The organism is Vibrio sp. Scap24 (assembly GCF_013394185.1).
GTDB lineage: Bacteria > Pseudomonadota > Gammaproteobacteria > Enterobacterales > Vibrionaceae > Vibrio > Vibrio pomeroyi.
Genome location: NZ_CP041333.1, coordinates 115,343 through 1,038,088 on the forward strand (window position 1 = coordinate 115,343; position 922,746 = coordinate 1,038,088).

775 protein-coding genes, 6 tRNA genes, 3 rRNA genes, 4 pseudogenes and 3 riboswitches (2 of these 791 only partly in view) are annotated in these 922,746 nt (G+C 44.7%); of the genes and pseudogenes, 410 read left to right on the forward strand and 378 right to left on the reverse strand.

Translation table 11 applies throughout. From position 1 onward, the window contains the following. From FLM53_RS16115 to FLM53_RS16125, 3 genes are all read left to right on the forward strand, one after another. A protein-coding gene (locus FLM53_RS16115) for an OsmC family protein (RefSeq protein WP_176679028.1) crosses the window boundary here: on the forward strand, positions 1-268 show its 3' portion. 200 nt of this gene lie to the left of the window's left edge; 268 of the gene's 468 nt are visible here — the last part of the coding sequence; the start codon falls outside the window, past its left edge; its stop codon occupies positions 266-268. A gap of 121 nt (positions 269-389) precedes the next feature. Continuing rightward, positions 390-1,622, forward strand: coding sequence for a MalY/PatB family protein (locus tag FLM53_RS16120; protein WP_176679027.1), 1,233 nt, complete (start codon positions 390-392; stop codon positions 1,620-1,622). 216 nt (positions 1,623-1,838) lie between these two features. Next, positions 1,839-2,183, forward strand: a complete 345-nt coding sequence (locus FLM53_RS16125) for a ribosome recycling factor family protein (RefSeq protein ID WP_176679026.1) — start codon at positions 1,839-1,841, stop codon at positions 2,181-2,183. Between the two features lie 155 nt (positions 2,184-2,338). Here the strand turns inward: FLM53_RS16125 and FLM53_RS16130 are convergent, their stop codons facing one another. The 16 genes from FLM53_RS16130 to FLM53_RS16205 all read right to left on the reverse strand — a co-directional run bounded on the left by FLM53_RS16130 (position 2,339) and on the right by FLM53_RS16205 (position 14,969). Then, entirely contained in the window at positions 2,339-2,578 is a 240-nt protein-coding gene (locus tag FLM53_RS16130) for an RNA-binding protein (protein ID WP_017057644.1), read from the reverse strand. A gap of 107 nt (positions 2,579-2,685) precedes the next feature. Beyond that, on the reverse strand, positions 2,686-3,360 hold the full coding sequence (locus FLM53_RS16135) for an SDR family NAD(P)-dependent oxidoreductase (RefSeq protein WP_176679025.1): 675 nt from the start codon (positions 3,358-3,360) through the stop codon (positions 2,686-2,688). A gap of 225 nt (positions 3,361-3,585) precedes the next feature. Further along, positions 3,586-3,849: a hypothetical protein gene (locus tag FLM53_RS16140; protein ID WP_048660586.1), complete on the reverse strand. Its 264-nt coding sequence runs from the start codon at positions 3,847-3,849 to the stop codon at positions 3,586-3,588. A 228-nt stretch (positions 3,850-4,077) separates the two neighbouring features. Beyond that, on the reverse strand, positions 4,078-4,620 hold the full coding sequence (locus FLM53_RS16145) for a DUF3833 domain-containing protein (protein ID WP_176679024.1): 543 nt from the start codon (positions 4,618-4,620) through the stop codon (positions 4,078-4,080). Further along, a complete protein-coding gene (locus FLM53_RS16150) occupies positions 4,617-5,210 on the reverse strand; it encodes a chalcone isomerase family protein (protein ID WP_176679023.1) in 594 nt (197 codons plus the stop codon). Before FLM53_RS16150 ends, FLM53_RS16145 begins: the two co-directional genes overlap by 4 nt. Positions 5,211-5,213: 3 nt before the next feature. Further along, positions 5,214-5,738 (reverse strand): DUF2878 domain-containing protein, encoded by a 525-nt coding sequence (locus tag FLM53_RS16155; RefSeq protein WP_176679022.1) that lies wholly within the window; start codon positions 5,736-5,738, stop codon positions 5,214-5,216. Beyond that, entirely contained in the window at positions 5,716-6,996 is a 1,281-nt protein-coding gene (locus FLM53_RS16160; protein WP_176679021.1) for a cyclopropane-fatty-acyl-phospholipid synthase family protein, read from the reverse strand. The genes FLM53_RS16155 and FLM53_RS16160 overlap by 23 nt, the downstream gene beginning before the upstream one ends. A gap of 117 nt (positions 6,997-7,113) precedes the next feature. Then, entirely contained in the window at positions 7,114-7,920 is an 807-nt protein-coding gene (locus FLM53_RS16165) for a DUF1365 domain-containing protein (protein ID WP_176679020.1), read from the reverse strand. Next, complete coding sequence (locus tag FLM53_RS16170; protein ID WP_176679019.1) at positions 7,917-9,188, reverse strand: NAD(P)/FAD-dependent oxidoreductase; 1,272 nt, start codon at positions 9,186-9,188, stop codon at positions 7,917-7,919. Before FLM53_RS16170 ends, FLM53_RS16165 begins: the two co-directional genes overlap by 4 nt. Positions 9,189-9,190: 2 nt before the next feature. Next, complete coding sequence (locus tag FLM53_RS16175) at positions 9,191-9,922, reverse strand: SDR family NAD(P)-dependent oxidoreductase (RefSeq protein WP_176679018.1); 732 nt, start codon at positions 9,920-9,922, stop codon at positions 9,191-9,193. Beyond that, positions 9,922-10,353, reverse strand: a complete 432-nt coding sequence (locus FLM53_RS16180; protein ID WP_176679017.1) for a nuclear transport factor 2 family protein — start codon at positions 10,351-10,353, stop codon at positions 9,922-9,924. The genes FLM53_RS16175 and FLM53_RS16180 overlap by 1 nt, the downstream gene beginning before the upstream one ends. Positions 10,354-10,367: 14 nt before the next feature. Beyond that, the gene (gene phrB, locus FLM53_RS16185; RefSeq protein WP_176679016.1) at positions 10,368-11,798 is read right to left on the reverse strand and encodes a deoxyribodipyrimidine photo-lyase; all 1,431 of its coding nucleotides are present in this window, start codon (positions 11,796-11,798) and stop codon (positions 10,368-10,370) included. Further along, positions 11,795-12,742 (reverse strand): DUF523 and DUF1722 domain-containing protein, encoded by a 948-nt coding sequence (locus tag FLM53_RS16190; RefSeq protein WP_176679015.1) that lies wholly within the window; start codon positions 12,740-12,742, stop codon positions 11,795-11,797. The genes phrB and FLM53_RS16190 overlap by 4 nt, the downstream gene beginning before the upstream one ends. A 175-nt stretch (positions 12,743-12,917) precedes the next feature. Continuing rightward, positions 12,918-13,598 carry a ChrR family anti-sigma-E factor gene (locus FLM53_RS16195; RefSeq protein ID WP_176679014.1) on the reverse strand — a complete coding sequence of 227 codons (681 nt, stop codon included), beginning with the start codon at positions 13,596-13,598 and terminating at the stop codon, positions 12,918-12,920. Beyond that, entirely contained in the window at positions 13,591-14,238 is a 648-nt protein-coding gene (locus FLM53_RS16200; RefSeq protein ID WP_132761601.1) for a sigma-70 family RNA polymerase sigma factor, read from the reverse strand. The genes FLM53_RS16195 and FLM53_RS16200 overlap by 8 nt, the downstream gene beginning before the upstream one ends. 110 nt (positions 14,239-14,348) lie before the next feature. Then, positions 14,349-14,969 carry an LON peptidase substrate-binding domain-containing protein gene (locus FLM53_RS16205; protein WP_176679013.1) on the reverse strand — a complete coding sequence of 207 codons (621 nt, stop codon included), beginning with the start codon at positions 14,967-14,969 and terminating at the stop codon, positions 14,349-14,351. Between the two features lie 264 nt (positions 14,970-15,233). Here FLM53_RS16205 and FLM53_RS16210 point away from each other — a divergent pair, with 264 nt between their 5' ends. Further along, entirely contained in the window at positions 15,234-15,620 is a 387-nt protein-coding gene (locus FLM53_RS16210) for a tautomerase family protein (RefSeq protein ID WP_017070218.1), read from the forward strand. Positions 15,621-15,749: 129 nt separating this feature from the next. On the opposite strand, the gene FLM53_RS16215 is transcribed toward FLM53_RS16210, so the two are convergent. Beyond that, complete coding sequence (locus FLM53_RS16215; RefSeq protein ID WP_176679012.1) at positions 15,750-16,559, reverse strand: DUF4344 domain-containing metallopeptidase; 810 nt, start codon at positions 16,557-16,559, stop codon at positions 15,750-15,752. Between the two features lie 193 nt (positions 16,560-16,752). Between FLM53_RS16215 and FLM53_RS16220 the strand changes: the two genes are divergently transcribed. Then, entirely contained in the window at positions 16,753-17,109 is a 357-nt protein-coding gene (locus FLM53_RS16220; RefSeq protein ID WP_132761598.1) for a YibL family ribosome-associated protein, read from the forward strand. Positions 17,110-17,425: 316 nt separating this feature from the next. Continuing rightward, positions 17,426-18,652 (forward strand): sodium/glutamate symporter, encoded by a 1,227-nt coding sequence (gltS, locus tag FLM53_RS16225; RefSeq protein WP_176679011.1) that lies wholly within the window; start codon positions 17,426-17,428, stop codon positions 18,650-18,652. Positions 18,653-18,736: 84 nt separating this feature from the next. Here gltS and norW read toward each other — a convergent pair whose 3' ends face one another. From norW to FLM53_RS16245, 4 genes are all read right to left on the reverse strand, one after another. Then, the gene (norW, locus tag FLM53_RS16230; RefSeq protein WP_176679010.1) at positions 18,737-19,906 is read right to left on the reverse strand and encodes an NADH:flavorubredoxin reductase NorW; all 1,170 of its coding nucleotides are present in this window, start codon (positions 19,904-19,906) and stop codon (positions 18,737-18,739) included. A 1-nt stretch (position 19,907) separates the two neighbouring features. After that, positions 19,908-21,407 (reverse strand): anaerobic nitric oxide reductase flavorubredoxin, encoded by a 1,500-nt coding sequence (gene norV, locus FLM53_RS16235; protein ID WP_176679009.1) that lies wholly within the window; start codon positions 21,405-21,407, stop codon positions 19,908-19,910. Positions 21,408-21,690: 283 nt separating this feature from the next. Then, the gene (locus tag FLM53_RS16240; RefSeq protein WP_161685409.1) at positions 21,691-22,347 is read right to left on the reverse strand and encodes an NAD(P)H-dependent oxidoreductase; all 657 of its coding nucleotides are present in this window, start codon (positions 22,345-22,347) and stop codon (positions 21,691-21,693) included. Between the two features lie 292 nt (positions 22,348-22,639). Continuing rightward, the gene (locus FLM53_RS16245) at positions 22,640-23,506 is read right to left on the reverse strand and encodes a glycerol kinase (protein ID WP_176679008.1); all 867 of its coding nucleotides are present in this window, start codon (positions 23,504-23,506) and stop codon (positions 22,640-22,642) included. 617 nt (positions 23,507-24,123) lie between these two features. Here FLM53_RS16245 and FLM53_RS16250 point away from each other — a divergent pair. From FLM53_RS16250 to FLM53_RS16260, 3 genes are all read left to right on the forward strand, one after another. Next, entirely contained in the window at positions 24,124-26,016 is a 1,893-nt protein-coding gene (locus FLM53_RS16250) for a PTS mannitol transporter subunit IICBA (RefSeq protein ID WP_132969294.1), read from the forward strand. Between the two features lie 183 nt (positions 26,017-26,199). Beyond that, positions 26,200-27,348, forward strand: coding sequence for a mannitol-1-phosphate 5-dehydrogenase (locus FLM53_RS16255; protein ID WP_176679007.1), 1,149 nt, complete (start codon positions 26,200-26,202; stop codon positions 27,346-27,348). A gap of 50 nt (positions 27,349-27,398) precedes the next feature. Continuing rightward, positions 27,399-27,935 (forward strand): MltR family transcriptional regulator, encoded by a 537-nt coding sequence (locus FLM53_RS16260; protein WP_218113438.1) that lies wholly within the window; start codon positions 27,399-27,401, stop codon positions 27,933-27,935. Positions 27,936-28,218: 283 nt separating this feature from the next. On the opposite strand, the gene nagB is transcribed toward FLM53_RS16260, so the two are convergent. Together nagB and FLM53_RS16270 are read right to left on the reverse strand one after the other, a co-directional pair. Then, on the reverse strand, positions 28,219-29,019 hold the full coding sequence (gene nagB / locus FLM53_RS16265; RefSeq protein ID WP_132969293.1) for a glucosamine-6-phosphate deaminase: 801 nt from the start codon (positions 29,017-29,019) through the stop codon (positions 28,219-28,221). A 583-nt stretch (positions 29,020-29,602) separates the two neighbouring features. Continuing rightward, positions 29,603-29,956: a DUF413 domain-containing protein gene (locus tag FLM53_RS16270; RefSeq protein ID WP_010432477.1), complete on the reverse strand. Its 354-nt coding sequence runs from the start codon at positions 29,954-29,956 to the stop codon at positions 29,603-29,605. 154 nt (positions 29,957-30,110) lie between these two features. Between FLM53_RS16270 and FLM53_RS16275 the strand changes: the two genes are divergently transcribed. Then, complete coding sequence (locus FLM53_RS16275) at positions 30,111-31,001, forward strand: LysR family transcriptional regulator (protein WP_017630336.1); 891 nt, start codon at positions 30,111-30,113, stop codon at positions 30,999-31,001. 193 nt (positions 31,002-31,194) lie between these two features. On the opposite strand, the gene FLM53_RS16280 is transcribed toward FLM53_RS16275, so the two are convergent. Beyond that, the gene (locus tag FLM53_RS16280) at positions 31,195-31,398 is read right to left on the reverse strand and encodes a hypothetical protein (protein WP_017630337.1); all 204 of its coding nucleotides are present in this window, start codon (positions 31,396-31,398) and stop codon (positions 31,195-31,197) included. Positions 31,399-31,635: 237 nt separating this feature from the next. Here FLM53_RS16280 and FLM53_RS16285 point away from each other — a divergent pair, with 237 nt between their 5' ends. From FLM53_RS16285 to FLM53_RS16295, 3 genes are all read left to right on the forward strand, one after another. Beyond that, the gene (locus FLM53_RS16285) at positions 31,636-33,012 is read left to right on the forward strand and encodes an AlkA N-terminal domain-containing protein (protein WP_176679005.1); all 1,377 of its coding nucleotides are present in this window, start codon (positions 31,636-31,638) and stop codon (positions 33,010-33,012) included. 25 nt (positions 33,013-33,037) lie between these two features. Beyond that, positions 33,038-33,520 carry a methylated-DNA--[protein]-cysteine S-methyltransferase gene (locus FLM53_RS16290; protein WP_176679004.1) on the forward strand — a complete coding sequence of 161 codons (483 nt, stop codon included), beginning with the start codon at positions 33,038-33,040 and terminating at the stop codon, positions 33,518-33,520. 178 nt (positions 33,521-33,698) lie between these two features. After that, on the forward strand, positions 33,699-34,085 hold the full coding sequence (locus FLM53_RS16295; protein WP_176679003.1) for a hypothetical protein: 387 nt from the start codon (positions 33,699-33,701) through the stop codon (positions 34,083-34,085). Here FLM53_RS16295 and nhaD read toward each other — a convergent pair. Together nhaD and FLM53_RS16305 are read right to left on the reverse strand one after the other, a co-directional pair. Next, positions 34,082-35,521 carry a sodium:proton antiporter NhaD gene (gene nhaD / locus FLM53_RS16300; RefSeq protein ID WP_176679002.1) on the reverse strand — a complete coding sequence of 480 codons (1,440 nt, stop codon included), beginning with the start codon at positions 35,519-35,521 and terminating at the stop codon, positions 34,082-34,084. The genes FLM53_RS16295 and nhaD overlap by 4 nt on opposite strands. A 249-nt stretch (positions 35,522-35,770) precedes the next feature. Next, positions 35,771-35,941, reverse strand: coding sequence for a hypothetical protein (locus FLM53_RS16305; RefSeq protein WP_176679001.1), 171 nt, complete (start codon positions 35,939-35,941; stop codon positions 35,771-35,773). Between the two features lie 533 nt (positions 35,942-36,474). On the opposite strand from FLM53_RS16305, the gene FLM53_RS16310 reads away from it, so the two are divergent. From FLM53_RS16310 to FLM53_RS16325, 4 genes are all read left to right on the forward strand, one after another. After that, positions 36,475-37,212, forward strand: coding sequence for a nucleoside recognition domain-containing protein (locus tag FLM53_RS16310; protein ID WP_048610036.1), 738 nt, complete (start codon positions 36,475-36,477; stop codon positions 37,210-37,212). Continuing rightward, entirely contained in the window at positions 37,212-37,679 is a 468-nt protein-coding gene (locus tag FLM53_RS16315) for a YjiG family protein (RefSeq protein ID WP_004737023.1), read from the forward strand. Before FLM53_RS16310 ends, FLM53_RS16315 begins: the two co-directional genes overlap by 1 nt. A 615-nt stretch (positions 37,680-38,294) precedes the next feature. Then, positions 38,295-38,681, forward strand: coding sequence for an MAPEG family protein (locus FLM53_RS16320; protein ID WP_176679000.1), 387 nt, complete (start codon positions 38,295-38,297; stop codon positions 38,679-38,681). 8 nt (positions 38,682-38,689) lie between these two features. Next, positions 38,690-39,220, forward strand: a complete 531-nt coding sequence (locus FLM53_RS16325; RefSeq protein WP_176678999.1) for a DNA mismatch repair protein — start codon at positions 38,690-38,692, stop codon at positions 39,218-39,220. Between the two features lie 47 nt (positions 39,221-39,267). Here the strand turns inward: FLM53_RS16325 and FLM53_RS16330 are convergent, their stop codons facing one another. The 3 genes from FLM53_RS16330 to FLM53_RS16340 form a co-directional block, all read right to left on the reverse strand. Next, positions 39,268-39,903: an START domain-containing protein gene (locus tag FLM53_RS16330; RefSeq protein ID WP_176678998.1), complete on the reverse strand. Its 636-nt coding sequence runs from the start codon at positions 39,901-39,903 to the stop codon at positions 39,268-39,270. 185 nt (positions 39,904-40,088) lie between these two features. Continuing rightward, positions 40,089-40,946: a DUF2608 domain-containing protein gene (locus FLM53_RS16335; protein WP_176678997.1), complete on the reverse strand. Its 858-nt coding sequence runs from the start codon at positions 40,944-40,946 to the stop codon at positions 40,089-40,091. 334 nt (positions 40,947-41,280) lie between these two features. Then, positions 41,281-41,757 (reverse strand): YHS domain-containing (seleno)protein, encoded by a 477-nt coding sequence (locus tag FLM53_RS16340; RefSeq protein WP_176678996.1) that lies wholly within the window; start codon positions 41,755-41,757, stop codon positions 41,281-41,283. A gap of 110 nt (positions 41,758-41,867) precedes the next feature. Here FLM53_RS16340 and FLM53_RS16345 point away from each other — a divergent pair, with 110 nt between their 5' ends. Then, entirely contained in the window at positions 41,868-42,692 is an 825-nt protein-coding gene (locus FLM53_RS16345) for an AraC family transcriptional regulator (RefSeq protein ID WP_176678995.1), read from the forward strand. 228 nt (positions 42,693-42,920) lie between these two features. Continuing rightward, positions 42,921-43,799 carry a 6-carboxytetrahydropterin synthase gene (locus FLM53_RS16350; RefSeq protein WP_176678994.1) on the forward strand — a complete coding sequence of 293 codons (879 nt, stop codon included), beginning with the start codon at positions 42,921-42,923 and terminating at the stop codon, positions 43,797-43,799. A 124-nt stretch (positions 43,800-43,923) separates the two neighbouring features. Here FLM53_RS16350 and FLM53_RS16355 read toward each other — a convergent pair whose 3' ends face one another. Next, positions 43,924-44,964: an acyltransferase gene (locus tag FLM53_RS16355; RefSeq protein WP_176678993.1), complete on the reverse strand. Its 1,041-nt coding sequence runs from the start codon at positions 44,962-44,964 to the stop codon at positions 43,924-43,926. 122 nt (positions 44,965-45,086) lie between these two features. Then, complete coding sequence (locus FLM53_RS16360; RefSeq protein ID WP_176678992.1) at positions 45,087-46,043, reverse strand: AEC family transporter; 957 nt, start codon at positions 46,041-46,043, stop codon at positions 45,087-45,089. A 161-nt stretch (positions 46,044-46,204) separates the two neighbouring features. Between FLM53_RS16360 and FLM53_RS16365 the strand changes: the two genes are divergently transcribed. Both FLM53_RS16365 and FLM53_RS16370 read left to right on the forward strand, forming a co-directional pair. Next, positions 46,205-46,798, forward strand: coding sequence for a TetR/AcrR family transcriptional regulator (locus FLM53_RS16365; RefSeq protein WP_008216752.1), 594 nt, complete (start codon positions 46,205-46,207; stop codon positions 46,796-46,798). 236 nt (positions 46,799-47,034) lie between these two features. Further along, complete coding sequence (locus tag FLM53_RS16370; protein ID WP_176678991.1) at positions 47,035-47,883, forward strand: alpha/beta hydrolase; 849 nt, start codon at positions 47,035-47,037, stop codon at positions 47,881-47,883. A 103-nt stretch (positions 47,884-47,986) separates the two neighbouring features. Here the strand turns inward: FLM53_RS16370 and FLM53_RS16375 are convergent, their stop codons facing one another. Next, positions 47,987-50,527 (reverse strand): glycosyl hydrolase family 18 protein, encoded by a 2,541-nt coding sequence (locus FLM53_RS16375; protein ID WP_176678990.1) that lies wholly within the window; start codon positions 50,525-50,527, stop codon positions 47,987-47,989. A 401-nt stretch (positions 50,528-50,928) separates the two neighbouring features. Beyond that, a complete protein-coding gene (locus FLM53_RS16380; protein WP_176678989.1) occupies positions 50,929-51,393 on the reverse strand; it encodes a DUF2850 domain-containing protein in 465 nt (154 codons plus the stop codon). 307 nt (positions 51,394-51,700) lie between these two features. Here FLM53_RS16380 and FLM53_RS16385 point away from each other — a divergent pair, with 307 nt between their 5' ends. Further along, the gene (locus FLM53_RS16385; protein ID WP_017057600.1) at positions 51,701-51,982 is read left to right on the forward strand and encodes a pyrimidine/purine nucleoside phosphorylase; all 282 of its coding nucleotides are present in this window, start codon (positions 51,701-51,703) and stop codon (positions 51,980-51,982) included. Between the two features lie 186 nt (positions 51,983-52,168). On the opposite strand, the gene FLM53_RS16390 is transcribed toward FLM53_RS16385, so the two are convergent. Further along, entirely contained in the window at positions 52,169-53,035 is an 867-nt protein-coding gene (locus FLM53_RS16390; RefSeq protein ID WP_176678988.1) for a pirin family protein, read from the reverse strand. Between the two features lie 157 nt (positions 53,036-53,192). On the opposite strand from FLM53_RS16390, the gene FLM53_RS16395 reads away from it, so the two are divergent. After that, positions 53,193-53,474, forward strand: coding sequence for a hypothetical protein (locus FLM53_RS16395; protein WP_176678987.1), 282 nt, complete (start codon positions 53,193-53,195; stop codon positions 53,472-53,474). Here FLM53_RS16395 and FLM53_RS16400 read toward each other — a convergent pair. Continuing rightward, positions 53,471-54,661 carry a GGDEF domain-containing protein gene (locus FLM53_RS16400; RefSeq protein WP_176680049.1) on the reverse strand — a complete coding sequence of 397 codons (1,191 nt, stop codon included), beginning with the start codon at positions 54,659-54,661 and terminating at the stop codon, positions 53,471-53,473. The genes FLM53_RS16395 and FLM53_RS16400 overlap by 4 nt on opposite strands. A gap of 315 nt (positions 54,662-54,976) precedes the next feature. Between FLM53_RS16400 and FLM53_RS16405 the strand changes: the two genes are divergently transcribed. Continuing rightward, complete coding sequence (locus FLM53_RS16405) at positions 54,977-55,315, forward strand: DUF1840 domain-containing protein (protein WP_176678986.1); 339 nt, start codon at positions 54,977-54,979, stop codon at positions 55,313-55,315. A 163-nt stretch (positions 55,316-55,478) separates the two neighbouring features. Here the strand turns inward: FLM53_RS16405 and FLM53_RS16410 are convergent, their stop codons facing one another. Beyond that, a complete protein-coding gene (locus FLM53_RS16410; protein ID WP_176678985.1) occupies positions 55,479-56,258 on the reverse strand; it encodes a hypothetical protein in 780 nt (259 codons plus the stop codon). Positions 56,259-56,499: 241 nt separating this feature from the next. Between FLM53_RS16410 and FLM53_RS16415 the strand changes: the two genes are divergently transcribed. From FLM53_RS16415 to manA (FLM53_RS16440), 6 genes are all read left to right on the forward strand, one after another. Then, positions 56,500-59,415 carry an alkaline phosphatase family protein gene (locus FLM53_RS16415; protein WP_176678984.1) on the forward strand — a complete coding sequence of 972 codons (2,916 nt, stop codon included), beginning with the start codon at positions 56,500-56,502 and terminating at the stop codon, positions 59,413-59,415. Between the two features lie 368 nt (positions 59,416-59,783). After that, positions 59,784-61,178, forward strand: a complete 1,395-nt coding sequence (gene uhpT / locus FLM53_RS16420) for a hexose-6-phosphate:phosphate antiporter (RefSeq protein WP_102398465.1) — start codon at positions 59,784-59,786, stop codon at positions 61,176-61,178. Positions 61,179-61,366: 188 nt separating this feature from the next. Then, positions 61,367-61,975 (forward strand): transcriptional regulator UhpA, encoded by a 609-nt coding sequence (gene uhpA, locus FLM53_RS16425; protein ID WP_176678983.1) that lies wholly within the window; start codon positions 61,367-61,369, stop codon positions 61,973-61,975. Then, positions 61,975-63,471: a signal transduction histidine-protein kinase/phosphatase UhpB gene (gene uhpB / locus FLM53_RS16430; protein WP_176678982.1), complete on the forward strand. Its 1,497-nt coding sequence runs from the start codon at positions 61,975-61,977 to the stop codon at positions 63,469-63,471. Before uhpA ends, uhpB begins: the two co-directional genes overlap by 1 nt. Positions 63,472-63,479: 8 nt before the next feature. Then, positions 63,480-64,820, forward strand: coding sequence for an MFS transporter (locus FLM53_RS16435; protein ID WP_176678981.1), 1,341 nt, complete (start codon positions 63,480-63,482; stop codon positions 64,818-64,820). A gap of 266 nt (positions 64,821-65,086) precedes the next feature. After that, positions 65,087-66,292: a mannose-6-phosphate isomerase, class I gene (gene manA, locus FLM53_RS16440; protein WP_176678980.1), complete on the forward strand. Its 1,206-nt coding sequence runs from the start codon at positions 65,087-65,089 to the stop codon at positions 66,290-66,292. Between the two features lie 115 nt (positions 66,293-66,407). Here the strand turns inward: manA (FLM53_RS16440) and FLM53_RS16445 are convergent, their stop codons facing one another. From FLM53_RS16445 to FLM53_RS16470, 6 genes are all read right to left on the reverse strand, one after another. Further along, entirely contained in the window at positions 66,408-69,089 is a 2,682-nt protein-coding gene (locus tag FLM53_RS16445; protein ID WP_176678979.1) for a hypothetical protein, read from the reverse strand. Positions 69,090-69,336: 247 nt separating this feature from the next. After that, positions 69,337-69,795 carry an N-acetyltransferase gene (locus FLM53_RS16450; protein ID WP_176680048.1) on the reverse strand — a complete coding sequence of 153 codons (459 nt, stop codon included), beginning with the start codon at positions 69,793-69,795 and terminating at the stop codon, positions 69,337-69,339. Between the two features lie 143 nt (positions 69,796-69,938). Beyond that, complete coding sequence (locus FLM53_RS16455) at positions 69,939-70,196, reverse strand: YdcH family protein (protein WP_102277184.1); 258 nt, start codon at positions 70,194-70,196, stop codon at positions 69,939-69,941. 192 nt (positions 70,197-70,388) lie between these two features. After that, entirely contained in the window at positions 70,389-71,378 is a 990-nt protein-coding gene (locus FLM53_RS16460; RefSeq protein ID WP_176678978.1) for a rhodanese-related sulfurtransferase, read from the reverse strand. A 262-nt stretch (positions 71,379-71,640) separates the two neighbouring features. After that, complete coding sequence (locus tag FLM53_RS16465) at positions 71,641-72,555, reverse strand: GNAT family N-acetyltransferase (protein WP_176678977.1); 915 nt, start codon at positions 72,553-72,555, stop codon at positions 71,641-71,643. Positions 72,556-72,649: 94 nt separating this feature from the next. After that, positions 72,650-72,892, reverse strand: a complete 243-nt coding sequence (locus FLM53_RS16470; RefSeq protein WP_176678976.1) for a DUF2798 domain-containing protein — start codon at positions 72,890-72,892, stop codon at positions 72,650-72,652. 90 nt (positions 72,893-72,982) lie between these two features. On the opposite strand from FLM53_RS16470, the gene FLM53_RS16475 reads away from it, so the two are divergent. Continuing rightward, complete coding sequence (locus FLM53_RS16475; protein ID WP_176678975.1) at positions 72,983-73,906, forward strand: LysR family transcriptional regulator; 924 nt, start codon at positions 72,983-72,985, stop codon at positions 73,904-73,906. Between the two features lie 30 nt (positions 73,907-73,936). Here FLM53_RS16475 and FLM53_RS16480 read toward each other — a convergent pair whose 3' ends face one another. Further along, positions 73,937-74,467 (reverse strand): hypothetical protein, encoded by a 531-nt coding sequence (locus tag FLM53_RS16480; RefSeq protein ID WP_176678974.1) that lies wholly within the window; start codon positions 74,465-74,467, stop codon positions 73,937-73,939. A gap of 207 nt (positions 74,468-74,674) precedes the next feature. Beyond that, positions 74,675-75,823 (reverse strand): PLP-dependent aminotransferase family protein, encoded by a 1,149-nt coding sequence (locus FLM53_RS16485; protein ID WP_176678973.1) that lies wholly within the window; start codon positions 75,821-75,823, stop codon positions 74,675-74,677. A gap of 115 nt (positions 75,824-75,938) precedes the next feature. Between FLM53_RS16485 and FLM53_RS16490 the strand changes: the two genes are divergently transcribed. The 7 genes from FLM53_RS16490 (at position 75,939) to FLM53_RS16520 (ending at position 83,854) form a co-directional block, all read left to right on the forward strand. Further along, a complete protein-coding gene (locus tag FLM53_RS16490) occupies positions 75,939-76,808 on the forward strand; it encodes a GyrI-like domain-containing protein (protein WP_176678972.1) in 870 nt (289 codons plus the stop codon). 208 nt (positions 76,809-77,016) lie between these two features. After that, complete coding sequence (locus FLM53_RS16495) at positions 77,017-78,351, forward strand: MATE family efflux transporter (RefSeq protein ID WP_176678971.1); 1,335 nt, start codon at positions 77,017-77,019, stop codon at positions 78,349-78,351. 238 nt (positions 78,352-78,589) lie between these two features. Next, positions 78,590-79,348 (forward strand): ATP-binding cassette domain-containing protein, encoded by a 759-nt coding sequence (locus FLM53_RS16500; RefSeq protein ID WP_176678970.1) that lies wholly within the window; start codon positions 78,590-78,592, stop codon positions 79,346-79,348. Continuing rightward, positions 79,345-80,196 (forward strand): ABC transporter ATP-binding protein, encoded by an 852-nt coding sequence (locus FLM53_RS16505; RefSeq protein ID WP_176678969.1) that lies wholly within the window; start codon positions 79,345-79,347, stop codon positions 80,194-80,196. Before FLM53_RS16500 ends, FLM53_RS16505 begins: the two co-directional genes overlap by 4 nt. 48 nt (positions 80,197-80,244) lie before the next feature. Further along, positions 80,245-81,756: an ABC transporter substrate-binding protein gene (locus tag FLM53_RS16510; RefSeq protein WP_176678968.1), complete on the forward strand. Its 1,512-nt coding sequence runs from the start codon at positions 80,245-80,247 to the stop codon at positions 81,754-81,756. Between the two features lie 4 nt (positions 81,757-81,760). Next, positions 81,761-83,497, forward strand: a complete 1,737-nt coding sequence (locus FLM53_RS16515; RefSeq protein ID WP_176678967.1) for an ABC transporter permease subunit — start codon at positions 81,761-81,763, stop codon at positions 83,495-83,497. Positions 83,498-83,611: 114 nt separating this feature from the next. After that, on the forward strand, positions 83,612-83,854 hold the full coding sequence (locus tag FLM53_RS16520; protein WP_176678966.1) for a hypothetical protein: 243 nt from the start codon (positions 83,612-83,614) through the stop codon (positions 83,852-83,854). Between the two features lie 135 nt (positions 83,855-83,989). Here the strand turns inward: FLM53_RS16520 and FLM53_RS16525 are convergent, their stop codons facing one another. The 3 genes from FLM53_RS16525 to FLM53_RS16535 form a co-directional block, all read right to left on the reverse strand. Beyond that, the gene (locus tag FLM53_RS16525; protein WP_176678965.1) at positions 83,990-86,845 is read right to left on the reverse strand and encodes an FAD-binding and (Fe-S)-binding domain-containing protein; all 2,856 of its coding nucleotides are present in this window, start codon (positions 86,843-86,845) and stop codon (positions 83,990-83,992) included. A 423-nt stretch (positions 86,846-87,268) separates the two neighbouring features. Continuing rightward, positions 87,269-88,408 (reverse strand): FMN-dependent L-lactate dehydrogenase LldD, encoded by a 1,140-nt coding sequence (gene lldD / locus FLM53_RS16530; RefSeq protein WP_176678964.1) that lies wholly within the window; start codon positions 88,406-88,408, stop codon positions 87,269-87,271. 202 nt (positions 88,409-88,610) lie between these two features. Continuing rightward, positions 88,611-90,305, reverse strand: coding sequence for an L-lactate permease (locus tag FLM53_RS16535; protein WP_176678963.1), 1,695 nt, complete (start codon positions 90,303-90,305; stop codon positions 88,611-88,613). A 234-nt stretch (positions 90,306-90,539) separates the two neighbouring features. Here FLM53_RS16535 and FLM53_RS16540 point away from each other — a divergent pair, with 234 nt between their 5' ends. The 11 genes from FLM53_RS16540 (at position 90,540) to FLM53_RS16590 (ending at position 107,054) form a co-directional block, all read left to right on the forward strand. After that, on the forward strand, positions 90,540-91,457 hold the full coding sequence (locus tag FLM53_RS16540) for a LysR family transcriptional regulator (RefSeq protein WP_061015771.1): 918 nt from the start codon (positions 90,540-90,542) through the stop codon (positions 91,455-91,457). An 11-nt stretch (positions 91,458-91,468) separates the two neighbouring features. Further along, complete coding sequence (locus FLM53_RS16545; protein WP_176678962.1) at positions 91,469-93,529, forward strand: prolyl oligopeptidase family protein; 2,061 nt, start codon at positions 91,469-91,471, stop codon at positions 93,527-93,529. Between the two features lie 373 nt (positions 93,530-93,902). After that, positions 93,903-95,186, forward strand: coding sequence for a carbohydrate porin (locus FLM53_RS16550; RefSeq protein WP_176678961.1), 1,284 nt, complete (start codon positions 93,903-93,905; stop codon positions 95,184-95,186). 197 nt (positions 95,187-95,383) lie between these two features. Then, a complete protein-coding gene (locus tag FLM53_RS16555; RefSeq protein ID WP_176678960.1) occupies positions 95,384-97,402 on the forward strand; it encodes a methyl-accepting chemotaxis protein in 2,019 nt (672 codons plus the stop codon). A 448-nt stretch (positions 97,403-97,850) separates the two neighbouring features. Next, positions 97,851-98,858, forward strand: coding sequence for a LacI family DNA-binding transcriptional regulator (locus FLM53_RS16560; RefSeq protein ID WP_017068575.1), 1,008 nt, complete (start codon positions 97,851-97,853; stop codon positions 98,856-98,858). An 18-nt stretch (positions 98,859-98,876) separates the two neighbouring features. After that, positions 98,877-100,124 (forward strand): ABC transporter substrate-binding protein, encoded by a 1,248-nt coding sequence (locus FLM53_RS16565; RefSeq protein ID WP_176678959.1) that lies wholly within the window; start codon positions 98,877-98,879, stop codon positions 100,122-100,124. A 67-nt stretch (positions 100,125-100,191) separates the two neighbouring features. Beyond that, positions 100,192-101,178, forward strand: a complete 987-nt coding sequence (locus FLM53_RS16570; RefSeq protein ID WP_008216694.1) for a carbohydrate ABC transporter permease — start codon at positions 100,192-100,194, stop codon at positions 101,176-101,178. 46 nt (positions 101,179-101,224) lie between these two features. Then, entirely contained in the window at positions 101,225-102,073 is an 849-nt protein-coding gene (locus FLM53_RS16575; RefSeq protein ID WP_176680047.1) for a carbohydrate ABC transporter permease, read from the forward strand. 17 nt (positions 102,074-102,090) lie between these two features. Beyond that, positions 102,091-103,440, forward strand: a complete 1,350-nt coding sequence (locus FLM53_RS16580; RefSeq protein ID WP_176678958.1) for a GH1 family beta-glucosidase — start codon at positions 102,091-102,093, stop codon at positions 103,438-103,440. After that, positions 103,440-104,531, forward strand: a complete 1,092-nt coding sequence (locus tag FLM53_RS16585) for an ABC transporter ATP-binding protein (protein ID WP_176678957.1) — start codon at positions 103,440-103,442, stop codon at positions 104,529-104,531. The genes FLM53_RS16580 and FLM53_RS16585 overlap by 1 nt, the downstream gene beginning before the upstream one ends. Before the next feature lie 108 nt (positions 104,532-104,639). Then, positions 104,640-107,054 (forward strand): GH36-type glycosyl hydrolase domain-containing protein, encoded by a 2,415-nt coding sequence (locus FLM53_RS16590; protein ID WP_176678956.1) that lies wholly within the window; start codon positions 104,640-104,642, stop codon positions 107,052-107,054. Positions 107,055-107,202: 148 nt separating this feature from the next. Here FLM53_RS16590 and FLM53_RS16595 read toward each other — a convergent pair whose 3' ends face one another. Further along, positions 107,203-108,150 (reverse strand): aldose 1-epimerase, encoded by a 948-nt coding sequence (locus FLM53_RS16595; protein WP_176678955.1) that lies wholly within the window; start codon positions 108,148-108,150, stop codon positions 107,203-107,205. A gap of 65 nt (positions 108,151-108,215) precedes the next feature. On the opposite strand from FLM53_RS16595, the gene FLM53_RS16600 reads away from it, so the two are divergent. Both FLM53_RS16600 and FLM53_RS16605 read left to right on the forward strand, forming a co-directional pair. Then, positions 108,216-111,284, forward strand: coding sequence for a GH116 family glycosyl hydrolase (locus tag FLM53_RS16600; RefSeq protein WP_176678954.1), 3,069 nt, complete (start codon positions 108,216-108,218; stop codon positions 111,282-111,284). A gap of 97 nt (positions 111,285-111,381) precedes the next feature. Continuing rightward, a complete protein-coding gene (locus FLM53_RS16605; RefSeq protein ID WP_017631098.1) occupies positions 111,382-112,395 on the forward strand; it encodes a LacI family DNA-binding transcriptional regulator in 1,014 nt (337 codons plus the stop codon). A gap of 1,494 nt (positions 112,396-113,889) precedes the next feature. On the opposite strand, the gene FLM53_RS16610 is transcribed toward FLM53_RS16605, so the two are convergent. Then, positions 113,890-114,219 carry a hypothetical protein gene (locus FLM53_RS16610; protein WP_176678953.1) on the reverse strand — a complete coding sequence of 110 codons (330 nt, stop codon included), beginning with the start codon at positions 114,217-114,219 and terminating at the stop codon, positions 113,890-113,892. A 722-nt stretch (positions 114,220-114,941) separates the two neighbouring features. Here FLM53_RS16610 and FLM53_RS16615 point away from each other — a divergent pair. From FLM53_RS16615 to FLM53_RS16630, 4 genes are read left to right on the forward strand one after another with little or no spacing between them, the layout of a single operon-like run. After that, entirely contained in the window at positions 114,942-115,778 is an 837-nt protein-coding gene (locus tag FLM53_RS16615) for a hypothetical protein (protein ID WP_176678952.1), read from the forward strand. Then, positions 115,768-118,317, forward strand: coding sequence for a hypothetical protein (locus FLM53_RS16620; protein ID WP_176678951.1), 2,550 nt, complete (start codon positions 115,768-115,770; stop codon positions 118,315-118,317). The genes FLM53_RS16615 and FLM53_RS16620 overlap by 11 nt, the downstream gene beginning before the upstream one ends. Continuing rightward, positions 118,314-118,499, forward strand: a complete 186-nt coding sequence (locus tag FLM53_RS16625) for a hypothetical protein (protein ID WP_176678950.1) — start codon at positions 118,314-118,316, stop codon at positions 118,497-118,499. The genes FLM53_RS16620 and FLM53_RS16625 overlap by 4 nt, the downstream gene beginning before the upstream one ends. Continuing rightward, complete coding sequence (locus FLM53_RS16630) at positions 118,499-118,834, forward strand: hypothetical protein (RefSeq protein ID WP_176678949.1); 336 nt, start codon at positions 118,499-118,501, stop codon at positions 118,832-118,834. The genes FLM53_RS16625 and FLM53_RS16630 overlap by 1 nt, the downstream gene beginning before the upstream one ends. A 552-nt stretch (positions 118,835-119,386) precedes the next feature. Here FLM53_RS16630 and FLM53_RS16635 read toward each other — a convergent pair. The 3 genes from FLM53_RS16635 to FLM53_RS16645 form a co-directional block, all read right to left on the reverse strand. After that, positions 119,387-119,524, reverse strand: a complete 138-nt coding sequence (locus FLM53_RS16635) for a hypothetical protein (protein WP_176678948.1) — start codon at positions 119,522-119,524, stop codon at positions 119,387-119,389. Positions 119,525-119,596: 72 nt separating this feature from the next. Beyond that, positions 119,597-121,225, reverse strand: coding sequence for an ABC transporter ATP-binding protein (locus FLM53_RS16640; protein WP_176678947.1), 1,629 nt, complete (start codon positions 121,223-121,225; stop codon positions 119,597-119,599). A 12-nt stretch (positions 121,226-121,237) separates the two neighbouring features. Beyond that, positions 121,238-121,732: a hypothetical protein gene (locus FLM53_RS16645; protein WP_019826219.1), complete on the reverse strand. Its 495-nt coding sequence runs from the start codon at positions 121,730-121,732 to the stop codon at positions 121,238-121,240. A gap of 240 nt (positions 121,733-121,972) precedes the next feature. Between FLM53_RS16645 and FLM53_RS16650 the strand changes: the two genes are divergently transcribed. After that, positions 121,973-124,333 carry a Lon protease family protein gene (locus FLM53_RS16650; RefSeq protein WP_176678946.1) on the forward strand — a complete coding sequence of 787 codons (2,361 nt, stop codon included), beginning with the start codon at positions 121,973-121,975 and terminating at the stop codon, positions 124,331-124,333. A 104-nt stretch (positions 124,334-124,437) separates the two neighbouring features. Here the strand turns inward: FLM53_RS16650 and FLM53_RS16655 are convergent, their stop codons facing one another. After that, on the reverse strand, positions 124,438-125,184 hold the full coding sequence (locus FLM53_RS16655; RefSeq protein ID WP_123300197.1) for a flagellar brake protein: 747 nt from the start codon (positions 125,182-125,184) through the stop codon (positions 124,438-124,440). A 275-nt stretch (positions 125,185-125,459) separates the two neighbouring features. On the opposite strand from FLM53_RS16655, the gene FLM53_RS16660 reads away from it, so the two are divergent. Both FLM53_RS16660 and FLM53_RS16665 read left to right on the forward strand, forming a co-directional pair. Continuing rightward, on the forward strand, positions 125,460-125,747 hold the full coding sequence (locus FLM53_RS16660) for a GNAT family N-acetyltransferase (protein WP_176678945.1): 288 nt from the start codon (positions 125,460-125,462) through the stop codon (positions 125,745-125,747). 8 nt (positions 125,748-125,755) lie between these two features. Beyond that, positions 125,756-126,871 carry a phosphotransferase gene (locus FLM53_RS16665; RefSeq protein ID WP_176678944.1) on the forward strand — a complete coding sequence of 372 codons (1,116 nt, stop codon included), beginning with the start codon at positions 125,756-125,758 and terminating at the stop codon, positions 126,869-126,871. Between the two features lie 74 nt (positions 126,872-126,945). Here FLM53_RS16665 and dsbD read toward each other — a convergent pair whose 3' ends face one another. The 18 genes from dsbD to FLM53_RS16755 all read right to left on the reverse strand — a co-directional run bounded on the left by dsbD (position 126,946) and on the right by FLM53_RS16755 (position 147,234). Next, the gene (gene dsbD, locus FLM53_RS16670; protein WP_176678943.1) at positions 126,946-128,742 is read right to left on the reverse strand and encodes a protein-disulfide reductase DsbD; all 1,797 of its coding nucleotides are present in this window, start codon (positions 128,740-128,742) and stop codon (positions 126,946-126,948) included. Further along, positions 128,739-129,698, reverse strand: coding sequence for an FAD:protein FMN transferase (locus tag FLM53_RS16675; protein WP_176678942.1), 960 nt, complete (start codon positions 129,696-129,698; stop codon positions 128,739-128,741). The genes dsbD and FLM53_RS16675 overlap by 4 nt, the downstream gene beginning before the upstream one ends. Further along, positions 129,688-130,914, reverse strand: coding sequence for a DUF3570 domain-containing protein (locus FLM53_RS16680; protein ID WP_176678941.1), 1,227 nt, complete (start codon positions 130,912-130,914; stop codon positions 129,688-129,690). Before FLM53_RS16680 ends, FLM53_RS16675 begins: the two co-directional genes overlap by 11 nt. Positions 130,915-130,963: 49 nt before the next feature. Beyond that, positions 130,964-131,461 (reverse strand): DUF4266 domain-containing protein, encoded by a 498-nt coding sequence (locus tag FLM53_RS16685; RefSeq protein ID WP_176678940.1) that lies wholly within the window; start codon positions 131,459-131,461, stop codon positions 130,964-130,966. Beyond that, positions 131,461-131,925 carry a TlpA disulfide reductase family protein gene (locus FLM53_RS16690; protein WP_122082306.1) on the reverse strand — a complete coding sequence of 155 codons (465 nt, stop codon included), beginning with the start codon at positions 131,923-131,925 and terminating at the stop codon, positions 131,461-131,463. Before FLM53_RS16690 ends, FLM53_RS16685 begins: the two co-directional genes overlap by 1 nt. A 57-nt stretch (positions 131,926-131,982) precedes the next feature. Beyond that, entirely contained in the window at positions 131,983-133,206 is a 1,224-nt protein-coding gene (locus FLM53_RS16695; RefSeq protein WP_176678939.1) for a VWA domain-containing protein, read from the reverse strand. Then, the gene (gene tadF / locus FLM53_RS16700; protein ID WP_176678938.1) at positions 133,199-133,759 is read right to left on the reverse strand and encodes a tight adherence pilus pseudopilin TadF; all 561 of its coding nucleotides are present in this window, start codon (positions 133,757-133,759) and stop codon (positions 133,199-133,201) included. The genes FLM53_RS16695 and tadF overlap by 8 nt, the downstream gene beginning before the upstream one ends. Continuing rightward, entirely contained in the window at positions 133,746-134,195 is a 450-nt protein-coding gene (locus FLM53_RS16705) for a TadE/TadG family type IV pilus assembly protein (RefSeq protein WP_176678937.1), read from the reverse strand. The genes tadF and FLM53_RS16705 overlap by 14 nt, the downstream gene beginning before the upstream one ends. Continuing rightward, entirely contained in the window at positions 134,195-134,935 is a 741-nt protein-coding gene (locus tag FLM53_RS16710) for a tetratricopeptide repeat protein (RefSeq protein ID WP_176678936.1), read from the reverse strand. Before FLM53_RS16710 ends, FLM53_RS16705 begins: the two co-directional genes overlap by 1 nt. Then, entirely contained in the window at positions 134,932-135,783 is an 852-nt protein-coding gene (locus tag FLM53_RS16715) for a type II secretion system F family protein (RefSeq protein ID WP_176678935.1), read from the reverse strand. Before FLM53_RS16715 ends, FLM53_RS16710 begins: the two co-directional genes overlap by 4 nt. Then, positions 135,780-136,694 (reverse strand): type II secretion system F family protein, encoded by a 915-nt coding sequence (locus FLM53_RS16720; RefSeq protein WP_176678934.1) that lies wholly within the window; start codon positions 136,692-136,694, stop codon positions 135,780-135,782. The genes FLM53_RS16715 and FLM53_RS16720 overlap by 4 nt, the downstream gene beginning before the upstream one ends. Then, positions 136,691-138,037 (reverse strand): CpaF family protein, encoded by a 1,347-nt coding sequence (locus tag FLM53_RS16725; RefSeq protein ID WP_176678933.1) that lies wholly within the window; start codon positions 138,035-138,037, stop codon positions 136,691-136,693. Before FLM53_RS16725 ends, FLM53_RS16720 begins: the two co-directional genes overlap by 4 nt. After that, complete coding sequence (locus FLM53_RS16730) at positions 138,037-139,197, reverse strand: AAA family ATPase (protein ID WP_176678932.1); 1,161 nt, start codon at positions 139,195-139,197, stop codon at positions 138,037-138,039. The genes FLM53_RS16725 and FLM53_RS16730 overlap by 1 nt, the downstream gene beginning before the upstream one ends. Beyond that, a complete protein-coding gene (locus FLM53_RS16735; RefSeq protein ID WP_176678931.1) occupies positions 139,194-139,817 on the reverse strand; it encodes a CpaD family pilus assembly lipoprotein in 624 nt (207 codons plus the stop codon). Before FLM53_RS16735 ends, FLM53_RS16730 begins: the two co-directional genes overlap by 4 nt. Before the next feature lie 7 nt (positions 139,818-139,824). Further along, a complete protein-coding gene (locus tag FLM53_RS16740; protein WP_176678930.1) occupies positions 139,825-141,222 on the reverse strand; it encodes a type II and III secretion system protein family protein in 1,398 nt (465 codons plus the stop codon). Next, on the reverse strand, positions 141,215-142,096 hold the full coding sequence (gene cpaB, locus FLM53_RS16745; protein ID WP_176678929.1) for a Flp pilus assembly protein CpaB: 882 nt from the start codon (positions 142,094-142,096) through the stop codon (positions 141,215-141,217). The genes FLM53_RS16740 and cpaB overlap by 8 nt, the downstream gene beginning before the upstream one ends. A 30-nt stretch (positions 142,097-142,126) precedes the next feature. Beyond that, the gene (locus FLM53_RS16750; protein ID WP_017631077.1) at positions 142,127-142,306 is read right to left on the reverse strand and encodes a Flp family type IVb pilin; all 180 of its coding nucleotides are present in this window, start codon (positions 142,304-142,306) and stop codon (positions 142,127-142,129) included. Between the two features lie 71 nt (positions 142,307-142,377). Beyond that, complete coding sequence (locus tag FLM53_RS16755) at positions 142,378-147,234, reverse strand: DUF1566 domain-containing protein (RefSeq protein WP_176678928.1); 4,857 nt, start codon at positions 147,232-147,234, stop codon at positions 142,378-142,380. A gap of 242 nt (positions 147,235-147,476) precedes the next feature. Here FLM53_RS16755 and FLM53_RS16760 point away from each other — a divergent pair, with 242 nt between their 5' ends. After that, on the forward strand, positions 147,477-149,474 hold the full coding sequence (locus tag FLM53_RS16760; protein WP_176680046.1) for a hypothetical protein: 1,998 nt from the start codon (positions 147,477-147,479) through the stop codon (positions 149,472-149,474). 218 nt (positions 149,475-149,692) lie between these two features. Next, a complete protein-coding gene (locus tag FLM53_RS16765) occupies positions 149,693-150,874 on the forward strand; it encodes an MFS transporter (RefSeq protein ID WP_017631074.1) in 1,182 nt (393 codons plus the stop codon). 85 nt (positions 150,875-150,959) lie between these two features. Here the strand turns inward: FLM53_RS16765 and FLM53_RS16770 are convergent, their stop codons facing one another. The 3 genes from FLM53_RS16770 to FLM53_RS16780 form a co-directional block, all read right to left on the reverse strand. Then, positions 150,960-152,306 carry an MATE family efflux transporter gene (locus FLM53_RS16770; RefSeq protein WP_176678927.1) on the reverse strand — a complete coding sequence of 449 codons (1,347 nt, stop codon included), beginning with the start codon at positions 152,304-152,306 and terminating at the stop codon, positions 150,960-150,962. 101 nt (positions 152,307-152,407) lie between these two features. Continuing rightward, the gene (locus tag FLM53_RS16775) at positions 152,408-153,250 is read right to left on the reverse strand and encodes a helix-turn-helix domain-containing protein (RefSeq protein WP_176678926.1); all 843 of its coding nucleotides are present in this window, start codon (positions 153,248-153,250) and stop codon (positions 152,408-152,410) included. 231 nt (positions 153,251-153,481) lie between these two features. After that, positions 153,482-154,399 (reverse strand): DMT family transporter, encoded by a 918-nt coding sequence (locus FLM53_RS16780; protein ID WP_176678925.1) that lies wholly within the window; start codon positions 154,397-154,399, stop codon positions 153,482-153,484. A gap of 415 nt (positions 154,400-154,814) precedes the next feature. Here FLM53_RS16780 and FLM53_RS16785 point away from each other — a divergent pair, with 415 nt between their 5' ends. Beyond that, positions 154,815-155,735, forward strand: coding sequence for a LysR family transcriptional regulator (locus tag FLM53_RS16785; protein WP_176678924.1), 921 nt, complete (start codon positions 154,815-154,817; stop codon positions 155,733-155,735). 73 nt (positions 155,736-155,808) lie between these two features. Here FLM53_RS16785 and FLM53_RS16790 read toward each other — a convergent pair whose 3' ends face one another. Both FLM53_RS16790 and FLM53_RS16795 read right to left on the reverse strand, forming a co-directional pair. Then, on the reverse strand, positions 155,809-157,329 hold the full coding sequence (locus FLM53_RS16790; RefSeq protein ID WP_176678923.1) for a DUF1254 domain-containing protein: 1,521 nt from the start codon (positions 157,327-157,329) through the stop codon (positions 155,809-155,811). Positions 157,330-157,545: 216 nt separating this feature from the next. Next, positions 157,546-158,439 carry a DMT family transporter gene (locus FLM53_RS16795; protein ID WP_176678922.1) on the reverse strand — a complete coding sequence of 298 codons (894 nt, stop codon included), beginning with the start codon at positions 158,437-158,439 and terminating at the stop codon, positions 157,546-157,548. A gap of 123 nt (positions 158,440-158,562) precedes the next feature. On the opposite strand from FLM53_RS16795, the gene FLM53_RS16800 reads away from it, so the two are divergent. Continuing rightward, complete coding sequence (locus FLM53_RS16800) at positions 158,563-159,045, forward strand: MarR family winged helix-turn-helix transcriptional regulator (RefSeq protein WP_004737459.1); 483 nt, start codon at positions 158,563-158,565, stop codon at positions 159,043-159,045. 85 nt (positions 159,046-159,130) lie between these two features. Here FLM53_RS16800 and FLM53_RS16805 read toward each other — a convergent pair whose 3' ends face one another. Further along, the gene (locus FLM53_RS16805) at positions 159,131-159,571 is read right to left on the reverse strand and encodes a heme-binding protein (protein ID WP_176678921.1); all 441 of its coding nucleotides are present in this window, start codon (positions 159,569-159,571) and stop codon (positions 159,131-159,133) included. Positions 159,572-159,674: 103 nt separating this feature from the next. Continuing rightward, positions 159,675-161,300 carry a malate synthase A gene (gene aceB, locus FLM53_RS16810; protein WP_176678920.1) on the reverse strand — a complete coding sequence of 542 codons (1,626 nt, stop codon included), beginning with the start codon at positions 161,298-161,300 and terminating at the stop codon, positions 159,675-159,677. A gap of 314 nt (positions 161,301-161,614) precedes the next feature. On the opposite strand from aceB, the gene gcl reads away from it, so the two are divergent. The 5 genes from gcl to FLM53_RS16835 all read left to right on the forward strand — a co-directional run bounded on the left by gcl (position 161,615) and on the right by FLM53_RS16835 (position 167,566). Then, positions 161,615-163,387: a glyoxylate carboligase gene (gene gcl / locus FLM53_RS16815; protein ID WP_176678919.1), complete on the forward strand. Its 1,773-nt coding sequence runs from the start codon at positions 161,615-161,617 to the stop codon at positions 163,385-163,387. A gap of 116 nt (positions 163,388-163,503) precedes the next feature. Then, positions 163,504-164,280 (forward strand): hydroxypyruvate isomerase, encoded by a 777-nt coding sequence (gene hyi / locus FLM53_RS16820; RefSeq protein ID WP_176678918.1) that lies wholly within the window; start codon positions 163,504-163,506, stop codon positions 164,278-164,280. Positions 164,281-164,317: 37 nt separating this feature from the next. After that, positions 164,318-165,214: a 2-hydroxy-3-oxopropionate reductase gene (locus tag FLM53_RS16825; RefSeq protein WP_176678917.1), complete on the forward strand. Its 897-nt coding sequence runs from the start codon at positions 164,318-164,320 to the stop codon at positions 165,212-165,214. A 259-nt stretch (positions 165,215-165,473) separates the two neighbouring features. Then, positions 165,474-166,784 (forward strand): glycerate kinase, encoded by a 1,311-nt coding sequence (locus FLM53_RS16830; RefSeq protein ID WP_176678916.1) that lies wholly within the window; start codon positions 165,474-165,476, stop codon positions 166,782-166,784. A gap of 164 nt (positions 166,785-166,948) precedes the next feature. Next, the gene (locus FLM53_RS16835) at positions 166,949-167,566 is read left to right on the forward strand and encodes a TetR/AcrR family transcriptional regulator (protein WP_176678915.1); all 618 of its coding nucleotides are present in this window, start codon (positions 166,949-166,951) and stop codon (positions 167,564-167,566) included. Positions 167,567-167,631: 65 nt separating this feature from the next. On the opposite strand, the gene FLM53_RS16840 is transcribed toward FLM53_RS16835, so the two are convergent. Together FLM53_RS16840 and FLM53_RS16845 are read right to left on the reverse strand one after the other, a co-directional pair. Further along, complete coding sequence (locus FLM53_RS16840) at positions 167,632-168,882, reverse strand: HAMP domain-containing sensor histidine kinase (RefSeq protein ID WP_176680045.1); 1,251 nt, start codon at positions 168,880-168,882, stop codon at positions 167,632-167,634. 56 nt (positions 168,883-168,938) lie between these two features. Next, complete coding sequence (locus tag FLM53_RS16845) at positions 168,939-169,637, reverse strand: response regulator transcription factor (RefSeq protein ID WP_176678914.1); 699 nt, start codon at positions 169,635-169,637, stop codon at positions 168,939-168,941. A 197-nt stretch (positions 169,638-169,834) separates the two neighbouring features. Between FLM53_RS16845 and FLM53_RS16850 the strand changes: the two genes are divergently transcribed. Then, positions 169,835-170,668 carry an efflux RND transporter periplasmic adaptor subunit gene (locus FLM53_RS16850; protein ID WP_176678913.1) on the forward strand — a complete coding sequence of 278 codons (834 nt, stop codon included), beginning with the start codon at positions 169,835-169,837 and terminating at the stop codon, positions 170,666-170,668. Positions 170,669-170,670: 2 nt separating this feature from the next. Further along, a complete protein-coding gene (locus FLM53_RS16855) occupies positions 170,671-173,685 on the forward strand; it encodes an efflux RND transporter permease subunit (RefSeq protein WP_176678912.1) in 3,015 nt (1,004 codons plus the stop codon). A gap of 103 nt (positions 173,686-173,788) precedes the next feature. On the opposite strand, the gene FLM53_RS16860 is transcribed toward FLM53_RS16855, so the two are convergent. Beyond that, entirely contained in the window at positions 173,789-175,663 is a 1,875-nt protein-coding gene (locus FLM53_RS16860; RefSeq protein ID WP_176678911.1) for a methyl-accepting chemotaxis protein, read from the reverse strand. 532 nt (positions 175,664-176,195) lie between these two features. Here FLM53_RS16860 and FLM53_RS16865 point away from each other — a divergent pair. Next, positions 176,196-177,632 carry an amidohydrolase gene (locus tag FLM53_RS16865; RefSeq protein WP_176678910.1) on the forward strand — a complete coding sequence of 479 codons (1,437 nt, stop codon included), beginning with the start codon at positions 176,196-176,198 and terminating at the stop codon, positions 177,630-177,632. Positions 177,633-177,767: 135 nt separating this feature from the next. On the opposite strand, the gene FLM53_RS16870 is transcribed toward FLM53_RS16865, so the two are convergent. From FLM53_RS16870 to uraH, 6 genes are all read right to left on the reverse strand, one after another. Beyond that, positions 177,768-180,164, reverse strand: coding sequence for a hypothetical protein (locus FLM53_RS16870; RefSeq protein ID WP_176678909.1), 2,397 nt, complete (start codon positions 180,162-180,164; stop codon positions 177,768-177,770). Positions 180,165-180,354: 190 nt separating this feature from the next. Then, positions 180,355-181,593 carry an alpha-xenorhabdolysin family binary toxin subunit A gene (locus tag FLM53_RS16875; protein WP_176678908.1) on the reverse strand — a complete coding sequence of 413 codons (1,239 nt, stop codon included), beginning with the start codon at positions 181,591-181,593 and terminating at the stop codon, positions 180,355-180,357. 766 nt (positions 181,594-182,359) lie between these two features. Further along, the gene (locus tag FLM53_RS16880) at positions 182,360-183,724 is read right to left on the reverse strand and encodes an 8-oxoguanine deaminase (protein ID WP_176678907.1); all 1,365 of its coding nucleotides are present in this window, start codon (positions 183,722-183,724) and stop codon (positions 182,360-182,362) included. 189 nt (positions 183,725-183,913) lie between these two features. Then, the gene (locus FLM53_RS16885) at positions 183,914-185,365 is read right to left on the reverse strand and encodes a nucleobase:cation symporter-2 family protein (protein WP_176678906.1); all 1,452 of its coding nucleotides are present in this window, start codon (positions 185,363-185,365) and stop codon (positions 183,914-183,916) included. A gap of 224 nt (positions 185,366-185,589) precedes the next feature. Beyond that, positions 185,590-186,933 carry an NCS2 family permease gene (locus tag FLM53_RS16890; protein WP_017065002.1) on the reverse strand — a complete coding sequence of 448 codons (1,344 nt, stop codon included), beginning with the start codon at positions 186,931-186,933 and terminating at the stop codon, positions 185,590-185,592. A gap of 244 nt (positions 186,934-187,177) precedes the next feature. Beyond that, positions 187,178-187,531: a hydroxyisourate hydrolase gene (uraH, locus tag FLM53_RS16895; RefSeq protein ID WP_017071967.1), complete on the reverse strand. Its 354-nt coding sequence runs from the start codon at positions 187,529-187,531 to the stop codon at positions 187,178-187,180. Positions 187,532-187,957: 426 nt separating this feature from the next. On the opposite strand from uraH, the gene puuE reads away from it, so the two are divergent. The 5 genes from puuE to FLM53_RS16920 all read left to right on the forward strand — a co-directional run bounded on the left by puuE (position 187,958) and on the right by FLM53_RS16920 (position 192,433). Continuing rightward, the gene (gene puuE / locus FLM53_RS16900; protein ID WP_008220988.1) at positions 187,958-188,878 is read left to right on the forward strand and encodes an allantoinase PuuE; all 921 of its coding nucleotides are present in this window, start codon (positions 187,958-187,960) and stop codon (positions 188,876-188,878) included. 23 nt (positions 188,879-188,901) lie between these two features. Further along, positions 188,902-189,417, forward strand: a complete 516-nt coding sequence (gene uraD / locus FLM53_RS16905; protein ID WP_176678905.1) for a 2-oxo-4-hydroxy-4-carboxy-5-ureidoimidazoline decarboxylase — start codon at positions 188,902-188,904, stop codon at positions 189,415-189,417. Between the two features lie 123 nt (positions 189,418-189,540). After that, positions 189,541-190,527 carry an allantoicase gene (alc, locus tag FLM53_RS16910; RefSeq protein ID WP_176678904.1) on the forward strand — a complete coding sequence of 329 codons (987 nt, stop codon included), beginning with the start codon at positions 189,541-189,543 and terminating at the stop codon, positions 190,525-190,527. A gap of 14 nt (positions 190,528-190,541) precedes the next feature. Then, positions 190,542-191,102, forward strand: a complete 561-nt coding sequence (locus FLM53_RS16915) for an ureidoglycolate lyase (RefSeq protein WP_176678903.1) — start codon at positions 190,542-190,544, stop codon at positions 191,100-191,102. A gap of 14 nt (positions 191,103-191,116) precedes the next feature. Then, a complete protein-coding gene (locus tag FLM53_RS16920) occupies positions 191,117-192,433 on the forward strand; it encodes a urate hydroxylase PuuD (protein ID WP_176678902.1) in 1,317 nt (438 codons plus the stop codon). Positions 192,434-192,605: 172 nt separating this feature from the next. On the opposite strand, the gene FLM53_RS16925 is transcribed toward FLM53_RS16920, so the two are convergent. Continuing rightward, positions 192,606-193,052 (reverse strand): TetR/AcrR family transcriptional regulator, encoded by a 447-nt coding sequence (locus FLM53_RS16925; protein WP_176678901.1) that lies wholly within the window; start codon positions 193,050-193,052, stop codon positions 192,606-192,608. A 222-nt stretch (positions 193,053-193,274) separates the two neighbouring features. Between FLM53_RS16925 and FLM53_RS16930 the strand changes: the two genes are divergently transcribed. Then, positions 193,275-193,490 carry a hypothetical protein gene (locus FLM53_RS16930; RefSeq protein ID WP_176678900.1) on the forward strand — a complete coding sequence of 72 codons (216 nt, stop codon included), beginning with the start codon at positions 193,275-193,277 and terminating at the stop codon, positions 193,488-193,490. Positions 193,491-193,578: 88 nt separating this feature from the next. On the opposite strand, the gene FLM53_RS16935 is transcribed toward FLM53_RS16930, so the two are convergent. Further along, positions 193,579-194,319, reverse strand: coding sequence for a MipA/OmpV family protein (locus FLM53_RS16935; RefSeq protein WP_176678899.1), 741 nt, complete (start codon positions 194,317-194,319; stop codon positions 193,579-193,581). A 721-nt stretch (positions 194,320-195,040) separates the two neighbouring features. On the opposite strand from FLM53_RS16935, the gene FLM53_RS16940 reads away from it, so the two are divergent. The 7 genes from FLM53_RS16940 (at position 195,041) to FLM53_RS16965 (ending at position 198,607) form a co-directional block, all read left to right on the forward strand. Continuing rightward, entirely contained in the window at positions 195,041-195,409 is a 369-nt protein-coding gene (locus FLM53_RS16940) for a DUF2513 domain-containing protein (protein WP_176678898.1), read from the forward strand. A gap of 85 nt (positions 195,410-195,494) precedes the next feature. After that, entirely contained in the window at positions 195,495-196,091 is a 597-nt protein-coding gene (locus tag FLM53_RS16945) for a DJ-1/PfpI family protein (RefSeq protein WP_176678897.1), read from the forward strand. A gap of 98 nt (positions 196,092-196,189) precedes the next feature. Continuing rightward, positions 196,190-196,435 carry a hypothetical protein gene (locus FLM53_RS16950; protein ID WP_176678896.1) on the forward strand — a complete coding sequence of 82 codons (246 nt, stop codon included), beginning with the start codon at positions 196,190-196,192 and terminating at the stop codon, positions 196,433-196,435. Between the two features lie 31 nt (positions 196,436-196,466). Continuing rightward, on the forward strand, positions 196,467-196,940 hold the full coding sequence (locus FLM53_RS16955; protein ID WP_176678895.1) for a GrpB family protein: 474 nt from the start codon (positions 196,467-196,469) through the stop codon (positions 196,938-196,940). A gap of 353 nt (positions 196,941-197,293) precedes the next feature. After that, positions 197,294-197,470: a hypothetical protein gene (locus tag FLM53_RS24055; RefSeq protein WP_256099307.1), complete on the forward strand. Its 177-nt coding sequence runs from the start codon at positions 197,294-197,296 to the stop codon at positions 197,468-197,470. Beyond that, positions 197,470-197,796: an RDD family protein gene (locus FLM53_RS16960; RefSeq protein ID WP_256099306.1), complete on the forward strand. Its 327-nt coding sequence runs from the start codon at positions 197,470-197,472 to the stop codon at positions 197,794-197,796. Before FLM53_RS24055 ends, FLM53_RS16960 begins: the two co-directional genes overlap by 1 nt. A gap of 286 nt (positions 197,797-198,082) precedes the next feature. Beyond that, complete coding sequence (locus FLM53_RS16965) at positions 198,083-198,607, forward strand: hypothetical protein (protein ID WP_176678894.1); 525 nt, start codon at positions 198,083-198,085, stop codon at positions 198,605-198,607. Here the strand turns inward: FLM53_RS16965 and FLM53_RS16970 are convergent. The 10 genes from FLM53_RS16970 to FLM53_RS17015 all read right to left on the reverse strand — a co-directional run bounded on the left by FLM53_RS16970 (position 198,604) and on the right by FLM53_RS17015 (position 210,129). Beyond that, a complete protein-coding gene (locus FLM53_RS16970; RefSeq protein WP_161685255.1) occupies positions 198,604-199,485 on the reverse strand; it encodes an AEC family transporter in 882 nt (293 codons plus the stop codon). The genes FLM53_RS16965 and FLM53_RS16970 overlap by 4 nt on opposite strands. Positions 199,486-199,772: 287 nt before the next feature. Next, positions 199,773-201,107, reverse strand: coding sequence for a guanine deaminase (gene guaD / locus FLM53_RS16975; protein WP_176678893.1), 1,335 nt, complete (start codon positions 201,105-201,107; stop codon positions 199,773-199,775). 59 nt (positions 201,108-201,166) lie between these two features. After that, the gene (gene xdhC / locus FLM53_RS16980; RefSeq protein WP_108194364.1) at positions 201,167-202,048 is read right to left on the reverse strand and encodes a xanthine dehydrogenase accessory protein XdhC; all 882 of its coding nucleotides are present in this window, start codon (positions 202,046-202,048) and stop codon (positions 201,167-201,169) included. A gap of 47 nt (positions 202,049-202,095) precedes the next feature. Beyond that, positions 202,096-204,486 (reverse strand): xanthine dehydrogenase molybdopterin binding subunit, encoded by a 2,391-nt coding sequence (gene xdhB, locus FLM53_RS16985; RefSeq protein WP_176678892.1) that lies wholly within the window; start codon positions 204,484-204,486, stop codon positions 202,096-202,098. Next, entirely contained in the window at positions 204,479-205,924 is a 1,446-nt protein-coding gene (gene xdhA / locus FLM53_RS16990; protein ID WP_176678891.1) for a xanthine dehydrogenase small subunit, read from the reverse strand. Before xdhA ends, xdhB begins: the two co-directional genes overlap by 8 nt. A 460-nt stretch (positions 205,925-206,384) precedes the next feature. Next, positions 206,385-207,119: a GntR family transcriptional regulator gene (locus tag FLM53_RS16995; protein WP_176678890.1), complete on the reverse strand. Its 735-nt coding sequence runs from the start codon at positions 207,117-207,119 to the stop codon at positions 206,385-206,387. A gap of 193 nt (positions 207,120-207,312) precedes the next feature. Beyond that, entirely contained in the window at positions 207,313-207,999 is a 687-nt protein-coding gene (locus FLM53_RS17000) for a DNA-3-methyladenine glycosylase I (RefSeq protein ID WP_008221039.1), read from the reverse strand. Positions 208,000-208,106: 107 nt separating this feature from the next. After that, positions 208,107-208,604, reverse strand: a complete 498-nt coding sequence (locus FLM53_RS17005) for an N-acetyltransferase (protein WP_176678889.1) — start codon at positions 208,602-208,604, stop codon at positions 208,107-208,109. 42 nt (positions 208,605-208,646) lie between these two features. Continuing rightward, positions 208,647-209,273, reverse strand: a complete 627-nt coding sequence (locus FLM53_RS17010) for an HD domain-containing protein (protein ID WP_176678888.1) — start codon at positions 209,271-209,273, stop codon at positions 208,647-208,649. 196 nt (positions 209,274-209,469) lie between these two features. Further along, positions 209,470-210,129: an HAD family phosphatase gene (locus FLM53_RS17015; RefSeq protein WP_008221043.1), complete on the reverse strand. Its 660-nt coding sequence runs from the start codon at positions 210,127-210,129 to the stop codon at positions 209,470-209,472. A 411-nt stretch (positions 210,130-210,540) separates the two neighbouring features. Here FLM53_RS17015 and FLM53_RS17020 point away from each other — a divergent pair, with 411 nt between their 5' ends. After that, positions 210,541-211,869: an anaerobic C4-dicarboxylate transporter gene (locus FLM53_RS17020; protein ID WP_017630706.1), complete on the forward strand. Its 1,329-nt coding sequence runs from the start codon at positions 210,541-210,543 to the stop codon at positions 211,867-211,869. Positions 211,870-211,961: 92 nt separating this feature from the next. On the opposite strand, the gene FLM53_RS17025 is transcribed toward FLM53_RS17020, so the two are convergent. From FLM53_RS17025 to FLM53_RS17035, 3 genes are all read right to left on the reverse strand, one after another. Continuing rightward, entirely contained in the window at positions 211,962-212,285 is a 324-nt protein-coding gene (locus FLM53_RS17025; protein ID WP_176680044.1) for a DUF4144 domain-containing protein, read from the reverse strand. A 106-nt stretch (positions 212,286-212,391) separates the two neighbouring features. Beyond that, the gene (locus FLM53_RS17030; RefSeq protein WP_176678887.1) at positions 212,392-213,183 is read right to left on the reverse strand and encodes a CLCA_X family protein; all 792 of its coding nucleotides are present in this window, start codon (positions 213,181-213,183) and stop codon (positions 212,392-212,394) included. A 138-nt stretch (positions 213,184-213,321) separates the two neighbouring features. Continuing rightward, a complete protein-coding gene (locus FLM53_RS17035; RefSeq protein WP_176678886.1) occupies positions 213,322-213,987 on the reverse strand; it encodes a flavin reductase family protein in 666 nt (221 codons plus the stop codon). A 180-nt stretch (positions 213,988-214,167) separates the two neighbouring features. Between FLM53_RS17035 and FLM53_RS17040 the strand changes: the two genes are divergently transcribed. Together FLM53_RS17040 and FLM53_RS17045 are read left to right on the forward strand one after the other, a co-directional pair. Continuing rightward, the gene (locus FLM53_RS17040) at positions 214,168-215,499 is read left to right on the forward strand and encodes a ferric reductase-like transmembrane domain-containing protein (RefSeq protein ID WP_176678885.1); all 1,332 of its coding nucleotides are present in this window, start codon (positions 214,168-214,170) and stop codon (positions 215,497-215,499) included. 213 nt (positions 215,500-215,712) lie between these two features. Continuing rightward, the gene (locus FLM53_RS17045) at positions 215,713-216,120 is read left to right on the forward strand and encodes a hypothetical protein (RefSeq protein ID WP_123322242.1); all 408 of its coding nucleotides are present in this window, start codon (positions 215,713-215,715) and stop codon (positions 216,118-216,120) included. Between the two features lie 119 nt (positions 216,121-216,239). On the opposite strand, the gene FLM53_RS17050 is transcribed toward FLM53_RS17045, so the two are convergent. Further along, the gene (locus FLM53_RS17050; RefSeq protein WP_176678884.1) at positions 216,240-217,682 is read right to left on the reverse strand and encodes an N-acylglucosamine 2-epimerase; all 1,443 of its coding nucleotides are present in this window, start codon (positions 217,680-217,682) and stop codon (positions 216,240-216,242) included. Between the two features lie 302 nt (positions 217,683-217,984). Between FLM53_RS17050 and FLM53_RS17055 the strand changes: the two genes are divergently transcribed. After that, positions 217,985-218,533, forward strand: a complete 549-nt coding sequence (locus FLM53_RS17055; protein WP_128163483.1) for a DUF2975 domain-containing protein — start codon at positions 217,985-217,987, stop codon at positions 218,531-218,533. 10 nt (positions 218,534-218,543) lie between these two features. Continuing rightward, positions 218,544-218,777 carry a helix-turn-helix transcriptional regulator gene (locus FLM53_RS17060; RefSeq protein WP_017630696.1) on the forward strand — a complete coding sequence of 78 codons (234 nt, stop codon included), beginning with the start codon at positions 218,544-218,546 and terminating at the stop codon, positions 218,775-218,777. A 72-nt stretch (positions 218,778-218,849) separates the two neighbouring features. On the opposite strand, the gene FLM53_RS17065 is transcribed toward FLM53_RS17060, so the two are convergent. Next, complete coding sequence (locus FLM53_RS17065; protein ID WP_176678883.1) at positions 218,850-219,497, reverse strand: glutathione S-transferase family protein; 648 nt, start codon at positions 219,495-219,497, stop codon at positions 218,850-218,852. 98 nt (positions 219,498-219,595) lie between these two features. Between FLM53_RS17065 and FLM53_RS17070 the strand changes: the two genes are divergently transcribed. Next, a complete protein-coding gene (locus FLM53_RS17070) occupies positions 219,596-220,447 on the forward strand; it encodes a LysR family transcriptional regulator (protein ID WP_176678882.1) in 852 nt (283 codons plus the stop codon). A gap of 128 nt (positions 220,448-220,575) precedes the next feature. On the opposite strand, the gene FLM53_RS17075 is transcribed toward FLM53_RS17070, so the two are convergent. The 3 genes from FLM53_RS17075 to FLM53_RS17085 all read right to left on the reverse strand — a co-directional run bounded on the left by FLM53_RS17075 (position 220,576) and on the right by FLM53_RS17085 (position 226,462). After that, positions 220,576-222,690, reverse strand: a complete 2,115-nt coding sequence (locus FLM53_RS17075) for a methyl-accepting chemotaxis protein (RefSeq protein WP_176678881.1) — start codon at positions 222,688-222,690, stop codon at positions 220,576-220,578. Positions 222,691-223,068: 378 nt separating this feature from the next. Beyond that, complete coding sequence (locus FLM53_RS17080) at positions 223,069-224,562, reverse strand: cryptochrome/deoxyribodipyrimidine photo-lyase family protein (protein WP_176678880.1); 1,494 nt, start codon at positions 224,560-224,562, stop codon at positions 223,069-223,071. 109 nt (positions 224,563-224,671) lie between these two features. Continuing rightward, the gene (locus FLM53_RS17085; RefSeq protein ID WP_176678879.1) at positions 224,672-226,462 is read right to left on the reverse strand and encodes a sigma-54-dependent Fis family transcriptional regulator; all 1,791 of its coding nucleotides are present in this window, start codon (positions 226,460-226,462) and stop codon (positions 224,672-224,674) included. Between the two features lie 327 nt (positions 226,463-226,789). Between FLM53_RS17085 and FLM53_RS17090 the strand changes: the two genes are divergently transcribed. Beyond that, positions 226,790-228,310 carry an aldehyde dehydrogenase family protein gene (locus FLM53_RS17090; protein WP_176678878.1) on the forward strand — a complete coding sequence of 507 codons (1,521 nt, stop codon included), beginning with the start codon at positions 226,790-226,792 and terminating at the stop codon, positions 228,308-228,310. A gap of 144 nt (positions 228,311-228,454) precedes the next feature. On the opposite strand, the gene FLM53_RS17095 is transcribed toward FLM53_RS17090, so the two are convergent. Both FLM53_RS17095 and FLM53_RS17100 read right to left on the reverse strand, forming a co-directional pair. Next, positions 228,455-229,192 carry an NUDIX domain-containing protein gene (locus FLM53_RS17095; protein ID WP_176678877.1) on the reverse strand — a complete coding sequence of 246 codons (738 nt, stop codon included), beginning with the start codon at positions 229,190-229,192 and terminating at the stop codon, positions 228,455-228,457. Between the two features lie 187 nt (positions 229,193-229,379). Further along, on the reverse strand, positions 229,380-229,781 hold the full coding sequence (locus FLM53_RS17100) for a hypothetical protein (protein WP_048611754.1): 402 nt from the start codon (positions 229,779-229,781) through the stop codon (positions 229,380-229,382). A 306-nt stretch (positions 229,782-230,087) separates the two neighbouring features. Here FLM53_RS17100 and FLM53_RS17105 point away from each other — a divergent pair, with 306 nt between their 5' ends. Then, positions 230,088-231,170, forward strand: coding sequence for a pyridoxal phosphate-dependent aminotransferase (locus FLM53_RS17105; RefSeq protein WP_176678876.1), 1,083 nt, complete (start codon positions 230,088-230,090; stop codon positions 231,168-231,170). Between the two features lie 90 nt (positions 231,171-231,260). On the opposite strand, the gene fghA is transcribed toward FLM53_RS17105, so the two are convergent. Both fghA and FLM53_RS17115 read right to left on the reverse strand, forming a co-directional pair. Next, complete coding sequence (fghA, locus tag FLM53_RS17110; RefSeq protein WP_176678875.1) at positions 231,261-232,100, reverse strand: S-formylglutathione hydrolase; 840 nt, start codon at positions 232,098-232,100, stop codon at positions 231,261-231,263. Between the two features lie 156 nt (positions 232,101-232,256). After that, positions 232,257-233,405, reverse strand: coding sequence for an S-(hydroxymethyl)glutathione dehydrogenase/class III alcohol dehydrogenase (locus FLM53_RS17115; protein WP_132941942.1), 1,149 nt, complete (start codon positions 233,403-233,405; stop codon positions 232,257-232,259). Between the two features lie 393 nt (positions 233,406-233,798). Here FLM53_RS17115 and FLM53_RS17120 point away from each other — a divergent pair, with 393 nt between their 5' ends. Next, positions 233,799-234,143 carry a multidrug efflux SMR transporter gene (locus tag FLM53_RS17120; RefSeq protein ID WP_176678874.1) on the forward strand — a complete coding sequence of 115 codons (345 nt, stop codon included), beginning with the start codon at positions 233,799-233,801 and terminating at the stop codon, positions 234,141-234,143. Between the two features lie 106 nt (positions 234,144-234,249). Here the strand turns inward: FLM53_RS17120 and FLM53_RS17125 are convergent, their stop codons facing one another. Beyond that, entirely contained in the window at positions 234,250-234,393 is a 144-nt protein-coding gene (locus tag FLM53_RS17125) for a hypothetical protein (RefSeq protein ID WP_176678873.1), read from the reverse strand. Between the two features lie 10 nt (positions 234,394-234,403). Then, positions 234,404-235,297 (reverse strand): dihydrodipicolinate synthase family protein, encoded by an 894-nt coding sequence (locus FLM53_RS17130; protein ID WP_176678872.1) that lies wholly within the window; start codon positions 235,295-235,297, stop codon positions 234,404-234,406. A gap of 254 nt (positions 235,298-235,551) precedes the next feature. Here FLM53_RS17130 and FLM53_RS17135 point away from each other — a divergent pair, with 254 nt between their 5' ends. Then, complete coding sequence (locus FLM53_RS17135; RefSeq protein WP_176678871.1) at positions 235,552-236,427, forward strand: MurR/RpiR family transcriptional regulator; 876 nt, start codon at positions 235,552-235,554, stop codon at positions 236,425-236,427. Between the two features lie 63 nt (positions 236,428-236,490). On the opposite strand, the gene nagA is transcribed toward FLM53_RS17135, so the two are convergent. Beyond that, complete coding sequence (nagA, locus tag FLM53_RS17140) at positions 236,491-237,666, reverse strand: N-acetylglucosamine-6-phosphate deacetylase (protein WP_176678870.1); 1,176 nt, start codon at positions 237,664-237,666, stop codon at positions 236,491-236,493. Between the two features lie 259 nt (positions 237,667-237,925). Between nagA and FLM53_RS17145 the strand changes: the two genes are divergently transcribed. Genes FLM53_RS17145 through nanQ form a run of 4 tightly spaced genes read left to right on the forward strand, consistent with a single transcriptional unit; the run spans position 237,926 to position 241,550 of the window. After that, the gene (locus FLM53_RS17145) at positions 237,926-238,633 is read left to right on the forward strand and encodes an N-acetylmannosamine-6-phosphate 2-epimerase (RefSeq protein ID WP_176678869.1); all 708 of its coding nucleotides are present in this window, start codon (positions 237,926-237,928) and stop codon (positions 238,631-238,633) included. Further along, the gene (locus FLM53_RS17150) at positions 238,630-239,514 is read left to right on the forward strand and encodes an N-acetylmannosamine kinase (protein WP_176678868.1); all 885 of its coding nucleotides are present in this window, start codon (positions 238,630-238,632) and stop codon (positions 239,512-239,514) included. The genes FLM53_RS17145 and FLM53_RS17150 overlap by 4 nt, the downstream gene beginning before the upstream one ends. An 18-nt stretch (positions 239,515-239,532) precedes the next feature. Then, positions 239,533-241,026 (forward strand): sodium:solute symporter, encoded by a 1,494-nt coding sequence (locus FLM53_RS17155; protein ID WP_176678867.1) that lies wholly within the window; start codon positions 239,533-239,535, stop codon positions 241,024-241,026. Between the two features lie 56 nt (positions 241,027-241,082). Continuing rightward, complete coding sequence (nanQ, locus tag FLM53_RS17160; protein ID WP_176678866.1) at positions 241,083-241,550, forward strand: N-acetylneuraminate anomerase; 468 nt, start codon at positions 241,083-241,085, stop codon at positions 241,548-241,550. Positions 241,551-241,609: 59 nt separating this feature from the next. Here nanQ and mpaA read toward each other — a convergent pair whose 3' ends face one another. Continuing rightward, the gene (mpaA, locus tag FLM53_RS17165) at positions 241,610-242,359 is read right to left on the reverse strand and encodes a murein tripeptide amidase MpaA (protein WP_176678865.1); all 750 of its coding nucleotides are present in this window, start codon (positions 242,357-242,359) and stop codon (positions 241,610-241,612) included. A gap of 144 nt (positions 242,360-242,503) precedes the next feature. Here mpaA and FLM53_RS17170 point away from each other — a divergent pair, with 144 nt between their 5' ends. The 8 genes from FLM53_RS17170 (at position 242,504) to FLM53_RS17205 (ending at position 251,939) form a co-directional block, all read left to right on the forward strand. Then, positions 242,504-244,129 carry an ABC transporter substrate-binding protein gene (locus tag FLM53_RS17170; protein WP_176678864.1) on the forward strand — a complete coding sequence of 542 codons (1,626 nt, stop codon included), beginning with the start codon at positions 242,504-242,506 and terminating at the stop codon, positions 244,127-244,129. A 170-nt stretch (positions 244,130-244,299) separates the two neighbouring features. After that, positions 244,300-245,202, forward strand: a complete 903-nt coding sequence (locus FLM53_RS17175) for a LysR substrate-binding domain-containing protein (RefSeq protein ID WP_123305859.1) — start codon at positions 244,300-244,302, stop codon at positions 245,200-245,202. Positions 245,203-245,286: 84 nt separating this feature from the next. Further along, positions 245,287-246,171 (forward strand): carbohydrate ABC transporter permease, encoded by an 885-nt coding sequence (locus FLM53_RS17180; RefSeq protein WP_017064953.1) that lies wholly within the window; start codon positions 245,287-245,289, stop codon positions 246,169-246,171. A 23-nt stretch (positions 246,172-246,194) separates the two neighbouring features. Continuing rightward, positions 246,195-247,142, forward strand: a complete 948-nt coding sequence (locus FLM53_RS17185) for a carbohydrate ABC transporter permease (protein WP_176678863.1) — start codon at positions 246,195-246,197, stop codon at positions 247,140-247,142. Between the two features lie 6 nt (positions 247,143-247,148). Then, entirely contained in the window at positions 247,149-248,429 is a 1,281-nt protein-coding gene (locus FLM53_RS17190; protein ID WP_176678862.1) for an extracellular solute-binding protein, read from the forward strand. Between the two features lie 122 nt (positions 248,430-248,551). Continuing rightward, the gene (locus FLM53_RS17195) at positions 248,552-250,027 is read left to right on the forward strand and encodes a CehA/McbA family metallohydrolase (protein WP_176678861.1); all 1,476 of its coding nucleotides are present in this window, start codon (positions 248,552-248,554) and stop codon (positions 250,025-250,027) included. Then, entirely contained in the window at positions 250,017-250,751 is a 735-nt protein-coding gene (locus FLM53_RS17200; protein ID WP_176678860.1) for an HAD family hydrolase, read from the forward strand. Before FLM53_RS17195 ends, FLM53_RS17200 begins: the two co-directional genes overlap by 11 nt. Positions 250,752-250,808: 57 nt before the next feature. After that, complete coding sequence (locus FLM53_RS17205) at positions 250,809-251,939, forward strand: ABC transporter ATP-binding protein (protein ID WP_176678859.1); 1,131 nt, start codon at positions 250,809-250,811, stop codon at positions 251,937-251,939. Positions 251,940-252,084: 145 nt separating this feature from the next. Here the strand turns inward: FLM53_RS17205 and FLM53_RS17210 are convergent, their stop codons facing one another. Next, the gene (locus FLM53_RS17210; protein ID WP_176678858.1) at positions 252,085-252,825 is read right to left on the reverse strand and encodes an amino acid ABC transporter permease; all 741 of its coding nucleotides are present in this window, start codon (positions 252,823-252,825) and stop codon (positions 252,085-252,087) included. Positions 252,826-252,949: 124 nt separating this feature from the next. Here FLM53_RS17210 and FLM53_RS17215 point away from each other — a divergent pair, with 124 nt between their 5' ends. Beyond that, on the forward strand, positions 252,950-253,726 hold the full coding sequence (locus FLM53_RS17215; protein WP_050651339.1) for a transporter substrate-binding domain-containing protein: 777 nt from the start codon (positions 252,950-252,952) through the stop codon (positions 253,724-253,726). A gap of 75 nt (positions 253,727-253,801) precedes the next feature. On the opposite strand, the gene FLM53_RS17220 is transcribed toward FLM53_RS17215, so the two are convergent. The 4 genes from FLM53_RS17220 to FLM53_RS17235 form a co-directional block, all read right to left on the reverse strand. Further along, positions 253,802-255,229 (reverse strand): fructose-specific PTS transporter subunit EIIC, encoded by a 1,428-nt coding sequence (locus FLM53_RS17220; RefSeq protein WP_176678857.1) that lies wholly within the window; start codon positions 255,227-255,229, stop codon positions 253,802-253,804. Between the two features lie 13 nt (positions 255,230-255,242). Next, entirely contained in the window at positions 255,243-255,683 is a 441-nt protein-coding gene (locus tag FLM53_RS17225) for a PTS sugar transporter subunit IIA (RefSeq protein WP_176678856.1), read from the reverse strand. 265 nt (positions 255,684-255,948) lie between these two features. After that, a complete protein-coding gene (gene manA / locus FLM53_RS17230) occupies positions 255,949-257,166 on the reverse strand; it encodes a mannose-6-phosphate isomerase, class I (RefSeq protein ID WP_176678855.1) in 1,218 nt (405 codons plus the stop codon). A gap of 110 nt (positions 257,167-257,276) precedes the next feature. Then, positions 257,277-259,181, reverse strand: coding sequence for a fructose-specific PTS transporter subunit EIIC (locus tag FLM53_RS17235; RefSeq protein WP_176678854.1), 1,905 nt, complete (start codon positions 259,179-259,181; stop codon positions 257,277-257,279). A 378-nt stretch (positions 259,182-259,559) separates the two neighbouring features. Between FLM53_RS17235 and FLM53_RS17240 the strand changes: the two genes are divergently transcribed. Then, the gene (locus FLM53_RS17240; RefSeq protein WP_060468969.1) at positions 259,560-260,399 is read left to right on the forward strand and encodes a helix-turn-helix transcriptional regulator; all 840 of its coding nucleotides are present in this window, start codon (positions 259,560-259,562) and stop codon (positions 260,397-260,399) included. Between the two features lie 606 nt (positions 260,400-261,005). Continuing rightward, positions 261,006-262,784, forward strand: a complete 1,779-nt coding sequence (locus FLM53_RS17245) for a transporter (RefSeq protein WP_123305872.1) — start codon at positions 261,006-261,008, stop codon at positions 262,782-262,784. A gap of 148 nt (positions 262,785-262,932) precedes the next feature. Here FLM53_RS17245 and FLM53_RS17250 read toward each other — a convergent pair whose 3' ends face one another. Beyond that, a complete protein-coding gene (locus FLM53_RS17250) occupies positions 262,933-263,706 on the reverse strand; it encodes a PTS sugar transporter subunit IIA (protein ID WP_123305873.1) in 774 nt (257 codons plus the stop codon). Positions 263,707-263,713: 7 nt separating this feature from the next. Beyond that, positions 263,714-264,016, reverse strand: coding sequence for a PTS fructose transporter subunit IIB (locus FLM53_RS17255; RefSeq protein WP_055319098.1), 303 nt, complete (start codon positions 264,014-264,016; stop codon positions 263,714-263,716). Between the two features lie 345 nt (positions 264,017-264,361). Between FLM53_RS17255 and FLM53_RS17260 the strand changes: the two genes are divergently transcribed. Continuing rightward, positions 264,362-266,227, forward strand: coding sequence for a fructose-specific PTS transporter subunit EIIC (locus tag FLM53_RS17260; protein ID WP_176678853.1), 1,866 nt, complete (start codon positions 264,362-264,364; stop codon positions 266,225-266,227). Between the two features lie 121 nt (positions 266,228-266,348). On the opposite strand, the gene FLM53_RS17265 is transcribed toward FLM53_RS17260, so the two are convergent. Both FLM53_RS17265 and FLM53_RS17270 read right to left on the reverse strand, forming a co-directional pair. Next, positions 266,349-266,933, reverse strand: coding sequence for a TetR/AcrR family transcriptional regulator (locus FLM53_RS17265; protein WP_171731375.1), 585 nt, complete (start codon positions 266,931-266,933; stop codon positions 266,349-266,351). Positions 266,934-267,097: 164 nt separating this feature from the next. Beyond that, complete coding sequence (locus FLM53_RS17270; protein WP_176678852.1) at positions 267,098-267,643, reverse strand: TetR/AcrR family transcriptional regulator; 546 nt, start codon at positions 267,641-267,643, stop codon at positions 267,098-267,100. Between the two features lie 202 nt (positions 267,644-267,845). On the opposite strand from FLM53_RS17270, the gene FLM53_RS17275 reads away from it, so the two are divergent. Further along, complete coding sequence (locus FLM53_RS17275; RefSeq protein ID WP_176678851.1) at positions 267,846-268,445, forward strand: hypothetical protein; 600 nt, start codon at positions 267,846-267,848, stop codon at positions 268,443-268,445. Between the two features lie 36 nt (positions 268,446-268,481). After that, positions 268,482-269,366 carry an SDR family oxidoreductase gene (locus FLM53_RS17280; protein ID WP_176678850.1) on the forward strand — a complete coding sequence of 295 codons (885 nt, stop codon included), beginning with the start codon at positions 268,482-268,484 and terminating at the stop codon, positions 269,364-269,366. On the opposite strand, the gene FLM53_RS17285 is transcribed toward FLM53_RS17280, so the two are convergent. After that, the gene (locus tag FLM53_RS17285; RefSeq protein ID WP_176678849.1) at positions 269,363-269,536 is read right to left on the reverse strand and encodes a hypothetical protein; all 174 of its coding nucleotides are present in this window, start codon (positions 269,534-269,536) and stop codon (positions 269,363-269,365) included. The genes FLM53_RS17280 and FLM53_RS17285 overlap by 4 nt on opposite strands. Positions 269,537-269,931: 395 nt before the next feature. Here FLM53_RS17285 and FLM53_RS17290 point away from each other — a divergent pair, with 395 nt between their 5' ends. Further along, entirely contained in the window at positions 269,932-271,911 is a 1,980-nt protein-coding gene (locus FLM53_RS17290) for a methyl-accepting chemotaxis protein (protein ID WP_176678848.1), read from the forward strand. Between the two features lie 103 nt (positions 271,912-272,014). Here the strand turns inward: FLM53_RS17290 and FLM53_RS17295 are convergent, their stop codons facing one another. Beyond that, positions 272,015-273,178, reverse strand: coding sequence for an amino acid permease (locus FLM53_RS17295; protein WP_176680043.1), 1,164 nt, complete (start codon positions 273,176-273,178; stop codon positions 272,015-272,017). A 436-nt stretch (positions 273,179-273,614) separates the two neighbouring features. Between FLM53_RS17295 and FLM53_RS17300 the strand changes: the two genes are divergently transcribed. From FLM53_RS17300 to FLM53_RS17320, 5 genes are all read left to right on the forward strand, one after another. Next, a complete protein-coding gene (locus FLM53_RS17300) occupies positions 273,615-274,817 on the forward strand; it encodes an MFS transporter (protein ID WP_176678847.1) in 1,203 nt (400 codons plus the stop codon). Further along, positions 274,792-275,778, forward strand: coding sequence for an HTH-type transcriptional regulator YidZ (gene yidZ, locus FLM53_RS17305; protein ID WP_176678846.1), 987 nt, complete (start codon positions 274,792-274,794; stop codon positions 275,776-275,778). The genes FLM53_RS17300 and yidZ overlap by 26 nt, the downstream gene beginning before the upstream one ends. A 64-nt stretch (positions 275,779-275,842) precedes the next feature. Next, entirely contained in the window at positions 275,843-277,075 is a 1,233-nt protein-coding gene (locus FLM53_RS17310; protein ID WP_176678845.1) for a methyltransferase domain-containing protein, read from the forward strand. Continuing rightward, complete coding sequence (locus FLM53_RS17315) at positions 277,076-277,639, forward strand: GNAT family N-acetyltransferase (protein ID WP_176678844.1); 564 nt, start codon at positions 277,076-277,078, stop codon at positions 277,637-277,639. It abuts the gene before it with no gap. 281 nt (positions 277,640-277,920) lie between these two features. Next, the gene (locus FLM53_RS17320; RefSeq protein WP_176678843.1) at positions 277,921-278,469 is read left to right on the forward strand and encodes a carboxymuconolactone decarboxylase family protein; all 549 of its coding nucleotides are present in this window, start codon (positions 277,921-277,923) and stop codon (positions 278,467-278,469) included. 98 nt (positions 278,470-278,567) lie between these two features. Here the strand turns inward: FLM53_RS17320 and FLM53_RS17325 are convergent, their stop codons facing one another. Further along, a complete protein-coding gene (locus FLM53_RS17325) occupies positions 278,568-279,995 on the reverse strand; it encodes a PLP-dependent aminotransferase family protein (RefSeq protein WP_176678842.1) in 1,428 nt (475 codons plus the stop codon). Between the two features lie 124 nt (positions 279,996-280,119). Here FLM53_RS17325 and FLM53_RS17330 point away from each other — a divergent pair, with 124 nt between their 5' ends. Then, entirely contained in the window at positions 280,120-281,019 is a 900-nt protein-coding gene (locus FLM53_RS17330; protein WP_176678841.1) for a DMT family transporter, read from the forward strand. Positions 281,020-281,082: 63 nt separating this feature from the next. On the opposite strand, the gene FLM53_RS17335 is transcribed toward FLM53_RS17330, so the two are convergent. After that, positions 281,083-281,508: a DUF3010 family protein gene (locus FLM53_RS17335; protein WP_017061669.1), complete on the reverse strand. Its 426-nt coding sequence runs from the start codon at positions 281,506-281,508 to the stop codon at positions 281,083-281,085. 259 nt (positions 281,509-281,767) lie between these two features. Between FLM53_RS17335 and FLM53_RS17340 the strand changes: the two genes are divergently transcribed. Next, positions 281,768-283,405: a methyl-accepting chemotaxis protein gene (locus tag FLM53_RS17340; protein WP_176678840.1), complete on the forward strand. Its 1,638-nt coding sequence runs from the start codon at positions 281,768-281,770 to the stop codon at positions 283,403-283,405. 150 nt (positions 283,406-283,555) lie between these two features. On the opposite strand, the gene FLM53_RS17345 is transcribed toward FLM53_RS17340, so the two are convergent. Next, positions 283,556-283,903 carry a DUF3316 domain-containing protein gene (locus FLM53_RS17345; RefSeq protein WP_176678839.1) on the reverse strand — a complete coding sequence of 116 codons (348 nt, stop codon included), beginning with the start codon at positions 283,901-283,903 and terminating at the stop codon, positions 283,556-283,558. A 262-nt stretch (positions 283,904-284,165) separates the two neighbouring features. Between FLM53_RS17345 and FLM53_RS17350 the strand changes: the two genes are divergently transcribed. After that, positions 284,166-285,035 carry a LysR family transcriptional regulator gene (locus FLM53_RS17350; RefSeq protein ID WP_176678838.1) on the forward strand — a complete coding sequence of 290 codons (870 nt, stop codon included), beginning with the start codon at positions 284,166-284,168 and terminating at the stop codon, positions 285,033-285,035. 4 nt (positions 285,036-285,039) lie between these two features. Beyond that, the gene (locus tag FLM53_RS17355) at positions 285,040-285,723 is read left to right on the forward strand and encodes an endonuclease III domain-containing protein (protein WP_176678837.1); all 684 of its coding nucleotides are present in this window, start codon (positions 285,040-285,042) and stop codon (positions 285,721-285,723) included. Positions 285,724-285,728: 5 nt separating this feature from the next. On the opposite strand, the gene FLM53_RS17360 is transcribed toward FLM53_RS17355, so the two are convergent. Then, positions 285,729-285,947, reverse strand: coding sequence for a hypothetical protein (locus FLM53_RS17360; protein ID WP_176678836.1), 219 nt, complete (start codon positions 285,945-285,947; stop codon positions 285,729-285,731). A gap of 205 nt (positions 285,948-286,152) precedes the next feature. After that, a complete protein-coding gene (locus FLM53_RS17365; protein WP_017631553.1) occupies positions 286,153-287,814 on the reverse strand; it encodes a methyl-accepting chemotaxis protein in 1,662 nt (553 codons plus the stop codon). Between the two features lie 275 nt (positions 287,815-288,089). Between FLM53_RS17365 and FLM53_RS17370 the strand changes: the two genes are divergently transcribed. The 12 genes from FLM53_RS17370 to phnE (FLM53_RS17425) all read left to right on the forward strand — a co-directional run bounded on the left by FLM53_RS17370 (position 288,090) and on the right by phnE (FLM53_RS17425) (position 301,661). Then, the gene (locus FLM53_RS17370) at positions 288,090-288,602 is read left to right on the forward strand and encodes an RNA methyltransferase (RefSeq protein ID WP_137002105.1); all 513 of its coding nucleotides are present in this window, start codon (positions 288,090-288,092) and stop codon (positions 288,600-288,602) included. Between the two features lie 87 nt (positions 288,603-288,689). After that, the gene (locus tag FLM53_RS17375; protein WP_176678835.1) at positions 288,690-289,526 is read left to right on the forward strand and encodes an SGNH/GDSL hydrolase family protein; all 837 of its coding nucleotides are present in this window, start codon (positions 288,690-288,692) and stop codon (positions 289,524-289,526) included. 130 nt (positions 289,527-289,656) lie between these two features. Beyond that, the gene (locus tag FLM53_RS17380) at positions 289,657-290,550 is read left to right on the forward strand and encodes a LysR family transcriptional regulator (protein WP_176678834.1); all 894 of its coding nucleotides are present in this window, start codon (positions 289,657-289,659) and stop codon (positions 290,548-290,550) included. 152 nt (positions 290,551-290,702) lie between these two features. Next, entirely contained in the window at positions 290,703-291,710 is a 1,008-nt protein-coding gene (dgcN, locus tag FLM53_RS17385; RefSeq protein WP_176678833.1) for an N-acetyltransferase DgcN, read from the forward strand. A 57-nt stretch (positions 291,711-291,767) separates the two neighbouring features. Continuing rightward, on the forward strand, positions 291,768-292,754 hold the full coding sequence (gene dgcA / locus FLM53_RS17390; protein WP_176678832.1) for an N-acetyl-D-Glu racemase DgcA: 987 nt from the start codon (positions 291,768-291,770) through the stop codon (positions 292,752-292,754). Between the two features lie 299 nt (positions 292,755-293,053). Beyond that, positions 293,054-295,027, forward strand: coding sequence for an ATP-binding protein (locus FLM53_RS17395; RefSeq protein ID WP_176678831.1), 1,974 nt, complete (start codon positions 293,054-293,056; stop codon positions 295,025-295,027). Further along, a complete protein-coding gene (locus FLM53_RS17400; RefSeq protein WP_176678830.1) occupies positions 295,024-296,376 on the forward strand; it encodes a sigma-54 dependent transcriptional regulator in 1,353 nt (450 codons plus the stop codon). The genes FLM53_RS17395 and FLM53_RS17400 overlap by 4 nt, the downstream gene beginning before the upstream one ends. Before the next feature lie 264 nt (positions 296,377-296,640). Next, positions 296,641-297,861 (forward strand): glycerophosphodiester phosphodiesterase family protein, encoded by a 1,221-nt coding sequence (locus FLM53_RS17405; protein WP_176678829.1) that lies wholly within the window; start codon positions 296,641-296,643, stop codon positions 297,859-297,861. A gap of 255 nt (positions 297,862-298,116) precedes the next feature. Then, positions 298,117-299,157, forward strand: coding sequence for a phosphate/phosphite/phosphonate ABC transporter substrate-binding protein (gene phnD / locus FLM53_RS17410; RefSeq protein WP_176678828.1), 1,041 nt, complete (start codon positions 298,117-298,119; stop codon positions 299,155-299,157). Between the two features lie 130 nt (positions 299,158-299,287). Then, a complete protein-coding gene (gene phnC / locus FLM53_RS17415; protein ID WP_176678827.1) occupies positions 299,288-300,058 on the forward strand; it encodes a phosphonate ABC transporter ATP-binding protein in 771 nt (256 codons plus the stop codon). Continuing rightward, the gene (gene phnE / locus FLM53_RS17420; RefSeq protein ID WP_061033843.1) at positions 300,046-300,858 is read left to right on the forward strand and encodes a phosphonate ABC transporter, permease protein PhnE; all 813 of its coding nucleotides are present in this window, start codon (positions 300,046-300,048) and stop codon (positions 300,856-300,858) included. Before phnC ends, phnE (FLM53_RS17420) begins: the two co-directional genes overlap by 13 nt. Then, positions 300,858-301,661: a phosphonate ABC transporter, permease protein PhnE gene (gene phnE, locus FLM53_RS17425; protein WP_176678826.1), complete on the forward strand. Its 804-nt coding sequence runs from the start codon at positions 300,858-300,860 to the stop codon at positions 301,659-301,661. Before phnE (FLM53_RS17420) ends, phnE (FLM53_RS17425) begins: the two co-directional genes overlap by 1 nt. Positions 301,662-301,834: 173 nt before the next feature. Here phnE (FLM53_RS17425) and FLM53_RS17430 read toward each other — a convergent pair whose 3' ends face one another. The 7 genes from FLM53_RS17430 to FLM53_RS17460 all read right to left on the reverse strand — a co-directional run bounded on the left by FLM53_RS17430 (position 301,835) and on the right by FLM53_RS17460 (position 305,192). After that, on the reverse strand, positions 301,835-301,990 hold the full coding sequence (locus tag FLM53_RS17430) for a DUF3012 domain-containing protein (RefSeq protein ID WP_017631564.1): 156 nt from the start codon (positions 301,988-301,990) through the stop codon (positions 301,835-301,837). Positions 301,991-302,228: 238 nt separating this feature from the next. Next, on the reverse strand, positions 302,229-302,585 hold the full coding sequence (hpf, locus tag FLM53_RS17435; RefSeq protein ID WP_017631565.1) for a ribosome hibernation-promoting factor, HPF/YfiA family: 357 nt from the start codon (positions 302,583-302,585) through the stop codon (positions 302,229-302,231). A 317-nt stretch (positions 302,586-302,902) separates the two neighbouring features. Further along, positions 302,903-303,370, reverse strand: a complete 468-nt coding sequence (locus FLM53_RS24060) for a hypothetical protein (RefSeq protein ID WP_239848910.1) — start codon at positions 303,368-303,370, stop codon at positions 302,903-302,905. 1 nt (position 303,371) lies between these two features. Next, complete coding sequence (locus FLM53_RS17445; RefSeq protein WP_176678825.1) at positions 303,372-303,779, reverse strand: hypothetical protein; 408 nt, start codon at positions 303,777-303,779, stop codon at positions 303,372-303,374. Positions 303,780-303,838: 59 nt separating this feature from the next. After that, a complete protein-coding gene (locus FLM53_RS17450) occupies positions 303,839-304,333 on the reverse strand; it encodes a hypothetical protein (protein ID WP_176678824.1) in 495 nt (164 codons plus the stop codon). Positions 304,334-304,336: 3 nt separating this feature from the next. After that, positions 304,337-304,822 (reverse strand): hypothetical protein, encoded by a 486-nt coding sequence (locus FLM53_RS17455; protein ID WP_176678823.1) that lies wholly within the window; start codon positions 304,820-304,822, stop codon positions 304,337-304,339. 22 nt (positions 304,823-304,844) lie between these two features. Further along, positions 304,845-305,192, reverse strand: a complete 348-nt coding sequence (locus FLM53_RS17460) for a hypothetical protein (protein WP_176678822.1) — start codon at positions 305,190-305,192, stop codon at positions 304,845-304,847. A gap of 291 nt (positions 305,193-305,483) precedes the next feature. Here FLM53_RS17460 and FLM53_RS17465 point away from each other — a divergent pair, with 291 nt between their 5' ends. Continuing rightward, complete coding sequence (locus FLM53_RS17465; RefSeq protein WP_176678821.1) at positions 305,484-306,068, forward strand: hypothetical protein; 585 nt, start codon at positions 305,484-305,486, stop codon at positions 306,066-306,068. A 426-nt stretch (positions 306,069-306,494) separates the two neighbouring features. Continuing rightward, the gene (locus tag FLM53_RS17470; protein WP_176678820.1) at positions 306,495-307,925 is read left to right on the forward strand and encodes a YfcC family protein; all 1,431 of its coding nucleotides are present in this window, start codon (positions 306,495-306,497) and stop codon (positions 307,923-307,925) included. A 109-nt stretch (positions 307,926-308,034) separates the two neighbouring features. Here FLM53_RS17470 and glgC read toward each other — a convergent pair whose 3' ends face one another. Further along, complete coding sequence (gene glgC / locus FLM53_RS17475; protein ID WP_176678819.1) at positions 308,035-309,255, reverse strand: glucose-1-phosphate adenylyltransferase; 1,221 nt, start codon at positions 309,253-309,255, stop codon at positions 308,035-308,037. A gap of 400 nt (positions 309,256-309,655) precedes the next feature. Here glgC and ompW point away from each other — a divergent pair, with 400 nt between their 5' ends. Then, positions 309,656-310,309, forward strand: coding sequence for an outer membrane protein OmpW (gene ompW, locus FLM53_RS17480; RefSeq protein ID WP_176678818.1), 654 nt, complete (start codon positions 309,656-309,658; stop codon positions 310,307-310,309). 202 nt (positions 310,310-310,511) lie between these two features. Beyond that, entirely contained in the window at positions 310,512-312,320 is a 1,809-nt protein-coding gene (locus tag FLM53_RS17485; RefSeq protein ID WP_176678817.1) for a choice-of-anchor I family protein, read from the forward strand. Between the two features lie 107 nt (positions 312,321-312,427). Here the strand turns inward: FLM53_RS17485 and FLM53_RS17490 are convergent, their stop codons facing one another. Continuing rightward, a complete protein-coding gene (locus FLM53_RS17490) occupies positions 312,428-313,147 on the reverse strand; it encodes an SDR family oxidoreductase (RefSeq protein WP_010433036.1) in 720 nt (239 codons plus the stop codon). 250 nt (positions 313,148-313,397) lie between these two features. Between FLM53_RS17490 and FLM53_RS17495 the strand changes: the two genes are divergently transcribed. Then, positions 313,398-314,303 carry a LysR family transcriptional regulator gene (locus FLM53_RS17495; protein WP_102398150.1) on the forward strand — a complete coding sequence of 302 codons (906 nt, stop codon included), beginning with the start codon at positions 313,398-313,400 and terminating at the stop codon, positions 314,301-314,303. A gap of 41 nt (positions 314,304-314,344) precedes the next feature. Here the strand turns inward: FLM53_RS17495 and FLM53_RS17500 are convergent, their stop codons facing one another. Beyond that, positions 314,345-314,683: a helix-turn-helix domain-containing protein gene (locus FLM53_RS17500; protein WP_004741127.1), complete on the reverse strand. Its 339-nt coding sequence runs from the start codon at positions 314,681-314,683 to the stop codon at positions 314,345-314,347. A gap of 105 nt (positions 314,684-314,788) precedes the next feature. Here FLM53_RS17500 and FLM53_RS17505 point away from each other — a divergent pair, with 105 nt between their 5' ends. Beyond that, complete coding sequence (locus FLM53_RS17505) at positions 314,789-315,556, forward strand: SDR family NAD(P)-dependent oxidoreductase (RefSeq protein ID WP_176678816.1); 768 nt, start codon at positions 314,789-314,791, stop codon at positions 315,554-315,556. A 130-nt stretch (positions 315,557-315,686) separates the two neighbouring features. Beyond that, positions 315,687-316,340, forward strand: a complete 654-nt coding sequence (locus tag FLM53_RS17510; RefSeq protein ID WP_176678815.1) for a cupin domain-containing protein — start codon at positions 315,687-315,689, stop codon at positions 316,338-316,340. A gap of 54 nt (positions 316,341-316,394) precedes the next feature. On the opposite strand, the gene FLM53_RS17515 is transcribed toward FLM53_RS17510, so the two are convergent. The 3 genes from FLM53_RS17515 to FLM53_RS17525 form a co-directional block, all read right to left on the reverse strand. Next, complete coding sequence (locus FLM53_RS17515; RefSeq protein ID WP_176678814.1) at positions 316,395-317,390, reverse strand: AraC family transcriptional regulator; 996 nt, start codon at positions 317,388-317,390, stop codon at positions 316,395-316,397. A gap of 129 nt (positions 317,391-317,519) precedes the next feature. Continuing rightward, positions 317,520-318,302 carry an SDR family oxidoreductase gene (locus FLM53_RS17520; RefSeq protein ID WP_176678813.1) on the reverse strand — a complete coding sequence of 261 codons (783 nt, stop codon included), beginning with the start codon at positions 318,300-318,302 and terminating at the stop codon, positions 317,520-317,522. A 276-nt stretch (positions 318,303-318,578) separates the two neighbouring features. Continuing rightward, positions 318,579-319,217, reverse strand: coding sequence for an NAD(P)-dependent oxidoreductase (locus FLM53_RS17525; protein ID WP_176678812.1), 639 nt, complete (start codon positions 319,215-319,217; stop codon positions 318,579-318,581). Between the two features lie 162 nt (positions 319,218-319,379). On the opposite strand from FLM53_RS17525, the gene FLM53_RS17530 reads away from it, so the two are divergent. Beyond that, the gene (locus FLM53_RS17530; protein WP_105057930.1) at positions 319,380-320,276 is read left to right on the forward strand and encodes a LysR family transcriptional regulator; all 897 of its coding nucleotides are present in this window, start codon (positions 319,380-319,382) and stop codon (positions 320,274-320,276) included. A gap of 131 nt (positions 320,277-320,407) precedes the next feature. Here FLM53_RS17530 and FLM53_RS17535 read toward each other — a convergent pair whose 3' ends face one another. Beyond that, positions 320,408-321,256, reverse strand: coding sequence for a hypothetical protein (locus tag FLM53_RS17535; RefSeq protein WP_057623828.1), 849 nt, complete (start codon positions 321,254-321,256; stop codon positions 320,408-320,410). Between the two features lie 388 nt (positions 321,257-321,644). Then, positions 321,645-322,301, reverse strand: a complete 657-nt coding sequence (ribB, locus tag FLM53_RS17540) for a 3,4-dihydroxy-2-butanone-4-phosphate synthase (RefSeq protein WP_017054827.1) — start codon at positions 322,299-322,301, stop codon at positions 321,645-321,647. A gap of 186 nt (positions 322,302-322,487) precedes the next feature. Further along, a riboswitch (FMN riboswitch) is annotated at positions 322,488-322,638 on the reverse strand. Positions 322,639-323,012: 374 nt separating this feature from the next. Here ribB and FLM53_RS17545 point away from each other — a divergent pair. Beyond that, the gene (locus tag FLM53_RS17545; RefSeq protein ID WP_176678811.1) at positions 323,013-323,756 is read left to right on the forward strand and encodes a phosphatase PAP2 family protein; all 744 of its coding nucleotides are present in this window, start codon (positions 323,013-323,015) and stop codon (positions 323,754-323,756) included. A 53-nt stretch (positions 323,757-323,809) separates the two neighbouring features. On the opposite strand, the gene FLM53_RS17550 is transcribed toward FLM53_RS17545, so the two are convergent. From FLM53_RS17550 to FLM53_RS17565, 4 genes are all read right to left on the reverse strand, one after another. Further along, positions 323,810-324,172: an MmcQ/YjbR family DNA-binding protein gene (locus FLM53_RS17550; RefSeq protein ID WP_176678810.1), complete on the reverse strand. Its 363-nt coding sequence runs from the start codon at positions 324,170-324,172 to the stop codon at positions 323,810-323,812. A gap of 82 nt (positions 324,173-324,254) precedes the next feature. Further along, entirely contained in the window at positions 324,255-324,980 is a 726-nt protein-coding gene (locus FLM53_RS17555) for a sulfite exporter TauE/SafE family protein (RefSeq protein WP_176678809.1), read from the reverse strand. Positions 324,981-325,204: 224 nt separating this feature from the next. After that, positions 325,205-326,416: an MFS transporter gene (locus FLM53_RS17560; RefSeq protein ID WP_176678808.1), complete on the reverse strand. Its 1,212-nt coding sequence runs from the start codon at positions 326,414-326,416 to the stop codon at positions 325,205-325,207. Between the two features lie 15 nt (positions 326,417-326,431). Beyond that, complete coding sequence (locus FLM53_RS17565) at positions 326,432-326,659, reverse strand: hypothetical protein (protein WP_076668359.1); 228 nt, start codon at positions 326,657-326,659, stop codon at positions 326,432-326,434. 397 nt (positions 326,660-327,056) lie between these two features. Here FLM53_RS17565 and FLM53_RS17570 point away from each other — a divergent pair, with 397 nt between their 5' ends. Further along, entirely contained in the window at positions 327,057-327,671 is a 615-nt protein-coding gene (locus FLM53_RS17570) for a YitT family protein (RefSeq protein WP_017065874.1), read from the forward strand. A gap of 150 nt (positions 327,672-327,821) precedes the next feature. On the opposite strand, the gene sigZ is transcribed toward FLM53_RS17570, so the two are convergent. Together sigZ and FLM53_RS17580 are read right to left on the reverse strand one after the other, a co-directional pair. Then, positions 327,822-328,421, reverse strand: a complete 600-nt coding sequence (gene sigZ / locus FLM53_RS17575) for an RNA polymerase sigma factor SigZ (RefSeq protein WP_176678807.1) — start codon at positions 328,419-328,421, stop codon at positions 327,822-327,824. Beyond that, a complete protein-coding gene (locus tag FLM53_RS17580) occupies positions 328,405-328,701 on the reverse strand; it encodes a helix-turn-helix transcriptional regulator (protein WP_004733042.1) in 297 nt (98 codons plus the stop codon). The genes sigZ and FLM53_RS17580 overlap by 17 nt, the downstream gene beginning before the upstream one ends. 233 nt (positions 328,702-328,934) lie before the next feature. Here FLM53_RS17580 and FLM53_RS17585 point away from each other — a divergent pair, with 233 nt between their 5' ends. Continuing rightward, positions 328,935-330,035, forward strand: a complete 1,101-nt coding sequence (locus FLM53_RS17585) for a permease (RefSeq protein WP_176678806.1) — start codon at positions 328,935-328,937, stop codon at positions 330,033-330,035. A 125-nt stretch (positions 330,036-330,160) separates the two neighbouring features. Here the strand turns inward: FLM53_RS17585 and FLM53_RS17590 are convergent, their stop codons facing one another. Continuing rightward, the gene (locus FLM53_RS17590; protein WP_176678805.1) at positions 330,161-331,363 is read right to left on the reverse strand and encodes a hypothetical protein; all 1,203 of its coding nucleotides are present in this window, start codon (positions 331,361-331,363) and stop codon (positions 330,161-330,163) included. 382 nt (positions 331,364-331,745) lie between these two features. Here FLM53_RS17590 and FLM53_RS17595 point away from each other — a divergent pair, with 382 nt between their 5' ends. Beyond that, positions 331,746-332,048 carry a hypothetical protein gene (locus FLM53_RS17595; RefSeq protein WP_076656387.1) on the forward strand — a complete coding sequence of 101 codons (303 nt, stop codon included), beginning with the start codon at positions 331,746-331,748 and terminating at the stop codon, positions 332,046-332,048. Positions 332,049-332,163: 115 nt separating this feature from the next. On the opposite strand, the gene trmY is transcribed toward FLM53_RS17595, so the two are convergent. Further along, positions 332,164-332,763: a tRNA (pseudouridine(54)-N(1))-methyltransferase TrmY gene (trmY, locus tag FLM53_RS17600; RefSeq protein ID WP_004733046.1), complete on the reverse strand. Its 600-nt coding sequence runs from the start codon at positions 332,761-332,763 to the stop codon at positions 332,164-332,166. Positions 332,764-333,019: 256 nt separating this feature from the next. Here trmY and FLM53_RS17605 point away from each other — a divergent pair, with 256 nt between their 5' ends. The 10 genes from FLM53_RS17605 (at position 333,020) to FLM53_RS17650 (ending at position 339,913) form a co-directional block, all read left to right on the forward strand. Further along, positions 333,020-333,544, forward strand: coding sequence for a DUF3087 family protein (locus FLM53_RS17605; RefSeq protein WP_176678804.1), 525 nt, complete (start codon positions 333,020-333,022; stop codon positions 333,542-333,544). A gap of 574 nt (positions 333,545-334,118) precedes the next feature. Further along, positions 334,119-335,673, forward strand: a 16S ribosomal RNA gene (locus FLM53_RS17610). Between the two features lie 89 nt (positions 335,674-335,762). Further along, positions 335,763-335,838 (forward strand) — tRNA-Glu (locus tag FLM53_RS17615). A 2-nt stretch (positions 335,839-335,840) separates the two neighbouring features. Next, positions 335,841-335,916, forward strand: a tRNA-Lys gene (locus FLM53_RS17620). A 25-nt stretch (positions 335,917-335,941) separates the two neighbouring features. Beyond that, positions 335,942-336,017: transfer RNA gene (locus FLM53_RS17625), tRNA-Val, on the forward strand. Positions 336,018-336,042: 25 nt separating this feature from the next. After that, positions 336,043-336,118 (forward strand) — tRNA-Ala (locus FLM53_RS17630). Positions 336,119-336,182: 64 nt separating this feature from the next. Continuing rightward, positions 336,183-336,258, forward strand: a tRNA-Val gene (locus FLM53_RS17635). A gap of 359 nt (positions 336,259-336,617) precedes the next feature. Next, positions 336,618-339,509, forward strand: a 23S ribosomal RNA gene (locus FLM53_RS17640). A gap of 93 nt (positions 339,510-339,602) precedes the next feature. Continuing rightward, positions 339,603-339,718: ribosomal RNA gene (gene rrf / locus FLM53_RS17645) — 5S ribosomal RNA — on the forward strand. Together the 16S, 23S and 5S rRNA genes with 6 tRNA genes alongside form the textbook arrangement of a ribosomal RNA operon. Positions 339,719-339,822: 104 nt before the next feature. Then, a tRNA-Ser gene (locus tag FLM53_RS17650) sits at positions 339,823-339,913 on the forward strand. Positions 339,914-340,104: 191 nt separating this feature from the next. Here the strand turns inward: FLM53_RS17650 and FLM53_RS17655 are convergent. The 5 genes from FLM53_RS17655 to FLM53_RS17675 form a co-directional block, all read right to left on the reverse strand. Next, positions 340,105-341,427: a CoA-disulfide reductase gene (locus FLM53_RS17655; RefSeq protein WP_176680041.1), complete on the reverse strand. Its 1,323-nt coding sequence runs from the start codon at positions 341,425-341,427 to the stop codon at positions 340,105-340,107. Between the two features lie 77 nt (positions 341,428-341,504). Then, entirely contained in the window at positions 341,505-342,911 is a 1,407-nt protein-coding gene (locus tag FLM53_RS17660; RefSeq protein WP_017111551.1) for a cation:dicarboxylate symporter family transporter, read from the reverse strand. A gap of 37 nt (positions 342,912-342,948) precedes the next feature. After that, positions 342,949-343,332, reverse strand: a complete 384-nt coding sequence (locus FLM53_RS17665; RefSeq protein ID WP_017111552.1) for a RidA family protein — start codon at positions 343,330-343,332, stop codon at positions 342,949-342,951. A 24-nt stretch (positions 343,333-343,356) separates the two neighbouring features. Next, complete coding sequence (locus FLM53_RS17670; RefSeq protein WP_176680040.1) at positions 343,357-344,022, reverse strand: transcriptional regulator; 666 nt, start codon at positions 344,020-344,022, stop codon at positions 343,357-343,359. A 491-nt stretch (positions 344,023-344,513) separates the two neighbouring features. Continuing rightward, on the reverse strand, positions 344,514-345,848 hold the full coding sequence (locus FLM53_RS17675) for an MATE family efflux transporter (RefSeq protein WP_176680039.1): 1,335 nt from the start codon (positions 345,846-345,848) through the stop codon (positions 344,514-344,516). Between the two features lie 320 nt (positions 345,849-346,168). Between FLM53_RS17675 and FLM53_RS17680 the strand changes: the two genes are divergently transcribed. Further along, positions 346,169-347,284: a hypothetical protein gene (locus tag FLM53_RS17680; RefSeq protein WP_176680038.1), complete on the forward strand. Its 1,116-nt coding sequence runs from the start codon at positions 346,169-346,171 to the stop codon at positions 347,282-347,284. A gap of 23 nt (positions 347,285-347,307) precedes the next feature. On the opposite strand, the gene FLM53_RS17685 is transcribed toward FLM53_RS17680, so the two are convergent. Further along, positions 347,308-348,312, reverse strand: a complete 1,005-nt coding sequence (locus FLM53_RS17685; protein WP_176680037.1) for an AraC family transcriptional regulator — start codon at positions 348,310-348,312, stop codon at positions 347,308-347,310. Between the two features lie 94 nt (positions 348,313-348,406). Here FLM53_RS17685 and FLM53_RS17690 point away from each other — a divergent pair, with 94 nt between their 5' ends. Beyond that, the gene (locus FLM53_RS17690; RefSeq protein WP_176680036.1) at positions 348,407-349,792 is read left to right on the forward strand and encodes a serine hydrolase; all 1,386 of its coding nucleotides are present in this window, start codon (positions 348,407-348,409) and stop codon (positions 349,790-349,792) included. A gap of 66 nt (positions 349,793-349,858) precedes the next feature. Further along, positions 349,859-350,644, forward strand: a complete 786-nt coding sequence (locus FLM53_RS17695; protein ID WP_176680035.1) for a hypothetical protein — start codon at positions 349,859-349,861, stop codon at positions 350,642-350,644. Between the two features lie 85 nt (positions 350,645-350,729). Here the strand turns inward: FLM53_RS17695 and ppsA are convergent, their stop codons facing one another. Then, positions 350,730-353,102: a phosphoenolpyruvate synthase gene (gene ppsA, locus FLM53_RS17700; protein WP_123283801.1), complete on the reverse strand. Its 2,373-nt coding sequence runs from the start codon at positions 353,100-353,102 to the stop codon at positions 350,730-350,732. 178 nt (positions 353,103-353,280) lie between these two features. Between ppsA and FLM53_RS17705 the strand changes: the two genes are divergently transcribed. Further along, on the forward strand, positions 353,281-354,114 hold the full coding sequence (locus FLM53_RS17705; RefSeq protein ID WP_048661622.1) for a pyruvate, water dikinase regulatory protein: 834 nt from the start codon (positions 353,281-353,283) through the stop codon (positions 354,112-354,114). A 162-nt stretch (positions 354,115-354,276) separates the two neighbouring features. Here FLM53_RS17705 and grxB read toward each other — a convergent pair whose 3' ends face one another. From grxB to FLM53_RS17720, 3 genes are all read right to left on the reverse strand, one after another. Beyond that, positions 354,277-354,909 (reverse strand): glutaredoxin 2, encoded by a 633-nt coding sequence (gene grxB / locus FLM53_RS17710; protein ID WP_176680034.1) that lies wholly within the window; start codon positions 354,907-354,909, stop codon positions 354,277-354,279. Positions 354,910-355,205: 296 nt separating this feature from the next. Then, positions 355,206-355,367, reverse strand: a complete 162-nt coding sequence (locus FLM53_RS17715; protein WP_009846296.1) for a hypothetical protein — start codon at positions 355,365-355,367, stop codon at positions 355,206-355,208. 163 nt (positions 355,368-355,530) lie between these two features. Next, positions 355,531-356,511 (reverse strand): Gfo/Idh/MocA family protein, encoded by a 981-nt coding sequence (locus FLM53_RS17720; RefSeq protein WP_176680033.1) that lies wholly within the window; start codon positions 356,509-356,511, stop codon positions 355,531-355,533. Between the two features lie 209 nt (positions 356,512-356,720). Between FLM53_RS17720 and FLM53_RS17725 the strand changes: the two genes are divergently transcribed. Both FLM53_RS17725 and FLM53_RS17730 read left to right on the forward strand, forming a co-directional pair. Next, on the forward strand, positions 356,721-357,203 hold the full coding sequence (locus FLM53_RS17725; protein WP_017629731.1) for a GNAT family N-acetyltransferase: 483 nt from the start codon (positions 356,721-356,723) through the stop codon (positions 357,201-357,203). A 2-nt stretch (positions 357,204-357,205) separates the two neighbouring features. Beyond that, positions 357,206-358,024 (forward strand): murein L,D-transpeptidase family protein, encoded by an 819-nt coding sequence (locus FLM53_RS17730; protein WP_176680032.1) that lies wholly within the window; start codon positions 357,206-357,208, stop codon positions 358,022-358,024. A gap of 60 nt (positions 358,025-358,084) precedes the next feature. Here the strand turns inward: FLM53_RS17730 and FLM53_RS17735 are convergent, their stop codons facing one another. From FLM53_RS17735 to FLM53_RS17760, 6 genes are all read right to left on the reverse strand, one after another. Then, positions 358,085-358,822: a sulfite exporter TauE/SafE family protein gene (locus FLM53_RS17735; RefSeq protein ID WP_017629729.1), complete on the reverse strand. Its 738-nt coding sequence runs from the start codon at positions 358,820-358,822 to the stop codon at positions 358,085-358,087. A gap of 159 nt (positions 358,823-358,981) precedes the next feature. Further along, the gene (locus tag FLM53_RS17740) at positions 358,982-359,701 is read right to left on the reverse strand and encodes a glycerophosphodiester phosphodiesterase family protein (protein WP_176680031.1); all 720 of its coding nucleotides are present in this window, start codon (positions 359,699-359,701) and stop codon (positions 358,982-358,984) included. A 56-nt stretch (positions 359,702-359,757) separates the two neighbouring features. Beyond that, positions 359,758-361,062 (reverse strand): sn-glycerol-3-phosphate import ATP-binding protein UgpC, encoded by a 1,305-nt coding sequence (locus FLM53_RS17745; protein WP_176680030.1) that lies wholly within the window; start codon positions 361,060-361,062, stop codon positions 359,758-359,760. Further along, positions 361,052-361,894, reverse strand: a complete 843-nt coding sequence (ugpE, locus tag FLM53_RS17750) for a sn-glycerol-3-phosphate ABC transporter permease UgpE (protein ID WP_176680029.1) — start codon at positions 361,892-361,894, stop codon at positions 361,052-361,054. The genes FLM53_RS17745 and ugpE overlap by 11 nt, the downstream gene beginning before the upstream one ends. Before the next feature lie 38 nt (positions 361,895-361,932). Next, a complete protein-coding gene (locus FLM53_RS17755; protein ID WP_176680028.1) occupies positions 361,933-362,814 on the reverse strand; it encodes an ABC transporter permease subunit in 882 nt (293 codons plus the stop codon). A 243-nt stretch (positions 362,815-363,057) separates the two neighbouring features. Further along, entirely contained in the window at positions 363,058-364,350 is a 1,293-nt protein-coding gene (locus FLM53_RS17760; RefSeq protein ID WP_176680027.1) for an extracellular solute-binding protein, read from the reverse strand. A gap of 358 nt (positions 364,351-364,708) precedes the next feature. Between FLM53_RS17760 and FLM53_RS17765 the strand changes: the two genes are divergently transcribed. Then, the gene (locus FLM53_RS17765; protein ID WP_178992124.1) at positions 364,709-365,041 is read left to right on the forward strand and encodes a hypothetical protein; all 333 of its coding nucleotides are present in this window, start codon (positions 364,709-364,711) and stop codon (positions 365,039-365,041) included. Between the two features lie 93 nt (positions 365,042-365,134). Here the strand turns inward: FLM53_RS17765 and FLM53_RS17770 are convergent, their stop codons facing one another. From FLM53_RS17770 to FLM53_RS17780, 3 genes are all read right to left on the reverse strand, one after another. Next, positions 365,135-365,737 (reverse strand): 2OG-Fe(II) oxygenase, encoded by a 603-nt coding sequence (locus FLM53_RS17770; protein WP_048663268.1) that lies wholly within the window; start codon positions 365,735-365,737, stop codon positions 365,135-365,137. Between the two features lie 238 nt (positions 365,738-365,975). Further along, entirely contained in the window at positions 365,976-367,025 is a 1,050-nt protein-coding gene (locus FLM53_RS17775) for an FAD-dependent oxidoreductase (RefSeq protein WP_176680025.1), read from the reverse strand. A gap of 114 nt (positions 367,026-367,139) precedes the next feature. Then, complete coding sequence (locus FLM53_RS17780) at positions 367,140-368,036, reverse strand: permease (protein WP_218113484.1); 897 nt, start codon at positions 368,034-368,036, stop codon at positions 367,140-367,142. A 312-nt stretch (positions 368,037-368,348) separates the two neighbouring features. Here FLM53_RS17780 and FLM53_RS17785 point away from each other — a divergent pair, with 312 nt between their 5' ends. Further along, a complete protein-coding gene (locus tag FLM53_RS17785) occupies positions 368,349-369,137 on the forward strand; it encodes an MBL fold metallo-hydrolase (RefSeq protein WP_176680024.1) in 789 nt (262 codons plus the stop codon). Between the two features lie 129 nt (positions 369,138-369,266). Here FLM53_RS17785 and FLM53_RS17790 read toward each other — a convergent pair whose 3' ends face one another. Then, positions 369,267-369,695 carry a RimK/LysX family protein gene (locus FLM53_RS17790; protein WP_176680023.1) on the reverse strand — a complete coding sequence of 143 codons (429 nt, stop codon included), beginning with the start codon at positions 369,693-369,695 and terminating at the stop codon, positions 369,267-369,269. A 32-nt stretch (positions 369,696-369,727) separates the two neighbouring features. Then, positions 369,728-370,633, reverse strand: a complete 906-nt coding sequence (gene rimK, locus FLM53_RS17795; RefSeq protein ID WP_176680022.1) for a 30S ribosomal protein S6--L-glutamate ligase — start codon at positions 370,631-370,633, stop codon at positions 369,728-369,730. Positions 370,634-371,237: 604 nt separating this feature from the next. Here rimK and FLM53_RS17800 point away from each other — a divergent pair. Next, entirely contained in the window at positions 371,238-373,022 is a 1,785-nt protein-coding gene (locus FLM53_RS17800; RefSeq protein ID WP_176680021.1) for an SgrR family transcriptional regulator, read from the forward strand. 179 nt (positions 373,023-373,201) lie between these two features. Then, positions 373,202-374,263, forward strand: coding sequence for an MBL fold metallo-hydrolase (locus FLM53_RS17805; RefSeq protein ID WP_176680020.1), 1,062 nt, complete (start codon positions 373,202-373,204; stop codon positions 374,261-374,263). 133 nt (positions 374,264-374,396) lie between these two features. Here the strand turns inward: FLM53_RS17805 and FLM53_RS17810 are convergent, their stop codons facing one another. Beyond that, positions 374,397-374,831: a MarR family winged helix-turn-helix transcriptional regulator gene (locus FLM53_RS17810; protein ID WP_061031305.1), complete on the reverse strand. Its 435-nt coding sequence runs from the start codon at positions 374,829-374,831 to the stop codon at positions 374,397-374,399. A 97-nt stretch (positions 374,832-374,928) separates the two neighbouring features. On the opposite strand from FLM53_RS17810, the gene FLM53_RS17815 reads away from it, so the two are divergent. The 5 genes from FLM53_RS17815 to FLM53_RS17835 all read left to right on the forward strand — a co-directional run bounded on the left by FLM53_RS17815 (position 374,929) and on the right by FLM53_RS17835 (position 379,584). Further along, entirely contained in the window at positions 374,929-375,420 is a 492-nt protein-coding gene (locus tag FLM53_RS17815; protein WP_176680019.1) for a DUF2798 domain-containing protein, read from the forward strand. Between the two features lie 34 nt (positions 375,421-375,454). Further along, positions 375,455-375,760 (forward strand): DUF3861 domain-containing protein, encoded by a 306-nt coding sequence (locus tag FLM53_RS17820; protein WP_065584990.1) that lies wholly within the window; start codon positions 375,455-375,457, stop codon positions 375,758-375,760. A gap of 206 nt (positions 375,761-375,966) precedes the next feature. Next, positions 375,967-376,731 carry a hydratase gene (locus tag FLM53_RS17825; protein WP_176680018.1) on the forward strand — a complete coding sequence of 255 codons (765 nt, stop codon included), beginning with the start codon at positions 375,967-375,969 and terminating at the stop codon, positions 376,729-376,731. Positions 376,732-377,003: 272 nt separating this feature from the next. Beyond that, entirely contained in the window at positions 377,004-378,362 is a 1,359-nt protein-coding gene (locus FLM53_RS17830; RefSeq protein WP_176680017.1) for a Na+/H+ antiporter NhaC family protein, read from the forward strand. Between the two features lie 151 nt (positions 378,363-378,513). Further along, positions 378,514-379,584, forward strand: coding sequence for an AraC family transcriptional regulator (locus FLM53_RS17835; RefSeq protein ID WP_176680016.1), 1,071 nt, complete (start codon positions 378,514-378,516; stop codon positions 379,582-379,584). On the opposite strand, the gene FLM53_RS17840 is transcribed toward FLM53_RS17835, so the two are convergent. The 7 genes from FLM53_RS17840 to FLM53_RS17870 all read right to left on the reverse strand — a co-directional run bounded on the left by FLM53_RS17840 (position 379,576) and on the right by FLM53_RS17870 (position 388,161). Then, positions 379,576-380,619 (reverse strand): alpha/beta fold hydrolase, encoded by a 1,044-nt coding sequence (locus FLM53_RS17840; RefSeq protein ID WP_176680015.1) that lies wholly within the window; start codon positions 380,617-380,619, stop codon positions 379,576-379,578. The genes FLM53_RS17835 and FLM53_RS17840 overlap by 9 nt on opposite strands. Before the next feature lie 124 nt (positions 380,620-380,743). Beyond that, a complete protein-coding gene (locus tag FLM53_RS17845) occupies positions 380,744-381,904 on the reverse strand; it encodes a multidrug effflux MFS transporter (RefSeq protein ID WP_176680089.1) in 1,161 nt (386 codons plus the stop codon). A gap of 241 nt (positions 381,905-382,145) precedes the next feature. After that, positions 382,146-383,057 (reverse strand): LysR family transcriptional regulator, encoded by a 912-nt coding sequence (locus tag FLM53_RS17850; RefSeq protein WP_176680014.1) that lies wholly within the window; start codon positions 383,055-383,057, stop codon positions 382,146-382,148. 161 nt (positions 383,058-383,218) lie between these two features. Next, positions 383,219-384,580, reverse strand: a complete 1,362-nt coding sequence (locus tag FLM53_RS17855; RefSeq protein WP_176680013.1) for a DUF1254 domain-containing protein — start codon at positions 384,578-384,580, stop codon at positions 383,219-383,221. A gap of 180 nt (positions 384,581-384,760) precedes the next feature. Further along, positions 384,761-385,540, reverse strand: coding sequence for a hypothetical protein (locus FLM53_RS17860; RefSeq protein ID WP_176680012.1), 780 nt, complete (start codon positions 385,538-385,540; stop codon positions 384,761-384,763). Between the two features lie 314 nt (positions 385,541-385,854). Continuing rightward, positions 385,855-386,235 carry a hypothetical protein gene (locus FLM53_RS17865; protein WP_176680011.1) on the reverse strand — a complete coding sequence of 127 codons (381 nt, stop codon included), beginning with the start codon at positions 386,233-386,235 and terminating at the stop codon, positions 385,855-385,857. 213 nt (positions 386,236-386,448) lie between these two features. After that, positions 386,449-388,161, reverse strand: a complete 1,713-nt coding sequence (locus FLM53_RS17870) for an RluA family pseudouridine synthase (protein WP_176680010.1) — start codon at positions 388,159-388,161, stop codon at positions 386,449-386,451. Positions 388,162-388,466: 305 nt separating this feature from the next. Between FLM53_RS17870 and FLM53_RS17875 the strand changes: the two genes are divergently transcribed. Further along, complete coding sequence (locus FLM53_RS17875; protein ID WP_176680009.1) at positions 388,467-388,919, forward strand: NUDIX pyrophosphatase; 453 nt, start codon at positions 388,467-388,469, stop codon at positions 388,917-388,919. A 17-nt stretch (positions 388,920-388,936) separates the two neighbouring features. Here the strand turns inward: FLM53_RS17875 and FLM53_RS17880 are convergent, their stop codons facing one another. From FLM53_RS17880 to FLM53_RS17905, 6 genes are all read right to left on the reverse strand, one after another. Further along, positions 388,937-389,374, reverse strand: a complete 438-nt coding sequence (locus tag FLM53_RS17880; protein WP_176680008.1) for a bifunctional diaminohydroxyphosphoribosylaminopyrimidine deaminase/5-amino-6-(5-phosphoribosylamino)uracil reductase RibD — start codon at positions 389,372-389,374, stop codon at positions 388,937-388,939. A gap of 172 nt (positions 389,375-389,546) precedes the next feature. Then, complete coding sequence (locus tag FLM53_RS17885; protein WP_176680007.1) at positions 389,547-390,101, reverse strand: nucleotidyltransferase family protein; 555 nt, start codon at positions 390,099-390,101, stop codon at positions 389,547-389,549. Continuing rightward, positions 390,098-390,388 carry a putative quinol monooxygenase gene (locus FLM53_RS17890; RefSeq protein WP_176680006.1) on the reverse strand — a complete coding sequence of 97 codons (291 nt, stop codon included), beginning with the start codon at positions 390,386-390,388 and terminating at the stop codon, positions 390,098-390,100. Before FLM53_RS17890 ends, FLM53_RS17885 begins: the two co-directional genes overlap by 4 nt. Before the next feature lie 979 nt (positions 390,389-391,367). Continuing rightward, a complete protein-coding gene (locus FLM53_RS17895) occupies positions 391,368-392,225 on the reverse strand; it encodes a hypothetical protein (protein WP_176680005.1) in 858 nt (285 codons plus the stop codon). Continuing rightward, positions 392,225-393,079: an ABC transporter ATP-binding protein gene (locus FLM53_RS17900; RefSeq protein ID WP_176680004.1), complete on the reverse strand. Its 855-nt coding sequence runs from the start codon at positions 393,077-393,079 to the stop codon at positions 392,225-392,227. Before FLM53_RS17900 ends, FLM53_RS17895 begins: the two co-directional genes overlap by 1 nt. Continuing rightward, positions 393,076-393,447: a GntR family transcriptional regulator gene (locus FLM53_RS17905; RefSeq protein WP_176680003.1), complete on the reverse strand. Its 372-nt coding sequence runs from the start codon at positions 393,445-393,447 to the stop codon at positions 393,076-393,078. The genes FLM53_RS17900 and FLM53_RS17905 overlap by 4 nt, the downstream gene beginning before the upstream one ends. 156 nt (positions 393,448-393,603) lie before the next feature. Between FLM53_RS17905 and FLM53_RS17910 the strand changes: the two genes are divergently transcribed. Then, a complete protein-coding gene (locus FLM53_RS17910; protein ID WP_176680002.1) occupies positions 393,604-396,138 on the forward strand; it encodes an EAL domain-containing protein in 2,535 nt (844 codons plus the stop codon). 57 nt (positions 396,139-396,195) lie between these two features. On the opposite strand, the gene FLM53_RS17915 is transcribed toward FLM53_RS17910, so the two are convergent. The 5 genes from FLM53_RS17915 to FLM53_RS17935 all read right to left on the reverse strand — a co-directional run bounded on the left by FLM53_RS17915 (position 396,196) and on the right by FLM53_RS17935 (position 402,985). Beyond that, the gene (locus FLM53_RS17915; RefSeq protein WP_176680001.1) at positions 396,196-397,938 is read right to left on the reverse strand and encodes an EAL domain-containing protein; all 1,743 of its coding nucleotides are present in this window, start codon (positions 397,936-397,938) and stop codon (positions 396,196-396,198) included. A gap of 1,005 nt (positions 397,939-398,943) precedes the next feature. Continuing rightward, a complete protein-coding gene (locus FLM53_RS17920) occupies positions 398,944-399,474 on the reverse strand; it encodes a hypothetical protein (protein WP_176680000.1) in 531 nt (176 codons plus the stop codon). Positions 399,475-399,651: 177 nt separating this feature from the next. Next, positions 399,652-400,131, reverse strand: a complete 480-nt coding sequence (locus FLM53_RS17925) for a type II secretion system protein (protein WP_017632631.1) — start codon at positions 400,129-400,131, stop codon at positions 399,652-399,654. A 260-nt stretch (positions 400,132-400,391) separates the two neighbouring features. Next, positions 400,392-402,386, reverse strand: a complete 1,995-nt coding sequence (locus FLM53_RS17930) for a bifunctional diguanylate cyclase/phosphodiesterase (protein ID WP_176679999.1) — start codon at positions 402,384-402,386, stop codon at positions 400,392-400,394. 41 nt (positions 402,387-402,427) lie between these two features. Then, complete coding sequence (locus tag FLM53_RS17935; RefSeq protein ID WP_176679998.1) at positions 402,428-402,985, reverse strand: hypothetical protein; 558 nt, start codon at positions 402,983-402,985, stop codon at positions 402,428-402,430. A 534-nt stretch (positions 402,986-403,519) separates the two neighbouring features. On the opposite strand from FLM53_RS17935, the gene FLM53_RS17940 reads away from it, so the two are divergent. After that, entirely contained in the window at positions 403,520-404,209 is a 690-nt protein-coding gene (locus FLM53_RS17940; RefSeq protein ID WP_176679997.1) for a response regulator transcription factor, read from the forward strand. Beyond that, on the forward strand, positions 404,202-405,551 hold the full coding sequence (locus FLM53_RS17945; RefSeq protein ID WP_176679996.1) for a HAMP domain-containing sensor histidine kinase: 1,350 nt from the start codon (positions 404,202-404,204) through the stop codon (positions 405,549-405,551). Before FLM53_RS17940 ends, FLM53_RS17945 begins: the two co-directional genes overlap by 8 nt. A 131-nt stretch (positions 405,552-405,682) precedes the next feature. Here FLM53_RS17945 and FLM53_RS17950 read toward each other — a convergent pair whose 3' ends face one another. Further along, positions 405,683-406,219 carry a GNAT family N-acetyltransferase gene (locus FLM53_RS17950; protein ID WP_176679995.1) on the reverse strand — a complete coding sequence of 179 codons (537 nt, stop codon included), beginning with the start codon at positions 406,217-406,219 and terminating at the stop codon, positions 405,683-405,685. A gap of 226 nt (positions 406,220-406,445) precedes the next feature. Here FLM53_RS17950 and FLM53_RS17955 point away from each other — a divergent pair, with 226 nt between their 5' ends. Further along, positions 406,446-407,711: an HD-GYP domain-containing protein gene (locus FLM53_RS17955; protein WP_176679994.1), complete on the forward strand. Its 1,266-nt coding sequence runs from the start codon at positions 406,446-406,448 to the stop codon at positions 407,709-407,711. A 162-nt stretch (positions 407,712-407,873) separates the two neighbouring features. Here FLM53_RS17955 and FLM53_RS17960 read toward each other — a convergent pair whose 3' ends face one another. The 4 genes from FLM53_RS17960 to FLM53_RS17975 form a co-directional block, all read right to left on the reverse strand. Further along, positions 407,874-408,323 (reverse strand): PTS sugar transporter subunit IIA, encoded by a 450-nt coding sequence (locus FLM53_RS17960; RefSeq protein WP_017070990.1) that lies wholly within the window; start codon positions 408,321-408,323, stop codon positions 407,874-407,876. Continuing rightward, the gene (locus FLM53_RS17965) at positions 408,320-409,576 is read right to left on the reverse strand and encodes a PTS ascorbate transporter subunit IIC (protein ID WP_017630886.1); all 1,257 of its coding nucleotides are present in this window, start codon (positions 409,574-409,576) and stop codon (positions 408,320-408,322) included. Before FLM53_RS17965 ends, FLM53_RS17960 begins: the two co-directional genes overlap by 4 nt. A gap of 10 nt (positions 409,577-409,586) precedes the next feature. After that, the gene (locus FLM53_RS17970; RefSeq protein WP_017064872.1) at positions 409,587-409,856 is read right to left on the reverse strand and encodes a PTS sugar transporter subunit IIB; all 270 of its coding nucleotides are present in this window, start codon (positions 409,854-409,856) and stop codon (positions 409,587-409,589) included. Between the two features lie 284 nt (positions 409,857-410,140). Continuing rightward, positions 410,141-410,617: a hypothetical protein gene (locus tag FLM53_RS17975; RefSeq protein WP_176680088.1), complete on the reverse strand. Its 477-nt coding sequence runs from the start codon at positions 410,615-410,617 to the stop codon at positions 410,141-410,143. 613 nt (positions 410,618-411,230) lie between these two features. Between FLM53_RS17975 and FLM53_RS17980 the strand changes: the two genes are divergently transcribed. The 8 genes from FLM53_RS17980 (at position 411,231) to FLM53_RS18015 (ending at position 421,717) form a co-directional block, all read left to right on the forward strand. After that, a complete protein-coding gene (locus FLM53_RS17980) occupies positions 411,231-412,439 on the forward strand; it encodes a NupC/NupG family nucleoside CNT transporter (protein ID WP_176679993.1) in 1,209 nt (402 codons plus the stop codon). 297 nt (positions 412,440-412,736) lie between these two features. Next, the gene (locus tag FLM53_RS17985) at positions 412,737-413,006 is read left to right on the forward strand and encodes a hypothetical protein (protein ID WP_176679992.1); all 270 of its coding nucleotides are present in this window, start codon (positions 412,737-412,739) and stop codon (positions 413,004-413,006) included. A 113-nt stretch (positions 413,007-413,119) separates the two neighbouring features. Continuing rightward, complete coding sequence (locus FLM53_RS17990) at positions 413,120-414,568, forward strand: TolC family protein (RefSeq protein ID WP_176679991.1); 1,449 nt, start codon at positions 413,120-413,122, stop codon at positions 414,566-414,568. After that, the gene (locus FLM53_RS17995; RefSeq protein WP_176679990.1) at positions 414,565-415,809 is read left to right on the forward strand and encodes an efflux RND transporter periplasmic adaptor subunit; all 1,245 of its coding nucleotides are present in this window, start codon (positions 414,565-414,567) and stop codon (positions 415,807-415,809) included. The genes FLM53_RS17990 and FLM53_RS17995 overlap by 4 nt, the downstream gene beginning before the upstream one ends. A gap of 2 nt (positions 415,810-415,811) precedes the next feature. Continuing rightward, positions 415,812-419,000 (forward strand): efflux RND transporter permease subunit, encoded by a 3,189-nt coding sequence (locus FLM53_RS18000; protein WP_176679989.1) that lies wholly within the window; start codon positions 415,812-415,814, stop codon positions 418,998-419,000. Positions 419,001-419,139: 139 nt separating this feature from the next. Then, positions 419,140-419,850 (forward strand): response regulator transcription factor, encoded by a 711-nt coding sequence (locus FLM53_RS18005; protein ID WP_176680087.1) that lies wholly within the window; start codon positions 419,140-419,142, stop codon positions 419,848-419,850. Further along, complete coding sequence (locus tag FLM53_RS18010; protein ID WP_176679988.1) at positions 419,847-421,100, forward strand: HAMP domain-containing sensor histidine kinase; 1,254 nt, start codon at positions 419,847-419,849, stop codon at positions 421,098-421,100. The genes FLM53_RS18005 and FLM53_RS18010 overlap by 4 nt, the downstream gene beginning before the upstream one ends. Then, positions 421,100-421,717: a class I SAM-dependent methyltransferase gene (locus tag FLM53_RS18015; protein ID WP_176679987.1), complete on the forward strand. Its 618-nt coding sequence runs from the start codon at positions 421,100-421,102 to the stop codon at positions 421,715-421,717. Before FLM53_RS18010 ends, FLM53_RS18015 begins: the two co-directional genes overlap by 1 nt. Before the next feature lie 108 nt (positions 421,718-421,825). Here FLM53_RS18015 and FLM53_RS18020 read toward each other — a convergent pair whose 3' ends face one another. Further along, on the reverse strand, positions 421,826-423,016 hold the full coding sequence (locus tag FLM53_RS18020) for a DUF3541 domain-containing protein (RefSeq protein WP_176679986.1): 1,191 nt from the start codon (positions 423,014-423,016) through the stop codon (positions 421,826-421,828). A gap of 286 nt (positions 423,017-423,302) precedes the next feature. Here FLM53_RS18020 and FLM53_RS18025 point away from each other — a divergent pair, with 286 nt between their 5' ends. Together FLM53_RS18025 and FLM53_RS18030 are read left to right on the forward strand one after the other, a co-directional pair. Beyond that, on the forward strand, positions 423,303-424,670 hold the full coding sequence (locus FLM53_RS18025) for a diguanylate cyclase (protein ID WP_176679985.1): 1,368 nt from the start codon (positions 423,303-423,305) through the stop codon (positions 424,668-424,670). Positions 424,671-424,820: 150 nt separating this feature from the next. Then, positions 424,821-426,485: a DEAD/DEAH box helicase gene (locus FLM53_RS18030; RefSeq protein ID WP_176679984.1), complete on the forward strand. Its 1,665-nt coding sequence runs from the start codon at positions 424,821-424,823 to the stop codon at positions 426,483-426,485. A gap of 635 nt (positions 426,486-427,120) precedes the next feature. Here FLM53_RS18030 and FLM53_RS18035 read toward each other — a convergent pair. After that, the gene (locus FLM53_RS18035) at positions 427,121-428,653 is read right to left on the reverse strand and encodes a DUF3612 domain-containing protein (protein ID WP_176679983.1); all 1,533 of its coding nucleotides are present in this window, start codon (positions 428,651-428,653) and stop codon (positions 427,121-427,123) included. A 169-nt stretch (positions 428,654-428,822) separates the two neighbouring features. Between FLM53_RS18035 and FLM53_RS18040 the strand changes: the two genes are divergently transcribed. Beyond that, entirely contained in the window at positions 428,823-429,422 is a 600-nt protein-coding gene (locus FLM53_RS18040) for a hypothetical protein (protein ID WP_176679982.1), read from the forward strand. Positions 429,423-429,545: 123 nt separating this feature from the next. Here FLM53_RS18040 and FLM53_RS18045 read toward each other — a convergent pair whose 3' ends face one another. From FLM53_RS18045 to FLM53_RS18070, 6 genes are all read right to left on the reverse strand, one after another. Next, positions 429,546-430,562 carry a GGDEF domain-containing protein gene (locus FLM53_RS18045; protein WP_176679981.1) on the reverse strand — a complete coding sequence of 339 codons (1,017 nt, stop codon included), beginning with the start codon at positions 430,560-430,562 and terminating at the stop codon, positions 429,546-429,548. 458 nt (positions 430,563-431,020) lie between these two features. Continuing rightward, a complete protein-coding gene (locus FLM53_RS18050; protein ID WP_004740083.1) occupies positions 431,021-431,233 on the reverse strand; it encodes a cold-shock protein in 213 nt (70 codons plus the stop codon). A gap of 356 nt (positions 431,234-431,589) precedes the next feature. Further along, complete coding sequence (locus FLM53_RS18055) at positions 431,590-432,867, reverse strand: cytosine deaminase (RefSeq protein WP_176679980.1); 1,278 nt, start codon at positions 432,865-432,867, stop codon at positions 431,590-431,592. A gap of 9 nt (positions 432,868-432,876) precedes the next feature. Further along, a complete protein-coding gene (gene codB / locus FLM53_RS18060) occupies positions 432,877-434,115 on the reverse strand; it encodes a cytosine permease (protein ID WP_032548041.1) in 1,239 nt (412 codons plus the stop codon). 800 nt (positions 434,116-434,915) lie between these two features. Beyond that, entirely contained in the window at positions 434,916-436,139 is a 1,224-nt protein-coding gene (locus FLM53_RS18065; RefSeq protein WP_176679979.1) for an HlyD family secretion protein, read from the reverse strand. After that, a complete protein-coding gene (locus FLM53_RS18070; protein WP_176679978.1) occupies positions 436,133-436,483 on the reverse strand; it encodes an MFS transporter in 351 nt (116 codons plus the stop codon). Before FLM53_RS18070 ends, FLM53_RS18065 begins: the two co-directional genes overlap by 7 nt. Before the next feature lie 133 nt (positions 436,484-436,616). Here FLM53_RS18070 and FLM53_RS18075 point away from each other — a divergent pair, with 133 nt between their 5' ends. Continuing rightward, on the forward strand, positions 436,617-437,624 hold the full coding sequence (locus FLM53_RS18075) for an AraC family transcriptional regulator (RefSeq protein ID WP_176679977.1): 1,008 nt from the start codon (positions 436,617-436,619) through the stop codon (positions 437,622-437,624). A gap of 9 nt (positions 437,625-437,633) precedes the next feature. On the opposite strand, the gene FLM53_RS18080 is transcribed toward FLM53_RS18075, so the two are convergent. After that, the gene (locus tag FLM53_RS18080) at positions 437,634-438,554 is read right to left on the reverse strand and encodes an urea transporter (protein WP_176679976.1); all 921 of its coding nucleotides are present in this window, start codon (positions 438,552-438,554) and stop codon (positions 437,634-437,636) included. A gap of 80 nt (positions 438,555-438,634) precedes the next feature. Continuing rightward, on the reverse strand, positions 438,635-439,294 hold the full coding sequence (locus FLM53_RS18085) for a pyridoxamine 5'-phosphate oxidase family protein (RefSeq protein ID WP_176679975.1): 660 nt from the start codon (positions 439,292-439,294) through the stop codon (positions 438,635-438,637). Positions 439,295-439,384: 90 nt separating this feature from the next. Here FLM53_RS18085 and FLM53_RS18090 point away from each other — a divergent pair, with 90 nt between their 5' ends. After that, positions 439,385-440,845, forward strand: a complete 1,461-nt coding sequence (locus FLM53_RS18090; protein WP_176679974.1) for a PLP-dependent aminotransferase family protein — start codon at positions 439,385-439,387, stop codon at positions 440,843-440,845. Between the two features lie 16 nt (positions 440,846-440,861). Here FLM53_RS18090 and yjeH read toward each other — a convergent pair whose 3' ends face one another. Beyond that, a complete protein-coding gene (gene yjeH, locus FLM53_RS18095) occupies positions 440,862-442,127 on the reverse strand; it encodes an L-methionine/branched-chain amino acid transporter (protein WP_176679973.1) in 1,266 nt (421 codons plus the stop codon). A gap of 231 nt (positions 442,128-442,358) precedes the next feature. Here yjeH and FLM53_RS18100 point away from each other — a divergent pair, with 231 nt between their 5' ends. The 3 genes from FLM53_RS18100 (at position 442,359) to FLM53_RS18110 (ending at position 444,461) form a co-directional block, all read left to right on the forward strand. Continuing rightward, positions 442,359-442,820 (forward strand): Lrp/AsnC family transcriptional regulator, encoded by a 462-nt coding sequence (locus FLM53_RS18100; RefSeq protein ID WP_176679972.1) that lies wholly within the window; start codon positions 442,359-442,361, stop codon positions 442,818-442,820. Beyond that, positions 442,814-443,734, forward strand: a complete 921-nt coding sequence (locus FLM53_RS18105; RefSeq protein WP_176679971.1) for a LysR family transcriptional regulator — start codon at positions 442,814-442,816, stop codon at positions 443,732-443,734. The genes FLM53_RS18100 and FLM53_RS18105 overlap by 7 nt, the downstream gene beginning before the upstream one ends. A 112-nt stretch (positions 443,735-443,846) precedes the next feature. Then, complete coding sequence (locus tag FLM53_RS18110) at positions 443,847-444,461, forward strand: LysE family translocator (RefSeq protein ID WP_017630487.1); 615 nt, start codon at positions 443,847-443,849, stop codon at positions 444,459-444,461. A gap of 108 nt (positions 444,462-444,569) precedes the next feature. Here FLM53_RS18110 and FLM53_RS18115 read toward each other — a convergent pair whose 3' ends face one another. Together FLM53_RS18115 and FLM53_RS18120 are read right to left on the reverse strand one after the other, a co-directional pair. After that, complete coding sequence (locus FLM53_RS18115; protein ID WP_176679970.1) at positions 444,570-445,733, reverse strand: carboxylesterase; 1,164 nt, start codon at positions 445,731-445,733, stop codon at positions 444,570-444,572. A 47-nt stretch (positions 445,734-445,780) separates the two neighbouring features. Further along, entirely contained in the window at positions 445,781-446,011 is a 231-nt protein-coding gene (locus tag FLM53_RS18120) for a hypothetical protein (RefSeq protein ID WP_017630489.1), read from the reverse strand. Between the two features lie 273 nt (positions 446,012-446,284). Between FLM53_RS18120 and hcp the strand changes: the two genes are divergently transcribed. Both hcp and FLM53_RS18130 read left to right on the forward strand, forming a co-directional pair. Beyond that, a complete protein-coding gene (hcp, locus tag FLM53_RS18125) occupies positions 446,285-447,946 on the forward strand; it encodes a hydroxylamine reductase (RefSeq protein ID WP_176679969.1) in 1,662 nt (553 codons plus the stop codon). A gap of 106 nt (positions 447,947-448,052) precedes the next feature. Then, complete coding sequence (locus tag FLM53_RS18130) at positions 448,053-449,108, forward strand: hybrid-cluster NAD(P)-dependent oxidoreductase (RefSeq protein WP_176679968.1); 1,056 nt, start codon at positions 448,053-448,055, stop codon at positions 449,106-449,108. Positions 449,109-449,303: 195 nt separating this feature from the next. On the opposite strand, the gene FLM53_RS18135 is transcribed toward FLM53_RS18130, so the two are convergent. Beyond that, the gene (locus FLM53_RS18135; RefSeq protein WP_176679967.1) at positions 449,304-450,740 is read right to left on the reverse strand and encodes a glyceraldehyde-3-phosphate dehydrogenase; all 1,437 of its coding nucleotides are present in this window, start codon (positions 450,738-450,740) and stop codon (positions 449,304-449,306) included. Between the two features lie 826 nt (positions 450,741-451,566). Between FLM53_RS18135 and FLM53_RS18140 the strand changes: the two genes are divergently transcribed. Further along, on the forward strand, positions 451,567-454,131 hold the full coding sequence (locus FLM53_RS18140; RefSeq protein ID WP_176679966.1) for an ATP-binding protein: 2,565 nt from the start codon (positions 451,567-451,569) through the stop codon (positions 454,129-454,131). On the opposite strand, the gene FLM53_RS18145 is transcribed toward FLM53_RS18140, so the two are convergent. The 3 genes from FLM53_RS18145 to FLM53_RS18155 all read right to left on the reverse strand — a co-directional run bounded on the left by FLM53_RS18145 (position 454,128) and on the right by FLM53_RS18155 (position 455,629). After that, positions 454,128-454,364, reverse strand: a complete 237-nt coding sequence (locus FLM53_RS18145) for a hypothetical protein (protein WP_017075851.1) — start codon at positions 454,362-454,364, stop codon at positions 454,128-454,130. The genes FLM53_RS18140 and FLM53_RS18145 overlap by 4 nt on opposite strands. A 171-nt stretch (positions 454,365-454,535) precedes the next feature. Further along, on the reverse strand, positions 454,536-455,162 hold the full coding sequence (locus tag FLM53_RS18150) for a D-Ala-D-Ala carboxypeptidase family metallohydrolase (protein ID WP_176679965.1): 627 nt from the start codon (positions 455,160-455,162) through the stop codon (positions 454,536-454,538). Between the two features lie 152 nt (positions 455,163-455,314). After that, positions 455,315-455,629, reverse strand: a complete 315-nt coding sequence (locus tag FLM53_RS18155; RefSeq protein WP_004742367.1) for a DUF496 family protein — start codon at positions 455,627-455,629, stop codon at positions 455,315-455,317. 195 nt (positions 455,630-455,824) lie between these two features. Here FLM53_RS18155 and FLM53_RS18160 point away from each other — a divergent pair, with 195 nt between their 5' ends. The 5 genes from FLM53_RS18160 (at position 455,825) to luxQ (ending at position 461,027) form a co-directional block, all read left to right on the forward strand. Further along, positions 455,825-456,025, forward strand: a complete 201-nt coding sequence (locus FLM53_RS18160; protein ID WP_017630496.1) for a hypothetical protein — start codon at positions 455,825-455,827, stop codon at positions 456,023-456,025. Between the two features lie 63 nt (positions 456,026-456,088). Beyond that, positions 456,089-456,745, forward strand: coding sequence for a YceH family protein (locus tag FLM53_RS18165; protein ID WP_176679964.1), 657 nt, complete (start codon positions 456,089-456,091; stop codon positions 456,743-456,745). Further along, entirely contained in the window at positions 456,746-457,060 is a 315-nt protein-coding gene (locus tag FLM53_RS18170) for a GIY-YIG nuclease family protein (protein ID WP_176679963.1), read from the forward strand. It begins immediately after the preceding gene. 308 nt (positions 457,061-457,368) lie between these two features. After that, positions 457,369-458,463, forward strand: coding sequence for an autoinducer 2-binding periplasmic protein LuxP (locus FLM53_RS18175; protein ID WP_176679962.1), 1,095 nt, complete (start codon positions 457,369-457,371; stop codon positions 458,461-458,463). Beyond that, a complete protein-coding gene (gene luxQ / locus FLM53_RS18180; RefSeq protein WP_176679961.1) occupies positions 458,463-461,027 on the forward strand; it encodes a quorum-sensing autoinducer 2 sensor kinase/phosphatase LuxQ in 2,565 nt (854 codons plus the stop codon). The genes FLM53_RS18175 and luxQ overlap by 1 nt, the downstream gene beginning before the upstream one ends. 96 nt (positions 461,028-461,123) lie before the next feature. Here the strand turns inward: luxQ and FLM53_RS18185 are convergent, their stop codons facing one another. Further along, positions 461,124-461,783 (reverse strand): PilZ domain-containing protein, encoded by a 660-nt coding sequence (locus FLM53_RS18185; protein ID WP_176679960.1) that lies wholly within the window; start codon positions 461,781-461,783, stop codon positions 461,124-461,126. Between the two features lie 194 nt (positions 461,784-461,977). On the opposite strand from FLM53_RS18185, the gene FLM53_RS18190 reads away from it, so the two are divergent. Beyond that, a complete protein-coding gene (locus FLM53_RS18190) occupies positions 461,978-462,328 on the forward strand; it encodes a HopJ type III effector protein (protein ID WP_176679959.1) in 351 nt (116 codons plus the stop codon). 115 nt (positions 462,329-462,443) lie between these two features. Here the strand turns inward: FLM53_RS18190 and FLM53_RS18195 are convergent, their stop codons facing one another. Beyond that, positions 462,444-462,752: a DUF1289 domain-containing protein gene (locus FLM53_RS18195; RefSeq protein WP_176679958.1), complete on the reverse strand. Its 309-nt coding sequence runs from the start codon at positions 462,750-462,752 to the stop codon at positions 462,444-462,446. Between the two features lie 138 nt (positions 462,753-462,890). On the opposite strand from FLM53_RS18195, the gene yegD reads away from it, so the two are divergent. From yegD to FLM53_RS18215, 4 genes are all read left to right on the forward strand, one after another. Beyond that, positions 462,891-464,243 carry a molecular chaperone gene (gene yegD / locus FLM53_RS18200; RefSeq protein WP_176679957.1) on the forward strand — a complete coding sequence of 451 codons (1,353 nt, stop codon included), beginning with the start codon at positions 462,891-462,893 and terminating at the stop codon, positions 464,241-464,243. A gap of 538 nt (positions 464,244-464,781) precedes the next feature. Beyond that, complete coding sequence (locus FLM53_RS18205; RefSeq protein WP_176679956.1) at positions 464,782-465,822, forward strand: porin; 1,041 nt, start codon at positions 464,782-464,784, stop codon at positions 465,820-465,822. A gap of 287 nt (positions 465,823-466,109) precedes the next feature. Continuing rightward, positions 466,110-466,742: a fumarylacetoacetate hydrolase family protein gene (locus tag FLM53_RS18210; RefSeq protein ID WP_176679955.1), complete on the forward strand. Its 633-nt coding sequence runs from the start codon at positions 466,110-466,112 to the stop codon at positions 466,740-466,742. Between the two features lie 150 nt (positions 466,743-466,892). Next, the gene (locus FLM53_RS18215) at positions 466,893-467,525 is read left to right on the forward strand and encodes a LysE family translocator (RefSeq protein WP_176680086.1); all 633 of its coding nucleotides are present in this window, start codon (positions 466,893-466,895) and stop codon (positions 467,523-467,525) included. A gap of 107 nt (positions 467,526-467,632) precedes the next feature. Here FLM53_RS18215 and FLM53_RS18220 read toward each other — a convergent pair whose 3' ends face one another. Then, positions 467,633-469,339, reverse strand: coding sequence for a phospho-sugar mutase (locus tag FLM53_RS18220; RefSeq protein ID WP_176679954.1), 1,707 nt, complete (start codon positions 469,337-469,339; stop codon positions 467,633-467,635). 502 nt (positions 469,340-469,841) lie between these two features. On the opposite strand from FLM53_RS18220, the gene coxB reads away from it, so the two are divergent. Genes coxB through FLM53_RS18240 form a run of 4 tightly spaced genes read left to right on the forward strand, consistent with a single transcriptional unit; the run spans position 469,842 to position 474,260 of the window. Then, positions 469,842-471,059, forward strand: coding sequence for a cytochrome c oxidase subunit II (coxB, locus tag FLM53_RS18225; protein WP_176679953.1), 1,218 nt, complete (start codon positions 469,842-469,844; stop codon positions 471,057-471,059). Next, complete coding sequence (ctaD, locus tag FLM53_RS18230; protein WP_176679952.1) at positions 471,056-472,717, forward strand: cytochrome c oxidase subunit I; 1,662 nt, start codon at positions 471,056-471,058, stop codon at positions 472,715-472,717. Before coxB ends, ctaD begins: the two co-directional genes overlap by 4 nt. Positions 472,718-472,728: 11 nt before the next feature. Continuing rightward, on the forward strand, positions 472,729-473,337 hold the full coding sequence (locus tag FLM53_RS18235; RefSeq protein WP_176679951.1) for a cytochrome c oxidase assembly protein: 609 nt from the start codon (positions 472,729-472,731) through the stop codon (positions 473,335-473,337). 38 nt (positions 473,338-473,375) lie between these two features. Continuing rightward, positions 473,376-474,260, forward strand: coding sequence for a cytochrome c oxidase subunit 3 (locus FLM53_RS18240; RefSeq protein ID WP_176679950.1), 885 nt, complete (start codon positions 473,376-473,378; stop codon positions 474,258-474,260). 35 nt (positions 474,261-474,295) lie between these two features. Here FLM53_RS18240 and FLM53_RS18245 read toward each other — a convergent pair whose 3' ends face one another. Then, positions 474,296-474,526 (reverse strand): DUF2909 family protein, encoded by a 231-nt coding sequence (locus FLM53_RS18245; protein ID WP_017630007.1) that lies wholly within the window; start codon positions 474,524-474,526, stop codon positions 474,296-474,298. On the opposite strand from FLM53_RS18245, the gene FLM53_RS18250 reads away from it, so the two are divergent. The 4 genes from FLM53_RS18250 to cyoE all read left to right on the forward strand — a co-directional run bounded on the left by FLM53_RS18250 (position 474,438) and on the right by cyoE (position 478,064). Continuing rightward, the gene (locus FLM53_RS18250) at positions 474,438-475,337 is read left to right on the forward strand and encodes an SURF1 family protein (RefSeq protein WP_176679949.1); all 900 of its coding nucleotides are present in this window, start codon (positions 474,438-474,440) and stop codon (positions 475,335-475,337) included. The genes FLM53_RS18245 and FLM53_RS18250 overlap by 89 nt on opposite strands. Positions 475,338-475,396: 59 nt before the next feature. Next, positions 475,397-476,005 carry a hypothetical protein gene (locus FLM53_RS18255; RefSeq protein ID WP_176679948.1) on the forward strand — a complete coding sequence of 203 codons (609 nt, stop codon included), beginning with the start codon at positions 475,397-475,399 and terminating at the stop codon, positions 476,003-476,005. Between the two features lie 75 nt (positions 476,006-476,080). Further along, complete coding sequence (locus FLM53_RS18260) at positions 476,081-477,136, forward strand: heme A synthase (RefSeq protein ID WP_176679947.1); 1,056 nt, start codon at positions 476,081-476,083, stop codon at positions 477,134-477,136. Next, the gene (cyoE, locus tag FLM53_RS18265; RefSeq protein ID WP_176679946.1) at positions 477,126-478,064 is read left to right on the forward strand and encodes a heme o synthase; all 939 of its coding nucleotides are present in this window, start codon (positions 477,126-477,128) and stop codon (positions 478,062-478,064) included. The genes FLM53_RS18260 and cyoE overlap by 11 nt, the downstream gene beginning before the upstream one ends. A 110-nt stretch (positions 478,065-478,174) precedes the next feature. On the opposite strand, the gene gbpA is transcribed toward cyoE, so the two are convergent. Next, positions 478,175-479,641 (reverse strand): N-acetylglucosamine-binding protein GbpA, encoded by a 1,467-nt coding sequence (gene gbpA, locus FLM53_RS18270; protein ID WP_176679945.1) that lies wholly within the window; start codon positions 479,639-479,641, stop codon positions 478,175-478,177. 73 nt (positions 479,642-479,714) lie between these two features. After that, positions 479,715-479,804, reverse strand: a riboswitch (cyclic di-GMP riboswitch). A gap of 323 nt (positions 479,805-480,127) precedes the next feature. Here gbpA and FLM53_RS18275 point away from each other — a divergent pair. The 5 genes from FLM53_RS18275 to FLM53_RS18295 all read left to right on the forward strand — a co-directional run bounded on the left by FLM53_RS18275 (position 480,128) and on the right by FLM53_RS18295 (position 483,433). Further along, positions 480,128-480,481, forward strand: a complete 354-nt coding sequence (locus tag FLM53_RS18275; RefSeq protein WP_017630160.1) for a hypothetical protein — start codon at positions 480,128-480,130, stop codon at positions 480,479-480,481. Between the two features lie 99 nt (positions 480,482-480,580). After that, entirely contained in the window at positions 480,581-481,252 is a 672-nt protein-coding gene (locus FLM53_RS18280) for a DUF3313 domain-containing protein (RefSeq protein ID WP_176679944.1), read from the forward strand. A gap of 12 nt (positions 481,253-481,264) precedes the next feature. Then, positions 481,265-481,480 carry a DUF3820 family protein gene (locus FLM53_RS18285; RefSeq protein ID WP_004730103.1) on the forward strand — a complete coding sequence of 72 codons (216 nt, stop codon included), beginning with the start codon at positions 481,265-481,267 and terminating at the stop codon, positions 481,478-481,480. A 313-nt stretch (positions 481,481-481,793) separates the two neighbouring features. Continuing rightward, positions 481,794-482,846: a 3-deoxy-7-phosphoheptulonate synthase AroG gene (gene aroG, locus FLM53_RS18290; protein ID WP_017629932.1), complete on the forward strand. Its 1,053-nt coding sequence runs from the start codon at positions 481,794-481,796 to the stop codon at positions 482,844-482,846. 179 nt (positions 482,847-483,025) lie between these two features. Continuing rightward, complete coding sequence (locus tag FLM53_RS18295; RefSeq protein WP_176679943.1) at positions 483,026-483,433, forward strand: hypothetical protein; 408 nt, start codon at positions 483,026-483,028, stop codon at positions 483,431-483,433. A 97-nt stretch (positions 483,434-483,530) separates the two neighbouring features. On the opposite strand, the gene FLM53_RS18300 is transcribed toward FLM53_RS18295, so the two are convergent. After that, a complete protein-coding gene (locus FLM53_RS18300) occupies positions 483,531-484,634 on the reverse strand; it encodes a mechanosensitive ion channel family protein (RefSeq protein ID WP_176679942.1) in 1,104 nt (367 codons plus the stop codon). A 186-nt stretch (positions 484,635-484,820) separates the two neighbouring features. Here FLM53_RS18300 and FLM53_RS18305 point away from each other — a divergent pair, with 186 nt between their 5' ends. Together FLM53_RS18305 and FLM53_RS18310 are read left to right on the forward strand one after the other, a co-directional pair. Next, positions 484,821-485,477 (forward strand): TrkA family potassium uptake protein, encoded by a 657-nt coding sequence (locus FLM53_RS18305; protein WP_048659096.1) that lies wholly within the window; start codon positions 484,821-484,823, stop codon positions 485,475-485,477. 26 nt (positions 485,478-485,503) lie between these two features. After that, a complete protein-coding gene (locus FLM53_RS18310) occupies positions 485,504-486,871 on the forward strand; it encodes a TrkH family potassium uptake protein (protein WP_176679941.1) in 1,368 nt (455 codons plus the stop codon). Positions 486,872-487,002: 131 nt separating this feature from the next. Here FLM53_RS18310 and msrB read toward each other — a convergent pair whose 3' ends face one another. Next, a complete protein-coding gene (msrB, locus tag FLM53_RS18315) occupies positions 487,003-488,145 on the reverse strand; it encodes a peptide-methionine (R)-S-oxide reductase MsrB (RefSeq protein ID WP_176679940.1) in 1,143 nt (380 codons plus the stop codon). 201 nt (positions 488,146-488,346) lie between these two features. Here msrB and FLM53_RS18320 point away from each other — a divergent pair, with 201 nt between their 5' ends. Beyond that, positions 488,347-488,745 carry an OsmC family protein gene (locus FLM53_RS18320; RefSeq protein WP_017068628.1) on the forward strand — a complete coding sequence of 133 codons (399 nt, stop codon included), beginning with the start codon at positions 488,347-488,349 and terminating at the stop codon, positions 488,743-488,745. A gap of 166 nt (positions 488,746-488,911) precedes the next feature. Here FLM53_RS18320 and FLM53_RS18325 read toward each other — a convergent pair whose 3' ends face one another. From FLM53_RS18325 to phnW, 4 genes are all read right to left on the reverse strand, one after another. Then, on the reverse strand, positions 488,912-489,982 hold the full coding sequence (locus FLM53_RS18325) for an OmpA family protein (protein ID WP_176679939.1): 1,071 nt from the start codon (positions 489,980-489,982) through the stop codon (positions 488,912-488,914). 437 nt (positions 489,983-490,419) lie between these two features. Next, on the reverse strand, positions 490,420-491,238 hold the full coding sequence (gene phnX / locus FLM53_RS18330) for a phosphonoacetaldehyde hydrolase (protein ID WP_176679938.1): 819 nt from the start codon (positions 491,236-491,238) through the stop codon (positions 490,420-490,422). Positions 491,239-491,335: 97 nt separating this feature from the next. Continuing rightward, a complete protein-coding gene (locus FLM53_RS18335) occupies positions 491,336-492,757 on the reverse strand; it encodes an aspartate aminotransferase family protein (protein ID WP_176679937.1) in 1,422 nt (473 codons plus the stop codon). Next, complete coding sequence (gene phnW, locus FLM53_RS18340; RefSeq protein ID WP_176679936.1) at positions 492,757-493,860, reverse strand: 2-aminoethylphosphonate--pyruvate transaminase; 1,104 nt, start codon at positions 493,858-493,860, stop codon at positions 492,757-492,759. The genes FLM53_RS18335 and phnW overlap by 1 nt, the downstream gene beginning before the upstream one ends. 325 nt (positions 493,861-494,185) lie before the next feature. Here phnW and FLM53_RS18345 point away from each other — a divergent pair, with 325 nt between their 5' ends. The 13 genes from FLM53_RS18345 to gntR all read left to right on the forward strand — a co-directional run bounded on the left by FLM53_RS18345 (position 494,186) and on the right by gntR (position 508,812). After that, positions 494,186-495,196, forward strand: a complete 1,011-nt coding sequence (locus FLM53_RS18345) for a putative 2-aminoethylphosphonate ABC transporter substrate-binding protein (RefSeq protein ID WP_128644407.1) — start codon at positions 494,186-494,188, stop codon at positions 495,194-495,196. 121 nt (positions 495,197-495,317) lie between these two features. Beyond that, positions 495,318-496,736, forward strand: coding sequence for an FAD-dependent oxidoreductase (locus FLM53_RS18350; protein ID WP_176679935.1), 1,419 nt, complete (start codon positions 495,318-495,320; stop codon positions 496,734-496,736). Positions 496,737-496,810: 74 nt separating this feature from the next. Next, complete coding sequence (locus tag FLM53_RS18355; RefSeq protein WP_176679934.1) at positions 496,811-497,464, forward strand: HAD family phosphatase; 654 nt, start codon at positions 496,811-496,813, stop codon at positions 497,462-497,464. A 274-nt stretch (positions 497,465-497,738) separates the two neighbouring features. Next, complete coding sequence (locus tag FLM53_RS18360; protein WP_176679933.1) at positions 497,739-498,848, forward strand: putative 2-aminoethylphosphonate ABC transporter ATP-binding protein; 1,110 nt, start codon at positions 497,739-497,741, stop codon at positions 498,846-498,848. 21 nt (positions 498,849-498,869) lie between these two features. Beyond that, positions 498,870-500,579, forward strand: a complete 1,710-nt coding sequence (locus FLM53_RS18365; RefSeq protein WP_370779692.1) for a putative 2-aminoethylphosphonate ABC transporter permease subunit — start codon at positions 498,870-498,872, stop codon at positions 500,577-500,579. Between the two features lie 68 nt (positions 500,580-500,647). Then, positions 500,648-501,352, forward strand: coding sequence for a phosphonate utilization transcriptional regulator PhnR (gene phnR, locus FLM53_RS18370; RefSeq protein ID WP_176679931.1), 705 nt, complete (start codon positions 500,648-500,650; stop codon positions 501,350-501,352). A 135-nt stretch (positions 501,353-501,487) separates the two neighbouring features. After that, complete coding sequence (locus tag FLM53_RS18375; protein ID WP_176679930.1) at positions 501,488-502,390, forward strand: multidrug transporter; 903 nt, start codon at positions 501,488-501,490, stop codon at positions 502,388-502,390. 200 nt (positions 502,391-502,590) lie between these two features. Continuing rightward, on the forward strand, positions 502,591-503,607 hold the full coding sequence (locus tag FLM53_RS18380; RefSeq protein WP_019820432.1) for a TRAP transporter substrate-binding protein: 1,017 nt from the start codon (positions 502,591-502,593) through the stop codon (positions 503,605-503,607). Between the two features lie 65 nt (positions 503,608-503,672). Further along, on the forward strand, positions 503,673-504,230 hold the full coding sequence (locus tag FLM53_RS18385) for a TRAP transporter small permease subunit (protein ID WP_017058622.1): 558 nt from the start codon (positions 503,673-503,675) through the stop codon (positions 504,228-504,230). After that, complete coding sequence (locus tag FLM53_RS18390; protein ID WP_048663353.1) at positions 504,223-505,545, forward strand: TRAP transporter large permease subunit; 1,323 nt, start codon at positions 504,223-504,225, stop codon at positions 505,543-505,545. Before FLM53_RS18385 ends, FLM53_RS18390 begins: the two co-directional genes overlap by 8 nt. 117 nt (positions 505,546-505,662) lie before the next feature. Further along, positions 505,663-506,160 carry a gluconokinase gene (locus tag FLM53_RS18395; RefSeq protein WP_019820437.1) on the forward strand — a complete coding sequence of 166 codons (498 nt, stop codon included), beginning with the start codon at positions 505,663-505,665 and terminating at the stop codon, positions 506,158-506,160. Between the two features lie 2 nt (positions 506,161-506,162). Continuing rightward, positions 506,163-507,671 (forward strand): NADP-dependent phosphogluconate dehydrogenase, encoded by a 1,509-nt coding sequence (gndA, locus tag FLM53_RS18400; RefSeq protein WP_176679929.1) that lies wholly within the window; start codon positions 506,163-506,165, stop codon positions 507,669-507,671. Positions 507,672-507,810: 139 nt separating this feature from the next. Beyond that, positions 507,811-508,812 (forward strand): gluconate operon transcriptional repressor GntR, encoded by a 1,002-nt coding sequence (gene gntR, locus FLM53_RS18405; RefSeq protein WP_123961968.1) that lies wholly within the window; start codon positions 507,811-507,813, stop codon positions 508,810-508,812. A gap of 120 nt (positions 508,813-508,932) precedes the next feature. Here gntR and FLM53_RS18410 read toward each other — a convergent pair whose 3' ends face one another. From FLM53_RS18410 to FLM53_RS18420, 3 genes are all read right to left on the reverse strand, one after another. Beyond that, complete coding sequence (locus tag FLM53_RS18410) at positions 508,933-509,715, reverse strand: siderophore-interacting protein (protein WP_176679928.1); 783 nt, start codon at positions 509,713-509,715, stop codon at positions 508,933-508,935. Between the two features lie 203 nt (positions 509,716-509,918). Then, on the reverse strand, positions 509,919-511,397 hold the full coding sequence (locus FLM53_RS18415; protein ID WP_176679927.1) for a peptide MFS transporter: 1,479 nt from the start codon (positions 511,395-511,397) through the stop codon (positions 509,919-509,921). A gap of 415 nt (positions 511,398-511,812) precedes the next feature. After that, a complete protein-coding gene (locus FLM53_RS18420) occupies positions 511,813-513,183 on the reverse strand; it encodes an L-serine ammonia-lyase (protein WP_017631269.1) in 1,371 nt (456 codons plus the stop codon). A 336-nt stretch (positions 513,184-513,519) separates the two neighbouring features. Here FLM53_RS18420 and FLM53_RS18425 point away from each other — a divergent pair, with 336 nt between their 5' ends. Continuing rightward, a complete protein-coding gene (locus FLM53_RS18425; protein WP_176679926.1) occupies positions 513,520-514,398 on the forward strand; it encodes a YdcF family protein in 879 nt (292 codons plus the stop codon). Between the two features lie 4 nt (positions 514,399-514,402). On the opposite strand, the gene FLM53_RS18430 is transcribed toward FLM53_RS18425, so the two are convergent. Then, a complete protein-coding gene (locus FLM53_RS18430; RefSeq protein ID WP_176679925.1) occupies positions 514,403-515,080 on the reverse strand; it encodes a hypothetical protein in 678 nt (225 codons plus the stop codon). A gap of 212 nt (positions 515,081-515,292) precedes the next feature. Next, a complete protein-coding gene (locus FLM53_RS18435; RefSeq protein ID WP_017105223.1) occupies positions 515,293-515,547 on the reverse strand; it encodes a DUF333 domain-containing protein in 255 nt (84 codons plus the stop codon). A gap of 369 nt (positions 515,548-515,916) precedes the next feature. On the opposite strand from FLM53_RS18435, the gene FLM53_RS18440 reads away from it, so the two are divergent. The 7 genes from FLM53_RS18440 to FLM53_RS18470 all read left to right on the forward strand — a co-directional run bounded on the left by FLM53_RS18440 (position 515,917) and on the right by FLM53_RS18470 (position 524,526). Then, a complete protein-coding gene (locus FLM53_RS18440) occupies positions 515,917-516,435 on the forward strand; it encodes an NUDIX hydrolase (RefSeq protein ID WP_176679924.1) in 519 nt (172 codons plus the stop codon). A gap of 556 nt (positions 516,436-516,991) precedes the next feature. Then, positions 516,992-519,100 carry an LruC domain-containing protein gene (locus FLM53_RS18445; protein ID WP_176679923.1) on the forward strand — a complete coding sequence of 703 codons (2,109 nt, stop codon included), beginning with the start codon at positions 516,992-516,994 and terminating at the stop codon, positions 519,098-519,100. Positions 519,101-519,113: 13 nt separating this feature from the next. Beyond that, positions 519,114-519,632 (forward strand): hypothetical protein, encoded by a 519-nt coding sequence (locus FLM53_RS18450; protein ID WP_176679922.1) that lies wholly within the window; start codon positions 519,114-519,116, stop codon positions 519,630-519,632. 288 nt (positions 519,633-519,920) lie between these two features. Next, positions 519,921-521,684 (forward strand): ABC transporter ATP-binding protein, encoded by a 1,764-nt coding sequence (locus tag FLM53_RS18455; RefSeq protein WP_176679921.1) that lies wholly within the window; start codon positions 519,921-519,923, stop codon positions 521,682-521,684. Next, the gene (locus FLM53_RS18460; RefSeq protein ID WP_176679920.1) at positions 521,678-523,462 is read left to right on the forward strand and encodes an ABC transporter ATP-binding protein; all 1,785 of its coding nucleotides are present in this window, start codon (positions 521,678-521,680) and stop codon (positions 523,460-523,462) included. The genes FLM53_RS18455 and FLM53_RS18460 overlap by 7 nt, the downstream gene beginning before the upstream one ends. Positions 523,463-523,697: 235 nt before the next feature. After that, the gene (locus FLM53_RS18465) at positions 523,698-523,964 is read left to right on the forward strand and encodes a hypothetical protein (RefSeq protein WP_017059525.1); all 267 of its coding nucleotides are present in this window, start codon (positions 523,698-523,700) and stop codon (positions 523,962-523,964) included. Between the two features lie 127 nt (positions 523,965-524,091). Further along, positions 524,092-524,526, forward strand: a complete 435-nt coding sequence (locus tag FLM53_RS18470) for a hypothetical protein (protein ID WP_176679919.1) — start codon at positions 524,092-524,094, stop codon at positions 524,524-524,526. Positions 524,527-524,626: 100 nt separating this feature from the next. Here the strand turns inward: FLM53_RS18470 and FLM53_RS18475 are convergent, their stop codons facing one another. Then, positions 524,627-525,142, reverse strand: coding sequence for a cytochrome b (locus FLM53_RS18475; protein ID WP_176679918.1), 516 nt, complete (start codon positions 525,140-525,142; stop codon positions 524,627-524,629). Between the two features lie 276 nt (positions 525,143-525,418). On the opposite strand from FLM53_RS18475, the gene FLM53_RS18480 reads away from it, so the two are divergent. Together FLM53_RS18480 and FLM53_RS18485 are read left to right on the forward strand one after the other, a co-directional pair. Beyond that, positions 525,419-526,258: a tetratricopeptide repeat protein gene (locus tag FLM53_RS18480; RefSeq protein WP_176679917.1), complete on the forward strand. Its 840-nt coding sequence runs from the start codon at positions 525,419-525,421 to the stop codon at positions 526,256-526,258. 144 nt (positions 526,259-526,402) lie between these two features. Continuing rightward, positions 526,403-527,659 carry a peptidoglycan DD-metalloendopeptidase family protein gene (locus FLM53_RS18485; protein WP_176679916.1) on the forward strand — a complete coding sequence of 419 codons (1,257 nt, stop codon included), beginning with the start codon at positions 526,403-526,405 and terminating at the stop codon, positions 527,657-527,659. A gap of 108 nt (positions 527,660-527,767) precedes the next feature. Here the strand turns inward: FLM53_RS18485 and FLM53_RS18490 are convergent, their stop codons facing one another. Both FLM53_RS18490 and FLM53_RS18495 read right to left on the reverse strand, forming a co-directional pair. Next, a complete protein-coding gene (locus tag FLM53_RS18490) occupies positions 527,768-528,088 on the reverse strand; it encodes a heavy metal-binding domain-containing protein (protein WP_004730185.1) in 321 nt (106 codons plus the stop codon). Positions 528,089-528,160: 72 nt separating this feature from the next. Next, positions 528,161-529,087, reverse strand: a complete 927-nt coding sequence (locus FLM53_RS18495; protein ID WP_176679915.1) for a LysR substrate-binding domain-containing protein — start codon at positions 529,085-529,087, stop codon at positions 528,161-528,163. 91 nt (positions 529,088-529,178) lie between these two features. Between FLM53_RS18495 and FLM53_RS18500 the strand changes: the two genes are divergently transcribed. Then, positions 529,179-530,189, forward strand: a complete 1,011-nt coding sequence (locus FLM53_RS18500; RefSeq protein ID WP_176679914.1) for a DMT family transporter — start codon at positions 529,179-529,181, stop codon at positions 530,187-530,189. Between the two features lie 51 nt (positions 530,190-530,240). On the opposite strand, the gene FLM53_RS18505 is transcribed toward FLM53_RS18500, so the two are convergent. After that, positions 530,241-533,255 (reverse strand): HD domain-containing phosphohydrolase, encoded by a 3,015-nt coding sequence (locus tag FLM53_RS18505; RefSeq protein ID WP_176679913.1) that lies wholly within the window; start codon positions 533,253-533,255, stop codon positions 530,241-530,243. Positions 533,256-533,567: 312 nt separating this feature from the next. Between FLM53_RS18505 and FLM53_RS18510 the strand changes: the two genes are divergently transcribed. From FLM53_RS18510 to FLM53_RS18525, 4 genes are all read left to right on the forward strand, one after another. Next, positions 533,568-534,314 carry a phosphatase gene (locus tag FLM53_RS18510; RefSeq protein WP_176679912.1) on the forward strand — a complete coding sequence of 249 codons (747 nt, stop codon included), beginning with the start codon at positions 533,568-533,570 and terminating at the stop codon, positions 534,312-534,314. 145 nt (positions 534,315-534,459) lie between these two features. Continuing rightward, positions 534,460-534,855, forward strand: coding sequence for a cytochrome b562 (locus FLM53_RS18515; RefSeq protein ID WP_105058020.1), 396 nt, complete (start codon positions 534,460-534,462; stop codon positions 534,853-534,855). 302 nt (positions 534,856-535,157) lie between these two features. Next, positions 535,158-535,508, forward strand: coding sequence for a hypothetical protein (locus FLM53_RS18520; protein WP_176679911.1), 351 nt, complete (start codon positions 535,158-535,160; stop codon positions 535,506-535,508). Between the two features lie 111 nt (positions 535,509-535,619). Continuing rightward, positions 535,620-537,155 (forward strand): PepSY domain-containing protein, encoded by a 1,536-nt coding sequence (locus tag FLM53_RS18525; protein ID WP_176679910.1) that lies wholly within the window; start codon positions 535,620-535,622, stop codon positions 537,153-537,155. Positions 537,156-537,265: 110 nt separating this feature from the next. Here FLM53_RS18525 and FLM53_RS18530 read toward each other — a convergent pair whose 3' ends face one another. Together FLM53_RS18530 and FLM53_RS18535 are read right to left on the reverse strand one after the other, a co-directional pair. Continuing rightward, positions 537,266-537,649 (reverse strand): VOC family protein, encoded by a 384-nt coding sequence (locus FLM53_RS18530; RefSeq protein WP_008216511.1) that lies wholly within the window; start codon positions 537,647-537,649, stop codon positions 537,266-537,268. Further along, a complete protein-coding gene (locus FLM53_RS18535; RefSeq protein WP_176679909.1) occupies positions 537,649-538,581 on the reverse strand; it encodes a LysR family transcriptional regulator in 933 nt (310 codons plus the stop codon). The genes FLM53_RS18530 and FLM53_RS18535 overlap by 1 nt, the downstream gene beginning before the upstream one ends. Positions 538,582-538,937: 356 nt before the next feature. Here FLM53_RS18535 and FLM53_RS18540 point away from each other — a divergent pair, with 356 nt between their 5' ends. The 7 genes and pseudogenes from FLM53_RS18540 to FLM53_RS18570 all read left to right on the forward strand — a co-directional run bounded on the left by FLM53_RS18540 (position 538,938) and on the right by FLM53_RS18570 (position 545,851). Next, complete coding sequence (locus tag FLM53_RS18540; RefSeq protein ID WP_176679908.1) at positions 538,938-540,074, forward strand: efflux RND transporter periplasmic adaptor subunit; 1,137 nt, start codon at positions 538,938-538,940, stop codon at positions 540,072-540,074. Beyond that, entirely contained in the window at positions 540,067-541,338 is a 1,272-nt protein-coding gene (locus tag FLM53_RS18545) for a TolC family protein (protein ID WP_176679907.1), read from the forward strand. Before FLM53_RS18540 ends, FLM53_RS18545 begins: the two co-directional genes overlap by 8 nt. Further along, positions 541,335-542,579 carry an ABC transporter permease gene (locus tag FLM53_RS18550; RefSeq protein WP_176679906.1) on the forward strand — a complete coding sequence of 415 codons (1,245 nt, stop codon included), beginning with the start codon at positions 541,335-541,337 and terminating at the stop codon, positions 542,577-542,579. The genes FLM53_RS18545 and FLM53_RS18550 overlap by 4 nt, the downstream gene beginning before the upstream one ends. Positions 542,580-542,581: 2 nt before the next feature. Then, positions 542,582-543,865: an ABC transporter permease gene (locus FLM53_RS18555; protein WP_176679905.1), complete on the forward strand. Its 1,284-nt coding sequence runs from the start codon at positions 542,582-542,584 to the stop codon at positions 543,863-543,865. A 19-nt stretch (positions 543,866-543,884) separates the two neighbouring features. Further along, positions 543,885-544,589: an ABC transporter ATP-binding protein gene (locus tag FLM53_RS18560; RefSeq protein WP_176680085.1), complete on the forward strand. Its 705-nt coding sequence runs from the start codon at positions 543,885-543,887 to the stop codon at positions 544,587-544,589. 36 nt (positions 544,590-544,625) lie between these two features. Next, a pseudogene (locus FLM53_RS18565) lies at positions 544,626-544,985 on the forward strand (MFS transporter); the annotation flags it as partial. Positions 544,986-545,038: 53 nt separating this feature from the next. After that, on the forward strand, positions 545,039-545,851 hold the full coding sequence (locus FLM53_RS18570; protein WP_176679904.1) for a helix-turn-helix domain-containing protein: 813 nt from the start codon (positions 545,039-545,041) through the stop codon (positions 545,849-545,851). 25 nt (positions 545,852-545,876) lie between these two features. On the opposite strand, the gene FLM53_RS18575 is transcribed toward FLM53_RS18570, so the two are convergent. Then, a complete protein-coding gene (locus FLM53_RS18575; protein ID WP_176679903.1) occupies positions 545,877-546,608 on the reverse strand; it encodes an EAL domain-containing protein in 732 nt (243 codons plus the stop codon). A gap of 378 nt (positions 546,609-546,986) precedes the next feature. On the opposite strand from FLM53_RS18575, the gene FLM53_RS18580 reads away from it, so the two are divergent. The 3 genes from FLM53_RS18580 to FLM53_RS18590 all read left to right on the forward strand — a co-directional run bounded on the left by FLM53_RS18580 (position 546,987) and on the right by FLM53_RS18590 (position 550,358). Beyond that, positions 546,987-548,180 carry a glycine C-acetyltransferase gene (locus tag FLM53_RS18580; protein WP_176679902.1) on the forward strand — a complete coding sequence of 398 codons (1,194 nt, stop codon included), beginning with the start codon at positions 546,987-546,989 and terminating at the stop codon, positions 548,178-548,180. A gap of 110 nt (positions 548,181-548,290) precedes the next feature. Continuing rightward, entirely contained in the window at positions 548,291-549,322 is a 1,032-nt protein-coding gene (tdh, locus tag FLM53_RS18585; RefSeq protein ID WP_176679901.1) for an L-threonine 3-dehydrogenase, read from the forward strand. Positions 549,323-549,497: 175 nt separating this feature from the next. Beyond that, positions 549,498-550,358 (forward strand): hypothetical protein, encoded by an 861-nt coding sequence (locus FLM53_RS18590; RefSeq protein WP_176679900.1) that lies wholly within the window; start codon positions 549,498-549,500, stop codon positions 550,356-550,358. Between the two features lie 55 nt (positions 550,359-550,413). Here the strand turns inward: FLM53_RS18590 and FLM53_RS18595 are convergent, their stop codons facing one another. Further along, complete coding sequence (locus FLM53_RS18595; RefSeq protein ID WP_176679899.1) at positions 550,414-550,569, reverse strand: hypothetical protein; 156 nt, start codon at positions 550,567-550,569, stop codon at positions 550,414-550,416. 287 nt (positions 550,570-550,856) lie between these two features. On the opposite strand from FLM53_RS18595, the gene FLM53_RS18600 reads away from it, so the two are divergent. Continuing rightward, positions 550,857-551,102 (forward strand): hypothetical protein, encoded by a 246-nt coding sequence (locus tag FLM53_RS18600; RefSeq protein WP_176679898.1) that lies wholly within the window; start codon positions 550,857-550,859, stop codon positions 551,100-551,102. A gap of 77 nt (positions 551,103-551,179) precedes the next feature. On the opposite strand, the gene FLM53_RS18605 is transcribed toward FLM53_RS18600, so the two are convergent. From FLM53_RS18605 to FLM53_RS18615, 3 genes are all read right to left on the reverse strand, one after another. Further along, positions 551,180-552,403 carry a DUF819 domain-containing protein gene (locus FLM53_RS18605; RefSeq protein ID WP_176679897.1) on the reverse strand — a complete coding sequence of 408 codons (1,224 nt, stop codon included), beginning with the start codon at positions 552,401-552,403 and terminating at the stop codon, positions 551,180-551,182. Between the two features lie 517 nt (positions 552,404-552,920). After that, complete coding sequence (locus FLM53_RS18610) at positions 552,921-554,843, reverse strand: monovalent cation:proton antiporter-2 (CPA2) family protein (protein ID WP_176679896.1); 1,923 nt, start codon at positions 554,841-554,843, stop codon at positions 552,921-552,923. Next, positions 554,843-555,460 (reverse strand): NAD(P)H-dependent oxidoreductase, encoded by a 618-nt coding sequence (locus FLM53_RS18615; protein ID WP_176679895.1) that lies wholly within the window; start codon positions 555,458-555,460, stop codon positions 554,843-554,845. The genes FLM53_RS18610 and FLM53_RS18615 overlap by 1 nt, the downstream gene beginning before the upstream one ends. Positions 555,461-555,778: 318 nt before the next feature. Between FLM53_RS18615 and FLM53_RS18620 the strand changes: the two genes are divergently transcribed. Continuing rightward, positions 555,779-556,855 carry a low specificity L-threonine aldolase gene (locus tag FLM53_RS18620; RefSeq protein WP_176679894.1) on the forward strand — a complete coding sequence of 359 codons (1,077 nt, stop codon included), beginning with the start codon at positions 555,779-555,781 and terminating at the stop codon, positions 556,853-556,855. A 138-nt stretch (positions 556,856-556,993) separates the two neighbouring features. Here the strand turns inward: FLM53_RS18620 and FLM53_RS24065 are convergent, their stop codons facing one another. Continuing rightward, the gene (locus FLM53_RS24065) at positions 556,994-557,119 is read right to left on the reverse strand and encodes a hypothetical protein (protein ID WP_017060906.1); all 126 of its coding nucleotides are present in this window, start codon (positions 557,117-557,119) and stop codon (positions 556,994-556,996) included. 247 nt (positions 557,120-557,366) lie between these two features. Here FLM53_RS24065 and FLM53_RS18625 point away from each other — a divergent pair, with 247 nt between their 5' ends. Next, positions 557,367-557,801, forward strand: coding sequence for a YccF domain-containing protein (locus FLM53_RS18625; protein WP_017629666.1), 435 nt, complete (start codon positions 557,367-557,369; stop codon positions 557,799-557,801). Between the two features lie 140 nt (positions 557,802-557,941). Here FLM53_RS18625 and FLM53_RS18630 read toward each other — a convergent pair whose 3' ends face one another. Together FLM53_RS18630 and yiaY are read right to left on the reverse strand one after the other, a co-directional pair. Then, positions 557,942-558,865: a hypothetical protein gene (locus FLM53_RS18630; RefSeq protein WP_176679893.1), complete on the reverse strand. Its 924-nt coding sequence runs from the start codon at positions 558,863-558,865 to the stop codon at positions 557,942-557,944. A 206-nt stretch (positions 558,866-559,071) separates the two neighbouring features. After that, positions 559,072-560,220 carry an L-threonine dehydrogenase gene (yiaY, locus tag FLM53_RS18635; protein WP_176679892.1) on the reverse strand — a complete coding sequence of 383 codons (1,149 nt, stop codon included), beginning with the start codon at positions 560,218-560,220 and terminating at the stop codon, positions 559,072-559,074. 657 nt (positions 560,221-560,877) lie between these two features. On the opposite strand from yiaY, the gene yjjG reads away from it, so the two are divergent. Further along, positions 560,878-561,552: a pyrimidine 5'-nucleotidase gene (yjjG, locus tag FLM53_RS18640; RefSeq protein ID WP_176679891.1), complete on the forward strand. Its 675-nt coding sequence runs from the start codon at positions 560,878-560,880 to the stop codon at positions 561,550-561,552. Between the two features lie 180 nt (positions 561,553-561,732). Beyond that, positions 561,733-562,665, forward strand: coding sequence for an aromatic amino acid DMT transporter YddG (gene yddG, locus FLM53_RS18645; RefSeq protein WP_176679890.1), 933 nt, complete (start codon positions 561,733-561,735; stop codon positions 562,663-562,665). Positions 562,666-562,688: 23 nt separating this feature from the next. On the opposite strand, the gene FLM53_RS18650 is transcribed toward yddG, so the two are convergent. After that, on the reverse strand, positions 562,689-563,585 hold the full coding sequence (locus FLM53_RS18650) for a cation diffusion facilitator family transporter (protein ID WP_176679889.1): 897 nt from the start codon (positions 563,583-563,585) through the stop codon (positions 562,689-562,691). A 364-nt stretch (positions 563,586-563,949) separates the two neighbouring features. On the opposite strand from FLM53_RS18650, the gene FLM53_RS18655 reads away from it, so the two are divergent. Continuing rightward, positions 563,950-564,300 (forward strand): hypothetical protein, encoded by a 351-nt coding sequence (locus FLM53_RS18655; protein ID WP_176679888.1) that lies wholly within the window; start codon positions 563,950-563,952, stop codon positions 564,298-564,300. A gap of 139 nt (positions 564,301-564,439) precedes the next feature. On the opposite strand, the gene FLM53_RS18660 is transcribed toward FLM53_RS18655, so the two are convergent. Then, positions 564,440-565,318: a LysR family transcriptional regulator gene (locus FLM53_RS18660; RefSeq protein WP_016797108.1), complete on the reverse strand. Its 879-nt coding sequence runs from the start codon at positions 565,316-565,318 to the stop codon at positions 564,440-564,442. Positions 565,319-565,479: 161 nt separating this feature from the next. Here FLM53_RS18660 and FLM53_RS18665 point away from each other — a divergent pair, with 161 nt between their 5' ends. The 3 genes from FLM53_RS18665 to FLM53_RS18675 all read left to right on the forward strand — a co-directional run bounded on the left by FLM53_RS18665 (position 565,480) and on the right by FLM53_RS18675 (position 568,862). Then, positions 565,480-566,079 (forward strand): class I SAM-dependent methyltransferase, encoded by a 600-nt coding sequence (locus FLM53_RS18665; RefSeq protein WP_048660386.1) that lies wholly within the window; start codon positions 565,480-565,482, stop codon positions 566,077-566,079. A 287-nt stretch (positions 566,080-566,366) separates the two neighbouring features. Further along, complete coding sequence (locus FLM53_RS18670; RefSeq protein WP_176679887.1) at positions 566,367-567,923, forward strand: YjjI family glycine radical enzyme; 1,557 nt, start codon at positions 566,367-566,369, stop codon at positions 567,921-567,923. A 24-nt stretch (positions 567,924-567,947) separates the two neighbouring features. Then, a complete protein-coding gene (locus FLM53_RS18675; protein ID WP_176679886.1) occupies positions 567,948-568,862 on the forward strand; it encodes a YjjW family glycine radical enzyme activase in 915 nt (304 codons plus the stop codon). 58 nt (positions 568,863-568,920) lie between these two features. Here the strand turns inward: FLM53_RS18675 and FLM53_RS18680 are convergent, their stop codons facing one another. The 5 genes from FLM53_RS18680 to yccS all read right to left on the reverse strand — a co-directional run bounded on the left by FLM53_RS18680 (position 568,921) and on the right by yccS (position 574,499). Next, a complete protein-coding gene (locus tag FLM53_RS18680; protein ID WP_176679885.1) occupies positions 568,921-569,832 on the reverse strand; it encodes a LysR family transcriptional regulator in 912 nt (303 codons plus the stop codon). A gap of 75 nt (positions 569,833-569,907) precedes the next feature. Further along, positions 569,908-571,170 (reverse strand): hydroxymethylglutaryl-CoA reductase, encoded by a 1,263-nt coding sequence (locus tag FLM53_RS18685; RefSeq protein ID WP_176679884.1) that lies wholly within the window; start codon positions 571,168-571,170, stop codon positions 569,908-569,910. A gap of 185 nt (positions 571,171-571,355) precedes the next feature. Next, complete coding sequence (locus FLM53_RS18690; RefSeq protein ID WP_176679883.1) at positions 571,356-571,676, reverse strand: hypothetical protein; 321 nt, start codon at positions 571,674-571,676, stop codon at positions 571,356-571,358. Positions 571,677-571,797: 121 nt separating this feature from the next. Beyond that, positions 571,798-571,983 (reverse strand): hypothetical protein, encoded by a 186-nt coding sequence (locus tag FLM53_RS18695; RefSeq protein WP_017629650.1) that lies wholly within the window; start codon positions 571,981-571,983, stop codon positions 571,798-571,800. A 332-nt stretch (positions 571,984-572,315) separates the two neighbouring features. Then, a complete protein-coding gene (gene yccS, locus FLM53_RS18700) occupies positions 572,316-574,499 on the reverse strand; it encodes a YccS family putative transporter (protein ID WP_176679882.1) in 2,184 nt (727 codons plus the stop codon). A gap of 177 nt (positions 574,500-574,676) precedes the next feature. Here yccS and helD point away from each other — a divergent pair, with 177 nt between their 5' ends. Both helD and FLM53_RS18710 read left to right on the forward strand, forming a co-directional pair. Next, positions 574,677-576,752: a DNA helicase IV gene (helD, locus tag FLM53_RS18705; RefSeq protein WP_176679881.1), complete on the forward strand. Its 2,076-nt coding sequence runs from the start codon at positions 574,677-574,679 to the stop codon at positions 576,750-576,752. A 92-nt stretch (positions 576,753-576,844) separates the two neighbouring features. Beyond that, positions 576,845-577,195 (forward strand): VOC family protein, encoded by a 351-nt coding sequence (locus FLM53_RS18710; protein WP_176679880.1) that lies wholly within the window; start codon positions 576,845-576,847, stop codon positions 577,193-577,195. A 104-nt stretch (positions 577,196-577,299) separates the two neighbouring features. On the opposite strand, the gene FLM53_RS18715 is transcribed toward FLM53_RS18710, so the two are convergent. After that, positions 577,300-577,755, reverse strand: coding sequence for a methylglyoxal synthase (locus tag FLM53_RS18715; RefSeq protein ID WP_017632301.1), 456 nt, complete (start codon positions 577,753-577,755; stop codon positions 577,300-577,302). A 61-nt stretch (positions 577,756-577,816) separates the two neighbouring features. Then, positions 577,817-578,950: a TMAO reductase system periplasmic protein TorT gene (gene torT, locus FLM53_RS18720; protein ID WP_256099330.1), complete on the reverse strand. Its 1,134-nt coding sequence runs from the start codon at positions 578,948-578,950 to the stop codon at positions 577,817-577,819. Positions 578,951-579,042: 92 nt separating this feature from the next. Between torT and torS the strand changes: the two genes are divergently transcribed. Continuing rightward, positions 579,043-582,039 carry a TMAO reductase system sensor histidine kinase/response regulator TorS gene (torS, locus tag FLM53_RS18725; RefSeq protein ID WP_176679879.1) on the forward strand — a complete coding sequence of 999 codons (2,997 nt, stop codon included), beginning with the start codon at positions 579,043-579,045 and terminating at the stop codon, positions 582,037-582,039. Between the two features lie 127 nt (positions 582,040-582,166). Here torS and FLM53_RS18730 read toward each other — a convergent pair whose 3' ends face one another. The 3 genes from FLM53_RS18730 to FLM53_RS18740 form a co-directional block, all read right to left on the reverse strand. Further along, on the reverse strand, positions 582,167-584,521 hold the full coding sequence (locus tag FLM53_RS18730; RefSeq protein ID WP_176679878.1) for a fatty acid cis/trans isomerase: 2,355 nt from the start codon (positions 584,519-584,521) through the stop codon (positions 582,167-582,169). Positions 584,522-584,676: 155 nt separating this feature from the next. Next, the gene (locus FLM53_RS18735; protein ID WP_176679877.1) at positions 584,677-586,341 is read right to left on the reverse strand and encodes a VRR-NUC domain-containing protein; all 1,665 of its coding nucleotides are present in this window, start codon (positions 586,339-586,341) and stop codon (positions 584,677-584,679) included. 57 nt (positions 586,342-586,398) lie between these two features. Next, positions 586,399-587,637, reverse strand: coding sequence for an OFA family MFS transporter (locus tag FLM53_RS18740; protein ID WP_132762405.1), 1,239 nt, complete (start codon positions 587,635-587,637; stop codon positions 586,399-586,401). A 594-nt stretch (positions 587,638-588,231) separates the two neighbouring features. Between FLM53_RS18740 and FLM53_RS18745 the strand changes: the two genes are divergently transcribed. Next, positions 588,232-588,612, forward strand: coding sequence for a hypothetical protein (locus FLM53_RS18745; protein WP_017060877.1), 381 nt, complete (start codon positions 588,232-588,234; stop codon positions 588,610-588,612). Between the two features lie 149 nt (positions 588,613-588,761). Here the strand turns inward: FLM53_RS18745 and FLM53_RS18750 are convergent, their stop codons facing one another. Beyond that, positions 588,762-589,106: a YajD family HNH nuclease gene (locus FLM53_RS18750; RefSeq protein WP_176679876.1), complete on the reverse strand. Its 345-nt coding sequence runs from the start codon at positions 589,104-589,106 to the stop codon at positions 588,762-588,764. A 286-nt stretch (positions 589,107-589,392) separates the two neighbouring features. Between FLM53_RS18750 and yghU the strand changes: the two genes are divergently transcribed. The 3 genes from yghU (at position 589,393) to FLM53_RS18765 (ending at position 595,428) form a co-directional block, all read left to right on the forward strand. After that, on the forward strand, positions 589,393-590,250 hold the full coding sequence (gene yghU / locus FLM53_RS18755) for a glutathione-dependent disulfide-bond oxidoreductase (RefSeq protein WP_176679875.1): 858 nt from the start codon (positions 589,393-589,395) through the stop codon (positions 590,248-590,250). Between the two features lie 244 nt (positions 590,251-590,494). Beyond that, complete coding sequence (locus FLM53_RS18760) at positions 590,495-594,961, forward strand: SslE/AcfD family lipoprotein zinc metalloprotease (protein ID WP_176679874.1); 4,467 nt, start codon at positions 590,495-590,497, stop codon at positions 594,959-594,961. Between the two features lie 143 nt (positions 594,962-595,104). Continuing rightward, complete coding sequence (locus FLM53_RS18765) at positions 595,105-595,428, forward strand: DOPA 4,5-dioxygenase family protein (RefSeq protein ID WP_017632314.1); 324 nt, start codon at positions 595,105-595,107, stop codon at positions 595,426-595,428. Positions 595,429-595,536: 108 nt separating this feature from the next. Here FLM53_RS18765 and FLM53_RS18770 read toward each other — a convergent pair whose 3' ends face one another. The 5 genes from FLM53_RS18770 to FLM53_RS18790 all read right to left on the reverse strand — a co-directional run bounded on the left by FLM53_RS18770 (position 595,537) and on the right by FLM53_RS18790 (position 599,262). Next, positions 595,537-595,689, reverse strand: coding sequence for a hypothetical protein (locus tag FLM53_RS18770; RefSeq protein ID WP_009844874.1), 153 nt, complete (start codon positions 595,687-595,689; stop codon positions 595,537-595,539). A gap of 87 nt (positions 595,690-595,776) precedes the next feature. Then, complete coding sequence (locus FLM53_RS18775) at positions 595,777-597,069, reverse strand: sensor histidine kinase KdpD (RefSeq protein WP_176679873.1); 1,293 nt, start codon at positions 597,067-597,069, stop codon at positions 595,777-595,779. Continuing rightward, positions 597,066-597,740 carry a response regulator transcription factor gene (locus tag FLM53_RS18780; RefSeq protein ID WP_176679872.1) on the reverse strand — a complete coding sequence of 225 codons (675 nt, stop codon included), beginning with the start codon at positions 597,738-597,740 and terminating at the stop codon, positions 597,066-597,068. The genes FLM53_RS18775 and FLM53_RS18780 overlap by 4 nt, the downstream gene beginning before the upstream one ends. 8 nt (positions 597,741-597,748) lie before the next feature. Then, on the reverse strand, positions 597,749-598,660 hold the full coding sequence (locus FLM53_RS18785) for a sterol desaturase family protein (protein ID WP_176679871.1): 912 nt from the start codon (positions 598,658-598,660) through the stop codon (positions 597,749-597,751). An 11-nt stretch (positions 598,661-598,671) separates the two neighbouring features. After that, the gene (locus FLM53_RS18790; RefSeq protein ID WP_176679870.1) at positions 598,672-599,262 is read right to left on the reverse strand and encodes a hypothetical protein; all 591 of its coding nucleotides are present in this window, start codon (positions 599,260-599,262) and stop codon (positions 598,672-598,674) included. Between the two features lie 195 nt (positions 599,263-599,457). Here FLM53_RS18790 and FLM53_RS18795 point away from each other — a divergent pair, with 195 nt between their 5' ends. From FLM53_RS18795 to FLM53_RS18810, 4 genes are read left to right on the forward strand one after another with little or no spacing between them, the layout of a single operon-like run. Further along, entirely contained in the window at positions 599,458-600,345 is an 888-nt protein-coding gene (locus FLM53_RS18795) for an ABC transporter six-transmembrane domain-containing protein (protein WP_256099329.1), read from the forward strand. After that, a complete protein-coding gene (locus FLM53_RS18800) occupies positions 600,335-601,510 on the forward strand; it encodes an efflux RND transporter periplasmic adaptor subunit (RefSeq protein ID WP_176679868.1) in 1,176 nt (391 codons plus the stop codon). The genes FLM53_RS18795 and FLM53_RS18800 overlap by 11 nt, the downstream gene beginning before the upstream one ends. Beyond that, positions 601,507-604,674, forward strand: coding sequence for an efflux RND transporter permease subunit (locus FLM53_RS18805; protein WP_176679867.1), 3,168 nt, complete (start codon positions 601,507-601,509; stop codon positions 604,672-604,674). The genes FLM53_RS18800 and FLM53_RS18805 overlap by 4 nt, the downstream gene beginning before the upstream one ends. Beyond that, a complete protein-coding gene (locus tag FLM53_RS18810) occupies positions 604,671-605,705 on the forward strand; it encodes an AraC family transcriptional regulator (RefSeq protein WP_176679866.1) in 1,035 nt (344 codons plus the stop codon). The genes FLM53_RS18805 and FLM53_RS18810 overlap by 4 nt, the downstream gene beginning before the upstream one ends. A gap of 108 nt (positions 605,706-605,813) precedes the next feature. On the opposite strand, the gene fruA is transcribed toward FLM53_RS18810, so the two are convergent. The 3 genes from fruA to fruB are packed head-to-tail and all read right to left on the reverse strand — an operon-like array spanning position 605,814 to position 609,692. Beyond that, the gene (gene fruA / locus FLM53_RS18815) at positions 605,814-607,556 is read right to left on the reverse strand and encodes a PTS fructose transporter subunit IIBC (RefSeq protein ID WP_176679865.1); all 1,743 of its coding nucleotides are present in this window, start codon (positions 607,554-607,556) and stop codon (positions 605,814-605,816) included. Between the two features lie 15 nt (positions 607,557-607,571). Next, positions 607,572-608,549, reverse strand: a complete 978-nt coding sequence (gene pfkB, locus FLM53_RS18820; protein ID WP_176679864.1) for a 1-phosphofructokinase — start codon at positions 608,547-608,549, stop codon at positions 607,572-607,574. A 9-nt stretch (positions 608,550-608,558) separates the two neighbouring features. Next, on the reverse strand, positions 608,559-609,692 hold the full coding sequence (fruB, locus tag FLM53_RS18825; protein WP_176679863.1) for a fused PTS fructose transporter subunit IIA/HPr protein: 1,134 nt from the start codon (positions 609,690-609,692) through the stop codon (positions 608,559-608,561). 384 nt (positions 609,693-610,076) lie between these two features. On the opposite strand from fruB, the gene cra reads away from it, so the two are divergent. Beyond that, positions 610,077-611,081 (forward strand): catabolite repressor/activator, encoded by a 1,005-nt coding sequence (cra, locus tag FLM53_RS18830; RefSeq protein ID WP_176679862.1) that lies wholly within the window; start codon positions 610,077-610,079, stop codon positions 611,079-611,081. A 68-nt stretch (positions 611,082-611,149) separates the two neighbouring features. Here cra and FLM53_RS18835 read toward each other — a convergent pair whose 3' ends face one another. The 4 genes from FLM53_RS18835 to nirB form a co-directional block, all read right to left on the reverse strand. Then, positions 611,150-612,940 carry a bifunctional protein-serine/threonine kinase/phosphatase gene (locus tag FLM53_RS18835; RefSeq protein ID WP_176679861.1) on the reverse strand — a complete coding sequence of 597 codons (1,791 nt, stop codon included), beginning with the start codon at positions 612,938-612,940 and terminating at the stop codon, positions 611,150-611,152. A 144-nt stretch (positions 612,941-613,084) separates the two neighbouring features. After that, a complete protein-coding gene (locus tag FLM53_RS18840) occupies positions 613,085-614,554 on the reverse strand; it encodes a NarK family nitrate/nitrite MFS transporter (protein ID WP_176679860.1) in 1,470 nt (489 codons plus the stop codon). 198 nt (positions 614,555-614,752) lie between these two features. Then, entirely contained in the window at positions 614,753-615,097 is a 345-nt protein-coding gene (gene nirD / locus FLM53_RS18845; protein ID WP_061031137.1) for a nitrite reductase small subunit NirD, read from the reverse strand. 127 nt (positions 615,098-615,224) lie between these two features. Next, a complete protein-coding gene (gene nirB / locus FLM53_RS18850) occupies positions 615,225-617,807 on the reverse strand; it encodes a nitrite reductase large subunit NirB (RefSeq protein ID WP_176679859.1) in 2,583 nt (860 codons plus the stop codon). Positions 617,808-618,327: 520 nt separating this feature from the next. Between nirB and FLM53_RS18855 the strand changes: the two genes are divergently transcribed. From FLM53_RS18855 to FLM53_RS18865, 3 genes are all read left to right on the forward strand, one after another. Next, positions 618,328-620,892, forward strand: a complete 2,565-nt coding sequence (locus tag FLM53_RS18855) for a molybdopterin oxidoreductase family protein (protein ID WP_370779663.1) — start codon at positions 618,328-618,330, stop codon at positions 620,890-620,892. A 607-nt stretch (positions 620,893-621,499) separates the two neighbouring features. Further along, positions 621,500-622,930, forward strand: coding sequence for a serine protease (locus FLM53_RS18860; protein WP_176679858.1), 1,431 nt, complete (start codon positions 621,500-621,502; stop codon positions 622,928-622,930). Between the two features lie 129 nt (positions 622,931-623,059). Next, positions 623,060-623,761 carry a hypothetical protein gene (locus tag FLM53_RS18865; protein WP_176679857.1) on the forward strand — a complete coding sequence of 234 codons (702 nt, stop codon included), beginning with the start codon at positions 623,060-623,062 and terminating at the stop codon, positions 623,759-623,761. Positions 623,762-624,096: 335 nt separating this feature from the next. Here FLM53_RS18865 and FLM53_RS18875 read toward each other — a convergent pair whose 3' ends face one another. After that, positions 624,097-625,113, reverse strand: coding sequence for an IS110 family transposase (locus tag FLM53_RS18875; protein ID WP_176679856.1), 1,017 nt, complete (start codon positions 625,111-625,113; stop codon positions 624,097-624,099). Between the two features lie 184 nt (positions 625,114-625,297). Between FLM53_RS18875 and FLM53_RS18880 the strand changes: the two genes are divergently transcribed. Together FLM53_RS18880 and FLM53_RS18885 are read left to right on the forward strand one after the other, a co-directional pair. Beyond that, positions 625,298-626,170 (forward strand): hypothetical protein, encoded by an 873-nt coding sequence (locus FLM53_RS18880; protein ID WP_176679855.1) that lies wholly within the window; start codon positions 625,298-625,300, stop codon positions 626,168-626,170. 172 nt (positions 626,171-626,342) lie between these two features. Next, a complete protein-coding gene (locus FLM53_RS18885; RefSeq protein WP_176679854.1) occupies positions 626,343-626,915 on the forward strand; it encodes a hypothetical protein in 573 nt (190 codons plus the stop codon). Positions 626,916-627,047: 132 nt separating this feature from the next. Here FLM53_RS18885 and FLM53_RS18890 read toward each other — a convergent pair whose 3' ends face one another. Next, the gene (locus FLM53_RS18890; protein WP_061038407.1) at positions 627,048-627,839 is read right to left on the reverse strand and encodes a BRO family protein; all 792 of its coding nucleotides are present in this window, start codon (positions 627,837-627,839) and stop codon (positions 627,048-627,050) included. A gap of 389 nt (positions 627,840-628,228) precedes the next feature. Between FLM53_RS18890 and FLM53_RS18900 the strand changes: the two genes are divergently transcribed. Further along, a complete protein-coding gene (locus tag FLM53_RS18900) occupies positions 628,229-628,654 on the forward strand; it encodes a hypothetical protein (protein ID WP_176679853.1) in 426 nt (141 codons plus the stop codon). Positions 628,655-628,725: 71 nt separating this feature from the next. On the opposite strand, the gene FLM53_RS18905 is transcribed toward FLM53_RS18900, so the two are convergent. The 3 genes from FLM53_RS18905 to FLM53_RS18915 form a co-directional block, all read right to left on the reverse strand. Continuing rightward, positions 628,726-629,124, reverse strand: coding sequence for a hypothetical protein (locus FLM53_RS18905; protein ID WP_176679852.1), 399 nt, complete (start codon positions 629,122-629,124; stop codon positions 628,726-628,728). 205 nt (positions 629,125-629,329) lie between these two features. Beyond that, the gene (locus tag FLM53_RS18910) at positions 629,330-631,783 is read right to left on the reverse strand and encodes a CHASE3 domain-containing protein (RefSeq protein ID WP_176680080.1); all 2,454 of its coding nucleotides are present in this window, start codon (positions 631,781-631,783) and stop codon (positions 629,330-629,332) included. A 195-nt stretch (positions 631,784-631,978) separates the two neighbouring features. Beyond that, positions 631,979-633,553, reverse strand: coding sequence for an EAL domain-containing protein (locus FLM53_RS18915; protein WP_176679851.1), 1,575 nt, complete (start codon positions 633,551-633,553; stop codon positions 631,979-631,981). 373 nt (positions 633,554-633,926) lie between these two features. On the opposite strand from FLM53_RS18915, the gene FLM53_RS18920 reads away from it, so the two are divergent. Both FLM53_RS18920 and FLM53_RS18925 read left to right on the forward strand, forming a co-directional pair. Next, positions 633,927-634,352 carry a lysozyme inhibitor LprI family protein gene (locus FLM53_RS18920; RefSeq protein ID WP_176679850.1) on the forward strand — a complete coding sequence of 142 codons (426 nt, stop codon included), beginning with the start codon at positions 633,927-633,929 and terminating at the stop codon, positions 634,350-634,352. Positions 634,353-634,486: 134 nt separating this feature from the next. Next, positions 634,487-635,278: a carbon-nitrogen hydrolase family protein gene (locus FLM53_RS18925; protein WP_176679849.1), complete on the forward strand. Its 792-nt coding sequence runs from the start codon at positions 634,487-634,489 to the stop codon at positions 635,276-635,278. 97 nt (positions 635,279-635,375) lie between these two features. Here the strand turns inward: FLM53_RS18925 and FLM53_RS18930 are convergent, their stop codons facing one another. The 7 genes from FLM53_RS18930 to FLM53_RS18960 all read right to left on the reverse strand — a co-directional run bounded on the left by FLM53_RS18930 (position 635,376) and on the right by FLM53_RS18960 (position 642,286). Next, positions 635,376-636,377: a substrate-binding domain-containing protein gene (locus tag FLM53_RS18930; RefSeq protein ID WP_132744138.1), complete on the reverse strand. Its 1,002-nt coding sequence runs from the start codon at positions 636,375-636,377 to the stop codon at positions 635,376-635,378. Between the two features lie 113 nt (positions 636,378-636,490). Beyond that, positions 636,491-637,417 carry a ribokinase gene (gene rbsK, locus FLM53_RS18935; RefSeq protein ID WP_176679848.1) on the reverse strand — a complete coding sequence of 309 codons (927 nt, stop codon included), beginning with the start codon at positions 637,415-637,417 and terminating at the stop codon, positions 636,491-636,493. 205 nt (positions 637,418-637,622) lie between these two features. Beyond that, complete coding sequence (gene rbsB, locus FLM53_RS18940; protein ID WP_137026186.1) at positions 637,623-638,501, reverse strand: ribose ABC transporter substrate-binding protein RbsB; 879 nt, start codon at positions 638,499-638,501, stop codon at positions 637,623-637,625. A gap of 127 nt (positions 638,502-638,628) precedes the next feature. Beyond that, a complete protein-coding gene (gene rbsC, locus FLM53_RS18945; RefSeq protein WP_176679847.1) occupies positions 638,629-639,621 on the reverse strand; it encodes a ribose ABC transporter permease in 993 nt (330 codons plus the stop codon). Beyond that, a complete protein-coding gene (gene rbsA / locus FLM53_RS18950) occupies positions 639,618-641,123 on the reverse strand; it encodes a ribose ABC transporter ATP-binding protein RbsA (RefSeq protein WP_176679846.1) in 1,506 nt (501 codons plus the stop codon). The genes rbsC and rbsA overlap by 4 nt, the downstream gene beginning before the upstream one ends. Positions 641,124-641,223: 100 nt before the next feature. Then, positions 641,224-641,643: a D-ribose pyranase gene (gene rbsD / locus FLM53_RS18955; RefSeq protein ID WP_048663521.1), complete on the reverse strand. Its 420-nt coding sequence runs from the start codon at positions 641,641-641,643 to the stop codon at positions 641,224-641,226. Positions 641,644-641,971: 328 nt separating this feature from the next. Further along, a complete protein-coding gene (locus FLM53_RS18960) occupies positions 641,972-642,286 on the reverse strand; it encodes a winged helix-turn-helix domain-containing protein (protein WP_176679845.1) in 315 nt (104 codons plus the stop codon). A gap of 405 nt (positions 642,287-642,691) precedes the next feature. Here FLM53_RS18960 and FLM53_RS18965 point away from each other — a divergent pair, with 405 nt between their 5' ends. Continuing rightward, entirely contained in the window at positions 642,692-643,324 is a 633-nt protein-coding gene (locus tag FLM53_RS18965) for a porin family protein (RefSeq protein WP_176679844.1), read from the forward strand. A 149-nt stretch (positions 643,325-643,473) separates the two neighbouring features. Here FLM53_RS18965 and FLM53_RS18970 read toward each other — a convergent pair whose 3' ends face one another. Beyond that, a complete protein-coding gene (locus FLM53_RS18970; protein WP_176679843.1) occupies positions 643,474-644,517 on the reverse strand; it encodes an endonuclease/exonuclease/phosphatase family protein in 1,044 nt (347 codons plus the stop codon). 193 nt (positions 644,518-644,710) lie between these two features. Here FLM53_RS18970 and bla point away from each other — a divergent pair, with 193 nt between their 5' ends. The 15 genes from bla (at position 644,711) to FLM53_RS19045 (ending at position 665,236) form a co-directional block, all read left to right on the forward strand. After that, positions 644,711-645,574, forward strand: a complete 864-nt coding sequence (bla, locus tag FLM53_RS18975; RefSeq protein ID WP_176679842.1) for a class A beta-lactamase — start codon at positions 644,711-644,713, stop codon at positions 645,572-645,574. Between the two features lie 191 nt (positions 645,575-645,765). Continuing rightward, complete coding sequence (locus tag FLM53_RS18980) at positions 645,766-647,661, forward strand: extracellular solute-binding protein (RefSeq protein WP_176679841.1); 1,896 nt, start codon at positions 645,766-645,768, stop codon at positions 647,659-647,661. Between the two features lie 12 nt (positions 647,662-647,673). Continuing rightward, the gene (locus tag FLM53_RS18985) at positions 647,674-648,762 is read left to right on the forward strand and encodes a microcin C ABC transporter permease YejB (RefSeq protein WP_004730359.1); all 1,089 of its coding nucleotides are present in this window, start codon (positions 647,674-647,676) and stop codon (positions 648,760-648,762) included. A gap of 31 nt (positions 648,763-648,793) precedes the next feature. Continuing rightward, positions 648,794-649,816: an ABC transporter permease gene (locus tag FLM53_RS18990; RefSeq protein WP_048608646.1), complete on the forward strand. Its 1,023-nt coding sequence runs from the start codon at positions 648,794-648,796 to the stop codon at positions 649,814-649,816. Positions 649,817-649,825: 9 nt separating this feature from the next. Then, positions 649,826-651,445 carry a microcin C ABC transporter ATP-binding protein YejF gene (yejF, locus tag FLM53_RS18995; protein WP_176679840.1) on the forward strand — a complete coding sequence of 540 codons (1,620 nt, stop codon included), beginning with the start codon at positions 649,826-649,828 and terminating at the stop codon, positions 651,443-651,445. A 368-nt stretch (positions 651,446-651,813) separates the two neighbouring features. Beyond that, entirely contained in the window at positions 651,814-652,836 is a 1,023-nt protein-coding gene (locus tag FLM53_RS19000) for an ABC transporter permease subunit (protein WP_055319460.1), read from the forward strand. 2 nt (positions 652,837-652,838) lie between these two features. Continuing rightward, on the forward strand, positions 652,839-653,882 hold the full coding sequence (locus tag FLM53_RS19005; protein ID WP_055319461.1) for an ABC transporter permease: 1,044 nt from the start codon (positions 652,839-652,841) through the stop codon (positions 653,880-653,882). 16 nt (positions 653,883-653,898) lie between these two features. After that, a complete protein-coding gene (locus FLM53_RS19010; protein ID WP_176680079.1) occupies positions 653,899-655,722 on the forward strand; it encodes an extracellular solute-binding protein in 1,824 nt (607 codons plus the stop codon). A gap of 13 nt (positions 655,723-655,735) precedes the next feature. Continuing rightward, entirely contained in the window at positions 655,736-656,605 is an 870-nt protein-coding gene (locus FLM53_RS19015; RefSeq protein ID WP_176679839.1) for an ABC transporter ATP-binding protein, read from the forward strand. Between the two features lie 2 nt (positions 656,606-656,607). Then, complete coding sequence (locus FLM53_RS19020) at positions 656,608-657,441, forward strand: ABC transporter ATP-binding protein (protein WP_004730377.1); 834 nt, start codon at positions 656,608-656,610, stop codon at positions 657,439-657,441. Between the two features lie 55 nt (positions 657,442-657,496). Beyond that, the gene (locus tag FLM53_RS19025; protein WP_017064734.1) at positions 657,497-658,336 is read left to right on the forward strand and encodes a hypothetical protein; all 840 of its coding nucleotides are present in this window, start codon (positions 657,497-657,499) and stop codon (positions 658,334-658,336) included. A 72-nt stretch (positions 658,337-658,408) separates the two neighbouring features. Continuing rightward, a complete protein-coding gene (locus FLM53_RS19030; RefSeq protein WP_176679838.1) occupies positions 658,409-662,356 on the forward strand; it encodes a zinc-dependent metalloprotease in 3,948 nt (1,315 codons plus the stop codon). 239 nt (positions 662,357-662,595) lie between these two features. After that, positions 662,596-663,300, forward strand: a complete 705-nt coding sequence (locus FLM53_RS19035) for a response regulator (RefSeq protein WP_017064732.1) — start codon at positions 662,596-662,598, stop codon at positions 663,298-663,300. 19 nt (positions 663,301-663,319) lie between these two features. After that, positions 663,320-664,609 carry an ATP-binding protein gene (locus tag FLM53_RS19040; protein WP_176679837.1) on the forward strand — a complete coding sequence of 430 codons (1,290 nt, stop codon included), beginning with the start codon at positions 663,320-663,322 and terminating at the stop codon, positions 664,607-664,609. A gap of 78 nt (positions 664,610-664,687) precedes the next feature. Continuing rightward, a complete protein-coding gene (locus tag FLM53_RS19045) occupies positions 664,688-665,236 on the forward strand; it encodes an RNA-binding S4 domain-containing protein (RefSeq protein WP_176679836.1) in 549 nt (182 codons plus the stop codon). Positions 665,237-665,366: 130 nt separating this feature from the next. Here FLM53_RS19045 and FLM53_RS19050 read toward each other — a convergent pair whose 3' ends face one another. The 8 genes from FLM53_RS19050 to FLM53_RS19085 form a co-directional block, all read right to left on the reverse strand. Then, positions 665,367-667,100, reverse strand: coding sequence for a sodium/solute symporter (locus FLM53_RS19050; protein ID WP_176679835.1), 1,734 nt, complete (start codon positions 667,098-667,100; stop codon positions 665,367-665,369). Then, positions 667,093-668,088, reverse strand: a complete 996-nt coding sequence (locus FLM53_RS19055; RefSeq protein WP_176679834.1) for an ester cyclase — start codon at positions 668,086-668,088, stop codon at positions 667,093-667,095. The genes FLM53_RS19050 and FLM53_RS19055 overlap by 8 nt, the downstream gene beginning before the upstream one ends. A 17-nt stretch (positions 668,089-668,105) precedes the next feature. Next, a complete protein-coding gene (locus FLM53_RS19060; RefSeq protein WP_176679833.1) occupies positions 668,106-669,080 on the reverse strand; it encodes an ester cyclase in 975 nt (324 codons plus the stop codon). Between the two features lie 513 nt (positions 669,081-669,593). Then, the gene (locus FLM53_RS19065; RefSeq protein WP_176679832.1) at positions 669,594-670,874 is read right to left on the reverse strand and encodes a TRAP transporter large permease; all 1,281 of its coding nucleotides are present in this window, start codon (positions 670,872-670,874) and stop codon (positions 669,594-669,596) included. After that, on the reverse strand, positions 670,871-671,434 hold the full coding sequence (locus tag FLM53_RS19070) for a TRAP transporter small permease (RefSeq protein WP_008217103.1): 564 nt from the start codon (positions 671,432-671,434) through the stop codon (positions 670,871-670,873). The genes FLM53_RS19065 and FLM53_RS19070 overlap by 4 nt, the downstream gene beginning before the upstream one ends. A gap of 162 nt (positions 671,435-671,596) precedes the next feature. Beyond that, on the reverse strand, positions 671,597-672,592 hold the full coding sequence (locus tag FLM53_RS19075; protein WP_176679831.1) for a TRAP transporter substrate-binding protein: 996 nt from the start codon (positions 672,590-672,592) through the stop codon (positions 671,597-671,599). Positions 672,593-672,904: 312 nt separating this feature from the next. Continuing rightward, positions 672,905-673,870: a LacI family DNA-binding transcriptional regulator gene (locus FLM53_RS19080; protein ID WP_108082752.1), complete on the reverse strand. Its 966-nt coding sequence runs from the start codon at positions 673,868-673,870 to the stop codon at positions 672,905-672,907. A gap of 152 nt (positions 673,871-674,022) precedes the next feature. Further along, positions 674,023-674,772, reverse strand: coding sequence for an HpcH/HpaI aldolase/citrate lyase family protein (locus FLM53_RS19085; RefSeq protein WP_176679830.1), 750 nt, complete (start codon positions 674,770-674,772; stop codon positions 674,023-674,025). A gap of 342 nt (positions 674,773-675,114) precedes the next feature. On the opposite strand from FLM53_RS19085, the gene hisD reads away from it, so the two are divergent. From hisD to FLM53_RS19105, 4 genes are read left to right on the forward strand one after another with little or no spacing between them, the layout of a single operon-like run. Continuing rightward, on the forward strand, positions 675,115-676,407 hold the full coding sequence (gene hisD / locus FLM53_RS19090) for a histidinol dehydrogenase (RefSeq protein ID WP_176679829.1): 1,293 nt from the start codon (positions 675,115-675,117) through the stop codon (positions 676,405-676,407). A 1-nt stretch (position 676,408) separates the two neighbouring features. After that, the gene (locus FLM53_RS19095; RefSeq protein ID WP_176679828.1) at positions 676,409-677,140 is read left to right on the forward strand and encodes an SDR family NAD(P)-dependent oxidoreductase; all 732 of its coding nucleotides are present in this window, start codon (positions 676,409-676,411) and stop codon (positions 677,138-677,140) included. A gap of 17 nt (positions 677,141-677,157) precedes the next feature. Then, entirely contained in the window at positions 677,158-678,162 is a 1,005-nt protein-coding gene (locus tag FLM53_RS19100) for a cupin domain-containing protein (RefSeq protein ID WP_176679827.1), read from the forward strand. Between the two features lie 2 nt (positions 678,163-678,164). Next, the gene (locus FLM53_RS19105) at positions 678,165-678,878 is read left to right on the forward strand and encodes an alpha/beta fold hydrolase (RefSeq protein WP_370779751.1); all 714 of its coding nucleotides are present in this window, start codon (positions 678,165-678,167) and stop codon (positions 678,876-678,878) included. Positions 678,879-679,014: 136 nt separating this feature from the next. On the opposite strand, the gene FLM53_RS19110 is transcribed toward FLM53_RS19105, so the two are convergent. Next, positions 679,015-679,902, reverse strand: coding sequence for a LysR family transcriptional regulator (locus FLM53_RS19110; protein WP_176679825.1), 888 nt, complete (start codon positions 679,900-679,902; stop codon positions 679,015-679,017). A gap of 106 nt (positions 679,903-680,008) precedes the next feature. Here FLM53_RS19110 and FLM53_RS19115 point away from each other — a divergent pair, with 106 nt between their 5' ends. Next, entirely contained in the window at positions 680,009-680,971 is a 963-nt protein-coding gene (locus tag FLM53_RS19115; RefSeq protein WP_176679824.1) for a nitrilase family protein, read from the forward strand. 164 nt (positions 680,972-681,135) lie between these two features. On the opposite strand, the gene FLM53_RS19120 is transcribed toward FLM53_RS19115, so the two are convergent. From FLM53_RS19120 to FLM53_RS19165, 10 genes are all read right to left on the reverse strand, one after another. Next, positions 681,136-681,579 (reverse strand): F0F1 ATP synthase subunit epsilon, encoded by a 444-nt coding sequence (locus tag FLM53_RS19120; protein ID WP_102290737.1) that lies wholly within the window; start codon positions 681,577-681,579, stop codon positions 681,136-681,138. A gap of 14 nt (positions 681,580-681,593) precedes the next feature. Then, positions 681,594-682,979 carry a F0F1 ATP synthase subunit beta gene (atpD, locus tag FLM53_RS19125; RefSeq protein WP_176679823.1) on the reverse strand — a complete coding sequence of 462 codons (1,386 nt, stop codon included), beginning with the start codon at positions 682,977-682,979 and terminating at the stop codon, positions 681,594-681,596. Between the two features lie 43 nt (positions 682,980-683,022). Next, positions 683,023-683,892 carry a F0F1 ATP synthase subunit gamma gene (atpG, locus tag FLM53_RS19130; protein ID WP_176679822.1) on the reverse strand — a complete coding sequence of 290 codons (870 nt, stop codon included), beginning with the start codon at positions 683,890-683,892 and terminating at the stop codon, positions 683,023-683,025. A 47-nt stretch (positions 683,893-683,939) separates the two neighbouring features. Beyond that, positions 683,940-685,481, reverse strand: a complete 1,542-nt coding sequence (gene atpA / locus FLM53_RS19135) for a F0F1 ATP synthase subunit alpha (RefSeq protein ID WP_019820617.1) — start codon at positions 685,479-685,481, stop codon at positions 683,940-683,942. A gap of 9 nt (positions 685,482-685,490) precedes the next feature. Next, the gene (locus tag FLM53_RS19140; RefSeq protein ID WP_017632740.1) at positions 685,491-686,039 is read right to left on the reverse strand and encodes a F0F1 ATP synthase subunit delta; all 549 of its coding nucleotides are present in this window, start codon (positions 686,037-686,039) and stop codon (positions 685,491-685,493) included. Between the two features lie 11 nt (positions 686,040-686,050). Further along, positions 686,051-686,521: a F0F1 ATP synthase subunit B gene (locus tag FLM53_RS19145; protein WP_017632741.1), complete on the reverse strand. Its 471-nt coding sequence runs from the start codon at positions 686,519-686,521 to the stop codon at positions 686,051-686,053. A gap of 54 nt (positions 686,522-686,575) precedes the next feature. Continuing rightward, positions 686,576-686,812, reverse strand: a complete 237-nt coding sequence (gene atpE / locus FLM53_RS19150; RefSeq protein ID WP_004730405.1) for a F0F1 ATP synthase subunit C — start codon at positions 686,810-686,812, stop codon at positions 686,576-686,578. A 46-nt stretch (positions 686,813-686,858) separates the two neighbouring features. Further along, the gene (atpB, locus tag FLM53_RS19155; RefSeq protein ID WP_017632742.1) at positions 686,859-687,629 is read right to left on the reverse strand and encodes a F0F1 ATP synthase subunit A; all 771 of its coding nucleotides are present in this window, start codon (positions 687,627-687,629) and stop codon (positions 686,859-686,861) included. A 1-nt stretch (position 687,630) separates the two neighbouring features. Continuing rightward, positions 687,631-688,032, reverse strand: a complete 402-nt coding sequence (locus FLM53_RS19160) for a hypothetical protein (RefSeq protein ID WP_017632743.1) — start codon at positions 688,030-688,032, stop codon at positions 687,631-687,633. A gap of 815 nt (positions 688,033-688,847) precedes the next feature. Then, the gene (locus FLM53_RS19165; protein WP_017632750.1) at positions 688,848-689,732 is read right to left on the reverse strand and encodes a LysR family transcriptional regulator; all 885 of its coding nucleotides are present in this window, start codon (positions 689,730-689,732) and stop codon (positions 688,848-688,850) included. Between the two features lie 157 nt (positions 689,733-689,889). Between FLM53_RS19165 and FLM53_RS19170 the strand changes: the two genes are divergently transcribed. The 7 genes and pseudogenes from FLM53_RS19170 to FLM53_RS19200 all read left to right on the forward strand — a co-directional run bounded on the left by FLM53_RS19170 (position 689,890) and on the right by FLM53_RS19200 (position 699,429). Beyond that, positions 689,890-690,288, forward strand: a complete 399-nt coding sequence (locus tag FLM53_RS19170) for a RidA family protein (protein WP_004741170.1) — start codon at positions 689,890-689,892, stop codon at positions 690,286-690,288. A gap of 198 nt (positions 690,289-690,486) precedes the next feature. Continuing rightward, a complete protein-coding gene (locus FLM53_RS19175) occupies positions 690,487-691,947 on the forward strand; it encodes an aldehyde dehydrogenase family protein (protein ID WP_061017242.1) in 1,461 nt (486 codons plus the stop codon). A 209-nt stretch (positions 691,948-692,156) separates the two neighbouring features. Then, complete coding sequence (locus tag FLM53_RS19180; RefSeq protein ID WP_176679821.1) at positions 692,157-693,152, forward strand: membrane dipeptidase; 996 nt, start codon at positions 692,157-692,159, stop codon at positions 693,150-693,152. 231 nt (positions 693,153-693,383) lie between these two features. After that, positions 693,384-694,979 (forward strand): BCCT family transporter, encoded by a 1,596-nt coding sequence (locus FLM53_RS19185; protein ID WP_176679820.1) that lies wholly within the window; start codon positions 693,384-693,386, stop codon positions 694,977-694,979. 220 nt (positions 694,980-695,199) lie between these two features. After that, a pseudogene (locus tag FLM53_RS19190) lies at positions 695,200-697,004 on the forward strand (hypothetical protein). Beyond that, a complete protein-coding gene (locus FLM53_RS19195; RefSeq protein WP_176679818.1) occupies positions 697,001-697,738 on the forward strand; it encodes a DUF3726 domain-containing protein in 738 nt (245 codons plus the stop codon). Before FLM53_RS19190 ends, FLM53_RS19195 begins: the two are co-directional and overlap by 4 nt. 398 nt (positions 697,739-698,136) lie before the next feature. After that, positions 698,137-699,429, forward strand: a complete 1,293-nt coding sequence (locus FLM53_RS19200) for an alpha/beta fold hydrolase (protein WP_176679817.1) — start codon at positions 698,137-698,139, stop codon at positions 699,427-699,429. A 156-nt stretch (positions 699,430-699,585) separates the two neighbouring features. On the opposite strand, the gene FLM53_RS19205 is transcribed toward FLM53_RS19200, so the two are convergent. The 6 genes from FLM53_RS19205 to FLM53_RS19230 all read right to left on the reverse strand — a co-directional run bounded on the left by FLM53_RS19205 (position 699,586) and on the right by FLM53_RS19230 (position 705,117). After that, the gene (locus tag FLM53_RS19205) at positions 699,586-699,768 is read right to left on the reverse strand and encodes a hypothetical protein (protein WP_004730424.1); all 183 of its coding nucleotides are present in this window, start codon (positions 699,766-699,768) and stop codon (positions 699,586-699,588) included. A gap of 264 nt (positions 699,769-700,032) precedes the next feature. Next, positions 700,033-700,260, reverse strand: a complete 228-nt coding sequence (locus FLM53_RS19210) for a PAS factor family protein (protein WP_004730426.1) — start codon at positions 700,258-700,260, stop codon at positions 700,033-700,035. A gap of 234 nt (positions 700,261-700,494) precedes the next feature. Continuing rightward, on the reverse strand, positions 700,495-702,651 hold the full coding sequence (locus FLM53_RS19215; protein WP_176679816.1) for a c-type cytochrome: 2,157 nt from the start codon (positions 702,649-702,651) through the stop codon (positions 700,495-700,497). Next, entirely contained in the window at positions 702,648-703,262 is a 615-nt protein-coding gene (locus FLM53_RS19220; RefSeq protein WP_176679815.1) for a cbb3-type cytochrome c oxidase subunit II, read from the reverse strand. Before FLM53_RS19220 ends, FLM53_RS19215 begins: the two co-directional genes overlap by 4 nt. After that, positions 703,263-704,687, reverse strand: coding sequence for a cytochrome-c oxidase, cbb3-type subunit I (gene ccoN, locus FLM53_RS19225; protein ID WP_055319468.1), 1,425 nt, complete (start codon positions 704,685-704,687; stop codon positions 703,263-703,265). Positions 704,688-704,730: 43 nt separating this feature from the next. Next, on the reverse strand, positions 704,731-705,117 hold the full coding sequence (locus FLM53_RS19230; protein ID WP_176679814.1) for a cytochrome c: 387 nt from the start codon (positions 705,115-705,117) through the stop codon (positions 704,731-704,733). A 435-nt stretch (positions 705,118-705,552) separates the two neighbouring features. Here FLM53_RS19230 and FLM53_RS19235 point away from each other — a divergent pair, with 435 nt between their 5' ends. Further along, on the forward strand, positions 705,553-706,008 hold the full coding sequence (locus FLM53_RS19235) for a hypothetical protein (protein WP_176679813.1): 456 nt from the start codon (positions 705,553-705,555) through the stop codon (positions 706,006-706,008). Positions 706,009-706,017: 9 nt separating this feature from the next. Beyond that, a complete protein-coding gene (locus FLM53_RS19240; RefSeq protein WP_176679812.1) occupies positions 706,018-707,043 on the forward strand; it encodes a diguanylate cyclase domain-containing protein in 1,026 nt (341 codons plus the stop codon). A gap of 350 nt (positions 707,044-707,393) precedes the next feature. Here FLM53_RS19240 and FLM53_RS19245 read toward each other — a convergent pair whose 3' ends face one another. Both FLM53_RS19245 and FLM53_RS19250 read right to left on the reverse strand, forming a co-directional pair. Beyond that, positions 707,394-709,826, reverse strand: a complete 2,433-nt coding sequence (locus FLM53_RS19245; protein ID WP_176679811.1) for a bifunctional diguanylate cyclase/phosphodiesterase — start codon at positions 709,824-709,826, stop codon at positions 707,394-707,396. 3 nt (positions 709,827-709,829) lie between these two features. Then, the gene (locus tag FLM53_RS19250; protein ID WP_176679810.1) at positions 709,830-710,861 is read right to left on the reverse strand and encodes a PotD/PotF family extracellular solute-binding protein; all 1,032 of its coding nucleotides are present in this window, start codon (positions 710,859-710,861) and stop codon (positions 709,830-709,832) included. A gap of 393 nt (positions 710,862-711,254) precedes the next feature. Here FLM53_RS19250 and FLM53_RS19255 point away from each other — a divergent pair, with 393 nt between their 5' ends. The 7 genes from FLM53_RS19255 to FLM53_RS19285 all read left to right on the forward strand — a co-directional run bounded on the left by FLM53_RS19255 (position 711,255) and on the right by FLM53_RS19285 (position 714,693). Continuing rightward, entirely contained in the window at positions 711,255-712,085 is an 831-nt protein-coding gene (locus FLM53_RS19255) for a PhzF family phenazine biosynthesis protein (protein ID WP_176679809.1), read from the forward strand. A 103-nt stretch (positions 712,086-712,188) separates the two neighbouring features. Continuing rightward, a complete protein-coding gene (locus FLM53_RS19260) occupies positions 712,189-712,692 on the forward strand; it encodes a YgjV family protein (protein WP_176679808.1) in 504 nt (167 codons plus the stop codon). 67 nt (positions 712,693-712,759) lie between these two features. After that, on the forward strand, positions 712,760-713,074 hold the full coding sequence (locus FLM53_RS19265; RefSeq protein ID WP_176679807.1) for a cupin domain-containing protein: 315 nt from the start codon (positions 712,760-712,762) through the stop codon (positions 713,072-713,074). Between the two features lie 67 nt (positions 713,075-713,141). After that, a complete protein-coding gene (locus tag FLM53_RS19270; RefSeq protein WP_017632721.1) occupies positions 713,142-713,360 on the forward strand; it encodes a hypothetical protein in 219 nt (72 codons plus the stop codon). A gap of 82 nt (positions 713,361-713,442) precedes the next feature. Next, positions 713,443-713,910, forward strand: a complete 468-nt coding sequence (locus FLM53_RS19275) for a GNAT family N-acetyltransferase (RefSeq protein WP_176679806.1) — start codon at positions 713,443-713,445, stop codon at positions 713,908-713,910. Between the two features lie 88 nt (positions 713,911-713,998). Next, positions 713,999-714,199, forward strand: coding sequence for a hypothetical protein (locus FLM53_RS19280; protein WP_176679805.1), 201 nt, complete (start codon positions 713,999-714,001; stop codon positions 714,197-714,199). A gap of 197 nt (positions 714,200-714,396) precedes the next feature. Next, on the forward strand, positions 714,397-714,693 hold the full coding sequence (locus tag FLM53_RS19285; RefSeq protein WP_176679804.1) for a hypothetical protein: 297 nt from the start codon (positions 714,397-714,399) through the stop codon (positions 714,691-714,693). A gap of 129 nt (positions 714,694-714,822) precedes the next feature. On the opposite strand, the gene FLM53_RS19290 is transcribed toward FLM53_RS19285, so the two are convergent. Then, the gene (locus FLM53_RS19290; protein WP_176679803.1) at positions 714,823-715,320 is read right to left on the reverse strand and encodes a fasciclin domain-containing protein; all 498 of its coding nucleotides are present in this window, start codon (positions 715,318-715,320) and stop codon (positions 714,823-714,825) included. A gap of 203 nt (positions 715,321-715,523) precedes the next feature. On the opposite strand from FLM53_RS19290, the gene FLM53_RS19295 reads away from it, so the two are divergent. Together FLM53_RS19295 and FLM53_RS19300 are read left to right on the forward strand one after the other, a co-directional pair. Beyond that, positions 715,524-716,516 carry a DUF2860 family protein gene (locus FLM53_RS19295; RefSeq protein ID WP_176679802.1) on the forward strand — a complete coding sequence of 331 codons (993 nt, stop codon included), beginning with the start codon at positions 715,524-715,526 and terminating at the stop codon, positions 716,514-716,516. A 161-nt stretch (positions 716,517-716,677) separates the two neighbouring features. After that, positions 716,678-717,172: a GNAT family N-acetyltransferase gene (locus FLM53_RS19300; protein WP_176679801.1), complete on the forward strand. Its 495-nt coding sequence runs from the start codon at positions 716,678-716,680 to the stop codon at positions 717,170-717,172. 161 nt (positions 717,173-717,333) lie between these two features. Here the strand turns inward: FLM53_RS19300 and FLM53_RS19305 are convergent, their stop codons facing one another. After that, a complete protein-coding gene (locus FLM53_RS19305; RefSeq protein ID WP_176679800.1) occupies positions 717,334-718,116 on the reverse strand; it encodes a response regulator transcription factor in 783 nt (260 codons plus the stop codon). A 188-nt stretch (positions 718,117-718,304) separates the two neighbouring features. After that, positions 718,305-718,404: riboswitch (purine riboswitch) on the forward strand. Between the two features lie 88 nt (positions 718,405-718,492). Between FLM53_RS19305 and FLM53_RS19310 the strand changes: the two genes are divergently transcribed. From FLM53_RS19310 to FLM53_RS19320, 3 genes are all read left to right on the forward strand, one after another. Then, positions 718,493-719,506, forward strand: a complete 1,014-nt coding sequence (locus FLM53_RS19310; protein WP_176679799.1) for an adenosine deaminase — start codon at positions 718,493-718,495, stop codon at positions 719,504-719,506. A 229-nt stretch (positions 719,507-719,735) separates the two neighbouring features. Then, complete coding sequence (locus FLM53_RS19315; protein WP_176679798.1) at positions 719,736-720,452, forward strand: Crp/Fnr family transcriptional regulator; 717 nt, start codon at positions 719,736-719,738, stop codon at positions 720,450-720,452. 189 nt (positions 720,453-720,641) lie between these two features. Further along, complete coding sequence (locus tag FLM53_RS19320; RefSeq protein ID WP_176679797.1) at positions 720,642-720,800, forward strand: hypothetical protein; 159 nt, start codon at positions 720,642-720,644, stop codon at positions 720,798-720,800. Between the two features lie 85 nt (positions 720,801-720,885). On the opposite strand, the gene FLM53_RS19325 is transcribed toward FLM53_RS19320, so the two are convergent. The 5 genes from FLM53_RS19325 to FLM53_RS19345 form a co-directional block, all read right to left on the reverse strand. Beyond that, entirely contained in the window at positions 720,886-721,539 is a 654-nt protein-coding gene (locus tag FLM53_RS19325; protein WP_176679796.1) for a DUF2057 family protein, read from the reverse strand. A gap of 200 nt (positions 721,540-721,739) precedes the next feature. Then, positions 721,740-722,489 carry a PAS domain S-box protein gene (locus FLM53_RS19330; protein WP_176679795.1) on the reverse strand — a complete coding sequence of 250 codons (750 nt, stop codon included), beginning with the start codon at positions 722,487-722,489 and terminating at the stop codon, positions 721,740-721,742. Positions 722,490-722,501: 12 nt separating this feature from the next. Further along, positions 722,502-724,898, reverse strand: a complete 2,397-nt coding sequence (locus FLM53_RS19335) for an ATP-binding protein (RefSeq protein WP_176679794.1) — start codon at positions 724,896-724,898, stop codon at positions 722,502-722,504. Beyond that, positions 724,891-725,985 carry a cytochrome-c peroxidase gene (locus FLM53_RS19340; RefSeq protein WP_176679793.1) on the reverse strand — a complete coding sequence of 365 codons (1,095 nt, stop codon included), beginning with the start codon at positions 725,983-725,985 and terminating at the stop codon, positions 724,891-724,893. The genes FLM53_RS19335 and FLM53_RS19340 overlap by 8 nt, the downstream gene beginning before the upstream one ends. A 345-nt stretch (positions 725,986-726,330) precedes the next feature. Then, complete coding sequence (locus FLM53_RS19345; protein WP_048663462.1) at positions 726,331-727,893, reverse strand: arylsulfatase; 1,563 nt, start codon at positions 727,891-727,893, stop codon at positions 726,331-726,333. Between the two features lie 346 nt (positions 727,894-728,239). Between FLM53_RS19345 and FLM53_RS19350 the strand changes: the two genes are divergently transcribed. From FLM53_RS19350 to yegS, 10 genes are all read left to right on the forward strand, one after another. After that, complete coding sequence (locus tag FLM53_RS19350; protein ID WP_048660294.1) at positions 728,240-729,787, forward strand: arylsulfatase; 1,548 nt, start codon at positions 728,240-728,242, stop codon at positions 729,785-729,787. Positions 729,788-729,995: 208 nt separating this feature from the next. Next, entirely contained in the window at positions 729,996-732,377 is a 2,382-nt protein-coding gene (locus tag FLM53_RS19355; protein WP_176679792.1) for a tetratricopeptide repeat protein, read from the forward strand. Between the two features lie 147 nt (positions 732,378-732,524). Beyond that, on the forward strand, positions 732,525-733,508 hold the full coding sequence (locus FLM53_RS19360) for a MoxR family ATPase (protein WP_019825004.1): 984 nt from the start codon (positions 732,525-732,527) through the stop codon (positions 733,506-733,508). 12 nt (positions 733,509-733,520) lie between these two features. Beyond that, complete coding sequence (locus tag FLM53_RS19365; RefSeq protein ID WP_048660288.1) at positions 733,521-734,483, forward strand: DUF58 domain-containing protein; 963 nt, start codon at positions 733,521-733,523, stop codon at positions 734,481-734,483. Further along, positions 734,484-735,044 carry a DUF4381 domain-containing protein gene (locus FLM53_RS19370; RefSeq protein WP_176679791.1) on the forward strand — a complete coding sequence of 187 codons (561 nt, stop codon included), beginning with the start codon at positions 734,484-734,486 and terminating at the stop codon, positions 735,042-735,044. It begins immediately after the preceding gene. After that, on the forward strand, positions 735,037-736,116 hold the full coding sequence (locus FLM53_RS19375) for a VWA domain-containing protein (protein ID WP_176679790.1): 1,080 nt from the start codon (positions 735,037-735,039) through the stop codon (positions 736,114-736,116). Before FLM53_RS19370 ends, FLM53_RS19375 begins: the two co-directional genes overlap by 8 nt. Further along, positions 736,109-737,833 (forward strand): VWA domain-containing protein, encoded by a 1,725-nt coding sequence (locus tag FLM53_RS19380; protein ID WP_176679789.1) that lies wholly within the window; start codon positions 736,109-736,111, stop codon positions 737,831-737,833. The genes FLM53_RS19375 and FLM53_RS19380 overlap by 8 nt, the downstream gene beginning before the upstream one ends. Next, positions 737,830-739,209, forward strand: coding sequence for a BatD family protein (locus FLM53_RS19385; RefSeq protein ID WP_176679788.1), 1,380 nt, complete (start codon positions 737,830-737,832; stop codon positions 739,207-739,209). The genes FLM53_RS19380 and FLM53_RS19385 overlap by 4 nt, the downstream gene beginning before the upstream one ends. A gap of 78 nt (positions 739,210-739,287) precedes the next feature. Further along, positions 739,288-740,193, forward strand: a complete 906-nt coding sequence (locus FLM53_RS19390) for a LysR family transcriptional regulator (protein ID WP_176679787.1) — start codon at positions 739,288-739,290, stop codon at positions 740,191-740,193. Between the two features lie 18 nt (positions 740,194-740,211). Then, on the forward strand, positions 740,212-741,117 hold the full coding sequence (gene yegS / locus FLM53_RS19395; RefSeq protein ID WP_176679786.1) for a lipid kinase YegS: 906 nt from the start codon (positions 740,212-740,214) through the stop codon (positions 741,115-741,117). A gap of 62 nt (positions 741,118-741,179) precedes the next feature. Here yegS and FLM53_RS19400 read toward each other — a convergent pair whose 3' ends face one another. Next, positions 741,180-743,654 (reverse strand): bifunctional diguanylate cyclase/phosphodiesterase, encoded by a 2,475-nt coding sequence (locus FLM53_RS19400; protein ID WP_176679785.1) that lies wholly within the window; start codon positions 743,652-743,654, stop codon positions 741,180-741,182. After that, positions 743,651-744,769, reverse strand: a complete 1,119-nt coding sequence (locus tag FLM53_RS19405) for a substrate-binding domain-containing protein (RefSeq protein ID WP_123285119.1) — start codon at positions 744,767-744,769, stop codon at positions 743,651-743,653. Before FLM53_RS19405 ends, FLM53_RS19400 begins: the two co-directional genes overlap by 4 nt. Before the next feature lie 81 nt (positions 744,770-744,850). Here FLM53_RS19405 and FLM53_RS19410 point away from each other — a divergent pair, with 81 nt between their 5' ends. Continuing rightward, complete coding sequence (locus FLM53_RS19410; protein WP_176679784.1) at positions 744,851-745,945, forward strand: substrate-binding domain-containing protein; 1,095 nt, start codon at positions 744,851-744,853, stop codon at positions 745,943-745,945. 121 nt (positions 745,946-746,066) lie between these two features. Here the strand turns inward: FLM53_RS19410 and FLM53_RS19415 are convergent, their stop codons facing one another. Together FLM53_RS19415 and FLM53_RS19420 are read right to left on the reverse strand one after the other, a co-directional pair. Further along, positions 746,067-747,749 (reverse strand): alkaline phosphatase family protein, encoded by a 1,683-nt coding sequence (locus FLM53_RS19415; RefSeq protein ID WP_176679783.1) that lies wholly within the window; start codon positions 747,747-747,749, stop codon positions 746,067-746,069. 184 nt (positions 747,750-747,933) lie between these two features. Next, positions 747,934-748,722, reverse strand: a complete 789-nt coding sequence (locus FLM53_RS19420; protein ID WP_176679782.1) for an SUMF1/EgtB/PvdO family nonheme iron enzyme — start codon at positions 748,720-748,722, stop codon at positions 747,934-747,936. Between the two features lie 137 nt (positions 748,723-748,859). Here FLM53_RS19420 and FLM53_RS19425 point away from each other — a divergent pair, with 137 nt between their 5' ends. The 3 genes from FLM53_RS19425 to FLM53_RS19435 all read left to right on the forward strand — a co-directional run bounded on the left by FLM53_RS19425 (position 748,860) and on the right by FLM53_RS19435 (position 752,693). Continuing rightward, positions 748,860-750,191: an anaerobic sulfatase maturase gene (locus tag FLM53_RS19425; RefSeq protein WP_176679781.1), complete on the forward strand. Its 1,332-nt coding sequence runs from the start codon at positions 748,860-748,862 to the stop codon at positions 750,189-750,191. A gap of 105 nt (positions 750,192-750,296) precedes the next feature. Beyond that, positions 750,297-751,337, forward strand: a complete 1,041-nt coding sequence (locus tag FLM53_RS19430) for a hypothetical protein (RefSeq protein ID WP_176679780.1) — start codon at positions 750,297-750,299, stop codon at positions 751,335-751,337. A gap of 118 nt (positions 751,338-751,455) precedes the next feature. Continuing rightward, positions 751,456-752,693 (forward strand): IS3 family transposase gene (locus FLM53_RS19435; RefSeq protein ID WP_176679779.1). Its coding sequence is split into 2 segments (ribosomal slippage): positions 751,456-751,828 and positions 751,828-752,693, totalling 1,239 coding nucleotides; the frame shifts between segments, so codons are not numbered across the junction. Between the two features lie 126 nt (positions 752,694-752,819). Here the strand turns inward: FLM53_RS19435 and ggt are convergent. After that, positions 752,820-754,550, reverse strand: a complete 1,731-nt coding sequence (gene ggt, locus FLM53_RS19440) for a gamma-glutamyltransferase (RefSeq protein ID WP_176679778.1) — start codon at positions 754,548-754,550, stop codon at positions 752,820-752,822. A 612-nt stretch (positions 754,551-755,162) separates the two neighbouring features. On the opposite strand from ggt, the gene FLM53_RS19445 reads away from it, so the two are divergent. The 3 genes from FLM53_RS19445 (at position 755,163) to FLM53_RS19455 (ending at position 758,305) form a co-directional block, all read left to right on the forward strand. Beyond that, a complete protein-coding gene (locus FLM53_RS19445) occupies positions 755,163-756,629 on the forward strand; it encodes a methyl-accepting chemotaxis protein (protein WP_176680078.1) in 1,467 nt (488 codons plus the stop codon). 119 nt (positions 756,630-756,748) lie between these two features. Beyond that, complete coding sequence (locus tag FLM53_RS19450; RefSeq protein WP_176679777.1) at positions 756,749-757,885, forward strand: outer membrane beta-barrel protein; 1,137 nt, start codon at positions 756,749-756,751, stop codon at positions 757,883-757,885. A gap of 9 nt (positions 757,886-757,894) precedes the next feature. Next, positions 757,895-758,305, forward strand: coding sequence for a phosphate ABC transporter substrate-binding protein (locus FLM53_RS19455; protein WP_176679776.1), 411 nt, complete (start codon positions 757,895-757,897; stop codon positions 758,303-758,305). Between the two features lie 85 nt (positions 758,306-758,390). On the opposite strand, the gene FLM53_RS19460 is transcribed toward FLM53_RS19455, so the two are convergent. The 10 genes from FLM53_RS19460 to FLM53_RS19505 all read right to left on the reverse strand — a co-directional run bounded on the left by FLM53_RS19460 (position 758,391) and on the right by FLM53_RS19505 (position 772,908). Further along, a complete protein-coding gene (locus FLM53_RS19460; protein WP_176679775.1) occupies positions 758,391-759,458 on the reverse strand; it encodes a sulfate ABC transporter permease in 1,068 nt (355 codons plus the stop codon). Between the two features lies 1 nt (position 759,459). Further along, the gene (locus FLM53_RS19465) at positions 759,460-759,936 is read right to left on the reverse strand and encodes a hypothetical protein (RefSeq protein WP_176679774.1); all 477 of its coding nucleotides are present in this window, start codon (positions 759,934-759,936) and stop codon (positions 759,460-759,462) included. 9 nt (positions 759,937-759,945) lie between these two features. Then, the gene (locus FLM53_RS19470) at positions 759,946-763,149 is read right to left on the reverse strand and encodes a response regulator (protein ID WP_176679773.1); all 3,204 of its coding nucleotides are present in this window, start codon (positions 763,147-763,149) and stop codon (positions 759,946-759,948) included. A 214-nt stretch (positions 763,150-763,363) separates the two neighbouring features. Next, positions 763,364-763,738 carry a hypothetical protein gene (locus tag FLM53_RS19475; protein WP_176679772.1) on the reverse strand — a complete coding sequence of 125 codons (375 nt, stop codon included), beginning with the start codon at positions 763,736-763,738 and terminating at the stop codon, positions 763,364-763,366. Positions 763,739-763,847: 109 nt separating this feature from the next. Further along, positions 763,848-765,986 (reverse strand): ATP-binding cassette domain-containing protein, encoded by a 2,139-nt coding sequence (locus tag FLM53_RS19480; RefSeq protein ID WP_176679771.1) that lies wholly within the window; start codon positions 765,984-765,986, stop codon positions 763,848-763,850. Next, positions 765,983-767,569 (reverse strand): ABC transporter transmembrane domain-containing protein, encoded by a 1,587-nt coding sequence (locus FLM53_RS19485; RefSeq protein ID WP_176679770.1) that lies wholly within the window; start codon positions 767,567-767,569, stop codon positions 765,983-765,985. Before FLM53_RS19485 ends, FLM53_RS19480 begins: the two co-directional genes overlap by 4 nt. Continuing rightward, positions 767,559-768,983, reverse strand: coding sequence for a TolC family protein (locus FLM53_RS19490; RefSeq protein WP_176679769.1), 1,425 nt, complete (start codon positions 768,981-768,983; stop codon positions 767,559-767,561). Before FLM53_RS19490 ends, FLM53_RS19485 begins: the two co-directional genes overlap by 11 nt. Next, entirely contained in the window at positions 768,958-771,189 is a 2,232-nt protein-coding gene (locus tag FLM53_RS19495) for a response regulator (RefSeq protein ID WP_176679768.1), read from the reverse strand. Before FLM53_RS19495 ends, FLM53_RS19490 begins: the two co-directional genes overlap by 26 nt. A gap of 3 nt (positions 771,190-771,192) precedes the next feature. Further along, complete coding sequence (locus FLM53_RS19500; RefSeq protein WP_176679767.1) at positions 771,193-772,542, reverse strand: HlyD family type I secretion periplasmic adaptor subunit; 1,350 nt, start codon at positions 772,540-772,542, stop codon at positions 771,193-771,195. Positions 772,543-772,545: 3 nt separating this feature from the next. Beyond that, positions 772,546-772,908, reverse strand: a complete 363-nt coding sequence (locus FLM53_RS19505) for a hypothetical protein (RefSeq protein ID WP_176679766.1) — start codon at positions 772,906-772,908, stop codon at positions 772,546-772,548. Between the two features lie 186 nt (positions 772,909-773,094). Here FLM53_RS19505 and FLM53_RS19510 point away from each other — a divergent pair, with 186 nt between their 5' ends. Beyond that, complete coding sequence (locus tag FLM53_RS19510; RefSeq protein WP_176679765.1) at positions 773,095-794,619, forward strand: tandem-95 repeat protein; 21,525 nt, start codon at positions 773,095-773,097, stop codon at positions 794,617-794,619. Positions 794,620-794,838: 219 nt separating this feature from the next. After that, on the forward strand, positions 794,839-795,195 hold the full coding sequence (locus FLM53_RS19515; protein WP_176679764.1) for a hypothetical protein: 357 nt from the start codon (positions 794,839-794,841) through the stop codon (positions 795,193-795,195). Between the two features lie 215 nt (positions 795,196-795,410). Here the strand turns inward: FLM53_RS19515 and FLM53_RS19520 are convergent, their stop codons facing one another. The 3 genes from FLM53_RS19520 to FLM53_RS19530 form a co-directional block, all read right to left on the reverse strand. Next, positions 795,411-796,307, reverse strand: coding sequence for an RNA polymerase sigma factor RpoD/SigA (locus tag FLM53_RS19520; protein ID WP_176679763.1), 897 nt, complete (start codon positions 796,305-796,307; stop codon positions 795,411-795,413). A gap of 432 nt (positions 796,308-796,739) precedes the next feature. Further along, a complete protein-coding gene (locus FLM53_RS19525; protein ID WP_132762834.1) occupies positions 796,740-797,072 on the reverse strand; it encodes an Hpt domain-containing protein in 333 nt (110 codons plus the stop codon). Then, positions 797,066-798,655: a response regulator gene (locus tag FLM53_RS19530; protein WP_176679762.1), complete on the reverse strand. Its 1,590-nt coding sequence runs from the start codon at positions 798,653-798,655 to the stop codon at positions 797,066-797,068. Before FLM53_RS19530 ends, FLM53_RS19525 begins: the two co-directional genes overlap by 7 nt. A 361-nt stretch (positions 798,656-799,016) precedes the next feature. Here FLM53_RS19530 and FLM53_RS19535 point away from each other — a divergent pair, with 361 nt between their 5' ends. The 3 genes from FLM53_RS19535 (at position 799,017) to FLM53_RS19545 (ending at position 802,318) form a co-directional block, all read left to right on the forward strand. Beyond that, positions 799,017-800,630: a methyl-accepting chemotaxis protein gene (locus FLM53_RS19535; RefSeq protein WP_176679761.1), complete on the forward strand. Its 1,614-nt coding sequence runs from the start codon at positions 799,017-799,019 to the stop codon at positions 800,628-800,630. A gap of 131 nt (positions 800,631-800,761) precedes the next feature. Then, complete coding sequence (locus FLM53_RS19540; RefSeq protein WP_176679760.1) at positions 800,762-801,898, forward strand: hypothetical protein; 1,137 nt, start codon at positions 800,762-800,764, stop codon at positions 801,896-801,898. 9 nt (positions 801,899-801,907) lie between these two features. Then, positions 801,908-802,318, forward strand: coding sequence for a phosphate ABC transporter substrate-binding protein (locus FLM53_RS19545; protein ID WP_176679759.1), 411 nt, complete (start codon positions 801,908-801,910; stop codon positions 802,316-802,318). A 102-nt stretch (positions 802,319-802,420) separates the two neighbouring features. Here FLM53_RS19545 and FLM53_RS19550 read toward each other — a convergent pair whose 3' ends face one another. Both FLM53_RS19550 and FLM53_RS19555 read right to left on the reverse strand, forming a co-directional pair. Next, positions 802,421-803,971 carry a DHA2 family efflux MFS transporter permease subunit gene (locus FLM53_RS19550; RefSeq protein ID WP_176679758.1) on the reverse strand — a complete coding sequence of 517 codons (1,551 nt, stop codon included), beginning with the start codon at positions 803,969-803,971 and terminating at the stop codon, positions 802,421-802,423. A 3-nt stretch (positions 803,972-803,974) separates the two neighbouring features. After that, positions 803,975-805,039 carry an HlyD family secretion protein gene (locus FLM53_RS19555; RefSeq protein WP_132762831.1) on the reverse strand — a complete coding sequence of 355 codons (1,065 nt, stop codon included), beginning with the start codon at positions 805,037-805,039 and terminating at the stop codon, positions 803,975-803,977. A gap of 128 nt (positions 805,040-805,167) precedes the next feature. Here FLM53_RS19555 and FLM53_RS19560 point away from each other — a divergent pair, with 128 nt between their 5' ends. Continuing rightward, positions 805,168-806,079, forward strand: a complete 912-nt coding sequence (locus FLM53_RS19560) for a LysR family transcriptional regulator (RefSeq protein WP_176679757.1) — start codon at positions 805,168-805,170, stop codon at positions 806,077-806,079. A gap of 163 nt (positions 806,080-806,242) precedes the next feature. Here the strand turns inward: FLM53_RS19560 and FLM53_RS19565 are convergent, their stop codons facing one another. From FLM53_RS19565 to FLM53_RS19585, 5 genes are all read right to left on the reverse strand, one after another. Beyond that, on the reverse strand, positions 806,243-807,100 hold the full coding sequence (locus tag FLM53_RS19565; RefSeq protein WP_176679756.1) for a polysaccharide lyase family 7 protein: 858 nt from the start codon (positions 807,098-807,100) through the stop codon (positions 806,243-806,245). Between the two features lie 321 nt (positions 807,101-807,421). Further along, the gene (locus FLM53_RS19570) at positions 807,422-809,725 is read right to left on the reverse strand and encodes a glycoside hydrolase (RefSeq protein ID WP_176679755.1); all 2,304 of its coding nucleotides are present in this window, start codon (positions 809,723-809,725) and stop codon (positions 807,422-807,424) included. A gap of 115 nt (positions 809,726-809,840) precedes the next feature. Then, entirely contained in the window at positions 809,841-810,659 is an 819-nt protein-coding gene (locus FLM53_RS19575; protein WP_176679754.1) for a DUF2861 family protein, read from the reverse strand. Continuing rightward, on the reverse strand, positions 810,656-811,306 hold the full coding sequence (locus FLM53_RS19580; protein ID WP_176679753.1) for a response regulator transcription factor: 651 nt from the start codon (positions 811,304-811,306) through the stop codon (positions 810,656-810,658). Before FLM53_RS19580 ends, FLM53_RS19575 begins: the two co-directional genes overlap by 4 nt. Next, entirely contained in the window at positions 811,284-812,693 is a 1,410-nt protein-coding gene (locus FLM53_RS19585; protein WP_176680077.1) for a DUF3404 domain-containing protein, read from the reverse strand. The genes FLM53_RS19580 and FLM53_RS19585 overlap by 23 nt, the downstream gene beginning before the upstream one ends. Before the next feature lie 273 nt (positions 812,694-812,966). Between FLM53_RS19585 and FLM53_RS19590 the strand changes: the two genes are divergently transcribed. Together FLM53_RS19590 and FLM53_RS19595 are read left to right on the forward strand one after the other, a co-directional pair. Further along, positions 812,967-813,500 (forward strand): YbhB/YbcL family Raf kinase inhibitor-like protein, encoded by a 534-nt coding sequence (locus FLM53_RS19590; protein WP_176679752.1) that lies wholly within the window; start codon positions 812,967-812,969, stop codon positions 813,498-813,500. Positions 813,501-813,561: 61 nt separating this feature from the next. Further along, entirely contained in the window at positions 813,562-814,359 is a 798-nt protein-coding gene (locus FLM53_RS19595; RefSeq protein ID WP_176679751.1) for a helix-turn-helix transcriptional regulator, read from the forward strand. Between the two features lie 15 nt (positions 814,360-814,374). On the opposite strand, the gene FLM53_RS19600 is transcribed toward FLM53_RS19595, so the two are convergent. Continuing rightward, positions 814,375-815,568 carry an MFS transporter gene (locus FLM53_RS19600; RefSeq protein ID WP_176679750.1) on the reverse strand — a complete coding sequence of 398 codons (1,194 nt, stop codon included), beginning with the start codon at positions 815,566-815,568 and terminating at the stop codon, positions 814,375-814,377. 133 nt (positions 815,569-815,701) lie between these two features. Between FLM53_RS19600 and FLM53_RS19605 the strand changes: the two genes are divergently transcribed. The 9 genes and pseudogenes from FLM53_RS19605 (at position 815,702) to FLM53_RS19645 (ending at position 823,974) form a co-directional block, all read left to right on the forward strand. Further along, the gene (locus tag FLM53_RS19605) at positions 815,702-817,033 is read left to right on the forward strand and encodes a D-serine ammonia-lyase (RefSeq protein WP_176680076.1); all 1,332 of its coding nucleotides are present in this window, start codon (positions 815,702-815,704) and stop codon (positions 817,031-817,033) included. 161 nt (positions 817,034-817,194) lie between these two features. Then, on the forward strand, positions 817,195-817,968 hold the full coding sequence (locus FLM53_RS19610; RefSeq protein WP_176679749.1) for a hypothetical protein: 774 nt from the start codon (positions 817,195-817,197) through the stop codon (positions 817,966-817,968). 296 nt (positions 817,969-818,264) lie between these two features. Then, on the forward strand, positions 818,265-819,287 hold the full coding sequence (gene trpS / locus FLM53_RS19615) for a tryptophan--tRNA ligase (protein ID WP_176679748.1): 1,023 nt from the start codon (positions 818,265-818,267) through the stop codon (positions 819,285-819,287). Positions 819,288-819,504: 217 nt separating this feature from the next. Next, positions 819,505-819,861, forward strand: coding sequence for a hypothetical protein (locus FLM53_RS19620; RefSeq protein ID WP_176679747.1), 357 nt, complete (start codon positions 819,505-819,507; stop codon positions 819,859-819,861). A gap of 184 nt (positions 819,862-820,045) precedes the next feature. Continuing rightward, a pseudogene (locus tag FLM53_RS19625) lies at positions 820,046-820,732 on the forward strand (PPC domain-containing protein); the annotation flags it as partial. A gap of 224 nt (positions 820,733-820,956) precedes the next feature. Beyond that, a complete protein-coding gene (locus FLM53_RS19630; protein WP_176679746.1) occupies positions 820,957-821,334 on the forward strand; it encodes a VOC family protein in 378 nt (125 codons plus the stop codon). A 134-nt stretch (positions 821,335-821,468) separates the two neighbouring features. Further along, positions 821,469-821,909 (forward strand): hypothetical protein, encoded by a 441-nt coding sequence (locus FLM53_RS19635; protein WP_176679745.1) that lies wholly within the window; start codon positions 821,469-821,471, stop codon positions 821,907-821,909. Positions 821,910-822,261: 352 nt separating this feature from the next. Next, on the forward strand, positions 822,262-823,122 hold the full coding sequence (locus tag FLM53_RS19640; protein WP_176679744.1) for a delta-class carbonic anhydrase: 861 nt from the start codon (positions 822,262-822,264) through the stop codon (positions 823,120-823,122). 225 nt (positions 823,123-823,347) lie between these two features. After that, positions 823,348-823,974, forward strand: a complete 627-nt coding sequence (locus FLM53_RS19645; protein ID WP_176679743.1) for a LysE family translocator — start codon at positions 823,348-823,350, stop codon at positions 823,972-823,974. 102 nt (positions 823,975-824,076) lie between these two features. Here the strand turns inward: FLM53_RS19645 and FLM53_RS19650 are convergent. Then, positions 824,077-824,684 (reverse strand): annotated as a pseudogene (locus tag FLM53_RS19650) (short chain dehydrogenase). Positions 824,685-824,837: 153 nt separating this feature from the next. Between FLM53_RS19650 and FLM53_RS19655 the strand changes: the two are divergent. Both FLM53_RS19655 and FLM53_RS19660 read left to right on the forward strand, forming a co-directional pair. Further along, entirely contained in the window at positions 824,838-825,722 is an 885-nt protein-coding gene (locus FLM53_RS19655) for a LysR family transcriptional regulator (RefSeq protein WP_176679742.1), read from the forward strand. Positions 825,723-826,020: 298 nt separating this feature from the next. Beyond that, positions 826,021-826,581: a type II secretion system protein gene (locus FLM53_RS19660; RefSeq protein WP_256099328.1), complete on the forward strand. Its 561-nt coding sequence runs from the start codon at positions 826,021-826,023 to the stop codon at positions 826,579-826,581. Positions 826,582-826,678: 97 nt separating this feature from the next. On the opposite strand, the gene FLM53_RS19665 is transcribed toward FLM53_RS19660, so the two are convergent. Further along, positions 826,679-828,061 carry an MATE family efflux transporter gene (locus FLM53_RS19665; RefSeq protein ID WP_176679741.1) on the reverse strand — a complete coding sequence of 461 codons (1,383 nt, stop codon included), beginning with the start codon at positions 828,059-828,061 and terminating at the stop codon, positions 826,679-826,681. 391 nt (positions 828,062-828,452) lie between these two features. On the opposite strand from FLM53_RS19665, the gene FLM53_RS19670 reads away from it, so the two are divergent. Both FLM53_RS19670 and FLM53_RS19675 read left to right on the forward strand, forming a co-directional pair. Beyond that, complete coding sequence (locus FLM53_RS19670; RefSeq protein WP_176679740.1) at positions 828,453-829,091, forward strand: hypothetical protein; 639 nt, start codon at positions 828,453-828,455, stop codon at positions 829,089-829,091. An 85-nt stretch (positions 829,092-829,176) separates the two neighbouring features. Further along, entirely contained in the window at positions 829,177-829,611 is a 435-nt protein-coding gene (locus FLM53_RS19675) for a hypothetical protein (protein WP_176679739.1), read from the forward strand. Between the two features lie 830 nt (positions 829,612-830,441). Here the strand turns inward: FLM53_RS19675 and gcvP are convergent. The 3 genes from gcvP to FLM53_RS19690 all read right to left on the reverse strand — a co-directional run bounded on the left by gcvP (position 830,442) and on the right by FLM53_RS19690 (position 835,135). Then, on the reverse strand, positions 830,442-833,321 hold the full coding sequence (gene gcvP, locus FLM53_RS19680) for an aminomethyl-transferring glycine dehydrogenase (protein WP_171349496.1): 2,880 nt from the start codon (positions 833,319-833,321) through the stop codon (positions 830,442-830,444). Positions 833,322-833,410: 89 nt separating this feature from the next. Beyond that, entirely contained in the window at positions 833,411-833,791 is a 381-nt protein-coding gene (gene gcvH, locus FLM53_RS19685) for a glycine cleavage system protein GcvH (RefSeq protein WP_017072176.1), read from the reverse strand. A gap of 51 nt (positions 833,792-833,842) precedes the next feature. Continuing rightward, positions 833,843-835,135 (reverse strand): serine hydroxymethyltransferase, encoded by a 1,293-nt coding sequence (locus tag FLM53_RS19690; RefSeq protein WP_017064653.1) that lies wholly within the window; start codon positions 835,133-835,135, stop codon positions 833,843-833,845. A gap of 440 nt (positions 835,136-835,575) precedes the next feature. Here FLM53_RS19690 and FLM53_RS19695 point away from each other — a divergent pair, with 440 nt between their 5' ends. From FLM53_RS19695 to FLM53_RS19705, 3 genes are all read left to right on the forward strand, one after another. Next, positions 835,576-836,199, forward strand: coding sequence for a helix-turn-helix domain-containing protein (locus FLM53_RS19695; RefSeq protein ID WP_017064652.1), 624 nt, complete (start codon positions 835,576-835,578; stop codon positions 836,197-836,199). A 447-nt stretch (positions 836,200-836,646) separates the two neighbouring features. Then, positions 836,647-837,780, forward strand: a complete 1,134-nt coding sequence (gene gcvT / locus FLM53_RS19700) for a glycine cleavage system aminomethyltransferase GcvT (protein ID WP_176679738.1) — start codon at positions 836,647-836,649, stop codon at positions 837,778-837,780. Positions 837,781-838,044: 264 nt separating this feature from the next. Next, positions 838,045-839,121 (forward strand): trypsin-like serine protease, encoded by a 1,077-nt coding sequence (locus FLM53_RS19705; RefSeq protein WP_176679737.1) that lies wholly within the window; start codon positions 838,045-838,047, stop codon positions 839,119-839,121. 102 nt (positions 839,122-839,223) lie between these two features. Here FLM53_RS19705 and FLM53_RS19710 read toward each other — a convergent pair whose 3' ends face one another. Beyond that, a complete protein-coding gene (locus FLM53_RS19710) occupies positions 839,224-839,550 on the reverse strand; it encodes a hypothetical protein (RefSeq protein ID WP_029236416.1) in 327 nt (108 codons plus the stop codon). A 201-nt stretch (positions 839,551-839,751) separates the two neighbouring features. On the opposite strand from FLM53_RS19710, the gene FLM53_RS19715 reads away from it, so the two are divergent. Then, a complete protein-coding gene (locus FLM53_RS19715) occupies positions 839,752-840,069 on the forward strand; it encodes a helix-turn-helix transcriptional regulator (RefSeq protein WP_017630398.1) in 318 nt (105 codons plus the stop codon). A 70-nt stretch (positions 840,070-840,139) separates the two neighbouring features. On the opposite strand, the gene arfB is transcribed toward FLM53_RS19715, so the two are convergent. Beyond that, positions 840,140-840,550: an alternative ribosome rescue aminoacyl-tRNA hydrolase ArfB gene (gene arfB / locus FLM53_RS19720; RefSeq protein WP_017630397.1), complete on the reverse strand. Its 411-nt coding sequence runs from the start codon at positions 840,548-840,550 to the stop codon at positions 840,140-840,142. A gap of 87 nt (positions 840,551-840,637) precedes the next feature. Here arfB and FLM53_RS19725 point away from each other — a divergent pair, with 87 nt between their 5' ends. Then, positions 840,638-841,243 carry a beta-phosphoglucomutase family hydrolase gene (locus tag FLM53_RS19725; RefSeq protein WP_176679736.1) on the forward strand — a complete coding sequence of 202 codons (606 nt, stop codon included), beginning with the start codon at positions 840,638-840,640 and terminating at the stop codon, positions 841,241-841,243. A gap of 75 nt (positions 841,244-841,318) precedes the next feature. Here the strand turns inward: FLM53_RS19725 and FLM53_RS19730 are convergent, their stop codons facing one another. The 4 genes from FLM53_RS19730 to FLM53_RS19745 all read right to left on the reverse strand — a co-directional run bounded on the left by FLM53_RS19730 (position 841,319) and on the right by FLM53_RS19745 (position 847,401). Next, positions 841,319-843,223 carry a diguanylate cyclase gene (locus FLM53_RS19730; RefSeq protein WP_176679735.1) on the reverse strand — a complete coding sequence of 635 codons (1,905 nt, stop codon included), beginning with the start codon at positions 843,221-843,223 and terminating at the stop codon, positions 841,319-841,321. Positions 843,224-843,468: 245 nt separating this feature from the next. Beyond that, positions 843,469-845,217, reverse strand: coding sequence for a formate--tetrahydrofolate ligase (locus FLM53_RS19735; RefSeq protein ID WP_176679734.1), 1,749 nt, complete (start codon positions 845,215-845,217; stop codon positions 843,469-843,471). Positions 845,218-845,488: 271 nt separating this feature from the next. After that, on the reverse strand, positions 845,489-846,793 hold the full coding sequence (locus tag FLM53_RS19740) for an inosine/guanosine kinase (RefSeq protein ID WP_176679733.1): 1,305 nt from the start codon (positions 846,791-846,793) through the stop codon (positions 845,489-845,491). A 128-nt stretch (positions 846,794-846,921) separates the two neighbouring features. Next, positions 846,922-847,401, reverse strand: a complete 480-nt coding sequence (locus FLM53_RS19745; protein ID WP_176679732.1) for a CreA family protein — start codon at positions 847,399-847,401, stop codon at positions 846,922-846,924. Positions 847,402-847,649: 248 nt separating this feature from the next. Here FLM53_RS19745 and FLM53_RS19750 point away from each other — a divergent pair, with 248 nt between their 5' ends. The 3 genes from FLM53_RS19750 to FLM53_RS19760 all read left to right on the forward strand — a co-directional run bounded on the left by FLM53_RS19750 (position 847,650) and on the right by FLM53_RS19760 (position 851,043). Further along, positions 847,650-848,144: a hypothetical protein gene (locus FLM53_RS19750; protein ID WP_176679731.1), complete on the forward strand. Its 495-nt coding sequence runs from the start codon at positions 847,650-847,652 to the stop codon at positions 848,142-848,144. A 60-nt stretch (positions 848,145-848,204) separates the two neighbouring features. After that, positions 848,205-850,028, forward strand: a complete 1,824-nt coding sequence (locus tag FLM53_RS19755) for an HD domain-containing phosphohydrolase (RefSeq protein WP_176679730.1) — start codon at positions 848,205-848,207, stop codon at positions 850,026-850,028. Between the two features lie 289 nt (positions 850,029-850,317). Next, positions 850,318-851,043, forward strand: a complete 726-nt coding sequence (locus tag FLM53_RS19760; RefSeq protein ID WP_176679729.1) for an HAD-IA family hydrolase — start codon at positions 850,318-850,320, stop codon at positions 851,041-851,043. Positions 851,044-851,477: 434 nt separating this feature from the next. On the opposite strand, the gene FLM53_RS19765 is transcribed toward FLM53_RS19760, so the two are convergent. Beyond that, positions 851,478-852,902 (reverse strand): methyl-accepting chemotaxis protein, encoded by a 1,425-nt coding sequence (locus FLM53_RS19765; RefSeq protein ID WP_176679728.1) that lies wholly within the window; start codon positions 852,900-852,902, stop codon positions 851,478-851,480. A 148-nt stretch (positions 852,903-853,050) separates the two neighbouring features. After that, positions 853,051-854,274, reverse strand: a complete 1,224-nt coding sequence (locus FLM53_RS19770) for an aromatic amino acid transport family protein (RefSeq protein WP_176679727.1) — start codon at positions 854,272-854,274, stop codon at positions 853,051-853,053. Positions 854,275-854,721: 447 nt separating this feature from the next. Between FLM53_RS19770 and FLM53_RS24075 the strand changes: the two genes are divergently transcribed. The 3 genes from FLM53_RS24075 (at position 854,722) to FLM53_RS19780 (ending at position 856,962) form a co-directional block, all read left to right on the forward strand. After that, a complete protein-coding gene (locus FLM53_RS24075; protein ID WP_017059831.1) occupies positions 854,722-854,850 on the forward strand; it encodes a hypothetical protein in 129 nt (42 codons plus the stop codon). A gap of 171 nt (positions 854,851-855,021) precedes the next feature. Beyond that, the gene (locus FLM53_RS19775) at positions 855,022-855,633 is read left to right on the forward strand and encodes an ACP phosphodiesterase (RefSeq protein WP_176679726.1); all 612 of its coding nucleotides are present in this window, start codon (positions 855,022-855,024) and stop codon (positions 855,631-855,633) included. 57 nt (positions 855,634-855,690) lie between these two features. Continuing rightward, on the forward strand, positions 855,691-856,962 hold the full coding sequence (locus FLM53_RS19780) for a DEAD/DEAH box helicase (protein WP_176679725.1): 1,272 nt from the start codon (positions 855,691-855,693) through the stop codon (positions 856,960-856,962). Between the two features lie 123 nt (positions 856,963-857,085). On the opposite strand, the gene FLM53_RS19785 is transcribed toward FLM53_RS19780, so the two are convergent. After that, complete coding sequence (locus FLM53_RS19785) at positions 857,086-857,826, reverse strand: TetR/AcrR family transcriptional regulator (protein ID WP_017631434.1); 741 nt, start codon at positions 857,824-857,826, stop codon at positions 857,086-857,088. A gap of 150 nt (positions 857,827-857,976) precedes the next feature. Between FLM53_RS19785 and FLM53_RS19790 the strand changes: the two genes are divergently transcribed. The 3 genes from FLM53_RS19790 to FLM53_RS19800 are packed head-to-tail and all read left to right on the forward strand — an operon-like array spanning position 857,977 to position 863,176. Next, the gene (locus FLM53_RS19790) at positions 857,977-859,065 is read left to right on the forward strand and encodes an efflux RND transporter periplasmic adaptor subunit (RefSeq protein WP_176679724.1); all 1,089 of its coding nucleotides are present in this window, start codon (positions 857,977-857,979) and stop codon (positions 859,063-859,065) included. After that, positions 859,065-860,120 carry an efflux RND transporter periplasmic adaptor subunit gene (locus FLM53_RS19795; protein ID WP_176679723.1) on the forward strand — a complete coding sequence of 352 codons (1,056 nt, stop codon included), beginning with the start codon at positions 859,065-859,067 and terminating at the stop codon, positions 860,118-860,120. The genes FLM53_RS19790 and FLM53_RS19795 overlap by 1 nt, the downstream gene beginning before the upstream one ends. Next, the gene (locus tag FLM53_RS19800) at positions 860,117-863,176 is read left to right on the forward strand and encodes an efflux RND transporter permease subunit (protein ID WP_176679722.1); all 3,060 of its coding nucleotides are present in this window, start codon (positions 860,117-860,119) and stop codon (positions 863,174-863,176) included. Before FLM53_RS19795 ends, FLM53_RS19800 begins: the two co-directional genes overlap by 4 nt. A gap of 232 nt (positions 863,177-863,408) precedes the next feature. On the opposite strand, the gene FLM53_RS19805 is transcribed toward FLM53_RS19800, so the two are convergent. Beyond that, positions 863,409-864,146 (reverse strand): EAL domain-containing protein, encoded by a 738-nt coding sequence (locus FLM53_RS19805; RefSeq protein ID WP_176679721.1) that lies wholly within the window; start codon positions 864,144-864,146, stop codon positions 863,409-863,411. A gap of 577 nt (positions 864,147-864,723) precedes the next feature. Next, a complete protein-coding gene (locus FLM53_RS19810; protein WP_017631160.1) occupies positions 864,724-865,356 on the reverse strand; it encodes a hypothetical protein in 633 nt (210 codons plus the stop codon). A gap of 290 nt (positions 865,357-865,646) precedes the next feature. Here FLM53_RS19810 and FLM53_RS19815 point away from each other — a divergent pair, with 290 nt between their 5' ends. The 3 genes from FLM53_RS19815 to FLM53_RS19825 all read left to right on the forward strand — a co-directional run bounded on the left by FLM53_RS19815 (position 865,647) and on the right by FLM53_RS19825 (position 867,151). Next, a complete protein-coding gene (locus tag FLM53_RS19815) occupies positions 865,647-865,892 on the forward strand; it encodes a DUF2164 domain-containing protein (protein WP_176679720.1) in 246 nt (81 codons plus the stop codon). A gap of 153 nt (positions 865,893-866,045) precedes the next feature. Beyond that, on the forward strand, positions 866,046-866,585 hold the full coding sequence (locus tag FLM53_RS19820) for a cytochrome b (RefSeq protein WP_017067366.1): 540 nt from the start codon (positions 866,046-866,048) through the stop codon (positions 866,583-866,585). Then, on the forward strand, positions 866,582-867,151 hold the full coding sequence (locus tag FLM53_RS19825) for a YceI family protein (RefSeq protein ID WP_132763107.1): 570 nt from the start codon (positions 866,582-866,584) through the stop codon (positions 867,149-867,151). The genes FLM53_RS19820 and FLM53_RS19825 overlap by 4 nt, the downstream gene beginning before the upstream one ends. Positions 867,152-867,507: 356 nt before the next feature. Here the strand turns inward: FLM53_RS19825 and focA are convergent, their stop codons facing one another. After that, a complete protein-coding gene (focA, locus tag FLM53_RS19830) occupies positions 867,508-868,959 on the reverse strand; it encodes a formate transporter FocA (protein WP_017631157.1) in 1,452 nt (483 codons plus the stop codon). 273 nt (positions 868,960-869,232) lie between these two features. On the opposite strand from focA, the gene FLM53_RS19835 reads away from it, so the two are divergent. Both FLM53_RS19835 and FLM53_RS19840 read left to right on the forward strand, forming a co-directional pair. Next, positions 869,233-870,138 carry a LysR substrate-binding domain-containing protein gene (locus FLM53_RS19835; protein WP_017631156.1) on the forward strand — a complete coding sequence of 302 codons (906 nt, stop codon included), beginning with the start codon at positions 869,233-869,235 and terminating at the stop codon, positions 870,136-870,138. A 204-nt stretch (positions 870,139-870,342) separates the two neighbouring features. Next, a complete protein-coding gene (locus FLM53_RS19840; protein WP_017631155.1) occupies positions 870,343-870,837 on the forward strand; it encodes a DUF1097 domain-containing protein in 495 nt (164 codons plus the stop codon). Positions 870,838-871,021: 184 nt separating this feature from the next. Here the strand turns inward: FLM53_RS19840 and FLM53_RS19845 are convergent, their stop codons facing one another. Further along, a complete protein-coding gene (locus FLM53_RS19845) occupies positions 871,022-872,809 on the reverse strand; it encodes an ATP-dependent endonuclease (RefSeq protein WP_176679719.1) in 1,788 nt (595 codons plus the stop codon). Between the two features lie 238 nt (positions 872,810-873,047). On the opposite strand from FLM53_RS19845, the gene FLM53_RS19850 reads away from it, so the two are divergent. The 7 genes from FLM53_RS19850 (at position 873,048) to FLM53_RS19880 (ending at position 882,216) form a co-directional block, all read left to right on the forward strand. Then, positions 873,048-874,787, forward strand: coding sequence for a bifunctional UDP-sugar hydrolase/5'-nucleotidase (locus FLM53_RS19850; protein ID WP_176679718.1), 1,740 nt, complete (start codon positions 873,048-873,050; stop codon positions 874,785-874,787). A gap of 630 nt (positions 874,788-875,417) precedes the next feature. Then, positions 875,418-876,419: a TerC/Alx family metal homeostasis membrane protein gene (locus FLM53_RS19855; protein ID WP_048662004.1), complete on the forward strand. Its 1,002-nt coding sequence runs from the start codon at positions 875,418-875,420 to the stop codon at positions 876,417-876,419. 312 nt (positions 876,420-876,731) lie between these two features. Beyond that, positions 876,732-876,920 (forward strand): hypothetical protein, encoded by a 189-nt coding sequence (locus FLM53_RS19860; protein ID WP_017059812.1) that lies wholly within the window; start codon positions 876,732-876,734, stop codon positions 876,918-876,920. Positions 876,921-877,071: 151 nt separating this feature from the next. After that, positions 877,072-877,812 (forward strand): DUF1223 domain-containing protein, encoded by a 741-nt coding sequence (locus FLM53_RS19865; protein ID WP_176679717.1) that lies wholly within the window; start codon positions 877,072-877,074, stop codon positions 877,810-877,812. Between the two features lie 204 nt (positions 877,813-878,016). Continuing rightward, positions 878,017-879,306, forward strand: a complete 1,290-nt coding sequence (locus FLM53_RS19870; protein ID WP_176679716.1) for a DEAD/DEAH box helicase — start codon at positions 878,017-878,019, stop codon at positions 879,304-879,306. Between the two features lie 198 nt (positions 879,307-879,504). Further along, on the forward strand, positions 879,505-881,223 hold the full coding sequence (locus FLM53_RS19875) for an autotransporter assembly complex family protein (protein WP_176680074.1): 1,719 nt from the start codon (positions 879,505-879,507) through the stop codon (positions 881,221-881,223). A 111-nt stretch (positions 881,224-881,334) separates the two neighbouring features. Continuing rightward, a complete protein-coding gene (locus FLM53_RS19880; protein ID WP_176679715.1) occupies positions 881,335-882,216 on the forward strand; it encodes an aspartate/glutamate racemase family protein in 882 nt (293 codons plus the stop codon). Positions 882,217-882,317: 101 nt separating this feature from the next. Here the strand turns inward: FLM53_RS19880 and FLM53_RS19885 are convergent, their stop codons facing one another. The 6 genes from FLM53_RS19885 to FLM53_RS19910 all read right to left on the reverse strand — a co-directional run bounded on the left by FLM53_RS19885 (position 882,318) and on the right by FLM53_RS19910 (position 890,699). Beyond that, positions 882,318-883,775, reverse strand: a complete 1,458-nt coding sequence (locus FLM53_RS19885; RefSeq protein WP_176679714.1) for a phospholipase D family protein — start codon at positions 883,773-883,775, stop codon at positions 882,318-882,320. Between the two features lie 65 nt (positions 883,776-883,840). Continuing rightward, on the reverse strand, positions 883,841-886,129 hold the full coding sequence (locus tag FLM53_RS19890; RefSeq protein ID WP_176679713.1) for a carboxylesterase family protein: 2,289 nt from the start codon (positions 886,127-886,129) through the stop codon (positions 883,841-883,843). A gap of 129 nt (positions 886,130-886,258) precedes the next feature. After that, positions 886,259-887,917, reverse strand: a complete 1,659-nt coding sequence (locus FLM53_RS19895; RefSeq protein WP_176679712.1) for a hypothetical protein — start codon at positions 887,915-887,917, stop codon at positions 886,259-886,261. 327 nt (positions 887,918-888,244) lie between these two features. After that, complete coding sequence (locus FLM53_RS19900) at positions 888,245-889,600, reverse strand: FUSC family protein (protein ID WP_176679711.1); 1,356 nt, start codon at positions 889,598-889,600, stop codon at positions 888,245-888,247. A 9-nt stretch (positions 889,601-889,609) separates the two neighbouring features. Then, positions 889,610-890,476, reverse strand: a complete 867-nt coding sequence (locus tag FLM53_RS19905) for an HlyD family secretion protein (RefSeq protein ID WP_176679710.1) — start codon at positions 890,474-890,476, stop codon at positions 889,610-889,612. 10 nt (positions 890,477-890,486) lie between these two features. Continuing rightward, a complete protein-coding gene (locus tag FLM53_RS19910; RefSeq protein WP_010429574.1) occupies positions 890,487-890,699 on the reverse strand; it encodes a DUF1656 domain-containing protein in 213 nt (70 codons plus the stop codon). Positions 890,700-891,170: 471 nt separating this feature from the next. Between FLM53_RS19910 and aspT the strand changes: the two genes are divergently transcribed. From aspT to FLM53_RS19945, 7 genes are all read left to right on the forward strand, one after another. After that, positions 891,171-892,886, forward strand: a complete 1,716-nt coding sequence (aspT, locus tag FLM53_RS19915) for an aspartate-alanine antiporter (RefSeq protein ID WP_176679709.1) — start codon at positions 891,171-891,173, stop codon at positions 892,884-892,886. Between the two features lie 150 nt (positions 892,887-893,036). Beyond that, on the forward strand, positions 893,037-894,635 hold the full coding sequence (locus FLM53_RS19920) for a bifunctional aspartate transaminase/aspartate 4-decarboxylase (protein ID WP_176679708.1): 1,599 nt from the start codon (positions 893,037-893,039) through the stop codon (positions 894,633-894,635). A gap of 201 nt (positions 894,636-894,836) precedes the next feature. Beyond that, a complete protein-coding gene (gene pdxY / locus FLM53_RS19925) occupies positions 894,837-895,694 on the forward strand; it encodes a pyridoxal kinase PdxY (RefSeq protein ID WP_176679707.1) in 858 nt (285 codons plus the stop codon). Between the two features lie 224 nt (positions 895,695-895,918). Continuing rightward, positions 895,919-897,091 carry a patatin-like phospholipase family protein gene (locus tag FLM53_RS19930; RefSeq protein ID WP_176680073.1) on the forward strand — a complete coding sequence of 391 codons (1,173 nt, stop codon included), beginning with the start codon at positions 895,919-895,921 and terminating at the stop codon, positions 897,089-897,091. A gap of 88 nt (positions 897,092-897,179) precedes the next feature. Further along, the gene (locus FLM53_RS19935) at positions 897,180-897,533 is read left to right on the forward strand and encodes a hypothetical protein (RefSeq protein ID WP_370779746.1); all 354 of its coding nucleotides are present in this window, start codon (positions 897,180-897,182) and stop codon (positions 897,531-897,533) included. Between the two features lie 158 nt (positions 897,534-897,691). Continuing rightward, positions 897,692-898,606 carry a LysR family transcriptional regulator gene (locus FLM53_RS19940; protein WP_176679705.1) on the forward strand — a complete coding sequence of 305 codons (915 nt, stop codon included), beginning with the start codon at positions 897,692-897,694 and terminating at the stop codon, positions 898,604-898,606. Between the two features lie 323 nt (positions 898,607-898,929). After that, complete coding sequence (locus FLM53_RS19945; RefSeq protein WP_176679704.1) at positions 898,930-900,081, forward strand: BamA/TamA family outer membrane protein; 1,152 nt, start codon at positions 898,930-898,932, stop codon at positions 900,079-900,081. 82 nt (positions 900,082-900,163) lie between these two features. Here the strand turns inward: FLM53_RS19945 and FLM53_RS19950 are convergent, their stop codons facing one another. The 3 genes from FLM53_RS19950 to FLM53_RS19960 form a co-directional block, all read right to left on the reverse strand. Next, on the reverse strand, positions 900,164-900,721 hold the full coding sequence (locus FLM53_RS19950) for a PhnA domain-containing protein (protein ID WP_017060062.1): 558 nt from the start codon (positions 900,719-900,721) through the stop codon (positions 900,164-900,166). 232 nt (positions 900,722-900,953) lie between these two features. Then, positions 900,954-903,374 (reverse strand): VolA/Pla-1 family phospholipase, encoded by a 2,421-nt coding sequence (locus FLM53_RS19955; protein WP_176679703.1) that lies wholly within the window; start codon positions 903,372-903,374, stop codon positions 900,954-900,956. Positions 903,375-903,388: 14 nt separating this feature from the next. Next, positions 903,389-904,636: a porin gene (locus FLM53_RS19960; RefSeq protein WP_176679702.1), complete on the reverse strand. Its 1,248-nt coding sequence runs from the start codon at positions 904,634-904,636 to the stop codon at positions 903,389-903,391. A gap of 358 nt (positions 904,637-904,994) precedes the next feature. On the opposite strand from FLM53_RS19960, the gene FLM53_RS19965 reads away from it, so the two are divergent. Continuing rightward, complete coding sequence (locus FLM53_RS19965) at positions 904,995-906,077, forward strand: site-2 protease family protein (protein ID WP_176679701.1); 1,083 nt, start codon at positions 904,995-904,997, stop codon at positions 906,075-906,077. Positions 906,078-906,206: 129 nt separating this feature from the next. Here FLM53_RS19965 and FLM53_RS19970 read toward each other — a convergent pair whose 3' ends face one another. After that, complete coding sequence (locus tag FLM53_RS19970; protein ID WP_176679700.1) at positions 906,207-906,995, reverse strand: M48 family metallopeptidase; 789 nt, start codon at positions 906,993-906,995, stop codon at positions 906,207-906,209. 139 nt (positions 906,996-907,134) lie between these two features. On the opposite strand from FLM53_RS19970, the gene FLM53_RS19975 reads away from it, so the two are divergent. The 5 genes from FLM53_RS19975 to FLM53_RS19995 all read left to right on the forward strand — a co-directional run bounded on the left by FLM53_RS19975 (position 907,135) and on the right by FLM53_RS19995 (position 910,954). Further along, complete coding sequence (locus FLM53_RS19975) at positions 907,135-907,560, forward strand: hotdog fold thioesterase (RefSeq protein ID WP_017074330.1); 426 nt, start codon at positions 907,135-907,137, stop codon at positions 907,558-907,560. A gap of 89 nt (positions 907,561-907,649) precedes the next feature. After that, on the forward strand, positions 907,650-907,883 hold the full coding sequence (locus tag FLM53_RS19980) for a DUF3389 domain-containing protein (RefSeq protein WP_176679699.1): 234 nt from the start codon (positions 907,650-907,652) through the stop codon (positions 907,881-907,883). Between the two features lie 164 nt (positions 907,884-908,047). Further along, complete coding sequence (locus FLM53_RS19985) at positions 908,048-909,742, forward strand: SgrR family transcriptional regulator (protein WP_176679698.1); 1,695 nt, start codon at positions 908,048-908,050, stop codon at positions 909,740-909,742. Between the two features lie 30 nt (positions 909,743-909,772). Next, complete coding sequence (locus tag FLM53_RS19990) at positions 909,773-910,681, forward strand: DMT family transporter (RefSeq protein ID WP_176679697.1); 909 nt, start codon at positions 909,773-909,775, stop codon at positions 910,679-910,681. Between the two features lie 21 nt (positions 910,682-910,702). Continuing rightward, positions 910,703-910,954, forward strand: coding sequence for a hypothetical protein (locus tag FLM53_RS19995; protein ID WP_017632610.1), 252 nt, complete (start codon positions 910,703-910,705; stop codon positions 910,952-910,954). An 88-nt stretch (positions 910,955-911,042) separates the two neighbouring features. Here the strand turns inward: FLM53_RS19995 and FLM53_RS20000 are convergent, their stop codons facing one another. After that, a complete protein-coding gene (locus FLM53_RS20000) occupies positions 911,043-911,651 on the reverse strand; it encodes a DUF2238 domain-containing protein (protein WP_176679696.1) in 609 nt (202 codons plus the stop codon). Positions 911,652-911,850: 199 nt separating this feature from the next. Between FLM53_RS20000 and FLM53_RS20005 the strand changes: the two genes are divergently transcribed. Together FLM53_RS20005 and FLM53_RS20010 are read left to right on the forward strand one after the other, a co-directional pair. Continuing rightward, on the forward strand, positions 911,851-912,690 hold the full coding sequence (locus FLM53_RS20005; RefSeq protein WP_017632612.1) for an isopenicillin N synthase family oxygenase: 840 nt from the start codon (positions 911,851-911,853) through the stop codon (positions 912,688-912,690). 163 nt (positions 912,691-912,853) lie between these two features. Then, entirely contained in the window at positions 912,854-913,489 is a 636-nt protein-coding gene (locus FLM53_RS20010) for a DNA-J related domain-containing protein (RefSeq protein WP_176679695.1), read from the forward strand. A 129-nt stretch (positions 913,490-913,618) separates the two neighbouring features. Here the strand turns inward: FLM53_RS20010 and mrdA are convergent, their stop codons facing one another. The 5 genes from mrdA to FLM53_RS20035 form a co-directional block, all read right to left on the reverse strand. Then, on the reverse strand, positions 913,619-915,517 hold the full coding sequence (gene mrdA / locus FLM53_RS20015; RefSeq protein WP_176679694.1) for a penicillin-binding protein 2: 1,899 nt from the start codon (positions 915,515-915,517) through the stop codon (positions 913,619-913,621). A 326-nt stretch (positions 915,518-915,843) separates the two neighbouring features. Beyond that, positions 915,844-917,499 carry an ABC-ATPase domain-containing protein gene (locus FLM53_RS20020; RefSeq protein WP_176679693.1) on the reverse strand — a complete coding sequence of 552 codons (1,656 nt, stop codon included), beginning with the start codon at positions 917,497-917,499 and terminating at the stop codon, positions 915,844-915,846. Positions 917,500-917,619: 120 nt separating this feature from the next. Continuing rightward, positions 917,620-919,527 (reverse strand): EAL domain-containing protein, encoded by a 1,908-nt coding sequence (locus FLM53_RS20025; protein ID WP_176679692.1) that lies wholly within the window; start codon positions 919,525-919,527, stop codon positions 917,620-917,622. 179 nt (positions 919,528-919,706) lie between these two features. Further along, the gene (gene fabV / locus FLM53_RS20030) at positions 919,707-920,906 is read right to left on the reverse strand and encodes an enoyl-ACP reductase FabV (RefSeq protein WP_176679691.1); all 1,200 of its coding nucleotides are present in this window, start codon (positions 920,904-920,906) and stop codon (positions 919,707-919,709) included. A gap of 81 nt (positions 920,907-920,987) precedes the next feature. Further along, a complete protein-coding gene (locus FLM53_RS20035; RefSeq protein ID WP_102427934.1) occupies positions 920,988-921,611 on the reverse strand; it encodes an arylesterase in 624 nt (207 codons plus the stop codon). Here FLM53_RS20035 and FLM53_RS20040 point away from each other — a divergent pair. Beyond that, the gene (locus FLM53_RS20040) at positions 921,610-922,284 is read left to right on the forward strand and encodes an ABC transporter ATP-binding protein (protein ID WP_017632619.1); all 675 of its coding nucleotides are present in this window, start codon (positions 921,610-921,612) and stop codon (positions 922,282-922,284) included. The genes FLM53_RS20035 and FLM53_RS20040 overlap by 2 nt on opposite strands. 1 nt (position 922,285) lies before the next feature. Continuing rightward, positions 922,286-922,746, forward strand: partial view of an ABC transporter permease gene (locus tag FLM53_RS20045; protein ID WP_176679690.1) — the beginning only. It continues 1,978 nt past the right edge of the window; the window shows 461 of its 2,439 coding nt (coding positions 1-461); the start codon lies at positions 922,286-922,288; its stop codon lies beyond the right edge, outside the window.

A 922,746-nucleotide genomic window follows, 5' to 3' on the forward strand; every position in this document is an offset into this window, starting at 1 on the left:
TAGCTGTCATATGCTGACTTTTTTGGGCATCGCGGCTAAGCAAAAGTACGTCATTGAGTCTTACGTTGATGATGCGATTGGTGTGCTTGAGGAAGATGAGTCAGGCCGTTCGTCCGTTACTACAGTGACCCTGCGACCTAAGATTGTGTTTATTGGTAGCAAGGTTCCAACCCGTGCTCAACTCGACAAGCTGCATCACTTAGCACACAAGAATTGCTTTATCGCGAATTCGGTTAAGACTGAGATAAAGGTCGAGATGCGAGATTAGTTTTTATTTTTAGATTATTTTCTAAAAGCGTCGTCTTTTTGATTTCTCCATCGTCTTAAGGGCATTCATGCAATCCCAATGATTGTAAAAAAGACTGAAAGAATTATTTGAGGACACCTCCATGACAGTGTTTAAGAGTACATCGAGCTACGGTGAAAATGCGTTTATCAAAAGCAAACCGCAGATGCTACAGAACATTTATAACACCACGGATGTATTCCCATATTGGGTTGCCGATATGGATTTTCAGGTAGCGGAACCGATCACTCAAGAGCTGAATCGTTTGGTTGAGCGCGGTGTGTACTCTTATGAATTTCATGAACAAGGGGTGTTTGAAGCGCTGTCGCAATGGTATTCAAAGCGTCATGGTTTAAACCTTTCTGCGGACAAGTTTGTGCAAGTGCCGGGTGTGCTTTCTGGTATCGCCTTGTTATTGCGCCAGTTCACCAATGAAGGTGATGGAGTGCTTATCCATACGCCAGCGTATCACCAGTTTTCTAACTTGGTGAACAAGGCTAATCGTCAGGTCGTGAATAGCCCACTCATCAATGATGAGCAAGGTTACCGCATTGACTTCGATGGTATGGAACAGCAGATCATCGAACACAAAGTAAAAACGATGATTTTCTGTAATCCACATAATCCAACTGGTCGTGTGTGGACGCAGCAGGAAGTAACACAGGTTATCGAGATTGCTAAGCGTCATGATGTGTTGATCATCAGTGATGAAATCCACTCAGACATTATCTTTGAAGGTCACGCTTTCACGAGCTTGACCAGCTTTGATTACGACAAGGTCATCACCTTGATTGGCTCTCCGGCGAAAACCTTCGGCATGCACAGCATCTCCAACGGCTATGTGTACACGAACAATGATGAACTATTTGAAGCGTTCAAAACCAACGTAGCGGCGATGTATCTTGATCATGGCAATGCCTTGACCACGTTTGCGACGATTGCCGCCTTTGAAAAAGGTGAAGAGTGGCTAGATGGCATGTTGGTGTATCTGCAAGACACGGTTAAATGGATCACTGAGTTTGTTGAGCTGCGTATTCCTCAATTGAAAGTGTTCCAACCACAAGGTACTTACCAGGTATGGTTTGATTTTTCTGAGTTAGGTTTCTCGGAAGAAGAGCTAAAGAGCGTGGTGTTTGAGCAAGCTAAAATGGGGTTAACGCCGGGCGGCTGGTTTGGCGCTGAGAGTTATCATTTTATGCGAATGAACATCGCTACTTCACGTGACAATATTGAGCAATCATTTACTGCGTTGGCTGATGCGATTGATGGCTTTGAGCAAGGTTCTGTAGTGAACTCAAATTGCTGCGATAAAGGCAATTCTAAAAGTTGCTGTTAAGTTCAATCTTAAACGGCAAGCGTTGAAATTAGAGCGCATAACGGCACAGCTTTAAATCTGATTAGAATAAAATAACCGCGAGTCTTCATAGCGCATGACTGGCGGTTTTTTTGTGTCTGTGTAATCCTACTCATGGTTTTATTGAGTTGTGATTGAAGTGCTGAGTTGCGAGTCCTAGCGCTTCAATGATTGATAGAGATTGGTTGGCAGAGAGTTATGTTTAGCGTCCCACTGAATAGTTTTGTACATCGTGTGAGTGATAAAAGCCAAGTGATGGCGAATGCGACTGAGTGTGGATGTCAGTTGAAGCGAGTTCGTCGTTCACGCAATTGGTTATTGGTCGCTCAAGAGCAACAACTCATTGAATTTAAAACCCTGCTCACTCATGAAAAAGACGATTGGATCGCCATTGCGATAGACAAAGTACTGCCTAAACCTGTGGTGTGTCTGGCTTCTCTGCTAGCGGCAACACCCTCGATGACGGTCGCTCAGTTAGTGATGGAGTCAGGATGTTCAATGGCAGAGGCAAGGCGTGCGATTGATGAACATGAAGGGTTATAAACACGAGCCTTAAGTAAGCCGACCATGTTGTGAAAAGGAATCGCGAGCAGCAAAAAGCCCGTAACGATATTGCGTTTTTCAGCGGAATATCGTTACGGGCTTTATCATCGGTGCTGCATTAAGCTAAGCCATGTGGCTTATGAAGCGTGGCTCGATTAAGAGTTCGCTACTTTTACACGAATCGTGTTTTTGCCAAGCTTAGTCATGTTCAGCTTGTTTAGTGCTGCTTTCGCTTCTTCGTGCTCTGGCATTTCAACAAAAGCAAAGCCTTTTGAGTCGCCAGTTTCTTGGTCTAAAACTAGGCTGCACTCTTTTACTGAGCCAAACTCAGAAAATAGCACACGGATGTCTTGCTCAGAAGTCGAGCGCGATAGGTTACGAACTAGAAGTTTCATAATAAACCTTGAATATGAATTTACGCCGAGCATTGTCGCACACTTTCATGCTCACCCTCACAAATAATTGTCTCGCGACTCTATTTCCTTGTCGCTCTGTCTAAGCACTAGCCGCGGTTTATCGTGATGTCTGATACAAAGCCATGCTCAGTGCTGGTTAACGCCTGTTGCAGCATGTGAGCGGCTTCTTGAGCGGTCATAAAGCTAGAGGTATCCATTGCTTTGCCACTCGTTCCCCAAAACTCGGTCGCCATTCCGCCGGGATAGACCGCAACGATTTTCATCGGGTGACCTTTCAGCTCCAATCTTACTGATTCGATAAAGCCTTTCACGGCCCACTTAGCAGCACAATAGGTGGACTCTTCCGCTTTAGCGCCTTGAGCTGCTGTCGACATAACCACAGCAATCGTCACGGGCTGATCTTTGTAACGCTGAACCAGTTCACGAACCAAAAAAATCGACGATTCGATGTTGTTTTTCAACATGTCGCTGATGGCCGAAGGATCCTGTTGTTCTATCTTACCGAAGTAGCCACTGCCAGCACTGTGAATCACGAGCTTAGGCATTTCTGGCAACGCATCAAGCATCTCGCTCACGGAGTGTGGGTCACAGAGGTCACACGCGTGGCTAATGGTATTCGCTGGTAGGCTTTTCGCTACCTCAGCTAAACGTTGTGCATTGCGACCCGTAATGGCGATGCGCTGAGTGCCTGTTGCAGTGTTAGCGTATTGTGTCGCGAGCGCTGCGCCTAAACCGCTGCTTGATCCGGTAATTAAAATCATACTGTCTTAGATTTGTAGAATTGAACCGAGATAGTAAGGGGCTGAGACGAGTTTTTCTGAGAACTAGGGCCAAAGTTGGCGGATGGCTTGATTGATGGGCTGCTCGGTAAGCTGAGATTAGAGACGAGTGAGGTGAAAGGGAAAATTAATGCATCTCGAGAGTGAAGTGCCTCAGAAAGTAAAAGCGCCAGCATAGAGCCAGCGCTTTTGAGCAATCAGAAGTGATTATTCGTCGTCGAACTGTTTAACAGTGAACGCGTCTTCGATTCGGTTAAGCTCTTCTTGTTCTTTAACTCGCTTCTCTTCTTGGAGAGTCGCTTTCATCTCGTTAAGGCGCTTTTTCTCTGACTTCGTTAGGAACTTCACTGCTTTTTTGTTGGTCAGTGCGTAAGCAACTACGTCTTCACCTTTTTCTCTGCGGTCGTTTACGCGTTGTGAGAAACGTTCATTGTCGCGAGCTTTACGCTCCGCTGAGGTCAACTTGCTCATGCTTTAAAGCCTTTTCAATTAATCATGGTAGGGAATCTACGCTAAGCGAAACAAACAGGAACCACTGAGTATGAGTCTAGCCCATTTGTATGCTGGTGGCGCATCTTAGCACAGAGGCATGAGCTTTCAGGTATGCAATTCGCGGGAACAAACAAAACAGCCCACAACATGTCGTCGTGGGCTGTAATTAAAGGCTGGCCAAATAAGGTGAAGCTAAGGCTCGCGCAATCAGATTTTCTCGATGTATAAGATGACCTCTCCGACCTTAAAGCCGAATTTAGACATCTCAGTTTTGTTGAACAATCGTTTGTCATCCATTAAGAACATCCAATCATCTAACACGACTTCATAAGTGCTGCCGTCGACTTCTATTTCTAAATCGTATTTCCAATACAGAGCCGAACCTTGGGTCTCGCCGTAAGCGGTGCCTACTACATCATTGGCAGTACCTGAATAAGTATTTTCGCCGGTTTTAATGAGGTTCCAAACTCGTGTTGAACGCTCACCATCGGCAAAAGAGAACCACTCTTTGATCTCTCCATTGTCACCGTCCCACGTGGCTATAAGCTTGGCGTCGAAGCGGCGCAGTAAATTGCCAGAACGGTCGAGCACGATGCCGTAGGCCATTAACTCGCCATTAAAGAAAGTCTCAAGCTTGAGCTCGGGAGTGGTGTCTACGTGGTTATCTAAACTTGCAGATCCACAGCCTGTCAGCCAAGTGAGAGAAAGCAGTGCTAGAACGAATTTTATTATTTTTGTTTTTGGACTCATTTATTTAAACCTAATAATTGTTTGCGAAGGCCGGGCTCGGATGTGTTTTCAGATAACCAGATGGCTAAAAAGGCCTCGCCAAATTGTTTGTCTTGGATAACCCCGATAGGTTGCTCGTCGAAGTAAAAGCGGCTGACATTGTCTTCAGCGACACGAATCGTAAGCGTGCTTCCTGCTTCTACGTTTGGCCACATCGCATATAACGGCTTCAACCAACGCTGAATGCTGTTATTTGAGTAGCCAAGCTTGTTCCACTGGTCTTCGGTTGCATCGACTAAGTCTTTGCTATCGATAGCGCGGTAATATTCGAGCTTGAGTGCGCGTTCAGAGTTGGTTGGTGTGGTGTAGAATTCAGCAGAGTAGAGCGTCCAAAACAGATAACTCATTTCGCCTTGACCGCGTTTATTTAGGTCATCGACGGCAGAGGCTTGCGCGTTTGCGGTAAATAGCAGCGCACCAAAAATTAGGGTTAGAGTGATGAAGCCGAAAAGTTTGCTTTTGGTCTGCGTATGAAAGTTTGATCGCGCACCAACGCGACTAGTGCCGCTCTCTGATTTGAACGCTTGTGCAGGGTTGCGTGAATAAGCCATAAGTCACCTCGTTGTCCTTGCCATTTCAGGTTGTACTAAGTTGGAGTAGGCGGCCACCAGTAAGGGCAACAAAATCCCCCAACTCATTGCAAGGGCAGCAACTACCGATGCATCTGGCCAAGTAGTAAGGAGAGCGCCTGCTTTGATGCCTCCCCAATAACTACTAGTACCTGCTACGAACCCTATGGCGAACAAGATCACTTTCGAGCATTTTAAAAGCCAATTAAGGCTGTGATTGAAGCTAATCAAAAACATGATCCATAGGCAGATGAGCCACACTGGAAACCATGATTGATTGGCAATTTCAGAATCGACGGCAAACACGCCGAAGTGGAGCATGAGGCTATCGAGTAATAGCCCCAACGGAAGTAAACAGAGTATTTTCAGATCGCTATTGCGAGTTGGAGAGAGAAAGAAGTGCACGGCCACAATCAGTGGCGCGATGAACGGGGCTTGCGCGGTAAAGAATGCACTGCAAACCCAGGTCGCTTGAAACAGAACGAGATTAATAATCCAAAACCGTTTCATCTTTTGCTCCAAAGTAACGAGGTTTTCTTGCTACAACATGGTGAGTGCTGATCACGCGTTCTAAGAATGCACCTTCACAGTAGCAGAAGTAGAAGATCCACAAGCGTTTAAACTCTTCTGAGTAGCCCAGAGACTCTAGCTCTTCCCAACTGTTTTCAAAAGCAACATTCCAGTCGTTCAGTGTGCGAGCGTAGTGTAGGCCGATGTCGTCAATTTCTTGAACCACGAGGTCGGTACTGGTCGCAAGATGTTGGGTCATGACTGAAACGGAAGGTAAACAACCACCTGGGAAGATGTACTTCTGAATAAAGTCGACGCCTTTGCGGTACTTCTCATAACGGCTGTCAGCAATGGTGATGGCTTGAATCAACATCTTGCCTGAAGGTTTCAGTAACGAAGAACACTTCTCAAAGAAGGTTTGCAGATATTCGTGACCTACCGCTTCGATCATCTCAATAGAGACCAACTTGTCATATTCACCTGTGAGGTTGCGATAATCCTCTTTTAGTAGAGTGATTTTGTCGGTTAAACCAAGCGCTTTTACTCGCTGTTCAGCAAGCTCGTGCTGAGCATCTGAAATGGTAGTGGTAGTCACATGGCAGCCATAATGTTGCGCCATGAATATCGCCAAGCCGCCCCAGCCAGTGCCGATTTCGACCACGCTATCTGATTCTGAAAGTTCTAAACGCTCACAGATGGTTTTCATCTTGTTTTGTTGGGCTTTAGCAAGGGTTAACGCGTCTTCGCTGTAGATAGCTGATGAGTATTGCATTGAGCTGTCTAGAAATCGCTCATATAGCTCGTTACCGATATCGTAGTGAGCCAGAATGTTGCGTTTAGACCCTTGTTCGGTATTGGCATTCTTACGGCGCAATAACAAATTTTTGATGCGAGATATCCACTGAGTCTTGTCGTCCAACTCGTCTAGTTGCGCTTGGTTGCGCGCCATGATTTGGATAACGCGAGTCAGGTTCGGGCTAGTCCACTTACCATCAATATAAGCTTCGGATGCGCCAATACTGCCGTTGATAACGACATCTCTAAAAAAGGTCGCATCATGAATCACGATTCGGCCTTTCAAGTCTGCTTCTCGATCACCAAACACCGAATGCTGATCTCGCTCGATGATTTCAAGCGTTGCGAATTGTAGGCGTTCTAGCACCTTGAAGATTAAAGCTCGATATTTACAGTTGCTTGAAACAGCAACGGCATTAGCTTGTTGTTCAATGTTGTTGTTTTGTTTTGCAAGCTGTTCCATGTAAACCTCGCTGAGAATTCATTCTAACTTTTTTCCAACTAAAGTCGGGTGCTGTTCTTTGGTTTTATTCACCCGAGTCGCTAATTGAGCTGTACTATTTAGTTACTGTGAGGACACTTAAGACGTTGAGTCTGGGTGCGCCACGAACGGTACTTTTTTTAGGAATAATTTGAGAGCCTGATAATAGATTCCCATCACGACTTTTATCGTCATTGCCGGAATCTTGAATACCGTTCGTCTAATGTTTTTCTTGGTCACAGACTGCTTGGTCAGTGCCAGTGTCGCATCGAAAATTTTGTCGCTTCTTCGGCTCTCGATGTGAACGAGTGTTCGTTTCGCTGGTGGCTTAATTTTCCAAAAGTAGGTCATGTTTAAGTCCATGAACGGCGAAACGTGAAACTCTTTCTTTACCTTCAGCTCTTGGTGCATGTCGATGAGGTAGTAGTGTCTTTCTCGCCAAGGCGTGTTACTCACTTCAGCCAACATATATTTGCAATCGCCTGTTTCGTCATAACAGAAGAAGCAGTTGATCGGGCTGAAATAGATACCTAAACAACGGCACTGTGCCAGCATTGTTACACGGTTTGAATCAGACCAAACCCCACCAAGTTGTTGCACTTTGGAAGCTATACGTTGCTTGAGTGATTTAGGTTCATCCGCTAATACATTTTCTTTTTTTTCAGCGAGATAATCCGATTCGACAAAGCGAATCGGGTTGTACCATCGAGTCCCAAACAGCACACTGCGTGCTGTGGTTTTAGGCAGTTCATCAAGATCCAGCCCCATCATATAAAGCTGGTAACTGAACTCATGAGTGATGTCGCCAAAACGGCGATGTCTGACGTTACCCCAATAGATACCGCTGAGCTCTTCACTCTTTTCGGATGCGATCCCCATGTCGGGTGTCATGGTGTGCATGTTCATAGTACTGAACTCGTACTCAAATCTAAGCCGAAGCGTTTAGTCACATCAAGCGCACTGTGGACGCCATCTTCATGGAATCCGTTGTACCAATAGGCGCCTGCAAAGTGGGTCTTGTTTTGGCCGCAGATTTTTTCACGTTGTTGCTGTGCGTTCACCGTGTTCGAATTCAGAACAGGGTGGTGATACACAAAGCTTCGAATGATTTTCTCTGGGTCAATCGCTTCACTCTGATTCAAGGTTACGCAGAAGGTGTCTTGGCTTTCGATACCTTGCAGAATGTTCATGTTGTACGTCACACAAGCTGGTCGCTGGCTGTTGCCGTCGAGCATGTAGTTCCAGCTCGCCCACGCTAGTCTTCTGTCTGGTAGCAGGTTGGTGTCTGTGTGCAGAACCACTTCATTGCGGCTGTAAGGGATCTCGCCGAGTACCTGCTGCTCTTGTTCAGTTGCGTCACCAAGTAGGCGCAGAGCTTGGTCTGAGTGACAAGCGAATATCACTTCATCGAAGTCTTGTGTGCCGCCATCTTCAAACTCAATCGTAATGCCAGTCTCTTGGCGGGTGACCTGTTTGATTGATGTGTTCAACGCGACTGGTTTGCTCAAGCGCGAAAGAATGACCTCAACATAAGAGCGAGATCCTTTCGGTATCACATACCACTGCGGGCGGTTGGCAATGTCGAGCAGGCCATGGTTATAGAAGAACTGAATAAAGAATTTAAGCTCAAACTCTTCCATCTCTTCTAAGCTTGTCGACCAAATCGCGGCGCCCATCGGTAGAATGTAGTGCTGGCTAAAGAAGTCGGAAAACTGGTTATCACGCAAAAAACTGCCAAGGGTAACGTCAGGTGTAAACACATTGCTTTCGAATTGCGCCTTACACAATTTGTTGAACTTAAGAATGTCAGAAACCAAAGACCAGAACTGCGGTTTGAAGATATTACTTCGTTGAGCAAACAGAGAATTAATGCTGTGGCCGTTGTATTCAAACTTGGTGGTTGTGTTGTGAACGCTGAAACTCATCTCGGTGGGTTGCCTTTCGACACCCAGTTGCTCGAGGAGTTGGTTGAAATTTGGATAGGTTCGATCGTTGAATACGATAAAGCCAGTGTCGATAGAAAACGCCAAGCCTTGATGTTCAATATCAACAGTGGCGGTGTGACCCCCAACGTAATCATTTTTTTCGAATACCGTTACGTCGTGGTGCTTATCTAATATGTGCGCGCAAGTGAGTCCAGAGATGCCTGAACCAATAATGGCGATTTTCTTCATTGTTATACCATCCTTGAAGCGAGTTTTTGCCAAACTGGAGTTGGAAGCATTCTTAAAAGCTTCATCAACATGATGAATCGTCTTGGGAAATCGATCTCACTCTTTCCTTGAGCAATACCAGTTACGATTCGCTGAGTTGCGGCCTCACTACTAATAATCATAGGCATAGAGAACGTATTTCGCTCGGTTAATGGCGTTTCTACGAAGCCAGGGTGCACAATTGAGACATGGATGTCGTGCTGTGCCAGGTCAACCGAAAGCGTTCTTCCTAAATATGTGAGTGCCGCCTTTGAAGCGCCATAAGCCTCGGCTCTAGGCAAAGGCAAAAAGCTGGCGCTTGAGCTTACCAAAACCAAGCGACCGCCGGGTTTGATATTTTTGAGCCACGCTTTTAAGGCGTAGCCAATGGAGATTAGGTTAATGTTGATGACGCGCTCGAAAAGCTCCGCATCAAAATTCATTGGGTCGTCGATGTACTCACAATCCCCCGCGTTCAAAATCAGCAGGTCGAGCGGCTGGTCTGGGTCTAGCTCAGGGAAGTTGTGGTAATCGGTTAGGTCAAAGCAAAGTGGCTCTATCGATGAGTGAGATAAATCCGTCTCGCGGGAATCGACTAAGGCTTGCAGTTTGTTTGGGTTACGGCCACAAGCAATCACCTGATGCCCTTGTTGAGCATAATCGAGTGTCAGTGATTGGCCGATACCTGAGGTCGCGCCTGTGATCATAATACGCATTATCGGCTCGCTCTTTTCTTGATGGATTTGATTGCGTAGCCCAAGACTGGGATGTGCTCATACAACATCGAGCCGACGTCGAGGTAGTCTCTGTGATAGATCACTTGGTCATCGAGCATCTTCAAGTGGCTGTGGCCTTGAACTTCGATAGGCTTTTGACCATTCAATTGCTTGTGAGCGAATTGCATCGTCCAATACACCGCGGCTTCGCCATTGGCTTCAAAAACGTGCTCGATGTGGAAATCACAGCTGGTCACTTGCGTGTAGATGTTCTCGAAGTAATGAGTTAGCGCAGCAATTCCGCTGACATGATGCAGCGGATCTTGGAATTCGATATCAGGGTGATAAACCGTCTTTAGCACGTCGAAATTGTCGGTTCCGAGTTCTCGATACATGTTGAGAAAGTTATCAAGCCATAGAGAGTTATCCATAATGTTCACTCTAATTATTTGAAAAAGGCTAAGGCTCTCAATCGTGCTTCTTTGTGTTCAACGATGGGTTGCCAGTATTCGCTGTTAATTCCGTTTTTTGCAATGTAATCGTGTGGAAAATGCACATGCTTGTCGGGAATATTTTGCAGCTCTGGTATGTACTTACGAATAAAAATTCCTTTCGGATCAAACTTTTCACTCTGGGTGATTGGATTGAAAATTCGGAAGTAAGGTTGAGCATCACAGCCAGTACTTGAAGCCCACTGCCAACCACCATTGTTAGCGCTGAAATCACCATCGATAAGGTGCGTCATAAAGAATCGCTCGCCCCAACGCCAGTCGATAAGCAAGTGTTTGGTCAGGAAGCTCGCCACCACCATTCTTAGTCTGTTGTGCATCCAACCTGTATCAACCAATTGGCGCATGGCTGCATCAACTAACGGGTAGCCGGTTCTCCCTTCACACCAAGCTTTGAAGCTCGAGTGATCCTGATACCAATCTAAGCCGTTGTACTTTTGTTGAAAGTTAGCGCCTTTAACCAGTTTAGGATGATGAAACATTAAGTGCTTATAAAAATCTCGCCAAATCAATTCATTAAGCCAAGAAAAGGCAGACAATTGCGAGTCAAACAACAGATCTGGTTGTTGCTGAATCAATTGAATTGCTAACCATCTTGGGCTCACTGCACCGATCGTCAAGTAAGGTGACAGGCCAGACGTTCCTTTGACGGAAGGGATGTCTCTCAGGTGTGCATAATCGTTGACTTTGTTAGCCAAGAAATTAGGGATCACGCTGCTTAGTACATCTTCGCTCATTGGCCAGCGACTTGAATCAACGCGAGGGAAGTCGAAGTCGTAATCATCGGCAAGTCGATAGGCTGAAAGGTTGCTTGGGAACTTCGTTTTTGAGCTTTGGTCAGCAGGGCTTTCAGGCGGCATCACCGGAGCATGACTACATTGGATGCCTTTAGCTTGTACCTGTTTTAACCAAGCGTTTTTGAAGGGAGTGAATACCTTGAACATCTCGCCTTGCTGATTAAGCACACTACCCAATGGCAGCATCACGTCGCAATCGCTGATTTGGAGGTTCACACCGCGTGTTATGAGTTGTTGATCGCGAGCTTGCTCATCCACTTCAGGCTCTGAATTGGCGTAAACAGACTGAGAATCGAGCTGTTTGCACAAGTCGATAAGCTTTGTGGCTTGGTCATCAAAATCTGTGGCTTTGAGGTGCAGCAGGGTGATACCGAATTCAGCGAGCTGTGATTCGAGCTGCTTGAGGTGTCGGTAAATGAAATCTGCTTTTATTGGAGCAAGGTGATGTTGTTGCCACTGCTTCGGAGTTGAAATAAAAACGGCGATAGAAACGCCGTTTTCAACTGCAGCGACGAGAGCTGGATTATCGTGAATCCGCAGGTCTCGTCGTATCCATAGAATGTCGCTCAATATCCATATCTCAGTTTAAGTTCTTGCGGGTGAGGGTTGAGATAAACCTGTGATTCTAGGTACTCGTTCGGATATTCCATCAAGTAGTGGTTGATCAGTGTCAGTGGCACTAATAGGGGAATAACGCCCTCTCTGAATGAAGCAATTTGGTTCGCAAGCTCTTGCTTGTGAGCGCTGCTCAGTTGCTTCTTAAAGTAGCCTTGTAAATGCTGCAGTGTGTTGGCGTGACTGCCACGATTTGCGTGATGTGATAACGCCGTCATCAAGCCTTCGATGTATTGGTCTGCAAGCTCGTTAATGTCGAGGTCGTTGCCTGCTAAAAGCTTACCAAGGCGTTTATAACCTTCTACGTGGTGACACATCACTAGGTATTTATGAGCACTGTGGAATTGAATCAACTTGTGCTTGGTAATACCTTCGTCAACTAAGTCTAACCACTTCTGGTAAGTGAACACGCGAGTCATGAAGTTCTCACGCAGGATAGGATCGTTAAGACGACCATTCTCTTCAACCGGAAGCAGCGGATTGCCATCCATTATCTGTTGGGTGAACATACCCACACCTGTTGATTCAGAGCCACGGCCATGATGGTGATACACCTTCACACGCTCCATGCCGCAAGTTGGGCTCTTCTGACACACGATGAAACCCGCTATATGTTGGTTGTTCTTCGAATAGTTTTGACCAAATTCGATTAATTCATTGGTTACATCACCAGACCCGTCAGGACGAGAAACGTGGATGATGTCGTCTAACATTCTTGTTTGGCGAATGGTTGGACGTGGAGTTGGAAGACCAACGCCCATCTCTGGGCAAACGGGTTCCAGCTCAACGTAATCTGCTAGGTCGTCTGTACAAAAACGAGAGCGTTTATGACCTGTATCGAAACGTACTTTGTGTCCAGCGACACATGCACTGATACCTATTTTAATTTTCTTTTCCATTGGCCAACTCCTTTGCTCTTGCTCTGAGCTCTTTCTTATATTTCAACATTGCTAATCGTACTTACAGAGCTGGGTGTGTTTTTAATTTTTACACCGTAGATGTTTTTATTCAGATGTTTGGACGATATACAGGGTAGCTTCATGCCATCCTGTATATTTATAGCCTGCAACTGGGTTAATAGATATATTTTCCAAGTGGATTGAATATTTGACTTACACCTTTTGTGAAGTAGAGCGCGTCACTTGAAACGGTCAAACACACACAACCTTCTTTGGTCGCAGGTTGGTGAGTATGGTTACCATCCAACCAGATGAAATCGCCTTTGTTGTAGACGCCCATTTCGTCTTCGAAACTGCCTTCTAAAAGCAGCGTGATCTCGAAGCCTTTGTGAGTGTGGCAAGGCACTTGTCCATCTTTATCGATGTGCAACAAACTCGTATGGTGTGCTTCGTCATCGAAATCGAGTCTTGCTCGTGAAATTTTGCCTAGGTTCATCCAATCTTTTCTCGCCACTGAATTCAGAGCGCGAGGAATTGTGAACGTAGTATCTGCAACGGTAACTTGCTCTACCTTAGGTTCAACTTCCACCGACTGGGATAAATCAGCAGTGATCTGCTCGATTGCATCAAAGTCGAAATCCATGTCGTCCATTGAAAAGCCGTCTAACTCTTCGCTCGCAAACGCAGGTTCCTTATCAAAGGCATTGTTAGCCGCTTCGGCCGTTAACTGCTTCACTTTCTCTTGGCAGTGTTCACATAGCTCTACATGGCTCGACACAATCAGAGACACTGAGTCAGCAAGCGTGCCGTCAACAAAATCTTTCAAAATTGCTTCGTTAGGGTGATGTTTAATCATGGCTTTGTTCCCCCATGTGAACCTTGAGTTTGGCTAAAGCGAGTCTTAGACGTGATTTCACGGTTCCAAGCGGGACGCCAAGTTGTTGTGCAAGCTGCTCTTGAGAGAGTTCTTGAAAGTAAACGCCTTTGACAATGGTTTTCTGAGCCAGAGGCAGCTTCTCTATTTGAGTCATCACGTGTCGGCTCATCAAATGATCGCCAAACGGTAATTCATCGCTTTGAGATTCAGCAACCATCGCGTCGATAGGCCAGATGTCGTCTGCGATTGTCTGTTCCGCTTTGGCCTTTACCTTACGCAACATATCAAAAGCGGCGTTTCGCATAACGGTGTAGACCCAAGTGGTCGCAGCGCCCTTGTCTTCATTGTAAAGATGAGCTTTCTTCCAAACGTTGGTCATGGTGTCTTGAACCAGCTCATTCGCAGCAGCTTCGCCGCCTAACTTGCTAATTCCGAAACGCTTTATCTTGGGAGCAAAGAACTTGAACAAACAGGTAAATGCCTGCTTGTCTCTGTCTGTACCAACCAAGACTAACCAACTTGAAAGCTCTGCTGGAACCTTGGATTCGGTCGTTGTTTTTTTGTCTGGGATAATGACATGCTCCTTGCCTTTCCCTGAACTTCTACTTTCGACTTGCATAGTAAATAACCATCATGCGAATTTGATTGGCACTACGTGAAAGTTGAAGGCCGGGATCACTTTAATTTAAATTAATTTCCACTATACAAAATTATAGTGAAGAAAAGTGCTTATTGCCCCGTAATGATTTGATTCAAAAGAGGAACTAAAGAAGGAAAGCTAGCGGGTTCGGTGAACTCTGTTTTCTTTTCCAAAGGGATAGGCATCATCTCGAGTAGTCGAGCGCAGATCCATTGCGGGCTTTCGAAATCAGGTGTGGGGTAAAGGGTTCTTATCGAATCGTGGTCGCGAAACAGTTGAACCAAAAATGCTGTAAACACGTTAGGTACGTCGTATTCGAGTACTGGCCAATGGGGAAGCGGTCTGAATTTACTTTTGATTAGGCCATCGGTATCTCTATGAGAGGAGTGAAGCTGCACAAGCTGCTGACCTTCCACATCGATCTCTAATATCTGATCATCAGACATATTAAAGTCGACGATGGATACCTTGGTTCCCCAAGAGCTGAGGTGTTCTGACTTTACGTTGTCTTGAGTGGCAATGATAAAGCCATCGCCCTGCGCTGCGTGAGCAACCATCGCAAGGTATTTGGGCTCAAAAATGCGCAGCCTTTGTCTCCCTCCAGGTAACAGGAAGACGGGGAGGGGAAACACAGCGAGTTCTAAAGAAGACTCTACGGGTGTTTCTGGTTCGGCTTTTGTCCGTGTGGTCTTCCTAGGTGTATTAGGCACATAGCACTCCTTAGTTCAGATGTGATTCAAGGAGATATACGGGCAGTGGCTAGGGTTCGATCAATTCGCTGTGGCTGTAATTGTTTGCTGCTATTTGGTGAGGATATGTTTTTTGTTGCACCTGTTCATAAATTCATTGTTTTAACCTTCTTTCATCGGCGGTATTAGGTACTATATGTACAAATAGTAAGCGAATGGGTAGTGGCTAGACGATGCTGCTATCTAACGTTCTTCTTTACCTGACATCGCATCAAAGGAATGGTCATGATTGTTATCTATGGTATCAAAGAGTGCTTAAATCCAATTAAGTTGCAACTCTCGAACGTGTTGCAGCAGTGTTTGAACAGTGAGATGGGTTTACCTGATGACAAGCGCGCCCATCGGTTTGTGCCATTAGAAAGAGATGATTTCTTTTACCCTGAAGGACGGACAGAGGCCTACACCGTTATTGAGATCAACATGATGGAAGGTCGAGCGGTGAACACCAAGAAGCGCCTAATTAAGAAGATATTTTCTGAAATAGAAAAGCAGCTGGCTATCTCTCCGATTGATATTGAAATCACCATCAAAGAGCAGCCATCGCACTGTTGGGGATTCCGAGGCATGACAGGCGATGAAGCTCAAGATCTTAAGTACAAAGTGAAGGTTTAGGGTTTATGCTCTTAACACATAAGACTTAAGCCTTAAGCCTACCTATCAAGTGACGGCTTTGGAATTTGATGCCAAAGCCGTTTGTCTCGTTCTCGACACTAACCTTTAAGCATTCAAACATTCAAGCATCTAAGCATCGTCACTATCTTTTAAATACTGATGCCAATTCTCTGTAATCACATCAAAGTGCTCGACGCAGAACTCTTTTCTGTCTTTCAAATAGTCGTTTTCCACTTCATCGAGTAAATTCTTATAGGCTTCAGGGTCGCTGCCATACACCAAGCACAGAGTAGAGAAGTAACGTTGAAGATCAAAGCTGTGCTCATCGATGTATTCACCTAAATCATAATATTCAGGGCGGTCTTCAGATTCGAAGGCAAACATGTCGGCCGCGCTGATCGCGGCATCAGCGCCGTGTTCCACGTAGTTCAGCAGCAGGATGGTTGCTAGGTTGTCGACCGCATCTTCCTCTTTGCCCAAGATGGCAATCTTTTGGTCTTCGATATAAGCATGTCCAGCTTCGTGAAGCAGTGTGTGCAGCAAGGTATCGACAGCCCCAGTTTGTGCCGATTTTCCGTACTCTTTTTCGTATTGGTTCTTCTCAAAATAATTGAGCGATTCGGCGTAAAAACCGTATGGGATGAGTACCTGATGGGTTTGTGGATCGTAGAGTGGGCCATCATCGCCACCGTATTGAATGACCAAGGGCTGCTTGAACATGAATAGCTGATTAGATAGGTCAATCACGGTGTCATTGACGCCGCTGAGTTCAATCTCTTGCTTGATCTGCCTTTCTTCATCAGTTTGAGGTGTTGCATATTCAACGATCAGGTTGTTAGGCAGTGTATTGTCATTGGATGCTTCACTGGACGCATAAGTTGTGGCAAACACAGAGCCAATGGCTAGGCTATAGATCAGTGCTTGTTTCAGGTGTGTCATCGCGGATCCTTGTGATTTGTTTGAATGTTCAGCTCTAGATTGATTCGCGAGCGACTGAAGGTGGATTGATAGACAGTTTAGGTTAGATTTCATCCCATTGGCGATTTTTAAGATAAATTTCGGTTCACGTAAACCCTTGTGCTATACTCCGCGCCCCAATCCGAATTGGCTTGCTTAATCTTAGGAAATTATTATGAGTGCTAAAAACGAACTTCAACAAATTAACAACCGTCTAGACAAGTGTCGCCACAAGTTAGATGCTGCTAAAACTCGTAATGATCGTCCTGTTGTTCGTCAGTTTGAAGAAGAGATTAAGAAGCTAACGAAGAAAATTGCCCAGCTTAAGCACAAGCAAAGCTTCGATGTGAATCAAGAACGTAAGTCGTTGCTTGATATGCCATTTAGCCGTGAAATCACGAAAGCTGAGCAAGCAGATATGGGTAAACTGAAAAAGTCTGTAAAAGGATTAGTGGTTGTTCACCCAATGACGAAGATTGGTAAAGAGCTTCGCATTGAGGTTATGACGGGTTACGCACCGAAAAAATTCTAATTACCAGCGATGGTGATAAAAGAGGAGCTAGCAATAGCTCCTTTTTGCTTTTTTAGGCATGCAGAAAGCGGAATATCGACAATAACATTTGTATCAGCCTAGACTTATTTGGAGGTGATTGTTGTCACAAAACCTTCTATCTCCTATAAAAGTTAACGTGCCACTAACATGACACTAGGCAGACGCAGTAATGTGTTCGGCTTTCAAATCCACAATTTCTTACCGATTTGCATAAATATAGGTAGAGCAGCACAAATAATTACAGATAAAACTAGACTCATTAGGGAAGATGAGAACGTAAAAAAATAGAGGTTATATGAATCAATTAATTTCAATAGGGCCACTAGAATCCTTCCTAATCGCGATTAGTGTTTTGTTTCTAGGGCATTTTGTAAATGCAAAGCTACCGGTTCTCAAAAAGTACAACATTCCTGAGCCCATCGTCGGCGGCTTGATCGTCGCTTTTGCTATTACAGCCCTACATTTTAACGGCGTTGATCTTGAGTTCTCCTTGCCTTTACAGAACACATTCATGTTGATGTTCTTTGCAACGGTTGGCCTTGCTGCTAACTACACCCAGCTTATAAAGGGTGGCGCAAAGGTGTTCTTGTTCTTAGGTGTCGCTTCGGTTTACATCATTATTCAAAATGGTGTGGGCGTGACACTGGCAACCGCCCTAGGTCTTGAACCTTTAATGGGTTTGATAGCGGGTTCTATTACGTTATCTGGCGGTCACGGTACAGGTGCGGCTTGGTCTCAAACCTTCGCAGACACGTTTGGCATTGCTAACACCTTAGAAATCGCGATGGCTTCTGCCACCTTCGGTTTGATCATTGGCGGTATCATCGGTAGCCCTGTGGCGCAAAAGCTGATTGATAAGAACAATCTTGAATCTGAATACGGTACTGGCACGCAAACGCACGAACGCTTCCCTGAACTGGTTACTTATAACGAGTACGAAGAAGACAAAGTGACGGCGAAGAAGGTGATTGAAGTATTGTTCATTCTTCTTATCTGTATCACGGGTGCGAGATATCTAGAGCAATGGGTAGCGACCTTTGAGATTTCTTGGTTGATGATTCCTGACTTCGTTTACGCGTTGTTTATTGGTGTGTTCATCACCAACGTTTTTGAAGTGACTAAGCTGCATAAAACCGACAGCGAAACGGTCGATATTTTAGGTACTGTGTCATTGTCACTGTTCCTAGCGATGGCGCTAATGAGCTTGAAACTGTGGAACATCTTTGACCTTGCGATTCCGTTCTTGGTCATCCTTGCAGTTCAGGCCGTTGTGTTGGGTATCTTCTCTTACTTTGTGACGTTCAAAGTGATGGGTTCGAACTACGATGCTGCGGTTATGGCGGGTGGTCACTGTGGTTTCGGCCTAGGTGCAACACCAACAGCGGTAATGAACATGGGTTCTTTGGTGAACCGATTCGGTCCGTCACCACAAGCCTTCATGGTTGTGCCAATCGTTGGTGCCTTCTTTATCGATATCGTTAACCTGATAATCCTACAAGGGTACATCTCGTTTATCGGTTAATGTGAACACCACGTTTAACGTATAAAAAAGCCAGTCTGTAGACTGGCTTTTTTCGTTTTACAGGCACCGATTATGTTATTAAGTTTATGTCGGTGAGCTGGCTTGTAGCTCTTTAAGCAGAGGGAAAGCGGCTTTGGTGTGCTCTCCCGTGACAATGAACCCTACCAACTGCTCATCTTCATTAAAGCCTTTTGCGATAATGCCTTTCGGGTCGAAGCGCGTTTCCCAACTCTGCGCGGTTTGAATATCACGCCCGGCAAGCTGAATTGGGTAACTTGGCGTTTTCACCTTAGTAATGATGTGAGGCAAGCTGAACTTTCCTTCTCCCGCCATGTGCTTATCTTTATCCATAGAGAGCTGCTTCGCCAACACGTTTGCAGACAAAATAGCAGGTTGCAGATAAGCCATCACACGCCCCTCTATTTCGGCGCAGTCACCAATCGCATACACATTCTCGGCACTGGTTCTCATGGTTTCATCGACCACAATCCCTCTGTTTACATCGATGCCCGCTTGTGTCGCGAGCTGCGTGTTTGGCCTTAGTCCTGCTGCTGCAATCACGATGTCGGTTCGTATCAAGCGAGAAGCGGTAGTTTGCAACCTGATGCCATCAGTTAGATAAGTTGCTCGACACACCGCAGAATCGCTTTCAACGATGACGCCTGCTTTTCTTAACTCTCTTTCCAACTCTAGGGACACGAAAGGTGGCACTAAGCTACTGAGCAAGTAACTCGTGGGTTCGATGATAGTGACATCTTTGCCTGCGGTTTGAAGGTCGAAGGCGAGCTCGACCCCGATCAAGCCGCCGCCAATCACAGTGACTCGCTGTGCATCATCCACCTGCGCTTTGTGTTTTTCGAACTCTTCCAAGCTATTAAGAGTAATCGTCGCGCTGCGTTTCAGTCCTTTCGCTGGTGGTATGAAGGGCGTTGCGCCTGTTGCTAATACCAACTTCGAATAATGGATGGTTTCGTCATCAACATGAATACATTGCTGTTTAGTGTCTATCTCGCTCACCAGCGCTTTGGTCTTGATAACAACGTTGTACTGTTCAGCCAACTGTTTCGCACTATGTATTGCCAGTGTTTCAGGCGTCTGTGCCTGACTGAACGCATGCGAAAGGTTTGGCTTGCTGTACTCAACGCCCGCATCAGCGGTGATCATGGTAATCGCGATATCTTGGTCGAGCTTGCGTACCATCTTGATGGTTTGAAGGGCAGCAAAACCACCGCCCACTATAACAATGTTCGACATGCTACTTCTCCACAAACACTTCTTTGCCTAAATGACATTCAGGGCAAAGGAAATCATCAGGTACTTGTGCCCAAGGTGTTCCTGGTTCAACGCCTTGGTAAGGTTCGCCCAATTGTGGGTCGTACACCCATTCGCATACTGTGCAACGCCAGCAAGTGCAATCTGCGCTGTGTACGGGCTTATCTTGCGTTTGCTCTAGGTTCTGCTCTGCTGTGTCCTTTAGTTCTGTTGTGGTGCTCGTCGGTGCTGATTCAATGCGTTGAAGTTTGCGCTCCACCTGTTTAGGTTGGCTAATCTCGGTTTCGTCGGCGCGCCAAACCTCAGCCAGTGTCATGCCGTAATCGATGCATTGGCGAAGGGCATCTGTATCTGGTTTCCAGTGGATGTGTTGAGGTGCGCTCACCTCGAAGTTGGCTTCACGTAAGCGAGCATCGATGCGTTTTACTGCGCCGCCAGTCCAACCTGAAGATCCAAATGCTGCGGCTCTTTTTCCTGCAAAGCGCAGGCCGTGTATTTCTTCAAGTAGCGCGGCGATTTGCGGCATCATCACGTTGTTCATGGTTGATGAGCCAACGAGTACGCCCTTTGAGCGGAAGATATTGGCAAGGATGTCATTCTTGTCGTGCTTAGAGATATTGAAGACCTTGATTGCCGTTTCTGGGCTTCCTTTACGGATCCCTTTGGCAATAGCATCGGCCATCATACGAGTGTTATTAGACATAGTGTCGTACACAATCGTGATGCGATCTTCTTTGTAGGCTTTTGACCACTCGTAGTATTGCTCAACGATTTGGGTGGCGTTGTCGCGCCAAATACAGCCGTGAGAAGTGGCAATCACATCGATAGGCACACCTAAGCTCAACACCTCTTCGATTTTGGCTTTCACTAGAGGTGCAAATGGCGTCAGGATATTAGAGAAGTATCGTAGGCACTGCTCGTGCAGTTCAACTTGGTCTAGTTGGTCGTTGAATAGGTTCTCGTCACAGTAGTGTTGGCCGAAGGCATCATTACTGAACAGGATTTCATCGCCAGTTAGGTAGGTCGCCATTGAATCTGGCCAGTGCAGCATTTTCATCTCAACAAAGATAAGTTGCTTGCCGTTACCCACATCGAGCGTGTCGCCAGTTTTAACGGTTCTGAAGTTCCAGTCTGGCTGATGATGATGGCCAACAATCGAGTTCACCCCTGCTTCAGTGCAGTAGACGGGCGTATTGGGGATCTTAGCTAATAGCGCTGAAAGGGCACCTGCGTGGTCTTCTTCAGCGTGCTGACAAATGATGTAGTCGATGTCATTGATATCGATTTCCATCTCAAGGTTTGCAAGGAATTGCTCAGTAAAGCGATGATCAACGGTATCAACAAGCACCGTTTTCTCTTCACGGATCAGGTACGAGTTATAGCTGGTACCTTTGTTCATGTGGTATTCCTTACCGTGGAAGTGCTCGGTTTCCCAGTCGTGGACACCAACCCAATGAACATTTGATTTAACGTGAATAGTCATAATGATAATACCTTATTTAAATATCTAAGGTCATCATTGCACTAGTTGTGCCATGTTTTTAACTGGTTGTTTTAGAGGGATTTGTTTGGTTTTTGAACTTCTGATTGTGTCTTTATGACTTGTGCATTTTTGTAATCATAATGATTTTATTATGTCTTTTTGACTTATGTGTTTTAAGTGCGTAGCAGCAGTTGTATAGCATGAATAAAAAAAGGCCAGACGAGAGTCTGGCCAAATAAAGCAGTGCGATTTGTTTGTTTTAGCTATTACAGCGTAGTAGCTGTTATAACGTAGTAACCACTTCATCAAGAGCTAGACGCGCTTTTGGTTTACCGTGGTTGTAGTCTTCGCCGTCTTTGTGGTAGCCGATAGCGAGTGCTACATCAACAACGTGACCTTCTAGTTCTTCTGCAAATTCTTCGCCGATCATAGCAGCGTCTACGCCTTCCATAGGAGTTGAAGCGATGCCTAGACGAGCTAGTGTGTGCAGTGTGTTACCTAGTGCGATGTAAACTTGAGACTTAGTCCAGTTACCGTTGAAACCTGTTTCGTCTGTGTTCATTTCTGCGAATGCGTAAGCACCTAGGAATTGCTCGTACATTTCAGCTGGTAGGTGACCAGAGCTTACTTCTGTATCAGCACGCTTAGCGAATTTCTCTTTAGTGTACTTAGGATCATGAGCAAATAGGATCGTGTGTGACGCTTCTTTCGCATGTGGTTGGTTGAACTGGAACATGTTCTCGAAAGTGTTGTGGAAGCGCTGTTTAGCTGCGTCGCTCTCAATGATTATGAATTTCCAAGGCTGAGAGTTAATTGAAGAAGCAGACAAACGAAGTGCTTCTTTGATTACTTCCATGTCTTCCGCAGAGATGCGTTTTTCTGCATCGTATTTTTTAGCTGTGTAACGAGTGTTTAGATCAGTAATGATTGGATGAGTCATGTTGAATCCTAATATCTATCAATAATAAATGTTGTAGGGTTTTATGTTCGGTAACGTCAACAATAAACAGATAACGCATTTAAACGAATCTCAATAGATTGAGCGTCTAAATAGTTATCGAACATGCCCCAATTAAATCGAGTATCTGCGGTAGCTCAAGTCGATAGGTGTAAGATAATAGAAGATGGGTTGGGGAAAAATAGCGAACATATCAAATCACTATGGTAAATAATGTCCACAATGAGAGCTTAAGTGTGATCTTGATGTGTTATGGCGCACTAAGATCAGCAGCTTAGTACGCCTTGATGCCATATTGACGCAATAATGGTGGAAGTACGCTGTCTAGGTTTGGGATATTTTCTGGGGTGAGTTCAATTAAGCTGAAGCCGTGTTCTGCGTATGTTTCTCTCGTTTCAACGCGTTTGTCTTCTGCTATTGGGGCAGAGTCGGTTCCCCAGTACTGGATGTATACCTTGCCATTTGGCAGGTAAAAATCGCTGATCACTTCTTTTGATATTGGCAGCGGACGCTCATACGCATGCACCACTCCTGCCATATAAAGCCAGTTATCGATGATTAGCTCTCCCTTTGAACGAACATAGTGCCCATCTAAGGTTCGGTGTTTGGCCTCAAACTTCTGACGGAAGCTAGAAAACGATACATCGGTCGAGTGGCTTTCTGCATCGTGGCCTAAGAACTCGACAACAGATTGCTTTAATCGTTTATTGCGGACCAACGAGTCGTGCCACACCACGAATAAATTCTCAGTCGCTTTGTCTTCTCTTTGTTCCCCTCCGGCTTTTAAACCTGTTGAGGTGACGTGCCAGCCATCTTCTTCTTTCGTTATCCACCCAAGTTCATTGAGCAATAAGTTGATCTTCTTGGCGCTGAGCTCAAAGGCGTGACCAAGTTGCGTCGCGGTTAATGTTTTGCCAGAGAATGACTCTAAGTCGATAAGTAGTTTTTCTGGCCATACGATAAAGACACCAAACTTTTTGTGCTCCACATACTCCCCACCAAAACTTTCCCCTCGCTCTGTCAGTACCCAACGCTCTTGTGAACGCACAATATAGCCAGCGGTTTTTAGATCACTAAATAGCGCTTTGGCTTCTACGCCTTTCTGCTTCGCGAGTGCTGATGTGGAAATTTTGTCTGACATAGTCTTTTCTCAAAGCAGAGCGATCTGCGGATTCAGGTTGAGGCGGTGGTGAATATGAATAGGTAAATACAATAACACATCTCTTGCCGCTGACAGCAGTGCGTTGTGCTCAGCTTTTGCTGAAAGAGTGTGGTGAAGGTGCGCATGATGCACAAGCCGATGGTGTAATCGAGAAGATGCGATAGGATAATTTTGAGTGTGATCTATATCTCATTGATTTTGTAATTAAATTACACAATGCCAATTGATACTCAAGAGTGTGCGTATATTTCACGCTTTGTATGGCGTTCTTTTATACGTGGTTTATAGTTTTATGGAGTGAACTTTTATTAAGTGTGATTTTGATCACTATTTATTTTTTGTGGTTACGGGTGAAAGTGTGATCTTGATCGTGCATTAATGAGAATTGTTCTCACTAATTTTGCTTTGTAATTTAAATTCATGACATTTTTGTGATCTGAAGCGTTGCTGTTAACCCCAAAGTGTTTTTTGTGTGTGATGTTTATCACGAAAGTTGGGCTGGGGTGCATTTTGGGAATGTTGTGATACATTTTAATCAACTTTTGAGCACACACTTTCGGTCATTTGACCAACCAATACACTACGGGGTTCTACCTATGTTATCACCAGAAGCTAAGATCAAGGTTCAAAACTTTGGTCGTTTCTTATCTAATATGGTAATGCCAAACATCGGCGCATTCATTGCGTGGGGTTTCATTACTGCACTATTCATCCCAACAGGTTGGTGGCCTAACGAAACGTTAGCATCAATGGTTGGTCCTATGATTACATACCTTCTACCACTATTGATCGGTTACACCGGTGGTAAAATGGTTGGTGGTGACCGCGGTGCGGTAGTCGGCGCTATCACAACAATGGGTGTTATCGTTGGTACTGATATCCCAATGTTCATGGGTGCAATGATTGTAGGTCCACTAGGTGGTATCGCAATTAAGAAATTCGATGAAGCTGTTCACGGTAAAGTGAAGAGTGGTTTCGAAATGCTAGTGAACAACTTCTCTGCTGGTATCATCGGTATGATCTGCGCAATCATCGCGTTCATCGTGATTGGTCCTGCAGTTAAAGTTCTGTCTTCTGGTTTGGCGGCTGGCGTTAACGTGATGGTTGAAGCAGGTGCACTACCTCTTGCATCTATCTTTGTTGAACCTGCGAAAATCCTATTCCTAAACAACGCAATCAACCACGGTATCTTCTCTCCACTAGGTATCCAGCAATCTGAAGAAATTGGTCGTTCAATCTTCTTCCTAATCGAAGCGAACCCAGGTCCTGGTTTTGGTCTTCTACTTGCTTACATGGTGTTTGGTAAAGGTAGCGCGAAGCAATCTGCTGCTGGTGCTTCTATCATCCACTTCCTAGGTGGTATCCACGAAATTTACTTCCCTTACGTTCTAATGAACCCACGTCTAATCCTTGCTGTAATCGCAGGTGGTATGGCGGGTGTATTCACTAACGTAGTGTTCGATTCTGGCCTTATCTCTCCAGCATCTCCAGGTTCTATCTTCGCAGTATTGTTGATGACACCTAAAGGCTCTTACATCGGTGTGATTCTTTCTGTTATTGCTGCAACGGCTGTGTCTTTCATCGTAGCTTCAATTCTACTTAAGACTTCAGCTCAAGGTGACGACGAAGATTCACTAGAAAAAGCCTCTGCTCAAATGAAAGACATGAAAGCGTCTTCTAAAGGTGCAGCTGCAGAAGCAAACGTAAACCTAGCGGATGTTAAAGCTGTCTATGTAGCTTGTGATGCAGGTATGGGTTCGAGTGCAATGGGTGCTGGTCTACTTCGCAAAAAGGTAGCTGCAGCAGGCCTAGACATCGAGGTAACCAACTACGCAATCAACAACCTACCTGCTGATTCGCAAATCGTTATTACGCATAAAGACTTAACAGACCGTGCACGTAAAACCGTACCAGGTGCAATGCATATGTCTCTGAACAACTTCCTAGACGGTGGTGTATACGACCAGCTAGTCGCTGAGCTTACCGACGCTCAAAGTGGCGAAGCGAAAGTAGAAGCTCCGGCTCCTGCAGCCGCTCCAGCACAAGAAGGCAACAAGCTTGCACTAACAGACGACAGCATCTTCCTTGGCCTAAAAGCGACTCAAAAAGAAGACGCAATCAAGTTCGCTGGCGACCAACTGGTAAAACTTGGCAATGTATCACCTGAATACGTAGCTGGCATGTTTGCTCGTGAAGAGCTTGTGTCTACCTACCTAGGTGAGTCTATCGCAGTACCACACGGCACAATCGAAGCGAAACAATACGTACAAAAAACCGGCATCGTTTTCTGTCAGTACCCTGAAGGTATTCAGTGGGGCGAAGATGAAGATGATATCGCTAAGATGGTTATCGGTATTGCCGCACAAGGCGATGAGCACAACATGGTGCTGATGGCTATTACCAATTCACTTGATGATGAAGAAGCTGTGGAATGCCTACAGAACACAACAAACCCTGCTGATGTTCTACGTATTCTCAACGGAAACTAAAAAGCTCTAGTCAAGCTCCTGAGTGAAGGAGGCCGGTATCCCCCTACTGGCCTCATTTTCGGTCTTAATCTCTCTAAGAAGATTCAGTCTGAATAGCTTACTGCTTAATGCCTAGGGCACATCGTCAAGGCATGTTGTTGAGCAGTTAGCTATCTAGATTCAAATATTTATAAGGTCAAAATTATGAAAGCGTTACATTTTGGTGCAGGTAATATCGGTCGTGGTTTCATTGGTAAGCTTCTTTCTGACGCTGGTATGAAGGTTACGTTTGCTGACGTAAATGAAACGGTTGTAAATGCGTTAATTGAACGCCAAGAATACCCAGTTAAGATTGTTGGCGAAGAGTGTGTTGTTGAAGTTGTTAAGAACGTAACGGCAGTAAACTCAGCCACAAGCGCAGTGGTAGATTGCATTGCTGAGTCTGACATTGTGACAACAGCAGTAGGTCCTACTGTTCTTAAAATTATCTCTAAGTCTATCGCTCAAGGCATTGAAAAGCGTGCAGCAGCAAACAACACTGCGCCAATGAACATCATCGCGGCAGAGAACATGGTTCGCGGTACTAGCCAATTAAAAGCAGCAGTTCTAGAGCATCTTTCTGATGACATGAAAGCCTTCACTGAACAGCACATTGGTTTTGTTGATTCAGCGGTTGACCGTATCGTTCCACCGGCAGAAGCTGGCGAAACAGACCCACTAGCAGTAACGGTTGAAACGTTCAGTGAGTGGATCGTAGACCAAACACAATTTAAAGGTGAGATTCCAAACATCCCAGGTATGGAATGCACAGATAACCTAATGGCTTTCGTTGAGCGTAAACTGTTCACGCTAAACACAGGTCACTTGGTAACGGCATACCTTGGTGTGCTTGCGGGTCACGAGACAATCAAAGATTCTATCGAAGACGACAAAATCCGCGCTGAAGTAACAGCAACGATGGAAGAGAGTGGTGCAGTTCTGATCAAGCGTTACGGCTTCGATCCTGAAGCGCACGCGGCATACATCCAGAAAATTCTTGGTCGTTTTGCGAACCCGTTCCTACGTGATGAAGTGGATCGTGTTGGCCGTCAGCCTATTCGTAAGCTGAGCCCACAAGATCGTCTAGTCAAGCCATTGAACGGTACGCTAGAATACGGTCTTCCTAATGCACACCTAGTAAAAGCGATCGCAGCTGCGTTCCATTACAAGAATGAAGATGACCCACAAGCGGTTGAACTTCAGGCAATGTTCGCAGAAAAAGGTTTTGCTGAGACATTAGCGCATTATTCTGAGCTGAATAGTGACTCAGAAGTTGTTAAACTAGCGGAACAAGCTTATCTAGCATTGAAATGATAAATCATCAAAGTGCCACACCTGTGGCACTTTCTTATTACCGAGCCGTTATGCCAATACATCCTAGCCACGAAACTGAATTACTCGAAGCCCTATCAGAAGCTGAGAGCGCTGGCGCCTGCCTAATGGCAGCTTATGATGCATTGGATGACACGGTGGATGCGGTTTTAAAAAACATTTTCAAGAAAGACGACACGGCGATTAAATTCGTTGTCGAGCCACTACTCAACAGTGGTGGGCCTTTGGGCGAGATCATGGTTCGCGGTAAGCTTCTATTGGGGCTTGGTGTGATCAGCAAAGAGCTTTATGACGATTTAGAGGTTTTCGTAACCTTGAAAGAGTGGGCGAAAATACAAGGTGAAGACACCAGCTTCACGGAAGTTGACGTTATTTTTGAGCTTAACAAGGTACACGCTATTCAGCGTATTATGCCTATCGAATATGATGCAGAGATGGTGGAATCCATGTCTGGCCCTATGCTTCAAATGTTCTTGGGCAGACACCATCAGAAAGTGAAGTCGACGATCGTTTTGGCTATCACAGACATCATCAACACCTTATGCCGCGATAACGCTTTGAGTTCTTAGTTTTCGTTATTCAGCATTTTCTTTGCAATTCAGCCCTCTACAACTTGTTATACCCATCCTAGAATTTACAGTTATTGCGATTTCTCTTGTCAGAGGAGTCGCTTTTTTGTATTCGCCTCAGTGTTTATCTTTGCCTTTTCTCCAACCTACTTAGTTATCACTTCCTACACCTATTAACTCTATTCCTTAATGATAATCTTTTGGTTGCTCGGTTTACCACCGTGAATTTCAGGCACAAAAAAAGCCACATACAGTGGCTTTTTTGATTCAACAAAACCTTAGATTATAGGTCTTGGATGTTTTCAGCTTCTAGCTCTTGGAAGTAGCGTAGAGTCTTAACTTTAAGCTCTTGTTGAGCTGGCTCATCTGCAACGATGATAGCTTTACGGTGCATCTGTAGAGCTGTAACAGTCCACATGTGGTTTACAGAACCTTCGATAGCCATTTGAAGCGCTTGCGCTTTGTTGTGGCCTAGAGAAAGGATCATTACTTCTTCAGCGTCTAGAAGAGTAGCAACACCGATAGTTAGTGCGTATTTAGGAACTTGGTTGATGTCGCCATCGAAGAAACGAGAGTTCGCGATACGAGTGTCTTCAGTCAACGTTTTGATACGAGTGCGTGAAGATAGAGAAGAACCTGGTTCGTTGAATGCGATGTGACCGTCGATGCCTACGCCGCCCATGAATAGGTTGATTTTGCCGTAAGAACGGATTTTCTCTTCGTATGCTGCACAGTGAGCATCGATGTCTTCAGCTTGACCGTCTAGCAGGTTGATGTTTTCTGCTTGGATATCAACGTGGTTGAAGAAGTTCTCGTGCATGAATGTGCGGTAAGACTCTGGGTGGTTTGGTTCGATACCAACGTACTCATCCATGTTGAATGTTACAACGTGCTTGAAGCTAACTTCGCCAGCTTTGTAAAGTTCAATTAGCTCAGCGTAAGTAGTTAGAGGTGTGCTACCAGTAGGAAGACCTAGTACAAATGGACGCTCAGCAGTTGGAGCGAACTTGTTGATAGAATCTGCGATGTGACGAGCAGCCCATTTACCTACTTTAGCTTTGTTGCTTAATGGAATAAGTCTCATTGATTTTGCCCCTAGAAATTAAATTTTATAGTGTTCTGAAACATTAATTCGCATTATAAAATAAGTTATCGAGTTCCGCTATTGTTTTAGGTCAAGTTTTTGCTTTTTTCGTCGTATCTGTGACTAGAACTCTCAAAATTTCACAATGATTGTATGGATATTTGGTGGCGTTAAACAAGATTAATACGCTTGTCATATACAGGAATGTTGATTTGATTCAGTGCCTGAAAGGGTCTGTGCGTTTCTGTAGATTGACAAGCTTTGGCGCATTAAAGAACTTCAGCGTGCTCACGGGCTTTGAGAGTATAGTTGAGGCGTGAAAAATAATGATGGCAATGTGCCGCTATCGTGATAAAAGGAAGTTGTTAAGCGAGGTTAGATAAATTTGGTTGGGTTAGATACCCATCGGAATGGCTGGGTATAGATGTTGATTCACGCTATCGCTATGAATTATCTATAAATATTGGTAAAACCGAACAGGTTAGCTAAACTTACCTATTACGAAGAAAAAGCGAGCTTGAAGTGTAAACCTTGAAGGCAAAAAAAAGCCCAAAGTGATGAGGTATCACCTTGAGCGATTTTACTAATCTTCTAACACTAACTCACTTTCGTATTCTTCCCTAGGCACTTCGCCGCGTTTGCAGCCGTTTAGGGTATGAAAGCGACGGCGTCCACGAGCCAGTTGAATGTACTTCAACCAAACACGCTCTAACTTGGACTTTGCCTTATGAGGGTGAGACAACACTTTGATGAAGTGCTTTTCTTCTGCATTGGTTGGTGTTAATTCACCAGTCTCAAGTGCAAGCATAGTGTCACCAAACAAGGTTAGGATTTCCTCTTCTGACAGAGTAAAATCACCCGACTTAGCGAACCCTCGTGGGAATTTAATGGTGTCATAAAAACGTTTTTTTCCGTGACGGAATTCGGTCTCAGACATATCAGCCTCAGTAATGTGGTTAGATAGAAATTAGTGTTTATTGCTCACGCGAAAATATTGTTAAAAGGCTAAAATAGGAAACAAAACGTTTTTGCCTTTACGATAAACAATCCTAGATCGGCTAGTTAGCAGATTTATTACAGAGATGTATTTGATGGATGTGAAAGTATTTAGAACCTTTCTTGAGGTTGCAAGGGTGCGCCATTTTGGGCGTGCAGCTGAAAACTTGTATTTAACGCAAGCGGCGGTGAGTGCGCGAATCAAACAGCTCGAAGGCTATTTTGATACTCAACTCTTCATTCGTGACCGCAATAACATCAAGCTCACGTCTTCTGGTGAGCGTTTGATTGGTTATGCTGAAGTGATGGTGTCCACCTTACAACAAGCCAAATTTGAGCTGTCGTTGGAGAGTGGAAAAGCCTTACAGCTAACACTCGGCGGCACACCCAATATTTGGGATGCGTATTTGCAAAACTGTTTGAGCGTAGTGACCGACTCTTTTGGTGGTTATGGTTTCATGGCAGAGGTGATGGGGCGTGAGCAGCTGAACCGTAATTTGCTAGAGCGAACCTTAGACATGGCTTTCGCTTTCGATCAGATCAAAGCAGAAGAGCTGAACTGTAAAAAAGTCGCTGATCTGGTGTTGGTGTTGGTATCAACCCAGCAAGATGACTTGGAATCGGTGTTCCAACATAAATACGTTTATGTTGATTGGGGCACGCGCTTTGGTTCTGAACACGCAGAGCGTCACCCTAAAGTACCCGCGCCATACCTACGTACTTCAACCGCTCGTATTGCCCTCGATTTCATTTTAGAGAAAGGTGGCAGTGCGTATTTGCCAGTCTCTCTAGTCGAACCTTTTATCGATTCGGGCCAGCTACATAAGGTGAAAGGGGTGGAAGACTGGTATCGCCCAATTTACCTAAGCTACCGAAAAAGCAGTACCTCGGTGGATGCGATCATGCAGGTTGAGAAATTGGTTAACGAGATTGACCCATCGACCGCTTATACGTTGCAACAAGCCGCTGAGCAGACGCCAGAGTAATAGCACGCGCAGCCAGCAATATGCATGCTCTGTTGACGAGATAAAAAAATGGCACCTAACTAGTTAGGTGCCATTTTTGTTTTAAACCAGAGATGTACTTCTTTTCTGAATTAGAGATCGTTTCTAATTCCAATAAAATCGTTTAAGCCTGGTATACCTAGCCCTATTTAAAGGCTCTATAGTGTTAACACACTTATAGGTTCATTAGATTCTCAATAGACTCTTCGAGAGAGTGTGACATGTACGAATGGATTGTGTGGCCATCCGTTGCGTCAATTTCAATCTTAGAGATCCCGTTATCTGCTTTGCCTTCAAGAAAGCTCAGAGACTGTTCGACTGATTGACTGGTGAGAACCTGTTGGTTTGATAAAACAATACGACACGTGTGAAGAACCATAGCCTTTTCCTTTTTATATTCGATAGGTCTCTGCATCTTTGGCGTGCTAAGTACCTATCGTTGACGTTGTGAGAAGAATGCCTTCTCTAGGTTAAATTTAGTCGAATTGAATAAAATTAAAACCCTTTTTTGTGATTTATATAACCTTCGCTTCCGAAAGTGGCTAGCGACTCTGGTCGTTCACGGTAAACTTTTAGTTATCGGAGCCAAAATTATGGCAAATGGGAAGAACACATCATGTCGAAAAATATCCATCACAACAGTACCTTAACGAGTGAGCAGTGCCATTTAGCTCGATATGCGCGAGATGCTCGCTTTGATGGGATGTTTTTTACGGCGGTGAAAACGACTGGGATCTTCTGTCGTCCTATTTGCCCTGCGAGTCCACCTAAAGAAGAGAACGTGGAGTATTTTTCTCATCAAGCTCAGGCACTAAAGGCAGGTTATCGTCCTTGTTTGCGTTGCCGACCAGACAGCGCGCCTTTCTCTCCAGCATGGAAGGGCGTTGAAACTACTTTCTTGCGCGCCTTGCAGTTGATTGATAACGGCGCACTGAATGCGGGTTCAATCGTCGACCTTGCGAACCGTTTAGGCATTTCCGATCGTTACTTACGAACCTTATTCGACAATTACATCGGGGTGTCACCTAAGCAATATAGCCTGTATAGCCAATTGATGTTTGCTAAGCAGTTGCTGCACACCAGCAGCATGAGCATTACCGATGTCGGCTTTGCGAGTGGTTTTAATAGCACGCGCCGCTTTAATGATGCCTTTCTAAAAGAGCTGAAGCTTTCACCAAGTCAAATCCGACGCTCTAAGCCAAGTAATAACTTGAGTAATCATATTCAGCTGGCCTTTCATGGCCCGCTAGATTGGAACCACCTGTTGGCTTTCTACCGACGAAGAATGATCGAAGGCATAGAAGAAGTAGGTGAGGACTATTATCAGCGCTCGGTGAATGTGAACGGTTCAAAGGGCTGGTTCAAGGCCACTTTAGTCAAAGGTAACCGCTTGGATATTGAGTTTGAGTTAGACGATATCAATCAGCTAAGAAGCTTGATTGCGAATATCCGACGCATGTTTGACTTAGATGTCGACATTGCAAAGGTCGAAGCCTTCTTTACAACTATCGATCCTGACCTGGTCGCTAAAAGCGGCATTCGTATCCCTGGGGTGTGGAGTGCTTGGGAGGCCGGAGTAAGAGCGATTCTCGGGCAGCAAGTTTCGGTCACCGCAGCGATTGGTCAGCTAAATTTATTGGTTCGTGAGCTTTCTGATACAGATAAGAAGCCTTACTTCCCAACACCAAAACAGATCGCTGAGGCGGATGTGAGCTTTTTAAGAATGCCGGGAAGTCGCAAGGAAACCCTAAAGCGTTTTGCCGAGTACATGGTCGACAATGAAGCTGAGCATCCTTCTAAGTGGATTGAACTAAAAGGCATAGGTCCGTGGACGATTCAATACGCGCTGCTTCGGGGCTTGAGCGAACCTAATCATTTGCTAGTCGGTGATTTGGTGGTCAAGAAATTCATTGAGCATCGTCCTGCTATTAACGCACAAAGTGTGTCGCCGTGGGGCAGTTACGCCACATTCCATTGTTGGAATCAATCTTAATCGGAATACTAAGCTAGGAGATACTATGGCTAATCGTTTCACTTATTATGAGAGCCCGTTAGGCATCATTACCTTGCAAGCTAATGATCAAGGCTTGCTTGGCGCTTGGTTTGAAATCCATACCACGAAGCCAGAACAGTTGGGCGAACAAGACGATAACTTTCCGATCTTTGAATTGGTCACTGAACAACTTAATCGTTATTTTGCTGGTGAGGTCATTCAGTTTGATGTGCCGATCGCCGCCAAGGGAACGCCGTTTCAACAATCGGTTTGGCAAGCTCTCACTACCATCCCTTATGGAGAAACATGGAGCTACGCTCAACTGGCTGAAGCGATCGGCAACCCGAAAGCCGTGCGTGCGGTGGGCTTAGCCAATGGTAAAAATCCAGTGTCAGTGATTGTGCCGTGTCACCGCGTTATTGGTAAAAATGGCAAACTGACAGGGTATGCGGGCGGTGTAGAACGCAAACAGCGCTTGTTGGTTATTGAGGGAAGAGCAGAAGAATAAACCGTTATTCAATGGGAATGACGGGTTAAGTTGAGTATTAGTCGCTAGTGAGTGCTAGGAGTTCTGTAAGCGTTACTTTGCAATAAAAATGCGACTTTGCAATAAAATCGTCACTTTGTGGAAAATACCTATTTGGTTGCATATCCTTTAACCATGTTCTCTAGGCAAGGATGCCCAAATGAATAGCCATCACTTTCTGATAATTGGCTGCAGTAGCGTGCTATTGCTGACGGGTTGTTTAACCGATACCAGTCGCCCCTTCGAAGTCCCACAACTTGTCTTGTTCAAGGGCATGTATGAGAATGCCGATAATGACAGCTATCTGCTTTTTGAATCGGGACAAGTGACCTATCAAACCACGGATAACACAGTTACACGCAGTTATAGCGTCGACGATGACTTGATTATCATTGAGCTGAACTCAGGAAGTAGCAGAACGGATTCAGATTTGGTGATGCGAATTCAGCATCAAGGTGAAGTGCTTACATGCAATACGTGTCCAGCGATGCAATTGAGCAATGTCTGGACACGAATTGAGAAGCCGAACAAAGGTTCATCGAATTAGAAAAGAGCACCATTCAGCCATAGGTGAGCGGCGATACTGACCGCGTAGCCAATCATGATCACTGGCATCCACTTCAAGTGACCAAAGAAGGTGTATTTACCATGCGCCGCGCCCATTAATGCCACACCAGCGGCACTACCAATCGACAATAAACTACCGCCGACACCTGCCGTTAAGGTAATCAATAACCAGTTGCCGATCGACATTTGTGGTTCCATGGATAGCACAGCAAACATCACCGGAATGTTATCGACAATTGCAGACAAGATCCCAACCATGATGTTCGCCCAAATTGGATCCCATTGGCTATACATCACGCCAGAGGCCAGCTCTAAATACCCAAGCAAGCTCAAACCACCGACACACATGACAACTCCGTAGAAGAATAGCAATGTGTCCCACTCGGCATGTGAGACTCTGCGAAACACATCAAAAGGCACCACCGAGCCGAGTCGCTTCAGGGCACCTTCATCGTTATTGGCAATCGCCACCGCTTTTTTCTTCGCTAAAGAATTAGGTAGAGTTTTACGCAAGAAATAGCCAAAGAATTGTAGATAGGCGAGGCCCATCATCATGCCCATGACTGGCGGGAAATGGAGTGCAGCATGGAAAGCAACCGCGGTCGCAATCGTCATGATGAAGAAGAACACGATGCGTCTTGCGCCACGCTTGAGTTCGACATGTTGATGCACGGTGTCGGGCTGAGTTGTGGGAACAAAATACGACATGATTAAGGCTGGTACCAAATAGTTCATCACCGATGGAATGAACAACGGAAGGAACTCAGTAAAGCTCACGTAACCTGCCTGCCACACCATCAGCGTTGTGATGTCGCCGAACGGGCTGAATGCCCCGCCAGCGTTGGCGGCAATCACTATATTCACACAAGCAAGGTTGACGAATTTTGGGTTGGAACCCGCGACCTTGAGAACCACAGCACACATCAAAAGAGCCGTGGTGAGGTTGTCTGCAATAGGGGAGATAAAGAACGCCAGAATACCGGTTAACCAGAACAGTGAACGGAAGTTAAAGCCTTTGCCGACCATCCACGCTTGTAGGGCATCAAACAATCTTCTCTCTTCCATGGCGCTGATGTAGGTCATGGCCACGAGTAGGAAAAGTAGCAGCTCGGCGTATTCCAATAGGTTGTGTTCGAGAGCTTGCTTAGCTACTTCAACAAGGTTGTGTTCTTGGTAGGTGAAACCAATGATGATCCAGATGAGACCTGCAGCGAGCAGCACAGGCTTGGATTTTCGGAGCTTAAGGTATTCTTCCATCATCACGACTATGTAAGCGATGACGAAAATGGTCAGTGATAGATAGCCAGCAAAGGAGCTGGTGAGCTTGAGAGGTTCTCCTAACGGCGATGTGGCAGCGCCCGCTACTGTAGAAAAGAAAAACAAAGAGAGAACAGCAGAAAGCTGGATACCTAACATGGATTACGCTCCGAAGTTAATAAGTCATTAACACGGGTAAAAGCGTAGACCTAAATAACCATGTGGGGTGTGATAGATATCTTAATAATTCAACAGATTATGGTGGAGAAAGTAGATTAATTGGGAAACCGTAGATTGGGTCGAAAAGTACAGAAGGGAGTGAAAATTATCGATCATAGGAAAATAGAGGTTAGGTGAAAAAGCCCTACCGAACTCGGTGCCGATAGAGCTTATTCGACATTGCCAATATTATGCAGCATCGAGCTCAAACGTCATTGTTTGCTCTGCAGCACATACTTCAACAGGCCAGCCGTAGGATTGGTATTCCAACGCAAGTTTGTCCGCTACTACGCGAGATACCGTTGCAGTGATCCACATGCCTTTGCCCATTACTTGATATTTAAGTGTTCTCATTTCCATAGTAGTCACCGTTCTCCTTCTATATTGGCAGCGCGAAGTCTATAGCACCTCTAATGGGTGAAATTTCGAATCAAGCTCAAATCCTTTATAAAATGGCTCATCGCATTAGCTCGGCTCAAAACTCAATTAACGAGAGGCAAACGGTTGCATTTTGGAAGCGAAATCACGCTTTAAGTATTTGTATTATAATAAAAATAGTTTTCATTGCTGAAATCTATGTAAGAGATCTCTCACATAATTATCAGAGATCGGACTGTGGATAGGTTTTTCTCTTGAAGCCTGATTTGTGTGTCGATTTTGTGTGTTTTCGGTTGCGCTGTTGAAGCGGATTATGATTAGTTTTGTATTTGAAATATGAGGATTTTGTCAGTATGTATTTCTATATCTAAACCATAATCACAGTTTTATATGTTGTTGATGTTCTTTCATTCAAACTTATACGCTATTTGATTTTGGTCATTAACCTTTTGCTCATTAGTTTGCACTATCTATACGTGTTCTGTTCCACATAAACGAGATGTATAGAGGTCCTTATGACTAATCCAACCAAAACCGATCGTAAAGTCACGATCGGCAGTTACATCGCACTCGCCTTTGCGATTGTGTTCTTCTCCGGCTTAATGCAGTCGAATGAATGGTATGGCGTGTTCGATTTTACAACGCTCAACGGTTCATTCGGTAAGGTCGCTTACGATGTGAGTGAAACGGCCGATGGCATCCAAGCGGCGACCACCTCTCTGCGTGGTAAAGGCGGTAGTGGTGCTCGCGACGGTTTCATTTTTGCTTTGACACTTATTCCGACCGTGATGTTTGCACTGGGTATGATCAACGTACTTGAGCACTATGGTGCGCTGGATGCGGCTCGCAAACTGCTTACTCCTCTACTTCGCCCTCTAATGGGTATTCCGGGTAACTCTGGCTTGGCATTGATCGCTTCTCTGCAAAGTACCGATGCGGGTGCAGCGATGACGCGTCAGCTAAAAGACGAAGGGCATCTAACTAAGCGTGAAACCGATGTCTTTACCATGTTCCAGTTCACGGCGGGTGCCGCGATCGTTAACTTCTTCTCGTCGGGTGCCGTGTTGTTCACTCTAACTGCGATGGATGGCTCTTTGGCGGTAACCTCGTCAATTGGTCTTGCTGTAGCGGTGATGTTCATCTTCAAGTTTGTCGGTGCAAACCTATTCCGCATTTACCTCAACATTACTGAAGGCAAAGAAGACAAACCAAAATCAGACAAAGAGCAAAAACTGGAAGAGGAAGTAGCATAATGAGCGAAGTTAAAGCAAAGAAACCTATGGTTACTGATATTTTCGTTGAAGGTGCTAAGAAAGGCTGGGTTATTGCGACCACCTCGACTGTGCCAAATGTTCTGATGGCGTTTGTGATTATCAAGGCATTGCAGATTACGGGCGCATTGGATCTGATGGGCAGCGTGTTTGCTCCAATCATGGCAGTATTTGGTTTACCAGGTGAAGCTGCAGCGGTATTGATTGGCGCGTGGATGTCGATGGGTGGTGCAGTAGGTGTGGTTATCACGCTGTTTGACCAAGGTATCTTGAACGGCAACCATATTGCTATTTTGGCACCAGCTATCTACCTGATGGGTTCTCAGGTGCAATACATGGGCCGTATCATGGGACCAATCGGAACTGAAGGTCGTTACATCCCAGTGATGATCGCGATTTCAGTACTGAACGCTTTTGGCGCGATGTTCTTGATGAACATCATTCTGTAGTCTGACTTCTGAATCTTTATAAGCTTTAGAAAAAGGAAAACCCGTTTGGTTTTCACCAAACGGGTTCTGTTCTTTTTCGTAGCCATCCTGCTACTGACGTTGTTACTTATTTTTCAATAAGGTAACGCATGCTCCCTGCATCGTTCCTTGACTTGGCTAAATCCTTTAACCTATCCAATTCATCGCCGTCCTAGCGGTGTCCTTACTAACTCATCATCCTGACAAGTGACTCTATCCTAGAGCATAACTTCCTTGCTGATAACTCATCCTAAGTCATCAAATCTTCATCCTGATGATACCTAATCCGTTAGGCTTTTTCCTGTTCCTGCCAACTCCCTGTCGACATGTGTATTAAACCCTCTAAGGGCTTTGGTCGCAATTCACCTGGGTAAATAAATATCCTCGCTAACCAAAAGAATTATGCGTGGATTCATACAAAACAAGGGCTTGGGTTTGTATTTTAGGAATTTTCTGCGAAGCTTGATTGTGATCTCTTACGTTCGATGTGAGAGATCTCTTACAAGTGTTCGGGCGTGAATATCCTCCGATGTTGACCTCAGCCGTTAATTGGCAGGTGAAACACACCCAACAAACTCCAAGTAATAGGAAAATATGATGGTAACAGCACTTTACGCAGCCTTGCTGACGGTCGTAATGATTTGGTTAGCGATTGAAGTTATTAAGCAGAGGCGAATCAATCTTGTTGCTCATGCCGATGGCGGTGTTGAGTCGTTGCAGATAGCACGCTCAGCACAAAGTAACGCAATGGATTACATCCCAATCACGGTTATCTTGATGGGATTGTTAGAGATGAATGGTGCCGATGTATGGCTTATTCATGTACTGGGTGTGGCGTTTATTCTAGGGCGAGTGATTCATGCAAAAGGCATTTTGGCAAAGAACTTCAAAGGTCGAAAAGTGGGCATGGTGCTAACGCTTATCTGCATGATCTCTTTGATTGTCCTAAACTTAGTTTACCTACCTTTTGATAAAATGTTCTAGGGAGCATTATGGCATTGCGCCTTCCTCCTGCTTGGGCGATTGTTCTTGCAGGTCTCATACTCAACGTCATGGCGATTGTCATGTCGAGCTTGGTGCTCGATAAAATTGAAGCTGAGAAAGCGGAATACAACGATCGCAAATACGGCAATGTGTACTCGATACAATTGGCTTGGAACACGATCGAAACCCTAGAGCGCAAGCGTGAAGCGATTCTGATTCACCTTGATAAACTGTCAACAGAAGCGCCTCAGCCTGCCACTGTGCTCAATGAAGCTCTGCGTGGGCAGCTCAGACGTTGGGTGAGTGACGAGGTGCCGACGATCTCTTTGGATAACTTACCTAAGCTGATGACGCTGATAAACAGCGCCCAAGAATCGCAGCGAACACGAATCGATGATTACTATTTGGATAACCTGACCTTGGTTGAGTTGATCCAGAGGCTCGATGAGAAAATGGCTTTCTACAAGAACATCGCCTTGTTTCTGCAGGTGTTTGGCTTGGCACTTATCTTAGCTCGAGACCTCGCAAGAAGACCTTAACTACAGACCTTAATGGTTTTATCTTTCCATTATCGGTATCTGTATCGTTAGCGAGACTCGCTTGGCAGGTTTGGATGCTGTTGGCCTTGGTACTTTGGTAACTGTTCTTTCAGTCCCTTAAACGTGCTCAGCGCACTGCCTATCGATAACTTATTCATTAACCAATTTGGCAAGATGCCGCCCGCGTTCGCATAAGCGGTATAGGTGATGTAACTGTTGCCATTAGTGAGCGGTTGCAGCGTCCAAAGTGCATCCACATCGTAGATTCGAATGTATCCCGACTCTTTCGCCAAATAGTTGGAGGCGTCCTTAATCTCTAATACAAACTGACCATCTTCAACACGGTATTTCGAGTAGGTCACCATGTCTCTATCTCGGGCTGGCCATGGCGCTTTGAATTGGGTATAGACGATGTTTTCCGCATCAGAGATCTGCATCAACACGCGACTTTCCGCTACATTATCTATCCAATTCGGCACGTTCTCACTGTCTTCCAATAACAGTAAAAAGCCAGAGTAAGTAGTGGGCGTTTGCATCTGGGTTCGTATTTCGACCAAGCCTTCACTGTGTGGTTTTTTATGGATGACGATGCCGTCTTCACTTTTGACGAACTGCCATGGGGCAGCATAAATACTCGTTGATAACGCGTAGAGCCCGAGTACCAAAATCCTAGGTAATATCATTATTCTTCCATGAAAAGAAAAGCTTATCTGTTAGGAGTATAGAACAAGAGTGGTTTTGATTCGCGCTGAGATGAGTTGGATTGTTATGGTAAGTGGTCGAGGCAGGGGTTTGCTGCGGTCATACGTTGGATAAGAAAAAGGTCGTGGATCTTAGCGATCCACGACCCTAAATGTAGCGGTCTAGATTATTGCCCCAAACACGCTTCCCCAAGTCGAGCTGGGGCAATCTTATCAAGAACTACATTTAATTCTTTCCAATCACTGGCCATTTTATCGGCCTGATCTTGGGTTAAAACAGCGCCATACTGTTTCATGCGATCATGTTCCACCTTGGTGTAGTGGAAAATATTGATGTCTATGGAAGAGTCATCTTTGTAGGCTTCTTCCATGTTGACGATGTTCTTTTTACTGTCATCGATGAAGACAACGCTGCTAAAGCTTTGACCGGTTTTATCAAGGATGTAGTCGAGCATTGTCCCTTTGTTCATTCCAGTCGTCATCATGATGCCGTTAATGTAGCTCAGAGGACGTTTAGGGTTGTCGATATAAATCGGTAATTCGTCTGAGCCTTTTTCTTTCAGTGCAGTACGCGTCATATCGTATTGGTTACGAGCCATTTCGCGTTCGGTCGCATAGCGGTAGTTTGGCGAGCGTGAAGTGAGAGCCATTACTGTAAGCCCTTTATCTTGCCAGCCGCTTACTGTGTTTGGCACATCGTCTTCAATAATTTTCATTGGAACGAGTTCGTAAAGCAGTCCGATAGAATCTTGGAAAAGACATTTGACTTTGTCTTCTGCTGATGGCTTCACATCCAGTTTGCCTCGCTGCCACTGATACCAAATGTCACCACCAATATCGCTCGTTGATGTCAGAAGCGTATTATCGATATCAATAACGATCAGCGGTTTTTCGCCTTTCTCTGTCAGTTGGCTGACTTTATCTGCCACATCTTGGAATTTGTCCGTTTCCTTAACGGTGACGTCGGCAAATGCATTACCGGCCAGAGCAAGAGCGCACAGCGCCGCTAACTTGTGTAGTTTCATCATAATTTCCTTTGACTCAAGATTGACCTCTGAAACGCTTACGAAAATACCATCGAAAGTAGAGGGGTTGAAATGTTATAACATAACAAATGTGTATGGTTAGATTATCAATAAGTGACCCACTTAAAATGTTGTGTAGATCACATAGACAAGGGCTAGTGATAGCTTTGAGTAAGGAAAATCAATGTTTTATGTACGCAAGCAATTAACCAATAGAAATGGTTAACAAGGACGCATTGAGAAACGGAAGACAGAAGGTCTTCCGTTTTTGTTACTGGGCAATGGATAAACGTTGAATGCTAGAACTTAGAACTTAGAACTTAGAACTTAGAACCTAGAGCTTATAGGCTTCGACGGTTTTTATAGTGGTCCAATTGCTGTTGGCGTCTTGGATGAATTCTTGTGTGTTCTCCAACCAACGCTTTTGAACCGACTTGTCTAAGTTTAGGTACAACTTTCCATCTTCTACTTTCCAAGCTAGAGGGTCAGTCTCAAATTTCTTACCCATTGCCACACCAAAGGCGCAGTAACCACCATATTGAGGCGCATAGGATTGTGGGTCTTCGCGGAATTGGTCTCGGTTTTCACTGCTCACAAATTGATAAATGGCGTTTTTGTACGTGGCTGTGAATTCAGGTGTGCCTTTCACTGGCCCTTTATTGTCGAAGTAAGCCACTGGGTCATAGCCTTTAATCGCGAGGTCGTTGCTGTCGACGCTCATATCAAGGTCTGCGGCCATTAAAGAAAAGCTAGTTCCAAGTAGTGCGGCCAATAGCGTGATTTTTTGACTGGTCGATTTCATGTGTGACATATCAAGTTCCTTGTCAGTGTTAGTTATCTTGTTTGAAGTAATTTAGCCCACTCGTCCGGTCTATAAAGGGACAAAAGAACTAAAAAGTAAGCGAATCGTTCGGAGGATGCATGGATCTGCTGTCACAACTAATGGAACACTTCTCGATACGCACTGGCGTTTTCTATTCTGGGAACCTGTGTGGAGTGTCGTCGTTTAACGCGCAACAAGGCAAAGAGGGGCATCTTCACGTATTGAGTGCCGGTGAGTTGACTCTGTCGAGTTCGAATACAGGACACAGGAAGCTCTCCCAGCCTTGTATCGTCTATTTACCCAATAGTACACCACACGCGATTGAAGGGGTTGGAGACGGTGCAGAAGTTGTGTGTGCGAGTGTGGAATACCGTTCAGGGCAAATGAATCCGTTGTTGTCTGCACTTCCAGACGTGATCGTGATTCCTTTTGAAGACGCGCCTAACCTAATGCCGGTGATTGAGGTGCTGTTTCGAGAATCGAACCAAGAGTCATCAGGTCAGCAATATCTAATGGATAAATTGAGTGACGCGCTAATGGCTTTGATTTTCCGCCATCTCATTGAACAACAGCAAATCGATAAAGGCGTATTCTCTGCGCTGGCTCATCCGCGACTTGCTCCGGTAGTTACTGCGATTCACCTAATGCCTGCTCGACACTTTTCGATAGCTCAAATGGCTTCATTGGCGGCGATGTCTCGAACTCAATTTATCGAGGCGTTCAAGCGTGAGGTGGGTGAAACTCCGGGTGATTATGTGCAAAAGTGGCGTGTGTCTGTGGCTCAGTCTTTGCTGTTACAAAATAAGCCAATCAATTGGGTGGCAGATGAAGTGGGGTACAACAGTTATTCTGGATTCTCGCGTGCTTTTCAGCATGTAGCGGGAATGTCGCCACGTTTATGGCTAAAGCAAAATATGTCGTAAAGCGCTGGCAACCCTACCTGCAATATGGCTATTGGCATGAGACTGGCCTATGTTTATCGGAAATTGAGCGTAGTTTGTTCATTTCTCGAATGACTGTGTAAAAAGGTGGACTTTATAAGCTCGTTGTAACATCCTGCCCGTCCTATTTTATCAGACATCAATGAGACGAAGTGCCTGCTGAACATTATTCAGCCTCCCGTATCTCATTAAAGCACTAAGGAGTTCCACTTGAACCTATTTGTAAGAGACCTTACCGTTATCGATTCTTCATACATCTGTGAACACAGAGGGGTCGTAGGAGATAGTTGGATTTTAGATGTCACCATGTCTGGTGAACTGAACGAAATGAGCATGGTTCTGGACTTTAGCCGAGTCAAAAAGCAAATCAAACAGCTGGTTGATCAACATGTTGACCACCGCTTACTGCTGCCAATGAAAAACGCTGCAATCGTACATCAAGCAAGCAAAGCGGGTTACTCTAAGGTAGATGTGCTGCGTGGTGACAAGAGCCTGCATCTGCACTGCCCTAATGAAGCCTACTGCCTAATTGATGCTGAAGCGATCACCATCGAGAGTGTGACCGCACACGTTTATGATATTCTTCGTGACAACCTTCCAAGTAACGTCACAGGGTTAGAGATTACCCTTCGCCATGAAAACATTAATGGCGCGTTCTACCACTATACTCATGGCTTGAAAAAGCACGATGGTAACTGCCAGCGCATCGCTCATGGTCACCGTTCTCCTGTCGAAATTTTGGTTGATGGTCAGCGAGATGAACAACGTGAGCTAGCGTTTGCTAAGCGCTGGGAAGACATCTACCTAGGGTCTAAAGAAGACCAAGTTTCGGTTTCATCACTTAACCTGAGTGAACAAGCGAACAGCGTTAACGATGAAAGCCACTATGGTTTCCGCTACACGGCGCCACAAGGTGAGTTTGAGTTAGCGATTGCGAAGAGCGAAACGGAAATCTTACCAACCGATACCACGGTGGAATTGCTGGCAGGTTATATCGCGGATCAAGTTGCCCCAAGCTTGGCAGAAAACCAATCATTACAAATCGTGGCTTATGAAGGGGTAGGTAAAGGCGCGATGGCGTTCTTATAACACCTCACGAGTGAGATAGTCTCAGCTCCAATATGATGAAATAAAGGCAAGATATTAAGTTATCTTGCCTTTCTTTTGTGTGGCTGTTTAAAATTGATTTAGCTGATGATGTTAGGCACAAACACTAACGAAGCAGCATGTGTCGTAGTGGCGTTTTTTCGATACCCGCAACCAACATAAAGCTCAGGATAAAGGTGCCGAAGAAGACGGTAACGTCTTTAGCTAGTTCCGTAATACCCAAGACTCCGCAAACATTGAACAGCACGATAATGATCAGCAAATGGCAAACGTAGATACCTAGCATGCGGTTCGAGATAGCACGAACCCACGCGTAATCACCGATGTTTGGATTAGCCAAAAGCCACATAAACACGCCCATTCCCCATAGTGCCGTACCAAACAAGAAATCATTCATATTGAATCCGACGTCGAACGTGGTTAACCATGCCGCCTCAGTAAAGTGAATCAACATGCCTAACGCTAATAATACCAACGCTTTAGTTGATGACACTTTCCATTGATTCTGACGAATCAGGAAGCCCAAGGTCACCATTAATGTGCTAAAGAACGGGCCGTTACGCGTGAAAAATGGAGCGCTCAGATCGGTCAAGCTTGCGTAGCTGCCCGCTAAAACACCATAGACGTAAAGTACAATCGCCGTTGGTAATAGCAGTTTGTCGAGTTTCATTTCGACCATTAGAGCGATGATCAAAACGGCACATACGAGAGCGGGAATAAACCATAAATGAACCAACCCACCCTCTAAGAAAGAGTTGAGCGGGGTGTTCATTAAAAAGCCCCAATAGCCTTGGCGTTCGCCTAAGTAGCCGAACTCTTCCACCTTCGCGAGGTTGAATGGCATGACCAAGCAAATGATGCTCCAAACCACCCAAACCTTGAGGAGTGGTTTAGAGTAGTTGACCACGGTTGTCCAAGGTGACGCAGAGAGCTTAGGTTGAATCAGATAACCTGAGATAAGAAAGAAAAGAGGCACAGCGAAGCGAGCGGTTTGGTTAAGCACATAGCCAATCCAAGGCACTTCATCGATTTGCCAATAAGTAAGTGCCATTTGGCCATGTAAGCCAATGATCGCCAAGATAGCAATCACTCGACCCAACTCAATACTGGCAATGCGTTGTGAAGGCGTATGTTGAACGGAAGACATATCAGATCTCTAAGAAAATTTTCGTAGAATCTAACAGCCTTTTTATTGAATCAGTTAGCGCTAAATCAAGGGTTGCGAGCTTTGTATTATGGCTTGTATTGATTCTTTGAAGTCTGTCGCAGCTATATTAAACCCATTGCAGTAAGTGCGAAAATACCAAGCGTGCAAGTGATAAGTGAAACGACTGTGGTGAGCGCGATAATGTTGGCTGCCAATGTTGAATTCCCGCCCATCGCACGCGCCATAACATAGCTCGCCGCAGCGGTGGGTGCGGCGCTCATTAAGAAGATAAGACCAAGATCTAACCCTCTAAAACCGAAGAACAGGGCAGCTAGCGTGATCAGCAGCGGAGCCAAAACCAGTTTGTATCCAGTCGAGAACCAAGTTGGACCCTTATCTTTTTTCAGCGAGCGTATATCAAGCGACCCTCCCGTGCACAAAAGGGCTAACGGTAACGTCATATTAGCGAAATATTGTCCTGCATCAGTCACCATTTTCGGTACAGGGATCGATAGTAAGTAGAACAATACACCTAAGGCGATCGAGATAATCAAAGGGTTTTTGGTGAGTGTTTTAACGATGACTTGAATGGCTTTGTCACCCGACTCTTGTCCCTTTGGTGTGAGCGCGATAACGGCCTGAATATTATAGAGAACCGTCAAGGAGGCGACATAAAGTGCAGCAAGCGCGACACCATCGTTGCCGTATATATTGGCAACATAAGCAAGCCCGATAATAGCGGTGTTGGCGCGAAAGCCACCTTGCACTATCACACCTTGGTCTTGAGGCTTTTTAAAGGCCATTTTAGTGCTGACAGTGGTGAACACGAAGAAGGCTAGGTTGGCTAACAAGCCAAAGATGACGAGCTTTCCACTGGCGGCAAAATCGTGGTTAGACTGGACAATGCTGAGAAATAACATCGCGGGTAGAGTGACTTGAAACACCACCTTGGATGCGACATCAATGAAGTTGTCATTGATTAAGCCAATTCGCTTGAGCATCACACCAAGAAACAGCATTAAACAGATAGGGCCTGTTACTGACGCCGAAAACGCAAACTGTTCCCAAAGTGTGTTCATTCTTTTTCCTTTGTTAGTCGATTTCAATTTCCTTTGAATACTGTCGCATTTTTCCACAGTTCTCTGATAAGACAAAATGAATACCAAGGGTTAAGTAAAAAATCTTGAAAAAAAGAACGAACGTGCTAAAAATAACGTATCAGATTTATTGTTGGTGAATAATGAGCAAAGGAAAGATAACCAAAGAGTATATTTTGAGCCATGCATTCGCACTTGCGAGTGAAAACGGGCTTGAGAGTTTAACGATTGGTGAATTAGCCAAGCAGTGTGGCATGTCTAAGAGTGGTTTGTTTGCGCACTTCAATTCTAAAGAGAACCTGCAGCTCTCTGTACTCGAATATTCCAACGCCATATTCACTGAAAGAGTCATCATTCCTGCGCGAGAGCTCGGAGATGGTGATATTGAAGCAAAATTGAAGCAGTTGCTCGATAACTGGCTGGGTTGGAACCATTCATTCCAAGGCAGTTGTATGTTTATTGATGCTTGGAAAGATGCAGGCAGTGAAACGTCAGTGATTCAGAAAGCGCTGCAGAAAACCATTTCGGTTTGGATTGATTACTTGACGATTCAGGTAGCAAAAGCGGTTGAGAGCAAGCAGTTCAGAGCCGACTTAGATCCGAAACAGGCAACTTTTGAGTTATACGGTCTCTACCTGAGTGCGAACTTGTTTTACTCGTTACGAGGGCAGCAAGCGAGCCACACGCATTTTTGGAGCGGTGTAGAGCGCTTAATCGCCAGCTGGAAAGCGGTTTAACGAGTAAGCCGCTTAGTTCGCAAACCACCCAGTTCGCAAAGTACTTAGCTCGCAAAACATAGAGTTAGCAAAGCGTGTGAGCTTTGCAGATGTAAGGTCTAACAAATTTAAGATAAGTGGCGGCAAGCAGCTAAACACAGCTTTGCCCCATTTTTTATACCAACAAATAGCACGGTCGTTCGATTTTTAGGGCCGAGCTCGATCCGCCAATCAAGATGGCGATACAAGGAACGGTCATGAGTGACAAAATCTATTTTAATACATCGAACAAATTCAGCTTCAAGCGCAGCCTGATTGGTGCAACAACCAACCTGCATTACATTCTCGCGCCGAGCCATGCAAAAAAAACAGCGCGTAAGTTATTGCTGACCCCAATGCGTACCGAGCAAAAAAATGCCGATCCACAAGGGCTGATCAAGAGTGAAATCAAAGGCCGTGATGGCGTGCTAAAAACTTACTCTTTGGGTACTGGCCCAGTTTGGGTGCTGACTCATGGTTGGTCTGGTACCGCGAGTCAGTTCTTTCCTCTGATGGAACATATCGCAGCGAAAGGTTTTACCGCTCTGGCTTACGATCACCCAGCTCATGGTGGCAGTGATGGTGTTCATGGTCATATCCCTGCATTTGTGAACGGCTTGGAAGCAATTCTAGATTCGGTTGGCGAAGTGGCAGGTTTAGTCGGTCATAGTATGGGTACGGCTTCTGCGTTGGAATGTAAGCATGTTAAGTTGGAAAACAAACCATTGTTGCTGATTGCACCTGTATTGGATTACCTCGATAACCTATTCGGCAGCGTGGCTCGTTCTGGTTACTCAATGAAGCTTTTTGAGGCGGTAGTCGGTGAAGTGGAAGAGCAATTTAACTACCCAATTCAGTCTGTTGATCCTTATGGAAAGCTGGCGCTTCGTGAGTCTCAAACGATCATCGTTCATGATGAGAAAGACAAGTTTACTAAGTTTGATGTCTCTCAACGTGCGGCGACTGAGATGGAACGCGTTACTTTGATTGCCACTCAAGGCCAAGGCCACGGGCGAGTAATGAAGTGCCCGCAAGTATTCGAGAGCTTTGATAATTTGATTGGTTAAGTTGAGAAAAAAAACACTAAAAAGGCCAACCAGACATGTTCTGGTTGGCCTTGCTTTTAGGTGTTTAGTCGACGCTTAGTTCGCGTTTAGCTAAACCCTATTTTTAGTTAGCACAGCTAGCTGGGCCGATCTCTTTCCACACACCCCATTGGCCTGTCGTTGTTGGATCTTCACCTGTTGTCCACCATTTCGCTTCCCAAACCTTACCGCCTTGAGTCACTTGGTCGCCACCAGTGTAGACTGCACTTGAATCCCAAGCGTTAGTACACGTGCCACCGCCTGTGGTTTTCTTGAGGACTTTCACTGAAGTAGCCGCGACTGATGTATCGGTACCATCGCTCACTGTCACTGAGAAGTTCAGCACCGTGTCTTGCGTGTATTCAGCCGCGACAAAGCTTACCGAAGCGCCTTGTACCGTTGCGTTGATACCTGCTGGTACATCCCACGTAAAGGTTAATGTGTCTTGATCCGCATCGCTAGACGCTGACGCATCAACCACAACAACGTCACCCGCATTGACTTCAGTCGGAGCCGTAACCACTGCTACCGGAGCTGTGTTTACTGGGCCTGTGTCTTTAGGATTTACCGTTACAACAACTGTGTCAGTTGATGTTGCGCCTTCGTTGTCTGTTACGGTTAGGCTGAATGTTAGAGTCTCTTGCTGTGTGACTTCAACAACATCAAAGCTTGCAACCGCTGCATTGGCATTAGCCAGTGTTACGGCTGGACCGCTCACTTGTGACCAAGCGTAACTAGCGATTATGCCGTCGCTGTCTTTTGAAGCACTGCCATCCAGAGAAACAGAAGCTGGGCCTTCAACGGATTGGTCGGCACCTGCTGCTGCAGTTGGTTTGCGGTTTACAGGATCGGTGGTGCCACCTGCTAGACCTTCATGCATTGCATTCAGGATATCGCCGTTATCTGCATCAATTTCCCAAGAGAATAGACCTGCAAGACCAAGACTACGAACGTACGCACCTTTTGCTTTTACCGAGCGGTCATCATCAAATGTGATCAGCTGACCTGAAGTGCGGTTCCAAACGTAAGGAGCTTCTGCCATTTCGTCGTAACCGTATTCGAAGCCATTGATGCCTTGGTTGTTCGCACCAAGCATGTTCGCCTTAATGCCTTTGTAGTCGATAACGCCATCTTCCCAGACACCTTGTGCAGAGCTACCTTTCAGTTTGCCGTTACCAACCCCTGTCATAGGGTCGCTAGGATCTGAAAGTGATGATGGTAATACGCCTTCCCAACCACGACCGTACATCGCGGTACCAACAACAAGTTTGTTAGCTGGAACACCTTGCTCAAGAAGCAGTTGAATGCCGTTGTCTGTGGTGTAGGCAGGGCCTGTGTATGGTTCGCCGTTTTCATCAAGTCCTGTGCCATCACATTGACCAGGGCGCATGAAGTTACCACAGTTCAATGCCGTTTGGTGACCCAACACGTTATTCCAACCGCCGTAGAAGTCGTAAGTCATTGCGAAAATGTAATCCATGTATTGGATAGCATCGCCGTAGTCCACATCTTCAATCTTATCGTGACCAACACCGATCGCTGATGTGAGCTCGTAAGTACGACCATTTTCAGCTTCTAGCTCATCTAGCATCACGCGTAGTTCTGCCATTAGTGCAATGTAAGCCGGGCCATCATTTACTGGGTCACCTAGATCTGGTGCAGCACCGCCGCCACCAGGGAATTCCCAGTCGATATCCACACCGTCGTAGAATTTCCATGTGTTAAGGAATTTCTTAACCGATGCGATAAAGGTGTCACGGTTTGCTTTGGTTGTGAAATCGAAGAATGGGTCAGACAGTGTCCAACCACCAATCGATGGGATGATCTTCAAATCAGGATTACGCTGTTTTAGCGCCATCATCATTGCGTAGTTACCCTTGATCGGTGAGCTGTATTCGTGGCCCGCTTGAGGGAAACTCTTCTGGAAAGCAGCCCATGGGTCATGAATCACTACTTCGTAATCATCAACACCCTGACAAGCTGTCATGAGTGCGTTGTAGCTGTTTCCACCTACTGATTTTACTGATTCGTTAGGACCACAAATTGGGATGAAGCCGTAAAGGATGTGAGTCAAGTTATCAGCAGGTAGGTTATCAACGGTGTAATCACGACCATAAATACCCCACTCAACAAAGTAAGTACCTACTACCGTGTTTGGATCTGTGTTGTATGACTTATTGTTTGGATCCACATTCATCGCAAGTGGCGCTAAGTGGGAGCCATCGGTATCAGCGATCGTGATTTTAGCGGGTGCGCTCTTGCTACAACCAGTTTCGTCACACGCTTCAATTTCCATATCGAATAAGCCGCCTTGGCCGTATTCGAATGAAGCCGTGGTTTGGCTGCCAGTGATTGGGCCTGTGGCTACTTTAACGCCATCAAAGTAGATGTTGTACGTGTTTCCTGACGTTCCGCTCCATTGGTTGAACTTAACGTCGACTTTTGCTTTGTCGTGATATTTAACCATCTGGTTGTAGCCAGAGGTGGTTTCCATCGCGAGTTCGATTTTTGAAAACTGCAGGTTGTTGGAACCGTACATGTCGATGCTAGGTGCTGTCGGAGCAGCTAACGCTGTACCAGATAGCGCTAGAGCAATGCTTGCAGCACAGGTATTTATACGAATCATACTATTTCTCTCATTCCTTGAAGGTTACGAGAACCAAATGGCCCCATAAGCGGCTCCAGTCAGTTTTGAAGGAGCTTCCTCGTCAGTATTCGAGAGAGTTTTAATTTCATAACTGAAAATAAATCCGTTTTCGATGGACAACTAAAAAATTGTATCTTGTTACAATTTTGTTGCTTAATGAGTGAGAGACTGAGTCCATGTTTTATAAAATAAAACATCATTCAGTAGGAAAATCTCATAAGTGAAATTACACGACATGAAGTTATGTAAAGGTGCGACAAACTATATGAAAATATCGCAAGCTTGAAGCAGTATCACAAAGTATTGAACGTTAGGTGAGGTATTTAAAGTGTGTTGAGAAAGTGCTTAAAGCGTATCGAGAGCTCTTAGGGGAGCGATGGCTATCTTTTGAATTGTTCAGCCAGTGAAGCGCGTCGTTGTTGCATGATGCTGTGAGTGTCACCGGTTGCGGTATCTTCATAGCCTTCTTTGATGAACTGCTGAGAGGGTGTACTCGGTACCAATCGCTTTAAACGAGGTGAATCGTAGGTACCACTAATAGTGTAAACCGTTGGTCCAGAACCTGTATTGATCGTGACGATCTTGCCATCAAAATCAAACGAAGTACTGATGAAGCGATGGTTCATCATCACGCCATTGTCTGAAAGCGTTAGAATATCGGTTTTGTAAGGGGGAGCACCAATTTCTATCCATGTGCCATGGACATTGCTTGGACTGACAGATTGCTGGTGGGCTTGATAAGCAAAATAGCCTGCGGTGAGGGCAATCATAAAACCAGCTAATAGGAAGCTGTAAAGTAGCGAGTTGGCAAATAGATCTCTGCTTTTAGTGGGCTTTTTTGCCATTATCTCTTCATTTCCTCACATGTACCGTTCTTAAGTCTATAAATTAAAATCTTAGTTTGCAAAGATTGTTATAAGAGTTAGAAGCAGGATCGAATGTTCTAGATAAATGGGTTGCTTTGGATAATTTTCAGTTTCTCTAGTGGTATTTGTTCAATCAATGCATCTCAATTGTCGAAATGCTTAAGCTATGCGTATTTATTTCTTGTGGGAAAGCCGTGAATTGGTTAAAACAATTATCACCTAAATTTACGCATAGGCTTATTCGTTGAGCCCAATAACTGCAATTTGAAGATAACAAGGAAGTACAATGATTAAAGAAAACACATACTTTGAAGGTGGCGTTAAGTCATTAGCGTTTAACCAGTCTGGTGCTGATGTGAGTGTTGGTGTGATGGCGGCGGGTGAATACACATTCGGTACTGCTGCTCCTGAAAAGATGACCGTGGTTAAAGGCGCTCTGATTGTAAAGCGTGTTGGCGATGACGATTGGACAACATACCAATCTGGTGAGTCTTTTGACGTTGCGGGCGATTCTTCTTTCGACCTGCAAGTAAAAGAAGCAACAGCTTACTTGTGTGAGTACCTATAAGAAGCCTTAAATTAGCTTCTGCTCAATAAGAAAAAACCACGCTCTAGGAGCGTGGTTAAATAAGTGATAGTAACCGGCAGTGGATAGTGTCACTTGTTTTTACAGTCATCAAATGGACGACCAAAATTCGTTGTTAAGCCTCTTCAGTACTCTTTTCAAAGCTCATCAAAGCTCAAAGCACGAGCATTAGTAAGTCTCAAAAACGCCGCGGTTGTAGTCCTGAATAGTCTGTTCAATCTCTTCCATCGAGTTCATGACGAACGGACCATAATGCACAACAGGCTCATCAATCGGTTGGCCAGCAAAAATCAACACACCGGAATCTTCTATGCTGCTCAAAGAAAGTAGTTCAGCTTTGGTCAGTAACGCAAGTTGACCTTGCTTGATGACTTTACCACCGATCTGAATGCTGCCTCTGTATACGTAAGCCATGGCATTGTGAGTCGCATCAGTTTCCAAAGAAACTTCTTGGCCTGAACGAGATCGCCAATCTGCGACGCTTAATGGCACACCTGTTTTTTGCAGTGGACCTTGTGCTCGCGAAGTTTCTGAGTCAGCTTGGTTATGTAACTCAAATCCACCGGCAATCACTCGTAACAAACCGCCTTTTTCACTTTGATGCTCAGTAATACTTTCACTTTGGAAGTCATGGTACTGCGCAGGCTGCATTTTGTGTGTTGATGGTTGGTTTATCCAAATCTGAAAGCCGTGCAGCGCACCTTCTTCCATCATTGGCATCTCACTGTGAATGACACCACGACCTGCGGCCATCCATTGAGCGCCGCCGCTGCGAAGCTCTCCGACATTGCCCATGTGGTCTTTGTGTTGGAAGTGACCTTGGATCATGTAAGTGAGCGTCTCTATTCCACGGTGAGGATGAGGAGGAAAACCGCCAACATAGTCTTTGCTTTCATCCGATTTGAGTTCATCAATCATCAAAAATGGAGAGAAACGCGCGTTATTGAAACCAGCGACTCTTTGGATTTTGACGCCATCACCATCTGAGGTGGCATGTGCTGAAATTACATGCTCTACGGTTCTTACATTCGACATATTGAAACCCTCGTAAACTTGAATAGGGCTAGTTTATGGAATTTGATTTGAAAAGAAGATGGCACAAGGTTGAGTGACTTATTCGAAAATCTTGAACAGGTAACAATATGAAATTAAGTCTATACTCAATATAGATGAAATCGCCAAGGAGGCCGCTATGGCAGTACAACAAAAACATGGCGAAAGGCACGGTCGAATGGGCTTTGATAATGATTTTACAACGGAGCAAGGTCAGCGTTTTACTGAAGTCGCGAATAACGCCGTTAAGCGACGGGGAAAAAAGCGTGAGGTGGAAGCGGCTTTTATGCATTCGGCAAAACAAGTCGCCTTTAAGCCAGTTGCTAGGTCCAAGCGTATTAACCCAGACCGTACTCGACAGGTTGTATGGATTATTGTGATTGGGCTGGTAAGCCTTTGGGTCATGTATATGGCAGGCTAACGTTGACGTGTTTTTAACAGCGTTACATTGTTCCCTTCTACTTTCGTTTCAAGACACTCTTCAAGTTCAGAAGACCCCGATTCTGAACAAGGCAGATTCGTCGGTAATTCTTCTATCAATGTCGATACTGGGTTGTCGTGATAATAGGCATATCGGTTCTTCCCAGAATGCTTGGCCACGTACATGGCTTTGTCTGCGCATCTTGTTAACTCATGCAATTCTGTCGCATCTTGTGGGTACAAAGACACCCCAACGCTGAGTGTTAGCTCTTTGATTCTTTCGTTTGTTTGGCAACCGCTCTCAAATAACCCACATATTCTATCGAGAATACCGTCGAGGTCCTTTCGAGTTGGAATATCGTAGAGCATCAGAACGAACTCATCCCCGGCAAAGCGCGCAATTGAATAATCGTATTCGTGACTCTTTCTATCTCGGGTTCGAATGTTGTTGCTCAAGCGGTTGGCAAAATGTTGTAAGACGCTATCGCCCACATCGTGCCCGTAGCTATCGTTAATGGCTTTAAAGTCATCTATGTCTAAAAAAACCAGTGCGGTAAGTGACCGCTTACTATCGACTGTCGCAAGTTTCTCTACAGCCCAGCGTTCAAAACTCCAACGGTTTGCTAACCCTGTAAGTTGGTCTCGGTAGGCTAAATCTTCAATGCCTTCTTTGTACAAACGTTGAATATAGCTCACTGCTTTTGTGTAGTAATAAGCCGATGTATGGCACACCAAACTCATCGTGAATAGGCTAAGAACAAAGCGATGAGTGCTATTAAAAGGCAAAGAGAAGTTGTTAGGTAATGCAGTAATCAGCGTGCTGATAAACAGGCAAAATGAGGTGCTAAAGATGATACCTATTCGGAAGTCGTTGATAAAAATTACCGCCGCCAGAATAGGATAGAGCCAAAGGATTCGATCGGGAATTGCGTGGCTGTACAAGAATAGAATCACACCCTGAACGAGCAGTACACCACTTAGAATCAGTTCCGAGTAGTTAGGGTTGATAACCTTTCTGACGTAAAAGGCATTCGAGATAGCGATAATCGCAAAACACAGCTCAAAAACCGACAAGGTGTAATGCTGGCCCTGAAAATAAGCCCACGTGTAGAAAATAAATAGTGCCGCGGCAGTCAGGGAAAAGGAGTAGACAATTTTCTGTTTTCGGGTGGATCGAATGTCCGCCATTTCTTCTAGGTGTCTACCGACCAGCCTGTTCATGTGATTTGTGCCACTAATTTTGATGATGGTATTAATAGTAGATTAAATAACAAGCTACGCAGAGACTTAGATACCTATTAAGTGTGACTACTATCAAGGTTTCATATGAAAGACTGATTTAGACATTATTAATAGTGATGTATATCACCGACGGTGCAGATTTCTTTTAGGAAGTGGTCGCAAATGATTAGGTTGATGGCCGTTCTTTGATGATTATGTACTTGCTTTCCAATGATTTACTCAACATAGTTTGTAGACAATCGAATTTGATAGAGGCTTATTATGTTAATTACGTTTAGTTGCAAGGCTCATGCTAGCGTCACCATGTTTGGCGAGATCGGTCTTCAGTTCATCAAAATGCTTGGACATAGTGGCGCTATCCCTGGTGCCATTGATGCTTCTGAGGTGCCTCAAGCTTTGAATAATTTACGTGCTGCGCTTGAGGTCGAACAAAAACAACCAGTAGAACAGAATGATGCAGACGACGATAACGAAGATGAAGTTGTTGAAGCGCCAGTGAATATCGGTAGCCGTGCATTTCCATTGGTAGAGTTGCTAAAAGCAGCCATCGAAGAAGAGTGTGAAGTGATGTGGGAAGACGGCAGCGGGAAGCGTTTGTAAGGTTTTTATCTCTATTCTTTGCAGCACAGGTTTTAGAAAATAAGTGGTATAGCCTTTGCTGCCAAAAATAGGGCACCATGTTCAAAGCCAGCATTAAACCATTGCTCAAAATTGATAGTATTGTTGAGCGAAGTGGTTGTGCTGGCTTTGTTATATCACTCTATTAGCTCGCTTTATTGAAGCGGATAGATTGTAGTTTCTTCTCAGAACCATCGATGTACGCGTAGCTGTCGATAATCCATAGCTTATCACTCACCATCGCCAGTTCTAGGCGAACATCAGCACTGTTCACGTCTTGGTAAATGATGTCTTGAATGTTGGTTGGGTAGAAGTTGTAACGGTTCGCTTGTGGTTGATGTTCACCTGCGAAGTTAACCGTTACGTCAGTCGCGTCGTTCATGACATCCAGTTGGTAACCTTGTTCTGCCGTATAAGAAAATTGTGCAGATAGCTCAACGCCCTGCTGGTTTCCAATATTGATGTTGGCTTGGCTGATACTCGCTAGATTACCCGTAGCTTGAAGGCTGTCGATATTGCTGTTGGTATCAACATGGTTACGAATGGTCACGTTCCACTCGCCAATGAAATTATTAAGCTCTTGCCAGTTTTGCTGAGTTGTTTCAGTGCTCGCTGGGCTTACTGCTTGCGTGCCACCCGTTTGTGCAATGGCCTCGTTACGGCTGTCGTGACGGATGTTTTCACGATTGTTCTGAATATCGTTACTCGCACCTGCGACACCACCGGCTAGTCCGCCAACCATCGCTCCTTGAACCGCTAAATCCGCTTCACCTGTTAATGCGCCAAGCGTTAATCCAAGTAATGCACCACCTACAGCACCCTGCTTGGTGCTTGCATTTGGATCATCTTCACCCGGTGTCACACACCCAGCAAGTAGTGGAAGACTGATAGCTGCAGTCAGCGAAGCTTTAGTAAACGAGTTCATAAGTTTGGCCTTAAAATGTGTACAAATAAAGAGCATCGGACTTTATCAATACAATGTCAGGAGATAATTATGAACAGTGTTTTATTTGTTGCGAAGTGTTTCAAATATTACGGGCAGAGTCATATATTGCGATGAAAATTCAAATACTTTTATAGGCATAACTACACATATTTTTAGTAATTAAAGTAAACTGGAATGATAATTTATATTTATAAAAACACGTTGAACTAAAGGATATTTGATGAGTTTCTATTCTCAAGCTCGTGGTTGTGCCAGTTTACTCAGTTCTCTTTCGCTGGCTGTTTTGTCAGCGCCCAGTCTCGCCGATATCTCGACAACGCCTGTTATTGGTGGCGTATTCAGTTCTAGTGAGGTGTTGAAAAATCAGGTGCTTTCAAGCCTGAGCTACTCGGCTACGCTTACTCGCGATGCGGCACTGTTTACCATCGGCGGCGTAACGTTAGATGCGTACATTCTCGCGCTGCCTTTAGATGCGAAAACGAAAGCACGAGTGATCGCTCAACTATCTAACCCAACTTATTCAATTCCTTTAGGTTATTTTCTCTATAGTTATTATGACCGTTATTCAGGTTTGGGCAGTGAAGATGTATTCAAAGCATACCTGTCGACAGTCTATGATGAAGAGGTATTAAAAGGCTTTGAACATAGCCTCTACTATGTCGGTGACGAGCCAGTATCAGAATATAAAGAGCCAGATACCTCGACTGAAGCAATTGGTCACCATGAAGGCATTCGTATCGATGAACACTTCATTGCCAATATGGTCGTTATCTACGATGCGCTGTTTGAAATTGGTGTTTGGCAAGACATGGAGACCCTCCCAGAGAGTTACACCTACTTAATCAATAGCCCTGAAGATTTAGCGATTATCGCTCAGATTCAACCGATCATTGTTGATCTAATAGGCAAAGCCGCATCCGGAATGGATGAAGGTGATATGAAATCAGCAATGCTTGCGATTGTAGAAGATGGCAAGCCTGAAAACGCCGATAAGCCGAACAATAAAGCGCAAGCCCTTACCATCACACTCATTGATTTCGTGCGCTTAAACTTGCTTAAAGCCTACCGACAATTTGTGTTTAAAGAAGAGCGAGCAGAAGCGCTCGATGATTGGATGCAAAAAGCATTTAGTGAAAAGCCAGAGCAGCTCATTCAATTTTTAGACTCTCAACAGAACAAGCGCTTTGCGGTTCAAGTGACTGTTGATGGTCTACAACAAGGCTTAATCGAAGGTTTAGTCGATGAGAGTACGCCTTTCATCTCGGTGGCTTATCAGAATCATAAAAATCGAGCGCAGTACAAGCCTCAAGCAGAGGAGGTGATTGAACCAGAGCATCGACAACAGGTGCGGTTCATGGAAGTTCTATCTGAACAAACCTACCGCGACCCGCACTATCTACCTTTCTTCAAAAAGCTCTATCAAGAGCATCGTGACAATATTAGTCGAGTCGGTATATCTTCTACTCCGACGATCAGCGTACGTAACCTGCCAATAATTAAGACTGGCACAAAAGTGTCGGGACAAGGTGGTACTGGTATTCCTAACTTCCACTTTGTTGATAGAGAGATCGACCGAGCGTATTACTTCTTCGGTAATGATGCGTTGCAGTTGGATGTATTGATGGCAGACAACAAAGTGCAAACCATGTTTGATCGCCTTGATTACCTTAAGACGCTGAACTGTAACGCTCAATATGACTGGAATGCGCACACGACTTATGACGGCCTAGTGAATTTAGGTTTGGGAGAGTCGTTACGTGATTATGGTGAGAAACGCTGCGTTAAAGAACTGCAAGAGCGTTCTGAAGTCGAAGTGACTCTACGAGAAAAGCGTGCAGCCTTGATTGAAGATATTGAAGCGTATCAGTCTATATCTGGCTTTGATTTCTTCACCAAATATTCAAAGAAAGTTCAGGTGAAGCAGGCCATCACTCAGTACGCTGAACTCGATGGGAAAGGGATGCCGGACTACACCTTGGTTTATAACCCATGGCCGGATCACTTTGCACACTTCACGGGGCCTTTTAGTGACGAGATCTTAATGCCGACCGGCGAGCTAAACCGATTAGATTATTGGATTCGTCAAATTGAAGCGACTTATCGTAGCGCAGGTGTTTACAACAAAACTCTATGGGGTATGGCTGGTGATCATGGATTAACGCCAGTGTTTTACGCGCTTAACCCTGAGAAGCAAGTTTTTGAAGGGTTACAGGCGGATCTGGATTACCCAATAGTCGTTAAGAAAATATCATCAGACGAAGGTGAGGGGCCTAAAATTACCAATGCTCTAAGCTATCCGAGCTCGAAGGACATTGATGTTGTTGTGGCCTCGACTGCTGGTGGCAACTTTATGATGGACTTCTTTAACTCAAGCCAAGGCTGGCAGGTGCAACCTATCTATCAAGAACTCAAACAATGGACACCACTTGCAGCGCCGAAAGGTGAGAACATTGATGTGATTGCTCAGATAACGCAACGCTTGCCTGAAAGTCTTGATTACATGGTGGTCAGAGAGAGTACTTGTGACCCGCAAAGTTGTGCAGTTCGTGTGATAGGTAATCGCGACTTAAAACGAGTTGATGAATTGATTACACGCGAAGGTGACAAGCTTTTCTACGAATCTTTGGATGGCAATCGACCTCCAATTTTACTTAACACCCAAACGCTCAATCCGTATTTGGTGGCACCAAGCAAGGCTGATTTTTCTCATTATTCCAAGCTAGTGGAAAAGTGCATAAACCGCGCAATCAAGGAAGATGTCACAACCTGGTGTAGCAGTGCGCAGTGGACAGAGTTAACCCAACTGACTCCTCGACCAGATTCAGTCAATCAACTAGCCAACATCTACCTTGAAGATAGAGCTGGTACGGTTAACCTGTTCCCGAAAGCTGGAATTGGTTATAACACCAAGGTACCGGGTCGTCATGCTGGTGAAGACTACTTAGAGAAAGATGCATTCATCGGTTTCTGGGGCACGCCAATTGGTGAAAACTCACAACCATTAAAAATCCAAGCCAATGGCTCGTTAGCACCGACGCTTTTTGAATATTTAACCGGAGAGGCAGTGGTCGAAGGTGAGAACGGTTGGGGTTATCCTTCATTGCTCAATCATCTGGATGTTCCTAAGAACAACTAAATCGAAGCCTCAATGGCTTAGGTTTTGAAACTGGAAAGCGTGTCTAATGTGGCTTTCATTTGCCACATTAGACTTCTACTAAACATTTCTATGAAATAGGTCTTTGGTTGCTCAGAAGGGATCGAGCATGGCTTGAATGATGGCTTATCTCCAAATCGTTCCAAACGATATAACACATTTTAAACAAAGTGATACTCTTCACGTTTTCATGATGCCTTATTCTGAACTAAGAATTTTTCTTAGTTATTCTAAGACCCTCTCTCATGTGGTCGCTTTTTAGACTCCTTATTATTTCAATTATCAAATTGCAAAGAATGCATGGTCTGTAATATGCCGTGCAAACCTCATCAATAATAAGAGAGTTTACAATGCTAAAGTTCCTAGATCAGGTTAGAAAACCGACACTGGATCTTCCGGTCGAAACCAGAAGAAAAATGTGGTTCAAGCCCTTCCTACAATCTTACCTAGTGGTGTTCATCGGTTATCTAACCATGTATTTGATCCGTAAGAACTTCAATGTCGCACAAAACGACATGATTTCTACTTACGGTTTGTCGATGACGGATCTTGGCCTTATCGGTTTGGGTTTCTCAATTACTTACGGTATCGGTAAGACGGTTGTTTCCTACTATGCCGATGGTAAAAACACCAAACAGTTCCTGCCATTCATGCTTGTTCTTTCCGGTATTGCCATGTTGGGCTTCAGCTTCAGTATGGGCGGCGGCAGCGCGAGTTTATTCTTGATGGTGGCTTTCTATGCGTTGAGTGGTTTCTTCCAAAGTACGGGTGGACCTTCAAGTTACTCAACCATCACTAAATGGACGCCTCGTAACAAGCGTGGTTCTTATTTAGGCCTTTGGAATATGTCACACAACGTGGGTGGCGCAGGCGCTGCTGGTGTTGCTTTATTTGGTGCTAACTACCTATTTGATGGCAACGTGATCGGTATGTTCGTGTTCCCATCAATCATCGCGATTGTGGTTGGTTTTATTGGTATGCGCTTTGGTAATGACTCTCCAGAAGCATACGGCCTAGGTACGGTTGAAGAGTTGTTTGATGAAGAAGTCAGCGAAGAAGACACGGCCGCTGAAGAAAATCAGATGACGAAGAAAGAGATCTTTGTTGAATACATCCTTAAAAACAAAGTGATTTGGCTGCTCTGCTTCGCGAATATCTTCTTATACATTGTTCGTATTGGTATCGATCAATGGTCTACCGTTTATGCGTATCAAGAGCTAGGTCTATCAAAAGAAACCGCGATTTCAGGCTTCACGCTGTTTGAGGTTGGCGCTCTGGTCGGCACGCTAATGTGGGGTTATTTATCTGATCTTGCGAACGGACGTCGTGCTTTGGTTGCTTGTGTGTCGCTTGGTCTGATTATCGTTTCTCTAGAGTTCTACCAGCACGCAACGAGTGAGTTCATGTACTTAGCATCACTGTTTGTGCTGGGCTTCCTAGTGTTCGGTCCTCAGTTACTGATTGGTGTTGCTGCGGTAGGTTTCGTACCTAAGAAAGCAATCAGCGTTGCGGATGGTGTGAAGGGCACATTTGCTTACCTAATCGGTGATAGCTTTGCAAAACTTGGCTTAGGTATGATTGCGGACGGAACACCTATTTTCGGCTTAACAGGCTGGAAAGGAACGTTCGCTGCACTCGACACCTCAGCAGCTATTTGTATCGTATTGCTATTATTTGTTGCAGTTGCCGAAGAGAAGAAGATTCGTCACGCGAAGAAAATGCACTTAGCGGCCCAAAACGCGTAGCTTGTCTGGGTACTTGTTCTCGAAAGCATAGTTTCGGGTAGATAGTCTCACGTGATTTATTGGTTTAAAGCACGTGAGATCATACCAATCGTTAATTCGATTCAGTATCATCTCTATCAATAAACTTAATTCTATATAGCTCCTATTGGGGCTATTTTTCTTTCTTACTCTTAATTTTGGTTACTATCATGATTAATGTTGCGCTTGTTGATGACCACGTTATTGTTCGATCTGGGTTTGCTCAATTACTCAGCCTTGAAGCTGATATTACGGTAGTAGGTGAATTTAACTCTGCGGCAGAAGCTCGTCTCGGATTACCAAGTTGTCATCCTGATGTGGTTATCTTGGATATTTCAATGCAGGGTGAAAGTGGCCTGAGTTTGTTAGAAGAGATACCGTCAGGCATTGCTAGCATCATGTTGAGCGTTCATGATTCTCCTGCGATGGTTGAAAAGTCATTAGAGTTAGGCGCCAAAGGCTACCTCAGCAAACGCTGCAGCCCTGATGAGTTAATCCAAGCCGTACACACGAGTGCAAACGGTGGCTGTTATCTCACACCCGATATCGCTATCAAGCTCGCGACACCAATAAAGAACAAAGCCTCGATAAATCAGCTCACCCGAAGAGAAAGTGAAGTCTGTCAGCTATTAGCAACAGGGCTCGATGTGAAATCTATCGCCGTAGAATTGGGTGTCAGCCATAAAACGGTACATGTGCACCGCGCTAATGCGATGGATAAACTCAATGTTAAAAACAACGTTGAGTTAGCGAAACTGTTCACGCAAGAACAATACTAATGCGTTCCTATCTGGCCACCTCCTTATGTGGCGTCTTCATGGCTGGCTGCGCATGGTTTTGTTTATGGGTTATTGCCTTCTATTTTATTAACGACCCAGAGTTAGCCATTCTGCTTTTCCCATTCTCGTTAAGATTGGGTATGACGCTGCACACTCGCACTCACTATTGGCCTGCCATTTATGTTGCAGAGTGGGGGCTCGCGATCGCTTTGGCTCTATTACTGGATGAACCCCAATGGTTAACTATTTTAATCGCCAGCGGATTAAGCATTCCAGCTACTCTATTTGCCAAACGGTATTATTACGGTGACCAAAACCGTCACCTGTTAGTGATGGCGAGCTTAATCATGGTCACTTCACTGATTAATGTAGCCGTGGTGGGCTCTCATGTCCCAGCCGTTTACATGGTGTGGTTGGTGAGTATCACAGGTGGTTTGATGTTGGTGCCGATGTGTTATCTGGTCTGGAACTATCTATTCCAAAACAAGTGGGCACCACTGAGCTCTTACTTAATCAACAATGTTGTTGAGTTCAAAATCCGTCACATCGCTTTATACAGCGTCTTGTTGGTCGCCAGTATTTTGATACAAACCAGTTTGCCTGATGAACTAAGGCGCTTCGCCCCGTTCTGTATGGCGATTCCTATTATCTTGCTCGCCGTTCGTTACGGGTGGCAAGGTGCTTTACTGGCTACTCTATTGAACAGTGTCGCGTTGATTGCAGCCCACAGTGGCACGTCCAAACTCGAAATTACTGATTTACTCTTGTCTCTTTCCGCTCAGACCATCACAGGTATCTTGCTTGGTTTAGCGGTTCAAAAACAAAAAGATCTCAACTCGAAATTACGAAGTGAGCTCTCTAGGAATCAAAACCTTTCCCGTCAGTTAGTCACCGCTGAAGAATCGGTTCGTCGTGATATTGCCCGTGAGTTACATGATGAGATAGGCCAGAACATCACGGCAATTCGGACTCAAGCGAGCATTATCAAACGTGTCGATGCGGCTGAAATGAGCGTTCGCTGTGCTGGTACGATTGAATCATTATCGTTGAATGTTTATGACACCACCAAGCGTTTGCTAACGAAGCTAAGACCAAAAATGTTGGACGACCTTGACCTGAAGGACTCCGTTGAACAGCTCATACGTGAAATGGAGTTTTCGGATCACGGTGTTGATATTCAGTTAAATTGGCAAGGTGACTACTCATGTTTGAGTGACACGCTCAAGGTTACTCTCTTCCGACTGTGCCAAGAGTCTTTAAATAATGCCCACAAATATGCTGAAGCAAGTGAAATTAGGATAGAACTGACTTTAGACGATCAAGCTTATCTTCGAATTACAGACAATGGTGTTGGTTTTACAGCGCAGGATCTTCTCAAAGGAATGGGTGTTCGTGGTATGCAAGAGCGTGTTCAGGCGCTCGGCGGCAAGATGACAATCAACGCCAAAGACCTTTCTTCGGGTTCCGATATCAGCGTTATATTACCTAAAGTGTGAGAACGAATATGTTTGGATTTCTGCGCTCAACAACGTCAAAAAGTCATACCCTAAGCGATGATGAGGTCAATCAGAGTTATCGTTATTGGCGTCTTCACATCATGATAGGAATGTATGTTGGCTATGCAGGTTTTTACTTCACTCGTAAAACCTTTAATTATGCCGCACCAGCAATGATCACTGATCTTGGATTGGACAAAGGCGATATCGGCTTGATTGGCACACTCTTCTATCTTTCTTATGGTTTATCGAAATTTATCTCAGGCACGATCTCCGACCGTTCAAATCCTCGTTATTTCATGGGACTTGGCCTAATCGCGACAGGTTTGATCAATATCGCGTTTGGCTTTTCAAGTTCGTTGGCGGCTTTCATCTCACTTTGGGTGCTCAATGCATGGTTCCAAGGTTGGGGATGGCCATCGTGTTCCAAGCTATTGACGACTTGGTATTCCCGCTCTGAAAGAGGTTTTCGCTGGGCTATCTGGAATACAGCACACAACGTTGGTGGTGCACTAATTCCTATTCTTGTAGGCTACCTAACTCTTCAATTCAGTTGGCGAGCAGGGTTTATTTGGCCGGGTGTGATTGGTGTTTTTATTGGTCTTATCGTTTGTTGGCGCTTACGTGACAAGCCCACCACAATGAGGCTTCCGACAGTCGGGAAGTGGCGTAACGATCATCTAGAGTTGGCGCAAGAGAGCCATGGCCAAGGGTTAAGCTATCGAGACATCTTGAAAACTTACGTGTTCAGCAACAAGTACATTTGGTTGCTCGCCTTTAGTTATGTGTTGGTCTACATCGTAAGAACCGCGGTTAATGATTGGGGCAATTTATATTTAACCGAAGAGCACGATTACAGCCTGATAAACGCCAACGCTGCGTTGTCTCTGTTCGAGATTGGTGGTTTCGTTGGTTCACTTGTTGCTGGGTGGGGATCGGATAGGCTATTTGGTGGCAACCGTGGCCCGATGAATATTTTGTTTGCCATCGGCATATTTCTTTCAGTTTCTGCATTGTGGTTGATGCCATTAACCAACTTTGTGTTTCAAGCTGCTGGGTTATTTTGTGTTGGCTTTTTTGTTTTTGGTCCTCAAATGCTTATCGGTATGGCTGCCGCAGAATGTTCGCATAAAGATTCTGCCGGGGCGGCTACAGGTTTTGTCGGCTTATTTGCTTATATGGGCGCGGCACTTTCTGGTTATCCATTAGCGCTCGTTCTAGAAACCTACGGTTGGAGTGGGTTCTTCATTACCATCTCAACTTGTGCGGCCGTTATCGGGCTACTTCTACTGCCTTTCTTACAAGCTCAATCACCTCAGAAAAGTGCAGAAGCTCGCTCTGTTTTATAAGGTACTTTTTTGTCAACAAAGTAGCGGTTTACGGCCCTATGGTTATTTGCAGCTATTTTTGTCTTAAGCGTCTTTATACGTAGCATTCAAATGTGACTCTTTTCACGCTTTTCATCTATCTCATCCGTTTCTAAGAATTTTTCCTATTGCGTCTAAGACCCCATCTCATGTGGGTTCTAGCTGCTCTCTGTAGTCTTTCTAATTATTCACGTTATTAGAATCAGCGCTCTTGAACTGCCTTCAGAGGGCTCACTACGGAAAAAGCCATGTCACTCAGTCACTTCTCAGAACACTCATTTTTCCCAATGGAAAACACTATCCAAAATTATGCATGGGGAAGTATCTCTTCGATACGTGAACTGTTTGGCTTCAAAAATGAGTCACAACAACCACAAGCGGAAGTTTGGATGGGAGCACACCCAAAAGGCTGCTCAATGGTGAAGCTTGATCAACATTTAGTGCCTCTATCTGAGCTGATTAACAAGAATAAACCGGCCTACCTATCAACCGATATTGCGCAGTCGTTTGGTGAGCTACCGTTCCTATTTAAGATTTTGGCAGCAGAAAAAGCGCTGTCTGTTCAGGTGCACCCAAACAAGCGACAAGCTGAGTTAGGCTTTGCGAGAGAAGAGCAAGCAAAGATCCCTCTGACTGCTGATCACCGCAATTATAAAGACTCGAACCACAAGCCTGAATTGGTTTACGCGATTACTAAATATCAAGCGATGAATGGTTTTCGAGAGTTCGATGAAATATTAGGCCTATTCAGACAATTGAATTCTAGTGAGCTTGCTGGTTTGGTTGAAGAGTTTGGTAACAACCTTAATTCTCTAGGTTTAGAGACGTTTTTCCGCGATTTACTCACGTTAAATAACCAACGTAAGCATCAAGCATTAGATCAACTTCTGACCTACGCAGCTGCTCACCAAGACCAGGTGGAGTTTGCGTTGGTTACTGAGCTTAGCCATCAATACCCGAACGATATAGGTCTGTTTTGTGTTCTGCTACTTAATTTGATCACGTTACAGCCGGGCGAAGCGATGTATTTGAATGCGAACACTCCGCACGCTTACATTAACGGAACCGGGCTCGAGATTATGGCAAATTCAGACAATGTGTTGCGTGCGGGCTTAACGCCAAAGCATATTGATGTTGCTGAGTTGATAGCTTGTACAGAGTTCATTCCAATTCCGTTTAACCGTTTGTTGTTAGCGCCCTCAAAGCTGGGGCAATGTGATAGCTATGCTATTCCTGTCAGCGATTTTAGTTTCAATATCTTCCATTGCCCACAGCAAGAGGGAGTCATCACAAGCGGTGCTGAAATCTTAATGGCAATAGATGATGATCTAACGCTAATGAGTCAGAAAGGCGAGCACTTAACACTCACTAAAGGGCAATCGGTATTTATCCCAGCCTACATTGGTCATTACGAACTGAGTAGTGAAGGGCGAGTTGCTAGAGCTTTTAACTAAGAAAGTGGTCAGCTGGAAATACTATCAAGTTTTGCGAATGAAGATGTTGTCTTAAAGGGTTAATGGAAGGGTGAACAAGCCAATAAGATATTGGCTTGTTCGTATTACTTATCGATTATTGAATAGAAGGTAAGCTTTTTGCCTCCATTACAATCGACATACCCCAAGAGGACTCCTCTCGAATGGATTTAATTGAACCTCGGTTTGTAAGCCAAGTTATTTGAGTGTCACGAGGTCCGTCATTTTCAAATTGAGTTTCACTTTCTACCTTACATGCAGCAAAGGTACCTGCAGGCACAGTGACTTCCTCTTTACCTAGGTAGGTTTCTTGGTAGTTGAAGGTTGATAGAAAGTAAGTTTGTGCATCGATAATATTGTCTAGTGAAGTCTCTACAGAAACGGTTCTTAATCCAGGGTACTCTATTTCACCGAATTCACCGCTGATCTCGTCATACCAATAGTCGATTTGTGATGTGAGTGGTGCATTGGTTGAGGTTCCGAAATCTACCATTTGATTGATGATTTTTTGGTTATCTGCAATTGCCAGTGGTAATACTGCTTTAGCCGATCCCCAACCTAGTGAGTCATCAGAGTTAAAGCCCTCTTGACCTAGATAGTGATCTTCAGAGCTATATGAATACTCATACCCCATCAAAACACCTTCCGGATCTTTGATATCGATACGCGTTTTTTCTAAGCTACCTGCCAAGTCCGAAATCCAACTTGGAAGTCCGGTAACTAGCGTAACGTCATTCAGCCAAGAGAAAGTATTCCCAAGATAGGTAAACTCATAAGTTAGGTTCTGTGTTACTGGCTCAGGATCCCATATTGGTGTGCGCTGTACATCGTAAACCGTGACGTCATTGGTTGCTGAGACGAACCCTGCATCTGGTAGTGAGTCAAGACAAGCTTGTAGGTTGAGAGGGTGCAAAGGTTGTGGTGTTAATGCGTTATCCAAAATGAACTGCTTAGTCGCTTCGTCAAAGATATAAGCTTCACTGCCAGCCTCTTCCAGCTCTTTGTAGGTAATACGCACAAAGCCTTCGACTACAGACAAGTAAGCGGAGTTATCTTCTTTTTGGTAGTTAGACCATGTAGCTTGCGAGTGGATAGATTCAGGAATGGTAACTTTACGTAATACCTCGCCATTCACTGATTGATCTTCCCACGAACCGAGTTCTGGTAATCTGGAGAATGTAGAGTCTAGCTTCCAGGCTCTCGAATAATAAACCACTGTACCGTTGGACAGAAGCTGTGCAAATATCTCAGCACTTTCCATGCCTGCCATTGGAATTAAATCTGCATGGTTGTTATATGCAGTGTCATGACGATCCGATTCATCTTCAGCGATGGTCGATGCTAAAGTCGCAAGCCATGTATCGCTGCCATTCTTGAAGGCGCTTATTCCGTTACACGAGTTATTAAGTGCTTCGTAGCGGTTTGGGTCGTACTCTGCACACCAATCACCCTTGTAAAAGGTAAAAATATTGTCGTAGAGATCTTCCACTGATAACTTATATGCCGTGGTGTTATCTGGGAATTTTAATCCTGCAGGCATAATTTGAGACCAAACGTTCTCACCATCTGTTTGATCCATTATTGAGCGAACATTAAGTCCACTGATATCCAACTGCTTAGCACTAGCAACTTCATTAAAAATTGAGCTGTTAGACTCTAGGGTTACACTGCCACCTGTATTTGTCTTAATACTCGTTAAGGTATCATCGCTCGCTTCCCAACCGTCTTTTCCTAAAACCATGCTATTTGCGTCGGGAGTATTTTCAAATTCAACAAACTGCTCAGCAAAGTAGTCATAAATGTAACCGGTTTCAGTGATTGAGTTATCGGAAGCAGCCTTTAGTGTTCCATAAGCAACCACTAAGTCTGTACCTGTTTCATTCGCGCCGCCAAACCAATTGATGCCATCTGTTTTAATGAGTTTCGCAAGATCGGCCTGCTTAGAGCCTTTATTTGCCTCGTTTTCTTTAATTTTATCTTCAAGATTAGAGTCATCAATAGCGATGTGATCACGATTAATGCTGCCAGCAATGTCGCTTGGATTGAAGTTTTCTCCGGCTGCTTCAATATTTTTTACGACTTCGTCTAAGACTCGAGTAACTTCTTCATTAATCAAGGCCGTGAGCGCTTCTACAGAGATACCAGCTCCCGCAGCGGTTTCTGATAGTGCATCAGTATTCTCTGCCATGACTGAAGCAGTAACTTGAGCAACGCGGTGTAGGTTTTCAAAAGCCGCTTTTTGTGAACCGGCTAAGTCATTATTGTTTTTGGCTTCGATATAATCTTGTGTTAGATCGAGTGTTGTCCCCAACTTCTCTTGAATAGCTGATTTAGCTTCTTCTAACGAAGAACCACTCTCGATTTCATTTTGAATCAGAGTCGTTAGTGGACTAATAAATGTGGATTTTGGTGGCGCAGTTAAGCGATAGCTCTTGCTTAGAACGACACCTGGGTTATCGGTATCGACGGTTTGTCCAGCTACCACTTCAATCAACAGAGTGCTCTGTTCTAGTTGCTCTTGAGTCAGGTTATCGATGGTAAATTCACCATTGTCACCTGTTACTGCGTTTGGCTCATCCTTATCACACACTTTATTGCTGTTTAGATCCAAGCATGCATTAGCACCTACCAGATAGCCATCAGCGGCCTTTGCTGTTAAAGACGCTGAAGTTGCTGTTGAACCGCCAGTATCAGTTGTGGAGCTACCCGAACTATCGCTACCACAACCAGCTATCCCTAGGGCTATTGCCACTGCTAACAGTGAACGTTGACCATTCATGCTAGTTCTCCTATTAAGTTATTGATAAAAAATTATTACTCTGGAATCAATTGGGAGAATGTCATTGATAAATATGACTATTTATAAATTGAGTGCCATTGGTGAGGAATGTATCAAAACGGTATATAGCGGAAATAGCAGGAGTGTTTATTCTAGAGACATATCTTATTAGCTGAGTAACATCTGCGAGTGATATCTATGGTGAATGTTTAGTACCTGTAATTTACATACTTATCAATTGATATTGTTATATATCTTCTTGTATTTTATAAACTTTCAAGCTTAAGGAAGCAAAATGAGCGTTGCTCTCATCAATAACCTGATAGCCAAGTGCCTCATAAAAGCGAATGGCGTGAGTGTTACTTCTGAAACTAGAGAGGGTGATCTGGTTTCGTTGCTCTCGAAGGGCTTTGTTGTGGATGAGTGACATCACTTCTTTACCAAGCATCTTGCCTTGGTATTGAGGATAAATAATTAGTAGATGGATATGGTATGCATTATCGTAAGGTTTAAAGCAGACGAGTCCGGCTCTTTCCTTTTTGCTATATATCCAATGAAACCAAGAGGGGTGGTAGTCGTTTAACAGTCGGTTACGTTGAAAGTCGTCATCCCAGCCAAACACATTGTCGACATGTTCGAAAATGCCTTGTTTGACGCAAGCAAACAGTTCTTCAAATTCTGAGTTCGCAACGAGTTGGAGTTGTATTTTGTTATCCTTGACTGTCACTCTTTCCACTTCCTTGTTCTCAGCTCTGTATAAGCAAACAATACCATAATCGATTTATAGGCGTATTAAACGAAAAGCCACGCGGTGTGCGTGGCTCTGAAAGTCGTATTTGTAGGGCTAGCTTAAACCAACTTAAGCGCGTGATGTCGAGTGAGTTGCTTGTGAAGTGAGTCTTTTAGCTCCATGCGTTCTACTTTGAGGTTGTGCATGCTGTCGTCATCGATAGGGCTGCCAGAGATTTCTAGTTGGCGAATGTCGTAGTCGAGTTGGTGGTATTTCTGCATGTCTGCTTTGAATTTTTCGTCGTCGTGGTTGAGCTGAACAATGTCTAATTTAAGATCTGGGAAATCTAAGATAAAGGCATGGTTTTCATTGAGCATTGGCACTTCCTCTCTAGTCGAATTACTAACAGTATAGAAGCAATTTATCGAAAGAAATGTGGTTCAAAACACAAAGAAGTAAAGCGATCAAAAAAGGGCGCAAACTCGAAGAATTGTCTTCGAACTTGCGCCCTTTTTTCTGTTTATAGCTATAAGTTACCCGTTTACAACGATAGGTCTAAAGCAGAAAGCTTACTTCGCTTTTTTACCAGAGCGTTGTTGCTCTTTGTGTGCTAGCTTCTCTTTCTTACGTTGCTCGATAAGGTGAGCAGCTTCGCCACCTACGTGGGTTTCGCCACGAGCATTTGACAGCTGAACTTGCTTTTCACGCTCGCGGAAACGCGCTTTCTGTTCATCGCTGTGCTTATCAATGCACTTAGGGCAGCTTACGCCTTTCTCAAAGTGTTCAGACGCTTTGTCTTCATCAGTGATTGGCAGACGACAAGCGTTACATACATCGTAACCGCTCTTTTCTAGCTGGTGGTTAACCGCAACACGTCCATCAAATACGTAGCAGTCGCCTTCCCACATGCTCTCTTCTTCTGGTACTTCTTCTAAGTACTTAAGAATGCCGCCTTCAAGGTGGTAGACCTCATCAAAGCCTTGTTCTTTCATGTAGGCTGTTGATTTTTCACAACGAATACCGCCAGTACAGAACATCGCGACTTTCTTGTGTTTCTTAGGGTCGAGGTTTTCTTCAACGTACTGAGGGAATTCACGAAAGGTTTCCGTATTTGGGTTTACGGCATTTTTGAATGTGCCGATATCGACTTCGTAATCGTTACGAGTATCCACCAAGATCACATCTGGATCTGAGATAAGGTCGTTCCATTCGTTTGGCTTAACGTACGTACCGACAACGTGGCGAGGGTCGATGCCTTCAACGCCCATGGTTACGATCTCTTTCTTAAGCTTAACCTTGGTGCGGTTGAATGGTTGTTCTTCGTTGAACGACTCTTTGTAAACGACATCAGCCAAGCGAGAGTCTTGCTTGAACCATTGAAGAAGAGCGTCGATAGATTCGCGCTTACCAGCAACGGTGCCGTTGATACCTTCACTCGCAAGTAACAAAGTACCGCGAATTTGGTTGGCTTCTAGCAATTCTGTGAGTGGTTGGCGAATTTCTTGGTAATCATCAAGTGCTACGAATTTATACAGAGCACATACAACATATTGAGACATGGTTTTTCCTTTCTGCGAGCTGGAACGTAAATCCAGAGCGGTTGCCTATTCTGATCATAGCTGGGTAACGAAACCTAGCTTGTCATGATGGCTTATTAAAATCCGCTGCAGTATAACCAAGGCGATGTAGGACAAAAACCAACCAAATGTAGGGCTATTTAACACCTCAATAAATAGGGTTTTGATGATTCACCTCACCTGCCAGTGAAGTCCTAGGCAGGTGATTGTTTGATAACGGGTAACGTGAGCAATAAAAGAAGGACTACAGGTGAGTGGGCAGGGTGAATTCCTGCGCTTTTGTCGCTTCCTCAAGCTGATTTAGGGTTAAACACATGGGTGTGACTGGCATTCCATAGAAGTCGAACCTATCGCCAATAACCTCTCCGCCAAGTGCTTTTACGATGTTGACGGTGGTGTCGCGTGCTTCAATATGAACTTGGTTGGTCTCGTCTAGAGTTTGAACCAGCGAATAACGCGCTAATGCTTTGCCGATACCCAAGCCGCGGAATCGATTGTCGACCGCAAAACGTCCCCAGTGCCATTCGCCTTCTTGCTCCCAAGCGGCGACTGCACCCAATACGTATTCACCTGATCGTGCGAGCCACCACTTTTGGTGGATATCGGCAGAAAGAGGAATGAGATCCCCGGGAATACTTTGTTCATCCGCAAAGGTGTCATTAATCAGTGAATCAATTTCAGCGCGATACACAGGCGAGCAAGCTTCGATCTGTATTCTGGCTTTGTTGTGAGTGGCGTTTTTACGAAAGGCACTCAGTCGCAACGCTCGCAGCCCATCAATCACATTTTGTGTGTCTTCGGGGTTCATCAAGTTGAGCAGTTGAGACAATTCGCTATTAGCAGATTCATCGGCTTCTTCTAGTCGCTGTAATCCTTCTTGTCTCAGAGAAAACAGCTTTTGGCGCTTATCCGTTGCGCTGGGCGAGGTCTCGATATAGAGCTTTTCGACTAGAGAATTAAGCGTTCTGCTTAGCGATGCCTTTTCCACACTGAGTTGAATGCTGAGCTCAGAAAAGGGAGTCGGTCCGTTCTTGCGCAGGTAAGTTAGAAGGTGAACTTGTGTCAGTGATAAGCCTGAGTTGAGGCAGTTCTTATCCAGTAACCCAAGTTCGCGAACGAGATAACGTAGCTCGCTTCTGATCTGCATAACTGATGACATGTTCTCTCCATAGAAATATACGTTGATAGTATCAACAATAATCGCAAGGACGGTTTGCTGTCAATAATATTGATACTATCAACGAATATTATGGCTACTTGCTCATTGGTTCTAACAACACCTTAGTCACGAACAGTCGAACCGTTGGGGCAACCACAGCCAGTAACAATAATGCGGATGGAAGTATTTGACCGACAGCGGTTAGCCAAGCATCAAAAAATACGCCGCCTTGTGGGAGATTTTTAGCGACCATAATGGCTGGCATGCTGAGCAGCATGGTTGGCAGTACCATAGAAACCATTAGTGGGTATTGGAATTTACGTGGAAATTTTTTCATGATGTGCTCCGATTGACTCATTGATGGCACTATTCTAATCTCGGTAGTAACAACCAAAAATAGACAGTTTTGAATCTGAATCGTGCATATATGAAAGCTAAAGATATCTCCAATCTATACCTGTTTTGTCAGTCTGTTGAGTGTGGTGGCTTTGCCGCTGCGAGTTTGCAAACTCATGTGTCTGCGCCAACGTTATCAAGAGCCGTGGCTCACCTTGAAGATAAACTCGGTGAAAAGCTGGTGCACCGCAACGCTAAGCAGTTCCAACTCACGACGGCGGGGGATGAGTACTATCAACGCTTTGCTTCGCTTTTCTCTCAGCTTGATCATGAGTGGACTCAGCTATCTAATAGCCAACCTGTGTTGACCGGTGAGATTCGAGTGTCGTGCCCAGAGCCATTTGCAGATTACTTTCTGCAAAAGCTCGCGATTGAGTTTATGGAGATGCACCCAGAGGTGAATATCTCGATTCATTTCAGCGCAGGTACAGAGCGATTTTTTGATGAGCAGATCGATTTGGCCTTGGTGACTAGCCCTCCGCATGCCACACATCTTATCCAACGCCAGCTGTTTGAATCGCCATTGGTGTTAGCGGCTTCCCCAAGTTATATCGAGAAAAACGGTACGCCAAACAGTGCTGAAGAGCTGGTGTCACATCGGTTGTTGTCTGGAAATAACATGCCTTACTGGGATTTGAAGCAGCGAGGTAAAACCATTCGTGTGCCTTACCAACCTAAGTATTCGGTCAGCAGTTTAAGGCTCAACATTGAGGCGACTGTATTAGGGGCAGGAATATGTTTGATGCCGAAATCGTCATTTGAGCGCTTTGCATCGCAAGATAAATTGGTGGAGGTGTTACCAGACGTAGAATGCCCAACAGGCAAAGCGTTTATGTTGTGGGCGGATAGAAAGCTGATAGCAAGCCGAGTAGTGGCGTTTAGGGATATGATCTTTGAGAGGTTTGAGAATTCTGCTGAGTTTTTGGCTTCGATTAATGAAGATAGAAACGAATAACGCCAGACTAAGCTGGCGTTAAGGTTCGAACTATTTAGATAACGGCTGTTTGTTCTTGTGGTACAGGTAAGCATTAAGCCAAGCTAAACCAAGGATGATCAACGTCATCACCGGCGGTTTCGATTGCAGTGGTAGCACTTCTGCAGGCACGCTTGGCAAAAGGTGGACGTATACTGCAACCACCATGATCGCGGTAGTCAATAGAGTTGAAGCGAGCATCGCCTTGTTACGTAATTCGGTGTTCAGCTTGCGTCCGCCAATCATAACCACCAACAGCAGCACACCTGCCGCCATTTCACCTAACTGACCTGCCCAGCGAGAAAGCGTTGGGAAAGGAAGTTCGCTCAAAGCAATCTGCTTCGCAAACATGGTCGTGAATGGGTCAAAGAACTTTACTGTGCCTGCCATCAAAAGGAATGCACCCAGTAAGCCAGTTAGAATTTTTTGTGCCTTTAGAGATAGCGCATCACTTGAGTTGTATGAGCGAAATAGGAAAAAGCCGGTGATCAAAAACATCGATCCGATTAACGTAAGCTCAAGAATCAGTTGTTGTGTACTCATAGTCATAACCTTTCAGTGATAAGTGGTGGTGTCGTTTGATGTGCTTATCTTATGCAGGTTTTTAGCATTCAAAAATAGACAATATTGAATGTGATAAATGCATATTTGAAAGATTGAAAGACTAAACAGTGAAGGTGCCAATCAAAAAGGCCCTGCTGTAAAAATACAGCAGGGCCTTGGTGTTAATCTGTCTTATCTAATCAGCGATTACGCTTGGTTAAGTACTTCCGCTAAGCGTTTTACCGCTTCGGTTAATTCTTCTGGGTTGGCGTTAGTGAAGTTTAAGCGCAGTGCAGCTTTTGCTTCATCAGCCTTTGGATAGAATACTGGGCTTGGTACAACCGCTACGCCATTCGAAAGTAGAGTTTTAGCCAGCTCGAAGGTGTCACACTCTGGGATTTCTACCCAAATGAACATCCCGCCGTCTACTGCTTTCAGTACACAGTCTGCAGGCAGTTGTTTCTCTAGTTCTGAGAACAACACTTCATAACGTGATTTGTACAGTGTGCGAATGTTTTCCATGTGCAGGTTGAAATCTTCATGCTTTAGAAGACCAACAAGCAGCGCTTGCATAGGTACACTTGAGTGTAAATCCGCGCCTTGCTTCACTTTAATCAGTGGCTCAAGGTAGCTGCGTTTACCTGTCACCGCCCCAATACGTAAGCCTGGCGATGCAATCTTAGAGAATGAACGAAGAACGATAGAGTTGTCTGGGCAGAAAGATGAAACCAACGGTAACTCTGTACCTGTGAAACGTAGCTCACGGTAAGGCGCATCTTCAATGAATGCTACGTTGTATTTGATACACAGCTCAGCCACTTTTTGACGAGTTTCTGTTGTCCAGCAAACGCCAGTCGGGTTATGGAAATCTGGCACCGCATAGAACATCTTTGGCGATTGCTGTTCAAAGCAAGTCTCTAGTTCGTCTAGGTTCGGGCCAAATTCAGTTTGAGACACAGTCACAATGTTCGCTTGAACCAAACCAAACACTTGCATCGCACCCAAGTAACTTGGCGCTTCCATGACAACCACATCATTCGGATCAACATACGCACGAGCAATCAAATCTAGACCTTGCTGAGAGCCAGTACAGATCATTGCTGTGTGAGTCTCTGGCAGTTGGTAGCTTTGCGTTAGGTGCTCAAGCAATGGGCCGTAACCTGCAGTCGAACCGTATTGGAAAACTTCAGGCATGTTCGCTAGGTTTTCTAGCGTTGGCTTCATCAAATCTATAGGAAATGTTTTCTCATCTGGTAAACCACCGGCTAATGAAATGACATTTGGATCGCTTGCAGCTGCGAGGATCTCTCGAATGTATGAAGATTGAATCTGTTGTAATGACTGTGCGATTTCCATGTGTTGTGTCTCGTCGTTTTTCGTTTTTATTCTATCGCTTGATATTACACGGCAATTGTAAAAATAAGCGTGTCCGTTTATGCTCTTAAACATGTCCATTTATGCTATTTAAACGATGTCGCGTCAACACATATCTCGAATCAATGATGTTCTGTTCCATATTCACCAAGACATTAGCCAGCCTTTGTCGGCAAAAGCGCTCTCTGAGATTGCAGCTTATTCCGAACAGCACTTTCATCGCACCTTCAAAAGCGTGGTTGGAGAGTCGTTACATCAATACATTCGACGCACCCGAATGGAGTATGCTGCCAACCAATTGATGTTCGATACCACGTCCTCGGTGGTGGAAATCGCCAGTAAGTGTGGTTTTAGTTCAGTGTCTTCGTTTAGCCGCGCGTTTAAAGCAACCTTTAACATGTCGCCAGGTGAGTGGCGTAAGCACGATTTACAGATCGCCGAAAAGCCCTACTTGAAAGATCCTGAAGTAGCAGCAGGCTATTTGAATGTCGCGCAGCGAGTATTGCCTGAACCTAAGATCATTGAAGTGCCTGAGCGCATGGCAGCTTATGTGCGACATACGGGTTATAACCGCTCTATACGTAATGCGTGGCTGATATTGAACGCGTGGGCGAACTCCGAACAACGCGATTTCTCGAGCCAATTTGGTTTGCATCACTCAAACCCTGCTTGGGTTGAGATGGATCAGTGTCGCTACGTGGCGTGTATCGCGATTGATGAGCCGATAAAGTATCGTAGTGTGGTTAATCAGATGGTGATTCCGGGCGGCTTACATGCGGTGTTTCGACTCAATGGTCGTTATGGAGAACTGCTCCCACAGATCAGCATGGTATTAGAAAAGTGGCTACCTACGTCTGGCTTCAAGCAGCGTTCGACTCCAGCTTATGTGCATTATCATCAGAATCACTTTCTTAACACCGATGAAGTGTTTGAGCTCGACTTCTACCTTCCCGTGAGTTTTTACTAATCGATGGTTGTGCTGTTTTGTTGAACCAGACTTTGATCTTTTGTTGAGACAAATTAGCACGACCAATAGCTGCCAACAATTCTATGTAGGTGGGCTAAGATAAAGATGCTTTGTTGATAATTTGCCCCAGTAAATGATGACAACGTACGGATTAAGCGATAGCATCCCTTTCCAATTGCAAATAGTTCTTAATATCACTCGCTAGAATATGACCATTACCCACAAAGATTATCTAAAAATCGCTTTCCCTTTCATCATCTCAACGGTTACCCAGCCTCTGCTTGGTGCGGTGGATACCGCCGTGATTGGTCAGCTTGGCATCGCTGAACTGATCGGTGGTGTGGCGATCGGCACCATCATTATGAACACCATGTATTGGCTATTTGGCTTTTTCCGTGTCAGCACGACAGGGCAAAGTGCGATGGCATTGGGGAAAGGGAATCGCTCTGAGCTAGCGGGTAGCTTGATGCGTCCATTCGTGTTGTCTGGTTTGGTGGGTTTGATTTTTATCTTGATACAACCCCTCATCTGGCAAGGTGCGATGTGGGTGATAGAGCCTGAAGTGAATGTGGCTGAGCAAGCACATATCTACTTCAACATTTTGATTTATGGTGCGCCTTTTGTGCTGCTCAACTATACCATTATCGGTTGGTTGATGGGGCAGGCGAAAGCCAAAGAAGTCCTTTACACGCAAGTGTTTGGCAACGTGTTGAACATTGTTTTAGATGCGGTGTTCGTACTCTATTTCGATTTAGGTGTCGCGGGTGTGGCATACGCAAGTTTGATTGCACAAATCACTACTTTTGCGATTGGTATGACGCTGGTTATGAAGACGAGCAATATCTCGGTCTCTGAGTTCCTGCAAGGCTCGAAGATGACCAAGAAAGACCTGTCGACAATCATCTCTTCGAATACTGACTTACTGTTACGTACAATTTGCATCTTGGTGTTCTTCAACATGATGGCGCGTACTGGTTCTAAACTGGGTACCGATGTTCTGGCCGCTAACGCGATTCTGATGCAGGTGACCTTTATCGTCAGTTACATGTTTGATGGCATTGCTAACGCATCGAGTGTGTTTGCAGGTAAAGCGGTGGGTCAGAAAAATGCGTCGATGTTGGATCGTGTATTAAGACTCAATTTTCAATGGACGGCAGGTTTCATTGCTGCGCTGACGCTTTTAACCTTGATATTCAAAGACATGATTGTTTTCTTGTTCACCGATATTCCAGCGCTGGTTGCCTTGTATCAAGAGATGGCACCGTGGCTGATTGTGTTCCCGCTGGTGGCAGGCTTTGGCTTAACGGTTTACGGCATCTTTACTGGAACAGGAACCACGCGTCCGGTTCGAGACTCTAGCATCGCTACCTTGTTGGTGTTCTTGGCTGTACAGGCATTTTCGGTCGATTTATGGGGCAATCATGGTCTGTGGTTGGCGTTTACCTTGTTCTATCTTGGGCGTATCGCATTCCTGTACCCGTTTATCTCTCAGGTTAAACAAAAGTGTTTCCCAGCAGAAGATACCTCAGCGGCGTGTCATTAATTTAGAACGCCCACCGCCATTTCTAAGACTTTATGAAAGCGCCTGACTATCGTTATACGATAAATTTAGAGGGCGCTTTTTTGTATCTGTAAAAATCAGCTCGAAAGGTCAACTCGCCCTAACGAAAACTGGTCAATTAAATAGCAAATAAAATGCGATACGGTTCAATGTTCTCTTTTCATCACTTCAGCTAAATGATAAAGTTGTTATGTTATAACATCTATCTATGAGTATCTGCGTGAACGCCCCATTATTGTCTGTTGACCGACTAACGATCAAAACCTCTTCAAGAACACTTTTCCAAGATATCCACTTCGATGTGTATCGAGGAGAACTGTTGGCGATCATGGGTCCTTCAGGCATTGGTAAGTCGATGCTTTCACGCGCGATCGCGGGCTTTATGCCGGAAACGGTTGAGGCTAAAGGTCATATTTCTCTATCTGGTGAAGCTGTGTGCGGTTTGCCAATGTTGCAAAGAACCGCAGCACAAAGGCCGGCGGTTATCTTTCAAGATGCACTTCAAGCGTTAAACCCCCTTGTTTCCATTGAAGGCCAACTCAGTTTGGCATTGACGGGGACTCGCACTAAGCTTAAATCACAAGACAAAACCAAGCTCACCGAACTGTTGGTGCAGTTAGGATTCCCAAATCCAGAAACCATCTTGCCGTTGTATCCGAGCCAAATCTCCGGAGGACAACGTCAACGAGTGTGTATTGCGATTGGCTTGTTGAGTAACGCCGATATCATCATTGCAGATGAACCGACTAGCGCGTTAGATCCGGTGACAGAGCAAGAGATACTTAAGCTGATTCGAGACAATGTAAAGCAACGCCAAATTGGTGGTTTGCTTATTACCCATGACCTGCACAGCGCCTTAGCCTGTGACAAGTTACTGGTGATCGATGATGGCGGTGTGGTGGCTTATGGTGCACCGAAACACGCGCTTGAATCGAGCTCTCACGCTTTCTGCTGTTCATTGAGAGACCTAATCGAATGAGCTCGACCTTATCACTAAATTCAGAAGTCTCACCGTCAATGCCTGTGATTGATTCAGAAACACAAACACCGATTGAGATTAAGTTCGAGAATGTCGGGGTTCATTACTACTCAGTGCCAAGTTGGTTGGGTGGTAAGGCGTTTAAAGCGCTACAGAACATCGACCTCAATGTTGAAGACAAAAGCCTGGCTATTGTTGGACGTTCTGGTGCTGGTAAATCTACGCTGATTGAACTGCTGTTTGGTTTGAAAGCGCCAACTCTCGGTAGCATCAGCTTGTTTGGTCATTCGCTGCCTATTCGCAATAGCAAAGCGCAAGCAGCTGTGTGTCGCTTGATCCAATTGGTGCCACAAGAACCACACACCAGTCTTAACCCTTACTACACCGTTCGACAGATCTTGGCCGAGCCGCTAAGCAACCTAGATGTTTCTGGCAATCATGAAAGCATCATTGAAGAGACGCTGTTGGACGTGGGCTTACCTGCCACTTTGCTATCACTAAAACCCAATCAGCTTTCTACAGGCCAAGCTCAACGTGTGGCAATTGCTCGGGCGCTTGTCGTTAGACCCGCAGTATTAGTTGCCGATGAGCCAACCAGTAGCCTAGACCCGGTGAATCGTCAGAGGCTACTCGACTTATTGAATTCATTAAAAAAGAAGCGCGATATGCGCCTTATTTTGGTGACACACGACCTAGGCGCAGCACAAGCGCTTTGCGAAGAAATTCTGGTTCTTGACCATGGCGAGATGGTGGAGCATGGACCGACACCTCAAGTGATGAGTGTACCTGCTCATCCAGCGACTCAGATGCTGATCGAATCTCAGCCTCTTTCGAAATCTACTTGTTAAACACAACCTTATTTATTACGAAATACAGCTTACAGAGAACAATAACTTATGCGTTTTAATTCAATCAAACTGGCTTGCGCTCTAGCGCTGGCTCTGCCTTTGACGGGCTGTTTTGACTCTCAACCTGAGTCGAGCGAAGCTGCGGTCAAATCTGAAATTCGTGTTGCGATGATGCAGCCACCAAGAACAGGTCTATCGCCACTTTCTGATGACGCGTTCAAACTATCGCGTTGGAGCACAGCTGAAACGCTCGTTAACCTGAGCCCAACTTCAGAAGCTGAGCCGATGCTGGCAACAGATTGGAAACACGTTGATCCACTGACTTGGCAATTCACGGTTCGCCAAGGCGTTAAATTCCACGATGGTTCAACACTAACAGCAGAGTCTGTTGTGAACTCACTACAGAAAGCGCTAGAGGCGGCACCTAAGCCACGCATCCTAGATGGTGTAGAGCTAGAAGTGAAAGCGATGGACAACTATCGTGTAGAGATCAAAACCAGCTTCGATGACCCTCTTCTACCAAGCCGTTTATCAAGCCCTCAATTAGCGATCCTAGCAGCAAGCGCGTACCAAGAAGATGGTCGTGTTAGCCCAATTGGCGCGGGTACTGGTCCGTTTGAATTGACAGAAATTAACGGCACAACTAGCGCGAAACTAAAACGTTTCGACGGTTACTGGGGTGAAAAAGCACAAGTTGAATCTGTAATTGCAGAATACGTTCCTAACGGCTTTGCTCGTGCGGCGGCTCTAAGAACAGGTACGGCTGACATTGTTGAAGCTGTGCCAGTTTCACAAATCGCGACCATTGATTCGAACCTGCTTTACGAAGTAGCAATGCCTCGTACCAACACGCTTTACCTGAACAATAAGTCAGGCGTATTTAGCGATATTGAACTACGTAAAGTCGCGGCTGCTGCGGTAGACCGTGAACAAATCGTGAATACCGTTTATGAAAACCATGCGGACATCGCGCAAGGCCTATTAGGTCCTGCACTTGCTTGGGCTGAGCCGATTCGACCTGAAGGTCAGGCTGTAGACAAAACGCTAAAAGCAAACGGTGAAAGCATTGTTATCGGTACCTTCACTGACCGTGCTGAGCTTCCAGAAGTGGCAGCACTACTTAAACAGCAACTTGAAGCGGCTGGTTTCAAAGTTGAGCTGGATATCCGTGAATACGCTCAGATTGAAAACGATGCACTGTCAGGCAAGTTTGACGCGTTTATCCTTTCTCGTGCAACCGTTCTAGATTCTGGTGACCCAGTGGCGTACATGATGAGTGACTTTGGCTGTAAGGGTTCATTCAACCTTGGTCAATTCTGTTCTCAAGAAGTCGACCAAGCGCTGACTCACGCTGATCTGCAACCACTAGGTGCACTGCGTCAACAAGCGATCATTGAAGCTGAGCAAAAAATCCTGAACGACTTCGCTGCTATTCCATTGCTTCATGAACGCGTGATTCAAGGTGAAAGCGAGCGTGTAAGCAATGTAGTTCGTGACCCAAGTGAACGTCGCTTGGTTGATCAAACGACTCAAGTTAACTCGGCAACACAGGTTAACTAAATAAATGCTATCTGCTGAGACTCTGCGTCGAACCTTATTTATCTTGACGCCTTGGCTATCAAGAATCGCCTCACTGATTGTGGTGGTGATTCTTGTTGGCTTGATGCCTGACATTGCAGGCATCGACCCAAGCCAATCCATTCTGCGTGCGAGAGCGGGGCAACAACACCTGCTTACGCCTGAAGCTTTAGCGGCGGTACGTGCTGATCTTCAGCTTGACCGTTCGGCAAGTGAGCGCCTGATCGATTGGATAGGAAGTGCTTTTTCCGGTGATTTAGGTAAATCTTGGATTGACGGCTCTTCGGTTGCATTAGGCATTCAAAAAACAGCGTCTACATCTCTGTTTTTGATGTCGAGCGCATTAGTGATGACTTTCGTACTGTGTGGTGCAGGCTTACTGGCTACCTTACGTAGTTGGAAGAAAGGCAAATTGGGGCAGAGTTACAGCAGTTTAAGCACCGTATTAATATCCTTGCCAGAGTACGTGGTGGCTTCGGTATTAATACTGGTGTTCTCAATCTGGTTAGGTTGGCTACCACCGTATGGTTGGCAAGGCTGGCAAGACATTTGGCTACCGAGTTTAGCGCTCGCACTGCCTGCTAGCGGTCTGTTTAGTCGTCTACTCAGAGACAGTTTACAACGCGTTCTTAATGAACCTTGGGTGATTACTTGGCTCAGTGCCAACGTTCACTCTAATCAAATTATTCGCTTTGCGCTGAAAAGAGCGCTGAGCAGCTTGATCCCACAAATCGCGATGATCGTGATTGGTTTAACTGGTGGCGCAGTCGCGGTTGAGCTTATTTTTTCGATTCCGGGTATCGGGCGTATGATTCTTGGTGCTGCGAAGGCGCAAGATCTGCCAATGTTACAAGGCGGCCTATTGGTCTTACTGTTGTTTTCGATTGCGGTAAGCAGCGTCAGCTTGTTTGTTCAGCAGCTGATTCTGGGCCACAGCCTGAAAAGCGGCAAGCTCATCAGTAGTCACTCTTCGTTTCGTTTTACCCAGAGCCGCGCCAAGCGTGTCACTGCTTTTGCGATCTTCTCATTCCTGATTGCTATCGTGATATGGGCGGCATTCCGAGACCCATACACCAGCCAATTCGCACGTTTGGCATCACCGAGCTGGCAAGCACCATTGGGTGCGGATGGCATTGGGCGAGACCTGTTAGCGAGAATCGGTTCTGGTATGGTCGCGACCTTCCAAGCGGGTATTCTGGCAACCTTCTTGAGCTTGGTGACGGGCATTATCATGGGTTTCAATACCCGCTTCAGCCAAGGCCTTATCGAGATTACTAAGGGTATCCCTTACATCATTGCTGGCCTTTTGGTTGCGGGTTTAACAGGGATGAATCCGAACAGCGCATTAATCGCGATTGTATTGGTATCTTGGGCGCCATTAGCGGCGCACTGCTCTAGTTTAATTGTGGAAGCTAAGGCTCAACCTTATACGCACCTCGCGCCATTGTGGGGTACCAGCAAGCTGAGAATCTTCCGCTTCTACTTGCTTCCGTATGTGTTACCGCCGTTGCTAAGACACGCGTTGTTGAGGTTGCCAGTAATCACTCTGAGCCTGACTTCGTTGAGCTTCATCGGGTTAGGGGCAAAGCCACCAACGCCGGAATGGGGTTTGATGATTGCAGAGAACTTGCCATACATTGAGCGCGCACCATTGGCTGTGATGGGGCCTATTATTGGGCTGATTTTATTGGGTGCTGCCATCAACATGATGTTTGATGACTAACTAAGAAGGAAGAGGGCTTAAGTTTTCGATTAGCTGAATATGATGTAACCTTAAGCCTGCTTTTAGAACTGCTCGAAAGTTCAATAGACCCTAGTTAAGTGTAAAGGATTCAACATGTATCTCGTTTTGTATTGCCACAATATTGGTATGACCGACTTTTCTTTCTTTGAGACGGAAGATTTTGACAAAGAAGATGGTTATATCGTGCGAGGAAAATGGCCGAACGAAAAAGCGTTTCGTGATTACTTGACCAAAGAGTTTGGTGATATGAGTGAGTTCCAAGTGATTGACCTGATCGCCAAAGGTGCAGAAGCTGAACACTACTCGCCAGAAGAGTTGATGAGCTTAGCTCAATAACATAAGGCTCTGTAGTTTTAGCTCAATAGCATCTAGCTCAATAATATATTTCAAGTCGAATAAACAAATGGCAGCCTGATTGGGCTGCCATTTTTCGTTTTTTGTTAGAGCGCGTCGTTCGCAGTATGAATCGAGCTACTGAGCCACTTCGTCCACCAAGTACAAGATTGATTGATACGGAATGCCACTGTGATGCGACAAACCGATCTCACAGGTTCGGCTGTTACTGAAACCACGAGTACAGTTGCTCGGTACTTGTTCCTTGAGTGGGTGTACAGCTGCCTCATTCAACTCTGGCGTAGTGAAGCCTTTGTCACCTGCCCAGCCACAACATTGAATATGCTCTGGAACAATCACTTCTTCGGTACAAGCTTTAGCAAGGTTTAACATCGCACCTTCTAAGCCCATTCGGCGAGAGCTACAGGTCACATGCAGCATCACGGTCTCTTTAAGTGGCTCAAGCGTCAGGTGTTCTAGCAAATATTGATTCACAAAGCCTGTCGGTTCTAGCACTTCTAATGGCTTGGTGAACTGCTCAATACTGCGTTTGGCACACGGGCTGGTGTCCATTAATACTGGGTATTCACCCTGACGACTCGCTTGCCACAACACTTCTTCGAGCTGTTGCGCTTTGGATTGGGCTAGGTCGGTCATGCCTTTGCTGTCGTAAGGCATACCACAACATTGGTCATCTAATTTCTTCGGCAGAATTACCTCGAAGCCCGCCTTGTTAAGCAGAGACATGGTCACTTCAGTAAGAGGGCGTTGATCTCCCGCATCGCTCTGTTGTCCCATGGTTCGACTGGCACACGAAGGGAGGTAAACCACCTTCTTAGTGTTATTCGATGTTTCGGCTGTCATTGGTGAAGCTGTGAGTGAGTGACTGTTGGATTGCGGCATCTCAGGCATCCAAACTGGTGTTGCGCCTTTGGTCATTGAGCGCAAGCCATTGGTGAGCTTTCCGACCGTATTCGCGCCTAGTACTTTGCTCGCTACTTGATTGGTTTTGAGGCCAGCCTTGGTCAGCTTGGTGGTGGTGGAGAAATGATCCGCAGTCCATTTAGCGATTGGCGTGAACTTCTCATACTTGGCAACACGAAGCTTCTTCACTAAGTCGCCGGTGTTAATACCTACCGGACAACGCTCGGCACACAGGCCAGTTGCCGCGCAGGTATCGATGCCTTGGTATTCGAAGGTTTTCTCTAGTTCGCTAGCTTCTATCTCTTCCCCTGCTTCTCGGCGGCGTTGTAGTTCTCGGTACAGCACAATACGTTGCCGTGGTGATAAGGTCAGTGTGCGAGACGGACAAACAGGCTCACAGAATCCACACTCAATACAGCGGTCAACAAGGTCGTCGGCAGCAGGCATTGGCTTTAAGTCTGTGATGTGGGAGTTTGGATTGTCGTTGATAATAACGCCGGGGTTGAGCAGTCTTTCTGGATCGAACAACGCTTTGATTTGTTGCATCAAAGCGTAACCATCTTTGCCCCATTCCAACTCTACATAAGGTGCCATGTTACGGCCCGTGCCGTGTTCCGCTTTTAGAGAACCTTGATATTTCACGGCGACGAGCTCGGCAACATCATCCATGAAACCACCGTAACGGTCGATCTCTTCTTGGCTGTCAAAGCCTTGAGTAAACACAAAGTGCAGGTTGCCTTCTAAAGCGTGGCCGAAAATGATCGCCTCGCTGTAGTCGTATTTGTCGAACAGCTCTTGCAGCTCTCGAATACCGTTCGCAAGGTTCTCGACTGGGAAAGCAACGTCTTCGATGATGACTGTTGTGCCGACTTCACGCACGGCACCAACTGCTGGGAACATGCCTTTTCGGATGCCCCATAGGGTTGCGACTGTCTTTGGATCAGACGTGAAAGGAACCGATTCAACAATCGTGTAATCAGCCAATGCGTCCAAAATTGATTTACATTGTAAATCTAAGTCCTGCTGGGAGCTGGCGTGTGATTCAACCAAAATAGCCGCCGCTTCTAAATCCAAGCTTGGCATAAACGCAGGCATACCCGGTTTATCTGCGACAGAACGTAGCGCTCTGCCATCCATTAACTCAACAGCTGCAACCGGAGTTTTGGACAGAGTAGTCACGGCTTTACTTGCTTGTTCTATGTCAGCAAACACCAGCAGAGCCGAAGCTTTGTTCGGGTGTTCAATCACCGTGTTGTAGGTGATTTCGGCGATGAAGCCTAACGTACCTTCTGAACCAATCATCAGGTGTTTGATGATCTCGATAGGGTCGTGGTAATCGACCAATGCATTGAGCGCGTAGCCCGTGGTGTTTTTAAGGCGGTACTTGTGGCGGATTCTGTCGGCGAGTTCTTTATTTGAGCTGGTTTGACGGTGCAATTCAACAATGCCTTCAAACAGCGTTTTGTGTGACTGCTTGAATGCCTCAACGCTTGCACTGTCTGCGGTATTGAGCAGGGTGCCATCGCTCAACACGACTTTCATGCTCTCGACAGTACGATACGAGTTTTGCGCAGTACCACAACACATGCCACTGGCATTGTTCGCGGCAATACCGCCGATTTTACAGGTGTTGATGGAGGCTGGGTCTGGGCCTATTTTACGTTGGAAAGGGGCTAGATATTTGTTGGCATCAGCACCAATCACACCGGGTTGAAGAATGATTTGATTGCCGTTGTCAACAATCTCATGGCCTCGCCAGTCGTCGGTCAGAGTGATGAGTACCGAGTCTGAAACCGCTTGCCCTGAAAGGCTGGTACCTGCCGCGCGAAAGGTAAAGTGAATGCCCAGTTCACGACAACTTTGAATCGTGAATATCACTTCGTCTAAGTTTTTAAGCCTTAGAACCATTTTCGGCACCAAGCGATAAAAACTCGCATCGGTGCCGTAAGCCAAGCGCTTTGCCTCTTGCGTGACAATGCGTTCCGTTTCTATTTTTTGAGCCAGTATTGTTTCAAGCTGCTGATAAGCTTGTACGTCTATTACTCGCTCATGGGATGTGTTTGTCTCCATCTTTGCTTCCTTGTGCTTCTTATTTGGCACTGTTCAGGGCGTGTTGACCTTTCGTGATTAAATTTTGTTCAAGACAAAAGCGTTTTAATCGCGGCGAGGGGGAAGTAGCCTAGTCACTCTAAGCAAATCCCCCTCAACAAAGAGTAAAACGCTTTTAGCTGAACCCTTCGGGCAGCGTTTGCTGGCCATTTCTACTACGTTATCGGCTTCTCATGTAGGCTAGCTACACATCGACGCCTCTGCCTTGTATAAATATCCAGCAACTCGCTGCAAAAATCAGCTCGAAAGATCAACACGCCCTAGCTTTTTATTTTATTTTCCAGTGCTTAAACGGTGTCACAATGATAGTGGAATTGCTGTGACACCGATTGAACTTCAGTCTAAGTAGACCAAAGCATGAGTCTGAATCTGAGTCATGGAGATTTAATCTAGCCCCACCAAAGATTCACGAGTTAAGTCTTTGATTGTCTTTGCGCCTGTTAATGTCATCGCAACGCGCATCTCTTTGTCGTAAAGGTCGAGTAGGTTTTCAACACCTGCTTGTCCTTGCGCTGCTAATGCGTAAACGAAAGATCGCCCAAGCAAGGTGCAATCTGCGCCCAATGCCATCATTCGAACCACATCCAAGCCAGTACGAATGCCAGAGTCGACAAGAATCTTGGTGTCGCCTTTTACCGCGTCTGCAATTGCAGGTAATGCTTTAGCACTTGATAGAACACCATCAAGTTGGCGGCCGCCGTGGTTTGATACCACAATGCCGTCTGCGCCAAATCTCACGGCGTCTTTTGCATCTTCTTCATCAAGAATGCCTTTGATGACCATTGGACCATCCCAGAAATCGCGGATCCACTCTAGGTCTTTCCATGAAATTGATGGGTCAAAGTTATCGCCCAACCAACCGATGTAGTCTTCCAGTTTGGTAGGAGAACCACGATAAGTAGAGATGTTGCCTAGGTCATGTGGTTTACCCAACAAGCCAACATCAACCGCCCAACTAGGATGACGCATCGACTGGAATACACGACGAACAGCGGCGTTTGGACCACTCATTCCGGAATGCATGTCACGGTAGCGTGCGCCGGGTACGGGCATATCAACCGTGAAAACTAAGGTGGTCACGCCTGCTGCTTTTGCGCGCTCAAGAACGTTCTTCATAAAGCCACGATCTTTTAACACGTAAAGTTGGAACCACATTGGGCGTTCGATCTTAGGTGCCACTTCTTCGATCGGGCACACCGACACAGTCGACATGGTAAAAGGGATGCCTTTGTTGTCTGCGGCTTTTGCTGCTTGTACTTCACCACGTCGTGCGTACATACCTGTTAAACCCACAGGCGCCAGTGCGATTGGCATCGCCAGCTTCTCGCCGAACAGTTCGGTTTCTAAATTAAGATTTGACATGTCGTTGAGTACGCGCTGCTTTAGCGCAATCTCTGCAAGATCAGCTGTGTTGCGGCGTAGGGTATGTTCTCCGTAAGAACCGCCATCAATGTAGTGGAAAAGGAACGGTGGTAATTTCGCTTTTGCTGCGGCGCGGTAATCAGTCGATGCGGATATGATCATAATTTCAGTCCTAAATTCTTGGGATGTTGCTCTTCTTTGAGAGCTTGGTTTGGGCTGCTTTAATTCGGGAAAATGGCGTTAATACCCGAGGGTGTTGATGTGCTCTAGTATCCATCCCGGAACTCATCAACTGTCTTATTAGACGGTGTCGCTGTCGGGGAATTGAGTATTAACGCCAAGTGCTTTTGGAACGACTTATGGTTTACATAAGTGCGTCTGTCATCTTGAATCCGTAGATAACCACTAGGCCGATGATGCCAGTCATCACCAAGTAGTAGAACGTTGGAATGATTGTCTTACGTAGGGTTGCACCTTCGCGTCCTAGCAAGCCAACGGTTGCTGATGCCGCTACCACGTTGTGAATCGCAATCATGTTACCTGCTGCTGCACCAACAGCTTGCAGAGCGACAACCACCGCACTAGAGATAGTTAAAGTCTGCGCTACTTCGAACTGGAATTGGCTGAACATCATGTTTGATACTGTGTTCGAACCTGCAATGAAGGCACCTAACGCACCCACTGTTGCACTCAATGCTGGGAATGCGCTGCCAACTAGGTCAGCTGCGAAGTTTGCAGTGGTTACAGGCATACTTGCTAAATCTGCACCGTTCACGCCAGAGTTAATGAAGATACGTACCATTGGGATGGTGAACACCAACACAAAGCCTGCACCAATCAGTGTTTTACTTGATTCACCAAAGGCTTTAGCCAGTGGCGTTGCGCTGCGAGATTGCATGAGAACTGCAACCAGCGCGACGAAGACTAAGATGCCGCCCGGTAGGTACAGAGGTTGAATCGCTGTGCTTACGCCTGTCTCACCAAGGATGTTGCTGAATGAAAGGCTAACGCTCTTCAGTAGGCCTTTGAACTCAGGGCTCACGCGGCTAGCAACCAGAGTTACAGCAAGTAGTACGTAAGGTGCCCATGCCATCGCCATGCTCATCTTCTTATGGCTCTGATTGTTGTCATCAAGGTCAATTTTCAAAGAACCTAGCCACTCTGCAGGCCATTTGTCTTCGCTCTCAAAGTCCCATTTTGATTTAGGTACTAGGAAGCCACGCCTTGCTGCAGTAACCACAATTGCTAGGCCAACCAAGCCACCAATCAGTGATGGGAACTCAGCGCCTAGGAAGACACCCGTCAGTGCGTAAGGAATCGTGAAAGCAGCACCTGCGAATAGCGCAAACGGTAGGATATCTAAACCTTCCGTCCAGCTTTTGTTCTTACCGAAGAAACGAGTCAGCATCATCGCCATCAGCACAGGCATCATTACACCAACAGAGGCGTGAATCAGCGCGACACTTGACGTGATTTGTTGTAGATAAGCATCCCAAGTAGAACCGTGAGCAATCAGGCTTTCACCGATGTTGTGCGTGTCCAAACCTTTGTTCACACCAACGATAATTGGAGTGCCAACCGCGCCGAATGATACTGGCGTAGATTGGATCATCATGCCCATCAGTACCGCAGCAAGCGCTGGGAAACCGATAGCAACCAGTAGCGGAGCGGCGATAGCTGCTGGCGTACCAAAGCCAGATGCGCCCTCAATGAATGAACCAAAACACCAAGCGATGATGATCGCTTGAACGCGACGGTCAGCAGATATATCCGTGAAGCCGTTGCGGATAGTGGTGATAGCTCCGGTGTGTTTCAAAGTGTTTAATAAGAAGATGGCGCCGAACACAATCCAGAGAACTGACACGGTTATGCCGAAGCCTTGGAACACAGAAGCTAGCACGCGAGTGCCAGACATATCCCAAGCAAATAGGGCAATAGCAACGGTTAGTGCAAATGCCACTGGCATCGCTTTTTTTGCTGGCCAGTTCAGGCCAACCAGTAGAATCGCTGCAACAACTATTGGCGAAAAGGCCAATAAAGCTAGTAGAGTTTCACTCATGGGTACTTCCTCGTACTGTTTTCAAACGTTCATGTTTGAAGTAAAGATCACGTTATGGTTTGTCGTCATTTGAATCGCTTTGCCCTCTAAACGGGCACCTTATTTGAGCGACTCTTGTAATTGGAATGACTGTTTTTGTAATTGTTTTGTTAATTTGGCGTGAATTTACCCCTTTATTTTTTATTGATATAGGGAAATAATGAAAATAATTAATTCCAAAATTGGCATAATCAGATGCGAGCAGACGATTTGATCCTGTTTTCACAGGTAGTAGAACTGGGCAGTTTTAGTAAGGTGGCAGAACAAAATAACCTTACAAATTCGGTAGTTAGTAAGAGAATTGCACGCCTAGAGGAAGAGATTGGCGTGCAATTATTATATCGAACTACGCGTAAATTGACCCTGACCGAAGCAGGTAAGGCAATGTTACACAGCGCCAAAAATGTGAAGCAGGCGGCTCAAGAGGCTATGGACGCAGTTTCAGGCTTTGGTGAAAATGTTAGCGGTCATATCAAAATGTCAGTGCCTACTATCTCTGGAGATTTGATACTGGCAGACGCCGTTGCGGAGTTTTGTAATATGCACCCAGGTTTAACGGTCGATATGTCTTTGAACAATCGCTTTGTCGATCTGGTTGAGGATGGTCTCGACTTGGTGATTCGTACGGGTTATCTGGAAGACTCCAGCTTGATTGCTCGTCATATATTGGATTCACAATGGGTGGTGTGTGCTTCGCCATCTTATATTGCTAAAAACGGCAAGCCGATGCTGCCTAAAGACTTAGTGCAGCACAATTGCTTGCAATACGCCTATCAAACAACGGGTGCTAGTGAATGGCAGTTCCTGCACAGTAAAGATGGCTGTACCGACAACGATAAATACATCGTGCGTGTCTCGGGGTCTTTCTCGACCGACAACGCGACGGCATTAAGAAAAGCCGCATTGGGCGGACATGGCGTTGCGTATGTACCACGTTGTCTGGTTTATCACGACATTCGCAATGGTCAGCTGGTGGACATATTCCCTGACTTAGTGGGTAAGAAGCTCGGTATTTATGCGGTGTACCCTTTTACGCGCCAGCCGCCTAACAAGATTAAGTTATTGATTGAACACATCAGAACTCGTTATCTGACGATTTCACATTATTTTTAATAAGGATCACGATGAGCTATTTAAAAGAGTATCAATATCCAATCACCAATAAACAGATCGTCAGCGATGACTATTTTGGTCAGATAATCGAAGACCCATATCGCTGGCTAGAAGACGACAGAAGTGACGAAACTGCGGAGTGGGTGGCGAGCCAAAATGAAGTCACGTTCGATTACCTTGCTCAAATCCCGTATCGCGCTGAACTACGAGAGCGGCTAGCAAAAGCACAAGACTACAAAAAGAGCTCGCAGCCGTTCGTAAGAGGTGATTACACTTATTTTTATAAGAATGATGGCCTGCAGAATCACAGCATTCTCTATCGTCAGAAAGAGGGGCTGCAGGTTGAAATCTTCCTAGATCCGAATACCTTCTCGGAAGATGGCACCACATCACTGGGCTCTGTTTCGTTCTCAAAAGACTACAGCTTGGTGGCGTACAGTATTTCTGAGGGCGGTAGTGACTGGCGCAAGATTTTCGTGATTGATACCGAGACTAAACAACAGCTCGAAACGGAAATCACTGACGCCAAATTTACCGGCATTTCTTGGTTAGGCAATCGTGGCTTCTATTATTCTAGCTACGACAAACCTGACGGCAGTGAACTCTCAGCTCGTACTGAGCAACACAAGCTGTACTTCCATGAGTTAGGTACAGAGCAAGCGAGCGACAAGGTGATCTTTGGTGCGAGCAACGCTGAGCAGCACCGTTATGTTTCCGGCTACACCACCGAAGACGATCGTTACCTAATTATTCTTGGCAAAGAATCAACGTCGGGTAACAGACTGTTCTATATCGATTTAAAATCATCAGAACAATCACTGAATACGTTGATTGATCATGTGGATAGCGATACGTATCTCATCGATAACCAAGATGAAACCTTCATTCTATACACCAATCTCGATGCGCCGAACGGCAAGGTGGTGAGCTTTGATACTGGCACTCAGCAGTGGCGAGATATCATTCCTGAAAAGCCACAGCCATTAGACATCAGCACCGGTGGTGGTTACTTGTTTGCTCACTACATGGTGGATGTGGTGTCGAAAATTGAGCAGCTGGATTACCAAGGTAACCTCGTTCGTGAAATCCATTTACTTGGGCTGGGAACGGCCAATGGCTTAGGTGGTAAGAAAGAGCAAACTCAGCTTTATTACACCTTTACCAATTATGTTACGCCGCCAACCATTTTCTCTTTTGATATTGAGTCGGGCAGTTCAGAAGTTTATCAGCGCTCTGAGTCACCGTTTGAATCGGACAAGTTCGAATCTAAGCAGGTCTTCTATACCTCAAAAGATGGCACTCAGGTTCCGATGCTTATCTCTTATAAGAAGGGACTAAAACTGGACGGCAATAACCCAACCATGTTGTATGCCTATGGCGGCTTCAACGTTAGCCTAACGCCTTCTTTCTCGGGTACGGTGGGCAGTTGGTTGGAATTGGGTGGAGTGTATGCTGTTCCCAATCTGAGAGGCGGCGGTGAGTACGGCAAGGCGTGGCATAAAGCCGGAACTCAGCAGCAAAAGCAGAATGTGTTTGATGACTTTATCGCTGCAGCGGAGTTCTTGATCTCAGAAAACTACACCAGCAGTGACAAGCTAGCGATCCGTGGTGGCTCTAACGGTGGCTTGTTGGTTGGTGCTTGTATGACACAAAGGCCTGAGCTGTTCCAAGTGGCTCTGCCTGCGGTTGGGGTGTTGGACATGTTGCGTTACCACACATTCACGTCTGGCGAGGGCTGGGCGTACGACTACGGTACTTCCGCTCAAAACAAAGAGATGTTCGAATACCTGCTTGGTTATTCTCCGGTTCACAATGTGGTTCGTGGTGTCGATTACCCAGCAACTTTGGTCACGACCGCCGATCATGATGACCGCGTGGTACCTGCCCATTCTTATAAGTTCATTGCAGAGCTGCAAGATAAGCATGAAGGTGGTGCGCCTGTGATGATTCGTATTGATGTTAATGCGGGTCACGGTGCGGGAATGCCGCTTAGTAAAGCGATCGATCTCACTGCCGATATCTATGCATTTACGCTGTTCAATATGGGCGTTGAATCTCTAGATTCGTTTTAGATAATACTTGATTCTAGATAATTGGGTGTTTGACTTAGACCAAAAAGCCTCAAAATCGATCTTAGATTTTGAGGCTTTTCATATATATGAAAACTAGTCAAAACTGCACCATATTTCCCTCATTTTCACACACTGTTTTCCGTGATAGACCCCGCCATTATTGATGAAATGAAAGCGATTTCAAGCTGATATTTTACGCAGCTCCCTCTCTAACTGATTGATCTTAATTTAATAGTTTTGGTCATGAATTTTCTAAAAGTTTCATGGCTCTCGGGCTAATTTATCAGTGTGAACAGCGACTAACTTTTCAACGCTTTCATTGCTTAATATTTCCCTGTTCGATGAAAACTCAAAAAAATAATAGGGAATTACAATGCAAAAATTTAAGCTTTTGCCAATAACAGTCGCAGTGGCGGCGTCGCTTGCTTCACTCTCTTCTTTTGCTGCAGAAACGGATCTTGCCGCTCTAGAACAACGAATCTTAGAGTTAGAATCTCAAGTTGGTGACATCAAGTATGTTGATGATCAACAACAAGCGGTTCTAACTTCAGAAACAACTGTACCAGACGGTATCGTCTTCTCTGGTTACGCTCGTTACGGCGCTCACTACAAAAGTGGTGATGAGCGTTATGTAGACATCGGTACAACAGGTCGCTCTGTTGGTCGTTTGGGTAACGAAGCTAACGGTGGTGAGGTTCAGTTAGCTAAGCTTTTCGAAGCTGACAATGGCGCTATCTGGGACATCGTATTCATGGCTGACCACTGGGAAGCTGACGCATGGGCTGATGACGGCGGCCTGAGCATGAAAAAAATGTACGCTGGTGTAACCAATGTATTTGAAAGCCAGCCAGAGCTGTACATGTGGGCTGGTCGTGATTTCCATCAACGTCCGCAACAAGGTTTGAACGATTACTTCTGGATGACACATGATGGTCAAGGTGCTGGCTTTAACAACCTAGATTTCGGTGGCGCCAAGCTAGACATGGGCTTTGTTGGCCAAGTGAAAGGCGGCCTAGTGAACGACAACGGTCGATACGCAATTACTTCTAAGTTGCACTCTATTAACGCAGGCATTGGTCAGCTAGATCTATACGCGAACTACGGTTTTGCATCAGATGAAGCAGATGAAGTCGGAAAGCCAAAAGTAAGTGACGAAACGGCATACCTAGTAGGTGCAACCTTAGGTTTGGGTGAGTCTAACAAGTTGGTTGTTAAGTATGGTGACGGTGCTGATTCGTCAGTATATGAACTGAAAGGTGATTACCAAACCTTCTACGCAAGTTTGGAAGGTAGCTACGCAGCATCTGAGCAATTCATCATCGATTACTTAGTGTCGTATAAAGACAACTCTGGTTCTGATCTAGACCGCGAGAACACGGAATACGCGGGTATCGTTCGTCCACAATACCAATGGGATGATGTTCACTCTACATGGTTAGAAGCAGGCTACGGCATGGTTGATTACGATGACGACGGTGAAGAGAACGCGTGGAAAGTAACGCTGTCTCAAAACGTTTCTCTAGGTGGTTTACCTTGGAGCCGTCCAATGCTTCGCTTCTACACAACAGTGGGTGATGTAGAAACGAAAGGCAACACAGTGAAGACAACGAATGTTGATACATTGTCGTTCGGTGCAATGTTTGAAGCTTGGTGGTAATCACAGCATAGAAAGCGCAGCTCTTTGAATTCGGCATATTTTCAAGGAGCCATGCTTTCGAATATCCATGCTTGTTAAGAGCACGTAATACTGTCCATTTTAGCCCTAAAGGCAGATTGATTAGGGCACGTTATATAACTCCATTCTTGGGCACATTCTTTGTGCCCTTTTTTTCGCCACTAGATCAAGGATTCACTATGAGACTTTCTTCCATCGTGTCTCGAGTATATTTAGGTTTCTTCGTACTGATCGTGATCATGCTGGGTTCAGCATGGTTAAGCATCAGTAGCAATAAAGACATCACCACTCGAATCGAAAACATCACCCAGCAAGCCACCCCATTAATGCTTCAATCCTCTGCGCTGACGATTCGATTCTTGGACATTAATCGCAGCACCACTCCCTACTTATCCGCCAATTACATCGACGAATTGGAACCACTGAAACAAACCGTCTTAAACAACATCGAACAATATCAGCAGCAATTGAGCTGGTTCGAAGGTAAGGGTGAGGCTGGTTCACAAATGGAAGCCATGCTGAACAACATCACTCAAACCGGCGTGTCGACTATCGATAAGATAGAGCGGGTATTAGAACTATATTTCGAGTATTTGGATAGCAAAGATCTCGGTTCGATGGGGCAAGCGCAATTTCAATCTGTGGTGGGGCAGCTTAATAATACCTTGGTGAATCAACTCGCGAGTGCAGATTCAGAGCAGACACAAAAGGCGATAGAGGCTTTACTGGTGCAATTGAGTTTGATTGCAGCGGAAGCCAACGAAGCGTTTTCACTGCAAACATCTTCAGAGGTTCGTGGGGTAGAGCGTCGCCTGCAAAGTCGAAAAGAGCGATTCGAACAAGCGGCAGCAGATTTAGATAACTTAGATTCGTCATTGCTGCGCCGCAGTAAACAGTCTTTATCACTGCTCGCTACACATGCGTTTTCAGATAATGGTTCAGTATCTACCCATAAAGAAACCGTTAAACTCGATGAGTCTATCTCCCTCCAAAAGCAGGAAATCGAACAGCTAATTGATCAGCAGTTAAGCCAGTTTAATGAGCTCTCAATGTACGCTGAAGACACAGCGATGCGCTTGTATCACGAATCGATGAACTCTTCACAGCAAGCCCTTTTGATGCAGGGCGTTATTGCACTTACTTCCGTACTTATTGCTCTGCTGATCGGGTTGAATATTGCCAAAGGGATTCGTAAACCAAGCAAGCTGCTGCAAAGTGCACTCGACCAAGTTGCTAACAAGGATTTGAGCGTAATGGTGCAATATCAAGCCAATAATGAGTTCGGTTCAGTGAGCGACAAGGTCAACTTAGTGATCAGTCACCTGACTCAAATGATTGAGAACATGCGTCAATCGTCGACGCGCTTAAAAGAGGCGTCTTTAGAGAACCAAAGCACGAGCCGTTCATTGAGTGAGGCGATGCAAGACCAAACCAATCAGACGGTGATGGTGGCCACGGCCATGGAACAGATCGAGTGCTCGGTGACAGAAATAACTCAAGCGGCTAATCAAACGCTAACGCTGGTGACCGAAGCGGTATCGAGTTCCAGTGATGGCCAGAAGACGATGGATAAAAGCGTCGAGTTGATGGGCAGTTTAGAGCGTAAGTTGGCAGAATCAACAGCGACCATTGGCCAGCTTGAAAGCGAAAGCTCCAGTATTGGCTCGATTTTGGATGTGATATCTGGGATCTCTGAACAAACCAATTTGTTGGCATTGAATGCCGCCATTGAAGCCGCTAGAGCGGGCGAACAAGGACGAGGTTTCTCTGTGGTGGCCGATGAAGTTCGCGTGTTAGCGGCCAAAACCAATGCCTCAACGCAAGAGATACACAACAAGATTGAACAGCTGCAAGCCAGTTCTAAACTGGCGGTGGAGCAAATAAATCAATGTGTGGTGGGGATGGTTCAATGTGTTGAGCAAACGGGCGAAGTGAATCACTCAATATCGACGGTCTCTGAGCTGCTCAATGAGGTAGAGCAAAGAAGCCATCAAATCGCGACCGCAACCACGGAACATCAAGTGGTCGCCTCTCAGGTTACGCAAAACATCAGTCAGATACACACCTTGGCAGAAGATAACTCTCAACGATCTCAGGTTCTGTTCTCCCATGGGCAGCAGCTTGAAACCATGTCGCAGCAGCAATTCTCACTAACTCAAGAGTTTAAGCTCGCTGAGCAATCAGAAAGCAAGGTTTAGAGGCGACTCTAAGCTCTTCCACTGTTTCACGCCCAGCCTTTGCTGGGCGTTGTTGTTTCAAGTTTCTGGTTCTGCAAAGCGAATTCGAAGTGCCTATGAAATGTTCCCATACAATTTCGCATAGCAACTGAAATAATAGGGTCAATTTCGCCCCGTATATTACCGTCTGCTGCGGGTTCATCACTGAATAGTGCTTTTTGAATAACGGAGTTTAAGCATGCTTGTTAGCACTTTGAGAGCAAGCAACCAAGTGCCGTTTTGCTAAGGTGAGCAATAATCTCATGAAACAGTTTCATGGCGTGAAGTGAATCTGTAAGCGCTTTCAAGATTTCCAAATCCAGCCTTTTTACCTCCAAGTTTAGTGTGATGACACTCACTTCAACTAAAACGTAATTTCTTAATAATCGTTTTGTAAGCGGTTACAAGCTAATGAAGTATCGAGGTTCGAGTGGCTACAATTAAACACGTATCAGAACATGCAGGTGTGTCTCAAGCGACAGTGTCTAGGGTTATCAACGGCACCAGTAGAGTGAGTCATGACAAGAAGTTGAAGGTTGAAAAAGCGATCAAAGAATTGGGTTATCGCCCGAACTCTATCGCTCAGGCTTTGGCTTCAAGTCGTACCGGAAGTGTGGGTGTTGTTGTTCCAGAACTGGGCGGATCTTTCTATTCAGGCATCTTGCATTGTATAGAGGAAAACCTACGCCGCTTCGGTTACCACGCTGTGGTTACAGCGGGTTCGAACACCGAACAAGGGCAGCGCGAGTCTGTGGAATTTCTGTTGGGGCGTCGTGTCGATGCTTTGATTCTTCATACTCAACTGCTCAGTGATGACTATTTAATTGAATTGGAAGAACAGGGGACCCCTGTGGTTTTGATTAACCGCTTCATCCCAGAAATGGCGATGAGTTGCATTGATATTGATAACGAAGTCGGGGGGCTACTCGCTACCCAATATCTTTTGCAAAAGGGACATACAGATATCGCGTGTATTACCGGGCCTTTAGATAAAGCGGACGCTAGGGGGCGTTTGCAGGGTTATCGCAAGGCACTGGAAGAAGCCGGTGTGCCATACGATGAAGCCTTAGTCTCTGAGGCGGGATTTACTGAAGAGACTGGCATCAGCGCCATGAAGAAGTTGATCAACAGAAAATGCCACTTTACGGCGGTATTTGCTTCAAACGATCACATGGCATTTGGCGCATTCGAAGTTTTGCATAAAGAGGGACTGTCTGTTCCGAGAGACGTTTCTCTTGTCGGCTTCGATAACACCATCTTCGCGCGTTATCTGACCCCTAGTTTGACCACCATTAATTTCCCCATTGAAGAGATGAGCATCGAAGCAGTGCAGCTCACTCTACAAAAGCTAAAAAAAATCAAACATGACGTGAACTTTAAATTGCTGCCGACGTTGGTCACTAGAAACTCGGTATCGGATTTACTCGTTACCCTATAAAAATATTAAGGATAGAACATGAAATTTAAGACCTTGGCGCTTTCATGCGCGGTTGCTTTAGGATTAGGTACAACAGCTGTAAACGCGGCTGACAAAGAGATTCGTTTCGACGGTTTCCCTGATTTCGATAGCAGCCTGAAGGTATTACTGCCTGATTTCGAAAAGGAAACAGGGATCAAAGTTGATTACCTTATGAACAACCACGGTGACCACCACACAAAACTAACGACTAACCTAGCAACTGGCTCAGGTGCAGGTGATGTGATTGTTGTGGACGTAGAGAAAATCGGTCCATTCGTTGGCTCTGGCGGCCTAGTTAACTTGTCTGAAAATTACGGTGCAGATAAATACGAAGAACGATTCGCACCTTACGCATGGGCACAAGGCAAAGGCGCTGACGGCGACATGTACGGTATCCCTGTCGACCTTGGTCCAGGTGTTATGTACTACCGCACCGACGTGTTTGAAAAAGCGGGAATCAATGTAGAAGACGCAATCAAAGATTGGGATTCATATATCACTGCGGGTGAAAAACTGAAAGAGCAAAACGTACAACTTATCGCTTCAGCAGCCGACGTGGCACAAGCGATCATCTTTACCACAGTTCCTGAAGGCGAAGGTCTTTACTTCGATAAAGACGGCAACCCAGTTGTGACATCTGAGCGTTTTGTTCACGCTTTTGAAGTGGCAAAAGAGATTCGCGACAAAGGCTTAGACGGCCGCATTCTGGCTTGGTCTAACGAATGGTACGAAGGCTTCCGCAACGGCACATTTGCAACTCAACTTTCTGGCGCTTGGCTACTTGGTCACCTAAACAACTGGATTGCACCTGAAACCAAAGGTAAGTGGGCAGTAGAGAACCTTCCTGATGGTATCTACGGCAGCTGGGGTGGTTCATTCCTATCTATCCCAACGCAATCTGAAAACCCAGATGAAGCATGGGCGCTTATCGAGTACATGACGACTGACCGTGACGTTCAACTTAAGCACTTCGAAACGATTGCGGCTTTCCCTGCGAACGTAACGACGTATGACGATGAGTTGTTCCAAGAAGAGATGGAATTCCTAGGTGGTCAGAAAGCGCGTCTTCTGTTTGCTGAAGTGGCACAGAACATCAAACCAGTATCTCCAGCTCAAGGCGACCACGTTGCACGTTCTATCATCTTAGAGAACGCATTGATGGAAGTGCTTGATGAAGGCAAGGACATCGAGACAGCACTTAAAGAGGCGGAGCGCCTAATCAAGCGTCGTACGCGCAATCTTTAATTTGTTATTACTTTGAGTAAGTGAGGAAGCGTGGATAACGCGCTTCCTTTTTTAAGAGGTCGTTACTATGAATCATACAGCGAGCACAACGATAGAACCTTCGGAGCCAAGCTTTTTTTCTCGTCTAAATTTGAAAGCGCTTACACCGTATGGATTTCTTCTGCCGTTTCTGATCATTTTTTCTGTATTTGGGATCTTCCCGCTGTTGTTCTCTGTTTACCTGTCGTTCCACGAATGGAACCCAGTACAGGGCATGGACGCAATGCAGTTCGTTGGTTTTGAGAACTATCACATTGCCTTGACTGACCCGTGGCTATGGCGTTCATTAAAGAACACATTGTGGCTAGCAATCACATCGGGTGTAGCTCAGCATTTAGTTGCTATTCCAGTGGCTTACATGTTGGTTTCAATGGGTGACCGTATGCGTCACTGGCTAACATCGGCGTACTTTCTACCGTTCATCACATCAACGGTCGCAGCGTCACTGATTTTCTTCAATATGTACTCTCCTAACTCAGGAATCATTAACCAAACACTGATGGCACTGGCCGATAGCACATTGTTTGGTTGGGCATTTGCTTGGGTTAACGATTTTCAACCAATCCGCTGGTTAGACGATGCCACTATGGTGAAGCCGTCTATCGCGATCATGGTTTTCTGGAAATACACCGGTTTTAACATCGTCCTTTACACCACAGGTTTAATGACGATTCCTAAAGACATTTTAGAAGCTGCTCGTATGGATGGTGCCAATGCCTTCCGCCGCTTCTGGAACATCTCACTACCAATGATTCGTCCATTCATCTTCTTTGCAATCACCATGACTATCATCGGTAACCTGCAAATGTTTGAAGAACCGTTCGTTCTAACGCGTGGTACAGGTGGTACAGGTCAATCTGGTTTAACTATCTCTATGTACCTCTACAAAGTGGGTTGGGAATGGTTAGAAATGGGCACAGCGTCAGCAATTTCATGGCTTCTGTTTGCACTCATCGCGTCTTGTACTTTGGTTCAATTTTTATTCTTCGGTAAGAAAGGCTTAGGGGAACATTAAGATGTCGACATCAATTAAGACAAATACCTCACCACTAAGTGGCCTAATGCCAAGCGAACGCACCATGTGCATCATGACTAAGATCTTGATGGTCATGCTCGGCATATTACTGATTGTTTCCGCAATCATTACGGTGTTCCCGTTTGTGTGGTCAGCTCTGCTTTCAACACGTGACCGTTCGGAGATCTTCGGCTCAGGCATCAGCTTCGCGATTGGCGACAGCCTAATGGTGAACTACGCAAAACTGCTGGAAATCATGCCGTTTTGGAAAGCGATGTTTAACTCGATTTACGTGGCTTTCTTAGGCACTACCATCTCGCTGCTGTTTTGTAGCATGGGTGGCTACGCGTTTGCGGTGTTTAAGTTCCGCGGAAAGAACGTGTTGTTCGGCATGCTGGTTGGCTCAATGGCAATTCCGCCTGTGCTTAGCCTGATCCCTTACTTCATGATCGTGAAGTTCTTAGGCTTGCTGGATAACCACATGGCGGTATGGCTACCGTTCACAACCACGCCATTTGGTATCTTCTTGATGCGTCAGCACGTGATTGCATCGATTCCTAAAGAGCTGTTAGAAGCGGCGAAGTTAGATGGTGCAGGTGAGTTCAGAACGTACTGGAGTGTGGTACTGCCACTGATGAAACCAGCACTAGCAACATTGGCTATCGTGCAGTTCGTCTTCTTCTGGAACATGTTTATGCAGCCTCTCGTGGTGCTAAACAACCCAGACAATTACGTCATCACACAAGCACTACGAAGTGTTCAAGGTATTCCGAATACGCCATGGGGCGCGGTAATGCTAGGTACCACAATTTCTATTTTACCACTCGTGATTACATACCTGTTCGCATCGAAACAGATGATCAGTGGTTTAACGTCCGGCGCAGTTAAAGGTTAGGTTTAAGGGTTATAACAATGAATAAATTTCAACTTCCAAGTGATTCAAAGTTACGCAGTAAGGAATTTGTATTCGGTGTCGCGACATCTTCATACCAAATTGAAGGCGGCGTTGAAGAGGGCGGTCGCACACCGTCTATCTGGGACACGTTTTGTAAGAAACCGGGTAAGGTAGATAACGGTGACAACGGTGATGTGGCGTGTGATCACTACCACTTGTGGCAACAAGATATCGAGATGATTCAAGGCTTAGGTGTTGATGCTTATCGCCTATCAATTGCATGGCCACGCATCTTGCCGCAAGACGGTGTGGTGAACCAGCAAGGTCTTGAGTTTTATGGTCAGATTATCGATGAGTGTCATGCTCGTGGCATGAAGGTGTTTGTCACACTTTATCACTGGGACTTACCGCAATACCTTGAAGACAAAGGTGGCTGGTTAAACCGTGAAACGTCTTACAAGTTTGCGGAATACGCAGAAGTGGTGAGTAAGTACTTTGGTGACAATATCGATGTGTACACCACACTCAATGAACCATTTGTGTCTGCATTCCTAGGCTACCGCTGGGGCGAACATGCACCAGGTATCAAGGGTGAAAAAGAGGGCTACCTAGCGTCTCACCACTTAATGCTGGCACACGGTTTGGCAATGCCTATTCTTCGTAACAATGCGCCTCATGCTAAGCATGGCGTGGTATTTAACGCGACTCCGGCTTACCCATTAACACCACAAGATCAAGGTGCCGCAGACTACTGCGAAGCCGAGAACTACCACTGGTTCATCGACCCAGTATTGAAGGGTGAATACCCGCAGCTGGTCGTTGAGCGCCAAGCGATGAACATGCCAATGATTCTTGAAGGTGATCTAGACATCATAAGTGCTCCTGTTGATTACATCGGTATCAACTACTACACACGCAATGTCGCTCGATTCAACGAGAACGGCGACATTGAATCAGTAAAACAGACTGACGCTGAACACACTTACATTGGCTGGGAAATTAACCCACAAGGCCTAACCGATTTATTGGTAAGACTGGATGCGCGTTACGAAAATATGCCGCCTATCTATATCACAGAGAACGGTGCAGCAGGTAACGACGAGCGTGTTAACGGACAAGTGATGGATGACCAACGTGTTCGTTACTTCCAAGGCCACATCGAAGCGGTTCACAACGCCGTTGAAGCGGGTGTGAAAGTTGATGGCTATTTCGCTTGGAGCCTGATGGATAACTTTGAGTGGGCATTCGGCTACTGCCAGCGTTTTGGCATTGTCCATGTTGATTACACCACCCAAGAAAGAACACTGAAACAGAGCGCAATTGCGTACCGAAACATGCTTCAAGAGCGCGCTGAGGAGAACAGATAATGGCTAAAGTAGAATTTAAGAACATCAAAAAATCATTCGGTGATGTTGAGGTTGTAAAAGAGTTTGATTTTACGGTTGAAGACGGTGAGTTCGTGGTTTTCCTTGGCCCATCTGGCTGTGGTAAATCGACCACACTACGTATGCTTGCAGGCCTAGAGAGCATCAGCTCTGGTGACATCGTCGTTGGTGGCAAAGTGATGAATAAGGTCGATGCTAAAGACCGTGACTTAGCGATGGTATTCCAAAGCTACGCACTGTACCCACACATGACGGTGTACGAGAACATCGCCTTTGCATTAAAACTGAAAGGCATGCCGAAAGCAGAAATCGACGCAGAAGTACTAAAAGCGGCGAGAATGCTGGAGCTTGACCCTCTACTGAACCGTAAGCCAAAAGAGCTTTCTGGTGGTCAACGTCAGCGTGTGGCAATGGGCCGTGCGATGGTTCGTACACCTAAAGTGTTCTTGTTTGATGAGCCGCTATCTAACCTCGATGCCAAGTTGCGTGGCGTGATGCGTGAAGAGATCAAACACCTACACCGTGAGCTGAAAACTACCACGATCTACGTTACACACGACCAGATCGAAGCGATGACATTAGCGGACAGAATCGTGATTCTGAAAGACGGTTACGTTGCTCAAGTGGGTACACCAACAGAGGTGTTCCAGCGCCCGGCTAACAAGTTTGTCGCGCAATTCATTGGTAACCCATCAATGAACATGTTGGAAGCGAAGCTGATTGAAAAAGAAGGCGAATACTTCGTTGAACTTGGCGATGTTCACATCCCATTGCCGGAGCGTTTTAAGTCTCTGGCGTCTAAAAATCTAGCGCTTCACTTTGGTGTCCGTCCAACTGATATCCACCTACGTGCTGAGCAAGTGGACCACGATCGTGTGCTGCCATTCCCTGTGAAAATCAAAGACAAGGAACTGTTGGGTGCGAGCATTCTTTTGAAAACAGAAATTGGCGGCCAACCGCTGATGGTTGAAACCCAAGCTGCTGAGGTAGATGTGAAAGAGCTGACTCTTTACTTGGATTTGGATGCTTTCCACCTGTTTGACGCACTGAGTGAGAACTCGCTAGCGAGCTAGCCAATTACGATCTAGCCAGTCAACTTAAGTCAGCCAACGAGCTGACACCAACCAACTTACGACAAATTGTTTTGGCTCCTCCTGATTTGGGAGGGGCTAGGGATAGTGATGATGAAATTCGGATATTTTGACGATAAAAACAAAGAATACGTAGCAACCACACCATGCACACCGATCAAATGGTGTAACTATGTGGGTACATTAGATTTCGGTGGCATTGTCGATAGCAACGGCGGCGTGTTGCTGTGTAAGGGCGATCCGGCACTCAACCGTATCACTAAGTACATTGCTCAACTGCCAAACTCAGACTTCAAAGGCTCGACCATGTACCTCAAGGTACGTGATGAAGCGGGCAACGTAGAAATTTTCTCGCCTTTCTACACCCCAACCTTGAAGCCGTTAGATAAGTTTGAAAACCACACCGGTTTGTCTTACACCACCATCATTGCAGAAGCGTTTGGTGTGCGTTGTGAAGCGACCTTCTTCGTGCCAAAAGCTGACCAAGTACTGCTACAAGACATCAAAGTGACCAACATTTCAGACAAAGCGCTGCACGTTGATGTAGTGCCTGTTTACGAATTCACGCACTTCGATGCGCTCAAACAGCTACTCAATGCGGACTGGGTTCCACAAACCATGACGCTAAAAGCACACCAGCAAGAGTCGGGTCATACCGTGCTTGAGCAGTATGCCTTCATGAAGCGTGACTACGCGGTGAACCTGATGACAGCGGATCGCCCTGCGACGTCTTTTGATGGTGATCGCCAATCGTTCCTAGGTAATTTGGGCTACGGTACATGGGCAGCACCAGAAGCACTAAACAATGATGAATTAGGCAACACCGAGTGTTTGCGTGGCGACAACATTGGCGCACTGAATCTGCGTCTAGGTTGGTTATCTCCAGAGCAGACAGAACGTACGATTGTACAAATCGCGCAAGAACAGAGCCTAGAAGTCGCACTTCCTCTGTTGGCTAAATATCGTGACCATCAAGTGGTCGATTCTGCTTTCGCTGAACTGGCTGAACATTGGGATGGTTACCTACAAGCGGTTCAGGTTGAAACGCCAGATCCAGCAATGAACTCAATGCTTAACGTACATAACCCACGTCAGTGTCACACAACCAAAAACTGGTCTCGTTACCTGTCTCTTTATCAGCTGGGCTATGGCGCACGTGGCATCGGTTTCCGTGATTCTTCGCAAGATACTTTAGGCGTCATTACTCACATGCCAGAAGAAGCGCGCGAGTTCATTGAGCGTCTGTTGTCTGTTCAGAATACTAACGGTTCTGCGATGCATCAGTTCTTCCCATCAACCATGGAAGCGAACGCGGGTGACTCGCGTGAAGAAGAAGATCGCCCTGACTATTACGGCGATGATCACCTGTGGATCATCTACGCGGTCACTCAATATGTGAAAGAAACGGGCAATGCAGACTTCTTGAATAAAGAGATCCCGTTCTATCAAAAAGACAAAGCGGGCAACCCAGTTGAAACGGGAACGGTTTGGAACCACCTGTGCCGCGCGATTGAATTTACTTACACCAATACTGGTGAGCACGGTCTACCGTTATTAGGTTTTGCTGACTGGAATGACACGGTGAACCTGCCAACGGGTGCTGAGTCGATGATGGTGGCGAACATGTACGGCAAAGCACTGCTCGACATGTTGGACTTGTGTGAGCTGCGTGGCGAAGCGCAATTGACAGCTAAGTTTAAAGATCAGTACCAACAGATGCAGAGCACAGTCAATGAGTGTGGCTGGGATGGCGAATGGTTTGTTCGTTACTTTGATGAGCAGGGCTTGCCAATCGGCTCTCATAAAAATGAGCAGGGGCAGATCTACACCAATGGTCAAAGCTGGCCTGTAATTTCTGGTTTCGCGACTCAAGAACGTGCAACGCAAGCACTAGATTCGGTTTACAACAAACTGAACACCACCAATGGCATTAAGCTTTCAACTCCGGGTTATAACGGCTTTGATCCTCAACTAGGTGGCGTATCAACATACCCACCAGGTGCGAAAGAGAACGGCGGTATCTTCTTGCATTCAAACCCATGGGTGATGATCGCAGAAGCGAAAATGGGCAACGGCGAGCGTGCTTACGAGTACTACCGTCAAATCAACCCAGCTTCTAAGAACGATGACATTGATACCTTTGAATCTGAACCTTACTGCTACCCACAAAATATTCTGGGTGACGAGCATAAACAGTTCGGTTTAGGGCGTAATGCGTGGCTTTCTGGTACTTCATCTTGGACATATGTGGCGGGTACGCAATGGATTCTAGGTGTTCGCCCTGAAGTGGATGGCTTGCTGGTGGATCCATGTATTCCTGCTGAGTGGTCAGAGTTCAAAGTACGTCGTCAGTTCCGTGGTGCGACTTATCATATTCATGTCACTAACCCGAATAACGTGTGTAAAGGTGTGGTTGAAATGAAGGTAAATGGTGACCTAATTTCAGGCAACAAAGCACCGGTATTTACATCAGGTGAGCACACCATCGAGGTGATTTTAGGTTAACAAGAGAAGGGCGCTTTATGCGCCCTTTATTGCTTCTTTAGTTTGCTTCTTTCGTTGTAGTTGTTTCGTTAGCAATGCGTTCTCTGGGGGGCTGACTTCGCATTCAGCAGTTGCCTTGATTTGGTTTAGTTTCGTTATTTGGGTTGCATCACTGTGGCTGATAGGTGGCTTGGCATTGCCAAGTAAAGGTTTGAGATTGGTTCGGACTAAGCGTCAATAAGCCAATCTGGTTATTGAATGCATCAGCTGGGCAAGTCATTGGTTCTATTGCAATACTTTGCTCGCTAGTCGGCGTGTACAGCTGAACGAATGGGTAGCTTTCATCTTGTTGATAGCGAATAGCGGCAGACGAATCTGAGCGTGTAAACGCAAGTTGATTGGTTGTTTTGGAATCGAATTCAAAGCAGTGATTTAAGCTTTGATTGGTGAGTGAATCGTCCAAAGACAAACGGTCAAAAGTGTGCTTTTCACCATTGGGTAGGTCGTTTTCGTGTATGACCTCAGAGCAAGGCGACATAGCGAGCCCACATCGTGCTAGCTCAGTACCGAGTGAAAAATAAGGGTGCCAAGCATCACCGAATGGGAAGGCTGAATCACCCAGGTTAGAGACGGTCGTTGAGGAAGTGAGTCTACCCGTGATATCGACAGTGAAGGTCACTTCAAGGTTGAAGGCAAATGGGAAAGCAGGATGCAAAGACGACGTTTGATACTGCAACGTCACACTGGCGGATTCTTCAGTGGCTACGCTGTTTGTGATTGAAAAAGGTTGGTTGTAGAGCAGGCCATGTACGGCGTGATCAGACCAAGGAAAATTAGCTGGGAGTTGATGGTTTTGGTTATCGAAACTGTAACGACCTAAGTTTAAACGGTTTGGAAAAGGGAATAATTTAGCACTGCGGGAAAAGAACGGATGTTGGTTGATCAGTTCATCATAATTCTGATAGCCACAAATAAAAGAGAATGGACTGTTATTTACGGTATATTTATTAATAACGGCACCAAATCCATTGATTATTTGAAGTTCTATACCATGTTGGTGGTTTATTAATGTGACAGAGTCAATATTTCCAAATTTTTCATTTATAATTTTAAACATGTTGATGTCTCCATTTTAAAAAAGATATTAACAAGAAGAAAAAAATATTCAATGGCGGTTTTAAAATGAATAATAAAATTCCATATACGAGTTACTCAGGAAATTCAGAACATCTGTGTAAAAAAGGTGATGCAGTTGAATTTATTCAACCTTGGTACACGCCAATTTCTACAACACCAGAAAATACCGGTATGGCTGTGGGCGGTATTGGCAATACATTTACACTGACGCCAAACGGCAACACGCCGAACTTCAGTTTTATTCCAGGAATATTTGTTGATTGTTCAGAGCAAGTTGTTAATTTTAATGATTTTTATGCTTCGGTTATGGATGTGCCGACCATTGATACCCTTCAGGTTCTTAACGAACAAGAGCTTAGTGTTCACCTGAATTTCTACCCGGCATTATTCGATGGCAAGAAAATAGATAATAGTTCGAATGCGATTAACCTCATTCGTAACGCATTAAAAAATGGCAACTTCTATAAAGAAAATAGAGAGAGCTTTATAAAGTGGAATGTTGAATTTTCTAATAAGACTCAATTATTAATTGAATTAGATTCATCGTCGATTGTTTGTCAATTATATGTAGCCTTAGATTTCTTTAATGGTTTATTAATAAATGGTGCAACGAGACTGCTATCACTAACTGCGGGAAATAATGGTGATATAGAAAGGGTTAATGGTAGCGATATAGAATATAAGGCTTTATATCCATTAGCTGAATATCAATATAATAGTTTCGATGATATTAAAATAAAGCGTAAGGTCGTCTCACCGATCGTTAAAGACGATAAACGCCTCTGTTCTTTACCGATGCACTGGAACCACTTCCAGTTCACCAACGAATCACAGCAAACTCGCGTGATTACGCTTGCTCAACCTCTGCAAAATTTGATTGGTTCAACCTATCGAAAAGGTCGCGATGGGATTCAAGATTCGGCGTGTACCTTATCTCAAAATCCGATAGCTCAGCAGCATCAAGCGGTGAAGGTAAACGGTGAAAGCCACGGTTTTAGCGGTGTTCAGCTCACTAGCCAGTCCCCTTATCAAAGTGATATTGAGGGTGAGGTGGTGTTTGGTGTCCAAACGGATAACCACTTACTAGAGTCTGGCAAGGTATCGGTGTCTGTTAAGCCGACGCTTTATACTTCGAAAGTGACCCAGCAAACAGAGTTCGCACTGAAAACAGGCCGTACTAACGCCGAATTCCAAACTGGGATCTACACTGGACGCGAAGCATTGAGTGCATTGGTTGTGGTTCAGGTTGAACTGGAGCCGGGCGAATCCGTTGACCTGCGTTTTGCACAGGTGATGGCACACAGTAAAGTTATGCTCAATGGTTGGCACTCAGACAAGGCTTACACTCAATTCTACCCGCAAGCAAAGCCTGCCTTACCCATGTTAGAGGATGTTCTGCCAAAGCTTGAGAGCATTGAACAGCAGATCGTGAAGCAACAAACGGCTTTCCTCGAACAGGCTCAAAGCAAGATTTCAAAACCTGAAGCGGCACTTCGCTATGCGACGATGGCGATGAACTCACTATCATTCTTAGCCGAATCCACAGTGTGGGATAAAGAAGATAAGTTCTTGGTGAAAGAGTGTGTCGATTACCCATTCTTTAACTCTCTGGATGTGTATTTCTACGGCTCATTTTCACTGCTTTACTTGCTGCCAGAGCTTGATGGCTGTGTGATGAAAGAGTTCTCAAAAGCCATCTTGGCCGAAGACTTCACTCAGCGCCGATACTGGGAATACGAAGCGACACCGAATGCTGAATTGATTGATGAGAAGTACCAAGGTGTGCGCGCAATTCGAGGTGCGGTTATTCACGATTTAGGTAGCCCGTTCGACATCCAGCCTGACGCGTATAGCTGGCACAATGTTAAAGAGTGGAAGGACTTAGCACCGAAATACATTCTGATGGTGTACCGCCACTACCAAAACACACAAGATATTTCTGTGGTAAAAGAGTGCTGGCAAGCTGTGACTGAAAGCATCGATTTCTTATCGAACTTGATTGCTGAGGGCGATGATTTACCGCTAACCCGAGGCACAGATGATACCTTCGATAACCTGGCTTCTCATGGTATCTCAATTTACTGCGCTACCTTGTGGGTTGCTGGTCTTCAAGCCGCGAGTGAACTTGCACAATTGATGGGTGAAAACGATCTAGGTGCGGGTTATCTAACACGTTCTAAAAAGGCATTAGCGACGGTTGAACAAAGCTTGTGGGATGAAAAAGAAGGCTACTACCACTTCTTCGTGACGCCAGTTCAAGCCAAGCATCTAACGGGTGAAGGCTACCAAGCTCTGGAAACCTTAGGCCTAACTTTGACGGGCGACGCGATTGCTGACAAGAGTACGCTCAATGCCTATCTTAATGAGACCGATACCTCCATCAACATCAGCAAGGTATCTCAAAGAGTCTCTAAGAAACGCTTACTGAGTGAGACCGCGCCCCAAGCCTTCACTCAAGAGTATCTAGAATTAGTACCAGATTCAGACAATAGCTTTGGTGATGCGCTGCTTGCAGATAGCTATCTAAAGTTGATTGGCTTAGAGGGTATTTTCCCGCAAGAGCGTATTCAACGCGCATTGGACTATGTTTATAAACATAACTTTGAGATCAACAGCCCAAAGTTGGGTGTGGCGAATATGACATTGGCAGACGGTTCACCCCATGAGGCTTTTCAGGCCCAAGATGTATGGATTGGCGTGCAATTTAGTGTCGCAACAGCGTTGAGCTTGGCGGGTAAATCTCAGCAAGCAGAAACATTGATGGATACCGTGTATACCGCGCTGTATGACTATTCAAAAATTCCATTTGCCGCACCAGAAGGCTTCAATTGTTCTGTCTCTTTCAATGAGCAAGATCTTACAGAATCTTTTGAATTGTCACAAAATGATGCGAAAAAGTGGCTTACTGCACTTAAATTGCAAAAGTGTGTGCTGTCTGACGGTCGAGTTAATCCTGAGCTGACTAAAGACAGTGATAAATTTGTTAGTATGCTGCAAGGCGAAATTTCCACTGAGCAAGCCATGGTTCTTCATAAATGGCTATTGAGCACAGGGTTGAAATATACCGCTGGTCGTTACTTCAGACCGGGGATGATCTTCGCCTACATGTATTAACTTAATGACACGTATTTCAACGAAAGCAGTGGTATGCAGGTTGAAATGGATGGGGAGCTCTGGGGCTCCCCAAATGTCACTGGATTAGGGTATCGAGATGCGCACGAAAACTAAAAAAACCACCGTATACGATGTAGCTAGGCTAGCCGGCGTTTCCCCAAGCACGGTTTCTCGTTTTCTTAATCGAACCACTTATGTGTCGGATGATAAAAGCCAGAACATCGAGCAGGCCATCAAAGACACTGGCTACAAGCCCAATTTTCAGATGCAAGAGAACATCAATCGCCGTTCTCTCACGATAGGCGTATTGGTACAACATCCTGACAGCCCTTATACCAGTCGTATCCTCAACGACATGGAGAAAACCCTGATAGCTCAAGGCTATTCGTTAGTGATAGCAACCGGGCACTGGCAAAAAAAGCTCGAGATACACGCTTTAGAGTATCTGGCTAAGAGCAATGTCGATGGCATGATCATCGTAACGGGCAGCATCACCAAAGAGGATATTGCCAAGTATGCGCAAGACATCCCGATTGTCGCGGTCGGTTATGACTTTGCTGAAGACAATGTTCGTTCAATCAATATCGATAATGTACTGGGCGGTTACATGGCGACGCTTCACTTATTGCAACAAGGGCATGTGAACATCGCTCATATCAAAGGGCTTTCGAGCCAACCAGATGCGGGTAATCGTTTTGAAGGCTATAAGAAAGCGCTGCAAGAGGCGGGTATTAAAGTGATGCCAAAGCTAGTCAAACAGGGCGATTTCAGTAGTGAGTCTGGTTATGAGAAAACCGTTGAATTAATCGAGTCGAAGATTCACTTTTCTGCTCTGTTCGCGGCCAATGATCAGACGGCTTACGGCGCGATTAAGGCGTTGCATGATCACGGCTACAAGGTACCAGAGGATGTGTCGGTGATTGGCTTTGATGACCTGCCAACGTCTAAATATTTCACGCCAGCATTAACCACCTTAAGACAGCCGATTGAAGAGATTGGAGAGGTGTGTGCGCAGTCGATTTTGAACTTGCTGTCAGGCGAGAGGCATGAAGCGCGATTACCACCGATTGATTTAATCGTCAGAGAGTCGACTAAGTCTTTGTATCGTTAATTTCAAGATGAGTATGAGTCGGTTCGCCCGTGATGATTCGTATTGATATCAATGTGAACCATGGTCGGAATGCCGCTGAGTAAAACTATCGATTTTGCTGCTGATATTTACGTCTTCACATTGTTCAATATGGGGCAGGTAAGCTAACCACTTCTGCTCCACTTTTTAAGGCATCGAACGGACTCGTCAAAGTTAACTGATAGGTATCTGACCTACTTTTTCTTATCAGTGTAATATCTATCGAACTGAAGTATTACCAATACGATCATGAGAAGAAATCGAGAAATTTTCAACGATGATCATTTGGATGAGTGTGGGGTTAGGATAGCTAGTTTTTTAGCCTTCAATAAAGTTGTCAAGAGCAAGACTTGTAGTATTCTTCTTTTATTAATTGCAAGTGGGAAAATAACGAAAAAGAGTTATACCTACGCGATGCAATCAACGAATGTTTTGGTGAATTTTACCTGAGGCAGTAGGTTTGAGAGCGTCCAGAATTATGGATAACTCTCAGTAACTGAAATCTGCTACTTACAGCAAAGTAGAGATAAAGGAAGTTATGGTATTAATATTTGAATGGCTTTGTCAGGAATTATTTCTAATAGTCTAGCAAACGCCATTAGTTTATCGAAGACTTGACCAAGCTCCTCATTGAGTGATGTAACGTTAAGTACAGTGTCAATAAAAATTGGGTAAAGAGACGATATTAAGAGTGTACGAAAGATAGAAATCTCCCCCTTGTCTTCAGTAAGCATTAAATGTAGCACTAGATAAGACCAAGAGTCCCCAGAATACAGCTATAAACGGATAGTTGAAAAACTCGTTTTTTTTGCAGGGTTCCAAATGATGAGAAAAACTTACTTTATCAAACAACCTAATAATACATATTAAAACAACTAATAATACATATTAAAACAACTAATGATAGATATGAACATGCCTATGCCTATGCCTATGCTTTTATCTTTCTCAATTAACCGCTGTTCGCACTTATCTATCGTATATTCACCTTTAAATAATGAATATGCAGCAAACATAATTAATAATGGAGCTAATATATAAAATAATCGTATAAGGGAGTGAGTCACCAGACATTCTTGGTATCTGGTGTCGGCGGTTAACTAAGATCCGTTTACCATTTTTTTATTCATAAATTGTTTTTTGGTTATCTTTTCAGTTTCACAAAAAAGTCGCCAATTTTTCGACCATATTGCTAATGAATGTAATAATTGATAAAGAAGAACACATTACTTCGTGTCAGAAAATTCACCTAGGTTACTGTTTTGTTAAAATAAATTTTTAATTGTTTATAGTCTCTACATTGATAATTACGATGAGTTGTTTGGATGCTGTGTACCGTGTTATTTTGAGTGGATAAATAGTGTCGAAGCTTTGAAAAAGAGGCCCTTTCGCTCTGGAATAAAGCCTCGATAAGATATTAACTAATACTCAAATAGCTAAACTAGCATTACCATGTTGAAACGCTTTTAATCTGACTTAAGCCACGCTATGTTCCACAATGTATTTTTTGCCAGTGTAGGCTTCAATATCTTGTGCTTTTCCGTCAAATAGTTGCCAATTCTCATTGTTGTAGTGATCGATTAGCAACTTATTGCGATAAAATGCATAGACAATTTGACCAATCAATCCTAAGCCTGATGTAAAGATTGCAGCAACAAGGATTAGAATCATAGCCCCTAGTCCTTTCCAGTGACCTCGGAAAAGATCTGGAATCCCCCCAAAAAATAAAACTGTCCATGAAAAACCAAGCTTCACCAGTTTAGTTTTGTTGTTATGTTTATTTTGAAATATTATATCTTTTGACATTTTTAAACACCTTGTAAAAATAAAGTGAATTATAGAGGTACTATGTCTTTAATCAACATATATAAATTATAACTATTTTTCATATCGGTCGTTAAAAAATAAACAAGAGCACTCAGGTTACACACTTGCCTGGAAAAAATCGAAGTAGGAAGTTTTGTTGGGGTAATTAAATATAGGAATCGCGATGAAGTTAATGGACAATTAGCAATAAAGTAGGTGTTAGTTTTGATTGGACTGTTGATTAGGGTACTTTTGACCTACCAAGACTTTACACATTTGTGCTAACACTATTTATGTTCTTGAAAGGATAATCGTTTAGTATGGCGGAAGGGTGCAGGGAGTGTATGAAGGAAAGATGGAAATACTTGTTATGAACTTCAAGTTACGTTAGAAATCATATGTTCATATATTGTACTGGAGGTGTGGTTGTTGAATTTTATTGAATAGTAAATTATTCACAGCTAATTAAATACGAGTGGTTGTATATTGATCGAATGAAAAATAAAAGCGAGTAATGTGTTTTTAATCAATTAATATAATAAAAAAATACTGTAGAGTTCGCCAAATTTTTCAAATGGAACAAAAATAATAAAATGAAACGGAAAATATATTGGATTACACTGTTGTTAGTTTTAATCGGTTGCTCGAGTCCTCCACCAGTACGTTATGTTGCGCCTACTTTGTCATTCACGCTAAGTTTACCTAATCATGCTGATAGATCAGTGAAGAACATTGAGTTGCAAGATGCACTAATGCAGCGCGGCTTAGTGCTCAATAAACTTGGGCGAATTGTTCCTTTGGATGCAGGAAGTTGTGGTTATCCAATAGGGACTCGTGCTGTTTCGGTCACTGAGGTTGAGCACAGCCAATACTCTTCGTTTGGTTACACTTTTATCACCTTAAAAAAACAAGGTGATAACTATTATTTTTTCCCAAACGACAGCCAACCACAAGATCTTGAACTAATGGTTTTTTCTTACGATAGTGCTTTGTTTGATCTGACGAGCATCGATAAACAAACACTAGTTCGAGATTGGGTCACTCATTTTGCTGACCTTGATCAAACTTTGTTGGTTACTGGCGAGCAGCATGAGTTTCTAAAGAAAAAACATCTACCGTTTGCTACGAGGAACATTTTGATTGCGACTGGTCAACGTGCTTCTTCCATGGGTGAGCTGTCGATGCAATTTGTAGATGCGGTAGATATGCCTCGCTTTTTAGTACTTAGTCAAGGTGATGTTTTACGCAGCTGCCAAGCTCTGACTCAGGGCACGATGATCAGTGTACCTACCGAACGCTATAGCCGAGAAAGTACCAAATCTCAGGTAAAACTCGTTTCGCTGCTGCCAGTTGATGCGGATTTCAATCAACTTAAGCAGCAACGGTCTCTGCTATCAAGTGGGCGTTACCTTACTTATAGAGGTGATATCGCGACCCTGATCGACCGATGTTCAGCGGGGCAAGGTCAGAGTAACCAAGCGTTGTGCCACTCCAAAGCTGACGATAGCAGTGCGCGTGAAAAGAAAGTGATCGTCTTTGGAGGCAAACATGGTGCCTAACCAAAACGTGACCGCAACGAAACCCAATAATGGATCCATTCCAATTCTTTTGCTGCTTTTTATCGTTCTACCTGGCCTATTTGCTTATATGTGGGTTGAGGTGTCGCTAAATACCGTGCTCGTACAACTTTATGCATCAGGCTTAGAAACTTTAGTGGCCGAGTACGCGCAGTTGGCTGAACATGTTGAGTTGATTGGTCGTATTGTCAGTGGATTTGGTTTAGCGTTAGTGGTTGCGACTGCGATTCCGAATAACATGTTGGCGTTAAACATGGTGCCATTTTTTGGTACTTTCAGCCGTCGCTTTGTAGTGTTTATGTTGCTTTGGGTCGCATCGATACCCGCGCTGCGTATCACGGTTGATCAACTTGTCATCTCAACATCGCCAGAAACTAAGCTTGCTGCAGTGCGATCACTCTTGTTTAAAGAAGTATTAGATCGTCAAATGGTAGTCTTTGACCGAGCCGAGGCCATGAACTCGATCGTTGCCGATGACGAACGTCGTAAGCTCCTCGTTGCATTACTGCCATCATTGGCTTTGATGTCTTCTGCTGTTGATAGCACGATTGCCGATCAGACCGAAAATATGATGGTCACTTTGATGGAACGTGATCAAGAAGCGTATTTTAGTAGCAAAATTTTCCCACTATATAAGCAAGCACGAACACAATATGATCAAGAGCTAAAACATTATTTGGCAACTCAAAGAGCGATTGCAAGAATTCGTCAGAATTATACAAGGCAAAGTGCGTTTAAGCGTGAATTTGGTGAGTTGCAACGTAAAATTGATGTGCAATTGGCTCAAGAATGGCTCGCTTATCAGCAAGGTTTTGATAATGATGCGGAATTTGTTGAGCCTTTAGTCAAACGTTATGTAGAAGTTTATCGTGGGCAAGTTAAACGCCTACGTGCGAAAAGCTGTGATTCTAATTGTGTCGATGCGTTACGCCAGCAGTGGCACGACTATATGCAAAATGAAATAGATTCGGGCCGAATTGCGGGTTTGCGTCTATTGAGTTTAGATGACGAACCTTGGTTATATCACAAGTACTTAGCAGGTATTACGCGTTCATTTAGAGCCAAACTACAAGATGCTCGAATCGCTTATCTGGAGCACCGATACCCATTTGACGATGAGCTAGAGCAACATGAATTCGTTACCCAACCTGCCATTAAGCAAATCGTGGTACAAGTTGCTCGGGATCAAGGATACAAAGTGTCGGCAACGTGGTCGCGTAATGATTCAACGCCGATTCGTCGTTCGTTGCAAAAACGCGCGCGTGTAGAAATTGATAAAACATGGCGTCAATATCAATCCACCAGTAAGCTCAAATTTAGCAATCGAAATATGGATAAGATTGATATCGCTAAGCACAGTAACACTCGGGCGATGTTCAAGCAGATCTTGAAAGAGCATTACTATAGTAGCTACCAACATACCACCGGTCGTGAACAGCTATTTAAACGTTGGGTGGCATCACTAGACAACGCAAACTTTGTGAGTATGTTAACCGATGCAACGGCACAATCGGCATTTGCACCAGGAGGGATGTTCTATCAAATAGGCAGTGATGCGGTTCGTTTATCATTCATCCCGCCAGTGGCGATTACAGCGAGTTTGTTTGCTATCTTCTCCCTGCTTTTCCAGTTTGGTCGCGCTAGTTATCAAAGCAACCGTGTGATAGGCGTCAGTTATTTTAGTGTGATTGGTATCGGGATTGCCTTAATAGGTACTGTCGGAATTAATCATAGAAACTCATACGCAATGGCCATGAATGAGTTTATTGAACAGACGGTTGTAAAGACTGCTGAACTGAGCTTGTTGGACAAAGCGACAGCCACATTATTGGGTGGCATCATCGATATTGAAGAGTGGTTATTGCACTTGACTGGTGGTCAAGGGTTAACCGCGCTGTCAAGTTTTATTGATACACAGACACAGAGTGAGCGACCCAACAACGTTTACCGTACTTTCGAACAGACTCAACGATTTGACCAGTTGGCACGAGATTTGGCTGTTATATCAGGTCAAGTCGAGGTCCCTTACGATTTTAACGTTGCTGTCATTAAGCGCGATGAAAGGATGGGATTTTATGCTGGTTTGAATTATGGCAGCGATGGCTGGTTAGAGGGAGTTGCACTACCAAACATCTTGGCCAGTAAAGAGGTTGGTTATCTATTGGATCAGAAATGGTTCCTCAAGCCGAATCCAGCCCCAGATGCTTTGTTGCTATTACAAAACTATGACTCAATGGAAGGTTGGAAAGAGATCAAGCAGATGGGGCGAGTGTCTATACGCGAACTTCTTGAGCAGCGAGCATTGATCGTGATGCAGCGATCTAATAATCCTCAAATAAAGCGTATTCATGATACGGATAGAGAACGCTATAACAGTTTGATTTTTGTTCAGCGTGGTAATGGGAGTGTTTATGAGTGCTTTCAGATGCCGCCATTAACCATTGAAAATTTGTTGCAGATATCTCGCCAACAAGAAGTTGAGGGCCAGAGCCGATTTAAATGTAGAGGGGATCTGTTTTGATTACAAAATTGAAGCAAGCAATTAAGTCTCATCGCTGGTTGATCATTTCAGCATTAGTGGCTTATGCGTTGGCGACGGGCTTGGTGCAATACCAATCCCACTTGCAGGATCAAACATTGCAGGAACTGCAGCGCACTGCAGAACGAATTAAATTTAAATTGAAATTAGTAGGCATCGAATAATGAGCGAGCAAGCAATATCTGAGCAATTGGCTAGTGAGAATGAAAGCAAGTCGGGTTGGCTATCGATTGATAAGTTGGTTGTGATTATTACAGCCGCCTCCACACTGTACTTTATGCATGCGGAACATCGTGAAAATATGAATAATATTCAGCGTACGACACAAGTTTTGCAGAAGTACGAGCGTCAACTTGATCTTGCCATTAGTGCGGACAAAAACGTGCTAGATACTTATCAAACAAACTTAAAAAAAGTATTGGGTTCGCTTGATCGTGAGCAAAAGCTATTACTTGAACAGCTTGTGGCTATAGACAAACAAACTTCTTCAAATAAGTAATCAACTTCCCAGTAAAAGCTTAGTAAGGGCGACATGAAAGTATCGTCCTTTCTTTTATCAATTATTCGACTCAGAATGAGAACCTGACTTTATAGTATTCCGGATTACCATTGACTTTTAGCTAACTTAAGTAGTATTGCTGATATAGGTTATGCTTTCACTGATGTAATCAGTAAAATGCTCAACATTCTTTGTAAACAGAATCGACGGTTATATCGAAAACAAAATTCGCCGAGCGAGATAGTGTGGTTAGTACATTCTCTCATTGCATGGTAAGTTCTGTGTATCAAGTTCTTGACGTTATCTATCATCGTACCCGATTAAAGCACTGTACTTGCATCTTATCTAAGTCCTCTGCTTGGCTTTTTACCTTGTCATTATGGTAAATACCAGCTTTGTTAACTGTAACGAATGAGTAAATTTGGACATTAGATTAAATGTTTTCGAATAATTTTAGTAATCCATGACATGATAACTTGGGAGACGCGTAACTCAGAAATGTCCAAAAACGAGTTGAATGAAGCCGCTCTGGGACTATGACCCGACTACCAGTTAACCCTGTTTAAAATCCGTCAATTTTAGCAAGCCTTCATAATCACTGAGTTGATTTTTATATACGCCAGAAACGAAAAATGTCGCATCCATGCGACATTTCTCTTTTGGCGGCCAAACCAGTTTTGCTATATCCATTCTAGAGTGCAATCCATTAGATGCTTTTTCAGAATGTACTTATAAGACGCTGTTAATCTTGATTAGTTCCCTCTAAGCGGCATTTTTTTCCGATTTATTTTCTAAGTCGAATGACGCCGCGATGAGTTTCTTGGTGTAGTCGTTTTTCGGCGCATTGAAAATCTCTTCTGCCGCGCCTTCTTCCATCACTTCACCCTTCTGCATCACCAATACACGATCAGAAAGTGCTTTCACTACCGAAAGGTCGTGGCTGATAAACAGGAAGCCGATATTGTGCTTAGCTTGAATGTCTTTCAGCAGGTCAATCACGGTCAGTTGTACTGAGCGGTCGAGTGCTGACGTCGGTTCATCCAACAGTATGAAAGATGGCTCAAGAATCAACGCACGAGCAATCGCGATACGTTGTCTTTGTCCGCCAGAGAATTCGTGCGGGTAACGGTTAATTGAGTTTGGCTCTAAGCGAACCTCAATCAGTGCTTTACGCGCTCTTTCTAAACGTTCTTGTTTTGACAAGTGAGGTTGATGCACCGTTAAGCCTTCGGTGATGATTTCCCCAACCGTCATACGTGGTGATAAAGAACCATAAGGGTCTTGGAACACCATCTGAACATCTTTCTTAAGCTTGTGACGCTCTTTATCGGTTAATAAGCTGACGTCTTGGCCTTTGTAGACAATACGCCCACTACTTGGCAGCAATCCGATCAATGCGCGTCCAAGAGTTGATTTACCTGAACCAGACTCGCCCACAATACCTAAGGTTTCGCCCTGTTTTAGCTTTAACGAAATGCCTTTAACTGCTTCGAAATACTGGTTCTTACTTTGGATAAAGTGAGATTTGATCAAGAACTTCACGCGAATATCTTCTGCACAAAGCAGTTCAGGTGCAGATGCCTCAACAGGAACCTTCGCGCCTTTCGGAATTGAGTTAATCAACATGCGTGTGTAATCGTGTTTAGGGCTATCGAATAGATCTTGAGTCAGCCCTTCTTCGACTAATTCACCTTTACACATCACCAGCACGCGATCAGCGAAGTGTTTCACCACACCTAAATCGTGGGTGATGAACAGAATCGCCATCCCCATTTTGCCTTGTATCTCTTTGATAAGAGAAAGTACTTCAGCCTGAACGGTCACGTCTAATGCTGTTGTAGGTTCGTCTGCAATCAGAATATCTGGTTCATTGATCAGAGCCATCGCAATCATGATTCGCTGTAGCTGACCGCCAGAAAACTCATGCGGGTATTTGGTGTAAGCCTGATCTGGCATAGGTAAATGCACAAGGTTAAACAGCTCTAACACGCGTTGTTTTGCTTTTGATTTCGATACCTTACGGTGACACATAATGGCTTCCGCCACTTGAGTACCGACACGCAGGTATGGATTCAAAGAGGTCATTGGCTCCTGAAAGATCATGCCGATTCTATCGCCACGAATCGACTGCATTTCTCGCTCAGTCTTGCCAAGAATCGATTGACCTTCAAACTCGATGTCTGATTGTTCATCGATAATCGCATTATCAGGCAGCAAACGCATCAGCGCGTTGGAAGAGACGGATTTACCTGAACCTGATTCACCAACAATGGCCAAGGTTTCGCTTGAGTTAAGGGTAAAGTTAACCTTTTTTACCGCATCAATGATTCCATCATTGGTTTTGAAACTTACGGAGAGGTTATTAACTTTAAGAATGGCCCGGTCCGACATGATATATCCTTATCAATTTAAGACATTAGGTGAAGATTGAACTTCTGACGTTGTTTTTAGTTGCCCAAAATGGTGATGAGCACGTTGAATTTGTTCTAGTTCGAGCATCCAATGCGAACTGCGCTGAGCACTACAAAAAGCAATTAAGTGATTGAGCAAATCTTCACTCTGCTTTTCCAATAGCCCATAGGTGCGTTGAATCAGCTCAGTGCTTTCAAGCGAGATAAATTGCATCAGTGCGTAAGACTGGTTCAAGGTATCAAAGGCTTGTTGATGCTGTCCTAAACGGTTGAGAATCTCAGATTGAGCAACACTCGCGTCTCTTAAACCTGCAAGTAGGCAAGCAAACTGGCAGGGTTTAATATCGCTTTGGTATGCCGCATCTTGGATGTGATGTGGAAGAGAATTGAGAACATCACCATAAAGGCGTTGTGCTTCTGGCCAGTGACCTTGCTCCATTAACTGTTCAGCTTTTAGGTAGTGCATCCAGCATCGTTCAATTTCCATGTCCACATCCTCAATTTACAATATCTGAAAATGTTAATGATATTTATTATCAATTGCAAATTAAAATCATTCACATGTTAAGTTGGTGAATTAAAACCCTCGATATTCGTAAAAATTCGCTAAATTGTGTGTTATTTGAACAGTTGAACAGCTGTGTAGCGTAAGTCACTAAATTTATAGGAAATTACATCTACACTGATTTTATCTACACCCAAGTAATGAAGGACTAAGGAGGCGGCGATGGCGATTCAAAGACTCAATACAGAACAGCTGTATCAGGTAGCAGAACTCGAGAAGTTACCATGCAAGTCGACCAAAGAACTGGCTCCAATTGACGAGATCGTCGGGCAAGAACGCGCTCAAAAGGCCGTTGAGTTCGCGATGTCAATCAAGGAAAAGGGTTACAACATTTATGCGATAGGGCGAAATGGTCTCGGTAAACGCACCATGATCCTGCGCTATCTAAACCGACATCCTCAAGAAGTTCAGGAGCTTTTTGATTGGTGTTATATCGCGAACTTTGAAGATATTCGTACACCTAAGGTACTCAAGCTACCAAGAGGTGTCGGCAGCAGCTTAAAGCAAGATATTGAAAAGCTGATGCGTAAACTGCTGAAAGGTATGCCTCTTGCGTTTGATAACGAGATGTACTTTAGCCGTGCTGATAGGCTGAAAAACCAGTTAGCAGCTAAGCAACAAGCGGCGCTAGAAAGTATTAGCCGAGAAGCGAAAGAGAAAGGCATCAACCTGACGATCACCACTCAGGGTGATTACCAGTTTGTGGCGATGAATGGCGATGATCTTCATACCGAAGAGAGCTTCGATCTTCTTTCGGAAGAAGAACAAGACCAGTTCGATAAAACCATTGATGCCTTGGAAGTCGGCCTGCGCACCATTTCTCGTGAGCTGACGGAACTGGAAGAGACCTACACTGAGAAAATTCAAAAGCTGAATGATGATACGGCACGAGATGTGATCACTCACTTCATCAAGCAGTTGAAGCAAGATTACAGTCAATATCCAGACATCAAGAAGTACCTCACAGCACTGCGTAAAGACATTGTCGATAACGCCGATATTTTCTTAGAAGAGAGCACTGAGCAAGCCGAAGTGGCGACCGCTTCTTTGGACAAGAAAATGCCACGTCGTTACAAGGTCAACGTGATTGTGAGCCAAAAGGAAGACACTCTGCCAATCGTGGTGGAAGAGAATCCGAATTATCACTCTCTGTTTGGCTATGTAGAAACGGCGACGTTCAAAGGCACCGTATTTACCGATTTCTCATTGATTCGGGCTGGTAGCTTACACCGAGCTAACGGTGGTGTATTACTGATGGATGCGGTGAAAGTTCTTGAACAACCTTACGTTTGGGAAGGCTTGAAGCGTGCGCTTCGTTCGCGTCAATTGAGCTTCACTTCACTTGAAAAAGAGGTGACGTTAACGGGTGCGGTCTCACTTGATCCTGAACCTATCCCACTAGACGTTAAGATCATCCTGTTTGGTGATTATCGTACCTACCAACTGCTGCAACATTACGATGCGGAGTTTGGTGAACTGTTCCGTGTGACGGCCGATTTTGAAGACGAGATGAAGCGTACTCCCGATTCAGAAATGCATTATGCGCGCTTCATTTCGAGTATCGTGCATGACAACAATATGCTGCATTGTGACCGCAAAGCGATTGCGCGCATCATTGAGCACAGTTCTCGTCAGGCGGGTGACCAAGGTAAGTTGTCTCTGCACTCGGCGCATATTGCCAATCTGCTTCGTGAATCTAACTACGTGGCGAGAGGCTCAAAATCGAACCTGATTCGCGCAACGCACGTTGATCAAGCACTGTCTAATCAGCAGATGCGTGTCGGACGATTGCAAGACAGCGTAATGGAAACCTTCACTAATGGCACAACACTTATCCATGTGGATGGTCAGGCGGTTGGTCAAGTGAATGCGCTTTCTGTACTCAGCACGACCGATCATATGTTTGGTGCGCCAAACCGAATCACGGCAACCACCGCTTACGGTGATGGTGAAGTGATTGATATTGAAAGAAACGTAGACTTAGGCGGCAGCATTCACTCCAAAGGCGTGATGATCTTGTCGGCTTATCTTTCTTCCGTGTTTGGTAAGACGGCCAAAGTACCGCTCACTACCAATATCACCTTCGAGCAATCGTATGGTGGTGTGGATGGTGACAGTGCGAGTATGGCCGAGTTCTGTGCGGTGGTGTCTGCGTTTTCTAAGCAGCCAAACCGTCAAGACATAGCGATTACTGGCTCGATGAACCAGTTCGGTGAATCTCAACCTATTGGTGGCGTGAACGAGAAAATTGAAGGTTTCTTTGATGTTTGTGAAATCAAGGGGCGTTCAAATGAGCAAGGGGTGATCATCCCACGTTCGAATGTTCACAACCTGATGCTGCGCAGCGATATCGTTAAAGCGGTTGAAAAGGGCGAGTTCAATATCTGGGCGATTGACCATGTGACCGAAGCGATTGAGTTGTTCACGGGTAAAGCCGCTGGTGAACCGAGTGATGAGGGTAGCTACCCAATCGATACTATCTTTGGTATTGCTCAGGCCAAACTTAACGCGCTGCGTAAATAGTTTATCGCTTTATGTAAATTAGCTAAATAGCCATTAACCATAAAGCGAAACAGCCATCGATATTATCGATGGCTGTTTTTTTTGATTCTTACAATCTCTAGTGCTTAAGCATTCCGTAAACGAAGCTTGGTGCCATCGAACTTGAGCTTACCCAATAAGTTCTTAGCGTTGGCACGACCTATATCATCAAATTCGACGCCATAGCGTGCGTAGTGCGTAGATTTCTGAAGATTACACACAATCCCTCTCAGTGGTGGAATCAACGGGCCGTTGTAGTTCTCAGGCGTGATTTCGATAGACACTCTATCGGCAACCTGAATTGAACGAGCGGTTGGAGAGGTCACAAAGCGACAGCCACTTTTTGATAGGTCTCGAATCTCGCAGTTCATGCGCTGATCATCAAAGATAACTCGAGAGCTTAGGTTCACTTCATAGCGTGTCTCTTTACGCAGCTGAGTCACTTGCATCGTGCTTGGTGTTGAAAGCACGATGATAGGGAAGGGTTCGCCGATGGTATGGTGAATCTGGCATCTAAAGTGGATCAGTGCGCCTTCACCTCTTAAAGAGTAAGCACGAGCCGTCATCCAAAAACCTTCTTGGAAGAAAAAGCGTAGATCATCGCTCGATACTTCCGGCACCTCAATCACAATGCAGTTATCACTGTGAGTCCCGATAAATTTGGTGGTGGCAAGAAACTTGGTGCCAACAGGAGTCGAGACGTTCAGCGTCAGCTCACTGCCGTGCTCAATCATGGCCAGCGCATCGGTACTGTTTATCGTAGAAATGGTGCGGTTACGAGGATCTTGAAGTGCCTGATTATGCTCCAAAGGCTTCTTCAGTGGTGCGTTCATTATTTGTTCTCCATGCGCCAACATGCGTCTGTTAGATATATTGATAACTTGCTAACAAGGGGTTATTACGTGCTAGATTTATTAGGCGTACTTTACATGATTTATAGAGTGCTTTTGTTTGTCGCTGATTTTATGTAAATTCGCGAACTCTAAAAATATTTGCTTTGTTTGTAAGTACTTAGTTTTATTTATATGCACTTGCGTTAGTCTATTACAAGGAACTCATACTTCAAACTTTAATTGTTTGTCGTATCAATTATTTGCAGGAGTTGAGAATGAAGGCAGTAAAATGGGTTCAAGAAGAGAACCAGATCACAGTTGAGCTAGAACCGAACCAATTCGCGGTTGTTAAGTATCAGAAGGATGGCGATGTATTGCACATCACTTCGACGCGTATTCCTGATGAACTACAAGGCAAAGGCTTTGGCAAGGTGATGATGGAGTCGGTATTACCTGAAATTGAACAGGCTGGCTTCAAAATTGTACCATTGTGTAGCTACGTGGTGCACTACATGAACAGGCAAAAACAGTGGTCACATCTTCTCTCCGATAAAGCACAGTAACGAGTTATATGTCTCAATCAATACCCTCAAACAACCTTGCTCAACCACAAGCGAGTTCAAGTTACCAACCTGAACTTTATCAAAAAATAGCGACCTCACTGGGTTGCCAGCAAGGGTTTGATGTTCAAGTTATTCAACGCTTGTGGGGCGGTTACGGCGAGTTAGTTCGCTTGGTTTTTGCTAAAGATAGTCGCCCTTCTATGAACAGCATCATCGTTAAACATGTCGCGCTGCCAGACAAAACTGAACACCCGAAAGGCTGGAACACTAAGCTCTCTCACCAGCGCAAAGTTCACTCTTACCAAGTCGAAACAGCATGGTATCAGTCCTTCACTCAACAGTGGGACGAGCGTTGTCCTGTTCCTGTTGGACTGCATTGTGAGCTAGCAGAGAACGAGTGGCTTATCGTGATGCAAGACCTAGCGGATATCGGCTTCCCGTTAACTTCTCAGTTCGATGTGCTTGCCGCTTCTGATGAGTCGGTTGTAAAAGGTACTCAACCTCGTTATACATTTGTCGAGATTAAACAGCGTAATGCTTGCCTAAAATGGCTCGCTCACTTTCACGCAAAGCACATCCATATCGATCAAGAACAGTCGGTATCATTGTGGCAAGTCGGCACATACTGGCACCTAGACACTCGCCCCGATGAGTTGAACGCTTTGGCTGATTTACCATTGAAGAATCAAGCACGAAATATCGATCGATTGCTCAGAGAGTGCCCGTATCAAACCTTGGTCCATGGCGACGCTAAGCTAGCTAATTTCTGTTTTGATTCAGAAAGCGAAAACGCTGCTGCCGTTGATTTTCAATATGTTGGAAACGGGTGTGCGATGAAAGACGTGGCTTTGTTCATGAGCAGTGCGATTAGGCCGCAAGATTGCGCAGAGCTTGAATCACAGGTGTTAGATACTTACTTCCAACACCTGAAAGAAGCATTGGCACACTATCAACCACAGCTTTCGTTTGATGATGTTGAAAAGGCATGGCGACCAATGTTTTACGTGGCGTGGGCTGATTTCCAACGTTTCGTCAAAGGTTGGAGCCCAGAGCATTGGAAGATCAATCCTTATACTGAACAGCTGACTCAAGTGGTGGTTCAGCAGTTGGAAATGTCGAAGTAAGCTTCTTCAGCCAGCAAACCAAATCAAAAAACGCCCAGTCGATGATTGGGCGTTTTTTTTTGTTTAGGGTGTGCTTAATTCGCTAAACTGGTTGGCTCAATTGTGCGAGTCGCAGCAAGCTGATTGGCAAGTTTAAGCTTGTTATTGAAACCTTCTTTATCAATATCTCCCATCACACGCGCAGGCTCTATTTCACCGCTATCGGGTGAGTAAAAGAAAATAGCTGGTGGGCCGAACACATTTTTGTCGTTAAGCCATGCCATTTGTTCTGGTGAGCTCTCGGTCACATCAAGTTTTATGGTCTTCCACTCTTTCAGTTTTTGGCTCACTTGTTGGTCATTAAACACATTCGTTTCAATCACTTTGCAAGAGACACACCAATCCGCATAAAGGTCTACCAGTACTTTCTGTTTAGCGTTGACTGCGGTTTGTATCTGTTTCTCTAGCTGAGCAATCGAGTCTGTTTTTTCAAAGGGAGTAGCCGCAATAGGTTGGGCTGACTCACGGTTCGCAAGCGGGTTAAGCGGATCGGTGTTCCCTAGGAAATAACCGACAAACAGAATCAAACCGTAACTTAGTGGCAGCAGAGCGGAGAACTTGCGAGTGCGTGCCCAACCCGGTTGTGCTGCTTCTAACGCGCCGAAGTGTACACCAGTCCCAATAGCAAGTAGCGCCCATAAGATCATGATGATCGATGGAGCAACAAAACGACTCAACAACACGATAGCGACCGTCAATAGCAGCACGCCAAACACTTGTTTTACGGATACCATCCACGCGCCACTTCTTAGTAACAGGCGTTCACCACTTGCTCCAATAGCGATTAGCGGTATACCCATACCAAGCGCCATAACGAACAGAGTCGCTCCGCCAAACATCCAATCTTGAGTCGTTGAAACGTAAAGCAGTGCACCTGCTAATGGGGCACTGACGCAAGGTGATACAACCAAGGCAGATATTGCGCCCATGGCGAACACGCTGGCGATCTTGCCACCGCCAAGCTTATCTGAACCGCTGTTGAGTTTTTGCTGCAGTGCGGCTGGTAGTTGAAGTTCATAGAAGCCGAACATGGCTAATGCAAGCAGAACAAAAACCGCCGCAAAGGTACTTAATAACCAAGGTTGTTGCATCGCAGCCTGTAGGTTGACCCCTCTGGCTAATGTGGTAACTAGGATTCCGGTCATCGCATAACTGGTTGCCATACCCAGAACATAAGAGCTAGAAAGTGCCGCGCCTTTCTTACCTGTCATCGCTTTTTCACCACCGATGATACTGGCTAAAATTGGAATCATCGGCAGTACACATGGCGTGAGGGACAAGCCTAAACCGAGTAAGAAGAACACAAGCAGCGCTTGTAATTTACCGGCTTGGGATAGGAACGAAGATAAGCCATTGGTGTCTTCACTGATCTCACCTAAGGTTTGAACCAGAGAGTTTGATTGCTCCTCGACAAGTGCTTCACCTAAGGTCTCGATCATAGGTAAATCGAGCACTAACTTTTGTGGCAGATAACAAAGCCCTTTGTCTGCACAGCCTTGGTAACGCACGGTGAGTTTGCCACTGCCGGTGTAAGGCACTGTAACGGTGAGCGGGTCGTGAAACACAACAACGTTACCAAAGTTAGGATCCTGTTTTTCTTCACCTGGCAGCGAGTATTGAGGCTCTTGTGTCGATAATGACGACTCTTCTTTGAACGAGAATCGAGATTGGTACAGGTAGTAGCCCTTGTGGGTATCAAAGCTGATTACCGCGCCTTGGTCTGTTGCTTCCCATGTGACAGGGAAGGCTTGTTCAACAGGAATAAATTCGTTTTCCTGAGCATGCAAAAAGCTGCTAAACAATAAAATTAACGTGAGTAGGTAGCTTTTCATGAATGCAAAAACTCCGTGCTTTGGTGAATGTGTAATTGATCGTCGATGTAGATAACAGCGCTGTCTTCAGGCACTGAAATATTGGGATTCAGTGTTAGAGATGTGCTGAGCACGCCCGCTTCCAATGTGGAAGAAGCAATCGCGGTAACCGATAGAATCTTCTTCTCAACATCTTGCTTCGACAAAATATGAGAGGTGGTCTTGTCGCCAAATTGCATCTGACGTTCGCTATGAGCCGAAGTCGTGAGCGCTGCATTGGTTAGGGGCACTGCAAAAAATGGTGTCTTGTTGTCTCTTGGATCCAACACCGCAATATTAAATGCCGAACCATCCGGTTTGGTGCCTAGCGCATAGATGTCGCCGCCAAAATTTACCAACATCGACGTCGCCCCACGTTGCTTGCCAATCTCTATCGCTTGGTCGACGGCGTACTCTTTGATAACACCGCCAAAATCGAAACGAGTGCGTGAATCAGGGACGTGTAGCCTTGTCCTTTGTAGATCGACAGTCCCTTGTAGATAGTCGGTTCCTTTTAAATCCATTGCCCCTTTCAGCTCCCATGCTTGCTTACCTAAAGCAGAAGATAGAGCTTGGAAGGCGTGGCTGTGTAGCATCTTTGGCTTTTGTTTTAAAAGATGTTTGATGCTGCCGACCGTAGTATCAAAGGTATCGAACGTCATTTGGCTTAATCGATCGAGATGTTGGAATACTTCGGCAGATTCAGGGTCGAGTTCGACATCACATGACGTTCGGTGATTAATGCATTGTGTTAGCCACGAGTCGTCACAGTAGAAGTTATATTTGTCTTCTAAACGGCGCGTGTTTTGCTCTATCTCATCGGTGATTTCTTTTGCACTTGCCTCTGGAAAGTTAGCTATATCAATCGACAGAATTTGCACTTCACAGGGCACGGTCATCGCATGAAAACGATGTACAAAGGGTAGGTTAGAACTCATAGGTTGCTCCAACCGCCCACCATTGAGCTTCAAAACCGTTGCTCTGCTCGTAATACGCCGCAAGCGCATTCAAGCGTAATTTCTTATGGATTTTAATACTCGCACCCAGTTCATAAGCATTGGCTGTGAAGTTACCTAAGCGAAGGTCTGAAGTGGCGTAGCCTGTTGAAGCAAAAGAAGGATCAGCACTGCTTGGATCGCGATAAAAATCGGCCGCGTCTTGTGTGTACCAGAAATAGCCCGGTGCTAATGTTAGCCATTCGCTCACACGCCAAGATAATTTGCCGCCTAACTGATGAGACATCACGCCCCAATCATCCATGAACCATTTGTATCTTGGTCGGATTTTTAGGCTATCGGAAAGCGAGTAAAAGGCTTGGAGATTAATACCGCCAGAGAGTCGCGTGTCTGGTCGAGAGTCTTGCCCTAAGAACACTTCGTCATCATCGATTTTACCGTCGTCATTGATGTCGACTTCACGCAGAACCGTTAAATAGTGATTGCTTAAATAGCCACTGCGGTAACCCGCATAAGCAGTAAAAATGCTATATAAATTAGGCGTGAAGGTTTGTGATAACCCAGCTTCCAAGCTACCAGTGAAAATATCTTCCCAGCTCTGGCTATTGGATGAGCCCAATGAGTATTTGCCGAACGCTTGAGTCTTATCGAAAAGGGCTGAGCCACCTAGACTGTACGAACGGTTTTTCGTGCTGTCGGCATAGACTAAACCTTTACCATTGATACCAAGGCTTTCATAATCTTCTTCTTGTGAAGCATTACCACCGAGGGTCCATTCGTTACGTAAGGTGTCGCGATAGGTCGCGCTCAAGCTGATGGATTTTCTGGTGTCTTCAAGTCCTACTTTTTGGATTTCATAACCACTACGGTGAGGATCGTACCCCGCACGAATCACTTCGTTGGTTTTGTCTTGTGCTTGTTGAGTTTTCAAGGCGCGATTGATTTGATCGGCATTGGACGCGGGAGGTGTCGTCGGCCCCCACGCTGGTGATGCTCCAGAAACACTGTCGTAGCTTATTTCTGCGTTTAATGTCCAATCTAAGCTGATGCTTTTCTCAATCGAAACCATGGTGTCATTGGCTGATACTCTGTCATCGTATTCCTCATAACTAAGGTAGTGAACAGAGATATGATCTTCAGCTAATGCCACGTTAGCCACTGCCGCTGCACTGAGCAGCGTAATTGGTAATTTTTTCATTTTGTTCTTATTTTGTTTTTAAATACTGATTTGTTCGTTGATGGTTCGGTTAGTTACAACCACAGCCACCGCCACCAACACCACTGCCGCCGACGGAACCTTGTTTGTAAGCGAAGACCTTTTCAGAAAAGACGTCGAACTCAGGTACTGGGCCACCGGGTTTCATCTCTTTTTGAGCCAATGTGCCTTTTTCCCAAGGCTTTACTGGTTCAATACCAAGAAACTCATCGACGAAAGCCAGAGCAGAGGGTTCGTTGCTTATTTCTGGTGCTTTCTCTTCGATGACCAGTTGCTTTGCCTTGGGCTTCACCATTTCAATATTTCGTCTGGTTGCACGTTTTGCTTCTGGGTTTGAATAATCACCGCCACTTGAATAAACAGTGCTGGAGATGATCTCTTCTTCAATGATTGGGCCTTCGCTTTTCCCGCTATCGTTGGCTTGTTGTTCAACGGGCTTTTTGCCTAAACCACTAAGATCGAGTTCAAGAGCCGCGTTTGCGGTCATCGGAATAGCGAGTAGCCCAATAAGGGTGGCTTTGATTAGCATTACAGTTGCACTCCCATTTTGGTGAGGTCGTCAGTAATGACGTCGCCAATGTGGTTAATGGCACCAAAGCGAATCTTGATAACCTTGCCTTGATAGATGTAATAAAGCGCTGGCATGCCGATCGGCTTGAATTCGGCAATCAACGCCTGTTCAGGGTCGTTAACAACAGGGAACTCCAGCCCTAGCTGCTTTTGAAACGCCAAGCCAACCTCAACATCTTCATCAACATCGACGCCTTTAAATGTGACTCCTGTGCCTTTGAGTTCGGTGTAGAGTTGATTGACTTCCGGTAGCTCTTCACGGCAAGAGACACACCACTCTGCAAAGAAGTCGATAATGGTCAGCTCATCGTTGTTTAGTTGCAGTTTCTCGATAACGTCTGGTGATAAAGAATCGCCTTCTTGATAAGCCAATGCAGGTAAAGAAAGGCACAGCGCCAATAACGCTAAGGCTCGTGTAAACATGTTGTTCTCCATTGTTTTTAACTGTGTTTAAAATTCAGTGTTTCTAATTAAGAAGTGCTAATTAGATGCTTGAGTGAGTTTTATGGTTGCCGAGTATTCAACGGCGAGAATGTCGGAAAAATACTCGTTGAGTTGGACGGTATTCGTGGCACTAAACACACGTGATGGATTCCCTGCGCAACGCTCGAATTGGGCGATTCGAGACGAGCTGACGCCATAGCCGATGAAGTTCATTTCGATGCCATATTGATTGATTGCGGTAGTACAGAACCCAGCGTTAACCAGTTGGTCAAACGTGTCTCCCTCGTCAGCACCATCGGTGAAGAGCACCAGCTTTCTTCTGGTTTCAGGTACTGTACTTACGTTGATTCCCCATGCTTGTTGCCAGCTCGGGATCAGCTGTCTCACTCCCCATAACAAACCGTGAAAAGAGCGAGTGCCGCCATTCGCCGTTAGGTTGTTTATCGAGTTTTGGACGCGAGAAAAGACGCTGGTTAATGGCAGCATTGGTGAATCTTGGTTACAGTCGCTTAACCATTGGCTTGGAGGTGTAAACTTCACAGGGCGTTCTGAGTGCAGCGTCGCTAGGTTGTCGACGGTCAGTGCCGCAGAAAAATTGCCATTGCGATAGCTAAGCCCATCAATACAGTAGATTCCTGCCGCTTCTTTGGATATCCAAGGTGGGCGCTGCGCTGCGACTCCAGAGTCGAAAGGAACGATTGAAATGCTGACAGAATCTAAATCGTTAGCATTCCTACTCTGAGATTGAATCGTATTCAAAGCATCGGACAAAATGGATTTCAACGACTGGATGTTTGAACCCATCGATCCAGACACATCAAGGACTAATACCAGCTCTGTTGGAATCGAAGAGTGCTTGCTTTCAACTACACCTTTATAACCACCACCTGTCGCCGTTACTTTTTTTGCGTAGCTTTCATATTCAAAGTTGGGCAGTAACGGTGACAATGAATAACCAAGGCTAATACGACAGCTTGATCCTTGGTTTTGTGGTGTTAATCCACTCACACCTTTTAGGGTTGGCTTATAGTACTCTTGGTAAGCCCGCATCATTGGGAGTGTGGCTGTGTCAGCAAAAGCACACGCTAATGCGGCCGAATCGGCGGCTTGCGCTGCTCGATTTGAAACCATCACTTGTGCGGAGATCATCAGGGTGCCAACAGCGATGAAAAGCGCTGGAAACAGTAACGCCAAGAATGAAATGGTCATGGAGCCTTGCTGCTTTTTAAGCGCAATGCTGCCGAATATTGGTTTAACCATAATGCTTTCCTATCACAACTGATGAACTTGAGAGTGTTTTAGGAAGATCGAGCCGCTTGTAGTCAAACGGTGTATTCACACATAAAGTGAGTTGAACCAAGGTGGATGGTCTTCCAACTAACGCAGGGTCGCCGCTTCCCTCAACGATAAGTGTCTCTAGTTGATCGATGGGTGTGTACTTTTGGCAGGTGATCCCGGCATGGATGTTCTTGTATTCCCAGTTCGAAGTAGTGGCATCAAATACACGGCTTTCAAGTACCAGCCCAATATCGCTGCGCTTGATGTCTTGCGGAAGATAACGTTCGGCGAGATCGAGAAGCTGATCCTTTAACGTATTAGGTAATCCGTTTGGGCCTTGCTCTGGTTTCAGTTGCGTTAGTGAAACGGCGTTGACTAGGTTATATGCCACGTTGTCGAGCTGAGTCTGTAGGTTGAATAAGCGGTAGGTAGCAACAAGTCCCCACAAAATGATCATGAGTGCGAGTACAACGAAGGGGAATTCAATCGCTGCTGAACCCGCTTGTTTTTTTCGAGGTGTTTTATTTGTTGTCATAACTAACCAGTACCTTTCTTTTCAAGGTTGTCATGTTGCCGATAGACTCAGAAAACTGAGTTGATAGATTAGGTAATAAGGCAAATGAAAATGAGTAAGACACCTTGTACTCGCCTAACACTGCTCTGCTTTTGGATACCGGTTTCTCATTAACTAAATCTGAGAAGTTTTCGGCGTATAGCGGCGATGGATCCAAGACGAGCTTGCTCTTATCTATCAGTGGGAACTTTGCGATAGTCTCGGCAAAAGCTTGGTCTGAAATAGGACTAATCGGCCGTGTCTTGGCCTCACGAACACCCGCATTAACGGCTACATCAAGGATGATGTTGACCAACAGCAGGCGGCAGATCTCAAAGAAACCGATGACCAGTATCAGGAACGGTACCACCAACATTGCAAACTCGACGCTCTGCGCCCCTTTCTGACGAGAGAGCATTACAGTGCTCCCTTGTCAGCTTGAGCTGCAAGCTCTTGGTAATACAGGCTATTGTTGGCGTATTCCGGTTGAGATAGGTGCGCGCGAGCGATACTTTTCGCTGAATCACTGTCTCCCGAAAGTGCGTAAGCCAGTGCTAGGTTGAGTTGAAGTTTTACACTCGCTTCGCCTCGGACAAAGATCGGGTGCAGAATTCGGATCCCTTGCTCTGGCCTTCCATCGAGAATCCAAGCCATGGCTAAGTTGTTGCGGTACTCATTACTGGATGGCATCAAGCTAAGAGCATGTGAGTAAGACTCACGCGCTTTTGAGTATTGTTTATTGAGCGAGTAACTTACGCCCAAACTGTTTTGAGCAACATCATCTGACGCTTCCAATCGGACAGACTCTTCGAGAGCTGATGTGGCTTGCTCTATTTCACCTAGGGCTAACCATGCTCGGCCAAGCTCTCTGTAAATTGCACTCGATTGGTTAAGCTCGATACCACGCTGTAGGTAATGCAGAGCTTCATCATAACGACTGGCTTGATTCGCGGCAGAGCCCATCAGCAATAGCAGTTGTGGGTCATTGGGATTCGCTGCCAGCAATTTTCTATAAAGATCCATGGCACTTTCTGGCTTGCCGTTCATCAGTGCAACCTCAGCGACTTTCATATCTTCAGTGGTCTCTGTTTCAACGTTACTAGTTGATTGGCAGCCAACTAAAATCAACGCCAAACCCAAGAGATAAATCTTGTTCATAAGCCCCCCAGAGTTTGTTTCAGGGTTAACATGATTGGCGCAACAACAATGATGACAAAAGGGATCATAATGAGTATCACCAAGGGAAATGACATCTTGGCTGGTATTTTTCCTACCCACTCTTCGAGCTCGAGAAAGTGATACTGACGACTATCAGAGGCAATCAGTTTTAATGCTTCTGCGAGAGGCGTACCGTATTGAAGCGCTTGATTCATGGTGGTCACAATATTGTTGATGTCAGGAAGCTGCACTCGCTTGTCTAGGTTTGAAAGTGCCGTTTGTGGTGAATCAAGAACCGATATTTCAGTCGCAGTGAGTAACCATTCGCGTGATAACGCTGGAGAGATAGAGCGCATCTCTTCACCGACACAGCGAAATACGGCTTCAAGTGTTAGACCTGATGCAACACACACCACCATCAAATCGACCGCATCAGGAATCACGCGACTAATTTGCATTCGGACTTGGTTCACACGCCAATCTAGAAGGCGATCGAACAGGATGCCGACCACAATGGCGATAGCGATACATTCGGCCGCAGAGTTGATGCTAAGCACCTGGATTCGAGTGGCATACCAAGCAATAGAGCCAGTCATCATTGCCAGTAGTCTCAAGCCAAGAAAATAGATCTCGGCATTCGGGTTCAACCAGCCAATGAGGATCAATTTCTGGCGTCGTGGTTTTGCGCCTTGGAAACGCCATTTGCTTGGAGCTGCGGTGTATTTAGAGGAATAGCTCGATACGCGAGTCAGTCGTTCGGCTACAACATCTCGTTTGAAAGAAGATAAGTGCGCGATAAGCGTGAGTAGTAATGCACACCCCAACAGAAGCAAGGCAACATAGATCATGACGAGAACCTCTTGTTACGAGTGAGAGAGTTCAAGACTAGGGTTCCCAAGCAGACGCTGCATAACGCATAAACCAACACATCTTGTCCTGATTTTGTATTGACTAAGCGATCTATCATCGTCGGTTCCATTACCGCGATCGCGGCTAATAAACCAATTGGCAGTAGAGATAAAAACAGGGCAGTCATACGAGGCTCTGAGGTCAAGCTCTTGACCTTTTTTCTCATCGCTCGGTTGTCATGCATGGTTCGGCTTAAGCTTTGAAGAATGTCGCGCAGTTGGCCACCATTTGATTGGTTCAGGATTAACGCGACCGAGAAGTAGCGGAAACTGCTGTAAGGAAGGCGAACACATGCATCATCGAGGCTTTGGCGAAGGCTTAAACCAAGCGCTAAGTTATCGCGAATGTAAGAGAACTCACGCCCTAATAGCCCAGGCTGTGTCTCTGAGACTTGCTCAATCGCTTGTGGAACCGAAAGCCCCGCTGCCACAGCCCTAGAAATTAAGCCCAGCACATTGATGATGCCTTGTTCGAATTCCTCTACCTGCACTTTTCGGCGATACATCACCAAGAAACATGCGCATACAAACCAAAGCCCAGCAGCGGCCAATAGTTGATGATGCATTGCCAGTTGGGGGAATAACATGTGACCCGCAACCGGGAAGCCGACAGCCGATAAGGCAATAAAATATTTATCCCAAATCGGCAGCAACGCATTAACTCGTAAGAAGAAAGCGTGCAGTTTGTTGTTTCGCTGGTGGTTAGTTTTTTTTATTGAAACGTCTGCTGAGAGTGATCTTTGACCACCACTGACTAACAACAAGCGCTTATTTACAATGGCTTGCTTTGAGTTCAAACGGAACAACGCGATCGCGAGCAGCAAAACGAAAACAGTGAGAACTAGAATCATCCGGCTTCAAGCTCCATAGCGACTCTGAGTTGAGCATCGAGTTGGTGGTACTTAGCTTTTTCATTGAAGCTCGGTACGCACTTAGCACTCTTATATTCGCCAATCAGGTTACCTTGTTGATCTTCCGATAATGGCTTGAAGGCGAACAAGTCTTGAGTGATGTATTGCTCTCCTTCTAACCCTTGCACCTCGGTGATCGAAACAATGCGCCTTTTGCCATCACGCATTCTTTCGACTTGGATAACGACATCGATGGTGTCTGCAATTTGGCGGCGTAATGAGAACAAGGGCAGAGTCACTTGGCTCATCATTAGCATGTTTTCCATACGTACCAAGGCGTCAGTCGCCGAGTTGGCGTGCAACGTACACAGTGAACCATCATGGCCAGTGTTCATTGCTTGCATCATTTCAAAGGCTTCATCACCACGAACTTCGCCTAAAATGATGCGATCTGGTCGCATACGTAACGCATTTCGCACTAACTCTCGCTGAGTAATCGGCGTTAAACCTTCTGCATTGGCAGGACGAGTTTCTGCGCGCACAACATGAGGTTGTTGTAGACGCAGTTCTGCGGTGTCTTCGATGGTAATGATGCGTTCTTGAGGTGAAATGCTAAAAGACATCGCATTGAGCAATGTGGTTTTACCTGCACCAGTGCCTCCTGCTACAAGCACATTAAGGCGGGAGCGCACAATAATATCGATAAGCTTAATCATCGATTTCGACATTGCACCAAACTGCGCTAATTGGTTGAGTGTGAGCTTATTCTCGTTGAATTTTCGAATGGAAATGTAGGTTCCATCTAGCGCCAGCGGTGGGATCATCACATTGACACGGCTACCATCATCCAGTCGTGCATCGACTAACGGGTTTGACTCATCGATTCTTCGCCCGACTTTGCTGACGATGCGTCTTGCTAGGTTGAGTAGCTGCTCCTCGTTACGAAATTGAACAGCAGTCTTTTGTAATTTCCCTGAGCGCTCTACGTAAACTTCACGGTAACCATTGACCATGATGTCGGTAATGCCTTGGTCTTCAAGCAAGGGCTGCAGTGGGCCTAAACCGAGAAACTCATTGAGCAGTTGTTCCACCGAATGAGCGACGTCTTTGTGACCAAGCGGTAGCTGCTTAGAGATCACTATATCTGACACCATTTCGGCAATTCTAGCTTCAAGATCGGACGCACTTAAGCTTACAACAACCGATGGGTCGATCGCCTTAATCACTTCTTCATGAATCACATGATAATGCTCACGAACTGAAGGTGTTGATGCCACGGATTTATGCGATAGAGATCTATTCACTTCAATCGGATCAATGGTTTTCGTGTTCTGACCAAACATTATGCGCCTCGCTTCCAAAAACGGCGGCTGCTTTGCTGCGGCTCACCAGTGACCAATTCAAGTAGAGAGTTAAAGGCGAGTTTCACTTTCCGGTTGCCTTTATGGGCCGGTTGACCAAGCGATGACTTTCTCAAGAAATGGTTTGGTAAAAATGGAATCACGACATCTACCGATGTTCCGAGTGATCTCTTCACATCATGGGCTGAAATCAGGGATGCAGAATCAGATTTACAATGGTTCAGCACCACAATCGTTTGTGAGTCCGTTTGGTTTTGAAGTCGTTTGATTATTTGGCCTGCATTGCGGATTGAGCTGAGCGTAGGCTCCACCACTATGATGCGGATATCGGCACTTTTTAGCGCTTCAAAGCCAACCTGGTCACGCAAGGAATAGGTTGGAATGTCGATTAACAAGTAGTCTGAGCTTTGCAGGCAGAACTTTGTAAACTGATCGAATGCACTCTTTTGTGGCCAGAATGGTGTTGTGTCTAAAGGCAGATAACCGGTAAAGAGCGTGTGCTCGGGTGACACACTGATCCCGCTGCGCTCGAACACGAGGGGCTCTAATCTTTCTGGATACTGTAAAAGTTCAACCAACGCCGTGTTGCCTTCAACATTGAGTAGCAGATCCAAATCGCCCATCGAGAAATCGAGATCCATACAAGTCACTCGTTTATCGAGCTCGGCAAGCTGCTGAGATAGCGTAGCGGTAATGGTGCTGCTCCCAGAACCCCCTTTCGCACTGACAATAGAAATGACTTTTTCATGGCGTTGTTCGCTATTGATTTGCAAAGCAGCAAACGAGACATGTTCAAGATCTTGTGATGTCACAGGATTGACCAAGTAGTCACTGGCACCTGAGGCGAGCATTCCACGGTATGCAAGAATTTCGGTTGAATGCCCAATCGCGATAACTTGGCACCCAGTACGTTTGATCAAACGTTGCACAACCTGTTTCGACTCTGAAAGATCCCAATTCAGAACATCGAGGAATAGGGTTTTAATATCGTTCTTGAGTACCTGTCTCACTATGTCATCTTCTTGAATCGAAGAGGTCGTGATGTTGTTGATACCACAGTCATTTAATGTGTATGTGAGTGCTAACGTATCGAGTTGCTCCGATGCCGCGATGAGTACCGCTAAGTTATGTACTTGATTCATTGCGAGCCTCCTAATGTGGTATTCGAAGAACCAGAGTTGGTCTGTTGGTTTTGTGCTGGTGGCGCAAAGTAATTGTCGATGCTGGACACCGCTTTTTGTCCTTGTGCGCTGTCGATGGGTTGACCAACAATTAGGTCTTTTGGATTCGCCACCATTTGTGCAAGTGCGCTCGCATTTGCACAACCAAAGTTGCGCTGAGTACGATAAGCGTTGAGTGTGGTTCTTGGCGTTTTCCCTGCGTCACAGGCTATGACTTTCGCACGGTAAGATTCCACTAAAATAGTGATGTCACCTTTACCTTCTGTTACTTCGTCTGACACTGAAATTTGCGCAGGGTAGAGACCTGATTCGATAAGGTGAAGCCTTACTTTCTCTAGTTGGCTTTCACCTTTCGGAGTCGTATTTTCGATCTTGACCATTAAGTTGGACAGCGTGCCTCGACGAACAATAAAGTCAGAGATGTCCGCTTGTTCTTGAGTCGACAATGTTTTGCCCGACAGTGTTAAAGTCAGTTTGTTTGTCACGGACACGACATCGACAGAAGGTTGCTGTGGTGTAAGCGTTGGAGCGCATCCCGCAAACACAAATAGGGCAGGGAGCAATAAGGATAATTTATTCATGATGACCTCAGTAATAGAACCCGTTGTCACCCAGTAAGCGAGGCTTCTGGTTGTCGGTGTAAGTCGCTTTATTATTTGATGCTTTTTGTTGATTACTTGGCCATGCCAGTAATCGTTCAACATCGCTCAACGGGATTAATCCATCGGTTGGTAGTGGCATTGAATCTGAGCGAGTCGGTTGCACCAGATACGCGGTTACTATGATGATTAGCTCGGTTTCTCTGCGAGTGAACTCGCTGGAACGGAACAGTGAACCTAGAACGGGAACCTCGCCAATCAACGGGACTTTCTGCAGTTGTTCGATGTCTTCCGATTTCAATAACCCACCCAAAGCAAAGCTCTGCCCACTGGCCAATTCAATGGTGGTGGACGCACTACGAGTCGTAAACGATGGGAAGTTAGTCCCGTGTATGACTAGTTGGCTTTCGATTGAGACGTTGCTAACTTCAGGGTTCACCTTCAAACTAATACGGTTTTGGCTGAGCACGGTTGGGGTGAAGTTCAGCTTTACGCCGAAATCCTTGTATTCGATTTGAGTGGTATCAGCAGTAATCAATGGTAAGGGAACTTGTCCACCCACCAAGAACTCGGCATCTTCGCCTGACATTGCGGTCAAGTTAGGCTCTGCAAGTACAGACATCATCCCATTGGTTGCAAGTGCATCAATCAGAGCAGTAATGCTCGGCTTGCCCCAACTACTGACATTAGGCAGCTTTGAAAATGAAAATTGCCCCACACCATCTGCGATCGAGCCCCATTTCACTCCCAACTTGTTGGACACATTTCTTGAGACTTCCGCGATCTTCACACGAATGTTGACCTGATTTGGCATGGTCACAACCAACTGATTGATCAGTTCATCATCATTGGATTGAGTCTGCTGATTTTGATTGGTTGAATTACTGCTGTTGTTACTGTTTTCCTGTGAACTCGAGCTCTCTTGTTGTTCGGTAGAACCGATAATAGGGGATAAGTAGCCTTTCGCTAGCGCTACGATATTGTGTGCCATCATAGGAGAGGGAACACGACCTTTAAGCCATAACTTTCCGCCCAGAGACTCCGCGTTGACTGACGCTTCTGGGAACTTGTTTTTAACCAGTTCATTGAACTCACGGCTGTTATGCGTGACGCGAATCTTGTTGGTATAAATCACGCGTTCTTGTTCATTCAAAACGGTGATCGTAGCGCTGCCCGCTCGCTTACCGAATATCATCACCTTGGTATTGGTCAAGGTTTGGTAATCAGCGATATGGGTGCTCGAGATGAAAATGGATTTCGCTTTTTCTGGTAAGTGAATCATTCTTGCCTCATTGATCGTCACATCAAATGTTGATGCTGCAGATGCAAAAGAGACACATAGGCTTGAGAGCAGGAGAACACCCCACCAACGACAGATATTAGCCATTGTTATCAGCTCCAGTATTAGTTTTAACCGTTTTATTGTCGGCTCTAAATTCCACCAATCCCACGTCAGGTAATACCTGAGTTGTGTCTGGAGAAATGACTTTCAGCGTCACTGCATTTGCGTGTTGAGGTTGATCTTGAGCCTCGTTTTGCCCACGCAATACAAGCGTTAACTTTCCTAATTGTTTCGCAAGTACCACTTGGTTTGCTTGCTCGGGTGTCACTTCTAAAGAGACACTGCTGTCGTCAGGGATACCATTTTCGAAACCATTCGATTCCCGAGCCTTTTGATAAGATTCTGCCGTTTGCTTGTTATTAAATGCCAAGACTCTTGCATCATGCACTATCGTTGTAACGTACAGTCCTTGAGATGAATTGCCGTAACGAAGTAGCTCACCATCTTGTGAACCGAGTAGGAGAATATCCACTCGGTCGCCCGGTTCAATGAAGCCTGAATTAGACGTGACTTGATCGACAGGAACCGAAATCGCGCGATAGCCCGGTTGCAACTTCAATGAGAGCGAGTAGCCACCTTTAGGTTCTGTAATATCGGTCTTCGATAGCACTGAGTCTTTGACTAACTTGGTACGTGCTAGCCCTGACATCGTGTGGTCGGCAGAAATATCTTCCGGCGTTACATGGTCGATGTAGTTCTCCAACTCTTGCTGTGGAACTTCTTTCCATCGGAACGAGTTTGGAGTGTAGGCTTGGCCTATCTCAATCGTGCGAGTTGGAACCAGCACTTTAACCGTTTGCTTAGCGGCGTGTTTAGAAGAGGTGGTCGCAGACTCGCTATTGGTTTGGCTTAACAGTAAAACGGACAATCCGAGCACCGAGCAAAATAACGACAGCAACATGAGTCGCTTGGCAGTCATAACTATTCCTTTAATTTACGGTAAACGGACTTATTCTGATTCTTGAGCTTCGCGGAGCTGATCGACGACAGTTTGGTAAGCGCCAGTAATGGCTTCGGTTAGATCACCATTTTCGCCGCCTACAAAATTAAGCAAGACCACAGACATTGCTGCCGCGAGAATTGCGTATTCGATAGCGGCCGCGCCGCGCTGCTTTTTCTTGTTAAACATGTTGTTATTTCCTAGATGAAAGCAGCCTCAGCTGAGGCTGCTGTAGTCATTAATAAAGGTGTTTTGAGTGCCTATTTGGCAACGAGTCGGTATAGGTAGCGGCCGTCGTAACTTTGAGTGCCAACTTGGCTTTCATCCATGGTTGTCATATTCAATCCGAGGACTCGACCGTAAGGAGCGGGGTCGCTGGTGATATAGGAACTATGGTTGGAATAACCTCCACCAGTCACTTCGTTAAATTTAAAGACATTCGCATTGATCGGCAGCAACCCGTATAGCTCTGCTTTCGATGGGTAGCGCCAGTTCGTCTTGCCACATACTGTTTGTGTATTTCGTGTTGAAATTAAAGGCGTTACCTCTACGTATTTCTTGAAACGGCTAGTGTCTCCGTTGGTAAACAGCTGCCAAACGAGGTTACTGTCAGTGTCTTGCGCGCAAATGGCATTTTGGCGATCGGCCACCACGTTCCCTTGCATATCTAGATACTGGTATGTGGTCGCTTTTTCTCTGACAAGACGTCCTAAGATGACAGCATCTTCAGTACCGTCGATTTTCGAACTACGTACATCTTGGTAGCTGCGTTCAGAGCTGTAGTTTGTGACGTATTGCTTAGAGTCCTTCGCTTGATTCGACCAGTAATAAAAAGTCACGCCACCGTAATAGCTAGATTTGTCATACTCCGGGTCCAGTCCTCGGTGATGAGGGAATGCGTCTGTATCGATTGTGATGGTCGAGTTTGAACTCGAGATAGCTTTAGTCTGTAGTGATAACAGCTGAGACAGCCCTGGTACCTTCCAATCATTGAAGCCACATAAGTTAGCGTTGTTAGTACTCTCTAGCAGACCATTACTGCCCAAGACACTCGCTACACCTGATGCTGAAGCGTCATAAGCGAGATCGTCAGCACCATTTGGTCGGCCGTCTTTAAGCAGTGTCCATACTCGGCGTTTGCCCGCTATTTGGGTGTCTTCAACACAGCTCCAACCTTGTTGGTAGGTGGTGCTTTTCGGTAGGTAGTTACCTAACTCATCCAATTTAGCGAAGCGGCTGCTTATGGTCGCGTCTGCTTGCGAGACACTAAAGCCATTGTCATTAGCCAGCTTTAGTCCGTCTTTTGCCAACACTTTTGATTGCACTAGATTGTGGGCTTGGGCTGTGGTGTTCATCTCACTGATAAACTTCTGGAACAGAGCGGCAAGAGTGTCAAACTTTGAGCCCATCAATTGTGTCGAGGTATTCAGCTCGTTTACGAACGTATTAACCAAGCCATATTGGTGTTCCAAATCTGAAATCGCGTTGTACAGGTCTAAACTTGCTTGGTGAATATCTTTAGCGAGTGAGGCTGAACTGAGTGTGTTGGTTGCGTTGGTTAGGGCGACGGATTTCTGTTGCAAGAACGCCAATTTTTGAGCAAATTCAGAACCAGATACTAATGCGCTTAACGCAACTGTGTTTTGCTCTAATCGAGCGACCTGTTCCTTGTATGCTTTTACTTTGGTAATGAATTCAAGGCTTTCCGCATCAGTTCGGCTTTGAGCGACAGACGCCTGAAACTCAAGAGCTTTTAGCTTTAGCTGCGTATTCTTAAGATCATCTGCCCATGGTTGGGTCAAAGCCTGCAGTTCTACTACTTTAGCTTGCGCTTCCGTTTCTAATGCAGCGTAACCTTTGCTCTTAGATTGGTTGGCGGTTAGCCAGGTTTCTAAATAAAGCTCCGTAGCGTTAATCTTCGTATCTTGTGTACTCAGAAAGGTGGTTATTTCAGTTGTCGCGCTATCTACACCAGTGAGTAACTCTGCACCTGATGGCAATTGCCATTTAGCGTATGCGTATTTTGAATAATATTGCTCAACAGATTCTTGGCCTTTGTTGATAGTGACAGCGACGCCATTTTTATCCGCTAATACATTCACTGACTTATTCGATACCAAGTAACCACTTCTTAGATTTGATGGCAGTGTTGCAGGATCTCTCTGCGACAACGTGATTACTTCACTGGTGTCTGGAAGTGTCCAACCCGCAATACCACAATCATCCAGCTGTGTGACTTTATCGAATACAGTATCTATTTCTGAAGAGAATCGTTCCGCCCAAAACGTCGGTTCCCCTTGCCCTTTATCATCGTATTCAGCAATACAATTTAGGGAGTAGGTATTCCATGAGCCACCGTAATTAAAACCAGCGGCCTGCGAACGGGTTTTCATCGGTACGAATTTTAATGCCGTGAAGCGACTACTCGCCGCTGTAGCCCAAAGGGTGTCACTGATCGAGTTTGATACACCTTGTTTCGCATTCTCTTTTAGTCGAACACCGACATTGGCCTTGTCGTACGCTTCTGGGCCAATAAATTGAGGAATCGAAACAACAGGTTGCCAGGTCAGGCCTTTGTCGTTGGTGAACTCATAGTGTTCGGCTTCATCAAAGCGAACAGATTGGCCATCAACGTTGGCAGTTAAGTAGTCCCACTCAAAACCATTGGTCTTGATTGGGTTTGAGCCTGTGAAAGTGTTGGTAATCTCAGGCGATGTTGGTGCTGGAATCTCAAACACTTTGGTGAAGGCTTGTGCTGTCAATGCTGACGCGCCATGAGGCATACCATTGTTAGGGTTTGCACTTACTCGTAATTGCACTTCAGCGATGTTCTTGTCGACATTACCAATCACAACAGGCTTCGTGGTGACTTTTGTCCAAGTTGAACCGGAGTCGAGTGTGACTTCGAAGTGCTCGGGCTGAGTGAAATCGCCGAAGTATGTCCAATCGAGTGTGTTGTCGATGTCGTTAACCACCAGATCCGTCGGGGCGCTTGGTGCTGACGGACGAACGGTAAACGCGACATCGTTGGTCAACTCTGAACTGCTAGGGCGACCGGTAATTGGGTCTCGCTTAACACGCACTTGAATTGAGTCAATAGCGTAGGCTTGGTCGTTTAACTGGTATGGTTTTTGGGTAACCACAACCCAACCTGCGTTGAGTACACTGATCTCGTAATCCGTTGCTTCTGAAAAGCCAGTTACGAACGTCCAGTCGAATGTATCTAAACCATCATGAGTGATTGGTGATGTTGGTGCGGCAGGCATACTAGGAGTCACAGAGTAGCTCTTGTCTGAACATAGCGCTTCGCCAGGATCATGTAGAGGATCCGATTCTGCTTTCACCCGTACACAGACTTGTCCTTTGGTAAGCATCTCATCGGGGATAGCTTGTGGGTTGCTAGTCACAGGAGTAAAAGTAATGCCTCTATCGAGAGAGTATTCGTAGGAATCACTCCCCGTGAATCCTTCAACGTTCGTCCATGCGAATGTGTTTTCTGCATCGTCAACAATCGGTGAGGTGGGTGCTACAGGCTGATTTTCTGAGCGAGTGAATGCCGAGCTGATAACCAACGGAATACCTGCAGGGCGAGCATCCAATGCATTTGACTTAACGCGAACCGAAATCGAGTTTGCAGGAAGTGACACATTACCAACCAGGTACGGCAGTGAGGTTACGTCCTTCCAACCGCTACCTAGATTAATTTCGTAGAAAGATGGCGCATTGTATCCAGTGACCCAAAGCCAGTTGATTTGATTCGTGCTGTCGTTAGCAAATTCCAACACCGGTTTTGCTGGTTGGGCTGGTGTTACTGTCATCGGCTTCTCTGACATTGCACTTAAGCCGGTTGGGTGACCTAGAGAGTCATTTTTAGCGACACGAACTTTTAAGTGTCCAAGAGGAATATCCAGATCTTGAATGTTCTGTGGCTTTTCAGTTGCCTTTGTCCAGCTTGAACCGTTGTCCAATGAATATTCATAAAGATCCAGTTCATTAAATGAATCGACCAATGCCCAATCAAATTGATTGATTGCGTTATTCACCGTAATCCAAGCTGGAGCAGCAGGCACAGTCGTTAACGTGAATGCTGTGTCTGAGAGCATAGGCTTTCCGGCAGGAGTATTGCGAACGTTAGACGCAGCAACCCGAACTTGAACGGTTCCTTTTTCGAACGCTAGCTTTCCTACAACAATCGGTTTACGAATCACGGTTGTCCACGTCTTACCTGAATCCAATGAATATTCGTAATCTGTGTTTTGGTTGAAGCCACGAACAAACTGCCAATTGAAGGTGTCTGAGGCGTCATTGACCTGACCATGTTTAGGCGCTGGCGGTCTAGTGATGATGTCATTGCCATCAACGTCTTCTTGGGAAACTTTGAGTTGATCTCGGTATTCCTTACCCAGTTGTTTCAAAGCATTGTCGGTTCCAGATGCGCCATGAGACAGTAAATCGGTCTTGGTTTTAAACTCTGCCAAATCAAGCTCGGCCAGTTTGTACATTGCACCTTTACGAGCATTGACTTGGTCGATACCAGCATCGACAGACGCTATTTGTGCTTCTTGAAGTACGCGAGTAACGCCGCGCGCAAACATGTGTAGCTCGCGGCTTTTGGTTGAATTCGAGGCTGAGTAATCACTAACTGCCAGATGTGTATCGATACCTAAGTCATCGGCCACAAGCTGAGTTGCTTCATCAAAGCTGATTCCACTGGTTCTCGACACACTGGCAATGAGAGATGTCACAGGGCTGATTACGTCCGAATTGTTGTTAGGCACTTCTAACGTAAATCCAGATTCGATAGGTTGATTCGGTGAATCCATATCGATGGTGACACCTGCAACTGCTTCGACCAATATTGGGTATTGCGTGACATCATTGTCGACGTCTAGCTGAAATCTTCCTTCGGCGTCCGTAGTGGCAATCTCTCCATCAGCAGAGTCACACATGGCATTGCTGTTTTTGTCGAAACAAACCTTCGCATTGTGTAAATAACCATCCAAAGCGATCCCCGAAACATTCTGAGAATTTGGCTGAGTTTGTGACTGTTTAAGCTTCGGATCTGACTCTGCTCCGCCACAAGCAATGAGCATTGTGGAAACGAGTGAAACACTCATTAATTTGTATGGATTCCTGACCACCTGAACTCCAAATAATTTATAAATTACCCATAGGAAAGGCGGAGGATATTAATTTAAATGATAGTAATTATCAATATCATTTGATCTTTTATTTCGTTAAGTGATTTAATAGCAAAATAAAATACTATCAATCCAATAATAAACTAGGTGAATCGGTCGAAAAAATGCACAATAAATTTTTAATATGCAAATTGTCACTAGCTATCTCTAGTGTCTTAATGGTCGCTGGATGTGGGGGAGGTTCAGACGGGAATAGCTCTGTTGGAACGCCTGCCTCAGGCTATGCCTATCAAGGTTCATTAGTATGTGCTGATGCAGATCTGAATGGCGTATGCAGTGACCAAGAAAAACAGCTTGAAGAGGTTTCTGGGTACGCTAAACAGAGGCAATATGATGGTGCAATTTTAACCGCTTCTCCCAGCATGGAATTGGTGACACCCTTCACGACTTTGATTCATAGCGAGATGATGTTTAACCCCGGCGTAAGCAATGATGTTGAACAAGCAAAAGCATCACTTCAGAGTAAATTAGGGGATCATGTTGGCATCAATTTCAGTGTGCTTGATACTACCTATGGACCAAAAGATTTATCTGATTTGTTGCTAACTTCTTTGAAAAAAGCGCAAACGGACGGTAAACAATCTTCCTATACAAATATTGCTCACGCGTTAGATCTGATGATCGAACATAAAACTCTGGATTTATCGGCGATTGATGTTGCTGGAGCGGTGTCGAGACACTTGCAAATAGAAAATTCATTAGTGGTAAGAGGCTCTCAGTCAGTACCAGAATTATATGCTGCTAAGTCTATTGCGTTGAATCCTGCGAACAGCCAGATAGTGTTCGTAACGGCGGACGATGTGGTTATGCAGATTGATAGTTCGTCACGCAATAAACCGGTGACAATCAATGGTGACCCAGCATCTCAAACGGCTTCTGATTTGGTTAGCATTCGTTCACACGACGATGATGACGACGACGATGATGATGATGACGATGACCACGGTGGCGATCATGGAAGTGGTACTGGCGGTGGGGAAACTACGGTAGATGCAAATGAAATAATCCAGTTAGTGCCAGCGTTAAATGGTGTTCAGGCTTACAAAGTTTATAAGCCGACAGCTTACGTTTCACCGACAGCGAGTGATATTTGTAATAGCCAAGGCGCTAATGGTGTTTTCCTCACGAGTCTCAATGGTTCGAATAACAACAATGTCGGCGTCAAAGCTTTTGCGATTGATACATACAGCAGTCGCAGTGGAGGCACGCTTCCACCCATACCAAAACCTAACCCTGCGGTTCAGCCTAAATCGAGTGAGTCGTGCATTAACGATAACTTTGCAGCAGTGATCCCTCTGTTACAAAGCGGCTCGTTGTTGGCGATTAAAAATACTGGAAGCTCGCTATACTCACAGCAAGAACTCAAATCGTTAAGTGCTAATAAGCTTGATATGAAAAGCTGGAGCCATGCGTTGAAAGCTTCTTCGCCGCAAGTCATGCCATCTTATGACGAAAGTGAAGCCTTGATTGTCTATAAGAACTACTTCTCAAACAGCAATTTAGCCGCAGAAATTATCGATACCTCTAACCTTTCCACTAAGATGACTATTGATAAGTTAAATCTCAAAACAGCCAATATTGTTGTAAACCAGCAGATATTGTTGGGGCTGGATAGCAATAAGGTTGAGTGGGTGTCTAATTCAATACAACAAACCGTACTTGGAGAACTGGTCGTTGATGCTGAAATTAGCAAGATAGCGACATCTCGTGATGGAAAAACCAGTGCTATTACAACCGCGAATTCTCTTTATATCGTAGATAACCAGACGAGAACCTTACTGGCCAAAGAGTCGTTGAGTAGCAATGGCATCAAATCTTTATATGTGTTGTCTGAGAAGGTAATCGCGTTAACGTCTTCAGGCGCTGACTACTACCAGTTCCGCAATATCAGCGGCCCAGCTCTCAAGGTTGGTAGCCAATTGGTGACAAAAGAACTCCTCAAAAAGTGGGAAGACAGGGGTAACTCTAGCTGGAGCTCAACAAACTTGGGTTACATTCTTTCTCAAACGGGCACGGAAAGTGAAATCTCCGATCAATTTAAAAACGTAAATCTGTCATTCTTACCGACGAACGCAACGACCTCTAGTGGTATCTCTGGAGTCCACGTGAGCGGTTTAGAGCGTGGGGAGTGGTTAACTTTTTATAAAGGTCTTTAACGGCTAATTGCCTTAATGAAGGGAGAGTTTCTCCCTTCTTATTCCTCCTTTTTCATTTCATCCTTCTCTCTATACATAACCACTCATTCCTCCTGTTTATACCTTCTTGTCATATGCATTTTCGGGCTGTCTGAACATGAGAAAACAAAAGTTAATCGTTTGTTAATCACCATAAAACCGGAGTATGATACTAGATTACTATTTAGGATTTGGCTGCTATGAGAGCATCACCCGCGAGCTGGAAAACGCCGCAAAACTTTTTATTACTGATTTCTATTGTTGTACCTATCGCGTTTTCGAGCTGGATGGCTCTGCTTAATAATTTCGTGATTGAGAAAGCGAACTTTGACGGTGCCGATATAGGCTTGCTGCAAAGTGTTCGTGAGATACCCGGCTTTTTAGCGTTTACTGTGGTGTTTGTTTTAGCTTTCATCCGTGAGCAACGCTTCATGTTGATATCGCTAGCGATGCTGACCGTGGGCACGGCGATTACTGGTTTATTCCCTTCACTGACAGGCCTTTTGCTTACCACTATTTTGATGTCGACGGGTTTCCACTATTTTGAAACGCTGAAGCAATCTTTGTCACTGCAATGGCTAAGCAAAGAAGAAGCGCCAGAGATGCTAGGCAAAATGATCTCGGTGGGTGCACTTGCCTCTCTTCTCACCTATGGATCTATTTGGGTGATGTTAGAACAGCTAAAACTCGATTTCGCTTGGGTATATGGCATTACCGGAGGCATCGGTTTCATTTTAGTATTGGTGATGACCTTTGGTTTCCCTGAGTTTCAAACCAAGACCCAACAAAATAAGAAATTGGTGCTAAGGAAGCGTTACTGGCTCTACTACGCACTGACGTTTATGAGTGGCGCGAGAAGACAGATCTTCACCGTGTTTGCGGGCTTCTTGATGGTAGAAAAGTTCGGTTACTCTGCTGCCGATGTCACGTTACTGTTCTTAGTGAATTACCTGTTTAACTTCTTGTTCGCGAAACGTATTGGACGATTCATCGGTGTGGTGGGTGAGCGCAAGGCGTTGATCTTCGAATATGTTGGTTTGATCGGTGTGTTTGTTGGTTATGGCTTGGTGCAAAGCGCTGAGTGGGCGGCTGCACTGTACGTGGTCGATCATCTGTTCTTTGCTTTGGCGTTAGCGATTAAAACTTACTTCCAAAAAATTGCAGACCCAGCAGACATGGCATCAACCGCAGGTGTGTCTTTCACCATCAACCATATCGCCGCAGTTGTTATTCCAGTCGCGTTTGGTGTGATCTGGTTATCGTCCCCTGCAACGGTTTTCTACATTGGTGCGGCGATGGCGGCGGTTTCTTTAGCGCTATCTTTAAACATTCCTAAGAAGCCTGAAGAGGGCAACGAAGTACGAGTGTTTAGCTGGCGCTAAGCCGGAATAGCTCTGACGAGATAAATAAAAAGCTCCAATAGCGATATTGGAGCTTTTTTGTATGTGCTGGCAAAAGCGTAACGCTCTAAGCTGCTTGCTCTTCTAACGAACCCGAGAAACGCTTCTTGTAGGCTCGCAGCATACTTAGGCTGAATATCGCAGTGACGGTTTCTGCAAATAAGATGCTCGCCCAAATCCCTTGTTCTGGGAACAGCTTTGGCAAAATGATGATGCCTAATGCGACGAATACAAAGCCTCGTCCAAGAGATATCAGTGTTGCTTGCTTAGGTTTAGCCGTTGCCTGAAACAGGTTGGCGATCACCAAGTTGACTCCCATCAGTGGTACTGCAAAGAAGAAGAAGGTTAACGCTGTTGCTGAAAGCCCAATCAAGTCACTTGAGGCACCCAAATAAAAGGCAGCGATTTTCGGTGCAAACAGATACACCAAAACCATAAAGACTAAGGCACTGCCTACTGCGCTTTTTAGCCCAAGACGGAAGATTTCATCGACACGTTTAGGTTGGCTTGCACCATGATTAAAGCTGATGATTGGCTGGCAAGCTTGTGCGATTCCGACCATCACAAACAGGGCAAATACACCTACATTTGCTGTTAAGCCGTAAGCAATAATGTGGTTCTCACCGAATTGATGAAGTAACACATAGTTGAACAACAAAATGGTCATTGCCGCCGTCACTTCGATGAAGAAGGTCGGGGTGCCGATCTTGAGGATACTTGGTACTTTATTGAAACCAATCCCTTTTAAGCTCAGCTCTAAGGTACCTTGTTTACGTACGAAGTGGCTCAATAAAATGCAGGCGATCACGACTTGTGAGATGGCTGTACCGTAGGCTGCCCCTTTCATGCCCCAACCAAAATCCAAGACGAAGAAGTAGTCCAATACAAGGTTAACCACAGCGCCGATCGACATAGCATACGTCGCCAGTTTCGGGTTGGTATCGTTACGCACAAAGCACGACATGACCCATGCCAATGAATACAAAACAAAGAATGGCAACATGACGGATAGGTAATCGTGAGCGAGTTCAGCCATGTAACCCGTCGCGCCCATCAACACCACCATTTCATCTAACCAAAACAAGGCGGCAGTTACAGTAATGGTACTAAACAGAGCGGTAACCAGCATGGATTGGCTAAACAGAGTTTGTCCTGAAGACACATTACCTTTGCCGACTTCGATCGACATAAGCGCAGCGCCACCAATACCCACCATCATCGCGATGGCAGTGAATATAGAGAAAGCAGGGATGGTTAACGCGATAGCACCGAGCCCGTCTGGGCCAACACCGTGCCCTACGAACCAAGCGTCTCCCATGATGAAAAGAGACTTGATCACCATGCCGGTTAGCGCAGGCCAAAGGTATTGATAAAAGGATTTAGATATTGGATCGGTTTTTAGGTTGATGGCCATTTGAGTAAGCTCCCAACAAATTGGATGTAACCAAAGTGGATATAATAAAGAGCGAGCATTATCGGAACTTAACTGGATTCTAAAAAGGGATGATCTGCGTGTTATATTGCACTATCTGCACATCTAGCTCGAAACTCTGCGGGTGACTCGTTCATCTGACCGCGATAAAAACGGCTGAAATAGGCAGGATCTTCGAAGCCCAGTTCAAAAGCGATGGTTTTGATGGTCTTGGTTGAAAAGATCAATTCTCGATTCGCTTCTAAGATGATTCGGTCGTGAATTAATTGAGTCACGGTTTTGCCTTTGTCAGCCTTGACGATTTCGTTGATGCGTTTATTGGTTATCGACAGCGCTTGCGAATAAAAATCGCAATGCTTGTTGGTGGTGTAATGCTGCTCAATTAAATCGACCACCTTGTTTACTCGGCTGTCACGCACTTCGCCTTTTAACGAGGACTGGGTTGCGAAGCGCAATATGTAGCGCAAAAAACTATTAACGAGAGACTCCACTAAATCCCAGTCGCTGTTCTCTCGCTCGCACTCTTCTTTGATCATGGTGAAAATAGGCAGCAGGTAGCGGTTGCCTTCTTCGTTGCAGTCCAAATAGGGCGGGCGACTTTGATGCATGGCAAAAACGGTATCGACCAGCTGTGTGTTGCGATGGTTGGTTTTGACAAAGCCTGGGGTAAACACCAGTAAACGAGCATTTTCTCCCACCAGTTCAGATCGGTGAACCTGACCCGGAGCAATGGTAAAAATACGTCCGACTTTGTTGTCGTAATCAACGAAATCAATACTCTGGTTACCGAGGTCATCCACGCACCACACCAACTCCCAATACTCATGTCTGTGTGGTTCTAAGAACGTGTCATCACTGTTAGATAGCTCCGCTGCGCGACAGGGCTGACCCTTAATAAGACGAACGTGTTTAATGGGAGTTCTCATGACATTCCTTTGTTGGAGTGAGTGCTGTGTAGATAACGGTAACAGTCGCTGCTCAGCTGATTCTAATGTAGTCGATAGTGACTTTTAAGTCATTCGCTTGGTGTGATTAGCTATGAGTGACGAAACAAACTAGAGCATGTGCAGAGGAAGTGAAGCAGAAGTTTAAGTACCAACAATAGAATAAAACCCTAGAAGCTCGTTACAAGCTTCTAGGATGAATAAACGCAGAGCTTAGTTGCTGCTCGCTGTTTTCAGCGAAGAGCGTAGCTTGAAGATGCCCTTAGGTGCCTTGGTCAGCAAGATGCCACAAAGCAGCGGAATCATCATAACCAGTGACTGTTCAGAGAGGACTTCACCATTGATGTAGCATGAGATCAGTAGTGCAACCACTGGGAAGATTAGGAAACAGATAGATGCTTGGAACGGAGTCGAAACCTGACCTAATTTGAAGTAAGCCACAATACCGCCAACACTCGCTACAAAGCCTAGATAAACCACGGCTGAGATTGAATCCCAAGTGAAGGATTCAACATTAACGCTTTCACCCATCGCTGAAACTGCGAACAAGAATAGAGAAGCAATTAAGCTCGGTACAGCATTGTAAGTCAGTACTTCGATTCCTTTACAGTGCTTTTGCACCAACACATACATCACCGCGTGAATCGCAACCGCAAGGCCTAAGCAAACCGTGCCGATAAGGTAGTCATCGCCACCCATCTGCATTTCGTTACCAAGGATTAAACACAGGCTCACAACAGCAGTAATCAGACCGAATATCTGATGCTTTGCTAAGCGCAGGCCGAGGAACAAACCCGACATCAGCATCACTGCTACTGGCATGTTTGCAAAGATGATCGACGCCAAACCAGAAGAGATGTATTGCTCACCGTAGATCATCAAAGTGAACGGAATAGCAAAATACATCAGTGCCACAATCAGCAGCCATTGACGTTTACCCTTAGGAAAAAGCAGAGGTTGGTTGAACACTTTCGCCAATACCGCAAGCAACGGTGCGGCCAGTAAAAAGCGCAATGCAGTGGCAAAAATAGGTGGGATAGAATGCAATGCCACTTCCATAGCGAACCAAGTGGTTCCCCAAATTAAGCAAACAGAGACAAAAAGCAAGATAGTTAGCGACTTCGAATTCATGGTGACTACTCATTAATAATTATTTTAAATCATAGGCTTGTAGCGCCTTAATGACGTGGCACAGTATAAGTAGGTCACCGGAGAAAAATTTTGTCTTTTTGTCTCTAATTGAAATGAAATGGAGAAATTAAATCTATAATGTAATCTTTTGAGGTAAATAAATTTCACAAAAAGAGATTAAGGTAAATGCATTATTCTTTGTAAGGTCTAATTTTGACGAGTGGATGTATGATTCCGCAACGGAAGATAATTGACAGATTTGCTCGACTTTGGAGTTTGGTGGGCAGTGGTGTTTAGATAACGTCTGTAAAAAACGCTACTGACAACAAACTTATAGCATAGAGTGTTGAAGGTTTATTTGGTTCACGTTCATACTGAACAAAGGTCGACATAGCATGGAAATGAGGTAGGGCATTTGAAAAACACAATCGACTTAAATCTGTATCGATTTTTGGATTTGCTTTATGAGCAACAGTCTCAGGCGAAGGTGTGCCATATTTTGGATATCAGCCGTGCAACGTTTAATCGTCACCTTTCGGATTGTCGAGACTTGTTTGCTAATGAGCTATTCATTGCAACCAAAGGTGTTTATGCGCCGACCTTATTCACCACTCAACTGATGCTGGTGGTGAAAGAGCCTTTAGAAAAGCTAGAGCAAGCGCAGCAAATATCGCAGTCGTTTATTGGTACCGATTCGAACATTGAATATGTTTTTCATGCCGCCAACCCGTTGAGCACATTGTTTACCGTTCCCTTATTGAAAGGTTTAACAAGTGAAGAATCAAAGCCAAAAATATCGATGATGGACTGGTCGTTAGATGGGGTTGAGTTTCCGAAGGCGGGCACCTTGGCGATTGGTGTGTCGGGTTACCCAAATGAACTCAACGACCGTATTGTAGAGCGTAAAGTGGGGTCGTTAGAGCTGTTTGCTTATGTGTCTGATACACATCCTCTAGCCAAAAACGAAGCCATCGACCTCAACCAGTTAGAAAGCTTTGATACGGTGCGTGTTTCGATGGGATCATTGGATGCTAACTCCTATTATGAACGCCTAAAAAAACGCACAGGCTTGGTGTTGCAACAAAAGCTGACCGTTGCATCGGTCTCCTCCGCGTTGGAATGTGTTCAAGTAAGTCAGTATGTGTACGTTGGCTTTGATATGGATTTGGCTTCTATCCCAAGTGGACTCAGCAAACGGCCTGTGCTATTCAATGGCGAAGCAGTGACGTTTGATGTTGGTATTCAGTATCACCGTGCTTGTTATCAGCACCCGATAGTCAAACGCATTGAACAGATCTTAAGTGAGAGCTTAGAAAGCTATTGGTCATATAGATGACAACAACAAAAAACGCGCCGATGAAGGCGCGTTTTAGTTATTAGCTGCAGATGTCGATTGAACCTACTGAGTGTTACAGCTTAACTTCTTCAATATCGCTTGGCTTCCATGTTTGGTCATACCAAGCTTCTTGAGGACCGTAGAGTCTTAGAATCGTGAACCAACCTTTACCTGGTACCGTTTCAATCCAGTTCGCTTCTTTGCCTTTTGGAGCGGTAGGGCCAAAGTACAGATCAACCGAACCATCTTTGTTTTCGATAAAATCATCGCGCTGATTATTCTTACTTGGCAGCGGTTGGCTGGTTTGCAGCTCTGAACGTGTTTGCGTGTCGTAAGCCACAATAGACCAGAAGTTCTTAGCCGGAACATTCGCCGGAATATTCAATTTGTAGTGCTTGCCACCATCGAAGTATTCACCGTCTTTCGCTTGATCAAGCAGCGCGTATTGAGAGCCCTTTTCGATAAGCTTCAAAGCCATCGCGGGTGTATTCACTGTCGCTACATAGAAGAAGTAAGAGCGTGCATCTAGGTTGCGTCCACCTTCACCTTTGTCGACTAACCATTGGTAATCTTTGCCGATAAACGCCGTTTTCCATAGACGGTCTTCATAGATGTAAGCTTTCTTGTCTCTTGGCTGGAAGTACAGAGATCTTGCCGTTGCGTTACCAATCGCGACACCATCTTTCATTAGCTTTTTCATGCGCTCATCAGGCGCAAAAGGCTTGTTCTTTTGAATGCCAATGCTCGACATTAATCCACGCAGCTCAGGGTCGATGAATGAAATCGGCTCTTTATCTAGCACGGTTTTAATCTCTGTGTAGAAGTGCTCATCGTTAGCATGAATGGTATTGAACGACTTGCCACTACCCGAGATGAACTCCATTTTTGGTTGGTCATCTTTCTTCGCTAGTGGGTAGATCTTAAGTTTCTCTTTATAGGCTTTTACCGCGGCATCGGTCTTACCGTCTTTCAAGAACCCGCGAGCAATGAACCAGTTGGTGTAGCTGGTGGATTGTGAAACAAAATAGCCTTCAGGTACTTCGCCTTCGTAGCCCGGAGGAAGAATCAGGTACTTACCGCCTTTGCCTTTATCTGGCCCAACGATGCCTAGGTCGGTAACAAAGCGGAAAAACGCATCGTTCACCGTCGTTGGTCCCATACCTTCTGGTATTTCAATGACGGTCGGACCATCTTTCTCAAGGTCGAGGAAAACTGAAGCATAAACGGTGTCGGTGTTACCGGTTAGAAATAACGGATTCGAATCCATCAAGTTATCAAACACCACCACTTGGTTTGATGAAGTTGAACCAATCTCAGTATGACCAACGCGCAGTGCTTCAACCGAAGCCATTGGAATCGCATTGAGGAACACCTCTGTTGAGCGAAGCGTATCTAGGTTGTCATACAGCTTTTGCGCAGTTTCAGCCGTTGGTGCACCATCTTTAAAGTTCAGCTCACCGATGCTGGTTTGCACCGTATCCGGCGTCATAATGCTTGGCGGAATATCGGTATTGTAGTTTTCCGTAGCCAGTAATTGGTGTGAGATAAAGAGACTGCTCGCCAACACAAGTGCTTTCAGCTTCGACTTAATCATGATGTCACCTTTCAGTTTCGTTTCGATGTACTTACTTTATGCTAGTCGAAAAAACATATCTGATACGTGACAGGCTCAAAAATGAGCTTCAAAGCGAGGGGCAAAGTGAAAGGGTAAGAAGACGATCGCAGAACTGCGTGGTTACACTGCAATAAATAGTTTTATAGATAAAACAAAGCCCGCACTTGGCGGGCTTATCAGTAACATTCTAAATTTTTACTGCGTAACGGGTTTGACCGTTTTGGTTTGTCTTACTGCAAGAATCAACTGAGGCAGTAGAGACATCACGATCATGCCGGTCATCAACGAGTATTGCACCGCAGTGAAGGATTCTCCCATCAACACCATACCTGTAACGATACCTGCTACCGGGTTAGCGATGCCACCGAAGGTGAAATCAACCACAGACATACGTTGCAGTAACCACACATACATGCCGTAACCAAGTGCTGTGTTTAGCCCAATCACCCAAACCAAGCCCATTGCGTTACGAGTATCGAAATGAGTCACCGCATTCACATAAGGTTGTGGGTCGATGAAGGCATGAACGCCAGACGCGACAGACAAAATCGTACCGCCCAGAATCAGCTGCCATGTGAGTACCTTCCACCAGTGCATGCGATTACCCAATGATTTGGTAATGCTGCTGCCGATAACGATACACATGATCGCGGCAAACATTGCACCCAAACCGATAGGGTTTAATGCGATTTGACTTGGGTTGAATAGAATCCAAGCTAAGGTGATCAAGCCAATACCAGACAGGGCTTGAATCAGATGCGGACGCTGCTTTTTCACTACCCAATGGAAGATCATTGCGAACACAGGCACGGAGATCATACCCACGCCTGAAATCGCTGAAGGCAGTGTTAATGCCATCACGAAGATCAAACCAAAGAAGGTCGCGATGTTGATAAGGCCTAAAGTGAAAATGATCTGCCACTCGCCTTTTTTCGGCAGAGTTGGTTTTACCGCTAGCAATAACAAACCAGCAGGTAATGCACGCAAAGCACCTAATAATAATGGTGGCCACTCCTGTAGCGTAAATTGCGTCACTGCATAAGTTGTTCCCCAAAAGAACGCGGGAATCATTGCTAATAATATGTTCATCTAAAATATCTTTACGTTAAGATAACTATTGTGTGAACTGTATACTGAGAACTAGTGGTTGTAAAGTATCTTTATGTTAAACTAGTTTAAAGTAATCAGACTAATAACGGAGCTAGATTGCAAATGGATGCTATCGACCGCGTTGTAGAGCAATGGGCAAAGGAAAAGCCCGAATTAGAAACTGAGCCTATGGCAATGATGGGCCGAATCATGCGTATTGCCAAGTATATGGAAACGCAAGTTGCCGACCTGCATAAAAAGTACGACATGAAATTGGGCGAGTTTGATGTATTGGCGACCTTACGACGCTCTGGAAAGCCTTACCGACTAACGCCCTCTGAACTGATTGGCTCAATGATGCTGACATCAGGTGCGATGACCAATCGTCTTGATAAACTGGAAGCCAAAGGACTAATCAGCCGAGAGCACAGTAAAGAAGACCGACGAAGCGTAAGTGTTAAACTGACCAAAGATGGTCTAGTTCTGATTGATGAGATGATGACTGAACACGTCGAGATGCAGAAAAAGCTGGTTAAGTCTTTATCTGCTAGTCAGAAGAAAAACACCAACCAACTTTTAAAAACGTGGTTGAGTGCCTACGAGTAGGTTCGCTTATCTCTTTTTAGATTCATTAAAAAACCGAAGCTCAAGGCTTCGGTTTTTTCTTTCGTAAGTCCCGTTAATGACTGGACTATGCTTGCAGCATCTCGTCGCTAAACAGTTCTGCGCAACCAATTCCGTTGATAGCGCAGCTTTCATCGATATCTGAGATATCACCGCTGACGCCAATGGCTCCGAGTACCGTTTTATCTTTGTCTCTAATGAGTAGCCCTCCAGGTACAGGCACCATGTTTCCGTGTGCGAGTACGTTTACAGCGGAGATAAATGCCGGCCTATTGTCAGCATCTTGGGCGAGTTTTCTAGAGGAGCACCCTAATGCGAGTGCGCCCCAGGCTTTCGCAATCGCGATGTCTGGTCGCATCATGCTAGAGCCGTCTTGACGTTGCAGGGAAATCAACTTGCCACCGCTGTCTAAGATGGCGACCGTCAAAGGTTCTGTGTGGATTTTGTTTCCTGCTTTTAAGGTGCCATCGATGATGGTTAAAGCTTGTTGTAGAGTCAAACTTCCCATGTTATCTCCTAGTTTTTCAAGGGGCATTCGTACCAAGCTCAGCCAGTCAATCATTACTCTTGTTAGTGAATATCATTGACTGATTCAGCTTGGTACAAGAGTCCTAACTGGACTCTTGTAATAGCCCATAGCTGGGTAAAGTTAGGAAGGCAGCGAACTCTTCTGCTGTAGAAAGTTGATAGAAAAGATCGGCTGTCTCTTCAAATCGACCTGCTGCATAGCGCGAGTCTCCGACTTCGTATTTTATTGTGTCTAACTCTTGGTAAAGCCAAGAGTGGAACAGTTGTTTGGTGAAGGTTTGGCCGTCATCTAGCGTGACGCCATGATGGATCCATTGCCAAATGTTGGCTCTTGAAATCTCCGCGGTGGCGGCATCTTCCATTAGTCCGTAAATAGGTACACAGCCGTAGCCTTGGATCCAAGCCTCGATGTAATACAGCGCAATACGGATATTCTTACGCACGCCGGCTTCGTCGCGGCTGCCTTCACATGGTTTAAGTAAGGTGTCGGCATTGATGGTGTGTTCAGGACTTTGGAAATCCATTTGATTCACTTTGCCATCAAGGTGTTTGTCGAAGATTGACATCGCTAAGTCGACTAGGGTAGGGTGTGCGACCCATGTGCCATCGTGGCCGTTTTGCGATTCTCTTTGTTTGTCTTCAATAACTTTGGCGGTCACACGCTCCATCTCTTGCGGATCTTTTGCTGGAATGAAGGCTGACATGCCCCCCATCGCCAGTGCCCCTCGAGCGTGACAAGTACGAACCAGCAGCTGGCTGTAAGCGTTCAGAAACTCTTGATCCATGCCGATCCCATGACGGTCAGGCAGGATACGATCTTTATGATTTTTCAGAGTTTTGATGTAGCTGAAGATGTAGTCCCAACGGCCGCAGTTCATCGCAACGATATGATCACGCATGGCGTACAAGATCTCTTCCATTTGGAAGACGGCTGGCAGAGTTTCAATCAACACGGTCGCGCGGATGGTGCCTTTTGCTACATTGAAATAGTGCTCGGTGAAACTGAAAATGTCGTCCCACCATTGTGCTTCTTCCATGCTCTCTAGCTTGGGAATGTAGTAGTAAACGCCTAAGCCTTGCTGCGCACGTGATTGATAGTTGTGGAAAAAGTACAACGCAAAGTCCATCAGACAACCAGCGATAGGTTGATTGTTGAATTGAATGGACTGTTCAGGCAAATGAATTCCGCGAGGACGAGCAATCAATAGAGCAGGATCGCTATTTAGCTGATAGTTCTTTTGTTTCTTCTCATCGAAATAGCTGATGGTGCCCAAGTTGGCATCTCTTAGGTTGATCTGCCCTTCGACCATGTTGGCCCAAGTTGGAGAAGATGCATCCTCAAAGCAGCACATGAAGACTTTCGCGCCCGAGTTTAATGCGTTGATCACCATCTTTCTTTCGATAGGACCAGTGATCTCTACTCGGCGATCCAGCAATTCTGGCGGCGGTGTTGCGACTTTCCACTCTTTATTCTGACGAATAGAGATAGTGTCTTTTCTAAAGTTGGGTAGCTCACCGTTATCGTATTGCGCTTGTTTAATGTCGCGATCATTTAGCAGGGCATGACGGCGATCTCCAAACTTGTTAACGATAGCTTCTAAGAATTTCAATGCATCTTTAGACAAGATCTCTTTGTACTCGGGGTTGTCCATATTCCCAAGTACCTGCATACACAGCGTTTCTTCTCTTTCTTTCACGTCATTCATCATTGTTTGTCTCCTTTACACAATACGATGTCATTTTGTATACAAAATGCTCTTTTTAACGATATTTATATTGTAGAAATTGTAAACAAGCAAATGGTATTTAACATTTATTTATCATTTGATCTTTTTGTGATTTATTTTTACGTAAAGATATTTTATGTAAAGCAATGAATTGTAAGCTTTTCAGGCTTGATTGCTGTTCAATAGGATAGGTTGATGTAACAAAATTGTTTCAAATTGGACTTGATAAATGCTGAGGATGATTCATAGTACACAAAAGTTAGTTTAATTGTATACAATCTGAACTGGAGGTTCGAATGGCAATTATGAAAGCGATTGAAGCAGCGGTAGAAGTGCTTAAACGTGAAGGAGTAGACATCGCATTTGGTGTTCCCGGCGCAGCGATAAACCCAATGTACGCAGCGATGAAAAAGCTCGGAGGAATCGACCACGTCTTAGCTCGACATGTAGAGGGTGCCTCACATATGGCTGAAGGCTACACACGTACTAATCAGGATAATATTGGTGTGTGTATTGGTACTTCTGGCCCGGCAGGAACGGACATGATCACGGGTCTTTATTCTGCATCCGCTGACTCGATCCCTATCCTATGTATCACTGGTCAGGCTCCGCGTGCTCGCCTTCATAAAGAAGACTTTCAAGCGGTCGACATCGAATCGATTGCTAAGCCAGTCACTAAGTGGGCAACCACGGTACTGGAACCTGCTCAAGTGCCGCGCGCATTTCAAAAAGCCTTTCATTTGATGCGTTCTGGACGCCCTGGCCCGGTGCTGATCGACTTGCCTTTAGATGTGCAATTGGCTGAGATTGAATTCGATATTGATACTTATGAGCCACTTGAACCTTACAAGCCACAAGCAACCCGTGCGCAGGTTGAGAAAGCATTAACCATGATGTCTCAATCGGAAAAACCTCTGATTGTATCCGGTGGCGGTGTGATCAACGCAGGCGCATCTGAACTGTTGCAGCAGTTTGCTGAGATCACAGGTGTACCGGTAATTCCAACCTTGATGGGGTGGGGGTCTATCCCTGATGACCACGAGTTAATGGCAGGCATGGTGGGGTTACAAACCTCTCACCGTTACGGTAATGAAACCATGCTGAACTCTGATTTCGTGTTTGGTGTGGGTAACCGCTGGGCTAACCGTCATACCGGTTCTGTCGATGTTTACACCGAAGGGCGTAAGTTTGTTCATGTCGATATAGAACCGACTCAAATAGGTCGCGTGTTCTGTCCTGATTTAGGCATTGTTTCAGATGCAAAATCAGCACTTGAGCTAATGGTTGAAGTGGCACAAGAGTGGCGTGATGCTGGCAAATTACCAAATCGAAACGCTTGGGCAAGTGAGTGTCAGGAACGCAAATCGACTATGCTGCGTAAAACCAATTTCGATGAAGCGCCAATGAAACCGATGCGCGTTTATGAAGAGATGAACAAGGCATTTGGTCGTGATACTTGCTACGTGAGCACGATTGGTTTGTCGCAAATTGCTGCCGCTCAGTTCCTGCATGTTTATAAGCCGCGTAATTGGATCAACTGTGGTCAAGCAGGCCCGCTTGGTTGGACAACACCTGCCGCACTGGGTGTACGAGCGGCCGATCCAAGTCGCGATATTGTCGCTATCTCTGGTGACTACGACTTCCAGTTCATGATCGAAGAACTGGCGGTAGGTGCGCAGTTCAACTTGCCATACATCCATGTGTTAGTGAATAACTCTTACCTAGGTTTGATTCGCCAAGCTCAGCGTCAGTTTGATATCGATTACTGTGTACAACTGGCGTTTGATAACCAAAATGCGCCAGAGCTTGAGGGCTACGGTGTCGACCATGTAGCGGTTGTTGAAGGCTTAGGTTGTAAGGCGATTCGAGTTCGTGAACCAGACCAGATTTCAGCAGCGTTTGAACAAGCCAAAGAGCTAATGAACAAGCACAAGGTGCCTGTGGTGGTTGAGCTGATTCTGGAGCGAGTGACTAACATTGCGATGGGCGTAGAGATCAACGCCATCAACGAATTTGAACCACTTGCCGAAAGCCGAGGCGATGCGCCAACCGCGCTAGCGTATAAGTAATCACGAAGTAATGTGTGTCCGTAGAGCCGAGGTTTCGCTCTACGGAAAGTCTCCAATAGAGCGAGGCTTTACTACAAATAACCAGATTTTAAAAAATAAAGAATAAGGACAGAGTCATGGCAAAATTTGCAGCAAACTTGTCAATGTTATTCACGGAAGTTGATTTTATGGATCGCTTTGAAGCCGCCGCAGAGGCGGGTTTTCAAGGTGTCGAATACCTTTTCCCATATGCATTTGATGTAGATGAGATTAAACAAAAGCTTGAGGCTAATAATCTGGAGCAAGTGCTGTTTAACTTGCCGGCAGGGGATTGGGATGCTGGCGATCGTGGTATTGCGGTTGACCCAGCACGCGTTGAAGAGTTTCAAGCGGGCGTACCTAAAGCGATAGCCTATGCCAAGAAGCTTGGTTGTAAACAGGTGAACTGTTTGGCGGGCATTGTCCCACAAGGAGTGACCCCGCAAGACGCTCAGGCGACCTTTGTGATTAACCTTCACTATGCTGCAAATGCGTTAGCTTTAGAAGGTATAAGCCTAGTGATTGAAGCGATTAACACGCGCGATATTCCAGGCTTTTTCTTGAACACCACGGAGCAAGCGAAAACCATCATTAAAGAGGTGGCAAGCGATAATCTTTCTATTCAATACGATATCTATCACATGCAAATTATGGAAGGCGATCTTACGCCGACCATGCAACAGAACATTGGTCAAATCGCTCACGTACAGCTGGCGGATAACCCGGGTCGACACGAGCCGGGTACCGGAGAAATCAACTATCCATTCGTACTGAACTACCTTGATGAGCTTGGTTATCAAGGCTGGGTTGGCTGCGAATACAAACCGAAAACGACAACGACAGAAGGCCTTGGTTGGCTAAACCAGTACCGTTAATTGCGTCTGGTAACCCTCAAACGTTAAGGAGAACAACATGTCTAAAATTGCATTTATCGGAACTGGCATCATGGGTAAACCTATGGCGAGTAACCTTCAAAAAGCGGGTCACGACTTGATTCTGTCGGATCATTTCAACGCTGCTCCTGCCGAGTTGGTTGCAGCAGGCGCGACGGTTTGTCATTCCCCAGCCGAAGCCGCGGAACAGGCGGATGTCATCATTCTTATGGTGCCGAACACCCCTCAAGTAGAGGAGGTGCTGTTTGGTGATAACGGTGTCGAGCAAGGTCTAATGGCGAGTGGCGCGGCTGGAAAATTGGTTATCGATATGAGTTCAATCTCGCCAATCGCGACCAAAGCGATTGCCGCACGAATCAACGAAGGTGGTGCTTCATACCTAGATGCGCCTGTTTCAGGTGGTGAAGTAGGCGCGATCAATGCAGCGCTGACCATTATGGTGGGCGGCGAACAAGATGCCTTTGATAAAGCACGCCCACTGTTTGAAATCATGGGTAAGAACATCACGCTGGTGGGTGATAACGGAGCGGGTCAAACTTGTAAGGTTGCTAACCAGATCATAGTTGCACTGAACATTGAAGCGGTCTCTGAAGCACTGGTGTTTGCATCAAAAGCTGGTGCTGATCCTGCGCGAGTTCGTCAGGCACTATTAGGCGGCTTTGCCAACTCTAAGATCCTTGAAGTGCATGGTGAACGAATGGTTGAAGGCACCTTTGACCCGGGCTTTAGAATCTCGCTTCATCAAAAAGATCTCAACTTAGCACTCACGGGCGCACAAGAGCTTGGGGTTGCACTGCCGAATACGGCTAATGCTCAAGAGTTGTTTGGTGAGTGTGCCGAGATGGGCGGTGAAGGTTGGGACCACTCTGCGCTTATCCAAGCGATAGAGAAGCGTTCTGATCACTCAATTCGCTAATCCTTGACGAGTAATCTGTCTAATACATTGGTTTTGTCGTTTCTGCTGAAACCAAAACCAATGAATCAGGGCTAACATCGATAAGTTAGCCCACCAGTTTCAAACAGTTTGTTTATAAATCGCGTAGTTTCGTCTCCTTTTATACGCGTTCCCGATACGAGGCAAAGGTTGAAGTTGTTCCTTTCCAACTTGATCTTAGCAGGCACCCTTTCGCCTTGTATTGGGGTTCTTTTTTTCTCCGTCAACTAAGGAGTGGCTGATGGACATTGATGCTAAGCAGTTTCTGCAAACCCTTTTCTCGAGTGCTGTAAACCAGGCACTACCCAAAAATCACATCGAACCTTTTCTTCCTCAAGACATATTTTATCGCTCGGCTAATCAAGCTGGGCGAACCGTCGTTATTGGGGCTGGGAAAGCGGCAGCATCAATGGCAGCTGAGCTTGAAGCGGTTTGGCAGGCAAAGAAACAACAAGACCTTGCGTTGCGTGACCTTGAAGGCCTGGTGGTGACTCGTTATGAGCACACCGCCCCTTGCGAACATATTGAGGTGATTGAAGCGGCGCACCCAGTTCCGGATGCGATGGGCTTAGAAGTAAGCCAACGTATGCTGCAATTGGTGAGTGACTTGAGCGCTGACGATACGGTTATTTGCCTATTGTCTGGCGGCGGCTCTGCTTTGTTAAGTCTGCCCGGTGGTGACATCAGCTTGGCAGAGAAGCAACAAATCAATAAAGCACTGCTTAAGTCGGGTGCCGCCATTGATGAGATGAACTGTGTGCGTAAGCATTTATCGTCAATCAAAGGTGGGCGACTAGCAAAGGCCGCTTACCCAGCAAGAGTCGTCTCATTGGCGATTTCAGATGTGCCGGGTGATGACATCAGTGTGATTGCATCGGGCCCAACCGTACCAGACACCACCACCCGCTTTGATGCGATGGCAATACTGGAACGTTATCGAATTGAAACACCACCTTCGGCATTTGAATGGTTGAACAACCCAGAATCAGAAACCGTGAAACCAGATGACGCGTGTTGGAAAAACGCCGAGCACCATATTATCGCCACACCAATGTCGGCATTGGAATCCGCTGCTGCAGAAGCTGAAGGCTTGGGCATTCCGGCTTATGTGTTGAGTGATTGCATAGAGGGGGAAGCGCGAGATGTCGCGAAGGTTCACGCTGCGCTGGCTAAGCAAGTGGCCAATCATAAGCATCCATTTGAGGCGCCTTGCGTGATACTTTCTGGTGGCGAAACCACAGTAACCGTTAAAGGCAATGGTCGCGGTGGGCGTAACTGTGAGTTCTTGTTGAGCCTATATAACGAGCTCAAAGGCCAAGACAATATATTTGCATTGGCTGCCGATACCGACGGTATTGACGGTGTGGAAGACAATGCCGGGGCATGGATAACCCCACAAACATGGCAAGAAGGGACTCGCTTGTCACTTAAAGCAGATGATTATCTAGAGGCGAATAATAGTTATGACTTTTTCAAGCAAACGGGCGTGTTACTGACGACGGGGCCTACGCTCACTAATGTAAATGACTTCCGTGCAATATTGATTCTTTAAGCTGATCCGATGAAAAACACACGGTTGAATGGTCGTTCTTCTGCACATAAGAACGACCATTTTATTGCTATCAATGCGGTGACCTCGAGTTCTGAGATTATCTTCTGGACTAATGAAGCACGTTGATTACTATAGTTTAAGTAATGAGCTGTAAAGGAAGTACTATGTCTAGGATCAGACAAAAGAATCAAGATTTAATCATCGAGGTCGCGTGTGAACAATTCGCCACTCATGGTTATGCCGCAACAAAAATGGCCGATATCGCAAAAGCGGCCGACATTCCCAAGCCTAACGTATTCTACTATTTCAGCTCGAAAGACAAACTCTACAATGCCGTTCTAGAAACCGTTACGCAGCCGTTACTTGAAGCGTCTCGCCCGATTGAAGAGCTGAGTGATCCCGTTGAAGCCTTGTCTCAATATATTCAAACCAAATTGATCATCTCTCGCGACCATCCACACGCTTCTAAGGTATTTGCCAATGAAGTGATGTCTGGTGCCAAAGTGTTGCCCAAAGAGATCGGCGATGAGTTGTATAACCAATCTCAAATGATCCTCGATAAGTTCTCCACTTGGTCAGCACAAGGCTTAATGTATGACGTACCAGCGCACCACCTGATGTTTACCATCTGGGCGGCAACCCAAACCTACGCCGATTTTGGCTGGCAGATTTGCAGCGTGATGCAGAAAGATAAGCTCGATGATAAAGACTATGCCGATGCCGCGGAGTTCATCACTCAGCTAGTGATTAAAGGTTGCGGTGTGAAAGGAAAGGCGGAGTAGTTTATTGCTCAGGTTCATCAAAAAGGACATCACATGATGTCCTTTTTGTATTCGTCCTTCTGTATTTATATATCGTTTCTAGCAAAGGTCGCAGTGCAACCAGAGCTGGCTAATATCGAGTTTGAATGTGCGTTATCTATTAGCGTGGATGTCCAGCCGTAGCTGTCTCCGATACGTTTGACGATGATTAAACCAAGACCGTGTTCGGTTTTTGTATCATCACTTAAGCCCGAGCCAGTATCAGAAACTGAAATCGTGTTTGAGTTGATGGTTACCGTGATTTTACCTTGCGTGATAAATCGGATCGCGTTTTCAATGTAGTTCTTCAGCACCATGTTCACCAATGGCAAGGGCATGTTGAGCGTGGTGTCTGGCTCAATGTTTAACACCAATTCAACGCCAGGGGATAACATCGCTTGGTACTTAGATAAGTCGATAGAGCTGTCGTCGATATCCGTTAACGTTTGTTCGGTTGAAGAGTTCTCTTGTTTCACAATATTAAGCAGTACCTCGACCGTGTTACTCATCCCATTGGCTGCCCCTAAAATACGCTCGCGTTGCTTAGTTTGGAATGCTGGGTCATCAAGCTTCATGGCTTGCAGTTCGGCAGCGCCAATCACAATCGCTATCGGTGTTTTTAATTCATGACTCGCGTATTTGGCAAACATCATCTCTTGCTTGGCAAGCCTGTCTTTCATTTTTGAATAGCTGTTGAGGTGCGAGGTGAGCATCTGCAGTTCATCAATCGTACGATCCGGTACTTTGAAGTTATCAGATTCATGTTGACTGAGTTGAGTACTTAAGTCTGAAATAGGTGCCATTAGCTGGTCGAACACTCGCTTGAGAGTAACCCGCAATACTATGATCAGCCCGAGCATCAAAAGAGTGGAAATCGCCATCAACACGCCCCAACTGTCGTCCCATAGGTCCATATCAAATGAGCTGATGGTGATGTAAGTCGGAATGGTTTTCCCTTGGTCTTCAAAGGCAAAGTGGTAGACGAGCACGCCGGGAATAAGAATGTGCTCTTCAGAAATTCTAATTTCAAAGCGTTGACGATCGACCGTTTCCAGCGCCATTGGGGGTAACTTTTTGAGTTGGTCGGTAAAGTCTGCTTTACCATAATAAACCGTCACGTTGTCCGACAGCTTGAGACTGCCAGTTGGCGACAACTGGTGATAGAACTGTTGTGCTACCCCCTTGAATGACTTGAGGTGATTTTCGATTTGAGCTTCTTCCTGCCAAACCAACCGCAGCGAGAACACGAAAAATACGATGCATGATGAAACTAGAGCGATGACAGCAAAGGTACGCATGGTACGGATTCTGACATCTTCGATTGAGTTGCCTAGCTTTGTTCGAATCTTCATCTTTATTGAGGCTCACTAGCAGACGAGAGCAACTGAAAGCCGTGCTTTGGAATGGTCTTGAGCATTGGGAAATCGAAGGGTTTATCAAGTACATTTCGCAGCAGGTAGATATGGCTACGGAGTACATCTTTGTCTGGAATGTCATCGCCCCAGAGCATGTAGATTAGGCTTTCACGAGACACAACCTCGCCTTGAGCTTTGACTAACTCTCTCAGAATTTGGAACAAGATAGGAGTAAGGGTTAGCGTTTTGCCGTCTCTTGAAGCCGTGTGCGTTTTCTCATCAATAATCACTTCACCAAAGCTCAGTGTCTTTTTCGCGACTAAGCCTTTATTGCGTTTGATCAGCGCTGATAGGCGAGCTTCTAACTCAGGAAACTGAAAAGGTTTGGTAACGAAATCGTCGGCACCGGAATCAAAGCTACTTAACAGGTCTTCTTGGCCATTCAACGCAGTTAGCATCAAAATCGGTGTCGTTATGCCATTTTGACGTAGTTTCGAAGCCACCTGCATACCATCAAGTTTAGGCAGCATGACATCTAAGACGATCGCATCGAAGTCGTTTTGCATTGCTAGATTGAAGCCTTGTTCGCCATCGGAAGCAAAATCCGCAACGGCTTCTTTAACCTCTAAGAAGTCGGCAATAATGCCTTGAAGTTCGATATTGTCTTCAACAACCAAAATACGACTGCGCTCAAGCATCTTTCGTTCCCACCTAAAACTCTACGGTCAGTAAAAATGTAGCCTATCCAAAATTATGTCGAATTTATGTCTAATTGATAGTGTTGCACACAAAAATACAGTGTCATCCGATTATTTTTCAATGTCGAATCCACTTCGACTTTAATTCGACAAAGAGAATTCAACAATAGCTCACATCAATAGGTGAGGGTTGAATTATGAAAACTAAAATTATCGCGCTTGCAGCACTTCTTGGGGTCTCAACAACTCAAATATCAATGGCTCAAGCTACCGAGCTAATCGGTCACGTTCAAGGATTGAACAAACATAGCGTTGTGGCAGAAGTGCCCGGTGTTGTAGAGATGAATAACCTTGAAGTGGGTGATGCCGTAAACCAACAACAAATATTGGCTCAGATTAAAGCCGATGATTTTAAGTTTAGTGTCAATAAGGCTAAAGCCAATCTAGCGCTTGCCGAGGCGGATCTTGCGCTACGAAAAGCAACCTACAATCGCTATCAAGCACTCATTAAGAAGAACAGCTTGTCAGTTGGGGAACTAGATACGGCGCGCGCAGAGTTTCTAAGCGCCAAAGCCGCGGTTTCTGTCGCTCAAATTGATTATCAACAGTCTCAAGTGGACCTAGAAAACACTCAGATTGAATCCCTAATTTCGGGCTACATCTCCAATAAACCTACGCAATCGGGCGCTTGGGTGAGCGAGGGGGATTTGCTCTATGAAGTGGTCAACATTGACAAAGTGACTCTGTCGTTCATGGCGAGTGAGTACGATTTAAAGCACTTCAGTGTAGGTCAAGAAGTGGTGGTGTGGTCTGAAACCAATCCAGAATTCAAGATGGAAGCAAAAGTGCAGCGCATTGGCGTTGAGATGCAAAATTTGACCTATCCAGTATTGGTCGAGATCACTAACCAAGGCCATGAGTTTAAGCCAGGCATGTCAGTTTACGCCTCGACAGATCTTTCTATTCAAGGCATGACAACCGCTCAAGTCGCATTGGACCAAGCAGCATCAAACGAAGGTAAAGGGCAGTAACGATGAACTTCTTAGCATACTTCGCCAATCGTCAGTTTTTGGCTCGTATCATCACGGTCATGGTGTTGCTAACGGGCGCTATGTCGTTAATGCAACTCAACTTGCAAGAGTACCCAGATGTTGCGATGGACACGGCGGAAATTGAAACTAGCTACCCTGGCGCAACAGCTCAAGACATTGAACTGAACATCACCAATCCTATAGAGAAAGAACTTCGTTCCGTCGATGGTATTGCCTATTTTTCGTCAGAATCTTCAGAAGGGCGATCTCGTATCGAGGTTGAGTATTTGCCTGGTGAAGACGCAGCGGTGATCTTGCGAGATATACAGCAAGCAGTAGATCGAGTCGGGAATCTGCCGAAAGATATAGATTCGCCGCCGGTTGTGACTCAGCAGAAAACCTCTTCTTTAGATGTGTATCATTTTGGCGTGAGCCTAATGGATAGCAACTCAGATTCCGCGTCTTTGCAGCACTACGCTTATCAATTAGAAAAGAAGATCAATAACCTTGGTGGCGTCGGCTCTATTACGATGTCCGGCTTTAACGAACGAGAGTTTTGGGTTGAGGTTGATCCTGAAAAAGCACGTCGTTATCAAGTTGCTTTTGATGATATCAGCACTGCGATCGAGCAGCATAACCTGTCACAGTCGGGCGGCTTTGTAGAGTCATGGAGTCAAGAGCAGAAGATCGTCACCATGACCAAAGTAGAGTCGACGGGGGATGTGTCTAACATCGTGATTAAGGCGTTGGATTCTGGTCAAGTTGTTCGTGTGTCTGATGTGGCGACCGTTATCGATACTTTTGCACGAGCAACCGAAGATCCTGTGATGAGCGGGAAGCCTGCGGTGATTTTCTCTATCACCAACAGTGGCAGTGCTGATGTGATTGCGACCATCGACAGCATCAAGGCTTTATTGGACAAAGAAAGCGAACGTATTGGCGACCAGTTCATCTTCCAAACGAGTCTTGATCTTGGCAAGGACATGGGCGAGAAGTTCTCTATCGTGGCAACCAATGGCGCGATAGGTTTGGTGTTGGTTCTGCTTATCTTGAGCATGATCTTGCAACGTCGTGTCGCTTTCTGGGTGTCGGTTTCCATCCCATTTTGTGTGTTTGGTGTGATGATGGTTCTGCCAATCATGGGGTTGAACTTAGACAGCATCACATTGGCAGCATTGCTCTTGGTTATCGGTATTATCGTCGACGATTCAGTGATCATCGCCGAAAGTATTTTCCAAGAAAAGGAAGCAGGAAAAAAAGGTGTCGATGCTGCGGTGTCAGGAACTTTAAAAGTAATCAAGCCCTTGATGGCAAGCTTAGTGACAACGGCCTTGGTGTTTATCCCGATGATGTTCATTCCGGGCACCATGGGTAAAGCAGTCGCGGTGATCCCGATTACCGTTATCGCAGCACTCGTGTTCTCATTCATTGAATGTACGTTAACGCTGCCCGCGCACTTATCTTCGGCGAAAGAGACCACTAAAAAAGTCGCAGAGAAAGATCGTTTTGAATGGGTTTCAAACCGCTATCACTCACTGCTGAATATTGCACTGAACTACAAAAAATCAGTGATTGCAGTGGCTATTGTTGGGTTCGTAGCTTCTGGCTATTTAGTCTCGTCGTTGAAAGTGGATATCTTCCCAACTGAGGCGGGAAAATACATCGATGTGTACACCGAAGTGAAAGCGGGTACGCCATTATTAAAGGTGCGAGATGCTCATCAGGCTATCGAGCAAGCAATCGAATCTCTGCCAGAAACGGAACTGGTCAGCTACGAATTGGTTTACTCATCACCGGTATCGCAGGGCATTATTAACCTGACAAACTTTGACCAGCGCACCCGTTCAGCCGAACAGATTATCGCGGCACTTAACGAAGAGTTGGCAGCTCTGTCTGAAGACATGTTTATCAAGTTCTCAATTGACGCGGGCGGCCCACCTCCGGGTGACCCGGTTGAAGTTCGTGTGCTCGGTGGAACGGAGAGTGAACGTAATCAAACCGTTGAACTAGTGATGGCTTGGCTAGAAGACTATAAAGGCGTGACCAGCATTAATCACAGTGAAGCACTGAAAGATCCTCAGTTGAATATTGTTCCTCAATATCACTGGCTGGCGAAATACAACCTCACCGTAAGTGATCTATCGAACGCGCTGCGTGTTGGCTTTGATGGTAACAGCGTGACATCCACTTGGCTTGGCGATCAAGAAGTCGATATTCGTGTGGTATTAGATGAGGAATTTCGTGACCTTGAAAAGCTGAAAACCACCAAGATTTACACCGCTGACGGGCAACAAGTACCATTGAGTCGCTTGGCTATGGTTGAGCAGATAGAAATCCCGCGTCTTATTAAGCACTACAATGGCGAGCGTGAAGTTACGGTCTCCGCTGCATTATCTGATGAAAGCATTAGCCCTGTAGCATTAGCCGATGAGCTAGTCACAGAGCTTACAGGTCAATACCCATCAAGCGTGACGATTAACGTAGGCGGCGAGGCGGAAAGTACTAACGAGACAATGAGTGGCTTTATGGTGGTGTTCCCTGCAGCTATGGTAGCGATCTACTTTGTATTGGCGGTAATGTTCAACTCATTACTCCAACCACTGCTCATTATGGCGGTTATCCCATTTGCGATCATGGCTTCGTTGATGGCGCTCGTGGTTCACATGCAATCGATGTCTCTGTTTGGATTGATTGGCGTACTTGGGATGACGGGCGTTGTGGTCAATAACTCCCTGGTGCTGATTAACCGAATCAACGAATTAAGAATCGAAGGTTTGAACGCGATAGACGCGGTAACTCAAGCGGCAGTCAGTCGTCTGCGCCCGATTGTTATGACATCGCTGACCACAGTGGCAGGCTTGTTACCTCTCGCCTACGGGTTAGGTGGTACCGATGTGTTTATGGGGCCAATGTCGCTCACTTTGGGCTATGGTCTGCTGTTCTCATTACCTGTTGTACTCTTGGTGATACCGGCAATGTATGCGTTGTTCTTTTCAAGAAAGCCTAATAATTCATAATCATATTAAATGGGCTAGAAATGAGTGGTTGAAACCTGAATAGAAATACAAGTAAAAACTCCGATGTACATCGGAGTTTTTACTTAGAGCAAAGGTCTAGCTGTTATAATTTGAAGCGTTGTAGGATTTGTTGTTGTTTATCGATCTCGCTCAATTGCGTATCCATACCACTGCTCATCTCCATAGCTTGTTCTGCTACTTGTTGGCTCAATTGACTGATTTGTTGTGTATTACGATTTATCTCAATAGATACAGAGCTTTGCTCTTCTGCTGCTGCCGCTATTTGATCGTTAAAACCAGAAATATGGGTGATGTTTGCTTGTACAGAACTGAGTGCTTCAGTGGCTTTTTTAGCACAAGAAATAGCATCTCTTGCACTTGCTTCACTGACGGTTATAGCTTGTGCCATTGAGCTCGTTCCGTTCTTTAACTGGTTTATTTTGGAGTGTATCTCTGTTGTTGATTCTTGTGTTTTCAAGGAGAGTAAGCGTACATGGTCAGCAACTACCGCAAAACCTCGACCAGCTTGTCCCGCTCGTGCTGATTCAATCGTTGCGTTCAAAGCCAATAAATTGGTTTGATTAGCAATCTCACTTATGACATCTAAAATACTAGTAATGCTATTCGTAGCTTCGGTTAGGTTGTCGGATTGAGTGGAGGCATGTTTAATACTGAGCGATAGGCTTTTGATCGTTTGTTCGGTTTGCTGAACAACATCGACACTCTTAATGACATTTTTTTCAGCAAAGTTGGCACTTTCTGCCGCATCTTGGGCACTTTGGGCTGTATCGCGAGCAGAAGCCGACATCTGCTCCATGGCTGTCACTAAACTTCTTAACTCTGACATCTGATGATTCACATTGAACCCTGCCTCTTGCGTTGTCTTTTGAGTTGTATCTGCTTGGCTTTTCAAGGTTGATGCCACTCTTTTTGACTCCAACATTTGAACCTGCAAGTTTTCAACGAATTGGTTAAAGTTTCCTGCCAATTCAGCAAACTCGAGGTCATTGTCTGTTTTTAAGCGATGAGTTAGGTCCGCTTCACCAGAAGCAATGTTCTTGATTGCTGAATTTAATTCTTTTACCGGTCGGAATAGGTAATCAATCACCCAGTACAAGAGAATGGCAATAATAATGATCGAAATTGAAGCCATCAATATTAGGTGGGAGGTTAGGTTATTTAGGCTAGAGAAAACACGTTCCTCATTTATGAGCGCACCAATATACCAGTCTTCTCCTTTCACTTTTTGTAAGCTGATCAGATGCAGTGCGTCATTAATTATAACTTCCTTTACACCCGTTTTGAGTTCTACATCTGGAGCAAAATCGGTTAAAAGTCGACCATTGTAATCACTGTTAGGGTGAGCAATCGTTGTGCCATCACCTGTCACCATGAAAAGGTAGCCAGAGTCGAATAGGTTGGTTTGATTGACTAGTTGTGCAAGGGGGGTTAATGACACATCAAATACTACATTTCCCAAAAATTGCTCATTGGTATCGTTGATTGATGAAGAAATAGAAATGATCATATCGCCGGTAGATGAGTCAACATAAGGTTTGGTCACTACTATGCCATCTGATTGGCTTGCTGCGATGTACCAAGGGCGAGAACGTACATCATAACTTTGGTTAGGAACCCAGCCGTCATTTGAGATGAGAAGACCATTATTCTCGTATCCGATACCAACCGCTTGAAAGCTACTCTTCAACGTCGAGGTCGATATTGCTTCGTACGCAAGGTCGTGATTAGTAGCATCAATCATATTCAATGAATGGACTACTGAACCCACTAACTCACGGCTAGCGTTGAGTTGGTATGAAACTGTATAGCTGACGCTTTTGATTAGTTCTTGGACACTAAGGTGTATATTTTCTTTAAAAGTATTGCTGGTGGCTTGTTGTTGAATGAAGCCGATACAAGTAATAACTGACAAGAACAGAAGACTGGTCGTTAGTATGATTTTAGATTGGAATTTCATCGAAAAAATGCTGTATAAAAAGGTTGTTTTCAATGTTACAGGTCAGATGAGGGTATTTCTGTAATAAGCAATATAACCTTACATTAATTGATTGTGGCCCTTCTTTCAGGATGAAAAGATTAATTTAAATACAAGTTTATATTTTGTAGGTGATGGGTTATCGGTATGTGGTTTATAAGAAACTCAAACGTTTATTTTTTAATGTTTGAAAGGATCAAGGAGCTAAAGGACGTAATCTGTTCGAAATTTTACCTATGTTTATAGTCGGTGGTTGGATTGAATACTTGTATTGAATTTCACCAAGTCAAATGATCTAGAAGCCGCTGTGTAATGTTCGTTTTGTATTTTTGTGACCCGTTGTGCAATAACTCATTTATATTGGATTTGGCTCGATTAGGTATGCCATTTTATTTAAAGATAAGGGTATAGTGTCGCAAAAATTGGCGGCACTTACTGGTCTTCAAAGCGAATAGCTCAGAACACCAAAGTGAAGCTTCTAACAATATTACACGCACAATATATAGGTTTAGCAATGACGCTTAAAAGCTTGGCATGCACCATCAGCGCAGCTCTACTAGCAGGCTGCGGCTCGACAGTCGCGACTCAAACATACAACGCTGATCTGATCATCAAAAATGGACAGGTACTGACGATTAATTCAGAAATGGATGTGATTGAAGATGGTGTTGTCGTCGTGAAAAACGATCAGATCATCGCTGTTGGTAACGAGGATTTGATTACTCAATACCGCGCTGAAAAGGTGATTGATGCTCAAGACGGGATTGTTATGCCGGGCATGGTCAATGCTCACAACCATCTACCTATGATTGCGTTTCGTGGTTTAGGAGAAGAGGGCATTTCGAATCGCCTGTTTGCTTACTTCTTCCCGCTTGAAGCCGAAAAGCTAAGCCGTGAACTGATTTACAACGCGACTAAGCTAGGCAGCATCGAATTAGCGCAAAGTGGTGTCACAACTTACGCTGACATGTATTACCACATGGATGAAATGGCAAAGGCGACCAAAGAAGTCGGCCTGCGCGCCGTGTTAGGTGAAACCGTCATTAAATTCCCTGTGGTTGATGCCAAAGAACCTTACGGCGGCATCGAGTATGCCAAGGGCTTTATTGAGCAATACGAAAACGATGAGTTAATCACACCTGCTTATGCACCACACGCGGTGTACACCGTGAGCAAAGATAAGCTGCAAGAAATCAATAAGCTGTCTGCTCAATATGATGTACCTGTGTTGATTCACGTTGCTGAGTTCCCGAATGAAGAAAAGCGCATCAAGGACGAAACCAAAGCGACATCACCTGTCGAATACATGGACGAAATTGGCGTGCTGGATGAACGTGTCGTGATTGCGCACGGTATCCACCTGTCAGATAACGACCAAAAGCTACTGAAACAAGCCGATGCAGGTATCTCATATAACCCAATGGCTAATGCTAAAGGCGCTACGGGAATCGCACCTGCATGGGAGATGTACCGTGCTGATATGCGAATCGGTTTGGGAACAGACGGTCCTATGAGTTCTAACCAAGTCGATATCATGCGTACACTAAGCTACGCAGCGAACATGCAACGTTTAAAACATTCTGACCGCACCATCATGATTCCTGAACAGGTGATTGAGATGGCGACATTAGGTGGCGCGAAGGCCCTACACATGGAAGATCAAATCGGTTCTCTTGAAGCAGGTAAGAAAGCGGATATCGTGATTGTAGAGACACAATCGGCGAACATGATGCCAAATTACGACCCATACGCGACCTTGGTTTATCAAGCGAATCCGAGCAACATCGACACCACTATTGTTAACGGTCAAATCGTAATGGAAAATCGAGTGATGCAAACCGTTCAGCTGGATGAAATACGCCAAAGCGTCGATGAGTTTGAAACTGATATTAAAGCGTTTGCCAAAGAGCTTTCTAAGAAAGCGATTAAATCTAAGAGTTTGATGGATTAAGATGTAAATCGGTTTCTAAAAATCGAACTGAATGAACAAGGCCGACATCATGTCGGCCTTTTTGTAGCTGGCTTATCCCTTTAACCTCGGTTCCTTGGATTAAAGCAACGCTCGGTTAGTTAGAGAAGCACTTGGTTAATTCGAGCAGCTATTGCCATTCGGGATACCGCTGCCTAAGAATTCGACGCGAATCTGTTCGACATCTTTTAGATATTGGTTGTTGGCTTGGTCTGTCTCATCGAAATTGTTGAGTGTGACATTCCATGAGGTGAATGGGGTAGGTTGGAAGTACGCGTATTCAAACTTATTCGCTACGGCACCGTCGGTGATGATGCTGACATCGTTGGTGGTTGGATCATCTAGACGGTAGTAGAACGCACGTGACACGGGGTTTGAGCTGAACTGATAATCTTGGTTTTCATATCGATCGGCATAGTTGCCTGAACTGGAGACTCGCAGATTTAGTTGTTTGCCATAAGGTAAGTTTCCACCCTCTAAGAACACTCGTACCGTGGAAAGCCTAACGCGGTCAAATGAACACAATTGGACTTGCTCTAGTGGAATAGAGAAATTTAGCTGTCCGGTTGTTGCAAAGTTCTCTAGTTGTTCTGGGCTAGAAATAGTGTAGTTATCGATGGTGAAATCTTGTGGCGCGGGTTGGAAAGAAGATAGAGCATTCACATACTCACTTTCGATGGACGCCAAATCAAATTGGTAGTCCAAGTAGCTTTTGTTCAGAGATGGCGTGATCTCGCTTGACTTCAATGCCCAGTATTCGTATGCCTGAACATAGTTAGACAACGCAACGAACATCGGGCGTTTGAAGTGCATCAACACTCTTGATAGTTCACGTTCAATCGAATCGAAGCTGTCGGTGTCGACTTGATAACCCTCAATAGCATCGTTCAATCTTTGCTGTTGATTGATGGTTACGTTGTTAGTTAACAGTAAGTCGACCAGCTTTGCTTGCTCCTGAGCGAAATTAAGCTGGGTGATGTTAATCGCCTTGCCGAGTAGTACCTGTTTTTCTAGCTCAAGTAAGTATTGTCTTGTCCCTTTAATTCCCAAACTATCAGCATATCTTAAGTTACTGCGGATCTCGGTGATCATCAGGTCCCACGCTAGATTGCTTTCATTGATGGTTGGGATGTTGAAATTAAAACCATCCATCGCTTCCGAAATCTTCTGGAACTTGATGGTTGATTTGATATCCGCGGTGAGCTGAGAGATACCAGAAATCGTTTTGGTGACGCTATCAATAATGCCTGTGACCGACTTGATATTGGTCACGAGGTTTTTGGCTTTTTCTAATGCTTCAGGCGTTTTAGCTAACTGCTCGGTTAGGTCATTCACCCCAGAAAGGTTACCTGTGAACACGCCACTCACTGCGCTACCAATCTCCGCGATTGCTTTAAAAATCGCCAGTGCAGCGTTGAGTTGCTGCTGGGTTTTCCAATTCTCGACGCCAACTAAATAAGTCGTTCTTGCATCGAGAGTCACTAACTCCTGAGCTTTGTATTGGCTATCTACCTCGGTCAGGCTATCGCCTATCTTGTCTATGTTGGATTGGGTTTGTGTGATGATCGAGCTTTGAGCGCGAAGAACGTCTTCAATGTTAGCGAGCGCTAACTTAGCGGCTTCTATTTTGTCTTCAATGACGGTGCTTCTGTCTTGAATAATGTCCCACTTAGCTTGATACGCAACCATCGCATTCAGGTACGCTTCGTACTTGTCTTGGTAAAGTACTTTGTCGAGATAAGGTACGTAGTGGCTCTCTTTGGTACTGAAGCTAATGAACTGCTTGAACGCGACCGTTTGCAGGTAAAGGTCTGAAAGAATCGGGTCGTCTTCCACCACAGACTCTGAATAACGTAAGCTCTGCTCAATCCAGTTGATAAGGTCGAGGCTAACCTCTGGGTTGGTGTCGAACAAGCTGGCAGCCATATCAAAAGAGCGGTTAATTATGTCGGTAAAAGGTTCGGTAGCCAGTTTCATTTGTCCGGTAATGTTTGAGTCTATGGTGGTTCTTCGGTAGTGCTCTCCTGCTAAGACAACGGATTCACCATCTCCTGTATTTCCTGTTAGGGCATCTCGTGTAATGCTGCCATCGCTTTGGAAAGCGAGCACATTAATCGGTGTTTCTATTTCACCAGCAATCACAGAAATCGATGCTGCAGAACCTTGTTGTCCGAGCACAAACGTTGGCGTACCTGGACCAACAATTTTGCGCGCAAAAATCAGGATGTTTTGGTTGTTTACAAGTAAGTTGAAGTTCTCTGGTACTTCGATGGTGTCTGCAAACACGACGATTTTTGAAGGGTTGGTGACGTATAGGTTCTGTTCCTCTATCCAATCACTGAGGTTGATGTGCAGATCGGATGTTGAGCGAGACAATACGCCAACATCTGAATAGGCCGATTGAACCCAAGTTGGGTATTCAGTTGAATTGGGTAAATTGTTCAGTTCAAGCCAGTCGCTAGAAAAAGCCTGTGGAGAAAATGAAAGAGAAATAATAATAGGTAGAAGTCTCATATTTATATCCTGTCGAAATTAGTATTCGCCAAATTTTGGGTAGCAGAAGCCAACACCTTAATTTTCATAAGGTGCGGCTTACTATTCGGAGGGTTATTTGGCTATCTCGTTATATTTTTAGCTGTCTCGTTTTGTATATAGCGCTGCTTTTTCGTTATTCGTCGCGCTATTTCTTCGAGATGTATAGGGACTATTCCATTTCTTGAATGTATGCATTGTTTGCAAACGCTTTTGCTTTCTCGCTGATATTACTCCAGTTACTTTCTGCAACCGTTGTATTGGCAAGCGCACCTATCGCACCAAGCATTGCGTCGTCTTTCATGATGTCGGCATTATTTTGAGCTTGTTCTAATGCCACAAGCAGTGAAGTGAAATCGGCGTTCATTTTCTGCCAATTCAGTTTCAGCTTATTAATATGTGGAATCGCATTTTCAATTTGTTGAGAAATCATATCGATACTCTCTGAAGAGCGATGATAAGAGTTATATATTTTCTGCGTGTAAGTTAACTGCTCTTGAAGCTCTTTTACTTCGTTTTGTAATTCGTTACGAAGTTTACGTGCTTTTTCTGCTTTATCTCCGTATACGCCCATGATTGGACCTGCAACCAGAGGGAACCATGCATAAGTCACCGCAGTAGAGGCGACGGTAACGTAGTGAGTGTAATCTTTGTTAAGTTGAGTAATACGCGCATTGATGTCATTCACTCGTTGCTGAAGCGCGCTGCCATCGTCGCTTAGGCAACCGTTGTGAGTGCCTTCCAACACATCTAACTGCAATTTTTGTGTGTCCAATGTAGCTGAAAATTCTAATAGGTTGTCGCCAGCGTCAGACACTTCTTGCTGGTATCTCATTGAAAAACTTTGCAGGCTTTTCAGGTAAGCGATCGCTACCTTTCTATTGCGTTCTACCGCTTCGATATCTTCCGGGAGCGGCGAGAATGCTTTGGCCAGCATTTCATTCAAAGCATCGCTTAGTGGGTTAAGCATGAAGTCTTTAATTTGGACGTAATTGGCCAAGCTTAATGACAGGTCAACGATGCTTGGATAAAGCTCTTTTTTCCAATAGAAGGCGGTATCGTGAATACTTGAGTACTGCTGAACCAGTGCTTCGAAATTAGAGAAAGGAATGTCGTTAGGAATACTTAAAGTCGACTTCATACTGGCTTCTGTCACGGGCAGTGCCAAAGCACCTTCAACATAGGCTTGGATCTGATACCACTCTTTCTGCTTGAGAATAAAGTTGTCGGTATCTAAATCAATAAAGACGCCATTCTCACCGATTATCGTATCGTAGGTGACTTGAGGTATGTTTTGTTCAGCTGACGCTTGATTAATTTGAACTGGCGCTGCTTGAGAAGTGAAAGCAAAAGAAGAAAGTAGCCCAATTGAAATCGAAGATAGTACGAGTGTTTTAGTGATTTTTTTCATCGTTTAGCCCTGTTAGATTTGTTATTAGCTTTTTACAAAGACAATAATCCCCCTACCATTCGATGGCATTTTTAAATATTTATGAAGGGTTATTGAATAGTTTTATATTGTTATTCTTATAATTATTTTTTGTTTTTAAAATTGACTCCTTTAATGTGTTTTTTGTTTTTATAAGATTTGGTCAATCTATAGTAGATTTATAATGAAAAGTTCTATTTAGATCACACATTTGAATTCATATTGATTGATTGTTGATCTATTGAATTTAATGATATTTAAGTCACTACTCTTGTGTCTTTTGTCAGGCTAGGTATGGAAAGGTCTCGAGAGGTTTTTATTCTATTCATAAATGCGATAAGTGATAAAAGTATAATTATCCTTATAATTTCCATTATTACTAAATCTGTTGATTAATTTGATGAATATATAAATAGAACGAGCGTTTTAAATTTGATCTGTGCCAGATAATGTTCAGTTTTTATATTAAGGAAAGTTTCTGTTAGTGGCTTACTATTAGCGAGTGTTTTATTAGTGGAGCTTGTATTAGATATAATTAAATTAGATTGTCTTTAATTAGTGGCATTGTTTTGGGTTTATTAAGGCTGGCTTTATTTAACGAAATAGATGGATACATAGGTGAGAGGACATCATGTTCATGGGGTTTTAGAATGTTTGCGATATTTTCGAATCTTTGTGGATGTTCTGGATGTTTACCCATCAAAACCACTCACTTCTGCTCGCAGTGTTTGATGGGCAAGTGTCTTAGTTAGTTGTTATTCATCGCCAACTTACCGAGCTTCATTGCAGCAGCATGATGGCGGTGCATTAGTTGTTCCATGTCGACGCCAATTACAGCTCCATCGTTAACTCGCCATTTTCCGGCAACCATCACCTTATCCGCTTGTTGAGCGCCACAGAGTAGTAATGCAGCTAATGGATCGTGGCTGCCAGAGAAACGAATATCATCTAGTTTGAACATCGCGATGTCGGCTTGTTTATCAACTTCAAGCGTACCAATGTCCGTTCTGCCCATTGCAGCAGCAGACCCTGAAGTTGCCCAGCGCAGTGCGTCGAAGTGAGATACGTTTGCTGAGCCATATTGCAGGCGTTGCAGGTACATCGCCATGCGCACTTCGGCAATCATATTAGAGCCGTCATTTGAAGCTGAGCCATCAACACCCAGTCCGACCTTAACGCCAGCGGCTTCTAGATCGTTGTTTTTACAAATACCGGAAGCCAGCATCATGTTAGAAGTTGGGCAGTGGCTGATGCCAATGCCTGCTTTACCCAAACGCTTGATCTCTTCTGGGTTGAAGTGAATACCATGAGCGAGCCAAGTGCGTTCATTCAGCCAGCCCACATCTTCTAGGTAGTCGACAGGGCGCAAGCCAAACTTCTCAATACAGAAATCCTCTTCATCCAAGGTTTCGCATAGGTGCGTGTGCATCATCACGTTCTCACGCTCACTGATCTTGGCGGTCTCTTTCATCAGGTCAGTAGTGACCGAGAACGGCGAACAAGGTGCGAGAGCGATTTGGATCATCGCCCCTTCATCACGCTGGTGGTAATCACGAATCAAGCGTTGGCTGTCATCAATGATGGTTTGTTCAGTTTGAATGGTGTGTCTTGGAGGTAGTCCACCTTCATCTTCCCCTAAGCTCATTGAGCCACGCGTAAATATCGCTCTCACGCCTAGCTTCTCTGCGGCCTCGACTTGTAAATCAATAGCGTGCTCAAGCCCGTTTGGTAGCAAGTAATGGTGATCGGATGCGGTAGTGCAGCCCGACATCATCAACTCAACCAGAGCTAACTCTGTGGCAAGGCTCATCATCTCAGAATCGAGGTTAGCCCAAACAGGGTAGAGGCTTTGTAGCCAATGGAAGAGTTCTTTATTCAGTGCGCCAGGGTAAGCACGCGTTAGGGTTTGATAGAAGTGGTGGTGCGCATTGATAAGCCCGGGAGTTACAACATGACGAGAGGCGTCGACGCTGTAATCTACGGGTAAGGTCGGCTCTTTGTGTTTGCCAACCAATTCAATGACTTTATTACCTTTAATGACAATACCACCTTCTGCATCAGCCAGTGAGCCAGTGTAGATTGCGAGAGGATTCTTAATCCAGATGGTTTCCATTCATAGTAGTCCTTAGCCATCTCAGCCTTTTCAGGGAAGAGGGTCTTTATTGGTATTTGTAGTGAAAGATAAATTCGAATCAGGGACGTTAAAACGTTCAATGCTCTAATCAGCCCTGATCCTACGGAAATCGGTTTTACGTTAGCCTGTGAACTAGTTAGTTTGAGACTTAGTTAGTTCGAGAATCAGCTAGTTCGTTTTTGGCTCAGGATTTTCTGATGCCGCTTGAACGTCTGCTTCTGTACTTGCTTGTTGAATCTCTAATTGCTCGTCTGAGTGTAGCTCTTCTTCAGCCTGTTCTTTCATTTCTAGCTCAACTTGCGCTTGGCTCTCGGCTAACGCTTCTTGTTCTTCAGCTTTTGATGATTTTGGTAACACAAGGTTTAGCAGAACCGTCATGATGGTGCCTGTGGTAATGCCCGAGTGAAGGAAGTTGGCCAAATCATGTGGCAAGTGTTGCAGCAGTCTTGGTTCGAAAGTTACGGCTAAGCCAGAAGCCAAACCTACACAGATTACCAAGGCATTTCGTTTGGTGTCTGCGGCCTTGATCAACATGCGGATGCCCGCGTAAGCAATCATACCGAACATCACAAAGCCCACACCACCTAGAACAGGTTTCGGAATCGTGACGGCAATAGCGGCTAATTTCGGGAATAAACCACCTAAAATTAGTAAACCACCGGTTGCAGCTACTACATAGCGACTTGCTACACCTGTGATGCCTACAATGCCAACGTTTTGACTGAATGACGCCAATGGCATCGCTGTTAAAATAGAAGAGAGCGTACTACCAAGGCCATCGCCCAGTAATCCACGTTTTAGGTCTTTACCGCTGACTTGGGTTTGGCAGTTGTTGCCCAATGCCATGAAGTCTCCCGTCGCTTCGGCTATAACCACGATGTACACCAAGCTCATACTGATAATGGCGCTTGCAGAAAAGGTAAAGCCATACTTGAAGGGTTCAGGTCCGCCAACCCAAGCAGCAGAGCTGATTTGTTCAAGGTCGACCATGCCAAGCGATAGCGCCACAATGTAACCACCAGCTAAACCAATCACGATAGCTGAAGCGGCAACCGCGCCTTTACAGTAAACCGATACGCCAACCACAATCCCCAAAGAGACCAGTGCGAGAAACAGTTTAGGTAGCGTGGCGAATTGTTCCGTGTTGGCAGGAGAATCGCCAACCCAGTTCATGGCAACGGGTAAAATGGTTAAGCCGATTAGGGTAACCACCACACCACTTACCACGGTTGGGAACAGCTTACGAACCTTGTCCATGTAGAAGCTGGCACCAATTACCACGAATGAACCGATAAGCGCCGAGCCCATAATAGCGGCGACACCACCTTCGTTACCGATGGAAATAGCCACACCTAAAAAGGCAAAGCTCGAACCCATAACAACGGGCAATCGAATGCCAACAGGGCCAAAGCCAAGACATTGCGCGACAGTCACAATACCAGACGCCATTAGCGCTGCATTGATCAGTGAGACGATCTCTGTGTTGGGTAAGCCGATAGAGGCACCGACAATAAGAGGGACAGCGACGATGCCACCAATTGAGGCGAGCATGTGTTGTAAAGCAAGTAGAAGGGTTAGCCCATGAGGCGGTCTTTCATTAAGGGTGTACAGAAGTTTCATTTGATATTCCTCTGCCTGCGTTTCCGTTTACAGGCGATTGGCGGTCAAATAATGACTTCTACAAACTGCGTAGGGTCATAAAAAAGGTGCACTGAATCGGCAGGGGTTATGCTCTCTCGTCATCAATGCAATTAGCTTTCTTAAAAATCATGTGTTGCTTGGCTTGCGAACGAGCCAAGCAACGTTGTGAGCAATCAAGAAACGACTGCTCAGGAACTATAGGGTTAACCGATGAACACTAGCTTGGCGATGAAAATAGCCGCTAGGAAGTACATCGAGATAGACACATCTTTGGTTTTACCTGTCGCCAGCTTAAGCACGGTGTAGGTAATGAAACCCAGTGCGATACCATTCGCGATAGAGAAGGTCAGTGGCATCATCAGTGCAGTGATTGCAGCGGGAGCACCGTTGGTAAAGTCTTTCCAGTCGACGTGCTGCATACTGCTCATCATCACGAATGCAACGTAAATAAGAGCGCCAGACGTTGCGTAAGCAGGGATCATACCGGCTAGCGGTGATAGGAAAATTGCCGCTAAGAACAATACGCCAACCACAATTGCTGAGAGGCCTGTTCGTGCGCCTGCAGCAACACCGGCTGCACTTTCGACATAACTGGTTACTGGCGGACAACCCACACACGCACCTGCCACACTTGAAATACTGTCGGCTTTCAGTGCTTTGCTCAGACCTTCAATCTTGCCCGTTTCAGGGTTAGTTAGGTTTGCACGCTCAGCTACGCCCATCAAGGTACCGGCTGTATCGAACATGTTTACAAAAAGGAAAGCCAAGATAACGCTGATCATCGATACGTTCAGTGCACCTGCGATATCCATTGCCATAAAGGTAGGAGCTAGGCTTGGTGGTGCAGCGAAGAAGCCATCGTAGTGAACTAGGCCAAGCATCATGCCGACCAGCGTTACACTCAAAATACCAATAAGCACCGCGCCAAATACTTTGCGCTCACTCAGAACCGCAATAATCAAGAATGCGATAGCTGCAAGTAAGGCTTCTGGCTTGGTGAAATCACCCAGTGAAACCAAAGTCGCTGGATTTTCGACCACGATACCCGCTGTTTTTAAGCCAATTAGACCTAAGAACAGACCAACACCTGCAGTCATGGAATAGCGCAAGCTCTCAGGAATACTCTCGATGATCCATTGGCGGACTTTGTAGAAACTCATCCCGACAAACAAGATACCGGAAATAAACACCGCACCTAGCGCCACTTCCCAGCTGTAACCCATTTCGCTCACAACCGTGAAAGAGAAGAAGGCGTTCAAGCCCATGCCCGGTGCAAGGCCGACAGGCCAGTTCGCAAATAAGCCCATTAACAAACAACCAATCGCGGCACCAATACAGGTAGCGACAAATACTGCCCCTGCATCCATGCCTGAAGCGGCCATGATTTGTGGGTTAACGAAGATGATATAAGCCATGGTCGCGAAGGTGGTGACACCGCCGACTAACTCATTTTTTACGCTGCTTCCGTGTGCCTTAATCTTAAAGAGTTTCTCTAAAATTCCGTTGTTCGCATCTTGGTTGAGTATTTCTGTTTTACTCTCACTCATGTCTGCAAGTCCTTTTATGTTGTGATCCATTTATTGAATACAGCGAGATTTCAATATTAAGTTTTAAGGTTTTTCCTAGCTCTAACTCGTTATGAATAAGCTTTTCGAGGCTCATTTTTAAATTGTTAACGTTGTTAGTATTTTTATATGAGCGTGTTTAGTGAGTGCACACCTTTTGGGATGTACACATGTATCTGTTTATTATTGGGTGATTGAGCCTAGATCGGGATTCTAAGCATTGGGACTAACTGCCCCGATAAGTCGAGAAACTGTAAGGTGAGACTAAAAGCGGAACGTGGTAGTGCGCATCGGGATCATCCAAGCCGAAACGAATAACCACATCGTCTAGGAAAGGCACGCCATCTAATTCGACACCTTTGTTTTTGTAGTAATCGGCTACATAGAACACCAATTGATATTTCCCCGGTCGGAATTCATTCCCAGCCAGAATCGGCGCATCGGTACGGCCATCTGAGTTGGTGAGCACGGTCGCCAGCTTTTCTGTTGAGTCTTCGTTGACCTTATAAAGCTCTACCTTGATCTCTGCGCCAGGTAAGCCGTGTGTGGTGTCTAATACGTGTGTTGTTAATCTTCCCATAGTCCTTTAATAGCGCTTTTGGCGCTCCTCTGTTCCGTGGTTTGTTTGTCCATATCGACCTTGCAAAAGAGTGCAACTGGTCACTTTGTTATCACTAACTATGTACGAACTGTACACAATTAGTAAAGCGGATTGTTGGAAAAATGTTAACTATTGTGTCTTTTTTTCTGATTTTATAGATCCTGATTATCGTTTTTTGGTGAGATCGTTATTTATTAAGTTATTGTTTTTAAATTGTAAAAGTGTCTAAATTTAACTTGAATAACAAAATCTTTACATTGAGATAAATAATTGTATACAATAAATGCACAGGGGTAAGGTTGCTCGGTTTTGAAATAACCAATAGCGGAATCACCAATAGCAGAATCATATTGATGAACCAGCTAAACAGCGGCTAAGCCAACCACTTATGTTAGGAGTACTTGGATGAATAAGGATTATTCAAGAAATTTGATCGGTTACGGAGCTAACCCTCCCAACCCTCAATGGCCAGGTAATGCGCGCGTCGCGGTTTCTTTTGTATTGAACTATGAAGAGGGCGGTGAGCGTTGTTTGTTACATGGAGACGACGAGTCTGAAGCCTTTCTCTCAGAGATCCCGTCAGCACAACCGATCAAAGGCGAACGTCACATCAGCATGGAATCCATCTATGAATATGGTAGCCGAGCGGGTGTGTGGCGTGTTCTTCGCTTGTTCGATGAATATGAAATCCCACTGACTGTGTTTGCGGTCGCTATGGCAATTGAGCGTCACCCAGACGTAGCCAAAGCCATGGTCGAAGCGGGTCACGAAATCTGTAGCCACGGTTATCGCTGGATAGACTATCAATATATTGATGAGTCAGAAGAGCGCGACCACATGACTAAAGCTATCGAAATCATCCAACAAGTGACGGGTCAACGACCACAAGGTTGGTACACAGGTCGAACGGGGCCAAATACTCGTCGTTTAGTTGCAGAAGAAGGTGGCTTCCTTTACGACTCAGATGCCTATGACGATGACCTGCCTTATTGGCACACCGAAACCGGCCATCCACAACTGGTGATCCCATACACACTCGATGTAAACGATATGCGCTTCTCAACCGCGCAAGGTTTCAACTCGGGTGAGCAGTTCTTCCAATATCTAAAAGACACGTTTGACACCCTTTATATGGAAGGCGAAACCGCACCGAAAATGATGTCGGTTGGGCTGCATTGTCGTCTGATTGGTCGCCCCGGTCGTATTGCTGCATTAAGGCGTTTCTTAGATTACGTAAAACAGCACGACAGCGTGTGGCTATGTCGTCGAATCGATATCGCCAACCACTGGCACCAACATCACCCATACAACGAACAACAAAATTAGAACGAACAGCAAGGAGGCTTAACGTGACTGAATTTCGATCTTGCCAACCAACAACCATGAGTCGCGATATGTTTGTCGCGCACTTTGCTGATGTGTACGAACACAGCCCATGGGTTGCTGAAGCGGTGTATGACCAAGGTTTGAATGCCGAAGATGATCATATCGAGAATCTTCATCTGAAAATGGCATCGACCTTGTTAAATGCCGATCAAGGCAAACAGTTGGCTTTGATCAACGCTCACCCAGATTTAGCGGGAAGAGCAGCAGTAAACGGCGAACTCACTGAGTCGTCGACAAAAGAACAAGCGGGGGCGGGCATTGATCAATGCAGCGCCGAAGAATTTGAAAAATTCACTTCTTACAACAACAGCTACAAAAGTCGCTTCAATTTCCCTTTTATCATGGCGGTGAAGGGAGCCAATCGTTACCAAATTCTTGAGTCGTTCGAGATGCGATTAGGAAATGATAGTGAAACTGAGTTTGCTACGGCGATTCAAGAGATCAACAAGATCGCGATGTTTCGTCTCTGGGATATGTAAGTTAACGGAGTTAACAGCTATCTCAGCCCAGTCTTAGTGCGCTAAAGGTTTGATTTGTAAAAACATAAGCCACTAAGTTCTCATTTTATTATTACTTGATTAATTTCATAGGATTACACGGACATGACCCATAAATTTGAACAGTACATAAACCTTGCAGACGAAAAACTCGGCGCAGAAGCTATCTTCGCAACCGACGATTTTTTCGCAGATAAAAGCCGTCTACTCAGCCACGCAGCACCAGAGTGGAAAGACGACTTATACGACGACAACGGCAAGTGGATGGATGGCTGGGAAAGCAGACGCAAACGTGGCGAAGGTTACGACTACTGTGTCGTTCGCCTTGGCCTAGCTGGCACCATTGCTGGCGTTGATATTGATACCTCATTCTTCACAGGTAACTTCCCACCTTCGGCATCAATCGACGCATGTTATTCACCACAAGGTGAGCCAACTGACTCAACAGAGTGGCAAGAAATTCTGCCTTCAATGGCACTACAGGGTGATCATCATCATCTTGAAGACATCGAAAGTGACCAAGTATTTACACACCTACGTTTGAACATCTACCCAGACGGTGGTGTCGCACGTCTACGTATTTATGGCCGACCAAGCGTGGATTGGGACGCAATAGACTCTCAGCAACAAGTCGACCTAGCAGCCGTTGAACACGGTGGCCGAGCACTCGCATGTAGCGATGAGCACTACGGCAACAAAGCCAACATCTTAGGCCCAGGCCGCGGTGAAAACATGGGTGATGGCTGGGAAACAGCACGTCGTCGTACACCGGGTAATGATTGGGTAATCGTGGCACTAGGCCACCCAGGAAACATCGAACGTATCGTTGTGGATACGGCACACTTCAAAGGTAACTACCCAGACAGCTGCTCAATCCAAGCGGCTTACGTGAAAGGTGGTACCGACGACCAAGTGGAAACACAAAGCCTATTCTGGCGTGAACTCTTGCCTGCACAAAAGCTACAAGCGCACGAGATTCACGAATTCATTTCTGAGGTAAACGACCTTGGTGCGATTACCCACGTACGTGCAAACATATTCCCAGATGGTGGCATCAGCCGTTTGCGTCTATTTGGTACGAAAGCGAAATAGGTAAGGAAATGAGTATGAGTAATGGAATACGTCGTTTATCTATCGAACCGTTAACCAAGCAAGCTTTTGCAGAGTTTGGCGATGTTATTGAGTCCGATAATAGTGATTTCTTCATGATCAACAGTGGATCAACACGTCGCTACCACAAGCTAGCGGCAACGGATGTGCAAGACCAAGACGGAGAAGCGATCATCAGCATCTTCCAGGCCACACCGTTGAGCTACCCACTGACCATCGAAATGTTAGAGCGTCATCCACTTGGCTCTCAGGCATTCGTTCCATTACTTGGTCAACCCTATTTAATTGTTGTTGCACCAAAAGGCGATAACCCAACGTTAGCCAATAGCCGAGCTTTCTTAAGCAACGGCCGTCAAGGAGTGAACTATCACAAAGGGGTGTGGCATCACCCAGTTCTCGCGCTCACCGATCAAGACCAGTTCTTGATTGTCGATAGAGGCGGAGAAGGTCATAACTGTGATGAAGTTTATTTCGACAGCGACCGAGTGGCATTGCATTTGGACGATCTGCCAACGGAAGGCAACAAGGAAGAGCAACGCTTAGCTAAAGCGTTGTGATACAGGAGTTTATTATGGATCCGCATATTACAGAGTGGTTGAATTTAGCGATTCGCTGGATTCACATGATTGTTGGTGTTGCGTGGATAGGCGCATCATTTTACTTTGTTTGGTTAGAGAACAACCTTAACCGAGTTAACCCTAAAACGGGCCTTTCAGGCGACTTATGGGCGATTCACGGCGGTGGTATTTATCACCTAGAGAAGTACAAACTCGCGCCACCAGAAATGCCAGAGCACCTGCACTGGTTCAAATGGGAAGCCTACTTCACGTGGATTACCGGTGTGTGTCTACTGGGTGTGGTTTACTACCTTAACGCTGAAATTTACCTGATTGCACCGGGCTCTGGCCTTGATTCAACAACGGCAATCGCGATTGGTATTGGTTCATTCGTTGCCGGTTGGTTTATCTACGACTTACTGTGTGACTCACCATTAGGCAAGACCCCGGTACTGCTTGGCGTTGTTCTGTTTGTACTGCTCGTCGCTGCGACCTATGGCCTAACTCAAGTGTTCAGTGGTCGTGGTGCTTACATCCACGTGGGTGCCATCATTGGTACCATCATGGTGGGTAACGTATTCCGCGTTATCATGCCTGCACAGCGTAACTTGGTGAAAGCGATTGAAGAGAAACGCGAACCGGATCCAGCACTGCCTGCGAAAGGTCTACTGCGCTCTCGTCACAACAACTACATGACACTGCCAGTGCTGTTCATCATGATCAGTAATCACTTCCCAAGCACTTATGGCTCGGAATATAACTGGCTGATTCTTGCTGGCTTAGCGATCTTCAGTATCTTGGTGCGTCACTATTTCAATACACGTCATGGTAGTCAGAAGTTTGCATGGACTGTGCCAGTAGCGGCATTGGGTATGATTACTCTCGCGTTTGTTACCTCACCTTACGCGAAAAAACAGATGACTCCGGTTGTGCAAGCGCCAGTGGTTCAAGAAGCGCAAGTGAGCGCGACAGAATCGGCTCCAGAAGAATTTGCTGCGAGCAGTACCGCTTCTGCAACGACTGATGCTCAACAGGCTCCAGCACACGCAACGCAATCTGCGAGCGCAGGCGTTAGCTTTGAAACCATCAACAAAGTCATTCAAGAGCGTTGTTCTGTGTGTCACTCATCAACCCCTAGCCACGCCGCTTTTGCTGCTGCGCCAGGTGGTGTGATGTTTGATACGCCAGAAGAGATCAAAGCAAACGTACCAAGAATTGTTGCTCAAACGGTAACAACCAAGGTGATGCCGCTTGGCAACATGACTCAAATGACTGATGAAGAGCGCGCACTCATCGGCACTTGGGTAGAGCAAGGCGCGACGCTTCAATAACCGTACTTTGCAATAACAGTACTCAGCATCCTTTACCTAAGAGCATGAGTCTTAGGTGAGGCTTGGGGAGAGTTTGGTTTACGGGCACGCGCCAAACTCATCCCACCCTGTTTCCCCGGTTCCTATAACCGGGGCTTTTTGTTTTTGGACCATCGGGTATAGGAAAGGCGAATTAAGCGGATTTGCGAGATTGAATATTACAAACGGCATAGCCAATACAGTGATAAATACAGTCGAGCACTTCTTGTTCTTTACCTTGGATTTTGGCTTGCAGCCCTTTGATGCCTTTCTCGGTTGGCATAATAGGGCCGAATGCGACAATGGCCGCTACAAAACTAGGTTCGTTATCAATGGCTTTCTGCCATGTCTTAGAGAAGGCCGCGGTTGACTCGTAGTTTAAGTGCTCATTGATGATCTTCGCAAAAAGAGGCTCAAGCTCTTTAGCAATATCAGCTTTCCTATCGAAGTGAGCATTAATCCCTGACTTAGACACTCCGGCTTTCTTAGCAATATAAGCAAAGGTTGCCTTGTCGAAGCCTTCATTTAATGCGATATCAAATGCAGCATCGATGATCTTTTGGCGTGTAATAATCGCTTGTGCAGCGCTTGCTCTTCCCACTCTTGCCTCCGAACGTTGGATGATAGTTGTGTTTTATGTGCCATCGATAATAAGCAGTAACAGGCCGTAGAATAAAGGCACAAAGCTTGCGATACAATCGATCGTTAAGTCACTGAACATCAATGGCTCAAAAAGACCTCATCGAGTTCATGCTATTGAAATTATACATTTAGCATATAGAATAGAGGTTGTTAACCTTTATTTTTTAAAAGGCGTGAAATGATGACCAACCTGATACATTCCCCATTGAGCAGTCACAAACTGAATAGTGCAACGGATTACATCAACACCACGTTTTCAGCGAATAAAACTGACTTGTCAGCCAAGTTAGATAGCCAAAAGCAAATTGTTATCTCATCGTCGAATGGAACGGTATTAAAAAGGATTCAAGGGGAAGATGTGGTTAAGAAAATGAACAAAATAGATCTGTACGTATAGCGGTTTCTACTAGCGTTCAAGGTTGTAGAAAGTCCTTTTTCTAAACCAGTTTCATTGCTATTCAGTCGTGTTAAATGCGCTCAAGCCACTAGAAAGTGTAACTGACCCCAACATTCCCAATAACCGATGTTGTACTCTCAAGTATCGGACTTTTCTCGATTTCAGAGTCGAGGTTTTCATATCTAACCCCACCCGTTAAACGTAATTGTTTTGATAAGTGCATGTAACCGGTCAAACCGACAAAGTAACGTCCACTCCAGTTTGGGTTAAATTCTTCAAAGCGGGTATTGGCTGCTTCAGACGCTGACACACCGTACAAATGCTCATTCAATTTATCGCTATTGAGTGAATATCCTATCGCTGGGATCAAACCAAATGGCCCCATATTGATGTGGTAGCTGTAACGAGTTTCTGCATAAAGGCCATTGTGAACTGAACCAATATCGGTACCCATGCCTGCTCTGAGCTCTCCAACATTCGTCGTCAATACATAAGCTAAGCCACCCATGAATGAAGGATCGCGATCATTCAGCTTCTTGATATCGGGATCATCGGATTCCTTCGCGTCTAAGGTGCGAGGATCGTAGGCCGCAAAGATAACGAGATTGTTCACGCTGCCTTTTGGAGCCAAGCGATAGCCAGCTTGGACACCTTCAATGAAAAAATGGCCATTATCGTAACTAATGAGAGGGAACTGCGTAACTTCTGTATCGCCTCCCTTGTAAACATTTGGCGAGTAACTGGCGGTTAGGCCTACGCCAATTTCAGCATTAATTGGTGCCGATAAAGACATGGCTAAAATGAGGGTAGTGAGTGCTGCTTTTTTCATGTTTTGCTCTTGTAAGGGGTGACCCTATGTTCAAATTTAGGAACCCAACGTCAATAGAGTTGAGCGGTTATTCTGACTTTTGGTTACGAAGTAGCTTGACGATAAGTCTGACTAAACGTAGACTTCAAAAAAATAAAGGATGACGCCCCTTATTTTGGGCGAGTATAACAACAGTTCGTTGGCTTTGGCTAATTAATAATTAGCGATAGAACAAAAATTACGGCCAAATAAAGGGTGTTAACCTTTAAATTATCATTAAATATTAGTGTGTTACTGATGATGTTAGAGTCATCGAGGCTTATTTCTGGAGAGAGTGATGGGAGAAGAAGTGGAACCAATTTACGTTTTTCTTGGTATTAGCAGCATCGTGATGACTGTTCTATGCATTGTCGCTGCATTTCTGGTTTATCGCATGATCAAGCGGAATATAGAGGATAGATGATGGCTTTCTCTGATTGAATCGTTGCCAAAGTAAGACACGACATTTCAACAACCATTTGCCAATCCCTCAACTAGGACATCAGCTTTAGATGAGGTTTCGGGGGAGTTTGATCGCAGGCATACGTCAGACTCATTTTCCCCATCTTCCCCCGGCTCCTATCGCCGGGGATTTTTTGTTTTTGAACAAGAGAAAGCAGAAATATTATTCACTTGGTGACTCCATATGCATATGTGGTTTAGAGTGTTTGTACTTAGAGTTAGCTAGGTTCAGAAAGATAATATGAAGAGAGATTTGGAGTTAGTTGTAATTATTCTTAAGCTACTTGAAAGTAGACAAGAAATATCGATGATTCAGGGGCTACAAGTTCCAAATTATGATGACCAAATAGTGTCTTATCATTTACGAAGAATGTTTGAAGCTGGCTTGTTAGACGCTGAAAAAGTTGTTTCAACTACGACACCCGAGAGAATAATATCAGTCTACCCGTTTGGGTTGTCTTGGGAGGGACATGAGTTCCTAGACAGTATTAGTTCGGAGTCAGTTATGTCGAAAGTTAAGTCTAAACTAGGTGGAGTGATTATTGATGTACCGTTTTCGGTGGTAAAGTCTCTCGCTTTAAATTATGCAAAAGAAAGGTTTGGCTTGTAATACTTTGTTTCTATGAATCAATTTAGGCTTCGAATTTAAAGATAATCAACAAGCAGCGATATAACTAGGTAGGAATAGAGCCAATATGGATATTGCCGTACTAACATTTGATGGATTTAATGAGCTGGATTCTTTCATCGCATCGGGTATTTTGAACCGAATGAAAGAGTTTGGCTGGAATGTGCAGATTACTAGCCCCACTGAATCAGTGACTTCAATGAATGGAGTCACAATTCAATCTCAGCAACCTCTGGAGTTTGCCAATACTGCTGATGCCGTGTTGTTCGGTAGTGGCATGCTGACCCGCGATATCGCCCAAGATGCTAAATTACTCTCAAGGTTAAACCTTAACCCACAAACACAATTGCTTGGCGGTCAATGTTCAGGGACTTTGTTAATGTCGGTATTGGGATTGCTGAATCAGGTTCCAGCTTGTACTGATTTAACAACGAAGCCATGGGTAATTGAATCCGGCGTGACTGTGTTGGATCAGCCGTTTTATGCGGAAGGAAACATTGCTACAGCAGGCGGCTGCTTGTCATCCAAATATCTAGCTGCATGGGTTATCAGTAAACTCGCAGATCAAGCGCATGCCGAAGCTGCAATTCACTATGTTGCGCCTGTTGGTGAGAAAGAAGATTCTGTGAATCATTGCATGTCAGTGGTGAGCGCTTACCTTTAAGAGCTATTCTTTACGTGTGTAGTTCTGTATAAGATACTTAATATGAATCTCTACCCATGGCATTTTCTGTTCCAAATTGACTTTAATTAGGACAGAAAATGGAAGACTTGATAGTCGCGTATTTTAGGGCGTTAAGCGCATTCTTCAGATATATGTTTCAGTCGCTCGTGATCGAATTTATTGGTTATGGTTATGGTTCTGGCTGGATAGTTTGTAAAGTCTTCACATTAGGGCGTTTCCCCTCATTGATTCCAAGTGAAAAAGAGCGAACCAGAATCTCTTATATCGGGGCGATTAGCATTGCGCTATTTCTGTTAGCTATTGGTGTGTTCAATAGTTTTTAATGCTTAGAGCCAGTCATAGAAGTGAGGAAGTATGAAATTCTACCCTGCTGAACAATACCAAACGGCTTGTCATGAAATGTTTGCTCGATATGAGCGTGACATCAGAAAGCTGATACCTAACGCGAGAGTCGAGCATGTAGGCGCATCTTCTATTCCATCCGCCGTATCTAAGGGCGATTTAGATATCTTCGTTGGAGTTGAGCTTGGCGAACTTGAGGATGCTATAGAGCGACTTACAACACTCGGCTTTAAAGAGAAACTCGATACGTTAAGAACATCAGAACTGTGTATGTTGGAATCTACATCCGTTGATGATATGGCCTTGCAAGTGGTCACTAATGGTTCTGAGTTTGAATGCTTTCTAACGTTTCGTGACAAGCTACGTGTGAATCCGGCATTAGTGGAGCAATACAACACCCTCAAAATGTCTTGTGAAGGTTGGCCACAAGATGAGTACCGTGAAAAGAAAGCGCATTTCATTGAGCATGTATTGGCTTTGAAATAGCACCAGTGCGCCTCACCTCTCATCGTCCAATTGATAAAAATATTATTAATACAAACTGTTAAGTAAAAAATCATTGCCTCTGGGAATTTACTTTCTTAAATTCCCTTCTACCTATCTTATTGCGTTTCATAGTCGAAATTTAAGCAACTAAGCTCACATATATTGCATGGTGTATTAGTTTTGGCATTTGCTTGTGTTATGTTTTTCTCGATTTTATAAAGCGTATCTTATCTATTGAAAGCAAAGTGTTTTCTTTCGAATTAATTTCAAGATTTGTCTATCAGTACATCAGCCTAACGCTATCAAAAATCGATTTCTCGACGTTCATAATCAATATCACTTTAGGAAAGGACATGTCTGAAGTAGTAGAAAATACACCCGAAATTGTGCTCGCATCTCGATGGTCTCGCGTTTGGGCGTTTGTTATCGATGGCCTCATTTATGCGGCTGCTATGATTCCAGTTGCTTTATATACCAATTTGTTCGATCGAGCCGTTTCTAATGGGGCGTTGAACTACACGAACAAATAATGATGTTTATTTATGGCTGGGTGGTGTTCCTCTTGTGTCATGGCTACTTACTGCAAAAAAAGGGACAAACGATCGGAAAAAATGTAATGGAAATTGCGATTGTTGATATGGACGGTAAGCAAATAGGACTGTTCAACATAGTGATCAAACGAATCTTACCTATGAGCATCTTTGTTTATATTCCTGTTATTGGTCAGTTTATATCGATTCTTAATTACCTGTTTGTTTTCCGCAAAAATAGACGCTGCTTGCATGATTTAATCGCAGGCACTCAGGTGGTTAGTGTGGCGGTACCTAGAAACCTAGATTTCAGTACTATCGAATAATTCCAAAGTAAGCTTTGTCTCGGTAATTACATGCTCAAATAAACAGCGCCAGCGCCAATTCTTGGTGCTGTTTTTACTTTCCTCTTACACTCTTTTCTAATATCGAACCTAGTATCAATTTACTCTTTGTCATACAGGCAAGTAACTCATTATGAAGCACTTCTTCGATAGCGAACTCATGCTCTCTAGCTCCTTGAATTTCGTTTTGCTATCACTAGGGCTAACGCTCATCTTACATATTCCAATTTGGTGTGGGTTCAACTTGAGCCGACGCAAATGGAAGCTTATGGATTATTTATGGCCGCTGTTGGCGGGTATCGGCATGCTGGGTGCAGTGTCTGAAATTCGGGCATCGGTAGCCGGTGATTGGGTCGAGACTGAACAAACTAGAGCAGTCACTATTTTAGAGTCGATTCAGCAGTTTTCTTTGGATAAATTAAGAAGCGACATCTGTACAGGTCAGCCATCTTTAGACGCTAATGGACAGCACCATGAAGCGTGTTTGTGGTATTTGAACACGGCTATTACATTCAAAGATGTCGATTTCACTCTGTTGCCCAACGCCGCTGATTTTACGGTTCCTGCGCCTAGCGTATCGCTGGTGGAAAGCGACGCCGTGTGGGTGAGTGGAATGCTGAGTCAGTATGAAAAACAGAAGAACCAATACATTAAAACCAGAGAAGCGCAGGTGAAGCAGCCACTAGAAAGCATCTTCTGGTATGTGAGTCCTTACTTGGTCTGCTTCGCAATTGCGTTGCGTTTGACGAAAGTGACTGCAGAGCTCAAATTAGATAAATGCGTAAAAAGCTAACTCGATAAAGACAGCGCGAACGACAGTAATATCGGTAGCGTTACTACGCTTAAGAAGTTGCCGAACAACACCATAGACGCGACCTTAGGTGGCTCGACATTGAAGCGTTCTGCGAACAGATAGTTCATCACGGCGGGTGGCAGCATGGTGAACAGCACCATCATTTGTAGGTGTAGCGTAGGCAGCGGAATAAAGAAGTAGATGATGGTAAAGGCGATGGCGCCAGTAAATAGCGATTGAGCCGTGCACAACAAGCCGACTTTTAATCCGCTCAGCCTCAAGTTGACCATTTGCGAACCCAGCGACAACAGCATGATTGGGACAGCAGCCTGCCCAAGCAGCGAAGTGGCTTCGTAGATTGGATTCCACACCGCAATGCCAGATAGGTTCAACGTCATCGCTAATGCGGCGGCTAAGAATATCGGCATTTTGAGGATCTGCTTGATCGGATTACCTTCGCTTAGTAGCGCTAAACCGACACTAATGTGCACACATGCCGATACCACAAACAATAATACCGCAGGGGCCAATGCGCTTTCGCCAAAGGTATAAGTGAACAGGGGAATGGCGAGGTTGCCACTGTTGCGGAACATGTGTGGCGGAGCCCAAGCTTTGAAGTTGAGCTTAAAGATCTTACAGATTGGAATCATCAATAAGGCTGGCACTAACACTGCGACCAGAGAGGCTGAGATAAGTGGCAGTTGCTCGGTGTCGAGGGGCATGGTGGTCAGCGACGCAAACACCAAAGCAGGAATACAGACATCCATGTTAATGCGATTGATCGGTTTGAAATCGGGCTTGAGCCAACGGCCGACCGCAAAGCCAGCACTGGCTAAAGCAAAAACGGGAAACAGAATGCTGACGACCTGTTCGAACATAGAATTCCTTTCTAGATTGAGTGCTTCCATTTAGCTGAGAAACGAATGTTTAAGAGAGACGCTAAAGTGAAGTATGAAGTCGATATGTATAAACATTAACCTATCAATATAATGACTTGGCGTCACCGAAGATCGTTGTCTGTGAGCGGTTAATTTATATTTCTTTGAATGAAGCACAAAAAAGACCAGTGGCATCAGCAACTGGTCTTTAAAGGCTAGATAAATCTGGACGGATTTTTAATTAACGACGGCTGTCGCTGTCTAGCGATTGTTACTCGGTTTTCAGTCTAGCTAACGAGCTTCTTGTAGTCTTTGAAGTTCACATCGTAGGTTTTCTCACCATAGATGTAAGTCTCGCTGACGGTTCTGTCGTCGCCCAAACTCATTAGCACAAACAGCTTTTCTTCAAGCTTGGTTGCTTGTTCCATTCTAAAGCGCATCAATTGTGTGGCGTGTAAGTCGAGTACCACGAAATCGGCTTCTTTACCGACTTCTAAGTTACCGATCTTGTCTTCTAAATGCAGGGAGCGTGCGCCACCTAATGTTGCCAAGAACAGCGATTTGGCTGGGTGCAGCTTCTTATGTTGAAGCTGCATGATCTTGTAGGCTTCACTCATGGTTTGCAGGATTGAGAAGCTAGTGCCTGCGCCTACATCAGTACCCATACCAACACGAATGCCGTGCTCTTCCATTTCGGGTAATCGGAATAAACCTGAGCCTAAGAACAGGTTTGAGGTTGGACAGAAAGCGATAGCAGATTCGGTATCCGCTAGGCGCTTACACTCGCAGTCAGACAAGTGAATGCCATGGGCGAATACTGAACGTTTGTGCAGTAGGCCATAGTGGTCATACACATCTAAATAGCTGTCGCGCTCTGGGAACAGTTCTTTTACCCATTCAATCTCTTTTTCGTTTTCAGAAAGGTGCGTGTGCATGTACACATCTGGGTACTCTTCTAGCAGTTTACCAACGGTAGCCAATTGCTCTGGTGTGCTGGTTGGCGCAAAACGAGGCGTTACGGCATAAAGTAAACGGCTGCGGTTATGCCATTTCTCAATCAGTTCTTTGGAGTCAGCGTAGCCAGATTCTGGGGTGTCGGTGAGGTAATCAGGCGCGTTGCGATCCATTAAAACCTTACCCGCGATCATACGTAGGTTGCGCTTCTCGGCTTCTTCAAAGAATACGTTAACTGACTCTTTGTGTACCGTGCCAAAAACCAGTGCTGTAGTAGTACCGTTACTTGCTAATTCGTCTAGGAATAGCTTCGCCACTTTGTGTGCATAGACTGGGTTTTTGAAGCGTTTCTCTTCTGGGAAAGTGTAGTTTTCTAACCAATCAAGTAGCTGCTCACCGTAAGACGCGATCATCCCCGTTTGAGGGTAGTGGATGTGCGTATCAATAAAGCCAGAGGTGATCAGTTTATCTTTGTACTCTTTTACTTCGAGTGTTTTAGGCTGGCGAGCCAATACTTCATCGGCATGGCCTAAGTCGACGATGTGGCCGTTCTCTACCACTAAAACACCGTCTTCAAAATAGTTGTAAGACTCATCGATGCCGACGTCTTTTGGATCGGCTACGCTATGTAAAATACTGGCGCGATAAGCTTTGCGTTGCGTTGTCATGTTTACTTCCTTTTAATGACTTCAGCGACGTGATGGCCACTGAAGCTTTGCGACTTGTGTTAGGCGATCTTCTCTTCCAATGGTGGTTCGCCTACATCGCTTGGTTGACTGTGTTGATCGGTCAAATCCTGATTTCGATATTGTTTGGTTGGGCGCTTTTGTTCAAGCGCTTGGCCTTGATAGTGTGCGATCAGTTCACCCGCAACCGATACCGCAATTTCAGCCGGATGTTTGCCGTTCACGGCGCTAATGCCAATCGGGCAAATCATGGTTTCGATTTGTTCTTGGCTGTAGCCGCGTTGCTCTAAGCGGAAGTCGAACTTCTTACGTTTGGTAAGCGAACCAATCATGCCGAAGTAACGGCTGTCTTCACGGTCGATAATGGCTTTAGTTAAGTCGAAATCAAGCTGGTGGTTATGCGTCATCACAAGGTAATAGCTGTTCGGCGGCATATGTTTCACTTCTCCGACAGGGTCGTCTGAGACAAGTTTTTTCACACCGTGTGGCAGTGCTTCAGGGAATACCTCTTCGCGTTCATCAATCCAGGTCACACGGAAGGGCAGGGTCGCGACAATGTGCAGCAGCGCTTTGGCAACGTGGCCAGCGCCGAACAACACAAGGTGATTCTGCTGAGTGCCTATTGGTTCAAAGCTCAATGTAGCCATACCGCCACAACACTGGCCTAAACGAGCACCTAGGTTGAAGCGTTCCACTTTGAGTGATTTTTCGCTGGCAATCAGCATTTCGCGCGCCATTTTAGTGGCCACATGTTCAAGGTGACCACCACCAATCGTAGCGATGATTCGGTCACGAGTGACAAGCATCTTGGTACCCGCATCACGCGGCACTGAGCCTCTGTCTTCAAGAACCGTCACCATTACACATGGCTCGTAGTTCTCTTCCAGTTTTGCCAGTTCGTGAATCCAATTATCCTTAAACATATGTCCTCCTAAATCCCTTCCTTGCTTTCCTAGCTATTCATTACGCCCTAAGCCGTTTCTGATTGTGCATCGACCGAAGTCTTAGCCGTTTCAGTTACTTCCTGAATCGCCATCAGAATGCGTTCTGGCGTTGCGGGTGTGTTGAGCTTAGGAATCGCACCATCGACAGCGACATAGCTAATCGCATCTTTCAGTGCACTCCATACCGACATACCCAACATGAAAGGTGGTTCACCCACGGCTTTCGAGTTGAAGACGGTGTCTTCTGGGTTGCTGCGGTTTTCCAAAAGGTGCGTTCTGAAATCAATCGGCATATCAGCAATCGCAGGGATCTTGTAACTCGCCGGGCCGTTGGTCATTAATCGGCCTTGCTGGTTCCAAACCAACTCTTCCGTTGTTAACCAACCGACACCTTGCACAAAGCCGCCTTCGACTTGGCCGATATCAATCGCTGGGTTCAATGAAGCGCCCACGTCATGCAGGATATCGACTCGCAGAATCTTGTTCTCGCCGGTTAGGGTATCGATGATGACTTCTGAACAAGAGGCACCATACGCGTAGTAGTAGAACGGGCGACCGCGCGCTTTCTCGTGATCGTAATAGATCTTTGGAGTGCGGTAGAAGCCAGTGCTCGATAGCGAAATTTGATTAAACCAAGCCAGTTCAACAAATGAGTTGAAGGTCATGATCTCATCGCGGATCTGCACCATGCCGTTCTTGAACATCACCTCTTCAGGCCACACTTTGAAGTGCGAAGAAGCGAAGTCGATCAGGCGCTGCTTAATGGTTATTGCGGCGTTTTGCGCGGCCTTACCGTTGAGGTCGGCGCCCGATGAGGCTGCGGTTGGTGATGTGTTCGGAACTTTGTCTGTGTTTGTAGCGGTGATCTGGATACGTTCGACATCGACTTGGAACTCCTGTGCAACGATTTGTGCCACTTTGATGTTCAAGCCTTGCCCCATTTCCGTACCACCGTGATTCAAATGAATACTGCCATCGGTGTAGATATGGATGAGCGCACCTGCTTGGTTCAAGAAAGTCGCAGTAAACGAGATGCCGAATTTCACTGGCGTGATCGCTAGACCTTTCTTCAAGATAGGGCTTTGCTTGTTGAACTCAGCGATTTCTTTACGACGTGCGTGATAGTCACTGCTGCGTTCAAGCTGTTCGGTTATCTCAGGTAAAAAGTTGTCTTCAACGGTTTGGTAGTAATGGGTCACGTCACGGCCTTCTTCGCCGTAGTAGTTCGCCTTACGTACTTCCAAAGGATCTTTTTTCAGGTAACGCGCAATCTCGTCCATGATGTGTTCAATAGTCATCATGCCTTGCGGGCCACCAAAGCCACGGTATGCGGTGTTCGATGCTGTGTTGGTTTTGCATCGGTGACCGACCACTGTTGCATCGCCTAGGTAATAAGCGTTGTCCGAGTGGAACATCGCACGGTCGACGATAGAGCTTGATAAGTCTGGTGAGTAACCACAGTTACCTGCAACGGTAATGTCGGCACCTTGAATCACACCATTGTCGTCAAAACCGACGGTGTATTGATTGTAGAACGGGTGGCGTTTACCGGTTTGCTGCATGTCTTCATTACGCAGCAGGCGCATTTTGGTCGGTCGGCCTGTAAGGTGGGCAATAACCGCTGCCATACAGGCTGGAGAGGCCGCTTGAGTCTCTTTACCACCGAAACCACCACCCATACGACGCATATCAATCACGACTTTGTGCATCGGTACGCCAATCACTTCCGCAACCAGCTTTTGAACTTCAGTCGGGTTTTGAGTCGAGGTGTAGACGATCATGCCGCCATCTTCGGTTGGTATTACGCTACTGATTTGGGTTTCTAGGTAGAAGTGTTCTTGGCCGCCGATCTCTAGGTCGCCAGAGATCACGTGTTTCGCTTTTGCCAGCGCGGCTTTCGAGTCACCACGCTGTTGAGTGTGGCTCTCTGTCACGAAGTGCTCTTTTGCTAGCGCTTCTTTGACATCAAGGATGGCAGGTAGCTCTTCGTATTCAATAATGGCTGCGTGTGCGGCTTTGCGTGCGGTTTCTAGATCGTTAGCTGCCACGGCAATCACGGGTTGGCCATAATATTCTACTTTGCCGTCTGCAAGCAGTGGGTCACCCGGTAGGATTGCACCAATATCCAGCTCTCCCGGTACGTCTTTGGCTTGAATAGCAATAGCTACACCTTCAAAGTCGTAACACGGTGATACGTCGATCTTAGTGATCTTCGCGTGTGCTTGAGTACTCAGGCGTGCGTACACGTGCAGTTGATTTGGGAACTCTAGGCGGTCGTCAATGTACACCGCTTCGCCCGTGACTTGCTTGGCTGCACTGTCGTGTTTAACGCTTTTACCTACGCCAGTTTTTAGGTCTTGTTTTGCAATGGTAACCATCTCTTCGTGGGTCATCGCATGCTTGTTCGAATTAGACATAAGACGTTACCCTTGTTTCGATTTGGTTGTTTTTGTTCTGCTGTTCAATGAAGTAGCGACGCAACATATTGGCTGCCGACAATGAACGGTATTCTTGGCTTGCACGGAAATCGGATAGCGGCTCAAAGTCGTTATACAGTTCCTGCATCGCTAACTTAATATTAGCGTCTGTCCACGGTTTGCCTAATAACGTGTTTTCACAACGCGCCGCGCGCTTAGGCGTTGCAGCCATACCACCAAAGGCGATACGAGCGTAAGAAACCTTGCCATCTTCAATTTGAATATCGAACGCACCACACACCGCAGAGATGTCATCGTCTAAACGTTTAGACAGTTTGTAAGCTCGGAAGCTGTCGTTAGCTGGCTTAGGAATGATGATCTGCTCAATGAACTCACTCTCTTTTTGCGCCGTCACTTTGTAGCTGATGAAGTAATCTTCAATCGGCATGGTGCGTGACTCATCGCCACAACGAAGTTTTATCTTCGCGTTAAGGGCAATCAGCAGAGGAGGGGTGTCACCGATAGGTGAAGCATTAGCAACATTACCGCCAATGGTGCCTTGGTTACGTACTTGTAGGGAAGCAAAGCGGTGCAGTAGCTCACCAAAATCTGGGTAGTGTTTTTTCAGTAGTGCGTAAGAGTCACTGATTGGAAGGTTGGCACCAATGATTAAGTCGGTGTCGGTCTCTTCGCACACCTTCATGTCTTCAACAAGGTTTACGCTGATCAGTGTTTCAATCTCGCGATGGAATTGTGTCACTTCCAATGCTAAATCCGTGCCGCCAGCAACCAGCTTCGCGTTCGGATGTGCTTGAAAAAGCTTGGCCAGCTCATCCGTGCTTTTCGGGGAAAAAGCGGTGAGGTGACCAAGGCGTAAGTTGGCCTCGGTGTCTTGAATATCTTCTAGCTTCTTGATGGTGTTGCGTTCCAGTTCAGCAAATTGGTCGATCAAAGGTTGGTCTGTTGAAAGCGACATCGCAGCATCAACAATCGGGCGGTAGCCAGTACAACGACATAAGTTACCCGCCAGGGATTCCATGACATCTTCTTTGCTCGCATCGGGTTTGTTCTTGCCTAGCGCAAACATCGACATGATGAAGCCCGGCGTGCAGTAACCACATTGTGAACCGTGAAAATCAACCACCGCTTTTTGCACTGGGTGCAGTGACTTATCTCGGTTTTGTAGATCTTCTACTGTGATTAGCTGTTTACCATGCAGCGCTGAAACGAACGTAAGGCAAGAGTTCACCGAGCGGTATTGCAGCTGTCCATCCACTACTTCACCTAAAACGACGGTACATGCGCCACAGTCACCAGACCCACAACCTTCTTTGGTACCGGTTTTATTAACCTTGGTACGAAGGTAATTGAGCACTGTCATATTCGGCGACAGATTGTCTTCACGTCTTATTTCCTGATTGAGCAAAAAAGTAATCAAGAGACCTCCTTGTAAATCGACATTTTTCCATGTGTATTCTTTTTGACTTCTAGGTCAATAATTATCCATCCTGACCCTGTGGTCAACTATTTATTTACAAAAATGCAACAACATTGCGACTTGGTAGATTGTATACAATCTAATTTTATCTTTAGTTGCTTGTTTTATTGGGATTTAAATTGGAAGTGCTGAGTTTTGTGGTGTGAATGAATTAATGACTATGTATACAAAATAAAGACAAGAATTTTGGCATTAGGGAGCAAATGCTATAGAGGCTAAGAGCACTATTCTGTTCAGAATCGAGAGTATTTTGAGGCGAAAGTGCGCCGATCTTCGCGTCTATCATTATGGGGAGAGCATAAAAAAGAGAAGTAAACGCAGAGGCTTACTTCTCTCCCGTCTTGTTAACAAAAGGTTGTTAAAAGAAAGTTGTTAGAGCTGGATTGGAATGGTCAACTCGTTATGACTTGTTCTTAAGTAAATCTGAGAACACAACATGCAGGTCACTCGATGCGGTGCTGCTGTCTAGATTGAGCTTCGAACGAATGTGGCTCAAGTGCTCTTTCATCAACTCGACGGCTTGCTCTTCATCGCCAGACTCAATCGCATCAAGTAAATCTTCGTGTTCATCCAAAGAACAGTTCGAGTGATTACCTGTTTCGTATTGAGCGATCAGCAGTGAGGTTTGCGACACTAGGCTGCGCTGGAAGGCAAGCAGTGGTGCGTTTTCTGCCATCTCTGCCAGTTTGATGTGGAACTCACCAGACAAACGTAATCCAGAGCCGTAGTCACCTTGGTCAAAGGCACAGTTCTCTTTCGCGACCAATTTTCTGCACTCTTCGATTTGAGCTTTGGTGGCGTTTTTTACGGCAAGCTCTGTGATAGCAAGCTCCATCACTTCTCGCGCTTTAAATATCTGTTTGGCTTCGTCTACCGTTGGCGCAGCAATCATGGCACCTCGGTTTGGACGGATCACCACAACTTGCTCTAATGAGAGACGCAATAAGGCACGGCGAATGATCGTGCGGCTAACGCCAAAGATTTCTGCTAACGCTTCTTCGCTTAATTTGGTGGCTGGTGGAAGCCTTTGTTCTAGTATCGCGTCGAAGATATGGCAGTAAACAACATCGTCTTGAGTCTGGCCTGTTACTTTTGTTTTTACACCTTTGGAGACAGAATTTTTGAGAGCTGTCATAGAGATAAGGGCCCTTGTTTAGTCGAGTTGGGTTGGTCGAGAATAATTCATGAGTGTTACTCTATATTGTATACATTTATCTATACAATGCCACCGGATGAAAGTGCGATGCACGCTTATTTGTTAATGACTTATAACATTTAGTTTGCAGGGAACTGTGTGCAATCTAAAGCTTTAAGCCATTCTTCTTGAACTAGACGCGATTATCGCCACAGCTGTAGGCGACGATCTGGCTTATTTCGCTCAGGGTACGACCTGATTGCTGCTGCCACTCGTTGAAAGCCTTACTTGCCGCGACTTGTGCTCGTTTGGTGTTGCGACCGCTATCAACCACATCTGTGCTGCGCAGGTGCGCTTCAACGTCCGAAGATAAGATGAATGTGTCTTTGCCCATTTGGCGCAAGGTGTAAGCTCCTGTGTTTCCGCCCAATCGCTTACCGTGTTTCTTCAGGTAATCCCAAAGTTCTGTAATGCGTTCTGATGGCCAGTCGGCAACCATTTGTGAGAATGAATCGGCTTCACGCTTGGCATTGTGGATCATCATTGCGTTGGCAGGGATGGTCATCACCTTGGTGAGGTGGCGAATAATACGTGGATCTTGTGCTTTCTGCTCCCACATCTCATTCGGCAGCATCAACATTTTTTCGATGTCGAACTCAAAGAACACTTCTTCAAATTGCGGCCACTTCTTCCTCACCACATTCCAGGAAATACCACACTGGAATACCTTTTCAGTAAAGGCTGCCAACCAACGGTCGTCGGTAATTTGTGAGAGTTCGGCTTGTGATAGAGGTGCTCGAACAATCTTTTCGAGCTCTGCTGCGCCGCCTTTGCGGTGAGCAGCACGTTGGTAAATGGTGTCGAATTTTTCTTGGGTCATTGAAGGTTCCAAATTACATCTGTGTAGCCAATGTTTAATGATATGGGGTCAAATCTGGCAATTAAAATCATTCTGTTAATGAAAACGATCAAGCCGAGTAAAACAAACTAGCTGAGCTTTAATTCCATTTGATATAGAGGCCAGGTGTTGCCATTGAATTCTTTGAACTTTGGCTCTTTGTCGACTACTTGAAAGCCCGCTTTGTCGTAGCAACGTTTTGCACCGATATTCTGTTGAAATACCGCCAAGCTGATGGTGGTGACATCAGGGATTTGTTTCGCCGCTTCTAATGCACTTTCTATCATGGATTGCCCAAGCCCTTTGCCTCGTTGGTTTGGGTGAATGGCCACTCGGCAAAAGCGAAGTTCGTTGTCCGACATACGTTGAAACTCCATAAAACCGATCAAATCATTGGTATTCGAGTTAGTGCTAGGCGTGGAGAATGTGTAAAGCTCGACGTGGGGCTCTTGAGAACGTTCGATGATCGAAGCTGCTTTCAAAGGCCAACCAAAGGTTCGTCCGCCCCACAGTACGTAGTCTTCTAGGGATGTGAACCAAGTGACGATCTCGTCGGCATCGGAGGCTTTAAAGCGGTTTATTTCCATATCCTTGTCTCTTCCTTATCGTGTGTCTCTTTTTCTAAGCCGCTAAACTTCCGCACCCAACTGCTCAAGAAAGCCACGCATGTAGTCAGTACGCTTGTTGGCTTCTAACTTAGCGGATTCTGTATTCATAGTTTCAGCGAGCTTAAATAGCTTCACGTAGAAGTGGTCGACGCTGTAATGCTTGTCATCCAAGTCACGATGTTCAGCGAACGGGTCTTCGTGTTTATAGAGTTCAGCGTTAAAGCTCTGACCTACGTATAAGCAGCGAGCGATACCAATTGCACCGAGAGAATCAAGGCGATCGGCATCTTGGACGATCTGAGCTTCTATGGTTTCAGGTGTGATGTTTGCGCTGTAGCTGTGCGTGACAATCGCGTGATGGATCTCATCCAGATAGGACACGGGATAGTCGATAGATTTGAGGAAAGAGATCGCCTTGTCTGCCGCCATTTGCGAACTTTGGGCTCTGTCTGCGTGGTTCTTAGGAAAGGTGAAGCAATCGTGAAGGTAAGCGGCGGGTAAAACGATTTCAAGCTTAGCCTGTTCTTGAGCACACAAAGCTTTGGCGGTTTTAACGACGCGCTTAATGTGGCTGATGTCGTGCGCGGCATCTTGTGTCATTTCTCGCTGTGCAAAATCAAGCAGTTGGTCTTCAAACTTTTCCTTCACGCGTATCTGTCTCCATATTTAGCTGTTAGCAATCTTGCTGATTATTTAGCATGTCTTTCAAATCGACTTTAACAGTTTAAAGCGCGAGTTTTTATCTTTTATAAAAGGAATAGCAACAAAAAAACCGACTCTGTGAGTCGGCTTAATAGAGAGGCTTGTCTAGGTTGATAAAAGTAATATCAACGGTAGTGAGAGCCTAAGCAGCAGCTTGTTGAAGCTGTGCTAACACATCATGCAGAGAAGGGCTGATGGTGTGTCCAAGCGCTTTTACTTCGTCACATGGCTCTACTAAATCAGGGATCTGGAAGCTGATCATGTTGGCTGCCATAGAAGCGCGAATACCATTGTTTGAATCTTCAAATGCCAAGCAAGTTTCAGGTGCAACACCTAGGCGCTCAGCCGCCAGTAAGTAAATCTCTGGGTGAGGCTTGCCGTGAGTCACTTCGCAGCCTGTGCTCAGTGAAGTGAAGTAAGAGTCTAGGCCTGCTAACTCAAGCTTCTTTTTTGCAATATCTAGTTGAGTGGAAGTTGCCACCGCGATTGGAATGTCATTCGACTTTAGCCATTCAAGTAGCTCAATCACGCCGTCTTTTACGGGGATCGCTTGGTTTTTAACAATCGCACTGTAGCGTGTGCGCCATTCATTGTTCAGTGCTGGGTAGTCTAGGTTTTCACCGTAGCCATTTCGAAAAATCTGTTCGATGGTTTTTGCGTTACAGCCAATGATGCCTAGGTAAACATCCTGCAAAAACGGAACACCTTGCGCGTGACATGCTTCTTCAAATACCTGCATACAAAGTCGCTCGGTGTCGAGCAGCAGTCCATCCATATCAAAAATAGCAGCTTGAAAATTCATATCCGTGGTTCTTTATGTGTTGTCATCGTAAGGGCGGGTATTTTGACACAGTGTTTTGGGATAGGCGAGTTAGAGTTCAGTAAAACGGCGATAATTGTATTACAAAATTTTAAGGGAGCAGGCGCAATTCGTTATGGATTTCTGAATGGGTGATAGCGTTTAGTTATGATATTTAAATTTTATAGATTCAGGCGTTCTAAAAGAAACAATGAACATCAGAATGCATAACAATCCTTGAGTTTCACTTGAGTGAAAAATTACATTTTCGATACTTAATCGCCTGTTATCGTGACCCTAATCTTATAAAAAACAATCCATTAAAACGCTCAATAATTGTGTGACATACCAATAAGTAAAGTATTGAACATACAGACAAAATATCCCTAGTCCACATTTTTAGCAGGGTTGCTTATGTTGTATTTTGAGTTTCTATTTTTACTTGTCGTTCTCTATATCGGTTCTCGGTATGGCGGTATTGGTTTAGGGGTTGTTTCGGGCATTGGTTTGGTGATTGAGGTCTTTATTTTCAAGATGCCTCCAACATCGCCACCGGTCACTGTAATGCTGATTATTCTCGCGGTGGTAACCTGTGCTTCGATCCTCGAAGCGGCTGGTGGCTTAAAATACATGCTGCAAGTCGCGGAGAGGGTGCTGAGAAAGAACCCGAAACGCGTCACCTTGATAGCTCCGTTTGTGACTTACTCGATGACTTTCCTATTGGGTACTGGCCACGCTGTTTACTCAATTATGCCTATCATTGGTGATGTGGCATTGAAGAACGGAATTCGTCCTGAGCGCCCAATGGCGGCAGCTTCTGTTGCATCTCAACTAGCGATTACCGCATCGCCAATCTCAGCCGCCGTGGTTTATTACTTAGCGCAGCTATCGGATATTCAACACTCTATCACTTTGCTTTCGATTCTATTGGTAACGGTGCCTGCAACCTTGTTCGGTACGCTGTTACTTTCTCTGTACAGCTTGAAACGCGGTAAAGAACTGAACGACGATCCTGATTATCAAGAGCGCTTAAAAGATCCTGAGTGGAAAAAGCGCATTGAAAACACGACGGCGACATCTTTGGATGAAGTGCTTCCAAGCTCAGCGCGTAATGCAGTATTGATCTTCCTACTTTCAATTGTCGTGATAGTTATTGTAGCGATGGTGCCAGAAATTAGAACCATCGTAGACGGCGACAAGCCAATCAAGATGTCGGTGATCATCCAAATGATGATGCTCTGTTTCGGCGGTATTATCTTGCTGGCGACCAAAACTGACCCACGTGATGTGCCAAATGGCGTGGTATTTAAATCCGGCATGGTGGCGGCAATTGCTATCTTCGGTATCGCTTGGATGTCAGATACCTACTTCCAATACGCAATGCCTCAGTTCAAATCTGGCATCGTGGAAATGGTAACTAACTACCCATGGACGTTCGCATTGGCGCTATTCATCGTATCGGTTGTGGTGAACTCGCAAGCCGCAACGGCACGTATGATGTTACCTGTTGGCCTTGGTTTAGGATTAGACCCAGCCTTGCTGATCGGTTTGATGCCAGCGGTGTACGGCTACTTCTTTATCCCGAACTACCCATCTGACATCGCAACGGTGAACTTCGATGTGTCTGGCACAACCAAGATTGGTAAGTGGTACTTCAACCACTCATTCATGTCGGTGGGTTTAATCGGTGTCGTCGGCGCATGTTGCTTAGGCTACGCACTGGCTCAGATTTTTATCGCTTAACCTGTTAACGAAGTGAAATGAAAAACAGCGCCTAAATTGGCGCTGTTTTTGTATGTACTGTTCGGAAGTTCTAATCCGAATCTAAAGCGATATTAACGTGGCTCAAAAGCCAAAGACTGAATCGCTTCTTCAATCGTTAGGAAGTGGATCTTCATCAAGCACACTTCTGCCTTCTGGAATTCATGATTTCGTATCAGTTTAGTCACGCTTTCTACGGAATACTGATCAGGTCGTTTTGCTAGAGACAGTTGATTTGAGCTCGATTGAAGTGCGTAGCTGTCACCTTCAGAATCGATGAGGTAATCATCTTCACCCAAGATCATGTCTGAGCATTCTGCCTGAAAATCGTTCTCGGATGCGACGTAAATAAGCTCATCATCGCCGTCGAGCTTTACTAAAGATGGCCAACGGATCATTACTGCCTCTGAATCATGTGTGTTGAAGTTTGTGTCGACTATAAACAGTTTTGAAGATTGGGTCATCTATTGTTCTAGCTATTCAAAACGCTACTTACTTAAAGAGCTACTTGCTCAAAGAGCGGCCTAACGGTGCAAAATACCCCTGCATCGCATTGTAGATTTCTTTTCTGTGCTCAAGGTCGGGAAAGAGAGGGAACATGTCTGGCTTGGTCGTACCATCGACTAGGTAAGCGTTTTCGATATCTGAACAGGATTCAATCGCAGATTCAAAAGCGCGAGCCATCATCTCCGTTGGCAATGAGAAGTAACGGGCAGAGGTTGCTTTGTCGGCTATGACACTTCGAGCCACATAATCGTGTTTATCCAAGTTATTTTCGCTGAGCAACGTGGTGTCGAACAGCGACATCAGACTCTCGTTTAATGGGTGAGGTCGCACCTTTCTATCGTGTAGCCAACAGTCAGTGGCAAACAAGATGTGTTTTCGTGGGCCTGATGTATCGCCAATCTCAAACGCTTTTTCGGCGATGTAGTGATCAAAAGCATGCCAAAATTCATGGGCGAGTGCACCCGCACCTGCGTTCTTGGCGAGTGCTAATTCACGTTGGTTAGGCGCGTAGTGTGCTTGCACGCCTTTTCTACCGCCACTGCCGAACGCTAAACCTAATGTGCCTCGCAGGCCTATCGCTTCTGGTGGTAAAGCCAAGATGTAAGCGAGGTCTGCTAGTGAATCGAATATCAGATTCGCGGCTAAGTCTTTCTCTTCTTTGGTTACCCAAGCGCCCACACGAATACTGCCCATACCGAAGGTCTGTTTGATGTCCATAAAAGACACCTGATCGCCATGTCGATAGTCGGGGCCCTTGCGCGTCTTATATTTAAAATGGGTTAACTTCAAAGGATTCCTTGGAGCTGGGTGCAAAGTGGTGGCAAATACAGAGTCGCCATCTTGTTTGGTACACAGGGTTAAGCTGAGAAAGTTACCACTTTTCGCAACCAATTACCGAACAAAATGAGTCGAGTTTACTTCAAAGATCTACCACGATGTTGGATCGCCTTCGCGGGTTAGCGGAAACAGAGGTTCATCGGGTTTAGCATAACTTAATCGGTGTAGCCTTTGGGTCACGTGGTAGCTGTCTAGCCCTGATACGGTGACGGTATCTAACGCTTCCAAATCTAAGTAGCCATCTGGCATGACTGCGCTTTCAGGAGCATGAATCGTTATCACCTCTCCAATCAACATCTGGGTTTGATTACTCTCGATTGTGATCTGTTCTTTGAAAGCCAATCCGATTTTCAAACTGCTTTCTAAAACGAATGGTGCCGGAAAATCATCGTCGTAATAAGGTGTAAGACCCACCGTCTCGAATTCGGATACTGATTTTGGATAGCGAGCCGAGGTTTGATGCGCCTTTTTAACGAAGTCCGCACCAATGCTGTTAATGGTGAAGTGCTTGGTTTCAAGGATGTTCTCTAAGGTGTGGCGACGGCGTTTGCTAGGACGCACGATAAAGCCAAACAGTGGCGGGTGTGACCCTAAGTGAACCACTGAACTTATCACAGCTAAGTTTGTGCCCCCTTGGTTATCGCATGTGCCTATGAGATTGGCGCTTTTGAATCCAGACAAAGAATTGATCAAGCGAGTGCGATGACGCTGGTCCATTGCTTGGAGGTCTTGTTTTGACAGGGTGAGGTCCTTCATATCTTCTTTTCTTCCCATTTTTTTGTTTTCTAAGACTTGTTCACTAACCAAAGCACATTTACGCGGGAGCACCCTCTAACGATCAGCTGAACGTGTGTCTTTGCATAGATTTACGCATGTTGACGTTGCTTTACATCACGCAAGCTAAAGTAATTATGTCGTCTTTAAGAGTGTTAAAAAATGAAAACAGTCCGCAATATCATTTGGGCAATGATTGCCACAATGTCAGCCTTTTGGTTTGCGATGGAACCGCAATTATTCGCTTCAAGCGATGTCTTTGAATGGCGCTCAGCCATGATTCAGTACTCAGGTATTTTGTCTCTGATGTTAATGTCCATCACCATGGTTTTGGCGATGCGCTTGCCTATGGTCGAGAATTGGCTCAAAGGTATGGATAAAGCATACAGAGTGCATAAATGGCTTGGTATCGGTGGTGTGGCATTGGGTGTCACACACTGGTTGTGGTACCAAATTCCTAAGTCGCTGGTGACTTTTGGTATCTTGGCTAAGCCTGTTCGACACAATGGTTCAGGGCCACAAGCTGTGTTGACTGGTTGGGAAATGTGGGTCAACGAACTGCGCGATATTGCTCAAAGTATCGGCGAGTGGGGCTTTTATCTATTGCTGGTTTTACTTGTGGCGTCACTATGGGCGGCAGTGAAATACAAACCGTTCAAATTGTCACATCGCCTGATGTCGGTCGCGTACCTGTTTATCGCTTTTCACTCGGTAATACTGCTTAAACGAGCGTATTGGGGAGAGCCGATTTATTACCTAACGGTGGCATTTGCTTTGGTTGGATCTATCGCAGCGATTTACAGTTTGTTGGGTTTGGTTGGGCGTCGTAATCGTCACGCAGCGACTATCGCTTCGACTCGCTACTTTCCACAGGCTGAAGTGATGGAGCTGGTGTTAAAGCCGGATGCATCTTGGCAAGGTTACAAAGCAGGACAGTTTGCTTACTTGCGTTTCGGTAATGAAGATCCGCATCCGTTTACCATTGTTTCTGGCAGTGAAGATTCAGAACTGCGTTTCTTGATCAAAGAATTGGGTGACTTTACCAATGGCCTTTATGAGCGAGTGAAAGCGGGCGATGCGGTTACGGTTGAAGGGCCTTATGGTCGACTTGATTTTGACCTAAACAAGCCTCAAATTTGGATTGCAGGTGGTGTCGGGATTGCTTCGTTCTTTGCCACGCTTGAAGCGCTCAAAACAGAGCAAGATCACCCTCGTATCGAACTGTTTTATTGTACTCGCGGCGTTGATAAGCAATTAATCGATGAGTTGTGGCACCTGGCACATGAGGTTGGTGTGAAGTTAACCGTGATAGACACCTTACATTCACCGCGACTGAATGCCGGAAGAATTGTCAATCAATGCGGTGACCTCAACGAATACGAGATGTATTTCTGCGGGCCAGAATTGTTCTCAACATCGTTGAAAAAAGAATTAGACACCTATCAATTTGATATTGAAAAGCACTACCACGAAGAGCTATTCGTGATGCGCTAATCGTTGTCAGTTGATGAATTGAATGGGGAAGCATCTCTGGATTGAGCTGTGGCTGAGAACAGACGGTTTAGATTTAATGTTTGATAGCTGATGTTTGATAGTCATAGCCACAAGCTTCCGACCAAAAAGGTGCGAACTCATTCAATTTACTATTGCAGCGGTTTGCTATTGAGCGATACCATATACGGCTATTTCTTTGGTAAAGATTCGAATATGTCAGATGAAGAACTCGCACTAGAGTGGATGCGCCAACAAGCTCATAAAGTTGATCCCTACGTTATAGATCCATCTTTTGATGAATGCGTTGAGTTGCTTGACCCTGCTTTTAAGAAGGGCAAGAGTGTCGCGCAACTAAAGTATCTGTTATCAGAAGCGGATCGTAGAGCTGGCGCGGCAGAGCGTAAACATGCAGCCTTAAAATATGCCAAAGAGAAAAGCCCAAATGCAGGTCAGATCCTGCGTCTGCAAAGCAAGCTTCAACAAGTTCAGCTGGCACTAAAATTAGCGACTGGCGACAACAACATGACCATATCCCAGTTCTGTGCAGAGTACGATGTCTCCAAGCGCGATGGTAATACGGCATGGAATGAGAAGTTAGTTGAACAGGGTAAAAGAAAGTAGCACTTAAACAGCCTGAGAAGTTATTCCTCAGGCTTTTTCTTTAATGACTTTAGAATGAGATCGCTTGCTTAAGCCTTATCTAGTTGTGTTCTAGCCGCGACCAAATCAAACAACTAACGCTAAGGTCGAATGTTATTGAAGCTGACTGCCTGCGAGCCATCCCCAAGTTTATCTAGTTTCACCACATCCCCATGATAGTAATACGGTTCCAATGGCATCTCGCTATTGGTTGGCCTTGCGTAGTGAAGTACAGCGGGTTTACCTTCCTCTTGTCGAGCATATAAATAGCCAATTAAAGCGTGTTCAAATTGATGGTAGCCGTTGCCCCAATGGAAAGCCTTGGAGCGCTTGGGTTCAAGCCCTACGCCACCGTACTTGTGGTCGACCCACACATAATGAAACGTCGGTAGCGTATATTGCAGAACTTCTTTCATTGAACCATCGACTAGCGATACCGTCATCGCTGCTTGATCGAGCTCTGCCCATTCCCATGATGACGCCCAATTTGTGTTGGGTCTGCTTTGCCAGCCAGTAATCTCTTGTTCTTGCCATGCCTTCTGAAGCTTGTCGCCAAAATATTGGGATACATCGACGAACTCTTTTTGATATTGAGCTTGGGCTAAAGTGTGCTTCATCCCTTTCATACCGAACTCTTTCCATTCAGAGTTATCCAGTGTTTGTCCGGTAAGGTAAGTCATCCAATATGCTTTGATGGTGTGTCCAAAATCGTTGTGATTGGCATTCGGCATCATCGCTGCTTTACTGTGAATGGCACCGTAGAAGCGTTGTTCATATTCAGAGTGGTAGTGCTCGACCATGGTTTGGGTTAGCCAATTCAGGTCATCAAGCCATTTTGATTTGGCAGGCTCTTTCAGTAGAGGAGCAACTAACAGCATGTAACCGTTAATCTGATCAAGTTGCGCGACCAATTCACGTCGTGTGGCTTTTCCATCTTCACCATCAGCAAGTACCCACGCTAAGCCGCTGTTGTCGCTAAGTCGATATTTATCAAAGATAAAAGCTTGTTGGGCGATGAGCGCTTCCTCTACCTTTTTGTCTTGCGTCAGGTAGTAGTACATCGCCAATCCAACCAATGCATACGCCTGATCTTGGGCCGTTCGCTGTTGCCACTCCAATCCTGCTTTACCATCTTTAGTGAAGCTAATGAAGCCGCCATTTTTCTCATCTTCTAAGTGTTTAATAAGGTAGTAAGCCCCTTGCTTAGCGAGCGCTAATGCCTGCTTATCGCCAGTCAGGTGGTAGAGCACGCCATAAGCATAGGTTTGGCGTGATTTCATTCGTGTGAACTCTTTGCCAAAGTGAGGCGTGATCCAGCCTCGGTCTAACTCAGGGCAAACGTTAGTCACATCAAGCAATGTTCCATCATCACAGCGGAAAGTGGGGAAGTTGCCTATCGGTTCTCCCTGAGCGCTCGGCATTAGCCAGTATGGCGCTAAGCCTTCTGTCGTATGGTTGAGCCAGTCTTCTCCAGAGAGAAGGGTGACATTGGCAGATACAGCGAAACTGGTCACGCTGAGTAATGCGATGGTTGCTCGTAACATGATGTTTATCTTAATGATTTGAATTTAGTTGAATATAAACAATCAGGTCTGCACATTGTGATTCGGCGATCACAGTCGACAAAATTATTGCGATATGGGTAAAGGTTCAGGTGATCGGTGGTTAAGTGAATCGACTCGAGAGCGAGCTAGGGCCTTGATCATTAACTGATGAATCTAACGCTATTTCGTTTCCTAACTAAAATGCTAAAAGGCAATAAATTATCGTAAATCGATAATTTATTATTGATCATCATTTGTTTTGATCTTAATATCCTCCTGTCAACTTAACAGGAACATTCATTATGTCTAACATCCAAAAACAGAGCCGACGTGTTCGCATGCTATTGCAGTTCTTTCTTGTACTTATTCCTATCATGGTGTGCTACTTCTGGTTAACCGTTGAGACTCCCTATGACTTTATAAGTGCGACAGGTATTTTTTATCTCACCTATGACATCGGGTATTACACGATGTTGCCGCTTACTATGACAACAAGAATGGTTGCTGCGTTCACAAGTTTAGCGATGTCCAGCATCCTGATATACGCACTAATGGTTCTGATACGTTTATTCCGCAACTATGAGCGAGGCGAAATCTTCTCTTTGGAAAACGCAATGTCATACCAGAAACTCGGGTATAGCTTGTTCTATTGGGTATTTGGGTCGGTTATCTATGGTTCATTGATGTCAGTGATTTTGTCGTTCAATAATCCACCAGGTGAGCGTATCTTTGAGATTAGTTTTGTGGGTATGGACTTTTTGACACTTATATTAGGTATAATTATTTTGATCATCTCATGGGTGATGAAAGAAGGTTATATTCTGGCTGATGAGCACAGCCAAACGATTTAAAGGACTTGTCATGACTATCCGCATTAATTTAGACATTATGATGGCCAAGCGAAAAATGCGATTGAAGACATTGGCAAAAGAGGTCGGGATTACCGAAGCCAACTTGTCGGTGTTAAAAAATGGCAAGGCCAAAGCGGTGAGACTATCGACACTCGACAAGTTGTGTGAAGTGTTAGAGTGCCAACCAGGTGATATATTGGAATTTGAAGCGAACGTTCACCACGACAGCGCTTCTGCCGAGTAGCGATTTAGTAAAGCGTATTCCCTTATGAAAACAATGAGTCTCGATGTTATATCGAGACTCATATTAGTCTACCTATATAGGCTCCCCCGCCTCATCTTCTTCAACCACATCAGTTTCTAAGCTCGCCTCTGCTAGCCATTTTTGTATTGATGGGCTGTTGAGCGCGCGTTGTTGATACTGCTGGGCTTTTTCCGAAAGCTGGATGCCATAGGTTTCTACGCGCAGCGCCACAGGTGCAAACATCGCATCGGCAATCGACCATTCACCGAACAACCATCCTTCAGGGTATTGTTCCATTTGTGCAGACCATATTGCGTCGATGCGAGCGATGTCTTTCAATGCGCCATTACTGAGCGTGAGCTTTCTTTTAGCTCGGCAGTTCATTGGTAACTTATTTCTGATGCTAAAAAAACCAGAGTGCATTTCTGCCGAGATTGCACGGGCGAGGGCGCGTTCTGCGACGGAAGCTGGCCATGCCGCACCATTCAAGTAGGCATCGTTAATATATTCGAGAATCGCCAATGAATCCCACACCGCCACATCACCATCAACTAGGGTCGGGACTTTGGCTGTCGGTGTCACTTTCGCTAACGTGTCGTAAAAGTCTGAGGTGAACAGCTTGAGCTTAATAATGTCTGCGTCGAGGTTGTAATGATCGAATATGAGCCATGCACGAAGTGACCAAGTTGAGTAGTTTTGGTTTGCGATATAAAGCTGCATAGATGCTTCCTTGCGTTTGGTGGGTATGCATTTGAGCTTAGGGGATTGTATTGCGGCGCACTAACGGATAATTTTGATGGTAGACATTAATAAAAACGATGGGTGGTGATTTCAATATGGACATTGATGCATTGCGAGGCTTTCTAGCGTTCGTGGAAACCAGTAGCTTCACGCGTGCCGCAAAACAAATTAATCGTACCCAGTCGGCATTCAGTGCGCAGATGCGTAAATTAGAAGAAGAGCTTAACGTGACCCTTTTTCAAAAAGAGGGGCGTAATTTAGTGCTTACTGAAGCGGGCTTAGCGCTGCGTTCTCATGCGGAGCAGTTGGTCGCGCTCCACAATACTGCGCTTAAACAAGTGAAGCGTTATGAAGACAAGCAGCCTCTGAGGTTGGGTTGCCCTGAAGATTATAACGACAATATTTTGCCGAAAGTGATACGCCTGTTGCAGCAAGCAGAACCTACCTGTTCCATCCAAGTATTCAGCCTGCCAAGTATTACGCTGAGAGAGTGGTTAGATGATGGCAGGCTCGATGCCGCGATTGTCACCCGAGCACCCGACAGCGAAGAGGGATACTGGCTCACTCATGATGTGGGCGTTTGGATAAGCAGCCCTGATTATGCGTTTGATAATTCCAAGCCGGTGCCATTGGCTCTGTTCCAAACGGATTGTAAGTACCACGCTGCTGCCGTGAATGGCTTAACCAAGCAGGGCACGCCTTATCAGCTGTTGGCTTGCAGCAATACGGCTTCAGCGCAGCGGGCAATCGTAAAAGCAGGGTTAGCGATTGGAGCGATGGGTAAACTCAGCATAACTCCAGATTTGAAAATCCTCGACGACATGCCACCGCTGCCTTCGGTGGATATTGTATTGATCCTCGCAAGCAAGCATCACCCAGTATTAGATAAAGAGGTGCTCAATCAACTTGTCGAGTTGGGTTCTGATTAGCTTTCTGTTGGGAGATCTTTATTAGGTGAATTTCGATAGATGAGCTGTAAGGTGAGAGGATATGAGGGAATTGATAGGCCGAGAATATTACGTTTCTCGGCCTAGTTATTATGAGACGGTACTGGTAATTAAGAAAGCTTGAACTTGCTTAACTCACCGTGTAAATCTCCGGCTTTTACCGTCAACTCGTTACTGATTTCTACCGACGATGTCATAGTACCCATCACTTCCACAGCGGTATCATTGATGATCACTACATTACGGTTAATCTCTTCTGACACTGAGCTTTGCTCTTCTGCAGCCGAAGCAATCTGATTGTTCATGTCGTTGATCACTTCAATCGCTTGGTTAATTTCCGACAAGGCGAGATGTGCTGCTTGGGTTTCACCTTTGGTATCGTTCGCTTGCTTCTGGCTTTGCTCCATCAATATCACGATAGATTGAGTCTCTTGCTCTAGGCGAGCCAACATCGAGCGAATCTCTTCGGTTGAACCTTGAGTGCGATTTGCGAGGTTACGCACTTCATCTGCCACGACAGCAAAGCCTCGTCCAGCTTCACCTGCACGTGCTGCCTCAATGGCGGCATTAAGCGCAAGTAAGTTGGTTTGTTCTGCAATGCCACCAATTTCGCTCAAGATACCTTGAATAGCGGTGCTCGAATCGACTAGGTTTTGTGTTTGTTGCTGCGCATCATTAACCTGAACAGCTAAGCTGTCTACAGCACTCGCGGCATTGTCCATGCGCGTCATGCCATTGAGACTATTGCTTTGTACTTGGCTTGCTGCCGCGGCTGCTTGAACGGCTGAACTTGCTACTTCTTGCGCAGTCGCACTCATTTCATTAATAGCAGTGGCAAGTGAGTTTACCTCGTTAACTTGAGAGTTCAGTTGATCACGAGAAACCTCAGCACGTGCCTGGCCTTCAGAGGCGTTTTTATCGACTTGATTGGCCGTTACCATGACGGTAAGTAGCATTTCTTGCATACGAGATAGGAAGGTGTTGAACCAGTGTGCAAGTTGCGCGGTTTCATCTTTTCCTTTTACCTCTATGCGATAAGTTAAGTCGCCTTCACCTTGTGCTGCATCTTTAAAACGCTCCACTAAGTTGTTCAGAACCTTGCCCAGAGAGTTGGCAATAAATGCCATTGAGGTAATGCCTAGAATAGCTGCGATGATCCCCGCCCATATACCTTTTTCAAGCGCTTTCGAATTCTGAGCATCACTCCATTGTGTGTACTCGTCGACGCTTTTTGTAAGGTGGCTACTGGGAACGGATACCATGACTACCCATGGTGCATCACTGGTATCAATTGCAGTAATTGCATACTCATCTCCGCCGAAAGTAACAAGGCCAGCGCCTTCGCGTTTAGCGATAGATTGAATCTTCGACCATTCAGATTCCAACTCAGAAGAGACTCTTTTACCTACCATGTTTCCAGCACGACTGTTGGCCAATGTAATGCCTTTCCATGAAGTGATAAGGATCTTACCCTTGCCATCAAATAGGTTACGTGCAAACAATTCACTCTGGCTTTGCAGTTCGAACAAAGACAAATCAAAGCCAATTGAGCCAATGATTTCTCCGTCTTGTTTGATTGGTTGGCTGATAGTGGTGATGAGCTCTTGTTTACCTCGAACCGGATAGAAGTACGGTTCCATAACAAATGTCTTACCGGTTTGGTAAGGCATTAAGTGCCAGTCGTCTTTACGCTCTCCGTTACTATTGAGTTCTGTATTGCTAAAGCTTTCCATTGCAACGGCATCAAAGCTATTTTGGTCATTTGGAGAGAAGAAAGGCGCAAGGTAGCCCTGACTGTTAAAACCTAATTCTGTGTTAAAGCCGAGCTTGCTGTCCAATTCAGTTTGTTGAGGCCATGTCTTGTTTTCCCAAACCATGTAACCTGCAAATACAGCTTTGTTTTGTGCTTCCAAGGCGGCAGTAAACTGTTTAACGATAAGGTCTGCGCTTGCGTTGGTTTCTGAACTTAGCTCGATGATTGATCGTGCTTGCTTTAGGTTTGCTAGCACAGGATCAAGTTGGTTAGCGATATTTAAACCCTGTTGAAGGGCCGTGTTTTGTAAGTCCGTTGTAGTGGCATCCGTTAGCTGTATTTTTACTTTTTCAGTGACTTGTTTGTTCACATCGGTAAATGCGTTGGTCGTCATCCCCATTGCGATCAATAGAGTGAAAGCCATCGCCCCACCCGCACTCACCGCAATTCGTGTGCGTATACTGTTAAACATAAGACCCCTGTAACCAAATAGTGGTAGTTTTGCAGAGATTTTAAACAAGATAAGTGAATGGAAAATTCAAAATAATGAACACAAAAAGAATAGGGAGATCAAAATTATAAATAGGATTGCATAACGTGTAGTTTTGGCTTTGGTCGCAACGTTTAGAGGACGATGAAAATTATCATTTATCAATCGCTAACCTTCTGTATTTATTAGTTTTTATGATGATTAGCACAGCTTGATGTTTTCCTAAGGCTGCGATCCAGCTTTTCTAGTTTGTGACCGTGTGTCGATTACTCATTATATGACAACGGTCACAATTAATTTTAATTAACCTAATGAATTACCACTCTTTTTATAAGTGATTTAAAGAGGGGACACGTTGTATTAGCTCGCCCGTGTCGATTTGCTTTGCTTCTTCGACGGCCTGACATGGCGAGCCAAAATACGGCTTCGCTCTTGTTTTACCTCGGTTAGCTTTCTCCACGACCATAAACGCACGCGTGCTTCTTTTGCGCTAGTGTCGAGATCGACGACCGGATTAAGGTAAGGTGAATCTGGTTCAAGCTCATGCATCATCACCTCCATGGGTGTCATCTTCCAAGGCTCAAATAGAAGTGGGGTGGGTATGTCTGAAAGTTCTGGTACCCATTTACGGATGAAGTCCCCATCAGAATCGTGTTCTTGGGCTTGCTTGGTTGGGTTGTAAATTCGGATGGTGTTGATGCCGGTTACTCCAGCTTGCATTTGAAACTGTGGGTAGTGAATACCGGGTTCAAAATCGAGAAACAGCTGCGCTAAGTGAGTGACACCATCACGCCAGTCCATATTCATATGATGAGTGAGAAAGCTCACCAACATAGAGCGCATACGGAAATTAATATAACCCGTGTGATGTAGGCAGCGCATACAGGCATCGACCAATGGCACGCCTGTTAACCCCATCTTCCATGCCTTCAAACGTGCTGGATCTTTTACCGTTTCTTTCTGCAATAGCGCTTCATAGGCGTGGTTGATACAGCGAAATTCCATCTCGCATTCCGATTCAAACTTCTGCATGAAATGACAGTGCCAATGAAGCCTTGAAGAGAGGGCAATCAAGCTGCGACGAAACCCCGCGACTTGCCAGTGTCCCAACAGGTGTTGATAAACTTCACGTAACGATATGTTGCCCCAAGCCAAATATGGGGATAGGCGAGTACAGGCATGTCGTGAGGCTTCTGGGCTTGAGATGCTGCGGTAGTAATCGCGACCACGGCGCTCAAAGAAGTCGTGTAACGTTGCCCATGCCAGTGCGCTGCCGCCCGTTTGTATGCCGTTACCTTTGGTTAACCATGCTTGTGGAGGTTCCATTGCTAACTCAAGCTCTGCAGCATCAAGGGTATACAGTGATTCTGTGGTCAACTGACTCTCTGCGATGGGAGCACGCATCACACTGTTCCAATGCTTGTCCCAACCGATTCTGTCTTTCGACCCTCTCACAACAGCGCCCTGTGCGAACTCTTGCCATGGGATGTTGTGCTCTTTAAGCCAAGCAGATAGTTGTATGTCACGCTCAAAGGTGCAATTTAAACCTATCTCTTGATGGGAGAATACACTTTGGATGTGGTAACGAGATTGGATCGCTTTGAAGCAGTCCATAGCACTGCCATGGAGTATTGAAACCTCATGCCCGTACTCTTTCAATGACTGGTTCATGCATTGCAGTGACTGCCAAACAAACCGCCAATGTCGCTCAGAATAGTGGGCATTATTTAGCAGCATGGGTTCGAAAATATAGAGCAATATCGTCGGGTGTTGATCTGATAAAGCGTGTTGTAAAGGTGCGTGGTCGGTGAGTCTTAAATCGCGCTTTAGCCACACTATGTTGATTGTTTGCATCTGAGCCCTCGTTCGTTTTGAAGCATTACGAGTCAGAGGGCCAAATGTCTCACTGGACGTGAATTTATTTATTGATAATGAAAGGGCAGGCCAAGTTCGTCTGTGGTTATTATTGAAGAATACCCAAGCTTTTCAGTTTTCGATAAATGGTATTACGGCTGATGCCAAGTATTCGCGAAGTCTTGCTGATGTTGCCTTGGTTGGCTTGATAGGTTTGCAGCAAGGTTTCTTCAACGGTGCTTCTTAAATCGTTATTCGCTGTGCCTTTGAGGGCATTAGAAGTCGTCGATTGATGGTGATTATCGTGCGCTAATGACGTGAGGTGTTGAGCAAGATGGCTCGGTACATGTTCTAGCGTGAGTTGTGGTTCGTCACTTGCCAATAGAGCAGCAACCTTAAGTAAGTTGTCTAATTCTCGGATATTGCCCGGCCAAGAATAGGCGCATAGCAAACTCATCAAATGTGGGCAAATTGTCTGCTCATCTTCAGCGTATTTACGGTGAATGTTTTCGATTAAGGCGTGCTTATCTTGTCGGTGTTGCAGGCTTGGTAAGGTAAAGGCTAAGCCATTCAGGCGATAAAAGAGATCTTGTCGAAATTCTCCAGTTGCGACTAACTGTTCTAAGTTTTTATGTGTGGCAGCGATGATCTGACAATCGACTTGGTAACTCTGGTTTGAACCCACAGGCACCACGGATTTATCTTGCAGGACATGCAGTAATCGACACTGAGCCTCCAATGGCATGTCGGCGATCTCATCTAGAAACAGGATTCCTTTATCCGCTTGGCGGATCTTACCTTGAAAACCTTTGTGGCTTGCGCCAGTAAAAGCCCCCGGCGCATAACCGAATAGTTCAGATTCAATAAGATCTTTAGGTAGCGCTCCACAATTCACCGCCATTAGGGGGGACGATTTGCGTTGGCTTTGCTTGTGTAACGCCTTAACAAACTCTCCCTTGCCGACGCCCGTTTCACCTAGGATCAACAAGCTGATCCCTTTATCGATAACCTTGTTGGCTTGCTGCCAAGCGTGTTCTATTTGTTGCTCGCCATGGTGTAAATCACACGATGCCGAAATAGAGCGCGTGCGCTTGGTAGTAGTTCGTTTGAGGTGCTGTTTCTCAAATACAAAAGGCGTGTCTAATGAGGTTCGATTGAAGAGTGTATCGATGCACTCGCCGACGATTGAGGTTTGATCCAATAGCTGAGAGGCGACCTGATTGTGCGCCACCACCTCACCAGCTTCATTGGCTATCACAATCCCTTGCCAGCCACTGTGTAGCAACGATTTCTCACATGCGAGGTCGATGCGAGTAGTGCCTTGCGGGATATGACTTAATAGCTGATTTTCAACAAGCTGAACCATGTTTTGAACCAGTAGTTGCACCGAACTGTCGTGTTGTTGCTGCTCACTGGTAATGTCTAATACGCCGACCATGTTCCCTTGGTGATCAAATACTGGGCTTGCAGAACAACTGATAAATCGATGCTGGTGGATAAAGTGCTGCTCACCAATGATGGTCACGGGTTTTGCTTCCACAATCGCCGTGCCAATGGCGTTGGTCCCTTTGAGTTGTTCCTGCCAACACGCACCAGAGCTGAGTGCAATTGAAGTCAGCTTTTCCTTGAACCTCTCTTGCCCCCAACTAGCCAGAATCACCCCTTCAATATCGGTCAGAATCAAACGACTGTCGGTGCGTGCAAACATCTGGTTAAACAGAGGCAGTGCATTGCGTTCGACGATTTGAATCAAGTTCGATGATTGATGACGTCGCTGCTTAAGAATCGACTGTGGCAGGCGAATATCTTCGGGAAGTCGCCTCTGTTTTAGCCCCGCTTCAGTGCTGCGGTGCCAAGAGGACGAAAGCCAATCTGAGGTGTTTGCTTGTTGAAGGTGCATGACTGTTCCATGTCGTAACAGTGAGGGTGTACCAAATTGGAACAGTTGAACACTGGAGTGGTTTCCATACGGCCGTTCAATGCCAACTCACTTTGGGTTGTAAATGTTTGGTAATCATAGTTTTACAATTTATTAACAGCAAGTTTTGAGGTTGTGGCGTGTGATTTGCGTTGTTCTTGTTGTGAAGAAAACACGAAGTATCAGTGTTTTAAACAGAAAGCATAAACATGGGTGTCTTGTCATGAGTTCTTTTCTCAAGAGAAGTCGCCACAAAAATAAGACAGCTCTCGCTCAATAACGAACAACAAATCGAAGAAGGATCTAACTATGATTTACGCACAGCCGGGTAGTGACAACGCAGTGGTGAACTTTAAAGCTCAATACGATAACTTTATCGGTGGTGAGTGGGTAAAGCCTGTCAGCGGTGAGTATTTTGATAACACGTCCCCCGTGAATGGTCAGGTGTATTGCCAAGTCGCGCGCTCAACCGAGGCCGACATTAGCTTAGCACTCGATGCGGCGCATGCAGCTCGTGCTAGTTGGGCGGCGACCAGTGTGACAGAGCGTTCGAACATCCTACTTAAAATTGCTGATCGCATTGAAGCAAACCTAGAAGAAATCGCAGTCGCTGAGACATGGGAAAACGGCAAGCCAGTACGTGAAACGTTAGCGGCAGATATTCCATTGGTCGTTGACCATTTCCGTTACTTTGCGGGTTGTATTCGAGCGCAAGAAGGCAGTGCAGCCGAGCTAGATTCAAACACCGCAAGCTACCATTTCCCAGAGCCAATTGGCGTAGTCGGTCAGATCATTCCTTGGAACTTCCCGATTCTAATGGCGGCCTGGAAACTGGCACCAGCACTTGCTGCGGGCTGTTGTGTGGTGATGAAGCCAGCCGAGCAAACACCAACCTCAATTTTGGTGATGATGGAGAAGATCGCTGATCTTCTGCCTGCAGGTGTTGTAAACATCGTGAATGGTTTTGGTAGCGAAGCAGGCCAAGCATTAGCAACCAGCGATCGTTTGGCGAAATTGGCGTTTACTGGCTCAACTGAAGTTGGACACCATATCTTGAAATGTGCGGCTGAAAGCTTGATTCCGTCTACGGTTGAGCTTGGCGGTAAGTCTCCAAATATCTACTTCCCTGATATCTTTGATCATGAGGACGAGTACCTAGATAAGTGTGTCGAAGGTATGTTGCTCGCGTTCTTCAATCAAGGTGAAGTGTGTACCTGTCCATCACGTGTGTTGATCCACGAATCGGTCTACGACAAGTTCATCACTAAGGTGGTCGAGCGCGCTCAAACCATCAAGCAAGGTAACCCATTAGATACTGACACTGAGGTTGGCGCACAAGCCTCTCAAGAGCAGTTTGATAAGATTCTGAGCTACCTAGAGATTGGCCGCCAAGAAGGCGCAAAAGTGCTAACTGGTGGGGAAATCGCTCAACAACCGGATGATCTCGGTAATGGTTATTACATTCAACCGACCATGCTCGAAGGCAACAACAAGATGCGTGTTTTCCAAGAAGAGATCTTTGGCCCTGTTATCGCGGTAACGACATTTAAAGATGAAGCGGAAGCGTTGGAGATTGCCAACGATACCGAATATGGCTTGGGTGCTGGCGTTTGGACGCGTGATGCAAATCTAGCGTATCGCATGGGTCGTAATATTGAAGCGGGGCGTATTTGGGTGAACTGTTACCACGCTTACCCAGCACACGCGGCGTTTGGTGGTTACAAGAAATCAGGCATCGGTCGTGAGACACATAAGATGATGCTCGATCATTACCAAAACACCAAGAACTTGCTGATCAGCTACGATACGAATCCGTTAGGTTTTTTCTAAACTAGGCTTCTCTAAAATAGACATGTTCTAAAGATAGCTTTCTGAATTAGAGAAAATTAACAACGCAGTCGGCTTAAATAAAACAGAAACTAAAAGCAAAACGCCCAATTCATCTGAGCTGGGCGTTTTTATGTTTGAAGTATTCTAGCTTTTCGAAAAGAAGATCTCGGGCTTGTGGGTTGGGCCGTAGTTGCCTTCTAACTGGGTAAGCTCTAATCCTTGTTTGCCAATCAAAGAACCAACCATTTGGCGGTTGAACGGGTAGTTTTCAGCATTGTTGATGAACTCTTCTACATCGACCCATTTTGCTTCTGCAATTTCATCGGTGTCTTGAATTGCGATCTCTTGAGTTTGGGCGATAAGGTGGCAAACAAAGTAGAGGTTCGATTTGCCAAATTGATATGGGTGGCGCGTTGCCATGCCAACTACTGACACGAACGTGGTTTCTATGCCAGTCTCTTCCAGAGTTTCTCGAACTACCGATTCTTCAATGCCTTCACCAAGCTCAATGTGGCCGCCAGGTAATTTGTAGCCTGTCATGCCGTGCTCTTTGATCATCAGCACTTGTTTGTGTTCGTTGGTGATCAATGCACCTGCGCCCAGGGTGTGAGTCGGGATGAAAGGCACAAACTCGACGATTTCGGATTTGTGGATCAGCGTAATCTCATCTTCTAGACAGTTGTGGAACACAAAGCCAAGTTCGGTCGCGACCGAAATGAGGTGTGAGAGCGAAATAGGCAGGCTAATCCAAATAATGCCTTTGTTATTCTGCTTCGAAAACTGGGTGATCTCGCTAAGTTCGGCGTTGAATGAATCAGCATCTTGAGGCGCTGTCTCTGGGTCAATGATGATGCCGTTAAATTTGTCGAGCGTAAATTCCACGGGTGATCCTTTATTATTTTTGATTTATTGGTAGTCGAGCATAGGTGGAGCTTATAACATCTGTGGAGCTTATGACACCTACATGGCTTGTGAGATCTTCTTTGCTTGTTAAGTGGGAGGCTAGAAACAAAAACTGCGCTTGGAAGCCAAAGCGCAGTTTTAAAGTAGGGTCTATTGGGAATCGACTCTAACGAATATAGTTTGCATTAATACTCACGTACCAGTGCTGAAGCTTGCCGTCAGATTTTTTGATCCACAAATCGTTAGTGTAGCTCTCGATCTTGCCGTTAACCGTTAGGTTGAATGTGTTCTCATCGAACTCACCAAGTTTTACGAACTGGTCTGTCGTAATCAGAAACGGATCCATGTCATCCACGCCAACCACATCTGAAATCACATAGTAGTGATAAGTGAGCGGCTTGCTCGCATCATTTGGGTTGCTGCGATACGCCACAAGCTTGAACGGTTCTGTTAATGGAACATCAAGCGTTTGCTTGTCCATGGTGGCTGGAATCGGGATAAACAGCCAAGCGGTAAACAGACCGCTCAGTAAAACCATCAGGAAGAAAAGAGTCTTAATTGCTTTCATAGCAACCTTCAAAATATGGGGATGTTAATGGGGCTATGGTAACTAGGGAGAGTAAAGATGCAAGCTCTGTTCTTACTCTATCTTATCTCCGCTTAACCTAGCGCAAAGAAAGCGGTTTGGTTAACTCGAAATGGAAACACGAGTGCTTAAGTATAGATTATGGCTCTAAGAATATTCGTTGTTTGAACCAATCCGTGGTTTTAACCAGTCTCTCGAAACTGGGTGAGTAACTGTCACGAAATGACCTATATAGAGAAAATTGAATGCGATAAGAATAACGCATGAACATTTTTTGAGCGTTTTCTTATGCATTTAAACCCAAGGTTAAGCGGTGACTACCATTCTTATGTCGATCATTCATTCCGCATCGATTGTTCACTCGGCTCCAATCCATTTGGCGCACCAGAAATCCCTGAACATGTGGTTAAAGAGATACTTCACGGTATTGATAAATACTATTGTCATAGGGAGCTTTCAGAGCTGACTTATCTAACTCGTCAGTTTATTGGGGTTGAAGATTGTCGTATTACCTACACTACGGGCTCTCTCGGGGCGCTAGAACTTATCTTCAACAAACTTATCGATCACAGCAATCGCACCATGATAGGTATTGGTCCTCAGTTTGTTGAAGCAATATCAGAGTTCAATTTGGTTGGTGGAAAATACCAGTCCATCAACATGTTTGATTATCAAAACGAGTCTGATCTGTTTGGTGTGCTGGCCTCAAAAGTCAGCATGGAAAGGCCAGCCTTGGTTTATATCGATAATCCGAACAATCCAACGGGTCGAATCTACGACAGAGCCCATTTGGTCGAGATAGCAAAAGTATGTGAGCGTTCGGGCTCTATTTTGATTGTCGATGAGGCCTATGGTGAGTATCTGACTGTCGAGCAATCTATGCTCGATCAAACCTTGGTCTTGGATAACTTAATTGTTTTACGCACCTTTTCTAAAGGTTTAGGTCTAGCTGGGATTCGATTAGGTTACTTGGCTAGCAGTGAAAACCTGACTTCGGCGATAGAAGCCGCGGTGAGCGTGTTTACGCCAACTTACCCTTCGATAAAAATCGCGTCGGCGACCCTACCTAATGCGAAACACTTCTTAGAAACCAACCGCAGCAAAACCGAGTATTTTAAACAGCAAATGATCAGTTTGTTGTCTGAACACAATATTGATGTGCTCAGTACATCAATATCAACCCCCATTATGCTGTTGAAGAAAAAGGGAACCAACCTTTCGAAGCTATTTGAGAAGATCGGTATTAAGACGTGTTCCGGTGTTGACTTTGCCACTACGTGTGACGCGATGAACGAAGAGTATGTTCGATTGCGAATTGTTGGAAATGATGTGGATTTAGAAGCGTTAAAGCAGCGGATTCAGCAGTTATAAATCAAGAGCTATAAATTAGCAATTATGAAACCCGTAGGCATAAAAAAGCCCACACCTTACGGTTGCAAGGTGTGGGCTAAATAGGTGTGACTACTTGTTCAGGTAAGCAGCGTGGAACTCAATGTGCTCATCAATAAAGCTAGAGATAAAGTAGTAGCTGTGGTCGTAACCTGGCTGCATACGTAGCTCTAAATCGGCATCAGTTACCTTAGCTGCTTCGACCAATTGCTCTGGCTTTAGCTGTTCAATTAGGAAGTTGTCTGCTTCGCCTTGGTCTACCAACATTGGCAGTTTAGTACCTTTAGTTTTTAGAAGCTCAGAGGCGTCGTATTGTTTCCACTCTTCAATATCTAAGCCTAGATATTGGTTGAAGGCTTTTTGTCCCCAAGGGCATTGCATTGGGTTAGTGATTGGGCTGAATGCCGAGATAGAACGGTAGCTATCTTCGTTTTTGATGCCAATCGTTAGGGCACCGTGTCCGCCCATGCTGTGACCAGAAATTGATTTTACTGATGTCACAGGGAAGAAAGATTCAATCAACGCCGGGAGCTCTGTTACCACGTAATCGTACATGTGGTAATGGCTGTCCCATGGTGCTTGAGTGGCATTCACGTAGAAGCCAGCGCCTTGGCCTAAATCGTAGTTTTCATCGTCGGCAACACCTTCGCCACGTGGGCTTGTGTCTGGGGCAACAATGGCAATGCCTTGCTCAGCCGCGGCTTTGAATGCGCCGGCTTTTTGCATGAAGTTTTCATCGGTACAGGTTAAGCCTGATAACCAATACAAAACAGGAACTGGGTTTTCTTTGCTTGCGTTAGGTGGCAAGAAAATCGCGAAACGCATGTTGCAGTCAAGCGTTGCAGAAAAGTGGGTGTATTGTTTGTGCCAACCACCAGCAACCTTTGCTTGGCTAATGTTTTCGATTGTCATCTATTGTGCTCCGTTAGGTTGATGGTTTGGGAGTAAATTTGTCTATGTTACATAAAGTTTCACCACCCACCGGGCAGGAGGTGGTGAAGACAGTTTCGCTCTGATGTTTAAGTCAGAACTGTGGTCTCGACACCTAAGTATCGAGACCAAGGAGAATTATCTGTCCATGTGTAGAACAGTACGGATAGATTCACCTTTGTGCATTAGGTCGAATGCGTCGTTTACTTCGTCAAGGCTCATTGTATGAGTGATGAACTCTTGAAGACCAAACTCACCCGCCATGTAACGGTTTACGATTTCTGGAAGCTCAGAGCGGCCTTTAACACCACCGAAAGCAGAACCACGCCATACACGACCAGTCACTAGTTGGAATGGACGAGTTGCGATCTCTTGGCCTGCACCTGCAACACCGATGATTACTGATTCGCCCCAACCTTTGTGACAGCACTCAAGTGCTTGACGCATCACGTTTACGTTACCGATACACTCGAAAGAGTACTCAACACCACCGTCTGTCATCTCAACGATAACGTCTTGGATTGGCTTGTCGAAGTTCATTGGGTTGATGCAGTCTGTCGCGCCAAGCTGTTTAGCTAGCTCGAATTTGCTCTCGTTGATATCAACACCGATGATGCGGTCAGCACCAGCCATGCGAGCACCAATGATTGCAGAAAGACCGATACCACCTAGGCCAAATACAGCAACGTTGTCGCCTTTTTCAACTTTAGCTGTGTTCAGTACCGCGCCCATACCTGTAGTTACACCACAACCTAGAAGACAAACTTCTTCAAGCGGTGCTTCTTTGCTTACTTTTGCTAGTGAGATTTCTGGAAGTACTGTGTACTCTGAGAAAGTAGAACAACCCATGTAGTGGAAGATTGTCTCACCATTGATAGAGAAGCGGCTTGTACCGTCTGGCATTAAGCCTTTACCTTGCGTTTCACGAACCGCTTGGCATAGGTTAGTTTTACCAGATTTACAGAATTTACATTCGCCACACTCTGCTGTGTAAAGTGGGATAACGTGGTCGCCAACTTCAACACTGGTAACGCCTTCGCCGATCATTTCAACGATACCGCCACCTTCGTGACCAAGAATCGAAGGGAAGATACCTTCTGGATCGTCACCTGATAATGTGAATGCGTCAGTGTGACAAACACCAGTCGCTACGATACGAACAAGAACTTCACCTGCTTTTGGCAGTTCAACGTCAACAGTTTCACGTTTTAGAGGCTCACCCGCTTTCCAAGCGACCATAGCTTTAGATTGGATATGAGTTTGACCAGGTTTGATTTCGATAGTCATTGGATGCTTCCTATTTATGTCATTACAGCGGACTTTTTGATTCTCAATATGCTCAACGTATTAAGCGTAGTTGAGCAAGTTTGTTTCCGCTCTCTCGTTTTGTTGGAGCTAGTATAGGTGTGACTCTAGGTTTTGATAATCCCCCGAAATGGAAAATGATTATTACATATATGTAATAGTTGGTGTTAGGGAACATTTGAACAATGACCATTAACCATGAGCAAACGGGCTCTGGAATTTCGTACGGAGATGAATAATAAAAGACTTATTCATAGGGGTTTCTAGTTAAGACATTTTAGGGTACGTCATAATAATTGCTTACTGAAAATCGCATGAATTGGAAATAAAACTACAATATTCTGAGCGCCGTATTTTATTGTTGTGGACTCAAACATGCTTTTATCTCTCCCACCACCAGTGATGTTATCACTCGCCATCGTGCTTGAAGTTGTCGCAACTTCTCTACTACCTAAAACGCAGCAATTTACTTCTTTACCGGCCACTGTCGCAGTATTGGCTAGCTACGGCTGTGCTTTTTATCTGTTGTCTCTCACAGTGCAAACCATGTCTTTGGGTGTGGCGTATGCGATTTGGTGTGGGGCAGGAGTTGTGCTGGTCGCAGCACTGTCTTGGCTAGTTTACGGACAAAAGCTCGACATCTACGCAGTCATTGGTATCGCTTTGATTTTGGCAGGTGTGGTAATTATTAACCTGTTTTCAACGTCGGTGAGTCATTAGGATGCTCGTATGTTCACGGTGGTTTTAACTGGCGATTCAGGTTGCTGTTTCTATTGCATGCTGTCGGATAGCAATAAAGAGTGATGAGTTTCAACTCGATGAGTCTTCAGAGTTGTTGTAAAACTGTTCGAACGTCTTTGTCAATATCGATAGAGATAGAGATAGAGATAGAGATAGAGATAGAGATAGAGATAGAGATAGAGATAGAGATAGAGATAGGGAACAGGTAGTGACTTTTAGCCACTACCATATTTAGGGGGTTACTTTACAAAGTTTGCTTTGCGCATTCTTTCTATAACCGTTTCTTTTTGAGCATTGCTTAACGGTGTTAATGGTAGGCGAGGGTTGCCGGCATTTATATCGTGCAGTGCCATCGCTACTTTGCCCGCAGCGACTCCACCAAAATCAACCAACACTCTGATTAACTCAATAATACTGTCCATACCGCGGTTTACCTTTTCGATATCACCATTGTTAAAATCAGCGATGATTTCGTGGAAATGAGGAGCGGCATAGTTGTATGTGCTACCTACTGCGCTCTTAGCACCCAATGCAAGAGCTGCTGGTAGGAACTCGTCTACACCGAATGGGATGTCGAACTTGCCATCACACGCGCGCAGGCAGCGTTGGTATTCGTAAAGATCAGTACAGTTAAATTTTAATCCCGACAGATTTGGAATTCTTTTATCTGCGGCTATCAGAAATTGTTCCATATCCAGGTTTACGCCAGACATGCTCGAATGGTAGTAGTAGAAACCTTTAGATGGTGCAGCTGCTGCAATAGTTGCACAGTATTCAACGAGCGCATCAATTGAGCTAGGTTTAAAGAAACATGGACCGATTGCAGATGTTGCTAAAATGTCTAATGTTTCTGCGTGACGAGTTAACTCTAGGCTGTCTTCGATGCTTAGAGCTCCAGTGTGAATAATCAAATCCAATTGCTTATCAGCGGCTTGCACCCAGCGTTCTGCGATTGCTTTTCTTTCTGCAACACTACAATGAATACCTTCTCCGGTCGTACCACAAATGTAGGCACCAGTAACCCCATCTTTAATTAGATGAGCTGCAATTTTATCAATTTCTTGAAAGTTCACCTGGTTATTTTCATCAAATGGGGTATGGGGAGCGGCGATCAAACCAGTTAATTTTTTCATATTAAGAATACTCTTAGTCTTGAAGAATGTAACGCCATTTGGCGTCATACTGTACTTTATTTAAATATTATGGAGTTTTACTCCCTTGTATAGTTATTTTTGAGAAGTGTTAGAGTATATTCATGGAGTTGTGCACCAGATCAAAGTTTATGTTCGGAGTGTAATGACATACAATAGGATGCCTATTCATAGATATGAACATCACAACAATAGAAATATAGTGCGAAAGCAGAGTTTTTAAGGGTATTGATTAAATGGTTGGAAAAACAGATACACTTCGAGCAGGGAAAGTCCTTGATACTATAGGTAGTCTTTATGATAGCTTTACTCCAGCATCTAAGCGTATTGCTGACTTTGTTTTAGAGCAACCAAATGAAGTTTGCACACTTTCTATTGCTGAGTTGTCGCAATTAGTTTTGGCAGGGGACGCTTCGATTATTCGCTTTTGCCGTTCCTTAGGAGCTAAGGGATTTCATGAATTTAAAATGGCTTTAGCGATAGAACTTTCGCAGCGAGACGAAGCCGATGATAGTCTTTTTGACACCGATGTAACGGCGTCGGACAAACCTGAGGTTATTGGTAGAAAGCTACAGAAGACTATTGATAAGGTTCTTTCCGAGACTCTCAATTTACTGAACCTAGAAACACTCAACCAAGTGAGTGAATCGATAAAGCTAGCGAAGTCGGTTTACTTTTTAGGGGTGGGTTCATCTGGCATCTCTGCCGAGAATGCCAAATATAGATTTATGCGAATCGGCTTAAACGTTGATGCATTGACGACTAACCATTATATGTACATGAAAGCAGCATTACTTGCTCAAGGGGATATTGCTATTGGCATTAGTCATTCAGGCCAATCACAAGAAACGACCAAAGCACTCAAAATTGCTAAGCAATCAGGGGCAACTACGGTTGCTATTACTCACAACCCTCGCTCTTCTATTTGTGAATATGCTGATTATGTCTTGGTAAATGGAAACCGTCAGGGCCAGTTACAAGGGGATTCGATAGGGACAAAAATATCTCAGCTATTTGTACTAGATATGATCTATTGCTTGCTGGTCCAAGGTGATGAAAGCTATGCTCATGCTAGTAAACTTCGTACTACTCAAGCATTATCACTGGATTAGACTCCGGCGAAGTATTTAAGGCGCTATAGTCAATACCGCCTTAAATATTCAAGATTTTCGCTTCTAGAAATTTTTAACTAACTCTGTATTTTCATACTTGATTTTGCCCATTTGAATGGTTCTATGGACATCCAAGCCTTGATCGATAAGCGTTATGTTTGCGTAATATCCAGCCTCAAGTCGACCATATTTTTGATCTACTTTCAGAGCTTGAGCTGGGTACAGAGATGCCATATTTAGTGCTTGCTCCAATGACAGTCCGACCTTTTCAACAAGATTTTTCACACCTTGAATCATAGTGATAGCCGCTCCTGCTAGTGTTCCATCCTGATAGTGACAGCGCCCGTCTGTAACAAAGGCAGGAGTCCCAGCCATGTCATATTGCTTCATATCTGTTCCAGCCGGTGTAACAGCATCGGTAACCATAAATAACTTTTCACCTAATACTTGGTGTGCAATACGTACATTAGCGAAGTTAGAGTGAATGCCATCTACGATAATTCCTGCGTATAATTTTTTGTCAAAGATATAACCGACGGCTCCCGGTTCCCTAGAGTTAAAAGGACTCATTGCATTGTACAAGTGCGTGGCCATACTTAATCCTTCGCATTCATTGAGCTGCTCATATGTGGCATTGGTGTGCCCCAATGAAACGTAGATTTCAGCATCAGCTAGCGCTTTTATGTCGGCCTTCGCATTACATTCAGGAGCTAATGTCACCATTTTTATAATGTTTCGGTGCTTAATAAGGAAGGCTAAGCTTTGTTCATCTAATTGACGAATGAAATGTTCGTTATGTGCCCCTTTTTTAATATGACTAATAAAAGGGCCTTCTAAATGAAGACCTAAGATGCCTTGCTCTTCAGTTTCTATATTTTTTTCCATCAAATTAACAGCCAGTTTCAGATCGTCGATATCGCTTGTAATCAGCGTTGGGAGAAACTGGGTTGTACCGTACTGTAGATTAGTGTCGTTCATAATTTTCAGAGTTGAGTTGGATGGATTTGTGTTAAACAAAACCCCACCACAGCCGTTCAACTGAAGATCAATGAAGCCTGCACAGGCCAATAAGCCTTGTCCATCAACTTGTTCAAGAACCGCTGGCTGTGATTCAGCTGGGACAACCTCGGCAATATGATCGCCTTCGATAATAATGATGTGATTTTTAAGTATTTCAGTACCGTTAAATATATCGATATTGACCAGAGCATAACGGTTTGGAGTGCAGGTCTTTGTCATTGTAGTTCTCTTTAGGCTCTAAATTATTAAGGGAGTATCACTTCATTTGAAGTGATATTACATACCATTTTGGAGTTTAACTCCGTTGTTTTTATAATGGATATCATTTAAAGCCTTTTGTTTCACGGTTTTGTACGGAGATTAGACAAGTTTGTGACAAGGATCTTCCATTTTGTAATTTTATGTTGAAGTTTAACTCCATAGTGGCATTGTGGAGTTAAATTTCAATATTGAATATAACTATGGAGTATTCAATCTTATGCAAGTTAAGAAAGCCACCATTTTAAACACTCTTAGGAAAGGATTTGTCGCATCTTGTCAGCCTGTTGACGACGGTCCTATGGACAAGCCAGATATAGTAACTGCAATGGCAATTGCTTCTGTTATGGGGGGCGCGATAGCCCTGAGAATTGAAGGCGTTGAGAACCTTAGAGCGGTTCGCCCTCACGTTGCTGTACCTATTATTGGTATTGTTAAACGTGATCTTGATGATTCTCCAATACGAATTACGCCTTATCTTAAAGATGTTCAAGCGCTACATGAAGCAGGCGCAGATATTATTGCTATCGATGCCTCTGACCGTGTTCGTCCGGTTGCGATTGATACCTTGGTTGCTGAAATTCATAAACTCGGTCGATTGGCCATGGCAGATAGCTCTAGCTACATTGAAGGTATGTATGCCAAAGAGCTAGGTGTTGAAATCATTGGTTCTACACTGTCAGGTTACACGGGTGGCGTTATACCTGAAGAGCCTGATTTTGAGCTTGTTGAAAGGCTGAAACAATCGGGGTGTTTTGTTATGGCCGAAGGTCGTTATAACAGCCCTGAACTAGCACAACGTGCTATTGAATCTGGTGCTGATTGCGTAACTGTTGGATCTGCTATAACCCGTATTGAACACATTTGCTCATGGTTTGGTACCGCTGTGAGCGCTGGTCGCCAAGAAACTATGGAGAAAAGTGCATGAGTGTTTGTCTTGCTATCGATATTGGTGGTACGAAAATCGCAGCTGCGTTAATTGAATCAAATCACCTTTCACAGCGTACCCAAGTAAGCACGCCATCATCGCAAGCTCCATCGGCGATGAGCCAAGCACTTGATGATTTGATCTCTCCACTGATTGGGCAAGCTGACTATGTTGCAGTCGCATCAACCGGCATCATAAATGATGGCGTTTTAACTGCATTAAACCCTGAAAATCTTGGGGGATTAAACAACTACCCGCTAAAGACCACCTTAGAAAATATCACTTCTTTACCTTGCTACGTTATCAACGATGCTCAAGCAGCGTGTTGGATTGAATATCAACAGATCAATAGTGACATAACAGATATGGCATTTATCACTGTATCAACAGGAGTTGGTGCTGGCCTTGTTCTTGGTGGAGAGTTATTGGTGGGACGCCGCGGTATCGCTGGGCATGCAGGACACATGCAAGTAGATCCTGATGGACCTATATGCGGGTGCGGTCGTGTCGGTTGTGTAGAAGCAATTGCTTCTGGAACTGCGATAACTAAAGCGGGTAAAAAGCGTTGGGCATCTGTATCAACTGGAAAAGATATTCACGACAAGTGGATGTCGGGAAGTGACAACGCAAAAGCTATTTTCGAGCAATCAGCTCACGCTGTTGCTCAACTTATCTCAAACCTACGAATTACATTGGATATTGATGTCGTCACACTGGGTGGCAGTGTTGGTCTAGCAAGTGGCTACCTAGAGCTTGTTGAATCTGAACTTAATACAAACCCTAGAGTGTTTCGTCCTGAGCTGAAACTCGCCCAAGCCGGCGCTGATGCCGGTTTATTAGGTGCAGCTCATTGGGCTCATCAATATTACAAAAAAAAATAATTAAAGGTCTATAAAACGATGGAAGCAAATTCTTTTGGAACTCTGAACTACATAGTGCTCTTTTTATACCTTGCAGGTGTAATGGGGGTGGGTGTTTATTTTGCTCGCAGACAGAAGTCTGGTGATGATTATTTTAAAGCTGGTGGACGTATCCCCGGTTGGGCTGCGGGTATTAGTGTGTTCGCAACGACGTTAAGTTCAATTACATTTATGTCAATCCCTGCTAAGGCGTATACAGACGATTGGACATTCCTTATTGGTCAATACATTGCAATCGCTATTTTGCCGTTTGTATTTATTTACTATATTCCATTTTTCCGTCGTCTAAATTTGACGTCGGTATATGAATATTTAGAGAAACGGTTTGATCTGAAAATGCGCCTTTTCGGTAGTATCTCTTTCATGCTATTCCATATTGGGCGAATCGCAATTGTTACTTATCTGACAGCACTTGCACTTGTGCCATTTATTGACATGAATCCGCTGACTATCGTGTTTCTAATAGGCGTCTTATGTATCATTTATACCTTCCTAGGTGGTATTGAAGGTGTTATTTGGACTGATGTGATGCAAGGCATTATGCTTTCTGTGGCGGCTGTTGGTATTTTCATTGTGCTTTGTTTCAACGTTGATGGTGGATTAAGTGAAATCTTCACAATGTCGGCAGAGGCTGATAAGTACTTTCCTGCAGAGCAATTTCGTTGGAGTTGGTCAGAAGCAACAATACCAGTTCTCATGATCGGATTTTTCTTCTCAGTCTTACAGCAGTTCACAGCAAGTCAAGATGTGGTGCAACGCTATATCGTGACGGATTCAATTGAAGAAACAAAGAAAGCACTAATAACCAATGCAAAATTTGTTGCGTTCGTTCCTATATTCTTCTTTGCTGTTGGTGCTGGTTTGTATGCATTTTATACACAAAATCCAAGCCTATTATCAGATGATTTTAATACAGGTGGCATTCTACCATTTTACATTATTACTCAGCTTCCAGCGGGTATAGCGGGTTTGATTATCGCGGCTATTTTTGCAGCATCTCAGTCAAGCATTTCAAGTAGTTTGAACAGTATTTCCGCATGCTATACAAGTGATATTTACCACCGCCTAAGTAAAGATCGTCAAACAGAAAATACACTGCGTATTGGTCGTATTGTTACCGTAAGCTCTGGTTTATTAGGAGTCGCCACTTCCACATACTTGATCTTCTCAGAAGAGAGCCAAATTTGGGATGCATTTAACAGCTTACTTGGTCTTATGGGAGGGCCGATGACAGGTCTATTCATGTTGGGTGTGTTTATTCGTAACGCAACAGCGAGAAGTGCACTCATAGGGGTTATCGTTAGTGTAATCGCAACACTGTGTGCTCGTTACTTAACTGATTTAAACTTTTTCTTCTATGGTGCCATCGGGACGATGACTGTCGTAATTGTAGGCTACATTTCGGCACTGTTAATGAAAGAAGAACCTAAAGATGTAAGTAAAGAATTTGTTCTCACATCATCTAAAAAATAACAATTAATTCAAGCTCTCATTATGCAATGAGAGCATTGTAAAATGCCGAGGTTACAATGATTTTTGGACATATTTCTCAGCCTGATAAATGCGTAATTCCAGCGTCAATTTTGACGGCTTTAGAATTCCTAACCAGTAGAGACTTAGATAACTTGGAAACAGGTCGCCATGACATTAATGGTGACTTAATGTTCGTGAATGTGATGAGTTTTGATACGGCTCATGAGGATGAAAAACTAGCCGAAGTACATAAGGAATATATTGATTTACAGGTTCTGATTCACGGTGAAGAGAAAATCCAGTTCGCTTTAAAAAGTCAGCAGCACATAGCTGAAACTGAATACAATGCGAATGATGACTTTTATCTAGTGAGTTCAATGGATTCACCATCAAGCTTAGCTCTTACGCCCGGTTGTTTTGCTGTGTTTTTCCCAGAGCAACCCCATAAACCAGGTTGTTGTTTACAGCTTCCACAACATATAAAAAAAGCGGTTGTGAAAATACATAAGACACTTTTGTCCTAAGTTTAATATTAAAGTCGCCTCAAATTCTTTTTGGGGCGACTGATCTATGTGTCATTGATTCATTTTTTATCGTAGTGACCTGATTGGATCGTATACTCAATCATACTTCCCTCAAACCCCAACACCGCCACAAACGCATCCAAATATTGCTCTATCGTCAGATCCGCAGAAACAGGTGGCAGCTCTACGGTAATACACGGTAGGTTTCTTTCTTGGCACCAGGTGCCGAATGAGCCTGGGGTTTCGTAATCTACGTCTTCAACGAGCGGAAGGTTGAACTGTTTACCCAGCCAAGTGGCGAGTTCGGATTGAGCTGGGTCATCGACCATAGCGAGTGGTTCGTGGAAAGATATGACGAACTTAGGCTCTCGTTGTTCAATGAGTGTGATGAGCGATTGCACTTCAGGTTCAAGCTGATCGGCTTGCCCAGTTTTCACTTTTACATCTCTGACTGGTGTGTGGGAACTCCAGCGATAAACGGTGCCGCTCTCTGTCCAGTTTTGAGTTGGAAAGGCGCGGTTCAAATCGACTTGATTGGCGTTGGCACGGGTACCTAGCTGGTTGCCATCTGGGTTCATTGACAAGATCACATCATGTCGTAAGTTGGCTGCAGGCAAGCTTCTTAGCGCACAAGACAAACCTGCGATAGATGCGGTTTCATCGCCGTGTGTGCCCGCTAAAATCAGCCCGCGAGATTCGCTTTCTATTTGCGCGGGGAAGTAAAGTAAGGGTGCGCCCAATACTGACTTTCCATATGACAGCGGCTTTATTGAAAATGCAGCTCTTTCCGTTCTTGGAATTAAACTCACCTTTATCTCCTGATTGATCAAGTACTATCAAGTATTAACGATTACACAAACCTACTTAAATAAACTAAAGCGTTAAAACTCGTCAACAGTCGCATTGTTAATTTTATTACTTGCTTCAAAGATAGGCTAGGAGAGCAAAAACATATGGATTTTAAGAAACATTCAACGGCTTTACTCATTTCATCTCTATTGACCCCTTTTATATCAGTGACTGCCGTTGCTGACACATTGCCTGCGGGAACTTCTCTGGCGAAAGAACAACACTTAGTGCGCGCGAATGATGCAGAGGCTGCGACACTCGATCCTGCGAAAGCAGAAGGCTTGCCGGAAATGCACATTCTACGTGACTTGTTTGAAGGTTTAGTGATTCAAGATCGCGATGGCAATATCACCCCAGGTGTAGCGGAATCTTGGGAAACCGAAGACAACCAGACCTTTGTCTTCCACCTGCGTAAAGACGCGCAATGGTCGAATGGCGATCTGGTGACGGCCGATGATTTCGTGTATGCGATAAGACGAGCGGTAGACCCTAAAACGGCATCGCCAAATGTGTGGTATCTAAAGCTCACCAAAATCAACAATATTGCTGATGTGGCAGAAGGTAAGAAGCCGATTGAAGAGCTAGGCGTGTCGGCTGTTGATAAACACACGGTGAAGTTCGAACTCGATAGTAAAGTGCCTTACTTTGTGGCGATGACAGGCCACACATCCATGATGCCAGTGCACAAAGCAGCCTTAGAAAGTAGCGACAAGCCGTGGAGCGATCCTAAGCAATTTGTCGGTAACGGCGCGTTTGTGCTAGACGAATGGGTGGTGAACGAGCGCATTGAATTGAAGAAGAACCCGAAATACTGGGACAGTTCAGATACGTACCTAACCGAAGTGACATATATTCCGTTTGAGAACCAGAATGCCTCGATTAACCGCTATGCAGTGGGCGAGGTCGATATTACTTCGGACGTGCCGACACATATGGCGCAGCAACTTAAAACCAAATACCAAGATGCGTTTACCGCGGTGCCTTTGCTGTGTACTTACTACTACGCGTTCAATACAACACGAGCTCCGTTTGATGACGCACGAGTCCGTAAGGCTGTCTCTTATTCCATGATGCGTGACGTTATCACCAATGGTGTTACTCAGGTGGGCAACTTACCGGCTTATACCTTTGCTCATGAGTACACGGCTGGTTTTGATGCGACACAACCTGAATACAGCACGTGGACTCAGAAAGAACGTGATCAAAAAGCAAAAGAGTTACTGAAAGAAGCGGGCTACGATGCGTCTAATCCGTTGGACTTCAAACTGCTTTACAACACCAGTGAATCGAACAAGTCGATTGCAGTGGCGATTGCATCAATGCTGAAAGGCAACTTAGGCGCACAAGTCGAACTAGAAAACCAAGAGTGGAAGTCTTACTTGGTGTCACGTCGCCAAGGTGATTTTGATGTAATGCGCGCCTCTTGGTGTGGGGATTACAACGAAGCATCAACCTTCTTGAGCCTGTTGCGTTCAGGTTCTTCAGGTAACTTTGCTCGCTACAGCAATGACAAGTACGACGCAGCGATGGACAGCGCATTGGCCGCAACCAGCGAGCAAGATCGCCAAGGTTTCTATGACCAAGCAGAGCAATTACTAGCAGAAGACATGCCTATTGCGCCAATCTACTACTATATGCAGGCTCGCCTAGTGCGACCAAGTGTCGGTGGTTTTGCGAAGAACAATGTAGAAGGACGTATCTACTCTAAGGATCTCTACATCACAGAGTAATTGCGTTTGATTCACGCGGTGACACACTGCTAAAAATATGAAATAGAGAAAAGGGACGTTGATCATAAATATCTGATCAACGTCCCTTCGTCATTAATCTGTAACGGTAAGCGCAAAAAACTGAAACCTGATTGAAGTATTTTTCACTTTTATTTCAATCAGGTGAAGCCATGTTACCCCCTCTACGTGCCCTTGTTGCGTTCGAAGCTGTTGCCCGCCTCGGTTCTATTGGCGCTGCCGCGCGAGAGCTTTGTGTTACACAAGCTGCGGTGAGTCAGCAGCTTAAAAGTTTAGAAACCTTTCTCGATACCACGCTGTTTGAACGCAGCTCCAAAGGCGTAAAGCTGACGTCGGCTGCCCAGCATTATCAACCGATTGTTGCGGGTTCATTAGCACACCTGAAATTACAGACTCAAATCCTGTTCGGGGAAAAAGAAACCGATGTGTTGAGCCTGCGCGTTAATCACACCTTTTGCCATAACTGGCTGTTACCTCGCCTGCCATCTTTTTATCAAAAATACCCTTTTATCAGGCTCGATATTCAGCTTGTGGACTGGCCATCTACCAACCCTTGTCAGAATGTCGATATCGAACTGACCAACGGTAAGGTCGAAAGCGAAGACACTCATAGTGAGCGATTGTTTCAAGAGCATTGGCAGTTGGTGTGTAGCCCAGAATTTAAAAAACAATATCAAGACTCGTTGGCTGAACATGATTTTTCTGCTTTGCCGACCGTGCAAGTAAAAGGCTATCGAGAGAACTGGCTGCAATGGCTGAGTCACAACCAATTCGAGATGACTTTACCGAAGGTGCTGCTCGAAGTGAGTAACTCTTTGCACGCTCTAGAAGCGGTTAAGCATGGGATTGGCGTGCTGTTGGTGCGTTCGCTTGCAGTGTCTGAGTTGTTGGAAAAAAACGATCTTGTTCTGGCTACGGAATCTTCGATGCCTGCTGAGTCTGCCCACTATTTGATTACCAAACACCGACGCAGTGCCAAGGTGAATTTCTTTTGTGATTGGCTTTATCACCAGATGGAAGACGGTGAACTGGAGGAAAGATTTTCTAATGGGTAGCCATAAAAAAAATGAAGGACGCTCTTACTAACCTGTCACACAAACCCCTTAATTTAACCGCATACAAATAAGGACGAGGTCACCATGAGTGCTTTCTCAGAACCAATGAAAAACCGCTTAAAGGTACTGCTATTTACTGCACCGTTGTTGGTGCCACTGTTTACTTTTTGGCTCGTACCATTTGGTTATTCGATTTACATCAGCTTCACCGATTGGGATTACATCTCGCCAGATTATTCGTTCATCGGCTTAGAGAATTACGAGTACATGGTTGAGGACTACGAGTTCATCCAAGCGATGCTTAACACGTTTTGGTTCTCGGTCGGTGTGGTGATTCCCACCATTATTCTTGGCCTTGTGTTTGCCATGTTGCTGCACAAAAACTTCAAGGGCAGTCAGTTTTATCGTGCAGTGATCTTCTCACCTTGGATCACACCTACAGTCGCGGTGTCGATTGTGTGGTCTTGGGTATTTGAGACCAAATCAGGCTTGGCAAACCACTTACTGGAGTCGGCAGGGTTTAGCGCGATTCCATGGTTAGAGAACGGAAACACAGCCTTGATTGCGGTGATTATCGTGACAGTTTGGCAGGCGATTGGTTGGACGATGCTGTTCTACATCAGTGCACTCAACAAAATTCCAGAGTCACTGTATGAGGCGTCTTTGATTGATGGTTGCAGCAGCTTAACGCGCTTTTTGAAGATAACGCTGCCGCTGATTTCACCAACCACATTCTTTTTAGTGGTGGTCAATATTATTACGGCAATGCAAGCGTTCGATCAGTTCCAGATCCTAACGCAAGGCGGGCCGGGCGGTGAGACTCGTACCTTGTTGTACTTGTTCTACCAACAAGCGTTCGAACGTTACGAAATGGGACCTGCGGCCGCGACATCGTTAGTGATATTCCTGATTACTGGATTGCTGGCACTTATTAATACCTACATCGGCAAGCGCTGGGTGTACTACTAGTCGATTTTTGAAAGGACAGAATTATGACCACGCAAGTATTGGATGCGAACCAAGTATTAAATCAAAGAGTAGCTAAAGCCAAAGTTAGAGCCCAAACCAAAGCGACCAAATCAGAGATTGCGTCAAAGAAAGCTTCAGTGGATCGCCGTTCGTTTATCGCACTGGCGAAGCACCTGTTCTTGGCAACCTGCGGAACCATCATGGTGTTCCCGTTTTTATGGATGTTGTCTGGTTCGCTGAAAAGCAACGATGAGATCTTTGCTAACCCGCTGGACTTGATTCCAGAGCAGTTTCGCTGGGAAACCTTTGTCGAAACCTTTCACAGCGCGCCGTTTGGCTTGTACATCTTCAACAGTTTTAGCGTGGCTTTGTTCACGACCCTGTTGGTGATTGTGAATTCGGCGATGTTTGCATACGCGTTGACTCAGCTGAGGTTTCGTTCAAAGACAGTGCTCTATTTCATCGTGATGGGCTGTTACATGCTGCCGGGTGCAGTCACTTACATTCCGTCTTACATCACCTTGGCAAAACTGGGCTTGTTGGATTCACACATGGGCTTGGTGGCGTCGAACGCGGCGTCGGTGTTCGGTGTGTTCTATCTACGCCAAGTGTTTATCAAGGTGCATCCGTCGCTGATTGAAGCGGCACGAATTGATGGTGCAGGTGAGCTCAAAATCTTATGGGCAATCATCTTACCGCAATGCCGAGCAGCAGTCGCAACACTGTTCCTCATCACTTTTATTACCAATTACAACAGCTACATGTGGCCAAGTCTGGTGATTACGACTCAGGATTTAAACCTGATCGCTACTGGTATTCGTCACTACTTTATTGCCGAAGGTAACTATGGGTTGAACTGGTCGCAAATTATGGCGGCGAGCACCATTGCAGTATTGCCTTTGTTAATTCTATTCGTCATTTGTCAAAAGACGATTCTTTCAGGTATCGCCGATAACGGCGTAAAAGAGTAAACGGAAATGAAATTAAAAACTCTCGCACTAGTGTGTGCTGGCGCAGCAAGCGCGTCTATGTTCTCTAGCAGTGTTCTTGCCGCAACCGAAGTTAACTTTTGGTATTCCGGTGGTACTAAACCACAGCAAATGATGACTAAGCTCATCGAAGAGTTCAACGCGAGCCAAGATGAGTATGTGGTGAAGCCTGCATTGCAAGGTAACTACACGGAAACCTACCAGAAGCTGCAAGCTGGTTTAGCGTCGAAAACGGCACCTGAACTTGTGCTGTTAGATTCAGGCCGTGCGGAAGCGATGCACGGGCGTGGTCTGAGCCGAGACCTAACGCCGTTCATGGATGAAGAGTTCAATTTTTCTGACTTCATCGGTGCGTTCAAAGATCAAGTGACGGCAGACGATGGCACCATCATCGGTCTACCTGCTTACGGCACAACTCAAGTGTTCTACTACAACAAGCAAGTGTTGGCGGACAACGGTTTTACAGAGCAAGACCTAAACACATGGCAAGGTGTGGCTAAGGTTGCTGAGAAAGTCACACAGCGTGACGAGAAAGGTAACGTGACCTTCTACGGCTGGGAGCCGATGTGGGGTCAAGACAACATGATTGACGCGGCTTTCTCTAACGGCGCTAAGATCATCAGTGATGACGGCAAAACAGTGCTAATTGATTCAGCTGAATGGGTTGAGGTGTGGGACAGCTTCCGTAAGTGGATCCACGATGATCAAATCATGCGTATTCACTACGGTGGTCAGGGCTGGGAATACTGGTACAAAACCATTGATGACGTGATGAAAGACAACGCGTTGGGCTACACCGGTTCATCGGGTGACCAAGGTGATTTGGATTTCACTAAGCTTTCGGCAACCACACAACCGGGTTGGGGCTCAAACCCTTCTGCACCACAAGCAGGTGCGTTGGTTTACGTAATGCCAAAAGGCACAGACGAAGCAGCAGCAAAAGGTGCATTCGAGTTTGTTGAGTTCTACACCAACGCGAAGAACACGGCGGCATGGTCAATGTTCACGGGTTACATCCCAGTACGTAACAGCGTTTCTGAAGTACCAGAATATCAAGCGTTCACTAAAGATAACCCGCAAGCTCTGATCCCTTTGAAGCAAGCGAACACGGCGACCAAAGATTTCCTAGATCCTACCAACGGTAAGATCATGGATGCGCTTAAGGTGGCTGCAGACCAAATTCAAATCCAAAACGTGCCTGCTGACAAAGCGCTAAAACAAGCGGCTAAGAAAGCACAACGTGCACTAGACCGAGCGAATCGTTCTTAATCTGTAAAGTGGTTAGCTCTTGGCTATTAGTAACAAAGAGCGATTGACTAACAAAGGCCCATCTATTCGGGTGGGCCTCTTTTTGACCCAGTCCTTCAATTAGGACGAATTTGGTGAAGACAATGACCCAATTCCAAGGTGAGCTGCCGTTTGGCAGAGTACGTATCCCCTTTGATGTGCCAACAGGTTCTCACAGCGTAACCATTACTGGCACGACGGTGAAAAAAGGATTTTTATACGCGGCAGCCTACGATGCCAACCAAGCATTTCGTGGCAAAGTGTTGTTTGAAAAGGCGCACAAGTCACTCACTATCCAACCGCAGAACTCAGGGCTAGGCGCGATTGATGGTGTGATTCCATCGGGCGAGTGGTTCTTAGAGCTTTATAACCTTGAAGGCGAATTTCGCACCGAGCGCGCGATGCAATATCAAGTCGATGTGCTTTGCTCTGATGAGTCAAACACTGATGGAGTTGAGAGCGGGCTAGAACTAAACCCAACAGTGACAAGCGAACACGATATCGAGTTTGATTACGGCCACATGCTGAGTTCTGATTCTCGCTGGTATCGAGGTGATTTACACGCTCACACTCAGCTTTCTGATGGTCACAATACCTTGGCTGCGGCTAAAGAGATTGTGGAATCACAAGGCCTCGATTTCTTCTTCTTCACTGAGCACAACATTTGCCAGCCGAAGCTACCTGTATCCAATCAGTGTTTGTTCTTACCGGCGTTAGAAGTCACGACCGATCTCGGGCACTTCAATGTGCATGGCCCAGTCAAGTCTTTGGACCTTAGAGACGTTGAACACAGCAGCCAAGCGACCATGGAAGCGGGATTGAGCTTAGCTAAAAGTGGACACAGTTCCCTTGGCATTAATCATCCTATGATGAAGCCGTGGCATTGGCATTACGATCAAGTGGATCTCAGCCAAGTGTCTACTTTTGAAGTGTGTTGTGACCCAACTTGGTCGACCTCTCCGAAAGCGACCGAAGAGGCGCTATTGGTTCTCAATGAAATGTGGAATTGCGGCCAGAGGGTTACAGCGATTGGCGGCAGCGATTCACACCTTGAGCCCCATGAACGCAATCCAAAGTCGGATGAACCTTCTATCTATGGCGACCCATCAACTTTCGTATACAGCCATGGCTTGAGCGGCGAAGGCATCTTGTCTGGTTTGCGTAATGGGCAAGTTTATCTAGAGCGCCGTTGCGGCTTGAAGTTTGATATCAACTTAGGTGATTTACTGCCGGGCAACGACTCTCAAGGCCAACCACTAACATATCGAATTGCGGTATCTGATTCAGAAAACCCTTACTACGCAGAGTGCGTGGTGGATGGCGAGGTTGTTGAACGAATCGCTCTGAATGATGAGCTGCAAAGTATCCATATTGATGAGGGCTACCGTTGGTGCCGAGTGGATATTCGTCGCGGAGAGCTTTCTTCAGCACTAATGAACAGTACTAACCCTGCATCTGACGAACGTGAGTTTGAAGGCTGCATCAACGCCGTATTCGACGGCAAACAACCAGAATTTAACCAACCCTTAGTGCGTACTTGGGGAGAACTAATGGAGCGAATGAGCCGTTATGAAGTTTAAGGCGATGTTATTTGATAAAGACGGCACATTGTTAGAGTTCCACAAGATGTGGCTTAACGTTTCTCGTGGTGCTTGTGAGCGTGTGAAATCTTACAGTGACCAGCATCAAGGTAATCAAACTGTCACACCTGCTGAGTTACTCTTGGCCATCGGCGTGGAAGGTGATGTGGTTGATAACTATGGACTATTAGCCTCAAACCCAGTGGAAGATACCGCGACAGCGTGGTTCAACATGCTGCAACCTAATGTCTCGCTTACAGAGTTTACTAAGGTGACCAAAGCGGCTTTTAATGACGAAGTGGAAGAGAATCCAAACTGGATTGAAGCCCTGCCGGGAGTGGCTGAAAAGCTGGGTCTGTTTAAACAGCAAGGCATGATTTTAGGCATCGCGACCGCAGACACTAAAGACTCAACGATCTACACACTAGAGCAATCGGGTTTGAGCGAGATGTTTGATTATGTCGGTTATTCTGATGGTGATATCGAACCTAAGCCAGCGCCGGCACTGCTCAATGCATTCTGTGAAAAGTGCGGTATTGAGCCACATGAAGTGATCATGTTTGGTGACACGGTTTCGGATATGGAATTTGGCCGTAACGCAGGCGCAAGCAATGTCGGTGTGTTAACTGGCACAGCTCAACACAGCGAGTTAGAGCCAGTGGCGGATCTGGTTATTGCATCGGTTGCCCACTTTGAGCTCAATCAACTGCAAGAACGTGGCTAAAACGTTTCACGACAGATTGCAAAGATAGTATTTAACGAATTGATTTAAGGACAGGTTATGGCTGAAGTCACACTGAGAGGGGTAGAGAAAACCTACCCAAATGGTTTTAAGGCCGTGCACGGTGTCGATCTGAATATTCGCGAAGGTGAGTTCATGGTGTTTGTTGGGCCGTCTGGCTGCGCAAAATCCACCACACTTCGTATGATCGCAGGCCTTGAAGATATCTCAGAAGGCGATGTCTACATTGGCGATAAACGTGTAAACGAATTGCCACCTAAAGATCGTGGTATCTCGATGGTATTTCAGAACTACGCGCTTTATCCGCACATGTCGGTGTACGAAAACATGGCTTTTGGTCTTAAGCAACAGAAGCTGCCAAAGCATGAAATCAATGAGCGTATTGAAGACGCAGCCAAGACTCTCGATATCGAACACCTGCTAAATAATAAGCCGGGTGAAATGTCGGGTGGTCAAAGGCAGCGTGTGGCTCTAGGCCGTGCGATGGTGCGTAAGCCAGATGTGTTCTTGTTTGATGAGCCTTTGTCTAACTTGGATGCAAAGTTGCGTGTTTCAACACGAGTCAGCATTGCGCAGCTGCACAACAATCTTAAGCAAGAAGGGCAGAACGCCACCATGATCTACGTGACACACGATCAGGTGGAAGCCATGACTCTTGGCGATCGTATCTGTGTATTGAATCAAGGCGAGATCATGCAGGTCGATACGCCAATGAATCTGTATCAATACCCAGCAAACAAATTTGTCGCAGGCTTTATTGGTTCGCCAGCGATGAATCTTCTTAAGGTGAGATTGGATGAGATTGACGGTGTGATGAACGTGGTCTCTGAAAGTGGTACTCGTTGGACGCTGCCACAAGATAAGCAAACAATCGCTCGTGAAAAGATGGGTGATTGGGTGTGGTTTGGTGTTCGTCCAGAACACATTCAACTGGCTAATCACGATGCACCATTATCTGAGGTGAATACTCAAACGCACAGGCTTGATGTGGTTGAGTCGATGGGCAATGAGCTGTATCTCTACTTCAAATTGGGTGCCGATAAGCTGGTGGCTCGCGTGCCTTTCGATGCTGCTCGCACGGCAAACAGTGGCGAAGAGACAGTGCTTCACTTCAACACTTCACAGTGTCACCTGTTTGATTTAGAGACAGAAGAAGCACTGACTGAATAAGTCGATGTGTCGAAGAGTCAAAATAAAGAAATCCCCGCTCAGATGAGTGGGGATTTTTCTTAGGAGGAGTATCAACAGGAGCTCGGGACTGTACCCGAGGCTTTTTTGTTGGAGATAGCTAAACACTCTTGAGGGTTAGAACCATTTAATGGCTCGGAATCGCAATTCTTTTTTCTAGCCAACGAACCGCTTGTGATACGACCAAAATAAGAACAAGGTACTCCAAAACCAGAAACGTATAGATCTCTAAAGGTAAATATTCGTTCACCACCAGCTCATTTGCTCGTCTTGTTAAATCACTCAAACCAATCACACTCACTAGCGAACTCATCTTGAGGATATAAACAAACTGATTGCCCAAGGGCGGCAGTATCTGACGGAATGCCTGCGGTAGGATAACGAATCGCATTTTTTGCCAATAGGTTAATCCCAAGGATTTGGCCGCTTCATGTTGGCCACGATTAATCGCTTGAATCCCCCCACGGAACACTTCTGCCATAAAGGCGCTCTCGGCAATGGTCAATGCGATTACCCCTGCCCAGAAGTGGTTCAAAGAGACATCGAGTAATGTCGGCATTCCGTAATACACCCACAATAGCAATACCAATACAGGGATAGAACGCATCACCTCTACGTAAAGTCGATTAATCCCCCTGAGTATTGGAGAACTAGAAAGCGCTGGAAAGGCGACCAATAGACCCAGAGCCATAGCAAAAAACATGCTTAGCAACGAAACCTGAATAGTCTCGCTAAAACCAGCCATCAAAAACTGAATGTTAGTTCGCCCCTGCTCCGTCGACGGGTCGAGTACATACCATCCCCATTGGTAGTCTGAACATCCTGTCAGAAACAGCAGAGAAACTAGCGATAAGTGACGATAGTTCACATTTACTCCCAAAAACTCCATTTGTTATTGCTATGTTAACAACCAAATCTGTTTAATGGTTAATAATTAAGAAGAATATCTACATTCATCACTTAGAAATCAGCATTCTTTGAAGGAATAAAAAATGAAGAAAAGCTTAATTGCATTAGGAATGTGCTTACTTGCTTTTACACAAATTGCACATGCACAAAGTCGTTTGCAGGAGATACTCGATGCCGGAGTTCTTCGCGTTGGTACAACTGGGGATTGGAACCCAATGACAATGAAGGATCCAGCGACCAATAGCTACCGCGGCTTTGATATCGATGTCACAACTGAGTTGGCTAAGGACCTAGGCGTTAAAGTGGAATACGTCGCAACAGACTGGAAAACCTTGGTGAATGGCATCACAGCCAACAAATACGACGTGACTGGCAGCGCATCGCTCAACATGTCTCGAGCAAAAGTCGCTGGGTACAGCCAACCCTATTTCTATCTGGCTTTCGTCCCTGTTGTGCAAAAGAAAGACATAGAGAAGTTCTCTGATTGGAGTGACTTTGACAAAGCAGAAATCAAAGTTGCCGCCACGCTCGGCACAGTACAAGAAAAAATGGTGAAGGACTTTTTCCCATCGGCACAACACATCGTGATTGAAGCGCCAGCACGGGATTTCCAAGAGCTTTTAGCTCGCCGCGCCGATGTCTCCGTGACTTCAAACGTAGAGGCTGCAACCTTAGTCGAGAAGTTTAAACAACTCGCGATAGTTCCGGTGAAAGAGCCACGTAAACCAACTCCAATTGCGATGCTACTACCACAAGATGATCAGGTTTGGATTAACTACATTAACCACTGGGTTGAATTGAAAAAGACGCAAGGTTTCTTCAAGCAAACCGCTGAGAAGTGGGGACTGAAGAGCATGTAACGAGCTCATAGAGAAGAGAAAAATAGAGCCCTTAGGGGGTAGGGCTCTAGAGTTAGGAGCTAACTTGACGTTGGGTTATGCGACGACCAGTGTTGCGGCTTTCTTCATCGCTTCTTTGGTTGAGCACTCAATCACGTTCGCATTGGCAAAGCGGTGTGCGTCTTTCACTTGAATATCGTGAGCCAAGATAACCAGCTTCGCGTTCGCTACATCTAGGTCGGTGATGCGGTTTTGGATACCGTTTTGACCTTGTGTTTCTACCTTAATCTTAAGGCCTGCCGCTAAGCCTGCTTTTTCCAGTGCTTTCGCTGCCATGAAGGTGTGTGCAACACCAGAAGGGCAACATGTTACAGCTACGATGTCGTACTCACCTTCGCCTGCAACAGGTGCTGTTTGAGCTTGAACTGGCGTCGCTTCAACCATGTCTTCTTCTGTTTCTACTGCGACTGGTTTCCAGAAGCCAACGATAACGGCTGTGGTTAGCGAGCCAAGCGCAATACCGACCACGTACATTGGAATATTGCTTGATACTGGCGCTGTGATTAGGCCGCCCCACGGTGCGTGCAGTAGAACGTCTGTCATGAAGCCAAACACACAACCCACGATACCACCAGCAACGATTGAAGGAAGTACGCGCATTGGGTCGTTCGCTGCGAACGGGATAGCACCTTCAGAGATACCGATAGAGCCCATGATTGCAGCCGCTTTACCTGCTTCTTGTTCTTGTTTAGAGAACTTGTTTTTGAATAGGAAAGTTGCCAATGCCATGCCTAGAGGTGGTGTACAAATTGCGATGCCTACGCCACCCATTAGCCACGGTTGTGTGTCTACTTGAGTTTGAGCAAATAGGGTCGCTACTTTGTTGATAGGGCCGCCCATATCAAACGCAGTCATACCGCCAAGGATTGTGCCCAGAACCATCTTAGACGCGCCAGCCATTGAAGCTAGGAACTCGTTCATTGAAGACATGAACAGTTTGATTGGCTCACCGATGCCCCACAGTACGATACCTGCAGAGATTAACGTACCTAGAAGCGGGTAGATGAAGTAAGCACCTAGCGCTGTCATGTTGGTAGAAAGTGGGATCTTCTTAAGTTGAAGTACAACACCACCGGCGATAAAACCTGCCACGATACAGCCAAGGAAGCCGCCGCCCATATCTGCCATGATGCCAGAAGAGATCATCGCTGGTGCTAGTGCTGGTTTATCTGCAATTGAGTAACCAATAAAGCCGCCAAGAATGATTGGGAAAAGAACAAGGCCCTTGATACCGATGTTAGAGATGTCTGCCAGCAAGCCGTCTGCTGGAACCGCACCTTTACCTGATGCCATTACCGCCAAAGCCAACAGGACACCACCGGCTACGATGAAAGGCAGCATGTGTGATGTACCGAAAAGCAGGTGACCTTTCATGGTACTAAGGATTTTTTTATAGTCGCTACTACTATTTTTATTATTAGAATTGCTACTGGTATTCGTAGCTTGATTTGCTAGGGTGCTCATAATTTTCTACGCCTTATGAATTAATTAAAATATTAAGGATTTGATGTTCATCTTTTGCGTTATGGATATTTTGGATAAATTCATCACTGAACTTCCCAAATAGTTCTTGTAGTACATAAATATGATGGTCAGCACCGTTGTCTGGTGAAGCAATCATAAAAAATACGGTTGGATTAATGCCGTCTTCATCGCCATACTCAATGCCTTCTCGTTTAACACCGACAGCGATTGCTGGCTCTGTTACCGCCTTGCTTTTTGAGTGTGGGTAAGCGATGCCGTCCATTGAGGTGATGCTTTGAGATTCACGAATTTCGATGTCTGCCAAGAAGGCTTCTTTATTACTGATTCGGTTGTTCTCAAATAACATTCCTGCCAATTCTTCAAACAGTTCTTTTTTATTATTCGCTTGAAGTTTGTTATTAATTAAGTTGACGTTAGTTAGCTGTGTGATCATTTATTAACTCATTCACTATTGAAGTTCTTGAATTAAAATTAATGGATTAACTCGATTCGTGAAATAGCAAATAAAAGCCCTTCACTGTACATTTGTATCCAGCAAAATTAAGTGTGATTTGCATCATTCATCCAGTGTGAGATGGGTCATATTTGATGGTGTATTTCGGTGCTGAAATAGCTTTCTTTGGGAAGAAAAGAGCTGTAGGAACAAAAATGCCCCGCAAAAGCAGGGCATGGATAGTGTGTGATTAGTGGTGATGGATCTAGCTGTAAGCACGCGCTACGCGTCCAGCGCAGTCCAGTTTGTAGCTCTCAGCATAAGCGGGAATAAACACCGACTGGCCTTTCTCAATTACGCAGGTTTCACCACATTGATGAGTGAGCACCATAGATTCATCGAGCGGCAATAGGATCTCGGCACCTTCGGTGGTGATCTTTCTCTGGTGAGAGTTCTGCACGATAGAGAACTTAAAATCTTCGACTGGAATTTCGTATTCCATCACATCACCTTGCTCAATTGGGCTGAGCAGTAATCTATCCGCAGGCTTTTCATTAAACCGAGTACAAGAAACCAGTTCATTCACGTCCATGTACTTAGGCGTTAACCCGGCACGCAGCACATTGTCTGAGTTCGCCATGATCTCTAGACCTGTCCCTTTGATGTAAGCGTGAGGCGTTTCTGCATCAAGATACATGGCTTGCCCCGGCTTTAAGGTAATCACGTTCAATAGCAGCGGAGCGAACAGGCCGACATCACCTGGGTATTGATCTTCCAGTTCTGAAATCAATTTGAATACACGTTTATCAGAAAGCTTGGCCTTCATGATCAACATGGTAAGCGCCATTCCTTTTTGTTCACCTTCCAGAGACAGTAAGCTGGCAAAAAAGCAGGCTAAGCCATTGGGTGTTTGATCGCCCGCGAGATCGTTAACCATCGAATGCAACTCAGGAATATCGAGGTAGTGGAAGTGCTCAAGGATCTCGCTGATTGACCTAAAGCCATTCATCGCCGTGTAGTCGGTTAGGGCGTATACCAGTTCTGGCTTGTGATTAGGATCCTTGTAGTTGCGGTTGCTTGCTGTCATCGGAATACCTTGCTGTTCTTCTAGTGCATATCCAGATTCGGCTTGTTGCTTGTTTGGGTGAACTTGAACAGAAAGTGCTTTCTCCGCCGCTAACACTTTGAATAGGTACGGCAGTTCGCCAAAACGACTCGCCACTTTCTCGCTTAAAAATAAGTTTAAGTTCTTAGAAATCAAGCTCGATAATGTGGTCTGCTGCCCGTTGTCAGTGACCATAGAACAACCATTCGGGTGAGCCCCCATCCAGATCTCCGCTTGCGGTTCACCAGATTGGTTATCAATACCAAACAGTTGGCTAAACGAAGAAGGGCTACCCCATGCGTAGTTTTTAATCACGTTAGTCATAGGGTAGAAAAAGCGTTGTACGAACGAGTCGTTCGCTAAAGAAAAATCAGACATCGAAATCACCATGAAGGGAAACATGGCTTGAGCTCTATTCGTTCCTAAAAAACTATTAGCTACTAAAAACAGTAGGGTAGAAGGGCTCAAGCCATTGGAGTTGAAATGGCTTAAGCCGCTGCTGCTGTTAGCTTGGCTTTGCGTAGATTTTTAAGCGCGATACAAGTAACCGCAGTCACGCCCGCACCTGATGCCATACACAGAAGTGCCAGCATTGGGTAGTTCATTGCACCGAGTAGAGCGACAACTGGACCACCGTGAGCAACACTGTTGGTGATGCCAAATGAAAACGCCATAACCGCAGCGGTCATTGAGCCAAGCACGTTGGCAGGGATAACTGACATCGGGTCTTGAGCTGCGAAAGGAATCGCACCTTCAGAGATACCCACTAAGCCCATCGCGCCTGCTGCTTTACCCGCTTCAATTTCAGAAGATTCGAACAGGTCGAACTTACGGCCAAGTCTGGTTGCGATAGCCATACCCAGTGGAGCCACAGGAATAGCACACGCCATTGCACCCATGAACTGAGTTTGACCGCTAGCAATCATGCCAACCGAGAACAGGAACGCGACTTTGTTGAATGGACCACCCATATCGAAACCAGCCATGCCACCAAGGACAATACCAAGCAGAACCACGTTGCCTGTGCTCATGCTAGTAAGCAGGGCAGTAAGAGCATCCATTAATCCGGCGATAGGCGCGCCGATAACGAAGATGAACAGACCCGCGATGAATAGAGAACCAGTGATCGGAGCGATCATGATAGGCACAAGCGGTTGAACGAATTTGTGGTAGTTAAACGAAGTAATCCATTTAACGAAGTAACCCACTAATAAGCCCGCGATGATTGCGCCAATGAAGCCAGTGCCAGCGTCAGCGCCATAGAAAGAACCGTTGTTGGCAATCCAACCGCCAATCAAGCCAGGGGTTAGAGCAGGGCGGTCAGCAATCGCGTAAGCAATGTAGCCAGCTAAGATCGGGATCATCAGTGTGAAGGCAACGACGCCCACTTCTAGGATTTGGTTCCACATGCTGCCAGTAGGAATCGCCATACCAGATTCACTTGGCTCACCGCCAATCGCTAGCGCTAGGGCAATCAAAAGACCGCCTGTCACTACGAATGGGATCATGTGAGATACGCCATTCATCAAGTAACGGTAAAGGTCTGAACGCGCTTGCGATGCTTTTTCGGCAACGGATTGGTTGGTCGATGCTTGTTCTGCTTGGTAACTTGGTGCCTCGAGAGCTTGTTTGATCAAGCCTTGCGCGTCTTTGATTGGTGCTTTTACGTTGGTGCAGATCACGCGTTTGCCAGCAAAGCGAGCCATGTCGACCTGCTTGTCACAAGCCACCACTATTGCGTCGGCACGTTCTATCTCTTCTTGAGTTGGGCTGTTTTTAACGCCGATAGAACCGTTGGTTTCGACCTTAACATCGTAGCCAAGCGCCGCAGCGCCTTTCTCTAGCGCTTCTGCTGCCAGATAAGTGTGTGCCACACCAGCGGGGCAACCTGTGACACCTATGATGAAACTTTGCTTCTCAACATTGGTTTCAGTCTCAGCAGGTTCAGGTTTGGTAAGCAGTAGCTCCAATGCGGTTTGCTCGGAATCGGCATTCATGAAGTTTTCAATGAAACCTTCTTCAATCAGTTTTGAAGAAAGTTCTGCCAATACTTCTATGTGGTGATTGTCGCCGCCATCGGGAGAGGCAATCATAAAGAACAGTTTTGAAGGCTGACCATCATCCGCGCCGTACTCGATTCCTTCTTTGTGGACACCGATAACAACTGCAGGTTTGATCACTGCGCTGCTTTTCGCATGTGGCAGGGCGATGCCTTCTTCAAACCCTGTGTTGCCTTGTTCTTCTCGCGCTTTAATGTCGGCAAGAAACTGCGCTTTGTCTGAAATTCGACCTTGTGCGTACAGCACGTCTATCAGCTCTTTAAATACGTCTTCTTTGGAATTGGCGTTAAGCGAAAGCTTAATCAAATCTTGATTGATCAATGTCGTGATCATAATGAACCCCTACTCTTTTTTATTTTGTTAGGGGTATTCTGAAATTGATTACTTGCCTTCTGTAGTGAAGAAAAATCGCATTTACTGGATGATTGTTGCGTTATAAATGGAGTGTGATTTTGATCGGTTAGTGGCGCGTTTTTCGGCCTCTATTGACATAGGTTGAGTCTGCTTGAGGCTTTTATTTGCAAGGGGTTCGGCGTGTGGAGTTATCGGGGGAACAATGTGCTATATCAGATTTGTGACTGGAGATTTATTTCCACTACTGGATTTTTGTAACCTAGATCTCAAATTGTGATTTTGCTCAATAGCGCTATGTTTCACTAAGGAGTATACCTATTCCCGTAGCCTTATTGCTGCCCATAAGAGTTCGAATAAATGATATTTCATGACCTAATCTCGTCGGTATTAAATGAGCGAGAACCGTTTCACAACATCTGGTTTGCTGGAGATTTTCATACGCCTTCAGCATGCAGTTATCAGGTGAACTTTCCACGTTTAGAGTTGGTGCTAGACGGAGAGTATATAAATGAAATGGAGAGTCATGATCGCAAGATCACTAACGTTATTGCCAAAGCCGGAGATGCAATCTTCATCCCGCCTAACTGCTGGAACAAGCCAAACTGGGATACTGACTGTTCGGTGCTGAGTATGTTGTTTGGTCGTCGTCAGCTTGGTTTAAGTTTGGTGAGCAAGCGCAAAGGGGAAGAGAGCTTCTACGATATTCAAAAGCACAGTATTCAGACCCGCTCTGGGTTCGCGATTGATAACATTCTAGAGGCGCTCAGTTCACTTGCGAGGGAGAGTAATAAGCAGCCAATGGATGAGCTATTACTGCAAGCGCTGCTGCAATACAGTAAGACCATGTTGGATGCGCCCGTCGAGAAATCTCACAGCCGAGTTCAGGATGTGTATCAGGGTATTTGTATCTACATTCAAGAGAACTTCCACCGCCACATCACCCGAGACAGCATCGCCTCGCGCTTTAGCATTTCATCCAACCACTTGTCTCGAATGTTCCGCCAGCAAGGTCATATGACGTTGGCCGAGTACATCACGCGAGTGCGAGTCGACCGTGCCAAGTTCATGCTTAAGAAGTACAACTTCAAACTCAATGAAGTGTCGGTACGTTGCGGCTTTAAAGACGTGAACTACTTCTGCCGAGTATTTAAAAACCGTACAGGAAGAACCCCAACCGAATACCGTGGTTCAATCTAATACCGTTTCAACCTGATACTGCTTCAAACTGATGCCGTTTCAAATTATCTTCCCGAACTGGTCTTATACGACCGTATTTTGTATGACTTGATTACCGCAACTGACCCTGTGTTGTGGTAATCAATTTGATTTTTGCTTTCCTCTAAGTTTCCTCTTTTCAACGGCTTTTTCTTATCTATTACTAAACCGACTCCCACGTTTTGTGTATTTTCCGCGATTCTCTAGATAACGCCGATTAATAACAGTAAGAGGTTATTTTGCGAGCTATTTATTGTTTTTCGCGCGCTATTTATTGAATCAAATATCTAAGAATTCAGATATTAATCGGATGCATTAAATGAATTTTAAGTAAACTACAATCTATTTATCGAGACGACAAAAGTTAATTATTTCTGACTGGGTTACTGATTGAAATGTTTGTAAGGCATTGATTTTGAATGCTTAGTTTATAGTGCTCTATTCTTTATTTATTGACGTTTCATTCATGCCTAAAAATCAAATATTCAAGTTTATACGGTCTATCACAACCTTGACTTATAATACTACAAATTAAAATTTCTACGGATAATATGCTCTTCAGATATTAATAATAAAGAAGACTTATACATGGAACTCAATACTCTGATCGTAGGAATTTATTTCCTTTTCCTTATAGCAATAGGTTGGATGTTTAGAACGTTCACCAGTACAACCAGTGATTATTTCCGCGGGGGCGGTAACATGCTTTGGTGGATGGTTGGCGCAACTGCGTTTATGACGCAGTTCAGTGCTTGGACCTTCACAGGCGCAGCAGGTAAAGCGTATGCCGATGGGTTGGCTGTCGCGGTTATCTTCTTAGCGAACGCATTTGGTTACCTGATGAACTACCTGTACTTCGCTCCGAAATTCCGTCAACTACGTGTGGTAACACCAATTGACGCGATTCGTATGCGTTTTGGTAGCTTCAACGAGCAAGTATTTACTTGGTCTGGCATGCCGAACAGTATTGTTTCTGCGGGTATCTGGCTGAACGGTTTGGCGATCATCGCATCGGGCATCTTTGGTTTCGATATGACGACAACTATCGTTCTGACTGGTCTTGTTGTACTTGTTATGTCGGTGACAGGCGGCTCTTGGGCGGTTATCGCGTCTGACTTCATGCAGATGGTTATTATCATGGCGGTAACCGTAACGTGTGCTGCGGTTGCTATCGTGCAAGGTGGTGGCGTTACTGAAATTGTTAAAGACTTCCCTGTGGCTGAAGGCGCATCATTCGTTTCTGGTAACAATCTGAACTATGTAAGCATCTTCGGAATCTGGGCATTCTTTATCTTCTTCAAACAGTTCAGTATCACCAACAACATGTTGAACTCTTACCGTTACCTAGCGGCAAAAGACTCGAAGAACGCGAAAAAAGCGGCTCTGCTAGCATGTATTCTAATGACTATCGGTCCAATCATTTGGTTCATGCCACCTTGGTTTGTAGCAGGACAAGGCGTTGACCTTGCAGCACATTACCCAGATGCAGGCTCTAAAGCAGGCGACTTTGCTTACCTATACTTCGTAGAGCAATACATGCCAGCTGGTATGGTGGGGCTTCTGATCGCAGCGATGTTTGCAGCAACCATGTCTTCAATGGACTCAGGCTTAAACCGTAACTCAGGTATCTTTGTAATCAACTTCTACCAACCGATTCTTCGTCCAAACGCGACAGAGAAAGAGCTGATGATTGTGTCTAAGTTGATGTCTACCTTCTTCGGTCTTGCCATCATCCTTATCGCGCTGTTCATTAACTCTCTAAAAGGTTTGAGCCTATTCGACACCATGATGTACGTGGGTGCGTTGATTGGCTTCCCAATGACCATTCCAGCATTCTGTGGCTTCTTCCTTAAGAAGACTCCGGACTGGGCTGGTTGGGGTACGCTAGTTGTCGGTGCGATTGTTTCTTACATCGTTGGCTTCGTGATTACCGCTGAAATGCTACAGAACTTGTTCAACCTAGAGCCGCTAACGAGCCGCGAATGGTCTGACTTGAAAGTAGCAGTAGGTCTGATTGCACACCTAGTGTTTACGGGCGGCTTCTTTGTTCTTTCGACGCTGTTCTACAAACCACTAGAAGCGTCTCGTCAGAAAGATGTGGATACCTTCTTCAACAACCTTGCGACGCCATTGGTTTCTGAATCAACAGCTCAGAAGAAACTTGATAACAAACAACGTCACATGCTGGGCTCACTGATTGCAGTGTCTGGTGTGGCAGTGATGGCGATGTTTGCTCTACCGAACCCATTCTGGGGAAGAATGATGTTCGTACTGTGTGGCGGTATCGTGTTTATCGTTGGTCTGATGTTGGTGAAAGCCGTGGACGACTCGGTGGAAGATGCGAAACAAGAGAACAAAACGGCTTAGGTAACTAAACTCAAAAGTTAAGCCATATAGAAGAGAACGGCTGAGCGTAATTGCTCAGCCGTTTTTTATTATGTGAACCATGGAGTTACAACCAATGGAGTGAGTCACTTAGTTGATTAAGAAATTGAGTTTAGAAGGGACTGATGAATTAAATCAGGCGTGAAGAGATGTACATGAGTAGGGCTTGTAGGTCGACACTGCTTCGAGTCTTTTGTAAACGCTCATTGACCTGATCGTGAAGCAGGTTTCTGGTTAGGTTGGTGGCCGCCACAATATGCTCTCGCTGTGGCTTGGTAGGCAGTACCAAAGCAATAGCAACGTGCACCTCACCAATGCGTGAAGCCCAATCAATCGGGTCGTCACTAACGATGACCGCAATCGAGAGATCTTGGGTCGATTCAAACATCACATGTGGCAAGGCAATACCTGGGGATACACACGTAGACGAGCGCTCTTCTCGTTTAATAAACGCCAGAATCAGTTCATCTGGATCTTCTGGATACACCAAATGAGCAAGCCCTTTTAGACATTCAAATTTGGTCAGTTGGGTTTGCGCTTTGGCATGGTGCCACTTGATGTCACAAGGTGGACATATCTGTGGCATGCGTTGGATTAAGTCGTTCGAGAACTCATGGTTCACTTGCGAACCAACCATGGCGTAATGCTCAGCAATCACGTCTTTAAGAACGAAACAGGCAAGCTCTGCATCAATACCTATCGCGGTTATCTGACACAAATCGCCACGAAGTAAACCCACTTGCAACATCGCGACAGATTTGGAGAGATCGGCCGTTCGGTTTTGAGTGATGTTGATAATACGGATGGTACTTTTGAATTTCTTTGCCAAGCGGCTAAGTGGCTGCGCCACGTGTGAGTTCGCGGCAGGATCGTCAACGAAGAAGGTGATCTGATATTCGTTCATGAAAGGTCTAGGTGCGACAATGCTTAATAAAGACTTTATCGACACTCAACAATACCTCTTCCATAGGAATGAATAAGGTTTTCGCTGGGTCGAAGCGGTTTGGCTGTTCAATGTCGATGTCAGAGACGATCAATACCTTGTCTGCGAGAGTAATATCCTGTGCAGTCAGTAAGTTTTCAATACCCATAGCGCCTTGTGTTTCAACTTTGATTGAAACGTTGAATTTAGGGGCTGTTTTATTTAAAGCATCAGCTGCCATATAGGTGTGTGCAATGCCTGTAGGGCACGCAGTTACCGCTACAATTCTCATTATTATTCTCGGCTTAATCTCGTCCCTGTTACGTTACATAAGCTACCTTTCAGAGGTTACCTTGCAAAAGCGATCTTGCGTGGGAAATCCAGTATGGAAAGCTCGCATAGAGGAGGGACGATATGTTTATGGGTTCTGTGGATTTTATGGATTGCCGTTTTTTATTCTAAGGTGGACGTCACACTCTGCACTCTTGGTTACAATAATCCAGTTAATGCACCTTTCGTCCTATATATTGAGTGCCTCCACACCGTTAATCTTTTCATCTTATTAACATCGAAATTTTAATTTAGGTCGGAAGAACCTAATTACTTCAGTCTGAAATCAGACGAGGCAGAATAGACCATGGATATCACTAACATTATCGAGCCCGAGATTATCTGCTTGGAGCTACAAGCAGACTCTAAACAGGCGGTATTTGAAGAGCTGGTCGAGTTACTCGATTGTGCGGGCAAGCTCTCCAATAAAAGTGAATTCCTTGATGATATCTGGAAGCGTGAGGCCATTGGTAATACGGGTTTTGATGACGGTATTGCGATTCCACATGCGAAAAGCACCGCGGTTGCTAAACCTGCTGTCGCGGTAGGCATCAGCCGAACGGGCATTGATTATGGCGCTGATGGTGGTGAACTCTCTGATGTGTTCTTTATGCTCGCTTCACCAGACAACAACGACGACCATCATATCGAGGTATTGGCTCAGATCTCGACCAAATTGATCGAAGATGGCTTTGTTACAAAATTAAAGGCAGTGGAGTCGGTTGAGGAAGCTCAAGAACTGTTTCTTGAGGCTAATTCAGATTCCTTCGATAACTATGCCTCTAGCCATCATGAAGTGTATATCGAGCCGCTCAGCCCTTGGGCTCAATCTCTCAATCGCCTTAAAGAACACCTGCTGTATGGCACTTCGCACATGATCCCATTTGTGGTTGCTGGCGGTGTGTTGTTGTCTTTGTCGGTGATGATGTCGGGTCACGGCGCTGTACCAGAGAGTGGCATTCTGGCGGACATCGCGCAGATGGGCATCGCAGGCTTAACTCTCTTTACTGCCGTATTAGGCGGTTATATCGCCTACTCAATGGCCGACAAGCCGGGTTTAGCGCCCGGTATGATTGGTTCTTGGGTTGCAGTGAACCAATACAATACCGGCTTTCTTGGCGCAATTGTGGTCGGGTTCTTTGCGGGCTTTGTGGTGAATCTACTAAAGAAGATCAAGCTGCCAGACAGCATGATCTCACTAAGCTCTATCTTCATCTATCCACTGGTCGGCACCTTCGTCACTTGCGGTGCGGTGATGTGGGTGATTGGCTCTCCGATAGCTCAAGTAATGCTTGAGATGAACCAAATGCTCACGGGCATGGCGGGCTCCGGAAAAATGGTGCTCGGCAGTATTTTAGGCGCGATGACCGCCTTTGATATGGGCGGCCCGATCAATAAGGTCGCTACACTGTTTGCTCAAACTCAGGTGAACACCCAACCTTGGTTGATGGGAGGCGTCGGCATTGCGATTTGTACGCCACCACTCGGCATGGCTCTGGCGACTTTTATATCGCCGAAGAAGTTTAAACGAGACGAACGCGAAGCCGGCAAAGCTGCAGGCATCATGGGAATGATCGGCATCAGTGAAGGTGCGATTCCATTTGCTGCTGCCGACCCTGCACGTGTTCTACCTGCAGTTGTGGCTGGTGGTATTGTCGGGAACGTAGTTGGCTTTATGTTCCATGTGGTAAACCATGCACCATGGGGAGGTTGGATTGTTCTGCCTGTGGTTGATGGCAAGATTGGCTACATCATTGGCACACTGGCGGGTGCTCTCACCACCGCTTTGATCGTGATACTGCTGAAAAAGAATGTGGTTGAAGATGAGTCTCGCTCTAATCAGTTTGCTGGTGGTTCGGTGACGGAAGAAGGGCAAGCGGATGTACTCGCAATCACTTCTTGTCCTTCAGGGGTTGCCCACACTTTCCTCGCTGCTAAGTCTCTGGAAAAAGCGGCGCATCATCTTGGGGTTCGTATTAAAGTCGAAACACAAGGTGCCAACGGGATTGGTAATCGCATCACACCAAAAGACATCGAACGGGCGAGGTTGGTGATCTTCGCTCACGATGTGGCGATTAAAGAAGTCGAGCGCTTTGCGAACGTCAAAACGTTAGATGTCAGCACCAAAGAGGCGATGCTTAATGCGCAAGCGTTGATCATGAGAAAGGTGTAACCCTTAAACACTAAAGTTAATCATCTATAAAGTTGACTAGATCAGAACTAAAAAGACTCCGCTCTAGCGCTTTAGGCTAACAGTGGAGTCTTTTTGTATGGCTTCTATATAAGCTCAGCTTTTAGAAAGGATGATACTTAAATACGTCTTCAACCATTGAGTTAAGCAAATCGATGTCGTCACAGGTTTTCGCGTAGGTACGTAGGCCTGCGATCTGAACTTGAACATGTCGAGCAAGTTGAGTGGGTTCACGTTCTTTGTTTATCTCACCTAGCTCTTGAGCCTCGGCAATCAGCTTAGCGAACTCACCTTCCATGATCTTCAGTGATTTCTTGGCTTCTTCTAATAATTCAGCGTGCTCATCAGTCAGCTCGGCCACCGTTTTTGCCAGCATACACATGCCATTTGGTGAGCTTTGTTTTGATTCGACCACAGCACGTTTGACGAAGCTTTCGAGCGCTTTGATTGGAGAGTCTGTTTCGCTGCGGAAACGGTTCAGATTGAGGATGCCAAGTTCGGTATAGCGAGCAAGCGTCTCTTTAAACAGACCTTCTTTGCTGCCAAACGTCGCGTAGATGCTACCCGGACGCATATCAATCACATCTTGCAGGTTACGCATAGATGTTGCGTGAAAGCCCTTTTCCCAATATAGGTTCGTTGCTTTATCTACAACATCTTGTCTATCGAACTTCGCAGTCTTGGCCATAACATCTACTTTATTAATCTGAACATATGTTCAATATTTTATGCTGAACGTTCGTTCTAGTAAAGCGGTGATTAGATCCGCTTGAGGGCAATCGATCTTGCTTGAGCGTCTTAAAGTAACTAAGCCTTTGATACTGTTTAGCTATGTTTTGTTTCGAGAGCCGGTTAGGCTAAGTATTTGCTTGCCACGGAACGCACATACTCAGGTTCAAGCTTGCCACCACATAAGGTTTGGTGTGTCAGCAGGCCGATGAGGATGCTATATAGCTCAATCGCATTCTCGGCATCGATGTATTGGGCGAGCAGTTGTTGATACTTATTGTTGGCGATTGCGATGCTGGCATCTTCAGCCACAGCTTCTTGACCAATCACATCAATGTAATCAAAGACCAATTTCATTTCTTGAAAGTGACGAGATTCGATGGCTTGAAAGATATGTACGAAGTTTTCAATCTTCTGCTCAGTGGTTGCATCCACAGCTAGAGGCAAGTCGGCGAGGTTACCGCCATCGTGTCGAACAATCGCTTCGGTCGCAGCCTTGAACAGCTCATCTTTACTTTTGTAATAGTGATAAACCGCGCTTTTGCTCATGTTGAGGTGTGAGCACAGCTGTCTCATTCCCAATTCTTTATAACCAAACTCCAAAAACACACCTGCGGCTTTCAGTGCGATCTCTTCGCGTCTTTGGTCATGATCGACGATCTTTGGCATGAGTCTTCCTCGCAGTTTAATAGTTGAAGGTTCAGTCAATTTAGGCAACTGAAGCAATAGCTTAATGCAGCTGATGAGTGTCATCTTAGTTTAAATTAGTCCAAGTGGTCAAAATAATTCTTTACAGTGGTTAAACTTCGATCTAATTTAAAAAGACCAAGTGTTCTAAATAAAAATCAAACGACGATTATTCGAGGTAACTATGAGAATTGATTGGAACCTGCCCCCATTCAGAGCGGGCTTCTTAGGCGGGCTAGATAAATTTATTGGTCCGGGTGCGACATCAGCAGAGAAGAACCTGCAACTGTACATTCCGTTCATAGCGGGTGCGCTGATTGCTGCGTATGCCAATTATGCCGAGTTGGACTGGTCTTGGGGACAATATTTAGCAGCAGTTCTGCTAACCATCGACATGCTGGGTGGGGTGATCACCAACGCGACATCAAGTGCCAAGCGCTGGTTCCACAGAGAAGGGGAAGGGTTTAAGCAACACATGACCTTTATCGCTGTCCACTTCATTCAGTTAACAGTATTCAGTTGGCTGTTCTTGGATATGAACCTGATGTGGGTAGCAGTGACCGGTGGTTACATGATGTTGGCGTGTGCCTTGGTATTGAAAACTGCACTCTATCTTCAGCGCCCGGTTGCTTTGATTCTATATACACTGAGCTTGATCTTATCGCTTTATGTTGTGGAATCACCTGCCGGCTTAGAGTGGTTCTTACCTGTGTTCTATTTGAAGTTATTAATCAGCCACATTCTACGCGAAGAACCTTACCGTCCGGAAAACGAAACTGTCTAATTACTGAGGCTTTTTAATAAATGAGGTTGTCTATCAATGAACGTAACGAATGAGCTCAAAAGTCGAATTCTAGTGGCTGGGGCGACAGGATACTTAGGTCGCCATCTTATCGAAGCACTCCAAGCGTGTGATGCTGACTTCAAAGCGCAGGCTCGCAGTGCTGATAAATTGAAGGATCTCGGCCTGAACGACTCTCAAATTCAGGTGGCACAAGTGACCGATGCCGAGAGCCTAAAAGGATGCTGCGATGGAGTGGATATCGTCATCTCTTGTGTTGGTATCACACGTCAGAAAGAGGGACTGAGTTATATGGATGTCGACTATCAAGCCAACCTAAATTTGTTGGAAGAAGCTGAGCGAGCAGGCGTTAAGAAGTTTGTTTATGTATCGGCATTTCGGGCGAACGTGATTAAAAATGTGCGTCTACTTGAAGCAAAAGAGCGCTTTGCTCAGCGCTTACTGGCATCAGTACAATTAGCACCTTGCGTGATTCGTCCGAATGGTTTTTTTGCCGACATCGAAGAGTTCTACAACATGGCTCAGTCGGGAAGGGTGCACCTTTTTAGTTCAGGGGATGTTCGTTTAAATGCAATTCATGGCATAGATCTAGCCGAATTTGTCTTGGCTTCACTGTCTAATACGGAAAAAGAGTTAGATGTAGGTGGCCCAGATATCCTCAGTGCAACACAAATAGCAGAGCTTGCTTTTCAATCTCAGGGTAAAACCGCGCGAATCACTTATGTTCCCGATTGGGTCAGGAAACTGGCTTTATGGATGATAAGGCGACTACCGGAAAGTCGCGTTGGGCCTGCGGAGTTTTTCTTGAGCGCAATGGAAGGTGATGCCATTGCGCCATGCGTGGGAAAACATCATTTAAGTGATCACTTTTCCCAGCTCAATCACGAGTCTGATAAGGGCTAGTTGTCGACGACTTCGACGGTTTTATGTTGCGCGCCGTAATAGGTGCCTTCATCGATAGTGTACATCAGCGTTTCTTCGCACTCTGGGCAATCGAATTCTTCATTAGGTTCGATTGCTGCTTCTTCTACCCATTCCCATCCAATGTGTTCTTCGCAAGCGGGACAGTCCATAAAAACCTCTAATTATGCTTCTACGTTAATTGAATTCGTAACTTTTTGAGCCCGGAATTATACATAGTTGGCGCTGAATATGTAGCGACAACTGAGCAGAAAAAGGGTGTGCACATACCTCTTTAGGGTTATGAGAAACTGTCATTTTTCAGTCACTTACGTCGGAAAAATGTTGTTGCACGTTTTTTGTGTTTTCTAAAGTCGCATAGCTAACAGTTTTATAAATAAGTCAATGAATTCTGTAAGGTTAAATGCTAGCGTTATCGATTGTCGTCCAATATGGCACGGTAATTGATAAAACTAAATATTATTATGATCTCAGTAAAGGTACACCGTTTTAGAAGTGTGTCTAATTACACGACAGATAAAGATTCGTTAGCCGCTAGGAAATAAAAATGAAATTAACCGATATGTCTTTTAAGCAAAAAATCATCGCTTTGCTTATTTTACCGATCTTAGGTTTTCTCTGGCTCAGTGTTTCTGCGATATCCAAAGGCGTAGAAACAAAGACTGAAATGTCCTCATTGAATCAACTGACACGCCTTTCGGTTGTGTACAGTGAGTTAGTGCATGAGTTACAAAAAGAGCGAGGCATGACAGCTGGCTTTATTGGCTCTCAAGGAACCAAGTTTGTCAGTGAATTAGCCGCGCAGAGAACCAATGCCGACAACCGACGTAATGAAAGAAACGATTACTGGCAGTCTGCCAATATCAACCTGCCACAGATAAATCGCCTGAACACAGAGATAAGCCAAAGCCTTAATCAAATAACGACGATTCGAAATCGAGTAGATTCTCAAACTATCCCACTTTCTGAGGCCTTGGGTTACTACACCCAACTGAATGCAAAGTTGCTTAGCGTATCGGCGTTGATTGCTGAATTAAGTTCTGATGCCACCATCACTACAGAAACCATCGCTTACTACAACTTCTTACAAGGTAAAGAGCGAGCGGGTATTGAGCGTGCTGTCCTAAATAACACCTTTTCTAAAAATGAATTTGGCCCAGGTATGCTGGTGAAATTCATCTCTTTGGTGACAGAGCAAAATACCTACTTCTCAAACTTCGAAGTGTTGAGCAACCCAGCCAACGTACGTTTCTTTGAGCAACAGTTGAATGACCGCTCTGTGGCAGAAGTAGAAAAGCTTCGTAGCTTGGCTGAATCTAAGATGAGCGGCTTTGATGTTGACCCTGTGTACTGGTTCTCTCAATCTACTGCTCGTATTGTTCAGCTAAAGAAAACAGAAAACCACCTAGCTGAATCACTGATTGCCCTGACCGAGAAAAAGATGTCACAGGCGCAGTCTGCGATGATGATGAGTATTGGTCTGTTTGCTTTGATTACGTTGTTCGCAACCTTCGTCAGCTTTAAGGCGATCAGTGACCTGACGATGAGAGTAAAAGACCTGACAGTGATGTTGTCTAAAGTTCGTAATGACAATGATCTAACGGTTCGTGCTAAGTACGTTGGTAACAGCGAACTTGGACAGATCTCTTCGGCACTCAACGAAACGCTAGAGAAGTTTTCAAACGTTATCGACAACTTGTCTCAGTCGAGCCTGACTTTGGCTTCAGCCGCTGAAGAAACCTCACAAACTTGTCACTACAATTCGAACATGCTGGTTCAACAACAAGATCAAATCGGTCTAGTTGCGACGGCGACAGAAGAATTATCGGCTACGGTAAATGAAGTGGCCGCAAAAACTCAGCAGACAGCAAGCTCCGCTAAACTGGTTGATGAGCAATCACAAGAAGGCTTGAGTACAGTTCAAAATTCTTACCACTCTATCGAGAAGCTGGCATCTGAAATTAATGACCTCGCTGAAAAGATCACGCATCTACACGAGAGCAGCAACAACATTAACAGTGTGATTGATGTGATTAAGTCGGTAGCAGAGCAAACCAACCTACTAGCATTGAACGCGGCGATTGAAGCTGCGCGAGCGGGTGAGCAAGGTCGTGGATTTGCGGTCGTTGCCGATGAAGTTCGTACACTGGCTCAGCGTACACAAGAATCGACGTTGGAAATTGAAGGCTTCATCAGTTCACTACAGTCCGATGTACAAACAGCCTTCAACGTGATTGATAACAGCAAGAAGATGTCATCCAAAGCAGTAGAAGATTCCAAAGAGGTAGAACACACCTTACAAAGCATCTCAGCTGCAATCAGCGAGATCTTCAGTATGACGGAACAGATCGCTACGGCTACAGAAGAGCAAGCGGTTGTGACTCAAGACATCGCGCAAAACGTGATGGCGGTTGAGCAGAAATCGACTGAGTCGACCACTGGCGCAACACAAATTGCAGCAACAGCCAAAGAGCAAGCTGAACTGGCGGCTTCATTGAAAGAGATCGCTGGTACGTTTAAGAGTTAGTCCGAAGGCGTCTAAACAAAGCTGATTAAGTAAAACGAAAAAGCCCGTGAATCCTGAGATTTACGGGCTTTTTTATGGCAATGTTTGGGCTAACCTATAAGCTCTAGCCCATAAACCAAGACACGAAAATTAACGCGCCAAAGCCGAATGTCGCCATTAGTGCCGTATCGCCACCGGCTGCCGTGTAGCAGCCCTCGGTTTGTAGGTGAGGGAAGTCAGGTCTACGAACCTTAACTACCATTGCGAGTGGTCCCCAAATAGCTAGGAACACCAACACCATGCCAGCATAGTCGAGCATGCTTACGAATTGGCTAGCAAACAATTCAGCCAATACCAAAGGCAGTACAAAGGTCAGAGCGTAAGCCATTAGCTTGTTGTTGGTTACCGCGTCTTTGTTTTGGTCATACAGCGCCATGGACACGCCAAGGAAAGAAGTCACCAATGCCAGTGCTGAGAACAGAGCAATCACTACTTTCAACCAAGCAGACTGCCCGCTAAACGCAGAGATCAGCTCAGAAATGTTGTGGAACTGGCTGATCGCGTCTGTACCAAGGTTACCGATAATCGCGAATAACCAAGTGAGGTAGCACACGAGCGGAATCACTGAGCCAAGCAGAATCATATTGCGGATCTGCTTTTGAGTCGCTTCACGGTTGTAGATAACCAGTGACGGGATCACCACCATAGAGGCAAAGCTGGTGAAGATAACCGCGCTGTATTGAACCACATCATTGGCCGTGTATTGGCTAGTTTGAGTTAGATAATCAAGACGAATATTGCTGAACAGAGAGGCAATAACAATAAACAGCATCACCACCATCATGATGAATAGGCCACGGTTCAACTTATCGATATAAGACTTACCCGCTACCACAATCACGCCCATAAATAGGCTGAAAACGGTATAAGCAGCAGAAGCAGAGATGTTCACGCCGACGTCGAGCAGTAGCTTATGGATGATGTCACCCACGCCCAAGATATAAGCGATGAGCATGCATACCAGCAGCAGGTAAAAGAGTGCATTGATAAAGTGTTTACCTTTGCTGCCCAGAGTGAGGTAAGCAACACTGCTCATGCCACTGTTGTCTTTAGTTTTGGTACACGCTTCTGCCAGTAGGAGTGCAGAGTAAGTGGTGCCGATAAAGATAAGTAGCATCAGCACTGAGCTGATCATGAAGCCAAATTGGGCCAACACCATGGGAATAGCAAGCATGCCAGCCCCTAATGCAGTTCCTGAAAGAATCAAAGAACTGCCGAATAATTTCATATTCAAGAAAGCAACCTCAAAGTATCCAATTAATTTTTTGTTGGATTGTAAATATTTGTTGCCAAGCCTAACAAATTACTCAGTAAAGTTAGGGGTTAAATTCTAATTATTTTTGAATTTTTCTAAAAAATTTAAGCAGGAATTTGCGTTGGATATGAGTGGTTAATTTAAGTATTCACTTGGTGACTTGTTTTAGCGTTCTGATAACCTTTGTAAATTGTTCGCCGATGAATAGGCAGCGGTTTATAGCTGATAAATCGGTGTCTTAATTTCAGCAGAATTGAGTCAAAACCTTGCTTATTTCGCTCATTGTTATCTGTCGCCTTTTCCACATACTGAGGGTTTGTCGTAAATGGAAAGATCCGTTGTCGTAGATGCCACTCGGTAGTTTGGCGTTTCGCTCTTATTATCCTCACATCAATTATGTGGGGGTGTTATGTATCGTTTTCTGTTTTGTAGTTTCGCGCTTGTTCTCTTATATCCAACAGCGATTGATCTGTATTTGGTTGGCTTGCCTCAAATCGCTGCTGATTTAAATGCCTCGGAGGCGCAACTCCATGTGGCGTTTTCTATCTATCTTGCGGGCATGGCAACTACCATGCTGTTCGCAGGTAAATTTGCCGACAATGTAGGGAGAAAGCCTGTCGCTATTTTCGGTGCGATTGTCTTTGCTATCTCTTCGATGTTAGGTGGAGTCGTGACTAGCGCGGAACCGTTTCTAGCGGTACGCTTTTTCCAAGGTGTTGGTGCGGGTTCATGTTATGTAGTGGCATTCGCCATTTTGCGAGATGTGTTAGACGACCAAAAGCGCGCCAAGGTGTTGTCGATGATGAATGGCATTACCTGCATAGTGCCAGTGCTTGCGCCTGTGATCGGCCACCTCATCATGACGGTGTACCCTTGGCCGAGTCTGTTCACGACCATGGCAAGTATGGGAGTTGTGGTGTGTTTGTTGTCGGTGTTAGTACTAAGAGAAACTAAGCCGAATAGCAAAGGTTCAGAAGTAACAGAGGCTTCCGTGTATCAATCATCTTCAACCGAAACTTTCAAGGAACCCTTGTTTATCAGCCGAATGATCATGACTAGTTTGGGCGTGACGGCGATTCTGACTTACGTGAATGTGTCTCCAATGCTGATCATGACTGAGCTTGGTTTCGACCGTGGTCAATACTCCTATACCATGGCTCTCACAGCATTAGTCAGTATGTTGGTGTCGTTTTCAGCGCCGTTTGCACTGAATGTGTTTAAGCAGAAAAGCCTCATGCTGACATCTCAAACGTGCTTTGTTATTGCAGCTATTTTGTTGCTTGCATCGATTGATGGTGGGTTAGGGCATTATGTAACCCTGCTAGGCTTTGCTTTTGTGTGTGGTGGTTTCTCGCTAGGTTTTGGTGTCGCGATGAGCCAAGCATTGAGTTGTTATTCACAACGAGCAGGTGTCGCGAGCTCGATATTGGGCGTTTCTCAGGTGTGCACGTCGGCACTGTTTATCTGGTTGATGGGCGCTATCGGATTCAGTGTATTGAATATGTTGGTATTTATACTGGCTGCTGGTGGAGTTATCAGTATTGCTCTAATACTATGGGTAGGTCCTTCCCAAGTTAAAAGTGATTATGAAGAAGCCACTAGCCCGTCTTGATCTGAATCTATTGTTCACTCTGCAATTGTTGCTGCAAGAGCTGAGTGTTTCAAAAGCAGCCAAAAAGCTTAACGTTACGCCTTCAACAGTGAGTAAATCACTGACCAAGCTTCGAGACTGGTTCGATGACCCTCTGTTTGTGAAAACACCAAGAGGTCTAACGCCGACACCGCTTGCACTAAGTATGGTGAAAGATCTTCAAGATTGGCTACAGATTGGCAGTCAGATTCTTACGACTCGTGGTGACGAAGCGCCGAGAGATGTGCGATTGAATCTAGAGGCAGAATCTCCTCTGTCACTGATCATGCTTAACGAGCTGACGCAAAGCGTGTATCAACGCTATCCGAATGCGAAGATCAAAATGCGCAACTGGGATTACGATTCAATTGACTCTATCGTGCGTGGTGAGTCTGATATTGGCTTTTCAGGGCGAGAAAGCCACCCACGATCAAAAGAGTCTCTAGACGCGCTACCATACTTCATCGACTTCGAGGTGCTATTCCACGACATGCCAGTGGTGTATCTAAGAAAAGATCACCCTGCCTTACAGGAAGAGTGGAACCTTGAGGCTTTCCTCAAATACCCTCATATCAATATAGTTTGGGAAAAAAGTGAAACGTGGGCGCTGGATGAAGTGCTCACCGACCTCCAACTAGACCGAAACATTGCTCTAACTCTAGCTGGCTTTGAGCAGTCTTTGTTTATGGCGGCTCAATCCAATCACACCATGACGACGGTTGCGCCTAATTATTGTCGACGTTACGCAGAGCAACTTCACCCCAACCTTACTTGCTTACCCATCCCTTTAGATGAAGAGAGTGCCAATAAGCTGCTGATTCCCTTCACCATGATTTGGCACAAGCGCAATGCCTACAACCCAATCGTTCTATGGTTAAAAGACACACTCAGAGAGCTTTACCAATTTGAAGGCAAAGAAGGGAAAGACAAAATAAATGTCTAAAAGTTTGTTGACCTGACTATAGCTTCATAGTTTATCTTTGCTACCGAAATGAGAGGGGAAGTGCATGTATCGTATCTCTGAACTGGCTGATTTAGTCGGGTTGAGTCGCTCCACATTGCTGTATTACGGCAAGCTAGGTTTGATTGAAGCTCAACGCCAGAGCAATGGCTATCGTCTTTATTCTGAAAAGGATCTACAACGTGTTCGCTTGTTACAGCAATTGCAAGCGGGTGGGCTGACGCTCAAAGAGTGCCAAGCTTGTCTAGATGCAAAGATAGAACGCAACTTGCTAGAAAATCGCCTTAAGCAGTTGGATGAAGAACTCGTTCAAAAGCAACGCTCACGCGACCTACTGGCAGCAATGCTGGGGGAAGGTGGTTTAGAAGAGTGGCATGAGTCGATGGACAAGCTTGCGCCCGATGCACACCTCGATTGGTTAATTAAGCAGGGCTTTGATGAGAAACAGGCTTTGCGATTGAAGTGGTTATCGAAAGACATGAATGAACATGAGCAATACATGGCGGACTTTGGCGCTATCTTTGAGGGCTTAGAGCGCTTAGGACCTGGAACGGCTGAAGATACTTTAGCGGCATTGGCACAAGTTCCTATTTCTGCAAAGCGTGTACTTGAGATAGGTTGTGGCAAAGGTATCGCGACCAATGTGTTAGCGAAAGCCATCAAAAAGCACCAAGCTGATGTACACATTATTGCGGTCGACAATGATCAACCGAGTTTGGACATTCTAACTCAGCAAGCACAAGCATCTGGATTAGAAAGTAATGTTCAAACCGTGTGCGCAAGCATGATGGATTTGCCGTTTGAAGCTAAGTCGTTCGACCTGATTTGGTCAGAAGGCAGCGCTTACATCATGGGTGTTCAGAAGGCATTAAAGCAGTGGCGGAAGCTACTTACCGATGATGGCACCTTGGTTGTGAATGATTTGGTCTGGAACACAGAGAACCCAAGCGAATCAATCAAAGCGTTCTGGCAGAAAGAGTATCCAGATATGACCACGGTAGCTGAACGTATCAAATATGCAAAGGTGGCGGGGTATCAAGTCTTGGGTGACTTTGCGATGAGCGATGAAGGGTGGCTTGCCTATTATCAACCTTTGCAAAAGCAAGTCGAGTCTTTGAAAGCATCGATGTCAAACTCAAAAGCGCTCGCAGATTGCGACAATGAAATTCAACAATTCTTCAATAACAGCAGGCTTAAGAGCGAATCTTTCGAAGGCTCTCAAGGCTCAGCTAAGCGTGATTTTGATTATCACTTCTTCGTGTTGAAGAAAGTACAGTAAGTGAAGAACACCATGAAATTTAGACACCATGATTCAAGCGAGATCGAAACGATCACTCAACTTTTTACTCAAACCTTTACCGATTCAGAAGGCGAGAACGAAGGTAAAACAGTGGGTAAGCTTGCCAACGATCTTTTAACGACCACAGATTCGACAGAGCTACTTTGCTTTGTCGCGGAAGATGATTCTATTGAATCTGGCAGCACAATTGTAGGCGCGATTATTTTTACTCCGCTTTCATTTGACGATGAAACCAAGGCATATTTGCTTTCACCAGTAGCGGTGAGTACTCAGGTTCAAAAGCGTGGGATCGGCCAAAAGTTGATTAACTTCGGCTTACAGACTCTGAAGGAACAGCGTGTTGAGCTTGCTGTGACATACGGTGATCCTAGTTACTATTCAAGAGTTGGCTTTGAGCAAATCACTGTTGAACAGATCCCAGCACCATTCAATTTGAGCTACCCTCACGGTTGGATAGCTCAATCGCTGATTGGCGGTGAGATTAAAGTGGCGAGTGAACAGTCGAGTTGTGTTGAAGCTTTGGCTCATGCCAAATACTGGTAGTCGCTCAAAAATAAAATCTTAAATGAATGAAAGCCCATCAGGTTTCACTTGATGGGCTTTTTTTTATTTTTAATCAAAAGGATAAGTTAACAATAACCCGATTTTAAATAGTCTATTCTCCCTTTTAATTCATTCCTCGATATTTATTTTGAACGATTGTTCAAAATATAACTTGAACGACCGTTCTATTTTGGTTTATATTGTTTTCACACCAACGGAGAGCGGTCACTAAATCTCCGTAAATGACAAAATTTAGCATCAGAATTGATAGGAATAGAACGATGAGCAATTTCAAAATTCACTCAGTAGAGTCAGCACCAGAACAAAGCAAACTCATTCTTGAGGGCGCGAAAAAACAGATGGGGAGAGTACCGGGGTTGTTTGGTGTGCTAGCCGAGTCTCCAAATACTTTGAAAGCCTACAGAGAGCTTCATCAGCTTTTTAACGACTCATCTTTTGATGCCGAAGAGCTTACGGTTGTTTGGCAAACCATTAACGTTGAACACGAATGCCACTACTGTGTACCTGCGCATACAGGCATTGCACACTCAATGAAGGTTGATCCTGCGATCACTGAAGCACTGCGTAATCGCACTGCAATGCCAACTGAAAAGTTACAAGCACTGCACGACTTCACGCTAAGTATGGTTCGCAATCGCGGTAATGTGCCAGCAAACGAAATGGAAGCATTCTTTGCAGCGGGTTACGGTCAACAACAAGTATTAGAAGTGATTCTTGGCTTGTCACAGAAAGTGATCAGTAACTACGTAAACCACGTTGCTCAAACACCTGTAGACAAAGTATTCGAACAGTTTGCTTGGGAAGGTTAATCTACTTTTGATTAAGTCAGAGGCAAGAATGAAGAAAGCCCCGCTCGATTGAGTGGGGCTTTGTTGTATTTAGGATCTAGTTTGTTTTGGCTAAGCAGTTAACGTGCATGCTTCGCGATCAACTTCGCCAGCGTCACAATTCCTTCTTTCCAATCTTTGCTCTCTTCGATGTTGGCGACAGTGAAGCGCAGGCAGTGTTTGTATTGGTCGTGTGTGCCAAACACAGTGCCGGGTAAGATTCCCAGTTTATGTTTTAAGCAATCTTGATAAACGGCATAGCTGTCGACCGATTCTGGCAGTGTTATCCAGTTGAGAAATGATCCTTCAGGTTTGGATAAGTGGTAGCGCCCGACAAGATGTGGGTAGCTATCCAAAGCTTGTATTAATAGGCTTTGAAACTGTTTTTGATTGGTTTGATAGAGCCGTTTCATTTTGGATAAATGGCTGCGGTATTTGCCTGTCGTGAGAAATTGGCCGACCGCGGATTGCATGAGGTTCGAGCTGCCCATGTTATCGCATAGCAGATACTTCTCGACTAAGGGCTGATAGCGCCCTGAAAGCAACCAACCGACACGAAGGCGAGAGTCCAAAGTCTTGGATAGTGAGTTCACGTAGATCACTCGGTCTTGGTCATCCAGTTCTTTTAAGCTCGCAATCGGTGCATCAAACGCCAAGCTACCGAACACATCATCTTCGATAATTGGCAAAGATCCGGTTATTTCTAACAGCGCTTTTCGATTGGCTAAAGGCATTCTTGAGCCTGTCGGGTTGGTAAAGTTGGGTGTCAAAAGTAGCGTTTTCACTTCCCATTTATCTAGGGCGCTTTGTAGTGAAGGAATATCGATTCCGTGGCTAACACTGCTTGGTATTTCAAGTGCTTGTAAACCCAGTGATTCAAGTAACAGTAAGTTACCAAAGTAACACGGTGACTCTACCGCCACGATGTCACCCGGCTTGGTTAATGCTCGTAACGCTAAACTGATCGCCTGTTGTGCACCGTGAGTAATCGCAATCTCTTTCGATCCTGCGGGTACGCCCAGATCATGGGTGATCTTTAACAATTGTTTTACTAATTGCTCGTCACCGGGGGGTAATTGGTAATAACCAGGAAGCTGAGTTTGCAAACGACTGTGACGACCGATCTCGGCGTACAAGCTCCGAATAGCAGGGTTGTTGATATTTGGATGAGCTGATCCAGCCAATAGCTTCATACGACCTTTCGGACGAGAGAGTACCGATTTGGTGACAGATAAGAGGTCAACTTTTTGTGGTTGGCTGGGCGCATCCCAGCTTGTCGTGTTCGGTGCTTTAACGCGATAACCGGACTTGGGAACCGAGTAAACCCAACCCGTAGCCTCCAATTCTTGATAGGCTCGAATCACGGTGTTTTTGCTGACACCTAATTGTTCACTTAACTGGCGGATCGAGGGGAGTCGATCGTCTGGGTGAAAGAGCCCCTTATCGATCTGAGCCTTAATATGTTGTTCGGTAGCGAGATATTTATTGCCGCTGACTTCTGCTTTCACGTTGTTCTCCCTCATAGCTCACACTCAATCTGTAACCATTTAAAGTGTTATGTCTGTATCTTTATTAGTTATCTGTACCCAACTAAGGTAACAGCATTGATGAAGAGTTGACCAGAGGTTTGTAATGCTGATTAAAATGATTCCGTTCGTGTTTGTAATATTGTGGTCGTCAGGCTTTGTTGGCGCACGTCTTGGTGTGGAATACGCCGAACCCGCGACGTTACTTTCACTTAGGATGGTAGCCAATGTGGCGCTGTTCTTGGTTTTGATTGCAATCCTTAAACGCCGTATCCCTCGTGGCCGAGCATTCTTTCATGCGTGTGTGGTCGGGATATTGATTCACGGCTTTTACCTAGGTGGTACTTATCTGGCGATTGATATGGGGATGCCTGCTGGATTGAGCTCTTTACTGGTGGGCTTACAACCGATACTTACCGCGCTGATCATGGTTAGTTGTACCTCACAGCGTTTTAACTTCGCGCAATGGCTTGGCTTGGCACTCGGTTTTGCGGGTATTAGTTTAGTGTTAATGGGTAATATTGAATGGCAGTCGGATGACCAAAAAGTCTTGGCGACACTGTTATGTTTAGTCTCACTGGTAGGGATTACCTGCGGCACTTTATATCAAAAGCGTTTCTGTAAGGGGACAGATATGGTGGGCGGTGCGATGGTGCAATACTTGGCCTCTGCAGCTCTGTTTCTGCCTTTCGCAATGCGCTACGAAACCATGCAAGTGAACTGGACGGTAGAATTTACGTTAACTCTGATTTGGCTGGTGGTCGTTCTATCTTGTGTCGCAATACTGTTGTTGCTTTACATGGTAGAACACGGAGCATCTTCAAGTGTTGCATCGGTGTTCTATCTCGTTCCACCAACAACCGCAATTCAAGCTTGGCTTATCTTCGGTGAATCATTCGATATCTATGGTGCAATGGGGTTTGCGTTGTCTGCTGCTGCGGTTTATCTAGTGGTGAAGAAGCCAGAGCTGGTCAAGTTGCGAAGACAAGCGGCTTTAAATCGTTAAAACAAAAAAGAGCCTGATAATACAGGCTCTTTTTCTACTCAATTTTTCGCTAGCGATTGATGATTAGCGCTTCATCAAACAAGCGTAAGCCGTTGTAAACGGTGCTTCTTGGTATTGCTTAAGGCCAGTCTCTTTGAACTTCATCATAAGAGGGTTGCGCTTAAGGCTTTCTTTGATTTCAGCTGGAGACACAACGGTTACATCTAGGCCGTCGATTAGCTGAATTGCTGCTTCAAGTTTGAAGCCGAAACCACCGCCAGCAAATTTGCCTTTAGTTTGACGTTGGCGAATTACAACTTTTTCTACTTGGTAATCTTCCATTAACTTTGCAAAAGAGAATTGAAAGTCTTTCATATTCTGTGTGTCGTTTGCGTCGCTAATCGCAACCTTAGAAACTCGGCAATCAGGAATGTTAAATACGCCGTCTGACAGAGAAAGAAGACAGATGACTGCATCGTTACCTTTGATTTCAACACCACAAATTTTCATGTTCTTACCTACTTATTTTAGAGCCCTACATTATGGTGTTATTTCTAACACTTCTCCAGTATTTGCGCGTATCAGCGGCAAATAAGTCTAAATCCGAGAGTATTTTAGTCGCTAAAAGTTAACCTTTGATTGAAAAAACATCACACGAATTTACGGTATCGTTTGCTATGAGATGGAGCTCACAAAAGCTTAGCGAGATTTCATATGTGTGCTGTATATTGCGCGCGCATCCCTATTTGAAGTGTGGTTATTAATCCCAATGAATATCAATAATCTTTCGATTAAGAGTAAAATCGCGATCCCGCTGTTGGTGATTGTGATTGTTTTTTCTACCGTTACCGTGCTCAACGTTATCAGATCAAATGCTCAAGCTGCGATTAATAACGAGCTCAATAATGTGGTTCAACCGGTTCTAGATAACCTAGAAGACGGCTACCGCGATATCTACCAAATCATCGCTTCGGCACAGGGTCTGTTGCTTGCTAAAGATCAGGCGGCGATTGAATACCAAAAGTTCGAATTTAAAGACAACGCTTATAAAGCGGTTCCTCGTTTTGAGAGTGTTGAAACGCTTTACAGAGCCGGTGTGTTGGATCCTTCTTCTCGTGGTGAGCTATCAAAGCTGGTTAACGCGATGAGTAAGTGGGTTTCGCTGCACGAGCCTATGTTTGCAGACCCTGCGAACGCGCACCAATACAACATTGATTACTCGCCAGCGTTAGACGCTGAGTTTGCGATTATTCGTAAGCAACTGCGTGATATCAGAACGTTGATTGAACTAAAGCAGAAAGAGCTTCGTCAGCAAGCCGATGACTCTATTGAATCAAGCAAGTTGATCATCGAAGTGGGTATGGCTGTTGCTGTATTTGCTGCAATTTTCGCGATGTGGTTGTCGAACCGTTTCATCGTTCAACCAATCCAGAACGTTGAGAAAGCGATGAATGAGATCGCATCAGGTGATGGTGACTTATCTCAGCGAATGAAGGTAGAAGGTAATGACGAGATTGCTCGTTTAAGTTCTGCCTTCAACCAGTTTGTTGGCAAGATCCACGTCACGGTAGAACAAGTGATCTTTACATCGAATGCAGTTCGCTCAGAGATGGAAAATATCAAATCACTAACGCAAAGTGTTGCTGAATTCTCGTCTAATCAACAGCGAGAAAGTGAAGTGGTCGCGGCTGCCGTCCATGAAATGCAAGCAACCAGTGAAGTGGTGAGTGGTAACGCATTAGACGCGGCGACAGCAAGTAATGTGGCGAACCATGAAGTGGAGTCGGCAGATACTACGCTCGGCTTAACCGTGACATCGATTGAACGCCTTGCGCAAGATATCGAGAACGCGGGCGGAGTGGTTCAAGAACTGGATACTGATGTGAAGAACATCGCGTCTATTCTTGGTGTGATCAAAGGCATTGCTGAGCAAACAAACCTGTTGGCACTAAACGCAGCAATCGAAGCAGCTCGTGCGGGTGAACAAGGGCGTGGCTTTGCTGTGGTTGCGGATGAAGTTCGCGCTTTGGCTAGTAAAACTCAAGACAGCACTGGCGAAATTCAATCTATGATCGAGCGCTTAGAAGTAGGTGCAAAACATGCAGTTGGTGTGATGAACGAGAGTAAAGCCAGCGGCGAGAAAACCATTGTTCAAGCAGGTACGGCGGCGTCTTCTTTGAGTGAGATTCGTAATTCGATCGGTAAGATGAACGACATGAACACACAAATCGCCACCGCAGCTTCTCAGCAATCTCAAGTGTCTGAAGAAGTGAACAAGAATGTTCAACGCATCGCAGAAAGCACCATGCAGATGGTTGAAATGGCAAGTAGCGCAGAGAACGCGTGTATGGCACTAGCAGAACAGTGTGAAGCGCTTGATAGTCTTGTGTCTCAGTTTGAAGTTTAACCTTCAAAAGTAGGTAGACAAATATGAGTTGATAATGGTTGCTCGTTTGGGTTCCATTAATCAGCGCTTAACGAAAAAGCCCGTACTCTATGAGTGCGGGCTTTCTTTTTGAATGCGTGAACGGTTTTGAACCTAATCAATCATTCGGTGTTAGCTGCTGCGACCGTCTTTGTATGTGTAACGGTAATCAACTTTTACGTTCGCTTGGTAATGAACATCGCCGTTCATGTTAGTGATTTTTTTCACTTCCATGTTCGCGTCATCAATCTTGAACGAATCGTATTTTGTTGTTTGTTGGAACTGTGGCAGTTCTCTAGAAAGCTCAAAAGGTGTCTTTGCGCTTAATTCATCCATAAGGTTAGTTCCTGCATCGTATGCTTCCGCTTCAGTAACAAATGTATCAGATTTTAGCGTTGTTTCTTGAATCGTTGTTTTGGTTGCTGCGAACGCTGTTGTGCTAAGTGCAAGAGTTGATGCAAGTATGATTAATTTTTTCATAGGAGTACCTTACTGTGTTGAAGTACCTGTGTTCCGGTACAGAACCAACATATCAATGAAGTGGTAGGAGGAGTGTCAGGGGAGATGACGATTTTGTTAGTGTTCGGTAAGGAATAATGAGAAATGTCAGCAGTTGGTTGGAATGATTTTGAACGATTGTAGGTGGTGAAGATTTATGCGCAAAGCATATCAAGCAAGGTGACAGCAATTTGTAACTTCAATACACTGTATGGGTAACCATCGTTCAATATAAGGTAAAGGCATGGCCAATTGGGAAGGGGTAAGTGAGTTTGTTGCAGTAGCAGAGCGTGAGAGCTTTACTGGTGCGGCGCAGAAGCTCGCTACGTCAGTGGCTCAAATTAGTCGTCGGGTGGCTAACCTTGAAGAGCGCCTCGCGGTAAAACTACTTAATCGAACGACTCGTAAAGTTTCTCTAACCGAAGCCGGGCAGCTCTATTATCAGCAATGTAAGTTGTTGGTCGAGGGCTTAGAAATTGCGGAATTAGCCGTAACACAGATGCAATCCACACCGAAAGGTTTATTGAAGGTGACTGCGCCCGTGACCTATGGCGAACGCCAACTCGCCCCGATACTTCACCAATTCTTAAAGCTTCACCCGCAAGTCGAGCTAGAATTAATGCTGACCAATCAAAAGCTCGACCTTATCGATTCTGGCGTTGATGTGGCGATTCGTCTTGGTCGCTTAGAAGATTCAAGTCTTGTGGCAAAGAAGCTCTCCCAACGACAACTCTACGTGTGCGCGAGTCCTAAATATATTGAGAGTTATGGTGAGCCGCACACGCTCTCAGAGTTAAGCCATCACCAATGCCTGGTCGGTGGTTTTGAGCACTGGCGTTTTAAAGAAAATGGTCGCCCTCGTTCGGTTCGTGTTAATGGGCGAATCAAGTGTAATAGTGGTTTAGCTTTATTGGATGCAGCAAAGCAGAGCATAGGCTTGGTGCAACTTCCAGAATACTACGTGAGTGAAGACCTTGATTCTGGAGAGTTGGTCGAAGTGCTGTCCGATTACCGAGACGATAAAGAGGGGATCTGGGCGCTCTACCCGCAGAACCGTAACCTATCTTCAAAGGTTCGTTTGCTCGTCGACTTCCTTTCTGAGCAATTGGACTAATCCTATGACTGAAATTCAGCGTCATTCAGCAAGTCAAAGTGAGTTGATACTCAGTGTGTTCGATACACTTGAGCAACACTACGGCTATTTTGATTGGTGGCAAAGGAATGATCCTTACGAGATTGTTTTAGGCGCGATTTTGGTTCAAAACACCAACTGGAAGAACGCAGAGAAAGCGCTCATTAACTTAGGTGAGCAATGCAACCCAAGGTCGGTTGCAGCAATGGATCTTGATGAGCTTGCTCAAAAGATTCGCTCCAGTGGTTATTACAATCAAAAAGCCATTAAGTTAAAGGCTGTGACAGAATGGTTTTCGAAGTACCAATACGACATGTTAGTGGTTCGTCAACAGGACAAAGATCAGCTTCGAAAAGAGTTATTGGAAGTAAAAGGAATTGGTGGCGAAACGGCTGATGCGATTCTGGTTTATGCGATAGGTAAGCCGTCTTTTGTGATTGATGCGTACGCAAGAAGGATCTTCACTCGTAATGGACTCGATGTGCCTAAATCGTATGAGAAGTTTCGAGCCTTAATGGAAAGCACTATTCCTTTGGATACAAAAAGGTACGGTCACTATCATGGCTTGTTGGTCGATCATGGGCAGCAGTTCTGTAACCCCAAGCCAAAGTGTCAAGACTGCCCGCTTAACAGCACGTGTATCGAAGCTAAAACTCAGACTAAAATTTAACTCGTTTAAGGCTCAATCTCTCCGATGGAGTACAAAACCAACTCTTCTGGGTTGGTGCCTTCCCCAAGTGTTCGAATATCTTCGCCTTCCTCTTTGAGTTGCAGAATGCACTTCATCGCTTTGTTCTGCTCAACACCAATAATGGTCTTCATCTCTGAAGCAGATACGCCAAAGCGAGTGGCTATCAGTAAATCACGAACCTTCTTTTTATCTGAATTAAACATGTTACCTACCTATATCGAGTCGATGATCTTTGCGAATTCACTAAGTTTAACCGACTTCTGTAAATTGGTACTCAAAGCTTATGATAAATCGGAAGTTAAAGGGGGAGATGTTTTTGATGCGTTGGAGTAGAGGGCTTAAAAATTCGGGCTTCAGAATGGGGATTCTGAAGCCCGAAGTGTTTTAGAGGGTAAAGATACAGGGGTATTAAACTGTGAAACGATCCACCAAGTGGTAAAGCTCATTCGCACGACTGTTTAGGTTTTGGCTACCTGTGCGGTTTTGATTTGCTAGTGCTGCTGACTGCGAGCTTTGATCTGATATCACGACAATGCGTTGAGATATCTCTTGGCCGACAATGTTTTGTTGTTCAGTTGCCGTAGCAATAAGCGAGTTCATGTCCATGATGGTATCGATCGACTCTTGGATCTTCGCCAGAGCAGCGGCAGCAGCGTTTGCTTCTTCAACCGTTTGAGCACTGCGGTTTTGGCTTGAATCCATCGCTTTTACCGCGGCGTCTGAGGCCGCTTTTAGTTGCTCAATCATCTTGTGAATATCGCCCGTACTTTCCTGAGTTCGGCTTGCAAGCTTGCGAACCTCATCCGCTACAACTGCAAAACCACGACCTTGTTCACCAGCACGAGCTGCCTCAATTGCGGCATTCAATGCAAGTAGGTTCGTTTGCTCTGCAATGTCTTGAATCACCGCCAACGAAGAGGAGATGTTCTGCACATCACCTTCTAAACGCGATACTACAGTGTTGGCTTCTGAGACTTCGCTAGCAAGGCCTGCAACAGAATCCGCAGCTGCATTTACGATTTGTTGCGCTTCTTTCGCGTTACCTTCGGCAAGCTTCGCTGAATCGGCCGCTTGGCTTGCGTTGCTGGAGATCTCTTGCGCAGTTGTGGTCATCTCAGTCATCGCTGTTGCAACTTGTTCAGTTTCTTCACGTTGGCCTGTGGCAATTTCGTCGACCTGAGCTGCGCGAGAAGACATGCTAGACGTTTCGGCTACCACTTGCTGACCCACATCACTGACGCTTCGAATGATGGTTTGCAGACTGGCAACAAACGCATTGAAGTTCTCGCTGAGCTTAGTGAACTCGGGGGCTTTGAATGTTTCCATTCGCGCGGTTAAATCAGCTTCACCACTCGCAAACGCGCTGATTGAACGGTCAAACTGCTCAAGTGGCTTCATAATTGTGCGGTTCACTGCGACTGCAAACACGGCAACCACAAGAGCGATTAAGCCACAGAAGATAGCGATGGCAGTGAGTGAGCTTTGTAGTGCCGCATTCGAGCTCTCTTTCATTTCTGCGATCACAGCATCAATATCGTCAGTATAAAAACCGGTGCCCAGCATCAAATCCCATTGTGGGATGAATATCGAGTAGCTGAGCTTAGGTAGGGCTTCAGATTGACCAAGTTTTGGAAAGTAGTAAGTGGTGAATTCACCAAGCTTCGAGTTCTTGATGAGGTCACGAATCAGGTAATTACCTTTTTTGTCTTGCAGATCGTAGTAATTTTTACCAATGCCATCGTTGTTTTGTCCAACCACAACTCGAACGCCTTTAGAGTCGTAGCCAAAGATGTAGCCAGATTCACCGTATTCGAGTGTTCTTAATGTCGGTAAGGCCTCTTCTAATGTTGCACCTCTTTCCAAGAACGGACTGATAGAAGATTGAGCCATTTGCAGATACGCTTTGAGTTCCTTTTCTTTCATCGCCATCATATTGCTACGCGTCGATTCTACTTGTTGTGCGGTTAGCTCGGTGCTCTTCATATACGTCACGCTCATCATCCCTATTGCCATCAATAGCAGTGGAATGAAAGAGAGAATATAAAGGCGGTTTTTGATGGTTAGGGTCATGTCACGCTTCCTGTGTGATTGTCTCATGCAATTTTCAACACATTATTAATGTGGTTTCAAAATGTAAATGGGCTTGTTGTTTAATTGTTACCCTAGAGTGTTTTTGTTTTATAAATATGATGACGGTTAGATTTTTGAGGTGAGAAGCCTTGCAACTAGAGGCTTAAGCGCGAAAAAGTGAGTTTGTATCGATGCTTTTGAATTCGACGCTGCTTTGTTAGAATGCGACGCTTTGTAGCACCCTGCTATGTCTATTCGTTAAGTGAGAAAGATTCATGAACAAAAGCCATGTGATTATTGGTTTAACTAACCCAAAGAGCCCAACAAACGTTGGTGCTGTTATGCGTGCGGCTGGTTGTTACCAAGTCGACGAAGTTAAATACACAGGGCAACGCTACGAAAAAGCCGCTAAATTTCACACCGATACCAAGAGTGCTGCGCGTACTATCCCGTTGACTGGTGTCGAATCGTTTTTAGACAATCTTGATCCAGAAACTAAGATCGTTTGTGTGGAGCTAGCAGAAGGTGCAACACCACTGCCACGTTTTAAACACCCAGAAAACGCTATCTATATCTTTGGCCCTGAAGATGGTTCGATTTCTCAAGATGTTGCCGATAGAGCGGATCACGTTGTGTACGTTCCAACAGTTGGCTGCATGAACTTGGCAGCGACTGTGAATGTGCTGCTTTACGATCGCCTTGCTAAATCTGATGAAATGGACGAGAGCAACGAGCTGATTAAGAAAAGCCGTGATAACCGAAATCATCTGCTAATCAAAGAAAAGTAATTCTCTGCTTCTAGTGTTATCTATCCCGTACGCAATCGGATATTATCTTGGGTTCATCACCAGATAATTGAAGGGTTAGATAACACCATGGAAGACAAGCAATTACTTGCCGCGCTACACCAGCACCCTGTCCTCGATCTATATCAGTTATTCCAAGAAGTTGGTCAAAACAGCTCTCTGTACGTATTGTTAGAGAAGCTATCTTCCCTTAAAGAGCACCATCAACTGAGCACGCGTCTTAGTCCTTTTAAGCCTCACATCGAAGGGTTATTGGCTCAGTTCGATAGCTCCACACCGGACAGTGAAATCCTCAAGGCAGTTGCTCTTCAGTCTGAGATTCAGCAACGAGGCCACAGCATGAGCCGTTACATCATGACATCAGATAATCATCGTCATTTTTCTCCAAATGCAGACTTAGTCTTGTTTGGTGACTCGATCACTGAATGGGCTCCGTGGGCGGATATTTTCCGTGAGACCTCTATGGTTAATCGCGGCTTAGCGGGGGATACCACAACCGGCATGTTGCGCCGCATTGATACCACGTTAAACGTGAAACCAAAGCTGGTCTGTTTTATGGCAGGGATAAACGATTTAGCGCAAGGTTACGATGTCGAGCATATCTACCAGAACTACATTGATATGCTTAAGGTGTGGCAAGAAAACGATATTCGAATATTGGTGCAATCAACGCTTTATGTAGGGTCTAAACTACAAAGCTTGAACCCTTCGGTGGAACTGCTCAATAGCAAAATAAGCGAGTACTGTACTCAACAAGGCATTGCGTTCTTAGATGTGAATTCAGTATTGTCACCTAACAAGCTTTTGTCGAATGAGTTCTCGTGCGATGACTTGCACTTGAATGCTAAAGCTTATCAAGCTTGGGCTGAGGTACTTCAACCTGCGATAGCTGAGTTACTAAAATAAATTCACGTAGATAGCTAAATTCACGTAGATAGCTAAATTCATGTAGACAGCTAAGTTGATAGACAGACAGCTTAGTTAATACAACTGAATCCAAGCCCTAAACTTGTTCGGTGAACCAAAGGACGTCAATTTGAACCTAAGACAACTGGAAGTCTTTTACGCCATTATGCAGACCGGAACCGTATCTGGAGCCGCACGCAGCTTGCATGTGTCCCAGCCTAATGTGACGCGTATTTTGGCGCACACCGAGCAGCAATTGGGGTTTGGCTTGTTCGAGCGTGTCAAAGGTCGACTGGTGCCAACGGTTGAGGCGAAAACCTTGTTACCAGAAGCCGAGAAGGTCTACCAACAACTGGGTCAATTTCGTTCCTTGACTAACAAAGTGAAAAAAGGTCATCAGCATTTACGTATTGGTGCGCCGCCGATTCTAGCCACCAAATTGTTGACTCCAGTAATCGCCAAAATGTCTTGTGAGCAATATTCCAGTAAACAAGAACTCTCTTTTGAATTGCTGACTGCCAATCGCGACGAACTGTGTGCAGGCTTATTGAAACATGAGCTCGATATCGCTATCGCATTTGGAGACGAAGCACCGCCAGCAATATTGTCTGAAACGCTATTAACCGAATCACTTAAGGTTCTGGTTCCATCCAACACTGTTGATCATCTACCGACCGAAATAACCCTTGATGAGTTAATCAATTATCCGTTGCCAATCATCGGGCTTGATAGTCGTGACCCACTGGGTTTGCTGCTCCATCAAAGCTTGATTGCACGAGATGAGCATTATCATCATCCAATTTCGGTTCGCGGATACAGCGCTGCGGCGGAACTGGTCAAGCACCAAGCCGGTTTTGCGATTGTGGACCCGTGGACGGCAGAACAATACCAAAATGACGACTCAGTTTGCGTATTACCACTGCAGCTAGCTATTCCATTCTCAGTCTCGACTCTATGCGCCGAACACACGCCACAGTCGATTGCGGCCAAGCAGTTCATTACAGAACTGAAGGGTTCTTGTTAGGGAACGATTAACTTTATCTATCACCTAGTATTTTTCGCCCAATTTACAACCTATAACATCATGTTATAGGCGCGCCATGAATTGGCATTCGGCAGGCCTTAACTTCTTAATTAAAGTAAATCCATACAAGGACTTATTAATTAGGAATACACATGTCTATCGCTCAACCTTACCTTCTTTTTCTTGGGGATGTTACTGACCCACTGGCTGCAAAAACCGCTCGCGGGATTCACCAATGGCGACCAGAAATCTGCCTTGGCCAATTACGTTTAACAGAAGAGACCGTTTCTCTTGGCTTAGCGGATATGACCTTGCAACAGGCACAAGCTAAGGGAGCGAAAACGCTAGTGATTGGCACTGCAAACCCGGGCGGCGTTATTCCTGACTCATGGCAACCTACGATATTAGCCGCTGCAGAAATGGGATTTGAGATTGCATCCGGCATGCACCAGCGCTTGAACGAATTTTCACCGCTTGCTGACATGCAGCAGCGAAGATTGACTAAGCTTCATGATGTACGCCATTTTGATGGTGTTCTTCAGGTTGGTAATGGTAAGCCTCGTCAAGGTAAGCGCCTTCTTACGGTCGGAACCGACTGCTCGGTAGGCAAAATGTTTTCGGCGTTGGCGATTGAAAAATCGCTTAAAGAAGCGGGAACATCAGCTCAGTTTAAAGCGACAGGGCAGACAGGTATCTTGATTGAAGGCAGCGGTATTTCGATTGATGCTGTGGTTGCAGATTTCATTTCTGGAGCGGTTGAAGCGATTAGCCCTGAATTTACCGACCACGAGTGGGACATCATTGAAGGCCAAGGTTCATTGTTCAATCCTTCTTTTGCAGGCGTGAGTTTGGGTTTATTGCATGGTGCGCAAGCTGATGCTTTGGTGCTGTGTCATGAAGTAGGGCGAGCACATATTCGCAATCTACCACATGCCAAATTGCCAACAATAGAGCAAACTATTGATGCAAATTTACAAGCCGCGCAACTGACAAATCCAGATGTGAAGCTGGTGGGTATCTGCCTGAACACATCGGCGATTAGCATTGAAGAGGCTGCGACATTGTGCCAAGAATGGACCACACTTTATCAAGTGCCAGTGACGGATCCAGTGCGATTTGGTGTACAACATATTACTGATCATTTGCGACATTCACTTTAACGATTTCATCATTTCTACGTTTCCATTTGTTAAAGCGAACATCAACCGAGTGAAATTATGAAGATTACAGCAGAACCAATTACTATCGCGATGCAAACGCCTTTTCGCATCTCTCGAGGCAGCCGAACAGAGTGTCATGTTGTTCGCGTTTACATTGAGCATAATGGTAAACAAGCGCAAGGCGAGTGTACGCCTTATCCCCGTTATGGTGAGTCATCAGAGTCTGTGTTGGCGCAAATTCAACAAGCTGCTAGCTCTCTTGAAACGGCTTTCGAGCGTGGCATGACCGATCCTGAAGAGTTACGAGATCATCTTCAGTCTTCATTGACTGGAGGAGCTGCGCGTAATGCTATCGATTGTGCGCTTTGGGATTATCAAGCGCAGCAGAACGACCAGATCTTTCCGAATAGCTTGTTCGAGTTACCTAAGCAGATTGTTACCGCTATGACAGTCTCGATTGGCACACCAGAAGCCATGGCAACACAAGCTCGCGATTATGTGGCGAATGGTGCAAAACTTCTAAAAGTGAAGCTTGATGGTGAGCAAGTAGTAGAGCGTATACGCGCTGTCCGAGAAGCCGCTCCTGAAGTTAAAATTGTACTGGATGCCAATGAAGCTTGGACTGGATTGAATCTTGAAGAACTGTTCAATCAGCTGACTGAGTTTGATATTGCAATGATTGAGCAGCCTTTACCACAGCAGCATGATGCCTCGTTGGCACACATCAAGCATCCTATCCCACTGTGTGCTGATGAAAGCTGTCATACCACATCTCAGCTGTCATCGCTGGTGGGTAAGTATGAAATGGTCAACATTAAGCTTGATAAAACCGGCGGTTTGACAGAAGCATTGGCACTTGCCGAAGAAGCGCAAAGGCTCGGATTTACTCTGATGTCTGGCTGTATGCTTGGTACCTCACTGGCCATGCGTGCGGCTCTGCCTATTGCCGTGCAGTCTGAAATCGTCGACCTCGACGGCCCTGTATTACTTGGTCAAGACGTGTCGCCAGCACTGACTTATCAAGATGGGATGATCATTATCTAAGCTGTTGAGTCTCAAGCAGTAGATTGACGTGATACTAATGAAATCGCATAGGTGAAAGCCTATGCGATTTTTTGTATTGATAGAGTAATCACGTTTCTGTCGGCGAAGTCACTTTCTTCTCTCTCAAAACAGACAACCTAGGGTTTATAAAATAATTGTTATGGTGTTTTATGTGAAATGTTAATGATTACTCTTGTTTTCATAGTTTTACTAAAACTATTTGAAGTGGCTTTAAGTCAGGTTAACCACCTAACTGATTGAATCATTGACCTTTACTGTTGGTTTTTGATGAGAAGAAGGTGGGGCGAGTGAGTAGTCGTGTCTCAGAGGTGATAGATAACAAGGACCGTTTTGAACGTCCATTTCCGATCAAGATTCCGCGTCGTAAGTGGTTTGGCTGGAAAGGGATAGAGCTGCGTTTAGTGTTGGCGTTAGCCATGTTATCGATGACCACCATCTTTCTATCGGTAGTCTCCAGTTTCACCTTTGATAACCTAAATCAACGCCTTGTTGAGCTAAAAGAAAGTGAAATTCCCGCTTTAGATAACGCTGCTCGCTTAAATGACATGGTGCGCGTCATTATCACAACCTCATCGCAACTCAGTGATGCTGAATCCAACTTAGAACGTAAACAAGCGATGCTCAAAATTGAAGACGCTATTTCAGTCATGAATAGCGTTATGGTGCAATTCCCCGATTATCACTCCTATTTTAAAGATCTTATCGCTCAAGTTAACAATAGTCTCAGTCTGTTGTACCAAAGTGAGATTGAATCTGAACAGCTCAACCAAGAACTTCGTAATCTACTCGAAGGCTTTTACCCCTTATTGCAGCAAGCCAGTGATTCACTCGATAGCTTGCCTAATTCAGCCAAAGAGCAGGTTCAATTCACGCAATTAAAGTCCCTGCTGTACTACCAATTAGGCTTGGTAGAAAAACTGTATAACGACTCGAGCTTTAATGAGCTGGATTACACCAGCTTACGACTCGAGCAGGTTGGAGAAGAGTGGTGGCAGCTTTGGGTTAGTGGTGATTTAAGAAGTGCCTTTCCAGAGCTGGATAATCAACTCACCGTAATTTACAACCTAGCCTCAAGTGATAGCAGCTTGTACGGGCTTAAAAACAAAGCGCTCGACCATCTCTATCAAGAGCAGTATTTCTTACAAAACAGCCGTGAGCATTTGAATCAGTTAACGGTACAAATCGAACGTAACACTAGCCAAGTGAACCGCAATATTGATCAGTCGATTCAGCAGGCGCAACACTCTTTGCAATCGAACCAACGTTTATCACTGTTCCTCTCACTGTTCAGTGTGTTAGCTGCCGCGGCTATCTCATGGTTCTATGTGCGCAAGAGTATTTTAGAAAGGCTATTACAGCTTAAAGACAACATGTTCGCGATTTCGACTGGGCACTTAGATACCGAAGTCGCGATTCGTGGAAAAGATGAAGTGACGCAAATGGCGAAGTACCTAAAGGTATTTCAAACCACAGCCAAAGTCGTCAAGCAAACCAACCGCAAATTGGAGGCAGAGGTGGAAGAACGTACCTTAGCCGAGGCCAAGCTGCGTGTTACTCAGGATGAGCTCGTTCAAGCTGGAAAACTGGCCGCGTTGGGGCAGTTAAGTGTCGGCATTACTCACGAGATCAATCAACCTCTGACCGCAGTAAACAGTCACGTTCGAAGCGCGCAACTGTGGTTAGGCAAAGAGAGGCCAGACAGAGCAGAAGATAACCTGAAAAAGATCGAGATCTTACTAGATAAAGTGGCTGCGATTACACGTCACTTGAAGGCATTCTCGCGCAAGAGCGATGGCAAAATAGATAACGTTGAATTAGATAAGGTGATTGGTGATGCGATCGATCTCTTTGAAACGCGGCAGAGTAGAGTGCTGATTCAGTATTCCCCACAACGCGACCAATTGGTGCGAGCCAACAGCATTCGCTTGGAGCAGGTGTTGGTGAATTTGATCAGCAATGCGTTGGATGCTGTTGAACATAGAGAGCTGCCTCAGCTCGACATCTTCACTCAAGAGCACCAGGACACCATTCAGATATTAGTTAAAGACAACGGGTTAGGGATACCCGAAGAGGACATTTCTTATCTGTTTGATCCGTTTTATACCCGCAAGAGCACAGGTAAAGGACTCGGCCTCGGTTTGTCTATCGCATACAACATAATTAAAGACTTTGGCGGCTCGATTCACGTCGAATCGGTTGAACGCCAAGGCACCACCTTTATCGTCACTCTACCAAAAGGCACAAACTCATGACTTCAGAAAAACACATAGTTCTTATCGACGATGAAACAGACGTTGTTGAAGCCGTGAGCGAAATGTTGGAACTCGAGGGTTTTCGTGTCACTAGCTTTACCGACCCAAACCTTGGCCTGAAGTCCCTCAAAGCAAGCAGTCAGTCGGTGGTGCTGTGTGATGTGCGGATGCCACAAGTCGACGGGCTTACGTTGTTATGCTCAATCCAACATCGCGCGGCCAATGTTCCGGTATTACTGATGAGCGGGCATGGTGATATTCCTATGGCGATAGAGGCGATGAAGCTGGGTGCGTTCGACTTTCTGGAGAAACCCCTCAATGCCAGTGAGTTGGTAGAAAAGCTCGATTTGGCGTTGGCACAATGTCAGCAGAACAGCCCAACAACGTTAGACAACGATCAAGATACAGAACTACCGATTGAATCTGTGGTTATCGGGCAATCCCAAGCGATGGACACCATACGTAAGCAAGTGCTTGCGCTCTCTCATACTGGCGTCGATACCATCATTAACGGCGAGACTGGTACGGGTAAAGAGGTGATTGCTCGCGCCTTGCATCAGTTTAGTCGTCGTAAGGCAAAGCCGTTCGTCGCAATAAACTGTGGTGGCATGACAGAGAGCATTATTGAGAGTGAGCTGTTTGGTCATGAAGCGGGCTCGTTTACCAGTGCCAATAAGAAACGCATCGGAAAAATAGAACAAGCCAATGGTGGCACTCTGTTTCTCGATGAAATTGAAAGTATGCCGATTGCAGTGCAGATTAAGTTGCTACGCGTGATTCAAGAGCGAGTGATTGAGCGTGTTGGTGGTAATGAATTGATACCTGTCGATATTGTGGTGGTCGCTGCCAGTAAAGCTGACCTTGCAAGCCTCAGTGAATCCGGTGAATTCAGAGCCGATCTCTTTTATCGCCTAAATATTGCGAGCTTAAACCTTCCGGCACTGCGCCAACGCAAAGAGGACATTCAGGTGTTGTTCCGTCACTTTGTGATTCAAGCGAGCCACAAGTACAAGACGCGTCCTTCGACGATTTATCCTGAACAGATACAGCAGCTGTGTCGACATGAATGGCCAGGAAACGTACGTGAGCTACGTAACGTTGCCGACCGATTTGTACTCGGTATTGTCGGCGATGGCTTTGATCTTCAATCGCCAATTTGTGAATCAACCGGGGAAGACTTCGCCTTTGAAAAGCAGATGGAGCAGTACGAGAGAAATGTATTAACCGAAGCCTTGATAGAGAGCGCAGGCAATATCAATGAGGTCTCAAGTAAGCTGAATCTGCCACGTAAAACGCTTTATCGAAAAATGAAGAAACACCAGTTGGACAAAGAGAGTTTTAAAGCTTAACTCGCTAGGTTGGTTATCAAATAACAAACCTAAACCAAAAGACAAAGCAGAAGAAAAAAGCACAAGACAACAATGACCCATTTATCATTTAGTCGAATGAGTAACTGTTTCAAGTGATTGTAATAAAAGAGTTTTAACATTTGGCACAAAGCGTGCAATCCCTACATTGTGGCATCAGCCCACATGAGGTCATCTCACAGAAAGTAGATATGACTGGATTAAGGAAATTAGAAAAATAATTGCTTGTTGCAAGGAGATACAAACATGAAGCAAATACTGAAAGGTTCGATTGCTCTGATACTCGGCGTTAGCTCAATGACAGCATGGGCGGCGACAGAGTCAGCAAACCTAGGACCTCGTCCCCTCTTTTTAGTCAACAATATGGACGAGAGCCCTTTGAAAACCAAGCTGCTTAGTTGTAGCGAAGGGCCTTTTCATCGTAGCGATTTTTCTATTGGGCATCGCGGAGCTGCAATGCAGTTTCCCGAGCACACCAAAGAATCGTACTTAGCGGCGATTCAGATGGGAGCCGGTGTCGTAGAGTGTGATGTGACCTTCACTAAAGATAAGGAATTGGTGTGTCGACATTCTCAAAGTGACCTGCACACCACAACCGATGTGTTGGCTCACCCAGAGCTTGCTAAGAAGTGTTCAGTTCCATTTAAACCTGCGAACCCAGCGACAGGCGAAGATGCTCAGGTTGAGTGTCGAACTTCCGATTTCACGCTGGCGGAGTTTAAGACGTTAAAAGGCAAAATGGATGGGGCGAACCCGAAAGCCACCACAGTCGAAGAGTACATGAACGGCACTCCGGGTTGGAGAACCGATCTTTACAGCCAGAGCGGTACGCTGATGACACACGCCGAAAGTGCGGAATTATTTAAAGAGCACGGTGTGAAAGTGACTCCTGAATTGAAATCGGCAGCGGTTGAAATGCCTTTCAATGGTTTCAGCCAAGAGATGTACGCGCAAAAGCTGGTGGATGAATTACAAGAAGCGGGCTTTGCACCTTCAGAAACTTATTTGCAATCGTTCAACCTAGATGATGTGAAGTACTGGATTAAAGCAGCACCAAAATTCGGCAAACAAGCCGTTTATCTTGATGACCGTGTTTACGAGCAAGCGGACTTTGTCGCGTCTGTTGAGAACATGAAAGAGCTGCATGATGCGGGTGTAAACATTATTGCGCCGCCTCTGTTTGCGTTGGTTGATCTAGATGAGAACAACGAACTGGTTGCGTCTAATTACGCCAAGCTCGCTAAAGGTGCAGACCTCGACATCATTGCATGGACTCTGGAGCGTTCAGGCCCACTAGCACAAGGCGGTGGTTGGTATTACAAGAGCGTGAAAGATGGCATCAACAATGATGGCGACATGATGAAAATGCTCGATGTGTTGGCACAAGATGTAGGTGTGATGGGCGTATTCAGTGACTGGCCTGCAACTGTCACTTACTACGCAAACTGCATGGACAGCGACGCCTAAATTATCTGGGTTATTGAAGAATAATAAGAGAAAAAGCAGTGAACCAAAGAGCCTTCGGGCTCTTTTTTTACCGTTAAAATTGATGGGACATAAATGACCCAAATGTAAGCTTTTGGGTTGGACATGAATGACTCAAAATAGATTGTTGGATTCAAATTGTAATTTAAGTCATTGAATTTAAATGAATAAAAACATGGCACAAAGGCTGCAATAGCGAAGGTGACTTTCAACAATAAGTAAAAGTAAGGTTTGAATATGAAAATCAGTGTTAAAGGACTGTTAATCGCTAGCTCATTACTATTTCCTTCAATGGCTATGGCAAGCGACTGCTCTAGCCGTGGTGTGTTAGACGATCGATACTGTGATGAAAACCAAGATTTGGTGGCTGACTCACCGAAGAATTCAGATGAGTGGAACGACCCAAGTACGCTTGTGTTCACCTACACACCAGTAGAAGACCCTGCGCTATATAAAGATGCGTTTGCCGACTTCCAAGCTCACCTAAGTAAAATTACAGGTAAGCGAGTGATTTACTACACGGTGCACTCGAACTCTGCACAAGTAGAAGCGATGCGTTCTGGTCGTTTGCATGTTGCTGGTTTCTCTACGGGCCCAACTGGCTATGCGGTTAACTTAGCGGGTTACGTTCCAATTGCAGTGAAAGGCGATGAGTCTGGTTTCCAAGGCTACAACCTGATCACCATTGTGCGTAAAGACAGTGGCATCAACACCATGGCTGATCTAAAAGGCAAAAAGGTTGCACATACTTCTGCATCATCAAACTCTGGCAACCTAGCTCCTCGTGCGTTATTCCCAGCTAAAGGGTTAGTGCCAGATGAAGACTACAAAGTGCTTTACTCAGGTAAGCATGACCAATCGATTCTAGGTGTCTTCAATGGAGACTATGATGCGGCACCTGTGGCATCTGACGTGTACGACCGTATGGTGGCAGCAGGCCGTGTTGATGATTCTGAGCTTAAGATCATTTACCGCAGCCCACGCTTCCCAACGTCTGCTTTTGGTTACGCTTACAACCTAAAACCAGAGCTAGTTGAGAAGATCAACGAAGCTTTCTTCAGTTACCGCTTCACACCAGAGATGAGTGCATCATTCAAAGGTGCAGACCGTTTCTCGCCAATCAGCTACAAAGAAGAGTGGGATGTGATTCGTGATATCGCCCACGCGACAGGCACGGCTTATACCAAAGCAGGTTTGAAAAAACTGGCTGAAAAAGACGCCGCTAAACGTGCAAAGAAAAAAGCCGCTGAGTTAGCGAAACAAGCAAATAACGGCTAACTCTTAGTTTGAAAGAAGACTTAGGTTTCATATCAAGCCTAGGTCTCCAAGAACACTTACCTTAATTAAAAATCTATGCCCTCGCGGGTAGGGCATAGATCATTCAAAAATTCGCACAAGGAAATGCAGTATGACCGTAGCAAGCTATGACGGAATAAAGATCAACAACCTATTTCATGAATATGTGGCAGGCAAGCCAATCCTTAAAGGCATTAATATTGATATCGACGAGCCAGGAATCATCGCGATTATCGGCCCGTCGGGTACCGGAAAAAGCACACTTCTGCGTTGTATCAATCGTCTTAACGATTCGAGCCAAGGGGAGATCATTTTTGATGGTGCCGACCTGACTCAACTAAAAGGCCAAGCACTTCGCAAACAGCGCCGTCATATCGGCATGGTCTTTCAAGAGTACAACTTGGTAGAGCGTTTAACGGTTATCGAAAACGTGTTGAGTGGGCGTTTAGGTTACATGACCGCTTGGAATGCGTGGCGCCGTAACTACTCAGCACAAGACTTAGCAAAAGCGTTTGAGTTACTGGAATTTGTTGGTCTGCAAGATTTTGCAAACCAACGTGCCGACAGCTTATCTGGCGGTCAAAGGCAGCGTGTTGGTATTGCTCGTGCAGTAATGCAAGACCCTTATATCCTTCTTGCTGATGAACCAACCTCATCACTTGACCCGAAAACCGCGGTTGAGATCATGGAGTTGATGGAAACCTTTGCCGAACAGAAAAACATCCCGGTGTTGGTGAATATCCACGATGTGAACTTAGCCAAGCGTTATGCCAAACGTATCATTGGTATGTGTAATGGCAAGGTGCATTACGATGGCAGCCCAGAAGGCATCTCAGAGGAAGATCTGAAAATCATCTACGGAGGTGAGTCATGGCTGGATTAAACCCAAGTTCGTCGCCAAGTCTTTCGCAAGCTAACCGTGAAAACCCGTTTAAAGCGTCGTGGACGAACCGTGCGATCATCGCTGGCGTTATCGCTTATTTGTTCTATAGCTTTTCGACATTGGGGCTGACGTTTGAGCGTTTGATCATCGGCTTTGGTGAAAGTGAACGATTACTATCTCGAATGTTCCCGCCTGACTTTTCACGTACCAGTTTGCTATTGAGTGGCCTCGCAGAGAGCTTGCAGATTGCGATTATTTCGAGCTTCTTTGGCATTGTGATTTCATTATTCCTTGGTCTACTTGCTGCAAGAAATATGATGCCAGCGATCGTTTCAACGCCGGTCCGTGCTTTTATCGCCTTATGTCGCTCTTTTCATCCAGTGATCATCGCCATCTTATTTGTAAAAGCGGTGGGCTTTGGGGCGCTAGCTGGCATCTTGACCTTGGTGTTTGCGTCGATAGGCTTCATCGCTAAGCTTTTCGCTGAAGCGATTGAAGAGATCTCTTTTAAACCGGTTGAAGCAATTAAAGCGACAGGCGCTAGCTTTGTTAGTGTCATTCTGTATGCCGTGATGCCACAGGTTTTCACGCGATTTATTGGCTTTGCAAGCTATCAGTTGGATTCTAATCTGCGTAATTCGACTATGGTGGGCATTGTGGGGGCAGGCGGCCTTGGCGGAACACTTTTCTCTGCATTCCAACGTTTCGACTATGACTTCGTTGCCGCTATCTTGCTCACCATTATCGCACTGATTCTTGTCGGTGAATTCCTTTCCAACATTGTTAGGAGAATCTTCTAATGACAACTGCATCTATCGATAGAGAGTGGCAGCGTTTTACACCTAATGAACGTGTGGCTCGATTCGCCGTTTACCTTAGCCTAGTGTGTGCCTTTGTTTGGTCTTGGCAGACGGTGGAAGTGATTCCTGAGTTTCTTTATGACGCGCCTGCTCAGTTCGCTGATATGTTTCAGCGTATGGTGCCAATGGATTACGCTTTTTACCCACAAACGATCCATGCCGCGATGATTGAAACGTTGCACATCGCGACCTTGGGTACACTGTTTACTTTGGTGTTCGCGATTCCTTTAGCGTTGTTGAATGCACCAAACATTACTCCCAATAAAGCGTTGAACTGGTTTGCTCAATTTTTCCTTGTGTCTTCACGTTCGGTGAACTCACTGGTATGGGCATTACTGTTTATCGCACTGTTTGGCCCCGGTGTTCTCGCCGGCATCATGGCAATTGCAATTCGCAGTATCGGCTTTGTAGGGAAGCTGTTAGCGGAAGCCATTGCCGAAGTGAACATGGGGCCTATTGAAGCTTTACGTGCAACGGGCGCTTCGTGGATGAGTATCTTGTTGAAAGGGTATTGGCCACAAGTGATGCCTGCGTTCTACTCAATCGTGTTATTCCGTTGGGACATCAACGTGCGTGAATCTGCGGTACTGGGTTTGGTGGGCGCTGGTGGTATTGGCGTGGTGCTAAACGATGCGCAAAACCTTTTTGAATGGCAAAAAGTTTCGATGGTATTAGTGAGTATTTTTGCGGTGGTTGTCGTTGCAGAAGCGGTGGTTATCCATATCCGTAACAAACTGATCTAATCGGTGTGTTGTGTTCACTATGCTTTTAATGACATGTGATTCGTGTGAAAGTTGAGAGCTTGCCTATCTAGCATTTTAAAGCTCGAACGACCCTAGGTAATTCGGTCTACCTAGTGGTCGTTTTTTTATGCGGTGTGTTCTGTATTTAACTGTATTCAACGGAAAGCGAGCGCTTAGAAAATACAGTGTTTAGCAAAATCACCCGCTTCATTTGCCGTCCAGTCACCTTTAGGCTTTTCTTTCATATCTGCACACCAAGCTTCACTGCCAACCTCAGTACAAGCCATTAATTGAGTGGCTAGGAAAAGTATCAACGCGACTTTTTTCATAACAAATATTCCATTTTGGTCTAGGTTTCTGGGTATAACTCTACCAAATACTATTCGTGATTGTTATAGCAACCAGAGACTTAAGGGATTTAAAGACGATATGAATTTGAGTTGAAATAGCGATTTGGTAACGAGAGGGGATGATTGAGTCTCAAGATCGAAAAAGCCAGCAACGTGTGCTGGCTTTGCAATTCTTGATAAGCTTCTATTCGTTAGTAAGCTCGAGCTACTTGAGTAATTATACCAGTTTCATCTCTTGGATGATGTCCGAAGCAATCTCTGGCTTGGTACTTGTTGGTTTCTCGTGTAGGTCTGCTTTTAATTGTCCCTTACGGTTACTTAGGCCTGCTTCTAGCTTCTTAATCGCTGATGCGATAGCCGGATACATAACGTCATCTGTAGCTTTTGCGTTTACACGTACACCTTCGTAGTTGGTGAACACTTCAACCTGATGTTGACCATGTTCTTTTGTAATGATGATGTCGCAGCTAATCAGTGATGGAAAATGGTTAGATATCTTTTCGAATTTACCTTCGATGTCTTTACGTGAGTCGTCGTTAATTGATACGTGATGTGTTTGAACGTTTATTTTCATAAATCATACCTTTCCAATGACTGTGTCATTTAAACGTAGCAAACATCGGATAGATTAACCAATAGAGAAAGTACACATGTGTGATTGACTTCAGTGTTATCAAATAATCTCTCCTTCCTCCCTTGAAAGTCCGAATAACTGATCGCATATTATGTTTCGTGTTTTCGAGACATGTTCAAAAATACCCCATCCTTGATAATTTGCTCTAACGTAGCGCTCAATCCCAGTGAATCACTCTTCGTCAGTTTTATAATTCCGAACTTGTCACTTAGTGAGTATCTTTGGTTTTGATAAAAAGCTGCGCTCAAGTTACGAATTTATAGACACTCAATTGCCCACTCCATATTGAAGTGAAACTCACCCGCTGTCAGTTGTGACTCTGGGATAGTGATACGCGCTTGAATCGCGACTTCTTTATTCGATGCGAGTTGCTCGCTAGGAAACTCCACGCCCTGACGCCAATAATTGATGTCTCCTTCATAACGAACGGGCGTTTCAACTTTGAATCGTACGAGCTCTGAGATACGAGACTCATCAATTGAGCCTAGATCAATATGTTGCAGTTTGAGCAGCAATCGCGAATCTTTTCGATTGGATTCCAGCTTAAGCGTGATCGCTCGGCCATCGTAGTCTTGGCCAAAGCTCATCTCACCTTGGTTATTAATCACCTCTAGCCCGCAGCGCTCCCGCACATGCTTTTTAAAGCTCAATGTAGAGTGATTATTGGATGCAAATGTACAGCTAGATAAGCTAAGTAGTATGAACGCGATAACAAAACGCAGCATGTTAGTTCACCATAACGCGGACAATAAAGTCCGTGACCGCTTGTTCGGTGACTGCCACATTGCTGATGGTTTGCTTATCTTTGAGGGATACCTGATAACTCGAGCTCAGCACAATGTCGGCATGATGATATTTGTATTCAACAATCAGATCGCAAGTGACGCGCCCCTTTTGCTTAGCTGCGACTGTGGTATCGGTGTAGTTAACACGACTTTCCGTGTCGATTAATTCAATACTCGACCAGTCGATGTATTCAGAATTTGAGAGTGCATCAAAGATTCGGCGCTCGTGATTGTTTGAACCATCGACACATATTTGGTTGAACTGTTCGACTTCTTGTTTATCAAACCCAGTGCTGACAGCGTAGGGGGCGATAAATAAGATCGACAAGAATAATAGTAAGGTTTTCATAAAGCCTCTGAGTCAGTAAGCCCTCGTGATTAGAGGGCTTGCCGTGGGAGAGATGATGGTTAATTACACTCAATCTTCCATTTTGTCTTCACTTCGTAATCTTCATTTGCATCTAGGTTGCTTTCATCAACAGCAACACGCGCGAATAGATTCATATTGTTGTCTTCACGGATTTGATCACGGGTGATGTCTACACCTGACTCCCAACCAAGAGCGGATTGGTCGAGTTCTGTGGTACCCGTTGATTGGAAAAAGACATCAGTTTTTTGGATTTGTCCGTCAAAAGATTCGATTTGTATCTCTTCGGCTCTAACTTTAATTCCGTTTCTGTTACTAACTAGTTTCACAGTCGCATGGGAATCATTGTAATTTTCGCCAAAGGCTAGGTCGGCTTTATCTTCGGTAGCTTCGATACCGCATTGAGACTCTACTGATGCAGAGAAAACGACATCTCCGGTTTTGTCATCTTCATGACCAGGAGGTTGGGCAAATGCCGATCCAGTGGCAAAAATAGATATGGCTGCTAAGCCAAGTAATGGTTTTTTATTAAGCATCTTTTACTCCGAAAAAGTGGTATTGCTTTGTTTCATCTTCAGCAGGCGATATTTCTCTGCTTCGATTTGTAATAGCTTTAGCTCATGTTCCGCTTGAGCCAGCTCTTCTAAACGTTCTCGCTCACGTAGCTCGAACTCGTAGAGTCGACGACAGTCAACTCGATCTTCACCACCAAACTGCAGTGTGACAGCTGCGTAAATGCCTGCTTCATCCTGATTCTGGTAGTAATAGTTGTTGTAATAGCTGTCGCTATCTTCATTGCCCGTTGAGCCATAAGTACCAAACTGAACGGTTTTGCCCGTGGAAATGGCTTGCTCACACGAAGCACCTTCAGAGGTACGAACTCGGTCGGTTCCTGATGGGTTGGATACGCTCGGTATCGGGTTCGCCAATACAGGGCTCGTTATAGAAAGGCTGGTCAATGAAGCGATAGCCAGTGCTACGACAGTCAATAAAGCCCTGCGCAGCGTTGTTATGATTTTTTGCATCGTTAGTACCGTTTGAATTGGGTTAATAGCGCTTGAATTTAAGATTGGTGCACACTTCGTAGCTGTTCGGAGAGTCCGTCACCATGCGTGTGCAGATCTTTTTCTTGGTCGTTTGCCCTGCTGGTGTCTTCACATTGATATCCAGCTCAATCTCTTGATTGGCAGTCAATTGGATCTTGTTTGGAAATTCTTTGTCATCAATTCGCAGGTAGTAGTCGGCTTGTTTGGTGTAACGGTTTACCAATAGAAACCTGACCTGTGTTTTGTCTGAGTAGGTCTGAAATTCGGTATTTTTCCATTTGTGCACGTTTGCGTTTGCCAAAGAACTGCTCAGCAATAGCGCGGCAGCAATGATGTAAATAGCCTTCATGAGAACCTCAAAATGATGATCGAGGTCTCATTTTAGTTTTGTTCGAATGCAGGACTTACCATTTTGCGCCACTGACATAAGGCTGACAGTACGGTAAAAATAGGACTGATTTATGACTTGAAATTGGGGTAAAGGGAATTTCGTCGCGGTAGATTCGAGAACGGTAATACACTAACTACTGATGATTTCGTCACTCAATATCACAATTACCAATATAAGCGGCTGCAGTTTATTGAGGTATTTGTTAGTACGGGATACCATAACAACTCCGTTAAACTTGGATCCGTTACCATGAAAATGCCTGTTAAATTGGCTGCCATCGCAGCTTCACTTTCTTTCGCTTTTAATGCTTTTGCTGCGCCTGTTGAGTTTCAGAAAATTCCAGAGATTATGCAGCAATTTGAAACTGCAGAACTTTACGTTAAGAAGTCGGTGACGTTAGGCCGTTTGCCTGCTGAATCTGAAATTGGCGTTGATTTTCCTACCTACGTTTCAGATGGAAAGGGTGGTTACAGCATAGAAACCAATAATGTAATGACAGACGATGTGGTTATTGCAAGCATGCCGAAAGCGATTGTTGATGATGTTTTCAACCAATGGTTAGTTCCAAAAGAGACGTGGATCAGCAGCTATGGTTCACTGCCAACATCGACCACAGAATTTAAGCCGTTTAAGCGCATTAAAACCATCAAAGCGATTAAGATCGATGCTGAGATGTTAGAGCTGATGGGTAGTGAAGATGGCAAAACTGCGGTGATTAAAGTGAGCTGGGATGAAAAGGGTATGAAGATTTATAAGGATGGCTACTTAGCGGATTATGAGTACGGTATTGCCCCTCATGAGATGCAAGAAAACTACGAGCTAGCACCTAAATAACCGATTAGATCTGTCTCTCGATATATTTATCAAAGCGCGCTGTTTTACAGGGCGCTTTTTTCTGGCTCAACAAAGTGTGACAAAAATCACGCTTTTCTGACATTTTACCGCCTGTTGTGCTAGTATGCGCCGCTTGTCTTTGTAATTGATAAAAAACGCATTACCCAAACAGTCTTTTTCTGTTTATCTGCTTGTAATGACCTCATTCAGTTTGGCCTGACTTGGCTGAACATCTGCATTTTGCTCGGACGCAAAGAGAGTAGTTCTCGCTACTTCACTATGTACATTTGAGAGCACCATCTATCAAAGGCCTTTTAGAAACAGCCTAGTTAGCGCGAACTTAGTTCAGCGTGAAGGGTTTCGTTTTCCCAAAAATCCCCCTTGGCGGCCAAGTACTTCTTGGTTGCTGACAAGTAAGGAGTCTATATGACGTCTACGGTATCTACGTCCGTACCTACATCTCCAGCTGGTAATACAGCTTCGACAGAGAAAGAAGTAAACCACCCGTTTCTTTCTTTGGTCATCATGGTAATTGTTGCAGCAATCGCAACCTACTTTATCCCTGCTGGTGAATTTGAACGAGTGGTCATGAATGGTCGCACGGTTATCGACCCAGACAGCTACACACTATTAGCGAGCAATCCAACAACATTAGCCTCTTTTTTCGAATCATTTTTTAAAGGCTTCAAATCCGCTTCTGGCGTGATGGGTGTTGTGGTGTTTGTTGGTGGTGCTTTCGGTATTATCAAACACATGGGTTTGCTAGACGCATCGGTTGTTGCGCTCACCACTAAGCTTAAGAAACAAGGCTTGTACGTGATTGCACCTGTGATCATGACAGCGATCTTCTTCAACGTAACCTTCACGGGGATGCGTGAGCTTGATGTCATTTTCATCTCGTTGATGATCCCTATCTGTATCAAGCTTGGCTATGATGCGATCACGGCTCTTGGTGTAGTCCTACTCGCGAGTTGCGCAGGTTTCGCGGCCGCGTTGGCAAACCCATTCTTCACGGGTATTGCACACACTATTGCTGAGCTGCCTATGTATTCGGGCATGTGGTACCGCTTTATTGTTGGCATGTTCATGCTATTGACGGGTGCTTGGTATGTGTTGAGTTACGCACGCAAAGTAAAGCAAGACCCAACCAAAGGCTTGTTACACGGCACGGGGTACCACTACGAATCAAATGTTGAAGCGAAAACACTGACCACGCGTGAAAAGTTCGCGGGTATCGCATTCTTAGGCGTGTTTGCCTACATGATCTTCGGTACCCTGACTATGGGCTTTGGCTTTACCGAGATTGCGGGTGCGTTTGTGGCGATGGCGATCATTCCAGGTTTGGTGGCGGGTTTGTCTCCCAACAAGATTTGTGAATACTGGACCAAAGGTGTCAGTGATGTGTTGGTTGCTGTGTTGATCATCTTCTTCGCGCGCTCAGTGTTGACCATTATGGAAGACGCGAAGATTGTCGACTCAATTATCTATTACCTTGCGCAGATCATTTCAGGCAGCTCTAAGCTTGTAGCTGCGGCGGGTATCTACTTCTCACAAGCAGCGATTAATCTATTTATTCCGTCGGGCAGTGGTCAAGCGGTTATCACCATGCCAATCATCATTCCATTGGCGGACATTGGTGAAGTAACTCGTCAAGTTGCGGCATTGGCTTCTCAATTGGGCGATGGTATCTCTAACTACATTTACCCAACCAATGGTGGCTTGCTGGCTGTACTAGCGATTGCAAAAGTGCCTTACACCAAGTGGGTTCGTTTCTTCTTACCGTTATTCTTGTTCTGGTCAGTGGGTGCGTTGGTTTCGGTTGTGATCGCTCAAATGATTGAGTTGGGTCCATTCTAAAGAGTCCGCTCTTATCAAATAAGCTATGCTTGAGAGCACTTAACTCAATAAAAAGGCAGCGAATTCGCTGCCTTTGTTAGTTCAGAGATAAGCTATTTCAAGTGACGCATCACTCTTCAAACTGATAAGAAGAGGGCACCACTATTACGCCTTGTTTTGATATGTGGAAGCGCTTGGCATCAGCAAGGCTATCTATGCCAATTTGAGTCCCATCTGGCACTTTAACGTTCTTATCTATGATGCAGTTTTGAATGTGGCAGTTTCGCCCGATCTCCACGTCTTCAAACAGAATACTATCAATCACAATCGCAGCATTGCTGACTTTCACCTTAGGGAAAAAGATAGAGTTTTGCGCTGAACCACCTTCTATCACAACGCCATTCGCGATCATCGAGTTGATGAATATCCCTTGGTTACCTTCGACCGAAGCAATGGTTCGTGCGGGCGGCAGTTGCGGATCATAGGTGCGAATTGCCCAATCCGGTTGGTACAAATCGATAGGTGAGGCTGGTTTCAACAGGTCCATATTCGATTGGTAATAAGAGTCGATCGTACCCACATCTCTCCAGTAAGCGTCTTGGGTTACGCGTCCTTCTTCATCACCAAACTTATACGCATAAACACTGTTGTTGCCGACTAACTTTGGAATGATGTCTTTACCAAAATCGTGGCTTGAGTCCGGATCTTCTGCGTCAGCTAATAATGCCTGTGTCAGTACTTCTTTATCAAAGATGTAAATCCCCATTGAAGCCATGCTTCGGGTCGGTCTACCGGGTACGCACGCGGGGTAACGTGGCTTCTCGGTAAAATTATTGATCTGCAGAGACTCGTCTATCTCCATCACGCCAAACTCTTTGGCCTCATCAATCGAAACTTCCATACAGGCGACCGTCAAGTCAGCTTCATTCTGCTTATGTTGCTTGAGCATTGGGGCGTAATCCATGCGATAGATGTGGTCGCCAGATAACACCACTACATGCTTGGCTTCACTGCGAGATAGCAGATACAAGTTTTGATAAATCGCATCTGCCGTGCCGCTATACCAACTATCACCTGTGCGCATTTGCGGGGGAACATTGGTGATGTATTCGCCGAGCTCGGGGTTAAGCACCGACCAACCATCACGTAAGTGTTTTTGCAAAGAGTGCGACTTGTACTGAGTCAACACCAGTATTTGGCGAAGCCCAGAGTGAAGGCAGTTCGCGAGTGTGAAATCGATGATTCGATATTTGCCACCAAAGGGTACCGCAGGTTTTGCGCGGTTGTCGGTGAGAGGGGAAAGCCGAGAGCCAACACCGCCGGCCAGAACGATTGTTAGAGTGTCTTGCATAGTCAGAACCTCAATGTATTTATGATTATGAACATAGACTTGCAAGCACCACGCCAAATGTAACTCATTGAATATTAACCGAGGTGACAATGAACTCTGCGAGACTGCACTAAATTGATGCGTACGGGATGTTGGATTGCTCTATTTTGATCCAAAGAGATCAGAGTAAAGTGAAAAGGCAGAGTTAACAAAATGATGCACGGAAAAGTTGCATTACAAAACTGTCAATAAAATGAAGGAATAAAGTGATCGGGTCGATATAAATTTACACAAATAATCATAACCTTTCACAAATTGATTTCCATCAATAAAGTAGGGTTATTGTATGTTACCTTGCACGCAAAATAAGAAATGATTACTCATTCACCAATAAAGAATAAGCCCTCAAAAGGAAATAATAATGAAAAAAACAGTATGTGGTATTGCGGTTATTGCGGCTCTTATGTCAACGAATGTTCTTGCTCATAAAGAAGGTGATTTTATCATCCGTGCAGGTGCAGCAACGGTATCTCCAAACGACAGCAGTGGCGCTGTTCTCGACAGTTCAGACCTAGAGTTTTCAGTTGATTCAGATACTCAGCTTGGTTTGACTTTCGGTTACATGTTTACTGATAACATCAGTTTTGAAGTATTAGCCGCAAGCCCATTCTCACACAATATTTCTGTAAATGGCTTAGGTAAAGTGGCTGACACTAAACACCTTCCGCCAACGTTCATGGTTCAATATTACTTTGGTGAAGCGAACAGCGACTTCCGCCCTTACGTGGGTGCAGGTATTAACTACACTGTATTTTTCGATGAAAGTTTGAATGGTACGGGTAAAGCTGCAGGCTTAAGTGACTTATCTCTTGATGATTCTTGGGGCTTGGCTGCCAACATCGGTATTGATTACATGATCAATGAAGACTGGTTCCTGAATGCGTCAGTTTGGTATGCAGACATCGGTACGACAGCTAAGTACAAGCAAACTGTAGGTGGAACTACAACACAATACTCAACAGACGTTGATATTGACCCATGGGTATTCATGATCGGTGGTGGTTATAACTTCTAACCTACCTATTCAGTTTACTAAAGGCGCTCAAGCACCAGCCAGCTTGGGCGCTTTTTTTTGCTTGCTTGTTAATGGAATGCTCATTCCAACCCTCTATTGTTATGGGTAAAAGAAACCGATTGTCGTCACCTATTGTTAACAAAAGGGAAAGATAACTGTCATAAGCGGCCTCTATGATCGCGATTCAAATTATGGAGGATATATGAATCGTAAATTTAATAAGCTGACTTTATTACTACCTATCGCAGTAAGCTCGGCTCTCGTTGGTTGTTCTCAATCAACTTCAAAGCCTGCAACATCATCTCAAACATCACTCGATGCTTTTAGCCTTCAATGCCAATCCATCCAGCAACCAATCGCGAGCGATGCTGTGGTAAGTGGGCTTACTTTGGTGGGCAGCTCTATTGCTGACGCTCCGTTTGATACTTCTGCAGCCGAAATCGTCAGCTACGATTCATGTACCGATAAGCTTTATGTGGTTAACGCGCAAGCGCAGAAAGTCGATGTGTTGTCGATGAACGCTGATAGCACACCGACATCTGAGGGTTCTATCGACCTTCAATCAGCCGCTACAGCTTCGGGTATCAATATTGGTGCTGCGAACAGTGTATCGACTCATCAGGGCTTAGTTGCTGTTGCGATTGAAAATGCTGACAAGCAACAAAATGGCATAATTGCGCTGTATCGCTCAGACACATTAGAGTTGATTAGCACATACGCTGCTGGCGCATTACCAGACATGGTGAGCTTTTCGAAAGACGGCCGATACATCGCATCAGCAAACGAAGGTGAGCCGAATGCGGATTACAGCATTGATCCTGAAGGTTCAGTGACACTGATTGATTTAACCAATGGTCCTTTACAAGCAAAAGTGACTCAAATTGATTTCAAGGCATTCAATCAAGGTCAGCCTCGCCATGTAGAACTGACCGACAAGGTTCGAATCTCAGCGCCTAATGCGACCGTTGCACAAGACCTGGAGCCGGAATATCTAACGTTTGCAGATAACGGCAAACTCTACGTTGCCTTGCAAGAGAACAATGCATTGGCAGCAATTGACGTGGCAAGTGCACAAGTCGATGCGATTCTTGGACTAGGCGGCAAGCCTTGGGATACCGCTCAGTTGGATGCGTCGAATAAAGACAAAAATATCGGCAATCTACAAAGCTACGCTATGTTAGAAGGGCTTTACATGCCAGACAGCATCACTAGCTACAGTGTTGATGGTAACACATACATCGTGACGGCAAACGAAGGCGATGGCCGTGAGTATGGCATCAAGACAACGCAAAAAGTGTGTGATGATAAAGGTTTTGAGTGGGATGGTGACGATTACAAAGGCACTGAAAACTACACAACAGAAAAAGACTTTTGTATTGCTTATGTTGATGAAGTGCGTGGCAAGAAGTTAGATGTTGACGCTAACCACCCATTGGCTGGTGCGTTGAAAGACAACAAACAACTGGCTCGCCTTAAGGTGATTAAGCCACAAGGAACACTTGCTGCTGACCAAAAGATTCAAGCATTCGGTAGCCGTTCTTTCTCTATTTGGGATGAGTCTGGCGAGTTAGTGTTTGATAGCGGTGATGACTTTGCTCGAATCGTTCTTGATCAAGATCCTGCACACTTCAATAGCACCAATGATAACAACCAAAGTGGTGACGATCGCAGTGATGATAAAGGGGTAGAACCTGAGGCTATCGAAGTGGCTGAGATTAACGGAAAGCACTATGCCTTTATTGGTCTTGAGCGCCAAGGTGGCATCATGGTTTACGACGTAACACAGCCTAAAAACGCAAGTTTCATCAGCTACTTGAACACCCGAGACTTTACACAACCAGTGTGTACCAAAGTTGATGAAGACGGTGATTGCGACAACGATACTTATAACTCGAAAGCGGGTGATCTAGGCCCAGAGTCAATCAAGTATTTCACTCGCTCTGGTAACCACTTTATTGCGGTTGGCAACGAAGTGAGTGGTAGCACATCGGTTTATCGCGTTGAGTTCTAATCTCGCTTATCGCTAGCAATTAGATTGAATCAAAACAAAAGCGCCACGACTGGTTAAGTCGTGGCGTTTTTTTAGTTCATCGCTGATTTAGTCGCGATAACAAAGGCCTATGGCTGTTGCTTAGTCGGCGCTAGAGCGATTTCACGGATACATACGTTCTGTGGTTGTTGGTAAGCGAATGATACAGCGCGAGCAATATCGTCAGCTGCCAATACACCGCCCATGTCTTCTTTCCAAGAATCGTAACCGTCTTTGATCTCTTGAGATGTAGTGTGAGACAGAAGCTCAGTCTCAACAGCACCCGGTGCGATAGTCGTAACACGAACATTTGAAGCTGCTACTTCTTCACGAACGTTCTCAGAGATAGCGTGTACCGCAAACTTAGTACCACAGTAAGCAGCGTGGCTCGGGAATGTTTTCTTACCCGCAATTGAGCTGATGTTGATGATAGTACCTGTGTTGCGTTCCATCATCGGAGCAAGTACAGACTGCATGCCGTTTAGAAGACCAATTACGTTCACATCGAACATTGTCTTCCATTCTTGAGCATCTTGAGTATCGATTTGTCCAAGAAGCATTGCACCAGCATTGTTGATAAGCGCATCGACAGGACCAAACTTCGCTTCACCTTGTGCGATTGCTGCATCAAAAGATGCTTTGTCTGTTACGTCTACTTTCACAGATAGAGAGTTTGGTAGGTTAAGTGCTTCAAGGCGGTCAACACGACGAGCTAGAAGTAGCAGAGGGTGACCTTCATCGCTTAAACGACGAGCGATTGCTTCACCAATACCAGAGCTTGCACCTGTAATTACGATTAGTTTTTTCATTTTATTTCCTCTGTACTTTAATTGCGTCGGTTGGCTACGACGTATTGTTTAAGTGCATTCGAATCAAGTGCTTGTTGTCTTGTTTCGTTGCGATGGAGGTATATTAAGGAAAATAGCATTGTTGATATATAGCGCTTTACTTGAAACACTGTTGCTGTGGTGCAACAATAAAAGCATTCACTCTATAGCTTTATAGCGTCATAACTCTATAGCTTCATCATCTTCAAATTTCACAAGTAAGTTGGCGACTATGCTCAATCAAATTAACCTATCTGATATTCGTTCTTTCGTGCTTATCGCTCGTTTAGGTAACTTCACTAAAGCAGCGGAGGAGCTTGATGTGTCTCGCTCCCACGTATCACGCCAAGTGAGTAGTTTAGAAAAGCAGATGGGCGTGACGCTGTTTATCCGCACCACACGAACCTTGAGGCTGACTCACGCAGGGCAAGATCTGTACGCGAGATGCGAACAGGCCTTAGATAATATAGACCAAGCCTTGATTGCTGCCGTGGACGATGTCGAAGAAGTGCGCGGTGACATAAAAGTAAACTGTGTTGGCGGTTATTTGGGTGAGGTGATCATCGCGGATCTGGTCAATGAGTTCATGCAACTCTACCCAGATATCAGTATTAGCCTTGATTTCAGCAGTAACCGAGTCGACCTGATTGAAGACGCGTTCGATATCGCTTTTCGCATGGGAAGCTTAGAAGACGCGGGTTTTATAGCAAGAAAGCTTTTGGACATAGAGATGGGAACACTTGCGAGCCCAGAGTATTTTGTTCGTAAAGGAAAGCCAAATCACCCTAAGGATCTGATCCACCATGACTGCTTAACGGGCTCGGTGCGTAAGTGGAGTTTTCAAGCGTTGGACGACACCAAGAAAACGGTCGATGTACATGTGACGGGCAGGCTGCAATGTAAAAATGGTCGAGTGTTGGTGCAAGGTGCGAAGTCGGGTAACGGGATTATTCGAGTTCCTACTATTTATTGCTTACAAGAACTCAATGATGGACAACTAGAGCAGGTGTTTGATGAGTGGGTGGTGCCTAAAGTGGACTTTTCAGCGATCTACCATCGAGACCGCTATCAACCAAGTCGAATTCGAACCTTCATTGATTTCGTAAAAGGTCGCTTTGAGCAAATGCCAGTGAGTTAAGCGTACTTGCTGTGTCTGCTATTCGTTTGACTGGTTTGGGCTTACATCTCGTCGATTTCGTTTTGTAGGCTTTCCAGTTGATCCAGAATCAGTAAAAACTTCTCACCAAAAGGCGTTACCTGATACTCAACTCTTGGTGGGAGTTCGTTGAACATTTGCTTATCTAAAATCCCGAACTCTACATTTCGCTTCAAGCATTCATTCAGTACCTTGGTCGATAACCCTTCGACCGAACGCACCATTTCACCGGGGCGATTAATGCCATTTGCCAATAATTGGTAAACCGTTAGCGACCATTTACAACCGTAGATGGTTTCGACCATGCGAGCGGAACGCTCTGGTGCCGATTTTCTTGAAAAAAAGTTTTCCTGATTTTTCATAAAGATGTACCAATAAGTACCTACCTAACCGATTTGTACTTACTATTCATAGTGTTAGTTCAAAGCCTAAGATTACCACGTTCACATGACTTAGGAGATAACAAAATGAACTTCACTAAAAATGGTATTGCAGTAGTAATCGGTGGCACAAGCGGCATGGGCTTTGAAACAGCGAAGCAGTTAGTCGCTCAAAACATCCATGTATTGGTTGTCGGCAATAACCCAACTAAGTTAGATAAAGCGGTGTCAGAACTTCAATCACTAGGCCATGCCTCTGGTTGGCAAGCTAACCTTTATGATGATGCAAGTGTGTCTAATCTTATTGCGCATCTAGAGTCTATCGAAGAAGGTATTGGTTATCTTGTTAATGCGGCTGGCTACTTCAACCCTAAAGCTTTCATCGAACATCAAGAGTCGGACTACGAGCAATACATGCAGCTCAATAAAGCGACTTTCTTCATCACTCAAGCGATAAGCAAGTTGATGATCAAGAACGGTGGCGGCAGTGTGGTTAACGTTGGTTCTATGTGGGGTAAGCAAGCAATCAAAGCGACACCATCTTCTGCATACTCGATGGCAAAAGCGGGTCTGCACGCTTTAACGCAACACATGGCTATGGAACTCGCAGACCACAACATTCGCGTGAATGCGGTTTCTCCGGCAGTTGTTAAAACGCCGATCTACGAATCATTCATTAAGCCGGAAGAAGTAGATCAAGCACTAGAAGGCTTCAACGCATTCCACCCTATTGGTCGAGTAGGTTTGCCGAAAGACATCGCAAACAGCATCTCTTTCTTACTATCTGATAGTGCTGATTGGGTAACGGGCGCAATCTGGGATGTTGATGGCGGTGTGATTGCTGGCCGCAATTAATTAGGATTCGTTTAGGTGGCTGTCGCGTAGGTAAATAGCAACGAGATGGCCTCCTTGATGAGTATTCGCGTAGAATAGAAGCTAGAAAGACAATAATAACTAAAACGATAACAAGAGTAAGGTCGCCACTATGTTCAACATGGACTTTTCAAAGATACTGGTTATAGAAACCGAACCACTAGATTGGGTCGCGAGCCCTGCCAAAGGAGTATGGCGTAAGCCGTTAGAAAGGGAAGATAAAGAATCAGGTCACACAACCAGTGTGGTGAAGTACGATCCTCAATCTTCATTTTCTGAGCACCCGCACCCGCAAGGTGAAGAGATCTTTGTATTAGAGGGTGTTTTCTCTGATGAAACTGGAGATTTCCCTGCGGGCACTTATATCCGTAATCCGCCGGGTAGTGCGCATTCCCCATCAAGCAAAGATGGCTGCACGATCTTGGTTAAGCTTAATCAGTTCGATGCGAGAGACTTAACTCAAGTCCGCATTAATACGCTAGAAACGGAATGGCTTCCGGGTATTGGTGGCTTACAAGTCATGCCATTGCATGAGTTTGAGCACGAACATGTCGCTTTAGTGAAGTGGCCTGTCGGCGAGCGCTTTCAGCCACATCGTCATTTTGGTGGTGAAGAGATCTTTGTATTGTCGGGCACTTTCAAAGATGAACACGGCGAGTATCCGAAACATACATGGATGCGCAGCCCTCACATGAGCGAGCATTTCCCTTATGTGGAAGAAGAGACGGTCATCTTAGTCAAAACAGGGCACCTGCCGATCGACTAGCTCGCGCCATAATTGTGCCACTGCTTTGGTTTGGAATTAATCTCAGAGAACAAATCAATGAACTTGTTCTCTGTAGATACCTGGTGATACCCCTTTCCAATTGCTGTAGGCACGAATAAACGAGTTCGCTTCTTTGAATCCCAGTAAGAAGGATATCTCGCCCAGTGACAGTGTCGATTTTTCCAGATAGTGATCGGCTAATTCACCTCTCACTTCTTGCAGTAGATTTTGGAAGCTTTCAGCGTCATTGGTGAGCTTTCTTTGTAGGGTGCGCTTACTCATTGCAAGCTTACTCGCAATACCTTCAATCGAACTCTCACCACTTGGCAACGACTCCAACAGAGCGGCTTTCACTCGCTCAGAGGTCGATGCTTCTGAATCCAAATCAACCAGCTTTTTATTAAGCGACTCTTCGAAGAACGTCCACATAGAGACGTTCTCGGTTAAGAAGGGCAAAGCGGCGTCTTTAGCACTGAAGGTGATTTTTATCTGCTCACTGTGTGTCAACTCGCAACCAAAATACGCTTTGTAATCTGCTAGGTTGTTAGGCAGTAGTGGTAACTCGATAGCGATTGGCTTGATGTTTTCTCTGGTCGCCAAGCGTGCTAATTGGGTAAAGAATACTAACTCAGACACGCCAAGGTATTTTGGGATCTCCGCGTCGTAGCCGTAACAACTGATGGTAATGCTGGTCTGTTTCGAATCGGTTTCGACGTCAGACATCATTGGGCCAATCAGAGGTTTGTACTGGCTAAGACGTTGCAGCGCGGTATTCAAATCTGGGCTACAAATGCTGGCAAAGATCGGTGGATCAAACGCTTCGACTGTCATGTATTTCGCCAGTAACAGTGGTGCTTCTTTTTCACCAGAAGCGGTTTCGATACCATCCCAGAGTCGGTAGTACTCATTTGGATTTAAGGTGAAATTCTGACGGTTGAAAAGATCCATCGGCAATTTGGCGTGCTTGAGCACTGCGAGCGGGTCAATACCCATGTCGCAGAGCAATAGCCTCCAACTCGGGGAGTAGGTGAATTTCTTCGCTCGTTTCATAATTACCCTTTTAAGACTTGTTTAGCTTTTTATCGACCAAACCTTTCGAGACCAATTCAGCCTTTTGAAAAAGAATAAACATACTGGGCCCAATCAAGAGCGAAGTACGTTCATTAATGCTAAGCTGTTTTACTGCTTTTCCATTGATTGGCGAGACATTTTCAACACCATTTTTCTTGGTATAAATGGGATAATCCATTCAAGCATGAACTTTAGTCCTTTCTCATTAAACGCCACCAACTCGCCTTTTTCCATCGCTTGATAACCGATTTGAGCGACAGACTCTGGTGACTTCGCGTTTTTCCAAGCGTCGACACCTTTCAGGTCGCCAGCTTCAACAAACCCTGTTTTCACCGTACCTGGGCATAGCGCTGTCACAGTGACGTTACTGCCTTCTAGTTCTTGAGCGATAGCTTGAGAGAAGGACGTCACGAATGATTTCGTTGCGTAGTACACCGCTTGTAATGGGCCGGGTAGGAAAGAAGCGGTCGATGACACGTTTAACACTTTACCGTGGTTACGCCCAACCATGCCTTGTAGGTATAAGTGCGTCAGTGATACCAGTGCATTGATGTTTACTTGAATCATCGATAAGTCGGCGTCTAGCGCTCGCTCATGAAACAGCCCATGACCACCGAAGCCAGCGTTGTTGACCAGAGTGCTTATCTCAAGCCCACGACTTTCTGTGTAATCGAAGATTCGTTGCGGGCTTTGAGGGTCACTCAGATCTTCAGAAATCACATGAACCGAGACTTTATATTGGCTTTCAATCTCAGCTTTTAGCGCTTCGAGTTTTGGCAGCGTGCGAGCAACAAGAACAAGGTCACCACCTTTCTTTGCATGTATTTTTGCAAGTTCAAGACCGATACCACCTGATGCACCAGTGATTAAAGCAATGTTTGAAGTGTTCATAGGGATTCCTCGTTGTTTTGATTATTCTTGTTGTGAATATTGTTGCTGACGAGGTAAATAGTAGGGTATCCCATCGCGCCACGCACTCGCGCATCACGACATGCCGCTAGCAAAAGATGCCAAGTTAATTATGGGACTTATGGGAGATTACGAAAAAGCCGCTTAACCAGTGGGATTAAGCGGCAATAGGGCAAGTTGAAAAGTTAGCAAGCCAATCTACTAATAAAGAGCTACTAGTAAGCGATGCAATTAAATAGCTGCTCGTCGATGAAACAACTAATAAGCGACACCAATACGTTGGCGCGGGAACTTGCCAGCTTCGAGCTCATCAATCATCGCGATAGCGTAGTCGCTGACGGATATTTTGCTGTTGCCACCTTCGTCGGTGAGCAGTTGGTCGCCACCAGTACGGTAGGTCGATAGTTTCTCGCCCGGGAATATTTCTGCTGCAGGGCTAACGAACGTCCAATTAACTTCGCTGTTCGATTGCTTGAACACTTCAAGAGCTTCGCCCTGTGCTAGCGCTTCGTTTTTGTAATCCGCAGGGAAGTCAGGAACGGTCACTAGCGGTACGTTTGGCGCTACTTCTAATGAGCCTGCACCGCCAACCCACAGTAGGCGCTCGATACCGATGCTCGGTAATGTTGCCAGCAATTTAGCCGCAGTGTTTTTTACGATGTCGTGATTACCCAGAGCACGTCCTCCGATCGAAGTAATTACTGCATCAACGCCGGTTAGTGCGTTTGCTAGATTTGCAGCTTCGTCTTGTAAATCAAATGAACGAACTTCAATGCCTTGGGTTTCTACGCGGTTTGTATCTCTTACAATAGCAACGACGTCGTGACCACGAGATTGAGCTTCTTGAGCGATGTGACTACCAATCCAACCTGATGCGCCTAATACTGCAATTTTCATAATGTCTCTCCAATTATCTAATTTATTGATTCGTTTTCTCGACAGCCATTGCAGTCTAATAGCTCACTAGGTTGCGATAAATATCGCAAAATGATGTAGATTGTATCTATATAGTGATCTAATAAGATTCGACTAGCTACGAAATAGTTCAAGGAGAGTGTGATGGATAGGTTGACGGCAATGCGTAGCTTTGTCGAAGTTGCGAATTGTGCCAGCTTCACCCAAGCAGCTGAGCATTTGGACATGAGTCGGTTGCAGGTTTCACGTCATGTTCAAGAGATAGAAGGGTGGTTGAAGCAGAGGCTATTACATAGGACAACTCGAAAGGTGAGCTTAACCGCGGCTGGGGAAATCGCTCTGCAGCGCTGTGAGAAGATCCTCCATGAGACCGCTGAGCTAGAAGTTACTTCACTCAATCAAACCGATGATCTTTCTGGAACCATTCGAATTGCTGCTCCCATTGGTTTAACTCAACACATGTTGTTGGATGTGGTGGAACAGTTCACCGAGCGCCACCCTAATATTACGGTTGAATTGTTTGCTTCAGACCGTTTTACTCAGCTGGTGGATGAGAGAATCGATATTGCACTTCGCTACACTGATCAACCTGACGATAGTTTGATTGCACGAAAGCTAATGGTAATTGATTCAGTGGTGTGTGCCTCGCAAGCCTACTTGGACAAACATGGTGAGCCTGAAACGGTCGAAGCGCTTCGACAACATAATTGCTTTCGTCATTTGAATGTTTCGAAGTGGGATTTCGTTAAGGATAATCAGCACTATTCGGTTGAGGTGTCTGGCACTATCAAGGCCAATGATGTTGGAGTGCTAACTCGCGCCGCACAGCACGGGAAAGGGGTAGTTCGTTTACCTTGTGACTTAGCCAACCCACTGATTGCGAATGGCAAATTGATACGAATATTGGATGAGTTTGTTTCGCCAAGCAGCGTGCTTTGGGCGGTGTATCTGTCTCGCAGTTATCAGCTTCCGGTTGTTCGTCAGTTCATTGATTTTGCGGCACAAGCTTGGGCTAGCGATATCAAGTCCGGTGATGTTTGAAACTTCATAGGCAATGATATACAGCGACAGAAATTTAGAAGCCCATAAATACAAAAATCCGATATCAATGGTGATATCGGATTTGAACTCAATAATTCAGAGTTCCAGCACGCTCTCCTCTCACGAAGTCTTTACATGTAATGATGTACGGATAGTCGAGTATTTATCACCTTTTCGTTGATGTCTGGTAAAGGCTGATACAAGCTTCTCGTAATGTCGGATAATACTTGGTCGTAGACTTGCGACACGACGCTAGAGATATCACTGGTTAATTCGTACATGCTATCTGCCGGTTGGGTCGCTTCGTTGCTTGATGCAATCTCTGTAAGTGCATGCATCGCTCGCGTACAAACTGGTGACCCACTGCTAATTGGGCAGATAATCGATAATTGGTTGAGTTTTCTGTGTGTCTGAGACGCGTAGAATTTGAATCTTAAATACTCCTCAGGCTTTTCCATATCTGGAATACACATTCTGAGCTTGGTCAGGATCTCCATGCAATCCAAGATCTGTTGCCAATTCATGTGGTACTCACGGCTCATGTCTTCTCGTTCAGACTGAATCAGCCAAATGATCATCACTTCATCCATCAAGAACATGCTATGACGAATCGTTTTGCCATGAATCGATTGGTTACGCACCAAGCTACGGTTTTGCCAATCGCTGTGCATGGCGATGAGCTTGAGGTGATAGATGCGATACATAGGGCGGCTATCAAACGACACATGAGACTGAAGCAGCTCAGATACCTCAAGTATGTTGTCGTAAATCTCGTTCACTTTGCGAATCGAGTCGCTAGACAATTTATACGCTAGAGCGTAATGCGTTGCTGCGCGGTGTTTGCGTGATAACAACAATAACTCTCTAAGCAGAACTAAGGTTTCAAACCTGTGTGATAGCGCTGTTTGTCTCTTCCTTGAGAAATGAAACAGGGCTGCAAGAACTAATAGGGATAACCCCACTGAAATAACTACAAACATATTCAACTCCTAATATTTGTATACCTACTTAGTGGTAGTGCAGACACCGTGCCAAAATAAATAAGTGTTATATTTCATTGGGTTATGTTTTTAGTCTAATTATGGATGATCAATCATGGTGCATGACTTCACCATTCGAGTGAATATTTCTCATATTTTGCAGGATTTTTTGAGAGGTTACGCTTTTCTAACGATTAGGTTGGGGAGGTTTCGATAAGTAGAGACACTTTGGCGATCCATCTTTGGTTCGTTTTAAGTTGCGGAAATTAAAAAGGCCTCACCCTTATATGCTTCTAATTATAAAAAGTAGTAAGAGTGAGGCCTTTCAGTGTTCATTTCGCACTGTAGTTAGCTTCAATGCTAAGTGTTTAGCATTGAAGGCTAAACGTTATGCAAGCTTAAGATCGAACTCAGTGCGGTACATAACCATATCTTCAATGGTCAGTACTGGCATGTTGTGCAGTTTACCGAAAGCAACGATCTCTGGCGCTTTTGCCATTGTGCCGTCTGGGTTGGTTACTTCACACAGTACACCTGCCGATTGAAGACCAGCCATTTGCATCAGATCCACAGTACCTTCTGTGTGGCCGCGGCGAGCAAGTACACCACCTTTGCGAGCACGCAGTGGGAATACGTGGCCAGGGCGAGCAAGGTCAGTCGGCTTAGCTGTTGGGTTAGCAGCTGTTTTGATCGTTGTTACACGGTCAGCGGCAGAAACACCTGTTGTTACGCCCACTTTTGCTTCGATAGTTACGGTAAACGCAGTTTGGTTTGCGCTGTTGTTATCAACAACCATAGGTGGAAGTTCAAGTTGGTTTGCTTGCTCGTCAGTTAGACACAGGCACACGATGCCGCTGCATTCACGGATCATTAGCGCCATTTGAGCATTGGTTAGATGTTCTACTGAGTAGATGATGTCGCCTTCGTTCTCGCGATCTTCATCGTCAAGTAAAAGTACGCCACGACCTTCGCGCAGAGCTTGCAGTGCGTTTTCAACGCGAGTGATTGGTTCGCCAAATTCGGCAAGTAGTGAAGACTGATTCATGGTTAAACTCCTAAAATATCACCAGAATCAGGGCTGTATGAGGGATCTCAACCGAGCACAACAAAGCCGACTCATTACAAGTTTGCCTTAGCTCATTATGGTTTTATCCAAAACGAAATGCACCCGTTCGAGTTGGAGGCATGAACCCAATAAATAGGTACGCCTTTCCAACTTAAACGAGTGTGTTTCCATTCTCTCTCATCCGGACTATAACCGTCGGCTCTGGCATCTCACCAGATCTGCTGACCTCGACGAATCGAGCGCTCGCGGGCTTATCTTTAGATGTTGCTAAGGACATACCGCCGGTGGGGAATTTCGCCCCGCCCTGAGAATAAAAATTAATAATTTGTTTTGCTTTGAAAGCAGACCAGATGGTAATCCTTTCAATAGTGGATTTAAAGGACTGACAGCAAAGTTTTTCAGATTCTAACCTGATAATCCGGTGAGTGTTCACTTTATCAGCAGAACACAATGCCGTTGTGTTTAGTGCGGTACAGCTTGCCTTGAGTTGGTTTTACTGTCGGTATGCGTATAAATGGATGGCAAAGATTATTGGTGATGAGGTGAGGGTTCACCGAATCAATACTCAAGCACCGCATTAATCGAATATTGTTACACCATGACGGCTGACTGACCGTTTTGACATAAAATTGATATTGGCGATGCTAAGCTGCGATAGCATCCGACCACTTTACCCAAAAGATCTTAGCCATGACTTCTCTGTTCTCTAACAAATCCAAAGGCTTATTACTGCTCGTTCTAAGTTTGTATTCTCTCGTACCCTTTTTGATCTTTGGATCTGATTTCGACCTTGGAAGTGCGGTTCTGCCTTTCTATGGCGCCTTCATGACTTTCGTGACTTACTCGGCAGGCAATCAAGGATTCTTGGTAACGCTCGCTGTTTTGTCTTTAGTAGTGCTCACGATGAAGTTTTCCAAAGCGAAATTGGTCAGCCTTTGTCTGCAACTAGGCATTTTGTTGGTGCTTAGCTTTGCAGCGAAAACCTTCTTAAAGCATTCAACAGAGAGTCCACGCCCTTACTCTGAGTATTTAGTTACGCAAGAAGTAGTTGAAATGCCAGAGCTGTTTTATGAACTGCCATTGGTAGAAAAGAACGTAGCGATCGAATCTGTGCAATATAAGGTCAGTGAGTGGCGAACGCGTCACTGGCTTGGCGAAACCGACTATTCGTTCCCGTCTGGACACATGATTTTCGTTGGTGTGTGTTTGGCGTTCTTTGGTGGCTTGTTCTTAGAAGCGAAGCGCTTTTACCTAGTGGGTGGTTTGTTGGTTTGGGCTGGCGGCGTTGCTTATAGCCGTGTTTGGCTAGGCATGCATCGCCCTGAAGACTTAGCGGCGTCTATTGCTTTTGCAGGTTTAATCTATCTATTGGTGCCACTGGTGCCTACGCAAAAAATAGAGCCTCTATTGCCCAAGTTCCTTAGAGCGGGCTAAGTTTTGAAAGGTTATCTAGTATTGGGTGGTCTATTAACAAGCAGAAATTCTAGCTATTGATTGAGCCCGAGTTCTGCTTGTTTCTTTTTGGTTAGCCCTAAAGAGACAATTCGGTGTGATTCAGTGAGGTAGTATCTCAACTCCTCATCCCTTTCTGGTTTGCTCTCAAACAGTTGAATCCACTTCATACCGCGTGAAGCAAAGTAGGGCGCAGGTTTATAACCGGGCTCTTCTTTTAGAAAGTCGAAATTCTGATCAGATGCCTTAAAGATAAATGCAGGCTCGTCGTTCGGTCCCCAACCTCCAATCGCAAACACCTTCCCACCTACTTTCCAAACGTGAGAGTTATTCCATTGCATCACATAGCTGGTGGCTGCTTGTGATTCACAGAATGCATTGAACTCATCGTATGTCATAGAACGCCCTTTCAATAGTTTGGTGGTGGATCTGCGTGTTTGTTGTTTTATCGATGTTTCTGCTTCTAGCTTCTGCTTCGAACTAGCCAGCTAAGCCTTGCCAAATGGCAGTCAAGCCGCTGATAGAACATAGCAACAAAGAGCCGATACGTATCTTCTCTTTAGGAATGCTTTGCGTCGTCAATAACGCTACCTTGTAACCCAACCAAGCCGCTGGAAGCAGCGGGATTGTGATGATCAAATGGTGCATAGTGAAGAAGCCAATCGGGATCTGTACCAGTAATGAAATGATAGAACTAAACACAAAGAATGCAGAAAGGTTACCACGAAGTTGATTGGCATCTTGGTGTTGAAGCAGTAGTGCCATTGGCGGCCCACCAATACCTGAACTGGTACCGAAGAAGCCTGAGAAGAATCCCGCGATGCCCATTTTGGCAGGCGTCGGTTCTAACCTAAACGGCAGTAAGCTAACAATCACGGCGAATACAACCAATAAGCCTAACCACAGTGATAATACGCTTGTAGAAACCATCACTAGTAAAGCCCCGCCAGCCAGTGAACCCGGAATACGGCCTAACAGTGCGATTTTTAATCCGCCAATCGAGATATTTGCTCGGTGTTTAAACGCGTTGAATACAGAAATGAACAGACCAACAAGGCAGATAGGCGCGGGTACATAGTCAGGCGAGACCAAAAACAACAACGGGGCAGCCACAATAGCCAAGCCAAAGCCGATTGCGGTTTGTACAAACGAGCCGACAAAAATGAGTGCCATCGCGATAAGGGCGGTCTGATCTAGGTATTCCATAAGCCTGCGAATAAGTTCTAAAGGAGCGAACGAATACTATAAAGTAAAACGGCAGGAATAGTCTTATTATTCAGTGAGGTTTATGCAAGTTTCGCTAGTTATAATTTCGATTTCAAAGCCCAGTAAAAAAGAGAGTGAATATCTCAGGATGCGCTCCTTTCAATATCCACTCTCTTATTGGATTGCTTATCGATTTTCGCTGCTGGGGGAGTCAGCGTTAAATGTTAAGCCATTGCCAATTTGATACGCTCAATCGGCTTGTCATTGATTGGTAAGTGGATAAGTGCTGCTGCAAATGCCAATATCACCGTCGACCACCAAATTGGCTCGTAAGATCCGTAGTAATCGTAAATACGACCACCAACCCAAGCGCCTAAGAAACTACCTACTTGGTGAGTGAAGAATACCAAACCATACAAAGTCGATAGGTAACGAGCACCAAAGATTTGGCGAACTAAGCCTGAAGTGAGTGGAACAGTACCTAGCCAGCAGAAACCAATGGCTGCACCAAAGATAGCTGCGGTTGATTCCGTAACTGGCAGAGTCACAAACGCACCAATAACCACAGTGCGCACTAAATACAGTGCTGACATTACATGACGCTTGCTGAATTTATCGCCCATTACACCCCAGAAGTAAGATCCGAAGATGTTGAAGATACCGACATAAGCCAGTGCCATCGCTGCGCTGCTCGCAGGTAAATTCTTGTCTGCTAAGTAACTTGGTAAGTGCGTTGCGATAAACATTACGTGGAAGCCACACACAAAGAAGCCTGCATGAATCAACCAGTAACTCTTGTTAGAGAACGCTTCAGACAGGGCTTCTTTCAATGTTTGATTGTCTTCTGCTTGTGCCTGTTTGTTTGATGCCGCTTTTGGCGCACGCATGAACAGTGCAAAAGAGATCATCAAGCAACACAATACGCCAAACACTTGCATCGCACTCTGCCAGTCAAATTCGTTCAACATGTATTGCGCGCCCGGAATCACTGCGAACATACCAAATGAACCGGCAGCTGTAGTTAAGCCGAATGCTTTAGCGGCATGCTCTGCGGGTACAACTTTCGCGACAGCGCCTAGTACGATCACATAGCTTGTTGCACTTAGCCCAAGGCCAACCAGTGCGCCTAGTGAAACGTAAAGCATGCTTGATTCGGTAGAAATTGATGTAAGAAGTAAACCCAAACCGTAAGCACATGCGCCAGCAATGATGATGCGTCTTGCTCCCCATTTGTCAGCAGCCATACCAACAAAAGGTTGGAACACACCGAACAACAGGTTTTGTAGAGCAATAGCGAAGCTGAAAAACTCTCGACCCGTGCCGAAATGCTCTGAAATAGGCATCATGAAAATGCCGAATGATTGTCTGATCCCTAGACTGATAATAAGTGTGCCGATCCCAAGCCATACCAGTAAAGGAAAACGGAAAATGCTCATTCTAATACTCTTAAATTAATGGTGGTGATGTGAGTGGTCTTGCGCTGACATGTGTTGGTCAGTCATCTCATGGTGATGTTCGTGCCCAGAATGATCATGCCCTGACTGTTGGTGGCAACCACTGCTTACGGCATGCTGAGCCAAGAGATCAATCAATGGCTGACTGTGATGCACAATAACCAAACTAATGACGAGGAATAACGTCATTCTGGCCAGTTGGGCAAAAAGAGATTGTGAAAACATAAGGTGTCTACATGCGCTCTATGTTGTAAGAAGTCGCGCATCATAATGACCAGTGAGTTATGTATCAAATGACCATTTGTGATTTAGTCTATGCGTTTTATGCATATATCTATGCGTCGCTGGAATTAGGATGAAACATGACCAATAAGTAGGAAAACGCTATGCTCACTGATTCAACGGTAGAAGTGTGTAATTCAGAATAGATACTTAATTTCATGTTCGTAACTGATTGCTTTATTGAGAGATTTCACAAAACTGTAAAAACTAATATACAAACTAATTACCTCGCAAGATCGGCTGTTCGCTCGACTTATCTGCTAAACATCGTAAATTTGGGCGTAAATCGTTTCAACATGACTGAAACGCGATGTTAAAAGATTCAGGGAGAGTCATTCACATGGATAAAGATCATAACCTTCGCGAAAACTTACTGGCGCTGATCTTAGGTAGCGCACTGGTATCACTCGGCGTTATCTTTTTCAATCAGGTCGGTTTGCTCACCGGAGGCACGGCTGGTCTAGCGATCTTCATTACTAAAGTGACAGACTTGAGCTTTGGCCAAGTGTTCTTCGCACTTAACTTACCTTTCTATATTTTGTCGGTCGCTCGTATGGGGTGGCGCTTCACTATCAATACCTTTATTGCCGTTTCGATTGTTTCGTTCGCCGTGGATCATTTGTATCACGTGATTCAGATTGCCGAAATTCATGCATTATATGCAGCGTTACTGGGCGGTGGTTTAATTGGTACCGGCATGCTGGTGATCTTCCGTCACAAGATGAGCTTGGGTGGCTTCAATATTCTCGCGTTGTTCCTACAAGAACGTTTTGGAATTCGTGCCGGTAAGGTTCAGATGGCACTAGACTGCACGATTGTTGTGCTGTCACTATTTATCGTTGATGTGTCATTGGTTCTGTTGTCTGTACTGGGCGCGATAGTCACCAACTTGATTTTGGCGATGAACCATAAACCGGGGCGCTATCAACCGGTCGTCAAAGCGGAAGCCGCGTAGCTAAGTCCGCACATGCACTTGGTTCGCTCAAGCACTAGGCTAGCTTAAGCCAACTGACTTACAGATTATGAAAACAACAAAGCCAGCATCAATTGCTGGCTTTGTTCTATTTCAATAACGGGTTTGAGCTAACTAATATCAGTACATCTATTAGCACTTACCGCAATCGGTGTCCGACTTAAGCTCACAATCAATCACATTGCCTTGCTTATCCAGTGACAAATTACAGCACTGTTCAAATAGGTTCTTAAGATCCCCACGACTTTTCTGAACGCGAGATTTTACCGTTGAATAGCTTATGTTTTGTGCCTCTGCGATCTCTTTCTGGCTTTGGCCTTTGATATCAACAGCAAGCAGTAGCGATGAACTTTGTTCTGGTAATGCCTGAATAAACGGCTCAATACACAATGAAAGCTTCTGTTTAAACTCAGTGTCGTGGTCTAAATCGGCAAACCAAAGATCTTCAGCATCAATTTGGCTGTCACGCTGTTGGCGAGCATGTTTACGGTAGAAGTCGATGATCGTGTGATTAGCGAGTTGGAATAGCCACGATTTCACACTGCTTGCATCTTTGACTTTGTCTAAGTTCTGATACGTCTTAATCAAGATTTCTTGAAGCAAGTCGTCAACATCAGCGGTGTTGTTGACCTTAGAATGCAAAAAAGACTTTAACGCTTGTTGGTACTCAGCCCAAACCTGTTCTAACTCCAAAGAAGCCCTATTCAAAGGTGCTTTAGTTACACTGTTCATTCACGCAACACTCGTCTTGTAAGAAATCAATCACGCCTTCTAGGCATTCATACTCTGCCACGCAGAATAGGGTTCTTCCCTCACGCCTTTGGCTGATTAGGCCTGCCGACGCTAGGCTTGAAATATGGTGAGACAAGGTAGAACCAGGAATACCGAGTTCTTCTTGTAGGCCGCCAACTGCAATGCCTTGGTAGCCAGCTTTAACGACACTCTTATAGATAGTTAGGCGGATAGGGTGCCCCAACTCTTTAAGTGCTTTCGCAACGACTTCTAAGTTCATATTAACTCCTCAAGATTTAATTTCGATAATAGTCGAAATGTACCCCAAATACAAATGTAAAAAGCGTGATTATGTAAGTCATTGAAAATCCGTTCTTTTGAAATTCAATTCGATTTTTATCGAAATAAAGCTTGATCTGTTACTAAATATTTCTATAATTCGAGAATATTCGAAATTAAGGGTTGGTTACTTTCCTCATAGAGTCCGGCCTTCAATCCAGTTTGGAGTTAATTATGAGCAATGAAATGTTAACAATGCTAAAAGACGCACTTGATATGTTCGCTTTCTTAGCAGTAGAGCTAATCATCCTTTTCTTGGCGATCAGCTACATTGTTGGGATTCTGCAAGAGTTTCTTACACCGGAGAAGATTCAATCTATTCTGAGTTCGCGTAACGGTAAGGGCTATGTGGTTGCAGCGCTACTGGGTGCGATTACGCCTTTCTGTTCATGTTCGACCATTCCTTTCTTAAAAGGATTGCTGCGTGCACGAGCGGGTTTCGGTCCAATGATGGTGTTCCTATTCGGTAGCCCACTATTGAACCCAGTGATCATTGGTTTGTTCGTGATTACGTTCGGCTGGCAAGTAGCGGTGTTCTACTTCCTAGTAGCAATGACGGTATCGGTAGTGGCAGGTTACGTACTAGAAAAACTAGGTTTTGAGCGTTACGTAAAAGCAGAAGCGTATGAATCAACAGGTTCTTCTTCAAGTTGTGGTACTAGTTGTGGTGACTCGGCTCCTAAGAAAGCTGCACCAGTAAAAGCTGAATCTTCATGTGGCACAAGTGCATGTGGTGAACCTGCACCAGTAATGGCGAAAGAGACATCTTGCTGCGATTCTAAAAAAGAAGAGCCACAAGTTACTGTTTCATGCTGTTCAACGGATGGAAGCGCGACTGCCGAAATCATAGAGAAGAAAGAGCCTAGCCGTTGGATGAGAATTTGGTTCTCAACTTGGAAAGACTTCAAACAAGTTTTCCCTTACCTAATGATGGGTATCGCGATTGGTTCATTCATCTACGGCTTTATTCCGACAGACTTAATTGCACAGTACGCAGGTGAAGGTATGTGGTATGCGATTCCTGTAGCAGCTGTAATTGGTATTCCACTTTACATTCGTGCTGAAGCGGTAATCCCACTAAGTGCAGCTCTAGTACAAAAAGGTATGGCGCTAGGTTCGGTAATGGCATTGATCATTGGTAGTGCGGGTGCAAGTTTGACTGAAGTTATCCTGCTTAAATCAATCTTCAAAAACCAAATGATTGCAGCATTCCTATTCGTTATCCTAAGCATGGCGATGGGTGCAGGCTTCCTATACAGCTTCATCTTTGGTTAATCAGGTCTGATTCCTAGATAACCCGATTGATAATAATGTACAGATAACAAAAAAGAGCTCACTTAGTTGAGCTCTTTTTTTGTTTGGGTTGTCCATCCTGAAATGAGTCTAACAAACCCCACGTATCAGACTGGGTTTGGTATTGCCGCTGAAGTACCGTGTGCTGCGAAAGCATTAGTCGCTAACACATCACAGTGGTGACGATTAATCGCATCGCCGTAGTTGTTGGTTATGCCGGGAAACTGAAAACGATACATTGGAATACCGTAACGGCGTTCTCTCTGTTGACCGATTCGATCTTTGCTTGTCCATAACAGTCGGTTTTTCGCAGTGTAAGTCATGCCGTGCATTTTATTGAAGTACTCTTCGTGACTGCGCATCTGCTCGTATAACTCGATGATGCGTTGTCGTGAGAAGTTTAATGTTGTGCTCGCTTTAAGTTGCGTTCCCCAACCAGTTAATACCTTTTCCATGAAGTCTCGTGTGACAAGGCCGGGGCCAGTGAGTAATCCTGCACCTTTGCTTCCGCCAGAGGTATTGGCATTACCAACCAAAGTTCCATGTCGACCAGGCATGTAGGTTGTGTAGTATTTAGTTGAAGGGGACAAGCGGGGCATTCTTGCTTTGAAAGCGAGTGAGCGTTCGTCTTCAGCGAAAACACACACTATCTGTTTAACGTTTTTACCGAGTGATTTGTAATCCTTGAATGCGTTCATCCCTCCGGGTACGGGATCACACGCAAAGATGTTTACTGGGATGTGGCTAAGTTCGGGATCTTTGAGCATACGGTTCGCCAATTCAAAGCAACTTACACCACCGCGGCTCCAGCCCACGATGTTAACTTGGCTAATCGGTTTACTTTGGCGCTCAATCGCAATGTTCTGTTGGCGCGCTGCCATACCGTGTTTTAGGTCAGCCGCTAATTCTTGCGAATCTTTCAACCAATCTTGATATTTCTGGTTGGTTGCAAAAGGCCAAGCCGATTTGGCAGGGCGAGACTCACTGAGCAGTCCTTTCGCTCGCTTCATATAGTCATTCTTATCCTGTTGGTTTCCACGCAAGATATTCAGAACATGGCGCATATTGCTATCAATGCCTTTGCCCTGCAGCGTTCCTCTCACTGCTGAGTAGGTGTCATCTTTGCCTTGCTTCAACCACTCGTTCTGATTGCCACTACCAACCCCATCCACTTGAATGTAGTCAATCATGTCTCTGCCCGTTGCATTCTTTGCTAACGTCGAAATCAATTCGCCAGACACATAGTTTTTGTGATTGTTGTCTTCTGAGTTGGATCCTGTTCCACAGAAGAATACGGTAAAAATTGACATGCATTCCCTTAAATTAATTCACCGGATTTATCGGAAGTATAACTGCCGAATCAAAAGGTTGGAGAGAAATGTCTATTTATTCGTAAAGGTCAGACCAACAGGCATTAGAAATGGAACGAAGCGCAAGTTTTATAAATTCATTATTTGGTCATATCTATTGGACTCCTGAGCTCGGTTATACCCGTCAAGAAAGATCAATCGAAGTGTCACAATACTCAACGCTATTTTGTCTAGTATCAAACAGCAGGCAGATTTTTCTCTAGTGCCGAAATCTGAAGCCTACACTTTGTATAGAAACTTGCTGTTCAGGCGCAACCTATGAATAGCGGGTAATTTCTAACAGATCGTTTACGAGCTTAGATTGAGGTTTATAGGAGGGAGTATGTTCGCAATACATAGGGAATATGAGTTACAGAATCAGCAACATTTTCATGCCCACATTCAAGTAAAGCCAACCGGAAATTTAGAGTTTGAGATTTTAGAGTCTCATGAACATCATGATACCGACTTTAATCACTTGTCCTTTGAAGCTGAAAAAGGGAAGACTAAAGTGCTTGGTCGAGATGAAAGTGGTCAACAGACAGATTGGCAACTTTTATTGGCAGAGGAAGATGCAAAAGAGCTTAATCATCTGGTGGTATTGGTGTCCGAACAATATGAGACGCTAATGCGAGATCTCATGTGACGGGCTTAGTTGGCCATATAATAGAAGTGATTCTCAGCATCCAAAAAATCAAAAGCCCGGCGAATAACCGGGCTTTGTTCACTGTGTTTTGTTAAATGTGATTGTGTTCTTCGAGTTAGAAACCGCGAATATCAAGCTCATTGTTGATCAACACGACACATTGAGAAGCGAACAACATGTTTGGACCTAAACTGATTTTCTCAGTTCCCAGACGCTTTAAGCTGTTGTAGCTCTTCTTCGGCATAGGGATGTGGTCAGTTAGAAGGAAACATGGGTTTTCAGCAATCTCTGCATCACGGATAAAGTCGCCTTTCTTATCCATCATGTACAGCTGGTGGTCTTCAGCTAGCTCTTTAACCAGCTTTTCAAAACTCATCGTACGAACGGTGATGCCCGGTTCAACCTGACGCGTCTGCTCTTTTGTCATACCTTGAGAAGCGTCAACCGCTCTTACTACCGCTGATAACAATGCAGACTCATGGAAGCCACCAATGTTGGTGATCTCGTTTGAATCGAATGTAATCGTACGTGAAAAGTCTTTAGTACTTTCTAATACAAGGTGCACGGTGACATTCTCACGGTGAGATTGAGCAACGAAGATCGTGTTCATCAGAGTATGAGCCAAAATCTCAGTATGAGCATCTTGCCCAACACCTTCTAAGATAAGTTTGCTCTCTGTAGGGGCTGCGCGCGCGCGTAATACAAATGAACGCATAGAATGTACCTTGTCAGTATGTGATAAAGCGAAATGAACTTTATCAACATGAATTGATGAATAACCAAAATTGTGGCGGTATGTAACTCTTTTCTATTAATGAAGTCAAATAGAGTTGCGTATAGCGCCAACCAGAAGAACTCTACGTATTAAATAGAGAATGACCACATTACAAGATGGTAAGGGTTGAAGCGACCCAATGTTTACGTAGATAGTATGCTCAAATTATTAGGTGGCTTACATAAGGAAGTAGTCGATGAAGTTACAGAAGATCAATAAAGAAGAATATAGAAAGAAGATGAACCTGCTGTTGGTTTCGTTGGTTGGTTCACTCGCCGTGTTCGCCATTGTATTCGGAACCATACTGATCGACCTATTCGGTTCAGGGCAATCAATCGCTGGTGAATCGACAGGTAATTTCCATTTGAACGTATTAGGTGTGATCTTTTCAGTCGCATTGAATGCATTTATCGCGAGTCGTGTGAAAGGGCATGATTACTTCAAAGAAGCACTTTATGTATGGAACCTTAAACAAGTCCATAATCAAATCTATCGTAAGCTCAAGCGTATTCAACCTAAAGCTGAGCAAGGCGACCGAGACGCGCTGGCTATCCTTTACTTCTATTACACCACGCAAAAACAGGTATACGACCTAGACAACAACACATTGACGATAAAAACAGTTCAGCAATCGCTAGATAACGTCCTAGAACTGAGTGAGAAATGGAGCATTGAGCTAGATATAGAGGCTTTTTCGAAAGATCTAATCGCAAAGTTTTAAGTAATATGCCCATTATTGTATGAGCTTTGAGCGATGAAAGAACCTTTTGACGTAAAAGTAGCCACTTAAGCAAGTTTTTTGAATTTTTATCAAAAAAGGGGTTGCCATGTTTTCGATGATCTCTATAATGCCGCCTCACTGACACGGCAGACGCCATAAGGCTTCAGCAGTAATCAGCAAGACGGAAAGTTCGAAAGAAATTAATTTTAAAAAGTGTTTGACACTTAAGATTAAATCGCTAGAATTCACGTCCGCTTTCAAGGGTTTCTTTGTAAAAAGAAAGTTTCGATAAGCAAAGCTCTTTAACAATTTAAACCTATCAATCTGTGTGGGCACTCGTTGATGAATATCAAAACGTTTTATCGTTAGATAAAACAGATTCTTCGGAATCAAAATTGATTTCAATGAACTGAGTGACCAATACAAATAACCTCGGTTATTTGGCACAGTCAATTCATTATCTTTCTGTTGGAAAGATAATAGCTTTAGAATTACTTCTTACTTTCGAGTGAGGATGGATTTTGAAGTCAGTATTCGTTGAGTCACACCTATTAATTTAGGTAATCAAAACTTTAAATTGAAGAGTTTGATCATGGCTCAGATTGAACGCTGGCGGCAGGCCTAACACATGCAAGTCGAGCGGAAACGACACTAACAATCCTTCGGGTGCGTTAATGGGCGTCGAGCGGCGGACGGGTGAGTAATGCCTAGGAAATTGCCTTGATGTGGGGGATAACCATTGGAAACGATGGCTAATACCGCATAATGCCTACGGGCCAAAGAGGGGGACCTTCGGGCCTCTCGCGTCAAGATATGCCTAGGTGGGATTAGCTAGTTGGTGAGGTAATGGCTCACCAAGGCGACGATCCCTAGCTGGTCTGAGAGGATGATCAGCCACACTGGAACTGAGACACGGTCCAGACTCCTACGGGAGGCAGCAGTGGGGAATATTGCACAATGGGCGAAAGCCTGATGCAGCCATGCCGCGTGTATGAAGAAGGCCTTCGGGTTGTAAAGTACTTTCAGTTGTGAGGAAGGGGGTAACGTTAATAGCGCTATCTCTTGACGTTAGCAACAGAAGAAGCACCGGCTAACTCCGTGCCAGCAGCCGCGGTAATACGGAGGGTGCGAGCGTTAATCGGAATTACTGGGCGTAAAGCGCATGCAGGTGGTTCATTAAGTCAGATGTGAAAGCCCGGGGCTCAACCTCGGAACTGCATTTGAAACTGGTGAACTAGAGTACTGTAGAGGGGGGTAGAATTTCAGGTGTAGCGGTGAAATGCGTAGAGATCTGAAGGAATACCAGTGGCGAAGGCGGCCCCCTGGACAGATACTGACACTCAGATGCGAAAGCGTGGGGAGCAAACAGGATTAGATACCCTGGTAGTCCACGCCGTAAACGATGTCTACTTGGAGGTTGTGGCCTTGAGCCGTGGCTTTCGGAGCTAACGCGTTAAGTAGACCGCCTGGGGAGTACGGTCGCAAGATTAAAACTCAAATGAATTGACGGGGGCCCGCACAAGCGGTGGAGCATGTGGTTTAATTCGATGCAACGCGAAGAACCTTACCTACTCTTGACATCCAGAGAAGCCAGCGGAGACGCAGGTGTGCCTTCGGGAGCTCTGAGACAGGTGCTGCATGGCTGTCGTCAGCTCGTGTTGTGAAATGTTGGGTTAAGTCCCGCAACGAGCGCAACCCTTATCCTTGTTTGCCAGCGAGTAATGTCGGGAACTCCAGGGAGACTGCCGGTGATAAACCGGAGGAAGGTGGGGACGACGTCAAGTCATCATGGCCCTTACGAGTAGGGCTACACACGTGCTACAATGGCGCATACAGAGGGCAGCAAGCTAGCGATAGTGAGCGAATCCCAAAAAGTGCGTCGTAGTCCGGATTGGAGTCTGCAACTCGACTCCATGAAGTCGGAATCGCTAGTAATCGTAGATCAGAATGCTACGGTGAATACGTTCCCGGGCCTTGTACACACCGCCCGTCACACCATGGGAGTGGGCTGCAAAAGAAGTGGGTAGTTTAACCTTTCGGGGAGGACGCTCACCACTTTGTGGTTCATGACTGGGGTGAAGTCGTAACAAGGTAGCCCTAGGGGAACCTGGGGCTGGATCACCTCCTTATACGAAGATATTCACGATAAGTGTCCACACAGATTGATTAGGTTTAGAAAAGCAAAGAGAAGAAGAACTCCCAAGTTCTTCAATCCAGTGTCCCGTTCGTCTAGAGGCCTAGGACACCGCCCTTTCACGGCGGTAACAGGGGTTCGACTCCCCTACGGGATACCATTGGGTCGTTAGCTCAGTTGGTAGAGCAGTTGACTTTTAATCAATTGGTCGCAGGTTCGAATCCTGCACGACCCACCATTTCCTCCCAAGGAAATAAAATTTGGGGCGATTAGCTCAGTTGGGAGAGCACCTGCCTTACAAGCAGGGGGTCACTGGTTCGAGCCCGGTATCGCCCACCATTTCCTCCCAAGGAAATAAAAATATGGGGCTATAGCTCAGCTGGGAGAGCGCCTGCCTTGCACGCAGGAGGTCTGCGGTTCGATCCCGCATAGCTCCACCATTCCTTCCATAAGAATGGCTTTTATTTTCACTTTTTTAAAAGTGAAGACAAAAGGAAACTTTATGGGCGATTAGCTCAGTTGGGAGAGCACCTGCCTTACAAGCAGGGGGTCACTGGTTCGAGCCCGGTATCGCCCACCATCTTTAAGCATTCTCCTCGGAGAGTTTTTAAAAATGGTTTTGAAAGTTTAAAACTTGAAAAACTCTTGCTCTTTAACAATTTGGAAAGCTGACTGATTTGAATAACGAAGTTATTTAAATCAAATTTAAAAGTTCTCAATGTTTATCTGCTCTTATTTAATAAGAACGGTATAAACACAACAAACACATTCAAGTGTCTTGTATTCGATTCAAATTCGTTTGAATCACATTGAGTCCGGCAAACAGTCATTGAGAATTAAACCTTCTTAGTGACAACCAAAAACCTTGGTTAGTTGCCATACTAGTTTGTTTTCACTTTTCAAAAGTGAAAGTAAAACAGAGACCCTTTCGGGTTGTATGGTTAAGTGACTAAGCGTACACGGTGGATGCCTTGGCAGTCAGAGGCGATGAAAGGCGTAATAACTTGCGATAAGCCCAGATTAGGTAGTAATAACCTTTAAGTCTGGGATTCCTGAATGGGGAAACCCACTTACATAAGTAAGTATCCTGTTGTGAATACATAGCAACAGGAGGCAAACCGGGGGAACTGAAACATCTAAGTACCCCGAGGAAGAGAAATCAACCGAGATTCCGAAAGTAGCGGCGAGCGAAATTGGATTAGCCCTTAAGCTTTTAATGAGACAGATGAAGGCTCTGGAAAGTGCCGCAATAAAGGGTGATAGCCCCGTAATCGACATCTCATCATCAGTGAAAACGAGTAGGGCGGGACACGTGATATCCTGTCTGAATATGGGGGGACCATCCTCCAAGGCTAAATACTACTGACTGACCGATAGTGAACCAGTACCGTGAGGGAAAGGCGAAAAGAACCCCTGTGAGGGGAGTGAAATAGAACCTGAAACCGTGTACGTACAAGCAGTAGGAGCACCTTCGTGGTGTGACTGCGTACCTTTTGTATAATGGGTCAGCGACTTAATTTTAGTAGCAAGGTTAACCGTTTAGGGGAGCCGTAGGGAAACCGAGTCTTAACTGGGCGTACAGTTGCTAGGATTAGACCCGAAACCAGGTGATCTAGCCATGGGCAGGTTGAAGGTTGAGTAACATCAACTGGAGGACCGAACCGACTAATGTTGAAAAATTAGCGGATGACTTGTGGCTAGGGGTGAAAGGCCAATCAAACCTGGAGATAGCTGGTTCTCCCCGAAAGCTATTTAGGTAGCGCCTCGGACGAATACTACTGGGGGTAGAGCACTGTTAAGGCTAGGGGGTCATCCCGACTTACCAACCCTTTGCAAACTCCGAATACCAGTAAGTACTATCCGGGAGACACACGGCGGGTGCTAACGTCCGTCGTGGAGAGGGAAACAACCCAGACCGCCAGCTAAGGTCCCAAAGTATAGCTAAGTGGGAAACGATGTGGGAAGGCTCAGACAGCCAGGATGTTGGCTTAGAAGCAGCCATCATTTAAAGAAAGCGTAATAGCTCACTGGTCGAGTCGGCCTGCGCGGAAGATGTAACGGGGCTAAGCTATACACCGAAGCTGCGGCTACGTACCTTAGGGTATGTGGGGTAGGGGAGCGTTCTGTAAGCCGTTGAAGGTGGTCTGTAAGGGCTGCTGGAGGTATCAGAAGTGCGAATGCTGACATGAGTAACGATAAAGGGAGTGAAAAACTCCCTCGCCGGAAGACCAAGGGTTCCTGTCCAACGTTAATCGGGGCAGGGTAAGTCGACTCCTAAGGCGAGGCCGAAAGGCGTAGTCGATGGGAAACGGGTTAATATTCCCGTACTTCTTACAATTGCGATGGGGGGACGGAGAAGGCTAGGTGGGCCTGGCGACGGTTGTCCAGGTTCAAGTACGTAGGCGGAAAGTTTAGGTAAATCCGGACTTTCATAACGCTGAGATACGATGTCGAGCTACTACGGTAGTGAAGTCATTGATGCCATGCTTCCAGGAAAAGCCTCTAAGCTTCAGATTGTAAGGAATCGTACCCCAAACCGACACAGGTGGTCGGGTAGAGAATACCAAGGCGCTTGAGAGAACTCGGGTGAAGGAACTAGGCAAAATGGTACCGTAACTTCGGGAGAAGGTACGCTCTTATCAGTGAAGTCCCTTGCGGATGGAGCAGACGAGAGTCGCAGATACCAGGTGGCTGCAACTGTTTATTAAAAACACAGCACTGTGCAAAATCGTAAGATGACGTATACGGTGTGACGCCTGCCCGGTGCCGGAAGGTTAATTGATGGGGTTAGACTTCGGTCGAAGCTCTTGATCGAAGCCCCGGTAAACGGCGGCCGTAACTATAACGGTCCTAAGGTAGCGAAATTCCTTGTCGGGTAAGTTCCGACCTGCACGAATGGCGTAATGATGGCCACGCTGTCTCCACCCGAGACTCAGTGAAATTGAAATCGCTGTGAAGATGCAGTGTACCCGCGGCTAGACGGAAAGACCCCGTGAACCTTTACTACAGCTTGGCACTGAACATTGAACCTACATGTGTAGGATAGGTGGGAGACTTTGAAACCGCGTCGCTAGATGTGGTGGAGTCGTCCTTGAAATACCACCCTTGTAGTTTTGATGTTCTAACGTTGGTCCCTGAATCGGGATTACGGACAGTGCCTGGTGGGTAGTTTGACTGGGGCGGTCTCCTCCCAAAGAGTAACGGAGGAGCACGAAGGTGGGCTAAACACGGTTGGACATCGTGTGGTTAGTGCAATGGCATAAGCCCGCTTGACTGCGAGAATGACAATTCGAGCAGGTGCGAAAGCAGGTCATAGTGATCCGGTGGTTCTGAATGGAAGGGCCATCGCTCAACGGATAAAAGGTACTCCGGGGATAACAGGCTGATACCGCCCAAGAGTTCATATCGACGGCGGTGTTTGGCACCTCGATGTCGGCTCATCACATCCTGGGGCTGAAGTCGGTCCCAAGGGTATGGCTGTTCGCCATTTAAAGTGGTACGCGAGCTGGGTTTAGAACGTCGTGAGACAGTTCGGTCCCTATCTGCCGTGGGCGTTGGAAAATTGAAGGGGGCTGCTCCTAGTACGAGAGGACCGGAGTGGACGAACCTCTGGTGTTCGGGTTGTCATGCCAATGGCATTGCCCGGTAGCTAAGTTCGGAATCGATAACCGCTGAAAGCATCTAAGCGGGAAGCGAGCCCTGAGATGAGTTTTCCCTGACGCTATAAGCGTCCTTAAGGGTTGTTCAAGACTAGAACGTTGATAGGCAGGGTGTGTAAGTGCTGCGAGGCATTGAGCTAACCTGTACTAATTGCCCGTGAGGCTTAACCATACAACACCCAAGGGGTTTTGTGGACTCAAAGACAGACCTTGAATGAGTTTGAAGAGTTACTTTTAAATACAGTTTTCCGAATTTTAAAATTTGCTTGGCGACCATAGCATTGTGGACCCACCTGATTCCATGCCGAACTCAGAAGTGAAACACAATAGCGCCGATGGTAGTGTGGGGCTTCCCCATGTGAGAGTAGGACATCGCCAGGCTCCAAATTTATTTTCACTTTTCAAAAGTGAAGACAAAAAGCTTCGTTATTTGCATAGTAAATAACAACCTCAACAGTGCACAAATCTGTTGATGACAATTTGTTGGAGGGATGGCTGAGTGGTCGAAAGCACCGGTCTTGAAAACCGGCAACCGTTAATAGCGGTTCTAGGGTTCAAATCCCTATCCCTCCACCACCATTAGAAAGCCCGCTGAGAAATCAGCGGGCTTTTTTTCGTCTTGAATTTGGCAAAATAAAGCTCAAATACTATTAGATACGTTGTTATCTTATTCTGCTTCAGGTTATGTAGAGTTTAGGTAATAAAAAGCAGAGCGCTCAGGCTCTGCTTTAATGTTTGAACTGTACGTTCCTCGGAACTTACACTCGTTATTTTGCTACGTTACCTGCCACGTTTAGCGCATCCCAAGTACGGGAGAATGGTGGCGCGTAGCAGAAGTCCATATAACCAAGTTGCTGTGTGGTCATCTTTGCAGTGATTGCAACCGCTAGTGCGTTAATACGGCCTACTGCTCCTTTCTTACCAACGATTTCTCCACCAAGCAGTACATTGGTTTCTGGGTGGTAAACCAGCTTCACTTTTATGTCTTCTTGACCTGGATAGTAGTCGGTTTGGTTCTTGTCAGAAATTGTTGATACTTTCACATCTAAGTTATGTTCTTTCGCCAGAAGTTCATTCACGCCAGTACATGCCAGTTCGTAATCGAGAACTTTCAAGCAAGATGAACCTAAGAAGCCTGACATGTAAGTATCTTTACCTGCTAGCTTGTCAGCCATCATGCGTGCTTGTTTGTTAGCTGTCGTTGCAAGTGGTACATATACTGGCTTGCCTAAGGCCATGTGATGAACCACTGCACAGTCGCCTACCGCATGAATGTAAGCGTCTTCAGTAGCACCATATTCATTCACTAACAATGCACCATTTGCTGCTTTTGGCAGTTCGAATGCTTCGGTATTTGGTGTGAAACCGAGTGACAGGATCACGACATCGGCTTCTACGTTTCCGTTATCAGTTTCAACGATGTAACCACCTAGCTCCGCATCGCGAATAGCAGACACGCTACAACCTGTTTTAAGGTCAGCACCGGATTCTCGAATCGCACCTTCGACCACTTCAATGCCCTCAGGGCTGAACTGGCGGCTCATGATGTGCTGTTCGCGTTCGATGATCGTCACGTGTTTGTCTAAGCCGTGTGCAGCGTCGAATACTTCCAGGCCGATAAAGCCAGCTCCAATAACACACACACGCTGCTTGTTACTATCCTTTAGCGCCTCTTTAACCGCCAAGCCATCTTCCATGCTTGTTAGTGTGAATACGTGTTCTGGATTGAATTCGCCGAATGACGGAACGATTGGTCGCGCACCTGTTGCAATGACCAACATATCGTAATCGATGACACTTTCTTCATTTTGGTGACGTACCGTAATTTGCTTTTTAGTGCGGTCGAACGACACCATTTCTGTTTCTACACGTACATCCAAGCCTGATTTAATGGCTTGTTCTGGTGTGCGAGAAATCATTCGTTCTGTGTCATCAAACATACCGCCTGCAAAGTAGGGTAGACCACATGCTCCAAAAGAGATGTAACTACGCTTATCTAGCACGATGACTTCATCTGATGGTTGATTACGTTTGTACTTTGCTGCGAAACTCATACCGGCGGCACTACCGCCTATAACAACAACTTTCATATTTACTACCTAAATAACCTGAACTCAGGAAAAACAGAAGAGCACTCACGTGGAGTGCTCTTAATTAAGTTTGAGAATTATACTGCTGCTTCTTTTGATACAGTCGCTGTAACGTCAGCGTCGTATTGCTCTGTGTTTAGCGAGCCGTTTTTCTTAGCCGTTAGAACACCAGACAACATAGAGCCTGAGATGTTTAGCGCTGTACGAGCCATGTCAATTAGCGCTTCGATAGAAACCAGAATCGCTACTACTGTGATGTCTAGGCCCATGATGGTCAGTACCGCTACCGCTGCGAACGTTGCACCGCCACCCACACCAGCGATACCGAATGAAGCAATCGCGATAACAGCAATCAGTTGTAGGATGAAGCCTAGGTCAACTGGCATGCCCATCACTTGTGCTGCCATGATTGCTAGCATTGCTGGGTAGATACCCGCACAACCGTTCTGACCGATACTGGTACCGAATGTCGCTGACATGTTTGCTGTTTCTTCGTCTACGCCTAGGCGTTGAGTTTGTGTTTCAACGTTTAGTGGGATAGCCGCCATGCTTGAGCGAGAACCGAAACCGAATACCAATACTGGCCAGATTTTCTTCATGAACTTAGCAGGGGACAGACCGAACATTGACACCATCACGAAGTGGATGCCGAACATCACGCCAATTGCAACGTAGCTTGCTAGAAGGAAGCGGCCCATTTCAGCCAGTGCGAATAGGTCGTTCGTCATCATGAACGTGGTCATCAGAGCGAATACACCGTAAGGCGTTAGCTTCAGAATTTCACGAACCATTGAAAGCACCACTTCTTTTGCAGAGTTGATGAAATCAACGAAGTTTTGCACTTTCTCAGGCTTACGATTTTTAACTTGAAGGATACAGTAGCCTAGGAACATGCCGAACAGTACAGTCGATAGTGTAGAAGTACGTTGAGAGCCCGTTAGCATGTCGAAGATGTTGGTTGGGATGATAGACAGAGCCATACCAGACAGACCACTGCTCGCCATTGCATCTTGTGTTGCTACCAGTGAATCACCGCGAGCTTCAATCGCACTGTTTGTGCCAATTGTGCTTACTAGTGCGTTCGCATCGATACCAAATAGGTAAATACTTGCGATACCAACAGCCGCTGAGATTGCACAAGTGAAAAGTAGAATACCGATGATTTTTGGTGCGATACGAGATAGCGCGCCGCCGCCTTCAACGTTCATGATCGAAGAGATCATCGCCACGAATACGAGCGGGATAACGATCATTTGTAGAAGTTTGATGTAGCCTTTACCGAACACCGAAATCAGTTCAGCGAAGCCAGATGTCGCAACGTTACCGACACCGAAAACAAGTTGAATAGCGCCACCGAACAGTAAGCCAGCAGCAAGCGCACTCAGTACGCGGAAGTTAAAACTTTTCTTTTGCTTTTTGAAGTTCGACAGCAGTGCGTAGAACCCAAAGAACAGTATGCTTAATCCAATAAATGAAACGCTCATGAGAATCTCCTATGATACCCATTAATAACTAAGTCGGTTATTTCTTGTATGCGATGGCTTCAACTTCAACCAATGCGTCTTTTGGTAATCTTGCTGCTTCAACACAAGAACGAGCAGGTGCGTTCTCTGTACCAAACACTTCTGTGTACACTTCGTTAAAGGCTACGAAGTTCTCCATGTCTGATAGGAAGCAGGTTGTCTTAAGCACTGTGTCCAGTCCCGCATTACTCGCTTCTAATACAGCTTTTAAGTTTTCTAGAGACTGACGAGCCTGCTCTTTGATGCCGCCCTCAACAAACTGCATGGTTTCTGGTACGAGAGGTAATTGGCCTGATGTATAAACCATGTCGCCGTAAGACGTACCTTGTGAGTAAGGGCCGATAGCTGCAGGTGCTTGTTCAGTGGCAATGATTTGTTTCACGATGTAACTCCTAAATTATTGGTTTTATTCTGATTTAAATTCACGGATAAACTTGTAAACCGCCTGACGGCTGATCCCAAGTTGCTCTGATACTTGTGTAGTCGTCTCTTTTAGCTCAAATACTCCGTTATCAAATAAGCAACGGATGATGGCTTTATTGCGACCTTTGGAAGAAATCGTCTCGTCTTGGTCAACTTCTTTAATGGCTGAACTCAATGCTTGCTGAATCACATCATTTGCATTGTTACTGAAGGTCTCGCTGACAATGGTTTGTGGCACATTGCACTGCGGCATCAGCGTCTTGACGATTTCTGGGAATGGAAAAGATAAGTTCATGTTGATACACAGCATGCCAATCGGCTTTTGTTGTGGACCAGCCAGTACACAGGTGGTCGATTTCAGTAGGGAACCGTCTGCTGCGTTGGTGAAATAGCTCTTTGGAGAAACTTCGCCAGTTTTCTCGAAGGTACTCCACATGCGTAAACCTAAATCGGTGATAGGCGAGCCGATTTCACGACCTGTGTGATGACCATTGACGATCTTCACGACAGAGTTTTCTAAGCTTTCAAAGGAGTGAATGACCACCTCACAGTAAGGGCCAATCAAGTCAGCAATTGTGTCCGCTAAGCGGAAGTAATTGCTTAAACATTCTCTGTCTTCATCGGTGAATCGAACTTGTTTTACATTCATGATTTCGGTTTACATTTTTTAACTCAATGACTGAAATCTACTCCTTTGGTGGTATTTGAACAAGATGCAGTAAACTTCTGTAAACCGTAAAAAATGTTTAAAACATCAACAAATAACGAAAATTTAACTTAAATTAAGAGCGTAATTTGAACAGGATCACCAAACCATCTTCGATATGGTTTAATTTCTTAAACTCCATCAAAGTTTACATATTTAAAACCACAGGTTACGTTTTCGAATACTTTAATGATCTAGGACAAGTTCTAAGATGGCATAAAAATCGGCTCGATTGATGTTTTTTATGTAAGGAAATCTAGCTAGCAATTCTGAGACTAAAATGATGACCGGTCGGTATTCTTTTTTTGGTGGTAAGGAAGGCTTAATCGAAGGGACTTCATGAACAGAGGATAGTCAGCGGAAGGATCGTAAATCAGAACTTAGATAACTAACAAAGCAGCCTAAGTGGCTGCTTTTTTGTTTCTTCCTGTTTACTAGCTGGCTAGCTTAGCCTCGACTTGCCCAAGCGCGCGTCGGTACATAAACCATGCACAGGTACCGGCAAGCACATTACCTACCATAGCTCCCCAGAACAGGCCCTCAATTCCTGCAAGTTGAGAGCCAACCCACAAGCAAGGCAAGAAGAAAGCGAACAGGCGCAGTGCAGAAATCGTTAATGCGGTGTAAGACTTGCCCAACGCGTTAGAAATCGAAACCATCAACATACAGATACCCAAAGGCCCTAAGCTGATTGGCACGATCAGTAGGTGGTAGTTCAGAATTGTTGAGACCTCGCTGTCACTGGTCATGAGGTTCGCCAACCCGCCAGAGAATAACCAAGTCACCAATGCGATGACCAGCTGGAAACCTAACACGAAGGTAACGGCAATCTTCACAAGACTACGTATGTTGCTAAGGTTCTTTTCACCCAACATGCGGCCAATCATAGGTGGCATCGACATGGTCAGTGCTAACACAGCCACAATAGAGAAGAACTCAAAACGAGATCCTAAAGCCCAAGCTGCAACCGCTGCGGTGCCATAACCTGCCAGCAGTTTAGTCGCCAACATAGAAGAGACTGGCGGCAGCAGTTGGCTGATCATCGCAGGACCCATGATGTTACCAATCGATCGAACACTCTTGCCTATATCTAGGTCGCTCCAATCGAATGTCATCCAATGCTTCTTGGTCACTTTGGGAGCCACGATAAAGATGCCTGAGCCGAACGCCAAGATAGTCGCAATCGCGGCACCATTAATACCCATGTCGAGCGTAAAGATGAAGATTGGGTCCAATATCAAGTTGATGATACTGGTCGCGATCATCATTGAGCCGGGTAGCATGGTATTACCATTGGCACGACACACACTGTAGAAGAAGTAGAGCAGAGCACCTGTCCAAGAGCTGACCAACCAATAGATCCAGTAAGAATCAATGATCGGTAATACCGTCGGTGGCGCATCGAGCAGTTGTAAAATAGGTCCACGAAGCAGATAGATGATGACCGAGAAAAGCGCGACACTCACGCTGCCCATCGCAATCACCAGTCCGCCCAGTTGTTTAGCGTAACGTGTTTCGTTGGCACCAATGGCTCTCGCAATGACAGCCGTGGTTGCAATGCCTAACCCAACCTGAATACCAATGATGATCATCTGTATTGGAAGCGTGAAACCTTGAACAGCAAGCGGTAGAACGCCGAGCTGACCAATGAAGGCACTGTCTACAAGTTGGAAGCTCATCAGGGAAAGCACCCCAAACAGCATTGGCCATGTCATGGTATAGAGTTGTCGGCCAAGCGAAGGTGAGGGAGTTGCGGTAGTCGAATTCATATCTGTCTTATTGGTCTTGAAGATAGGCTCACTGTGGGGAAAGCCCGTCTGTGAAGAATTGCGTAAAGGATAACGTAAGGTCAGCTCGATACCAATAATTGTTACCGGATCTCGGCATATTCCTTAACTCAGAGTTCAATCGAGTTAGAGCATTCTGTGCTGTGACTTTATGGAACTACCTCTCAAACCTTATTTATTTTATAGGGTTATCGTTGTTGCTTAATGTAATTATCAAATCCATAAACTAATATCGTTGTAGGGAAACGAATTGCGAGTCAGCAAGCATAAATTTAACTGCATATTGGAGAGGGAACCTAAATATGCCGACGACAGAAGAAATTCAGATCAGCCAAGAGCAAGTCAGGAAGAACAAAGCGAAGGTACTCGCTAAGATTAACCAGCAAGGCATTATGTCGCAGGGCTTTCGCTTGGTTAATGTCAAAGACTACCAACAGAAGCTACAGGCACTGAAGCAAAAGGTAGAAAATTTCGATTACCTGAATGACGCCAATAAAAAGCAAGATCAGGTGATTCTCGACATCATGACTCAGAAAGAGAAGATCCATAACTATCTGGATGAAACGTCGAGTCAGAAGCTAGCGAATGGGAGCCTCGATTTTGGTTCTCGAAATCAGGTTGCCAACGCCACGCTAAAGAAGAAACAGCTCTTCATGATGTTTATGGAAACGGTTGAAGCACAAGAAGCGCTCAGAGAGTTTGCTGTGAAAGTGGCTTCGGTGTGTAACGGAACACTCAAACAACCGCCTGGCGCTTATTTAGGTGTAAAAGATTTCCATGGCGCGTTAGATAAGATCACCAATCGTAAACGTCATTACGATATTGGTGATCTGAAAGATGCAGCCCGTATGACCATCGTATTTGAAACCATGGAAGATATGATCATAGCCAAAGCGATGATCATTCTGACCAAAGAGTTTGTCGAGCTTAAGCATCACCAATCTGCGATGAAAGATCGCTACGGCACCAGTCAAGGCGACAACGCTAAGTTCAACTGTGGTGCAACTGACGCTGGCTATAAAGACATTAAGTTCTTCTTAAAAATGGCCAACGGACACATTGGTGAGCTGCAACTCAATACCAAGAACATGATGGTGGCGAAGAAGAACGGCCACATTATCTATGACATCCTTCGAGACGGAGGCAACCTTGATAAAGCATTTACCATTACCAATAGCGAAGTGCTCGCCAAGATAAGCCGTAACATGAGTGAAAAATGGTTCTCCTTTATGAATACTCGTGTGCCAAAAGCAAGAGATGATTTGCAGGCAATTCAACAACTCGTTAACCGCCTAAGAGCGAATCTAGGAAGAGGGCAGAACTCACTTCAAGTTAGCATGGAAGAGATAACCATACTGTCTCGTGTCAGCCTCTATATCTACGAGCAGGGCGATAACGCGAGAGCTCTGTTAGAGTGATGAAGCGATATTTAGATCTTCGATTACGTCCGGTTATTTGACCGGACTTTTTTATTTCGACTTCGGTAACTCGGCGCTGTCATACCAGTCCAGCCTTTAAATGCACGGTTAAAGTTACTCAAATCACTGTAACCCAACTGCCAACTGATCTCTTGCACTGACAGGTCGGTCTCATGGAGTAACTGTTTTGCTTTGCTCTCTCGAACCTGTTCTTTAGCTTGCTTAAACAGAATGTTCTTACTCTTCAGGTTGCGTTGCAGTGTTCGCTTGGTCATGCCGAGCATGGTCGCAAACCACTCGATGTTGAACCACGGCAAAGTCGCATACGTGTTAATCAAGGCTTGGACGGCTTGATGCCAATCTTGGTTAGTGTCCTTCTCAGAGATAGCACGATACCCATCCGGCAAGGGAATGGTGATCGCGCCATATTGCTGCTCAAACTGAATGTCCGAATTGAAGAAATGCTTAGGTAACTTGCGCTCACGGTTGTTTGTCGAGATTAGCTTCGCGTGTGATGGCTGCCATGTGCTTGCAATGAACTTACGACACAAGCTAATCACAGTTAGCGTGCGAAACCATTCAGATTGTTCAAAACCCGCGGTAGAAGGGTGATAGCAACTGCGATGACATAGCCACCACATCCCATCTCGTTTCTCTGTCCACATGGTGACGTGATTACTCAAGGTAGAGATCTCAGTAATCAAACAACGTATTGCCTGCTCAAGTGATGTGCATTGGTCGATTTTTTGGCTTAACTCTGGCGACAGTTGCTCTAGAGAGGCTTTACGCCCAACCTCAATCCCAATGGAATAACCAAACTTACGCTCTAAGCCATGAATAAAGCGAATCAAGTCTTGAGTCGGTAGCCACTGGTTGGAGTGTGTTAGCTCAATTGGCAGTCCACATTCGATGGCAACCGAGCGCCAGTCAAGAGAGCGTTTTTCGCAATATTGAATGTAGGGCGCGATGTTACTGGTAGAGCTTAGCAGTATGTTGGCGGTGTTCGATGATGCTTTCTTAGTTTTCATAGCTTTTTGAGTTTGCCTTTAAATGTCACCAAATGACCTAATTAAGTGTAGCGCAACTCCATATACTTCTTCCAACCCAAATGAGGAGAAGAATATGAAACTTAAGCCCCTTGCCCTAATTATCTCGTCACTCACGATTTCATCGCTTGCTGTGTCATCACTTGCCTTTGCAGACATGGCTTTTGCAGAGAACCCAGTTGAAGCAGCACTGAAAGTCGAAGGCGCTGCGGTGACCCTTACAGTGAAAGATGCTCAACAATCTTTTACCCCTGCTTTTGTTGCTTCAGCACGAGAAAACTTCAATAACTTCCATTGGCAAATGGGTGGTGACCACAGTGTTTACTACAACTTGCACATGAGTGAGTTCATGCCAACGGCGTTTGCTGCACCGAGCGAGAATTACAAGCCACTGGTTAAAAATATCGATCCACGCCTTGCCGAGCTGAAGGTTGAAACAGACACCAAAGGTGAGCTGACAATGGCTGATTACCTTGCTGATGAACAGTTCAGAACTCAAGGCTTCATGCTAATTCACAAAGGCGAGATCGTTTACGAAGCGTATCCGGGTATGAGCCCAACAGACAGTCACGTTTGGGCTTCAACGGCTAAAACCACCGTCGGCACAGTTGTCGCGATGCTAGTGGAAGAGGGCAAAGTCGATCCAGAAAAGAGCATCACTTACTATGTTCCAGAACTGAAAGGGACCAACTGGGAAGCGATCACCGTACATCAGGTGCTCAATATGTCTACCGCGTTAGATAACGAAGAGACGCTTGAATCGATCTTAAACCCAGATTCAGATGTGGTGCGTTTCTTTGCTGCTTCATTCAATTCGCCAAGAGCCAAAACAGGCGAAATGGAAACATGGATGAATGTGGCTAAAGGCGCTCAGAAGATCGAAGGCGAGAAAGCGGGCGACCATTTCCGTTATGCCTCTATCAACACCATGGTACTGACCAAAATGGTGGAGAACATCGAAAACAAAACATGGACCCAAGTGTTTGAAGACCGTGTTTGGTCGAAAGTACATGCTCGCCAATCAATGGAATTTAACTTAACGCCTGATGGCATGGCGATCGCTGTTGGTTTGGTATCGACCACAGTTGAAGACATGGCGCGCTGGGGCACTCTGTTTACACCAAGTTGGAAAGCCGTAGCGGAGGAGCCGGTTATCTCACAAGCGGTGATTGATCGTATTCGCAACGGCGGCGATCCAAAAGCCTTTGTTGGTACCAGCAAAGAGAGCAGCTCATTGCATGCCTACAACGAAAAAGCGGACTACAACGCTTACCAATTCGACTTCATCTTCAATGACGGTGCAATGTCGAAAAGTGGCAACCTTGGCCAGTTCATTTACATCGACCCAGAGCGTGATTTTGTTGGCGTAATGTTCTCGAACAACCCGTACCACTCTGGTTTTGGTGAGAACAAAGGCCCTGCACTAATGCGTTCTGCTGCAAAACTACTTGCTGACAAATAACAACCCATTTGAGACAGAAGGACTTTCTAGCTTCAAGGAAGAAGCAAACGACTTTCGAGAGATACAATGAAAAAGTTTGCCCTTATAATTCCATTGAGCTTAGGTTTATCGATTCCTGCCTATGCCGAATCAGAGCGAGTTATCGACCCTGCTGACGTGACTAAGGTATATACACAAACTGCGTTGATGGTGAGCGGCAGCTCTGATATTCAATTTCAGGGACAGGTTTCTGGTGGTATGGACAATGGTCAGCAATTTGCGTTACTCGCAGAAGCGACCTTTGTTGATGACAATGACGAATCACAACGCGATCCGAACGACTTTGGTTCGGAATACAGCAACTCGCGAATTCAATATTTCCATGTCTTCGAGACTGGTGCTAAAGCCGCGCCTAAAGTGGGTCTGTCGTTAGACTACATTAATACACGCACAAGCATTAAAAATGACTTGTTGTCGGTCGGCGGTGTTGTGGCGATCAATCCGGCTTATACCGGTGGCTTCTTAGTTTTTCCAAGAGCTGGCTTGATGACAGGCAGCATGGAAATCCCCGCGATGAGCTCATCTAAAGATGACTTAACGGGTTATTCACTTGGACTGATCACGGCGAAGCACTTAGGTGATTCTGGTGCTTATGTTTCTTTGGTGCCAGAGTGGCAAGACCTATCGGGCAGCGATATCAACATGCAGAACTTCTCGTTGAAAACGTCACTGAATGTACCAATGAACAGTGCTCGAACTTGGTGGTTAAATACTCGTTATGACATCACCAAAGGCGATATCGATGTGAACGGTGTGTCTATGGCAAGTGAGTGGCAGACGGAAGCTTGGGTTGGCGTTAGATACTACTTCTAAAGTGCTCAATATCTTGTATTGAAATACTGTAAATAATAAAGCCAGTCGTAATGACTGGCTTTATTCGTATCTCGATTAGAGAAGGTTACTTGCTAGCAACGTTGCCTAGTTTCAACCAAGTATCGATAACCGTGTCTGGGTTCAACGAAACAGAGCTGATGCCTTGTTCCATTAACCATTCCGCTAAGTCATCGTGGTCAGATGGGCCTTGACCACAAATGCCCACGTATTTACCCGCTTTGGTTGCTGCGTCGATAGCCATTTTCAGCATCGCTTTCACAGCAGGGTTACGCTCATCGAATAGGTGAGCAACATCGCCAGAGTCACGGTCTAGACCAAGCGTCAGCTGTGTCATGTCGTTTGAACCGATAGAGAAGCCATCGAAGTACTTCAAGAACTCTTCAGCCAAAATTGCATTCGATGGTAGCTCACACATCATGATGACTTTCAGACCTTGGTCGCCACGGCGAAGATCGAACTTAGCCAGAATGTCGATAACTGATGCTGCTTCGCTTGGAGTACGAACGAATGGGATCATGATTTCTACGTTCTTAAGACCCATTTCGTTGCGAACGCGCTTGATCGCTTGAGTTTCTAGCTCAAAACAGTCTTCGAATACTGGCGAGATGTAACGAGATGCGCCACGGAAGCCCAGCATTGGGTTCTCTTCATGTGGTTCAAACGTTTTACCACCGACTAGGTTGCTGTATTCGTTCGACTTAAAGTCAGACATACGTACGATCACACGCTTAGGCCAGAATGCAGATGCGATAGTCGCGATGCCTTCTGTCAGTTTGCTTACGTAGAAGTCGATTGGATCTTTGTAGCCGCGAATACGTTCACTGATTTCCGCTTTTAGCTCGTCAGTTTGAGCATCGAAGTTCAATAGAGCTTTCGGGTGAATGCCGATCATCTTGTTGATGATGAACTCTAAACGAGCAAGGCCAACACCTTCGTTTGGAATCTGTGCGAAGTCGAAGGCGCGATCTGGGTTACCCACATTCATCATTACTTTGGTTGGCAGCATTGGTAGCTCATCAACTTCAGAACGTTTGATCTCGAAATCGAGTTCGCCTTGGTAAACGTAGCCAGTTTCACCTTCAGAACATGACACTGTCACGGTGTCACCGTCGTTTAGGTTACTTGTCGCTGTACCACAGCCAACGATTGCTGGAATGCCTAGTTCACGAGCGATGATTGCTGCGTGGCAAGTACGGCCACCACGGTTAGTGACAATCGCAGAGGCTTTCTTCATCACAGGTTCCCAGTCTGGGTCTGTCATGTCTGTTACCAGTACATCGCCTTCTTGAACCAGTGACATTTGGTCTAGAGAATCAACCAGACGAACTGGGCCAGAGCCGATACGTTGACCGATAGCACGGCCTTCAACCAAGACATCGGCCTTGTTGTTTAGCTCGTAACGCTCGATAACGTTTTGGTCGCTTTGAGAACATACTGTCTCTGGGCGAGCTTGAACAATGTATAGCTTGCCGTCGATACCATCTTTTGCCCACTCAATGTCCATCGGACGTTGATAGTGCTTCTCGATGATCATCGCTTGTTTTGCTAGCTCTTTGATCTCTTCATCGTTCAATGAGAACTCGTTACGCTCTTGCGTATCGGTGTCGATGATATCAACTTGTTTGCCAATTTCTTGGTTGGTTGAGTAGATCATCTTGATCAGCTTAGAACCAAACGTCTTCTTAACGATTGGGTAGTGACCCGCTTCTAGCATTGGCTTGTGAACGTAGAACTCATCTGGGTTCACTGCGCCCTGTACAACCATTTCACCGAGACCCCAAGAAGAAGTGATGAACACCACTTGGTCGAAGCCTGATTCCGTATCAAGCGTGAACATCACACCTGAAGAGGCTTTGTCTGAACGAACCATGCGTTGAATACCCGCAGACAATGAAATGCCACGGTGGTCAAAGCCTTGGTGTACACGGTAGGAGATAGCACGGTCATTAAACAGAGACGCGTAAACGTGCTTGGTTGCTTCTAGTACAGCGTCGATGCCTTTCACGTTAAGGAAGGTCTCTTGCTGGCCTGCGAATGAAGCATCTGGAAGGTCTTCTGCGGTTGCAGATGAACGCACAGCTACAGACAATTCTTCGTTGTCTTCAATTAGCTCGCGGTAGTTATCACGGATGTCTTGCTCTAGTGATTCTGGGAAGGGGGCGTCTAGAACCCATTGTCGAATCGTTGCACCTGTCTTACGCAGTGCGTCAACGTCTTCAACATCAAGTTCATCAAGTAGTTGGTGGATGCGCTCATCAAGACCTTTGTAGTCAAGAAAGTCGTTAAACGCATACGAAGTGGTAGCAAAACCATTAGGTACAGAAACACCAGCATTGGATAGGTTAGAAACCATCTCGCCCAGTGAGGCGTTCTTACCGCCGACTTTGTCGACATCTTCCATGGATAGGCCATTGAACCATAGGGTATTATTTTGCATTTATTTCTCCAGAAACATAGCAAGCATTGTAGGGATTTAAAGGCAAACGATTACGTATCAGTTTAAAAAAATGTAAATTATTTTTTAAAGCTGTGGGGGACGTAATAGTCAGCAGGGTTTTGTTATATATATTATGGTTCCCATCCTACTCAAAATAATTTTAAACATTAAATAAAAAATGCAAATTGATATTCAAAGTCGTGATGTATTCTATGTTTCTGATGGGACGGCCATAACATGTGAGACTTTAGGGCATGTTGTTCTAGGTCAATTCCCTTTCAAAGCCAATGAAAAAACCTTTCCGTTTGTGGAAAGTGAGGACAAACTTTCTGATTTATTAAAAGAGATCGAAATTTCGTATCGCGATAATGGAGTCGAACCACTCGTGTTCTTTTCAATCGTGATCCCTGATATCAAGGCTAAGCTGCTTGAAGCGCCTGCGCACTGTTATGACGTGTTGGAAAGTATCGTTCAGAAGGTTCAGGATGATATTCAGATGGCACCTGTACCTAAACTGCAACGTTCACGCAGTGTGAACAAAGATTCGGTTAAGTATTTCGACCGTATTGCTGCGATTGAATACACACTCGCACACGATGATGGCATCACGCTCAAAGGGCTGGAAGAAGCCGACATCATCTTGCTGGGTGTATCTCGAAGCGGTAAGACACCAACAAGCTTGTACATGGCGATGCAGTTTGGTCTACGCGTAGCGAACTATCCATTCATCCATGACGATTTAGCGCGCTTGAAGCTACTGCCTGAGTTCGAGATTTACCGACACAAGCTGTTTGGTTTAACCATTGACGCAGAGAGGCTGACCGAGATTCGTGAGAACCGTTTAGCGGGCAGTGAATACGCGAGTGATTCGCAATGTTTGTATGAGCTACAAACGGTAGAGGCGATGTTCCGTCGTGAAGCGATACCTTACATCAACACGTCTTCATTATCGGTAGAAGAGATCTCGACACGAATCTTAGAGCGAACTGGCTTGAGAAGGCGCCTGTTGTAGTAACACGAGTTTAGTGTAACAAGAGCTTGCTGTAATAAAAGGCTTGGTCAGATAGAAATAATAGGCAGCTAAAAGAAAATCGAAGCTAGCAGGGTAGTACCTGAGAGCTTCGATTTTTTGTTTGTGCTAGCTGCAATCGCGCTAGCGAATCAAAGACAGTTTTTAGCGAAGTAAAGACAACTTCAACGTCTCGCTTTGCTTCTCTAACCAACGTTCTAGCGCTGGTGGCCATGTGATGCTTGGCTCTACGCAGAAACCGCGCAACATAGAGAAGTACACCGCTTGGTCGATAAGAGGCAGTGACGACTCACCATTTTCTAGGTTCAGAAGTAGCTCTGCATCTTTCAGAAGCGGGTTAATCTGTTCAACAAACTGGGGAGTTTGCTCAATCAGCTTATCGAAGTTGAGCTCTTCAGTCTCTTTGGCTGCGCGCCATGCTTGTTTGCTTGCTGGTGATTGGTATTCAGCAAGATCCAGTTTCCACCAACGTGGCAAACCGATGCGCTGGCTTAGCGGGAATGCGCGAGTTTGGAACACAGTGACTTGCTCTGATGGTACGCGTTGTTCGTCACTTGATTTTAAATCCATGAAGTAGGCGATGATATCTAGGCTCTCAGCCATGATAGAACCGTCGTCTTTTTGTAATACAGGCACCATTTTTTTACCGATCAGATCGATAAGCGTTTGGGCGTCATCATAATCGACAGAGACAAGCTCGATGTCCAAGCCTAGAGATTGAGCAATGTAGGCTACTCTTGCACAGAAAGGGCAGTGGTCGTAAATATAAAGCTTCATAGCTTCCCTCAGTTCAGGTCATTATAAATATAAGATAATGCTAATGTACCAGAAAGTGTTGCGAATACTAAGCATCAACAGACAATAAGTACTTGGTGTAAATACTTTTTGATTGATTCTATTGTCTGTTGGATTCGGTTTTACTGCAACGAGTAAAGTAATGGGAAGCCTGTTAAGGAATCGCAGGCATAAAAAAGGCCCTGGCTGTTCACTCTAATGCAGAAGAGTGAAATCAACCAAGGCCTCAATTTTGTTACCTTTAGCAGAGTGACTACTAAAAGAGCGGAGCGGTTAAACTATGCTTTTTTAAGGTCTTTTGCAGGGTAAGTAAGCGTCATTATTGCGCCTTCTACTGTTGTAACGTGAACGTAGCCGCCACCAGCACTTAGGCCAATTACAACCATTTCACCTAGCTCAACACCTTTTGTTGCTACAACGCGATCATCAACTGAAAACACTTTACACACCTTCAATAAATTAAATTAATACGATAGATATCGAACGCGGATTTAAACAGATGGTACCCCAATCGACTAATCCGGTTGTTTGTCGTAAAGATTAAATTTAGTTATGCATAAATCGGTATTTGTTAAAAATCAGCTGGTTAACTTAATGGTGATGTTATTTATCAGCTGGATAAACGACACCAACTTGCTGGCGCATCTCTGTAATCAACTTGGCAACGGTTAGAGCACGCAGTTTGGCTTGAGCTTGAGTTTCGTTATCACCTTCAATGCAGCCTGCAAAGGCTTGTGCTTCGTAGCTCATTGAGTTTTCGCTCTGTGCTTGAGTGAGATTTTCAATGCTGCCATCACGGTAGCGGATCTTAACGTCGGTGCATTCTGCGATGTGATCGATGATGATCGCTCCCTGTTCACCTTGGATCTCGCTTGGTGCGTAAGAGTCGCTGACTTTAGAGTGCGCTAGAGTTACGTCAAACTCTGGGTACTGGAAGATCGCGCAGCCATGCGCATCTACACCGGATTCAAGCAGCTTTGCAGAAGCTTGAGCATTTTCAGGCTTACCGAACAGAGCAACCGTTGCAGCTACGCAGTAGAAGCCAATATCGACTAATGAACCGTTCGAGAAAGCTGGGTTGAAGGTGTTTGGATTCTCGCCATTCAGGTATTTCTGGTAACGCGATGAATATTGGCAGTAGTTGATGTGCGCTTTATGCACCTTGCCAATCTTTTCTAGGCCGAGTTGGACTTGCTTAAAGTTTGGTAGGAATTGAGATTTATACGCCTCAAACAACACCACGCCGTTTTTCTCAGCCACTTCGAACATGCGTGTTGCCTCATCAATGTTTGATGCAACCGGCTTTTCACAGATAACGTGCTTACCGTGCTCCATCATGAAGATGGACTGTTCGCAGTGCAGTGAGTTTGGTGAAGCGATGTACACAGCTTCGACCGTGCTGTCATTGGCTAAAGCATCGAGTGAATCGTAGATGGTTTCGACGCCAAATTCTTGTGCGAATTGTGCAGCGCTCTCTAGGTTTCGTGAATAAACCGCAGCCAGCTGCATCGATAGTGATTCATGTGCAGCTTGAACGAATTTTTGTGTAATCCAATTGGTTCCAATTACAGCGAACTTAATCATAGAGGTATCCAGTCGTTAGTGTATTGATTCTGCAGAGATAGTAGCACTCAAAGGCTGGCAATGTGCCTGAGATTTACGGAACAATTTCCCCAAACTTAGTGCCTAATATTAGTAACTCGCCTTCACAGAGCGTCTGAGTCGACCAGTGTAACGGTGCACAACTAAGCCATTTTTGCTAAGGTGTTATTGAATTCAAACAAGGTGATGATATGCAAATCCGGACAGCGAAGGTAACTGACATTAACGCGATCTTAGCGCTCTCTGATCAGATAAACCGTCAACATCATCTTGGTGCTCCTATGGTATTTGCGCCGCCTTCTCAAAGCTTTGCAGACAGTGAAGAGTATTGGTTAGGCTTGATGATTGACCCGACTGGCGCGTTCTTTGTTGCGGTTGATGAGAAGCAAGTGGTTGGCTTTTTAGCGGGTAAGGTCACGCAGAATAAAGGCGTCAGTTTTATCCAATCACACAAGGTGGCAAGGGTAAATACCATAGTGGTGAGCGATCAGGTTCAGAGCCAAGGCGCTGGGCGCGCATTAATGAAGTCGTTCAACCAATGGGCGCAAGCGAGAGGTGCGATAGAACTTAGGTTAGAGGTGATGGAGTTTAACCAACAAGCTCAAAGTTTTTATGAGTCGCTAGGAATGGAAACTCAGTCTCGAACCATGTCCATGAGTTTTGAGGAGATCTAAAGGTGCGTCGTTTTTTGCCTTTAACACTGTGCATGCTTTTATCGAGTTCGCTGATTTATTCAGTGACAGCCTCTGCTACCGATACCCCGCAATATGTTCCGTCACCGGACGCCAAAAAGGTTGTGGTTGAGAAAATAGTGTCTGACGCGACCGCGATTGAAACCATTGTGTTTGAGTCTGCACCTTCCCATTCTCAGCGTGTATCAACGTCTTCTTCGTCCTCTTCAGCAGGCTCAAAATCCCAACATGTGATTATTGTCGATGATGTGCTTAACAATGATTCAGACAAACAGGTTGCTCAGCTTTCTCAAGGCTCATCTAAACGCCGACCTCAAAGCTCATCTCGACAGTTTTACAACGTGCCGGACGATGTCCCTGAGATAGATCCATTGCTGCAAGTGGTTACCTTGGTCAAAGTGGATAAGTCGAAACGCAGAATGTATCTGATGAAAGGGGATGAGGTGATTCAGGAGTTTCGAATTGCACTCGGCAAGCAACCGAAAGGGCATAAACGCTTTGAAGGGGACAACCGAACGCCAGAAGGGCAATACCAGCTCGACTATGTGATGGAAGAGTCGGATTTCTATCGCTCAGTGCATATCAACTACCCGCAACCTTCGGACAGGCAGTGGGCAGAAAACAATGATGTCGACCCTGGTGGGAATATCAAAATCCACGGCATCAAGAATGGTGAGCGTCGTTCACCGAGCTTTATTCAAAGCTTTGATTGGACCGATGGCTGTATTGCACTAACCAATCAAGACATGGATGAGTTTATTCAACTCGTAAAAATGGGCACCCCTATCCATATCGAATGGTAGATATTGGCATCCATTTCCAAGACTCTTTTTATAGAGTGACTTTAAACCTTCTTAAGCTCGTTACAGTAAAACTCGTCCTGCACTGAAAATAGCAATCACGATAAGCAGTGCAATAGTCACGGGCTTGAATTTCTCTCCACCAAATCTTTCGAACAATTTAGATCCCACATAGCCGCCAAACATACTGCTCGGCAAGAGTACAAGAGTCAGCCACACCACATCTCGATCGACTAACCCTGCGATGGATGCTGAAACAAACGCACTCGAATCCGCCAAAACGAAGAAGGCAATCAGGCCAGCTCTGGCAATGTGCGGAGCGACTGGGCTTGCTAAGGCATGCGTACCAACTGGAGGCCCAGACATCGACGCCGCGCCATTCATGATCCCTGCAAGGCTACCTAGAATATAAGGGGCAAATCTTGGTTCGCTTTTGTACTGAAAACCTTTGTAGATCATTAATGCAGACGCAAAGATGAAGGCACTGATGATCAAGATGATCGTGTCTTGGCTAACCGATTTAAGCAGAAGTAAGCCAACAGGAGTGAAGGCAAAGCAAGGGATAAAGACCTTTGAAACCCAGCGCCAGTTAACGTGTTTTCGAACCTTAGGCAGCAATTGAACATTGCCAAGTAGGTCGATCAACATGAAAACAGGAACCAGTTCGATAACAGGCACGAACAACGCACTTAATGGCAATGCCACTAAAGTGAAACCGAAACCTGAGAAGCCACGAACAATAGCGGCGAAAATGAAGATTGCACCCAAAATTGGGAAAGTTGGACTAAAAATGAGATCCATAAATTAAGTAACCAATGAAGCTGTCTGAATAGAGCGAGCTAATGAAACCAAGTGAGTAGCGGAATGTACTCCTACTCACTTATGTTTACTACCTAATTTTGAGGTTTCTAGAGGTTAATTTTAAAGTCTCTCAGCGTGATTTTTGTAGTATTTGCGAGGTCAATTTATCGAGTTGAATTTATTTGGAAAATCAGTGAATACCGCGTCCACATTTGAGAGGAATTCGAAGCGAGACGGATCGTTTACGGTGTAGCACCATGTTTGAATGTTCGCTTCGCTGAGCGTATCAAGATCGCTCTGAATCACGTGTTCGTAATTCATGTGGCAGCTGAACGCTTTTACTTCATTAATCAGCAGTAAATCGTCTTGCGTCAGTTGCTCTGTGATCACACCGACACGGTACCTTGGGAGGTGACGAGCCATTTCAGCAACCACTTGATGGCTGAAGCTTGAAAGCAGCACTCTGTCGGTATCGAGGTTTGAACGAATCAGTTCTGAATGCAGCAGATCCACCACGTGAGGAGCTTGGTGTCGGCTATCGACTTTGATTTCCAAGTTAACGCTGAGATCGTACTGCTCAACAAGCGCGAGTAGTTCCTCCAACGTCAGTATTTTCTCTCCAGCGAATTGCTCAGACTTCCAACTGCCGAAATCTAGCTGACGCAATTCGGCAAGGGTATGTTCATCAACACGCCCTTTGCCATCGCTGCAGCGCTCAAGAGTGTGGTCATGACAAACCACAAGTTGATCATCCTGAGTTGGCTGAATATCTACTTCAATCCATTTCAAACCGAGTTTAGCGGCTTGTTCAATGCTTGCTTTGGTATTTTCTGGGTGAGTACCTGCTACACCCCGATGACCTACGATGATAGACGACATAATTAATCCTTCTTAAAGACGCACCGTAAAAACGCATTAAATATCAGTGTACTCCATTAAGCTAGAGCCGTCGTTAAGCTTGTTGTCTCTTCGTGTAACTCTTGTGAGGTGAAGTTATTTGGCTGAATACGCTTCCCGCGGCCATCAAAAATATGCAGGTTGGATTTATCGATACTTAATCCGAGTGGCACCGCTTGGCATAGGGTTGTTTCTGGCGTAACGGCAATAAAAGGCTGATCGTTCACAAGGCCGTGTACCAGTTGATTTGGCCCCAACGGCTCAACCACGTTGATACGCAGTTCAAGAGGTAAGGTGTTCATCATTAATTCGGAACAAACCTCAGAGTGTTCAGGACGAATGCCAAGGGTTATTTTCGTGTTCTTAACGTGTGCGTACTCTGGCAAATACATCTGTTGATCGCCGATTTCAAGATAACCATCGTCGAGTGTGGCAGGTAAAAAGTTCATCGCGGGGCTGCCAATGAAGCTCGCGACAAAGGTGCTAGCTGGCTGGTGGTAGACCTCTCTTGGTGTGCCGACTTGTTCAATCTGACCTTTGTTGAGGACCACAATTCTATCTGCCAGCGTCATGGCTTCTACTTGGTCATGAGTTACGTAAACACTGGTCACGCCGAGTTCACGTTGCAGCTTTTTGATTTCTAATCTCATGTGAGCACGCAGCGAGGCATCGAGGTTAGACAGAGGCTCATCAAATAGGAATAGTTGCGGGTCGCGAACGATCGCTCGGCCCATCGCCACACGTTGGCGCTGTCCACCTGAGAGCTTGGCTGGCTTTCGATCTAGGTATTCTTCGATTTTGAGTGTCTTGGCGACTTTCTCAATCTTCTCTTCAATCACATGTTGGCTGACACCTCGGTTCTTTAAGCCGTAAGCCAAGTTTTTATACACCGTCATGTGAGGGTAGAGCGCGTAATTCTGAAAGACCATCGCGATATCACGCTGTGCAGGTTTTTCGTTATCAACACGACGACCACCCAAGTGAATCTCACCGCCAGAGATGCTTTCCAAGCCTGCGATAGAACGCAGAATTGAAGACTTGCCACAGCCTGAAGGACCAACCAATACAAGGAACTCGCCCTTATTGATATCAAGTGAGACATCTTTTACAGCTTGATGGCCGTTTTCGTATGTCTTCACCAAGTTCTTGATACCCAGCATAGCGGGCGGCTTGGCCTTGAGTTTATGCCCTCTACCAGCATTCTTGTGAGCTAACGAGTGATTGCGAATAGGCATAGAAGTGTCCTCTGTCTTTTGGGGATAAGTCTGGTGAGACGTCTTATACTCATCGAGTGACTGGATTCGGTTATCATTCATTTGAGTTGTTTCGTTATTATTTTTCACTTTCTACGAGCCCTTTTACAAACCAACGCTGAAATACAACCACCACTAAAACGGGTGGCAACATCGCTAAAATCACCATGGCGAACACATAGTCGTAGCGCGGTAAACTGGTTTCATTAATGTTATTGAGTACTTGTTTGATACCCATCACGATGGTGTTGTAGCCTTCATCCGTCGTCATCATGATTGGCCACAGGTATTGGTTCCAACCCACCACAAACATGATGATGAAGATTGCAGCGATCATGGTTTTAGACAGCGGCAGCAATATGTCGACAAAGAATCGAAACGGGCCTGCGTTATCTAGTTGAGAGGCTTCGAGCAGTTCATCGGGAATGGTTTTGAAGAACTGTCTAAAGAAGAATGTTGCGGTGGCAGAGGCGATCAAAGGCAGAATTAAACCGGTATAGCTATTGAGCAGCCCAAGCCCTGCAACCACTTCATAAGACGGGATAATACGAACCTCTAGTGGCAGCAACAGAGTAACGAAGATCAACCAGAACCACGCCGTGGCGTAAGGCAGCCTGAAATAGACCAAAGCAAATGCAGCCATCATAGAGATGATGATCTTGCCGATCGCAAAACCGAGTCCCATGGTCATCGAGTTGGCGATCATTTTGCTGGCGGTGACTTCACCGCTAAACCCCATACTCTTGTTCCAAGCCTCGCTATAGATAGCCGCGAAGTTATCGCCTGGTAACCACTGCAAACCCTCGCTGACAATGGTGTTCGGGTTATGGGTCGAACTGGCGAAGAGCAGCCAGATAGGGACCAACATAAACAGCATCCCAGCAATCAAGATTAGGTGGTCAGAGACCTTATTACTTTTCATTAATAACTCCTGTCGCGTTAAAACCTAGCTGTGATGGGCTAGTAATGAACACGCTTTTCAACAACACGAAACTGGATAAACGTGAGCGTCAGTACCAACAGCAACAACACAACCGATTGTGCCGAACTACCACCCAAATCTGCTCCAACAAAACCATCGCGATACACCTTGTACACTAACGAGGTTGTGCCGCCGCCCGGGCCGCCATTGGTCATGGTGTCTATCACGCCAAAGGTTTCAAAGAACGAGTAGGTGAGGTTGATGACCAACAGGAAAAAGCCCGTTGGTGCGAGTAGCGGGAAGGTAATCGTCCAGAAGCGTTTTGAATCGCAGACACAGTCCAACATCGCGGCTTCTTTTACCGCGTATGAGATTGATTGAAGGCCAGCAAGAAAGTAGATGAAATTCACTGAGACTTGCTTCCACACCGACACCAATATCAGAGCGAACGTGGCATCCACAGGATCAGTCTGGAAGCTGAAATCCCAACCTACCACTGCAAATATCTCCGTGAATACGCCAATGTGTGGGTTAAATAGGAAAGCACCGATAACACCTGCAATCGCGGGAGCAACGGCATATACCCACGTGAGGGTGACTTTGTAAGCCCCTTGACCATGAATGATGTTGTCGGCTTTTACGGCGAGCAGCAGCGCCAACGCTAGCGACAAGAAAGACACCACGATCGCGAACATCAGGGTGAAGCCAATCGAGCTTAGGTACTCACTCGATCCGAATAACATTTGATAGTTCTCAAACCACACGAAGAGCGAAGAAGTTCCCCAAGGGTCTTCCAGCATAAAGGAAAGATACACCGCCTTTGCCGCCGGATAGATAAAGAAAACCGCGATGATGAGTATCTGAGGCGCCAAAAATAAGTAAGGCAGTGGAGAGTGAAAAAATTGCTGACGTCGTTCCACAGGGTAATCCCCAAATGAGTGGCTTGAACCACTGTTAGTTATCGTGACCACTCGCGCTATAACAAGGCATGCTTCCAGTTGAGTTGTAGTTTTTGGAGCAAGAGATGGCGTGAGTGAAGAGTCTCCTCACGACTCGTTATCACTCTATTGATTCAAGGTGACTGACAAGTAGTGAGGAGTAATGAACTGCTTTGTTTCGTTAACAGAGCCAGTCCATGACACAGGACTAGCTCATCAACCTATCTAGTTCATGGTGCGAGCGAAGCGTTTTAGTAGCTTGCTGCTTTCATCTTCGACTTTGTCTAAGCTGTTCTCGACGCTAGAACGATCAGCGAAGATGTTATCGAATTCACGATGCATCACTTCACGAATCTGAGGGTAGTAACCTAAGCGATAACCCTTAGTCCATTCGCCAGATTTTAGGCTCAGTTGTTTAACGCCCACTTCTGCGTCTGGTTGGTCTTTGTAGTAGCCAGACTCTTTCGCTAGGTCATAAGCCGCTGTCGTTACCGGAACGTAGCCCGTGGTTTTGTGCCAGTAGACTTGAGTTTCAGGTTTGGTTAGGTAATCAAAGAACGCCGCGACGCCTTTGTCTTGTTGTTGGTCGTGGCCATTCAGCGCAAACAATGCTGCACCACCAATGAAGGTTAAGCCTGCATCTGGGTTAACTGATTTCCAGTAGGGAAGGTAGGTGGTGCCCAACTCGAAAGGTACACGGTTACGTAAGCCACCAAACGAACCAGAAGAACCCATCCACATTGCCACTTCTTGGCGTTCGAAAGGTGTTTGGTTTGCATCCCAGTCGCTGCCGTAATACTTGTAGTAGCCTAAATCTGACCACTCTTTCATCTTGCTGACGTGCATCATCATGTCTTTGGTGTTGAACATCAGTTTGGTCGATAGGCCGTCGTAGCCGTTGTTTTGGTCAGCGACCGGTAGGTTATGGCGAGACTTAAAGTTCTCGAACATGATCCACGGTGTCAGAGATTGAGAAAAGGCGATGTGGCCTTCTGCTTTTAGCTTCTTAGCAACCACTTCGAGTTCTTCGTAAGTTTTAGGAGCCTCGGCTCCCACTTCCGCAAGAAGGTCTTTGTTGTAGTAAAGAACCGGTGTCGAGCTGTTGAAAGGCATGCCGACCATCTTGCCTTGGTTGTCGGCATAGAAGTTACGAACACCTGCTAGGTAATCATTTGAATCAAAGCTGTAACCCGACTCAACCAGAATATCCTGTACTGGTTTCGCGACACCTTTGGCGTTCATGATGGTTGCTGCACCCGCATCGAAGACTTGTAGAATGTTTGGTGCTTCGCCTGCTCGGTAGGCAGCGATACCCGCTGTTAAGGTCTCTGTGTATGACCCTTTGTAGATTGGCGTGATCTCGTAATCATCTTGTGACGCGTTAAAGTCGGTCGCAATTTTGTTGACGGTTTCTCCAAGTTGGCCGCCCATTGCGTGCCACCAAGTGACTTGAGTCGTTGCGAGCGCTGGCATTGCTGCTGTTGCAGAAAGAACGCCTGCCAAAATTAGCTTATTCATCTTCTTTTCCTTTTGGATGAAATCTATGTAGGGGTATTGAGTCAGAGTGTTAACGAGACGGTAGGGGTGTCGTTTTAAGCTATCTTGAACAGGACGTATTTCACTTACGTGGCTAAACCGTTTCACTGCTATGAAAGATTCATTTCGATTTTATTTAAGGGGAAGGTTATTGATAATTTAGATGTTAGTGAGATTGTTCAGTAATTCAGTGGCTTAGATTGTCGCAAAGGCTGAGTTAACTCGTGTCTAAAGCTCAATTAATGTCGTTTCATTGCTTTTAATAACACTTAACAGGCTATTTGAGCGCGTTGCGGGTATCGTCCTCGGCATCAATGACTCGCTACCGGACACCTTAATCATGTCGTATCAATCACCAAAATCATCGTTAGAAACGGTGGCTACTTTATCGATCCAAAGTTTAAATAACGCTGAACTGGAGCTAAATACACATGAAGAAAGTGCCAAATTACGCTTCTGTAAACATTGTCACGCATGGACTGCGAATCAGCAATTCGGCAGCATTCAGTCACACTCATCATCGTGTGCTGTGTGTGGCTCAGATTTTAATAAGCGCAAGCTGATACGACGCTTATCGTTTTCAGGCGTACCGTTTTTAAGCACTTGGTTTGTGGGAACGGTTATCGTGGTTGGGATGTATTTGTCGGTGACTCTGATGCGTCATGGTTGGTAGAGATACGCATTATGCCAAAAACAACAAAGCCTCTCGATGGAGAGGCTTTGAGTGACGGACTTTGGACAAAAGTCTCTAATATTAAATCCCGCTTTAGTGCGCGATATCGAGTTGGTTGTCTTTCACGCCGTTAATACGGAACCAACCTGCGATACTGAATCGCTCTGTGTTGGTTGGCAGAACTTCGTGTGGGAACTGTTCAGACAAGAACACAAACAAACGGCCTGACTTTGGCGGAATGGTTGCGATGTGATTGTCTTTTAGATCGTAAACCACCAGTTCACCTGCGTCTTCTTCTGTCCACTCATCATTCATGTAGAACACGGTAGTCAGACGGCGGTTCTCATTGCCTTTGAAGCAGTCTAAGTGCTTTTGGTAGAAGTCGCCTTTCTCGTATTTAGCAAAGTGCGCTTCGTACTCGAACAGACCCAAAAAGAACGCTTTGTTTGCTTCTAAACGAATTTGCTCCATTTTGTCTAGGAACAGAGAAGCTGGCTCGCCCATGTCGCGGCGTACCCACTGAATTTTGTCACTACGAATGGTCGACTCTCGCGTTACTTCATCGTTACGGCCAATCCTAGCCTTTTTCCAGTTCTCTGGAATGCAATCCCTCAATGCCACTACTTCTTCATGCGTTAAGAAGTCATCCCAAACAAAGTAACCTTGGGTAGAAAGAGCATCGATTAGTTGGTTCATGTATAGCACTCAGACAATAAATTAGAGGCGCATATATAGTCCTAATAACTCAGGCCAACAAATCACGTATTTTGTCGTCACGATAAAACCGCAGAAGGTGTCTAAATTGGGAGATGAGAAAGCTTGCAGAGCGCCTCAGAGCCAGCCCATATTAGGCCAACGCAGAGGCGTTAATTGTGAGGGGGAATTCGAATGAGGCGATAGCTAGAATTAAGCGATAGCTAGAATGAAGGCCGAGTTAACTTACCCTTGATGCGAGCGCTTCAGTGATTTGTTTAGCGGCTTCTCGCGCGTGTTTTTGAACGCCAACAATGGTCGCGGAGGCGTACCCTGACCACTCACCATAGCCCATAAACCACAGGCCTTGATGTTGATTGGAGCGAGTACCCTCGGAGATCTTGCTAAGATCGCTGTCTAGCTCTAAACCTTTTAAGTGATCGAGTTGGGTTTTAAAGCCCGTGCACCAAATGATCGCATCGATCGGAATCGTTTTGTTTTTGGTGATGATGCTGTCTTCGGTAAAGCGAATAATGTCTTCTTCTTTGAGCAGCACGCCTCGATCTCGGGCTTCTTTCACGCTATCTGTCATCACAATCTTGGAAAAGTCGTCAGTATTCTCAAGTGTCTCGCCTTTCAAAGAGGCGTAGTAGCGTTTGGTTGAAAGGTCGAACAGGTATCGGCCATCTAAATCGTCATCAAGATATTGCAGTGGACGATTCGTAAACCAGTGTGTGTGGGCGACTTCTGACACTTCCGCAAGGATCTGTGAGCCTGAGTTGCCGCTTCCTATCACCGCTAAATTTTGTTTCTCAAACGGCTTGTTGTGTTGGTACTCGCTTGAGTGAATCTGGTTACCTTTGAATTGCTCAGTGCCTTCAAAGTAGGGAGTCGATGCACCAGAGAAGTTACCGGTGGCTGACACCAAAGTGTGAGACTGATAAACACCAGTGTCGGTAGTGATGTAAAACAGACCATCTTTCTTCTCAACATTTTGCACTTGCACTGGGCGTTCGATTCTAAAGTCGTAATGTTTTTCGTAGCGACCTAAGTAACTGATGATCTCGTTGCGGCTCGGGTATTCGAGCTCAGTCTTCGGCATCATCAACCCAGATAACGAGCTGTACTCTTTTGGTGAGAACAACATCAAACTGTCCCATCCTTTTATCCAAGCGCCGCCGGGCGTTGGATTCGCATCAAGAATGAGTGGGTTGAGCCCATTTCTTTTTAGGTAGTAGGCGGTCGATAGACCCGCTTGGCCTGCGCCGATAATAATGATTTGCTCAACCATATTGCACCTCTGATTCTTTGACTTGTGGAGTGATTCGTTTATCTACTTGTTTCTCTGTTCTTTTTTTATTCTTTGATACTGGAAAAGCACACTCAAGAGAGTGTGTTTTCAGGGTTAGAAGATGAATTGGTACAAGAAACCAGCGCTAATTGCCATACTCAAGATTACGAACAAGAACGCTGCAATCATTTTGTTTTTGAAGATAGATTTAAGCAAAATCACTTCAGTCAAACTCGCACCAGCACTACCAATGATCAACGCCATTACTGCTCCAAGTCCCATGCCTTTCGCTGCTAATGCTGCACTCAAAGGAATCACGGCTTCAGCTCGGATGTACAGTGGGATACCAATTACAGCCGCCACTGGAATCGCAAATGGGTTGTCTTCACTTGCTACACTTGCCACAAATTCCGTTGGCATAAAGCCGTAAATCATTGAGCCAAGAGCAATACCACCGATTAGGTAAGGAACCACTTTTTTGAAGTCAGCCCATGTGCTGTTCCAAATTCTTACCCATTTGTTGATAGGTTTTGCTTTTGCGCCGCATGAAGAAGCACAGCCTTTCGCTTCAGGAGCAATGTAAGCCTCTGGTTTTACGTATTTTTCAAAGCCAAGTTTCTCTAAGGTGTAACCCGCGATTACCGACACACCCATTGCGATAGCAAAGTAGAACACCGTCACTTTTAGTCCAAATGTCACGGCGAATAGGCCGATGATAATTGGGTTTAAAAGTGGGCTAGCAAATAGGAACACCATCATGGTGCCGAAACCTGCTTTTGCACGCAGTAGACCTTTCAAAAATGGAATTGTTGAGCATGAGCAGAATGGGGTAATAGCGCCCAATAAGCCTGCAACAAAGTAACCCTTACCATTTTTGCCACTCAGAATGCTTTGTATTTTCTCTGGTGGAATGTACTCCTGCAGTACACCTACGATGTAGCTGATCAATAGGAATAGTAGTGTTAATTCAACCGCTAAGAAGCCGAACATACCTAAGGTATCCATAACCATATCTTGTGTAATAGTCATAATTTATTTTCTCTATATTTCTGGAATAGTCGAAATATACGCTTGCGAAATTAGACCGTCAATAAATATTTCGATAAAAATCGAAATATATTTGGGAGTGTATTTATTCTTAATGGTGGTTCGCTAGTTAGTCATTGAATTATTTGATTTTTTTGACCTTGTCTGAGAGGTGTGTTTTTTATAAGCCATGAAAATAAAGGGGTTATAAATGTTGATGTTAACAAAATGATCACAATTAGCTGTGAGTTTGCTATGGTATAGGTCTGACCAGCTGGTTTATCACAAGGAGTGGGTTTGCAGCTGCATACCATTAAAGGTTACATCCAAGACATGTACTTGGTGGAGTATCCAGACAAATTACTGTTGCTTGATGGCGCATGTCGAGCCGACATCCCGCATTTGAAGACTTTCATTGAAACCGAACTTATGCGTGATTTTTCTGATCTACACACGGTTGTGGTGACACACATGCATCCTGATCACGCTGGGGCCGCGCACAAGCTCAGAAAGCTAACGAACTGTAACTTGGTAGCAGCAAATCGAGACAAAGACTGGTATCACGGAATTGATGGTATCTTGATGCATTTGACGGATCTGGCGCTGGCACGATGGATGGCGAATCGCTTAGGGAAACCTAAAGCAAACCTATGGTATTCAAGGAAGTTAAAGCCGGACTACAAGCTGTCGGATGGTGAGAGCATTCCGGGTTTTGATGATTGGTTGGTTCTCGAAACGCCGGGTCATACCGACAGAGATCTTTCGGTTTATTGTCCATCTCACAGCGTTGCCTATGTAGCAGACCTAATGGTGGAAGTGAAAAAGAAGCTGATTCCGCCTTTCCCTATCTTTCATCCTAACAAGTACCGAGAGTCAGTATCTCGAATCTATGACATGCAGCTGGATACCTTGCTGGTGGCGCATGGAGGACAAGTCGATTTTAGTCAGACAGCCTTTGAACACTTATTGATGAGTGCCCCAAGAAGACCTGTGACGCATTGGCGGGTAACCAAAATCAAAACTAAGAAACTGTTGTTATCGATTTGGCGTTTTGGTTTTCAGTCTCATGGTAAATCCAAGAAATAGATAAGCCCAAAGTAAAAGCAGAAAATAGAAATTAAAGAATAGAATGCAATAAGGCCAGTCATGAGACTGGCCTTATATCGTTGTGACTAGCTTTAGTTATAACCTGTGGAGCGGTTACGATGACTCGGATTAGTGAGTCAGCAGGAATTCACCCGCTGGATCAACAATCACTTTGTCACTCATGCCTTGGCGACCAAGCAACATCATATAAGTCATATCTTGACGGTTGCTTAGTGTGATATCGATAGGCCATTGTTGACCACCGATTTTTAGCATGGTTTCAATCACACAACGGTGTTCAACTTCGCCGTTAGATGATTTGATTTTCTTACTTGTTTTCAGCTTCGCCTTGCAGCGCACTGTCTCTTCTAGGTGATAAACGTCTGGGTGAAGGTCAAACTCAACGAAGTTCTCACCGTCTGTTTTTACACATAGTAGATTGTCTACGTGTAGAGAAGAGGTTTTAGCCCCTGTATCAACACGTGTATGTAGTCCAGTTATCCCTAATTCTGGTAAGCAAAGTGCTTCAGTATTCCCTATGATCATTTTATTGTTCATGTTATTTCCAATCATGAGTTAACGGCGTTTAATCAGCCTTTGCCACGAGTACGGTTAGCGTTTGGTTTTGCATTTTTTTCGATGAATTCGAAAATCATGTCTGCTACATCTTTACCTGTCGCTTTCTCGATACCTTCTAGGCCTGGAGAAGAGTTCACTTCCATTACCACTGGGCCATTCTTAGATTGTAGAATATCTACACCACATAGGTTTAGCCCCATGATTTTCGCCGCGTTGATCGCTGTAGCACGCTCTTCTTTAGATAGTTTAACCAGTTGAGCTGTACCGCCACGGTGCAGGTTAGAGCGGAATTCACCCTCACCAGCTTGACGCTTCATCGCTGCAATTACTTTATTGCCAACAACAAAACAACGAATGTCTGCGCCATTTGCTTCTTCAATGAACTCTTGAACCAAGATGTTCGCTTTTAGGCCCATGAACGCTTCGATAACGCTTTCTGCTGCTTTGTTTGTTTCTGCTAGTACAACGCCGATACCTTGAGTGCCTTCAAGAAGCTTGATAACCAGTGGCGCGCCACCTACGTTTTTGATCAAGTCTTGAATCTTGTCTGGGCGGCTAGCGAAACCTGTTTTTGGTAAGCCAATACCTTTACGAGACAACAGTTGTAGTGAGCGCAGTTTGTCGCGAGAACGACTGATTGCTACTGACTCATTGATACAAAAAGTACCCATCATTTCGAATTGGCGAACAACCGCAGTTCCGTAAAAGGTAATGGAAGCGCCAATACGTGGAATAACAGCATCGTATTGAGGTAGCTCTTCACCCATGTAGCGAATCTTCGGATTGTTACTCGCGATATCTATATCACAGTGCAGCGTGTCGATAACATCGACCTGATGACCACGTGCTTCTCCAGCCTGCTTTAGACGAGCGGTAGAGTATAGATTTTCGTTACGAGAAAGAATTGCGATACGCATGGCGTTTCCTTAGTTAATACCTGATTGGTAACTGCAAATAAATTAGTTGTTAGCTGAGCTTTCAGTTTTTTCTTAGGCTCCTTGCTTGCTTCGGGGCGAACCTTAAGGCTTTTCGTTTAACTAAGAAAACGAATTAAATTTGTCGAGTCGACAACAGAAATTTATCGAATGTGTGAGCTATTGGTACAGCAGGCTTGAGAGGGGATTTGGAATGGAAAAGCGAGTTGAGACCTAACTCATATTGGGGGTAGGAGCATATTAGGTTGTGCTCAACTCGCGTTAACTCGGTGCTAAAAAGTGTACTAATAACGCCAGTTACATAGCTCTATAAGTGTTCGTAGTGCTTCTCTTTCGAGCTTGCTACAGGTGCTTTTTAACTTATTAAGATAGTATTTTCTCATGATGATTACTTCTCTTGTATTAGGCTTTGGTGGGAACTCAACATTCCCTGCTGACCCGTTAATTATGGTTGTTTAATAGGAAGTAATAAACAGATGGGTTTTTAGTGAGTTGTTCCTGTTTTTGTCTTTTAGCACAACTTTTTGGTCGATGTGTTTTATAATGGGCTTAATCAGGAAGGGTTGTTTCTAAAAAGGTTCATTATTTGTCTGATCTAAACATGATGCGTTACTACACAAGGCTAGATTCGTTCGAGCCTAATCTCTCACATTCGGTGACCTTAACTGAGGTCGCAGACAAGCTGTTTACGAGTTTGCGTCACGCTCGAACCTTGTTAGGTAAGATGCATCAAGCTGAATGGGTAGTGTGGGAACCAAAAGTTGGCAGGAATCAACGATCTAACCTGACCTTACGCTTTAGCAATCAAGAGCTGACTCAACATGTTGCTGGCAAATTGATAGAGCAAGGTAAATACGAAAAAGCGCTCTCGATTCTAGATAACGACCGCGCAATCTTTGGTTCTCTCCTTCAAGAAACCTCTGGCGCGACAATGCGTGAAGGGTTGCTGCACGTTCAATTAACCTATAAACGTAAGTTTGAAGACCTATTCCCACACCACATTCACCGCAGTAGCGAACGATTTTTGATCAGGCAAGTATTCAGTTGCCTCGTCACATGTAATGGCAAAGGCGAGTTGAAGCCTGAGTTAGCGCACCATTGGGAATATGATGCTGAGAAGTTAGTTTGGACCTTCTATTTACGCCCAGGACTAACCTTCCACGATGGACAGCCCGTTGATGCTAAGCAGTTAGTCTCGCTGTTTTCAGCCTTGCAAACCTTACCTTTCTATCAAACAGAGTTAGCTCATGTAGCTTCGGTTTACAGCGAGCAGCCGTTAAGGATCAGCTTCCAACTGACTAAAGCTGACACCGGCTTCGCAGGCTTGTTGGCTGGCGTTAAGTATTCGATTCAACCTGCAGCACAAGTGACCCGTGAGCCGTCACCATTAAGTTCTGTGTCTCACGCGGTGGTGGGGACGGGCCCGTTCAAAGTGGTCGAAACCAACAATGAACGCATCAAGCTTGCCGCATTTGAACACTATTATGGTTGTCGTTCTTTAACGGATGAAGTGACCATTTGGCAGTTCGAAGAGTCTATGACGGGCAGTGCTCGTTTCGATGATAGCCAGATGCAGGTGTCACCTTATGAAGACTCGTCTTGTTTTCACCAGTTAGGGAAAAGCGACGTAGAACTGGTATCTGCTGAAACGGACGGCCTTCGGAGCCGAGTTGAAGATGGCTGTTTGTTTATCTTGTTCAATCAAAACTCAGCGGCGAACCTGTTAAGCGACGAGCAACGTAAGTACGTTTCTGGGCTTGCGAACCCACAAGCTATTTTGTCTCAATTGGAACAAAATCAAGGTTTGTTCAGTGTGTCTTTAGCTCAGAACATACTACCAAGTTGGCAGAAACTGTATCGAACCCCTTCGAAAGAGGTGCAATTGCCGAAGAAGATGAGCATTGCAGTATACAATTACTACGCGCTCTATCGTTGTGCTATTTGTGTATCAGACATCTTAAAACGATATGGCGTCGAAGTGGAGGTGAATACCTACAGCTTTCGCGAATTGGCGCAGCTCTCGCAGAGTGGCGATTTAAAAGAAGACTTGGTGCTGTGTAACTTAAACCTAGACGACAATGCGCCATCTTCACTGTTCTCGTGGTTGATGAACGATCCTGTTTTGCACTCTGCATTGGGACATATGAATAGCGACTGGCTCAAGCAGCGTTTAGACCATCACAAAGCGTCGGTTGAACTGCCCAATTACCTAGCAGAACTAGAGCCTATCGCATCGACATTGATCTCGGATTATTGGTTAGTGCCAATGTTTCACCACCTACAAACCGTGCGTTTCCAAGGCATCTTGAAAAACGTCGCCATCACCAACTGGGGATGGCCCGACTTCAAGAATGTATGGTCTGCTGACTAGCCTTGCCTACCAAATAAAGTAACTCCTCTCCAAAGTCGGTTTTTCCAAAATCGATTTTGGCACGCTCACGTTTAGATAAGATAAAAATTACACTCACTGGTTTACTTTTGTTTTTTGATATGTAAACTAGCCAGTGTAGTTTTTGGGTTGGGTCTTTCCCAACGGTTGAAGAGATACCAATGAAAAAATATCTATTACTGATTTTAGGAGTACTTGCCGTGGTCGCTATCGTAAGCACAGGTTCACAATCAAATGACAATCTAGATAAGCTTCCAAAGAAGTTTGCTAACAGTGAGTTAGAGTACAAATCGGGCATGTCTGATATTTTTTCAATCTTGAAAGCGTATGTAACCGTGGAAAGGAATGAGCCAGTGCCACGTGCTGCATTGCCTTTAATGCCGATGACAGCTGAGCAATTGATCGAAGAGCAAGAAGACGTTGCGTACCGCTTAGGTCACTCAAGTGTGATGATGAAGCTGGATGGCAAGCTCGTGATGACCGACCCTGTGTTCAGTGACCGTGCATCGCCAGTTCAATGGATGGGGCCAAAGCGCTTCCACCCAACACCAATCTCACTGCAAGAATTACCTGATATTGATGTAGTGGTGATTAGTCATGACCATTACGATCATTTAGATAAGGGTGCGGTTAAAGTGTTAGCCGACAAAGTGGGGACATTTTTGGTGCCACTCAGAGTCGGCGCACTATTGGAAAAGTGGGGCGTGGATAAAGAAAAGATCATTGAGTTGAACTGGTGGGAATCGGCAACAGCCTCAGATATCGAGTTCACCTTGACGCCGACACAGCACTTCTCTGGCCGTGGCTTGCTTGACCGTGACCAAACCCTATGGGGTAGCTGGGTGATTAACGCTTCAGATAAGAAAGTATTCTTTAGTGGTGACTCTGGTTACTTCAATGGCTTTAAAGAGATTGGTGAGCGTTTCGGGCCGTTTGATTTAACCATGGTAGAAACGGGCGCATACAACTCACTTTGGGCAGATATTCATATGTTCCCAGAGCAGAGCGTTCAGGCGCACATCGACCTTCAAGGTAAGGTGATGATGCCAATCCACAACAGTACGTTTGATCTTTCTATGCACGACTGGCAAGACCCAATGGAACAAGCTTTGGCGATAAGTAAAAAGCGAGATGTACAAATGGTGAGCCCTGTGATGGGTGAACGACTCGTCATTTCAGAACCAGTACCAGTTCAAGCTTGGTGGAAACTGGCATCGAATTAGAGCTTGTATCAAGCTAGATATAGCTAAACCGCTAAACTGTACAAACCCAACTCATACACAAAACGCCACCGATCGTAGGATTCGGTGGCGTTTTTGCTCTTTGAAACGAATGGCTTGTTTGAAAGGGCTTCTTCTACTTAGCGCAATCTTCCAGATTCTTAGCCATTTTGTTGGCGACCTTTCGGAACTGTTCTAGTTCATCTTCGGCCATGCCTTTGGTCATTCTCTGCAGCATCTCTCGATCAATATTCGAGACTTTTCCCATGATCTCTTCACCCTTATCGGTCAGAACCAATAACTGGCTGCGCTTGTCTTCTGGGTTTGGAGACTTCTTCACAAGCTCTTGATTGATCAAGGCGTTAACTAATCTCGTGACCTGCGCTTTATCGCGATTTAAGAAGTGCGCGATATCGATAGCCGTACATGGAGACTTCTTAGTGATGATCTTCATGACACGAATGTTCATGGGTGCGATCTCAGAATCCAAGCTCTCAATCTGCTCGCTCATTTGACGTTTCAAAGAGTGCACTAAGCGAAAGATGGATTCTAGCGATGTGTTATCAGACATAAACGATCCTCAGAAAAGTAGTTGACATTATCAACTACTATATTTATAGTTGACATTATCAACTTAATTGTTCGTAAATTCAAGACAGGAAATAGATATGACGATTCAAGCAACACTAACGCCAACTCTTCCTGAGCAAAAAGGCACACCCGTTTTATACAAAATTTTGGTCATGATGAGCTTAATGCTAACCATTGGCGGCAGCTTAACGGCCGTGATGACCTACATGAATGTCGGATTTGGTGAGGCATTCATCGGCAACTGGCTCTCATCGTTAGCTCTAGTTGTCGTGATTATGATGCCAGTTGGCATGGTAATGATGACTTTGGTGACTAAGTTGGTCGCCAAGGTATTACCCTATTACGGCGAGAAAGCTCGCAACCTAATCGTGGGATTGATTATGGCTTTTATCATGGAGTCCATCATGGCATTTGTAACAGCGGCAAATAACATTGGATTTTCGGATACATCGGCGTTTACCAGTGGATGGTTTAATGGATTTATTGCCGCACTTCCCATTGGCCTTGCGATCATGGTCGTAATGTCGATGACGGTAAAACCTAAGCTCGAACGATTCATGAAGAGCTAACCAAAACACTTTTTAAGCATTTTAGGAGATCCACATGAAAGCATTCACAGGCAAACACAATAACTACCGTATCACTATCGAAGAAGTGAACATCAAAGAAGATCGTGAACTTCAAACCATGCAGTTTGAAATTGAAGACAGAGAAAATATGTTCGCGATTGTTGAGAAGATCAAACAAGACAGTGGCTTAGACGAACAATCAGCAGCACGACTCGGGGTGAGCATTCGTTTGCTAGGTCCATTGATGATGCAAGATAGAAAACACCCTCTGTTTGTTGATTTCATGCCTCACTTCAGAAACTTCATGCAGAATCTGAAGAAGACGCTGAAAGGGCAGTAAAGCCTAATCATCAGTAATACATCGAAAAGCCAGTAACGAAATTACTGGCTTTTTTTACATTTAAATCAAAATAGTTTCAGTTGTTTGCGTCTAGAGTATGCGAAAATTGAGCGCTGAATTTTCGGTGCTGCATCGTTGTTGAATTGTCTATTCAAGCTTCAATAAATCCGATATTATACGGGTCATAAAACTAAAGGTGGTATTATATGACAAATGTATTTAAACAAGCGGCTGAAGAACTGCTAAGTCGCCGTGTCGCGGGAACCAAAGCACCAAGATTGAACGAACAGTACCGTCCGAACAACTTGGAAGATGCGCTAAAGATCCAATCATCAATGATCGATCTTAAGAGCGACAAAGTTGGTGGTTGGAAGTGTTTACTTCCTCTGGCAGAAGACAAGTTTGTTGTTGCACCTATCTTTTCAGGTAGCGTTCAACAAGGTGAAGTTTGCGAACTGTTTGCTGACAACGACGTAGTTCGTGTTGAGCCTGAAATTGCATTCACGCTTGCTAAGAGCCTACCTGCAAACCAAGAAGGCTACAGCGAAGAGCAGATCAACGATGCGATCGGTTCTTGCCACATGGCTCTTGAGCTAATGCAGTCTCGTTTTGCTGATGACAGCGGCGCTGAGTTCTACGAAAAGCTTGCTGACGGCCTAGTAAACCAAGGTTTGTTCATTGGCCCAGAGATTGATCGTGAAAAAGCGTTCACTTCTGCTGAGATCAATATCGAAGTGACCCAAGGCGAACAAGTTCAAGCATTCGCAGGTAAGCACCCAAATACATTACCACCAAGCCCTATCTACTGGCTGATCAACTACATGACTCGTCGTGGCGTTGATTTCCAAGCGGGCGAAGCAATCATCACGGGTTCATACTGCGGTATCGTGGAGATGGGCTTCGATAAGCCAACGACCTTCCACTACGAAGGCATTGGTGGATACCAAGTGACGTTCCAACAAAAAAACTAAGCAAGAAAACAGCTTAATTAGCAAAGCACTAAGCAGGCAAAAGCTAGCTTCTGCATAAACGCTATCTGTTCTCTAGAAGCTATCGGTCCTCGAAAAGCAATCTGTTCTCAAAAGGCTATTTACTGGTGAGTAAATAGCCTTTTCTATTATGTGATGTTCAATAGTGTGCCTATTACTTTGCATTAAATTGGGCGTTTAGACGTCTAGACGTTGACAAGCCTTAAGTGTGACATTAGTCTGCTCACCTTCCTGTTCTATTGTGTTGTCGTTCCATGTCCAATTCGAAAAATTCTAATGCGGTAATTGCCCCTTCGGCAGTGGCGCTTATCCCTCTGATCGTGTTCCTAGCGCTGTTTATTGGCGTAGGTACGTACTTGTCACTGCAAGGTGTCGATTTTGCTTTCTATCAGCTTCCAGCTCCGATTGCGGCTTTGCCTGCTGTGATGCTGGCATTGTTGCTAAGCAAAGATAAATTGAACCGTGCTATCGAACAATTCTTGGGTGGAGTCGGTCACAAAGACATTATCGCAATGTGTATGATCTACCTATTGGCGGGTGCTTTTGCGGCGGTGGCTAAAGCGTCTGGCGGCGTTGACGCGACGGTAAATCTTGGTCTATCTGCGATTCCGACAAGCATGATCCTACCGGGTATCTTCCTAATTTCTGCGTTCATCGCGACAGCAATGGGCACCTCGATGGGTACTATTGCCGCGGTAGCGCCTGTTGCATTAGGCATTGCAGACTCAGCAGGCATGAGCATCCCACTAACAGCCGGCGTTGTGTTAAGTGGCGCGATGTTTGGTGACAACCTTTCGATCATCTCTGATACCACGATTGCCGCGACACGTTCGCAAGGCTGTGAGATGAGAGACAAGTTTAAAGAGAACATCCGTATTGCACTTCCTGCTGCATTGATTGCGATTGTTATCTTTGCTTTCAACAGCACCGCAACTCAAGTACCTGAAACTGGTCCAATCGAGTGGCTGAAAGTTCTGCCGTACATCACTATTTTGATTCTTGCAGTTTCGGGCATGAATGTGTTCGTTGTGCTAACAATCGGTATTTTGCTAGCGGGTGGTGTGAGCCTAGGCTCTGTTGAGAACTATGGTTTGACGGATTACGCTCAAGATATCTATGCAGGCTTCGGTAACATGCAGGAAATCTTCCTACTGTCGATGCTGATTGGTGGTTTGAGTGAGCTGATGCGTCGCCAAGGCGGACTTGCGTTCCTGACTAACCTTGTAAGCGGTGTGATTCGTGCGTTTGGTTCTTCACACTCTAAGCAAGCGAATGGTCGTGCGAGTGAGCTAGGTATTGCTGGTTTGGTGTCTTTGGTTAACATGTGTACTGCAAACAACACAGTAGCGATTATTGTATCTGGTAGCGTGGCTCGCCAACTGGCGGAAGAGAACAACGTGTCTCCGCGTCGCTCAGCAAGCTTGTTGGATATCTTCTCTTGTGTAATTCAAGGCGTATTGCCTTACGGTGCTCAGGTATTGCTATTAGGTTCGGTATTCAACCTATCGCCGCTAGAGATTGTCTCTAACTCGTACTACTGTTTTGCGCTTGCTATCGTGGCTGTGGTTGCTGTGTTTATCAAACATCCAGCTCGTCAAGTGGCTAACGCTTAGTAGCAACTGAATAAACTGAGTGATTACTGATTGTGATAAGAAGGCTCCTTAATGGGAGCCTTTATTACATATGGTGAATGGATTACCATGAGTTCAAGTTGTCATCGATATCTATCGTGGCTATGTACTCAGTTATTAACATGGACTTTTAATGCTCGCCATTCCCTTACCATTTGTCGCTGCGTTGCTGTTATTCATCACTGGCGCGCTACTTAGATATCGTTACCCACAAAACAGTCAAAAGCTATTCTGGTTTATCATTCTATGCGCGTTAATGGTTACGGTGGTGGGGTTGCGATGGACGGTAGATGTTGCGTTGTTTCGCTTCTTACAACCCATTCTAGGAGCCAGTGTTCCAGTGGCGGCTTGGCTCTGCTTTGCGGGGGCTCATCGAAGTAAACCAAATACACATTTGCATTGGATAGGCCCTGTTGTTGTTCTGGTTAGTTCATTCTTGTATCAGCATATCTGGGTTGGAACCATTGATGTATTACTGATTTCGCTATACCTCGGCTATGGCAGTTTGCTGTTGAAATCATCGTTCACTATGCCGGAACAGGTAAGGCTAACTGATGTATCGAAAGTCTTAATTGCAGAGCGGGTTGCAGGCGGAATGCTACTGTTTTCCGCTTTGGTCGATGGTGTACTCTCTTACGATATCTTGTTGCTGGATTCGCAACACACCAACTTAATCCTATCGATTGGCTATCTGGTTCTTATTCCAGCCATTGTGTCCGCTGTGATTGTTGTCAGTATTAGTATGCCTGTCGAAGAAAAAAACCAGCAAGCGAAGGCTTTATCTTCCATGTCACAACGCTCGCCAGAAGAGGCCGGCACATCGACCACACTAGCGATCAGCTTAGATGAAGACCAAGCTGAAGAAACTGCTCAGATCATGGCCAAGTTCGATGCATTAATGAGGGAGCATGAAGTATTCAAGGATCCTGATTTGTCTCTCAATAGGCTAGCGAGAAAGTTAGGCATTCCAGCTCGAAAAATATCATCGGCGGTTAACAAAACTCATAACGAAAACATTTCGAAGGTGATTAACACTTATCGGGTTGAGCACGCTAAGACTCTCCTAAAGCAAACTGATGAAGCGATAACTGAGATCTTCCTCAGTTCAGGCTTTCAGACCAAGTCTAATTTCAATCGTGAGTTTTCGAGAATCACTGGGCAAACTCCGAGTGAGTTTCGAAGTTCACCACAAATGTCAGATTGAGTTTGCTTGTTGTTCTGTTTGTTGGTTCAGAAAGCCAACAATGTCATTCAACATCAATTGATGTAGTTCACTGCGTGAAGCCCCTAAGCCGTCTTTGCAAATAATACCATCGCCTGGCACTTCTTCATTAAGAATTGGTATAGCACCTGGTTTACAGTCTTGAATGAAGCTGAAATGGGTGGCGTTTTCATAGACCTTGTAACGTCTTAAGTTCAGTGGCATGTGCTCGGCAATATAGCCAGACTCTAGTGCCTGAGGAAGATCTCCTATATCGCTCCCAGCTGCCAGTATTAAAGTTGGCACTGTAATGCCATTTAAGCTGCCGACTGAAAAGCTACGAGCAAGCCCTAAATCAAGGCTGACCACACGTTGAATTCTTGGATCTGAAAGATCTTTATTGTTTGGTTTTTTAGCTTGGACTTTGGATAGCCCTAACTCTTCAGAAAGCCCACAAGTTCTCGGATTGTTATATGTCTTACATTCTGATTCAAACGTTGCTCTATCTATTTTCGCTCCCGCCAATTGCATCACAGTCCAACCACCCAATGAATGCCCTATAGCGGTAATATTGTCGGCGTTAGCAGACTGCTTCCACGAGGTATCGGATAACAAGTAGTCCAGCATGCGTGACACATCTCGTGGTCTTTCCCACCATTTAGCTGCTTGCTTGGGAGATTGGTCGAAAGAGGTGGTTCCCGGATGATCAGCGGCTGCTACGATGTAGCCACGACTCGCAAGTTTGGTCGCCAACCAGTTTTGGTTTCGCCAATTTCCTCGATAGCCATGCGATAAAAGCACCACAGGAAAATTACCTGATTGAACCTCCCCATCCTTTATGATTTGTGTACCGATGAAGGCGGGGTTATCACCAATCAAGATTGTGTCGGAAACATCTTGTGTGGGATACCAAATAGCCGTGTTTAGCGAGCGATTAGGATCGTCAGTTAAGGTGACTTGAGTGAATCCGACATCGAACGCGACGGCAGAATTGCAAAGAAGAAGTAGGGGGATGAACAGTAAATGTGTCCAATTCATAGTGTTAACTCCAATTGAGGTGATTGGAGTTAATATGCGCTAAGGCTAGGTATCACGAGACCTCAAACACGATCGAGGACGCCCTAAATCGTGTTTAAGTACAAAATTAGATACTGGAACAACCTTAATTCAGCTTCGTCGTCACATACTCTTTGTTTCTCACCATTAGCCACATTAAGCCGCCTAGGGTGCCGACGGATAATTGGATGAAGCCAAGGTTTTCGATCAGCGAGTCTGGGCGGATTGAAACTAAGACCATGCCTAGTGAGCCACAGATCATGCTAAAGAATTGAATCAGTGCAACTGCAGAGCCAGTGTCGTGGTCTTGTTGGTTCAGCATCAAGTTAGTGCCGGGCACTCGCATGATGATGGCCATTAAAGTGGCAGGGGCTGCGATGAAAGCAAAGAACCAAGGTGACAAGCCACCAACAGTCAGCGTGAAGATTCCGGCGATCGCCAGTAGAGCAAAACACCCGGTAATGACCTTTTGAACTGGCATTCGATAGGACAACTTCATATAAATGGTTGGCCCGAATGAGGCGCACAATGCGTTGAATGCGAACGCGTAGCTGAACTGTTGTTCGGTGAGTCCGAAGTCATTGATGTAGATGTAAGATCCGGCAGCCAGAAAGCCCATCAGCGCCATTGGTGTGATAGAGAAAATAACCAGTAGCTTGACGAACGAGCGGTTTTTCATGACCACGCCCATTCTTCCCCATGAACGGAACATAGAACCTTGGTACTTGGTTTCTAGCGTCTCTCGATAGCAGAACGCTAATACTGAGGCGAACGCACCAAAAATCGCGAGAGTGACGAACATCATTCTCCACGATGCGATTTTCAGTAGGAAGGCACCAAATACAGGCGCGACCATTGGCGCGATGATCACCAGTGACATGATAGTCGCCATGATCTTTTCACGTTCTCGACCCTCATAAAGATCTTTCACAATGGCGGTGGCGATAACCGTAATGGCACTGCCTGCAAACGCTTGGAAGACGCGAGCGCCAATCAATTGTTCGATGCTGTTGGTCATTGCGCATATCACGCTCGCGACCATATAGCTTGCTAAGCCAATCAATAGGATAGGCTTACGGCCAAATTTTTCACTCAGCGGTCCCCAGAACAACAGGCCTACAGCATAAGTCACGAAGTAGCTGCTTAGGGTTAGGTTAACCATGGATTGATCGGTATTGAACACCTCAACCATTTGCGGAAGTGCTGGCAAATACAGGTCGATGGTCAATGGAGGAAACGCACTGATGATGACGAGGAAAAATAGCATACCGGTCTTACCCAGTACTGGTTGTGGTTTCTTCAAGGTCTCTCCCCGTTATCCAAGAAAAGATTTCTAATGGATGTGATGTTGTGTTTCAGAAGGCGTAGGCACGTCAGACATGAAGGATAGATTCGCTAAAGAAGGTGGCGAAAGTCTCTGGGATATTGTCTGACTGCTCAATTGTATTACAAAACATTATCACTCTTATAGCTAATGAATTCAATCAGCTAGTTGTGATAGTCGTGATTTATGCATTCTCAGCTTTGATGGCTTTTCGTAACAAGCTCTCTAGCCATTTAGTAATCGGGTCTGAAGTGTATTGGTTAGAATAAAATAAACCTATATCACCAGTGGGTGTGTCTAAGTTTTTATCTAAAGGGACTGCAACAAATCGCTCGTCAAACTGCTTGGCAGCCAAAGAAGAGCAGAAGAACACCATATCTGATTCTAGGATTGTTTTGAGGATGATGCTGATATGGCGACACCGTAGGTGTACATTCATTTCTAGGCCATTTTGTTTGAACACACGTTCCGCTTTGGGCGCATCATCGTTCCAGTCTTTCATGATATGAAAGGCGAAAGATTGCGATTTTATATCCTCAAAGGTTATGTAATCAAGTTGACTGAGAGGGTGGTCGGTACGGCAAACAAGAACAAAGTCGTCTTTTCCTACCTTACGTTGAATGAAGCTTTTTGGTAACTCAATAGGGAAGTAATTGACTCCAATTCTTGTTTCCTTCTTGTCGAGCGAGTCAGGCGTCGAACTTTCCCAATCTTCGATTGTTAATTCAACCTTAGGTGCTTGCTGTGAAAGAAGCTGGATGAAAGGTGGTACGAGCCATTCAGCAATGGAGGCATTCATCGCGACAGTGAGCTTCTCTTTACAAGTCGCTGGAATAAATTCTTTGGGTGCAAAGAGTGAGTTGGTTTGAGACATCAGATGCGGAACTTCATGCGCCAATTCTTCACCTCGAACCGTTAGTTCCAATTTTTGACCATTACGTACGAGTATTTCATCTCCTATCAACTCTCGTAGTTTGAGTAATGACCGACTGATAGCAGACTGACTAGTATTGAGTTCTTTAGCTGCTAATGTTGTGCTTTTTACTTTCAATAAAGTTTGCAGCGTAAAGAGTAAGTTCAAGTCAATTTTTGCCATACATAAATCCCATCAAAAATTAGGTATATTTGTGCTTAAAAGTGCATTCAGACTAACACAATACGAAATGGTAGGTTTCATGAGTCAAATGCTAAGCCACCATAGAAAAGTACCCTCTCTATGGTGGCGGTGAATTAATTGTAAATTAGGTCAGTGATAAATTATTTTTTTATTCGAGTGAATGGCGTTGCTTTCCACTCATCATTTTTTACTTTATCGCCCGGAGTATACATTCGAAGTACCGCGTACCATCCGTGGTCTGGAATCGGTAAGAAGTTTTCGTTATCTGCTTGGCCTTCCGTATTTGAGCTCATGAAAATGGTATACGTGCCATCAGCATTGGGAGTGAGAGTACGGTCGCCGCGAGAGTGACGGTTCATGTCATTCTTTTCCATGAACCGCGTCTCAGCACTGTAAGCTGTGTATGACCAAAATCCGCCTTTTTCGATGTCAGGTGCTTCAAAAGTCACCGTATAATCGTATTTGCTACCATCAAGAGGATCCCCTTGGCTGTCGACATAGTCGGCACCATACATTGTATGTTCAGCAGGTAGCCCCCATTGACCCATGTAAGTACCAAAGGCGTGCTGGAAGCTTGGCACTGCAGTCATTTCTTCACGAGTACCCAGAATGTCGCGAGAGTCATCGAAACCTGCGTTACTAATGTGATCAAGTCCTTGTTGTCGTGCAAGCTCAATCATGTTTTGTTCTTGGTCAGTAAAGGTAGTGCCAACTGGCGCGCCTAGTTTGAGCTTAGCGAAGTCGCTCAATAGTTTTGCGTCATGATCACGCATGGTGCCTTCCGCTAGAACGAAATTTGTTCGTTCAACCCAGTTGGTAGTTTCTGGATTAGGGTAGTTACGCTCTATCTGTTTTGGGCCTTTTTGTCCTAGGAACTCAGAGAGAGTACGAATGGTCCAGTGGTCCATTAGCGCTTGGGCTTTCGCGGAATCATCGCCACCTAAATCCATAATTCGGCCCATCATTTTCACCAAAGGATGCTCTACGTATATCACTTGATCAACACTCGCGGGCACATCACCTTGCCAACCTTCAACGGCATACATGAAAGTGCCGCCTTTCGTTCCTCTTTGTGGAGAGCCGAACGCAGAGTCAGTAAAATGCTGCATGTTCATAGTATGGAACAACCAGTAACGATTCTCGTCATGATCAGGGATTGTAATGATCACTGGTTCAGCGGCTAAATCCATCCAACCCATTAGATGCAAGGTGTCATTATTGATGGTTGGATGAGAGGTATAAGTATCATCAGCCAGAACTCGAATATTCTGGAATCGGTTCAGTGGGTAATCTGCTTCGACGACTGTTTCGTAAAAGTATTTGTATGCTTCATCAATGCTATACGCGTATTCATAAGCAAGTTGCTCAAGTTTTTGTTTGTCGTGTTGTTGAATAGCAGCGTTTGCTTGGATTACTCGTATTGTGTCTGATGGACTGTTTGCCATGGCAGGCGCAATTAATAGAGCGTTGGTTAAAGCAATTACGATTAAAGATTTTTTCATTCTCTTGACTCTCGTTGTTGTGATTTTGGAAGAGTACATGTTCTATTATTTGCTATAAATGGTGTTTATTGGGTTTAATTGATATCAAAATTGATATTAATTTAGGCAAACGAATGAATCATGTACTGGCATTTACGGTGTTATTTTGAATTAACGAAAACCGGTTTGTGTCGCAAAGTATTAGAGTTGGTAGTTGAACTCTATACGCTGGTCACCATCAGAAAAGTCGGTGTTTTCAGTCCAGTTTGCGTAGTAACGAACATTAAAGCGGGATGTAAATTGATAAGAAATAGCGAGTTCGTGAGTGAATACACTGTCTGAATTTTCCATTCCATATTGAGTAAACTCGTCAGAACCTGACAATGTTGTCATCCACATTGGGTTGTAGTTGATCCAAATATTATCTGTGACTTCAAATTTGGTGTAAGTACCCACTACCGCAAATGTGCCTGGGAAACCATAACCACCGACAGCATCGCCATTTTCGTCAAAGCTATTACTAAATGCTGTACCGACACCAGCCAGTGGGTATAGATTGAGTCGCCCCAATTTCGGTAAAGCTTGAATGAAACTGTAGGAAGCTGTACCTGATTCGCTATTAAAATCGTAATTAAGATCAATTTGATTAGCGCGACCATTGGTCGTGTTCACTGAGAAATTACGATAGCGAACAGAGTCAATAGAGTCGTTGACTGGGTGTTGGTCGTTGTCCGCCCAGCCAAAAGTTTCACCTCCAATACCTTTAATCTCGAACACGTTCATACCGGCTTGGTTGTCCTTACCGGTATCGTAGGTTTGGCCAATTTTTAGGTTAAGACCTTTGTCAGTGATCCCTCCGCCCACTTGGGTAAATACCGCCAACGGGTCCGACATATCTTCAACGGCGTTGTTGTCATCGGCGAAGACATTGATGGAATACATCAGAGGAATGGTGAATAAAAGGTAAGCGTTTTTTTTCATAGTAGACCTATCGTCATACACCACATTGAGTAAACCGAAGTGGCTACGTTGTGGCTGAATTAGTGGATGACAAGAGGTTAACGATTCTTGGTTTTTGGTTCTATATTATTGATTGAATAGGGTTTATATCGAATTTGGTATGAATTTAAGGGGGAGATGGATAGGTTAGATAAGTACGTGTTTCCGATGCGATTTCTTGTTTTATCCGACAGGTTTAATTAATGGTCAGTTGTACCAATAATTTGTTCGGATAAAACAAAAAGCGGTCAAATCGAGCTTTTACATGAAGTAAAAGTAGGTATGAGAGTTACTCGTTACCTCTTTCTTGGGCGCTTTTCTACCAAGCCGTTGCGTTCTAAACCGCGTCTTACGCTGCTGCACAGTTTACCAAAACGACGCAGTTCTTCGAAGTTTGGTCCTTGGCCGATTGAAATACTGTGTTCCCAGTACATTAGTTCACTGTCGACCATCTCTAGCAATTTCTTTGAGCAGCCAGAGCAGTTACCTTTTGGGCCACAGATAAACGTCTCTGACTCGTAAAGAGGGAGTTCGTTTTTCACTTCTTCGATGAGATTCAACATCGCCGAGTTTAAGTCTGGCTTCTTGTTGGGAAGTGGTTTCAAGCATAGTGCTTGAGGCGCGATCATTGAAGGGGTTTGTGTGTTGGATTGTACATTCAAAGCAGCTGATGACATATCAAAGGCCTCAAGGAAAGAAGAAGAGGGGCATCCTACTCTTCACAAGAACGTGAACCTTGATGTAGTGCAATAAGCGAGGAGATATATCCGAAAGAGGTAGGGGAAATAAGGGATTGAGAATGATGGGGAGTGACAAAGGGGAGCCAAAAACGGCGTGGCTCCCTCTATTAAAGCTTACTATTAACTAGAGCCTACTATTAACGAGAACCCTTAGAATTCAGCGTCGAACTGGAATTCCATCCATTCTTTGGTGACTGGGTGATGCAGCGCAAGCCTTTCAGCGTGCAGGTGAAGACGGTCAGCTTTGTTGCCATATAAGCCGTCACCAACGATAGGCATGTTAAGCCCTTCTTCGTGTGAACAGTGAACGCGCAATTGGTGTGTACGACCAGTTTTCGGGTGCAGATAAACCTTGGTCGTTTCTTGGTTACGCTCAATCACTTCCCACTTGGTTTCAGCAGGTTTGCCGTGTTCGAAGCAGACAATCTGACGAGGACGATCGTACAAATCGCCACGCAATGGTAAGCGAACATAACCTTCATCCTCAGCCAGAACGCCTTCAATCATCGCTACATATCGCTTCTCTACTTCACGAGTAATGAACTGCTTCTGCAAGCTTTTGTTCGCACGTCGTGTTAGAGCAAATATCAGAATGCCAGAAGTCGCCATGTCTAAGCGGTGAATCACAAATGGCCCTTCAACATCAGGATGCATTTCTTGAACGCGAGTATAGGCCGAATCTTTGATGGTTTTGCCTGGTACGGATAGAAAACCGGCTGGCTTGTGTACCACAACGATGTGATCGTCTTGGAACAAGATATTGAGGTCTTTACCTTCTGCTGGGTTTTCTAGCAATGGGTTAGGATCGACTTCTAGACCTTTCATCATGTGGCCAAGGATCGGCACACACTTACTCTGACAAGAAGCGTAGTATTTCTTGTGCTTACGGATTTCAGACTTCGGTGAACGACCCCACCAAAATTCAGCCAGTGCCAGTGGCGTATAGCCATTCAGATACGCATATTGCAGAAGTTTTGGCGCAGCGCATTCGCCAGAACCTGCTGGTGGAATCTTGTTTGGCGTATTTTCAAAGATCTGGTTAAGGTCTTCGACATTACCTTCCGCATTTTGGAAAGCGTATTGTGAAAACAACTTGTGTTGAAGCTGATGAGAGATGTGTGCTCTTTGCTCTTTGAGCTCAGCTAATTGAGTCGTAAACACGTCAACTTTGCCTTGAAGCTCATTCAGAGTTTTTTCCCAGTTGAGCTTAAGGTACTTCTGCTGATTCTTGTCGGCAACACTGGCTTTGTTTAGCTCATTATTTAGCTGTTCGAAAGCTTGCTCATTAAGGTTTTCTTTACCTTGTTCACGTTGTTCTTTACGCGTTTTACGACCTTCAATAATCAACAAGCGTTGCGCTTCGATCTCTCGTTCTGCCTGTGCTTTCTGTTGTGCTAACTGCTCACACAATTCGAGATATTCAGTGTTCACTTGCAGCGCTTTAAATTTCGCATTCACAGCCATCATGTCGGCCGTGTCTTGATGGAAAAAACTGTCGCTGCTCAACATATCAAATACCGGTGGCACAAAATGGGGCAGCAGGTTTTGGTCGGCGATTTTCCCAGAGAAAGCAGAGAAGTACCCCAGCTCACCTTCTGGGCTTCTTACTAACAACACACCAAACATCTTGCCGCGACCTGCATCAGAATCGAGTCCGAAGTCATGTTGCCAATCGATTTGAGTTTCTAAGTATTGTTGAAGCTGATGCGAGGCGATTTCACACAAAGGGTGCGGTTCATAATAGAACGGGAAGGTGAAACGCTCAGGTAACGAATATGACTCGATCGGCTGTTGAAAACGAGTGAAGCAATGCTCAGGTGTGTGGCTGTTTTCTGAGTCGTGCGTTGGTTTTGATGAGTGCATATTGTCGTCTTACTTCATGGTGATAAATGGCTGTGGAACTATGGTGTATGCTTTGATAGCTTAAACACAGTACAAGGCGGCGATTCTACTCTTTATCGAAATGCGCCTCAAATAAGATTCGCTCAATGACTGGGTACCAAGGCTGTTCTTGAACATATAAGGTTTATTCTTTGGCACAAAACTTCAGCAGTTGCGCTCGATAGCTATAAATTGATGAGTGGCCTCTCGTTTTTAATCATAGAAGACAACTTCGCAAACGAAGGGTGGTAGCCTTGCCGCCCTCTTGTTCAACCTAAGGTAACGTTATGATTCCACTCAATACTTCGATTGTATCCGGTGTCGCAATTTCTGAGATCGACGGACAAACGAAAATGCTATTAATGAAGCGTGTGAAAGGCGAGTTTTGGTGCCATGTTGCAGGCTCGATTGAAGCAGGTGAAACAGGCTGGCAGGCTATTGTTCGTGAGTTTGAAGAAGAGACAAAAATTCAAGTGGAAGCCTTGTATAACGCGCAGTTTCTGGAGCAGTTTTACGAGGCGCACGTGAACGTGATTGAGCTAATCCCAGTGTTTGCAGTTGTATGTCCGCCCAACCAAGCGATTGAACTGAATGACGAACACACAGAGTACCGCTGGTGCGATTTAGAGGAAGCGAAAGCGCTCGCGCCATTCCCTAACCAGCATGCCGTCTACGATCATATTTGGTCGTATTTTGTTGATAAGCCAGTCAATCCGCTTTACCGAGTGAAACTGAACTAGCATTGGCTGTTTAACAGTTAAGACTTACCAAGATACGGGGTTAAAAAGGCGCTCACTTGCACTTGGCATAGCCCTATATCCACTTTCACTCCGTGCGACTCGAGTATCGCTACACCACGACCATTATTGCGCGGGTCAGGGTCTAGCATGGCAACGACGACGTGTTTTACACCTGCTTTGACCAATGTATTGGCGCAAGCGGGTGTTCTGCCAACAAAAGAGCAAGGCTCTAAAGTTACGTAAGCGGTAACGCCTTCCATTGTTCCATCCGTTTTGTCGTCATATCTATTCAGTGCTTCGACCTCGGCATGATTTCCACCGACCTTTTGTGTGTACCCAACCGACACCACCTTATCGTTTTTCACCAAAACACAGCCTACTGGCGGGTTTGGTTGGCAATCAGGTAGGGCTTGGCGCGAAGCTTCGAGAGCTTGCAACATGTATTGTTGGTTCATGGTCGTTACTCTGTATGACGAGAGGGCGCAGCAGTTAGTGGCCGTGCGCGTTTGATGAGCTAACAAGCTAACAAGTGGAGCATATTCGATCTGATTGGACTTTGAGTCAATGGTTTTAGCTTTGAGTTCGACGGCCAGTTAACTGGTGCCAATGACTGGCTTTGGTTATTCGCTAACTGTTTCCAACCGTTAACTTGGGCCAGTGAGCTAACCAGTTTTTAGATTGAACTCGTTGGTCAAACACATCTCTGTTGCGATTGGGGTTCGGCGTGATCTTCAAATCAAACAAACTCTCTAAACCAAAAGCCGAGATACACTCGATCTCTCCATCGCAGTTTTGTTTTACGGCGATCGCCGTCTCTTTTTCAGGCCAATAACTCATTGCATCTAATGAGCTTTGGTAAGGCTTGTCGTTGTTTCTAATGTGCATGTTGGCTTGATTACGAACTTGCCAGTTGAGTTCAGGTAACCTCTCTTGAAGCTGGGCTTCGAATCTAATAGCCGATTCGTAAGAGGTATCACCACGATCAAAGTAGATCACATCAATGTCATTGAGTGGTGTAGGGGCGTCAAAACCATGTAGGTGATCCCAGATTCGATTCCTCACAAAGCCAGCGGCGACATAGCATTGTGGTAAATCCAGTTCAGAGACACACTCCAATACTTGCATTCGCAAGGAATCTTGTTTGATCAATGTGATGATGCGATCGGCTAAGGGTTCTGTCATTGTGGTGTGGTCACGTCGGTGACTTGATAATGACGAGTTACGTTCTTTGAGATCTTACCCCATTCAGAAGCTTTGACGCGTTGCTGGTGGGCTTCGAACGCATCACGGCTCGTGAACTCCTCGTAAACTTCAAAGCGATTAGGTTGAAGTGTGCTTTGACTGACTCGAAACACGATACAGCCGGGTTCTGACAGCGTAAGTTCTTTATGAACAACCAACGCTTGTGTGACCGCTTCTAGGTCGGTGTCAGGCACAAGAATATGCCCTTGTAGAATGACTTTACTCATTATTACGTCCATTTAATTTTGCCCATTACTCGCTTTTTCCATTAAAAGCGTCGTCCGTTACAAACATAATCCCATTTTGAGTTTGTGTCGTATAGGCTAATGTGAATAAAAAATGGTCAATACAGCTGGAGCTAAAGTTACACCGTAACTTTAATTGCTGAAGGTGATAAATTAATAGGTAGGAAAGGTAAGTTATTGGGAACTTAATCTGCGTTGGTCCGGTCTATTAAACAGGTATCATTGAACTGTATTGGTACTGAAATGAATTTGTCATCTGAGATAACTAATCTTAATTTCGAACAACGGCTCATCGGATTAAATTGAGCCATAGTTGATATCTAGGTCATACTTTGATGTAAATGGTACTTAAAACCCTATATGTTTTGTGATTTGTATCATTGATCTGGCCGTCAAACACCGTTAGATTCGAATGGTTGGCAATAAAAAATAGCTCAAGAAGAGCAGTTAAAGAAAAGGAAATATCTCTTATGAAAAAAATGAGAAGAGCACAGCTTCATCGCGTTCGTATCCAATACTGGAAAGACACGTCAAAAGAAGCTTCAAAGAAATAAGCTTTTTATCTAAACCTATAAAGTTACAAAACTGAAAGCGAAAAGGCTTTCAAACAAAGCCCTCAACTGGGTATGTAAAACGCAACAAACCGATTTCAATAGCACTCTCAAGGACCTTCATCTGGTCGGCGACTAAAGAAATCATCCCCAAAGAGCTGGCAGGCATTACCAACAATGCAATTCAATGTCAGCTCATTAATCCCCTCTCTTGCTATCTTTACTTCACCTAATTCTTACGAACCAAAATCAACTCGCACCCGCGACTAAATCTTTTTTGCTATTCAAATCATTGAAACGTATTACCCCTCAAAGAAAGTGCCACCCAATAAAAAAGCTCCCGATTTCTCAGAAGCTTTGATTTAGATTTTGTGTGTGGTGATGAGCTTTGGGGCTCAGGCGCGATGACTCTAGCGTTGGAACAGCGTCTTCAAGCTCACATCGTCGGTTCTGTTCAGTTTCAGGCTTAGCAGGTAACCACCAATGCCGAGCAGTACGTAAATAGTTAAAGACAGAGTCGAAACTTCTGAAAGTGCACTGAAAGGGTTGCTTGTCGTCAGCACTTTCATCGGCAGTGAAGCGATGACAGAAAAGAAGTCATTGATGCCATAGAAACCGAATAGTGCGATAGCCAACCATTTAATGGCAAAGCTAGAGACAAAGATGACAAGCAACGGAGAGTTAACCAGTTGCGAAATTGCCAGAGTCATCGTTGCCAATGGCAATAGAACTAGCGCAACCAGCAACATGCGACCAAAGAACACCACCCAATTGCTGAGTACGTAGAATAACGACTGCTGCTCAACTAACAGTGCCAATGGTTGTTCACTTGATAGGTTCAGAATCCAGAACAGAACGTCAGCAAATAGAACCAATAGCGCACAGATAGCAGGGATCACCACTAAACCGAAACCTAGCTTCACGGCGTGAGTCATGGCATTCGATACAGGCATACTTCTCCAAAACATCGAACTGCCTTCTTGGCGTTCTTTACGCAATGTTTTAGGGATGTAAAGCGTCGAAAGCAACAGTGAAATTAGGCCCGCGCCAAAGTAGATCACTGAATTGAGATCTCGTGAGAAGTCTCTGTGCATGCTGCTTACGTTGCCGTTAACCTCCATTTGGAAGAAAAAGTCATGTTGCGCTTGACCACTAAAGAACAAGCTAACGAACAGCAAGAAACCACACAATCCGATAAACAGAGGCAGTCGAGTGTTAATTTTATGCTCGATAAGTTCTTTTTCTAGCATGTAAAAACTTGGGTGCATTATGCCTTCTCCGTCTGTGTTGCAAGGAATAGGTCTGCGAGACCAACGTTGTAGATGTTACCCAATGATTCAACCTGTTCTTTGTACTGACTTTCCAATAACCACTTAGTTGTTCCCAGCCCCGGTTGTGAGGTCAGTGGATTGAGCTTCTGGATCTCACTAGAGTGGTTGTTTGCCACATCGATAATGAAGTAGTCGTTCTCGATCTCTTCCATGCTCTTTTGCATCACACAGTGACCTTGTTTCAGAATCAACACATCCGTTAATAGGTGTTCGATCTCTGAAACTTCATGACTGGCGATGATCATCGCACGGTCACCGTCGTGAAACCACTCTAGAAGATGGCGATAAAAAGTATCGCGGTAGAGTAGATCTAGACCCAACGTTGGCTCATCTAAGATCAAGACTTGAGTATCGGTTGCGATGATGATCGCAAGGTGAAGTTGAACCTTCATCCCTTTAGAAAGCTGCTTGATCGTTGAAGAGATCTTAATGTTGGTGCTGCTTAGCGTCTGTTCGGCTTTTTGCTTATTGAAGCTTGGGTGAACGCCCTCTGTGTAGCGAAGCAGTTGTTTCACTGTCATCCACTCTGGCAATACGTTCACATCTGAAATGTAAGATAGGTGCTGCATGAGCTCAGCATGCTGGTGGATAGGGTGGTATCCATTGACCTCAATCTCACCTTGATAGTTGTGTCCACCAAGCAGCGACTTAATCAATGTCGATTTACCCGCACCATTGTGGCCAAGTAACCCAAGCACTTGCCCCGGCTTTAACTCAAAGCTGATGTTCTCGACACCCACTTGATTCGAATAGGTTTTGGTTACGTTTTTCACGGAAAGTAAAGTACTCATGACTTGTCCTTGATGTGTTGTGCTAGCTGTTTCACGAGTTCTTCGACACTCATATCAATGATGCCTAGCGTCTCAGCGATGGCTGGGATCTGTGTGTTAATGAAAGTTTGGTGTGCCGACTCTTTCAACTTTTGCAGTGCGCCTTCGGCCACATACATGCCTTGACCGCGCTTTTTCTCTACCAAGCCTTCATCCACCAGTAACTGGTAGCTTTTCATGACAGTAAGGTGGTTGATTTTGAGATCGGCAGCAACGGCACGCACAGAGGGCAATGCTTGCTGCTCTAACCAAACACCTTGAAGAATTTGGTCACTGATCTTGGTAGCAAGCTGCCTAAAGATCGGTTGGTCGTCTTTCCATTCGGTCATAATCAAAACTGCATGGTGATATACATATGTATAACACTAACCTTTTTATTCGAATTGGCAAGGGTTTTATAGAAATAGATAGAATATTTTTATAGTTGGATGTTCAGTAAAAACAATGTCATTATATAGCACTCCGTACTGTGGTGTTGAATTCGTATGTTGCACATTAATGACAAAAAACTGGTTTGGTTTACCAAGTATTTGCCAATCACCATCATCATCTTTTCTGCGATCATATTGAATGTGGCGATGTTCACGAGCGTAGACCACAAGGTTAAGGCGTTGGTTAATCTCATCAGAACGGATTACATTGCAGCGCAAATGGAATCGATTGAGACCCAGGTGTTGCAGGTATCTCAGCAAATCACGCACACCCAGCGCCTTATTGAATCTGAGACAAAAAAGACAATCACTCGTCGCTTAGACAGAGCCTATACCGCCGCTCGAAATATCTACTCATCGAATCAACACCTGCCACAAGAAGAACTCAAGTTACTCATTCTTAATGAGATTAGAAAGCTGAGCTATGCCAAGGAAAAGGGCTATATCTATGCTTATGACATGCAAGGTAATCTGTTAGTCCATCCACTGTATCCTGAACTTGAAAACACAAACCAGCTGGAAGAGACCGACATCCGTGGCGTGCCTGTCATCAAAGAGCAAATCGACCTTTTGAAAGCGACCGATGGGGCTTATTCTCGCTATTTTGCTCCTCGTCCTGGGTTTGATGGGCAGGATTTCGAAAAGCCTCATCTCGGTAGCGACCATTTCGAAAAGCTCAGCTATATCCGCCGTTTTGAGCCGTTTGATTGGTATTTCGGCACAGGTGTTTCGATTGAAGATGTTAAGCGCACGAGTTACCAACGAATCCTTGAGATCCTGTCGACAGTGACGATTGGCGACAATGGGTACCTATTTGTTTTTGAGAAGAACGGCAACAGCTTGCTTCATGCGAACCAGATTCATGCGGGGCGAGAGCTCAATGTGTATGACCTCATTGGAGATGACTTCAAACAGGATGTTCTGGCTCAAGCTGAGACAGGCGGGTTTGTCGACTACATGGCGGAAGATAAACAGGGCGTGATAGGCCCCAAAAGCAGCTACGTACAGAATGTCGGTGAGTGGGATTGGATTGTCGGAACGGGAATTTACCTGAATAACGTCAATGCCTCGATAGAGAAGCGAAAGGATGAGTTATTAGCTGAGTCTCGCAACGAATTCGGGCTCGTTCTCGTTATGAGCGTGCTCGTTTCCCTAGCGTGCATTTTTATCAGCGCTCTGGTTGGCCGAAGGATCTCAATACGTTTTGCTCAAATGGAACAGCGAATTTCCGATGACTTCAACCGAATTCAAAATAGCCGCCGCCGTCTTCAACATATGGCAAGACACGACTCCTTAACCGCTCTTCCAAACCGCTCAGAACTCGAACTGCAAGTCAGCCGAGCTATCGCGCATTCAAAACTTGAAGGCAAGCTGGTGGCATTAGTGTTTGTTGATTTGGATAACTTCAAACGCATCAACGACCAATATGGTCACGCGAGCGGCGATGAACTGTTGAAGCAGATAGGTCAGCGCTTCGAGCGTATCTTGGGCTCTAACGATATCGTGTCACGTTTCGGCGGCGATGAGTTTGTTTTCTGTCTACCGGGTATTCACGACCTTGTGGAAGCGGAAAACAAGGTTAAACAAATCCAAGATGTGTTCGAGCCATCGTTTGATCTGCATGGTTCTTCTGTTTCTGCGCAATGTTCTGCGGGTGTGTCTATGTATCCTTATGATGGAACAGAGGTGGAAGAGTTGCTAACCAAAGCCGATATTGTGTTGTATAAGGCGAAGGAGCTGAACAAAGGCGATGCGGTTTTCTATGACGATGTGATCAATCAGAAAGTGAAGTATGACTTTTCTATTGAAGAACAGTTAGAAACAGCCTTAGACAAGGGCGAGTTCAGTGTGCTGTATCAACCTCAAGTGGATTCTCATACCGAGCAACTAAAAGGGGTAGAGGCGCTGTGTCGTTGGCACAATAGTGTCCTTGGTTTTGTGTCTCCGCTGGATTTTATTCCAGCAGCAGAACGAGTCGGTAAGATTCACGAGATTGGCGAGTTTGTGTTAAGAAAAGCGTGTGAAGACACTTTGAGCTTAATGCCAAACGGACCAGAAGCGGTATGTGTTTCCGTGAATGTGTCACCAAAACAAGTCTTTGAACTTGGCTTCGATGACAAGGTGATTGGTCTCGTTGAAGAAGTGGGCATCTCCCCTTGTCGAGTTACTCTGGAACTGACGGAAAACATCCTCATCAAAGACCTACACATTGTTGAGCCGATATTGAGAAGGCTTCGTGAATATGGGTTTGGCATCTCGCTCGATGATTTTGGTACGGGCTTTTCATCGCTGAATTACCTCAATACGTTGCCGATCACCGAGATCAAGATCGATCGCTCTTTCGTTGACAAGCTCAACTCCAGTCAACACAGTGAAACCTTGGTTAAAGCGATCATTGATATTGGTGCGTCTTGCCAAATGAAAGTCGTCGCGGAAGGGGTCGAGACCCCGGAGCAGATGGCGAAGTTGCAGCAATACCATTGTGATTTATTACAAGGTTACTACTTCGATAAGCCACTCTCTGCTCAAGGGTTGGTTGATGCTTATTTTCCTGTAAACTCTGAAAGTCTTGCGTTAAGTAACGCCTAATCCAATTGATGCCTTAGCGTTCACAGGTGCTTTGCTAGGATTAAGCACTCAAAGGCGCTAGTTTGTCGTGTTTTGAGGTCGGCTATATAGGTAACCTTGATGCAGGTTGTAGCCCAACTGACACAAGATATATTGTTGCCTGCGCGTTTCGACACCCTCGTAAATCATCGTGATGTTGGATAAGCGTCCGATCTCTGAGATGTTAAGCAGCACGCCTTGATGGTGCTCTCCTGATTCGATGTCTTTAACAAAACAACGATCCAGCTTCAGATAGGTTGGCGAGATAATACCGATGATCTCGATATTGTTATTGCCTGTACCAAAGTCATCCAATGCAATGGTGATCCCCAGCTTTTTGATCGCCTTGATGTTGTCTATTACCTCGCAGCCATAACCAATGTTTGAGTATTCAGTTATCTCAACCACAAATTCATTCGCTTCCATCGCATCCAAATGCACTTTAAGTTTTGAAAAGTTATTCCCAACTAAAGCACTTGGGCAGACGTTGACACCGTAGATCTCATGACTATTGTTTAACTTGGCGTTTCTGACCGTTTCGATAAGTAAAATCGTATGAAACGTCAGTAGGTTGGTGCGTCTCATGGTGTCGATGAAGCTCAAAACGCCGACATTACGCACCCTAGATAGCAACTCGTAGTACAAAACGGTGTTGTCTTCTGTGTTGATGATTGGCTCTTCTTCAAACGAGATGTGTTTCCAGCGATACAGGTAAATAAAGAAACCTAAAATATATGAGCGATAAAGTAGGGTGGCGAGCAGCAGTGAGAGTGAAACCCACAGTGCAACGATATCGTCACTGTAGAAAGTGATTGAGGCACCGCTCGGTAGCTCAGAAGTATAAATCGGCTGACTGTTATCGCCGAGGTTGAGAATGTAATAGCCATTCTTTTGTATAGAGACCGAATCAACCAGCAGAGGCAACAGTGAGTTTCTGTAACGTGCCTCGATGGAACCTTTGGAAATACGAACCGTCAGATCGATATCATTTTCAGGGTCACTGAAACGCGAATAAGTGAAGTCGCCACTGTCGTAGAAGTCATCAATCTTATCGAGTTCCACATACTGTGAGCGACTTTTGGATATATAACACGAGCCATGAGGGGTGGTCATGACGACCGAGTCGAGGTTGAGTGAATGCCTTAATGAATGCACAGCCCCAGGGCTATCACAGCCGTAATCCATTACCTCTTCTGCAATATGTTTGGTGTTCCGACTGTATTCGTCTGCAATTTTCGTTGTATAAAGGATTTGGAAAAAGTAGACAACGAACAAGAAGAATGACGTCGCAGTGAAGACGGTTATCAAAGCCCTGATCAACTCCTTGTGATAGGTGTTGAACATCAGCTTGAGCATCTCTACCTGACTGGGTTTGAACTGGTTGATGTTGTCTTTGGGCGCTATGCGGTTTTCTGAGCTCTTATCGAGATCAATAAAATAGCCAACCTTATAAAGGTTAGAAATGAGTTCACTATTATTATCAACCTCGGCTTCTTCACACAAGTTTCGATATTTCTTTCTTATAGACGCGATAATATTCTTTAATGCGTACAAACTGAACTCTTCATCAAAATGCGATTTAAAAGACTCTTCAACATCTCTAGCGGATTGAGGGTTAGAAATTGAAGCATTCTCAATTAAATATTTGAAGACAAAACTCTCTTTACTATTAAGAGTTTCCTCTGATATCTTATTACTGTCTCTTTTGATATATATTTTTTCTTCATTATAGATTAGTTGCAAGCTCTCATTATTGTTATTTATATTGAAAGAACAGTGCATAGCTCAACTCCTAAGCGATAGTTATTATATTTGTGTGATTGATATGTGATGGCTGGGATTGTCATTCAACCCAAGAGTCCGTTCTAAATAACATAACTAAAATGTCACCATTTCCTCTTAAGATGTTGATACTAATCGCAGAATCTGGGCTGTAATGAAAGGTTATAGAGATGTTCACCCAAAACTTGAATTTATAAATGAAAGCCGATGTTTTACAAGAGACAAGGGGGATTTATCCATTTGTTTTGGTATTTATCCATTTGTAAGCCTCTATATCAGCAGTTTTAACCATAGCTTTAGTGATTGCTAATGTAGTTGCGCGTGGTATTTGTGGTGGTTATTGATGAGGCTGATTTATCAGGTTTTTTCAGGATAAAATTTAATTACAGTGAAATAGGTAATATTAATATCATTTAATTGAGGCGTTATATTTCTTTATTTAATGAAATTATTAATTGATACTAATATCAGTAGTGGTTTTGTCGGGGTTTTATGAATAGGCTTTATCAATTAATGTAATGTTATTAAAATCTTGATTTTTAATTTTAACTAAGAAGGGTGCAACTCAAAGCGTTAGGACGATTGAACTGTGATGTTGATTCCATGATTAAGCTGTTTTTGGTTAGTGTTTGTGCTCTATTTTGTTGAGAGATATTTCAATTTGATATGAGTAAGGTTTTTATAATGCCTGTGTCACTGGAGAAGCCTTACTATATTAACGATTTTCTTCAATAAACATTCTTTTTGAGTGAGTTATAACCAGAAGCAAAAGTGGCTTTTGATTAATTAATACGCACCATCAAACATAGTTCTAAGTAAATCGGTTTTGCTTTATATACAGGGTTGAAAAAAGCCCCTAATTAGACGGGCTAATAGGAGCTTTCGGCAGCTTTCTTTTGAAGACTTTCTTGTGACGCCTTTTGTTTTAAACGTTCCTTTGGCAGCTTTTCTTTCTACCGCTTTTTTGACAAGGAACGGAAGGCTAAAGACTAAACGCCAAAGAGGCTAGAAGTTGAAGCTTGCGGTAACGCGCACTACGTCTTCTTCAAATGGTTTTGTGCTAGTTGGGCTATCTGGCACCATTGCTGAATCATTGATCTTACCGTAATCCACCGTTAGGCCTATCATGCGCCAGTTCACCGTTGTACCTATTGAACCATAGACGTTATCGATATTGAGGCCGTTAAGTGAAGCATCGTCAAACTCCACATCTGCATTTAGATAGTTGATACCAATCTTAGGAATGATATCGACCTCGGCGATTTCAAACTTATAACCGATGTTGGAGTACAGGCCCCATGCATCTTGTGAGTTTGGTTCACTTAGATCTACCGCTTCTGTACCCAATGAGAAACCACCACCGACAACGATATTGTTCGACAGTTCTTTACTGTAGCCGAAGGTCGCCAGTTCTTGATTGCCGATGAAAGTGACACCAGCTTCGATAGAGTTATCGCGGTCTTTTGCGAATGCAGACAATGGGATACATACCGTTGCGATAACGATGGCTGGTAAAACGAAGGTTTTCTTTTTCATGATTCTCTTTCTCATTTTTCAGGATGGAAAAAGTCTACGCAATAATGAGGCTCAAATATGAGTCGCGGCACAGTCAAGAATGAGCTGAAAAAGAACTGACATTAAGGGAATAAAACTCACCTAAATATGGAGATCAAGGTAAGGTTTTATGGTTAGGTAATGAGCGGTAGATGTCGTTTAACATGCACCGTCAAGAACGACGATTTGCGGTTCTTTTTCCGGTTGATAGAGTACCTGGCAAAAATCGCCGACAGGTGAATAGGTGTAACTCTCCGTATCAAAAGAGATAGCAGCGACTCTTTCTGCATTGCTGCCTTCCTCGACTTCTTTGTTGTTTACGTAGAGTTCAGCTTGGTCAATATTCAGCAGGCGCCTTAAGGAATCGACATAAGCGATTGGGTAACCATGACAGACGTAGTAGGTTTCGATCTCGGTCTTTTCAACGTAGTCACATTCTCCCTCCACACCAGCAATCGCAGACTTCGCATAGATCATGTCGATACCCGTGCGAAGGTTGCCAGCCACATCGTGTATTTTGCTCGCGCGAGCACTGCCCTGAATATCTAAGAATTTGACCATGGCCGTGGCAGAAACCACCGCTAAGATCAGTACAGCGACGATAAGTTCTAAGAGAGTGAAGCCGTTTTGTCTGCTCATATTTACCAATGAATGAATCTGATTAAGTGACGGTTTGAGGGTAATCTAAATGCTAAAACCATTACAGGGAGTAGGTGTAAGTACAAGCTGATGGTTTAATTCGAAATCATGTTTAAATCATTAATTAACAAAGAGTTATGTGTATATCTTTGTTGTTTTGCGTAATGTAAGCCTACGTAAGCGTTCACATTGTTGCTGTTACCTTGTTTATTAATCATTCAAAGTTCTAACTTGTTGATAAAAATAACTTTATTAACCGACTATCGAACGAATAAAAATTGGCTTTCGACTTCGTTTGACGGGATTGGCTTGCTAAACAAATACCCTTGAAGGTATCGATATCCACAGGCGATTAAGAAGTCTTTTTGTGTTTCGGTCTCGACGCCTTCAGCCACCACTTTGAGCCCCAACTTGTCGCAAATTGCGTGGGTCGCTTGGACAATCGCTTTGCTTCCTTTGTGTGAGCCGTGAACAAAGCTTTTATCGAGCTTTACGGTACTAATTGGTAAGTCGTGCAGCATAGAGAGGGAAGAGTAACCAGTACCGAAATCATCAAGGTGGAGTTCAACGCCTAATTTAGATATGTCGCTTAATGCTTGTCTTACTTCACCGTGTTTGAAAATCATCGAAGACTCAGTGATTTCAAGTGCAATGTTTTGCGGTTGGATATTGTAGAAGTTAAGCATCGCAGACAGCTGCTCAGCAAAGGTTGCGTGCATTTGAATGCTCGAGATGTTGATGCTCATCATCAGCTCGCTATCAAATTCTCGATGCCATATTGATAGCTGTTTAAGTGCTGAATTGAGCACCCATTTTCCGAGTGGCACTATCTGCCCAGTTTCTTCCGCCAAGGTGATGAATTCATCAGGGCCAATGTTACCGAGTTCTTTGTCTGACCATCGAAGTAGCGCTTCAAAGCCCTTAACTTTGTCACTGTTGGTATTCATGATCGGCTGATAATGCAGATCGAGATCTTCGTTCTCTAGAGCTTGCGTCAATCGATGGCGGATTTCTACTTTTCGGTGAAGCGTTTGTGCTAAGTCAGGCGTGAAGGTTTGGAATCGGTTTCGACCATTGGCTTTAGCAATGTGCATCGCCATTCCCGCTTGTTTGAGCAATGATTCTTGATCCACGGCGTTATCGGGGAAATGCGCAGTACCAATACTGCAACCGACAGAGAGCGTGCCAATGCCGCTTATATGAAAGCTTCGGTTCAAGGCATCAATAATTCGGGAGCAAAGCAGTGGGATGTTTTGATTTCGGCAGGTGTGGGCGATCACAATGAACTCATCACCACCGAATCGCCCAATCATGCAGGTCTCGTCAACGAGCTGCTTCAGACGTTCACCCACTTGTTTAAGTAGTTGGTCACCGACACTGTGGCCGTAGGTGTCATTAACCAGTTTGAAGCCATCAAGGTCAACGAACATCAACTCAAAGGGAGAGCGATAGGCAATACTGGTTTCTAAGAGGTTAGTGATTCCACGGCGATTGTATAGTTCGGTTAAACAGTCGTGCTCTGCATTGTATCTGGCCTTGATCAGCTTCTCTTTCTGTTTGGTGGTACAAGTCAGGTTTAACAGCAGTTCACTCTTATCAAATAGCCATTTTCCCTGCACATCAAAGTGGTGGGCTTTATCTCCAATATGGCAACTGACTTCTTCTAAAATCTCTCGTCCTTTACGCGCCGAGAACAACCAGTGGGCTGCAATTTCTTCACTTGAAACAAAGTCGGAGAGGGTGGAAAACGGTGCACCATAGTTCTGGAAAAACGCTGAGTTAGCACTTACTACCGCTCCCGATCTATCAAATAGAAGGGAGAGGTTCGAACCGTCTGAACAAGCGAGGTCGTGCTTTAGGCTACCTTCTTCCGCGACGACTTGTACCAACATGCCGGTTCGTTCGTCTGGCAGTGGGATCCCAGAGAACAAACACAATGCTCGTTTAGCTATGTATTTAGGCGTGAAGTTCCACCAAGTTTTGATGCTTTGATTTCGGAGAAACTGCCTTTGGTACTCTTCAAGTGTTGCTTCTATCGCCTTGGACATCTCGACACTAAAATCACGTGACGTCAGCTCAAACAGAGATTCAGACTCCCAGAGAGGTAGAGCACTGCTGTTTGCCCAAGTTATTCTCTTATTATCAATGTCATATATCCAAATAGGACACTGGAGATACTCGAAGGGCTGATAACTTGTCATCATATTGAACTCGGCACACGGATATTTGGGTCGAACGAAGCCTACTGAATTCATGTTGTTAGTAGGCTGTTTGTCTTTATCTTTAATTTCAACTTTTACAGGTTCAGTGAGCGGATAATTTTCGTCACTTTACCTTGCGGCGTGGTCTCGATGACATAGCCTTTCTTATCATCAAATATCTCACCATCAATCAACTGCCATCCATTTGGTTGCTTTGTGATCTCTTTAGGGAAGTCCTTATCGAACATCGAATAATTTGGATAGACCGTTTCGATGGCTTCGAACAACAATTGAGCCTCATCTTGGTTAGTGACCACGAAGTTTTCTTTAAGACACATGGCTAACTCTGGCAATGGTTGGGTTGTGTAAGGTTCTGTCACCGTGCCCAATACACCGTTGTGTGAGTAAAAGAGGTATGAGCCACTGCTACTCTCACTGCCGTCTGGCGACTTGATTGAAGGCGTGGCGCTGTAGAATTCACAGTTAAAAACCATCTTCTGAATAATGCTGTTTTGTGGCGTCACCTGAATGTCTATCCAAGCTCTGACTTGTTCTTGAATCTTGTTCACTGTGTCATGTTTATTGGTGTCAGCAATAAGCGGTGTTGAAACTAAAGCAGTGGTTGTAAGTAACAGTGAAAGCGATTTATTCATCTTAAAGAGGGCCCTGTGTCCAAGTGGTGGTTGTCTAATAACGAGTTAATTCATTGGCCGGGTGAATGTTACTTTAGGAACTTACCGCTTAACAGGATCTGTGGTGTGCTCAATAATGGAAAATACTGGCTCACTAAATAAGTAATCGATTTCTTTTGATTTAATACTCGAGCTATTGGTTTATTAGACTGCTTGGTTGTTGCTTTATAGTGTTATTCACTGATATGAGCTGAGTGTGCGGATGGTTGATTTGATCGGAATTTGTAAATGCCTTAAATGTAAGTGCGCGTAAGAAAATAAAGCAAATGTAAGCGAGCGATAAGCGGACAAAACACGTCAATCTTTCCCTCAGCTTGCTACAGCCTTTGTAAAGAAAGGCTCAGTGGTTGCTGAATTCCGTATTTTGTAAACGTGCATGTACAAAAGTGATTACTATGTTTTGCGTACGGTAAAGTTAAGGCTCTAATAACAACATTGATGATATATGACCAGTATATATACTGCCCTCGCTTTTAATAAATACTGGTGATAGGAATGTCAAAAACCAAAGTGCTCATTGTTGAAGATGACCAAGAGATAGCTCGTTTAACTACGCTTTACCTCGAAGCTGAAGGCTACAGTGTTAGCGTTGTTCATGAAGGGAATTTGGCACTTGAAGCGATCCGAAGTATTGAACCTGATTTAGTGCTGTTGGACTTGATGCTTCCAGGCATGAGCGGCGCACAGATCTGCCGGCAGGCTCGTGAGTTTTACAATGGCATGATCTTAGTGCTCACAGCTTCTGCCGATGAAATGAGTGAGGTCAGCTTATTTAAGTTTGGTGCGGATGATTATGTTGCCAAACCGATTCGTGGCCACGCCTTATTAGCTCGAATTGAAGCGTTATTACGTCGAGCTGCACCTGCTGCAAAAGAGCAAGAAGCCACGACAGAAAAGCAGTGCGATATTGTCATCAACAGTGCGGCTCAAAGTGCCACCTTGTATGGGCAGAACCTCAAGCTTACCTCGGCTGAGTTTGAAATCTTAAACCTTCTTGTGAACAACATCTGTCAGGTTGTGACGCGAGATCAGTGCTGTCAGCTATTCAGAGGGATCGATTACGCGTTTAACGATCGCTCAATTGATATGCGTGTTTCTGGTTTACGCCGCAAGCTGCGTATTCACGCAAAAGATAAACAGCTGATCCGCACGGTTCGCAACAAGGGGTACATGCTGGTTGCGTAAGTTTATTACTGCGAAACTGCGCTCGGTTTCGATGTTTGCTCGTTTGTACCTGGGAATTGTGACGGGAATGTCGGCAACGATATTCTTGTTTTTGAATCTTGGTGAAGGGCACATGCGAAGAACCGAGATTGAAACCTTCCTCAACGACGGTATCTACTTTGCTGAGCAGTACACTCGCCAACACAACCAAGAAAACTCACTTTATAAAGAACTCGATAGAACAGGCTACCAACAATTTTATATCTTCAATTTACGCCTGTTGGAGAATTGGTCGGGCGAAGCGCCTTGCCAACGATGTGAGTTATACACCACCTTGAATGGAGTGCCGATTTATCTGAGTGACAACAATCTTTATTCGGCAGTTTTTCAGTTGCCTAATTCTCGATTTAGCTTTGCATTCAGTGAGGTAGGGGATTTCTTCTCTCCCGAGATTGAATGGTATGAGGATTCAGAAAGACACTTCCTAATAGGGTTGTTATTGGCTGTCATTGTGGCGATTGGAGCAAGTGTTTACTTACCTGTGAGACGTTTTCAAGAAAGAATAGAGCTGTTAGTCGAGAAGCAAAAACAGTTCGGCAAGGGCAAGCTCAGTACCCGTTCTGAGTTGGACGAGATTCACCCTGTATCTGATTTGGCGAGCAGTTTTAACTTCATGGCTGAAGAGATCGAGAGTAAGGTGAAACAGAGTCATATCTTCGCTCAAGCTATCCCTCATGAAGTGCGTACGCCGTTGAGTCGTATTCAGTTGGCGACTGATATTTTAAGAAGGGGAGCACCAGAACACCATCAAGCGCTTTTTGACGATATTGACACTTACATTGAGGATATCAACGACCTCACTTCCGAAATTATCATGCTGTCAAAACTGAATGTTATGGATAACTCCTTCTTTGAACTGGTAAAAGTGAGAGCTAGCCTGCTTGAGTACTGTCTAGATAGGATTCGCTATTCGCAGTTGGATAACGTGACCTTCGATTCTAAAGTTCAGCAAGAAAGCACGATAAAATGTGACTGTTCAATGGCGCGTTTGGTGTTTGATAACATTCTTAAGAACGCAGGTAACTACACCCAAGACAAAGTGTGGATGACACTGGATGAGAACTCAGAAAACTGGCTGGTGGTGATTGAAGACAATGGTTCTGGGATCCCAGAAGAGCGACGTGATGAAGTGTTTCTTCCGTTTTCTCGTTTAGATTCAAGTCGAACATCGGCAACGGGTGGATTGGGGTTAGGTCTTGCGATTGCTTTGTCAGCCGCTAAAAAGCTCTCTTGGGACATTAAAATTGACGACAGTAACCATGGTGGAGCAAAGTTCAGTATCGTAATTCCTAAGACCGTATAACTGAACGCTTTGAGAGTTGTCTACGCTCTAGGTTCCAGATCCTAGGTTTTAGATTCTCAGTTCTAAGTTCGTAAAATAACAAAGCCACGGTCGAATACCGTGGCTTTTTCATATTCCGATTCACAAGCTAGTTACTTCTTAGAGCGGTGAAGCCCGTAAATAGCATGGTCAACGATGCGACCATTTAAGTTCTCATTACGCGTGATGATGCCTTCTAAGGTGAAATGTAAGCGCTCACAAACCTTGCGACTGCTTTGGTTGCCCGTTGCGGCTGATATCTCGACCTTTTCCATATCTAACTCATTGAAAGCAATATCAATCAGCTTCGCGACCACGCGGGTAACAATCCCCTTTCCTTGATACGTTTCAGATAGCCAATAGCCTATCGTGACTTTTTGCTTATTGTGGTCAATGGTGTTGAAGCTACAGTTACCGACGATATTATCTTTATACACAATCGCACAGGTCATGCTTTGGCCTTCTGCGTAATCGTGCAGCGAGCGTTGGATGAAGATCCTAAAATCCTGCTCGGTTTTGCAATGCGGTGGCCACACAAGCCATTGGCTTAGGTATTCATTCTGGCTTTGTGAGATCTCTGCGTAATGAGCAGCGAAACTCTCTTCAACCAATGCAATGGATAGTTCGTTATCAATAACTGTTTTAAACATGTCTTTCCTTTTCTTATGGCTGCTGATTTTAGTGAATCTTAGTCGGCAGGATATAATGTCGCATGATTTTTAATATGCAACCATTTGTAGCACGGAATTTTCGTGATACGTTAGATCTATCACGAAACTCATTAAACCTTACAATAGTTGTGTATATAATCATTAAGTATGCATTAGTATTGGCGGCCTAAATATATAAAAACTATAAAAAATCTAGGCTTAATTAATGAATCAACATTGCCAGGACGTGACCGTAGACCTAAGGAAGGCTCTATTTGGTATTGCTAAGGCGCTTGATAACGTCGGTTTCGAAAGCAAAAATCATGGACAGAGGGTGGGTTACATCGCGTATCGATGTGCTCTTAGTGTGGGATGGGAAGAAGAAAAAGCGCAACTTGCGTTCTCATTGGGGTTAATTCACGACTGCGGTGTCTCGCAAATTGATGAGCAGCGTAGTTTGGTTTCAGGGTTCATTCCTGACTCAAGTTACCACCATTGTCAAAAGGGCTATCAAATTCTAAAAGAGTGCCCGGTTCTTTCTATATTCGCTAAGCCAGTGCTTTATCATCACACCCCTTGGGTTGAGTTAAAGGCTATTCATATTAGCGAGTTAGAAAAAGAGTTAGCAGCCATCGTGATGTTGGCCGATAGGGTTGACTACTTGTATGGCATCACTTCTTCAGATCGTTATGGAAACCTCACACCCGATGGCAAAGCGAGCATCATTGAACGCTTGACTGAACAAGCAGATGAGATGTTCGAATCCAACCTTGTGCAACACATGTGTGAATTGGTCGATTTGGATGATTTCTGGTTCTCGATGGAGATCCCTTACATTGAAAATATGAGGGATAACTTTGAACCTGTGCCATTCTTCTCCCAGCAAATGTCGTTGGATGAGACGGTCGCCTTCGCTGAATTTATTGCCAATGTTGTTGATACCAAGAGTTCGTTCACCTTTAAGCACTCGTTGAAGGTCGGGCAGCTCTCTGAATACCTTGCCAAGCAGATGGGTTATTCGTACACCACTCAGCGTAAACTCTATTTAGCGGGCTTGGTTCATGATATCGGTAAACTGCAAACCCCTAACGATATTCTGCATAAGCCGGATTTACTTACTGAAGAAGAGTATTGTTGTATTAAACGCCATGCAACGGACACTCGATTCGCTCTGCAGGAGCTATTCAGTTCTCCTCAGGTTTGCCAGTGGGCATCTAATCACCATGAAAGATTAGACGGTTCCGGCTATCCAATGGGTAAAACGGCAGAAGAGTTGGATCAACCGAGTCGAATCGTTGCGGTGGTCGATGTATTCCAAGCGTTGACTCAGTCTCGCCCCTATCGTGCAGGTATGACGTTAGAGCAGACGATGGCTATTCTGACTGACCACGTTGATAACTTTAAGCTGGATAGAGAAGTGTTTGAGTGTCTTAAAAAACATGCGCAATACTGCTTTGAGTTATCGACAGATAAAAGAATGTACGCGTTTTAGTACCAGTGAGTCTTTTAGATGTGATTCCCTAAATCACGCTCGATAACAAATGACTCATCATCAGAAACAGAAAAGCGATAGCCGAGGCTATCGCTTTTTTAATGGGGGCTTTCAGGAGATAAACATCAGTAAGAACTGAAGGTTAAGACCTAAAAATAGAAGCTAGTAGCGCTTTAAGATCTCGATGATCGCTTGCTCAGTTTCCGCTGCGATAATGGCATCAATGTCATCATCATTTTGGAACAACTCTGATAGCGCCATAATCGTATGGATGTGGCTATCTGAGTCCATCGCCGCCAGAGTAATTGAAAGATAAACGTCACCGTTGTCTTCTGACTCTAAGTCAACACCCTTCTTGAATACAGTCACCTGCAGTGATGCTTCGTTCACACCATCTTCAGGACGAGCATGAGGCATAGCAATCTTTGGTGCTAGAACATAGTACGCGCCGATGTCCTTGTGCTTCTGCTTGATAGCTTCAACATAGCTTGCTTCAATTTTGTTGCTCGCTAGTAGTGTTGAACATGTCACATCAATCGCAGCATCAACCGTTAGGTTCTCTTCAGAGTTGATGATAACGCCTTGGTTACCAATTAAATCGAATAGGCTCATGAAACAATCCACCCTAGAATCAGACCAACTACACCGAAGTCGAAGTCAGCAAATGTTGTTGCTTCAAGACCAAGGCCACCTAGAACTGGAAGTAGTAGCATTGGTAGGAAAGAGATACATAGGCCTTGCGTGAATGAACCTAGAACCGCACCACGTAGACCGCCAGTTGCGTTACCGTAAACGCCCGCTGCACCACCTACGAAGAAGTGAGGAACAACGCCTGCTACAATGATTGTCCAGCCAAGAGCACCTTGAACTGCCATTGCTAGTAGACCAGCAGCGAAAGAACAAAGGAAACCGATAAGTACCGCATTTGGCGCTACAGGGAATACCATTGGGCAGTCTAGAGCAGGTTTCGCGCCCGGTACTAGCTTGTCAGAGATCCCTTTAAATGCAGGAACGATTTCAGCAATCAGCATTTTCACACCTTGCAGTACGATGTAAACACCGCCGGCAAACACAAGAGACTGCATGAAGGTGAACACTACCCAGTTTTGACCATTTGAAACGGTTTCAACAAAGTCACCGCCAGCAACAATAGAAGCAAACATGAAGAAGATTGCCATTGTTGTTGCTACTGCTACAGGTGTATCACGTAGGAACATTAGGCTCTTTGGTACGTTGATGTCTTCTGTTGATTTAGACGTGTCACCGAACTTGCTACCAATGTAACCAGATACTAAGTATGAGAATGTTGAGAAGTGACCCATCGCCAGTTGATCGGTACCCATCACTTTCTCTGTGTATTTTTGAGCAAGTGCAGGCATGATAACCATCAATGAACCCACAATGATCGAGCCAATCGCAACTAGAGCCGTGCCTTGAATGTTCGCTGTAGACAGGATTACTGCTACCAGCATAGACATGAACATTGTGTGGTGACCCGTTAAGAAAATATATTTTAAAGGTGTTAAACGAGCCAATAAAATATTCACAACGAATGCGAAGAACATAATAAGTGCCATTTCATAGCCGAATGCTTCTTGTGCTAGTGCCACAATTGCTTCGTTATTTGGAATAACACCACTTACGCCGAATGCTTCAGTAAATACAACTGAGAAGTTATTTAGCGCGCCAACAAGAGCGCCTGCACCAAAACCTAAAATTAGGAAACCCATCACGGTTTTAATGGTGCCTTTAAGAATGGTAGAAATATCGGCTTTCTGAGCAACTAGGCCAATGAAAGCAATTAAACCTACCATGATCGCTGGCTCTTTTAATAAGCCGAGCATGAACTCGAAAAAGTTTTGCATAATTTTGACCTTACATGAAAGTTTTTAGTTGTTCTTCGATTGATGCTTTGTCAAAAATATTTTTAAGGCTGATGATGTTCTCTTTACCAGCGTCTTTTAGTTGGTTTGCAACATCTGTTGCTGCTACCCAAATGTCGGCATTGCTTGATGCAGCAGATGATAGATCTTCGTGATCAACTTCTGCTTCAAAACCAATTTTCTTCGCGACTTCTTTCACTGCCATTTCCATCATTAGAGAAGTACCTAGGCCGTTACCGCAAACTACAAGAATCTTTTTCATAATATTTGTCTCAATTGGATTTTAGGGGTTGAGAAACTTCGTTCTCTTATTGTGTGAGAGCATAGTAATGGAAATATTCAGATTTCAATAAGATCTCCATCACAAAGCTAAAATGAGATTGTGACGGAGATCTCGTTAATTTGCAGTAAAGATCCAGAGTGAGACTTTGATCAAATTTAACTTTTCACTCGAATATGCAACGTATTTTATTGAGAAAGGAAGGCTTAATTAATTTTGACGCTAGGGTATAAATATTTAGAGGCTTTATTGCAGATAATGAGTAATTAGTCGTATCGACCGTAGTCAGTAAGCATTTTCTTAAGCATGCTATTAACGTCTTTGGTCTTTTTATTTCTTTTCGTTAACTGACTAAGCGAGGTCGGTTTTGGCGCGGCAATATTTTCACTGTCGACGTCTTCAGTTTTATCTTTCATTTTTTGTACTGCAGGCAATAGCATTCTAATTTCTTCATTATTAGCATTGGTCAGTACAACAATATTTTCAGATTCAACTTGAGTAATGGTTAATATTCCGTGTTTAACAGATTCAACCTTTTCACCAATCATAATTGACTCAGGTGCAACAGAACGATCGGTTAGCTGACCTGTACGTAATTTCGCCGCACTGATAGCGCGGATATTTCCGGTGTTTTCAAACGCGACAATAACAGTGTAGGTATTATAATATTCAACTACTGTCACATAGCCGTGTCTATTTGTTTTGAATCTAGCTCCATTGTTCATGTCGTGCGGAGCTTCCATTTTCTTCACGTGTTTCCTCTCTTAGTCTCAATGGCCGTTATATCTAATCAGCTCTATTAGTATTTTGTAGATATTATTTGGTGAGATACCTACAAAGTATATACGCATCTAAAGTTAAGATGAATCTAGAAGTCGTGGGAAATGAGGTAGAGCACAGAAAACTGCTAATAATCACACAGAATTAACCGAGAGGTTACGCTCATGCGCTTAAGGACTTAACATTCGAAATTCAACCTTATACAGATTGTTTACAGTTTTTGAAGCACGAAAACGACGACAAACAATACGTTTTGTTTAATCCTTGACCGCGCGATCGTTTGCGTTAAAAAATGTGATGAAAGTCTCACTTAACTGTTTATACTTCTCTTCCGGTTTTAAGCCGGTGCTTAGCCAATACAAGCCGTCACATGGATATGTGAATGACCCCACGGACCGGACCAGCTACGTTCCACTGCTTGTATAAGGTGATTTTTACATGAACAACTCGTTGTTACAGTCGCTAACTCTGTTAGCTCCTTCATCGCGTAGCGTTTTGCTTGCGGTTCTTTGTCCTGTTCCTTTGATGTCATTTGCTTGGCTCATGTTCACTCTATAAGGATTACTAGGACACATTATGAATATTCTATTTGGTTTTGTCGGTGTTATTGCACTGATTGCTTGCGCGTACCTGCTATCTGAAAGCCGTTCTTCGATTAACTGGAAAACGGTCTCTCGTGCTCTATTACTTCAGATTGGCTTTGCTGCTCTAGTATTGTATTTCCCATGGGGACAGTTGGCGTTAACAAGCCTAAGTAATGGTGTTTCTAGCCTGCTTGGTTTTGCAGACGCTGGTATTGCTTTCCTTTTCGGTGACCTTGCTACTGAAGGCTTCATTTTCGCGGTTCGCGTACTTCCAATTATCATCTTCTTCAGTGCTTTGATCTCTGCGCTTTATTACTTAGGTATCATGCAGAAAGTGATTCAAATCTTGGGCGGAGCGGTGCAAAAACTGCTGGGTACAAGTAAAGCTGAATCTCTTGTTGCGACAGGTAATATCTTCCTTTCTCAGGGTGAGTCTCCTCTTCTTATTCGTCCTTTTTTAAAGTCTATGACTCGTTCTGAACTGTTTGCTGTAATGGCGGGCGGTATGGCGTCGGTAGCCGGTAGTGTGCTTGGTGGTTATGCTGGTTTAGGTGTTGAACTTAAATACCTGATTGCCGCAAGCTTCATGGCTGCTCCAGGTAGCCTGTTAATGGCGAAGATCATCGTTCCTGAGCGCAGCACACCAAGTGACTACGACCATATCGAACTAGATAAAGCTGACCAAAGCAACGTGATCGATGCATTGGCAAGCGGCGCGATGAACGGTATGAAAGTCGCAGTGGCTGTCGGTACTATGTTGATTGCATTCGTGAGTGTGATTGCGATGGTGAACACGGGCCTAGAAAGCCTCGGTGAGACGTTCGGTTTTGCGGGTATTACGCTGCAAGCTATCTTCGGTTACCTGTTCTCACCACTAGCGTGGCTGATTGGTATCCCAAGTGATGAAGTATTGATGGCGGGTTCTTACATCGGTCAGAAGATCGTAATGAACGAGTTTGTTGCTTTCATCGACTTCGTTGAGAACAAAGCGCTGCTATCTGAACACAGCCAAGTGATTGTGACGTTTGCTCTATGTGGCTTCGCTAACATCGGCTCTATCGCAATTCAACTGGGTTCTATCGGTGTGATGGCGCCAGAGCGTCGTGCTGAAGTTGCTAACCTAGGTTTGAAAGCGGTCGCTGCTGGTACGCTAGCAAACCTAATGAGTGCATGTTTAGCGGGTAGCTTCATCCTGCTTTAAGCTAGATCTAGAAAGAACAGCTAGATTCACTAAAAGCGGGCACCTTACTTACGGAGTTTACGTAAGTAGGGTGTCCGCTTTTTTGTGCCTGCTCGTTAAGTTCATTCGGACTTAGTGATCACTCTCATCGCTTCTATTGCGTTTCACGCTCACTCGGAAGAGTAATAGAGCAAGCCTGTTTTATCCGATATACTTGAATATCATTAGGTTGCGATTAATAACGTTCGGCTTCGATTAGGAACAATCGGTTTTCACCAGAACAAAAGCAACCAAGTCCAATTAATCAAAGGTCTTCCCATGAACATGCGCGTTCTCATTGGTCTTATCACCGCCTTTATCGGCTTGTTTGCGATGGTTTATCTTATTGCTGGTGGTACTCAGTTTCCTATCTCTCAGTGGCCGCAAGAGGCTTATCTCGGCTTAGTGTTTAGCGTCGTGTGGGGTACTGGTGTAGCAGCATCGGTAGCGTACTTCTTCTCGGCATTGGTGTTTGTGACTATTGCTGTGGTTTGTTATGCGATTGGTTATAAGATCGGTGGACTCTTCTCACGCAAGTCAGAAGCGTAAATCAGAAGTTTAAACGTACGCTCTATGCATTTTCTTTAGGGTTAACGTTCGCCTTAACCCTCCCTTAACCCCAAGCTCGTTATCTTGTCTCCATTCTTACAGGAGACAAGAAGATGAAATTGAATCTTCCTTTAAAACATTCCGTTATCGCGCTGGCTCTGGTTGGTTTGATGGGTTGTACTTCAACCAGTCAGGCTGATTACGTATCGCTAGCCGAACAAAGCACCAACCAAACGCAGCAAAGCTTGCTCTCAGAGCTGATCCAGAAAACTGCTGATGAACAAGCCTCGAATCAAACGGCTTCAAACGGCCAAGATCTGCAAGCTGAGAAATTGCAGCTCACTGATTTAGTGAATGCGCCCGAGCTCGATCTTTATATTGAGCGTGCACTGCAGAACAGTCCAAGCCTCCAACAAAGCATCACAGCACTCAAAATAGCTTATGCACAACAAGGTGTGACGTCTGGCGACCGTTTACCAACCGTAGATGCGAGCTTTTCAGGCAAAGCAGACGAAGGTACCAACGGTTCAAGCACCACTGAAACCTACACCACAGATGTGACGGTTGGTTGGGAGCTCGACCTATGGCAGAAGCTTGCTGATACAAACAACGCCGCTTTAAAAGATATCGCGACATCTCAGGCTAACCTTCAGGGCGCTCAAGATCTTTTGGTCGCGAGTGTGATGAGAGGTTGGCTTGATATCAGTTTGAAGCAGCAGCTTGTCGATATTGAAACGCAGCGCTTAGTGATTCTAGAAAATAACGAAGAGCTGGTTTTAGAGCGTTACCGCGCAGGGCTAGGTAGCCTTGAAGATCTGGATAACGCGAAAACGAGCAGCGCATCGACTCAGGCAACTTTAGCTGACTACCGCGAGCAGCTTGCACAAAGCCGACGTGAATTGGTTCTATTAACTGGGCAGTGGAGTGGTGAATCTGATGAGCTATCGCTTGCTGAACTCGGTTCATTCCCAACCATCATTAATCCACTAGACAACATGCCAACGCAAGATTTGGCAGGGCGTCCGGATCTTCAAGCTGCTTTCTTCAACATCGAAGCAGAAGCATTGCGCGCAGATGCGGCATACAAAGCGATGCTGCCATCGATCAGCTTATCAGCGAGCCTAACTGACATGGCGGACTCTCCGAGTGAAGCCTTACTGACTGGACCTTTGTGGAGCGCACTGGGTCAAGTTTCAGCACCCCTGTTTCAAGGTGGCAAGCTTAAAGCACAGGCTGAGATTGCAGACCTAACCACAGAAACCAGCTACTGGGCTTACCAAGAAACACTGCTTAGTGCGGTGAATGAAGTGGAAAACGCGATGGGACAAGAGTCGTCACTAACACTTCAACAGCAACACTTAGCAAACGCTTTGGTGAGCGCACAACGCAGCTTCACCAGTTATGAAGAAAAATACCGTCAGGGTTTGGTCGACATTTTTGATTTACTTTCTGTTCAGCAACAAACCTATGACCTTGAAGCGCAGCTAACACAAACCATTTATAACCGTCTCGTAAACCGAATTGATTTAGGCCTAGCTCTGGGCTTGGGAGTATCTTCATGAAACTGAATACCATCACAATTGCCATCACTCTAGTGGCTGGTTCAAGCATCTTTGCAGCCCTCGCTTACAACGGTTCTCAAGTTGCTCCAGCACCTCAGAAGGCGAATGAACTCACGGTTTCCGAGTCTCAAGCTATGTCTATTGGGACTAAGTCTGTTGATACGAAATCTATCGAAGCGACGACCTTGGCTGCATCACAACAGCAACAAGTATCTGTAGTTCTAGCAACATTGGGTGACTACCAAGCCGAAGTGGTGGGTTATGGCGAAGCAAAGTCGCGTTACGAGTTGATGTTCTCAACAGAAGTCGGTGGCCGAGTAGAAACGATCAGTTCGCAGTTTGAAACTGGGCAGGTGATTGGCCAAGGTGAGGTGATTGCCAATATCGATTCGACCAGTTACCAACAAGCGGTAACGCAAGCTAAGGCGAATGTGGCTCAAGCTCAACTGGATTTATTGGAAGAACAAAGACAAGGCGAACAAGCTAAGTCTGAATGGCAACGCTCTGGTTTGTCTGGTGAGCCAGACTCTCCATTAGTATTGCGTGAGCCACAACTGGCACAAGTAACAGCCGCTCTAGAGAACGCCAAGCTTGAATTGGTAAAGGCTGAGCAAGACCTCGAAAAAACAACCTTGGTTGCCCCTTTTGATTCGTTGGTCGTAAGTCGTGATGTTCAACCGGGAAGCTACGCACAAACGGGCGCGCAGATCGCTACGTTATACAGCATCGATGAGGTTGAAGTTTCCGTGCCTCTTTCTGAAAGCCAATGGTTGAGCCTACCAAGCAGCGATAACACGCAATTGAAAGAGCAGCCGTGGCCAGTGACTCTGTCGAGTTCTGATGGTCAATTCCAATGGCAAGGTTATGTCGAGCGAGTAGAGCAGCACTTACAGCAAGACACGCGTCAGCGCTCATTGATCGTTAAAGTCGACAACCCTTTGGAGCAAGAGAAAGATCTTTATCCAGGCACATTCGTACAAGCAACGATCTCGGGCAAGCAGTTAACTCAATTGTGGGAACTTCCAGCTTCTGCACTTTCGCAGCAGGGTGACCTGTGGTTCGTCGATGACAACGGTCTGCTTTCTAAATCAAACGCGGATGTTGAGTTCGAAAAGGGCGGTTTGATTTATATCGATCCTACTAAACTGAACGTGGAAATTGGCGACAGTGTACAAGTGGTTAAGCGTCCGTTAAGTAGCTTTAAAGCGGGCATGGTCGTTCTAGCTAAGGCGGAGAGTTAATCATGTCTCATGAGTTGAAACCGAATAACCAAGTGGATAGTAACCAGACGCCAAGCAAGCCACATACTGGTGCAATCGCATGGTTCGCGAATAACTCTGTGGCGGCGAACTTGCTGTTAGTGGGCGTGATTATCATTGGCCTATTATCACTGAACTCATTGCGTAAAGAAGCGTTCCCAAGCCTTGAACCCGATGTGGTGACAGTGTCGGTGACCTATGACAGTGGTGACCCTGTTCAGGCGGAAGAAGGCCTTGCGATTAAAATTGAAGACGCGTTAGAAACAGTGCCGGGCATTAAGCGCATCACGTCGACTTCTGACGCCAACGGTAGCCATGTTTCGATTGAGAAAACGAGCACTTACGATCTCGATACCCTATTGGCCGACGTAAAAACCAAGGTTGATGCGATCAATAACCTGCCTGCAGGCGCTGATAATCCAGTGATTGATAAGGCTCGCATGCAAGATCACGCCTTATGGGTTCAGCTTTATGGGGATGCAGACAGAGCAACGCTTCAAAGCTTAGCCGAGCAACTTAAGTCGGATTTACTGAGTCAGCCTTCGATTCGCGATCTGGAAATCAAGGCCAAGGCTGATCCTATGATTTCAGTCGAGGTTGATGAGAACAAGCTACAAGCTTACGGTTTAACTCTGACTGACGTTTCAGAAGCGATCAATGCGGAGTCTTCTGCTGCAATCTCTACTAGCCTTCGCAACGGTGAAAAAACGGTTCGTTTGAAGGTGTCGGAACAGGCGTATGAGATCCAAGATTTCAACGCGATTCCGGTGATGACGACCACTGATGGCACTCAAATCACATTGGGTGACATTGCTAATGTCGAAGACATGTTTGCCGACGATACCTTCATGCTGTCTCGTTATAACCAACAGAATGCGATGGCGATTCAGATTGTAATGGATGAATACGGAGACGTCGTCAGCATTGTTGAGCAAGCAGAGAAAGTGGTAGATCGTTGGGAAAACAGCAACATGCTACCTAGCGATGTCGAAATCGAAACTTGGTACGACAAAAGTACTATGATCAAAGACCGTTTGAGCCTGTTGGTGAAGAACGCGCTCACCGGTATCGCTTTGGTATTCATCGTGTTAGCAGTGTTCCTTAACGTGCGTGTCGCTTTCTGGGTAGCAGCGGGCTTACCGTTTGTCTTTTTTGGCACCATGTTCTTCATGACCGACACCTTTATAGGGTTAACCATCAATGAAATGACCACCTTTGGTTTCATTATGGCGCTCGGGATAGTGGTCGATGATGCTGTGGTGGTCGGGGAAAGTATCTACTCCACGCGCAAAGAAGAAGGCGACTCGATAGGCAGTACCATTCGAGGCACTATGAAGGTGGCGTCACCGACCATATTTGGTGTGTTAACGACCGTCGTTGCCTTCTTAGCTCTCGCTAATGTTGAAGGCAAAATGGGGCAGATTTACGCTCAGTTCGGTACAGTCGTGACTATCTGTTTGTTACTCTCTTTGGTTGAGTCTAAGTTCATCCTGCCATCGCACCTTGCACACATTAACACCAAACGCAGTGACAAAAAGGGGCTGTGGGCTCGCGTTCAACACGCTGCCGATACTGGTTTAGGTTGGTTTAATAAGCGCATCTACTGCCCTGTGATTGAATGGGCGCTGAAACTGCGTTATGCCGTGGTGATGGTTTTCTTGTCGCTACTAATCTTAGTAGCAGGATTACCAATGACGGGCGCGGTTCGTGTGGCGTTCTTCCCTGATATGCCGGGCGACACAGTGACAGCCGATATGTCGATGCAAAACGATGCCAGCTTTGGTCAAACACAGCAGAACTTGTTGGTGCTTGAAGCGGCAGCAAAACAAACCGATGAAACACTGAGATCTCAATACGGTGCTCAAGGTGAACCATCTGAATTGCTTAGCCTTCAGGTTATCGCCGATGCTGATGATTCGGGGCAGGTAAGAATTGAGCTCGACAGCGACAGTGTTTACACATCCAATGAATTTGCAGATTTATGGGAAGAAACAGTTGGCCAAATGGAAGGCGTTAAGAAGTTGAAAGTCTTGTCTAAAATGGAGATGGTCGACAACTTCAAAGTAGAACTGAAAGCGTGGAATGAAGAATCAGTAACGGCTGCGGGCAATGAGTTCTTAGCCAAACTGCAAACCATCGACGGTGTGAGTGGCATTGACCACAACTTGGACCTTGGTGAACCTCAGTATCGCTTTGAATTAACACAACAAGGCCGAGCATTAGGGTTTGATACTGCAAGTCTTTCACAGCAAGTATTACAGGCGTTTGGTGGTGACATTGTTCAGCAATTCCAACGTGGTAAAGATGAGGTGAAAGTTCGAGTTCGTTACCCGGAGTCGGATCGCCAAACCATTGCGGATATCAAGCAATCAAGTGTGAGAACCAACGACGGTACCGTGGTGCCTTTGAGTACGGTTGCTGAAGTACATTCAGATTACCAAGTATCAGAGATTACACGCATTGATAGCCTGCGAGCGGTTTATATTAGTGCTGTATTGGATAAAGATGTAGTTGCGCCGGCAGAGCTTGTTCGTCAGCTACAAGACACATTAGTACCGGATCTAGAAGCGCAGCACCCGGGATTAACGGTCGATTTTGCAGGCGAAACGGAAGAGCAAGAAGAGACGGCTAGCTCGATGATGAGTATGTTTGTGCTCGCTATGATTGCGATTTACACACTGCTTGCTATCCCGCTGAAGTCTTATATACAGCCGGTGATCATCATGACGGCGATTCCATTTGGTATTGTTGGCGCAATCCTAGGACACTGGTGGAATGACTTAACAATCAGTATCCTATCGTTAAACGGTATTCTCGCGTTGAGCGGCGTGGTGGTGAATGACAGCTTGTTGTTGGTTTCTCGTTTTAACGAGTTAATCAAAGAAAAGGGTAAATCGGTTCACGATGCAATTGTTGAAGCGTGTTCAGGCCGACTGAGAGCCGTATTACTTACATCGGTGACGACGTTCGCAGGTTTGACGCCATTGTTAAGTGAAACGTCTTTGCAGGCTCAATTCCTGATTCCTGCGGCAGCGGCATTAGGCTACGGTATTTTGTTTGCGACGTTTATTACACTGATTCTGACACCAGCACTATTAATGATTCAGTGTGAGATTAAGTCTCTGATTCTTAAAGTCACAAATCGAGTCAAAGGCGTTGAACAAACAGCTTAACAATGGCTAAGCTAATGATATCTAGGCTGATGATTGCTGAGTGAGTCTCTGCTACATCGGTCTAGGTTCGTTACTAAACAAGATATTAAAGTTCACTGCATAACAAGCCACAATACAACTAACAATAGAGGTCGTCATGATGGCAGAACCCGTCACTAATAAACTCACAGATAAGCTTCAATTGCTATTGGTTGAAGACGACCTCGATTTGGCGAGGGCTGTTATCGATTACCTCGATTTAGAAGACATTCAGTGCGATCACGCAGCGAATGGTCTAGCTGGACTCAACCTTATCGAAACCAACCGCTATGATGCGGTGATACTCGATCTCAACTTGCCAAAAATGAATGGCTTGCAGGTGTGTGAAAACTTACGAGCACAGGGCATTGATACACCCGTATTGATGCTGACGGCGCGTGATACGCTTGATGATAAGTTGACGGGTTTTTCAAAGGGAGCCGATGACTACTTGATCAAACCATTTGCAATGGAAGAGCTGATTGTTCGAGCGCAAGTATTGGCAAAGCGACGCAGTGGTCAGGTGAGCCGCTTATCGGTGAGTGATTTGGAGATCGACCTTAAGCAACATCAAGCTTATCGTGCGAACTCACCTCTCAAGCTTTCCCCAACAGCGCTCAAAATCTTAGAGGTGTTGATGCGTTCTAGCCCTAATCCTGTTTCACGAGAGACGATCATGCAGGGCGTGTGGGGTGACGATCAACCCGACAGCAATAGCTTAAAAGTGCATATCTTCAACCTGCGTAAACAAGTCGATGCTGAACAAGATAATAAGCTGCTGCACACCATTGCGGGCAAAGGCTTTGCGATTAAGGAGTTACGACAAGAATGAAGATCAGACCAAGTTTAAGGATCTACGTTTTATTGGCGATTCTGGTTACAGGTGTCACGACGATTCTGGTTCTGTCTGCATTGAGCGTAAAATACTTTGTCTCGGGTATGGATATCGCGATGCGTGGTTCTATGATTGCTCAAGCTCAGCAAGACGAGGTGAAACCGGGCAAACCGATGAACAATCAAGAATTTACTGTAGCAACGCAATGGAGTGATCTGCCACAAAGCATCCAGAATAACCTTAAGCAGAACGAACTCCAATTCGACCTCATCACAAAAATGGTCATTGGGAAATCCATATTCTCACCGCCAGAGGAAGGGTACTTCGCCATGAAGGTGATGAAAGGGGATGAGGTTCGTTATGTTTCAGCGGTGTTTAGTCAAAAACACGATCCCTTCAAAAACGAAGAAGGGCTTCCACACTTTGTGACGATCTTTTTGACCGCATTAGGCGCGATTGCGCTGTTCGTTGTCATTCTGATTTTGGTATTACGTAAGGTGGCATCGCCTGTTGAACAGCTAAAAAATTGGGCTAAGTCGTTAGACAAAGATAATCTTAGTGAACCCACTCCCGATTTTCATTTCAGTGAGCTGAACACCTTGGCTAACATCATTCGTGATAGCTTAAGTTCGGTTCAAAGCAGCTTAGAACGAGAGCAGAAGTTCTTAGGTTACGCGAGCCATGAGTTACGCACACCCATCGCCGTGACAAGAACCAACAGTGAGCTATTAGAGAAGCTGATTCAAAAAGGCAAGAGCCCAGAGAAGCAGCTTGAAGTGATAGACCGAATTAAGCGTGCGGGTTTCACCATGACAGACCTCACAGAAACCTTGTTGTGGTTAACTCGACAACAAGACAAAGACCTGCCTCTGCAAAACACACATCTTGGTGACATGTTACAACAGATAAACCATGACCTAACCTATCTATTGAATGGAAAATCTGTGGTCGTGAATCTTGAAAGCGATGACACACAGTGCCAGTTACCAGTCGGGTTAACCCGAATCGTGTTAACTAACTTGATTCGTAATGCCTTCCAACACACAGGAAGCGGTACTGTAGACATGGTTCAAGTCGGTTCAAAAGTGACCATTGTTAACCACAACACCGACGGCACGGTAGAAGACAATAATCTCGGCTTTGGCCTTGGGTTAGAGTTAACCGAAAAACTGCTCGCACAATATCAATGGCAATATCACAACCAAGAGTTGGCGGGTGGTCGTGAAGTGTGGGTAGATTTATCATAATGCATTGGCGTGATCGTTTTAAGGTGTATTGGTATCACCGAAAGCAAACAAACCGATCGAACGGCGATAAGGCTAAAGCTTTAGGTTGGACTAACGAAGAGAGTCAACTGTGTCGTTTCGAAGTCATTGCACGCTCGGCAGACTTTGAAAAGAAGAGTGTTTTGGATTTGGGGTGTGGCTATGGAGAGTTGTTCGAACTGCTCGACAATATCTACCGCATTGAATCGTACACAGGCGTTGATCAACACGCCGATTTTCTCAAAAAGGCCAAGCAAAACTACACCGAAGCTCGCTGCAAGTTTATTGCGGGTGACATGAGTAAGATGAACCTAGAAGCGCACGATGTGGTTATCGCCAGTGGTTCACTGAACTACATCTCTCGTGATTCGGATTATCTGACCAACATGATTACTCGTATGTTTGGGGTAGCGAATCAGACCGTAATTTTTAATCTGCTCAATTCAAGCCAATATCCTTCGCGCAATACCTTGATGAGTTATCATCCTCAAGGTGTCTATCGCTTCTGTAAAACGCTGTGTGACGATGTCTCCTTGATAGAAGGTTACACAGAAGGGGATTTCACGATAGTAATGAACAAAGCCGTCTCTGAAGCTTGATGAACGACTATTCTTGGATTGATGTCGTAGTAACGTAACAGACATTAAAAAGCCGCAGGCCTCGAAAGGTGTGCGGCTTTTTAGATTCTGTAGATCACCTTGGAGTTTCTATCTACTCAATGGCTGGTTTTCAATGAGCCCGTAAGGAATCGTTTTAAACACTTTTGGATTGCCCTTGAACGTTGGCGCTTCGTTCACTTGTTGCCAATCAAGCAGCATGATTGCCAATACGTTGCGATGTTCGCCGTACTCAAGGTCAAAGTCACCCGTTATAGACGGGATCATCCCGTGTTTTTTATCGATAGAAGCTTGGATCGCGAGTCGAGTTTTCTCTACAACCGGATCATCTTCTAGGCCTGCAAGTAGGAAGGTTAATCCAACCTCTGCAATCACATCTTCTTTCGCGCGCAGCAGGATGGTATCGATGTTTTCTCTAAAGTAATCGTAGATCCATTGGTGTTCTTGCTCGCTCACTTGATGTTGGTAGTATTCCGAGTCACCGAAGATCACATGTGTCATGCCATAGATCTTATTACCGTATTGCTGGCTTGAAAGCTTCTTGTCTTTGTCGTCTGGGTACGCTTTTTTGAAGGTATCAATGAACTCATCAACCACATCTTGCTCACCCAACTGACGCAGCCAGTAAACTTGATTTGCAAGCTGAGCCGCCCACGCTTTCACCATGTCTTCATTGGTCACGTAGCGAGAGAAGTCATAACGACGAATGATTTCACGCAGTTTGGCATCGTTCTTGTGTTCCAAGCCGTATTCATTTGCACGAGCCATAGAACCCAGCAGGTCGACACCTAGGTAAAGATACTCAGGCATGTGCTTGGTGATGTTGTAGCGTCGAACACTGCGTTCATCGTCGTCACCCACATAAGAAGCCACGCGTTTCTCTGAGTAGAGTACGATTTGTTCCATGGTGTGAACATCATTCGATAGGCGGCTGAGCTTGCTTGATACGCGCGCCATATCACTCCACACCGCGGCAGAATATTTGTCGTCTAATGTTTGTCGATACATACGCAAACCATAGTGACCCTCTTTGAATGCTGGCAGGGTGAAGAGTTGGCTTTCGTAGGTCGTGCGAATCAAATCGGCGGATTGTTTGAAAGATTGTTTTTGAGAGTAGAGAGAATCAGCTTGTGATTGAACATTTGGTACGCTTGTTGCGTGTATGTTAATACGCTCTTGTACGTTAACAGTCTGTTGCTCGTCAGAAGTTGCTTGTACTTGAAACGCTGCTGCGACAGAGGCAGATAACAAAGTGCACAGAGTGAGAGATTTTAGCTTCATGTTTGTAAGGTACCAAGCTGATTAATTGTAAGTATAAAATAACACTGATGAATCCTTTAATGTAAGGTTTGGGTCAATACAATGTAAGCTTTAAAAGGTTCATTAAGGTTTTTTGATTTATTAATCAGTGTAGTTAACTCACAGTGAAGTGATGAATCGCTCAATAATGAAATGAGACCCAACGCAAAGTGTGGATTTTTAACTGCGTGTCGGCATACTGAAAGAATTAGCCAGAAATGAGCCGATTTAAGGCAGTAAACAGAACAAAAGTGTTAGAGGTTCGTGAATGCCAAGTGGTTCTAGCAAGCAATTGCCTGCCAAATTATTATCTTTGTTGTTTTTCCTAGTGGTAGTGAGTGCTATCGAGTTTTTTCACGCCAAGGAATTAACCTATCTTAAAAATGAATCCTATTCAGAGGCAAAAAAGCAGCTCTCGATTATTCGATCCCGCATAGAAGCGACGATCGTGTCAGACATGTATATCCTCAATAATTTCTCGACTCTTGTGACCATTAACCCCAATGGAGATCAAAAGAGCTGGGATCAAATTGCTCAAAACATTATTCGTGACGGCTTCCATATTCGCTTGATTGGTCTTGCTGAAAACGATGTACTTAATTTCGTTTATCCAATGGAAGGCAATGAACAGATCCTCGGGATTGATTACCGTGACCACCCAAGCCAATGGGAGTCGGTAGAGATCGCGCGCAATATCGGCAATACCTTTATTGCGGGGCCATTTGACCTGTTTCAAGGTGGTCAAGCTTTGATAACGCGTACGCCTATCTTTAGAGATCCTCCCTTTAATCAAGACTATTGGGGCGTGTCGAGTGCCGTGATTGATCTCGATGCACTGCTGAAAGATGTGGGCATCGGCAAGATTGAGAAAAAATACGAATTGGCAATACGTGGAACCAACAGCGCCGGCAAAGAGGGCGATGTTTTCTATGGCAAACCAAGCGTCTTCTCGAATGCGTTTACGACAGAGCAGGTGAGCTTCCCTTATGGTGGCTGGTACCTTGCGTTGTCAGGCAATGAACATGTGTTGATGGATGTGCCTTGGTACCGTGTTCATGGGGTGAGGCTAGTGGGTTACACCCTAATGCTGACTCTAGCGGTTGCTTACATTATGATTTACAGGCTCTATCGCATTGCGGATAGCCGTTCAATGCATGATGAACTGACGATGCTACCTAATCGCCGTTACTTCATGTACAGCCTCAAGCAAGCGTTCAAAACGGTACAAAAGCAGAAAACCAAAACCTTTGCAGTGGTCAACATCGACCTAGATGCCTTTAAGGCCATCAATGATACCTATGGCCATGCCGCAGGTGACAAAGTCTTGATTGAGTGTGCGAAACGAATCAAGAACAAGCTGCGTACCTCAGATATTGTCGCGAGGATGGGCGGGGATGAGTTCCTCGTCCTGTTACCGCGCATTATCGATGAAGAACATGTGGCATCGATTACCAATAAACTGCAAGGCGCGATCTGCGAAACGCCTGTGGTTTATGAAACGCACTCTATTTATCTCAGAATCAGTGTAGGTTGGGTTGTTTATAACAATAGCTTCAACGATGTGGATGGCCTTTTAAAAGCCGCTGATGAAAAAATGTACGAGCAGAAGCGTCAGATAACCTCGACAGAATCTTAGTTGCGATTAGAATTTAGTTGCTGAATGTGGGGAAAAGCCTCAGAATACCGCGCTTTGCTCCGTATCAATCATCTGATCAGCAAAAGCTGTAGCAACGCCATTTTTACGGTGTTGCTCATACTAAATGTTATTCAACTGAGAAAATAATCTATGAGTTTTACCTCCCTTGGCCTTTCTGAACCGATCCTTAAAGCTATTGAAGCACAAGGTTACGATAAGCCATCACCAATCCAAGAGAAAGCCGTACCAGCTGTCCTAACGGGCAAAGATGTAATGGCCGCTGCTCAAACAGGTACAGGTAAAACTGCAGGCTTCACGCTACCTATTCTTGAAATCTTATCGAAAGGCACTCGCGTACGTCAGAATCAAGTTCGTGCACTCGTGTTAACTCCAACCCGTGAACTTGCTGCGCAAGTGAATGGCAGCGTAGTTAAGTACGGTATTAACTTACCTCTTACTTCTACCGTTGTGTTTGGTGGCGTGAAAATTAACCCTCAGATGCAAAAATTGCGTAAAGGTAGTGATGTGCTGGTGGCAACACCGGGTCGTTTACTTGACCTATACAACCAAAATGCAGTGCGTTTCGATCAACTAGAGATCCTAGTGCTAGACGAAGCGGACCGTATGCTAGACATGGGTTTCATCCGTGATATCCGTAAGATCTTGGCTTTCTTACCTAAGAAACGTCAGAACCTGCTGTTCTCTGCAACCTTCTCTGACGATATCCGTAGCTTGGCAAAAGGCTTGGTGAATAACCCAGTTGAGATCTCGGTAAGCCCTGCAAACTCTACGGCGAAAACCGTTGAGCAAAGCATCTACCCAGTAGATAAAAAGAAAAAGAGCGCAATGCTAGCGAAGCTAATCAAAGACAATGATTGGCGACAAGTGCTGGTATTCAGCAAAACAAAACACGGTGCTAACAAGCTTGCTCGTTTCCTTGAAGAGCAAGACATCACTGCTGCGCCGATTCACGGTAACAAGAGCCAAGGCGCACGTACCAAAGCCCTAGAGAACTTCAAAACGGGTAAGGTTCGAGTACTTGTAGCAACAGACATCGCAGCACGTGGTATCGATATCCCACAACTGCCTCAAGTGGTTAACTTCGACCTTCCTCATGTATCAGAAGACTATGTACACCGTATTGGTCGTACAGGCCGTGCTGGTGAAGTGGGTAAAGCTATCTCGTTGGTTTGTGCCGATGAAGTGGGTGAACTGTTCGGCATTGAGCGCCTGATTCAACAAGTGCTAGAGCGTCGTGAACTTGAAGGCTTCTCGCCAGTAAACAAGCTTCCTGAATCTCGTTTGGATACACGTCCAATCAAGCCTAAGAAGCCGAAGAAAGCGAAACAACCACGTGAACACGCAGACGGTCAACGTTCTGGTGACAACGCTCGTGGCCACAAGCCAGCAGGTAAGAACAAGCGTCACGTACCGGGTACTGGGTCTGCGCCAAAGCGTAAACCGACATCTGGTAAGAAACCTGCCGAAAATAACGCAACAGCGGGCGAAGACAAGTCTGTAAGAAACAACGGTAGCAACTTCAAGCGCGGTAGTGCAGGCAATAAGCCTTCTGCGAACAAAGCAGGTAACCAAAATACTCTAAGCAAGCCAAGCGGTGCGGGTAAAGCAAACGGTTCTGGCAAGCCAAAAAGCTCTGGTCAGTCAAATAATACAGGCAAGCCAGCAGGTAAACCTAAGAAGTCAGGTTACGGTGGCAGCTATGGCCCAAGCAAGTCATCGAACAAGCCAGCAGGAAGCAAGCCTTCGACTAACAAGCCGTCTCGAAGCCGTTCTAAGCCAGCTCCTCAGAAGTAATCTTTGCTGAGATATTGAAAGAGCAACGAACGAGAGTCGCTTTATAAAAAAGTGTCTCGTTGGCTAAGTTCTTTTTGTCATAGAAATCGAATAAACGCGAATATTGAATCTCAATGTTCGCGTTTTTTTATGCCTGTTATTTTGCAATTTGAGAGTGTGGTAGGTGAGGGTAAAACTGTTGAATCTATTGATAAATTGGACTTTAGAGCAAGAGTAACGAATCTTTAATGATTTTTTAATAACAACATAATCACTAGCGTTTTTGTGGATTTTTGCAATTTGCAATTCCAGTTTGCAAAACAAACAAGAATTTACGGCTAATACGTGTCCAGATGCGTAGTAAATACGTGTTTTAAAAGTTGGCACGTATGCTGCATTAGTAATGGTGACCCTTCTTAAGCCGAGGGTCACCTAGCCAACTGACGTTGTTAGTGAACCTTTATTGTTCACACAAAATATATGACCAATCACCCTTTTGTGATTGGTTTTTTTTTGCCTGAATTTTAGGTTCTATTTGTTTTATTGCTTTTTACTAATGGTCGTTGCTCGATAAAGCCAATCAGGCCAAATCAAAGCTAACCAGACAAAATAAGTAGAACACAATAATTGCTTATCATGCCCGTACCTCAATTGCTTTAACACTCACCACACTTTGAGTAACAGCTTGGTTGGCGTGGGCATTCTCCGCCTCTGGAGCAGATAAGCCTCGCCTCTGTCTCTATCCCACGTTCAATCCAATTTATATTTAGAATCTTAGCTATTGTCGTGAGATCTTTCTTGATGTTACGCGGTATTGCTACAGAGCCGCCATTGTTGACGCATGACGCCTTAAGCTGCTCCGCTATTTCTCTCGAATTACCACCTTGAGCATCAATCGCTGGGTTGAGATCTATACCAGCACACAAAACGCGATTGTTACCCGCTGGATCCGTCATATTGATGGATTCACAGCAGTAGATTCTTGGCTCATTACCCACATTCAAAATGGATATCTGAGCAGAGCTACCCGCTCGAGGTTCAGATAATCGACGGAACACAGCCCAATGTTGACATGGGTCAGCGACCGTTCTCATATTCCCCCAAGGCAGTGGAATCCCGTTCCCGCGGTATACCGCCTTGAGTTTCCCCGGTCCATAAGCATCAAAGTAGTGCCAGTGAGGGTAGGGCGATACTACCGTCATTCGACGCATCGCAACAGAGGGGGAAACCCCTGCTCTTTTGTGAACGTCGATTTCGTAACCAGTACGATCGAGCAGTTGTCTGAATGGGACTTTCGGGCATAACAGCGCGCCAGCAAAGAAGCTGGATTCAAAATCACGCCATGCCTGAAGAATGTCTTGAGAGTTGAGCTGGGAAGAGCCTGATACTTGGTTGTCGTCCCATGTGTTGTTATTGCCGACTGACAACACACTTTTTAATCCTTCTTTGCTATGCAAAATGCAATGGCCGATATAAACCGACAGGTCGTATTTCAGACGCGTAGGATACTCTTTAAGGATCTCGTTTAAGAAGATCGTACCTGGAGGTTCAAAAAATGAGGTCACTAACTGCTTGGCGTTGATGCCTAACTCATCGACCACGTCTTGCGGGGTGCGTGTCACCCAGCGGATATTGATTCCAAGCGTTCTAGCGATGTCTATGAGGTCTTCTACGCTGAGGTTGAGACGTTTTAGGCCAACTTCCTCAGCGGCACGCTCAAGGTCAGGGAAGTGGTTTTGATTGCTCTCTTGGTGTGCTCGAATCAATAGGTGTGCAAACTGGCGGCCAGAGATGCCGGTTTGTGACAACATCTCAGGTATCGCAATCTGCAGGATGTCGTTGGAGAAAAGAAAGCTAGGCTCGAGTGCCATACCACTTATCCCGCCGCGATTCCCTTTATCTGGAGCTATGGCTTGTTGTTCTGATTCGTCGTCGAGAAACCACGTAGGGTTCTTCTGAAAGACCTGCGCGATCACTTCCAGCATGTCGATGCTTGGCACCCGCTTTCCACGCTCAATCATTGAAAGGTAAGAAACGGAAGGCGCGTATTCTGGGTTGATTCTAATACAACGCGCAGACAGGTCTTCCATCGTTAAATGGTTACGCTTCCTAAGGTTACGTATTTTCGTACCTAAGAAATGTGACTGACGAACTAAACTTTTTGACAAGGCCATATTTGTAAAATTCACATTGTAAAATTTTTGTTGTGAAATTGTATGTAAAAAACCGCTAATCTACAAACTAAGCAATTCACAAAATGACAAATAAATTAAACGTTAGTTTGGAATAATTGCTCTAGGACACATTTTTGCGTTACAAATCGGTGGCTTTCACCGGACTGGTCAAGAGGGAAAGACTATGAATATGCTTACATTCGATAAAACAGAAATCCAAAAACAATCAAAGCCATTTATCGCTGAAGCTGTCTTTGCCGTGGAGACAATCAGCGCAAACCAGCAAACTGAAAAGCAAGTGAAAGCAAAGCAATTACTTGACCGTCTGTTCCCACTGGAGCATGGCTCACACCAAGATGTAACGAGCTACGTAGTCGATTACCGCCATATCATGGCTTACTTTAAAGATGGCCAACACAGCGGCCTTAAGCACCCTAAGCAGTTTGTGGCTTACATGGGTGAAAAGAGTGACCCAGACTCAATCTTGTTCCGTGATGGCAGCGGAAGCCACCTAGAAGTGATGTTTGGTTGTCACAAAGGGACGGGGTGTATTGAGCTAGTAGAGATTGATGATATTCAGTTAGAGTCGTGCACGACCTTCGGTCAATCTCCAACAGAAACAACGAGCTCTACATTGCATCAAGAAACTATCGCAGCAATGCGTCACTGGATCAGTCTAGTAAAAGGTGACGAGAAAGGAAAACCAAAAGCGTGCAGTGAAGATAAAGAGTTCAGAGCTAAGAGTGGTGAAGATTACTGCCTGAATTACTGCTTCCAGATTTAACGGTGACTCCTAAGTAACAAACCAGTTTACACAGCTAAAGAAAAAGCCCCAAAGGTAATGTCTTTGGGGCTTTCTAGTTTCAATACGAGCGACTAATGTGTGGAAAGGAGCATTGATTGCGTCTTACAAAGGCATTACTCGGTTACGGCCTAGTGACTTCGCTTCGTAAAGTAGCCTATCAGCACGCTCGATCAGCGACTGTGCTGATTCACCCGGTTCAAGTTCGGCCACACCAAACGATGCGGTGATATTACCAACCTGCTGACCGCTGCGGCGATCTTTGATCGACAATTTCTCGAGAGATCGACGGTTGGTATCAGCAAGCTGACGAGCAATACGCACAGATTTGTTTGGCACAATGAGTGCGAACTCTTCGCCACCGAAGCGATAAGCAGAAATACCTTCACGACAACTTAGTTTAAGTTTGCGAGCTATTCCTTTCAGAACCATATCGCCAAACAAGTGACCATAGGTGTCGTTGAAATTTTTAAAGTGGTCGATATCGAGAAGAATCAAACACAGAGATTGCTGTGCTTCACATAAGGTTTCTATATCGCGGTCGAATGAACGGCGGTTATACAGTGTGGTTGTGCTATCAAAAAGCGCGTCTTTCTGAACTTCGACAAGTTGGCTTTTCAGTTTGGTGATTTCTGACGTAGCTGAGTTCAGTTGCGAGTTTAAAAACTGAGTCGAGTGACGAATATGACGAGACTCAGAAACTAGCTGACGAACCAGAGTCATCACTTCATCGATAGATAAGCTTTCGTTATCAACACGAGCCAAATCCTCGAAGCTTTTGTCGATCATGTCAGAGAAAGCAGAGGTATCGGTCAGTGTGTCGTTCATCGAGTTCGATACTTCAGAAACTAACAGTTCTAAATTCGCACGAAGGTCATTGATATTGGTTTCGGATTTGCTGGCAACGTAATTGTTGTAAAGCTGTTCACCAACGGCAGGAGGGCAGATACCGTAGTGTTCTAAAATACCATCCATGTCTTGAGTTAGCTGTGGGATAGCATTGTCGACATAGGTGTACCAAAGTGCGTAATTTGCCGGTGTGGTAGACACTCTGTTCTTCATCATAAGAGGCACCGCTTTTTTTAGATTTGCGGTGGATTTCTGAAATTCGTCTTTCTTCATTATTTTTACTGCAGGTACCAAACTAACTAAAGCCACTTGTCGACAAGGTTAGCGGATTTCGAAGGTCTTTGCTTTAAAAATTATATAATTAATGGATGAGGGTTGGATAAATTACTCATTTTTATTATGAATATCGATTGCGTATTCATAACTTACATCTAATGGATTGTTCTTTAACCATATTTTTGGTTATTCATTTTGGAACATAGGTGAGGTTTTAGATGAAAAGCTCAACTCAATCTCTGGGCTGTGGTGTGCTGAAGTTTGGGAAGGTGATCTTAGCTTAGAACCTGTATGAACAATTGAAGTTGGAAAGTTGAATGAGGCAATTTGATTCGCAAGAGAGGGAGAGAATGAAGCGTGTAACTAAAGTATGGGAGAGGTGAGTATTTATGAGCAGACATAAAAAAGCGCCGATAAAAATCAGCGCTTTAAAATTCTTTTTAGCTAAAAGCTAATTATTGAGCAACAACGTTTGCTGCTTGTAGGCCTTTTTGACCGTTTTCAACTTCGAAAGAAACCTTTTGGCCTTCTTTCAGAGTTTTGAAGCCTTCAGAAACGATAGCACGGAAGTGTACGAATACGTCAGCGCCGCCGTTGTCTTGAGAAATGAAGCCGAAACCTTTCTCTTCGTTAAACCATTTTACAGTGCCAGTATTTGTGTTAGACATAATTTGTCCCTTATTCATAAATTTTCTAAATTGTTGATTGCATTACTGCAATGCGCTGATAATTGAATTATTTAATATTGCTAAGAAATAAGGAAAAACTACTTACAAAAACGGGTAACGATTTTACATGTTAATTTTTTACTATTCATCTAACTTAAATAACTCCGGCTAACAGAGCGAGAGCATGTTAACACAGTCTTTTGAGATGTACACACATTGATTGCGAAATCTGTGCTTTTTTTGTCATACCGTGCGAATGTACAAAAAATACACTGAATTAGTGATAGTTTTGTCGCTCCGCCAACACAACAAAAGGAAGCATCTCAACTTCCTTTTCTTCATTAGTATAGACGATATTAACGCTTGAAGTTGATATCTTCTGTTTGAGCTAAGTTAATTTTTGTTTTAGCTGGCTGAGTCTCTGCAATCACCTTACCGTGGCGCACTGAATACTGCACCGGTACTTGGCGACGCACTGCATCAAAGCCATTGTCAGCAGGAAGAATCAGTAGGCTACCTGGCTTACCTTCTTCGATACCGAAGTTGTCTTGGATGTTCAGTGTGCGAGCAGAGTTTTTGCTGATCAAATCAAGCGAGTTGTTGATTTGGTCGTAGCCCATAACCTGTGTTAAGTGCAGTCCCATGTGCAGAACTTGAAGCATGTTCGCTGTACCCAGTGGGTACCATGGGTCAAATACATCATCATGGCCAAAACAAACGTTGATGTTTGCTGCTAGCATTTCTTTTACACGAGTCACGCCACGGCGTTTCGGGTAATCGTCAAAACGGCCTTGTAAGTGAATGTTCACTAACGGGTTTGCTACGAAGTTGATACCAGACATCTTCAATAGACGGAACAGGCGAGACGCGTAAGCACCGTTGTAAGAACCCATCGCCGTTGTGTGGCTTGCCGTTACCTTTTCACCCATCTCAAATTTATGAGCAAGGGCTGCCAGTGTTTCAACAAAACGAGACTGCTCGTCGTCGATCTCGTCACAGTGAACGTCGATCAGACAGTCGTACTTGCGTGCAAGCTCGAACACGTAGTGCAGAGATTCAACACCGTATTCACGAGTGAATTCGAAGTGAGGGATAGCACCAATAACGTCAGCGCCGATCTTCACGGCTTCTTCAAGCAACTCTTTGCCGTTTGGGTATGAAAGAATGCCTTCCTGAGGGAATGCAACGATCTGAATGTCGACCCACTCTTTCATCTCTTCACGAACTTCAACCATTGCTCGTAACGCAACTAACGTTGGGTCAGATACGTCAACGTGAGTACGCACGTGTTGAACACCGTTAGCGATCTGCCATTTCAGTGTTTGCTTTGCACGAGATTTCACGTCTTCAATTGATAGCAGTTCTTTGCGCTCAGCCCAACGCTCAATGCCCTCAAACAAAGTGCCAGAGATGTTCCAGTTAGGCTCACCAGCGGTTTGAGTGGTATCTAGGTGGATGTGCGGTTCACAGAACGGTGTAACTGCAATGCCACCCTCAGCATCAAGGATGTCACCTTGATGATTGATTTGTGCGTCATTATCGAGAATGCGAGAAAATTGACCATTTTCAATCAGAATTTGTTTCAAGCCCTCTTGGTCTTGAAGTTTCGCGTTCTTGATTAATAAGGTTGTCATAGTGTGTCCTTAAGCGGCCTGAGATTTCAGAGCTTTTTTGTTCAATAGAGGATTAAGCACGAGGTAACTGATTGCACCACCTAACACTGCGTTCAAAGGAACAACGCCAGGAAGGAAGTGACCAGCGGCTACGCCTGTTGCTACCGCGATAATGCCAGCCCAATTAACGGTTTGGAACTCTGCATTTGCAAAATCTTTGTAACGTTTACGGTTCGCGAAGAAGTCAGCGATGATTACGCCACCAATTGGTGGAATCGCCAACGATAGGAAGGTTAGCCAACCTACGAAGTTGTTGTACAACCACAGCGCGAAAATCGTACCGATGATGCCGTTAATGATAGACATTGTAGTACTTGAGCGACCAGTGATGTTAGATAAACCAAGGCCAGATGCATAAAGTGCGTTTTCATTGGTTGTCCAGATGTTCAAGCCAAGCACGATGATCGCTGGAAGTAGCAACCCTTGTGCAATCATCACATCTGAAATGTCTGATTGGCCTGTTGCTGCTGCACCGGCTGCACCGAAGATAAACATCAGTGAGTTACCGATGAAGAATGCCACCATTGTGATTAATACTGCGCTCGCTGGCTTTTTACCAAAGCGAACAAAATCGGCCGTTAGCGTACCCGCACTAACAAATGAACCTACAACCATTGCTAAGGCCATTGAGAAGTCCATTGGAGTTTCTGGCTTAATCAGTTGTAGCTGTTCTAGTCCGCCAACGCTGTCTACCGCAGTCAATACTGAGTAACCACCTAGAATAGCAATCGCTGGAACAGCAATCGCTGAAAGCACCATTAGTGCTTTAATGCCGAAGTAGACCGTACCGGTCATCAAAAGGCCTGACACAATAATCAAAGTGTTGGTATCAATGCCCGTCGCTTTCTGTACTGGAATTGCGAACATCGCTACACCTACGCCAAACCAACCGACTTGTGTACCACCAAGTAGAGCAGAAGGAAGCCATGAGCCTTTTGTACCGAAAGAGAAACGCGCTAGGAGATGAGTAGAGAGGCCAGTAGATGAGCCGATGTAGCCAAGAAAAGAAGTGTAAATACCAAGAATTAGGTTACCGATGAGAACGGCGAGGAAGAAATCGTTGAATGAGAGGCCTGTCCCGAGTGAACCACCTGTCCACATACTTGCAGAGAAGAAAGTGAGTCCAAGCATTACCATGGTGAGTGAAGCGACTCCTTTCCTAGCCGATGTAGGAACCGGCCCTAGACTGTAGTTATTATCAGCAGCCATTTTTTACCTCCGCAAATGATCAAAATTAAAATTAACGGTCGCCGTATTGCAGGCAAACGTGCGCATTATGGTGATATAAATCACATAGTCAATGCTAATTTTGTCAATAAAGGCACTTGAGAATCAATTATCACCTTAAATCTCTTGTAAAACATAAGGTTATTTTCTTCATTTATTTCATGAAAATAAATAGAAAACGTTTTCTATAGTGTATTGAATATCTGCTATCGATAGTTGGCTATGAATGTTGATTATTATGCGATTGAATGGGTGTCTGTATCGAGAGGGGAGCGGTTAGCCAAACGACAGGCAAAAAAATAGCCAATCGCAATAACCGCAATTGGCTTATATATTTTGTGAACAAGAATAAGGTTCACTAACAACGTCAGTTGGCTAGGTGACCCTCGGCTTAAGAAGGGTCGATATATACATTGCAGGTAGCGTGCCAACTTTAAAAGCCTTGAATATAGGCTGTTTAATAGCAATTTGGTGCGTATTTGGGCGTTTTATTCGCGTTTTAGAATCGCCCTGTTGCATTATGCAATTGCGATTTGCAATTTAATGCTACTGTAGGGTGATCTAAGTGGTGGTGATCTAGTGTCGTGATGAGATGAGATGAGATGAGATGAGATGGAAGGCGAGCACAGCGCGTTTCTGAGTTGTTTGTCTATGGACTCTTCCTACGCCTAAAAACATGGGATTCTAAGCAACTAAGCAACTAAGCAACTAATCAACCAAGTTAAAAAGCCCGTGCGATCTGAGATCACACGGGCTTTGTCTTGTTTTGCCTATCAGGTGTATTAGATAGAGTAGAAGAAGTACAGCTGAGACTTCATTCGAATGATGATCCCGCGTATTACATCTAGGAACGCCATGAAGCTAATCGGCTTCTCACCACTTACCCATGCTAAACCGACAGAGCCGACAGGAATATCGTAACCTTCTGCTTCATCGATCTTTAAACGCACAAAGTGGTGCTTGTTCTGAAGGTTTCGACCTGTGGTGACACGCACCTGTTCATCGATACCGAGCAAGCTCGCCTGTGCTTCACCCGTCGCCTCAACAATGCCTTCTACGGTTGCCGAGAATATCTTGCCAGGGTAAACCGCCGTCGCAAACTCTGCAGGTTGACCAACTTTGATGTTACGAATCGCTTGGTGGTTAACTCGCATCAACACGTACTTTTCTTCGGTGTACATTTGAATACGAGGCATCATTGAAACACGCTGACCTTCACGAAGAATAAAGTTAGTCACAAAGCCATCCGTCGGAGCGGTGACTTTGGTGCTGTTCAGGTCCCATTGTGCTTGAGCCAATGTCGCTTTCGCTGAGTCCACCTCTGTTTGTTTTTTACTAACGTTGGTTTCGGCTTTGTGAATGTCGAGCTTTGCGTTTTCTGCATCGACTTCTTTCTTGCTCAGTTGAGATTCCAACGTAGTCACATTGTGAGTCGCCAAATCTACCTTCGCCGTTTGTTGGTCGATGTCAGTTTCAGTAATCGTGTGTTGTACGACACTGTTTTGCTTCTGGTAACGATCAAGCGTTTTCGATTGCAGCACTAAGTCTGTCTTCGCTGACTCAATTTGTGCAATTGAAGCTTTGATGTCTTCTAGCGCCGAACGATAGCTGACTTTAGCAATGCTGACTTCTTGGCGAGCCGTGTCTAAAGCGACCTCGGCGGACTCGAGTTGAACACTTGCTTTGTCTCTTGCAATCACATATTTGGTGTCGTCAATCTCATAGATCAGTTGTCCTTCTGTCACATCTTGGTTGGGATGGATATGGACTTTCGTTGTTTTGCCCGACACATTGGTAGAGTCTGGACGCAATTGAATGTGCGGAGACTGAACAACCGAACCGCCCGATAAATCCATCGGAGTAAAGTTGAGTAGGCCGACCCATACAAACAATAACCAAGATGTACCACCTAGGTACGCAAATGCTTTGGTACCTTTATTCCAAGGCATACCAACCAATCTGAGTAAATAAATGAACAGTGCCCAAATGGCTAAGCCTTCTAACATGCTTGGCTCTCCTCATCTTGCTTTTCGGTCGTTGCCTGTTCCTTCGGTGCAGCCGGAGATTTCCATGTGTCTCTTAGGTTGATGATGGCTTTTTCCATATCAACAAATGCCAAGATTACTGCGAGTACCCATACCCAGTGCCATACAAAGCCAATCCATGTTAATGCGGTAATCAATCCGAGCTGATGATGATCTTTACTGTGAGCTTTATTGATTGGTAATTCATGCACACGCCAGAACCCGTAACATGCTGCTGCGATGGTTGCGACCAACACTACGCCAGCCACTACATGTAGTGCAGTATCTGCGCCTGTTCCGACAAATGGGACACTAAGTAAACTCATTGATAAACCCTAGATTAAATTGAGCGCCGAGTGTGATTGATATCAGATTTATAGGTTGCAAATTTACTAATTACTTTAATAATGAATCTTATATGATTTGATCTGTATTTTGGATTTCGAGGCTTGGTAGCAAATGAACAATTGTAACTTCCTAAGAGCACTAGGAATTTTAGGTGTATATCAGTATGCGGCGGCCAATCGTGACTTAGATATGGACTCTTTGGGTATTCCAAAGTCAGTATTTGCTAACGCGATGAACTTGATTCCAGTGAATGAAGTGGACCAATGGTATGGCTTACTCGAACAGAAAACCCGCGATCCCGACATCATTTTGAAGTTGGCTGATAGGGTAGATATTGAGAAGTTAGGGCCACTGGCGAACTGGTTTTTCTCTGGTCATGATCTTGCTTCAGCGATTCGTCGAGTCAATATCGGGTTGCACTGTTTACAGTCGGGGGCTTTCTTGTATGGCGCGCAAGTTGGGACACTCATTAAATGGTGTTATGACAACCCTGAGTATTCTGAAGTTGGTAAAGTACATGACTCAGTGCGTATAGCGATTTTTATGATGAAGATCCTAAGGCGTTATTTAGGGCCTGACTTCAAACCAGCAGCGGTGTCCATTGCAGGGTATCGTGAGAATACTGAGCTTTATCACGAGTATTTTGGGTGCAATATCCAATGGGGGCAGCCTCGCACAGAGGTTTGGATTCCAAGTAAACTGAGGTTATCCATTAATCAGTCTCCGGCAGCAGGTAAAATGAGCTTGGCGATGAATTTCCACGATTTAGACAATTATCTCAACATGCCAGATGCAGGTGATGAACATAAGGTCACCTATGAGATGATCAATTACAGTCGTCACTTTGGTTTACCAACATTGCACAAGGTTTCCAGCTTATTAGGGCTCTCTGAGCAACAGTTTCAACGCCGTTTGCATAAGTTGGGTGTCAACTTTTCCACCATCATGGGTTATGCACTGAGTAATGTCGCCGTGGAACTGTTGAGCTATAAACTCCCGGTCGAAGAGGTCGCGAAACGCTTAGGCTACACCAATGTGGCCAGCTTTAATCGAATGTTTAAAAAGCACCGAGGTTTAACGCCGAAGCAATATGTCGAGCGATTTTGGACGGATCTATAGGCTACGTTGTTAGGCCAAGCTTCGTTTTTGCAATAAACCTGATAAGTAAACTGCAGCCCAAGTGCTCAGAATGAAAGGTGCTGTTAATGGCAGCAGTGCCAAGGTGTGAAAACCTAGGGTAATAAGGCAACTCAACAGGATACCTAAGATGACGAATGGCCAAGCTATTCTTGGGTTAAGAATCAGAGCTAAGGTAGCAAGAATCGCGTTGTAGCCATAAAGACCTTGCTTGATCAGTTCGTTGTCAGCGCCAATCAAAGAGCTAAATAGGGTACTGATCAACACCGCAAGCAGCATCCAAACTGCGTGCTTGAAGTTGTTCAGTACGATTGCGACCAAGACAACCAATCCGGAAAGCTCATTATTGATAAAACTGACTTGGCTGATCCCTTTTAGCATGCTCACCACAAACGTTGGTAAGTAGTTTTTCACATCAGTACCGATATCAATGAGTGGCATCAACGCTATGCTGGATGTCGAAAATGCTGAAAGCTCAAAGGTCGATTGGAGTGTATAAATTACCCACGAGGTGATAACAAAGGCGCAGGTGTAACCGCGGTACTTTTTAAAGCTAAACACTATCTTAGCGATTGGTACGGTGAGTAGGGCACCGAAGACCGTCACAACAGCCAGTATTGGGGTGACTCCAAAGAAGTTACCAATGAACAAACCGATCAGTGCGCCATTTAAGGCATACATACCACTATTAAGATCAAGAGTTGGTTTGTTATTAATGCTGTTATGGATATAGCGAGCTAATGTGTAACTGCAACTGGCACCAAGTAAAGTAAGACAAGCCAGTGGAATGGACTCAATAGAGATAGCTAACAGTAACAGAAGGGATGTCACGACAGATGGTGTGAAATAGACTTGCCCAATACCATTGAGCAAGCCTTGAAGTGGAAGAATGTCCTTATTCGTGTTCATCATCTGGCGACAGAATTTCATTATGTTAAATTTTTGATACGCCAGATTGTATACAACTATTCTTGGTTGACCATCTTCGTGTGTTAATTCTGATACCAACGTTCACCATAGGCTTGTTGGTAATCTGGCTTTTCAATGAGCCCTTCCTGTTCTGGTACGGTTTCTAGTGGCCCAACAACGGTTCGGTAAGGCAATACGCCAGCCCAAACGGGAACGTCCATATCAGCCTTATCATCGTTCACACCATGCTTACCAATTTTTACCGATGCTTCGGTTAACGGAAGCGCCAGTAGCTCGGTGGCGGTGAGCTCTTTTTCGTTACTCAGCCTAACCTCATCGGTTCTACCCGGTGCTATCTGCTCAATGAAGATGTTCAACAAGCGATCCTTTTCTTGGTTGTCATCAATGGCTGAAAAAGAGCCGAGTACCACTGCAGAACGATAGTGCGCACTGTGATGAAATGCCGAACGAGCCAACACCCAACCATCGAAAAGGGTGAACGTTAAACAGGTTGGTTCTCCTTTCTTTAATCCTTTCAGCAAGCGACTGTTTTTAGCGCCATGAATATAGACCATGTCATCCACTCGCCAAGCAAGCATAGGGATAACCATCGGGCCGTGTTCGCCTTGCAATGCAATGTGTGCGATTAAGCTCTCATCAATGATCTGATGCAGTTTCTCTTGTTCAAATACGGCTTTGTGAGCCCCTTTCTTAATCGTTGTTCTTTTCGTGTTAGATAACATAATCGCTCCTTAATCATTGCCTTTTGATTAATGTAGCGATTAACTGGTCTATTAAATAGAGCCACTTTTAAACACTATTTGGATCCAGTTATGCAGCCTATTGATGTCGGTGACCTACAGTTAGATGAGCAACACGATACGCGCCAAACCGCCTTGTTTCATGCGATCCGAGAGAAGATCGTTCAAGATTTATGGAGCAAAGGCAGTAAGTTACCTTCAACACGTAAGTTGGCTGTAGAACTGTCGGTAAGTCGAAATACGGTGATCTATGCGTATGAACAGTTAGTGACGGAAGGCTACATCGAGAGCCGACAAGGCTCGGGCTTTTACGTGTCGGTTGAACAGCCGGAGCATTTTCTCAGTTTGTCTCAATCGAGCAATATTCAGAGTTCACATGACTTGAGTACAAAGCCTGATGCATCAAGTGGCGCGAGAGTGACACCCAATGACATCAACCGCAGTTTTGCGCCGGGTATCCCTGATCTGGATGCATTCCCGTTTGCTAAATGGCAGAGACTGTTGCAACGTCATGCTACGCGGCAGAACATCGCGGGGAATCAAGATGTTCAAGGCAGTTTAGCTTTGAGGGAAGCACTCAGCGGCTACCTCGCAAGTAGCCGTTCGGTTCGTTGTCATGCTGATCGAATTATTATAACTGCCGGTGCTCAGCAAGCTATTTCGATAGGTTTAATGGCGACGTTAGCGATGGGTGACAAAATCCTCGTTGAAGAGCCAGGTTATCGACAGGTGCATAAAATTATCGATCTGTTAAAGCTCGAACTGGATGGTGTGCGTGTTCGTGAAAAGGTCGGTCTTGATATTGAAAAAGTGCTTTCCAGTAACGCTAAGGCTTTGTATGTCACCCCAAGCAATCAATACCCAATGGGGACAACACTCAATACCGAGCAACGCCTTAAACTGATTGATTGGGCCAACAAAAACCAGTCCTGGATTATTGAAGATGACTACGACAGTGAGTTTCAGTTTGCACATCGCCCTTACACCAGTATGCAGGGCTTGGCGGGTAAACTCGGGTTTGATGGCCGGATTATCTATGTTGGTTCACTGAGTAAAGTCATGTTCAACGGCCTGCGCTTAGGCTACTTGGTTGTGCCTGAACATTTGGTGGCGAGATGTCTCGAGATTAAAGACGCACTCACAGGAGATACCGCCGCACATACACAAGAAGCATTGGCTGACTTTGTTCATGAAGGCGACTTACTGAGACATATCAGAAAGATGCGTCGCTCATACAAACTCAAGTATGAAGCGATGATAGAAGCCATTCAAAGTGAGTTTCACGGTGATCTTGAAGTGATCAGTCAAGCTGCAGGGTTACATGTGACTGTGAAGTGGTCGAACGGAATATCAGAACAGGAATGGAGTCGAAGAGCTGAACTTGAGAACATCATCATTCGACCGTTCGATTTCTACGAATACGGTTCAAGTGATGAGCGAGATTGGAGTGGGGCGGTACTGGGCTTTGGTAATATCCGCTTGAGTGACATAAAGCCGAAGATCAAACAGATCGCTCGGCTTTTTTATCAGTGATATTGGTAGAGCTTGCTTACAACTTGTCGATAGAAACAGTGGGTTTACCCAACCACTTCTTCCAAGGGAGTGACAATGTCACAAAAATGGTCACCGCATACAGCATCGACCAACTTAGGCAGATAAACACCAAAGTACAGATAACCAATGAAACCATTGCTGTGTATCTGGAAATGCCAGTTAATAATCGGCAAGCCGCCAACATCGCAAGCAGGTAAACAAGAACAAAAATACCGTTGGCGAGTTTAAGAAAGAATTCGAGATCCAAGTTAGATAACTCGCCAATCACACATGAGATAAGCGCGATAAAGCCAATCGCTAAAGTTGGGTAAAGAGGCACACCACGACGGTTAAGTTGCGCCATTTTACTTGTCGGGCTGTGCTGGCGCGCTTGAGCCCAGATCATGCGAGACAAGCTTTGGGTATATAGGTTTAGGCTGGCAAAACAAGCAAAGAAACCCAGTACACTGATGACCGTTTTGAAGCCGTTGCCAAACAGTTGCTCTGTCACCCACGGAATCGATGTCGCATCAAATTCAGCGGACCCATAAGCCCCAAGTTTAAGAATGACCACTGAACAAGCCCAATACACTAGGCCTGCGACGAAACAACCCGCAATGATGGCGATTGGAAAGTCGCGCTGTGGATTCTTAAATTCCTCTCCCATGTGAGCAAAGGCTTCTATCCCGACAAAGCACCAAAACATGACTGCCAATGCCGCGCCGATAGACCACATAGAGTCTGATGAGATAGCGGGAATCGTGACATCTGCAACGGTGATATCTGCTTTCCAAACAAACGCACTGACCAAGGCAAAAATTGACAATGCAATCACGGTTTGTAGGCGGCCAGAAGACTTACTGCCCATCAAGTTGACGGCAATCAGCAGGGCTACAGTAAAGGATTGAGCACCAAGCTGTGTGTCGAGAGGCGAAGGTAACAGTTGTTGAGCAAAGCCGCCCGCTAATGCAATCGCAGCTGGAATGCCGACAGGAATAACACTCACAAACAACCAAGCAACACTGGTTTCTAAACGCTCGCTGAACGCTTGGCGTACAAAATAGGCGGTGCCACCTGCGTTGGGGTAGCGTTTTCCTAAGGCAGCAAAGGTAAGGGCGATTGGGCAAATGGCGATAAACAAGATTAACCATGCCAATAGCGACAACTGACCTGCGATACCTGCAGCGATAGCGGGAATCATAAACAGCCCAGTACCCAGCAAGGTCGTAGAGAGTTGTCCAATTCCGGACATTAGCGTGATTTCTTGTTTGAGTTGTGTCATTCGCTCTCCTAGCTTTTGGTGCTTATTCTGGGATGGGTAATACTCAGATTGAAAGCATACATTGTCGACATCAATAATACAGCTAGCGAAACGTCGTAAGACACCGCCATTTTGACGGTATTAATCCGTTTAAGCGTGAAAATGTCGGTTGCCATAATGGCTGTTATAAGTCGGAAAGTTGTGTCAAATTAGGCGTTATAAATAGAACAATAAGTGGAAAGAATCAAAAGCATGGATAAATTTGATCGCCAGATTTTGGATATTCTCAAAACCAATGCACGATGCTCAGTGAGCGATATCGCCCGAGATGTGAGCCTCTCGCGCTCGGCAGTGAATGCCAGAATCAAGAAGTTGGAAAGCGACAAAGTGATTACCGGCTACTGCGCTCAAGTGACAGAGCCCAATCAAACGAAGAATGTGTGCGCTTATATTTTGCTGAAGTTCGACATGTCGAGCAGCGACCATAGTTGTGAATCTTACGCGCAACGAATCGAGAGCATTGATGGTGTGCAATGGTGTCACTCGATCAGCGGTGAGACAGATATGATGCTGTATGTTGAAGTAGAAAGCATGGAGCGTTTGAATCAAGTTCGCGACCAACTGCAAAGCTATCCAGATCTGCGTCACCTAATGACTCATACTGTGCTGACCGAGTTTTTCAACAAACTGAATCCGACGGTACATTCATGTTAGGCAATATTAATTTAAACCTACTGCGTTCACTGCATGTGCTTCTTGAAGAGTGTCATGTAAGCCGCGCGGCTCAGCGTCTGCACATTACACAATCCGCGGTGAGCCGCCAGCTTAGTCAGCTTAGAGATTTGTGTGGTGATCCTTTGTTGGTTCGTGATGGCAACAAATTGGTTCCTACCAATCGTGCTCTGCAGCTTAAAGACAAGCTCGATGACTTGCTTAGTGAGTTTGACCACCTGTTAGATGATAAGCCATTTGAGCCGCAAGATTGGCACGGTGAGTTGGTGTTGGCTTCGAGTGATTATGTCGCTCAGTACATTCTGCCTGTGATTGTGGCTGAAGTGTCCGCCGAAGCGCCGAACATTAATTTGGCGTATCGATTGTGGCAACCAAACTACCTTGAAGCGCTCAATGAGTCGGGTATTCACTTAGCTTCGAGTATGTTTCCTCAAAAGCCAGACCACGTGTCGAGCATGAAGCTTGGTGAAGATAAGTCTGTGTGTTTGATGCGCAAATCCCACCCCTTGGCTCAACAATCGGCTCTGAGTGCACAAGACATCGTCAATTATTCGCATATAAAGGTGACGGGTGGTGGGGACAAAGACAGCTACGCAGACATTGCTCTAAAGAAACAGGGTCTTAAGCGTCGAATCGCCCTGCAGGTTCCGTTCTTTTCATCGGCGGGTACAGTGTTGATGCAAGATGATTACCTGATGATTGTGCCGGAACACATTGCCTACAACCTAGGTCGACACCTTGAAACGACTTACTTCTCTTTGCCGTTTGATACGGAGATGCACACCTATTGGTTAATGTGGCACCCTAAGTATGACAACGATTCTGCTCACAAATGGGCGCGAGAAAAGGCATTCCAAGCTATGCAGAAATCGAGCTACAATATCAGTATGACTTAAAATCATAGGCATGATGATAATCTTTGATTTCAAATGATACCTTTGGCGAATTATGGTGGCTAGCAAGTAAAGGCGTTCAGTCGGAACGTATGGTTTTATTAGGAATGGAATGATGACAGTAACAATTTGGTTTTCTTTATTAGCTATCTGTTTGTTGGGTGCTATGTCTCCGGGCCCAAGCTTGGCGATGATCGCTAAACACAGTTTGGCTGGTGGCCGTATCAATGGTCTTATCGCAGCTTGGTCACATGCCGCTGGTATTGGTATTTATGCCTTCGCAACCATCGTGGGTTTAGCAGTGCTACTAGAACAATCGCCAATGCTATTTAAAGGGATCAGCTTGGCGGGTGCTGCGTATTTACTTTACCTTGGTGTGAATGCGTTGCGTTCGAAAGGTGGGGTAGCAGCGAAATTAGAAGCGGGTGAACAGATGAGCTACATGCAGTCAGCTCGCGAGGCTTTTTTGATCTCTATCTTGAGCCCAAAGATCGCGTTGTTCTTCATCGCTCTGTTTAGCCAATTCGTAGCCTTAGGTAATGAGCTCAGTAATCAAGTGATCATTGTTTCAACACCGCTGATTGTTGATGGTCTTTGGTACACCTTCATCACCTTGGTGCTATCGAGCCCATTGATCGTTGAAAGAATCCGTTCTAAAGCGCAGCTGATTGACCGACTTTCTGGTGTGGTTTTGATTCTGCTTGCTGTCCGTGTGGTGTGGACGATCTAGCGGCCACTCATATTCCGACAAAATACGATATCCATAAAAAAGGCTCATTAGACGTTATCTAATGAGCCTTTTTAGGTTTTTATCGAGTAGGTTTTTATCGAGTGAGCTTTAGCCTTCCGAGTTCAGAACTTCGTCTAGCTTTTTCATCGAATCTGAAAAGTATGGGTTGTAGGTTAAACGCGCATGGTTTTTACCTTCTTCGCGATATCCCCATGCTGAGTACCATACTTCATTGGTGGCATTACACTGTTCTTCAAAGCCTTCAGCCTGACCATTCGAGCAGATCTTCTCGCTGCCATTGATGCCGTAGTACGGATTGTTTGGCGAGAACAACAAGCCCATGTGCGAACCGTTTGAGATGCGTTGTTCAGGGATCTTCATGCTGTATTGAATTGCACGAGGATCGTCGAGTGTGGTTTCCCCTTGCCAAATCAATACGTTGTTTGGGTTTGGCATAGACTCAGTAAACGCCTGCTGAACATAGCTAGTATCAATCACACTGTCGCCTTCACTCATCATAATGAACACTGGCTTGTCGAAGAGTTTATCTTGTAAGTCTTCACGAACCACTTCTGAAGTTTCGTAATAAACCGAAGCTCCGTTCATTGGCAGCGAGTTGTAACGCAGTACATTGTCCTCAGGATCTTGATCGGCCCAAGTGACAAAGTAGCTCGCTAGCCCTGCATATTGAACCGCAGATGAGCTCGGTTGAAATGCAGGAGAGAACAGCAGCAATCCTGAGATCTTAGGATCATTCATCGCTTGTGACGTTACAAGGTTCGCACCGGTTGAATAACCTCCCAACCACACAGAGTCATACTCTTGTTCGAGTAACTTAGTATGGTGAGCCACCACGCCTTGCCAGTCTTCCAAGCTTGGCTGCATCAAATCACCGACACGGCTGCCGTGACCTGGTAGCAATACCGTTCTCACTAGGTAACCTTGCTCTGCTAAGTGCGTAGCGATGTCTTTAAACGAGTAGGGTGAATCCCCCAATCCGTGAACCAATAGAACGGCCTTTCCGTTAGGTGCGGCAGGCTGATACTCAGTCGGAGAATTGAGTTGGATCTCCAATTGCTTGTCTTCGGTCATGAACACACGGTTTTTCAGTAACCAATCTTGAGTGTCATTTACGTAGGCATCAAAGCTGTCTTGCTGATATTCAGGCAAGTCAGGAGAGGTTTCGTAAGCTGGGGCGATGGTCTCGTTGGAGCAACCAACGAGACTTAAAGTCGTTAGGGCGAGTAGCGTTAGAATGGTCTTGCTATGCATTTTTTAGTGTTGTCTCTATCGTTTTTGTCTTGAAGCAAAAGCTTAGACTATTTTCTGTTTGAAAGGTCTTCGTATTCACCTTCAATCACACCGGCATCACTGGTTGATGACTGACGAGTGTTCATATGAGCTGCGAAGCCTTGTTTCTTCATTTGATTTTGAATGCGCTTGCCAGTAATTAAAGCTGCAATAGCTAAAGGAATAGCAAGGATCAAGCTTGTGAATAGCGCTAAAAGGCCAGTAAACAGCGCAACAATCGTAACTAAGATATTTTTCATATTCATTCCTCTTTTTCTATGTTGTTACTTTATCGCTTCTATTCTGAACGAAACATGAACGCCGTTAAATAATTACTGAGAGTCACTATGACACGGGTGTGTTGACTTTGGGTGTGTAAATGTAGTCATAAACACGCACTAAAAATATGGAATATAGTCAAGTTCTTTAAAATCAATGAGTTAAAAGTTGGCACAGTTGATGCTCTATAGGGTTTGGAATAAGTCACTGTAAGCAAAGTACTTACAGCTAATAAAAATTACTGGAGCCCCTATATGTTCTGTATTCAATGTGAACAAACCATTCAAACACCCACTGTAAAAGGCTGTTCTTTCGCACAAGGTATGTGTGGTAAAACTTCGGAAGTGTCAGACCTTCAAGATGTGTTGGTGTATTCTCTTCAAGGTGTTTCTTTTTGGGCAAATTTAGGTCGCACTTGCGATGTTATTGATACTGAAATTGACGAGTGGGCACCAAAAGCGTTCTTCGCAACATTGACCAACGTTAACTTCGACCCTGCTCGTATCATCGAATTTGCACAGCAATCTCACGAATTTAAACAGCGTTTAGAGCAAAAAGTTCGCGCTGCCGCGACTTTAATTGGTTTCGACATTCCAGCGCTTTCTCCTGCCGCGCAGTTCAATCTACCAACGGATTCTTCAGAACTCTTGGCACTTGCACCACAAGCAGCAGTTAACCGTGGTCACGACTCTCAACACGAAGACGTGATTGGTCTTCGTCTTCTTTGCCTATACGGCTTAAAAGGTGCAGCGGCTTACATGGAGCATGCTCGTGTTCTTGGTCAAACGGATGATGCAATCTTTGCTGAATACCACGAAATCATGGCTTTCTTAGGTACTGATCCAACCGACCTAAAACAGTTACTTGATACATCAATGCAGATTGGCTTGATGAACTACAAAGTAATGGAAATGCTAGATAAGGGCGAGACAGATACATTCGGTCATCCACAACCAACAACCGTGAATGTGAAGACTAAGAAGGGTCACTGTATCCTTGTTTCTGGTCACGACCTTCACGATCTAGAAAAGATCCTTCAACAAACCGAAGGCAAAGGCATTAACGTTTACACCAACGGTGAGATGCTACCTGCGCACGGCTACCCTGAACTGAACAAGTACCCACACCTTGCGGGTAACTACGGTAGCGCTTGGCAGAATCAACAGAAAGAGTTCGCTAACTTCCCTGGCGCAATTGTGATGACGTCTAACTGCCTGCTTAACCCAGATGTTGGTGCGTATGCTGACCGTCTATTTACACGTAGCATTGTGGGCTGGCCGGGAGTTGCTCACCTTGAAGGCGACGATTTCAGTGCGGTAATCGATTGTGCGCTTGCACAAGAAGGCTTCAAGCATGACGAGATCGAGCAAATGATCACGGTCGGCTTTGGTCGTAATGCATTGATGGAAGCAGCACCTGCGGTTGTTGAACAAGTGAAAGAAGGCAACATCAAACACTTCTTCCTTGTGGGTGGTTGTGACGGTGACAAATCTGAGCGTAGCTACTACACAGACTTCACAGCTCAAGCGCCAGAAGATTCAGTTATCCTAACGCTTGCATGTGGTAAATTCCGTTTCAATAAGAACCAATTCGGCGACATTAACGGTATTCCGCGTCTGTTAGATGTTGGCCAATGTAACGATGCTTACTCGGCGATTCAGCTTGCGCTTGCACTGTCTCAAGAGTTTGACTGTGGCATCAACGAACTACCACTAACGCTGGTTCTATCTTGGTTCGAGCAAAAAGCGATTGTTATCCTGCTAACTCTGTTCGCACTGGGTGTGAAAGGTATCTACACAGGTCCAACAGCGCCTGCATTCCTAACAGAGAACCTACTAAAGATTATTCAAGACGAGTTCGACATGCGTTCTATTTCAACGCCAGAGCAAGATCTTAAAACAATCTTAGCGGCTTAATGTAAGCCCACTCCCAAGCCAAGCCCCGTTGTTGCTGTTCTCTTCGAACGTGCAGCGGCGGGGCTTTTTAGATTTAATTCTTTAGTATCAGTAAGGTGTGTGAACTATGTATGCATGGTCGGATAGCGATTCAATCAATTTAGTGTGTTTAAAGAAATGGCACGAGACGCCAGATACGGTCAGCTTTGAGCTTGGCAGTATTCCACAAGACCTACATTTCAATTTTAAGCCAGGCCAGTTCATCACCTTGGGCTTGGATATGCCGACAAAAACCGATTACCGCGCTTACTCAGTTGCTTCTTGTCCTGAAGACAATCGTTTGAAGCTGACAGTTAAGCGTGTTGAAGGTGGTTTAGTGTCTAACTTTATTGTCGATGAACTTGATGAAGGCGATGAGGTTTCTGTTTTAAAACCTGCTGGTGGCTTTAACTGTATTGATTGCATGCCGACTGAGAGCAAAAAGGTAACGTTAGTCAGCGCAGGTTGCGGAATCACTCCAGTAATGGCGATGGTGAAATATTGGTTGTCTCAAGATAGCGAGATGGAGATAGATTTCGTCCATATGGCGCGCAATAAGCTTGAGACTATCTATTTCGAAGAGCTTCACCAGCTCGATGAAGCGTATGATAACTTCAACCTCAAGTTGCTGCTTAAAGATAACCAAGGCACTACAGCGCCTCAAGGTCGACTGGACAAGAACTGGTTGGTGAAACTGAGCCCAGACATCCTAGACAGAACCGTCTACCTTTGTGGTCCTGTTGGCTTTATGCAAGACATAGAAAGCTACCTGAAAGAGCTTGAGTTCAACATGGACAACTTCTATCAAGAAAGCTTTACGCCTGCTACTCAGAATGCTCAGTCAGAAGAATCATCAGTCGAGGCTTCTGGTGATACGAATAGTGCCGTTAAGGTATTTGTTCCAACGTTTGGCAAGGAAGTGGAAGCCGAGGCGGGTACGCCATTAGCAGACTCTTTAGAACAAGCAGGTGTGCCAATTATTATCGCGTGTCGCAGCGGAATTTGTGGCTCGTGTAAATGCAAAGTGACCAAAGGTTCTGTGGAATCTAGCAGCCAAGAGACTCTTACAGCAGAAGAGATTGAACAAGGGTACGTATTGGCGTGTTCAAGCACGATTCAGTCGGATGTTGAGGTTGAGTTATAACAGATATGAAGGGTTAGCGAGGCTGGATGTAAAAAGGCCACCTAGATCAGTTAGAGAGAGCAGATCTAAGTGGCAACCCTTTTGTTTATACGGGGGAGTAAAACAGAAGGGGTTGCGAAGCCTGAAACAGGCTTCGCAGATATAGTTATTATGTTGTGGAGCTGATTGCGCTGTGTTAGTTATAAGATCGAGATCTTAAACCGCTGGGTAAGTCTTGTAGCGAACACCCATCATCTGTTCCATACAGTGAACAACTTGGCAGCTGTAGCCAAACTCGTTGTCGTACCAAATGTAAAGAACAGCGCGGTTGTCTTGCGCGATAGTTGCAACACCGTCAACGACACCTGGGTGGCGAGAACCAACCAAGTCGGTAGATACAATCTCAGTTGAATCGGTGTAATCAATTTGAGCTGACAGAGCAGAAGACAGCGCCATTTCACGTAGGTATGCGTTTAGCTCGTCTTTGTTCGTGCCTTTCTCAAGGTTTAGGTTTGCTACTGCCATTGAAACGTTTGGCGTAGGGACGCGAATCGCATTACCCGTTAACTTACCTTCCATCTCTGGCATCGCTTTTGATACTGCTTTTGCTGCACCTGTCGATGTTAATACCATGTTCAATGAAGCAGCACGGCCACGACGGTCACCTGAGTGGAAGTTGTCGATTAGGTTTTGGTCATTAGTGAATGAATGAACCGTTTCTATGTGACCAGATAGAACGCCAAACTTGTCGTGAACCGCTTTCAATACTGGTGTAATCGCGTTGGTTGTACAGCTTGCTGCAGAGATGATTGTGTCTTCTGGTTGAATCACATCTTCATTCACACCAAACACAACGTTTTTAATGTCGCCTTTGCCAGGTGCAGTAAGAAGTACTTTGCTAGCGCCGTTACAAGCAACGTGTTGGCTTAGGCCTTCAGCGTCACGCCACACACCAGTGTTATCAACAACTAATGCGTTATCAATGCCGTAAGCGGTGTAATCGACTTCTTCTGGCTTGTTTGCGTAGATAACTTGGATGAAGTTACCGTTAACGATGATCGCTTTGCGTTCTTGGTCTACCACGATGCTGCCGTTAAATTGGCCATGCACTGAGTCACGACGTAGCAGGCTTGCGCGTTTTTCTAAATCACCATCTTTACCACCACGAACCACTATTGCACGTAAACGAAGTGGGTAACCTGGGCCGCTTTTCTCTACAAGAATACGAGTTAGCAGGCGACCGATACGACCGAAGCCGTACAACACAACGTCACGAGGTTTCGTCATCGCGTCGCCTTCAAGCGAACCCATTAGAGCCGTTTGAAGGAAATCATCCATCGCGCTAAGGTCTTCGTGGTTTTCCCAGTACTGAGCTGCTAGTCGACCAACATCAACGCGGCATGGAGACAAGCGCATTGATAGTAGATGCTGGATAATTGGTTGAGTTTGTTCTGCGGTTAGCGGTGAGCCAGTGTAACGTTTTGCGATGCGGTGAGCTTTGATGATGTCGATAGTGGTTGCGTTAACTAAGGTCTTACCGAAGAGAATAACTTCTACGCCTTTTTGGCGGTATAACTGACCTAAAGTTGGAGCGATGGATTCAGCAATAGTTTGACTAGTTTGCCAGTCTAGGAGGTGCTTTTCGGGACTCATCTTTACTCGGGACCTTTCACGTTAAGTTTCTGCAGTCATGGCGGTTGTAGGGAAGCCAATTAGCATAGGGGGTTGAGCTATCAAGCGGTGGTCTTTAATGCCACTTAATTCTGCTTGAATGCGTTGTGTGTAACTTGTAATTTTTATGTGGCAGGATTGTAAGGTACGACTGGTTATTCTGCTAGGAAAAATAAATGCAGATAAATCATCTGCAAGTTGGCGCTATAATAGCCATAAATCAAGATTTCAGTATTAAGAAAGACTATTGACTTTAACAATCTGTAGCACTTAATTTTCGCCAAAAAATACTCAAATCAAAATATGATATGTAATGAAAGTCATACCGATCATTCGAGGTGTGATCACTAACTCAAGTTACACGGAATTAGTAAACAATAGATAAGCTGTTCAATGGGTTTTGCTGTTCGACTTTCGAATAAGCCGAGGTTGAGTGGAAAAACAGCAAGACGCAAACGATTGGATCTCACAAATTTAACCTAATTTTCGACTTTGTTAGTGTGTAGGGCGGTTATTCGCTCCCTCACGGCGTTGAACCTCTTTCTCTTTTACTTGTTATGCGAGTGATAATAACTCGGTAAACCTTTCTACTTTGACTGCACTGATATCGATGCTTGTTCATTTTAAATGTCCGTTCTGGACTCGGAGTATCGTTTGTTCATATCCAATTTGATCAATAACCTCTGTTAATGTCCTATTCTTAACTTGGGCTAGGTAAATTACTTTCGGGAAGGGAGTAGTTATAAAAATGATAAATATGTCAATTAGATGGCGTCTTATTTTTCTTTCCACCGTTTCTGTATTCATTATGTTTGGATTTACAGTTAACGAAGTGCTAAAGAACGATAAGAAGATGAATCACCTTGAAACAACGCGTATTAAGGTCGAAGCGCTTCAATCTTTTAATACCATTTCAAGTAGTGCTTATCGATGGCTGGTTCTGTCTAATGACTCCCCTGAGAAAGGTCAGTTGCTGTTAAAGCTGCAATCAGAATTGGATAAGCTCACTCAATATGAGGTTCGACTCCAACAGTTCGACAGTAACTGGAGCGTTGAACCGCAGTTGGTTGAGCTTAAAAGCGTGTTGATGAGGCTTGCTCAAGAAACAGAAACCCCGGACAACACACAATTGACCGAACGTGCATTCGATTTGCTAAAAGATGTATTGATGGAGTTGTCTGAATATCAAATGATCTCAGTCGATGAGGATATTGGTCAAGCTGATGCAGTGTTCGTCCATCTCACTAACTATGTCTTCTGGACTCAAAGAGAAGCGTGGTTAAGCTACAGCCTGTATCGTACTCCAGAGCTAAAAAATCAATATCTACTGAGTTATGTTGGCGCGTTGGAAAGGCAACAACAGTTGTTAGATTCGTTTTTTCGATCGGGCACTCGCTCCCCAGAAATTAGAGAACTGTTAAACGCGTTCTCCAAAGATGAACTTCAAAACAGCTTTACATCACGAATCCTCGAAGGGGACTTCTCGTCACCTGAAATCTACGACCACCTCAAAGGTTTGGAACTCAAAAAACGCGCGATTTCAAAAGCGATTGGCGCTTATACCAAGCAGTTGCAGTTCGATCTGACAAGGAACATCGCGCTACAGAAAAGACAAACCTTGGTCATGACACTGCTGATTCTGGCTGCTTCAGGTGTTTTGTTGTGGCTAGGTATTGCAACCTCTCTGCGTTTAAATCGTAACCTATCGTTAATTCTTAAAGGGGTAACAGAATGCGCAGATAGCTATGGCAAACCCAAGGTGATCCACATTCAAGGGAACGATGAACTTGCTGAGTTTACTGAGGCTCTGAACCGAGTGATGGAGCGTAACTATCATCACAACAAAGAGTTAATAAAAGCTAAGGAAGATGCGATTTCAGCGAATAAAGCGAAAAGCGCCTTTCTTGCCAATATGTCCCATGAAATTCGCACTCCGCTCAATGGGATTATCGGCATGGCGGAGATCTTGTCACAGAGCCAGCTAAGTGCCAACCAACAAGAAGTGCTAGGGGATATTGAATCGTCTTCTCACTCGTTGTTAGTGCTACTGAATGACATTCTCGACCTGTCTAAAATCGAATCGGGCAATTTGATGCTGTCGCCACACAATGCTGACTTGCGAGAAGCTGTGTATGACTCGGTGAGTGTGATTCTATCTAAAGCGATCAGCAAAGATATCGAACTCGACATCAACATCGACTCCCAAACCCCGCCACAATTGTTCTTTGATGAGTACCGAGTTAGGCAGGTGCTCACGAACCTGTTGTCTAACGCCATCAAGTTTACGTCTAAAGGGACGATCACGACGGACATTGCGTACACGCCGATGTCTTTGGGAAGAGGGAAGCTCGAATGCAGTGTGTCGGATTCTGGGATAGGCATTGAGCCAGAGAAGTTAGAATCGATTTTTGAACCCTTCACACAAGAAGATGGCAGCATTACGCGTCAATTTGGTGGTACAGGGCTTGGGCTTGCGATTTGTCGACAGCTTGTTGATTTGATGGGTGGCTATATTACTGCGCGCTCAGTGAAAGGAGAGGGCTCGACGTTCACTTTTTGTTTATATGTGGACATTGTTGAATCTCAGGTTCAAAGCTTCGAGAATTTAAGCTCCGTGACGGTTGTCTCGAACTCTTTCAATTACCTAGACCAATTGGTGAAAGAGTGTGAACGCTTGAATATTCGTCCTAATGTCGTTTCATCTATTGCGGATCTCGATGACAGTCTCAAAGAGAGTGACTTCATACTGTATTGTCATACGCTGCATCAATCTATGGAGAAGGACTTAGCGGCACTAAAGGCCGTATATCCGCTTTCTCGTTTGATTGTTTGTCAGCATCATCTATTTAAAACCAACCTAATCACTGAGACAGTGCACTCGACTCATACCTTGCCATTTTTGGGTCGACGATTCTTCAACAGCTTACAATCACTGGATGTCGGCGAAGAGCCAACACCGCAGGTCGAACCAAAGGATGAAGAGGTTCGTTCGCTGAATCGACGTATTTTGATTGTTGAAGACAATCTGATGAACCAAAAAATAGCGAGCTTCTTCCTTGAACAAGCGGGTTATGAGTATTTGATTGCCAGTAACGGGCAAGAAGCGGTGGACGTGATCACTCAAGGTGCCCAGTTTGATGCCATCTTAATGGATTGTATGATGCCTGTGATGGATGGCATCACCGCGACTCGAGCTATTCGACAGTGGGAGTGTGAACAAGAAGCCACACCACTGCCGATCATTGCATTAACCGCCAGTGTATTAGAAGAAGACATCAAAGATTGTTTTGAAGCGGGCATGAACGCTTACTTGCCCAAACCTTATAAATCCCACCAGTTATACGATCTTTTCAGTAGCCTTGATATCGTCTAGCGGACTTCTAAGCCAAGGTTGTACTGTGCAAGACAGCGACCGACATAGCTGATTTTCAATAATGCCGCGACCAAGATTGTGCTGATGTGAGCGACGATTTGAATTGGCAGTGAGAAGTGGTCGGCCATTGGATAAGCAACAATAATGCTGAGTAGCATAAGTAACGCGGTAATCGCTAAACTGAAGTTCGATACAGAAAGTAGAGTTTGAAAGCGTTGAGTCATAGTTTTCATATTGAATTCCTAATTGCTATTAGTTTCTTTTGATAATTAGTAATAGCAATTAGCGTTCCACTTTTGATTTTATTTAAATATCAATATTTTAACTAAAACCCAGCTGTCGGAAGGAGTCAAAAAGACATGGTTGATAGTTGTGTCTTTTTGACTTCTATATGTCTTTTGAAGTTACCAGTTTCTGAAGCCGCAGGTGTCGATGTGGAATCGAACGCCGGCGTACAGGCCTAATCCTACGTTATTTTTCTGCCCGTATTCGCCGTGAATTTTTTTGAGCTTAACGTGTAAATCTTCTCGAGAAATACCGTTGGCTGGGACAAGATCTAAGGCGCAGAACTCCAAGTGTTTACTTTGCAGGGCACCGCCAGCTTGCTGATTGTAGAGTTTTGAGCGTTCACCAGAAACAGGAATAACTACACCGATTTCAGGCTCGATATATTGCTGAATGTACTTCAAGGTGTTGATCATGTTGGGCACATGTTTTTTGTTGGGGAGGGTAAACAAGGTGGTGTTACTCATTGCCCAGTCTGTTCCTTGTAACAACACCAGATGCAAAGGCATGCTTTGTGTGATTCCCGCATCTTTGAGCTGTTGCCCGATCTCTGTTACTTGGTCTTCTGCGTGGTTAAGCAACATCCAACCACGAAATGCCGAGCGAGTCGGAACCTTGTAGCCATGAACATCTACCACGAGGTCTTCGTAGGTGATCTCAGTTTCTTCGGTATACAGTCTTTCAAATTCTTTAGGATAAGGTTGAGTCGTTGATAGCGCTAAGGTAATCAGGATGCTTGAGTACATAAGGTGGCTCCATTACTTACGTTGGCTTTGCTAGTGATATTTGAATCAGTAAATGCGTAAGCTTAAGTATAGACACTGGAATTTATGTACAAAAAAACCCACTACAAAGAGTGGGTTACTAACATTATTACAAGTTAATCAACGAGGTGAGATTATTTCTTACCTTGGATTTGCTTGTCTTCTTCTGTTAGTTCACGAATGCGGCGGCTGATGTCGCGACGAGCTTTAGAAATTTCTGCACTCTTGATGATGTGATCATCAACGCGGTCTTCGTAGTCTGCTTTCATGTTTTTGATAATGCCTAGGATCTCATCGTGAGTCATCTCTGGCTTGATGTAATCAAGTAGGTTATCAAGAAGGTCGACACGCTTGCGGTTGTCACGAACTTTCTTTTCGTTGTCTAAAAGTTCACGCTTAAGTTTGTTCTTACGTCGTGCTTGGTTAACAATTTCAAATACGCTGCTCATAGATTCCTTTTCCTATTCGTCAAATACGTTGTCTGGTTCTGATTAAAGCACATCAATTGATGATGTAACAGTCTTTAGATCAAAGCAAAAGTAAGGTTGTTTAATTATTCGTCACTCTCGCAGATGTGTGATTGTTTTTATCTCACCGATCAAGTTAGTATCCCATGTAGATACTGCATTGATACGAAATGTGAAATGAATCAACAACAATTAGAAACCGAAGAATTGGACGATAACGTCACTGAATCTTCAGCAGAACAAAACAAGCTTCGTGATGCGTATGTACAAGAGCGTACTTATTTGGAAGTCGTGGAAATAGAGCTAAACCGTTCTAAGATCATAATGATTGATGAACAAGGCAGAAAGAAACGAGTACCGATTTTGTCTGAGCACTAGTCCTAAGAGGCTGCATTGTTAGGTGTTGAGATGGAATTATCAAAATAATAAAAAGGAAAAACGATGAACACAGTACTTTCCCCAATTGAAGCGAGAATTATTGGTTGCTTGATCGAGAAAGAAGTCACTACTCCCGATCACTACCCACTAACACTGAATAGCTTAACAACGGCTTGCAATCAAAAGAGCAACCGTGAACCTGTTCTTTCACTGTCTGAATCAGACGTTTTAGATGCGGTTGATGGTTTGATTTCGCGTCGCATGGTAAGCGATGAAAGCAGTTTCAATAGCCGCGTAAACAAATATCAACATCGTTTCTGCAACACTGAATTTGGTGATCTGCAATTTACTGAGCAAGAACGCGCAATCATCTGTTGTATGTTGCTGCGTGGCGCGCAAACTCCAGGTGAACTCCGTACTCGAACTGGCCGCCTAGCGACCTTCAGCGATGTAAAAGAGGTGGAAGCGACACTTGAGAAGCTAGCAGCAAGGGAAGCGGGCGCATTGGTTGTGAAGCTACCTCGTGAAGCGGGCAAGCGTGAATCACGTTACCAACATCTGTTGAGCGGTGAAGTGGATGTTGAAGCGTTTGCGACGGCATCGGTAAGCGCGACAGCACCTTCTGCATCGAATGAAAAGTTTGAAGAATTAGAATCAGAAGTCGCAAGCCTACGAGCAGAAGTGGCAGAGCTTAAGGCTCTGGTTGAATCGCTGCTTTAGATGTCTGAGTCTGATAAAAATGCGGATTGGGTCGTGTACTTGATCCGCAATCGTCACAATGCTCTCTATTGTGGAGTGACGAATAATTTAGATCGCCGTTTTGAACAGCATCAGGCAGGTAAAGGCGCCAAAGCCTTAAAAGGGAAAGGCCCGCTTAAGTTGGTTTGGAGTTTCGATGTTAGGTCAAAAAGTGAGGCATTGAAAACCGAATACGCGATCAAACAATTACCCAAATCTCGTAAAGAAAAGCTGGTATCACTCAAACTAATCATTGAGTGGCAAGAAGACCAAATTCAATATATCGAAGTCTCATAATTCATAGCTAAAATATTCGTTATTGACTAAATCTTAATAATATTTGGTTTCATATTGTTTGTTATTAACTAATTGAATTTAAATGATAATTCACTTTTGCTTGATCGGGCTAATTTCACTATTTAACACGCTAACCCTAATCTCTATTCCAAATTAACATTTCGCCCATTTAGAATGTCGTTCTAATTAGCGCTAGACGCTATCATTTCTAATCGTTGTCCTACATAATATCGTTCAGCCATACAAAGATATGGTGTCATGCTAGGTTAAAAAATGAGCCAAAGTAGCTCATATAAAACGAGAAAAATATGAAACGTTTACTGATGTTGTTTGGACTTGCCGTATTTTCTGCGTCCGCTCTCTCCCATGGTACTCATGTCCTCAATGGGTACTGGGAATACCAAGATTATCTTTCCAAGTTTCCAGAACAAAAAATATTGACCGATAAAATGGTCGAAGCTGTGCAAAACCATCCTGTGCCATTGAGGCGACCTCAAGATCGACCGATCACGATCTCGGTTGTGTATCCAGGTCAACAGATTTCTGACTATTGGGTCCGTAATATCCAAGCGTTTGAAAAGCGCCTTGATAAGCTGAGAATTAACTATCAAATAAATCAGGTATTTACCCGTGTTAATGCCGATCTCACTCAGCAGAGTATTTCTTTGCAAGAGGCGATCGAGAACAAAACGGATTACTTGATTTTCACGTTAGATACCACACGACACCGTAAGTTTATTGAGCACGTATTGAGTTCCACCGATACAAAGTTGATCTTGCAAAATATCACCACACCAGTACGTGCTTGGGCTGATAGACAGCCATTTATGTACGTGGGTTTTGACCACGCGACAGGCAGTTTAAAACTGGCAGATTATTTTAAAGAAGTGAGTCAACCAGACAGTAAATACTCTGTGTTGTACCGCTCTGAAGGTTATATCAGTGATGCTCGTGGGGATACCTTTATCCATGAAGTGAACACCGACACCAACTTTGCCCTCAAGTCTTCGTTTTACACAAAGTCAGACAAAGAGACCGGCTACCAAGCGGCTAAAATCAGCATAGCGAACGATAAGGATCTAGACTTTATCTATGCATGTGCAACCGATGTCGCTCTAGGGGCGGCAGAAGCTATTCGCGAATCAGGTCGAGATATCTTAGTTAATGGCTGGGGCGGTGGTTCCGCTGAGCTTGAAGCTCTTGCGAGAGGTGACTTAGATGTGACCGTTATGCGTATGAACGACGACACCGGTATTGCGATGGCAGAGGCTATCAAGTGGGATCTGGCCGGGTTGGAAGTTCCTACCGTTTACTCTGGTGAATTTGAAGTCGTGACCAAAGAGGATTCTGCAGAACGTATTTCAGAACTTAAACAGCGAGCATTTAGGTACTCAGGTCAATAATGAAGAAAAGCTACGCCAGTACACCAAGGAACACCTTAGCCAAACTCATTACGCGTATCATTATTTTGGTGATAGGCGTGATGGCACTTGGCGTGCTTATTCACAATTATGAAACCAGCAGCAGCATCGTAAAGCAAGAAACCAATCGAACCGTTCAGCAGACATCTAGTCTGATTCAAAACATGTTTGATTACCGCTTGTCGGTGCTGCAAATCCATCAAGACAGTAGCTCACACAGCGAAACGCTAAAAGAGTATTTTGAAACAGGTAATGAAGAGGCTCTGAGCTACTTTTTCTTTGGTGTTGACCAACGTGAACCGGACCATGCGCCGGATTTACGTTTTGTTTCTACTCATGATGGTTTGGCATGGGAAGATGGCAACGGTCAGTTTTATGGTTTGGACACGTCCAGCTTAAAACATATTTCAGATGAGGTGTCGTTTAGCAGCAACTGGCATTTCATTAAACTAATGACAGATATAGGCAAACGCCATTTATTGGCTCGCCGAACCCCAATTGTTGATAACAATACCGGAGAGGTGCTTGGTCAGCTCTATATCGCGATAGTGTTAGATAATAACTTCTCTCTTGCAGAGTCTATCCAGCAGGGCAGCAATTGCGAAAACATCGTGATTGAAGCGCATGGCACACCTGTCACATCGACATTCAGTGGCGATGAAAGCTACACCATAGCCGATATTCTCAATTACCAAATATACGAGCAATTGCCTCGACATTTCGTCACTATTGCAACCATCAAGATCAATGCAGTTGAAACCCCTCTCATCATCCGTGCGGTGCAGAAGAACACAAACTTCATCGCGCTAGAAGAGAACTACGAGCGTGCAATCATTGTTGTGATTGTGGTGATCGTATTCATGTCTTTCTTTGCGCGCGCTTGGATTCAAAGAAGGGTGGCGGCGGAGCTCGATAAATTGATGGACTTCACTCGCTCTGCCAGTGATAGCGAAGAGTACAATAAGTTCGATGGATCTAATATCTTCGAATTTCACCATATCGGTTGTACGCTTGAAGACACGTTTGAACGCTTGTCTGAGCAGAATCAAAAGTTTCAAGATCTATTCAACTTTGCTCACTCGCCGATTTTGGTTTGGTCTGAAAAAGGCGATTTAATTCAGATGAACCCTGCTGCTCGTATGGCGCTGTTCGATGACGATGACAACTATGGGGCTATGGCTCAAGAGTTTGAGCACCGTATGTTACCGAACATTCAAATGGTGGTTCAAGGGGCGAAACTAACCGGTATTAATGTACCGATTGGTGAAAAGGTATTTCGTTGGAATATGTCGGCCATTCGTGTTGAACACGGCATCACGGGAGTGGTGGTACAAGGGCAAGACATCACTAAGCTGATAGAGGCCGAGAGACAAGCCGATCGAGCAAGAGAAGAAGCTGAGCACCTTGCTAATGTGCGTGCTGATTTCTTAGCGAAGATGAGCCACGAGATTCGAACACCACTGAACGGTATTTTGGGCGTGTCTCAATTGCTCAAACGCTCGATACACAGTGAAGATAATCGCGAGCAAGTCGACGTACTTTGTAATAGTGCGGAACACCTACTGGCGGTACTTAACGATATCTTGGACTTCTCAAAGATCGAGCAGGGGCAGTTCAATATCCAAAAGAAAGACTTCCGTTTGGGTGAGTTGGTCAACACCTTAGACAGCATCTATCGCCCGTTGTGTGAAGATAAGTCAGTCTCATTTACTATCGTGAATCACCTAGTTGACGACATTGAAATTAACACCGACCAAGTCCGTCTAAATCAGATTATGTTTAACCTATTGAGTAACGCGCTCAAGTTTACTCACCAAGGGGGTATTTCGGTCAGTTTTGAGCTCGAAAGCATCTTTAATTCCGACCAAGCCAGTTTGATTGTGCGAGTGAAAGATACGGGTATTGGTATCGATGAAAGCAAGATAGACGCAGTGTTTGAACCGTTTGTTCAGGCAGAAGAGACCACTACTCGTGAGTATGGCGGTACTGGCTTGGGATTAACGATTGTAAAAAATCTTGTTGATATGTTGGAAGGGGACATTCAAGTTCGCAGTCATATCGGTCAAGGTTCTGAGTTCATTATCGAAATTCCTGTGGAAATACACTCTAAACCATTAATCGATGCGAAGCCGCAATCTGATATCGAACCTGAAGTATTGTTTAGTCGCTCTTTGAAGGTTCTGCTGGTGGAAGATAACCACACCAATGCCTTTATTGCGCAGGCTTTCTGCAAAAAGTACGGGATGGTGGTCACTTGGGCAAAAGATGGCTTAGAGGCGATCGAGATGGCGAAAACCACGGCTTATGATCTTATTTTGATGGATAACCAACTTCCTAACCTCGGGGGTGTTGAAACCACACAACAACTGAGAGAGGAAATTGGTGTCGTCGCACCTATTTACGCGTGCACTGCCGATGCTCAAGAGTCGACGCGAGACAGCTTCATGGCTGCCGGGGCGAATTACGTGATTGTAAAACCCATTAAAGAAGAGTCATTACATCAGGCCTTTGTACACTTCAAAGACTCATATTGGAATGAGGCTTAGCTAAACAGTTGCATGCTGATACACTGGTTTACTGAAGCAACGGCTTACTGAAGTCGTGCTTTACTGAGGTTGTGGCTCGAAGCAGAAATATAGAGCCTAAATAGAGCCAGCCACAAAAGCTTGCTCTAGAAGCAGCGTTTTTAGCTCATCACTCATATCTAAGTGATCGGGAAATTGGATGCCTAATAGCCAACCCTGCCCCTGTCTTTTCTTACTCACCACTTTGTAAACTAGGTCATCATCTAAGTGCTCGTTTAAGAGTGAATTGACCTTTATTTTCCAGCCTACGTCGATGTCTGATTGCTGCGTAAGATAGATCCCGCAACCTGATACTGAAAAATCAACCAGAGTCGCATCCAGTGACAAGGTATCAAAGGTCACTTCACAGTTGAGGCGTACTTTGTATCTTTCGTGTTCACGGATCGGTTTAGTGGCAAAGTTAGAAGGTGGACGCAGGAAGATAAGATGCGCAGGGGAGGTGATATGAGCCAATACATTGGTCTTAAATGCGACGATGTGACCAAGCTCAGTATCAGTAATAGCGCGAACAATAATATCGACGTTGATGAGCTTTCTGAGTGTCAGTGCTTCGGTCGCTTTTTGTGAAAGCTCAAGGATCAGGTACTGATCTTGTTTGTGTCCGATATAGAGTGTACTGATCTGGATTGAGTCGTCTGGGCCGAATTCCAATACACCTGCTGTTTTTGTACCTGGTTTTAGGTATCTGAACAGTTCTAAGTTTTTATCTTTATGCATATTCGTTACTGAACAATGTTAACCATCTGATAAAATAATATAACGTCCTGATAAAACTATGTCATTAGTTTCATTGACGTAATTATACTAGCATCGCCAAAAAGTGAATCGCTTAGCCAACCAAACAACGGCTTACTCTTGTCGAAAAAAAAGATACACTGCTGAACGTTACTTACTTAATGGAGAAATAGTAAATGGAACTGGAAACCTTATTAAGCACGTTAGCTGAAACCCCGGAAAGCGTGCAGTTTGAAGATACAATGCAAGTGATAGAAGCACACTATGACTTTTCAGAGTGTGAATTTCGCAACGGTGATGTTGTGAATACTGCTGGTCAGAATAATGGTTCGTGTAAGATTTTTGCTTTTGGTTTAGAGCAAGGTCTTTCAGTAGAGCAGACATTGGCTTGTTTTGGCCAGTATTACCGTAATGACGTATTAGGTTTTCCTGAGAATACCGACCATCAAAATATTCGTAACTTCATGACTCATGGTTGGAGTGGGGTAGACTTTTCTCAGCCTGCATTGGTTTTAAAGGCTAAGTAAATAGGTTTAAAGACGAAGTAAACACTCACTAAGCAATAAGTATTTTGAAGCGAGACAAATCATATCTCGCTTCTTTAACGGCAAAACAACAGCTGTACAAGAATAGGCGTGCGAATTACTGAATCGGCAGCTCAGACAGGCACTTACGACACATGCAAACGCCAGCTTTTGGAATGTCGCTTGTATCGCGCTTCTCTAATTCAAAACACCAACACGTTTCTTTACCAGCGCTGATATCGCATTGAGCGGGTTCATTACATTGGGGACATTGGTGAGTTGAACTCGCGCCACTGACGTTATCCATAACAGAATCCCTTTCGCTCTCAGATAAGCTTTTCCAACCTATAATTTCATCCATTGTGCGAAAGCAGCCGCTACACATACCGCCATTATTTTTACAAGCCGCTCGGCAAGGTGTTTTCATCTATCTGACCCGTGATTTATTTGCGCTGAAATGTAGCATATTTGTTTCCTTTTTAAGAGTCATCAAACCAAAAAATGACCTCGTAATTTCAAGGCTTTTCATGTAGCATCTCGCCCCTTTTGTTGCGTGGGGGATATTATGTTTATTGGATTTGATTATGGAACAGCGAACTGTTCTGTCGCGGCGATGGTTAATGGAGAACCAAGCCTGTTACCACTAGAAGGTGACAACCACTATATTCCCTCAACTGTCTTTGCTCCTACTCGTGAGAGTGTGTCTGAGCATCTATTTCGCCATTTAAACATCAAGCCAAGTGATGCGGTCGGTGAGCAAGTGTTACGACGTGCGATTGCATTGAACCGAGAAGAGAGTATCGACCTAGTGCCGGAAGATATGGCATTTGGTCAGGCTGCGTTAGACCTATATTTAGAAGACCCTCGTGACGTTTATTACGTTAAGTCTCCTAAGTCTTTCCTTGGTGCTAGTGGTCTGCACGATGTTCAGGTCAGCTTTTTCGAAGATTTGGTGTGTGCGATGATGGCCAATATTAAACACCAAGCCGAGCGCACGACTCAAGAACAGATCAAACAAGCGGTTATCGGCCGACCAATTAACTTTCATGGTCGAGGTGGTGAAGAGGCAAACAGACAAGCAGAAGATATCCTCACTCGCGCCGCTAAGCGTGCTGGCTTCCTTGATATCGCCTTTCAATTTGAGCCAGTAGCCGCGGGCCTAGATTACGAAAGCACCTTGACTGAAAACCAAACTGTATTGGTGGTCGATATTGGTGGTGGTACGACCGACTGCTCATTGCTAGAAATGGGGCCTAGTTGGTCTGGTCAAGCAGATCGCACTCAGAGCTTATTGGCACACAGCGGGCAAAGGGTAGGGGGTAATGACCTCGATATCTATCTAGCGTTCAAACAATTGATGTCTCCGTTCGGTATGGGCAGTAAAGGGATCTCTGGTATTGATATGCCGTTGACTCAATTCTGGAACCCTATCGCAATTAACAATGTAGAAGCTCAGAAGAACTTCTATTCTCGTGAAAACCTTGCAGCGTTGAAGTTACTTCGTAAAGAAGCGTCAGAACCTCAAAAGTTAGATCGCTTGATGAAGGTTTATCACGATACTCTAGGCTATGGCATTGTTCGTCGCGCGGAAGAAACCAAGATTGCGCTAGCAGAATGTGCTCAGTATCGAACAGCAATTAACGTAGCTTCTGAGTTGGTTGAGGTGGATATCTCAGTTGAACAGATGATCGATGCAATCGAAACGCCAAAGTCTAAGATGATTGAGTTGGTGAAAGAAGCGATACAGCAAGGTCAGAAAAAGCCAGATGTCATCTACATGACAGGTGGTTCAGCTCGTTCGCCAATACTGCGAGAAGCCGTACAACAAGCTGTGCCAAATGTTCCAATTGTGAGTGGCAATTACTTTGGTTCTGTAACCGCGGGTCTAGCTCGTTGGGCTGAGGTTTGTTTTAAATAACAGCTTAATTCGTGTGGCCCCATTAGGGCTATTACGCAATTAGAAAAAGATAACTAGGGTAATTGGTCTTCGACTGGTTGCCCTTTTTTGTGTCTAACGCTCTAGCTTGATAGCTGTGGTTTATCCATATATTAGTGAGTTCAGCTTGGGCTTCGCTAGTACGCTTTAGTTTGAACGTTTTCTAGTAGGTTCTAAATGTTACAGAATGTTTCATTGTCAGATTTCTCCTATTTATCGACGGTTCACTCTTTCTTTTCTTTGATTTTAAATGCTTTTTTAGTGATTTAAAAACCAAAAAATCGCTTTGACCAATATAAATAAAACACAAAGACTTTCTTGTGATTGTGTTTTATTTTATTGTTTTTAAAGTGATTTTTGTTTTTTATAGCATTGTTGTTTTTATTTTATATATTTTAATGCAACTTTTTTGTCATTCATCGATTAGTGTTTGCCTACTTGTTAAATGCAGGTAACAACTTCTTCGTAAGCACGAGGTTGTTAGTGAATAACTCACCCAGTTACATAATGGACATGACAAATGAATAAGAAACTTTTAGCGCTAGCAATTTCTGGTGCAGTATTTGGTACACAGGCAGTTGCAGTAGAACTTTACAACGAAGACGGCACAACATTCTCAGTTGGCGGCCACGTTTCAGTTGCAGTTGGTGATGTAAACAGCGATGACCGCCTTAACAGCGACGACATCGGTGTAGAGACTGTTTCTCCACGTATCAACTTCGGTGCAACTCACGATCTTGGTAACGGCTTCACTGCTGATGCTAAAGGTGAATGGGCGCTAAACATGCTAGACGGCGGTGATGAGTCATTCACAACTCGTCTTGGTTACGTTGGCCTTTCTCACGATGATTACGGTCGCGCAGCAGTAGGTACTCAATGGGCACCTTACTACAACGTTGCTGGCGTAGCTGATATGCCAATCGCATTCGCGAATGATTTCATCTACGAAGATCACGGTAACCTAGGTACTGGTCGTGGCGAAGAGATGGTGAGCTACGGCAACGCTATCGATTTCGGCAACGCAGGTTCTCTAAACGTTGGTGTTGCATGGCAAGGTCGTAAGGCTGCTGATTTGAATGAATACGGTAACCGTGGTCAAATCGCGTTGAACTATGCAATTGCTGGTTTCTCTGCAAACTATGCGTACAACACAGGTGATGTTGATTACGCAGGTGTTGTTGGTTCAAAAACTGCTGATTCTCACGTAGTAAGTGCAACTTACGGTTCGTACGGCGCTGAAGGTCTATACCTTGCTGGTGTTTACGCAATGAACAACTACATGAACACTGGTAACAAGCAGATTCTTGAAGAGTCAGTTGCTATTGAATTACTAGCGTCTTACGCGCTTTCTAACAGCCTTAACCTAAGCGTTAACTACGAAGCGGTAGAAGACGACAAGAAGAGTGAAACTGTGTACAGCACAACTGCTCTACAAGCTGAATACAACTTCACATCTCAGTTCGTAGGCTTCGCTGGTTACCAATTCGACCTACAAGGTTCTGGTGAGTACAAAGAGAAAGCTGACGACCAATGGCTACTTGGTGCTCGTTACTACCTATAAGTCGCAGACTGATTTAGCATAGTGTTTACTCCTTAGGTTTACCTTTTAGGATACTGTCCTAGACACCATGCTAAGCCCTCTCAAACCTTTGGGTTAGAGAGGGCTTTTTTGTTTTGGACTTTTGTCTCTAATTGTTATTTTGCACTGTCGCGACCTTGGTATAAACGCTTTCAAATCATCGAATTGAGCTAAAGATCAGAATTTAGATCTTAGTAACCATCTTGTCGAAGACTCTCATTTTGTGATGCGGTAAACTCTGCGTTCCAAAAATAGTTCAGGGACAAACTATGAGCAGCGTTGTAGATCAGGAACAAGTGATGAATTCGAAACGAACCGCAACACCGACCAAGGTGCTGTGTGTTGGGCGTAACTATGTCGATCACATTGAAGAACTTAACAACGCGGTCCCAGACTCAATGGTGGTGTTCAATAAACCAAGCACCAGTGTGACTTCCTCTCTCTCTTCGTTCCATCAAGAAGCGCTACATTATGAAGCTGAAATCTGCTTTATCGTTGAAGATGGCCAATACTCAGCGGTGGGCTTAGGGTTAGACCTTACCAAGCGTGAATTGCAAAGTAGCTTAAAAGCGAAAGGCTTACCTTGGGAGCGCGCCAAAGCGTTTGATGGCTCAGCCGTGTTTAGTCGCTTTGTTCCAACTGATAATTTAGATCTAACGGACTTAAATCTAGAGCTGTTTATTAACTGTGTTCGTGTTCAGAAAGGACATGTTGAACAGATGCTTTACTCTCCACAAACTATTCTAGAAGAGCTGTCTTCTTATACCACCTTGCTCGATGGCGATGTTGTGATGACGGGTACGCCAAAAGGTGTTGGTGCTGTGCACAGAGGCGATATATTCCTTGGTCGCCTAAAGTGTGGTGATACGACATTGATTGAGATCGAGTGGGTAGCAAGTTAATTAGTCTTTTCTATTTGGTTAATAAATTGGCTTTTTTACTTGATGTTGGTTTTTAATTCGAATAAATAAACGCCGAACAATTGATTGTATCTGGAAGGGTGTTGGTAATTGATATAAAATCCGCCTCCGTTTTTATCAATGCTGAAACCCATGATCGACTTAACCATTTTACCTGTCTACCTGACTGCCGTTGTTGCACTTCTCCTTTTACCTGGCCCTGATATGTTACTGATCGCGAGTTCAAGTATGAGCTATGGCCGTAAGGTCGGTGTGTTTGCAAGCCTAGGTAATGCGACTTCTGGAATCATTCTGACAGTATTAGCGGCTATGGGTGTATCCGCGCTGATAGCAATGAGCCCGGTAGCGCTTAAAGCTCTCCATTTGTTAGGCGGCGCGTACTTGTTGAAGATGGGGTGGGATTGCCTGGGAACAGAGCAGGGTAATGCGCCGGAGTTAAACGATAATTTTGCTGCAAAAGCCTATTACCAACGAGCGCTGATCAGCAACCTGCTTAACCCTAAAGCCTTAGTGTTCTTTGTGATGTTTTTACCTCAGTTCGTGTCGACGAATATTGAAGCGACTTCGGGCGAGCAGATGTTAGTGCTTGGCTTGTTACTGAATGTCTTAGGCTTAACGTTCAATTTCTTGTTGGTGGCGTTGGTGGGTACGATTGGTAAGTCTCTGGTAGAAAATGCTAAGTTTCGTACTTATCAGCAAAAAGTGATGGGCGGTGTATTCATTGTGTTGGCGGTTTGGATGTTGTCTTCATTCTTTACTTCGTAAAGTTCCAAATCGAACGTATTATCGCGCGGTTAGCCGCCGAGAGAAAAATGGACGCTTAGAGCGTCCATTTTTTGTTTTTAGCCGTTATATGTTGAACAAACCAGTCGTTAAGAATTCAGTTCTTGCTGGTGTTGTTCTATGAGTTTGTCCATATACTCTTCGCCACGTAGACGAGTTTCATCGTAGGTTTCTGAACCTTCGAACTTTGTCACCGTCTCATAGTAAACCTTAACTTTTGGCTCAGTGCCGGAAGGTCTTACGATAATGCGTGAGCCGTCTTCGAGATGATATATGAGTACGTCACTTGCGGGCAGGTTAATCGCCTCAGTATTACCACCAATAACAAAGCGTAACGACGATTGCAGATCTTCAATCACTGATATAGCGACACCATTGATTGTTTTGGGTTGTGCTGCTCTAAGCTTCGAACCTATCGATGGTGAATCTGGGTCAAGTGCTATACTGCGTTGTGCGTTGGTGTGAACACCATGTTCCAACGATATCTGAGCAAGAAGATCCCAAACCGATCTACCTTGAGATTTCAGCTCTTCAACCAGTTGAGCGAAAACAACGATAGCAGACAGTCCATCTTTATCTCGAACCTGAGTACCAATCGTATAGCCTAGCGCTTCTTCATAGGCGAACAAGAACTCATTGTTTTCGTCTTCTAATTGCATGCCGATGTTGGCCAACCATTTAAAGCCCGTCAGTGTTTGGAAATAGGTAGCTCCATGAGCATTCGCTACTTTTTCAAGCAGTGTTGATGAGACGATACTATTACCAACCAACTGATTTTTAGTGTGCGGCTTTGATAACAAGTAGTGAGCGAACAACACACCTACTTGATCGCCAGTCAGCATTTTATACGAGTCATCTTCAGTTCTGACCGCAACGGCGAATCGGTCTGCATCTGGATCGTTGGCACAAGCTATGTCTGCATCGACACTTTTTGCTAGGTTGACCACAAGGTCCATCGCCCCTTTTTCTTCCGGGTTAGGGAAGTTGACGGTTGGGAAGTTACCATCGGGCTCTCTTTGTTCTGCAACGCTGAATACCTTGTGGAAACCGGAGTCATGGAGAAGATCTTCGGCCATTTGCGCGCCCACACCATGCATTGCAGTATAGGTGATGGTAGTGTTCGCGGACTCAATGTCTTTACTCACATACGGACTTTGGTTGATGGCTGCGCGATATGTTTGGTAATAGCCCTCAGTTAACCACACTAATTTGCCTTGTGCGTCCGCGTCACTCAAGCTCATTAAAGGAATAGGCTTGAGTGACGCGATATCGATTTCAGAAGCAATGCCAGCATCATGCGGTGGAATGATTTGAGCACCATTCTCCCAGTACACTTTGAAGCCATTGTATTCTGGCGGGTTATGGCTAGCAGTGACTACAACGGCTGCGGCTGCGTTGAAATGTTCAATACCGAAAGCAACGATAGGGGTTGCAGCGACATTCGAGGTTAAGTAAACCTTAATGCCCAAAGCCGTGAGTACAGAAGCCGTATCAATAGCGAATTGCTTTGAATCTAAGCGGCCGTCATAGCCCACAACAACACCACGAATCTTGGCATTTGCAACGTGCTCTATCAAATAGTGACCAAGCCCAGTCGCGGTTTCTTGTATCACTAAGCGATTCATTCTATTTGGACCACATCCAACTTTGCCTCGTAGACCTGCTGTTCCGAACTCCAATCGTTGCGTAAAGCGGTCTTCTAATTCGTCGTGCATTCCTTCATCAATGAGGTGTTGAAGCTCTTCACGAGTTCTTGGGTCTGGGTCTCTCGCTAACCAATTCATTGCATCTTGCATAATCACTAAACCTTTTAATGTCTGTATGACTTACTGTTGATTTAACTTAAGTGATATTGATTATCATTTCTATGAAAGCAATCGTAAAACTCGATATAAAATAAATTCCAACGGCAAGAGGGCATGTAGCTTAGTCACTTCAAATAATTGACTGTTTAGTAAGTAAACTTACCTTGAACAATTGGATATCACTAACTAGCCTTTTACATAAATATAACAAAATTTAATAAATTCGCCGTTTTTGAATCTTTCATGGAAACCTCCAACGCTTTTGAGCCGTATTGGCTCATGGGGAGATATGAGGTCGATAGTGCTTTAAATCTGTCTCCATGCGAGTTGTAGATTGAGATTCAGCCTTTTCATGTGTTGTCGGGATAACAATGAATGTTGTCTCGCTCGTGATGACACATAGCTTGTAATGAAACTTAGCTCGCAACGAAATATGGCTCGTAACGACATTTAGGTCGCAAGTATCCAATTGGGAAGGATAAGGAGAGATCTTTTGAAAAGATTACTGGTTAGGCTAGCGTGGCTTTTGAAGAGTTTTGTTGTGGTTTTAGTGTCGCCTTTAGTGCATGCAAGTAGTGAATACAACATGACAAGAGGCGTGACTGAGATCAGCGGTGAGGTTTATGAACTTCATATGCTGATCTTCTACATCTGCTGTGCAATCGCCTTCGTCGTTTTTGGTGTGATGTTCTATTCGATTCTGAGGCACAGAAAGTCGAAGGGCGCGGTAGCCGCTCATTTTCACGAAAGCACCAAAGTTGAAATCCTCTGGACCATCATTCCTATTATTATCCTCATCGCAATGGCGATACCCGCTACTAAAACCTTGATAGCGATGGAAGACACTTCTCAATCTGAACTCACCGTTAAAATTACTGGCTCACAATGGAAATGGCATTACAGCTATTTTGGCGAAGATGTTGAGTTCTTCAGTTTGCTGGCGACTAGTGACAAAGAAATCGAAGGCATCGAAGTGAAAGGCGCGCATTATCTGCTAGAGGTTGATAAGCCACTCGTCCTTCCTATTGATAGAAAAGTTCGCTTCTTGATGACCTCTGACGATGTGATTCACTCGTGGTGGGTTCCGGCCTTTGCTGTGAAGAAAGACACCATTCCAGGGTTCATTAATGAAGCTTGGACAAAGATCGATGAGCCCGGTGTGTATCGCGGCCAATGTGCTGAACTGTGTGGCCGAGCGCATGGCTTTATGCCGATAGTGGTGCATGCCATGGCAGAAGATGAGTTTGATGCATGGCTGGCGGAGCAGAAAGAGTTAACGATTGCCGCACAACAAGCGGCACAAGATGCACTAGATGCGTCACTTTCTTTAGATGAATTGAATACCATCGGTGCAGAGGTTTACAAAACCCGATGCGCAGTATGCCACCAAGCTAATGGTGAAGGTATTCCTGGTGCATTCCCAGCGATTAAAGGTAGCCCGGTTGCTCTTGGAGATGTCGATGTGCATATCGATACCATTGTTTATGGCCGTGGAGGCACGGCGATGCAAGCCTTCGATAACCAGTTAACCGAGAAAGAGATCGCAGCGGTCGTGACTTACCAAAGAAACGCTTGGGGTAATGACACGGGCGATATTGTTCAGGCTTCAGATATTAATGCTTACAAAGTTAAACAAGAAGGCGGAGCCCAAGCACCTGACGAACAGGGCTCAACGGATGAAGCACCAAGTGATGCTAAGGAGCAGCTATGAGTTCACCAATTGATAAGCCGGTGAAATCGGCGCCTGCAGAAGATCAGACCTTGAGCCATTCTGTGGAAGGTACATTGGATAGCAATGACCTACCTCTGGATGATCACGACTCTCACGCTGCTCCAAAAGGGTGGGCGCGTTGGCTGTATTCAACCAATCACAAAGACATCGGTACATTATATCTGTGGTTCAGTTTCGCGATGTTCTTAACCGGTGGTGCGATGGCAATGGTGATCCGTGCTGAGTTGTTCCAACCGGGTCTGCAGCTTGTTGAGCCTGATTTCTTTAACCAAATGACCACAGTGCATGGATTGATCATGGTGTTTGGTGCGGTAATGCCTGCATTCACGGGGCTCGCCAACTGGATGATCCCGATGATGATCGGCGCTCCCGATATGGCACTGCCACGAATGAACAACCTCAGTTTCTGGATTTTGCCTTTTGCTTTCTTGATCCTAATTGGTTCTCTGTTTACTGAGGGAGGCGGCCCGAGTTTTGGTTGGACATTCTACGCGCCGCTCTCAACGACTTATGGCCCAGATAGTACGGCACTGTTTGTTTTCTCTGTTCATATTATGGGGATCAGTTCGATCATGGGGGCGATCAACGTCATCGTGACCATCGTGAACATGCGAGCGCCAGGTATGACTTGGTTCAAACTGCCTATGTTCGTATGGACTTGGCTAATCACCGCTTTCTTGCTGATAGCCGTGATGCCGGTTCTCGCAGGAGCGGTGACCATGGTATTGACCGATAAATACTTCGGGACAAGTTTCTTTGATGCAGCAGGTGGTGGTGACCCCGTTATGTTCCAACACATATTCTGGTTCTTTGGACACCCCGAAGTGTACATCATGATCTTACCGTCTTTTGGTATCGTCTCGGCAATCATCCCAGCTTTTAGTGGTAAGCGTTTGTTTGGCTACCATTCGATGGTGTACGCGACCTGTAGTATCGCCATCTTGTCTTTCCTAGTTTGGGCACACCACATGTTCACAACGGGGATGCCTGTATTTGCTGAATTGTTCTTCATGTATTGCACCATGTTGATTGCGGTGCCGACGGGGGTGAAAGTGTTTAACTGGGTCGCGACTATGTGGCGAGGGGCATTGACCTTCGAAACCCCGATGCTATTCACCATCGCCTTTATCGTTCTGTTCACGATAGGAGGCTTGTCAGGTTTGATGCTCGCCATCGTTCCTGCGGATTTCCAATATCATGACACCTATTTTGTGGTGGCTCACTTCCACTATGTTCTGGTGACTGGTGCGGTGTTCTCGATAATGGCTGCGGCCTATTACTGGCTGCCTAAGTGGACTGGGCATATGTATGATCACAAGCTTAGTCTGTGGCATTTCTGGACTTCAGTCGTCTCAGTGAATGTCCTTTTCTTCCCGATGCATTTCTTAGGCTTGGCGGGGATGCCACGTCGTATTCCAGACTACGCCATTCAGTTCGCTGACGTTAACCAAGTGGTATCGATAGGTGGCTTTGCCTTTGGTTTATCGCAACTTATCTTCTTGTGGCTAGTCATCAAGTGCGTGAAAGGCGGCGAGCCAGCATCGAGCAAGCCATGGGAACGTGCTGAAGGGCTAGAATGGACGGTACCAAGCCCAGCACCTCATCACACCTTTACTCATCCACCTAAAATCGATTAGAGGGACGAGCTATGAGTGATAAGCACAGCGATCTAGATAAAAACCAACCAAAACGGTCAACCAAAAAGCTAACGGGCTACTTGGTATTGAGTGTGGTGGCGATGTTTGGTTTCGGTTTCGCTTTGGTGCCGCTCTACGATGTGATGTGCGAGGCTTTGGGTATCAACGGCAAAACCAATACGGTTTCTGCGGTTCAACCTCAGGGGATGCAACCTGATTACTCTCGGACAATTCGGGTGGAATTCATGTCTCATATTAAGCCTGATATGCCATGGACGTTTTCGCCTGAAGTGCGTGTATTGGAGGTTCATCCTGGTGAGGTTGTGCAAACCAATTACATCGCGAAGAACTTATCTGCGAGTTCATTGATTGGACAGGCTGTGCCATCAGTTTCTCCAGGAATGGGAGCGACCTACTTCAATAAGATGGAATGCTTTTGCTTTAATCAGCAGCCACTGGACGGGTTCAAGAGCGCCGAGATGGGGTTGATATTTTACATTGAGCCAGATATTCCAGAGTCGATACACACGCTGACGCTCTCTTATACGTTATTCAATATCACGAGTGAGGTGGTTGGGGAAGTAAACGAACCTGGGCCTAACGTACTCGCGATTAATTAAGAAATTACAGAACCAGAATCAACAAAAGGAGTTGAGCGATGAGTTCTAAAAAGGAAGTGTATTTCGTTCCACATCAAAGCCATTGGCCGCTAGTGGGTGCCGTTGCTCTGTTTCTTGTTGCGGTCGGAGCAGGCTTAACCGTGCAAAACATGGGGACAGATGCTGCTGGTGGCGTGTTCGGCAAAGCGGTGTTGTTAGTCGGCTTCGCTGTTCTTCTGTATATGCTTGCGGGTTGGTTTAGCAACGTGATTACAGAATCCTTGAGTGGTGTTTATTCCGAGCAAATATCTCGCTCATTTAGGCAGGGTATGAGTTGGTTCATCTTCTCTGAGATCATGTTCTTTGGCGCTTTCTTTGGTGCACTCTTCTATGCACGAATGATTTCTGTCCCTTGGATTGGTGGGGCGGGCAATAATGAGATGACTCATGAAGTGTTGTGGCCGATGTTCCAATCGATGTGGCCGCTGACCACGACACCTGATGGCGTGACGACACAAGCGATGCCTTGGCAAGGTATTCCACTCAAGAACACCATTATCTTGCTGCTTTCATCCGTAACGCTGCACATGGCACACCTAAGCCTTGAACAAAACAAGCGCATGGCATTAATCGTTTGGTTAGAGATCACCATTGTCCTGGCTGGCTTTTTCCTATTTTTCCAAGTTGAAGAGTACGTTCACGCTTACCAAGAGATGGGACTGACCCTTCAATCGGGTATCTATGGCAACACCTTCTTCTTATTGACAGGTTTCCATGGTTTGCATGTTTGCTTGGGGACGATCTTTTTGATTGTGTTACTGGCAAGGGTTGCGAAAGACCACTTTACGCCGAAAGACCACTTTGCGTTTCAAGCTGGCAGTTGGTACTGGCACTTTGTTGATGTGGTTTGGTTAGGGCTGTTCGTGTTTGTCTATGTCCTCTAATGGTATAGACCGCTTTAGCTGTCGGGTTTATAGGGTTAATAAGGGCGAGGGTTAGGTGTGATCACTCCTGTTCCTAAAGCCAGTAACAACATTAACACGACAACGGCAGACCACATGACCCGACGCCCTAGGAAGTGACTTAGCCTTTTGCCATTGTGTTTGCCAGAAGCGATTTGGATGAGGCCTTTCATTAAGTTGAAGGCGATGAAAAACAGTAGAGCAACCAATACAACTTTGAATAACAAGATAAAGGTGGATGACGCCATAGTGATAACTCCAAACGGTTTGAATCATGATGAACGAACGTTCCGCAGTAAAGGTTTTTGGGTTGCGGTTGTTTTAACTTTGGTTTCAGTCGGCATTTTAATCAAGTTGGGTTTATGGCAGTTAGACAGAGGTAACGAGAAATTACGCTACGAGCAACAGCTATCGCAGAGAGCAACGCAATCCTCTAGGCCTCTGGATATCGTGATTTCAGAATGGCGAGAAGAAAGTGTTCGAACTCAGCAGTCATTGAATCCTTCAACCTTAAATGGTTTAAAAGCTGACGTTCAATTAGTGAAAACAAGTGATTTGATGTTCTTGTTGGACAATCAAATCAACCAAGGAACGGTTGGGTATGTGATTTACATGCTTGGTGAGGTTCAAACACAAGATGGAAGAAAACAACTGTTGATCGATCTTGGGTTCGTTGCAGCAAGTAATGACAGAAGAGAGCTTCCACAAATTGGACACATAACGCTACCAACTAACATGTCTGGGCGTTTGTACACACGTTCAGTGAATCCGTTAAGTCACGAGCTTGGGTTAGAGAATACGACACCGAAAAGAATCCAAAACATCAACATAGATGCGTTATCACAATACACTGGCCAAGAGGTGTTGCCGTTTATCTTTCAACCTCAGAGTTTAGATTCATGGCCTTATGAAATGTTATGGCGCCTTACGGCGATGAAGTCTGAGAAGCACTTTGGTTACTCGTTTCAATGGTTCGTTATGGCTGCGGTACTGCTTTCGCTGATGTTATTGATTGGCTACCGACACTTAAAGAAGCATAGTCATATTAATAAGAAGTAAATGATCGGAATGACATAAATACAGATATCGAACGGCAGCGCTTAATACAGGGAATTAAAATGGATAAGTATCAAGTACAAATGAACAAGGAAAGTACCGATGCGAACTTGGCTGCGTTTAAACAGCGTCGCTCGCGTGGTCGCCTTGTATTAGTCGGACTGATTTTGATCTTCGCCTTACCTGCCATTATCGCTAAAACCGTGTTAGATCAAAATTGGTACACATCTGGTGTGACAAACACGGGTGAGTTGGTTGAGCCAAGAGTGACGTTGCAGGATTTTGGATTGACGGCTCCGGTGGAAGGAGAGGGGTGGCTGGTGGGTTACATTGCGCCAACAGAATGCGATAGCTTGTGTGAACAACAGCTACATTACTTGAATCAAAGCTATTTAGCGTTAGGGAAAAATAAGGAACGAGTGACAGCGGTGGTTTTTGTTTCTGAAGGAGACTCACTACCAGCAGCGTTTGATAAACCTGATCTGTCGTTTCTATCCGGTGGAGAACAGTTGAGTACCAAGTTCGCGCCAGCTTCCATTGTAATCATCGACCCTCTTGGGCAACTCGTTATGGAATACAAAAGTGTCTCAGAGCCGTCGCAGTTAGTCGGACAGTCTAAAGGCATGATTCATGATCTCAGAAAGCTTCTTAAACTGTCGCGCGTTGGGTAGCTGATAGAGCATTCGGGTTTGACCGTAGCGATTGAATTCCATTAGGGACAGGGAATAAATATAGGGAGATAAACGATGCAGAATAAAGCCCCTGATTTACTCATGCTCGTGATGCGAGTGACTATCTTGCTGACGCTTACCGTTATTGTGCTCGGTGCTTATACCCGTTTGTCGGATGCTGGTCTTGGCTGCCCTGATTGGCCTGGGTGTTATGGAAAAATCACCGTTCCTTCTGATACACGAGCAGTGAATCAAGCCAATCTCCAATTTCCTGAACGCGCGCTTGAAGCAGATAAAGCATGGATAGAGATGATACATCGCTACTTTGCGGGTTCATTAGGCCTTCTTATCTTTGTCGTTGTCGCTTGGTGTATTAAGAAAAACATCACTTCTGCTGGGCTACCGTTATTGATCTCGGCAACCGTGATTTTTCAGGCTTTATTAGGCATGTGGACTGTGACACTTAAGCTGATGCCTGTCGTGGTTATGGCGCACTTGATGGGTGGTTTTACTCTGCTGTCTCTTCTGTGTTTACTCTACTGTCGCCTCTCTAATTTCCAAACCCGATTTGGCGAATCCTCTTACGCGCCTCAGATTAAATTCTGGGCTACGTTGGGCTTGGTGATTGTGGTGGGGCAGATATTGCTTGGCGGGTGGACCTCATCAAACTATGCCGCGTTGGTGTGTACCCAGCTACCAATTTGCGAGGGGAATTGGATAAGCTATCTAGACTTTAAGAACGCGTTCGATTTTGCACAGAACGGCCATGATAACTATGAGTTCGGTGTATTGGAGTATCCCGCAAGGCTCACTATACATGTCATGCATAGGTTTGGCGCTATTGTGGCAACGTTGACGGTGCTAATGGTCGTGTATCAGTTGTGGAAGTTTGGTCAAACACCACACCAAAAGCTGAGCGTGATTGTCGCAATCGTGTTGGTTACTCAAATCAGCCTTGGAATTAGTAACGTGTGGTTTCACCTGCCAATCTCAGTCGCGGTTTTGCATAACCTAGTCGCGGCGATGCTGCTTATTAGCATGGTTATGACCAACTTTGTCGTGTGGCAGCGAAAACCAAGTGAGAACTTGGTGAAGAACAGTGTATTACAAGGAGGTAATCATGGTCAGTAGAGTTTCAACACAGCATCAAGTGGTGGTTCAAGCCCCAGTTTCAAGTAATGAAATGGCTGAAAAAAACAAAGCTGCTTGGAAGGTTTATTTAACACTGACCAAGCCTAAAGTGGTTGCTTTGATGTTGCTAACGGCATTAGTCGGAATGTGTTTGGCCGTGCCCAACGGATTACCTTTGCAGCAAGCGTTATTTGGAATGATAGGGATAGGGTTGATGGCAGGATCGGCCGCTGCATTTAATCATTTGATCGATAAAAAGATCGACGGGCAAATGTCTCGAACTAATCGTCGTCCTTTACCATCGGGAGAGCTCAGCAGCGTACGAGTATTCGCGTTTGCTGCAGGCATCGGCTTGCTTGGCTTCGTCACCTTAGTGATGTTGGTAAACCCACTGACCGCTTGGCTAACCTTTGCGAGCTTATTGGGATATGCCGTTATCTATACCATGTACTTGAAGCGAGCGACGCCGCAGAACATTGTTATAGCTGGAATAGCTGGAGCAATGCCTCCGTTATTGGGATGGACGGCTGTCACTAATGAGTTGCATTCAAGTGCATGGCTGCTGGTGATGATCATCTTTATTTGGACGCCTCCACACTTTTGGGCACTTGCGATTCATCGTCGTGACGAGTACGCCAAAGTGGATATTCCGATGTTGCCCGTGACTCATGGGATAGCCTACACCAAGACTTCAATTTTGTTGTATACACTGTTGTTAAGTATTGTGTGTGTACTACCAGTATTAGTTGGAATGAGCAGTTGGATATACCTGAGTACGTCTTTGGTGCTAAACGGTGGTTTTGTTTATCACGCTTGGCTACTCAAGTATCGTGATGAGCCCAACATGGCGATGAAGACGTTTAAGTTCTCTATCTATCACCTTATGCTCTTGTTTGTGGCCTTGTTGGCGGACCACTATCTAATTTGATAACTGACTTTTTAGATGAAACTGAATAAAAAAACGGATGCGCTAGGCATCCGTTTTTGTTTGGTTGATTACTCACTGTTATCTATTGAGAGTCAGTTTCTAGTGATCAATTAGTCCACTTTGTTCCAAGCATCTTGCCAGTGAGAACCTACACCCGGTTCGTACTGGGTTGCTGTTGGAGCCCATTGAACACAGTAACCAGAGTATGGGAACTCTTTACACTGGTAAACGCTACCATCGCTGCTAAGTACTGTAGTTCCCGCTGTGTAAGACTCAATGCTTTCAGGGAATACGAAATCGTAATCGCCCGCAGGTGGAGGTGTTTGCTCATCCATCAGGTGGAAATCAAGCGTGTTCTGATCCACTAAGTTACCTTGGTCATCTTTCGTCACAACCACAAGCATGTGGTGGCCAGTTTCTGATTTAGACAAAGTCAGTTGAACATCTTCAATTTGTCCGTCTTTAAGTTCAGATTTCTGAGACGCAAGCGCTTCACGATGGTGGTTGTACACAGTCAATTCAGCTTGAATATCGCCTGTTGCTGCAAGAGTAAGATCAAGCTGTGTTGGCTGGTTTTCATCAATAATGTACTCAGACTCTAAACCTGTTACTTCTAGTTCATGGTCTGGCTCTGGAGTATCAATCTTGTAACCGATCTCTACGCTGTTAAAGCCTGAACCTGATTTTAAGTAAATAGGGTTCGAACCGTATACAGGAGCGAAATCGCCTTGGCCGTTTAATTGACCTGCTTTGATTTGCGTCTGCTCTTGGTTGATCTTAGAGGCAAGTGTATAAGACCAGTTGTTTGCTTTGCCTTGCTCGTTGCTTTCAATCACTAGCTCAGTGCTGTATGAAGCGTTTTCACCAGATTGGTCGAAGACACGAGTGTAAACCGCATCACCAACGTTCAAATCTTGAGTTGGGTTGATCTGACCGCCTTGATCCCAATCCGGAATGATAGGGCCGTCGCCATCAAATTTCACATCGATAACGTTGTAGAAAGCTGCAGCAGTGTCACCCACATCCCATACAGCAAGGATCACTTGATAACCTTCGCGCTCTGGAACATTACACAAGTGGCTTACTTGCATTGGTGGCTGTTCCATATTGCCTTCAACAACACAGAATGGCGTTAAATCAAAAGAGCTGCGTGCCAAAGGCTGGTTTGGATTCCAGTCAGGTTGCGTAATGTAGTATTTCCAATCGCGGGTCTTGTGGTTCGCTGTGAACGTCCACTCAAAGTATTGAGAACCAGACTTGATAGGGCGTTTAACCCAGCGGTCTGCGGTTTGTTCGTCTAGTGCTGCCGCTAAAGAAGATTCTGCACTGGCGATTTTTCCATCGACAGGGCCGATTTCAGGGAAACCTTCAGGGCCTTCCACACTTTGTGGCTCGTATTGGATACCACCACAGTCGGTGTTTTTCTGTTGTGTGTCACTCGCAGGGAACTTACATAGGGCGACACGACTCTCAGCAACGCCATTATCGTATGCCGAAACATAACCGTGACCGAAGCTTGCACCGCTTACGCTAAGTAGCGACAGCGCGATGAGTGATTTTTTTGAGAGTTGTTTCATTATTTGTCCTTACTGTATTTGGCCGACAAAAAAAGAGAACACTCCGGCATGCATGTGCACTTAAATCCTATTAAGTGGCGGCCCCGCTATCATAGACAGAACATTTGTCGACAGACCGGTGGCTTTGCGTCCTATTCTTTCAAATAGTTTGCCAGAAGTGCGTTTAAGCAAACGGAATGTAGCCAACCAGTTTTATAAATGCGAATCAATAGATTGAAATGTGGAATGCTAATCTCGAACTTTTAATTCTTAATACAAATTAACTTGCTATATGTTTCGTTAGTTAACGTATAAATTATTGATATAAATAAATAAAGTATTTGCTCTAATCGTTTTTGTGAATGCTTTGGGGTTTTTGTGTTGTGCTCTGTACAACAGTTGCACTCATATCAAAACCAAACCTTTGGTTTCCACTAACCGAACCCTGACATGTCGTGTATGAAAAAACGGACAATTGATTGGTATGAATTATATAAAGGAGTCGGTATGGAATTCACAGAACAAGACAGAGATGCGTTGTATCAAACGTGGATGTCACAAAAATCGCGAATGCGAATTACGCAGATGGAGTTTTCAAAAAAGCTAGGAATGAACCAGCTTGATTTCTCAAGAGTGTTAAGAGGGGAGACGCCATTGACCATGTCTTTCATCAGTCACTTTTGCCGTTTACTTCATTTAGAACCTAGAAATGTGTTTCCTTCACTGAAAGAAGGCAATGAATCTGGACCTAAAGTGGTTTATTTGAAAAGTAGAATGAGTGTTGATGGCGAGATTCAAAACGCTTATATCGAAGGAAATCAAGTAATTGTGGAGTATGCTCACACAGTGCAGCATGACTAATTTTAGAGCTATCTCTGAGTTTTAACCCCTTTTTCTACAATCTTTCCACATAGGGTATGGCATACTTAGTTAGATTCTTCTCTTTAATGTAAGTGCGCTATGAAACCTTTAAAACTTCTCTTGCTTGTTGCAACCAGCATTTTTTTGTTTGGTTGTGCAGGCGGTCCAATTAAAACCGCAACCAAATTCACCAGTTATGAAGATTTTCAGCCAGGTCCTGACGGTGGAGTTGACTTAGTTTGGGCTAGAATTGGCCTGCGTGACGCACAACGTTTGAAATCTAAGTTAGACGATTATGATTCTGTGGTGATTGACCAAATCTTTGTGCTTGCAGAGGAAGGTTCGCTCGATCAGGAAGAGATTCAAGAGCTGACTGATCACATGGTTGCACGCTTGGAAGAGAAAATATCTCCGCATAAAACAATTGTCGATGAACCCACGGGTAAGACGTTGCGACTAAGTATCGCCTTGAGCAACGTTGAAACACCAAACCCTATCTTAGCCGTGACAAGCAGCGTTCTGCCATTTGGCCTTGCGATGTCCACTATTTCTAAGGTGGCAACAGGCGAGCACACCAATGTAGGGAGTGCCAGTGTTGAGCTTTTAGTGAGTGATGCTCAAGAGGGGACGCCATTGTTCGCAGCTATCGACCGCGAAGCCGGGAACAAAGACTTTTCGACCATGATCGATTCCCTAGATGATGCCAAGGACGCAATCAACTATTGGGTTGAACGTTTAGGTGATACTCTACAGAACATCGATGACGCATAGAAAGAGCCTGTAATGCTAGAAAAAGAGAACCTCATCAAACTTGCCAGAATGCAGATGCCTTTTGGTAAATACGCTGGTCGTACATTGATCGATTTACCTGAAGAATATTTGCTGTGGTTCGATAAAAAAGGATTTCCGTCTGGTGAACTGGGTGACCTATTAAAGCTGTGCCTTGCTCTGAAAATCGAAGGGCTTGATAGTGTCGTCAAGCCATTGAAAAGAATGTAATTAAATTAAAGCTCACGCTAATCACGTGAGCTTTTTTGTTTTCAGTTTCCGCATTGGATTAGAGGTATAGGACAATTCGCACAACATAGAATCTTATCCTGCCTTAAATTGCGCAATCGATAGTGTGTAAATAATGTTATACGGGGTGTTTTAAATATAAAACACAAAAAAAATTGCGTTTTTTTTTAATTAGTGATTGAAACTAGAGTTTTTACTAGTTAAGTTACAGGGAACAAGAAGATATATGCTGATGGAAAGTTACGTGAGATAACGTACATTCAGCTCAAGGATAGAAAATAGGAAGAAGTAAGCAATGTTCCAGACTGATGATGTAAGAATTAACAAAGTAAAAGAGTTATTACCACCTGTTGCTGTTTTAGAAAAGTTTCCAGCGACAGAAATTGCTTCTTCTACAACCTTTGAAAGCCGTAAAGCGATTCACAATATTTTAGAAGAAAGCGATGATCGCTTACTCGTTATTGTAGGTCCATGTTCTATTCATGACACTGAAGCTGCTCTTGAGTACGGTAAGCGTTTGAAAGTACTACGCGACGAACTAGGCGATAAGCTTGAAATCGTAATGCGTGTTTACTTTGAAAAGCCACGTACAACAGTTGGTTGGAAAGGTCTGATCAATGACCCGTACATGGACGACACATTTAAGCTAAATGATGGTCTTCGTCTAGGACGTAAGCTGCTGCTTGATCTAACAGACATGGGCATGCCGACAGCAAGTGAATTCCTGGATATGATCACACCTCAATACGTTGCTGACCTAATCAGCTGGGGTGCAATCGGCGCACGTACTACTGAATCTCAAGTTCACCGTGAACTGGCTTCTGGTCTGTCTTGTCCTGTTGGCTTTAAGAATGGTACCGATGGCAACATTAAGATCGCAACAGACGCAATCCGTTCTGCTAGCGCTTCTCACCACTTCTTGTCTGTAACTAAATACGGTCACTCAGCTATCGTTGAGACAGCAGGTAACCCTGATTGTCATATCATCCTACGCGGTGGTAAAGAGCCAAACTACAGCGCAGAGCACGTTGGTAAGATCAAAGAAGAGCTAGCAGCTTCAGGTCTTCCACAGAAGGTGATGATTGACTTCAGCCACGCAAACAGCTCTAAGCAGTTTAAACGTCAAATGAACGTATCTGATGACGTAAGCGCACAGATCTCTGGTGGTGATAAAGCTATCTTTGGTGTGATGATCGAATCTCACCTAGTTGAAGGTCGCCAAGACTTAGTCGACGGCAAAGCTGCAACATACGGTCAGTCGATTACTGATGCTTGTATTGGTTGGGAAGATACTGAAACCGTACTTCGTCAACTGGCAGATGCTGTTGAAGCTCGCCGCAACAAGTAGGTTGAACATTACAATCAACCACTGAGTTACTGAAAATTCGAAGCCCTTATTAGTCGTTGCTAGTAAGGGCTTTTTTGTGGGCTTATTATTTTAAGGTTTGTCATACTATAAATTCATTTACTTATCGTATAGTGCATGTTTAAATAGTGTGGTGTTCCATAAACTGAAGAGTCGTATCAATGAAAGCAGTATTGGCGAGTGTTGTATTAATTGCAGTAAACACGTTTGCTATATCAAATGTACAAGCCGCAACAGGCTTTAACGTAGAGCAACTATGTAAAGCAGGCCTTGCTCTAGCGATTGATAAGCAGCCTCGTGGCATTAAAGCGACGTCAGGAAAAAGCAATCAGCGTATTCTACTTAGTTTGAAAGATGGCGATAACGATTGGGATTACCGTTGCGATGTGAACCGCGGTAACAAAACGATCAAGTTGGAAGCCAGAGAACTCAAACGCAACGATAAGTTCTTGGGTCAAGCGATTCGCTATGATGTTGCTGATGCTAAACGTTCAGTAAAAGTTACAATGAAAAAGCGCAAAGGCTCTGGCGTGACGAGCGAAAGCTATACCGCTCGACAACTCAAATAGTACCGTTTGCTTACATGAGAAAGCCGCAATCATTTGCGGCTTTTTTATTTAGGAAATGACAAGGTCGACACAAGCTATTTGATCGGAACAAGCTTGGCTATTTGCTGCTTAAATCATGCTTCATCTCATCCGTAAGACCTTGCGGGTCAATCTTGAGTGTTTGTGTTGGGAAGGCGATATCCGCATTGTGCTTGTGAATAATTGCTAGCACCTGCAGCAACACATCTTGCTTAACTTCATGGTATCTCACCCAGTTGACGGTTTTGGTAAAGGTGTAGATAAAGAAGTTCAGCGTTGATGGGCCAAACTTATCGAAGTTCACGATGAGCGTTTGCTTAGCATCGATATCTGGGTGCGTTTCAAGCATGGCTTTTACGTCATCCACAATAAGAGCGAGCTTATTCGCGTCTTGATAACGAAGCCCAAAGGTTTCATTGATTCGGCGGTTCAACATTCGAGACGGGTTCTCCACCACAATGTTACTGAATACCGAGTTTGGCACGTACAAAGGGCGTTTATCGAAGGTGCGAATAATCGTCATGCGCCAGCCGATACGTTCGACGGTACCTTCGATTTGACGATCGGGAGAGCGTATCCAATCCCCGACTTTAAAAGGACGGTCGAAGTAAATCATCATCCCGCCAAAGAAATTCGATAGCAGGTCTTTTGCTGCTAAACCGACAATCAAACCACCCACACCACCAAAGGTCAGTAAGCCTGATAGGCTGAGTCCAAACGCCTGCATGATCGTCAGGCCACCCATCACCATAAAGAACAGGCGAGCGACTTTTGCGATAGCTTGTACTGTTGTTTCGTCTCTGGTTTTTTGCTCTAAGACATATGCTTCAGTGTTGGTGATCATTCGTAAGGTAAACCAAACGAAGGTACATATGATCAAAATGTGTTTTAACGTTTTTAACCAGTTGATTTCGTTACCAAACTGGTCTTGGAGGATCAGCCCGATAGAGACCGTGGCTGGCCAACACCAAAGTAACGTACTGACTGGGGTTTTCAGTGCTTCTAGTAGCAGATCATCCCAGTGGAAAGGGGTTTTCTGAACCAGAATTTCTAAGCGATTGTGGACAATTCGCCAAGCTACCCAAGCAAGAAAACTCGCAATAGTGATGAATAGGACACTGTTCGCCCAATCACTATGGCTCTGGTTAATGTAGGTTTGTACTTGGGTTAATAATTCATTCATTGTGTGTGCTGCCGCAGAAATTATGAATTGGAAATTAGCAGAAACTGGAGTTGTTCTCTACCTTTATAAATCAAGCGATTATGACACTAGTATAACCTTATTATTGAAAAACTAACTTTTTTTGAGATAGAAACTAATGTAGGTTTGGCTATTCCGTGTAATTAAAATTTCTCAACAGGATTTCAAATGAGCGACAAACAATATGCAGTTATCGGTTTAGGGCGTTTTGGTTTATCTGTTTGCCAAGAACTTCAAAGTTCAGGTTCACAGGTGTTAGCCGTCGATATTGATGAGGAGCGAGTGAAAGAAGCCGCGGCTTTTGTTTCACAAGCGATTGTTGCTAACTGTACGAGCGAAGAAACGGTAAAAGAGTTAAGGCTAGATGATTATGACATGGTGATGGTGTCGATTGGCTCTGATGTTAACTCCAGTATTCTAACCACTTTGGTGGTGAAAGAGTCAGGCGCAAAAGCCGTCTGGGTGAAGGCGAACGATAAGTTCCACGGTAAGATCCTCTCTAAGATTGGTGCTGACCATATCATCATGCCAGAGCGCGATATGGGTATTCGTGTTGCGCGCAAGATGTTGGATAGACGCGTTCTTGAGTTTATCGACCTAGGCAGTGGTTTAGCGATGACCGAAATTGTTATCGGTGCCAAGTTGTTGGGTAAGCAGCTTCGCGAACTCAAGCTGTGCAAAGAAACTGGCGTTGAAGTTCTTGGCTTCAAGCGTGGCCCAAACTTAACCAAAGCACCGGAACTGGATGTGAGTTTAGAAATCGGTGATGTAGTGATCATTGCAGGGCCGAAAGAGACCTTGTCTAGAAAATTACGTAATTGGTAACCGGCAATGGGTTATAAGGTAATAGTATGAATTCGTTAAAACGAAAAGGTACTTTCTACACGCTTAAGAGAGATGAAAAGCCACGTAAAGGCTCTGAACCTAAGATTATTCTGACTAGTTTCTTAGGTGTTCTTATCCCTTCGGCCATACTTCTGACGATGCCTGTTTTTTCTGTTACAGGACTTAGCTTTACAGATGCGTTGTTTACCGCGACTTCCGCGATCAGTGTGACAGGTTTGGGTGTAGTCGATACGGGTGAGCACTTCACTTTGGCTGGAAAAATCTTGCTGATGTTCTTGATGCAAGTGGGCGGGTTAGGGCAGATGACCCTATCTGCGGTACTGCTCTACATGTTTGGTGTTCGCTTAAGCCTGAAGCAACAAGCATTAGCCAAGGAAGCACTGGGTCAAGATCGTAAGATCAATCTTCGAAAACTGGTCAAGAAGATCATCATCTTTGCGTTAGTCGCTGAATTTATCGGCTTTGTGTTGCTCTGTTTCCGGTGGGTTCCTGAAATGGGATGGGCGACAGGAAGTTTTTACGCACTTTTTCATGCGATATCAGCCTTCAATAACGCAGGTTTTGCTCTGTTTTCAGACAGTATGATGAGCTTTGTTGACGACCCATTAGTGATTTTTACGCTCGCGGCTCTGTTCATTTTTGGTGGTTTAGGCTTCACGGTAGTGGGTGACCTATCCAGTAATTGGCGTAAAGGTTTCAGACATCTACATTTACATACCAAGATAATGCTAACTGCAACACCGACTCTACTATTAGTGGGTACGGTATTGTTCTGGTTATTGGAGAGAGGCAACTCCGCGACCATGGAAGGTCTATCGGTTCAAGGACAATGGCTTGCGGCATTTTTCCAATCGGCGAGTGCTCGTACTGCAGGCTTTAACAGTGTCGATTTATCTCAATACACACAGCCTGCTTTATTGGTGATGATCGTCTTGATGCTGATTGGTGCAGGCTCTACCTCAACAGGTGGTGGTATTAAGGTATCAACCTTTGCGGTTGCATTCGTAGCGACTTGGACATTCCTACGTCAGAAGAAGCATGTAGTGATGTTTAAGCGCACTGTCACATGGCAAGCGGTAACAAAGTCATTGGCCATTATTGTGGTTAGTGGCGCGCTATTAACTACCGCGATGTTTTTGTTGATGCTTACTGAAAAAGCCGCCTTTGATCGAGTTATGTTTGAGGTGATTTCTGCTTTTGCAACGGTAGGGTTAACTGCTGGATTAACTGCGAACCTAACGGAGCCAGGCAAATACATCATGATTGTTGTGATGGTCATCGGGCGTATTGGTCCTTTGACTCTTGCGTATATGTTAGCTCGTCCAGAACCTTCTTTACTTAAGTATCCAGAAGATACTGTGTTAACGGGTTAATAATGCTAACAGACTAATGTTAACCCTTCTTGTTAATTCGCTAGAAAAACGAAAGCCAGCGATATGCTGGCTTTGTTGTTTTTGGAGAGAGTGCTGTTGGTTAATTGAACGAGTTGGCATTGAGTCGTTAATTAGCCTTCAAACATCTCAATGTATTCTTCGTAGCCTTCTTCTGCCAACTTATCCGCAGGTATAAAGCGCATTGCGGCTGAGTTCATGCAGTAACGTAAACCTGTAGGTTTAGGGCCATCTTTAAATACATGACCTAGATGAGAATCCCCAAATTTACTACGGACCTCTGTTCTTGGGTACAGCAGCTTGTAGTCAGTAGTGGTGACCACATAAGCCTCACTGATTGGCTGTGTGAAGCTCGGCCAACCTGTACCTGATTTGTATTTGTCTTTTGAAGAGAACAATGGCTCACCAGTGACGATATCGACGTAGATACCTTCCTGTTTGTTATCCCAGTATTTGTTATCAAACGGGCGTTCTGTCGCGTCATCTTGCGTTACATCGTACTGAAGTGCCGTTAGCTTGGTTTTGATCTCTGCATCAGACGGCTTAACGTAGGTTTTAGCATTGGCTGTCGCATTCTTACCATCGATAATCTGGCGGAGTGTTTGTGGGTTGTCCTTTCTATCCTCGCCGAAGATTTTGTCTAAGTATTGGTCACGACCGGATGCATAGCGGTAGTAGTTATAACGAACCTTGCTCTTCTTGTAGTAATCTTGGTGATAGTCTTCTGCTGGCCAAAACTTCTCAAACTCAATCAGTTCTGTTTTTAATGGTTCACCAAAGATCTGAGCCTTGTCGATTTCCATCATGAAGTTTTGAGCGACGTCTTTTTGCTCTTGGTTATGATAGAAAATAGCAGGTCGATATTGTGGACCTCTGTCTACGAATGATCCTTTGTCATCGGTTGGGTCGATGTGTCGGAAGAATTGGTCAAGAACCTGTTCATAGCTAACCACATCAGGATTATAGGTCACGTTGATTACTTCGATATGCCCCGACTTGCCCGAAGAGACCTGTTTGTAGGTTGGGTTTTCTAGTTCACCACCAGAATATCCAGAGATAACGTCGGTTACACCGTTTAGCTTCTCTAGATCGGACTCCGTACACCAAAAACAACCACCAGCCAGTGTCGCGATTTCACTTTTACCTGAATTAGCCGTTTTATCCATTGTATTGGCAGTGCCAGTCTGGCTCACAAACAGCGAAATCAGTGGTAGCGCAACCACGAGTGATACCAATATTTTAGATAATTTATTCATAGATACCTCATCTTGACGTTCTTCTCATTCGATTTTGAATGTACGAATAGAGACAGGTTTTTGATGGAAAAAATTGCATCATTCACAAAAAAAATATGTCGCCGAGAAAATCTTGCTCATAAATGCCGCCAGTAGTAGGGTGTCAGTATTGATATCCAATAATAGACAGTGATGGCGGTTATCGTACATCTAAGGAACAACATGCAAGCAGAAGTTAAATGGGTCGAAGGCTTTAAATTCCTAGGTCAATCTCAATCAGGCCACTCTGTAGTAATGGATGGCAGTGGTGGTGCAACCGCGCCAAGCCCGATGGAAATGGTGCTGATGGCCGCTGGTGGTTGTAGCTCTGTTGATGTCGTAGATGGTTTGAAATCTGCAGGCCAGAACATCACAGGCTGTAATGCAAAACTTGAAACGACACGTCGTGAAACAGCACCCAAAATCTTTACCGTGATTAACATTCACTTTGAAGTATCTGGTGACAACCTAGATCCTGAGTTGGTGGCTAAAGTATGTGCTGATTCGCTAGAAAAATACTGTTCAGTATGTTTAATGTTAGGTGCTGGCGTAGAAATGACTCACAGCTGGGAAATCGTTTAGTTTTCTGATTGTGCAGCTTGGCTTTGGGTCGGTACTTTTCGGCTTACGGCTTACGGCTTACGGCTTACGGCTTACGGCTTACGGCTTATGAGCACAGACAGATAAAGAAAAGGGCGGAGCACTTTGAGTGCTCCGCCCTTATTATTTCGGCTAGGGTAGAGTGCTGTTATTCAGCAGTTTCTACGATAACTTCTTCAACTTGTACTTCTTCTTGGTATTCGAAACCAGGGATCGTTGCGTCAACACGACGGTTTTGAGCACGACCTTCAGCTGTATCATTTGATGCAACTGGGTTCTCTTCACCTTCACCTGTAGCAGTGATACGCTCAGCTTCGATACCTTGCTCTTCGATGTGTGCAGCAACTGCAGCAGCACGTTTCTTAGAGATCATCATGTTGTATTCAGCAGCGCCTGTTGAGTCAGTGTGACCAACAACAACAACAGTCGATTGAGGATGAGCTTTTAGAACTTCAACTAGAGGCTGTAGTGCAATCTTACCGTCTGTAGACAATTCTGTGCTGTTAGTTGCGAACATTTCTTGAGAGTAGCTCTCTGTTTGTGCTTTAGTCACAACAACAGTACTTTTCTCTTCAACAACAACTGCAGGCTCTGTGATTGGCTCAGATGGTGCTTGAGTCACAGCTACCGCAGAAGCTGCTGCCGCCGCCGCTGATGCAGTTGTATTACCAGTACCGAAGTTGTAGCTAACACCAACAGACAGTAGGTTCGAGTTTAGGTCTTGAACGAAGTTGTCGTCGAAGTCATCAAAGTATTGGTATTCAACACGTAGTGCCCAATCAGAAGAAAGCTGCTTCTCTACACCGATACCAGCAGAAAGCACAACGTCATCTTCGCCACCGTGAGAGATGTAAGCAGGACCTGCTTTGAAGAATACGTCAAACTCTTGTTGTACTGGTAGGCGGTACATCGGCGTTAGTGAGATTGCGATTAGCGGATCGCTGAACGCAGCTGTTGTACCGTTCTTTGAAAAGCTTGTCTTGTAATCACCAAGGAAGTCAGAGCTTAGCTCAATACCAAACTTGTCATTAAAATTGTAGCCAGAGTAGATGCCAGCACCGATTGCATCATCGTCACATTTTTCACCGCTTACACATGCGCTATCTAACCAGCCCACGCCCACTTTAGCACCAACATAAGTTGTAGCAGCGATAGAAGGCGCTGCTGCTAGGCCTGAAGCGGCAACAACAGCACACATGATTTTCGACAGTTTTTTCATAATCTTATCCTTGGATTAACTCTTATTGTTATCTGAACTTACCAGTAAAACGATCACTTATTGGGTTACGACACTGCTTATAATAAGTAAATCAAGGTGTTGGTTCAGCTGAACCTATTTCTTTCTCAGTACTTATATTGTTAATCTGATTGCGTATTGGAGTCAATGAAATTGTTAGATATTATACATTTAGATGGCTTTTATTATTAATTTTATCATTTATTGGAATGCCTATATTTAAAGCTATAGCCTAGCCTCGCGCATTTGCCAGTGACTTTGAGGGGAATAAGTAAAAAACTTGCGCTTTATCATGCTTATAAACGCAAAATCCCCATCCAACATGTTTAACTCGGTTGAGTACATGATTAGATAGGGATTTGAATTGGAGCTATAGCGGTCTTTTCACGTTTTACATCACGTGAATATCTCGACTTTGTTTATGGACGCTCACCTGCTAGTAAACGTTTCTCGATATCTGCAATCACGCTAGGTAAGTCTGCAATAGTATCGATCAGGTAATGAGGGTTTGATTTGTTCAGCTTCACGCTTGCTTTTTCACGCGCCGCTGCCAGTGTTGCTTCGTCTGCGTCTAAGTATTCTTGATACGTTAAGCCTGCTTCGTTACCTGATAGAACAAGGCCTACCGTCCACATCCCTGCGTTGTGACCTTCATCAATGCCGGGTGCTGCGTCATCCACTTTTACACAGGCCGCAACATTTGTTACGCCTAGGTCAATCACGTTTTTAAGCGCCATGAATGGTGCAGGGCGACCACCTTGAGGTAAATCATCGGTTGCAACCACGTTGTCTGGATGATAGCCGTAATCTGCTGCTGCAGGAATCAGAACATCCATCACTTCACGTGGGTAACCGGAACAAGAACCGATTTTTACGTTTTTCTCTTTTAGGTTATTTACCACTTCAATCGCGTTTAAAATTGGCGCTGCGTGGTCGGCTACTTTCGCTTTTTGAAGAGGCATAAATGCCGCGTAAATCGCATCAACGTCTTCACTGGTAATTGAACGTCCGAACTGAGCATTCCAACGAGTATCAACAGCAGGGATTCGACCCACCGCTTGGATGTGATCCCATTTACCGATACCCATAGGTTCACGAGCTTCAGCTAAGTCGATGTCAAAGTCGAAACCTTGTTTGAATGCTTCAACAAAGATGCTAGTTGGCGCAAACGATCCAAAATCAACGATAGTGCCTGCCCAGTCAAAGATAACCGCTTGGATAGGTGATGTTGTGTTCATAATAGTGTCCTATTTTTGTGTCACTCCCAATCCAAAGTTCTGGGAGAGCAAATGATTGTTTTAGGTTATTGGTTTAGATGTTGAATTAGATAGTGAATTAAAGGTATTCAAAATCTTTGCAGACTTTGGCTATCGCTTTTTCGAATACAGACAGAGCGGCTTCTAGCTCGCTACGGCTGATGATCAATGGTGGGCTCAACTGAATCACATTACCTTGAGACACCTTAAAGCTCAGGCCATCGTTCAGACACTGATAAAGTACGGCTTCCGCTTCGTCGAACGCTCGGGTTTTGGTGATATGGTCGGTGACCAACTCAACGCCCCAAAGCAGGCCAATGCCGCGGACGTCACCAATGACTGGGTATTTCTCTTTCATTTGCAGCAGTTGCTCACGCATGAATGCGCTGTCGGCTTGTACTTTTTCAAGTAGGTTTTCTTGCTCAATCACTTCCATGGTAGCCAGTGCAGCTGCGCAGCCAATTGGACTTTTCTCATGGGTGTAATGACCCAGTGAAACTTGCGCTGCCGTGTTGTATTTGTCTTTAGTGACCATGGCTGCAATTGGAACCAAGCCGCCGCCAAAGCCTTTACCGATACATAGGATGTCAGGTTCGATATCAAACGCTTGGTGAGTGAACCATTCTCCGCTACGACCCATGCCATTTGGGATGTCATCAATGATCAACATGACGTTGTGTTTGTCGCAGATCTCACGAATGCGTTTCCAGTAAGCCTTACTTGGCACTTGAACGTCTGTGTTACGAACCGCTTCTGCAATGAAGGCTCCAATACCGCCTTCTTTTTCAATGACATACTCTAGGTAATCCGCATAGTGCACATCAGATGCCGTCTCATTGTTATCGCCTGAATTACCCCCCTTAAGCGGGAAAGCACCACGGTAAGAAACTGCTGGTGGGATACGTTCTACGCCAGCCATTAACGGGCCCATGCCTTCGCGGAAACAAGCTTCGCCGCCGACAGAGATTGCATCCAGTGACGCGCCATGGAATGAATCCCACAATGAAACGACTTTGAAGTTGTTGGTGACATGTCGAGCTAACTTGAGTGCCATACCAATAACTGACGTACCACCGGGAGCAAACAGCACGCGATTCAAATCACCACCACAGATCTGCGTCAGCTTTTCAGCGCACTGAACGGCTGTTTCATTGGTAAAGCGACGCGGTGAAAACGGCAATGACGCCATTTGTTGAGTCACTTTATTAATGATGTGAGGGTGACCATAACCCAGTTGATGGACATTATTGCCATGAAAGTCCATGTACTTTTTGCCCGTCGCATCTTGAATGTAGATGCCTTCGGCTGCTTCAAGTGTGTCTAGGCAAGGCGTTGACATCGCTTGATGAAGAAACACGTCTGAGTCGCGTTTTAACATCGCTTGAGTGGCATTATCGTTTAGCGACTCGTTCCATTTTTCGCGTGCTGGCGTGGTGTTCACATCGCCTTCGCTTCGAAAGTGTGTCGCCTTTAGAACTGGCTCTTGACTGGTCATCGTCATTATTTGATGTCCCAGTACATAGCGTTTTTAACTGCGCCAATGAGGGCTTCAATGTCTGAAGGGTAAACTTCACCGATGTTACCGATGCGGAAGCAGTCTGCGTTTGAAACCTTACCCGGATAAATCACAAACCCTTGCTCTTTCAAACGGTTATAGAACTCCTTGAATTGGTAATCGCTATGCGTTGGAGAATAGAAAGAGGTGATGATAGGCGAGTGAAGGTCATCATTTAACAGAGGTTCAAAACCAAGAGAACGCATACCTGCAACCAGTGTGGTTTGGTTTGTTTGGTAGCGATTATGACGAGCTTCGATGCCACCTTCCTGTTCTAATTCAAGTAGAGCTTGATAGAAAGCACGCACTGTATGAGTCGGAGAGGTAAAACGCCATTTACCGTGATTGATTTCCATGCAGTGCCATTGATCAAACAGATCAAGGCTTAATGAACGAGCTTGGCCTTTGCACTTTTCCAGTTCCGATTGCTTCGCAATAACAAAGCCGAAGCCTGGCACACCTTGGATGCACTTGTTAGCTGAGCTGATCATATAATCGATACCTAAGTCAGCAATATCCATAGGGATACCACCAAAGCTCGACATTGCATCAAGAATGACAGTCTTGTTGTGCAGTTTTGCCAATTTGGCAATATCTTCAATTGGATTCAGCATGCCTGTCGTGGTTTCACAGTGCACAATCGCAACGTGAGTAATGTCTGAATCCATGGCCAATGCCGTTTCCATTTCGTTCAAGTCTGGCTGTGATGTTTCACCTGGGGAAACGACATGGCATGGAATGTTTAAGTATTCTGCGATTTGAGCAATACGAGCGCCGTACGCACCGTTATCAACAACAAGAAGTTTTCCATTTTTAGAGATAACGCTACCAATTGTTGCTTCTACTGAAGCGGTGCCGCTACCTTGCATTAATACGCTTGTATATCCCGCTTGCTTAGTCGCCAAAGTCACTAGCTTGCTACGAATCACTTCAACAACGTCTTTGTTGTATTCATCATCCCAAGTACACCAATCTTTTAGCATTGCTTGGCGAACGGTTTCAGAAGTAGATAGAGGACCCGGTGTCAGTAGTAAGTATTCGTTTCTCATGCTCAATTCTCGTTATTTTCATTTTGGACTATACCAATGTTTGCAATTACTTTAACAACCAATTTAAACGGTCGTAAATAGCCAAACATCATTTTCACAAAAGCTTCATATTAAAATTGGCCACTTGTCTTGATAAATTTCCCGATCTTTAAACTGCCATTTTTTGTTCATTTAATCGTCATAAAAGCCAGTTAGCTTAATACTCAAATCTGGTACATACCAATGTGAGGGGTGTGTGCTAACAACCTAAATGAATTTATGGATATAGAAGCCTCTAGATGGAGCTTCTAACTTCTAACCTTGGCATCGGGCCTGACTGGAGAAAATGATGAAAAACCGTTTTATGAAAGGATCACTTGCAGCATTAGTTACTCTATTAGCTGGTAATGCTTATGCAGCACAGGAAGTGACGGTTTACACAGCTTTTGAAACTGACATTTTAGCGAAATACAAAAACGCATTTGAAAGTGAAAACCCAGACATCAACATCAAATGGGTTCGTGATTCAACAGGAATCATGACGGCAAAATTATTGGCTGAGAAAAACAACCCTCGTGCAGAAGTCGTGTGGGGCCTTGCAGGTTCTTCAATGGCTCTACTGAAAGAAGAGGGCATTCTTAAGCCTTACACTCCTCAAGGTGTAGAAGCACTGCGTTCAAACCTCAACGACCCGCAATCTACTCAAGCTTGGTATGGCAACGATGCATTCTTCAATGCGGTTTGTTTCAACGAAGCAGTAGCGAAACAACTTAACCTACCTGCACCTAAATCTTGGGATGACCTAACTAAGCCTATCTACAAAGGTCATATTGCAATGCCAAATCCAGCGTCTTCTGGTACGGGTTACATGCAAGTGTCGGCGTGGCTACAAAACATGGGTGAAGACCAAGGTTGGAACTACATGCAGAAGCTAGACCAAAACATCGCTCACTACACGCACTCTGGTTCTAAGCCATGTGTTCAAGCGGGTATGGGTGAAGTAGCTATCGGTATTTCTATGGCGAGCCGTGGCGCTAAGCTAAAAACTCAAGGTGCACCACTTTCTGTGATTACGCCTGAAGGTATCGGCTGGGAATCTGAAGCGGTAGGTCTTGTTAAGCCGTCTGATGCAGCGCAACGCGTGGTTGATTGGTCTATCTCTAAAGCAGCAAACGAGCTTTACATCGAAATGTACCCAGTTGTTGGTCACCAAGATGTGACGGCAACAATTGAAAACTTCCCTAACGTCGAAAAGAACATGGCAAAAATGGACTTTGCACGCATGGGCAGCGAGCGTGCAGACGTATTGAAAACATGGTCTGAGAAGTTTGACGCTAAATCAGAGCCAAAATCTTAATCTATCGAGCTACTCAGTTAATTAACTATTGAGTTCATTAGAAGTTAGAAATCAGTAAAGGAAGGCTTCGGTCTTCCTTTTTTAGTTTTACGCCTTTAGCGTTTTAAGTAAGGTACGACAAATGACAAAACACTATTCATATTGGTTCAAGCAGGCACTAGAAAAGGAATTTGGCAGCATAGATGCAGGTCTAGAATCCGCGAAGCCACTTCAAAAAGACGTTAACTGCGACATTGCGATTGTCGGCGGTGGTTACACAGGGTTATGGACGGCGATTTTAATCAAACAGCAGCAACCTCAAAAGCACGTAGTGGTGATTGAAAAAGGTTTGTGTGGCAGCGGTGCTTCTGGCGCGAACGGAGGGTGCATGCTGACGTGGTCGACAAAGTATCCAACGTTGAAGAAACTATACGGCAAAGAACAAGCAAAATGGCTAGTTAAAGAATCGGAAAAGGTTATTTACGAGATCGAAGCTTTCTGCAACGAACACAACATCGACGCGCATCTCTATCGCAGTGGCACTTATTACACGGCTACTAATGAAGCGCAAAAAGGTGGAATGGAACCTGTTGTGAATGAGTTGGTCAAGCAAGGCATAAATAGTTGGAAGAAGTGTGACAACTCTTTGTCTGATAAAGCGGGATCAGAGCGTCATATTGAAGGTTATTACTCAGAAGCTGCAGGCAGCGTGCAGCCTGCATTATTGGCGAGAGGTTTAAGTCGAGTTGCAATTGAGTTAGGCGTTGAGATTTACGAGAACACAGAGATGACTTCGCTTGATTATGGCGCTCCAGCTCGAATCCAAACTAAGGGCGGGTCTGTATTTGCCGACAAAGTGATTTTGGCGCTCAACGCATGGATGCTCGATCACTTTAAAGAGTTCAAACGCAGCATTGTGGTTGTCTCGTCAGACATGGTGGTGACCAAACCTATTCCAGAAAAACTTAAACAGTTTGGCCCCGAAAAAGGGGCGGCAGTGGTGGACTCCCGTATTTTTGTTCACTACTACCGAGACACCCAAGATGGAAGATTGATGCTAGGTAAAGGTGGCAATAAATTCTCGTTTGCCAATCAAGTAGAAAGCATGTTTAACCAAACGACTAACTATCTGCCTATTCTCAATCAATCTTTCCAAAAACTGTTCCCTAAACTGGAACAAAGTGAATTCGATTACAACTGGTCGGGTGGCTCAGATCGTTCGGTAACAGGATTGCCATTTTTCGGTAATCTAAAAGGCCAAAACAACATCTATTATGGGCTCGGTTACTCAGGTAATGGTGTTGCTCAAACTCGTATGGGCGGAAAGATTCTGTCATCTATGGTACTCGGAACCGATAACGCTTGGACGTGTTGTGGACTAACTAAAGGACCGCTTGGACATTTCCCGCCAGAGCCATTTCGTTGGGTGGGTGCAATGATGGTACGTGATGCAGTACGAAGAAAAGAGAACGCGGAAGATTCTGGTAACACGCCATTGTGGCTAGATAAGCAATTGGCAAAGCTGGCTGGTGCGGCAGGTAAAGCCGACAAGGTAGAGTAAATCTGTCGTTTAGATTTTTTCTCGCCCGCTGAGTCTGAGTTGGAAGTTAAATTTGATTTGAAGTGAGAATTGATATGACGACCCCGCTGTATGTATTTGATCTAGATGAAACACTCATGGACAGCAACAGCGCCATGATTTGGAATGAGTTTTTGGTTGAGAAGGGCTTAGCGAATGAACCTAGCTTTTTGAACGAAGAACGCCGGCTAATGACACTTTATGTTCAAGGTATTCTCAATGAAGATACTTACCTTGAGTTTGCTACTCGCTCTCTAGCAAATAAGACATATCAAGAGGTGTGTGCTTTATTAGAAGAGTGTATTGATAGCAAAGTACTGAGCAAAATCTTTCCTCAAGTGATGCAGGGGAGTTGGTCTTCCAAAACACAAGGGCAGCCGATGGTGATCATTTCTGCGATTGTCTCATTCATTCCTGCGTGCGTAGCGAAAAGACTTAATATTCCGAATGTTTTCGGCATCGAATTGACGGAAGAATCGGCTCAATACACGGCCAAAATTCTAGGGCTTCCAAATCATCCATACGGCAAGAGTGTTGGTTTGAAAGAATGGCTAGAGCAGCACAGTACTTCGTCTCATCAACGTCAAAACAGTGGTGAGTCAATCAACGACTTGCCTCAATATGAATTGGCCGATCGCCCACATCTATTTAATCCACACGAACGTCTAAGCGCTCGTTCGGATTCCGCTCCACGATATGCGGTCTACTGATCTCAGTATTGGCAGAAACAATAGGTATAACCATAAACAAGCATTGATATTTGGCGGTGAAGAGTACATTGGCTTTCATCGTCAAATACTATTTTTGAAGCTATTGGTTTACTGTAAGTTATTGAATGTTAGAACTTGTTTAACTCGTGTTTTCCTCCACTTGAATGAATTTTATTTCTGCAATATAACTGTCACTTAGCTTCTATAAATTTGTCACTCAACTGAAATATTCAAAGTTTAAATTTGGTATATACCATATAAAGAGTGCTGTAGTATGAGCAACCAAACTTATTTGAATATTGAAAACGTTGTAAAGCAATTCGGTCAATTTACAGCGCTTAAAGACATCTCCCTATCGATTGAAAAAGGCGAGTTCGTCTGTTTCCTTGGCCCGTCTGGCTGTGGAAAAACCACCTTATTACGTGCGATTGCGGGTTTAGATTTACCAACTTCTGGCTCTATCGAGCAAAACGGTAATGACACGACCTTCTTGCCGCCAGAAAAGCGCGACTTTGGCATCGTGTTCCAATCTTACGCTTTGTTCCCGAATCTTACGGTGGAAGAAAACATTGCGATTGGCCTTAAAAATCAAGGTATGTCGACCAAAGAAGCCCTTGAAACTGTGGAATCTTGGTTAGAAACCATAGGCTTGCCAACGTCGGGTCAGAAATTCCCAAATCAACTGTCTGGTGGACAGCAGCAGCGTGTGGCTTTGGCTCGCGCTTTGGCTTTGTCTCCAGGTTTACTACTCCTTGATGAACCGCTGTCTGCATTGGATGCGAAGGTAAGAACGCACCTGCGCGATGAGATCTGTCAATTGCAGCGCAAATTGGGTATCACCACAATTATGGTGACGCATGACCAAGATGAAGCCTTGACCATGGCTGACCGCATTGTGGTGATGAATCATGGAGTTATTGAGCAAGTCGGTGCACCGCAAGAGATCTATCAAAAGCCAGTGAGCCGTTTTGTGGCGGAGTTTGTGGGCAGTATGAACTTCATTCAAGCGTCTGTAGCAGCTCAAGGCAAGATGCGTATTGCTGAGTCTATGTTGCCATTGCCTGGGCTAGATAACTTAGACCCAAAGCAAGGTGATGTGTTTGATATCGCGGTTCGTCCAGAGCAAATCCAGTTTGTTGATCGTTTTAATGAATCCTTACCTGTTCGAATCGTATCAAGCGAATTTCTAGGGGCGTTTTATCGCGTGGAGTGCGAGTTGCAACACGACTCAACCGCGAAAGAGATCATCGTTGATGTGCCCGTTAAAGAGTTCAATCGATTGAAGCTGCGCCGCAGTGATATCCGTTATGTGGCATTTGATCAAGAAGGCCTGAGAGCTTACCCATCGAAAAGCTTACAAGTGATGAAAGACGAGGCGGCGTAATCAATCATGGAATCGACTCAAATGATGCAATCTAAGCTGCTATTTCAACGACGAGTACAACCTTTTCTTGCTCGGTTGAGTAAAGACAACGTTATCCTATTTGGGCTGCTGGCATTCTTGTCTGTAGTCATGACACTGTTTATCCTGATGCCATTGTGGGCAATGCTGAAAAAGAGTGTTCAAAACGCAGATGGTGAATTTGTCGGTTTACAGAATTTCGCGACGTATTTCGCTTCTCAAAGCTTGTGGCAATCCGTTGGTAACACCTTCACGTTGGGCTTGTTGGTAACGGCTGTCGTTGGTGTTTTAGCGTTTGGTTATGCCTATGCTTTGACTCGTTCATGCATGCCTTTTAAGGGACTATTTCAGGTACTAGGTTCTGCGCCGATCCTTGCGCCTTCATTACTTCCTGCAATCAGTCTGATCTTCCTATTTGGTAACCAAGGTATCGCCAAAGAAGTCTTGGGTGGAAACTCAGTATACGGCTTGATTGGTATCTCACTCGGCTTGATATTTTGGACCTTTCCTCACGCCTTGATGATTCTAACCACTTCACTCAGAACGTCTGATGCTCGCCTTTATGAGGCAGCACGAGCACTGAATACTTCATCGCTTAAAACCTTCTTCATGGTGACCTTACCTGCAGCCAAATATGGTTTGATCAGTACTCTGATCGTGGTGTTTACGCTGGTGGTGTGTGACTTTGGTGTACCAAAGGTTATTGGCGGTAGCTACAACGTTCTATCGACGGATATCTTTAAACAAGTGGTTGGTCAACAAAACTTCTCGATGGGTGCGGTGACCAGTATCTTGTTACTATTGCCTGCGCTACTTGCGTTTACTGTTGATCGCTGGGTGCAAAAGAAACAGAAGAGCTTGTTTGATACTCGCTCTGTCGCGTACCAACCAGAGCCAAATACCATGCGTGATGGATTGTGTTTCCTTTACTGCACGATCATTTCGGCTGCTGTCGTTATTGTGTTGGGCATGGCGATATACGGTTCTATGGTTACCTTCTGGCCTTGGAACAAAGCACTCACCTTGAATAACTACAACTTCGCAGAAATGAGTACCTATGGTTGGACTCCGTTCTTCAACTCTCTAGCGCTTGGCGCATGGACTGCCATTATCGGTACCGTGTTGATTTTCTTAGGTGCGTACTGCATTGAGAAGGGCAGAGCATTCGGTCCTGTTCGTCAGGCGATGCAGATGCTCAGTGTGGTACCGATGGCGGTTCCGGGGATGGTGTTGGGCTTGGGCTACATCTTCTACTTTAATGACTTGAGCAACCCACTCAACTTCTTGTATGGCACGATGGCATTCTTGGTTATTAATACCGTGGTTCACTACTACACGGTAGGGCACATGACGGCGTTAACTGCACTGAAACAGCTACCTTCGGAAATTGAAGCTACGGCTGCCTCGGTTAACTTACCGCAATACAAGTTGTTCTTTAAGGTGACGGCACCTGTTTGTCTGCCTGCGATTTTAGATATTGCGACATACCTGTTTATTAATGCACTTACCACGACATCTGCGGTAGTATTCTTGTATTCTACCGATACGATACCTGCGTCAGTTTCAGTACTGAATATGGATGATGCGGGGCAAACTGGTGCAGCAGCAGCCATGGCGGTGATGATCATGATATCTGCGGCGAGTGCGAAGTTGATTCATATGTTAATCAACAAGTTATTTGAGAAGCGCACCCAAGCTTGGCGCAAGCGCTAGCGAACCATTTTATATTGCAGTTGGCCAAGGAGTGGCTGACGACAAGAACAAGAATGAAAGGAAATTAAGTGCAGTACGTAAAAATCAAAGATGTCATCGTAGAGCAGATAGAGTCGGGGATGTTAACGCCACGACAGAAGCTGCCTGCAGAACGTAAGCTGGCTGAATCGTTTGATACAACACGCGTTACGTTACGTGAAGCTTTATCTTCGCTCGAAGCGGAAGGGCGTATTTATCGAGAAGATCGCCGTGGTTGGTTTATCTCACCAGCTCCACTGCGCTACGACCCAACACAAACACTCAACTTCACTAATATGGCTCTGGCGCAGAATCGAAAGCCGAAAACAGAGTTAGTGGCAGCGAAAGGGATGTTGGCAACCAAAGAGGCGACTAAGCTTCTTGAGTTACAACCGTTCTCCGATGTTTATCGAGTTGATAGAGTTCGCTACCTTGAAGACAGACCGGTCGTGTATGTGACGAACTACATTCGACCAGAGCTGTTTCCTAACTTACTCGATTATGACCTGTCTAAATCACTGACCGACATCTACCGTGAGCACTTTGGCGTGGTGTATCAGAAGATCCGTTATCGTGTGAGTACAACGTCTCTGTTGGGAGAAACCGCGCAAGCACTGCGTGCAACTTCGGGTTCTCCTGCAATGGTTGTCGAGCGTGTTAACTACAATCAAAACGGCGATTTGATTGACTGCGATATTGAGTATTGGCGTCATGACGCGATCAGCATCGAGTCGATAGCACAGCTAGATCGTTAGTCGTACGTTAGAATGCTGGCACACCTCACTCTGGGGATTTGCCCAACTGGAATGATCAAAGGTCTCTTATCTGGAGGCCTTTTTTATCCTCTGTTTTCAGCGACTGCTTTTATCAGTCAATAAGTTAGGAATGAAATGGAATTCTCTGCCATCATCATCGTGATTATTTCGGCTCTGCTGCATGCAGGTTGGAATGTCCTGGGTAAATCAAATCAAGGCTCAGGCTCATCTTTCTTCTTGGCGTCTGGCTTTGCTGCTGCCGCGATTCTGACTCCCTATTTGATTTGGTATGTCTACAGCGTCGGCTTTGCAAACATCACAATTCCATTCTGGCAGTTGCTCTTCTTGAGTGGCATTTGCCAAATCATCTATTTAATCGGCTTAGGTATCGCCTATAAACAGGCTGATATTGGTGTTATCTACCCAATGGCACGAGCGCTACCCGTGTTAATGGTTGGTTTGGGAACCGTATTAATTGGCTATGAGTTGTCATTGAATCAATGGGTTGGCTTTGCACTGATCACATTAGGCTGTTTGTTCGTTCCACTGAAACAATTCTCTGAGCTGAGGCTCAAGGCTTACCTGAACTTCGGTGTGTTGTGGGCACTCATCGCCGCTATTGGCACCACGGGTTATTCCATTATTGATAAAGAAGCGCTTTTGTTATTGGAGCCGTTAAGCACACCTAATATTACGAATAAACACACGGCGATTTTCTACCTAGGCATTCAGTTTTGGGCGATCGTGATTCCGCTGAGTATTTGGTTGTTGGTGACCAATCAAAGAGTCGAGTTTACCAACGCGTGGATACTGCGTAAGAAAGCTACAGTGGCAGGCATTATGATGGCATCGACTTATGGCTTAGTGTTATTTGCAATGACCATGACAGAGAACGTCAGCTTGGTTGTGGCACTTAGGCAAGTCAGTATCATTTTCGGCGTAGTGATGGGGATCTACTTTTTAAAGGAAAAGTGGCACACGACTCGCGGTGTAGGCGTTGTTTTTATCATTGCTGGTTTGGTTATCTCACTGACTTAAAAAGAAATTAAATCATACCTCCTACCTATAATGTGACTTTTCATTCACATTTCTCTTATTGATAGCAAACGTTTTACTAATGTTAAAGATGTGATCCTTCTCATAGACAAGGCTGCAAAGTTACCGGTAACATCCACCTCAACGTTACCGGTAACATATAACAACAAACCGGACTCTGTGAAACTCATAAGGATACCCAAATGAAAGCTCTGACTAAAACGCTGATTGCTGCTTCCCTCACTGGTCTATTTGCTACTTCAGCAATGGCTGCAGACTTTAAACTTAAGATTCAATCTTCAGACCCTTCTGGTGATTTGAACTTCAAGGTTCAGCAGAAGTGGGCTGAGCGTGTAGAGACTATGTCTAACGGACGCATCGACATCGACCTTCTGCCTGTAGGCGCTGTGGTTAAACACACTGAAACGCTGGGCGCGATCAAGATGGGCATCCTTGATGGTCATATCACAGCAACAGGTTACTTCTCTGGTAAAGATCCAGCATTTGGTCTTATCGGTAACATGGTTGGTGCATGGTCAGACACAACACAACTGCTTCAGTACATGAACTACGGTGGCGGTAACGAGCTAATGACTGAGCTTTACAAGCCTTATGGCGTTCAGTTCGTTGGTGCTTCAACAACAGGTGTTGAGTCTTTCATCTCTAAAAAGCCAATTGACGGTGTCGCGGATCTTAAAGGTCTTAAATTGCGTGCGCCTGAAGGCCTAGTACAACAAGTGTTTGCAGCCGCGGGTGCGACTCCAGTAAACCTTCCTGGTTCTGAAGTATTTACCGGTCTAAGCAAGGGCGTAATTGATGCTGCGGACTACACAGTATTCTCTACAAACCAAAAAGCGGGCATGAACGATATTGCGACACACCCAGTTCAACCGGGTTTCCACTCGCTACCACTTATCGATATCTCTGTTTCTCAGAAGAAATGGGACAAGATGCCTGCTGATCTACAAACAATCTTACAAACATCAGTACGTGACTTCTCTTACGACATGACGACTCAGCTAAAAATGGCTGACCAAGCAGCAGTTAAAGAAGCGCAAGCGAACCCAGAAATCACGATTCATGACTGGTCTCAAGAAGAGCGTAAGAAGTTCCGTGAGATCGCAAAAGGTCAATGGAAAGTATTTGCAGAGCGCTCTGATAACGCACAGAAAGTTTACACCTCAGTTACCGTGTTCCTAGAAGAGAACGGCTTACTGTAATTCAAACTTAGCTTATTGATGGGGGAGGGCATTGCTCTCCCGTTTTCTCCCAGGAAATTTGGCCCATGACAGACAAAATCCCTCACGCACCAGCTGAAAACGATGAAAAGCCAAGAAACGGGCTTGATCGCCTTATCATAAAATTCAGCAACTTAGTTAGCTGGTTGTTTATCTTCACTGTATTGATTTCATTCTACGAAGTTGTAATGCGCTATGCATTTGACGCCCCAACCACATGGGTGCACGAGACGGCTTCATTTATCGGTGGTTCATTATTCATTATCGGCGGCATCTATGCTTTCGCGGCTGATAAACATGTACGTGTTGTTCTTATCTACGATTCAGTGTCTAACCAAACACGTAAGTATCTTAATCTTGTTCACCACATCGTTGGTTTAGCCTTTGCGGGCATGCTCGCTTACGCAGCTTACTTCACTGCAGAAGAAGCGTGGTTTGCACCTTGGGGTGAATTTCGCCTTGAGACATCAGGCTCTGTATTGAATGCGCCTTATCCTGCGCTGCTTAAAGGTCTGATCTTTGTCGTTTTGTGTGTTCTTGTTGTCCAGTTTGTATTGCACCTAATCCAAGAGTTGATGGGTCTAAGGAAGAATGACGATGTTTGATTTATCTTCTATTGGTATCGCATGGGGCAGTTTGCTCATGCTGGTTATGATGATTGGCTTGCTACTCACTGGTATGCAGCTGGCTTTCGTAACAGGCTTTGTCGCGATTTTCTTCACCCTGTGTTGGTTTGGCCCTGATGCCTTGCCTCTGATTGCTAGCCGAACTTACAGTTTTGCTTCAGGTTATGTATTCCTCGCCGTCCCAATGTTCGTATTGATGGCAGCGCTCTTAGACCGTTCAGGTATCGCACGAGACCTGTTTGATGCCATGAAATCGGTTGGCCGTAAGGTTCGCGGCGGTGTTGCGGTACAAACCTTATTGGTAGCTGTACTGTTGGCTTCGATGTCGGGTGTTATCGGTGGTGAAACTGTACTACTTGGTATTCTTGCTCTGCCTCAAATGCTTCGCTTAGGTTACGACCGTAAGCTTGCTATCGGTACAACCTGTGCGGGTGGTGCGCTAGGCACCATGCTTCCACCAAGTATCGTACTGATCATCTATGGCATGACAGCCAGCGTATCAATCGGTGACTTGTTCAAAGCGTCTTTCTTACCAGCGTTTATCCTCGCGGGTTGTTACATCGGCTACGTATTGATTCGTTGTAAGCTAAACCCTTCTCTTGCACCGATTCCTAGTGACGATGAGACAGAAGAAGACATCGCTAATCAACCTAGCTACTTCAAGGCCCTATTCTTCCCGCTGCTTTCAGTAGCAACTGTTCTAGGCAGCATCTACACGGGTATCGCATCAGTTACAGAAGCTTCAGCTTTGGGTGTGGTTGGCATCATGATCAGTGCATTAATTCGTGGTGAACTGAATTACAACATGCTCAAAGAGAGTGCCATCGCAACGATGCGTACCTGCGGCATGATCATGTGGATTGGTATCGGCGCAAGTGCTCTTGTTGGTATCTACAACTTGATGGGTGGTATTGATTTTGTTGAAGAAACCATCCTTGCGCTAAGTGGCGGCAACGCGACAGTAACGCTGTTAATCATGATGGCTATCTTGTTGGTACTTGGTATGTTCCTTGACTGGGTTGGTGTAGCACTTTTAACAATGCCAATCTTCGTTCCAATCATTACTGGTCTTGGCTTCGACCCAGTTTGGTTTGGTGTTGTGTTCTGTCTAAACATGCAGGTGTCTTTCTTGTCACCACCATTTGGCCCAGCGGCTTTCTATCTGAAATCGGTAGCGCCAAAAGACATCAGCTTGGGCGAGATTTTCACGTCACTGCTGCCGTTCATTGCACTTCAAGTCCTAGTTTTAGGCTTAGTTATCGTCTTCCCGCAACTCGCGCTTTGGTGGCAATAACAGCAAAGGTTCCTGACCGGTTTTAGCGTCAGGAACAGAACCGCAACAACACAAGTTTAACTATTAGATTCGATTGTCAGCCCCAGTTTTGGTTGGGGCTTAGGGAAGGCTTGCCTTATGAAAAGCAAAAAAATACTCGTGATGGGCGTATCAGGATGCGGAAAAAGCCTGATTGGTAGCCGTATCGCAGAAGCATTAACGCTCCAGTTTTTTGATGGAGATGACTTCCATCCGCAAAGCAATGTAGAAAAGATGCGTCAAGGTATTCCACTGACAGACGAAGATCGTCAAGGATGGCTGGAAACACTGAATAAGCAATATATCGAACAACCAAGCGCTGTGATCGCTTGCTCTGCGCTAAAGCCGCAATACCGCGACATTCTGCGCAACAACAATGAAGACTTGGTGATTGTGTACTTACAGGGCAGTTTCGATACGATTTGGAATCGTCATAAAGCTCGTGAAAATCATTATTTTAATGGTCAAGAGATGTTGAAAAGCCAGTTTGAAACCTTGGTTGAACCTGAGCTAGATGAAGCGTTATTTGTCGATATCTCGCAAGATGTTGAGCAAGTCGTAGAAAGTGCACTTAAACAAATTAAGCAGATAGGCTAACCATGACTCAGAGAAAAAATGACATCGCGATGATTGGTTTGGGTGTGATGGGCAAAAGCTTAGCGCTGAACCTAATCGACAATGGATTCAACGTTGCGGGTTTTGATTTAAATGCCGACAACATTGAACGTGCAAATTCAGAAGCGAAGCAGCTTAATGAGTCCTTTGACGGCAAAGGTCAGTTCACTAAAGGCACTAGCCTTGAACATGTATTACAGGGCTTAGCAAAACCTCGTGTTATTGCGTTATCGGTTCCTGCAGGAAAACCTGTCGATATCGTCGTAAATAATCTGCTTGATGCCGGTTTGGAGAGCGACGACATTGTTATCGACACGGGTAACAGCTTATGGACAGATACCGAAACGCGTGAACAGAATTACAAAGGTAAGCTTCGTTTCTTCAGTACCGCGGTTTCTGGTGGTGAAGAGGGAGCACGTGTTGGCCCTGCGTTGATGGCGAGTGGTGACCAGTCTGCTTGGCAATATGTGAAGCCAATGTGGGAAGCGATTGCTGCAAAAGTGGATGCGAATGGTTTACCTGTTGTTCAATTTGCAGCGGGTGAGGCGTGCGCTGCGTATGTTGGCCCTTCTGGCACCGGTCATTACGTTAAGATGGTGCACAACGGTATTGAATACGCCGATATGCAGCTCATCTGCGAAGTGTATCATTTCATGCGTGATGTGCTTGAAATGCCAGCTCAAGAGATTGGTCAAGTCTTTGAGCAGTGGAATAACGGTGTTCTAAATAGTTACCTGATGGAAATCAGCGCCGATATTCTTCAGCAAGACGATATTGTTACTGGGAAGCCATTTGTTGATGTTGTGCTAGATAAAGCCGGGCAGAAAGGTACGGGATTGTGGACTGCGGTGAATAGTCTACAAGAGGGTTGCCCAACGCCAACCATTGCACAGGCAGTCTATGCTCGTGCGATGAGCGGTCAAAAATCACAACGCATTCAAGGGAGTCAGCTTCTAAAAGGCAATATTGCGGATTCCAGCCAATTGGACAAAGCGGAGGTAGTCTCTGAGCTTCATGACGCTCTCTACTGCGCCAAACTGTCTGTTTATGCTCAAGGCTTTGACTTGTTGAAAACAGCGTCGGACACAGAAGGCTGGAACCTAGACTTCACTCAAATAGCTAAGATCTGGCGAGCGGGTTGTATTATCCGTGCCGCTTTCTTACAAAGCATCACGTCGGCTTACCAACAAAATAGTGAACTGGCGAACTTGTTGTTTGATGAGGCTTTCATCAAGCAAGTGGAAGAACGTGAGTTGGCTTGGCGTATAGCCGTGGCTAATTCCGCTTTATATGGTGTGCCAATGCCGGGGATCAGCTCTGCATTAAGTTACTTTGATTCTTTGCGCTGTGAAGTGCTGCCAGCGAATTTACTGCAAGCACAACGGGATTACTTCGGTTCTCACACTTATTCGCGAGTCGATAGAGATGAGGCTGAAAAGTTTCACGTGACTTGGAGTCAGTCTCCAAGAACGGAAGTTAAAGTTAACGCTTAAACAATGTATAACGCCCTCGCTATGAGGGCGTTTGTAATTGTGATGCTATATCAACCTTTTAGTAAATTAGGCTTCAAATTCCAAGTCAGTTGGATACACTGTTACCAGTAACATAACTCAAAAATAATAATTATTAATTATGTCGAACAAGAAAAAACGTCCTACATTGCAAGATGTTGCCAACTTAGTTGGTGTCACCAAGATGACCGTGAGTCGCTGTTTGAGAGATTCTTCTCAGGTATCAGAAGCGCTACGAGACAAGATCAACGCCGCAGTCGATGAACTGGGCTATATCCCCAACCGCGCACCAGACATTCTTTCCAATGCAAAGAGTAATGCAATAGGTGTGTTGGTTCCCTCGCTAACCAACCAAGTTTTTGCCGAAGTGATCCGTGGTATCGAACAAGTCACAGCGCCAGCCGGCTATCAAACCATGATTGCCCACTACGGCTATAGCGCAGAACTGGAAGAACAGAGTATTGCTTCGCTGCTCTCATACAATGTGGATGCGATTATTCTGTCTGAGAATGTGCATACCGATAGAGCACGTAAAATGCTACAGACCGCGTCTATTCCTGTGATTGAGATTATGGACTCGGTATCGCCTAGAATTGAACAAGCCGTCGGCTTTGATAACTTCGAAGCGGCTAGGGCAATGACCAAAACCATGCTCGAACGAGGGCGCACCAATATTGCTTATTTAGCCGCTCGTATGGATGAGCGTACTCGCTTGAAAATGGCGGGCTATGAACATGCGATGCAAGAGGCTGATAAAACTCCCGTCACACTGCAAACTGAAGATGCTTCTTCGTTCACTTTAGGTGCAAAGCTTATCGGAGAATTGATAGAGAAACACCCACAGGTGAATGGTATTTTCTGTACGAACGATGACTTAGCGATTGGTGCCTTCTATGAATGTGTACGCCGTGGTATTCAAGTACCAGAACAGATGGCGATTGCAGGCTTCCACGGACACGACATCACAGTGGCGATGACACCTCGTTTGGCGACTGTGGTTACACCGAGGGAGCAGATCGGTAAAGTCGCCGCTGAACAAGTTGTGGCGCGTTTAAAAGGTAATCAAGAGTGGATTGCGAAGTTGGATCTTGGCTACGAGATTGAAGTGGGCGAGAGTATCTAATCTTCAGTTCGGTCTTGCTCTTTATTGGATTCAAACTAAACGCCCTTAACGATATGATGTCGTTAAGGGCGTTTTCAATTTTTTATGCTTTTAGCTTAAGTGCTTTTGTAGCAATGCTCTTTAGCTCGCTAAAGCTTGAGCATCTTGTTGTTTCAACACTTTGTGGCCATCTTCGGTGACGCCATGTTTCCAGTAACTGCTGATGTAGATGTTCTCTTTTGCGACTTCTTTTTCGTTACGGAAGTACTGTCTCAGCTCGCGCATGCTTTCAAATTCACACGCTGTCCATATTGAAACCTGACCGTCTAACCATTCTATGTTGCGAACGGTTTGCGATAGTGTTTCTTCAGTTTTATCTTCAATCAACCAAGTGATTTTGATGCCTTCAGGTGCTTCAAGAGCTTGCTTGTCTGCTGCTGAATTGATTTGAACCACAGCGTGGCCTGTCGCGTGCTCTGGAAGTGTTTTTACCTTTGCGGAAAGCGCAGGCAGTGAAGTCATGTCTGCGACTAAGAAGAACCAATCCGATTCAAGGTTTAGTCCTTGGATTAAACCTGGGCCTGCCACTGAAATAGTATCACCCACTTGCGCGCTCATTGCCCATCTTGCCGCAAAACCACATTGCAAATCTTTAGTGATGTGACGAACGAAATCGACTTCGATGAACTGCTCTACTGGGTTGTACTGACGAATGGTGTAGGTGCGCATGGTTGGGCGCTCACCTTCATTCAATTGGCTCAAATCTGTGGTGCCTAGTGGCGAGAATAAAAGCTTGATGTAGCCGCCGGCACATTCTGTTGGGTATTTACTTAATCCCTCACCGCTCAACGTTATACGTTGCATGTTTGGAGTGATGGTTGAGGTTTGAGTAACGGTTAATGTGATAGGGCTAGGCTTGCTCATATAAGGCTCTCTTAGATTTTGATTCCGACATCATAATCCTGAACCAGAAAACACTCAATACTAATAATTATCATTTACTGTAATTTACATAAGTGCAATCTAACCAGAATTCATCGATCTGTGTTGGTAAAACTCATCGACAAAAAAAGCCCTTTAGTTTCCTAAAGGGCTTGATGTGTTAGAGCGGTTGAACGTGAGAGTAATTAGCTGTTAGCTTGCTCTAGTTCAATCGTTTCATCAGCGGCTTTTGCTGCTTCTAGCATCTTACGAATAATGAATGATGCTGCCATCGCAATACCTACCATCACGACTGCTAGAACAGTCAGCATTTGGAAGTAATCGCCGTAAACCGTTTGCACGATCTCTTGTGTGATTTCTTGACCTTTCTCTAGTGCAATTGACGTTGAGAATACCGCACCAACAATGCCTGATAGTGCGATTGCTACAGAGAACAAACTCACTGAGAAGTTCTCGATGTGCTTAGGTGCAACAGACAGAATGAACGCTACAACCATAGAACCAACAATTACTTCACCAAATGCTAGGAAGAAGTGAATTGCTAGGAATACTTCAGGACGAATCAGAACGTCGTCACCAACTGTGGTCACGGCCATTGTCAGGATACCGAAAGCGATAGCCGTTAGAATGAAAGAGAAACCTACTTTGGTTGCGGTAGAGAAGTTAATGTTTTTCTTTTCTAGGTTAGAGAAGATGCCCGCGATGATAGGGCCAGCAACCATACACCACAGTGGGTTCATTGCCATTGAAGCTTCTGGAGCGACAGGGATGAAGCCAAATAGGTCACCACGCATTGTGTTGATCGCTACCATTGTCATCGATGTCATCATTTGACCGTAGTACACGAAGAAACAGGTCGTTAGGAATGTGATGATTAAGATAGTACCCATTTTCAGCATGTCTGATTTCTTCGATTTCAACATCAAAGAAACAAAGTAGACGATCGCTGCACCGCCAATTGCGTATACGATGTTTTGGCCAATATCCATGTTAGAGAACATGAAGAACACCAAGCCAATCATAGCGGCAGAAAGACCAAGGAATGCTGCCCAGTTTTTCGTGCTTACTGGTTGTTGATCGATCTCTGCACTTGCTTCAACAAGGCCTTTGCGAACCAAGATCATCATTAGAAGCGCAGCGCCAGCTAGAACAGCTGAAAGAAGGAAACCGCCGTGGAAACCAACAACAAGCACGAGCATTGGGAACAAGTATTGGCCTAGTAGTGCACCAATGTTGTTTACTGAGTAATTGATAGGGTAGCAGTTTTCAAAATCTTCTTGAGTTTTGAACGTGCGTTTGTAAAGGCTTGGGTAAGAAGGAGACATCAAACCACGTGCATAACTTGCTAAAGCGATACCACATAATGCCATCGGTACATTGGTTGCTGCTGCACCGAGTACCAGTAAAACATAACCACTTGCGAAGCCTAAAAAGGCAATGGTTAAAGAACGGTAAGCACCTAAAAATTTGTCAGCGATGAAGCCACCTGCGATAGCAAACAGTGGTCCGATTGCAGAGAAAGCACCAACGACCATCATGGTGTCAGCTTCATTGTAGTTAAGGTCTTCAAGGAAGAAACGAGTCAAGATCACCATGACGCCATAGAACGAAAGTCCAAACATCATTTGGCAGAACATCATTGATTTGTTTAATCTATTCCACATTATTTTATTCTCACATTAGTATTAATATGTAGTGTAATTACCCAATTATAATACCATTGCTAGTAATACATAAACTGAAACATGTATCCCAAACCGGACTTTGCTCGATATATCTTTTCTTATGAGTGCATTCATATTTCTCATGAATGAAATTTGCAATGTTAGATTTTGCTAGTGGATGCGTGGCTGTGTAAAAATTAGCCGTCTTGATTTGTGGCTAAGTAATGAACTATTAAAGAGAAAGTTAGCGAGATTCATTCGGTAAATGTTTTTATGTGAGTATCACTTTCAATTGGCGGCTGAGTTCTCGCCAATAAAAAAGCCAGCTTGGTGGCTGGCTTTGTTCTGATATTGAAAACTAAGTTTACAAGAATGCCGTCTCTAAAGGGGCTATCTACACCAGTCTTCTTATCTGTTATTCACACGGTGGCGCCATGTGAATCACCGCCAAGCCGCCTAAAGACGTTTCACGGTACTTCTTGTTCATGTCTTTACCTGTTTGGTACATGGTTTCAATAACCTTGTCTAACGAGATAAGACACTTGCTGGTGCGCTTTAACGCCATACGTGATGCATTGATGGCTTTCATCGCACCCATCGCATTACGTTCAATACACGGCACTTGAACAAGCCCGCCGATCGGGTCGCATGTCATGCCCAGAGAGTGCTCCATCGCAATCTCAGCCGCAATGCAGATCTGTTCGTTACTGCCACCACGTAGGGCGGTTAAGCCAGCCGCAGCCATCGAAGAAGATACACCAACTTCACCCTGACAACCCACTTCAGCGCCAGAAATAGAAGCATTGGTTTTGTATAGGATGCCGATTGCACCAGACACCGCTAAAAAGTCTTTGAGCTGTTTGGTATCCAGTTCTTTGATGAAGCGATGGTAGTACATCAATACCGCAGGAATAACGCCAGCCGCACCGTTAGTTGGTGATGTCACTACTTGACCACCCGCTGCATTCTCTTCGCTCACCGCAAAAGCAAATAGGTTAATCCAATCCATGATCTCCATTGGATCGTTTTCAATAGAGGCATTTGCTTCGAGCTTTTTCAAAAGCGCAGGCGCTCGACGTGTGACTTCTAGGCCACCATCAAGGATACCTTCGGTGTCAAAGCCTCGTTGCATGCACAGAGACATCACCTTCCAAATTTGGTCTGCTTTTTGGTCGATCACATCCATGCCTTGGAATGACACTTCGTTGCGTAGGACTAAACCACCAAGGCTTAGTCCATTTTGGTCGGACAGTTCAAGCAATTGATCGGCAGAAGAGAAGGGGAATTCAACTTGTGTTTCTGACTCTTGCTTGCCATTTTGAAGCTCATCAGCGGTTGCGATGAAACCACCACCAATCGAGTAGTAGGTTTCCATATCCAGAAGGCTGCCACTTTCATCAAAGGCAGAGATAGTCATGCCGTTTTCATGAAGTGGTAGGTTGGTTTTGTGGAAGAGCAGGTCGCTCTCTACATCGAAATGAATTTCATGGTTGCCACTCACCATTAAAGATTTATCTTCAATCGCTTTACGCATGGCCGCATTAGCGCTGGTTATTTTGATCGTATCAGGGCGGTTGCCAAGCAGGCCTAACAAGGTTGCACGATCGGTGTGGTGACCAATACCTGTCAGTGACAATGAGCCGTATAAGTCAATTTGAATACGGGTAACTTGACCAAGTACAGATTCAATCTTTTGTGTAAAGTTGAATCCAGCGATCATTGGTCCGTTGGTATGGGAGCTGGAAGGCCCGACCCCGATTTTGTAAATGTCAAAAATAGACAGCATAGTAACTTCCTGTGAAGACGGTTCGATGTACGAACTCTGTGTAAAATTTGTATTTTGTTCGTTTCACTTTTCATGAAACATTTTTAGTCGAGCTTGTTCTTTGCTTGAAACGTCTCTTTTATTGAAACTTGTATTAGCAAGGTCAGAGCAATGAAATGCAAGAGCGTGTTATTTTTGCGTTAAAGCGCCACGTCTATTCCTGCATTACCTTAAATGCTGCTATCAATAGTGAGCATTATTGCGAGCAACTTAAGAGAATTTAAAAATACTTTTGTTACTGGATATTGTATACATAATTCACTCTATCTAATCACCAAAACGAGACTTGAACATAAAATGAGCATTAATCACCTCCTTATTGTGCTGGGTAAGCGACTTAATGAGAATAAATTGACTGATGAAGGAATCAGTCGAGTTGATGCTTTAGTAGGGTATCTGGTGGAGCTTTTGGTTGAAGAGTCGAATCAGCAAACGGCCGTTGCATTTTGTGGCGGGGTAACAAAGGGGCAAACTCTCTCAGAAGCGGATGCAATGCACCAGTATTTTCGAGAGCTTGAAGCTCAGTACGAACATCCATTTAAATTGGGTGCAATCTTATTTGAGCAACGCTCAACAAATACGGTAGAGAACATTCAGAATTTGGCTTCTGAAATGATAGATAGCGGACTGTTTACTCGAGGGCAGAGTGTGAAAGTAACCTTTATCTCGAACGATTATCACCTGCAACGCATCTTTGAGATTCAAGCGTTGATGGACGAGCAAGGCCTGCTTAAGGTGCTTATCGAAAAGTGTTCAGCGCTGGGTGTAGAACTACAGATAGATCGCAAGTTGGAATCTCATATTCCAGTGCCATACCCGCACCAAACGACTCAAGGCCAACTGTTTTTGCTGATGGATGTACTCACGACCTACAGAGTTTATCTTGAAGGCGCAAGCGCAGGGGCGTTTCAACGAGATTTAGATATCGTTAGGAAAGAGCCACAAAGACTCTCCGTTGAAGCGTTGGTTAAAGCAAAAGAATTGGTAGGGGATTCATCTCTTTTTGGTATCGTGGAAAGCCTGCTTCCAGTATTGGAGCATTGTATTCAACAGACTCCAGTGGATACGGACACAAAAAAAGTCAGGGAATACCTAGCACTATTAGACACTAACCTGACTTTATTGAATCGATATTTAGATCCTGAATCGGATCACACACATCGCTGGTGGCGATAAGCGTTTACTTCTTTCTCGTGATGCCATGAACCGTTTTTAAACTAGCAAAAGCGATCAAACAATAGGCCAGAAGCTCAGTACCTTCTTCGGCAATATTTTTAACCACGCGAACATAATCATCACCCATGACATTGTGCCAAAAACTGCCCATGCCAAATAGGCGAGAAAATACCAAGAGCAGCATGACACCGGTAACCAAAAGGTTCATGTGCGGAGATGCTAGGATCAGCGCCAGTTGATCAATCGTGCGCTTACCGTTCTTTACAGCATAAAAAATCGCGCTACCAGCAACTAAAAGCGCAGGCACAACCCATGAGCCATGTACAATTTTGTCAAACCAAAAGTCCATCTCACGGATAAACATCACAGCAAAGAAGGCACTGATGAGAAGGGCTGCATGTTTAACTTCGCTTCTCTCTCTTGCGAGATAAATGAAAGAACCAGAAGTCACGACAAGCAGTAACTGCTGGAGCATCTCAGTCACTGAGATCTCACCAACATTGCCATTCAACAATACAAAGTCAATTCGAAGTGCAAGGTTCGCGACAATACTGATCGCCAATACGACTAACGCTGTCTGGCATCGTTTGTAGATAACTTGAGAAGTTGATTGCGACAGCGTGAACTCTGGGATCTCAAGTGACATATGAGTTTGTTCTTTGGTTTTAGATTGGCTTTTCATATCAATACGGCTTGTAATATTTTGTAACAGGCTGGCATTCTATCGTCTCGAACATCCCCACAATGTCATGGAAATGTCAGCAATAAAACACTGTTCAATTGGTGTGTATATACGGTAAACCGCTGCCTTAAGGCAGGCAGTTTACGTAACGTCATAGAATTTTAGGGGCGGGGTCTTACAGCGGTGAGGTTAGAAACTCTTATTCGAAGTGATTACTTTTCAGCTTCTTGCTCGTGGTTATTGCGGTAGTACTCCCACTGTTCAATGCGCTCGCCGTCATCGAATACACAGTAAGTGGTGCGTTGATTGTTTTCAGTCACCGTATCTAATTCACCGTCCTGTTGAACACAATAAACCGCGGCTGGGTTAGCGACTGAAACACGTTGGCCTTCGCTATATTCTGCATAGTCGTTTGCACAACCGCCTAACACAACGGCAAATACAGCCATCAAACCAATTTTCTTCATGTTTATCTCCTACGTGATAACTCTATAAATAAATGCGTTAAGTTCTACAGAACCCAATTAGAAGCTCTATGAAATGAGTATATTTTAGATTTCAGAAAAGGTTGTCCTAATTTGGTCAAGATATTGAAATAGTTTTATATTTCGTTAGGTTTCGCCAATTTTTGAGTGCTAGATCAAGCTAACTAGAGCCAAGCTATAAGTTGAGCTTCCTTGTGTGACGCGTGCTCGTTTGAGGTTTACTGTACTCGGTGGCGATGCGTTAACAACAGGGAGGCCAAGTAGGAAAGCGTTCTTGAAGGCGATTGTGCACCTCGAATCTATTGATGATTATGATATGATGCCGCCAAATTCCGTAGAGCATTCACAATCATGAGACACCTAAAAACCACTATTCACCCTGATATCGACCATCTAGACAATAAAACGGTATATAAGCGCAACGCAGCCCGTGCGATTGTGTTAGATGGCGAAGACATTCTGATGCTTTATACAGAGCGTTATCACGACTACACCATTCCTGGTGGCGGTTTAGATGAAGGTGAAGATGTTATTGCAGGTATGGTTCGTGAACTGGAAGAAGAGACGGGCGCGAAGAACATTCACAGCATCAAGCCGTTCGGTATCTTTGAAGAATTTCGTCCTTGGTATAAAGACGACGTAGATATGATGCATATGATCTCCTACTGCTACTCATGCAAGATCGACCGTGAGCTTGGTGAAACGGCTTACGAAGATTACGAAGTCAAAAACGGAATGAAGCCGGTGTGGATGAACATCCATGAAGCGATCGCTCATAATGAAAAAACGATGGCTGAAAGTCCTAAAAAGGGCATGAGTATTGAGCGTGAAACCTTCTTACTTCATCTCATAGCCAAAGAGATGCTTTAATCGCTGTACTATCTTTCAGTATCATCGGTTGTATTAAATAGATCAGCAAAAGCCGCCTAAAAGTGGAATACTTTTAGGCGGCTTTTTATTTCTAGGGTTACTTAATCTTAGTTGCCACAATAGCCTTTCCAAATTCATCTCATCCCACTTGCTAGTGATTATGTTCTCCTTACTAACAATGCTTATATCTATCATTGTTTGTGTTGCTTTCTGTGGTCAATCACCTCAGTAACTTATTGATCTTCAAGTTGACAAACATTCCATCAAATTGATTCCTATTTTGAATAACCCTCAAGTTTAAAATTCTATAAATTCAAACTTGAGGAAATAAATCAATTTATTCATGGTGTTATATTTAATTTTGAAGAGTTACAAACTTGGCTTCCCTCTTGCTTCGTTGTACAAAGCAGCTCGCTTTATCGGCATAAAAATAACATTCCACGACTTGGGCCAGATTCATCGCTTGGGAAAAATGGAAACCATTATTTAACCGTCGTTCAGAGTTCACATACTTATCAAGGAATTCGCTCACGCGAAGATGAAGTAGAGGTTTACTATGAAATACAAGCAGGTTATTTCCCTTATTACAGCGGTAGTCAGTGCTCCCATCTACGCGACTACCGTGGATTTAGACTTTTCAAACCATATTGAATCAACCAACATGGATACTTGGGCTGGGCCTTCTTACGATGGCGCTGTCATTCACTTTTTAAACGTCGGTACGCACAACGGAAAAACGGTGGACGCTAAAGTGAGTAGTCGAGTGTTCGGTGATGCTACGTTCTTGTTCCATACCCCCGACTACAAAGTGGGTTCAGGGCAACCAGATGGAGACATCGGGTTTCTTTATCAAACAAATTCCGCAGGGGCGGCTGGCCTCATCTATACATTCGAGTTTTATGATGGAACCGATGGTTTGTCGGGTACCTTTTCTGAACCCTATACGCTTCCTGAATTTGACATGATCGGTTATGACATTGATGGGGAGCCCGTTCAGTCAGAGCAAGTACGAGTATTCAAAAGCGAAGGCTTCTTCAGTTATCAAACTGGTTCAGCTGGTGCAAGTTTGACGGCGGAAGAGAGCGCCGATGGCACATCTGTTCTGTTCAGTGGCCCTGGAACCAACTTTGACGAGACAGACACTTCGGGCGCAGTGAAATTCACGTTTAAAAACACCTCTATCGTGACACTTCAGTTCGAAACCGTCACGACCAGTGGCAGTTCTTTCCCTAATCCAATTTTCTCAGCATTTGATGGTAACTGGGACTTATCGGGCTTCACCACACCGATTGAAAGCTCAGACGAATCTGATTTTGGTGATGCGCCTGATAGCTACGGAACATTGCAAGCAAGCAACGGTGCAGAGCATGCGATTTCATCCACGCTTTATTTAGGTGCGAGTATTGACGCTGATACGGATGGTCAACCGGGTGCTTCATCAAACGGCGATGATTTAGATATTGGCGGGAATGATGATGACGGTATTACCTTGTTGTCGAACCTTGAAATTGGTTTAGATAGTTTAATTAATGTCAACGTAGTCGGTAGTGGTTACCTACAAGCTTGGGCCGACTGGGATATGGACGGGACTTTCGGTGATGACGAGCAAATACTGAAAAATTACTCTGTTGTCGACGGAAGCCAAGTCGTTCCTATTCGTGTTGGTGATGACGCCGTCGTTGGTGTTGTACAAACTCGATTCCGTTTAGCGAGCAGCCCTAATATTCCTAGCGATGGATATGTGGGTGACGGGGAAGTCGAGGATTACGTGTTCAATGTTACCGACCCTGGCACAACTATCCAGCACTCCAATTACTACACCGCAGCGTTTGAAGATAACTGGCCAGAAGTGGGTGACTTTGATTTAAATGATGTTGTGGTTTATTACCGCACCACTATTTTAAGTAAAGACGATGCTGTGCTTCGAATGGACATCACAGGTACGATCATGGCTTACGGTGCCTCTTATGGTAACGGCTTAGGTTGGAAACTGAGTGGCTTCGATGAATCAGATATCGATCTGCAAACTGCGAGAGTACAAAGAAATGGTGTGACTCGCTTTAATATCTCTCCGTTTACAGGGGAAGATAAAGACGTAGCGTCACCAGGTGGAGATCTTGTTGTCGTTGCTTCATTGAATCTACGAAATGATTTACCGATTAACGTCGAGTGTATGTTCCACCGTACGAATCCGTCTTGTAGTCCTTCTCTAGAATCTGATCAAATGACGTTCAGTATTTCTCTACCTTTTAATGCGGATAACCAACCAAGCGCGAGTTCACTGATGCCATTGAGTGGTTTTGACCCGTTCATCTTTGGTCCGGGAGAGGGTTTGTATCACGGTTCTAGCTTCTCTGGTTCTCCGGGTAAAGACTTAGAGATCCACACAGCAGACTTCCCTCCAACGACACGTGGTACGTTAGTGAGTGATTTCTATGGTATCGCACAAGATGACTCTGACCCATCTACCGATAAGTACTACCGAACTACTCAAAATATGCCGTGGGGGATCTTAATTTCATCTCCGTGGAACCATCCAGCAGAGTACATTGATATAAGTGAAGCGTACCCTGATTTTGCAGAATGGGCGACGTCAGGAGGGGCTTCAAAACCTACCTGGTACCAGAACCCTAACTCTGACAAAACTTGGTCTACTGAAGATTAATTAAGGAGGATTTATGAAACTAACTAAACTAATGCTAAGTAGCGTGACTGTTGTCTTCCTTACGGCTTGTGGCGGAGGAGGCGGTGGTGGCGGTTCAACCACCTCAACGCCAAGTGCAGTGACACCACCGGGTAGCGGCTCTTCTTCAGTAAACACTCCATCGGGAGGCAGTACCGCAGTGACATCAAGCGTTGCATCCGCACAGCAAGCATTGAAATCGGTCGAGCTCGTGATACCCGAAGGTTTTGATTTCTCCACCGAAAGAGAAGTTAAAGTGACCGTTGATGTGGCAAGCTCGCAAAGCTCACGAGGTTTTATGAGCCTGTATACCCAGTTCAATGGTGATGTTGTCGACTACACATCACAAGTGTTGAGAGTACCAATCAATGAAGATATCGACTTCTCTACAACATTACTTCTACCTAACCATGTTGAAAAAGTTTGGGTTGAAGTATGGTACCCATCGGCGATGGGCAGCGAAGTGAAACGCTCAATTGATGTCGAAAACGGACAGGTCGATGTGATTCTCTAACCGCCTAGTGAAATTAGGGGCTTGAAGGCTGAAGCAATATCCGATTTTTGTTGTTGTGGTATTGAGTTTGGTTTAAAGCTCCCCATTTAGTGTACTTAAGATACTTTGCCGCCATTAGGGCGGCAAAGTTGTTTCTTGTGGCGCTAAAATATAACACCGATATCGAACAATTAAACATGGTTGACATTGTCAACTATGTGTTTTTGATGTATCTTTACCTCTGCGATGTTCCATCTTGCCGGATAACACCATCACATCGCTGTGTGCCTGCCCTAAACAAAGAATACTATGACTAAAAGACAGTTTATTGCCCATTACTTGCGCATGAATCGCACCTCTTATTTGTTGGCGATTGTGTTCATTTTTCTCGTTAACTGGTTACAAGTAGAGATCCCTCGTTATATTCAATTGGCGATAGATTTGATTGATGATGCCTCTTCAACAGGTCACCAACAGCTTCAAACCTATGTTTGGATTGTGGTGGGCATGTCGGTCGCTATGGTTGTCGTGCGGATCCTGTCGCGGATCTATGCGTTGAACCCTGGGCGAATCACAGAGGCAGCTCTCAAAAGTACACTGCTACAAAAGCTGAATCGCTTACCAAGCAGCTTCCATGAACGCTTCGCTTCAGGTCGTTTAATCTCAATCATCAATAATGACCTTAGCGGGATCCGTTTGATGTTCGGCGTGGGCTTTTTGCAGTTCTTCAATGCGTTGCTTGCCTTGTCTCTGACGCCTCTTTACATGTGGCGTATCTCACCAGAATTAACGCTTTATTCGATTATTCCTATTTCAATCGCTTTTGTGATTTTCCGAGTGGGCTTCAAGCGCATGAAAACACTGCACTTAGAACACATGAAGCGCCTGCAAAACCTGTCTGCTCAGTTGATGAGTTACCTATCAGGGATTGATCTGATCAAGAGCCAGCAGATGTCACCTTGGGTGAAAGCAGAAACCGAAAAGCTCAATCAACTGTTGCTTGAATGCCGTCTTAAGATCACTCGTATTCAAGTCTTCTTCATGCCGGTGCTTGATTACGCCAATGACCTGATGAAAATTATTATTCTTGGTCTGGGTGGTTTCATGTTGATGAGGCAGGAGCTCACATTAGGAGAGATAACCGCTTTCTTAACTTACTCGGTTTTGCTTGCAATGCCGTTGATGCAACTTGGTCGAATCGCGACGATTTATCAGCGTGGCATGGTCGGAATTCAGAGCGCGCAAACCATTCTTAACGCCAAAGTACCAGAGCTAGATGAAGAAAAGCTCTCTGAGTTAGATGTTGAATCGCTGAAGGGAAAAACGTTCTCTGTTCGTAATCTTAGCTTTAGTTACGCGGGTGAAGAACGCTTGATCCTTGATGACATCAGCTTTGATATTCCTGCGGGTAAGAAAGTGGGTGTACTAGGCGGAATCGGAGCGGGTAAAACGACATTAGTGAACTGTTTGAATCATCATTTAGATGTGCCTGAAGGTTCCGTTTTCCTTGGTGAAAAAGATGTCACGAGTTTCTCACGCAGTGATTTACGTCGTTATGTGAAAACCGTGACTCAAGACCCTTACCTGTTCTCAGCGACTGTCGAAGATAATATCCGCTTCGGTAGCTTGGATACCGATTTGGCCAAGAGTCAGGTTGATGAAGTATTAGAGCTCAGCCAATTAGCCAGTGATGTGACTCGCTTTGAACATGGCGACCAAACCTTGGTTGGAGAGAAGGGCATCATGCTGTCTGGTGGTCAGAAGCAGCGTCTCAGTATTGCACGTGCTTTGTTGCAGCCAACCGACTTAATCATCATGGATAATGTATTGTCTGCGGTCGATTATGAAACCGAAAGACAGATCTTAGAAGGCTTGTTTAAACGATTGGAAAATCAGTCGGTTCTGGTGGTGTCACACCGCGTTAATGCCCTTGAATATATGGATGAAATTATTGTGTTGAATGAAGGTAAGGTGATTGCCAAGGGCGACCATGCCACGCTACTCAAAACTTGTCCTTACTACTATGAGACATGGCAGCTACAGCAGAATGAAACGGAGGCCGCAGCATGTTAAAGGGTGTTGATCTCAAGTATCTAAAGCATTTCTTTCAGTTTGCTAAGAAATACAAAGGCTCTGCCATTCTGGGTATTGCGATGCTTCCGCTGTCGGTCATCACGAGCTTATTGTTTCCTTGGTTGATCATTCAAGTGATCGACGTCCATCTAAGTCATGGTGATATGGATGGTCTGCTCGAGTACGTTTTCTACTTGGTTGCCGTGCTGGTGGCAAGCTACGTGGTGGATACCACCTATTCGTATAACCTGCGTAAAACAGGTCAATACACGATAACTGACATGCGCTCTGTGTTGTTTGCTCGCGTGCTTAAACTGCCGCGTAGCTATTTTGACAATACACCAATAGGTGTCACGCTTTCGCGCCTGACGAGTGATTTAGAGACCATCGGTGAGACCTTTGTTCAATCAGTTGTCGGTTTAGTGAAAGACAGTATTAACACCATTGCTTTGTTGGTGATGATGTTCTTCATTGATTGGCAGCTGACGTTGATTGTATTGATCATCATGCCGCCTGTGATGTACTTAACGGTGTACGTGCGAAACCGACTTCGTGCTTTGTATAAAGTCACGCGTTCTTCACTTGCACGCGGTATTGGCTTTCTACAAGAAGTTTTGTTCGGCATGAAAACGGTACAGATGTACCGAGCGGAAGAACAAGTCGAGCAGCGTTACCAAGGCTATACAGATGAGTTTTTGAAAGCACAGAAAAAGATCAATAAATACGATGCGATTCTGTTTTCGTTTATCTCTGGCATTACCTCAATCACTATCGCGATCATGATTTGGTACGGTTCTGGACAAGTGATCGAAGGGGCACTCACCTTGGGTGTGCTGATTGCGTTCATCAACACGTTAGAAAAGGTATTTGTACCGATTCGCGACTTCACCTCGCTGATTGCTTCGATTCAGAGCTCATTTGCTGCGTTTGACCACATCGAAGAGCTGTTTGTTGAGCCGACGGAAGAAGAAGGTCGCAACTTACTGCCATCTAACAAGGTTGAAAAACAGCTCGAACAGTTTGTGAGCCTTGAGTTTAAGAACGTGAGCTTTCGCTACAAAGACGACGCTCCGTACGTTCTAAAGAATGTCTCGTTTGTATTGGAGAAAGGGCATCAAATCGCGCTTGTGGGTTCGACTGGCTCGGGTAAGTCGACGATTCTGCGTTTGATATCTAAAACCTATCAAGACTATGAAGGCAGTATTCTGCTTAATGGTCTAGAACTGTCGCAGATCTCAAGTGAAGACTCTGCTCACTTGTTCTCGATGATGATGCAGGATGTGCATTTATTTGAAGAGACGATTCAGTTCAATATCGCGCTGGGTAAGGAACACCTGTCAAGAACTGAGGTTGAGCAAGCTGCGCGTTATGTTTATGCGGATAAGTTTATCGAGCAATTGCCACAAGGCTATGATTTCCGTCTAGAGAAGAACGGAGCCAACTTATCGGTAGGGCAAACGCAGCTTATCTCCTTTGCACGAGCGGTCGCACAAGGTGGACAACTGATGATGCTTGATGAGGCAACCAGTTCAGTAGATTCCATCACTGAAGACTTGATTCAAAAAGCCATGCAGCGTCTGTTCAAGGAAAAAACCGTGATTGCCATTGCCCACCGCCTAAGCACTGTTCGCCACTCTGATACTATTCTGGTGTTGGAAAAGGGTGAAATTGTTGAGCAAGGCAATCACCAACAGTTGGTCGCACACAATGGCATTTATGCCGGCTTGTTGAAGGAGTCAATTATGGAAACAAGCGACTCTCAAGTAACGGTTGCCTGATCACCTCAAGTCAGGTCTACCGTTATCGATACTATGGATTGGTGTTACTTATGTTTCACCAATTTCTATTCTTTTCTAGTATTCCCAGTAGCTTAGGGAAAATAAAACATATTTTACGATTATTAATATGTTATGATCTCCCTACTACTAAAGGGGTGTCTACGGGCATCGGGATGTATGCAAGCAAGAAGAACCTGCTTGTGTCAGTCACTTTCTGGCGAATATGGAATCGAAAATGTTGTTGGAAGAAGTTGTAGAAATTATTGAATTAACCGACTCAGACCATTTATCTCAAGCAATGGAGCTGTTTAACGAGCATGGTTTTGTTGATGCTGAGTCTTTGCCTTTTATGAACGTTGTGTTCGAAACCGCACCAGATCAGCTTGCGAAGAAACTGTCGCAAATTGGTTTTAAAGGTTTAGTGCAAGTCGAAAAGAATGAAGACGCATCAGGCTTCACCATCATTGATGCTGACCGCGTTCTGCTAAAAGATTCTGCTTAGTTGAAAGATTCTGCTTAGTTGAAAGATTCTGCTTAGTTGAAAGACTCTGCTTAGCTGCAAGATTCAGCTTAATTAAAGACTCTATCCAGTTCAGTAACACCCGTTATGATTATTTGAGGTTAACACAGTGACAACAGCAACCATTTCATCAACAGAGCAACACATTTCCAATGAACATGCGCTTTTAGGTGCATCGTTATTAGCGTCTCAAAAAGTTGAGTTGGCTCTTTTCAGTGTTATCTCTAAATTGGCTAAAGCGTTACCGAAAGAAGCGCAGCAGCCACTGGATTTAGACTTGGATACCTTTCTAAGAGAGAAACCAAGTGATCAAGTTGCTACGTTGAGCTTGTACGAACAAACCTTTGGTGAACAGCTTCCGTTAAAAACAAATGAACTTAACGACTTTATCTACCACAGAAATCTTGTGACTCGTGGCTTTTGGCGAGTGACTGGCGCTGATGTGAAAGGCGGTGAGAAGCTAGCTAACCCAGAGCTTTATTTAAAAGAGTTCTTAGCTAAATGCGAATATTGGCAAGTGATGATAGATACTCACAGCAAGTAATCAAATTGAAAGAAGAAAGCCATAGCAACCGAGCTATGGCTTTTTTTGTGTGTAGGAAACTCGAGCGTTAAGAATTAAGCGTTAATGAGAGGATTTAAAGCTAGAGCATCATCTTCAATACATAGTTCTTAGAGACAAAGTGGTGTTTCAGTGCTGCGCTAATATGAAGAACAATTAAACAGGCTAGGGCAATACAACTGGCACGGTGTAAATAGAAAAAGAAACCGTTGATTGCAGGATCGGTAATTAGATTGTCGACGGTGGTTAGCCAAAATAACAAATAAGGCTCTTTTAGCATCAAATAACCGGTACTGAACACCATGAACATGACTAAGTACATCAAAGAGTGTGCAAGTTTAGCAATGCACTTCTGTCCTTCTGGTATCGAGATAGGCATAGTTGGCGAAGACCGAAAGTGACTCCAGATATAACGGACCACGAGCAATGGCGTCGCAATTGTCGCCAATGACATATTGAGTATCGATAGGAAAGAAAACAGCTCTGGATGATTGGTGACATAGTGCATCACATACCCAGCAACGGTTGCATAGATGATGACGGAAGCCATTACCCAGTGCAGTACACGGCTTGCCAAATCGTATCGTGGATTATTCAAATTAACCTCGCTCTGATCGTTATTAATATAAGATTCAACTCGATGCAGTAAATCAAAATTCGCTATATTCGCATCGCGAATTAATTATATAGAACAGTATTACTCGGTATTTTGATAATTTAGAAATTAATGATGTTGCTTCAGGTGTTTTATAATTATCAATGATGTTTTAGAGTGTTACTTCCAATACGGACAAAGCAAACTTGTCGACTTCCTAGCTTGTATGCCTATTACGAGATACAGTTAGCTTAAAGGTAAATATATAAGGAATGTATAATGCTTCGGATCTTATTGATTGCAGTTATCTCGGTGTTCAGCTCGATGAGTTTTGCAAGCGAAGAGGATAAGTACTCTGAACAGGAGTATTTGGATAGACCGCTGATGGAACGCTATATCTTGGATGAATTGAAGCAACTGCGAATGGAACAGCAGGATCTTGAAAGGCGTCTTACCATTCAGATGACCGATCGTGAATTGGCTGTAGCGGATAAATCGCTGAACTACGCTAATGTTACCGTGACGTATTTCTTCTACATCATTGCTGGTGTTGCTTCTCTTATTGCCTTGGTGGGTTGGCAATCACTCAAAGAGTTGAAACACACCACTAAAGAGATGGCAGATCGACGACTCAACGACATCGCCCAAGACTATGAGAAGAAGTTTAATGTTCTAGAGAGGGACCTTAAGCGTAAAACCAGAATCATTTCAGAGAACAACCGAGAAATCGAAATCATCAATGAGATCCACAACTTGTGGTTGAGAGCTCAAAATGCTCAAACCGCAGAACAAAAAATTGAAATCTACGATGAGATTTTAAAAGTTCGCCCGGGTGACTTGGAAGCGCTTACATACAAAGCTGATGCGGCCATGGACATGCAGGAATACCACTGGGCGATGAGCTTATGTAACCGTGTGTTAGAAGTGGATGATCAGAACGCCCACGCTTTGTATCAACGAGCTTGTGCATATGCAAGGCTAGGTGCTGAAGGTCAGGCGATAGACGACTTAGAGCGCTCTATCGAAGCCAGTGGTTCAATGCGAGAGCTATTAGCCGATGAACCTGACTTTGAGATGTTACGTGGCCTAGAGCGCTTTGAGGCGCTTCGCGAAGAATAAATGTTTTATGATATGGTGGGTTTCTTAAGCCCACCATACTTTTATGCTTTATACGGAACGGTTTCTTACATTTCGTTTGTTTTGTTGAGCTGATTGTTATGTTATAACACTTTCTAAGTTCCTTGTTATAACCGTTAAGTATTTATGAAGTACCTCCGTATTAGCCTGATTGTTGTTGCTATCAGTGCATTTTCACTTGCCGCTTTACTCTCTTTTCATCCTGAACCAGAAAAAGAAATTGTAATAAAAGTCACGCCTTATCAAGAACTGAACACGGACGGTGAGGAACAGGCGCCCCCACAAACCAATTCGAACCCAATGATCAAAATTCACTACTTTGTGAAGGTTGGGGATACCCTCAGTAATATATTTGAGTCGTGGAATCTGCCTTATGAAACAGTTCATAAGGTCATGGAAGCCGATCTTGAATCTTTGAAACTCGATACAATAAAACCTGGTGACCACTTAGAGCTGCTTGTCGATGGTAATTCTAAACAGCTTGTTGAATTGATCTTCCACGAAAGTCTGGTTGAGCAGGCTGCCTTTACTCGAAATGATGATGGAAGCTTCAGCTATCAGTTCCATGAGATACCGGGTGAATGGAAGGAAAAACTCTATGCGGGCAGTGTGCATGGTAGCTTTTCAACATCTGCATACAAAGCAGGGCTTACGACAGCTCAGATAGCCAATATTACTCGCACGTTGAAAGATAAAGTTAACTTTGCTCGTGAGCTAAGAGCAGGTGATAACTTCAATGTACTGGTTAAAGAGCAGTACACGAATGATCACTTAACGGGCAAAACAGAAATTCAAGGCATCTCTATTCAATTGAGAAACCGAGAAGTGGCGGCGTTTTTGGCACCTGATGGCCTCTTCTACGACAGAGAGGGTAATAGCCTAGAGCAAGCGTTCGATAGATACCCTGTAGACAGAAAGTTCCGAAGAATTACCTCATCGTTTAACCCTAAACGAAGACACCCAGTGACAGGGCGAATCTCGCCGCACAATGGTACTGACTTTGCGACGCCTGTGGGCGCACCCGTATACTCAACGGGTGATGGCCGTGTTGTAGCGCTTCGTGACCACCCTTATGCCGGGAAATATTTGGTGATTGAACATAACAGCGTATACACGACACGTTATCTTCACTTGAGCCGCTTCCTCGTTAAGAAAGGTCAGCAAATTAAGCGAGGTCAGAAAATCGCATTATCGGGTGCAACTGGCCGTATCACCGGTCCTCATTTGCACTTTGAAGTCTTGGTTCGTGGTCGAGCTGTCGATGCGATGAAGGCTAACTTACCGATGGCAAGCTCGATTATGCCTAAAGATAGGAAAGAGTTTTTGGCTCGAATGGCATCGTTTGATGACATGATTTCTGAGCAAGCAGATCGTGCAAGTTAAAGATATTCAAGCCTAAGTTGTCCACCGAATACAATAACGCCCCTTAGCTAGTGATTTAGCTAAGGGGCGTTTTTTCTAGGTAATCACACGATTTAGCGAGTGATTCAACTAAGCCACAACCACTGCTGTGCCACTTGCTGAAACCATCAGCATGCCATTACCTGTGCCAAGTACTTCGTAATCAATATCGACACCAACTACTGCGTTTGCACCTGCTTCAATGGCTTTCTGTTCTAGCTCTTTGAATGCGTAGTTACGTGCTTTTTCCAGTTCTTTTTCGTAAGTGCCAGAACGCCCACCAACAAAGTCACGAATACCCGAAAACATATCTTTGAATACGTTCACCCCTAGGATCGCTTCTCCGGCAATAACCCCTTTGTAATCGACAATGCGTTTGCCTTCGACAGATTGTGTAGTGGTAATAATCATAATGGCCTCGGTAAGTTAGATACTTAGTTATTAGTTTATTTACTGCTAGTTGTATTGTTGAGTGGAACATTTTTATTCTTGCATACCACCGCTGAGTTTTGTCTCTGAGCGTGTGAATTCATGTCTCAACCATGTTCTCAGTTTTAGCACACTTTCTTGTTTTAATTTGTTTTTTGGACAAACAAAATAGAAATCTTGGTGTGGATTAGCCACTGGATCGCCAAGCTCTACCAGCATGCCGTGGCTAATGTCATCTTTCACAAACAAGCGGTGAGTGACCAATACACCAAGCGACCGAATTGCTCCTTGCACAGCTTGAATTGAAACATCGAACGTCAAGTTACTGTGGAAGGTGGGCATAGGAATTTGGTAATGATCGCACCACACTTGCCAGTCATGCTTTCGCCTAGGGTTAAAGACACCAATGGTTGGGTTTTGTTTCACGAGTTGTTCAACGCTTAATCCCATTTGGTTTTTCAATAGTGCGGGGCTGCAGACTAAAACCAGATCATCATCGCCGAGCTTTTCGCTGTAATACTGATCCCATTCATTCGGTTTGCCGTGCACAAGGGCTATATCGACGCCTTCCTGTTCGATATCAAAAGGGCCGGTCAAGGTGGAAATACGAATATCGAGTGAGGGAGCAAAAGCTTGGAAGTCGGGGACGCGGGGAATCCACCAGTGCATCGCGAGTGAGTTCACCATGTTAAGTGTAATACGGTGATCGTTAGGTGTTTTTGCCAGTTCTTCAGTGGCTTCAATTACCTGTTCGAGTGCTGGCGCGACCTTTCGATAATATCGCTTACCTGCGGCATTTAGCACAACACGGCGACCTACACGTTGAAACAACGGCTTGTTGACCAGTTGTTCCAGTGACTTGATAGCTTGGCTTACCGCAGAGTGACTGACATACAACACCCGAGCGGCGTCGGTCATGCTGCCAGTTTCAGCCACAGCAATGAAAGCATAAACGGATTTAAGCGGAACGAGTTTCTTCATTGGTAAGTTTTCCTTACAGTTATGGTTAATATTACTCGCTATTTTTCATCTCGTCACGTCTCTAAAATAGGTGTCATAGGAGGTGATAATTATGTCTGATATTACCAAGGCAACGACTTTCATGTTGTTGTCGACGTTCAGTTTGTCTTTAAGTGGCTTAATGGCCAAGTATCTGTCTGAAGTGATGCCGATTTCATTGTTGAGTTTTGTGCGCTTTTTCCTACCCAGTCTGTTTTTATTCTTATTCTTGATGTTTTACAAAGTGACCAAACCATCGGGAGATATGTGGAAGCCTTTGGTGATGCGTGCAATCTTTATGGTGGCGTGTCAGTGGTGTTTCCTCACGTCATTGCAAACCTTAACTTTGGTTGAAGGTGTGGTGTTATTCAGTACAGGTCCTTTGTTTATTCCGTTGTTAGAAAAATTAATATTCGGAACTAAGATTCATACAACGACCATCGTTTGTTTGGCGATAACCTTTGTTGGTGTAGTGCTGATGGCTGGGGATTGGTCGCAGTTTGAATTTGGCTCAGAGTTTTTTAGACCGGCATTGTTGCTGGGTTTAATGGCGGGCATGTTTAATTCAGGCTCACAAGTCAGCTTATATCGAGCGTCTAAGACGAGCCTTTCGCCAGCAGAGCTAAACGCGTGGACATTTTTAGTCGCGGCAATCATTGTGATTCCTATGGTTGTGTTTACTTCAGTATCAGCCGCTCCTGAGGTAATTGAAAGCACAGGCAACATATCGGCGTTGTGGTCTTTTGATGACTTACGTTGGATTGGGCTGGGTGCACTTGGGTTGGCGCTATTCACCATCAATACGCAGATCTTCCGTTCGAAAGCATACAAGTTGGCAGACAGTGGATCTCAATTGGCTCCGTTAATTTTTACTAACATGCTGTTTAGCGCATTATGGCAGGGCTTGTTCTTTGATGACGTGTTTTCTACTCAACAGATGATTGGTATTAACCTCATTGTGGTTGCGAGCATTAGCAATACGTTATTGGCCAAAAGACACAGCAGAGCGAAAGCCAAGCAGGCACCGCGAGCTGCAATGACGGTAGCGAACGCTACAGCGTTGGATTCTGCCGCGAAAAGTTAAACATTGAGTTTATGACCTAAAAGCTAGAACTTAGAACCTATAACTTAAAATCTAGAACAACGAACGTATGTACTCTTTCACTCGTTCAATGTGCTGGTTCTTATCAATCTCACAGCGTTGGTTAGCTTCAAGGAATCGCTCAGCGTATTTGTCATAGATTTTGTTTTCTAAGAACAGTAGATACAGTTTTGGATCGATATGACCGCTGTTGGCCATGTCGGTCATGATGTTGAGTGATTCACTGAGCAGCTTGCCTTTTTTGTATGGGCGAACACTGGACGTGAGCGCTTCAAACACATCAGCAATCGCCATCGCTCTAGACGGCAGAGGCAGTTGGTCTTCGTTCAAGCCTCTTGGGTAGCCTTTACCATCAATGCGTTCGTGATGCCCGCTCGCGATATCTGGGATGTTCTTGAGGTAAGAAGGGTAAGGGAGTTTGTTCAGCATGGTGAAGGTTTGAATAATATGGTCGTTGATCATAAAGCGTTCTTCATCGTTTAACGTGCCACGACGTACTTTCAAATTGTGCAGTTCACCTTGATTGTATTTGACCTCTCCCGGCTTGAGCACAAACGCTTCTTGCCACAAATCTGCAGGGTTAAAGCCATTGTCCCAAGGTATTTTGTGCTCGGGTTTGTCAGCAAGTAGAGGCTCCATGATTGGCAAAGTCTGTTCTGTATTTGCTGGCTTAGTTTGACCTTTCTCTGTCGTGTCTTGTTGTGTACGGAATCTCTCTTTTTCAGACCAAGATATTCCAAGCTGATCGTCTAACGTTCGTTTCCATTGACGTTTGGCGATTTGGTCCAATCGTTCGAGTTGTGCTTCTGTCATTGATTCTCCGCCTAAATTGCACTGCGCAACGAAGGCAAACTCTTCATCGAGTGTTGATAGAGTTTGCTCGAGGACCTGTAGCTGCACTTCCTGAAGTTCACCGTTCGCCATCGCTTTCCAATAGTCGGTTTCAGCTTGCTGCTTGAGTAACTCAAATCGCATGCGAACTTCGTGGATTCGGTCGTAAATGGTCTCGAGTTTGGTTGCTTTGTCTACCACATACTCTGGGGTGGTGACTTTCCCACAGTCATGTAACCACGCGGCTAACATCAACTCTTCCCACTGTTTGTTGTCCAGAGAGAACTGAGGGTAATAGCGGTCGTCATCGATAGTCGCTTGGGTTAACCATTTGGTCAGCTCAGGTACTCGTTGGCAGTGACCTCCAGTGTATGGGGATTTGGTATCAATCGCAGAGGCTATCAGCTCAATAAAGGCGTTGAGCATGTCTTTCTGTTGCTGCATTTGGTCAATATTGTCTTTGGCGATTTCCGCAAAGCTCAGCAGCTCTCTTAAAAAGGCATGTTTATCGGACTGGGCTTTGGTTATGGGTCTTTCATAGCCAATCGCCACAATGCCAACCAACAGCTTTTCACGGTTCAGCAATGGGAACAGGTACAGGTCTGAATTGAAGATTGAGTCTTGATAGTAGTTGAGCACATTGTCTTCTCGATTTAAGTGGATGGTCTCTCCAGACTTAAGTTTGCACAGTAACCAAGGTGTATGCTTGATGAAGTCATTGATGTCTGCTTTGAAGGGAATGATCGCTAGGTTAGCGGCGGTATCAAACACATCTTTCTCTTCTGATTGAGTAAACAGCACAATGGTTTCGGCCTTGGTTATCAGATAGCTTTGATGAGCAATGTTCTTGGCAAGTATCGAGAACTCCTGATTCCCTGCTGTGTCTCGCAGCAAGTTGATCAGGTCATGAAGTGTGTGTTCCATCAATTCAATGGAGTGGGCGAGGTTCGCGACTTCTTTAATCATGCTTTTGGGATAGTGGGTACGACGGAAATCAAAGCGTGCGATGTTGTCGGTAAGCTGCATCAAGGTATTGAGAGGCTGGGACAGGCGATTAGCCACTAGCCATACGATACCAAAGCAGATAAACAGCATCCCAATCGCGACGGCGACCTGTTTGTCACGCATCGAAATGAGATCAGAAAGTAGCTCATTGTGTGGTGTTGCTTCTGCCAAATAGAGAGTCACGTTTTGGGTGAGCTCAACCGGAGTTAAGGTCAGTGCCCATGTGTTCAGGTTGTACTCGACGTTTTTGAGATTGAGGTTAAACTTTTCCTCATCTGAGATTAGCGGCCCCAATACTGAAGATTTTAACGCTTCCATTTGCTCTCGTTTGGGTATGTTGAAAAAGCTCTGCTCCTGCTCACTACCAGAGAGTTTGCCTGCGCCATTTACATTATTAGTATTGCCATGGTTAGCTTGGAAGGTGAGGTTTGAGGTCGTTAAATCCAGTTGATGCTGACCCAGAAGGTTAAAGTGTTGGTCAAATAGAGCCAGTCTGGTCTGCGGAGAGTAGGCCAGCTCACTGATCTGAGAAGAGAGTGAACTCAGCGTGAAGTCGGCGCCTACCACGTGCTTGCCATCAGCTGAACGCCTAGACAGTGTAATGCCATTGGTTTTAAGAAAATAAAAAAGATAGGGCTCGGATAGGTGGATTGAACCATCGGGCTTTGCATTGCGATACCAAGTACGAGTCGTTGGGTTAAATTTACTCTCGCTTTGCACTGTGCTGATGACCTGATGCGCACCATCGAGGTAGGTAATAAAGTTCTCACCATCCAAATTAGTGCTGCTAACCATCATGGTCGCTTTAGCAGGGGCGTTATTTTCGGCCCTTTGCTTATTTGTACTTAAGGGGCGGAAAATTCTAAAGTCACCATCCTCCGAGCCATAGAAGAGCGCAACTAAATTAGTATTCTGTTTGAAGATAATATCAACCGACGCTAGCCAAGACTCCTTCTCGATAGAGAAGCTTTGTTGATTAACAAACGGACTGACCGCCATCACGTTCAAAGTGGTGATGACAGGCGCTATTGCTTGCTTGAACACCGACTCTAGCTTGTCACGGTGCTCATTACTTACCTCGCGAACGGTTCCTAATAGCAACTCTTGAGAGTGTCGATAGCTTATTGATATCAAAACTGCGCCGACAAATGTTGTCAAAATTAGGAAAAGGCTAGTGATGTGGATACTCAGCGGATAACGTCTTCGTCTCATCTAACACTCCAGCGTGTGAACTGGTTTAAGTATTGACGAACTTGGGTAGGTTGCAAAAAATTGGCTCAATTACCCGGTTAGCCTGTCGCTATGATAATGAAGCCGACCGATAGAATGTTGCGTGAAGGTAGAGGTGACAGTCTGTCCTGTAACTTCTGGGCAATTAGTTACAACAAAGCGTTAGGTTAAGGTGCTAATTGTCACTTTGTGCTGATAAACTGGCTTTATTGATACCATAAGGCACTCGCTTCCAAGTTGAGGCTTTAGGTTTATTTTCTGAAAAGTTTAGATATCAATAGAGGGCATTGATTTATGGAATTAAAGGTAGACACTCACACCCATACATACGCCAGTGGTCATGCCTATAGTACATTGATTGAAAACGCTAAATTGGCAAAACAAAACGGCCTTGCTATGTTCTGTACCACTGACCATTCAGAGTCAATGCCGGGCGCGCCACACTACTGGTTTTTTAGCAATCAGCGTGTACTTCCTCGCTTTATCGAAGGCGTTGCGATTATTCGCGGCGTTGAATCAAACATTATGAACACTCAGGGGGAGATCGATATACACCCAAGCGTTGATAAGAACTTAGATTGGGTAATTGCGAGCTTTCATGAGCCTGTATTCCGTCCATCAGATTCTGCAGCTCATACTGAGGCTCTCTTGAATGTCATCAAAGGTGGTCGAGTCGATGCACTGGGTCATTTGGGTAATCCTAATTTTGATTTCGATTTTGAAGCGGTCATCCAATGTGCGGTAGAGCACAATGTCGCCATCGAGATCAATAACACGACACTGAAAGGCAATAGCCGCGTGGGTAGTGTCGACCGCTGCTACGAGATCGCGAGAATAGCAAAAGCAAAAGGGGCATTTATCACTTCGGGTAGTGATGCTCATTTCTGCCAAGATGTAGGCGGTTTAAATCTTGTTGCTTCATTACTTGATGAGGTGGGTATAGATTCGAATAAGGTGATCACCCATTCACCGCAGCAATTCTTGTCATTTTTGGCGCTACGTGGTCGCAACGAGATCCCAGAATACTCGGCGCTTGTTTAAGAGAATGTCGGCGGGTTTGCATTTCGACACAATCAATTTTTGTGCCTGACGGATTTTTGTATACACTAGCCGGAAAATAATAAAGTCGAAGCGCTGCAATAATGGTGGCGCTATCTTCAAAGTCACAGTTTCACTTGGAGAAACAATGAAAACTCGCTCAATCCTTTTATCTGGCCTAATCGCTGCAGCAGTAATGTCTGGCAATGCATTTGCTAACGTTGACCTTAAGAAAAACATGCAAGAAATGAAGCTTGCATTCAAACAAGCGGCAGAAGCTCAAAGCATTGAAGAGATGCAAAAACCTATCGTTCGTTTAGATACGCTAGTGGCAGAGCTAAAAACGGGTGTGTACCCAGTAGAGAAAGAAGAAAACTTCATGGAAGGCTTCAAGAAGATCAGTCTATCGATCGATAGCATTGAACAGAAGTTAGACCAAGGTGATTTCGAGGCAGCAAAACAAGAGCTGCGCACGATTGATGGCCTTCGTGAAGAGTACCACGACAAGCGTAACCCAAGTATCTGGAGCAAGATCTTCGGTTAATGGGTTAATCAGGAGCGTTTGCTTGCTTAACAGTTAACAAAGCCAAACCTCAAGATTCGATTTCTAAAACGCCGCCTATATTTCCCTTTGTTGGAAAATGTAGGCGGCGTTTTTTATTGGTGGCTTTTTAGCCGGCAGCTGTGCACGTACATGAATAATATGGGTTATGTTCTATTCGCGTAACCAGTTTTTAACTAAAAAGAGTGTGCGTTGGCTTCAAGTTTTTAACCTGATGTTAATCTTTACGTTTACCTATATAACAAGTGCCTCATAATAAGGGAAATTTATAAAGATTTGGAATAATGCGCCGAACCTCGTTCAACCTCTCTATGTTACTTGCTACAGCGTTAAGCTGGGCTTTAGTGACATTAATGCCTGTTATCAATGCTCATGGTAACAGTGCGGGAGTGTGGGCGTCGTTGTGTACGGTCAATGGCTTTGAACTGGTTCAAATCGAAGAGGGTGAACCGAATACTCATAAAGGTAAGCCGTGTCCGTTTAGCCATTTTTCCACATTCCACCAAGATGAACTTCCAACTACACTACTCACAACTCGACTGAGTTTTATTGTCTCAGACAGCTACGCTTTTTTGGCTCTAAGCGAACGCTATTCGAGACAAGCCCCCCGTGGCCCTCCCATTGTTACTGCTTAAACCAAACTCATTAAAATAATTAAAAAATATAGTATTAAGTAAAGTTAAACATGCCTTAGTGACTTTCTGATTTTTCAGAAGGTTCGTTTGCGCATGTCAAAGGAAATAATAATGTTGAGAAATGAATCTCAAACTACTGTGAAGGCACAAGCGACTTCGCAGTCTACAAGCAGTGCAACAAGCAGTTCGAAAACCGATATGCAAAGCAAAGAGCGCAATAAAACCCTCTACTTTCTCACCTGGCGCTGGCATTTCTATGCTGGGCTGTTCGTTATCCCATTTATGTTGATGCTAAGTATTACTGGCTTAGTGATGTTGTTCGACGATGAGATCGAACTGGCTTTCCATCAAGAGGCGATTGAAATTGCAGTATCCGGTGAGCCGATCAAAGTTTCGCAGCAGTTAGCGGCAGTCCAACAGCAATATCCACAAGGCTCAGTGACACAGTTTGTCCCAAGCAAAGCGCCTGATTTGGCGAACCGGTTTTCAGTTTCTCTGGAAGATGGCACATCTGTTTTTGCAACTGTGAATCAATACACGGGTGAAGTAGTCGGTGAAGTACCACGCAGTGACAGCCTGTACCAGTTAGCAAACGACATCCACGGCACGTTATTGATTGGCGATTGGGGTGATTATCTGATTGAAGTCGCGATCAGCTTGTCGATTCTGTTGCTAATCAGTGGCATTTACCTATGGTTGCCAAGAGACAACGCGAGCCGTGCAGGCTTTCTTAAGTTGAGAGTGTCATCTGGGACACGCGTACTGATGCGTGATCTGCATGCGAACATAGGTGGCATGTTATCTCTTATTCTGTTGCTCTTTATCCTGTCTGGTTTGGCGTGGACAGGTTTCTGGGGCGGTAAGCTCGTCCAAGCATGGAGCACTTTCCCTGCTCAAATGTGGGATGATATTCCGCTGTCTGATAAGACACACGCATCGCTTAACCATGGCTCAGAAGAAGAGCTTCCTTGGAACTTGGAACAGACACCACTGCCGTTATCTCAAGATAAGCCTGCCGAACATGTACATCATGTCGAAGAGGCTTCGGAACCTCATGATCACTCTAAGATGGGCGATGACCACTCTATGTATGTCATGTCTGCGAGTAGCTTTGCTATTGATGATGTCATTGAGAAAGCACGAGCTCTTGGCTTCACGCAGTACAAGGTGAACTTCCCACGTTCAGAAACCGGTGTGTACACGGTGACAGCGAACACCATGGGCGGCGATATCATCGATCCCACTCAAGATCGTACCACGCACCTAGACCAATATTCAGGTCGTATCCTTGGTGAAGTGACCTGGCAAGATTACAACTTCATCGCTAAGACATTAGCGGTCGGTATCTCTTTGCACCAGGGTGATATTAGTATCATCAACAAGCTTTTAAACGCCTTGTTCTGCTTGGCGTTTATCGTAGTGTCAGTAACTGGCGGTGTGATGTGGTGGATGCGTAGACCATCAGGTCAACGTAAGCTTGGCGCACCACCTAAGTTTGGTGATGCTGGCTTATGGAAGGCTGGTTTAGTGAGTGTTGTGGTTATTTCAGTGCTATTTCCTCTCGCGGGAGCAACGATTGTTACAGCTATGATATTGGATTGGCTGCTGTTCTCACGTGTTGAGAAGTTCAAAGCGGCGTTGAGCTAATTGAACCAAAAACGGACTTTCTTGGCTTGAGAAGGTCCGTTTTTTATTCTGGTGGGAAGTTGAATGAACAGGAAGATTTAGACTTGATACCCCCTATATTTGATAAAGCTCTATATTTCATAGAGCTCTAGCGGCAGGCCGTCTGGGTCTGCGAAAAACGTAAAAGACTTCCCCGTAAATTCATCTACTCGAATCGGTTCGACGTCGATTCCATATCCTTCTAAATAACTTTTTACTTGTTGAACGTCATCAACGCAAAAGGCTAAATGTCTCAGCCCTTGAGCTTCTGGAAAGCTCGGTCTTTCAGGTGCATCAGGGAAACCAAACAACTCTATTTGAGCACCATTAGGGAGTGCTAGGTCAAGTTTGTAAGATTGGCGCGCCGCTCGGTAATTCTCTGCAATAATTTCTAGCTTTAAAATCTCAGTGTAAAAGCGTTTTGAGGCTTTGTAGTCTGAGCAAATAATGGCGGCGTGGTGGATTCCTTTTAGCATCAGTTTATTTCTCCTGCCAACTTTTCACCCAAGTGTTCCATCGCGTAGTCAATGAACACGCGTAGGCGAGCGGGCATATACTTGGTTTGTGCGAACTGCATCGCGATGGCGCCGTGATAGTTACTCTTGATGGTCCAGTCATTTAATACTTGAACAACACTGCCTTCTGCTAATGCGTCTTGAATCACGAAGTCATGGAAGATGCCAATCCCCAAACCTTCTTTCACGCCTTTAAGTCGCATTTGAGAGTGGTTTACTGCGTATCGACCACTGACGGAGACGGTGTGAAACTCATCGTCTTTGAGAAAGTCCCAAATGTGGTCTTTGTCTGTTTCTGCTAGGTACAAACAATCGTGCTGACTCAGGTCTGTTGGGTGGGAAGGTGTCCCTTTGTGACCCAAATAATCAGGGCTCGCGCACAGCACTAAGTTGGTTTTACCTAGTTCTTTTAGTACTAAGCTCTCATCGGGCTTATCGGTCAGTCGAAACGCAATATCGATGCCTTGGCGTAGTATGTCTATATCACCATCAGCAGCGCGTAGCTTAAGTTGGATCTCTGGGTACTGATTAAGAAATGGCACCACAAAAGGTTGAAGTACAGAGTTTAAAAACGCTTCTGGCGCAGCCACCGTGAGCGATCCAGAAGGCTCGGTATGATCCGACGTCGATAATTCAACCGCTTGCTGTGCTGCGTTAATCATGACAACGCTCTGATCGTAAACCAACTGACCAGCCTGAGTGATAATAAGCGTACGAGTAGTTCGCTCAAATAGCTTTACTGACAGTGCTTTCTCTAAACGCGTAATGAGCTTACTGAGTGCGGAAGGCGTTACCCCTAATTGCTTGGCTGCCGCAGTAAAACTGCCTTCGTTTACCACTAGGATAAATGAGGCAAGATCGGGAAGTAGGGCGATGAGTTTGGGGTTGACCATAAGTATCCATAAGAGTCAGCGGTGAGCGTAATGGTTATTGTGAGTGATTCAACTTAATTTGTGAATCAGTTTCATTAATTGGCAAAAGTAAAATGAGTCGTGATGACGTTTAATCATCGATTGTTTAATTACCGATTAGTCTCTTCTTCTGCTCAAGGCATTTGAGCAAATTACCCAACGCCCGACAACATTTAGAATCATGCGACTTAGTGGATTGTCCATCTAATTTACTGTCAATAGCACCTGACATAGCCATACAAAGTATTACAAACTCGCGACATTAAAGCCGATATTATTCAAGAACTTTATGTTCATAAGATTGTCACAAGACAACACAAAAATAATCGGTATCAATAATGGCAAAAATTTGGCTTGTTTCTGCTGTAAGCGTTGCATTGCTTGGCGGCGGTGCATATTTTTATCTGCAATCTTCCACTCAACCAGAGACGTTTCCAACGCTGGTGGTGGAAAAGGGAACCATTGAAAAACAAGCGGTAGCGGTCGGCAATATTGTTCCTGCGCACTCAGTGTCTATTAAGTCGCAAATCGATGGCATTGTGGGTGAGATGTACGTGCTGGTCGGTGAGAAGGTCAAGCAAGGCCAAGCATTGATTAAGGTTCGTCCGAACCCGACGCCGCAAGCACTAACCGATGCATCGACAGATCTCATGCGCAGCGAAGCCGACTTAGAGTCTGCTAAACAAAAGCTGACTAACCTTGAAAGCTTGGTGAAACAAGACATCATCCCTAAAAACTACGATGAATACGTCAGCGCGCGCTCAGCAGTGAAATCCGCTCAAGCGAACGTACTGCAAAAGCGTCAGAACCTAGAACTGATCCGTAGTGGTGAAGCTTCCATTGGTGATGCCCGTTTAACTTCAACCATTTATGCACCAATTGATGGCACAGTATTAAATCGCAAAGTGGAAGTGGGTGAACCAATCATCTCGACTGAATCCAGCCAAGCGGCGACAGAAATGATGTCTCTGGCTGACATGAACAGCCTGATCTTCAAAGGCAGTGTGAGCGAGCACGATGCCGCGCAGCTTACTCCGGGCATGCCTGTGTTACTTACCGTTGCACCTTATCCTGATATGGAAATTTCCGGTGTGTTAACCAAAGTTGCGATCCAATCAGAGAACCTTAACTCGCCAGAAGGTAACGCGACGGCAAAAAGCTTTGATAACGGATTTGAAGTGGAAGTGGGTGAACTGAAGATCCCGAAAGAGATCTTACTGCGTTCGGGCTTCTCATCCACGGCACAAATCACACTGAAGAAATCTGAAAATGTCTTAACCTTGCCAGAGCGAGTACTGCAATTTGATGGCGATACACCAAATGTATTGATTCCAGATAGCTCAGAGCAAGGCTTCCACAAACAAAAAGTGAAGCTTGGTTTGTCGGATGGCATCAACGTAGAAGTATTGGATGGCGTTAAGCTAGACGAAGAAATCATCGATAACAGCATGATGATGGGAGCCGTGCATGGCTAAACGAAACCTATCTAAAATCGGATGCGCGATTCTGGCCGCCACACTCAGCTTACCCAGCTATGCTATCTCGATTGAACAAGCGTGGCAGCAGGCAAAGCAAAATGACCCGAACTACGAGAAAGCCAAAATTGGCGTTCAACTCGGTGAAGTGGGTGTGGATGCAAGCCGCAGCTCACTCTTACCCGGCTTAAGTGCGACGGCTTCGGCGAATTGGAATGAATCCACTGACAATACCAACAGTTATGGCGCATCGCTTTCTCAAACTATTTGGGACAGCAGCTTATGGTCAGATTTGGATCAAGCCAATGCCAACTACATCAAATCTCAGCTAGAGCTGACTCAGTCACACAATGAACTAGCTAAAAGATTGCTTTCATCGTATTTGGATGTGGCAAGCGCGCAGGGGGATCTGCTACTTGCGCAGTCCAAACTGGAAGAAGGCAACAAACTGCTGAAGATCATCGAGAAACGTTACCGAGCAGGTAAAGTGAAATCGGTGGACGTAGAAGAGATTCGTGCGACACAAGTTGCAGATAAAGCCGGTATTTTGAATGCGCGCTCAGATTTAGAAGTCAAACGAGCAGAACTGGCGGCTTTGATCAACCAAGTTCCCCAAGACGTTGACCAAATTCGCATAGACTCCCTTGTCCAACCGCCAATGATGGTGGAATCGCAAGAACAATGGCTAAAGCTTGCTAAAGACAGTAGCCCAGAATTGCTGGTAGCAGCACAGAACGTGAAAGCCAGCGAGTTTGCCAAAGACTCTGCCCAAGGCGGTTACTACCCAACGGTGAAAGGTAATGTTGGGTATAACGATGATGACCGACGTAAAGACGGTGAATTCAGCGCTGGCATTACTCTCAGTGTTCCTATTGACTTGAATGGCGCAACGCGTGCCAGAGTGGACGAAGCGTCACTCAATACCTTCAGTGCAAAACAAGACTTACGTAAAGTCGAAATCGACATCCAAAAACGCGTGATTCAGCAGTTTACTCAAGTCGACATTAACTGGAACCAAGTTTTAATGGCGGACGAATTGGTTACTTCTCGTGAGAAAGTGTTGCGCAGCAAAGAGAAACTTTACGATGCAGGTATGTTAGAAGTCTCGGAAGTGATTAGTGCGCACAACAGCTTGTTTGAAGCGAAAAATAGCCTGCAAAACAATCTGTACAACTACTGGCGTCAGCGTATCGGCTTGTTGCAAACCGCAGGTAAGTTAGATGACGACACCATGGTACTGATCTCCCGAGCATTTAACTCATGACCCGTCTATTGCAGCAAACTTTATTACAGCAGACCGTATTGCAGCAAACATGGCAAACACTGATGGCGCATCGCGTGAAGAGCATGCTGGCCATCGTGGCTATTGCTTGGGGGGTAATTTCAGTTGTTGTGTTGATTGCATTGGGTGAAGGTTTTTATCGCCATCAAACTCAGCAGTTGTCATTTATGGTCAACAACGTGCAAGTCGCCTTTCCGTCGAGTACCAGCAAACCTTGGCATGGCTTACCTATGAGACGCGAGATCCAGATCCCGCAGGACAAGGTCGATATGATTGAACAATCGGGTTTTGTGAAGCAAGCATCTAGCGTTTATGCCAAGTGGGATGCGAACGTCACCAATGAAAAAGGGCAGAACCTGACAAGCTTCGTCAGTGGCATTGATTCCCATTACTTCTCGTTGATTCAACGTAAGTTGGAGTCGGGTTCGCGTAACCTTTCACCCAGTGATATTGCCAACCACACCCGCGTTGCGATTTTGGGGGATCAAGTCGCTAGGATGGGGGGAATTCATGTCGGGCAAACCACCAAAGTCAATGGCATTCCATTTTTGGTGATCGGCATTATGAAAGACGAAGATGCGGGCATTTCATTTGGTGATAGCCGCAGAGTTTTTATTCCTCATACTACGTATCTTGATTTGTGGGATGCTAAACCCTGGATGCTGCTACTCAAGCCTGTCGACGGTATGGATAGCAATGCATTCCGGCAAGCCATCGTAAACTTTTATGCCAAACAATTACACTTTGACCCGACCGATAAAGAAGCGATTAACTTGCCAGACTTTAGCGAGGGAGCGGCGGTGATCACGGGTATTTTCCGCGGTATTCAAATCTTCCTGGGTGCAAGCGGCGCAATGACCATGGCGGTTGGTGCGCTTGGCGTTGCAAACATCATGTTCCTCTCTGTGACAGAGCGAACGCGAGAGATCGGTGTACGCTTGGCGATTGGCGCGACGCAAAAATCCATACTCAGCCAGTTCATCCTTGAAGGATTGTTATTGGTGGCTGTTGGTACCGCAGTTGGCTTAATGGTGGCTTACTTGGTGGTGGCACTGCTTGGGTCTATGCATTTGCCGGATTGGTTAGGTTTTCCTGTGATTACGCAAGATTCCATTATTTTGTCATTGTTGGTGACTCTCGTTCTAGCGCTGTTGGCGTCTTACTTTCCGGCAAGGCGAGCATCACGCCTCACCCCCGTAATAGCATTAAGTGCGAGGGCCTAAATATGTTGCTACCAATGAGACAAATCTTTCAGGAAATGGCAGCAGAAAAGCTGCGTTTGGGATTGACCATTCTTGCCGTTGCATGGGCAACCCTATGTATCGCAGCCATGCTGGCGGTGGGCGAGGGCATTCGTCAAGGCGTATTAAGAACAGCGCAAGATGGTAACGGGAACCTGATTTACTTAACCGGGGGCATGGCGACCGTCGATTATGGCGTCTTCCACCAAGGTAAGTTTTTAACCTTAAAAGCCGACGATACCGACGTAATTAAAGCCCTGCCAGAGGTCAAAAGCGTTGCGCCAACTGCCGTTTGGGATGAGCGAATTACAGTCGGTGATCGAGGAATATGGCAAAAACCATTAGCCGTCACGACAGACTTCGCATCTATGACCAACTTAATCCCGATGGATGGCGGACGTTGGCTCAATCCACTTGACCAAAAAGAGATGCGTAAAGTCGTTGTGTTGGGCTATTCACTTGCTGCGGACTTGTTTAACCCTATTGAAGATTTCAGCTGGTTTACCCCTGTGACACTGCAAACCAACCCTGTCGGTGAAAAGGTCAAGATTGGCAGTGAAGAGTTCACCGTAATTGGTGTGTTGAAGAAGAACAGTGCTGAAATCGAACAGGGAGACCAAATCAACTACGCCAGCTTCGTGCCGTTAGCCACGTGGCAACGCTTTCATATTAACGGCGATATCGGAGGCATCAACGTCGAGCCGCAAGCTCATGCTGATCGTGAAAAACTGGCAAAGACCATTCGTCAGGTGATTGCTCGTAAACACGGCGCCAGTGTGAGTGACGAGCAAGTCGTCCAAGTGGAAGACATGTTCCTCAAACAGAAAAGTATGCAGCAGTTCTTGATTGGCTTACAAAGCTTTCTTGGCATCATCGGCTTTGTCACGCTGGCCGTAGCGGGCGTAGGGATTGCGAATGTCATGTACGCGACCGTAAAACGTTCCACCCGAGACATCGGTGTGCGTATGGCAGTTGGTGCCACGCCCACAGCCATTCGTCTTCACTACCTAGTGCAATCACTGATGACCATGATGCTCGGCGGTGTGCTGGGGCTAGGTGTGGCTTACACGCTTGTATCGGCTATCAGCGCCATAAACCTAGAAGGCAACACCTTCTATGAACACCTTGGGAAACCGGTCCCTGAGCTGTCTTGGATCGTTGTTGCGATTGTGATTTCCACCTTGGTGTTTATTGGTGTCGCCTCTGCATGGCTGCCTGCAAACCGCGCTGCCAAAGTGAGCCCATTGGAGGCGCTGCAAAGTGAATAACAAAAATTCTGGAGATAAGATGTCGAACACGCCACTGGTTGATTTGACCAACATTTGTAAATACTACTCAAGCGGAGAGGCGGAAGTACGTGCGCTAGACGGTGTCGACTTGACCATCAACCAAGGTGAATTTCTTTCCATTCTTGGCCCGTCTGGCTCAGGTAAATCGACCCTGATGAACATGCTGGGCTGCTTAGATAAACCGACCGATGGCCAATACCAATTGGGTGGTCAAAACGTCGCAAGTTTAAGCCCGAATGAGCTTGCTGGTATTCGCAACCAAAAGATAGGCTTTGTTTTCCAAAGCTTTAACTTGTTGGAATACGCGACAGCATTGGATAACGTGGCACTACCATTGGTTTACTCTGGCATCAAAGCCAAAGAACGTCGCCAGCGCGCCGCGAAGCTGCTTGAGCAAGTTGGGCTAGGGGACCGCCTCGACCACAAACCAAACCAGCTTTCTGGTGGTCAAAAGCAGAGAGTGGCGATTGCGAGAGCCCTAGTTAACGATCCGCAAATCATCTTAGCGGATGAACCTACAGGGGCATTGGATTCAAAATCCGGCGCAGAGATAGAGGCTTTGTTTAATCGTCTTCATGCAGAGGGACGAACATTGATTATCGTTACACATGATAATTCGCTTGCGGAACGAACTAAGCGAATCGTGACGATCAAAGACGGTAAGGTATTGTCTGACCGCAAAGGGCAACATTACTCAGCCTAGTGCGCTCTTCATTCGCTAATGCCGTGCAACTCATTGCTGGTTTTGATGACTGTTGCGCAAATTGGCTTTCTTTTTACACCAAATGATTGGCCATTAGGTTGGGGAATTGCTTGTTTTATATTAAGTTTAGGAGAAGTGATTGCTTTCCCAACCCTTAATGTACAAATCGATAGAATGGCACCGCCGCACCTCAGAGGCTCTTACTTCGGTGCGGCGGCACTTTACTCTCTTGGCTTTGCTATTGCGCCATTGCTTGGTGGTGTGGTGATAGAGTTGTTGAGCGCATACTGGCTATTTGTGCTCTGCTTCATCCTATGTTTGGTGATGATTTGGTTGTACTGGTTGGCAGAGCATACTGAAGACAGTGTCGAAAGAGAGTCGATGACCCAGAGCTAGCGAGATGAGCCTTGGGTGTTAAGTGACTGATAATAACTAAGGCAACGTGAGTTATGGATAAATCGAATTTTGCACAAAAGTTAAAGTACCTGCGTGAAGAGAAAGCTTTATCTCAGGAAGAATTCGCAGAGTTGCTGTCCCATTCTCATCGGGCATTTTCAGGTGTGAATCAGGTCATGGTGAGCCAGTGGGAAAGGGCGAAGACACTGCCTAGTTTTGTTCGCCGTTTAGGCATTGCGAGCTTCTTCCAGGTTGACTATGACTTCTCTGTTGACGAAATGGTGCAAGTGAAAGCGGCAACTAAGAACGCTGAGCGTCCGTTCAGTGTCGATATCGGTTACGACTATGAGGTGACCAGTGTTGAATCACATAGCCTTAGCTCACTGCCTGCAAAAAGGCTCAGATCGATTCAAGGAATGCATCAAAAGACTTACGGCAAAGATTTTATCGAAGTTGCGAGTCATCTGGGTGTGAAGAGAGAAGATATGCAGGTGCTGTGTTTTCTTTATGAGGGTGTCATCATTGGGCATGTGGTTTACGACGGTGTCAGCAAGATGCTGTGCAGCGTAGGGGCAGTGAGTATCGTCATTCGTCGTAAGATCTTTGATTACATGGCAGACAGCTTAGCTGATACTGAATTCTGTTTTCCTACTCTTGATCCAGCTATGTGTCAGTTTCTTTATGATCTCTATTTAGAGCCTTACATGAGCAAGCTTGGCATGCCATTCTTCAAGGCTGATATTAAAAAAGTGGTGAAAAATCCCTTTTCTCAGAATATCCAAAACAAGCACGATATCTATTTTAAGTACATCCGTTACCATGACTTAAAACAGAAGAAAAAAAGCGTTGAATTTGTTTTAAGCTAACCCTTTCCTTAGCGAGAGTGAGTCATTACATGACCAGTCTAAGATCCGTCAATGGAAGTGGCTTCGAGTACAGGAAACCCTGACAGCGATCGAAGCCAAGCTGGTGGACACGTTGATGGGTATCTACATCCTCAACGCCTTCCGCTACGGTTTCAATTCCAGACGCTTTGCAGTAAGCCAAAGCTTGCTGGATTAACGCAGAGCGAGATCTGTCTTCGCTATTTACAATCGACTTATCAAATTTCACTTCATCGACATCAAGGTTCATCACCTTATTCATGTCTGAGTAACCCATACCGAAATCATCGATAGAGATTTTAATACCAAGCGCTTTATAGCGTCTAACCTGTTCGCAGAGCTCTTCATCCCATTGATCAGCTTCACTGAGTTCGAACGTTAACTGTTTTGCCTTGAATGAAGTATTCCAAAGTAGTTCACGCACCTTTTCTACATTATCTGGGTTCGCTAATACTTTCTTGCTGATATTAACGGCCAAGTTCAAATGTGCTGATAGCGACTTCACTTCAGTTAAAGATTGCTCAAGGACACTAAAGAAGATCTCTTCTTCGTAACCTAATGCGAAAGCACGATCAATGAATACACCAGGTGAAAAGACACCTTCTTCGGGAATATTCAAACGAAACAGAGCTTCCACGCCTGTCACTTTCTCTGCACTCGATTCTACTTTTGGTTGATAAAAGCAGGTGTGCCAGTCGTTTTCGAAGGCTTCTTGAATGATGTGATCGGATAGTGTCATGGGCTTGTTTCTCATCTTATCTTGGTCATCTGTGTAACGGCCGCACATTCTGAGAGAAACAGTAATTCACCACTATATCGTTTTGAGATTAAAAATTGATATTTGATATGAAAGCGAAATTAGGTCGAACTTTCGGTGGATATGGCGCTAAAAAGAACAAGAGAGGGACGTTAATGTGCCCTGTGTCACTGGGATGAACTATTATTCGTGCCTCAGGTTCACTAATGTTTTTCCAACTAAAGGGATAATCGGAATGCGGATGTTCAACTAGAATATAAGCATTAGTTTTACAGTGTAAATGATCGTTTTGAGATCGTTTATATCCCTACATAAAGCGGCGCGTGATGCTGCTGAATAATAATTAGGAAGGAATGAACAATGTCTTCTGCATTTTACCAACAGATTCAAACTCAAATCGAAGAAGTTAAAGAAGAAGGTCTTTACAAGTCTGAGCGCATTATCACTTCTGCTCAAAAAGCAGCGGTTTCTATCTCGACTGGTGAAGAAGTACTAAACTTCTGTGCAAACAACTACTTAGGCCTTGCTAACCACCCTGAATTGATCGAAGCTGCGAAAGGCGGTATGGATCAACACGGTTTTGGTATGGCTTCAGTGCGTTTCATCTGTGGTACTCAAGACTCTCACAAAGAACTAGAGCAAAAGCTATCTACGTTCCTTGGTAAAGAAGACACAATCCTATACACATCTTGTTTTGATGCGAACGCTGGCCTATTCGAAACGATTCTAGGCAAAGAAGACGCAATCATTTCTGATGCTCTAAACCACGCATCTATCATCGATGGTGTTCGTCTGTGTAAAGCAATGCGCTTCCGCTACGCGAACAACAACATGGAAGAGCTAGAGCAACAACTTATCGCAGCTAAAGAAGCTGGCGCTCGTCACACACTTATCGTAACTGACGGTGTGTTCTCTATGGACGGCGTAGTGGCTAATCTTCCTGCTATTTGTGACCTTGCTGATAAGTACGGTGCACTAGTAATGGTTGATGATTCTCATGCAGTAGGTTTCATGGGTGAAAACGGCGCAGGTACTCACGAGTTCCACAATGTTGTTGACCGTATCGACATCATTACAGGTACGCTTGGTAAAGCAATGGGTGGCGCTTCAGGCGGTTACACTTCTGGTAAGAAAGAAGTAATCGACTGGTTACGTCAGCGTTCTCGTCCATACCTATTCTCTAACTCTGTTGCACCTGCAATCGTATCGGCGTCTATCCGTGTTCTAGATCTTCTAGCGGAATCTGGCGACCTACGTACTCAACTATGGGAAAACTCTGCTCACTTCCGTACTCGCATGGAAGAAGCTGGTTTTACTATGGGTGGTGCTGACCACGCTATCATCCCAATCATGCTTGGTGATGCAAAAGTAGCGGCTGAATTCGCAGAGCGCGCTCTAGAGAAAGGCATCTACGTTGTAGGTTTCTCATTCCCTGTAGTACCAAAAGGCCAAGCTCGTATCCGTACGCAAATGTCTGCAGCACACTCTCGTGAGCAACTAGACCGCGCAATCGATGCGTTCATCCAAGTTGGTAAAGACATGGGTATCATCTAATTTTAAAGGGGTGCCACGAGCATCCTTTAATTAGATAGAGCAACACTCAATAGAACATATAGATTTTTGATTCTCGCCTTACAGTTAGGCGAGATGAACTAGGTAACATTATGAAAATTAAAGCACTTTCTAAGCTTAAGCCTGAAGAAGGCATCTGGATGACCGAGGTTGAAAAACCTGAAATGGGTCATAATGATCTTCTTATCCGTATTAAGAAAACCGCAATTTGTGGTACTGACGTACATATCTACAACTGGGATGAGTGGTCACAAAACACAATTCCAGTACCTATGGTAGTAGGTCACGAATACGTGGGTGAAGTTGTTGGCATCGGCCAAGAAGTTCGTGGTTTTGAAATCGGCGACCGTGTTTCTGGCGAAGGTCATATCACATGTGGTCACTGTCGTAACTGTCGTGGCGGCCGTACTCACCTTTGTCGTAACACAACAGGTGTTGGTGTTAACCGCACTGGTGCGTTCTCTGAGTTCCTTGTGATCCCTGCGTTCAACGCATTTAAGATCCCTGCAGAAATCTCTGATGACCTAGCATCAATCTTTGACCCGTTCGGTAACGCAGTACACACAGCGCTTTCTTTCGACCTAGTAGGCGAAGATGTGCTAATCACAGGTGCAGGCCCAATCGGTATCATGGCTGCTGCTGTTGCTAAGCACGTTGGTGCTCGTCACGTTGTAATTACTGACGTTAACGAATACCGCCTAGAGCTTGCTAAGAAGATGGGCGTAACTCGCGCAGTAAACGTGATGGAAGAGAAGCTTGAAGACGTAATGTCTGATCTTGGCATGACTGAAGGCTTCGATGTAGGCCTAGAAATGTCTGGTAACCCATCTGCGTTCAACAGCATGCTGACTAACATGAACCACGGCGGTAAGATCTCTCTATTAGGTATTCCACCATCAGACATGGCAGTAGACTGGAACCAAGTAATCTTCAAAGGTTTGGTTATCAAGGGTATCTACGGTCGTGAGATGTTCGAAACTTGGTACAAGATGGCTTCACTAATCCAGTCTGGCCTAGATCTAACACCAATCATTACTCACCACTACAAAGTGGACGACTTCCAGAAAGGCTTCGACATGATGCGCTCTGGTATGTCAGGTAAAGTAATCCTAGATTGGGAATAAGCAAATAGGGGAGACCCTTAGCTAGTTCTACAATGAAAATGCCCCAAAGGAATTTGGGGCATTTTTGTTTTCTGCGAATCGATTAATTCTTGATGTCGTTGAATGGCTATTTTGAATATCGGCAATCTTTAAAATACGCGCTATATACTGCGTTTAATTTTTAAAGAGGGCTTCAATGGCTTGTAAACCACTTGCACTGATAATTACTGGAATATTATTAACGCCGAATTTTGCGACCGCTAATAGCACTATCTCGAAAGGTAATAGCGACCAAGCAGCAGAGCAGGCAGCAAAGGAACTTGCAAACCCGAACACGGCTTACGCGAGCCTTAACTTAAAGCTCCAATACTCTGGTGGATATGACGGGGGAGGAGACAGCTTCGCTACAGTGTTACAACCAACTCTCCCTTTCCCTATGGATAATGGCGACAAAGTCATCTTCCGTCCTGCTATCTCTTATGTTCAGAATGATTTCAATTTGAATACGCCGACAAGTTTCCAACATATGGATCAGTCAGGAGTGAGCGACATATCTTTCGATCTAGCCTATGCACCCAAAATGGAAGGTGGGACTATTGCTGCTTTTGGTCTGTTTGCTTCTTTACCAACGGGCAGCAACGAGCTTACGGCTGACCAATTTGCTGTCGGCCCTGAGTTTATGTACGGCAAAGTGAGCGCTGAACGCGTTGTTGGTGTGTTCCCAAGCCATCTTTATGGCGTATCTGGCAATGGCGCGGATCACTCTGATACTCGTGTTAACAAGACGTCTACGCAGCTATTTTGGGTGGAGTTATTGGAAGGTGGGTGGACGGTAGGTTCAGCACCGACACTCTCCTACGATTGGAATAAAGATCAGGCCGAAATTCCGTTGAATATTAGCGTAAGTAAAACAACGGTGTTCAACGGTCGTCCTTGGAAGTTTGGTATTGAAGCCAATTACTATATCGAGAAAGACGAAAAGACACGCCCGGACTTCATGCTGAGCTTTAATATCAGCCCAGTCGTTGAGAACAAACTGGCATCTTTGTTCGATTAATCTTGTTTTAGCTGGGTTCGAAGAGAGGCTGGACGCTCGTCGTTTGGCCTTTTTATTAAAACCAATAAGTTAGCCACAAAGCAAATAAAGACACAGCTGAGAGCGTAGCAACCCGCATGCTAAACATAGGCTTGTTCCAACCAAGGCGAGTAACATCTTGCTCTGTTAGTTCTAGGTTGATTTGTTCGTAGTATCTATCGAGTTCGTTCATCGTAATCACCTTGTTAATCACTTCGACAACCAATATAACTGGATAAACGTGTTCGTATAAATCAATGATTTTCTAACAGGCGTTTAGTCAGTCTGAACGATGATTCGTTTAATCTTCAATAGGATGGAACCAAGCTTAAATCTCCCTACAGAAAAGCTAATGAAAACAAAACCAAAAACAGTTTGAAACTAAGAATAAACTTAAAACAAACGATTCGTTTTGAATCGAGATACGACCTATTCTCTATGATAGATTTCAAGCACTTAATCTAATTGTTGGTTTATTAAATGGTACGATTAGACGTTGGAAAGTTATCTAACACACTGAGCAATGCAGGCGTTCCAAAGAAGAGGGCGGTGTTACTTGTCAAAGCATTCAAAGGTTCAATTAACGAAATCGACCCAGTATCTCAATCGTATGTGAACAAAAAGATTGAGAAATCTAGAAATGAAACACTCCAATACCTGTTGGCATTTTTGGGGCTACAGATGATCTTGATTCCGTGTTTTCGCTACATCATGACTAACCTGTAGGCATAAAAAAGTCCGATATCGGCGTACTAATATCGGACTTTGATGCTTAATGGTTGGTTTGAACTAAGTTAGAACAATTAACCCGCCGCAGCCTGCATGATAAGGCCACAGATGTAAGCGCCGTATGTGCCGAGTGCGTAACCCAATACCGCCATTAAGATACCTACTGGTGCCAATGCTGGGTGGAATGCCGCCGCTACGATAGGAGCCGATGCCGCGCCACCTACGTTAGCTTGGCTACCTACTGCCATGAAGAACAGTGGAGCACGGATTAGTTTCGCCATCGCAATCATAAGTAGAGCGTGGATAGTTAGCCATGTGATACCAATGAAGAAGTAACCTGGGTTGTCCAAGATAGCGGTAACGTCCATTTGCATACCGATAGTCGCAACTAGGATATAGATGAACGCAGAACCTACTTTAGACGCGCCACTGTGCTCAAGGCTGCGTGTCGATTTAAAGCATGAAGCGATTAGAGCGAACGTCGTTACCATAACGATTAACCAGAAGAAGCCAGATGTCAGACTGTATTTCGCAAGTTCTGGAGCGTTGGTAGAGATCCAAGGTGCGATAAGGTCACTGAATAAGTGAGCTAGTCCTGTTAAGCCAAAGGCAATCGCAGTGATCTTCATTAGATCAGTTGTCGTCGTTGGGCGAGCGTTCTCTTCTTGGTACTTAGATACCGTCTCTTTTAGCTCTTCGATTGATGAAGTGTCAGCTTTAAGCCAAGCATCAATCTTCTTCTGACGGCCTGCCATGATAAGCAACACGGCCATCCAAATGTTTGCACAGATAACGTCTACCGTAATCATTGCCGAGAACAGTTGGTCATCAACCTCAAACACTTCTTTCATTGCCGCTTGGTTAGCGCCGCCACCGATCCAAGAGCCCGCAACAGTCGTTAGGCCACGCCATACGTCGCCCGAAACAAGATCAGGGTTAACTTGATCGATAATCAGAATCGCTAATGGGCCACCAATGATGATGCCGGCAGTACCCGTTAAGAACATGATGACGGCTTTAGAGCCAAGACCAAAGATTTTACGAAGGTCTGCCGAGATGATCAGAAGAACTAGTGCACTTGGAAGTAGGTAACGGCTTGCTACGAAATACAGTTTAGAGTTTGACGCATCGATGATGCCGAAGCTGTTCAGTAGCGAAGGAACAAAGTAACAGAGCAATAGACCCGGAACGAACGAGTAGAATTTTTTCAGTGCGCTATTTTGGCTACTTTCCGTGATAAATACACCGCCAAGAATCACAGCTAACATGCCCATTATTACAGCATCATTAGTAATCATTATTATATCTCCTTTAAGGTGAGCGCAAAGGTCTCACTTTTTTGATTGCAGGACTATACCGACAACTTCCATTCGTTACAAATTGTAACGAGAGACATATTTTGAAATGTTTATGTTAATTCAAATGACCTGAATTTGTGAGTTTGATGGGTAATTTATTGGTTATATGAATGTTTCTGCTAGGGCTAGCAAGCTCGATTTTAATATATGCAATACTGTTCAAACCCCTAAAATTGGTGAACATAATTTTAGTCAAGAATTGCATGACTAAAATGAGTGCATATATAGCCATGTTTAAGGTGTGGTTTATGCAAGGTGGGGATGTTTCAAAAATGTAAAAAATTAATCCATTTTTGTAAGGTGAACTGAGATTAAAAATTATAACTGGATCACATAAATCCTGTGGTTCATCTGGTTTAGAGCCAATGTTTAGGCTTCATTACTTACTTTGTTTGCCTATAAATAAAGAAAAAGCGGCTCAAGGGCCGCTTTTTAGTGGTTAGTTATAATCGTTGGATTAGGATTCTTCTTCCTCAAAACCGTCTGCATAGCCTTTCGGTGGTGGTGTCCAACCACGCTCCGAACGAGAGTGCTTGTCTGAACGGTCTTTCTTCATATCTTCTTTCATTGCTTCTTCTAGGTGAATGAAGATTTGTCGGTAGTTATTATCGTAACGTGGGTTGTCTTCAGCCTCAGACCAAGCTTGGTATAGCTTTTCAGACTTACGGCTTTCAACACGTTGGTACGTTGATTTTTGCTGTTCGACGAAGAAAGGGTGGTGACCTAAAGAACGTAAGGCTTCCGCGCCCATTTCAAGTGCCGAATGGTACGTTTCTGATTCGACAAAGTCTGCACCTGCTTCTCTTAAGCGGTAGCTATGACCACGGTCGAATGCACGCGCTAGGACTTTCACTTTAGGGTAAGTGTGTTTAACGTATTTCACTAACTCGACGCTCGAGTCTTGGTTGTCGATAGCCACAACAAGCATGGCAGCTTCTTCAATACCCGCGGTATGCAATAGGTCGTGACGAGTCGCATCACCAAAGTAAGATTTGATGTTAATAGAGCGCAGAACGTCTACTTGGTTAGCTTGATGGTCTAGAACGACTGTTTTGACATCATTTGACACCAATAAGCGGTTAACGATCTGACCGAATCGACCAATACCTGCGATGATTACCGTACCTTTCTCTTCGATGGTGTCTTCTTCGCGGTCGTTAGATTTTTGCTCATAACGAGGCAGAATCACTTTATCAAATAGGATAAATAGGCCAGGAGTTAAGAACATCGACAGAGCAACCACTAGCGACAGTGTTTGAACAAGGTCGGCAGGTAACACGTGGTTTTGTGCCGAGAAGCTCAATAACACGAATCCGAATTCACCAGCTTGTGCCAAGCTCAAAGTAAATAACCAACGGTCACTGTTTTTGATTTTAAAGATCAGCGCTAATGTAAATAGCACTAGTGCTTTAAGCGCCATGACACCAATAGTTAAGCCAATGATGAGTGCGAAGTCGTTGAATAGAACACCAAAGTCGATGCCTGCACCAACCGTAATAAAGAACAGACCAAGCAATAGCCCTTTGAATGGGTCGATGTTCGATTCAAGTTCGTGTCTGAATTCACTGTTTGCTAGAACTACACCTGCGAGGAAAGTACCGAGCGCTGGGGACAGACCTACAAGGCTCATTAACGCTGCAATACCGATAACAAGCATTAGTGCCGTGGCAGTGAAAATCTCACGAAGGCCAGAGCTTGCAACAAAACGGAACAGTGGGCGACTTAGGAAGTGCCCGCCAACAACCACGATGGCAATAGAAGCGGTAATAACAAGACCGTATGCCCAGCTAGGAAGGCCTGCAACCAAACTCAGTTCATCGTGATGCGCTGCGGTTTCTGCTGCACTCTCTGCTAAGGCAACCAGTTCAGGAAGCGCAAGCAAAGGAATGAACGCCAACATTGGAATAACGGCAATATCTTGGAACAGCAAGACCGAGAAAGCGTTCTTGCCGCCTTCTGTCTTAGATAGCCCTTTTTCATTGAACGTTTGCAGAACAATTGCAGTCGATGAAAGCGCGAAGATCAAACCGATAGTGAGAGCGATTGTCCAAGGTTGACCAAAGGCGAGGGCAATGCCCATCACAATCGCAGTAGTGCCGCCAACTTGCAGACCACCAAGACCCATCAGGCGGTTTCTCATCGCCCAAAGCATCTTAGGTTCAAGTTCAAGGCCGACTAAGAACAGCATCATAACCACACCAAACTCGGCAAAGTGCTGAATGGTCGTGGTTTCTTCACCGACTAAGCCAATGATAGGGCCAATCACAACACCTGCAATCAAGTAGCCTAACACTGAGCCTAACCCGAGTCGCTTAGCAATAGGCACTGCGATGACAGCAGCAACTAAGTAGATAAATGCTTGTAGAAAATATCCCGTCATTATTTAACCTCTGCCATTAGTTCATCTACGTAGTGGTTTAGCTTTTCTGCCTTGCTGGCTTTTTTGATATTAATGTCGCCAGCAACCAGTGCCTCTAATAGCACTTTATAGCTATCGACGTGCTCTTGAATGCGGTTTTCTTCCAAAGCGGTACGTGAACCAAACAGAGCAAATGGTGCGAGGTAGGTCATCCCACATAAAGAGGCGGTCTGTTCAATTGGGTGAAGCAGTTCTCGAATAGTGAAATGGTTGTAGCCATCACTTTGATAGGCGTCTTTTTTACCACCCGCAGTAATGCTGCATAACAAGTTTTTACCCTGTAGTTCATTGCCATCGGCGCCGTAAGCGAAACCATATTCAAGAACCAGATCTTGCCACTCTTTTAGAATTGCTGGTGTTGAGTACCAATATAGTGGGAACTGAAAAATGATGATGTCATGGTCCAACAGGCGTTTCTGTTCACGATCGATGTTGATTTTGAAGGTCGGATACTCAGCATAGAGATCGACACAGGTTACCCCATCAATGCGCTTGGCTTGCTCAAATAAGGGTTTGTTCGCTTCAGAGCGATGCTGAGAAGGGTGGGCGAATAGCACCAAGACTCGATTTTTCGACATATAGCCCTCTTTGTCCATTAACGAATAATGCTTATTGGAATTATAGATATACAATAATAGATGAATGATTGAAGAACAATGAATTAGCCCATACTTATCTACTTAGATGTATGTTTTGGGAGTGTCGTACTTACTCTCTGAAATTGGGTATAAAACACACGTCAGTTTGTGTATTTATGGCACATTCAGACTATGACTAAGTAAAACTAATTATTCGCGAATAATAACAGCGAACCGGTGCATTTTATGTCACCGTTGACGTCTAACGTAAATAATTCAATCACCCTACATAGAACTACAATGAATAAAGGAAAATATATGAGCACGGACTTGCGTCAACAATGTAATTTGTTGCTTTCTGGTCACTTTGAACCGACTCCGGCACAAACATTTGCTCAGATGGCTGAATGGTGTGAAACGAATAATGTGCATCATGACAGCTATGGCGATGGTGAGTTCATCGAAGGCTTTGAAGCCAAAATTGCTGAGCTGCTTGGCTATGAAGCGGCGGTGTTTGTTATTACTGGCACAATGAACCAACCGACAGCGTTAGAGATTGCGTGCCAAGAGAAAAGAAACCCACTCGTTGCGATGCATGAGTCGAGTCATATCATGCGTCATGAACGCCAAGGGTATCAGCTCCAGAACCGTTTCAATGTACTTCCGGTTGGTAATATATTTCGAACTTGGAACGTTGATGATTTAAAGGCTTGGCCAGATGAGATCGCGGCGGCGTTGTATGAACTACCGATGCGTGAGATTGGTGGGCAACTGCCAGAGTGGGAAGAGCTTGAAGCAATAAAGCAATACTGCAAAGAACAGTCTATTCATCTTCATATGGATGGTGCTCGTTTGTGGGAATGCGGCGCGTATTACCAAAAGTCTTACAGCGAGATCGCGAAGGGTTTCGATACGGCTTATGTTTCACTTTACAAAGGGTTAAACGGCCTTGGTGGCTCACTGTTATTGGGTGACAAAGCGTTCGTAGCGAAAGCGTCGGCATGGATGAAGCGACAGGGCGGCAATGTGTACCATAGAACGCCTTATGTAGTTTCGGCGGCCATGCAGTTTGACCAAAGACTCGAACTAATGCCGGCTTTGTATGAGCGCACTAAGCAGCTTTACCAAATCTTATTGGACTACCCTCAATTCAAAGTGAACCCGCAGCAACCTCAAGTGAACATGCTTCACCTTTATTTACCGGTGAGTTATGAAGAGGGCATCATAGCGCGAGACAATATCGCCAAGAAGCACAAGGTTTGGATCGGAAACCCAGCAATCAGCGAGCTACCGAATCAATGTAAGATCGAGTGGTATGTGGGTGATAACCTATTGAACTTACCTGATCATGAGTTGATCGATATTCTAGATTTTATTAACGAGGAGCTGATTTAATTAGCGAAGAGTTGGTTTAATTAACGAAGAGCTGGTTTGATTACAGAAGCGTTGAATTGATCGCAGCAGAAGTGAGTAAATCGAGGTGAATACAGGACATGCTTCCTGTATTCATTCAAATAGAAACAACGGTGCGTGTTACATATATTGGTTGATGTACACGTCGACTAAAAACATGAATACAGGCACGGTGCTGAGAAGTCCGAAGAAGACGATTGGCACCCAGTTTTTCATTTTCTTTTTAGGTTGCTCAGTGTTGTTCATAAATTCGGCCTTTAATTCGTTATTGAGTCTGTTTAGCTTTGTGGTACTAAATAATCTAAGAGTATGGTATCAAATAAACTCGATGAGCCCTATGCGGATTTGGCGTTTCGTGGCGTGTATCAAACACATAAAATCTCGTTGATTCATAAGCGGTTCATAAAGGCTCAATAATAATGAACCTATCAGAACAAGTATTGCCTTACTCGGCATATGAAAAAACAGCATTCAAAGATTTGGAGAATACAGAATGAAAACAATAGGAAACATCATTTGGTTTCTGTTCGGTGGCGTATTTATGGGACTGGCTTGGTGGTTCTTCGGGCTGCTCGCGTTCCTTACCATCGTAGGCATTCCATGGGGACGAGCGTGTTTTGTCATGGGTAATTTCTCATTCTTCCCATTTGGCCAAGAAGCAATTTCTCGAGATGAATTGACTAACGAAATGGACATCGGCACTAGCCCGCTCGGCGTGATTGGTAACGTGATTTGGTTCTTATTTGCAGGTATCTGGCTTGCAATTGGTCACATCATGTCAGCTGTAGCGTGTTTCATTACCATCATCGGTATTCCATTTGCGATTCAGCACCTTAAGTTAGCACTTATTTCATTGGCGCCAATCGGCAAAACGGTTGTTGATAAGCGTGAAGCAGAAGCGGCACGAGTAAGAAATTACAAAGGTTAAGATTTCAATCTGAGCCTTATAGATACTGAAAAGCACATCATTCGATGTGCTTTTTTTATTGGCGCTAGGTTTATATTCATTAAGGCTTTTTGATTGGTTAGACGATGTAAGCCCAGCATTAGCGAGCTAAGCGTTGCGAGCTAAACGTTATTGAACAAGACCTCAATTCTAAGAGTGATATTGGCTTCTTCCGTGTGCTTTTCGTAAGGCTCTCTTTCCCACTGATAACGCGGGATGACTTCGTAAAACAGCCACTCCTTCCATACGTTTTCTCGGTAGGTTACAGATACCTGAGAGTATTCGTAGTGGTTATACGGTTCGCTGGTTGCCGAGATAGTCGCACTGTATTGCAGAGCTTGGTCTTGAGAAAGGTAATGATACAAGGTCAACCCTGTTCCATATTCCCACCCTTTGAGGTCATCGTTATAACCTGCAAAATTTGACCATCGTGCTAAGAAATCGTCACTAAGGGAAAGATCAAAATCGATATCGGTGATCTCTCCAGTCTCTTTCTTCTCTTGATATACACGCTGAGTCAGCCTGAATACCGCATCCGTTGTTAGCGGGTAGGTAAAGCGATAGCGAGCTTCGATGCGCGGACGCAGTGTCGCCTTGATATTGAAGCTACTGTAACCCTTGGCATAAGCGTCGTAACGCAGGCCGAGTGCGCTCTCTAGTTCTTCAGAGTCTTGCGGAAAGAAATCCAAAAACTCTTCATCACCAACCGATTCATAGATTAACTTCAGTCGTTTACTCACAAAGGGCAGGTGCAAGCGCGCATTGAGTTTAGTCGAGTAATCAACTTCGCCACCTTCTGAATAGATAAAGTCGTTGTACCAACGAACAGATGTACCTGCACGAGCATCTTCGGTAATACGGTCATCCACAAAGAAGCTGTCAAACCACAACGCTGGTTGGCAAAACTTACTATTGAGGTAGTGGTAGGCTTTCTCGACAGGGGCGTCTTCTAACGGTTGGCTGTGGCACTCATCTTTTTCCTCCGCGAGAGCAGAGTTAGAAACGAGTGAAGCTAATAATGAGGTGCTAACTATCCAACGACTCAATGGAACCTGTTTGTCATTCTATATATCAATAGGTTGACTATAACCAAGCGATCGCAACAATGCGACTTTTCGTGGTGAGTCGTTATTGATTTACGGATCTTGGGAGTGGGGAAGACTAAGATTGGAAGGGATTGGACAGATAAAAGAAAACGGGCTCAGAATGTGAGCCCGTTTGTGCTTATATCGATTGGTTTCTAGAACCTCGATTACATTGCTGCTTCGAAGATCGCTGAGATCTCTTCGTGAGTTGCTTGTTTAGGGTTAGTGAAACCACAAGCATCTTTCAGCGCGTTGTCAGACAGAGTTGGGATGTCTTCTAGCTTAGCACCAAGCTGCGCGATACCTGTTGGGATGTTCACGTCGTTTGCTAGTTGAACAATCGCGTTGATAGCCGCTTCTGCACCTTGCTCTGGTGTCATGCCTTCAACATTCACGCCCATTGCTTTTGCAACATCACGTAGACGCTCAGGGCAAACTTGCGCGTTGTAGCGTTGAACGTGTGGCAGCAGGATAGCGTTACATACACCGTGTGGAAGGTCGTAGAAACCACCCAGTTGGTGCGCCATTGCGTGAACATAGCCAAGAGAAGCATTGTTGAATGCCATACCAGCCATGAACTGTGCGTAAGCCATTTGCTCACGAGCTTCGATGTCTTCACCGTGCGATACTGCTGTTCTTAGGTGTGCTTGCACAAGTTCAATCGCTTTAATCGCTACTGCGTCTGTGATCGGCGTTGCTGCGATAGAAACGTAAGCTTCGATTGCGTGTGTTAGCGCGTCCATACCCGTTGCTGCAGTCAATGATGCAGGCTTAGCAAGCATCAACTCAGGGTCGTTTACTGAGATAAGCGGTGTTGTGTGCTTATCAACGATAGCCATCTTAATGTGACGCTCTTCATCAGTGATGATGCAGAAGCGTGTCATTTCAGATGCTGTACCTGCTGTTGTGTTGATAGCAATAAGAGGCATCATAGGTTTTTCAGACTGATCGACACCTTCGTAGTCTGCAATCTTGCCGCCGTTAGAAGCAACTAACGCGATACCTTTTGCACAGTCGTGTGGAGAACCACCACCTAGAGAAACAACGAAATCACAATCGTTGTCAGTCAGCAATTCAAGACCATCGTTAACGTTAGTGATGGTTGGGTTTGGTTGAGTGCCATCGAATACAACTGCGTCTACGCCACGCTGGCTAAGAAGGTCTTGTACCTGCTTAACTACGCCAATTTGGTTAAGGATCTTATCTGTAACGATCAGACCTTTTTTAAAGCCTTGAGACTGAATGCTATCAGCAGCATCCTTCAGACAGCCAGTACCCATGAAGTTGATTGTAGGGATGTAAAATGCAGTAGACATTGGAAAACTCCGTTAATTATGATTTTTAATTTCCTACATGGTGTCGGCAATCAACTGGTCGACCATTGATCTGGAACAACTTTGATTCCGAACTACCACTTTGTGGCTATTCGTTGTGATAGGGCTCATATAGCAATCGTTTTTATGGTTTTCAGATATGTTTATTGTCAGTAATGGATGGCAAGCAATTGATTGATTTAATCGCAGAATGGCACTCTATAACCATGAAAAATAACGGCTATTCAGTCAAAGTTGCTTCTAATTCATTTTTTTCGATATCTCAATTGAGTCATCGCTGCATGTAACTTGAGGTTGTTGAGGCTCATCGGAATTTAAAGAATCAGAGGTGTCTTGTGATTCTTCATCATAATATTTAACAAGAAATGGGGTGAGCATGACAGATGACGGTAAGAAGTGCTTCATAATACCTCCCGGTACTTAAATGTATTTCTTGTATGGTATTGGTTTAATATGTGGCAAAATTTGCGATACATCATGACTTGCTGCTTGTTTTCTATAAATTGTTAGATTTATATACAGGCTCACAGATTTACGAGTAAAGTGATTGCCAGCCTACAAGGCGAAGAGAAAAATTAAGCAAAACTACGATAAAAACAGACACAGCACTGCTCAACAGCGCGAATAACAGGACAGAAAATGAAGTACGATTGGATATTCTTTGATGCGGATGAAACCTTGTTCCACTTTGATGCTTTTCAAGGAATGAAGCTGATGTTCTCCCGTTTTGGTGTGGACTTTAGTGAACAGGATTATTCGGTTTACCAAGAGGTGAATTTACCACTTTGGGTAGATTACCAAGATGGCCGCATTACGGCAGCTCAACTGAAGCACGCGCGTTTTGAAAGCTGGGCAACAAAGTTAGAGACAACAACAGCAGAACTAAACAGTGCATTTTTGACCGCAATGGCGGATATCTGTTCTCTGCTCCCTGGTGCAAAAGAGTTGATGGAGTCTTTAAAAGGCAAAGTTAACATGGGCATCATCACGAATGGTTTTACCGAGCTGCAATCTATCCGTTTAGAACGCACCGGAATGACCGATTACTTTGGCCATGTGATCATCTCTGAAGAAGTCGGTGTCGCGAAACCAGACGCTGAAATCTTTGAACATGCACACAAGCTTGTTGGCTTACCAGCAAAACAACGCGTATTGATGGTCGGAGATAACCCGCATTCAGATATTTTAGGCGGCTTGGATTTTGGGATTGAGACGTGTTGGTTGAACAGCCAAGAGAAAGCGGCACCAGCAGGTATTAACCCTCATTATCAAGTTAAGTCTTTAGCTGACCTGCAAGCACTCTTATTGGCATAATTGCTAATTGCTAATTGCTAATTGCTTTTAGATTTTTGAGTGAATGATTGATAGCCGAGTGCAGTTATGTGCTCGGCTACTTATTTTTACCTACTGCAAGTTATCGATAGTGGTGCTTAAGCCTATTTTTGTTTTAAGCTCGCTTCGATTACCCAATAACAATAAAGAAAAGGAAGAGGCGTGCTGAAATCTCATCGCCATAGCTGCTACGGCATTGCTGCCATTTTACTTTGGAGCTGCTTAATCGCGCTGTCTCGTAGCGTATCAGAACAACTGGGCCCAATCGGTGGCGCAGCCAGCCTTTATACAGTGAGCTCGTTGTTGTTGGTCTGTGTTATGGGTTTACCTAAGCTGTCGCGCTTCTCTAAGTCGTATCTGTTGATTGGTGGTGCTCTGTTCGTTTGTTATGAGATCTTCTTGGCTTTGGCTTTAGGAATGGCAAACAATCGACATCAAGCCTTGGAAATGGCTGTCATCAACTACTTATGGCCTGCATTGACGGTGTTGTTCGCAGTACTTCTCAGCGATAAAAAGATTAACTGGTTGGTTTACCCAAGTATCTTCTTAGCCTTCTTTGGCGTGGCTTGGAGCATTAGTGGCGACCAGGGGCTTTCTGTTGAACAAATCGCGGCCAATGTTGCTACTAACCCTAAAACTTACTCAATGGCGTTTTTCGGCGCGATTATTTGGGCGGTTTACTGTAATTACACTCAGAAAGTGGCGAAAGGGCAGAATGCGATTGTGTTGTTCTTTATCGCGACGGCAATCACCTTGTGGATCAAATACGCATTGAGTAACGAAACCGGCATGGCGATGACAACCAGTGCCGCGATTGACTTAGTGTTGGCAGGCGTTTGTATGGGTGCAGGTTACGCACTTTGGAACACGGCGATACTTGGCGGCAATATGGTCTTCCTAGCGACCATGTCTTATTTCACGCCTATTTTTGCGACCTTACTGTCTTCCATGATTCTAGGTTTGTCACTGAGCATGACGTTTTGGCAGGGCGTTTGTATGGTGACGATTGGTTCTTTAGCTTGCTGGTGGGTAACCAGAGACAAAAAGCCGACGGTTACGGCGTCGGCTTCTAAAAAGGTTCAATCAGAGTCTTAGTTAGTAAGAGGCTTTCTTGAGTCTTAACTCGCGATATTGAGATTCAATTGAAGCTCATATGGCATCTTCGATAAGCGTCGCTTAAGTTGGCGGCGCGTACGTTCAATATCATCAACCGCAATCGCATCTTGGTCGTTGGTATGAATATCAACGTTGATTCTTAGCTCAGGACCAACCTTAGTCACGCCCATTAGCTCCAAATCTTGATCCGCTTCTTTGTCTACAGCTACCACGTTTTTATCTACCGCATCACAAATGTCTTTGGTTGCCGACATCATCAGCAGTTCACGCATTGCTTCTCGCAACATGTCGAATGGAACTTTGATGAAGTAGAAAGACATCAGTAACATCATCATTGGGTCGGCATATACAGCGTATGACGCAAGAGGTGAGAATGTCATTGCCCACGCTACGACGAAACCAGCCGTTACCGCGACACTCAATAGTGTATCCATCTGCCACTGTTTAGATTCGGCTTGAATCAGACCTGAAGAGATACGTTTGCTCTTGTTAGCGATGTACCACCAAGCGTAACCACAACCCAACACGTTGAAAATACCAAACAGAGTTGCGATAGAAGCATCGACCTCACGACCACCTGTCATCAAGGCACCAATCGCAGAGTAAAGCGAATAACCAACCACAAGTAAAATCACAACGGCTTTAATCGCAATCACAATCGGCTCGATGATAGCTCGACCGAACGGAAACTCTCTATCTGAAGGGCGATTAATGTATTTTGAAGCAGCTAGTGACAATAAAGTTAACAGTAAGCTGATAAGAGAATAGACACCGTCAAATACTATGACCAGAGAGCCAACGATAAGACCCAACACCAATCCGCCAATAGCGAAGCCTGATGCTAAAAGGGCTGAGAACAATAGTACTCGGTTTTTGTTTTGGCTTTTCCTGTCACACATAATATTTTCCAGATGTTTTTGATAACTTCATTGTTCTAATAATGAGCTAACTTTACAAACCTTATCTGATGACGTTTATATGTACTATTTAAGTAGTTCATTAAAATTATTGTAATTCAGTAGTTTAGGATGATATTGAGGTGTCAATAAAGTTGGCGATGACTGTTTTCTAGGGGATGTGTGCAACTGAGATTAGATGGTTTATGATTAATGAAATATATCAGTCATCAGTGTCGCATAGCTTTGTGAGCTCAATGTTTACATAAACTTAAGCATATCGATAAAGGGAGCGTTAGCGTTCGAATACGTCGCGTAAATCGTTCAGTTGTAGCTGTATGACATCTGTATCAAGGAATGGATAAATATGAAGTTTGATAACCTCAATGACAGCGAGTTATGGGCGATTGCAACGCCTATCATGGATAACTTGATGGAAGGTTCAACCAAGGTTGACCATGCACAACACTGTCGAGACTTTACACAGCGAATGAAGGATATCGTAACGCCTGAGTACTTGGAGAAGGTGTGTCATCATTATCAGCATAGCAATGGCTTCTTTGCTGAACGTGAGCCAGTAGCGCTATTCAGACGTTCTGATTCTATCGCCTTTGTGTGGAAGCAAGCGTATACCATTGCGAAAGGCGAGTTTGTGGCTGAAATGGTACTGGTTGAGGAAGAAGGGCGTTACTTGGTGGATCACGTCATGGTTTTCTAAGCGATTCAGCTTTTGGTTATATCAGTATTAGGTTGCATTGGTATTAAGTTACATAGTCTTAGTTTGCAAAAGGCGGCGCAGGCAATAGCTCGCGCCGCTCTTAGATTGGGAAGATAAAATTAGATATTGGAAGCTAAAATTAGAAATCGAACAAGTAGTCGCTGAGCTGATCTGCGAGCCAGTTCATACCAGGGTGTTCTGCCATACCTGCCGCGGTAAACATGCAGTAGTCTTCTTGAGTCAGGCCATAAGTGTGTTTGATTACTGCTAACTCTTGTTCACGTAGCAAGTGACGGATCAGCGGCTCAGGCATTACGCCCCATGCTTCTTCACGCAAAATCGTATCCAGCATAAAGTCAAAGCTAGAGAAACCAATGTAGCGGCGCGAGAAGGGCTCAAGCTCAGGATTATCCTTTTCATTGAGATAAACCATGGTCGCTTGCATCGAATTTCTTAACACCTCATCAGAAACACGTCGCATCGCACTCAGGTCATGTCCTTTCTTGCACACCGACATCATTCGAATCTTACCAAGCGGGTTGTAGATAATGCGCGGGTCATCGACACGTTCATAATCGACACCAAAAGCGAAATCCACTTGTTGAGTTTCAACCAAGTTCGCTAAATCGCCACTCGACGCAAGAACGAAGTTGAATGAAGTCGAAGGGTACTTGTTATTGAGGGCGTGCGATAAATCCTGCCACATCTCATCGGGTAATGAGTCGTCGCGGGCAATCCATATCTCGGCGTTGAATTCGCCAGACACATGCAAGCACGTTTGTTTAATGCGTGCTGCCGTCACTAACATGCCTTCGCAATCTTTATAGATGGCTTTGCCTGCCTCAGACAGCTCGACGTGATTTCCGCTACGTACGAACAGTTCTACATCTAACTCTTTTTCCAAGGCTTTAATCGACATGCTGAGTTTGGTTCGGTTGCATTCGAGCTGGCGTGCAGCTTCAGATACTGATCCTAAATCAGCAACAGAACAAAAGGCTTGGACTTGAGAAAGGTTCATTTCATTTCCATATTGAGCGGGTGTCGGTGCATATTATCTGAATATTGTGCTGACTATCTTAGAAATAGTCCATCTTTGCATGATAACTCTATGACGAATTGACTAATTTGGTTTACTCTGGGGAAGTTCCGAACCTACAAGAAGTAAAGATGGAGGCCATGATGGCGAAACAATGGGACGAGTACGCCGTTGATTGGGATAAAGATCCCGCGACCGCAGTATTCGCACAGTCCGTATTTGACCAGTTGACACAGCTCGTTGATTTAAACGGAACCCGTGTCCTTGATTTTGGTTGTGGTACAGGACTACTCAGCCAGAAAATATCTCCTTTAGCAAAAGAGATCATCGCACTCGACATCTCCGAAGGGATGATTGAAGAGTTAGATAAGAAAGAGTTACCAAACGTTGAACCGGTTGTTGATATTTTATCGCGCGGACTAGCAGCGCAACATCCAGCATTCAGAAACCAGTTTGACCTAGTGGTTGCTTCTTCGGTGTGTGGTTTTATCCCGAACCTACAAGACACAGTCAGTCTGATTTACACATTGCTTGAAAATGACGGCACCTTTGTCCACTGGGATTGGTACCTAGAAAACGGCAGTGAAGATTATGGCGTAAGCCAGCAGCGCTCGGAGAATGTATTGAGTGCGGCAGGTTTCTCTGTTGTTGAAGTGTCGACACCGTTCTCGGTTGATACACCGCAAGGTGAGTTAAAAGTACTGATGGGCGTTGGACGCAAACAAGTGCTCCCTCATCTGTAATTGCTTCCCTTATCTGTAAAGAGTATTGCTTTTAGCCAACTCTGACAGAGCAAACCTAAATAACGAAACCCACATCAACGGCCTTAAAGCCAGTTATGTGGGTTTTTCTATTTTTACGGCTTCGTGTTTTAAACGGACTATTCCTATTCCTAGAGCTAGTGTCTTGATGACGGCTAATTCCAAATATATGATTTCCATTTTGGAAAAATAGTCTTGCATACATTTCATTAGTGGAAATGTAACGGTGAGAGATAAAATAAGCCCATAACAATTTTAAGGGTTTAATCATGAGCCACCAATCTGCTTCTCCACAACTTTCAGAGCAACAACAACGCTTTAGCAATATCATTTCAGATGCCAATCTGTCGCCAAAACAGAAATCGAGCTATCTTGCCTTAGAAGCTGAAGCAAGCCTGCCGTATATGCCGGTAAGCAATGAAGTAGAGCAAGCCTTACAACAAGGTGTGCTATGTGACATGTTTGAAGGTCACGCCCCATTTAAGCCGCGCTATGTGCTTCCCGATTATTCTAAATACTTACATCAAGGCTCAAAGTATTTAGAGCTTAGCGCGGCAACTAATTTCGACGAAGCATTGAACATGCTGACCATCCTCTATCATCACGTTCCGTCAGTGACTTCCATTCCGGTTTACCTAGGTCAACTGGACGATGTGTTGATGCCTTTCGTTGGCGACTTAACAGAGCAGCAGGTTTATCAAAAGCTTAAGCTGTTCTGGATTATGTTGGATCGCACGCTGCCAGATGCTTTCATGCATGTGAATATCGGCCCTACGGATAATATTATCTGCCGCACTATTTTACGTGTCGATGCTGAACTTAAGCAGATCGCACCTAACTTAACCTTTATGTACGACCCAGCAGTGACACCTGATGATCTGTTGCGTCATGCTGCGAATAACATCTGTGAATGCAGCAAGCCACACATCGCCAACTACCCAGCACACGCTGCGGCCTACGGTGATAAGCGTTTTGGCATCGTGAGCTGTTACAACTCTCTACCTCTAGCGGGTGGTTCAAATACGCTAGTACGTATGAACCTGAAACAAGTGGCGTTGAAGTCTGAGGACAGTGTCGATTTCTTACAACAAGTGCTACCAAACTACAGCGGTATCATGGTTGAGCTGATGAACGCGCGTAGCCGTTTCTTGCATGAAGAGTCTAATTTCTTCGAAGGCTTCTTAACCAAAGAAGGTTTGATCGAAGAAGATCGCTTCGCACCAATGTTTGGCATTTACGGTATGGCTGAAGCTGTGAACATCTTGATGGAAAAAGAGGGCAAAGCAGGGCGTTATGGTCATGACGAACAAGCTAACCAACTTGGACATCGTATCTCAGAAAAGCTGGCTGAGATTGTTGAAAGCTCTGAAGTGAAGTATGGGTTGGAAGGCAAGGCTCTGTTGCACGCTCAAGGTGGTATCAGCTTAGATGAAGATGTAACCCCAGGTGTGCGTATCCCTTATGGTACGGAGCCGGATCCTGTCTCTTACGTTCGTGCGACTGCGGGTCATCACAAGTTCTATACCTCAGGTATCAGCGACATACTGACCATCGACGAAACCGTGAAATCTAACCCTGAAGCGATGTTCAATCTGTGTAAAGGCGCAATCCAAGCGGGCTACCGTGAGTTTACTGCCAACGTGGCATCGAACGACCTAGTTCGCGTGACGGGCTATATGATTAAGCTGTCAGATATTGCTAAATACGACGAACAAGGTTCACGCACTAACACGACTTTCTTAGGGGCTGAAGCTGCTAAGAATACGGGAATTTTAGAACGTAAACCGCGCGTGGCGAGCTTAGAGATGTCGCCAACGTACGAATAGCGTTGCGATCGAATCACATTAATTATGAAAATTTCTGATCTAACAACTCAAATGGCTAGGGTTAATAACAATAAGACAGAAAAACAAGCGAAGGTCAGCCGTGTGCTGACCTTTTCTTGTGTTGATGGACCGGGAAATCGCCTAGTGCTGTTTCTACAGGGGTGTAATTTCGATTGTATAACCTGTCACAACCCACACAGCATTAATCACTGTAACCACTGCGGAGACTGCGTTAGCGGGTGTCCAAGCGGTGCGCTAAGCACTGTTGATGGCAAAGTGAAATGGGATCCGGTGGCTTGCACCAACTGCGATCAGTGTATTGACATCTGTAACCACAAATCAAGCCCGAAAATCACATCGATGACGGTCTCTGAAGTACTTGAACTCGTTAGGCATAACCAATTCTTCCTGAGCGGTATTACCGTCTCGGGTGGCGAAGCGACTATGCAACTGTCGTTTATCATCGAACTGTTTCAAGCAATCAAAAGCGATTCGCAGTTGGCACACTTAACGTGTTTTATAGACAGTAATGGTTCGCTGTCGAAACAAGGCTGGGAGCGAGTATTGCCTTACCTTGATGGTGCGATGATTGACCTAAAATCCTGGCAATCAGAAACACACCAATGGTTGGTCGGCAGAGGAAACCATCGTGTGTTTGAAACCATCAATTACTTGGCGGGACAAGGTAAGTTGCATGAAGTTCGGTTGCTGCATATTCCGGACAAAAGTGACCTTGAGGACGAGATAGAGCAAGTTGGCTATTACTTAAATGGATTGCCAAGTGATGTTCGGATTCGACTTAATGCTTTTCAACATCACGGCGTGATCGGCGAAGCGTTAGAGTGGTCTAAATGTACAGAGCAACAAATGCAGAGCTTTCACGACAAGCTCTACGCGATAGTTCAAAGACCGATGCAAACGCCAGAGGTTTATACCTAGCTTCTAAATTGCTTAGACGTTAAGTCAGGCTTCTAACAACGTTAAGTCTTTAAAAGTATTAAGCTTCTAAGAACAAGTCACACAACCATTTGATGGCTTGATCATTCATGTTTGGTTTGTTCCATACTAGGCTGTACGCCACTTTTCCGTAATCGAAGGGAAGTGGCTTACTCACCAAACCTTGTGCTTGTTTTGCATGCTCAGCCCATTGCTTTGAACAGGTGAACAAGAAAGGCGTGTGATGGCAAAGCACGGCTGCAGCACCAAAGTCCGCTACCGATATCGCCATCTCTCTCGGCTGGTGGCATTGAACTAAGTTTTGCTCAAAGTAAGGCTGAGACAGTTCGTTATCTAAAATACCTATGTGCTTGTAATCCAAATAGCCCTCGACCGTCAGTTCTTGCTGAGCGAGCGGGTGGTGGGCACCCATCAAACACACCATCTCATCGGGCAGAATGGTTTCCCATACCAGCTCTTTATTATCTGTCGGTGGTTGGGATATATCGTGAGGCAATAAGATCAAATTCACCTTGCCGCTAAGCAAAGCATCGAAGCCAAGTTGCTGTTTCGAATAGATATTGAGTTTCGCTTTAGGCGCAAGTTCAGTGGTGATTTTACTGATCTTTGAGGCGAACACTTCAAAGGTGCTTTCACGCATCGAGAGCGAAAAGCTGCCTTGGTACTCCTCTGGAGTAAAACTCTTCTGATGAAGGAGTCCATTCATACTGGAAAGAATGGCATGAACGGTTGGGGCTATCTTTAAGGCAAAAGGTGTTGGGATTAGCTTGGTGCCGTCTCGATAGAAGAGTTCATCGTTAAGGATGTCACGCAGTTGCGAGAGTGTTTTACTTACACTCGAAGGGCTCACACAAAGCTGCTCAGACGTTTGAGTCACACTGTGGGTGTTCAGCATAATATGCAGCGCAGTGAGGTGCTTAAGGCTCACTCTCGATAAGTGTAAGTAATCCATGTGTGACTCACGTATTCAGGTTGGCTTGTGATTTTGCACGAACGACAAAACCGAACAAGCCAAATTGGATTAAGGTTATTTACGAGCTAACTTATGGTGAGCTCGTGAAAAGTGGCCTGCACAGAATGCGCCGACAATCGATAACTCGCCAGCCAGACACAGCGCCGCACATACTTCAGCTAAGGCTTGTGATTTACCGTTACCGTGCAGTCCTAACAAATCGAGACACGCTTTTTGGCTTGGTAACCCAGTACCACCGCCGACAGTTCCCAACATCAGGTTCGGCAGAGTCACGCTCGCGTATAAGCCGCCTTCTTTGTTCAATTCCATACGAGTCATACCAATCGCAGACTCAGCAACACACGCCGCGTCTTGGCCGCAAGCAATGTAAAGAGCAGCAAGTGCATTCGCGTAATGAGCATTGATACCGATAGTGCCGCTCAGAGCGCCGCCCACAGTGGTCATTTGACCAAACTGAACCATTTTCTCTGGCGTGGTATGTAGATACTTAGCAACAAGTTCTGCTGGAATATTAACTTCAGCGGTTACCTTTTTGCCGCGCACGCTGCGCAAGGTTTGGGTATTGGCTTTTTTGTCGCCCGATAAGTTGCCATCAAGGAAAGCATGGTCAGGCTTAACTGGCGTATTCTCAATGATGTATTCAAACACGGCATTGGTTGCGATGGTTACCATGTTCTGACCAGAAGCGTCTCCAGTTAGAAATTCAAACACCAAGTAGACATGGTTGCCTTCGATGTTGATATTGATATCGGTAAGCTTGCCGTGTGATGTGGTTGATTCCGCTAGGGTTTTAAATTGCTCATATTGGGTTACTGCCCAAGCCACAAACTGTCCTGCTTCTACTAAACCTTGGAATGCAAAACCGGGAGTACGTGTTACGCCTTCATTGAGCAACATCGCACTTGCGCCACCACAAGCTGTAATGAGCTTTGAACCACGGTTGTAAGACGCGACAAGCGCAGCCTCAGTGGTCGCGAGTGGTACCAAATAATCACCCTCAGCAAACAGACCATTGACTCTTAATGGGCCTGAGACACCGACAGGCACTTTCACAGTTCCAATGAAGTGTTCGATGTTTTTCTCGTAAGCTTGAATCTGACTTTCGGTATGCGAATCGAGCAGCTCTTTTTGCGATTCAGCGTTATCGAGAGCAGTCCAACGGCGTGTGAGATTCTTTTCTGTCAGGTAGGGGCTAGGTGTCAGCTTATTTACTGGCTTTTCAAAGTGAGGTTGAAGCTTTTTTTCTAATTCGTCTGCGGAGATGTCGCCTCCTAAAATAGAAACATAGTCACGGCGATGCAGATTTAGTTTTGGCATAAATAGTATGAAGTAAAGTTTGTGCAGCAAATTGGTTTGCGCTGATTCTACCGAGTAATAAACCAGAAACAAGCGTCAGATATAATGAGTTACAGTTTGTGTGCTTATTGCGTCAAAAAGCGCCCAAAGTGGTTGAATCAAGTTGATTTAGAACATTGAAAACAAGTGCGAACAGTAAGTATAGCTTAGATGTGGATGTCTAGAAGACTGCCGATCGCTTCGTTTTGACGATCAACCACACTCGCTCCCACACGGTTATAACTGGCACTTTGGGTTAGCTTCAATAGTGAATCGGTTGAGGATGAAATAGGTTCTGGATCTTTGTCTTTAAACGAAATGGATTGTTCAGGCTCTACTTGGTTGAAGCTGAGATCGCTGCCTTTGAAAGCATCATCGGATTCTGGAGTGTGTTTAGAGGCTTGATTGAGTTCGAGCGCGGCTTCTTCAGCCATGTTGTTTGACTGCTGAATAATGGCGTAACCAGATTGAATACCAGATATCGACATAGCAGAACCTTTAATTGACGTGTTGAATAAGTCTAGGTGGACGATATTTTGAGCGCAATGGTGAAGGGGTAAAATTTACAGTGAAACGGAGTACTTAAACTAAAATAGTGACGTCTGTCTATTAACTGAACAGGTCGTTCAACGCATTTAGCTCTTCATCGGTAAGAAGAGTTTGTTGTTCCGTTTCAAGATTACCGTCAATCTCGCCTTGCAATGCTTTTAATTGCTGTGGGCTAAGAAGCTGAATCTGTTGTTTGAATGCTTCGAATTGTTGTGTATTCATAATGTGACCTTGGTGCAAATCCATATGCTCAATTGAGCATAGACTACTGGTGCAGGAAATCAAACAAGATTAAGTGAATATTAAACGAAATTTGTAATTTCCTAGAACTAAGACAACTATAAATTCCTCTGGTCGTTTTTTGTCCGAGAAATGTTAGGTAAAGTTAAGGCTTGGTCAATCAAAGTCAGAAAATTCCTACAACGTAAAAATCGTCTTAACCCTTATGGGGTAAGGGTAGGTAAGCAGTTGCTCTACTCAATTAGAGGTATTGGTAGAGCAACATATAACTGTAACAAATGATCAAAAGGTGTACGATTAATGCTATCTTTTTGTTTTTACAGTATTTTGTTTGTCTATTAAGAATCAGCTTTATCGAGCGGTTTATCAATCTTCACCTTAACCGCAAACTTGGTCGCTAGCGTATGCAGTTCTGGAAGCATTCGATAAATCAAATGGAGCTGTTGTAAGACCATTCTGACAGAGCTTTCATCTTCTTCTCGCCACTCACTTAGACGTTTATCAAGTTCAGGGTCGTATGCATTTTTAACCTCACACTGTTCACGATGTGAATAGAGTTGATCATTCAGAGCATCAAGGTGCTCGTGTATCACACGGTGTGCATCCAGAACGAGCTTGTGTGTGGATTCGTCGTCAATACGCGTTCTGTGCGCGCCCAGTGCCGAAATATAGCTGAGTAGGGCGTGATTCAGCGTTAGAAAGCGAAAGCTCTCATCTTCAGAAGTTCGATATTTACCGGGTTCCACCAACATGTTACTGATAGCACCAGTCAGATTCGCATCGTTATTGTGTGCGCTGCGGCGGGCGATACGGTAATTCAGCGTGTCTTTCTTACCTACACGATATTGGCCAATGATCTGCGCGAGGTAGTTCTTGTTGGAATCAAGAGCATCAGCCATCACTTTATGCAGTCGTTTTGATTGCCAATCAGGTAACACATAAACCACCGCCAATACAGCGAGGGCACAGCCTATGAAGGTATCAGCCAGCCTTGGTAGCACTACGGCGTAGCCTTCGCCAAGTTGGTTAAAGCAGAACAGTACCAACAGAGTGATGAAGCCAGTTGCGAATCCGTAGTTGTTGATACGGAACGCAAAGAACATCACGCCACTGATCACAATGAATACCAATTGGCTTTCTTGAGAAGGGAAGAAGGTCAGTAGTGGAACGCCAATCAATAAGCCTGCAACGGTGCCAATGACACGCGCAGTCAGCTTTTGACGGGTGGCGCTGTAGTTTGGCTGACATACAAATAGCGTCGTCAGTAGAATCCAATAGCCGCGTTCAATGTCAAAACCTTGAATAATTCCGTAACCGAGAGTCAGCGTAATGGCCATACGAATCGCGTGACGAAACAGCATCGAATCTGTATGCAGGTTGGCTTTAATCTTTTGCCACATCGCAGTCAAGGTGTGCGGATTGGTATCGTCTAAGACATCTTCTTCTAACTTCTCTGCATCTGGATTACTGATGTTCGATAGCTGCTTTTCAACCGTTGCGAGGTTATTGAATAGATAATCCAATTGGCTCAGCAATGGCTTCCATTCTGGTTTGTTTTGCTGATGCAGATGATTCAGCGAAGACATCAGTTCATCAAGTGCCAATACTGATTTATCACCGTGTTGGTATTCCGCGCCAACCTTAAGTGAGCTCGCCACTTCTTTACATGCGGTTGCTTGCGCTTCCAGCAGATATTTAAAACGGAACAGCACATCAGAACGCTCAAAGTGTTTGGCTAGTTCTTGATAACGGTAGTGGGTTGAACTCACACGCTCGTGAATATCTTGTGCGATGAAGTAAGTATTTAAGAATCGGTCACTGGGTCCGTCAATGTGTCCGCGTTTAGAGCGATTAAGCAGGGTTGCTTTACACATATTGAGTGCATTGACGGTACTCGCATTTAATTTCGCTTCAATAATGCGGTGTGGTTGAGGGATAAGATCAGATACCGGGTAGAATAGTTCAGCCTTGGAACCCATGTAGGTGCCAATCTGATCGAACACGTTCGCAAGGTTTTGCTGCACAGGTTGCATTGGCCACACAATCTGCCAAATCATCGACATGAAGTAGTACCAAGCTGCACCTGTTAAGAGTAATAACGGCTGGAACCACAAGTTGATGCTCTCATGAGCGCCGAGCATGGTGTAGATAGCAACCAGCAGAGAACCGAAGGCGATGCTGGCGTATTTAGGCCCAATTGCGCCGAGCATGATGAACGAGAATGTGGATGCGAAAAGACCTAATGCGAATAACCAAGGTGTGTCGAACAGCAGTTCAATAGAAAAGGCGGCGATCGCAAAACAGATAAAGGTCAGGGTGAGCGCTTTCAAGCGTCCCGTAAAGCTGTCATCACTTTCTGCTAGTGCAGCGGCGATGACACCTAAGATCAATGGAGTGATGAGTGTGTTTTGCCCATAATACCAAGCAGGAACGACAACACCGAGCAGAGTGATGAGAATTAATACGCTGTAATTTATGGTTTTATTCGCCCAATAGAGGCGTAATTTGGCTGAAAAGTCCACAGTCGCTCACTTGACACACTAAAAACCATAATCCTAACAGAAATCAAGCACAAGAATTTGATACTTATCCATAATTGCCCGTAGGTGGTCATGAAAGCGTCGATAAGATATGAGATATTATTAATTCTCATTGCATCATGATATAAATTCAATATTCCTAATTAAGAGCACACTCCAATGCAGCTAAGCGCTAACAAGACTGCACAGTTTTTTATTCAAAATGAATATCATCAGGTTGAACTTGATGGTTCACGTCTGCTGTTATCTTCAGTGGGCAGTGAAGAACGTATCCCGTTTACTATTTGGAGTGGCAAGATCGCGATAAAGCGCGGATTGTTTTGGGGATCGTTACAGTTTTTTGCTAACCAACAAGACGGTAAACAGCGCAGTTGGTTAGTTCAAGGTTTGCCGTGGGATCAATGTCGTCAGTTTGCACGTACATCGGTTGCCGCTTATCAAAAATGGCACGATACACAGTGTGAACAGTTGGCTGAGCACGTTCCTAAATGGGAAGCCGAATTAACACGCCTAGAGCAGCTTCCTGCCTTCTTACCTCATTCTAAAGTCAACACTTGGGTCGACATGGTCAACGCTGGTTTAGAAAGTATGACCATGACTTTAGAAGAAGCCGCGCAGCGCATGCCGAATCGCATCGCGCGAATGCAGCCTTGGCTATCTGAAACCGAGATCAAGCAAGCCGATCGAAACCAGCAATGGCTAGAGACAGAGAGAAAAAACTGGGAAGTGTTGTTTGCTCAGTGTGAGTCGTCTCCTCTGAACTTATCGCAACAATATGCGATCTTGATGAATGATGATCACAACCTGATTCTTGCAGGGGCTGGCTCGGGTAAAACCAGTGTGTTGACTGCTCGTGTCGCTTATCTTCTGCAAAGTCATCAGGCACAAGCGGAAGAGCTTCTACTGCTCGCATTTGGCCGTGAAGCCGCAGAAGAGATGAAGCAGCGTTTGGATAGCAAAATTGGCTTATCTGCCGAGAAGGTACAAGTGAGTACTTTCCACCAGTTAGGTTTGAAGATCCTGAATCAGGTTGAAACCGAGCGTGTGGTGATTTCTCCATTAGCCTTGGATGACAATCAACGCCAAGCTTGGTGCATTGATTGGTTGAAAAAGCACTGGATGACGCCAACCAACTTCAAACGCTGGCAAAAGCACTTGTCTAAATGGCCAATTGCCTACCTAACGGGTGATGATGAACTTGGCAGCCATGTTTCAAACCTTAAATTGATTGGCTGGCTAGAGAAGCAACTTGAACAGCTGAATGCGTCAGGCCTAACCAAAAAAGAAGTACAGCAGCAGCTTATTGATCACAGAGATTACACGCGCCTTAACAGTGAACTATCCCTGTGTTGGCCTTGTGTGACTGCATGGCAGAAAGCACTGAAAGAAGAGAACCATATCGACTTCTCGACCATGATCAGCCGTGCTACCCAATACGTGGAAAAAGGTAAGTTTATCTCGCCTTGGAAGTTCATCATGATCGATGAGTATCAAGATATCTCACCAGATCGTCTTGCTTTGGTTGAAGCGCTTTGTAATCAGTCGAAAGCTCAGCACCAAGCCTCTATCTTTGCTGTGGGGGATGACTGGCAGTCAATCTACCAATTTGCAGGCGCCGATGTGGATCTCACGACTGGATTTAAAGATCGTTTCGAGAGTTCGACGATTCATCATCTCGACACCACTTACCGATTTAATAATCAGTTAGGTGCGGTTGCCAATCGCTTTGTACAAGAAAACCCGATTCAATTGCCGAAAGAACTGAACAGCTTCAAGCAACAGAAACAAAAGTCGGTGTACAGTGCGCCAAGTAAAGAAGTTGAGAAGATCCTCGACCAATTGAACCGACAGTCTAAGGGCAAAACTAACAAGTCTGTGCTGTTGCTTGGTCGTAACCATTACCACAAACCAGAGTTGTTGGAAGACTGGAAGAAGATTTTTACTTCCATCGATATCAACTTCATGACTTGTCACGCCAGTAAGGGTAAAGAAGCCGATTTTGTGATTATCCTTTGTGTGGACGAAGGGCAGTTCCCGGCGAAGAAGAAACAGTTGCATATTGATGGTGCATTAACGGAATCATCAGACGTATTCCCTTATGCTGAAGAGCGTCGCCTGTTCTACGTGGCAATGACTCGTGCGAAAGAGAAGGTATGGATCACGCACAGCGGAGATGGGTCTGGTTTCGTTCAAGAACTGCATGGTTCGGATTACCCGGTAGTTCGTAAAAAGTGATGCCAATAGAGGTGATCGTCTAAGATTAGATTTTCAAGCCACTTTCGCCTTATTCTTATTAGGTTGAAGTCCGAAAGCAGAAGGAAGCAGATATGGAACATGGCTCAATCAACTACATTGAATTTGCAGCGCGTGACATCACAGCAACCAAGGCGTTTTTCAACCAAGTGTTTGGTTGGAAATTTGAAGATTACGGCCCTGAGTATACTGCTTTTGAAGGTAAAGGCTTAATGGGCGGGTTCTATTTGGCGGATCTAGCCTCCAATGCAGATAAAGGTGCAGCACTGATGGTTTTCTACAGTAAAGACCTTGAGCAGACCGAACGCGATGTGATTGAGGCTGGTGGGGAAGTAAACCGCGAGATATTCAGTTTTCCTGGTGGTCGACGCTTCCACTTTCGAGAGCCTAGCGGCAACGAGATGGCAGTATGGAGTGATAAATAACCTCTACTCAACACTTCTATATTCAGACAATAAAAATATATTCAGACAAGAAAAAGCCTGCGATTAAGCAGGCTTTCTAGTATGTAACGCATTAAACGTAAGCGTTAAGTACGCTCAGCTAGGTACGCTTCGTAATCTGGGATCTCGATGATCACTTCTTCTTCAAGCAATGAAGAGTTAAACAGGAAGTTTGCAGTCGCGCGGTTGGTTGCTACTGGAATGTTCCAAACACTCGCAATACGAAGCAGTGCTTTCACATCTGGGTCGTGTGGAACGGCATTTAGTGGATCCCAGAAGAAAATCAGCATATCGATTTTGCCTTCAGAGATAAGTGCGCCAAGTTGTTGGTCGCCGCCCATAGGGCCACTGATCATGCTCTTAATTGCTAAGCCTGTCTCTTTGCTTAGTAGAGAACCCGTTGTGCCTGTCGCATAAAGGAAGTGGCTTTGTAGCTTCTCTTTATTTTCTTTTACCCATCTAAGTAGCTCAGGCTTGAAGTGGTCGTGAGCAACTAAGGCGATATGCTTATGCGTTGGCATTGTACGTGTTGTTTTTTGCATGAATGTTCCCTAAATTATTGGTCTAATTCTTATTGTTCTAAATTCTTTCTCGAATATATCACTAAGGTTGAACACTGAATACAGGTCGAAACTCAGAAGGTGAGAGCGAGTCGGCAATAACCTGATCTTTTAGTGTTGATGGCGTCAGAATTTCAATTTCTGGCGCTGCATGTTTATCGTATGGCTTTGAGCGCAAGTAATTCGTGGCTTGCTCTACGGACAAGCGTCCTTGTTCAACCATTTTGTCTGTTGGTGAAAACAGTACCTTATGGCGAAGCAACCCGCGGTACACACCGTGGCTGAGATAAGCTGAAACCAATCCAATCTCGTCTGATTTGTCAGCAGCTCTGAGCTCACTGATCGCGGCTTCAATCGCAACCGCACTACCAACAATGTATTTGATTTCAGGCTGCTCAATGACTTGTTGGACTAAGTTTCTCTGCAGCTCTTTGTCATTATCCGCCCAGTAACTTACAGCAATATTAATATCGCTCGATTTTATTGCGTCGTAGAAGCCAAGTGCGACAGGTTTGGTGCCACCACTTGCTTGAGGGCCTAACAACAAAGCAACGTCTGTTTTACCGGTACCTTTAGGGTGTAAGTCGCTTAGGAATTTTCCTGAGTCATATCCCATCTGATACCAATCAACGCCCACCACGCCTTTTAATACTTTTTGTTGTTTTTCACTTAAGGTCAGTTCGTTAACCGTTGCAAAAACTGGGGTAGAGCCTACCCAGTTGGTCAGTGTGTCGTAGTAAGCATCCGGTGATACTGTGCCTAAGATAATGGCGTCAGCACCCCATTTAACACAAAGCTGCATTTGAGAGGCTTGCTTTGAAATGTTCGGGTAACCGCCAGCCTCTAGTACCCGAAGTTCTACATTTTGTTTTTTCGCTTCGGAGATCATGCCGTAGTTTACCGACAACCAGTAAGAGTCTTTTAGGTGAGGGTAGATCGCACAGATCTTTTCTACACCCGCAGAGGTTTCAGCTTTTGGTACAGGGAGCAGCTCAACATGGCTTTCATCCGCTGGTTTGGATATTTTCTTTGAACTTAGCACGACATCGGAGCTTTCCGTCATCAGTGAGTTCAATGGCGCGATTTGTTCTTCTGATGAAGTCGCAGCGAAGGCCGAATTCGCAAATAAGCCAAGTAAAGAGGAAATGATTGTTGTCGCGAGCGTTTTAGATAGCATGAATTGGTGTTTTATTGGCTTTAGATAAGAAACACTACAAAATATAGCGTATTCTGGGTGGGTAAAGAAGATCGTTTTAAGGTTTAAGTTATATGTTGTTAGCCACAGCAAGTATTGGACGCAAGCTACTTGCTTCGTTTTTGGTCATGGCGCTTTTGGTTCTTGTATCGGCATTGATCGGTGTCTCTGGATTTAGCTTTGTGGCGAAAACAGAAAGAAACGTCGTAGATTCTGCGCTCCCTGCGATGATTGAAGCACGACAAGTTTCTGAGCTCAGTAACCGCATTATTTCCTCCGTTCAAACTCTCTCAAACGCCAAGAACGAGCAAGAGAGAAAAGAGGCGGGCACCGTGCTATTCGGCCAACTTGAAGCTCTTCTTACTCATATTAAAGAGTTGGGTGTTGATAGCTTTGACTCCCAACTGCTGCATGAACTTGAGACCCACGTTGAAAGTGTCATCAATACACTGGCAGAGCTGGGTGTATCGGTTGAACGTAAGCTTTGGCTCAACAAAGAGTTGACGGCACGCGTTGAAGAGATGAAGTTCTTGGCTGAAGAGCTGGAACAGCTCACACGTACGCAAGTGTTGAACACCGCAACCATCGCGATTGCGAACGTAACCCATATCTACGACCTGCTAGAAACCAAACAAACCGACAAAGCCTATCAAGCCCTTGATGCATTAGTTGAAGTCGATTTAGATCTTTCTGAGCGCTTACACGAACTTCACCTTCTTGCTTTTAAAATCCTTAACCAGATTGAAGAAACGCAAACCGTTACCAACGTTGAACGCATTCATCAAATCCAATCAGAGTTTGAAGCCAATCTTAAAATCATGGATCGCCGTGTTAAAGCGGTAGAAGACCCGACTCGTTCAGAACAAATGTCATTGCTGCTTGATGAGCTTCGCAAGCGCCAAGTGGTGTTTGATATCTCGCTTGAGCAATATGAGAACACCAAGAAATCTGAATTTTTGATGCAGAATACACTGCAGCTTTTCTCCAAGTTAAACACAACCGTTAACCAATTGGTCGATGATTCAAACCTGAGCACCAAGAAGGCGGTGGACGAGCTGACGTCAACATTGAGTGTTGCACAGTGGTCACTGTCGGTGATTTCGATTATTGGCCTTATTATCGTGGCGTTTATCGTGTGGCGCGTGGTGTATATCTCGGTGGTGAAACGCCTCGCTGAATACTCGACCGCATTAATGTCTATCGCTCAAGGGCGTTTGAATATCGATATTTCGGTAAAAGGTAATGATGAAATTGCTCATATGGGCGAGGCGATCATTACCGCGAGAAACACTGCACAAGCGCTGCAAGTGGTGGCGGTGGGTGAAGCCAAAGCCAAACGTGAGCTTGAAGAACATAAAGAACAACTGGAAGAACTGATTACTGAGCGTACTTATCAACTTCAACAAACCAATGAAAAGCTAAATGTCGAAGTAACCAACCACGCCAAAGCGCGCAGCGCTGCGGAACAAGCAAGCCGAGCGAAGTCTGCTTTCTTGGCGACCATGAGTCATGAAATTCGAACGCCGATGAACGGTGTGTTGGGTACGGCTCGGTTACTGAAAGACACCGGCTTGAATCAGCTGCAATCGGGCTATGCCGATATCATTAACCGCAGTGGTAAGAACCTATTAGCGATCCTTAATGACGTGTTGGATTATTCCAAAATTGAAGCGGGACATTTAGAAGTGCGTGTCGCGTCGTTCGACTTGCATCAAATGGTTCAAGACACCTATCAATTGATGGAAGGGCGAGCATCCGAGAAGAAACTCGACTTTCACTACTTCATTGAGAGTGACGTTCAGCGTTACTGGCGCGGGGATGTCACTCGCATCAGCCAGATCCTCAATAACTTGGTCGGTAACGCCATCAAATTCACCGACAGCGGCTCAGTAGATATTTTTGTTAGCCTTGATCTGGAAGATGAAAACCGTGTGATGTTCGAGGTTTCAGATACTGGTGTTGGTATCGATATCAGTGAACAGAAATGCCTGTTTGATGCGTTTAGCCAAACAGAAAGCGGCCGCAACAAAACTGGTGGCACGGGGCTTGGCTTAGCGATCAGTAAGAGCGTTATGCAAGCTATGAACGGTGATATTGGTGTTCATTCTGAGGAAGGTGAGGGCAGTCAGTTTTGGTTCTCCCTGCCTCTTGAAGTGGGCGAGAAGATTGAAAACAAAGTTACAATTGTTGAAGCCTGTATTCGCGCTAAGGTGCTTCTAATTGAAGACAACCCAGTGAACTGCATAGTTGCGGAAGGCTTCTTGAATAACTTAGGCCACGATGTGGTCATCGCGACAACAGGGCAAGAAGCACGAGCTATATTCAGTGAACAAGAGTTCGATATTGCGTTGGTGGACATCAACTTACCGGATTGCGATGGCGTTGAATTGATTCAACAGTTGAAAGACGATGCAAACCAACACGAACAAGCAGCAACACGTAAAGTGCCACCGATGATTGCTGTATCGGCTCACGTGTTTAACGAAGAAGTCGAAAGCTATTTGTCGTCGGGTTTCGATGGTTTCTTGCCTAAGCCTCTGGAGAAAGAAGCACTTGCAAGGCTGATAGTGACTCAGCTAGATGGCAAGACCTTGTTATTGCCACAGCCTGATCCTAATGATTCGACCTGCAAGAGAAACGAGCATGGGTTTTGTGAAAAGCGCATTGAGAGCGACCTTGTAGCCGAAACCAAAGTTGAACAGCGAGACCAAGAGGAAAGTTCTGTGACCATTTCTGATAGCAAACTGATAATTGATAGCAAAGTAATTGAAGGTGACTTGTCTATTCTTGGTTTGGACAAGATGAAGCAGATTGTGGGGCTATTTGAACAAAGCAGCCTTGAGACGTTAAAAGAAATGGCTGATGCCAATGATGCGGAGAACGCTCGTGAGGTGAAATCGCTCGCGCATAAGCTCAAAGGGTCTGCGGGAAGCTTAGGACTATTAGCCCTGTTTGATGTGTGTAAGAACATTGAGATAAGCAGTGAGCCTTTAACGCAATACAGAGAGAGCTCTGAAGAGTTAACAGAGCTAGTTAGGGAATCTCTAGTGGCACTGCAACAACATGTCTGATGCTGCTTACTCTTTGTGATAAACGAGTTTCTTAGATTAACCTGAGTCCAACTTAAACAAGCAACCATATACAAAAAATCCTCTGCCAAGACAGAGGATTTTTGTTTTTAAATGTTATGTGTGAAAACTAGCGGTTCTCAAAGCGGTTGTAATCCAACAGGCCGAACTCGATAGGTTGCGCTTGTTGATACCAGCGATGAACTCGGTCACTGAACGGCCAAAACTCCGGAGAGCTGCGTCGTACAGCAAACTTATCAAGCAACGCCACGTAGTCTTCTTCCGTGTTCAAGTTCTGTAGCGTTTTAACCAGAGTCGGAATGTCGCTTTCGGTTAGTGATAGGTAAGCCGCTGGGTAGCTGCCTACAACGCCACGTACGAGTGTTAAGTCATCGTTGGCGTAATCGCGGTTACCTTCTTCATTAAACAGGCTCGAAATGTTGCTGTGAGCGTTGTTGTGAATCATGGTAAAGAGTTGCTCTTCGCCATTCTCGCCTTCAATCATGATCATCACCAACTGAGGAACGTGGCGTAAGCCTTCTCCCTTGATTAAGCTAACTTGATTCAAGAGCGCTTCGTTCTTCTTACTAAAGCCTGTTTCGACAATATCAAAACGGTTATTCAGAACTGGCTCGAGCTTTTGTTTGATCATATCCAGCAACTCACGTTTAGGATCGGCCGTTTTGTACACCACGCTGGTTGGCTGATCGAAAGGGGCGATATTACGCTGCAAGAAATCGCTCAATTGTACACTCTGGTTTTGGTACCAGCTTGAGTGCTCAAGGTGGCGAACGTCTTTAGGAAGAAGGGTTAAGAAGTTACTCTCACCTTCGAGACGTAAGAAGTCCATGAACATACGGGTAATCAGCTGGTGGCCGAAGTTTCCGTATACATCGAAGCCAGCAACAAGCAGGTAGTGAATACGCTCGAGTAGGGCGTAATCAAGGATCCACGCCGTTTTAGGTTGTGGCCCAACTAAGCCTTGAACAACGGAAGCGCTGTCAAAGTGTCTGAATATCGTTAAAGCCGCATTCGGGTTGGTGCCATTACCGTCCCAAATGATGCCTGTATCGAGGTTTACGCCACTTTCGAACCATTTGTTAGTGAAGTCTGATTTCGCGTTTAGGTATCGTGCTTGTTGCTTAGAGTAACGCACCCAGTTAGTCGCAGGGACTGTGTTACTTTCCAACTCGCTTGGCAGCTTTAAGTTTTTCTTTTGGCTTGCATAAAAGTCGTTAATCTCTGGGAGATCGGCTTTCTCAGGGTCGATAAAGAACACCCAGAAGCGGTCATTAATTACATTGAGCGCAAGTTGCCCACGACACACTGGCCCTTTAATGTACGCCATGATGGTGTTCTGTGCGTTATCCAACATGAAGTTGAAGCGAGAGTTAACAGGCAGAGCTTCAAACGAAGTCATTGGGTTAGCGGCAACATCAACGTCGTAACTAGGCAGCTTATTTACCACGTAATCAGCATCAACAAACCAAGTGTTCCATTTTTGTAGACGCTCTTCATTTAGCGCGAAAGGCATGTGTGTCTTGTCGACAATGGTGCCTTGCTCTGGAATCAATCGGTAGTAAACGCGAGAAACTTTTGGATCGTCGTAAGGGCGACGAGTCGTAATGCGCTGTACTGCTTCGCCCGGAGGTGTTGTAGAACGAACGATCGAGAAGAAACGTGTTGGCTGCCCTAAATCAGAAAAATAAACGTGAGATAGAAACAGGTGCTCATAGATGTAACGCGCAGAGAGCTGGCTCTTTCTCGAACTCTTATTGAGGAATTTTTCATAGACATTAACCAACTCTTGCTCGGCTTCGCTCAACGGAATATGTTCATTCATTAACGCGCCGTTTTCCAACCAACTCATTAACGTCGCATACTCGGCCTTGTCTAGGTTAGGCATCCCATAAGGCATGCCCCAAGTTGGGTAATCTCTTTCGTATTGAGCGTACTCTTCGATGGTCGGACACTGTTGGTCGCGATCAATCGAGAAGTCGAAACCATCCAACTGCTTTTGGTCTGGAAGCGGATGGTTCTCTTTTTGAATCAGCATTCGAGATACAAGACCCGCATCGAGGTTAGCGGTTGAGTTTTGCATACGCTCGTTAAGCACGGGGTGGAAGTCGGCTTCACGCCACTCTTGAGTGGTCAATGCATCTTCAAATAGGCGAGTCGGGGCAGATGCCGTTAAACGCGTACCTTGATAAACGAGAGCTTTGCTTGCGCCACGATCGATGCCTTCAACTGAAGACATTTTGAGTTGGCAAGGCGCATCATAACAAGCGTGACAAACCACACATCGGTTATCAATGATCGGCTTCACTTCGTTGATGAAGTGTTGTGATTGAGCCGAAAGAATAGGAGCTTGGCGATCGCGTACTTGCTGTTCACCAAACAGCTCGTCAAAGTTTAAACCCGCGTACACGGCACAACCTGAGAAGACGCTAACAAAAGCTAAGATGAAGAGTTTTTTCAAATTCATACGTATTTAGATATTAGGCATTTTCTCTAATTATATCGAAAATGATTGAAAATGCTCATGTTCTAACAATTTTGTAGACAAGATATTGATGGAACTGAGTCACTTATCGCGTCAGGCTCATCATCAAACCAAGGTTCAGATAGCTTAGCTAATGCTCATTGATTGACGTAACACACCGAAAAAGGAACAGACAAGCGCTCAAACTCTTTGATCCAACGCCACTGGTTGTCTTGTAATTTGTCTCCTGGCCCTTTGACTTCAATCCAATGAAATTCGTCGTCCTTGAAAGCAATCAAATCTGGCATCCCAGTTCGAAACAGCTTTAGGTCACTCAATATCACTTTGAAGAGTTCTACAATTAGTACATTCGGGATCGAAGCCATGCTGTGTTCGATGAGTGCTTTAGGGAAATGATTCCAATGAACAAAGGGATTAGCGATGCCTTGCTTGTTATCGTAAGTCTCAAGTAAATGATTCAGCCCGTGCTCGGATAGTGTTTGGAACACAGCTTCAATTTGCTCGGCTCTTTTGTCTACGAAGTCTGAGTGATACAAGTCTAATGGCCGATGTTGGTAACGATTGATAAAAGCACCTTCGACATCAGAGAAAATGACATCCCAGAAAGCCAAACCGAACAAACCACACAGAAAGCTGTTCTCAGAGAAATAGACATCCCAACCTTGGTTTTCAAAGTGCTGCTTTACTGCAAGTTCAACTCTGGTTTGGCTGAGGTCTAATTCCAGTTTTATCTGTGTACAACTTGGCTTTGAAGGACGGGGAACCTTGTGGCCCTGCTTGCGTAATAACCTCTGTTCAAGCTTAATCGCGGCCTCTAGCTCTGAAACATCCGATGGGTTCGTCTTTATTTGCGTGACAATGTCACACATCAAGTCTAACTCGTCTTGTTTGTCATAGATGCGCGCAAGTCGTTCTCTGCTTGGAGGAAGTACTGATTGTTTAAACCAAAAGACAGCTTGGTCGTTTTGGTTAAGCCTTTCTAGATCGCGTGCGAGGTCGTTGATCAATCGCGATCGTTTTCTAGCAATGCTTCGGTGTTCTGATTCTTCGGGTATAGCTTGTAAAAGGTGTTCAATAAACTCAGGGTTTTTTCGATCACCGTCGTAATACTGGTGTTGAACTTCACGCATCTCAAGCAATTGATTGATCTGTTCTCTAGAGGTGAAGAACCGACGTTGTTTGCTTAACGGATAGCTTTCAAAGGTGTTGAGTCCAAGGTCACTTAACACGAACTGGCTTAGGTCTTGGTAAGTATTGGCAAAAAACAGCAACAGCAATACATCAATCACCTGAGATTCGACCACGTAAATGCAATCGAACGTTAGGTTTTGGAATTGATCAAAAGCTTGTGGTTCAAGCAACGCTAACAGTTGGTCTTTTTTAGCAGATTTGTTGCTCTTAAGAGATGGGAACAGATTTAGCAACTCAGGCTTGGTGAGCAGGTTCAATCCAAGTTCGAACTGACTGATTTCTAAGTCATGCTTGTCAGTTGGGTGACTTAACCTAATGAAGCGTGATGAGTTTAGCTCACGTAATGCTGTGTCGATATCTGGGATTTCAACATAAGCAAGCTTGTCACTACGAAACCAACAGCCCTTACGCGAAAGCAAACGAACCATTAAGCATTGGCTTGCAACAGAAAGACGTTTGTATTCAGACAGCCAACGGCACTCATCGTCACTCAGAAGATCAGGGTAGAGCGTTTGCGCGTGTTCCACCAATCGATTGAAGTTGTCGAGATAATAAGTAGGGGAGAGCTGAGGAGTGGTTTCTATCGTCAATGGAGAAGTCGCTTGATACAAAAAGAGCCTAACCCTAAGGTTAAGCTCTTCAGTAACAAATTCAATCTTTTCTGATGATTAAGCTTGTGATGCTTTTAGTTCAGCAACTTTAGCTTCAGAGATTGGCTTAGTGATGATTGCTAGAACAATACACACTGCCATCATAACTGCAGAGATTGTGTAAGCTAGGCCGTAACCTTCGCCGTTTGCCATTGAGAAACCAACAACTGCTGCACCGATAGCGCCGCCGATACCCCATGCCGTGTAAAGCACGCCGTAGTTAGTACCGTAGTTTTTCAGGCCGTAGAATTCAGCAGTTAGTGTTGGGAATACTGCTAGAAGCGTACCGTAACCAACAGCTGCGATTGCTGTACCAATGATTAGCGTGAATTCAGAGTTGAACGTAGCAAATAGAGCCATGTTCGCGCCTTGAAGGATGAACGCTAGAAGTAGAGTACGTACACCACCGATTTTATCTGCAAGCATACCCGCAGCAACACGGCCGCCTGAGTTGAATACTGCAAGGATAGACGCTAGGTAAACTGCGTTTGGCAGGTTAGCTTGAACGCTAGCGATTGTAGTGATGTTACCGATGATCATTAGACCAACAGATGCAGCGAATGCGTACATGATCCATAGAGAGTAGAACTGAGGAGTCTTCAGCATTACTTTCCACGTTAGGTCTTCAGTCTTCTTAACCGCTTTAGGTGCTTGGCCTGCTTTTACTTTAGGCTCAGCTGGCGTGTAATCCGCTGGTGGGTTGTTGATTGTTGCTGCTAGAGGTACTGCGATTGCAAGTACACCAACACCAAGAATCATAAAGCTTGTTTGGATACCCATGCTGTCGATTAGCGCAGAAGTTACTGGCGCTAGGTAAATAGCTGCAAGTCCGAAGCCCGCTGCGATTAGACCGTTAACCATACCTTTCTTAGAAGAGTGGAACCACTTCATTGCTGATGGAGAAAGACATGCGTAACCGAAGCCGATACCAGCACCTGTCATAATACCGAACGTGATGTTCAGCATCATAGGTGTTGTAGCGAAACCAGAAGCAATCATGCCTAGGCCTGTTAGAGCTGTACCTAGGATTAGGATCTTACGTGGACCCATACGGTCTTGTAGGATGCCTGCAACAAGAAGACAAACAGAGAATGTGATAGTTGCAATAGCGTAAGGAGAAGATGCTTCAGCAGCACTCCAACCAGCTTCAGTTACTAGCGCTTTGTTAAATACACTCCAAGCATACAGGATGCCAAGACAAAGGTTGATACAGAAGCCTGCTAGCAGGATACGTGTTGCTTTATCAATCTTGCTCATTTTTATTCTCGGTTCTGTCTTTTGTTTAGTAACAGTCACTCAACGAAAGACGGGTTATTGTCATTGTTTCTTCAAAATTAGTTTGCGTTTATCAACAGATACCGCAAAAGAGCGCGGATTATAACCAATAAAAATGTGATTGGAATCTCTTTTTCCATTTTTGGTAAATTAAATTCACTTTGTTAACAAGTTGTTTTTTGTAAGTTTTTAAATTGTTCTCAACACCTTTCTATTTTGTTCTTTTTAGGCGTTCAGCCTTATTATTTCAGGGATTTTTTGATATTGGTTTTTTAATAGCCACGTATTCCGTGCGGATATCACAGAGTTACAAATTATTTTAAATAATTTCTAAGGTTAATTTTGTGTAACAAAATAAATTAAAGTGGGACTTTTTCTATGTAGGACAAGTGATAACGGACTTTCTGAAAAATCAACTTGTTAACGCAATGTTAAATGTGGTTTTGTGGTTAATATTTACACACAAACTGGTCATGTTTTGGGCTTGTGTTCTCCTCAAAAACAAGGAAAATAGTATGCAAAATGAGATTCCAAATTTGAAAGGATGCGTTTCCAGTCTATTGCGAGGCGAGTATTATGAAACTGTTTTTAATTCTATTGATGTCAATTTCTGGTGGTGTAGCGGCAGCTGACCATATTCACTCTTTCCTATTCGGCTTCTATGTTGCGGCTCTAGCAGTTGGTAGTTGTTACTGGCTTGCATTCCGCAGTACGCGTTTCCCACAGTTGGCATTAGTGCTATTGATGTGTGGCTTTTTTGCGAAAATTGCAGTGACTGTTATCGGTGTTTCCTGGGGTATCTCGAACGATATCATTCAATCGCCGTTCATTTTCTCATTGTCATACCTGTTCTTCTTAGTGGTTGTGTCTTACGTTTGGTTTGCATACCGCGATAAATTGACGCTAAAAAAGCGTGCTAAACAGGTAGAAGAATCTCGCAAACAAGCGGCAGCATAATTTGATTTATTCTTAAAAAGCCTTCTTCGGAAGGCTTTTTTGATCCTGCCTACCTGAACTCTATTATTTAGTTATGAAGGTAGATAAAAGAACCCCCAGTATGGCGACATACTGGGGTTTTTTAATTATCGAGTCTTTATGAAAGCGTTTTATTTCTTCATCATCTTCGCGAGATCAGCAAACGGGTTATGCGTAGCCGCTTGGTGATCGTCTAAACGTGCTTTCGCATCCACACCATAACGCTCATGGTCTGTGTATTTTGAGTGCTCATGATCGTGACAGTACAGGCACAATAGTTCCCAGTTACTGCCGTCTTCAGGGTTATTTGTATGGTCGTGATCCACGTGGTGAACGGTCAGCTCTCTCAAGTTCGAGTAAACGAATTCACGCGCACACTTACCACAAACCCATGGGTACAGTTTTAGTGCTTTTTCGCGGTAGCCTTTCTCTTGGCGAGCGTACGCTGCACTCGAGCCTGTGTAATCAGAAGACATTGCCAAATCCTTATCAATTATAATCCCCCGATTTTATCACAGCTTTCTGGAACGGGTAGGGCTGTCGTTGCTAAATGGTGCAGTAGATTAACCAACATTGAATGAGGTTCGAAATAGGACTCGAATAGATGCCTACCTTTTACATGAGCCATCTTGTAAAACGGGTTATGTCTTTCTGGAATAAGCCATGCTTAACAGTTTGAAAATAAATCGTATTCAGGGGTTTTAACCAAGGACATGTGACCTAATATCAGTTTGTGAGACCCTATATTAATAAGGAAATATCATGTCACAACAATACACACCGCCAAAAGTTTGGGTTAACGATGCTGCTGGTGGTAACAAGTGGGCAAACATCAATAGTCCTGAATCTGGCGCTCGATTTGATAAAGAGCTTCCTGTTGGTGACCACGCTTTGCAACTGTATTCTCTTGGTACGCCTAACGGTCAGAAAGTCACTATCATGCTAGAAGAGCTGTTAGCGGCGGGTGTTAAAGAAGCTGAATATGATGCGTACTTGATCAATATTGGTGAGTCAGACCAATTCTCTTCTGGTTTTGTTGGTGTAAACCCAAACTCAAAGATCCCAGCACTGCTTGATAAATCAGGCAATGAAGATGTTAATGTATTCGAATCGGCTTCTATCTTGATGCATCTAGCTGAAAAATTTGGTCACTTCTTGCCGAAAGAAGGGGTAGCTCGCACACAAACCATCAACTGGTTGTTCTGGGCACAAGGTTCAGCTCCATTCCTAGGCGGCGGTTTCGGTCACTTCTACGCTTATGCGGATGAAAAGCAAGAATACCCAATTAACCGCTTTGCAATGGAAGCTAAGCGCCAGCTAGACGTGTTAGACAAGCAACTCGCTAACAGCACTTTCGTTGCGGGCGAAGAGTTCAGCATCGCTGATATCGCAATTTGGCCATGGTACGGCAACCTTGTATTGGGTAACCTATATGACGCCGCTGATTTCCTACAAGTTGAGTCTTACACCAACGTAGTTCGCTGGGCGAAGCAATTAGAAGCTCGCGAAGGTGTTCAACGTGGTCGCATTATCAACCGTTCATGGGGCGAAGCGTGGGAGCAACTTCCTGAACGTCACTCGGCAGAAGATATTGATTCGGTGTTGAAGCTCAAGCCTTAGTCTTGATTTGATCAACATTGATGATCTTTTCGAAACGCCATATATCTATAGAGGTATGGCGTTTTTCTTTAACTAGGCCAAAGCAAATCGAAAATAGAGCCTTTCGTTATTGTGTAAATTAAAGCAATTTATTCAATTGTTTATGAGTAATGCTCTTTGTTGTGAGGATAAAAAACTATAGTCATCAAGATGGGCCAAATCTATAAAATAACCGTCCATTTAAAATTACGATTAACGTCGCTCAATGAAAAAAAATATAATTGCGTTGGTTATTATATCCGCCGCACTTTCTGGGTGTAATGATGATTCACCAACCTACGGTGAGACCCCTGATGTCGTTCCACCAACGGATCTATTACCTCCAACAGAGGTTATCCCCCCAACGGACATTCTTCCGCCGACTGACATTATTCCTCCTACCGATATTGTCCCTCCAACGACTTACATTGGTTCGTTGATGTCGAGTGGAACGATAATATCGGGAGAGGTTTATTGTAATGGTATCAGCCTTGAAAGTGGCACATTCAGTGTTCAGCAAGGCGTGAGTTTTAGCTGTACATTAGGCCATCTTAATTTAGGTGACTTTACCGCTCCTTTTCCTGACATTACAGAAAGTTCGATTTCAAATGATGGCGTTCCCGCGGCATTTGAGTTGACGCAATTACATGGAAAGAACGTCACCAAGGTTCTGCAATCCATTGATGTGTGCGAAACGGAAAGCGAGATATGCCTAAAAGAACTTGATGCCTTTGATATCGAGGATGTGTTCTCACAACTTGATGATCAAGATGCAGTCGATGCGTATTTTTCGTCAAAAGAAGAAGAATCTAGCGATGAAGTTGGTAAGGCTCCGAGTTCACACGTAGATACAACCGTTGTTCCTGCTGTTGATCCTAATGCGGACAATAACCTTAACGCTGGTTTTGTCTCTGCAGATGCAGAGTCGACTTATGCTTACAAGCCAAGTATCGAAGGAAAGGTATTAACGCGCAGTAAGCTAACAGACGAGAATGGTAAACCGATTTCCGGGGTCAGTTTCTTTTCAGCTAACGCGACAGGTGTGACTCATGAAGACGGGGGATTTGAGTACCTATGGGGCGACAGGATTGCTTTTGGTATCGATACGTTTGAGTTTGGTTATATCACTGGCAATCAGATCGCCTACAAATTGTCTGATGTGACCAATAATGTGGTTGAGAAAGCAAATATCCAATCTTTGATTGAACGTTATGCTGTTGATCATGATAGTCACTATGAGATCTCTGAAGAGGTTCAGGGTACGTTCTCAAAGTACCCGAATGTTATTAACGAACTGATTAATCTAACTCTGCCAAACGGTGGGGTAATAGAAGGTACTGACTATGAACTTCCTAATGAGTTTGTTGGTCAGTTTAGCCAAGGGTTAACCGCTGTAATCGATGAGGAGTTACGTCAAACACCTCTGTTTATGGATTATGTGCGCCAATCTGTGATGCTATCTATGGGTTCTGGCCACTATGTTACAGAGTCTCTGCAGCAAATATTCCATAACGTAACGACATTCCATGTCTTTAACGACAATGGCAGTTTCTATGGTGCGACGGGTTATACCCGTGGTATGCGAGCTCTAAACATTTCGAACAGAGCCTTCCCTGTGATGATGCCGAGAGCTGACAAGAACCGAGAGATTCCTTTTGGAGAGCATCAAGCTTGGACTCGTGAAGGTAAACCTTACATTGCGGAACATCCCCAAATTGTAATGCAACCCATTCCTTTCGTTTCTGAAGATAACGCCACTTATGGCTTTCCATTCGTTACAGCAGGCGAGATCGGCAAGGGTAAGGTTGTGTTCATGGGGAATGGCTTATATCCAAGTATTCTGTCATGCCCTGAAAACTATTGGGCCAATCGCACATTACATATCGACAGTAACAAACAACTGTGTACTGTTTCGACGTTCGAAAACCTCCAGCATGATGACCACGGCAGCATGAGGTTGTTTTTCTCGAACTTGTTTGAGTGGTTCAATAATGGTTTGCCTATTGCTGGGATGAATGCTGTCACCAATATTGACCAAGCTTATTCGGCTTATCACCATTCCACCATGGGTAAGCAGTACACCTTCTTTGTTAGTCCGCAGTATGGTTTTGCATCTGTAGAAAAGCGTGGATCAGGTGAGTTTGATGGATTAGAAGCGACCACTACGCCAATTTTGATTCTTCAGGCATATCCACCTAAGTTGATTCAAGATGGCATGACCAACCAGTTCGTTGCTGACTTAGAAAATCCGAACTTAAACCAAGACGATATTACTGCGCTTATTAACTATGTTAATGAAGGTGGCAATATCTTGTTTATGGATGCGATTCAAACGACTAACCCTGAACCTATTGGACGTTTAGCGGATGCCGCTGGTGTTTCATTAGGTGGTGAGAACGTTACGCCAACGAATCAAGCTTTCTGTGGGAGTTCTTATTACTGCGAAGCGCCATACCCAAACCTTCACGTGAAAAGTGAAAAGGAAATGGTGGTACTAGAGCGCTTTGAAGATAACCAAGGTGAACCTCCATTCACGGTCAATGAGGATGGTACGGTTGATTGGATCAAAGACGAGTCGAAGATTAAGTTTGAAATACCAACTTATGAAGCTCAAAAGCTAGATGAAGGAGGCAAAGCTGTTTTTGATACGTCTGGCAAACCAGTCATGGTCACTAAACACGCGCGTATTTTTGTTGAATCTGCTGAGGAGAGAGTTGCGGCCATCAAAGAACTGCAATCTGCATTTGCTGGGACTGATCTTTGTACAAACGATTATGAGTACGAATTTAACTGTATTGAAACTCGTTCTGGAGACGGTGTTACTGTTCGTGGTGATTACGGTCGCGCAGACTTTGATCGCTATGAGGTGAGTGAAGCTGTTGTGGGTAGCATGGTTAAAGCCGCGAACTTGGGCACTAACTTTACGGCGCTTTATGAGCATGAAATTTACTATCGCACGAAAGGCACTCAGGGCAAACGCCTGTCTAACAGCGAATTGAATCAAGCTTTCGACAACTTGTCTGTTTGGATGTGGAACGACAACGCTTATCGCTTTGAAAGCGATATACAAGATGAATTAGGCTTTAAGCAAGCTGTTCAATTCTTAAATTGTTATACCGATGGCCAACATCAAACAGATACAGAAGAAGCCCAATGTCCTATCGATCTTAAAGCTTCATTGGTAGCCAATAACATGATCTATAGTGAAGGTGATTTAGTGGGGCAATTAATCCCTAGTTACCCGTTGAACTATATGGAAAAGCCACTGACTCGTATCATGTTGGGACGCTCTTTCTGGGATCATAATATTGTTGTCGACACGACAATGTACCCAGGTCGAACTACAGGTGCGTCTTCGTCAAGTTCAGTTCTTATACAAACGGGTGGTAAGGGCGTAACGTATTCAGCTGGGAACAATCAATCGACAGGTTTATGGGCACCTCAGCTACAAGATGTGACGATTAGTAACGGTGTAGTTGCAACGATCACTGTGATGATGGCGGATGATCTTACAGGCAAGCCTAATCATGAAACCAGTTTGAAGCGCCCTCCGCGTATGCAAACTAACTATGCGTACGATGGTTCGAATTTAACCTTCAAGGTTCCATATGGCGGCCTTATTTACATTCAACCGAAAGTAAAAGAGGTTGGTGAAGTCTCATTTACCATTGATGGCGCGTTAAAAGCTGCTTGGTGGAAAGAGGGAGAGTGGATTAACCCAGTTCAATTAGCAGACGCACCTATTGCGGAAGTCGACACGGGGTCATTTATCTATACCACGCCCGTTAAGAACATAGAATCCGCTGATTTGAGACAGTTTGCTTCGGACATGAATCGATTCGCTGACGCTGCAAGTGACTTCTACGGACGTGATGAGGTGCAAGATGATGGTTTACACCGTAGATTCACTTATCCAGAATTGACGGCGTTCCGCCATCGTTTTGTGAATGACGTGCAAATTTCGATTGGTGCTGCTCACTCTGGCTACCCAGTAATGAATTCCAGTTTTAATGCAAACCGCACCTACATCCCAACTAACCCTGTGAATGATTGGTTACTGTGGCATGAAGTTGGTCATAACTTGGCATCTGCCCCTTTCTCAGCAGCGGGCAGTACTGAGGTGACGAACAACCTACTCGCACTTTATATGCAAGAGTTAGAGGGGCGTAACGAAAATCCAGAAATGGATCGTATTAAAACGGATATTAAGAAGGCACCAAAATGGCTAGAGCAAAACGATAGACATGCTTGGTCACATGGTGATGCTGGTTTACGTCTAGTTATGTTCGGGCAACTGAAAATCTGGGCAAAATCGAACTTTGCTATTGATGATTGGTATGGTCGTGGAGCTAGCCAATCTGCGGTTTACGGTGATGATGAAGGCTGGAATATGTTCAAGCTTATGCATCGTAAAGCACGAGGCGATAGAGAAGGTGACTCGAATACGAACTATTGTAGTGCTAGCGAAACTGGGCTTTCTGGTGGAGACCTAATGATGGTGTGTGCTTCTTATGTTTCGAACTATGACTTAAGTGACTTCTTTGAAGCTTGGAACGTAGGTGAAACCTCCATGACTAATGCTGATGGTTCAAAGTCTTACAGTGGAGGCATCAGCGAGAAAGGTCGTAGTTTGGTAGAGCAATTAAACTTGCCGAAGCCAAAGGATAGTCCTTTGAAGGTCGACTCTATCTAACAGGGACAACCTTTGTTTAAATTGCCTATTGCTTGAATCAAACGCCACACTTCACTTTAGTGTAGCGTTTTTACAGCCATAAAAGAGACCTATGCGAAAAAGCAGGTTAAACTGCGCGTATCATAATTCTAAAGGATGGTGCCATGTACCACGGTCATATCTATTTCCCTCTGCGCTTTGCAGAGCAAGCAGAAACACTGCGTCAGAAAATTCTATCGGAACGTAAAGATGTATTAGAGGTTTTTCCGCTAATCCAGCGTTTGGTTGGACCGCATAAAATGCCGATGTTTGAGATTCACTTTGCTAACAAAGAGTCGGGCATTGTTGAGTGGCTTGAGCAAGAGCGCGGTGATATGTCGGTGCTGATTCACCCAGTAACGGGCGGCGAAGAAACGCTAGACCACACAGTACGTGCGATTTGGCTTGGTCGTGAGCTAGGTGTATTCGAAGAGACGCTAAGTAGCTAATTTAATTCGCGCCCGACAGTTTGTAGCTAATCAACGTTCTTAATAAACATAGCTACTGTCGGGCGTATCAAAGCTCACTAATTTTCAAACTGTTTCCTTCTTAAATACCTAGCTTCTCCAGCTATTCCCCAGTAACAAAGATACCGCTACCGACACACCTAATGCGATTAAGATATTGGGTAAGTAAAGTCCCCAAATCGCGACACAAACCGCCACGGTTACCACAGCCCACAATAGTGTTTCTAAAATCCAAGTGCCCATAACATAACTCCTAACTAGATTGTGCGACTAGCATAACCAAGCCAAAGTAAACTTTTGGTCACCATCAATTGAGCATTTAGAAAACCGCTACAGAATGACTTTAACGTTGAACTCATTATTGCTGGTTTCATGAGTAAACTGCCAACCTTGATTCTGACAAACGCGTTCAATGAGCTCTAGACCGATACCAAAAGAGGTTTGCTGTTCAGAGTCGTTTGCTATGTTTTCATCTTCCAAGCGGTTGGTCACCTCAAACTGATGTTCTGTCAGTGTGATACTTATATCTCCGTTGCCACCATGTTGAAAAGCATTTCGGACTAAATTGGTGAGCACAACTTCAGTGAGCTCTCGAGGAAGGAGATATTCTTCTTGAGAAACCTTGGTTTGAATATCGACTTCTTTGTTTTTCAAAAGGTAACGCTGGCTTTTAATAATGCTGTCGAGTAGGGGAGCGAGCTGGATTTGCTCATAGTTGGTTTCCATCTCGTTATTACGACTCATCCACAGCAGAGTCGTCACTAACGCTTTCATGTTGGTGGCTGAACGTTGGATTCGTGCGACGGCACGTTGACCACTATTAGGAATGCTTTCAGACAAGCGAACCAACATATCGCCACTGGCTGAAATGGTGGCAATCGGTGTTCTTAGTTCGTGGCTTGCAGTTTTTAAGAAGAAGCTCTCACGCTCATTGGCTTGGCGTTCGCCTTGTACGCTCTTAATCAGCTGCGATGCTAATTGGTCGATCTCTTTGTATCGAAACTGAGCCAATCCTTGAGTGTTCTCTACATCAAGCGATTCCGACCATTTGGATAAGGTAATAATCGGTTTGGTGACTCGGTGTATCAGCAAGCGAATGATTAAGAATACCAAAAGTAAAAGAGCGCCGATGGCGATAAAGGCACTGTTTATTTGATTCACGGATTCTGGTGGGTTGAGTTCGAATAGATTCAAGTAAATCGCTTCATCGTACTCAGAAATGATGTACAAGGCTTCGTCTTTTCCAGAGATTTGATGTTTGGCGGCATAGAGATATTGACCCGACTCATTGCTAGATGAAGCCTCGTAATGTTCATAAATAGCGTCGTTATCAAATGTATTCCAATCAAAGGCTTGTTGAAATTTAACGGGCAGTTCCGAATGGTTTAGAAAGGCTTGAAATGTCGGGTTTTGATAGTCTGGCAGTTGCCCGGTTTCGATGTAACGTTGCTCTGCGACTTCCAATTCATACAAGAATCCATATTTTGCCGACTCATTAAGGCCGATGTGATAGCTCTGAGACACCATCAAGCTGTAGATGGCAGTTAATAACACGACAATGCCAAACAGGTATAGGTAGATGTCGCGCTTAATACTGACTCGATTCATGTTTGCCTGTTTCATGACTGCTCCTTATGCAAGACAACACCAATGCCATGAACGGTGTGAATCAGCTTTGAATCAAAGGGAGCATCAACCACTTGACGAAGCTTGAATAGGTGCGCTTTCATGCTGTCAGAGCTTGGCATCTCATCTTCCCATGCTTCTTCAAGCTTGGCTTTGCTCACCACGTTAGGGCTGTTTCGCACTAACATCACGAGCATTCGCCAACATACCGGGGACAGCTTCAATAGCTTGCCGTCTCTAATGGCTTGATGCTTGTCTAAGTCCAGCTTCAGGCCTGCCACGGACAATGAAGTTACTGAACCTTGAGCACGACGGACTAATGCCATCAACCGTACTTTGAGTTCTTCCATCGCAAAAGGCTTCACTAGATAGTCATCCGAACCGACCTCGAACCCTGCGATCTTGTCTTGTAATGTATCTCTTGCCGTCAGCATGAGAATCGGAGTGGTCACGCCTTGCTGGCGAAGAGATTGGCAGACATCAAGCCCATCCATTTTAGGCATGTTGATGTCCGTTAAGATGATGTCATAACGCCCCTCTAACGCAAGATTGAGCCCAGCGCTGCCATTGTAAGCAAAATCGAATTCGAAACCGTCGAGTTCCATATAGTCTGCAATGGCTTCTGCCAAGTCACTGTCGTCTTCAATCAACAGGGCGTTAATGCTCATAAGTGTCCTTACTTTGTTTCTCGTTCTCTTTTCCAAGCCCAGATAGGCGGCTGAATAAGAAGTTGTAGTCGGTAGTTCCAATTTGGCGCGTGCCATAACTGTTGGCACAGTTTAACGTAGCCGTGGAAATATACCTTAAATGGGTTCACAGAGTTGATTCTAGGGAACACACCGTATCTGACTTCTTCCTCTTCTTTGGCGAACGTACCGAACATACGATCCCAAATGATAAAAATCCCAGCGTAGTTTTTATCAAGGTATTGTTTGTTGGTCGCGTGATGCACTCTGTGGTGCGATGGCGTATTGAACACGGCTTCAACAGGACGAGGTAATCGCTTAACCGTTTCGGTGTGCAATAATGTTTGGTATAGCTGCACAAAAGTTTCACACATCAGCACAACAAACGGGTTAAAGCCGAGCAGAATTAACGGCAAGTGAAAGAAGAACGGGAAGAACCAATCCAGAGGCCCAAATCTGTAAGCAACCGAGATATTAAAGTAAGGCGAACTATGGTGAACCGAGTGTGTTCCCCATGCTAAGCCGTTACTGTGCAAGAATCTGTGTTCCCAGTAGTACGCGAGATCGGCCAAGATCAAGCAACCAAGAATTGTCCAACCAGATATCGGCAGTTGAGTTAGGCTGAAATTCTCGTAGGCGTAAACAAACGCCCCCACATAAGCTAACCCGACAAAGAAAACGGTAACCAATAAGAAGAACAAGGTGACTAAGTTAGTCGCGCTGTCTCCTAACATGTTCCAACTTAGCTTTTTCTTAAAGGCATAGCGGATAAGCTCGAAGATAAACAGAGCCAGAGCAAGCAGTAGAAAGTTATCATCAACCCAAGTTTCGGTCAGGATGACGCTTGTTTCTGTGAATGTTTGAGAGAGAAAGTTCCCAATGCTATCCATAGTGAAATCCATAACTAAATCCTTTACTGACCATTCTTATAATAGACGTATAACTCGCTAGAATCTGGCAACCCATGCTGATTCAGTTGGTGGTGCTCGATGACCATATCTACCTCTTTTAAGACTGCAATACCTTCCCAAGCCAGCGCGAGCTCCTGCTCAGTATGCTCGCCTTGGCTCAGTAACAAAGTGCCTTCAGACTTGATTGGAACCTTAATTAAGATGCTGTTTTTATTTGATGTTGATTGCTGAGTCGGGAAACCAATCGTGACTGTAGCCTTGCTGAAGTCTGAGCTGATGTCTTGATAGATCACGATGACTTTCTGTTGCTCTGCGATCTCTTCATCATTGGCTTCTAGGTTTTGGTAGAAATCGACCCATAGATCTGGCACGTCCTCTAAAGGAATCGTCTTACTCAAACCTTGCAGGTAAGTCGTGTTTGCTGTCGCCTGTGGTTTTACCTCTGATGATTGTTTCTTTGAGGACTTGTTCGTTGTTAACTCAGTTATTGGCTGCTCCGTCGACGTATCCGCAATCGCAGGCTGAATATGTAATAGACCCCAGACAACGCCAGTAATACCGACTGTCGTGAGGAATGAAGCGAATAATTTCATGCTCTTTCCTTGTTGTTCATTTTTCTTATCAAGGACAGTAAAGGAGCCGAGGTAAACAAAAGGTAACCGAGTGGGCTTTTTAGTTGGTCAACAGTGCATCGGGAGACAGGATAATTTTCTAATACAGCAATTTGGGACACTTTTTCCCATGCCGAATTGGTAATACTGACGCCATATTCATTTATGGGCTCAATAATGCTATTCAAACATCCCATCTCTCTGCTAACGATTATTCGGCTGAATCCATTAAAGGTCGCAGCGACATGGTTAATGGTTCTGGCTGAAAACGTCATGCTTATTCTGTTGCCACTGTTTATTGGTTACGCCATCGACGGCGTATTAAACCAAAGCTTTCAGCCTTTGATGATGCTAGCCGTGATTCTTTTTGTGCTGGTGATCATCAGTGTAGTGCGTCGTTTTTACGATACCCGTGTTTATGGTGCAATTCGTGTAAAACTGGCGAATATCGTGGAGCGTAACCTGCGTGGTTTATCTGTATCGACCAAAGATGCTCGACTCACCATGTCGCGTGAGTTGGTTGATTTCTTAGAAGACGATTTACCCGCTCTGATGACGGCCGTGGTTCAGCTTGTTGCGACTGTGGTGATTCTCTCTACATTCCATTTCTCATTGGCGCTTTGCATGTTGTTTGCTGGGCTGTCGATGCTCGCGATTTATGGCGTCTTCCACCGAACCTTTACTCGGCTTAACGGCCAATTTAACGATCAAGTTGAACAGCAGGTTCAGTTGCTGAGTGGTGTTCGCTTATCAGCGCTTCGTTGGCACTTTGAGCGACTAAAACAATGTAAAATCAAGCTCTCAGACACCGAGGCGATTGTCTACGGACTGATCTTTACCGTGTTGTTTGGCGCGGTAGTAGGGAATTTGTGGATGGTGAGTCAGCTTATCGATCCAACCGCAGGACAAGTATTTTCTATCGTTACCTATTCACTGGAGTTTGTTGAAACCGCAGTGATGCTCCCAATTACGCTGCAAACCCTTTCTCGTCTTACTGAAATCAGCCAGCGACTCAATCACACCTCAGTCCAACAGGCTACCAAGGAGATGCCTTATGAAATTTAAAAAGCCACTGTCTGTATTAGTCGGTTGTGCGGCTATCTTTGTTGCCTTGGTTGTCGTTGATGAATTAGAACCAGAGGCAGCAGAGCCTGTTAAGAAACAAGCGGTTATGGCACCGGTTTCTGTGTTGGAGGTAACACCCTCGCAGCACGAATCGACATTAACGGTATTAGGCTTAACTGCTGCTCGTTGGCCAATTCAGCTGAAAGCATCGAGTAGCGCGCAATTGAAATGGTTGAATGAAAGTATCGAACCGGGAAGTTTAGTCAAAAAAGGTGATGTGTTAGCAAGGCTAGATACCAGCGCCGTCGACGCGAACTTGGCGCAAGCATTGGGAGCGCTAAAGCAAGCGGAGCTGGAATTGAAACAAGCTCAGCATGAACAGACCGTCGCGCTCAAAATGCTCAACCCAAAAACAAGCTCGTCTTTTGCGCGCAGAGAGCCTCAAGTGCTCGCAGCGAAAGCCAACCTGCAACAAGCCAAACAGGCGTACGTAAGTGCGAAGAAGCTAGTGGAAGAGTCAGTTATCACCGCGCCTTTTGATTCGGTAGTCATGAAGCGCCACATCAGCCCAAGAGAGTGGGTAGAGGCTGGGCAAGTCTCCTTTGAGTTGGCCGCCAGTGATTCGATTGATATCGAGCTTCCAATCTCTGAAATGCACTGGCAGCAAGTTCAAGCTGCCTTGGTTAAGCCGAGCATTCGTGTCGTGAGTCGTTCTGGGAATCAATGGCCAGCGAAGGTGCGTTATGTGTCGCCGGAAGTGGATTCGGTGACGCGTCAAAGGGAAGTGGTGCTATCGGTTCAAAATCCTTACCAAAACAAACCAAGGCTATTCCCTAATCAGCAGGTTCAGGCTGTGGTTAATTTAGGTCTACGAGATGATGTGGTCAGCGTACCTTTGAGTGCGATGACACGAGATGGATACGTGTGGACGTTAGACACAGAAGACCGTTTACGAAAAGAGTCGGTAACGCTTATTGGGCAAGGCAGCCAAGAGCTTGATATTCGTTTTAATGATCAAAGTGAAAAGGCTCGTCGCGTGGTGCAGTATCCGCTTTCTTCGATGTTAATCGGCAAACAAGTCGCGCCTAAATTCGATGAAGGTCGCTCTGAAGCCGTGCTCGCTGGTAAATCTGATGCAGCACAGATGAAGGAATCAAACCAATGAGTTGGATGACAAAATGGTTCATTAATAACCCAGTCGCTGCCAATCTGTTGATGATGGCGATTGTTATCAGTGGTGTGTTGGCGTTTGGGCAGCTGCGAGTCGAGTCGTTTCCACAAATCGCACCGTCATCAATCAGCATTACTGTGGCTTATCCTGGCGGCACTGCGCAACAGATCGATGAGAGTGTGACTCAACGAATCGAAGAGTCGATCAGCGGCATTGCTGGCATCAAACAGATCACCAGCCAATCGAGTGCTGGCGTGTCTAGGGTTGTGGTTCGTAAAACCAGCAGCACTGACTTAGACAAGTTGTTGGATGACATTCGTAACCAAGTCAACGCTATCAACGGCTTTCCCGTGCAAGCAGAAAGACCACAAGTGGTGCGTAACGAATTTACCAACTTAGCCGCGTTTGTTGTGGTGTCAGGGCCAAGAACCGATGACGAATTACAACCTATTGCCAAGCAACTGGAACAAGCGTTAAAGAAGAACCCTCAAATATCAAAGGTATCAAACTGGGGATCTCGAACGCCTCAGTTGGTGATCGAGCCAGATCCTGAACAACTCAAAGCGCTGGGGTTGAGCTTGGAAGATCTTGCAGGTTTAGTTGAGCAGCGTTCGCTTGAGTCTCGTAGCGGTGAGCTTATCAGTGACAAAGGCCGAATGGTGATTCGTGGTGACGGTTACGCCGATGATTTACAGAAGCTAAACCAGCTTGTGATTATCTCTGGAAGCAACGGGAAAATACATTTGGGAGACATCGCCAAGCTAACCCGTGGCTACCAATACAGCGGCTCTATCGTGCGTAACAACGGCTCTAACGCCATCGCTTTATTGGTCAGTACTAGCCAAACTGACAACCTGCTTAAAGTCAGTGAAGCGATCAGCGAAACACTGGATGCCCAACGGACGATTCTGCCTTCGGATATTGAGCTGAATACTATGGCTGATATGGCGCCTTACATTGAAGAGCAGCTGTTTCGTTTGAGCGAAAATGCATGGCAAGGCTTGTTAATCGTGCTGATTTTGCTTGGGATATTTCTTGAGATTAGGCTCGCGTTTTGGGTCGCAATGGGGATTCCAATTGCGCTGACAGGAACGCTCGCTGCAATGCAGTGGTTTAACTACAGCATCAACGACATCACCTTGTTTGGCTTTATCTTGGTACTCGGTGTGCTGGTGGATGACGCTGTGGTTGTTGGTGAAGCGATACATGAAAAACGGACGATAAATCCTAGTCATTCCGGTACTTCAAAGCTAAACGGCTCCTCTAATATAAACGGAAAGACAGCCGCTTGGCAGGGCGTGCATTCCGTTTCGGTGGCAACTGTATTTGGTGTGCTAACGACCATTGCTGCTTTCTCACCAATGCTCTGGATTAACAATGAATTAGCCAAGGTGCTTGCTGGGTTTTCGGCAGTAGTGATCTTCGCTTTGCTCTTCTCGTTGATTGAAAGCAAATTCATTCTACCGTCACACTTGGCTCAGCTTTCTGTGAAAAAGCCATCTACCAGTATTATTGCCAAGGTTCAGAATACGGCTCAAGGCGGCTTGCAGTGGTTCAATCTTAACGTCTACAAGCCAGTATTGGAGTTTGCGCTTGGCTACAAGGTCGCATCTTTGCTTGGGTTTGTCGCGGTTATATCACTGGCTTATGGCATGTGGTCGAATGGGGCGATTCGCAGTGCTCTGTTTCCTGAAATTCCGGGGCGTTACATCACTGCTGTTGTTGAGCTAGAAGATGGCGCGCCGTTGCCACTGCAGCGCCAAGCTTTGCTGCAAGTTGAGCAAGCAATGACACAAGTAGAAAAAGGCTTGATGGACGATTATCCCTTGCAAGAAAAGCCAGTCGTAAACCTGTTGGCGTGGTCTGATGGCTATGGTGAAATTGAAGTCACTGCCGAACTCACCAATGAATCTTTAAGTTTGTTGCCGGGTAATTTACTGCTGAAGCGATGGCGAGAGAGTGCTGGGCAAATCGAAGGGGCTTACTCGGTGAAATTCAGTGCAGCAGAGGAGCCTGCTGGTGGCACATTTTTAACGATCTCTTCCAACGATCGTGAATTGGCATCCCGCGTCAGTGAACAACTAGCAGATACTTTAGCGTCCTTAAAAGGCGTTTCAGATGTCTACGATGATGGGCAGGATGGCTTACCGCAAGTTCGTTTGGTGCTAAATCAATACGGTCAGCAGCTTGGCTTAACACAAGCTACATTAGCTCAACTTGCCGGAGAAGCATTTGGCGAAAGGGAAGTTCATCGCCTATTAGAGAATGGGCAAGAGACTAAGGTACTACTGCAATACCCAAGGGATGAGCGCAGAACCTTAGCTCAGCTACAGCAAGCCATTATCATGTTGCCGAACGGTGGCAGTGTGATGATGGGCGATATCGCTGAGTTCCGTCACGAACAAGAGCCGCAAGTGGTTTACCGCCGCGATCGTGAGCAGGTGATCAACCTGTATTGGAAACAGAACCGTGACCTGCAATCACCAGAGAAAACGCGTGAGCAACTTGAAGATACGATTGAATCTCTGCACCTACAATATCCAAGTGTAACGATAAAAGCGGGTGGTGAGTTTGAAGAGATAGGGGAGGTGTCGGATGGCTTCAAATCAGCAATGATTCTTACTCTGCTGATGATTTACATTTTATTGGCGGTGCCTTTGAAGTCTTACTGGCAACCAATGATCATCATGGCGGTGATACCGTTTGGATTCGCAGGTGCTATTTTTGGTCACTACTTAATGGATTTGCCGATCAGCATTCTCTCTATGTTCGGCATGATGGCTATGACGGGGATCGTGATTAACGACTCGTTGGTGCTGATCACGCGTTTTAATGCTGAATATCGACAAGGTGTGCCATTACAGAAAGCGTTAGTGATTGCAGGTACTAGCCGTTTGAGAGCGATCTTCTTAACTACGATTACCACTGTGTGTGGGCTGTTGCCGTTGTTAAGTGAAACTGCGGAACAAGCACAATACTTAAAGCCTGCGGCGGTCTCATTGGTGTTTGGTGAACTATTTGCTACTGCGGTAACGCTGATTTTGATCCCTGTGCTGCTTGGTCTGTTTTGCCGCAAACCGCCTCAGGTTGAAAATCTAATTGAACAAGAACCACGTGAACAAGATGCATTAGAAGAACTCACTTTGGAGCGCTCGTGATTGATTTTATAAAGGACAAAGACGATAGTGAAGCCAAGCGATCGAATCCAATCAAGTCGACAGAGACAAGAGCTTCTATGACTGAGAACAAAGACCGTATGACGCAAGAGAACAAACCTGACTATCAATTGGTGCCAGGCTTCAAACTCGTGCCCGAGATTGCGTTGATTGAATCTTTGCCAGAGCACCTTCAAAAACGCTTTAGCCATGCACTTACCTTAATGCATGAAGAGTGGGGGGAGCGTCGTACATGGGAAGAGATAGCAACCGAAAGCGCAATTTCTCCTTATCACTTTCATCGTCAATTTACTGAGCTGTTTAATGAAACACCGGGTCAGTATCTGAGTCGCGTTCGATTACAAATAGCGGTGGGTTTGTTGATTAATGATGAACCGTGGAGCGTGATTGAAATAGCTCAGTACTGTGGCTTCTCATCGTCACAGTCGTTAGGTAAGGCGCTTAAACGTGAATTAGGGGTTACGGCAAAGCATATTCGAGAAATGGGCTACAACGCGACACCTAAGGAGACGGCGGATTTCATTCAGAGATTGGCGCATCCGGGTGTGCAATCTTCAATGGAAAAAGAACTGGTTAAGTCTATGCCGACCGAGCTGGTTTGGTATCCAGAACGCGGTATGCAGAAGCTCAAACTGGACGATCCTGATTGGGATACGGTGTTTGAGATGTATGGCCAAAAATCGACACAACTAATGGGCACTACACCAATAAAACAGATGAGAAACAAGTGGGACGATATCGATGCTGAAATCGGAAACTGGCAAGTCGCCAAAGACCGTTACGATAAGATGGTTCCAGAAGGCTACTACCTATGTAGCGATGTTTATCTGGTTTCCGATGTGGCTTATAGCACAGCCTTAGAAGCGCTATTTAATGCGGTTAAGCAGCAAGGTTTACAATTAGATGTGAATGGCTATTTGGTGGAGATGATTCGCCACATAGATGATGACGATGTGGAAGGAGTGACCTTCTCTTTCCAGTTGCCCATCTTAACCACACAAGACAACGAATAATAAAAAGGCTCCTCAATTGAGGAGCCTTTTGCTTTAAGTGTTTATCAGAGCCTTTGTTTACCAAGAGCTATAGTTTATCAGGCTTAGCCGTTATACAGAGTAGGGGGATTAAGCCTCTGCAGTCACTTTAGAGTCGCTCATCTTTTTAAGAGCAGCGTAACCAAAACCTGTTACCGCTGTACCAGCTGCAATCGCCACTAGGTACATAAGTACTGGAGAGATAGCACCAGGAATCAGTAGTACGAATAGACCGCCGTGTGGAGCCATTAGCTGTGCACCAAACATCATTGATAGAGCACCAGTTAGTGCACCACCTGCCATACAAGCTGGGATAACACGCATTGGATCTTTCGCTGCGAATGGGATTGCACCTTCAGAGATGAAACATAGGCCAAGAACGAATGATGCTTTACCTGCTTCACGCTCGCCTGCTTCAAACTTGTCTTTCACTAGGAAAGTCGCAAGGCCCATACCTAGCGCAGGAACCATACCTGCTGCCATGATAGCTGCCATTGGTGCGTAAGTTTGCGAAGCCAGTAGACCAACACCGAATGTGTAAGCCGCTTTGTTTACAGGGCCACCAAGGTCGAAACACATCATTGCGCCTAGAATCACACCCAGAAGAATCGCGTTAGACGTTCCCATGTTGTTTAGGAAAGTTGTCATCGCGCTCATCACGCCAGAAACAGGACCACCAACGATGTAAACCATCACCAAGCCAGTGAACAAACTCGCGATAAACGGAATGATCAGAATAGGCTTAAGGGCTTCCATAGATTGTGGAAGTTGTACCTTGTCGGCAATGAACTTAGCAGAGTAACCTGCAATGAAACCTGCTGCGATACCACCTAGGAAACCAGCACCTGTAGAACTAGCCAGCATACCGCCGATTAGACCTGGAGCCAGACCCGGACGGTCAGCAATTGAGAATGCAATGAAACCAGCAAGAACAGGAATCATCAGTGCGAATGCAGAACCACCACCGATAGTCATCAGTGCTGCTGCTAGTGTGCCTTCTTCTTTAAACGCTTCGATACCGAATACGAAAGAAAGAGCGATGATCAAACCACCCGCAACAACCACAGGAAGCATGTGAGATACACCTGTCATTAGGTGCTTGTACACGCCTTTCTTCTCGTCAGCAGGCGCTGAATTAGAAGAAGCTGTGTGTTGGTATGGTTTAGCTTCTGCGAACGCTTTTTCCATCTCTTGCTTTGTTTTCTTCAAAGCAGGACTTGTCGTTGTTTTGTATAGCGCTTTGCCGTTAAAACGATCCAGTGGAACATCGATGTCAGCTGCGATGATAACAAGGTCAGCGTCTGCGATTTCTTGGTCTGTTAGTTGGTTTTTCGCACCTACAGAGCCGCGAGTTTCCACTTTGATTTGGTGACCTAGGCGTTTGCCTTCTGCTTCAAGCGCTTCAGCTGCCATAAAGGTGTGTGCAACACCAGTCGGGCAAGCGGTAATCGCTACGATCTTTTTGCTGCCTGTAGTAGGTGATGTACCAGTTACTGCAACCGTTTCTTCAACTTGAGAAGCGTCTAGTACCGTTGCTTCTGCTACCGCTTTCTCTAGAAATGCTTTTGCATCTGCTGTGCATTCAGAGATAGCCGCTTGGTACACTTTTTTGCCAACAAAACGCGCTTTATCAACGTTTGTGTTAGCTGCGATAACCACAACGTCGCTGCTGTCGATAGCGTCTTGCGATACTGGAGATTCAGGTAGCACGCTTGATTGACATTCAATAGCAGCGTTCCAACCCAGTGCTTTTGTCGCTTGTTCTAACAAGCCCGCGGCGATGATGCTGTTTGCTACGCCACTTGGGCAAGCTGTGATAATGGTAATATTCATAATAAACCTTTTGTCCTATTTGCTTGTGTCTAACTGGCTAGTTGGAGCACTAAGCGCCTGTAATTGGATATTTTGTAGTACTGAATCCAGCTCTTGTTGGCTGGTGATGCCCACGCCTACCTGTGAAACTGCTAGAGCAGATAGGGCGGTTGCGAATTTAATAAGTTCTGGTTTTGGCATCTGTTGCATGTGACCCCAACATAGGCCAGCAACTAAGGTGTCGCCTGCGCCTACTGTGCTCACCACTTGCATACGCGGCGGTTGAGCATGTAACCATTCACCTTGGTTTAGCCACATCACGCCTTCTGCGCCAAGTGACACCACGATGTTATCGATGCCTTTTTCACTTAGGGCTTGGCCTGCGTGTTGGCATTGGTCACGAGTTGTCAGTTCTGCATTGAACAGCTGAGACAGCTCTTCATCGTTTGGCTTGATCAACCAAGGTTGTGCATTGATACCTGCTTTTAGTGCGTCACGGCTGCTGTCGAACAACACCTTTTTACCTAGGTCACGCAAGCGTTGTACCCAAGAAGCGCAAAGCTCTGGCGATACGCCTTGTGGCAAGCTGCCTGCAATCACGAAGTATTCGTGGTCTTTAGCCAGTTCTAGCAAGGTTTCTTCAAACGCTTTAACAGCGTCAGCATCAACAGGAACACCTGGGAAGTTGATGTCGCTAACTTGGCCTGAGTTTTCTACCAATTTCACGTTTATACGAGTTGCGCCATCAACACGGATGAAACGGTCAGTTGCGCCCATCTGTTCAAACAGTTGGCAGAATGCTTCTTCGTTATTGCGACCAAGGAAGCCTGTTACGGTCACTTTAGCGCCAAGTTCTGAAAGTACTTTTGCTACGTTTACGCCTTTGCCTGCTGCATGCAGAGAGCCTTTGTTTACTAGGCTAACTGAACCTACATTGAGTGCGTCGATAGCACCTGTCAGGTCTAGGGCAGGGTTAAGCGTAACGGTAACGGCTTTGATTTGTTTATCAGACATATCGATTCCTTAACCTTCACCAAGGCCTGAAGCGATAGCTTTACCAATCGATTCAAGTGCTTGTGCTGCATCGTCACCTTCAGCAACAAACTGAAGTTGGTGGCCGTGTTTAACGCCAAGTGCGATGACTTTCATCAAGCTCTTCGCGTTCACTTCTTTTCCGTCACCATCTAGGTTTGAAACGCGGATTGTTGATTCGAATTTCTTCGCTTCAGCAACCAACATTGCGCCCGGGCGAGCGTGTAGGCCGTGTGCGTTTTTAATTTTGAATACTGCGCAGTTGTCATCGTCTTGAGAGGCTGTAGAAACCGCTTCACCTTTTAGAAGACCAATCACTTGTGCGATGTCAGCCGTTAACAGTTGTTGCTGTTTACCTTCGAAAACCATCTTGCTTAGGTTTGCCAGAATAGATTGGTGTGCGCTGTTGCAAGCGGCGAAAGCGACCAATGCTTTCACTGGTGTGCCTTCGTACTCACAGTGGTTTGCTGTTGAAACAAACGATACGCCAGTGCGAGTTACGCCTTTATCGCTGCCCAACAACCACAGGCCTTGGCCTAGGTGAGTCGGTGTTTTTGTTACTAGGTCAGCAACGAATGCGTTGTCTGTGCAACCTGTGTTCTTAAGTAGGCCGCCCGCAACAGCAGACATTTGAACCATGTCGCTTGCAGGGAACAGTAGCTGAACCAAAGAAGCGTCTAGGTCTGCTTCTAACTGAACTTCGCCATTAAGTAGGGCGATGATTTCGTCTTCTGATTTCGCTTGCTTTAATTTATCTTCAACACCGTCTGCCGCTAGCACTTTCGTTAGTTGCTTAAGGATGCCTAAGTGCTCGTCAGATTTCGCAGCAATACCAATTGCTACGTAAACACGGTTGCCGTCTGCCCAATCAATGCCTTCTGGGAAGTGGTGAACGGCTACGCCTGTTTCTTTTACTAGGCCACGCGTGTCAGTGGTGCCGTGAGGAATCGCGATACCGTTACCTAGGAACGTTGAGTTCTGGTTTTCACGGTTCAGCATTCCTTCAACGTAGCCAGAGTCAACTAAGCCTTTCGCGGTTAGGTCGCCAGCAATGTTCTGGATAGCTTTGAATTTGTCATCGGCCGTTTGACCAAGAGTGATGTCAGATTTTGATAATTTAAGCATGGTGCCTCTTTAGCGTATCGCTTGAGAATTTGTGTATCGCTACGATTCAGTCTAGAGCAAGATTCGTGGAGCTTAATTCTTTGCTTGCTCTTTGCTTTATGCTTGCTGAATCGGTTCAGCATTCGGTGTAAAAAAATTCAGCAAAGCCGATTTTGGTTTTCAAAATAGTTTTGCTGCGTGTCGTAATTTCAGTTTCGTTAATAACGAGAAGTTGAATCACGACAAATGACGCTCAATCCATTCAAAAGGATGATTGAAGTCACTTTTCAGATTTTGCTGAATCCTTTCAGCTTTTATACTGAATCGATTCAGCATATAATTCAACTAATCCAAGGATCAGAAGATTGGTTATATGATCCTACGCACAAAATACAGGTCACCCATATGACACTAGATGAGATTGCCAAACTAGCCGGTGTGTCGAAAACCACGGCCAGCTATGTGATTAATGGCAAGGCGCAGAAATACAGAATCAGTGAAAAGACTCAGCAGAAAGTAATGGCGGTGGTAGACGAGTATAACTACCGTCCAGACCATGCTGCTTCGTCGCTGCGTGCTGGTAATAGCCGTTCATTTGGTTTGATTATTCCTGATCTGGAAAACAGCAGTTACGCGCGTTTAGCAAAATTGATAGAGCAGAACTCACGTAAAGTAGGCTATCAAATACTGATTGGCTGTTCTGATGATGATGCTGAAACCGAACGCAAAGTAGCAGAAGCGTTGGTGAGCCGTCGTATTGATGCCTTGCTGGTGGCGAGCTCAATGCCAGATGCCAATGAGTTCTACTTAAAGCTCCAAAGCTCGGGCACACCTGTGATTGCAATTGACCGTCCGTTAGACGATGAACACTTTGCTTGTGTAATCAGTGAAGATTTCGAAGCTGCTTTCGAACTGACGCACTCAATTCTTGATGACAGTATTCATAGTGTTGGTTTGATAGGTGCACTGCCAGATTTAAATATCTCACGCGAACGTCAGCTAGGTTTTGAAGCCGCAAATAAAGCGCATACTCAACAAACAGGGCTAACCGAAAACAAGCCGATGGTTGTGGGTTATGGCGAACACTTTGATAGAGAATCAGGGCGTGAGATTTTTGAGGGTTGGATTACAAAAGGCACAGTGCCCGATGCGATTGTGACTATGTCTTACACCTTGTTAGAAGGTGTATTGGATGTGATGGTTGAAAAGCCAGAGCTGATCAATCAAGTGAAACTGGCGACCTTCGGTGATAACCGATTATTGGATTTCTTACCCTTTAAGGTTCACTCACTGCCGCAGCAATTTGAGGTCATCGCAGACAGCGCTTTTGCTTTGGCATTAAACGCGTCGGCTAAGCGTTACCAAGCAGGTATTGAGCTTGTGCCAAGAAGCTTAGTCAAACGAGGCTAGCTTTCGTTTAACAGTTAGTCAGAGTTTAACGGCTAGCTTTCGTTTAGCAGTTAGCCAGAGCTTAACCTTTAGCTAGAACCAAGCAATAAGACTAACTCTACGATAGCCACAACGCCGAGCAGCAAAGCCAGCACCTTCCAGAATTGAATAGGGTGACGGTTTATCAAAGGTTGCTTGGCTTTGTGCTTCATTAGGTTTTGATTGGGTGTGTAGAGATCTGCTACAAAATCGCCTAAAACCTGATATCGCTCGGTCGGTGATTCTGCACACGCCTTTTGTAAAACCAAATCGATCCAAGCCGGTAAGTCCGTTCGTTTTTGGGTCAGCGGTTGGTATTCCCATTGATGATGGCGTGATTGCTTAAGAGATTGTGCGCTCATTTCAGAGTATGGCAATTCGCCCGTCAGCATTTCATAACCGATCACCGCGATAGAGAACAAATCCGAGCTTGTGGTGGCTGTGTTGTACTTAATACTTTCTGGTGCGATGTAATTTACCGCACCGAGTGGTGTTGGGTCTTTGTCTGTTTGTTCTCCCTCTTCAATCCCTCTTACTAACACCGCACCAAGGTCGATGATCTTGATGTCGCCATCACGCTGAATCATGATGTTTTCTGGTTTTAAGTCTCTATGAACCATGTCGGCTCGTTGCAATACACGAATGCCTTGTGTGATCTTTTCGAGTATCTCACGCACTTGTTCGAGCGAGGGCTTAGGGTTGTCGTACATCCACTGCCTTAGCGTGACACCTTCAACCAATTCGCAAATTTGATATAGGAATTGAGAGTGCTCTGGTGTTGGGTAAACCTTCATGACTTTCTTGTTGTTCAACAAAATGCCAGCCCATTGTTCATTAAAGAAAGCTCTTAGCTGAGCTGGGTCGTCATGGTATTGAACTGAAGGTACTTTGAGGACGAATTCGGTTTGTGTCTCTTTCTGCATCACACGATACACATGACTTCGAGTGCCCGCATACAACACCTCAAGCACCATAAAGTTATCGATACTTTGACCAAGCTTTAACGCTGGTGGAATCGCGCGCTTAGAGAGCTTTTCGTGAAATTCAATTAATGACGGCGTAGGTAAGTGAGTCACTTCGACAATCAAGCAGCTCACATTGTCTGCGCTATTGTGGCTTAGTGCTGTGTTACAGATGGTTTGAGCCGCGTATTCGAAATCCGCACCGGGTTTATCGATGTGTTCTTTAAACGTGTTAGGGGAAACGAACTCATGCACACCATCCGATGTGAGGATAAAGCGGTCATTCTTCTTGATGGGTAAGGTTTGATAGTCAACATTGAGCTGATTATCCATGCCCAATGCTCTGGTTAAGTAATGTTTCTGTCCCATGTTCTTACGAGTGTGGTCACGGGTCAGTTGGCGTAATTCTCCATCTCTTAGCAAGTAAATACGGCTGTCACCCACATGGAATAGGTGGGCGGTGTTCGATTTTAAAATCACACTGCTGAATGTTGAAACAAGGGCATTGTGATTAACTTGCTGTGCGGGATGAATGTTAGAAACCGAGGTGTTGAAGAGCCAAGAATTGAGCGAGGTTAGGACTTTTTGTGCTGAACGCTGAATACTCCAACTTTGTGGGGTCGCGTAATAGTCGTCAATAAACTGCATCACACTGGTGTGACTGGCTTTCTGACCGTGTTCACTACAACTGGCACCGTCGGCTATGCAGGCAACACTGCCTTTTAGCTCTTGCTCTACGCGAGTCTTCGGATGTTTTACAATGATGGCGTCTTGGTTTTCATCACGTACGCCTTTATTCGAATAACCACCAAACTTCAGAGTCAGTTGGTTATTGTTTTCTGGCTTGATGACTTGCCCTTGGCTGAATGAAATCGTCATAACTGGTCTTCTTCTTAACTGGCCGTTTTCTCATCTGCTTGAGAGCAAATCTGAGAAAGAACAAAAGCTCTAGCGAATGCAGAGCCTTTGAACGAAGTAACCGAGTGTCGCAAGCCCGGTTACTTCTCCCGATTCAATAAGTGATTAGCTCGATACGTTAATCAAGGTCACGCTGCCGTCGTCGTTTACTTCGGCAATTTGACCGTTGGGCTCTTCCATGAACATCAGAGTAACGAAACCAAGCACTGCTGTTGCAGCAATCACTAAGAAGAAAGTCTGGTAACTTACGAATGAAAGCACTGTTAGGTAAACCACCGCACCCACGTTACCGTAAGCACCTGTCATACCTGCAATCTGACCTGTCATACGACGCTTAATCAGTGGCACTGTCGCAAACACCGCACCTTCACCTGCTTGTACGAAGAAAGAACATGCCATTGCAGCAACAACCGCTAGCCATACAGGCCATGTGCTGTCTACTTGACCCATTGCGAAGTAACCCACAGCCAAACCTGCTGTTAAGATAAGTAGCGTTGGTTTACGACCGAATTTATCTGAAATCCAACCGCCACCAGGGCGAGACATCAAGTTCATGAAGGCGTATGCCGAAGCCACCATTCCTGCTAGAACTGGCGTTAGTTCAAAGGTTTCAGAGAAGAACAGAGGCAACATAGAAACCACCGCTAGCTCTGAACCGAATGTCGCAAAGTACAGAACGTTCAGTACCGCAACTTGCTTAAATTTGTACTGGTGAATCTCTGGCACTTCTTCTTTAAATACGTTCTTGTTTACTTTCCAAACCTGAGACACTTCGTAAACATACAGGGCAGCAAGCACTGCATACACGCCGTATACTGCTGTGTCTGAAAGCATGCCAATACCTGATGGAGACAGTTTCCAAGCCAGTAAAGCCAGTGCCGCGTACATAGGGATCTTCATGAAGAGTAGAAAGAAAAAGTCACCCTTAGACGTCACTTCCATTGCTGTTACTTGAGCAGGCTTGAAGTAAGTAGAACCTTTTGGTGTGTCGGATACGTTTTTGTAGAACACCACTGAGAACAGTAAGCTCATTACACCCGTAATACCAACCGCATAACGCCAGCCTTCATCACCGCCAAATACTAATGCTAAGGTAGGAAGAGTGAATGCTGCCGCAGCTGAACCAAAGTTACCCCAACCACCGTAGATACCTTCTGCAGTACCTAATTCATTGTGTGGGAACCATTCAGAAACAAGACGAATACCAACCACGAAACCCGCACCGATGAAGCCTAGTAGGAAACGAGCGATAGCAGCTTGAATGAAAGAATCAGCCAGTGCGAACATGAAACACGGGATCGAACAGATCGCGAGTAGCAAGGAGTAGACGAGCCTTGGACCATAGCGGTCGGTGAGCATACCAATGGCGACACGCGCAGGAATGGTTAAGGCAACGTTCAAGATAAGAAGGGTTTTGATCTCTTCAGTGGTCAATCCTAGGCTGGTTTTTACCATTTGTAGCAGTGGTGCGAAGTTAAACCACACCACAAACGTGATAAAGAAGGCCATCCAGCTGAGGTGTAAGACCTTCATCTTACCTGTAAACGAAAACAGCGAAAATTTTGAGTTATCCATGTTTTAAATCCTTTAAATATGGAAAGTGTCTAGAGTTATCTAGCCGTCCACATGCCAACTCCGTAGCTTGCCTAGACTGTTAATTATAGGCGGCTAAGGCATGTTAATGGGTGAATTTGAAAGTACAACCTTTTAGTTAGGCGATAACTTGTTGTTAGTTGAACATTTGTTGCGAATTGCTAATTTGTCGTCAGATGACTAACTTGCCAACGCTTCGGGTGCCAGTACTTGAATCTGATTGCCTTGTCGACGCACTTCAAAACGGGTTAGGGCATGTTCAGGTTCTTCCAAACAAGCGCCAGTCTCTAGATGGTAATGCTGCTTGTAGAGTGGCGAGGCCACATAGGGTTCTCCACTTAACGAGCCGATAATGCCGCGAGACATAACGTTGGCTTTCCCCACAGGGTCGAAATTCGATAGGCCATAAAGCTTGTCGCTGCGTTTGCAGTAAAAAATGGCGACTTGATGATCAGCTACTTTGGCGCACACACCCGCATTGGGTGATAGTTCCTCTTGCGAGCAAACAGTGGTCCAGTTTTCCATGACAGTCTCCTTGTCAATTTGTTGAGGCTTTGATTTTGTTCCATTTCCTAAAAAAGAAAGTCGTAAAGAAAGAAGGTCGCTAGCAGCGTGTTGCCGAGATCGAAGGGGCTGCTAACGACCAAACTGGCTACGAGACTTCCGTAATTTCAATCTGTTCAGTGCTGTTTAGCGCTTGGTTACGTTCCGCTTCTTGGTCCGTATTGACCGAAGGTTTTGGGAAGCGTTGTTCACGCTCTTTGATGAACGAGAGGCTAGAGTCCATCTCTTCACTGTTGATGTAGTGTTGGAAGCGCTTCATCTTCACTGGATTCTCGATAGTGGTTTTCCACTCACACTGATAGTTTTCGATATTGAGTGCGATGTCGGCTTCTAGCTCAGCGGCGACATTGAGTTTGTCTTCAATCACTACCTCTTTGAGATACTCCAAGCCACCTTCTAAGTTTTCCATCCAAACAGAAGTACGTTGCAGGCGGTCAGCAGTACGTGTGTAGAACATCAACACACGGTCGATGTATTGAATGAGAGTTTGTTCGTCTAGGTCGGTCGCGAATAGGTCGGCGTGACGTGGGCGCATGCCACCATTACCACATACATAAAGGTTCCAACCTTTGTCGGTGGCGATAACGCCGATGTCTTTCGATTGAGCCTCGGCACACTCACGAGTACAGCCCGATACAGCGAATTTGATCTTGTGTGGTGAACGTAGGCCCTTGTAGCGGTTCTCTAGTTTAATCGCGAGACCAACACTGTCGTTAACACCGTAACGACACCAAGTGCTGCCAACACAAGACTTCACCGTACGAACCGATTTACCGTAGGCGTGACCAGTTTCAAAGCCTGCATCAATCAGCTTTTTCCAGATGGCTGGCAGTTCATTAAGCTGCGCGCCAAACAGGTCGACACGCTGACCGCCAGTGATCTTGGTGTAAAGGTCGTATTCTTTCGCGACTTCACCCAGAACAATCAGTTTGTCTGGTGTGATTTCACCGCCTGCAATACGTGGAACTACAGAGTAGGTGCCATCTTTTTGCATGTTGCCAAGGTAGATGTCGTTGGTGTCTTGCAGCTCGATGTGTTCATCTTTAAGGATGTAATCGTTCCAGTAAGAGGCGAGAATCGAACCCACCGCAGGCTTACACACGGTACAACCTAGGCCTTGACCATGAGATTCAAGCAGCTCGTCGAACGTTTTGATCTTGTTGACGCGGATAATGTCGGTCAGTTCTTGGCGAGAATAAGCAAAGTGCTCACAGATATCGTTAGAGACTTCCACACCCAAGTTGCTCAGTTCGCTGTCGAGCACTTGTTTCGCAAGGGCTGAACAACCACCACAACCAGTAGAGGCGTTGGTTGTCTCTTTCAATGCAGACATGGTTGTACAACCCGCTGACACCGCTTCTTTGATATCGCCTTTGGTCACATCGAAACATGAACAGATAACCGCGCTGTCCGGTAGCGCTTCGACACCCATTGCGCTGCCTGAGTCGTCAGCAAGGTTTGGAAGAATTAATACAGAAGGGTTCTCTGGCAGAGGCATATCATTTTGCTTGATTTGCAGCAGTGAACCGTACGCGTCTGCGTCACCCACTAACACAGCACCGACGATCTTCTTACCATCAGCAGAGACAATTAAACGCTTATAAACCTGTTCAATTTCATCGTTGTAGGTATAAGACTGCGCGCCTTCGGTTTTGCCGTGCACTTCACCAATACTGGCTACGTCGACACCCAGAAGCTTGAGCTTGGTGCTCATGTCAGCACCGGTAAAGCTGCTCTCATCTTCACCATTAGAAAGGATATGGCTAGCCGCCACTTTCGCCATTGAATAGCCCGGAGCCACTAAGCCAAAGATCTTGTTGTCCCACAGGGCACACTCACCAATCGCGTATACGTTGTTTAGGTTGGTTTGGCAGTTGTCGTCAATCACAATGCCGCCACGTTCGCCAATGGCGATGTCAGAGCTACGAGCCAGCGCATCTTGCGGGCGAATACCTGCAGAGAACACGATCATATCGGTTTCTAGATGTGTACCGTCAGCAAAGTTCATGCGGTAGCGAGACGTTTCACCTGCCACAATTTCAGAGGTCGCTTTCTCGGTGTGAACTTGCACACCCAAGTCTTCAATTTTGCGTCTTAGTAGGGCACCGCCACCATCATCCAGTTGAACCGCCATCAGACGAGGAGCAAACTCAACCACATGAGTTTCTAATCCAAGGTTCTTCACCGCGTTCGCCGCTTCTAAACCCAGCAAGCCACCACCAATGACCACGCCCGATTTGCTCTGTTTACCCGATAGCTCAATCGCATCGAGATCTTCAATCGTACGGTACACATGACAGTGCTCCTGATCGTTACCCGGAATCGGTGGCACAAACGGGAATGAGCCCGTTGCAAGAATCAGCTTGTCGTAACTTTCAACGTGGCCGCTGTCGGTAATAACCGTTTGATTTGCTGTATCAAGTTCAGTGACTTGTGCGTTAATCAGATATTTAACGCCGTTTTCTTGGTAGTAGGCTTCACTCGTTAAAGCCAAATCGTCGGCTGTCTTACCGTTGAAGTAGGCCGTAAGTTGAACACGGTCGTAGGCAAGACGCGATTCTTCACTGAAGGTAATAACTTCATATTGGTCTGAATCAGCTTGAATGATGCTGTCGATAAATTTGTGGCCAACCATGCCATTACCAACGACGACAATCTTTTGTTTGCTCATAGTAAATTCCTTTTTTGCTGGCTTCCTAGCGTTTCTAAAACTGCCCACTCTCTGGTGGATAATGTGCTGTTCTTCCAATGAACTGAAAACTGTAAATTTTGAGTTGTTGGTAAATAGGGCAGCAAGTAGGATGCCAGATAGAAATAGATATCGAGAAAAATAAAAATAACATTTTAAATCAGTGGTTTAATTAAATGACAAACAGCTCAATTACCCCTAAAGTGGTAGGCTTAAAAAAGGGAATATTTATGAAAATGAGCCTTTGTGGTGCAAATTTGATCAACATGGTGCAAAAATCTCAATATTTCGCTAGTTACATTTAATTAACATTGCTTTTTGTAAGTGATTTTATTTTAAGTATTTGTAAATGATGGTTATTTTTCTTGTTGCGGAAAGGGGTAAATAGTGGCGTGCAAATTGCTGTAACTAAAAAGACAAAATTTCATAGCTGAGCAAGGGTCATAAACGACGCTCTGTTGGCTAGATGAGAAACATAAGAACATTGCACGAGGGAAGAGTGATGAGTTCAAACAAGGATTGGATTAAATCAACGTGTGCTTACTGTGGCGTAGGTTGTGGTATTGAAGTGAGGCCCACTTCTTCGGGGAAGCTGGAAGTGCGTGGCGATAAAGACCACCCATCGAATTATGGCAAGCTGTGTACCAAGGGCGCAGCGTTGGGCGACACCGTAACGCCAATTGGGCGTTTAACTCAGCCGATGCAGCGAGTAGATAACGAACAACAGCAATTGCCTTGGGGCGAGGCTTCACAATTGGTGGCAGATAAGTTTGCCCAAGCGATTAAAGAACATGGGCCAGATTCAGTCGCCTTCTATGTATCTGGTCAATTGCTGACTGAAGACTACTATGTCGCCAACAAACTGATGAAAGGTTTTATTGGTAGCGCCAACATCGACAGTAACTCTCGCCTTTGCATGGCATCGAGTGTGGTTGGGCATAAACGCGCGTTCGGCACCGACACCGTTCCTGTCTGTTATGAAGATTTAGAACAAGCAGAAGTCGTCGTTATCACTGGCTCAAACCTCGCTTGGTGTCACCCTGTGCTATTCCAAAGGTTAAGAGCGGCCAAACAAGCCAACCCTGCATTGAAAGTGATCGTGATTGACCCGCGTTATACCGACACCTGTGAAATTGCCGACATGCACTTGGCGTTGGAGTCAGGCTCAGATGTCGCACTGTTCAATGGTTTGCTAGCCTACTTAGATGACAACGACCAGCTCGACGCTGACTACATTGAACATCACACCCAAGGCTTTACTGAAGCCATTCGATCCGCAACGCACTACCGTTATACAGAATCAGGTTGGGGCGACAAAAGCATTCCCGACCTAACAGGGCTTACAGAGCAGCAACTCGAACAGTTCTACAAGCTGTTTGCTTCTAATGAGAAAGTGCTCACCATCTATTCTCAAGGCGTAAACCAATCCACACAAGGGTGTGACAAGGTCAACGCCATTATTAATTGCCATTTAGCGACGGGAAAAATCGGCAAGCCGGGCATGGGGCCTTTCTCAGTAACAGGCCAGCCAAACGCAATGGGCGGGCGAGAGGTGGGTGGCCTAGCCAATACCTTAGCCGCGCACTTTGAATTTGGTGATCCGCAATCACACCAAACCGTCAGTGAGTTTTGGGAAACCGACAGCTTAGCTACTCACGCAGGCTTAAAAGCCATCGACCTATTTGATGCGATGAATGATGGCAAGATAAAAGCCGTGTGGATCATGGCAACCAACCCTGTCGTGAGTTTGCCAGATAGCGAAAAAATAAAAACCGCACTAGAGAAGTGCCCGTTTGTGGTGGTGTCGGACTGCATTGCTGATACCGAAACCACACGCTTGGCCGATGTGGTGCTACCCGCGCAAGGGTGGAGTGAAAAGTCGGGCACCGTAACCAACTCTGAGCGTCGAATCTCACGCCAACGCCGAGTATTACCAAGCCCTGGAGAAGCCAAACCTGATTGGTGGATATTAAAAGAAGTCGCGCAAAAGATGGGATTCAAAGATCAGTTTGATTACCGCCACGAAGGTGAGATCTTCAAAGAATATTGTGAGATGACGGCGCTTGGTAATGAAACAGGTAATGCGCGTGACTTGTGCTTAATCGGTCTTACTCAGTTAGATGAGAAAGGCTATGGCGAACTCACTCCACAGCAATGGCCAGTACTTGAATATCAACCAGAGATCATTGAACAGCGCATGTTCACCGACGGCGAGTTCTATACTGAATCTGGCAAAGCGCAGTTTATCGCGGTTGAGCACGACAAGCCGATTGCTGATACCAGTGTCGAATTCCCACTTATCATGAACACAGGCCGAATCCGAGACCAGTGGCACACCATGAGCCGAACTGGTTTAGCCGCAGGTTTAGGTGAACACACACCAGAACCCTTTGTCGCCATGCATCCAGATACGGTCGCAGAGCTTGGCTTAGATGAATTTGGGTTAGATGCCTTCAACCACGCCACTATTAATCCGGTGGTGAAAGTGCGCAGTGCACAAGGTGAATGCCAAGCACGCTTAGTGGTAACCAAAGAGATGCGTCGGGAGCAAGTATTCATGCCTATTCATTGGAACGCCCCAACCGCCAAAGACAGCAAACCATGCGACCTGATTTTGCCTCATACCGATGCGGCATCAGGCCAACCTGAATTCAAACACACACCCGTTGTCGTAGAGCCGTGTGGTTATCGCAGTGAAGCCGCACTGGTCAGCGACAAAGTGATGGATTGCAGCGGCTTTGATTATTGGGTACGCCAAAGAGTGGAGGGCGGCTTTCTGTACCGCATCTCATCATCCAAGAACCCAATGGAGTTGGTGATTCAACTTGCCAACACCCTCGATGCTTTACCAGAACCCAACGCAGAGGCAATCAAATCACTCCATTACCACGGCAATAAATCGTTCAAGAACTATGGCTCAGCCAAGCTGGATCAATTTGGCGTGAAGCAAGCCTTTGTGGTGAACAGCAAGCTAGACCATCACAGCATCGACTGGCTGGTGGAATGCCTAACCCGAGAAGCCGATGAAGAGTTTGAAGCCGAGTTTTTGAGTACCATGGCGAAGTAGCCGACTACCTCTAACCTATTAATACCTAAAGTTAAGCGCCGACAATCACGTCGGCGTTTTTGTTTTTAAGTATGCAACACCGATTGATTAAACGACAAGTTTCACATATCATCTCACGCATTGGTATGTCGTTCTGTATTTTCTAGGTAGAGGTAAGTTGATGTCTAAGTTAGCTAAAACAAGAAAACCGACCTTACTTCATACATTGGCGAATTCAGCGCTACTTAGGAGTGACGATGTATAACCAAGGCGATCTTTGCCCACACTGCGGCTTAATCATAATGCTGCCTACAGATATTGAACCCAAATGCCTAGGCTGTGGCGAAGAAATCAACGAAGAAGATGACGGCTAACTCACACATTGTGTCACTTTCTACTTTTTGCCGAAAATATATGGAATTTTTCTGCTTTTCGTCATGTTTGATAAAGAAGTAATCAGATAAGATTCTGTTATTAAATGGGTTATTAGACAGAGCTTGAACAGTTTAGATTACTAGACAGAATTGTTTTAGGGACAAAATGCAGAATTATTCTGTCTAATATAGCTGTTAAGTGCCTAATCTTGCTATACCAATTCACCTGAAAACTAATTTTATGAGAGATGCAATTGAAAAGCTCATTCCAAACAATGATTGAACACCCTGAAAGCAATTCTCTAGATCGAGATTGTAAATGGATACGTCCGGAGTTTCACCCAATTGACGGAATTGGTGAAGAGGCTTTATGGAGACTTGAAGGGCTAATTGTTGCAATTGGATTTATAGACAATGAGCAACACTGTATTATCGGTAGCGGCGTTATGATTGCCCCAGGGCTTTGCTTGACAGCTACTCATGTTATAGAAGAAACAAAAGAGAAACATCCTCTATTATATACATTTCCAAGTGATAGCTGCATGAGAATTTGGACGCCTCAAGACTTCTCTGCTCAGCAAAAGGTATCTTTAGAATTATTGCCATTTCAAAAACCAGAGCCCAAATACAGTGATGTTGGGGTTTTATCATATTCACCTTTCTCCAAGTTCAAAGATAATGATGATTACCTTTTCGCCCCCATTGAAGTGTCCGTTCCCAAGATAGGTGAAAGGCTTTGGTCTACAGGGTATCGAGAAATATTAAATGATGGTGTACCCACCATATCATTCTTTATTACTTCCGGACTAGTGACTGAACAATACTTAGAAGGTAGGGGGGGACATATTAATGGACCTTGTATCGAAGTTGCTATGCAAGCTTTAGGAGGCATGAGCGGAGGGCCAGTATTTAATGCTGAAGGAAGAGTAGTTGGTGTTATTTCTTCTTGTTTAGAAGGTCAAGATGATTCGAAAGGCCCTACATATGTTTCTCTTGTTTGGACATCACTTTTATCAACAGTACATTCACCATGGCCAGAAGGTCATTGGCCAGAAGAAGTAGCAGGTATACAGACGGCTTCAAATGGTGAAGGTGCTCGACTGTTAGGAAAGGCAAGATTCGATGAACATGGTTCGTTTCGAGTTAAATTTCCAGAGCAAAGTTCGGATTCCATGTTGTCAGTATTAAAATCTGCTGGTGTTGAACTTCGAAATGACGACTATGAATTTTCGGATTTTGCTTACGAAAATTTTGAAGAGTTTCTAGAAGAAGAAGGTCTTAAATATTTATCAGTAGCAGAGAAGAGTATTTTTGAACGTGCTCTTATGAAAAAAGATTATTCGGAAACGTTAAAGTTATTTAATTGTTTTGATGCCTACATCATGGAGGGTCTAGAAGACTTGTCTATTGAGTCTGTTTCATTGTTAGATGATGGGAATTTAGGTATTAATGCATTATTTGATATGAGAATAGTATTTCTTCGGTTGCAAATATCTAAGGTGGAACATGAATATCATAAGCATGAAATCACCTCAGTTGGTAGTCTTCACAATCAAGAACAAGATGAAGATAATGTTTATTATGACCATTATGCTAGACCATTCTACAGAGTTAATTTTAAATATAATGTTCAGTCCGGCGAATGCGACGATATAAGGTTTCAACTTTTATCTATGAAAGTATAATACCGGCACTTAACAAAGCATTTAAGAGTGATTCGCAACGCTTGGCAGTTTCGCTTCGCTCAAGTATAGCCAAGCGCCGCTCACACCTTAATGCGGCGTTATGTTGTTGAATGAAGTACAGAGAAAACAATGAATAATGAATCATTACAAGCATTTCGAGAAAGGCTAGATAGTAATACTGGATTAGTTTCCAAGCGTAGAATACTGGTCACACTGTCGTTGTTACTTCTTGCGATACAATTTACTGGTGCTGTCTTTAAAGAAGCTAATACATTTATCTTTAAAATTGAGTTTACCAACCAAGGTGGGCTAAGCATATTTTTGCTCTTGGCTGTCGTCATTTTGATGATTCGTTATTACAGCTATGCACATGAATATCATCAAGAGCTATTCAAACTCATGGCTGAAAGAATGATGTCTGACTATAAAATATTTAGATTTAACCACCACACCGAGGAGATATCGGGGTTGCTTGGAGACGGTATTGATCTTTTTGGTGGTGATGAACCGGGTCTACAAGACGCGAAGTACGAAACTGACGGCTTTTTGAGACGTAAAATTGTCTATCAAAAGGAATACCATAACGAAGAAGGTAGCGAGTTGTTAGATGAGGACGTTTCATTAAACCGATACAATGAAAAGTGGACTCGATGGGACTTTCTAGTGCTTTATTCTTATGAATTGAGGTACCGTTTGGAAGCATTATTGAAATATAGAGAAAACCTTGATCTTTGGGGTCCTTATTTTCTAGGTTCTACAGCAATAGTTCTTACTTTGATAAAGCTTGATACCGCAACAATTCAAAACCTCTGGTTGGCAATAACAACATAACAAACTGTTTAAGAGTGATTCGCAACGCGTGGCATTTTTACTATGCGTTGCGTTCTGTGTTTAAGGTGGCATGCGGAAGCATCGGTATTGCGTTGCTCACATATATGGTCTCCCCCCAGTTTTGCAAGTCAGCAGTATGATTAAAAGCGCAGGTTAACTTCCATATATACGGCCTGTTGAGCGGCTATTGCCTTGGCCAAGATGAGGAAGTCGAACACGAAGTCCTAATCACCTTATCGACTTAATAAGACAGTGTGAGCATAAGGTTTTCAACGTGTAGGATTTGTCCTGTTATTCATCTTACTACGTACTTTGCAAAGGGTTGGTGATCATCATTAGCTTTGTGTTGGTCGATACTCTTCATTTTTAGTGATGACGGCCCACGCTATGCGCATGAGTTTGTTTGCGACAGCGGCTCTGTTTGGTCCTCGTCGCTCTTGGAGTTCAAGCATCCACTTACTGAGATTATCGGATTTAAATTTGGCGCGCCTCAGCGCTGCTCTTGCTCCATGAACGAGTAGGGAGCGGATATACGTGTTGCCTCTTTTGGTTATTCCAAGAAGAATGACTTTGTCGCCGCTGGTATCTTGCCTTGGTACAAGCCCCATTGCGGCGGAGGCATCTCTACCAGTTTTGAACTGTTGTCCAGAGCCAAGCCATACCGCAACGGCTTGGCTTGTGAGTGGTCCAAAGCCAGGAATAGACATAAGTCGCTTTGCGTTTTCGAACTGCTTGACGGTTTGGTTAAGTTTATCGTCGAACCATTTTACCTGTTCGTCGATGTATAAATATCGTTCGTACTGATGGGATAGCAGCTCTCTTAATATACAAGACAGTTGGTTTTCATCGTTCTCGAGTATTTCGGGTATGGCCTTTCTGAAGGTTGGGGCTCCTTTGGGCATAATGATGCCGTATTCAGAGATAAGGCCACGCACTTGATTAACGATACGAGTTCTTTCAGTGACGAGCAGACGTCTCATTCGAATAAGAGATTGGATGTCTTGTTGCTCGACTGATTTATGAGGAACAGGGTGAGGTCTTTTGTAGAGAGCGACTTCGGCAATGGCTTCAGCATCGTTATAGTCGTTTTTCTGTTTACGCCTTTGAGTTTTCACATGTTGGGGTGCGTAGAGTATGACTTCGTGACCGAACTGAGAGAATTCACGAGCCCAGTAGTGTGCGCCGGAACAAGCTTCCATGGCGATAGTACAGGTTTCTTTATTGGCGATGTAACTAAGTAGTTTACTTCGTTGAAGTTTTTTACGGCAAAAATTCTTCCCTTTATGATTGATTTCAAAAAGAAAGAAGATATTTTTTGCTAAATCGATGCCGATGATTTTATGCTGAGTCATGGTCTTCTCCTTTTACTTCGGACCTGAACACTCCAAGCATGGCTTACAGTCATGTGAAGTGGTAGGGGGAGACCATCTAATCACCTTAATTTGGCGTTAGGTGCAAAATAACGTACACAATACTTGATTTGTTTCATATCAATCCCCATATCTTTTGTGGGTATCTAATTCGTAAGGGAAATTGATGAAACAAAATGAGCTTCAGCTATCTTCGGTAAAACATACAGCACCTGATGGCATTGAAATGGGTGTAATGAACAATGGAACACCTTACTTAGGTGCTCGTGGTTTAGCAGCGCTATGTGGTGTAGCACCAAGCGTGATCATTACGTTAGTTAAAGATTGGGAAACAGAGTTGCGCTTTAAGCCTCGTGGGCAAGCAATTGAAAAACTTATCTTAGAGCAAGGTGGCGACCCAAATGAGCTTTATGTACCCATAAATGTTCACGGGAAGAGATATCACGCAATCAATGATACTAATTGCATGGCAATTCTTGAATACTATGCCTTTGATTCTCAAACGCCCTCTGACCAAGCTCGTTCAAACTATCGTAACCTTGCTAAACTTACACTTCGTACATTTATTTATGAACGTACTGGCTACGATCCAGAAGATGCGTTACCACAATACTGGAAAACGTTTCATGAACGTATTACTTTAAACGAACTACCGTCAGGCTACTTTAGCGTATTCTCAGAAATTGCTAATTTGGTTATTTCGGGTATCCGTGGCGGTATGCCTTTCGATCACCAAACAATGCCTGATATCAGTGTTGGTATGGCTTGGGGTAAGCATTGGTGTAGTAATGAGTTTGACGGTAAGTATGGTGAACGTCGTAAACACCTGCACGTTTTTCCAGAAGACTTTCCGCAACGAGATCCAATGGCTTGGATTTACCCAGTTGAAGCTCTCGGTGAGTTTCGTCGATGGATGGATGATGTATACGTATCTGAAAAATTCGGTACGTATTTGAATAACAAAGCAAAGAAAGGTGCGCTGACACATGTTGATATCCCAGCTTTGGTTCAAGCGGTGCAACCAGCTAGGCTAAATTAACGTGTCAACAAGCACCTAGCAAACAATTTAAGAGTGATTCCCAACGCTTGGCATTTTTCATTCCATCGTTGGGTTTTGTGTTTAAGGTGCAACGGTTTCGTTTCGTGGTAGTGTTGCTCACATCTTAATTGGGCGTTAGGCTCCTAGGCGAAAAATTTAAGTAAGGTTATATATGGGGAAATTAAGTGGTGCTTTTTCAGTAGCGAAAAGAGAGCTTAGTGCTGCAGAACGCCATTTCAAAAATATGAAAGAGTGTGAATCATTCGATGATATGGATATTGAATGGCGAGGCTTTATAGTGTCTATCGAAAAGGTATGGAAGAAAATTGAGAGAGCTGGTGTTGCTGTTAATCGTGGGAAGTTTGGTCAGTTTCAAAAGCCCTATAAGGCACAGAAAAAACAAGACCGATTACTAAACTACATTTTGCATGCTCGAAATAGTGATGAACACAGCGTACAAGAAGTTACAGGACATTTGAGTAACTATTCATGTACACCTATCGGGATAGTACAAAGAACTATGGGTAAACCTGATGTGTTTGTTCCAGTAAACCCATTAAGAAAACCAGCAATTAAAATGGATATTAAATTTGAGTTAGTTGATGTGACTGATAGAGGGCAAGCGTATTCCCCACCATGGGGTAATGGAGTGCCAGGACCAATGTCTCCAGTCGAAGCAGCAGAGACCGCGCTGAATTTTTATAGAAACTACATGAATGCATTTGTTGCTGAGTTCGGAGCCTAACAAAGCGTCCAAGACGGATTCTCCAATAGTTGGCTGAGTTTCGCTACGCTACACATTTTAGCCAACTATTTCCGTCCGCTTAAGTGGGCGTTAGCTGCAATGAGGTAAACCTCTCCCCATTGCGATTATCAGTTAGTAGATTTTAGCAGCACTCAATGTTTCTATATCAAAGTAATGTAGTTCAGTTCCTTCATTGCCCATAACCTTTATGTGCTTGCCACTATTCTTCAATTTGAAATTGACACAGGCTGACAAAAAGTTACTTCTATTCACGGTAATATCTGGGTGCTTTGACAAAAACTCATCCATGCAAATCAAACCATATAATTGATCATTGGTTTCTAAGTTTTCTAGTCTAATACTTGTTTCACTTTGGAACTGCTGTGTTTCATCTCTAAGTTTTTTGGTATCTGCTTTTACAGTTTTCAGCTCTTCAAGTGCATTATTTAAACCAGAAGCTACGTGTACAAGCATTTGAAGTGATGTTTGAGTTACATCCATGTTTGCGAAATCAGGGGTTGCAACACCAGTAGATGGATTTTCTGGAGGTGGGTACTGTTTATGCTCTCTTATTGATGGAAGTACTTCGTGAAATAGCCATCTCTGAAAAGCCTTGCCTGCTGGAGTTTCGTCTCTTGTTAGTACACGATAAAGTCCTGGCTCAGTTAAACAAATCTCACTCATTTCAACGCCTGTATCTGGATGAGGCATATTAAAATTTTTATGTTCATCAGAATCTAAAACTTGAATTTGAGCTTGGAGACGAGTCGCCATGGACTTCACGGGTTTACCACCATTAAGAATTTTATCCTCATCACTTAAAGTTTTGAGTATATCTCTTAAGCAAGTATACAAATGACCATCAGCTCTAAACGTTCTAATGTCATAATTTTTCTTGTATTTCAAAGTGAAAAAATTTTCCATAACAACCTGTAATGTGATATTCGTTAGTCCTGTATAGCATTATGCATCAAAACGGAGTTTTAAACATTTGATGTTGCACACATAAATGCAGCTAACAAACGTTTAAGACGGATTCACAACGCGTGGCATCTTCACCATGCGTTGATTTTAGTAGTTAAGGTTGTATGCGGTAGCTTCGGTTTTGCGTTGCTCACCACTAAAGCGGGCGTTATGTGTCTGATTTATACCTTACGATAAAATAAATTTGCTTTAGTTAACTTGCTTTTAGTGTATAACTCACGCCCATCAGCTTCTTAGCGATGTTGCCCTCAATGGATTTACAAGGGTGTTGTGTGAATGTTGCATCTGTTGATGGATTGACAATGTAAAAATACATCTACCTAATATTAATGAAAAAGCTTAGTCTTACATTTCTTCTTTCTTTCTCTTCAGTTGTCAGTGCTCATACTTGGTATTACTCGCCGGAAAACGAAGTGGCAAATTATAATGTTGATGCTTCTCGTATGGTATCAGTTAGCATTGTCGAAGGGGCGCCGATGATTCAGTTGTTAAACATGTCTGGAATGGACGGTTGTGGCTTTGATAGCAATCCTCCATCTAGTATGGTCGATGCTGTAGTAAACGATAATCCAACGCAAATATTTACGTTTTGTCAGTCATATCAGAGAGTCTATGTTATCGCTACAAAACAGGAGCAACAGTGGGTTATTGGTAACTTATGGAGAGGTCATCCAGTTATTGTATCTACAAATGGTAATTTATTTAAAATTGGTGTTAATAACTTTCAGTCTGCCGTGTCCAATATGAGTTTTTAACACAAGACACGTAACAAACGTTTAAAAATCAATCTAGCCAAAGAGGGCGCCATTAACAGGCGCCCTTTGTATTAGTTGGCAACGCTGTAAGTGTCGTGGTCACGCAGTAAGAATAGTGCGACACAAGCTGCGAGCATTGGCCAAGAGGCAAAGAACAGTAGGTTATTGAACGGGTCCATGTACTTAGCGAAAGAGGCGAAGGTGGAACCTGCATGCAAGACTAGAACCGCGCCGTAGGTGTACTTTTTCCACATGCCTACAACGAACGCGCCTAAAAAACCAAGCTGAGCAACACCCAGCGCCATCATCGCATTCACCGATATGTCGATGCCGTAGAAGCCAGACAACACTTTTACGGCGTGTTCAGGCACTAGGATCTTATCTAAGCCCCAGAACAAGAAGACGATAAAAATGCCGATTCTCAGTAGTAGTAGGCTGGTCGCCAGTTTGGTTTGAAGTGTCTTTTCCATGATATTCCTTTTGTGCACTCAAGATGCGATGGAGTTAAATGTCCATCAAAGGAGACCCATGGCCGTTGGTTTTTCTTTCGCGGTTTTTCAGTGCCTTATGTAACAAGGAATGTCTGGTTGAATAGCTTGTGATTGATCGCCTAAATGGCGGTTTGAGTATGGCTTGTTTGTTAAAAGAAGGTGGGTATCGATGACCCTAACACACCTAACCCGTGCGATTAGGCAGTTGCGGAGCATAAGCCATCATCATGCGCTGAGCCTGATGTTCATTCACTAAGATGCGGTTGATGAGCTTTTGAAGTTGCTCGATGTCTGGCAGTTGCTGATGCCTTACTTGTTTCTCAAGGGTAAGGGCTTGGTGAGAGAGCATTTTTAAGCCAAGGTTCAAAGACATCCCTTTAATGGAGTGCAGGGTTTGCCTTAGTGACTTGATATTATGTTGCATGTAGTACTCGATGAGCTGGTCTATCGACTCCTCAAGCTCTCTGGATGTGGACTCTAGCAGTATGATCAACTCGTGGTGGTTCTCTTTAAACGATTGAATGACTTCAGATTGGCTTATCTCTTCTTCAGTCAGGCTCAGTTTTTCAATAGGTTCGCGGTGAAGTTCTATCACGTTGCTGGTTGGGTCGATGGTTTTATCGCTGTTGGCTTGCTTTGGAAGGCGTGACGAGAACTGCTGCAATGCATCGAAGAAGCTTTCTTGCTGTAGAGGCTTAGTCAAAACGTGGTCTGCGCCTGCTTCAATAAAGCTGTCATGCGCCTCACGGAAAACATCGGCAGTATACGCAAAGATCAGAGTCTCTAAACCAAGCTGTTGCCTAATAAACAGTGTTGCCTCAATCCCGTTCATCTCAGGCATGTGGTTATCCATTAAGATCAGATCATACTTAGCCGTTTTGAGGTATTCCGTTGCGATTCTTCCGTTTTCAGCTAGCTCGACATGGTAGCCGAGGTTTTCACAAAAGCCTTTTGCCACAATCGCGTTAATTCGGTTGTCTTCCACCAGAAGCACATTCAATGGTGTATTGAACGGCTCTGCTGTGCTCAGTAGGTTGGGGTGTATGTCGGTCGCTTGGCGTTCTTGCCACATGATAGGAAGTGACACTTTGAATTTAGTGCCCAACCCAACAGCGCTGTTGAGCGTTATGTTTCCTTCCATCAACTCGACAAGCTTCTTAACAATCGCAAGGCCAAGCCCTGTACCGCCAAACTTTCTGGTGGTTGATGCGTCTGCTTGCTCGAACGAGTTAAAGATGTGCTGATGCTTATCTTGTGGAATGCCGACGCCAGTGTCCGTGACTGTCAGTAATAGTTCGTTCATGGGCTGGTTAAGCTCGGCTTGAATCAACACATGGCCTTCGTTGGTGAACTTGGTTGCGTTGCCGCCTAGGTTAAACAAGATTTGGCGTAACCGCGCACAGTCGCCAACAATGTCGATGTTGTTAGGCACCTCATTCTCAACAATTAAACGGATACTTTTCTCATCGGCCATGGGTTTGATTGCACTACAAACCGGCTTAATGACTTGTTCAAAGTTAAACGGCGCTATGTCCAATTCGAGCTTGTTCTCTTCAACTTTAGAGAAGTCTAGGATGTCATTGAGTATGGTCATGAGGTGCTGACCCGAATCGAGGATGACATTGATGTTCTCTTTGGTGGATGGCTCTTTGGTTTGAGAAGCGATGATTTGCGAGATTCCGAGCACGCCATTCATTGGGGTGCGTATTTCGTGACTCATGGTTGAAAGAAACTCGCTTTTTGCCTTGGCTGCGGCTTCGGCTTTTTTACGTTCCGCGATCAGTTCCTGATTGGATGCTTCCATCTGGCTGTTACTTCTTACTAGGTTTGTCGCCATTTTATGGAAGCTGTGGGTCAGCTGAGCCACTTCGTCTTTACCTTTCATTGAAGGGTTACGTTCTAAGGTTGAAGCGACTTGTTTCAAATGACCTGCCGACACTTGGTTTGCAGCATTGAGAAGTAGGTGAATACGTTTATTGATTCTGTTTGACGACCATGTAACAACAAGCAGCGAAATAAACGTTGAAAGTAGTGTTCCAAGAAACAGTACATAGGTGGTTTGGCTTGCGGAGTTTTCGGACTTTTCGACTCGAACCTGAATGAGTTTCTGTTCAATTTCTATGAACACGGCTATTTCGCTGCGAATCTCATCAATGATTTTCTTTCCGGTTTGTTTCTGAGTTAGCTCGATAACATTCTGCATTGTGGTGTAGCCATTACCGACGAGGCTACGTTGAGCGATTTCTTTTTCTCCGGCTTCTGCTAGCCATGCTTCGTGAAGATCATCTATGCGCTTTAGTCGTTCAACTTGGGGTGGGTTATCACTGACTTGATCACTCAAGGTACTGATTTTTTGATTCCACACATCAAGCGCAAGATCGTAAGGTTCTAGGAAGACAGGATCACCGGTAATCAGGTATCCACGTTGGCCTGTTTCCATATCAATCGCAAGGTTAAGGAGTTCTTGAGCGCGAGCAATGGCCTTGTGGGTGTGAACCACCCAATGGTTATCTTCAACGATGGACTGCGTGTTTTGATGGACAGAAAACGAGACGAGAACCATTAACGCAATAGGGGTGGAAAAACTGACTAATAACTTCCATTGTAGGGATATATCATCAAACCAACTCGCAAACATAAAGACACGCATTCCACACACTAAAAACCTATTGTTAGTGTAGGTTAGATTGTTGGGTGTACAAATGCATAGTGTGTGGTTGGGTATAGTAGTTAACGAAAAGTAGAGCTAGGGCACTAAAAACAGGGCTCTAGCTCTTTAGTTAGAGGCTTTAGGCAAACATTAATGATACACAATATATCGACTGCGCTTAGGCTACTCTAACGCTGTAGCTGAAGGCGATGACGCTGGAAAACCAAGGCTAGATTCCACATGCTGCTGCCTGAGTAAGCTTATTGTCAGGTTGATTGGCATCGGCTTATAAAAGTAGAAACCTTGGATATAATCGACACCCAGTTTAGACAAAATGTTCACTTGGGATTCGTACTCAACCCCTTCAACGATGACTTGCATGCCTAAGGTTTGTGACAACTGAAGCATGGACTCCAGCAAAGGGATACCAAGGCTTGATTCGTCTGAGATGTTTTTCACAAACACACGGTCGATCTTGAGAATACTGAAAGGAAATTGTCTCACAAAATCCAAGCCCGCATAGCCAGTACCAAAGTCGTCAATCGCGACTCTCACGCCCAAATCGGCAAGCTTGGTTAAGTTGTTTTTGATCTTCACCATATCCGCATCAGAACATTCGCCATCTTCTGTCACTTCAAAAACCACTTGCTTGAGAATGTCTGGATTCTTTTTGTAGATACTGATGACTTTGTTGGCGAAGTTACTGTTAGAGACAACGTTTCGGCTGATATTGACGCTGATGTATTTTGACTCAAATAGCTCGCGGTGATTCTTCATTGTGTACAGCACTTCACGCAACACAAAGTAGGTTAAGTCTTCAATCAGCCCTAAGCTTTCCGCAAGAGGGATGAAGATGGCAGGGGATACATTACCTTCAATAGGGTCGTTCCACCTGAGCAGCGACTCACAGCCTACGATTTCAGTTGTGTTTCGGTTAACGATAGGCTGCATGTGAACATGTAGGTGTTTGTTTTTGAGTGCGCTAGATAGCGAGTATTCTAAGCTACGTTGGCTCTGTTTTTTATGCTTGAGAGAAAGAAGGATGATGGTGGTAATTCCGGCCATCAAAAAGCCAAACCACAAGTAGCTCAACAAGAAGTGCAGATAATATTGATACCCAATGTATGAGGTGATAGTTAACGGGTAGATGTTCGATTGTATTCGCACTTTGGCAATGGATGCGTCGATATTCGAAGGATGGATATCTCTTTGGATCACATCAACTTTGGCTTGAATGCCATGATTGTGAAGGTTCGCTTCTACAATGTCATAGATAAAGTGCGGCGGAATCATCAGGCTCACCCCTGCATCTTCATTATTCGAGAAAATAAGCATGATGGATTGCACTTGGGTGATGGCCGAATTGGAATACGATAGGGTGGTTAAATTTGGATCGTCGTTGAGTCTTTCTCTGATGGTGCTGTAAAGGCGAAACGAGACTTCGCCATCGGTGGTCGAACAGTAAAACCGGTTCTGTTTGTTGAATACGGCGGCTTCTTTTACCCAATCGGCATCAAAAACGTTTTGTCGTAGCTCTCTAACAATTGAATCGCAAGATTGGTCTGGGGTGACACCTGATAAAAAACGGTCGAACCTTGATTGGATGCCTTCAAGTCGTGTTTCGACGAGCTTTGATGTGTCTTGGGTTAAATTCTGGTAGTGAGACGGTGTAAACGGGATAAGCAATGCCATAGAGAAGAAGAAAGAAATGGCAAAGTAGAATGAAGTATTGGCAAAATGTTGGTACTTGATATCCATAGTCGGAGAAGCGTTACCGATTGGGTGAGCATTCAATTTAATTTATAAATTTAACGATTACGTAGCAATAGTAATAATAAATATTGTGAATACGCGCATGAATTATTGATAAAGATAATATGTTTTCCATTTTTACCAGCGAAATCTTGATGTTATCTCGTTTTTTCTTGGCGGGATTGGTGATATTTTGCATTATTCATACGTATAACAAGCGCTTATATCCCGATAAATTTTGATGTTATTTGCTTAAAGAACGAAAGATATTTAAATATTGAGCCATGTTTATTCTAATTAGCTGATATGGTCACAAGTTAAACAAGGTTATAAGGAAATGTCATCGAACCATTCACGGGTGGCAATATTTAGGATGTTTATGAAAAGATTGATATCAGTAATCGCATTCGCTTTGCTGTCTGGTTCTGTATTAGCCGATGAACAGGCTGTCGATTGTGAAAATGCGATGAATACCATAGAGATCAACCACTGTGCGTCGATTGAGTTGGAAGCTGCAACGGTGGAACTTGATCAATACCTTGAAGCGAGCTTTGAACACAACGCTTATGACGAGGAGTTGGTGAGTTCCATAAAGGTCGCTCAAGAGAGTTGGCAAGCGTACATGACAGCGCATTGTGACTCTGTGTATACCCAATGGCGCGATGGCTCTATTCGTGGCTTGATGGCGCTTTCTTGCAAAACCAAACTCACCAAGCAAAGAACACATGAGGTGTGGGAAAACTTCTTAACCTATATGGATAGCACGCCGCCCGTTTTGCCAGAACCTAAGTTAATTAAATATTAGGCTAATCAAATAGAAGCTCCTGAGAGTGTGCGCTTGCTTCAACCGTTAGAACTCTAATAACAACGCGATAGGGGATTCCCTTATTCTGCCATTCTTAGGTTCAAGTTTAAGTGTTACCCAGTAAGGATTCGATTTTGGATAGTGTCAGCATCACCCTTGTTCAGCTTGAGGTGGAATACAAAAATAAGCAGAAGAACATCGCGTCAGTCTCTGAGCTTTTAGAAGCCGAGACGTCAGTGGGTGATATTACCTTACTGCCTGAACTTTTCTCTACGGGGTATATTTTTAACGATGCTGAAGAAATTCATGAGTTGTGTGAAGACTTCACGAATAGCCCTACCATTGATTCGTTAACGGTTTTAGCTGCGAAACATGAGACGCTAATCGTTGCTGGTATTGCAGAACTAGATAACGGCCAGTATTACAACAGTGTGGCTGTGATTGATGGTTCTGGATTGCGCCATAAATACAGAAAAATCAGTCAAACGAAATTTGATAAACAGTACTTTTCGAGAGGTTCAGAGCTGCTAACCTTTAAGCACAAGGGCTTAACGTTTGGTGTTGCGATTTGCTTTGATGTTTGGTTCCCAGAGATCATGAGAGCGTATCAGTCGGTAGACGTTGTTCTTCATCCTGCGAATTTTGGCGGGCATCATAGTTTTGCCATTACTCAAGCGAGAGCCTTGGAGGAAGGGAGTCATATAGTTACTTGTAATCGCGTTGGGCAAGATGTGGTTGATGCGTTTACCGCGACATACTGTGGTGGCAGTCGAGTTTATTCTCCAAAAGGCGACTTGATACTTGAGCTGAATGAACAGCAGTTTATAGAAACGGTGGTGATTCAGGATTTGTCTATCGCACCTCAATACAATGGGGTCGATGTGTTAGACGAAATACAGCAAATCGCATCTGTGTTGAATCGCTAAGAAGATAAGTGAAGTGCATTAGGATCGAAAAGGGCAAGGTTGTTTAACCTTGCCCTTTGTTGTTTTTAACTGTTGATTAGAGCTGTAAGAAAGCGCTTTAAATGGCTTTTACGCTGCTTCGCTCAACTAATGTAGGCTCTAACTCAACCACTTGCGGGTAAGCGTCTGGCGTTTGTAATCTGCTTAGCAATGTATCGACCGCCGCTTTACCTAAACGGTGTTTTGGCTGGTGGACAGTGCTTAGCGCTGGTGTCATGTATTTCGATAGGTGAATGTCATCGTAACCAATGATAGATAGGTCATTTGGAATCGAAGTACCATCTTGCGCCGCTGCGTGAATCACGCCCATTGCCATCATGTCATTACTCACAAACAGTGCACTTGGCATTCCACCACGTGCTTTCAGTGTTTGGTAAGAATCAAAACCGCCATCGCATTCGAAGTTAGATTCTACAATCCAGTTTGGGTTGATCTCTAAATTCGCTTCTTCCATCGCTTGCTTGAAACCTTGGTAACGAGACGAGGCTTGATTGCGATGAAGCGGGCCTGTAATACAACCAATCTGAGAGTGACCGTTATCAATCAGGTGCTTGGTCGCCATGTAGCCACCTTGATGCGAGTTGTCTTGGATCTTATCGCTGGCAAACAACATTGGGCCCCAGTCCATCACCACAACAGGCAGCTCTGGGTAACGTTCAAACACATCGATATGCTCACCTTCAAGGGTAGAACACATCAGCATTAAGCCATCGACACGCTTTTGTAGCAAAGTATCGATGGATGATTTCATGCGTTCGCTGTCACCTTCCGTGTTGCACAAGATCAGGTTGTAGCCTTTTTCGTAGCAACGACGCTCAACGCCTTTTACTACCTCGCCAAAGAATGGGTTAGTAGAAGTCGTCACCAGCATCCCAAGGGTTTTGGTTTGCTTCATTTTCAAGCTACGAGCCAATGCAGACGGCGCGTAGTTCAATTCTTTAGCTGCATTGTTAACACGCTCAGCTATCTCTTCACTGACAAAACGTGACTTGTTGATCACATGGCTCACGGTCGAAGTCGAAACCTTTGCGAGCCGAGCGATGTCTTTCATTGTTGCCATAAAAAATCCTTGTGGGAGTAACTTGCCACGTTGCGCGATATTCTGCCTGAAAACAGAGGCTTATGCTTGTAATTTGTTGTTAACGAATCTTAAGGTTAACAGTCAAAAATCAACTAAGCAGACAGTTGCTCTGCTAAAAACGCGTCTGTTTCTGCTCGGCTTGGAATCGACGTTTGAGCGCCAAAGCGAGTCACTGAAATTGCAGCCGCAGCGTGAGCAAACTTAATTGCGCGTTCTAATGGCATGTCTTCAAGTAAGCCTGTCACTAATGCGCCATTGAAGGTATCACCCGCAGCGGTGGTGTCTGTCGCTTCAACGCGGAAGCCTGCGATTAACTCACCTTCACCGTTTTTACTTACCCAAACACCTTTAGCGCCAAGCGTGATCATTACCGTCTCGATGCCTTTAGCATGCAGAGCCAAAGCTGCCTGATGAGCAGATGCGCTGTCGGTTACGGTAACGCCTGTTAGTACTTCGGCTTCGGTTTCGTTAGGTGTGATCACATCAACACAAGCAAGTAAGGTATCCGATAGTGGGCGAGCAGGGGCTGGGTTTAGAATCACGCGAGTTCCGCTCTCTTTTGCCGTTTTTGCTGCGTATTCAATGCCTTCAATCGGGGTTTCAAGCTGAGTCAGCAGGTATTTAGCACCACGAATTTTCTCTAGATGTGGTTCGATTTGATCGCAAGTCAGTTTGTCGTTTGCTTCTGCTGAAAGGCAGATGCTGTTTTCGCCCGTTGCGGACACTTGGATCATCGCGATGCCAGTTGGAGTGTTGTCTGCCACGATAACACCGTCGATGTCGATGCCGTCTTTAGCAAAGTCTTGACGAATGTTGATACCAAATGGGTCGTCACCGACGCAGGCAATAAAGCCGATATCTGCGTTTAATCGCGCTGCGGCTACCGCTTGGTTTGCGCCTTTACCGCCAGGGATGACCTGATAGTTACCGCCAATCAAGGTTTCACCCGGACGAGGGAACGAAGGAACTTGCAGTACGTGGTCAGCGTTAACGCTACCTAAAACAATCAGTTGAGTCATGATACGAGCCTTATGATATATCGTATTTGAAAATGCATGGGTCTTTCTCATTACGTTAATTCACATTACGTTGATTGCTCGCCTTGTTAGCGGCTTATGAGAAACAGCGATGCACTGTCAGGTTTTGCTTTTGTTTGAGTCAGCGAGCTAATCAAAGCAGGGAGATAGGGGACTCCCTGCTTTATATCGCGTTACCGAGTAACTATTATTTAGCGATGATTTTTAGAGGTACTGGTACGTACTCGTCTACTGTTTCGCCTTTCAGTACTTTGTCTGCCATTTCGATACCTAGAGAACCGATTAGGTCAGGCTGTTGTGCAACTGTAGCGCCAAGTAGGCCACGGTTAACCGCTGCGATGCCGTCTTCTGTGCCATCAAAGCCAACGATCATTACTTCTTTACCTGAAGCTTGAACAGCGCGAAGTGCACCTAGTGCCATTTCATCGTTCTGAGCGAATACTGCTTGTACATCTGGGTTAGCTGCAAGTAAGTTTTCCATTACGTTCAGACCTTTAGTACGGTCGAAATCAGCAGGTTGGCTTGCAAGAAGTTCAAGGTCGCTGCCGTTTACTGCGTTCATGAAGCCTTCACCACGTTCACGAGCTGCAGAAGTACCAGCAATACCTTCAAGTTGGATTACTTTCGCTTTTTCGCCCACTTTTTCCATGATGAAGTGACCAGCCATTTCACCACCGATTACGTTATCAGAAGCGATGTGGCTCACTACGTCACCACGGCTTGCGCCACGGTCTAGCGTCAGTACAGGGATGTTAGAACGGTTAGCCATGCGAATTGCGTTAGACACAGCATCTGAATCTGTTGGGTTTATCAGGATTGCCTTAACACCACGAATGGTTAGATCTTCAATGTTCGACAGCTCTTTGCTTGGGTCGTTTTGAGAATCCAGAACGATAAGCTTGTAGCCTAGCTCTTCAGCTTTCGCTTCTGCGCCATCTTTCATGGTTACAAAGAATGGGTTGTTCAATGTAGATAGAACGATTGCCATTGTATCTTGAGCCTGTGCAGACACAGATACCGTTGTAGAAAGAAGAGCAGCAGAAATAAGAGTCGCTAATTTTTTCATGGTGTAAGTCCTTTGTGTAGGGTGAGCTAAGAGGTGAGTCCTAGCTCGTTGTTACATTATTTATAGATTCTAATATTTAAAGGTAAAACAGGGTGTTACTTGTATTAACCTAGAGTGTGAATAGGTTTTATTTGTTTTTATTGTCGACCAATACTGCCAGAAGAATAACCACTGCTTTTGCAATCATCTGGTAGTAAGAAGATACGTCTAGTAGGTTTAGGGCGTTGTTTAGGAAGCCGATAATCAATGCACCAATTAAGGTACCCATGATGCGACCACGACCGCCAGCTAAGCTTGTGCCGCCAAGAACCACGGCTGCGATAGCGTCTAGCTCATAGCCCATACCTGCGGTTGGTTGAGCCGATGACAAACGAGAAGCCACGATGATGCCTGCTACCGCTGCTAACAGACCACAGATTGCGTAAACTCCAATTTTTACTTTGTCTACGTCGATACCTGATAAGCGAGTTGCTGATTCGTTACCACCAAGCGCGTAAACATAACGGCCAAAGCGTGTGTGGTTAAGTAGGTACCAAACTGATGCGAATACTACGACCATGATCCAAACTGGAACTGGGATGCCCATCGCGTAGCCAGTACCGAACCAAGCGAACGCGTCTGCAGTGTCAGTAAAGCCTGTTGAGATAGGACGACCATCTGTGTAAACCATGGTTACGCCGCGCAATAGGGTCATGGTGACAAGCGTTGCGATGAAGGCTTGAACCTTACCTTTGGCGATAATCACACCACTGATAGCACCTAATGCTGCACCTGCTACAAGAGCGGTTGGTACTGCGATCATCACAGGGATTTCCATGCCAATCATGCTGGCTGCGAATGCACCACAAAGTGCCAGTACAGAACCGACACTCAAGTCGATACCCGCGGTTAGGATAACCAACGTCATACCTACAGCGATGATTGCGTTAACCGAGGTTTGGCGCAGAATGTTCAGGATGTTGTCGACAGTAAAGAAGTTCGGGTTTAAGAAAGAAACGACAACAATCAGGAAGATCAAAGCAATCAATGACTTTTGATCAATCAGCCATTCTTTGCTGATTAACGGTTTCTTCTTTGGTGCTTCAGTTTCAGTTGTTTTGCTCATGGTTTTAGTACTCATGCTGCGTCCTCGTTGATCTTTTTACCGACCGCACACGCCAGTAATAATTCTTGGTTTGCTTCTTTAGCATCAAATTCACCGCTTACACGGCCTTCATGCATCACCATGATGCGGTCACTCATTCCTAACACTTCTGGCATTTCAGATGAGACCAAAATAATGCTCATGCCGTCGGCTTTAAATTTATTAATGAGTTGGTAAATTTCTTTCTTAGCACCGACATCGACACCACGCGTTGGCTCGTCGAGAATCAGTACTTTTGGTTTGGTCATCAAGCCTTTAGCGATAGCGACTTTCTGTTGGTTGCCACCAGAAAGGTTGCCGATGATTTGTTCGCGAGTCGGGGTTTTGATGTTGAATAACTTGATGAAGTCATCCACGGCGATCACTTCGTCTTTATGTTGGATTTGGCCGCTCTTAGTCAGTAGATCCAGTGAACAAAGAGACATGTTCTCTTTCACTGAAAGCCCAAGCACTAAGCCATCGCCTTTACGGTCTTCAGAGATATAAGCAATACCATTAGCAAGACCATCTTTCGGGCTTACGGGGTTAATGGTTTTGTTTTCTAGGTTGATAACGCCGCGCTCACTTGGAAGGGCACCGTACATCACTTTCATCAGTTCAGTACGACCAGCGCCCATCAGCCCAGATACACCAAGGATTTCGCCACGCTTTAGAGTAAAGCTCACGTCATGAACGCCAGAACCGGTTAGGCCAATCACTTCTAGGCAGGTTTCGCCAAAGCCTGAGTGGATTCTTGGGTATTGCTCATCCAGTTTGCGGCCAACCATCATCTCGATTAGGCCATCTTCGTCAGTGTCTTTTACTTCACATTGACCAATGAATTTACCGTCACGAAGAACGGTGATGTCGTCACAAATCTCAAAGATCTCTTTCAAACGGTGAGAGATGTAAACGATGCCGCAGCCTTCTTCACGCAGTTCGTTAATCACCTTAAACAGAGACTCAGTTTCAGTATCGGTTAGCGCATCAGTCGGCTCATCCATGATGATGACCTTAGATTCAAACGATAGGGCTTTCGCAATCTCTACCATTTGTTGCTCACCAAGACTTAGCTGACCTAAAGGTGTTTTTGAGCTGTGTTTTACGTTAAGGCGTTTAAGTAGCTTGTCCGCTTCTTGATACATCTCGTTCCACAAGATGCGGCCCATGGTGCCTGTGATTTCACGACCTAAGAAGATGTTCTCGGCGATGGTCAACTCAGGGATTAGGTTCAATTCTTGGTGAATGATACTAATGCCTGCTTGTTGAGAATCACGCGGCCCTTTGAATGCAGCAGGCTTGCCTTGATAGGCGATAGTACCGCCGTCCAAGTGATAAATACCTGTCAGCACTTTCATGAGGGTTGATTTACCTGCGCCGTTCTCACCCATTAACGCCATTACGCGTCCTGGGTAAACGTTGAGGCTTGCCTTATCCAGTGCTTTCACACCAGGGAAGGACTTCTCAATTGAGCTAAGTTCTAAAATGGCTTGAGTCATGTCGGTTCCTTTACTCGGGGCCAGTTGTATTTGATTGTTCTGTATATGTATTGTTTCTGGTTCAGTGATGACACTGAGCTGTCGTCGCGTTTTGCTTAAGTTAAAAGGTTACGCCAGCTTGGAAAATAACATTTGCGTAAGGCGTGCATTCGCCAGTACGAATCACAGCGCGGCTATCATGTGTACGCTGCTTAAACTCTTCATGAGTGATGTAAGTAATCGAAAGCGGTTTGCCACAACGAGCTTCTTCCGTTTTGATTTGATCAATCAGCGCTGCGTGATGTTCAGGGCTGACTTTGGCAAACTCTTCTGCAATCACAACGCCTTCGATTTGAGATTCATCAAGCATGGTCTTCACTGTTTGAGCGAAGCTCGGCACACCGTGAGTCAAAGCAAGATCAATGCGAGTTACATGATCCGGAATCGGCAAGCCTGCGTCACAAATCGTGATTTCATCTGTGTGGCCAAGAGTCGCCACTAGGTAAGAGAGTTCAGAGTTTATTAGAGTACTTTTTTTCATATCACGACCTATCGAAAAATAACGTTTGATGGGATGAGAACAACTCAAGAAAAAGCCATCGAAACGTTTCGATAGTGATAATAGTGTCTGATTTATCATTTGCACTATTCACTTTCTTAGAGTGTGATAACGATCATCGAAACGTTTCGATGGGGTGTTTTTTGGTGATCTCAATCACCGACATTGATTGCATAAATACGTACAAAACTGGCGACTGCAAGGTGTATTCATTGAACATCAGACTGATTAGAAAGAGGGGATGGTAGTGATGCGTTACTCGCACAGTGTTGTTTGAATCTGGCGGTTCGTAATCCCCAATTCTAGCTAACTAAGTGGGCTCAACGGATAACGCATAGCCAAACTTGTTGATGGTCACTATTTGGATGTTTGGTGTTCTCAACCGCGCAAAGACATTACGAAGGTTATAAACCACATTAGCCAGAGCATGAGGTGACGAGAGTTTTCCGCCCCAGCAGATATCGACGATATGTTCTCTCGAAATGGGCTTTCCAACATTCTCTAGCAGTAAGCAGAGCACAGCCAAAAGGTGAGGGCGCAACGTTATTTTGTTTCCCTGTGGGTTGGTGATAGTTCGAGCGTCGATATCAAGGATTAAGCCATTGAGGTTTATGGTGTGGGTCATTGTGTTTCTGTTCGTCTTATTTTGAATGGTGGAGATTGATCGAGTAGTTCGTTAGGTGTACTAGTGATTCAAAGCGCGCGGATTATGCGAAATAACACCACTCTTGAAAGTAAGCGTTCGTAAGTCTGCGCGAATAAAATCTAAAAATGAGACGGTTTGAAAATTGAGTGGAAGGTTTTCTTTAGAAAGGGCTTGTTTTTATTTCTTTATTATTCATATGTTTATCTGGTTATTACTGATTGTGTTGTTTGAAATGACAAAGTGATTACATTTTTATTTATTTTTTTGTTTTCTGTGAGCTTAACCTGCTTGCGAATTCGACGGGGTGTCGGATAACTCTAACAAGATTGTGCAGCAGAGGAAGGCGTAACAATCTTGATTTGCAATAAGTAAGGTCAAGCAGTAATGAACAACAAATTTATTCTAAGCATCGCGATGATGTCAGCAGTGGCAGCAAACAATGTAATGGCAGCGGACAGTGGCTTCTACCTAGGTGGCGCAATCGGTACGTCTGGTGTAGATGATGGTGGTATGTTTTCGGGAAATAACGATCCTGTGACTTTCAAAGCAGAAGACAATACTTACCGACTTATCGCAGGCTACAGGTTTAACCGTATTGTATCACTTGAACTACAGTACACGGATTTCGGTGATGTTGTTGCTAAATTCCCACGAAGCGGAGACGGCTTTACATGGACTCCTCAAATCTTTTCGGCTGCTGCAAATCTTGGCTACACATTTGATAATGGCGTGCGCCCATTTGGTACAATTGGTTTATCTTCAATCGATTTAGATATGAAGAACTCTGACGGTTCACGTCCTTCAGGCGCAGACTTTGACGATACAGGTACAGGCGTACGTTTGGGTGTTGGTGTTGAATACACACCAACAAAACACCCAGAATTTAGTTTAAGACTCGGTTACGAAGCGGATACATTTACGGTAGACACTTACGAGGGGTACAGCTGGAACCAAAGAAAAGTTGAGAAAGACGTAGTACTTGATTCGTTCTACCTTGGCGCAACATACAACTTTTAAGTTTCACACTTTGCTAAACGGTAAATCGGTTTCTAAATGGGGCGTCGGTTGGCTCAACCCGTTTGGCTAAAGTGGAAAGCCGCAGTTATTAACTGCGGCTTTTTAATGTTTATCGTTGGTGAATCTCGATTGAGAACGTCATCGAATTGCTAGGCTTCACGAATATGAGCGGTAACTGATACTATTGCATGGTCAGTACTGAATTGGTCGTGTTCAAAGCTTGGATTGATGAGGTGATGGTCTAACACTGTGTAGCAAGAGATCTCCATCAAGCTCGATGAGTTCTGACAGTCAAATTCGTTCGACATCAAGATGTAATCCAGAACAGAACCAGAGGCACCGTAATAGTGGGTTGGTTTGCGTTGTTCGAGTAAGTCTTCTTCATGCAACTGATGATAGAGATCCCAACTGTCTCTCAATCGAAAATGCGATAACCAATGTCTGCTCGCTTCATCTCGATTCAATGAATAGCTCAACAGCCCTTTGAACTCATCGTTGAATAGGGGCTTGTTAAAGTCGCCCATCAACACAACAGGTTGATCGGTTTGGTAGCGTTGATTGGTGATGTATTGATGCAGCATTTGAGCTTCTAGGCCACGTTGAACACTCGATAACCACGATCCTAGTTGTTCCTGATGAAGCTTAACCAAGGTGTCGCTTTGTGGCTTTTTATCTGCTGAGCTGTCACTGGATTCTAGCGGTTCAGTTTTGGGTTCGGTTGGACGTTGCGATTTGAAGTGCACAACATAACAGTCGGTCGAACCTAAATGGGGTAACGTAATCGTGGCGTGAACAGGCGTTCGGTTGAATGAAAACTTGCCGCCAAGGTTGAAGGCTGAAAGTAGCTCTAAATCCGGTGTCACAGGCTGCACATTTTCAATCGGGTAACGCGATGCGATACCAACGACAGGAGAGGTGTACAGGTAATCATCTTCAACATGTGCGTTATCGACCACCGCAAAGTATGGATAACCCAGTTCCTTCATTAATTGCTCTAAAGATTCAGGGCTAAAGATCTCTTGAAAGCCAATCACATCACAGTCAGACGAGCGGATTGCTTCAGCTATCCAGCCTTGCTTCTTTTTCCACTCCTCGAAGCTGTAGATGTTCTCAAAATCATAATAAGCATTCGGCGGTTCGAGGTAGTTTAAAAGATTGAACGTTGAGAACGTTATTTGGTTTGGTTTGTTCAAGGTTGAATCCTATTGAAATCACTCCTTTAAGGATATCTAAAATATGAAGATATTGTTCGGGTTTAGTCAGTTATTTTCGTTGGCTCTAGATTAGGGAGTCGCTTTCTGCTTAGATTCTCTCCGCTCGACGTCTTTAAGGCATCGCGTTTCTTTTTATCTACGATGAATCAATCGTTTTTCTATGGTTCCTACAATGAAAAAATACACCTCCCTTGCTCTTATGTTATTGAGTGCTCTCTTCTCAGCGTCATCACTGAGTCATTCCCTTGAGGCTCAATCTATTGCGCAAATCGAATCCCGTGTCTCGGCGCGCATTGGTGTCGCAGTGTATGATTCTGCGACTGAGCAAACATGGAGTTATAAGGGCGATGAACGGTTTCCTATGATGAGTACCTTTAAAACGTTGGCGTGCGCGAATCTTCTTTATGACCATGAGAATGAAGGATTAGATTTAGAGTCTAAGGTTGGGGTTGGATCTGATGAGCTTATTGCTTGGTCTCCGATTACTAAAGCGTTTGTCGGTAAAGAAATCTCACTCAGAGATGCATGTGCCGCCACCATGGAAATGAGTGACAACACGGGCGCTAATATAGTGCTAGGTAGCATTGATGGACCTGAAGGGTTAACCGAGTTTTTGCGCGCTATTGGAGATCCTAATACACGCCTTGATCATATCGAACCCGATTTGAACCATGCTCGTCCGGGCGATGAGCGTGATACCACGACACCAAACACTATGGTGAAAACGTTAAATGAATTGGTGTATGGCGAAGTGCTATCAGAAGAATCCAAAGCTCAGCTCAAGACTTGGATGATGGATAACAAAGTCTCTGATGGGATGATTCGTTCGATTCTGCCTGATGGTTGGAAGATTGCCGATAGATCAGGTGCGGGCGCTTATGGCTCACGTGCTATCACGGCTATCGTGTGGAGTGAAACTCGCGCCCCGTTGATCATCAGTATATCTCTTACGGAAACCAAGTTATCTATTGCAGAGCGTGACACGGTGATTAATGAAATTGGTGAACTTATCTTTGATGAGTACCACGTTCAATAGTTAGGACGCGTCGTATTTCTTTAGACTGAACCCGAGTAATTTGTAAATAAACCGTCAGAGATGAAGTGCTGATGGTTTTATTAGTTATTACATGATGTTAGATTTGAACCTATACTTGTTTTAGCGGTGTGCATTCAAAGCCGATTAATCAAGTTGAATATCGAATTCATAACATTTGAAGGGAGAGTCAAATGGGAACAGTTTTCCGAAGCAAAGCCTCGCAGCGCACTCAGTTTTTCAGGTTAAATTTAACTTCATGCGCAGTCATGCTGCCGCTTATTGCTCTATATCCCTCCGTTACACACGCCTCTGATACCGAATCAACTCCTGCTGCCAGCGTTATTGAGACCACTCAACTGGTTGGTTTTGGTGAAGCAAAATATCCAGTCGATTTCACTCACTTTGATTACGTTAATCCTGATGCGCCAAAACTAGGCAAAGTGACCTATGGCAGCATTGGTACCTACGATAGCTTTAATCGATTCGGTTCTCGCGGCGTTGCGGCAAGTTACACGGGTGAGATTTACGATACCTTGATGTTTTCTCCGAGCGACGAGATTGATGCGTATTATCCATTGATCGCCTCAAAGGTTCGCTACGCCAGTGATTTCACATGGATGGAAATCGATATCAATCCAAAAGCTAGATTCAATGATGGTGAGCCTATTACGGCTCATGATGTGGCATTCACCTTTAATAAGTTTTCAACTGAGGGTGTGCCTCAATACCGTGTCTATTACAAAGAAATTAAGTCAGTTACCGCTGTATCTGATTTAGTGGTTCGTATTGAGATGGAGAAGCCAAACCGCGAGAAGTTGTTTAGCTTTGCCCAAAGCACTCGCGTATTGCCAGAGCATTATTGGAAAGACAAGAAGCTGTCTGAACCTCTAAGTGAGCCGCCAGTAGGCAGTGGCCCTTATAAGATCATCAGCTATAAATCGGGTCAAAGTGTGACTTATGGTTTAGATGAAAATTATTGGGCAGCCGACCTGCCTGTAAACGTCGGTCGTAATAACTTCAAGGAAGTGCAATACGATTACTACCGTGACGACACAGTAATGCTGGAAGCCTTCAAAGCTGGGGAGTTCGATCTTCGAACGGAAAACTCGGCTAAGTTCTGGGCTAACTCTTACACAGGCGCGAACTTCGACAAAGGCTACATCATCAAAGAAGAGATCAACCATGAGAAGCCAGAAACGACTCAAGGTTTTGTCTTTAACATTCAATCTCCTGTGTTTTCAGATCCAAAGGTTCGTGAAGCATTAACCTACGCGATGGACTTTGAGTGGATGAACAAGAACATGTTCTACGGTCAGTACAAGCGTACTCGTAGTTACTTCCAAAACACCGACTATGAAGCGAAAGGTTTACCAAGCGAAGCTGAAGTTGAGTTGCTGTCTCAGTACAAAGACCAAATTCCACCACGAGTCTTTACTGAAGAGTTCCAACCACCAGTCACCGATGGCAGTGGCCGTATTCGTAGCCAAATGCGTACAGCTTTCAAACTATTGAAGGAAGCGGGTTGGGTTCTGAAAGACAAAGTGATGACCAACGAAAAGACCGGCAAGCCGCTGTCATTTGAGTTGTTGATTTACAGCCCAACCACGGAGCGTATTGCAACGCCTGTTCAGAAGAACTTGAAGCGCATGGGGATCGAGATGAAGATCCGTACCATAGATACGACTCAGTACATCAAGCGTCTTCGTGACCGAGATTTCGACATGGTGTCTTCGTCATTTTCAGCAAACCCTTATCCTAGCCCGAACTTAATGATTGTTTGGAACTCTAACTACATTGATTCTACTTACAATACTGCAGGTGTGATGGATCCAGTGGTTGACGCGTTAACAGAACAAATCGCGAGTAACCAACAGAATCCAGAAAAGCTTCTGACTTTAGGTCGTTCACTAGACCGAGTATTGCAATGGAATTTCTACAACATCCCTCAATGGCACGTTGGTGAATATCGCGTTGCAATGTGGGACAAGTTTGAGCGTCCAGATGTATTACCTAAATATGACTTAGGTATCGATACATGGTGGATTTCAGAAGAGAAGGCGGCATTGCTTCCTGAAAAACGTCGCTAGGAGTTAGTTAGCATGGCCGCGTATATATTTCGGCGTTTACTGTTGGTGATCCCCACGTTGTGGGCGATCATCACCATCAACTTTTTCATCATTCAGATCGCCCCTGGTGGCCCGGTAGAACAAGCCGTTGCCCAATTAGAAGGGCACAACTCTGGCATCATGGAGCGCTTTTCTGGTGGTGGACAAGAAGTTGATTTAAGCGAAAGTGACCAAGCGTCTGCCAGTGGCTATAAAGGCTCACGCGGGCTTGACCCTGAAGTGGTTGAAGAGATCAAAAAGCAGTTTGGTTTTGATAAGCCGATTCACGTTCGCTACTTCGATATGTTGAAAAACTACGCGACCTTTAACTTTGGTGAAAGCCTGTTTAAGGGCGGTAACGTGATTGATTTAATCATTGAGCGTTTACCTGTCTCCATCTCCTTGGGGTTGTGGAGTACGCTAATAATCTATGTGATTTCGATACCCTTAGGCATTATGAAGGCGATACATCACGGCTCTCGCTTTGATATTTGGTCTAGCGCGGTAGTGATTGTCGGTTACGCGGTCCCTGGCTTCCTGTTTGCGATCATCCTGATTATTTTGTTCGCGAGTGGCAACTACTTCAGTTGGTTCCCATTGCGTGGGTTAGTGTCGAGTAACTTTGATCAGCTCAATTGGTATCAGCAAATTGGCGACTACTTCTGGCACTTGGCATTGCCTATTTTTGCGATGGTCATTGGCGGCTTTGCCACATTGAGCATGCTGACCAAAAACTCTTTCCTTGATGAAATCAATAAGCAATATGTGGTGACTGCGAGAGCGAAAGGCTTAGACGAGAGCAGTATTCTTTACAAGCACGTTTTCCGTAACGCCATGCTGATCATTATTGCGGGTTTCCCAAGCGCATTTATTAGTATTTTCTTCACGGGTTCTATGTTGATTGAAGTGATGTTTTCACTTGAAGGCATCGGTCTGCTTGGCTTTGAATCGACCATTCAACGCGACTATCCCGTGGTGTTCAGCTCTCTCTATATCATGACCTTGCTTGGCTTGGTGCTGAGCATTATCTCCGACCTGACTTATACCTGGGTTGATCCTCGAATTGATTTTGAAGCGCGTTAATGGCGAACGAATAACAAGGTATTGATAATAAATGTTTAACAACCCTTTAGCTGAAGCTCGTTGGTTACGTTTTAAAGCAAACAAGCGTGGTTTTATCTCCCTATGGATATTTACCATCTTGTTTGGCTTGAGCCTGTTCGCTGAAATCATTGCCAACGATAAGCCACTTTTGGTTTCTTATGATAATCAGTGGTTTGTGCCTGTTATCAATGAATACGCCGAGACAGAGTTTGGTGGCGAGTTTGAAACCGAAGCCGATTACAAAGATCCGTATGTTATTGAGCTCATCGAAGACAGCGGTTACATCGTGTGGCCAATCATTCCGTTTAGCTACGACACGATAAACTTCGATATTTCAGGTGCGGTGCCATCTGAACCCGATTCGGTGAACTGGCTAGGAACCGATGATAAAGGACGAGATGTATTAGCTCGTATCATTTATGGTTTCCGTATTTCGGTTCTGTTTGGTTTTATTCTGACGATTGTATCGAGCGTGATCGGTGTCGTCGTTGGCGCAACCCAAGGCTATTACGGTGGTTGGGTTGATCTATTCGGACAGCGCTTCATTGAAGTCTGGTCTGGTATGCCGACCCTGTTCTTGTTGATTATTTTGTCGAGTTTTATTGAGCCAAATTTCTGGTGGTTGCTGGGGATTATGGTGCTGTTCAGTTGGATGAGTTTAGTCGGTATTGTACGAGCGGAATTTTTACGCTGTCGAAACTTTGATTATGTGCGAGCCGCGCAGGCCATGGGCGTTGATGACAAACGCATTATGCTTCGCCACATGTTACCCAATGCGATGGTTGCATCATTAACTATGATGCCGTTTATCCTTTCTGGCTCAGTGACCACATTGACCTCATTAGACTTCTTGGGCTTTGGTCTTCCTGCGGGCTCGCCTTCGCTAGGTGAGCTTTTGGCGCAAGGTAAAGCGAACTTACAAGCACCTTGGCTTGGTATCTCTGCTTTCGTCGTGCTTTCACTGATGCTTACGTTACTTGTCTTCGTTGGTGAAGCAGTGCGTGATGCCTTCGACCCACATCAACAGAAGTAAGGATAGGTTATGACTTCAAATACAACGCCTGCTTCTCCTGTTTTGACCATAGATAAACTGTCTGTCGGTTTCGGGCGAAAAAACTCGATAGAACAAGTGACACAAGATGTCTCTTTAGAGATATACAAAGGTGAAACGCTCGCGCTAGTGGGTGAGAGTGGTTCCGGTAAATCGGTCACGGCAAATTCGATTTTAAAGCTTTTACCCAAAGGCTCGTCTCATTACTTAAACGGTAAGATCAATTTCTCTGGCACCGATATTCTCAGTTGTTCTGAAAGGCAACTGCGTGGGATTCGTGGTGGCCGTATCGGTATGATCTTCCAAGAGCCTATGGTTTCGCTAAATCCGCTTCATCGAATCGGCAAACAGCTTGTTGAAACCCTCGCGATTCACCGAGGTATGCGAACCAACAAAGCACAAGCCTTGGCGATAGAGTGGCTTTCTAAGGTTGGGATCCGATACCCCGAGCAAAAGATTTCAGCGTACCCACATGAGCTATCTGGTGGGGAACGTCAGCGCGTGATGATTGCGATGGCGCTTATTAATGAACCAGAGTTGCTTATTGCTGATGAGCCGACAACTGCATTAGATGTGTCGGTACAAGCGCAGATCCTCGACCTGTTAAAAGATCTACAGCAAGAGCTCGGTATGGCGATGCTCTTTATCACTCATGACTTGAGTATCGTTCGTAAAATTGCCGACAGAGTCGCGGTAATGAAAGACGGCCGTCTTGTTGAAAGCAACGACTGCAAAACGCTGTTTAGCGCGCCTGCTCACCCTTACACTCAGAAACTCATTAATTCCGATCCAAAAGGTTTGCCTGTTCCCGTATCACCAGAAAGCAAACCTCTGCTTGATGTGAACCAGCTGCGTGTTTGGTTCCCGATTACGGGCGGTTTGTTCAAGCGTACTATTTCGCATGTTAAAGCCGTCACGGATATGGAGTTTACCTTGAAGAAAGGGCATTCCATCGGCTTAGTCGGTGAGAGTGGCTCGGGTAAATCAACAACCGGTATGGCGATTTTAAAGCTTGTGGAGAGTGAAGGTTCAATTACTTATTCGAGCGAACAGCTTCAAGGCTTAAACCGTCAACAGATGTTGCCGTTTCGAAGCCGTATGCAAGTTGTCTTTCAAGACCCGTTCTCTGCGTTAAACCCAAGAATGTCGGTCGCGCAAGTGATTGGTGAAGGTTTGTTAGTGCATCAACAATTGGACGATACTGAACTAGACCAACGCATCTGTGACGTTATGAAAGAGGTCGATCTTGACCCTGAAACTCGCCACCGTTACCCCAACGAATTTTCTGGTGGACAAAGGCAGCGTATCGCGATTGCGCGAGCTCTGATTCTGAAGCCAGAGTTTATCTTGTTAGATGAACCGACGTCGTCACTCGACAGAACGGTTCAAGCTCAAGTGTTGGATTTGCTGAAGTCACTTCAAGAAAAGTATGGCCTGACCTATTTGTTTATTAGCCATGATTTGAATGTCGTGAAATCCCTCTGTCATTACACCATCGTGATGAAAGCGGGTGAGGTGATAGAGAAGGGCGACACTGAGACTTTGTTTGGTAATCCGCAACATGAATATACCAAGCAGTTGGTGAATCTCTCGAACGTTGGTGGTGTGTAGCCAAATACATTATTCATAGATTAACTCCTCTTTCATTAGACCAATAAATCGCTTCTGTTTAACAATGGCGATTTTTTTGTATTTGATTTCGATTTGTCACCATATCAATGCAGCTTACAAACATGTTTGAATTGTCTAAGCAGTTCACTTTCTAAGTTACAAACAAAGATTACCCACACCTTCTAATTCAAAATTCCTTTCTGGTGTCCAATTTAAGCTTTTGATTATTAATATTAAAATTTATTAAGTAAATTAATCCAAACTAAATGCAATTGTAAGTTAATGTAGGTAAATGTAACCATTTGACTACTTTGTTTTATTGATTAAATTGATGAAATATTGCTTTAAATGGAATTTGGCTAGTTAGGATGATTGCATATTTACTGAAACGTTTTGCTTTAGTTGTACCTACGTTTCTTGGTATTACGATTTTGATATTCGCGATTACGCGTTTTGTTCCAGGTGGCCCTGTCGAGAGGATGCTCGCTAACATGCAGCCTCAAGGGGATGGTGGTGCGTCTAGTCTCGTTGGCCAAAACTCAGCTTTGTCTGAAGACCAACTCGCCGATCTTAATAAATTTTATGGATTGGATAAGCCGGTAACGGAAGCGTATCTCGAATGGCTAGTTCGACTTGTTCATTTTGATCTAGGCGAGTCGACACGCTACTACGAACCGGTCAGTGACATGATTTTTGAGCGCCTGCCAGTCTCTGCTATGTATGGTGGTGTGACCTTTTTCATTAGTTATTTTGTCTCTATTCCTCTTGGTTATTTTAAGGCGATGAAGCACGGCAGCGTCTTTGATTCTGTTTCATCAATCATGATTTTTGTCGGCTATGCCTTACCAGGATATGTGGTCGGCGTGCTTCTTATTACGTTTTTCAGTTATCACCTAGAGTGGTTCCCAATGGGGGGCTTTGTGGATGATGACTTCGACGACTTCAATACTTTCTCAGAGCAAATTACTGATATTTTGTGGCATGCGGTCTTACCTTTGCTTTGTTATCTGATAGGTGACTTTGCGACGTTAACCATGACCATGAAGAATAATTTGATGGAAAACTTATCGTCAGATTACATTCGCACTGCTATCGCTAAAGGTTTGCCTTTTAGAGAGGCGATTCGTAAACACGCACTACGCAATAGTTTAATCCCAATCGCTAGCCACTTTGGCAACTCTCTTCTTTTCTTCATGACGGGCTCTTTCTTAATTGAAGTCATTTTCGATATTAATGGCATAGGCCTGCTTGGTTATGAATCAATTGTAGAAAGAGATTACCCAGTGGTTATGGGTATTGTCGCAATCAACGCCTGCATATTGCTACTTGGCAATATCTTGTCTGATGTCTGCGTTGCATTGGTCGATCCTAGAGTGAAGTTTGGAGCTTGATGATGATTAAATTAAATCCGTTGACGCTAAAGCAGATCAAGCGATTCAAACAAATAAAGCGTGGATACTGGTCGCTGATCATTCTATCTGTAATGTTATTACTGTCTCTTTTTGCTGAAGCGTTGATCAACAGTAAGGCTTTAGTGGTGCGTTATCAGGGGGAATATTACTTTCCAATTGTATCTGATGTTTACTCCGGCAAGACATTTGGTTTGGAGTCTTCGGGAGAGGCAAACTATCGAATACTTCAATTAGCGCTTAAAGATAAAAACAATGGTGACTTTGCGATTTTACCTTTGGTGCCTTGGAATCCGTATGAACAAGACTTCTCGGGTGAATATCCGCCACATGCTCCAAGTGCTTACTCAAAGCACTATTTGGGCACTGACGTAATCGGGAGGGATATTTTAGCTCGATTGGTTTACGGGTTTAGAACAGCAATGGGGTTTGCTCTGATAACTATGGTCATCGCATACAGCATTGGTGTAACGGTGGGGTGTGCGATGGGTTTCTTTGGTGGCAAATTTGATCTGATTGTTCAAAGAGCCATTGAGACTTGGTCAATGGTGCCGTTCCTCTACGTGATCATGATTTTGGTCTCGATAGCACAACCCACATTCATGCTGTTTGTATTGATCAATGTGACTTTTGGATGGATGGGCATTACTTGGTACATGCGAACGATGACCTACAGAGAATCTGCTCGAGAGTATGTGTTAGCTGCAAAGGCGCTAGGAGCATCAACAGCAAGAATCCTCTTCAATCATATTTTACCCAACACTATGGTGATGATCGTCACTCTGGCGCCTTTCACTATTGCAGCCAATATCACTGCATTAACTGCACTGGACTACTTAGGTTTAGGTCTTATTCCACCGACCCCAAGCTGGGGAGAGCTTCTTCAACAAGGCAAGTCGAATCTAGATTCGCCATGGATTGTTGGCTCTGTTGTGACGGCAATAGTCGGTGTGTTGGTCATGGTTACATTCATCGGTGAAGCGATAAGAACGGCTTTTGATCCCAAAAAATACACAGTTTATAGATAGGCACTAGGAAGTGATGATGTACAGATACGGACTATTCGCTTTGTTGTTGAGTTTCTTCGCTCAAGCACAACAAACACCAAATAACTTGGAATGGCAAAGTAATTGGGATGATCCCGTTTTTGCTTCTGAAGAGGCTAAGCGTGGCGGTACTTTACGTAGCTTTATGCCTAGTTTCCCACAAACATTACGTTCAGTGGGCCCCGACGCGAATTCAGGTATTCGTTTCTATTTAATGGATGGCACGCCTAAATTGGCACAACGACATCCAAATACCGACAATTGGATTCCACAACTGGCGAATGAATGGGCATTTGGGAACGATCACCAGACGGTTTATTTCAAACTGAATCCTGACGCGAAATGGTCTGACGGGGAAGCGGTAACGGCTGACGACTATCTATTTATGCTTACGTATTACCGTTCCAAAGACATTATTGATCCTTGGTATAGCGACTTTTTCCGCAATAGCATCACGACCGTTGAAAAATTCGATGACTATACGATAAGTATTACGATGGCCGAGCCTAAAAGTAATGATGAACTTATGGCTCTTATCAATATGCCGAGTCACGGAGTCCAGCCTCGTCCCAAGCATCATTTTGTTGATATTAATGATGGGAATAAGGATGGCATGGATGATAATTTTGTTCGCAAATACAACTTCAAGCCAGAACCAACAACATCGCCTTATTTTATATCAAAAGTAAATAAAGGCCGCAGCATTACGTTTTCACATGTTGGTGATAGCTGGTGGGGTTACGGAAATAAATATTATAAAAACCGATTTAACGTGGAAAAACTTCGCATCAAGGTAATTCGTGATAGTGATATTGCACGCAAGCATTTTGAAAAAGGAAAGTTAGACACGTTTGCAATGGTACAGCCTCAACTGTGGCATGAGAAAACTAACTCAGAACCTTTTAGTCATGGCTTTATACAGAAATTCTGGGGCTTTAATCAAAGGCCACAAGGCGCTGGCGGTTTATGGATCAATACATCCATGCCACTGCTGAACGACATTAATGTTCGGAAAGGCATCACGTACGCGACTGATTTCGACGGCATGATCAAAAACGTGTTACGAGGCGATTACTCTAGAAAACCTCATGCTATGGGGTTTGGGCATGGAAAATACGATTTAGAAGGCGTAGAGCCGCCACCGTTTAGGCCTGAACTTGCGATTGGTTATTTTGAATCTGCAGGCTTCGATAGTATCGGTTCTGATGGTATCCGAATGAATGCTAATGGGCTTCGTTTGAGTTTCAAGATTACGTATGGCTACAACATTTGGACACCAAGAATTGCCTATCTAAAAGAGCAAGCGAAGTTAGCTGGTTTAGAGCTAGACTTAAACCTTGTCGATGGTTCTGCTGCATTCAAATTTATTCTCGAGAAAAAGCACCAGCTTGCTTTTCTTAATATGGGCGGAGGGGAGATACCAGCTTACAAAGAGTATTTTCACTCGACAAATGCCAACCGTCCTCAAACTAATAACCATACAAATTTCAGTTCACCAGAGCTAGATCAAAAAATTGAGGCGTTTATTTCTGAGTTTGATATGGAAAGAAAACAGCAGCTATCTCAGAACATCCAAAGAAAAATAAAGGATGCGTATGTGATTGTGCCTGGCTATATGGTGCCTTATACGCGAGATGCCTACTGGCGTTGGATTAAGTTCCCAAAGAACCCAATGACGAAGAAGACTGGCGCTATGTTTAATATTTTAGATACCAGTAATTTCTGGGTTGATACAGACCTAAAAGAAGAAACTCAGTTGGCTTCTAAAGAAGGTAAGGCATATCCACCCATCACCATCATTGATGACAGATATAAGCTCTAAGGATGACCGTGGAATGAACCAAAATATTATATTAAAAGTTCGTGACTTAGAAGCAGAGTTCAATACTGATGAGGGCATTGTCAAGATACTGAAAGGTGTGTCCTTTGACGTGAAATCAGGCAAAACACTCGGTTTGGTTGGAGAGTCGGGCAGTGGGAAGAGCGTAACTTCCATGTCTATTATGGGACTACTTCCTAAGCCTTATGGAAAGGTCACGGCTGGAAAAATAATTTATCGTGATACAGACCTTACAGAGGTACCTGAACATGAGATGCATAAGATGCGTGGGAACCGTATCTCAATCATTTTCCAAGACCCTATGACTGCCTTGAACCCTGTTCAGACAATTGGCAAGCAGATTGTCGAGGTTCTGGATTTGCACCATAGCCAGATGTCTAAGTCTGAAAAGATAGAGTACGCAATTGGTTTGCTTGAGAAAGTTGAAATTCCAATGCCGAAACTACGTTTTAAAGAATATCCTCATAGCCTGTCAGGGGGTATGCGACAAAGGGTAATGATTGCGATAGCTCTTGCATGTAAGCCTGACATCTTGATATGCGATGAGCCGACGACTGCATTAGATGTAACGGTTCAAGCATCAATTTTGGAACTGATAAGAGAGCTTCAAGAAGAGACCGGGATGGCAGTGATCTTTATCACTCATGATCTAGGTGTTGTTGCGGAAATTTGCGATGAAGTCGCTGTGATGTATGACGGACGTATTGTTGAGCATGCAGAAATTTTCGAACTTTTCGATCACCCACAACATCCGTATACAAAAAGACTCTTGAGCTTAATTCCAGATCTCAATGTCGAGCCGAAACAAACCATTCAAATCAACCCAATTGATTTGAATGAATTCCCAGAATACATGGGGAGTTGATTATGTCAGAAGTCATTAGAATTGAAGGGCTAAAGCAGCATTTTCTATCAGGTAAGAACCTATTTAAGAAAGGTTATGTAATCAAGGCTGTTGACGGCGTTTCATTCTCAGTGAAGCAAGGTGAGACGTTAGGTTTGGTTGGAGAGTCGGGATGCGGGAAAAGTACGCTTGGTAGAACATTGCTCAAACTGTATGAGCCATCCGCTGGGAAGATCTTTTTCGAAGGTGAAGACATCACCCATTACAGTACAAAAAGAATGCGTCCACTTCGTCGAGATATGCAGATTGTATTTCAGGATCCTCTAGAATCATTGAATCAGAGGCATACAGTAGGCGGCATACTTGAAGAACCTTTTATTATTCATGGGATTGGTTCAAAGAAAGACCGAAAGCAATGGGTTTTAGAGCTACTCGATAAGATCGGATTACCTCACTCCGCCGTAACCCGTTATCCGCACGAGTTTTCTGGAGGGCAAAGGCAGCGTATAGGCATAGCAAGAGCAATAGCATTAAAGCCAAAGTTATTGATTTGCGATGAGTCAGTATCGGCATTAGATGTTTCTGTGCAAGCACAGATATTGAACTTATTACTAAAAATACAAAAAGAGATGAACCTTTCCATTATTTTTATTTCACATGATCTCTCTGTCGTTAAGCACATTTCAGATAATGTGGTCGTAATGAAAAAAGGTAAAATAATTGAGTTTGGAAGTGTGGAAGACGTTTATAAAAACCCAAAAGAAGAATATACAAAAACTCTATTGGCGTCGATTCCAATAACGCATCCATCTCAAAGGAATAAAATAAAAACAACGAGGTTAGCTAAACAGGCTTAAAACTGGAAAAAGAAAATGTAGATATAATACGGAAGTGTAATACAAGAAGGAAAATATGAATAAACTACTTATGTTGCCAGCGTTCATGCTGGTGGCGCCTTCGCTCGCCCTAGCAAATAATTTGCAAGATGAGTGGGAGTCCAAAAACAATGAAAACCCTTGGTCTGGATACATTAGTGCTGACTATTCTCGAAACGGATATGAAGACAGTGCGTCTTTAGCAAACCGTTCGGCTTCTGCAACTGGCGTTGTCCGATATTCGTTTTCAGACAAATCTCGACTCCAAGTTGTGGCGTCAGGTTACCACTTGTCCGACGGTGATGAATATGGGACTAGGGGACAGTTCTGGAATGATACGTCCATCTCATGGGGGCGAAATGGACTATTCAAACCAACTGATGGTTCATCACTGAGTGGTGAGGTAAGAGTAATATTGCCAACGTCCAAATGGTCAAGGAGGAACGATCTAACGTTAGGAACTAGGTTGAAAGTCAGGTGGAGTGCTCCATTCGATAATTGGATTGAAGGGCTTTCATTAAGTAATACGTTATTACTTAGAAAAAACTTTCACGAATATAAAACAGCTGGTGGTAATCAGCTTATTGAATACCAATTGAGCAGCCAATTTTCTCTTGATTATGTTTTTGCAGAAGACTTCTATTTTAACATTTTCGTAATGCCTAGACAGTCATGGGATTATAACGGGAGCACGTTTGACCCAACTTTATTACATGGGGAAGAGGTGGGTTACCAAATAACTAAGAGTATTTCTATTTCTGCTGGTTTGACTAATGGCATTAGTTATTACAATCCAGAAAGAGGCTCAAACCCTCTTAATGATTTAGTCGATTTAAAGAAAACAACTTATTACGCAGTGATTAACTATCAATTCTAATATTGCTCCGTTCGCATTGAATTTAAATAGTTAGAAGTAAAAATGTAATATAATTATAAATATAGGTAAATTATGTTTAAACAAGCAATTATCGCAGCAAGTATTGCCACGATCCTCAGCGGGTGTGGGGCCGAAGATCGTGCCTATGACACCTATGAAAAACCAACCGAAGAGATTTCTGTTCAATCTTTAGATACGGAATCACTTTGGATGTACATGCCGTCAACTGGTGAAGCTCCTCGCTATGCTATGACTCAGCGTGGTTTTTTCCAAGGCGATCCAAAGTTAGTTACGCTTCGTTTTGATGAAACTAATGGTATTTATGTCGAAGAAGTTGATCGCGACAAAGTGAATTCGACAGATGAAAGTCGTTGGGATACGGAAATTAACCGTGCTCCTGTGCTTAAAATTCCTGGAGAATTTCGCCAGTATCGCTGTGCTGAGAACGGTTATGGCGAATGTACAAATAAAGAAGAAATTAACGCAGATGAAGACGTTTCTTGGGATCAAGCCACACACTTTGTGCCTAAATATGAAGAGATTAAATCACTATCTCAAGACACAATTAGAGCTTGGTATACCTCCAGTAATGTTACGGAGTCTGCAGAGCCCCGTTTGATTTCATACGAATACGATCCTGAAGGTGGGGTAATTAACGTTGAAGTAGAGCGAACCTTTACTGCAGAAGCGGAAGATCAATACCAGTTTGGTGGCGAGCTTAAAGACTTATCATTCAAAACACGTTTTTTCTATTCTCTTGTTAAGCTTGATAAGTTAGCAAGTGAAAATTACGAACCTATCTATTACCAAGGCCAAGACAGCGCATACTTTGGGTTCTTCAACGATAGCAAAGAAGTAAAAACTCACACTGGTGAGAGTAACGTACAGGGTTCTCGTTTTTCTTATATTAACCGATTCAATCCCAAGTTAGAGTCGATCGATTACTACTTAAGCGACAGCTACTTCGATGATGGCAATGAAGCGTACCTGCAACTTACGCTCGATACCATGAAAGAGGTAAATCAGTCATTAGAAGGCACAGGTGTTCCTCGCATTAACATTGTTAATAGTGACAAGAAAGCGGGTGTAAAAACGGGTGACTTACGTTACAACGTATTCAACCTGATCGCGGATCCAGTTGACAACGGACTTCTTGGCTATGGCCCATCTGCCACTAACCCATTAACGGGTGAAATTATTCATGCGCATGTTAACCAATATTTAGGTGTGATTCGTTCCGCAAGTCGCCATACGTGGAATGATCTCGCTAAGCGTTACAACCGCCAAGAAATTGAAAAAGTACAACCTGTGGTTGTGGCGGAAAAAAGCAACGCTTCGAAATCAAGCTCTGAGCCAACCGAGATCGATTTGTTCAATAAAATGCTCGAGGAAGCTCGAGGACCTTCGATCAATGTTCCAGCGTTGAGTGAACGCGAAATTAATTTGGTGGGCAAAGATAATTTAGTCGATTCACTGCCTGAAGCCGATTTGGATTTCAAATACGATACCAGTAACCAAGACCTCGCTTTGCAATCATTCTATAAACGCCAAGATATGTTGAAGCGATTCTCTGAGCAGAATGTATATAGCGTTGATGCGATGTGGTTAAGTACCCAGTCAAAGGGCTTAGTGAAGGGTTTAGACTATATCCAAGGTGGCTTCTTCGCCGATGCTGATCAAAGCAAAATGAAAACGTGGGAAGCGCTAACGATTGATCAGCAGAAGCTAGCAAGCCAAGCGATTTCAAAGCATATGTTTAAATCAACATTGATTCATGAGCTCGGGCATAACCTTGGTTTACGTCATAACTTTATGGGTTCAACGGACGAAAGCCATTTTTATACAGAGGCTGAGCTTGAACAAAGCAAAATTGGGCACCTTGATAAGCCAGCTGCGTACAGTTCGATCATGGATTACGGTGCATCAATATTTGATGAACTGTTGACGTTCGGTAAGTATGACAAGGCCGCTTTACGTTTCGCTTATGCTCGTCAGGTTGAAACAAATGAACTTATCGTTAACACCAATAGCGAGGGAGACGATGTCGCTGTAGTAGACGCCACTGGAGCACAAAAACGCAAAGTCTATTCTTTGGCTGAGTATGACCGTCAGTTATCTAATGACTATAAGGTTTATCCGACGGGTGTTATTGCACACTTGAGAGCTAACGCTGGTCAAAATGGTATTCCAGATTCGTTAGTGAGCTATCGCTATTGTACGGATGAACATACGACCACTAACTTGTTGTGCGACCGCTTTGATGAAGGTACAAGCCTTCAAGAAGCCACTGAGTTTAGAATTCAGCGATACAAAGATAGCTACGACACGGTTAACCAAAGAAATGGACGTGAGAGATTTGAACAATTTCATCAATATAGTTACTTCTTATATCGAATGGGGGAGTTCCAAAAAATTCGCGATATCGTTGAAAATGTTGGTGAAATTGACTTTATGTTTGCTCGTTACTTAGGTGCAAATACGACGAATAACAAAGGGCAGGTTTTTGAAGAAATAGCCGGAAACAACTGTGTGGATTTTCGCGGTAACGCTATTCCATTAGAGAACTTGTCTGCGGGTGTTCGTCCAATTTGTGATACTTATAATGCAGCAAATTTGGCAGCAGACTTCTTTTTAGAAGTGCTAACAGCACCAGATAAAGTTTGTGAATTAGAAGAATTGAGTGGTGTTGTCGGAGTTCCTAACCGCTATCGTTTCGCTAAGTTATCTGACCTTTGGTTAACCTACCAAGGTGGCATGTCGCAAAATCGCGATGTTCCAACCAGTTGTTTTGATGAGGAATTAGTTCAGATGTTAGCAAGTCAAGCTAACGAGATCGTCATTCGCTCTGAAACTCGAGATGGAAAAGTATGGGCGAGTTTAAAAGCGAACAACCCTTATCAAACATCGTCTTCTTCTGTCGATTTGTTAGGCGTATGGCCAGACAAACTACTAGCAGCACAGATGTTAGTTAGGCGTGATACACCATTCAAATCAACTGAGAATTCGAGCTTAGCGTTGGTTGATATGTCAGACAAAATTTCACACTTGTATACGTATCTATCCGATTTAACGGGTAGAGCTGAAGCTCGCCAAGCTATCTTTGTTGATGGGAAAGGGGATTACGTAGAAACGGTTCTGAAATACAAACAAGACATTACTGAAACAATTGAGGCTACACCTTCATACCTGTGGCCAATGAAGCGCTATTTCTCAATGGGCGGTAATGAAGCATTTGTGTATTGGACTGAGGGAGCTAGCCAAGATACGAAGGTGCCGTACTTTGGAACCTTATTGGCTAACCTAAACAAGTATAATCGTGCAAATGAATATGGTTTGAGTGACTCAGTATCTGGTTTTAGCGACTCTATCCATGTCAACTATGCAAATAGTAGTTTTGCCGACGAAGATGGGATTAACTTTACTTGGAAAGGGACAAATTACTCGTTGAGTTCACGTAACACACTTGCAAATGCTTTAGCTTCACGCGCCTTATACACAGAAGAGCAGCAAGCTCGCGTAGAAAAATTAAACGGTTTGCCTTACCGAGTCCGTAACGCGCTGTCTGTGTTTAAGAATACGCGAGATCGCAACGAAGCCCGTATTATCGCTGTCGGTGATAAAGAGGCGCTCGTTGCTCTTCGTGACACCACTGGTTTCGCACGCTTTTTTATGTTTGATAATCAGTTCGAAGAATATGATGAAGATGGTCAGAAGTGTTTACGATTTAAAGTCGATGGCGAGTCGACCGAAGAGCACATGAAACGTAAGTGTAACTCTCAATCCAGTTTGCAGACGGTACAAAATAGCTCGATTGGTAAATTCGAAGATGAAGAGCACGAACGTATATTCGATTTAGCACAAATCTTTGGTAATCAGATTGCGGATAACAACACCAGTTCCACAAATGCGGCTCATAAAGAAGTGTACAGCTATGACCCAGAAGAATTGAGGTTATGGAGCTCTAATGAGTACGTGAATTACCGTCGCGCATTTGAACAGTTCCCTGTTTATGATGACTAGACAACAAATGTTTAATTAAACCCATAAATTGAACCGGTTACCTTACTAAGGTGACCGGTTTTTTTGAGTCTAAAATTAAGAGCTTTTGGTCTATTTTTAGCTGCATTACCTTTTATTTATATGTTATATAGATGTTTTTGTTGCTTTTATAAATATAAGCTATGTAAAAGAATGTGCTGAATTTCGCAATAGAGAGGCGGGGGTTCGCAAGGTAGCAATAGGAATGGTGAGAAGGATTTATGACCAACCCGAAACTAGTGATCGTAGAAGACGATCCCATCTTAAGAGAGATGTTACAGGAATATTTTGAAAGCCAATCTTTTGATGTAATCACTATTTCTGATGGCGCATCAGCGAGTGAGCAAATCTTAAATATTCAGCCCGACATTGTTCTACTTGATCTTATGTTGCCAGAAGTTGATGGGCTAACTATCTGTAGGCAAGTCCGGAGTCAGTTTAAGGGAAAGATACTCATTCTTACAGCTAGTGATGATGATTTTGACCATGTTGCAGCGTTAGAAACTGGCGCCGATGACTTTATTAGTAAACCAATTCGCCAAAGAGTATTACTTGCTCGAGTGAGGATGCTTTTGCGTCGCACTCCTGACAGTTCAATAAGTGCTGAAGTGAGTAAGAATGAGTTAGTTTTTGGTAAGTTAAATTTAAACCGCACAACCAAAGCCTGTACGCATATTGGAAAAGATATATCCATAGCGGAGAGTGAATTTGAACTGCTTTGGCTATTGGCTTCCTCGCCAGAACAGGTGTTGTCACGTAATTTTTTGACTCAACAGTTGAGAGGTATTGATTACGATGGCATTGACCGCTTTATCGACAACAAAATCGTAATCTTACGTAAAAAGCTTAATGACATAACTGTTCCACCTAAAAAGATCATCACTGTAAGAGGTAAAGGCTACTTGTTCGTACCAGAACGTTGGTAACGGTAGCTGAATAAATAATATGCGACGTATCTATTTTGAATACCTAGCGGGGCTGACAGTCATCTTCTTAGTGAGTATATATTCCTATGCTTTTATTGTTTACAAGTTAAGCACTGACTACGAATACATATTACGAGACCATGAAGCAGAAGCTTATCAAGAATTAATTGATGTGGTTTTCCGTGAAAAAGGTTTGCTTGAAACGCAGAATCTATTAAAGAGTTATGCGGATAAGACTCGGCAGAACCTGCGAATCATACCTTTTGATAACGCTCCAGAGCTAGTGAGAAAAGCGTTTCAGCAGCAAGGCCGAAATGTTTACTACCATGACGAATACTTCCTGTGGTTAAGGTTAGTTGGAAGTGATGATTTATATGAGTTATCTAAGAACAAAAATTCTTATCTGAGGAAGCAAATCAAATTTGAAAACCGTCTTATTTGGGTGTTTGCAATAGCAGGTTTTGCGTTTAGCGGCTTGTTTTTGGTTTGGAGAATCAAGCGCCGATTAAATAACCTTGAAATGGCGACGGTTGCTTTTTCTCATGGAGAGCTACTAGAAAGAGCTTCCGAAAAAAATAGCATAAAATTAGGTACGTTAAACCGTAGCTTTAATGTTATGGCGGACAAGATAAGAGACTTAATCAATAGTAATAAGTCTTTGACTAATGCTGTTGCTCACGAGCTAAGGACGCCTATATTCCGAATTCAGTGGCAGGCTGAGTTGTTGAGTGATTTAGCACCAACTCCGCAACAATCTAAAGCGATAGCCCGTATTCTTGCTGATACGGATGAAATGGAAGACATGGTTGATGAGCTATTGTATTACGCTCGATTGGAAAGAGGGGGCTTCGAATTGCTTAAGCAACCTATTGATGCCAATGAATGGCTAAACGAGCGTTTTAGCATTTGGGAGAAAGAGACAACACTCGATCTCATTAAGGTGCCACTAAAAGTCCCAGCCTCTTTTTATGTCGATCTAAAGTTATTCAATCGGGCGGTGGATAATATAGTAAGGAATGCTTTTAAGTTTGCTGATACTAAGATCGTTATTGAGTTGTGGTATACCGACAATGAATTTGTTATTGAAGTTCACGATGACGGCAAAGGCGTTGAAACTGAGCATTGGCCTTATCTGTTTGATCCTTTTTACAGTGCTAATGCAGCTAGGAACAAGGGAAAAACGGGTCATGGCTTAGGGCTGGCTATCGTCAAACAAGTGTGTGACCGACACCAAGCACATGTGACAGTTGGCGAAAGCTATTTGGATGGTGCGTGTTTTGCGTTGTCGTTTCCTAGGCTTGAGCCATAATTCAACATGGTCATTTACTTGTTTTACGATTACACTGCGCCCAATATTTCAGAAGTACATATTTAGGTAGAGGTCACCATGGACCAAGAACATTACGAAGACGCTGATTACGAAGGTTATGAGCACGGTGAAGAAGGCGAAGAGATTGAAATTGAAGCCATTGGTATCGATGTTTCTTCTCAGCCAATTGAGCTCTACAAAGTGTTTAAAATTGCTAATCTAGTAAGCGGTGGCGGTGAAGCTAAACACATTATTTCAGAAGGCTACGTAGCGGTAAATGGTGAACTAGAAACGCGTAAGCGCCGCAAGATGTACGATGGTGATTTTTTCGAATTCAACCAAGAATACTATGTAGTGGTATGTGATCAGCCAGTACAAGAAGATTCAGAAAAGCCGAAAAAGAAAGAAGCGCCTAAACAAAATAACAAGGCGAAGAAAGGCCAATCTAAAAAGGGTTCAAGCAAGAAAGAATCACAGCGCAGCACTGCAGATATGCTAAGCGCTAAAGCTGAACCTAAGAAAGAGAAAAAAGAGAAGAAGAAAGAAAACAAGCCGAAAAAGAAAGCGGATACGCCTAAGCCAACACGTGATGATAAAAGCGGCCGTAACTCTATCGAATTCTTCTAAACTACAGCTCTAAAACGATTCTTTGATAGCTTCGCTTCGCTACATGTATTTTTTGTGTTTGCCAGATACCAAAAGGCTCACTGTGATAGTGAGCCTTTTTTGTTGTAGCTAGCTTAATTTGAGGATAACTCTAACTGGTTTGTTCTACTTCGTTTGACGTCTTAGATCGCTTGAATGAGTAAATCATATAACCAATGATACTTGCAGCAACAATAACCGAGCAGACTCGAATAAAGTTAATTAACATTGGTGCGTTCTCAATGAACTCGTTAATCCCCCAAAGTAGAACGAGCGAGAATACAAACATGACGAGTAGTCCCCAACAAGGTGCATCGACTTTACCCGGAACAACATACCAACCATCTTCTTTGATCGGTTTGTTCAAGCGTGCATATTCTGCTTGCTGACCTTTGACTGTATAAAGGTGCATTTCTGTTTGTTTGCCAGTTAGCAGCAAGCTTGCAGCGTAGGCGACAATCGCATTGACGAAAACACCGATGACACAGTACCAAGGCCAAGCAATATCAGTCGCAACCGCAACATACCAAATCGCAACGAAGCTTGCTGCGACACCAATTAACAGTCCCTTTTCTGTAATATGTTTAGAGTAGAAACCAAGCACGAACATACAGAAGTTTGCACCTACAAAATAGGAACCCGCTTTACTCAATATTTCTAAAACTGAGCCTGTGCTGGTTGCAAACATGAAGGCAGGAATGATGATACATAGCGCCCACATAACCGTGAAGAAACGCGATACTTTGAGGTAATGCTCCTCTGACTCGTTTTTCTTGTAGAAGCGTTTATAGAAGTCAGTAACAGAGACGGTAGCCATAGAGTTAAAAGCGGAGTCTAGGCTCGACATACTTGCAGCAAGAATAGCTGCGGCGATGATTCCCATCAGCCCTGGCATACCATATTCGCTGGCATAGTGAAGGATAATGGTGTTGCCATTCTCAAACTCTTTACCATCGTAGTAAGCGTTAAATAACACGCCCAACAGAATGAATACGAAGTAGATGAAGAAAGCAACGTAACCCATCATTAGCATCGCTTTTTTCGCATCACCCATGCTTTTCGCCGCCATGCAGCGTTGAACCATCATTTGGTTACCGCCATACACCGTAGTGTGGAACATTGTCATTGCGATAACGCCAGCCCATACGGTGGTCACTTGGCTTAAATCTAAATTGGTTTGCAACGCATTGGTCATGCCTTGTGACTTAAGATCTTGCATCACTTCAGTCATTGGTTGTGGCATGCCATTCCAAACGGCTTCGATGATGATAAATGCACCAAGAAACAGAATGACCGCTTGAATGACATCTGTCCAAATAACGGCGGCAATTCCTCCCATTACCGTATAGATCAGCGCAATAACAGTGACAATGACGATGCAGTAGGTAACGTCGATACCGGTAATGAACTCGAGGATTAACGAGGTCGCATATAAGACTGCAGCTGAGCTTATCGCCTGTTTAATCAAGAAAATCAAAGACAGAGTGATACGCGAGGCTTTACCAAAGCGTCGTTCTTGATATTCATAAATTGAGGTTAGACCGTTGTTATAGAAAAACGGCATAAACACAGCAACGATAAAGAAAATAACCAAAGGGTAGTTTAGGTGGATAGCGATCACCGACAAGCCTTCTTTGTAAGACCAAGCCGGCCCACCCAAGAAAGACATCGCACTGACATAGGTACACACAACAGAGATACCAATGGCCCACCATGGAATATTTCTATCACCTAACGCAAATTGGTTAGCGGAAGTCACACGTCTACCAACCAGTGCACCCATAACTAAAGTCAGGACGATATAGGTACCAAGAATTGTCCAGTTTAAAGCGCCAAACTCATACATGCTCACGTCCTTTTAATTGTTCTTCCATTTGCTCAAACAGATCGTAGCCAAGCTGTTTTAAGATGTGTGCGATATCGATAGCGACCCAGTTCTCCTTGAGTAATTCACCTTCGCGTCGCCAGATATCCATAACGCGAAGCTCGATGTGCTTGCCTGTCGGTGCTAACCCTAACCAGCCACTGCTGCCAGTATGTGTACCGTGCATGTGTGGCCAACCACCTGTGGATACGTAGTCATTTTTGGACAAAATATTGAGCTCTATATCGACACTTCGATCAGGGAAGGCAAAGACAAATGGTCCTTGATGGTGGTCTCGGAAACCTTGGATACCACGTGTCGTACCAATTGCAGCAGGTCCGTACCACATAAAGTCATCATGCCAGTAGTTCTCTAGATCCATTGAATCAAGGCGCTTACCGTCAAATCGGCCCAAGCAAGCCAACATGTCTAGCACTAGCTTTTGGCTTTTCTCACTCTCTTCCGCTGCGATGCTGCCTGTCTGTATTCCGTCTTGAGTCGCGGGGGCAGGGACTAATCCAGCATGGCCTAGACTTTTGCGTAACGGATTCACGCCAGCTTGGTTCATTGCATCGATAAAATCAGGGATTAGATAGGACTCAGTAATTTGACCATCTTGGGTGCAAACCATTTCGGTGTAGCGCAAGTAGAGTGTTTTTCCTGTTGCCGGGATGCCAAATAACGGTTTTGCAAATGTGCCGACAAAGTAGCCGGTAGAGTTTACCCAAGTACGGCCTTCGTATTCACCTTGCATAATGATTGAAGGGCGTCGTTCAACATCAGGTAGCGAGTTTATTAGCGGTAATAGAAACGCTTGCTCAGTCGCATCGACACCAGATACGTCGTTGATCGGGTGAGCGACACACCATTTAACGTCAGCATTTAGCATCTCTTGAACTACTTGAGTCCGTTCGGATGAGTGAGCGTTAAAATAGGTTCTGTAGAAATTTTCTATCAAGCTGTTCAACATAATACTTCCTTATATAGTTAACCGATTTGGATGAGAATCTGTTTCCAGACAGCACTTTCATCAAGTAGCGTAAACTCTCTGCGTAGACCCCAAGGTCCAAACTCTGCATGGCTGATTCCCATGATGTAAACGTCTTTTCCTGTAGGCTTTCCAAACATGCCGTAGCCTTCATGCTTACCTTGGAGCGACCAACGAATAGCCGCACGTGGTGACATCATTTCGTCATTACGGCCGATACGGTGGTGAATTTTGAACTCCGCGTTTGGAAATGAAGAGCGCAGTGACATCCAAAACTGGTCGATCTCGTTATGAGATAGTGCAGTTTGACCACCCGTGTATTCACCGATACAAGCTCGGTCATATTCTTTTGGGATTACTGAGAACTCAGCGCTCATTACACGGCGCAGTATGTCTTCATAGCGCTGACCGTATTCATTGTCGTTACCTACACCAAGATAAGGGCCTTGTGTGTCGACTTGGGGAGTGAAAGGGAACGGGCATTGCTCAACGCCACCTTCCATTTCGATTTGTTGATGGGCGTACTCTTCTGACGTCATACCCAGTTGGTTTGCAATTGCAGCGATGTCTCGGATCATCCACTCGTCATCAATTTGGTTATCGATGGCATGGCAGTCTGCGATAATTCGAAACTTAAGTGTTTTATTCGTGGCTTTACCAAACACACCGTCATTCGTATGAGTGGCTGTTGAAATGATTCGATGTGATGAAAGCATGCCTTGCTCAGGAGTCCCTGACCAAATAACGTCTTCACCCAATAAGGTACGGTTCGGGAATTCGGCTAGTGTGCCCATGGTAGCGCTGATGACCTGCTCGTTTCCCTTGGTGATGGAGAGTGGGGTACGGACGATAATGTCAGGTGAGTAATAGTTATGTAGGGTACTCAGACCTCGATCTTCCCAAATTTCTTTAGTGATACCTAATATATAATCTGGAAAATCTTGCCATTTAGAATCAAAGCCAACCATAGCCATTAATCACCTCCTGATGCGTCATAAAATTAGTTGTTGGATTGTTTTTGGTTACGTATCCAATATTGCCTTTTGTTATCGACGTGTCAATGAGGTGTTTTGTATATGTTTCTTTATTGTGGGTTTGATCTGTTTTTTAACAACTCTCCAAATATGGTTCTCAGTAAGATAATTGAGTGATGGTTCCATATTTATCGAGTGTATATGAACAAGATGATTAGGTTTAAACGTAGTGTTCGCCCATATAACCTGTTGTATTTATGGGTTTTGTTGTGGGTTTGGTGAGGTGGGTATTAAATCAGAGAATGCTCTGTGACGATTTGTTATATCGAAATCATGACGAGAGAAGATTTAGAGTAATGATTCTTATACGATGGAGTTTTACTCAGATTGTTAATTTTTTGTTTGTATCTGTTTAATTAAGAATGGATTCGCATGCAACGATAAATTTGGGAATGGTTGGATTGAAAAAGCCACTCAAAGATGAATATTGAGTGGCTTTGTTGATGGGTACGCTTAAGACAATAACTCTGGAAGATACAGTGAGATCGCTGGAATAAAGGTAATGATCATCAAGGCGACGAGCATGGCACCAATCCAGCCTAGAATCTCTCGAGATAAGGATTCAATCGGCACGTTGCCCACTTGGCTAGCCATAAATAAGTTGGCGCCGAGTGGGGGAGTAACAAACCCGATGGCTAGGTTCACGATCATCACGATTCCGAAGTGAATTGGGTCCATTCCTAATGCGGTCACGATAGGCAGCAGGATTGGAGTCAAGATAACAATCGCCGCTAATGTCTCCATGAATGTACCGACGATTAGTAGTAATGCGGTGATACATAGCAAGATGAGCAGTTTGTTTTCCGTAATAGAGAGAATGAACTGCGCGATCTCCGTTGGCAGGCGTTCAAGCGTTAGGATTCGACCAAAGGTGACCGAAGCGCCCACAATCACAAGTACGGCACCTACCAATAACGAAGATTCTAAAATGATCTTCACGACCTTTTTGTAATCCAGTTCTTTGTAGACAAACATGCCGAAAAACAAGCCGTATAACACACCAATCGCAGCAGATTCAGTTGGCGTGAATATACCAGAGTAGATACCACCAAGAATGATTACGGGTAATAGCATTGCCCAAATTGCTTCTTTGAGTGCTGCCAGTCGCTCAGGCCATGTTGCTTTCTTATCGTTACCTTTGTAGCCGCGAATTTTAGATACGATCAAGCAATAACCGATAAGAACCAAGCCAACTACAAGTCCAGGTACGATACCCGCCATGAACATTTTGGTTACTGAGACTTCGGCAGTAATGGCGTACACGATCATCACAACAGACGGTGGAATAATTACCCCGATACCGCCAGAAGAAGCGATCAGTGCACCGGCAAAGCTTCGGTCGTAGCCTTTTTTAACCATAGACGGGATCATGGTTAAGCCAATCGCTGCGACGGTGGCTGAACCAGTACCAGAGATTGAGGCAAAGAACATACATGCAACGATCGCCACAATCCCTAAGCCACCAGTGAAGTGTCCAAAGAAGACTTCAGCAACATGCAAAAGGCGTTTTGATATACCGCCTTGGCTCATTAGGTTACCGGCCAATGTGAAGAGTACAACAGCCAATAAAGGGAAAGAGTCTAGGCCTGTCACCAAGCCCTGTACTAAAAACTCAACGTTTAAAAAAGGCAAACTCAATATAGCGAGCATGCTGGCGCCAGCTAGGGCAATACCAACGGGAACGCCAATAAGAAGCAGTAATCCGAAACTACCAAATAACAAAGCAGAGGTCATAAGCTTAGCTCCAACAAACGGTTAGATGTGCGGTGTTTTGCCTTCAAATGGCGGTAACGGTGTTGCGTGAGTCGAACCGGTTTTGGTGAATAAGCAATGACTGAGATACGTTTGTTGATGCTGACTACCAAGCGTATGGAACTTAATACCGCACACACCAGAACAGATGCATACAAGCAAGCAATAGGGATTTCCATCGCTGGAGCGATTTGACCCAGTTTCAAGCTTCGACCAATCACTTTGAAGCCAAACCAAGCTACGGTGCAGCTGAAGGCAAGGTAGATAAGATCAGAGAGAATCAAACTGTAGTGAGTTAGATTTCCAGGTAGTTTGTCGATGAACAGACGAATACGAATATGTCGGTCATCGCGAATGCAATAGCTGATGCTCAAGTACATCGCCCAAACGAAAAGGTAGCGGGCGAGTTCTTCAGCCCAAGCGATTGAGGCATCGAATAGACGCAATGCTATCTGTAAACAGAGTAGAGCAGTCATCAGCGAGATAGAAAGTACGATCAGTGTTGGTTCGAAGTATCGGTCGAACAGGCGAAACCATTTCATACGTAACTCCAAAGAGTGTTGAAAAGGGCATTGAATGCCAATGAATACACGACAGCTCAGACCTAGAACACCGTTTATAGAATGCCCTGAGATCTGAGGTAACGATTGTTAGATCGTTAAAACGGTTTGTCGGTAAAAGGTGATAGATGACAAAGGTACGAACTACAGATGTTCGATCTCTGTAATCACGCTGTCGAATAGCGCTTCACCGGTTTTACTGCGCAGTTCTTGGTAAACCGCTGCATTCATTTTCTCTTTCATCTGAGCACGAACGTCGGTAGGTACGACGTTCACTGTCATACCTTTCGCTTCAAGTTCTTTAATGACTTCTTGGTTCTGCTTTGCCGCGAGGTCACGCTGTACAGCGATGGTTTCTTGGCTCACTTCATTGATAAGAGTTTGTTGATCGCTCGGTAGAGAATCCCAGAACTCTTTATTCATGAACAACACGTAGTTGGTGTAGATGTGATTGGTGAGTGACAGGTACTCTTGAGCTTCGTAAAAACGCTCTGCATAGATGGAGTAAACCGCACTTTCTTGTGAATTGATTAAGCCTTGCTGTAGTGAAGTGAAGATCTCACCCCAAGAGAGTGGTGTAGGCGCTGTGCCGACTGATTTCCAAGCACTGATTTGTGTTGGGTTTGACGCTGAACGAATTTTTAAACTATTAAGATCTTCAATACTTTCGATAGGTTGCTTATTGTTGGTGATGCTACGGAAACCTACCTCCATGAAACCTAAGCCGTGGAAGCCTTTTGATTCCATTGACGTAAGAAGTGGTTTGCCGATCTTGTCGCTGTCCAATGCCTTGTGTGCTTGTGCTTCATCTTCAAATAGGTAGAAAACATCAAGTACGTTGAACTCAGGTACGTAAGGTGACAGCAACACCGATGCACCAAAGGTCATCTGTAAGTTGCCTTGCTGGACAAGCTCTGTGGTTTCACGAACATCACCGAGCTGTCGAGCTGGGTAGATCTCCACTTCAAGTTCGCCATTAGAGCGAGCTTCAAGTTCTTTTTCAAAGTGCAGCATCGCTTTATGTACGGGTGAAGTTTCTTGGCTATCGTGAGCAAGACGAATCACATTGCTTGCAAACGTATTCATGCTAGATAGGGTTAAGCCGAGGGCAGTTATCGAGGTAAAGATTGCGCGTTTCATTGTTCTTCCTTTTTCATCACATGACTTTTTATGTGCATTCATTAGAGTCATGTTGGTCAGTGGGTTTTTATTCCGCACTTCATATCCTTATTTTGCATACGAATCCAAAATATAAACACACAACTAACAAGTCAATAACAAATCCATGAAAGTGATAAAGAAGTTAATTCGAATAGACGAAATTTTAGGCGAGGTCACAGAAAGAAGCCCTAATATGATATTAGGGCTTCTACTCTAAATTAAATGACGTTTTGTTTATGGGAAAACAGCGGATTTAATAAGTTGGAGATGGGACTAAGTTGGCTAAACCTTTTATGAACTTAGTGATGTACTGCCTCGTTCCACTATAATTCCGGGTTCCAATAGGTAAGCCCCTTTGGCATCGGTATTTTCATTGATACGTTGCATCAAATCTCCCACAGCACTCTGTACTATCTTGTCTACTGGTTGCGCAATAGTCGTAAGATCGTAACTCGGCCATGCGGCCATTGGGATATCATCCACGCCCATGACGGCAAAGTCTTTCGGGATATGGCAACCAAGTTTTCGCAGGCCGTCCATGACACCCATGGCAAGGATATCATTGGCACAGAACACGGCGTCAGGTTTTGATGTGTGTTCCATTAGCTCTTTTGCTGCCTCTAATCCAGCTTCAAAACTGTATTTTGCATTGATGAAGATAGGGGAAGCTGCTTCACGTGTTTTTACGGTTTCAGAGAAGCCCAACCAACGCTTGTCACTGGTCATGGAGCCCGCGTCACCACTGACATAAGCCAGCTGTTTGTAGCCTTTATCAAGTAAATAATCTGCTGCTTGCGTGCCAGCTTGCTGGTTGTCTAGGCCAGCGCTGTTCGCATTGACACCTTCGGTATATCGGTTGATGAGGCTTAAGTGAACACCAAACTTTTCACATTGTGCAAACGCACGAGAGGTCAGGCGGCTGGTGGCGATGATCAAGCCATCAACCTGATATTCAATTGCTCGTGAAATGGCGAGATCCAAGTCGTCTTTGTCGATAGGGCAAAGGACAACTTGACCGCCGCGCTTTTGAATTTCCATCGCGAGTGCACGAGATTGCAAGTCGTACATTGGGTTTGATTCGCTATCAAGTGCGATAGCCACTAACCCTGAACGATTGGAAATAAGGCTGCGGGCGATCGCATTTGGCGTGTAGCCAAGCTTGGTCGCGGCATCCATAACCATTTTACGCTTCTTCTCACTAATGCTCGCTGTCGGACTGAATGCCCGAGAAACAGTAGACTGAGAAACGCCAAGCATTTTGGCAACATCAATAGAGGTAACTTTCGCTTTTATGGTGAATCTCCTTATATCGCGATAAATCCAAGCGCCACCTTGATAAGGTCAACAGACCCTAATGAGCAAGGTTTGATAATTACAATACGTGTAACATTTGAAATCACAAAGAAAATTTATGATTTCATGACGGCTTGCTCATTTCGAAAGCCATCAATGATCATTTTGTGTTCAGAACCGACGCAAAAGAAGTTAACGCCGAGCTCTTTCCAGTGACGAGCTGCTTGAGCATTCGCGACAAACATTCCCACAGGCTTGTTAACCTGTTGAGCTGCTTTGATTATTTTTATACTCGCTTCTCGCACGCATTCATCATTCACACTTTCAGCACCGTAAGACACGGCCAAATCTACTTGCCCAATGAACAGGGCATCAACGCCTTCCACTTTTGCGATTGATTCAGCATTTACCACACCTTCTGGGTCTTCAATTTGTGCAATGACAACTGTGTCGTTTTTGCTGTCTTTCAAGTGACTTGCCATTGGTTTGGTTGCGTATTTTGCTGCGCGGCTTGAGCCTGCATAGCCTCGGCCACCTTCACCATAATGGGACATTTTCACCAGTTTTTCTGCTTGCTCGGCGCTGCATACGTGAGGGATCTGGATTCCTGTCGCACCGCAATCTAACGCATTCAAAATGGTCGATGGCTGGCTATCTTGAACTCGAACTACGCAAGGGAGTTGATTCGCGCGCGCAGCAAGAATACAGCTATCCAGTGTCGATCTATCAAAAGGGGCGTGTTCCGCGTCTAGCACAATGAAAGGGAGTTCCGCCAACGCAAGCACTTCAATGATGTGTGGGTGAGGGGTTTTAACAAAAGTTCCAAGTAGCTCGGTGTTGCTTAGTGTGTTCTTAAAGTTATCCATTACTTTCTATTCTCCATTACTTTTTTGTTCGCTTTTGCAAAGGTATGCAAAACTTAACATGTGTTGTTGTAAAAAAAGAGTAAAAACAATGTGATCAATGCAACATAAATTGATTGTATTTTAATCCATTAGGTATCGTATCTGACCGTCTTGAAATGATTTTTATCTTTAAAACAATGAGTTGCATTTAATTTTTTAAGTCGAGAAATGAATTTGCCAAGTGTTAAAAAAATGTTTATGTTTGTTTTGCATTCGTATCCAAAAATATACAAAACAAAAAATAAACTCTGTTAAAACTACACATAAGCAAACACTAGGCATACGCCACAAGGAGAATTAAGCATGGCTCGCATTCTAAAACACGGCATCACTGAAGAAGCATCAGCATCAAACAACGCGCAAGTACGTCAAACGGTTGAGAACATTCTTTCTGACATCGAAAAGAAAGGTGACAGTGCAGTACGTGAGCTTTCAGAAAAATTTGATAACTGGTCTCCGGAGCAGTTTCGCTTAACAGATGACCAAATTCAGGCATGTGTGGACGCATTGGACGAATCTACTAAGCACGACATTGAATTTGCACAAACGCAAGTTCGCAACTTCGCTCAGATTCAACGTGACTCAATGCATGATGTAGAAGTAGAAACCATGCCAGGTGTTGTACTGGGCCACAAAAACGTGCCAGTAAACAGTGTTGGTTGTTACATCCCAGGTGGTAAGTACCCATTGGTTGCATCAGCGCACATGAGTGTTCTTACTGCGAAAGTGGCTGGCGTGAAGCGTGTTATTGCTTGTGCTCCTCCTTTTAATGGCCAACCAAATGTGGCGATTGTTGCTGCAATGGCGATGGCGGGGGCGGATGAGATTTACTGTTTTGGTGGCGTACAAGCGGTGGGTGCGATGGCGCTTGGTACAGAAACGATTGCTCCAGTAGATATGATCGTTGGCCCGGGTAACGCATTTGTTGCAGAGGCAAAACGTCAGCTGTTTGGTCGTGTTGGTATTGATTTGTTTGCTGGCCCAACAGAGACGCTTGTGATTGCAGACGAAGAGGGATGTGATCCTGAATTAGCCGCAGCGGACTTACTTGGTCAAGCAGAGCACGGTTACAACTCTCCAGCGGTACTGCTAACCAATAGCAAAACTTTTGCAGAAGAGACAGTAAAAGAAATTGAACGTCAGCTAACGATTCTTCCTACTGCTGAAGTAGCTGGTAAGGCTTGGGAAAACTACGGTCAGGTTATTGTATGTGATAGCTACGAAGAGATGGTTGAAGTAGCTGATGATATTGCGTCTGAACACGTACAAGTAATGACAAAAGATCCTAAGTACTTCCTAGATAACATGACTAACTACGGCGCGTTGTTCTTAGGTCGTGAGACAAATGTTTCTTACGGCGACAAATGTATCGGTACTAACCATACACTTCCAACAAACAAAGCTGCACGCTACACCGGTGGTCTGTGGGTTGGTAAATTCATTAAAACATGTACTTACCAGCGCGTAACTGAAGCGGCTTCGCTAAAAGTCGGTGAGTACTGTTCACGTCTATGTGCACTAGAAGGCTTCGCTGGCCACAAAGAGCAAGCAGACATTCGTGTTCGTCGCTACAAAGAAAAATCGGTAGAGGCATAACATGACAAAACTCGCCTTAGTTACAGGCGGCAGTGGCGGCATCGGTGCCGCCATATGTCACAAATTAGCGCAATCTGGCTATCGCGTTGTGTTTACCTACAACAGTAATGAGGTTGCAGCTCAACAGATCTTGGACAGCTTACAAGGTTCAGGTCATGCCATGTATCAACTTAATGTTGAAGACAGCTCTGCGATTGGCGCTTTGGCTGAACAAGTTAAAGAATCGTCGGATTCAGTAGACTTGCTAGTCAACTGTGCTGGTATGACAAAGTTTGTCGCGCACAGTGATTTAGAGTCCTTAAGCGACGATCTGATAGACAAGATCTTCCGCGTCAATGTTCGCGCTCCATTTGCGATGGTTCGCGCGTTTGAGCCTTTACTTCGTAGCGCTAAAGGTTGCGTCGTAAACATTACCTCGATTGCAGCGCAAACCGCAATGGGTAGCAACGTGGCGTACTGTGCGAGTAAGTCGGCGGTTGAAAACATGACGCGCTCATTAGGCCGTGCTTTATCTCCAGATATCCGAGTGCTCGCTGTAGCACCTGGCTTAGTGGATACCGAATTTGTCAAAGGGTTAGATGATGAATGGCGTAACGCACAAGAGCAGTCGACTCCGCTTAAACGATTAGCGAGTGACGAAGAGGTTGCCAACGCCGTTTATGCAGCCGCTGATCTACTAACATTTTCAACCGGAACTACCATCGCCGTCGATGGTGGAAGACCGCTAGGTTAGGTAAGAAGGAATTTAGAATGACCCTACAAAATAAAATAAATAACAATCTCGTTCGTTACATGGAGCTTATCCCCGGAACGAGTGCTTTCATTGATGCACGTACGCCAGGAAGCGATCTAAAAGACAACTTCTGCATCATTGGTGCTGGTGTCGCTGAAAGCAGCCGCCAACATGTTCATATCCGTGAAACTGCTGGTTTTAACATTGGTGCAGCTGGTCAGCCTCCAGGGATCAAGAACTCTCTGCACTCTCACCATACTGCTGAGCTATTCGTCGTCTTCAAAGGTCAGTTTAGATTCTATTGGGGTAACGAAGGTGAACACGAAGCAGTGTTGTCGCACGGCGATGTTATCTCGATTCCTACTAACCTATTCCGTGGCTTTGAGGTTGTAGGGCGTGATTACGGCTTTATGTACTCCGTGTTAGGTGGTGATAACTCTGGCGGTGGCGTGGTTTGGCACCCTAGCGTGATTACAGACAGCCAAGGCTATGGTTTATACCTAAAAGCAGACGGCACATTGGTTGATACGATTGACGGCGATGCAGTGCCAAATCAATCTGATCTGATGCCACTGTTATCGGAAGAAGAGCTGAGCAAGTTCGATACGTATACGGCTGAGCAGATGATGCCTTTCGTCGCATTGAAAAAGGATTACCGAGAAATCTCAGGTGATTTTGACAAGCCTGGCGTTAAACAGTTTGCATTAACGGGTCACCCATCTGCGAGCTACGACTTCCAAGTTAAAAGCGTTGATGACGTGAGTATCATGGCGTACGAGTTAACGGAAGGTGCGAGCATCCCTGTTCATCAACGTGACGAAAAGCAGGTGTTGATTAACTTCGAAGGCGATACATTATTAAACATCGTTCAAGACGGCGAGCAAGCGCAAGTCGTCCTGACCACTGGCGACGTATTTAGTGTACCCGCAGGCGCATCGTACAGCCTTGAGAACCTAAGAGGCACCAGCTTCACTTACGTGGTATTGGGTTCTGACCAACCACAAACACTGCAGGACAATTAATGATGAAACCAGAAGTACCACTGCTATGGTTACCTGGTTTGTTATGTGATGAAGCGTTGTTTCAAGACGTCAATAAAGAGCTGCCCGATTGGGTGGCTCCTTTTACTTGTGACTTGGGAGCCGACACATCCATGCAAGCCTTGGCGAGTAAAGTGCTAGATAACGCCCCGGAAAGTTTCGTGCTTGGCGGCTTATCTATGGGCGGCATTCTCGCATTTGAAGTCTTTCGACAAGCGCCACAACGTGTGAAAGGCTTGATCTTAATGGACACCAATTCTGCAGATGAAAAGCCAGAAGTGTCAGAGAAGAGAAACGCCTTGGTTGATAAAGCTAAATCAGGGGAGTTTGAGTCAATAACGCCTGATATCTTGATGCCAGTGCTTATTCATCCTAATCAACTAGCGAATCAAGAGCTGACTCAAAGAATCACGCAAATGGCGAACAATATCGGCGTTGAAAAGTTTGAGGCTCACGCTCAAGCATTGGCGACTCGCCCTGACGCGAGACCGCTGCTGGCCGACATTCAAGTTCCTACATTAATCATTACTGGGAAAGATGACCTGTTATGTCCAATCGACAATCACCTGCTAATGGCAAAACACATCAAGCAGGTATCGCTTCACGTGATTCCTGATTGTGGGCATTTATCGACAATGGAGCAGCCTAAGATTGTTGCGCAGCATATTCGTAATTGGTTTGAGACCAGTCAGCTGTAATTTTTAATAGTGATCTGCCGAAGTCGCTTTTCATGTCGAGTATGCAATATAAAGTGCAGTGCGCTTTATATTGCCCTTGTCACTGCACTAGTACTGCACTTGCCACTTTACTTCAGCATTAAAAGCCATTGCTAATCTATAAGCTGCTTTCTATCTGTTTCGCCACAAATTCTACGAACCTATCTCTGAGTGGGTTTTCACTCTCTCCATTCCATATCAATCCGATAGGCCAAGTGGCGTGCTCACCTTGTAACGCAATGAACTCAACATTGGTATTGCTAATGTACTGCGCGCTGCTAGGTACAATGGTGAAACCGATATTGGCCGATACTAATGCTAGCAGGGTAAGAATGTCATTGGCTTCTTGTGTCTTGGATAGGTAGATATTATTGGCGATGCAATATTGCTGGATTTGCTTGTCTAGTCCAGGGCCACGATGTTGGGTGAGCTTTAGATAAGGCCACTTCGCTAACTCAGAGATAACTTGATCTTTATTTGCCGCTTGCTTGAGAAGATCTTTGTGAATGGCTATTACAAGCGAATCATTGAACAGCGTTAAGCTCTCTAAATTAGACGAACTGGGTATTCGATTGAAGCTGATATCGAGATCATGGCTCAACAGCTCGTCTGTTTGCTGCTTTGAGGGTGTGTCATTCAAGGTGATGTGAACGTCTGGGTACTGTTGTTTATAAGCGGCAATCAGCTTAGGCGCTTCGTGATAAGTAGATACGCCAAAACCAATGTTCAAATGTCCCTGAGTTCCATTCACCACAGAACCTGAAAGCTGCTCAAACGCTTGCATTGAATGAACTAAGTGTTGAGCTTCAGGTAGCAAGGTTTTGCCTGCGTGCGTTAGCTCTGCGCCGTTCCTGCCGCGAGAAAACAGACTCGTTCCTATATTGGATTCAAGTCGTTGAATCTTTTTGGTGAGTGCCGATTGAGTGATGTAAAGCTGCTCTGATGCCAAGCGATAATTGCCCGACTTAGCTAACTGACAAAACGCCTTCAGTAAATCAAATTCCATTCCAAATGCTCATTGAAGTGTGAATATCTTTCATTATATGGAATTGAATGGATTTTTTATACTGAGTTCATACCAAATAAGATAAAGCGGAATTTGAGGGCGAATCATGAAAAGAGACATCAAAGTAGCGTCGGTTCAGTTTAACCATCATGCAGGCGATAAGACATATAACTTGTCGGTGATTGAGCAATACGTTCAACAAGCTGCCGATAGCGGTGTGGAGATCATCAGTTTCCCAGAGATGTGCATCACAGGATATTGGCATGTGTCTGAATTATCGCGAGACGAAATCGAAGCACTAGCGGAACCTGTACCGAATGGCGAGTCGACTCAAAGACTCGTTTCGCTAGCAACACAATTTGGCATGAGCGTTGGTGCCGGTTTGATAGAGCAGGGCATCGATGGCGAGTTATACAACACCTATGTATTTGCCATGCCCAATGGCGAGGTACAGAAGCACCGAAAACTGCACACCTTCGTTAGCCCACATATGAGCAGCGGCGACCAATACACGGTGTTCGATACACCTCATGGCTGCAAAGTGGGTATCTTAATTTGTTGGGATAACAACTTGGTTGAGAATGTACGAATCACCGCGTTGAAAGGCGCCGATATTCTGATTGCACCGCATCAGACGGGCGGTTGCCAATCACGTAGCCCAAATGCCATGAAACGAATCGACCCGGAGTTATGGTTTAACCGAGATGAAAACCCGGAAGCGATTCGCGCTGAAATGCAGGGTAAGAATGGCCGTGAATGGCTAATGCGTTGGTTACCGGCAAGAGCGCACGACAACGGCATGTTTGTGGTGTTTAGTAATGGCGTTGGTGTGGATATGGATGAAGTTAGAACAGGCAATGCGATGATCCTAAGCCCTTATGGAGAAATTATTACAGAGACAGACAGCGTTGATAACGACATGGTAATTGCAGAGCTAAAAGCCGAAGAGTTAGAGATGTGTACCGGAAGGCGTTGGATTCGTGGTCGTAAACCGGAGTTATATCATTCACTAACACAACCGCTAGGTCATGAACTTGACCCGCACCAAGCCCGTTTTGCAGAGAAGTAATGTTGTAAGTGCTGCTGAAAAAGGATGTATTAGGAACGGTTAAAAGGGTGGGGAAGTTGAAAGAGAAGTAAGGGTTCCTGATGTAGTCTACCCACTTAAACGGTTTTTAAGTGGGTAGACTATTTACACACTAAGCATCTAGTACCAGCATCTAAGCTCTATTCTCAGTGACGAGTGCGAGAAGACGTTAATTCTGATGCACGAAGCTGAGCGACGGCTTTTGCCAGTTCCAACTGAGCTTGTGCAAAGTTGATGTCGACATTGCCCTTGTTGATGTTCTCTAGGGCAGCGTATTTCGCTTCTTCTGCACGAGCGCGGTCAATGTCTTTACCATGCAAGGCCGTATCGGCTAACACGGTGACCACATCCGGTTGTACTTCGACCATACCACCAGAGATGTACAGCACTTGCTCCTCGGCTTTTAGGTCGGTGACGAACACAGACACACCCGGCTTTATCTTGCTCAGAAGAGGGGAGTGACCGGGGCGGATCCCCAGCTCACCGTCTGCTCCAGAAATAGCTAGGGCATGTGCCGGCCCTGAAAACAGTGTACCTTCCGCACTTACGATATTAAGTTGAAATGTATTGTCTGTAACTCCAATAGCCATGATGCACCTACCTTTTAGAGTGATTTCGCTTTGTTAAGCACTTCGTCGATAGAGCCACAGTACAAGAATGCTTGCTCTGGGATGTCGTCATATTCGCCGTTTAGAAGGCCTTTAAAGCCTCGTAGCGTTTCGCTTAGCGGTACAAACACACCTTTCTGACCAGTAAATACTTCTGCTACGTGGTAAGGCTGAGTTAAGAAACGTTCAATCTTACGAGCGCGAGACACGATCTGTTTATCTTCCGTTGAAAGCTCATCCATACCAAGAATCGCGATGATGTCTTTAAGTTCTTTATAACGTTGCAGCGTGGTTTGAACCGTTTGTGCAATGTCGTAGTGCTCTTGACCAACCACGAGAGGATCCAGTTGACGAGAGGTCGAATCCAATGGGTCAATCGCAGGGTATAGACCCAAAGCCGCGATGTTACGAGACAGTACAACGGTCGCATCTAAGTGAGCAAAGGTTGTTGCTGGCGATGGATCCGTCAAGTCATCCGCTGGTACGTATACCGCTTGAATAGACGTGATAGAACCTTGTCGGGTTGATGTGATACGTTCTTGTAGAACACCCATCTCTTCGGCAAGTGTTGGTTGGTAACCTACGGCTGACGGCATACGACCTAACAGTGCAGATACCTCTGTTCCCGCAAGTGTGTAACGATAGATGTTATCAATGAACAAGAGTACGTCACGACCTTCATCACGGAAGCGTTCAGCCATAGTAAGGCCAGTCAGTGCAACACGTAGACGGTTTCCTGGTGGCTCGTTCATTTGACCGTAAACCATGGCAACCTTGTCTAGTACGCCAGCTTCTTTCATCTCGTAGTAGAAATCGTTACCTTCACGAGTACGTTCACCAACACCGGTAAATACAGAAAGACCTGAGTGAGCTTTGGCGATGTTGTTGATAAGCTCCATCATGTTGACGGTTTTACCTACACCCGCACCACCGAACAGACCGATTTTACCACCCTTAGCGAACGGACAAATAAGGTCGATAACCTTAACACCTGTCTCTAGAAGCTCTGTGCTGTTGGCTTGTTCTTCATAAGAGGGTGCTTCACGGTGAATTTCGTAGCTCTCTTTCTGGCCGATCTCACCGCACTCATCGATAGGTTGACCAAGCACGTTCATGATACGGCCTAGTGTTTCTTCACCCACAGGGACGGTGATCGGAGAACCTGTATTTTCAACGGTTAAGCCGCGGCGTAAGCCATCAGACGTACCCATTGCAATACAACGAACGATGTTGCCGCCCAGTTGTTGCTGAACTTCCAATACTAGCGAGCTTGCTTCGTCGCTGGTTACTTTCAATGCATCATAAACGCGAGGGCTGTTGCCGCCGCTGAATTCGACGTCAACTACCGCGCCGATTACTTTAACTATTTTTCCAACACTCATCTCTAAATCCTCAAATTCTGTTCTGACCCACTCTTTGCTGCCCTTAGACAGCTTGAGCGCCTGAGACTATCTCGCTCAGTTCTTGGGTAATGGCAGCCTGTCTCGCTTTGTTGTACACCAACTGCAAATCATCAATCAGTTGGCCTGCGTTATCGGTTGCCGCTTTCATGGCTACCATTCGGGCTGCTTGCTCACAGGCAATGCTCTCTACGATGCCTTGGTACACTTGCGATTCAATGTATCGATGTAACAGCTCAGAGAGGATGTCTCTTGGCGCTTGTTCATAGATGTAGTCCCAACGACGTACTTTTCTTGCTTCACCATCAGCCTCTGTGTCAGAAGGGTGGGGTAGCAATTGCAAAGCCGTTGGTGCTTGAACCATGGTGTTGACGAACTGGTTGTAAACGAGAAATAAACTGTCGATCTTTTCTTCGTCGTAATGCTCCAGCATCGCATTTACTGTGCCTAAGATGTCTTCCAATTTAGGCGCGTCACCAAGGCCTGACGTTTGCGCGATAACATTGCCGCTGCGTTGGAAAAACGAGATAGCTTTCGAACCGATTAGGGTGGTTTCTACCTCAACACCCTTGGCCTGCCATTGCTCCATCTCTTCCAACACTTTCTTGAACAGGTTTGAGTTCAAGCCACCACATAAGCCTCTGTCAGACGAAATAATGATGTAAGCAACGCGTTTTGGTTCACGCTGTTGAAGATAGGGGTGTTGGTATTCCAGTGACCCCGATGCGACGTGAGAGATAACTTTGCGCATGTTCTCTGCATAGGGACGCGTTAACGTCATGTTGTCCTGAACCTTACGCATCTTACTTGCCGCAACCATCTCCATTGCACTGGTGATTTTCTGAGTGTTACTAACACTGCCTATCTTGGTGCGAATTTCTTTAGTATTTGCCATTATCTGCTCCTAATTTGTTTTGATTTCCAGCCAACAAACCGGAGCGTTTACCAAGCTTTCAACGCTACAAAGTCACCAAGCAGTTTTGCAAGTGCGCTGTCGATCTCATCGTTGTAGTCACCGTTAGCATTGATGGTGTCGAACAACTCTGGGTTCTGAGCTTGTGCGTACGCAATTAACTCTTCTTCGAAACGCGCCACTTTGTGCAGCTCAACGTCAGCCAAATAGCCTTTTTCTGCTGCGTAGATAACCGTTGCTTGCTCAGCGACAGACATCGGAGAGTATTGCTTTTGCTTCATCAATTCGGTAACGCGTTCACCATGGTCAAGCTGTTTACGTGTCATCTCATCTAGGTCAGAAGAGAACTGAGCGAACGCAGCTAGCTCACGGTATTGAGCCAATGAAGTACGGATACCACCTGATAATTTCTTGATGATCTTGCACTGTGCTGCACCACCCACGCGAGATACCGAGATACCTGGGTCAACAGCAGGGCGTAAGCCTGAGTTGAATAGTTGGGTTTGAAGGAAAACCTGACCATCAGTGATTGAGATTACGTTGGTTGGTACAAACGCAGACACGTCACCCGCTTGAGTTTCAATGATAGGCAGCGCGGTTAATGAGCCTGTTTGGCCTTTCACTTCACCGTTAGTGAACTTCTCTACATACTCTGCATTCACTCGTGCTGCACGTTCTAGAAGGCGTGAGTGAAGGTAAAATACGTCGCCAGGGAAGGCTTCACGACCTGGTGGGCGTTTCAATAGCAATGAAATTTGACGGTAAGCAACGGCTTGTTTTGATAGGTCATCGTAGATGATCAGTGCGTCTTCACCGCGGTCACGGAAGTATTCACCCATGGTGCAACCCGCATAAGGGGCTAGGTATTGAAGTGCGGCAGACTCTGATGCAGATGCCACAACAACGATGGTGTTTTTAAGTGCATCGTGGTCTTCAAGTTTACGAACCACGTTAGCGATGGTTGACGCTTTTTGGCCAATCGCAACGTAAACACATTTAATGCCAGAGTCTTTTTGGTTGATGATGGCATCGATAGCGAGCGCTGTTTTACCTGTCTGACGGTCACCGATGATAAGTTCACGTTGACCACGACCGATAGGTACCATGGTGTCTACCGCTTTGTAGCCCGTTTGAATTGGTTGATCGACTGACTTACGCTCGATTACACCCGGTGCAATCACTTCTACTGGGTCAAGACGGTCACAGCTTACTGGGCCTTTACCATCGATGGGTTCGCCTAGTGTGTTCACGACGCGACCAAGAAGCCCGTTACCTACCGGTACTTCCAAGATACGACCCGTACCTTTTACTTTCATACCTTCAGATAGGTCAGTGTAGGGGCCCATAACAACGGCGCCGACTGAGTGGGTATCTAGGTTAAGTGCGAGTGCATACTTGGCACCCGGTAGCTCAATCATCTCACCTTGCATCACATCCGCTAGGCCATTAATGGTGATGATACCGTCACGAACCGAAACGATGGTGCCTTCATTGCGAGCTTCGGTGCTCACATTAAATTTCGCGATGCGATTTTTGATTAGATCGCTGATTTCATTAGAATTTAATTGCATAATTGTTACCTATCTCGCGTGAAGCTGATTAGCTAATCGGTTAATTGATGTATTTAAAGAACCATCGATAACGGTTTCACCCGCTTTGATAACAATCCCGCCAACCAGCGTGTCATCAATAACCTGTTCCATTTCAACTTGACGCTCTAATTTCTTCTCAAGTGCAGCCGTTAGGGAGATAACCTGATCTTGTGTAAGCAATTCTGAACTGGTGACAGTGACAGGAATTACACGTTCATGTTCGTCCTTTAGGTCGCTGAACAAGTTAAACAGGTCTCTTATCACTGCAAGACGGCCATTCTCAGCCAAGACTCGAACGAGATTAATGACATGGTCATCAACGAGCCCTTGGCAAATGTGAATGAAGAGATTGGCCAGTTCTTCAGAGTCAGTGCGAGAACCTTCTGCTGAAGAGATCTGCTTAGCGATCGTTTCTTCTTCCGCTACCGTTACAAGAATCGACAGCATTGAGTGCCACTCTTGCAACTTGTTTTCACCTAAAGCAAAGTCGAACGATGCCTTGGCGTAGGGATGAGCAATATTGGTGTAATCTGACATATTGCCTCCGTTTAGAGTTCGCTAATCAATTGATCAACTAACGCTCGGTTCGTTTCAGAATCTAGGTTCTTGCTAATCAGTTTTTGTGCACTTTGAATAACAGCGTCTGCCATGTCCGCCTGAAGCTCACGACGTAACTTTTGACGTTCGCCTTCGAGTTCAGCTCTACCTTGTTCTAAGATGCGTGCCTTTTCTTGCTCGGCTTCTTCGTGAGCTAAGCTGATGATTTCGTTGCGGCGTTTTTTGCCTTGTTCAATCAGTTCAGTCACGTTTCTTTTTGCATCTTCGACGAGTTGTGCGCCATTCGATTTCGCTAGTTCTAGCTCTTTCGCAGCATTCTCTGAGTGGCGTAAACCATCAGCGATTTCTTTTTGGCGCTCGTCTAACATTGCGGTGAGAGGGGGCCATACATATTTCATGCACAGCCAAACAAAAATCACGAATGATATTGCTTGTCCAAACATGCTTGCATTTAAGTTCATACCTTCCTCGCTAAATCTTGATTATTTACAAATCGATCTTTTCAAAGCTTTTTATTAAGCCACGGCAAAGATGATGTATAGACCGATACCAACACCGATCATCGGTACAGCATCCACAAGGCCCATCATGATGAAGAATTGAGTACGAAGCATTGGAGTAAGATCCGGTTGACGAGCAACACCTTCAAGGTATTTACCTGCTAAGTTACCAATACCAGATGCCGCACCCGCTGCACCTAAACCGATCAGTAATGCACCTGCTACATATAAAACTGCGCTTACGATATCCATTTGTATCTCCGATAAATAATTTGTTAGTTAATTTTTTAGTTATTAATTAATGGTGTTCTTCTGTTGCCATTGCTAAATAAACAACGGTCAGTACCATAAATATAAATGCTTGTAAGAATACGATTAATATGTGGAATAAAGCCCATGGAACACTGAGTGCCCATTGCATCCACCATGGCATTAATGCAATAAGGATGAATATCATCTCGCCTGCATACATGTTTCCGAATAATCGTAAGCCTAGTGATATTGGTTTTGAAATTAATGTAATTAATTCAAGAACAAAGTTAACAGGATATAAAAGAGGGTTATCAAATGGCTGAGTAGTAAGCTCTTTGATAAAGCCTTTCAAACCTTTATTTTTTAACGTATAGGTTAACAGTAAAATAAACACACCGAGTGCCATCGACATTGGGATATTTACGTCCGCTGTCGGTAGGTCTCTAAAGTGTTCAAGGCCGATTACTCGAGTTAACCCTGGTATTAAATCAATAGGTAATAAATCAACCGCGTTCATTAACAACACCCAAACAAAAGTGGTTAATGCCAGTGGCCCTATTAATTTATCTTCCGCTTGAAAAATCTCTTTGACTAGGTTGTTAACAAAATCAAAGATGAGTTCGATAAAACATTGAAAACGACCTGGTACACCGCTGGTGCCTTTGGTCACGACATATCGAAATGCCCCAATGAACAGTAAACCTGTAATCCAAGATACCAACATCGAGTCAATGTTGAACGCCCAGAAACCATCACCTGTAGTTAAGAAGGTTAAGTGATGCTCTATGTATTCGTGAGCGGTAGTTACTTGATCCATACTACGCGTACTCCGATCTATTAGAGGCAGTAATAAATGGTGTTAAGAAGTACCCAATCATTGTGAAAATGTACGCGTATAATATTACTGGGTTATCCAATTTGAAAAACTGGAATGCCAATATAAACATTAAGAACGTATAAGTTATTTTCACGACACGACTCATTTGCATTAAGTCACGTAAACTATAATTAGGATTCTTACGCACCTTTAGGCTTGCATATATAAACCCAAACAGCGGAGGTAACATCGCAATTCCGATGCCCAAAGCTGAAGATTCCATATCTACTTTATTACCAAAAAACACTTCATATAAAACTACACCGATGGCTAATACTATTTGGCAGAGAACAACTCTTTTAGCGGCAACAAGGATGTCGCTACTTATCCCATTAAGCCTCATAATAAAACCTTATGTTAAACAGTGTAAGTTAATATAAAACACAGTTTAAATTTAACTTGTTACTACATTTCACTTGTTAATAACACTTGATTTGCTTTTAAGAAAAACCCTTGCTGGTTTTATATCTCCCTGACGAAATTAAACGGACATAAACTAATTCGCTATCGCTTCGACAAAATATAAATTACGCCTAAAATTATGTGATCAAAACGACAAATATCGACATCAATAATTCCATTTTTGAAAGATGTGTTTTTCATTTATGAAAGTAATAATTCAATAACTTTATTCATGAAAATTTTAGATGCTTTATTTTCAGTAAAAATAGATGTTTTTATAAAAATTTAAGACGTTAATTTGGCAAGTTAAGATCTTATCAATTAAGACTATTCAAACACTTAGCTTCATTTCTAAGTTAATTGTTTAACGCCATCCGACAAGGAGAGAAAGGCAGTTTTAGTCAGCGATACAGGCACTCGTTTGTTGATTGATTTATCTATACGGCGTTCTCTATCTGGAAGTGATTATTTTTAAAAATAGTTTGTCACGATGTCATTTTTGACGTCTTTCAGGCATTACGGAACGAATAAATCAGCGCTTAAGATGAATATTATGGGAGTAATTCAGCCCTAAACATGGATGTAAAGAGCTGAAGGGCTTGGAAAAGTCTGAAGGTTAGGGCAAAAAGCTCTGAATATAAGGTCAAATTGTTGGGATTAGAGGTGGAATTTCTTGATGTGTTCTTCTGTTAACGGGTCTGTCAGCGACTCTATCAACGGCTTTATAAGAAAGAGAACACAGTTACATTCCCTCTATTACTCTTCTTCATAGCTCAGATATTGAATACACAAATCGTGGAAGGCTTGAGCTTGTGGCGAAATTGTACGGTCGGACAATCTAAAGATACCGATCTGACGCTGTAACGGCGGGTCAATCAACGGAATCCACACTAAGCGAGTCTCATTGGTTGGGAAGGCCAGCTTTGGCAGAGTGGTTACGCCTATCCCAAGTTCTAATACAGAAAACAGCGAAGTGATGTTCTCCACGGAATAGAGCGCTTGTTCGCTAAGCATTCGTGCGGGTGTTGGGTCAAGTAGGGTACACGTCCCGTTGCGAATGAAGGGTTGTTTTAACAAAGTTTGCCATTCGATTCCCTCTAACTGAGAGGCGATAGGGTTGTCTCTGAGGCAGACCACACCAATAGGATCGGAGAGTAACGGCGTGAAATCGATGCTCTCTTCTTCTAAATGGGAGCTATTTCCGAGGGCAACATCCACTTCTCCAGAGAGTAATCTTGCTTCCACACCAGCCGCATTATCATCAATCAAACTCACTTCTACATTTGGGTACTGTTCACAAAAAGCCCCTAAAACACTAGGTATTAATTTTGCTGCTACCGATGGCACGCTCGCTATTCGAACTCTTCCTTGTTGTCCTGCCGCGGCTGCACGTAAGTCATTGTCTAATGCTTTGTAAACATTCAGAAACTGAATGATTTTTGGAAGGCATATTTCTCCGAAAGGAGTCAGTGTGGATTTGTTGCCTGTTTCAAACAGTGGTTGGCCGAGTATTTTTTCCAGCTCTTTTATCGATGTAGAAAGTGCCGCTTGCGAGCGATTTGCTCGGTGAGATGCTGCTCGAAATCCGCCTTCTTCGACCACTAAAACAAAATGTTTTAACTGTTGTAGCTTAATACTCATGGCACTGATCCTTCTCTAGCCCTTGCTATACCTTACTTTTTGAAAGGTGATAGATTTTATTTATCAAATGCACAAAATTTACCGTTAGATTTATCAGTCGTCAAGGTGCAGTATTTAACCATCTTGAAACATAGTTGTTACAAAGTTGGATGGAATCGTGAACGCACAAACTAAAAAACACCCAGTAAAAACCGCTCTTTTTGCTTCAAAAGCACCACTAGAGTGGGCAATCGTAAATAACGGCACTCTATACACCGCGCAGATTCCAATTGATGAAACGGGCGCAGTAGTAGAAGGCGGTATCGAAGCGCAAACGCGTCAGACTTTTAACAACCTTGTTCATACGTTGGAGTGTGCAGGCGAATCGATGGATTCTGTGCTGCAAGTTCTGATTTACGTGACAGACCGTGAATACCTAAAAACGGTAAACAGCGTATACGGAGAATACTTCAATGCACCTTATCCAAACCGTGCAGCGGTCGTCGTTGCAGGGTTAGCAAGAGAAGAGATGCTGGTCGAGTTCGTGGTTTATGCATCGGCGTCTCAACCTGAATAATTCGACTGTGAACTAAGGCTCTTTGCGGATCAAAACTCTTTTGAATTAAAGCGGTTTATTGATACAAGCGATCGGGTTCACTTTAGATACAAAATGTACGACTTATTTTAGCAATTAATTACCTGAATATTAACAGTTTATTAATTAACCAGATGGTTGCCAGACTCATCGCAACCTAACCGTTACAAGGACAGAATGATGACTCAATTACAGAATGTTCAAGCAGAAAACGCACTTTACATTGGCGGCGAATGGCAAGCGGGTGTAAGCACCGTAGCGAACATTAACCCATCAGATATTTCTGAAAACATCGGTAACTTTGCACAAGCAAGTGCGGAACAAGTTCAACAAGCGATTTCAGCGGCGAAGCACGCTCAACCAGAGTGGGAAAAAACGCCAATTGAACGCAAGCAAGCGGTTCTTCAAGCGATTGGTGATGAGCTGATTGCACGTTGTGATGAGCTAGGCACGCTTCTTTCTCGTGAAGAAGGTAAGCCTTTTGCGGAAGGTCGTGGTGAGATTTACCGTGCTGGTCAGTTCTTCCAATACTTCGCGGCTGAAGTGCTTCGTCAAATTGGCGACAACGCGGACTCAGTACGCCCAGGCGTTTCTGTTGAAGTGACTCGTGAAGCGGTAGGCGTTATCGGCATCATCTCTCCTTGGAACTTCCCGACAGCAACTGCTGCTTGGAAAATTGCTCCAGCGTTGGCTTTCGGTAACAGCGTTATCTGGAAACCAGCAAACCTAACACCAGCAAGTGCGGTTGCACTCACTGAGATCATCCACCGTCAAGGTATCCCTGCAGGTACGTTTAACCTTGTACTAGGTAGCGGTTCAACGGTAGGTGATGCACTGATCAACTCTAAAGAAGTGAACGGTGTGAGCTTTACCGGTTCTGTTGATACGGGTCGTAAGGTTGCTGCTGCTACCGCACCAAACTTCGTTCGTTGCCAACTGGAAATGGGCAGTAAGAACGCACTTGTTATCGCAGACGATGCTGATATCCAAACTGCGGTTGATGCAACGATTGCAGGTTCGTTCTCGGGTGCTGGTCAAAAATGTACAGCGTCTTCTCGCCTTGTGGTTATGGATAGCATTCACGACCAATACGTTGAAGCACTGATTAAGCGTATGAGTGAGCTGAAAGTAGGTCACGCACTGGAAGAGGGCGTGTTCATGGGTCCTGTTGTGGACGGAAACCAACTTGAAGCAAACCTAGGTTGGGTTGAGAAAGCACGTCAAAGCGGCGGTGAGCTGGCATTTGGTGGTGAACGCTTGAGCATGAAGCACGAAGGTTTCTACATGTCTCCAACGCTGTTCTTGAACACTAAAAACGATTGGGAAGTGAACCAAGAAGAAGTGTTCGCACCAATGGCAAGCGTGATTCGTGTCGCTGACTTAGAAGAAGCGATTGCGACAACTAACGATACTCGCTTCGGTCTAACGGGCGGCATCATTACCCAAAGCCTACGTACTAGCGCGATGTTCAAGCAACAAGCGCAAACAGGTTGTGTGATGGTCAACCTACCAACAGCAGGCACGGATTACCACGTACCGTTTGGTGGCCGTAAAGAGTCTAGCTTCGGTCCTCGTGAGCAAGGTCAATACGCGAAAGAGTTCTACACAGTGGTTAAGACGGCTTACCAGCGTCCTTACTAATCCACTTTTTATATAAGAATTGGATTGTTGGAGAATTAAGTCTCTAGCTATCCAGCTATCGAATTGGCCTGATTCACAGAGTCAGGCCAACATTCAAACCAAAGCAGCAAACGAACTTAGATAAGTGATTTAACCCATTTTTGAAAACATGTTATTTGAGCGTGTTTTCAAAACCGAGCTAGAACACTGAGCTTTCAATAGGAGTGGTTATGTACCAGCAACGGATTGTTATAGATGGATTGCAATACTGCAATTGGAACAGAGAATATTTCCAAACACTAAAGGCGAGCGGCATTACAGCAGTTCACGCTACCGCGGTTTACCACGAGACAGCTCGTGAAACCTTATCTCGCTTTGCAGAGTGGAACTTAAGATTCGAGCAGAACGCAGACCTTATCATGCCGATTCACTCAATGGCTGATGTAGAGACTGCAAAAGCGACTGGTAAAGTCGGTATTTTCCTTGGTGCTCAAAATTGTTCCCCAATCGACGATGAGATTGGTCTTATCGAAGTGATGCGTAAGCAAGGTCTTTTGATCATGCAACTGACGTACAACAACCAGAGCTTACTAGCGACAGGTTGCTACGAGAAGAACGACACAGGTATTACTCGCTTTGGTAAACAAGCCATCGAAGAGATGAACCGAGTGGGCATGATCATCGATATGTCTCACAGTGCCGAGCGCTCAACACTTGAAGCAATCGACTTGTCTTCTCGTCCTATTTGTATCAGCCATGCGAACCCAACGTTTGCTCATGATGCACTACGAAACAAATCAAACGATGTGATTAAAGCCCTAACCGCACGCGGCGGCTTAATCGGATTCAGCTTATACCCATTCCATTTACCAAACGGCAGCCAATGTACCTTGGAAGACTTCTGCCAGATGGTTGCGACTACGGCTGACATGGTCGGCGTAGAGCACCTCGGTATTGGTAGTGACCTATGCTTAAACCAACCTCAAGCCGTTCTTGAATGGATGAGAAATGGTCGTTGGTCTAAAGCAATGGACTACGGCGAAGGCTCTGCGAACAACTCAGGTTGGCCAGATGCATTGCCTTGGTTCTGTGGTAGTGCGGGTATGGAAAACATATATAACGGATTGATGCGTCATGGTTTCAGCGAGTCTGAAGCTGGGCAAGTCTTGGGAGAAAACTGGTTTAACTTCTTGAAAGATGGCCTAGAGCCTCAAAGCCAAAGTTAAGCTGCGCTTCTTACTAATAAGCATCTAATGAGCAGTCTTCTAAACACGTTCACTTAGCGAGTACTGCTTCAATCAAATTCACTATTCAAAAGGAACAACGGTCTATTTCGCAACGCGGTAACCCAAACATGGATTAGCCTGCCCAACACAAAAACAATAGGGCAGGTGTTAAATACACCCTTGTAGTCATCATTCAAATGACAGCTGCAAAGAAACCTCTGGAGTCAGAGTATGTCTGATTTAACCAATAGCGTGAAATCTTCTAGCTTAAATGCGGGTCAAACACACACAGCAAGCAACACAAACGAGTCTGAGTCTACGTCAGACAAATTAGGACTATCCAATCCAGCACTGTGGTACAGCGGCGGTTTTATCGCTCTGTTCGTGGCACTTGCTCTATTTGATGGCGAGCTGTTATCAAGCCTAGTAAATACGGGCTTTGCATGGTCTGTAAAAGTATTCGGTCCTTACTGGCAAATGCTTCTTCTTCTGACTTTTCTTATTGGTCTTGGCCTTGCGGCAGGGCGAACAGGCAAGGTTATCCTAGGTGGCATCGCTAAACCTGAAATGGACGGCTTCCGTTGGATGGCGATCATCTTCTGTACGCTACTGGCGGGTGGCGGTGTGTTTTGGGCAGCAGCAGAGCCTATCGCTCACTACGTTAGCCCACCACCATTGTACGGCGCACAAGAAAACGCACAGCAAGGCGCGGTGAATGCATTATCGCAATCCTTCATGCACTGGGGTTTCCTAGCATGGGCGATTGTGGGCAGCTTAACGTCTATCGTGGTTATGCACCTTCACTACGACAAAGGCTTACCGCTTAAACCCCGTATTCTGCTTTACCCAGTTTTAGGTGAACGAGCACTGAAAGGTCACACAGGCGCTCTGATTGATGCATGTTGTATTGTCGCAGTAGCGGCGGGTACCATTGGTCCTATCGGCTTCTTAGGCTTGCAAGTGAGCTACGCACTGAACGCACTGTTTGATATTCCAGATGGATTCACAACGCAGCTGATCATCATCCTGTTCGCTATCGTTCTATACACATTATCGGCATTAAGTGGTCTTAACCGCGGAATGCAAATGCTAAGCCGTTACAACGTAATTTTGGCAATGGCATTGATGGTATACATCCTGATCTTCGGCCCAACAAACTTCATCTTCAATGGCTACATTCAAGGTGTAGGCAGCATGATTGATAACTTCATCCCAATGGCGACTTACCGTGGTGACGAAGGTTGGTTGAGCTGGTGGACCGTATTCTTCTGGGGTTGGTTCCTAGGTTACGGCCCAATGATGGCAATCTTCATCGCTCGTATCTCACGTGGCCGTAGTATTCGCCAATTGGTATCAACCATTAGCCTGATTGCACCGTTTGTTACTTGCTTCTGGTTCACGATTGTTGGTGGCTCTGGCCTTGCGTTCGAAATCGCAGATCCAGGCAGCGTAAGTAAAGCGTTTGAAGGCTTTAACTTACCTGGCGCGCTACTGGCGGTAACGCAGCAGCTACCGTTGCCGATGCTTATATCTATCTTGTTCTTGATCTTAACCACGATCTTCATCGTAACGACCGGTGACTCAATGACTTATACCATCAGTGTAGTGATCAGTGGTGAGACAGAGCCAAATGCAATTATTCGTACCTTCTGGGGTGTAATGATGGGGGTAACAGCGTTAATTCTGATTTCCCTAGGTTCTGGCGGTATTTCAGCGCTGCAATCCTTCATTGTTATCACAGCGGTACCGGTGTCCTTAATCTTGCTGCCATCACTTTGGAATGCGCCTCAAATCGCAATCAAGATGGCAAAAGACCAAGGTTTATAAATAGACAGCACTTTAAAGATATTAACAAGCAACAAATCAGCCTTCGTAAGAAGGCTGACGCAAAACTCCGAAAGGAAGAGCAAAAACCGTACTGATGAAGATACATCGGACGGCAACTATTTAGGTGAAGAGACCTAGTCAGGACAAATAATAAGGGGCGAGTTCGCTTGCCTCAACAAACGTGAAAGCTAACCAACATACTGTCGCAACAATGCTTCAAATGACGGCAACGATCGGTTCTGAATGGCTAGCAAAACCCTTATAACTACAAAGGTGGTGAGCAAAATGGATGCACATCGTTCTACCTACACTGAATCAGCACTACGTGACGCAACGGTCGTCATGGCACCGGAAAGACTGGGTGCTATGCACCAAACACGCATCAGCTTCGTAAGAACTCTGATTCGTAAAATGGCGCAACAGCAATGGAAAGTGACTAAGCATGAGTGGCAACTAGACGCTCAAGGTTTTGGTCATGTTATCTATAAGCTAGAGACGCCAGAGCATGTTTATCATTTGGTTGTTTTCTGCGATGAGATTGCAGACGACGAACGAAATGACCGTGTAATTGCTGAAAAGTGGGACGTAACGTTTGCTCTTGTTCTTGGTGATGTTGATGTCACCCTACTTGAGAGACTTCGTGCGAATGTACCGCTACAAGAAGCAGGCCGTAACCCTAACAATGTGCTTGTTTTAGCACGTGCCAACAAAAGTGTACGTGTGTTTGAACATATTGTTAGTCACTTGGCTAAAGGTGTTCAACCAACGCCAAAAGAGCTAGCGGAAGTTGGCTACATCCTACGAACCACTGCGGTTTATGGTAATGGTAAATTTGGTATTGCTGACTTTAAAATCTTGGAAAAGAACCCAGATTTTAATCAGTCGTTCAGTGCTCAAATGTGTGCTGTTTATATGTTGCGTGAGTTCAGCCTAGATTGGGTTCATTACCTAGCGGAGCAACAAGGCGGTGAACAAGCGATTACCTTGCACAGAGGCTTACAACGCTACCTAGGTGTGGGTAATGCCACAGGTTTAGGCATGGCGCCATATCTGATTAACCACCCAAGTATTGTCGATCAATGGATGACAACCCGTGAACATGCATTAGCTGACGTGTTAGCTAATCACACGGATACGGCATTGATTGAGCCCCTACGTACATTAGTTAAAAAAGCGATTTGTCATTTAGAACAAGTCGTTACCATCAATGAAAACCAGCAAGAGCTGAACAAAGCCGCTGTGGATGAGTTGAAACACGCAGAGCAATCGCTAGAAGAGTCTGTCAGCCAATGTGATACATGGGCGCAGTTAGTTGAACAATCTAAGCACATGAGTATGGAAGCCCAAGAAATCCTTATCTCATGCTTGATGGAATTGTACCCAGAATTAGTGGACGCCCATCAAGAGCAAATGAATTGCAGCGAAACACTGTCGCTTCCAAGTGGTAAAAAGATTCAAGACCTTCTTGTTGTATTAGAAGAAAAGTACCGTTGGGCGATCACGACTGATTTTACCAAAGCAGAGAACAACTACTGGTTCTGGTATCGCTCTCAAGACAAAGAAGAGCCAAGGCTCGGAGTGCGAGGCGAGGAGCTAGGTGAAGAACGTGAACTGCCGTTGGATATAGGCCGTCAAGCTTACCGTTTATACCATGCTTTATTGCAATTCGCGCCAGAGCTTTCATTGGCTGAGTTCCTTGTCAAGCAGCCACAGCACCGTGCGATAGCTCGTCGTGTGTGGACGCTAGGTAACAAGGCGATGGGTGACATTCAAATGAATGTGCTGCACCAAGATTCACCACCAATGCACTTACTGCGTTGCAAGCTTGCGATGTTTGGTGCGACTAAGTTTGATCCTCGCTCAGACCGTTGGGTACGAGTGACGTTTTTCCAAGGTGCGCCATTGCTTGATGAAATTCATCAGGACGAATGGGTGTTCCCAGTCTTACCAAGTGAAGCGGAGCTCGCTGACTCACAAAAAGCTACTACACATATCAACGCTCAACATGGAGGTAAATCGTTATGATCGTTTCTCACAATGAACTGGTAGCCGCCGTCAATAAAGCCTTTCTGGGTATGCGTCGTACATGTGGTGAAGCCGATGTGATAGCGAACATGGTGGCAGATTTACAAATGGTGGGGTTGGATGGTGTTCGTCATTTTAACAACGCGAGCAACTTCATTGGGCTAGAAGACGATTGCCCAGTGGACATTCAAGTGCTTAGTGACAACACGGTTGAAGTTGACCTTCATAAGGCAAGTTTGGCGTGTCACCTTCCAGTGGTGATGGATTATGCGATTGAAAAAATGGTTGGCAGAAAGACGTTGAAAATTGAGCTCAACAACTGTCATAACCGCTGGCTAGCGTACAGCGAGCTTGTGAAACTGGCCGCGAAAGGCATCGCGTGTACTGCACGTTGGGACAACGGCTCCAACCCTAAGAGCACTTTGTATGTGCTTAACCGTGGTTGCGTTGCACCAGAACTGTTTTTATCAGATTTGCCTCTGGCATCGGACGATCATATCCACAATATGACCATCGAGCTTTCCGTCCAGGATTTCGATATCGAACGTTTGTCAGATGGCTACCAAACACACATTGAATCGGAAGCGCTTTTTAAAACTCAAGAGAAGGCGTGGAACGAGGGCATTGAAGTTGACGATGGAGAGTGGGGCGCGTTGAAAGAAACAGCGACGGCTATCCTTGTTGAAAACAGCCAACGTTCAATTCAAGGTGCAGGTGAGCTAGAAGCTTCCTAGCTATAAGTTATAGAAACTAAGTTTATAGAGTATTAGTTTATAGATCTTTGGCTTATAGAAACTGAGCCGATAAAACCTGAGCTTATTGAACCTATAAGCATCACCTACAATAGATAAAACCAAAGAGCTTAACGTATCCTCACCTCGTTAAGCTCTTTTTATTTGTGCCGCACTTTTATTCTTCCTCTCAATTGGTTACACCTTAAACTCTCTGTTTTGACACAAGTTGTTACGCGTTGAAGGTAAATTAAGCAATTAGATGAAGCACCTTCACATTCATGTTAAACAAACGGTTTCTTTTACAAGCCACTATGCGTATCTTGCTAGCTAAAGGTGCCAACGGGCGCCGTTTTTATTCGTACCGATGACATTAGAATCAGATAAAAAAGGAATGAAGCGTGCAAGCTAACTTTATTGATGGAACCACCCTGTATCGTCAGCACTCTTTTGAGTTGCCACTGGATTACCAAGCAAAAGATGGACAACAGATCCAAGTCTTCGCACGTGAGCTGGTTGATCTCGCTAAAGATGCGCAAGAACTGCCGTGGTTGATCTACTTTCAGGGTGGGCCGGGCTTCCCGTCGCCACGAGTGAGTGGTCAATCAGGTTGGCTAAAGCGTGCATTGCAAAACTATCGTGTTCTGCTTCTTGACCAACGTGGTACAGGCAACAGCACTGTGATCAGCCATGAAACCTTGGCTCATTTGTCTCCTGAACAACAAGCTGAATATCTAACGCATTTCAGAGCAGACAACATCGTACGTGACGCGGAAGCGATTCGTGAGCAGTTCGGTGTTAAGCAATGGTCGACGATTGGCCAGAGCTTTGGTGGCTTCTGCACATTGAGCTACTTGTCGCTGTTCCCACAAAGCTTACAACGCTGTTATGTCACGGGCGGTATTCCGTCTATTGAGCGCGAAGCTGACGATGTTTATCGTGCGACCTATAAGCGTGTAGAAGACAAAAACAGAGCCTTCTTTGCTCAGTTCCCACAAGCGCAAGCTATGTGTCGTGAGATCTCTGATTACCTGCTTAACAACGATGTGAGACTGCCAAATGGTCAAGTATTTACAGTTGAACAGTTCCAATTGATTGGTATTAATCTTGGCGGCGGTGAAGCAAACCTTCCTATGTACTTCACACTAGAAAGTGCGTTTGTTGAAGTAAACGGTAACAAGCAGCTGAGCTACAGTTTCCTAAATCAAATGCAGCAAGAGCAGGGCTACCTAACGAATCCTATCTACGCGATTCTGCATGAATCGATTTACTGCCAAGGCACAGCGTCTAACTGGTCGGCACACCGAGTGCGTGAGCAGTACCCGCACTTCAACTACCAATCGGGCAGTGAGTTCTGGTTTACTGGTGAAATGGTTTATCCATGGATGTTCGACCAACTAGAAACGCTGAAGCCACTGCGTGAAGCAGCGAACATGTTGGCTGAAAAATCGGACTGGGGCACTTTGTACAACGCAGAGCAGTTGAGCAAGAATACAGTGCCAATGGCGTGTGCAGTTTACGCCGATGACATGTACGTTGAGTTGGATTACAGCCGTGAAACACTGGCGAACATTCCTAACTCGAAAGCGTGGATCACCAATGAATATGAACACAATGGCTTGCGAGTAGACGGCGAGAGAATTGTCGATAAATTGATGACGATGGTTGAAGCGTTGGAAAATCTGCCAAAGTAATTAAACTCTTTGCGCTAGAAACAAGATGCGTTAGAAGCTATCTACGTTAGAAATAAGGTAAGCCAGAAACAAGAAAACGCTGCATCCGTGCAGCGTTTTTTTTATGTCATCGAACTATTCGATTTAAGGAACTAGGAGGGGTAGCCCTTGAAGCCATTAAGGTTGGATGACGATATCTTGATTTTCAGTGGTCGATAAGCTGGCGCGGTTCTGTTCGATAAGCTGAGCCGCATAAGAGGGAGTCACAGCTTGAATTTCGCCTTTTGAACGAATCGTTAGTGCTTCCCACGCATGGTCACGATATTTGCCTGTCTGTGTATATTCAATAAGTACTCTCATGATTCTTCCATCCGATGTGTGGTTAACGTGCTACTAACATTAGCGCCATTATTGAGGTTACACACCTGTTAAAAATGGAACATAAGATTAACCAAATGAGAATGCGAGCAACTTGAAAATTGCAGTAACTTGCACTTATCGTAAAGAGTCATGCTTATCGCAAACAGCTGTATTTATCGTCAATAGCCGTACTTATCGTAAATAGCGTGCACAAAAAAACGCTGCACAATGGCAGCGTTAAAATGGAGATAGGTTGAAGCTAGATTAGCTGTTTTCTAAACCAACAATCTTGCGTGCAGACATGACTGCACTATCCAAATCGGTCAATCTACCAGCACTTGCTGGACCAAGAACGGATGAATACAAAGCCAACTGCTTCTCAAATGATAAATCTAATTGGTTATATAGATTTTGGCGGATTTGAGCGTGTTGCTGTGGCTTTGCGCTCGACAGGCCTTCCAACGTATCGTAGATGAGTGTAGTTGTATCCATATCTGTCCTTCGTACATCTTTGAAAAATTTTGCACATTATGCACTTGGTGTCATCTTTGTTCTGCGAGATTGATCGCATTATGTGCAGATCTGCTTAATTGTGTAATCAGTTAGTTATAATTGTGTTGTATGAGCAAGGGTGGAAATGACGCTCGAAAAAGAAAGGAGGCACATTGGCCTCCTTTGGTTTATTGCAATTCACTGTCTAAATGATGTGTCAGCTATCAGCTAAAGCTATCGGATGTTGATGGTGTTATCTCTGCGGTCATACATATCTGGTGTGGTGTGTAAGCCACCTGCATAACCAGCGGCTTCAAGCGTCTCTCTTACTTCACGAACATGCTCTGCAGTTACCGGCTCTTGCCTGTCTCCAAGGTGCAATCGCACGAAGGTGATCAACTCAGCTAGTCTCTGATCCGATAGAACATCTTCAAAGCTTGCCATTGGCATGAAGTTTCTATCCTTGTCGAGATAGGTGGGTTGTAGACCGCGAACCGTTACTGCAATGGTGTTGAATGGGTCACTGTGCATGATGATGCCGTTATTCAACAGAGTAGGGGCGATAGGGTCGCGTCCTTTACCGTCGTCTCCATGACATGCTCCACACGTTTGGCGATAAGTGGTGTAGATTTCAGCCGCGTAAGACTCTTCATCAAACCCTTTAGGCTGCAACGGTACGGCGTCACTGCTAATGGTGTTGTTGATATCACCGCTCAGCAAGTAGTAGGACATCGACTCGATATCTTCACGAGTCATCAAACTCAGGCTGTTTTTCACTACATCTGCCATCCCTGCAAAAGCGGTGCCTTTGTCTGAGTGACCTGTGTGTAAGAAGTCTGTGAGTGTTGCTTCATCCCAACCATCGATATAAAGCTCATTGGCTGTGATATCAGGCGCATTCCAACCATCAATCAAGTTACCTTGGAAAATACGTTCTGGTATCAGAGCTTGGGCAATATTTCGTGGTGTGTGGCACTCAGAACAGTGACCAAGACCCGCTACCCAATATTTACCTTGTTGCCATTTCTCAACGTTGTCGACCTTGTCTGTGAGTTCTTCAGGGACTTGATAATCGACCGGGTCGGTGTCCATGAACACAATATTCCAGCCAAGTAGCCCTAGACGAATGTTCGATGGGAACATCATGCTGTTGTCGTCATTGCGACGAGGTACAGCGGTAATCGACTGCATATATTCCCATAAATCGACCATGTCTTGATCGGTTAGGTATTGGTATGAGGTGTAGGGCATTGCAGGGTACAAGTAACCGTCCTTACCTTTACCTTCCACTAACGCGGCTCTGAAATCATCAAAGTCATAGGTCCCGATACCTTCGGTAGTGTGAGGCGTAATATTGGTTGAATACACGGTGCCGAAGGGGGTCACGAACGGCAAGCCGCCAGCGAAGGGTTCGCCACCTTCCGCACTGTGACAAGCTACACAGTCACCGGCATGCGCTAAGTATTCTCCGCGTTCAACAGATTCTGCTTTAAGGCTGGCCAGTTTTTGCTGTTCAACTTCACCTGCATGTCGAATGTAGGCGCCGAGTGCGAGTATCTCGTTTTTGGTCAGTTGGCTATCAAATGCGGGCATAAGATTGTTCAAACCATAATTGATGGTGTGTTGAATCTCTTCAATACTGCCTCCGTGGAGCCAAGTATCATCGGAAAGGTCGGGTACCCCAATCGCAGGGTTGGCGACTGTACCATCGGCGTGACAAGACGAACAATATTTAACGAATAAGGTCTTACCGAGTTCGACTTTAACCTCTGGCACATCGGTGTGACGCTGGTTAAGAGACGCTAGATAGTAGGAAACCTTCGCCACTTCATCAGGTCGCATGATTTCGCTCCAACCCGGCATTGCACCATTTCGCCCTTTGGCAATGGAATGGATTACAGCTTCATCACTGCCGCCGTATAGCCAGTCTTGGTCGATAAGGTTAGGGAAGTGTTTCTGGCCTTGTGCATTGTCTCGGTGACACGCTGCACAGTGCGTTTGGAACAAAATCTGACCGCTGTTAACGATCTCAGGAATAGCAGCCAACCCCTCTAGCGTGGTTTCAGTGGTTTGTGCAAATTGCTCATTGAGAGTGGTGGACGGTGAACTGAGCTTATCGTCGCTCTGCTCCCAATCGACCAAGCCTTCCCATTCACCAAGTCCAGGGTAGAGCACCAAGTAGCCAGCAGAGAGTAAGAAAGCGACCGCATAACTGACAAACAGCAGTTTAGGTGGCGGTGCGTCTTTCTCTTCAATGCCATCAAAGGTACCAATGGTATGGTCATGATCGGCCTTGTGATTGCTTCGCCAGTATTTAACGACAACCGATACCATCAGAACAAAGAATATTAAGGTTAATAGTACCGCCCATAAATTCCAAAAAGTGCTCATTGTGATACCTCCTGTGACGTATCTTTACCAAGGCTTTGCAGGTAACGAATTAGCGCTTCACCTTTGGTTTTACCTCTTATTTGCAATCTCGCATCGCCAATCTCTTTGTCGGTATAAGGCACGCCTAACGTACGTAAGGCTTCCATTTTGGCGCTGATATCATCCCCAGTAAGCGTTTGCTCAAATAGCCACGGGTAAGAGGGCATGATAGAGGTAGGCACAACTCTGCGCGGGTTCACGAGGTGAATGACATGCCACTGGTCGGAATATTTTCGACCTAAGTTTGTTAAGTCTGGCCCGGTACGTTTTGAACCCCACAAGTTAGGAAACTCATAGATATCATCCGCTTCTTTATTCGGGCGGCCATTACGTTTCACCTCTGGCTCTAGAGGACGAACCATTTGAGTGTGACAAACATGGCAGCCTTCGCTGATGTATATATCTCGCCCTGCTAACTCAATAGGTGTGAGTGGCATGGCTAAGCTGCCTTCGGCTATATCATCTCCACGGACGATACTTGGCACTACCCAAACCAATAAAGAGAAGGAGGCGACAACAACGGTAGTCAAAATCAAAATGACGATTGAATGTGTAAAGTCTTTACTCATCATTTAAGCCCCCTCATTAACGGTGTGTTTAGCGTCGTGTACGGCGGGCATACGAACCGTTTTGTACAAGTTGAACGCCATTAAGAACAATCCGAGGACGAACAGCGCGCCACCAAAGAATCGTAAGAACAACCAAGGTGCTTTGAAGTCCATTGCCTCTACAAAACTGTAAATCAGTTCGCCGTTTTCATTTTGAGCGAGCCACATATAACCTTCACCGATGCCTGCGACCCAAAGTGCTATCGCATAGAGAGCGACGCCGGCATGGGCGAGCCAGAAGTGCCACTTAATCAGTCGTGGTGACCAAAGATCGGTTTGGCCCCATAAGCGTGGAATGAAGTAGTAAAAGACGGCTATCCCTGACATCCCAACCCATCCTAGTGCTGCGGAATGTACGTGACCGATAATCCATTCGGTGTTGTGTGCCACCATGTTGAACCAGCGAATGGCAAGCAGCGGGCCTTCGAATGTCGCCAAACAGTAGTAAAGAATCGCTGAGAAAAAGAATAAAAGAATGTAGTCAGACTTCAGCTTTTCTTTGTTTTGTAGAAGGGTCATTGCGCTATTGAACGCACCAGCCCAAGAAGGGAGCCATAGGATCAATGACATCACGATTCCGATGTTCTGAATCCAGATGGGAACGGAAGAGTAAACGAGATGGTGTGTCCCGGCCCATGTGTAGAAGCCGACCAAGCCCCAGAAGTGGATCACAGACAAGCGGTACGAATAGATAGGTCGATCCGCCGCTTTGGGTATGAAATAGTAATTCATACCAATGATACCCGCGGTCAGTAGGAAACCGACGGCATTGTGTCCCCACCACCACTGAACAATCGCATCTTGAGCGCCTGCAAATACAGAGTAGGACTTCATCGCTAGCACTGGTATCGCAAGGTTGTTGACGATGAAAATCATGGCAACGACGATGATGAAAGCAGCAAAGAACCAGTTTGCCACGAAGATATGGCTGACCTTCCGCTTGGCAAGCGTGCCAAAGAACAACACCGCATAAAGCACCCAAACCAGCACAATCATTAAGTCGATTGGCCATTCAAGCTCTGCATACTCTTTTGAGGTGGTGTGGCCTGCGGGTAGGGAAATGACCGCAAGTAAAAGAATGAATTGCCAGCCCCAAAATACCATCCATGAAAGGCTTTTGTTGAATAGGTCACAATGGCCCGTTCGCTGGGCTATGTACAAAGAAGTACCCATTAAAATATTCACGACGAAGCCGTATATCACACCAGAGGTATGTAGCGGGCGCAGTCGACCAAATTGGAAATATTGGGAATCGAAGTTTAAGACTGGCCAATATAGTTGCGCGGCGAGAATCACGCCGATGATCATACCTACAATCGCCCACACTAAGGATGCGACGATGAAGTACTTCACGACCTTAATGCTGTATTGCGTTGTCACTTGTTCCATAACAAGGCTCCTTGCCTAGAGGTTTTGAACCGCTGACTTAATTTTAATCGCTGACTTCGTTTGAATCGCCGAGCGAGCTTGAGTCGTTGCCCAGCATTGAATAGAAATAGGAAATATCACGGATATCTTGGTCTGAAAGCGTGTCGGCCTGCTGCTGCATGAGAATCGCCAAGCCACTGGTTCTTTCACGTGTCTGATAATCTTTCAGTGAAGAGATCAGGTAACCCACTTTTTGACCGCGAAGGTTCGGGTAGGGGTCTTGTGTTGAAATACCATCAATGCCATGACAAGTCATACACACCTTGGCTTTCTGCTTACCCAATTCGAATTGCTCTTTGTTAACTTCAGCAGAAACAGGAAACATGACCAGCGTCATTACTAAGGTAGAAAGTGCCGTCATGGGGTTAAATCTTCGCTTATTTAAACTCATTATCGATTCCCTTGATTATGAAGTGAGTAAACTTTTTTTTGAGCGCTACGTATGTAAGCTAGTGGACTCTAAAAACGATAGATACCAGTTTAGAAGGCGCTCAAAACTGCTTACGTTCGATTAAAGGTTATGCAGCGACAGGCATTCTCGCTACTTGCAGACTCATTTTTATTGTTAATTTTATTGGTCACTACGTATTCAGTGGCTGTATTGGATTACTCAAGATGTTTAAAAACAGAGATTTCTACGGCATAAATGTTAAGCAATGAATATTTGGGAAGAAACATAGGTTGTTTTCACGCTGTATTACAAGGTTGAAATGTTATTTGAACTGGATTGAGTTGCACGATTTAAAAATTAGGTAATATCTAAGCAAGTCAAATGGCTAATATGGACTAGACTCAGGTTAGTGGCCTTTTTAAAACGGAGTTTAAAATGAGAACTGTACTGTTATTTATACTTTCATTGTGTTCATCTTCTATTTTCGCCGCATCGCAACTCACTGTATTTGACCACTTAGGTCAGAAGCACCAGATAAGTCGAGATCAGCTGTTACAACTTCCTCAGAAAGAAATTACTACATCATTACCTTGGGTGGATGGGGAGCTCGTATATAGCGGAGTGACGTTGCAAACGGTGCTTGAAACAATGGATTTACCTATTGCCTCTCAGGTAACTTTTGTCGCATTGAATGACTATAAAATTGCTGTGCCCAAAGAAGATTTTTACGATTACCAACCGATCATTGCGATCAAACAAGATGGTGAGTTTATGTCGGTGAGAGAGAAGGGACCGTATTGGTTGATCTACCCATTGTCGACTCGTCCAGACATTGATAACACAGACTTCCACGCCAAGATGATCTGGCAGATACGCGATATTCACTTATAGGGGCATAGCATGAAAAAGCTGTTGTCGCTGACTGCCATTAAAATCGTCGTGTTATCTGTGGCTGCGGTGGTGCTCACCGTTAATATATACAGTGTCACACGTATTAACGATATCAACAAAAGCTTTTCGACTCGACAAAATGAAGCGACTTGGTTCGTTTTCCAGTTGGTAAAAGAATATGCCAATTTCTTGATGGTAAGTCGTTCTGTAACGATCGATTATGATGAGTTATGGCTAGCGTACGATATTACGTGGAGCCGTTTTGATATATTGATTAACAGCACAGAATCTTCGAACTTCATTAAGTCAGCAAACTTTAAGCCTTATTTTACTTCGGAGTTTGATAAGTTTAAGAGCTTGGAACCCTCGATAAAATTAGTCAGTGAGGGATTATTACCCCAGGCGTCATTGCAGAAAAAGGTCGATATTTGCTATCACACACTCGTAGATTTTATTAACGATAAATTTCGGTTGCAAAGCCCTGTAATTGAGGAAAACACTTCGATGGTGGATAACCTAGTTACCGTCCACCGAATCAGTAGCGTTTTTCTAGTTGTTATCTTGCTGATGACAGGGGGGATTTTCTATGTGGATTACTCTATTAAAAGAAAACTCTACACTACGGATTTTATTACAGGGTTTCGCAATCGAATCTCATTGATGAAATTTGTGAAAAATAGCTACCCGAAGGACAACAATTTTGATCTCTATTTTGTCCGAATCAGAAACCTTACTGAAATTAATCAAAAATATGGCCTTGAATACGGCGATCTTGTCGTGAGTTCGGCAGCTAAGTCTCTGACCGCTAAGATACCAGAAAGCACGATTTCATTTCGCAGCAGTGGAAGCCAGTTCTTATTTTTTATTCCTGACCATTTGTACGCCAGTGATGAAATTCAGGAGAAATTTAATGATGTTCTCAGTGACTACATCTCAGCTGGTAACCTAGAATTGATGATCGACGCTGTAGTAAGGCACAAGAAAAACATAAGCTCCAAAGATATGATGGAGTTACTGACCTCGATGCAAGGCTAAGCTTCTTATATGGCTTAGTCTCGTTTTTATCCCTCCCTACTGATACCTCATCTTATTGGCACCTGTATTCCTACGTAAAAGCCTTAATGAAGCAGATCAAGCTAAGTTTATTAGCTCCAATAGATCCATTAGCTTATTTACTGACTTACTCGCTAACTACTTTCATTAATATGTAGGTTTATGAGCCAGGAGGGGCTTCATTTGTTTGTTTGTTTGTTTGGGCTTGTCTGTAGCTACTGTTAGTTGAAGCGTTTCGGTGAGTCTGTGCTTATTGCAGGAGGTTTATTCAGATGATGATGGATCAGAGATTTGACCATGGTTGTTAAGTCGCCGAGCTTACCGAAACATGACTATTTTTTGTGATTAAGTGCCACAATCCTTTCGTTAGAGCTTGGTTCTAAAAGCGCTTGCTGGTCTAGAATAGCTTGTGGATCATGGTCACGGACAAACTCAATAAACTCAATGTAAGTTAACGGTTGGCTAAAGAAATAACCTTGAATGAGGTCGCAGTTGGCCTTTCGAAGGTGATGATATTGTTCAAGAGTTTCGACACCTTCCCCAACAACGAAGGTGTTACAAGAGTGTCCTAAGTTAACCATGGATTCGACCATCTTGCGGTCAGCTTTATCGTCGACGATATTGTCGATAAAGCTCTTATCAATTTTAAGTTCGTCGACAGGGTAATGAAGCAATTGGTTAAATGCTGTATAACCCGTACCAAAGTCGTCGAGGGAAACTTTTAAACCTAAGCTTCTGATGCTCTCGATTGTCTGTACAGTCAATTTGGTACTTTTTACATAGCTGGTTTCAGTAATTTCGATGATGATGTTGCCAGGCGGTACTTTATAACGCTCGATCACTTTTCGAATATTGTCAGCAAAGTTGCGATTATAGAGTTCCATTGCTGATATGTTGATGGATAATGTACCTTTGTAGTTGTGAATCTCTGAGAGCTCTTTATAGCTTTTGATTGCGGTGCTAATGACCCACATGTCGAGTTTGGAGATTAAATTGCTCTTCTCCGCGACTGGAATGAACTCATCTGGTCCTGCTTTGATATCAAATAGAGCAGGGCATCGAATCAGACACTCCGCGCCGTCGATATGCAGTGTTTGAGCGTTGAAGATGGGCATAAAACGAAGTTCAAAGTTGTCACTCTCACAGCACTCCAATAGCCTTTTTTCGATAACATCATGCCTTTCAAGTGAGTGAAGCAACTCTTCGCCGTAAACAATTCGGCTCTCGCCGTCACTATGATCCTTAGCATTAATCAACATCTCATCAATACATCGGTGCCATATCTCTTCAAATTTCGGGGTGTCTACGGGGAGAACGCCAGTAGCTATTGAAAGCCTAAATCCATAGTAATCGAGGAAAGTCGTCCCCGTGAGGGTGTTGTTAATGTTCTCAATCTCTTCATTTATTGATTGATGCTCGCCTATTTCTAAGATGGCGATGAACTGATTTCCTCCCAGCCTTGCTAAAGAATAGTCACTGCAACTAAAGCCGAAAGAGGATTGTTGGTTTTGCAACGTTTCTCTTAATGCTCTAGCTAGACTTACCAAAACGTTATCACCGACTTTTGCGCCATATAAATCATTGATTTTACGGAAGTCGATAATATCCCAACAGACTAGGTAGCAGTGTGGGCTCATAGAGCTTTTTAAACGAACATCAAGATGTCGAATGAACGAGCGTCTATTGGCTAATTTGGTTAATTGATCAAATTCGGCTTCGAATTTCAATTCCGTCAATGAATCAATATAGGCGTTCTTCAGTCCGTCAATTTCACTTTGTCCGGATGAACGTTTGAAATATCTAAGTTTGAGCCCACCAATGGAGATCTCGTGTAACAAGTCTTTGAGTGGGCGAACTAATTGGTAGCGTATGACCATGTGAACGATGAGCATGATGATGAACAAAGTCGTCAAGCAACCAAACAAGGTTTGTTGAGCGATGAGGGCTTTTTCTTGATTGAATTTTTTTTCGCGGATATTAACCTGGGCAAGGAAGTGACGGCTGTTCATCTCAACTTCGATGTTATCTTTGCCTTGCTCAAAAGACTTAATAATGAATTGTGTGTTTTCAATGTGGTCAGTATTCGATGACGGCTCAATTAGAAGCTGCATATTGTCATCATCGTTGTATTTGGCGAGTAAAGTCGATAACTGTTTTAACGGGCCGTCTGCGATCAATATATAACGATTCAAACTGTCATTTGCGCGCTTGTCTTGAGGAACTAAGTAAGGGTCGATGGCGGTAACGTAAGCATACCTAAGCTCACCACTTACAGATAGATAAGAGAAACCTTCATGAGACAGCTCATTTTTATTGATTAATGAGGTATAAATATCGAAAACTTTTTCATAGATGTTGTCGGGAATCTTTAATCCTTCGAAAGGGTCCGCTCTTAAAGTAGATAGCGTTAATTGGAACTTGGGATCAACGACATAGATGTTACGTTGACCAAATTGATTAACGTGACTTTGGTTTAAGACTCGAAGCACTCTTTTCTCTAATAGAGATAGAGTGGTGTAGTCACCAGGGTTTTGAATATATCTCAAGAACTGTAGTGACGAACCAATATCTTTTACGAGTAAAGATAGGCCAAGTTGTTCGTACTCAGCGGCCACTAGAGCGGTGTTCACATCGGACTGAACTTCATCTAAGTACATGTGTTTCGTGTGGTTGGAGGCTAGATTATAGGTAATCAAACCACCTATTGCGAATACCAGCAATAGCGTAGGAGTGAGTACAAAATAGAGCTTCTTGAGTACTGGCATTGACTATCTCAAACTATCGACGATACGGTTACGAATTTGAATACTATTGAGTTCAAGTGGCTGATATAGATAACTGCGTTCTAATACCTCTTGGCTAGGAAAAAGCTCAGGATCGTTTTGATATTCTTGAGAAGTGAGCGCTCTTGCTTTTGAGTTGGGTGTCGCAAACCAAGAATCCATGGCGTTTTGAGCGGCGATTTCAGGCTGTGATAAGAAAGATAAAATCGTGGTGGCTTGTTGAGATAATTCACCGTTGTTGATTGCCGCAATACACTCTAGCCACAACGTTGTCCCTTCTTCAGGAACGATGTAAGCCCATGTTGGATCAGGGTCGATGTCATTCAGTATGTAGCTGTCGCCAGAGTACCCGTAGGCGAGGTCTATGTTGGCTAAGTGTTCGGGGTGACGAATATAATCAACAACGTATTCATTACTTTCAAGGTGAGGCTTCTGTGCTTGTAGCGTTTTGTAAGCGACTCGGAGTTCTTGTTCGTTGTTGGTAAATGGCTCAAATTGATTCATCAGCAGCGCAGCACTCACCAAATCCGTGGGTTCATAATACATGCTGATTCGCCCGCTGGTTTTGGTTTCAGGGTCTAAAAGGGCGCCCCAAGACTTGGGCGTCTCAACTTTTCCGCTTCGGTATAAGATGCCGGATGTCCCCCAAGCGTAGGGGATGCCATATTCGCCACATCCGTCCACCCATCTTGAGTCAAAGTTGCTTGAAAGGGATTGCTGTAAGTCGCTCAGGTTGTGGAATAAGTTCTGCTTAGCCAGCGCTTTCAGTTTCATACTTTCAATGACAACTAATTCAAACGCACCTCGTCGTTCACTCAATAACACTTCATCGCGAATGGACTCGTCAGAAAAATATTGCTGCTTGAGAGAAATCCCATAGGTATCGTTGAGTTTCTCAATCACACTGTCAGACAGAAACTCATCCCAGTTGTAGAGATAGATTTCATTCTGTTGGCTGTAGGCGGTGCTAGCTAAAAAGGATGATGACGCTAGAACTGAAACATAAAATGCTTTCACTGACGGATTCCTTTCCTGTCTTGCTTAACTAAATCGTAGCCCAAAAATTGCGACATGCTTCAAATTTACGCTTCTTATTTTAGTACAACCTAATGCATTGCATGCGAATCACTGGTGTTCATCTTTGAGACTAAGAGATAAAAGAGGCATAACCCAAGATTTATTCATTCAGTACAGAGAGTTAGATAGCGATTGTCATTTGGTATGCTTCTCAAGCTTATCTCTGGTTCATTGTCTTTCTTTTTAACCATAAGGTGTTCTATAACTATTTGTTTAGTATTCTGTTCTTTGTTGAAAAGTATCGATAAAGTCACGGCTAATGACTTGTGGCACAGAGTATTTGTGCTTATTGTGGTGAACAATATATAAGTCATGTCGGCACAAGGAATCATTGTGGATTTAGAGATATACCAAGTAGATTCATTTACAACTCAAGCGTTCAAAGGAAACCCCGCTGGGGTTTGTATTTCTCCAGAGCTACTGGATGAGTCATTAATGTTTTCGATTGCAGAAGAGATGGCGGTTTCAGAAACGGCTTTTCTTGCGCTTAACAGCATGACACTTAAGTGGTTTACGCCTGAAGTGGAAGTGAAGCTGTGTGGGCACGGCACCTTAGCGACTGTCCATGTAATGAAAGAGCAGGGCTTGGTAAAAGCAGGTGACAGTGTAGCGTTTAGCCCCCTGTCTGGAGAGTTATCTGCCACAGTTGGTGAATCGTCTATTGAGCTTGATTTCCCTAGCACTCAGTTATCTTCGAACGAGCTATCTTCGAACCAGCTATCTTCGAATTCTGAATCCAATCTCAGATTGTTAGAGCATCTTGGCTTATCACTGGATCAAGTGGTTTCGTTTAGAGAGTTTGATTCTAAGCAGTTAATCGAAGTGACTGACGAACACGTGTTGTTGGCGCTTGTACCCAACTTTGATGCTTTGAAAGGTATGAAGGGGCGAGGTGTTGTAGTGACGGCACTGTCGTCGAACCCTGAGCTCGACTTTGTTTCTCGTTACTTTGCACCTTGGGTGGGCGTTAATGAGGACCCTGTTACTGGCTCAGCGCATTGCGCACTCACGCAGCATTGGGCTGAGAAGTTAAACAAACGCAGTTTCAGTGCCTATCAGGCATCACGCCGTGGTGGCCACATGTCGACTGAACTATTAGATAACGGACGCATAAAGTTAATTGGCTCTGCTACGACTGTGATCAGTGGTGCGTTAAAAGTTTAAGGCGTTATTGGCTGTATCTGTTTCAGCTCATCAAGTGCGTTCGTTCGATTATTGATGATTGAATTAAACGGCTAGGGCGTAAGTTATTATTGAAGGAATCACTGTGTCAGCGTTTTATCTATCTCAAGTCTTAGTCGCCAATGCGATTTGCTTCGATCTTCTGTCATTCCAGTTCAAAGAAAGGAAGAAAATCGTCACGTGTTTGTTCTTTGCAGGCGTGCTAATTTCAAGTCACTTTATTCTATTGGAGCAATGGACGGCGGCAAGCTTAATGACGATTGCCACGATTCGTTATTTGACGAGTGTGTTTTCTACCTCGTCCAAGTTTAAGTATTTGTTCTGTTCGATGTCTGTGGTGGCGACAGCAGTCACATACTCTGGGCTGACCAGCATACTGAGTTGCTTTGCTTCTGTGTTTCAAACCTTTGCTGCGTTTAATAAGGATGACCGTCGATTAAGAGAGCTAATGATCATCGGAACCAGCTTTTGGTTGATCCATAACTATCTGGTTTGTTCTCCAACGGCGGTGGTGATGGAAGCGCTGTTTATTTGCAGTAACCTGGTCGGCTATTACCGTTTTTACTTCAAAAAGAATGCGATAGCTTAAGGCTTGAGCTTGCTGTAACGCAATAAAGTCTACCGTATGACAATGATTCAAGAATTAGGAGAGCTCGATGTCCAATATCCACGCTGATATCCCTTCATCGTTACCCAATGAGGTGTTCACAGATCTCATTCGTAATGACAATGTTCGAATTGAGCGCATTCTGTCACATGGACACAGCTCCCCAGAGGAAGGTTGGTATGACCAAGATGAACATGAGTGGGTGATGGTGATCGAAGGGCAAGGCGTGATTGAGTTTGAAGATGGACGTGTTGTTACCTTGTCTAAAGGTGATTACATCAATATCGCTGCAAGAGAAAAGCATAAGGTTCAAGGAACCGACAAAGACGCCGTTACCATCTGGCTAGCTGTATTTTATCGTTAGTTAGTGAACGTAGGCAGTAATCTATTTAGCTGTCTAGCTATGTAGCTTTTTGGGCAAAGGAACACGCATGTTTTTAAAATTTCAGGTCTTCCATCAAAGTATGTCGATACAACGGAAAGGCGAAGAGTGGTTACTTTATCGTGAATCAGATACGTCGATACGCTCTCGAGTTTATGATGTGGTGATCCCATCGGACTTAGCTGAGGAAGAGCTCGCGCGTTATTTGGCGGATATTTACCATGAGTTTGCCTCTGAAAAATATCCATCAGTGACAAGAGTGGTATAGCCTCGATATTCGCTTATGAATAACCAGTTTAGTTTGATAGGTAAATGCATTTAAAACACTAAAGACATGAGAGGAGTATGTCGTGGTTAGAATCAGAAATTACCAACCAAGTGATAGCAAAGCGCTATGGGAGATCTATTTTCATACCGTTCGTAACATTAACGTTCGCGATTACTCTCAAGAACAAGTTGAGGCTTGGGCACCAAGTGACTTTGATTCGGAACTGTGGGAGAAATGCCTTCGCCGTATACAGCCCTTTGTGGCCGAGTTAGACGGACGAGTGGTTGGGTATACTGACCTTCAACCGAGTGGACTGATTGACCATTTTTTCTGTCATTATGAATATCAAGGCAAAGGCGTAGGAAGAGCTTTGATGGAGCACGTATTTTCAGTCGGCAGAGTGCGTGGTGTTTCTCGATACTTCTCAGAGGTAAGTATTACCGCCAGACCTTTCTATGAACATCTTGGCTTCAAGGTTGTGAACGAGCAAGAAGTCGATATGCGAGGCGTAAAACTGACGAATTACGTGATGGAGAGAGTGGTTCAATAGCCTGAGCTAACCATGAATAGTGTCGGCGACTTCGAGTTGTGTGCATCTTTATTGGTCTAAACTAATAAGACTACATGGAGTGTGGCTCATGAATATTGTACTTAGTAATAAGATCCTCGTCTTAATTTCCTCTCTCTCATTGGCGGCAGGGGTATTGGCCTTGAAGTTCGGCTTTGAAGGGTTATTCCCGATCTTTGTCGTCGTTATTTCTTTCTTTTCTGTCGTTATCAATCTGTATTTGCTGTGTATCAGTCGAGAAGAGAAAGATGTCTCCGATTCCTATCAGTAAGCGAATACAGCTCGTCCTGAAGCATTAACCAAAGGCTTTGAAAAACCAAAGAAATAACTGACGTCAATGACCAGTTTTTATTTCTCATGATTCTCAAATTTGTGACATTTTTGGGTGGCTTTTTTACCATGTTCTTAAGAACTTTTCCCGGGTTGCATATAGTATGCAGGCTGATTTAGTTTAATTGAGGAATCCAAGTGGGAATAGAAGCTTTGGCGTTTGTAATGGACGCTTTAATCACGGCATGTTGCATGTACGTTGCCTCGAAAATGTCTTTTGTTGTTGCCGATTTTAAATCCCTTCTGACCATCGCTGTTATCGTTGCTTTAGTGTCGTTGATTCCAACCGTAGGGTGGGCTTTAGGGTTGATCCTTTTCGTATTCCTTCTCGGGAAGGCAACGCACGCGAGTATTGGTGACTGTATTTGGGTAGTGGTATTTACCAAGGTCGTGTCGATGGCGGCTTTTTTGATATTCGGACGTTTGTTTGTCTAGCTGCACACGCAAAAGAAAGTTCGCCTTCTTTGATGACGAAACTCAGTTAGCTCTAAACACGAAAAGGGTGTGAACTAGTCACACCCTTTAAAGAATTTTTGAAGGCTTATTACTCACTTTAACCATTGGTTATTTTGGTAGTAGTACCGCATCAATCACGTGGATGACACCGTTACTTGCTTCAACGTCTGGCATCACGACTTTGGCCTTGTTGATCATCACACTGCCATGATCAATCCCTACCATTACAGCTTCACCTTGGACTGTGACTGCACTGTTCAGTTTCATTACTTCAGCCGCCATAATTTTCCCAGGCACTACATGATAAGTCAGAACTGCGACTAACTTGTCTTTATTCTCTGGTTTCAACAACATGTCGACCGTTCCCTCTGGCAATGCTGCAAAAGCCTCATCGGTTGGGGCAAATACGGTAAATGGTCCGTCGCCTTTCAATGTATCCACTAAGCCTGCTGCTTTTACCGCTGCAACGAGTGTGGTGAACGAGCCGTTTTCTGCTGCCACATCAACGATGTCTTTCTTCATACCATGATGATTCGCATGCGCAAAAGCTGTGAAAAGAAGTGTTGCAACCAGTACTGACAGAGTCTTACTTAAATGATTAAACATATTGTAGTCCTTTGAGTTTGTCTGTTATTTCCGAGAGGTATTACGAAAGCCTAAAAGCGATAGATCAACTTATTGCACCTTGGTGACACTTACTTCAGCAGCCAAAGTCATCAGATGGATAAAAAATGCACGTTAAATACTTGTTATAATTCCATTTCGATACTTATAGTTAGTGGGTGATTATTCAAATAACGGATGTGAATATGAGGTTTGTTTTACCAGTTGTGTTTTCGGCATTTGCTTCAATGCCTGCTTATAGTGGCCTTGCTCCAAGTGAAGGTTTCAGCGGTAACTTCAGTGTTTTGGCAGGTTTCTATTCAGACAGCAGTAATCTGAGTACCGAGCAAAACTCGAATCAAGCAACCAATACCATGGAAGGAGACAGTGAAAACCAAGGCTTACTTGGCTTTCTTGGAACCGTTCAATACACCTTTGGTGAATCTTTAACTCACCAAGTTTATGCCGGTACTACCCGCGAGGATATCGCCACCGGTACCATAGCGTTTGAGATTGGTTACAGACATCAACTCTCTGGCGGCACCATCTTAGATGTCTCTGTGTTGCCGACGCTTATTTCTGGTAAGGCTTGGTCAGATCCTTACGCCGTTGATGTCAATCGAAACGAAACCGATGTGAAAGGTAATGTCGGACGACTACAACTGACCAACATTGGCGGAACGGCCTTTCAAACGGATTTCGCGATTGGTGAATCTGATGTTGATGATGAATTATCGGGCACTCTAGGTACTCAACCCATAACGGCACAAGACGCAGCGCTGTTAGATAGGGAAAGAAGCTATCTGTACGCTAAAGCAGGTTATCGCTTTATATTGCCAAACCAATCCGGCTTGCTAGTACCTTCTATGGTGTATTTCAATTCAGATGCGGAAGGCGGTGCACTCAGCTTTGACAGCTACGGTATCGAATTGAATTATGCGAAGAGAATTGGCCGTCATGGCTTTGTTGTCACATTGGACGCCAGTGATCGTCAGTATGATGAAGCAAATCCTATTTATGGAAAAACGCGTGAAGAGAACGAATACGGCGCCTTCTTAGCGTATGAATTTGGCGGATTGATGGGTTATGAAGATTGGTCGTTTATCACCTTACTGGGTCTAAGAACGATTGATTCCAATATCGACTTCTATAACTCTGAACAGGTACTCGCGAGCGTCGGTGTCGACTATAAGTTCTAAGGGTTAGCTATTCCCAGGCCTTGTATAACACTAAGATTTCGTTGAGTTTATTATCTGTTTAATTATTTCGAGCACTTATAATCTTTAAGGTTGTAGGTGCTCGTTGCTATCCGTAGTATGAAAGTCGTTCAGTTAAAAAGATCAGATAGTAAGGAAGCGCTTTGGAAATACAAATTAGACACCTAGAACTCACAGACAACCAAGATATTTTTGATATTTATCGCCATCCATCAGTATCAGAAAACACCTCACAAAAGCCTTTCCTCAGCTCTGATCAAGTGGAGCGACTGTTTGGTCACTCAGACCATTTCACTTTAGTCGCTGAAGTGTCAGGTAAAGTCGTTGGGCACATTACCTTATTTATGACGACCAAGGTTCGAGACAGACACTGTGCTGGCCTCGGGATTGCGATTCACCCAGACAACCATGGTCAAGGGGTAGGTAAGGCGTTAATGCAAGAAGCGATCAATCAGGCCGATAACTGGCTTAATCTCGTTCGACTTGAATTAGAAGTGCATGCCGATAATCACGGTGCGATTGCTTTATATGAAGGCGTCGGTTTTCAATTAGAAGGCACCAAAAGGTTGAGCACATTTAAAGGCGGCAAATACATTGATATGTTGCTGATGTCGAGAATCAGACCTGACTACCTTTAATTATTGGCGATTCGTCTGGTTTTAAATGGCGAACACAATAGCAATAGCAACAATAATAGCTCAAAGCCCTAAACTGTTCATGGTTTAGGGCTTTATGTTATCTGGGGCATCTATTGCTCTGGAAGGCATGTTGGATGACAGGGTTACTTTTGATGACAGGGCTACTTATTGTCGATCCCAAAGCCATTGCGTAGCGCAAATTGAATCAGTTCAGTGTGATTATCGAGTTCGAGAATATCTAACATGCGGTATTTGTGTGATTCAATGGTTCTTGGACTCAGAAACAGAATCTCCGCACATTGTTTTGCCGTATAACCTTGGGCCAGTTGAGTCAGAACGGTACATTGCTTTTGGGTCAGTAACAGCAGCTTTTCACTTTCATTGATGTTGTTTTCTTCATCGCTGGTGACACTGCGTGTCATTTTAGAGTGCTGCCAAAAGCAGAGCCAAATATCACTGAGCAATTTGATGCGCTTCATATCCGCTGCTTCAATGGGTGTATCGTAGCGGTTGAAACGTGAGAAGCCGATAGCGCCCCATTGTTGTCCAAATAACGAAAGGCTCACAATGCCGTGCCAATGTGCACCTTCTTCATAAAGTACACGCAACGGGTCGAGCTTGTGGTTCTTAAGTGTCTCTTCTGGGAACAATTGCCAACACTCTTTTGAACGTAAAAGCTTAAGGTAATCAAGATAGTTACCTTTTAGAAAGCGTTCCATTTCAAGCGGTGGGGTATCTGTTTTAGATACTGAAATGCTCTTACCTGTGTCCAAAAGAATCATAGAGTTTGGAAATAGGGTGAGCCTGTCGAGCTTAAACCAGGTAAGCGCTTCTCTTGCCAGCAAGGCAAAAGTGCTGTCGAAATCTTTGGGTTGGCAAGCGGTCAAAATGTTGGTTTGGTGAGAGAGAAGCTCTTCAAAGCTATCGAATTGGTTGTCTTTCATATTGACCATCATTGGGGGTTTAAGACAAAAATAGCGGTAATAGCTAAAGCCTGTCAACCCAAGCGTCGAATGTTGTTCTGAATAAACAGGGTATGTAGCCTCAAAATTTTATTGAGTAATTGGTTAGTGAAATCCCTGTTGAGCTATGTAATTCTCCGTTGAACCCTGTAAATCTCTGTTGAACAATGTATAGTAGCAACCGTTTGCTTCGTATAACCCCAATGATATGGTTTGGGGGTCTCTACCAGCTCCCGCAAAGTGCTGATTACGAAGGGTTTAGATCACAATTGTGTTCTTACTCTTTGTAATGGCGTTCAAAAACATCCTGTCTATTATTCAGAGTAAGTGCACACCTAAAATCCATAGTAGGTGAAATATGAACGCATTTATTCAAGGGCTTCCAAAAGTAGAGCTGCATTTACACATTGAAGGCTCACTTGAACCCGAGTTACTTTTCCAACTGGCTCAACGCAACGGCATTGACCTGCCTTATTCATCCCCAGAGCAGTTAAGGTGCGCGTACGAATTTGATGACTTGCAGTCGTTTCTCGATATTTATTATCAAGGTGCTGATGCGCTGCGCACTGAACAAGACTTCAATGACCTAACATGGGCGTACTTAGAACGCTGTAAAGCTGATAATGTCATTCACACCGAAATCTTCTTTGATCCTCAGACACATACCGATCGTGGTATTGCATTCGACACGGTCATTAACGGCATTCATCGGGCGCTTGAACAAGGGCAAAAAGAACTGGGTATTACCTCGCAGATTATTTCCTGTTTCTTGCGTCACCTGTCTGAAGAGAGCGCGATTCAAACGTTCGCCGATGTGTTAAAGCATCAAGATAAAATCATTGGCGTTGGACTCGATTCTTCAGAGCTAGGGCACCCACCAGAGAAGTTTAAACGCGTATTCCAACAAGCCAAACAAGCGGGCTTTCTGACTGTGGCCCATGCTGGGGAAGAAGGACCAGCTCAAAATATCGTCGATGCGATTGAGATGCTCAGCGTAAGTCGTGTCGATCATGGTGTGCAGTGTATGACTGATGACGCCTTGATCGCCGAATTGATTGAGACGAAAATGCCGCTGACCGTGTGTCCATTATCTAACATCAAATTGCGAGTGTTTGATGTCATGGAAGACCACAACATTGTCGAACTGTTGAGAAAGGGCGTTGCTGTGACCATTAACTCTGATGATCCGGCTTACTTTGGTGGTTACATGTCGGATAACTTCAACGCAGTGAGCCAAGCTCATGAGATGACGCCGCAAGAGTTGGCGCAGTTTACTTTGAATGCCATCGAAGCGAGCTTTATTGAAGAGTCATTGAAGCAGCAATATCGAGATGTCGTTCAAGCGTATCTTGAACAAGTCAGTGATCTGTAATCTATCCCTCACAAAAAATAGAAACGACCAGCCATTGCTGGTCGTTTTTTGTTTCGCCTGCGCACGATTCGCAAACTAAGTAAATGACTTAAGCTACTAAGATATAAGATTTTATTTAAACAAAAACCTCTTACCTCCGAGAGGATGAACTACATTTAAAGGAGATCTCTAAAGATCTGGGAATACAACGTTAACCTTGTACAGCGATTGTCGGAGGAGGATTAAACCGTTGCTAGAACCAACAATCAGTGAACAAATACAGTGGCCGTGTGAATTGCCACAAGAATTGATCGATAGCTTAGTTGAGGTTGCCGTTTTCAAAACGGGTATCCACAGCCTTGAGATCACGCAAAAGTTTCAAAACTTGCCGGGCGTTTTTTATATTCTCAGCGGTTCTGCAGGCATCTGCTTTTCGACCGAGAACATGAAGAGCCTTTCTGGTGGAGTCATCGGAAAGGGCGATTGGATGGGGGCCTTAACGATTCACGCTGAGTACAACCTATTTGCCGTTGCAGAAGAGGTTGAGCCCATCTCTATGATACTTTTCCCAGCCGATAAGGTATTAGAACTGGCTGAGGAGCAATGTATGGTCTTTAAATGGCTGCTTCATTGCGGAACCCGAGCCCAATCTATTTGGATGCAGGCTTATCTCTCATCGATTCACGAGAAAGAACAGAAAACGATTTATGTGCTCTTAGAGCTCGCCGCTCGTCAAACGAACATAACGGGTGCAACTGTGAGTATTAATGTGTCACAGACTCAATTGAGCACGATTACCGGAATCTCAAGGTCGAGGTTAAATGAAGTACTGAAGGGTATTGAACAAGCAGGTTTGGTGACCATTCAAAGAGGCAAGGTCTTCATTTCGGATATCGAAGGACTTTATGAACGTATTTCGCCAATGAACTTGATGATGCGAAACCCCGTCGAAGATATAAAGCCATAGTCGTCTAACCCATCTCAGCTATCTCAATCATTTTTCAAGTAATCCCTGCTTTGATGATTGAGAACAACACATGTACAACTTTATGGGTAAACTGCAGTGTTGTGTTCCTTTTGGAACATACATGAATCCACTATCTCTATAACTTCCACTCTGTATTTATAAATTTAGATTTAAATGGGGTAAGTTGTTATGAAAATGGCCGTTTTGGAATACAAGGTATGTGGGATAGGCGACTGGATTAAAACCAGAGTATCAAGCCGTTGTGCACATTTACTGGCTGCTGAATATGGCTTATTAGGCTGGCCAACAAAAATTGATGGGGAAGCGTTCTCCGTTGAGTTGGTTTAGCGCGAACACTTATTCATTGAAACGGATACAAAAAAGCTGGCACATTGTGGCCAGCTTTTTTCGTTTGAACGAGCGATAAATCGCTCTACTTGTTCACGTATTCTTTGAATTTCTGCTTGGTTTCAGCGTCAGCTTTCTCGTACCAGAAATAAAGCATTTCTTCTGCAGTGTTTGATGCATTAGCGTCGATTTTTGCTGGTAGCGTTACTGGTTGAACAACGGCCGCTGTAGCGCCTGCTGCTGTACCCATTGCTAGAGCTGCAATGCCACCTTTCTTGTTGTACTCTTTGGCTTCTTGAGGGTATTTACGACCAATCTGCATACCATCTTTTACTAGCTTGTCCTGTTTAACGCTGATTGCATTTTGGTCTTCATCAACCAATTTCCAATCAAGGTTCTCAAAACCTTTCTTCGCTTCAGCGGTATTGCGGTATTTCGGCATATCGAACGTTAATGCGGCGTCTGTTGCGCTAAAAGTAGCAATGATTGCGTCGCTATCCACGAATTCACGGTCGTTACCTTTGTCAAAAGCCAGTTGATATTGGAATACGATCTGGTTCTGACCGTCTGGAACGGTTAGCGTTTTATGAGAAGAGAAAAGACTACCGTCAAGATCTGGCTTAGCTTCATTTACCGCTAAGACATCTACGCTAGAAGGAACTTCAATTGTCACGTCAGCTAACACGTGTGGTGCTGCGATAATTGTGGAAAGCAGCGCGATGGATTGTAATGTTTTCATAATCATACAGTTATTTTAGTGAGATATTTTTACAGTCTCATGCAGAACGAAGTATTTCAAGTTACCTTGTCTCGATTTGGCAAAATTCACCGAAACTTAACGTAAGGCTAAATCTTGCACGTTGAAGTTGTGCTTTTTTCGATGAAATAGAGCAAATTTTCTTCAGGCAACGCCTTTGTTTTTTGATTTGCCGACTTATTTTAAGTGAGTCTATGAGCGGTGTTGTCGGGTTTATCTGTGTGTCCTTTGATATTTCGCTGAACTGAGACAAAACCAACCAAGGTTATCTCTTCAAAAGTTGGAGAAATGGACTCCGCGACCCAATATGACGTGCCATCTTTACGGTATTGCAGTATTTCAGATTCGAATCGATCTCGTCGATTCAGTGCCTCTGACTTCTGTCTGATTTTAACGATGTCGGAAGCTTTGCCTTGTTGAATCTCAGTCAAATTCTTTTTAAGTACATTTTCGAGAGTAAATCCAGAACTGTGGGTAAAAGCAGGATTGACCCATTTAATTCGTCCTTGGTCATCAGTGACAATAATGGCGTCTTTAGAGTCCTCTAATGACTTACTTAACATCTCCCTTGGGACACCATCTGAATCGACGTCCTCCAATGAGTCGGGCGCTTGTAGGTTGATATAGATAGGAATGAACGCTGACACCCAGATGGCGTAAATGGTGATGACGCGATTCAACACGACAAACCAAGTTTCGCTGCCCGTTTGGGATAAGTAGTAGCCGAGTAGGGTGAGTATGGTGCAGACGATCGCCCACATAATGGCTGAAAACGGCTCTCGTGTTGTCGATGCAAGCAAGACAATCGTAACGTAAGGCACGGCCATCGCAATGCCTAACGGGACATGATAATCGACCGAGAAAATGATGGTCGCGCCAAGGGCTAAGAACAGATGCGGACCAGTGTTGGGTAAATTCCATTGCCATTTCATCCGATACCTCACTTAGCCGGTTTTGCGTTGCTGATTGAGTTTATTGATTAACCGGGTTGCTTGGTGGCTGTTGACCATTAATCGGTTGATCAACTGTTGAAGCAATTCGGCTTCTGGCATGACGTGATGTTCCGTGATCTGCTCGGCTGAAGTCGCAAGCTCAAGCACTTCTGTCATTTCAAACCTTGAAGCGATTGCTCTAACTGCTTTCAGAGTTCTGCACAGATCATCTGTTCGGGCGCTAGAGAAGAGTTCAATCAACTCATCGATCTCATTTTCGAGCTCATCAACCAGTGACGTTAAGCATTCGAGTTTCTCGTCCATCTCTAACTTGTCGTTTGTGAGTAACTTACTGCGTGAAATCTCTTCTTCTGTGAGTGGTAGTTTGACCTTAGGGTGACGCGTTAACATGGTGATGTTGCTGTCATCCTTATCTGAGAGTTCATGTGTGTTAGCCAATCTATGTCGGTTAACCTCAAACTGATGATGAAACTCATTGATGGCGTTTTGTAAGCTGTTTTTCTGCAATGGCTTGGTGAGTACGAAATCAGCCCCTGAGACGATGAATTCATCGTGCGCTTCTTTGAATACATCGGCGGTACACGCAAAAATGACCGTGGTGAGTTTAAGTTCGTTTCGGATTTTTTGAATGGCTTCAATACCGCTCATGTTAGGCATGTGGTTATCCATTATGATCAAATCATATTGGTTTGACGCCAGTTTATCTAAGGCCTGTAAACCGTCGTAGGCGTTCTCTACCGTCAAGTTGATAGATTCACAGAACTTCCTAATCACCATTGCATTTATCTTGTTGTCTTCCACCAGTAACACTGAGAAGTCATCAAGCGTTTCATTCACTTTGGTTGGTGTTTGGTCGACGACTTTTTCTTCAAGTTCGTGCATTTCTAACGGCAAGGAGATAGTGAATTGTGTGCCTACATTCAGTTGGCTGAACACTGAAATGGTGCCGCCCATCAGCTCAACTAACTGCTTCACAATCGATAATCCCAGTCCAGTACCACCAAACTTACGTGTTGTGGAAAGTTCGGCTTGCTCAAAGGCCGTAAATATATGGTCGACCTTGTCTTCAGCGATGCCGATACCAGTATCCGTGACCAAAATGTTCACACTTGGTGGAGTGGTTGGCGCTATCAAGAATTCAACTTCTACCTTGCCTGATTCTGTAAATTTGACCGCGTTACCTGCCAAGTTAAATAGAATTTGGCGTGTACGTGCAGGATCGCCAATCAACTGAATATTGGTTGGGATATTGTCTTTTATAGTAAAGGTGAGGCCTTTATCAGTCGCGAGTGGCGTTAAGGTTTTGTCGAGGTGTGTAACTACGTCTGTTACCGAGAACGGGCTGTATTCGAGTTCCATTTTCCCTTGTTCAACCTTAGAGAAGTCGAGAATGTCATTCAATATGGTGACGAGGTGTTGCCCTGAGTCGATGATGATCTGTGCTTGTTTACGAGTATCGGCGCTTTGAGAATCTTCCTTAATGATTTGTGCGATACCTAACACGCCATTCATCGGGGTTCGTAATTCGTGGCTCATGGTCGCGAGGAATAGAGACTTAGCTTCACTCGCTTTTTCTGCTTTGTCTGCCGCCTCTTGATAGGAGAGGTTGTTTCGTTTTAGTTCAAACACACGCAGGATAAAGGGGGCGAATGAAAAGGCAACGGTTAGGAGCGCTAACGTGATGATAAGTTTAACTATGATGCCCTTTAACAGGTCTTGAACATCGGTAAATTGATGTTCGATCTGTTCGAGGTACTCCATGCTATGCACGGAAAGGATCTGTGACAACAGTTGGCTTTGTTGTTGATTCAGTTCGGTAAACGTTTGAGACAAGTTCACTAAATCTGAATTGGTGTCTTGATACTGAATCTGGGTACCAGAAAACAGTACAATGGCAAGAAGCTCACTTTGAATGTTGATGTTTGAAGCGGAGTTAGCTTCAGTATTCTCTGGGCTATTTGTTGAATCTGTCAGCTGTAGAGTGAGGGATTGCAGAATGAACTGACGAGCAACACTTAGCCCAACAAGGTTGTCTAATGTATCAACATTCGACATTGAAGCACTGTGGAAACGTTCAAGTAATTGCGTTGTTTGTAAGTCCTGAAAGAAAGCAGAGTGAATGTTTTTCCCTTGATAGCTATTTCTGAGTTCCTGTAGTTCTTTTTCAAGCGTGACCAAGTTTGCCGACATCTTATACGGGTTAGAAATGCCTGCGAGAGCCGCATTGGTTATTTGGTCGCGCATTTCTAGCACTTCATGCCCAAGCTCCCGAACCGATTCCCCATATTCTGTGACCTTCTCATGCTCTGAGTAGGTCAACATAATGAAACTGATCAAGCCGATAAACAGCGAGATAAACAGTAGAAAGATGAGCCTGACTTTATTCATTTTCAAACTCCACTAACATTTGAGGGCGGTTACCGGTGAGGGTTTCTAGGAAGACTTTAATGTCGCTGATGGTCTGTTCTTCAAAGGTTTTTCCAAGTTGGCTTTCTCCCATTATCTTAATCGCTTCTTCTAGCGTGGCGGTTTGACCATCGTGGAAATAGGGAGCTGTTATCGCGACGTTTCTTAAGCTCGCCACACGAAATAGATGCTTGTCTTGAGGCTGAGCAGTAAACATGAAGCGTCCTTGGTCTTCACTTCGTTCTGAACCTGTTTTCGATAATCCAAAATAACCAAATCGCATGACCATGCCGCCCCCAATATTGGTGCCTTGGTGACAACGAATACAGCCTTCTTCTTGGAACGTTTCCCAACCTCGTTTTGCTGCATCTGAAAGCGCTGAATGGTCGCCTCGTAAATATTGGTCAAAAAGGGAATGAGGCGTTGTTAAACCGCGCATGAATTCGATGAGTGCTGCCTTGATCGTGGCTGTGTTAATGGGCGTTGCTTGGTCTTCAAACATGTTGATATAAGCCTCTGAACGCGAGACATAGTCAGTAATGTGTTGCCAGTTAGAATCCATCTCGTCGACGTTGTGCACTGGGCCATCGATTTGATCTGAAAGGTTATTTACTCGGCCATCCCAAAAAAATCGATAGTTAAACACAGCGTTAAATACGGTGAGCGAATTACGCATTCCCGCTCCATTTACCCCAATCGATACCGGAATCACTTCTGCGCCGTTGGTTTGCAAGCTGTGGCAACTCTCGCAGCTGACACTTCGATTGGATGATAAATTAGGGTCTTTAAATAACGCCCAGCCTATTTTGGCAAGTTCATTGTCGATATCGGTTGAATTCGGAATGGGGAAAATTTGTTGGTCTGAAAATGCCGCCTGTTTAGGGTCTTGTGTACCAGAATGTGAAGTGTCCGCTGAAGCGTGAGAGTCGTCGTGATCGCTTTGATGAGAGTGACTTTCTTTGTGCTCGAATGAAGTGTGCATGTTTGACGAGGATGCTTCATAAACCAGTATGGCGATTGAAACGCAAATGACAGTTATGCTTATTCCAGCCAAATGAGAAGTTTTCATAGCGTTAGTTCCATCTAAATTTGATAATAATGGCAACTCAGAATCCGTCTGAAATCACCCTCATTTGCCTTGAGAATGATAGGTGTATCACTATAAATCTAGTTTCATAAGTTCGATGTTGCAAGATGAGGTGTCGGCATACCCGCAGGTTGGTGTCGGCATAGCCGGAAGCTGGTGGCCTTTGCGTTTAAGAGTTTTGGATGAATAGATAGACGCTTGGGTTTGATAGAGTAGGCTAGATATTGAAGAGTGTAAGTGAAATAGACAGCTATCAGATACAGAAAAGCCGCGGTCACTGCATTCAGTCACCACGGCTTCGGTATTACATGTTTAGTCTAGAGTGGCTTATTTAGCTTGCGCTGCTGCCGCTTCTAGTTGCTTAAGTTTACCTTGAAGCATGTAAGCATTCTGGTTGAAGTTACCAGGGTTCAACACTTGGCTTTGTTGCATAGGGTAGTCAGGTAACGTGTTCATGAACTCTTGTACTTTGCCGCCTACCGGTACGAATAGCCACATGTTGTCTGCCATCCAACGTAGGTACATGCCAGATTCGTGTGGTGCTTTTTCGAATGGGTCAGCACGTAGGTGAACGACTTGAGGCCAGTTTGGTTGGAAACGAACCGCATCAACGATGTTACCGTCCATTACAGCGAATGAAATCTTGAAGTCGTTCCAACGTACTGCGTTTAGCTCAGCGTTAGCAGAGAAGTAAAGCATGCTGTCACGAGGGCCTTTCTCTTCTTTACCTTCGAAGAAAGGTAGGAAGTTGTAACCATCTAGGTGTACACGCCAGTTTTTACCGTTGTAAGTCGCACCTTTATCAGAAGCAAGCTTCTCAACCACTTTATCATCACCAGCTGCTGCTAGTAGAGTCGGAATCCAGTCTTGGTGACTCATGATGTCGTTGATCTTAGTTCCCGGCTTGATTGTACCAGGCCAGCGAACTAGCTGAGGAACACGCATACCACCTTCGTAAGTTGTACCTTTCTCACCGTGGAAGTAAGTTGCGCCACCATCAGGCCAAGATACTGTCTCTGCACCGTTATCGGTAGAGTAGATTACGATCGTATTGTCTGCGATTTTAAGCTCATCAAGTTTGTCTAGAAGGATACCTACTTGGTCATCGTGCTCTAACATACCGTCAGCGTAGATGCTGATACCTGATGCGCCTTGGTATTTCTCTTGTAGACGAGTCCACACGTGCATACGTGTTGTGTTGTGCCAGATGAAGAATGGTTTGTCAGCTTTCACTGCTTTTTCCATGAAGGCTAGAGATTCTTCTAGGAACTCTTCATCCGCGTGCTCCATACGCTTACGCGTCATAGGGCCTGTATCTTCAATCTTACCGTCAGCCGTTGACTTGATTACACCGCGAGGGCCGAAGTTCTTACGGAACTCAGGGTCTTTAGGGTAGTAGTATGTCTCTGGCTCTTCTTCTGCATTCAGGTGGTATAGGTTACCGAAGAACTGGTCAAAACCGTGGTTCGTTGGAAGGTGTTTATCTTGGTCACCCATGTGGTTCTTACCGAACTGAGCAGTCATGTAGCCCTGTTCTTTAAGAAGGTCAGCGATAGTTGGAGCCCAATCTGGGATACCGTGATCAGAGCCTGGCATACCGATAGTTAATAGACCTGTACGGAAAGGTTCTTGACCCGTAAGGAATGCAGCACGACCAGCAGTACACGATTGCTGACCGTAGTGGTCAGTAAATAGTGCGCCTTCGTTAGCAATACGGTCGATGTTAGGTGTTTCATAACCCATCATACCGTTGTTGTATGCACTGATGTTGAATACACCAATGTCATCACCCCAGATAGCAAGAATGTTTGGTTTTTCTGCTGCTGTTGCCGCTGAAGAAGCTGCTAATAAGCCAACACCTAATGCTAGTTTATTAATTTTAGTACCCATAAGGACTCCGATTCACTTTAAAGATTAATGCGTTAGAGCAACACATCGTTGGGCAAACATTAATCTCTAAAATCGGTCGTGTCTTTTTATAGTGGTTATAACTAATTGTTATGGGGTTATCATAACCTTTTGATTTTTAGGGTTTTGGTCTGTTTTGTTCGATTTACCCTCTAACGTCATGTGTGATCCTTATCATGTTTATATACGTAATTTCTATCGTGCAGTTGTGCGTGTCGCCGTTCAGAAAAATGACAAATAGATTAATAGTTTAGCGAATCTCGCGATCGTTCAAAAAATGGACTATACGTTGTAGGGCAGGATGCAAATAACTAACGAAGAGGTTTCTATGACAGCGAAATATGGCGTCAAACGTCGATTAGCGATTTTGGGTACTGCGATGATGGCGGCTTCAACCACCACATTCGCGGCAGAAAAACCGAATATTCTCGTCATTTGGGGTGACGACATTGGTCAATCTAATGTCAGTGCGTACACCTTTGGTTTAATGGGGTATCAAACTCCGAACATTGATAGCATCGCCAAAGAAGGCATGATGTTTACCGATTACTACGCAGAGCAATCTTGTACCGCAGGTCGCTCTACGTTCATTACAGGTCAAAGTGTACTGAGAACAGGCTTAAGTAAAGTAGGCTTGCCGGGTGCAGATATTGGCCTTCAAGCAGAAGATGCTACCATTGCTGAACTGCTTAAACCTATGGGTTACATGACAGGTCAATTTGGTAAAAACCACCTTGGCGATAAAGATGAATTCCTTCCAACAGCGCACGGGTTTGACGAATTTTTTGGCAACCTTTATCACCTAAATGCTGAAGAAGAACCAGAAAATGAAGATTACCCAACCGACCCAGAGTTTCGTAAGAAGTTTGGCCCGCGTGGTGTTATCAAATCATTTGCTGACGGCAAGATTGAAGATACGGGCCCATTAACACGTAAGCGTATGGAAACGGTCGATGAAGAAACGCTCGATGCCGCACTTGATTTCATGGATCGCGCAGTGAAAGCCGACAAGCCATTCTTCGTTTGGTGGAACGCAACACGTATGCACTTCAGAACGCACGTTAAAGCGGACAGTAAGGGTGTGACAGGCGTTGGTAACTACGCTGATGGTATGGTGGAGCACGATCGCCACGTTGGACAGTTACTGAAACAAGTCGACGAGTTGGGTATTAAAGACAACACGATTGTTTTCTACTCAACGGATAATGGTCCACACATGAACTCTTGGCCTGATGCGGGTACAACACCGTTCCGTGGTGAGAAAAACACCAACTGGGAAGGCGCATACCGTGTACCAGCAATGGTTCGTTGGCCAGGTAAGATTGAACCGGGCAGCGTTTCTAACGAAATTATGCACCACATGGACTGGATGCCAACCTTCGTTGCAGCCGCTGGTGATGATCAGATCAAAGAGAAACTGCTGAAAGGTCATACTGCGGGTGATAAAACGTTTAAGGTTCACCTAGATGGTTATAACTTCCTTCCTTACCTAACCGGCGAAGAAGAGAAAGGTCGTCGTCATGAGGTCTTCTACTTTACCGATGATGGTGATTTAGCGGCGCTTCGTTACAACCAATGGAAAGCGGTGTTCATGGAACAGCGTGCAACGGGTACCATGCAGATTTGGTCAGAACCGTTCGTGACGTTACGTCTTCCTAAGCTGTTTAACCTACGTATGGACCCATACGAAAATGCAGATATCACATCGAACACATACTACGACTGGTTGCTAGACCATGCTTATATGTTTGTTCCTGCTCAAGCGTATGTTGGCAAATTCCTAGAAACATTTGCTGAATACCCACCACGCCAAAAAGCAGCAAGCTTTAGCTTGGATCAGGTTATGGAAAAACTTCAAGAGAACCATAACAAGTAAGACTTGGTTTATTGAAACTGACAGTTTTATGAAACTGCTAACATGAAAGAGCTCTCAGGAGCTCTTTTTTTATGCGCATATCGATGAGTAAATACCAGTCGTGAATATGAGTCACAACTATCAAGCTCACTGCCACTAAATAATTGTAAATTCATTGTTTTTACGTCTACCTTATTAAGCATAAGGATGTATAAAAACAAGGAATGTTATGTCTGCATGGTTGTGCTTGCTAGTGAACGGATTGAAACACCAGCGAGTTGCAGTATTATCCGCAATGTTGTCTTTACCTATGTTGTCGCTGCTCGCTTTCAATGCGCATGCCAATGAACAGGCTTTATCCGTTGGATCGGAAGCTTCGCATGCCAACTCTCAAGCGACGTATGTCGGATCTGAAGCTTGTATCGACTGTCACAGCGCAGAAGTGGAAGCGTGGCAAGGTTCTCATCATGATATGGCGATGAAGCACGCCGACGATGAATCTGTGTTGGGCGACTTCGACGATCAAACTGTGACTCATAAAGGAAAGCCCAACCGTTTTTTTCGTAAGGGTGATGAGTTCTGGGTCAACATCGAAGGGCCAGACGGCCAATTCAAAGATTATAAAATCAGCTATACCTTTGCCTTTGAACCTCTTCAACAATACATGGTTGAGTTTGAAGACGGGCGCGTACAGTTGATTCCTTTCGCTTGGGATTCTCGCACTGAGGATGAAGGCGGACAACGCTGGTTTCACCTCTATCCAGATACCACCAACACCGATGAGTTCTACTGGACTAACAGTGGCCAGAACTGGAACTTCATGTGTGCAGACTGCCACTCAACGAACCTAGAAAAGAACTACGACAGCGCAAACAATACTTATAACACCACTTGGTCTGAGATTAATGTTGGCTGTGAAGCCTGTCATGGGCCTGCAAGCGAGCACGTTGAGCAGGCCAAGCTAGCAAATAACAAGCAAGCTGCAGCCAACGGTGGAAAAGATGCCCATGTCTCGGCGCATTATGGCTTTGACCGTGATTTGTCGAAGTCAGTGAAAGAGTGGATCTATCAAGAGGGCAACTCAACTCTTCAACCCAAAGACATCATTCATACCAACCAAGTTCAAACCTGTGCTCAGTGCCACAGTCGACGTACTCAGTTAAATGAAACAGGCGACCACGTTAATGGGTCATTCTTTGATAAGTATCGTCTGAGCCTGATTACCCCTGAGCTTTACCATAATGATGGTCAAATCTACGATGAAGATTACGTTTACGGCTCTTTTTTGCAATCTGTGATGGCAGAGAAAGGCGTCACTTGTACTAACTGTCACGATCCCCATACTGCAGAACTGAAAATTGCCGAAGAAGCCGTGTGTAGCCAGTGTCACATTGCTTCTGAATACACACCTGAAAAGCACACATTCCATGAAGCCAATACTGAAGCTTCACAATGTACCACCTGCCACATGCCAGAAACGACGTACATGGAAGTCGATCCAAGGCGTGACCACAGTTGGCACATTCCACGTCCGGATATCAGCCAACACATTAAAACACCGAACGTCTGTACCAGCTGTCATGAAGACCAAACCGATCAGTGGGCCGATCAGCAAATCGGTCAATGGTTCCCAGATTCTAAGTATCGTAACCAACAACACTTTGCTGTCGCCTTTTATGCTGATTCAATAGGGCACAGAGGTGCAGAGGATGCGTTGGCGTATTCTGCTCAGGATTCAAGCTTAAGCAATATAATCCGAGCATCAAGCTTAGAACGTTTGGGTGGTAATACGGGTAAGAACACACTTATCTCATTGGCGAGAGCTGTGAAACACGAAGATGAGATGATTCGGTTGGGTGTCGTGCAGGGCTCGTCCGGCTTTCCGTTTACTGATCGTTGGCAGATTCTAGAGCCACTATTGAAAGACCCTGTATTGTCAATTCGTTCAGAAACCGCAGGCGTGCTTGTGCGTTATTGGGGGGAGATGAATCCGCTGCAGAAAGATCAAATCAAGCCTGTATTGGAAGAGTACATAGAGATACAACAATTTAATGCTGACAGAGGGTTTGGTCGTACTAACTTAGGTAACGTATACCGAGATTTAGGTCAGCACCAAAAAGCGATTGAGTTTTACCAAGGTGCTATCGAGATAGAACCTTATTTCGAGAACAGTTATGCCAACTTGGCTGACTTGTATCGCGCACTTGGCGACGAGCCAAAAGCATTAGCGACATTGAAGCAAGGCATTCAAGCTCAGCCGAAATCGAGTGTATTGCCATACAGCGCAGGGTTATCCATGCTGCGAGCGAAAGATTACAAGCAAGCAACCGACTACCTGAAACAAGCCGCTGAAACGGCGCAAACTGACCCACAATATTGGTATGTGTACGGCTTGGCTTTAGAGAAGTCTGATGTTCTTGCCGCGAGTAAGTCATTGAACAAGGCTTACCAATTCAGCCGCAATCCACAACACCTGTATGCACAGTGTGAAATATTAGCGCGAAATTACCAACAACCCGGTGTACCGAAAGCGTTCGAACACTGTGTTTCATCATTGAGTAAGGTAGCGCCGCCGGAGGCGATTAACCAATTGAAAGCAATTAGTCAGTAGAAAGCTGGGCTGAAATAAAGCACCAGAATTGACGTGGCTATGCGCTTATAATTTATGGTGTATATAACTAATTATCACGTTTATAACTATTAGTTATGGGGCTTGTGAGTAGGATGTACGCAGCCAGATTGAATTAAGGGAAGACCTATGAACCATGCGCAACAAGCAATAAACCAACTGATTGAACAGACAGAGAAAAGTGTTATCGGTCAGAGTCACGTCGTTCGGGCTCTGGTAATCGGATTATTGACCAATGGCCATGTGCTTCTAGAAGGGCTTCCCGGCACAGCGAAAACACGCTCGGTCAAGTCGCTAGCGAATTTATTGAACACAAGCTTTGGTCGAATTCAGTTTACGCCTGACTTATTGCCATCAGATGTGACGGGTACCGAGGTGTATCAAGAACTGGATGGCAAGCCGCAACTGCATTTTCAACCGGGGCCTATTTTCAATAGCATTGTGCTAGCCGATGAAGTGAACCGTGCGCCGGCAAAGGTACAAGCGGCACTGCTTGAAGCGATGGCAGAGGGCACGATAACCGTGGGCGGCCAAACTCACATCCTTCCTGACTTGTTCATGGTGTTGGCGACTCAAAACCCAGTTGAACAAGAAGGTACGTATCCGCTACCTGAAGCGCAGATGGACCGTTTCATCATGAAAGTGACTGTCGATTACCCAGAAGACGAAGCGGAACGCGACATAATTCGATTGGTGCGAAGCGAAGAGTTAGGCAGCGAAACAAGCTCAGAGCTAGTCACACCGCAACACATCGAACCTGAATTGGTGCTTGAAGCGCGTCGCCAACTGCCTGAAATAGCGGTTTCTGATTTAGTTGAAAATTACATTGTTGCCTTGGTGATGGCGACACGTAAGCCAGAGCGTTACCCAGAATCAAATCTATCAAAGTGGATTGAAATTGGCTCAAGCCCTCGTGCTTCAATCGCATTAGACAAATGTGCACGGGCTTATGCGTGGCTGCAAGGGCGTGACCATGTCACGTTAGACGATGTGCGAGCGATGCTACCTACCGTATTAGGTCATAGATTCTCACTCTCTTACGACGCATTGGCCGATGGTGTTGACCATCAAAGAGTGGTTGAAGAACTGCTTGATAATGTTGAGATCGGATAACTAGGGGGCGTCATGGCGAAGCCAACACAAGCTCCCAAATCGCAAGGCCTTGATCCTCGCTTATACTGCGATTATTCAAGGTTAGTGCGAATACAGGCCCAAGCTGAGTCATTTTCTCTGTTGCCTCATCTAAAGGCGGGCAGTGTATTGTCGGGTCGACATAATTCTCTATTTCGTGGTCGTGGGTTGAACTTCGAGGAATTGCGTCATTACCAACTGGGTGATGATATTCGCAATCTCGATTGGAAAGTCACCATGCGTACGGGTAAGCCTCATGTTCGCAGTTATACCGAAGAGAAAGACCGAAATGTAATGATCTGCGTCGATCAGCGCAGCTCGATGTTTTTTGCATCTCAAAACACCATGAAATCCGTTGTGGCTGCCGAAGTGGCGGCATTGTGTGGATGGAGAGTGCTGAAGGATGGCGACCGTGTTGGCTTCGTTTTAGCCTCACATCAAAAGCTGTTCCATACCAAAGCACAGCGCTCTCAGTCTGATTTACTCGCTCAACTTAAGCACCTTACTAAAGCCAATCAAAGCTTAGGTGTGAGCGTGAGTGACAGCGAGGGTGTCGGGTTCAGTCAATGGATTGAACTGATCAAGCGAATGAGGCTAAAACAGTCGACCTTAATCTTTATTAGCGATTGGCGTGACTGCCAAGAACAACACCTTGATCGACTCAAGCAACTACAGCAACACAATGACATCCTGGCCATTATGGTGACCGACCCCTTAGAACAATCACTGCCTCATGATCTCGCTAGTGCGAATTGGGTGGTGGGTGATGGTCGTTTTCAGCTCAATCTCGATAGCCAATCTAAGGTTAACCTTGCGAGCGAGAGCCTTGCTCAAAAAGCGGCACTTCAAAAACAATCCCTTGCTAAATTAATGGCGATGAAAAATCTTCCTTATATCGAATTAGATACGTCTGGTGCTCATATTTCACAGCTTCAAAAGTTAGTGGGAGGGCGCTAAATGGCCGTTGAACATACGCCTCCTAGTACTTATATCCTTCGCGAACTGCGCGATGTAACGATTCCAGACAGCGTGAGTTGGTTTCCCCAAACGATAGGTTGGAAGATCCTCGGCGTTGCCTTGTTATTGGCTGCGTTCTATCTGGCTTATCGCTTGGCGTTAAGGTGGTGGAATAATCGTTATCGTAAAGAAGCACTTAAAGAGCTCATGGTATTGGATGCTCGAGACAAAAACTCAACCGAGCGAACCTTCAAGGTGCTCAAAGTGGTGCTTCGTTATCTAGACAGCGGTAATGCCAAGTTGTTTGGTCAAGCCTATGTAAACCGCTTGAACGCTTATCTTCCTGTTAGCGCTGGCACGAGTACAAAGAGTAATGCTTTCTTTACCGATGAAGTGTCGGGGCTGTGGATGCAAAGCTTAATTGATCCAAAGGTACGTTTGACCTTTGAACAGCGTTTAGAGGTAATTCAAACCGCCATGATGTGGCTAAAGCTTCATAAACCCGATGTACAAACAAAACCGAATGTACAAGCGACAACAGAGGGGCAAGATAATGTTTGATAGTTTATCTGCCAGCTTTGAGTTCGCACATCCATTGTGGTTTATCGCGTTACCATTGCCTCTGTTGGTCTATTTGGCCGTGCCTGCTTATCGCACTAAACAAATGGCCATTAAGGTGCCGTTTTTCAGTGAGTTGGTGGAAGCGATTGGCGAGGCGCCATCTGAAGGGGCAAGTCAGTTAACACCAAGCTGGTGGCAGCGCACTACGTTGATTATTACTTGGGTATTAGTGGTTTGCGCGTTAGCTAAACCAACCATCTTAGGTGAGCCACAAGTTCGCGAACAACTAGGCCGTGATGTCATGGTGGTTGTCGATTTATCGGGCTCAATGGCTGAACAAGATTTTACCTCTAAACAAGGGGATAAAATCTCGCGTTTAGATGCGACTAAAGAGGTGTTAGCTGACTTTGCTAAAACTCGAAAGGGTGACCGACTTGGTTTGATTCTGTTTGGTGACGCAGCATTTGTACAAACGCCATTCACTGCTGACCAAGATGTGTGGCTTGAACTACTCAATCAAACCGACGTGGCAATGGCAGGGCAAAGCACACATTTAGGTGATGCCATTGGCTTAGCGATTAAGGTGTTTGAACAAAGCGAAAAGCAAAGTGCTGCGGTTCAAGATTCAAGCATTGATGCCAACGCAAAAGAGAAAGTAGTGATTGTGCTGACTGATGGTAATGACACTGGCAGCTTTGTTGAACCTATCGATGCGGCCAAAGTGGCTAAAGCGAAAGGTGTTCGCATACACGTTATCGCCATGGGTGACCCGCAAACAGTAGGCGAAGTGGCTTTGGATATGGAAACCATCAATCGTGTGGCTCAAGAGTCTGGTGGTGAATCCTTTGAAGCACTTAACCGAGATGAACTGACTAAAGCTTATGCTCAAATTGGTGAGCTAGAGCCCCAGTTGTATGAGAGTACGACTTATCGTCCTAAACAGGGATTACACCATTACCTGATGGCCATTGTTGTTGTGATGTATTTGACTGCGTTTAGTTTAGCAACAATCCGCCGACGCTCGCTTTTGGCTTCTTCAATGAAAAATTTGAAAGGAGAGAACAATGCCTGATTCTCTCATGTTGCAACAGTTTTTTACTCAGTTTCACTTTATCCGACCTTTGTGGTTGTTGGCCTTTATTCCAATGTTCTTCCTGTTATGGGTTCGTTGGAGAGAAGAGACTAAGCCAACATGGAAAGACATTCTTCCTGCACATTTACGAGATGCATTGACCATCGGTGAAACCGGCTGGCGCAAACAGTTACCACTAAAGCTATTAATGGTGATTGTGACCATCGCCATTATTATCTGTTCAGGCCCAACATGGCAGCGTGAAGCTTCGCCTTTTGGTGAAGACAAAGCCTCAATGTTAGTGGTGCTTGATAACAGTGATTCTATGTTGGCTAAAGACTTACCACCAAGTCGCTTGGAACGCTCTAAACAGAAAATTAGAGACTTACTCGCAGCGCGCAAGGGCGGCAACACAGGTTTGGTTGTGTATTCAGGCAGTGCGCATGTCGCGATGCCAGTGACCCAAGACAGCAAGGTATTTGAACCGTTTCTGGCGGCTATCACCCCTGACATCATGCCCGTATCCGGTAAGTCAGCGGAAGAGGCATTGCCACTCATCAATCAACAATTGTCTGGTGAGCTAGGTTCGTCAGTGTTGTTGGTATCAGATGGCGTTAACCCAAGTACCATCAGGGCGTTCGAAAGCTTCTTTAACGACAACCCGTATCAGTTGCTCATTCTGGCGGCAGGAAATAGCAATGTGGTGAGCGATAATCCAGTCGACCTTGATTCATTGCGTAGCCTAGCGAGCAAGACGGGTGGGCGACTGATCGAAGTGACTGTTGATAATTCCGATATCCAACAACTCAACAAAGCGGTTGAAAGAAACATGCAACTTAACGGTGAGTCTTCAATGCCTTGGAAAGACATGGGATACGGTCTGCTGATTCCAATGGCGATCATCATGCTGTTGTGGTTTAGAAAAGGGTGGTTGGTTCAGTGGTGTGTGGTTGGTGTGCTGATTACGGGTTCCTTCTATTCACCGGATACCTTGGCGAAAACGGTCAGCTTAACCGCGGATAAACCCGTTGTGGTGGAGTCGCTTACAGCTTGGGATAAGACCACTCAATGGTGGTGGGACTTATGGCTAACGCCCGACCAACAAGGTCAACGTTTGTTGAACCAGAAAGAGTACCTTCAAGCTGCCAAACATTTTACTGACCCGATGCGAAAGGGCGCGGCTTATTACTATGCTCGTGATTTTAAGCTCGCTCACAGTGCGTTCTTGCAAACCAAAACTGACCTTGGTTTATACAATGCAGCGAGTGCGTTAGCCAGGCAGCGTGAATACCTTGCGGCGCGAGACCTTCTAAAATCACTAAGCGAGAAAGAGGATCTTTCACCAGAACTAAGAACGGATGTGGAAAATAACCTTGCTGTGCTTAGCGGGATTGTCGAAGAGGTTAACCGAACCAGTGAAAGCCAATCTGGAACCACAGATGGCCCTGAAGAATCTTTAGAACTCGAAGACGATCAGCCGCGAACGGGTGATGGTGCTGAAGAAGAAACGGTAGCGGAATTGATGCTCAAGGAAACGCTTAACGCCAATGAAATCTTGGGCAGCCAAGAGCTTGCCGACAAGTGGTTAAAACGAGTCGAAGCGGATCCTAAATTCTTCTTGAAGTCTAAATTTCAGATTCAGTTAAGAGATCCTACGCCTTCTATCGAGCAGTCGTCAAAACAGGAACAGCTGCCAAAACAGGAGCAAACACAATGAGTCGATATGATTTAGCTCTTGAAGCGCTTCAAGTGAAGGTAGGGCGCTCAGAGTACCTTAAGCTAACTAAGACCTTGCTTGTGTCGCTAGTTCTGCTGTCTAGCGCTGCTTTTTCTACACTTGCTTGTGCGGCTGATATTTATGACCTGCAGAGGAGTGGCGATGTCGAACTGATTGCTTGGGTCGGAGAAAAGCCGAAGTCTGGCGACAAGATTACGCCTGCAAAATTCAGCGTTAATGAACAAGTGATTCTGACCATTGAGGTGGCGACACCGCGCTGGCTAACCGGGGGGACTCGAATTGGCAGCATCGAAATCCCGAATGTTATTGCTAAACAGCGAAATCAACTTGCGACGAACTACACAGAGCGAGTGGGTGGTACAACATGGTCACGCCAACGCTGGGAAGTGACGCTTTATCCGATGACATCGGGCGAATTCGTGATTCCTGCTGTGCCTGTTCGAATTCAAGTGTCAGCTCCTGATGGTTCAAACGTTGGTGGCACGCTTTATACGCAACCTATTAAGTTTGAAGCTTCATTACCTTCAGGTTTATTAAGTGATGAATCACCTTGGTTTTCTGCAACAGATGTGGATGTAGAACAGCAATGGCAGCGTTCGAATGAAAACTTGAAAGTTGGCGATGCGGTTACTCGTACCGTGACGATCAAAGCGAAAGACAGCTTGTCTGTGTTACTGCCAGATGTGTTGTCCAATGAATCGACTCAGCAATATCAAGCTTACCCACAACCTAATCGTTTAGACGATACACAAGAACGTGGTGATTACCGATCTAGCCGTTTGGAAGAAACGGTTTATGTGATTCAACAAGGTGGCGAATTTACCTTACCGGACTTCTCATTCCAATGGTGGGACAGCAAGAACCAACGTCTTGAAAATGTGGACATAAAAGGCGAAGTGTTTGAAGCCAAACACACGCTCCAATCCTTCGTCAAAGCTTACATGTCGGTCTTTATCAGCGTTGGCTTGGCATTCGTGTTGTGTGTTGCGTTGTTTGTTTCTTTGAAGCGTTATTACAAGAACCGACCAACACCGAGTTGGTTGGCATTCCGCCGTTTGCTTAAGCAAGGTAACTGGTCTGCATTGAGAACCTTTATCTATCGTGAGTTACGAACTGAAACGACTCAGTTAGAACTGGGTAAAGCACAACTGGGTAAATTGAATGGACAAAAACGTTGGGTGGAAGACAGCGAAGCACTTCAACAAGGGCGTGAAGATAAAAACGTATTTGCTCGTTTGTGGAGAGGGTTACGTAACCTGCCCAGTGACCAATCAAATTCAAGCCATTCTCGTTCGATTTTCGCCCGCTTGAAAATCCCTAAAGCCTTGCCAGACTTAAAAGATAGAACTAAGTAGCAAACTTTAGTTATTCGCATCGAACATCATCGGCAGGTTCTCTACTATAGGGAACCTGCTTCTTTAATATGGAACTGTATGAAAAGTACCGAACTCAATTTAATTCCTATATTTGTTGCTATCTATGAAGAGCAGAACTTGTCTAGAGCTGCTAATCGCATGGATATAAGCCAACCGGCTGTGAGCAAAGCGCTTGCAAGGTTGAGAGATATCTATGACGAGCCACTGTTTCACCGAACCACTTCAGGCGTAGAGCCAACCACATTCGCTATTGATATCTATCCTGCAATGGCCGCTGCACTTAAAAACTTTACGTCTACCTTGTCCGCATCAAGAGACTTCGATCCTAAAACTTCAGGCCGCGTGTTTTCAATCGCCTGCGTGTCGGCGGCGAGCTATGAAATGATGCCAAGAGTGATGCAACTAATCAGTCAGGTTGCCCCCGGTATCGCACTCGAAGTTCACCCTCTTTTTACGGAAGATTATGAGTCTGATTTAAGGCTTCAAAGACATGATGTGATTGTCGATATGACGCCAAAAGGAAGAACCATGCTTAAGCATGAGGTGATTTCTACAGAGGAGTTGGTGGTGGTGTGTCGCAAAGACCATCCTATCGTTGGCGATACTATCGACATGGAACAGTTCTTGTCACTTGAACATGTGGTTGTTTCTCGTTGGCATGCACGTAAAAGCTTATTGAGCTCTGAACACTACAGTGACCTAGAGAAACGAAGAATAGTCTATCGTGCAGCTGGGGTAGTTGAGATGCTACCTGTAATTGAAGGTTCTGATTACATCGGCGTGTTACCTATTTCATCGGTGCGTTGTTTCTCTGAAAAGTACAATGTCAGAACTCTGCCTCTGCCTTTCGAGTTAGAAGACCTCGATATGTGTATGATCTGGCACCCAAGTCGTACTAACGAACCGAGCCACAAGTGGTTGCGCGCTAAAATCAAAGCGGCAGCCAAGGACACATCAAGTTAGCCCCAAAAGGACACCAAAATGGACAGTATTCGCGCGATTTTAAATGGAAAGAAAGCCAATATCCCCGAGTTAAGACAAGCAGTCTTTGCGGCAAGGGATAGGGATATAGATCTACAAGTGAGAGTCACTTGGGAATCGTCGGATATGTTTCGTTTAGTCAGTGAGGCGATATGCGATGGTGTGAAGCGACTGATTGTTGCTGGTGGCGATGGAACAGTAAATGAAGCCGTGAATGCGCTTAACCAGTTCCGTGCGAGCGAGAGGCCGCAGCTTGCGATTATTCCAATGGGAACAGCGAATGACTTTGCTACCGCGACTGGAATCCCTAGCGATATTGCTCAGGCGTTTACGCTTGCTTTAGAAGGGAAGGCGTTCGCGGTCGACAGTGTTCGTGCCAATGATCGTTATTTCATGAACGTTGCTGCAGCAGGCTTTGGCGCCGAAGTAACGGCCGAAACGCCTGTTGAACTTAAAGACTTTCTTGGTGGCGGCGCATACACGCTAACAGGTGTGGTCAAAGCGCTAGGTTTTAAACCTTACAGCGGCACCTTGACCATAGACAAAGGTACCTTTACTGGCGAAATTTTGGTTGGGGCGTTTTGTAATGGCCGCCTCGCGGGAGGTGGTCAAGAGCTTGCGCCCAATGCACTTATTGATGATGGTTTGATGGATCTTACTTTGGTCAAAGCCTTTGTAGCGTCTGATTTACCAAAAGTCATCGAAGAGCTTAAACACCCAGCTGACGACGGCAAATACATTGTTCACACTCAAGCGCGTTGGTTGGAGATAGATTTTCCGCAATCATTGCCGATTAATTTAGACGGCGAACCTTATCGTTCAAACCAGATTCGCTTTGAGGTTATGCCTTCGAGCATCAGTTTGGTGTTGCCTGACGACAGCCCTTGTCTGGTGAAAAATCAGTAAACAACTTCTATTGAGTACACGGAGTGATTGAACGATTGGGTCATTCACTCCGCTAAGATTCGTTATGCTTCTTTTTGTGTTTGTTCTGAGTTAAGCAAGAAGTACGACACCCAATCATCAGTCGGCAACGGCCTTGCGAAGAAGTAGCCTTGCGCGTATTTACAGCCTATTTGGCGTAGAGTCTTTACGTGGTTCTGCGTTTCAAGCCCTTCGGCAATCACCGAGAAATTCAGTATTTGTGCTAACTTCAATACAGCACATGTGATCTCGTAATCGACTTTGGATGAGTTAATGTCTTCAATAAAGCTTCGGTCGAGTTTGACGCAATCTGCAGACAGATTCTTCAATACCGACAGCGAAGAGTAACCCGTACCAAAGTCATCAATCGCAATCTTATAACCCTTCGAGTGAAGTACCTCTATGGTTCTTGAGCAGGTTTCGAAATCTCGCATCATGTCTCTTTCTGTGATTTCGAGAAGCAGCTGATGTGGCTGGCAATCCGTCTCATCCAGTATCACTTGCAACTGCTCTGCGAGGTCAGTCATATAGAACATTCTTGCTGAGAAGTTGATAGAGAAAATCACACCTTGTAAGTCGATACCTGAGCGTTGCCATTCGGTGATCAAGTTCGCTACTTTCTTAAATACCCATTTATCGATGTCGATAATAAGATCGCTTTTCTCTGCAACTTCAAGAAAATCGATAGGTGGAAGCAATCCGAGTTTTGGGTGACGCCAACGAATAAGAGCCTCGGCTCCGATGATGTCTTGAGAATCTAAGTCGACTTTTGGTTGGAAGAATACTTCCAGTTCGTCATTTGCAATGGCTTGATGAAGCCCCATGTTGGTTTCGATTAAGTCATTGACTTCATGGGTCATTTCATCAGCGTAGACTCTGTATTGATCTCTACCATTACGTTTTGCGTGATACATAGCGGTGTCTGCGTTTCGGATTAAGGTTTCACGATCTAAACCGTGAGTAGGGTATTCACATACCCCAATACTGGCTGAAACGAAGATAGAGTTATCGTCAATATAGTAAGGCTTTCTTAATGCTTGGTTTAAGCGATCAGCGATGGGTTCACCTTCTTCTAAACCAACGTTCGAATACACAACCAAGAACTCGTCGCCGCCCATTCTAGCGACAAAGCCCTTATCTCCGACGAGATTGCTAAGGATGTCAGACACGTTAACCAGCAAGTTGTCTCCAGGTGCGTGACCTAACGAATCATTGATTGTTTTGAACTCATCAATATCGAGGTAAAACAGTAAAAAGGGCGCATTGTTCTTGCTCGAAAGCTTAATTTCTTTATCTAACTGCTTAGTCGCTAACAATCTATTCGCCAAATTGGTCAACGGATCGTGGTGAGCAAGAAAGTCGAAGTTCTTCTTCTCCTCTGTGAGGTCGAGGTAGGCCTCAGACAGCCTTGAAGCCATGTTGTTATAGGCTTTCTCTAAGTGAGACCACTCGTCACTTCGGCCCAAGTTGATTGGGTTTTTGAGGCTACCGGATTCTAAACGGTCGAAACCATGTCGCAGTGCATTGAGTGGTTGTCGAATATGGTGTCTCACCACGTGGTTAACGAGCAGCATCGATAACACAAAAGCCGAAAAGCTCATGATGATGGCGTTCAATCGAGATAAACCGATCTCTTGTTCAAGTTGGTCAGTTAGCTCTAAAGCTTGGTTCTGTACGCGTGATTCGGTGTTCTCCACCATCTCCAACAAATCGCTTTGTGCTTCTAACAGTGAAGCCATTACCAACCAACGTTGTTCCAGATTAGCGCGAATCCGTTTTAAAGCGGCGTTGTATCGTTTCACGGTGCGGTGGATACGTTTCTTCTCTGCGATAACCGCAGCTGTTCCAATATCAACGTTTTCTAGGTGAAGTAAGAAGATATCGAGCTCTTTTTCTACCTCTATCAGTAACACTTTTTCTGTTTCTGGTGTGATTCGGCTATGTATGTCACCGACCATTTTTCCAGAGGTGAGAAACGACTCTCGCAACATGTTGATGAGATCTAATTCATTGTTATAACGGATGAAGTTAGGCTGATCTAAGTGCCTAAGCTTACTGTCGGCAATCGCAAACTCGAGCTGATCCAGTTGCTCGGCTAGTGCCGCGTCGATTTGGTTGGTCTGCTTTAAGATTCGGTTCAGTGCCAGCGAACTGCCTAAGAAGCGGTGGAAGTTATCGATAAAGGCGTCGATCTTTTGCGAGAAACCTTCATTGGTCGATAAGTCTCTCAAGCGTTGGAGTTGAAAATCAACGTTGAATGCTTCTTCAGACAAGGTGGTTTCACTGAACAGAAAGGTTTGCTCAAGTAACTTTACCCGAGAGGTTAATGTAAATACGCGACGGCTGATTTCAGAGTTGATAATCAAATCAGACACGTGCGTTGAGGTTTCAGTTTTGAGTGTCGACTCAACATAATACAAAGACCGAATCACCATAATCACCGCTAGGCTCACAATCAATAGTGAGAGCAGGTTTGACATGATGAGTCGCTGAGTGATGTTTATCTGACGTAATTTCATTGCGGCTTCCAAATTCTCAGATACGCTTCACGGTAGCCATTTTTAGGATCGTAAATCCCTTTGTCTGACTGGCTGATAAGTTCTTCAACATTACCCGGTGTGACGAGATGTACAGGGGCAGAGTAGCCGCTGGGAGGCATCTGATTGAAGGCTCGGTTAAGCTCGTCGACAATCTGCCAGCCTTGTAGATATAAGGGTTCAGGAACGGTTGCCAGTTGGAATTGTCCGCTATAGATTCTTTTGTAGGCCGCTTTACTGCCATCACCTGCAGAGATGTTCTGCGGGATCATTTTTAGCTCTTCAAGACTCGACTCCAAAGACGGGATCGCATAGTCGATGTACAAGTCGTTGATGGCCAATATGTGAGTGATTTTATCGTCGTACTTGTTATCAAGGTCTTTCAATGTCGCGGGCATTTGTTCAGCAATTTTGTCTAAAGGCAGGTAGTTGAGTTCAAGGACATCACAACTGCTGCAACGCTTGATGGTGTTAACCATAGCGTTGGCTTTGATCATCGCGATTTCATAATTAGGGTCGGTAAATACCACGGTTTTGGCTTGACCCTTTGAGTTGACGATGGCGAGTAGGGCAGCGACTTCCGCTACATCAAGCGGGTCGGTGGTGATGTTGGTGTATAAGCCAATCTCTGGGTTCCCGCCAACAAGCTCCGTCGCGTGCCACCCGATGACAACAATCCCGAGATCTTCCGCTTGTTTCAAAATGGTCTTATGACGCACCGCATCAATGCCACCCAAAACAATGGCATCGGGTTCAAAGCCAATCGCTTTTCGGATCGCGGCACCTTGGCGCACTTCAGAACCCAAGCCATCGATGAATCTAAGGTGCCAATTAATGTTAGAAATCGCTTCAGATATGCCTTTGCCAACGCCATAGACGCCACCATTACGTAAATCAGACGCGACGAAAATAACGTTCTTTTCATGACGCACGGCTGGACCTTGTGTTGGACCATCCCATGTTCGTTGGTTAGAAACCGCACGCATCACTTTTTCTTCAGCGTAATGGAAGAAATTGTTCTCAGGATTACCCGCAAAACTCGGTGAGTTGCAAGTAGTAGCGAGCAACAAACTCGCAAAATGCACTGTCTTATTCATAAGGCTTATAAAACGCTTTAAATTATTATCTCTCTATATTTATAATATTGTTAATAAACATTCAAACATTTGGTAACAGTTATGCCGGGTCAAATTTATAAAAACGTATTGCCAGCCCTACTGACAGCTTGTTTTATCCTTCCTTTTGACGTAATCGCTGATGGGGTAAGGTCGGACGCAGATGTAAAGAAACTCGAAAAATTTCAAGAGACTGTGAGTGGCGAGCCGATTTCGTTAGCGCCAATGTCGGTAGAGAAACCGGTCAGAATTGCCCTAATTTACCCAAGTGCAGATATTTCTGACTTTTGGACAAGAAATTACACCGCATTGAAGGAAAGGTTGATCGCGTTAGAGTTGCCATTCGAGATTAGCGAGTTTACATCAAGACAAATTGAGCACTCTTTGCAGACTCAATACACGGATCAAGTGTTGAATGCAGACACACCTTATGACTTCGTAATTTTTGGTCCTTCTGAACTGGGAATACAAGCAGAGAACATTCAAAAGCTATCGGCTTCGACAGAATTCAAAACCTTTATTTGGGCATTCCATACACCCAATGAACAATGGTCACATCAACCAGACAGTTGGTTTGACTTCTCAAGCGCGATGGGCGCGGAGGTGTTGTGTGACCATGTGGTGCAAGAGTTAGGGAGTGAAGTCGAGTTTTCTGCCAATCGCGGGATCCCAGGAATTACGGACACTCAACGTTCACAAGGCTTCATTGATTGCGTGGAAGAGAAAGGTGATTGGTTAACGGTGTATGAGCACTTTGGACAGTATCAAAAAATCGGCGGTGCTGATGGGATTCGCTTAGTGCTGGGTAATTTCCCTGAGGTGACCATGGTTCACAATGCTAATACCGCAATGACCATGGGGGCGGTCGATGCGTTGAACCAAGCCGACATGTTGTCTGAAATCTATGTCACGGGTTGGGGCGGCACAGCGATAGAGATCGAGAAGATTCGCTCTGACGAGTTAGATGCAACACCAATGCGCATGAGTGACGACCTTGGCGTAGCAACTGCTGAAGCGATTAAGTTTCATTTAGAAGAGAGAGAAGCCGAAGTTCCGCTGGTTTATTTAGGTCGTATCACCGTGGTGCACAATAAGATGAATGACGACCAGTTGAATCAACTCACCAGAGAAGCGTTTCGTTACTCAGGTAAGAATTAAGCACGACTCAATCTATCCTGCATGATGAAAAGAGCCGCTTATTCGTATGGAACGGAATAAGCGACTCTTTTATATTAGAGATTCTGCGAGCATGTTTGGCTCACAAACCTAATAATTGTGATTAGTCAGTAATTTCTTCCAGTACTTGCCCAATCGAACCGCTTGGTTGAGTGATGCCCAGTTTGTTCGAAAGCGTCGGTGCAATATCGTATGGTGTGATTGGACGTGAAACCTTCTTAGCATTCACATCGTATCCTGCAAAAATCACTGGCACGTGCGTATCGTATTTCCAAGGGGAACCATGAGTCGAGGCAATTTGCAGGCCTTCCATATCGTTAATGTAGCTACGCGGATCAAAGACCACATACACATCGCCTGAACGAGCAGGATGATAGTTGTTCTTGATGAGCTGCATTACATGAGTATCAGGGACTCGGTTTGCCGCAATATCACTGCTCGATACCGCAAACGCAACGCCTTTCACTTTCGCGATCTCATCGGCAATGGCTTCTTGTACCTTAGCCAGATCTAACTTCTTCTCGGCGATGAAGTCATGATTCAGATAGATATAAGGTTGAGCGTACAAACGAATTGCGTCTTTAGTTAAACCAAAATCATCTTTCAATCGTTTCTCTACACCACTCGATAGTAGGGCGTCTTTGTCGAAGTACTGAGCCTGACTGAAACCTAGCGCATTTGCCGCAGGTGAAGATTCAGGAACACCGTGATCGGCAGACAAGACGATTAACGTGTTCTCTAGCCCAACTTGGTTATCTACGGTTTTAAAAAGCTTCGCGAGTGTCTTATCCAAGCGGATTAAGTTGTCTTCAGTCTCTAAGCTTTCAGGGCCGTACAGGTGAATCACGTAGTCATTCGAAGAGAAGCTAACCGATAGGTAATCCGTCGCATCACCTTGCCCAAGCTTCTCTTGCATCAAGAGTGTGCTTGCAAAGTTCTCTGTGATCTCATCACCAGCCGGGCTTACGGTTAATGTTGTGCTGTAGTATTTGTAGCTCGCAGGGCCGTAAGGGTGAGGGAAGGTGCGTTGGAAATCGCCTAACTTAACCTTGTGGTCCATGTTGTGTTCTTGCAGGGTGTAGTTTTCACGTGGTAATGATAACTCCCACTTTTGCTTAGAGTATTGAGCGGCAATGGCTTTTTCATTCCAACGAGATACCCAAGCTGGGTATTCGTCATAGTAATAGTTGCTGGTCACAAACTCAGATTGCGCTTTCGAGAACCAAAACGCTTTGCCACTGTGCCCTGCAAGCGAAATCGCGCCACGGTCTTTTACCGATACACCAAACACTTTTGATTTTCCGCTATTGGAAATCATCAGTTCGTCGCCAAAGGTGGTGGCGAGAATTGGCTCTGGAGAGCGACCGTCACCTTGTGCTGTCTTCTGTGTTGGATCGATCTCGGTAGCTTTGTCGACACCCGCACCCGAAGTAAGCATGGCGTAGTTGCCATCTTCTACGTTATACACCAAACGTTCTTCGCTACGGTCATACCAAACGTTACCCACCATGCCGTGTACGCTCGGTGGAGCGCCTGTTGCAAGCGACACATGACCAACAATGGTTTCTGTGTTGCCATGTTGATAGTTAGCGTTGGTGTAATAAGTACCGTCATCCATTAAGTAGCGAAAGCCACCTTCACCGAAGTTATGCTTGTATCGCTCGATTAAATCTGCGCGCAGGCCATCAACTGTGATTTGAAGGACAAGGTCTGGCTTTTCTGCAGCGGATGCAGGAAGCGCACAGAGTAACGCGAGTGTAAGTCCTGAAAGCTTGGTGTATTGCATAAGGTTTCCTTATTCAGTGTGGCCGCATGATCCTACTACTTGATCAGTGAACTAATGCTTGGTCAGCCAGCTAACGTTTGGTCAGAGTTCAGACGTTTGGATAGCGCAAATCATGTTTATCGTATGGGCAATCGATAGCCTGTTAGTGGTGCGAGTCTGCAAGTTCGCTAGCTCGCGCTTCCCACTAATCAGCATCTTTAACTAGGCGCAGCCCCATATCTGACATGGTGATTGATTGGCTTGCGAAATCACGACGGTAACTTTCAGATTCATTTTCGTCATAAGCAAAGCTGCCACCGCGCACCGATTTATGTGATAAACCTACGTCACTGTGCTTTGCATTGTTTGGGTTGTCTGTTGGACCGAATCTGTAGAAGGTGTCATCGAAAGCATCAATGACAAACTCACCAACGTTTCCTGTCATGTCATATAAGCCTAGTTCATTTGGCTTTTTTAACCCGACAGGATGCGCGCTATTTTTCGAATTTGCTGAGTACCACGCAACATCATCTAAGTTGTTGGAACCACTATAAGTATAGCCTTTACTTTTGTTGCCACCCTTAGCTGCAAATTCCCATTCCGCTTCAGTCGGCAAACGGTATTCTTCACCCGTTAATTCATTCAACTGCTCAACGAAATAGTTCGCTTGTTGCCAGCTTAGGTTGTTGACCGGAACTTGCGGGTTTTGGAAATAACTGAGAGATGAACCCATCACCGATTCAAACAATTCTTGAGTCACCTCAAACTTCGCGATGTAGAAACTATCTACAGTTACATCACGGGCTGGTCGTTCTGCTTTGGTCGCTTCCGAACTGTTTGAACCCATGGTGAATGTTCCGCCTTCAACCAACACCATCTCTTGGTCAATTTTTTGAGCGATAGGGTGTGTAGGCACGCTTGCACAGCCGCTTAGGAAAATAGTCATGGTGACGCCGCTAACTGCTGCTAAATATTTGTAATTGATAAATTTCATCACGTGCCTCAAATGTTCGAAATAGGGTGTAATTCTAACGTTTTTGGTCATTCCTATTGGTTATAAAGGGTATAACATGCCACTGACTTAATTCGGAATTATGATGGGAACAAGACACTAAGATAGGTAGGTAAATCATGCACATTACTCAAGGTCCACAATATAACGGTAAAGCGTCTAAGCGCCTGCATGTTATGGCTAAGCCGATTGGCGCAGCGTGCAACATTGACTGTAAATATTGTTATTACCTAAGTAAGCAAGATTTGTTGGAGTACAAGAAAGGCAGTTCTCCTAGAATGGATGATGAGACGCTAGAGACTTACATCCGACAATACATCGAAGGTCAAAATACGCCTGAAATCATCTTCTCATGGCAGGGCGGTGAGCCGACCATGTTAGGTTTGGCTTATTTTGAGCGTGTGGTTGCGCTACAGAAAAAGTATCAGCCCGAAGGTGTGTTAATTTCAAATGACCTACAAACTAATGGCACATTATTGAATGACGATTGGGGTCGATTCTTAGCTCAGAACAACTTCCTAATCGGTTTAAGTATTGATGGCCCTGAAATGCTGCACAACGCTTACCGTACCAACCGAGCGGGTCGTGGCACATTCAAACAAGTGATGGCTGCTGTTGAGCTGCTGCACAAGCACCAAGTCAAATTCGCCACTCTTACCTGTGTGAATAACCTGACCAGTCAAAATGCACTCGAAGTGTATCGTTTCCTACGTGATGTGGTGAAATCTCCACAAATGCAGTTTATTCCTATCGTAGAACAGAAAACCTTTAGAACCGTTGCACCGCAAACGTCTCAAGTGAGTGAGCAACTCAAGCAAGGTGACAAGCGTCTTATCCCGGGCCACAAAGATTCGATCATGGAATCATGGTGTGTTTCGGACTTAGCGTGGGGTAACTTCCTGATTGCTGTGTTTGATGAGTGGGCGAAGCATGATATCGGTAAAGTGTTTGTTCAATATTTCGAAGCGAGCTTAGAAACGTGGATTGGTCGTCCGAACCCACTTTGCACCCTGAATGAGATCTGCGGTAAAGGTTTAGCGATGGAGCCAAACGGCGATGTGTTCTCTTGTGACCACTACGTTTACCCTGAATATAAAATTGGCAACATCCACCACGAGAAGCTTGATGACTTAGCATACAGTGCACCACAACAGAAATTTGGTTTCGCTAAATCACGTACGCTGACGAGCCAATGTCAGCAATGTGACTACAAGTTCGCTTGTCATGGCGAGTGTCCGAAAAATCGCTTTATCAAAACTCGTGCGGGTGAGCCGGGCTTGAACTATTTATGCGCGGGCTGGCACAAGTTCTTCTCTCATGTTGATAAATCGATGGCGTATATCGCGCGTGCGATGAGACACCCTGTTGCTCATGGTAAGTACAGTGATTCTGTGATGATGGCGCGTCGAGCAGAACTGCCAAAACAAACGACGTTTGAGACCAAGTTTTAACTCAAGTTCTAAATCAAGTTCTAGGTTCAGAGTTATCGATCCTAACGAAATTTAATCAGATATGAGTCTAGGGACAGGCTAAGTTCTCCAGCTTAAGGTAATACTATGATCAAGAAGAGTTTAGCGACAGCGGTTGCTTTATTTATTTCAACGTCAGCGATGGCAGCTAATGGCGTTCAACAAACCGTTGATGCACCGGCACAAAATATCAATCAAGTGCTTGAAATGACGGACACTCAAACCCGCATTCAACAGTTGTCTTACATGGCGCAAGATCAGAATCAGTCTATTGAAAACCGTACAGGTGCACTGCAAGAATTGGCAGCTTACCCAAGCCAAAACGCGCTGGTGGCTGTGGCTAGAGGCTTGAAAGATAAAGACCCTGAAGTTCGCGAAGCGTCTGTGATTGGCTCTGAACCTTATCAACTAGAACATCGCTGGGCATTGGTATCTCCGCTGCTTAAAGACAGCGATACCATGGTTCGCCACACGGCAACATCGAATCTAATTCGTGACTTTAATGCCTTAGATGAACAACAAAAAGCGCAAATCGAACCACCAGTAAAAGAGCTGATCAGTTTCCTAGAGACGCAAGAATCAGAAAAGTATCAATTGCTGTTTGCTGATGTACTTCGCTGGCACAACGAGTGGGATAAGGCCGAAACGGTTTATCTAGAACTCATCAAAACGCATCAAAAAGAGCCGCAAGTTTGGTTAAGCTACGCAGATAATTTCCGAGCACAGAAAAAAGACCAACAAGCGGTCGATGTATTGGATCGCGGTTTGAAACATGTACCAGACAACGCAGCTCTGCATTACTCTAAATCTCTAACTTTGGTTCGCCTTGAAGACAAGAGCGCAGCGGCCAACGAAATTGAAGTAGCAGCTAAGTTAGCGAAAGATAACAGCTATTACTGGTACCTCAATGGGGTATTACAAGAAGAATTAGACATCGATAAATCGACCAAGTCATTCGAAAAAGCGTATCTGATTTCGGGTTCACCAGAGCAGTTGTACGCAGTCTGCGACATTTACGTACGCTACGGTAATGAGAAAACTGACGAATGCTTAGTTGAGCTTTCAAAAGTGGCGCCGGGCTATGTGATTGACCAGCTCAAAGAGAAGCGAGTAGCGCCAAGCTCATAATATTTTGAGTGAGTCGATAAACGGAAAGTAGTTATTGAAAAGCCAGTCGAATCATTTGACTGGCTTTTTTGTATTTGGTGTCTCGTCCTGAAATGTGTTTACACATTGAGGACGAATTATGACTACTTCAAATAATACCTACGTTAAGCGCACTCAGCGTGATTACACACTAGGCTTTAAATTACAGGTCGTCGCCGCTGTAGAAAGAGGCGATATGACATATAAACAAGCCCAAACCATTTATGGTATCCAAGGCCGTTCAACCGTTTTAACCTGGCTTCGAAAGCACGGTAAGATGAATTGGGCGCAAAATCCAAGGATGAATGTCATGAGCCAATCACCTAAGCCTAAAGAATCGCCTGCACAGAAAATAAAACGTCTTGAAAAAGAGTTGGAAGACGAAAAAATCAAGAACCTCTTCTTAAATAGAGTGGTTGATATCCTTGATGCTGAGCACGGAACCAGTCTCAGAAAAAAGTATCTAGCCAAGGAGCCAGAAGCCTTCAAAAGCAAGAAGGAATAAGTCTAGTTCGAGTATGTAGGCTTTGCGGCATAACAAGGCAGAGTGTTTATCAACGAGAAAAGCGAGCTCATCACCGTCGGTTAGAGCTTAAACCGATTAAAAAAATGGTGTTGGATATTAGGCGCTATATGCCTCGGGTTGGTACTAGGAAGCTCTATTTTTTAATAAAACCCAGACTACAAGAACAAGGTATCAAGTTAGGCCGAGATGCGCTTTTCAACTACTTACGCGCTGAGCGATTGTTGGTAAGACCTAAGCGTAGTTTTACAAAAACGACCAATAGTCGGCATTGGATGAAGAAACACCCGAACTTATTAAAGGACTACAAGCCATGTAGTCCAGAGAGTGTGTTGGTGAGCGATATAACCTATGTTCAATCTGATGAAGGAGTTCACTACCTATCATTGGTTACAGATGCTTTTAGCCGAAAAATAATGGGTTATGAGCTGAGTAATGAAATGAAAGCGACGGATGTCGTGAAAGCGCTAGATATGGCTATCAAAGAGCGTCGATATCATCATTCTTGTATCCATCATTCAGATCGTGGTCTACAGTATTGCTCAGGTGTATATCAAGATAAACTGAAAACTAGCGGCATAATGCCTTCGATGACAGATGGTTATGATTGCTACCAAAATGCCTTAGCAGAAAGAATAAACGGGATCCTGAAACAAGAGTTCTTACTTGATAGGTGTAAGAGTCTTGAGGAGCTTAAACGACTAGTAAAAGAGTCTATCAATATCTATAACAATATGAGGCCGCACCTCAGTCTCATGATGAAAACTCCAAATGAGGTGCATGAAAAAAGCCAACAGCTGGGGCTGTTGGCTTAGTAGAAATACTGTCAACGTATTTTAGGACGAGACATGGAGTGTCCCGTCCTGAAATGTATCGTTAGAACAAGACACAAGCCAGAGGCGTTAAATTGGGTGAGCTTAGTGACTCACCCATAAAACTAATTATTCGCCCATTGAGCTGGATGCACGACGACGGTCTGTTGCGCCGTAGATCTTGCCATCTCTGACTTCAATAGCGTTCAAGCCACTCACCACTGGAATGACATGAACTGGATAACCAAGCTGCATGAACTCAGGAACCAACATTTCCGCATAGGTTTTCTTTTCGACTAGCAGTCCTGTTGGATCATAAGGTTTGGTTCGGTCTATCTTGGTACCGTATTGAATGTTTGGCAGGTCAATCGCTTCTTGAGCAGACAGCTCCCAATCGAGAACGCCAACCACGGTTTTTAACACGTAACCTGGGATTTGCGAGCTACCCGGTGAACCAACGACTAAACGCAGGTCGTTTTTTTTGTCCATCACCATTAATGGTGTGATGGCGGAGCGAGGGCGCTTACCAGCTTCGATGGCGTTTTGAGTCGGTTTGCCGTTAATGGTTGGGTTGGTTGAGAAGTTTGCCATTTGAGCATTAAGAATCACACCATCGACCATCACTCCAGATCCCATACCCGTTCCGACTGTGCTAGTCATCGCAATCGCATTGCCGTCTTTATCGATGATGGAGATGTGTCCGGTATCCTGACTTTCAAAGCCTTGATATTGTGCGTAGTCGGTATCCGAAAGCTTACCTGCCTTCGGGTTAGTCTGAGCAATTCCATTTTTTGGAATCAGTTGACGACGTTTATCAATGTAAGACTTGTCGAGTAGGGCATTCACTGGGGCTTCAACATAATCTGGGTCGCCTGCATAAGCGATACGATCGGCTTTTGCGATTCGCATCGCTTCCGTCATTAATCGCCATGGCTCCGCATCGGTTTTAGACATGTGTGCCAAGTCATAGGCTTCAAGCATTTCCAAGCTTTGAGCCACCATCACGCCACCGGAGGCTGGGTAGCCAAAAGACACAATCTTGTTTCCGCGGTAATCACTCTCTATGACATCACGCTGTTTCATTTGGTATTGCTCAAAATCTTCAATGGAGAGTTTAGCGTGGTCTGAATCGATACGGCTGTTGACCGTTTCAACGATGTGTTTACCAAACTCGCCACCATAAAGGTATTTGTCACCTAGTTGAGCAATGTTGCTCAGTGTGTCGGCAAGCTTTGGGTTGGTCAATAAAGTGCCTGTTGGTTTGATCTCATCGTTATCCCAATAGAGTGCCTTGATTTCTGGGTCTTCAACCAAACGAGTTTGCTCACGAACCACAATGTCGTAGGTATAGCTGTTCATCGCATAGCCTTTGCTCGCCAGTTCAATTGCTGGCTGAACTAACTCTGACCAAGGCAGCTTTCCATATTCTTGATGGGCGCTATAGAGCAAACGAAGTGTACCCGGTACAGCGACAGATCGTGGTCCTAAAATCTCGTTTCGACTGAGCGCTTTACCATCTTCCATAAACATGTCTGGAGTCGCACTAGAGGGCGCTTCATCGCGTCCATCGAGTGCGAGAAATTGGTCTTTGTCTTGTTGATAAAACAGCGCGAAAGTGCCGCCACCAATCCCCGTCATATCTGGTTCGACAACCGACATGGTCATTTGCATTGCAACCATCGCATCAATGGCGTTGCCACCTTGCTTGAGTATCGAATACCCAGTGCTGCTTACGTATGGGTTGGTCGCACTTACCATAAACTTCTCGCCACTTTCATCGGGCGTAATTGGAAAAGGATTTGGTTCGGCCGCGAAACCGACCGCTGAAACCAAGCTTAAAGATAAAGTAGCTATTCGCATGCGTTCTCCGTTTAAGGTATCTGTTTGTTCGCTCTAAGATTGACCTAATTGAGGCGGTGAAGTTCTCGGGTTTGTCGGCTTCTCACACAATACTGACATAGTCATTAAATTGTAGAACACGCTGCGATATGGATTTATTACTCAGTTGAATATAAGAAGAAATTTGGCTTATTGATATCGATTTAATAATGAAAAGAGAGCCACTGTTTAATGATAAAAAGTGGAGGAGATACATGCAGAATCCCATTTAAATAATGGGCCGTTATTTTGATGATAAAAGACCTTTTAATAAAATGGTTATTTATACGCATTGATTTATATGACAATTTTGCCTGCCTTAACGTTTTATAAATAATATTAACATTTTTGTCACTATTTTTGCTGTGGCAGATTGATCTGCTGGTCAGATCTGTTATTGTTCGAATAATTAGTGCGGTTCATCGTACTGTTTAGCAAAGGAAGCTTATGTTTACACTATCGATCAAGAATAGAATTCTAGCGTTATGTTTAGTTTCGTTAATCGGATTTATTAGTATTCTATTTGTTGGAGGAGATACCTTAACCAACAATACCAAGCAGGTTAATAGGATTGACCAAGTGACTTATCCTGTCATGAATTCTGCTTCGCTAAATAGTGTTTTAATCTCTCAATTAGCAGAACGCTTTAATTTAGCCGTGACTCTTGGTGATGAAGAGATCTTGGAGATGAATAAGCAAACTCTTGCTGCGATTCAAAGTAACTTCAATATTCAAATTTCATTGGACCCATCTTTACAAGGTTCATCAGCACTTCTGCAAAATCAAACCAATCAATACTTCGATTTGGCTTATCGCATCGCGCAAGGCATGATCGACGAAGAAATTAGCCTTAGTGAAGCAGGTCGTCTCGCGAAGCAAAGCACAGCAATCTTAGAAGAGCTTACTACGGGGATGAGTGAGTTTTCGTCAGCTCGTCAGTCAGAGTTTGAGAACGCAGTGCAAGAGTTAGAATCAAATAATAAAACAGCTAACCAAATCATGAGTATTTCAGGTGCATTAGCCATGCTTGCAATGTGCATCTTTGGATGGTTTGTGGTTAAAGGAATACGCAAAGACTTAGCCAATATCAGTGACAAGATGCGCGATATTGCGGAAGGCGATGGTGACTTAACCGTTCGCTTACAACATGAGAAAAACGACGAACTAAAACCACTCGTCGAATCATTCAATAGTTTTGTTTCTCATCTACAACAAAACGTGACGCATACAATCGAGAACGTCACTCAATTGGACACTATTTCTAACGCTTTAGTGAGCTCTAGTCAGGTCACGAACGAACTTTCGACCAAACAACATCTTTCTATTGAAGAAGTATCTAGCTCATTAAATCAGTTGTTTGTTGCTGCCAGAGAGATTGCGACCAACGCGAATGATGCTTCGACTTCAGCTTCGAGTGCCAGTGAACAGGCGACACTTGGAGAACAGCAGGTTAAAAGTACTATTTTAGCCGTGCAAGAACTGACGCAAGATGTCGGTAACGCTTCACAAGTGGTTAAGCAGTTGAATGACAATACTCAAAGCGCCGGATCTATCTTAGAGGCGATAAGTGCTATTGCTGAGCAAACAAATCTACTGGCACTCAATGCTGCAATTGAAGCGGCGCGTGCGGGTGAACAAGGTCGTGGCTTTGCTGTTGTTGCTGATGAAGTTAGAACGTTAGCATCAAGAACACAAACGTCGACACAAGAAATCCAATCTGTACTTTTACAGTTACAAGAACAAGCTAAAACAGCCTCTACGATCATTTCTGATAGTGTGACGAAAGCTGAAACTTGCGTTGAAAAGTCACTGGTTGCTGAAAACTCGCTACAAAAAATCACTTCCGAGATCATTGAAATCAGTCAGCGAAACGAAAGTATTGCCGCTGCAACTGAAGAGCAGGAACAAACTTCAACTCGTATAGAAACTTTTGTCGAAGAAATCAGAAAAATGGCAGAAGGGACGAGTAGCAGCGTTAAACAAGTCGACGCAGTAGCCCATGACATTCAAGAAGTTACTCGTAACATATCAACATTAACTGGCCATTTTAAGGTGAGTTAAAGCCCCCTAGAATCATTCCTTCTCTCTTTCTGGCTATGCCTCAAGGAGGGCGGGAGTATGCCCAAAAGTTGGGTTAATTACATAAAAACAAGAAACAACATAACAAATTGGAGTTAGTTATGAAGAAGACAGTGGTTGCTGCCCTAGTAAGTATGGCGTTTGGAGCAAATGCTGCAAATATGGATAACCTTCGTATTAGCGGATTTGGTTCTGTCGGTATCGGTAAGTCAGATAACGCAATCGGTTATGCTGGCTATACAGATGAAAAATTGGATTGGGAGCAAGAAACATTAGCGGGCTTGCAGTTTGATTTTCAAGTTAACGAACGAGCGAAGTTCGTGACACAAGTTGTTGCAAATAGCCGTTATGACTATGAGCCAAAAATCGAAATGGCTTACGCCTCTTATGATTTTGATTCATTTACTGCCCGTGCAGGTAAGCTGCGTTTACCTTTGTTTTTCTACTCTGACTACACCGATCTTGGTTATGCATACCCTATGATCAGACCTTCTCAAGAATTGTATGAGAACATTGTTTTGAAGGGCTACACGGGTGCTGATTTATTGATTCCAATTGAGCTTGAAGACTCAAGCATTCTTCTTCAGCCAGTGGTGGGTATTGGCACTATTGATGAAGATGACTCAATTGTGGGTGAAGTGAAACTGGATAAATTATTCGGTATCAGTGCTAACTGGAACTTAGATGACTTTACCTTCCGTGGTTCATATTTTGTTGCTGAATCTAACCCATCTTGCGACTTCCAAAATTCTCAGGATCCGTACTGTCAGTTGGGTGCGATTTTAGATAGCCAAGATGGTCAGTTTATCTCTCTAGGCGCTCAATATGACAACGGTGATTTGCTGGTCAATGTTGAAGCCGCTGACGTTCAACTAGAAGGTCAATTTTACGATTATCAATCGGTATCTGGTTTAGTCGGTTATCGTATTAATGAGTTTACGCCTTATGTTTCTGTAAGCTGGGTTGAAACCACGGATAACGAAGAGCGCGAGAACATGATGAGCACGGCTGTGAAGGAATCAATGAATTACGAACGTCTTTCTTACTCTGTAGGTAGCCGTTGGGATTTCGCTAAGAACATGTCTTTAAAAGCAGATGTCACCTATGTGGATTACCGCGACACAAGTGGCGGCTTCCAAAGCAATGTTGAGACAACTGCGGATCCAAGAATTGCAACTGGTAACTACCTTGAAGACAGCTCTATTGTTTATTCAGCACGTCTTGATTTCGTATTCTAAGGAGGCAACATGAAAAGTTTACTGACAGCAATAACTATAGCGGTTCTTTCATTTAATGCTTCTGCAGGAATGGTCGTTATTGGTAACAATGCAGGTGTTGATTCATTATCAAAATCTGACGTTAAAAAACTCTTTATGGGTAAAAAGAGCAAGCTATCAAATGGCACGAAAGCACAAATCGTCGAATTGACTGATGGTTCTGAAGGGCGACTAGCCTTTCACGAGGTAGCGACCGGGCGTAGTGAATCACAGCTTCAATCAGCATGGTCACGACTCGTCTTTACGGGTAAAGCTGAGGCTCCTATTCAGGTAGCTGACTATCGTGCTGCAATTACAACGGTCGCGTCTAAAACTAACGCTATTGGATATGTTGATGAAGCGTCAGTGACAGGCGATGTGAAGGTTCTCTTTAAGTACTGATTCGCGGTTACTTACTTATCATAAAAAGCCCAAGGTTACGTAAGTACCTTGGGCTTTGTTCTTATTAAAGGTATTCTAATCTAGGTTAGAAAACGAAACTCAGCATGATGGTGTAGAGCACGGCGTCTTTATCATCAAAGCCTGTCTGGGCGTTAAAATCTTCAACAAAGGCACCATTTGTTTTACGAGCTTCAAAGTACTGCACCTCACCATTGATAGAGACGTTAGGTAGTACATCGTAATCAACACCAATCAAATAGCTATTACCTGTTAGATGCTCATTAGAGTCAAATTCTGCGCCATAAACCACGTACGGAGTGAATGTATTGAGTCTGTAACCCAAACTTGCGTACATCGAAGAAGAGAAGTCACTGATTTGTCCTTCACTGGCCAGTATTGCTTGACCAAATTCGTACTCAGCACCTAACGACCAAAGTTGGATGTGTTGGTTGTCTTGTTTTGGAAGAGAGCCAACGTTTTTAATCTTAACCGTCTGATCGAAGTTTGAATCTAAGAAGGATAAGTTCCAACGATAATTTTCTCCACTCAACTGAAGGTTGGCACCGAACATTCGATTGGTTTCAAACTCTAGCTCTGTGCTTGAATTAAAATCGACTTCATTGTTGTCTTTTATTCCGAAAAACGGAGTAAGCAATAACGTCGCTTCGTCACTTACATCGTGAGTCCAACTCACTTTGATGCCGTTGAAAGCGGTAATACCCAGTACAGCGTTATACACTTCTGTAGGCGGCCTAGCGGTCATGTAGGCTTGACCGACATAGTAGTATTCAGAGGCAAGAAACAGTGGAAGTCTTAATCGACCAACACTCACATCAAAGTCATTAAACTCATAACCTAGATAAGCCCATTCTAGCTGTGGATCACTCCAATCAAATTGAGGTGCTTTAACAACTTGGACCGACGCTTTAAATGAGTTGTAGAAGTAATCGAGTTGAACACCAAACGTGGTATCACAGTCGTAGCAGTTCTCATCGGTAAAGCCGCGATTGATGATTAAAGGGTTGTCGTTATCTGACGTTGCCCAAGATGTTGAACCAAAGCCACTCAAGGATAGGTTATCGGTAAGTTCAATAATGGCAAAGGCTGGAGAAGCAATCGAAGCACATAGCACTGACGTAATTATTTTTTTCATATTATTTCTCCGAACTTATAACGTAGAGAACGTTGGCATTTTGAGGAACCGAAGAGAGTGGGGAGTAACCAATACGGTTTGGTTTGTCGTCTAACCAGTCAACCAAACTGTCTGTCGATGCCGTTTTGATTTCTCTTGGATAACGAGCTTTTCCTGAAAAAGATAAGCCAGCCCAGTGTGCGTTCATTTGAGCGGCGTTCTTCCCAAGTAGAAGCTGATAAAATGCCTCTCTTTCGGCGCTGTTTTCAGGCCAATCAGAGAGTTCTACACGCTTGCCGTTGAGACGTTTGGTTTTACCTCGATATAGCTTTCTCGCTTTGTTGATTGATATCTCTTCAAACCCAGAGTCTAAAGAGAATATGGCGTAATCTTCTGCAGCATGAGCGGGGCTGAGAAGAAGCAAGCTTCCTAATAACCCTATCGCTGTTGGTAACAGCGCTCTGCTCGAGAGTGTTTTAATTGTTTTGATCCAATCCATTGGTTTCTCCTAACAAGTCGCACTTTCTATTTGGTGGAATAGTTTTTCTTTTCTTACGGGCTTCGCTACGTACCCATCCATTCCGGAATCAAAGCACTTTTGAATATCATCATCGATAACACTGGCGGTTAACGCGATAATCGGAGTCTTGCTTAAGCCTAGGTTTTTCTCGTGTTCGCGAATCTCCTTAGTGGCGGTGAAGCCATCCATCACCGGCATCATGCAGTCCATTAAAATAATGTCGAAGCTGCTGTCATTCTGATACATATCAACGGCGATTTGGCCGTTGTCTGCAATTTCAAAGGCGTAGCCGGCCTTTTTGAGCATGACTGAAGCAACTTTCTGGTTTACGCGATTGTCTTCAACCAAAAGGATCTTCTCTGACTTGCTTGGCACAACGTTAGGCTCAGCTTGCTCTGGTAATGTTTTCTTGGCTGTTTGTGCGCTATGAATAGGGGTAACTGTTGAACTTGTTGATGCTGTTGGCGCGGTATGAGCAGCTGGCAGTGGCATCGCTTCTACAGCCGCGAGCACTTTTTCCTTCAACATCTCGAACTTGAATGGTTTTGGCACGTAGTCGTCCATACCCACATCAAAACACTTTTGAATATCGTCATCAATCACACTTGCGGTGAGGGCGATGATAGGGATGCGGCGCGTGGCGTTGGTCTCTTTTTCAACTCGGCGAATGTTACCTGTTGCTTCGAAGCCATCCATAACAGGCATCATACAGTCCATAAGAATCGCGGCGTAATGAGGGTTCGCGGTAAACATGTCCACGGCTTCTTGGCCGTTATTCGCAAACTCAAATTCGAAGCCACTTTTTCCAACATGAAGCCCGGCAATCTTCTGGTTGATCTTGTTGTCTTCGACGATAAGAATTTTGTGTTGAATGGTCGTAGCTTGTTGGTTGGCTTCTGACAATTCAGCTAAGCCTTGTGTATCACACAGTTCAATCGCTTTAATCAAGCGCAGGCCGAGCAGGGGCTGTGATACTTGAGCTGTAATGCAGTTGCCAATATCGGCAGGGTCACTCAGGAATGAACGAATTAAACAAATCGTCGCGCCGCTCTTGTGGAGCTTGTGTAGATTGTCTGAATAGTCACTCGCTTGGAACGAATCGTCTTCAGCAAAAATGACCGTGATTGGCTTGTCGTGTTTTTTGGCTGAGATTTGATCATTGATGGAGTCTGCACTGTTTGTTTGTTGAGTGACTTTCAAACCATACAAGTTAAGGTCGCTTTCTATACGTTCAGAAAGCATGTTCTGGTTACCCAGAATGTAGATGTTTGCCGTTGCGGTGCTCGGTTTTGGAAGTGGTAGATCAACAGGGAGTGCTAGGTCGAAGTAGAAGCAACTACCTTCACCTTTGACTGAATCGAGTTGAATCTGGCCACCCATTAACTCAACAAGCTGAGTACTGATAGCAAGACCAAGGCCGGTACCACCGAATTGTCTGGTTGTTGAATCATCTTCTTGGGCGAACGGTTCGAATATCTGTTTCTGTTGCTGTTTGTCGATGCCAATACCGGTGTCGCGCACTGCAAATCGAATGATCACATTGTCGTCAGACTGTTCGAGAGTCTTGATTGATAGTGTTACACCACCTTCGGCCGTGAACTTCACAGCGTTCGACATAAAGTTCATCAAGATCTGTCTTAAGCGGTGGTCATCGATCATCACACGAGCAGGGGTATCGGGGCTGATATCGACGTTGACTGATATTTTTTGCTCTTTGGCTTTAGGTGCAACAATCGACGCTATGTCGTAAATGGATTCTCGAATCGACGCTGAATGCGGGCTGATCAATAACATCCCAGATTCAATCTTAGAGAAGTCCAAGATGTCATTGATAAGGCTGAGTAGGAGTTGAGATGAGGTCTCAATGGTATCGACATAATCGCGTTGTGTTGGGGTAAGCGGTGTGTCCGACAGGATTTCTGAAATACCGATAACCCCGTTCAATGGGGTACGAATTTCGTGTGACATATTAGCCAAGAAGCTACTTTTGGCCTTACTGGCTTGTATCGCGTGGTCTTTCGCTTCTTCCGCGTCTTCCTTGGCGCGCTCTGCATCTTCTTTAGCAAGCGTTAGCCTTTCCTTCGCGTGTTCTCTTTCAATGGTTAGGCGTTCGACTTGTTGAGCAAATAGGCTGAGTTCGTCTTTACCCTGAATCAGCTTGTCTAAAGAAGGGCGTTTTTCATCGTTTTCACTTTTAAGGAACTTAAGTACCAAGCCTAGGTTGTTCGTTACTTGTCTTGCCAAGCTTAGAGTTAACCCCATGACAATAGTTGCGAGTAGGGCAACGATGGTGATAAACAGTGTTCGTTGTACTTGTGCGTCTGAGATGGCTAGCTCAACCTCTTGTTGGAACTCTTGCTTGATAACATTGCCGAGGCTTTGCAACAAGCTGAGGCGAGCGCTCATTGCTTCTAACCCAACAGAAACCTCTTGCGGTGTCAGTTGGCTAATGGCGTTTAGATCAAGCAGCGCGTTTCTGATCTCTTGGCTCTGAGCAAACACATCGTTTCTAAATACCTCAACCATCAGCGATACTTGATGTTCGTTGGCATTCAACGAGACAAAGCGTTCAAGGAACAGTTGTTGTCTTTCACTCAAGGTTTCGATCTGTTCAGCCAGTTCTGGGTCGTATTCTTGGCTGGTTTGGAATATCTCAATCAGTGAAGTACCCAGCTTGAACTCTTCGTTTGACCAGAACATCAACCATTCGAGTTGTTGTAATGCGGTGAGGTGTTGTTGAATTTCGCGCTTGGTATTTTCGAATGGGACTTTTTCTATCTCAAGCAACAGCTGCTTGTATAAATCACTCTGCCATTCAAGAGCGTCCAACTTATCGTAAGTGTCCGTCGCTTCCATCGTTGATAAAGTCGCTTCACTGAAGTCTGCCACCAATTGATTCATATCATCCGAAGCATTTAAAAAAATGATGGGTGACAGTGTTTTTAACTCTGCCTTTACCTGACTGCTTTGCGTTGCGAACTCTTCAGGGCTAGAAGCCAGAGTACTCCGATATAAAACCGAAATATCTTGCAGATACACAGATAACTGATTGGTTCGTTCAAAATCGGTTAACTGGGTCGTTAAGATATAAGCTTGTCTGCCAGCAAGGAAGAGCAGTAGTGAAATGGGAAGTAGAACTAAGCCAAAGAGTTTATGTTTGACTGAAAGGTTATTCCAGACCGTAATCGCCATATAAGGATCCATCCAACTGTTTTTATATAAAAACAGTAGAATAAAAATGCCGATATGGAAACTTTGAAACTGTAAATTTAGTGGAAGTGTGGGAGGGGTATAAGTTCTTGTGATTCCAGAGCTTATTTTGAAATAGGTTCTCTTAGTAGCAAATTATAGCGATTGATAGTCGGTTTGTTTTTTATGCTTATTGATGAATAACTTAAAAGACGAGCTAATGAGGGCGTTTTTTATCGAGACTTAATTCAAACAGAAGTTGTTCTAACACGGTTTTTGCAGAAGGTTCTAACGTCCAAACACCGAGCATTCTGTTCAATGCCGCGCGGTATACTCTATTTTTGAGTAGGAAGGCGAGCGTGCTTGTGTCATTGCTTAATACATGCATTTGAACAACGGTCAGTTCTGCTTTGTTCTCGATATCGATTTTTTGGAGATTGAAAGCGGGTAGGAACGCGCACTCATACCAAACCTCAACGATCTCTCGAAGTTCAATCTCTTCTTCAGGTACATCGCACTCCTGAAGCTGATGGTTTTCAGGAATTGCGGATAAGTAGGCTACATCAAGCTTGTCTGCAACGAATGTGTACATTGGCTTCCTTGTTATGGGGGATTCTAGATCGAATCATCTCTCTCACTTATGTTTTTGTCAATTACATCCATTTATCTAACGAGTAATTTGTGAATAAGCATGGTCGTGTTTAACTTAAACTGTTTAAGTATTTGTCTGTTAAGCCAAAATATTTCAAATTCCCATCGGGTTCGAGAACCAAACTCATGTTAGAAGTCGCGATCAAGCCGGGATCATTGGTCGAAAAAATGACGGTTTTATTCAGCAACTTATCGCTGAACAAGCGGTTGAAGTACTGTGCGTTTTCGTTTTCAGCCCCGTTGAAGGGTTCATCAATGATTATCAGAGATTGCTCACAGTTGCCTAAGCCAAGCGCTAAACGCAGCTTTTGCTGAATGCCATTGGGAAGGCCTTTGCATTTATCGACACTTAATTGAGTTGCCAAGCCCTCTGGTAGCCATTCATCTAACTCGAAGAAGCTCACCATCTCTTGCATCTTTTCGGTAGGGATTAACCCATTGTGCAAAATGAAGTTGGTCTCCAAAGAGCCTTCAAAAATGTGCAGATTAAAAGGGATGTAGTTAATCGATGTGCGATAGCGATAACTGTTGAACTGCTTGATGTTATAGCCATCGACAGACACAGCGCCTTGATAGCGGTCTTCTAAACCAGCGATGATCGATATGAGTGTGGTTTTTCCACAGCCAGTTGGGCCACAAATGACGACTTTTGCACTTGGCGGTATCTTGAAACCGAGGTTGGTTAATCCGGTCGCTGCGCCTGTGTAACGATGGCTGACACCACTTCCCACAATGCTGCCTTGGAATAGGCGAATCGGTGGGCTTTTCTCTAAGGTCAGCTTATCGTCGTTCATCGACATCAAGTTGTTTATCTGTGCGGATGAAGCCTTGATGGATTGAAACTTAGAAATTGAGTTATAGATGCCCATAATTGGGCCTAATGCTTTCCAAACCAAAATCACGGTGGCGAGCATGGCTCCCGCATCTGAGGTGCCTTCCATTACACCAATGACGGCAGTCACGATACTTGCCGTACCAATTACCTGAATCAAACTGCCGCCCGCTGCCTGAATTTTACTGTTGGTGACGGCAACGTTCTCGGCATCACTGGTACTTTGTGAGTGTGATGCACTAAATCGAGATTGAACGACACGTAGCAGCGGCAAGCCTTGAATGGTCTTGATACCGCGCAGTATTTCATTCCATTGATAAGAGACCATGGCGTTAGCGCGCGAGCTTTTGGATGTCGCTTGTGAGTAGATGTAACGAGAGTAGATACAGAACACTAACATCAAGATCAAGCCGCCCATCACCACAAGTGCAGCTGTGCCAGACATCAGAGCAATCGCTATGATGAATACAATCACAAACGGCATATCAAAGTAACTAAGGGTCGATTCTGCGGTCACCAAGCGGCGGAAGGTGTCGATATCTTTCAAACGAGCCAACTGAGACGAGACTCCTGCGGTTGAGGTCATTGCGTAGGGCAGCCAAAGCAGTTTCGATATTACGGCTTGAGATATGTGCACCGCGAGATCTTTACCCGAAGTGGCTATGATGTTGACTCGCATCTTTTTGAAGAAGTATTCCGAGAAGCCGACAATCACGGCAAATAGGGTCAGCCAATAGAGTGTGGCTTGAGAGCTCGAAGTCAGTGCGAAGTTATAGACACTCATAATGAAGAATGGCTGTAATGCACCTAAGATACTGATCACGAAGCTGAGAATAATCAGACTCTTAAGTTCATTGTTGTAACGGTAAAAAGCGTATTTAATCCAATTACTGCGGTCTTGCGATTCCGGTGGTGGTTCGCGGAATAAACGAGAATATTCGCTGATCGCAATCAACAAGCACGGCTTCTTACACATTGGGTATTCAATGGTGTTGTTGTTTGTGTAATCAAACAGAAGCAGCTTTCCGTCCTTGGTACCCAAGAAGATAGCACTAAGGTTTTCTATCTCGATAAAGCATGGGTGAGGGTGCTTATCGATATTTTCGAGTGTTTTTAACTTGGTTACATCGCAACGGTATCCAAGGCGCTCGATGGTTGCTGTAAAACTGTCACCATCTTTTGGTTTCGGAATGAAAGCGTCACTGAGTATACCGGGCGTGCCTTCCCATTCGAGCGCTATTAAGGTGTAAGCCAAACCGCGGATTAGAGGCGATTGACTGTAGCGTTCATCATATCCGCTCGCTTCGAAATCTAAGACACGCTGTGGCACGTTGTTGAAGTCAACTAGGATACTCATTGGTCACCTCCCGTAAGTTTGACACGTTTGAGGCGGTGGTTAAGTTTATCCATCTTGTTACTGGCGATAATTAAGATCTTATCGTTGGCACGATAGGCGGTACTGGTGAGAACAACACGTGCAAACTCTTCATCAAAGACACAATCAATGTCATCGAATATCAATACACGTTTGCTTGCGAGCAAAGCACGTACGAGTAACAGCGCGTAGCCAACTTGGCGTGAGAACGGGTTACGCATGTGACCTTTGAGCTCGGTATAGAAACCTGCAGGCAACCCATCGATTTGAGCCTTGATGTTCATGGTTTCACACAAGGCGAAAGCCGTATTGTTCAAGCTTGGGCGGAAACAGGTGAGGTTATCAATAATGGTTCCTTCAACGAACGAGCTTGTTTTATCGACCATCAGCACACTGTTACGCCAAACGTTATAGTTAACGTCATCAAGAGGTGTCTCGTTAATCATGATCTCCAACTTGCTATCACTGTTCTGCCTTGTAATGCAGTTGGCAAGGTGAGTCTTGCCTGAGCCACTTTTCCCTGTCAGCAAATAGGCTTGGCCGAGTTCGAACTCGATGCGCTGTTTTTCCGAATACTTAACAGAAATACGTTCTACTTCTGTTGTCTCGTGTTGGTGTTCAACAAAGGCTGCGAGTTCAAGAAGTTCGGCGATACGTTGTATGTGGAGCTTGTTCAATTCCCATCGGCTCGCGGTACGCATCACTTGTTGGTAGGGCGCGAAGTAACGGTTGGTCAGCATGATGATCGCAGCCATGATGCCTTGGCTAGATTCCATATTGATTACCGCTGTTGCCAATACGACAACCACACAGGCAATAGAAAGCTGTTGAATCAGCGCTAATATTAGGCCGAAGTTCGATTCAATCTGCTCATATTTGATGTTCTCTACTTCACGTTCTTCAACCATTTGAGTCATTAAGCTTTCAACGCGGTATTCCATGTTTCGAGCTTTGATATCCAGCGGGCTAGAGATGATCTCAATGATTTTGGATGCGGTTAAGCCTTCGATATCAGACTTATTCTGTAAGCTGCCAATCTTTTGTTTAGAAAGGCTCCACGCGAAAATAGCTAAGATCAGCGAGGCAATCAGAAGTGTCACGCCAGCCCAAATGTTAATTAGGCCAATAATGAGGATGGTAATCACGCTGACGGCTAGGTTGATCAGCGCTCGAACCGATTCTCCACCAAAGAAGGTTTTCAGCTCTGGAATGGTTGAGATTCGCTCAAGGTATTCGCCCGGTTCTAAACGACGGAATTTAGAGATTTCCGCTAAACAAATCGATTGGAATACCTTGTTGGTTAAGTTGGTCTCAAACTGCCTCATGATGACTGACGATATCTTCTCTTCCTGACTTTTCAGATGGTAGTCTAGGAGGATAGAAATCAAGATAATCGCGAACAATAAGAACAAGGTGTCTTGTGCTTGGTTGGGTAATACTCGGTCAAAAATGATCAGAATAGAGAAGGGCAGCACCAAGCCAAACAGGGTGGAAATTATCGTAGAGAAAGTCAGATAACACTTATCTGCCATATTGATCTTTTGAGAAAACTGCTCAGTTTGCATTACGGCCTCCTTTCTTCAATGAATCCGTTGAAAGAAGATGTTTAGGCACGAGTTCTTGATTATTGCGACCTTCGATATCACTCATTAATTGCATGATGCTTTCGATAGATTGAATCGAGAGTACGCCTTTCGTTTGTTCGAGCTTAATGGTCTCTATGATGTAGTCGTATCGTGCGCTTTCGTAGTCTCTTAAGGCGCTAAACAGTTTACTTTCCGCAGCAAGCAGATCGGTGATGGTACGAGTTCCTAACTGGTAAGCCCTTTGGATCCCTTTGTAAGACGCATAGTTGGCGCGAATGATATTTTCGTAACTGCTGATAGATTGCGAGAAATCATTGATGTTGAGCACTGCGGTATTCACACTGTTACGTGTTGTATAAAGGGAGTCTTGGTAAAGCAGCTCGGTACGCTCGATAGCGGTCGATGATTTTTGATAACCGTAGTAATCAGAGCCACCAGACAAGATAGGCACGGCTAGATTTAAGCCAACGCTGGTTGAGTTACTTTCACCTGTCGCTGTGATGTCGGTCTTGTCGAAGTTATTGGCGTCATCATGACGATAACTGGCTGAAAGCGACACGGTAGGTAAGAAGTTCGAACCGCTCTCTTTCAAGCTTCGTCGGCTTCTCTCGACGTTTTTCTTGGCTACTAACAAGTCGTTGTTGAGCTTTAACGCTTGATCCATGATTGAGCGTTGTTCGGTTTCGTTTATCTCTTTAAGAGGCACACTTTCGTAGATATCTTGCGACGGAGTGATAGGGTATTGAATCTGAATCGATAGCCCGTTGAGAATGACACGACGGTCTTTCTGTAAGGTTCTCAATCGATTCGAAACTCCTTCTTTCTGAGCGATCACTTCGTAAAGCTCACTGGCGGCCGTATTGCCGAGTTCTACATTGCGTCGCATTTGATGTTCACGCGTCTCAGACGATTTAAGCTCTACCTTGGTCGCTTTAATTTGTGCGTTGTTTTTCAAATACTCAAAGTATTGAGAGCCGATTTCTGAAATAGTGCTTTGGATTTTGTTCTCGTGTTTAATCTCTTCAATGTTGAAGTCGAGCTTTGCCGTCCCATATTTGAAAATATCGCCGAGATTGAAGATCGATTGAGAAAGGGAAAGGCTGTAGCTATTCGAGTTATAGCTTGAAGTTTCATCAGGCACACTTGATAGCAAGGTTTCATTTTCATTCCATGTGGTATCGGCAGCACCATTGAGGGAAGGAAGAAACTTAGAGCGGCTGATACCAATATTGTATTCGTTCTCTTCGACTCCTTTATCACTCGCGCGAAGAGAAAGACTGTTTTGCAGGCCGAGCTCTACCGCCTCAAGCAGGGTAGTCGCCGATGCTGAAGTTGTCGTGCTTAATGTAAGCGCAGCTATGATGCTGCTAGTTAAGTTTCTGTACCGCCACATACTTGTTGATCACCTTGATGATTTCGTCGCTTTTATATGGTTTGCTGATCACGTAATCCATTCCGGCTTCTATACAAGCCTGGTGTTCGTTACTGCTGGTCAATGCGGTTGCACCTATGATAGTACAAGGGTTTTTCTCGTTTTCTTGTTCAAACTGGCGAATGCGTTTTGTCGCCTCAATACCACCCATACCCGGCATGATGCAATCCATAAAGATGATGTCAGAACGTTGATTCATGAAGTGCTTCACGGCATCGGCACCGTCGCCGACTGTGTCTGGTTCGTACTCTTGTTTGGTCAAAATTCGTTTGAGTAGGATTTGCTGAACTCGGTCATCCTCTACGATTAGGAACGAGCTGTTCTCCATCTGCTCTTCTGATGCTTCCGCTTCCATAATGGTGAGTAGGTTTGGAATGAACTCATAAGGAATCGCAGGGGAGTTAATGATCTTATCTACGAAGCTATGGCACTCTTGCGCTTGCTGCGTATTGGTCACCGACAGCAATAGCTTGGTATTAGGGTGATTTTTAAGCTGGGATTTGACCGTCTTGCTGAGTGACGGCAACTTGTTGGGTTCAAAGGTATCGGTCAGCATGATTGCATCGTATTCACCAAATGTTTTCGCCGCTGAGAACAGCTCATTAGCGGTACGAATTTCGGTGATATCCAGCCCCAAATTGCTGAGCATTTTCTTCATCACATCAATACGAACTTGAGTATTGGCACATAGCAGTAAGCGCTTGCCGTCGAAGCGTGTTTTCTCTGTGTGGAAGTTCTTGGCTTTTAGGTCGAGCTCAATCTGAAAACGTTCCTGTGCTCCCGATTGGAACCAATGGCTTTCGTAATAGCCGTAATCTTTCAACACGCTTTTAGCTAAGTCATCGGTGTTAGCCGTATGATCTTTGTGGGTGCTCCAGTGAAGTTTATTGAGCTTGGCAACAGAGACATCCAGCGTTGATAAGAAGTTGAGGTTGATGGTGACACGGGTGTTTTCCATGTCTGAAGCCGCACCCGATTCAATCGTGACAAATAGCTTCTTATTCGACTTGAGTTGAATAGCATTCGAAAGCTGAAGGAACAGAATCCAGAAGAGGCTGGTGGATTGGCCTGCAACACGGTTGGGTAGATTGTCAGAGATAAAACAGTCAAGCTCGCCTTCATTTCGCTGAACTTTGGCGCTGATGTGAATCATCAATTCTGATAATACGCTGAGCAACGAGAACTCTTTCGATTTGCTTTCCGTTCCTTGAGAAATCAGTCGGTTATAGTTTTCTGCAAGTTCCGATAGGGTATTAGAAGCAGAGGTAATGTCCTTCGCCATTAACACACCGCTTTCATCGGTTTCTTGAACCAGATATTGAACACCGCCGTTAATGGTGTTGGTGATACCGCGAATCTCATAGCCAATCAGTGCGTATAGCTGCTTATAGAGATCGTTATTGCGTTTTTGGTCTTCCAATTTACTGAAGATCAGCTTGAGGTGAGAGTAGATCTGGCGCTGTTTAGGATTAATACTCACTTCATTGAGAAGTTCTTCAAGTCTCTGTAAATCCAGCTGTTTCAACTCTTGATACAAAGCATCAAACTCAAAGTCAATTTCTCGCTCGTTAGAGCTGGATTTCTTCAGCTTCAATATGGCCACTAAGTTAGACAGAACCGCAATCACAGCCAATATCACGACCACCATAAACAACCAGACAAAGAACTCGTTTTTCTCAGACATCAGGTCGCTGGCATGATTGTTAAACATGGTGCGATAGTTGTCGTCCATCTGTAGGTAGTTGTTCGTCAGTGACAGGTATAAATCGAGTACGTCGTTGCGTGTTTTTGCGCTGTCAGAAAAACGATTTATCGCGAGTTCAAGTTGTGTGTATTCGGTTGCGCCAACTAAGCTGAACTCGGTTTTGTTTAATGACGCCAATGATCGAAATTCGTCGATTTCACTTTTTAGCGCAGATACGTTCAACTCATTGCTGCTGCAGCTGTTCGCCTTTAAGCAATGCTGCAAGGTTTGGATATCAAGCTCTATGGTTTGGTTGAGTTTTTGAGCTTGTATGAGAAGTGGGGCGCTTTGCACTTGTGCAACAGAATCTACTTTCGACCAAGAAAAGTATAAATAGAAAGCGAGAGCGGCCAGTACGACGCTAAACAAGATGCTGAGTCGCAAGGCCGGTACGGAAATGTTGTAAGAAGGTTTTCCGCTCATTGATTACCTCTCATCGAATGCATCTTCGATGGCAGACACCACCGGTTTCGCTGCGTATTCGATCACACGGCGTGAGCCTGTTTTCACGTCGGCAGTAAACTCCATATACGGCGATAACTTGTATTGAGTGCCTCCTCGCTCAAGAAAGTTTTGGTCAATTTCAATCTCTGCTAAATAGAACTCGGCATCTTCTTCTTCATAAGATGAACGGCTGATTGAGGCGATGGTTCCCTCAACAAATCCGTATTTGGCGAAGTTATAAGTATCCATTTTTACTTTCACCGCTTGCCCAATCTCAACAAAACCCATGTCTTTACGTGGGATCTTCGCTTCGCCGTGTAAGGAGTTATTGATTGGTGCAATATCAGCGATACTCTCGCCAGGTGGTATCACAGCAGAGCGGAAGTTGAAGTGCAGTTTGTCGACCACACCATCGACAGGTGAGTAGACAATAAGGCGGTCAACCTTGTCAGAATGCTGCGGTTGGAGGATTCGTTTTAGCTTAAGGTCTTTATTCGCTTGAATGATTTGCGCTTGATATTCAGAGTTACGATTCTCAACCAAATCTCGATGTTGCTTTTCCAATTTGTCGAGTTGGAAACGTTCATTCATCACTGACTCATCAAGGTTTTCAATCTCACGAACCATATTGGATTCTTGTACTTTCATATTGAGAACGTCGACGTAAGAGGCCATTTCTTCTTTATAGAGTGTGTTCTTGATGTTGAGTTGTTTACGAATCAAGGACAGCTGATTTTCTGAACTCTTGCGGCGTTTCAACATAGAACTGATGAGGGAGTTCTTGTGCTTAATATCGTGCGTGATGAGCTCCTCATTTGAGCGGTTCTTAGAGAACTCTTGTCGCCACGTGTTCATGTTGGTCTGTACTTGTTCTGGATACTGTTCAATGAAGTTGGCGAAATTGGGTTCCACCATGTCACGCAAACTTTCATAACGAATCTTGTCGAGTTCCAGTTGAACGATCTCCGTGTTCACGGTATCGAGCTGAGTATTACGGTCGAGTGAGCGGATTCGCGCGATAGGTTGGCCTTCGTATACAACTTCCCCTTTTCTTACCAGTAACTCTTCTAATATCCCGCCTTCTAAGTGCTGAACTTTCTCTACATCAGACTCCAATAGCAATTCACCACGCACAGAAACCACAATATCGATGCGTGCTTGTGATGCCACAGCGATAGCAACCAAAGCAAGTAGAAATATGATGAGCAAGGTTTTATGAACGCTCGTCATGGCACTCGCAAGTACGATAGTGTCATCCGCTGTGACCTTAGACGCCTCGTTATTCGATACGAGTGCTTTTCTGAGGTGATGCTCTATTTGGTTATTGCTCATGACCTACCTCGATGACTTATCATCAACCACTTCTTTAATATCCAACAGGTGATTAATTTGTCGATTGACGTTTTGTAGTTCAGTTTTTACATCCTCTAAAAGCTCTTCCGGAGCAGGGAACTCATGTTTACTCAAATGTTCCAATTTGGCCATTTTGGGCGGTAGGTCTTGGTCGCACAGCAAGGTTAAGATGGTCTTCAGTTTTTTTGAGTAGTTGTTGAGCTCGTCAAAACGATTACCCTTATGAAGCGTCTCTATGTTGATTGCTGCGTCTGAAAAGTCCTTATAAAAGTCGCCTAATAGCAATTGCAGCCCTTTGTGGTTGTTGTCGATTGAACGCAACAAATTCGTCATGTCTATCATCATTCCACTGCCTTAATTGCTTTAATCACAATAACTAAGGATCTTTAAAGACAGTTTTCAAATTTTTTTTGATTCTTTATGCACAAAAATAAAAATATGAAAAATGTTGTATAAAAACTTGGTTTTCCAAAATGGTGTCCTTTAATGCCTCTAAATACGATCAGTTAGCTAGTAGCAACGGAGGCTGTAATGGCAGGCGAAAATAACCAAAACAACCAAAATGAAGATCTAAATGACGCGGTAGAACAAACGGACACGAACGACGCGGGTACACCCTCCCAGCAGCAGAATCAACAAAACCAACAGAATACAATTGCGTCTACGATAGCGACGGGTGCTGAAAACACCGACGCAGCAGACGAAATTAACCAAGCGTTGGAAGACAACCCAAGTGGCGCTGGTAATTCAGAAGAAGCAGCTGCTTCAGGTGGTGCGGTTCAAGAGGACACACCAGAAGGTGGTGGTGATTCAGATGCTGCTCAATCAAACGTTGTAGACAGTGCAGCTTCGGATGCTGGTTCAGGTGATGCAGCAGGCAGTGGCGGCGGTTCAGGTGCCGGTGCACAAGCTGTAGGCGGTGGTGAGAGTACAGCTTCTGAAGGTGGTTCAGATGCTGAAGGTAATGAAGAGCAGGGCCAAGCAGCGAGAACGTCAGCTGCACCTAGTGCGGATTCTTCTGGCTCTGACGAACAACCAGTAGGCGATGATTTAGATTCACAAACGGTAGAAGAGACTTTCGCCGTTGATGTTCAAGCTTCGGACGAAGAGACCATCAGCGAAGTAGAAGATGACTTTGATTCAGAGACGGTAAGTGAAACGTTCAAAATCAAAGTAGAAAGCGAAAATGATGCACCAGAAGCGGAACAAGATCTGGCTTATATCATGGATGAAGATGGCTCCATTACATTCACTCAAGAACAATTACTCGAATATGCAAGTGATGTAGATGGTGATGAGCTGGTTGCTTCAAACGTTCAAGTTGGTGCTGACGCTACAGTTCAAGATAATGGCGACGGTACGTTCACAGTTGTCCCTTCCGCTGATTTTAATGGCGAACTTGACCTTACTTTCGATATCAGTGACGGCCAAGAAACCATAAGCAGCGCCATCGATCTAACAGTTCGTCCTATTAATGACGCGCCTGTACCAGAAGATAAAACCTATGAAATTGAAGAAGATGGCACACTTGTTTTCACCGATGCTGATCTTCTAACAGGCGCGACCGACATTGAAGGCGACAACCTTTCTGTTGAAGGTGTTACCTACGATGGCGGCGATGGCATTCTTACCGACAACGGCAATGGCACATATACCTTTGCGCCAAATGAGAACTTCAATGGCGATGTAAACTTCAGCTTCGATGTGTCTGACGGCACCGATACGGTGTCTGCAAACATCGATGTAAGCGTAACTGCGGTTGATGATGCGCCAGTGTCGGGTGACTTAGCTTACTCAGTAGATGAAGATGGTTCTATCCGTCTAAGCCAAGAGCAGCTGTTGTCTCAAGCATCTGATGTTGAAGGCGATGACCTAACAGCAAGCAGTCTAACGGTTGATGGTGATGCGACAGTCACTCAAAATGAAGATGGCAGCTTTACGATCACGCCAGATGAGAACTTCAATGGTGACATTGATATCAGCTTTGATATCTCTGACGGCACCAACACGGTTCAAGCCTCAGCTGATCTAACTGTCAATCCAATCAATGACTTGCCAGTACCTCAAGATCAACAGTTCAGTGTTGAAGAAGACGGAACGTTAATCTTCACCGATGCCGACCTTCTAACAGGCGCGACAGACATTGAAGGCGACAACCTTTCCGTTGAAGGTGTTACCTACGATGGCGGTGACGGCATTCTTACCGATAACGGCAATGGCACCTACACCTTTGCGCCAAATGAAAACTTCAATGGTGACGTGAACTTCAACTTCGATGTGTCTGACGGTACTGGTACGGTATCTGCGAACATCGATGTAAGCGTTACCGCGGTGGATGATGCACCAGTCTCGGGTGACCTAGCGTACTCAGTTTACGAAGACGGTTCGATTCGCCTAAGCCAAGAGCAGCTGCTGTCGCAAGCATCCGATGTTGAAGGTGATGACCTCACAGCAAGCAGCCTAACGGTTGATGGTGATGCAACAGTCTCTCAAAATGAAGATGGCAGCTTTACTATTACGCCAGATGAGAACTTCAATGGTGACATCGATATCAGCTTTGATATCTCCGACGGCACGAATACGGTTCAAGCATCTGCTGACTTAACGGTTAATCCAATCAATGACTTGCCAGTCCCTCAAGATCAGCAGTTCAGTGTTGAAGAAGACGGTACGCTCATCTTCACCGATGCAGACCTTCTAACAGGTGCGACAGACATTGAAGGTGACAACCTTTCAGTTGAAGGTGTTACCTACGATGGCGGTGACGGTATCCTTACCGATAACGGCAATGGCACATACACCTTTGCGCCAAATGAAAACTTCAATGGTGACGTGAACTTCAACTTCGATGTGTCTGACGGTACTGATACGGTATCTGCGAACATCGATGTAAGCGTAACTGCGGTTGATGATGCGCCAGTGTCGGGTGACCTAGCGTATTCAGTAGATGAAGATGGTTCGATTCGTTTAAGCCAAGAGCAACTGCTATCGCAAGCATCTGATGTTGAAGGCGATGACCTAACTGCAAGTAGCCTAACCGTTGATGGTGATGCAACGGTTACTCAAAACGTAGATGGTAGCTTTACCATTACGCCAGATGAGAACTTCAATGGTGACATTGATATCAGCTTTGACATCTCAGATGGTACCAATACGGTTCAAGCATCTGCGGACTTAACCGTTAACCCAATCAATGACTTGCCAGTTCCTCAAGATCAACAATTCAGTGTCGAAGAAGACGGCACGCTGCAGTTTACTGATGCAGATCTGCTAACCGGTGCAACCGATATTGAAGGTGATGATTTAACGGTTGAAGGCATCAGCTATGAAGGGACTGATGGGGTACTGACAGATCATGGTGATGGCTCATACAGCTTCGCGCCAAATGAAAACTTCAGTGGTGATGTAAACTTCAGCTTCGATGTGTCTGATGGTACCGATACCGTATCTGCAAACATCGATGTCAGCGTAACTCCAGAGAATGATCCGCCAGTTGCAGGCTCTACGTCTTACACGGTTAATGAAGATAATTCGATTACCATTTCTGATGCACAACTATTGGCGAACTCTTCTGATATCGAAGGGGATGTATCAATAGACAGCGTGACTTATTCAGGTAGTGACGGTGTTCTTGAAATCAACGGTAACGGTACTTATACCTTCTCACCAAACGAGAACTTCAACGGCGAAATCGCCCTAGATGTTGTGGTTGCCGATGAAGAGGGTGCGACCGATGCGACAACTGCGGGTATCACCGTACTTGAAGTGAACGATCCGCCCGTTGCTGGCCCAACGTCTTACACTATTGATGAAGACTCTATACTTACATTCAGTGAGTCACAAGTGCTACTTAATGCTTCTGATGTTGAAGGTGATGTTGAGCTTGTTGGTATTAGTTACGACGGCCCAGATGGCATCTTCTCAGTCAATGGCGATGGGACATGTAGCTTTGCACCGAATGAGAACTTTAATGGCCAAGTTCAACTTGATGTGACCATTCGTGATGAAGATGGTGCAGAAGTTGATACTGTCATCAACGTCGATGTTCTGCCAATAAATGATGTACCAGTATCGGGTGATTTGGCTTACAACGTTAACGAAGACGGTTCAATCACCTTGAGCCAAGAACAACTACTATCTCAAGCATCGGATGTTGAGGGCGATGACCTAACGGCGAGCGACCTAACGGTTGATGGCAATGCGACAGTAACCGCTAATGATGACGGTAGCTTCACCATTGTTCCAGATGCGAACTTTAATGGTGACGTTGATATCCAATTCAACATCACAGATGGCACTGACACGGTTCAAGCCACCGCGGACTTAACCGTTAATCCTGTTAATGATTTACCGGTTCCTCAAGACCAACAATTCAGCATTGAAGAAGACGGCACACTGCAATTCACCGATGCTGACCTGCTTACTGGTGCAACCGATATTGATGGCGATGACCTCACCGTAGAAGGCATCAGCTACACCGGTGGTGACGGTGTATTAACAGACCATGGTGATGGTACTTATACCTTTGCACCAAACGAGAACTTCAATGGTGACGTGAACTTCAGTTTCGATGTCTCTGATGGCACAGAAACGGTTAGTGCAAACATTGATGTGAGTGTGACGCCTGAGAATGATCCGCCAGTTGCGGGTTCTACTTCGTACATGGTGAACGAAGACAATGCGATCACTATTTCTGATGAGCAATTATTAGCTAACTCTTCTGATATTGAAGGTGCGGTGTCTGTTGATAGCGTGACCTACAGCGGCACCGATGGTGTGTTCCAAGATAACGGCGACGGCAGTTACACCTTCCTTCCTAATGAAAACTTCAGCGGTGATATCAGCCTTGATGTGATTGTTGCAGATGAAGAGGGTGCAATTGATGAAACCACAGCAGGCATTACCGTTCTTGAAGTAAACGATCCGCCTGTTGCAGGGCCTACGTCTTACACGATTGATGAAGACTCTGTTCTAACGTTCAGTGAGTCTCAGATTCTTGTGAATGCTTCAGACGTTGAAGGTGACGTTGAGCTTGTCGGTATCAACTACGACGGGTCAGACGGTATCTTTACCGTCAATGGTGATGGAACATGCAGTTTCGCGCCAAATGAAAACTTCAATGGTCAGGTTCAACTTGATGTAACTATTCAAGATGAAAGTGGCGCTACGGTTGAAACGCATATCAATGTTGATGTACTACCAATTAACGATCCACCGGTATCTGGTGATCTGGCTTACACGATTAACGAAGACAGCTCAATCACGCTGACACAAGATCAATTGTTAGCACGAGCGGGTGACATCGATAGCGATAATCTAGAAGCGATTAATCTATCGACGGATGAAAATGCGACCATTCAACAAAACGAGGATGGCAGCTACACCATAACACCCGACGCTGATTACAACGGCGACCTAGACCTAAGCTTCGATATCATCGATAACGATGGTGGTGAGGTTCAAGTTGGTCTCGATATTACAGTTAATCCACTGAATGACTTGCCACAAGCGCAAGATCAACAGTTCACAATTGAAGAAGATGGCACATTACTGTTTACCGATGAAGACCTACTTGCTGGAGCATCGGATATTGATGGCGATGAGCTATCGATTGAAAATGTACTTTATACAGGTGCAGACGGTGTTCTAAGTGACAACGGTGATGGCACCTACAGCTTTGCACCAAACGAAAACTTCAATGGTGATGTTCAATTCTCATTCGATGTTTCTGATGGTACAGGTTCAACACCTGCCGTTATCGATGTTAGCGTAACGCCAGAGAATGATCCGCCTGTTGCGGGCTCAACCTCTTACACAGTTCAAGAAGATGGCCAAATCACTATCAGTGATGAGCAGCTATTAGCGAACTCTTCTGATGTTGAAGGCGATGTTTCACTATCAAGTGTTAGTTACACAGGTGACGACGGTTCGTTTGTTGATAACGGTAATGGCACATACACCTTCACGCCAAATGAAAACTTCGACGGTGATATCTCACTGGATGTTGTTGTCGTTGACGAAGATGGTGCAACGGCGACTACCACAGCAGGCATTGATGTTATTGCTGTGAATGACGGCCCTGAAACGTCTGGTATTCAGGCTGAAGTTGACGAAGATAATTCAATCACTATTACTCAAGATCAGTTACTTGCGAATGCAACTGACGTTGAAGGTGATGAGTTAACGGCGTCTAACCTTCAAACCAATGATCCTGACGCGACGATTGTTGCGAATGACGATGGTTCATTCACTATCACGCATACAGAGAACTTCAATGGCGAGTTGGACTTCACATACAGCATCAGTGATGGTGACAACGAAGTTCTGACCACACTCGATCTAACCGTTAATCCAGTTAATGATGCGCCAGAAGCCGGCGAAGAGATCTTCATTCAAGCACAAGAAGACCAAACGGTTGGTGTGACGCTTCGTGAAGAGCCAGCACTACGTCTGGATCAAGCGCCAGAAAACGGCATTATCGAAGCTAATCTTGATAATGAGTGGGTCGTACTCGAAGTTGGGCAAGAAGTACCAGCCGACACAGAAGTGCGCTTTGTACCAAGCGAAGACGCTTTAGCTGAGGGAACATATACCACGCAAATTGGTACCTTCGATGATAACGCGAGCGTTGATGATTGGGGCATAGAAGTTGACCCATACACGCGTGAGTTCTCGGATGGTGACTTAACGGTTACGGTTCAAAGTAACGATGATCCGCTGGGTGCGTGGAATGGTAATACGCACATTGGTCATGGTATCGGCGATACCGACCGTCAAGGCTTGAGTGGTGATGAAAAACTGACTATCTCGGTTGAAGGTCAAGACATCAATGAAATTAGCTTCCACCTAGATGGTTTGGGTGGCTGGTTTATGGAAGAGTCTCGCCACTTTACTGAAGTCGAAATTCGCGCCTTTAATGAAGACGGAGACATGATTGACTCGATGACTTACCACAAAGAAGACCGTGGTACTTTCGAGACAGACTACACGCTAACCGTTGATCAACCAGTGTCTTACTTTGAACTGGGTACAGTGCAAGGTAATGGTACTTACGTTGTTCAAAACATGACAGTGTCACAAACGTGTCATGATGAAGCCGTGTTCACATCGATTGGTGTAGATGGTTCTGAAATTACTGAAACGGTTGAATTGAACATCCATGCGGGTGACAACGAAATCGAACTAACGGCTGATCTTCCGAATATCACTATTGATACAGAAGGCTCAGCTCAGTTTGCTTCTGTTGTGATTACTGAAGAACAACTGCTAGCTCAGGCATCAGACATTGATGGCGATGATCTTGATATTCAAAATCTAGAGCTGGTGGGCGAAAACTCAGAACATGCAACACTAACAGATAACGGTGATGGCACTTGGACAGTAACACCGGATGAAAACTTCTATGGTGAAATTGAGCTAGGGTATCAAGTTAGCGATGGTGAGTTAACTGACGACAACATAATAAACATCAACTTCGAGTCGGTGAATGATGCGCCAATCGTTTCTGGTCCAATTGTTCTATCGACGGATGAAGACCAAGGTATCACGTTCAGCGCTGATGATTTGTTGGCGAATACCACAGATGTAGAGGGCGATACGCTGTCTATTTCTGACATCACTTATGGTGGTGATGACGGTGACTTAGTCGACAATGGTGATGGTACATTTACCTTTATGCCGAATGAAAACTTCAATGGTGAAATCGACATCGACTACAAGGTGTTCGATGGTACTGATGAAGTGGCAACGCACCTAGACCTAACGGTTGTGCCTGTTAACGATGTTCCAGTTCCAGGTGAACCGCTACACACCCAAATGCTTGAAAACGGCTCCATGATCATCGAAGCGAAAGATCTTCTATCTGGCGCGACAGATGTCGATGGTGACATTCTCCATGTCGAAAACCTATTACTTGCAGACCAAACGCAAGGTACGCTAACAGACAATGGCGATAACACCTTTACCTTTGAACCTGCTGAGAACTTTTATGGTGAAGTGAACCTGACCTTCGATATCAGTGATGGTCAAGCAAGCGCACCAAGCACGGCAAGAGTTGACGTTGAGATTGTCAACGAAGGCCCTGAAGTGAGCGGCCCAATTGAAGCGGCGGTTGATGAAGATGGCTCAATCACCATTACACAAGAGGACTTGTTAGCGAACGCGACGGATGTCGATGGTGACAATCTTGAAGCCGTTAACTTAGCGACCAACGATCCAAATGCGGTTATCGTAGAAAACTCAGACGGTAGTTTCACTATCACACCAAGCGCAGACTTCTTTGGTGAGATTGAGTTTACTTACGATGTGACAGATGCGATTGAGACAGTCGCTGCCGACCTTAACCTAACCGTAAATCCTATCAACGATGCACCAGATGTACCGGACATGTCTTTCACTACGGAAGACGGTCAAGCGATTACCATTACCGAAGCTGAGTTACTGGCACAAGCGACAGACATTGAAGGCGATGAGCTGTCTGTGGTGAATGTGACTAGCGCAAGCGACACGGTAGAAGTCACGGATAACGGTGATGGAACATATACATTAACGCCAGAACAGGGCTTCTTCGGCAATGTTGATCTAGCGTTTGATGTGAGCGACGGCATTGATGTGGTTGCTGCAAACATCGACCTGAAAGTTGAATTCGTCAATGACGCACCAGAAGCAACGCCAATGGTTGCGGATGTCGACGAAGACGGTTCAATTCTGGTTACGCAAGAGATGTTGCTAGAGAATGCGAGTGACCAAGATGGCGATGAGCTGTTTGCGAGTGCACTTGAAACCAACGATCCAAATGCGAGCATCGTAGACAATGGCGATGGCACTTACACGGTGACACCTTCGGAGAACTTCAACGGTGATATCGCATTCACTTATGAGGTGAGCGATGGTGAGCTAAGTACTTCTAATGACATGACATTGACCGTGAATCCGGTGAATGACATTCCAATTGTTGCTCCAGGCATGTACCACATCGAAGAGGATGGCAGCATCCTGTTTACTCAAGAAGATCTACTGAGTGGTGCGATTGATATTGATGGCGACGACCTAAGTGTTACCAGCATCAATTACTCTGGTGATGAAGGCACAGTAACCGATAACGGCGACGGCACGTTCAGCTTCGTTCCTGAAGAGCACTTTAGCGGTGATCTACAGTTCAGCTTTACCGTGACCGACGGCACAACTGAAGTAGAGCAAGACCTCAATGTTCACATTGAAGCGGTCGCGGATGCGCCGGATCTTGTGATTACCGATGGCGATGGCGTTAACGTTGATGACCAAGCTATTTTGGTTGAGCCAGGCGGCATTGTTGAACTGAACATTGCAGCGGCACTTGTCGACCAAGACTTGTCTGAAACACTCACTGTAACGGTAGATGGTGTGCCAGAAGGCTCGGTTATCCAATACGATAACGAAGGCGTTCTGAATGACCAAGAGAACGGTATCACCAGTTACAACGATACTGAAATCACAGTAACGTTTGAAGGCGAAACTGCGGGTTACCAAAACGCAGCGGGTTACTACAAAGTAGACGAAGACGGCAACATCACAGGTGTTGAAGTTGTCTACGAGAACGCATCGCAAGTTGGCGGCGGTGGTGACCTTGTCCCAGGGCAAGATCAATTCAGCTTCCAAGTTGCAGAAGGTGAAAGCTTCAACCTGTTCTTGATTCCAAACGGACATCAGCACAACAACTTTGACACAATGCAAGACGGTCAGTATGAGTTCCGTGCTGAGGATGGTTCGCCTGCAAACATGGACACGGTTGATCCTCAACTTGTGTTTGTTGCTGCCGATGGCACTGAAACAGTGATTCAAGGCCAGAATGGCGATGCGATCTTCCACGGTGGTTCAAGTGCTCAACTAAACCAAGATGGTATCGAACATACTCGCACCACGGTTAATGAAGACGGTGAGCTGGTTTACGGGTTTGAAGATCTTTATGGCGGCGGTGACGCTGACTATACCGATTTCAACTTCACGATTGATGTGGGTGAGGTGAACAGCCAAATCTATAGTGGTGAAGTGACTGTTGGCCCAGATGGTTCTGTAACGCTACCCACAACGGCAATCGCACAAGAACTGCAAATCCAGTTACCAGAAGATTTCAATGAACAGCTTGAAGTTCATGTAACCGCAACCGCCACAGAGCTATCGAATGATGATTCTGAAACGGTATCTCAAACCATCTACATTAATGCGACAGGCGCGCACATTGAACATGCACCTGAAGCACTCCCTGTTGCAGCAACGGTGGAAGAAGATGGTTCAATTATCATCACGCAAGAAGACTTGTTGGCTAACGCTCGCGATTTAGATGGCGACCAACTCACAGCGCTTAACTTGGCAACTGATGATGACAATGTGACCATCACGGATAACGGCGATGGTACTTACACACTAACGCCAGACGCTGACTTCAACGGTGACGTTAACTTCACCTTCGATGTATCGGATGGTGATGATGTTGTCTCTACCAACCTAGAGCTAACAGTTTCACCTGTGAATGACGGTCCAGAAGCACAAGATCAAGCGTTCACAGTTAACGAAGATGGTGTATTAACCTTCACAGACCAAGACCTATTAACGGGTGCTACGGACATTGAAGGGGATGATCTAAGCGTTGACGGTGTCACTTACACTGGTGCCGATGGTGTCCTAACTGATAACGGTGACGGTACATACAGCTTCGCGCCGAACGAAAACTTCAACGGCGATGTGAACTTCTCGTTTGATGTGTCAGATGGTACAGATACCGTCACTGCGAATGTTGATGTGAGCGTGACGCCAGAGAACGATCCTCCTGTGGCTGGCAGCACGTCTTACACTGTTCATGAAGATAACTCCATCACCATCAGTAACGAACAATTGCTTGCGAACTCTTCGGATATCGAAGGTGAAGTGGCGATTGATAGCGTGACTTACAGTGGTAGCGATGGTGTGCTTGAAATCAACGGTAACGGCACTTACACCTTTTCTCCAAACGAGAACTTTAATGGTGAAGTTAGCCTAGATGTTGTTGTGACGGATGAAGATGGAGCGACTGAAGCCACCACCGCAGGCATTACTGTTCTTGAGGTGAATGATCCGCCGGTTGCAGGTCCAACATCGTACACAATCGACGAAGATTCAGTTCTGACATTCAGCGAGTCTCAAGTTCTACTCAATGCTTCAGATATTGAAGGCGATGTTGAGCTTGTTGAGATCAACTACGATGGTCCTGACGGCATCTTCTCTATCAATGGTGATGGCACATGTAGCTTTGCACCGAATGAAAACTTCAACGGCCAAGTGCAATTGGATGTGACCATTCAAGATGAAGACGGTGCTCAAGTAGATACCTACATTACGGTAGATGTGTTGCCAATCAATGATGTTCCAGTATCGGGAGATTTGGCATACAGCGTTGAGGAAGACGGTTCAATTACCTTGAGCCAAGAGCAACTTCTTTCTCAAGCGAATGATGTAGACGGTGATGACTTAACCGCTTCCAACTTAATGGTTGATGGCGATGCGACGGTTACCGCTAATGATGACGGTAGCTTTACCATCACACCAGATGCGAACTTCAACGGTGATATTGACCTAACGTTCGACATCAATGACGGGGCAGAGACTCTTGTTGCTACCGCTGACCTAACGGTGAATCCAGTTAACGATTTACCACAACCGCAAGACCAAACGTTCAGCATTGGCGAAGACGGCGTCTTGAACTTCACAGATGAAGACCTGTTAACGGGCGCTACTGATATCGATGGGGATGACTTGTCGGTTGAAGGTGTGACTTACACAGGTGCCGATGGTGTTCTTACCGATAACGGTGATGGCAGTTATAGCTTCGCACCAAATGAGAACTTCAATGGTGACGTGAACTTCAGCTTTGATGTGTCAGATGGTACGGACACGGTTCAAGCCAATATCGATGTGAGTGTGACACCAGAGAATGATCCACCTGTTGCTGGTAGCACGTCTTATACCGTCCATGAAGACAACTCAATTACCATCAGTGATGAGCAGCTTCTAGCGAACTCTTCGGATATCGAAGGTGATGTTGCCGTCGATAGCGTGACTTACTCTGGCACAGACGGTGTCTTTGAAGACAACGGCGATGGTACTTACACCTTCTTACCAAACGAAAACTTCAACGGTGAAGTGAGCCTAGATGTTGTCGTAGCGGATGAAGATGGCGCGACCGAAGCGACAACCGCAGGCATTACAGTTCTTGAGGTGAACGATCCGCCAATCGCAGGTGTAACAACTTACTCTGTGAATGAAGATGAAGTGATTACCATCAGTTCTGAACAGCTGTTGGCGAATGCTTCAGATATCGAAGGTGAAGTGGCGATTGATAGCGTTAACTACACCGGTTCAGATGGTATCTTTACTGACAACGGTGATGGTACGTTCAGCTTCGCACCGAACGCAAACTTCGACGGTGATGTCAGCCTTGATGTGGTCGTGACCGATGAAGATGGCGCAACCGCAACCACCACAGCAAACATTGATGTTCTGCCTGTGAACGATGCTCCGGTATCAGGTGAGTTGGCGTACAGTGTTGATGAAGATGGTTCGATTAACCTAAGCCAAGAGCAGTTACTTGCTCAAGCGGGTGACGTTGATGGTGACGACCTATCGGCATCTAACCTAACCGTTGACGGCAATGCGACAGTAACAGCAAACGACGACGGTAGCTTCACTATAACGCCAGATGCTGACTTCAATGGCGACATTGATTTGAACTTCGACATTACCGATGGTGATGCGACGATTCAAGCAACGGCTGACCTAACGGTTAACCCAGTCAACGACCTACCAACCGTCGGCGAGCCACAATTTGTGACTCAAGAGGACACCAGCTTCACCTTCACTGAAGAGCAGCTACTGCAAAATGCAGGCGATATTGATGGCGACAACTTGTCGGTCGAAAATGTCGCCTCTGATAGCGGTTCATTGGTGGACAACGGTGATGGTACTTACACATTTGCGCCGAATGAAAACTTCGATGGCAATGTTAATGTGACGTTCGATGTGAATGATGGCACGGCAACAGTACCTGCAGAAGCGACGATTGACGTTCAATCTGTGGTTGATATGCCAGAGCTGTCGATTGCGTCTGACTTGGTGATTGCTTCCGATAACTTCGAGTCTGGCTCGAATGGTTGGAACACAGGCACAGAAAGCTCACAAGGCTTCGAGTCGGGCGACATGTTGGGTCGTATCGGTGGCACAGGCGGCGATGAAACAGTCAGCAAAACCTACGACATTCCAAGTGATGTGAGTGAGGTTAATATCTCGTTCAGCTTCTACGAAATCGACTCTTGGGATGGTGAGTCCTTCCAAATCTTTGTTGGTGGCGAAGAGCTAACTACGCTAGATAACTCTGCGTTCCGTACTCAAGATGGCACGACAACGCTTTACGATTCAGAAGGAAATGAAGTCGGCGAAGTGGTTCACGGCGTATCGCAAGGTGAGGGCTTCAGTGGTTGGAATGACCAAGCACACCAAATCAACCTAACGGTACCCGTTGAAGACGGCCAACTTGAACTCGGCTTCGGTTCAACGTTGAATCAAAGCGTCAATGACGAGTCGTTTGGTATCGACAACATCGAAATCTCAGTGTCAGAGGCGGATTACCAAATCATTGGTACTGAAGACACACCAGTTCCACTGGATATTGATGCTGCACTAACGGATACCGATGGTTCAGAAAACCTCGCTATCTTGATTGAAGATGTACCAGAGGGAAGTTCGCTTTCTGCAGGTACAGACAACGGCGATGGCACATGGTCTCTACAGCCAGAAGAACTTGCAGGGTTAGAGTTTATTCCTTCAGGGGATTTCAATGGCGATGTGGTGCTAACGGTTAATGCGACATCAACGGATGTTGATACCGGTACAACCGCAACAGCTACGCAAGATGTGACGATTCATATCTCGCCTGCGAACGATGCGCCAGAGGTAGAAGGTGATATCAGCGCGGTTACTGCCGAAGACAACAGCATTACGCTAACTCAAGAGCAGTTGCTAGAGCACGCTGTCGATATTGATGGTGATGATCTATCCGCAATCAACCTAACCACCAATGATGAAAATGCGACCGTTGAAATGAACGACGATGGCAGTTTCACCATTACACCAAGTGAAAACTTCAACGGTAATATCGAATTTAGTTACGATGTCACTGATGGAGAAGACATGGTGGCAGCAGGCCTAGACTTGACGGTAACACCAGTCAATGACGCGCCAGAGCCACAAGATCAAGCATTCACCATTGGTGAGGATGGTGTTCTTAACTTCACAGACGAAGACCTACTAACGGGTGCTACGGATGTTGAGGGTGACACACTAACGGTTGAAAGCGTGACCTATACGGGCGCTGACGGTGTACTTACTGATAATGGTGATGGCAGTTACAGCTTCGCACCTAACGAGAACTTCAATGGTGATGTGAACTTTAGCTTTGACGTGTCAGATGGCACCGATACGGTCCAAGCCAACATTGATGTGAGTGTCACACCAGAGAACGATCCACCGGTGGCAGGCAGCACGTCTTACACGGTTCACGAAGACAACTCAATCACCATCAGTAACGAGCAGCTATTGGCTAACTCTTCTGATGTTGAAGGTGAAGTAGCGATTGATAGCGTGTCTTACACTGGCAGTGATGGTGTGTTCGAAGACAACGGTGATGGCACGTACACCTTCTCACCAAACGAGAACTTCAATGGCGAAGTGAGCTTGGCCGTTGTTGTCACTGATGAAGACGGTGCAACTGAAGCGACTACAGCTGGAATTACCGTTCTTGAGGTTAACGATCCACCAATCGCTGGCTCTACGAGCTATTCAGTGAATGAAGACGAAGTTATCACCATCAGTTCAGAGCAACTGTTGGCGAACTCTTCAGACGTTGAAGGTGAAGTGGCGATTGATAGCGTGAACTACACAGGCGCTGACGGTATCTTTACTGATAATGGCGATGGAACATTCAGCTTCGCGCCAAACGCAAACTTCGATGGCGATGTTAGCCTTGATGTAGTAGTTACCGATGAGGACGGTGCAACGACAGCCACAACGGCAAGCATTGATGTTCTGCCAATTAATGATCCACCAGTATCGGGCGACTTGGCGTACAGCATTGATGAAGATGGTTCGATTACTCTGACTCAAGAGCAATTGTTATCTCAAGCATCGGATGTTGACGGCGATGACCTAACGGCAAGCAACCTAAGTGCGGGTGATAACGCGACTGTTGTTGATAATGGCGATGGTACCTTTACGGTGACACCAGATGCTGACTTCAACGGTAACATCGACCTAAGCTTCGACATCTCTGATGGTACAGAATCGATTGTGGCGAACGCTGACCTAACCGTTAACCCAATCAATGACCTACCAACCAGCGATGATGTTTATGCCAACGTAGACGAAGACAACACCATCACTATCACGCAGGAGCAGTTACTTGCGAATGCCGCGGATATTGAAGGTGATGAGCTTGTGGCTTCTAACCTAACCTTGGTGGGAGACGATGCAACCATTGTTGATAATGGCGATGGCACATTCTCTATCACTCCAAGCGAAAACTTCAATGGTTACATTGATGTCGCGTACAGCATTAGCGATGGTGACACGCCGATCGCCGCTAACTTAGGCCTAACGGTTGACCCAGTTAACGATGCTCCAATTGTCTCTGCTGATGTGGCGATAACCATCGAAGAAGACGGTTCGTACACCATCACTCAAGAAGAGTTGCTGCAATTCGCGACTGACATCGAAGACGATGACATGACCGCGATTATTGGTGCTGCAGGTGATGAAACAACGGTCACGGGTACAGTGTTAGACGCTGAAACCAGTAACCCAGTCTCTGGCGCTGAAGTGACGTTAACCGACAGTGCAGGGCACAGCTACACCACAGTTACTGATGATTTAGGAAACTACTCGGTGACTGGCGCAGTCGTCGACCAAGGTACCGTAACCATTGAGCAAGAAGGCTCTATCACCAGCAGCTTCATTGTCCCAGCGGGCGAGGATGTAAATGGTGGCGTGACCGCAATATCTGAAGTGCTTGAAGAAACAGATATGCGTATCGTGGTGACCTGGGGTGAAAGCCCACGTGATATGGATAACCACCTATGGCTCTACGATACCGAGAATGGTAACGAGCTAGACCATATTTACTACCGAGACATGAGCCATGATCTTGGTGAAGGTAACGTAGTTCAGCAAGATGTGGATGATGTAAATGGCCATGGCCCTGAAACTATCACCATTCCGAACTACCAAGATGCAGATATGCACTATTCAGTACACAACTACACCAACAGAAGTTGGGATGTGGATGGTGTTGAAGATGTGCAAGTTCAGGTGTTCGTTGGCGATACGCTAGTAGAAACCTTCAGCCCAGATTTAGCGGATAACCCATCGGGTGATCACTGGCATGTATTCGATATCGTGAACGGTGTGATTGTTCCAAGCCAAGATGTCGGTACACAAAACGCGTTTGATTTGCCAACCGCAGAAGAAGCCCTGGCGAATGAAAACGGTATTGATATCTCTGAATTGCTAAGTGGCGACGAAGATGGCGACTCGGGTGATACGGATGGTAACGAACCAAGTATAGGTGACATTTCCATCGACAACGCGCTAATCACTGATAACGGTGATGGCACTTACACCATTACGCCGGAAGAGAACTTCAACGGTGAATTCTCCATTAGCTACAACGTGGATGATGGTAACGGTGGGGTGACTCCAGCTGAGCTTGATGTGACCGTAACGGCAGTCAACGACCTTTCTGTTATTTACGATCACGATTACACCATTAATGAAGATGGCTCGTTGACCTTCACTGATGAGCAGTTACTGGCTGGTGCAACGGATATCGATGGCGACGACCTTTCTGTTGAATCGGTTAACTACGAAGGCACCGATGGTGTGTTCACGGATAATGGCGATGGCAGTTATACCTTCGCTCCAAACGAGAACTTCAATGGCAGCGTCGACCTTACTTACGATGTCAGCGATGGCACCGATGTGGTATCGGCAAACATTGATGTTCAAGTTGTTCCAATCAATGACGTACCTGTAGCAGGCTCAACCTCTTACAGCGTTGAAGAAGATGGCAGTATCACCCTAAGCGATGCACAACTTCTGGCGAACAGCTCAGACGTTGAAGGGGATGTCTTTGTTAGCGATGTTAGCTACAGCGGCACAGATGGTGTGTTCACGGATAATGGTGATGGCACTTACACCTTCTCGCCGAACGAAAACTTTAACGGCGACATCAGTCTTGATGTGTCTGTTATGGATGAGGATGGCGCAACGGCTGAAACAACGGCAGGCATCGATGTTATTGCTGTCAATGACCTACCGGTTGCAGGCTCAACGACTTACAGCGTTGATGAAGATAATGTGATTATTATCTCTGATGCTCAGCTGCTTGCGAACAGCTCGGACATTGAAGGTGATGTATCCGTTAGTGATGTTTCTTACTCGGGTGCAGACGGTATCTTTACTGATAATGGAGATGGTACTTACAGCTTCGCACCAAATGAAAACTTCAACGGAAATGTCAGCCTAGATGTGACTGTTGCCGATGAAGACGGTGCAACCGCGCAAACCACTGCGGGTATTGACGTTATCGCAGTCAACGACGCTCCAGTCTCGGGCGATTTGGCTTACTCCGTGGACGAAGATGGTTCCATCACTCTAAGCCAAGAGCAATTGCTAGCTCAAGCTTCTGATGTGGATGGCGATGACCTTACCGCTGCAAACCTAACGGCAGGTGACAACGCAACAGTAACGGCAAATGATGATGGTTCATTTACCATCACACCAGATGCTGACTTCAATGGCGACATTGACCTAAGCTTCGACTTGTCTGACGGCACTGAAACGGTTGTCGCAACGGCAGATCTTACTGTTAATCCAGTGAATGATGTCGCGGTTGTTGAAGATGTGGCTTACACCATTGAAGAAGACGGTTCATTAACCTTTACGGATGAGCAGCTGCTAGCGGGCGCTTCTGATATAGATGGTGATGAGCTTTCAGTTGCTGATGTGTATTACACAGGCGCAGAGGGTGTGTTCACCGACAATGGTGATGGTACTTACACCTTCGCTCCAAATGAAAACTTCAATGGCGAAGTAAGCCTGGACTTCTCAGTATCTGACGGTACAGAGACGGTTGATGCAAACATCGACGTAACGGTAACAGAGGTTAACGACGCACCAGTGGCGGGCACAACGTCTTACCAAATGAACGAAGATGGCACCATCACACTGAGCCCTGAGCAGTTGATTGCGAATAGCTCAGATGTAGATGGTGAAGTATCGCTTGATAGTGTTAGCTATTCAGGTGCAGACGGTATCTTGGTTCAAAATGAAGATGGTTCAGTTACCTTCGCTCCAAATGAAAACTTTAACGGCGACATCAGTCTTGATGTGACGGTTATTGATGACGATGGCGCAACGGCTGAAACAACGGCTGGTATTGAAGTAATTGCTGTCAACGACGCTCCAGTAGCCGGAAACGTGGCTTACTCGGTTGATGAAGATGGTTCAATTACGCTATCTCAAGAACAGTTGTTGGCGAACGCTTCCGATGTTGATGGCGATGTACTGACCGCAAGTAACTTATCTGCTGGTGACAATGCAACCGTAACAGCAAACGAAGATGGTTCATTTACTATCATGCCGGATGCTGATTTCAACGGTGACATTGACCTAAGCTTCGATGTGTCCGATGGCCTTGAAACGGTTCAAGCTGGCGTCGACCTAACGGTTAACCCAGTCAATGACCTGCCAACAGCAGAAAATCAAAGCTTCACCGTCGAGGAAGATGGAACGCTAATCTTCACGGATGCAGACCTACTAGCAGGCGCTGCAGACATTGACGGCGATGACTTGTCTATCACGGATGTGTCTTACACGGGCGCAGAAGGTGTGTTCACTGATAACGGTGATGGCACTTACAGCTTTGCTCCGAACGAAAACTTCAATGGCGATGTAAATCTTGGCTTCACAGTGTCTGACGGCACTGAGACAGTCGATGCCAATATTGATGTGACGGTAACGGATGTAAACGATGCACCAGTGGCGGGTTCAACGTCTTACCAAATGAACGAAGATGGCACGATTACCATTAGCTCTGAGCAGTTGATTGCGAACAGTTCAGACGTTGATGGTGAAGTGTCGCTTGAAAGCGTGATTTACACTGGCTCTGACGGCGAATTGGTTCAAAACGATGATGGTTCTGTGACCTTCACGCCGAGTGAGAACTTTAACGGTGATATCAGCCTAGATGTGGTTGTAACCGACGATGACGGTGCAACAGCCACAACAACGGCGGGTATTGAAGTTCTAGCCGTGAACGATGGTCCTGAATCTGAGGATGTGAAACTCACCACAGCCGAAGACAGCACCATTCTTATCACACAAGACATGCTATTGGCTCAAGCTACCGACATCGATAACACCACAGATGAGCTGTCAGCATCTGGCCTACAAATCGACCCAAGCTTGGGTGAGTTGCTAGACAACGAAGATGGTACTTGGTCATTCACACCAAACGAGAACTTCAATGGCGATGTGCCAATGACGTTTAACGTTAGCGATGGCCAAGAGACAATCTCAGTCGACGGCAACATCGATGTCACGCCAGTGAACGATGCGCCTGAAGCGCCAACCATTGAGATGCAAGGCGAAGAAGATGTGGTCATGGTGATTGACCCGGCTTACATCGCGGATCAAGTCACAGACCTCGATGGTGACGAGATCAGCATCGAAAGCATTACGGTTCGTGCTCCAGCTAATGCGACCTTAACTCAGCAGCCAGATGGCATGTATCACTTAGTAACTACTCAGGACTTCAATGGCTTGGTAGAACTGGGTTATCAAGCAACCGATGGAGAAGAAGTGGTTGATGGTTCGCTGAATGTGGATGTCATTCCCGTTAACGACGCTCCATTCAATGTCGGTAACGCGATGATGACCACAGACGAAGATGGCGCGTTCACCTTCGATGCGGGCGACTTGATGAACTTGTTCGGTGATATTGATACGGCTGACCTTGTGGTTTCGCGCATCATCACTGCAGACGGTGAAGATGGCGGAGAAGTAACAGACAACGGCGATGGTACTTGGACATTTACACCAACGGGTGACTTTGCAGGCGTATCAGACCTACAAGTTGTCGTGAGTGACGGTGAGTTTGAAACGGTTCTCGATGTTCCTGTGTACGTACGTCCTGTTGCAGATGGCGCGGTTATCTCAACTGACCATGACGGTCCATTAGTCTTCGGTGAAGATGAAACCGGTCACTTAGGACTGAATGTTGGCCTAGTCGATGATTCAGAAACGCTAAGTAACTTAGTGATGACAGGTTTCCCTGTTGGGTTCGAGGTCACCGATGGCGTGAACACTGTGATGATCACTGAGCCGGGTCAATACATCGACCTGTTCGACTGGGATATCTCGAACATTCAAATGACGCCTCCTGAAGATTTCCATGGTGAGTTCTTCGTCACCGTAAGTGCAACAACCGTTGATTACGGAGATGAACCAGAAGCGTTTGATGATGGCATCGATACTGGTGATTTCGAAACGGTGGCGGGTGATTCCATCATCCTAACCGCGGATGACCTAATTGGATTGGCTGAGAATGTGGATGCAGACAGCGACGATGAAGTGAAGTTAGTTCATCTAGCAGACCGCAGCCAAGGTGAGATTGCCGATAATGGCGATGGCACTTGGACGTTCACACCAGCACCTGGCTTTACTGGCGAAGCAGACATTGCTTACGTGGTCGATAAAGATGGCGTGCTTCATGATGAGCAAACTGGCGTGGTTGTGAAAGAGGGCGATTCACAAGAGAATGCAGCGCCTGAAGTTAACAGCATCACAACGACCGAAATCGCAGCGGAAGCAACCTTATCGTTCACTGATCAAGACATGTTAGCGAACCTGAGCGATGCAGAAGGCGATAGCATGAGCATTGAGTCAGTCAGCTTGATGGAAGGTCAGGGTGTGATCGAGAGCGATAACCAGGGTAACTATCAATTCACACCTGCTGAAGATTACACCGGCGATGTTCAAGTTGGGTTTATAGCAACTGATGGCGAAAACCGCATCGAAAGCTTCTTTAACGTGGATATCCAAGGTAGCGATGAAGCAGCAGCGAGTGAAGGCTATGCCTTAGCGGATGATGGTTCACTAACTATCACAGAGTCTCAACTGGTGGATGAGTTGGGCGTTAGCGATACAGCACAAGTTGTTGATGTTGCAGACGCGAACGATGCAGGCTTCTTCGCTGAATCTGGTGAAGGCGAATGGACATACTGGCCAAACGAAGACTTCGACGGCAACTTAGCGATGAATGTCGACGTTAACGATGGTGGTGAAGTATCAAGCCATAGCTTAAGCATCCAAGTAGCCGATGACTCAGCACAGAGTGATGAACCACAAGTGCAAGCCGCTCAAGCTACTGAAGAGCAGCAAGTGGAAGTCGCACAACAAGCTGATGACCAAGCTCAAGACAGTGAAACAGAAGCCGAAGACAGCGTTGCTGACGTGACAGCGGCTGCGGGCGATACCATCTCTATCTCGATTCCAGATGAGGTGAGTGGTAACGAGTCGGTTGATTACGCTGAAATGTCTGGCTTACCTGAAGGCTCTACAGTGAGTAACGCACTGGACAATGGTGATGGTAGCTTCACAATCAGCGGCAACTTAGAGCAGTCGGTATCGGTTGAACTTCCTGAGGGTTACGAAGGTACTAGCGAGATCCAATTCCAAGGTTACGACGAATTGGGTAGCTCAATAGACGGTGCAAGTGGCTCTGTTGAAGTTGAGGTTGATGATCAATACACCATGCAAGGTTCTACTCAAGAGCAGCAACCAGACATGGCCGGTATGGAATCTGGTGGCAGCGATTGGACAAGTGCGGGTGGTCAAGACCAAGGTGTTGACTTCACGGACGACTCTGGAAGCTTCGATTCAGACTCTCAAACTGGAACCGATCAAGGCAACGACTTCGATCAAAGCTCGATCTAACCAGAAAGGTTGGGTTCGTTTGAGCCCACACACAGATAGGGCAGCGTAATGTTGCCCTCATCAAAGCCATGCAGAGCGAGCCTTGCATGGCTTTTTTATTTGTGCGGTCTTACTCGTTACTTGCTATGACAAATTGCTGTTAAAAACTGGACATTAAAACTTGTGAACCAATAAAAATGTCCTTAATTATTAGAAGAGTCAGTTAAAAGGAGGGACGACATGTATCGATATGTCAGTTCACCACAAGCATCTAAATACATCGTGCCACCACCTCAACACCGAGAGTTGTCTAGCGTTGATGTACCTGAATCTGAATTGGAGATGCGAGAAATTCTAAACAATTGGTTTGCCGATGGTTTAGCACCGATTATTCAAAGTGAAGATGATTATATTTCTGCCAGCGAACAAGTTCGATTTGAGAAACTCAGCCGCACGGTTGGAATGTTGTTGAGGAACAAAGATTATTACTTCGCAGCCAAGCGCATTTTGTCTGTGTGGGAAAAAGATTGTCTTGAAACGACCTATGTCAATTACCTCATTCTACGCAGCGAACGTATTACTTCGTTGAGACAGTGAACACGTCTGTGTGGTTCTTAAAGTCTGTTTAGCCAGTAAAATAGACTCTAGTGTGAATATTTCTTCCCGTTCTAGCTTTTCAATAGAGCTAACAAAAAGGGCAAGCTTGAAAGCTCACCCTTATGATTGTTCCTTAAATGTCTAATCAGCTATTCAGCGTTCTAGCCGATCAGTTTTGTTTGCTTGATTGCTGATCTTGCCAGTGGCTAAATTACTTAGACCCAACCATCGAATTTAAGTCGCTTTTGAATTCTCTCAACTGCTTCTTTCTGCATCTGTCTGACACGCTCATTAGACACATTCACATCCAACATTTGTCCAATCTCAGATAACGTTTTTACTTTGTTATCGAAGAAGCCGAAACGGTGAATAAGCACCTTCTGTAATTTTGGTGGCAATGTGTTGATGATCTCTTCAAGCGCGTGTGTGAATGATTTATCTTCACAGTCTTGTTGAGGGTCGGGGATGTATTCGCTTTCGCATTGTTCCAGCACGAGTGGAGCATGGCTGATGCCTACGGTTGTTGTTACGTCAATAAAACCGCTTAACGCGACCAGTTGATCGACACGTTCAGCTTTTACGCCAGAGCTGTTCGATAGTTCTGAGATTGAGATCTCTTTGCTCATCTTTTTGCCGACATCGAGCTTTTTTGAGGCAAGGCTATTAATCTCTTTACAGACATGAGCAGGTAATCGGACAGTACGTCCTTTGTTCATTAAAGCGGCTTCAATGTTTTCGCGAATCCACCATACTGCATAGGTCGAAAAGCGATAGCCAGGTTCTGGATCGTATTTATCAATAGCCTTAATGAGACCGATATTACCTTCCTCGATAAGGTCTAGTAGGGTGAAGTTGTTGCCTTTACGCTTTAGGTAACTTTTCGCAATTTTTACAACAAGTCGCAGGTTCGATTCGATCATTACGTCGCGCGCTTGTTTATCTCCCGCACGATTCAATTTCGCGTAATAAAGTTCATCTTCACGCGACAATAGATCAATGCCCACAATATCCTTTAGATAGTGAGCATAAGGTTCTGCGTTGGCAGAAAATGGTTCTTTAATGGGTGTGTCATCCGTGAGCCCCTGAAACGCAGCAAAACTGTCATTGTTCATTTCCTTGTCCTTATCTAGCCGACTGAACGTTTTATTTTATTATTATGCCACCAAGTGATTAACGCTTGGTTTCATTAGAGTGTAGATAACACTTTCTTCTTTACCAATAAATAAAATGCAATTTCATATGTTTTTGTCACAAAAATATCTACAAACATTTAACTAAGTTGCATCTTATTGAGAGAGGCGTTATTTCAACTAAAACATGAAGATGCATGGTTTATAAAGCATGCGTTATACATTGCTCTATGTAGATGAATTGAGTGAATCTATAGGTGTTGGGTGGCTATATAATTGATAGGAGAAATGAGACGAAAGTGGCAAGAGTCGAGGTTCCATGTTTTCAAAGTCCCTCAGCTCTCAGACCTATTCTGTGGATATTGACCGCTACACAAAGCTTAAAAAGTGATGCTTGAAAGCTCAATGCATAGACTAGTAAGTGGCAAGTACTTCGTCTATTTGCTGGTTGATGATCTTCATTTCGCTGTAGATAACGGAAAGATCGTCGTCTTGTGGCGCTAGCTTATTAAGTGTGTTTTGTTCAACTCTTTCTAAGGCCACAGTAGCAGTTTCTTCGCCAAAGCTGGCTAAGATGCCTTTCAAGGTATGCACAGTGAAATGAAGCTTGCCCCAATCTTGTTGTTGTACTAATTCTTCTATCTCTTCGAGTGAATTGCCATGGTCTTCTTGGTAAGTCGACAGCACAGCGTAAATCACTTCTCTGTCATTATCTAAGTAGGCATTTAAAGCATCAAAATCTAGCATATAGACTCCTGTCGGCTGCTTGTTGAGAATGGGCTAGGTGGCTTAGTGGAAAAACCATACCTTGATGAATCACTGATCCATTGGTTCCATCTTGGTGGAAGTTCTAGCTGTGTCAGTTCTTCTACGTATTCGTCACTAAGGTTTACCTCTATGTGAGCGTTATTGACGGCATATAGATAGTCAAGTTTAGCGGCGACTGAATAAGGGTAATTGTGAATGTAATCTTTTAATTCTTGGATCGACCCCGAATTTCCGATATTGATGCATGTGGACGGGTCGGCTGTGTTTGACGCCAGTTGTTCTTGTACTGGCTCCCCACGAGATTTGAGGCATTCCGCTACAAGGTGGTACAACGAATATTCGCCAAAGTGGCTAAGCAAAGGCAACAATTGAGCTAGCAGCGAAGTCGGTTGGTTGAAAAAATGATTCGATAACAGTTTGGTTGCTCGTATCACTTTCTTATGGGCAACCAAAGGACTGTTTTCTATCAGCAATATACTGCTCTGGAACAGGGCAAGGCTGGCTAAAACTTGTTGTTGTAGCTTTGCTGGGAGCTTTAAATTCACCAACTCAGTGAATTGGTTGGCGTGCTCAAGCAACATACGTTTGTTACTTGTCTGAGTTTCTCGTTGGTAGGTTGCTTTTAAAGAGTCGTAGTGCGTGCCAATCGAATTAATCACATCAATATCGGCAGACGAAATGTGGGTTGCATACATTTCCCCAAGCTTAATCAACATGTGCGTATTGTCGACGTTCTCGGCCAAATCGATCGCTCTGATTGCGCGATGGCTGATGCTCGGCGTCATTTCAAATGCTCGTATCGCTAGCTTAAGCGCAGGCAGCAACATCTTATGTTTTTCATAGATACAGCTTAAGCAATCAATCACGTTTAGTGACAGCGGCTGCACAATCAAATAATTGTGCAGTTTCTCTATCGCTAGGTTCGGTTTACCTAAGCTGTCTAAAATTAATGCCTCTGCAACCAACTTGGTCGGGTGCATTTTTGTTTTCGAAGTCGTGAGAACGTTTGACAGCAAGTCCCATTTTTTATCCGCAATCAAGTGCTCGATCAGTGTCGCTTCGAATTGTACGTTCACTTGGTTATTAGGAATCGCTAGCGCCTGTTTCAGCACTTCAGGAGTGTTAATCGGGTAGAGGCGGTTTAGCTGATCAATTTGTTGAGATTCGAACACAGCATTTTGGATTTTCTTACCCAACGACTGAGTGTGGATCGGTTTAGAAATGAAATGATGCGCTTCGCCGGATAGGGCGGTTAGAACTGTTTCTTGGCGCATATCACCGGAAAGTAGAATCGTCGCAACCGTATGATCAATAAGTCGATTTCGGTAAAGAATGCCCAACAATTCAAACCCTGTGAATGATTGCTCTAAGTGGTAATCAATGAGGAGAACGTGAAAAGAGTGCGTCTCGACCGCTTTTATGGCTTGTCGATAATCGGTTGCAATGAAGATGCAGTCGCGCGAAATGCCAAGGCTCGCCAATTGTTGCTTGATAAGTATCGTTGCACTTTTAGAGTCGTCGACAATCAAAACCCGTAGGTCTGGTGGTAAGGTCAAATCCATTTTCCTCAATACCAAATGTTATTTTTAATTTAGGTGTCAGGTTGCACATTGTCAAGACGGCATCTTCTTTAATGAGATCACTTTAAGTCCTTGTTGTTATATCGATTATTTACAGGATAAAAGTTTAATTGGATTGAGTTTTTAGCGCGTATAGCCCTCTGTTTTATCGTTGTTTTACTTTATGTATCGGTACCTAATCATAATGATAATTATTTTACCTGATGCATATTATTTACCGTACTTATGTATTTAATCGAAATTATTTGTGGTGATCATCTTTTATGTGAATTGTTGACGTGTATCCCTACAAGTATTCTTAGAAATAAAACACGGTGTATTATTCCGTTTATAAGGATATTTGATGTTTTCGCTTTCCATAAAAAATAAAGTTTTGGCTTTGTGCCTTTTTTCGTTTTCTGGCTTCAGTAGTATTTTATTTGTGGGTGAGGGGGCCTTAAGTAATAACAATGAACAAGTGAATCGAATAGATGAAGTTATTTATCCAATCATGGACTCTTCATCAATGAATAAAGTTTTAATCGATCAACTTGCAGAGCGATTCAATCTAGCTGTTACGCTAGGTGATGAAGAACTGCTAGCAATGAACGTTACAACATATAAAGCGATTCTTGCTAACTTCGAATTACAGGCTGAGTTAGACCCATCTATAGAGCATTCAATTTCTGAACTTCAAGAAAATACGAAAGCTTATTTTGATTCTGCGTACCGAATAGCTGAAGGGATGATCGAAGCGGATATTTCACTGAGTGAAGCAGGGCAACTGGCTAAACAGAGCAGTGAAATACTGGAAGTGTTGACCAAAGGTATTAACGACTTTTCCGCCGCTCGAATTTCTGATTTCGAAAGCTCAGTAACTTCTCTTGAAGAAAACAATCTTCGTTCAAACCAGATTATGAGAGTGCTTGGCATTTTAGCGTTGATTTCATTGTGTATCTTTGGTTGGTTTGTTGTCTATGCCATACGTAAAGACTTAGCCAATATAAGCGATAAAATGAGAGATATAGCGGAAGGCGAAGGTGACTTAACTATTCGGCTTAAACATGAGAAAAACGATGAACTTAAACCATTAGTTGACTCGTTTAATGCGTTCGTTTCTCATCTGCAACGTAATGTTACAGAGACCATTGAAAACGTAGTGGAGTTAGATTCTATTTCGCGTTCTTTAGTGAGTTCAAGCCAAAATACACGTACTTTATCTAAGAACCAACATGTGGCTATTGAGGAGGTATCCCAATCTTTGCTGCAACTATTTAGCGCGGCTAAAGATATTGCAAACAATGCAAGTGATGCATCGCTGTCTGCTACAAGTGCAAGCGAACAAGCGTCTATGGGCGAAGTACAGGTGAAAAGTACCATTCTAGCGGTACAAGAACTGACTACCGATGTGCGTCAAGCTTCTAAAGTGGTTGGGCAATTGGATACCAACACTCAAAGCGCAGGATCGATACTCGATTCAATCAGCGCAATTGCTGAGCAAACCAATTTACTTGCATTAAATGCAGCTATTGAAGCTGCAAGAGCGGGTGAGCAGGGAAGAGGCTTCGCTGTTGTAGCTGATGAAGTTCGTACATTAGCATCAAGAACGCAAAGCTCTACACAAGAGATTCAGTCCGTGCTTTCTCGATTGCAAGAGCAAGCAAAAATGGCGTCAAAAATTATCTCTGAAAGTGCAATCAAAGCTGAGAATTGTGTTGAACAGTCATTAGTCGCGGAGAAGTCTCTTATTCAGATCACCAAAGATGTTTTGGATATTAGTCAACGTAACGACAGCATTGCATCGGCAACTGAAGAGCAAGAGCAAACCTCGTCTCATATTGAAACGTTTGTAACTGATATTCGTGATATGGCTGAAGGTACTACTGACAGTGTTCAACAAGTTGATTCAGTCGCGCAAGATATTCAAAAAATCACACGAAATTTATCTGAATTAACGGGTCATTTTAAGATTCGTTAATCTCCCTCAATTCTTCCTGCTGTTTTTCTAAATGTTGTTTTTCTTGATTACAACCAAGAAAAACAGCGGGAGTTTGCCTCGAATTTGGGGCTACTAATTATAAAAATGAAAACATAACTGTGGAGTTCGTTATGAAAAAGACAGTAATTGCTGCTTTAGTAAGTGTTGCTTGTGGTGTTAATGCTGCAAGTATGGAAGATATTAGTATCAGTGGTTTTGGCTCCGTAGGTATTGGGAAAGCGAACAATGATGTTAATTATGCAGGATACACCAGTGAGAATCTTGAATGGGAACAAGAGACACTTGCTGGGCTTCAGTTTGATTTTAAAGTGAATGAGAGAGCGAAGTTCGTTACCCAGATCGTTGCGAACAGCCGCTATGATTATGAACCGAAGATCGAGATGGCGTATGCATCATACGACTTTGACAGTTTTACAGCTCGTGCCGGTAAGCTACGTCTGCCTCTGTTTTTCTACTCAGATTACACGGATCTTGGTTACGCATACCCTATGATTCGCCCTTCGCAAGAGCTGTACGAAAATATTGTTTTAAAAAGCTATACCGGTGCTGATCTGTTGATTCCTGTAGAGTTTGAAAACTCAAGCCTATTGATTCAACCTGTTGTTGGTATTGGCACTATTGACGAAGATGACTCGATTGTTGGCGAAGTTAAACTTGATAAGCTGATGGGTGTAAGTGCGAACTGGAACGTAGGGGATATGACGTTCCGTGGTTCTTACTTTGTTGCTGAATCGAACCCATCTTGTGATTTTAATAGCTCGCTTGATCCTTACTGCCAGATGGCTCAGATGTTAGACAGCAAAGATGGCCAGTTTATTTCGCTTGGCGCGCAATACGACAACGGTGATCTAATCGCAAACATCGAAGGCGCAGATGTACAGTTAGATGGTGAGTTCTATGATTACCAATCTATTTCAACATTAGTTGGTTACAGAGTGAATGAGTTTACCCCTTATATCACTATCAACTGGGTTGAAACTACTGATAACGAAGAGCGTGTAAACCTACCATCTTCGTCACTTAGAGAAGCTATGAACTACGAGCGTTTATCTTATGCGGTCGGCTCTCGTTGGGATTTTGCTAAGAATATGTCACTTAAAGTCGATGTAACTTATGTTGACTACAAAGGTACCAGCGGCGGTTTCCAAGAGAATATCGAAACAACTAGTAACCCATTTATCGCAACGGGTAATTTCTTTGAAGATGACTCAATCTTGTATTCAGCTAAGTTAGATTTCGTATTCTAAGGTATCAGTATGAAAAAGTTAGTAACGTTTATAGCAGCAACATTCATTTCATTTAATGCCGCTGCGGGTATGGTTGTTATCGGTAATAACGCAGGTGTAGATGCGTTAACCAGTGCTGATGTGAAAAGATTATTCATGGGAAATTCAAACCAATTGGGTAATGGCAGTAGAGCACAAATTGTAGAGCTTGTTGATGGCGCTGCAGGTCGAATTGCTTTCCATGAAGTAGCAACGGGTCGTTCTGAGTCTCAGCTGCAATCGGGTTGGGCTCGACTGGTGTTCACTGGCAAAGCAGAAGCGCCAATCCAAGTCGCTGACTACAGTGCTGTGATCAATCAAGTCGCTTCAAACGCGAACGCGATTGGTTATGTTGATGAAGCTGCGCTTACCAGCGAAGTGAAAGTATTGCTTAAGTACTAGTATCTGATTCTATAACGTAGATATATAAAGCCCGATAACTAAGTTGTTATCGGGCTTTCGTGTTTTTACTTTCGCTGAGTTGAATGATGAATCAATTTAGCTCTAATCACGCATATTCAGAATCAATACAGCGGCTAACGCTAAGAATGCCGTCATCATTAAGAACACATCGTTATAGGCCATGATAGCGGCGTCACGTTGCATGGTTCCAAGTAAGCTTGCCTGTGCTTGTTGCATTGCTGTCGCGGCATCACTGCCTGATTGGATAAAGAACGCTTGCTGATCTTTGAGTGTTTGCCAACCAAGTTGACTCACTGAAGGCAGCGACTCTTTGATATGTGCAAGATGCTCGCGAGTTTTGTTATCCAGTAGCGTAGCGATAATCGCTATGCTGAAAGCACCACCTAGGTTGCGCATTACGTTGGTTAAAGTCGAAGCATCCGGTGTGTCGATTTTGCTGATGTTCTTCATGGCCACCAAAGACAGCGGAACCATAATAAACGGGCTGCCAATAGCGCGCAGAATCATAGACAAAATCAACTGCTGACCACCAAAATCGATCGTCATGTGGGTGTTCACGTAACAACTGAAACCGAACATCGCGAAGCCAAAGGTCACCAAGTATTTAGGCTTAATGATTTGAGTCAGTTTGGGCACGATTGGGAATATCAGAAGTTGTGGGAAACCCATCCACATCAGAACTTCGCCGATTTCCATCGCGTTGTATTGCTGGATTTGCGTTAAATAAAGCGGTAATACATAGATAGATCCGAGCAACGCCATACCTAAAATCAGATAGGCGATACAAGACATCGCAAACTGCGCATCCCGCAATAGCCGCAAGTTCACCAGTGGCTTCTTGTGTTGCAACTCGTTTATCACGAAGTAAACCAAACTGACCGCAGACACAATACTCAAGCCAACGATAAAGCTTGAGCTAAACCATTCTTCACGGTTGCCTTCTTCTAACACGACTTCCAAGCAACCTAAACCTAGCGCCATGGTTGCGATGCCGAACCAGTCGGCTTTTTTCAACGTGCCAAGGTCGAGTTTTTCATCGTCCAAGCCATAGCGGATCATGGTGATCACGAGCAGAGCGGGCGGAATATTGATGTAAAAAATATAGTGCCACGAGAAGTTCTCGGTCAGCCAACCACCAAACGTTGGGCCAATAGATGGAGCAAAGGTCGCGGTAACACCAAACAGTGCCATGCCGACTGCACGTTTGTTGATAGGCAATAGTTGAATAACCAAGGAGAACGCGAGTGGGATTAAAGCACCACCACTAAAACCTTGCATTGCACGGAACACGATCATCGACGTCATGTTCCACGAGAAAGAACACAGTAAAGATGAAATGGTAAAGATTGCCGTAGTCCACGTGAGATAACGACGCTTACCGAGCGCTTTTGAAAGCCAACCACTGAGCGGAATAGCAATCATCTCCGCAACTAGGTATGACGTCGAGATCCACGAACTTTCATCCAAGGTTGCAGACAGGGCACCTTGAATATCTTTAAGAGAGGAGTTGGTGATCTGGATGTCCAAGATCGCCATAAACGCACCAATCAAGCCGCCGAATAGGGCGATCCAATGGCGAGTTGATACTTTGTCCTCATCACGAGTTGAGGTGATAACACCAGCGCTGCTCATGGTCTAGCCTCGTTTATCGATAGTCGCAACCACAGACAAACCAGGAAGCAATCGACCTTTCAACTCTTGCTGATCTGGAATGGTAATTTTCACAGGGACACGTTGAACGATTTTGGTGAAGTTACCAGTTGCGTTTTCAGGTGGCAGCAGCGCGAACTTAGCGCCAGTAGCAGGGGAGAAACTGTCTACCACGCCTTCAAGTGGTTGGCCTGGGAAAGCGTCTAACTCGACTTCAACCGTTTGACCTTTGTGAATGCCACTTAGCTGTGTCTCTTTGAAGTTTGCTTCAATCCACACTTGGTTGTTAGGCACTAGACTCATAAGCGGAGCACCGGCTTGAATCAATAAACCTTCACGCACACTGCGCTTACCAATGATGCCATCAGTAGGTGCGTAGACTTTGGTGTAATCAAGGTTGAGTTGTGCTTGATCTTGTTGTGCTTGCGCTTCTGTTACTGAGGCTTTGGCTTGCTCAATTTCGCTCGCAATAACGATGAGTTGGTCATTGGTAGCGACAAGGTTGGCTTTCGCTTCTTCTAAGTCAGCAAGGGTCACTTTTTGTTGAGCGACCATGCTATCGACTTCATCTTGAGAAGCGTAATTGCGTTTTAATAAGCTGCGAGAGCGCTGCACTTGTTGGATCGCACGTTCATATTCTGCTTCGGCAGAGTCGACGCCACTTTCTGCTTGGTTGATTTTGCTACGTTGTAACGTTTGTTGAGCGATTAAGTTCTTTACGTCGGATTGTACGACGGATAAATGGGCATTAGCTTGAGCAAGGGCCGCTTGGTAATCACGGTCATCAATTTGAACCAATAGGTCACCTTCTTTCACCGATTGGTTATCACTCACGTAAGACTTAACAATATAGCCAGACACTTTAGGGCTAATATTGGTGATGTCGCCTTGTAGGTAGGCGTTATCGGTCGATTCAAAATACTGACCGTAGCCATACCAATATCCAGCGCCAGCTAAACCCAATGACAGCATGATCGCAGTAGCAATAAGCGGTGCTTTTTTACGTTTTTTTGTGCTTACTGATTGCGAAGCGTTGTTGTTCTCTGTCATTTCTATTTTCTCATTTTGCTTTTATTTAGATGTAACGAATTGTAAATGAAAGTCATTGATTGATAAGATAGGAAAAAAGGGAAACACTGTTGCAAAAATCTTACTAATAGCGAGTTTGGGGAGGTCAGATGGACTTAAATGCGGTCACTGTTTTTACACAAGTGGTTGATTGTGGGAGTTTTACACACGCAGCTGAAGCGTTGAACATGACGAAGTCGACCGTCAGTCGAAAACTGGCTGAGCTAGAACAGCACCTAGGTGTGAGATTGATCACTCGTTCGACACGAAGTTTGGTATTAACACCGGAAGGTGAGCGCTTCTATCAGTCGAGCATGCAAATGCACGAGATCATGAACCAAGCTGAGCTAGAGGTTTCTGCCAATCAAGACTTGATTCGAGGCCCTTTAAATGTGGTGTTGCCTGTCGAGCTGGGTCATCAAGTTCTCGCCAAATACATCCATAGCTTTTTACTTGAATACCCGAATGTGACGATGAACTTGGAACTGACTAATCGAGAAGTCGATATTATTGGTGAAGGCATCGATCTTTACGCGCAAATCGGTGAGCTGGCAGATTCCAGTTTGGTTTCTCGGTTTTTGACGACTTCAGGGCGTGTGTTGGTCGCGAGCCCTAAATATTTAGAGCAATTTGGTGAAATTAAAACGCCTAAGGATCTCAAGTCACCATTTCGTATGATTGAGGTCTCGAATAAAGCAGCACGTTTGCCGAAATGGAAGTTACAGCTTGATGATGGAGAGTCTGAGTATATTGAGCTGCCAAGCCAACTGAAGGTGAATACCATTACCGCGTGTCTGACGGCATGTGTCGATGGGTTAGGCCTTGCAGTGCTCCCTGAATTCATCTGTCGAGAGCATTTTAAATCAGGTCGGTTGGTACATTTGCTGCCAGAATACGACATGCCACAAGTCTCGGTAAGCTTGGTGTACGCCGATAGACAACTCATGCCCAAACGAAAAAACGTGTTTATCGACTATCTACTGACAGCTTTTCAAAATAGAGCTAACGAAAACACTGAATAGAGGCATATTGCATTGGAAGCAACAGAAGTGATTGAACGATTAACCGCTGTTTAGTTATAAATCATCGACAATGACCAATAGTATTGATAAGAAAAACGAACCTTCTCGCAAGTCCGTTTTTCTCTCTTTGATTGCTCAATGTGGCTGTAGGTTCAGTACCGAACTAGCTCTTTTTCTCTGTGTACTCTAGCTTGTAGAAGTGCGCTTCACTTTGTCCATTCGTAAATTGGTTATATACGCCAGCTTTGAAGTAGCTTAATAGGTGACGCCAGTAATCAATATCCTGCTCAACTTTACGCTCACCGTCTACGTCAACTATGAGTTTCTTATCACCAACGATTAGGTCAAATGCTGTTGGTTTGCCTTCTGGTGCTTTGCCTAAGTCGTATTGAGAATATGCTACGTCTGATTTGCACATTTCCTTGTCTTGGTTCTTCTTACCGAACGATCCTTTACAAATTACAGCGTTGTTCTTAATGATTGCCCAGAAATGCCCTTCAACACCATTATTGTCACGTTTCCATACAACACGCAGCAAAGGGTGAGGGACATTGTGAGTACCAAGATCATCTAAGCCTTTGTTGTGTACTTGTAGAAAAGTAATCTCGTCTTGCTTAGAGTCTGAGTTCTTCATCGACTCTTCAGGGTTTATGATCTCCACTTCCGAACTTAATGTGTATGTTTCATTCGCTAAGTCTGTGCGGAAGTTTTCCTGAATGCGTAACTCGTTACGCAGGTGGTCATTCTTCATGGTAAAGACTAGCGCTTCACTTTCTTTGTCGACATAGAAGTTATTGTTCACAATGCCGTCGTAGTTATTATCGAGCGCAAAATAGTCTTTGTTGCCTTTCTTGCCGTTTGGATCTGAAATTTGAAGTTCAGACACTGACAAAACATTTTGGTATTGAGAGTAATTAGAAGGTTCGCCTAAAGCGCCTTCTGGATTCGAAAACTCAACATTAGCGATTGCCGAAGAAGAAAAGGCAAGAAGGGCACAGCTAGCGAGTAGGGTTTTATTCATCAAAATATCTCTTTTGTATTATTATCGGTCAATAAAAATATAGATATCACTTTTGAGGTTTATGTGAAAACGCCAGTGTTTGAAATTGTGGTCGGCACCCAATTTTCTGGTATAAAAATAGAGAGAATTAGGCTTTGATTTGGATTGGTTCTGGAATGTTAAAAGGCGGTTTTTTCTTGTTATTACAAGCACAAGGGTGGTGCTTTCTGATTTTGTGTAACCAAGTCATCAAAGCTAACCTTGGAAATACCAAGTTCGTTCACAGCGCTAACTGCCAACCTGTGAACGTGAATAAAGTTGGCAGTTAGCGGCACGATCAAACTAGTTCAGCGTTGGTTTCCATTCAACGGCTTGTCCATTGCTCAACATAGCTTTGATCGAAGTCGCTGCTATTGTGACGCCGTTTTGGCTAAACGCTTGGTCAGAGAAATTCGCGATGATCTTGGTTCCGTCACTGAACTCGGTTTGTTGAACATCCCCGTTTTTGTCTAGCCAGTGGAAATCTACGAGCGCCTTATCCCATAGCTGCTGGTGTATTGGTTCAAAGCCGTCTTGGTAGTGCTTCAATGCCTTTAGCCTTGGGCTTGAGCTCGATAAAGCTTCATCTCTTGTTAAGTGAACCATCGCAGGTGTGTTGTACAGCATGGCGGTTAAGTCACGATCTGCTTGTACGTTAGTGAACTTGAGACTGTCTGAATGCCAGTGGTGCGTGTTAATCACTTCATCGTGGAATACGGCTTGGTATAGCGGAATTCGGTATTGAAGAGAAAACAGCAGAGACTTATAGGGTTCTTTCACTTTTGCAGATTTGAAGAAAAAGTCAGGTTTATGATCAGGATACCAGCGACCCAAGTAATAAGGCGAATTGCGGTTTTCTTTCATGTCTTTGTCTGTCCAACCAAAGCCGACCGTTTCTAAGCCGTGTGTAAACGCGATACCTTTGGTTGTCAGGCTATTGCCATCTTCAGAACCCAACACCAAATTTGGTTGCTCGCTTAACCACTGCATTCGGTTATTGAAGGCAGAAAGCATATCCGACTCATTGGAATTGTCTCGATAGTCCTCACGCGCCATCGCTGTCGCATCAACATCTAAGAACAAACTATTGAAGTGACCAAAGCTCATGATGTCTTGAGCGCGCTGTTTTACGTAATCTAAATGGCAATTGGGATTTAGATAATAACCGTTACCTCGAAATCCTTTTTTCAAGCTGCCATCCGCTAGTTCAATCGCGCAACTATTACGCATCGGCTCTGGTAATTGAGCCGTTAACCAGTTGTCGTTTAACTTGGCGGGTATGGCAGTGTTGTAAGAGTCATAGGTTCCAACTAAATAACCAGACTGTTTAGCCAGTTCCACCGCGTTTGGTTGATAGAAAGCTGGCATCCAATTATCAAAGCCCAGCCAAAGCTTATTCAGGCCTGCTTTATTTAGGTTGCTCACCATGTCCGAGGACAGGGCTTGTCCCCAAGTTTCAGGTGTATTGAGATAAGAAGACGCGTTCTTAATCAACCAGCTTTTCTTGTCTTGTGCAGCGGTATATTGAGCTCGAATAGCGTTGTCAGTGAGTGTTGGAGTGGCAACAGGATATAAGCCTTGCAGTGATTGGCTGATAGAGTCCAACAACAGCTGCTTGTGATATTGACTGAACCAATCTTTGCCTTTGGATAGAGTTGATAACTCTCGCTTCGCTTCACTTGAAATGTTTAGTTGAGAGGCCTTGAAGTACCAGGCTTTTAATCCCCACCAGTCGCTCACATCTTGGATACTTAACGGATCTTTACCAAACAGATAAACGTGGCTCGCGCCAATTAGCTTGCTCACATCAGGACTACGCTTCTGCTTTTCGATAAGCGATTCAGATAGGCCGTTATTAATACGCCAATGTCGGTATTGTTTGGCGCCATCCAACCAAGAGTCTCCAAGAGTTATACGAACAGTAAAAGGCTGAGACTTGTTCAACATGGTAAATTGATGTGATGCGTTCATATCAATGTTGGTGTTTGTATTAGCGGACGAGTTAGAAAAAAACAGCTGATTGTTGGTTGGGTTGATCAACTGGTAACTGATGAATTGATCCTTCTGTTGCACGGTCCAAAACGGCATCTTTAAGTCTTGAGTTGTGTTACTACCAGAATGATTGTCGATTAGGTAGTTTGCCCACTGCTTATTGTCGGTGGGCACGCGCAGACCTTCGCTAAAGGGCAGGAATAGAGTTTGAGTTTGTTGTTCAGCAAGGTCAAACCAAGCGAGTTCCATGGGGTGGTTTCGTTTGACTTGTGTGTTTACAGGTAAGGTGAATTGGACAAGGAGATCATCTTCTTTCAACTCCGCTTCAACATGGATTCCGCTCGGTATCAGCGTCCAAGAAGCTTTGGTTTGTGAGTGAGCGACAAGTTTAGTGACTTGCTGAGGTTGACGATCAACAGTTAGCGCTGTGCTATTCACACTTAAGCCATTCCAATCTATGGCTAGTGTTTTTGTTGAAATCGATACTGTGTCGCTGTTGTTGGTATTCGTTAGCGTTATGTGATTGCTTTGTGCGTTTGTTGAGAACGCACAAGTGCTGAAGAGAGCCGCGATGGCGAAAGACGTAAAATTAAGGTGGTGACGTATATTGAACATATCTAGGTTCCGTAAAGAGTAAGTACGGTTATTACACCTAAGTCGCGTTGGTGTTTTGTCACCTATATGTCTCTATTCATTCCCTTAGCGGGGAATAGTAATAGCGAGCATAACTTTAGAAGGGCACCGAGACACGCTGTACATACTGGACTTCAATCACGCCTTGGTATTCAAACATTTCCACCGAAGCGCTTAAATGTTTTGCTTCAGCGCCCGAAGGGCTTTCTGTCGGAACAGTTGCTTCAAGTGACTTGATTGGCACTTTGAAACCCAACATGTCGTAGTTTTCATCAAACCATTGCCAACTCACATTGGTGTTAGGGCAGTTGTCGATCACATTGGGTGGCGTTACCACGATGTGAGGGTCGTTGAGTTTACTCTCGAGTGTTAGCCATCGCTTACTGTCATCTAGCGCAACAATAATAGGGTAGTTGTTCGATCCTATGGTTAACTGATAAACACCAGACTCCGGCTTGATAAACATTTCACTGGTTTCAATCTCTTGATATTCGACATCAGAATTGAGTTGCCCGTCGATAACCACTTTCCCCTGAGGTGAAACCAAAGAGATACGCTGTGTTTGATCTTCTACTGCTTCGTTCAACTGCTCCGCAGACACTTTAATCTGATAGCCTTGTGACGAAAGACCGTGGCGTTTGATAAAGCTGACTTGGATGTGATTGTTGGGTGCAGAGCTTTGTTCAAGAGTGGTTCCACATTGAGTTCGACTTAGTATTTCTTGTTTAACGGGCAACCAAAGTTGGCTATCAAGTGTCTCCTGATTCAGCGCGATTTGTAGCTCCTGCCAAGCAACTTGTGGTTGGTCATCAAGCAGCGATTGATAGGTGTGTTGCAGTGGCGTATCAGCAAACCAAGCTGCATGACACGCAAAGGGCGCAGTGCAAAATAGTGCTATTAGCGAGCTTAGTTTCATCGGGATTCTCCTGCCAAACGATAACCAACGCCTCGGTGTGTTTCTAGGTGAAGTGTCGGCAGTTTCTGACGCAAGCGCAGTATGTGATTGTCCACGGTTCTGGTACTTGGAAAGGCTTGGTAACCCCAAATCTTGTTGAGTAATTCATCTCGGTGAAATACACGCCCTTGGTTCTGAACAAACAAAACCAATAACTGAAACTCTTTCGGTTTGAGTGTGACAGGGCTGTCATCTAGATAAGCGATTCGTTCCGACAAGTTGATTTGGATATTAGCGTAGTTCAAGTGGCTAACACCTAATGGGCGTAGCTGAGTGATCACCCGAGCAAGCAACTCTTCATTTGAAAATGGTTTAGTCACGTAATCCTTAGCGCCAGCCATCAAGCCTTCAACACGTTGTTGAACTTCTACTTTCGCGGTTAACACAATCACAGGCAGAGCTTTGAGCAGTAGCCAATTTGGAAGGTGCTGTAAGCTGTCGCCGTCTTCGAGTTGTCGATCAAGCACCACAAGGTCAGCACGCAACCACTGCTTACTGGCACTCTTTGCATCTTGTACCCAAAGGCAGTGGTAACCATTGGACTCAAAGAAGCTGACGAGGCCTTGCCCAAGCAGTTGGTCGTCTTCAATCAGCAATAGGGTGTTCATAAGCGATTTCCAAAATACATCGGGTAGGGTTACGGAGAATAATGAGACGGCCATTCGCTTGTTTCATCAAGTGTTCGACAATCGTTAGGCCAATGCCCATGTTATCTTGTTTGTGTACAGTACTTGGTGTTACTCGAGACATCAGTCGTTGAATCCAAGACGGGAACTGACCTTCATCTTGAACTTCTATCGTTAGCTTATCGGCAAGGGTGACCTTAACTAAAACCTTGCCTTTACCATGTTGCTTAGCATTCTTGATCAAATTATCGAGGCAAATAGTTAGCCAGTAATACGGTAGATTAAGTTCGACTTCGCTTTCTTCACATTGATACTCAATATTGTGCTTTTCACAGACATGGTCGAGCCATTCTTCCAATGATGCGTTTTGCTTCAGCAGGGGCTCTGACTGATCGGAACTTAGGTAAACTTTACTGTTCTGAGTGAGTTGAGAAAGCCTTTGATAGTCAGATATTAAACGCCAAACTGCCCCTTGGGTATCATCGGGGAAATCGTCGTAGCGGTTTCTGAACATTTCGACGGTTAAGCCAAGGCTAGTGATTGGCGTGCGAAGTTCATGCGTGAGAAGTTGCAAAACGAACTGTTTCTCTTTGCGCTCTTTCCTACGTAGATATATGGCACGAGTTAATACGCAAAGTAGCGTGAAGAGTAGTGCGAGAGTCACAAGCTTCATGACAAGCCTGTCGTTGCTCGACTCGCTTAGACACAAGTTACTGTAACGAAAAGAACAACTTTCACCCGACAAGGTCACTTCTTGCTGCTCGGCGATAGGCTGCCAAACTTCAGAGGGAATCGCTTTCCAGCCCTGTTCGCCACTTAACCAAAGCACATCACCTTGTTGCCAAGCGCGGTATCCATTAAGTAGTGCCTCTTTTCCTTCTGTCGTTAAAGTTTCCAGCTTGCTAAACAAAGGATGCAGAGGATTGCTGATACTCAAAAATGGATGAATTTGTTCACTGTTCTCTGGGTAATGCGCTACATAACGATCAGCAAAGCTGCCACCAGCAGGGTGTCGTTTTGAGTGTGCTGCAAACCAGATTGAATCTAATGCTTGTTGCTGACACAAAGCCAGTTCGAATTCGATGGCATCGTTCAAAGAAGGGTTGGTGTTTTCAATCGCTCGGCAGCTATCTTGAATTGTGGCTAGCGCAGCGATCTCTTCCCAACTGAATTTTTTGAAATCCGGGTAGCGGGTGCTTTCCTTAAGAAGAACTTTTGGATACTGAGCTAATTCTTGTTGAGAGACAGAGATAGGAGACGACTGCCAACTGAGTTGATACAGGGTTTGCCACTTGTCTTGCAAACTTTGGGCATTGGCTAGCGTTGGGAGCCAAAGGGTCAAACAAAGGGCTAATGTCAGCCTGCGCATCCAGTCATTCTCGTTAAAAGTCATTAGGCGAGTCTAAAGAGTTTTGGCTGAGATTTGTAACCTGAATGTCAACAAGTGTCCTTTCAATATCAAATTGTGAAGCTGAGTCATGAAATAAATCATAAGCCTGAATTGAACATGCTTTCAGAGAACAAGCCTAAAATACAGAAAGTATCATTTATTTGGTTTAGATTTGATTATTGTGTACTTACTGTTATTTTTGGGAAGGTGGAACCGAATATACTGGGTTCAAACCTAATAAAAGGAACCACCATGAAAACAATCATCAAATCAGTATTGGCAATAAGCATCTTGGCTGCAGGTTCAGCTCAGGCATTTGAACTCACGAGCAATGATATTCAAGAAGGTCACCCTATGGCGAAGACATTTGAATACTCTAGCTGGGGCTGTGATGGCGATAACTTATCACCTCAGTTGATGTGGAAAGATGCGCCAGCAGGCACTAAAAGCTTTGCGATTACAGCCTACGACCCGGACGCACCAACCGAAAGCGGTTTCTGGCACTGGGTGGCGTTTGATATACCTGCGACAGTAAATGAACTTCCTCGTGCCGTTGATATTACAAAGCTAGGCGGTAAAGAAGGTCGCATCGATTACGGAACAGTTGGTTTTGGTGGCGCTTGTCCTCCAGAAAAAGATGGCATGCACCGTTACCAATTTACCGTTTGGGCATTACCAACGGACAAACTTAACCTAGACGAAAACACACCATCTGCTGTGGTCGGTTTTACGCTGAACAGCATGGCGTTAGACAAAGCGAGACTAACAGCGACTTATACTCGTTAGTTGGTTAATCAAGCAATAAGCGTTTATCACCACAAGAAGTACAACCAAACAAGGGGATGAGATGAATCATCAATATCAAGTGACAGTCTTTCGTGCCGAGCAATTACAGAAGCTGCGTAATGTGAGGATTCTATCCCCTAGTATCATTCAGATAATCACAGGCAGTAAGCGCCTGTTTTGGAAAGAGTCGGCAGCCGAACTCACACATTCAGAGCTGTTGTTATGTGAAGCCTCGGCATCATTGAGTTTTGAGAACATGCCTCACAAAGGACGTTTCCTTTCGCGTGTGTTCAGTTTTCAATTTCAGCCAACTCAAGCGATGCTCGATTTAAGTGAACAGCGATCAGGTGAGTTGAAATTGCCGACCATAGAAGCTGACCGGAGTTTGCAAGATTCGTTGAACGCGTTGTTTACGTTTGACCGTCAAAGCATGAGTGCAGCAACCCAGCAGTTTTGGCTGCAAGGTTTGTATCAGCAATTGGCAGAGAAGGGCGTATTACATAGGCTGTTTGTTAGCTCAAACGTATCGTTTAGCCAAAAGCTCAGCCACTATCTTTCGTATTCTCCAGATGAGAAACACCCGTTAGAGTCGGTAGCAGAACGCTTTGCGATGAGTCGTACCACGCTGATTCGCAAGCTCAAGCTTGAAGGCATGCAATATCGTGAGGTGCTAGCGGAAGTGCGCTTAAGTCGCGCACTGTATCTGATGCAGAATGGCCAACAGAATGTAGCGATGCTGGCTCAGTCGTGTGGTTACCAATCTGAAGGGCGTTTTAGTCAACGTTTTAAAGGCAAGTTTGGTTTATCGCCGAGTGAATACATTAAGACAGTTGCGAGTGATAGAGTCGCAACGCCTTAATCATTCTTCTACTGATTAAACGCTGACCTTGGTATCTCTTGCTGCGAGTGCGGCAAAAATCGTACATGCGAAGGCAACGCCAGCAATTAATAGAATCGGAACGCTCCAAGAGCCCGTTTGTGAATGGAGTTTACCCACCAAAGTCGGGCCAGTCGCCGCTAGGGCATAACCAATGCCTTGAGCCATACCAGACAACGAAGCCGCTTGGCTGCTGTTTGATGTACGTAAGCCAACAAAAGAGAGCGCGATAATAAACGTAGAACAGTTGGCTAACCCAAAGAGTCCTACCCAAAATATTGCAAAATCAGGCAAGTACAACAGGCCAATCAATCCAATAAACACACTCGAAGTACAAATGGTAATCAACCATCGTTGATTATTGCTCTTGCCTAAGAACGGCAGTAACAGTAGCCCTGGAACCATGGTAGAAAACTGTAGGAACCCGTAAATGTAACCCGCATCAATCTCGCTGTAGCCAAGATCGTTCAAGATTTGTGGCAACCAACCCGCCAAAGAGTAGAAGGTAAATGAGTTAAGTCCAAGTGCGAGTGTCACTTGCCAAGCAACACCACTCTTGATCATCTTTTTCATCGGTACTGGATTTTCTTCGTTCTGCTTAGTGCTTTTAGAAGAAGAACGCTTGGTGATTTTGGGAAGCCAAATTATCAAGGCCAATAGTGGAAATACGAGGTTCATTAATAGCGCTAACTGCCAACCCGTCAACGTGAACAAGATCAGTTCTGAAAATGGCACCATCAAACTAGAGCCTAACGTCGAACCAATCCCCATCGTAAAGATATACAAAGAGGTCACTGTCGCGATGCGTGTCGGGAAGCTGATTTTAACCACAACCGGCAACAACACGTTACCAATCGCGATACCAAGCCCGATCATCACGGTGCCGATGTATAAAGTCGGGATCGCGCCAAAAGACCGCAGCGTGATACCAGTGGTAATTAAGACCAAAGCCAACAGCAAGCTAGGTTCAAGCCCAATTCGCTGAGATATTTTGGTCACTAGCGGTGAGAACAGGGCGAAGGTTAACAGTGGTAAAGCAGTTAAGAATCCAGCAGCAGAAGAATTAAGGCTGAGCCCTTCCATAACCTGAGAAAGCACCGGAGCCAAGCTCGTAAACGGCCCACGAAGGTTAAGTGATAGGAATAAAATCCCTAACATGACGAAAATGCTGTTACGAAGTGAGGCGCTCATAGGTTGTTCTACTGTTTGCTTATGAGAAGACAGGCTAGCCTACAGATCATTGAATGATTACACAAATACCGTTTAAATAGGGCTACTAATGATTGAACCTGCGCAGTACGCGCTCTACCAGAGAAGGTTACCCATGACTGTATTGAATGTCGACAAACTCATCTCAGACTTCCCATTGCTTCAACGATTAATGGCACTCGACGAAGTGACTTGGTTTAACCCAAACATCACAACGCTAGAGCAGGGTTTACCTTATGTGGGCTTGGGTGAGAATGACATTCACGATGCGAGTCTGCGGTTACAACGGTTCGTTCCTTATCTGGCTCAGGTTTTCCCTGAAACCCAAGTCACCAATGGCATTATTGAGTCTGAGCTTGTTGATATCCCAGCGATGAAATCAGTATTGGAAGCGCATTATCAGCAGTCTATCAAAGGGCGCTTGATGATGAAAAAAGACAGTCACTTGCCGATTTCAGGATCAATTAAAGCCCGTGGTGGTATTTATGAAGTGTTAACCCACGCCGAGAAGTTAGCGTTTGAAGCCGGATTACTGAGTGAGAGCGATGATTACAGCAAACTGCTAGAGCCTGAGTTTCGTGACTTCTTCCAACAATACAGTATTGCTGTAGGGTCGACAGGCAACCTTGGCATGTCCATAGGCATTATGAGTGCCAAGCTTGGCTTTACGGTATCGGTTCACATGTCTTCTGATGCGAGAGCGTGGAAGAAGAACAAACTGCGTGAGCATGGCGTCAATGTCGTTGAGTACGAACAAGACTACGGTGTTGCAGTTGAGCAAGGTCGTAAAGAAGCAGAGCAAGATCCCCGTTGTTTCTTCATTGATGATGAAAACTCTCAAACCTTGTTCCTCGGTTATTCGGTGGCAGGAGAGAGACTCAAACAACAATTCGAACAACAACAGATCGTCGTCGACAAAGAGCACCCGTTGTTCGTTTACTTGCCATGTGGTGTTGGTGGTGGCCCCGGTGGCGTGGCATTTGGCTTAAAGATGGCTTTTGGCGATAACGTTCACTGCATCTTTGCTGAACCAACTCATTCGCCTTGTATGTTATTGGGCGTTCATACTGGTTTGCATGACGAAATCGCAGTGCAAGATCTGGGTATCGATAACCTAACTGCAGCAGACGGACTCGCAGTAGGCCGTGCGTCTGGTTTTGTCGGCCGAGCAATGGAACGTTTATTAGATGGTTACTACACAATAACCGATGAACGTATGTATCAACTGTTGAGTGAATTGAATCAATCTGAAGGCATTCAATTAGAGCCTTCTGCATTGGCTGGTATGCCGGGCGCAGTGCATGTCGAACACAACCGAGAATATCTGGAAAGGTTAGGCATCGATGATTCTAAGCTAACCAATGCAACGCATCTTGTTTGGGCGACTGGTGGCGGTATGGTTCCAGAGCAAGAAATGGCAGCGTATTTAGCTAAGTCTTCGGTGTAAATCGGATAGAGAATCGGACGCTGGTGGAAGATTTGTGAGTTTAAACGAAGCAATAAGTTGCGCAGATCGTTATCCCAAACACATATTTTATAAATAAGGCTTCATAGGTGTTCTAATTATCAGTTAGGTTGAGTGGCATTCAACTTGATAGGGATAGATCAATGCGAGCACAACAACTAAATACACCAGAAAAACTCTTACAACGTTTAGATGCCATTGGGGAATCTTTAAGATCTTCTGGTAAGGCGCATGCTTTGTTGGGGCTTGGCTCAGTTGGCATTGAAACAGAGCGACTGGATCAATATTCAGACGTCGATTTCTTCGCGATAGTGCAGACTGGACACAAGCAGTATTTCTTAGACAGTTTGCATTGGTTATCTGATATCAACCCAATCGCCTACGCGGTAAGGAATACGGTCGATGGTTATAAAGTACTTTATGCCGATGGGATATTCTGTGAGTTTGCAGTATTCGAACCACATGAATTAGCGCATATTCCGTTTGCTGAGGGGAGAATCGTTTGGCAGGAAGCCGACTTTGATACTCAGTGTTGTGTGCCTCCAACAAAAGCTGCTGCACAACCCAATTCTCAAGAATGGATTATAGGAGAGGCACTCACCAACCTTTACGTAGGTATGTCTCGCTATAACCGAGGTGAAAAGCTTTCTGGGAGCCGGTTTGTTCAATCTTACGCGCTTGATCGTTTGATCGATCTTGTGGATCAAACAGAAAGCTCACAACCTGAATTTGTCGATGAGTTTATGTCTGATAGAAGGTTAGAAGCGCGCTTCCCTAAGTTTGCTCAGCTACTGCCAGCCTTTACTCAAGGCTACGAACGCACGGCGGAATCGGCTTTGGCACAGCTTGAATTTTTGAATGCTCACTTTAACGTCAACCAAGCTATGCGCTCTAGAATTATTGATTTATGTAATTAATACTTTTACTTACGATATGCACCTTCAATGGTTTCTGTTTTAAAACGCATCGAAAACTGGTTTCGGTACGTTAGTTTTATTACGTACCAATAAAAGGGTTGTCGCTAACCCTTATTATTGGTAGGTTTTAATAATGAAATTTACTTCTGCTTCAACGTCATTTTTCTTCTGGTGGTGCTCTATCTAGAGCAGCACGGAATACTCACATTCTTTAGCTGCTGGAAGGTAGTTAAGAATGTCACCAAGAATGTTGTCTCTTTTTATCTCCAGTAGCTTTTATTACTTGGAGATACCCCATGAAAACACCTCAAAACACGAACAAACCGGAAATCATTCTGACTGGCGACCGAGCTACCGGTCCTTTGCATCTGGGTCACTATGTTGGTTCACTTCAGCAGCGTACTTCGTTACAGCATATTCACGACCAAACGATATTGGTTGCGGACATGCAAGGGCTTACTGACAACGCTCATAATCCCGCCAAGGTTTCGTCTAACATTCTTAATGTGGTGGCTGATTATCTAGCGGTCGGTATCGACCCAACAAAAACCACGATCTGCCTCCAATCACAATTGCCAGCACTGGCAGAACTCACCATGTTCTACAGCAACCTTGTGTCTATTGCTCGTTTGGAGCGTAATCCAACCGTTAAAAGTGAGATTCAAAACAAGGAGTTTGGTCGCTCAATTCCAGCTGGTTTTCTGACTTATCCGATTTCACAGGCGGCTGATATCACGGGGTTCAACGCGACCTTGATTCCTGTGGGTGACGACCAATTGCCAATGCTTGAACAGACTAACGAGATAGTGAGAAAGGTTAACTCACTCGCGGGCAAGCCAATCTTAAATGAGTGTAAACCCTTGCTGAGCAATGCCTCTCGTCTTCCGAGCACCGGCGGTAAAAGCAAGATGTCCAAATCGATGGGAAATGCGATTAACCTTGGCGCGACCGAGAAAGAGATTCGTGCCGCAGTCAAATCCATGTATACCGACCCAAATCATCTACGAATCGAAGATCCTGGCCAAGTAGAAGGGAACATCGTATTTACCTATCTTGATGCTTTCCATACTGATACTCACTACGTCAATGAACTAAAAGATCACTATCGCAGAGGTGGGTTAGGGGATGGCCAAACTAAGAAGGTATTGGAAGAGTGTCTACAAGAGATGATCCGCCCGATAAGAGCGCGCAGAGCCGAATTGTTAGACGACAAAGCGCAACTCATCGATATCTTACGCCAAGGCACACAAGTCTCGAGAGAAAGAACCGAAACCGTGTTGTTTGATGTAAAGGGCGTGTTTGGTCTGAATATACTCTAATTTATAAGATGATTTATAGGTCGATTCTGCATTTAAAGCTATGATTATCAATGATTTTTATGTGGACTATATGTAAATAAAGTCAATTAAATTGAATGGGAATAATAATTAATTTATAAAGTCGTTTTTGTGATTGTACTTGTCCCTTGCTTGTTGTTTTTCACTCGAATACAACTGAGAGAGTGGACAAGACCTTGCCTTCAAATGATGGAAATAAATGAAAACGAAACTATTACTCCCAATTTTACTTTTACTCTCGGGCTGTTCTGACGTTGTCAGTGATGAGTACGCAACTTACGAACTGGCTCAACAGGATCATTTGTTTGATAGAGGCTGGTTACCCGACATCTTGCCTAGCTCAACGTCGCAGATTGAAGTCAATAACGATTTAGACATCAATACCTCTGAGGGGAGTTTTGTGATCAACGAGCCTCAGCTATCTGAGTTCATCGCTAATCTGACGCCAACTTCGTCCGAGGGTGAATATCATTTTACCGAAGACGACAAAACTTGGGCGTTTAAGGTAGAGGGCGATAGCATCATCACTTACACACTCAATAAAGCTAAAGACTAAGTCTCAACCTACACCTTAACCAATACACACCGCCAACACACTTTCATCATTGTTTTGCTCGTTACCTTGTTTGGTGAATGCGGGAGTTTAATTTTATGATGGTGAGTTGGCGCTGTTATTTGAAAATCCATATCGAATCTTAATCCCGTAACGATTTGAAGCATAAAATTTTTGGATAATTTTGGAAGGTGCCAACGGGGTTTGCAAAGCCGCTGAAAAGCTAGGTTGTGAGACCTCTGCAGTGAAATCTGCGTTTAGAGAAGTGGGTATTGATGTACAAAACTGTGGCTCTGGTCAGCCAAATCCGAACCCTAATCCACCAACACCAACACCAACACCAACACCAACACCAACACCCGGCGTCGTGGAGCTAGAGATAAACGTACCAACACTAATTGTAAGTGGTGGTGACGACCAGCAACAGTTCGTTTTAAAGAATGTACCTGGAAGTGATGCCTGGATTCAGACTTATCATGGTTACGGTAACGTTGACTTGTATGTCGCAATCGCCCGACCTGCATCACTAAGCGACTACGATTGCTCTTCTACCAACTCAGATAACAATGAATATTGTGGTTTTGGTGGTGTGCAAAGTGAAGATATCTACGTGTTGGTGGACGGCGCTCAAAGCTCAATGGATGCTTACGTGGCCGTTAGCGCAGAGTTTGAATTACCTCAGCCAGAGCCTCAACCAGAACCTGAACCACAAGGCTTGTGCGATAACCTTCAAGAGTGGAATCCAAATTACTATTATCCAGCAGGTACAGCCATTCAATATTATGGCAACAGATTCACAGCGTCTGCGGATAACTGGGGAGCTGACCCATTCAACAATTATTGGTACTGGGTATTTGAAGGTGCTTGTTACTAGCTAAAACGACTTAAAGTGATTTAAGTTAGCTAAAACTGATGAGAAGGGAGCGCAGTCTGTGCTCCCTTTATTCGTTCAAAGTGAGAGGTGAAGATGTATGCTGATCTTGTGTTAGCACGTTGGACATTAGAGTTTGTGGCTAAGGCTAAGGCTAAGGCTAAGGCTAAGGCTTATTCGGCATTCAGCACGCAATATTCAGTAACGACGACACAAGGATGATTAAATTGGAAATCAGTCATTTAGATCACTTGGTACTAACCGTTAAAGATATAGAGATAACGGTAGATTTCTATCAGCGCGTATTAGGTATGAAGCCTATCCAATTCGGTGAAGGTCGCGTGGCGTTGTCATTTGGTAATCACAAGATAAACCTTCATCAGTTAGGTAATGAGTTCGAACCAAAAGCAAAGCACGTGCAAGCGGGAAGTGCTGACCTTTGTTTTATTACCAATACACCAATGATTGAGGTAATCGAACATATCAAAGCGAACGAAATAGAGATAGAAGAGGGGCCTGTGCCGCGAACCGGGGCGACGGGTAAAATTGTCTCTGTTTATGTTCGAGATCCTGATGGTAATCTGATTGAGGTTTCTAACTATTAGGTTCTAGCTTCAACCTGCACTTCTGCTTTATCTTTCGGAACAATAAACTGCGCTCTTAACTCACTTGATACTGGATGTAGAGAGATAAATAAATTACAATCGAACAATGTTTTATTAATTCGAGCCTTATCGTCATGGTGCGAAACCTAATCACATTCATCGTAAGTCTGTTTTTCTTAACGGCTTGCTCTACAACGAGTAATGAGCAGATCGATGAGAAGACGTTGAGCAACGAACACGCTCTGTCGAACAGTGTCGAGAAGGATACGAATCTAAATGGTGTTTCGGACTCTATTGATGAGACCAATGAGACCAATGAGGCCTTAGTTCAAGATACTAGTGCCAACGTTAAAGCAGAAGCAGAAAATGTTTCAGAAGCGGTTGAAGAACCTGAAGTACACTCATCTCAAGTAGCAGCGAAACAAGATGAAGTCGAGACCGACAATGAAAAAGGGCTGGGAAGTTACCTATTGCTCAACAACGAGCCGACTAAGAAAGTCATAAAATCACTCGAGGGAGTCACAGACACCTTGAACGTTCTGACTTTTGGAATATTTGCCACAGGCCACGGTTAATCGAATAGCTATTACTGAGTACATCAAATCATCGAGAAGGCGAACCATATGGTTCGCCTTTTTATTTCAGATGCTTATCCATCGATATATTTTAATTCATATCCAACCAGCTCGTTGGTTTGCGTCAAGAGACAGTCAATAAAGCAGGTATTTGTTTGTTCTGGAATGGGCACGCCGTATTTACGCTGTTCGACTTGTTATATGCATCGAGTGTTTTAATACTCCTCCCAAAGTAAGCAACGAAATCTAATCTTACAAAGACAGTGTCTGATATTCACTCGAGAGCATAGTAGTATGTTCTCGAGTGAAATCCGTTATTTAGGTTTAGTTATCAATATTCTAGGGAAGAGATATGAAGAATAAGAGTGCATTTTTAAGCGTCGCGATGGTTATGTTAGCGGCTCACGCAAACGCTTCTGACGTGAGCCATGAGTCGGTAGCAGACAGTGTCATCACCGAACAAAGAGCGAACCTGTCTGAAAACACGCAAGGAAAAGGTTTTGGCCCACAAGCGCCACGCGATTTAGGTTCAGCCGAAGGAACAAACGCTCGATTGTTTTCGGATGCGCCAGATTCAACAGCCATGAACCTATGTAATATCCACTTCCATAAGAACGCAGAACACAAAGGTGGCGAGTTTACCCAATACGCTGGCAACGGCGATGGTAAGGGCTTCCAGAGTGGTTTTAAATACACAGGTAAGTTGAGTGATGCAGAGCTTAAACCATTTGAGGGTGAGGTTTGTCCAAGCGATCATGGCTCTTTGTATTCGGGCGACACCATAGAAGTGCATTACGTGTACTCAACGGCACAAGTAGAACCGGGTGAAACGCTTGGTGCTTGTTTCAACGATGCGATTACCAATCCGCAACTGCGTGTTGAGACTCAAGTTTACGTATTAGTGAATGACGACAAAGCACTCGACTTCGAAGCATTGGCTAAGCACTCAAAAGTGAATGGTTTGCACCAAGCAACCAACATTCCACAAGATACTGGCTCAGCGATTCAATACGCGGGTTCAACAACGGGTCCAGGTTATAACGAGCAAGGTTCACCTTTCCAAGTAACATGGAGCGTTCGTCCACAAGTAGCGAAAGTAAACATCGCGACAGTGGGGAACTGGTGTGAAGGCAATGACTTTAATGAAGACCACGCTCACGGTGTGAGAAACTTGGTGGTTAACCCTGCGTTGTTGTCACCAATGGCGAACTAATCTTGTTACCTTGATTTGTACTCAATATTTTGCAGAGGCGAGCCACTAGGTTCGCCTTTTTGTTACCTTAGATAAACACTGGGTGCTTGGTGGGGAAATTACGTGTGACAGTTATTCAAACATGAGCGGTTTGAATCGTCGTGGGTCAAAACACTCTTTACCTGAATCGAAACTCCATGATACGTTCGTGACCAATCATGTTGGGTTATAAGTAAGGACAAGCCAATGTCATTAGAAGGCGCAGTTACATTCTTTATTGCCATGTTTATATTTGGTATTACTCCGGGGCCAGGTGTCTTTGCGATTTTGGCTCGTGGTATGGTTGATGGATGGCGAAAGTGCATCTCTCTTTCTGTAGGAATGATCTGCAGTGATCTGATTTATCTGGCGCTTGCCTGTTTTGGTTTAGCGACGATTGCTGAGAACTGGTCATTGGCCTTTGAGGTGATTCGCTACGTTGGTGCTGCTTATCTGATTTACTTGGGCTACAAGATGCTTAAGAGCTTACCTGAAGTACAAGGTTCAGCGGAGCTCGCAGCCAAGCAAAGTCAGAAATCAGAACTCACCAGCTTCGCGCAAGGCTTTTTGATTTCAGCATCAAACCCGAAAGTGATTCTGTTCTATATTTCATTCTTACCGACTTTTATTGATCTGACGGTTTTGCGTTCACAAGATATTGTCTTGGTTTCTGTGTTAGCCGCGGTTGCTTTGATGTCCGGTTTAATGATCATTGCAATGGGCGCGGGCAGAATGGCAAGTTTGCTTAAAACGCCACGAGCTCATAAAAGATTAAACCAAAGTGCTGGTGGAATAATGATTGCGGCTGGATCATATTTGGCGATCAATCGATAGATATGGCTTGTTAAGCTCGATTCTTTAAGCACGACTCATTAAACAAAAAGGCGAACCGATGGGTTCGCCTTTCTCGTATAGATTTACGCTTTGTTAGTAAAGTTAAGCATCTACAAAAATCACTTCACCAGTAAGGAAGCCATCGACCGAGCGCTCGAATGCTTTGCCGACTAACTTGCTTGGTACGGGCTCAAAACCTGGCATCATTTCACCGTAAACATCCCATGCTTCAGTAAGAACGGTAGGGTTGATGACATTGATGCGGGTGTTTCTTGGCATCTCATAAGCGACACATTTTACGAAGGTATCAATCGCACCGCTGGTGGTTGCGTCTGCAATAGCGAAAGGTATTGGCTTCACATTCAAAATGCCGCTAATCAGTGTAATTGAACCACCATCAGCAATGTACTTTTGGCCGATACGAACAAGATTAATCTGTCCCATCATTTTGCTCATTACCGTGGTCATCCACTGTTCTTCTGTCATATCTGCAAAGGTGTTGTATTCGCAAAGGCCGACGGTATTCACAAACCCGCATCAAAGTGTCCCACGTTCTTGTAAAGTGCTTCAATCGACTGGGGGTCAGTGATATCAACAATATGGTCGACATCGCCAGAGCGACCCGCTGTGATTACCTTATGATTGCCTAAGCCCATTAGTGCTGCTTGACCCATCTTGCCACGTGCGCCAATTAGAATGATTGTTTTCATGTTGTTCTCCGATCTGTATGCGTTTCGTTTCGATGGAAGAACTTTAACTAAATGGCTAAACAAGTAGAAACAAAGCTTAATTGTGAGTGTTACTGGTTTTTCTTGTGCAGTGTTACACTCATACAGAATGCAATTTCACGGAAGTAGGTAAGTGTGAGCAAATTAGATCGATTAGACATCAAACAACTGAGGGTTTTCCAAGCGCTAATACGTGAAGAGAACGCGTCTAAAGCTGCCAACCAATTAGGGATGACTCAACAAGCCGTTAGTGAGCATCTAAAGAAACTGCGTGAAGTGTTCGACGATAGGTTGTTTGTGAGGAAGACTAATGGCTTTGTTCCAACGACATTTGCTCAAGAACTTTCTGTTGGTGTAGATCGTCTGCTTATCGATTTCAACTTACTGTTATCAAAGACTAACTTTGTGCCAGAGAAAGCAAAAGGGACGTTTGTGATTGCGGCGACAGATTATGCCCAGCAGATTATTTTACCGAGCTTGATAGCAAAGCTAAGGGAGCGAGCGCCGGAATTAAAGCTGATTGTGCGTGATTTCGAAATCGATAACCTGCACGAGTTAATGGAAAGCGGTAAGGTCAATTTAGCTATCGCATTCCCTGATTACATTCCAGATAGCTATAAGGTCATTAAGTTGTTTGAAGAGCACCATGTTTGCGTCACCTCGCCGCATTCATCTATCGCACACACAAATCCTTCATTGGAAGAGGTCGCGAGTTATCCGACGATCATCGCTTCACCATCTCGCCCAAACTTTAAAGGGTCGATTGACGAATGGTTTGGCAAGTTTGGCTTAAAGCGCAATGTCGTGGTTTCCGCTCCGTGTTTCTCCATCGTGCCCATGTATTTAAACACCACTGACTCGATTGCGTTCTTACCATCCAGAGCGATAGAAGGGCTGAATCTAGTCACACTTCCAATGGAGCAATCACCAGAGAGTTTCGATGTGATAGCGGCGTGGCACCCAAGATACAACGATGATCCGTTACAAAAATGGGTCACATCGTTGTTAGAAGTTGAATAGTCAGGAACAAGAAGTCGTTTCAGTCGATCATTGAATCATGCGTGGGCTCAAAGAAATGGATCAAACTTAATCAGTGTCTAACTCAAGTTCTTCCTACAATATTACTGATAGAAAACCCATTCACGCCTTATGTGACAATACTTCCAGTAAGTATGAGAGATTTAAAGTTATAAAATTGACTAAATCTAGATGGCTTATAGAAAATTAAGTTGAGTTTTAAGTGTGCTATTCAAGATGTATAGTTAGTGGTAATTCATTGAGTTATTGAATCTTTTAGTTATCAGCTGATGTGGGTGTTATGAAGAAAAACGGCTTTACGTTAATGGAATTAATCATTGTTATCGTGATACTCGGTGTTTTAGCTGTGACAGCAGCTCCGAGGTTTCTTAATATCCAAGAGTCAGCGAGAGAAGCAGTACTTGAAGGTGTCGCAGGTGCAATGGAAGGGGTGATCACACAAGTAACCTCTAAGGCCATTATTGCTGGGCTTAACCCTAGTGCAGAAAACCCAGATGACCAAAGTAACTATGTGATCGATTTCGGTATCGGCCGAGTTGAGGTCGACTGGGGAACGCTATGTCCTGAAAGTGAGGGGGAGTCTGGTGATAAATTGAATATGCTCCACTTCCTGACCTTGTCAGACGATGACAGTATAATCTCTGAATTAGGCAACAGACACACGGTAGTGGGATTTACTCAGCCCTTTAGTCAAGCAGACCTCGATAGAAACCACATAGCCGACGATTCATTACCTTCTGGTTGTTATGTTCTTTATGACTCTTTTGGCCGTGAGGACACAAGCAAGTGTCCAGTCGGTGGTTGTGAATGTACCGTTCGTGTAGTGAACGACGAATGTTAACCCAAACACATTAACTGACTTGTAGAAATTCAATAAAAAAGCGCGTTATTGCCGAGCAGCAATAACGCGCTTTTTTGTATTAGCTTGATGATTTTTCTTAATTTGCTATTGCTGCATCTGCTGGCGGCAAGTCACGCTTCTTAATCACGTAACGTAAGCGAAGTAGCATAAGAGCCGCTGACACACTCAAGCCCGTCAGAATACCAATCCAGAAGCCTTCTTCACCCATTGCAGGAACAATGTGGTCTGTTAAGCCCAATACCATGCCTAGTGGTAGTGCCAAGCCCCAGTATGAAGCGATAGCTAAGATCATCGGGATTTTAGTGTCTTTATAGCCACGCAGTGCACCGTTAGCAGACGTTTGCAATGCATCGCTGAATTGGTACATCGCCGTAAAGGTCAACAATACTGCTGCTGTTGCGCTTATTGTAGGGTCGGTTGTGTAAAGCCTAATGATCCACTCAGGGAACAGCAGGAACATCGCTACTGAAAGCAATGAAATCAACGCCGCAACCAAGATACCGACTTTACTGCGCTCAATCGCGCCAAGTTCATCTTTTTCACCCAAAGCGTGCCCAACACGAATCGTAATACCAAAAGAGATACTCATCGGAATCACGTAAGTTAGGCTCGATATATTGAGAGCAATTTGTGCGGCTGCCACGTTCTCTGCACCAATACGGCCAATCATCAATGCGATTACCGCAAAGATGCTGCCACATACCGCGATGTTCATACCAATAGGTAAACCTAACCTTAGAAGGTGAAGCATCTCTTTTGCTTTTGGTTTTGCGTCAGCAAAGCTGATGATGGTTTTGTAGTGGTGATGACCTTTAATGTAGGAGTAGAGCATTCCCGACATTAGCCAATACACTAAGCTTGTCGCCCAGCCACAACCCACAGCGCCCATTTCAGGGAAGCCAAACTTACCGTAAATAAGGACGTAGTTGACTGGAATATTAATCAGCAAACCAATTACCGAAATGATCATCGGCACTTTGGTGTTGTTCATACCTTCACAGAAGCCGTTCAAGGTGTAGAACAGGGCAATACCCGGTACACCAAAGGCTAGGGCAAACGCATAGTCACTGCCAATTGGAATGATCTCAGCGGCTACGCCAATCCATTCTAAGATCGGTTTCGCACTCACCAAATAAGCGATAAGCAGTACGCTAGCAATTAATGCCAACCAAACCATCTGGAAGAATTCAACAGAGATACTTTGAAAGTCGCGTGCGCCGCGGTGGTAAGCGACAACAGGCGTTAACGCCATAATCACGCCACGCAGTAACAGCAACACAGGAATCCAAAGGCTTGTGCCGAGTGCAATAGCGGCGAGGTCGGCAGGGCTTACTTGGCCAGCCATTGTCGTATCGACAAATCCCATCGCTTGGGTAGCTATTTGAGTCAAAATGATTGGAACCGAAAGATGCATAAGCGCACCCGATTCACGAGTAAAAGGACGAAATTTCGTTAGCATGGAAGTTCACAACACCAATATAAATGCACCAGTGATGGCAGGATGGCCGGTGTGCATTTTAGGATGTGCCCCGTTGGGCGGGCGACAATATAAACACCTTACCGTATAGGGTCAAGGTTTGGACTTATAGAGTTCAACTCGCTTTGAGATAGTCACAGGTTCTGATGGTTAAAACACAGGGTTAGCGCGCGTAAGTTAATGATTTTTTGGGAATCATGCGAGTCAGTTAAATTTAACATTTGCTACGCTAATCACTAAGGCTTAGGTATAGATTATTGTTATGGGAAGACAAAGGCTAGTACAATTGGTGGCATAAGGAACTAGATAGAAAGATTCTGTCAAATGCAGCATTTTTAGGTCTAATAGCTGTTATTCGCAAAAGGTTTATTTAATGTATCGTCCTATCCGAAATGAAATCGAAAGTGTTCTACAAGAAATTGGGCAAGATCATGTCAATGATTATGATTATCTAATGACTAGCTTGAACTTTATAAATGTTGCTGAAGATATTGAATATCAAAAAAAGTACCGTAATTTTTGGGTTATGAGATACATTTCTCCAGAGTCTGAGTTCAATAAAAAATACTTTGAATATTTAGAGAAGAATAAAAATAATAGCGCGTTATCCTTTGCTGAAGCTTGTGATCATTTTGATGGTGTAACCACTGACAAAGCCGGTGAGAAGTCTTCTTTTCAATTCTCATTTATAACGAAACTTATGCATATGATTGATGGTATTTTTCCAATATATGACTCTAAAGTTCGTGATTTCTACTTTATTCCTGAAAATAGCGCAGCTTATGATGAGAAAAAAAAGGCTTCAATAGCCTTAGTAGATTATCTACGTTATGAGCAGAAAGAAGCGAATCTCTCAAACGAAATAAGTGAGTCCATCTGTTACTTCAGAAAGAAGTTTTCCCCAAGTGATTTTTCTGATCAGAAAATCCTAGACTCACTAATTTGGGGGTATGTGAAATCACGAGAAAAACGCATAACAAGGCATTTAAACGGGACTAAAACCTTTGGTTAAGTTTCGCTTCGTTACACATTTTAAGCAACAATTTAATCCGCTTAACGCGGTTTTATAAGCCAAGATTTTACAATGGAGTATAAGGTTGGATAGTAATACTTTTATTGGGTTAGTTATCGGTGCGATTATTTCATATCTAATTCCCAAAATATCGCCGTATATCGATTTGAAGCTAGAGAAACTTGGTGGTGTTGTTAGAGGCAAGTGCTTTGCTCCAATTAAAGGTTTCTTCAGGAAGAGACGTCTTAAAAAGTTAAGGCACCTACGTGTTACAAGGAAAAATAGTTCTGCGGTAACATTTAAAATTGTTACTGCTCATATCTACTTTCTGTTGTTCTGGGGCGTAATCTTCTTTTACGTTCACTTATTAATTCAAACAGATTACGCCAAGTTATTAGAAAGTAACTTTTGGCTTGGGATGTTCTTAGCAACCCCTATTTACTGTTTTGAATTTGCGTGGCTTCGAGCTGATGGACATGCAAAAGAGCTTGTTAAGCAACGAGGGCGGATCGGATTATGAAAAGCGTTTAAAACTGACTCATCATGCTTGGTATTTTCAGTTTGGGTTTAGCTAAGTGTTTACGGCGCCAAAATTAAGCGAAGTTGCAGCGTTGCTTACACTGAGGCCTAGTGTCATTTGTCTTGCCTACAGTTGCGCTTTATCTTTAAATTGTTATCTTCGTGTCCGTATTAACAATTATGAGATTAAGGCTGCTGAGTTTAGTTTTTGCGCTTGTCCTAAGTGGCTGTTCGTTATTCGTGGGTGAAAGTTACTTTGGTGAAAGTTGAACCGGCATCATATAAATAAGCTTGTACAACAGTGAGGGGAACCCTACTAAATGAAGTTTAAAGACGATGGGGTGACTGAGGCGGAATATAGGACTTTCAACGACAGTTGTACATATACCTTTATCACGGATAAGCAAGGTATAATTGAATCCTATAAGTATCAAAGTACGTTTTTAGGCACATGTAAGCCAATAGGGTAAACATCTACCAGACAACTATGGCGCCAATATCAACTTGGCGCTATCTATTGTGTCCATACCATCACTTCTTAACTGCAAATCTAGCGCCATATAAGCCTCTCACTGCCACAACGCCAGCAGAAACACAAATAGCCCAATCCCAAGCGTGACTTTTAGAAGTAAGCCAAGAGGTGCACCACCTTTTGGCGCTTTGTTACAACATCCCATAATTAATTCCTAGTTTGTCGTGAATGTCATATCACCTTAAACCTTTCCCTTACGGTAAGGTCAATGCTTTTATGAACCTTGGATTTCAGGCAACAAAAAGGCGAACCATTTGGTTCGCCTTTTGTTATGTTTTGCTGCTTAGCGCCGCTACGAATTAGTCTTCGTAGTTATCGATGCTTGGGCAAGAACAGATTAGGTTACGGTCGCCGTATACGTTGTCTACACGGTTAACAGTAGGCCAGTACTTCGAGTTCTTCGTTGCTTTCGATGGGAAGCAAGCCAGTTCGCGAGAGTAAGGGCGATCCCATTCTGCGCCTGAAAGGTCAACTTGTGTGTGCGGTGCGTTCACTAGAGGGTTGTTGTCTAGTGGCCATTCACCCGCTTTCACTGCTGCCATTTCGTGACGGATTGCGATCATCGCTTCACAGAAACGGTCTAGCTCTTCTAAATCTTCTGATTCAGTTGGCTCTACCATTAGTGTGCCAGCTACTGGGAAAGACATAGTTGGTGCGTGGAAACCGAAGTCCATTAGACGCTTAGCAATATCTTCTTCGCTGATGCCTGTGTCTTCTTTAAGCGGGCGAATATCGATAATACATTCGTGCGCTACGCGGCCGTTAGTGCCACGGTAAAGAACAGGGTAGTGAGGACGTAGTTTTTCCATCACGTAGTTCGCGTTCAGAATCGCTACTTTCGTTGCGTCTGTTAGGCCAGGTTCGCCCATCATTGCGATGTAAGCCCAAGAGATAGGTAGGATTGAAGCACTACCTAAATCTGCCGCTGATACCGCGTAGTCAGAACCTTGTACACCGTTTTCGATGTGACCTGGTAGGAAAGGTGCTAGGTGCGATTTAACACCGATAGGACCCATACCCGGACCGCCACCACCGTGTGGGATACAGAATGTTTTGTGTAGGTTCAAGTGAGATACGTCTGAACCTATGAAGCCAGGTGAAGTTAGGCCTACTTGAGCGTTCATGTTTGCGCCGTCTAGGTAAACCTGTCCGCCCGCTGCGTGTACTTGTTCACACACTTCTTTCACTTGCTCTTCGTATACGCCGTGCGTAGAAGGGTAAGTGATCATGATGCTTGATAGGTTTTCTTTGTGCTTCTCGATTTTCGCTGCTAGATCTGTCATGTCGATGTTGCCATCTTCATCACACTTAACAACCACTACCTTCATAGAAACCATTGATGCTGTTGCAGGGTTAGTACCGTGCGCAGAGCTTGGAATCAGACAAACGTTACGGTGACCTTCACCGCGGCTTGCGTGGTAACGTTGAATCGCGATTAGACCCGCGTATTCGCCAGATGCACCAGAGTTAGGCTGTAGTGAGAAATCGTCGTAACCAGTGATTTCACATAGCTTCTCTTTAAGATCTTTCGCTAGTGCAGTGTAACCCGCAGCTTGATCAAGAGGTGCGAATGGGTGAATTGAACCAAACTCAGGCCATGTTACTGGAATCATCTCAGCAGCAGCATTCAGCTTCATTGTACAGCTGCCCAGTGGGATCATGCCGTGCGTTAGTGAGAAGTCTTTGTTCTCAAGCTGTTTTAGGTAACGCATCATTTGCGTTTCGCTGTGGTGCGTGTTGAATACTGGGTGAGTTAGGAACTCTGATTCACGACGGCAGTTTTCTGGAATTGCTGCAAATTCGTTTGATGCAATGTCAGAAGATAGTGCTTGAACGTCTTCTTTCACGTCGAAGATAGCGAACAGTGCGTTCACGTCGTCGATCGTTGTAGTTTCATCTAAGCTGATACCGATCTTACCTTTAAGAAGGCGAAGGTTGATGTCTGCTGCTTGCGCTTTCGCGTACAGTGCATCTGTCTTCTCTTCAGAGTTGATTGTGATGGTATCGAAGAAGCTGTTGTTTGTTAGCTCGTAACCCGCTTTAGTCAGGCCAGCTGCTAGGATAGCTGTCATATGGTGTGTACGACGAGCAATAGTACGTAGGCCTTCTGCACCGTGGTAAACCGCGTAGAAAGACGCCATGTTTGCTAGAAGTGCTTGAGCTGTACAGATGTTCGATGTCGCTTTCTCGCGGCGGATGTGTTGCTCACGAGTTTGCATTGCCATACGTAGCGCTTGGTTACCGTGAGTATCGATAGATACACCGATTACACGACCTGGCATTGTACGCTTATGCTTTTCACGAGTACCCATGAATGCAGCGTGTGGACCGCCGTAACCCATAGGAACACCGAAACGTTGTGCTGAACCGATAACTACGTCTGCGCCCATTTCGCCCGCAGGCTTAAGTAGAGCAGAAGCGAGTAGGTCAGTTGCAACGGTTACAAGCGTTTTGTTTGCTTGAGCTTTTGCAATGATGTCTGTTAGGTCACGAACTTCGCCTGTTGTACCAGGGTATTGAACTAATGCACCAAATACGTCTTGCTCTGGAAGTGTTTCAAGAGCGCCAACCATTACTTCAAAACCGATGTACTCAGCACGAGTTTTAACAACTTCTAGTGTTTGAGGGTGAACATCGTCAGCAACGAAGAATACTTTGCTCTTGCTTTTGCCAGCACGCTTACACAGTGTCATAGCTTCGCCAGCCGCTGTCGCTTCATCAAGAAGTGATGCGTTTGCGATTTCCATACCTGTTAGGTCCATTACCATTTGTTGGTAATTTAGTAGAGCTTCAAGACGACCTTGAGAAATCTCTGGTTGGTATGGTGTGTAAGCTGTGTACCAGCCTGGGTTCTCTAAAACGTTACGTAGAATAACGTTTGGAGTGAATGTGTTGTAGTAGCCTTGGCCAATGAAAGTACGTTTCACTTGGTTTAGGTTAGCGATCTCTTTAAGAGAGGTCAGCATGTCCATTTCGCTCAGTGGAGCAGCAAGTGTCATTGGTTTTTCAAGACGGATTTGTGCAGGAACCGTTTCGTCGATCAGTGCGTCTAGGCTAGTCGCGTTGATCGCTTCAAGCATTTTTTGCTGGTCTGCTTTATTTGGGCCGTTATGACGAGCAACAAACTCGTTTTGAGTACCCAGGTCTTTCAGTAATTGGCTTTGAAGTAATTCAGTCATGATATGTTCTACTTTCTCTCTGGAGCCGTGAGCTAGCCCCTAAAATTAAGCTGCTCAAAAGAGCAGCTTTATCGTAATGAGGTTACCTATTAGTCTTCTTCGATAGAGCTTAGGTATTCTTCCGCATCTTTAAGGTTGTCTAGTTCAGACGCATCAGACATCTTCACTTTAACAATCCAGCCACCTTCATAAGGTTCTTCGTTGATTAGCTCTGGGCTATCTTCTAATTCTTCGTTGATTTCTACGATTTCGCCAGAGATTGGTGCGTAGATATCAGAAGCAGCTTTCACTGACTCAACTAGAGAGAAGCTTTCGCCAGCTTCGATTTCGTCGTCAGTGTCAGGCAGGTCAACAAACACAACGTCACCTAGCATCTCTTGAGCGTGCTCAGAAATACCGATAGTTACAGTACCGTCACCGTTGTCTTTTACCCACTCGTGGCTGTCTGCAAACTTTAGTGTATTGTCCATTGCTTATTCTCCAAAAATTTATGAGGTTTTAATTTAAATCTTAAAAACGGTCTAACGGTAAAGAGGGAAGCGCTTGCAAAGCTCTTTAACTTGCTTGCGAACACGTTGCTCAACTTCAGCGTTGCCTTCAGGGCTTTCAACTAAGCCATCAAGTACATCGCCGATCCATTCACCGATAAGTTTGAATTCTTCAGTGCCAAAACCACGACTGGTTCCAGCTGGCGTACCTAAACGAATGCCAGAAGTAATCATAGGCTTCTCTGAATCGAATGGTATACCATTTTTGTTACATGTGATCCCTGCACGCTCTAATGCTTCTTCAGTTACGTTACCTTTCAAGCCCTTAGGACGAAGGTCAACCAGCATTAGGTGCGTGTCTGTTCCGCCAGTCACAATGTCACAACCGCGAGTTTGCAACACTTCAGCAAGAACTTTTGCGTTGTCGATCACTGAATCAATATAAGTATTAAATTCTGGGCCAAGTGCTTCGCCAAACGCCACTGCTTTAGCTGCGATAACGTGCATTAGTGGGCCGCCTTGTAGGCCAGGGAACACTGCAGAGTTGATTTTTTTGTTGATGTCTTCGTGGTTAGTCAGGATCATACCGCCGCGTGGGCCACGAAGTGTTTTGTGCGTTGTTGTGGTAACAACGTGTGCGTGTGGTAGTGGGCTAGGGTGAGCACCTGTCGCGATAAGACCTGCGATGTGTGCCATATCAACCATTAGAATAGCGCCAACTTCGTCAGCGATTTCACGGAACTTAGCGAAATCAATAACGCGTGGGATAGCACTACCACCAGCAATAATCATTTTAGGTTGGCTTTCGATAGCTAAAGCGCGAACTGCTTCGTAATCGATTTCAAGAGTGTCGCGGTCTACGCCGTATTGAACTGCGTTGAACCATTTACCAGACATTGCAGGACGTGCACCGTGTGTAAGGTGACCACCAGCGTCAAGAGACATACCTAGGATCGTGTCGCCAGGTTGAAGTAGGGCAAGTTTAACTGCGCCGTTTGCTTGAGCGCCAGAGTGAGGCTGTACGTTTACGTATTCACATTTGAACAGCTGCTTAGCGCGTTCGATTGCGATAGCTTCTACTGTATCTACGTGCTCACAACCACCGTAGTAACGACGGCCTGGGTAGCCTTCAGCGTATTTGTTGGTTAGGCAGGTGCCTTGAGCTTGCATTACTGCTTTAGATACGATGTTCTCAGAAGCAATAAGTTCGATTTGTTCGTTTTGACGAGTGTTCTCTGCTTGGATTCCAGCAAATACTGCGTCGTCAGTCGCAGATAGGTTCGTAGAGAAAAAACTGTCTAAGCTATGGTTTTGGTAAGCGTTCATTGTCGAGACCTTTCATTAAGCTAATGGTGATTGTTTTTATAGTCCATTAGGTCTTACGTTGATTTCTGCATCGGTATCGTTTGCGCTATATAGGTACAGATAAACGTTAATTGCGTTTTAAATATACTCTTACAGCGTCTAAGCGATCGTTGTAGGGTCAATGCAGCACGAATTTGTTCCCAAAAGTTCGGGTAAAAAACAGCTCTTACAAATGTTAAAACTATCATTTGCGACAAGCTGAAGTAGCATCTCTTCATCTAACAAGTCGATAACATAGCTCCGATAAAATCAATTTTCAACATAAATTTCCAATAGGAAACAACTTTTCTTGTTTTGCTACAGGGAGCACGCTTTATTTCGGTGTGTGCTCTTTAATCAACAAAGCGCTTCATGCAACAATGACATGAATAGACAGGAAGTAAGGACATAATGAGGGACCTATGTCAGAAGACATTTATGATGAGTACCCATCTTTAACGTTGGCGAAAGAAACGTTAGACCAGAACATAGAACCGCTTAGGCTTGGCCAGCGTATTAAAGATATCCGCGGCAAGCTTGGGATCACGCTAGAAGAAGCAAGTCAAAGAACGGGCTTGGCGCGTTCTACGCTCAGCAAAATCGAGAATGAACAAATCTCGCCAACCTTTCAGGCTATGCAAAAATTAGCGATGGGTTTGCAAATTGATATGCCGCAACTCTTTGAGCCACCAAGGAAAAAAGTCGCGACAGGACGTCGTGACTTAACTAAGGCAGGCCAGGGAAAACCTCACCCGACACCGACTTATGAGCATGAACTGCTTGCGACTGAGCTTTCTAACAAGAAGATGATGCCATTCAAAAGCCGCGTAAGAGCGCGTACTTTTGAAGAATATAATGATTGGGTTCGTCACGATGGTGAAGAGTTCTTAATGATTATCTCCGGTGATGTGATGTTCTACTCAGAATTCTACGAACCTGTGCCAATGAGTGAAGGCGACAGCATGTATTACGACGCCAATATGGGCCACATGTTGATTTCTACTAGTACAGAAGATGCGCTGATTTTGTGGGTCACTGCAAAATAAGTTAACAAAATTAGAATTTCTTATAGTGGATGCAAACGTTTGCTTTTGTTTCTAACGTTTGCCAAATGACGCGATATTGATGTGAAAATCATCAATATCGCGTTTTTGTATGTATCGAATAATTGTTTTTAAATTGTTAAATGTCACATTTTGAGCTGTTTTAATCTTGTTAAGGGTGTAAAACTGACTCAGGCTTGTTTACTATAGTGAACACGGTTTACTCATGTTGATTGAAGTTTACTGAAGTGAATTCTTAAAAAGTGAGTTGTAGAGCTTTTGTACAGCTATCTATTTTTATAACGCTAACTATATAAGCCTATATAAAAGACATCACTTTTTACTATCTACTGTTTCTAATGCTGAGACCTAGCGTTAGAAGCGACTCTAAATAGAGATATAAGCGGCAGATTCGATTTGGAAAGCCTGCAACGCTTCATGGAGAATAAAATGACTCAAGAACACGCTAATCAAGACCTACTAAAAACACCACTGCACGCACTTCACGTTGAAGAAGGCGCAAAGATGGTTCCTTTCGCTGGCTACGACATGCCAGTTCAGTACCCACTAGGTGTAAAGAAAGAGCACTTACACACTCGTGATGCTGCCGGTCTTTTTGATGTTTCTCACATGGGGCAACTTCGTCTACATGGTGCAAATGCAGCTGCTGTCCTAGAATCTTTGGTTCCTGTAGATATTATCGATCTTCCTTCTGGTAAGCAGCGCTACGCGTTCTTTACTAACGAGCAGGGCGGCATTATGGATGACCTGATGGTTGCTAACCTAGGTGATCACCTGTTTGTTGTTGTGAATGCAGCTTGTAAGACACAAGATATCGATCACCTAACGGCACATCTTCCTGCAGACGTAGAAATGGAAGTGATTGATGACCGCGCTCTATTAGCACTTCAAGGCCCTAAAGCATCGGAAGTTCTAGCTCGTTTCCAACCAAGCGTTGCAGACATGCTGTTCATGGACGTTCAAAAAGTGGATATCGATGGCGTTGAATGCATCGTGAGCCGCAGCGGTTACACGGGTGAAGATGGCTACGAGATTTCTGTACCGAACGATCACGCTGAAGCACTAGCGCGTAAGCTAACTGCAGAAGCTGAAGTTGAGTGGATTGGTCTTGGCGCACGTGATTCACTTCGTCTTGAGTGTGGTCTATGTCTATACGGTCACGACCTAGATACAACAACGACTCCAGTAGAAGCTAGCCTTCTATGGGGCATTCAAAAAGTGCGTCGTACTGACGGTGAACGTGCAGGTGGTTTCCCTGGTGCAGATATCATCCTTGAGCAAATCGCAACGAAAGACGTTCAACGCAAGCGTGTTGGTCTAGTGGGCCAAACTAAAGCTCCAGTACGTGAAGGCGCTGAATTGTTCGATGCTGAAGACAACAAGATTGGCGTAGTAACAAGCGGCACGGCTGGTCCTAACGCTGGTAAGCCAGTATCAATGGCTTACGTTCGTACTGATCTTGCGACTATCGGCACCGAAGTATTCGCTGAAGTTCGTGGTAAGAAGCTACCAATGACAGTAGAAAAAATGCCATTCGTACCTCAACGTTACTACCGTGGCTAATCTCCTTTAAGAGAAAGCACCAAGTATAACGAAAGCCTATTGTTGGCCTCTCTATATCGAGGGGATCAACAGTAGGCTTTTTTGTTTATTGCCGCGTATTGATTTGATAAGTGACCATCAAGAACTGTTACTTTGAAATTGGTTTATAAAATGAGAGATGTGGCAATATCGTTACAAATACTTACTATACTGAAGGTTGGGACGTGTTATGGTGGCTATTCATCAATATTGTAAATAAGTAGTAGGGGTTACAAGGAGTTATCTATGAATGTGAATCATACAATGAGTCCAGTTCGTAAAGCCGTTTTAGGGCTTTTAGCGCCATTGATTTATACATCAAGTGTTATGGCGATGGAAAACACGGTCGAAAGTACTCCTGACGTGGGTGTAACACCTTATATTGTGAATGGTAGCGATGCGACAGTCGCTGAGTTTCCTTCGATGGCGAGTCTGTTCATCGATCGAATTGACTATGATGGCGTCTATTCAACGGGGGCTTATTGTGGTGCAACAATTTTAGATCCAACGCACATCTTAACAGCAGCACACTGTATTTACGGTAATGAAGAAGGGCAGTTGTTTACTTCTGTTGTCCCTCAGCTACAAGATACCTCTCAGTTCCCTAACGGTAACATCCAGAAATCTCGTGTGTCTGAGGTGTTTTATCCCGATGATTATTCCAACAGTTTGAATGATTTGTTACGTAATGACGTTGCCATTCTTAAGCTAGAAAGTGCACTAAATATTGATTCAGTTAATGATGTTGTTAAGCGACCGTCAAACGCTAACTATCGAATTGGTGTAAATGAATTTATTGCTGTTGGTCATGGTGATACGGAATCTGACTTTGATGCCACAACGATATTACAGAAAGCGCCACTTAACTACGTGGATAACAGCACTTGTGCTTCAGCCTTTACAGATGGTTCTGCGTTAACTGAAAATCAAATCTGTTTTATTGGTGATTATAGTGTGTTCACTAGGCTATATGGTGGTACATGCCAGGGTGACTCCGGAGGCCCAGTGTATTGGAAGGATGGGGCTGACTACAGACAGGTTGGTATTACCAGTTTTGGCCCTGAAACTTGTGGTGGCGGTAGCATAACTTCGGGCGTGAAAGTGACATCTGTATTCACTGAGATCGTCGACTATGAAGCTTGGATCGATAGCGTTATAGCTGGTACTGAAACTGCCAAGTTTGTTTCAACTGATGCCAAGAGAACGGCTTATGTAAATTCCCGTACATCAACTGGCTCAGGTAGCAGTGGTGGTAGTGTTTCATTTGGTTTGTTAGGTATGCTGATGTTGATTGCTGGCGTTAGAAAAGCAGTTAAACGTTAGAGCTTTCAATATTTTGAACAAGTCGACGCTTTATCTAACGATAGCGTCGACTTTTTGCTTTTGCAGGTTTGTAGATTTACAGTTGTTTAGTTGCTTGTCGAACTAGTTACTCAGCTCGATAACCGCTTTACGGCTGTATCTTTCTAGAATCTCATCCATCTCTTTTATCGCAGCATTGATGCTTTTAATCCCACCTTGCGCTACACCTTTTTCATTTTCGTTCAATGCAGAAAAAGCCTGCTTTAATTCCTTACCTTCCAACATGTTCCCGTGCAGCAACACCTCTTTGTACGTGAGTAGCTTATGTTGTATTGCAATAATTTCTGGGCGGGGATTGTCTGATTCTAATGCGTGACTAATGCAAGGAAATGCCAATGTATAGCGATTCGCAATTTCCAATTTGACGTCTTTCTTATTCGCAATATGCAATTTTTATTATTTCCCAACACTTGAGTCTTCAAGTTTTCTAGCCTTTACGCTCACGACCGAACAAAGCGTGAAAGTTTATGATACGTAACGTTTTTTAATAATTGGATAATATGCCTTTGATGGCGTATGTAAACCGTTGCGAGTCAATATGGTCTGCTTCTTGCTGAATTTAGGTCATAACTGTCTAATGAGGAAAAGCTAATGTCACAAGAGCCCATAGTCATGGCGCTGATTGAGCGCAGAAAGCAAGCTAATTTGTCGCAAGAAAAACTAGCCTCAAGTGCAGGAATGAGCTTAAAGACTTACCAACGTATTGAACGCGGAGAAGCGGACATCAAAATGTCTCAGTACCGTTCGATCACAAGAACTCTGAAAGTGACTGATTTGGATGTCGTGCTTGATATTGTGGGTGCATCGCAAGCGACTGCAGAAGATGTAGCAGCGGTCAGTCGCTTACTGACCAGCGAAGAGAGAATGTTGTTGATTAAACTGATTTTATCGGTCAAAAAACAGAAGTAGTCTGTTTCTAATAACAGAGTTAGAACGGTTGTTTCATGGGTGATACGCTCAATGGGGGGACATGAAACAATCAGTTCACTCTTCCACGTAGCTGTTTGGTGGTACTTCTTTGTTTCTTACTTTCTAAACGTCTTTTCTGAGAGCCACGCGTTGGCTTTGTAGCTCTTCTTACTTTTTGAACCTTTGTCGCTTCCAAGATCAATTCTTTCAAGCGCACTAAAGCGTCATCTCGGTTTTGTTCCTGAGTTCTATACTGTTGCGCCTTAATGATAATCACACCGTCTTTGGTGATGCGGCTATCTTTGTGTGCGAGGAGCTTTTCTTTATAGAAATCAGGTAGGGTAGAGTGCTTGATATCAAAACGTAAATGTATCGCGCTTGATACTTTATTGACGTTTTGACCGCCTGCTCCCTGTGCTCTGATCGCAGTTAACTGAAGTTCCCAGTCCTGAATCGAAACAGAGTTAGATATTTGTAACATAAACATCCATTTTGAACGGTAATATGGGGTCATGATACTGAATATTGGTTATGGTATCAGTAACTTTCTTAAAGAGTGGTAGTAGTGATGAAAATAGATTTAACGGCGTATGAAGGATTAATCTTTGATATGGACGGTACGTTGATCGATACAATGCCTGCTCATGTGAAAGCATGGCAGCAAACAGCAGAAGAGTTTGGTTTTCATTTTGAAGCGTCTTGGTTACACAGTTTAGGTGGAATGCCGAGTTATAAGATAGCGGGCGAAGTGAACAGCAAGTACGGCTTGTCGCTCGACCCACAAGCGGTTTCCACGTTCAAGATGGCGTCATTCGCTGCCATTGAAGACAAAGGTGACGTTATCCCTTGTACGCATTCTCTGTTGTTAGAACATCTCGGAAATAAGAAGATCGCTGTAGGGACAGGCAGTCAACGTAAAAGCGCAGAGCAATTATTAGATAAAACGGACATTCTAAACAAGCTTGATATCTTAGTGACAGCGACCGATGTGAAGAATCACAAGCCAAACCCTGATACTTTCTTAGATGCGTGTTTCGGTATGGGATTGCAACCTAAACAGTGTGTAGTGTTCGAAGATACAAACTTAGGTAAGCAGGCTGCTCATGCGGCAAATATGGACTGTATTCTAGTGGTTGAAGGGAACAAGTTAGAGTTCCACCCAACGCCTAACTGATTGGATATCGATGGAACGTTCGCCTACTGATTAGACTCGCCTAGTAGTCACATTCGCCTAGTTTTCACATTCGAGCTAGGCGATTTCGCTCATCTCACTGTCTAGGAACAGGCACACGCTGTCACGGCCTGCGGCTTTCGCTTCGTATAGCGCTAGATCGGCACATTTGTAGTTAAGGGCAGGATCGCTCGTCAGGTTAGTAATACCAGCACTGACGGTAACGATGTTGTCTAACTCAAGGCTAACGGCAATTCGAAGTCTATTAAGCACGTATTCGGCTTCTTCTGTTGTTGTGTGTGGCAGAACGACACCAAACTCTTCACCACCAATACGAGCCACAAAATCGGTTTCTCGGCATTCACGTTGCAATACCTGAGCGACGGTTTGAATCACGCGATCACCATAGTCGTGACCGAACCTGTCGTTAATGCGTTTGAAGTGGTCGATATCTAAGATAGCCAAACAAGATTGTTCACGGGTAGGGTAACGGTTTACACGAGAACATTCGTCGCGAAGTTCAAGATCGAACTTACGTCGGTTCCAACAACCGGCTAACGCGTCTTTTTCACTGAGGTTTCTTAGCTTGTTTTCGAGTTCCTTATGCTTACTGATATCGACAAATGATGCGACATAAAATTGAATCACGTCTTTTGAGTCTTTGATGGTTTGGATTCGGAGTATCTCCGTGATCAATGACCCGTCTTTACGTCGGTTAACGACTTCGCCTTCCCACATGCCTTGTTTCTTGATGATGCTCCACATCTTAATGTAGAACTCTTGATTGTAGCGGCCAGATGCAAACATCGATGGCTGGCGGCCTTTAACGTCTTCTAGGTCGTAGCCACTGACTCGGGTAAATTCTTGATTTACTTTGATGATGCGGTTGTTTCTGTCAGTGATAACAAGGGCAGACATGCCGTTCATTGCCGCTTTGGCTAACTGGCTTTCAATACTGTTTTTCTTGTGGTTTTGATTCCAAAGCACAAAGCCTGCCGAAATCATCGAGATTAAAATCGTTAGGGTCACTATCTGGACAAAGATCGCGTGGTTTTCACGCTGGTATTGGCTATTGAACTGTTGATTTTCAATATGAAGAACCATGTAGATTGGGCCTTCGAACTGTTTTATCTTCGGGCTGATATCAGAGTGGAAATACCAGTTCTTGCCATCAAAATAGCTCGAAGATGTCTTGTCTTGAATCGCTGTCCAAAGCTCTGGGTATAACTTTGCGTAAGTCTGTTCTGAACGTGACTCAATTACATGTCCGAAAGATTCCGCAGGATCCGGCCCCATAATGATGTGTCCGGTTTTGTTGAGAATAATCGGAACAGCAGACGATGCGCCAATTTGGTAGTGAAGGCGCTTGTAGATCTCAAGCATATTCAGGTTTGCGATGAAGTAACCAATGATGCGGTTGTTTTCAGCGACAGGCGTCATAATTCGAAGCGCTGGAATCAAAGGGCGAACGATTTCTCCATTTTCAACTTCTAGGTCAATGCCGCGAGAGCTCACCTCACCAATCTTTAGTTCTTGTAGCGCCCTGTAATAATCACGAGAAGATTTGTTCTGCAGTTCGTTATCTGGGACTACGATTGCTTTTCCGTCTTTGTAGTTAACACGGAATACTTCGTTGCCCTTTATATCGAGGTAGCGTAACTGAGAATAGTACTTTTGGCCTCGAGCAAGCATCACCCAGAGATCTTGCAGTGTTTCTTTATGGATAGTTGACGGTTCGTTGATTGCGCGGAGGAGGGTTTGCGAATCTGCAATAGAGGGAACCGAGTTTGAGATTTGCTCAACAATCACAGCGAGCTCGTGAAAGCTGTATTCGATTTGGTTTTGACTAGACTGTTTGATATTCAGCGTGTGCTGAGCTTCAACTCTGTCGAATTCAGAGTTGATATAGAGGGCAGGGACTAATCCTAGGGCAAATATGGTGCACAGAAATTGGCTGACTAGTTTCTTTATACTCGTATTCATCACTGTCCTCAAAGAATCAGCGCAATACTATATATTTTATAGGGTTTTTAATGTGATCTTCACCCAGAACTTAAAACAAGATTTGCATATTATTAAGGTTTTACTGCAACTTTTTGCAATTAAGCTTGCTTATTGAGCATCTGTATAACTAAGAATCATCACCCAAATAATGCCTACTCATGCCAGTATTTTTCGTTATGTCATAAGTAGGCGAGTGGTGAATTATGTTTAAAGGCTTGTAATCATTAACTTAACCCGATGATATTCCCTTTGTCATCGATGTCTAGTGACATAAACGCAGGTTTATCAGGTAAGCCTGGCATGGTCATGACATTGCCGCATAAAGCGTAAATAAAACCTGCACCTGCACACAGTTTTAGCTCTCTAACCGGAACGTCAAACTGTGTTGGAGCACCTTTTACATGTGCTTCAGTTGAGATAGATAACGGCGTTTTTGCTAAACACACCGATAGGTTTGAGTAACCATGTCGTTTGAACTCAGCGAGTTGTTCTTTTGCTACAGGTGACAGTGAGATGCTCGCTGCGCCATAACCAACTTCAGCGACCGTCATCAGCTTCTCTTCTAAGCTTTGCTCTGATTGATACAACGGCTTAAATTCACTCTCAACTTGGCAAGCCTTGACTACTGCATTTGCTAAGTTAATCGCGCCTTCGCCACCTTGACCAAACGCTTCACTGACTTCAACACTCACGCTTGAATCGAAATCGGTGATCATCTGCTTTAATGCTTCGAGTTCTTGGTCAGAATCTTGTGGGAATCGGTTGATAGCAACGACGGTTGGCACTTGGTATTGCTTAACGTTATTGATGTGCCATTTGAGGTTTTCAAAACCGGCAACGAGTGCATCTTGGTCATCACTAAAGATAGAGTCTGGTAGTGGGGTGCCCGGTCTTAAATCGTATAAACCTGAGTTGGCTTTTAATCCGCGTAGCGTCGCAACAACAACGGCACAGTCAGGCTTTTTGTTGGATGCCTTAACCTTGATGTTACACGCTTTCTCAAAACCCATGTCTGAGCCGAAACCACCTTCGGTTACCACAAAATCACTCAGTTTTAAGGCAATCTTGTCGGCAATGATTGAAGAGTTGCCGTGTGCAATGTTCGCAAATGGCCCTGCGTGAATAAGTGTCGGAACACCCTCAAGGGTTTGCATTAACGTTGGCTCAATAGAGTCCTTCAATGTTACAGTCATAGCGCCAGCAACGTTGAAGTCAGCTGCGGTTAATGGCAAACCTTTATGGTTATAGGCGAGCACGACACGTCCAATGCGTTTACGTAAGTCTTGTAAGTCGTCAGCCAGTGCAAGAATTGCCATCAGCTCTGAGGCGGCTGAGATATCAAATCCGTCTTCGCGTTCAAAGCCATTAATTGTTTTGTTCGCTTCATTCTTGCCTACAGTGATCATGCGCAGTGCGCGGTCATTGTGGTCGAGTACACGTCGCCACACGATTCTGCTTGGGTCAATATCCAAGGCTTTTAAGCCAGAACGCGCTTCAAACGCCTCTAAGCCTTCCCGCTGTTCATGATACAAACGTGCATCAATTGCTGCAGACGCCAGGTTATGAGCGGCTGTTACGGCATGAATATCACCAGTCAGGTGAAGGTTCAATTGATCCATAGGAGCAACTTGAGAATAGCCACCACCAGCTGCGCCACCTTTAACGCCAAATACAGGGCCCATTGAAGGCTGACGAATACACGCCATCGCTGATTGGTTAATTTTGGCAAGACCTTGAGCGAGCCCAATGGTGGTCACTGTTTTACCTTCACCAAGTGGTGTGGGTGTAATTGCCGTTACTACGACCAATTTACCATCTTGTTGGTTAGCGAGGCGTTCTAGTGCCGTTAGAGACACTTTAGATTTGAATTCGCCTAATGGCTGGTGTTCGTCGTGTTGCAGGCCAGCTTGTTTGGCAACCTCACTGATGTTTTTAAGGGGAGTAGAGCGACAAATATCAATATCAGACAGCATATTTGATCCTTATATCAGAACCGAAAGGTGGTACGTAAACGTTTGCGTGGCGATACTACTGCATAAATTTGCCAAGTAAAGGCAAACCACACGAATTATGTGCTGGAAGATAACAGATCTAAAGAGTCATTGCGCGAGATCAAATCTTAAACGGGCAAAATATTTGATTCGATTACCTTCGATTGTGATTGCATTGGTGGTTGATACAAAAAGGGCTGCATATAGCAGCCCTTAAAGGATTCGTAATTAAACTTAGACGTCGTCTAAAAGATTAACGGTCCCAGTATGTTTCTTCTAAGCTATCTTCGCGTTCTGGCAATGCACGAGAAAGGCGAGGAGAGTGCTGAGTCAGTACTTCGTAGCTTACTCGGTTTGCGTATTTACAAATTTGAGACAGTGACGAGTACGTTAGACAAGCGTGTTCGTGCTTCTCAGAGTTTGGTACGTTCACGTGGTGGTAGCTGTTCGCTGCCATGTCGTGCAGTAAAGCAGATAGCGCGCCATCGCCAGCACCGTTGGTGTTCTTAATCTCAAGTGGACCACCTAGGTAAGGGCCAATGTGAGAGTACACTTTCACTGGGTTTTGGCAGTCTTGTTTGCGCATTGCACGGCTGAACTCATACTTGTTGAATTCTGGGATGTTACCCGGCAATAGTGGCAGCGTTGTTTCACGCTTCGCTAGCTCGTCTGTGTAACCTGCCATGTAAAGGCCAATTGGACCTGCAGTACATAGTACTAGGTCAACCCACTCAAGCGCTTTGTTCGCTGCTAGTAATGGATCTTTCTCGCCTGTTAACGCTTCACCTTCGTCTTCGTTCATCGCAACGATGGTTACGTTTTCTTTCAGGTATTCTTGCCACCATTCAGCGTTACCTTCGATCACATACTTAGTACCAAGCGTCAGTACAACAGGCACATTGTGCGCTTTCGCGTATTCAATCGCTTTTTGTACTGCTTTTGGCATTGGATCTTCAGTCTTGCCACGCATTAGGTATGAAGACACAACTAGCGCAGATGCTTTCTCGAAAATCTTTTCAGGAATGCTTTCAGGAAGTAGTTGGTTCATGTGTCCTTCGTTGATCGCAAACGTACGCTCGCCATCTTCGGTAATCAGCGTGTAACAACGACCAATTGGACCATCAACAGTTTGTAGGTGGTTTAAGTTCATACGAGAAGAAGTGCGGCAAAGGTAACGGTAACCGAACGAGCCCACTTCAATTTTCTTAGACATAACGCCAAGCAGTACAGATTTGCTGTCTGCAAGTACGGAATAGTTGTGCAGGGTGTTACCGATAGTGTCGCCAGGGTATTGATGCGTGATCAAACCGCGCTCAACTAGCTCTTCATACAACGCATCTGCTTTACTTTCTTCCAATACAAGCGAGTGACCTTTACTTAGCTCGTATTTTTCTAGGAACGCGCTGTCAACACGGGCTTCGATATCAACAATAGTTTGACCCACACCAACAATAGTTGCGCGGTGAAGCTTAGGTGTTTGTTGAATTTGGTTGACCAACGGATCACGTGCGTGAGTTGGAAAGTAGTGCTTAGATTTACGCTGTCCAGGAAACTTCATATGAAAAATACAGTGAAAAAATTTTGCCGCATGATATCACATTTTGTTTCTGTTTCTTTCATTTTTATTACATTTTGAATCACCTGCACAATGTCTGTACAGGTGATTCGTCTTGTTGCTCGCTGAGACTACTCGGTTGGCTGGACTAACGTCGCTGGATCAACGTAAGCCTCTGTACCCCATAGTGGAACAGTTGAAAGGCTGTGTTTGAAGCTGCCTTCTGTTTCTTTGGTAGTGTAAGACAAATAAAGCAGTGATTGATTCTCTGCATCGTAGATACGGCGAACCTTCATTGTCTTGAAGAAGATACTTTTCGATTTCTTGAATACCACTTCACCTGACTTGCTCTTATCGATCGTAGCAATCATTTCTGGCGTGATTTCGCCAGTTTGACGACAAGAGATAGAGCTATCGCTTGGATCAGAAAGGCTAAGGTTCGCTTCGATGGATGCGATATGACAAGTCACACCTGCAATCTTATCGTCATCAAGAGAAGACATTTTGATGTCCTTCATTGTGAAGAAACCCAGTGAGACGTCGCCAACCTCGTTGTCCGAACAGCCAGCTAACATTGTGATGATACCTGCTGCTATTAAGGCTTTTTTCATAAGAAGTCCTTTTTATTTATATAGTTCTGTTTACTATAAGGATATTGAAAGCATGAATACGAGTGTAGAGCTTTTCGTTAAGTTCTTAAAGGATGTTGTTGGATAATGAAAAATATGAAGCATTTAAAGTACTTGTTGGCCTTGGTCATGCTCTGTATGCTCTCTGCTTGTAGCTCGGCACCTCAGCCGACCATATGTCTTCCAAATAACTGTGATATTTGGGGATACTAACTGTAGGTACTAAAAGAATGAATAACGAAATACCTGAAATTGCACATAATAAAAACCAATGGCTATTTAGCCAGCTCGATATTGCTTACCCCGCAAAAGAGAGCCTTCTCGGTTTGGATATCTATAAAAAACAACTCTCCCAAAAGACTTACCAACTTCTTCCGCAAGACCAAACTCCCACTCAAATTGACGAACTGCATAAAGTTGATTTCCATAAGCTGACCGTACTTTTCTCATTGAACCAAGCAAGTGCTTATCAAGATGAAGCTGAAAGGGCGAATATCTTGGAGTTCTTAAGCCAGATTATGTTATCGGATGACCATGAGCTTTATGTCGGTACAAAAAACGGCGATGTTGTCGCAAGCGCGGTAGTGACAGCAACGGATGAAGAGCTATTGATATCGGATGTTGTTAACCAAGACGATCAAAACATTGTCGGCTTTGCTAAACAGTTACATGATTTTTGGGCACAAGATCAAGTTTCCACCCATAAAGTATGGTTCGAGAACTAAAGATTCTTTGAGAAAGCGTTAATCTGAGTACAATACACCGTCTTTTAAAAAGGGTTCGGTATGTACAAGCTATTGATCTCAATCGCTGTATTGTGTGTTAGCGCTTTTTCTCCTGCGATTTATGCTAACGACTGGGATATCAAGCAAATCCTAGTTTTACACTCCTACGAACCTTCCTATCAATGGACCGCGGATTTCCAAAAGGGCATCGACAGCGCGTTCGAACACTCTCAATCTGAAGTAAAGCTTTCAATCGAGTATTTAGATACCAAGCGTATCCATAGTCCTGAATACTACGAGTCTCTCGCTAACTACTTACAAGCAAAATACGCTGGTTATGAATTTGATGGTGTAATTGCGACTGATGATAACGCCGCCAATTTCCTAGAATCACTGAGCACATTGATTGATCGTTCTACACCTGTTGTTGCGGCGGGTATCAACGACATTAGCACTGACATGTATGCAGTGACCGATAGAGCAACCGTGCTTTACGAGAATGACCACATCGATATTAATATTGAACTGATTTCTCAGCTAAGACCAAACATTAAGAACTTGTACTTTGTAAATGATTACAGTGTCACGTCTCGGTTGATTCGAAAAGAAGTCTATAAAGTGATGGCAGACTTTCCAGAGATCAATCTGGTCGAAGTCAGTAATCAAACGCTTGAGCAAGCGAGTCACTTTTTACAAAACATCTCAGCTGATGATGCCGTGTTACTCAGTCACTACAACACTGAGCTGACTCAAGGTGTTTATCATTCTTATAAAGAAGTCGCCGAAACTTTATCAGCATCAAGTGCAGCACCTGTGTTTGCGCTTTGGCAGTTTAATATCCTAGGCGATGTGCTTGGCGGTTATGTTAATCATTCACAGAGTATGGGGGAAGAGGCGGTTGATGCGTTAGATAAGTACATACCACTGAACTTCGATACTCCGCTTGTCCCGGGTGACAATATTCGCTTTGTCTTCAACTACGCAGCTTTGGAAAAGTTTGGCATCAGTGAGAGCGCTCTTCCTGAAGAGTCGGTTGTCGTTAATGAGCCGTCTTCTTTTATCCGCAAGAACTTTCAACTGTTAATGGGTTTGACCATGGTCATTGCCGGATTAAGCCTAATTATCCTGATGCAGTTTGTTACCTTGCGCCAGAAGAAAGAGTTGGCGAAGAAAAACAAACGAATCCTCGCTTTGCAGAAGCAAACACTGAACGTTCAGAAAGACATGATTCATGTACTGGGTGAAGCCATTGAAACACGCTCTGGAGAGACAGGGAACCATGTTAAGCGCGTTGCAAAGCTGTCAGCACTGTTGGCGAAGCATAGTGGTTTGAGCCACAGAGAAGTCGAGATGATAGAGATCATCAGCCCAATGCACGATGTGGGTAAGATCTCGGTGCCGGAATCTATTCTCGATAAGCCAGGTAAGTTAACTGAACAAGAGTGGGAGGTGATGAAACTTCACACCACCGCAGGTTACAACTTATTGAAAAGTGGCGCTGGCGACATTACTAACCTTGCTGCAATCATCGCTAATGAACACCATGAACGTTGGGATGGCGCTGGTTATCCGAATGGCAAAGTAGGTGAGGAGATTCACCTGTTTGCGCGTATTACTGCGGTCGCGGATGTGTTTGATGCGTTACTGAGTGCACGTTGCTACAAAGAGCCATGGTCATTAGAGATGGTTGTCGATTTGTTTGAGCGAGAGTGCGGTTATCAATTTGATCCTCAGGTGACTAAGCTGCTGTTAAAACACTTACCAGAATTCGTCGCGATCCGCGATACTTACCCTGACAGTGGTACATTTGAGGCTTCAAGCTTAGAGAACCTCACGACTAAAAAGAGCGAACCTAAAGCCATTGAAGAGTTGGCTGTTAATTAGATGTTGAAGCTACTTAACGCATGGTTTCTCTCAGCCTTGTAGAAATTAGCCCGCGTAAATTTATATTTTTAACTGTTCGTTCGCGGTTTTTGTAAACCAAGCAGTGTTTGGTGCTGCTCATTCATCACCAATTCGGTGAAAACTGTTGCTTATCTTGAACCATAAGGTGATCTACTGCATATTTCGCGAAGAGAAATAAGCAAGTCTCGGTAAAGTGTTACCTTAATCATCCCGACTACTTTCATAACCCTATAGGATAAAGCTTGGATTCAATGGGAGTGAGAGAGCTATGCGGTTAGAACAGACTAAATGTGTAATTTTCGATTGTGACGGGACACTTATCGATAGCGAGAAGCTGTGTTGCCAAGCCTTGGTGAATGTATTTGCTGGCTTTGGGGCTGAGTTAAACGTGAACGACTGCTATGCACATTTTCAAGGCGGTAAGTTGGCTGACATCTTAATGGATACTCAAGAGCGTTTAGGCCTCTCTATTTCGATTGATACACTTGAGCCACTATATCGAACTGAACTCGAAGCCTTGTTCCAACGCCACCTGAAACCGATGGATGGTGCGATAGAGCTGATTGAGTTCCTCAAGGGTGAAGACATCGAGTTTTGTATTGCTTCTAATGCGCCTAAATCTCGAGTTGAATCCTCATTAGCAATGACTGGCATGCTCGACGATTTTAAAGGAAAAGTGTTTTCGGCGTTTGATGCAAACAGCTGGAAGCCAGAGCCAGACCTAATTATGTACACAGCAATGAACATGGGCTTTTTACCCAATGAGTGCATCTATGTTGATGATACTTTGAAGGGGATAGAGGCGGGCGTTCGAGCTGGCATACAATCGTTCAGATTGCGCCCAAGCATTGATGAATCACTTGTAGATCCAGAAGCCGACTCAGCAGAGCTAGCGGCTCAGGATATCTACAGTTTGGAAGAAATTTCTGTTTGGATTAATGGCAAGCACTGCTCAAGTGGTGGTATACCGAACTCTGCAGCTTTGGTGGGTTAGTGCCTAATTGAAGGCTGACTACTTTACTAAATTGTTTGGTGTGGAAACCGCATGATGCGCAAGTAAACTTCTCTCCACTTTCTGAAAGCAGATATTCGTCGTGTTGGCATAAAGGGCATGTGATGTCGTCGGTGTTTGGTGCTTTTGTTTTATTCATTATGTGTCCACCTGCAGCAAGAGGGTAAGCGAAAATAAGACCCGTTTAAGTAGATTACTCCTAAGCTCGATTATTAGACAGTTTTGACACTTCTTAATCTCTCCTTTGCGACTTGCTTCATGGTAATGATAATCTCATCGTTAGTGACCATGATTTGTGTAAGGTTATCAACACAGCCCAATAAAAAAAGGACTCATGCGAGTCCTTATTAGTTTGGTTTCTATTCACGTTAACTGTAAGCCACTTCAACCTTGGCTTTGAACGGCATCACTTGAGCTTAAGTTCGGTATCTAGACAAAGTTTGTGATAGCGACACTGACGCTTCTGTTAGCTTAGATACGCCATTTGACGAGTTTTGAGCGACTTCTTTAATCACATCAGATTGACTACGAATATCGTTCAGCTCTGCTGCAATAGTGTTTGCTACGTTACTTTGCTCATCGGCCGATGTGGCAATTTGAATACTCATATCCATTAGCGCTTGAGCTGAATCAGCAATAGAGTTTACGTCGTCACCGATATTTGAAATCAACTGGCTACTGGTTTGTGCTTGATCGACCGTTTGCTCGGTGATCTTCGCAATGTTTTGGCTCTCTTGTTGTAAGCGTTCAATCATTGCTTGGATTTCTACCGTCGCGGATTGAGTTCGGCTCGCAAGCGTTCGAACTTCATCAGCAACGACTGCGAAACCACGACCTTGCTCACCTGCACGAGCCGCTTCAATGGCTGCGTTCAGTGCAAGTAGGTTGGTTTGCTCTGAGATAGCGTTGATTGTGGTGATCACTTCGTTAATCTGGCTAGTGTTCACATTCAAGCTAGTCACTGAAGAGGAAGTTTGCTCAATCAAAGAAGACAAGGTAGTGATCTCTGAAATGGCTTGCTGAACCTTCGCGTGGCTGTCGTTGATCTGCTGTGCGTCTTGCTCTGTTTGCTCAGTTGAACGTGCAGAGATGTTAGACACTTCATTGGCAGATGCCGTCATCTGGTCCATAGCAGTGGCAACAGAGTCTAAAGAAGCGTTCTGGCTTATGATTTGTGTTTCGCTTCGCTTCATCTCTGTTTCGAAAGAGGCCGACGTTTCACTTAGCGTCGTGGCATTGTGGTTTACGTTGTTTACTAATTCACTCAGCGTGTCCATCGAACGGTCAAGTGCACAACCAATCGTACCAAATTCATCACGGCCAGGGTGGAAACCAAGGCGTGAAGTTAAGTCACCATCACCAATCTTTTGAGTCGTTGAGTAAAGTACCCAAAGAGCGCCACCTAGAAAGGTCGCTACCCAGTAACAGAAAAGACTAAAAGGCACACACCATAAAAGACTGAGTAACAAAGTGTACAGTGCTTGCTGCTTTTGGTTTTGTGTATCGTTGTTTGAGACGGTAAGAGAGTAGTAATTACCATCTTGTGCAATAGCCGTTGCGGTAACCGCGCCATTGTTCGAAATGATGGTCTCTTGAGGACGAGTTTGTTGGCTAACAGAACGAACAGAGGCAGGGGAATCTGACGCTGATAAAATGCCTTTGAGTTGATACTCAACTTGCTGTTTTGCACTTGCGTCAATTTGTTCCATTTTGTTGACGTAGTTAAGTCCAGCTAGGCTCGCCACAGCGGCGAAAAAGATCAAGAAAATGACCCAAAACTTATCGTTGATAGACATTTTAATAAACAGTTTGTCTATCGTTCGAAATTGTACTTCTTTCATAAAAACTCCACGGTAAATCCTTTACCGTGGACTCTAAATAACCGACCTCAATAAAAATGTGACTTCAATCGACTAATTGTGAAAATTAATGATAGTGACATATCAATTATGAGATCTATATCAAGTAAATTAGTTCTGTATAGGTTTATTAGCCTAAAGAAGGCAGTAACCCTACTGAAATAAGGATTTGAATCGCAATGATAAATACGCCAACACTACCCGCTAAAAATAGCGCTTTGCTCCCACCCAAGACTTGGTAAGTCGCTTCTGTACCGTGAGATTTTACTGAGAAATCTGTGTAGCGAACTTTGTAAACCATTACGGTAGGTAGAAGAATCGCTAGAACTGAAAGTGCAATCGCAGCATAGCCCAGCGCCATGATGAAACCTTGTGGGTAAAACAGGGCGAAGCCCAATGGCGGTAAGAAGGTGATAACAGCGGTTTTAACGCGCTTTGCACTGCCTAGTTTTTTGCTGAGCGAGTCACCCATAAATTCGAATAGACCTAAGCTCACGCCAATAAATGAGGTAAGAAGTGCAAGGTCAGCGAACACACCAACAATCACGCTTAGATTTGATTGATGAACGGTTTGCGAAAGCGAAACTAAAAGCGCGCCCAAGCTTGTGTCTGACAACAGTTGTTCTTGGCTTACTACGCCCAAAGTAACGCTCTGCCAGAATACGTAGATAACCAGAGGTAGCGCAGAACCAACAATCATTACTTTGCGTAGAGAGCGAACGTCGCCATCTAGGTATCGAACGATCGATGGGATGCTGCCGTGGAAACCGAAAGAAGTGAACACAACCGGGATAGCCGCAACAATCAGACCTTGTTGTAAAGGCATGCTCAGCAAGTACTGAGAAGTGATGTTAGGCGCTAGGAAGCTCAGCACCATAACCATTGCAACCAACTTTAAGCCAAATAAAACGCGGTTAACTTTATCGACACTGTGTGTACCAATCGTCACAACGCCTGCAACCAACAAGGTAAACAGAAGAGTCGTGACTTGGCCATTGAGTTCAATGCCCGCGATATCCGAAATACGTTGGTTAAACTGAGCGCCACCGCCCGCGATGTATGCAGCACATAAAGCGTAAAATAGAAACATCACTGCGAAGCTCGCAATCCATTTTCCTTTCGTCCCTAAAATTGTGTGAGCTAAAGTGTGTAGGGTGGCATCAGATTCTGCGAATTGGTGAAGCTCTACCATTAACAGAGCAGTGAACGCCATTAAAGCCCACAAACCAAGCATTAAGAAAAGTGAAGTTGAAAAGCCAATACCTGCAGAAGCAAGTGGAAGAGCGAGCATGCCAGCACCAATCGTTGTGCCTGCAATGATCAAAGTACTACCAAAAACCTTTGATTTATTCATTGTATATAATTCTTTACGTTAGGGTGTGTTTTCATTGTAATTCTTCTAGCTTAAGCGCATAAACCCAAAGAATATCTCGATTATGGAGTATTCTGATTGAGTTTAATTTCAAATGCAATGCCTGTTGTAATTAAAAATATCCACTGTAAATTAATATTTACAGTTATTTGTGTGTTAGGTGTTTGAAAGGTCGAAGCAAACGTTTGACCATGATCTGCTTCAAAATTTGTAGAGTAATTTGTTGTACTTGGTGTAAGGTGGCAGTACATATGTCGTTCGCGTATACCCCTTTAACGTAAACAAGCGTTAATGATCGCGAGTAGCTTCAAGCTATAAATATGGAATGGGTAGAGTAGAGTGCGTTCATCAAAGTGACATAATATAAGTCCAAGATGGTGCACTAGTTAACAGGACATCATGTCCACACCAAGGAATAGAGGGGGCACAATGAGTGACCAATCTTATAATGACGAAAGTCTTGAGTTGTTAGATGCTATGGAAATTGGCATTGATTTGTCTGACTATGAGCAGACAGTTAAACAATTAGCAGAAGAACTGTTCAAATCTTCTAACTAGGTTTTCCGTAGTTAAGATTTTAGAGTTCAATGTTCTCAAATTAGACAATTCTTAGACTGAGCAAATCTCATTCGCTCACACGTCATACCAAAACTATCCTCATTAAAGTTCGCGAAGATAAACGAGTACGTTTACCATGTTACTTAGTTCTCGATACTTTAATGAGGTTCAATGAACTTTCTCGCACACCTTCACATCGCTCAGCACTGTAACAGCAACTTAGCAGGTAACCTGTTAGGTGACTTCGTTAAAGGCGACCCAAATAAATTCTATTCAGACTCACTTTCTGATGGCATTAGACTTCATCGATTTGTCGATAGCTATACTGACCGACATGATGTGTCTCGTTCTGCAAAATCTCTCTTTTCAGACCAAACAAAACGCTTTGCGCCTATTGCACTCGATGTATTTTGGGATCATTGCTTGGCTAATCATTGGGCTCAGTTCTCGACACAATCACTTGAGCATTTTTGCTGTGACAGCCATCAGCAGATCTTTGAGCACCAAGAGCCACATTGGCCTGAGCACTTCATTACTGTTCACCAGAAAATGGCTGAGCAGAGGTGGTTAGAGAGCTATCAAGAGATGTCATCCATAGAAATGGTATTGCAACGAATGGCTTTGAGACGGCCAAAGCTAGGGATGCTTAAATCTTGTTATAACGACCTCGAACGTCACTATGATACGTTGCAGTGTCACTTTAATGAGCTGTATCCGAGTGTTTTAGAAGAAGCAAACCAATTTAATGCACTTCAATTGAAGAAAAATCAAAAGGAAAGGTAAACAGCGTAATGCAGGTTTGCTACAATCCGCGCCTATTTAATCTTTGAGCATCATACTATGTCTGAATCTACTAAATCTTTTAACCAACTAGGATTGTCTGAGCACCTTCTTGCTACGCTATCAGAGCTTAACTTTACGGCTCCAACCAGTGTTCAAGAACAAGCGATTCCATTGGTATTAGAAGGCAAAGACGTACTAGCTGGTGCTCAAACAGGTACGGGTAAAACGGCTGCGTTTGGTTTACCGATTATCCAAAGATTAATCGAAACGAAAGACAACGTGATTCCAAACCCTAAGTTAGTTCGTGCATTGGTATTAGTACCAACACGTGAACTGGCACAGCAGGTGTTTGACAACCTCACTAGCTACGCGAAGGGCACTGACATTAAAGTGGTTGTAGCGTACGGCGGCGTAAGCATGAAGGTTCAAACCGACAAATTACGTGGTGGCGCAGATATCTTAGTCGCGACACCTGGCCGCTTGATTGACCACATGTTCACTAAGAACATCATGTTAAGCCAAACAGAAGTGTTGGTATTGGACGAAGCTGACCGCATGCTGGACATGGGGTTCATGCCAGACATCAAACGCATTCTTTCGCGTATGAATGAAGTTCGCCAAACCTTGTTCTTCTCGGCAACGTTCGATACCAAAATCAAAGCGATTGCGTACCGCATGATGAAGTCGCCAAGTGAAATTCAAGTGACGCCGAAAAACAGCACAGCAGACACTGTGACTCAGATGGTTTATCCGGTTGATAAATCGCGTAAGAGTGAACTTCTGGCTTACTTGATCGGTTCAAAGAACTGGCAACAAGTGCTGGTATTCACTAAAACTAAGCAGGGTACCGATGCGCTAGTAAAAGAGCTTAAACTAGATGGCATTAAAGCGGCATCAATCAATGGCGATAAGAGCCAAGGTGCGCGCCAAAAAGCACTGGATGATTTCAAGTCAGGCAAGGTACGAGCGTTGATCGCAACTGATGTAGCAGCGCGTGGTATCGATATTCAGCAGTTGGAACAAGTTGTGAACTACGATATGCCATTTAAAGCGGAAGACTACGTTCACCGTATTGGTCGTACAGGTCGTGCCGGTAACAGCGGTTTGGCAATTTCATTGATGAGCCAAGACGAAGCTTACCTATTGGGTGACATTGAGCGACTACTGGATACGCGCCTGCCTCAAGAGTGGTTAGATGGCTTTGAACCAAGCCTTGAAAAAGATCTTGCACCTGATCGCAGTGGTCGTAGCAAGAGTCGCTCGTCAGAAAAACGTAAGATGAAAGCGAAGCTTAAGATCCACCAAAACCGTGGCAAAGCACGTCGTTAATCAGCCAGATTAAAGATCTACAATATATAAGATACTAAAAAGCGCCGTTACAGTTGATTCTGTAACGGCGCTTTTTTATATCAAGTAAATTAATTTACGGGCAGAGCAAACAAAAGCATCGGATTAATGATGTTCTTGATTGCACTTCCACACACAAGGTACTTCGTAAATCAGCTCTTCTAGTGCAGTTGGATTAAGTACCCACTCATCCTCGATTCGAAACTTACTAACCATTTGTGAGTTGAAGAGTTGCCAATGCTTGAGTAGGGATTCTTCAGGTGAAGTTTTCATGTCACCTTCGTTCCATGTGCTTTCCATGAACGGGGTTAAACAGACCGCAGCGTTAGCGTAAATGATCATTTGCCATTTAACTTCGTAAATATTGATCAGATTGTCTGGATTAACGTCGTTATATTGTTTTGCTAGTTCATTAATTTCTTTCTCAACATCACCAACGTTGTCGATAAAATAATCAACCAAGTTGTCTTCTTGTCGAACAGAATCTGAAATTAGCTGCATTGGTCTGCGTGAATGAATCATGTTGGTGAAAAGACGCATACTAAATAAATAGATAGAGATGTTCGGTGCAATACCTTTTGGCAACTCTTCAACAATCTTACCGATGTAAGACTGAAAATAGTCATGTAAACAATCACTTATTGCATGCCATATCTTTTCTTTACTACCAAAGTGGTGGCGGATTAGGCTATGGGATACCCCAGCTTTTTCACTGATGTTTCGCAGTGATACACGGTCATAGCCACAGTCACAAAACATATCCGCTGCAACCGCCATAATTTGAAATCGAGTTTCTTCAGCGTCTTTCGCGCTTCTTCTACCTTGTTTCTTTTCAGTCATCTTCATTTCACACATTTACCTGATTACCACATTCTACACTGTTTTTACTGAAATAAAAAATACTGCACAGGTGGAAAGTAAAGCTTGTGGAATCTAAAATTTTCAATATACTGCCCACCTGTGTAATAAATCATAATAATTAAATGGAGAAGCATCATGCAATCCAAGTTGTCTATTCAAGCCAAGCCGAGTAAGCAGATAGGCGTGGCGTTTGCCGCACTATTACTCGCAGGCTCTTTGACCGGATGTAATAAGGTTCAGTCAGAAGAAACCGTTCAAGTTGTTAAGCCAGTAAAGCTGTTTGAGATCCCTCAACAGACAGATATTGAGCTTGATAGTTTTATCGCAAAAGTGGATGCGACCGACCGTGCTGCGCTTTCTTTTAATGTGGGTGGAGATATTGAAACTTTCTCTGTTCGCATGGGACAAGAAGTGAAGAAAGGACAGGTACTCGCCGTGTTAGATGCGACGGATTACCGTATTGCCGTTGATGCAGCACAAGCAAAATTTGATTTGGCGAACAGCCAATACAAGCAAGCGTCTGAGTTGTACTCGAAGAAGCTTGTGAGCACGGATTACTACGACCAAGCCGTAAACACCTTTACTGCCGCTGAAGTTGAGTTGGACCAAGCAAAAACAAACCTTGGTTACACCACATTAGTTGCTCCATTCGATGGCGTGGTATCGATGGTGTTCGGTAAGCAATACCAATTAATCGCAGAAAAGCAGCCGGTACTTAACATTTTGAATCACAGTGAAATGGATGTGACTTTCTCTATTCCGGTATCAAAGCTTGAAGACCGTTCAATTCAAGATCTAACAAGCTCAAACATGTGGGTTGTGATGGATAGCCACCGCGGCATTCGTATTCCAACGCGTTTCAAAGAGATCTCAACGCAACCAGACGAAGACACCAACAGCTATCAAGCGGTTGTGTCTATCGAAAAGCCTGAAGACATCAATCTGCTTTCTGGCATGACAGCGCAAGTGGAAGTTCAGAAAAATAGATCGGATTACGGCATTGGTATTGTTGATTCTGCTTGGTTAAGCAAAGACGCAGACCACGGTGAACTGTGGCGCTACAACCCAAAATCGCAATTGATTTCTAAAGTACAAGTTACCCTTGATGAACAGGGCAAGGTGATTGATGGCCTTTCTTCTGGCGACCTAATCGTAGAAGCAGGTGTGGATGTGTTATCAGATGGACAGCAAGTAAAAGCTTGGTTACGTGAGGGCGGTATTTAATGAACCTTTCCAAATTATCAGTTGTGGTTGCATCTGCGTTATTACTTCAAGCTTGTAATAACGAAACAGACCACCGTGAACAACCTTCACTTTTGGTATCGACCTTTGAAGTTGGGGCACCACTTACTGATCAATTCAGAAGTTTTAACGGTCAGGTGATGCCTGCAGAACTGACACCGTTGGCATTCAAGCTTGCTGGTGAGATTCAACAAGTATTGGTTGAAGCGGGTGACAAAGTTGAAAAAGGTCAGCTACTGGCGACCCTAGACAACGCGACATACAAACAAGACTTAACGGATGCTCAATCTCAGTTTGAACTGGCGAGCAAGCAATTGTCTCGCGGTACTGAGATGTTTGGTAGCAAGATGTTGTCGCAATCGGAACACGACCAACTAACCGCTAACTACAAACTGGCATCGGCTAATTTGGCTGCGGCACAACGCAAACTGAGCTACACAGAGTTGCTAGCACCATTTTCAGGCACGGTTTCTACCGTTGATAAGCAGCGTTTTGAAAACACGACACCGGGTGAAACGCTTCTTAGTTTGTATCAGAACGATAAAGTTTACGTACGAATCCAAGTATCCGATTCGATCTTAGCGTCGATCAGCCCTGATATGCGCTCAAGTAGCTACCGTCCTGAAGCGACCTTTGGTGGTCACTCTGGAGAATATCCTCTGACGTATCTAGAGCACACCAGTGAATTGCATCCACAATCACGTACATACGAGTTTTGGATGCAGATGCAACAACCTGAAAGTGAAATTCTGCCGGGTACGAGCGTGACAGTAAATGTCGACATGGCGAAAGCGGGCCTGAGTGATGTTCAAGGCTACCAGTTACCGATGACGACGCTGCAAGCAGGCGCTGAAGCGAACCAATTTTATGTGTGGAAAATGGAAGACGGCCAAGCATTCAAAAGCGAAGTGGAAGTCGACAAGATCAGCGGCCAAGGCGCACTTATCGCTCATGGTGTTGAGCAAGGTGAACTACTCGTAAATTCGAATCTAAGAAAACTCCGTGACGGAATCCAATTGTCAGGAAAAGCAGAATGAACATCGCAGAATATTCAATAAAGAACAAAGTAATCAGCTGGCTGTTTCTAGTCATTTTGGCCATTGGCGGTGTGACGTCTTTTGGTAATCTATCCCGTTTAGAAGACCCAGCTTTTACCATTAAAGATGCAATGATTATTTCAACTTACCCTGGCGCTACATCTATGGAAGTTGAAGAAGAACTGACTTACCCGCTTGAAAAAGAGATAAGACAGCTCCCTTACATCGATAAGATCACATCGACCTCATCGAATGGTATGTCTCAAATTATGGTCAGCATGAAGATGGACTACGGTCCCGACGAGCTGCCACAAATCTGGGATGAAATGCGCCGTAAGATCAACGATCTACAGCCAACACTGCCAAGTGGTGTGAATTCTGTTCAGATCATTGATGACTTTGGTGACGTATTCGGTGTGATGATCATGTTGACCGGTGATGGCTACGACTACGTTGAGCTAAAACAGTACGCAGATTACCTAACGCGTGAAATCGAACTGGTCGACGGTGTCGGTAAAGTAAGCATTGCTGGTGACCAACAAGAACAACTGTTTGTTGAGATGTCATTGGAACGCTTAGCCGCATTGAACCTAGATATGTCGACGGTTACGTCACTGTTAGCACAACAAAACAGTGTGGTATCGGCAGGCGAGGTGATGCTGAATGGTCAAAGCCTAACGATCAAGCCAAACGGCACATTAAGTACGGTTGAAGAGCTAGAAAACCTGATCATTCATGGTCGCGATACAGGTAACCTCATTCGCTTGAAAGACGTCGCTGAAGTGACTCGCGGTATTCAAGAAAAGCCGGGCAATGTATTAACGTACAACGGTAAACCAGCAATCAACTTAGGTATTGCGTTCTCTTCAGGCGTAAACGTGGTTGAGATTGGTAAAGCACTGGATGCGGAGCTGGATCGCCTAGAAAGTATTAAACCAGCAGGTGTAGAGCTGAACTACTTCTACAACCAAGCGCAAGAAGTAGACAAATCAGTGGCTGACTTTTTAATCAGCCTCGTTGAAGCGGTAGCGATCGTTATCATTGTGTTGTTGTTCGCTATGGGTTTACGCAGTGGTTTGATAATCGGCTTGGTTCTTCTACTGACGGTATTCGGTACCTTCATCCTGATGGACTACAACGATGTCGAATTGCACCGTATCTCATTGGGTGCACTGATTATCGCGCTGGGTATGCTGGTGGATAATGCGATTGTTGTCGTTGAAGGTATTCTGGTTGGCTTGAAGAAAGGTAAGACCAAACTTCAAGCAGCAAAAGACATAGTGACACAAACACAATGGCCACTATTGGGTGCGACCATTATCGCTATCACAGCCTTTGCGCCGATCGGTTTGTCGAAAGACGCAACAGGCGAGTTCATGGGTTCACTGTTCTGGGTATTGTGTTTCTCATTGTTCTTAAGCTGGGTTACGGCATTAACACTGACGCCGTTCCTTGCAGAAATGATGCTGAAAGAAGAAGACAAGGTTGATGCGAATGAAGACCCATACAAAGGTATTCTGTTTGTTGTATTCGGCGCGTCTCTGAAATTCGCATTGCGCTTCAGATGGTTAACGGTAGTGAGCATGATTGCTTTGCTAGCGGCATCAATTGTTGGCTTTGGTATGGTGAAGCAGCAGTTCTTCCCGCCATCAAACACGCCAATGTTCTACGTCGACATGTGGATGCCAGAAGGTACCGATGTTCGTGAAACCATCAAGCAGACTGAAAAAGTTGAAAGCTACATTCGTCAACAAGACGATGTGGAGTTTGTTACGACAACGGTTGGGCAGGGTATGCAGCGTTTCGCTCTTACATACCAACCAGAGAAAAGCTACGAAGCGTACGCCCAGTTACAAGTAAGAACGACTGACCGCGACACTATGTTTAAGGCTCTAGCGGCGTTAGACAAAGACTTAGCGAACGAATTTGAACAACCGACGTTCCAGTTCAAGTTGATTGAGTTTGGCCCATCACCGGCTTCAAAAATTGAAGCGCGTATCATCGGTGCCGATCCACAAGTACTGCGTAACATTGCGGTTGAAGTCGAAGACATCTTGCTTGCTGATCCAGGCTCTCGAAATGTTCGTCACGACTGGCGTGAACGCACAAAAGAACTTGTGCCGCTGTTCAACGAATCTAAGGCTCGTCGTTTAGGCATTTCAAAAACTGATCTGTCTGAGACGTTACAGATGGCGTTTGGTGGTTACAACATCGGCCTACTGCGTGATGGTACTCATATGTTACCTATCGTAGCGCGTTTACCGGAAGAAGAGCGTTTTGATTTCGAATCGCTAAACAATGTGAAGATTTGGAGCCCATCGCTACAAACTTACATCCCAGTTGAGCAAGTGATCGATGGCGTAGAGCTTCAATGGTCTGAGCCACTGATTCAGCGTCGCGACAGAAAACGTACGCTAACGGTATTGGCTGACCACGATGTACTTGGTGATGAAACACCAGCGAGTCTGTTTGCTCGTGTGAAACCAAAGGTAGAAGCATTAGATTTACCAGAAGGTTACAGCATTAGCTGGGGCGGTGAGTACGAAAGCTCTAAAGATGCGCAAGAATCTTTGTTTGGTTCACTGCCAATGGGTTACTTGCTGATGTTTATCATCACGATGCTTCTGTTTAACTCGGTTCGTAAGCCGCTTGTGATTTGGTTTACGGTTCCACTCTCTATCATTGGTGTTTCAATTGGTCTGTTAGGTACCAATATGCCATTCAGCTTCACGGCGTTCCTAGGCTTGTTGAGTCTAAGCGGCATGATTTTGAAGAACGGTATTGTATTGCTTGACCAGATCAACAGTGAACTATCAACGGGTAAAGACCCATATTTGGCGGTTGTCGACAGTGCGATTAGTCGTGTACGACCGGTATCTATGGCAGCACTGACGACTATCTTGGGTATGATTCCTTTGGTATTCGATGCATTTTTCGGCTCGATGGCGATTACCATCATGGCAGGCTTAGGCTTTGCTACAGTACTAACGCTAATAGTAGTACCAGTGATGTTCGCTATTCTATATAGAATCAAACCGTCCACTGCGGGTTATTAGGGATTGATATAAAACAGATTCTTTTAAGCCAGCCCAGTCACTTTCGACTGGGCTTTTTTATGCTTGGGATTTGGCACTGCGTTGGTTTAAGAAAACATCCGTTCGCATAAAGCGATATGAAGACCGTTAGACGACCAAAGAAATTCGTTAACAGATCAATGTCTTAAATGACAGGTGTCAAAAAATCCGCTAACCAGTGTGGTCAGCGGCTTTAGGAAGAGTAGGGGCGGTTTTAGATTGCTAAACGGATATCCAACTCAATTGGCTTAGGCATGGCAAGGTGATAGCCTTGGTACATGTCGAAACCCAAGCTTTGCATTGCCGCGAGTTGATGCTCTGTTTCAATGCCTTCGATGACAGTCTTAGCGCCGATTTGCTTCGCTAGATCGAGAACTAATTCCATTTCTCGTGTGTCACCTTGCTCAAAATTTAACATCACTGAGCGATCGATCTTAATGATATGAGGATTAATGTGGCGAACGCGTTGTTCTGTTGATGCTTGCGTTCCGAAATCGTCGACCGCGATTTGAAAACCATTCTCCGCAAGAGAGAGGGCTGCATCTTTCAAGCGCTCTTCACTTTCTGCATTCAGCTCTACTAACTCCATCACAATCTGCTCACATGAAAGGTTCAACTCATGAAGACGTTTTGCCAGAAGGCTGTCACTGACTTTTTCTGCAGCAAATAACTCACCAACGTTTGGAAGAACGTTCAAGAATAGGTGCAAATGACGGATAGTTGACTGTGCGAAGTTACGAATGTGAATAGCGCGACTGAGTCTCTCTACATTGATCTTATCTGTGCATGAGGTGTTATCGGAATGGAAGAAGTGATCAGGACGAACAATATCCCCTTTGCTATTCGAAATACGCACCAAAGCCTCTACGCCTATCTGAGTCATTGAGTCGTCAAATATAGGTTGATAGACACTTCGCAGTGTTAGGTCTTGATATTTCGCAATAAACTGCATATCGGCATCCACAGATATACAGCTAATAAATTCACTTCTGTCTGATAAAATCATAGTCGCTAATAAAGGTGTTTATTCAATGACGAAAATATACGTCATGGCTGTCACAATATTGACAGGTGTTAGTAAATTGTCAATTAATAAAAACTCATTTGCAGGGTCAATATTTAAATAAATATAATTAACGAAAAATCAGCATGATAAATGATATTAACCATTAATTTAACTTATCATTCACTGGGTTTGATAGTTGCTGTGAATTTAATGGCTGAGTAACGCCTTACATATCAATCCCAACCAATATAAAGCTAGAGCAGCGATACACCAGCCAAAAGTAGGGTTAAAGGCTTAGATTATGGGTGAATGTCAAAGTTAGAAAATAAAGATACTTAACTGGTTACATAGAAGTGATATCTATCTCTCAAAATCGATAGCATCGGAAGAACAGTTATTAATAATTCGATTAGAACGTTCGAATAATTAATGAGCAATAATTGAGTGTCTTTTATAAAATATTGGGATGAAGGTCTAACAATTTACTTTCAATACTGAATTAAAAAGTTGACCCGTATTATCCCTACCATTGAAGTACGGCATAAAGTTGCAGGTATTTACGAACCAATTGTTGATTCCCTGACCGTTTTAGTGGGTGGCCAAATTTAATAAAGCACGGACTGATTCTAAAGTTATTATTTAAATCAGCAGCGAATTGAGAATCACTCTCTCTTAACGTGATGCCTTGTTGGCTGTATTCGGTTATCTCGTCTGGGAGTTCTCCCATCCACCAGTGCAACAACTCACCACTGTTCTTACTTCGGCTTATCCAATGGTCAGAAACAATGATCAAAACGTCATTGGGTTGAATCGCGAATCCGTACTCTTGCTGCCAGTTATGAATGTCCAACATCAACTTTTTACGACACGTTTTTCCCGCGCTCACCATATGGTGGCTAATCATCCAAACTGTGCCGATTTCAGAAGAGATTCGGAAGTGGCGGGGCGTTTCTCGAGAGGAGAGCATTTCAAGTGGGCTAATGTTACTCGCATGATTAAAGCTTACGAAGGTGTGTTCCATTCGTCGGGCAAAGGCTTTACCGATGTGATGCTCACTGATCCCTTGGTTATGCACCGTAGGGTAATGACGCTCACAGAGTTTTAGACAATCGTCTTGAAACTGATTGACGCTTTTAATCACGAGATCTAATAACAATGAAGTCCCTTATACACAGTTACTATCTTATTGATGGGCAATAGTACGGTAATTAATGTGTCATTACCTATCGCCAAAGTGCGAGTTCTTGATCCCTCTATCAAAATTAGCGATTACGGAGCGATTTTATGGATAGCACTGGCACTTCGCTGGTCATAATTCTAAATTATGAGGAATTCTAATCAGTTAGAAAGACTATCTTTAGCAGCAAAGTTACCAGTGAGTTAGCTAGATTATAGTTTAGTCAGCTGTTCACGATGGATTTATTTACTCTTTACTTGGAAACATTCATGATCATTCAACTAGATTCGAAGCAAAAGTCTGAGCTCACTCATACTCTTCAAAAATACCTGCAAGATGAACTCGATGTGGAGCTTGGCCAGTTCGACACGGAATTCTTGGTCGACTTCATAAGTAAAAAGTTTGGTGCGGTTTACTACAACAAAGGGATAGAAGACGCCCAAAAAGTGATGGAGCGTAAAATGTTAGATATCTCAGATGAGCTTTACGAGATTGAACAAATCGTTGAAATCTAACGTTTAGCCCAAACTTGTTCAAATAATTTGAATAACTCGTTTAATTTGAAATGATGTTACCAATGTAAAGCTTGGTAAATAATATGTTACACAAACTTGGTGTAGGGTACGCTTTTCGAAACTACACTACTCGTTAACATTCGGAAGAGATGCATGGACAACAACGTTAGAAATTACAACCCTTTAGCAAGAGCGATGCATTGGATTTCAGCTCTCGCAGTATTTGGCTTATTTGGTGTAGGCCTTTGGATGGTTGATCTTTCATACTACAGCGAGTGGTACAAAACAGCGCCAGACTATCATCGTTCGGTAGGCATTCTTTTGGCTGCTGTTACCGTTATCCGCTTGGTTTGGAAGCTAGTTACCGCGTCACCTAAAGTAGAAGGTAAAAGCTATGAAGTGGCAGCAGCGAAGATCGCTCACGGCTTCATGTACATCAACTTAGCGGTTTTATTTATTTCAGGTTATTTGATTTCGACATCAGATGGCCGCGGGATCGAGGTATTCAATTGGTTCACTGTACCAAGTATGGGTGAACTGTTTGCAAATCAATCTGATCTCGCAGGTACGGTTCACTACTATGCTGCATGGGTACTGATCATTATGGCATCAGTGCACGCCTTAGCGGCGATAAAACACCACGTTATCGACAAAGACGATACGCTACGAAAAATGATAGGAGCTTCAAAATGAAAAAGTCAATTATCGCTACAGGATTAGCATTTGCTATGGCAATGCCTTTCGCTGCGAACGCCGCTGATTACGTGATTGATACAAAAGGTGCGCATGCTTCAGTTAACTTTAAAGTTAGCCACCTAGGTTACAGCTTTATCCAAGGCCGTTTTAACACATTCTCAGGTGATTTCTCATTTGATGAAAGCAACGTTGAAGCATCAAAAGTAAACGTAACTATTGATACAACAAGTCTTGATTCAAACCACGCAGAACGTGACAAGCACATCCGTAGCTCTGACTTCATTGATGCAGGTAAATTCTCTGACGCTACTTTCAACAGCACAAAAGTGGTTGATAAAGGCGACGGCAAACTTGAAGTAATGGGTGACCTTAAACTTCACGGCGTAACTAAGCCTATCGTTATCGAAGCTGAATTCATCGGCGCTGGTCAAGACCCATGGGGCGGTGAGCGTGCTGGTTTCGTTGGTACAACTCGTCTAGAACTTGCTGACTTCAACATTCCAGTAATGGGCGCTTCAAGCTACGTAGATATGGATCTACACGTTGAAGGTGTAAAGAAGTAATCTAGCCATTGATGATTGCTGGCTGGTATCAATCTTTTATGTAACCCCAAAAGTTGAATAGATACCTAGAAAGCAAAGCAACCGTTAGAAAAAGAGAAAGGCGCAAAGTATTCACTTTGCGCCTTTTTATTATGGTAAATGGTAACGCGTTTAGATCTGTTTTGTGTCAAACCTTTAGTTGCGCTTTAAGCCACCATTTACTTTTAGCCAGTCAACGTTGCCATGACTGATTTTCGAGGTGAACAACTAATCCCTAATTGTTTAACCTTGTCCTAGTTAGCTAACCACTTCCTAGTAAAACAGTCGTTAGCTACACGCTTCCTAGTTAAACCATTGCAAGTTAAACCGTTAACCAGTTAAGCCGTTTCTAGTTCCGCTTTTGGTACTACGTTTAGGCGGTCACCGTAGATAGGGCGAAGTGCTTGCATCACCTCAGTACGAGTAAGAACACCCACCATCACACCGTTTTCCAATACTGGAAGCATATGTGGCTGGCTCACTTTCATCGCTTTTGCACGCTCTTCTAGAGAAAGAGAAGTCAGGCGAGTTGCGAAGCCCATGCTCGTAGTAGGGTACAGTTGCTCTTTATCGATACATAGGAACTCAGCTACATCAACCAGCTTGTCGTTTGCATCGATTGCCACAACGTCACGGCTCATTAGGTCTACAACTTTTTGGCCTTTAGTTGGGATGTAATCTTGGCACCAAAGGTCAACCATTACGTCGTGAACAGAGAAGATACCAACCAGACGACCTTCAACATCGCAAACAGGAGCGCTAACAAGTTGAGCGTCTAAAAGTGAATCAATTGCCACTGATGTAGGCATTTCTACGCTTAGTGTAATTGGTTGAGTGTTCATGATTTGCTTGATAGTCGTTGCTGTGTTCATAGTGATTTCCTTAACTGACGTAATTTCTGTTGTTTGTGTAATTGCAGTAATTTTTGCTGCTTTAAGTTGTGGGCGGCGGTAGATGCTCCAATTGGCTAAGCCGACCAATACCGAACCACCTACAATGTTGCCGATTGTTACTGGCACCAAGTTTGCGGTGACAAATTTCATGATGTTTAGGTCTGCGTACTGGGCTGGTGTTGCGCCAATTTGCATCCAAAAACTTTCTGGTGCGAATGCTTGAATCGTGATGCCTAGTGGAACCATGAACATATTCGCCACACAGTGTTCAAAGCCTGAGCTAACGAACATTGCCACGGGTAATACAGTCATCATGGCTTTGGTCATCGCATTAGCAGAGCTGAACGTTAACCAAATGGCTAAACACACTAATAAGTTACAAAGCACACCCAAAGCAAAAGCTTGAACAGGGCTGTGGTGTAGCTTGTGTTGAGCAATATTCAGAGCATTTAAGCCCCATTGCCCACCATCCAATTGATACAAGCCAGCTGCGCTTACTAGAGCCAAAAGGAACATGGCACCGATAAAGTTACCGACATAGACTTTGCCCCAAATAGACAGCATCTTAGTGAAGGTAATCTGCTTGTTAGCCCATGAGATGCTTGATAACACTGAGCTGGTAAACAGCTCGCCACCGCAAATCACAATCAGGATTAAACCCATACTGAATGCAAGACCGCCGGCTAAGCGACTCAATCCCCATCCAGCATCAGCGCTGCCCGTGGTTACCGTGATGTAGAATAAAAAAGCAAGCCCGATGAATGCGCCAGCCATGATTGCCAAACTCAATGTCATGCTGCTGGTTTTATTTGCTTTGCTTAATGCAAACTTCTCTGCTTCCGCCATCATTTCTGTTGGTGAGAACAGTTGATGATTTTCAGAAGTGCTGGTTGCCATATCCCCCCCTTGAACAATCCGTCATGTGTAATTCCTAGTGTTAATGACTTGGTTAATCCGTAATGGTTAATCAGTAATGTTTTGCAGGGCTCGTTGTGTCCTGCCATTCCAGATTAGGGGGTAGCGAGGTAGAGGTAAAATTGATAATTTTTAAAAACCACATCAAATTTATTGATATAGCTTGGGTTACGAGTAGAATGAAATCGATTGCTCATCGGCTTGATAAAAAACGAGCATCAGGACACAAATAATTAAAAGCATTAAGGATGAATTTTGCGTTATTCATTAAAGCAACTCGCGGTATTTGATGCAGTGGCAGATTCCGGGAGTGTTAGTATTGCCGCAGACAAGTTGGCGTTGACTCAATCAGCGACAAGTATGTCTCTTGCACAGTTGGAAAAAATGCTCGGCAGGCCTTTGTTTGAAAGGCAGGGCAAGCAAATGGCCCTTACTCATTGGGGCATGTGGCTAAGGCCAAAAGCGAAGCGTTTACTGCAAGACGCACAGCAAATAGAAATGGGCTTCTATGAGCAGCATTTATTGAGCGGAGAGCTCAAATTAGGTGCGAGCCAAACACCCGCAGAACACTTGGTTCCAGACCTCATCAGTATTATTGATAACGACTTTCCAGAGATGAGAATCTCGCTCGGTGTACAAAGTACCGACGCCGTTATCGATGGCGTATTAGATTACAAATATGACTTGGGTGTTATCGAAGGCCGTTGTGACGACAGCCGAGTTCACCAAGAAGTGTGGTGTACGGACCATTTAACGGTAGTTGCATCCGCTCATCACCCGTTTGCGAAGCGTGAAAGAGTGAGTTTGGCGCAACTAGAGCAAGCGAAGTGGGTATTACGCGAACACGGTTCGGGTACTCGCAAAGTTTTTGATAGCTCTATTCATCATTTAATTGGTGATCTTGATGTTTGGCGAGAGTATGAACACGTTCCTGTTTTAAGAAGTTTGGTAGCAAACGGCCCATATTTAACGTGTTTACCTTATCTAGACGTCGAGCAGTTTGTTGAATCAGGTCAACTCGTTACCTTGAATGTTCCAGAGCTTGAGATGGAACGTACGCTTTCATTCATTTGGCGTGCCGACATGGCAGAAAACCCACTTGCTGAATGCATTAAGCGTGAAGGCAAGCGTATGATGAAAGGCAAACCGTCAGTTCTATAACGGTAATTTGATAAAATACTAATAACTAAATATGTTGAATAAGCGATGTCGGTCTCTATCTAGTGATAAATGCACATTCGTGTACATTATTAATGTGATCACGATCGGCTAAAAGAAGGCGTTCTTACCATAGTATGCTTACTTGATTTTAAGTGAGGCTAAATCCGGTTGCGTTCAATTACGTAATTAGGCTTTAGAAATAGTATGAGTACATTAGTCGCGATTTCATTAACAACAGGTATTTTGTCAGGTCTTTGGGGATGGATAGCTATCTCTTTCGGCTTATTGTCATGGGCAGGTTTCTTAGGTTGCACCAGTTACTTTGCTTCGCCAACAGGCGGCGTAAAAGGATTGGCAGGTAGCTTACTAACCAACATGACAGGCGTATTCTGGGCAATGGTGATTATCGAAAGCTCAACCTTCGCAGGGTTAGAGATTTTAGGCTATGTGATTACTGCTATTGTCGCTTTCTTTATGTGTATCCAAGCAAAACAAGCGTGGCTAGGTTATATCCCAGGCACCTTCATTGGTTGCTGTGCAACGTTTGCCGCAGGTGGCGATTGGCAACTTGTAGTACCATCTTTACTGCTTGGTGGTGTATTTGGATACTTAATGAAAGCAACTGGGCTATGGCTTCACGAGAAATCGACCCAATCTTCGGAAGTTGTTGAACAACACGCTAAACAAGCAAAGGCTTGATGTATACATTAAGCAAACGATAGTTTAGTCACTGTGAACTCTTGCAAGATAACCCCCAATTAATTTGTATATCGATTTATACAGGCACACCACTTGGTGTGCCTTTTTTGGTTTTGGTTACTCTAAAAGTACGATGATCTTAATTGCAGAAGAACCTATAGCGTCTATCAGAAAAGCTAAAGGCTTAGGTATTCCCGTTTGCCATGGTGATAACACGTTTTAGCGTCCATCTTAGTAGCAATGGAATGCATTCTTGTCCTTGGTTTTCACAGTGCGAGACGATAGCCAGTGCAAGGTCAGGCTTAGCGTGTTTCTTCAATACCTTAGCGACGACTTTCTTAGGAGGGATAGGGTGGTCGTACGGGATCTTAACCATGTCCCTGAAAAAGTTCTCGAATCCATTCATGTATAAGTAATGTTCGATGTCTTTGTCCGGTAACTCAGTTAAGCGATGACGTTCTTGGTCGTTACCAAGTTTTGAGAGTACCGTTGCGGCGTATTTTTTACCTGCCGCGTCGCCATCTGTAACGACATGCCAGTCGATGCCAAACTCTTGCGCGACCTTAATCAGTGCTTTGAGGCCTGATTGAGCAAACTCTATAATTTGCACACCTTCCGCCGCAAGGTTGTAGCCACATTGGTTGGCTAACTCATTAAACAACCATACTTCTGTTTCGCCCTCTACTAATAGCCAGCAACGTGCAAACAGTGCACCTGAACGGTGGAAGCGAATATGAAAACCAATTCGTCTTAGCTCATCTTTACTGAAGTGGTTCATGTTGAGTTGATTAGCGATGGTTTTGTCGGACTGACGTACCAATCGGCGAATCGATTGAAGAGGCACAGCTGCGAGTAGATCGCCACTGTTGGTGGTGAGGATTTTCTGCATTGGCAGTTTTTGCATCAAACTCCAAGCCCTTGCCAAGTGGGTTGGATGCAATCGACCTTCGGGATCTTCAAGGATCAAAAGAGGGCGCGCACATCGTCTTAAGTCATTTGGCCCTTTAGCCTGTAGATAAGCGTTCAGTAACCCCATGAATAATAAACGAGTTTGTTTGTTCTTCGTTTCTTCGACAAGCTGATGAATGCTCTGATCATTAGCACCTGCAGAATAGAGTAAGCCATCGCGCTGCTTTCTAGGATTACGACGAGAATTACTCTTGAAAGAAAAGTAGTGTTCAATCAGGCTTTGCATTGATTCTAAACTGCTGCGCATCTCGCCTTTGTTTACGTGGCCAGGAATCGCCATTAAACGACGACAGGTGTTATCAATGCGTTTCTCTATTCGAGCTTGACGAGCGTTTCCATTCCCATTTCCATTAGAAGCGTGTCCATTACCGTTGCTGTTGCTGTTGCTGTTGCTGTTATTGCTATTGTTATTATTAGCGCCATTCCCACCGTTACCATTTGTTCCATTGCCGTTCGCATTGCCATGGATGTGGCCATTATGGTTAAGTGACTTGCCATTGAATGGACGATCGAAGTGTCTTGCATCTCGTAAGCGAATCACGGGGTGCAAGGTCATTAATTCTTGAGCGAGCTTTTCAGAATGGTGAAGCTTGAGCGGATTGCCGTCCAAACCTAAGAATGCGTAGTGTGTGGTGGTTTCGTACTGTTCTAATGTGGCACTGATTCGGTAATAGATACGATAGACACCGAACTCATCCTGAACCCAAATCGGTTTGAGTTTACGATAACGACCAGCGTTGAGTTCGCTCTTGTCGTTAGCCTTTAATGCGAGAACAATTTGAAGATGTTGAGACTGTGGGTGTGAAACTGAGTAATCGACATGAAAATCGGTCATTTCAAAGTGATATGGCACACCGTCTGAAGGAAGAACGACGGAAAGGGCATCTAATAATGAAGACTTACCCCAAGTATTTTCACCAATAAGCGTGGTTAGCTCGTCAAACGCGAGTGACATGCGCTTGATACCTCGGAAGCCAGAAATCTCGATTCTTTCTAGTTGCATAGGCTTACTCCTAACGGAAGGCTCTGCTAATTGTTTGAAAGCTAACAGATATCTTTAATCATAATCGAAAATTAGCAATTCGGTATGCTCTTTGGTCACAAAACCCATTGATTATTTATACGGCGCAAAATGAGATTTTTGATCTATCTCGAGTATTTTTTTGCAGTGCAGTTTCATAAAATTCACGATTCTGTCATGATTCTCGACCTAGTATGAAGGGACAAAGAGAGAAGAAAATATGACTAAAAAGAATAAGCCGACAAAAATAGTGTTGGCACACATAAACGACACCCACTCATACTTCGAACCAACCTCATTACAGCTATCACTTAAAATGAACAACCACATCATTGAACCTTATGTCAGTGCTGGTGGCTTTGCTCGAATTTCAACGCGCTTTAAACAAATAGAACAAGATGCCCAGCGACAAAAGGTTGGAACCTTGTTCCTGCATGCTGGGGACTGCTTTCAAGGCACCTTGTATTTTTCTCTGTTCAAGGGGAAAGCTAACGCTGATCTGTTGAATGCACTTAATATTGATGCCATGACGCTTGGTAATCATGAGCTAGACATGGGTAATGAGCCCGTGGCGATTTTCGCGAAAAGAATCAAATTCCCACTGTTGGCCGGTAACTGGAATCTATCGAATGAGGATATCAATAAAACTCATACCTTAGCGGACAACGACATTGTTAAGCCTTACCTGACGGAAACACGAAGTGCTTCTTATATAACGAAAGAGTTTGATGGCGAGAAAGTTGCCATTTTCGGCTTAAGCATCGACAAGATGTCGGGTATCGCTAACCCAGATATTGATACACCGTTTGAAAATGCATTAGAAACGGCAAAAGCAACCATAGAACAAATTCACCAGGCTGGCATTAACAAGATAGTACTGCTTAGTCACCTTGGTTATGAAGCTGATTTAGAGCTAGCGGCGAATGTGCAAGGCATCGGTGTGATTGTTGGTGGCCATAGTCACCGCTTGCAAGGTGATTTCTCGGATATCGGCTTAGTGAAAGACGATGACTACGGAGTAAAAATTGGCGACACCTATGTTGTGCAAGCCGGTTTCCACGCAATGAGCCTAGGCCACTGTGAAATCGAGTTCGATGCTCAAGGTCCAGTGACGCACTTTAATGGCAAGAACGAACTGTTATTAGGTCGCCGACTCTTTATAGACGCCAAACTGAGTGAAGTAGGGCAAGACGATGCGCATGATATGGCGTGTGAGTTTTTGAACAATCACCAGAACATCGCAGTGTGTAAGAAAGATCCTGAATTACAGAGTATTCTGACGGACAAGTATCAGCCTAGAGTTCGCAAGCTTCAGCAGCAAGTCATTGCTCATGCTGATAGTAAACTTCGCCATGTACGTATCCCTGATGAACAAGGGCCAAGTCAACTTGCGCCATTGGTGGCTCAGTCATTCCATTACTTGATGAACAAGAAAGGTCATCAGGTAGATTTTGCTATCCACAATTCTGGCGGTGTAAGAAATTCACTGAATAGCGGTGATGTTTCGGTTGCCGATATTGCCGGAAAACTACTACCGTTTGCCGTACCTATTGGTGTGTATGAAGTCAGAGGTGAAACGATCGCAGGCATGTTGGAAGGTGCTATCAATAACGCATTGGATAATGGTGTGGTTGGTACAGGGTCGGGCAGCTTCCCTTACACACACAACCTAAGGTTCTGTTACCACAAAGAAGCACCTCTAGGGCACAGAATTCATCACCTTGAAATCCACTCTGAAGAGGGTGGTTGGCAGGCAGTTTCGCGCGAACGTATTTATCGCGGCGCATCGTCGGCCTATACAATGAAAGGGAAAGAAGGTTATAACGCAGTCTTGGATATGATCGGAGATGGCATCGTCACAACCGACTCAATGGCAGACTGTTTCATTGCGTTTTTACAAGAGCACCCTGAATCACTTCAACACAACGAACCGTTGAATTGCATGGAGTGTTTTAGGTAATCGCATCTAATATTTTCGCTTAGTATCATTACTTTGAGTGATTTATAAAATTGGCACTGTTTATGCTTTATTTCCGGGGTAACTTCCTGTGGAGGCAAAGCATGGATAGGAAAGATTGGTTAGACGCGGCTGCCGTTGTTGGTTGGGTGTCTGTTTGGTCTGCGTTAGTGTACTTAGTACCAACAGCAGGTTTATAACTGTAGGTTTATAAGACATGCGGTTTGAGATGCACTTTCTGACAAGCTGCACACAAAAGGTACTCGTGAGCAGTTTGATTGAATAACGGGAATAGGGCAAAACCTGTTCATCGTATTCTTGGAATCAATACGAGTGTCGTTTTGACAAGCCGGTAGAAATAAATAAGGAGCTTTTTGCTCCTTTTTTATTTATTTCTGCAAATTTATCTAGACGAAACAAAGTTAGGGGAATATTATCCACGCGTTTGGGGAGTAGTTAGCGCAAGTTTACATATCGTCATCTCGTTAGGCCAAGTGTCTATCCGGTATGTAAAGGTGAAATCCCATATTTCACTTCAACGAGACCAACGCAATCACAGTCAAGATCCGTAATGGAACTTGATATGCTTTGTTTGCGGAAGGTCTTTGTACAGTTCTTCCGCCCGGAGGAATAATGAACTCAACTCAATCTCTATTATCTACAAATAGTGAATCCTTTTTTTCATCGCCGATCATGACGACTTATGCGGGCTTTTTCCTGCTGACGGTGATTCTTGTCTCTATTGATATCTATCAGACTCGTGGTGGCAACGTCACTATCAAGAAAGCGGCAATCTGGAGTGTTTTCTGGTTTGTACTTGCGTTTTTGTTTGCAGGTTCTATCTACCTATTTTGGGACATTTACGCGCCTAATAGCGACTACACAGCGCAAAAAGCAACAGTGTCATTCATCACCGGTTACTTACTAGAGAAATCACTGAGCGTAGACAACCTGTTTGTATTCGCGATGATCTTCGCTCAATACCAAGTTCCTGAGCATCTACGACCTCGTGCGCTTCTTTGGGGCGTAATTGGCGCATTGGTGCTTCGTGCAATTATGATCGCACTAGGCGCGCAACTATTGGCTGAATACCACTGGGTACTTTACGTGTTTGCTGCGTTCTTGATTGGTACTGGTATTAAACTGGCGTTAGATAAAGGCGAAGAAGAGAGTGTGAATACACTACCTGAAAAGCTACTTCGTAAAATCATGCCGGTAACGGAAGACTTCCATGGCCCAGCACTCATGATTAAACAGGGTACCAAATGGGTACTAACACCAATGATGTTGGTGATTGGTGCTATCGCAGTCATGGACGTGATGTTTGCACTGGACTCTATCCCTGCAATCTTCGCGGTAACACAAGAACCGTTCTTGGTACTTGCTGCTAACGTGTTTGCGTTACTTGGCCTGCGTTCGTTGTACTTTGTACTTCAAGGTATGATGGATAAGTTCATCTACTTGAAGCCGGCACTGGCATTCATCATGGTCTTCATTGGTGTGAAAATGCTACTGGTCGACAGTGAATGGGCTATCCCAACTTACTGGTCTTTAGCGGTTCTGATTTCAACGATGACGATTGCGGTTATAGCGTCGATTTATGCAAAGAAGCCAGACATTGAACAAGTAAATTAAAACAAATATAACTTATCGAAAACTCGATAAGAGATAGGTGCTCGATGAAGCAGGAAATTTATTCATGTAAAATTTCTGTGACATCGGCCACTTTTGTTTGAGGGGTATTTGTACTAAATGCATGATTTAAGCATCATATTGAATTTTAAATCACTACTAATGCATATGTATTTCGACGTGTTGTTAATGGTTTGTTTTATTAGAAAAACTAATCTGAACATCCAATTTTAGTCATTTTTTAACCTGCAAAAGATCACCTATTATTCTTGTCATCAGAACGAAACACACAAACAAATTTATAGAGAGGCAATCATGGCTCAAGCAGTACAAATGAATACTATCGCTGTTCCTAACTCTATGGATAAGAAGACCTACTCGGTTAACTTCAAAGGATTGATTGCACACATTTTCGATATTCTTTTCGTAGACAACTCTCCACGTAGTTACTACGCAAGCGACCTATCTGGTCACATGCAACGCGATATCGGTATTAACCGTTAATCTAAGCGTAAACGCATAGAATAAAAGAAAGACAGAATTAAAAAAACGCCAGCTTCTTAGCTGGCGTTTTTGTATCTGAAACAATTTGTATTTGAAAGAAAACGTTAAGTATCGCGGTCTTTAGATAAGTAGCTTCTATGAGGATCACGGTATGTCACACGCCAAACACAACACATCATTGATCAAACTCTGCTTATTTGCCTTACCGATCGGCTTCTATTCTTCAGTGTCGAATGCACAAACCTGGAGTAACGAAGGGCAACCTGCTCAGGTTATCGAACTGTTCACCTCTGAAGGTTGTTCGAGTTGTCCACCTGCTGATGCCTACCTCAGTACTTTTGAAGATGACCCAGCACTCTGGACACAAGTCATCCCGCTCGCTTATCACGTCGATTACTGGGATTACCTCGGTTGGGGGGATAAGTTCGCGAGCAAAGCCTTCAGTCAGAAGCAACGTTTGTATAAAGCATATGGGGTAACGAGCGGGGTCTATACTCCAGGTTTTGTTGTTGATGGAAAAGAGTGGCGCGGTTATTTCAATTGGCTCGATAGAACGTTACCTTCGCTCCCACAACAAAATAACCCCAAGCTTACGGTCAATCATAAAGGCGATACGTTCAGCGTGAGCTACGAAGGCAAAGGTGATTATGTGGCTCATATTGCCTTGTTAGCGATGAACGAAGTTACCAGCGTAAAAGCAGGCGAAAACAGAGGTAAGAAACTCGAACACGATTTTGTGGTGGTGTACGACGGTTACCAACGTGGCGAATCCGATTGGCAATTCAATGTGGACTTTGATCCGCTAGTGGCTTCGCCCGATGCCGTAGCTGTATGGTTAACCGCACCTAATTCGTATGCACCTGAACAGACGGTAGCAGGGTGGTTGAATTAAACTCAGGGAACTCAATTTCAACAGTCCTATATTTATGAAGCAAAGCAGGTTGGGCGACACTAAACAGCTACTGTGTCGTCTTTGTCCCGTTCTGCTTGGTCTAAATTGCTGTTAGAGGCTTGAAATGGGCGATTTAGTTACGTAATACAGCTGAAATACGTTAATATAGCGCGCTATTATTTTAGCTTTGAGTTCCTGCAATTAATGACTAACACCACGACACCAACCAACTTCTCTGATCTTGGCTTAATTTCTCCTTTGATGGCTCGTCTTACCGAGCTTGAATACCAACAGCCAACGCCTATCCAAGCGCAAGTTATTCCAAGTGTGTTAGCAGGACGCGATCTAATTGCAGGCGCAAATACGGGTTCAGGTAAAACCGCTGCATTTGCACTTCCTCTGTTACAACAGATCCATGAAGATGCACCTTTAGACCGTCGTTCGGGTAAAGGTAACTTCGTTTCTGGCCTTATCTTAGTGCCTACTCGTGAACTGGCTAAGCAAGTTGCTGACAGCGTTAAATCTTACGCAGTGCATTTTAACGGTGCGATTAAGACTGTTTGCGTATTTGGTGGTGTGTCTGTGAACACCCAGATGCAAGCATTACGTGGCGGCACAGATATCTTGGTGGCGACACCGGGTCGTTTACTTGACCTTATTTCAAGCAACGCTATCAAGCTTGATAAAGTAAAAACGCTCGTGCTTGATGAAGCTGACCGCATGTTGAGCCTTGGCTTTACAGAAGAACTAGACGCTATCTTGAAGCTGCTGCCAAGCAAGAAGCAAACTCTGTTGTTCTCTGCAACGTTCCCAGAGCAAGTTCAAACGCTTACTCATGAGCTACTGACTGACCCAATTGAAGTTCAACTTCAAAGTGCAAATGCGAGCACACTGGTTCAGCGTGTATTCGAAGTCGAAAAAGGCCGTAAGACAGCATTGCTAGCGCACCTAATTCAGCAACACGAATGGCGCCAAGCTCTGATCTTCGTGAATGCAAAGAACAGCTGTGAACACCTAGCAGACAAGCTATACAAACGCGGCATCATTGCAGAAGTATTTCACGGCGATAAAGGTCAGGGCTCGCGTACTCGTATCCTTGAAGATTTCAAATCTGGCGAGATCGATGTTCTGATCGCGACAGACATCGCTGCTCGTGGTCTGGATATCGAAAAGCTTCCAGTTGTTATCAACTTTGACTTACCGCGTAGCCCATCAGACTACATGCACCGTATTGGCCGAAGTGGTCGTGCAGGTGAGGTTGGCCTAGCGTTATCGTTAATCGATCACGAAGATTACCATCACTTCAAAATCATCGAGAAGAAGAACAAGATTCGTCTTGAGCGTGAGCAAATCGAAGGCTTTGAAGTGGATGCAGAAGCGGTTGCTGAACTGATTGCAGCGCTTAAACCTGTTGCGCCACCTGCTGGCACCGGTAAGAAGAAAAAGAAGAAGAAAGCAGCACAAAACCAAGATGTTTGGCTGAAAAACAACTGATAGTGATTCAGTAAACCATCGATATTTTTAAGGCGCTTAATTGCGCCTTTTTTGTATCTGCAATACGAAGACTGTAAGTAGCTAGAGTAAAGTTGTGCTGGTATTCAAAATCGGCCAAGCTTGTTCGTAGGGTTGCGTCCTTCATAAGAGATTCCGTGATTTCACGCTTTGCTCATAACCTATTCGGGTTCTAAGCAACTGGGTAATAGCGTGAAGACCTCGATTAAACAAGTAATATTGGCTGCTTCACTCTTCATGGTTACTCACCCCGCAGCGATAGGCGCAGACTTCAAAGTTAAAGGGCTGAACAAAACTCTCACTGAAAATGTAGAGTTATACTTAGAACCTTTGGTTGATGTCCCAGCTTCACAGTTATCGCATACTAAGCTATTGAAACGAGTTCAAGACGCGCTCAACCCTTATGGCTACTATCATCCTCAGATAGATATTGAACTTGATGACAGTGATAACCTCACCTTGAACGTCGATTCTGGCCCTGTCATGTACATTGCAGAATCGATCGTAAAAGTCACAGGTGAAGCGACTGAAGATGAAGAGTTCAGTAAAATACTAACGGAAAGTCAGTTAGATTCAGGCTCACCATTATCCCATCAAGAATACGACCAAACTAAACGGGCGATTTTCTCTTTGGCAAAGCGTAAAGGCTATTTCGACGGAAGGTTTGTCGAGTCTAAGATTGAAGTGATTCCTAGCGAAAACATCGCCGATATTCACCTGCATTTTTCAAGTGGCCCACGCTACAAGTTTGGCGCTATCAGCATTCCTGATGATGGTGTTGAACCTGCGCGTATAGAGAAAATTCCTACATTCAAACAAGGGGACGATTTTGACACGATAAAGTTGGGCGAGCTGCAGTCTGACTTGTTTGAAACTCAGTGGTTTCGCAGTGTCGTGGTACATGGTGACTTTAATCATCTTGATGACAATCTAGAAGTGCCAATTGAGATTATTGCTGAACCAAGCTCTCGTAACATTGTGCAGGTGGGTGGCGGTTATTCTACCGATCTCGGTTTAAGAGCGTCTTTGAACTGGTCAAAGCCTTGGTATAACCGAAGAGGACACAGCTTTGAAACACAGACGTATCTGTCTGAACAAGAGCAATCACTGCAGCTAGGGTATAAAATCCCCACGGAGAAAGTGACGACCGATTATTTTGGTATTCAGTTTGAATCGAAACGAATTGATCATCGAGACACCAATAGCTTTTCAAACGATCTTAAGTTTGAACGTTATTGGCAATTAGACAGCGATTGGCAAAGCACCATCTATGTCAAATACTTGCATGAACAGTACCGTCAGGCCTCTGAGGAAGACCAATCGCAATTACTGTTACCTGGCATCAGTTTTTCGCAGGTTGATCGTAAGAATGATCAATTGGAGCTCAATCACCGACACATCTATTCTGTTGAGTATTCTGACCCTAGTCTGTTCTCTGATTCAAGACTGTTGCGGTTGGAAGGAAACAGCGTGCTTTCGTGGGATATTAGCGAAAGTCAGAAGCTCCATTTCCGTTCAAACGTTGGCATTAACATAGCTAAATCGTTAACGGATGTGCCATCGTCACTGCGTTATTTTGCTGGTGGCGATGGGAACTTACGAGGCTATGGTTATGAATCGATTTCTCCAAAAGATGAAAACGGTGAATTAACAGGTGCACGCTACATGCTAACGGCAGGACTTGAGTACCAGCATCAGGTTTACCGCTCAATTTGGATGGGTGCGTTTCTCGATGTTGGTGATGCGTTTGATGATGAAGCGGATTGGAAGCGCGGCACAGGCCTTAGCCTGATTTGGAACTCACAATTGGTGCCTGTAAAACTCGATTTTGCTTACGGGTTAGATGCGCCTCAAGGTGATGAATTTCGTATTCACTTTTCTTTGGGGACTCAATTCTAATATTTGTGCGTTGTTTAAGCTCTCGCGAGGATATGATCCATCCAATGGGATTTAAGCAAATCGACAGAGCGTAATAACCTTTGTGCTCTAACAAACACAAAGGTAAACACAATGAAAAAGGTACGATTTGGTGTATTTGGTAACATGGGCCCTGAAGCGGATGCTCTGTTCCAAGATATCGTCGCTAAGAAAGAGATTGAACACGGCGCGCTTAAAGACCAAGACCACATGGCCATGATTGTGGTTAAAAATTCAGATATCCCAGACCGCTCTGAAGCCATTAACGAAGGTGGTATCGACCCTGTCCCTGAGCTGATTGAATCAGCGTGCATTTTAGAACACGCCAATGTTCAATTTGGTGTAATGACCTGCAACACCGCTCATTATTTCAGACCTGAAGTTCAAAAACATACCAATGTTTATATCGTCGATATGCTTCAAACTACGGTTGATCAAATCAAAGAGCAGAACCCTGAATCCATTGTCGGTATTTTGTGTACCAACGGTACATACAACTCGGGAATCTATGATCGTTATCTAACTGACGCCAATCTCGTATTCGTTAAGCCAGACGCTTTTGAGCAAGAACATAACGTTCATAGCGCTATCTATGGCGAAGTGACGGGCGAGATGACCGCATGCGGACAAGCAATCCGAGAAACCAACGGCATTAAAGCGGGCGAGTTTGAGCGTAATGCGGCACTTTTAGCTGTTGCGGTTCAAAGCATCGTAGAGAAGGGCGTTGATACGGTTATATTGGGATGCACGGAACTTCCTTTGGTTAGAAAGCAACTTGAAACGGCATTTCCAACAGTCACTTTTATTGATCCTATGGAAGCGGTAGCTGAGCGTGTCGTTGATATTTACCGTCTCGCTGAGCAATATGTGGAGCGTGGACATGTGGATTACAACATTAATGATGTTAATTCGATCTTCACAACGCTTGATATGGTGAACTACGTAGCCCAAAGAGCGATGACCTACCGTCTATAAGCTCAGATACGTGTATTTGAAACATGAGAAAGCCGCGAATTACGCGGCTTTTTTACATTTGGACTGGAGAAAATTAAAAATTAAGATTCGAAGCTGAACACTTAAAGCTCGAACTCGCCATTCATTTTTCGAAATAACCAATCTGGTACCTTGTTCCATGAACTGTAGTTCGGGTTCTTAGTATAGGTTTGGTCTCCTGAAGCCCAACTCGTCTCACCTGATTGTTCTCGCGATACAGCCCAGAACAAATCCTCTTTCTGACGTGTTAAGTAGTGTGTCACTTGCTTCGCAAACTCTTCACTCTCAATCAACACACCAAACTCAACGTTGAGAAAGTCTGATCTTGGGTCGAAGTTAGAAGAGCCAATATAGGTGACACGGTCGTCTAAAATTACTGTCTTGTTGTGGTAGTAGGTATCAACATGAAAGTAGTGGTCATCATTGATCGCTTGGCTTTTGTACTCGTAGATACTTATGCCTTTGTCGAGTAAATTCTCACGGTGTTTTTCGTAATACGCAGGAACAAAGCCCGAATCATTAGAAGCCGATGAATTCGTCAGTAAGGTGACTTCGGCTTGATTATCTGTAAGCGCATCTATAAAGACAAACTGGTTATCGCTTGGCACCATATAAGGCGTAGAAATCATAGCCTTAGAAGGTGTCGGCACTTTTTGCTTCATTAAGTGCTCTGTACGTTGACGAAAGTAGGGCTTGTTGTCATTGAGCTTCTCTAATGAATCAAATAAAGGCGTTACCGATGCTTTAATAAATCTTGGTTCGCTCAGGCGGTTTATCTGTTGCTCAACATCGAAAGTAATCGGTTTTTTATTCTTCTCACCTTTATTTATTGCCTTGGTAAACGCTTTGTATTGGCCTTGTTCTTTGACTTTGATTCGCTCTCGAATTGGTACGACATATTCGCTGTCCCAAAGCGCTTGGTAATTCTTGTCGAAAGACGCGATTACATCACCTCGAAACAAAACGTCCATATCAAAGAAATTGGCATTCTCGCTATAGCCAAAGTAATCATTGCCAATGTTTCTTCCACCTAAAATCATCGAGTGATGATCAACATTGAAGTACTTCTCGTGAAGTCGATTATCCAGTTGTTTTTGATGAGTTGAGAAGTTTAACGCGCGACCAATCCAGCCAGCTTTACGCGACTCAAAAGGGTTGAACAGTCGAATCTCAATATTGGGGTGTGAGTCCAATTCCGCTAACCATTTATCATTAAAAACCAGTAGGTCATCTAATGTCAGTCGTACGTGAACCTCACGATCCGCCGCTTGCTTTAGCTCGTTTAGAAGCATTAACCCAAGCGTGTCTCGCTCCCAAGAGAAGTAGGTCATATCAATTGAGTGTTGTGCTTGGCGAACGAGGTCGACACGACGAGCGAAGGCCTCTGGTGCAGAAGGAATCAGGTACACCTCAGCTTGGTGTTCGGTACTTTGCCAGTTTGCTTCAAAGTCAGGTTCAACATCGGGGTATGGTTGGGCGCAGCCAGTTATCAAGATCGACAAAAGCAACACCATCAACGCATTAATACGTGTGAAGTTCATAATGGGGTTCCGCGTGGAGTATAGAAATGACAGTGGCCATTAATTGGCCACTGTTGAGGGGGGCGCTACTGTTTTTCAGGAATCGAGTAATCGGGCATGTACTTCAATGTAAGACCCAAATCATTCAAGCCTTGAAGTCTGCCATTACGCATATCGGTGTCTTCACCAGCATTTTTAACTGAATCCCAGTCGACCTCTTGGCGTAGCGAACCATCACTTTTAATAGAAAGTACGTTGTCCAATTGTGTGCTGTACGTATAGTCGCTAAATAGACGGGTACTGAACCATAAACGCGACATGTCATTCATAAGTGCGCGATCTTTCGATGTTGGGCGAACTGATGTGCCGTCTAACTTTAATGGTTTGTTAAAAACAAACGGCAGTTCCGATGCATTACAAGCAGCTGAGATACATGCGATAGTTTTTAAAGCATCGCCAATATCTAGGTCACCATTCTCACCACTAGTGTTGTATGTCCAAACGTTAAAGCTAGGCTTATACGCAAAGTGGTACATAGACACTGGGGCGTTCATATCTTCAGAAGAAAGAATCGCTTGGTTTCGTGCAGGGGCTTGGTACAGAATGTCATTCATTAATGTCTTAAATTGGGACATGTTCTTCATTGCACCACCAAGTTCATTTTCAGACCATGGCGCGTAATCGGATAAACCTAATACACCATTGTTGAAGTCTGCATTGCCTAGACCGAAAAACAACTTAGTTACCGCTTCGTACGCCGTTGATGGCAACAAGTCGAGTAGGTCGCCCAGTTCAATTTGAGTTTGAACTTCATCTAACGAAAGCGTTGAAACTACATCGATTACTCGTTGCTGGTTGTCATCAACTTGAAGCCATACCGCTAATTCTAAATCTTTATTGCCTTCGCTAAATGATTCAAAAGTACCGTTGTCGATGTCCCCTTGTACTAACTCCAAAATCGTTGGAATCAAGAACGTGAGGGTTGGTAACATACTCATGGTGTTCGATTCTTTTTCATTGTTACCAATGACAGTTGGTACTGAAAAGTTATCTAATGCAGGTTGTGAGATCAGATGGTAGCCAGGAACCTCGCCAATAAGTTTTGATTTATACTCAACATAGGGTGCAAATGGTAACAACTTTGTCATTGGCGTATTATTGTCATGGCTTAGTAGTGGAATGTCGTTTTGTAACGTCAATACACTTTCGATAACCCAATCTAATGTCTTGTTGATCGGATCGAGTAATACTTTATCTTGAGCTTCTAAAATTAACTTGAGAGGAAGTTTCTTTTGTTGTTCTATATAGTTGTCTGCACAAACGGTAGTTTCCACCTGATCAGGCATCTCATCGACAATAGGCGCTAATATATCGTTGATGTCATCAGGAAGGATTAGCATCAATATATTTAAGGCTGATTTTATTGTATTATCACCGGTCTCAATTTGAGAGACTCCTGTCGCTTCACAAATAGAACTGCTATTTGCTTCTGCTGAATCATAGCTTTGGTATTCAAACCCATAGGTATTGCTTTGCATGATTGAGCGATTGAAATAACCATTTTCACCGGCTATTGGCTCCTTACTAGAGGTTTGTTGAAGTATGCCAACCGACATCGCACCTGAACCTTGGCCCATCAAAGTGACGTTTCCGGCATTACCACCAAACTTAGCGATATTCTCGTTAACCCACTGCATCGCACGCTTTTGGTCACCAATACCAAAGTTACCGCCTTCTTTTGAGTCTCCACCGTCAACCCATTGTTTGCCTAATAAGCCTAAACGATAGTTAAATGTCACGTAAATAAACGGGTTACCTTCGTCTGCACCTTGAGCTACGACTGTATCACCGTGAATGAGCGGATCTGCACCAGAACCGTATTCGAAGTCGCCGCCGTGAATGAATACATAAACCGGCCACTCGTCTTGCTCTGTGGTCCCTTCAGGTCGCCAGATATTCAGGTTCAAGCAATCTTCACTTTGTTCTAATTCAAGCCCTGAACCAAAGTTTGTCGATTTATTTTGCGGACATGCATACCCAAATTGAGTTGCGTCAATAACTTTAAACTCATCTGTATTATCTGATAAAGGCAGCATATTGCTGTGCTCAAAGCGCTGAGCCTCGGCATATTGAATTCCTTTGAAAGACTCAATAGAAGCCAGTTTGTCGTCTTCGGTATTCGAAGTAACCACCAATTCTTCTTTGGTTGCTTTAATCGTTACGTCACCGATTTGAGCATCAAACGGTTTAGCAGGTGCCGGGATTAACGGTTCTGGCTCGTTTGGTAATGGAACAGTAGGGGCAGTATCAGTATCGCAACCTGCTAAGGCAGCAGTAATAGTAAGAGCGATCATTGAACGGTATGCAATAGTCATAAAAAGAGTTTCCACAATAGTATTCGGCGTAGTCTGTTTCACCGCCATCTGCGTAGATAACAGAACCACAAAATTTCTTATTAAGAACAACCTGGTTTAAGGGCTAGGCTGGTAATCAAAGTTCGGTGACTAGAATCGGTAACCCAGATTCAGCGTTACAGCCGAACGAGTTTCGCCTTTGTTGTACAACATGGTCATGTTGTAGTTTTTGCCGATTTGCTTGTTAACCCCTGTTAGGAATGCCCACTGATCGATGTCGACACCAACGTCATAATCAAATTCGATGTCATCGGTTTTTACCGTTCCTTGCATACGTGAATTTAAACCTTGGTATTCAGCGCCAACGAAAAACTGAGCTCGATAATCGACTAATTGGTAACCCAACATGGGTTGAACCGTGACAATGCCATCGCCCCAATCGTCTAGCCCTTTAAGGCGAGTTTGTGAGTAAGTGCCAGTAACAGAAGCAAAGAACTCTTTGTAACCAACAGACAATGTTGTACCTACTCCACGTAAGTCATATTCGAGATGTAACGGAACATTTAAGCGTCCACGGTTACACAGAGCCGAAACTTCTCTACAAAGCAGATCACCTGCGCCATCAAATTGATCATTGAGCTTGTCTTTTAAGTATTCACCTGCTGCGCCGGTATAAGAGGCGTCCACGTTCGCATCAACGTTTACCTTTCCTACGTATCCGAATACATTCCAGAATGGCAGGATATTTACGTCACCGCGTATCGAAACACTTTCCGCTTTGACCGTCGCAACACTATCTTCCGGGTCAAATAAATCATTCAAGCGCACACCACCAATCACGTAATCTGTCATCGGAATATCCATGTCTTGATTTCGATAAGCCACTGATACGCCAAATGGAAGGGGTAAATCGATACCTTGGCGTCGTACCATATCGCCCATTAACGGGAAGATACGGTCTAGCTTCACGCTCGCTTCTAGCATTCTTGGGTCTGATACTTCTTGAAGTCTCGCTTCGTTGACCACTTGTACGCCGTTATCCTCTTCATAAAACGCGACTGGCTCGACGATGCTTGTCATCTTCATTGGCTTGTTCTTGGTTGTACCAACCACTTCAGTTGTTTTTCTCGCGATGACTAACTTGTCCGTCGGTAAAGAGTGAAACTCAATCTCTTGCTGATAGCTTTCTACCTTGTAGGTATGGTGCTTGAATGGCTTTTCATTGCTGATAAGCATTCGTTTTGGTTCACCGTCGATTAACTCAATGTCGACATTCAAAAAACGGAAATATGCGATGTCTTGAGGGAGACCATATTTTGAATAATCGAAGCTGATGATCACTTTGTTATCGTCGATTTCTTTTACGCGAACCGAAGATGAATCAAAGCTTTCTGCATAGTCACGTAAGCGATATTCTGTACGCGTGAAAGCTTCGATTTCATCGAGTAGGTTTTCGTTATCGTCCAGTTCTTCTGGGTTATATTTGATACGAAGATCGATGTTACCTTTAGTGTCGGTGTTCTTAACGAGATAGACGCTTGAGTCACGGACTTCATCACCAATTTGCAGAGTACGGTGTGCGTGTTCAACTAGGTGTTCGCCCTGTACGAGTGAACTGATTGCTAGCTTTGGTAAATCATGACTGATGCCATATTTGTCAAACAGTGCTCGACCTTTTTCCATGACTTCGTTGTAAGTCTTGGTTTCTGCTGCAGACGCAAAGGTGGGGGTGGTAAGTAATAGGGCGCTCGCTAACACAGAAAGAGTATGGGTCTTACAGGCGCTGGTGCGTATTTCAAAAAAACTCATGACGGTTTCCACGCTGAGTGGCCTCAAACCTTCGAGACTCAAACAGTCGATGTAATACTGAACGTCGTGTTCAGTTGTTATGTATTTATCCGTTAGGATTGCTAGTGTGAATGTCGCGACTAAAAATGCATTGCGTCAATCAATGAGAGGATTTTAAGAGGAGGTGGCAGATCGCGTTAATCGCGTTTGATGGACGCTATCCTCACTTAGCAATAATTAGCGTTAATCAACTGATTTATATTGATTTTCAATAGATACAAAAACGGCCTGCGAAGTAAAAATACTTGGCAGGCCGTTTTGTTATGAGGGGATTTAGTGTATCCAGTTCTAAGCGGTTACTTTTACTCTGAATAGATCAGTAAACAGCTTCGCGATCATTAAAATGATCAAAATATTCACCAACATCAACAGTGGCGTTTCTATTCTATAAACAGGAGTGAGGTTAAGCGCACCAGATGTAAGAACAACCAACAAATTGATACCCAAAATTCGATGTACCATGAGCTTAGGTGTCGCGAACACTTTCCATATCACCATAATGTTAAGGAAGTAGAACAGCCCCAGCTCCCATAGTTCTGTCATTAATGGCATCACAAAGATGTATTGCAACAGAATCACCGACCCTGTACCCAACACACCATAAAAAGCATCCTTAATAACGCTTGGTGGCATGGTCGGCACCATAGAAGAGAATACACCGGCTAACATAGGAAATATGAAACCACCTGGAACTGGAAGATAAATCCAAATGAACAGCGATGTGATAAACATCGACACGCCTTGCAGCACTTTTCGCCCATCTTCATTCAAATGTTCAACAAACGTCCGATGAGCATGATGCCAAGACACGTCTTTATGAGCGCCCATGACATTGAGTTCACCCTCAACAAGAGATTGATCTGGTGTTAATACATCGAACGTCTTCAAGTTGTGAGTAAGAACTGCCCACTGGATATCTAAGTCTGATTCGCTGTTAATTTGTTTGAGTAATGTATCTTGGATATGTGCCATTTCATCGATACGCAAGCGCCATGTTTGGATGTTCTCTTTAAGGTGGTAACTTCCGGTCAGTGGCAGATCTAAAAGTTGATACAGCTTATCAATATTCGCGGTGTTGCTTTCAAGTGCGGCAATGTCGATGTTGTCTGTTTTTTCCATCGCATCTAACAACGTTTGTTTACTGGTTTCGAAACGTTGTACAAAGTTGAGTTCAGTATTCACAGGCCACACGATGCGATACACAATAGAGAACACAACAACACCTAATAGTGTTTCTTGAAGTCTAAGTACAGCAAAGTGAAAGGTGGTTTGGCTATCAAACCCGCCCATGCAAGCAACAATCGAACACACGGCAAATCCTATTGAAAAGATATAGCCGTATTTCTCGTCGCTCGACATGAAGATACATACCCCAAGGAACAGGGTGAAAAATGTTAGAAACAAGAAGCGATCTTGAGAAAACATGGCGATAAGGAAAAAGGCATAACCGGTCCCTAACAAGGTTCCCATTAACCGGTTATGGCCTTTATTTATTGAATGGGCGAAACTCTCGTTCAATGCCATCACTGCAACGGCTATCGCCGCCCAATACGGTTTTTCCCAGCCAAACCACAACGCTAGGCAGATTGCGATAACGATAGAGAGTGCGGCTTTAATCGCTTCTTTAGTCGATGCAGTGAACATAAGAATCACCTAGCTATTTTTGATTATTTTAATCGAGGCAGTCATGCCAACACGCAGTTGTACGTCTTCAGGTATTTTGTCTAACTTCACTTTGATAGGGATGCGTTGAGCGAGACGTATCCATTGGAAGTTTGGATTCACGTTTGGCAATAAATCATTACCTGTGCTGCCGTCTTGCTTCGCGATACCAAAACCAATACTTTTGATATGGCCTTCTAGCGGAACATTGTTGTGCATCATTAAGGTCACATAAGCAGTGTCCTGAGCATCAACACCGACTAAATCAGTCTCTTTGAAATAGCCTTCAATCCAGAAGCTATCTTCATCAATTAGCGCAACCACAGGTGAATTCGCGACAACTTGAGAGCCCACACGTAGGTTCAGATTGGTGATATAGCCGTTAGTAGGCGCATATACCTTGGTGTACTCAAGGTTGAGATGTGCTTCTTCTACGTTCGCTTTTGCCAGTTCGACATTCGCGGTACTGGTTTCTACTGCGTTGTTCAAGTTGTTTAGAGTAAGCACGGGCACGGCACCGGGCGTTCTTTTCTCTAAATTCAACGCGCGTTGCTCTTCGTTTTTGGCTTTGGCGAGTAGGGCAAACGCTTGTTTTTGAGTCGCAAGTGCTTTTCTGTAGGTCGCCTTGTAAATACTCGGATCGATTTCAAAAAGAAGATCGCCCTTTTTTACCTTCGAATTGTCTTCGACATGCACTTCAATGACTTGACCCGTGACTCGAGGTGTAATCGAGACAATATAAGCGCTGACTTGTCCGTCTCTGGTCCATGGGTTACTTGAGTACGACTGGTAATAGCTATAAACCACAGTTCCCGCAGCAGCCAATAATAAAAGTGTGATGAGATAACGTTTGATCACAGTAAGTGCCTCAAAAAATGGTAATGAAATGGCCGATAGCGCCAGTAAAAATCACGATCAAGCTCAGTTCTGCTATTGCAGGAAATGCGACGTACTTATGAAGGCCAAACCTTGTCGCGATTGACCCTGTTAGCATTGTCAGTATGTAAGCCAGTGCGATAACCAATAACAGCGGTGGGAAGTAGACTTCACCCCACACAAGCTCATGTGGCATTGTGTTCATGGTTCTGTTCTCTATTTGTTTGATGAATGCAACGATAACGGAGTTCGATTTATTGTGATAATCGCTTATAGAGGGTTGGATCCATCAAAATCCAACTTTATTCGGAGGTTATGCCTACTGCATCTTTGTTTAGTGCCGTAAGTCAGTAAAACAAGGGTAGGTAGGTTGCCGTTCTGGATGTGAAAACACTTAATTGAAATTGATTTCGAAAATTATCTACTTTTGCTGGTTTAGGATAAATCTATTTAAAACAGTGATTTAAGATATAAATTACACTTCAAACACTCTCCAAACAGTTAAAGTGATGATTTGATCCATCAAATGGGATTACATATTAAAACCTTTTGTTCTTAATATTCGGTTCGAAGCAACGAGATGCTTTATTTATTTTGAATAATCCAACAAATATCATTATTAAGTTATTCGTTAGATTATTTACTCCTTATATTTAGTAACAAGAGTAAATTTGTCATGGACATTATTTCTAATCTGTTTGACATGGCACCATTTGTCGCACTATTTATTACACTCTCATTGGGTTATATGGTTGGTAAAATTACTATCGGCCGATTTGTTTTAGGCGGAGTAGCCGGAACATTATTAATGGGCGTAATTATTGGGCAATTTGGTGTTCAGATTGATCCCGGCGTAAAAAGTATTTTCTTTGCGCTCTTTATTTATGCTGTGGGTTATCAAGGCGGTGCACAATTCTTTAAAGCACTTAACTTCAGAACCATTAACATTCTGCTCTCCGCGGTTGTGATGACGGTTTCAGGCTTATTGTGTGTACTTGCCGCTGCGTGGTTATTTGACCTAGATAGAGGTACAGCTGCAGGTCTAGCGGCTGGTGGCTTAACTCAATCTGCGATTATTGGTACTGCAGGTGATGCGATTGCACGTTTAGGCGGCGTATCTGAAGAAGCCAAACACCTGATGCAAACAAACGTAGCGGTTGGTTACGCGGTAACATACATCTTTGGTTCATTAGGTCCAATCTTGATGGTGACTTGGGTATTCCCAACGTTGATGAAGTGGGACATTCGCTCAGAAGCAATTGCGTTAGAAGAGAAAAACTCTAACGGTAAACGTGATTTAGCAGACGGCGAATTTAACGCGGTCACGGCTTTAGTTACGCGTGCTTTCAAAGTGACTAACGACGACCAACTTGTTGGTAAAACATTAGCGCAATTGAACCAATCATCACTAGCTGCGTGTATTGAACTTATTGAACGCGATGGAAAAGAGCTGAGTGCAGACAAGTTCACAGCGCTTAAAGTGGGCGACCTTGTTGTGGTTACTGGCCGTAGAAACGCGGTTCATGAGCTTCAGAGCAAGGCACAAAGCAATGAAGTCGCATTACCGGAAAGCTATGAAGTTATTGAAGAAAATCGTCAACTTATCGCTGATAACCGCAAGCTAATTGGTCGTTCGCTAAGAGAAATCAAAGACAGCTCAAACGAACGCTCATTCCGCGGCGTGTATGTGACAGATTACATCCGAGAAGGTGCTTCAGTCGCTATTACTGATGACCTAATTGTTGAGAAAAACGACGTTATTCAATTAACGGGTACCGCACAAGACATCAACCGAGTTGAAAAACACATCGGTAAGCGTATGGGTTCTGCGACTATGACTGATTTCATCGTACTGGGTTTCGGTATGGTATTGGGTCTTCTTATTGGCCTAATCAGCTTCAAGATTGCAGGTATTCCAGTAACGATTGGATCTGGTGCAGGTTGTTTGATCTCTGGCTTGCTTGTTGGCTGGTTACGTAGCCGAAACCCACATGTGGCTCAATTCCCAGCGGGTGCAGCAAACTTCATTCGTGACTTTGGTTTAGCAGCGTTTGTTGGCATCGTTGGCCTAGAAGCTGGCCCTCAAGCAGTTGATACCATAAAAGAACATGGTATGTCGCTTCTGTTCTTGGGTATGGCGGTTACCATCATCCCACAGATTATTTCATTCTTTTTCTCGTACTTTGTATTGAAGATCAAGAACCCAGTAGAAGCGTTAGGTTGTGTGACTGGTGGTCGAAGTGCAAACCCAGCATTCGCAGCATTGATGGAAAAAACAGGCAATGCAACGCCAGTATTCTCTTTCACTGTGACTTACGCAGTAGCCAACGTATTACTGACGCTATGGGGACCAATTATCGTCGGGATTATTACCGTTAATGCGGGTATGTAATTAAAACCGCAAACTCATTATAGATTTAAAACAATCATCAACTTATTAACAGACCTACCCAATAAAAAAGAGTGGGCCTGAATAATCACACTTAAGTAAAACACTTTATTGAATTGCAAGTGTTTAAGATTAAATTATCAGGTAAATATTATGACTACACAAAATACTACGATCGATTTTTCAAAATTCGCTGATTTAAGCCCGTTTGAATTAAAAGATAAATTAATTGAAGTAGCACAAACAGTACCAGACCGTGCTTTATTAGACGCAGGACGTGGTAACCCAAACTTCCTAGCAACACTACCACGTAAAGCATTTATTCGTTTAGGTGAATTCGCAGTAATGGAAGCGGAGCGTACATACTCATATCTAGACGGTAGCTTTGGTGGTATTCCAGATGGTGTGGGTATTGTTGAGCGTTTTGATTCTTACGCAAACAGCAATCAACAGAACCTAGGCGTTCAGTTCATTGAAAAAGCTCTGAGCTACGCAAAAGACCGCTTAGGTATCGAGAAGCAAGTGTTCTTAAATGAGCTTGTGAATGCGTACTTAGCATGTAACTACCCAGTACCACCACGTATGCTGACGAATATCGAAAGCGTTGTAAAACAATACATTGCAGAAGAGATGTACGGCCCAATGCCAATGACGACAGATTTCGATCTGTTTGCAACGGAAGGTGGTACGGCATCAATGACGTACACGTTCCAAACCATGTTTCACAACGGTCTACTAAAGAAAGGCGATAAGGTTGCGCTAATCACACCAATCTTCACACCTTACTTAGAAATCCCTGAGCTTTCAGAATACGAACTTGAGATTGTAGAACTTCGTTTGGATGAGACAACATGGCAGTTACCTATGTCTGAAATCGAAAAACTTGAAGACAAAGACATTAAACTGCTGTGTGTGGTAAACCCAGCAAACCCAGCATCAGTGAAGTTCTCTGATGAGACTCTGAATAACCTATCAGATTTCGTCAACACACAGCGTAATGATCTGTTCATTATCACAGATGATGTATACGGCACATTCGCAGACGATTTCGTTTCTCTGTTTGCCAAACTTCCATACAACACGCTTTGTGTTTACTCATTCTCTAAGTACTTCGGTGCGACAGGCTGGCGCCTTGGCTCAATTGCGATTCAGCACAACAACGTGTTCGATGATGCAATGCGCAGCCTACCAGAATCTCGTCAACTGGAACTGGATGACCGATACAAAACGCTAGACCCAGAACCACGCGGTATTAAATTCATCGACCGTATTGTTGCAGACAGCCGCAGTGTTGCACTAAACCACACGGCAGGTCTTTCACTACCACAACAAGTTCAGATGGCACTGTTCTCATTGAACTGCCTAATGGATTCAGAGCAAAACTACAAAGAAGCGTGCAAACGCATTATTCGCGAACGTTACAAAACGTTGTACAAAAACATGGGTGTCGAAATTGAAGAAAACAAAGATCGTGTGGACTACTACACATTGCTTGAGCTCGACACTTTGGGCGGCAAATTGTACGGACCAGCTTTCGTTGAATGGTTCAAAACGAACGAGAAGGGCAAAGACTTTTTGTTCCGACTTGCACACGAAACTGGCGTTATCTTGCTTCCAGGCAAAGGCTTCGATGTAGTGCACGCTTCTGTACGTGTATCGCTAGCTAACCTGACTCACCATGAGTACGAACTGATTGGCCGCGCAACTCGCAAGGTGTTGGACGAGCACTTCGCTGAGTTCCAAGGCGCATAAGTTCTAGTCAGGCTTAGAATCGAATTCATGATTTTAAGCTCACGATGTTCAAATCACTAAGAATAAGCCTCGGCGATGTCGAGGCTATTCCGACCAAATAAGCACAGTGTTCAAGTAGCTATCTATTGGATGCAATCGTTGTGTTTATTTAGTCGCCAATTCCAAGCGAAATTCATTCAGACAAAATCAGAAGAGCGGCGTATGAAAAGTATTATTTCTATTCAATCTCACGTGGTTTATGGGCACGCAGGCAACAGCTCTGTGGTTTTTCCACTCCAAAGAATGGGACTCGATGTGTGGCCAATCCATACTGTTCAGTTCTCGAATCACACGCAATATGAGCAAGGTTGGACAGGCCAAACATTTAGTTCAGATGACATTCGAAGCTTAATTCGAGGCTTAGACAACATCTGTGCATTGAAAGACTGTGGCGCGATCCTTTCGGGTTACCAAGGGAGTGCAGACCAATGCAAAGCGGTTGCCGAAGCGGTTCATCTCATCAAAGAAAAGAACCACTATGCACTCTACATTTGTGACCCTGTACTGGGTGACCCAGATAAAGGTTGTATTGTCGATGATGGCGTGAAAGCGGCTATTGCCCAACATTTGCTGCCTATAGCTGATGTCATCGTGCCTAACCAATTTGAGTTGAGCGAATTGACCGGTACCAAAATCCACTCGCTTTACGATGCGGTTACAGCCTGTAAGAAAGCACTGGAACTTGGGCCAAAGATGGTGCTCGTGAAACATCTGCACTCATTACCCGATGATGCGTTCAGCATGATCCTCGCAACGAAAAAAGCATGCTATTTAGCCCAGCGCCCGAATATCGAATTTGATAAACAGCCAGTTGGTGTTGGCGACCTTATCTCCGGTCTATTCGCAGGGGGGTTAATGAAGAGAATGTCACCGGTGGCTGCATTCCGTCATGCAAACAACGCGGTTTATGGTGTGTTGGAGCTGACTAAGCGCTATGGCACTTGGGAACTACAAACAATCAATGCTCAGTATGAATTTGTAGAACCTACCCACGATTTCAACGTGGTCAAAATAGGCTAGAGCGATTAACTCCAACAGTGGTTAAGGTCATCTAAGGATGAGCGACTATTCGATGGATAGCGTCCTACAAACGAGATTACGAGTTAAGCTGGATACTAGCTATATTACGATCACAAAGAGATGGACTTCACTTTATCCCTATTTATTAACCTCTCTGTTTTTAGTTTTCTTATTTATAAACAGAGTCTCTGAATCACTTTAGAGAGCACTAAATGAGCCTAAATATGAACCGTCTAATCTCTTCGGGTCTTACCGTTGCTTTGTCATTCTTGGTAGTAGCTTGTAGTTCACCTCACACGCTAGACGTACGCGTAAACAAAGACAATTACAAAGAAGTCACTGTAGAAGATGCATCATCAGTCGCTGAGCCATTGCGTATTTGGGCTAGTGAGTCGCCAGACTTCTTATACTTACCAGCCGATCAAACCACGCCGATTACCGTGTCAGGCGACCAATTGAATATCTTGGCCTTGTCGGGAGGTGGCGCCAACGGAGCCTTTGGTGCCGGTATCTTGATAGGCCTCGAAGAATCAGGCCAGCTGAAAGATTACTCGATAATCACTGGTATCAGCGCGGGCGCTTTAATGGCACCGTTTGTGTTCATCGGAGGAGATGCGTTTTCTAAGATGAAGGACGTGATGTTGAACATAAACGATAAATCCGTACTCGGTAAAAAGAATTTTTTGAACACCGTCTTTAAAGACGCGTTTACCGATGGCGAAAACTTGTATCAGTTTATTGCTGAAGCTTTCCCAGAACCGATGATCGAGCAAATCGCAGCACAACATCGTCGCGGTAAGCGTCTGTTTATAGGTAGCACTCATTTTGATTCTGGTGAACTTGTCATTTGGAATGTAGGTGCAATTGCAAATAGCGACATGCCAGATAAGTCTGAACTCATATATAAGGTGTTGGCCGCAAGTGCGTCTATTCCTGGTGTGTTCCCACCGCAGTTCATCGATGTAGAGCATGAAGGTGAAATCTTTGAAGAACTGCACGTCGATGGCGGTTTAGCGACTCAAGTGTTCTTCAATCCCTCTAACTTCGACTATCAACAGATCTCAGATGCACTTGGGTTAGATACATCACCACAGCTCGATGTTATTCGAAATGGGGCGCTGAAAGCCCCGTATCACTCGTTGAGAGATAAGGGACTCGATTTGGTAGCAAAGAGCGTCTCAAGCCTGACGCTTGCACAAACGCGTGGTGACTTATATCGAATGAAATACATCAGTGAAATCAACCACATTGATATGCAATTTACTTACATCGAGTACGACTTTGGTTACGCCAAACGAACCAAAGACATGTTTGATGAACATTACTTATTAACCATATATGAATATGGTTATCACAAAGCAACTCAGGGGAAACCTTGGGTAACCGAATTACCTTGATTAGGGATATTAAAAAATGAAAAGAACAGCATTAACGCTACTTATCTTAGCAACGTCTAGCGCTGCAATGGCACAAAACGCAACCTCAATGGACCAGCAAAAAGTCGATAACGACATGCTACAACTGGCCGACGTTCAGCAAGAAGCGGCGTTGATCATGGTCGAAGAGAATTCAGACTACGTGGCGATTGATTATATTGGAAAGTGGGTTGAGGTGAACAATTACGTCACACATAACGAAGCCAAGCAACGTCAACTTCAAAAGAGCACCAAGAAATACATTTACTCGCAAACGGGTGAAACTCTAGAGTCGATTGAGCAACGTATTGCTGAACACATTCAAGCGGATCAGCCTAGATACTTCAGTGTCGATGTTTACCGTAATTACCACGGTGACTCAGGCGATTTCAATTACCTAGCTCGTGTTATCGAATACATTTAAGTTATTCGTTACGCATTAATGATAGAACCTACTGACTTAAGTAGGTTTTTTTGTTTCAAAAAGACGAATTCATTTCACTATTATTATTCTAACAAAGTAGATATTTCGTCAACCTGTGATAATTTAAATACATAACGACTAAAAGTAAGCACAACAAAATGAATTTCAGCATTGAACAACTTCTCGCGTTCGTTACCGTTTATGACCAGCTCTCTTTCAGTAAAGCTGCTGTTAAGCTCAACAAGCACAGAACGACAATCGGGCAGGTAATTACAAACCTCGAAGACCAGCTCGCGGTAAACCTTTTTGAAAGAGTCGGTCGCTCGGTAGAACCCACAGAAGACGGGCATCTTCTTTATCACTATGCCAAGCAAACCATTGAGCAAGCACGTACATTTGACAAAGTTGCGTTGAGCCTCTCTTATGGGGGATTAGAAAACATCACAATCGCTTATTCGAGCGTGATTCCTCAGCGTGTTTTGGTTGATATTCGAAAGCAGCTCAAACGTGATTTCCCAATGATGCGAGTTAACTTTCTGGTTCGTAATAAGAAAGCGATCAAGCAAGGAATACAGGACGGTGAGTATCACTTTGGTTTGGTGAATGTTCACGATAGCCGTGCGATGCACAGTTTAGACGCCACTTTTTTAGGTCATATTGAATTCTATCCGTTCGTACAAAAGGGCGGTGAATTTACCAATTTAGACAAAGAAGACGTACTGGTTGCTTTAAGAAACTCGAAACAGTTTGTACTGAGATCTCTGATTGAAGAAGGGATGTCGGAAAAAATCGTTGTAAGTTCAGACCACGAAGAGATCGATCAACTTGCGTTGGTGATCAAAATGGTGGAAGAAGGCTTGGGTTGGGCACTTTTACCTAAATCATTTTTCTCTGACCCAGAGTTTTCTCAACACGAAATTGAACCTATTCAAACAGCAGAGTTATTTGAAGGGTTCAAATTTGGTTTTGCACTGTGGTGTCCTCATTCGAAACAGGTCAGTGATATCAAGGGCTCTTTGACTTCAGTGATTTCAGAATACCGAGAGCGATTAATCAGTAACTACCGACCATAACTTATGTTTATTTGAATGGTTTATTTCAATGGTTAATATGTAGTAATTCTTAACCGTTACTTATACAGTTGTTTCCCCAAAAGGCTCACTTAGAGCCTTTTTTTGTATCCGCATTCTGAGCTTCATCTCGTTAGGAAAGGTCATGTTTTGATGGGTTTGACCCTCTATATGAGAGTAGGGCAATACCACCGTTTGGCCTATTCTAGTCCTGTCGATTAAGGACCCCCTTTATTGGCAATAAGTGTTTAATTTCTATGTTTACTGCAAGGACGCAGACTTTCGGCCGGGTTTCATTACCCGGCCTTTTTTATGAGGCCAATCTTATGACTCGCTGCGGCGGCTTTGTTCTTCTTTCTTGCTCTCTTTTAACAACACCTTCTTTAGCATCGTTTTATGATCCTGTTGATGGTCAATTTGATATGGGGCATCACCTAGCAGAAAATGCCCATGGTTTTTTGCCTATTCCGATTTTGATTACCGAACCAGCGGTAGGTTACGGTGGCGGGGTAGCTGGCCTGTTCTTGCACGAGACAGATGAAGAGAAGCGACAACGAAAGCAGGCAGCGCTATCTGCTATTGATGGTGGTGCGCAGCTTGTTCCTTCTGCCATGTCAGTGGTTGGCGCAGTTGGTACAGAAAACGAGACTTGGTTTGTTTTTGGTGGTCACAGACGTTCATGGATGAATGACTCTATCCGTTATACAGGTGGTGGTGGCTTTGGTGTTGCGAACTTGGATTTGTATACATCCATCAATTGGGCGCCGATTGACCATGACATTAGAATAGGTACATCGACTTCCGTTGCGGTACTGTCTCAAAAGGTACAGTTTAGAATCGGCAATACGCCTTGGATGTTAGGTATTAAACAATTACTAGCAAAGTCTGAGATTGAATTTGAGAATACACTTTTAGATAAACTCTTAGGCAATGAATCGGTCACATCAGGCTTAGGACTAGAAGCCGAATATGACACGCGAGATAACTTATTTTATCCAACGAAGGGCTATAAGTTGTCCGCGGATTACATGATTTTCGACGATGCGATTGGTAGTGACTACAATTACCGTAATTTGAATATTGATGGGGAAGCCTATATCCCAATTACCAATAAATGGACATTAGGCTTGGCCGCAAACTATCAAAATTTCGAACAGCAAGATCTGTTTGTATCGCCCACAGCAAAACCGTATGTGTCTTTGCGCGGTGTGTCTTCTTACCGTTATCAAGGTGATGAGATTGAAACAATCCAAGGTCAATTGACGTATAGCATCAACCATCGTTGGAAGGTTTCAGGATTCTACGGTTCAGGAACTGCAAAACAAGATAGCAGCATAAGTCACGATAATACCGTGAATGCAGGAGGTGTCGGTTTCCGATACCAAATCGCAAGACGTTACGGTTTACACCTTGGAATGGACTACGCGCAAAGCCATGAAGAACGCGCTATCTACTTTAATATCGGTAGTGGCTTTTAGAACAACCCAAAACTTGAATTTTTCCCAAGAAAAAGGCGCTAGTCAGCGCCTTTTTAATTTCTTATCACTTGCTACAGTAAGATTACTTCTTACGGCAGAACTCAGCGATTACGTACATTGATTGACCGCCGTTTGTTTTACCAGAAACAAGCTTAGGATCGTCACCAACGCTGATACCACGGATAACAGTACCTTGCTTAATCACTTGGTTAGTACCTTTGATTGGCAGGTCTTTGATTACTGTTACGTCGTCACCTTTCTTAAGTTCAACGCCGTTCACGTCAAGAGGTTTGTCATCAGCAGACATACCGATTTGTGCCCAAACTGACGTTTCTTCTTCAAGGTACATCATGTCTAGCGCGTCTTGAGCCCAGCTTTCAGTGTTCAGACGAGTAAGTTGACGCCATGCAGTTACTTGAACTGGCGCTTCTTGACTCCACATGCTGTCAGTTAGACAACGCCAGTGGTTGATATCTTTAGGATCGTCAATCTCACCAAGACATTTGTCACATACCATGATGCCGTGATCCACTGTTACGTGGCTGTGTGGCGGCACTGCGTATGCAGTAAGAGAAGAATCAGAACCACATAGTTCACATTTAGATTGGCAGCGTTCTAGCATAGTAGCTTCAGAAGACATAATGGACTCACATTTATTAGGTATTAAATTTACGGGGCTATTATCCACTTTATTTACAATAAAGAAAGAGGTCGTACGGTATTCTGTCTTGATTAATTTTAGCTGAGATCAACCATTTGTGTTTTAAAGTTTTATGCAAACGGTTAACTAGGGAAGGTTGGGCAGTCATAGAAATAAAAATGCCAGCGGTTAGGCTGGCATTTGGTTTAATTGGAAGCTACTTAAGCTTTAGTTACTCTAATAGTGCACTCGGCGCTGCTGCACCAAGGCTATCCGACTTTAAGAAATCGGTTACTTGGGCTCTCATTGATAGAGTATGAGAGGCATCAGAAAGGTCTGCTTTTGGCCCAATAATCGTAGAGTGCTTAGCCGTTTCGTTATACTGAACAAACACGCGGTTTCCAGTTGAAGGGCTAGCTTTTGTAGAGTCATCCAACGCTAAAGTTGCATCTAATCCTTCTGAACCAACAAATGAAGCCGTGTAAGATAATGGATTATCGTCATCATCATTACCATTGTTTGGTACAGTTTCATCATTTTGTGACTGGATCAACAACGTTGGATAGCTTGAGCTAAATGATGACAAATCTTCAGTATTGGACAGTGAATGTGGATCGACCGTGTCAATAAGGGTTTGAGCGGCGACTTTAAATGCAACTAGTTCAGTTTCAATTGCTGCAGCGCTAGTTGGACTTCCAGTAGCAAAAGCGGTGTAACAGTCACCATCTTCAATGTTGTTGGTCGCACAAGCTGTAGCGACTGAATCCTTGTAAGCCGTATTCAGCTGCTTAGCTAAATTATGTTTAATTTCAGGACCAAACGTTTCAGAAGCAAACAATAATTCAGCTATGTGACCACCTGAATTAGCATATACCGCCGAGCTAAATTTATGTGTGCCAGCAATTTCTGATGTAGCTACTGAAGTAAATCCAGTAATACCGCCCAGTGAGTGGCCCATAAACTTCACGGTTGTGTCTTTTACATCAACTCCTGCCAATGGTGTGCCGGAAAAATCATTCCCCACTTTTTCAAGAGCCATACGAAGACCTATTACATCAAGCGCACTTTGACGGATATTGTCACGGGCAACAGGCAAAGCACTTAGATTCAAGTAGTACAGAGCATTATCGTTAGTTGATATAGCACCGCCAGCAAGTGATCGAGAGCCATGAATAGGGTGATCAATTGCTATTACTGCAAGACCCTCGGCTGTTAAATTAGCAGCAAACGCATACGCATTCTCTTTTACAGTGGTTATACCGTGCTGATAAATAACTACACCTGAAGGAGTCCCTGTTGTTGGTGTGAATAAAAGTACATCAACAGCCTCGAGTGATTTAACTTGTGGTATTGGCGAATACTGAGTGACAATGCGTTCACTATCTAGGGCTGTCCCACTAGAATCTTTTGTGAGTGTTTTCCCCATTAGAGTCGTGACATCAGTTGCGCTCAGGTTTGCTGGATCTAAGCCTAATGCTACTAGTTCAGCACCAACGTGAGAACTTGTAGAACTGTCAGTTAATGCGCTTTTGATAACCGCTAGACTGTCCAATGCTGATACGAATGGCGTCACTGAAAACTTAGTTGGATCAGTTTCTAAGAAGTATGGAAGCTGAATGGTGCCTTTAGTTACATTTACAGTTGTTGTGCTAATTCCGCCGTTAGTGTAGAGGAGTTTTATTCCACCAATTAAGGTCGCGGTTTCTGTAGCATCATCATTTCCGAGATATTTTTTGAAGTTGGCATCACCAGCGATTGCAGCGTCAAATAGTGCTGTTGATGACGTATCTAGGTTAAGATCATAAGCATTAGTTAAATCAACATTATTTGGGTTTGCGCTACCATTCCAGTAGGTCGCAAGTGGTGCTCCAGCATCTATCATTCCGCCAATCAACGTTGCTGTAGAGGCAAGAACATCACCCACGGAAGTTGTAGTAAACCAAGCTGAATACACAATCTTTTCCGCATCGACGCCAACAGCCGCAGCTATAGCTTCTTGACCTTTAATTAAAGTTTGCGCACTGGCTAAGTCACCTGTTGAATAAGTCTTAGTGCCTGTTTTGAGAGCCGCATAGCTTTGCGATGTACCTACTGGGTTACCATTTACATCAGTAACGTCGTCAGTAATTACAAGCAAATATTCAGACTTCTCATCAAAGGGAGTATTAGGTGTTATTGCTAGGTTTGAGCCAACTTTGATAACTCTGTATTCAGAGCTAGCAACAGGTGTTGGTACTTGCGCAGCTGTGGATGTGTCTGTTAACTTTTTAGAAAGCTTCAACAATGTCACTCCAGAAGTAATAACTGAAGGGGTGTCGCCAAAACCATCGCCTTCAAACTCGATGTAAATGGGCATGCTGGTCGAAAAGCCATCGGCATAGTTGAGTGCTGCTTTTGGGTTAGAAATGCTATCGTCTCCACCTGTTGGGATCGCTAGCGTGCCATCTGTAGAGTCAAATAATAGGTTATTGCTTAAAGGAACTGATGCATTACTGCCTTGCAAGAGCATTTTTTGAGTTGTCGCTCTTGCCAGAGACGTTTCTAGATAAGCTTCAAGTTGTTGGTTACTTGTACCCGAACTTTCAGTGTTGTCACCACAACCTGCTAGTAGGATCGCTGAACATAGTAGAGAGATCTTAAAGTTACGTTTCATGATACGATCCTGATTTAGTTAAAGGTGTAGTTAAGCTGAAGTGAAGAAAGATAAGCGGTGCCTTCTGCTTCGAAAGTCCTCTCTTGCTGGGCGCCATTTGTCTCAGTGAACTCACCGTCATCACTTACTACAAGTGCAAATCCGGCATCAACAGTCATATTTTCGCTCCAAACATAAGTGAAACCTGCGCTGTACCACATGCGATCACTATCAGGAATACTCAAAGTTGCTTCACCAGCTTGTTCGTCATAAGCGTAACCCGCTCTTAATGTCCACTTACTGTTTAGTTGGTACGTTGCACCCAGTGAATATCGATTGTTGTCTTCATATTTTTCCGGTTTGTAGAAGCACTGGCCAGCTACACCGTTGTCAGTACAATCTGGACTTGTTGCTTTTAATTCTTTGAAAGTGCTCCAATCGGTTTGTTGCCAACCGTAGTGAATTGCCCATTGTTCGTTAAGTTGGTGAAAGGCTGAAAGCTCTAGAATAGAAGGAAGCTCGATTTGAAGACGACCATCAACCTTGGGAGATGTTGCTCTACCTGAGTCGTAGCTGGTAAATTCTCCGTCATCGAAATCAAGATCAACAGAAGAGCGATAACCGATACTAAAGCGGTTATTTTCGTTCAGCTCATACATCGCCCCAACGTTCCAACCATACGCAAATGTCTCGCCAGTCATACCGATAAGTTTGTCAGACGGATTCCCACCAACCAAACCTGCGAGCTCACCTTTGTGGCGAGTAAGTTCAGCTTCCGCATACACAAGGTTTAAACCTGCACCAACACTAAATGATTCATTCACGCGATATGCAATATTTGGATTGAGATTGACAGACAAGAGCGACGTATCACCAGCCATATCACCAGCCGAGATGTCATCAGGGTAATCCGTAGCAACACCATAATTGGTGAACATACCGATACCCCAAGCCCATTTTTCGTTAATTGGGCTGATGTAATATGCGGCTGGCACTACTTGCAATGGAGCAACATCTTTAGAATGCTCGTTAGCATCAACGTCGTAAACGTTAACTTCGGGATCAACGATAGAAACCGCGCCTGAAAACTGTGCTGTATCAAATAGGGTCATTGCGGCGGGGTTTCTCGCTAGTACACTCGCGTTATCAGCTACTGCACCTTCACCTGAAAAGGCACGACCAAGACCTGAGGCAGAATGCTCAGCAACTTGGAAACCAGCCGCAAGTGAGTTACATGCAAATAGTACTGAAAGTGAAACGAGAGAGCGTTGTATTGTTTTCATCCTTGACCCTCCTAGGGCATCGAATTTCGTTATTATGGTTTGAAAACACACTGAGCATTTTTGGTGTTGAAGCTCTAATGTAAATGGCATGTTAAATTCATGTTTTATATAAAGTCAAAGAAAGAGTTGTTATTTTGTGAGGTTATGTTTTAAAGGGGCGGCACTTTAACATCAATAATATAAATATAATCAATGATTTATTCGTGGTTGGAGGTGTGACCAGATTGTTTATGCATCGTTGCGGTATAAATAGTGTTCAATAGCTCAATATGTAACAACTTTGTTTCTGTTTACCGCCATTCGCTAAATCGGCATAATATCGACTCATTTTGATAGTCATTAAATTGGAATTTTTAGTTTGGAATTACTCGCGATAGAGTTTCTTGGTAAACCGCTTCGTTTAGAAGGATCAATGGCAGGGTGGCAGCAGCTGTTTTGGGACAACACGTTAGTGTCTCAGCTGGATGCGACTTCAGAAGGCGACGATGTGAGAACACACACATTTACGCTTCGTTCTGGTGAAGAAACGTTGCAGTGTCACGTTGAATCTTCAGTTCAATGGCAACCCTTTGAGATGACCTATAAAGCGTCGGTTAATGGGCAAACCATTACCGAAGGAAATCGCAGCACCAAAGATATCGAACAGCAAACACCGGTTGTGGCACCTAAGCCTGAAAAACGTTTTAGTTTGATTGGTTTGGTGTCACTCGGAATGAAAGCGCTGAAGAGTGCTAAGTTGATTAAAGTTGTGCTTGCTTCTGCCAGTTTAGCGGCATATTCATGGCTGTTTTCTATTCAGTTCGCACTGGCATTGATCGCTTGCCTTATGTTCCATGAGTACGGTCATATCAGAGCAATGAAGTACTTTGGGATGAAGACAAAAGGGATCTACTTAATCCCGTTCCTTGGCGGATTAGCGCTTTCAGACGAAAAGATTAATACTCGATGGCAAGATGTGGTTATCTCGATCATGGGACCACTGTTTGGCTTGATATTGTCGTTGATATTTACGGTTTTGTACTGGGCAACTGGCGAGATGTTCTTCGCTGGTCTGGCCGTGTTTAACGCCTTGTTAAATCTATTCAATTTGCTTCCGATTTTGCCACTCGATGGTGGCCACGTGTTGAAAAGTATCAGCTTTTCGATGAACAGCGTGTTAGGCATTGTACTGTGTGTCGCAGCAGCCGTTTCAGGTGTCGTGTTGAGTTACCAATTGAACTTAACCCTGTTTGGTTTCTTATTAATCATGGGTAGTGTCGAGATTCTGTTCGAATGGAGAGGCCGTCACTATAGCCATTTGTTGCCATTAGACAGATACGGCCAAATCGTATCGTTCCTTTGGTATGTTGGCTTAGTAACAGGATTGATTGGTGTTATATGGTACTTCGCTTCAACTGGCGACCAATTACTGAGCCTACCGTTACAGATTCTAGGCACTTAACGCATATCTATAACTGAGTGACTGGTTCATAAAGCGCAGGGTCACCCAATACAAACAAAACGAAAAACGCCCTAACCATTTGGATAGGGCGTTTTAATATCTGCGGTTCTAACTTGTACGTTCGTCAAATCAAACTTTGCAATTTGGTTTAGTAACGTTCGATTGAGGCAGTGTCGAGATCTTAGTTTGTAGATCTTTAATTCGGGTACTGTGGGAAGGGTGCGTCGAAAGCAATTCTGGTGGTTGACTGCCGCCTGATGCTTTTGCCATGTTCTTCCATAAGTCAACACTCTGGTTTGGATCGAACCCAGCTTTCGCCATGTACTCTAGGCCTACAATATCAGCTTCAGATTCTTGAGTTCGACCATAAGGCAGAATGACTCCATATTGAACACCCAAGCCTAATGCAGCCATAGTCATGCCTTGATACTGTTTGTATTCTGATGAACCTAGAGCGACACTGGTGATCGATAAACCTGTATTGGCGAGTTGTGATTGTGATAGGCGTTCGTTACTGTGGTCAGCAAGAACGTGCGCTACTTCATGTCCGATAACCGTTGCCAGTTGGTCTTGGTTTACCGCGACATTGAGTAAACCTGTGTAGACGCCAATTTTTCCGCCTGGCAGAGCGAACGCGTTCACTTGGTCGCTATCAAAAACCACCACTTCCCATTCACTAAAGCCTTGCTTAGGAATGTGTTGAGTAATACTGTTCGCTACGCACTGAACATAAGCGTTGGTTTTTGCATCTTTACTGATGGGTTGCTCTTTCTTCATTTGTTCGAAAGACTGTGCCCCAAGCTGAGACATATCTTGATCAGAAAACAACAGCAGTTGGTTTCTTCCTGTCGGAGAAGCGCTACACGCGGTTAGGCCTGCAAGAGTGAGAAGCGAGGCAAACTTCGTCCATGACGTCATACAATATCCTCTGTGTATTCGGTTTTTATGCATGTTAACATCAACTTGCGTAATAACTAAGGGCTGTAAGATAACTAACAGCCAGTAATATAGAAAAAGCTATGCACGCGATAACAAGATCAATAATTAAGGACCCCACATGAGTATTTGGAAAAAGCCCGTTGACCTAGACACCTTCAACGCGACCTCAAAAAATACCTTAATTGAGCACCTCAACATTGTTTACACCGAGGTTAACGATAATTCCTTGGTGGCAACCATGCCAGTTTGTCATTTCACGCACCAACCACTGGGCATGCTTCACGGCGGTGCATCCGTGGTTTTAGCAGAAACACTTGGCTCACTCGCTGCAAACTTCTGCGTACCCGATGGTTACTATTGCGTAGGGCTAGACATTAACGCTAATCACGTTCGTTCTATGCGTGAAGGGCACGTTATTGGCACCGCTGAGCCTATTCATCTTGGCGTATCTACTCAAGTATGGCAGATAAACATCACTGATGAGCGTCAACGCTTGGTTTGTACAAGCCGTTTGACCATTGCAGTGAAGAAGCACAAACGTTAGTTCAGTAATTAAGGTGGGGCGCAGTATTCATCCTAGCCAAACCTGCTTAAACCTCATTTACACACTGTTTATTTTAGTTAGAGAAATCCATGGTCATAACGTTTAAAAGTGGAAAAGTCATCGCAACCCCTCATGAGTTGGTTGTTCGTTTGGAAGGTGAACATAGAGTCACATTACAAGCTCAAGTAGATGCAATTCAGCTGATCGGAAAAGGGGCAAACGTCATTTCTGCAAATGGCTCCGAGTGCAAATGGTCGATTAAATTAGACAACGAACAACAGCTTCGTGACATCGCTAATGAAATCGGCTGCGATGTGATGTAATTGGCGGTTATCACAGCGTTTATTTAAGCTTTAAACTCTCGGTTAGAGGTATTAAATCGCCCCGCATTCGTAATCCCTTCGTAAAATAGTATTAAGTTCGATTGATTTTGACTCATAAAATAGGGAAACTAAATTCAATATCCTTTGAATAAGTTTTCCTCTTTATGAGTAGCCCAAGACTTCGCGTTCAATTTGAAACCCTGTTTGAATACTTCGATGGCAAAGATTCTGATGTTCAGCTTGATGACATAACAGATGTGCTCTGTTGTACACGTCGTAATGCCAGAATGGTACTGAATAAGCTCGAAGAAGAAGGCTGGGTAGAGTGGTTACCTGCAGCGGGACGCGGTAAGTTATCTCAACTTATCTTTAAGCAGAATCGTTGCGATGTTAGTGAAAACCTAGCACGCCGCTACTTAGAAGAAGGTAAAATTGGTCAAGCCCTGTCAGTACTTGACCAAAATGCCGCCAAACTTACTCAAGTTATTCAAAACTACTTGGGCGTGCAGTATCAAGAGGGTGAACAGGTTATTCGTTTACCTTACTACCGTCCGCTCTCCATGCTTAATCCAACCAAATCGATGCGACGTTCTGAGCAACACATCGCTTGTCAGGTATTCAGTGGGTTAACTCGCTTAGATGAGAACGATCAGCTGCAGCCTGATCTCGCGCATTCATGGCAAAAGATAAACGATCACCAATGGCGATTTTTCTTAAGGCCGGGTGTCCGTTTCCATAATGGTGAACCGTTGTTAACGAGCCACGTTGTGGATACGCTGCTTTTACTCGAACCGCTTAACATGTTCTCGCATATTAAAGACGTATCTTCACCGGCAAATTGTGTGGTCGATGTCTTTTTAACGCGTCCAGATAAATACTTCCCACTCGCGTTAACTGAATCCGTCGCAAAAGTGACTCTGCCGATGATTTTACGTGGTGAAGATTACGATATTCGCCCAATTGGTACAGGCCCTTATCGCATTGAAAAAAATGACGAAAAGCAACTCGTGTTAACCGCTTTCAATGGATACTTTGGTTTTAGACCGTTGATCGATCGTGTTGAAGTTTGGGTGGTTGATGAAGCCTATTCGTCGATGGTTTACCCAAGCCTTTCTAAGCCAATAATGGCAGACCGTGGAGATAGTGATGATGAGGTCGAACTTGATCCGGGCTGTACATATTTACTATTGAATAGAAAAAAGGGCATCGCACAAGATCCAGATTGGGCTGAGTTTCTATCGAATGCGTTAAATGCGTCTGATTTGTTTGTACATATCCCTAAAGAGACCGTTATCGACTTGGGTGTACTGCATGCTTACGGAATCAAACCCGGTTGGTATGACATCAAGTTAAAGGTGCCAGTTTGTCCACCAGCAAGTGTTAAACCAAGTATCAAATTGGCGTATCAATGCCAACATCCGATGTTCCCAACCCTTGCAAAAGCGATCGTCACTGTGTTGAAGCAGTACAATGTCGATGTTGAGCTATTCGGTTACGAAACCGATCCACCACACGCTGATGATGTCGATATTTGGATTAACCCAATGGGGATTGCCAACAATAGAGACGATGCACTGGCCGGATGGTTGATGGATTACAGCTTTTTGGATGAATCGAGCCCGGCAGAGGACTTCGATCAATGGTGTCACATGATTGATCGTTGGCGCTCGGGTGAGTTCGAGCAATTCCCAGCAAGGCAGCTTGGCAAGCAATTGGTACAAAGCAACCAATTGATTCCAATGTTCCACTGCTGGCTAGGCGTAAACAAAGACCAATGCGGTACGTTGCAAAACGCTAAATGTAATGCACTCGGATGGTTCGACTTTAGTCAAGTTTGGGTAAAACCAGAAGTTGATTGAAACCAAAGGTAACTCGATTAGGACAACACAATGCAAACCGTGATTATCACATTCATTACGCTGGTGGCATTTGCTGCCAATTCAGTATTGTGTCGTTGGGCTTTAATGGATCAAACGATTGATCCTTTGAGCTTTTCGGTCGTGCGCATCTTATCGGGTGCACTCACACTTTTGATTTTATTGACCTTATCTTCAAACGCTAAACGTAAACAAGACAAAGTGGAAGGTAACGCTTCTATGTATACCAAGATTCGCTCTGAGCTCGATTTAACCGCGATATTAGCTCTACTGGTTTACATGTTCGGCTTCTCGTTTGCTTACCTAACATTAGGTGCAGGGCTTGGGGCTCTGGTACTGTTTGTCGCTGTTCAATTCACAATGATTGCTGCACACCTATTCGCTGGCAACAGAATGTCGTCGATTGAATGGGGTGGCTGTTTATTGTCTGTTGCAGGGCTTGTTTATTTGCTCATGCCGACGGGCGCAACAAGCTCACCAAATCTAATCTCCATCATATTAATGGCATTGGCTGGAGTTGGGTGGGGCGTTTACACGCTGGCAGGCAAGAAATCGACAAACGCACTTCAATCGACCACAGCCAATTTTGGTTTTGGTTCGTTATTCATTCTTGTATTGTTGAGTCTTCTAGCCTTCATTCCGAGCGTCACGGAACAAATATCCATAACCGAACAAGGTTTGATCTACGCAGTATTATCGGGAGCCGTGGCCTCTGGTGTGGGTTATAGCTTGTGGTATTACGTTGTGAAGAAACTCAATACCGTGGTGGCATCTATCGCGCAACTCTCTGTTCCAGTTATCGCGACACTTGGTGGTGTGTTGTTGTTATCCGAGCCTGTCACCATGCAATTTGTTATCTCTTCGACTGTCATTTTACTGGGGATAAGCTTGGTTCTTGTCGCCCCTAAACTTAAGAAATAAAGAGTTCAATCATTAACTTTTATGGCTAAACCAAACAAGAAACAACCGACCAAGACGGTTCAAATTTTCTGTGCGAAATGCAAGACACAACTTTTCAAGTATCGGAAAGGTGGTAAGGGTGCTCTCGTAAAGTGTTTTAAAGAACGTATTGTTGAAGATTTCACGACAGAGCCCTGCATTTGCCCTGAATGCGGTATAGAGTTCGCACGTGATACCTTAGTTCGAGGCACGCCAGCCTACAAGTTTGTTGGCGGTAAAGTAACGATGAAATGAAAATGCCACAGCACAAGTTGTGTGTGGCATTTCAGAGCTGTTATTGAAGTTAAGAACTGAGCTTGATGTTAAGAATCAGAAGCGAGTATCAATGAACTTTAACTCGCCCTTGAAGCTTGAGAAGTAACAACGAGACTATCGCTCCTGTTGTATCGCAAAGCATGTCTTTCTGTGCATCCCAAATATCACCTTGTGAGCCCAAGAACGCGATACCTTCATCACCACCTGCAATCTCCGCATACCACCACTCAATAATCTCATAACCTGCAGCAACACTCATGATGGTAAACAGAGCAAAGAAACACGCCAACACCGGTTGAGCCAATTTCTTACGAATCAAATATTCAGCGAGCGGGTAAGCATAAAGACCAATAGAAAAGTGCGCCACGCGGTCAAAGTTATTGCGTTCAGACCCAATCAGGTTATTAAACCAATCAAAGGGCACTTCAGCGAAGGTGTACTTAGCGCCAATCGTATGCAGAACTAACCAGATGAACATCAATACGTAAGCCGTCTTTGAAAAGGTAAGCTTGGTAGAGAGCCACCATATCCCGACAAGAATACCGAGCGCAGGAATGATCTCAGCAATCCAAACTGCGCGTGAAGAGGGTGCAAACGCTGAAAAAAGAAAGATAACAAGATAGACAGTAGTTAATGAGAGTAGAGGTCTATTTTGAGCAAGTGGCGTAATTGTCATCATCAGATCCTATATAAGTTTCATCCATAGTTACACAATAATGAACACTGTTCAATTGTAGTTTTATCACCAAATTTGTTGAAAAGTAGCGTTATCGCCCAGTATCTAGACAAACGGTTGCGAGAGTTTCACAAAAGTTTGATTTACAACAAAGCGAACCATAAAATCCCTCTATCACTACATAACAAGAAAGAAAGTCATGAAACTGGAAACTGTCGATTATCTTGCTGACGACGCAGCAGAACAATTTGTTCGCTCTCTACGTGAAACTGGATTTGGCGTACTAAAAAACCACCCAATCCCGAAAGAGCTTGTTGAGTCAATTTACGAAAACTGGTACCAATTCTTCATTTCTGAAGAGAAAGAGAACTTCCACTTTAATGTTGAAACACAAGATGGATATTTTCCACCTTCAGTGTCGGAAGTTGCAAAGGGCCACACTGTAAAAGATATTAAAGAGTACTTTCACGTATACCCTTGGGGTCAGATTCCTGAACAGCTGAAAGAACAGATTCTAGATTACTACCAACGCGCTAATGCTTTTGCTCAAGAACTATTAGGTTGGGTTGAAGCGCACGCGCCTCAAGAAGTACAAGAGAAGTTCTCAATTGCACTTTCTGAAATGATTAATGGCAGCGAGCAAACTCTGCTTCGCGTACTTCACTACCCACCAATGCAGGGTGATGAAGAGCCGGGCGCAATCCGTGCTGCTGCACACGAAGACATCAACCTTTTAACGGTTCTTCCTGCTGCAAACGAACCAGGTCTTCAGGTAAAAGCTCAGAATGATGAGTGGTTAGATGTACCGTGTGATTTCGGTAACATGATCATCAACATTGGTGACATGCTACAAGAAGCGTCTGGTGGTTACTTCCCATCAACGACTCACCGTGTAATCAATCCATCAGGTGCTCGCCAAGAGAAATCTCGTATTTCTTTACCTCTGTTCTTGCACCCGAAACCAGAAGTGGTTCTGTCTGAGAAGTACACAGCAAATGAATACCTAATGGAACGTCTAAGAGAACTTGGCGTTATCTAATTAGTCAGATTTCATACTCTAAAGGCCAGCATTATGCTGGCCTTTTTGTTTGATAAGAGCATAACTGATTGAAATTTATTTAGTTTGAAACTCGACAAACAGCACCAGATCGCTTTCAATTAATAAGATACACAAATGCATATGCCAATGGACTCAGTTAATCATGTTAGACAACACCGAATCATCGAGTCACCAAGATATTAGTCCTCAGTTTCAGGCTCATATGGAAAATCCGTTGCTTTGGCCGATCATGGAAGTGCTCAAACAACAGCCGAGTGGATGGAAAGTGCATACTTTGGCTGCGCACCTCAACGAACTTGGTTTAGTTCCTGTATTAGATACCGTGCCTGAAAAAGAACTGTTTAAGAAAAACTTCTTGATCATGAATGCGCTCTATCAACTACAAGAAACCTTGTATCCAGACAGCTGGCTTCAGGTCCAAGCCATGGACATTGAATTGATGAACGGGCGTTATCATGGCAGCACCCATACAATCGATCTTGAAGACCCACTGCGTGATTACTATATCAATTGGCTCAACTATGAAGCTGATGAAGGTGAAGTAAAGCGGCTGTTGAATGAGTTTTGGACGCGCTATAAGAAGTTTGTCGGCGGCAGTGAAACGGATATGGACCGAACCCATGCACTCAATTTATTCGAGTTACCGGTGGACGCGACTCAACACGATATTCGGAAGCGATGGAGACGCCTTGCGCTGCGTTGGCATCCCGATAGAGATGAAGGCAACACTGCTAAGTTTCAAACGCTATGCGAAGCGTGGAATGTATTGCGTGACTAAAAAGTTCCGCTTGGCCAGCTGATTAACTAAGCTCCAAGAAGAAAGATAGAAGATAGAAAAAGCCCCACATGCGATTAGTGGGGCTTTGTGTTTATTGCTACTAACAACTAATAAGTCATAAGTAATGAGCTATGAGTTGTCTTTACTCACTCCGCTCTTATGCTCAAATGCGTAGTCGAGTACCTTACGAATGTAAGGCGCACCAACTTTTGAACCACCGTTACCATGCTCGATAACCACTGTCGCGACGTATTCAGGATTATCATAAGGTGCAAACGCGGTATAAAGCGCGTGGTCGAGTAGGTGACGTGCTAACTTCTTCGAGTTATAAACCTGATCCTTTGCCAAGTCGAATACTTGTGCCGTACCCGATTTACCACCACTTACGTATTCAGCGCCCTTGAAGGCTCTTCGACCGCTGCCTCGGCTGCCGTTGTTTACCAGCCTCATTGCATTAATTGGTACATCCCAAATTTCGTCGGGAACTTCGTCAATTGATGCCATCTGTTTTGGTACGACAGGCATTTGCATATCAAAGTCTTCACCATGATCTAGTGTTGCTCTTAGAATGTGCGGAGGCATTACCTTACCGTGATTCACTAGCACAGAAGTGGCTTTGGCTAATTGCAGTGGAGTAGAAGTCCAATAACCTTGTCCGATACCAATCGGCACGGTATCACCTTGATACCAAGGCGTACGATAGCGCATCATCTTCCAATCACGAGTCGGCATGTTTGCGGTACTTTCTTCGTAGATATCGATACCTGTCGGTTTACCAAATCCGAAGCGGTTCATCCACGTTGAAATACGATCGATGCCCAAATCAAAGGCCGTTTGGTAGAAGAATGAATCCACTGACTCCTCAATCGCTTGTGTCACATCAACCGGGCCATGCCCCCAACGTTTCCAATCTCGCCACGCTTTTGAGTTAGGTTTAGAACCGGGGATACGCCATGAACCGTGGTCATCACGAATGGTGTGTTCAGAGATAACATGCTCTTGCAAACCAGCAACGGCCATAAAAGGTTTCACGGTCGAAGCGGGTGGGTAAACACCCAATGTTGTGCGATTCACCAATGGGTGTGCAGGATCGTTAAGCAATATTCGGTAGTTTTTGCTCGAAATGCCGTCCACGAACAAGTTTGGGTCATAGCTTGGGCTCGACGCCATTGCCAATACGCTGTTGTCTTTAGGATCCAGGATCACAGCACTGCCTGTTCGGTTATCAAGTTGGTCGAAGACGTATTTTTGTAGCTCGATGTCGATGTTAAGGACAATGTCTTTGCCTGCGACTGGAGGCACATATTGAATCGTTCTAACAATGCGTCCTCGGCTGTTCACTTCGACTTCTTGATATCCCTTGGTGCCATGAAGGAGGTCTTCATAGTATCGCTCTACACCTAGCTTACCGATCACAGTTGTCGCTTGGTAATTGGATTCTTTACCTTGTTCATCAAGCTTTCTTAAATCGCTGTCGTTGATATGTGCCACATACCCCAAAACATGGGTGAGTATTTCACCGTTCGGATAGAAGCGTTTAAGGCTGGTATCGATCGATAAGCCGGGGAATTGATATTGTTGAACAGAGAACTTAGCGATCTCTTCTTCATTAAGACCTTCTAATATCGTCACGGGTTTGAAGCGACGGGTGTTGTGATAACGCTGTTTGAATCGCTCGATTTGTTCATCATTGAGAGGGATGAATTTGTTGAGCTTGCTCAGCATGACATCAACATCATCCGTCTTTTCGGGGATCATGGTTAAATCGAACACGAGTTGGTTCTCGGCCAATAACACACCATTGCGATCGTAGATCAAACCACGCGTAGGGGCGATGGGAAGCACCTTAATTCGGTTTCCGTCAGCTCGTGTTTGGTAACTTTTGAAATCTTGTACTTGGAGCCTGTAGAGGTTTCCAATCAGAACGAGGGTGAAGACTAAAATCCCTGCAAACGCGACTATTACTCGGTTTCGAAACAGGTTTACTTCGCTTTTATGATCACGCATTTTGACGCGTTGGTGGTTCATCAAAACCTCAGGCTTTTACATTTAGTTACATTTGTAGAGTCGGGACTTTATCCGAATATCACCATGGCTTTGTAAAAGCTGTGTCATGATTCTTGGTATTTCCAAGATAAGTAGCGTTGTAGCTAGCCTAGGAGTGACAATTAATCACGTGCCTACTGCACGGAGCTGAACAACAAGTTGTGAATTGGTTTATGAGATAGGCACTTCAGAAAGGATAGAAGGTAAATGTGGGATACTGGGTAAATGGGGCTGCTAGGTAAACGAAGTAAAAAACGGCCCTCATAAATGAGAGCCGTTGATAGGAGTTACTGATGTTCAGTTAAATCTTAGTTCGAAGGTTTGAACTGAGATTTACGCATACGGTTCAACGCAGCCATGATATCCAACGTTCTTGGTTTCGCTAGGTCACCATATTTCGGCATGTTAGCGTGCCATTCTTTTTCTAAAATAGTGTTGAACTCTTTCGCTGGGTTGTTTGACCAGCCTGGAGTTTGTGCAAACTGGAACCAAGCCCAACCGATCGCATTGACCTCTGATGTTGACTCAAGTTGCTCTAGTGCAGAAAGATCAGCAAACTCTTTACCAAAGCGCAGTGATTCTTTGCCTTTCGCACTAACGCGGAACTTGCCATCCATAAGAATGTTCATCAGTGAAGCGCGGTTCAATGAACGTGGCACAAACATCTCTAATGCCGTTTCACATTCGTTCGTACGTTGAGTAGGGTGTTGAGCAATCACTTCTTTTGCTTTTTCAGTTACGTCTACCGCTTGGTAGTCGTGCATTTGAATTACAGTGTTTGCTACGTCTAGGTAATCACCAGAACCGCCCATAACCACGATGGTTGAGATGTCCATCTCTTCACGTAGCTGGCCGATACGGTCAACAAGCGGTGTGATTGGCTCGTCGCCTTTAGACACAAGCGCCTGCATACGCTCATCACGAATCATGAAGTTAGTAGCTGACGTATCTTCATCGATAAGTAGCGTTTGCACACCGGCTTCGATCGATTCTTGTAACCAAGCCGCTTGCGAGGTTGAACCCGAAGCATCTTGAGTGCTGAAATCAGACGTGTCTTTCTTCATTGGTAAATGGTTGATGTAGTTCGACAGGTTCAAGCTGTGCACACATCGGCCATCTTCCGCGCGAATCTTCATTGTATCAATCGCAGTCACAATACCTTCACGACCATCACCAGGGATATGGTTGTAGATAGAGCGTTCAACAGCATTCAATAATGTCGATTTACCATGGAAACCACCACCAACGATCAATGTGATGCCTTTAGGAATGCCTAGGCCAGTCACATCACCTTGGTTTGGCGTGTTTAATGTTACGCTCAATGATTCTGGCGCTGAAAAAGGAACGGCATCTTTCATTGGAAGGTCACAGTTACCCGCGATACGTGGTAGCACACTACCGTTCGCAACGAATGAAGCTAGGTTGTGCTCGTCTAATTGAGCACGAAGCGCTTCTTGGTCTTCAATCGTTTCACAATGTTTAATCATCGCATCGATGTTCAGTTCACGTTCAAGCGTTGCGCGACGAATAAACTTCGGTAAGTAGAAAGTGATGATGTTGATTGCTTTCTTAGCAAGAATGCTACGGCCATCGGCAGGCAGATTGATACGGAAGCGAAGTTCGATACCGTGCTCAGTGAACACAACCGATGTGCTGTCTAAAACTGTTTGACCAGTGAGAGCGATTGAAACCGTCGATTCTTGCTTAGCGAATTCAGAAAAGCTACGCGCAATAAAGTCACGTGCGGCAACTTGGTATTCGTAAGACTTTTCTTTCAGCCAATCTAACCCAGTTAACGACCACGCGCGTGTTGCGCGAAAACGAGAAGCTGACGCGTACGGGTCACCTTGAATGTGGTCGATGTGTAATTCAAAATCAGCAAAGTCGTATTGACCTTTAATTTGTTGATATGCACGGTAGTTTTGTTTTTCGAGCTTTTTAAGCTTTGCAGTCAACTGATCCATAACGAGGAATGCCTATATAAGGGGAAAGATAAAAACAGAAAGGCGGCGATTATAAAAATCACCACCTTTAGAGTAAAGGGAAAGTAGGCCTAAATCCAAAACTAACTGCTCTTTTTCGCTTTAAGCGTAACGAGTTGTCCCCAAATAGTTTTGATTGATTAAGCTGTGTTCGAATTCTTGGCTCGGCATTGGTCTGCCATAGAGGTAACCTTGGCCAACATCGCAGCCTTCATCGATAATAAACTTCTCCTGAGCTTCTGATTCTATGCCTTCAATCGTGACATTGAGGTCGAGTTTTTTCGCGATTTGGACAATTGAACGAACAATTTCCGAGTCTCCGTCGGAGTTGAGCATTTGATCAATAAAGCTCTTATCAATCTTAATCGTGTCGAATGGGAATTTCTTCAGGTAACTGAAAGAGGCATAGCCTGTACCGAAGTCATCGAGTGACAATGTAACGCCTATATCGTGCAAAGATTCCAACGTGTTCTTGGCGACAACTTCATCGGCGATTAAGCCGCTCTCGGTGACTTCAAGCTCTAAGAAGCGGGGCTCGAGGTGATAGGTTTCCAATAGGTGAATCACTTGTTCTGCAAAATGCGCGTTTTTGAGTTGTACAGCAGAAACATTAACCGCCATTTTGAAGTCTTCAACGTATTCAGACCACTCTTTGGCTTTTTCAATCGCATTGCGTAGAACAAAGCTGCCCACTTCGAAAATCAAGCCGTTTTGTTCAGCCATATGTATCAGGGTTTCGTTGGAGATATCGCCTAAAACGGGATGTCGCCAGCGGAGAAGCGCTTCTGCGCCAACCCAACGATGAGTCACTGGGCTTACTTTAGGCTGGAAGTAGAGCATCAAGTCATCATTACGAACAGCTTGTAGCAAATAGCCTTCAATCTTGTTGATGTGGCTTTGTTCTTCTGTATGAGATTGAGAGTAGTAAGCGTATTTTTGACCAGAATCTTTACAGGCAAGCATCGCTTCTGATGATTTTTGAAGAATGCTCTCTGCATCATCTTCACTGTCCGTAATCGCAATCCCAATATAGGCATGCAAATGGACTTTATCGCTTTCGATATCAAACTCGGAATGTCCAACTTGCACTAGCGTTTGACTGAGCTCTTCGAGGCGATGGTGAAGATCTTTCACGCTGAATGCCAGAACAAGATCGACAGAAGTAGGGCGCGCCGTTAATACCTCGATGTCAGTAATGCTGTCGATACGTTGTCGATATTCCACAAGCACTTGGTCTAGCGCGCTGTAACCGTAACGTGCTTGAATTCTCCTGCCATTGGTAAATCCAATATGAATAACGGCGAACGAACCTTCAGTCAGCCTTCGTTGTGCGATTAGCTTGTGATTTAAGCGAGATTCAAAGGCACTTCGGTTTAAAAAACCCGTACCGAGGTCATGATTCTTTTGGAAGTTAATCTTCTGTTCAGCCGCTTTTCGCTTATCAATTTCTTGATTCAACGAGTAATTAAGGCTCGCAAGATCTTTAGTGCGATTGTAAACGCGGTTTTTTAGGTCGCGATTCATTTGGGTAAGCTTGGCGTGTTGGAACAGGGTTTTAAGCTGAGATTCAATAGAAGTCCGAAAGCTCTCTAACAGTTTGATATAAGTAGAAGTGTAGTGGTTCTCTTTCGAGTCCAAGATACAAATGGTGCCAAACAGTTCACCGTTAGGCCAAAGTAATGGAATACCACAATAGGAGACTAAGCCGAGTTTGATGTCTGGGTTGTTTTCCCATTTAGGATCGGCAAGCGCGTTAGGAACAAGAAGCTCTCGTTGAGTTTCCATCACTGTTTCGCAGTACAGCCCATTCCCCAGTGTTTCAGAATCACCTTTGTTGTATGGGTTGTTGTCGCTACGGCTGGTTGAGAAAACTTCAATGTAATTGGCGTGAACACGCATGATCAGTGCTGCGGGCACTTGAGTAATTTGAGCTAAGAGGTCAACAATATTCTGCCAACCGTGCTCCATATCGTCTGGGATATCTAAATCGAGAGTTTTTATTTTCTTCATATGACTCCGAGTCAATTATGCTAAATGCATCAACACATCCTGTGTTAATTATGATGAACCAAAGAAAACTGTGAATCTTACGTTAAGTAAGTATAAGAAATGTTGCACAAAAAAACCTCGGCAATTTTGCAGAGGTTTTCAAATGTGAATACGGGTCTCAGTAATGAGATAAATTTCGATTAGGACTTTAATTTTATAAAGTCTTCACTATTCAGTTTCTTACTGTAATCTACTGATGGTTGCGCGAACCCGTTCAGCTGTAAGAACTCATCTTTGAACCCTTGGTAATCACCCAAAGTTTGGAAATTGCTTTCGTCCATTTTATCCAGCAATTCGGTCACATGTGCTTGGGTTTCAGGATCTAACTCCCAATCGTCCATACGAATCAGACGTTCACCATCAAGCGGAACTTTGGTCTGCCCATACAGTTTGCTGCTAAACAAACGCTGCATCTGCTCGATACAACCTTCGTGTGTCTCTTTCTCTTTCATCACTTTGTACAAAGCAAGCAAGTAAGGGCTTAACCCTGGGATGAACACACTTGCTTTGGTTACCAAGGCCTTACACACGGTCGCGTAAGCATTGCCGTCGAAGTTAGCTAGCTCAAGGTTTAATGCATGACTGGTTTGATGAAGGTCGATCTTAGCGCGACCTAAAGTACCGTCTAGGTAGATAGGGTGCGTCACTTCAGGGCCAACATACGAGAACGCGATCGTCTTACAACCCGGAGCAATCGACTCCGCGTTGATCAGTTCATCTATCCAGTTTTCCCAATCTTCACCACCCATTACTTTGAGTGTGCTTTCGGCTTCTTCTTCTGTTGCAGCGTCGAGCGTGTTGGTCACCCAGTTGTCGTGCTCAAGAGAAATCGTCGCACCAGTAACGCTTTCGCCAATCGGCTTAATAGCTGAGCGCCAAAATTCATCGGAGTCTGGTTTTGGTCTCACACCTGCGGCTAAGCTGTAGATGATCAGATCGACTTCACCTTCGAAGTAGGTTTCGATGGCTTCGACAACTTGGGAGCGTGTTTCTTTAGAAAATGCATCGCCAACGATGTTGATAGCAGTGCGCTGCTCTCGTTCGGCTTCTTTCTTGAAGTAGATGTTGTTGTACCAACCAGCACTACCGAGGGATTTTTCGTTAGGACCGCGTTCGAATGAGACGCCGATAGTGTCAGCGTTTGCACCGCCAAAGGTAAGGGCGATACGAGCGGCAAGGCCGAAGCCAGAGGAAGCGCCGATGATCAGTACTCGTTTAGGGCCATCTTTGATTTGCGGCGCACTCTTAACAAACTTGATTTGTTGCTTTACGGCTTCTTGACAGCCAATAGGGTGAGCGCTTTTAGCTACCACACCCTTGATAACAGGTTCGATCAGCATAAATAACCTTACAGTTCACGGTGATATGCACTCAGGCTAACGTAAAGCTGTGTAAAATTTATTGAGCTAGACCATTAAAACCTAAAGATACTGATATAATTCTTCGGCGACAAATTCAGCGATCCAAGGTTGAGCTTCTGGTTTAGGATGCAAGCCATCGTTCATCATCCACTCAGGTTTAAGGATGATATGTTCCAGAAAGAACGGCAAAAGCGGAACATTTTGTTGATCAGCTAAAGCCGCAAAAACGTACTCAAATTGTTGGTTATAACGCTTACCGTAATTTGGTGGAATTTTAATCTGCATCATAATCGGTTTTGCGCCTGCGGCTTTTATCTGCTCAATGATTTGATCAAGGTTCGCAGACATCAGCTTAGGTGGAAAACCACGAAGGCCATCATTCGCTCCTAGTTCGATAAGAACGGTGTCTGGAGCATGTTCTTCAAGTAGTTGAGGCAAACGAGCTAAACCGTTGCCCGTTGTGTCACCAGAGATACTCCCGTTAACCACGGTAACCGCTTTATCATGTTTTGCTAGCGCGTCTGGCAACAAACTTGGCCAACTCTGTTTGATATCCATGTTGTAACCAGCACTCAAACTATCGCCAAGTACCAATAACTTTGAATCTTGAGCTGACGCAGAGCCTTGAGCTAAAGAAGCGGTTGAAAATAAAATAAAGAATAAAAAGGAAATTAGTCGAGTCATGCATACATCCATCATTAAAGCAGAAGCTGTTTCCAAGACAGTGTCTACTAATCAAGAACATTTAACAATCCTAGAGCACGTTGATATCGATATTCGTGAGGGCGAAACGGTCGCGATCGTAGGCACGTCTGGTGCAGGTAAATCGACCCTAATGACGCTGTTAGCTGGACTTGACGTACCAACCAAAGGTGAAATTAACCTCTTAGGGCAACCACTTTCGCAACTTGATGATGAAGCAAGAGCTAAAATTCGCAGCGAATCCGTTGGGTTCGTATTTCAAAGCTTCTTGTTAATCCCAAGCCTGTCTGCACTACAAAATGTCACGCTTCCTTGTCTATTGAAGGGTGAAGACGAAGACATTGAACGAGCGACCGCTCTGCTTGAATCGGTTGGTTTAAAAGACAGACTTGATCACTTGCCGTCTCAGCTTTCAGGTGGCGAACAACAAAGGGTCGCTCTAGCACGTGCCTTTATGATCAAGCCAAAAATCCTATTTGCTGACGAACCTACAGGCAACCTAGACCAACAAACGGCGGCCAAAATTGTGGAGCTGTTGTTTGAATTGAACTCTTCGCACGGCACAACTCTAGTATTGGTGACACACGACCCTAAGCTTGCACAACGCTGCCAACGAACGCTTAAGATGCATGTCGGTCAAATAGAGGAAGTCTAAATTGAATTCATCAAACGGACTGAACAAACGCCTGTTTTCGTGGAGCATCGAAGAAATTCGACATGGTCAGCTTTGGCCTGTATCCATTGCGTTAACCTTGATCATCGCTTGTGTTTTCGCATTGTCGGCACTGGCCGAGCGTATGGAGCAGGTGATTGTTAAGCAGGGCAAAGACGCACTGACAGCGGATAGTGTGTTTATCTCTGCAAACCCAATTCCACAACCTTTGCTCGACCTGACTCAAGTTGAGCAGTTAGAAAGTTCCGAGTTGACTCGTTTCTCCACCATGGCATTCAGTGATAACTCCATGCAGTTGGTGACGGTGAAAGCGGTCGAAAGTAATTATCCACTGCGCGGTGAAATGATACTAGAAGGCGCTAACAATGCGTCGAGTAATCATGTTGAACCGGGCGAGCTTTGGCTTGATGAACGTATTTTTGCGCAACTTGAAGTTAAAACCGG

Coding starts and splice junctions, on each gene's coding strand:
- focA (WP_017631157.1), bottom strand. CDS start 868,959: ATGGCAACCAGCACTTCTGAAAATCATCAACTGTTCTCACCAACAGAA.
- FLM53_RS17930 (WP_176679999.1), bottom strand. CDS start 402,386: ATGAATTCAGTAGGCTTCGTTCGACCCAAATATCCGTGTGCCGAGTTC.
- FLM53_RS17900 (WP_176680004.1), bottom strand. CDS start 393,079: ATGAGTACTTTACTTTCCGTGAAAAACGTAACCAAAACCTATTCGAAT.
- FLM53_RS16865 (WP_176678910.1), top strand. CDS start 176,196: ATGACGCTTAAAAGCTTGGCATGCACCATCAGCGCAGCTCTACTAGCA.
- FLM53_RS18535 (WP_176679909.1), bottom strand. CDS start 538,581: ATGGTCAACCCCAAACTCATCGCCCTACTTCCCGATCTTGCCTCATTT.
- FLM53_RS16270 (WP_010432477.1), bottom strand. CDS start 29,956: ATGTCTGAGACCGAATTCCGTCACGGAAAAAAACGTTTTTATGACACC.
- FLM53_RS19040 (WP_176679837.1), top strand. CDS start 663,320: ATGCGACGTATCTATTTTGAATACCTAGCGGGGCTGACAGTCATCTTC.
- FLM53_RS16200 (WP_132761601.1), bottom strand. CDS start 14,238: ATGCAAGTCGAAAGTAGAAGTTCAGGGAAAGGCAAGGAGCATGTCATT.
- FLM53_RS16735 (WP_176678931.1), bottom strand. CDS start 139,817: ATGAATAAATTATCCTTATTGCTCCCTGCCCTATTTGTGTTTGCGGGA.
- FLM53_RS17445 (WP_176678825.1), bottom strand. CDS start 303,779: ATGAAAACCTTACTATTATTCTTGTCGATCTTATTTATCGCCCCCTAC.
- FLM53_RS19955 (WP_176679703.1), bottom strand. CDS start 903,374: ATGAAACGTAACTTTAAGATCTCTCTACTATGTTCAGCGATCCTACTA.
- FLM53_RS16995 (WP_176678890.1), bottom strand. CDS start 207,119: ATGACAGCTCTCAAAAATTCTGTCTCCAAAGGTGTAAAAACAAAAGTA.
- FLM53_RS18450 (WP_176679922.1), top strand. CDS start 519,114: ATGAAACTAACTAAACTAATGCTAAGTAGCGTGACTGTTGTCTTCCTT.
- FLM53_RS19485 (WP_176679770.1), bottom strand. CDS start 767,569: ATGCAAACTGAGCAGTTTTCTCAAAAGATCAATATGGCAGATAAGTGT.
- FLM53_RS18655 (WP_176679888.1), top strand. CDS start 563,950: ATGAAGTTTGATAACCTCAATGACAGCGAGTTATGGGCGATTGCAACG.
- FLM53_RS17510 (WP_176678815.1), top strand. CDS start 315,687: ATGTTCAACATGGACTTTTCAAAGATACTGGTTATAGAAACCGAACCA.
- FLM53_RS19335 (WP_176679794.1), bottom strand. CDS start 724,898: ATGAATAAAGTCAGGCTCATCTTTCTACTGTTTATCTCGCTGTTTATC.
- sigZ (WP_176678807.1), bottom strand. CDS start 328,421: ATGAACAGTGTAACTAAAGCACCTTTGAATAGGGCTTCTTTGGAGTTA.
- FLM53_RS19080 (WP_108082752.1), bottom strand. CDS start 673,870: ATGCTTGGCGTTTCTCAGTCTACTGTTTCTCGGGCATTCAGTCCGACA.
- FLM53_RS18540 (WP_176679908.1), top strand. CDS start 538,938: ATGGCAAAAATTTGGCTTGTTTCTGCTGTAAGCGTTGCATTGCTTGGC.
- FLM53_RS17255 (WP_055319098.1), bottom strand. CDS start 264,016: ATGAGAATTGTAGCGGTAACTGCGTGCCCTACAGGCATTGCACACACC.
- FLM53_RS18590 (WP_176679900.1), top strand. CDS start 549,498: ATGGCTTGTAAACCACTTGCACTGATAATTACTGGAATATTATTAACG.
- FLM53_RS17470 (WP_176678820.1), top strand. CDS start 306,495: ATGACGTCTACGGTATCTACGTCCGTACCTACATCTCCAGCTGGTAAT.
- FLM53_RS18685 (WP_176679884.1), bottom strand. CDS start 571,170: ATGCCAAAACTAAATCTGCATCGCCGTGACTATGTTTCTATTTTAGGA.
- FLM53_RS19695 (WP_017064652.1), top strand. CDS start 835,576: ATGTCAGAAGACATTTATGATGAGTACCCATCTTTAACGTTGGCGAAA.
- FLM53_RS19815 (WP_176679720.1), top strand. CDS start 865,647: ATGATCATTCAACTAGATTCGAAGCAAAAGTCTGAGCTCACTCATACT.
- FLM53_RS19770 (WP_176679727.1), bottom strand. CDS start 854,274: ATGAATAAATCAAAGGTTTTTGGTAGTACTTTGATCATTGCAGGCACA.
- gcvH (WP_017072176.1), bottom strand. CDS start 833,791: ATGGACAATACACTAAAGTTTGCAGACAGCCACGAGTGGGTAAAAGAC.
- FLM53_RS16580 (WP_176678958.1), top strand. CDS start 102,091: ATGAATAAATTTCAACTTCCAAGTGATTCAAAGTTACGCAGTAAGGAA.
- FLM53_RS19350 (WP_048660294.1), top strand. CDS start 728,240: ATGACAGCGAAATATGGCGTCAAACGTCGATTAGCGATTTTGGGTACT.
- FLM53_RS17735 (WP_017629729.1), bottom strand. CDS start 358,822: ATGGATCTCATTTTTAGTCCAACTTTCCCAATTTTGGGTGCAATCTTC.
- dgcA (WP_176678832.1), top strand. CDS start 291,768: ATGAAGATTACAGCAGAACCAATTACTATCGCGATGCAAACGCCTTTT.
- FLM53_RS19095 (WP_176679828.1), top strand. CDS start 676,409: ATGACAAAACTCGCCTTAGTTACAGGCGGCAGTGGCGGCATCGGTGCC.
- FLM53_RS19050 (WP_176679835.1), bottom strand. CDS start 667,100: ATGTATGAGTTTGGCGCTTTAAACTGGACAATTCTTGGTACCTATATC.
- FLM53_RS16505 (WP_176678969.1), top strand. CDS start 79,345: ATGAGCTCGACCTTATCACTAAATTCAGAAGTCTCACCGTCAATGCCT.
- FLM53_RS18380 (WP_019820432.1), top strand. CDS start 502,591: ATGAAAGCTCTGACTAAAACGCTGATTGCTGCTTCCCTCACTGGTCTA.
- FLM53_RS17180 (WP_017064953.1), top strand. CDS start 245,287: ATGAGTGCTTTCTCAGAACCAATGAAAAACCGCTTAAAGGTACTGCTA.
- FLM53_RS19405 (WP_123285119.1), bottom strand. CDS start 744,769: ATGAATAAGACAGTGCATTTTGCGAGTTTGTTGCTCGCTACTACTTGC.
- FLM53_RS18465 (WP_017059525.1), top strand. CDS start 523,698: ATGTTGTTGGAAGAAGTTGTAGAAATTATTGAATTAACCGACTCAGAC.
- FLM53_RS17725 (WP_017629731.1), top strand. CDS start 356,721: ATGCAAATCCGGACAGCGAAGGTAACTGACATTAACGCGATCTTAGCG.
- FLM53_RS19780 (WP_176679725.1), top strand. CDS start 855,691: ATGTCTGAATCTACTAAATCTTTTAACCAACTAGGATTGTCTGAGCAC.
- FLM53_RS18715 (WP_017632301.1), bottom strand. CDS start 577,755: ATGCAAAAAACAACACGTACAATGCCAACGCATAAGCATATCGCCTTA.
- FLM53_RS16605 (WP_017631098.1), top strand. CDS start 111,382: ATGCGCACGAAAACTAAAAAAACCACCGTATACGATGTAGCTAGGCTA.
- FLM53_RS18770 (WP_009844874.1), bottom strand. CDS start 595,689: ATGGGCACTTGGATTTTAGAAACACTATTGTGGGCTGTGGTAACCGTG.
- FLM53_RS17810 (WP_061031305.1), bottom strand. CDS start 374,831: ATGTCTGATAACACATCGCTAGAATCCATCTTTCGCTTAGTGCACTCT.
- yidZ (WP_176678846.1), top strand. CDS start 274,792: ATGAAGAAGCCACTAGCCCGTCTTGATCTGAATCTATTGTTCACTCTG.
- FLM53_RS19045 (WP_176679836.1), top strand. CDS start 664,688: ATGGACCAAGAACATTACGAAGACGCTGATTACGAAGGTTATGAGCAC.
- FLM53_RS20025 (WP_176679692.1), bottom strand. CDS start 919,527: ATGAAGAAAATAAAAACTCTCGATTTAGATATCCCAGACGATATGGAG.
- FLM53_RS19945 (WP_176679704.1), top strand. CDS start 898,930: ATGACTCGCTGCGGCGGCTTTGTTCTTCTTTCTTGCTCTCTTTTAACA.
- FLM53_RS19540 (WP_176679760.1), top strand. CDS start 800,762: ATGAAAAAGACAGTAATTGCTGCTTTAGTAAGTGTTGCTTGTGGTGTT.
- FLM53_RS16750 (WP_017631077.1), bottom strand. CDS start 142,306: ATGTTTAACAAGAAAAAGCAGCGCGGCGCGGCCGCTATCGAATACGCA.
- FLM53_RS19325 (WP_176679796.1), bottom strand. CDS start 721,539: ATGAAAACATTACAATCCATCGCGCTGCTTTCCACAATTATCGCAGCA.
- FLM53_RS19805 (WP_176679721.1), bottom strand. CDS start 864,146: ATGCAGTTTATTGCGAAATATCAAGACCTAACACTGCGAAGTGTCTAT.
- FLM53_RS18625 (WP_017629666.1), top strand. CDS start 557,367: ATGAAAACAATAGGAAACATCATTTGGTTTCTGTTCGGTGGCGTATTT.
- FLM53_RS17130 (WP_176678872.1), bottom strand. CDS start 235,297: ATGAAAAAATTAACTGGTTTGATCGCCGCTCCCCATACCCCATTTGAT.
- FLM53_RS17720 (WP_176680033.1), bottom strand. CDS start 356,511: ATGATTAAGTTCGCTGTAATTGGAACCAATTGGATTACACAAAAATTC.
- FLM53_RS19065 (WP_176679832.1), bottom strand. CDS start 670,874: ATGACCTCTGCTTTGTTATTTGGTAGTTTCGGATTACTGCTTCTTATT.
- FLM53_RS17245 (WP_123305872.1), top strand. CDS start 261,006: ATGGAACTCAATACTCTGATCGTAGGAATTTATTTCCTTTTCCTTATA.
- FLM53_RS17865 (WP_176680011.1), bottom strand. CDS start 386,235: ATGTCATCAGCTGCTTTGAATGTACAATCCAACACACAAACCCCTTCA.
- FLM53_RS16720 (WP_176678934.1), bottom strand. CDS start 136,694: ATGATTCTAGTTCTCACTGTTTTCGTTTTGCTGCTCGCGATCGCGTTG.
- FLM53_RS18660 (WP_016797108.1), bottom strand. CDS start 565,318: ATGAACCTTTCTCAAGTCCAAGCCTTTTGTTCTGTTGCTGATTTAGGA.
- FLM53_RS17080 (WP_176678880.1), bottom strand. CDS start 224,562: ATGCAAACAATCAACATAGTGTGGCTAAAGCGCGATTTAAGACTCACC.
- fruA (WP_176679865.1), bottom strand. CDS start 607,556: ATGAATATTACCATTATCACAGCTTGCCCAAGTGGCGTAGCAAACAGC.
- FLM53_RS19240 (WP_176679812.1), top strand. CDS start 706,018: ATGAAAAAGCTGTTGTCGCTGACTGCCATTAAAATCGTCGTGTTATCT.
- FLM53_RS18055 (WP_176679980.1), bottom strand. CDS start 432,867: ATGACAACCTTATTAATCAAGAACGCGAAACTTCAAGACCAAGAGGGC.
- FLM53_RS19060 (WP_176679833.1), bottom strand. CDS start 669,080: ATGGCTATGGTTGGCTTTGATTCTAAATGGCAAGATTTTCCAGATTAT.
- FLM53_RS19360 (WP_019825004.1), top strand. CDS start 732,525: ATGAACCATGCGCAACAAGCAATAAACCAACTGATTGAACAGACAGAG.
- FLM53_RS19800 (WP_176679722.1), top strand. CDS start 860,117: ATGAACATCGCAGAATATTCAATAAAGAACAAAGTAATCAGCTGGCTG.
- FLM53_RS18620 (WP_176679894.1), top strand. CDS start 555,779: ATGAGCACGGACTTGCGTCAACAATGTAATTTGTTGCTTTCTGGTCAC.
- FLM53_RS16860 (WP_176678911.1), bottom strand. CDS start 175,663: ATGAAATTCCAATCTAAAATCATACTAACGACCAGTCTTCTGTTCTTG.
- uhpA (WP_176678983.1), top strand. CDS start 61,367: ATGATTAATGTTGCGCTTGTTGATGACCACGTTATTGTTCGATCTGGG.
- FLM53_RS18335 (WP_176679937.1), bottom strand. CDS start 492,757: ATGACGATGACCAGTCAAGAGCCAGTTCTAAAGGCGACACACTTTCGA.
- FLM53_RS16760 (WP_176680046.1), top strand. CDS start 147,477: ATGGTCGCTGGATGTGGGGGAGGTTCAGACGGGAATAGCTCTGTTGGA.
- lldD (WP_176678964.1), bottom strand. CDS start 88,408: ATGATCATATCCGCATCGACTGATTACCGCGCCGCAGCAAAAGCGAAA.
- FLM53_RS16340 (WP_176678996.1), bottom strand. CDS start 41,757: ATGTCACACATGAAATCGACCAGTCAAAAAATCACGCTATTGGCCGCA.
- FLM53_RS19035 (WP_017064732.1), top strand. CDS start 662,596: ATGACCAACCCGAAACTAGTGATCGTAGAAGACGATCCCATCTTAAGA.
- FLM53_RS18545 (WP_176679907.1), top strand. CDS start 540,067: ATGGCTAAACGAAACCTATCTAAAATCGGATGCGCGATTCTGGCCGCC.
- FLM53_RS16885 (WP_176678906.1), bottom strand. CDS start 185,365: ATGAAACTTCTGTACACCCTTAATGAAAGACCGCCTCATGGGCTAACC.
- FLM53_RS18690 (WP_176679883.1), bottom strand. CDS start 571,676: ATGTCGATATCTGGTATTCAATCTGGTTACGCCATTATTCAGCAGTCA.
- FLM53_RS18325 (WP_176679939.1), bottom strand. CDS start 489,982: ATGAAAAAACTGTCGAAAATCATGTGTGCTGTTGTTGCCGCTTCAGGC.
- FLM53_RS18425 (WP_176679926.1), top strand. CDS start 513,520: ATGAGCATTAATCACCTCCTTATTGTGCTGGGTAAGCGACTTAATGAG.
- FLM53_RS18800 (WP_176679868.1), top strand. CDS start 600,335: ATGAAATTTAAAAAGCCACTGTCTGTATTAGTCGGTTGTGCGGCTATC.
- FLM53_RS16320 (WP_176679000.1), top strand. CDS start 38,295: ATGGTAACAGCACTTTACGCAGCCTTGCTGACGGTCGTAATGATTTGG.
- FLM53_RS17790 (WP_176680023.1), bottom strand. CDS start 369,695: ATGAACAATAAAATGATCATAGGGAATACTGAAGCACTTTGCTTACCA.
- FLM53_RS19910 (WP_010429574.1), bottom strand. CDS start 890,699: ATGAACACAATGCCACATGAGCTTGTGTGGGGTGAAGTCTACTTCCCA.
- glgC (WP_176678819.1), bottom strand. CDS start 309,255: ATGCAAGACACTCTAACAATCGTTCTGGCCGGCGGTGTTGGCTCTCGG.
- FLM53_RS18085 (WP_176679975.1), bottom strand. CDS start 439,294: ATGTTATCTAACACGAAAAGAACAACGATTAAGAAAGGGGCTCACAAA.
- FLM53_RS19935 (WP_370779746.1), top strand. CDS start 897,180: ATGGACCAGCAAAAAGTCGATAACGACATGCTACAACTGGCCGACGTT.
- pdxY (WP_176679707.1), top strand. CDS start 894,837: ATGAAAAGTATTATTTCTATTCAATCTCACGTGGTTTATGGGCACGCA.
- FLM53_RS18255 (WP_176679948.1), top strand. CDS start 475,397: ATGGATAAGTATCAAGTACAAATGAACAAGGAAAGTACCGATGCGAAC.
- FLM53_RS19100 (WP_176679827.1), top strand. CDS start 677,158: ATGACCCTACAAAATAAAATAAATAACAATCTCGTTCGTTACATGGAG.
- FLM53_RS24075 (WP_017059831.1), top strand. CDS start 854,722: ATGAGTGACCAATCTTATAATGACGAAAGTCTTGAGTTGTTAGATGCT.
- FLM53_RS17925 (WP_017632631.1), bottom strand. CDS start 400,131: ATGAGCAGACAAAACGGCTTCACTCTCTTAGAACTTATCGTCGCTGTA.
- FLM53_RS16775 (WP_176678926.1), bottom strand. CDS start 153,250: ATGAGAACTCCCATTAAACACGTTCGTCTTATTAAGGGTCAGCCCTGT.
- rbsC (WP_176679847.1), bottom strand. CDS start 639,621: ATGAGTACTAAAACCATGAGCAAAACAACTGAAACTGAAGCACCAAAG.
- FLM53_RS19565 (WP_176679756.1), bottom strand. CDS start 807,100: ATGAATAAAACCCTACTCGCTAGCTGTGCCCTTCTTGCCTTTTCTTCT.
- FLM53_RS16195 (WP_176679014.1), bottom strand. CDS start 13,598: ATGATTAAACATCACCCTAACGAAGCAATTTTGAAAGATTTTGTTGAC.
- FLM53_RS16970 (WP_161685255.1), bottom strand. CDS start 199,485: ATGTTCGAACAGGTCGTCAGCATTCTGTTTCCCGTTTTTGCTTTAGCC.
- FLM53_RS19425 (WP_176679781.1), top strand. CDS start 748,860: ATGCACATTACTCAAGGTCCACAATATAACGGTAAAGCGTCTAAGCGC.
- FLM53_RS16475 (WP_176678975.1), top strand. CDS start 72,983: ATGAAAGCTAAAGATATCTCCAATCTATACCTGTTTTGTCAGTCTGTT.
- arfB (WP_017630397.1), bottom strand. CDS start 840,550: ATGTTACAAATATCTAACTCTGTTTCGATTCAGGACTGGGAACTTCAG.
- FLM53_RS19920 (WP_176679708.1), top strand. CDS start 893,037: ATGACTACACAAAATACTACGATCGATTTTTCAAAATTCGCTGATTTA.
- FLM53_RS17950 (WP_176679995.1), bottom strand. CDS start 406,219: ATGTTTAAAACAGTTATTGATAACGAACTATCCATTGCATTGGTTGAA.
- FLM53_RS16165 (WP_176679020.1), bottom strand. CDS start 7,920: ATGAACATGCACACCATGACACCCGACATGGGGATCGCATCCGAAAAG.
- FLM53_RS17505 (WP_176678816.1), top strand. CDS start 314,789: ATGAACTTCACTAAAAATGGTATTGCAGTAGTAATCGGTGGCACAAGC.
- FLM53_RS17040 (WP_176678885.1), top strand. CDS start 214,168: ATGAAAACAGTCCGCAATATCATTTGGGCAATGATTGCCACAATGTCA.
- FLM53_RS17075 (WP_176678881.1), bottom strand. CDS start 222,690: ATGTTTAACAGTATACGCACACGAATTGCGGTGAGTGCGGGTGGGGCG.
- FLM53_RS16260 (WP_218113438.1), top strand. CDS start 27,399: ATGCCAATACATCCTAGCCACGAAACTGAATTACTCGAAGCCCTATCA.
- FLM53_RS17460 (WP_176678822.1), bottom strand. CDS start 305,192: ATGAAGGCTATTTACATCATTGCTGCCGCGCTATTGCTGAGCAGTTCT.
- FLM53_RS18285 (WP_004730103.1), top strand. CDS start 481,265: ATGCTAGAAAAAGAGAACCTCATCAAACTTGCCAGAATGCAGATGCCT.
- FLM53_RS17455 (WP_176678823.1), bottom strand. CDS start 304,822: ATGCAAAAAATCATAACAACGCTGCGCAGGGCTTTATTGACTGTCGTA.
- FLM53_RS18150 (WP_176679965.1), bottom strand. CDS start 455,162: ATGTACTCAAGCATCCTGATTACCTTAGCGCTATCAACGACTCAACCT.
- FLM53_RS19005 (WP_055319461.1), top strand. CDS start 652,839: ATGATTAAATTAAATCCGTTGACGCTAAAGCAGATCAAGCGATTCAAA.
- FLM53_RS17570 (WP_017065874.1), top strand. CDS start 327,057: ATGGATAAAGATCATAACCTTCGCGAAAACTTACTGGCGCTGATCTTA.
- FLM53_RS18510 (WP_176679912.1), top strand. CDS start 533,568: ATGGAATTAAAGGTAGACACTCACACCCATACATACGCCAGTGGTCAT.
- FLM53_RS18560 (WP_176680085.1), top strand. CDS start 543,885: ATGTCGAACACGCCACTGGTTGATTTGACCAACATTTGTAAATACTAC.
- FLM53_RS17830 (WP_176680017.1), top strand. CDS start 377,004: ATGTCCAATTCGAAAAATTCTAATGCGGTAATTGCCCCTTCGGCAGTG.
- FLM53_RS17685 (WP_176680037.1), bottom strand. CDS start 348,312: ATGAAAACTAAGAAAGCATCATCGAACACCGCCAACATACTGCTAAGC.
- FLM53_RS19785 (WP_017631434.1), bottom strand. CDS start 857,826: ATGAAGATGACTGAAAAGAAACAAGGTAGAAGAAGCGCGAAAGACGCT.
- FLM53_RS16155 (WP_176679022.1), bottom strand. CDS start 5,738: ATGAAACGGTTTTGGATTATTAATCTCGTTCTGTTTCAAGCGACCTGG.
- FLM53_RS18045 (WP_176679981.1), bottom strand. CDS start 430,562: ATGAAGAAAGACGAATTTCAGAAATCCACCGCAAATCTAAAAAAAGCG.
- FLM53_RS19865 (WP_176679717.1), top strand. CDS start 877,072: ATGTCACACGCCAAACACAACACATCATTGATCAAACTCTGCTTATTT.
- FLM53_RS17500 (WP_004741127.1), bottom strand. CDS start 314,683: ATGAAAAATCAGGAAAACTTTTTTTCAAGAAAATCGGCACCAGAGCGT.
- FLM53_RS19975 (WP_017074330.1), top strand. CDS start 907,135: ATGAGTATTTGGAAAAAGCCCGTTGACCTAGACACCTTCAACGCGACC.
- FLM53_RS18430 (WP_176679925.1), bottom strand. CDS start 515,080: ATGAAAAGCCAATCTAAAACCAAAGAACAAACTCATATGTCACTTGAG.
- FLM53_RS16240 (WP_161685409.1), bottom strand. CDS start 22,347: ATGACTCATCCAATCATTACTGATCTAAACACTCGTTACACAGCTAAA.
- FLM53_RS16655 (WP_123300197.1), bottom strand. CDS start 125,184: ATGAACGCACCACTGAAGAAGCCTTTGGAGCATAATCAGGCACTTCAA.
- FLM53_RS16915 (WP_176678903.1), top strand. CDS start 190,542: ATGAGTAATGGAATACGTCGTTTATCTATCGAACCGTTAACCAAGCAA.
- phnD (WP_176678828.1), top strand. CDS start 298,117: ATGAAAATCAGTGTTAAAGGACTGTTAATCGCTAGCTCATTACTATTT.
- rimK (WP_176680022.1), bottom strand. CDS start 370,633: ATGCGTATCGCAATTCTTTCTCGTAACGAAAATCTATACTCTACCGCT.
- FLM53_RS17145 (WP_176678869.1), top strand. CDS start 237,926: ATGCAAGTTAAGAAAGCCACCATTTTAAACACTCTTAGGAAAGGATTT.
- FLM53_RS19530 (WP_176679762.1), bottom strand. CDS start 798,655: ATGGATTTGACCTTACCACCAGACCTACGGGTTTTGATTGTCGACGAC.
- FLM53_RS19400 (WP_176679785.1), bottom strand. CDS start 743,654: ATGAAATTACGTCAGATAAACATCACTCAGCGACTCATCATGTCAAAC.
- FLM53_RS16325 (WP_176678999.1), top strand. CDS start 38,690: ATGGCATTGCGCCTTCCTCCTGCTTGGGCGATTGTTCTTGCAGGTCTC.
- ctaD (WP_176679952.1), top strand. CDS start 471,056: ATGAGTTCACCAATTGATAAGCCGGTGAAATCGGCGCCTGCAGAAGAT.
- FLM53_RS17695 (WP_176680035.1), top strand. CDS start 349,859: ATGAAAAAGTTTGCCCTTATAATTCCATTGAGCTTAGGTTTATCGATT.
- codB (WP_032548041.1), bottom strand. CDS start 434,115: ATGGCTGCTGATAATAACTACAGTCTAGGGCCGGTTCCTACATCGGCT.
- FLM53_RS17525 (WP_176678812.1), bottom strand. CDS start 319,217: ATGAAAATTGCAGTATTAGGCGCATCAGGTTGGATTGGTAGTCACATC.
- FLM53_RS16930 (WP_176678900.1), top strand. CDS start 193,275: ATGACCAACCTGATACATTCCCCATTGAGCAGTCACAAACTGAATAGT.
- FLM53_RS16695 (WP_176678939.1), bottom strand. CDS start 133,206: ATGGTTAAACCAATATTCGGCAGCATTGCGCTTAAAAAGCAGCAAGGC.
- ccoN (WP_055319468.1), bottom strand. CDS start 704,687: ATGGAACAAGTGACAACGCAATACAGCATTAAGGTCGTGAAGTACTTC.
- FLM53_RS17980 (WP_176679993.1), top strand. CDS start 411,231: ATGAATATTCTATTTGGTTTTGTCGGTGTTATTGCACTGATTGCTTGC.
- yegS (WP_176679786.1), top strand. CDS start 740,212: ATGGACAGTATTCGCGCGATTTTAAATGGAAAGAAAGCCAATATCCCC.
- FLM53_RS19775 (WP_176679726.1), top strand. CDS start 855,022: ATGAACTTTCTCGCACACCTTCACATCGCTCAGCACTGTAACAGCAAC.
- FLM53_RS18600 (WP_176679898.1), top strand. CDS start 550,857: ATGGTACGATTAGACGTTGGAAAGTTATCTAACACACTGAGCAATGCA.
- FLM53_RS18555 (WP_176679905.1), top strand. CDS start 542,582: ATGTTGCTACCAATGAGACAAATCTTTCAGGAAATGGCAGCAGAAAAG.
- FLM53_RS18000 (WP_176679989.1), top strand. CDS start 415,812: ATGTCTCATGAGTTGAAACCGAATAACCAAGTGGATAGTAACCAGACG.
- FLM53_RS17310 (WP_176678845.1), top strand. CDS start 275,843: ATGTATCGTATCTCTGAACTGGCTGATTTAGTCGGGTTGAGTCGCTCC.
- FLM53_RS19845 (WP_176679719.1), bottom strand. CDS start 872,809: ATGCAACTAGAAAGAATCGAGATTTCTGGCTTCCGAGGTATCAAGCGC.
- FLM53_RS18415 (WP_176679927.1), bottom strand. CDS start 511,397: ATGTGGAATAGATTAAACAAATCAATGATGTTCTGCCAAATGATGTTT.
- FLM53_RS17655 (WP_176680041.1), bottom strand. CDS start 341,427: ATGAAAGTTGTTGTTATAGGCGGTAGTGCCGCCGGTATGAGTTTCGCA.
- FLM53_RS17530 (WP_105057930.1), top strand. CDS start 319,380: ATGGATAGGTTGACGGCAATGCGTAGCTTTGTCGAAGTTGCGAATTGT.
- FLM53_RS17490 (WP_010433036.1), bottom strand. CDS start 313,147: ATGAAAAAACTAATCGTAATTACAGGTGCAAGCTCTGGTATTGGTGAA.
- FLM53_RS17550 (WP_176678810.1), bottom strand. CDS start 324,172: ATGACATACGATGAGTTCAATGCATTCTGTGAATCACAAGCAGCCACC.
- FLM53_RS19535 (WP_176679761.1), top strand. CDS start 799,017: ATGTTTTCGCTTTCCATAAAAAATAAAGTTTTGGCTTTGTGCCTTTTT.
- FLM53_RS16835 (WP_176678915.1), top strand. CDS start 166,949: ATGTCTAGGATCAGACAAAAGAATCAAGATTTAATCATCGAGGTCGCG.
- fghA (WP_176678875.1), bottom strand. CDS start 232,100: ATGACAATCGAAAACATTAGCCAAGCAAAGGTTGCTGGTGGTTGGCAC.
- FLM53_RS18120 (WP_017630489.1), bottom strand. CDS start 446,011: ATGAAAAATATCTTAGTTACGATTGTTGCGCTGTTTACTGGCCTTTTA.
- yghU (WP_176679875.1), top strand. CDS start 589,393: ATGTCACAACAATACACACCGCCAAAAGTTTGGGTTAACGATGCTGCT.
- FLM53_RS16780 (WP_176678925.1), bottom strand. CDS start 154,399: ATGAATTCGAAGTCGCTAACTATCTTGCTTTTTGTCTCTGTTTGCTTA.
- msrB (WP_176679940.1), bottom strand. CDS start 488,145: ATGAATAAATTATCTAAAATATTGGTATCACTCGTGGTTGCGCTACCA.
- FLM53_RS17975 (WP_176680088.1), bottom strand. CDS start 410,617: ATGGAAGCTCCGCACGACATGAACAATGGAGCTAGATTCAAAACAAAT.
- FLM53_RS17150 (WP_176678868.1), top strand. CDS start 238,630: ATGAGTGTTTGTCTTGCTATCGATATTGGTGGTACGAAAATCGCAGCT.
- FLM53_RS16960 (WP_256099306.1), top strand. CDS start 197,470: ATGATGTTTATTTATGGCTGGGTGGTGTTCCTCTTGTGTCATGGCTAC.
- FLM53_RS17105 (WP_176678876.1), top strand. CDS start 230,088: ATGCATTTAAACCCAAGGTTAAGCGGTGACTACCATTCTTATGTCGAT.
- FLM53_RS16710 (WP_176678936.1), bottom strand. CDS start 134,935: ATGAACAAGATTTATCTCTTGGGTTTGGCGTTGATTTTAGTTGGCTGC.
- puuE (WP_008220988.1), top strand. CDS start 187,958: ATGAATAAGGATTATTCAAGAAATTTGATCGGTTACGGAGCTAACCCT.
- FLM53_RS17345 (WP_176678839.1), bottom strand. CDS start 283,903: ATGAAAAAATTAATCATACTTGCATCAACTCTTGCACTTAGCACAACA.
- FLM53_RS17835 (WP_176680016.1), top strand. CDS start 378,514: ATGCTCGCCATTCCCTTACCATTTGTCGCTGCGTTGCTGTTATTCATC.
- FLM53_RS19985 (WP_176679698.1), top strand. CDS start 908,048: ATGAGTAGCCCAAGACTTCGCGTTCAATTTGAAACCCTGTTTGAATAC.
- FLM53_RS18385 (WP_017058622.1), top strand. CDS start 503,673: ATGACAGACAAAATCCCTCACGCACCAGCTGAAAACGATGAAAAGCCA.
- FLM53_RS16675 (WP_176678942.1), bottom strand. CDS start 129,698: ATGAGTTCTAACCTACCCTTTGTACATCGTTTTCATGCGATGACCGTG.
- FLM53_RS16730 (WP_176678932.1), bottom strand. CDS start 139,197: ATGAATCAAGTACATAACTTAGCGGTACTCATCGCGGCATCGGAGCAA.
- FLM53_RS18235 (WP_176679951.1), top strand. CDS start 472,729: ATGAGTGATAAGCACAGCGATCTAGATAAAAACCAACCAAAACGGTCA.
- ribB (WP_017054827.1), bottom strand. CDS start 322,301: ATGAATCAGTCTTCACTACTTGCCGAATTTGGCGAACCAATCACTCGC.
- FLM53_RS16725 (WP_176678933.1), bottom strand. CDS start 138,037: ATGTTTGGTCAGAACACGAAAACCATTGATCCGATTGAAGTGAATAGA.
- fabV (WP_176679691.1), bottom strand. CDS start 920,906: ATGCTGATCGAACCTGTTATCAAGGGTGTGGTAGCTAAAAGCGCTCAC.
- FLM53_RS16215 (WP_176679012.1), bottom strand. CDS start 16,559: ATGACACACCTGAAACAAGCACTGATCTATAGCCTAGCCATTGGCTCT.
- FLM53_RS16220 (WP_132761598.1), top strand. CDS start 16,753: ATGAGTGCTAAAAACGAACTTCAACAAATTAACAACCGTCTAGACAAG.
- FLM53_RS18110 (WP_017630487.1), top strand. CDS start 443,847: ATGACAGTAACAATTTGGTTTTCTTTATTAGCTATCTGTTTGTTGGGT.
- nagB (WP_132969293.1), bottom strand. CDS start 29,019: ATGAGACTTATTCCATTAAGCAACAAAGCTAAAGTAGGTAAATGGGCT.
- FLM53_RS18890 (WP_061038407.1), bottom strand. CDS start 627,839: ATGGAAAATTTTTTCACTTTGAAATACAAGAAAAATTATGACATTAGA.
- trmY (WP_004733046.1), bottom strand. CDS start 332,763: ATGCGTTCATTTGTATTACGCGCGCGCGCAGCCCCTACAGAGAGCAAA.
- FLM53_RS17565 (WP_076668359.1), bottom strand. CDS start 326,659: ATGTTTTCACAATCTCTTTTTGCCCAACTGGCCAGAATGACGTTATTC.
- FLM53_RS18245 (WP_017630007.1), bottom strand. CDS start 474,526: ATGGCGTCATCCACCTTTATCTTGTTATTCAAAGTTGTATTGGTTGCT.
- phnX (WP_176679938.1), bottom strand. CDS start 491,238: ATGAACACAACATCACCTATCCAAGCGGTTATCTTTGACTGGGCAGGC.
- FLM53_RS18070 (WP_176679978.1), bottom strand. CDS start 436,483: ATGAGTTTACTTAGTGTCCCATTTGTCGGAACAGGCGCAGATACTGCA.
- FLM53_RS17990 (WP_176679991.1), top strand. CDS start 413,120: ATGAAATTGAATCTTCCTTTAAAACATTCCGTTATCGCGCTGGCTCTG.
- FLM53_RS18090 (WP_176679974.1), top strand. CDS start 439,385: ATGCAGCCTATTGATGTCGGTGACCTACAGTTAGATGAGCAACACGAT.
- FLM53_RS17660 (WP_017111551.1), bottom strand. CDS start 342,911: ATGAGCGTTTCATTTATTGGATTAAGCATACTGTTCTTTGGGTTCTAC.
- FLM53_RS19120 (WP_102290737.1), bottom strand. CDS start 681,579: ATGGCTATTGGAGTTACAGACAATACATTTCAACTTAATATCGTAAGT.
- torT (WP_256099330.1), bottom strand. CDS start 578,950: ATGCTATCTAAAACGCTCGCGACAACAATCATTTCCTCTTTACTTGGC.
- FLM53_RS16955 (WP_176678895.1), top strand. CDS start 196,467: ATGAAATTCTACCCTGCTGAACAATACCAAACGGCTTGTCATGAAATG.
- FLM53_RS19235 (WP_176679813.1), top strand. CDS start 705,553: ATGAGAACTGTACTGTTATTTATACTTTCATTGTGTTCATCTTCTATT.
- nagA (WP_176678870.1), bottom strand. CDS start 237,666: ATGACAAAGACCTGCACTCCAAACCGTTATGCTCTGGTCAATATCGAT.
- FLM53_RS18515 (WP_105058020.1), top strand. CDS start 534,460: ATGAAAACTCGCTCAATCCTTTTATCTGGCCTAATCGCTGCAGCAGTA.
- aspT (WP_176679709.1), top strand. CDS start 891,171: ATGGACATTATTTCTAATCTGTTTGACATGGCACCATTTGTCGCACTA.
- FLM53_RS16255 (WP_176679007.1), top strand. CDS start 26,200: ATGAAAGCGTTACATTTTGGTGCAGGTAATATCGGTCGTGGTTTCATT.
- FLM53_RS16250 (WP_132969294.1), top strand. CDS start 24,124: ATGTTATCACCAGAAGCTAAGATCAAGGTTCAAAACTTTGGTCGTTTC.
- FLM53_RS16385 (WP_017057600.1), top strand. CDS start 51,701: ATGATTAAAGAAAACACATACTTTGAAGGTGGCGTTAAGTCATTAGCG.
- FLM53_RS19790 (WP_176679724.1), top strand. CDS start 857,977: ATGCAATCCAAGTTGTCTATTCAAGCCAAGCCGAGTAAGCAGATAGGC.
- FLM53_RS18610 (WP_176679896.1), bottom strand. CDS start 554,843: ATGACGGGATATTTTCTACAAGCATTTATCTACTTAGTTGCTGCTGTC.
- FLM53_RS19430 (WP_176679780.1), top strand. CDS start 750,297: ATGATCAAGAAGAGTTTAGCGACAGCGGTTGCTTTATTTATTTCAACG.
- yejF (WP_176679840.1), top strand. CDS start 649,826: ATGACTTCAAATACAACGCCTGCTTCTCCTGTTTTGACCATAGATAAA.
- FLM53_RS17240 (WP_060468969.1), top strand. CDS start 259,560: ATGATATTTCATGACCTAATCTCGTCGGTATTAAATGAGCGAGAACCG.
- FLM53_RS16410 (WP_176678985.1), bottom strand. CDS start 56,258: ATGAACTCGTTTACTAAAGCTTCGCTGACTGCAGCTATCAGTCTTCCA.
- FLM53_RS18365 (WP_370779692.1), top strand. CDS start 498,870: ATGATGCAATCTAAGCTGCTATTTCAACGACGAGTACAACCTTTTCTT.
- FLM53_RS17025 (WP_176680044.1), bottom strand. CDS start 212,285: ATGATCCGTTGGCCATCTTTAGTAAAGCTCGACGGCGATGATGAGCTT.
- FLM53_RS16575 (WP_176680047.1), top strand. CDS start 101,225: ATGCCAAGCGAACGCACCATGTGCATCATGACTAAGATCTTGATGGTC.
- FLM53_RS18495 (WP_176679915.1), bottom strand. CDS start 529,087: ATGAAGAAACTCGTTCCGCTTAAATCCGTTTATGCTTTCATTGCTGTG.
- FLM53_RS19755 (WP_176679730.1), top strand. CDS start 848,205: ATGTACAAGCTATTGATCTCAATCGCTGTATTGTGTGTTAGCGCTTTT.
- FLM53_RS16375 (WP_176678990.1), bottom strand. CDS start 50,527: ATGATTCGTATAAATACCTGTGCTGCAAGCATTGCTCTAGCGCTATCT.
- aroG (WP_017629932.1), top strand. CDS start 481,794: ATGTTCCAGACTGATGATGTAAGAATTAACAAAGTAAAAGAGTTATTA.
- FLM53_RS19265 (WP_176679807.1), top strand. CDS start 712,760: ATGTCCAATATCCACGCTGATATCCCTTCATCGTTACCCAATGAGGTG.
- FLM53_RS17260 (WP_176678853.1), top strand. CDS start 264,362: ATGGATATCACTAACATTATCGAGCCCGAGATTATCTGCTTGGAGCTA.
- FLM53_RS17850 (WP_176680014.1), bottom strand. CDS start 383,057: ATGGCAAAAATTGACTTGAACTTACTCTTTACGCTGCAAACTTTATTG.
- dgcN (WP_176678833.1), top strand. CDS start 290,703: ATGTCTATCGCTCAACCTTACCTTCTTTTTCTTGGGGATGTTACTGAC.
- FLM53_RS18420 (WP_017631269.1), bottom strand. CDS start 513,183: ATGCTGTCTATTTTTGACATTTACAAAATCGGGGTCGGGCCTTCCAGC.
- FLM53_RS16245 (WP_176679008.1), bottom strand. CDS start 23,506: ATGTCAGACAAAATTTCCACATCAGCACTCGCGAAGCAGAAAGGCGTA.
- FLM53_RS19295 (WP_176679802.1), top strand. CDS start 715,524: ATGAGGTTTGTTTTACCAGTTGTGTTTTCGGCATTTGCTTCAATGCCT.
- FLM53_RS17350 (WP_176678838.1), top strand. CDS start 284,166: ATGGCCAATTGGGAAGGGGTAAGTGAGTTTGTTGCAGTAGCAGAGCGT.
- FLM53_RS17280 (WP_176678850.1), top strand. CDS start 268,482: ATGAACGTAACGAATGAGCTCAAAAGTCGAATTCTAGTGGCTGGGGCG.
- FLM53_RS16535 (WP_176678963.1), bottom strand. CDS start 90,305: ATGAGTGAAACTCTACTAGCTTTATTGGCCTTTTCGCCAATAGTTGTT.
- FLM53_RS18695 (WP_017629650.1), bottom strand. CDS start 571,983: ATGGATTTGCACCAAGGTCACATTATGAATACACAACAATTCGAAGCA.
- FLM53_RS19340 (WP_176679793.1), bottom strand. CDS start 725,985: ATGAAAACTTCTCATTTGGCTGGAATAAGCATAACTGTCATTTGCGTT.
- bla (WP_176679842.1), top strand. CDS start 644,711: ATGAAAAAATACACCTCCCTTGCTCTTATGTTATTGAGTGCTCTCTTC.
- FLM53_RS19185 (WP_176679820.1), top strand. CDS start 693,384: ATGTCTGATTTAACCAATAGCGTGAAATCTTCTAGCTTAAATGCGGGT.
- aceB (WP_176678920.1), bottom strand. CDS start 161,300: ATGATGAATGACGTGAAAGAAAGAGAAGAAACGCTGTGTATGCAGGTA.
- FLM53_RS18880 (WP_176679855.1), top strand. CDS start 625,298: ATGAAACAAAATGAGCTTCAGCTATCTTCGGTAAAACATACAGCACCT.
- FLM53_RS20035 (WP_102427934.1), bottom strand. CDS start 921,611: ATGACTCGACTAATTTCCTTTTTATTCTTTATTTTATTTTCAACCGCT.
- FLM53_RS19520 (WP_176679763.1), bottom strand. CDS start 796,307: ATGAACAATGACAGTTTTGCTGCGTTTCAGGGGCTCACGGATGACACA.
- FLM53_RS19105 (WP_370779751.1), top strand. CDS start 678,165: ATGAAACCAGAAGTACCACTGCTATGGTTACCTGGTTTGTTATGTGAT.
- gbpA (WP_176679945.1), bottom strand. CDS start 479,641: ATGAAACAACTCTCAAAAAAATCACTCATCGCGCTGTCGCTACTTAGC.
- FLM53_RS16465 (WP_176678977.1), bottom strand. CDS start 72,555: ATGTCATCAGTTATGCAGATCAGAAGCGAGCTACGTTATCTCGTTCGC.
- FLM53_RS18280 (WP_176679944.1), top strand. CDS start 480,581: ATGAAACCTTTAAAACTTCTCTTGCTTGTTGCAACCAGCATTTTTTTG.
- phnW (WP_176679936.1), bottom strand. CDS start 493,860: ATGAGAAACGAATACTTACTACTGACACCGGGTCCTCTATCTACTTCT.
- FLM53_RS16510 (WP_176678968.1), top strand. CDS start 80,245: ATGCGTTTTAATTCAATCAAACTGGCTTGCGCTCTAGCGCTGGCTCTG.
- FLM53_RS16825 (WP_176678917.1), top strand. CDS start 164,318: ATGTCTAAAATTGCATTTATCGGAACTGGCATCATGGGTAAACCTATG.
- FLM53_RS19370 (WP_176679791.1), top strand. CDS start 734,484: ATGGCCGTTGAACATACGCCTCCTAGTACTTATATCCTTCGCGAACTG.
- FLM53_RS16365 (WP_008216752.1), top strand. CDS start 46,205: ATGAGCAAAGGAAAGATAACCAAAGAGTATATTTTGAGCCATGCATTC.
- FLM53_RS16210 (WP_017070218.1), top strand. CDS start 15,234: ATGATTGTTATCTATGGTATCAAAGAGTGCTTAAATCCAATTAAGTTG.
- FLM53_RS19195 (WP_176679818.1), top strand. CDS start 697,001: ATGATCGTTTCTCACAATGAACTGGTAGCCGCCGTCAATAAAGCCTTT.
- FLM53_RS17005 (WP_176678889.1), bottom strand. CDS start 208,604: ATGGAAATAAACCGCTTTAAAGCCTCCGATGCCGACGAGATCGTCACT.
- FLM53_RS17050 (WP_176678884.1), bottom strand. CDS start 217,682: ATGTTACGAGCAACCATCGCATTACTCAGCGTGACCAGTTTCGCTGTA.
- FLM53_RS18185 (WP_176679960.1), bottom strand. CDS start 461,783: ATGCATAAAGATAAAAACTTAGAACTGTTCAGATACCTAAAACCAGGT.
- FLM53_RS17125 (WP_176678873.1), bottom strand. CDS start 234,393: ATGGTAGTGGCTAAAAGTCACTACCTGTTCCCTATCTCTATCTCTATC.
- FLM53_RS17070 (WP_176678882.1), top strand. CDS start 219,596: ATGGGTGGTGATTTCAATATGGACATTGATGCATTGCGAGGCTTTCTA.
- FLM53_RS19310 (WP_176679799.1), top strand. CDS start 718,493: ATGAACGCATTTATTCAAGGGCTTCCAAAAGTAGAGCTGCATTTACAC.
- FLM53_RS19305 (WP_176679800.1), bottom strand. CDS start 718,116: ATGAAAGACAACCAATTCGATAGCTTTGAAGAGCTTCTCTCTCACCAA.
- FLM53_RS17670 (WP_176680040.1), bottom strand. CDS start 344,022: ATGAATGTAAAACAAGTTCGATTCACCGATGAAGACAGAGAATGTTTA.
- hyi (WP_176678918.1), top strand. CDS start 163,504: ATGGCAAAATTTGCAGCAAACTTGTCAATGTTATTCACGGAAGTTGAT.
- FLM53_RS18310 (WP_176679941.1), top strand. CDS start 485,504: ATGAATTCGTTAAAACGAAAAGGTACTTTCTACACGCTTAAGAGAGAT.
- FLM53_RS18410 (WP_176679928.1), bottom strand. CDS start 509,715: ATGAGCAAGCCTAGCCCTATCACATTAACCGTTACTCAAACCTCAACC.
- FLM53_RS16460 (WP_176678978.1), bottom strand. CDS start 71,378: ATGTCTCAATATGTTGTATGTGCTCTGTATAAATTCGTAGCACTTGAT.
- FLM53_RS17840 (WP_176680015.1), bottom strand. CDS start 380,619: ATGAATTGGACACATTTACTGTTCATCCCCCTACTTCTTCTTTGCAAT.
- FLM53_RS17760 (WP_176680027.1), bottom strand. CDS start 364,350: ATGAATAAGCTAATTTTGGCAGGCGTTCTTTCTGCAACAGCAGCAATG.
- FLM53_RS17220 (WP_176678857.1), bottom strand. CDS start 255,229: ATGAGCACCCTAGCAAATCAAGCTACGAATACCAGTAGCAATTCTAAT.
- FLM53_RS17910 (WP_176680002.1), top strand. CDS start 393,604: ATGTTGCACATTAATGACAAAAAACTGGTTTGGTTTACCAAGTATTTG.
- FLM53_RS19490 (WP_176679769.1), bottom strand. CDS start 768,983: ATGTGGCGGTACAGAAACTTAACTAGCAGCATCATAGCTGCGCTTACA.
- FLM53_RS16850 (WP_176678913.1), top strand. CDS start 169,835: ATGAAAACTAAAATTATCGCGCTTGCAGCACTTCTTGGGGTCTCAACA.
- FLM53_RS16295 (WP_176679003.1), top strand. CDS start 33,699: ATGAATAGCCATCACTTTCTGATAATTGGCTGCAGTAGCGTGCTATTG.
- FLM53_RS17905 (WP_176680003.1), bottom strand. CDS start 393,447: ATGACCGAATGGAAAGACGACCAACCGATCTTTAGGCAGCTTGCTACC.
- FLM53_RS19365 (WP_048660288.1), top strand. CDS start 733,521: ATGGCGAAGCCAACACAAGCTCCCAAATCGCAAGGCCTTGATCCTCGC.
- FLM53_RS18345 (WP_128644407.1), top strand. CDS start 494,186: ATGATGAAAAACCGTTTTATGAAAGGATCACTTGCAGCATTAGTTACT.
- yjjG (WP_176679891.1), top strand. CDS start 560,878: ATGAAGTACGATTGGATATTCTTTGATGCGGATGAAACCTTGTTCCAC.
- FLM53_RS19595 (WP_176679751.1), top strand. CDS start 813,562: ATGAATCATCAATATCAAGTGACAGTCTTTCGTGCCGAGCAATTACAG.
- FLM53_RS19205 (WP_004730424.1), bottom strand. CDS start 699,768: ATGAGAGTACTTATTGAATATACACAGACAGGCAAATATCGTGACCAT.
- phnC (WP_176678827.1), top strand. CDS start 299,288: ATGACCGTAGCAAGCTATGACGGAATAAAGATCAACAACCTATTTCAT.
- FLM53_RS19000 (WP_055319460.1), top strand. CDS start 651,814: ATGATTGCATATTTACTGAAACGTTTTGCTTTAGTTGTACCTACGTTT.
- FLM53_RS18920 (WP_176679850.1), top strand. CDS start 633,927: ATGAAAAGATTGATATCAGTAATCGCATTCGCTTTGCTGTCTGGTTCT.
- FLM53_RS19990 (WP_176679697.1), top strand. CDS start 909,773: ATGCAAACCGTGATTATCACATTCATTACGCTGGTGGCATTTGCTGCC.
- FLM53_RS18750 (WP_176679876.1), bottom strand. CDS start 589,106: ATGTCTTCTGATTACACAGGCTCGAGTGCAGCGTACGCTCGCCAAGAG.
- FLM53_RS16630 (WP_176678949.1), top strand. CDS start 118,499: ATGAGCGAGCAAGCAATATCTGAGCAATTGGCTAGTGAGAATGAAAGC.
- FLM53_RS18160 (WP_017630496.1), top strand. CDS start 455,825: ATGAATCAACAACAATTAGAAACCGAAGAATTGGACGATAACGTCACT.
- FLM53_RS16540 (WP_061015771.1), top strand. CDS start 90,540: ATGCGAGCAGACGATTTGATCCTGTTTTCACAGGTAGTAGAACTGGGC.
- FLM53_RS17815 (WP_176680019.1), top strand. CDS start 374,929: ATGACGATTCAAGCAACACTAACGCCAACTCTTCCTGAGCAAAAAGGC.
- FLM53_RS18765 (WP_017632314.1), top strand. CDS start 595,105: ATGTACCACGGTCATATCTATTTCCCTCTGCGCTTTGCAGAGCAAGCA.
- FLM53_RS19475 (WP_176679772.1), bottom strand. CDS start 763,738: ATGTACACATTCGTTGCAGACAAGCTTGATGTAGCCTACTTATCCGCA.
- FLM53_RS17995 (WP_176679990.1), top strand. CDS start 414,565: ATGAAACTGAATACCATCACAATTGCCATCACTCTAGTGGCTGGTTCA.
- rbsB (WP_137026186.1), bottom strand. CDS start 638,501: ATGAAAAAATTAGCGACTCTTATTTCTGCTGCTCTTCTTTCTACAACG.
- FLM53_RS17235 (WP_176678854.1), bottom strand. CDS start 259,181: ATGATCACGACATTGATCAATCAAGATTTGATTAAGCTTTCGCTTAAC.
- alc (WP_176678904.1), top strand. CDS start 189,541: ATGACCCATAAATTTGAACAGTACATAAACCTTGCAGACGAAAAACTC.
- FLM53_RS19705 (WP_176679737.1), top strand. CDS start 838,045: ATGAATGTGAATCATACAATGAGTCCAGTTCGTAAAGCCGTTTTAGGG.
- cpaB (WP_176678929.1), bottom strand. CDS start 142,096: ATGACTGCCAAGCGACTCATGTTGCTGTCGTTATTTTGCTCGGTGCTC.
- FLM53_RS17555 (WP_176678809.1), bottom strand. CDS start 324,980: ATGGAATACCTAGATCAGACCGCCCTTATCGCGATGGCACTCATTTTT.
- FLM53_RS16175 (WP_176679018.1), bottom strand. CDS start 9,922: ATGCGTATTATGATCACAGGCGCGACCTCAGGTATCGGCCAATCACTG.
- FLM53_RS18360 (WP_176679933.1), top strand. CDS start 497,739: ATGAGCAACCAAACTTATTTGAATATTGAAAACGTTGTAAAGCAATTC.
- FLM53_RS18570 (WP_176679904.1), top strand. CDS start 545,039: ATGGATAAATCGAATTTTGCACAAAAGTTAAAGTACCTGCGTGAAGAG.
- FLM53_RS16525 (WP_176678965.1), bottom strand. CDS start 86,845: ATGGAGACAAACACATCCCATGAGCGAGTAATAGACGTACAAGCTTAT.
- FLM53_RS18300 (WP_176679942.1), bottom strand. CDS start 484,634: ATGAATGAATTATTAACCCAAGTACAAACCTACATTAACCAGAGCCAT.
- ugpE (WP_176680029.1), bottom strand. CDS start 361,894: ATGAAAAGTAATAAGGTCTCTGACCACCTAATCTTGATTGCTGGGATG.
- cra (WP_176679862.1), top strand. CDS start 610,077: ATGACACTAGATGAGATTGCCAAACTAGCCGGTGTGTCGAAAACCACG.
- FLM53_RS16585 (WP_176678957.1), top strand. CDS start 103,440: ATGGCTAAAGTAGAATTTAAGAACATCAAAAAATCATTCGGTGATGTT.
- FLM53_RS17985 (WP_176679992.1), top strand. CDS start 412,737: ATGAACATGCGCGTTCTCATTGGTCTTATCACCGCCTTTATCGGCTTG.
- FLM53_RS16315 (WP_004737023.1), top strand. CDS start 37,212: ATGAGCGAAGTTAAAGCAAAGAAACCTATGGTTACTGATATTTTCGTT.
- FLM53_RS19460 (WP_176679775.1), bottom strand. CDS start 759,458: ATGAAAAAAATAATTACGTCAGTGCTATGTGCTTCGATTGCTTCTCCA.
- FLM53_RS19505 (WP_176679766.1), bottom strand. CDS start 772,908: ATGATGATAGACATGACGAATTTGTTGCGTTCAATCGACAACAACCAC.
- FLM53_RS18615 (WP_176679895.1), bottom strand. CDS start 555,460: ATGTCGAAAAATCGAGTCTTGGTGCTATTCGCCCACCCTTCTCAGCAT.
- FLM53_RS16680 (WP_176678941.1), bottom strand. CDS start 130,914: ATGAAAAAATTACCAATTACGCTGCTCAGTGCAGCGGCAGTGGCTAAC.
- FLM53_RS16120 (WP_176679027.1), top strand. CDS start 390: ATGACAGTGTTTAAGAGTACATCGAGCTACGGTGAAAATGCGTTTATC.
- FLM53_RS17860 (WP_176680012.1), bottom strand. CDS start 385,540: ATGAAAAAAAACGCTTACCTTTTATTCACCATTCCTCTGATGTATTCC.
- FLM53_RS17265 (WP_171731375.1), bottom strand. CDS start 266,933: ATGGCCAAGACTGCGAAGTTCGATAGACAAGATGTTGTAGATAAAGCA.
- FLM53_RS17190 (WP_176678862.1), top strand. CDS start 247,149: ATGAAATTAAAAACTCTCGCACTAGTGTGTGCTGGCGCAGCAAGCGCG.
- FLM53_RS17290 (WP_176678848.1), top strand. CDS start 269,932: ATGAAATTAACCGATATGTCTTTTAAGCAAAAAATCATCGCTTTGCTT.
- FLM53_RS17215 (WP_050651339.1), top strand. CDS start 252,950: ATGAAGAAAAGCTTAATTGCATTAGGAATGTGCTTACTTGCTTTTACA.
- FLM53_RS18675 (WP_176679886.1), top strand. CDS start 567,948: ATGAAAATTTCTGATCTAACAACTCAAATGGCTAGGGTTAATAACAAT.
- FLM53_RS17915 (WP_176680001.1), bottom strand. CDS start 397,938: ATGCACTGTTCTTTCAATATAAATAACAATAATGAGAGCTTGCAACTA.
- uhpT (WP_102398465.1), top strand. CDS start 59,784: ATGCTAAAGTTCCTAGATCAGGTTAGAAAACCGACACTGGATCTTCCG.
- FLM53_RS24055 (WP_256099307.1), top strand. CDS start 197,294: ATGTCTGAAGTAGTAGAAAATACACCCGAAATTGTGCTCGCATCTCGA.
- FLM53_RS17580 (WP_004733042.1), bottom strand. CDS start 328,701: ATGAACTTAGAAGTCGTTGCGAAAGCACTTAAAGAGTTGGGGCACCCT.
- helD (WP_176679881.1), top strand. CDS start 574,677: ATGCAGCTAAGCGCTAACAAGACTGCACAGTTTTTTATTCAAAATGAA.
- FLM53_RS19590 (WP_176679752.1), top strand. CDS start 812,967: ATGAAAACAATCATCAAATCAGTATTGGCAATAAGCATCTTGGCTGCA.
- FLM53_RS19580 (WP_176679753.1), bottom strand. CDS start 811,306: ATGAACACCCTATTGCTGATTGAAGACGACCAACTGCTTGGGCAAGGC.
- FLM53_RS18395 (WP_019820437.1), top strand. CDS start 505,663: ATGAAAAGCAAAAAAATACTCGTGATGGGCGTATCAGGATGCGGAAAA.
- FLM53_RS19640 (WP_176679744.1), top strand. CDS start 822,262: ATGAAGAATAAGAGTGCATTTTTAAGCGTCGCGATGGTTATGTTAGCG.
- FLM53_RS17680 (WP_176680038.1), top strand. CDS start 346,169: ATGCCGACGACAGAAGAAATTCAGATCAGCCAAGAGCAAGTCAGGAAG.
- FLM53_RS18220 (WP_176679954.1), bottom strand. CDS start 469,339: ATGCAAGATGCAATGAATTGGTTAGCGAGAGACCCAGACCCAAGAACT.
- nirB (WP_176679859.1), bottom strand. CDS start 617,807: ATGAGCAAACAAAAGATTGTCGTCGTTGGTAATGGCATGGTTGGCCAC.
- FLM53_RS19055 (WP_176679834.1), bottom strand. CDS start 668,088: ATGTTGAACAGCTTGATAGAAAATTTCTACAGAACCTATTTTAACGCT.
- FLM53_RS17495 (WP_102398150.1), top strand. CDS start 313,398: ATGCTCAATCAAATTAACCTATCTGATATTCGTTCTTTCGTGCTTATC.
- FLM53_RS17675 (WP_176680039.1), bottom strand. CDS start 345,848: ATGAATTCGACTACCGCAACTCCCTCACCTTCGCTTGGCCGACAACTC.
- FLM53_RS17285 (WP_176678849.1), bottom strand. CDS start 269,536: ATGGACTGTCCCGCTTGCGAAGAACACATTGGATGGGAATGGGTAGAA.
- norW (WP_176679010.1), bottom strand. CDS start 19,906: ATGTCGAACATTGTTATAGTGGGCGGTGGTTTTGCTGCCCTTCAAACC.
- hisD (WP_176679829.1), top strand. CDS start 675,115: ATGGCTCGCATTCTAAAACACGGCATCACTGAAGAAGCATCAGCATCA.
- FLM53_RS19740 (WP_176679733.1), bottom strand. CDS start 846,793: ATGAAGTTTCCTGGACAGCGTAAATCTAAGCACTACTTTCCAACTCAC.
- FLM53_RS18740 (WP_132762405.1), bottom strand. CDS start 587,637: ATGAGCAAGATTGATAAAGCAACACGTATCCTGCTAGCAGGCTTCTGT.
- FLM53_RS18195 (WP_176679958.1), bottom strand. CDS start 462,752: ATGAAAACACCTTGCCGAGCGGCTTGTAAAAATAATGGCGGTATGTGT.
- FLM53_RS16950 (WP_176678896.1), top strand. CDS start 196,190: ATGGAAGACTTGATAGTCGCGTATTTTAGGGCGTTAAGCGCATTCTTC.
- FLM53_RS16620 (WP_176678951.1), top strand. CDS start 115,768: ATGGTGCCTAACCAAAACGTGACCGCAACGAAACCCAATAATGGATCC.
- FLM53_RS17090 (WP_176678878.1), top strand. CDS start 226,790: ATGATTTACGCACAGCCGGGTAGTGACAACGCAGTGGTGAACTTTAAA.
- FLM53_RS19385 (WP_176679788.1), top strand. CDS start 737,830: ATGAGTCGATATGATTTAGCTCTTGAAGCGCTTCAAGTGAAGGTAGGG.
- FLM53_RS16150 (WP_176679023.1), bottom strand. CDS start 5,210: ATGGCTTATTCACGCAACCCTGCACAAGCGTTCAAATCAGAGAGCGGC.
- FLM53_RS19290 (WP_176679803.1), bottom strand. CDS start 715,320: ATGTTTAATCATTTAAGTAAGACTCTGTCAGTACTGGTTGCAACACTT.
- rbsD (WP_048663521.1), bottom strand. CDS start 641,643: ATGAAAAAAAGTACTCTAATAAACTCTGAACTCTCTTACCTAGTGGCG.
- FLM53_RS19690 (WP_017064653.1), bottom strand. CDS start 835,135: ATGAACGCTTACCAAAACCATAGCTTAGACAGTTTTTTCTCTACGAAC.
- FLM53_RS16125 (WP_176679026.1), top strand. CDS start 1,839: ATGTTTAGCGTCCCACTGAATAGTTTTGTACATCGTGTGAGTGATAAA.
- FLM53_RS17375 (WP_176678835.1), top strand. CDS start 288,690: ATGGAAGACAAGCAATTACTTGCCGCGCTACACCAGCACCCTGTCCTC.
- mrdA (WP_176679694.1), bottom strand. CDS start 915,517: ATGAACCACCAACGCGTCAAAATGCGTGATCATAAAAGCGAAGTAAAC.
- FLM53_RS17360 (WP_176678836.1), bottom strand. CDS start 285,947: ATGTTTAATTCAGATAAAAAGAAGGTTCGTGATTTACTGATAGCCACT.
- FLM53_RS19855 (WP_048662004.1), top strand. CDS start 875,418: ATGAACTCAACTCAATCTCTATTATCTACAAATAGTGAATCCTTTTTT.
- FLM53_RS17355 (WP_176678837.1), top strand. CDS start 285,040: ATGACTGAAATTCAGCGTCATTCAGCAAGTCAAAGTGAGTTGATACTC.
- FLM53_RS17055 (WP_128163483.1), top strand. CDS start 217,985: ATGTCTAACATCCAAAAACAGAGCCGACGTGTTCGCATGCTATTGCAG.
- FLM53_RS18010 (WP_176679988.1), top strand. CDS start 419,847: ATGAAGATCAGACCAAGTTTAAGGATCTACGTTTTATTGGCGATTCTG.
- FLM53_RS17955 (WP_176679994.1), top strand. CDS start 406,446: ATGAATCAACATTGCCAGGACGTGACCGTAGACCTAAGGAAGGCTCTA.
- FLM53_RS17585 (WP_176678806.1), top strand. CDS start 328,935: ATGAGCAATGAAATGTTAACAATGCTAAAAGACGCACTTGATATGTTC.
- FLM53_RS19645 (WP_176679743.1), top strand. CDS start 823,348: ATGTCATTAGAAGGCGCAGTTACATTCTTTATTGCCATGTTTATATTT.
- FLM53_RS19750 (WP_176679731.1), top strand. CDS start 847,650: ATGAATAACGAAATACCTGAAATTGCACATAATAAAAACCAATGGCTA.
- rbsA (WP_176679846.1), bottom strand. CDS start 641,123: ATGACTCAAGCCATTTTAGAACTTAGCTCAATTGAGAAGTCCTTCCCT.
- FLM53_RS18550 (WP_176679906.1), top strand. CDS start 541,335: ATGACCCGTCTATTGCAGCAAACTTTATTACAGCAGACCGTATTGCAG.
- FLM53_RS18730 (WP_176679878.1), bottom strand. CDS start 584,521: ATGAATTTGAAAAAACTCTTCATCTTAGCTTTTGTTAGCGTCTTCTCA.
- FLM53_RS17690 (WP_176680036.1), top strand. CDS start 348,407: ATGAAACTTAAGCCCCTTGCCCTAATTATCTCGTCACTCACGATTTCA.
- FLM53_RS18375 (WP_176679930.1), top strand. CDS start 501,488: ATGGAATTCTCTGCCATCATCATCGTGATTATTTCGGCTCTGCTGCAT.
- FLM53_RS16870 (WP_176678909.1), bottom strand. CDS start 180,164: ATGAGACTTCTACCTATTATTATTTCTCTTTCATTTTCTCCACAGGCT.
- FLM53_RS19930 (WP_176680073.1), top strand. CDS start 895,919: ATGAACCGTCTAATCTCTTCGGGTCTTACCGTTGCTTTGTCATTCTTG.
- FLM53_RS17015 (WP_008221043.1), bottom strand. CDS start 210,129: ATGAATTTTCAAGCTGCTATTTTTGATATGGATGGACTGCTGCTCGAC.
- gntR (WP_123961968.1), top strand. CDS start 507,811: ATGTCGAACAAGAAAAAACGTCCTACATTGCAAGATGTTGCCAACTTA.
- FLM53_RS16130 (WP_017057644.1), bottom strand. CDS start 2,578: ATGAAACTTCTAGTTCGTAACCTATCGCGCTCGACTTCTGAGCAAGAC.
- FLM53_RS16170 (WP_176679019.1), bottom strand. CDS start 9,188: ATGAAGAAAATCGCCATTATTGGTTCAGGCATCTCTGGACTCACTTGC.
- FLM53_RS19030 (WP_176679838.1), top strand. CDS start 658,409: ATGTTTAAACAAGCAATTATCGCAGCAAGTATTGCCACGATCCTCAGC.
- FLM53_RS16715 (WP_176678935.1), bottom strand. CDS start 135,783: ATGATCTATGTTGCCTTGCTTCTGTTGGGGTGTGCATTACTACTCACG.
- FLM53_RS17100 (WP_048611754.1), bottom strand. CDS start 229,781: ATGAAAGCAATTAAGACTCTTTTCTTCCTGATGGTTTTACTGAGCGGT.
- FLM53_RS18135 (WP_176679967.1), bottom strand. CDS start 450,740: ATGAGTCCCGAAAAGCACCTCCTAGACTGGCAAACTAGTCAAACTATT.
- FLM53_RS17120 (WP_176678874.1), top strand. CDS start 233,799: ATGCTTTTATCTCTCCCACCACCAGTGATGTTATCACTCGCCATCGTG.
- FLM53_RS18140 (WP_176679966.1), top strand. CDS start 451,567: ATGTTTGGATTTACAGTTAACGAAGTGCTAAAGAACGATAAGAAGATG.
- FLM53_RS17820 (WP_065584990.1), top strand. CDS start 375,455: ATGAAAGCATTCACAGGCAAACACAATAACTACCGTATCACTATCGAA.
- FLM53_RS18065 (WP_176679979.1), bottom strand. CDS start 436,139: ATGTTAGAAGGCTTAGCCATTTGGGCACTGTTCATTTATTTACTCAGA.
- FLM53_RS18875 (WP_176679856.1), bottom strand. CDS start 625,113: ATGACTCAGCATAAAATCATCGGCATCGATTTAGCAAAAAATATCTTC.
- FLM53_RS19605 (WP_176680076.1), top strand. CDS start 815,702: ATGACTGTATTGAATGTCGACAAACTCATCTCAGACTTCCCATTGCTT.
- FLM53_RS16275 (WP_017630336.1), top strand. CDS start 30,111: ATGGATGTGAAAGTATTTAGAACCTTTCTTGAGGTTGCAAGGGTGCGC.
- FLM53_RS18240 (WP_176679950.1), top strand. CDS start 473,376: ATGAGTTCTAAAAAGGAAGTGTATTTCGTTCCACATCAAAGCCATTGG.
- FLM53_RS16370 (WP_176678991.1), top strand. CDS start 47,035: ATGAGTGACAAAATCTATTTTAATACATCGAACAAATTCAGCTTCAAG.
- nanQ (WP_176678866.1), top strand. CDS start 241,083: ATGATTTTTGGACATATTTCTCAGCCTGATAAATGCGTAATTCCAGCG.
- FLM53_RS19140 (WP_017632740.1), bottom strand. CDS start 686,039: ATGTCAGATTACACCAATATTGCTCATCCCTACGCCAAGGCATCGTTC.
- FLM53_RS19270 (WP_017632721.1), top strand. CDS start 713,142: ATGTTTTTAAAATTTCAGGTCTTCCATCAAAGTATGTCGATACAACGG.
- FLM53_RS19085 (WP_176679830.1), bottom strand. CDS start 674,772: ATGGATAACTTTAAGAACACACTAAGCAACACCGAGCTACTTGGAACT.
- FLM53_RS16445 (WP_176678979.1), bottom strand. CDS start 69,089: ATGAATGGTCAACGTTCACTGTTAGCAGTGGCAATAGCCCTAGGGATA.
- FLM53_RS17845 (WP_176680089.1), bottom strand. CDS start 381,904: ATGCTATTTTTCCTCGTCATCATCAGTGCGTTTCCTCCATTGACCATC.
- FLM53_RS16310 (WP_048610036.1), top strand. CDS start 36,475: ATGACTAATCCAACCAAAACCGATCGTAAAGTCACGATCGGCAGTTAC.
- FLM53_RS18275 (WP_017630160.1), top strand. CDS start 480,128: ATGGAATTCACAGAACAAGACAGAGATGCGTTGTATCAAACGTGGATG.
- norV (WP_176679009.1), bottom strand. CDS start 21,407: ATGACTATTCACGTTAAATCAAATGTTCATTGGGTTGGTGTCCACGAC.
- FLM53_RS19620 (WP_176679747.1), top strand. CDS start 819,505: ATGAAAACGAAACTATTACTCCCAATTTTACTTTTACTCTCGGGCTGT.
- FLM53_RS16495 (WP_176678971.1), top strand. CDS start 77,017: ATGACCATTACCCACAAAGATTATCTAAAAATCGCTTTCCCTTTCATC.
- FLM53_RS17970 (WP_017064872.1), bottom strand. CDS start 409,856: ATGAAAAAGATTCTTGTAGTTTGCGGTAACGGCCTAGGTACTTCTCTA.
- phnE (WP_061033843.1), top strand. CDS start 300,046: ATGGCTGGATTAAACCCAAGTTCGTCGCCAAGTCTTTCGCAAGCTAAC.
- FLM53_RS17855 (WP_176680013.1), bottom strand. CDS start 384,580: ATGAAAAAATCTTTAATCGTAATTGCTTTAACCAACGCTCTATTAATT.
- fruB (WP_176679863.1), bottom strand. CDS start 609,692: ATGCTTAAATTATCAAAATCTGACATCACTCTTGGTCAAACGGCCGAT.
- FLM53_RS19900 (WP_176679711.1), bottom strand. CDS start 889,600: ATGTTCACTGCATCGACTAAAGAAGCGATTAAAGCCGCACTCTCTATC.
- FLM53_RS18250 (WP_176679949.1), top strand. CDS start 474,438: ATGAGGCCTTTCATTAAGTTGAAGGCGATGAAAAACAGTAGAGCAACC.
- FLM53_RS19820 (WP_017067366.1), top strand. CDS start 866,046: ATGGACAACAACGTTAGAAATTACAACCCTTTAGCAAGAGCGATGCAT.
- FLM53_RS19660 (WP_256099328.1), top strand. CDS start 826,021: ATGAAGAAAAACGGCTTTACGTTAATGGAATTAATCATTGTTATCGTG.
- FLM53_RS19450 (WP_176679777.1), top strand. CDS start 756,749: ATGAAGAAGACAGTGGTTGCTGCCCTAGTAAGTATGGCGTTTGGAGCA.
- FLM53_RS19415 (WP_176679783.1), bottom strand. CDS start 747,749: ATGCAATACACCAAGCTTTCAGGACTTACACTCGCGTTACTCTGTGCG.
- FLM53_RS16490 (WP_176678972.1), top strand. CDS start 75,939: ATGTCGCGTCAACACATATCTCGAATCAATGATGTTCTGTTCCATATT.
- xdhB (WP_176678892.1), bottom strand. CDS start 204,486: ATGTCTAATTCGAACAAGCATGCGATGACCCACGAAGAGATGGTTACC.
- FLM53_RS20010 (WP_176679695.1), top strand. CDS start 912,854: ATGTTAGACAACACCGAATCATCGAGTCACCAAGATATTAGTCCTCAG.
- FLM53_RS19470 (WP_176679773.1), bottom strand. CDS start 763,149: ATGGCGATTACGGTCTGGAATAACCTTTCAGTCAAACATAAACTCTTT.
- FLM53_RS19665 (WP_176679741.1), bottom strand. CDS start 828,061: ATGCTAACGAAATTTCGTCCTTTTACTCGTGAATCGGGTGCGCTTATG.
- FLM53_RS18505 (WP_176679913.1), bottom strand. CDS start 533,255: ATGAGACGAAGACGTTATCCGCTGAGTATCCACATCACTAGCCTTTTC.
- FLM53_RS16290 (WP_176679004.1), top strand. CDS start 33,038: ATGGCTAATCGTTTCACTTATTATGAGAGCCCGTTAGGCATCATTACC.
- FLM53_RS17365 (WP_017631553.1), bottom strand. CDS start 287,814: ATGACCCTAACCATCAAAAACCGCCTTTATATTCTCTCTTTCATTCCA.
- manA (WP_176678980.1), top strand. CDS start 65,087: ATGTCACTCAGTCACTTCTCAGAACACTCATTTTTCCCAATGGAAAAC.
- FLM53_RS18390 (WP_048663353.1), top strand. CDS start 504,223: ATGTTTGATTTATCTTCTATTGGTATCGCATGGGGCAGTTTGCTCATG.
- FLM53_RS18680 (WP_176679885.1), bottom strand. CDS start 569,832: ATGGATTACTTACACTTATCGAGAGTGAGCCTTAAGCACCTCACTGCG.
- FLM53_RS24065 (WP_017060906.1), bottom strand. CDS start 557,119: ATGAACAACACTGAGCAACCTAAAAAGAAAATGAAAAACTGGGTGCCA.
- FLM53_RS18795 (WP_256099329.1), top strand. CDS start 599,458: ATGCTATTCAAACATCCCATCTCTCTGCTAACGATTATTCGGCTGAAT.
- FLM53_RS19160 (WP_017632743.1), bottom strand. CDS start 688,032: ATGAGGCTTAATGGGATAAGTAGCGACATCCTTGTTGCCGCTAAAAGA.
- FLM53_RS18320 (WP_017068628.1), top strand. CDS start 488,347: ATGCAAGCAGAAGTTAAATGGGTCGAAGGCTTTAAATTCCTAGGTCAA.
- FLM53_RS19940 (WP_176679705.1), top strand. CDS start 897,692: ATGAATTTCAGCATTGAACAACTTCTCGCGTTCGTTACCGTTTATGAC.
- FLM53_RS17225 (WP_176678856.1), bottom strand. CDS start 255,683: ATGATCACACAGCTAACTAACGTCAACTTAATTAATAACAAACTTCAA.
- FLM53_RS17250 (WP_123305873.1), bottom strand. CDS start 263,706: ATGAACGAATATCAGATCACCTTCTTCGTTGACGATCCTGCCGCGAAC.
- FLM53_RS16800 (WP_004737459.1), top strand. CDS start 158,563: ATGGATGCTATCGACCGCGTTGTAGAGCAATGGGCAAAGGAAAAGCCC.
- tdh (WP_176679901.1), top strand. CDS start 548,291: ATGAAAATTAAAGCACTTTCTAAGCTTAAGCCTGAAGAAGGCATCTGG.
- FLM53_RS16555 (WP_176678960.1), top strand. CDS start 95,384: ATGAGACTTTCTTCCATCGTGTCTCGAGTATATTTAGGTTTCTTCGTA.
- FLM53_RS18165 (WP_176679964.1), top strand. CDS start 456,089: ATGAACACAGTACTTTCCCCAATTGAAGCGAGAATTATTGGTTGCTTG.
- FLM53_RS19220 (WP_176679815.1), bottom strand. CDS start 703,262: ATGATGAGTAAAGACTTTACACATTCAATCGTCATTTTGATTTTGACT.
- FLM53_RS19480 (WP_176679771.1), bottom strand. CDS start 765,986: ATGAGTATCCTAGTTGACTTCAACAACGTGCCACAGCGTGTCTTAGAT.
- FLM53_RS18790 (WP_176679870.1), bottom strand. CDS start 599,262: ATGAAATTATTCGCTTCATTCCTCACGACAGTCGGTATTACTGGCGTT.
- FLM53_RS16770 (WP_176678927.1), bottom strand. CDS start 152,306: ATGGCCATCAACCTAAAAACCGATCCAATATCTAAATCCTTTTATCAA.
- FLM53_RS17535 (WP_057623828.1), bottom strand. CDS start 321,256: ATGTTTGTAGTTATTTCAGTGGGGTTATCCCTATTAGTTCTTGCAGCC.
- FLM53_RS18840 (WP_176679860.1), bottom strand. CDS start 614,554: ATGGATAACTCAAAATTTTCGCTGTTTTCGTTTACAGGTAAGATGAAG.
- FLM53_RS19245 (WP_176679811.1), bottom strand. CDS start 709,826: ATGCCAGTACTCAAGAAGCTCTATTTTGTACTCACTCCTACGCTATTG.
- FLM53_RS17890 (WP_176680006.1), bottom strand. CDS start 390,388: ATGAGTAAAGTCATTCTACAAGGGCATATTCTTGTGCCTGACACCGAC.
- dsbD (WP_176678943.1), bottom strand. CDS start 128,742: ATGAAAAGCTACCTACTCACGTTAATTTTATTGTTTAGCAGCTTTTTG.
- FLM53_RS17520 (WP_176678813.1), bottom strand. CDS start 318,302: ATGAACACTTCAAACATTGCTTTAATCACTGGTGCATCAGGTGGTATC.
- FLM53_RS18605 (WP_176679897.1), bottom strand. CDS start 552,403: ATGATTACTAATGATGCTGTAATAATGGGCATGTTAGCTGTGATTCTT.
- FLM53_RS19575 (WP_176679754.1), bottom strand. CDS start 810,659: ATGAAACTAAGCTCGCTAATAGCACTATTTTGCACTGCGCCCTTTGCG.
- FLM53_RS17960 (WP_017070990.1), bottom strand. CDS start 408,323: ATGAGCCTATTCGATTTAATTGGTAACCAAGGCGTTATCATCAACTCT.
- FLM53_RS16945 (WP_176678897.1), top strand. CDS start 195,495: ATGGATATTGCCGTACTAACATTTGATGGATTTAATGAGCTGGATTCT.
- FLM53_RS17705 (WP_048661622.1), top strand. CDS start 353,281: ATGCAAATTGATATTCAAAGTCGTGATGTATTCTATGTTTCTGATGGG.
- FLM53_RS16920 (WP_176678902.1), top strand. CDS start 191,117: ATGGATCCGCATATTACAGAGTGGTTGAATTTAGCGATTCGCTGGATT.
- FLM53_RS18305 (WP_048659096.1), top strand. CDS start 484,821: ATGAGCGACAAACAATATGCAGTTATCGGTTTAGGGCGTTTTGGTTTA.
- FLM53_RS19280 (WP_176679805.1), top strand. CDS start 713,999: ATGAATATTGTACTTAGTAATAAGATCCTCGTCTTAATTTCCTCTCTC.
- FLM53_RS17035 (WP_176678886.1), bottom strand. CDS start 213,987: ATGAAGGACCTCACCCTGTCAAAACAAGACCTCCAAGCAATGGACCAG.
- hcp (WP_176679969.1), top strand. CDS start 446,285: ATGTTCTGTATTCAATGTGAACAAACCATTCAAACACCCACTGTAAAA.
- FLM53_RS16880 (WP_176678907.1), bottom strand. CDS start 183,724: ATGGAAACCATCTGGATTAAGAATCCTCTCGCAATCTACACTGGCTCA.
- FLM53_RS19110 (WP_176679825.1), bottom strand. CDS start 679,902: ATGGAATTTGATTTACTGAAGGCGTTTTGTCAGTTAGCTAAGTCGGGC.
- FLM53_RS16515 (WP_176678967.1), top strand. CDS start 81,761: ATGCTATCTGCTGAGACTCTGCGTCGAACCTTATTTATCTTGACGCCT.
- FLM53_RS16660 (WP_176678945.1), top strand. CDS start 125,460: ATGAAGGCAGTAAAATGGGTTCAAGAAGAGAACCAGATCACAGTTGAG.
- FLM53_RS16470 (WP_176678976.1), bottom strand. CDS start 72,892: ATGAAAAAATTTCCACGTAAATTCCAATACCCACTAATGGTTTCTATG.
- FLM53_RS18650 (WP_176679889.1), bottom strand. CDS start 563,585: ATGTGTGACAGGAAAAGCCAAAACAAAAACCGAGTACTATTGTTCTCA.
- FLM53_RS16305 (WP_176679001.1), bottom strand. CDS start 35,941: ATGGAAATGAGAACACTTAAATATCAAGTAATGGGCAAAGGCATGTGG.
- FLM53_RS18930 (WP_132744138.1), bottom strand. CDS start 636,377: ATGGCAACAATGAAAGACATCGCTCGGCTCGCAAAGGTTTCGACTTCG.
- FLM53_RS19025 (WP_017064734.1), top strand. CDS start 657,497: ATGAATAAACTACTTATGTTGCCAGCGTTCATGCTGGTGGCGCCTTCG.
- FLM53_RS16355 (WP_176678993.1), bottom strand. CDS start 44,964: ATGTCTTCCGTTCAACATACGCCTTCACAACGCATTGCCAGTATTGAG.
- FLM53_RS19525 (WP_132762834.1), bottom strand. CDS start 797,072: ATGCTAGATTTTGATGCTTTAAATGCCTACTTAGATAATGACAGAGAA.
- FLM53_RS19860 (WP_017059812.1), top strand. CDS start 876,732: ATGGCTCAAGCAGTACAAATGAATACTATCGCTGTTCCTAACTCTATG.
- FLM53_RS17295 (WP_176680043.1), bottom strand. CDS start 273,178: ATGAAATTATTCGGCAGTTCTTTGATTCTTTCAGGAACTGCATTAGGG.
- FLM53_RS18105 (WP_176679971.1), top strand. CDS start 442,814: ATGTTAGGCAATATTAATTTAAACCTACTGCGTTCACTGCATGTGCTT.
- FLM53_RS19230 (WP_176679814.1), bottom strand. CDS start 705,117: ATGAGTTTAAATAAGCGAAGATTTAACCCCATGACGGCACTTTCTACC.
- FLM53_RS18295 (WP_176679943.1), top strand. CDS start 483,026: ATGAAAGCAGTATTGGCGAGTGTTGTATTAATTGCAGTAAACACGTTT.
- nhaD (WP_176679002.1), bottom strand. CDS start 35,521: ATGTTAGGTATCCAGCTTTCTGCTGTTCTCTCTTTGTTTTTCTTTTCT.
- FLM53_RS18785 (WP_176679871.1), bottom strand. CDS start 598,660: ATGGATTTCACTATGGATAGCATTGGGAACTTTCTCTCTCAAACATTC.
- FLM53_RS16650 (WP_176678946.1), top strand. CDS start 121,973: ATGGCGATTCAAAGACTCAATACAGAACAGCTGTATCAGGTAGCAGAA.
- yjeH (WP_176679973.1), bottom strand. CDS start 442,127: ATGACACAACTCAAACAAGAAATCACGCTAATGTCCGGAATTGGACAA.
- FLM53_RS19880 (WP_176679715.1), top strand. CDS start 881,335: ATGAAAAAGGTACGATTTGGTGTATTTGGTAACATGGGCCCTGAAGCG.
- FLM53_RS19375 (WP_176679790.1), top strand. CDS start 735,037: ATGTTTGATAGTTTATCTGCCAGCTTTGAGTTCGCACATCCATTGTGG.
- FLM53_RS17060 (WP_017630696.1), top strand. CDS start 218,544: ATGACTATCCGCATTAATTTAGACATTATGATGGCCAAGCGAAAAATG.
- FLM53_RS24060 (WP_239848910.1), bottom strand. CDS start 303,370: ATGCTGCGTTTTGTTATCGCGTTCATACTACTTAGCTTATCTAGCTGT.
- trpS (WP_176679748.1), top strand. CDS start 818,265: ATGAAAACACCTCAAAACACGAACAAACCGGAAATCATTCTGACTGGC.
- FLM53_RS17335 (WP_017061669.1), bottom strand. CDS start 281,508: ATGAAAATTTGTGGTGTTGAAATCAAAGGTAACGATGCAGTCATCTGT.
- FLM53_RS16485 (WP_176678973.1), bottom strand. CDS start 75,823: ATGGAAATCGCACAGTCATTACAACAGATTCAATCTTCATACATTCGA.
- FLM53_RS17330 (WP_176678841.1), top strand. CDS start 280,120: ATGCTGATTAAAATGATTCCGTTCGTGTTTGTAATATTGTGGTCGTCA.
- FLM53_RS19345 (WP_048663462.1), bottom strand. CDS start 727,893: ATGGGTACTAAAATTAATAAACTAGCATTAGGTGTTGGCTTATTAGCA.
- FLM53_RS19455 (WP_176679776.1), top strand. CDS start 757,895: ATGAAAAGTTTACTGACAGCAATAACTATAGCGGTTCTTTCATTTAAT.
- FLM53_RS18050 (WP_004740083.1), bottom strand. CDS start 431,233: ATGTCTAACACAAATACTGGCACTGTAAAATGGTTTAACGAAGAGAAA.
- FLM53_RS19885 (WP_176679714.1), bottom strand. CDS start 883,775: ATGAACTTCACACGTATTAATGCGTTGATGGTGTTGCTTTTGTCGATC.
- FLM53_RS17880 (WP_176680008.1), bottom strand. CDS start 389,374: ATGAACCAACAATACATGTTGCAAGCTCTCGAAGCTTCGCGCCAAGCC.
- FLM53_RS18580 (WP_176679902.1), top strand. CDS start 546,987: ATGTCTTCTGCATTTTACCAACAGATTCAAACTCAAATCGAAGAAGTT.
- FLM53_RS16280 (WP_017630337.1), bottom strand. CDS start 31,398: ATGGTTCTTCACACGTGTCGTATTGTTTTATCAAACCAACAGGTTCTC.
- FLM53_RS16335 (WP_176678997.1), bottom strand. CDS start 40,946: ATGAAACTACACAAGTTAGCGGCGCTGTGCGCTCTTGCTCTGGCCGGT.
- FLM53_RS17965 (WP_017630886.1), bottom strand. CDS start 409,576: ATGCAAAACTTTTTCGAGTTCATGCTCGGCTTATTAAAAGAGCCAGCG.
- FLM53_RS19500 (WP_176679767.1), bottom strand. CDS start 772,542: ATGAGCAATAACCAAATAGAGCATCACCTCAGAAAAGCACTCGTATCG.
- FLM53_RS18915 (WP_176679851.1), bottom strand. CDS start 633,553: ATGGATATCAAGTACCAACATTTTGCCAATACTTCATTCTACTTTGCC.
- FLM53_RS16685 (WP_176678940.1), bottom strand. CDS start 131,461: ATGCTAATCAAAGCCACCCTTATTGGGCTACTCGCTATTCCGATGACC.
- FLM53_RS18175 (WP_176679962.1), top strand. CDS start 457,369: ATGAAACGTTTACTGATGTTGTTTGGACTTGCCGTATTTTCTGCGTCC.
- FLM53_RS17920 (WP_176680000.1), bottom strand. CDS start 399,474: ATGAAAAAGAAAACCTTCGTTTTACCAGCCATCGTTATCGCAACGGTA.
- FLM53_RS16400 (WP_176680049.1), bottom strand. CDS start 54,661: ATGGCGGACATTCGATCCACCCGAAAACAGAAAATTGTCTACTCCTTT.
- FLM53_RS16705 (WP_176678937.1), bottom strand. CDS start 134,195: ATGCTCTCTCGTCAGAAAGGGGCGCAGAGCGTCGAGTTTGCAATGTTG.
- FLM53_RS16790 (WP_176678923.1), bottom strand. CDS start 157,329: ATGATTAAGTCGAAGCTGAAAGCACTTGTGTTGGCGAGCAGTCTCTTT.
- FLM53_RS16455 (WP_102277184.1), bottom strand. CDS start 70,196: ATGCTCAATGAAAACCATGCCTTTATCTTAGATTTCCCAGATCTTAAA.
- FLM53_RS18015 (WP_176679987.1), top strand. CDS start 421,100: ATGCATTGGCGTGATCGTTTTAAGGTGTATTGGTATCACCGAAAGCAA.
- ggt (WP_176679778.1), bottom strand. CDS start 754,550: ATGCGAATAGCTACTTTATCTTTAAGCTTGGTTTCAGCGGTCGGTTTC.
- gndA (WP_176679929.1), top strand. CDS start 506,163: ATGACTCAGAGAAAAAATGACATCGCGATGATTGGTTTGGGTGTGATG.
- gcvP (WP_171349496.1), bottom strand. CDS start 833,321: ATGACTGAATTACTTCAAAGCCAATTACTGAAAGACCTGGGTACTCAA.
- FLM53_RS20000 (WP_176679696.1), bottom strand. CDS start 911,651: ATGACAATTACGCCACTTGCTCAAAATAGACCTCTACTCTCATTAACT.
- FLM53_RS16405 (WP_176678986.1), top strand. CDS start 54,977: ATGTTAATTACGTTTAGTTGCAAGGCTCATGCTAGCGTCACCATGTTT.
- FLM53_RS19180 (WP_176679821.1), top strand. CDS start 692,157: ATGTACCAGCAACGGATTGTTATAGATGGATTGCAATACTGCAATTGG.
- FLM53_RS16570 (WP_008216694.1), top strand. CDS start 100,192: ATGAATCATACAGCGAGCACAACGATAGAACCTTCGGAGCCAAGCTTT.
- FLM53_RS16645 (WP_019826219.1), bottom strand. CDS start 121,732: ATGGAAATTGAACGATGCTGGATGCACTACCTAAAAGCTGAACAGTTA.
- FLM53_RS17780 (WP_218113484.1), bottom strand. CDS start 368,036: ATGGTTATGGATACCTTAGGTATGTTCGGCTTCTTAGCGGTTGAATTA.
- grxB (WP_176680034.1), bottom strand. CDS start 354,909: ATGAAGCTTTATATTTACGACCACTGCCCTTTCTGTGCAAGAGTAGCC.
- gcvT (WP_176679738.1), top strand. CDS start 836,647: ATGACTCAAGAACACGCTAATCAAGACCTACTAAAAACACCACTGCAC.
- tadF (WP_176678938.1), bottom strand. CDS start 133,759: ATGACAACAAATAAAACACCTCGAAAAAAACAAGCGGGTTCAGCAGCG.
- FLM53_RS17870 (WP_176680010.1), bottom strand. CDS start 388,161: ATGCACTCATCAAAACCAACGCACGACTCAGAAAACAGCCACACACCT.
- FLM53_RS16330 (WP_176678998.1), bottom strand. CDS start 39,903: ATGATATTACCTAGGATTTTGGTACTCGGGCTCTACGCGTTATCAACG.
- FLM53_RS16565 (WP_176678959.1), top strand. CDS start 98,877: ATGAAATTTAAGACCTTGGCGCTTTCATGCGCGGTTGCTTTAGGATTA.
- FLM53_RS18485 (WP_176679916.1), top strand. CDS start 526,403: ATGAAGTACCTCCGTATTAGCCTGATTGTTGTTGCTATCAGTGCATTT.
- xdhC (WP_108194364.1), bottom strand. CDS start 202,048: ATGTTTAAGGATAATTGGATTCACGAACTGGCAAAACTGGAAGAGAAC.
- torS (WP_176679879.1), top strand. CDS start 579,043: ATGTTGTTAGCCACAGCAAGTATTGGACGCAAGCTACTTGCTTCGTTT.
- FLM53_RS16665 (WP_176678944.1), top strand. CDS start 125,756: ATGTCTCAATCAATACCCTCAAACAACCTTGCTCAACCACAAGCGAGT.
- FLM53_RS19545 (WP_176679759.1), top strand. CDS start 801,908: ATGAAAAAGTTAGTAACGTTTATAGCAGCAACATTCATTTCATTTAAT.
- FLM53_RS17195 (WP_176678861.1), top strand. CDS start 248,552: ATGACCCAATTCCAAGGTGAGCTGCCGTTTGGCAGAGTACGTATCCCC.
- FLM53_RS18910 (WP_176680080.1), bottom strand. CDS start 631,783: ATGTTTGCGAGTTGGTTTGATGATATATCCCTACAATGGAAGTTATTA.
- FLM53_RS17545 (WP_176678811.1), top strand. CDS start 323,013: ATGACTTCTCTGTTCTCTAACAAATCCAAAGGCTTATTACTGCTCGTT.
- FLM53_RS16360 (WP_176678992.1), bottom strand. CDS start 46,043: ATGAACACACTTTGGGAACAGTTTGCGTTTTCGGCGTCAGTAACAGGC.
- FLM53_RS16935 (WP_176678899.1), bottom strand. CDS start 194,319: ATGAAAAAAGCAGCACTCACTACCCTCATTTTAGCCATGTCTTTATCG.
- FLM53_RS19445 (WP_176680078.1), top strand. CDS start 755,163: ATGAATTCTGCTTCGCTAAATAGTGTTTTAATCTCTCAATTAGCAGAA.
- uraH (WP_017071967.1), bottom strand. CDS start 187,531: ATGGGAAGATTAACAACACACGTATTAGACACCACACACGGCTTACCT.
- FLM53_RS19550 (WP_176679758.1), bottom strand. CDS start 803,971: ATGAGCAGCGCTGGTGTTATCACCTCAACTCGTGATGAGGACAAAGTA.
- FLM53_RS19020 (WP_004730377.1), top strand. CDS start 656,608: ATGTCAGAAGTCATTAGAATTGAAGGGCTAAAGCAGCATTTTCTATCA.
- ompW (WP_176678818.1), top strand. CDS start 309,656: ATGAAAAAAACAGTATGTGGTATTGCGGTTATTGCGGCTCTTATGTCA.
- yegD (WP_176679957.1), top strand. CDS start 462,891: ATGTTTATTGGATTTGATTATGGAACAGCGAACTGTTCTGTCGCGGCG.
- FLM53_RS19390 (WP_176679787.1), top strand. CDS start 739,288: ATGAAAAGTACCGAACTCAATTTAATTCCTATATTTGTTGCTATCTAT.
- FLM53_RS20020 (WP_176679693.1), bottom strand. CDS start 917,499: ATGGATCAGTTGACTGCAAAGCTTAAAAAGCTCGAAAAACAAAACTAC.
- FLM53_RS17765 (WP_178992124.1), top strand. CDS start 364,709: ATGTCGTATCAATCACCAAAATCATCGTTAGAAACGGTGGCTACTTTA.
- FLM53_RS19730 (WP_176679735.1), bottom strand. CDS start 843,223: ATGAATACGAGTATAAAGAAACTAGTCAGCCAATTTCTGTGCACCATA.
- FLM53_RS19215 (WP_176679816.1), bottom strand. CDS start 702,651: ATGAGCACTTTTTGGAATTTATGGGCGGTACTATTAACCTTAATATTC.
- FLM53_RS16600 (WP_176678954.1), top strand. CDS start 108,216: ATGAATAATAAAATTCCATATACGAGTTACTCAGGAAATTCAGAACAT.
- FLM53_RS16190 (WP_176679015.1), bottom strand. CDS start 12,742: ATGGAAAAGAAAATTAAAATAGGTATCAGTGCATGTGTCGCTGGACAC.
- FLM53_RS16380 (WP_176678989.1), bottom strand. CDS start 51,393: ATGGCAAAAAAGCCCACTAAAAGCAGAGATCTATTTGCCAACTCGCTA.
- FLM53_RS18440 (WP_176679924.1), top strand. CDS start 515,917: ATGAGACACCTAAAAACCACTATTCACCCTGATATCGACCATCTAGAC.
- FLM53_RS16435 (WP_176678981.1), top strand. CDS start 63,480: ATGTTTGGATTTCTGCGCTCAACAACGTCAAAAAGTCATACCCTAAGC.
- FLM53_RS17170 (WP_176678864.1), top strand. CDS start 242,504: ATGGATTTTAAGAAACATTCAACGGCTTTACTCATTTCATCTCTATTG.
- FLM53_RS18215 (WP_176680086.1), top strand. CDS start 466,893: ATGATCGACTTAACCATTTTACCTGTCTACCTGACTGCCGTTGTTGCA.
- FLM53_RS19960 (WP_176679702.1), bottom strand. CDS start 904,636: ATGAAAACAATACAACGCTCTCTCGTTTCACTTTCAGTACTATTTGCA.
- yiaY (WP_176679892.1), bottom strand. CDS start 560,220: ATGTCTACTGCATTTTACATCCCTACAATCAACTTCATGGGTACTGGC.
- FLM53_RS18525 (WP_176679910.1), top strand. CDS start 535,620: ATGTTGAGAAATGAATCTCAAACTACTGTGAAGGCACAAGCGACTTCG.
- rbsK (WP_176679848.1), bottom strand. CDS start 637,417: ATGACTCAACTGATTGTTTTAGGTAGCGTTAACGCTGACCACGTACTG.
- FLM53_RS18020 (WP_176679986.1), bottom strand. CDS start 423,016: ATGAAGCTAAAATCTCTCACTCTGTGCACTTTGTTATCTGCCTCTGTC.
- FLM53_RS17885 (WP_176680007.1), bottom strand. CDS start 390,101: ATGACAGAACCCTTAGCCGATCGCATCATCACATTGATCAAACAAGAT.
- FLM53_RS17740 (WP_176680031.1), bottom strand. CDS start 359,701: ATGTCGTCTATCATCGTAGGTCATCGGGGTGTAGCAGGTACTCACCCA.
- FLM53_RS17485 (WP_176678817.1), top strand. CDS start 310,512: ATGAATCGTAAATTTAATAAGCTGACTTTATTACTACCTATCGCAGTA.
- manA (WP_176678855.1), bottom strand. CDS start 257,166: ATGTCTGATTTTTCTTTAGCGAACGACTCGTTCGTACAACGCTTTTTC.
- FLM53_RS19980 (WP_176679699.1), top strand. CDS start 907,650: ATGGTCATAACGTTTAAAAGTGGAAAAGTCATCGCAACCCCTCATGAG.
- FLM53_RS18145 (WP_017075851.1), bottom strand. CDS start 454,364: ATGAAAACTATGACTCAACGCTTTCAAACTCTACTTTCTGTATCGAAC.
- FLM53_RS17775 (WP_176680025.1), bottom strand. CDS start 367,025: ATGGTTGAGCAAATCATTATTATCGGCGCAGGCCAAGCGGGTCTATCG.
- FLM53_RS18355 (WP_176679934.1), top strand. CDS start 496,811: ATGACGACCCCGCTGTATGTATTTGATCTAGATGAAACACTCATGGAC.
- FLM53_RS19950 (WP_017060062.1), bottom strand. CDS start 900,721: ATGTCTTCTGAAGCTACTATGCTAGAACGCTGCCAATCTAAATGTGAA.
- FLM53_RS19765 (WP_176679728.1), bottom strand. CDS start 852,902: ATGAAAGAAGTACAATTTCGAACGATAGACAAACTGTTTATTAAAATG.
- FLM53_RS16520 (WP_176678966.1), top strand. CDS start 83,612: ATGTATCTCGTTTTGTATTGCCACAATATTGGTATGACCGACTTTTCT.
- FLM53_RS19515 (WP_176679764.1), top strand. CDS start 794,839: ATGTATCGATATGTCAGTTCACCACAAGCATCTAAATACATCGTGCCA.
- FLM53_RS19635 (WP_176679745.1), top strand. CDS start 821,469: ATGGTGCGAAACCTAATCACATTCATCGTAAGTCTGTTTTTCTTAACG.
- FLM53_RS16590 (WP_176678956.1), top strand. CDS start 104,640: ATGATGAAATTCGGATATTTTGACGATAAAAACAAAGAATACGTAGCA.
- FLM53_RS19600 (WP_176679750.1), bottom strand. CDS start 815,568: ATGAGCGCCTCACTTCGTAACAGCATTTTCGTCATGTTAGGGATTTTA.
- FLM53_RS18190 (WP_176679959.1), top strand. CDS start 461,978: ATGGAACTGGAAACCTTATTAAGCACGTTAGCTGAAACCCCGGAAAGC.
- FLM53_RS16855 (WP_176678912.1), top strand. CDS start 170,671: ATGAACTTCTTAGCATACTTCGCCAATCGTCAGTTTTTGGCTCGTATC.
- FLM53_RS19010 (WP_176680079.1), top strand. CDS start 653,899: ATGTACAGATACGGACTATTCGCTTTGTTGTTGAGTTTCTTCGCTCAA.
- FLM53_RS17770 (WP_048663268.1), bottom strand. CDS start 365,737: ATGAACCAACTAATCGATGCTCTTTCTACCCAAGGTTACTTTGTTTGG.
- FLM53_RS18960 (WP_176679845.1), bottom strand. CDS start 642,286: ATGACCCACACCATAAACCTCAATGGCTTAATCCTTGATATCGACGCT.
- FLM53_RS19870 (WP_176679716.1), top strand. CDS start 878,017: ATGACTAACACCACGACACCAACCAACTTCTCTGATCTTGGCTTAATT.
- luxQ (WP_176679961.1), top strand. CDS start 458,463: ATGAAGAAAAGCTACGCCAGTACACCAAGGAACACCTTAGCCAAACTC.
- FLM53_RS18775 (WP_176679873.1), bottom strand. CDS start 597,069: ATGAAACAGGCAAACATGAATCGAGTCAGTATTAAGCGCGACATCTAC.
- FLM53_RS16635 (WP_176678948.1), bottom strand. CDS start 119,524: ATGGATATAGCAAAACTGGTTTGGCCGCCAAAAGAGAAATGTCGCATG.
- FLM53_RS16345 (WP_176678995.1), top strand. CDS start 41,868: ATGGATCTGCTGTCACAACTAATGGAACACTTCTCGATACGCACTGGC.
- FLM53_RS19165 (WP_017632750.1), bottom strand. CDS start 689,732: ATGAGTATTAAGCTACAACAGTTAAAACATTTTGTTTTAGTGGTCGAA.
- FLM53_RS16965 (WP_176678894.1), top strand. CDS start 198,083: ATGGATTATTTATGGCCGCTGTTGGCGGGTATCGGCATGCTGGGTGCA.
- FLM53_RS19670 (WP_176679740.1), top strand. CDS start 828,453: ATGTATCGTCCTATCCGAAATGAAATCGAAAGTGTTCTACAAGAAATT.
- FLM53_RS18170 (WP_176679963.1), top strand. CDS start 456,746: ATGTCTGAGTCTGATAAAAATGCGGATTGGGTCGTGTACTTGATCCGC.
- FLM53_RS17400 (WP_176678830.1), top strand. CDS start 295,024: ATGACTTCAGAAAAACACATAGTTCTTATCGACGATGAAACAGACGTT.
- FLM53_RS18520 (WP_176679911.1), top strand. CDS start 535,158: ATGCGCCGAACCTCGTTCAACCTCTCTATGTTACTTGCTACAGCGTTA.
- FLM53_RS17805 (WP_176680020.1), top strand. CDS start 373,202: ATGAAAAAATATCTATTACTGATTTTAGGAGTACTTGCCGTGGTCGCT.
- FLM53_RS17300 (WP_176678847.1), top strand. CDS start 273,615: ATGTATCGTTTTCTGTTTTGTAGTTTCGCGCTTGTTCTCTTATATCCA.
- FLM53_RS16390 (WP_176678988.1), bottom strand. CDS start 53,035: ATGTCGAATGTAAGAACCGTAGAGCATGTAATTTCAGCACATGCCACC.
- uhpB (WP_176678982.1), top strand. CDS start 61,975: ATGCGTTCCTATCTGGCCACCTCCTTATGTGGCGTCTTCATGGCTGGC.
- FLM53_RS18965 (WP_176679844.1), top strand. CDS start 642,692: ATGAACAACAAATTTATTCTAAGCATCGCGATGATGTCAGCAGTGGCA.
- FLM53_RS16145 (WP_176679024.1), bottom strand. CDS start 4,620: ATGAGTCCAAAAACAAAAATAATAAAATTCGTTCTAGCACTGCTTTCT.
- FLM53_RS19995 (WP_017632610.1), top strand. CDS start 910,703: ATGGCTAAACCAAACAAGAAACAACCGACCAAGACGGTTCAAATTTTC.
- FLM53_RS19970 (WP_176679700.1), bottom strand. CDS start 906,995: ATGACGTCATGGACGAAGTTTGCCTCGCTTCTCACTCTTGCAGGCCTA.
- FLM53_RS19610 (WP_176679749.1), top strand. CDS start 817,195: ATGCGAGCACAACAACTAAATACACCAGAAAAACTCTTACAACGTTTA.
- FLM53_RS17275 (WP_176678851.1), top strand. CDS start 267,846: ATGAGAATTGATTGGAACCTGCCCCCATTCAGAGCGGGCTTCTTAGGC.
- FLM53_RS17560 (WP_176678808.1), bottom strand. CDS start 326,416: ATGAGCATTTTCCGTTTTCCTTTACTGGTATGGCTTGGGATCGGCACA.
- FLM53_RS18900 (WP_176679853.1), top strand. CDS start 628,229: ATGAAAAAGCTTAGTCTTACATTTCTTCTTTCTTTCTCTTCAGTTGTC.
- FLM53_RS17405 (WP_176678829.1), top strand. CDS start 296,641: ATGAAGCAAATACTGAAAGGTTCGATTGCTCTGATACTCGGCGTTAGC.
- FLM53_RS18780 (WP_176679872.1), bottom strand. CDS start 597,740: ATGAGCATTAACGCCCTGTTGATTGAAGACGACAGTGACTTGGCAGAA.
- FLM53_RS17590 (WP_176678805.1), bottom strand. CDS start 331,363: ATGTCAATTTTTACCGTATTCTTCTGTGGAACAGGATCCAACTCAGAA.
- FLM53_RS18665 (WP_048660386.1), top strand. CDS start 565,480: ATGGCGAAACAATGGGACGAGTACGCCGTTGATTGGGATAAAGATCCC.
- FLM53_RS18865 (WP_176679857.1), top strand. CDS start 623,060: ATGAATAATGAATCATTACAAGCATTTCGAGAAAGGCTAGATAGTAAT.
- FLM53_RS16550 (WP_176678961.1), top strand. CDS start 93,903: ATGCAAAAATTTAAGCTTTTGCCAATAACAGTCGCAGTGGCGGCGTCG.
- FLM53_RS17935 (WP_176679998.1), bottom strand. CDS start 402,985: ATGAATAAATCGCTTTCACTGTTACTTACAACCACTGCTTTAGTTTCA.
- FLM53_RS17065 (WP_176678883.1), bottom strand. CDS start 219,497: ATGCAGCTTTATATCGCAAACCAAAACTACTCAACTTGGTCACTTCGT.
- FLM53_RS17205 (WP_176678859.1), top strand. CDS start 250,809: ATGGCTGAAGTCACACTGAGAGGGGTAGAGAAAACCTACCCAAATGGT.
- FLM53_RS16830 (WP_176678916.1), top strand. CDS start 165,474: ATGGACATTGATGCTAAGCAGTTTCTGCAAACCCTTTTCTCGAGTGCT.
- FLM53_RS17825 (WP_176680018.1), top strand. CDS start 375,967: ATGACAAATGTATTTAAACAAGCGGCTGAAGAACTGCTAAGTCGCCGT.
- FLM53_RS17045 (WP_123322242.1), top strand. CDS start 215,713: ATGTCAGATGAAGAACTCGCACTAGAGTGGATGCGCCAACAAGCTCAT.
- FLM53_RS17270 (WP_176678852.1), bottom strand. CDS start 267,643: ATGCCAAAGATCGTCGATCATGACCAAAGACGCGAAGAGATCGCACTG.
- FLM53_RS17155 (WP_176678867.1), top strand. CDS start 239,533: ATGGAAGCAAATTCTTTTGGAACTCTGAACTACATAGTGCTCTTTTTA.
- FLM53_RS18075 (WP_176679977.1), top strand. CDS start 436,617: ATGAACAATTGTAACTTCCTAAGAGCACTAGGAATTTTAGGTGTATAT.
- FLM53_RS19725 (WP_176679736.1), top strand. CDS start 840,638: ATGAAAATAGATTTAACGGCGTATGAAGGATTAATCTTTGATATGGAC.
- FLM53_RS19510 (WP_176679765.1), top strand. CDS start 773,095: ATGGCAGGCGAAAATAACCAAAACAACCAAAATGAAGATCTAAATGAC.
- FLM53_RS17085 (WP_176678879.1), bottom strand. CDS start 226,462: ATGCACCTTCAACAAGCAAACACCTCAGATTGGCTTTCGTCCTCTTGG.
- FLM53_RS19735 (WP_176679734.1), bottom strand. CDS start 845,217: ATGCTGTCTGATATTGATATTTGTCGCTCTACTCCCCTTAAAAACATC.
- FLM53_RS19320 (WP_176679797.1), top strand. CDS start 720,642: ATGAAAATGGCCGTTTTGGAATACAAGGTATGTGGGATAGGCGACTGG.
- atpE (WP_004730405.1), bottom strand. CDS start 686,812: ATGGATATCGTAAGCGCAGTTTTATATGTAGCAGGTGCATTACTGATC.
- FLM53_RS16845 (WP_176678914.1), bottom strand. CDS start 169,637: ATGCTTGAGCGCAGTCGTATTTTGGTTGTTGAAGACAATATCGAACTT.
- FLM53_RS17320 (WP_176678843.1), top strand. CDS start 277,921: ATGAGCAATTTCAAAATTCACTCAGTAGAGTCAGCACCAGAACAAAGC.
- FLM53_RS19825 (WP_132763107.1), top strand. CDS start 866,582: ATGAAAAAGTCAATTATCGCTACAGGATTAGCATTTGCTATGGCAATG.
- FLM53_RS19210 (WP_004730426.1), bottom strand. CDS start 700,260: ATGGATACAACTACACTCATCTACGATACGTTGGAAGGCCTGTCGAGC.
- FLM53_RS19075 (WP_176679831.1), bottom strand. CDS start 672,592: ATGAAACGCGCAATCTTTACCTCGATAACTGCCCTCGGCTTAACCCTA.
- atpG (WP_176679822.1), bottom strand. CDS start 683,892: ATGGCAAATACTAAAGAAATTCGCACCAAGATAGGCAGTGTTAGTAAC.
- FLM53_RS18005 (WP_176680087.1), top strand. CDS start 419,140: ATGGCAGAACCCGTCACTAATAAACTCACAGATAAGCTTCAATTGCTA.
- FLM53_RS19570 (WP_176679755.1), bottom strand. CDS start 809,725: ATGTTCAATATACGTCACCACCTTAATTTTACGTCTTTCGCCATCGCG.
- FLM53_RS17450 (WP_176678824.1), bottom strand. CDS start 304,333: ATGCTTAATAAAAAACCATTACTTGGCTTAGCAGCCATATCTATTTTT.
- guaD (WP_176678893.1), bottom strand. CDS start 201,107: ATGACAACGCAACGCAAAGCTTATCGCGCCAGTATTTTACATAGCGTA.
- FLM53_RS17115 (WP_132941942.1), bottom strand. CDS start 233,405: ATGACTATCGAAATCAAACCTGGTCAAACTCATATCCAATCTAAAGCT.
- FLM53_RS16755 (WP_176678928.1), bottom strand. CDS start 147,234: ATGAGTGTTTCACTCGTTTCCACAATGCTCATTGCTTGTGGCGGAGCA.
- FLM53_RS17340 (WP_176678840.1), top strand. CDS start 281,768: ATGAATATCAATAATCTTTCGATTAAGAGTAAAATCGCGATCCCGCTG.
- FLM53_RS16690 (WP_122082306.1), bottom strand. CDS start 131,925: ATGTTTACACGAGCCTTAGCGTTATTGGCGCTGTGCCTTTCTTTACCT.
- FLM53_RS17430 (WP_017631564.1), bottom strand. CDS start 301,990: ATGAAAAAAGTCGCGTTGATACTTTTCCTAGCCACTCAATTAATGGCT.
- FLM53_RS19015 (WP_176679839.1), top strand. CDS start 655,736: ATGAACCAAAATATTATATTAAAAGTTCGTGACTTAGAAGCAGAGTTC.
- FLM53_RS16875 (WP_176678908.1), bottom strand. CDS start 181,593: ATGAAAAAAATCACTAAAACACTCGTACTATCTTCGATTTCAATTGGG.
- FLM53_RS16480 (WP_176678974.1), bottom strand. CDS start 74,467: ATGAGTACACAACAACTGATTCTTGAGCTTACGTTAATCGGATCGATG.
- atpD (WP_176679823.1), bottom strand. CDS start 682,979: ATGAGTGTTGGAAAAATAGTTAAAGTAATCGGCGCGGTAGTTGACGTC.
- FLM53_RS18745 (WP_017060877.1), top strand. CDS start 588,232: ATGAAACTGTTTTTAATTCTATTGATGTCAATTTCTGGTGGTGTAGCG.
- FLM53_RS19745 (WP_176679732.1), bottom strand. CDS start 847,401: ATGAAAAAAGCCTTAATAGCAGCAGGTATCATCACAATGTTAGCTGGC.
- FLM53_RS18460 (WP_176679920.1), top strand. CDS start 521,678: ATGTTAAAGGGTGTTGATCTCAAGTATCTAAAGCATTTCTTTCAGTTT.
- FLM53_RS18805 (WP_176679867.1), top strand. CDS start 601,507: ATGAGTTGGATGACAAAATGGTTCATTAATAACCCAGTCGCTGCCAAT.
- FLM53_RS19145 (WP_017632741.1), bottom strand. CDS start 686,521: ATGAACTTAAATGCAAGCATGTTTGGACAAGCAATATCATTCGTGATT.
- atpB (WP_017632742.1), bottom strand. CDS start 687,629: ATGGATCAAGTAACTACCGCTCACGAATACATAGAGCATCACTTAACC.
- FLM53_RS17875 (WP_176680009.1), top strand. CDS start 388,467: ATGATTCCACTCAATACTTCGATTGTATCCGGTGTCGCAATTTCTGAG.
- FLM53_RS18980 (WP_176679841.1), top strand. CDS start 645,766: ATGGGAACAGTTTTCCGAAGCAAAGCCTCGCAGCGCACTCAGTTTTTC.
- FLM53_RS17515 (WP_176678814.1), bottom strand. CDS start 317,390: ATGAAACGAGCGAAGAAATTCACCTACTCCCCGAGTTGGAGGCTATTG.
- FLM53_RS18260 (WP_176679947.1), top strand. CDS start 476,081: ATGCAGAATAAAGCCCCTGATTTACTCATGCTCGTGATGCGAGTGACT.
- FLM53_RS18115 (WP_176679970.1), bottom strand. CDS start 445,733: ATGCATAGCAAGACCATTCTAACGCTACTCGCCCTAACGACTTTAAGT.
- FLM53_RS19890 (WP_176679713.1), bottom strand. CDS start 886,129: ATGACTATTGCATACCGTTCAATGATCGCTCTTACTATTACTGCTGCC.
- FLM53_RS18155 (WP_004742367.1), bottom strand. CDS start 455,629: ATGAGCAGCGTATTTGAAATTGTTAACCAAGCACGACGTAAGAACAAA.
- FLM53_RS16180 (WP_176679017.1), bottom strand. CDS start 10,353: ATGGATAACTCTCTATGGCTTGATAACTTTCTCAACATGTATCGAGAA.
- FLM53_RS16610 (WP_176678953.1), bottom strand. CDS start 114,219: ATGTCAAAAGATATAATATTTCAAAATAAACATAACAACAAAACTAAA.
- FLM53_RS18445 (WP_176679923.1), top strand. CDS start 516,992: ATGAAATACAAGCAGGTTATTTCCCTTATTACAGCGGTAGTCAGTGCT.
- FLM53_RS17175 (WP_123305859.1), top strand. CDS start 244,300: ATGTTACCCCCTCTACGTGCCCTTGTTGCGTTCGAAGCTGTTGCCCGC.
- FLM53_RS19330 (WP_176679795.1), bottom strand. CDS start 722,489: ATGAAATGGCAATGGAATTTACCCAACACTGGTCCGCATCTGTTCTTA.
- FLM53_RS16765 (WP_017631074.1), top strand. CDS start 149,693: ATGAGAGCATCACCCGCGAGCTGGAAAACGCCGCAAAACTTTTTATTA.
- FLM53_RS18985 (WP_004730359.1), top strand. CDS start 647,674: ATGGCCGCGTATATATTTCGGCGTTTACTGTTGGTGATCCCCACGTTG.
- FLM53_RS19760 (WP_176679729.1), top strand. CDS start 850,318: ATGCGGTTAGAACAGACTAAATGTGTAATTTTCGATTGTGACGGGACA.
- FLM53_RS16135 (WP_176679025.1), bottom strand. CDS start 3,360: ATGATTTTAATTACCGGATCAAGCAGCGGTTTAGGCGCAGCGCTCGCG.
- FLM53_RS18040 (WP_176679982.1), top strand. CDS start 428,823: ATGAATATGCTTACATTCGATAAAACAGAAATCCAAAAACAATCAAAG.
- FLM53_RS17605 (WP_176678804.1), top strand. CDS start 333,020: ATGAAGTTACAGAAGATCAATAAAGAAGAATATAGAAAGAAGATGAAC.
- FLM53_RS18030 (WP_176679984.1), top strand. CDS start 424,821: ATGAGTTTTACCTCCCTTGGCCTTTCTGAACCGATCCTTAAAGCTATT.
- FLM53_RS19840 (WP_017631155.1), top strand. CDS start 870,343: ATGAGTACATTAGTCGCGATTTCATTAACAACAGGTATTTTGTCAGGT.
- FLM53_RS16805 (WP_176678921.1), bottom strand. CDS start 159,571: ATGGGAAGTTTGACTCTACAACAAGCTTTAACCATCATCGATGGCACC.
- FLM53_RS16940 (WP_176678898.1), top strand. CDS start 195,041: ATGAAGAGAGATTTGGAGTTAGTTGTAATTATTCTTAAGCTACTTGAA.
- pfkB (WP_176679864.1), bottom strand. CDS start 608,549: ATGTCTGATAAACAAATCAAAGCCGTTACCGTTACGCTTAACCCTGCC.
- FLM53_RS18350 (WP_176679935.1), top strand. CDS start 495,318: ATGACAAAACACTATTCATATTGGTTCAAGCAGGCACTAGAAAAGGAA.
- FLM53_RS18455 (WP_176679921.1), top strand. CDS start 519,921: ATGACTAAAAGACAGTTTATTGCCCATTACTTGCGCATGAATCGCACC.
- FLM53_RS19420 (WP_176679782.1), bottom strand. CDS start 748,722: ATGAAATTTATCAATTACAAATATTTAGCAGCAGTTAGCGGCGTCACC.
- FLM53_RS19115 (WP_176679824.1), top strand. CDS start 680,009: ATGAAAAGAGACATCAAAGTAGCGTCGGTTCAGTTTAACCATCATGCA.
- atpA (WP_019820617.1), bottom strand. CDS start 685,481: ATGCAATTAAATTCTAATGAAATCAGCGATCTAATCAAAAATCGCATC.
- FLM53_RS16160 (WP_176679021.1), bottom strand. CDS start 6,996: ATGGAACAGCTTGCAAAACAAAACAACAACATTGAACAACAAGCTAAT.
- FLM53_RS19895 (WP_176679712.1), bottom strand. CDS start 887,917: ATGAGTTTTTTTGAAATACGCACCAGCGCCTGTAAGACCCATACTCTT.
- FLM53_RS18885 (WP_176679854.1), top strand. CDS start 626,343: ATGGGGAAATTAAGTGGTGCTTTTTCAGTAGCGAAAAGAGAGCTTAGT.
- FLM53_RS18760 (WP_176679874.1), top strand. CDS start 590,495: ATGAAAAAAAATATAATTGCGTTGGTTATTATATCCGCCGCACTTTCT.
- FLM53_RS18530 (WP_008216511.1), bottom strand. CDS start 537,649: ATGCTAAAAGGAATCCACCACGCCGCCATTATTTGCTCAGACTACAAA.
- FLM53_RS19560 (WP_176679757.1), top strand. CDS start 805,168: ATGGACTTAAATGCGGTCACTGTTTTTACACAAGTGGTTGATTGTGGG.
- FLM53_RS18990 (WP_048608646.1), top strand. CDS start 648,794: ATGTTTAACAACCCTTTAGCTGAAGCTCGTTGGTTACGTTTTAAAGCA.
- nirD (WP_061031137.1), bottom strand. CDS start 615,097: ATGGAAAACTGGACCACTGTTTGCTCGCAAGAGGAACTATCACCCAAT.
- FLM53_RS18490 (WP_004730185.1), bottom strand. CDS start 528,088: ATGATTATTACCACTACACAATCTGTCGAAGGCAAACGCATTGTCGAT.
- FLM53_RS19555 (WP_132762831.1), bottom strand. CDS start 805,039: ATGACAGAGAACAACAACGCTTCGCAATCAGTAAGCACAAAAAAACGT.
- FLM53_RS19380 (WP_176679789.1), top strand. CDS start 736,109: ATGCCTGATTCTCTCATGTTGCAACAGTTTTTTACTCAGTTTCACTTT.
- FLM53_RS17465 (WP_176678821.1), top strand. CDS start 305,484: ATGAAAATGCCTGTTAAATTGGCTGCCATCGCAGCTTCACTTTCTTTC.
- FLM53_RS18435 (WP_017105223.1), bottom strand. CDS start 515,547: ATGAAGAAAATTGGTTTGATGGCTGTATTTGCCGTTGTGTTAGGCGGT.
- FLM53_RS17370 (WP_137002105.1), top strand. CDS start 288,090: ATGAACAAAAGCCATGTGATTATTGGTTTAACTAACCCAAAGAGCCCA.
- FLM53_RS16595 (WP_176678955.1), bottom strand. CDS start 108,150: ATGTTTAAAATTATAAATGAAAAATTTGGAAATATTGACTCTGTCACA.
- FLM53_RS18480 (WP_176679917.1), top strand. CDS start 525,419: ATGCTTCGGATCTTATTGATTGCAGTTATCTCGGTGTTCAGCTCGATG.
- ppsA (WP_123283801.1), bottom strand. CDS start 353,102: ATGCAAAATAATACCCTATGGTTCAATGGCCTATCCATGGAAGATGTC.
- FLM53_RS18205 (WP_176679956.1), top strand. CDS start 464,782: ATGAATAAGAAACTTTTAGCGCTAGCAATTTCTGGTGCAGTATTTGGT.
- FLM53_RS17895 (WP_176680005.1), bottom strand. CDS start 392,225: ATGCACCCAAGTTTTTACATGCTAGAAAAAGAACTTATCGAGCATAAA.
- FLM53_RS16140 (WP_048660586.1), bottom strand. CDS start 3,849: ATGAGCAAGTTGACCTCAGCGGAGCGTAAAGCTCGCGACAATGAACGT.
- FLM53_RS16890 (WP_017065002.1), bottom strand. CDS start 186,933: ATGAGTGAGAGTAAAACAGAAATACTCAACCAAGATGCGAACAACGGA.
- FLM53_RS18905 (WP_176679852.1), bottom strand. CDS start 629,124: ATGGAAAAGACACTTCAAACCAAACTGGCGACCAGCCTACTACTACTG.
- FLM53_RS16640 (WP_176678947.1), bottom strand. CDS start 121,225: ATGTCGGACCGGGCCATTCTTAAAGTTAATAACCTCTCCGTAAGTTTC.
- FLM53_RS19175 (WP_061017242.1), top strand. CDS start 690,487: ATGACTCAATTACAGAATGTTCAAGCAGAAAACGCACTTTACATTGGC.
- FLM53_RS18575 (WP_176679903.1), bottom strand. CDS start 546,608: ATGACACTATCCGATCACATCATTCAAGAAGCCTTCGAAAACGACTGG.
- FLM53_RS19465 (WP_176679774.1), bottom strand. CDS start 759,936: ATGGATTGGATCAAAACAATTAAAACACTCTCGAGCAGAGCGCTGTTA.
- FLM53_RS18025 (WP_176679985.1), top strand. CDS start 423,303: ATGCCAAGTGGTTCTAGCAAGCAATTGCCTGCCAAATTATTATCTTTG.
- FLM53_RS16740 (WP_176678930.1), bottom strand. CDS start 141,222: ATGGCTAATATCTGTCGTTGGTGGGGTGTTCTCCTGCTCTCAAGCCTA.
- hpf (WP_017631565.1), bottom strand. CDS start 302,585: ATGAAAATAAACGTTCAAACACATCACGTATCAATTAACGACGACTCA.
- gltS (WP_176679011.1), top strand. CDS start 17,426: ATGAATCAATTAATTTCAATAGGGCCACTAGAATCCTTCCTAATCGCG.
- gcl (WP_176678919.1), top strand. CDS start 161,615: ATGGCAATTATGAAAGCGATTGAAGCAGCGGTAGAAGTGCTTAAACGT.
- FLM53_RS18130 (WP_176679968.1), top strand. CDS start 448,053: ATGTATGCATGGTCGGATAGCGATTCAATCAATTTAGTGTGTTTAAAG.
- FLM53_RS17200 (WP_176678860.1), top strand. CDS start 250,017: ATGAAGTTTAAGGCGATGTTATTTGATAAAGACGGCACATTGTTAGAG.
- FLM53_RS17595 (WP_076656387.1), top strand. CDS start 331,746: ATGTTCGCAATACATAGGGAATATGAGTTACAGAATCAGCAACATTTT.
- FLM53_RS17135 (WP_176678871.1), top strand. CDS start 235,552: ATGGTTGGAAAAACAGATACACTTCGAGCAGGGAAAGTCCTTGATACT.
- FLM53_RS19070 (WP_008217103.1), bottom strand. CDS start 671,434: ATGAAATGGTTTCGCCTGTTCGACCGATACTTCGAACCAACACTGATC.
- FLM53_RS16395 (WP_176678987.1), top strand. CDS start 53,193: ATGGCAGTACAACAAAAACATGGCGAAAGGCACGGTCGAATGGGCTTT.
- FLM53_RS19850 (WP_176679718.1), top strand. CDS start 873,048: ATGACTAAAAAGAATAAGCCGACAAAAATAGTGTTGGCACACATAAAC.
- FLM53_RS16285 (WP_176679005.1), top strand. CDS start 31,636: ATGTCGAAAAATATCCATCACAACAGTACCTTAACGAGTGAGCAGTGC.
- FLM53_RS18210 (WP_176679955.1), top strand. CDS start 466,110: ATGAGCAGCGTTGTAGATCAGGAACAAGTGATGAATTCGAAACGAACC.
- FLM53_RS16545 (WP_176678962.1), top strand. CDS start 91,469: ATGAGCTATTTAAAAGAGTATCAATATCCAATCACCAATAAACAGATC.
- FLM53_RS16415 (WP_176678984.1), top strand. CDS start 56,500: ATGAGTTTCTATTCTCAAGCTCGTGGTTGTGCCAGTTTACTCAGTTCT.
- cyoE (WP_176679946.1), top strand. CDS start 477,126: ATGGTCAGTAGAGTTTCAACACAGCATCAAGTGGTGGTTCAAGCCCCA.
- FLM53_RS18670 (WP_176679887.1), top strand. CDS start 566,367: ATGAGCCACCAATCTGCTTCTCCACAACTTTCAGAGCAACAACAACGC.
- FLM53_RS18835 (WP_176679861.1), bottom strand. CDS start 612,940: ATGACGATTTCATTCAGCCAAGGGCAAGTCATCAAGCCAGAAAACAAT.
- FLM53_RS16795 (WP_176678922.1), bottom strand. CDS start 158,439: ATGAACATATTATTAGCAATGATTCCCGCGTTCTTTTGGGGAACAACT.
- FLM53_RS17000 (WP_008221039.1), bottom strand. CDS start 207,999: ATGACCCAAGAAAAATTCGACACCATTTACCAACGTGCTGCTCACCGC.
- FLM53_RS17185 (WP_176678863.1), top strand. CDS start 246,195: ATGACCACGCAAGTATTGGATGCGAACCAAGTATTAAATCAAAGAGTA.
- FLM53_RS19585 (WP_176680077.1), bottom strand. CDS start 812,693: ATGCGCAGGCTGACATTAGCCCTTTGTTTGACCCTTTGGCTCCCAACG.
- FLM53_RS19355 (WP_176679792.1), top strand. CDS start 729,996: ATGTCTGCATGGTTGTGCTTGCTAGTGAACGGATTGAAACACCAGCGA.
- FLM53_RS19795 (WP_176679723.1), top strand. CDS start 859,065: ATGAACCTTTCCAAATTATCAGTTGTGGTTGCATCTGCGTTATTACTT.
- FLM53_RS18855 (WP_370779663.1), top strand. CDS start 618,328: ATGAGTTCAAACAAGGATTGGATTAAATCAACGTGTGCTTACTGTGGC.
- FLM53_RS19495 (WP_176679768.1), bottom strand. CDS start 771,189: ATGAGCGGAAAACCTTCTTACAACATTTCCGTACCGGCCTTGCGACTC.
- FLM53_RS18710 (WP_176679880.1), top strand. CDS start 576,845: ATGGAACATGGCTCAATCAACTACATTGAATTTGCAGCGCGTGACATC.
- FLM53_RS20040 (WP_017632619.1), top strand. CDS start 921,610: ATGCATACATCCATCATTAAAGCAGAAGCTGTTTCCAAGACAGTGTCT.
- FLM53_RS20005 (WP_017632612.1), top strand. CDS start 911,851: ATGAAACTGGAAACTGTCGATTATCTTGCTGACGACGCAGCAGAACAA.
- FLM53_RS18595 (WP_176679899.1), bottom strand. CDS start 550,569: ATGAACGAACTCGATAGATACTACGAACAAATCAACCTAGAACTAACA.
- FLM53_RS17940 (WP_176679997.1), top strand. CDS start 403,520: ATGTCAAAAACCAAAGTGCTCATTGTTGAAGATGACCAAGAGATAGCT.
- FLM53_RS19410 (WP_176679784.1), top strand. CDS start 744,851: ATGCCGGGTCAAATTTATAAAAACGTATTGCCAGCCCTACTGACAGCT.
- FLM53_RS18500 (WP_176679914.1), top strand. CDS start 529,179: ATGTCTGATATTACCAAGGCAACGACTTTCATGTTGTTGTCGACGTTC.
- FLM53_RS19715 (WP_017630398.1), top strand. CDS start 839,752: ATGTCACAAGAGCCCATAGTCATGGCGCTGATTGAGCGCAGAAAGCAA.
- FLM53_RS17020 (WP_017630706.1), top strand. CDS start 210,541: ATGTTGTATTTTGAGTTTCTATTTTTACTTGTCGTTCTCTATATCGGT.
- phnE (WP_176678826.1), top strand. CDS start 300,858: ATGACAACTGCATCTATCGATAGAGAGTGGCAGCGTTTTACACCTAAT.
- FLM53_RS16840 (WP_176680045.1), bottom strand. CDS start 168,882: ATGCGTACCTTTGCTGTCATCGCTCTAGTTTCATCATGCATCGTATTT.
- FLM53_RS18080 (WP_176679976.1), bottom strand. CDS start 438,554: ATGATGAACACGAATAAGGACATTCTTCCACTTCAAGGCTTGCTCAAT.
- FLM53_RS18100 (WP_176679972.1), top strand. CDS start 442,359: ATGGATAAATTTGATCGCCAGATTTTGGATATTCTCAAAACCAATGCA.